Consider the following 922,746-nt stretch of genomic DNA (forward strand, 5'->3'; position numbering starts at 1 on the left):
AACCGATTATTCCCAGTGGTTGACAGAATTTTGAACGACGTTGCTCCTTCCCCATCAGCCTTACGAGAAAGGACATCCGATAACTCATCAAGCGTATAGGCATTGCTGGCTGAGACTACACCAATCTTTTGTTTCCCATCTGCATGATTAATTTCCTGAGCAACAGAGGCGGTATTCACTGAAAAAAATCCCATGACCAAAGTAGTAATAAGTAGTGTTTTCATATCTAGCACCTCATTTAACAATATGTTTGAAACTGGGTTTTATCAGAAGTAACTTCATCCGTCTGTATATTCAAATATACAGTTCTAAGCTGTCATGAGGCTGACCGCTATATGACAAAATTGTCAGGGTTGTAGATTGGTTAATTTTTTTGAATACAGGTTCAGCTCGTTAATAATGCAGTCAGGTTCTTCAAGTAGAGGCATATTGTCTATGTCTAGAACTCCATCATTTTTTTGTGGATTATCAGTCTGCAGGTCTGCAAACAGTGGGGTAAGATCCTGCTGTGCTTCTCCTGGTATAGCCACCAGCTCGAACGTTTTATTTTTTGCCTCGTCGTTGGTCAGGGCACTGACCAGAACCTGGGCTATTTGCTCCCGGGATATCACACCATCTTCCGGTGTTCCTGCATGGCGACGATCTCCCTGAAGCATAACGATTCTGTGTTCATCATCATTGTTGTAATCAAACCAGCCGGGCCTGACGATGGTATAGGGATGACCACTTGCCCTGACCAGACGTTCGGCACGTCTTTTCCAGTCATGAACTTCAGTACGCTGGTTCCAGGTGCTGAGCCGTTCAGTCACGCCAATCGTGGTCATTAAGCCGATGCGAACAGGCGTATCCTTGAATATCCTTAAAATATTACGCACTCCGCCGTAATCTATCGCCCTGGCACCAATACGCCCCTGGCCATCGGAACCGAGAGTGAAGATGATGGCATCAATATTTTTCGGCAAATCGGTGAGTGTTTCAGGCATTGAAACATCGCCGTAAAAAACATCCGTTCCACGAGGAAGTAATTTTACTTTGCGCTTATTTCTGACCAGCGCCACGGGTTGATGACCCATTTCGATAACGGTATTCACGACGTGAACACCAATACTTCCTGTCGCCCCTGCAACGAGTATTTTCATGATAAACCTTCTGATAATTCAGACTTATTTTCGATACAGTCAGAATATCAATTATCATTATTGTCAGTAATGGGGCTAAAATGATTGTGTCTATGAACACCCTTCATGAGTGCGCGTTGAAGGGAATGTCTCCACAAGGAAATTGACGATGCTCAAAGAAAACTTCAACGAACTGCAAATCTTTCTTGTGGTAGCAAGGGAGCGAAGTTTTACCAAAGCAGCGGGTAAACTGGGCGTTTCTCAGTCTGCACTCAGTCACGCAATGAAGGCACTGGAGGAAAGGCTGAATATCCGCCTTCTGACCCGTACGACCCGAAGCGTAGCCCCTACAGAGGCCGGTGAGAGAATTATTGCCTGCCTTGAACCTCGTATTGCCGATCTTGAGCAGGAGCTAGAATCGCTTGTTCAACTGAACGGCAGTGCCTCCGGCAATATCCGTTTATCTGCTGGGGAGCATTCCGCGCGAAGTCTGGTATGGCCGAAGTTAAAATCCTTCCTCAGGGAATATCCGGAAATCAATCTCGAACTGGTGGTTGATAACGGTTTTGTCGATATTGTTGAGGGGCGTTTTGATGCGGGGATCCGCCTTGGCGAAAGCGTAGATAAGGATATGATCGCGGTGAGGATTGGACCGGAAATGCGTATGGCAGTGGTGGGAGCACCGTCCTATTTTGCCGCTAGCCGCGTACCCGAAACACCGCACGAGCTACAAAACCATCGGTGTATCAATATGCGCCTGCCGACTGCCGGTGGACTTTACCATTGGGAGTTTGAGAAGGATGGGAAACCGTTACGCGTCAGAGTGGAAGGGCAGGTAACGTTTAATCTGCAGGCGGAAAGAATTGATGCGGCTTTATCCGGTTTTGGCATCGCCTGTATACCTGAAGACAGGGTGCAGGATTATATAAAGTCAGGAGAGCTGATTCAGGTTCTGCAGGACTGGTGTCCGTCTTTCCCCGGATATTATCTTTACTACCCGAGCCGTAAGCAGCATCCGCCAGCTTTTGCGCTGATGATCGATGCACTTCGCTATCAGGAATAAAGGGTCCGCCAATCTCAGCGGACCCGTCCGGATATTAACGGCCTACGCGGGCCTGGTGCTCAGGAGAGTAACGTTCGCCGACGATTTTAAACGTTTCAAGCGCCTGGGTTATCTGACGTGAGTCATCCTGGGAAAGCATGATGTCGGCAGCCCCCAGGTTTTCCTCAAGCCGGTGCAGTTTGGTGGTGCCAGGAATAGGAGCAATCCAAGGCTTTTGTGCCAGCAGCCACGCCAGCGCGATTTGCGCAGACGTCACGCCTTTCTCTGCCGCCAGTTCACCCAGCAATGAGACCAGCTTTTCATTGGCTTCAATCGCCTGCTCGGCGAAACGCGGCACTTGGCTTCTGTAATCATCCTTGCCAAACGTCGCTCCTGGTTTAATCGAACCCGTCAGGAAGCCCTTGCCTAATGGGCTGAAAGGCACAAAACCAATACCCAGTTCCTCCAGTAAAGGCAGGATCTCCCGCTCAGGCTCGCGCCACCACATTGAGTATTCGCTTTGCAAGGCAGTGACAGGTTGTACGGCATGGGCACGACGAATGGTCTGCGCACCCGCTTCGGACAGACCGAAATGTTTGACTTTGCCTTCCGCGATCAGGTCTTTCACTGTACCCGCAACATCTTCAATGGGGACAGCCGGGTCGACACGATGTTGATACAGCAGATCAATGACATCAGTCTTTAGACGGCGTAATGTGCCTTCAACGGCTTCACGGATATGCTCCGGACGGCTGTTTAAAATCTGCTGCTTGTTGTCGTCGCCAAAAGTAAAACCAAACTTGGTGGCGATGACCACGCGGTCACGAAACGGTTTTAAGGCTTCGCCGACAACCTCTTCATTAAGGAAGGGGCCATATACTTCGGCGGTATCGAAGAAGGTGACGCCACGTTCAACCGCAGCGCGAATGAGCTCGATAGCCTGACGGGTATCGGTCGCCGGGCCGTAGCCGTGGCTTAAGCCCATGCAGCCGAGTCCAAGCGCTGAGACTTCGAGCCCGGATTGACCCAGATAACGTTTTTGCATTGAATAAATACCTCTTTTATCGCGTCTTAAACATCAAGTTTTCGGCCAGTCAGCCATTCCACCATCGCCGGGTCGCGGTGAGAGAAGAAGGCACTGGTTGCGGTGTCGAGGGAGGCAATTTGCAGCATATCTTCAGAGCTGAGTTCAAAATCGAGGATGTTAATATTCTCTTCCATTCGTTCTTTTCGCACCGATTTGGCCAGTGAAACGATGCCTCGCTGGAAGATCCAACGCAGTACAACCTGGCCCACGCTTTTGCCGTACTTCTGACCAATTGCCGTTAACACGGGATGCTGGAACAGGCCATTTTTACCCTCAGCAAACGGTGCCCAGGCTTCCGGCTGAATGCCACGGCTTTGATTCCATGGAACAGCATGCAGCTGCTGGTTGAAGGGGTTAACTTCAATCTGGTTTACCGCAGGGGCAACTTTGTTGAAGGCGATAAGGTCGGCCAGTCTGTCAGGATGGAAATTGCTGACACCAATGGCGCGAATTTTGCCTGCCTGCTGCAGTTCTTCCATAGCACGCCATGCCCCATGGACATCGCCATAAGGCTGGTGAATCAGATACAGGTCGACGTAATCAAGTTGCAGCCGATTCAGGGAGCGTTCGAACTGTGCTTTAGCGCCTTCGTAATTGGTATCCTGTAGCCAAAGTTTGGTCGTTACAAAGAGTTCGTTACGGGCAATACTGGTCTGTTTCAGTGCGTTCCCGACCTGGGTTTCATTCTGGTAAGACGCAGCGGTATCGATCAGGCGGTATCCTGTATCTATGGCATCAATAACGGCTCTTTCGCATTCTCCGGCATCCGTCATCTGGAAGACACCAAAGCCCAGCAGGGGCATTTCAATACCGTTGTTCAGTTTTACAGTTTGCATGACGTTATCCTTCAGCTGTTGTGTAGGAAAAGCATAACGCAAACTGATTTATTCGATTAGATGGGGTAATTAGCTAGGGTTTATTAGATTTGTTCATTAATTTAGAGGGGCTGAAGGTCGGCTTAGTGCCAGGAGCGGACATTAGTGCGGATACAACCACATTAATGCTGGCTTGTAGAAACTCCCTTAATTACGCAAACGTCAATAATTAATTGTGCATACTGAAATTCTCCCAACTCATCATAATCGCCCGCCCCAGCCACAGAGTTCTGGGAAAAACTTTACTTTCTGAGTATCTACAGCTGCTAAGGGGAAGTTACCGGGCTTCAAAAATGTTTCACTACCTTTCAGATGCATCAGCGTCATTCCCCCGTAAATTTGTCCTGCTTATGTCTGATGCAGGAGCCACCCGGTCAGAATATACAGGCTCGTCCATAGACCATTCATCACCAATAGTGAATTATCAAATTACTTTATCGTTATTTCAGTAAATATTATTTTAACGGAAGATAGCGTAAATACTAATTTTCATCGCCAATTCAGGCTGCCCGGGGAAACATGGGACATCTTAAATACCACCTGTTACTGATAGCCAGCACCATTATTATCGCGGGTTCGTTTATTTCAGCACAGGCTCTTTCTGCAGAAATCACCCCTGCTTCGCTTGCGCTGATGCGCTTCTGTCTGGCCGCACTGATTTTGGCACCCTTTATCATCTTCAATCCGGAACGGCGCCGGACCTTTATCCGGATCCTGCCAAAAGGGTTAATTATCAGTTTTTTCTATGCCACCTTTTTCCTGCTTATGTTTAAAGCGTTGAAAACAACCACCACGCTGAATACCGGCACGCTTTATACCCTGGTACCTTTTCTGACTGCGGTGGCCAGTATTTTCCTGTTCAGGGATAAAATTCGTCCCGGGACACTCCTGGTTTACATCATCAGCACCATCGGTACAGTTTGGGTGATCAGCCGGGGGGATGTGGGCATACTCCTGCACCTGAAGTTGAACCATGGAGATGCTCTGTTCCTGGTGGGATGTCTTTCTATGGTGGGATTCTCGGTGTCGATGAAACTGCTGTACAAAGGCGAAGAGATGTTGGTTTTTGTGTTCACGACTCTTGTCGCAGGCGCGGCATGGATGGCCGGTGCGCTGATACTCTCCGGGGAGATCCCTGATTATTCCGGAATGGATCCTGAGAAATTTCTGCATATGCTTTACCTTGCCGTCTTCGCTACGCTGCTGACATCCTGGATCATGCAGATTGCGACTGTGAAGCTAAGTCCTCGTCAAGTTTCAGCTTATATCTACCTGAACCCGGTTTTTGTGGCGTTCATTAGCATGCTGAGCAGTGGGCAGCCTCTGCCAGTTAGCGTTTATCCAGGTATCGCATTGTCAGTCCTTGCTACTGTTCTGCTTCAGGTACAGGCCGTTAAGGAGCGGCGACCTGTCACGGCGTGAAGTTGAACCGACCAAAGATTTATCCCTTATCGATCTCCCGGAAAGCTGCCATCACGAAATCAATGAACAGGCGGACCTTTTGCGATTGTTCCTTATGATAAGGGTAAACTGCATACAGCGAATGGGTGTCAGGCACCCATTCCGGCATGACCTCAACCAGTTCTCCTGACTCTAGTTCCGGACGGACAAACTCTTCCGGAATAAGAATAATACCCAGCCCCTTTATTGCTGCCTGCTTCAGGGCAATGCCGTTGTTTACCGAATAATTGGCTGGCATCAGATCTACAGAAGTGCTCTCGTTTCCTCGGGTAAAAATCCATTTTCTTGGTGAAGAAGAAAGGCTGTAGACAAGGCAGTCGTGTTCTTTCAGATTGTCCGGATGAGTCGCAGGTGCGGCCTGACTGAGGTAGTCAGGGGATGCACAAAGCACCCGGCGAACCTTACAGATCAGTCGAGAGCGCATGGAAGAATCATTCAGCACCCCTCCACCTCGGATAGCAACATCAACACCTTTGTCTATCAGATCAACATAGGTGTCACTCAGGATGACCTCAGTACTGATATAAGGATACTGGTGTCTGAAGTCGCAGATGAGCGGATTAATTTTAATTAATCCGTACGACATCGGGGCGCTGACCCTCAGACTGCCTTTCGGGGAAAATGAGGAGGCCATGACGGACTGGTCAGCTGACTCCAGCGCATCCAGTACGCTGCAAATCTGACGGTAATAGACCAGCCCGGACTCCGTTACGTTCATCCTGCGCGTGGTACGATTAATTAACGCGGTACCCAGATGATCCTCAAGCTCATTAATATTTTTACTGACAGCTGCTTGCGACAAATGCAGATCTTCTGCCGCTGCCTTAAAGGTACCCAGCTCCACTACCCGGCGAAAAATATTCAATGCCGTTATTCTGTTCATATTTACTCTTAATTTACTATCAGTGAATTATATTATCACTACAACGATCTTTATACACTTTCAGGAAATCAGTATCGTAACGGCACTATTAACTGATGGCAATTATCATGAATAAAATCCTCATCCTGAATGGCAGTAACAGTGTGCCGGAAGAATCCATTAACGGGCTATTGGCCTCCGAGGTTGCCACTAAATTCTCCCGACATGAAGTGTGCCAGGTGAGCCTTCACGACCTTCCATTACCTATGTACCAACTAGGCCATGAGAATGATGTGTTGCCAGATACCGTTAGCCAATTAGGCCAAATTGTCAGGGATTGCACTGCGCTTGTTATCGTGTCACCTGAACATAACGGATTGATGCCGGCCTGTCTCAAAAATGCTATTGACTGGTTGTCCCGCATACGTGAACAGGGCGAGTCGTTCTTTGGTATCCATGGGAAAAAAGTTCTGCTGTTAAGCACGTCGCCGGGTCAAAACGGTGGGGCAACTAACCTCAAGTATATGGGCGAGCTGATGCCATGGTGGGGCTGTGAGGTGGCAGGCACCTACAGTGTGGGGGACTTTTATAAAAAATATCAGAACGGCAGCTTCGATACAGAAACCGACACGGCGCTACAGGTTCTGGTTTCTCAGTTCGAATCACAGCTCTGATATTTCTTCTTCATCATTATCCCTTCATCAAGGGAGTTTGCTTCTGTTGGCTGCGATTGCAGCCTTTTTTGCTATTTCTTTGTAACTTTCTGACATGACCAATCACGCCAGACCATACTGATCTGACAACATTTAATTACTAATTCTCTGACTATAACTATATGGAGGTCAAAATGGCTGTTCTGGAAAATGGTAGCTGGTATCCGAATATGTCCGCAGATACGCTAACGCTTGAGGATACCTTTTCGGGTAAAGTCCTGCCGCAAGCCGGGCGTTATCATCTATACGTCTCTGCCGCTTGCCCCTTTGCTCACCGGCCATGGCTGGTTATTCAGACGTTGGGACTTGATGAGGTGATCTCTGTTTCATCAGTGGCCGCCATCCGGGATGACAACGGATGGGCCTTCAGTAAGGAAAATCCCGATCCAGTAAACCAGGAAGCCTACCTGCGTTCACTGTATGTGCATTCCAAATCAGATTTTACCGGCCGGGTTTCGGTGCCTGCTCTTTGGGACAAGCAGAACAGGGAAATCGTTTGTAGCGATTCTGCCGCGCTTGCTGAGACGCTCGCCACCGACTGGAAGACTCTTGCACGTAATAGCATCGATTTGTTTCCGGCATCGCTTGCCAGTGAGGTAGAAGAATTGAATGCCTGGCTTCATAGCAACATAAACCGCCGTGTTTATCAGGTAGGTTTTGCGACTAGTCAGGAGGATTATGAACGTGAAGTTGCCGTTCTTTTTGAGGCATTGGGAATACTGGACGACAGGCTGGCCACTACGCTGTACCTATTCGGTAATGAATTGACCTTATCCGACCTTTTCCTGTTCCCGTCACTGGTAAGATTTGAAACCATATATGCCGTTCATTTCAAGGCAAATAGCAGACCACTTGAGACGTTTTCAGCCCTGTACCGATACATGCTGAATTTACTCACCCGGGAGTCGTTCCGCCAGACCGTACATATGCACCACATTCATCAACACTATTATTTGTCTCATCGCCATATCAATCCTACAGGTATTATCCCTGCAGGACCTCGTCCTGAGTGGTTGAAGCAATTTGGTTTGATGGATTAACCATTGAGGGTCGATAAAACTTTCGTTTATAAGTAAGAGGCCCTTTTTAAATACTCAGTATTTGATTATTCTGAATTAAGCGGTTAAAACCTTTTTCTGGCTATTAGCGATGCTAATGCGGAAGAGGTAATAAACATTCCTTTAAATTAGTACTTATAAATTCGAACTTGTCGGCTTGTAGAAGACAAACATTCCAACTCCGTCATTACCCAGGTCCTCGACGCTGATTATCGAAAATCCGCATTTGTTCACGTAAAAACCAACGTTATTGATAAGACTGGTTGGTGTTCTCAACTTCCATCCTTCTTTACATGGTTGCATCTTTTCAATCTCTAACCATGCACGGTGGCCATAACCGTTTCCTTGTTCTTCAGGCAAAATAAATAGCTTTTCCAGGAGGTTTGCTTCATGAACTGCTCTCGAAATGACAGCCCCGCCTATCAGATGGTTAGCCACCCAAAACCCCAGGACACATTTCCCCGGCATGCTTATTTCGGATTCACATGAAAATTCATCTTCTGCATCACCTTCATCATCCTCCATATCAGCAGGGAAATAAGATGCATTCGATTCAAAAGACAAAGTATAAATTCGTTCAAGTTCGTTGGCATCAGCAATTATGGCTGCTTTAATGAGCATGAATTTCCTTGTAATAAATTAGCAAAAAACGGCCCGAGAAGCAGGATGTGGTTTCCTGATGCCTCTCTATGGCCGTCTGGCATTATTTCATCTGAAGCAATTAATACATACCCAGATATCGGTGATTACTTGGCTTTATCCAGTACGACCGGATAATTACCGCTAAAGTCGATCCATGGATTGGTTCCCAGCAGTTCCTGATGTGGTACGTCAGCTTTGTAACGCATTGTGAATTCTTTCGGCCCATGGCCGAAGGCAACAATTAGACCCTGTTTGGGATCCATTATACCGGCGTGCATGCCGAGACCGTGGTAGCTCACACGGACAGCCTTGTCGTTCAGACCGACTTTTTCAACCTGGAACCGCGCGATTGAACCATCTTTTAGCGTAAAGCCCCAGCGGAACGGACCACCGTTAACCACCGTCATTACTTCATCGACGTCGGTTCCGTCATCGGCGAAATTCACATGCATGCGGCCGTATTTTTCCAGCACCGCTTTATGGGTTTTTTCATCCATCGCTTTCATGTCATACACTTTCGGGTATGGGCCGAAGCCAGTTTCCTCAGTTAACACACCACCGCCTTTGACTGCGGGTGTTCGGCCCGACATGCGTACCTGCTCGAGCAACTGCTCCTGATTCAGGTGAAACTCTTTAATCAGCAAATCCTGCTCAGCACTGGTCAGAGCGCGAGTTTCAGAAACTTTGAGAACCGGATTTGCTGCTTCAGGAATATCAATAGTCGTCACGTTGATGCCAATGGGATTTAGTACGGCATTGACCGCTTCAACACCTTTTATATCCGCGCGACCATCGCTGAATTTCAGGGAAACAGCATCATTAGCAAAAGCATTAACGGAAGCTACTGATACCAGTGCCGCAGCCAGTAAAGCAATTTTAGTCAGTTTCATTCTGGACTCCTCATTTAGGTGTGAATCCAGTTTAAGCATCTGAATGATTTACTAAAATAGCATTACAATGAATACACAATTTACTTTTAGTTATGAATATTGAATACGAATTTTTCTATTTTATACCGATACCTGCCGCCAGAACGTGTTTACTCACTACCAGAATTCATAGAAATGGCCTCAAATCTGTCAATGCCAGGCTCGATATAAGAGATAGTTTATGTGCCACACATCAGATGCCAGCTTCAGAATGTTTAGTATGCGGAATCACATGACCAATTGGTGCTCAGAAATGTTTGTCAGACATCGAATCGAATTGACAGGCATCGTTTAGAGAAAATGTTGTTGGATAATTAAAAAAAGGCTCTGTTGCGCCCGTGATAAGCATTCATAGGAGGTAAATCATTTATGCTGAACGTCTGCTCCTCGCTCAAAGCAGACCGTCACGTTCCCATTTTTTTGAAAAAAATTGATGTTTGTATTGAGCCCTCAATAATGAAAGCTCAATACTATTTCGTCCTACTGCAGATTTTTCTCTTTCAAAAACTGACCTACTAAATCAGCAATCTGCACATTATTTAAATCAGAGAACGGGAAGTGAGTATTCCCTTTGATTCCCACTTCTGGCAGATGCGTTACCGTCACATCCCCGCCATGCTTGTTCACCACGTCGCGCCACTCACGAGCCATCGCCAGACGTACCCGCCAGCTGTCCTGCGCGGGCATGGCGACAGGTTTATCCGGTATGTTATCACCGTAAATAATCAGAATCGGGATTTTGGTCAGTGCCATAAATTGCGCCATTGGCACAGGCTCACCCTTCAGCGTGTCGAACGCGCTTGGCATAGGGGCAGGGAGTTCTTTTTCGGGGAAGACAAAGCTGCTGCCAGGCTCGAAGGCGACAATGGCTTTAACCTTGTCGTTTTTCATCGCCGTGTACCAGCCTGGTCCGCCACCCTGAGAGTGGGTGAAGAGGATAGCCGGGCCGGATTTATCCACGACGGCGGACATCGCATCAGAGATGACATTGATATCAAACGGCCCGGTATTCGGGGTCATCTGACGGAAATACTGATTCAGCGCTTCTTTGTCGTGAGAGAACTGAACGCCTTTAAAATACTCTGGCCATACGCCAACGCGGAACTGATTAAACCACATCTGCTCATCGGGTTTTGGCGAAACAGTACCTTCTACAGTCGTGCGCCCGGCGCTTCCTCGACGTGGCTGATCGACAAGATAGGTTGAGAAACCGCGACGCAGGAATATGTTCTGGAAACCTTCGCGACCATCCGGGGTGCTTTCCCAGGTACGGGAGAACTGACCTGCGCCGTGCAGCATGACGATAGGGTATTTATGCGGATTCTCCGGGATTTGGTAGAACACAGATGCATGATCGCCATGGTAGGTTTGGCCAGCTGAGTCCAGCGGCTTTTTCGCGTCAAATGTTCCTGGTGCGGTGATGATAGTGCCACCAGCAGAAAAGCTTCCCTGTTCCTGAATGACCAGCGGCTCGGCATATACCGACTGAGCCACCAGACCACCCGCCATCATGCAAATGGCCAGCGTTTTTAAGATCGTCTTCAAGATTACATCCTCTGTTATGTTTGCTGTTCAATCATATCTGAGTTGTCAGCGTTAATTATTTAGCACCCCTGATTGCCCTTATTTGGCAGACTCATGAATGCGGACGATTAACTGCGTATTGTTTCTAACCAACTGGTGACCGTTTCAGTTGTTCTTCGCTCCTGGTCGCATTCAAGTACCAGCGGTTTTTCCCGGTGCGCAGTTGGCGCGAGACTGGCAAGGATGTCGTCGCTGTCTCCTTTACCGTAGCCACCGTGAGTAATAAAGGGGATGAGTAATTTGCCCGCAAGGTTGTGGCTGCTGAGAAACGTTTGCACTACGGGCGGCACGCTGGTTCCCCAGATGGGAAAGCCTAAATACACGGTCTCATAATGTGAGATATCTGCGACGCTATTTTTTAATACTGGTTTTACTTCTTGCTCACACTCATTTTTCGCCTGTTCAACGGTCTGGAAATAGTCTTCCGGATAAGGCGTTGCCGGTTCGATTTCAAACAGATCGGTGTTCAGGCTACGGTGAATGACACCCGCAATCACCCGTGTATTTCCGCTGCGAGAAAAGTACGCTACCAGAATTCGACTTTTACCCTGCACGTTTGCATTTCCGGTGGCTGCTGAAGCCAGGGAGACGTTCGCCAGCGTGAGCCCGGCAAGCGCGGTTATCAACATTCTGCGGTTGGGATCATGCTCCATAACCAGCTCCTGTTAGTTTGCGAGGGCTTGTTGCAGCGCCTTTTCAGCCCGCGTTGCTGCATCATTTTCGCCATGTTCACGCAGAACCAGTACCAGCTGGCGCAGCTGTGCTGCCGTCAGGCCGACCCGCATGCTTGCTCGTGAATGCGATAACAGCTGGGCTTCAACGCCTGGAGTGGCCGCCAATGCGCCAACCGTTGCCAGCTCGCGGCTTTGCCAGTCAAGGTTATCGCGGGCGAAAATGTCGCCAAACAGATGCGTTTGCAGGAATCGGTTAATGACCGGGGCAAAATCAAATAGCGGTCCCTGTACGGGAGCGCCTGAGATTTTCGTCTGGTTTGCGGTACCGACACGGCGAAGCTCATCTCCGACAGGGATTGGGGCAACCGGTTCTTTACCCTCAACGTCTTTGATACCACGTTGTTTACGTGCTTCGACGACCTTCATCAGTTCGCTAAGTGCATTCAGGCTACGGGGAAAGCCTGTGTAGGCATAAAGCTGGACGAGAATCTCTTTGGTTTCGTTTATCGTGAGTCCTGCGTCAAGTCCCTGATTCAGGACGGCATTCAGCTTGTCCATCTGACTGCTGGCCATTGATGCCGCAATCAACGGGATGGCCTGTTGGCTGGCTGACAGGGTATCTGAAACCTTTTTTCGTGGTTCATTTCTGAGGCTCCTTTATTGACGGGCGCAGCATGTGCCGCGAGACCAAAACCAAAGGTCAGCAGTACCGCTGCCGCTAATGCTTTAATGGGCGTGGTATTGTTCATCTGTCACTTTCTCCATCCAGTTAACGCTTTTGCCATCCACAATCCCGGTTATCGCCAGATGCGTCATTGCGCTGCCGGGTGCCGCTCCGTGCCAGTGTTTGACGCCCGCCGGGCAAGAGACAACGTCACCGGCGCGGATAACCTGCACCGGCTGGCCTTCTTGTTGGGTGAGCCCCACACCCGAGGTCACAATCAGCCGCTGACCTGCCGGATGCGTATGCCAGGCGGAATGAGCACCAGGCTCAAAAGTGACATAAGCCCCGGAAACACTGATGTCGTTATCCGGTTTGAAGAGAGGATCAACCCGGACGCGACCGGTAAAGTTCTCGGCTGGCCCGAACACTGCATTCTGACTTCCTGCGGGGGCGATATGGACAGCGGGATTTTGCTCCGCTGCCCAGGATGAAAATGTGAAGAAGGGAAATAACAGCCCGAGGTAACGTAAATGTCCGATCATGCAAAGCGTCCTTATCAATGAAGAGGGAATTGCCTGCGATGATTTTATCGAGCGAGTAATGACGTCAGGCTGACGCCCTCCTGACAATTCTGTCAGTTAACCCTTGTCCCGACTCAGTGTCGGAGTGAGCATTGCCCTCAGCTTTATCCGCTTGCATCGCAAAGGTGAGACCAAATGTATTGATGCCACCTTCACTTCGCGCAAAGACATCTCCCCGGTGCATAATGGCGACGGCGCGTACAATCGACAGGCCCAGCCCATGATGGGTATCACTCCTGGCCCGGGAGGAGTCAACACGATAGAACCGCTCGAAAAGCCGGTGTAAGTGCTCTGGTGCTATCGGATCGCCCGGGTTTGAAACTTCAACACGGGCCTGATGACCGGTTTCGCTTAACCGCACCGTAACCGTGCTGTTGGAGGGCGAGTGTCTTGCGCTATTTTCCAGTAAATTAGCCAGTGAGCGGTGGAACAGTCGTCGGTCGATGTGCACGGTGACGTCGCCCTGAACATCCAGAGAGAGCTGTTTTTCAGCAAAAGAGGGTTCAACATACTCCGCTGTTTTCAGGGTTTCTTCTCTCAGGGACACCTGCGTAAGCTGGGAAGCATGTTCACCCGCGTGAGCATGCGACAGGAACAGCATGTCGTTAACTATAGATGTCATACGTTCAAGCTCTTCCAGATTGGAACCCAATAACTCTTCCAGTTCATCTTGCGAACGTCGGCGTGAGAGCCCCAGCTGCGTCTGGCCGATCAGATTAGTCAGCGGAGTCCGGAGTTCATGCGCAACATCGGCATTGAAGCTTTCGAGCTGCCTCCAGGCGACCTCTTGCCGTTCCAGCACGCCATTAAAAGATGATGCTAACTGCTGTAATTCGTCAGGTAATGCTTCGGTATTCAGGCGCTGACCATGGTCCCCGGGAGCGAGTTGCCGGGCCTGTTTACTGAGCGCCCTAACCGGACGAAGACCGATTCTTGATACGATGTATCCCAGTAAGGCGACAATCACGACGCCCAGTGCGGTAATGATCAGCAATGTACGCGTGAACGCATCAAGTGTTCCCATGTACGGCGTGGAGTCGATGGCAACCACATAGCGCAGCTCAGGCCTTTCACCGTTGGCGGGGATGGTTTTCACTAACAGAAACAGCGAGCATGCACCTTCTGATGTACCTGGCACTTTATTAAAGCCTTCCTGTAAAGAAGACCACTGAACACCCACTGGTGGTGTTCCCCCTATGCTAAAGCGTGGGTTATCGCTCACTATCCAGTAGCGAACGCGTTCACCTTCAGAATTGGTTAACACAGTGAATTTATTGGCCAGCGTAGACCAGCCGTCAGCCGAGGTTCGGGCGGTGATCCACGGACTCATTAATGATTCCCGGAACAGCAGTTCGTTGTGCATCTGCTTTTGCAAAGAGTCATGTAAGGAGCTTCTTAGCAGGATGCCGATAACGGATACAATCAGCAGCGCGGATAAGGCAAACATCAGCGCCAGATGAACGGAGATGGAACGCTTAGGCATGCTTATCCCCTTCATTTATTCGGACCGTACTTCGAGGACATAACCCATGCCACGAACGGTATGCAGTAGTTTGATATCGAACGGGGCATCCACTTTGGCTCGAAGTCGTTTAATGGCCACCTCAACCACGTTGGCATCGCTGTCAAAATTCATGTCCCATATCTGCTCAGCAATCATCATCTTTGACAGGATCTCTCCCTGATGCCGGGCCAGAAGGCTTAACAGGGAAAACTCTTTTGCGGTCAGTTCCAGTCTCGTTCCGGCGCGAAATACGCGGCGAGCCAGTAAGTCGAGATGCAGATCGTGAATTTGCAGTTGGGTGATGTCTGCGCCATCCGTAGCACGGCGGCGCACCAGTGCCTGAATACGCGCCACCAGTTCAATAAGCGAAAAGGGCTTGGGCAGATAATCATCCGCGCCAAGACGTAGCCCTTTAACACGCTCGTCGACCGAGCCGCGAGCCGAGAGCATCAGTACCGGCGTCTGTTTAGCTGCTCGCACACCCTCAAGTACCCGGTAGCCATCCATCCCCGGTAGCATTACATCCAGTATTATCGCGTCGTAGTCGAACTCCAGCGCGTAATGAAGACCTTCAGCACCATCTGCAGAGACATCTACCGTAAATCCGGACTCACTCAACGCACGGTTGAGATAAGTTGACGTTTTTTCTTCATCTTCGACTAACAACAGGCGCATAACGGGACTTCCTTTTAACTTTTCATCGGTGCTTCAACATCGGAATAAACCTGCACGGCATCCGGCAGACGTTGACCCTGGATAGTGATGGCATCCAGTGAGCGGGTGAGCTCGGTCATCTCAGCGGAAGTCAGCGATACGCCGGTAGCCGCTGTGTTTTGCAGCATATGGTCTTTATTGGTGGTGCCAGGGATGGGAACAATCCAGGGTTTACGCGCCAGGAGCCATGCCAGCGCAATCTGTCCCGGTGCGGCATTTTTTCTTATCGCCCAGGTTTTCAGCAGCTCAACGAGTTGTAAGTTGTGCGGGAGATTGTCGGGTGAAAATCGCGTTTCTATAGCACGTATATCACCGGCAGCGAACCGGGTATTCTCATCAATCCAGCCCGTTAAAAACTGTACGCCGAGTGGACTCCATGGCACAAAGCCAATGCCCAGCTCTTCACACACCGGAAGGACCTGCTTTTCAGGGCCGCGCCAGAGCATGGAATATTCACTTTGTACGGCGGTAACGGGTAAGGCCGCATGGGCGCGTCTCAACGTGTTGATGCCCATTTCAGACAGGCCCCAGTGCAGGACTTTCCCTTGATCCATTAAATCTTTCACCACACCGGCGACATCTTCGATCGGGATCTGCGGATCAACCCGGTGCTGATACAGTAAATCGATGCGATCGGTACGCAGACGTTTGAGCATGTTTTCGACGACCTGCCTGATATGCTCCGGTCTGCTGTTGAGACCCGGCAGTCGCTTACCCGTCTGCTGGTCAATGTTCCAGCCAAACTTAGTGGCGATAACGATTTTGTCCCTGAACGGGGCGACGCCTTCCCCGAGAATTTTTTCGACTTCAAACGGGCCGTAGGCTTCAGCAGCGTCGAAGAACGTTACCCCTTCATCAAAGGCCCGGTGGATAACATTGACCATCTCGGGACGCCAGGGAACAGACGTGTCGTATTTACGACTCATGTTCTGCACGCCCAGACCGATAGCTGAGACTTCCAGCTTCCCGAGTTTACGCTTGCCCGGAGCAGCAGGGCGCTGGCTGGTTTGTCTGGATGAATCGACCTGAGAGGATGGGCTCGCCGCCGAGACGTGGGGGATCAGCGAGGCGGCGGCAATACCCGCCCCGGCGACTAATAGCTTGCGTCGCGCTGGCATTGTTGGGTCATTCTGGCTTTTCATTGCTCGCTCCTTTTCTCAGAAAATTGAATATGAATCACATTAAATGAGACCATTCTGCCTCCTGATTGCCAACATAAAGCTGACAGTTACCTGACAGCGTTGTCAGAAACACTAACCATCCCAGTCCCTTTCCTGACAAAAATGTTATTTCCCTGTCACGATGCTGACAGCCCTCTCCGCCTAATCTGAGCCTGCAAATTTGATTCCGCGAGCCTTCATAAACAGGCTGGCACTCATCGGGAGAGATCATGAAATTCACGCTTATCAGTGCAATGCTACTCACGGCAATGGCTGGAGTGACCTCAGTCAATGCGGCTGATTACAAAAAAATCCATTCACACTGGCCTATGACGGTGCCATCACCGAGAACGTCATAGGCAAGGTCAACATTCACCCAGTGAAATACGATCTGCATGGCGTCCAGATTGCTGCGAATGTCTATACCCCTGCTAACTATGATCCCGCCAAAAAATACCCTGCCGTGGTGGTTGCACATCCTAATGGTGGCGTAAAAGAGCAGGTCGCCGGGTTGTATGCGCAGCGCCTTGCCGAGCATGGGTACATCACGATTACCGCCGATGCAGCTTATCAAGGCGCTAGCGGTGGTATGCCTCGCAACGTGGATAAACCGGCTAACCGTATAGAGGATGTCCACGGCATGGCGGACTACATCAGCCAGTATCCGGGGGTTGATACTTCCCGCCTCGGTCTGCTGGGCATTTGCGGTGGCGGCGGTTATTCACTCGTTGCGGCCGAAACTGACAAGCGGTTCAAATCGATAGCAACCATCAGCATGTTTAATTCAGGCCTTGTGCGCCGCAATGGTATGCAGGATTCACAGCTGGATACTATCCAGCAGCGTCTTCAGCAGGCTTCTGACGCACGTGCTCAGGAAGCCACCGGAGGAGAAGTGCTTTACTCCGGCGATGCCAACCTGACTGATGAACAGATTGCTAAATTACCTTTTGCCTTGTATCGACAGGGCTACGAGTACTACTGGAAAACCCACGCGCACCTGAACTCCACGTTCAAATACACCACCAGCAGTCTGCTGGATTTGATGAGCTTTGACGTAACGGACCATATCAATCTCATCAATAAACCGCTGCTGATGATTGCCGGTACAAAAGCGGATACGCTCTATATGACTGAAGATGCGTTCGCGAAAGCCACCGGTACGAAGGACAAAGAACTGTTTCTGATCGAGGGCGCTACCCATATCGAGACGTATTGGGTACCTAAATACGTAGACCAGGCAATGCAAAAGCTGGATGTCTTCTTCGATAAGAATATTTAATCCGCATCTGTCGATACCCCGGTGGGTATCGACTTATCCAGAATTTATCGTTCAGATTAACGGAGTCGGGATGAAAGATAATTACGCCTGGTTAATAGCCACTATGAATGAAATTCATAAAATCATTCGGGCAGGGGATAGTTGTTTGTTACCTGAGCAGTCAATGCCATCAAGGCGCTGGCTGCCGTAAACACCGCAATTATCCAGCCCATCGTCCATGGTGTGCCATCACTGAATAGGGCGAGAAGCAGTGAAGAGATGATGCCACTACCGTATTGTAACGCGCCCATTAGCGCCGACGCCGAGCCTGCAACATTAGGAACGGCGTCAAGTGCGCAAGCCGTGGATGTCGCAGCGATGATGCCATTCATAGAGAAGAACACGAACACAGCGCCGACAATCACGGTAATTCCACCGACACCCAGGCCGGTCGTGACCGCCAGCACTATTGCCGCAATAGTGGCGATGAATACAGCATTCCTGAGTAACGCTTCCAGTGGATAGCGGTGAACCAGGCGTCTGTTGACCATGCTCACTGCCATTAATCCCACAATGTTTACTGCAAACAGCCAACCGTAGTGCTGCGGATCTACGCCGAAGTACGTGATGTACACAAACGGAGAGCCCGTGATAAAGGCATAGGCTGCAACGTAATAGAACGTCAGGCATAGCGTAAAACGCATGTATTTGGCATTGGTTAGCAAAGCATAGTAGTTGTGAAAGGCTCTGGTCACGGAGGCTTGCGAGCGTTTTTCAGGAGGTAATGTCTCCGCTAACCAGAATAAAGACATCAGCATTAATGTTCCGATAATCGCCAGCAGCCAGAAAATGGCGTGCCACGAGGTGACTTTAATCATCTGCCCGCCGATCAGGGGCCCGGCAATCGGCGCGATGGCCATGATTATCATCAGTGTCGAAAGCATTTGTGCTGCACGAGTGCGGCTAAACAGGTCACGGATCATTGCTCGAGCCAACATCGGCCCGGTACAGGCACCTAACGCCTGAAAAACACGCCAGAAGATAATTTGCACGATATCTGTTGATAATGCGCAGCCCACCGAGCCGATGATGAACAGGCCTAAACCGATGAATAATGGAAGTCGACGCCCATAACGATCGCTAATCGGTCCCCAAATCAGTTGTGCAATGCAAAAGCCGATAAGGAATCCTGTGATTGTCAGCTCTGCATCACCCTTTAAATCTTTCGCCATGACCGGCATAGCAGGAAGATAGATGTCGGTTGATAAAGAGGTAACAGCCATCAGGGCGCTGAGAATGAGTAGAAACGAGAGACCCGTTTTGTTAGCTGTAGCCGACTGTGTACGTGCCTGTTGATTAAGCATGGTGACCCGTATCTTTGGCTGGATGGACCGCTTCTGTGAAGACTACAGCTGCGGTATCTGGCAGTTTTACACCCTCAGTAACGGTGGCGCTTTTATGGCACCCGAAGCTGATAGTGATGAAAAATGGATGCTGTTCAACAACATGAATGGCAACAGTACGGAAATGAGCGCTGAGGCGGCAGGCATTGCGGTGTGTCTGATTGAATACAGCCACCATGCCTGTCGCACGGAGTGCGATGCCATGACAGAGCATTACTACCGACTGAGGGATTACGCCCTTAGCCATCCCGAATCCCACGCCATTCTCGCCATCATCGATTAAGGAGTTTTGCTATGGAGAAACAACTGACTTTGTTTACGCCGGAACTACCTTTACCGGCACAGCGCAGCATTAAACGTGCCCTGAATCTGCTAGACCATCACCTGCGCGAACCAGGCGTTGCATTCACCTCCACACAGGCCGCTCGCGACTGGCTCAGGCTGAAGATGGGAACCCTTGAGCGCGAGGAATTTATCGTGCTGTACCTTAATAACCAGAACCAGTTGCTTGCCCACGAAACGCTCTTCACCGGCACCCTCAGTCACACTGAAGTCCATCCCCGTGAGGTGGTAAAACGCGCCCTGTACTTTAACGCGGCGGCAGTGATATTCGCCCATAACCACCCATCCGGGGAGGTGAATCCAAGTCAGGCAGACAAGGCCATTACCCAACGACTGGTACAGGCGCTGATGCTGGTGGAAATCCGGGTACCTGACCACCTGATTGTCGGTTGCAGGCAGATATTCTCCTTTGCGGAACATGGTCTTCTTTAACAGGAATAAAATTATGAACAACGACTCAACGCAAACTTGGGGTCTTAGACGAGATATCACTCCGTGTTTCGGAGCCCGACTGGTGCAGGAAGGTCATCGCCTGCATTTTCTGGCTGACCGGGCAGGATTCACGGGCTCATTCAGTGAGGTGCAGACCCTACAGCTGGATGAAGCCTTCCCGCATTTTGTCGCAGATCTGGAGTTGATGCTGCTCTCTGACGAGCTGAATCCCCGGTACGCGCACTGCGTCACGCTCTACCGTAACGGGTTGACCTGTGAAGCCGATACGCTGGGCAGTTATGGGTATGTGTATATAGCAATTTATCCCACAAATCAGGTTAAAGACTGATCCTCAGCATCATCTCAGCTTTGTAAGCCATCAAATCTTCCGTTCCTATATTTAAGAGACTCAACATATGCAAATATCAACTGTACCGGCCACGGTGCCGGTTTCGTCACCCCTGTCGCCCGTCTAGGTGTGGCAACAACTGTTAACGTATCTGCTGGAGCAGCATTACGGCCTGACACTTAACGACACGCCATTCCATGAGGACGCGGTCATTCAGGAACATATCGAGGCGGGAACAACATTGGCTGACTCGGTGAATTTCCTGGTGAAACGCTATAAACTGATACGTTCAGATCGTAAGGGTTTTACGTGGCAGGAACAAACACCATACCTTACAACTATCGGTATCATGAGAGCCAGGCGCGCGCTCGGTATACTTAATCGTAACTAGTCAGGTGCAACGGCATCGCTACTTTTGCGTATGCATTTTATTATCATCTTGCTATCTGCTGATTTATCAATATTAGAAATTGGTCGAATTTAAAGCATCCATGCTTTGGGGGTATGGTTGGGGGTATAAAACAACTTATAAATTAGAAATACTTTTATTTTCATATTGTTGTGTTAGTCGTTCTATTCCCGCTGACGCTCCAAACAAATCTTCTTATTCAACCAATTTGGTGGGATAAAAACACCCCCTCTTTAATCATATTCAGGCGTCGCTATCCAGAAGAGAAGTGCCGTAAGAATTATCAATGGTGCATAGCCAGCGCCCGTCGGGTTCCTGGCGAAAAACGTAGGTTGCACGTCGCGTTGTTTCAACACTGTCGCCTTGCTCATCAAGGAAATGAAGCAACGTTTCCATAATAACCAGAGCATTTCCCGCACCTTCAATAACCTGCATTTCTCCCTGTTCAACCACCAGTTCGCCCTGGAAATAATCAGCTATAGCGATAAACGCTTTACGGATGTTGTTTTTGCCTTTAACAACCATACCTGGCTTTACCACAAGGGCTGCATCTTCCGCATAATGTTGCATAAGAGAATCGAAGTCTTTTGCGGAAATTGCGCTATCGCATGACTCAATGACCTGCCGGATGGGATGTGGACACATATATTATTCTCCATCATGGTGATAATGATAAAAGGCATAATTAACCCTGAAAAACACATGCATTAATAACTACTTGTCGAGGTTTTTGTTAGCATAAAGCCCAGGAGTATTTATGAACAGTTCAACTTTCCCGGTGGGTATAAATGTTAAAAGTGATTGCCGAAGATTTTATAAAACCAGAGGCTATAGAAATAGTGCTGCCACTTTATCTCGCGCTAGTTGAAGCCACAAAAAAGGAGCCGCTCTGTATTGCCTATGACTTATATATTGATGAGAAAGATCCTGGGCATTTTATCTTTATAGAGGAGTGGCCTGACCGTTCGGCTCTGGATGCACACTGCGCCAGCGAACATTTCAAACGTCTTGTGCCCCAGATTAATCAATACACTCGAAAAGAAGCGACTTTTATCCTGATGAACTCGGTTGGTTTCCTCAACTGAAAGCCAGCAGGCTTTCAGTTCGCCGCCCGATAACTGTGCGTTATTTACTCATGGGCGTGCTAGGATGAACCCCCTTCATTGAAAGGCAAATCGCATTATAGCTCCAGGCTTACTCGCAATGCTTTTCACAGGCATATGAAAACTCACGCAAGAAAAACGAACAAAATTTAACCTATACTTTATAGAAGACTCTTGCAGCTGTTAAATCCCTGATGCCTGACACCCCATCCTGAGAGAACGTTTCTGATCTGATTGAACAACTGCTCCTGTGCGTTCACATCGCCTGATGAGCAAATTCATGAAATTAAACCTTAAACAGTGGTTTACCGCGAGTAAGTCACTGGAATTGCATCCAAAAACCCCTGATTGGTTGGGCACTGAGCCTGCGAATGAAAGTCCTATCAAAGCTGAGCTATTTTCTGCGGCCCAAATGGAACGGTATGGCCAGAAGTTGGCGCGTTCCCATAAATTATCGACCACCAAGTTGCCTTACTACTTACTCAAGCGCCTGGAAGATAATGAAGCCATCATTACCCGTAACTGTTACCTGCTCAATGCGGGAGAAAAGTCAGGGATTACGCCCGCTGGCGAATGGCTGCTGGATAATTACTATCTTATCGAAGAACAAATTCGTGTGGTTCGCCATCACTTACCCAAGAATTTTGGCAAGGGTTTGCCGCCGTTAGCCGCACCACATAATTGCCCGCGTATTTATGACATTGCCTCCGAAGCCATTGCCCACGCCGATGGCCGTTGGGATGCCGCCAGTCTGACAAGCTACATTGCAGCATACCAACAGGTCACGCCGCTAACACTCGGAGAGCTTTGGGCACTGCCGGGAATGTTGCGCCTGGCGCTTATCGAGAATTTACGCCGGGTCAGTATCGAAGTCGCTGACGCGCAAGAAGAACGAAACCTGGCCGATGTCTGGGTTACGCGTATTTTTGAATGTGCCGAGAACACGCCAGCAGATTTGATTATGGTGATTGCGGATATGGCTCGTTCGCGCCCGCCATTGAGCAGTGCCTTTGTGGCTGAGCTAGTTCGCCGCTTGCAGGGGCGGGGGAATATGCTCTCTTTGCCGCTGACCTGGGTTGAACAGCGCCTTGCTGAAACAGGCGTCACCACCGATTACCTGATTCACCGCTTCAACCAGCAACTTGCTGCCAGCCAGCTATCGGTTAGTAACAGCATTGCCGGTTTGCGTCTGCTAAGCGAAACCAACTGGGCAGACTTTGCCGAAGCCATGAGCCTGGTCGAACAGACATTGCGCCAGGATCCCGGTGGTATTTACCCGGCTATGCATTTTGATACTCGCGACCACTATCGGCACATTATTGAGATCTTAGCCCGGCACAGCCACCACAGTGAACCAGAAGTCGCGCGTCACATTCTGGAGATGGCACAGTCAGATGGTAACCATGTTGGTTATTATCTTATTGGGGAAGGGCGCTCGAAACTGGAGCATCATCTTGGGGCCAATACGTCTTGGGTCGTTCGACTGCGCCACAGCTTTAATCAAATTCCGCTGCTTTCATGGCTCGGTAGCCTGGCCCTGTTGACCACCGCACTTACCGCCGACGTTTTATCTCATACACACGAACAAGGTATGAACTGGCCGTTGGCGCTTCTTGCGCTGCCGTTGGTAGTGCTGGTTAGTCAGTTAGCGATCAATTTACTCAGTGAGGCGACGACTCGCTTTCGTTCGCCGCTCCCGCTGCCACGTATGGATTTCTCGACTGGTATTCCGGCCGAGTTTTGCACCATGGTTGTTATCCCTTGTTTGCTTACCAGCCGCACGGGGATAGACAAGCTGCTTAATAGTCTGGAAGTGTGTTACCTCGGTAACAATACGGCTAATCTGTACTTTGCTTTGCTGACGGATTTTGCAGATTCCCCAGATGAAAACTCGCCGGAAAACGCCGAGCTTCTGCACTGGGCTGAAGCGCAAATGCAGAATCTGAACCGCCGCTATGCTTCCGTTTCCCAGCCGCTTTTCTTCCTGCTTCACCGCACGGCGCAGTGGAATGAACAGCAAAACGTGTGGATGGGTTATGAGCGTAAACGCGGCAAATTGTCGATGCTCAATAGTTGGTTACGTAAACCTGCAGAACAGTTTTCCGAAGTCCACAGCAATGTAATTAGCCCGCCTGCGGGGGTGAAATATGTCATCACTCTGGATAGCGATACAGTCCTGCCGCGCGATACTGCCCATAAGCTGGTCGCAACTATGGCGCACCCGCTTAATCATCCGGTCTACGATCCGGTAAAACAGCGCGTCGTCAAAGGGTACGGTATTTTGCAGCCTGGGCTTGCTGAAGAGATCCCGCGTAACGGGCAGGGGCGCTATGCGGCTATGTGCAGTAACGTGCCGGGTAACGATCCATATTCGATGATGTCATCGGATATTTATCAGGACCTGTTTGGTGAAGGCTCGTTCGTCGGCAAAGGTATTTACGATATAGATACTTTTACGCAAGCCACGCGCAATACCTGCCCGGAAAACCTGGTGCTGAGTCATGATTTACTGGAAGGGTGCTATGCCCGTTCGGGTTTGCTCAGTGAAGTGCTGCTTTATGAACAGTACCCCAATAATTACCTTACCGATGTGGCAAGGCGTACCCGTTGGATACGCGGCGACTGGCAACTGCTGAACTGGCTTAAACTCAACCCCAGAAAAGCGGATGGTACGCGTGGCAAAAACCCGCTAACTACGCTTTCTCGCTGGAAACTGCTGGATAACTTGCGTCGTAGCCTGGTCGCGCCGTCATTTCTGGTGCTGGTGTTTTGTACCCTTTTACTGGTTCCGAACCCATTTTACTGGATATGCGTATTGGCCGCGGTATTGCTACTTCCTACGGTGCTGGTTATCGCCCAGGATATTCTCAATAAGCCCGCTCGGCGGCCATTCTTGCAGCATCTGATTCTGGTGTCATCGGGCGGCCTTAAACGCCTGATGCGCATTGGCCTCGGGTTTATCACATTGCCTCATGAGGCCGGTTATTCGCTGCATTCCATTGCGGTGACGATATGGCGCCTCGGTATCAGCCATCACAATCTCAACCAGTGGGCCAGCTTCGACCAGAGCACTGAGAGCGCAAAAGCGTCGCCAATGCGTTTTTATCGCGCAATGTGGCTCAATGTTGTTGCCGGTTTGGTACTGATTGCGCTCGCGGCATTCCTGGCCCCGATGATGCTTTTTGTTGCGCTACCAGTCGGCGTGCTGTGGTGTCTCGCTCCATTATTATTAAGCTGGCTGAGCCGTGAACCTGCCCGGGCGTCCATCACGTTTAATGCTGAACACAAAAGCCTGCTGCGCCAAAGTAGTCGCGAGATTTGGGCCTTTTTTGAAACGTTCGCTACGGAGAAAGAAAACTGGCTCCCGCCGGATAATTACCAGGAAATTCCCCAGCCGGTGATTGCACATCGCACATCGCCAACAAATATTGGCTTGTCGCTGATGGCTAACCTGACGGCGTGGGACTTTGGTTATATTCCGCAGGGTGAAATGCTGCAACGCATCACGTTGACGCTCGACACGCTGGATAAAATGGAGCATTACCGCGGCCATTTATACAACTGGTACGACACGCGCACCCTGGTACCGCTGAATCCGCGCTATATCTCAAGTGTCGACAGCGGCAATATGGCCGGACATTTACTCACCCTCTGCGCTGGGCTAACAGGGCTGCGTAACCGGCCAATCCTGAATACTAAGCAATTGCTGACGGGCCTCGATGACACATTACAAATCCTCGAGAAAGCCTGGGGGCAGCATGCCCCAACATCACTGCGCCAGCTTCGCAATCACTGCAAAACCGCCGCAACACTCCATCCGGCGTTACTATTTCCTGAATTGAAAAACATGCGTGCGCAAAGCAATCGCCTTCACGCACTTTGCAATCATGAAGAGGGGCGCATCCGCCGTTGGGTGGATCATCTCCAGCGTCAGTTAGTACTTATCTGCCATGAATGGACGCATTTTCTCAGTTGGCTTCCTGCCAACTGGCAGGGTGAAACGCTACCAACGCTTTCCTGGCTGGCGCAGGCCAAACATACCGGCGAAGGCAGCCCTTCAGAATCGGTGATCCGCCAGGCACGTACACGTCTGGATATTATTACCGAGCTGGAACAGCGCCTGACTGAGCACGCGCGCATGGACTTTGTCTTTCTGTATAACGAGGTCACCAGCCTGCTCAGCGTGGGTTATAACTGCGACAATAATAAGCTCGATAACAGCCATTACGATTTGTTGCCTTCGGAAATTCGTCTTACCAGTTTCCTGGCGATTGCCACTAACCAGTTGCCGCTGAAAAGCTGGTTTGCGTTAGGGCGGCTGTTTACCACCATTGATAACGAAACGGCGCTAATGTCGTGGAGTGGATCAATGTTCGAGTATTTAATGCCGAACCTGGTGATGCCGACTTATCCGGGAAGTTTGCTGGAAGAGATGAGCCAGTCGGCGGTCAAACGCCAGATTGACTGGGGTAAGGAGCGGGGCGTGCCGTGGGGGATTTCAGAGTCGGGTTATTATTCCTTTGACGCGCTGCAAAATTACCAGTACCACGCTTTCGGTGTGCCGGGCCTTGGTTTGCGACGGGGACTTGCAGATGACATGGTCATCGCCCCGTATGCCACCATGATGGCACTGACGGTTTCGCCGCATAAAGCCTGCGAGAACCTGCTGAAGCTCGAGAAAAATGGTGCTCGTGGGGAGTATGGTTTCTATGAAGCGCTGGACTACACGCCTTCGCGCCTCGCCAGTGGCCAGATGTATGCCGTGGTTCGTTCATGGATGGCTCACCACCAGGGCATGGCGTTCCAGGCACTTTCCCACGTGTTGTTGGGTGCACCCATGGTCGACCGATTTATGACCAGCCCGTCATTCCAGTCGGCTCGTTTGTTACTACAAGAACGGGTTCCTGATGCGGTTGAGTTGTACAGCCCGCGTCGCCATTTCGAATCTCACGAAGGGGTTCTGCAACCGGTTCAGTATGAAACGCGTGAGTTTACTGACGTAGACAGCCTGATCCCTGAAGTTCAATTGCTGTCGAATGCTGATTATCACCTAATGGTCAGCCAGTCTGGTGGCGGATACAGTCGCTGGAAAGATCTGGCGTTAACCCGCTGGCGCAGCGATGCAACCTGCGATAACTGGGGTGCGTTTTGCTATATCAGTGACCCTGTCACCAATGAAGTGTGGAGCAATACCTGGCAGCCACTTGGTGAGCCGGTCAGCCAGTACGATGTGATATTTACCGACGCGGGAGCCGAGTATAAATTGCTGGCGGGAACGGTCAGTGTTAAAACGCAGATTGTTGTCTCACCTGAAGACGATATTGAGCTGCGACGTGTCACGCTACTGCATCGAGGGCGGCAAGCGCGCACCATTGAGTTGACGACTTACGCAGAAGTCGTGTTGGCGCCGAATGAGAGCGATGTGGCCCATCCGGCATTCAGCAATTTGTTTATTCAGACCGAGCTGTTACCCGATCAGCACGCCATTCTCTGCCACCGCAGGCCTCGCGCTCCTGATGAGGTTTGCCCGTGGATGTTTCATACCATGGTGGTACATGGTCAGGCCCCTGGCGACACCTCATTTGAAACCGACCGTGCAAAATTCCTCGGCCGGGGAAGAACCCCGTCCAATGCGGTTGCAACGATACAAAACGGCGCGCTCAGTAACAGCGTCGGGCCAGTGCTCGACCCGATTCTTGCCATTCGTCAGTCTGTCGTTTTACAACCCGGATTGCCCGTTACCGTCGATATTATTTACGGCGTGACGGGAAGCCGCCAGCACAGCCAGGCGCTGATTGAGAAATATCACGACCACCCGATCGCCGATCGCGTATTTGAGCTGGCGTGGTCACATAGCCAGATAGTATTGCGCCAGATTAATGCCAACGAAGATGACGCAACGCTCTTTAACCGCCTCGCCAGCGCGGTGCTTTTCCCAGGCCCCGAACTGCGAGCGGATGCCAAAACGCTTTGTCGTAACCGTCGCGGGCAGTCAGGCCTGTGGGGGTGGTCTATTTCAGGCGACCTGCCGATTGTGATTCTTAACATCACCAGTGATGAAAGTATTTTGCTCATCACCACGATGATTCAGGCGCACCATTACTGGCGTTTGAAAGGGCTGGCCGTGGACCTGGTTATCCTTAACGATAACCCTGGCGGCTATCAGCAAGAGCTACAAAATCAGATAATAGAGTTGATTATGGCCGGATCTGAAGCCAGCCAGATAGATAAATCCGGCGGCATTTTTGTGCGCAACGGCGAACATATGTCGGCGGAAGACCGACTTTTACTACTGAGCGTGGCGCAAATTGTGCTCGATGACCGGGCAGGCGGCCTGAAAGAACAGCTTAACCAGCGCCTCCAGGCAACAATTCCTGCACAACCGGCCTTTACGCCACGCCTCGCGATCCCCGCCAATCAACACGATCCGTGGCAGCCAGATACCCGTGCGCTGGTGTTTTTCAACGGACGCGGCGGCTTTTCGGAAGATGGCCGCGAATACCAGATTACGCTGGGTGAAAACGACCAGACACCTGCACCATGGGCCAACGTGCTGGCGAACGCCAGTTTTGGCACCGTCATTTCAGAAGCGGGCCAGGCGTATTCCTGGTATGAAAATGCACACGAATATCGGCTCACACCATGGGAAAACGACCCCATTAGCGATCGTTCTGGTGAAGCGTACTATTTGCGTGACGAAGAAAGCGGTGCGGTTTGGTCACCAACCACCTTGCCGGTACGCGGCAACGGACACTATCTTTCCCGCCACGGCTTTGGCTACAGCGTTTTTGCACACCGTGAAACCGGCATCGATACGGAGTTGACGATACTGGTGGCAGAACATGCCCCGGTAAAAATCGCCATTCTGACGCTCAGCAATACTTCAGGGCGCACCCGCAAAATCTCCGTGACCGGTTATGTGGAGTGGACTCTGGGTGAATCTCGCAGTAAATCGGGTATGCATGTTGTGACTCGAACGTCGACAACCGGACGCGGCTGCGGCGTGTTGGCAAATAACTTCTACAACAGCAATGGGTCGGAGAGAACGGCATTCTTCGCGGTGACGGGGGTGCATTGCTCAGTCACGGGCGACCGTCGGGAATTTCTTGGACGCAATGGTTCACAGCGCGACCCTGCAGCCATGAAGCTGCGCACCTTGTCTGATAAAACGGGCGCGGGGCTCGACCCATGCGGCGCGGTTCAGTCTGCTACAACGATGATTGATGGGGACCAACGGACATTTATTTTTGTGTTGGGTATCGGGCAGAGTCCGCATGACGCGGAATCAATGATTAACCAGTATCTGAGTGAAGACGCCGCGCGCGGTGAGCTGGCGAATGTTCACAGCCACTGGCATCGCATGCTCGACAAAATCGTCGTTTCTACCCCGGACCCTGCGGTTAACTTACTGGCTAATGGCTGGCTGCTTTACCAGACCATCGCTTGTCGCCTGATGGCTCGCAGCGGTTACTACCAGTCTGGTGGCGCTTTTGGTTTCCGCGATCAGTTGCAAGACACATTGGCTCTGAGCCATGCCGCGCCGGAACGGCTGCGCGAGCAAATTTTGCTGTGTGCATCACGTCAGTTTGTTGAAGGAGATGTTCAACACTGGTGGCATCCACCATTAGGGAATGGAGTTCGCACCCGTTGTTCTGATGATTATCTTTGGTTGCCGCTGTCTATTTGCCACTACGTTAAAACCACCGGCGACATCGGTTTGCTCGACCATCGTCTGGCGTACCTTGAAGGTCGTGAATTACAGCCAGGAGAAGAGTCGGCCTATGAACAACCGGTTATCAGCGCGCTTGAAGAGACGCTCTGGCAACACGGCGTAAAAGCCATTCGTCACGGATTGCGATTTGGTCAACATGGTTTGCCGTTGATGGGTGCGGGCGACTGGAACGACGGCATGAACCTCGTCGGGCTGGAAGGCAAGGGCGAGAGCGTCTGGCTTGGGTTCTTCCTCTATGATGTTTTGCAGCAATTTGCGCAGCTAGCCGAACAAATCCACGACGACGAAATTGGCGCAATGTGCCGTAAAGAAGCCACAAAACTGCAAATCAATCTTGAAGCTGCGGCTTGGGATGGCGCGTGGTATCGCCGGGGCTATTTTGATAGTGGAGAAGCTTTGGGTTCGCAAAGCGCAAAAGAGTGCCAGATAGATGCTATCGCCCAAAGTTGGGCGGTGTTATCCGGTGCGGGAAGTGCGCAGCGGTGTGCGCAAGCGATGCAGGCGCTGGACTCACGCCTGGTGGATAACGAGGCTGGGCTGATAAAACTGCTTACCCCGCCATTTAACGGAAACGGGCCTAACCCCGGCTACATTCAGGGTTACCTGCCTGGCGTGCGTGAAAACGGTGGGCAATATACTCACGGAGCAATATGGGCGGTGATGGCATTTGCCCGTAGCGGGAATATCGAGCGGGCCTGGCAGCTATGGTCGCTGATTAACCCGATCAATCACGGACTCAATGCGGATGCCATTGAACGTTATAAAGTCGAACCGTATGTAATGACGGCAGATATTTATAGCGTTGCGCCGCACACCGGGCGCGGTGGCTGGAGCTGGTATACCGGTTCGGCCGGTTGGGCGTATCGGTTAATCATTGAAACATTGCTGGGTATTCAACGCCATGGTGACTCAATCACCATTCACCCATTACTGCCACGCGACTGGCCGTATGTAAGCATGGTTTATCGACATGGCTCGAGTGATTATCAGATAAATGCGCAGCGCGGTGAGGGCGAATATCAGGTCATGCTGGATGGGGTATCGCAGCCAGGAAATATTATCCCGCTGATGGATGATGGGCAGCGGCACGTTGTAGAGATTAATTTAGGGACAGAAATCTAATATTTTCTAACACAGAAGAAAGCTGCTAGCGGCTTGTCGCTTAAGTTACAGATGAGCCACAAACAGAACCATACTTTTACGGCAGTTCAAAAGGATACTACTCATTTCAGTAGTATCCGCTGAAATGTTTACCGAAAAAATGGCGCAGGCAAACCAACGGTTTTCCGCTATTCACCATATAGCTGAATACTGAGTACGTTTGTAATGGCGCTTCCATTCCAGTGATACTCTAAATGTTGCGCCTGATGAACATGAGTAATCAGGCAAGGTCGATAGAGTACATAGCAAAAATGCTCTGTATGGCGAACGGAGCGATAATGGATACCGTCCACGTTTTGGGACTTCTGAGTCTGAGCAAAGGCTTTTGCCTGGCTGTAATCCGTGGCGTGATAGATAGGTGAGGAGAGGAACGGTTCGCTTGTAATATCAGACAAGGTTGCGTCAAATGTAGTTAACAGAACGCGCATCTGCACTTTCTGTGCAGGCTCGCAGGTATAACCTAATACACGCTCCTGGTGGTACACCGTTTCTTTGATAGCGGTATCTAACTTAGGAGCACAATAGTAGCCGCCAAAATCATCAGTGGTAAATCGTGCTCCCTCCGGATTTAAATGGGTGAATGCCGCCATTACATAACTGCTTCCATGAATACCCACCAACCAATCGTGTTTTGGTACCAATGATAACTCTCCGGCCTCTTCTTTTAACCGGTCATTGGTCATTGCTTCTATAGCCCAAACAGCCTCAAGTTCGTCGGTGCTAGCCACGTCCTCATACAAATCAATTGTTGGATAGCGACTTGGGATTATCCGATAGGCTTTCTCCCCTTCTAACTTGGTTAGTGGCGGCTCTTGCATTAAGCCATTCCCCCACGCCATGCATGCAGCCGTTTGGCAACCTCATACAGGTCGGCCACTCGGCCACTTTTCATCACATCCATTGCTGTACGTCCAGCAAAGAAAGGATGGCTATTAGGTTTGCGCACCCAGCCATAAATACTGTCGTCAGCTGTAAACAGCAATCGCAGACACTTATGAATATTGAGGATGTAGCTCATTCGTTCCTGCATGTCCAAGGTTAGACGAATTCCCCCGCCAGACTCTTTGTATTTGTTCAATGTTGAACGCGATGAAATACCCAGTAATTTCAGCTGTTCATCAGAATTGCAGTGCCATTTATCCAGAATGCGAAACACCACAGGTAGCGCTTTGCTGGGGTCAATGGCGCCATTTAGATGGTCTTTCTGTACTGTGTTAGCCATATGTCCTCCTCTATAATCTGTGCCAGCTAAAAACTGAGACATGAGTTAACTTAATTACAAGCATAGAGGAATTGTTCATATATGTACAATTAAGACGTAGCTAACCGCATGTGGAAGCAATACCTGGCATAGACATTATCTGCCTTCAGAGTCGCAAGCTAAATTTGGTAGCCATTCCATAGGTGATTCCCGTTCGGTATTTTTCCAGTGAGAGGCATGGCTCGCAGCTTTTAGCATGTCCTACTGTTCGAATCTTGTATGGAATGACGGCCTATACACGGGCAGGTATTGATGCCAGGAATTATGGCGATGAGAGATAATTGCCAAATAAACAGAAAGGCTTAAATATTTTATGGATATACTTTTAGGGGAAAAACTAATTACTTACGAGTTTTATACTGCTGAGTACAACATGTTATTAACAATAAATTAAAATATAGATACCGCAAACTAGTATCAAAATCAATATTCACGCACAGTTATAATTGGCGTGATTGAATACGATTTAATACAAATATAAAAAACCATTTCAAAATGTGTAATCAATAAGCGGATTCCTATATACTTCGAGCCCTCTAATTTAAAATAGCTCTGGGATCATGAAAAAAACACATCTTATTTCTTTAGTCGCAACTCCACTTGCATTAGTGCTTTGCGGGGTTTATTGGCTCAACTGTGCTCCATCCTATGTAAAAGATGCAGAGGAGCGGGTGGGTTCTTATCTCAGCTATTCCTACGGGCCGACGACATGTATGAGTGATGAGAAAGAGGTGAATGCATGGGCTATGAAATGCCAGATAGCATCAGGTAAGAAGGATTTAAATTACACCGTTTATCCTGCTGAGAAAGCACCAGAAGGTTCATCCAGAACATTTTATATTGTTGCCGAAGACGCAGCCGCTAAACAGAGCGCAAAAGCTGAGTTAATGGTCTATCTCAATATCAACACGCACACTAGTTAATATATTGATATTTTAGAGAATTTTTGTGAAATGGCAATGTGTCAGTGGTGGGGTTTTAGAATCAGTACAATATTATAAATTGAGGTGATTTAACTTAGGTCACCTCAAGTAAGTCCCTTCAATTTGATCGATCAAATAATGAAAGTGTGCATATTTATCAAATGTATTGATAATTAGCATCAACCAAACTAGCACGACAACAACAAGAATTGCTGTTGCTATTTTAAATCCCCATGTCATTGAAAATTATCTTCTTATTTATTTTTATACTATTGCCTGATGGTATCATTTCGGCATGTTATTATTTTGTATTAACCATATCAACAATGTTTAATATCGGTGCATATACCCAAAATAATTCAAGATGCAGGACAAAAGGCTTCAGCCTTTTGAACAGCGCTTGCGCTGGCCCCTTTGGGGCGCTGTAAACAGCGTTCAAATCTGCTCCAGGCAGATTTGTCAGGTGAGTAAACGTAGCCAACGCACATGCAACTTGAAGTACGACGGGTATAACACCGGCAAGGGTATTTATTTAGAGCAATATACGCGAGCATCACGAGGGGTATAAATCCCCAGAGTGATAAAGCCTAGGAAACCGTCAGCAAATGTCTGCTGCACTTCAGTGCGAACAACTTTATCAGCGCCACCACATACAGCTGCAGCATCAACAGTTTTTGTTTGACCAATTCCGCTAACAAAGAAATGGTGTGTAGTGGTTTGCTGTGGTTTCTCAGCAATATCCTTGTTAATCGTAAATGTTTGCTGAGCACAGCCAGATAAAACCATAGAAGCAACAACCGCTATCATTAACTTTTTCATAAATACCTTATTTTAATTATGGTTACCATAAACAGCTTCGCATTGTATATGTGGTTATTAAATCCGACTAGCAATGCTTAAGAATTATCTCGGGTATCGTTTGATTTCCGTTTATGTTCCAAACAAACAGTGGGGCCGACGCTTATCCAGGGTCGCTTTATGATTGAAAACTCCAGCGCTATTTTGCCTGAAACTGCCGCGTTGCCACCTCAAATCTGCTAAGATGCGCGCCAGACGCTGTCTGACAGCCCATTAATTGAGAGTATAACTGTGACATCTTTTTCTACCCTAAACGTTCTGCCAGCAGAACAACTCGCCAATCTCACCGAACTTGGTTACCACACCATGACGCCTGTTCAGGCGGCTGCATTACCCGCGATACTGGCTGGGAAAGATGTCCGTGCTCAGGCGAAAACCGGCAGTGGTAAAACTGCGGCCTTTGGCCTTGGTTTGTTGCAACATATTGATGCGAGCCAGTTTATCACTCAGTCGCTAGTGCTATGCCCAACGCGTGAACTGGCCGATCAGGTGGCCAAAGAATTACGTCGCCTTGCGCGTTATATGCCAAATATCAAGGTGCTGACGTTATGTGGTGGCCAGCCATTTGGTGCCCAGCGTGATTCATTGCAACATGCGCCGCATGTTATTGTCGCAACACCAGGCCGTTTACTGGACCACTTGAAAAAAGAGACCGTTAAGTTAAACGCTTTGCAAACGCTGGTGCTGGACGAAGCCGACCGTATGCTGGATATGGGCTTTGCAGATGCAATTGATGAAGTTATCAGCCATGCACCACAGGATCGCCAGACGTTATTGTTCTCTGCGACCTGGCCTACCGCGATTGCCGCAATCAGTTCCCGTGTTCAGCGTTCCCCGGAAACTATCGAAATTGATTCAGTAGACGAACTGCCGTCTGTTGAACAGCAGTTCTACGAAATCTCACGTAGCGGCAAAATCAGCCTGCTGCAAAAACTGCTTAGCAAGCATGAGCCCGCGTCTTGCGTAGTGTTCTGTAATACCAAAAAAGATTGTCAGGCCGTTTGTGATGCACTGAGCGAAAGCAATCAAAGCGTGCTGGCGCTGCACGGCGACATGGAACAGCGTGACCGCGATCAAACGCTGGTGCGTTTCGCCAACGGTAGCAGCCGGGTGTTAGTGGCAACCGATGTTGCGGCTCGTGGCCTGGATATCAAAGCGCTGGAAATGGTCATCAACTACGAACTATCCTGGGACCCGGAAGTTCACGTTCACCGCATCGGCCGTACTGCGCGTGCGGGGGAAAGTGGTTTAGCTATCAGTCTTTGCGCGCCAGAAGAAGCACAACGCGCCAGCGTGTTGGCTGAAATGCTGAACTTGTCCCTGAGCTGGCAGCCTGCACCAACCGGTGGCAGCATCAAACCACTTGAAGCGACAATGGTGACGTTGTGTATTGATGGTGGCAAGAAAGCGAAAATGCGCCCGGGCGATATTCTTGGTGCGTTGACTGGTGACATGGGGCTGGATGGGGCGGATATCGGTAAAATCGATGTGCACCCAATGCACGTTTATGTTGCGGTTCGTGAGTCTGTTGCACGCCATGCGTGGAAACAGTTGCAACAGGGCAAGATCAAAGGCAAATCAGTTAAAGTGCGTTTGCTGAAATAAGTCTTTAAAACCTCTCCCTGCGAATCGGGCAGGGAGAGGGATCTGTTATTCCTTCGCTACCGCATCCAATACACGTACCAACTGCGTGACAAAACCGTATTCGTTATCGTACCAGGCCACGGTTTTAACCAATTGCAAATCGCCAACTTCGGTAACTTCTGTCTGTGTTGCATCAAACACCGAACCAAAATTCGTGCCGACTATATCGGACGACACAATCTCCTCATCGGTATAGCCAAACGATTCATTGCCCTCAGTTGCTTTTTTCAGCGCTGCGTTAATTTCCTCTACCGTCACCTTTTTCTCAAGAATAGACACCAGTTCTGTTACTGAACCAGTAAGTGTCGGTACACGTTGCGCGTGCCCTTTGAGTTTGCCTTGCAGTTCAGGGATCACCAGACCAATAGCCTTTGCAGCACCTGTGGTATGCGGAATAATATTTTGTGCCGCAGCACGAGAGGCTCGTAGATCATTACCTCGCGGGCCATCCACCAGTGATTGTGTACCGGTATATGCATGGATAGTGGTCATGGTGCCAACTTTAATACCAAAGTTGTCGTGCAGCGCTTTCGCCATTGGCGCCAGGCAGTTAGTGGTGCAGGAGGCGACAGAGAGGATTTTATCTTCTGGCGTAATAGTGTTGCAGTTAACGTTAAAGACGATGGTTTTCATATCGCCAGCGGGAGCGGAAATCAGCACTTTCTTCGCACCTGCGTCCAGATGTGCGCTGGCTTTCTCTTCCGAAGTATAGAAACCAGTGCACTCGATAACGATCTCAGCACCCAATTTCCCCCACGGGATATTTTTCGCCTCTTTTTCGGCATACACCGCAATGTTTTTACCGTTGACGATTAACGCATCGTCAGTGTAATCCACTGTTCCGTCAAAGTTATGATAGCTGGAGTCATGCTTAAGCAAGTAGGCCAGCACTTTTGGCGAGGTAAGATCGTTGATAGCGACAATTTCAACTTCGCTTTTAGTTTCAAGAACACGGCGTAATACCAGACGACCAATGCGACCAAAGCCATTGATACCGATTTTTTTCATGATATGAACCCCACTTTTAATCATCAGGAATTGCTCAATCCTTAATCAACTCTAGTGATAGTTCATAAACCGAGGTGCCGCAAACAGGTTTTGTTAGGGGGGATGTTAGATAATTTCACCAGATGTTAATGATTTTCTAAGAATTAGCCGCTATCCTGGAAAAATCATTGTGACTAAGCAGGACACCCTAATGCGCAGCAAATACACCTCGTTACAGATAACACTTCATTGGCTGGTTTTTTTATTGATAGTGGGGGCATATTGCGCGATGGAACTGAAAGGTTTTGCACCGCGATCGTATCGTCCTGTCTTCAACGCAACTCATGTGACTTGTGGGATCAGCGTGTTCTTTTTGATGATTGCCCGCTTGCTGATACGCATTAAATATCGCGCACCAGCAATTACTCCAAAACCGCATCCTGCTATTACGGGAATGTCCCATTTGGTGCACACGATTATCTATCTGATGTTTATTGTGTTACCGATTCTCGGCTTTACAACAGTGTACTTTAAAGGCAGTGACTGGTCGGTGTTTGGCATTCCTATGCCGCATGCGATTGAACCTGATGAGGATATGGAATTTACCATTAAGAGCTACCACGAGCTTATCGCTAACATCGGTTACTTTGTGATTGGCATTCATGCATTTGCCGCACTGTTCCACCATTATGTGTGGAGAGACAATACATTGCTGCGCATGATGCCAGGTAAAAAGGGCTAAATTCAACCGAGTTGGCCCTGGAAATCCAGAATGGTTGGAAGGGCCAACTCGCATAGACTAAATTATTTTTTTCTTATTCTTACGATAGTATTTAGATAAACAGGAAGAATGAGTATTTGAATTTTACGAGAGAGCTTGAATTCGCTTATAAAAGACATTAATGCCTTTCGCAATGCTCTTTGTTCTGACAGCGGAAAATTTGCCTGTTTATTTTTAACCAGAGTGTATTTAATAAAATTAAACACCCTCTGCATGGTAGGGAAAATAATTTCTTTTGCTTCAGGGTTCTCTTTTGAAAGAGATGATAGTTTGGTTGCAACATAAACCAAATCAGAAATGTCTTTTTGCCTGAAAGTTTGGGTGATGCTTTTTTTGTGAAAACGGTACCAGATAAGTGATTTGTTAACTCCAAAAATGCATTTACATTTTAAATACAAAGCGGGGACAGTGCTCATGTCCTCGTATAGCCTTCCATATGGGAATTCAATATTGTTGTCCAGAAATAACGATTTTTTGTAAACCCTGGCCCATGGATACCACTTGGAACGCTGAAATGCAGGCTTCAATTGTTCGATTGAAGAGATATGCTTTTTTCCAGAAAAAACTGCACAATCAATATGTTCGACTATGTTCGATAGTTCATTCTCAAACTGTTCAGCATTAAACTCGATGATATCAATCGATGAATCGTTAAGAAGAGGAGGAACTTCACACCAAAATTGTCGATCATAAATATCATCAGAATCCAGGAGTGAAATATATTCTCCGGAAGCTATGCTTAACCCTTTATTTCTGGCCGCAGATAAACCAGCGTTGTCTTGATTAATAATGATCAAGTTTTTATCAGGATAACGGTGCCCGACGTTTTTTATAACGTCACTGCTATTGTCAGTCGAACCATCATTGACAACGATGACCTCCATATCACTTTGGATATTAGGGAGGACGGATTCAAGACAATCTTCAATAAATTCGGCAGAGTTGTAGCATGGGATGATAATACTTAGTTTCATCAATGTGTCGAAGCTCGCTTTTTGTTCTTCTTTAAAATATTGCCACATTTTAACACTTCTTGGTTTACGCCGCATCCTAACCATTAGTTATTGGTTGCGTTAAGGAATAGATCTTCATTTTCCAAGATTTCACGAAAGAATCGATCCTTTATTCCGATAAACGAAGTGATAGAACTTCGCCAGTTAGCCGCCATACTGCATGGAGGGATGAGAGCGGCTATGACGTTAGCGTTGCACGCACGCAAAAAGATGTGGTGCCGACAGATGGCTCAAACAAAGTAGGGTGAAAGCAGATGAACCTTGCAGTTAGCTATCCCAGTATTACTTCATATTTTGCTGGAATTGATCAACTAAAATGCAAATATGTGAGCAGTTGGATGCGAATCCGCAGGCAGGTATGTACGCAATTAATACCGGTCTGTATGTTGTTTAATCACATATTCCTCAATGTGGAGCACCAAATGCCGGATTATTGTTTTTTTCAACAAGGTAAACAAACCGTTGTATTAGAAAGGTCTGACTCGGACGAAACCGCTCGGTTGACTGAACAGGGTTACGAAAAACAATTCGAAGAGGTCAGTGCCATTGATGAAAAACACGCGCTTGCCCGCTTTGCTGATATCCGCAGGGAAAAGCGAATAGACCAGCATAATTTTTTAGCGGGCGCTATAGCCATGCCCCTGATAGGGATTCTGACGGCAGTTGCTATTAATCTCTTTCGCAAAAAGTAGCAGATCATAAATCCCGTTGGTGTTATGACACCGGAACAGCCACAACACCAACGGCTACTTTTTCTCACCTTCTTTCTTCCACTCGTACCATTCCTCAGTGAAACAATCGCTCTGCTATGATTCCATCGTGGTTTAAACATTCGACTTGTTGACGTATTTGCAGACAGACATTTATCAGCGCTGATTCACCTGTGTGTTTATTCTTGAACTTAATTCTTTGTTATTTAACAAAAATAGAAATTCATCAATATTTCTGAAAATAGTGTACCATACCCCCCTATAGTATCAGGAGGTCAAAATGCCACATTCACCTGAAGACAAAAAACGCATTCTGACTCGCGTGCGACGCATACGTGGCCAGACTGAAGCAATAGAGCGCGCCCTGGAAAATGGCGATCCTTGCATCGCCATCTTGCAACAAATCGCCGCGGTTCGCGGAGCGGCGAACGGCCTGATGGGCGAAATGATGGAGATCCATCTAAAAGACGAGCTGGTCGCGGGGGAAACCTCTGAGGATCAGCGTGCTGTACGTATGGCAGAAGTCGGTAATTTAATTCGCTCTTATCTAAAATAAAATCACTCCCACCTGACGACGGAAGAAGAACATGAAATCACGTGCAGCTGTTGCATTTGGCCCAGGCAAACCGCTTGAAATCGTAGAAATTGATGTAGCACCGCCACAAAAAGGCGAAGTGCTGGTAAAGATTACCCATACTGGCGTTTGCCATACCGACGCTTTCACCTTATCTGGTGATGATCCTGAAGGCGTGTTCCCGGCAGTGCTGGGCCATGAAGGTGGCGGTATCGTTATGGAAGTGGGCGAGGGTGTTACTAGCCTGAAACCAGGCGATCATGTCATTCCTTTGTACACCGCAGAATGCCGCGAGTGTAAGTTCTGTAAATCAGGCAAAACTAACCTGTGCCAGGCCGTTCGTGCCACTCAGGGTAAAGGTTTGATGCCGGATGGCACCACGCGTTTTTCTTATAATGGCGAACCGATTTACCACTACATGGGCACCAGTACTTTCAGTGAGTACACTGTGGTTGCGGAAATTTCTCTGGCAAAAGTTAACCCGGAAGCACCACTGGATAAAGTGTGCTTGTTAGGTTGTGGCGTCACTACCGGTATCGGCGCGGTGCACAACACGGCGAAAGTAAAAGAGGGCGATACTGTTGCAGTATTTGGCCTGGGCGGTATTGGTCTGGCAGTGATTCAGGGTGCGGTACAGGCGAAAGCCGGGCGTATTCTGGCCATTGACACCAATCCAGAGAAATTCAAACTGGCGACCGAAATGGGTGCGACCGATTGCATCAACCCGAAAGACCACGAAAAGCCGATTCAGGACGTGATTGTCGAACTGACCGACGGCGGCGTGGATTTCAGCTTTGAATGTATCGGCAACGTCAATGTAATGCGTTCCGCGCTGGAATGCTGCCATAAAGGCTGGGGCGAAAGCGTTATCATTGGTGTAGCGGGCGCAGGTCAAGAGATCAAAACTCGTCCGTTCCAGTTAGTAACCGGCCGCGTATGGCGTGGTTCTGCATTTGGTGGAGTGAAAGGGCGTACACAGTTGCCAGGTATGGTGGAAGACGCGATGGTTGGCAAAATCAACCTGGACCCGTTCATCACCCACCGTATGCCGCTTGAACAAATCAATGAAGCCTTCGATTTAATGCATGAAGGTAAATCGATTCGTACCGTTATCCATTTCGGCGATAAGTAACCGTTAAAAACCCTCACTGATTCTATTTAATAGCGTATCAGTGAGGGGGCTACTCTCTCAACTTCTCACTATTTTCCCGCATCCAGTCTGCTAATGAATCAAGCGTAGGGCGTAGCGACTTTCCTAATTCCGTTATCTGATACTCCACTCTCGGTGGCACTTCTGCGAAGACTTGCCGGGTCACCAATCCTCTGGATTCAAATTGGCGTAGCTGGCGCGTCAACTCTTTTTGAGTAATGGGATGAACCGCACGCTGTAGATCGCTAAAGCGCACCGGCTCACCAATGATTATCAAGCGGTAAAGAATCGGGATTGCCCATTTCCCAGAAATCAGATTCACAAAACTGACCATCGGGCAGCTTTCACCTGCTATTGGCAAGGCCGAAAAATTATTTATCATGTTTGCTCCTGTGAATTGTCAATCCATCCCATCAAGTGCCTTAGTATCCAAACGGTGCCTACTATCCAAAAGATACTATAGCGTAAATAATGCCCTGACTAGCCAATCGCGGGGTAACGGTAATGGGCAGACTTCAAGGTAAATACGCATTAATCACCGGTGGCACTAGCGGTATTGGGTTTGAGACGGCGCGGCAGTTTCTTGCGGAAGGGGCGACGGTTACTATCACCGGACGTAGCGAATCAGGATTATTGGCCGCGAAAGAGCAACTGGGAAATGTACATATCATTCGCAGCGATGCGGGAGATATCGATCAACAACGTGATTTGGCTGAACAGATTGCACAATGGTGCCCGCGTCTCGACGTGTTGTATGTAAATGCCGGTGACGTAACGCATCATCCGTTACAGGAATGGGACGAAAGCAGTTATGACCGATTGATGAATACCAATCTTAAAGGGCCGTTCTTCATGATTCAGGCGCTATTGCCACTTCTGGCTAACCCATCGTCGATAATTGTCTGTGGTTCCGTGAGTGCACATATTGGTTTGCCACAAAGCAATGCTTATGCGGCCAGCAAAGCCGCAATCCTTTCTCTCGCGCGAACCCTTTCTGGCGAGCTGCACTCGCGAGGAGTTCGGGTGAATGGATTAAGCCCTGGCCCAACTGAAACCCCGGCTTTGGGTAAGCTTGGCAATGGTGCATCGGAGGAAGTACTCCGCGAAGAGATTCGTGCGCTCGTGCCAATAGGTCGTTTGGGTACGGCTCTCGAATTGGCAAAAGCTGCCGTCTTTCTCGCATCCGATGAGTCTGCCTTTATGGTCGGCAGCGAATTATTAATAGATGGTGGGGTGGGCAATTTGTAAGAGCGATTGAAGAGCTCAGTTCGATTTACCACAGTAGATATTCGTTTAAATCGAACTGAGTTATATCGTCTTAAAGTGGATAAGTCCCCGCGCGGCGCTCCTTCACGTGAAAATGCTGCTCACGAAAATCGGCGGCGGAGTCTTCGGCAGCCTGACGGATTTCGTCACTATCAGCCTGATGGCGTAGCAACATGTCAGCACTTTTGACGACCAAATAAAAATGACCATGTGTTTGCGCTGTAGTCTGGCCGGAGAACAACGCCGTGCCTATCAGCAACAAAATCATCCCTAATTTTGACCTCAATTGTTTAACCATTACCATCAACCTCATTAACGTGACGGGCACACTGTATAGATAATTCCGTCTAGTTACTATTCAACTTTTAGAAATAAAGCAAGAGAATTGTCAGCAGTGTAAAAGGTTCAATAGTTAAGATTTGGTTTACGAATGGTTAATAATTGATATGCCATGCTGGCAAGCTTTCGTGTTGGAAAAGCCCGCAAACATGGCTATAAAAAGAGGGATTAATGCGCAACCGACTTTGAAAACAAGTTAATGACCAACACGCCAATAATGATCAATGCCATACCCGCAATCGCCGGCCAATCGAGTTTCTGCCCCAAAAAAATCCAGCCCACCGCACCGATTAACACAATTCCAGCACCTGACCAAATCGCATAAATAATCCCGGTAGGGATGGTGCGCATGGTTACCGATAGGCAATAAAACGCCACGCCGTAGAACACAATTGTGACCACGCTTGGCCATAAACGGCTAAAGCCTTCGGAGAGTTTCAGTGAAGTGGTCGCAATCACTTCTGCAATAATTGCCACAATCAGCCAGATATAAGTCATGTTCGTTTCTCCCTCACTATTCAGGCCGTCAATGTAAAGATCAAAGCCATTTCTGGCAAGAAATGCCCCTCACTGTCATAGAAAATTCTCATTTTGTTTCCTCGCTGTATATTCTGTAACAGTTGTAAATGTCAGCTGAAAACACTGGTTTTATCGTTGATGGTACAATTTCATGGATTGTAAAAAACGTTAATTCTAGATTTATATCCTTCCTGGATTTATCTTATTACACTATGATACCGGTAACATTTGAGTCCTTGCTGTAGATGCATCTGACCTCTTGTGGATGGCTGCACCAGGCTTTACGTGACCTTTGGGGTAAAAAATGGACTGGTTTGTTGATTACTTTTCAACGTATCTCTACGGTTTGAAAGTTGTCGCTATTACGCTGGCGATATTGATGTTAATTAGCGGAATTGATGATTTATTTATCGATATTGTTTACTGGGTTCGCCGGGTATGGCGCTCGGTTACGGTATACCGCAAAAATGATTATCTGGACTATAAAGCCCTATATGAGCCGCAAGAAAAAGCGTTGGCTATTATGGTCCCTGCATGGAATGAAACTGGGGTTATCGGCAATATGGCGCGTCTTGCCGCCAGTTCACTGGACTACGAAAACTACCATATTTTTGTAGGGACTTACCCTAATGACCCGGATACGCAACGTGATGTAGATGAAGTCTGCGCACGTTTTCCAAATGTTCATAAAGTGGTATGCGCACGGCCTGGTCCCACCAGCAAAGCGGACTGCCTGAACAACATTCTGGATGCTATTTTACAGTTTGAAAACAGCGCGCGTTTTAATTTCTCCGGTTTTATTCTTCATGACGCAGAAGATGTTATTTCTCCACTCGAATTGCGTCTTTTTAATTATCTGGTTGATAGAAAAGACTTAATTCAGATCCCAGTTTATCCGTTTGAACGCAAATGGACACACTTCACAAGCTTGAGTTATCTGGATGAATTTTCAGAGCTGCATGGTAAAGATGTACCGGTACGTGAGGCCTTAGCGGGGCAGGTACCCAGCGCAGGGGTGGGTACATGTTTTAGCCGCCGTGCGGTTTTGGCGCTATTAGCCGATGGTGACGGCATTGCGTTTGATGTGCAGAGCCTGACGGAAGATTACGATATTGGTTTCCGTCTGCGTCAAAAAGGGATGGAAGAGATTTTCTGTCGCTTCCCGGTTGTTGACGCAAATGACAAATCTGCCAAACCCTTTGGTCAACGTGCCCGAACTGCCAATGTTATCTGCGTGCGCGAATATTTCCCTGACACCTTTGCCACAGCTGTGCGCCAAAAGTCTCGCTGGATAATCGGCATCGTGTTCCAGGGTTTTAAAACTCACCGCTGGAGTTCGAGCCCGGTTCTCAACTATTTCCTTTGGCGCGACCGCAAAGGGGCGATTGCAAACTTTCTCAGTTTCGCGGCAATGCTAGTAATGCTGCAACTGGTTGCCATCATCATTTATCAGCGCATGGTCGATGGGGCATGGCAATTCTTATCAATATTTGTCGGTGGTACATGGCTGACGATGTTGCTGTGGATTAACTTACTGCTGATGTCTAACCGCATCATTCAACGCATGATATTCGTGACAGGTTATTACGGACTGGGGCAAGGCTTATTGGTATTGCCGCGCTTGTTCTGGGGCAACTTGATTAACTTTGTGGCGAACTGGCGGGCGATTAAGCAGGTTATCCAACATGGCGATCCACGTCGCGTGGCATGGGATAAAACTACTCACGATTTCCCGACCGTAAGCGATCAACGCTCTGCTCAACCTCTGGGTTATATCCTGGTAGATTCTGGTGTGATTACCCGGGCTGAACTTGAAGAAGCGCTGCAAAAGCGCATTCCAGGCCTAAAACTGGGCGGAAGTCTGGTGCAACTGGGCTATATCACTGCATATCAGCTTGCTGTTGCGCTGGCAAAACAAGCTGAAGTGCCGATGGAGTCAATCGATCCTCTTGCACTTGATGAATCATTGATTAAGAGCGTTCCTGCAAAAGTGGTGCAGCACCATGCGGTTCTGCCATTGCGCATGGAAGGCGACACCCTTGTTCTGGCTTGTGAAAACTCGATCGATCCGGTTTCGCTGTCGGCGCTGGGCCGCAAACTCGGGCGGAATGTGAGCTACGTTATTGTGCCGCGAGGCCAGGTAGTTATTGGCCTGCGTCATTGGTACGGCGATGAACAATTGACGAAGGAAAAGCAATTGCTCGACTGTGCCGTCAAAGAAAACCTTCTCACGAAAGCGCAGGCTGATGAGATTTGGGACAAATATGTCTCCGGGCAACTTCTGTTTGCTGAAGTGTTGAGTAATGAGTCTCACCTCAATGAAGCTGTTCTGCGAGCTGTTCTATTACGTTATGAACGCAGCGATTTGATGTTCGGCGAGTTTCTGGTGCAAGAAGGGGTAGTGAGTCAACACGTTGTTGATCACGCGCTGGCACAGCAAAAGAGATTGCAACCCTCGTTCAAAGGCCTACTGCAAAAAGCAGGTATCAGCGGATTGCAACAGGCTCGACTATACGGGGAGGCAGGATGAAGATACGTCTAACCCCGCTGGCAGCTCTGGTTTGCGGTGTTTTACTTGCCGTACCAGCTTTGGCTGCTAAGGAAGGAACTAAACAAGATCTGGGACTCAATGATTACCTTTACTTCAAGGTTTATCCGCATATTGAGCGGGCACATGAAGCCTTGAAAGCAAATGATGAAACTCGTGCATTGCGTAGTTTTGAACATGCCCATGCAATGGCCCCCGAGAGTGTGCGCTTGTCGTTATGGCTTGCTGAGGCTTATCGGCACTTCGGCCACGATAAGAAAGCTCGGGAATTGCTGGAAACTGAGCTCGCGAAAAGGCCACAAAACGCTGACTTACAGCGCGCACTGGTGGCGATTCCTGTGCCTGCTCCAGAAGTCAAAACCTACGAGCAATTGCTGGCATTCCAGAAAAACTGCGATGCCTCACCGGGCGTTCAGTGTCGCAGTGAAGTAGGCAACTATGCTCTCAAACTCAATCAGTTAGATATTGCCCGAGCGCAGTTGTCTGACACGAAATTCCGTCACTCAAAAGAGGGGCAGCAACTGACGGACAACTACACGCAGCGGGCAATTTTTTTGCAACAGTGGAGTGCAGCAGACCAGGGTTTTGCCCTGTTGGACAGTGAGGCGACACTGACTGACGCACAGTATCAACAATGGTTTGCCATTCTGTTACATATGCAGCGTGACCAACGAATCCTGGATTTGCAAAGCCAGGGAGTGATGAACAGTGCCGGAATGCAACTGGCTTACGCGCAGTCATTGGCTGAGCGTAATGCTCTGACTCAGTTGCGCCGTTATCTCGCAAACCGTAAACCGGTATTTGATTCAGCCATAGAAGAACGTAATTGGATGCGGTTATTGGCAACCTATAGCCAGCAACCAGGGCGCACAGTTGCGGGATGGAGCGTTAAACATCCAGAAAACAAACAGTATGTTTTATCGACTTTAGTACCCATCCGCATCCTAAAAGGTGACTGGAAAGGGGCGAACGAACTGCTCAATACCTTCCCGGAAATGCAGGCGCTCGATCAGCGTTTAGCATTAAGTCTGGCGCAGAAAGACACGCAGTCCAGCATGCAGCTCATTAGTAAAATCACGCAAACTCGCGGTTTATCAGCGCAAGAACTGGAAACTGCCAGCTTTCAGCTGGTTTCTATGGGGCAGGGGAAAGTGGCTAGCGAATTGCTATTGCGTTACTGGCCATTTACTCATGTCGGTAAGTTACAGCATTCACTGAGTACACGTTTGTATAGCCAGCTTGCAGCACATCCGGATTGGTTGACCGCCGAAAATAAAGCTCGCCTTGCCAGACCTTTGCCGACCGCCACGCAGCGTATGGCACAGGCACGACTGTTCCAGGGGCAGGAAAACTGCACGCAGGTGCGAAACATATTAGGTGATTTATCTGCGCAGTATGACGCTGAAAGCTGGTCGCATCTTGCGCAATGCTATCCGGGGCAGCCAGGCCTTGCGCTTTACGCTGCCGAACAAGCGGTTGCGCGTGACCCTTCGCCATTTTACCAACGTCAGGTGGCTTATCTGGCTTACGCTACAGAAGATTACGCACTTGCCAAAGCGAGTTGGGCACAGGTTCCTGCCACAGAAATGGTGGATAACGATGTGCAGGCTGCGGCTCGCAGCGCAAAACTTGCCGGAGACGAGAAGGCCTATGGCCATTGGCAGAATGTTGCCTCACAGCGTGGAATGTCGGATCTGAAACTGGAATCGGCTCCCGTAATGGATGATGCCGCACGTGGTTTTGCACTATTAGCGCAAGGTAAGCATCACGAAGCCCGCGATGCACTGGAAAAAGCCCGTGAAACCCACACGGACTCGCCAGAGATCTTACGCCAGTTGGTGTATCTCAATGAACGACTGGACGATAAGCCGAAAACTAAGCAGTACAGCGAGCAAGTTGTGGATGACATTGATAACAGCATCACGCCACAACAACAGCTGAGCGACAAACAACAAGAAGACCGTTTTGCGTTCCGCCGAACTCACGAAGATAGCCAACGTCGCTGGACTTTCACCTACGATGGTTCATTCGGTTTAACGCCAGATTCACTTAATAGTGGAGGCAGCAATAACGGGGTTCAGCAGGGGAAAAGTTACCGTAGCTATCAACAATTTGAGGCTGAGTACCGTATCGGTAAAAACCAACTCATCGACGGCGATCAGCTTTCCGTTTACAGCCGTGTGTTTGCAGGTAGCGACAGCAATGGCCAGCAGAACTTTCTGCCGGTATATGAGCCAATGTTGGGTGTTGGTGTGCGCTGGAAACCGCTTCGTGACCAGGTTATTTATCTGGCGGCTGAACAACAGATCCCGTTGGATCATCATCACGGCCAGGCTGACGTTATGCTGCGTGCCAGTGCCTCATTCTTTAACGGCGGTAAATATAGTGATGATTGGCATCCGACAGGAAATGGCTGGATGGCTCAAAATCTCTATCTGGATGCGGCTCATTTTGTTAAAGCGGATTATCAAGTTTATACCGCCGATTACCGCATGAGCTGGCATCAAAAAATCAACGGCAAACAAACTATTGAGCCTTACTGGCATGCCCAGTACAACGCCAGTACTGACACTCCGTATCGCGACAACACCCTTGGTGGTGTCGGTGTGAGACTGAATACCTGGTTTGGGGAGACGCACTACAGCGCCTTCCCACACAAAGTCAGTGTTGGGCTTGAGTATCAGCGTGCGTTCTCCGGGCATAACCGCGATACAGACTCCAAAAATAATCTTTTCCTGACTCTGGGAGCCCGCTGGTAATGAAGATCCTATTAACCGCGTTACTGCTGGTTACCCCTTTTGCCAATGCCATGAATGCGGTGATGTATCAGCCGCAATTGCGTGATACCACAGTGACTGATGCCCAGTGGCAGAGCGTGTTGAACAAACTCAAAGGGCAGGGAATTGATACCCTGGTATTGCAGTGGAGCCGCTACGATAATGCGTTTCGCGATGGTGAATCTCGCGCCTGGCTTGAACATAAAGCGCAACTAACCACTACCAACGGTATGAAGCTCGTTATCGGCCTTGCTGCAGACGGTCAATTTTTCGAACGGCAAAAACAGCCGCTCCCGGCGCTAGAAAATTATCTCAATCGCTTACGTGCTGATGATGTTGCGGTAGCAAAACGTTGGGTAGACGTACTGGGTGAAAAGTCGATTGCGGGTTGGTATATCAGTAGTGAACTCGATGACCTGCGCTGGCGTGACCCGCAAATGCAGCAAGCAGCGCTTAGCTGGCTGAGTAAAACCCGTCTGTCATTGGCGGCAGTTGCTGATAAACCCGTTGCTGTGAGTAGCTTCTTTGCCGGAAATATGACACCTGACTCTTACCGTAAATGGGTAACAACCCTTAGTCATAGTGGCGTAAAAGTGTGGGTGCAGGATGGAGCGGGAACGCAAATGCTGACTGCTGCTGAACGGGCGCTGTACCTGAAAGCACCGTCTGCGGGGAAAGTTATCGAACTGTTCCGTCAGGATAAGCAGGCCAAAACTTTTAAAGCGACCCCTGCACCAGCGGAGTATCAGCAAAAATGGCTTGCGACACCTGTCCCGCCGGGGCAGGACAGAGTCTACTTCTCATTGCGTTATATGAGTGTGGCAAGCGGTGTGTTAGCCAGGTAAAAATCAATGTCGGATATGCGTAAACGTTATCCGACATTTTTATCTCAGGACTTAAACCCGGCGGCTGTCATCAACAGCCGGAATCCCATCCCCACAGCGGTCAAAGCCAAAACACTCGCGCCCCATAACGCCACCATCCATAACAAACGGATCCCGGTCTGTTTCATCAGTGATACCCCTCGCCATGTTGTACTTTTCCGCGAAAAACGTAGTAGCTCCAGAAGGTGTAAACCAAAATGATCGGGATAATAAACAGCGCGCCGACCAGCATAAACCCCTGGCTTTGCGGTGGCGCTGCGGCCTGCCAAAGCGTAATTGACGGCGGAATGAGATAGGGCCAGATACTGATTCCCAGTCCGCTAAAGCCTAAGAAAATCAGCCCCAGCGTCAGCAAAAACGGTGTGCTATGCCAGCTTTCCTCAGAACCGACTGCTTTCCATAACCAGATGCTGCACAACACCACCAGGAGGGGGACCGGCAACAGGAAGTACAGATTCGGCAGGCTAAACCAGCGGGCAGCGATTTGCGGATGAGCAAGTGGCGTCCAGATACTGATAATTGCGATAATAGCCAACATCATCACCAGCAGTGGCTTTACGACTTTACGCATGGTTTTAAGCAATGGATCTTCGCTTTTCATGACCAGCCAACTCGCCCCCAGTAGCGCATACGCCACCACCAGACCAACTCCACAGAACAGATTAAACGGTGTAATCCAGTCCAGTTGCGAGCCACCAAAGGTGCGCCCGATGACCGGGAAGCCGGAAATTACCGCCCCAACCACAATGCCCTGGCAAAACGTCGCCACTATTGAGCCACCAATAAATGCTTTATCCCAGAAAGGCCGATGCGCAGGCGTTGCTTTAAAGCGGAACTCGAATGCCACACCACGAAAAATCAGGCCGATGAGCATTAACGTTAACGGAATGGTGAGTGCATCAATAATAACGGCGTACGCGAGAGGAAACGCCCCAAATAATGCAGCTCCCCCGAGAACCAGCCAGGTTTCGTTGCCGTCCCAAACGGGAGCCACGCTGTTCACCATCACATCGCGGTCATCTGCATCACGAACAAACGGAAACAGAATGCCGATACCGAGATCAAAACCATCCATCACAATGTACATAAGCGTTGCGAAGACAATAATGACAAACCAGATAACTGACAGATCGACGCCCATTAACGTAACTCCTCTAATGATTGAGTTGCCGCAGAGAGCGGACGAGAAGGTGTGCCGTGCGAAGGAGGTGTATCGTCATTAAACGGTTGTGGCCCTTTCTTAATTTGGCGGATCATATAGCTATACCCCACGCCAAATACCGACATATAGACCACAAAGAAGGTCAGAAGGCTGATGCTCATCTGCAAGTTGCCGTGTGCTGAAACAGCATCTTTAGTGCGCAGTAGACCATATACAACCCAAGGCTGGCGTCCCACTTCTGTCGTGACCCAACCGGCCAGAATAGCAATGAGCCCGGATGGCCCCATCCACAACATAAAGCGCAGGAAGGTGCGGTTCTCGTATAAACGATGGCGATAGCGCAGCCACAAACTCATCACGCCCGCCAGAATCATCAACATGCCCAAGCCCGCCATAATACGGAACGACCAGAACACTATCGTTGAGTTTGGGCGGTCTTCTTTTGGGAACTCTTTTAGCGCAGGAACTTGCTTATCCAGGCTATGGGTAAGGATCAGGCTGCCAAGTGCCGGGATCTCAAGACCAAAGCGCGTGCGCTCTTGCTCCATATCTGGCCAGCCAAATAGCAGTAGCGGGGTTGGCTCCCCGGGTACATTCTCCCAATGGCCTTCAATAGCGGCAATTTTGGCAGGCTGGTGTTTCAGGGTATTAAGTCCGTGCATATCGCCAATCATGGCTTGCAGAGGCGCAACAATTAACGCCATCCAAAGCGCCATTGAAAACATGGTTTTAATGGCTGGGCTTTTGTTGCCACGCAGCAAATGCCAGGCTGCCGATGCACCAACAAAAAAGGCACTACTGAGGAATGCGGCTACCGACATATGCAACAGGCGGTAAGGGAAGGAGGGGTTAAATACCACCGCGAACCAGTCCACCGGCACCACCTGGCCGTTGTGAATTTCAAACCCTTGCGGCGTTTGCATCCAGCTATTAGAGGCCAGAATCCAGAAGGTCGAGATAAGTGTGCCCAGTGCCACCATACAGGTGGCAAAGAAATGAAGCCCAGGCCCGACACGTTTCCAGCCAAATAACATCACGCCCAGGAACCCGGCTTCCAGGAAAAATGCCGTCAGCACTTCATAGGTCAAAAGCGGCCCGGTGATGCTGCCCGCAAATTGAGAAAAACCACTCCAGTTAGTGCCGAACTGATAGGCCATTACCAGCCCGGACACCACGCCCATGCCGAAGTTAACAGCGAAGATCTTTGACCAGAAATCGTATAGCGAACGATAAGTCGGATTTTTAGATTTCAGCCATAACCCTTCTAGCACTGCCAGATAGCTGGCAAGCCCGATAGTAATGGCAGGGAAAATAATGTGGAAGGAGACAGTAAATGCAAACTGAATTCTTGCCAGATGAAAAGCGTCTAAACCGAACATGCAGTACTCCGCATAAAAATTGATTCGATTCGATTGTAAGGCGCGTCACATTTTGGTTGTAGAAACAGACTTTCAGCATAAAACTATAACAGTTTTCCTTCTTAGGCCTTTTCAGCAGAATTCCTTCCAAACTGTATACCAATCACACCGTAATAAATGCCCATCCTTCATCGTGCGGTCTAAAAGGTTAACGATAAAAAAAACCCGGCCATGCGACTCCGCAATTGCCGGGATGAATTCAAACACAGCAATGTATACCCGTCATACTTCAAGTTGCATGTGCGTTGGCTACGTTTACTCACCCGAATCACTTACCTGAGTAAGCTCATCGGGACTCGTTCTCTTGCCGCCTTCCTGCATCTTGAATTATTTTGGGTATATATCTTTTTTATGTACACACCATTTATGTGTAATTCAGAAACTGAAAATCCACAATTGAATACACCTTAATTGTTAAGTTTATTTAATATTTATGCGCGCAGTAACACTGTTCAATTGGCTTGTAAATAACAAGGGTATTGGTGAGAGGTTAATCATGCAAGGTCACTGCTAATGGCCCATAAGAATATGATTTGAAATTGAAATATTAGCCACAAACAAATTGTAGCGGCTAATGGTTTCTATTTCTTTTATGCGACTTTTGAGACAGACACTGAAACTTCATACCCTATTAGATATAAGGCCTGTTCCAGAGTTTCTACTTTCGATGCGTGGCTGACATCCAAAAGTCTGTCAATCTGCGGGCCTTTCTGATTAAGTTTTCTTGCAAGGTCAGCCTTTCTTGTACCGGTATTAATCATCGCGTTGTGAAGAGTTGCCTTCAGGCATGTAAGCACAGGAAGGTGAATGACTAATTCGCCTTCCATCGTTGCGGATGGCGTTGGCACCGGTATGCGTGAATCAATTAACTCGCCAATCATCATGGTGATAGCATCTCTGGCCTCCAGCTCAATATCATCCTCACTAAAAGCGACTGAGTGCAAACTATCAAAGTCACGAGAACGTATTTCGTACTCATCAGTATCTTCATTTAAAGCTGCTGTTACCGAAAATTTAAACATTTACCTGGCCTTGTTTCTGGTGATGCATGCACAGTAACATATAAGATTTTAAACATAACAAAAATGTTGTCTTTTATTTTTTCAAAACAACGATAATCCAGAACGACCTCTTTATGTATCGATGTTTTTTGTCATCACTCGAAGATTTTCGTTACCAATAATACTTGAATTGATCCTATATAGCTCGGAGCTATATATGGTTGATTGTTTTGTTGAATAAACCACTGCATCACAGTAAAAATGAATAACTGACCTTATATAACAATATGGTAACGCAATGACCGACGGAGCTTTGAACGACTCTTTCCATGTGCCATTTCACGGTAAAACAATAATCGCTGAGACGACACCAGGTTGTAACGGGCATATTTTAATGCTTCATGGAGGAGGTAAAGATCGTAAGGTCTTCTCTAAATATCGCCTTCTTTTACAAGAGTTAGGCTATGGAACGACTGTTTTTGACTTCATCGGTCACGGAGAGACTGGAGGGGATTTATATGAATCTTCTCTTTTCAGTCGTACCAGACAAGCAGAAGCTGTCATTGCCCATCTGAATCATCCTTTGTCAGGATGTATGGGTGTAAGCATGGGGGCCTATAATGCACTGCATTTGAGCATTGTTGTTCAACTGCGATCCTTGATTCTCATGGTTCCAGGTGTTTACGCAAAGTCCGCTTACAAGGTCAAATTTGGTCCTGATTTTTCACAAATCATTCGCAAACATCGAAGCTGGGAAGCCACAGATGCATGGGATATTGCAGCTAGATTCACGGGTAACTTGCTTGTTGTTGCGGCACAGAATGACGCGATCATTCCTTCTGAAATACCCCAAAAGCTGGCGGATTCTGCATCGAATGCTGCCAAAAAAGATCTTCTGATTATTCCGGGGGCAGGTCATAACAGCATATGGGACAGCTTAATGCTTTCACCTGATTTATATGAAAAAACCCGTTCTGCTTTTGAAACCTGTTTATCTAAATAAATATAAAAAGCTGCCAGTCAAAAAATGACAATGCGTTGCTCATGAACCGTTGCAGATGAAAAGCTTTATTTGACTATAACAGTTGTTTAAATTGGCGTATTTTTAGTTAACTGATATAGAAACGGTACTGCCAAAAAATGAAAAAATACCAGCAACTTGCGCAGCAGATTATCGATCAAATTGCTCTTGGTGCATGGTTACCAGGGGATAAGTTGCCGTCGCTGCGCGAGCAAGTCGCACTAAGCGGCATGAGTTTTATGACAGTTAGCCATGCCTATCAGACGCTTGAAAGTCAGGGGGTAATTGTCGCTCGGCCGCAATCTGGCTATTACGTGGCCTCTCGCCCGGCAACACGGAGTGCGATAGCTCCTGTAAAAGTGACGCGTGATGAAGCGGTAGATATTAATACCTACATTTTTGATGTGTTGCAGGCCAGTGGCGACTCAACCATAGTGCCATTCGGATCCGCGTTCCCCGACCCACGTTTATTCCCGCTGCAACAACTTAACCGCTCGCTTGCTACCGTCAGTAAAACGGCAACAGCGATGAGCGTTATTGAAAATCTGCCGCCGGGTAACGAAGCGCTGCGCCACGCAATTGCGCGACGTTATGCCCAACAGGGAATGCAGGTTTCGCCGGATGAAATTGTCATCACCGCTGGCGCGCTAGAAGCGCTAAATCTCAGCCTGCAAGCGGTGACCGAACCGGGCGATTGGGTGATTGTGGAAAACCCCTGTTTTTACGGTGCGCTACAGGCGCTGGAACGCTTGCGTTTAAAGGCACTGTCTGTGGCGACCGATCCGCAAAACGGTATCGATCTAGTGGCACTGAAACAGGCGCTCAACGATTATCCAGTAAAAGCCTGTTGGTTAATGACCAACGCCCAGAACCCACTTGGCGTGACGTTGTCACCAAAAAAGAAGCAGCAACTAATTGAATTGTTGCAACAACACAATGTGACGCTCATCGAAGATGACGTATATAGCGAGCTCTATTACGGACGCGAACGTCCATTACCGGCACGTGCATACGATGCGCAGGGTATTACGCTGCATTGTTCGTCATTTTCAAAATGCCTGGTGGCGGGGTTTCGTATTGGTTGGGTGGCGGCAGGAAAACATGCGCGTCGTATTCAGCAACTTCAGTTAATGAGCACACTTTCTACAAGCTCGCCGATGCAGTTGGCTCTGGTCGATTATCTGGCGACCAAGCGTTACGACACGCACTTACGAAAGCTGCGGCGCGTTCTGGCTGAGCGTAAACAGCAAACCTTGCAGGCGCTACATCAGCTTTTCCCGGCGGAAATAAAAATCCATCACACTGAAAGTGGCTATTTCGTCTGGGTTGAGCTGCCGGAATACATGGATGCCAGCGTGCTCAGTGAGCAGGCAATTGCCCATAAAATCAGTATCGCACCGGGCAAAATGTTTACCACCGGGGGCGCGTGGCATAACTATTTTCGCCTGAATGCTTCATGGGCTTTAGGTGAGCGCGAACAACACGCAGTGCAGACATTAGCGAATCTCATCAAAAATCAAATTAAGGAGTAGCCATGGAATACCACACCGAACGCCTGATTCTACGGCAATGGAAACAGAGCGACCGCGAGCCGTTTGCCGCGTTAAACGCTAATCCTGAAGTGATGCGCCACTTTCCGAAGACGCTTACGCGTGAAGAAAGTGACAATATGGCCAAGACTATCGAACAACGAATGGCGGAGAACGTCTGGGGTTTTTGGGCTGTAGAGGAGAAAAGTAGCGGGGTATTTATAGGTTTTGTGGGGCTAAATGTTCCCGGCTATGAGCTGCCTTTTTCACCGGTTATTGAAATTGGCTGGCGGCTTGATAACGCGTTCTGGGGCAAGGGATATGCACCAGAAGCGGCGCGTAAAGCATTGGAAATCGGCTTTGAGCAGTATGGGATGAAAGAAATTGTGGCATTTACCGCGCTGGATAATATCCCTTCGCAGCGCGTGATGGAAAAGATCGGTATGCAGCGCGGTGAGGAGTTTGATCATCCTCTTCTGGATGAAGGACATCCCTTACGGCGACATGTTGTTTACCGGATTGCCAACCTAAAGTGACATCGATAACTCTGCTGCAGCACGACGTAACGGCGGCAATATTTGCGCACGAAGATCGGCCACTGTAAGTTCTGCAGCAGGAACACCTACATTCATCGCCGCCACGACTTTCCCACCGCGTGCCAGCATGGGCACCGCCACAGACCGCAGGCCAATTTCAAGTTGTTGGTCGTTAATGGCGTACCCCTGGCGGCGCACTAACGCAATTTCTTCGCGTAATTGTGCAATTGTCGTAATCGAGTATTGGGTATAGCGGATAAGCTTTGCCCGTCCCAGCCATGCTTCAAGTTCAGCCTCCGGCAATGCGCTTAACAGTACGCGGCCCATTGATGTGGCCCAGGCCGGCAGGCGACTTCCTCGGCCAATATCGATGCTAACCAGGTTATTGACTGCCGTGCGTGCGATATACAGCACGTCATCCCCATCAAGTGTGGCGACCGAGCAAGATTGGCTCAGACTTTTACTCAGATTATCCAGCGATATTTGCGCAGCTTTTGCCAGCGGCGTACCCGCCAGATAAGCATGCCCAACGGTCAGTACTCGCGGCAGTAATTCATAGCTGCGCCCATCAGGGCTATGCACCATACCCAGTGTCGCAAGGGTATACAGGCAACGGCGTACAGCAGCGCGTGAAATATGGGTTTTCTGACTCAGTTGCGAAATAGTCAAACGCTGGCGCTGGGGGGTAAAAGCGTTAAGCACTTCCAGGCCACGAGCCAGAGAGAGCATAAAATTAGGGTCGCGTTTTGCAACAGATTGAATTTCTTCATTTTCGCTCGCCATAACTTCAATGTTATCAGGATTGCTGCCTGCCATTTAAATGTCCCACGGTCGCGTCAGAATGTTCTTCAGAATGCGCTAACTGCTGCTTAGCGACAATCGTGAATCAATCAATATGAAGAATATTCCACTGGGATCACAAATTAACGGTGAATAACCGAAACGCGTCGATAATCGCACATAAATTCGATTACCGCCGTTGACGCCAGGTCGAGTGAACTCCTATTGTCAGAAAACACCGTTAAGTTTGCAGGGGCTATTCAACCGCAACCGATGGGTGATAACTATCTGATTAAAAGTGCCCAAGGGAAGAGATATGAGCGCCACTATCGAACAACTCGACACCGTGATTGTTGACCTGCCGACCATCCGGCCACACAAACTCTCCATGACCACCATGGGATGCCAGACTTTGGTTATCCTTCGTCTGACTCGCTCAGACGGTATTGTCGGTATTGGCGAAGCGACAACCATTGGCGGCCTGAGTTACGGCGTAGAAAGCCCGGAAGCTATTAAATCGGCAATTGATACCTACCTTGCGCCACTGATCATCGGGCAGGCAGCAGATAATGTGAATGCACTTGTGGCGCTGATGAACAAGTGCGTACGTGGCAATACCTTCGCTAAATCAGCTATTGAAACCGCACTGCTCGATGCGCAGGGAAAAGCACTTGGTCTACCGGTAAGTTCGCTGTTGGGTGGCGCACTCACCACGAAACTTCCGGTGCTATGGACGCTGGCCAGTGGCGACACCAGCAAAGACATTGCCGAAGGTGAAAAGCTGCTGGAAGAAGGGCGCCATAATGCCTTCAAACTTAAAATTGGTGCGCGAGATTTTCGCACCGATATGCAACACACCCGCGCCATTGTGGTCGCACTTGGCGATCGTGCCAGCATTCGTGTTGATGTGAACCAGGCGTGGGATACCAGCACCGCCGTGCGCGGTTGCGCTGAGCTTGATGCAATGGGTATTGATCTGATTGAACAGCCGGTGGCTGCACAAAACCGTGAAGCACTGGTGCATCTTAGCCAGCATTGCCGGGCTGCTATCCTTGCCGACGAAGCGGTTGCCAGCCGCGAGGACGGTTTTGATATTGCTCGCCGTGGTTTTATTGGCGCATACGCGTTGAAAATTGCTAAATCAGGTGGCCAGGCAAGTGTTTTGCAACTGGCCCATGTGGCTCAGGCTGCGGGAATCGGTTTGTACGGCGGGACGATGCTGGAAGGTACTATCGGAACAGTTGCCTCCTTACATGCCTGGTCAACGCTGCCATTGCAGTGGGGGACTGAAATGTTCGGCCCCTTATTACTGAAAGATGACATCGTTGAGAACCCGCTGCATTTTGCCAATAGTTCCGTCGAATTGCCTCAGACTCCAGGGCTTGGCGTGACAATTGATGAAGATAAGCTCAACTATTATCGCCGCAAGGATTGAGGAGAATGACATGTTATTTAAAGTTGAAATGACGGTAAATATTCCGCTAGGTATGCCGGTAGCAACAGCTACAGAAATTAAAGCTAAAGAAAAGGCCTATTCACAAGCTTTACAGCAAGAAGGTAAGTGGCGACATATTTGGCGCGTTGCCGGGCTGTATTCAAATGTCAGTATTTTTGATGTCAAAGATGTTGATGAACTGCATGAAATATTAATGGGGTTACCGCTATACCCTTACATGGATATTCAAGTAGACGCTTTGTGTCGCCATCCATCATCAATTCGTAACGACGATAAGTAAAAACAATAATAATCTATCTTAGCCATGCTCTTTTTCAGGGTATGGCCCCCTACAAATAAGCAATGAGACAATTATTATGACAAAGAACTTCATTAACCAACCAGAAGTACAAGCATTATTAAGAGAGAGCGCTGGTTTAAATAGTACGGAGGGCGATGAGCGTTTTAAGAATATTATTCATCGCATGTTAGAAAATATTTGTGCATTGATTGATGATTTTAATGTCACCGAAGAGGAGTTCTGGCACGCAGTTAATTACCTGCACGAACTGGGTGGCAGCAAAGAGGCGGCATTATTAGCCGCAGGCCTTGGCATTGAGCACTACCTGGATTTACGCCAGGATGCTCTGGATGCAGCAGCCGAGATTGAAACCGGCACACCACGTACTATCGAAGGCCCGCTGTATGTTGCTAATGCGCCACTTTCTCAGGGCCATGATCGCATGGATGACGGGAAGGACGATGGTAAAACCATGTGGCTTTTCGGAACTGTGCGAGACACGAAAGGCAACCCGGTGGCAAATGCCGTTGTTGATATCTGGCACGCCAATACGCTGGGTAACTACTCCTTCTTCGACTCAAGTCAGAGCGAATACAACCTGCGCCGCCGCATTAAAACCGATAGTGATGGGCGTTACAGCGTGCAAAGTATTGTGCCGTCAGGCTACGGTTGCCCACCGAACGGCCCGACACAACATCTATTGAATGGGTTAGGTCGTCACGGAAATCGCCCAGCGCATATTCATTTCTTTGTTTCCGCGCCAGGCCATAAACATCTCACCAGTCAGATTAATCTCAGTGGTGATAAATATCTGTGGGACGATTTTGCCTTTGCAACCCGTGACGGATTAATTGCCGATCCGGTAGAAGTGACCGATGCGCAGACCATTAAAACGCGTGGCTTAAATGGCCCGCATACCGAAGTGAATTTTGATTTCACACTTTGCGTTTCTCATTCACCGGAAGAAGAGTCCCGTATCGCTCGCCTGCGCGCCAAAGAATAATAAGAGTGCCAGCGCAAGCTGGCACCGCTTTCACCTCAGGCCATACATTACATCGCGAAATAAAAGATCCCCAACGGGAGATTAAGCTATGCAAAATAAACTGAATTTATTAAAGAAAAAGATCGCTAACGCGCTAATTGTTGATCGTGAAAATGACATTTATCGCTACAACAGAAATATCTTTATTGACGAGCAGCTATTTGAACTCGAAATGAAGCATATATTTGAAGGGAGTTGGGTCTATCTGGCACACGAAAGCCAAATTCCTGAGCCAGGCGATTATTTCACGTTAACCCTTGGTAGACAGCCAATAATTATTACACGTGATAAAAAGAATGAATTGCACGGTTTAATTAATAGCTGTGCTCATCGTGGTGCCATGTTATGCCGCCGTAAAGCGGGTAATAAAAGCTCGTTCACCTGCCCATTCCACGGCTGGACGTTTAGCAATAACGGTAAATTACTAAAAGCTAAAGACGAAAGTGTGGGCGGCTACCCAGAAAACTTTAAGCAACACGGCTCCCACGATCTTAAAAAGTTACCGCGCTTTGAGTCATATCGCGGCTTCCTGTTTGGCAGCCTTTCAGACGATGTGATGCCGCTTAATGATTATCTCGGTGAAACTCTAAAAATCATCGATCTGATAGTGGATCAAGCACCTGATGGCCTCGAAGTTCTACAAGGTGCATCGAGTTACATTTACGAGGGTAATTGGAAACTGGGTGCTGAGAATGGGGCCGATGGCTATCACGTCAGTGTCGTCCACTGGAATTACGCCTCGACGATGTCGCGCCGTAATTATGAAGAAGAGGGGACTCAGGCGGTGGACGCCAATGGCTGGTCGAAAAGCATTGGTGGTGGCTATGGTTTTGAACATGGGCACATGCTGCTCTGGACGCGCGCACTTAACCCGCAGGTACGCCCGGTATTTGCCGAGCGTGAACGTTTGACTGCCCAGTTCGGTGAGTTGCGAGCCGATCAAATGGTGAATGAAACGCGCAATCTATGCCTGTACCCGAATGTTTATCTGATGGATCAGTTCTCCACTCAAATCCGTGTAATCCGCCCTCTGGCGGTGGATAAAACCGAAGTCACAATCTATTGCTTCGCACCTAAAGGCGAAGCCCCTGAAACACGAGCCACACGCATTCGCCAGTACGAAGATTTCTTCAATGTCAGCGGTATGGGCACGCCGGATGATTTGGAAGAGTTCCGTGCCTGCCAGAATGGATATTTGGGGCAAAATCTTGAATGGAGCGACCTGAGCCGTGGAGCACAGCATTGGGTTTATGGGCCAGATGAACATGCCCAAAAAGCAGGGTTTGTACCGCAAATGAGTGGCGTACGTTCCGAAGACGAAGCGTTGTACATCGCGCACCACCATCACTGGCAGCAAACCATGCTGGCGGCGATTGAAAAAGAGCAGCGCAGTTACGATGCCTCCATTACCCAACGTGTGGAGGTGACGCCATGAGTCTGGATATCAACGCTATCAGCCAGTTTCTCTATTATGAAGCGAGTCTGTTAGACGATCGTCAATGGGATGAATGGATCAGTTGCTACAGCCCGAAAGTGGTGTACTGGATGCCAGCCTGGGGTGATGACGATCAACTCACCACCGATCCCTATAGCCAAATTTCACTGATTTTTTACCCAAACCGCCAGGGTCTGGAAGACCGCGTATATCGCATTAAAACGGAGCGTTCCGGTGCCAGTACACCCGAGCCACGGACGACGCATATGCTGTCAAATATCGCTGTTGTCGGCCAAAGCGGTAACAGCGTTGATGTGCGCTACAACTGGGTGACCCATAGCCACCGCTATCAGCAGAGTGGTTATTTCTTTGGCACCACATATTGCACCCTGGATTTGAGCGAAAGTCGCCCGCAAATCACCCGCAAAACTATTCATCTGAATAACGATTACATCCGTCAAGTGATCGACATCTATCACGTCTGAGAAGAGGTAATGCCATGAGCTTTAACATCGCCCTCAACTTTGAAGATGGGGTCACACGTTTTATTTCCTGCAATGTGGGTGAAAAGGTGCTGGATGCGGCCTATCGCCAGAAAGTGAATTTACCGATGGATTGCTCTGATGGCGTATGCGGCACCTGTAAGTGCCACTGTGCGAGCGGAGAGTACAACCTCGGTGAAGATTTTCTTGAGGACGCGCTCAGTGAAGATGAAGCACAACAACGCCTGGTACTAACTTGCCAGATGGTGCCCGACTCTGATTGTGTGATTGATGTGCCTGTCCCCGCGGCGGCCTGCAAAACAGGCATCGGCAGTTTCGAAGGCACGGTAATGCGCAGTGAAGCACTGACGCCCAGCGCTATAGAATTGGTCATTGCCCTGGACAAGGGAGTCGACTTCCTGCCTGGGCAGTACGTCAATATCCAGATCCCTGGTGGGACGCAGGTACGCGCCTATTCGTTTAGTTCGCTACCTGGTGATACGCAGGCAAGCTTTCTGATTCGCAATGTTCCCGGCGGCATGATGAGCACCTGGCTTGGGCAGCATGCGAAAGCAGGGGATGTATTAACGCTAACGGGCCCTATGGGTAGTTTTTATCTGCGCCCGGTGTTACGTCCGATTTTGATGTTGGCCGGTGGTACGGGGCTAGCACCGTTTCTCGCAATGCTCAGACAGTTGGCGAAAACTCCCGCCGAACAGCCGATTACGCTGCTTTATGGTGTGACGAAAGATACCGATCTGGTGATGGTCGAGGTACTTAACGAACTGGCGGCTCGCTTGCCAAATTTGACCTGGCTGCCGGTAGTCACAGATGAGGCATCCGCCTGCCCACAAAAAGGCTATGTCACCGATCACTTCAGTGAAGAGTTGCTTAACCAGGGTGAGGTGGATGTGTATCTGTGCGGGCCACCACCGATGGTTGATGCGGTTTTACGCAGTTTCCGCGAGCGCCAAATAACCCCGGCGAATTTTCATTACGAAAAATTCACTCCCAGCCAGAATGCAACGGACAGCGCGGCTGCCTAAGGAGCCATAATGCGATTTCATAACAAAGTAATGGTGATTACCGGGGCGGCCCAGGGCATTGGTCGCCAGGTTGCTGAACAAGCCGCTAAAGAGGGCGCGCGACTGGTTTTGATTGACCGTGCTCGCTACGTTCACGAACTTGCGCAAAACTTGCGTCAACAAGGTCGCGAAGTGCTGGCCATTGAGGCTGACCTTGAACAATGGCAGAGCACTGAAAAGGCGATGAGTGAAGCGCATCTGCACTTCGGCGTAATTGACGTGCTGGTTAATAACGTTGGCGGGACTATTTGGGCTCGCCCTTTTGCTGAGTATCAGGCTGAGCAAATTGAAGCTGAAATCCGACGCTCGTTATTTCCTACGCTGTGGGGATGTCGCGCCGTCTTACCTTTTATGCTCACCCAACAACGCGGTGCGATTGTGAATGTTTCTTCTGTGGCAACCCGTGGAGTTAACCGCGTGCCATATTCCGCCGCCAAAGGTGGGGTCAATGCGTTAACGCAATCGTTGGCGATGGAATATTCCGGAAGCGGCATCCGTATTAATGCCACGGCACCAGGTGGTACAGATGCGCCCGCGCGCCTGACTCCACGTAACCAGGAGCAGCCAAGTCCACAGGAGCAAGAATGGTATCAGCAGGTAGTAGACCAAACCAAAGAGAGCAGCCTTATGCATCGTTATGGTTCGCTTGCTGAGCAGGCCAATGCAATTTTATTTCTGGCAAGTGACGAGGCAAGCTACATCACGGGAACTATCTTGCCAGTCGGCGGTGGTGATTTAGGTTAGCGTTTAAAAGAAAAGAGGCCGGTTAGCCGGCCCTGGTTTTATTTCTTCACGGCCAATAGCACGGAAGAGGCTTTGATCAGCGCAATTAAACGGCTGCCATTTTTCAGCGCCATTTCATCTGCGGCTTCGTTGGTTACCACCGCTGTTAACTCTGTACCACCATCGGTTGCAATATTTACCGTGGTATTTACTGCGCCACGCAGCAGGGAAAGTACAGAACCTGGGAACTGATTACGCGCAGAAAACTGGAAACCGCAGTCTTCTGTAGCCAACATCACCCATGGTGCTTTGATCAGTGCTACGGCCTCTTTACCTGGATTTAATCCTAATGCTTCCCGGCTGGAGCGAGTCACAACTGCCACCAGCTTGCCACCGCTATTTAGCGTAAGTTCTACTTCGTCATTAATCGCGCCATCCGCGATATGGCTAACCGTGCCAGCGAGTTGGTTACGTGCGGAAATAGTCATTTTCTCTCCTTTTAATGATTAACAGTTATTCTAAGCGTAGAGCATTAGGAAGTTATCTCAATCAGCTGGATATTCAGGGTTGCAATTACAGTCTTGTAAATCCGTCACCAGCCCATCGAGCGTCGTGAACCTGAGCAACCTGCATTTCTCTTCACCATCCATATGAAATTTCAATAAATGCGAAAATTGATAGCGCAGATTAGCAGCCTCGCTTACACCTTATCTACACTTTAAAAATCATCCAGTTATCTTACCGCAGGAAAAATTTCAGGTACGCGCTTTACTGCGCTGTCTATCACATCCTGGTGAAATTTCCTTGCAGCCCTGTGCTTGCCATATTTACGCAGACTATTGTTTTTGTACGGGGATTTTTTTGGACTTCGGCACTGATTGTTTGAGCGTGCCGCCTTTATCTTTCAGACAGGAGTAGCAGCAATGCGAACAAAACAGGCTATATGGTCTCTTTCCGCCCTCTGTTTGACCGTGCTTTCTGCACAGGCGGCGGGGCTTCCAGACAAAATAGGTGCCGGTGAAGGGCAGCTCGATATTATCGCCTGGCCGGGTTATATCGAACGCGGTGATACCGACAAAGCGTACAACTGGGTTACTGATTTTGAAAAAGAGACCGGTTGTAAGGTGAATGTGAAAACCGCCGCGACCTCTGACGAAATGGTCAGTTTAATGGCGAAAGGTGGTTATGACCTCGTCACCGCTTCGGGCGATGCATCCTTGCGCCTGATTATGGGCAAGCGCGTGCAGCCAATTAACACTGCGCTGATCCCAAACTGGAAAAACGTCGATCCACGGCTGGTGAAAGGCTCCTGGTTTAACGTGGGCGATAAAGTTTACGGCACGCCGTATCAGTGGGGGCCGAACCTGCTGATGTACAACACTAAAACTTTCCCAACACCGCCTGACAGCTGGAGCGTGGTGTTCGTCAAACAAGATTTGCCGGATGGTAAAACTAACCAGGGCCGTGTGCAGGCCTACGATGGGCCAATTTACATCGCCGATGCCGCGTTATTTGTGAAAGCCACACAGCCACAACTGGGCATTACCGACCCGTACCAGCTTACCGAAGAACAATATGCCGCAGTGCTAAAAGTGCTGCGTGACCAACACGGTCTGATTCACCGTTACTGGCATGACACAACCGTTCAGATGAGCGATTTCAAAAACGAAGGCGTGGTCGCTTCCAGCGCCTGGCCATATCAGGCGAATGCCCTAAAAGGCGAAGGCCAGCCGATTGCCACCGTATTCCCGAAAGAGGGCGTCACCGGTTGGGCAGATACCACCATGCTGCATGCTGATGCGAAACATATGAACTGCGCCTACAAATGGATGGACCACTCGCTAAAAGCGAAAGTCCAGGGGGACGTGGCGGCGTGGTTCGGTTCACTGCCAGCGGTAGCGGAAGGCTGTAAAGCCAGTACGCTTTTGGGTGACAAAGGCTGTGAAACCAACGGCTACAACTACTTCGATAAAATTGTGTTCTGGAAAACTCCGGTCGCCGAAGGCGGTAAATTCGTGCCGTACAGTCGCTGGACCCAGGATTATATCGCCATTATGGGTGGCCGCTAAGCCTGGAGGAGTTATGTCGTACGCTGTGCAGTTCAGAAACGTCTCGCGCCTTTATGGTGATGTTCGCGCCGTAGATAACGTTTCAATTGATATTGATGACGGGGAGTTTTTCTCCATGCTCGGGCCTTCTGGCTCGGGCAAAACCACCTGTTTAAGGCTGATTGCCGGTTTTGAACAGGTGACTTCCGGCGAGATAGCTATTTTTGGCAAACCGGCACAAGACGTGCCGCCTTATCAACGCGATGTGAATACCGTCTTCCAGGATTACGCCTTATTCCCCCATATGACCGTGCTGGAAAACGTCGCATATGGCTTGATGGTAAAGGGGATTGATAAAAAAACACGCCTTGCCAAAGCGCAGGAAGCGCTCGAGCGAGTCGCCCTGGGTTTTGTTCACGCCCGTAAACCTTCGCAACTTTCCGGCGGCCAGCGCCAGCGTGTGGCACTGGCTCGCGCGCTGGTGAATCGCCCACGTGTGTTGTTACTGGATGAGCCGCTGGGGGCACTGGATCTTAAACTGCGCGAGCAGATGCAGGGCGAGCTGAAAAAACTCCAGCGCGAGCTGGGCATCACCTTTATTTTCGTCACCCACGACCAAAGTGAGGCGCTGTCGATGTCTGACCGCGTTGCGGTGTTCAATAACGGGCGTATCGAGCAAGTGGATACGCCGCGCCAGTTATATATGCAGCCACGTACCGCATTTGTGGCCAGTTTTGTCGGTACTTCAAACGTGTTACAACCGGCTCTTGCCGGGAAAGTGTGCGGTGAGGAGGGGCTATTTTCTCTACGCCCTGAGCATATTGTTCTCAACGATCATTCTGGCCAAAGCGGCGGAATCAGTGTTAGCGGCATGATTCAGGAGATCCATTATCAAGGGGCGGCGACACGACTTGAACTGCGCCTTGCCGACGGCGAAAAACTACTGGTCAGTGAAGCGAACCCGCAGCGGATTATCAGCGAAGAGCGCTATCAAATTGGCCAGCAGGTCACCGCAGTCTGGCCTCGCGCGGCGATGGTTCCGCTGTTGGGGGAAGGATGAAATGGATATGAGCCTCCCCACATCGCATCCTGACAACCGCCTGATGCGGCGCATTGCCACATTTTTGTGGCAGCGCCCTGGATTCTGGTTGGCCTTATTGCTCCTGCCACCGCTGTTATGGTTCGGTGTTGTCTATCTTGGTTCGTTACTCACGCTACTGTGGCAGGGGTTTTACACCTTCGATGATTTCACCATGTCGGTCACGCCTGACCTGACATTTGCCAATATTGCGGCCCTGTTTAACCCGGCTAACTACGACATTATTCTGCGCACCCTGACGATGGCAATTGCGGTGACGCTCGGCAGCGCAGTGCTGGCGTTTCCGATGGCGTACTTTATGGCGCGCTACACCACCGGCAAGTTGAAGGCGTTTTTCTATATCGCTGTGATGCTGCCAATGTGGGCCAGTTACATCGTTAAGGCTTACGCCTGGACGCTGTTACTTTCCCGTGATGGCGTAGCGCAATGGTTTCTTAACCATATGGGGCTGGAACCGCTATTAAACCTGATGCTCACCATTCCAGCGGTGGGGGGCAATACGCTCTCCACATCCGGTTTTGGGCGCTTCCTGGTGTTTCTCTACATCTGGCTGCCGTTCATGATTTTGCCGATTCAGGCGGCACTTGAGCGCCTGCCTCCGTCGTTGTTACAGGCCTCCGCCGATTTGGGCGCGCGCCCATCGCAAACTTTCCGCCATGTGATTTTGCCTCTGGCCATTCCTGGTGTAGCGGCGGGATCGGTGTTCACGTTTTCGCTTACGCTGGGTGATTTTATTGTGCCGCAGTTGGTGGGGCCGCCGGGGTATTTCATCGGCAATATGGTCTATTCCCAGCAAGGCGCGATAGGCAATATGCCGATGGCGGCGGCGTTTACCCTGGTGCCGATTGTATTGATCGCCATTTATCTTTCACTGGTGAAACGACTGGGGGCCTTCGATGCACTCTGAACGCGCACCATTACTGCTAAAAATTGCCGCTTGGGGTGGGGTCATCTTCCTGCATTTCCCGCTGCTGATAATCGCTCTTTACGCGTTTAACACTGAAGAGGCGGCATTTAGTTTCCCACCAAAAGGGCTGACGCTGCACTGGTTCAGCGTGGCGGCATCGCGCAGTGACATTTTAGATGCTGTGACGTTGTCACTTAAAATTGCTGCGCTGGCAACTATACTTGCTTTGATCCTTGGCACACTGGCGGCTGCGGCACTGTGGCGGAGGGAATTCTTCGGCAAAAATGCCATTTCACTATTGCTGCTGTTACCGATTGCTTTGCCGGGCATTATCACGGGCCTTGCGCTGTTAACCGCCTTCAAAATGATGAATTTTGAACCGGGCTTTTTCACCATTGTGGTGGGGCACGCAACGTTTTGCGTCGTTATTGTGTTTAACAACGTCATCGCTCGTTTTCGTCGCACCTCTTACAGCTTGATTGAGGCGTCGATGGATCTTGGCGCCGACGGCTGGCAGACCTTCCGCTATGTGATTTTGCCTAATTTGGGGTCTGCATTACTCGCCGGAGGCATGTTGGCGTTTGCGCTGTCGTTTGATGAAATTATCGTCACAACTTTTACCGCCGGACATGAACGCACATTGCCGCTGTGGCTGCTCAACCAATTAGGGCGTCCGCGCGAAGTTCCGGTCACGAATGTGGTGGCACTAATGGTGATGTTGATGACAACCATTCCGATTTTAGGGGCGTACTGGCTGAGCCGTGGTGGAGATGAAGTCGCGGGCAGCGGTAAATAATGTTGAAAAGGGTATCACTATGCAAAGCCAGCTATTAATAAACGGCCAGTTAGTGCAAGGCCTTGGGGAAAAGTTGCCGGTGTATAACCCGGCAACCGGTGAGGTTCTGCTGGAGGTTGCGGAAGCCAGTGCGGATCAGGTAAACGATGCAGTCCTGGCTGCAGATATTGCTTTTGCTACCTGGGGGCAAACCACGCCAAAAGAGCGCGCGGAACATCTGTTAAAACTGGCAGATGTTATCGAGCAAAATGGCGAAGTGTTTGCCCGTCTGGAGTCGCAAAACTGCGGCAAACCTTATCACTGTGTGTTGAATGATGAGATCCCGGCGGTGGTGGATGTGTTCCGCTTCTTTGCCGGTGCAAGCCGCTGTTTGAATGGTTTGGCGGCGGGGGAATATCTCAGCGGCCATACATCGATGATTCGCCGTGACCCTGTGGGCGTGGTGGCATCTATCGCACCGTGGAATTACCCGTTAATGATGGCGGCCTGGAAACTCGGCCCGGCACTCGCCGCGGGTAACTGCGTGGTGATCAAACCATCCGAAATCACACCGCTTACCGCTTTTAAACTCGCTGAATTGGCAAAAGATATTTTCCCGGCTGGCGTATTGAATGTGCTGTTCGGACGCGGGCAAACGGTGGGTGATGTGCTGACCGGTCACCCGAAAGTACGCATGGTTTCCTTAACCGGCTCAATTGCCACTGGCGAACACATCATCAGCCACACCGCACCTTCAATTAAGCGCACCCATATGGAACTGGGCGGCAAAGCGCCGGTAATTGTCTTTGATGATGCGGATTTAGACGCTGTGGTTGAAGGTGTGCGTACCTTCGGCTATTACAACGCCGGGCAAGACTGTACGGCCGCGTGCCGTATTTACGCCCAGAAGGGTATTTACGACAAACTGGTGGAAAAACTGGGGGAAGCGGTCAGCAGCCTGAAATATGGTGCGCCAGACGATGAATCCACCGAGCTTGGGCCGCTAAGTTCTGCCGCTCATCTCGAGCGCGTAAGCCTTGCGGTGAATGCCGCCAAAGCGCTGGCACACGTAAAAGTGGTGACGGGCGGGGCGAAAGTAGAAGGGCCGGGATATTACTTCCAGCCAACGCTACTTGCTGGTGCGAAGCAGGAAGATGACATCGTGCAAAAAGAGGTGTTCGGCCCGGTGGTCAGCATCACGAGCTTTGATGATGAGGAGCAGGTGCTTGGCTGGGCGAACGATTCGAGCTACGGGCTGGCGTCTTCAGTCTGGACAAAAGATGTCGGTCGCGCACATCGCCTGAGTGCTCGTCTGCAATACGGCTGTACCTGGGTGAACACTCATTTCATGCTGGTTAGCGAAATGCCACACGGTGGGCAAAAACTTTCGGGTTACGGCAAGGATATGTCGTTATTCGGGCTTGAGGATTACACCGTTATTCGGCATGTAATGATTAAGCACTAGCGTTATCTCACCACCTCAGGGAGAGGTGGTGATTATTTTGCAACTTAATGATCCAGATACAAATAGTGCATCCAACTGGTCATACGCAGCAAAACCTTACGCATAACAGACACATGGGTAAAGTGGTCGGAATAGACGGCAACTTGTGCAAAAATACCGTCGGGTAAGGCATCCACTTGTGCATCAGGCGCGAGCTCAATCACCGCCAGTACGCCATCACTCCCTGGGGTTAACGTCAGAGACTGCAAAGTCCCCTGAGCCTGATAAGAACCCCCGGAACCACGGGCAAAACCGTTGTCAGCTTACCCTGGAAAACCTGCCCCGGTAGCGCATTGAACACCACTTCGGCTTGATCACCCGCCTCCAGACGTAACAGAGAGTTCTGCCTGAACTGGGCAATAATCTGGCGTTTTTGTTGCGGGATAAACACCATCACCGGACGTAACGGCAGGGCGGCTGCATAGGTTCCCGGACGTATCAGAACTTGCGTGACATAACCATCGCTGGGGGCACGAATAACGGTTTGGTTGAGGTTATATTTGGCTTCGGCAAGTTGGGCGCGCAGGCTGACAATTTGTGATTGTTCGCCATTCACCATGCTGTCTAACTGGCTTCTGATTTGTGACTGTTCAGCAACTGAGCCTTTTACCAGCGCATCTTGTGCGAGGTAGTTTTGCCGTGCGTTATCAATATCGCTTTCAGAGAAGGGATTCACACGGGCTTTACTGCCCTGAAGATAACGTTGGTAGTCCTTATATAGTCTGTCGCGTTCGGCGGTGACACGGGTCGTGTTGGCCACGGCGGCGTCAAGTTGTGATTTGAGTGACTGAGTACTGTGAATTGCCGTCATTAAATCAGCTTGCAACCTGTCGACTCGAGCTTGATAGCGCGTAGGTTCTATTTTAAATAGCACTTCACCTTTTTTAATCATCATGTTTTGTTTATCGGTCACTTCACTGACAATTCCCGTTACTTGTGGAGTAAGTGGAATAGAAATAACCGCTTTTTGCGCTAAGTAAGTATATGGATGGTTGTAGTTCATTAATAAAATAAGTGCGCCAATTAAAAACACCCCACCTAAGGCAGCGGTTGGCACGGTCCATTTATTTACCGGTATTTTAAAAATCTTAAATACGGCCCACGCAAATGCCACATACGTCAGGATAATGAGCAGATCCATGATATTACTCCGATGGAGTTATTTTGTTGTTATCCAGTTTCTGTTCCAGTTCGCTTACGCGTTGCTGTAACGAAGCCAGTGTTGCGTCGGCATCTTGTTGCATGCCCCAGCCCCGTTCAGGGCGGTAGAGCGTTGCCCAAATCCATAAGAATGGCCATATAACATGAAGGGTAAATAAACTGACCCACCCGGCGACGTGAATCGCATCGGCGTGAGGGTGGTTACGGGCTTTGGCTATCAGGTAAGGAATGTCGTGAAGAATAATAATCCCATAAAAAATAATGAGAAAGACAACGATCAAAACACCCAGCGCGAAATAGTTGAGGAACATAGTGACCTCGTTTGAGAAACGGCCGTTTTTACTAAAGATAGTCGTTATCTAACTCAGGGTTTATGAATCAATAAAAATTTACCCGGAATAATTAATTACCACCCAAATGAGCAGGATAACGCCGGTATTTTCTTTCCTGAAAAAGTCGTAATAATGAAAGCTGGCGTCATCCTTTTTTCTTTTGTTAATTACTCAGTTTCGTCGCGTATATCCGTCGATGAGGCATTTTTTTGAACGGATTCAATCCCTTTATGGGCCGCCGCTTTTGATGAGTACATTTCGCTTTGTGCAATAACTTGCCCGTTTGACGCTTTTAGCACGAAATAAAATGGCTCAGCTGTCGCTTTCGTTGATTTCTTTAAAACATAGTGTCCCATAGAAGATCTCCGCAGATACCCAAGGCCCAATGCCTGTGGGATAACTTAAATATAGTGCAATCAACAAGCGAGACGGTCATGGGAGTTTGATGGGGGCAAAAACTTGATCTGAGTCATAAAAAAGAGCATATTTTGCGGGAAATTTTTCAAACTACCCATTATAAAAATGACTTTTTATCAATATATGCTGGTTTTTTACGCTGCGATGTCGTTAATCGCTGCTTTTGTCACCTGGTTTTTGGCTCGCGATACCAAACGAATTAAACTATTAAGCTCTGTGTTGGTGGGAGCAACCTGGCCGATGAGCTTTCCGGTGGCTTTGATGTTTTCTTTGTTCTAAAACCCGTCATAATTCAAACCGAATCACTACAACTCGAATGATGTTGGGTTTAGCCAAATAGGTATTCCATGAATGACATAACTTTTTTCCAGCGTTTCGAGAACGATATCGTCGCCGGGCGCAAAACAATCACATTGCGTGATGCATCTGAATCGCACTTCACCGCAGGCCAACAACTGCGAGTCGGGCGTTATGAAGATGATGTTTATTTTTGCACTATTGAAGTGGTCAGTGTGACGCCAGTGGCTCTTGACCAACTGACCGATGAGCATGCAAGGCAGGAAAATATGACGCTGCCTGAGCTCAAGGAAGTGATTGCTGAAATTTATCCGGGCCTGAATGAGCTTTACGCGATTGTATTTACGCGTGTCACCAAAGCCTAGTGCACAAAAACAGGAAGGGGATCGCCCCTTCCTGACAACGAACCTAATGACTGGCTTTCTTCAACATCTGATACAACTCATCTTTTAGCCGCAGCTTCTCTTTTTTCATCTGCACGACCTTTTCGTTGTATCCCGTCCCTTTTGGTCCCCCCTGGCGTAAAATCTCATCGTCGAGTTGATTGTGCTTGTCAAACAAGCTGAGGAAACGTGGGTTAGCGGATTTTAGTTCGTTGATCAATTCACGGTACTCAGGAAACATTGCGAACCTCCTGGACTGTTCTACCCGTCATGCTTCAATTGCGAATTATTTGGGTAGAGGGTGGGTGAATGGAATTTGCTGGCAGTCACTGCCAACCCCAGTGTATGCACCACTTAAAGCAAATTGAAAGCGCCGCTTGGTAAGGGTTTGTCAATTTGCGACCCGTGAGACGAGTCAGTTAAATTGATTAAACTTTCAGCGGAATGCGGCTTGTATAATCGCAAAAATTGATAACGACAATCTCATGTTCATGTGCTAAAACATATCTATGATATATCTTACACAATGAATAATGAGAAACCGATGACCATACAAACCAAACCTAAACTTCCTAAGCGCGTAAAAAACGAGCTTAAATTCCGTGAATTAACCGTTAAAAGCAAACAAACGGTCGCTGGCTGCTTCCACCGTATTGTTTTTACCAGCCCCGACCTGGTTGGCTTTTCTTCACAGGGGTTTGATGACCATGTAAAAGTCTTCTTCCCGCCTGAAAACGGCGACTTTGCGCGCCCATCAGTTACCGACGATGGTATTGTTTGGGGCGAAGGGCTGCGACCAATTTCACGCGATTACACGCCTTTGTCCTTTGATGCCGCACGTAACGAATTGACGTTGGATTTCTATATTCACGACGGCGGTGTGGCAAGTTCGTGGGCTGATAACGCCGCTGTGGGCGATACATTGCTTATCGGCGGGCCAAGAGGGTCGCTCGTGATCCCAACTGATTACGCATTCCAACTCTATATTTGCGATGAAAGTGGTTTACCCGCAGTCCGTCGCCGCTTGCTCTCCTTACCCGAACACATTTCACCTGTCGTGCTGGTCAATAGTCACCATGCACAAACTCACGAATATCTCAGCGAGTTTGAACATGCGCGCATTGAGTGGCTTGATACCGCATCCATCGCAAGCAACCTCCGTACCCTTGAATTCCCGGAGACTGACTATTTCGTCTGGATTACCGGCGAAGGGCACGATGTGAAACAACTGAGCGATGAGCTTCTGGAAAGCCGTGGACTGGATGCCGATTACGTCCGCGCTGTCGCTTACTGGCATAACAAATAAGGAAACGAACATGAGAATCCAACATATTCATCATCGTTTTTGCGCCAAACATGAACGCCATGAACAGCATGGTTTACACGGTGGCCATCATGGTCATCACGAACACGGGGGAATGGAAGGTAAAGCGCGGATGCGCCGTGAACGCTTGTTTGATGCCAACGACATTCGTCTGCTGATCCTGCACTTCCTCTCAGCCAACACAGCCCATGGTTATGAGCTGATTAAATCCATCGAAGCCACGGCAAAAGGTGAATATGTGCCAAGCCCTGGCATTATTTACCCGAACCTCTCATTGCTTGAGGAGATGGGGTTTATCAGTGCAGTGCAGAGCGAAAGTAACAAAAAAGCGTGGATGCTAACCGAAGAAGGACATGCCGAACTTGCTCAGCAACATGAGCACCTCGGTCATATTATCTCGAGGCTTGAATCGTTAGGAGTATTAGGCGATAACCGCCGGCTTCCTGAAATACAGCGTGCCATCCATAACTTCAAAATGGCGCTCAATACCAAACTTGGCCAGAGCGATTTGCCGAAAGAGACGCTGTATAAAATCATCGATACCCTTGATCAGGCCGCGAAGGATATCGAACGCAGTTAATTTCGCCAGTTCTCGACAATGAAGCATAAAGATTCGCCCAAATCTGCCGAAACTATATGCTTCTGTTGCCATGAGAACAAATTAGCATGTTAAATCGCATAAAAGTTGTAACCAGCCTTCTGTTTGTGCTGGGTTTATTCGGCATTTTACAAATGACGTCTGGCGGGTTGTTCTTCAACGCGCTGAAAAACGACAAAGAAAACTTCACCGTACTGCAAACTATTCGCCAGCAGCAGTCCACACTCAACGGCAGCTGGGTTGCGTTATTGCAGACTCGTAACACGCTAAACCGTGCCGGTATCCGCCATATGATGGATACCAACAATATCGGTAGCGGTGCGACGGTAAATGAGCTGATGCTGATTGCCAGCCAGTCGTTAAAGCAGGCCGAAAAAGAGTGGGCGGCATATGAATCCTTGCCACGCGACGCGCGTCAGAGCGAAGAGTCAATCAACGAAATCAAACGCAACTATGTGATTTACCACGGTGCGTTGGCCGAGCTCATTCAACTGCTTGGCGCAGGTAAAATTAATGAGTTCTTCGACCAGCCAACCCAGAAATACCAGGATGGCTTTGAGCAGCAGTACGTCACCTACCTGCAACAAAATGACCGCCTGTATCAACAAGCAGTAGACGACAATAACCAGTCTTACTCGCAGGCCATCTGGATCCTGGTTGTAATTCTGGCGCTGGTTGTTGCGGCGATTATTACCGTTTGGCTGGGTATCAAGAAAACCCTTATCGAACCTTTGCATCGCTTGATTGATAACATCCGCCATATTGCGGACGGTGACCTGATGCATTCTATTGATGTGCAAGGGACCAATGAAATGGGCCAACTGGCAGCAAGCCTGCGTCATATGCAGTCCGAGCTGGTGAGCACAGTGAACGAAGTTCGTAACGGCGCACATGCGATTTATAGCGGTGCCAGCGAAATTTCTATCGGTAATAACGACCTTTCTTCCCGTACTGAACAACAAGCCGCTTCGCTTGAAGAGACTGCTGCCAGCATGGAACAGTTAACCGCGACCGTGAAACAGAATGCGGAAAACGCCCGTCAGGCAAGCCAGCTGGCCTTAAGCGCATCAGAAACCGCGCAGAGGGGCGGTAAAGTGGTGGATAACGTGGTGCGCACCATGAATGACATCGCCGGTAGCTCGAAGAAAATTGCTGACATCACCAGCGTGATTGACGGTATCGCTTTCCAGACCAATATTCTGGCGCTGAACGCCGCCGTTGAAGCTGCGCGTGCCGGTGAGCAAGGACGTGGTTTTGCGGTTGTTGCCGGTGAAGTGCGTAACCTGGCGCAGCGTAGTGCACAGGCGGCGAAAGAGATTAAAGGGCTGATTGAAGATTCCGTCAATAAAGTGGATACCGGTTCAACGCTGGTTGAAAGTGCGGGTGAAACCATGGGCGAAATCGTCAATGCGGTCACGCGTGTGACGGATATTATGGGTGAGATTGCCTCTGCGTCTGATGAGCAAAGCCGTGGTATCGACCAGGTCGGGCTGGCGGTTTCTGAAATGGACCGTGTAACGCAGCAAAACGCCGCTTTGGTTGAGGAATCTGCCGCTGCTGCATCAGCGCTTGAAGACCAGGCAAGCCGTCTGACTCAGGCGGTTGCCGTGTTCCGTATTGGCCAGGAAACCAAAAATGAACCCCGCACTGCTGAGCCGAAACTGGCCAGTAGCCCGGTGATGAAGCGCAAAGCACCGGTAAACGATTCAAACGAGAACTGGGAAACCTTCTGATTTTTGTGATGTGAAGGAGGGGATGACGCTGCGTTTATCCCCCTCGAAATTGAAAAACCAGGTCGGATTAGCGCAAGCGATATCCGACTTTCCTCTCTTATCCGCATAATCAGTACAGCCAGTTGTACTACCGCAGAATAAATCTGCGTGTTTTCTCACATATTTGTACGCAAAAATCTTAATTCCCTGCCACCAGACAGAAAAGTTTGAGCTTATTCACATAAGCCCATCGTCTGCGCCGCCACACTTGATTCCATCAGAACAGACTGGAGTCCAGCCTAATGGAATTGAAGCCAATTGAATCAAGCAAAGTCCCCGCACTGACGCGATCTATCGAAATTATTAATTTCATCGCGCAGCATGGGCCATCAAGCGCCTCAACCCTGATGAATGAACTGGGTATCCCCAAAAGCACGCTTTATCTGTTGCTGGCGGAATTAAAAAAACACCGGTTTTTAACCCTTGTCGAAGACAACTACTGCCTGTGGACAAAACTTGTTGAACTCGCCGAACACGCGCTCAGTAAAATCGACCTGCGAGATATTGCCCGTAAACGGCTGACTCAGTTGATGGAGCAAACAGGTCTGCTTTGCCATCTGGGGATTATTGATGGCGGCAATGCCTATTACATTCTCAAAATTGAATCTTCCTCCACCATCAGTGTGCGTTCGCATGAAGGAAAAAGTCTTTCTCTGAGCCGTTCGGGGATTGGCAAATGCCTTCTTGCCTGGCAGCCATCGCCGCTGCGTGAAAATATCGTGGCCGGGCTTAATTTCAGCTCACGCACGCCGACCTCAATTACCACCCCAGAGCGGATGCTCCAGGAAATAGAAAAAATCCGCTATCAAGGATGGAGCTATGACCGGGGCGAAGATTATGTCGACGTCCGCTGCGTCGCCGCTCCGGTGTTTAACGGGCACAACAATCTTACTGCCGCTATCTCAGTGGTAGGAACCCGACTCCAGATAAACGATGACAATCGCGACCTGATAGCCAGCCAGACTATTGCCTGCGCCAAAGACATTTCCCGTTTACTCGGTTGGCGCAGTCCATTTGACCTGAAAGCCTCTTAACGTATTTCATAAGGAGATAAACAATGAAGTTACCTAAAATCAAACATGTTCGAGCCTGGTACCTGGGTGGTGCGACTGCTGAAAAAGGCAGCGGCGGGGCGGATTACCACGATCAGGGTAATCAGCACTGGATTGATGACCATATCGCCACACCGATGAGCAAATATGCGCAATATGAGCAGTCACGCCAGTCGTTTGGGATCAACGTACTTGGCACCTTAGTGGTGGAAGTGGAAGCAGATAATGGCCAGACCGGTTTTGCTGTTTCCACTGCAGGTGAAATGGGCTGCTTTATCGTTGAAAAACACCTCAACCGTTTCATTGAAGGGAAATGTGTCAGTGACATCAAACTGATCCATGACCAAATGCTCGCTGCCACCATGTATTACTCCGGCTCTGGTGGCCTGGTGATGAACACCATCTCTTGTGTCGATCTTGCGTTGTGGGATCTGTTCGCCAAAGTGCTGGAAGTGCCGGTGTATAAGCTCCTTGGCGGTGCCGTGCGCGACGAAATTCAGTTTTATGCCACGGGTGCACGCCCGGACCTGGCGAAAGAGATGGGCTTTATCGGCGGGAAGATGCCAACCCATTGGGGGCCGCACGATGGTGACGCAGGAATCCGTAAAGACGCCGCCATGGTAGCGGAATATCGCGAAAAATGCGGGCCAGACTTCTGGCTAATGCTTGACTGCTGGATGAGCCAGGATGTGAATTACGCAACCAAACTGGCTCATGCCTGTGCACCTTACAATCTGAAATGGATTGAAGAGTGCCTGCCGCCTCAACAATACGAAGGATATCGCGAGCTCAAACGCAATGCTCCGGCGGGCATGATGGTCACCAGTGGTGAACACCATGGCACGCTGCAATCCTTCCGCACGCTGGCGGAAACGGGCATCGATATTATGCAACCTGATGTGGGCTGGTGCGGCGGGTTGACGACGCTGGTAGAAATTGCCGCCATCGCTAAATCCCGAGGTCAACTGGTGGTACCGCATGGTTCCTCGGTGTATTCCCATCACGCGGTGATTACCTTCACCAATACACCATTTAGTGAATTCCTGATGACCAGCTCGGACTGCTCAACTCTGCGTCCGCAATTTGACCCAATCTTGCTTAATGAACCGGTGCCAGTGAACGGGCGTATGCACAAGTCGGTGCTGGATAAACCAGGCTTTGGCGTTGAGCTGAACCGGGATTTAAAACTCAAACGTCCTTATAGCCATTAATCATTCAGTGTCACGTTTAACAGGGTATTCATATTCTTTAATCGTGACACTGTAACTTTTATTTGCCTCATTCAGAGGGAAACTATGATGGATTCTGCTATGAATTCCGTATTGAACAGCGCAGTTAAAAAGAACCGTGCACGTCTGATTCCCTTCATGCTCGCGCTCTATATTCTGGCATTTCTTGATCGCTCCAATATCGGGTTTGCGAAAGAGACTTATCAGATAGACACCGGGTTAAGTAACGAAGTGTATGCATTGGGGGCGGGGATCTTCTTTGTGGTGTATGCCTTCCTTGGCGTACCCGCCAATTTGCTATTGCGTAAATGGGGCGCCCGGCGCTGGATTGGCGGCACAACCTTGTTATGGGGAGCGCTGTCGGCGGCGATGGGTTACGCCGATACCGAAGCGAAGTTTCTGATTGTTCGTACGTTACTGGGTGCGGCTGAAGCCGGCTTCTTTCCAGGCATGATTTATCTCACCTCCCAGTGGTTCCCGCAGCAAAATCGCGCCGCCATTATGGGGCTGTTTTATATGGGGGCGCCGCTGGCGTTAACGCTCGGTTCGCCGCTTTCCGGTGCGTTACTGGAAATGCATGGGTTTATGGGCAGCCCAGGTTGGTTCTGGATGTTCGTAATTGAGGGGTTGCTGGCCGTGGGCGCGGGTGTCTTCACCTTTTACTATCTCGACGATACCCCACAGAAAGCCCGTTTTCTGTCGGAAGAAGAGAAGCGGGTATTGCTGGCGCAACTGGCCCTTGAAGACGAGAAAAAAACAACATCTTGTTTTGTCGATGCCATCAGCAATAGCCGTGTCTGGCAGCTCGCCATCATCTACATGACTATCCAGATTGCGGTATACGGACTGATCTTCTTCTTGCCAACGCAAGTGGCGCAATTGATGGGCACCAAAGTGGGTTTTACCGCTTCCCTGGTCACGGCCATTCCCTGGATAGCCGCGCTGTTTGGAACCTGGTATATCCCGCGTTATTCCGACAGAACCGGCGACCGCAAAAATGTGGCGGCGCTGACGCTGCTCGCGGCGGGAATAGGAATTGGGGTTTCCGGTTTAGTCAGTCCTGTCTTCGCTATTGTCGCGTTATGCGTCGCAGCCATTGGTTTTATTGCCGTACAGCCGGTTTTCTGGACGATGCCGACACAACTTCTTTCAGGAACAGCGCTGGCCGCAGGGATTGGTTTTGTGAATCTGTTTGGTGCGGTTGGCGGATTCCTCGCTCCGCTGATTCGCGTCAAAGCTGAAACTTTTTTTGCCAGCAATGCCGCTGGACTATTAGCGCTGGCGGGCATCGCCATTATTGGCTCATTGATTATCTTCACGCTGCGCGTGGCAAAACAGGCACCCCTTGCCACAATTAACGAAAAGGAATCGATATGAATTCAATTTTAACTAACCCTTTCAAGCAGGGCATCCTCAATAACGAGCTGCAGATTGGGCTGTGGCTGAGCAGTACTTCCTCATATTTAGCTGAAATTGCGGCGACTTCCGGTTATGACTGGCTGCTTATTGATGGTGAGCATGCACCGAATACCGTGCAGGATCTTTATCATCAGTTGCAGGCGATTGCCGCTTACCGCAGCCAACCAGTTATCAGGCCGGTTGAAGGGCAAAGAAGCATCATCAAGCAAATGCTGGATATTGGTGCGCGCACGCTGCTTATTCCGATGGTGGATACCCCGGAACAAGCCAGGGAAATTGTCAGCTCGACACGTTATCCGCCGCTCGGCACTCGAGGCGTTGGCGCAAGCGTTGCACGTGCGGCACGCTGGGGGCGGGTCGATAATTATATGGCGCAGGCGAATGATGAACTGTGCGTGTTAATTCAGGCTGAAAGCAAAACCGCGCTGGATAACCTTGACGCTTTACTGGATGTCGAAGGTATCGACGGTATTTTTATCGGCCCGGCAGATTTGTCTGCCTCACTGGGCTATCCAGACAACGCCAACCATCCGGAAGTGCAACGCATCATTGAGCAGAGCATTCGGCGTATTCGTCAGGCGGGTAAGGCCGCCGGATTCCTGGCCGTTAACCCGGAAATGGCATTCAAGTGCATTGAGTGGGGAGCGAATTTTGTCGCGGTCGGCGTTGATACCATGCTGTACACCCAGGCGCTCGATTCACGCCTGGCGTTGTTCCGCAATACCCCCGTGAAAACCAGCAATAAAAACAGTTATTAATATTCCTTAATTGTAGGCCGGATGGCGCTGAGCTTATCCGACCTACAACTCTGCTTCATCTAATCGCATCATACGATCCAGGCGCTGGTGGTAACATTGCAACGTCGCTTCCACATCTTCTGCGGGCATAAATGAATCACGATATACGGACTCAACAACCCGGCTCTCTTTTTGCAAATCGTTAAGCAGTTTCACAATCAGCTTCTCGGTTAAGCCCATGCCTAACCCAAGCTCCCGGAAATCCATTCCCAGATATTCTCCATATGCCGTTTTAAAACCTGGGGCCAACTCTCGGTCGCCTTCTTCACAGATAAGCAGGGGCAGCGCCATAAATCCGGAACTAAAAATAGCCGGATAGGGTGCAACAGAGACAAAGTCATAAACTGGGGATAGCGTGGGTACGCCGACCCTCGGGTGCATCAACCCGAAATTGCGCAGATGCATATCGTTATTACCCAGCAAATACGCATAGGCGATACGGCGGAACAAGTCGATTTTAAAGGCGAGGTTGCTGTTTACATGCTGGGTCAGGAACGCAGCCAGTTGCTGATAACTAACATATTGTTTTCCGTCACTGCCGATTTTGCCGTACTTTTCACCGACATTCATCGCCGCATCAAGTTGTTCCTGGTGAATAGCCACCCCGGTTATCATATCCCGGTCAAAGCGGCGGATAACAAAGGCCAACTCACGCTCGGTATCATTTCCTTCGGGCGCAAAACTCACTAATCCATGCGGCGGTACGTCAAACCCCAGTCGCGCCATGAGTGTCATTGTGGCGTGTTCGTTTTCCGCCAGATGAGGGAATTCGGCTGGAGAGGGTTTGAGTATGTATTCACCCTGATGTTCTACCACTGCAAACTCGCCATCGCGAACCACCATTTGCAGTTTCGGCTGATATCCGGAAATACTCATTCCGCGCTGGGCTTTTGGCAATTCGTGAATAAATTCACTGCGCGTAAAACTCAGCTGCGGGTTGACCTTACCGGAGCTGGTCAGATGCTTGAGGCCTTTGTTCGAATAACCTGACTCGCGCTCTTTGGTCTGCACCAGCGGAGTCAAAAGAATGTGGCAGCGCATTGTTAATCCTCCTGGATATTGACCAGCTGTACTGCGCCAATCAGGTTTTTGCCGTTATCAATCAGCATACCGAGTAGATCCTGCTCATCGCGTTGTTGTAGTTGGCTGTAACGCATTTTCAACCAACCTTCAGGTGCTAATGATGCGAAAAAGGGCGGTAGTGTTCGGCTGTGAAAATGGCCGACACGCACCGGTAAACTTAAGGAGAGCGGCGGCCCGATATAGTCGGCATGGTAGCTAAACGCAAAACCGTCATCGTCCTGGCGCAATTCACCCACGGGCTCACCGTATAACCACACTTCTACACGGCGGCGCACAGTTTTACTCCTAATGCGTCAGCAACTCGCAATACGGTACCAAATTTGACCTGATCGGGATCTTTAAACAGGCGTTTCAACGTTGATGCCGACACACCCGTTTGCAGTTCAAGGGTTGCCAAATCTATCTCTAATTCTTTGCGCCGTTGGTTGAGTTGTTGCCCCAACTGCTCAGACTCAGTAATGATCTGCTCGGTTAGCGCCAGGTCCGACTCTTGTGCTTGCAACGCCACCGCTTTTTTAACGTCACTCAATAATTCGCTCATGGTATGCAGTTTGGCTTCGAGCGTTGCATTGTCATAGTTCATATATGACCCTTAGATTGATATTTTTACAATAAATAGGTTTTTTATGAGCCATTTTTCATCAAAAGTGTCATAAATGGTCTTTTTACTAAATCAATTATAAAAATGGGTCATTTATGGACTAATGTCAATCAGAGGTGTCATAAAAGGTCTTTTTATGATTAAAAATACAGGCAGAGACCAAATATGAGCTATTCAAATGCAGAGAAGGGGCTTATCCAGTTTTTGGCTAACTAAATGTAAATTAATTGTTTCACTCGTGTTGGTGAAAACCTTATTAATTAAGGCATGTTAAACAATACGAGTTTGTCGCATGTCTTATCGAATCAGCCTGCTGGATAAAAGTCCGGTCGCAAAGGATGGCACTCCTGGCGACGCTCTGAAGCACACATTACATCTGGCTCAACAAGCCGAAGACTGGGGTTATCACCGTTTCTGGATTGCCGAGCACCACAACACTTCCCGTCTGGCAAGTCCGTCTCCTGAGTTGCTTATTGCCTGGATTGTTGGGCAAACCAGCCGCATTCGTGTTGGCTCCGGCGGGGTGATGTTGCAACATTACAGCCCTTATAAAGTGGCGGAAAACTTCAATTTATTAGCAAGCCTTGCTCCGGGCCGTGTGGATCTCGGCGTGGGTAAAGCGCCGGGTGGGCTGCCGCTTTCCACACAAGCATTGCAACGTGCCGGGCAAGATAAAGAGTCGTTCGCGGAAAAACTCACTCAGCTTGATAACTGGCTCTCACTACCAGCAGCGCAGGATGACGAGGACACCTTACGCGCAACACCGGTTCCTGCACAAAGCGCTGAGCGCTTCTTGCTGGGTGCAAGCCTTGAGAGCGCAGAGCTTGCCGCAAATCTTAACTGGAATTTCGTCTACGCCGCCCATCTGAATGGCGATAAAACCCTAATGCGCGATGTTCTTAACGCCTGGCGCAGCAAAAGCCAGCGCGACACGCAAGTGGCGGTGCAGGTGATTGTGGCCGCTGATGCGGATACCGCCGATGAACTGGCAAGCCTGGTTGAAATCTGGAGCGTTGAGCTTGAAAACAACCAACGTGTTAGTGTCGCCAGTGAAGCGCAGGCTCACGCATTTGCTCGCCAGGCAGGCAGCGCCATCAAAAAAATCGAACGCCGAGAACCTTCGCTGCTTAAAGGCACCGCCGAGGTCGTTCAAGCCGGGCTTGCGGCATTAAGCCAGCAGTTTGGCATCGACGAATTTATTATTGATACCCCAATTGCCGACCCGGTTGCACGTTTGCAGTCGCTGCGTTTGTTGGCAGGTAAAACGACCGAGAAACCCGAGTCTGATTTTGCCACCTCCTTTACTGCACAGCATGAAGCCTGGTAAGGGGATGACAATGACATTCGCCCCACAGACATTCGAACAACAGCTTATCGACTGGCGACGTGAGCTCCACCAGAACCCTGAACTGTCCGGTCAGGAAGTGGCGACTACCGCTCGCATACGTCACTGGCTGGAGTCTGCAGGGCTGCGTCTGTTGCCGTACACACTGGCCACTGGTGTGGTGGCTGAAGTAGGGCACGGCGATAAGGTGATTGCGCTGCGTGCTGATATTGATGCACTGCCTATTCATGAAACCAGCGGTGTCTCTTTTAGCTCACAACACGACGGCGTGATGCATGCCTGCGGGCATGATGTTCACAGCAGCGTGATCCTCGGCGCAGCTTTGTTACTTAAGGAGCGTGAAGACCATTTGGCGGGTCGCGTGCGCTTGCTGTTTCAACCGGCGGAAGAAAATTTTACCGGCGCAAAGGCACTGATTAAGGCAGGGGCTCTGGAAAATGTCTCAGCTATTTTTGGGATGCATAACGAACCCGGTTTACCGGTTGGCACCTTTGCCACCAGAGGCGGCGCATTTTATGCCAATGTTGATCGTTTTGTTTTGCGGGTGAAAGGGAAAGGCGCGCATGCCGCTCGCCCACATGAAGGCCGCGACCCAATTGTGTTGGCAAGTCAGCTGGTTATCGCGCTGCAAACTATCGCCAGCCGCGATATCGATACGCTGGATTCAGTGGTGGTGAGTGTGACACGCATACAAGGGGGGAATACCTGGAATGTGCTGCCTGAAAACGTTGAGCTTGAAGGAACGGTGCGCACTCATCGTGGCGATATTCAAAAACAGGTCGAGAAACGTATCCGCGAAATTGCTTCCGGCTTAGCCAGTGCATTTGGCGCACAAATTGAAGTGGAATGGTTTAACGGGCCGGTGACGTTAATCAACGATGAGAAATGGGCTGCGTTTTCTATGCAGGTCGCGGAAAATGTGGGTTACAAGACACAAACCTCCGAACTGCATATGGGGGGCGAAGACTTTGCTGTTTATCTGCAAACCATTCCCGGTGCGTTTGTCAGTATTGGGAGCGCCAGCCCTTATGGTTTACATCATTCGGCGTTTAATCCGGATGAGGCATTAATTGAGAATGCGGCGCGATATTTCGCGACACTTGCCGAACAGGCATTACTAAAAAATTAACTATTGCTCATTTGCAGGGGTATCACTCCCCGGGATGCGTGCGGCCAAAATAAAGGGGTACATATGTCAAATAATCGACAACTGCGTCTTGGAACAATCTTACATGGCGCATCAGGAAATATGTCGGCATGGCGTCACCCGGCAGCTATTGCTGATGCCAGCATTAGTTTTGAATTTGTGAAAGAGACGGCGTTAAAAGCAGAAGCGGGCAAGCTGGATTTTTTATTTGTCGCAGACGGTTTATATATTAACGAAAAATCGATCCCTCACTTCCTGAATAGATTTGAGCCATTAACGGTGCTGTCAGCATTAGCCAGCGTCACTAAGAATCTAGGATTGGTTGGCACACTTTCTACCTCCTATAGCGAACCCTTTACCGTCGCTCGCCAGTTTGCAAGCCTTGACCATTTGAGTAAAGGACGTGCGGGCTGGAACGTGGTGACATCGCCACTGGAAGGCTCGGCGAAGAACTTCTCCCGGGAAAAACATCCGGAACATGCGCTGCGTTACCGCATTGCTGATGAATATCTGGATGTGGTGAAAGGGCTGTGGGACTCCTGGGAAGAAGATGCATTTATCCGTGATAAAGCCAGTGGGCAATTCTTTGACCCCAATAAATTACATACGCTGGATCATCGCGGAGATTTCTTCCAGGTAGCAGGGCCATTAAATATTTCCCGCACACCGCAAGGGCGTCCGATTGTATTCCAGGCTGGCGCATCGGACGACGGCAAGAAATTAGCTGCCCGCCATGCAGATGCTATTTTCACCCATCATGAATTCCTTGAAGAAGCGCAACATTTCTATCGGGATGTTAAACAACAGCTGGAAACTCATGGCCGCCGTCATGAAGACCTGCACATATTCCAGGGTGTGAGCGTGATTGTTGGCAAAGATGCTGACGATGTGGAGAACCAATATCAAACTACCGCCGCACTGGTCTCAATTAACGATGCTCTGAATTACCTCGGCCGCTACTTTGAGCACCACGATTTTAGCCAGTATCCACTTGATGAACCGTTCCCTGATATCGGTGACCTGGGGCAGAACAGCTTCCGCAGCACTACAGATGAAATCAAACGTAATGCTCACGCTCGCAATCTGACGCTGCGCCAGGTGGCGCTTGAAGCCGCATCACCGCGCCCGCGCTTTTACGGAACGGCACAGCAAGTGGCAGATGGGTTGCAGCAATGGTTTGAAGGCTATGCTGCTGACGGTTTCATTATTCAGGGCGGTACACCAGATACCTTCCCACGCTTTGTCGATGAAGTGGTCCCGGTACTACAATCCCGTGGTTTGTTCCGCAAGGAGTATCCCGGTACTACGCTGCGCGAAAGTTTGGGCCTGGCAGAACCCGTAAATCAGTTTTCGTAACATCACAATAAAAAAGAGAACCTGCTATGCAAAAAATATCGCTAATCCTTGCTATCGCTCTGGCACTTTCTTCGGCACAAACTTTGGCGCAAGAGGTCACCATTAATGGCACTGGCGTCAGCCTCGAAGCCAATAAAACGCCGATTAACACGGCCGTGAATCCATCGGCTGTGGCACAGCTGCCAAAAGATCATCATTTTGCGGTTCCCGGTAAATTCACCGTGGCAGTTGCAGCGCTTAACTCACCACCACTGACAGTGTTTGCTGAAGACAACAAAACGTTGCTCGGCAGCGAAGTCGATATTGCACGTCTGGTGGCTGACAGCTTAGGACTTGAGCTCAACGTCGTACCCACTTCCTGGGAGGACTGGCCATTGGGTGTGGCATCAGGGAAATACGATGCGGCAATCAGCAATATTACCGTGACCAAAGAGCGCAAACAGAAATTCGACTTCGCCACCTACCGTAAAGACTCGCTCGGGTTCTACGTGAAAGCCAACAGCCCAATCAAGAAGATTGAGAAAGCAGAGGATATTGCCGGGCTTCGCATTATCGTCGGCTCGGGAACCAACCAGGAATCTATCTTGCTGGCGTGGAATGAAGAGAACCTGAAGAAAGGGCTTAAACCTTTCACCCCGGTTTATACCAAAGACGATGCGGCACAAACGCTGGCATTGCAGTCCGGTCGCGCCGATGCGTTCTTTGGCCCCAATGTAACGGGAGCCTGGAAAGCCGCACTCACGCAGAAAACCCAATTAGTTGGTGTGGTTGATGGCGGCTGGCCGAAAGCTGCACATATCGCCGTAACGTTGAAGAAAGGCAGTGGACTCGTGGAACCGGTACAAACCGCGCTTAATGGCGTCATCAAAAATGGTGATTATCACAAAGTACTGAACCGCTGGGGAGAAGGTGTAGAGCAAATCCCTTCATCTGAAGTTAACCCCGCCGGTCTTGGCGATTAAGGAGCAAAATATGCGTGAACAATTTCGTGATGTTTCACCCGAGGCGCCAGAACTGCAGCCGATTATTGCTGGGCTATTTGGCGAATATGAAGCGCGCTATGGGGACTATTTTTCCCGTGATGCGGAAGTCGAACTGACCGAATGGTATCTGGCGCCTCAGGGGTTATTCATTGTTCTGGAGCGTGACGGCGAGATTATTGCCACCGGCGCGTATAAGCCTTTCGACGAACAGACAGCCGAAGTTAAACGTATCTGGACGCATCCTGCACTACGCCAACAAGGGCTTGCTCAACGAGTGATGCGTGAACTGGAAAGTCGGGCGCAGGTTGCCGGTTATCGCCATATCTATCTGACTACCGGTTTTCGCCAGCCAGAAGCGGTGAAGCTTTATCTGAGTCTTGGCTACCAACCGCAGTTTGATATTCACCGTAACCGGGAAGAATACAGTGTGGCTCCGTTCGACGGCCGCTTACGTTTTACCAAAGAGTTGGCTCGTCTGAGCAAAACGGCCTGAGGAATACTTATGCATACCCCATCAACGATTAAAGTGGTTCCTGCGCGCTATCCACTCAGAACACTCGGTGCAATTATCGCTCTGTTTGTGCTGGCTGTGGTTATTCAGTCGGTTGCATTTAACCCCCGCTGGGAGTGGAGCGTATTTGCCCGCTGGTTCTTCGACCCGGTAATTCTTGAAGGACTGGCGCAAACTTTACTGCTGACGCTAATAGGGACTGTGCTGAGTGTAGTGATTGGCGGAATGTTGGCGCTGGCACGGCTTTCATCTTCGTGGCTGCTAAATAGTCTTGCGTGGAGTTATATCTGGCTGTTTCGTTCACTGCCACTGATCGTGGTGCTGATTATTCTCTATAACTTCTCTTATCTGTACGACACGCTCTCGATTGGTATTCCGTTTACCCAAATTCAGTGGGGAAGTTACCAAACGATAAACGTGCTAGGGCAGTTTTCTACCGCCGTGGTTGGGCTGACGTTAGTGCAAAGTGCCTATACAGCCGAGATTATTCGCGGTGGTTTCCTTGGCGTGGATCACGGCCAATATGAAGCGGCAGCGGCATTAGGGTTACCCGCATGGCGACGTACGCTGCGTATTATTCTACCGCAGGCGCTGCGCACCATCTTGCCTTCAGGTTTTAATGAAATTATCAGTCTCGCTAAAGGCACGGCGATGGTTTACGTGCTGGCGATGCCTGAGCTGTTCTACACCATTCAGATGATCTACAACCGCACCCAGGAGGTGATCCCACTGCTAATGGTGGGGGCGGTCTGGTATCTGGTTATCACCAGCGTACTGTCGCTGATTCAACATCTGGTCGAACGTTGGCTGGCACGTAGTGAGCGCCGCTCGGCGATTAATCAACAAACTCCCGCTCGTAATCCGTCACATCAACCGGTGCTGCAGACTCAGGAGACCGCCCATGTACCAATCCCATAACCAGACTGGCCAAATTTCGATTACCGGTGTGAGTAAATATTTTGGCCGCCATAAAGCGCTGGATAACGTCTCACTGGAACTGGAGCCTGGTTCAGTCACGGTGATACTTGGACCGTCAGGTTCCGGTAAATCTACCTTGTTGCGTGCGATTAACCATCTTGAACGTGTAGATGAGGGTTTCATCCAGATAGATGGTGATTACATTGGCTATCGTCAGGCCGGCGACAAGCTGTATGAACTGAAAGAAAAAGAGATCCTGCGTCAGCGCATTAACGTCGGCTATGTGTTTCAAAACTTCAATTTGTTCCCGCATCTCACGGTGCTGGAAAACCTGATTGAAGCGCCGATTGCCCATAAACAGCTGAGCCGAAAAGCGGCGATTGAACAGGCCTATCAACTGCTCGATGTGGTGGGGCTGAGTAATAAAGCGGATGCCTGGTCGCGCCATCTTTCCGGTGGGCAGCAACAACGTATCGCCATTGCCCGTGCGCTGGCACTGCGTCCACGCGTGATGCTGTTTGATGAACCTACGTCCGCACTCGATCCGGAGCTGGTGGGAGAAGTGCTGGATGTGATTAAAAAACTGGCCCGCTCTGGCACAACGCTTGTGGTCGTCACCCATGAGATAGGATTTGCCCGTGAAGTGGCGGATAACGTGGTGTTTATGGTCGACGGAAAAATTGTTGAGCAAGGCAGCAGCGACGAAGTACTTAACCATCCACAACATTCGCGAACGCGTCAGTTTTTATCAAAAGTTCTCTAAGGAGCAGTTATGAAATTTGTCCCACTGGCGCTGTTGATAGTGAGTTCGGCGAGCTTTGCACAGGGAAGTCTCGATCTTAAAGCTAATGAAGTACCGATACATACGGCTAAAGACCCGGTGGCTATCAGTAAAATTCCTCAGGGCTATAAATTTGTTGAGCCGGGTACGCTTACAGTCGCCATTTCAGCACTAAACTCGCCACCGCTTGCCATGCTTGCGAGTGATAACCGCACAAGGATCGGCAGTGATCCTGATATTGCACGTTTGCTGGCCGATAGCTTAGGACTGAAGCTCAAACTGGTGCCAACCGCCTGGGAAGACTGGCCGCTTGGCATTACATCCGGTCGCTACGATGTGGCTCTGGTCAATATAGCGGTAACCGAGCAGCGTAAGACTAAGTTTGATTTTGCGACCTATCGCATAGATTCGCTGGCATTCTCGGTGAAATCAGATAGCCCGATTCAAAAAATTGAAGGGCCTGCAGATGTTAGCGGGTTACGGATTATTTTAGGTTCCGGTACTAATCAGGAAAAAATCCTGTTGGGCTGGAATGAGCAAAATGAACAAGAAGGGCGCAAACCGGCTCAACCGATTTATTTAACGGATGATGCTTCCGGTAACCTTTATATTCAGGCCGGACGTGCTGATGCGACCTTCGGCCCGCAGAGTGTGGCGGCCTATAAAGCCGCGTTAACCGGGAAAACGCGTGTTGTTGGGCTTGGGCCTAAAAAAGCCTATGTTGCTACCACTACCAAAAAAGGGAACGAGCTGGTTTATGCATTACAGGCAGCCCTCGACGGTGCAGCGAAACGTGGTGAATACCAGCAAGTTCTCGACAGATGGGGAGAAAAGGGCGAAGAAGTTGCTTCGTCTGAAGTGAATCCTCCAGGGATCACTTACCCATAATTAAAATCTGGCTGATAAAAGCCTGGATATCGTCTAAGGCCTGATCGCGGGCAAGTGGCGCGCTGTCGATAATCAGTTGATCCGAATACCCGTTAAGCAATGCACCAAGCTGACGGGTTACTCGCAAGACATCGGTCTGACGGAAAACGCCGCTTTCAATACCCGCCTCAATAATACTCGCCAACAAAGCATCCCATTTTTCGGTCAACGTTAATGCCAGATCCGCATAAACCTTGTTATGCACCGCGAGGCGCCATAACGATCCGTACAACTCCCACACGGCATCAGCGCGGTCGGGTAAATAATCTTCCACAAAAATATTCAAACCCTGTTCGGGCGGCAAGGCGCGCGTTTTTTGGCTAAAAGCTGCCAACTCGGCGTACATAAAGCGCGAAAACGCTTCAATGCATAACGTCTGCCAGTCTGGGAAGTAGTGGTAAATGTGGCTACGGGCTATCCCAACCTGTTCTGTTAGTTCGCGAGTGGTGACCTTTTCCACTCCTTTTTCAGTAAACAGGGCGATCGCTGCATCAAGAATATTCTCTTTCAGAACAGACGCTTTCTCTTTCATCACGGCACCTTCGTTGACTTTGAGCAAGTGCTCAAATAGACTTCCTTCACTCTTGAGCAACCGCTCAAGAATAACAATTTAAGAATATAAAGTCATGCATACGACCCAAACCGCGGAGCTTAAACCATCACGCGGCGCAATGAATACATTAAAAAAACTCGCAAAACTCCATAGTAAAAAATTAGTGATTACGCTGATGCTGGTGGTCGCTGAAAACATCATCTATTTGCTCTATCCATTAATGGCCGGATTTGCCATCAACGCCATCATTAAAGGGCAACCGCTACATGCATTGCTGTATGCGCTGGTGGTCTTTGTGATGTGGGCGATAGGCGCTGCACGCCGCAGCATGGATACCCGGACATTTGCCAGAATCTATGCCGGTCTTGCCGTGCCGGTGATCCTTGCGCAGCGTGAGGACGACCATAGTCATTCGACCATTGCCGCCCGCGTGACGTTGTCACGTGAATTTGTCAATTTCTTCGAAACACACCTGCCGCTACTGATTACCTCTGTCGCTTCGATTATCGGCGCAGTGATTATGTTGCTGACTATTGAGTTCTGGGCGGGTGTCGCTTGTTTTGGCGTGTTGATTTTCTTCGCCATGTTCCTGCCGAGCTATACGCGTAAAAACGAAATGTTGTATGAGAAGCTCAACGACAGGCTGGAAAAAGAGGTGGGTTTTGTCGGCACAGCCAGTGAAAACACACTGAATAAGCATTACAACTTTTTGGCGCGTGTGCGTATTCGTTTGTCCGACCGGGAGGCATACGGCTATTTATCTATTGGTATTGCCGCAGCGTTCCTGTTCGCGATGACCATTTGGCTTATGACCGTGAAAGGTGTCGGGAACGCCGGGCATATTTACTCTGTCATGACCTACATGTGGATGTTTGCCATGAGCCTTGATGACGGCCCATCTCTGCTTGAGAAGTACTCGCAGCTTAAAGAGATAGGCAAACGCGTCAACACAGGTCTTGTCTAATTAACCCACTTCCGGCAACGCGCCGGACGCAATCATCGCCTGAATCACAATCACGGCGATACCGCAGGCAAACACCAGAATCAACAGCGGTTTGCCGCCAGCAACACGGTAGCCAGGCTCTTTTTGGGTCTGGCGACTTTTCCAGACCAAAAGTGACGGGATGATTAGCGCCAGTATTGCCAGCGCAACACCGGCATAACCCAGCGCCATCACAAACCCTTGTGGGTAAAACAGGGCGAAAACCAACGGCGGTACAAACGTCATCAACCCTGTTTGCGCACGGCCCGATGCATTACGTTTACGGTTGAACAGGTCGCTCAGGTAATCAAACAACCCTAACGACACTCCCAGGAATGAAGTTGCCAGCGCCAGATCCGCAAACAGATGCACCGCCAATTCGACGTGCGGCGAGGCCACCACTTCACGAACCGCCTGCAACAAACCATTCAGACCCGAATTATTGGCTAACAGCCCGCTAAACACACCCGAATCAATCGCACCCAGCGTAGCAACTTGCCAGAAGATATAAGCCACTAACGGGATTGCGCTGCCGATGATAAACACCCAACGCAGTTTGCGCAGGTTGCCATCAAGGTAACTGACAATACTCGGCACGCTGCCGTGGAAGCCAAACGAAGTGAAGATCACCGGAATGGCTGAAAGCGCGATGCCTTTCTCCAGCGGCAACGTCAGTAAATTAGTGTGATGGATGTGCGGCATCATCAGCCCCAGCATCACCACCAACATAATCACCTTGGCGCTAAACAGCACGCGGTTGAACATATCCACCATATGGGTACCGATGCAAACAATGCCACCGGCAACAATCGTGAACAGCAAAACCCCACTTGTAACGGAGATGGAGGACGCAAACCATTGGTTCAAACTTGCGGCCAGCAGTTCACCGGCACCACTGATGTACGCCGCCGTCAGCGCATACATCAGGAACAACATGCTAAAACCGGTAAGCCATTGCCCTGGTTTTCCAAGATAACGGCGGGCAAGGGTGCCAAGCCCGGTGTCGGCGGAAACGTGTTGATAAACTTCGACCAGAAGCAGTGCGGTGTAACACATCAACCCCCACAGGCCGATGAGCAACAGGAAAGTCACCCCAAATCCAACACCTGCTGAAGCCAGCGGCATTGCCAACATTCCTGCGCCAATAGTGGTACCGGCGACGATAAAGATACTGCCAAGAGTGCGATTCTTCACGCTTCCCTCTGAATTTACGCTTGTAATAACGAGATTATGCCGCGCAGGGTAAGGGATTGTTATGACTCCGTCAAATGAGGGTTACATGAGGTGTAATTTTATGTTTACGTTTTTCATGGAAAATTTCATAGCCAGTATTGAGTGCGATCTTATTAATTTTTTAAGCACAAGCCAATTAATGCATTTCTATGATTAATCAGTATCTACACAGTGTATTTGTAATGTATGGCGGGACATGAACCGACAATTTAATCACTACACAGCTGGGAATAATCAAAGCGATTTTTCAGGATCGTAAATTTAGTTTAAGTTCTGTTTTTTGTTGTTCTATCTATCATTTATAGCACTCATGTTATTGATTGCTTGATCTTTTATTTAACTTTGGCGACATTATCCGACTTGGACTTGCATCGAAATCATGGTTAACACAAGCATCAATGAAGTTAAGTTTAAAACCATAATTCCCAACAGATTACATTTCACATGATGCAGTTAAAATCGATAACCTCAGCTGGAGATATGGAAATGCCTAAAGTAATTGCTACCTCGATCATTGCACTGTCATGCTTATTCATCACCGCATGTGATGAACATAAATCTATAGATCAATCAAATATTTGCATTTATAAAACGGATGATGATGCTCAAAAAAATTGCAAGGAAGGTGAACTGTCATATTTCCAGCCAGATGTTTGGGGGAATGCGCAACTACCACTAAATGCAGCATCAGCATATTGTGACTTCAATTACCCACTAATACATACTGAAGCAGGTGTGGTATGCGTCTTCACGAAGAAACGAATAGCGAAACTGCTCGGTAAATCTTGATTAAACAATCATAAATTAAGTGTGCCAATCTGATAATGGAACAGTCAAGAATGAGTTCATATTCAAAAAAAGTTGATGATGCAATCACCTCAGCGACTACACTAAATAACTCCTCTTCAGAACTTAGTCAGCTTTCAAAATTACTTTCTGATAAGGTTTTAAATGAAATATTGCATCAAAATATCATTCATAGAAATAATTCACGTAATGTAGGTCGATCTGAAATAAGTGTTACGTGGATAGATAAAATTCCGTTAGCTAAAATGACGGAAAATACCAGAGATCATTTTAATCAAATCATTAGTGCGAAAGTAGAACTCGCAGATGCTTTATTTGTAGATATAAATAACTCATCAACAACATCATCATGTTCTGCTTTTTTATTTCAGGCCAAGAGGGCAAAGACACTTGAATTACCTGTTGTCCCGGTTTATATGGGGAGAACTATTAATAACAGTAGCTTGAAAGAACTTACTCTATTAAGTCAATGGCCTAGATTTGATCTATTTCCTACATCACGATCGCATCATGCCAGCTTGCATGACATCACTTTGCCGAAAATTTCTACTCCACCTCCATACGGTTGGTTTGGTGTATGCCCACCATCATTAACTAATCACAACTGGAAAGCTCATTGGATGTGCTCGCAGGCAGTATATGGATCTGAATTTCAATTTACCATGGGGGAATTATTGGAATTCTTTTATCTAAAAAATAGCATACAGGTCGGAGAGCATGTTGATCTAATATTAAAGGCCGACGCTTGGAGTCAGCTAATATCTAAGATATTAGCAATTGCTAAGACTTATAGCACACCCACGTCGTATATTAGTGCTCATGGAGAAGAACGAACTAAAATATCGAGATTTATCAATAGAAATAGTTACGTTATGATGGAGAATATAGATCCAAAATTAAAGCACTTTGGCAATCTTTCTGCAGGCAAAAGCAATTCATTAAACCTAGCTGAAAACAATAAAGGTAAATTTCCAGTTATTAAATACGAAAGCTGGTCTTCAAATGACATTGAAGAGCACGATATGATTCAGAGGAGGCCTTAGGCATGGAAATGTTTGACGAATAATAACTCTACGTATATTCGGCTAGATAATTGCGATAGAATCTGTAGTCACTCCTATCGCAATTATCTTTTCTCGCCACTAAAAAAGTTCACGCCTGGCGTCTTTCTTGATGATGTCTCCATGCCGATTAAGCCACTACCTACAATTGTTAAATGGATTTAAGTAAGTGGCGTTCGACAAACGCAGTTACCCGATATCACCTTTGGTTTTATGCTGCGAAAAGACCAGGTACTGACTCCGGCTTACGAATATTTTATCGACTGCATGGGTCAGGAGCTAAAACCTTCTGCTTTGTAGCCATCGAGCAAAGTGCAATTCCCAGCGTGATAAGCAGTGCGCTGACGAGATGAAAACCGTGTAACGGTACATTGAGGAACAGCACGCTAAACACGCCACCGCTAAGCGGAATAAGGTGCGAATAAACTTCACCGCGTGTAGCACCAATCGCCTGAATACCTTTATTCCACAGCAAATATGACAGCCATGACGGGAAGATAACCAGGTAACCCAGCCCTAATAAGAAGCCTGAATTAAAGTAGACTTTCATCTCAGATGCATAGTGGGCCGCCGAATAGAGTGATAACACCGGCAGCAGCACTATTGCTCCAATTGCGGCACTTACCGCAACAAATGCATTCCCACCAACCTGTTTTGGTTTGAGGCGCAAGAACGCGCAGTACAACGCCCAACTGACAGCCGAACCCATGGTCCACACATCACCCCGGTTTAGGTTTTTAAGCGTATCCATATGTAGAAGGTCGCCTTGCATCACCAGATAGATCACGCCCAAAGAGCTAAGCACCACACCATAAATATTGCGCCGTGAAATAGCCTCTTTGAAAATAAACTTATTAATCAGCAACACTAATGCGGGCGTGGTGGATAAATATATCGCCGCATTTAATGATGAGGTGTATTGCAGGCCGATATATAGCGTCACCGGGAATAACACTTGCCCGCATAAAGCGAGGAAAAACACCGTGTATTTTGCCTCGACCATCGCCTGCCATTGCGCCTTTATCTGCCGGAAATAGAGGCTGATGAGCAACAGGGCGGTGAGCATCCAGCGGGCCTCGGACAGCACAATAGGGTCAACCTGCGCGACCAGTTCGTGGCCCACAACGTAGTTTCCACCCCAGAAGCAGGCGGCAAGGCTTAACAGTAAATACGGCATAATTTGAGTTCCAGAAAACGGTTTAATACACTCAGGTATAGATTCAATGCATATAAGCAATTTCATGCAGCTGATAAAGACTGCGTGGATCTAGCGGTGGACACCAGCGAGTTATTGAATCATCGGTTCACTGAGGACTATGGTAGGGTTGCGAGGCAGCCAAATCTAATTCATCTTTTTCATGGAGAGGTATAGTTTAAAACTATGAGGTTTACACTGCGGCAGCTGGAGTTTTTCATCGCGCTTGCGCAAACACAGCAGATTTCCAAAGCGGCATCGCGCTGTAATATCTCGCAGTCGTCTATGACGGTCGCCATGCGCAACCTTGAATCCTCGTTAAACAACCAGCTGTTTTTGCGCCAGCCAAAAGGTATTGAACTCACCGCCGCAGGAGAGCGCTTCCTGCATTACGCTCGTAAGATTATTAATGACAGCCAGCTTGCCATCGACGATTTGCTACACCAACCGCAACTGGAACAAGGCACAGTGAATATTGGCATCGCCAAAACGCTTTCCGCCTATTTGCTTCCGGCGATTATTCTTGAAGTTGAACAGCACTTCCCATTAATGACGATTAATTTCATTGAGGAGAATCCACAGGAATTAACCGAATCATTAAAACGTAAGAATATTGATTTCTCGCTGCTATTAACCTCAAATATTGCTCACGACAACACTCTGGAAACAGAAATCTTTATTCGCTCACCGCGCCGACTTTGGGCCGCACAAGGCCACCCGCTATTGAACCAGTCCGTTATTCATCTGGCAGATATCGAAAACCAGCCATTCTTGCTGCTGGATACTGACGAATATCCTGACGTGATTAAAGAGCACTGGCGCACACGTGGTGGCAGCCCAAATATCTTTTTCACCACCACATCGTTCGAAACGGTGCGCAGTCTGGTCGCAAAAGGAAAGGGCGTGACGATATTGTCGGATCTGGTTTACCGCCCTTGGTCGCTCGAAGGGTTACGCGTGATGCGCCGCAGCATTGCTGACAGCACCACCTACATGGATGTTGGCGCGGTAACGCTTGCTGAATCCTCGTTGAGCGAAACGGCAACGGCAGTGCTGACTTATTTGCGCAGGGTGATAACGCGGTTGGGTGAGGAGGCGTGATAGTGACCAGAAACCAATGCGGATTATTCGAACCAAGAGGATATAAAGCAACATGAAAAATAGGGTGAAATATAATAACAATAAATATGTGGATATATATATCGCATGACAGTTTATTGATCTGCCATTATCAGCGTGGCATCATATTGGCACAAAAGATATATAGGGCTTACGATGAAAGACGTTATTGACGGTTTTTTGAGGTTTCAGAAAGAAGCATTTCCGCAACGTTCCAAACTCTTCAAAAAACTTGCATCAAATCAAAATCCTAAAACACTTTTTATTTCCTGTTCTGACAGCCGACTCGTTCCTGAATTAGTGACACAGCGTGAACCGGGTGAACTGTTTGTCATTCGAAACGCAGGTAATATTGTGCCACCGTTCGGGCCTGAGCCTGGTGGTGTTTCAGCTTCGGTAGAATATGCGGTGATGGCGCTTGGCGTTCGTGACATCGTGGTTTGCGGGCACTCGGACTGTGGGGCAATGACAGCTGTCGCCAACTGCCAGTGTCTTGACCATATGCCAGCCGTTGCCCACTGGTTACGTTATGCAGATGCCGCAAAAGCCATTAACGAAGCTGAAGAGCATAGCTCAACCCAATCCCGCGTGGACGGCATGGTGCATCAAAATGTTATCGCTCAACTGGGGAATTTACGTACTCACCCTTGTGTTGCGTTAGCGCTTGCGAAGGGCAATATCACGCTTCACGGCTGGGTTTATGATATTGAATCGGGATGTATTGAAGCTTTTGATAGCAAATGCGGGAAATTCATCTCGTTATCAGACAATCCTGGTGTAACGGCGTCTTAATCAGCCATTTATGAAAACTTCCGCCACGGACAATAATCGGGCAGAAGTTTTCAGTTGGTCCGTTAAACCCTTCGCGCAACCAGTGTCAGAATGGAATAGAGCGCCACGGACTGTTTATCCTGGTTCAGCACTTCAACTGCCCACTCCACCACGCCAACCGGTTTGTCTTCCGTGCTCTTTTGCGGTTTGGCAGTTTTGCGCTTGCACGTCAGGCGCACTTGCAGAGTGTCGCCAATTTTCACCGGTTCGATAAAGCGCAGGTTTTCCATGCCATAGTTGGCGATAACAGGCCCAACCCCCGGATCAACAAACAATCCCGCTGCAGCTGATACCACAAAGTAGCCGTGAGCTACGCGCTCGCCAAAGAACGATTCGGCCGCACCAATTTTATCGACGTGAGCGTAGAAGTGGTCGCCACTCAGATTGGCGAAGTTGACGATATCGGCTTCGGTGATGGTCCGGCGTGCTGTAAGTAAACTCTCGCCAATTTCCAGTTCGTCAAAATGCTTACGGAAAGGGTGAACCGGGCTTTCCTGCACCGCCGCGCCGTAGCACCACTGTTTGCTTACCGCCGCCAGCATTGATGGACTGCCCTGAATCGCCGTGCGCTGCATGTAATGTTTCACTGCTCGCAGGCCACCAAGCTCTTCGCCACCACCGGCGCGTCCTGGGCCGCCATGAACCAGCATCGGCAGCGGCGAGCCGTGGCCTGTGGACTCGACAGATGACTCCTGGTTTAGCACCTGAATGCGCCCGTGAGCACGGGCGGCACCCAGAACAAACTGGCGTGCAATATCGCCACTCGCAGTGACCAGCGTTCCCGCAAGGCTACCCTGGCCTGCACGTGCCAGCGCCATCGCGTGTTCTGAATCGCGATAAGGCATTACGGTAGCAACTGGGCCGAACGCTTCCAGCTCATGTACCGCAGGTGTTTCATCTGGCTGCTGGCACAGCAATAACGTTGGCGGGAAGAAGGCACCGGGATGAGAGCCATCCGCTTTGCCACCTATCACAATCTGGCAGCCAACGGCAACCAACTGATTCACTTTGCTTTGCACATCGTCACGCTGCTCAAGACTAACCAGTGCACCCATTTTCACGCCTTCCTGAGCAGGGTCACCGGGTTGGATCTTCTCAAGTTTGGCTTTCAGCGCCTGAATCACATTTTCCAACTGATCCTGCGGGACGATGACACGGCGGATTGCGGTACATTTTTGCCCAGCTTTGGCGGTCATCTCACGCACCACCTCACGAATAAACAACGTAAATTCAGGCTGTTCCGCTGCCACATCTTCACCCAGCACGCAGCAGTTAAGGGAGTCAGCTTCCATTGTGAATGGGACTGAACGGGCAACAATATTTGAGTGACAACGTAACTTCTGCCCGGTACTGGCTGAGCCGGTAAAGGTCACCACATCTTGTTCATCCAGCAGATCAAACAGGTTACCTACGCCACCGCAGATAAGGCTGATTGCGCCCTCTGGCACCAGCCCGGAATCGACGATGGATTTCACCATCACTTGTGTGAGCTGCGCGCTGGCGGTGCCGGGTTTTATAATGGCTGGCATTCCAGCAAGCCAGGTCGGGGCCAGTTTTTCTAACATTCCCCAACAAGGGAAGTTAAATGCATTGATGTGCAGCGCCACGCCAGATTTTGACGTCAGCACATGGCGGGCGGCGAACCCGCCTTGTTTAGAAAGCGGGATCATTTCATCTTCTGGCCACAGTACATCGTCAGGCAGTTCACGGTTTCCCATACCGGCATAGGCGAAAAGGGTGCCGATACCACCTTCGATATCAACCCAGCTGTCTGCGCGGGTCGCACCGGTCTGTGCGGAAATTTCATAAAACGTTTCTTTGTTTGCCAATAGGTGTTTTGCCACCGCTTTCAACATGGCTGCACGTTGCACGAAGGTCAGAGCGCGTAATGCCGCACCACCTGATTCAATAGCAAAATGACGTGCCTGCGCCATATCCAGCCCTTCGCTGGTAACCTGATACAGCGCCTCACCGCTAATTGCATGATTTATAGTGCGTTCTTTGCCACGTCCCATCACCCATTGGCCTGCCAGATAACTAGTTAACTGCTGCATCAAACACCTCGCTAAGAATTACATTTAATGACACTAATGTTTAATTTGTGAATCATAAAAAGCAAGATGTAATTTAATAATTTATTAACAACGTGATTGCATGCCTTTTTGGGTTATTTCGTAACTTAATGAATAGTTTCGTTTATTTAAAATTTATCGTGATAATGCTCACAAACCATACGTGTTAATTTTGCCGTTTTAGTTAACTTATCTGTAACTTTAAATCATTAAGTGATTCACAATGTCGCATTTAGTGAATCTAAACCGAATCATAAAGGTGATGCCGTGACCGAATTACACCGTTTTGATGAGCGAATTGCGCAGGAAATTGCGATTGAACCGCAGGACTGGATGCCGGATGAATACCGTAAGACATTGATTCGCCAGATAGGGCAGCACGCCCATTCTGAAATTGTTGGCATGTTACCGGAAGGCAACTGGCTGACTCGCGCACCGAGCCTGAAACGCAAAGCGATTTTGCTGGCGAAAGTACAGGACGAAGCTGGACATGGGCTTTATCTCTACAGCGCGGCGGAAACCCTGGGCTGTGCGCGAGAAGACATCTACCAGAAGATGCTCGACGGCAAGATGAAATACTCCTCGATCTTTAACTATCCGACGCTGAACTGGGCCGATATCGGCGTGATCGGCTGGTTGGTTGATGGCGCGGCGATTGTGAACCAGGTGGCGCTGTGCCGCACTTCCTACGGCCCATATGCCCGGGCGATGGTGAAGATCTGCAAAGAAGAGAGCTTCCATCAACGCCAGGGTTTTGAAGCCTGCATGGTGCTGGCGCAGGGCAGTAAAGAACAACGCCAGATGTTGCAGGACGCGATCAACCGTTTCTGGTGGCCTGCGTTGATGATGTTTGGCCCAAACGACGACAACTCCCCAAATAGCGCCCAAAGCCTTACATGGAAAATCAAACGTTTTGGTAACGACGAACTGCGCCAACGTTTTGTCGACAACACCGTACCGCAGGTGGAAATGCTCGGCATGACGGTGCCGGATAGCGATCTCACTTTTAACGAAGCAACAGGGCATTACGAATTCGGCGAAATTGACTGGCATGAATTTAACGAAGTGATTGCCGGGCGCGGGTTATGTAACGAAGAGCGTTTGAGCGCCAAACGTAAAGCGTGGGAAGAGGGTGCATGGGTGCGTGAAGCGGCGCTGGCGTACGCAGAAAAACAGAATTTGTAGGGTGGATAAGCGCAGCCGTCATCCACCATTTACATCGGATATGAAGGATTGATTTATGAGCAATGTTCACTGGCCGTTATACGAAGTGTTTATTCGCAGCAAACAAGGGTTATCGCACCGCCACGTTGGCAGCCTGCACGCTGCAGACCAACAAATGGCGCTGGAAAACGCCCGCGATGCTTACACCCGCCGCAGTGAAGGCTGCTCAATCTGGGTGGTAAAGGCGAGCGAAATTATCGCTTCCCAGCCTGAAGAACGCGGTGCCTTCTTTGACCCGGCGGAAACAAAGATTTATCGCCACCCAACGTTCTACACCATCCCTGATGGCATCGAGCACATGTGAGGCGTGAAATGACTTATTCCCCGTTAACTACTTACACCCTGCGCCTTGGCGACACCAGCCTGGTACTGGCCCAGCGCCTGAGTGCCTGGTGTGGGCATGCACCAGAACTAGAGATCGATCTCGCGCTGGCGAACATCGGCCTGGACTTACTCGGCCAGGCCCGAAATTTCCTGACCTACGCCGCAGAACTTCAGGGTGACCAGCTTGATGAAGACAAACTGGCGTATGGGCGCGACGAACGTGAGTTCCACAATTTACTACTGGCAGAACAGCCGAACGGTGATTTTGCCGACACCCTCATGCGCCAGTATCTGCTGGATGCCTGGCATGTTGAACTGTTTAGCCAGTTGGCGCAAAGCCGCGACCGCCAACTGGCGGCAATTGCCGCAAAAGCCATCAAAGAGGTGCGTTACCACCTGCGCTTTAGCCGTGGTTGGTTAGTGCGTCTGGGCAACGGCACTGAGGTTTCTCAGCAAAAAATGCAGCAGGCGCTCAATAAACTGTGGCGCTTTAGCGGCGAGATGTTCCATGCAGATGAACTGGAAATCAGCCTTGCTGAGCAAGGGATTGGCGTTGACCCGCGCGCCTTGCGTGCCGCCTGGGAAAAAGAGACGTTTAACGGCCTGATTGAGGCGTCACTGGTTAAACCACAAGAAGCGCAATACCGCACGGGCGGCAAGCAAGGGCTACATACCGAACATCTCGGCCCGCTGCTGGCAGAAATGCAGTATCTGCAACGCGCTTACCCCAATCAGCAATGGTAGTGAGGTAAAAATGCAAATTTTCGATGTGGTGGAACCGGCTAGAGTCCGCGATGTATGGCGCATTCTCGGGCAGATCAGCGACCCGGAAATCCCGGTACTGACTATCACCGATCTGGGCATGGTGCGCAGCGTTCACCACCGTGAAGACGGTTGGCATATCGGTTTCACGCCAACGTATTCCGGCTGCCCAGCGACCGACTTTTTGCTGACAGCAATTCGTGACGCGATGGAAGACGCGCACTTGAGCCCGGTCCACATCGAACAAATGCTGCACCCTGCGTGGACAACCGACTGGATGACGCCCGCGGCCAAAACGCGGCTGCGTGAATACGGCATCAGCCCACCGCAAGGCCACGCTTGCCACGCCATATCAGCCAGCGGCGATGTGGAATGCCCACGCTGCGGCAGTTTGCATACCTCGCTTATCAGCGAATTCGGTTCCACGGCCTGTAAAGCGTTATACCGCTGCGACAGTTGCCGCGAACCCTTTGATTACTTTAAATGTATTTGAGGTAGCCATGACGACGTTTCATTCGCTAAAGGTGGCGCGCATTGAGCAGGAAACTCCTGACGCGGTTGCCATCACTTTTGAAGTGCCAGGAGAATTACAGACGCATTTTGCTTTCAAACCTGGCCAGCATTTGACTCTAAAAACTCGCCTCGGTGGTGAGGAGTTACGCCGCTGTTACTCCATTTGTCGCGGCGAACAACCCGGCGAAATCTGTGTGGCGGTAAAAGCCATCGACGGTGGGCGCTTTTCGCAATATGCGGTGAGCGATTTGGTGGCGGGTATGGCGATGGACGTAATGATCCCGCAGGGAACATTCGGCTACCAACCGCAGCCTGAAACTGAGGGCAATTATTTGGCGCTGGCAGTCGGCTCCGGCATTACGCCAATGTTGGCGATTGTTGCAGCAACGCTTGCCACCGAATCCAATAGCCGAGTAACGCTGGTTTATGGCAACCGCAGCAGCCGCAGCATGATGTTCCGCCAGGCGCTGGCCGACTTAAAAGATCGCTACCCACAACGCCTACAACTTATCTATCTGTTCAGCCAGGAAGTGCAGGAAAGCGAATTGCTGAGCGGAAGACTCGACGGCGCGAAACTCAAAGCGCTGGGCGATAACTTGCTCGATGTAAAAGGCTTTAACCGCACGTTCATCTGCGGCCCACAGAACATGATGCATGAAACCGAAGCCGCACTGCTGGAAATGGGCGTGGCGGCTGAAAACATTTTTATCGAACACTTCAACACGCCCGGCACTGCACCGAGCTTGCGCCGCCGCGAACAGGCGGCAGGCAAAACGGTAACGATTCGCCAGGACGGGCGCGACCGCAAAATTACCCTCGATTCGCATGACGAAAGCATTCTCGATGCGGCGTTGCGCCAGGGTGCGGATTTACCTTACGCATGCAAAGGCGGGGTGTGCGCCACCTGCCGCTGCAAAGTGGTGAGCGGTGAAGTGGGGATGGGCGTCAATTACAGCCTCGAGCCAGACCAACTGGCGGCGGGTTACATCCTCAGTTGCCAGGCACTGCCGAAAGGTGACGACGTAGTGCTCGACTTTGATGCGCAGGGGCTGTGATGAGCGAATTATTGGTTAGCCAAAACGGGCGCGTACTGACCCTGACTTTAAACCGACCCGAAGCGCGAAACGCTTTAAATAACGCGCTGCTTGATCAGATCGCCTTAGCGCTGGAAGCCGCGCAGCAAAACGAAAGCACAGGGGCAGTCGTTATTACGGGCAACGATCGATTTTTCGCCGCTGGGGCTGATCTTAAAGAGATGGCGAGCCTTGATATGCCCGCCACGCTTAACGATCCACGCCCACAGCTTTGGGCTCGTATCGAACGTTTTAACAAACCGCTGCTGGCTGCAGTAAACGGTTATGCGTTGGGTGCCGGGTGCGAACTGGCGATGCTATGCGACATCGTAATGGCGGGTGACAACGCACGCTTTGGCCTGCCTGAAATAACTCTCGGCATTATGCCCGGCGCGGGTGGTACACAACGTTTGATTCGCAGTGTTGGCAAAGCGCTGGCATACAAAATGGTGTTGACGGGCGAGGCGATAACCGCACAACAGGCGCAGCAGGCAGGCCTGGTTGCAGAGATGTGCCCTGCGGCGTTAACGCTGGAATACAGCGAAAAGCTGGCGGCGCGCATCGCGCAACATGCGCCGCTGGCATTGCAGGCTGCGAAAACCGCACTGCGCCAGGCACATGAACTGTCTCTCAGTCAGGGCTTAGCCCACGAACGGCAGCTTTTCACGCTGCTTGCCGCCACCGAAGACCGGCAGGAAGGCATTGCCGCATTTCTCGAAAAACGACCCGCTGCGTTTAAAGGACGATAGCCATGACATTCATTCTTAGTGATGTGCAAAACGGCGTGATGACGCTGACGTTAAATCGCCCGGAGCGCCTGAATAGTTTTAATGACGAAATGCATCGCCAGCTTGCTGATGTGCTGACGCAAGTCGAACGTGACGACACCATTCGCTGCCTACTGATAACTGGCGCGGGCCGTGCGTTTTGTGCCGGACAAGATCTCAATGACCGCAATGTTGACCCAAGTGGAGCTGCTCCAGACTTAGGCGCCTCGGTTGAGAACTTCTATAACCCGCTGATTAAGCGCCTGGCCGCATTGCCAAAACCAGTTATTGCGGCGGTTAACGGTGTCGCCGCCGGTGCCGGGGCAACGCTTGCCCTGGGCTGCGATATGGTGATTGCGGCGCGTTCAGCAAACTTCATTATGTCTTTTAGCAAATTAGGCCTCGTTCCTGATTGCGGCGGTACCTGGTATTTGCCGCGCCTTGCCGGGCGTGCTCGTGCGATGGGGCTGGCGTTGCTGGGCGATAAACTGAGTGCGGAGCAAGCCCATCAGTGGGGCATGATCTGGCAAGTGGTGGATGATGAAGCACTCAACGATACCGCTCGCCAGCTCGCCGTGCATTTTGCCAGCCAGCCAACCTTTGGCCTGGGACTGGTGAAGAAGGCACTGAACGCTTCCGAAATAAACACCCTTGAAGAACAGCTCGATCTTGAGCGCGATTACCAGCGCATGGCCGGGCGTAGCGAAGATTACCGCGAAGGGGTGTCGGCATTTCTGGCTAAACGCACACCGGTGTTTAAGGGGAAATGATGATGCTGACACCACAATCAATTATTGCCGTGATTGGCGGCGGCACCATGGGGGCTGGCATTGCGCAGGTTGCCGCACAAGCCGGGCACCGGGTCAGAATTTACGATATCCATCCCGGTGCTGCGGCGCGTGCCATTGATGCAATTGCCACAGCGCTGAGTGCCCGCGTGGCAAAGGGTAAAATGACGGCGTCCGAAAAGCATGACGTTGAAAGCCGTTTAAACACTGCACAGAGCATCAGCGAACTGGCGGATGCGGCACTGGTCATTGAGGCCGCAGCCGAACAAATCGACATCAAGCAGGCCATCTTCCGTGAACTGGCAGCGGTCTGTTCCGCGGAGGCGATTTTCGCCAGCAATACATCGTCGATTTCCATTACCGCGATTGCCAGCGGCGTTGAACAACCACAGCGTGTGGCAGGGCTGCATTTCTTTAACCCAGCACCGGTGATGAAACTGGTGGAAGTGGTGAGCGGGCTGGAAACTTCACCTGCGGTTCTCGAAAGCCTGACCGGCTTGGCGATGCGTTGGGGCAAACAACCGGTGCATTGCCACTCGACACCGGGCTTTATCGTTAACCGCGTGGCGCGCCCATTTTATGCTGAAGCCTGGCGCGCGCTCGAAGAGCAAGTAGCACCAGCGGGCGTGATTGATGCGGCATTGCGCGACTGCGGTGGGTTCCCGATGGGGCCGCTTGCGTTGACCGACCTTATCGGCCAGGACGTGAACTTTGCCGTGACCTGTTCCGTATTCAATGGTTTCTGGCAGGAACGCCGCTTTCTGCCTTCGCTTATCCAGCAGGAACTGGTGTTTGGTAAACGCCTTGGCAAAAAAACCGGGCAGGGCGTATACCGCTGGCCACTCAATGAATCATTGCCTTATCTGCCCGCCGAGCCTGGCGAATCAGATGCGCAAGAAATTCAGCACCATGGTTTTGCCGCATGGCTGAATAATCACGATTCAGGTGACAGTGTCACGTATTCGTATCTTGAACTGGACGATGTTCTGGTGCAGATGACGCAAGGCGAAACAGCGACTCAACTGGCTAAAAGTCTGCAACGCCCGGTCGTGCTGCTTGATCTGGTCAACGACTGGCAAAGCTCACCGTTGGTAGTGCTAGCGGCTGCAGCAAGTAACACAGTTGTGCAGACTGCCAAAGCGATTCGTTTCTTCCAGCAGCAGGGTAAACAGGTGCTGATGATCAGCGACTACCCTGGAATGCTGGTCTGGCGCACGGTCGCTATGCTCGCGAACGAAGCGACCGATGCGGCGCAAAAAGGTGTCGCCAGTGAAGAGGATATCGACACCGCGATGCGCCTTGGCGTGAATTACCCTCATGGCCCGCTGGCGTGGGGCGCGGAACTCGGCTGGCAACAGGTACTGCGCCTGCTGGAAAACCTGCAAAAACATTACGGCGAAGAACGCTACCGCCCAACTTCACTGCTGCGCCAACGCACGCTTCTGGAGACACAACATGAGCATTAATGCATGGGCGAATGCCCGGGAAATGTACGCTCGCGACAACTGTGCGCAGCAGATGGGCATCGAGATTCAGGACATGGGGGATGGATTTGCACGCCTGACCATGACCATCACCGACGTCATGCTCAACGGCCATCAAACCTGCCACGGCGGGCAACTGTTTACGCTGGCTGACACCGCATTTGCCTACGCCTGCAACAGCCAGGGGCTGGCGGCAGTGGCTTCCGGTTGCAGTATCGATTTCGTCCGACCTGGAAAAGCCGGTGATGTGCTGACAGCCATTGCTCAGGTACGCACTCAAGGCCGGCAGACCGGGGTATATGACATTGAAATCATTAACCAGGATGAGAAAACAGTCGCTCTGTTTCGTGGGCGATCGCACCGTATTGGAACCACAGTTTCAGGAGCCAGACTATGAACGACGCATTTATCTGTGACGGTGTCCGCACGCCTATTGGCCGCTACGGTGGGGCACTCTCGTCAGTTCGTGCCGATGATCTTGCCGCGATCCCGCTAAAAGAGCTGATGGCTCGCTACCCGAACCTTGACTGGAACGCAGTAGACGATGTGATTCTCGGCTGTGCCAACCAGGCAGGGGAAGATAACCGTAACGTGGCGCGTATGGCGACGTTACTTGCCGGGTTACCGCAGACAATTTCTGGCACCACAATTAACCGGTTATGCGGTTCCGGCCTTGATGCGTTAGGTATGGCCGCGCGGGCAATTAAAGCCGGTGATGCCGAACTGATGATTGCCGGAGGCGTAGAGTCGATGTCCCGCGCACCCTTTGTCATGGGCAAAGCCAGCACGCCTTTTCAGCGCCAGGCGGAGATGTTTGATACCACGATCGGCTGGCGTTTTGTGAACCCGCTCATGGCTGAACAATTTGGTACTGACAGCATGCCAGAAACGGCAGAGAATGTAGCGGAGTTGTTAAATATCAGCCGTGCCGATCAAGATGCCTTTGCCTGGCGCAGCCAGCAACGTGCGCAGCTGGCACGTGAGAATGGCGTTCTGGCCGAGGAAATTGTGCCGGTGCAGTTGAAAGGAAAAAAAGGCGCGGTGACTGAGATTCGCGAAGACGAACATCCGCGACCGGAAACCACTTTGCAGCAGCTCAACGGACTAAAAGCACCGTTTCGTACCAACGGTGTGATTACTGCCGGAAATGCATCAGGTGTGAGCGACGGTGCGGCGGCGCTCATCATCGCCAGCGCGTCGGCAGCTCAGCGCCACGGTTTAACGCCAACAACGCGCATTGTCGCGATGGCAACTGCCGGTGTTGAACCGCGCCTGATGGGGCTTGGGCCAGTGCCTGCCACCCGTAAGGTGCTGGAGCTGGCAGGGCTTTCCATCAACGACATGGATGTTATCGAACTGAACGAAGCCTTTGCCGCGCAAGCGCTGGGGGTTTTACGACAGTTGGGGCTGCCTGACGACGCCCCACATGTTAACCCCAACGGCGGTGCGATTGCTTTAGGCCATCCGTTAGGGATGAGTGGAGCCCGACTGGCGCTTGCCGCCAGCCACGAACTTCATCGCCGCAACGGGCGTTATGCCCTGTGTACGATGTGTATCGGTGTTGGCCAGGGCATTGCCCTGATCCTTGAGCGTGTGAGCTAATCAACCCTGCGAGTACCCTATAATGATAACCTCTACTACAAAGCTGGAACCGATTGAAACCGCATCAGTTGATGAGCTGCAGGCACTCCAAACGCAGCGTATGAAATGGACGCTGAATCACGCTTATAACAACGTGCCGATGTACAAACGCAAGTTTGATGCGGTGGGCGTGCACCCTGATGATTTTAAAGAGCTGAAGGACATTCGGCTTTTCCCCTGCACCACTAAACAAGATTTGCGCGACAACTATCCGTTCGACACTTTTGCGGTGCCGATGGAACAGGTTGTGCGTATTCATGCCTCATCTGGCACAACGGGCAAACCTACGGTAGTCGGCTACACGCAAAAAGATATTGATACCTGGGCTGATATTGTCGCCCGTTCGCTTCGTGCCGCAGGCGGTACGCCAAAAGATAAAATTCACGTCGCTTATGGTTACGGGCTGTTTACAGGCGGACTGGGTGCGCATTATGGCGCTGAGCGCCTCGGGGCGACCGTTATTCCGATGTCCGGTGGGCAAACTGAGAAGCAGGCGCAACTGATCCGCGATTTCCGCCCGGACATGATTATGGTTACTCCGTCCTGGTGCCTGAACTTGATTGAAGAACTGGAACGTCAGATGGGTGGCGATGCGCGAGATTGTTCGCTGCGTGTCGGAGTATTTGGTGCTGAGCCCTGGACTCATGCGATGCGCCGTGAAATTGAACGCCGCCTCGGCATTACCGCTCTGGATATTTACGGCCTGTCAGAAGTGATGGGACCGGGCGTGGCGATGGAGTGCCTGGAAACCACAGACGGGCCAACTATCTGGGAAGATCATTTTTACCCGGAAATTGTTAACCCGATAAGCGGTGCCGCGCTGGATGATGGCGAGCAGGGTGAGTTGCTGTTCACGACGCTGACCAAAGAAGCGCTGCCGGTGATTCGTTACCGTACCCGCGACCTGACGCGCTTACTGCCAGGCACCGCCCGTACTATGCGCCGTATGGACCGCATCACCGGGCGCTCAGACGACATGCTTATCATCCGTGGTGTGAATGTGTTCCCATCGCAACTGGAAGAAGAGATCGTAAAATTTGAACACCTGGCACCGCATTATCAGCTGGAAGTACATCGCGATGGCCATCTCGACACGCTGGCGGTGAAAGTTGAGCTCAAAGAGAGCAGTCTGCATTTGAGCCATGAACAGCGTTGTTCCGTTTGCCACCAGTTGCGTCACCAGATTAAGTCAATGGTGGGGATTTCAACCGATATCAGCATTGTTAACTGCGGCAGTTTGCCTCGTTCGGAAGGGAAAGCGATTCGCGTTTGTGATTTGCGCCAGGCCGCGAATCAGTAATCACAACCACTATTGGGTCGGTTATATCAGACGCTGCAGCGTTTATCCGACCCGGAAAATCTGTATTTCTAGAAATTGTGAATCGCATTGTTAATGACCTGATTTTTATTGTCTTTGTTGTGCTATGTTTTGGCTAATGTGCGTTAAAAACGGAATTTCTGGCAGATGATGAACAGCAAACTGGAACAGTTTATTGAGCAGGCGGTCAGCGCCGTTCCCATTAGCGGAACGTCGCTGATTGTTTCTTTATATGGAGATGCACTGGCGCATCGCGGCGGTGAAATTTGGCTCGGTAGCCTTGCGACCATGCTGGAGTCACTGGGCTTTGGTGAGCGTTTTGTTCGCACTTCACTGTTCAGGCTTAATAAAGAGGGCTGGCTTGATGTGGAGCGCGTCGGGCGACGGAGTTTTTATCGCCTGACAGAAATGGGCCAGCGCATGACGCGCCGGGCAGAAGCGAAAATCTACCGTGCCGGGCAGCCTGAATGGGACGGCAAGTGGTTGCTTTTGCTCTCCGAAGGGCTTGAAAAAAGCACACTTCAACAAGTGAAAAATCAGCTTATCTGGCAAGGGTTTGGCACACTTGCCCCCAGCCTGATGGCGTCGCCATCGCAAAATCTCGCCGATGTACAAAACCTGCTACATGAAGCTGGTGTGGCGGATAACGTGATCTGTTTTGAAGCCAGTTCACCGCTTCAGACATCAAAAACCGCACTCAAAGCCCGCGTCGAAGAGTGCTGGCTACTCACTGATAAAAATGAGCGCTACGGTGAGTTTATCAACTCGTTTCGACCGTTGTTGCCGCTGTTGCGTGAGGCAGATGCCAGCGAACTGACGCCGTTGCGTTGTTTCCAGATTCAACTTTTGCTCATACATTTCTACCGCCGCGTAGTGCTGAAAGATCCGCTGCTTCCTGATGAATTACTGCCGCCACACTGGCAAGGGCAAAGCGCCCGCCAGCTGTGTATCAACATCTATCAGCGTGTCGCACCGGGCGCACTGGCTTTTGTCAGCGAACATGGTGAAACCTCAGTGGGTGACTTGCCACAACCGGGAAGCGGCTACTATCAGCGCTTTGGTGGGATCAATACCAAGCCGTAAGGAGTTATTATGCCCGTATATCAAATTGATGGACTCACACCCGTAGTGCCGGAAGACAGCTATGTGCATCCCACGGCCGTGCTGATTGGCGATGTGATTCTTGGCCACCGTGTGTATATCGGGCCGAATGCCAGCTTACGCGGTGACTTTGGGCGCATCATCGTCAAAGATGGCGCTAACGTGCAGGATAACTGTGTGATGCATGGTTTCCCGGAGCAGGACACAGTTGTTGAAGAAGACGGGCATATTGGCCACGGTGCGATTCTGCATGGCTGCTTAATTGGTAAAAATGCACTGATCGGTATGAATGCGGTGATCCTTGACGGAGCACAGATTGGCGAAAACAGTATTGTTGGCGCAACGGCGTTTGTTAAAGCCCGTGCGGAATTTGGACCCAACCAGATGATCCTGGGCAGCCCAGCGAAAGTGGTGCGCGAGTTACGCCCGGATGAACTTGCGTGGAAAAAGCAGGGGACACGCGAATACCAGGATTTGGTGATCCGCTGTCAGCAAACGATGCACCAGGTTGAACCACTGCGCGAAGTGGAGCCTAATCGTCACGAAAAAGCTGTGGGTGCCGGTTACAATGTGAAACCCCAGTAATAAAGAGTACCAGGGAAGTTTGGTCACTTCCCTGATGGACAAATAAATAGCCTCTGATTATTCCGGGGTTTATTTTTAATTAGCGATAATGGTGATGATGCCAGCCGTGGTGATGGCCACCATCCCTGTAAATACAGCCAGACAGGCTCATGATAATTACTATGCTACTGATAATTAGTACAAATTTCTTCATGGTTGATACCGTTTCTCACTATTAACATTACCAGTGATTATCGGTGGATATAAAACTGGAACAACCAGATAAAACTCAATTTCATTCCCTTCACATTATCCTCAATATTGCTCAATTAATACTCACCCCATAATTCAATATAAAAAATAATTAATGTGGCGGAATTGATATGCCAATCGCTGAACAAAATCAGACTATTTCGATTGGTTTTTTTGAACCATAGCGAGGATACAAAAAGAGATGGGCAACGCTGTTTCATGTTAGGAATAAATGATGCCTAATTTTTAGATGCATTTACGTGAATTCTGCTGCACCGATGTACTGCCAAAACAGCAAAATTCACGTAGCGACGTCATTTTAAAACAAATTCATTACATTCAATAGGTTATGTTGTAGGTGTTAACTACCCCAGCGGTTTTTAAGGTAGCTAACGGCTTCTCTGGTCTGTGGCTGGTTGAGATTGTTCTCTCTGAACAAAATGGTGCCGCTGATTTGTGGCAAAGATTCGTTCAGATCGAGCTGTTTTTTCAACTCGGGTACACCACCGTTTACAGTCCAGTCTGGCTCTTTCCTGGACGGTTCACCGACTTTGTAGAGCGCAACGCCAATATAGAGCCGCGTATTTGTGGGTTTCACCACATCAGCCCACCATTTTGCGAGCACATCATAACGGGCGGCATCTCGCGCGAAAGGCCAGTACAACTGCGGGGCGATGTAATCCAATAGGCCCTGTTGCACCCACTTTCGTGTATCAGCAAAAGATTCATCGTATGCCGCAGCACCTCTGGTATCGGAGCCTGCCGGATCAAATGAACGGTTACGCCATACGCCAGCAGGGCTCACACCAAATTCGACACCTGGCTTTAACTGTTTGATAGTTCGAGAAACTTGTTCAATTAATTGCTGCGTATTGTGCCGACGCCAGTCCGCTTTTGAATCAAATCCCTGGCCATATTTTTGGAATGTCGGGTTGTCGTTGATGAAGGAACCAGGGGACTCTGTATAGAAGTAGTCATCAAACTGCACGCCATCAACGTCATAACGCGATACCACTTCAGCAACGACACTGGTAATCCAGTCACGAACTTCTGGAATGCCGGGATCTAATACATAACGATCGCCTGATGTACGAATCCAGTCGCGATGCAGCACAAACACGCTCGGTGGTTGGTCCGACAAAGTGTTGTTGAGTTCTGCAACGGTCGACGGTTTAGTATTTGTGGAAACACGGTAAGGGTTAAGCCAGGCGTGAACTTTTATGCCGCGCTTGTGTGCTTCATCGAGCATAAATTGCAGCGGATCGTAACCTGGGTCTTCGCCAATTTTGCCCGTCAGTACATCTGACCATGGCAAAATTTTTGATTGCCAAAGCGCTGTGGCATCGGGTTTGATCTGGAAAAATACGGTATTAATTCCAAGACTTTTCAGGTTATCTAATTTGTTTTTTAGCGCCTGCTGTTGCTGGCTAACGCGAGTGGAAGCGTTATTGGGATTCACTGATGCAACAGGGGGCCAATCAAGACGAGACACCGTCGCGAGCCATACGCCTCGTACTGGTTCTTGATTTTGCGAACGCGATGCTGGATGCGTCTGTTTAGTCACCGGGGTCACGAGTGAGACCGGTGGTTTTGAAGAGCAGCTGGCAAGTAACATAGCGGCGATAACAAAGGCGCCTGACGTTTTCACTTTTCTTGTCATAAGCGGAAAGTTACGAGAGCGGCTGATGGTAGACTCCAATTTTGCGGCACATAGTCAGGAACGAATATTCTCTTCTGATTCGCATTTAAGTCAATGATGTAGATTATGTTAATGGGCATCGGGAAGACTAAATAGAAGAAAAATAGTAGCGAGTGGCACTATGGCCACTCGCCTTAAATAGGATGGCATCAGTACTCCTTAAACGCCAGTTCCAGACGCGCGATTAATGGCTTGAACAAATAGCTCAAGAATGTGCGCTCTCCGGTTTTAATCGTCACACTTGCCGGCATGCCCGCTTTAATTTTGTAGTCGCCCAGCAAACGCACGCCTTCTGTAGAGACCTGAACTTCTGCCAGATAATAGGGCTGCTGCGTGGCTTCATCGATTAAGCGGTCAGCAGAAATAGTTAACACACGCGCAGGAACTGATGGCAATAAGGCATGGTTAAGGGCAGGGAACAGCACATCAACCATCAACCCGGGAACCAGTTTATCAATGGCATGTACCGGTATTTTTGCATCTATTTGCAGAGGTTGCCCGGCAGCAACAATATCCATTAAATGTTCTCCTGGCTGAATAATACCGCCCACAGTACTGACTTTTACATCCAGAACTATGCCATCAATAGGTGAACGAATTTCCGTATTATCCAGTTCATGCCGAGTCGAAACTAACTCATCTTCAAGCACAGAGACTTCTTTTTGTTTTTCCGTAAGTTCGGATTCCACTTCTCGCAAATATTGGTGACGCACTTGATACGCTTTGATCTTCAGTTCATTTTGCTGTGATTTTAGCTTAGCGATATTCAGAATATCCTCTGATACGCTGCCGGATATTTCAGCAGCTTCGCGTTCAAGCACCAGTAATTGTGCTTTAGGGTAATAGTTTTTTTCGCTCAGCGCTCTTATCGCACCCAACTCACGATTGATTAGGTTAGACTGATGATCCCGAAAACTTTTTATTTTATTTAAATTATCGGTTTGTTCTACAAGGCCATCGAGCGTCTCCTGAATCATTGATAATTCATCCTGGATATTTTTTCTGCGTGTTTCGAATAACTTTTCTTGAAGATTCCTGACCTCAATCAGCCGTTTATTCTCAGCAAATTGTTGTGTCAATGTATTATCAAAAGCAATGGTTTCCAGGCCGCCTCGTTCTGCCAGCAAACGGTCTTCAATACTTTTTGCTGACATATATTGTGCATTTAACGTGCTGTAACGCATGCCAAGCTGCATTTTATCCAGCCGCACTAACACCTGATTTCTTTTAACTAAATCGCCTTCTTTAATAAAAATATCGGTGACTCGCCCACCACTTAAATGCTGAATAGTTTTACGGTGGCTTGAAACCGTCACCGTCCCGTCAGCTACCACACCGGCATCTAAAGGAGCTTGCACAGCCCATAATAAAAAACCGCCAACGCCAAGCGTTATAACGATGATCCCACGTAGTATTGGAGGCCAGATATTGGTATCAACGCTGCCAGAACCGGGGGTTTGCGCGTCTTTATTATTCTTTTTCATCATCAGGCCTCTCGTTGCTGTTCAGTACTCGATGAAGAGGAGGTCGCTACCGGTTTTAATATATTGGCCTGCCTTAGATTGGCAAAAACTTGGTCGCGGGTGCCGAACTCTTGCATGGCTCCGTCATTAAGTAATAAGACTTTATTGACTACACCGAGCAGCGTCGGGCGGTGCGAGATAATGACGGTGGTTTGGCCTTGGGTGCGCAGCGTATTAATCGCTTTAACGAGGGCAAACTCCCCTGCATCATCCAGGTTGGCATTTGGCTCATCCAGCACGATGAATGCAGGATTGTTATACACCGCGCGTGCCAGCCCAACACGTTGCCTTTGCCCTCCGGACAATTGGTGTCCGCCTGCACCCAGAGGCGTGTCGTAGCCTTGGGGGAGACGTAAGATCATGTCGTGCACGCCAGCCAAAGTTGCGGCAGCAACGATAAGTTCGCTGTCGTTTTCGGCAAAGCGGGCGATATTTTGCGCGATGCTGCCGTCAAATAATTCAACATCTTGCGGGAGATAACCGATAGATGGGCCAAGCAACTCTTTATCCCACTGGCAAATATCTGCACCATCAAGGCGAACCTTACCGGATAGAGGTTTCCAGACGCCAACCAGCAACTTCGCAAGTGAGGTTTTCCCTGATGCCGAAGGGCCAATAATACCCAGCACTTCACCTTTCTCGAGTTGAAATGAGATATTACGTAGCAGTGGAGCATGTTGGCCTGGTGCTGCGGCAAAAATACTTTCAACACTGATATTTCCTTTCGGACGAGGCAGGGTCAGAACCTCTTTTGGTGCCGGGTACTCCTTCAGCAGTGTTGATATCTGATGCCATGCACTACGAAATTGCACAAACTGCTTCCAGCTTCCGATGATTTGTTCTACCGGATTAAGCACGCGCCCAAGAATGATAGAAGCGGCAATCATCAGCCCTGGGGTAATTTGGCCTCCGATCACCAGTAAGGCCCCGGCACCCAGCGCAATAGATTGCAGCAGCACACGTACAAAGCGGCTTAAACTGTTTAATCCGGCCGTTTTATCGGCAATCTGAGTTTGTAATACCAGCACTTTGTCATGCTGTTCCCCCCAGTGGAGTTTTAGGGTGGAAAGCATTCCCATCGCTTCTATTGTGTCGGAGTTTTGTAATTGCTTATTGAGTTTGCTGGCGTTATTGATGGTTAACACATGTGCTTGCTGAATAGGGCGTTTGGTCGAAAATTCAGAAACCAGGGTCAGGATAAATAATATTGTTATTCCTCCCAAAGAGAGGTACCCCAACAGCGGGTGGACAAGAAAGGCAATGAATAAATATATCGGTGTCCAGGGGATATCCAGCAGCGCAAATAAACTACTGCCGGAAAGAAACTGCCGAATTTGATCCAGTTCGGCTAACGCTTGAGCAGGGTTACTATCGCCTGTAGCAACTTTTCGTTTAAATGCAGCATTAAAGACTAACTTATTCATTTTGACATCGAGCCGGTTGCCAAGCCTAATCATGACGCTTGAACGGGCCGATTCAATCATCGCAATAACGATGTATATGCCGACAATAAGTAACGTCAACATCAATAAGGTCGTCGTATTTTTACTGACCAAAACACGGTCATAGACCTGTAGCATATATATTGCCGGCGCCAGCATAAGCATGTTAATTACACAACTAAAAAACAACAGCATTATAAAGGTCGGTTTAGTACCCTTTAATGCACTCTTCAGTTCTGTTGGTGTATGCTGGCGCGACATAGTCTTCTCCTTACGCAATCAGTGAGTTATTGCCATTATTAGCGGCAAAGGTTGATGGTAATTCGAGAATGAAATCACCAATATTAACGGTGGTTGAGTTCACGCCGACTAAAGTAATGACATCAGCACCAACAGTAACGACGGTATTACCGTTGTTTCCCGTAATTGCGACATTGCTGTTAAAACTACCCGAAGTAATACCTAACAAACTTAAATCGAGGTAGTCCTGCCCGCCAACGGCGTTACTATCAAAACCAGTGATGCGGTCTTGCCCAAAGCTTGCGCTGAAAGCGAAGATGTCATTACCGGTGCCGCCGTCCATTGCATCATTACCCGTTTGTCCGTTGAGGATATCGTTGCCTATGCTGCCAGAAAGAACATCAGCACCTGCTCCACCAATCATCACGTCGTTGCCAATCCCACCCTGGAGGTTATCGGCACCATCGCCACCATCAAGGAAGTCATTCCCCAGCCCACCGGTTAATTGGTCATTGCCTCCCATTCCAAACAAAAAGTCATTCCCGTTGCCGCCAGTAATGTTGTTGGCAATAGCATTCCCGGTACCGATGAAGCTGCCCTGGCCGGTAAACACCAGTTCTTCGATGTTATCGGTCAAGTCGTAGCTTGCGAGGCTGGTTCGGACAATATCTGTCCCGGCATTGAGACCTTCGATAACGATGTCGCCAGCGTTATCAACGATATAGGTATCATTTCCGGCACCGCCGGCCATGCTATCTGCTCCCAGACCACCATCGAGATCATCGTTGCCAGCATCCCCTTGCAAGATATCTTGTCCCGCTTCACCTAACAGGCTGTCATTGCCTGCACCACCAACCAACAAATCGTCACCCGCACGTCCAAGCAGGGTATCATTGCCGCCTTCACCACGAAGGATGTCACTCCATGCGGTGCCGATGAGAGTGTTACCAGCGTTAGATCCAATAATAAGATCGCCAACAGGCTGGGTAGTGGCAGATGTGAGGACAACAGGGGCGTTTCCTTCATCATCTGTGACTGTCACCACCACTTGTAGAGTCCTGCCAACCATCGCCTGAGCCGGAGTGAAGGTGGCCGCTGTGGCACCAACAATATTCACAAACCCGGTCGCAGTGCTCATTCTCCATTGATAATTAAAGTTACCGCCGGTCAACCCGTCCGCATCAGCAATACCCGAGACAACAGCAGTAAGTGTCACGCTTTCGGTCGGTGTCAGGTCATTAATCACCGGGGCACCCGTAGTCGGCTGGTCGCGTACCATAACGGCCTGGGTTTGAGCTGAAACCAGGGTTTCAGCATCTCCCATACGGTCATTGAAACTGGCAACCACACGCAGTGGAGCACCCAAAATAGCGCCAGGTACTCTGAACTCCTCACCGACGGTCTGATCACGCCATTGACCATTGGTAAATGCCTGCCATGTCAGCGTGATAGCTGCGTTAGCCGCAATACCGTTGCCATCCTGCAGATTCGCCAGGTTGACTCGCAGGAGGTCGCCAACTTCGGGTGTTGGGTTATCAATGGTGAGATTTCCTGTAGCCTGTTGTGCCGTTACCCACAACTGTTCACCGTTACCAAACTCCACTTTTTCGATGTTCAGCAGGCGGTCAACACCATCATCAAAATTCAATGCGGCGTCGGGGGTAGCATGGTCAACCCGGAGGCTGCCATCTGGCATACGGGTGAAGGCATAGTTGCTACTGACATCGCGGTAAACCGCAACGTCGGTTTCAGAGCCATTACCCTCACGCAAGATCTCACGCACTATCGAGAGTTGATGCGGTTTTAAGGTGCCTGCCAGCATGTAAGATTTCAGTTCGTTCATGCTGTCTGCACTGGTGATGCCCGGCATTCCGCTGACCGCAATTCGCACGTTCAGCCACGAGTCACCATCAATAATGTCGTTGCCCGTTTTACCGGTTATGCGGTCGCTGCCACCGCCACCGAGTAAAATATCGCTGCCATCATCGGGGTTAACCAACACTGCATTAGGATCCGCAGAGTGTTCAACACCGAGAATGGCCTGCAGACCGCTAATCCTGTCAGCACCTTCCTGGGTAAGATTGTTGGAGAGCGGGGTGCCCAGTACCGGCGCGGTCCCAAGCGGTTGTTCGGTGCCCACTAATATGTCGTTGTGTTTCCAGCCCGATAGCCCCTCAACCAGATCGAAGCGATCCCGCAGGATAAACTCTTGCTGGTTAACGAAAATCGGAATGCCGAGGTCAGAGTTAGCACCATGCGGGTCGCCCTTATGGATTGCCCAGTCGAAACCGGCCATGCCATTGTTGCGCTGAATCCCCGGGCCCTGAACCATGATGTCGTCGCCAGCTTCGCCATCGTAGTCCGTGTCGTTACCCTGGCCGTTAAGCACATCGTGGCCAACTATCGTACTGTTGAAGAACAGCTCGGAGTTTTCACCTGTCAGTGAGTCAAACCCGTCACCGCCTTCTAGCCAATCATCGCCTTCGTTACCAAGCAGAGCATCAGCGCCGGAGCCACCCAGAACAAAGTCATTGTCCCGCCCAGCAAACACTTCCTGGGCATCTTCGCCAACAACTACAAAATCACTGCCGCTGCCACCGAATACCAGATCGTTACCGTTGCCGGAGAAGATGACATCATGACCTGCGTCGCCGTGCAGGAAGTCAGCATCGCCAACTGGCGTGCCGGTGTCGGTAATAATGTCATTACCATCACCACCGTGAACCACATCCGCCTCGTCACCACCATCAAGGCGGTCATCGCCACCATCGCCCCATAGACTGTCGATACCTTTACCGCCGATTAACGTATCGTTACCAGCAGAACCACCGAGTACCACATGCCCATCGCCGGTGTATTTAAGGTAAGCGCCGTCAGCCGCACCATCGCCGTTTACATCCTGAGTGGCAGCGCGCCGTGTCAGCAAAGGCGTTAACAGATCTTTAAGCGGGTTACCCCATTTCGGGTCTATTTCCGTTTGCAGCGCCCGGTTCACTTCGAAAATATGGTCTGGAGTCTGGAACAGGTTAGCGGGCAGGTGAGATGAGCCATTTTCCCCGAGGTCGCTGTTACGCATAACCAGCGCGGAGAATGAGTTGGCTTCCAGCTCATTGAGCATGTTTAGCCCCTGAACTCGACTCAGATAGTAGAAACGGTCGCCGTCTTGTAGCATTTCCATTTGCGTTTCAAAGACAAAGTTGAAGGTAGAACCCAGCATCCCTCCAAACTCGTTCTTACGCTCGGCAAGCCCGCCAATCCAGAAGTCGACCATATTCAGGCCGGACTCTTTAGTGGCCCATGCACCGGTACTGTTGAAGAAATCCATTGCATCGACAGGCGGTTGGGAAGTGCCATCGCCAAACAGCAAGAAGTTCACTGCATCGCGTTTGCCTTCAATGGTGGTTGCGCCAAGAATCAACTCATGTTGGCCATAGGCAGCCATAAAGTTGATGATGGAAGCCGGGTTTTTCAGGTAAGTCGTGAAGTCAGCCCAACTGGTATAAGGGCGCAACTCACTGTTGCCGCTGAGTTCAAAGAACTGCTCACGGGCCTGGTTTAGTGTTGGCATTGCCGTATCACGGCCACGAGCAATGTTAAGAGCGCCTAAATCAAGCGGTAACCCGATAAGGTTGTTGCGCAGCGCATCGGTAATAAATTCATCAATTTCGTTACCGACTTGCCTTGTCATACCGCGAACAATTGCGCCAATTGCTTGTTCATCGGAAACCGTGCCACCGTTAATTTCATTAAAGGCGACCGGGTTCAGGAACGCTTCAATCAAGCCAATGTCACCGTTTTGCATATCAATATCGGTACGCGCTACGGTTTCTGTCAGCATCGAGTGGCCAAACCGGTAAACCACGTGTGCGAACTCAGCAAAGATCAGCGGGTTAATATCTGCCGTGTTGGAGAAGACAAACGGGTCGACAGCAGGCTGTACGGTGCGGGCGAACTCTTCGAAGACCAGGTGCTGATACTGCATCTCTGTGGTGAAACGGCCTGCCTGGAATAAATACTCACCGTTCCAGACCAGGGTGCTGGTATCAGCTGGTAGCTCAGTTATTTGGTGTGCTGGCAACAGCCATTGGTTGATAAGATCGATATCACCAGTTGCCAGCAAGGTAGTTTTATACTCTTCCACCAGACGGTTATGCTCGCTGTGGAAGACGGCATGCACCGCGGTTAAACCGATGTTTTCGTTGCCGCGCCCATCACCGGTGATGAAGTGGCGGTCGAGAAGCTCGTCATCATAGGTTCCGGCTGCCTGAACACCACCAATCACATCATCATCATCGGCCAACAGCCCGGCTTTTGGCGCAGCGGTGTGGGCAATGTCGTCCAGGAAAGAATGCCCGGTGCGCAGCGTTCCTGGGGGCAGGAAATCACCATTCGCTTCAACCAGCCCGGAAGTGGTAACAATCTGCACTTTGCCGTTTTCACTTAAGATCAAGTTGCCGTAACGGTCAGTGGCCAGCAGCGGAACATTAAACACGTCCTGATCGGTGAGTTTAATTCCGAGCATGGTTTCAGCCTGGTTTTTGACATCAGCCCAGGTTGCCAGCCCGCCGTTCGCGCCACCTAATAAATTGCCGGTAGGTTCGGGCTTGCCATCAATCATGACGTATTCGCGGATGAATATCTGATGTGAAGGGTGGGAGGTATAGGTTTGGTTTTGATCGATGAAGGGGGTGGTGAGGTTGACAGTTTCATGGTTAGCATCAACCTTTGCCCTGGTTAATACCATGAAGTTAGTGGGCGACCCTTCTACATATAAGGGGTCATCAGGTTGCAGCGGAATAAATACAATGCCGTTTCCCTCCTTTGGAATTAGATCCAGGCCGTGGTCAAAGAACTGCCCGAATAGTGTCATCCAGCCATTGAAAGCAGGGGACAAACCCACATCCGGAGACAGGTTAGGAATCGACAAACTACCATTTTCCGATGTGGTTCCTCCTCCTGGGGAATCTTGTAAGCCATTATGCGCTTCGACTGCTGCCGGGTTTGACGCGGTTTGGTCCGATATCAAGTTACTGATAATACGCGGGTCTGCATCAATGACCGTCCCACCGAGTTGGGTATAACTGGTCATGGCATCCGCATCTTGCCAATTCAACTCGGTTAGTCTTGGCATATTTTGATCGGCTGAACCGTATAGTTCCTGACCCGGAAGAAGGTTATTCCATGAGCCATCTACGGTACGGATACCGTAGGGTAACAACGGGCTGGAAACTAAATCTCGAAGTGCATCGCCGTTAACACTTCCGTCTGGGTTTGTCGCTGCTTCAGATATCTTTATCTGCTTGAGAATAAAAGCAAGATCGTGCAGCGTGACAGTAAAGTCATATTGTGAGGCCATAAATAATTACCCCTATCTTTACCTTGAACTAGCTATCATCACTCGTACCTGTCGTTTTCAAAAAAGGCAGGAGAATGTACCGTGTGTGTTGAAATGAGTTATCGGGTTGCAATGACGCAACCAAGGTCCATTTTTATATAATTTAAAGTATTGGATACCTTATAAGAGTTATTCTCCCTGCGAAAATAGTTAGCTGAATAAGTTTATTTCCTCGTTCGTAAAAATAAATTTAAGTAAGTTACAGGCAGCCTCGGCCGTTTGAATTTGCAGGTGCATTCAAGGCGAAGGGTTTTAAATATTGATGAATCGTGTATATGGCTGAGGTTTTTACCCTATATGACACTTTTGTTATATTCATAACTATGGTTTTTTCTTTGTGTTACTTCTCTCATACTTTTTAATGAGAAAAATAAAATTTGAAACAATTCTGTCGGGCAGTAATCACAATACGTGACTTTCTTAATGAGAGAGTGGTGGTTATCAAGCTTTTTCCTGCTGAGCTAGGTACGAAATACCAACTTACTAAATTGATAAATATCATTATTAAATTACACGCCCATGCTTTAGACGTTTAGCATTTCTCCCAGAATAACCAAATGATAAAAAATCGCATCATTTATCATGGTAGGAGATATTTTCATTTCTTTACGTTCTGGTTTTATGTCGACAAGGTATTTATGCTGTCATTTTCATAAATCAACAACGCTATTAAAATAGCGTGCTAATTAAATATATTATTTATTCGAATCAAAACCAACAACACCCATAGCATTAACGTTGTGTCGGAAAAATAACAGTAGCAAGAGGGCTGATACCAACCTATCACACATTTCTGGTGATTCATCAAATTGACTTTATTACGTATTGATTAAAAGAGGGGGTTAATTTTAGAGTCAGCGGTGTGTTAACACTGTGGTGTTGACTGGAGATTCTGCAGTAAATCGATTCCCCGAGCGGAAAATCTTATCCGAATACCGCAAGATTTGCTGTCATCCCGGAGCAGGGATGACAGCGTACTTCTCTATTTTCTGAAGCCGACCATTCAAGAGATGTAAAATTGATACTATGGCTTCACGATTAAATATCATCAAAAGTATGGTCAACGACAATCTCAAGGGTTTTACGCATGATGTCGATGGTGACGACATCATCAGTGGATTCGATAGCCTCAATCAAACGTTGAATTATGGCTTTATTAGTTAAATGTCCATCAGTAGCAAGAATGCTGCGTATTACCGCTCCGAGTAATACGGCCTCATCAGCCAGCATGTCGCCAGCGTTACGAAAATATGCGGTCAAAGCTGTGTTTGGCAGGGTGGCATAAATTTCTGATTTATGAAGCGTCATCTGGGTCATTTACTTTCACCATGAGTAAGTTGAGTGTGTAGGGCAGTCAGTGTTTTTTACTGCTGCCAGGATCAGGGCTATCGTCGAATAACGGATATGCCTTGTTTTTTTGTTTTATCGGGCTCTCCATGTCCCACTGCTGTTGACTCGGAAGCGAATTACGTCGCGAAATGCCCAGGCGTTGGTGACTGATATCGGTAATCACATCCGCTATCAGATTTCGCCTCTGTGCATCTCTTTCTGACGCTTCCATTGTTTGCAGTCTCTCAATCAGCGACCGGGTACTGATTGGCCCGTTATCGTAAAGGATTGATAAAACTGCTTCTCCAATCAGTTGATCGATCAGTTGCTCTCTTTTACTTCTGCTCATAACTGCGTCTCTTCTTGCCACCTTGTTTCGTTACCGAAATGTGGCTTGAAATCAGCCCTCACTCAGGAGGTCAGCTGAAGGTTGCCAAGCTTTCTATATTGCCCGAAATAATGCTCCCGCAAGTGTTAATCTAAAAAGCCAGTAATTTGCGCTATAAGGCCGTTTGAACTTAACGGTCAAAAAGCAGGCCAATCAAAGTGTGGTAGTGACTCTCTTCTTCAGGACCTGATGCTTCTTCAACCCGACGTAACAATTTTGTACAGATTGCTTTGCGGTTCAAACTGCGTCCGTCGCTCAGGATCTCCACGACGATTTGTCCCAGAGTTTCCTGCTGGGAAGGCAGGGCTGCTTTGGAGAAATATCGGGTGATAGCGTTAGCTGTATCGGGTACGTAGTTGTTCTGTTGCATCAGTCACTCCTGTAAACATGCAGTATCAAATAAATGTACAAATAAAGTTATACAATGATTAAAAACTTGTACATAAAAAAGTGTAAGGATTTTTCTTAAAAGCTTAAGCATTAAATGCTATACATTTAATTTCAACTAGTTAGCGTGATAAGTAGTTTGAGTCTGCAACGTTTGATGTATAGGTTCAGAATTTCATGGCCTCAGGCATGGCCAAAAACCTGCGAATTCAGGCGTACACATGTTCAATTATTGTTAATAAGTTATTAATTTTAATGTATTTTAAATGGGTGGTTTGGCAGGTCATCTGCTACTGTAAATGCCTAAACAGTTTTCTATTGGACACAGCATGCTTACTACCATCATTTACCGCAGCCATATCTGTAAAAACGTACCGTTTCACTCGGTTACGGATATGGTTGCTGCTGCAAATGTTAAAAATGACCAGGCCGACGTGACTGGCATACTGCTGTTCAACGGCACGCATTTCTTTCAGATGATTGAAGGCCCGGAAGAGACCGTTTTAAGCATTTACCAACATATTTGCCAGGATAAGCGCCACTACAACATTGTTGAGTTGCTTTGTGATTACGCTCCCGCGCGACGATTTGGAAAGACGGGAATGGAACTCTTTGATTTAAGAGAGTACGACAGGGATGAAGTGCTACAAGCTGTGCTGGATAAAGGGACCTCGAAGTACCAGCTATTTTACAACGACCGTGCGCTTAAGTTTTTGCGGACATTTGTTGAAGCCACTGAAAAAGAAAACTATTTTGAAATTCCACCTGCGGATTCCTGGGTGTTTATACCTGATAAAAAAGGGGTTCATATCGAAGCAGTTATCGCTGATAACACAGCAGATTGTAGTTTCGCTTTCCAGCCTATGGTTGACCCGTTTGCTCAGAAAATCTTGTCCACTGAAGCTTTGCTGCGCACTCCTGGCGGGGATTCAACCGCCACCTATTTTGCTGGCTTAAGCGGTAAGGCACTCTACGAAACGGACCTGAATAGCAAGAAAGTCGCCTTTGCGATGGCGAGTTCACTCAAACTTGGCGAGCAGTCTATTTCCGTTAATTTGTTACCCATGACGCTTGTGATGATTCCTGATGCGGTTGAATTCTTGTTAAGAGAGATTCAGACAAATGGACTTGTTCCAGAGCAGGTAACCGTAGAGTTTACTGAAAGCGAGGTGATATCGCGCATCGATGAGTTCACCGATGGAATCAGGCAACTGAAAGCGGCAGGGATAAGTGTTGCGATAGACCACTTTGGCGCCGGATTTGGTGGGCTTCTGTTGCTGTCACAGTTTCAGCCAGACAGAATTAAAATTAACCGAGCGCTGATTAAGGATGTTCATAAAAGTGGCCCACGGCAGGCAATTATCCAGGCCATTATCAAATGCTGCGCATCGCTTGAGATATCCATTTCGGCGGTTGGAGTGGAGAAGGCAGAGGAGTGGATGTGGCTGGAGTCAGCCGGAATCTCGCATTTCCAGGGCAACTTGTTTGCCCGTGCCCAACTAAGTGGCATATCAGCCGTAGCCTGGCCTGAAAGGAAAGCAGATCTCTAATTCAGGTTGTACAATGTAAAAAAGGTTGTACAACCAGCACGGAGTCGTTAGTTTCGACATGGACGTTTTAAGCTCACAACGAGGGATTAATGACCTTATACAGTATCGGTGAAGTTGCCGAACGATGCGCAATCAACCCTGTCACGCTGCGTGCGTGGCAACGCCGTTATGGATTATTCAAGCCGCAACGCAGTGAAGGCGGGCATCGGCAGTTTGATGACGAAGATATCCTGCGCATTGAAGAGATTAAACGCCTGATAAAAAGTGGTGTGTCCGTAGGGAAGGTGAAAGCATTGCTGGAAGCGAGTCAGACGACGACTCATGACCATGAAGCATGGCGGTCACAGCAGGAAGAAGTGATGACTGTACTACGCCTTGTACAACCCGCAAAACTCCGCACAAAAATTGCAGATTTAGGTCAAGTATTTGCTGTTGATACCCTCATAGACCATGTTTTTATCCCGGTACGTCAGTGTCTTGGCCTTGATAAAAATACCGCAAGGGCAATGATTAGCCTTCTTGATGGGTTGCTGATTGAGTATGTAATCCAGCGCCTCGCTGACTCTCGAAACAAAGAAGGTAAAGACACATTACTGGTAGGCTGGGAAAGCGAGGATAGAATCCGTCTTTGGCTCGAGGCCTGGCGTCTTTCACAACATGGCTGGCGTCCTGATGTGCTGGCTGATCCTCTTGAGTCACCTCGACCGGAGTTATTTCCAGGCCAGCATATTTTTGTCTGGACAGGGAAGGTACTAACTTTGCGTCAACAGGAACAACTGGAACACTGGCAGAAACAAGGGTTTGCCATTAAGTTTCATTCAGGTCAGTAACCAGAGCCTGAGTTGATGGCAACAAACAACAACATCGCAATGATTTGCCCATGGGCAGTATGCCCATGATGTTGTTTTGAGTCGCAATGACCCTGGCCTTATGTTGAATAAGATCCGAGCTCAAAACTCTGATGGTAATTAACTCATATTTATATTGATTGTTTTTAACCCAAAATAGTTAACTCATCCTAATCCGCATCATGAACTAAAAACACGTGTGTTTCTAAATCCTCATATATTTACTCAAGCTTCTTCAGCTGAAAGAATATTCCTACAAATAAATCGAATTGACCGACAGTCAGAACATTGATTTTCAATTAAGCTTACTGAAAATACCTACATCTATTTTAAATCAAGCGGCAAGTAGCAATTTATTGCAGCAATTGATTGATTTGAGGCTTTGAAATTGAATATTTACATACTGACAAATAATAATTACCTCTGCCTTGGCTTAAGCGCCTTGATTCATGAAAGATGTAAATGCAAATGCGTCACGTTGAATGAAAATGAATCGAATCTGTTTTTTTTACAATACGAACCCAATGCAGAAGATGTGTTCGTCATGCCGATGGATATGTTTTCCCATAGTTTTAATCATCTTCTAAATATCAGAGATTTGGGAATCCCTATTATTATAGTTAATGAGTCAAGAAACTCACCGCTAGTCTCTGTTTTGGGTGTTTACTCTCTTCCCTATCATTTTAACGTTGAAGAACTACTCAGTTGCATTAATAAACACAATCCTTTTAATGCACTACAGCAAAATAAAATACCAAAACTAACTGATCGTGAACGTTTTGTGCTTTTTAATATTACAAAAGGGGTAGGTATTCGCTCCCTTAGTGACTCTATGGGGATATCAGAAAAAACTGTTTACGCACATTTAGCAATTGTAACACGTAAAATAGGCTTAAAAAAACGGGCCAACATTGGTCTGTTACCGTCTGTTTATATCAACTATTTATGTGTAGGTAATCAATCGCGCGTCGTGTATTAGATCGCAGCCTTCATTCCCATACAAAATCCAGCAACGTAAATGCAGGAATTTTCCTACAGCAAAGGTATCTCTGCTTACATATTTATTTTACTCAACACGCCATAGTAAGACATCCTTCAACGACCCTTTTAAACAGGGGTAAAATGAAGGTTATAAGGTTTATTTAATCGATGATGTGTTTATGGATGATGTGAATATGAAAAAATTAAATATTGCGTTTGCTGTAGTTGTAATGGCTATAGCGTTTGGTCAGCAAGCAATGGCATCGGACGGTACTATTACCTTTAATGGTGAGGTTACTGATGTAACTTGTACTGTTTCTGCTGGCGGGACTGGTGGTGATGCTACTGTGATTCTGCCTACTGTTGGTGTGAACGCATTCGGTGCTGCCCCAGATAAAACTGCTGGTGCAAAACCCTTCTCTATTTCACTAAGTGACTGTAGTAGTGATTCTGGTGAACTTGCTACTGCTAAGAATGTGGCAGTTTACTTTGAACAAGGTGCAAACGTTAACGCTAACGGCCGTTTGAAAAATACTGCGGTTAGCGGTGCACAAAACGTGGATATCGCTATTTATCGTGCTTCTGACGAAACAACGCCGCTGATGCTGGGCAAGGTTCCAGCTGCAGGTACAGGTTATTCAACTATTTCGGCTGCAACTCCAACAACGACTATGGATTTCCTGGCGAAATATTACTCCACAACTGCCGCTGTAACTGCAGGCTTGGTCACTTCAAGCGTAACTTACTCCATCGTATATCCATAATCGAACATAGCTACACGGTGAATCATGTAAATGGTTCACCGTTTTTAAATAAGTACCATGTAGTAACAGAGGTAAAAGAAACATGACTATTCTACGGCACGGTAAAGGTATGCTACACACCTTACTACTTTCCAGTATCTTATTAGTTCCTTTTACAACACAGGCATCTGTTGTTGTGACAGGAACCCGTGTTATTTACCCGGCAGATGCCCGTGAAGTGACCGTGAAGCTGAATAACGATGGCAATTCACCATCATTAATTCAATCCTGGATTGATAATGGCGACCCTAAAGCAACGCCAGATGTTGCCAGTTCTCCATTTATTCTTACACCGCCTATTGCTCGTATTGACAGTCAAAAAGGGCAAACATTACGCATTCGCTTTGCCGGTGATAAAATACTGCCACAGGATAAAGAGTCTATATTCTGGCTTAATATTCTTGAACTACCCCCAACAGTAGATGATGGTAAAAATAAATTAAAAATAGCCTTTCGCACGCGATTAAAAATCTTCTACCGCCCGGTAGGTTTGAACGATGATGTAGATAAAATGGCTGGCCAATTGGAATGGCGTATGGTGCGTAATGGTAATCAGATGGATCTGGATTGTTATAACCCAGGGAGCTATTTCGTTTCTTTAAATAGCGTGCAGATAGAAAATAAAAGTATTTCCTTAAATATTAATAATGGGTTGATTGCACCTAAGCAACATCAGCATTTTAAAATCAATACCAGCGCCTCACCAGGGGTCAAAATTAAGTATGCAACAATTAATGATTATGGCGCAGTCACAGCCTGGGAATCACCATTGAAAAACTAATAATAATATTTTTCTCAATGGACTCTGGGAAAATTTTCGCCTTGATGTGTAATGAGCAAGAGTTATCTATGAACAAGTCTATCAGTATGTCGAAAAGATATTGTCGTATTTGCCCTGACCTTCAGCTCAGTCCTTTAAAGATTGCAGTGACGATGGCAGCGAGTCTCTGCCATATATTCTCTCCAGTTTTTGCGGACTCCGGGGATGAGTTGCTCATTGCTAATTTCGATAAATCTATGCTGTGGGGGCATGGTGCTCGTGCAATTGACTTAACACGTTATGCGGCAGGCAACCCAATTGAGGCAGGTGTACAAACACTGGATGTGACTGTTAATACACTTTCATTCGGTCAGTTCGATATTAAATTTAATGAGGCTGACCGCCCGGGTCGGGCAACTCCATGTTTCAGCGCAGCATTACTTGATAGTTTTGGCGTGAATACCGACAAACTCCCGGCTGCTGTAGGCGTTAGCGACGGTGGCGTGTGCGTGGACTTTTCCAAAATCCCTAACGCTAGCTATGAAGTGAATACCGGCGATCAAAGTTTGATGCTGAGTATTCCACAAATTTATATGCGCAATAACCCGCGTGGATATGTCGGGCCTGAACGTTGGAATAATGGCGTCACGGCAGGGTTTATCGACTATACGGTAAACGGTTATCAAAACAGCCGTAATGGCCAATCGAGCCAAAATATATATGCCGGTGTTAATATGGGGCTCAATCTTGGTGCCTGGCGCTTACGTCAACGCTCAACCGTTAACTGGGATGATGAAAACGGTAGTCAGGTTGAAGCTATCAGCACTTATGTTCAACGAGACATCGACGCATTACGTGCCCAGTTAACGCTGGGAGATACGTTTAGTGATGGCGATCTCTTTGATTCTGTTTCCATACGCGGTGGTCGTATTGCCTCAGATAATCGTATGTTACCGGATTCACTGGCGAACTATGCTCCGGTCGTTCGTGGAATAGCGACCACCAACGCCCGTGTTACCGTGCGCCAGCGCGGCTACGTCATTTATGAAACAACAGTATCACCCGGTAATTTTGAAATTTCCGATCTTAACCCAGGAACTAACAACGGCGACCTGGATGTGACGGTTACCGAGGCTAATGGTGAAGAAAAGCACTTTGTGGTGCCGTTTTCATCGGTAGCGCGTTCTTTGCGCCCCGGTGTTTCTCGTTTTACCGCCAGTGCAGGTTTGGTACGTAATCTTCAATACAATAGCGATCCTCATCTTGTACAAGCGACCTGGCAGCGCGGGTTAACCAACATCATGACTGTTTATGGTGGGGTAACCGGCTTTGAAGATTATAAAGCTGCGCTTATAGGGGTGGTTCTGGGGACGCGTTGGGGAGCTGTTGGCCTGGATGTGACGCAGGCAAGTACTGATTTAGGGAAAGAGAAATTCTCAGGCCAATCTGTACGTATTAGTTACAACAAGATCCTGACAGATGTTGGAACTGACGTGACACTTGGCGCTTATCGATACTCTACTGATGGCTATTTTGGCCTGAGTGATGCGTTGTCTGCGACAGACCAGGTGAAAGCGCAGGGTGACGAGACGGCAAATAACATTCGCCGTTTGCGTACTCGCAGCGAAGTCATCATTAACCAGCGCCTGACCGACAGCGATTATGTGTATATCAGTGGTTCGCGTCAGGATTACTGGAATGACAGTGGTTACGACACTCAGTTACAGGCCGGCTATACGCGTAGCTGGAGTTGGGGAAATACCAATATCAGTGTGGCTCGTACCCAGGATCCGTACGGAAAAGACGACAACCGCGTGATGGTCAGCTTCTCGTTGCCTTTTGGAACCCGTAGTTATCTGACGACAAGCGCCAGCCAGGGTAGTGATGGCAATAGTAATCTGCAAACCTCCTTTAACTCCACGGTTGGTGAAGATCAACGTCTGAGTTACGGGATTAGCGCTTCGTACGATCGCGGCGATGCACAAAGCAGCAGTAAATCGCTTAGCAGCAATGCGCAGTACCGGACGTCATTCGGCACGCTTAATGGTTCACTGAGTAAAAGTGCTGATTATCACCAAATATCTGCGGGGATTAGTGGTTCAGTGGTGGCCCATCCTGAAGGTGTCACTTTTGGTCAAAGCCTCGGCGATACCATCGGAATTATCAGCGCGCCTGGTGCCAAAGGCGCGCAGGTACTAAATGCCCAAAACGTTGAGCTAGATGGCAGCGGCCAGGCCGTGGTGCCTTATCTAACTGCCTATCGCCGTAATGAAGTTTCACTTGACCCAATTGGCCTGTCAGACGATGTGGAACTTAAAAATACCAGCCAGGAAGTGATACCGAGAAGCGGGGCTGTGATGCTGGTGAAATTCGACACGGTCAGTGGACATGCCGTGCTGATTAAGAGCCACCGCCAGGATGGCAGTCCATTGCCTTTCGGTGCCAGCGTATTCGATGCATCTGGTCAGGAAGTGGGTGCTGTTGGTCAAGGGGGACGTATTTTTGCCCGCGTAAGCGAAGAGAGCGGAAAGTTATTTATTAGTCTCGGAAATAAGAGCAATAGCATATGCGCTATTGAATATCATTTATCAGCGCAGGATATACAAAGCAAAGGGATGGCTAACTTCGAGGCAGTGTGCCGTTAATGAATTTTCCAAATGGTATCAACTTTCGCCGGAAAGAAATTAGAGAGATTGTTATGCAAATAATTAAATTAGTACGGAAATTATCTTTCATACTATTAACGTGCTCTGCATTAATGCATTCATTACCGGTATTTGCCGGGTTGACGTGCACTTCTAACCCAGTAACACCTTCACTCACTGTAAGTCTGACACCAGGTTCAATTACTACTGTGGGTAGTCCGGGCAATCGATATTTGACAGACTGGATATATGGTCCTGCGACATATACATTAATTTATACTGGCTGTACTTACGCTACGTTCACAATGCAAGGCAGAATATTACTTCCCACAACAGGCAACACGATTGATGGTTATCAGATATATAAAACCAACGTTCCTGGTGTGGGTATCATTTTTGTAGGTCGCGACCAGGACAGACCAGGTACAGCACTAAGATCAGATTGGACAGACATTGTCACAGGAAGTACCAGCTTTTGGAACAGCAGTTTTGGTGCCAGACTGGTTTCCACAACTGAAACTATCCAGACTGGAACCCTTTCAAGTCTGGGTAAGGTAGGAGAGATTAGGATAGTTGATAAAAACGATATTCCAGGAAGCAGTAGCATAATTCCAGTCAATCTTATGGTTAACGGAAGCGTTGGTTTCACTTCAAAAACCTGTTCGGTCAGCACTAACTCAAAGAATATTTCGGTGTCTTTAGGTACAGTGAATAGTAATGCAATTTCAACCACGGGTAGTTCATTGGTTAATTCTGCATTCACTATAAATCTGGACTCTTGTTCATCGGGCTTGAAGGTCAATATGACTTTCACCGACAACAATAATCCCGCGAATACCAGCAACGCTCTTTCGCTAACCAACGACGGGCAGCAGGCAAGGAGGGTCGGTATCCGCATAATTAACCAGACAACAATGCAACCGGTGAGTTTCGGCCCGGACAGCGCTGTTGCTGGTAATCCGAATCAGTTCATGGTGGTCACTACCACTGGAGCAAACGTAGCGATTCCATTTTCAGCTACCTACGTAAGAATTGGATCTGGATCTGTTCCCATTGTGGGTGGAACAGCAAATGGGGTGGCAACCTTTACGATGAGCTATCAGTAATCATGAGTGTGCGTCTGGTTTGGATGTTGTGGCTATTTATGTGGTTGCCCCTCAACGCATTTGCTGAGTCTACGATTCCTTCTTCCACCCAACCAGCTTCTCAACTCAAACTTCTTGGTCGTTCAACCGCATCCGGGCTGAACTTCCAGCTCTCTGCTGAGCAGTGGCAATGGCTGCGTACTAAGAAGGTTATTCGCTTCGGTACGGCGGTGCCGGATTACCCGCCCGTTGATATCACCGCCAGCCAAAAAGAGTATGAAGGGATAACAGCTGATTATTTGTGGATCTTGCGCAATGCGTTGAAAACAGAAGTGCAGGTATTTGTCTATCCCTCACGTGAGCAAGCTATCACGGCTTTAAAACGCGGGGATATTGATGTGATGGGGCGCTGGAGTGGCCGCGAATCTGCTGTTCCGGAGTTACTGAGCACGCATCCCTATCTCAAAAACCAACCGGTTCTGGTCACCCGCCTGGATGACCAGCGAAGCGTCAGCACGGAAATGCAACAACGCCGCCTGGCATTGACAGAGGACTATGTCGCGACTGCTGAACTGAATGAACATTACCCCCATGCCATCGTTAGTACTTTTGCGTCTGTCAGGCGTGCGCTGGAGTCCGTTGCGTTCGAACAATCTGATGTGTTCCTCGGCGATGCGTTCACGACCAATTATCTGATCAATCAGGGAAGTCTTTCGCGTTTGCGGGTGAGCAATTTCCCCAAATTTGATGGGCAAGGTTTTAGCTTTGTACTCCACCCACGCAATGCGCCACTCAGGCAAATTTTCGATAGCGTTCTGTCGGCTATTCCGTCAGGCGAAACAGCGAATATCCTTCACCGCTGGAGTGGCGGCGCCCCCATCTCATTGGATGACCAACATCTGGTGCTCACTGTGCAAGAAAGCAAGTGGATGAAAATGCATCCTCACCCACGCTTACTGGTTGATACCTCGTTTGCGCCGTTTAGCTATTTTGACGGTGAGCAGCTCAAAGGAATGTTGCCTGACTTACTTCTGCTGATACAAAAACGCACCGGTTTGACGTTTGATATCGTCAAATCGCCTTCCATGAGCCAATCGGCCAGGTATCTGGATCAGAATAAAGGCGATGCTGCAGCTTCACTGGTGAACAGCATGGATCCCGGCAATAGCATTGCCCTCACGCGCCCTTATCTTAGTAGCTCTTTTGTAGTGGTCGCGGGCAGCGATAACCTAAAAATACATGAAGTTGCCGATTTAAAAGGGCAGCGTTTGGCGGTTTCAAAAGAGCTGCCGTTCATTGATTTATTGCGTTCGCGCTATCCGGATATTCAGATAGTGGAAGAGGATAGCCCTGAACAAAGGATGAAGCTGGTTGCCACAGGTAAGGTTGCAGCGAGCGTGAATACGCTTATCTCTGCCAATTATTTAATTTCTCACCGTTACCCGCGAGAGTTACGTATTGTCACGTCGCTTGGTCGCGACCCCGGTCGATTTGCCTTCGGTGTGCGGGCAGACCAGCCTGAGCTACTCAGTATTCTGGATAAGAGCTTATTGGGTATTTCCCCGGACGAAATTTCTGCTATTGCCAACCGATGGTATCTATCAGAAGAAGCCGAAAGCACGCTGTGGGAAACACATCGGACGCATATCATATGGATGATTGCAGCCAGTATCATATTGATTTTAATCACACTTCTTTGGAACTGGAATCTACGCATCAAAATTGCGGGCCGGCAGGCAGCGGAACGGGCATTGAATGACCGACTGGCATTTAAACGCGCCCTGTTGGATGGCATCCCGCTGCCGGTTTATGTGCGTGATTGCGAAGGGAAGATGATCAGCTGTAACCGTAGTTTGTGTGATGTTTTGGGTATTTCCCGTGAGGATATTTACGGTAAGTACATTACTGAAGGGGATTGGTTATCTGCTGAAAATGCAAAAATTTATCAGCGCCAATACCTGAATGCCGTGGCGAATGCCCGCCCGACACTTTCCGACCAACAGCTGGTAATACGAGGCAAAACCCTGGATGTCTATAAATGGCTTGTGCCATACCATGATTCTCAGGGAAAGATGATTGGCATGATTGGGGGATGGGTCGACATGAGTGAACGTAATCGTCTATTGCTGGAACTGCGCACAGCTAAAGAACAGGCCGACCGCGCGAACCAGGCTAAAAGTATTTTTCTTGCCACAATGAGCCATGAAATTCGCACACCAATTAGTGCGGTTATCGGCATGCTCGAGCTGGCACTACGGCGGGGAGAGGAAGGGGAGTGGGAAAGGGAACCTATTGCGGTCGCTTACGAGTCAGCCAAATCCTTACTTGAACTGCTGGGCGATATTTTAGATATCGCTAAAGTTGAATCCGGGCGCTTTGAACTTGGTCCTGAACCCGCAAACCCCGCGATGATTGCCAGGAGCGTTGTCAGAGTGTTTGACGGTCTGGCGAAAGATAAGGGACTAGATCTTGTTCTTACGATAAGCCCTGAAACGGATACTGAGGTGATGGTGGACCCTCTGCGCTTAAAGCAAATTTTGAGTAATTTAGTCAGTAACGCGATTAAGTTTACTGACCACGGTAGTGTCCATGTCCAGTTAGACTGCGAAAGCAGCCGTGCCGGCGAGCTAGCCTTAATAGTGCGAGTTGTTGACAGCGGCATTGGTATTTCCCAGGAAGCGCAACGCCGTCTGTTTCAGTCATTCTCGCAGGCACATGATGCAGGCCAGTCTTCTCGTGGTGGTACCGGTTTAGGTTTAGCCATTAGCCTGAAGCTTGCGCAGATGATGTCCGGTGATATCTCGCTGTTGAGCGCGCCTGGCAAAGGAACTACCGTGGTCGCTAAGTTGCTGTTACCACGGCTGGCTACCAACCCGCAGCCTGTCCAGTCGGCCAAAAAAGTACTTTCCGCCAGGAAGTCATTAGTGGCATTAAAGGTGCTTATTGTTGATGATCACCAAACCAACAGGCTGTTACTTAGTCAGCAATTGAGCTATCTCGGCCATCACGTTGATATCGCCTGTGATGGCGTAGAAGCCTATGAATTATGGTGTAAAAACTACTACGACTTGTTGATTACCGACTGTAATATGCCGCGCATGAACGGTTATGAACTGGTGAAACGTATCCGTCAGGATGAAAATCGAAAAGGGAAAGTACATTGCAAAATCTTTGGTTATACGGCCAACACGCAAACAGAAGAAATCGAACGTTGCAAACAAGCCGGCATGGATGATTGCCTCTTCAAACCTATTGGCCTTGAAGAACTAGACGCACGCCTGGAAGCACGAGTAAGCACTACTGCTGTATTTCATCCGCATCAAAACGTTTTTGACCCAGGTGTAATCCAACAATTTACTGCCGGGGACCATGCTAATACCCAGCGTTTTCTTGAAAGCTACATCCATGAAAATCGACAGGATCTGGAAGCTTTATGCGCGCAATATCCAATGGCTGACACATCACAACTTTGTCAGCACATTCATAAAATGAAAGGGGCTGCACGCATTATAGGCGCGCAGCAAGTGGCAACATTATGCCAACAGTTGGAGACTTTGGTCAGAGATGAAGATGATGAGAGAATTATAAATAATTCAGTTGAAGAACTCGTTAGGGCAACTGAAAAACTTGAGTTGGAAATTACCTGCTATCTAAATTCATTAATTCAAATGGCGTAATCATGAAAAGTCAAAAGTTACGCGCAACAAACTCAGACAGCTCGATAATATTTTTGGCATTCAATTTTTGCATCAAGCGCATTTTATAAGTACTGACCGTCTTGCTACTAATAAGTAAATCGCGAGCAATTTCTTTATTCGTTACACCGCGAGCAAGATAACGCAAAACCGTAACCTCTCTGTTTGAGAGTAATTCAATTAACTCATGGTCATTAACCGGAGTAGCATAATTCATCATGCTTGCAGATTCGGTTGTAGGGAAACAGCTAAAGCCCATTTGAACAGCTTTAATCGCACCCACTAAATTAGTTAAGTTATTATCCTTACTGACAAAACCTGCTACACCAGCGCGGATGCAACGCCCAACATAAATCTCTGCACTCAATCCAGTAAGAACAATAATTTTTGCTTTGTTGTCGGATAACTGCAGGCGTTCAATGACTTCAAAGCCATCAAGGCCGGGTAAACCAATATCGAGAACAATAATATCGGGCTTTAACTTACGCGCCAAATCGATAGCAGTAACACCATTACTGGCTTCCCCGACGATTTCATACTTCTCTTTTTCCAGCAGCATATGCATAGCGAGCCGGATAATGGGGTGGTCATCTACAATTAGAATGTTACACATCACAGTTCCTCAATCTGGAAGCCTTCCTGAAAGCAGGTTGGACTACAGAAATAATCCACACTATGAGTAGTGTTTCGCAGAGTATGACAGCGTAGTCATTGTCAATATGTCAGTCTTGTCTCGTTAGATGTAGGATTATTCTGATGCTTTAGACGTGATGAGAAACCTTGTTGACAACGATGCGTTAGGTCCAAGTTCATGTCTATAATTATAAAAGATTATCAATGCGCGCTGGACTTAGAGAGGTGTAAGAGTGAGTAATGTGTTGATAGTTGATGATCATCCGATGATACGCTTCGCTGCAAAATTACTGCTTGAACGACAGGGGATGACAGTGGTTGCAGAAACTGACAATGGCATTGATGCCCTGAGTTTAGCGCGATCAAGCTATCCTGATATTGTGGTTCTGGATATTGGCATACCTAAACTTAACGGGTTGGAAGTTATTGAGCGTTTACGAAACCAGGATAGCAAGATAAAGATAGTTGTTCTTACTTCCCTGAATCCTGCCGTCTATGCCAACCGCTGTATGTTAGCCGGTGCTGCTGGATTTGTTTGTAAAAGTAATAATTTAGACGAGTTGGTCAGCGCCATTCGCGCGGTACTTTCTGGGTTCAGATATTTCCCTGATTTAACCACAGTATCCATGCGCAAAGACGATGGGGCATTAGATGAGTTGCCATTGGTGCAGTCGCTTTCAGACCGAGAGTTGAGTGTCTTGAAATATCTTGCTGATGGATTAAGCAATATCGATATTGCCGAGATGATGTTGATCAGTAATAAAACGGTTAGCACCTATAAAACCAGACTGATGATTAAATTAAATGCACGATCGTTAGTTGATCTTATCGAATTTGCCCGCAGAAATGCTGCGAATCTTTAGCTCAATGCCATGGATAGTGTAATGAATAACACACAGAAGGCATATTTTGTTTTATTAGTCGGTGTAATCCCCATCAATGCCAATGCCTCTTTATCTGAGCGAAGTGTTCTTTTGAGTATTGCAGATTGGCCATGGGAATATTGGGTATGGTTATCTGCAGTACTTCTACTTTGTGTCATTTTGTGGAATGCCTTTCTCTGGCGACAAATATATCGCCGTAAATTGGCAGAACGAACTCTGCAGCAACAAGTTAATTTTCAACAGACGTTTTTCGACAATATTCCTCATCCCATTTACATTCGTGATCGGGAAGGTCGGTTAGTAACTGCAAATCGCAGTTTTTGTCTGAAGACGGATACTGATCTTAAAGCGTTGGTTGGCAAAAAAATAACCGAACTGGGCTGGTTTTCATCAGAGGAGGGTGAGGCTTTCCAGGCAAGGTATATTGATGCTTTAGACAGCGAACAAACGCTGTTCGGCGACTTACAACTAAAAATGAAAGACCAAACCATGGAGGCCGAAGTTTGGCTCATTCCCTATCGGGATGGTCAAGGCAACATTGCCGGTATGATTGGAGGATGGACTGACGTTACTGAGCGCTCACGTTTGTTGCTCGAAGTGAGGCAGGCTAAATTAATCGCAGAGCAAGCACGTGAACATGCTGATGGAGCAAGTAAGGCAAAAAGTACTTTCCTGGCTACGATGAGCCACGAGATACGTACGCCAATAAGTGCCGTCATCGGTATGTTAGAGCTGGCTTTACATCAAAGTGAAAAGGGGATTTGGGATCGTGAATCGATCGTAGTCGCCCATAATTCTGCAACGTCATTACTTGCTCTGTTAGGCGATGTGCTGGACCTTGCTAAGATTGAGTCTGGCCAACTAACTTTGACTCCACAGCGTTGTAATCCTCAGAAACTTACTGAGGGAGTTATTCATGTTTTCAATGGCCTGGCGCGTGAAAAAGAAATCACGCTTGAACTTGAGGCCGATAATCACGTTAATGACGATGTTTTCATGGACCCATTTCGTTTTCGCCAAATTCTCAATAACTTAATCAGCAATGCGGTGAAATTTACCGATACCGGCGGTATTAAAGTCAACTTGTCGACACGCCTTGCGGACAACGAACAGGTGCTGATTAATGTTCGCGTCAAAGATACAGGTATCGGGATTGCGAATGATGAACAGCATAGATTATTCAAGTCATTCAGCCAGTTATCTGAAGGCAGCGGTGTGACCCGTGGCGGTTCTGGGCTAGGGTTAGCTATCTGCAAAGATATTGTCCAAATGATGAGGGGAGAGATAACGCTCAAAAGTCAGCCGGGAATGGGAACTCAGGTTGAGGTTAATCTTTGTGTACCAGTGGTTACTGTGCAAGCACCTGAACCCGCAGCATCAGAGAACCCATCATCCTTTTTATATACTAACTCTCTCAAGGTGCTCGTCGTCGATGACCATCCAGCAAACCGCATGTTACTTGATAAGCAACTGGCATATCTCGGGCATCAAGTTTGGCTGGCAGAAGATGGGGAAAAGGGATTAATACTATGGCAGCAACGTGATTACGACCTCGTACTTACCGACTGTAATATGCCCGTGATGAATGGCTACGAACTTACGCAGCAGATTCGTAAAAACGAACAGGGTACTAAAAGATGCTTGATCTTCGGTATTACGGCCAACGCTCAACATGAGGAAATTGTACGGTGTAAAGAGGCGGGTATGGATGATTGCTTGTTCAAGCCCGTAACACTTGAGCATTTACGCAGACGCTTGAACAATTGGGACACGTTATTATCAAATCCGATGTTTGATGATATCTCTGGCATTGAAACTATTACCGGTGGTGATCCCATGATGGCGATGCAATTAAGCAGAGGCATAATAAAAGAAAATCGAGAAGATCTAGATAAGATCAAGAAAGCGCTACAAAAGGGCCATATCGCAGAAATATCACAAATAGCCCACCGAATTAAAGGGGTAGGGAAGATGCTTAATGCACATGTCCTAACTAATAGCTGTGAGCAATTGGAGATAGCCTGCCATTCTCAAAAAAACATCGACGCAGCTATTGAAAAATTGCAGGAGGCAATCAATATTCTCGAAACGGCACTAAAGGTATATGACGTCTAGGCTATTAGCAGCATGGCTGCTGCATATAAATTAGGGTGACGCATTGATCCTTAACTAACCAAATCGTGAGCTATGACCCTGTATAAAAACGCGGAACGTGGTTAATAGATAGCTTCGCCCGAGTTTAGGCTTAGCTAACAGGATGCAATATGGAAAATTACGCGAACAAAAGCGGTGATTCACAAGTTGTCAGTTTCCAGATTGATACCAACTCGATCAAAGTCCGTTTTAAAAATAATCACGTCTATCTCTACGATCTTCGCCATCCAGGACCTGAACATTTGGAAAAGATGAAAGAGTTGGCTCGAGCTGGATGGGGCCTGAATACTTATATAGAAAGCGAAGTAAAATCCGATTACTCATCAAAAGTGTTTTAGCACGCAATACGGAACTGTGGACGGCTGCAAGTCAGCTACTTCAGTTCCGTTTTTTTGCAGGCTGTCCACCATGGGTCTTGGCATGCGAATCTGGTAAAAGGTGAGGTGAGTTAGTCTGATGAGTTCTGAGATGGTATCGAGTTTGTATCCTGACATTCAATTTAACATAATATACATTATGCGCACCAAGGTCATCTAAGACAGAATCTAGTGATTAATCAACCTGATTGCCCTGGTTGCTGATAGCCTCTGAAAGTTCTTTCTCCAGCGCTGATACAATTACTCTGGCCATCTCATCGTTCGACTGACCACCACGATTTGTTTCAGTATTTGAAGGTGCTCAGATTTTTTCCTGGTTAACCCTAGTGGACAACTCCTGATGGCTTTCTTTCCTTTCGCTATAGCGGTCGGCCAGATACGCAGTATGTCCTTTCAGGATTAACGTTATTTTGAATAGTTCTTCTGCGACATCCACAATCCGGTCATACCAGGCTGAGGGTTTCATACGTCCTTCATCATCAAATTCTTGCCACGCCTTCGGTACCGATGACTGATTTGGAATGGTGAACATTCGCATCCAACGGCCAAGTATTCGCATCTGATTTACCGTATTGAATGACTGCGAACCGCCGCTAACCTGCATTACGGCCAGCGTTTTCCCTTGTGACGGACGAACAGCGCCTTCGCTCAATGGTATCCAGTCAATCTGGGCCTTCATCACTGAACTCATAGCTCCGTGTCTTTCCGGAGAACTCCACACCATTCCATCACACCACCTGACCAGTTCCCGTAATTCGAGCACTTTCGGATGGGTTTCCGGTGCATCATCAGGTAAAGGCAGGCCGGAAGGATTAAAGATTTTCACCTCGGCCCCCATTTCGCTAAGTAAACGCCCTGCTTCTTCGGCTGCAAACCGGCTGTACGACCGCTGCCGAACTGAGCCGTAGAGGATCAGAATACGCGGCATCGTTTGGGTGTCGTCTTGCAGTTTGCTGGCAATTTCATCATCAAAACATTCCCGTTCGATTGCTGATAAACGCATCATGAAATTTCTCCATCTTAAAAATTAAGCTTCAAAAGCCAACATATATGATTTAACATATGTATCATAAATTCATAGCGAGGTTCAACATGCTACAGCCTGTTCAGCTTTTTAAACTGCTTGCCGATGAAACCCGTTCGACCATTGTGATGCTACTCCGGGAGTCCGGTGAGCTGTGTGTCTGTGATATCTGCGCAGTAACAGCAGAATCCCAACCCAAAATATCCCGCCACATGGCGCTTTTACGCGAAGCGGAGCTGGTCGCCGATCGCCGTGAAGGAAAATGGGTGCATTATCGCCTGTCACCACACATGCCAGCCTGGGCTGCGACTATTATTGAATCGGCATGGAATAGTGAGCGAGATAACATCCAGAAAAAACTCAGTGCGGCTTCATTATCCTCATGTTGATAACGAAGAAACACATTCACTTAATCAAATATGAATGGAGTCTGAAATGTTAGTGGCGAGTGCGATTTTTTTGCTCACTCTTGTTTTGGTCATCTGGCAACCCAAAGGTCTTGGGATTGGCTGGAGCGCCATGCTGGGCGCTGGTCTGGCATTACTAACAGGCGTCGTTCACCTTGGGGATATCCCGATAGTGTGGCAAATAGTCTGGAATGCGACTGCCACCTTTATCGCGGTGATAATCATCAGCCTACTGCTGGATGAGTCTGGTTTCTTTGAATGGGCCGCATTGCATGTTGCACGCTGGGGCAATGGCCGGGGCCGACTGCTTTTTACCTGGATTGTTTTGCTGGGTGCCATGGTAGCTGCACTGTTTGCCAATGATGGTGCCGCACTTATCCTGACTCCGATTGTTATTGCGATGCTGCTGGCGCTGGGTTTCAGCCGGGGGGCTACGTTAGCCTTTGTCATGGCTGCAGGGTTTATCGCTGATACGGCCAGTCTGCCGCTGATTGTCTCGAACCTGGTGAATATCGTTTCGGCGGATTTCTTTAACCTTGGATTCACGCAATACGCAGCCGTAATGGTGCCGGTTAACCTTGTCGCCATTGCAACAACACTGATTATGTTGCACCTGTTTTTCCGTAAGGACATCCCCGCCGTTTACGATGTATCCCTGTTAAAAGAGCCGAAAGAGGCAATCCGGGATGCCAGTACTTTTAAAGCCGGTTGGTTGGTCCTTCTCTTGCTACTAGTTGGGTTCTTTGGCCTGGAACCACTCGGTGTACCAGTCAGTCTGGTCGCCGCCGTTGGTGCACTGATTCTGCTTGGTGTGGCAAAGATTGGTCATACCATTAATACCGGCAAAGTACTGCGTGGTGCGCCCTGGCAAATTGTGATTTTCTCACTGGGAATGTACCTGGTGGTCTACGGTTTGCGCAATGCGGGACTGACTCACTACCTTTCCGCCCTACTCAATCAACTTGCAGAGCAAGGATTGTGGGTGTCGACATTAGGAACAGGGTTCCTGGCAGCCTTCCTGTCATCAGTTATGAACAATATGCCAACTGTTCTGATTGGGGCCCTGTCAATTGATGGCAGCGTAGCCTCGGGTGTTATCAAAGAAGCGATGATTTATGCCAATGTTATAGGTAGTGATCTGGGGCCGAAAATCACCCCTATTGGCAGTCTGGCGACATTGTTATGGCTGCATGTTTTGTCGCAGAAAAATATAACGATTACCTGGGGATATTACTTCCGAGTAGGCATTGTCATGACTATTCCGGTGTTGTTCGTCACGCTTGCGGCATTAGCCCTGCGGTTGTCAGTAGCACAATAACTGTTGTTTAAAGTACGGCCCTGGAAGAAATATTTTATGGGCCTCAACGAGAGATCATCATGATGAGCAATGTAACTATTTATCATAATCCCGCGTGTGGAACGTCCCGCAACACATTGGAATTAATTCGCAATAGTGGTACTGAACCCACAGTTATTCTTTATCTGGAAACGCCGCCAGCCCGTGATGAACTGAGAAAGTTAATCACCGATATGGGGATCTCTGTCCGTGCTTTATTACGTAAGAATGTCGAACCTTACGAACATTTAGGTTTGGCAAACAACACATTCAGTGACGACCAGTTGATTGCTTTCATGTTGCAGCACCCAATCCTGATTAACCGGCCAATTGTTGTCACACCATTGGGTACCCGGCTATGTCGGCCTTCAGAGATAGTTCTGGATATCTTGGCTGATGGGCAACGTGGCGCATTCAGCAAAGAGGATGGTGAGCAGGTTGTTGATGAGCAAGGTAAGAAGATCGATAAATAGAGAACAATAAATGAACTATTAGCCGCTGCAGGGTTTAAATCTTGCAGCGGCTATCTGCTGCGTTTGTGCGGCAATAGAATTCCAAGGTTCACCATGCTTCCGGTTCGCGAAGCATATGTACAATATTGCAGGGACTCATGACCCATCCTCCTTTAAACCCCTCGGGCAAAGGCTCGACAGCATCACATCTGACAACTCCACGCTTCTCCATATGTGTTTCAGCTGACTTAAAATCGGGTGTGAACATTTCAAGCCAGACCTCAGCCTGGCTCAAACCTGGTGCTTCATCAATCCACAAACGGTTCGGGCCAAATTCAAATCCGGTAGCAGGTGATTTATCCGTGATTTCCTTAAGTCCGATGGCATTACGATAAAAATCAAGCGTCTGCTGGTATTGGTGTGACGGCACTTTAATCGCGATATCAATACCACCCTTAATTTCTGCATTCATAAAACTTTCTCCTGACTAAACATTGCAAAAAGCAGAACAGTTCAAGACCGATTTTGAGGAAAAGACGAGCCATTACGCTCATCAGTCAGGATAGTCGAGAGGGAGAAAATTGATTGGGCTACAGCTCAATGGACATGTCCATACAGCGCAGGTTTGCCTGAGCAAGAACAGAAGAATAGAGGTTTTCTCGTAATAGAATAAAGCCATGTTTTTCATAGAAAGATTGCGCGTTAGGCGTCGAGGACAATGTTAATTGTTTAAAGCCACGTTTACGCCCTTCTTCTTTAATCACTTCCAGAATAATTCCGGCAAACCCTTTGCCGATATAATCGGGCGAGGTAAAAATAGCCTCAACACTCCCCTCGGAAAGATCGAGATAACCTGTTGCAACGGGTCGATTGTCTTGCCCGTCAACGACGAAAAATGGATTGGTCTCGATAACCACTCTGTAATTTTCAGGCATATCTTCAGGTGTCCATGCTGCAATTACTGCAGCGCTGTAGCTATTCTGGCATCCATGGCGTATAGCTTGATTTCTGATGTTCCAGCACTCTTCTGCCTCTGCAGGCGTTGCCAATCTAACTTTCATCGCTTCCCTCCCCATTTGCGCGAATTTACTTAAATCACGTTCTTCACCTGAACCTTTACTTTTTTCATACCCTATTTAAAATGTCCATATTCATTTCTTCTTTAGAGGTATTCGTCCAATGCGCCATTGATGCTGCCGTCTGTCTGACGGCCGATTTACTTGTCCCGGCTTATCGGGCCAGTTTGTGGCATCTATGGAGTAGTTACATGACGAATTCATTCATTACGCTTGAAAGCGTATCTTTTGTATTACCTGACGGCACTCCGCTGTTCTCACAACTCAATGAATCTTTCGACTCACGCCATACAGGGCTTGTTGGGCGAAACGGTGTGGGTAAAAGCGTTCTCACCCAAATTCTGGCAGGGATAATCCCTCCTTCATCGGGCAGATGTAACTGTTCCGGCGTTGCGTATTATCTGGCTCAGCAAACCCACTATCAGGCAGAAATGACCGTTGCAGAACTCGCAGGAGTTCACTCCATTATTGGCGCACTTGAGCGCATCGAAATGGGTAGTGTCTCAATGGCAGATTTTGAATTGGTCGGCCAGCAGTGGGATATACGCCAGCGTTTGGACATTGAGTTAGAGCGGTGCGAACTGGGGCATGTTGCGCCATCAACACCTGTCAGCCAGTTAAGTGGCGGCGAAGCCATGCGCGTATCACTCATAGGGGCCTTGCTTTCACAGGCCGATTTTTTGATTCTCGATGAGCCCAGCAACCACCTTGATAGAGCAAACCGTCTTGCATTGATTGCTCAGCTACAACGCTGGCCCGCCGGGCTACTGGTGGTAAGCCATGATCGAGAGTTGCTGGAATCGATGCAGCGGATTGTTGAGCTGTCATCCATCGGTTTGAACAATTATGGCGGCAATTATTCGTTTTACGCTCAGCAAAAAGCGCAAGAAACACAAAGCGCACTTCAGTTGCTGGAACAGCGAAAACGTGAACGTCAGCGCGAACAAAAGAACCTTCAGGATCAGAAGGAACGCTTTGAGAAGCGGCAATCACGTGGTCATCGCCAGGGGCGAGAAGCCAATCAGGCCAAAATTTTGCTGGGCGGGCAAAAGCAGCGTAGTGAAACATCGGCCGGGAAATTAAATCAGCTCCATCTCGCCGCTCAGGAATTACTTGATCAACGCGTGCATGAAGCGGCAACACGCGTTGAAGATAATGCTGAAATTGTTGTGCATTCGCTTGCTGTTAACCCTCCTTCGCGTCGGCTGGTTGTTGAACTCAATCAGATACAACTGCCCTTCGTGCCAGCCTTTTCTTCATCATTGAACCTGTCGATATACGCCCAGCAACGCATCGGTATCGTTGGGCGTAACGGCTGCGGAAAATCGACACTATTAAACGTGCTATCAGGCAAACTTCAGCCATCGAGCGGTGCTTTCCGTATCCCACATGGTCATACCCTACTTAATCAACATCTCGACAATCTTGATCCGCAACGTTCAGTTCTGGACCAGATACGTGAAGCCAACCGCAATGCCAGTGAGGCTGATTTGCGCATGCGGCTTGCGCAGTTGGGCCTGGATGCTCACAAAATTCAGATTCCCAACGGATGCCTGAGTGGTGGTGAACGACTGAAAGCAGCGCTGGCGTGCGTGTTGTACGCTGACCCCGTGCCACAACTATTGCTGCTCGATGAACCCAGCAACCATCTGGATTTGCCTTCTATTCAGGCACTGGAGACAATGCTGCGGTCTTATCAAGGGGCATTGGTGGTTGTTTCGCACGATGAGACGTTCCTGAAGAACCTGAACTTAACGGAACGCTTATCTATCACCGACGGTAGCTGGCAACTTGAGGCGTGTTAACGTTTTAAGGGTAGTAAACGGTTATCAGCATGAAATCTAGCGTGTGACGCTTGATTCGATCATCATGTTTTTAATAGGCTCTTTGTCGTTACCACAATGACTATCGCGCAATTTTGCAAAGCAGAAGGTGAATGATCGTTGAATATGAATAAATATGGTCAGCCTGTGGGTTTCCCGCTTCCCGACTGGCAACCTGCACCCTTTCCAGCCCGAGCTCAGCTCAGTGGCCATCACTGTAATCTTTTAACTCTTGAAACCTGGCATTGCGGTGATCTTCTCGAAGCCTTCTCACAGGCGCCTGATGATAGAGACTGGACCTGGCTTGGCGCTGAGCAGCCTACCTGCTTACAGCAAATGCAGCTTTGGGTTGAGAATAAAATTAACGATCCCGGGCTGGTTGCATGGGCCGTGGTGGACATAAACAGTGGTCTTCCGGTTGGTGTCGTCTGCTTTAGCAATATTGATGTTGTTAACGGTGCGATAGAAATAGGACATGTCACTTGGTCACCCAAGATGCAACGAACCGCCATGGGCACAGAAGCCATATTTTTGTTGCTGAAAAATGCATTTTCTCTGGGCTATCGCCGCGTGGCATGGCGTTGTGACTCGCTTAATCTGGCTTCCAGAAATGCTGCAGACAGAGTGGGTTTCAAGTTTGAAGGACGCTTCCGTCAGGCCATGACACGCAAACAACGCAACCGTGACACGGACTGGTTATCCATTATCGATATTGAATGGCCAACAGTGGAAAGCTCACTTTCAGGCTGGCTTTCGCCGGGCAATTTCACAGCCAGCGGAGAGCAAAAGCGCAAACTTGCAAGTTTCCGAAGTCACTCATAACGTTTTCAATACTGATGCAATATGGTCGCTGGTGCGGCCATATTTGCTCCATCGTATTACGCTATTGCCCGCTATCAGTGATTTCAGCCCTAAGCCATTGCTCGAAAGCCTGTAGTGCAGCGTCATTTATTCCAGTCTCTACTGGTTTCACCAGGCAAAAGCTTTTACTCAGCACTACAGATTTGGGCCAGGGCGCTGCAAGTGCCCCGCTGCTGAGATCTTTTTCAACATACATCCACGGTACTAATGCCACGCCATCCCCTGCCAGCGCCGCTGCGATTGCCATTTCGTGAAGGTCATATCTGACCCCTTGAGCCGGGTTATCGAGGACAATTCCACTTTCACAAGCGTAGCTATACCAGGCCTCTGGATTTTGTCTGCGATGAATTCGCGGTAATTCGTTCAACTGGCTGGAAAGATCTGTATTTGTCAGCAGCTCTGGATGACATACCGGAACCAGATTCTCCTTAAACAGAAAATCCATGCGCATACCCGCCCACGCGGGGTGATCAAAATGCACTGCCGCATCAAAGCCACTACCGGTAAGAATAAATGGATCGATTCTGGCCGCTATATTCAGTGTGATGTCTGGATGCTGTTTTCTGAAACCGCTTAAGCGAGGAATGAGCCAGCGGCTGGCAAAGGTCGGCAGCGCAGCTAACTCCAGACTTCTGTTTCCTTCCGGCATTCCGGTTATGTATTGAGTATCTCGGTCCAGGCGCTCAAGCGTTTCACCCACGTGACGCGCATAGCGCGCCCCGACAGGATTGAGCTTCACGCGACTTCCCGTTCGGTCAAATAGCTTACATTTCAGTAGCGATTCGAGGCGTGCAATTTGACGGCTGATGGCACCTTCCGTCAGCGAGAGTTCTTCTGCCGCACGGGCAAAATTACCGTGTCTTGCTGCGGCTTCAAAAGCCAGCAACGAAGCGCTACTGGGGATGTTTCGACGCATAACCGCTGCCTTTTTAAGTGAGGGTGGGTTTTATCCTCAGTGACAAAATGTCACTGAATGATGAAATAATATCGATTCAGAAGCGATAATACAGCGTGTAGCATGACGAAATGTCAGTTGAAGGATTTTTCCTTCTGCACAATTTGTCTTGCTCTCAAGAGGAACTGTTCATGAGCTATCCGTCCTTTGCATCTCATCAAATCGGTGATTACCGGGTTACCGTCCTGAGCGACGGAAATATGTCTGCAAGCCTTGAATTATTGTGCGGTATTGATATTGCTGAGGCTGGTGAAATACAGCGTAATGCCGGGATTACTGAACCAGGCAATATTCACATCAACTGTTATCTTATCCGTGGCGCTGGGCGAACCATTTTGGTTGATGCTGGTACAGGTGGTCTGAATAATGCTGGAGGGAAGCTCAAGGAAAACCTTTATGCGGCCGGCAGTAGCCCAGAAGAAATCGATACCCTTCTTTTAACTCACGGTCATCCTGATCACATAGGCGGCCTGCTCGATATTGAGGGGCGCCCGGTTTTTAAGAATGCGACACTCCATCTTAATGCTCTGGAAGCAAAATACTGGCGTAATGATACCTGGCAAAAACAAGCAAGTGAGCGTGGTCAACGCAATTTTGCACTGGTGCGCCGAACGCTGGATGCCTATGAAAAGAGTGTCAGATTTTTGGATGGGAATGAGATTACTAAGGGTATTCACCCGGTCTGGCTGCCGGGGCACACGCCAGGTCACACCGGGTTTCGCATTGAGTCGGATAATAAAAGCCTGGTGATATGGGGAGATATTGTCCATTTCCCACATATTCAATCTGCACAACCGGCTGTTTCTATTGCGTTTGACTGCGACCCTGTTCAAGCCGAAGTGACCAGGAAAAAAATTCTGGAACAAGCAGCCCGAGAAAAATGGCTCATTGCAGGAATGCACTTTGCCAGACCGGGATTTGCTCACGTTATTCCTGAAAATAATGGGTATCGTATCGCATACGTTGAAGCTTAACAGGCTGCTGTAGAGCAAAGGATTGCTCGGAATCAATGCTTTAAAATTTCGTTTTATTCAATTCACAGTGAGCTGGAATAACCGTAAAAAAGCGACTTTGCCCTTTTCTGTAATTACCACTTCTCTGTAACCAGTGATTTTAGTTATCCACCCCTTTTGTTCAAAGAACAGCATCAGTGCAGCACCGGCACCGCCTCCAAGGTGAAATCTTCTCTCGCTCCAGTCAAGGCAAGCACAGGAGCTTTTGCGCCTGCTATTTGGATCGATGAGCACGCCCATATTATGAAACTGAAGCGTTCCCGTCGGCGAAAGCAGATTACCATCAGGAGAAAACCAGCCTTCTTTGAACATGAAGTTATAGATTCCAACAGCAACTTCTCCGGCCATATGGTCGTAGCATGTCCGGGCAACACGTAAATGTGACGGTGTTTTGGTCTCAAGCGTCTTTCCACTGTGCACTGATACCACCATCAAAGTTTCAAGAAGAGCTGCAATATCGCTTCCAGCCAGGCGGTAATAACGATGCCGCCCTTGAGACAGGCATGTAACTAAGCGACTATTAAGCAGTTTTGCGAGATGCGCGCTTGTTGTTGATGCGGCGATATTAGCAACCGTACTTAATTCTGTTGCCGTCCATGCCCGACCATCCATTAGCGCACAAAGAATACTGACCCGCGATGGGTCAGCAATGGCTGATGCAACAACTGACATGGATGTTTCGAGATAGTCAGTTTCATCAACAGCAGTTTTTGTAACTTTAAAATTCATTCCGCAGGCACTTCCCATTGTTTGGTTACTTTAGCGGCAAGGTCGTTATTGTCGGTCAGAAGAATCAAACGATTATTATGATCGCTATATTGTACATTGATATTAACTCCATTCAGAGCAATGACCTTGGCAATTTCACCGAGCTCTCCAGGCTTTTCTTGTTTTAATTTTCTGATTAATGGCAATGTGATATTTTTAACATTCAGACCAGCCTCGCTAAGCACTTGTGTCGCAAGCTCACCATCTTCAACCAGAAAATGAGCATGGCTTTCATCACCGATGGTAAAAACACCTCCGCCTTCAAGTCCTATCCCACTTTGGCCGAGTAAAGATCCCAGCGATGACAGTGCACCCGGAGTATTGGTAAGAATAACGTGAATATCATACATGGCCAGAATCTCTATTTTCAGATGAATAATCGCGCAGGACATGTGCAACTCTGATTCTGTAAAAAGAAAATATAGATTCCCGCCCTTCAAATTGAGCAGCCTGGTGTTTTAGGTTTTGTTTCCACGCTACGACAGATTCTTCACTTTCCCACCATGACAGCGACAGGATTTTTCCTACGGTATTCAGACTTTGAAAACGCTCAATTGAAATAAAGCCTGCAATTTGCTCCAACTCTGGCTTTAATTCTGCAGCCAGTTGTAGATACCGCTCTTGTTGTGTAGGTATGGCATTCGCTTCAAAAAGTACCGCAATCATAATACTGCTCCTGAATGTACGCTTGTGAAGCCTACTATAGGGATTCAATAAGATGATGCTTCGTTGGTAAGCGAAGTATGAATGTTCAGGAGAAGTTACAGCGGTTTTCATCGCCATTACATGCGCTGATTTGTAAGCTCAGCGCAGGTTCTTTGGCGCAATTCGCCAGAGAGAATCTTCATAAAAGATGAGGATTGCTGGCGTTAGCCGCTACGATCTGTGGGCAACAGTATTAGCGAGGTACAACAAACAGTGATTTGCATTTTGGGCAGAGCAATGTTTGCCCCTGGCGAATTTTGTTGGCGGGAAAAGAGGCTTTATTTCCACAGATTGGACATGTCACAGTGCCATTTGTGGCGTTACTAAAGCGCTTCATTGCATAATCGAATATAGACATGAGGATTAGCCTTTCAATGAATGAGGTTCATCGTATCACGCCCTGATCAAATAGCGCACAAATTATCCAGTAGACAATTGAATCTTAAATTAATAAAAATATCTGCAGCCATATAATTAAAAATTTACCATTAAAAACTGCACCTTAATGCGTTGAATATTCAACAGTTGGGGTGCAGTCCAGGTCGTTAAATTATGATAATTTAAAATGTCTGCCAGTGACCTTCTGATGCATGTTTTCCCTGCTTCGTTGGGACTAAGAGCGCAGCCACAGGCATCGTGTTTTTATCTTCACCATTCAAGCGTAAATTATTGGTTCTTTTTTGAAGTTCTACCACCTGGTTTTTTAGAACATCTGAGGATTCTGCGAGTTCCACAACGACTGCAGCATTACTCAGAGTGACTTTTTCCAGCTCGGACAAAGCAATGGTTATTTGTTGAATACCTTTTTCCTGCTCATTCGTCGATATGAAAATATGTTCCATCAGCATGTTAAGATCATCTGAGCCTGAAACGATGTCGTGCATGTTTTTTTCTGCTTCAGATACAAGTTTTGCACCCTGCATTACATTGGTATTTGTTTTTTCAATCAGCGCTTTTATGTTTTTGGCAGACTCAGAGCTTTTTTGAGCTAACACCCGGACTTCACCCGCCACCACTGCAAATCCTTTGCCGTGCTCACCCGCTCGCGCGGCTTCAACCGCTGCATTAAGCGCCAGGATATTCGTCTGAAACGCTATCCCATCGATAATGCTAATAATTTCGGTCATTTTCTTCGAACAATCAGTAATGGATACCATATTCTCAGTGAGTTTATGCATCAACTCACTCCCATGACCTGCAGATTTATGGGCTTCATTGGTTATATCGTTTAACTGGCGGGTGTTTTCTGCATTGCTCTTTGTCCCCGCTGAAATCTCTTCCATGCTTGATGCTGTTTGCATCAGCATGGCCGATTGCTGTTCAGTTTTGACTGAGAGTTCGGCACTTTGGTTAGCCAGCGTGCCGGATAAAATGCTGGCCGAATTGGATGATTTTCTTATATCCATGACCAGACTGGATATTTCTTTTGCGAGGCTATTTATCCCTGGAATTAATTTCCCCGCACAATTATTGCCAAACTCGCGGATAGAAATTGATAAATTCCCTGAGTTGATTTCATCAATATTTCTTTTAACCTCGTTAATCGGCCTCACAAGATATTTAGTCATGTAAAGCCATAAGGTTGAGATCAATACAACGCCGACGATGTTCAACATGAGGATGACACTCACATTTGCTACCAGAAGGAAGGCCATAAGATCAATAAAGACAAAAGAGGCAGATATAAAAACAAGGATAACGGTTCTTACGCTGTAGTTGTTAAGCATACCTAACCCTATAACATGTTTTGCTGGTTCTTTATTTATTGTCGGTATTGATGAAAAAGCCAGTGCATAATTGAAATTGAAGCTATGTACTGCCATAAGCAAATGAAATAGTTTTTTACACTTCTTTACCCTTCTGCTTTTGAAGCTGAAAAATTACCCTATAAAAAAACGGCACCATCGTGCCGTTAGCTTCTCTAGATTATTTACTGTTCAGAGCGTCATCTGGCCAGTATTTGTAACCATTAACCATGGCTTGTGCGGCAAGGCCTTTTTCAGTGAGCTCATACACACCCACTGGTTTAGGCACTGCTACATTGTCCGGAGCAACGGCACTTGCCGAAGCCCCCAACGCAGGCAACCCTTTATCGTCATATTTGGCCGCGGCATTTGCATCAGCGCCAACAATATAGCCATTCTTAATAAAATCGCTCAGCGCTTTGCTGTCCTTGAACACCAGAACGGTTCGCTGTTGCTTCACGCCCATCCCCAATCCTGCCCCGGCCTGTGCCATTTTCATATAGGTGTCTTTCCCTGACCGGAGGTCTTTCACAACACCATATCCACTGCCAAACCCAAATAACAAAATCTTGCTACTGTTATTGGAGAACACCGCATACCCTTTTGACTTCAGGATCTCACTGCGGGCTTCAGGGTGGACCTTATACAGTTTCATCAGCGTATCAATTCGCATCTGCTGAATGGCACTTCGTTGCTGGCTAGCCGTATCGCCCTTTGCGCTACAACCTGCAATGACCAAAGCGGCAATTAGAATGAGCTTTTTGTACTTCATGTATATCCTGATTCAAAAAATAGGCGGCAAAACGAACAAATTCTGTTGCCAAATACCAAAAATAAGAATGCGGATTTTATGTTTCAGCAGTGTTGCATGTTATTTAATTTGTGCTGATTTTTATTTTCTTTGTTTATTTTTATACAAGATTTAACTGGAAATGATTTTGATATTGAAGGTCAGTGCGGTGTGCGCAAAAATCAGCCAATCAGCTAATTAAGTGGATATTACGATGAATGTTATATAAGGTTATTTTTCACTTGATTATTGACGGAGTCTTTACTCATGAAACGTAAAAGTAAAAATATAGCTGAAGCATATTTCTTTTCGTTCTTAAGCTACCTGGTGACAAAGTGGATTTTTTCTGATCTTTACTATTACATGCCAAAATATCTATATCCCAGGCTATCTATAGTGTCGATTTTCTTCACACTAAGTTTTGGTTTTCTAACCTACAAGTTATATAAACTTATCATTTGGGCATTTACAGATTAACCCCCCAGCGTACTGCCTGAATAATAACGCAGTGCGATTTTGCAATTAACAAAAACCATTAGTAAAAGTTAAGTATGATGGTATATATCTGCTGAACCAAACATTTAGTGAGAGAACTCAAAATAATGACGTGCGCTTTACCTTTGCTTGCCGCCGGCAGTTTACGACTGGCTTTAACCCCGCTGCTTAACCATTTTACCCAACTCACAGGGATTGAGGTTGCAGCACAATTTGGCCCGGCAGGGTTGTTGAGAGAGCGCATTGAAGTTGGAGAGCCCTGCGCCCTTTTCGCTTCTGCCAATCGGGAGCATCCCCAACACTTACTTGCGACAGGTAAAGCGACCAAAACCCAGACCTTCACCTGGAATCAACTGGTATTAACTACGCAAAAAAGTGGCGACTGGCTAGATTTGCTCACTGACCCAGCACTACGGATTGGTACTTCCACGCCTGGGTGTGACCCGTCTGGTGATTACACATGGGCACTGTTTGATAAACTCGAACAGCTTCAGCCAGGTCTTGGGCAGCAACTGCGCCTGCGGGCAATTCCGCTGGTTGGTGGCCGTGATACGCTCAGCGTCCCGCCAGGTGAACTGGCTAGCGCCTGGATTTTACGCCACGGCTTCGCCGATGTGTTTATTGGCTATGCGCATTATGGCAAAGCGTTGAGCGGGCAGCTGGATATCCGTTGCGTACCAATTGCGCCAGAACACAATATTCGCTGCGAATATCAGTTGGCTGTGCTCGATAATTCCGCAGAGGTAATGGCACTGGTTGAATTTATTCTTAGCCATGAAGGACAAGCGTTTCTGACTAGCGCTGGTTTTTTACCACTCACTTCTCAATCGTAAAGAGTGGCGCAACAAACGGGGTGGCATAGTTGCCCATCCTGATTTTCCGCAACGTTAAACCATAAGCTTGAGACAGATTCTCTTCAGAAGCGATGGTATCGGTCGCGCCGGCCAACCATTTCCCTCCAGGCAAAAGCAGCAGCGTATGGGTTGCAACCTGCAATGCATGAACTGGATCATGGGTGGTAAAAATGATGCCGCGATGCTGGCGGTGAGCCAGATCGCTAATCAGTTGTAACACCACCTGTTGGTTGGCTAAATCCAACGCTGAACAAGGTTCATCCAACAATAAGATTTGGCTGGCAGTCACAAGCGCGCGGGCAATCATCACTAATTGCTGCTGCCCGCCAGAGAGAGAAGTAAAAGGTGTTGAAACCAACTGTGCAATATTTAACTGCTCCAGCGCCTCGATAACTTTCTGCTTATCCGCACTGCCCGGTTGTGAAAATAGCTTCACATGCTGCGCCCTTCCCATCAGCACCACATCGCTTACCGAGTACGGAAAGGGCAAGTGCGAATGTTGCGCAACAATACCAATGCCACCCTCATTTTCTATATTCCCAGCGAGGGGTTTTAATGTACCTGTCAGCGTGTCAAGCAAAGTGCTTTTCCCCAAACCGTTGCGTCCGAGAACTGCCCAAACCTCCCCTTGCTGGCAGTGAAAGCTGAGCGGTTCAAACAACGGCACTTTGTGTCCGTATAACAGTTGCCGAACACGTAATTCACCCGTTTTCATCGACGGCCTCTACGGCTTGAGTGTATTAGCAAAAAGGTAAACAGCGGTGCACCCAATAAAGCGGTGATGATTCCCAATGGAATTTCGGATTGCATTAACGTGCGGGCAATATCATCAACGGCAATCATAAAGCCGCCCCCCATCCAGAATGCTGTCGGGAGTAAACGGCGATGGTCAACCCCCACCAGAAGACGCGCCAGATGAGGAATGACTAATCCCACCCATGCGATACTGCCACTGACAGCGACCTGTGCTGCGACCAAAAATGCACAGCAAACCAATACGCTGCGTCGAAGTGGTACCACGGAAATACCCAACGCCTGCGCGTCTTTATCGTTAAGTGACAATAGGTTAATGCGCCAACGTAACTGGAACAAAATCGCGGTAGAAATCATGACCGGAACAGTCAGCATCAAAACTTTATGCCAGTTGGCGGTTGCGAAACTCCCCAACAACCAAAAAACGATGTTAGGTAAAACTTCTTCTGTATCGGCCTGATATTGAATAAGGCTTACCAGGGCTGCAAAAAAACCACTCAGAATGATACCGGAGAGAATCAGCACCAATGCGTTTTCTCGCCCCTGCAAGGCGGCGATCGCATAGACCAGAATCAATGCGCTCAGTCCGAAGAAAAATGTCGACCCCATCATCATTAATGGTTCAAGACCAAGCAGAATCGCCAGCGTGCCACCAAAAGCTGCGCCTGACGTCACGCCGATGATATGTGGATCAACCAGCGGGTTATGGAAAACCCCTTGCAGTGTTGCTCCACATAATCCCAGCGCGCCACCGGCAAGCAAAGCCATCAGAATACGCGGTAGTCTTACCGTCCAGATGACCTGGTTGGCAATGTTTTGCGTATCGGAGAAATGAGTTAGCTGATGGAGAACTTCACTTAGCGTAAGTGAATATTGACCTAAGCAAAGTGAAGCAACTCCCAGCAACAGCACTGAGATAATCAGTACCAGTTGCTGGGGAATAAATGACTCACTACTTAGCATCGGGCTGCCAGTTCACACGATAAAAGTTCTGGTAGTAATCTTGCGCCTGGGCATCGACATCGACGTTTTTATAGGCATCCGGATAGAGTTTTTTCGCCATCCACAACTCGCCAATCGCCAGGGCTTCCGGCATTGGGTAACCCCAGGCTTTCGCATATTCCGGCATTAACCAGACACGATGGTTTTTCACGGCATCAATACCCTGCCAGTTCGGGTCATTCAGAATTTCAGTCACCACCTGCGGATAGCGATCCTGCACGAAGATAACTTGTGGATTCCACTGTAATACCTGTTCCAGAGAAACCTGGCGCGCGCCTTTTACGCTGGCTGCGGCGACGTTCAACGCACCTGCATGCTTCATCATAAGCCCAGTGTATTTACCTGAGCCATAAGTCATCAAATCAGGGTTCGCCATGTAGACACGCACTTTCTGCGTATCAGGGATATTTGCAACCGGAGCGTTAAATTTCTCACGCGCCGTAAAGGTATACTTGATGAGTGCTTCACCCTCAGGTTTGCGCCCCACCACATCTGCAATGAGACGGATACCTTGTTTTAGCCCTTCGTTGTAGGCCAGCTCTTCATCCGCCATCGTCGGATTCATTTTATCCTGTTGCCCGTCAGCATCCTTTCTCAAAGAGACTGCCACGACAGGGATTCCAGCACTCTGAATCTGCTGAATCATCTCAGGGGGTGCATAGTTGGCGACGAATACCACTTGCGGGTGAATGGCCAACAAGCTTTCGATATTTACCGAGGTGAGATCACCCGGAGTCGGCAGCGAGGTAATCTTAGGCATAAAGCGTGAAAACTCAGGGCCAAGCTGTTTTTTCCAGCTGGTCATCACACCTGCTATTTCATTTTGTGCATTAAGCTGAACCAATAGATTCAAGGTCTGATGCTGTAACACCACCACTTTTTCAACATGATCAGGAATAGTGACCTGGCGACCAAGTTGGTCAGTGATGATTCTGTCTGCCTGAGCGTTCAATGCGAAAAACATACTGGCAAGAACCAGTACGATATTACGAAGGATTAACATAGTTGCCATCTGGGAAAGGAGTAAATTCGATATATATTAAATTATATAGCGATGGCATTAGCAACTGATTATCGATCCTTACTGCTTGCCTGGCAAAACATGGCTGCTATCCTAAGCGCCATTTTCAGCTAATGATATTGCCAATGAACGCGCCTGAAAGCCTACTATCTGTTCGTGACCTAACCCACTGCTTTGCCGGTAAAACACCACAGGTGAATGCGGTGTCATTTGATATTTATCCCGGTGAATTTGTTTCAATAATAGGGCCAAATGGTAGCGGGAAATCGACTGTGTTACGGCTTATCATCAGCGAGCTGCTACCCGCTCACGGCGAGATTGTGATTCAGGGTAAAGCGTTAAGCACCATGAAACCCATTGAACGCGCGCGCTCTGTCGCTCTACTGACCCAGCATGACAATGCAGATTTACGTCTAACAGTGCGTGAATATGTGGCATTGGGGCGCATTCCCTGGCAGGCCGAATATCCAAATGTTGAACATGAAAACGCCATTACCGAGGCGATTAACGATGTTGGCATCACGCATCTACAACAGGTTTCGTTGGGGAAATTATCCGGTGGTGAGCGTCAGCGAGCAGGTTTAGCCCGTGTTCTGGCCCAACAACCCGCTTTGCTGTTGTTGGATGAACCGACCAATCATCTCGATCCACTCGCCCGTCATCAGTTGCTTAGCCTCGTCAGACACAAAAACATCACCACCATTGCGGTGTTGCATGATCTTGAATTGATTCAACCTTTTTCAGACCAGGTTCTGATGATGAACCATGGGCAACTGATTTGCCGAGGTACGCCGGCGCAGGTTCTGGACTCAACCTGGCTTGCAAAAATATTCGGTATGCAGAGCCTGCATGTTACACATCCCAACAGTGGCAAAACACTACGCATCTTCGAAGCCCTGCCATCACAATTTGATTGAAATACAAATAACTAAGCATTGTTTGATCTGACCAGACCTATTCACCCCATCAATTCCTGTATGGTGCGGCGGTTTATCAGGAAGCGAGAGTTTCGCTTTCGGTTCTGCCGTTTTAGCGCACGTCGCTATCCGGGATAGTGTGCTCAGGTGAGGTTCCATTCTGGACACCCTGTCCCCGCTATTCATGTCCGCAAGGTCAATCATTTGCGGCAATAGTGAATCAGGAGTATGTGTGAAAAAATCAATTCTGGCGGCGTTACTGACCGTGATTTCTGGCGGCGCGGTTGCCTCTGGCTTCCCGGTCACCGTCGATAACTGTGGTAAACCAATGACGTTTACCGAGGCGCCTAAGCGCATGGTCGTTCATGACATCAATATGTCTGAAATGGCCTTCGCTCTACATCTGCAACCTAAAATCGTAGGCGTCAGTGGCATTTCTGGCTGGTATAAAAATATCCCGGCATTTACTCGTTTGCAGGGTTCTATCCCGGAAATTGCGCCGAAATACCCGTCGATGGAAACGTTACTGGCGGCAAAGCCCGACCTGTTCTTCGCCGGCTGGAACTACGGTTTACGTGGCGATGTCACGCCTCAGGCGCTGGCAAAATTTAACATCAAGACGCTGATCCTGAGTGAAAGTTGTATTCACGTTAATAGCCATCGCCCACGCGCCAGTATGGATCTGCTGTATGGCGACATGCTGCGCCTGGGGAAAGTCTTTGGCAAAGAAGAAGATGCCGTGAAGTTGGTCGATAGCTGGAAAAGGCAGGTTGCGAACTTAACCAAAAAGACTGCTGCGCATAAACCAGTGCGTGTTTTCCTCTACGATTCTGGCGAAGATAAGCCGTTCACCAGCGGTGCCTATGCCATGCCAACGGCAATTATCGAAGCTGCTGGCGGTAAAAACGTCATGGATACGATGGATAAAAGCTGGGCCGCTACCAACTGGGAAAGTGTTGCTGCCGCGGAGCCTGAGTTTATTATTCTGATGGACTATCAGTCTGACTATAACGGTGGCGCTGATGGATTACGGCGTTTCCTGGAACAGCATCCGTTGATGAAGAATACGCCAGCGGTGCTTCATCATCGCTATCTGAAACTGAAGTATCAGGAACTGACACCTGGCCCTGCCAATATCACCGCGATTACTAAACTTGCCCGCGCATTTTATCCGGCAGCATTTAACTAATGTTCGCTAACAAGCGGTTTTTGCTGGTGTGGCTAGTCGCCCCGCTGTTGCTTGCTGGGCTCGCTCTGGCAAGTGTTGCGAATGGCAGCGTAGCACTCTCTTTTTCACAAGTGTTGACCTCCCTCGGCCTGGTGCATGGTGAGGTTGCCCCGATGATAAAAAGCATCGTGCTCGAATTACGGTTGCCGCGCACGATACTGGGCATAATTGCCGGTGCCGGGTTGGCCCTGGTCGGTTCCTTGCTGCAAACCACCACGCGCAACGATTTAGCCGACCCCTTTTTATTCGGCCTATCTTCGGGTGCTTCTGCAGGCGTGGTGCTGGTGATAACCCGTCTTGGCGATAGTCTGGGTTCGTGGACATTGCCCATAGCCGCATTTGTCGGTGGGATGCTGTCTGCCGCTGCCGTGATGATTATCTTTATGTCTCAATCACATAAAGGAACTGAAAAGCTGATTATATGCGGGCTGGCGGTGTCATTTTTATTTGGGGCGTTGACCAACTTCCTGATTTTTTCCGGCGATCAGCGGGCCGCCAGCAATGCACTTTTTTGGGCGCTTGGCGGTTTAGGTTTTGCACGCTGGGAAAATCTCGGATTTGCCGCGACCGCACTGATCATTCTCATTGTGCTTATATCCCGACGCTGGCGAGCCCTCGATGCCCTGTTGGCAGGCGAGCAAACCGCCTGGTCACTGGGTATTAACGTCAATCGCTTACGAACCGAGGTTTTCCTCTGCTGTTCTATGGCCACCGCAATCCTGGTTTCACTAACCGGGGTGATTGGTTTTGTTGGGTTGATGGTGCCCCATCTGGCGCGACCATTTGCTGGTGTGCGTCACCGGAAATTATTGCCACTAGTGGGAATAATGGGGGCAATACTTCTCTCTGCGGGCGACATTCTTAGTAGAACACTCACCGCCCCTCAGGAGCTGCCAATTGGGATTATCACAGCCGGTGTGGGCGGCGTGTTTGTTCTGGTGATACTGCTACGCCGCGTCAGCTAAATACTAAGCGTCGCTACGGCGACGGCCTATCCACTCTTCAATTTGGATAGGCAGCGCTTCCGGCGCTTTTCTAAACATTCTGCGCGCCAAATCCAGCACGGTGTGCTGAGCAAGAGCTTCTTCCATACGTTGCTGCGCAACCTGCATCACATGGCGCACACCACACACGCCTTCACATGCCCATGCGGGAGCTGGCTCATCAAAGATAGCCATGCGCTGGCGAATTTCTTTACAGTCAAAAATCGATTTTTCACCATCGATAGCCGCGACTATATCCAGCACTGTTATCTGATCGGCAGGTTTCGCCAGGCGAAATCCCCCACCTTTTCCTTCGGTACTTTCAACCAACTGAGCTTTGGAGAGCTTGGTAAAAATCTTCGCCAGATAGTCGTACGGAACGTTTTGTAGCTCAGCAATTTCCCGCACGCTCATCTCGCGGCCATCACCTTTGCTATCAACCAGACACATCAGGCTATGGATACCGTACTCCACGCCAGAACTGTAAAATGCCATAAATGCTCCGCTCCGTTTATTCTGAGTTAAATAATAAATCCTTCCTTGTTTTGAAGCAATTCCTGTCAGTTACCATTATTAATTTGTTTTTAAATATCAATTAATTTCAAATGATTAAGGCGTAAATCATTTCTGACCACCCTAAAGCCCTTGAAAATCTTAACTACGACAAATATGATCGTAGTTAAGATTTTCAATGACCGCAGAAAAACCAGGGATAAATTATGAAACAACAAATTCTTATTTTAGGCGCAGGGTTTGCCGGAATGTGGGCAGCGTTGAGCGCTGCACGTTTAACCGATCTTCACGATCGCAACGATATTGAGATAACAGTCCTCGCACCGCAACCAGAGCTCCGTATTCGCCCACGCTTTTATGAGGCGGGAGTTGAAAATTTTGCAGCGCCTCTATTACCGCTGTTTGCTGCTACAGGAGTGAAGTTTATTGCCGGGTCCGCCAGTGAGATTGACGTCGCGAGCAAACAAGTGTGGTATCACACCGCGCAAGACCAGTTGGCGGCGCTTCACTATGACCGCCTGGTATTAGCCACCGGCAGTCAAATCAACCCAATTTTCCCTGGCGCAAATGAGCATGCTTTTGATGTCGATAAACTTGAAAGCGCGGCTCATCTTGAAAAACACCTTCACCAGTTAGCGGAGCAACCCGATAGCCATGCGCGTAATACCGTAGTGGTTTGTGGCGGCGGTTTCACAGGTATTGAACTGGCAACCGAACTCCCTGCTCGTTTACGTGCGATTTTGGGAAATGAAACTCAGGTGCGAGTGATTGTTGCAGACCGAAGCCCGGTAATTGGCGGCCGTTACAGCGAAGAGTTGTGTCAGGTTATCAAACAAGCAAGCGACGAACTTGGTGTTGAATGGCAGCTTGAAGCAGAAATTGCTGCTATCAATGAACATGGCGTTAAGTTTAAGAACGGCGATTTTATTGCTTCCAACACGGTGATTATGACCATGGGCGTACAGGCCAGCCCACTTACCGCGCAAATTCCAGCCACGCGCGATGCACAAGGTCGCCTGCATGTTGATCAAAACCTGAAAGTCGTTGGTCATGAAGACATTTATGCGACCGGTGATGTGGCTTATGCCCGTACCGATGATAAAGGCAACACCGCCCTGATGACCTGCCAGCACGCGATCATGCTCGGACGTTTCGTGGGTAACAACGTTGCAGCAGACATCATCGGCGTGGCTCCCCATCCTTATAGCCAGGTCAACTACGTCACCTGCCTGGATTTAGGTGCATGGGGTGCGGTTTACACCGAGGGATGGGATCAGGTGGTGAAATCTACCCGCGCGGATGGCAAGAAAATTAAAATCGCTATCACTAGCGAACTGATTTATCCGCCTAAACCGGAGAAAGAAATCGCCTTTGCGGCAGCCGACCCGTTAGCGCCGTTTGTTTAACCTAAGAATTGCCGTAGCTGAGTTAGCCATGTTGGCAAATGGCTGCGATACCAATCGATATATTTGCTGAGATCGGCCTTATGGTTGCGAGAAAGAATATCGAGGACTTCGGTGACTATCCATAATTTGCAGATAGCAATCTCCTGAGCCAGCGCAGCGGCATCAGTGGATGGTGAAACTTCCTGATATCGTTTTGCGATATGAATGTAATCAGAGATGTTTCCCATTCCTTTAATTAAGGGGGCGAGGTCAATTGCCGGGCTGCCGGTACTGAATCGCTCCCAGTCATATAACACCACTTCTCCCTGTTCTCTTATTCCCCAATTACCTGCATTGGTATCACCAGAGATAAGCGTTTGCGGGCTAAACAGGCATGAGCCATATTTTTCAATATCGAGAACAATCGCAACAGACTTACTCGGTAACTTCAGCAGATCAAGCGCGTTTGTAGTTTTGTTATGCATCCAATGGTGGTTTTTAAAAGCCCATTGCTTATCGACGGGATATTGATGAATACGAGTAATTGTCGTCAACACGTCGCGGCGCTCCGCTAACTCATGTTGACTCATAGCGTGGGGAATATATTCCAGCGTTAATGTCTGGGTTTCGGCATCACACGCTAACAACTCGGGGATAGCGATACCAGCGGTGCGAAATGCCGGAGCAACATATTGATAGAATTGAAACTCGACTATACTGCTCGGGCTTTTTTCAATGCATTCGATACCATGGAATGATGTTCGACGAACACGGGCAGCCCCCATTTTTGCCAGACAATCACTCATCACTTCACCCCGCTATTGGTTACTACTCCTGGTCTTTCTTGCTCTGCCAGTTGGCCCACGGGCTATCAGCTGGAAGGTCTTGTGACGCCTCGTTTGTGGTCTCTACCATATCGATATACAGATCTTCGACTTCTTTACGCGCCCATGGCGTGCGGCGCAAAAATTTGAGGCTGGACTTCACGCTTGGGTCGCTTTTGAAACAATTGATATTGATAAGTTTTGCTAGTTTTTCCCAGCCGAAATGTGCAACTAACGCATTCACAATAGTTTCAAGCGTCACGCCGTGCAGAGGGTCTTTTGATGAGTGGGTCATAATGCATCCAGTAGATCTAAATAATTGCGCATAAGATAACAAAATAACGCGGCCTCATCTTTCTAAACGAGAACTTTCCTTACAAGCGTACGACATGTAGCCTACCCGGGCATACATTCATCAAGAGAATGATAAGGAATACGTAATGAAACATGCAGTATGGACCCTGTCGCTTGCCCTGCTAACCAGCACTTCCGCGCTGGCAACTGAGGCTAAACTCCCTGCCCCAATTACCGCCTTACAGCAGCAAGGATTTGAACTCAAAGGTGAATTTAAAGGCCCCGGCGACCTACCAGGCTACGTGATGCAATTCCAGGGGCAAGGCACAACAGTGTTCCTGACCCCGGATAAACAGCATGCAATTATGGGTAATCTGGTTGATGCCACCGGGAAAAACCTCAGCGATGCGCAAGTCGAGAAATGGGTTTATGCGCCCATGGCCAAAGAGATGTGGCAGAAACTTGAGAAAAATCACTGGATAGCAGCAGGAAAAGCAGATGCCCCGCAAATTGTCTACGCGTTTGCCGACCCATACTGCCCGTACTGCACTCAATTTTGGCAGAATGCGCAACCTTGGCTGAATTCAGGAAAGGTACAGCTACGCGTCTTAATGGTTGGGATGTTACGCCCGGACAGTGGGCAAAAAGCCGCAGCAATCATGATGGCTGACGATCCGGCTAAAACATTGGCTGAATATGAGAGTAGCAAAGGGAAATTGGCATTAAAAATCCCGGCAACCATCAAACCAGAAATCACGAAAGCGCTGGAAGATAACCTGGCGTTAATGGATGAACTGGGCGGGACGGCCACTCCTTCTATTTATTACCTCAATAAAGATGGGCGTCTGCAACAACATCAGGGCCTGCCAGATGAAGAGACCATGAAAACGATCATGGGTGGCGATAAGTAACTATTCATGGGTGACGTTGTCACGTAACATCGCCAAAACTGGCTTACAACGTCGCCCTGAAACAGCAAATGCCCGTAGTGCATCGCGCCACTTCGCCAATGCAAATAGCTTAACGTCGGGTAACTGGCTGTTCGCAAGTAGCGGCCAAAGCTCGACGAACCACTGCTGCCATTCTCTTGAGTCAGTCACTGCCAGGGTATCACGCAGATGAAATCTCTGAGGCCATGTTGCATAATTTTTGGCTTGATAGGGTTCACCACTCAGTAGGCCGTAGGAAACAAAATCTGCATCGGCCTGAAGATGAGATAGCAGCAAAGTCGCAAGGCTCCCGCCCACTGCATCAAACACTACATCGGCATACTGCGCGGTAATCCGCAGCGCTTCATGGTCATCCATGGTAAGCGGCCTAATGCCGTTCTGAAGCAACATCGCTTTTTGATCTTCATTACGGCATACCCCAACGACTTCAGTCGCCCCCTGAATAGTGGCCCACTGAGCAAGCAATGCCGCACATGAGGAGTTTGCCGCGGTGAGTAACACACGCTTCCCCTGCACCGGCCATTGTTTTAGCATCACGAATGCCGCAAGCGGGTTGATGTATCCTCGGGCAGCTAAAAGATCGGGAGTGTTATCAGGGACAGGTACAGCCCATTGCTGGGGGCAATCAACCCATTGCTGCCAGGTGCCGTCACCGCGTAACGGCAAAATGCGTTTACCAATCCACTCGGGGTTATCCGCATCGATAACTACACCAACTCCTTCGTAGCCCACTATTCGCGGTGGTATCACTCGATGACGATAAGCGCCTGTTATCGGGATAAGGTCGGAAGGATTGACGGGGGCATAACGCATTTGTACGCGCAGCATTGCGCAAGGGCGCGGAGTAAGTTCTGCCTGTTCAAGAGTAATAACGTGTTCTGGTTGGCCAAACTGGCGGAACCAGAGTGCAGAATTGTGCATAAAAAAAGTGCCTCTAAGCTAAGCCTGGAGGCACTATATCAAGGTTTTCTACCGGTTTGGTGGCACTTAGCAGTAACGAGCTACTGCGGCACGCATACCCTGAGTCAGAATAACCTGCAAATCTTCGCTAACTTTAGCAACCAGACCTGGAACCTGAGTCAAATCCTGGCCCCAATGGTCGCTATCGCACAGTACCGCTTCAACCAACTGCTGCTCGGTGATCTGTTTGTCGCCAAGTGAAGTCCACAGTTGCTGATAACGTACCAACCAATGCTCGTCATCCTGTAACGGATAGCTTTCGTTGTTACGCTCGCCTTTGTAGAAGGCAATCAGTGCTGCCAGTGCGAAAGTCAGACGCGCAGGTAAAGTACCGTTAGCCTGCTGGCCTGCCAGCAATTGCGGCAAAATACGGGTACGGAACTTGGTCATGCCGTTCAACGCGATAGACAGCAGTTGGTGCTGAATATACGGGTTCTGGAAACGGCTGGTTACCGCTTGTGCGAATGACTGTAATTCGTCACGTGGCAGATCCAGTACTGGGATGATTTCTTCAGCGATGGTCTTTTCTACGAAGCCACAAACTTCGGCATCGTTCATAGACTCACCAACGGTGTTCAAACCAGCCAGATAAGCAACCGGAACTAACGCAGTGTGAGCACCGTTCAGGATCGCAACCTTACGTTCTTTATAAGGTTTGATGTCATCAACGATCAGCACGTTCAGCGGATATTTATCCAGACGCAGCTCTTGTGCCAGTGACGCAGGCCCCTGAATAACAAACAGGTAGAAGTGCTCAGCAGCGGCCAGGAAGCTATCTTTGTAGCCCAAAGATTTTTCAATGTCGGCAGCTTCGTCACGCGGATAACCAGTAACGATACGGTCCACCAGCGTAGAACAGAAGGTGTTCGCGTCGTTCAGCCATTGGGTAAATGCTGCAGGCAGTTCCCACTCTTGTGCATAACGCAGAACCAATTCTTGCAGTGCGTCACCGTTGTAGTCGATCAATTCGCAAGGAATGATAACCCAACCTTTATCCGCAGCACCGTTGAAGTGGTTGAAGCGTTCGAACAGCAAACGAGTCAGTTTAGCCGGGTAGCTTACCGCTGGCGCATCTTCAAACTTATCGCCTGCGTGGTAGCTAATGCCCGCTTCGGTGGTATTAGAGAACACGAAACGCATGTCTGGGTTATGTGCCAGTTTCAGGTACGTTTCATATTCTTGATAGACGTTGATTTCACGGGTAACGGAGCGAATCAGACGCGAGTCACTTACTGCTTCGCCCTGCTCGTTCAGACCACGGATAACCGTGGTATATAGCCCATCCTGGGTAGATAACGACGGCGGGAATGCGCTGTCGATAGGACGTACGATAACAACGCCCGCGTCTAAGTCCGTGTGTTCATTAAGAAGATCGACTTGCCAGTCGATGAAAGCACGCAGGAAGTTGCCTTCACCAAACTGGATAATACGTTCTGGGTATTGGGCGCCAGGGAAGTCTTGACGATTAAGTGTTTTCACTATGTTGTTCCTTGGTGTGTACAGGATGAGCGACCATAAAAATCCTGTCCAAATTACCAGAACTCAACGAAGTGAAACCCCGTTTTGATCAAGTTAGAGTTGTTATACCAATTATTTTTACACCCATTTTTGGTAGAACAACTCTCTATCTGTGACTAACTATTGATAGCCAGTTCTTTAAAGGTGGCGGTGCTTATTTGATTGCGGCCATTGCGCTTGGATAAATAGAGGTATTTATCTGCCTCCGCCAACAACGAGTTAAACACATCAAGCAGCGGCTCATTTTGAGGTGTTGCAGCAGCAAGGCCAATACTGACAGTAATAAACAGCGTTTGTTGCTGATAACGAAACGCTGTGAGTTCTATACTCTGGCGAATCTTCTCCGCAATCTTATACCCTTCATCTTCGGAATTGGTGCTACACGCCACCACAAACTCCTCACCGCCCAGACGAGCCACCAGCCCCTCTTCACCCACCGCCTTTCTTAATTGCCCGGCAAAAGCGCTTAACACGACATCTCCACATTCATGACCATAGTTGTCATTAATACGTTTGAAATAATCGATATCCAGCAGCATCACAGACAATTTTTGACCGGGTTTATGCATTAACGGCGCGGTGATTTTCAGCGCTTCATAAAGACCTGAACGAGAATGCACACCGGTAAGATAATCATAATCGGCACGCAGCGAGGTCTGTTTAATCAGGCGGTTAATGGCATCTACGCTCACCGACACAATCAGCGGGCAAATCGCCATAGTGGCAATACCCAGACGTGCAGAGAACATCTCATTCACCACCAGCGGCTGGCTATGGTGAAAGACCACTATTGAGTTGGCGACCAGAACAATCTCCATACCGCCCGTTAAAAACGTAACCAACGCAGTAATCGGCAATGGGTAGCGGATCGCACACCAGATAAGGGCTGGCAGCGGGTACGCAAGACTCCCTGCACCGCCAATCACTACTGAGGCAATCACCGAAATGATAACGCCCAGCAGCGGGTAGAGTTTCGAAAAATGAAAAGCGGGCATCTTCCCCCACTGCGGCCATTTAGCCATAAGCAAAAATGGCATCATCAGAACCCCGGTAGAGAATTGCTCACTAAACCAATCGCCAAACAATGGAAGAAACTGGCGATAGTCTGATGAAGGGCCAAGGGAGCCCAAAGATCCTAATAAAGAACTGAGCAGCGAACCAATAAGACAAAAATAGAAAAGTTTAAAGGCATTAATGGCCCAATTATTTTCATCTTCATCTCGGGAATAACGGAGTAATAGCAGGGCTACAATGATAATAAACACCATATTGGAGAGATTTATTATCGCTGATTGCCAACCCCAATGCGTGGTAAAAGCGTCGTAAACCACCATCGCGCTATAACAGAGGAAATAATATACAGGGCGATTCAGGAACGGGTTGCGCACAAACACGGCAGCCAGCACGGCATTCAGCGGCCAGAACAAAGACAGCTCATCAATCAGGCGAAGTGAAGCCCCAAAGAAGTAAAACAATGTAGTAATAACAAATATACTGATGGCGTTAGCCAGCCATTTTTCAGGCGAAAAGATCTTAAATTTATTTTGATTAGACATGCTATTTTAACTCATATTTATGCATGCACTGCTTAATAAAATAATACAACGAGATGAGTGCAAAAAATGAATTTTAGCTTAGCATATTTTATCTGGTACAACCTGTTGTCAACGAGATAAAGCTTATAAGCCTGATCCCTCAGGCTCTAATATGCATAGCTTACGAAAATGTTAGAAGATTGAACGGCCAATTCGCTGCGCCAGAATTTCAAGTGCTGCCGTTCCCGCAAGTGAGTTCCCCGAAGCATCTAATTCCGGGCACCAGACAGCAATCGACATCTCATGCGGCACAACGGCAATGATTCCCCCGCCGACACCCGACTTACCCGGCATCCCGACACGATAGGCAAACTCACCGGCACCATCATACATTCCGCTGGTGACCATCAATGCATTAATCTGCCGGGCTTGTTGAGCCGTGATAACGGGATCAGCAAGATGCAATGCGCGCCCCTGGTTTGCCAAAAACAGGAAGGTTTTTGCCAATTCAGTACAGCTCATTTTCAACGCGCAGTAGTGGAAGTAATTTTGCAGGACGGTTATGACGTCATTGTCGAAATTGCCGAATGATTTCATAAGCCAGGCAATCGCCGCATTACGGGCCGAATGTTCAAACTCAGATTTCGCTACGCGTGAGTCATAAGCCAGGTCAGGTTGCTCCGCAAGCAAACGCACCACTTCCAGCATACGTTGCTTCGGCGCACTCAAGCGAGTCTGCAACATATCGCATACCACTAACGCGCCGGCATTAATAAACGGATTACGGGGTTTACCTTGTTCAAGCTCCAACTGGAGTAAGGAATTGAACGGTTGCCCTGATGGCTCTTTACCCACGCGTTGCCAGATTTCGTGCTCGTCATAGCGCGCCATTGCCAATGCCAGACTCAATACTTTAGAGATCGACTGAATGGAGAAGCGCTCAGTCGCATCACCTGCGCTAAATACCTCACCTTCTACGGTGCAAACTGCAATCCCGAGCTTATCTCCTGGAATTTCCGCTAGTGCAGGAATGTAATCTGCCACTTTACCGCGACCAATCAATGGCCGAACCTGCGTGAGAATATCTTCCAGCAATTGATTATCTAACAGACCTGGCACTGCAAACTCCTGATTGGCGGGTATTTTACGCCCGCCATTATATCAGACCACCGCTACGTCAGGCAGATGAAAACGCGCAACAGCGCTTTCCAGCCGATGCGATTCAAGTGAAAACAACTCAGCTGCGCAGTAATACTTTCCCAATCAAATAAGTTGCTGCTTTACCCGCTATAAGCACTCTGTCGCCAACGAGTTGACATCGCAAATCACCACCACGTTGGGATACCTGGCGAGCGAGCATCTGCGTTTTACCTAAGCGGTCCGCCCAATATGGAATGAGCATGCTATGTGTTGACCCTGTAACCGGATCTTCCGGTACCGATTCACCTGGGCAGAAGAAGCGGCTGACAAAATCATATTCGCCATCACCCGGGGCAGTAATACAGACCATTTTTTCGAGCGGTATCATCGCATTGATATTTGGACAAACAGCCTCTACCTGTTGCTGATTCTCCAGCACAACCATGTAGTCCCGTGCGACACGCACTTCCTGGCATTGCGTAATACCTAACGTTTCCAGTAGCAACGGAAGCGGCATAACGGGTTCAGATTCCCAGGCCGGGAAATCAAGCGTCAACCAATCCCCGTTACGTGTCACCGACAACGGGCCAACAAAGCGTGTATCGAAGTGAATCGTGGTTTCCGGGTGATTGAGATATTCAAAAATCACATGTGCCGCTGCAAGGGTTGCATGGCCACACAGATTAATTTCCCCTTGGGTGGTGAACCAACGTAACTCGTAGCCACTATCGGTGGTAATAAAAAAGGCCGTTTCGGATTGATTATGCTGGCGAGACATTGCCAGCAGAGTTTCATCAGGCAGCCATTCAGTAAGCGGGCATACTGCTGCCGCATTGCCGCCAAAAGTGGTATCGCTAAACGCATCTACCATATAAAAATCAATTTGTTGCATAGCCTCTCCTCCCGGATAACTCAATAATGCGCGTTAAATCATAACGTTGGCTGGCTGCGCAGTAATACTTTGCCGACCAGATAAGTCACCGCCTTGCCCGACATCAACACCCTATCACCGACCAGTTGGCAGCGAATATCGCCTCCACGACTGGAAACCTGACGAGCCAGCATCTGTGTTTTGCCTAACCGTTGCGCCCAGTAAGGAATCAACATGGTGTGAGTTGACCCGGTAACCGGATCTTCGGTAATTGCCGCAGCAGGTGAGAAGAAACGGCTGACAAAATCGTAACCTTCAATTTCGGCAGGTGCCGTAATACAGACCTTTTGGTTGAGCTTGAGCATCAATTGAATATCTGGATTTATCGCTTCAACCTGCCGTTGATTCTTGAGCAGAACGGTATATGTGCGCCCAAGCCTGACTTCCTGGTAATCACTAATCCCCAGGCAATCGAGCAGTAATTGTGGCGGCTCAACAGGCTCGCTGCTGGTTGCCGGGAAATCCAGCGTTAACCAGTCACCATTGCGGGTAACCGTAAGTGGGCCAACGAAACGGGTAGTAAAGTGGATTGTGGCCTCAGGGTAATTGAGAGACTCAAAAATCACATGCGCCGTTGCAAGCGTTGCGTGGCCACAGAGATTAATTTCCCCCTGAGTGGTGAACCAGCGCAATTCAAAGCCATCATCTGTAGTAATAAAAAAAGCTGTTTCTGACTGGTTATGCTGGCGAGCCATTGCCAGCAGGGCTTCATCAGGTAACCACTCAGTAAGCGGACACACCGCCGCTGCGTTGCCACCAAAAGTGGTATCGGTAAAGGCATCTACCATATAAAAATCAATTTGCTGCATCGCTTTCACTCCACCACATATCCCAATTACATACCATGCCATGAGAGTCAGGATTAACAGCACAATTAAATGAGACTTAAATCACAAAATGGGTTGTATGGCTGGATCGATGGTTTTATGATCACCGCCTCTCCTAACAGTTCATTTATCAGCGCGAAACCAATCTATGACAATAAGTAATGTCTCACGCAAAACGGCATGGTTACGCGTCGTAACACTCGCGGTTGCGGCTTTCATTTTTAACACCACCGAATTTGTACCCGTCGGTTTGCTTTCCGATATCGCCAGTAGTTTTGGTATGCAAACTGCAGAAGTCGGGATCATGCTGACTATCTACGCATGGGTCGTTGCTCTGATGTCTCTGCCATTTATGTTATTGACCAGCCAAGTTGAGCGTAAACGGCTACTGATTGGCATCTTTACCTTGTTTATCGCAAGCCATGTGCTGTCTTTCGTGGCCTGGAACTTCACCGTGCTGGTAATAAGCCGCATTGGTATCGCGTTTGCTCACGCTATTTTCTGGTCGATAACCGCATCTCTGGCGATACGTATGGCACCTGCGGGTAAAAAGGCCCAGGCACTGAGTTTGATTGCGACAGGTACTGCGCTGGCGATGGTTCTAGGTTTGCCGCTTGGGCGCGTAGTCGGCCAGTATTTCGGCTGGCGCACCACCTTCTTCGCCATTGGCGTGATAGCCGCCCTGACACTATTTTGCGTTATCAAGTTGCTGCCTAAATTACCAAGCGAACATTCTGGCTCACTGAAAAGTTTGCCACTGCTGTTCAAACGCCCGGCGTTAATGAGTCTGTATGTGCTGGTAGCCGTAGTCGTAACCGCGCATTACACCGCCTACAGCTACATTGAGCCGTTTGTACAAACCGTGGCAGGCCTTAGCGCCAATGTAGCCACCTTCTTGTTGCTGGTTCTTGGTGGTGCCGGGATTATTGGTAGTGTGATGTTTGGCAAGTTGGGCAACCGCCATTCATCTATGCTGGTTAGCGGCTCAATCGGCTTGTTAGTTCTTTGCCTTGCATTGCTCTTGCCCGCAGCACAAAGCACAGTAAACCTGACGATATTAAGCTTGTTCTGGGGCATCGCAATTATGATTATTACGCTGGGTGTGCAGGTGAAAGTACTGGCGCTGGCCCCGGATGCAACAGACGTCTCGATGGCGCTATTCTCAGGGATTTTTAATCTTGGGATTGGTGCGGGCGCGTTGGTTGGAAACCAGGTCAGCCTGCATTTTGATATGTCGAGTATCGGGTTGGTCGGTGCGGTTCCAGCCCTGGCAGCACTTATCTGGTCGGTGTTGATATTCCGTCGCTGGCCCGTGTCGCTGGAAGAACAGCAAAGCCACTAAGTGAGTTAAGGGCTACGGTCTGATACCGCGGCCCTTATTAAACTTACTGCGCCGGGAAGTGGGTAATAATTTCCAGCACGCCGTTAATAATAAATTGCACACCCATACAAACCAGCAAGAAGCCCATCAGACGGGAAATTGCCTCAATACCGCTTTTGCCGACCAGACGCATAATCGCGCCAGAACTGCGCAAACTTCCCCATAAGATCACGCCCACCAGTGCAAAAATTATCGGTGGCGCCACCAACACAACCCAATTAGAGAAATTGACGCCGTGTTCAATCGTTGACGATGAACTGATAATCATCGCAATGGTACCAGGACCTGCGGTGCTTGGCATCGCAAGCGGCACAAACGCGATATTGGTATCCGGCTCTTGTTCCAGTTCCTCAGCTTTCGAGTGTGCTTCGGGGGACTCATGTGCCTTTTGTTGCGGAAATAGCATCCTGAAGCCAATAAACGCAACAATCAAACCACCCGCAATACGCAGACCGGGTATCGAAATACCGAACGTATTCATCACAACTTGCCCAGCGTAATACGCAACCATCATGATGATGAAGACGTTGACTGACGCCATCAACGCGGTTTTATCACGCGCTTTTTTGTTCATATCTCCGGCAAGGCCGAGGAACAATGCCACAGTGGTCAATGGGTTAGCCAGCGGCAGTAGCACCACTAATCCAAACCCTATGGCCTTAACCAATTCCATCATCTTTTACCCTTTCATTCGGTTGCTTTATGCGCTGCTGAGTATAGCAGCCAACCTTCTGCGTTTACGTTATCGGATTTGTATCAATGTTAAAAACTGAACCGTTTTAGCTATTCGTGTCATCGCAGAACCATCACGTTGACTTATGGTTGCCTGAGCAATAATATCTGCCGTGATTAAATATACTTGCCTGGGCAATCATAGTGAAAAGCACCAACGATCTGTTTAACGAAGTCATTCCTTTGGGGCGCCTTATCCATATGGTTAACCAGCATAAGGATCGCCTGCTAAACGATCACCTTTCCCCTCTCGATATCACCGCTACGCAATTTAAGGTGCTTTGCAGCATTTATTGCGAAGGGTGTTTGCAACCGGTGGAATTGAAGAAAGCGTTGTCGGTAGACCTCGGTGCGCTCACGCGCATGTTAGATCGCCTACTGTCCAAAGGATGGATCGAACGCTTGCCCAACCCAAACGACAAACGCGGTGTGCTGGTACGACTGACTCCAGAAGGGAAAACGTTGTGCGAAAAATGCCACCAGCTTGTGGGGCAAAACCTGCATCAAGAGCTAACTAAAAACCTGACAGATGACGAAGTGAACACACTTTATCAACTGCTGACAAAAGTATTACCGTAAAACCTGAAAAGAGGTGAAACGATGTCCAGACGGAACAATGATGCCATAACAATTCAAAGCATTTTGGACTGGATAGAAGAGAATCTGGAAAACCCTCTGTCACTTGAGAAGGTTTCACAGCGTTCTGGCTACTCGAAGTGGCACCTGCAAAGGATGTTTAAAAAAGAGACTGGTCATTCATTAGGCCAATACATCCGCAATCGCAAATTGACCGAGATCGCCCTCATGCTTAAAGAAAGCAACGAGCCGATTCTCTATTTAGCAGAGCGTTATGGGTTTGAGTCACAACAGACACTCACCCGCACGTTCAAGAATTACTTCTCTGTGCCACCTCACAGATACCGCGTTGCGTGTTCAGGTGGCGAAGGAAAGTTTATTCACCCGCTAAATCATTAAAAAATTAACAAACGCTATGCAACCGTCTGGTTAAAACAGACACCGAGGATTTATGAAACGTTTTATCGGCGCTGTAAGCCTGGTACTGATTCTGGCTTCCGCTAACGCTCTGGCGGAGCAGCCCGGCAGTTTTAACGCCACCCAAAGCAATCACGGCGGGATGATTCTCCCTCCTTCTGACAGCCATACCAATTGCAGTTCCCACGAAACGATTGGTGATAAATCAGAGTTATTGGGTACGCCTTACTACCACGAAAGCACGCGCTAATTTCCGCATCTGGCGGGCGCACTTACGCTAGCCCGCCAGATGAAATTAACTCACTATCGCTCGTCTAATCCGCAATCCAAAGACGTTAATATACAAGCCGCCCATAATCAGTAACGCCCCTGCCAACTGCGTGAACGACAGTGTTTCATCCAGTAACCACGCGGCACTCGCCATCCCCACAACGGGCACCAGCAATGACAATGGCGCAACTCGCCAGGTTTCATAGCGCCCCAATAAACTTCCCCAAATGCCATAACCGACTATCGTCGCCACAAAGGCCAGATATACCAGCGACAAAATCGTCGTCATATCAATGGCAATCAGGCTTTGCCACATCACGTTTGGGCCATCAAGCAAGTAACTGGCGGCAAAGAACGGCAGTACTGGTATTAATGCGCTCCACACCACCAAAGACATAATGGGTGGACGAGGTTCAAGCTGCATGATTTTCTTATTGAAGATATTCCCACATGCCCAGCTAAGTGCCGCCGCTAACGTCAACATAAAACCGAGCAAAGCAACATGCTGCCCACCGAGACTGCCCTCAATCAACACCAGCACCCCGATCACCGCGAGCGTTATTCCCGCCAACTGTTTACCTTGCAGGCGCTCCTGAAACACAAACGCACCAAGGATAATGGTGAAAAATGCCTGCGCCTGAAGCACCAGTGAAGCAAGTCCAGCGGGCATACCAAACTTGATAGCGCTAAACAGGAACGCAAACTGCCCAAAACTGATAGTCAGCCCGTAAGCGGCAAGCAGGCGAAAGGGAATTTTAGGACGCGCGACAAACAGCAACGCGGGAAAGGCAACCAGCAGAAAGCGCAAACCAGCCAGTAACAGCGGCGGCATATTGTGTAATCCCATCTTAATGACTACAAAATTAAGCCCCCACACGACAACCACCAGCATCGCCAGTAGCCCATCTTTACGCGTCATACCCTGCCCTCGTTTTATTGCAATTTTGTTAAAATTTAAGGCTATATCCAATCTGAAAACAGATACAGATCGCACTTTTAAGCATAAGCACAGAAAGCATTCCATGATAAACGCCATCTATACTTTGCCGATTCTTCATGCTAAATCTGAAACACATCTTCGTGAACATACTAAAAACACACAACAAAATGGTTTCTTTAGCGGCGCGTTTTTCTGGTAAGCAACTCTCCATCAGCGTTTTACTGCTCTCTTCGCTACTACTCACCGTAGGGCGCGGTCTGACACTGCCATTTATGACCATTTATCTTTCGCGGCAGTACGGTATGCCGTTAAGCGAAATTGGTATGGCGCTGACTATCGCGCTAACGGCGGGTGTGGTATTTAGCCTGTGGTTTGGCATTCTCGCGGATAAATTCGACAAGAAAATATACATGCTGTTGTCGATAGTGATTTTCCTCGGCGGCTTTATCGCTATTCCGTTGGTAAATAGTGCCGTTCTGGTGGTGGTGTTCTATTCGCTCATAAACTGCGCGTATTCGGTATTTGCCACGGTGCTGAAAGGGTATTTTTCTGACACGTTAGAAATTCATCAAAAGCCGAAAATATTCTCGCTTAATTACACCTTCGCCAATATCGGCTGGACGGTCGGCCCACCAATCGGCACGCTGGCGGTGCTCTACAGCACCAACCTGCCATTTTGGCTTTCAGCCCTAACTGCAATAATCCCGTTTATCGTGATTAGCCGCTATGTGCACAGTGTACCGGTTGCTCCTTCACGTTCTACCGATGGGGTAGTACTTTCCCCGCGTCAGATGCTTAAAGACAAGGCATTGATGTATTTCACCTTGTCCGCATTTCTTGGTTCGCTGGTGTTTGGCTCTTTTGCTGCCTGTTTATCGCAATACGCGATTGCGATCTCTGATTCAGATTTGGCGCAAAAAGTGGTGGGAGTGGTACTGCCGGTGAATGCTTTTGTGGTGGTAGTTTTCCAGTATATGGTCGGCAAACGCATTCGCCCGGACAACATCAAAAAACTGATGGGCTACGGTACGCTGTTTTTTATAGTGGGTCTGGCAGGTTTTATGATTTCAGGCGATAACCTGCTGTTATGGGGAGTCTCTGCGGCAGTGTTTACACTCGGTGAGCTAATCTTTGCGCCAGGTGAATATATGCTGGTTGATAACATTGCACCTGAAGGGCTTAAAGCGAGCTACTTTTCGGCGCAGCAGTTGGGTTGGTTAGGCGGTGCATGTACCCCGCTGTTCACCGGCTTGATGCTGACCTGGTTCCCGCCATCAATGTTATTCGTAGCGCTGATGGTGGCAATTGCACTGGCCTATCTGATGATTGTGAAAGGAATGGCGGTGAAACCGCAGTTGGCACTCAATTAAATGGTGGATGTCGCTTCGCTAATCCACCCGAAATAACTGGCTATAAATTTTTGCGATACTGAATAAACCCAGGCTTATCCGCCAACTTGTCGTATAACGCCTGGCCTGCCGCATTGGTTTCATGGGTATGCCAATACACTCGCCCGCAACCTTTCGATTGCGCATGCTGATAAACACCTTCAATCAGTGCCCGGCCAACCCCTTTGCCACGCGAATCAGGCGCGGTAAACAGATCTTCAAGATAGCAATGATCCTCAGCCGACCAGGTGCCACGGTGATAAACCATATGCACAATACCCACCATTTTACCCTGCTCATCGAACGCGCCCAGCGCATACATAGGCTCGGCGGCATCAAGCATTCGCTGCCATGTTAATTTCGTGACAACGTCACTGATTTGCGAGTTGTAAAACGTCAGATACCCCTGCCATAACGCGGCCCACTGTGTGTAATCGCTTTGCACCAGAGCGCGCACCTGCACCGCATGCGTGGCATGGATTGGGCGATTGCTCATCAGATTTGCACGAATCCTTGCCAGCCCCTGCTTCTGCACACCGCCAGCCATATTTTCAACACTTAGCCACACTTCAAACGCCTGCTGAATTTGCGGCCATTCGCTATCGAGAATTGAAAACCACGCAGTATCTCGAGTGCGCTGTTTATACACTACGGCCTGGCGGAATAGACCTTCATAACGGAAGCCCAGGCGAATAGCCGCATGGCGCGATGGGCCATTCAGGCTGTCACACTTCCACTCATAACGACGGTAACCCAGCTCAAAGGCGTACTTCATTAACAGGTAATGAGCTTCGGTTGCCTGAACGGTGCGCTGTAATAATGGAGAATACATAACGAAACCGACTTCTATCACACCATTTGCCGGGTCGATGCGCATTAGAGACACAGTGCCCAACGCGTCGCCGCTTTGGGTATCAACTACTGCGTAATGCATGGGATCGTGGCTTTGCGCCGCAGTCGCTATGAAATCGGCAAATTGCTGAAGGCCCGCAAAGGGGCCAACACTCAAATACGTCCAGCCGCTGTTGTCTTTTGCCGTATTCCACGCCGCCCAAAGTGAAGTGGTATGAGAAGGTGCCAGCGGTTCAAGGCGGCAATAACCCCCTTCCAGCACTACACGCTGTGGGCGCGGGCAAGGCTGCCAATCCGGAAGTGCATGGCCAACCGGTTGTTGATGTTCATTTATAGTCAATTCAGGCCTCCACGGGCGCAATAACGATAAGTTACCTGAATATAAACAAGTGATGGCATAACAAACAGAGCCATAATTTTTGTGATAAACCAGACCATAATGTCTAAATCGCCACCAGCCCCCGGACCCCATCGGTTTCCATATCGGTACCCTTACCACGCTGGATAATCGAGCCACGCGACATAACCAAATAGTTATCGGCAAGCTGCGCGGCAAAATCATAAAACTGTTCCACCAGCAAAATAGCCATATCACCTTTGGCGGCAAGGCTACCAATAACCTGACCGATCTCCTTAATTACCGATGGCTGAATCCCCTCTGTTGGTTCGTCCAGAATCAATAACTGTGGTTTACATGCCAGCGCACGACCTATTGCCAACTGCTGCTGTTGGCCACCAGAGAGATCGCCACCGCGCCGTTGTTTCATCTCTTTAAGCACAGGGAAAAGCTGGTAAATTTCTTCCGGTACCTGCTTTGCATCTCGCCCTGCAAAGCGTGAAAGCCCCATCAGCAGGTTTTCCTCCACCGTCAGACGCGGAAATATTTCGCGCCCTTGCGGCACATAGGCAATTCCCGCCTGCACACGCTGGTGCGGTTTACGGCTGGTGATGTTGTTCTGCTGCCAGTTCACGCTGCCGGATTTTGCCGGGATCAGCCCCATCAGGCATTTCAACAGCGTACTTTTCCCCACCCCATTGCGCCCCAGCAGGCAGGTGACTTCACCAATTTTTGCTTCAAACGAGACGCCGCGCAAAATATGACTGCCACCGTAGTATTGGTTTAGATCGTTGACCTGTAACATTTCATCTCCCCAGATACACTTCAATCACTTGCTCGTTGGCCTGCACTTCACGAAGCGATCCTTCTGCCAGCACCTGGCCCTGATGCAGTACCGTAACGTGATCGGCAATGGTTTCCACAAAGCCCATATCATGTTCCACCACCATCAGCGAATGCTTACCTGCCAGCCCGCGAAAAAGCTCGGCGGTATACTCGGTTTCGGCATCCGTCATGCCTGCTGCGGGTTCATCAAGCAGCAGCAAATGCGGCTCCTGCACGAGTAGCATGCCGATTTCGAGAAACTGTTTTTGCCCGTGGGAAAGCAGCCCGGCTTTACGATGGCGTTCCGCGCCAAGTCGCAGCGTCACCAGCATTTCGTCAATGCGATCCCGTTGTTCAGAGTTGAGTTTCGCCCGCAGGCTCGCCCACACCGATTTATCTGTTTTCTGCGCAATCTCCAGGTTTTCAAACACCGTCAGGGCCTCGAAAACCGTCGGCTTCTGGAATTTACGTCCGATACCACGTTGCGCGATATCCGCCGGTTCTAAACGCAGTAAATCGGTCGATTGATCGTAAAAAGCTCGCCCGCTTTGCGGTTTGGTTTTCCCGGTAATCACATCCATCAATGTCGTTTTACCGGCACCATTAGGGCCAATCACGCAGCGCAATTCGCCAACGCCAATATTGAGTGAAAGATCGGTCAGTGCCTTAAAACCGTCAAAACTGACATTAATGTTTTCCAGCATCAGCACCGGATCGGTTTGATCGCGGAATCGGTCTGCCTCGTACTGCCGAGTAAATAGCGGTTCACCTGGTAGCATTATTTTTCTCCCTTACGCAGCAAGCCGATCACGCCACGCGGTAAAAACAGGGTTACGACGATAAAAATCAGCCCCAGGAACAGCTGCCAGTATTCCGGCACCGCCATGGTGAAATAGCTTTTCGCACCGTTAACCAACCCTGCGCCAAGGATTGGGCCTATCAAGGTGCCGCGTCCACCCAACGCCACCCAGATAGCCGCTTCGATAGAGTTAGTTGGTGACATTTCACCGGGGTTGATGATACCCACCTGTGGCACATACAACGCCCCCGCCAGCCCGCAAAGCACAGCAGATAATGTCCACACCAGCAATTTGAAACCTTTCGGGTCGTAACCGCAGAACACCAGGCGGTTTTCCGCATCGCGCACCGCCGTCAATACCCGCCCAAACTTGCTGCGCGCGAGTGCAAAACCTATCCCAAGGCTTGCGAGCAGCAACAACACCGTGGCGATAAACAACCCGATGCGCGTGCTCGTGGCGGTAATCTGCATGCCTAAAATAGTGGTGAAACCGGTGAAACCGTTATTACCGCCAAAGCCAGTTTCATTACGAAAGAACAGCAGCATTCCGGCGTAGGTCAGCGCCTGGGTCATTATCGAGAAATAGACGCCTTTGATTTTTGAGCGAAAGGCAAAGAAGCCAAACACCAGCGCCAATAGACCTGGTACCAATACAATCAGGGCCAGCGCCCAGGCAAAATGCTGGGTTCCCCACCAGAACCACGGCAGTTGATCCCAGGAAAGGAACGACATAAACGCGGGCAGCCCGTCGCCTGCGGCCTGGCGCATCAGATACATTCCCATCGCGTAGCCGCCAAGGGCAAAGAAAATGCCGTGTCCAAGAGACAACAGTCCGGCGTAGCCCCACACCAAATCCAGCGCAACGGCTACCGTGGCATAACAGAGGATTTTACCAACCAGCGTCAGCGTGTAAGTCGAAAGGCTCAGTGGATGGCTGGCTGGCAACAGCGTCAGAAACGGCAATGTCAGCATCAGCACCACAATCAGTGAACCCAGTACCAGAGAAATGCGCGGCGCTTTGCGGGTGAGTGTTAACGTTAGCGGCTGGCTCATTAGTCAATAACCCTCCCTTTCAGGGCGAACAGACCTTGCGGGCGTTTTTGGATAAACAGAATAATCAGCACCAGGATGAGGATTTTACCCAGTACCGCGCCAATTTGCGGCTCCAGTATCTTGTTGAAGATACCCAGACCGAATGCCGCAGCCACGGTTCCCGCCAGTTGGCCAACACCGCCGAGCACCACCACAAGGAAGGAGTCGATAATGTAGCCTTGTCCCAGCTCGGGGCCGACATTGCCAAGCTGCGAGAGCGCTACGCCGCCAAGACCTGCAATGCCTGAACCCAGCCCAAACGCCAGCATATCCACACGTCCGGTTGGCACGCCGCAGCAGGCAGCCATGGCACGGTTTTGCGTCACGGCTCGCACATTCATGCCAAGACGAGTTTTGTTCAGCAGCAGCCAGGTAAACAGCAATACCAGCATCACAAAGCCAATCACAACGAGGCGGTTCCACGGCAAAATCAGGTTCGGCAGCACTTGTACGCCACCAGACAACCACGAAGGGTTAGCGACCTCCATGTTTTGCGCACCAAACACCATGCGCACAATCTGAATCAGCATCAGGCTAATACCCCATGTCGCCAACAATGTTTCCAGCGGGCGACCGTACAAATGGCGAATCACCGTGCGCTCCAGCGCCATACCGATTCCAGCGGTGATAGCAAAGGCGACGGGCAAGGCGACAATCGGGTAAAACGTCAGCAATGATGGCGCGTAATGCTGAAATACGCTTTGCACCAGCCATGCGGAGTAAGCTCCCAGCATTAGCATTTCGCCATGTGCCATATTAATCACGCCCAGCAAACCGTAGGTGATTGCAAGCCCCAGGGCGGCTAACAGCAAAATAGAACCTAACGAAATCCCCATGAACGCCTGGCCGAGAATGTCGCCCAGCATTAAACGGTGCTGAATTTTTTGCAGTCCTTCATTGGCGGCTTTGCGCACCTGCGCATCGGGTTCGGTCTGCGCATCACTCAGCGGTTTGAGCAATGCTTGTGTATCGGGGTCAGCAGAATGGCTAAGTAACTCCACCGCGTTCAGGCGCACTTTTGCGTCGCTGCTGGTGAGTTGTAGTTGTGCCACAACACCCTCAAGCTCGCTGCGAACATCTTCGTTTGTTTCGGCTTTAAGTCTTTGTTGTAACAGTGGCAGCAGATCAGGCTGCACATCGCGTTGCAGGGTCTTTGCCGCTTGCATACGTTCAGTGACGTTGTCACTTATTAGTCGATGACTGGCGAGCGCACTGCCCGCAAGAATGCGTAAACGATTAGTCAGCCGGACTTTTTTAACCTCACCCGTTGGCGCTTTTGCATCACCCAGCGGTGTGAGTGTGGAACTGTTTTGCACAAAAGCATGATGTTGTTCGTCAACCACCAGACTTTCAGCCCCGAGGGCACTTAATAGCGGTAAACGTTTTGCATCCGGTGCCGCCGCCCAGGTTTGCAGCAGTTTCGCCTGTTGCGTGCGGTTCGCCGCGGCAAAATCTTCGGCATCTCCGGCGCGGGCGAAGCACGGCAGCAGCCAGGCCATGATTAACAGCCAGCGTACATATTTCATGGGCGTCTCCTGGAATTTTTGGTCGATGACGCTGCGCTTATCCCCCCAACAAAATCCAAACCGTAGGTCGGATAAGCGCTAGCGTCATCCGACGCAGGTTTTACTTTAGTTACTCGCCATTTTCACAGGCTCTTCAGACTTCTTGTCGTTGCCTGCAATGAACGGGCTCCACGGCTGAGCGCGTACTGGTGCATCGGTCTGCCACACCACGTTGAACTGGCCGTTGCCTTCAATTTCACCAATCATCACCGGCTTATGCAGATGGTGGTTGGTGGCGTCCATGGTGAGCGTAAAACCAGATGGCGCTTTGTAGGTTTGCCCCGCCATCGCCGCGCGTACTTTGTCGACATCCGTAGTTCCGGCTTTTTCCACCGCCTGTGCCCACATATGGATGCCAACGTAGGTTGCTTCCATCGGGTCGTTGGTGACAACGGTGTCAGCATTCGGCAGCTTGTGAGCTTTGGCGTACGCTTTCCATTCGGCGACAAACGCTTTGTTGGTTGGGTTATCAACCGATTCAAAGTAGTTCCACGCCGCCAGGTTGCCGACCAGTGGTTTAGTGTCAATCCCGCGCAACTCTTCTTCACCGACCGAGAACGCCACCACCGGCACATCGGTTGCTTTCAGGCCTTGGTTGGCGAGTTCTTTGTAGAACGGCACGTTGGAGTCACCATTAATGGTGGAGATAACCGCGGTTTTGCCGCCTGCGGAGAATTTCTTGATGTTGGAAACAATGGTCTGGTAATCGCTATAGCCAAACGGGGTATAAACTTCTTCGATGTCTTTATCCTGCACGCCTTTGGAATGCAGGAAAGCGCGCAGAATCTTGTTGGTGGTGCGCGGATAAACGTAATCCGTGCCTAACAGGAAGTAGCGTTTCGCCGCTCCGCCATCTTCGCTCATCAGGTATTCCACTGCCGGAATTGCCTGCTGATTAGGTGCAGCCCCCGTGTAGAATACGTTTGGCGACATCTCTTCACCTTCATACTGCACCGGGTAGAACAGCAGCCCGTTCAGCTCTTCAAATACCGGCAACACAGATTTGCGCGATACCGATGTCCAACAACCAAACACCACCGCCGCTTTATCCTGGCTTAACAGTTGGCGCGCTTTTTCAGCGAACAACGGCCAGTTGGAGGCCGGATCAACCACCACCGGTTCGAGCTGTTTACCCAGTACGCCGCCTTTGGCGTTAATGTCAGCGATGGTCATCAGCGCCACATCTTTGAGCGGCGTTTCAGAGATAGCCATAGTGCCGGACAGCGAGTGCATGATGCCCACTTTGATGGTGTCGGCAGCTTGTGCGCTGAAGGCTAGCCCCATGCTGACTACCGACGCGGAGAGCGCGAAAGCTTTAATGAAGGTGCGACGTTGCATAGTGTGTATACCCCAGATTTAACCCGAATTAGCGAATAACCCCATGCTTCGCCTGATGAAGCATATGGAGAGTAATTTGACGGACCTCTTTCTGACTTGCGGCTATATGGTCGTGTAAGCGGGTCTGCGCCTCCTGAAGTTGACGGTTCAAAATGGCGAGCAAAATCTGTCCATGCTCGAGATATGTGGCACTTACGCGCGGACGTTTGGTGAAATCCAGCCGCCGCACAATATGAATTTTTTCGGTGATTTCGCGATGGACCCGCGCCATTTCCGGGTTTCCTGTGGCCTCAACCAGCGTCATATGGAACACCTCGTCGTGGCTGGCAACTTCAGCACCATCGGCCAGTTGTGGCGCATCAATCCAGAACTGTTTCAGCGCCTGAAGCGGCAGCGGACGCACCTCTGTGGGCAACATACACAGACGTTTTACGGCTTCGAGCTCCAGTACAATGCGCAGATCGTAGAGCGACTCCAGATGATCGAAATCCACCGCTTTTATCTGCCAACCGCTGCGTGGCTGTACCTCGACATACCCTTCTTGCTCAAGGGCATACAATGCCTGGCGCACCGGAGTTCGGCTGGCGGCCATGCGCACTGCGATGTCGTTTTCGCTAAATCTGTCACCCGGCAGAAGCTGGAAATCAAAGATTTCCTGCTTCAACAAGCGGTGGATACGCTCGGCGATACCTTCGGGTTTCTTATTCACACCGCATCCAGCCACAGCAATGCATCACCGGGCCCTACCTGGCGACCCTGCTGGCAACTGATACGAATAACGGTGCCATCGCAAGGTGCGCTCACCATCAGCTCCATTTTCATAGCTTCCACCACGATCAACGGCTCGCCCTGCTTCACAGCCTGTCCTGGCTCCACAAGGATCTTCCAGATATTGCCGTTGAGATCCGCGCTCACCAGCTGACCTGGCTGATCTTCAACCAACTCTTCTTGCGCAAGCATCGCGCTCTCGACCGCAGCACTTTCCTGCTCCTTCCAGTGCGCCACTTCACTGACAAACGCACGCTGTTGGCGCGAGCGGAAATCAGCAATGTCGTCGGCGTTGTCGGCAAGAAAGGTGGTGTAAGCGGCAAAATCAAACTCAACCTGTTCAACACGCACCTCGGCACGTCCTTCGCGGAAGGCGCTACGGAATTCGGTCAGCTCGTCTTCGCTGACCGGATAGAAACGCACCTGGTCGAAGAACTTCAGCAGCCATGGCTCATCACCAAACTGTTCGTTCTTAAGGAATTTGTTCCAGATAGGCAACGTACGCCCAACCAACTGGTAGCCACCCGGCGAATCCATGCCGTAGATGCACATATACATACCGCCAATACCGACGGTGCCTTCGGCAGTCCAGGTGCGGGCCGGGTTATATTTCGAACTCAACAAGCGGTGACGCGGGTCAAGTGGCACCGCGCAAGGGGCGCCGAGATATACATCCCCCAATCCCAGAATCAAATAACTGGCGTTAAAGATGATGTCCCGCACTTCGTCACGGTGCGCCAGGCCATTGGTGCGCTGAATGAAATCGACGTTATTGGGCAGCCATGGTGCATCAGCCCGCACGGTTTCTTTGTAACGTTCAACCGCCGCAAGCGTGGCGCTGTCTTCAAAGGCCATCGGCAGATGCACAATACGCGACGGAATTTTGAGTTTCGTGACATCGCCCAGCTGTTTTTCCAGACCCAGCAGTAAAGTGAGTAATTGCGACTGGGAAATATGCTGGCTGTCATAACGCACTTGCAGCGAACGCACACCCGGCGAAAGCTCTTCAATACCGGAAACTCCGGCCTGTTTGATGGCTTTCATCAGCAGATAAATACGCAGGCGCAGCGCCAAATCCAGCACGTTGTCGCCGTATTCGATCAGCACATAGTTGTCGCCCGCCTGGCGGTAAACAACGGCAGGTAAATCACTCTGAGCATCCAGTTCTGCGAGAATTGCCGCACTTGAGGTAGTGGTCGGTTTAATCGACGGGTGCAAATCCGGCAGGTTTAACACATGCAGCAAATTGGTAACTGCCACATCTTGTGCAATTTCCAGCGACTGCGCATGTTCAAAGGTGATCGAGTGGAAACGAATACGGTCGCCCGGCTTCACCTGCCCGACTTTCCACAGTTCCGCTTTCGCGATGGTAACCGGGCAAACAAACCCGCCCAGACTTGGGCCGTCACGCGTCAGGATCACCGGGAAGTCACCGGTAAAGTTCACCGCGCCAATCGCGTATTCACAATCATGAACGTTGGAAGGATGAAGCCCCGCTTCGCCGCCGTCAGCCCGCGTCCATTCAGGTTTAGGGCCGACTAAACGCACGCCGAGGCGGTTCGAGTTGTAGTGAACCTGCCACTCGGCTTCAAAGAACGTCTGCATGGATTCAGGGGTGAAGAAATCAGGTGCACCATGCGGCCCGTACAACACGCCAATTTCCCACACATCGCTGTATTGCGGGATAACTGCCGGTTCCGGCGTTTGCGGCAGTGAAATCGGCGCAGGCGTGGTGCACGCCGGTAAGCACGGTTGGGAAATCGCCAGCACATCTGCCACGCGCAAAGTGCGCCCGGCATGACCGCCGAACTGCCCGAGGGCAAATGTAGAACGGCTGCCGAGATAAACCGGCACGTCGAAACCATTGCGTACCGCCAGATAAGTGCGACAACCCGAGGTCGCACGCCCCAGTTTTAACGTCTGCCCCGCCTTGACGATCACCGGCTGCCAATATGGGACTTCTTCGTCATCAAGCGTTGCCGGGCAATCTGCACCGGTTAACGCGATAGTTGCGGCGCTATGGAAACGCAGCGTCGGCCCCTGCAAGGTAAATTCAAGACCTGCGGCAGACGGATGGTTGCCAACAATGCGGTTGGCAAGACGGAACGCAAAATCATCCATTGGGCCGGACGGCGGCACGCCAATATCCCAGTAACCCAGGCGGCCAGGGCTGTCCTGCACGCTGCTCCAGGTGCCGGGTTCCAGCACTTCAATGGCATGAGCCTGGTAAACCACGTCATCCAGCAGGCGGGTCCACATCACTCCAGCTTTAAATTCCGCCAGTTGCACAATTTGACGCAGGTAATCGAGATTGGTCGCAATACCGTGTAAACGCGTGGCGGCAAGTGCCGTGTTCAGTTTACTTAACGCCTGCTGACGATCGCCACCGTAAACGATCACTTTGGCGATCATCGGATCGTAAAACGCACTGACCTCACTGCCGGTACTAACCCAACCATCGACCCGCACATCCTGCGGGAAGTAAACGTCAGTCAACACGCCAGGACTTGGCTGGAAGTTTTTCAGCGCATCTTCGGCGTAAATACGCACTTCGATGGCGGCCCCTTTTGGCGGATGCGCTAAACGCTGCCAGTCAAGCGTGACGCCTGCGGCGACGTTAATCATGCATTCGATAAGATCCAGCCCGGTGACCATTTCGGTGACCGGATGCTCGACCTGCAAACGGGTGTTCACTTCGAGGAAATAGAACGCATCACGGGCGGCGTCGTAGATAAATTCCACGGTGCCGGCGCTGCGGTAATTAACTGATTCACCGAGTGCCACGGCTGCGGCATGAATCGCTTCACGCGTGGCTTGCGGCAAGTTGGGTGCCGGGGTTTCTTCCACCACTTTCTGGTTGCGACGTTGCAACGAACAATCACGTTCGCCCAGCGCGACCACCTTGCCTTTGCCATCGCCAAAAATCTGCACTTCAAGATGGCGCGCACGGTCGACAAAGCGCTCGATAAACACGCCATCATCGCTGAAAAACTGCTGGCCCATACGTTTTACGCTCGACCAGGCATCAATCAGGCTCGCTTCATCTTCGCAGCGCGTTAGGCCAATTCCCCCGCCACCTGCGGTGGTTTTCAACATCACCGGGTAGCCAATTTCAGCCGCCGCCAGCTGCGCTTCTTTCAGGGTCAGCAACAAGCCCGTTCCCGGTGTCATCGGCACATCAGCTTTAAAAGCCAGTTCACGAGCGCGGTGTTTCAGGCCGAAATCCCGAATTTGTTCGGCGGTTGGGCCGATGAACACCAGCCCGTTATCAGCACAGGCCTGGGCAAACTCCGCGCGTTCCGATAAAAAACCGTAGCCCGGGAATATCGCCTGCGCACCGCTCGCTTTAGCAGCGGCAACGATCTTCTCAATATCGAGGTAACTGTCCGCTGCTTTTTCGCCACCGAGCGCAATCGCCACATCGGCATCAATCACATGCTGCGCGTTAGCATCAGGGTCGGAGTAAACAGCAACACTGCCGATACCCATTTTTTTGAGCGTTTTAATTGCCCGAACGGCAATTTCACCGCGGTTAGCTATCAATACAGAGCTAAACATTGTCGTCTCCTTAAGCGCTATGGTGGCGGGCAAGCCAGGCTTTCCAGCCGCCCCACGCGGTGATATCCGTGGCATTTGAGAGTGCTGCGGGTTCGCAAATAAACCCTTTCACGTTGCGGCCATCTTCAAGCGTTAATGTGCCAATCCCCAGCGGGGCCGGGATTTCCGCCACAAACTCACCAAAGCGCGCCAGCGGGATGTCCCACAGCTCAACTGCAATCGGTTGCCCTTCGGAACTGCGTGCAAGGCCCGGTTTCGGCGGCTGAGTATTAGCCAGCGCGTAAAGGCGATAATTGGCGGCAGTAAAGGACTCCTCGATAAACACCGCATTACGTGTGGTGAGCTGGTGGTTGAGCGGCATTCCGCGCAGATGTGCGCCCACGACAGCAACGCGAACGTGATTGACTGATGGTTTTGCGGCATTACTCGCAGGCAGCGTTTTACCGGTGGCGCCTAATGGCAAATTCAATGCCTGCTGCCAGCTGTTCCCGAAGTGGCTCAGCGCCTGGTCATGCCATGCGGGTGCGATAAGCGTTATCCCGGCAGGGATTCCATCGGCGCGGAAATCACCCGGCAGTGCTAAAGCACAAAGGTCAGCCAGGTTCGTAAAGTTGGTGTAAGTGCCAAATTGCGAGTTGTAGCGCACCGGTTCTTGCGCCATTTCAGCAAGGGTATGAATGGTCGGTGACGTTGGCACCACCAGCGCGTCAAACTCGCTGAGCTGTGCGTTAATTTTTTGCGCCAGCTCAGCACGGGTGTATTCCGCCTGCCAGGCATCGCAAGCCGTGTAATTCAGACCGTTTGCCACAATACCGCGCACGGTGGGGTCCATCGCTTCAGGCTTGTTTTTAAAAATCTCGCCAACCGCCACGGTGCGCTCTGCCACCCACGCGCCGTAATAAAGCTGCTCGGCCAACTGGTTAAAGGCCGTGAAATCAATCGGCACCAGTTCCGCGCCCTGCTGCTGCAAACGCAGCAAGGTTTTGGCGAATGCGTTTTCGCTTAAGGTGTCACCGAAAAATTCAAGACGGTCGGGAATGGCAAAACGGAGTTTTTCACTAAAGCGTGCCGGTGCAGTTTGCGGGTTTGAACGGGAGTACGGATCTTGTGGATCGTAACCACCAGCAACGGCGGCTACGGTTTGTGCATCTTCAACGGTTAGCGCGAACACCGAAACACAGTCATTCAGGCGACATGCAGGGACGACGCCTGTGGTAGAAATCCAGCCTTTGGTGGGTTTCAGGCCAACAATATTGTTAAACCCGGCTGGGACGCGCCCGGAGCCTGCGGTATCGGTTCCCAGCGAGAAGCACACCAGTCCACGCGCCACCACCGATGCGGAGCCAGAGCTTGAGCCACCGCTGACATATTCCGGGTTAAAGGTATTTTTCACCGCACCAAATGGTGAGCGTGTGCCAACTAACCCGGTCGCGAACTGGTCGAGGTTAGTTTTACCTACCACAATTGCACCCGCCGCTTTCAGACGAGCGATTACCGTTGCATCTTTTTCTGGTGTATAGGTAAAAGCAGGACATGCGGCGCTGGTGGGCATTCCGGCGACATCAATATTATCTTTCGCCGCAAAAGGAACGCCTAATAAAGGCAAGTCGGTCGCTTGTTTTTCACCAGAATTAATCGCCTGAAAAATTGTGGTTAATTGCGCATAGATTTCGTCATGCGTCGCAATATATATCCAGGCGTTATCATCACGGGATAAATCTGCATCTAATTGCTGATATGCCACCACAAGTTGTTGCGGATGCTGGCGGTAACTGGCTACCCATTCAGACAAAGTCGCTACTGACATAAACTGGAATCCCATCTGGTATACAAGATGAGATGAATAAAGCATTTAGCGTGCCAGGTATTTACGGCGCTGATAATCAAGAGATTTAAATATACCTAAGAACGCATCATTCATTTTTCGCACTCTTATAGAGCGAAGGATTCAGTTATTTATCCAGAAAGGTGCAAATAAACAATGTCATAATATTTTCTTATGCTTATTAATAAATCGGTCGTTTTGTAGAGTAGATAACCGCGGCAAACATAAAAAATGTCATGCTCATGATTTGATAGTGTGATCAACCACCAGGAAAGCAAATTAACCATACAATACCCTAAGTATCGGCTTAGATATGGCATTAACACCGCATGCGAATGCGCAGAATAGAATACGATTCCATCACAGATCGAACTTAGGTATAGCGCCAATAGCTGCTTATACTTCCTTAAAATGTCTAAAGGCAAACGAAAATGAATAAGCCCGCCCCTACCGGTTTATTGCAGCAACCTAAACCGTTTTTTATGATTTTTTTGTTGAGTTATGGGAGCGTTTTGGATACTACGGCGTGCAAGGTATTCTGGCCGTTTTCTTCGTTAAAGAGCTCGGTTTTTCACAGGAACAGGCCTTTGTTACCTTTGGTGCCTTTGCCGCTCTGGTTTACGGGCTGATCTCAATCGGTGGTTACGTTGGCGATCATTTATTAGGAACAAAACGCACGATGGTTCTTGGTGCCGTGGTACTGGCTCTGGGCTACTTTATGACCGGTTTGTCGCTGCATAATCCTGATATGATCTTTATTGCCCTGGGCACCATTGCGGTGGGCAACGGGCTATTTAAAGCCAACCCGGCCAGTCTGCTTTCGAAATGTTATCCGCCAAAAGATCCCCGTCTGGACGGCGCATTCACCCTCTTTTACATGTCTATCAACATCGGTTCTTTGTTGTCTTTGTCTCTTGCTCCTGTCATTGCCAACAAATATGGCTACGCCGTTACCTACAACCTGTGCGGCATTGGCTTAGTCTTCGCATTGCTGGTTTATTTCTGCTGCCGTGGCATGGTGCGCGACATTGGCTCGGAACCCGATAGCAAGCCGATGAGCTACAAAAACTTACTGCTGGTTTTAGCGGGAACTGTGCTGATGATTTACGTTTGTGCCTGGCTGATGCATAACGTAAAAGTGGCCAATATTGTGTTAATTGTGCTGTCCATCATCGTGATTTTCCTCTTCTTCCGTGAGGCCGCGAAGCAAAACAAAAGCGATCGCAACCGCATGTACGTCGCTTTTGTGCTGATGATTGAAGCGGTACTGTTTTACATTCTGTATGCCCAGATGCCGACGTCGCTGAACTTCTTTGCTATCAATAACGTGCGCCATGAAATTCTCGGTTTTACTATCAACCCCGTCAGTTTTCAGGCTCTGAACCCATTCTGGGTGGTGGTCGCCAGCCCTATTCTGGCTTCGCTGTATACCCGTTTTGGTGCCAAAGGCAAAGATCTGACGATGCCTGCCAAATTCACTCTCGGCATGTTCCTGTGTTCGTTAGGCTTTTTAACTGCCGCTGCCGCTGGCATGTGGTTTGCTGACGCGCAAGGGCTGACTTCACCGTGGTTTATCGTGCTGGTGTATTTGTTCCAGAGCCTGGGTGAACTGATGATAAGCGCCTTAGGTTTGGCGATGGTTGCAGCACTGGTGCCGCAATATATGATGGGCTTTATTCTCGGAATGTGGTTCCTGACACAGGCCGCAGCCTTCCTGCTCGGCGGCTACGTTGCCACCTTCACGGCAGTGCCGGAATCCCTTAACGACCCGCTGCAAACGCTGCCGATTTATACCGGCGTATTCAGCAAAATTGGCATCACGACCTTTGTTATCGCGCTGATTATGGCCGCAATGGTGCCGTGGCTAAACCGTATGATGAATATGCAACCGGAAGTGAAAACCGCTTAACTTCTTCGTCTTTGTTTCTTATCACGCCGCCTTCAACGAAGGCGGTTTGTGATAACACTTTCTGAAACTTAAATAATGGTGCCGCCTTTAGTTAAATCATCACGGCGCTGTTCCACTTCCGCTTTGTGATGATGGCCCTTCTGCGCAATGGCGTTACGTAAACGCTGCTGCTGTGCGTAACGGTCTTCGCGGGTTAATTCAGCATCGTCGCTCAGTTCAATCAGCAACTCATTCATATGCTCAATCACATTTTCAGTTACCGCTGCGTCTACGCGGGCAATTACGTCTTCAAGGTGCGCCATAACAATCTCCTTAATTTTTGTACCGACACCCTAACCTTTTCAGGTGAGGAATCAATAAATTTATCTCTATCGCTATGACTCGGCAGCAATTTTTCAAGCATAAGTATCACCGTCCTGCCCATTCACTCATGCATTTTGCAGAATGCATCCAGAGCATCGGACAACGCAGACGGATTTTCCCACGACATTGAATGCCCGCAGTCTGGTAATACTGTAGTCGTGATTTTCAGGGTTTGAACTTTAGTGAAATCGCTATCGGGCAAGTCCAGCCAGCGAACGCGGCAGTTTGCGATAGAGGAGAAAAACGATTCCATACCATTAATCTTCAGAAGCAGGATGGGAAGAAACACCCAATATTTTGTTCATATTGATACCGGTGACAGCAAAACCGTTAGTTTCATAGACCTGTCTGGCTCTGCGGTTATCAGCAGCCACCCGAAGTTTGATCTGGTTATAGCCTTGTTGAATTAGCCGCTCTTCCAGACTTTTCATCGCCTCACTACCCAGCCCCAGGCCACGAAAGTGAGGAAAGAGATAAAAGTCGTTGATATAAACAGATTTTAGCTCTGAGTCCGGCTTATACCATAGATAGCCAATATGCTGTTCTTCACCCAAATGGGTTTGTGTAATGCATAACACGACCTGCCCGGCACTCTTTTCACCGTCCGGGAAACTTGCCTCTGTCTCACGTCGCGCCTGTAACAAAGCATCCGCTTCGGATAGTCGATAACTACTGGCTATCTCACTTGCATAATCCACAACGAAGTAATCAACAAAGGCCAGAAAATCATGGTTTAACATAGGTTTGAACGTAACCATTTTTCATCCTTGTTTGTGTATTTACCGAGTCCAAAATATGACGCTTCCCAAATCAGGAAGCGTCCGTCGAGATTAATTCAATTTCGCTTTCGAGAAATCACTGCCATTCAGGCTAACGCTATAACCCGTCACATTACTGCGTGTTGCGTAGAAAGTTTTACCGTTTGCCAGTGGGATCCACGGCGCTTGTTGATAGAACACTTCTTGCGCCTGCTCATAGAGTTTAGCGCGCGCAGCCGGGTCGCTGATCAGTTTCGCTTTTTGCGTTAACGCATCGTAATCTTTGTCGCACCAGCGTGCGGCGTTAGAACCACTCTTGATGCTGCCACAACCAAGCAGAGTATCTGCGAAGTTATCCGGGTCGCCGTTATCACTCATCCAGCCAAACAGTGCGGAGGAGTGCTCACCCTTACGCATGCCTGAAAGGTATTCGCCCCACTCAAAGGTGACGATTTTCGCGTTCACACCCACTTTTGCCCAGTCATGCTGAATCATCTCGGCGATACGACGGGAGTTCGGGTTATATGGACGCTGCACCGGCATTGACCACAAATCCGTATCGAAGCCCTTCTCAAGTCCTGCTTGTTTTAACAGTGCTTTGGCCTTTTCAGGATTATAGGTGCGATCGTTGAGATCTTTATTGAAACCCAACATTGTTGGCGGGATTGGAGATTTAGCAATCGTACCCGACCCCATAAACACTGCATTGATAATAGCTTGTTTATCTACGGCGTAATTCAACGCCTGGCGTACCAACACGTTATCAAATGGCTTTTTGGTGGTGTTAAACGCCAGATAACCGACGTTCAGGCCATCTACCGTGTGTAAAGTTAGATCTTTGTCGGCTTTAATGGCGTCAAATTGCACCGGAGCCGGGGCTGGAATAATCTGGCATTCGTTCTTCTGCAATTTCGCCATACGCGTCTGGACGTTTGGTGTAATGGAGAAGATCAGATGTTTGGTTGGCACTTCACCATTCCAGTAGTTCGGGTTCGCCACATAGCGAATCAACGAATCTACTTTATATTCCTGCAACGCAAACGGCCCTGTGCCGATTGGCGCAGTATCCACTTTTTCAGGTGTGCCCGCTTTTAGCATCGCATCAGCATATTCTGCGGAAAGAATTGAAGCGAAATCCATACCCCAGTCTGCAAGGAATGCCGCGTTAGGTTCGCTCAGGGTGAACTGAACGTGGTTATCATCAAGTTTTTTAACTTCGGTTATCAGCTTATCGAGCCCGACATCATTGAAGTATTCGTAAGTCGCCTGCGACACGTTGTGGTACGGGTTTTTCGGGTCCTTCTGGCGCATGACTGAGAAAACGACATCGTCAGCATTGAAATCGCGGGTCGGCTTAAACTCTTTATTGCTATTGAACTTCACGCCTTTACGCAGGGTAAAAGTATACGTTTTACCATCCGGGCTGATTTTCCATTCGGTAGCCAATGACGGTACCGGTAAGTTATCGCTTGGGCGAAATTCAACCAGGCGGTTATAGAGCGTCTGCGAACTGGCAACAAACGTAGGGCCGGAGCTGGCAATTTGTGGGTTGAAGGATTCTGGTGAGGCCTCTGAACAATAAACTAGCGTGTTATTCGCTGCAGCCAATGCAGCCGTTGCGGGTAAGAAACTGCTGAGCAACAGTGTGAGAAGTGTTTTCCCTGTCGACATAGTTGTGCCTTTTGTATGCTTGCCAAATGAAAAGTGAACTTATAATTTTGAGCGTCAATAACACCATAGCTCTTATATTCTGACAAATAACAAAAGGCTCTCAGGTTATTCATTAATAGTGATATTCGTGCGTTTTTACGCCACCGGCAGCACAATACACCACCACACTCATTTACAATGACGCAACAAACCGCTGTAAGATCGCTCGCGAAAAAGGCGTATCGCTCACTGCGGCTAATAAGGCATCACGGTCCTTGCCTTTCATCGCCACTCTTTCACTACGGCTGGTAATGATTTTATTCATCACTGGCGCACTAAATTCTGGGTGGAATTGCACCGAAAGTGCAGTCGATGAATAGCGGATAATTTGGTGCGGATCGTGACTGGATGCTGCAAGTACCACGGCACATGACGGTAACGTGAGCACGCTTTGCTCGTGGCTTAAAAACGTATCAAAAGATGTTGGCAAACCTTCAAGTAACGGGTCATGACGTGCTGCATCATTCAAGCTGACGGCAATTTGCCCCACTTCGCTGCCTTGCGGATGGTAATCCACTTTTCCACCCAGCGCGTAAGCCATTAACTGGTGCCCGTAACAGACACCTAATACCGGAACTCCCGCGCCGATAATCTCCCGCAACCAGTTGGCCGTGCGCTCACTCCACTCTTCATGGTCGGTGACCATCGCCCATGAACCCGAAATCACCGCACCGCTAAACGTACCCGCCGCTGGCAGTCGTTCACCTTCGAAGGGGCAAACAACTTTAATTGGGCCAACATCACCTAACGCGGCTTTAAACCAGTCAGGCTGTTCGCCAACAGCCGTGCGAATATCAGTGGGAGGATGGCCCATTTGAACTAGCAATAACGGTAGTGTTTCTGACATTGATTAATCGCTCCGGCGATGTAGAGAAGAATAATCAGTAGCACAAAACTTCCCACAGACTCAATGACTTTATTAATAAATTCTGCCATAGAAAAAGGCGCCCCCAGGACACCTTTATTTATAAAATCAGTTAACCTCAAGCTAATTAGATTAACACGCACTACATAAATAATTTAAATAGTTACTGGGTAATTTAATAATATCCAGGCTCTTTCTGATGCCTATTTTTCTAAATGCACTGCGTTGATGAGAGTACGCTGTTTTTGTAGCAATATTAAGCCTGGAGCTAATAAAATTAATCGTCATACCGTTCATAACCAACTTTAATACCGCCCTCTCAGTTTTTGTAATCTTAGGGAGCTTAATCTCTTTATTGTTAATCGCCTGTACTAAGTACATATTTTGCAGTAGGTCGCTTAAATAGAATTTACGAGCAATGGTTGCGAACCTAAAAATACTGCTTATTTTCCAGTCAACATGGTTTGCCGCAATGATTACGGATGCATTTGTTTCATTTAACTCCATTAACATCGTGAAGTCGATATTTGAATTTTCTTGAGCAACTAACACTATGTCGCCTGGTTTGGTAAGGTGAAAAATTTCACTATTACTTTTGCTATTAGGGTTTAATTGAACACAGCGGCAATCCATTCTTTGCTTAAGGGAATTTGCAACACCCAAAAACAAATAGCTATTCTCTGTCAATACATAAATATTCATAACATCCCTCTACAAACATTGACTCTTCCGCAGTCAGCCTCTTCCCTTTTAACAAAGAAGTTCCAGAGGCATGATTAGCTGTCCTTAAGATAGTGTTTTATTAATTTGATTTATTTTTCTTCAGTTCTTTTACGCCGGAATTCACCACCGGTAACTCAGCTTGCGGCTTGTCTTTTTTTACAGGAATAACATTCAACGTTGAGAAATATTCCTTTCCTAAAATTTTCCCATTGCCTATCCATGTCACGCCATTTTTTTTGAGCACAACACCAGCAGATGTTATTTGCAACTCTTTGCCTAGAGTATCCTCGACATAGAGCGAGTTTTTGCTAACCGTAACCGGGTTGTATTCTGCAACTTCCGATTTATAGGCCTCTTTCACTAAATTGAGATATTCCGGAGCATAATTGTATACCGTGCTTACCACACTTTTCAGGTAATCCTCTCTTGAGGAGTTTGAGTCCGTTGGTAGGTTACTGGCTATCACGGCATATAATTGTGCCGTCGCTTGCGTCAGCGACATTTTCATGCGCATTTCCGAGGCAAACTTCTCTGCATTAAGAACGGTTGTAGCCTTACCTTTTTTATCCTTTTTCTCTTCCAAAAAGGTAGTGTTATCTACTGGTTGCGATAGCATCGACGCAAGATACGTGGCACATACGTAAGCCTGCACAGGCTGATTCCCATTGACCAACAGCGCTGATAAAGTCCCTTTAGCAGGGAGTTCATTGGCTTTAATACTGTTTTTTGCCAGAAAGCTGTTTACATCATCTTGTGTAGAATCTCCGCGCGCCAAATCGCATATTTGTTTCATGATAAAGTCATTCTGCTTTCCATTGACGGCATTCATATTATTCAATGCGTCACTGATTAGATTATATGCAGGCACATTAATGTATTTAACATTAAGGCTATCAGCCGCACAGAACCCATTAAAACTTAGCAGGAATAAAAGACCGCCAAAGGCGGTCTTAGTTAGATTTTTCATAGATTACTTACCTGAATGTGAGTCTACAACATCAACAGTCATGCGGCGATTAGGTTCCAGACATTTAATAACAGCAGTGGATTGTTTACCCGGGCAACTTATCCGTGGATTGGAATCACCTAAGCCGCGAGTTTCAATTAATGAGGCCGCAAGACCATTTTCAACCAACAACCCTTTAACCGATTCTGCACGAGCAAGTGAAAGTTGCATATTGCTTGCTGCACTTCCGATACGATCGGTGTATGCAGTGATGACCAGTCGTTTATTTTTTAAATTGTTTACTTTCAGATTGGCAGCAAGCGCATTAACTTGTTGCTTACCGTCAACGCTAAGCTTTGCACTCGCGAATGCAAATAAACTTTCAGCACTTAACTCTTTGTGAGCAACAGTGTTGACCACAGGCTGTTTTAATTTAGACAGGCAGTCATCAGGGGCGAAGAAGAAGCTTTGCGCTTTCATGTGTTCATCAAACAAGACTTTATATTGACAAGTCAGTACAGAATTATCAGCTTTATTAAAATGGAAAATATAGTCCCATTCTTTTACACGGAATACACCTTCATTAAAGTGTGGTGTGCCAATAAGTTCATAAACTTCTGCTTTTGTCAGTCCTGAACGCATTTGTTTTAGATTATCAAGATTAACAAAACTACCTTCGCCCCTTACCGCTTTAGATGCAACAGGGAATATTGGGTTATCAGTTTTACCTTGAGAATCAACATCGCTTACAGAGCGTGTGCAAGCTGAAAGCAATACTGCCGCGCTGAAAATAATAGCCAGTCTTGTATAGTTAGCGTATTTCATTTTATATCTCATCCTAATTTGCTAATAATCCCCCAACTCTCCTGCCGGGGGATAAATATTAATTAAACAGACTTACCACTGATAACCCACACCGACCGAGGCACCCATATCACCTTGGCTGTTGGTCATGCCGGATAATTTAGTCACCCATTTGCCGTTGTCAGAAATCGTGGAGACACCTAAGGCAACCGAAGACTGGTCTTGGTAAGTACCACCGCCCATGCTCACCATGCTGGCACCTGGTGAATACGGCTGCGGCAAGCTGGCCATCGCCATTGCGCCCGCAATACCGGCACTGAGTTTATCTTTGTTGTCATCAACCAGATTTTTCAATGAATTGAATTTGTTGTCGGTGTATTGATTAGACTGCGCAATACCCGAGTTCAACTGGTTAAGGTTCACCGCATCGGTACCGTGAGTGCCTGGCGCCACGTTGGTTATCTGGCGTTCAGCACCGACTGAACCGACGGAAACTGAGTTAGCACGGTCTGCAACTGAATTTACCCCTAATGCCACAGAGTTTGAGGCCGTAGCAATCGCGTTCGAACCCAATGCCACGCTGTTATCGCCTGAAGCTTTAGCACCTGCACCACCCGCAGTCGCATCTTTACCGGTCACCACAGGCTTGGAACGATTACTGGTATTATTCACCTGGAACATACCATCAGTGCCGTTAGAGATGTTTTTCACCTCATTTGAGACGGCATTGAGCTGGGAGTAATTCACCGCATCGCCATCCTGTGTGCCGGCAGCGAGATTGGTGATGACAGTTGAGTCACCCAGTGTGATTTTGGTGTAGTTAGTGGTTCCGTCATTAAAGGCGTCGTACTTAACTGCACGATTATCCAGGTTAATAATGCCGCCGGTGATGTTATTCACCGCATCAGTTACCGCATACAGTTGGGAACCGTTAACCGCATCAGTGCTGGTAGCACTAATCTGGCCCGCTGCCACGTTGGTAATCGTACGCTCTTCACCTTTATCGCCGACGCTAACTGTACCCACCGGGGTTGTCCCCGCGAAGGTGTAGTCATTGCCACGAATGGTAATACCTGCGGTGCCAACCGCTTCCTGCGTTTTAGCGCCATCGCCCAACGCAACACTATGTGCAGTGCTGGCGTCAGCTCCGTTACCAATAGCAATGGAGTTCAGTGCGCTGGCAGTAGAACTCTGACCAATCGCCACTGCATCTGCACCCGTTGCAGACGAATCTGTCCCAGTAGAATTGGCGTGGAAATATTTGGTGCCATTATTACTGATGTTGATGATGCTGCTGGCGATATTATCCACCGCAGTATTCGTGGCATTCAGTTGCGAGCCGTTAATCGCATCAGTACTGTCTGCGTTGATGCGGCCTGCCGCAACGTTGGTAATGGTACGTTCCTGACCTTTATCGCCAACGCTAACTGTGCCGACAGGGGTGGTACCCGCAAAGGCATAGTCATTGCCGAGAATAGTGGTTCCTGTTGTCGCAACCGCTTCCTGCGTTTTAGCGCCATCGCCCAACGCAACACTATGTGCAGTGCTGGCGTCAGCTCCGTTACCAATAGCAATGGAGTTCAGTGCGCTGGCAGTAGAACTCTGACCAATCGCCACTGCATCTGCACCCGTAGCGGATGAATCTGCACCGGTTGAGTTGGCATGGAAGTATTTGCTGCTAATGCCACCATTATTGATGTTGTTGATGATGCTGTTGATGTTATCAACCGCTGAGTTCGTGGCATACAGTTGCGAGCCGTTAATGGCATCGGTGCTGTCTGCGTTGATACGGCCAGCGGCAACGTTAGTAATGGTGCGCTCATCACCCACGGCACCCACGCTGACGGTACTGGTCGGGGCGATACCGGCGAACAGGTAATCTGTGCCAGCAATGGTGGCACCCGTTGTCGCCACGGTGGTGTCCGTCGTCGAATATGTACCGAGCGCAACATCACCATCGTTTACTGCTGTGGAGTTTGCACCCAATGCGGTAGATTTCGAGGTAGACACTGCATTGTAACCGAGTGATGTAGCTGATCCCCCCATGCCTTGTGCTTTATAACCGATAACAGTGGCATATTCAGCTTCTGCAAAGCTAGAAGCGCCTACGCTTACACTCCCGACTTTGCCTGAAGAAGCGCCGCTACCGATACTCACTGTTGCATCCTCTAATGCACTCGCCCCATTACCGATTGCTACTCCAACACTAGTAGCAAACGAGTTCGTACCCAATGCGATGCTTGATGTACCCTGGGCAACGGCATTACGACCCAATGCCATCGAATCTTCAGCCGTACTTTGTGCACCCAGGCCCATCGCAATCGATTGATCTCCCCATGCAATGGAACTCTGACCAATGGCAATAGCATCTGCACCCGTCGCGGATGAATCTGCACCGGTTGAGTTGGCGTGGAAGTATTTGGTGCCGTTTGCATAAATATTATTGATGTCAGTCACGCTGGAACTGGCAAGTTCCTGAACAGCTTTAAGCTGAGACACGTTAACGGCATCATCATCAGCCGTCCCTGCGGATACACTGGTGATCTGTCGCAGACCAACGTCAACAGCACCCTGTTGAGATACCGTGGCTTCAATTGCGACTTTGGCTGCATCTGAAATACCTTCAGGTAGGTAGCCCAGTACACCGGCTTTTCGACGTGAGACTGACTCGGCACCAAGCCCGACGCCTCCCTCAACAAAAGCTCCCGCCCCATAACCTAATGCAACTCCGAAATCAGCATAGGCCGTGGTGTCCGAACCAATGGCTACGCTGTAATTCGATGAAACTCTAAAATTTGATAAATGCCCAATACTTATATTTTGTTCGCCTGTCACTCCCCGGCCTGCGTAGTGTCCAGCTGCAAAGTTATTGTCACCATTGGTTTCCATCCCTGCACCGAAACCTACCCCGATGTTACTTGTACCAATGGAATCCTGACCAGCCATCATCCCTATATCAACATTTGCACTGCCTTCAATGTTTCGACCGCTATTCTCACCAACGGCAACGTTTCCATCACCTGTAAGGTCGGTACCCGCTAAGTAACCTAAAGCAAGGTTGGACATACCGGTGACATTTGAGCCAGTCTCCGTACCAAAAGCTATGTTGCGTACACCTGAGACGTTATTTCCCGCATTGGTTCCAAAGGCAGTATTATTTTCGCCCGCTACGTAACTCCCCGCATTTTTCCCAAACGCCATGTTTTGAATACCGCCAGAAACATACTGCCCAGCTTGATCACCTAACGCGATATTGAACCCGTCCCCACCAATGTCACCACCCAGCCCGGCTGCACGCCCTATCGAAATATCGCTATCTCTTGACGCCACGCTCTCCACACCAATCGCAATAGCATCTTCACCAATAGCAGATGAATCTGCACCGGTTGAGTTGGCGTGGAAGTATTTGATGCCGTTTGCATAAATATTATTGATGTCAGTCACGCTGGAACTGGCAAGTTCCTGAACAGCTTTAAGCTGAGACACGTTAACGGCATCATCATCAGCCGTCCCTGCGGATACACTGGTGATCTGTCGCAGACCAACGTCAACAGCACCCTGTTGAGATACCGTGGCTTCAATTGCGACTTTGGCTGCATCTGAAATACCTTCAGGTAGGTAGCCCAGTACACCTGCCTCACGAGCTGCACCGGAAAAAGCACCGAGTGCAACTCCGCCTTCAACTGACGCTATTGCACCAGTACCAAAGGCCATGGCATGGTCTGCTGTAGCTTTAGAACTTTGCCCCAAAGCAACTGTGAATGAGGCTGAAATGCTATGGCCTGCTAAGTAACCTATTGCAACGTTGGAGTCACCCGTAACATCGTGCCCAGCATAGGCTCCCATTGCTTGGTTTTCTGAGCCTGAGGAGTGCATTCCGGCACCGAAACCGATAGAATTATTGCTTGATCCCGAAATATTCTGACCAGCCATGTCGCCAACGCTAACATTCAAATTCCCTTTAATGGACTCCCCACTAGCATTACCGAAAGCAAGGTTCGAATTTCCCTGAACATTGCTACCCGCATTGTCTCCGAATGCAAAATTGCTATCACCGGTGATATCTGATCCCGCTTCAGCTCCGAAAGCATAGTTGCCCGAACCTAATACGTTATTACCCGCATTGGTTCCAAAGGCAGTATTATTTCCGCCCGATACGTAACTCCCCGCATTTTTCCCAAACGCCATGTTTTGAGTGCCGTCAGAAACATACTGCCCAGCTTGATCACCTAACGCGATATTGAACCCGCCCGCACCAATGTCACCACCCAGCCCGGCTGCACGCCCTATCGAAATATCGCTATCTCTTGATGCCACGCTCTCCACACCAATGGCAATAGCATCAGCACCCGTAGCGGATGAATCTGTACCGGTTGAGTTGGCGTGGAAATATTTGATGCCATAATTGTTTAAATCAGTGATGGCTAAATTCGTGGCATTCAGTTGTGAGCCGTTAATGGCATCGGTGCTGTCTGCGTTGATGCGGCCAGCGCCAACGTTAGTGATGGTGCGCGTAAAACTCGGGCCATTGGCTGTAGCTGCCGTGGAGCCAACGCTGACGGTGGCGGCCGGATCGCTACCGGCAAACAGGTAATCTGTTCCGTTAATAGTGGCGCCCGTTGTCGCCACGGTGGTATCCGTTACCGAGAGTGCACCGAGAGCCACATCGCCATCGTATGTTGCGATGGATTTATAGCTTAGTGCCGTTCCGTAGTTGCCAAGTACTTCACTTTCCAAACCTGCTCCCGTCCCGGTCCTGGTTGGATAAGGACTATTGGGATCAGTGTAATCAATGACCCAGGCTTGTGCAGGAGTAGAAAGTACTGCCGCAGCAAAAAGCCCCACAGCCGTTCCACTACGGCGAGTAATAGCAGACACAGTCTTGCCTTTTCCCTTAGCTGACCCAAGCTCCCCAGCAACAACCCATACACGTTGTGCTGAATTCCATACCAGACGATAAATTTTGTTCATATGTGTTCCTTCCCGGCTCCATGCCAGAATAAAAGTTAGTGTTGCGCGGCCTGCAGGGTTGCTGCGGCTTTGTTAATCAGGGGACGTTCCAGAGAGGTACTGTTCAACTGGTTCTGCTCGCGTTCATAAAGTTCAAGCGCGGCTTTGTTATCGCGTGCGACGTATTGCTGATAACCGCCAATAAAGAAGGTGGCTTCAGTTAACGCATCGCGACGCTGGAGTTCGTCGGTACCGGGCATAGCGGCAATTGCGGCATATACCGCATCTGTGCTGCCTTTTCCTTCGTACAGGCGGACAAGTGCCTGCTGGCCCGCAGAACTGACGTTCATACCGGAAGCCAGGATGGCGAGTTCTTTTTTGAGGGCTGTGGGTTTCCCCACATAAGTACGGGCGGTGAGCCATAGCTGCCAAAGATGGGCATAATCACGCTCACGGGCATTATCGCTGGTGGCTATGACGCCAAAGGCTTCATCCGCAGCGTCAAACTGGCCGAGTGCGACGAGGTTAATTGCCAATGGAACCGCAATCTGGGTCGCCATCTCTGTACCTGCCAGCGTGTCGTAAACTTTGCGAGCCGAAGCATTACGCCCCGCGAGATCGTCGTTAATCGCCTGCTGAAATAACGCAACATGTTCCGCGTTTCTCTTCTGCACTTTCGCCTGTGGAGAATTTGCCGTCACCTGAGTGTTTTTATTGGCGAAAGCTGGGTGAAAGACCGAGTGTACCGCCATAATAAAAACCGAGCCCATAATGACTGAACGGAATATTTTTGAACGTGGTGCTAATAAAACTGACGGACGTAACACGTCAAGTGAAAAAATAGAATGTTTCATATTAGATATACTCTTGAAAAAATAACGCCGAAAAGGCCGTGATTTCGGGGCAATAGCTCCCCCAGCCAGGATTTTATTTCCTTGCTATGACTCTGAAGTGAATATTATTCGCCTGCATTACAATAAATATACTAAAAACATTGCCGACGTAATTAAGTCATCATTTACATTCAATGCACACCAAGCGTATTGGATAAAATTCAGCTAAACTCTTGGGCGTGCAACCTAAAATTATATTGATATTCACTAGCCCGGTAATACAGAGGCATAATTTCATCATAGGTAATTATGTAACCTCTACCCTTGGCATTTTTTATAAAATCCTCTGGCAACCCAAGTAAATCCAGCTTTAATTTCAATCCATTTAATACTTGCCATAATCGTTGGGTGGATGATGTCAGGTTGTTTTCTTCCCAGATTTTTTTCAACAACTCTTCTTTAGTGACCATTTTTGCACGAGCGTTCGCCAGCAAATAAAGAAACAGCTTCATCATTGTTTCGTTAATGTTGGTAGCGCAAAAGGCAATGTTTTTTTCGTTCCCTGACATGGAAACACGGTACAACCTCTTATTGTCGATATCAAAATGAATATCTTTACCAATCAGGTAACCATAAAGCTTCAGTCCCATATTTCCTCTGACTGCTTAAAAAAGGCGTAATGCTCCGCGAGAACTTTCCATATATTTAATTAACCCTACATTTAATGTGAAGCGATTATATGATGCCCCCGTTTACTTTCAATACAACACGAGTCCTTTCAATTCGTCTCGCCCAACCGAGAGCAATCGACTTTAGTACTGCAATACGTGCTTACATGTAGGTATAAAATTCGGTTTATATATAATTACTGGTTTTTAATCCTGTAAAATTTAACAAAACCACTTCAGCAGTTTTAAATATCGAACTTACGCAATCACATGACATTTTTATCTATCAACCAGGATAACAACCTGTTTTTACTGACCAAAACTCCCACTTTCAGGTGAAAGTCTTAATATTCACAGGCAATCGGTTTCGTTTGCCTGATAAGTGATGAGAATTCATTTTTGTGCTCTGTATCATTCCTTTCCCCCTGGTGCCGGTCTGGCGCAGCTTTGTGGATGGATGTGATTTCCTTCTCCCCCTCATTTCCTTGTTGAAAAGATTACGCCTGCCCGTTGGAAAAGTGACCTTTAGTAATCTTTACTTTCCTTATCCAGAAAAAATATTCTTATTTATCATAATGTTGATTAGATAAGCTTTTTGCAATGTATTGAAAAAAATATGGTTTTATCAACTTACTGATAAATATATAAAAAATATCTCAATTAAGATTTTTACCCGAGTTTTGTGGATTGCTATGAGGAGTTAAACCGCCGGATAGGCAATACTGAAGATGCATAATTCGATAAGCACAGGCGATAAAATGAAGAGAGTTTTTGTGATTAACCACAGCGTTCGGTTCGATCCTTTGTCCCGAATGTTGGTTGTTCTGGATAGACCGGAGGTTATGGTGCAACTCCACACCCCTGCCAGTGAATGCTTGCGCTTATTAGTGAGTCATAATGGTGAAACCTTGACTCATCAATTTCTATCTGAGGAAGTGTGGGAGAAGAAAGGCAGTTATGTCACGGCTAATTCGTTATACCAGAACATCGCGGCCATAAGACGAGGTTTAAAAGCAGTTGGTTTAGACGAAACGATGTTGAAAACGATCCCTAAAACCGGGTTCCAGATTTATGCGTCAATAGAAGAAGAGGATTTGCCCCCTGTCATAAAGGAATCATCCGCTCCCCTTTCGGCACCGGAGAATAAAGCAGAACCGCTGACGCCTCGCAGAGTTATACAACCCATGTTGTCACATTCAAAAATGCCGATCAAGATTCTCTACTTAGCCATATTTGTCATTTTTATCTCAGGCAGTTTTCTCCTTTACCAACAAATAACACTAAACAGATACCATTTTGACTCGTATACCCACATAGGGTTAATCAACAAATGTGATGTCTATTCCTATTATTCTGGCAAGGAGAAAAGCACAGATATTTTTAATGCATTAATAAAAAGCAGTTCGTTGACATGCCCAATGGGTGGAAAGGCCTGGTTAACCTTCAATGCCAACTATCGGATGTCATCTATTGTTATGTGTGATCAGAATATTGATAAAGACGGTGTAAACTGTAAGTCTTATATCTACTCTGGAGATGTAAATGAAAAATTATAAAAAGATTGCCGGGAGGGTTTTAATCGGTTTACTGGCCTGCATTCCGTTGGTGATGAGTATGTACGTAAAGACTAATAATAACAATTTTTCGTGCGATGGTGAGATAACTATCCAAAATTTAGATGAGACTTACAATGTCGTTATGCACTACCGTTTTAACAATGGGATCGGGAATTATATTGCAACTGGAGTGATACAAAACGCAGACAATTCGACTCGCCCCATAAGTAAAAGCTTTACCTTCCACTACACTCAGGAAGGCGATAATTTAACTTTATTGTCCAATGAAGATATTAACAGCTCGGTGGATACGAACACCCCTGACGTCCTGGTGCCTGATTTCTTTCGCACCAGCGGGCGGGGGCTAAGTATTCGCCTTAAACGTGAGAACCCAACGGGTGCTTTAATCATTCTGGGTAATACCCCTGTCTTTTATTGCAAACGCTCACAGGCATGAAGATGTGCCGCTCACTCAATCGCCCGATAATTAGAAAAAAGTGCCATCTCTTCCGCCGTTTGCCTGTGCCAGGAATCCGTAAAATGGAAAGTGTGAAAATGGCTCAAGCGGAGCTGAAAACAGCAGGATTGATGACGTGGCAAAAACATTATTGCGCAGCGGATGCTTAGATGACTTCCTTTCGCTTGGCGAAAACGGGCAAACGGTTTTCGACTCAGCACTACAAATTCGCGAAACATTACGCTTACGCAAACAGCAAGCAGTGGTCGATAGCCTGGCGATCCCTCAGCCAAACGATGAAGGCGATCGTGTTGACTGGTACGCCCCCTTTGAAGGTAGCGTTGTCAGTTGGGCTGCCGCCAGTGATGAGCAACGCAAAAAAGCCCTGCGCTATCTCGATAACTGCCAGGCCAACATCGCCTCGCTGATTCAGCGTTGCCAACAGGCGGAAAAAACGTCCATCCAACTTTTTGGCTCGTTGCTCGCCAATACATTGCAGTTTCCGGGTAGCCAGCATGTTTATCTGGTAGACGGGAAGCCAGTCATCACTTTTTGGGGCTTTGTGACGCTAAATAGTAGTGCCCGCCCTGATCCACTGGATTGCTTACGCATTGCTGAAGAACACGAGCCGGTTATTGAATTCCTGCCAGAACCGGCGCCTGCTGCGCCACCTGTCGTGGTGTTAAGCGAACCCGATGAGCCACTCTATTCCGTGGCGGCACTCACTCCTGTGGCACCCCAAAATGATGAGCCATTGGTATCAGCGCCAGAGCCTGAAGTCGTGCGTGAAACACCCGTCACGAAAAAGCCGAAGCGTTGGTTGCTACCTGTTGCAGCCGCCATCATCGCCTGTATCGCCGCCCCGCTCTCTTATTATCTGGTATCGGCACCACATGCCGAACCTTTAGCCCAGAAACAAGCGGAAGTTAAACCTCAAACCATCGCTCCAGCAGCCATTCAGGCAGCACCTGTGGCCCATGTTTCAACGTTGCCTGTCGCTCAGGCTGCAGTCGTTGAACCACCGGCAGCGGAACCAGAACCTGCTGTAGTTGCAACAACCACACCGGCAGCTGAGATACCTAAAGGCACGCTGGTTTTACCGGCTGATTCGCTAAAAATTGGCTCGACTAAATTCCTCAACGGTAACTGGCGTGTGGCCATCAACGTTAAAGATTCCATCACCGGCAAACCGCCTACGCTGCGTTATCAAATTGCCAACAACAAAGGCAATGTTCGGCTGGTGCATGGCGACAATATTGTCTGCAAAGCAGAAGTATTCTCAGGGCTGATGCAGTCCGGTACGTTGATGATTAAAACCCGTGGCAATGCGCGTTGTAGCGATGGCTCACGCTATCCGCTGCCGGAAATATCCTGCAAACCTGGCGAGAATGATGTCGCCGAGTGCAGTGGGCGCTACGAGGAGGACACCGTGGTTCCTGTGACATTTAAAAAAGTGGGTGATTAATCAATGTTTGCCACTCTGTATCCCTATAAGTCGAGCGTGACGCTCATTAAAGACAGCGGCATTCAGTTTCTGGATTTCGGCCTTGCTCCTCAGCCTAATGCTCCGCATACCGGGCGCTTTGTGCGTAAAACGGCGAACGGCCCGCTTTTGCGCCTTGATTACGATGTGATACCGGGCAAATTTACTCTGCCAGGCACGCAGGGTTCTGCTCCAGAGGTAGTGAAACCGGAAAGCACCATCACCCTTGGCCATTCTCTGAAACTGCTGGATAAAACCTGGCTGCCGCTGCCATTCCTGCGTTTTAACCCGCCACGAACTTTTGTGGGCGGCCCGGATAACTGGGCTCGAGTGCAGATTCGTTGCCTTGAAACACCTGATTCGGCTGGAAACACGGTACGCATTACCATCGCACTGGATACAAAAATCCTGGCTGATGATAACCCTGCGGCCCATTTGGCCCCCACGCAAAATGATGTCCGTAACGGAGCCCGTTTTGCCCTTGCGTGGCACAACGAAGAGATTAACGACTTTATCGATCAAACCTGGGTTGATGGCTGGCTGCGTGAAGTGTTCACGCAATTCACCACCCGCCACGAATCCAGAACAGAGCGTGAGATCAGCAACGCGCTGAAAACCTTCGAGTACCAGGCGCACTATCTCAATATTATCGAGATGCTCGGCGCACAGCTTTCGGTGCCAGAAGTGAAAATTGTCACCGCAACGCTGCAAGCCCCGGCGATCCCTGTCGATCTGGTGCTGGATGTCGGCAATACCCACACCTGCGGCGTATTAATTGAAGACCACGGCGAAGCCAATGACGGCCTGCGCCAGACTGCCGAACTACAAATTCGCTCGCTCAGTGAACCGCAAACCATCAACGAAGCGATGTTTACCAGCCGCCTCGAATTCTCAGAAGCCAAATTCGGCAAACAGCATTTCTCGGTGGAAAGTGGCCGTGACGATGCGTTTGTCTGGCCGTCGATTGCCCGCGTTGGCGATGAAGCTCGCAGCATGGCTTCTGCCCGTTTGGGGACCGATGGCGCAAGTGGCATCTCCAGCCCACGCCGTTATCTATGGGATGAAACTCCGGCCAACCAGGATTGGCGTTTTAGCCAGATGGGTGTGAAAACTCAGCGCGAACCGCTGGCAACCGCATATCCCCTGATGAACCTGATGAATGACGACGGGCAACCGCTCTATTCATTACCGCTGGAAGACCGGCTGCCGGTGTTTTCGCCACAGTACAGCCGCAGTTCGTTAATGACGCTGATGCTGTGTGAATTGTTGGCGCAGGCGCTGATGCAGATTAACAGTGTCGGCTCACGCCAGAGCATGGGGCACCTTAATGCGCCACGTCAGCTACGCCATCTGATCCTGACACTGCCTTCGGCGATGCCAAAACAGGAGCGTGAGATCTTCCGCCAGCGGATGCAGGAAGCGGTAGGTCTGGTGTGGAAAGCAATGGAATGGCACCCGACAGACGATGGTTTCACCAGCGAGCGTGATTTCCAGAAAAGTGTCGTCCCGGTCCCAGATGTGCAGATGGAATGGGACGAAGCCACCTGCGGGCAACTGGTTTGGCTGTATAACGAAGCTCTGGTCAACTATGCCGGGCAAACGGGCAACTTCTTTAAAAGCCTCGCTCGCCCTGACCGCGAGTTAACCGCTGATGAACTACCGGGTAAAACGCTGCGCGTCGCATCCATTGATATCGGTGGTGGCACAACCGATATGGCTATCACCCAGTATCATCTTGATGATGGTGTCGGTAGCAATGTGAAAATTGCTCCGCGTCTACTGTTCCGCGAAGGCTTTAAAGTCGCGGGTGATGACATTTTGCTGGATGTTATCCAGCGCTGTGTGCTCCCAGCATTACAGGCTCAAATTCATCAGGCAGGTGTGGTTGATACCACCGGCCTGATGACCACGTTGTTTGGTGAGTCCGGGCGCATGGACACGCGAGGTACGCTGCGCCAGCAAACCGCGCTGCAACTGTTTATCCCTCTTGGGCATGCAGTGCTGTCTTACTGGGAAAATAGCGATCCCGATGATCACCACGCAACACTCGAAGCGACATTTGGCGAACTGTTGGCCCAACGCCCAACAGATAACGTGATTAATTATGTTCAACAGGCTGTGCAGCACGCACTGCCTGCTGATGCACCGGCGTTTGATCTGTTCAGCGTGCCATTACAGGTTGAACTGGCATCGCTACAAGAGGCGTTACTTGCAGGGCAGTTCACTCTGAGCGCCCCGCTTCAGGCGCTGTGTGAAGTGATAAGCCACTATTGCTGCGATGTGCTGTTGGTGACCGGACGCCCGGCCTGCTTACCAGGCGTGCAGGCATTATTGCGCTACCAACAACCGGTACCAGTGAACCGCATCGTCTGGTTGGATAATTATCAGACTCATGAATGGTATCCATTTAGCCAGCAAGGCCGTATTGGCAACCCGAAATCTACCGCCGCTGTTGGTGCCATGCTGTGCAGCCTGGCGATGGACTTGCGCCTGCCGGGCTTTAACTTCAAAGCCTCTGACATTCAGGCTTACTCCACTGTGCGCTATCTGGGCATGCTCGATGGCAACAACACATTAGTTGAGAAAAACGTCTGGTATCGCGATATCGATCTCGACGATCCGAAATCAACGCTTGATACCCGTCTGCATTTCCCACTGCGCGGCAATGCTTGTCTCGGTTTCCGCCAGCTTGATGATGCCCGCTGGCCTGCCACACCACTTTATACACTGGCGATTAACTCACCCCAGTTGGCAAAAGAGATAGCCGGTGAAGGTGTGCTAAATGTGCGCCTGCAACAGACTCGCGAAGCCGATGCTTTTGTGCTGGCGGAAGCCTGGTTGCAGGATGGCAGCAAAGTTCCACTTAACCAGCTCAGTTTTAAATTGAATACCCTGGCAGGAAGCTACAGCGGAGCCAGCCATTACTGGATTGACAGCGGGAGCGTGTATCAAAAATGAATCAAATAACCTCAACGCTGCACCCTTTAGTGGACTGGGTACAACAGACTCGCCAGACTGTTCCCCTGGTGGAAAATGAAGCCAATGGCCTGCTGCATAAACTGGCCACACTCCAGCAGCGTCAGCATCAGCTTGACTTACAGGCGGAGCAACCGCTAACAATTGGCTTATATGGCCACTCTGTCGCGGGCAAGCATCACCTACTGACCACGCTACTGGGCGATAATCATGAACGTATCGAGATTATGCTCGGCGGAAAAGTGCTGGATTATCTGACGCACATTAACCCGGGGCATGCGCCCGGTATTGCCGTGCGTTTTACTCGCCGCGAACTGCCGGTTGCGGAACATTACCCGTTGCTCATCACGCTGTGCAGTACAAGTACGCTTGCTCAGCGTATGATTCGCCAGTATCACGCCAATAGTGCTACCCGTTTTACGCAGCCTGAGGTGATCGCATTAAAGCTCAAAGAGTTACAGTCTCGCCGCCAGGCACAACCGATGCCTGGGCTGACACCGCTGCAATTCTCTGATATTGCACAAACTTACCAGCAAGTGGTTCGCCGCCAACATCATCTGGATAATACGTTGTGGCAGCAAATGGCCGATCTTCTGCCGTGGCTAAGCTGCGCCGATCAAGCCACATTGCTGGCACCACTCTGGGGAGATAACGCCACTATTACCGCTCAATGGCAGCATCTTGCGCAGACGTTGAATCATTTAGGTTACGCCCATCAGGTTTTAGCTCCCGCCAGTCTGTTGGTGGATACCTTCCTGATTCCGGTAGAAGGCTTTTTGATCCCCACCACGCCTGACGAACCAGAAATGAACGCGGATGTTCTGGTTTGCCCTCTGGTCAATCAACAAGCCGGGACACATACCAGCCTGGCTCAGCATGATTTACAGCAGTTGAGCGCTGAAATTACGCTTTCGCTTAACTACCAGCCACGACTGGCGCAGGTTGAAGTGGTCGATATTCCCCTCGCGCAGCTTGATGATTACGCACAATATCTACAGCCCGATAAATTAGTGGTATGCAATGCGGCAGCCGAGCGTCGGGGAGTAAATGCAGCAGGTAAAATGCTGGCGCGTTGGGTCGATAAAACCCAGGCCAGTAATGCCACAACACCAGGTCTGATTTGGGCGATTACTCCGCGCGATGCCCGTTTTAGCGGCGCTAACCTTGATGAAGGCGTGCAACGTGTTATAGGTCTGCCAGGTAAACGTTGGGGGACTTTGCAAGCACTGGATAGCCGTAATATGCACCGTTTGCTGGAGTGGCTTGCCGATGCGCTGGTTCCGGCACAGCGGACACTGCGTATTGAGATGTTGCAGGCCGCGCTGAATGCGGAAGTCAGCGCCCTATTCACCCATATGATTGAAGACGAAAACCTTACACCGGAACACGCACGTTCTCAGGCTGAAGGTCTGGTGCGCGCGCTGCAATCCCACGCGGCCCTTCATGGTGAACTGCTGGCAAGCCTGCTGCCGGAGCGCCATGTCTTACAGCAACGTTGGGTAAGTCATCAGCAATTACGTAGCCACCAGCCGGCGGGTTTCCATCTGGATATCGATCTGTTTGCAGAAGTGGACAGCAGTGAAACGCAAACGCGCAGCCCCAACAGTTTTGCCAACGTAGTACATCTGTTGTGGATTAATCATTTGCGTCAGTTGGCAACTCACCGCGAGGTTGCTCATCTTTCCGGGCTGGATAACACCCAACGCCAGGCACTTTGCCAGTTGTTGATTGTCGCCAGTTATCGCCTGAAATTACCTGAACAGCTAGAGTCGGCATTGCGCCACGGTGATGGCAGCATGGCGCAGGAAATCACCTGTGTGACAGCTGTATTAGGTGATTTTGTTAGCTGGTTGGGTTATGCCCATGTTGACCCAGCTTTGCGCCCGGCAAGTCGGGTGAATAAAGGCTCACCTGTGTTTGCACCACAAAAACAGGCGACAGCCAGCAACCGCCTGGTGCGCTTGGGCGAGCAACCCGCGCGCGGCAACACGCTTTATGTCTATGACTGGTTGGTGGCGCTATATACCCGCGCGGTGGAAAACATCGGCTATCGCCATCCGCTGGATGTGAGCGATGCTCAGAAAGCGAAACTGAAAGCGTTGTTGAATTTGTAACCCTGCAACGGGTGGATAATTTTTGCGCTTATCCACCCGACAGAACCATCATAGCGGGCAATACATCTGACCGTTGCTAAAACTCCAGTCATCAGTCTGATTAAATTGAATAACTACCATCACATCATCAGGATGGATAGCTAATTCCTGATGCAAACGCTCGCTAAGTTGGTGGTAAAAGCTCTGCTTTTGTTCGCTAGTACGTGCTTTCCCGGCAGTTATCTGGAACAAAATAAAGTTATCACTGCGTTTACCGCTCAGATATTCACGGTCAAATACGCGCTGGCTGATGGGCAATCGCTCGAAAACCTGAAATTTATCTTTTAGCGGTACCGCAAATTGCCCAGTCAGGCTCTGATGCAAAATCTCAGAAATATTTGCCAGCTGTTCATCATCATAATGTTCACCAAGGGTGATTCGGGTAAAAGGCATTAGAGAGTCTCCTCATCCATACAACTTAGCGCGGAGACCGCAGCAGGCCAACCTGCGTAAAATGCCAGATGGGTGAAAACTTCCGTCAGTTCCTCATTGCTCAAACCATTTTGCCGGGCAAAGTTCAGATGCCATGGCAATTGTTGCATGCGCCCAAGAGCGACCAGAGTTGCCACCGTGATTAAGCTGCGATCGCGTGGCGACAGTTGTTCGCGCGTCCATATATCATCAAAAAGCACGTTATTGCTCAGCTCAGCAAGCTTCGGGGAGAGGCGGGAAAGCGTATTTTTATCGAGTGTTTTGCTCATGTAGTTCGCTCCTGATTGACAGTGAACTCATCATGGCGCAATAGTTACGTCCACAAAATCGCATAATTCAAAACTAACCATCCTGATTTTAAGGACAATAATGAACAAACTGGCCCCGACTCTCGATCTGGATGCACTACGAAGTTTTGTTACCGGCATTGAGTCCGGCAGTTTTGCTCAGGCGGCGACTCGCTTGTCCCGTTCAACTTCGGCAGTTAGCGCGCAATTGAAAAAACTGGAACGACAGTGTGATGCCGCTCTGGTGGTAAAAAAAGGACGGCACCTTGAACTCACCCGTCATGGCGAAATGTTGATGGGCTACGCGCGGCGAATTCTGGAGCTTAACGATGAAACTCTGCGCGCCCTGAAAGATGAATTGCTGAAGGGTGAAATTCGCATTGGGATGCAGGAAGATTTTGGTGAATCACTGATGCCAGGAATACTTGGCCAGTTCAAACGCCATCATCCCGGTGTCAGGATTGTGGCAAAAGTCGACCGCAACCAAGCCCTACAGACTGCACTTGATAACAGCCAACTCGATATGGCGCTGATGTGGCAGCCTGCAACAGCATCCAGCCAGGGCAAGCTTCTTGGGCAGTGCAAACTGGAATGGATCCATCATCCGGACTTAGACATTTCCGCACTGCTGGCAAGTGGTGAACCCTTGCCGCTAGTGATGTTTGAAAACCCATGTCTGATGCGTTCAAGAGCAACCGAATGTCTTGACCTGGCGGGTATTGCCTGGCGGGTTATATTTGTCAGCCATAGCCTCAGTGGTATTTGGGCGGCAGTTCAGGCCGGACTTGGGTTGACGGTACGGACCCACATTGGTATGCCCAGCAATCTACATAAGACATCTCATCTTCTGCCTTCACCAGGATCGCTGGGTATCACGCTTAAACAGCTGAAAATATCAGGCGTCGATAACAGTGTACAAACTCGCCTCGCACAGTTAATGGAAGAGGCGTTATCTACGCTCAGCTATTGAAAGAGCACCCATCACCCTGCCAGCCGGTAGTTTTTAGGAATTGCTCCCACGTCAACGCGTGTGGGTTAGTCTGCCTGCTCCACAAGAGATCGCGGTCCGGGCGGTAATAACCCTGTTCAACGGCGTATTCTGCCATTCCAATAACCTCTTCTACCAACCCGCCCATTTGTGCAAATGCCGGGAAATGGTTTAGCAGTTCCTCACGCGTCACAGCCGAGCTATACACCGCCTTTTTTCCCGTGACACGGATAAAGGTTTCGACCATCTCAGCAGGCGTGAGCATTTCACCAATCACCGGCAAAGTACGGCCTGCGTATTTGTCATGATTATCAAAAATCTCCAGTACCGCCGGGCCTGTTGCAGTCAGTGGATCGACAAAAGGCGCACGAAAATCTTCCGGTAAATAGATGGGGAAAATTAACGTATCGTCGGCCTTACGCGGCTGGTAATACTCAAGCAGATTGGTATAGAAAAACGCCATCATAATAAATGAGCTGGAAATAGGCAGCGTACGGATGTACTCCTCAACTTGGCCTTTATCGGTAAAGTGCGGCACCCATTTTTTACCCTCAGTAATTTTCCCGACGTTTTCCAGACTGCTGAAAACCAAGTGCTGTACACCTGCTTCAATTGCCGCATCAGCGATTTCTTTGCCTAATGCGGTTTCATGCGTCTGCGCGTTAATTGCTTCCGGGGTGATGCCGGGCGTCAGCATAAACACCCCATGTGCGCCTTTAAAAGACTGAATAAACTCGTCTTTGTGCCCCAAATCCAGCGGCACATTAATGAGCTCAGCCCCTAAATGCGCGAGCTCCTGTGCTTGCGGTGAATCTACCCGCCGGGTTAATGCACGCACCTGATAGCGCTTGCTTTCCAGCAACGTGCGCACAACGCTGCACCCTTGTTTGCTCAACGCGCCTACCACGGTGATTAATGGTTTGTTCTTTACTGACATGGCCCTTCTCCTGATCATTCTTACGTGTCTGGCTTGAATTATCAGGACATCTGAGGGATAAGAGAAATCGAATGATTTATATTAAGGAATCCACCCGATGGATACCACACGCATAGATTTGAACTTACTGCTCACACTTGAAGCGCTACTTGCCGAACAGAATGTGACCAAAGCGGCTGTACGACTGCATCTCAGCCAGCCTGCGGTTAGCGCGCAACTTAACCGCCTGCGCGATCTGTTTGATGACCCGCTGCTGATTCCTGCCAGGCGAGGAATGACACCGACGGCCAAGGCGCTTGAGTTGATTATCCCTGTGCGCGAGTCCCTCGAACAATTGCGGCACACGCTGCAATCGCACAAAGATTTTCACCCTGAACGCGCGAACCTGACCGTCACGATTAGCTGCACCGATTACACCCAGGCCGCAATTGTGATGCCGCTGGTACTGGCTCTGCGGCAACAGGCTCCAGGTGTGCGTATTGCCGTGCGTGCCTATAATCCTGCGCAATTTGAACAACAGTTGGCGAGCGGTGAAGTTGATATCGCCATTGCGTCACAGGATGATTCGAAACCGCACCTGCGTTCGTACCATTTGTTTGATGAAATTTACGTGTTGATTGGGCGGCGCGACCATCCGGCACTGAAAGAAAACCTCACCATCGAGGAGTTTGTCGAGCTGGAACATGTGGTTGTGTCACCCACCGGAGGCAGTTTTACGACTCCTGTTGATGACGCGCTAGCAACCTTCGGGCACAAAAGAAATGTGGTTATGTCGGCGGCAACCTTTATGTTCGTACCGCAAATCGTCTCGGTGAGTGACTTGGTGGCTTTGGTTCCGCGCCGCTTATTACTAACGCAGCCGCAAGAATTGAGGGTCACTGAATTACCATGGCTTGCAGAGCAGTTTGACGTGAGTCTGGTCTGGCACGAACGCAATCACGGGCACGCTGGTCATCGCTGGGTTAGAGAGTTGATTGCACAGATCATATCGCCCACGTAACCACGTTAAATTGCTGGGAAATGCATTTAATCCTCACTACACTCGATGACACCTTAACATTTAAATAACAAAAGAGGTGTCATATGCCACGAACATCCCCTGTCTCTATTTCGATGCTGATCAATGGACTGTCCGTTGATGCACAAAACCAGGCAACTTTTGAACGCCGCAATCCGCTAGATGAACACGTCGCGACTATCGCGCCTGCTGCCACCTTCAATGACGCTCGCGCAGCAGTCGAAGCCGCAAGCCTGGCATTTGTCGCCTGGTCACAAACTCCGCCAAACCAGCGCCGGGCTTTGCTTTTCAAAGCCGCTGATGCGCTGGAAGCCAAACAAGCTGCATTTGTCGCCGCGATGGCGGCCGAGACAGGTGCTACCGCTCAGTGGGCTGAATTTAATGTGCATTTAGGCGCCGGGATTCTGCGTGAAGCCGCAGCTCTCACCACGCAAATTAATGGTGAAGTTATCCCATCAGATGTGCCAGGAAATCTGGCAATGGCAATCCGCCAACCTGCGGGTGTCGTGCTGGGAATGGCACCGTGGAATGCGCCCGTGATCCTTGGCGTTCGTGCCATCGCCACCCCGCTTGCCTGCGGCAACTGCGTGGTGCTGAAAGGTTCTGAAATCTCCCCCGCAACACATGGTTTGATTATTGATGCACTCAATGAAGCCGGATTCCCGGCGGGTGTAGTCAATTTTGTCACCAATGCGCCACAAGATGCGGGAACCGTAGTGGAGACGATGATTGCTCATCCCGCAGTGCGCCGAGTGAACTTCACCGGTTCAACGCACGTCGGGAGGATTATCGCGCAAACTTGTGCTCGTTATCTCAAACCTGTGGTTTTAGAGCTGGGTGGCAAAGCACCTTTGCTGGTTCTGCATGATGCTGACGTTGATTTGGCGGTGAACTGCGCGGCGTTCGGAGCCTTCGCGAACTCTGGGCAAATCTGCATGTCAACCGAGCGCATTATCGTTGACGAACGGATAGCCGATGAATTTGTAGCAAAATTTGCAGCTAAAGCGACGAGTTTGCCGTGCAGCGACCCACGCCTTGGCCCAACCGTGTTGGGTTCAGTTGTCGATGTACAGACGGTTTCGCGTTGCAATGATTTGATTGATGACGCATTGGCAAAAGGTGCAAAACTGGTTGCCGGTGACAAAGCGGATTCCACCCTCATGCCCGCTACAGTGCTGGATTTTGTCACTAATGAAATGCGCATTTACCACGAAGAATCCTTCGGGCCGGTAAAAGGGATTATTCGTGCAAAAGGTGATGAAGAAGCGCTGGCTATCGCCAATGACAACGATCTTGGCTTGTCTGCTGCGGTATTCAGTCGCGATACCGCTCGCGCATGGAATATTGCCAGCCGCATTCAAAGCGGAATCTGCCACATCAATAGCCCAACGGTGCACGACGAAGCGCAGATGCCATTCGGCGGTGTGAAAGACTCAGGTTACGGACGTTTTGGTGGGCAGGCAGGGGTACGAGAGTTTACCGAACTGCGCTGGATCACCATGCAAACCCAGCCACGACCGTTACCATTCTGATGCGGTAAGAAACGTACGTTAACCTATTCTAGCGTACGTTTTTCGGCAAACAGCCGTAATGCTGCTGAAATCGGGCTGTAAATCGTGAACTTGAAAGATACCCGCTGCGTGAGGCAATTTCGCCAATCGGCAGCGCGGTGGTTTGCAACTGAGACAGCGCATACGACATGCGCACCTCTTTGTGCCCTTATGATTTCATTTTGTGCCAAACGCTCAGTGATTATTAAATTCCCACAAGCGGTTGAAATTTACATCATTCAAATTTCTGTCGGCGGCATTATTGCCGTTAAATGGCCGTGCGGTCGTGGCAGCACTTCCCCACGGCGACAGAGAATCATAACCGCTATCAATCGTTGAGTTCATCACCACCACCTGACTGTTCGAGGTTTTACCCGGCAAATATCCGGTCGTTTTTGCCCCTTGATCCCAGGCCCGTCCAAGTTTTGCGAAGTAGCCGTTTTTGAAACCGCCATCGCTGGTAAAGCGGCTGTTTTTCACCAGGAACCCGTAAGGGTTATCCGGCAACGTGTTAGGTGCCAACACAAAGGCTTCCTGCGACTGTCGCGATGAGACAGTATGGAAATGCACGTTATCAAACACTGCATTCGCACGACCAAACACGTAATCCACATCGCCTTCAATGTAGCTGTCTTTGATGAATACGCGGCTGACTCTGTCTGTTACGTAGCGGTTTTTCTCATCGCTGGTATTAACAAAAAAAGTATCCTGGCGGCCAATCAAACGTACATTTTCAATCTGCACTTTGTCGCCATCGGTTCGCAGGGCCACGCCCTGGTGCGCGTTACCATCCACGGTGTCGAGTATGGAATTAACCACCGTCAGATTGGCCAACTGGAAACCATGATTTTGCGACCAGAGAACGGCTGCGCACGTGGTGGCGACCACCGGCGTGGTTTTGTTAGCACAGGATTGGTACATCTCCCAGGCCGGATCACCCGGTTGATATTGCCCGCTCGGGTTGACGGTTTTGCGCCAGACTTCCGGTGAAATCATTGAGTCGAGCGCCAGTTGAATCGTTACATGCTGCGGGTTTTCACCTGCGCCAAACAGCGTGACTGGCGGTGCATTCATCGGAATGTAAACCGTGCCTTCATAGACGCCTGGCAGGATTTTTATCACAACGCGCTGGTTCGATTTCGTAGCCTTTAATGCGGCATTCACCGCCTGCTGCACTGTGTGGTACGGCGCATCTTTGCCGACAACCCATGGCGTATCAATATCTTTTAAATTCAACGCCTCCGGTTGCCACGGCTCATTTTTCGCCATCGCAATTATTCCGCCACGGGCGAAGACGTTTTGCTCCGTAAAATGAGCCGCCTCGCTCTGGCTAAGAACCGGGCGAGTGCTGCTCCCTGGTGCCTTGTGAGAGGTGAGGTTTGGTGAACTGCATCCTTGCAGTACCAGAGGGATACAAAGCACAGCTAAAGCAGAGTAGCGAGGTAATGACATACGTTAAGCCCCTGTCTTTTATTAATGTTTTATTTGAAAAACCAAAGGCCAATTTAAATAAAACATCATTTTAAAAACATGAGGAGCGCGGCATTTTCGCAATTGCTCCCTGGGAAATATCGGTAGCTGGTATTTATTTCTGTTTTCTGCCAGGATTTGTTTATTCATCAACCAACTGAATATATAAGGAGGAACCCATGCTGCTGTTTCGTGAAATTTTGTTTATTTCACATACCTTTGGTGATCGTCATAGCTCAAGCGTTATCGATATCGCACTGCGATAATCCGGCTTGAGCGAAGCAACCAACTGCAATCCCTTCCCTCGGGCTTACCGGGTTATCGTCAGCCATATTTGACGAGGCGTTTTCGCGCCTGTAACTCTTGAGTAAGCAACAATGAGCACATTATTAACCGCACAATCCCTTAGCCTTGATACCGCTTTCGGCCCTCTGCTGGCTGACATCACTTTTACGCTTAAAAAAGGCGATCGCCTGGGCTTAATCGGCCACAACGGCTGTGGTAAAAGCACCGTTCTTAAATTGCTTGATGGCACAATCGAACCCAATAGTGGCAGCGTGACGCGCGCGCATCACTGCTTATTGGCGCGTGTCGAACAGCATTTACCTGAAGATTTACATTCACTCACCTTACTTGAAGCCGTGATAGCGAGACTGAGTGAAGCACAACAACATACCGATGGCTGGCGAGCACAGGCGCTCTTAGCCAGCATGGGTTTTGATGAAAGTGCATGGCAACTCACCGCCGGAACGTTAAGCGGCGGGCAACACACACGTTTATTATTGGCGCGCGCGTTGATCACCGAGCCGGACCTCTTGTTGCTTGATGAACCAAGCAACCACCTCGATTTACCCACGCTACTGTGGCTGGAGCAGTTCTTACGTAACTGGAACGGCAGCTTTGTGCTGGTTTCTCACGATCAACATCTGTTGGATAACGTCACCAACGGAACATGGATCCTGCGTGACCACGGACTCAGTTTCTTCCAGCTACCCTGCTCTGCAGCCCGCGCAGCTCTTGAAGAGCGTGACCGTACCGATGCACACAGCCATCAGGCCGAGCAAAAGGAAATTGACCGCATAGCGGCCAGTGCGAAACGTCTGGCAATTTGGGGCAAAGTCTACGACAACGAAGACCTTGCCCGTAAAGCTAAGCAAATGGAAAAACGCATCGACAAACTTAAGGACAGCCAAACCGAGTTAAGTGCTGCAAACCTGTGGCAACTGATACTCAAAGGCGAGGCATTACCCGCTAATCGCCTGTTGGAAATGGAAAACCTGTCGGTGAGTCCGGCACCAGATTGTCCTCCACTGTTTAACCTGGCTATGCAGCGCCTGAAAAGTGGTGATCGGGTGGCAATAATCGGCAAGAACGGCTGCGGAAAATCATCTTTATTACGCCTGCTGTGGCAGCATTATCAGCAGTCGCAAGATGAGTCCTCAATCCGCCTGCATCCACGCGTAGAGATGGGTTATTACGACCAGACACTTCATCAGTTACGTGACGGTGACACCTTGCTCGAAGCACTCGAACCTTTTGCGCCGTTATCCGAGCGTGAACGCAAAATGGCGTTAATCAGCGCCGGATTTGCCTGGTTACGCCATGGGCAAACGGTGAGCACTTTGAGCGGAGGCGAACGATCACGATTGCTGTTTGTTGGGCTGACTCTTGCGCGTTATTCGCTGCTACTGCTTGATGAGCCAACCAACCACCTGGATATGGAAGGCAAAGAGGCGCTGGCGGAAACACTGCAAAGTTTCGAGGGTGGCGTGTTGCTGGTTACACACGACCGGACATTAATCGCTAAAAGCTGTAACCGCTTCTGGTTGATTGATAATGGCGAACTCAGCGAGTGGCACTCACTTGAGGGGCTGTATGCGCAGCTGACGAATGACAATGCCGACATTGTGACAACGTCACAGAATGACGAGTCATCAACGGCGGTTCAGGTTCATTCGGAAACTGAAAGCTGGTTGGAACGCCTGGTTGAGCTGGAGGAGAAGCTTGCGCAGGATTTAGCGCGCAAGCAAAGTCATCAGAAACCAGCGCTTCAGCAGCAATGGCGGATGGAGATTGCCGCGCTTAATCTGCGGCTGGAAATGGAGTAAGGGTTGGGGCCGGACAGCGTTGGGCTAATCCGGCCTATTGAGGTCTGTGCAATCGTTGTGTCGGATGTCGCTGCGCTAATTCGACCTACGAACGGCCTTTTTTGAGGGTTTGTAGGGTGGATTAGCGCAAGCGACATCCACCGATTCACATCATCTAAAATGTTGCCCAGTTATCGTCTTCGTCTATAACCGTTTTAGCCGCCTTAGCGGTAGATTTTGGCTTTTCAGGCTGAGTTTTTACAACGTTGGGCTGACGGCTTAAACGAAATGTTCCTACAGCGGTAGTCAGGCGTGCCGCCTGCTCCTCGAGGGAATTCGCCGCAGCGGTTGCTTCTTCAACCAGTGCAGCATTTTGCTGCGTCACATTATCCATCTCGTTTATCGCGATTCCGACCTGCTCAATACCACGGCTTTGCTCATCCGATGCCGCCGCAATTTCTTGCATGATATCGGTGACACGTCGCACCGCGCCGACAATATCCGTCATAGTTTCGCCTGCATGAGCGACCTGGCTTGAGCCACTATCAATGAGCGATACCGATTCGCTAATAAGCCCCTCAATTTCTTTGGCAGCTTGTGCACTGCGCTGTGCCAGGGTGCGTACTTCAGTTGCTACCACAGCAAACCCGCGCCCTTGTTCACCGGCTCGAGCCGCTTCAACCGCTGCATTGAGCGCCAGGATATTGGTCTGGAAAGCAATGCTGTTGATGACCGCAGTTATCTCGGAAATTTTCTTCGAACTGGTAGAGATATTGGTCATGGTTTTCACAACACTTGAGACAATGCGCCCACCGTCACCGGCTTTGTGGGAGGCTTCTTCGGCAAGCCTGGTCGCGTGATGGGCGTTATCTGCATTCTGTTTCACCGTGGCCGTTAACTGCTCCATACTGGCCGCCGTTTCTTCAAGTGCCGCTACTTGTTGTTCAGTACGCGCCGACAAATCGGTATTACCGGCAGAGATCTCGCTGGTGCCCTGATAAATCGCCTCGGCCCCCATACGCACTTCGCCAACCGTATTCACCAATGAAACCTGCATATCCTGCAAGTTCTGATTCAGTTTGCCGATTTCACTCTTGCCGAAAGATTGCAATGGCTGGGTTAAATCACCTTTGGAGATATGTTCGATGCGCGTTGCTGCCTGTTGCAGAGGTTGAATAACCACGCGGCGTAACACGACAAAGGTAAATATCGTCAGAAGCAGCGCGATTGCAAATGCGCATGCCATAACCATCACACTTAAATGTGAGCGGGCCTGGGCTTGCTCATGAAGTGCAACTGCACGCTCGGTACGAATCTTCGCCGCTTGCTCTAACACCTTGTTGTAGTCGGCATCCAGCTTGCGGGCTTCTTCATTTTCATGATTGATGATGGCCTCAAACATGCCGTTTTTGGCATATTTCATCATCGGCGCCATACCTTTATTCAGGTAGTCATCAAAGCGTGCGCGCAACTGACTATCCAGTGCTTCACCCGCCTCCACTTTGTCGGCACGATCCATATAAATATCGAAACTGGCCTGTGCTTGTTTAATCAGCTTTTCTGCCTCAGCGATATTAAATTTCATATCATCCATGTCGGCCACACGCCCAGCGGCCCCTGCATGAATGATATTCAGTCGCGCGCTACGCAAATTGGTAGAGCTTTCCGAAAGCCCAATCCGCACCTGGATTTCGTTGGTCACGTCCTGTAGCGCTTTGTCGCTCTGGATCAAAAAATAGCTCGCAAGCCCTACGCATAAAGCGAACAGCACTAAAATTCCAACCAGAATAGAGGTAAACAGCGGCACTAATCGGATGTTGTGCCAGAAACGAACAGCCCCTTGTGGGGAGATTTTTGTAGTTGCCATGTCCTTGGTTTCTCTTTTTGTAAAAAGGTGTTTCTGTAAAAGAGTCATCGGCCATGAAATACAAAAGATTGAACAAAAAGTTGTCGTTTTGTGGAGGGGTTAACAAATCATCGATGAATAGTTATACAGATCACAGTTTAGCCCTGAAATTAGTAAGGCTTACATTCAGGTTAAACCGGAGTAAACTGACTGTAACAGTAAATGGCGTAACCGCGTGCGGTCGCTCAAAGGACAACAATTAAGCGTTATGAAATTTAAATCTGCAATCAAACCCTATCGCGCTGCAGCCGGTGGCTGGGGCTCTCTTGAAGCAACTACCCGCTTTGTTATCGACAGCAAACATGCCATAAAAAACCTGCGCAACCTGATGCGCATGAACAAAGCCAAAGGGTTTGACTGCCCAGGCTGTGCATGGGGCGATGACAATAAAAGTACTTTTAGCTTCTGCGAAAATGGTGCGAAAGCAGTGACATGGGAAGCAACTCGCCGTTTTATCGATAACGAGTTTTTTGCTAAACACAGTGTCAGCAATCTGTATCAGCAGAGCGATTATTTCCTTGAGTATCAAGGACGATTGACTGAGCCGTTGCGTTACAACCCGCAGACTGACCATTACGAAGCAATTAGCTGGGATGACGCACTGGCGCTTATCGGTCGGCATATTAAAGCACTGGATAATCCCGACCAGATGGAACTGTACACCTCAGGACGCGCCAGTAACGAAGCGTCTTATCTGTACCAGCTATTCGGTCGCATGATGGGAACCAATAATTTCCCAGACTGCTCGAACATGTGCCATGAAGCCAGCGGCAGCGGGCTTAAACGCAGCATTGGCGTCGGCAAAGGCACCATTCATTTAGATGATTTTGATAAGGCCAACGCCATTTTTGTGTTTGGCCAAAACCCCGGTACTAACCACCCACGTATGTTGCATAGCTTGCGTCACGCTGCTGAAAATGGCGCACAAATTGTGACCTTCAATACCCTGCGTGAACGCGGTCTTGAACGTTTTGCCGATCCGCAAAAGCCGTTAGAAGTAGTGACACCACTGGCCGGTAAAATCAGTAGCTACTATTACCAGCCGAATCTGGGCGGTGATATGGCAGCGATTCGCGGTATGGCAAAAGCGCTGCTGGAAACCCATCGTCAGAAACTTGAGAACGGTGGCACGGGTATTTTCGATGAAACCTTTATTGCTGAACACACTCATGGCGTGGACGCATGGTTTGCTGAAATCGACAACACATCCTGGGAGCATATTACCCATCAATCTGGATTGAGCGAACAGCAACTACGTGATGCCGCGACTATCTGGCAGCAGGCCGAACGTGTAATTTGCACCTGGGCAATGGGCATTACCCAGCACAAACACTCCCTGAACACCGTACGTGAAATCGTTAATCTGCAACTTCTGGGTGGCCATCTCGGAAAACCTGGTGCGGGCCTGTGCCCAGTGCGCGGTCACAGTAATGTGCAGGGCAACCGCACGATGGGCATTGATGAAAAACCATCGGCTGCATTACTTGATAGTCTTGCCGCACATTTCGGTTTTGAACCTCCGCGCGCGCAAGGCCATAACACCGTTGAAGCTATTGCGGCAATGCTACGTGATGAAGTCAAAGTCTTGATTACACTTGGTGGCAATCTTGCAGCAGCCGCACCAGATAGCCCTCGCACCGAGGAAGCTCTGCAACGTTGCGGCCTGACGGTACATATCAGCACCAAACTTAACCGCAGCCATGTCGTACCCGGCAAAGAGTCACTAATTTTGCCAACGCTTGGGCGTACTGAAGAAGATATGCAGGCCAGTGGGCGGCAGTTCATCACCGTTGAAGACTCATTCAGCATGGTGCACGCATCTGAAGGTATCGGGAAACCGATTGCTGCAACACAGCGTTCAGAAACCGCCATTGTTTGCGGGATTGCTAACACGGTTCTGGGGCAAGAAAAGCTCGACTGGCTGGCATTATCAGCGGATTACAATCTGATTCGCGACCATATTGCGGCCACCCTTCCAGGCTTTAAAGATTTTAACCAACAATGTGAAAAACCAGGTGGTTTCTACCTTGGTAACGCAGCGGCGGAATTACGTTTTAATACCCCAACGGGGAGAGCAGAATTCAGCGCGGCCCCTCTTCCAGAATCATTATTTGGTGATTTAAAAGCCCCGTTTGCGCTGCAAACTTTACGTTCGCACGATCAATATAACACCACAATTTATGGGTTGGACGACCGTTATCGCGGTGTTTACGGCCAGCGTGAAGTCCTGTTTATTAACCCGGAAGATCTTGCGGCACTTGAGTTGCACGAGGGTGACCTGGTAGATATCGAAACGATATGGAACGATGGCATCTCGCGCAAAGTCAGCGGTTTTAAAATCGTGCCTTACAACATCCCACGCGGCAATCTGGCAGCCTATTACCCTGAAACGAACCCATTGGTTCCTCTGAGCAGCGTCGGCGACGGCACCGGGACACCAACGTCGAAATCAGTACCGGTAAAAATTTGCCGTACTGCTCCTGTTGAAAGCCTGCGTATAGCTTAAACCTCCAGTTCCTGTGCATTTGTCGGGTAGCCCACGCCACCCGACCTCTCAACCCAATACGCTACCAACTCGCAATAAATGCGAGATTTTCCATTAACAACTTTGCAATACCATAACGGAAGATTATGATACCCCAGCATTAACCATTTGGTTCATTGTGCATAGATTGCTTTCGAGTTAACGCTAAGCACAGTCACCATATGCGTTTTTGTTTATACCAAAAGGTACAAATCAGACGATCTCCTGCAACAAGGAGACGTTGTTGCATATGAAGCTGAAGGAACACGCTTCAACAGGAGAATGTTATGGCAAATCTTACTCCCCGCGCGGCCTGGCTCTTGGGCTGCTGTGGGTTCTTGGCGGGTTAATGGCACTTATTGGCCTCGCGATCGGTATTGGCGGGGCTTATTTAGTTGCCCTTGGCGGCAGCTGGTATTTCTTGCTGATGGGCATTGTGATGCTCGTTTCCGCCATTTTGATTATCAAGAAGAAAATCACCGGGCTGGTGCTCTATAGCCTGGCATTCGTCTGCTCAATATTTTGGGCGATTAGCGATGCCGGCTGGGACTTCTGGCCGCTGTTCTCGCGCCTGTTTACCTTTGCGGTGCTCGCCTTCCTGGCTGCCATTGCGTGGCCCATTTTACGCACAGCCAAAAGCACGGTTCCGGTAAAAAAAGGGCCGGCCTATGGCATTGCCGCTTTGCTCGCGGTTTGTATGTTGGTAAGCGCAGGCTGGATGTTTGTGCCGCAGGTGCAGGTTGCCGCCAATGAAGACGTCCCGGTAAAACCCGTCGCACCTGATGAAGTACAAAAAGACTGGAAGCATTGGGGTAACACAACCCATGGCGATCGTTTTGCCGCTCTTGATCAAATCAACAAGGGTAATGTCTCGGAGTTGCAAGTAGCCTGGACTGCGCACACGGGTGATATACCCCAAAGTAACGGCTCAGGCGCTGAAGACCAGAACACACCGTTACAGGTTGGCGACACACTTTTTGTCTGCACACCGTACAGCAAGGTTCTGGCGCTGGATGTCGACTCAGGTAAAGAAAAATGGCGCTATGACAGCAAAGCCACTGCACCAAACTGGCAGCGCTGCCGTGGTTTAGGCTATTTCGAAGAAACGACTCAACAAGCTGCCGCTACTCTTGCCGAACCAGCGCAGCCCGCAGCTTGCCCTCGCCGTCTGTTCCTGCCTACTACCGATGCGCGCTTAATTGCGATCAACGCTGACAACGGCAAGCTGTGCGAAGACTTTGGCGACCACGGTACGGTCGACCTGAAAGCTGGCATGGGTGAAGTTAAACCGGGCTATTACCAGCAAACCTCTACACCTCTTGTTGCAGGTAACGTGGTGGTAGTTGGTGGCCGTGTGGCAGATAACTTCTCCACCGGTGAGCCTCCGGGTGTGGTACGCGCTTATGACGTTCACACCGGTAAACTGGCGTGGGCATGGGATCCGGGTAACCCGGCAATTACCGGTTTACCGCCAGAAGGACAGACCTACACACGTGGCACGCCAAACGTATGGTCAGCCATGTCTTATGACGCAAAACTGGGGCTGATTTATCTGCCAACCGGTAACGCCACGCCTGACTTCTTTGGCGGTACGCGTACTGCACAGGACGATAAATACAGCTCATCTATTGTTGCAGTTGAAGCAACAACGGGCAAAGTGCGCTGGCATTTCCAGACTACCCACCACGATTTGTGGGACTTCGATTTACCCTCACAGCCACTGCTTTATGATTTACCAGACGGTAAAGGCAGCACTACGCCAGTGATTGTTCAGACCTCCAAACAGGGCATGATTTTCATGCTCAACCGCGAAACCGGTGATCCGGTTGCGAAAGTCGAAGAACGTCCGGTTCCGCAGGGCAATATTGAAGGCGAACGCTATTCAAAAACCCAGCCGTATTCAGTCGGGATGCCAATGATTGGCAACGAAACCCTGACAGAATCGGATATGTGGGGTGCGACACCAATCGATCTGCTGATTTGTCGTATCGAGTTTAAAGGGATGCGCCACGAAGGGGTTTACACGCCACCGGGCCTTGACCGCTCCTTGCAATATCCAGGTTCGCTGGGTGGGATGAACTGGGGCAGCGTTTCTGTTGACCCAAATAACAGCCTGATGTTCGTCAACGATATGCGTCTGGGGCTGGCGAACTATATGGTTCCACGCGCCAACGTGGCGAAAAACGCCAGCGGTATCGAGATGGGTATCGTTCCAATGGACGGCACACCGTTCGGCGCAATGCGTGAGCGTTTCCTCTCTCCACTGGGTATTCCATGCCAGAAACCACCGTTTGGCACCATGTCGGCAGTTGATCTGAAATCCGGGAAAGTCGTCTGGCAGGTTCCGGTGGGTACGGTACAAGACACCGGGCCACTCGGGATTCGTATGCATTTACCGATTCCAATCGGGATGCCGACGCTGGGTGCATCGCTGTCGACTCAGTCGGGCCTGTTGTTCTTCGCAGGTACGCAGGATTTCTATCTGCGTGCGTTTGATACTGCAAACGGCAAGGAAATTTGGAAATCCCGTCTGCCTGTTGGTAGCCAATCAGGGCCGATGACCTATGTGTCACCAAAAACCGGTAAACAATATATTGTGATTAACGCAGGCGGTGCACGTCAGTCTCCTGACCGTGGTGATTACATCATTGCTTACGCGTTGCCAGACGCGAAATAAACCATAAAACAACGGGTGCTTATCGCACCCGTTTTCAGTTACTTCACATCCACCTGATAGAAAATGTGCTTACCAAATGGGTCGACTTCATAGCCGGTCACTTCTTTGCGCACCGGTTCGAAAATCGTCGAGTGCGCAATCATCACCGCAGGCATTTGATCATGCATCATCTGCTGTGCTTCTTTATAAAGTGCGACGCGTTTTTCGTGATCGCTTGAAGTACGGGCTTCAAGAATCAACTTATCAAACGGCTTATAACACCATTTTGCCGAGTTGGAACCGCCATCCGCTGAACGACAAGTAAACAGTGGGCCGAAGAAATTGTCCGGATCCCCTGTGGCCGTGGTCCACCCCATCAGCGCCGCCTGGTGCTCGCCACTTTTCACACGTTTTAAATACTCGCCCCACTCAAAGGTGACAACTTTTGCCGTGACGCCAATTTTCGCCCAGTCAGCCTGAATCATCTCCGCCATACGTTTAGCGTTAGGGTTATACGGGCGCTGTACCGGCATTGCCCACAGATCGATGGTCAGGCCATTAGCAAAGCCCGCCTCTGTGAGTAACGCTTTGGCTTTTTCCGGGTCGTATTCGTAATCTTTGAGCGAATCATCAGAACTCCACACACCTGGTGGCAGCAGATTTTTTGCAGCCGTTCCGGTGCCACGGAATACCGCGTCAATAATCGCCGGCTTGTTAATAGCCATTGCCAGCGCCTGGCGCACTTTCACATTATCCGTTGGTGCTTTTTGGGTATTGAATGCGAGGAAACCAGTATTCAACCCCGCTTTTTGCATCAGGTTGATGTCAGCATTTTCCTTCATGCGCGGCAAATCGGCTGGATTTGGGAATGGCATCACCTGGCACTCATTTTTCTCAAGCTTTGCTAGACGCACTGAGGCGTCCGGGGTAATGGAAAATACCAGCTTGTCTATTTTTGCCTTTCCCTGCCAGTATTCAGGGAATGCGGTGAACAGAATACGTGAGTCTTTTTGGTACTGCGCCAGGCGGAAAGGCCCGGTGCCGATAGGGTCCATATCCACACGCTCTGGAGTACCTGCTTTTAGCATCGAATCAGCGTACTCGGCGGAAAGTATCGAGGCGAAATACCAGCCAAGGTCAGCAATAAATGGTGCTTCTGGGTGAGTCAGCGTGAAGCGAACGGTATTATCGTCAACTTTATCAATCGAGGTAATTAATTTGCCAAATTCGAGACTTTCAAAATTGGAATAGTTTCCGTTAGAAACGTTGTGATAAGGATGTTTTGGATCTTTCTGGCGCATAAACGAAAAAATGACATCGTCAGCGTTAAAATCACGGCTTGGTTTAAAGTATTTATTGCTCTGGAATTTCACCCCTTTGCGCAGATGGAAGGTATAAACTTTGCCATCTTCGCTAACATCCCAGCTTTCTGCGAGGCTTGGCTGTAACTCGGTAGTGCCTACTTTAAAATCCACTAAGCGGTTATAAACCGGTACGGCGCTCGCATCAACACTGGTTCCCGATGTATATAACTGCGGGTTAAAGTTTTCCGGTGAGCCTTCGGAGCAATAAACTAGTGTTTTAGCTGCAACAGTAGAACTGACTGTCAGCGCGGCTATTATCAATGCAAGTTTTGTGGTTGTTGTTGTGATGGAAGTTTTCATGCCTGCCCTATTATTTATAATTTTCACCCTGAATAGTGCTTGTACAAAGCGACTTAATAAATAACATTAAAAGTCGATTTCAAACAAATGAATATATCCAGTAAAGAGGAAGTCATGGCATCACAACTCTCAGAACAATTAACGCAACGTTTCTTCCGTTATCTGGCGATCACCAGCCAAAGCCAGGCTGGTGCCAACACCCTACCAAGCACTCCAGGTCAACATGAAATGGCACAATTGCTGGCAAGTGAACTCCGCGAACTCGGTCTTGACGATGTGGTTATCGACGAACATGCCACTGTTACTGCGGTCAAAAAAGGCACGATTGACGGCGCGCCACGCGTTGGGTTTATCACACACATCGACACCGTCGATGTCGGGCTGTCGCCGGATATTCACCCGCAAGTGCTGCGCTTTAACGGCGAGGATCTTTGCCTTAACCCACAACAAGATATCTGGTTGCGCACCGCTGAACACCCGGAAATTTTGGCCTATCCAAACGAAGAGATCATTTTTAGCGATGGCACCAGTGTGCTCGGCGCAGATAATAAATCTGCCGTAACCGTGGTGATGACGCTACTGGAAAACCTGACGCCTGAGATGAAGCACGGTGATATTGTCGTCGCCTTTGTACCTGATGAAGAAATTGGTCTGTGTGGCGCAAAAGCCTTAGATCTGGCCCGTTTTGACGTTGATTTTGCCTGGACTATCGACTGTTGCGAATTAGGTGAAGTGGTATATGAAAACTTTAATGCCGCGCATGCTGAAATTCGTTTTACAGGTGTGACCGCGCATCCGATGTCTGCAAAAGGCGTCCTGGTGAACCCGCTATTAATGGCGCATGATTTCATCAGCCATTTTGACCGCCAACAAACGCCGGAAAATACCGAAGGCCGCGAAGGATATATTTGGTTTAACGGCATGAACACCACGCAAAATGACGCCATACTGAAAGCCAATATTCGTGATTTTGATACTCAGAATTTTGAAGCGCGTAAACAGCAATTACGCGATGTAGCCGAAAAAATTGCCGCGCAACATCCAACCGCAAAAGTAGATGTATCAATCAGCGATACCTACAGCAATATCAGTAATGCCATCAAAGACGACCGTCGGGCAATTGATTTAATTTTTGACGCCATGGAAGAGTTGAATATCGAACCTAAGATCATTCCAATGCGTGGCGGCACCGACGGCGCTGCCCTTTCTGCAAAAGGATTATTAACGCCAAACTTCTTTACCGGCGCGCATAATTTCCATTCTAAATTCGAGTTTTTACCACTACGCGCATTTGAAGCTTCTTATAACGTGGCGCTGAAGTTGTGTTTGTTAGCGGCTAAATAAGTCTGATCTTTGGCAACACGGTGGATGAATCCGCATTCATCCACCTTACGAAAAGAATAATGGCTATACGCCGTTAATCGATGCCCCTCCGTCCACTAAGGACGCGGTGCCCGTCACAAACGAAGATTCATCAGACGCGAGCCATAATACCGCTCGCGCTATTTCTTCTGGTTTCCCTACCCGTTTGAGCGCGTGCAACCCGGTAATGAATGCCTGCGATTCCGCCGTATCATTCATATCGCGATACATATCGGTATCCACCGCGCCCGGTAAAACTGAATTAACGCGAATATTTTGCGGGCCATATTCTGAAGCTAATGCCTGAGTCAGGCCAATTAATCCGGCTTTGCTGGCAGCATAAGAGGCCACTTGTGGGAATGCGAAGGAGTAGCCGACGAACGTAGACGTAAAGATCACTGAGCCACCGCCGTGTTTGAGCATTTCGGCAATTTGATGTTTAGCTCCGAGGAAAGATCCGGTCAGATTGATGGCAACCGCATTGGCAAACCCTTCCGCTGAGACTTCAGTGCTCGGGCCATTTTCACCTAACGTCCCCGCATTGTTGAAGGCAATATCGAGTCGCCCCCACGTTTCCACCGCTTTCGCTACCAATGCTTTGGCGTACGCTTCTTCGCGCACATCACCGCTAACTGCAACGGCGTCACCACCGGCAGCCTTGATTTCATCAACCAGCTGAGCCAGTTCGGCTTCACGTCTGGCACCGACGACCACTTTTGCACCTTCAGCGGCGAACAGTTTGGCGGTGACATATCCGATGCCAGAACTGGCTCCGGTAACAATGGCAACTTTATCGGCTAATCGTTTCATGAGAGGACCCCAGTGGAGCGGTCAGAATTTGACCGCTCATGGAGTATAGAAGCGGAGTTGGGCTTACGCCGTAATCTGATCCATCGCCTGCAAAATTCGCTTATCAGAAATCGGATAAGGCGTACCCAGCTGTTGAGCAAAGAAGCTGACGCGCAACTCCTCAATCATCCAGCGGATCTCCTGCACGTCTTCGTCAACCCGGCGTGCTGGCGGCAATTTATTCAGCCACTGCTGCCAGGTTTGCTGCACATGCTCAACTTTCAACATTTGCACACGGTCGCGGTGTGGATCGACGGCCATTTTCTCGAGGCGCTTCTCAATAGCATTCAGATAACGCAGCGTATCACCAAGGCGTTTGTAGCCGTTTCCGGTAACAAAACCGCGATAAACCAGGCCGCTCATCTGCGCTTTCACATCCGACAGACCCAGCGCCATGGTCATATCCACGCGCCCTTTCAGCCGCTTGTTGATATTGAAAACAGCCGTCAGGATCTTTTCGACCTGTTTGGCAATTTCCACCACGGTTTCGTTGAGTTCTGCACGCACTTGCTCATGCAAAGCCGCAAAGCCCTCTTCGCTCCAGACCGGGCCGCCTGCTTTCGCAATCAGCTTGTCCACACCACAAGAAATGCAGTCATCGATCAAATCCATGACTTTGCCGTACGGGTTGAAGTACAGGCCGAGTTTGGCTTTGTTCGGCAGTTTTTCATGCAGATATTTGATCGGCGAGGGAATGTTCAGCAGCAGTAAGCGGCGCAAACCACGCCACATCGCCTGCTGCTGTTCAAGCGGGTTATCAAACAACTTGATTGCTACGCTCTCTTTTTCATCCACCAGCGCCGGGAATGCCTTCATGCGGTAATTGCCGCGTTTCTGCTCGTAGCTTTCCGGAAGCTTACCAAAGCTCCAGATATGCAGGCCGCTTTGTTCAATACCGTCATCGGCAACCGCCGAGAGCGTTTGCTGGACTTTATCTTTCAGGCCGCCTTTTAACTCGGTGAGGTCTTTACCCTCTTTGAGCTTTTTATTGTGCTCATCGACGATGCGGAACGTCATTTTCAGGTGATCGGGCACCTGATCCCAATGCCAGTCTTCGCGGTCGATAGTAATGCCCGACATGCGGCGGAATTCACGCTCTAAACTTTCCAGCAGCGGCAATTCCAGCGGTGTGGCGCGGCCTAAAAAGGCTTCGGCGTAGTTCGGCGCCGGCACAAAATTGCGGCGTATCGGTTTTGGCAGCGATTTAATCAGCGCAATCACCAGTTCACGGCGCACACCTGGAATTTGCCACTCAAAACCGGCCTCTTCGACCTGGTTTAACAACGGCAGCGGGATATGCACCGTCACACCATCGGCGTCAGCACCTGGTTCAAACTGGTATGTCAGGCGTAGTTTGAGATTGCCCTGATGCCAGAAGTTCGGATAGTCGAGCTTGCTGACTTGCTCTGCACCCTCTTTGATCAACATGCTCTTTTCGAAATTGAGCAGATCCGGCGTTTCTTTGCTGGCCTGTTTCCACCAGTTATCGAAATGACGTGCAGAAATGACGTCATGCGAAATGCGTTGATCGTAAAACTCAAACATCGTGTCGTCGTCGACCAGAATGTCGCGGCGACGGGATTTATGCTCAAGCTCTTCAATTTCATTGCGCAGCTTAAGATTGTCGCGGAAGAACGCGTGGCGCGTCTGCCAGTCACCTTCCACCAGCGCATGGCGAATAAACAGCTCGCGACACAGTGCCGGGTCAATCTGGCTGTAATTGACGCTGCGCGCCGCAACAATTGGCAAACCGTAGAGTGTGACTTTTTCGGTTGCCATCACCGCGCCCTGCGATTTCTCCCAGTGCGGTTCGCTGTATGAACGTTTTAATAAATGTTGCGCCAGCGGCTCTACCCATTCCGGGTCGATGCGGGCGGCGATGCGCCCCCATAGGCGGCTGGTTTCTACTAGTTCGGCGACCATTGTCCATTTTGGCGGTTTCTTGAATAAACCGGAGCCAGGGAAGATAGAGAAACGGGCGTTACGCGCCCCGGTGTATTCCTGTTTATCGGCATCTTTCTGGCCGATATGGGAAAGCAAACCGGTCAGCAAGGCACAGTGAACGGAACGGAAATCCGCAGGTTCGCTGTTAATCGGCAAGCCCAGCTCTTTCACCACCTGGCGCAATTGGGTGTAAATATCCTGCCATTCACGCACACGCAGGTAGTTCAGATAATCGAGTTTGCACTGGCGACGGAACTGGTTCGACGACAGCTCTTTTTGCTGCTCGCCAAGATAATTCCACAGGTTCACAAAGCTAAGGAAATCAGACTCTTTGTCCTGGAAGCGGCGGTGTTTTTCATCCGACGCCTGCTGTTTGTCCATCGGGCGTTCACGCGGGTCCTGAATCGACAGGCCAGCGGTGATGATCATCACTTCACGCACACAGCCAAATTTCTGCGCTTCCAGCACCATACGCGCAAGACGCGGGTCGACGGGCAGTTGTGCAAGCTGACGGCCAGAAGGCGTCAACTTGTAGACGCTGAGATCGGCTTCGCTGGTAATCGCGCCAAGTTCTTCAAGCAGGCGCACGCCGTCCTGAATATTGCGTTTGTCCGGCGCTTCGACGAACGGGAATGCGGCGATGTCACCCAGCCCAAGCGATGTCATCTGCAAGATAACGGACGCCAGGTTAGTACGCAGAATTTCCGGGTCGGTAAATTCCGGGCGCGACAGGAAATCATCTTCCGAATACAGACGAATACAGATCCCGTCAGAAACACGTCCACAGCGGCCTTTACGCTGGTTGGCCGAAGCTTGCGAAACCGGCTCAATTGGCAAGCGCTGCACTTTGGTACGGTAGCTGTAACGACTGATACGCGCGGTACCCGGGTCGATAACGTATTTAATGCCAGGCACCGTCAGCGAGGTTTCCGCAACGTTGGTCGCCAGCACAATACGCCGCCCGACGTGCGACTGGAACACGCGGTTTTGCTCACTGTTCGACAAACGTGCATACAACGGCAGCACTTCGGTGTGCGGCAAATTCAGCTTGTTTAATGCATCAGCGGTGTCACGAATTTCGCGCTCGCCGCTCATGAAAATCAGAATATCTCCGGCACTTTCGTGGCCGAGTTCATCAACCGCGTCGAAAATAGCCTGCAACTGGTCGCGATCGGTATCGTCAGCATCTTCAACTATCGGGCGATAACGCACTTCCACCGGATAAGTACGGCCAGACACTTCGATGATTGGCGCGTTATTGAAATGGCGCGAGAAGCGCTGCGGGTCGATGGTCGCAGACGTAATAATGATTTTCAGATCCGGGCGACGCGGTAATAACTCACGCAAATAACCCAGCAGGAAATCGATGTTCAGACTACGTTCGTGCGCTTCATCGATGATGATGGTGTCGTACTGCATCAGCAGGCGATCTTGCTGAATTTCCGCCAGGAGAATGCCGTCGGTCATCAGTTTGACCATGGTGTTTTCACTGACGTGGTCAGTAAAACGCACCTTATAACCAACACAGCCGCCCGGCTCTGTTTGCAACTCTTCGGCAATACGGTTGGCAACAGTTCGCGCTGCAAGGCGGCGAGGCTGCGTATGGCCGATCAGCCCTTTAACGCCACGCCCCAGTTCCATGCAGATTTTTGGCAGCTGCGTAGTTTTACCCGAACCGGTTTCACCCGCCACGATAACAACCTGGTGGTCACGGATAGCGTCGAAAATGTCCTGTTTTTTCTGGCTTACAGGCAGGTTTTCTGGGTAGGTGATTTTTGGGCGCGAAGCTTCACGCAGCAGAACCTTACCGGCGGCGGAGTCAATCTCTTGCGCCAGTGAATCAAGCACAGCTTGCTGCGATTCAGGATTTTTCACCTTCTTCGCACCATGTAAACGGCGCGAGAAGCGTTGTCTGTCGCGTAGCATTAAGCCATCGAGGCGAGAGAATAATGAGGACAGTGAGGGTTTTATGTTTTCCATTGCGTAGTCGTCATGGCAGCGCTCTGCCAGATAATCCAGATATTTATGTATACCCTAAATAGTTCGAGTTGCATCGCGGCGGCAAAAGAACGAGTCCCGATGAGCTTACATAAGTAAGTGATTCGGGTGAGCGAGTGCAGCCAACAAAGAGACAACTTGAAATATGATGGGTATATCGTCAATTGGCGCTAGATTAGCACATCACACCTTTCAACGCCTTGTTCAATAAAATCGAACATTGAGTTCGATATATTGCGCTATCACTGCAATCGGATTGTGAATAAAGTACTTCACAGCGAACGGGCAATCAGTCCCGAATGAACACAACAAAGGAATCACCCATGAGCAAAGTATTAGTCCTGAAGTCCAGCATCCTGGCAGGTTACTCACAGTCAAATCAGCTGTCTGACTATTTTGTAGAGCAATGGCGTGAAGAGCATAGCGCAGATGAGATTACCGTGCGTGATCTGGCTGCTAACCCAATTCCAGTACTGGATGGCGAGTTGGTCGGTGCGTTGCGCCCAAGTGATGCGCCACTGTCACCACGTCAGCAAGAAGCTCTGGCGCTGTCTGACGAACTGATCGCTGAGCTTAAAGCTCACGACGTGATTGTTATCAATGCACCAATGTACAACTTCAACATTCCAACACAGTTGAAGAACTATTTCGACCTGGTAGCCCGTGCTGGCGTGACTTTCCGTTACACCGAAAAAGGCCCAGAAGGTTTGGTAACCGGCAAACGTGCTGTGGTTCTGACCAGCCGTGGCGGTATTCACAAAGATACCCCAACCGATCTGTTGGTTCCGTATCTGAACCTGTTCCTGGGCTTCATCGGTATTACTGATGTGAACTACGTGTTCGCTGAAGGTATCGCATACGGTCCTGAAGTAGCGACTAAAGCGCAAACTGACGCGAAAGCGGCAATTGACAGCATCGTTACTGCGTAATTTCTAGATGTTAATTTTTGAAAACGGCAAACATCATGCATGTTTGCCGTTTTTTATTGTATTTATTCGCAAGGATTCACAGCACCAATCACGTCCGCAGCGGCTTCAAACACTATGCAAATTTGCGTGAGCCCACTACGCAAGCAATGACTCCAAGTGTGACGATTAGCATCAACACACTGACCGTTTCATGAAGCAGTGTTGCCGAAAGTGCAAGACCAAAGAAAGGTTGCAGTAGTTGTAATTGGCCTACGGCTGCAATGCCCCCCACCGCGAGCCCTTTGTACCAGAATATGAAACCGATAAGCATGCTAAAAAATGAGACATAACCAAGCGCAAGCCATGCTTGAGTGCTGATGCTGGAAAATGTTGCTGGCATCGTCGCCCCTGAGGCTATCAGCATAAAGGGAAGTGAGATAAGCAGTGCCCAACTGATAACCTGCCACCCTCCCAGCTCTCTTGAGAGTTTCGCCCCCTCGGCATAACCTAGGCCACACACCGCAATAGATGCCAGCATCAGTAAATCACCCGTTTGCGAAATCGAAACGTTCTGGGAAAGAGCAAAACCCACCACCAATAAACTACCAATAATTGAAAACACCCAAAAGGCCTGGTGAGGACGTTCACCACCACGAATAACGCCAAAGATGGCGGTAGATAACGGTAATAGTCCAAGAAAAACAATCGAATGGGCTGAGGTGACATATTGTAAGGCCATCGCTGTCAATAATGGGAAACCAATAACCACGCCCAATGCGACAATCACCAATGAACCAATTTGAGACGTCTTCGGACGTTGCTCCCTGAAACTCAGTACCAATATCAGCGCTAACACACCCGCAATAGATGCGCGGATAAACGTAAGGAATAAAGGATCGATTTCGTGTACTGCCAAACGTGTTGCCGGGAGCGAACCACTAAAAATAACCACGCCAATCAATCCGTTTAGCCATCCTGATAATGAACCTGCACTCTTTTTATAAACCACATTCACCTCAATCTCAGCAGTACGTGAAGGGTGCTCCACGGCATCTCCTATATAGACAGGTTGCATGATAGGCGGCACAATCCATGACAATCAAAATATTGTCATGGATACATTCAGTGAAAGCGCGATATAAAGCGATTGTTGATGACTATGCTGCTGCCATCCGTTTAGGCCAACTGGCAGCAGGAACCCAGTTACCTACTCACCGGGCATTATCTGCTGAAAAGCATATTTCGCTCGCTACGGCGACTCGCGTATACGCTGAGCTTGAATTTATGGGATTGGTGAGCGGGGAAACCGGACGCGGCACTTTTGTCAGAGAAATATCTCTTCCCGCCGGATTGGGGATCGATCAGCAAATTGTGGCGACCGAAGTACTGGATTTGAACTTTAACTACCCCGCACTTCCTGAGCAAACTGAACTGTTGCGAGATGCTTTACGACAACTCACCACCACCGGTGACCTGGAAGCACTGTTGCGTTATCAGCCTCATGCTGGCCGTTGCAGCGAACGTGAAACCATAGCATCCCATCTGGTCCTCGCAGGGATAAACGCTTGCGCGGACGATATTCTTATTGTTAGCGGTGCCCAGCATGGCCTGGCCATTACCGTTTTAGGGCTTTTTAAACCTGGAGATGTGATAGCTGTCGACGCGCTGACCTATTCAGGCTTTAAGACGCTGGCGGTAGCATCTAACCTCGAACTGGTAGCAATTCCTGTATCTTCCACAGGCCCGGACCTGAATGCTTTGCGCAAAATATGCCAGCACAGGCGAGTACGCGCCGTCTACACTATGCCCACTCTACATAATCCACTGGGGTGGGTACTCAGTTCCGATCAGCGTAAAGAAATCGCAGCTATCTCCAGAGAACATGATCTGCTGGTGATTGAGGATGCGGCGTATGCTTTTCTGGTCAGTGACCCGCCCCCGCCTTTGGCTACTTTTGCTCCAGAGCGGACTATTTATGTCACTGGTTTTTCAAAGAATATTGCAACCGGTTTGCGCGTCGGGGCTGTTGTCTGCCCTGCTCCATACCGAGCGGCGCTGGAACGAGTGATTAGGGCAACCACCTGGAATACGCCTGCCCTTATGACATCAATAGTATGTGGCTGGATACGTGATGGAACGGTCAACAGACTTGAATCACTCAAGCGAGAAGATGCTCAAAAACGTCAAAACATTGCCCGCGAAGTATTTGGGTCGCTGCCTTATATCAGTCATCCAGTATCTTATTTTTTATGGCTGCCGCTGGCTGAAGAAGTGCGCGCAGAAAGTGTGGTACGCAGCTTGCTGGAGAAACATATTTCAATCTCAACTGCAGAGCCTTTCAGTACTTCGCAAAATGTTCCCCACGCCATTCGTATAGCACTCGGGTCCGTCAGTGAAGATCTTCTTTATCAGGCGCTGATCACGGTGCGTGAAACAATTGAATATGAACAATATCGTTAATAGTAAAAAGAAGTGGGAGACAGGAAAAAAATGTTTTGCGAGGGAAATATAAATGGGCGGTATTTACCGCCCATTTACTTTATTTAGCCAACCAGCAACGGTTGTGCTGTTTTCTCAACCAACGCCAGCAGGACTTTAATATCCTCAAGCGTAACGGTCGGATTCAGCAGAGTCAGCTTCAGGCAAGTCACGCCGTTATGCTCAGTCACACCTACGTTTGCGCGGCCAGAGTCCAGCAATGCATCACCAATTTTCTGGTTCAGCAGTGCAATTTCTGCGTCGCTAGTAGAAGCCATTTGCTCAGGACGGAAACGGAACAGAACGCTCGCCAGTTGTGGTTTCATCACCAGTTCCAGAGACGGTTCTTCAGTAACGTACTGCGCAACTTCTTGTGCAAGTGTCACACCATGATCGATGATCGCGGCATATTGCTTCTGACCTAATGCTTCCAGACCCATCCACAGTTTCAATGCGTCGAAACGGCGAGTGGTCTGCAAAGATTTAGACACCAGGTTTGGCACGCCAGCTGCTTCATCGAACTCAGAGTTCAGATAAGCCGCCTGATAGCGCATCAACTCGTAGTGGCGTGCTTCTTTGAGCAAGAAAGCACCACAGCTGATGGTCTGGAAGTACTGTTTATGGAAGTCCAGGGTGATGGAGTCCACTAACTCAATACCGTCCAGATAGTCGCGATATTTCTCGGACATTAACAACGCACCGCCCCACGCTGCATCAACATGCACCCAAATCTGGTGCTCTGCTGCCAGGGTGGCGATTTCACGCAGCGGATCAATTGCGCCAGCATCGGTAGTACCCGCTGTTGCAACAATCGCCAGGATCTGTTCGTCGTTAGCCTGAGCCTGCGCCAGTTTCTCACGCAGGTCGTTAATATCCATACGCGCGAATTCGTCAGTTTTCACCAACGTCACTGACTGGTAACCGAGGCCCATTAAAGCCATGTTCTTCTGCACTGAGAAGTGCGCGTTTTCAGAACACAGGACTTTAATCTTTTTCAGGTTGCCGACCAGGCCATCTTGCTGGATGGAGTGGCCCTGGCGCGCAAAGAACGCGTCACGAGCCAGCATCAGGCCCATCAGGTTGCTCTGGGTGCCACCACTGGTGAACACGCCAGCATCGCCTGCCTGATAACCCACTTGAGCACGCAGCCATTCAATCAGCTTCATCTCAATGATGGTCGCAGACGGGCTTTGGTCCCATGAGTCCATGCTCTGGTTAGTGGCGTTGATCAACACTTCTGCTGCCTGGCTGATAACCAGACTCGGGCAATGCAAATGCGCGACACACTGCGGGTGATGCACCGACAGGCTGTCTTTTAAGAAGTATTCGATCGCACGTTCAATAGCGACCTGGTTGCCCAGGCCCTGAGGATTAAAATCCAGTTGAATGCGTTCACGCAATTCAGCAACAGATTTACCCTGATACATCTCAGGTTGCTGCAACCACTGCACAACAGCCGCGCTGGTCTGTGCAATGGCCTGCTGGTAGGCTTCAGTGCTTTGCGCTGAGCCTGCCAGGATAGGATTTAATTCAGACATCGAGGTCATTAACTCCACTCAAACAGGCTTGATGCCAGCCGCTAACAGCGCCTGCTCAAACTTATCGAGGAAAATAGCCAGCTCATCATTAGTGATAAGCAAAGATGGTAGCAGACGCAGCACGACGCCATTACGGCCACCACGCTCCAGAATCAATCCTGCTTTGAAGCAGTTTTTCTGCAGCAATGCGGATAACTCAGCATCAGCTGGGTAGCAACCCATATGATCTTTGGCTTCGTTTGGTTTAACGATCTCAATACCGATCATCAAGCCCAGACCACGAACCTGGCCAATGACCGGGTAACGTTTTTGCAGCTCAGCCAGTTGGCCTTTCAGCCACTCGCCCTGTGCTGCAACTTTGTCAGCAATCTTGTTTTCGGTCAGATGCTTCAGAGTTGTCAGACCGGTTGCCATCGCCAGTTGGTTACCACGGAAAGTACCGGTGTGGTGGCCAGGTGACCATGCATCAAACTCTTTCTTAATACCCAGAACAGCCAGTGGTAAACCACCACCAACCGCTTTAGACATAACAATGATGTCCGGCTCGATACCAGCATGTTCGAAGGCGAACAATTTACCAGTACGGCAGAAGCCAGCCTGAACTTCATCGATGATCAGCAGAATGCCGTGTTCTTTGGTGACTTTGCGAATGCGCTGCAGCCACTCAACAGGCGCCGGATTCACGCCGCCTTCACCCTGAACCGCTTCCAGAATGACTGCTGCAGGTTTGCGCACGCCACTCTCAACGTCGTTGATCAGGTTTTCGAAGTAGTAAGTTAATGCTTTCACGCCAGCTTCACCGCCAATACCCAGCGGGCAGCGGTACAGGTGCGGATAAGGCATAAACTGAACTTCAGGCATCATGCCATCAACCGCTTCTTTCGGTGACAGGTTACCTGTTACGGAAAGTGCGCCATGAGTCATGCCGTGATAGCCGCCGGAGAAGCTGATGATGCCTGAACGACCGGTAACTTTCTTAGCCAGTTTCAGTGCCGCTTCAACTGCATCCGCACCGGATGGACCGGTGAATTGCAGGCAATATTCTTTACCCTGACCAGGCAATAAAGAGAGAAGATATTCAGAAAACTGATCTTTCAACGGAGTTGTAAGATCCAGTGTATGTAACGGCAAGCCGCTGGTAATGACATTTTGGATGCTTTGCAGCACGTCAGGATGGTTATGCCCAAGAGCAAGCGTACCCGCACCGGCCAAGCAATCAAGATATTGATTATTCTCAACATCAGTGATCCAAACACCGTTGGCCTGCGCAATTGCTAAAGGCAATTTACGTGGATAACTTCTGACATTCGATTCAAATTCAGCTTGACGCGCCAAATAGGTTTCATTGTTACCATTGAATGAATTTGCACCTAAACTATCAATACGGACTTTATCCGTCATCATATCTCTCCCACAGCTGCCGGTTCGTTAATTTGGCAGTTGAATTAATGAATGTAGAAAAACTGAGCACCATGTAAAAAACGCCGTCAATATAGGTTCTTTTTACTCTCTACTCAATATTTTATTTTGTGAATGTCTGTATGTTGCCCTAATGTTTTTATCTTGTACTTATTTTATGAAAATCAGTGTGTTATCTACACTCCAGCCACTTGTGCTGTATATTTGCTTTTGAGTGGTCATTAACTTCGCATATTTACATTTTTACAGCCAAATGATTCAATGCGCGCACTTTCAGTATGAGATGCAAACAGGTACTGTCACGTAAATCCTACTTAACGGATATGACACTTTATGAGGGCCTTTTTTCTTAATTGAAAATGTACTTAAAAAATATAGGGTGAATATTTTAAATAGAATAAAAACCAATCACTGGTTTTAAATTAACCTGCTGAGAAAATAAGCTTTTTATTTCAGATGCTATATAAATATACGTTAATAGCGTCTAAACGAGACCTGCATTCAAAAGTATGACGGTTACAACCTTACGTTAATATCCAGCATTCATCCTTTCTCGTAAGACACTGGTTGGTAACCGTTTGATGCTCTACAACAGCTGATCCACTTTTTCCTTAATGACGGATTGAACCAGGTTGCCTGAGGTTGCCCGTGTGCCCAAAAGCCGGCATTGGCGAGGATGAAGATGTAGGGTTGATAGTTTGCGAATCGCTCCCACTAAGACCAGCCACGGTATCGCTAGTCCCAAGGCCGGCAACCGTATCACTGCCGAGCAAGTCGACGGTGCCTGTTTGCTGGCTACTGCTCGATGAACTGCCTGAACTCGTATTACTTGCACCAGAATTCATCGTTAATTGCGCGAACGCCGCTGTGGTAACCAGAGATAGCACTACGGTCAAAATAATCTTTTTCATCAGTTGTTCCTCATCCAGTACCCATAGTTGTATCCATAGTACGGAATAAAAGAGTGACTTTTTGTCCCTATACTATTTCACGCATACAGGTAAATGAGCGGATTTCAGAACAACGGGATAGCTAATACATGCGTGTACAATCCATGTCATCAAAGCAACTTCAGTGTAGCCCAGCGCCTTGTGTCACGGGTTATTTTTTCATCCATTGACCGTTAATGCCGCGCACGTACTCACCCGGTTGTGCTCTTGCCACCAGCTTCTGCCCGGCCAATTCTGCGACCTGGTTTGCTGAGATATTGTTGCTGTCTGCCAGTTTCTGATAATTTTCCGCCCGCGCTTCATTAATGCTTTTCACCAACGCCAGCGTCTCTTTATCTTGTTTGATTGGCGCAACATAACCGCTTAATGTCTCTCCCACTCGCCCTTGCTGGCGTGCTTCCGACAGGGTTAATGCCAATGTCTGTTGGCTAAATAAGATGCTTGCCAGTAAAACACTCTTAACGATTTTGCTCATGAGCTTCACTCCTGGCCAAACAAATCGCTGCGGTTTTTAAGCAACGTTTCAACGTCTTTATCTACTTTAATATGAATCTCATGCTCGATTTTCACGTTCATATTAATGGTGATAGGTTCTTTTGGCGCCGCGACTTCAATACGCGGCGTGCATCCCGTTAACCCAGCAATCCCTGGCACCAGGAGCATAGCGATGACGATTTTCATTGTGTTTCCTCACAAGCTTTATCGCGAGTCTGGCAGCGCACATCCGGCAGTTCGGTATGTTGCTCAAGCCAGGTTTGCAAATTGTCCCCAAAACGCAGGCTGCGCCAAAGCGTAAAGAGGTTTTCCTGATGGCTGTAGTTCAGCCGCACTTCATTCCTTTTCCCTTCAACCTGGCTTGTGCCCCGCACATTCGCCCGCAAAGTTAGCACGCCAAGATTATCTAAATTGATATCTGTCCAGGAATGAGAAATCTCCATATAACGCAGCCAGTTAACTGCAACACCTGCAGCAATATTGTTCTCAACAATGGCATCAGCCATATCTTTATCCAGCCGCAATGTCAGTGGCCCCGGGTTTGTCAGCCAGCCATCTTTAATGATCCATTGTGGATGGTTAAGCCACAGCGGCAAGGCACCATTCACACGCCCGGACATAGTGAACTGCTTGGGATTGACCGCAGTAATCAATTCGCTCGACGAGATATTTTCTAAGCGTAGCAAGGCTGCATCGCGTTGCGGCAGGCGTAATTGTTGCACACGCATTTTGCCGCCCAGAATATCGACATTCACGTTACTGAGCGTCAACGGCTGCGTGTCACTCCACGGATACCAGCCTTCGAGGTCAGCAGTGATATTCGACGAGGTCACCTGGTTTTTAACTTCCGCGATACGCAAGGTCACCGGGCCGTCTGTTCCCAGTTGCCATGTGCTGTTGCCAAAGCGGAATGGCAGCACAAAGTCGACACCGTTAATTTGGTTATCCGGCATCCAGACGCTGCCACTTTTCACCACGCCATGGCCACCGGCTTCAAACCCTTGCCCTGCGGCTGCGGAAAAGGCCACCTGTGAATAGAGCGAGCCATCTTTTAAAGTCATTTTCCAGTCAGCGGGGATAAGCGGCTGGAATACTGTCAGTCCTTGCTGTGGCCACCACGCATTACCGCGCAGGCGCACACCATCCCAGCGACCACTCACACGTACCGGGCCAATACTCCCTGCGTGCAGGTCACCTTTATACTGGAATGAAGAAGGATCTTTGCCCGTGACGCTAAAGGTTAATGTTGACGGCGGTAACGTACTGCCACCGCTGAAAGTCGTTTCTCCCGCATTGAGGATAAACGCGCCGTCAAAAGTAGGAGCTGTTTGCGCACGCTGCCAGTGTAAAGGCCTCTCCAGTTTCAAACGTGGTTCAGTGACCAGCATTGAGCCATACTCAAGCTTATCAAAGCCGGTAGAAAGCGAGCTAAGTTCAATCACGCTGTCGCGCCACTCTCCTTGCCCACGCACATCCCACTTTGCCTGCATCGGGGTAAACTCACCCTTGCCCCAATACTTCCACCGCCATAACCCAGCATCTGGCAAAAAGTCATCCGCTTTGCCATCCAGATGCAACACGAAATTACCCCTTTGGTTTTCGTGTGCGCGAACTATCGCCTGCAACCGCCCATCAACACCGCGTTGCGTGACACTGACTCCCGCCAGTGGCCAACGAATTTCGTCAACATCGATAGAGTCGATGACACGCCCACGCGAACGCAGTAGAGCGCCTGGACGGAACAATAATTTAGGATCGGCAATCGCACCGCTAATTTCACCCGGCAGCACTGCGTAAAACACCATGCCATCTTGTTTTGCTTCACCGGTTAATTGCATCGGCAAGGAGCTGTTGATCAAGCTGAGCTTACCGGGACCAATATTTAGCACCGCGTTAGCTTTCCCGGCGCTACCTTGCGTGACGACGTTCATACGCCCGCTGATTAAGGCCTTTTCCAGCCCTTGCTTCCAGTCATCAATCCGTAAAGCAATGCCACCACGCAGCGGGAACCCAGCATAGGGCCAGAACCACTGCCCACCATTGACTTCAAAAATGTTCTCACTGATGGTCCATGGCAGCGTCATTAATGCCTCAGGTGCAGCTGGGTTCTTCAGTGAGAATGTACCCTGATCATCGTTCCAGTTCAGAATGACATCGACTAATTCTGGCTCTTGTGGAATGCGTAATTTAGTCGCGAGATGGCCCTGTTCAGGCAGTTCATCGGTAAGTGGAGGTAAGGTAATGGTGCCGACAAGTTCCAGCGGGTCCATACCCGCAAACGCCTGAATTTTTAACTTTTGCAGATCGAGCATTTGACCGTTTAGCTGAGCATCAACGCTGAGCGATGGGCCTTGGTAATGAACCGTTTGCTGCTGCGGCGTTAACGTTAAACGTACCCCCCGAGAACTGTTGAAAGGGCGTTACATTGACCCTATCTATAGTAAGCAGGCTTTCAGGCAGCAGTGATTGCCACTCGGCCAAAGTGCGCGGTGCGGCTGGGCCAGATTCGTCGAGAGGAATTTTACTCAGGCAATCAACGTTAAGATTGAGCGTATCAAGGTGAATGCGCCAGCGTTTGGGGTGGCTAAGAGTGGCATCTTTTATCGTCGCCAGTTCGCAATCCCCGGCAAGATAACGCAAATCAGGAACGATTATCGCACCACGCGTAAATCGTGGGCTGGCTTCCATAGCAATGCGTGTCCCTTGCGGCAGCCAGATACCGGCAAGCGTTGGCAGCCAATGGGCTATAGTCATCAGAAGCGTTAACGGCAGCAGAATGAGTATTAGTACCAACGCAATAATGGCTTTGTATTTACCCTTCATGGGTGGTTAATATCCTGATTCTGCGACAATTATGTGCCCATTTAAACAACATATGCGATCATTCTTGCATTATTTGGACCGGGCGTGAAGGTCGTGCCTGGTATAAGCGTAGCCAACCTTGAGTTAGCAGTAGAATTTCATGCTTGAAAATAAATTTTAATATTTGTAAGAATATTTTAAGCGTGATAATTTTACATCAATATCATTCTGGAGATAAGTCTCATGAAACTGGCAGTGTATAGCACAAAACAGTACGACAAAAAGTATCTGGAGCAGGTTAACAATGAATACGGCTTTGATCTTGAATTTTTCGACTTCCTGCTAACCGAAAAAACAGCCAAAACTGCGCATGGTTGCGATGGTGTTTGTATCTTCGTGAATGACGATGGTAGCCGCCCTGTTCTCGAAGAGCTCAAAAGGCACGGTGTGAAATTTATCGCATTGCGCTGCGCGGGCTTTAACAACGTCGATCTCGACGCTGCAAAAGAGTTAGGCCTGCCGGTGGTGCGCGTTCCCGCTTATTCACCAGAAGCCGTAGCTGAACATGCACTCGGCATGATGATGTGCCTGAACCGTCGTATTCACCGCGCTTACCAGCGTACCCGTGATGCGAACTTCTCTCTTGAAGGGCTGACTGGTTTCACCATGTACGGCAAAACCGCCGGTGTGATTGGCACGGGTAAGATTGGTATTGCCGCGCTGAGAATTTTAAAAGGCTTCGGCATGCGCTTGCTGGCGTTCGATCCGTACCCAAGTGCTGCAGCACTTGAACTGGGTGTGGAATATGTCGATTTGCCAACGCTGTTTGCGCAGTCCGATGTTATTTCACTGCACTGTCCTCTGACGCCTGAGAACTATCATTTACTTGACCAGGCTGCATTTGCACAGATGAAAGATGGCGTGATGATTATCAACACCAGCCGTGGCGCTTTGATTGATTCACAAGCCGCTATTGATGCACTGAAAAATCAAAAAATCGGTGCGTTAGGTATGGATGTGTATGAAAACGAACGTGATCTGTTCTTTGAAGATAAATCTAACGATGTCATTCAGGATGATGTATTCCGTCGCCTGTCTGCCTGCCATAACGTGCTGTTTACTGGCCACCAGGCATTCCTGACCGCGGAAGCATTAACCAGCATTTCCGAGACGACGCTAGAAAACTTACGCCAGTTAGAGAATGGCGAGCCTTGTGTTAATCAGGTGAGTTAATCAATGGCGGATGGCGCAACGTCATCCGCCATTTTTAAGATTATACCCAGTGGATGAATCCATAAATTTGCTACAATCCCCAGCAACTCATTGATGACATGAATAACTTAAGGACAAGAGATGAAAAAATTAGCTGCAGTAGCGCTGGCTGCAATGGTACTGGCCGGCTGCGCACAATCAGGCGATAAATCGGCAGTTACCGCACAAGACCTGCAACACCACCGCTATGTTCTGCAAAGTGTTGACGGCAAGCCATTAAGCGGCATTGATCGCACTCCAGAACTGAGTTTCGGTGAGAACATGCACATTGCAGGCAGCATGTGTAACCGCTTTATGGGCCAGGCGACGCTTGAAGGCGATACGCTGAAAGCGAAAGGTCTGGGAATGACCATGATGATGTGTGCAGAACCGCAGCTTAATGGGCTGGATCACATGATTAACGACATGCTGACTACGGGCGCAAAAGTTGACTTAGCTCCGCAACAACTAACGCTCAAAACCAGCCAGCATACTTTAGTTTATAAACTGGCCGATCTGGTCAACTGATTAGGCTAGTACGCCCCACAAGTTCCGGCGGCAAGCGCATTTTCACTACAGCGTTTGCCGTTCGGCATCGCGCACATACCGATTGCCGAACCATCAAGTTGACGAGCGACACTCAACGTCCCACCAATCATTGCACAACTCGCCTGCCCTTGATTTGACATTGCTGCACGCATACCAGGCGGTACGTGAGCTGCAGTGGCTTGTTGAGGTGGTTCACTACTACATGCCGACAATAACAGTGCGGCAAATCCCGCTAAAAACGCAGCTCGCATTACTCTTCTCCCCCTGAACGTTGCAAAACCTAAGAATCATAAGCGCAGGCGTTGCGTTACGTCGAGGCCGTAACGCCATAAAATGTGTGTGATTTTGCAATAGGGATCACTTTATTGCACAAAACATAACCACCCGCCCCTTTTGACGACTTCAATCAAGGTTCAACACAGGACACAAAAGCGAAAATCACCTTCTGTGGGCTTTGCTAGAATTAAAAGATTATTCTTCGATTCGCGTAGGTATGCGGGTCTATTCGTTTTCATTTATACCTGAGCTACTTGAAGGGTGACAGGTATATTGCGCAATGTAAGGGTGTCTCCATGATCACAATCGACGGCAACGGTGCAGTCGCGTCAGTGGCGTTTCGCGCCAGTGAAGTCATTGCCATCTACCCGATTACTCCCAGCTCAACCATGGCAGAACTTGCTGATGCATGGTCAGGGGACGGTCGCAAAAACGTGTGGGGCGATACGCCACGCGTTGTAGAAATGCAGTCTGAAGCTGGCGCAATCGCCGCCGTTCATGGCGCGCTGCAAACCGGCGCACTTTCCACATCATTTACGTCATCGCAGGGTTTACTGCTGATGATCCCGACACTCTACAAACTGGCCGGGCAACTCACGCCGTTTGTATTGCATGTGGCTGCGCGTACTGTCGCCACTCACGCGCTCTCGATTTTTGGTGACCATTCAGATGTGATGGCGATTCGCCAGACCGGTTGTGCAATGCTGTGCGCCAGCAGCGTTCAGGAAGCACAAGACTTCGCGCTGATTTCGCATATCGCCACCCTGAAGAGTCGCGTGCCATTTATTCATTTCTTCGATGGTTTCCGCACCTCACATGAAATCAATAAAATTGTCCCGATGGCTGACAGCACCATTCTGGAATTGCTGCCGCAAAAAGAGATTGATGAACACCGCGCTCGGGCATTGAACCCAGAGCATCCGGTGATTCGTGGTACCTCCGCTAATCCGGATACTTATTTCCAGTCCCGCGAAGCCAGTAACCTGTGGTACGACGCGGTGTATGAACACGTTGAGCAGGCAATGAACAGCTTTGCGGCAACAACGGGTCGCCAGTATCGCCCGTTTGAATATTACGGGCACCCGCAAGCCGAACGCGTGATTATCCTGATGGGTTCTGCCATCGGCACCTGTGAAGAAGTGGTCGACGAATTACTGACGCGCGGCGAAAAAGTCGGCGTGCTGAAAGTTCGCCTGTTCCGCCCTTTCTCTGCCGACCATTTATTAGAAGTGTTGCCAGAAAGCGCACGCCAGATTGCCGTGCTCGACCGCACCAAAGAACCCGGTGCGCTGGCAGAACCGCTGTATCTCGACGTGATGACCTCTCTTGCCGAAGCCTTCAACCGTGGCGAGCGCGAAACGCTGCCGCGCGTGATTGGCGGGCGCTATGGTTTGTCATCGAAAGAATTTGGCCCGGATTGTGTGCTGGCAGTATTTAACGAGCTAAAAGAAGCCAAACCGCGCCCACGCTTTACGGTCGGTATTTACGACGACGTCACCAATTTGTCTCTGCCATTGCCAGAAAATACTCTGCCAAACCGCGCCAAACTCGAAGCGCTATTCTACGGTCTTGGCAGCGACGGCAGCGTGTCTGCCACCAAAAACAACATCAAAATCATCGGTAACTCGACGCCGTTCTTCACCCAGGGTTATTTCGTCTATGACTCTAAAAAAGCAGGCGGCCTGACGGTTTCCCACCTTCGCGTCAGCGAGCAGCCGATTAACTCGACCTACCTGATTGATAAAGCCGACTTTGTGGGCTGCCACCAGTTGCAGTTTATCGACAAATATCAGATGACCGAACGCCTGAAACCGGGCGGTATTTTCTTGCTCAACACGCCTTATGGCGCGGATGAAGTGTGGCACCGCCTGCCGCAAGAAGTTCAGGCGGTACTGAACCAGCGAAAAGCCCGTTTCTTCGTGGTCAACGCGGCGAAAATCGCCCGTGAATGCCAACTTGGCGCGCGTATCAACACCGTTATGCAGATGGCGTTCTTCCACCTCACCCACATTCTGCCGGGCGACAGCGCCCTGGCAGAACTGCAAGGTGCGATTGCTAAAAGTTACAGCAGCAAAGGTCAGGAACTGGTCGAGCGCAACTGGCAGGCTTTAGCCTTAGCCCGTGAGTCGCTTGCCGAAGTGACCTTGCAGGAAGTGAACGAAAGCAGCCCGATGCGCCCGCCGGTGGTTTCCGATGCGGCACCGGATTTCGTCAAAACCGTGACCGCCGCGATGCTCGCAGGCCTTGGCGACGCGCTGCCGGTTTCCGCACTGCCGCCAGACGGCACCTGGCCGATGGGCACCACGCAGTGGGAAAAACGCAATATTGCCGAAGAAATCCCTATCTGGAAGCCGGACATTTGTACCCAGTGTAACCATTGCGTTGCCGCCTGCCCGCACTCGGCGATTCGCGCCAAAGTCGTGCAGCCAGAAGCGATGGAAAACGCCCCTTCTGCCTTGCAGTCTCTGGATGTGAAATCCCGTGATATGCGTGGGCAGAAATACGTGCTGCAAGTGGCACCGGAAGATTGCACTGGCTGTAATTTGTGTGTGGAAGTTTGCCCGGCCAAAGACCGCCAGAACCCGGAAATCAAGGCCATCAATATGATGTCGCGCCTTGAGCACGTCGAAGAAGAAAAAGAGAATTACGATTTCTTCCTCAAACTACCGGAAATGGACCGCACCAGCCTCGAGCGTATCGACATTCGGACTTCCCAGTTGCTGACGCCGCTGTTCGAATACTCCGGCGCCTGTTCTGGTTGTGGCGAAACCCCGTATATCAAACTGCTGACCCAGCTTTATGGTGACCGCATGTTGATTGCTAACGCCACCGGTTGTTCATCAATTTATGGCGGTAACTTGCCTTCAACACCGTACACCACCGATGCCAACGGTCGCGGTCCGGCCTGGGCGAACTCGCTGTTTGAAGACAACGCCGAATTTGGCTTAGGTTTCCGTCTGACAGTCGATCAGCACCGCGCCCGCGTGATGCGCTTGGTTGGTAAGTTTGCTGACAAACTGCCTGCTGAACTGAACGAACAGCTTCATGCTGAGGCCACACCAGAAGTGCGCCGCGAACAGGTTATCGAACTGCGCAAACATCTGGCGGATATCGACGACCCGGACGCGCGCCAGCTCATCACCGATGCCGATGCAATGGTTGATAAATCTATCTGGCTGATTGGCGGTGACGGCTGGGCGTATGACATCGGCTTTGGCGGCTTAGATCACGTGCTTAGCCTGACCGAAAACGTCAATATTCTGGTGCTTGATACGCAGTGTTATTCCAACACGGGCGGCCAGGCATCCAAAGCCACGCCGTTAGGCGCGGTGACGAAATTTGGCGAACACGGCAAGCGTAAAGCACGTAAAGATCTCGGCGTCAGCATGATGATGTACGGGCATGTTTATGTGGCGCAGATTTCACTCGGCGCGCAGCTTAACCAGACGGTGAAAGCCATTCAGGAAGCAGAAGCCTATCCCGGCCCGTCACTGATTATCGCCTACAGCCCATGTGAGGAACATGGTTATGATTTGGCACTCAGTCACGATCAGATGCGCCAGTTGACCGCGACCGGCTTCTGGCCACTTTATCGCTTCGACCCACGTCGTGCCGATGAAGGTAAATTGCCGCTGGCACTCGACTCTCGCCCACCGTCTGATGCATTGGCTGATACGTTAATGAAAGAGCAACGTTTCCGTCGCCTGAATGCGCAACAACCGGAAGTCGCCGAGCAGTTGTGGAAAGATGCTGCCGTGGATTTGCAAAAACGCTACGACTTCCTGGCGCAGATGGCAGGTAAAGCGGAAAAGGCTGATAGCGAGTAACCGCTCTGTTTCGCGCTTATCTTCCACTCAATAATAGAGTGAAGGTAAGCGCGAAAAATCATTTCAAAACGATATTTCAATTTAATCAGTATCTTGATTCATAAATGAGCGCCACCTCGCCTTTTTCATATTAACGGTATGTTATATCTCAGTTAATCATTCGAAAAAGGAAAGGTTATGTTAGGTCGCTCTCTGCTTGCTAGTTCGATATTACTGTCCATGTGTGGTGCCGCGCATGCACTACCTGAATTTGCCGTCTGGCCCCAGGGTGAAGCACCGGGTGCAAAAAACAGTCCGGTTAAACAAGAAACGGTCGACAGACGCAAGGATGGCGGGCTGGCTGACCGCGCGGTAACAGGTATTCGTTCCCCAACCATCACCGCTTATTTGCCTAAAAAACCCAATGGTGTGGCGTTATTAGTCACGCCTGGCGGTTCCTACCAACGCGTGGTTCTGGACAAAGAAGGTAGTGATCTGGCCCCCATTTTCAATGCCCAGGGCTACACCCTGTTTGTGATGACTTACCGTATGCCGGCTGATGGACATGCGGAAGGCTCAGATTCGCCGCTGGTCGATGCTCAGCGGGCCATTCGCACCCTGCGTGCCGATGCTGAAAAGTGGAAAATCGATCCTCACCGCATTGGCGTGCTGGGGTTTTCGGCAGGCGGGCATGTCGCCGCAAGCTTGGGGACGCGCTACAACGAGTCCGTTTACCCGGCAACGGATGAAACAGACAAACTCAGTGCGCGCCCTGACTTTATGGCGCTGATGTATCCGGTGATCACCATGCAGGAAAGCATCGCTCATCCGGGATCGCGCAAAGCCCTGATTGGTGAGAAACCCACGCCTGAGCAGATAAAGAAATATTCACCGGAGCAAAATGTGACGGCCCAGACGCCACCAACGTTTATCGTTCATGCGGTGGATGACCCTTCCGTGCCGGTTGATAACAGCCTGGTAATGTTCTCGGCCTTACGCGCCCAGCACGTTCCGGTGGAAATGCATCTTTTCCAGGAAGGTAAACATGGGTTTGGGATCCGCGGTACGGTCGGTTTACCTGCTGCCAGCTGGCCGGAATTATTGATGAACTGGATTAAGGCGTTGCCCGCTTCTGAATAATTCGAGTTGCAGCCAGGCTACAAGGGAACATAGCCAACACGGCTGCAACTCGAGGTAAGACGGGAATTACTTGAAGCTTATACGCACGATATCATCCGGGCTGGTCGGCTCTTTTTCGCGACTGCCCGGTTGTTTCACGCTGACAAACAGCTGCTGCCCATCAGTAGACAACGCAAGGCTATTTGGCAATGCAGGTGTGTCGATAGTCTCCAGCACTTTGTAGCTCTTCGCATCAATCACGCTGACTTTACCGGCTTTACGATGCGTCACGTAGACTTCGTTGCGCGTCGGGTTAAACAACACGTCCAGACCCAGCGGCACATCCACTTTGTTCAGCACTTTGCTGGTTTTGGTATCCACAACCAGTAGCTGCGGTGTCTTGGAATCGCTGACAAACGCGCGGTTATTAGCGGTATCCAGCGCAATATTCAGATAGAAATGCTCGCCTTCGGTGTCCAGTCTGGTGCGCGAGATAACCTTATTGGTTTTGCTGTCGATAACGATAAATTCGTTGTCGGCGTTAGTCATGTAAATGCGTGATGCTTGCGCATCAATCGCCAGCCCCGTCGCCATTTTGCCGAGATCTTTAATGGTATCGCGCAATTCAAGCGTTGCTCCATCAATCACCCACAGCACGCTGGACTCACCCAACCCGCCCATATACAGCGTGTTGGTGGCCTCGTTAACCACTAACTGGCGCGGCATCAGCGGGCGCACGGTTTCGGTACGTTTGGTTTCATCCACCACAAGCGTTTTAATCACATCACCAGTTTTGCTGTTAATCGCTGTCACCGCACTGCTGGTGGTGTTGCCAAGGAACAATGTACCGGTGGTTTTGTTGAACGCCACACCGAACGGTTTCAGGTTGTTATGAATAGCCTGAGTCACTTCGAGCGTTGCCGGGTCAAGGCGATAAACCACCCCGCCTTTATCCAGTTTGCGGCTTTGGGAAGTGGCAACGTACAGCGCGGATTGGTCTGCGCTATAGGCCATTTCATACGCACCTTTGCCAACGGGTTTTCTTTCAACCGTGAATGAAGTATCGGCAAACAGTGAACTGGAAAACAGCAGGCTGGAGAGCATTAAAGCAGGCAATGCACGCAGGCGGGTTTGTGGTAAAGCAGACATAAATATCCTTATCAATAGCACGGACAAACCCTTTGCTAACAGGACGTTAGCAAAGGGTGAAAAATACCATTGATAATTATTATCATTTATAAATGAGAAAGTAAATCATTACACCTGCAAATAGACCACCTGGGTTTGCAGATATTCATTCAAACCGTGACGGCCATCGGCACCACCGATTCCGGACTTGCGCCAGCCCGCATGGAAGCCCTGCATCGCTTCAAAGTTTTCACGGTTAATGTAGGTTTCACCGAATTTCAGCCCTTTAATTGCCTTCATTGCGACATTTAAATCACGCGTATAAACCGAAGATGTCAGGCCATAATCGCTGTCATTTGCCATTTCAAGCGCCTGCTCCAGCGTTTCAAAGGTGGTGACGGGCAGCACCGGGCCGAAAGTTTCGTCATGCATGATGGCCATATCCTGGCGCACATCCACCAGCAGCGTTGGCGGGTAGAAATACCCTTTCCCTTCTGGCGCTTTACCACCCAGCACTACGCGTGCGCCTTCGCTAACAGCTCGCGCCACTTTTTGCTCAACACGCTCAAGTGCGGCGGCGTTAATCAACGGCCCCATCGACACATCGTCACGCTCGCCGGTATCACCAAAACTCACCTGTTTGAATGCTTCGCTCAGGCGGGTAATAAATTCGTCGTAAATACCTTTTTGCACATACACGCGTTCCGCACAGTTGCACACCTGGCCGGTGTTGATCATGCGTGAATCGACAATCGCTTTCACGGCGATATCAAGGTCAGCATCGTCCATCACAATGGCAGGCGCTTTGCCGCCAAGCTCAAGGCACACTTTGGTGATGTTTTTAGACGCCGCCGCCATGATTTTTTCACCCGCGCCAACGCTCCCGGTCATGCTAACCATCGCGACTTTCGGGTTACCCGCCAGTTCTTGCCCTACCGTTTCACCGCGCCCCAGCACCAGGTTAAACACCCCTTTTGGCAGCCCGATATCATGGACAATCTCGGCAAAAGCGATGGCGTTATTTGGCGTAAATTCGCTGGGTTTGATAACAATAGTGTTGCCGGTAATCAGCGCTGGCGCGAGTTTGCGGGCAATCAGGAAGAACGGGAAGTTCCACGGCAAAATCCCGGTAGTCACGCCAAGCGCACGTTTGAACACCAGAATGTTTTCACCCGGGCGGTCACTTTGCAGAATTTCACCTTCGTAACGACGCGCCCACTCAGACATATAATCGAGATAATCTGCGGTGAAGGCCACTTCCACTTCAGCCAACTGTTGGGTTTTTCCGCCTTCCGCAACAATCAGTGCGCTGATGGTTTTTGTACGCTCACGAATACCGGCAGAGATCTTACGCAACCACCCTGCGCGCTCAATGGCGGGTAGCGCTTCCCAACCGGCCTGTGCTTTATGCGCCGCATCAATGGCATCACGAGCGTGTTTCGCGTCTGCGTCAGGAATGCGAGAAATAAGTTCTTCTGTTGCAGGGTTAATCACATCAATCCACTGCTCGCCCTGCCACTGAACAAATTGACCATCAATATACATCGGGTGTTGTACAGGTGCTGTCATGACCGGCTCCTTTGTGTTCACTGTTTTATTGTTTCAAATATGTAAAATACATGTGAACACTTTAGGTTTATAAAACAGCTAACCGGGCAATATGGTGATGAACTGTGATGGTTCTCAATAAAAATGGCTGAAAAGAACGTTTTTTGGGAATGGCTGAAAACTGAAAATGACCGTTTTCAGCATGCGGGTACGAAAACGGTCATCAAAGGGGAATTACAGCAGCTCGCGAGCAGTCGGATAGTCGGTGATCAGCACGTCGATATAACCGCCGTGTAGCGCACCACGAATGGCATTGGCTTTGTCATTCCCGCCTGCAAGTGCTACCACATGCGGGCAGTCGCGCACCTGGCTCAGTTCCATACCGATAACCGGATCTTCTTCTTTGCTCAAAACTGGCTCGCCCTGCGCATTGAAATAATGCAGGCAGATATCCCCCACCGCACCGCGTTCGGCCAGCGTTTTCAGCATCGCTTCACCATAATAGTTGCCCGAATTTTTCAGCAACTGGGACGGCTCAAGCTCACCGATACCGAGAATAGCCACGTCCACTTCGGCGAATTTATTCACCACTTCGGCGACATCGTCGCTGGCGACCAGTTTTGCTCGCTCTTCAACGGAATGCTCAATACTTTGCGATGGCAGCAGCCAGGCCGGGCAATCCAGTTGCGCCGCCAGGTTTTGCGTCAGAATGGTTGCTTGCACGTTACCGTTCGGCCCCACGCCACCGAGCAGTTGAATCACGCCGCGCGCTTTAATGCTCTGCGGGTGTAGCTCGTCGACCATTGCTCGAATGGTGGAACTCCAGGAGGAAATCCCCACCAGATCGTTTGGCCGTAAACGCGTTTCCACATAATGCGCCGCCGCGCTGCCTATCGCATGTTTGATTTGCGAGGCGGGCGCTGACTCATCGACATCCACCACAATCGCCTGGCGAATACCGTATTTTTTCTCCAGCGCCTGTTCGAGCGAGAGAAAAATATTGGCGGGCTGGATAACACTGATTTTTACCACACCTTCTTTTTGGCAACGTGTGATAGCGCGTGAGACAAATGACTGCGACAGGTGCAATAGCCCGGCAATCTCCGACTGCTTCATCCCTTCTACAAAGTAGAGCGTCGCGATCTTGACCAACAAACGTTGTTCGTCCTGCTTTGACATAAGCGCCTCCTGATTCTCTACCTGATATTTTTATTCAAGCCTGCATAAATAACAAGACAGCATTCCTTTTGCCGTTAATTCGTACAATTTGTGATCACATTCGCCTTTTTATCATTTTGCTCAATTCCGCATGGACAGAACCATAATCGCGGCATATCGTTACACTGAATAATAAATCATGTTTGAATATATATTCAATGTGGAGATAAAAATGAAATTTACCCTACTGAAGACCTCGCTCGTTGCCGCTCTATTTGCTTCATCTGCCAGCCTGTATGCCGCTGATAACGGGCTGATTGCCATTATTACCCCATCGCACGACAACCCATTCTTTAAAGCTGAAGCCGATGGCGCGATGGCGAAGGCAAAAGAGCTGGGCTACACCACGCTGGTTGCCTCTCATGACGATGATGTAAACAAACAAAACCAGCTGATTGAAACCGCTATCGCCCGTAAAGCGAAAGCCATCATTCTGGATAACGCGGGAGCGGATGCCACCGTCGGCCCATTAGAAAAAGCCAAAGCCGCTGGAGTCCCTACTTTCCTTATCGATCGTGAAATCAACAAAACTGGCGTCGCCGTGGCGCAGATTGTTTCCAATAACTACCAGGGCGCGCAGTTGGGTGCCGAGAAGTTTGCCAAATTGCTCAACGGCAAAGGCAAATACGTTGAATTGCTGGGCCGCCAGTCAGACACCAATGCCCACGTGCGTTCGCAGGGCTATCACGACATTCTCGACGACTACCCGGATATGAAAATGGTGGCGCAGCAAACCGCAAACTGGAGTCAGACCGAAGCCTTCACCCGCATGGAGTCTATTTTGCAGACTCAGCCCGACATCGTTGGCGTGATTTCCGGTAACGACACCATGGCGCTTGGCGCAGAAGCCGCCTTAAAAGCCGCCGGGAAAACTAATGTCATCGTGGTGGGTTTTGACGGTAGCGACTATGTACGCGACTCGATTATCGCCAAGAGCAATATCAAAGCCACCGTGCTGCAACCCGGTTGGGAACAAGCACAAATGGCCGTGGTGCAAGCCGATTTCTACCTGAAAAACGGTAAACCGCAATTGCAGGAAAAACAGCTGATGGACTGCGTGTTAATTGACGACAGCAATGCCAATCAGCTGAAAACCTTCAAGCTGGCTAAGTAATCCGGGAGGCTGTATGTCGCTCAAACAATGGGGTATTGGCCTGTTATGTTGCAGTGCCCTGTTGCTCACTGCCTGCCGGGTGGTGGATCTGGATGAAAACGGGCAACCGATTATTCCTCCCGATCCGAATGCGAAAGCGAGTTTCGCAAACCAGACACCCACGCAGATAGCGCAACAAACCTGGAACAGCAAAGTGATGACGCCCGCGCAGAGCCATGCGCTGGATAGCAGCACGCTGAAAACCCGTGCCGCCAGCGCCAATAACGAAAGCGTATTCGTGAAAGTTCAGGGCAAAGTCGACAGCGTTTCTCTGGATAACGAACGTGAACGCACATTGACCGTCACCGTTAATGATCAGTCACTGCAAGTGCAGGTCGGGCCGATGATTCGTGGTAACGCAATCCGTGATGCGACTGGCTACAAATTCGAAGATTTCACCAACCAGGTGCAGTTCGCGCAGCTTTCAAAAGCCTATAACCGTGAAGCCGCAAAACACCTGCCAAAAGTTGATGAAAGCTGGCAGCAACAGCCCGTCACCGTGGTGATGGCCGTCACCCTGCGCAACGGCACACTGAGTGACGCAGCAGCTATTTCACTGGAACGGGGGCAACCATAATGTCGCAAGATCCTGTCATTCTGCGCACCCGTGGTATTTCGATGCTGTTCCCAGGCACCGTGGCGCTGGACAACATCGATTACAACGTCTGGCGCGGCAAAGTGAATGTCATCATCGGCGAAAACGGTGCGGGCAAATCGACGCTAATGAAGATTCTGGCGGGCGTTCAGCAACCAAGTCTGGGTGAGATTCGCCTGAACGGTGAAGTGGTGCAATTTAATAGCACCCGCCAGGCCGCCGCGCATGGCATCGGCATGGTTCACCAGGAGCTGAACCTGTTCGAAAACCTGACCGTTGCCGAAAACATTTTCCTCGGGCGCGAACTGCAACACGGTTTGTCGCCGATTGATGAGGCGACGCAACAGGCACGCAGCGCGGAATTGCTCAAACGCCTGGATCAGCCTATTTCCCCGAAAGAGATTGTGGCAAACCTGAAAGTTGGCCAACAGCAGCTGGTGGAAATCGCCAAAGCGCTGGCAGAAGACGCCGACATTTTAATTCTTGATGAACCGACTTCGGCATTAAGTAAAACCGAAGTGGAAATTCTGTTCCGGGTGATTCGCGAACTCACCCGCCAGGGCGTCACCATTATTTATATCTCCCACCGTCTGGAAGAGTTAATGGCGATTGGCGATGTGATTACCATTCTGCGCGATGGCAAATTCCAGGCCGAAGCGCAGGTCAGTGATATCGACGTGCCGTGGATTGTGCGCGAAATGTTGGGCAGCGAGCCGGTGTCCAGCTTCCTGAAACCCGGGCGTGATTTTGGCGCGGCTATTCTGGAAGCGGAACACATCACCTGCGTCAATTCCGCAGGAAACACGGTGGTGAACGACGTCAGTTTTCAGGTACGCGCAGGCGAAATCGTCGGTATTTATGGGCTGATGGGGGCCGGTCGCACCGAATTGTTTGAGTGCTTACTGGGCACACAACGCAATTATCTGGGCAAATTATGGCTCGACAGCAAACCCGTGCCGCCGCGCCTTGCCACCGCCGAGCGCATTCGCATGGGCATGAGCCTGGTGCCGGAAGACCGTAAACGTACCGGGATTTTCCCGATATCCTCGGTCTCCAGCAACCTGACGATTGCCAGTTTATGGCGGCGTTTGCAGCGTGGTTTTGCGATTTCGCAGGCCGATGAAACAGCGGTGGTGGCCAGCACTATTGGCAACCTCTCCATCAAGGTTTCATCGCCGGATGTGGAAATTCAGGCGCTTAGCGGCGGGAACCAGCAAAAAGTGGTGATTGGCCGTTCACTGCTGACCAACCCGAAACTGCTGCTGCTCGATGAACCGACGCGGGGAATAGACGTGGGTGCGAAAGCCGACGTGTTCCGCATGATGGTTCAGCTTTCCGAACAAGGGATTGCGGTGGTGTTTTCCACCTCCGATCTCAAAGAGATTATGGCGGTTTCCGACCGCATTCTGGTGATGTCAGGTGGGAAAATTACCGCTGATATTCCCCGCGAACACGCCGAAGAATCGGCATTGGTTTCCGCTAGTGCACAAGGGTTCTGATATGAAAACGAATGATACTGTCGCGCTCAACGCCAGACCAGGCTCGCCGTTCAGCTCGCGGGAAAATCTGCTGCTGTTACTGCTCAAACTCCGCACCTTTATTGCGCTGTTTTTGATTGTCGGCTTCTTCGCCATCATGGTGCCTGATTTCCTCGCCATGGGCAGCCTGGTGATCATGATTAAACACATTGCCATCAACGCCTTTCTGGCACTCGGCATCACCTTTGTCATCATCACGGCGGGCATTGATTTGTCGATTGGCGCAACGCTCGGGCTGTGCGGCATGATTGCCGGTTGGCTGATAACCAAAGGTATTGTGCTGCCGATGTTCGGTATCGCTATCTTCCCAAGTGTGTGGGTGATTGTGCCACTAGTGCTGCTGGTTGGCGGGCTGATTGGCGCGGGTAATGGCTGGATTATCACCCGCTACAACGTCGCGCCGTTTATCTGCACCCTCGGCACCATGTACATCTTGCGCGGGGCCGCCATGTTGACCTCGGGCGGTGAAACCTTCCCCGGACTTTCCGGAAACCCACAACTCGGCAATACCGGTTTTGACCTGATTGGCTCCGGCACGCTGTTCGGTATTCCGTGGGCTATCTGGATGATGATTGTGCTGGCCGTCGCCATTGCCTATGTCGCCCGCCGCCTGCCGTTTGGCCGCCATGTTTACGCCATTGGCGATAACGAACGCGCCGCTGAACTTTCAGGAGTCAAAGTCCGCCAGGTGAAGATTTGGGTCTATACGCTGTCCGGTTTTTGCGCCGCCATTGCCGGGATCGTGGTTTCCGCTCAACTGGTTGCCAGCCACCCGGCAAACGGCACAGCGTTTGAAATGAACGCCATCGCCGCTGTGGTGCTCGGCGGAACATCGCTGGCAGGCGGGCGCGGCACCATTCTTGGCACCCTCGTCGGCGCATTCGTGATTGGCTTCCTGGCTGACGGTCTGGTGATGATGGGCGTAAGTGAATTCTGGCAAATGGTCATCAAAGGCATCGTGATTATTGTGGCGGTCATCATCGACCAGATGCAAAACCGCATGCAGCAAAAAGCGGCGGTCGTGGCCCAAAAAGCGATTATGGAAAGCAGCGGGAAAGTGTAGCGCATCACAAATCCTGAACGGCGGGTATTTTTTTACCCACCCAGAATAATTATTCATCTATGATTTTTAATGCAAGGGGTAACACTATGAATCCGTTCGCACTGTCTGTTACGGATCTGGAAAAGAGAGCGCGCGCCGTCCGTCGCCGCATCGTCCTGCTCAATGCCAACAGCCCGGCTGGCGGCCATACCGGGGCGGATTTATCGCAGGTAGAAATCTTAACCGCCCTGTACTTCCGGATACTGAATTGTTCGCCGCAGCTGATTAACAGCGACGAACGTGACATCTACATTCAGTCCAAAGGCCATGCGGTTGGTGGTTATTACTGCGTGTTGGCTGAAGCCGGGTTTATTCCCGTGGAGTGGTTGCCGACTTATCAGCATGCCGACTCTCACCTGCCCGGCCACCCGGTGAAACACAAAACGCCAGGTGTGGAACTTAACACCGGCGCGCTCGGCCACGGTCTGCCGGTCGCCGTTGGCATTGCACTGGCCGCCAAACGCGACAACAGCAAACGTCGCGTCTTTGTGGTGACCGGCGATGGCGAGCTGGCAGAAGGCAGCAACTGGGAAGCGGCGTTAGTCGCGGCGCATTACCAGCTCGATAACCTGATCATTATTAACGACAAAAACAATCTGCAACTCGCAGGCTCGACCAAAGAGATCCTCAATACCGACCCGCTCGATGAGAAATGGCGCGCATTCGGCATGGAAGTCACCGAGTGCCGTGGCAACGATATGGCTGATGTGGTCACAACACTTGAAGGATTACAACCGCACGGCAAACCGCACGTCGTGATTGCCAACACCACCAAAGGCGCGGGCATCTCCTTTATTCAGGGACGCGCGGAATGGCACCACCGGATACCGAAAGGTGACGAAATCGAACTGGCGCTGGAGGAACTGAAAGATGAGTAATAGCGAACACCTGGCAACCGTAATGGTGAATGCCTTTATTGACGCCGTCGAACGTGGCGTAGACCTGGTGCCGGTCGTGGCCGACTCAACTTCTACGGCAAAAATATCCCCATTTATGAAGCAGTTTCCCGACCGGCTGGTGAACGTCGGGATTGCCGAACAGACGCTGGTAGGCACGGCGGTGGGCTTGTCGATGGGCGGGAAAATAGCCGTCACCTGCAATGCGGCTCCGTTTTTAATCTCACGCGCCAATGAGCAGATCAAAGTCGACGTTTGCTACAACAACAGCAACGTCAAACTTTTTGGCCTCAATGCCGGAGCCAGTTATGGCCCGCTCGCCAGCACCCACCACAGCATTGACGACATCGCCGTGCTGCGCGGTTTTGGCAACATTGAAATCTACGCACCTTCTTGCCCGATTGAATGCCGCCAGATTATTGACTACGCACTGGAACACATTGGCCCGGTCTACATTCGTCTTGACGGCAAAGCATTGCCGGAACTGCACGACGCAGATTATCAGTTCAAACCAGGTGCCATTAATCAGCTGCGCGAAGGCGACGATGTGGCCTTAGTGGCAATGGGTTCAACGGTGCATGAAGCTGTCACGGCGGCGGCACAACTCGCAGATTTGGGTATTAATGCGGCTGTGATCAACGTTCCGTCTATCCGCCCTTGCGATACCGCGCAACTTCTCACCATGCTTAAAAATTCACGCCATGTGATAACCGTTGAAGAGCACAACGTGAATGGCGGTGTTGGCAGCCTGGTCGCTGAAGTGTTAGCGGAAGCCGGGTGTGGCATCCCTCTGTTGCGGCTCGGTATTGCAGACGGTAGCTATGCTATTGCGGCGGATCGCAAGGAGATGCGTGCCCATCATGGAATTGATGCCGCAGGGGTAACACGTTCCGCCACGGCGCTTTGCAAAGGAGCATAGCCATGTCCAGCCCGATAATTCTGGCTATTGATGAGGGCACCACCAACGCCAAAGTGGTGGCGGTGGATAGCAACGGGCAAATCTGCGCCCGTTGCAGTGTCGGCGTGGCAATGACGCACCCGGCTCCAGGGCTTGCAGAACAAGACCCAATTGCATTGTGGCAAGCCGTTTGCGAAGCACTGAGCGGCTGCCTGCAACAACTTGGCTCCGTCACCATCGCAGGCATTGCGATAAGCAACCAGCGTGAATCCGTGTTGGTGTGGCAGCGCCATGATGGCAAAGCGCTCACGCCCGTCGTGAGCTGGCAGGACCGCCGCTCAGAACAGATATGTGAGCAACTTTTAGCGCAGGGCCACGGTGAACTGATCACCCGCCTGACGGGGCTGCCCGTTGATCCTCTGTTCCCGGCGGCAAAAATCCGCGCCCTGCTCGATGCTATTCCCGACGGCATGAAGCGTGCCGCAGCGGGTGAGCTGTGTATCGGGACCATCGATTCCTGGTTGAACTGGCAACTGACTGCCGGACACTCGTTTACCACCGACTACTCGAATGCCGCCCGCACGCAGCTGTTCAATATTTATCAGGGGGAATGGGACGACGAATTACTCAAATTATTCGGCATTCCGCGTGCGGCACTTGCTGAAGTGCGCGCATCTTCCGGTCATCATGGCGAAGTGCAAATCAACACCATTCCCGGTTTGCCGATTGGCACGCCGGTGCTGGCATTGATCGGTGATTCACATGCGGCACTGTACGCCCAACGCAGTGTTTGCGGGCAGGTGGTTAAAGCCACTTATGGTACCGGCTCGTCATTGATGCTTTCGCTTCCCGAACCGGCAACCCGCAGCAATCGCCTGAGCACCACGCTTGCCTGGCACGACGGCGAGCTGAATTACGCGCTGGAAGGCAACATCACCCACACCGGATCAGGTGCCGCATGGCTGGGGAAAATGCTTGGCATCAGCGACCCGGCAGAACTGACCCGGCTTGCACAATACGTAGAAAGTAACCAGGGCGTCTATTACGTGCCTGCGCTTTCCGGGCTGGGTGCACCGTGGTGGGATCTCCATGCACGCGGCATGATTTGTGGCCTGACGGACGCCGCTACCCCTGCGGTGCTGGCGCGAGCCGCACTGGAATCACTGGTTTATCAAATTGCCGATGTCTTTTTCGCGATGGAACAGGCAACTGGCCAGCACCTCGAATCGCTGTGCGTTGATGGCACCGCCACCCAGAACCGCTGGTTGATGCAGTTGCAAACTGATGTGCTACAACGCCCGTTAATCATTCAACCCGCGGCTGAAATATCCGCACTCGGCGCGACGCTGTTAGCAGGTAAAACTCTCGGCTGGTGGCAAGACGGCACACCGCTTGCGGCACTGGCCAACTGTGGCGAGCGTTTGCTGCCACAGGCAGAACAACAAAAAACAATGCAACAAAACTATAAACAATGGCTTGAAGCAGTAGCGCGCTGCCGCTTTATGCCGAATTAAATCTATTTTGAGCGGAGTGAAGCTATGTCCAGAATCCCTAAACAACTGACCTTCGGTGTGATCATCGGAAACCGCGGGTTCTTCCCAAGCTATTTAGTGGCGCAGGCGCATGAACAGGCTGAAGCCCTGTTTGGCAAACTGGGTATCAAAACCGTGATGTTAAAAGATGGTCAAACGCATCTCGGCGGTGTGGAAACCCGACAAGATGCCAAAGTCTGCGCCGAACTGTTCCGCCAGCATCGTGACGACATTCACGGTGTGGTGGTGTTATTGCCAAACTTTGGCGATGAAAAAGCAGTGGCAGAAGCGATTCGTCTTTCCGGCCTCAAAGTGCCGGTGCTGATTCAGGCAGAAGAAGACAACCTCGACAAAATGGGCCTGGCGACACGCCGCGATAGCTTCTGCGGGAAAATTTCCCTGTGCAACAACCTGCGTCAGTACAACATCCCCTTCACGCTCACCACGCAGCATGTGTGTGCGTTAAGCGGTGAAGTATTCGAACAAGATTTACAGCGTTTTGCGCAAATCTGCCGGGTGGTGAAATCAATGCAGGGCGTGCGTATCGGGGCGATTGGGGCGCGTCCGGCCAGTTTTAACACCGTGCGCTACAGCGAAAAACTGCTCGAAAAAATGGGCGTGGCGGTTGAAACCCTCGACCTGTCGGAAATCTTCACCCGCATCAAACACATCAGCGATGACGATCTGCGCGTGCATGAGAAGCGCGGCATCTTAATTGAAAACGCCGATGCCAGCGGCATTCCCGCCGATAAGTTAACCCAAATGGCAAAACTGTTTGTGGTGATCAGCGAATGGGTAGTGGCAAACGACATCGACACCACCGCGATCCAGTGCTGGACCTCGCTTCAGGAAAACCTCGGCATTAACGTTTGCTCGATTATGAGCGTGATGTCCGGGCAGTTAATGCCAAGCGCCTGCGAAGTGGATGTGATGGGCGCACTGTCGATGTATGCCCTTGCCAGCGCGTCGCTTAATCCTGCCTCAATTGCCGACTGGAACAATAACTTCGGCGACGATCGCAACAAATGCGTGCTGTTCCACTGCGGGAACTTTGCCAGCAGCAGCCTGGAATCTCCGTCGATGGGTACCGCCGATATTATCGGCACCACCGTCGGCAAAGAGAACACCTGTGGCGCGGTGCATGGCCGCCTGAAAAGTGGCCCGCTCACCTATTTCCGCCTCTCTTCCGATGATTTTACCGGGGAAGTGAAAGCGTATGTCGGTGAAGGGCAATCCGTTGACGATGCGTTAGATACCGTTGGCTGCCGCGCGGTGATTGAAGTGCCACATCTGGAGAATTTACTGGCGTGGATTTGTAATAACGGCTTTGAACACCACGTCGCCATGAACCACTCGGCGACGGGTGTAGTATTGCAGGAGGCGTTCAGCAAGTATTTAGGGGTGAAATGTTACCTGCATCGTTAATGACTTATAAGCCGCGCTCGTGCATTAATTGCGCCAGCGCGGCGTCATTGGCGAGAATTTCCCAGGCATTCATTACCGCAGTCGGAATATCAACATGGCTAATAAAGTCACGCCCATTCGGCCCGTAGCCCTGCGCATCATCTCTGATACGCGGGATCTCCCCCAGTGCCAGCGAAATATACCGCTCAACCGGCCATAAGCCCTTTTCATGCAGGCTAAAAGCGGTATGAGTTTCGTCACTGACTAAGTGCGGAACAAAACCCGGCCAGCTACGCCATTGCGGTTTATGCAAGTCGCTTTGCCAGACGCGTTCAAACGTCGCGACGGTACGGCGCTGCATGGTCGGATCCTGAATGATAATCGCGCGAGCGGGCGTTATTTCCAGTGTTTGCAGCAACTCATAAGTGAAACGCGCATTCTCGCCACAGTTGGTGGACTTCTCTTCCGTCAGCACTTTTTCTGCCGGGACTTTCCAGAATTCGGTGGCAATATCTTTGATGATGGCGGCTTCCGCGCGACCAGTGGTGGGAATCGTGTTGTAGCGCGGGTGCTTAGCAATCGCCGCGTATAAAAAAGTCGTTGAATGGCCTATTCCGCCGGTAATCAGCAACGGCAATTCACTATTGGCGGCAAGCTCACAGGCTGCGTCAATGGTAGGGATAACGGCATTACCCGCGAGGATAATCAATTGACCATCGCAAACCGCAGGTGGCGCGGCAAACTCATTGTGAGAAAGCCATTCGCCAAGCGTATTAATGGCATTGATGGTTGTCGGCTGCAAAGCTGGAAATGTTGTCGTCAACATAACCCCTCCTTGTTAAAAACCAGCGCACATCATACCGCAGGCAATGCCGTTACTACATCAGGTTGCTCTGAGACTTTCATCGTTTGTGCAGCAGAGACATCCGGCTGGACCGGAGTCAACGGTGGATGGCGCTATTCGCTAATCCACCCTACAAAACAAAGCCATCTGATATCGCGTAGGTCGGATTAGCGTAGCGACATCCGACAAAATTGTTTACGCGAGCTTATAAACCCGCGCCTCCCACGGGTGCAGCCGATAGAGCTCATCCACCTGCGGGTAATTCCCCAGCACACACTCGGCCCATTCGAGCGGTAATTCTTCCGCCGTCCAGCGTGCCGATTTCGCAGACATATTGCACAGCACCACCATCTCTGTGTTATCGAGCACACGTCGGTAGGCGTAAATTTGCGGGTTGTCTTCCAGTTCCAGCTCATAACGACCGTAAACCAGCGTGCGCTCTTGTTTACGTAACTGAATTAACGCGCGATAGAAATTCAGCACTGAATCCGGGTCTTGCTGCTGGCTGGCAACGTTGATCATTTCAAAGTTGGCATTCACCTTAAACCACGGCTCACCATCGCTGAATCCGGCGTTCGGCCAGGCATTCCATTGCATTGGCGTGCGGGAATTGTCGCGCCCGGTATTGGTGAGAAACGCGATAATCTCTTCTTCGCTTTTGCCCTGCGCTTCCATTTCACGCCACATATTTTTTGCTGACACGTCATCAAAATCGTCGTGGCTGTTAAATCGGGTATTGGTCATGCCGATTTCCTGCCCCTGGTAGATAAACGGCGTGCCCTGCATCAGAAAATAGAGCGCGGCAATGCAGGTCGCGCTTTCTCGCCAGTGGTGTTCGGTGTCACCCCAGCGTGACGTAATGCGCGTCAGATCGTGGTTTTCTACATACAGCGCATTCCAGCCTTTGCCCTCCAGCGCTTCCTGCCATGCGGTGAAGATTTTCTTTAACACCGCCGGTTCCGGGCGCAAACCGGCTTCCGGCTCCCACAACCGCACATGTTCGAACTGAAATACCATATTCAGCCGCTCGCGGTGTTCGCCCACCCACTCTTCGGCGTGTTCTGCGAACAGGCCATTCATTTCACCCACGGTGACAATATCGTAGTGCTTAAGCACGTTCTGGCTCATATCGTCGACGTAATCGAGCAGCCCGTCATAGTTCAGATGGCTTTTCATTGATGGCGCGTAACGCAGTTTGTCAGGATTCGGTACATCAGCCAGCAGCGGCTCTTTTTTCAGGTGCGCGATGGCGTCGATGCGGAACCCGTCGATGCCTTTATCCAGCCACCAGCGCATCATGTCGTACACGGCGCGGCGCACATCGTGGTTTTCCCAGTTCAGATCCGGCTGGCGGCGGGTAAACAGATGCAGATAATATTGTTCGGTTAGCGGGTCAAACTCCCAGGTCGAGCCTTTAAAAATCCCTTCCCAGTTGTTGGGTTCCGCGCCATTTTTCCCGTCGCGCCAGGTGTACCAGTCGCGTTTGGGATTATCGCGTGAGGAGCGGGATTCAAGGAACCACGGGTGTTCATCGGACGTGTGGTTGACCACTAAGTCGATAATCAGTCGCATTCCACGGGCGTGAACTTCACTCAGCAGGCGGTCAAAATCAGCCATTGTGCCAAATTCCGCCATGATCTCCTGATAATCGCTGATGTCGTAGCCGTTATCATCATTCGGCGATTTGTACATCGGGCAGATCCAAATCAGATCGATGCCGAGGTCTTTCAGATAATCGAGTTTTTCGGTGATGCCGTTCAGGTCACCAATGCCGTCGCCGTTACTGTCCTTAAAACTGCGCGGATAAATCTGGTAGGCCACCGCCTCTTTCCACCAGCTCGCCATCGTTTACCTCCCGATTAATAAAGCAAAAGATTCATAAGGTTGTAGCTCGAGACTCACCGCAAGCTGGTCGCGCGGTGCATAGTTGCTGATTAAACACTCGCCATGCCAGTTCTGCATTTCAGGCGGAATGTCGAGCGTCAGGTACTCAGCGGTAAAGTTGTTCACCACCAGTAACCGCTCATCACCAAGCGTTCTCAACCACGCAAAAACCTGCGGGTGTTCGCGCAAAACAGGCTGGAAATCGCCGTAGACCAGAACCGGGTACTGTTTACGCAGCGCTACCATTTTCTGGTAATGCCACAATATTGAATCTGGTTCGGCCAGCGCTGCGGCCACGTTGATCTCGTGGTAATTAGGGTTCACCGCAATCCACGGACTGCCTGTGGTAAAACCTGCGTTTGGGCTGTCGTCCCACTGCATCGGCGTACGGGCGTTATCGCGCCCGTTAGCATGAATGCCGAGCATCATCTCTTCATGGCTGACGCCTTGCGCCAGCCGCTCGTGATAAAGATTCAGGCTTTCAATGTCACGGTATTCGTCGATGTTCCCGAACCGCACGTTGGTCATTCCGATCTCTTCACCCTGATAGATATATGGCGTGCCCTTCAGGCAGTGCAGTGCGGTGGCGAGCATTTTGGCTGACGGCTCACGAAACTCTCCTTCATCGCCAAATTTAGACACCGCACGCGGTAAATCGTGGTTGCTCCAGAACAAGGAATTCCAGCCCTGGTGCGACAGTGCGGTTTGCCACTTCTCAATCACCGCTTTGAAACTTGCCAGTTCAAACGGCTTGCTACGCCATTTCCCAGCGTGCTCATCCCAGAACTGTTTGATGTGGTCGAACTGGAAAACCATGGAGAGTTCTTCGCGCTCGGCCCCGCTATAGAGCAGCGCGTCTTCAGGCGTGGCGCTCCAGGCTTCACCGACCGTCACGTAATCCCCTTTACCAAAGGTGGCGCGGTTCATCTGGCGGATCAACATGTGCAGATTTTTGCCGTTCGCCATAATCTGCTCGTCCACTTCTTTACCAATCAGGTCGATAACGTCCATGCGGAAACCGCCGATGCCTTTAGCAAGCCAGCGGTTCATCATGGCGTGGACTTCATCGTGAACGCGCGGGTTGTCCCAGTTCAGATCGGGCTGGCGTTTTGAAAACTGGTGCAAGTAATATTCGCCGCTGGCCTCGTCTAGCGCCCAACCGCTGCCGCCAAAGTACGAGCGGAAATCGTTCGGCGGGCCGCCATCTGCCGCAGGTTTGCGCCAGATATAAAAGTCACGATACGGGTTATCTTTCGATTTCAGTGCTTCGATAAACCAGGGGTGTTCGTCGGAGGTATGGTTGACGACTAAATCCATCAGGATGTGTATATTGCGCTGTTTCGCCTGGGCAATAAGGGTTTCCATCTCCGCCATGGAGCCAAATTCGGCGGCTATATCCTCGTAGTCGGAAATGTCGTAGCCGTTGTCATCCATCGGCGAGCGATAAACGGGTGAGAGCCAAATCAGGTTGATGCCGAGCTGTTGCAGGTAGTCGAGTTTACTGATGATGCCGTTAATGTCACCGATACCATCGCCATTGCTGTCCATAAAACTACGCGGATAGATTTGGTACACCACCGCATTGTGCCACCATTTTTTTTCCACTGATTTCTCCTTGTTTTGTCGATCCATTCACCTTAAATTCGCACAAACGCCCGCCCGTCGCTGTTAAACAAGTAGCAATTCTCAGGCGGCAGCCGCAGACCAATGCGTCGGTCAGCTTTTATCTCAAGCCTGAAAGTATGGCGCATCACCAGCGGTTCGCTACCGTAACCGCTATTTACGTAGAGCAAAGTCTCGTTACCCATCTGCTCAACAAATAAAATTTCCCCTTCGATATCCGCTTGTGCCAGTTCGGTTAGCTGGATATGTTCCGGGCGAATCCCAAGCTGTACCGGCTGGCCTTCAGGCACACCAGCGCCGTTAACCGGCAGCGAAATAAGCTGGCGGTTTTCCAGCATTACATCGGTGCGCTGGGCGTTGCCAGAAACCAAAACGCCGGGGATCAGGTTCATTTTTGGCGAACCAATAAACTGCGCGACAAACACGTTTGCCGGGCGGTCATACAATTCCAGCGGTGTTCCCACCTGCTCAATTTGCCCCTGATTAAGCACTACGATGCGATCGGCAAGCGTCATCGCTTCGACCTGGTCGTGGGTGACGTACAAAATGGTGGCATTAATCCGTTTATGCAGCGCCGCGATTTCCATACGCATCTGCACGCGCAGCGAAGCATCAAGGTTTGAAAGCGGTTCATCGAACAAAAACAGGCTCGGCTCACGCACGATTGCCCGCCCGATAGCGACACGCTGGCGCTGGCCGCCGGAGAGATCTTTTGGCCGACGGTCAAGCAGATGCTCGAGTTGCAAGATACGCGCACTCTCGCGCACTTTTTCGTCGATGGTTTTGAGCGGCAATTTTGCCATTTCCAGCGCAAATGCCATATTCTGGTACACCGTCATATGCGGGTAGAGCGCGTAGGACTGGAACACCATGCCGATGCCGCGCTCTGACGGAGAATCGTCATTGACGCAAACCCCGTCAATGCGCATCTCGCCGCCGCTGATTTCCTCAAGGCCTGCGACCATACGCAGCAGCGTTGATTTCCCGCAACCAGACGGCCCAACCACCACCACAAATTCCCCGCTGTTCACTTCCAGATCGAGCGGTTTAATCACCTCAGATGCCGTGCCGTAACGTTTTTGAATTTTATCGAGTACGAGTTGCGCCATGGTTATCCCTTAATCGCTCCGCTGGTCAGCCCGCTGACAATGCGTTTCTGGAAGATAAGTACCAACACGATAATCGGCAGCGTCACCACCACTGACGCCGCCATAATGCTGCCCCACGGCAGCTCAAATGTAGACGCGCCGCTGAACATACTGATAGCGACCGGCACCGTGCGTTTGTCGCCGGAAATAATAAATGTCAGCGCGAACATGAACTCATTCCAGGCACCGATAAACGCCAGCAGCCCAGTGGTCACCAGCGCGGGGGCAAGAATCGGCGCAAACACGCGGCGGATGATGGTCCAGGTTTTGGCGCCATCAACAATCGCCGCCTCTTCCAGCTCAATGGGAATAGACTTCATAAAGGTGGTGAGCACCCAGACGGTAAACGGCAGCGAAAACGTGGTGTACGACAGCACCAGCGCACCGAGCGAATCATAAAGCCCGAGAAAACGGACCAGCTCAAACATGCCCGTCAGCACCGCGACCTGCGGGAACATCGAGACACACAGAATGGTGAACAGCAGGAATTTACGCCCACGGAACGGCACCCGTGCCAGTGCAAAAGAGGCGGTAATCGACACCAGCAGGCAGATGCCGACGGTTATCGTCGCCACCAGTACCGAGTTCAGCAGGCTGCGGGCGATGCCGTTATCCATCAGCGCGGTGACGTAGTTTTGCCAGTGCCAGCCGCTGGGTAAATAGGCAGGAAGGAACAGCTCCTGCCCGGTGCGAAGTGAGGTGATAATCGCGTAGTAAAACGGGAACACGCAAAACAGCACCGCAAAAGTCGCCCCGGCGTAAATCACCAGTTTGTGAGCGAAATTGCGCTGCCGACGAGTGGTTTTCATCACCGCTTCTCCTTCTCATTTAAGCGCGAGACGCGGATGAAACAGGCGGCAATGCCTGCCACCATCATAAACACCAGCACGGACGCCGCCGAACCCATCCCCATATCCTGATAAGAGATAATCTGCTCGCGGGCGTAACCAGAGACGGACATCGTCGCTTCGCTGTTAGAGGTCAGCACGAAGATCAAATCGAAGATGCGCATTGCGTCCATCACACGGAAAATCAGCGCCACAATCATCGCCGGCATAATCAACGGCAATGTGATGCGCTTGAACCTTTGCCACGGGCTGGCACCGTCTACGCGAGCGGCCTCGTAGAGATCGGTAGGGATCAGTTGCAGTGCCGCCAGTAACATCAGCGCCATAAACGGCGTGGTTTTCCAGACATCGGCAATCACCACCGCCCACATCGACAGCGAAGGTTCGGCAATCCACGCAAGATGCGCCTGATAGCCAAATATTTTCGCCAGTAAATCGTTCACTACGCCGTACTGGTCGTGGAACATCCAGCCCCACATTTTGGCGCTCACAATGGTCGGAATCGCCCACGGCACCAGAATCGCGGTGCGCACTAAGCCCTGGCCGCGAAATTTCTGGTTCATTAGCAGCGCGAGCAACATCCCGAGAAATAGCTCGATGCCAACAGATACCACGGTAAACCACAAAGTGTTGCCGACAGCCTGCCACCACAACGAGTCTACCAACACGCCGCTGGTGTCGCCGTCATGTGTCGCGTAATAGTTTGCCAGCCCCACCATCTGGTACTCCGATGGGTTGTCGAGCATCGCGTTGGTGAAGCTGAAAAAGAAGGTACGCACCAGCGGCCATCCCGCCGCCAGTGCCAGAAGTAACAGCGCTGGCGCCACCAGTATCCACGCGATACGGCGACGCCGTTGTTGATAGCCTGTATGCGCCAATTAATGCCAGTCCTTACCTTTGACGCGCTCCAGACGTTTTTGCAGATCGGCGACCGCTGTTTTGCCATCGCTGCTACCGTTGAGCACTTTGAAGGTCACGTTAAAGATGGCGTTAGAAACGCGCGGATACTGGCTTTTGGTTGCCGTTGCCGGGCGAGGTACAGCGTTGGCAAAGATATCTTTAAACATCGTCAGATGCGGTGCGGCTTCCAGCACGGCTTTGTCTTCATACAGGGCCGATCGCGTCGGTGCAAAGCCGAGATATTTCAGCTGCATTTTCTGCGAATCTGCATCGGTGAGGATTTTTAGCAGCGCAATGGCCGCATCTTTGTTTTTGGTATTGGCGTTAACCGACCATTGCCAGCCGCCCAGAGCGTTGGCAGACTTCCCGTCCGGCCCGGCAGGAAGCGGAGCCACGCCCACTTTGCCTTTCAGCGGGCTATCCGCGCCCTGTGAGAGCAGATATGCATATGGCCAGTTGCGCATAAACAGCGCATCGCCGTTCTGGAATACCGCTCGCGACTCTTCCTCTTTGTAGCCTAACGCCCCTTTCGGCGTGATTTTGCCAATCCAGCCTGCGACCATATCCAGTGCTGCCGCCGCTTTCGGATTATTAACGGTCACGTTCCCTTTTTCGTCGATAAAGGTGCCGCCGCCGTAAGAGTCAATCCACTCCAACGCGTTACAAGTCAGCCCTTCATACGACTTGCCCTGGAAGATCATCCCCCAGAAGTTTTTGTGCCCCGCTTTGCGCTCTTCGTCCTGAATTTTGGTCGCGATGCGCGTCAGGTCTTCCCAGGTTTTTGGTGGCTGTTCATTGTATTTTTCCAGCAGGTCTTTGCGGTAATACAACACGCCAGTATCGAGGTACGCAGGCACCGCTTTCACTTTGCCGTTCACCGTGTCATTCGCCCACGGGCCGGGGAAGAAATCACCTTTCATATCGCTGACTGCATCGGTTAAATCGAGCGTTTGCTTATCGAGCAGCCCCACCCAAATGGTGTCTGACTGGAACAAGTCCACGGCTTTCTCATCTTTGGCGGCAAACAGTTGTTGTAGCAGAGCCAGCTTTTCGTCAGAAGCTGCCGGGAACTCGATAAACTCCAGCTTGTTGCTGGTCTGCTTTTCAAAACGGTCTTTGACGTATTTGCAGTATTCCTTACCGCCAGGAGAGATTGGGCATTCCATGCGTAGGGTATCGGCAAACGCAGCGTTAGAAACGCCCGCAAGCGCTAAGGTAATAAGACTTAACGTCAGCTTTTTCATTATTTCCTCTTTTGTTCAGACCAAACCTGAGGGAGTGCGTTTTAAACGCACCAATAAAAAAGCTAGTTAACAATCGAACCAGACGGCAACTTAGCTGGCTAACCTTTGCGCGATTTCTCGACGCGGTGCACGTAATGTTATTTTTTATTTCACTTTTGCGCAGGACGCGCTATGCGGGTAGATAAATGGGTTTTGAAGGGTGGATAAGCGTGAGCGCCATCCACCCCAGTGTCATCACCACGGCAGCCATTCACCCCCGAGCTTGCTGCTCTCACGCACCGTTTCGATGAACTTCATCCCCGCAATCCCTTCGGCAATACCCGGCAACCACGGGGCATCGCCGCCACGAATTTTCACCGCCGCTTCGCGGTAGATTTGCGCGAAACCTTCCAGATACCCTTCCGGGTGTCCGGCGGGGGTGCGGCACTGATGGCGCACGGAGTCGTGGTTATTTACACCATTTCGCGTGACAGTGTAACTATTGCCATGATGCGGATGAATTTCCAGAATTTCAGGTTGTTGCTGGCGGAAACTGATAGTCGCCCTGCTGCCAACGATACGCAGGCGCAGATCGTTTTCAAAACCGGGTGCGACCTGGCTTGCCCACAAACGCCCGCGCGCACCGTTGGCGTAGCGCATTTCAGCGTACACTTCGTCGTCCATCACTCGTCCCGGAATGCGCGTCAAAAGCTCACCGCGCACGGTATCGGGTTCCATGCCGCTAACAAATGCCGCGAGTTGCCAGGCGTGGGTACCGATATCACCAATCGCTCCGGCTCCCGCCATGGCCGGATTTGCGCGCCAGCTCGCCTGTTTGTTGTCGGTCAATTCCAGTCGGTCGTTCAGCCAGTCCTGCAAATACTCTACTTCGATGGCGCGAATATCGCCGATTTCGCTGTTAGCGATTCGTGCACGGGCCTCGCGCACCATCGGAAGTGCGCTGTAGTTATGGGTCAGAATAAATTGCAGGCCGGTTGCATGGATAATCTGCGCAAGCTCCTGCGCCTCGGCAAGCGTAACCCCGAGCGGTTTGTCGCAGATAACGTGAATACCGTGTTCCAGAAACACTTTTGCCACCGGAACGTGCAAATGGTTAGGGGTGACTATCGAAACCGCTTCAATACCGTCCGGGTGTGCTGCCTCGCTTTGCGCCATCTCCTGCCAGCTGGCATAACAGCGGTCGGCTGCGATAAACAGCGCTTCACCGCTGCGCTTTGCCACTTCCGGTGAGGACGAAAACGCCCCCGCCGCCAGTTCGAACTGGTCATCAAGACGAGCTGCAATACGGTGCACGCCACCAATAAACGAGCCTTCACCGCCACCGACCATGCCTAACCGAATACGTTTCATGTTTACTCCTCCAGCCCGAGCATGCGACGCACCGCGGATCTCTCGCTGTCATGATGCGCAAAGTCGTCAAAGGCATATTCGGCAACCGGAATGATATGCTCAGCGATAAAATTGGCCCCTTCGCGCGCGCCCGCATCGCCTGCTTTCAGGCAACACTCCCATTCAAGCGTAGCCCATCCGCTGTAGTCGTATTGCGCCAGTTTGCTGAAGATCCCGTTGAAATTAACCTGCCCGTCGCCGAGGGAACGAAAACGCCCCGGGCGTTCAATCCACGGCTGGTAACCCGCGTAAACACCACTTTTTGCCGACGGTAAAAACTCAGCATCTTTGACGTGAAAGGCTTTGATTCGTGCATGGTAATGGTCGATAAAACCGAGGTAATCCATGTGTTGCAGCAGCATATGGCTTGGATCGTAGAGAATATTGCAGCGCGGGTGGTTATCAACCAGCGCCAGAAAACGCTCGAATGTGACGCCATCATGCAGATCTTCGCCAGGATGCAGCTCGAAACAGACATCAACGCCTGCTTCGTCAAAACAGTCCAGAATCGGCTTCCAGCGCGAAGCGAGTTCATGAAACGCTTCATCCAACAGTTGCTCATTGCGTGGCGGCCAGGGGTAAAAATAAGGCCAGGCCAGTGCGCCAGAAAACGTGGCGTGTGCCTTTAGCCCGAGATTTTGCGAGGCACGAGCTGCTTGCTTCAGACTATCAACCGCCCACTGCTGACGCGCAACGGCATTGTGCGCCAGTTCCGGCGGCGCAAACCCGGCGAATGCGGCGTCATATGCCGGGTGCACCGCTACCAGTTGCCCCTGCAAATGCGTTGAAAGCTCGCTGATTTCCAGCCCAACATTTGCCAGCAGATTGCGAATTTCAGCGCAGTATTCCAGGCTTTCAGCGGCTCTGGCGAGGTCAAAAATATGCGGCAAGTGCGTGGGGATTTGCACCGCTTTATAGCCCAGACCCGCAGCCCATGCGGCTATTGTTTCGAGCGAATTAAACGGTGGCTGGTCGGAAATAAACTGTGAGAGAAATATGGACGGCCCTTTCAGGGTTTTCATTACAACATCTCCTTAATTAAAACCGTGCGCTGCTCGCGAACGGCCCGGTCTGCCGCCAGCACCACAGCCAGGCTTTCGACCGCCTGCTGCAAATGCTGTGACAAATCACTTTCCTCAAGAATGGCACGTGCAAAAAACTGCTGTTCGCGTTGGCACAAAGCAAAATGATCCGGCTCATCGCTTGCTGTCAGCCATTCATCCTGGTGGACAAACTCGCCCAGGGCGTTTAATTCGCCATGATGGATACGCAGTGATTCGGTGCGCGTGTGCGCTTCAACATTGGCGGATTGCCCTTCACCAGCGGCTTCGCGGGCGACAATAGAAACAGAACCTTGCGGGCCAATCACATCTTTAATAAAGAATGCCGTCTGGCTCATCATCGGCCCCCATCCCGCTTCGTACCAGCCGACGGAGCCGTCTTCAAAACGTACCTGAAGCTGGCCGTAGTTAAACTGCTCGGACGGGATTTCATCGCTTAAGCGTACGCCAATAGCGCTCACCGACTGCGGGGTGGATTGCGTCATCTGGCACATCACGTCCAGATAATGCACACCGCAATCGACAATCGGCGAAAGCGACTGCATCAGCATTTTGTGAGTGTGCCAGGCACTGCCGCTACTTTGCTGGTTGAGGTTCATGCGCATCACCAGCGGCTTGCCCAGCCCGTGCGATAACGCAATAAACTGCCGCCAAACCGGGTGGTGGCGCAAAATGTACCCGACCACCAGTTTTTTACCCGCCAGATGCGCCGTGGCAACCACCCGTTTCGCCCCGCTCACCGTTGTGGCGAGCGGTTTTTCGAGAAACACATGGCAGCCTGCGGCGAGTGCGGTCAGTGCCAGCGCTTCGTGCGAATCAGGCCAGGTGGAGATGCACACCGCATCGGCGTGCGTTTCGCTAATCGCCCGTTTGAGATCGTCGAACAGTGGAATATCTGCCGCGAGTTGTGCTTTGAGGCGGGTTTTTGAATCCCCACGGGCCACCAGCCCGCAAAGGGTAAACTCGTCAAGTTGCTGATACGCAAGGCTGTGGGCAGCCCCCATATTCCCGCAGCCCACAACCAGTACGCGCAGCGGCTTATTTGCCATGCTGCTCGCCCTCTTTATAGTTGAAACTAAAGAAGAAGATGGCGGCAATCACCACCGCCGCAATCGCCGGCATCCACCAGAATTGCTGCCATTGCAGTAAGCCTTCAGCACCTTGAGCGGTAACCGAACGGTTAAACACCGCACCGCTGATTTGCGAACCAATCAGCATGCCAAGCCCGTAGGTAAACAGCACCAGCAGACTTTGCGCCTGCCCCTTCACTTTGTTGCCTGCAACTTTGTCGGTATAGATAAAGCCGATAACAAAGAAGAAGTCGTAACACACCCCATGCAGAATGATGCCGATGTAAATCATCCAGCGGGTTTCTTCGGTGATGCCCAGGGCAAACATCGCGTAACGTGCAAACCATGCCAGCATACCAATCAGCAGCATCATTTTGATGCCCAGACGGCGGAAGAAGAACGGAATCAAGAGCATAAACAGCAGTTCAGACATCTGCCCTAATGCCATCACGCCGCTGACGTTCTCGAACCCAACCGCGGAAATAAACGGTGCGGCGTAAGCGTAGTAAGCCGCCAGCGGAATGGAGATAAGCGTGGCGCAGATGATAAACACCATGAAATGGCGCTGTTTAAGCAATGCAAACGCGTCGGCACAAACCAGGTCACGCATCGAAAGCGGCTTACCGCGATCCGGCGCTGGCGTATTGGGCAGCGTAAAGCTGTAAATCCCCAATACCACGGAAGCGACTGCCGCCAGTGTGAAGATGCCGGTGCTGTCTGAAAGGCCGCTGGTGCCGACAATCAGTCCCGCCACGATCCAGCCGATGGTGCCGAACGCTCGGACTATAGGGAACCCTTTTTCGCTGTTTGCCAGACTGTGGAACGCTACGTTGTTGCTCAACGCAATGGTTGGCATGTAGCAGAGCATGTAGCCGAAGATTATCCACAACAGGCTGCTTTGCCCGCTTTCAAACGCGCCCGGCAACCACCACAGCAATGCCGCGCCAATCAGGTGCAGCACGCCGAGCACTTTCTGCGAGGCAAAGAAACGGTCCACCAGCATGCCGAGAACAAATGGCGACAAAATAGAGGCAATCGGCCCGGTGGAATACGCATCACCAATCAACGCGCTCAGGCCGTATTTACCCATTACCACGCCGAGGGTGACATACCAGGCCCCCCAGACGAAAAACTCAAGAAACATCATTAACGACAGGCGTGGGATCACCCATTTATGGGTAACCACTTGTGCCCCAACGGCCGAGTGAGAAGACATAAATCCTCCAGTGCAGGGTATTGTTTTAAGGGTAAGAGGTTATTTTTGTAATCGATTACATTCGCATATCACTAAAAATGTAATCGATTTCATGGAGGTTTCCATCATGCGTGTGAATTATTTGATACTATTGATTCAAATCTGGAATGTGGTTCACAAATCAACCGATCGTGCAAAGGATCAACATGTCGATAGATAAAGTGGCGCGAATAGCTGGTGTTTCTACCGCGACCGTTTCCCGGGTATTAAACAGCAACCCGGCCGTTAAACCGGACACCCGCGACAAAGTGCTGGCGGCGATCGAAGCATGTGAATATCAACCTAACCTGCTGGCCCGCCAGTTGCGCACATCGCGTAGCCGAATGCTGCTAGTGCTGGTGTCGAACATCACCAACCCCTTCTGCGCCCGCGTGGTGCGCGGCATTGAAGAGGAAGCGGAAAAGCATGGCTACCACATTCTGCTATGCAATTCAGAATCGCGCCTGACGCGTGAATCGGCCTACTTGCGCCTGCTAAGCGGTAAAGTGGTCGACGGCGTGATCACTATGGATGCCATCAGTTGTTTACCGGGTTTGACCACGCTAATTGGTGATTCACCGTGGGTGCAATGCGGCGAAGGCGATCCGGGTTATAACGCATCATCAGTGACCATTGATAACTTCAAAGCGGCTTCCGCCGCGGTTGATCACCTGATGACATCGGGCTATAAGCGAATTGCGCTGATTAACGGCGATTTGCGTTATCTCTACTCGCAACAGCGTGAAGCCGGTTATCGCGCGGCCTGCGGCAAAAACTGGCAGGCGGTGGTATATGCCGACAGCCTTGAATACCAGGCTGGCATACAAGCGATGGCCGAACTGTTTACCCTACCGGAACCGCCAGATGCGGTATTCGCCATTTCTGACGCACTGGCTGGCGGCGCGCTACATTACGCCCACGAACAAGGGCTGCGCGTACCTGAAGATGTCGCAATTATGGGTTTTGATGGCGTGCCGTTTGGCTCCGTCACCTTTCCGCCGCTCACCACTATCGAACAACCCATGCATCAGCTCGGCGTGCGCAGCGTACAGTTGCTGCTCGAGCGCATTGATAACCCGGAAGCGGAAACCGTGAATGAAATTCTCGACTGGAAGTTATTGGTACGGGGATCGGTGTAGAGCAGTAATAAGTGATAACGGGTATTTAGAGTAATCCCCTGCGGCATAGCTGCCACAGGGGATTTGTTTATGGTGTAACGATATTGAACCAGAACTCGAACTTGTCCATATAGCCCAGCATCTCATCAAGCTTTGCACCATTACCGGTGACCTTAACTTCGCCTTTGTCTTCAGCCTGTTTCAGGGTCTCTTCCTTCAGGATGATTTTATTGAGCGTGTCACGGTTAAGTGCAATCGTAGCATCCGCGTCTTTCGCTTCTGCATTAGGCGTGTGGTTCAGCACACCGTTTTCCAGCTCCAGCTTGTACTTGCCGCCATCGCTGCCCAGGTCGATGTTAAATACCGCTTTGGCATTACCCGCTTTTTCACCGTTGATATGTACCGCCAGGAAATCGAAGAACATTTCAGGCGTCATCGCACGAACGGTATCCGGGCTTGCGGTATTCGGCGTCGGGCCTTTAACCACACCATTGCGCAGCTCCTGAGCACCGGTCAGGTAGAAGTTACGCCATGGGCCAGATTCAGCCTGGTAACCCAGTTGTTCCAGTGCATCCGCTTCCAGGTTACGCGCATTCTGGTTATTGGGATCGGCGAACACCACTTTACTCACCACCTGAGCAACCCAACGGTAGTTACCCTGGTCAAAGTCGGTTTTCGCTTTCTGAAGAATCGCATCGGCACCGCCCATGTACTCAACAAATTTCTTCGCTGCTTCTTCCGGTGGTAATTCATCAAGTGTTGCCGGGTTGCCATCGTACCAGCCGAGATACAGCACATAGGTCGCTTTCACGTCATGGCTGATGGAGCCGTAATAGCCGCGGTTAGCCCAGGTCTTCGCCAGGTTGTCTGGCAGTTTGAAGTTGGCAGCAATTTCATCGCGTGTCAGGCCTTCGTTGGCCATACGCAGCGTCTGGTCGTTGATATAACGATACAGGTCACGCTGGCTTTTCAGCAGGCCAACCACGTTTTCGTTGCCCCATGTCGGCCAGTGGTGCTGAGCCATAATGATTTCGGCTTTGTCACCCCAACGCACAATGGCTTCGTTGATGTATTTCGACCAGGGTAGCGGTTCACGAATTTTCGCACCGCGCAGGGAATAAGTATTGTGCAGAGTGTGAGTCACATCCTCTGCGGCTTCGATGAGTTTCTTCTCTTCGATATACCACAGCATTTCCGACGGGGCTTCTGAACCCGGAGCCAGCATGAAGTCATAAGTCAGACCATCAATGACTTCCTTCTGGCCATCTTTTTCGATGATGTTCGTTGGGGCAATCAGCGTCACGGTACCCGCTGATGTGGTGGTGCCCAGACCCGCGCCGACCTGGCCGGTGGCATCAGGTTTCAGGAGGTTGCCATACATATAGCTGGCACGGCGGCTCATGACATTGCCTGCCATAATATTCTCGGCGACAGCAGCTTCCATAAAGCCTGCTGGCGCATAAACTTTTACCTTCCCGGATTTCACATCCGCTTCATCTACCACACCACGTACACCGCCGTAGTGGTCAACATGGCTGTGAGTGTAAATGATGGCAACAACAGGTTTATTGCCGCGATTTTTGAAGTACAAATCCATGCCGACTTTTGCTGTTTCCGCTGAAACCAGCGGGTCAACGACGGTAATCCCCTCTTTACCCTCAATGATGGTCATGTTGGATAAATCGAGGTTTCGGATCTGGTAAACGCCCTCAGTCACTTCAAACAGACCGCTGATATTGATCAACTGAGACTGTCGCCAAAGGCTAGGGTTTACAGTGTCAGGGGATTTTTCCCCTTCTTTGATAAATGCATACTGCTGTGGGTTCCAGATAACATTTCCCTGCTCGCCTTTAATCACGTCCTGCGGTAAAGCGGCGATAAAGCCTTTGTGAGCATTCGTGAAATCGGTGTTATCGGAGAAAGGAAGCTGGTTATAAAGTGCATCGTTAGCCTGCTTTGTTGACGCGGTGGCACCTTTTGGTGCTTCCTGCGCGAACAAAGGTGTCAGAGCAGTGGAGGAAAGTAACCCTGCCAGTGCCAGACTTTTGACGATCAACGTAAGTCTCATCTGTAACCCTCATATGAAAATGCCTAACCACTCAGCTACTTCGAGTAGTTACCTCGAGAAATTATTCATTAACTTAAATAATAAAAGTTGCTGCTGAACATTTGCGTTTTTTAAATATAACCAAGGAGTTACATTTCGCCACTTATGGATACAAATAATTTATGGATGGTTGTGAGTTATATGTTTGGCAGTAACAGCTTAGGATTAGAAAGGGATTTTTGATCTCAGAAATGAAAAGAGTGGATGTCGCTCGCGCTAGTCCACCCAACAAAGAGCCAATAATTATTTCAACGCTTCCGGCAGCTTAATAACCCAAAGCTCATTTTGGGATTCCGGTTTTTCCAGTGGTTTCAAAGCGATTTTGGTAGCAACTTCTTTACCATCACGCGTCAAATGCCCTTTTCCATCCACTTCATAGTCATCTGCTTTCTTAGCGTCAGCGTCCAGGTTTTCCAGCACCGCTTGCAGGCCAAAATCGTTGTCGTTAATCACCGCAATGGTTTGATTATCAATTAACGTCATCCCTTCGGCTTTTTCCTGCTGCCAGCCGAGTTTACGCAGATCGACAATTTCTTTTTTCTCCGCCAGCTTAATACCACGCGCTTTCAGTTGCGCCGCATCGTCAAACTCGGGTGCTTTTTCTTTATCAAACGAACTCAGATCGCTGGCCTGGCTGAGATCAACCACATACACCAGGTTGCGCATGACTTTGTTTTTGTCGCCGCCCTGCTCAATCAGCAGCAGGCGGTTGTTATCCAGTGCAACGATGTCACCAATTTTAGCGTCTTTGGCTTTCTTATAGACATCTACGTCAATCGGGTAGCCGTACATTTCCGTTTTGCCGGTTTCCGGGTTAAAGCTCACCAGACGGGTAAACTGCGCGCTGTTTTTGCTTTTCCCGTCGATATCCAACGTACTTTGCACGGCGGCGATAATGCGCCCGTCCGGCATGCGTGTAATCCCTTCAAAACCACGGTTGGCCTGACGCCATTTAATAATATTTGGCAAGCCACCCGCCACCCCCTGCTCGCCTTGTTCTGCTTGCGGGCCATATTTTTTGAGGATTTTGCCATTAGCGTCGATATTGATGATGAACGGGCCATATTCGTCACACAACCAGTAACCGCCCTTGCCGTCCGGGGTGATCCCCTCGGTATCCAGACCACGTTTATCACTCGATAACTGCTGCAAGGTATCACTCAAAGCGATCTCATTGGTTGCACCAATCAAGCCTTCCGGCAGCGGTAAACCGCTGATAGGGCCATTCTCATCATGTAACGCGTGTGCATCGGTAGCCTGGGCTTTGCCATCAGCAACGCGGATGGTCATCAGTAATGGGGTAAATTTCGGGTTGGCAAAAATCTTCGAGTCTTTTTTACCGGCTTTCGGGGAATCGGCATTCGGACCGCGATCCGTCACCGTAGCAAACACCAGCGCATCACCATCTTTACGAATAAATTGCAGCCCCGAACCCACGCCAACCGGTAAACCACCCGGGAAGTTGCTGGCGTAAGCCCCTTTATATTCAACATGGTCACCTTGCGGGAATGTGACAACGTAACGATCAACCTGCGGCTCTGCTGCCTGACTTGCCAGAGGAAATAAAGAGGTTAATAACAGCGCAAAAGGTTTTAATTTCATGATGTTCGCATCCTTGGGTTTGGTCACCTGTTTTGTTCAACAATGTATAAAGCAGCTATATGACACAAATATGACTTTACGCAGATGCTCTAAATTTCTGCCTTGTCGTGCCGATAACCCACAAGCACTGGCTGAAACGAGTCAGGTCTATTTCTAACGATAAGGGTATTTCATGTCCGTAAGGCGTTTTTCTATTTTAGTTTTCAGCACATTGCTGCTTATTTTCTTAGCCAGCACAGCCTCCAACATCTGGTCACTCACCCGTAGCAACCACTCTCTGGATAATGTAAATCGCGAAATCCGTGTGGTGTTATCGGTAATCGACCCGATCAACCACAGCCGCACCATGCGCGTTCGTGCAATGGAAGCGTTAGAAGAGCGTGAGCAAGGGTTAAACGATCAGGGGCAACAGGCACTCAACGGCGCACAATCGGTACTTGAGAAGGCAAACGCCGCATTTCAAGCTTATCTTGAGGAACCCAAGCAACCTGGTGAAAAGGTGTTGACTGATTCTTATCAAAGCGCGTTTGTGAATTATCGTGAGCAAGGCTTACAGCCCCTGCTGGATGCTGTCCGCGCCAACGACATTCCGCGTGCTCGTGCGCTGGTGACATCTACCCTGCCACAGCTGGATAAGCAATTTGAAGTAGCACTGGATAAATTACTGGCATTCCGCCAACAGTATGCGCAGCAGCTCAACAAAGATGCTCAATCTGGTTTCAAACAGAGTCTGGTGAGTATCGCGATTTTTGCACTCATCTTCGCCGTTATCCTGGGTGCCGTGTTCTGGCTGCTGAAAAAACGGGTACTCAACGAACTGGATAAAGCCAAAGAGCATTGCACTGAAATCGCCAGCGGTATGTTGCATACGCCGATTGTGGCCAGTGCCAATGACGAGATTGGTGCAATGATGCGCGAGCTTGAGCAAATGCGTGTGTCACTGGCAAGCATTATTGGCCAGGTGCGTGAGTCCAGCCAAACCGTGGCATACGCCTCCGAAGAAATTGCCGCCGGTAACACCGATCTTTCTGCACGTACCGAAGAGCAAGCGTCATCGCTGGGTGAAACAGCGGCCAGCATGGAACAGTTAACCGTGACGGTGAAATCTACTTCCGACAATTCTCACCAGGCAAATAAGCTGGCAAATGGCATGTTGATAGCCGCCAATGACGGCAATGAGATTGTTAGCGAGGTGATTGATTCAATGCGTAATATTGAATCCAGTTCCAGCAAGATCGACAACATTATCAGTATTATCGAAGACATAGCTTTCCAGACCAATATTCTGGCGCTGAACGCCGCGGTTGAAGCCGCACGCGCAGGCGAGCAAGGCCGTGGGTTTGCAGTTGTAGCAACAGAGGTACGTAACCTGGCGCAGCGTTCATCGGTGGCAGCAAAAGAGATCAAAGAGCTTATTGAGCTTTCTGGCGAGCAGGTCAATATCGGTAGCAATCTGGTGAACCGTGCGGGCGAAAGCATGCAGCGCATTTCCAACGCAATTAAAGAAGTGACCGGGCTGATGGAGGAGATTGCTGTATCTACAGGCGAGCAAAGCCGTGGTATCGAGCAGATTAACCAGGCTGTGGTGCAAATGGATGTGGTGACGCAGCAGAATGCCGCGTTGGTAGAACAGGCTTCAGCGGCGGCAATGTCGCTTAAAGAGCAGTCGCAAGCGTTAAATGAAACGGTAGCGGTATTTAAGCTCGCGTGATGTGTATTAGCTCTGACCTTACCTGACATTGTCATACCATCGAGCTTAACCTTATGTGACAGTCCGCTCTGTGCCTGGAGCGGACGTTATCTACTGTCAAAGCATCACTTCTGAGGCTGACCATAACCGCATTCAGCTACACTTGTTCATATTTTTCGCCCAGAACAACTACATCAGTCAGGTATGTTTGGTCTGAAAGATTTTAAATCAACAAGATGCATGGCCCTCTAACGATGAAAGTGATATTTGTTCGACACGCGGAAACAGAGTGGAATGTGAGAGGAATTATTCAGGGGCAGAGTGATAGCAAGTTAACCCATCGGGGGTTGCATCAAACCTCAGCCCTACTGGCAGCATTTGGTGCAAGTGATTACCGGGTCGAATGTGTTTACGCTTCTCCGCTTGAGCGTGCCAGGCAAATGGGACAGAGCCTGGCTGAATGCTTTCGTTGCCCATTGATGGCTGAACCGGCCCTTAAAGAACAGGCATTTGGTCAGTTTGAAGGAATGTCATCAGCACAGTTCCTTCAATACCATCCGAACGATGCAAATGCGCTATTCAATCTTGATGCAGAGTATTGTCCACCAGGTGGTGAATCTCTCTCACACGCTTCTCAGCGAATTATGCGTTTTTTATACAATCTGGAAGAAACACGACTTCATCAAACAATATGTATCGTGTCTCACGGACACGTCAGTCAGGGTGTTCTTGCGATTCTAAAAGGAGGAGTTGTCGATGATTTCCCCTGGTATGCACAACCCAATGCGAGTTACTCCGTTTTCGAACTGATTAATGGAAGATGTGTCGCACTCAAATGGGGGATTGCTACACACTTACGTCACCTGAAATAGTCGTTACCTTTAATCCTTCAAGGCCCATCCGACCTGAGCTATCCTGATTCAAACACAACGTCTGCTCCTCGCTCAGAGCTGCCTGAGTTCTAACCTCTAGGCGGCTTCGTGCAAGGAGCGGACGTTGAGAGTATGATTGATGTCCTCATCACTGAAGCAACAGATCCACTCTGAGAAATCCTGAGACGTATCGAATACTCACTGAGAACTGTCACCATGAATAAACTGGCCTTTTTACTGCTCATTATTGCTGGGACAGCTTCTGCTGCTCCTTCAATTGAAGTGGGTTTTTCTCCGGAGGGCAGTGCACAAAAGCTGGTTCTGGATACCATCAATGCAGCACATTCTTCTATCCAGATGGTTGCATATGCATTCCAGGCTAAAGATATTGTTGCTGCACTGGATGCGGCTCACAAGCGAGGCGTTCGAGTAGAAGTAGTTATTGATAAACGTCGAAACAAAGGTAGTACATCACTGGCTGCAATGCGCGATATTACTCGGCATGGAGCAGAGCTGCGAATTGATGGGCATTATCATATTCAGCACGACAAGATGATGATTGTTGATGGTTCAACTGTAGAGACAGGCTCATTTAATTACGCCAAATCAGCAGAGTACAACAATAGTGAGAATGTCATCGTTATTAAAAACATGCCACACATCGTTTCTCAGTATCAGGAACATTTTGCTTCCCGATGGGCGATATCTGAACCCTTCGAACATAAAAATCAGGGTTAGCCACTCTTCACGCTAACGACCTTTGAGGTCCGTTCCTCGCTCAGAGTGGAAGTTCAGACCCCACAATATAACGGTGGTTTGACGCCGAATTATTCAGAACGTTTATTCTGGAAATACTCTTAAACTGTGGCCAGTTTTTGTTGACCATATATGGACGACCCGGGTGATTGATGCAAGTACTGGTTTGATGCGGTTTGCGACCAAATATCCGGCGTCATTATTGGGTTCATAACCCGCACCATGATGTCATCTGAGCCATGTTTCCTTATCACTACACCGGTATATGATTACCCTGGTCAATTTCAGGCTGTTACAGGGGCGGTAGCCGTTTTCTCATCAGTGCCTGCAAACTCAGTAAAGCGTGTTTCTTCAATTTAAGCTTTGGGTTAATTCATTGCAAAAGCCTTATTCGTATTGAAATCGACTGGAACCCAGCGGTAAAGCATGGTGTGGTCGACTCTGACACCGCGGTCGGTCAGTATTTCCTGCAAAGCAGGATAACTGATACCGTATTTACAGTACCAGCGTACCGCCCGCATAATAATGTCACGACTGAAGTGCCGATCCTTGAATACGTTCATGATTTGCGTCACGGGTGAAAAAGACAGCAAGTTTTATCAGAGTTACGAGCTTTGCAATAGTACCTGTTATTCTTGCCGAGCATGGCAAGGGAAAATTGAGAAATGCCCTCATGAGGGGACAGGCTGTATTTTAAAAGGGAGTTCGGACATTCGAACTCCACTTTGTTAAGTACAAGGAATTTTATTTCGCTATATTCAGTTACTATCTTACGCAGAGTAATTCTTTATCGAGGAATATCCAGCCCACTAATTATTCCTCTGGAGAACACAATCTGCCATAACTGAGTTTGTCTGGCTCGAAATGCCCCAGCGCAAGCTGTCAGATAGTAATTAAACATGCGCTGAAAATTGGGTGTATAGGAGCCTTCAATATCCTCCCATTGGTCATTAAATTTCTTATGCCATGCCATCAACGTTTTATCATAGTCAGCACCAAAGTTGTGCCAGTCCTCAACAATAAAATGACGCTCACTTGCTTCTGCAATCTGTTTTATGGATGGCAGGCAACCATTCGGGAAAATATATTTATCAATCCATGGGTCAACATTATGCCCACTCTTATTACTGCCAATAGTGTGAAGTAACACTAAACCATCAGGCTTCAGACAGTGACCGACCACATTGAACCAGGTTGCATAGTTTTTTGGTCCAACATGCTCAAACATCCCGACTGAGACTACCCTGTCGTACTTATCTGTTCCGTCAAGATCACGATAGTCCGAGAGAATAATATTCACGTCCAGATCGGTACATCGTGCTATTGCTGCAGACTGTTGTTCAACTGATATAGTGATTCCATCCACTTTAACTCCGTAATGCGTTGAAGCATATTCTGCCAGACCTCCCCAGCCGCAACCAATATCCAGCAGGTGCATGCCCGGCTCTAGGTGGAGTTTCTCGCAAATAAGTCGTAACTTATCCTGCTGTGCCTCCTCCAGTGTTTTGGCTCGCTTCCAGTAACCGCAGGAATATTGCATCCACGAATCCAGCATAATGGCATAAAGATCATTACCCAAATCATAATGGTGCTCTCCAACAATCCATGCTCGTCTACGGGACTGCATATTCCGCAAACGTGAAATGCAGATATGGAACATTTCTCTAAAGTTGAACGGCATCATCTCTGACACGCCTGCGCGTAAAATCTTGGTGAAAAAGATATCTAGCGCAGGGCAATCCCAAAGACCTTCTACATAGGTTTCCCCAAGACCTATCGACCCTTCGTTGATAACCCGGGTATAAAACTGCTCGTCATGCACTGAGAGATCCCACGGTTTATCACCATTAATGCGGATCCCTGCTGGTGACAGCAATTTCTCCACAACCTGACGGGCTCGCGAGACACGTAAATTAGGTCTTTCGATAGCAACATTTGACATCTTTATCTCCTCATTTTGAGAAACCAAACAGGTAGTTCATCCATGGCAATTCAATCACCAGGTACAGGACGAAATAAGTCGCGCCTAACAATGTCCGCAGGCGCTAATAGCTTTTTGCAGATAAATAACCACTCCTGTAATAGATAGGTGCCTGACCATTTGCATAAGGGGTAATAATGCCCATGTTCCACAGCGTGCTACACAGGATGATGGCTAACGGGTATACGTTCAGTCATTCATTTCCACCACAACGGCTATCATGACGGGAACGGGATGACACAAAATGACGAGCCTCTGGAAATCAGTAAATGAGTAAATGAGTAAATGAGTAAATGAGTAAATGAGTAAGGATAGTTCGCCACATTTTGTCCATTTATTATTCTGTTATGTTAGTGATGTATTCGAAGATTTATAATTATTATAAAAGCGACATTAATGATGCCAAACTTAAATGTGATTCGCTTACTTTACATAACCTTTCTTCCCCAGACAATTAATAGAATTCCTTACTAAAAATTTAATTTACCTAGATTGTTAGTTAGTGGTGTTACTGATATTGAATAGGAGTCTTTCAAATTCCTTGAGACATTTAACAAATTTTATATTTAAAGGGGTGATTTTTGGAATTAAGGCATATACGTTATTTTCTGGCCGTAGCCGATGCAAAAAGTTTTACGTATGCCGCTGATGCTCTGGGTATTAGTCAACCACCACTGAGCATGCAAATACGGGATCTTGAAAAAGAAGTCGGGGCAGTCCTTTTTCATCGCCTACCCCGAGGGGTGGAACTCAATGCTGCGGGGGAAGAGTTTTATAAAAATATACATGAGATACCTCATCTGATTGAACGAGCCACGCTCTCGTCGCGAATGGCTTCGCGCGGGGAACTGGGACGACTAAAAGTAGGATTTACCTCTTCATCCACCTTCAATCCGATTGTGACAATGGGTATTAAAAATTTTAAAGATCAATATAAAAATGCCATTCTAAAAATAGATGAGGCACATACTGATAGTTTAATTCAACGCGTCAACAACGGTAGTATCGATATTGCATTTGTCAGGGCAGAAAAATCAGTCATTGAAGAGACATTCGATACTCTTGATATTAATCTGACTATTCAGGAAAAGCTATCATTAGTGACTTCAGTTAATACCGTATTTCCACCTCAAGAAGAATTATGTGTGAAGCAATTGTCAGATCGAGAATTAATATTATGCCCACGTGAATACAGTGTACATATGTACGAGACAATTATGAATATATTTGATAAGGCCGGGTGCTCCCCACTTATGAAACAAACCACCCCACAAATATCCTCAATCATCAATCTTGTTTCAACGGGTCTGGGTTATTCCATTGTGCCTGATTCAATGAGAAGTATTTTCAGTCATATGAAAGGCATTCAATTTTATACTATCAAAGATGATGAGGCTTATGTGCCACTGTCCCTGGTGAGCCGCCGATATGAACGTTCGGTAATGGTAAAGAATTTCATTGAGAGTATAGTGAATATGCACAAAGAAACGTAAGGTATAGAGATAAATAATCTGGCCCGCTTTTATAATTTATTGAGCGGGCTAGAAGTTATGTTGAAAATATTCACGACGCAAACGTTAGTTGTGAATATGTTTTATTTCAAGCTGGTTATGACCTGTAAAACTATTTATTTTGTAAAACCAAATAAATAACCAATCCATGGAATTTCAATAACCAGATATAGCAAGAAATAAATCACACCGAAAATTGTTCCCATTCGCCAGTAATCCTTTGCTGGTAGGTAGCCGCTTCCATAATAAATGGGGGCGGGACCATTTGCATAGGGCGTTATAATCCCCATAATTCCTTGCGTACCACACAGAAGGATGGCGAATGCATAAACGTTCATACCGTGCATACCGGCTACAATGGCAATCATAACCGGCACCAGTGCTGTGGCATGTGCCGTTCCGCTGGCAAAGAAGTAATGCAGAACAAAAAAGGCAATTAACAGAACGGTTATAGTCGCAAGCAAGGAAAAGCCTACCAGATCGCTTGAAATTCTCACACCCAGCCAGTGAACAAACCCGACACTGGAAAGCCCGGATGCTAAGGCTACAAGCGTAGCGAACCAAAAAAAGTATTCCAGGCGGCCTTATTGCTGGTGACATCTGCCCAGCTAATCACCCCGGTAATTAACATCAGAGCTATCACAATGAGTGCAGAAATTGCTGGTTCGATAACGCTCCCGAAACCTATCCATAGTATCAACGCCAGCATCACAAAAATGATTAGTAGTTTTTCGTGAAGTGAAAGGGAGCCTTGTTTTTGCAATTCTCCTGCAGCCCACACGGGGACTTGGTTATTACTCTTAATCTCAGGAGGATATAAATAATATGCCATTACCGGCGTAAGAAGCCATAACACAATCCCTACGGGGAGCATAGCAATAAACCAGTCCATCCAACTGATGGTAAGTCCGGTCAGTTCAGTGACCAGCGCACTGGCCAGAAGGTTGGGAGCCAAGGCGGTCAGGAACAGAGTGCTGCTCACACAGGTAGCCGATATAGAGACCCACATCAGATAAGAACCTATCCGCCTGGAACTTTCATCATGCGGTTTTGAATCATAAAGGGGCGGAAGATTACGAATGACCGGATAAATGGTTCCTCCACTTCTTGCTGTGTTCGAAGGGGTAAAGGGCGCGAGGATCAGGTCTGCAAGGGCAATCGCATACCCAAGAGTTAGTGTTCGTTTACCTAGTTTTTTTACCAGCATCAGCGAGATACGACGTCCAAGCCCAGTTTTTTCATATCCCAGCGCGAACATAAATGCGCTGAATATCAGCCAGACAGTACTATTGGAAAAGCCTGAAACCGCCCAGTTAAAGGCCTCATTGGTTGCATTAAACTTCGGACTAGCAAGTTGATGTGCAGAAAACAAAAGCCACGGACTGAATGTACTGATCACCAGTACCGCTATAAGCCCGATTACCGCGCCTGGTAAGGGCTCAAGTATGAGACCGACGATTGATCCTACGAAAATGGCAAAAAAATACCAGGTATAAGACTCCATGCCTGCCGGAGCGGGAATAAGGGCAATGATCAGTGCCACTATTACCGGCAGGAGTAACATGATTTTATTTTTCATGACATACGCTCCTGAACACCCGCATATCTGATGATATGCGGGTCATAACGACGAGAGGCTTAAATCGAAGTTCGTTTATAAATTGGGTATCGTGGCTCCCAGAAGACTTTTTCGAGGTTGTTAATGAGCTCAATATCGTTAATATTTGGCGCAACGTTATCTCTCATCGCCGCGTGTGCAACGGCTAGTGCGATTCGTTTTGACAGTAATGAAATATCATTTAATGCAGGCAGTAATCCCTGATCGCGTCCCGTCTGCATTGGCGAACTTTCAGCAAGGGTTTCACTGGCGACAAGGAACATATTTTCAGTTACACGGGTTGCATTGCTGATGAGAACACCGAGCCCAATTCCAGGGAAGATATAAGAATTATTGCACTGTGCAATAGGTATCCGTTTCCCGTTGTACTGAACTGGATCAAACGGGCTTCCACTGGCAACAATGGCATTCCCCTCTGTCCAGTCGATAATGTCCTGTGGGATAGCTTCGACACACCCAGTAGGATTTGAAAGCGGGAAAACAATCGGTCGTTTACAGTTCGCATACATATTGCGAATAACTTTCTCCGTGAAAATACCACGGCAGCCTGAAACACCAATAAGAGCTGTTGGGCGTATTTGTGTCACCAGTTCATCCAGCGACATGTTCTTCGGCTCAAATTTAAGTAAAGTGCGGTGTTTTGCCAGCTTGAGTTGGAAATCTGTCAGACCTTCGTGCTCGTCAGTAAGCAAACCATCTTTGTCTACCATGAAAATTTTACTTCTGGCTTCTTTTTCGGTAATACCTTCCTGCATCATTTTCGCGACAATAAGTTCTGCAATACCGCATCCGGCAGTTCCCGCCCCGACAAACATAAATCGCTGGTCGCTGAGTGTCATTTCTCCCGCCTTACTGGCAGCGAGAAGGCTACCTAACGTGACAGCAGCGGTACCCTGAATATCGTCATTAAAACAACACAAGCGGTTACGGTATTTCTCAAGTAAAGGTGTGGCATGACGGAGGGCAAAATCTTCAAATTGAAGCAGAACATTAGGCCAGCGATTCAGTACAGCGGTTATAAATTTATCAATAAAGGCATAGTAATCTTCATCAGAAATACGTGCATGATGAGAACCCATATAAAGAGGATCGCTTAAAAGCTCCGGATTATTAGTACCGACATCAAGGGTTATTGGTAAGGTTTGCTGTGGAGAAATACCCCCACAAGCGGTATATAGCGACAATTTACCAATAGGGATCCCCATCCCGCCAATGCCCTGATCGCCAAGGCCAAGTATGCGTTCACCATCAGTTACCACAATAACTTTTACATCATCATTACTGACATTCTGTAAAAGGGTATCTATATTTTCATGCTCAGACCAGGAAATAAACAGGCCGCGGGCACGACGATAGATTTCAGAGAAATGCTGACAGGCATAGCCTACTGTGGGGGTATAGATCAGAGGAAGTGAATCCTTAATGTGCGTTGTAATATACTTATAAAAAAGAACTTCATTTGTATCCTGTAAATTTCGCAAAAACACATGTTTGGCTTCATTTGAGATGAAGCGATTAAGTTGCATATGAACACGCTTCACCTGGTCGTCTAATGTTTCAATTTTTGGTGGAATCAGTCCGCTAAGATTAAAAGCATCTCGCTCTTCAGATGTAAATGCGCTCCCTTTATTTAATAATGAATTTTTTATTAGAGAATCACCGGAATGATAAGTGTAAACGTTTTTCATAATAGCCACCATGTATTTACTAAGATATGTGGGTTTATATCAGTTAAGACATAATATATTGAAGCTTAGGATTAAAATCCTACCGCTGGAATGATATTGTCAGAGTTGAGACATAGCATTGCTATTACTCTCTATAATCCAAATATAATCATTATTAATTCTGAGTTCTTGAAATGAGATTAAAAGTTTTAAGGTGAACAAACAATTCTTATTTATGACGATATGTATATGCAAAACCTATAGGTTACAGCCCCCATCACGGGGTCCGCTTGGGAAACGGAAAACATCCTACGCCACGCCTATTTTTTGTACAGATTACTATTCACTGAGCTTAATGTGCGGTATTTACCCTGTCCCAGTTTGAGGTTTGTTCTCCAGACGTAATCCCCGCTCAGGTTCATATGTTCCCATCCCAGCGGTGATAGATGGGTAATCAGTTGCTCATTCAGCACGTAAAATTCGTAATATTTCGGTCAATGCCGGTATCCGCTAGTACATGTAGTGGATGACGAGGCACGTGAACTTGCACGCCAGATTAACTCGACCGGGTAATGGGAATGGAGAACGAGCTCCCCCTGAACAATGGTAACCATAGCCCGAAGACTTCCTCCTTGAATATGAATTTCAGGGAGATGAAGAACTGGACTGTTTCCAACTGGACTTTCTGGATCGCCTTTAAACTCTTAGTTAGTCGTAATAAGAATCGAGGCGGGATTTATTAATAAAGGAATAAATATGGCTAACTAGTTTATTGCGACTGAAGGTGTAAAGGTGGTGAAGGACAGCGCCAGTCTGTGGCCGCAGATTCTTACTGCTGGCGCTGCATGGATGTTATGGTCAATGTCTATTAAATGCATGCCTGTCAGGCTCAGGCATGCATTTAAATTTGGCTACTCATTAAATACTTTTTTTGGATATGATGTTTTTCTACTTACTCCAAACCAACAATGCAATTCTTACCTGAACTTTTAGCTTGATAAAGTCGAATGTCTGCTTTTTTCAATATCTCATCAGGAGATGAACCTTCATTAGATGATGAAACACCACAGCTAAAGGTTACATTCAAACCCTCTTCACGCCATTGTTTTTGTTCTACTCTTTTTCTCCATAGATCCAGTAATGTATAGAAATCATCATAATTACCTCCTCTATAAATTACGACGAGTTCCTCGCCTCCGAATCTATATATATTCGTCAGGAACTCGCTGCCTGCTTTACTAATGTACGTTAGTACAATATCCCCTGTGTGATGCCCAAATGTATCATTTACCTTCTTAAAATTGTCAACGTCAATTATAGCGAAGTAGAACGCTCTTTCAGAGTGGAAAAGATGGTGGAAATCACAGTCAAATTTCTTTCTTGTATGTAAATTGGTAAGGCCATCCGTTTCAGCATCATGTATAGCGGCCTCAAGTTTTTTGCTATTGTCTTTTAAAGACTCGGAAACTTTCTTAATGCTATCGCCTTCATTGTCAATGGATATACCGTTAATGTTTAAGTAGAGTGCGGTGATGGCCTGTTTAAAATATAATTTAATTATAAATAATACGATTAAATAAGATATTAAACATGCCAGTGACACTAACAAAAATAAATTCTTTTCAGAATTACTGTGTGCTTCAAAATCAGCCTCGCTGACTACACTGAACGCAATCCATGCGGGGTTGTCATAAACGCGATAAAAAACATACTTGTTTCGTTTTTCATCAAAAAAATAACCTTCTGACTCTGTTGCCATGTCTATCCAGGCCTGAGGTATTGCTCTTTTAAATAATTCTTTAGTATTGGAATACATGATTAAGTGGCCATCATATGAAACAACTTTGAATCGAGCGTTGTAAGGGGCTTGGTTGTATTTTATCAATTCACTCAAGCTATGGAGGTCTAGATCGAAAGCAATATTACCTACGAATTCTGAATGGTCATTAAAAATATTCATACTGGTAGTGACGGCCATTCCGTTATTATACTTCGGTGTTTTGGTTACGGATTTATATGGTGCAGAGAATCGCACCTCATCTTTCCTTGCTGAGAAGGGATACCAGGGTCTTTCATTTACCTTAAAATTTGCCCCTAGGTTCTCTGGGTAAATTTTGTAGTTACCTTCTTTATCTGACAAAATAACTGTTTCGAAAAAAGTTGTTGAGTTTACGATAGATGGAATTATCGAATTCAGTTCTGTATGTGTAGGTGATATATAACCTTCAATGTCTTTTGACGTCAGTTGACCTAAAAGCGAGTGAAGTAATAACTCCATTTCCTGGACGGGTCTTTCTATAGCATTTCTGGCACTATTTTCATTAAATCGAGACATGGTCTCGATAAACTCCCCTTTATTTCTTACATCCATGGATAAAAATGAATATAGAAACATTATAACAAATGGAATAAAGGTGCTGGTCGTTAAAATGTAAATGCTTTTATGTGATATAGTGTTCTTCACGTGACTACAATGCTCCATGCAAGTTGTAAAATAGCTTTTATAAAAATAAGTATTCTAATTTAATTTTTTTATGGTAACTGTCGCATTAAATAAACGACTGGAAGTGGGGGAACTTAAATGTCCCATGGAAAATATGTGGGCATCATGAAATTGTAAAAGGATTTTAATTTAATTGTGAATGAATTTAACAAACAGCAAGCCATTGATACGTTAATAGAAAAAGCAGCGATATATCCCTGCCATAGGTGTGGGAATGTAAAATTTGCTTTACTAGATGGAGTATCCTTACTTCCATTAATAGAGTGTATAGATAGTCATACCATTGTTGATAGAATGAACACTCCGATTTTCCATGTGCTATGTGAAAATTGTGGCGCTCTTACTGCCCACTCCCTGGGTATGCTCGATTTAATGTCGAATAAATAAAATGCAGGGTATGACCTTCTCGACCTCCTTCCTTGTTAGTGTTATAGCGCAAGTCACATTGGTGAGGCAGAGGAGGATTTCGTTACCGGTTGCGTGACTATCGTTAGGTTCGATGGTGGGAATATGTGTGAACAACCGAAAGGATCTTCCCGGGATCCTTTCGGTTGCGTCGTAATCTCTTGCTCAGTAAAGGGGTTTGAAGTCCAGAGCGGTAAATTGCTCTTACCCAACAATAGTGGACACGCTGCCAGGTGAGTAAACTTTCAACCAGAGGTAGCTCACATGACAAAATCAGCATCAACCATCAAAAAGATCCCCAAAACAGCACTCGCCTGAATTCCGTCATGAAGCCCTTAACCTGGCTGAACGCATTGGTGTTGCCGTGATCTTACCTCGCGGCCTGGACTTTCAGGCTAGTGGTACGACGGTTAAACAGCACAAACGCAATGCCGGCCACAGGGATCAGTATTGCCACCCACGGAATACCTGCCGCGCCGAGGGCACTGTCTACGGTCATACCACCGATAATCCCGCCCAGTGCATTCGCCAGGTTGAAGGCTGAGATATTAGCGGTACCCGCCAGTTCCGGTGCAGTACTGCCATGTTTCAGTACGTTCATCTGTAATGGCGGGACATTACCGAATGAGGCAATGCCGAACAGGAACGTCGCCACCATAAACAACCAGTAATGGCTGCTGACCAGGCCAACAACAATCAGTGATACGACCATCAGGACCGGCCATAAAAGCTGCGCCTGGCGCAGGTTGCGGTCAGCCGTCATACCCCCGATATGGTTACCCACCACGAGGCCCAGTCCGACCACAAACAGCAGTACGGTTAACGCCTGTACGCTGTAACCTGCCACCTGCTCTGCCAGTGGTGCAATGTAACCATACAGCGTCATAAAGCCCGTCCAGCACAGAACGGTGATCGCAAGGCTTGCCAATAACGGGCCATGACGGAATACCGCCAGCTGCTGACGGACACTTTTACCCGGCTCAGGAGGCTGGCGCTGAATGGTCAGCATAATAGCAACCAGCGCCACCGCACCCAGGGCGGAGACAACATAAAACGTCACGTTCCAGCCGAAGATATTGCCAATCCAGGCCCCGAACGGCACACCCAACACGTTGGCCAGCGTCAGCCCGGCAAACATTTGCCCTACTGCGCGACCCGCAAGATTCTCTGCCACCAGTCGCGTTGCGACCACCGCACCGATACCGTAAAACGGCCCCTGTACCAGGCCCGCCAGCACCCTGCTGACCAGCAGCACCGAATAACTGGTGGATAAGGCGCTGACGAGGTTGGCGGCAATAAACATCACCATCAATCCGGCCAGGACATTACGTTTTTCAAAACGGGCGAGCCACAGCGTCAGCACCGGCCCACCGATAACAATTGCCATCGCGTAAGCGGTGATAACGTTTCCCGCCTGACCGTCGGTGATATTAAGGGAGTGCGCCATGGTGGTGAGTAACCCGGCGACAACAAACTCGGCGGTGCCGATAGCAAAAGCGGATAAGGTCAGTATCCAGACCTCTAAAGGGATACGTTGCGGTTTCATAAGTGACTCTGACAGATGAATGATGAGAGTCATTCTGGGCTAAAGAATCACTTTTGATAATGGCAGTAATATGGAATGGATTATTTTGTTTTTATGAATAAACCTGTTACCGGATCATTCATTATCCAGCCAGTTGATGAAAAACTCGCTGAAAGCCGTCACTTGCAAAGGCTGAAAACGGCGTTGCGGGTAGACAAACTGGAGGCCAACCTGTTTTTTGTCATGGCGACTGAAACCGATAAAGGTGTCGGCAAATAAGACGATGAGCCGCCCCTGTTCGACATCGCGCTTCACATCCCACCATGATTTGCTGGCGATACCCGCACCGGCCAGCACCCACTGGCGTAGCAGGGCACCATCATCACACACCATGGCCGGCGTGACCCGCACCATGGAGGGCACATCATGCTCTTCAAAACGCCACTCGTTCATCGGCGTGCCGCGCTGCTCCATCACCAGGCAACGATGCCCGTGCAGGTCATCCGGATGCACAGGTGCCCCATGTGTTTCAAGGTAGCTTTTTGACGCAACCAGTACACGGCGATTGGGGCGGATAAATTTCGTCACCAGATTGCTGTCCGGGAGGTTGCCGAAGCGCACGCTCATGTCCAGACGGTTGGCAATCAAATCCACCACACTTTCACTCAGATAGACAAAGCTTCTGACTTCAGGATGCAGACGGGAAAAATCGAGCAGTGCGGCCGAAAGATACTGCCGGCCAAAATCTGATGGCGCTGAAATACGCAGGCTGCCGCTGAGCATCCCGTCCTTCTGTGTCAGTTTCGACTCGGCCTGCGCCATTTCCTCCATCACGCGAAGTGCGGCGTGGTAAAAATCCTCACCGGCACGTGTCAGTGCAATTGCCCGGGTGGAACGATTAAACAGCCGGGTCTGATAGCGTTCCTCCAGTGCCTTTAACCGGGCCGTCATGGTGGCAGGAGAAAGATTCATCCGCCGTCCGGCTGCGGCCAGTCCACCCGCCTCCACGACTTCCACCAGTAACGTCATATCTTCAAACTTGCCCATTATTCCGTTTTCCTGAAAATAGAATCAGTTATTCCCGCCATTATCAAAGCGACGCGCAGGACGTAAAGTCAAGCCATAACTGACCGCCCTGGAGAACAGAACATGCAACAACAACCGCTTTTTGAAACCACACAGATTGGCCATCTTGAGCTAAAAAACCGTATTGTGATGGCGCCGATGACCCGTGCACGTACCGCGCAGCCGGGCAATATCCCCACTGCACTGATGGCGGAGTATTACCAGCAACGCGCCAGTGCAGGTCTCATCATCACCGAAGCGACGCAGATTTCTCCGCAGGGTCAGGGTTACTCCTGGACGCCGGGTATTCATTCCGCTGAACAAATCGCAGGCTGGCGTCTGGTGACCGATGCGGTTCATAAAGTGAACGGCAAAATCTTCTCTCAGTTGTGGCATGTGGGGCGTATGTCTCATGAAAGTTTTCACCCGGATGGCAAGCCTGTTGCTCCTTCAGCGTTGTCGCCGGAGGCACAGGTGTGGGTAGTCAACAGCGAGGGTGTGGGTGAAATGGTTGACTGCCCGGTCCCGCGTGAGCTGACCCATGGCGATATTCAGCAGGTGATTGCGGATTACCGCCAGGCGGCCATCAATGCTATGGAAGCCGGATTTGACGGTGTGGAAGTCCACGGTGGCAACGGGTACCTGATTGACCAGTTCCTGCGTCGCTCCTCGAATAAACGGACCGATGAATATGGCGGCAGCCTGGCAAACCGCGTGCGTTTCGCTCAGGAAGTGCTGGAAGCCATCAGCGATGCCATTGGTGCAGAGCGCACCGGTATTCGCCTGGCGCCCTTTATCACCCAGCGTGGCATGGACGACCCACAGGCCATTGAAGCGATTCTGGCGCTGGCGGCCTGGTGTGAAACAAAGGGTATCGCCTTTATTCATCTGGCTGAAGCTGACTGGGATGATGCACCGCAGGTGCCTTATGAGTTCCGTGAAACCCTGCGGGCAACCTTCAGCGGCGCCATTATTGTGGCGGGGAATTACACCCGTGAAAAAGCCGACAAACTGCTGGCGGCAGGTGTGGTGGACCTGGTGGCCTTCGGTCGCCCGTTTATCGCCAACCCCGACTTCCCGCGCCGTCTGAAACAAAACCTGCCGCTGGCAGAGATGGGCAATCCGGCAACGCTGTTTGGCGGTACTGAAGTCGGTTATACCGATTATCCGTTCCTGACGACGGAGGTCTGAATCATGACACAACGCACACTCATTATTGGTGGCGCTACGGGGATTGGTTTCGCCGTGGCACAGCTTCTGGCAACCCGTGGAGAGCATATTATTCTTGCCGGTCGTCATCACGATAAACTTCAACATGCCTGTCAGCAACTTCAGGCAACCGGTGCGACAGCGGAAAGCCTGGTACTGGATATCGCCGATGAAGCGCAACTTGAGCGCCTGGCCCGGACGCTTGAACCGGTGGACAACATTGTGGTGACGGCGGGCTCCCAGGCGCCGGGTGGCGCATTCACCCCCTGGATTTGAAGGCCGCAAAACAGGCGTTTGATACCAAATTCTGGGGCAGTCTGGCGGTTGCCCGTCATCTGAGCGGGAAAATTAAACCCGGTGGAACACTGACCCTGACCAGTGGTTTTCTTGCCCGCCGTACCGTTCCTGGTACCCTGGTGAAAACCATGATGAATGCGGCTCTGGAAGCTGCAGTGAAAATGCTGGCAAAAGAGTTATCTCCCCTGCGCGTTAACGCCATCAGTCCGGGGCTGACAGATACTGAAGCCTACGCAGGCATGGCACCGGAAGCACGTGAACAGATGCTGGCGCGGGCGGCAGAAAATCTACCGGCCAGAAGGTATGGTCGTGCAGAAGACCTGGCAAAAGGGTATCTGTTTGTCATGGATAACCCCTTTGTCACCGGCTCGGTAGTGGATATTGAGGGTGGGGCCCTGATTAATTAACCCGGAGGAATGAAGATGACTCACCTGGATGTGGTTAAAGCTTATTTTAAATATTGTGTCGACGGAAAAGATGTCGAACGCGTGAATGAATTTTTTGATGAAAACGTGGTGATTCACCGTCCTGACTGCCCCGGGCCATTAGTCGGTCTTGAAGTTTTTAAAAAAGGGCTGCGCGAGAATGTGACCGACCGCTATGAAGCCATTGTGACGACATTTCAAAAAGAGGTTGTTGCTGACGACCAGGTTGTTGTCGCCCTGACTCATGTTGCGACAGGCTCTAATACTTGGAACGGTTTTGACGTCAGAGGCAGGGATGTCACCTGGACCAGCCTGACCTATTTCAGGTTCAATACGTCCGGCAAAATTGTTGAGGAAATAGTGGAGCGTAATGAATTAAATATGGCGCGTCAGTTAGAACTCGTTGATTTTTAATCAGTAAGCTATAAGAGAAATACAGGGCTGTTTTATGTGAAATGGTAAAGCAGCTCTTTTTTTGCTACTGCAGATATGTACATTTTTCTTATTGAATACACAGATGCACAAGCATCCGTCCTGAATAACACAACGATTAATCTGGCCCAAGTGCTGCAGGACCTGTGATCTGCTCCCATAACTCAAGATCCCTCGATATAAGGATGCATTCCGCACTTCCGGTTTTCGCTCATAGCTGACTATAAGATGTGATTGTGTCGAATCTCGCGTCAGTGACATCCGACACAATCACCCTTTTACCAAACCTTATCGGCAAGTTCCGTCACCAGGCGGACTTTGTCCCACTGCTGTTCTGGCGTCAGGCTGTTACCCTCTTCTGTTGAGGCAAAGCCGCACTGTGGGCTGAGGCAGATTTGGCTGATATCGACATATTGCGCCGCTTCGTTAATACGCTGTTGAATCAACTCCGGGTTTTCCAGCTCGCCATTCTTCGTGGTGATTAACCCCAGAACGACCTGTTGATGACCCGGACGCACAAAGCGCAGCGGTGCAAAATCACCGGAACGGTCGTTATCGTATTCAAGGAAGAAAGCATCCACATTGACGCTGCCGAATAACACTTGGGCAACTGGCTCGTAGCCACCCTCTGAAATCCACGTGGAACGGAAGTTACCGCGACAAACATGCAGGCCGATAACCAAATCATCCGGCTTTCCTTCCAGCGCTTTATTCAGTACCTGAGCATAGATTTGCGCCAGTTGGTCTGGGTCATCTCCACGCTCGCGGATCTCTTTACGTTGTGCATCGGAACACAGATAAGCCCAAACGGTGTCATCAAGTTGCAGATAGCGGCAACCTGCAGCGTAAAATGCCTGAATCGCATCGCGCCATGTAGTCGCCAGGGCGTCAAAATACTCTTTTAAATCAGGGTAAACACTACTGTCGATAGCATTGCGGCCACCACGGAAATGCAACACGCTTGGGCTTGGAATGGTCATTTTTGGCACCGCGTTGCCGCTGATGCTTTTCAGATAGCGGAAATCTTCCAGCATTGGGTGCGAACCAAATCCGAGCTTGCCCACCACACGCACGCTATGCGCCTTGGTCTGTACCCCATTAAACTGAATGCCCTGATCAGATTCATAACGTTCCACACCTTGCAGGCCGTCGAAGAAATCAAAATGCCACCACGCCCGACGGAACTCGCCATCAGTCACCACATGCAGACCGCATGCACACTGCTGCTCGACCGAAGCACGAATCGCATCATCTTCAACTTTTCGCAATTGATTGGCATCGATTTCACCTGCAGCAAATGCAAGGCGAGCATTTTTGATAGTGGCTGGACGTAAGAAACTACCGACGATGTCGGCACGGAATGGAGCGCGATATTGTGTTGACTGTGGCATGTGTTTTCTCCGCTAACCCGGCTAATTAATTTAGTCAGGTGATAATTCATTATTTGAATATTTAGCCGTCTGGACGGCTGTTTGTGTGATTGAGAATGGCAGATGCTGAACATGAGGACAAACGAAGATCTTTCATGGTTATTGAAAATAATTCATGTTGTTAAGGCAATGTGAATTGCAAGTTGATCTACATCACAGTTTGCCGTTAAATATGACGTCCTGTTTTTGAGCCTCCCAATTATGATTGTTCGCCCGCAGCAACACTGGTTTATCCGCTTATTCGTCTGGCACGGTTCGGTTCTACAAAAAATCTACTCCCGCCTGTTATTGAATGTTGCGCTCTCGATAAGCGTTATCTTCTTCCTGCCATGGTATGAGACGCTTGGTTTAAAACTCACCATCGCACCCTTTAGTATTCTTGGTGTGGCGATAGCGATTTTTCTCGGGTTCAGAAACAGCGTCTGTTACGCACGCTTTAACGAGGCTCGCACGCTGTGGGGGCAACTGGCGATTACTCAGCGTTCGTTTTTGCGCGAGACTAAAAGTCTGCTGGGGGAAAACCAGAGTCAGAATACGTCGTTTGTGAATTTGCAGATTGCCTTTTGCCACGCGCTCAGGCTCACATTGCGTAAGCGCCCGGTAGAGGAGACGCTGAAAAAATTCTTAACTGCCGATGAATTACAGTGGGTGATGAAAAGCCACGCGCCCTGTAACCGCATACTATTGCTGATGGGTGACTGGCTCGCCGATAAGCGCAAACAGGGCCTGATTTCCGATGTAGTGTGGAGCAGCCTGAACCATCATCTGAACGATCTTTCAGCGGTTGCCGGAGGTTGCGAGCGTATTGCCAGCACTCCGTTGCCGTTCGCTTATACGTTGATTTTGCATCGCACGGTCTATCTGTTTTGCATCATGCTGCCGTTCGCTTTGGTCACCGACCTACACTATATGACACCGTTCTTGTCGGTATTTGTTTCATATACCTTTATTTCGCTTGATACGCTGGCTGAAGAGCTGGAAGAGCCGTTTGGCACAGAAGACAACGACCTGCCGCTGGATGCAATTTGCAACACTATTGAGCGGGATTTACAGGATATGGATGAGAGTGAGGAACTGCCTGAGAAGTTGCGCCCGAATCGCTATTATCGGTTGAGCTAGGCGCACTATTTATTCTTGTATACTCTAAATAATTCGAGTTACGGAAAGGCGACCAGGCCGTAAGTCCCCAGGAACATAGATAACTATGTGACTGGGGCGCACGGGTACAGTCAACGCATCAGTAGCTCGAAGTATGACGAGTATTAGAAGATTGGGCCGACAAAATCACGCTTGCCTAACGCCACCCCTGCCTGACGCAAGATGTCGTAAGCGGTAGTGAAGTGGAAATAGAAGTTCGGCGTAGCGAATTTGTACACGTAGTTGCGAGCGGTGAAACGCAATTCGTGTTCACGGGCCATCACGACAATTGGGCGCTCGTCGTCACCAGCAAGTTGCTCATCGCTAATACCTTTCATGAACTCAACCGTTGCTTTGATACGGGTCTGAAGCTGTTCAATAGTGGTTTCGTTATCTTCCATTACCGGAGCATCAACACCCGCCAGGCGAGCAACGGCACGTTTAGCCATATCGGTGGTAATTTGCACCTGGCGCACCAACGGATACATATCTTCCGCCAGTGATGCAGTCAGCAGGCTCTCTTCCGTTTTGCCGTTCTCTTTCGCCCAGTTAGCCGCTTTCTCAAGGATTGCAGACAGGTTGCTTAAACCCAGGATGAACTGTGCATTGGTTTCACTGTAAATCGACATTGTGACTTCCTTTAGATATGACAAATTTGAGGCAAAGATTACACCCACTTAACGCCCTGCGGATAGCAAATTCACGACTCACGCAAAGCTAAATCCTTCATCAGCCCAACCGGTGATTCCACCAATCATAATTTTCACCGGGCGGCCCAGACGCGCCAGTTTTAAAGCTGCGCGATCAGCACCGTTGCAATGCGGGCCGGCGCAATAAACCACGAATAAGGTATCTGCAGGCCATTCGGCCATGCGTTCAGCCGACATATCGCGATGGCGCAAATGCAAAGCACCAGGAATATGGCGACGGGCGAATGCTTCCGGTGAGCCGACAACATGCAGCAGAACAAAATCCATATCTTCGTCTTTCATTGCGCTATGCACATCATCGCAGTCTGTTTCGAGACACAAACGCTGGAGAAAATGAGCAGCGGCGATTTCTGGGGCGGCGGCTGGATAATCAGTAACGTAACTCATAAATACTCCTCATGATGGTGAGATCTCACTATAGAGCGCAGCGTGTGGCTTGACGTATGGCAGAAATGACAGATAACGTGAAGATCATGACAATCGTTCGGGATATCCCTTTGCAAAACCCTCTAGTTGTTGCGCTGGCATATGACGGCCTGTGTACCTTTGAATTTGGTGTCGTTGTTGAAGTGTTTGGCCTGCCGCGTCCGGAAATGGGCGATAACTGGTATCAGTTTGCGGTCGCAGGAATCGAACCAGGCGAGCTTAGAGCGACTGGAGGTATCCGGCTGGCGGTCGATGGTGGTCTTTCTTTGTTGGAAGATGCCGGAACGATTATTGTGCCCGGATGGCGAGGTGCCGATGAGCCGGTTCCACCACAGTTGTGCGAAGCGTTACGCACGGCACATTCACGCGGTGCGCGGATTATGTCGATATGCTCCGGCGTATTCGTGCTGGCAGCCAGCGGCCTGCTCGATGGGTTACAAGCCTCAACCCACTGGCGTTATACCGAAAAACTTCAGCAGTGCTACCCTGCCATTCAGGTGATGCCAGATGTGTTGTATATCGATAACGGATCGGTACTGACCTCTGCCGGAAGTGCCGCTGGTATCGATTTGAGTTTGCATCTGGTGCGGCGGGATTACGGCCAGGCTGCCGCAAACAGCGTGGCGCGCCGACTGGTCGTCCCCCCTCATCGCGTTGGCGGGCAGGCTCAGTTTATCGAACAACCTATTCCGGTTGCCTATGAGAGCAAGCGTCTAAGCCCGCTGTTCGATTATTTGCAAATTCATCTGGCGGATGAACACTCGGTAGAGTCGCTGGCGGTGTTTACCGGCATGAGCCCGAGAACATTTTTACGCCGTTTTTCCGCAACAACCGGCACCACGCCCACACGCTGGCTGCTGAATATGCGCCTGGCGCGCTGTCGGGATTTACTGGAGAGCAGCACTCTCTCCATTGATGAAATAGCCGAGCGTGTCGGGTTTGGCAGTGCGGCGACTCTGCGCCACCATTTCCGCGCTAAGTTCGCCACCACACCCGCCGCCTACCGCAAGTCATTTACTTCAAGTAACGAAAAATTGATTATCACTCGTGAAACAACGTGATAGAGATAACGGCATTATTTGAAAGTTAGCAGATGAATGTATCTGGAGAAGATATGCGTAAATTGAATGTGTTTGTTTTTTCTGTGGCCCTGATGGCCGGATCTCTACCATTGGCGATGACGGCTCAAGCAGCTGATGCGCCTGCTGTCGCACCGGCGCCAGCCGCTCCGCAGCCAGCTTCCTCGTTTGAAATTCAAGAATTTCATGCCGATTACAAGCCATTTAAAATTGGCGACATCGTGCCTGATTTATACCGCACGAAGCCTTACCAGATTGATGCCTGGCAAATCAGGCACCTCCCAGCACCAGAAGCGGGCAGCCACTGGACATACATGGGCGGGAATTATGTGTTAATTACCGACGCGGAAGGGAAGATTTTACGCGCCATGAAAGGCGAGATTTTTTACGGTCATTAATAGCACAAACCCCGGTCATCGCACCGGGGTTTGGTTTTCAAACAGGCGTTAATTAAGCGCGCAGCATGGCTTTAATCTTCGAGTAAGCGTGCTCAAAAATCATATCCGTCGTACACATAAAGACAATCACATCGCCTGACTCGCACTCGTCGAGTGCTTCGTTTAATTCCGCATCGAAATCTTTAGATAACTGCGGCATCAACATCTGCATATCGCCCGGGTAATCCTCATCTTCATCGGGTGGCATATCGTCAATTTTCGAGCCACGCACCACGTAAATCAGCAGATTTTTATCGTTGGACGTAATTGGGGCGCGCAAATATTTACCCGTTGGATGCTTAGCCATATCGTTACCTTTTGTTGATAGCTGTAAATTCCGCGCTATCCTCGCAAAAGATGAGACGAAAAGACAGCCTGAGCGTAATGACAAGCCTCAGTTAACCACTAAACTCAGGAGAATTAAAAATCTGGACTGAGGTGGCTATGCAACAAAAAGTTTCTGCTCAATGTCATTGTGGTGCTGTCGCTTTTACCGTCGAACTTAGCGATGGTTTTAACACTATCCGCCGCTGTAACTGTTCATTTTGCCGAATGCGCGGCGCAGTTGCTGTCTCTGCTCCGTTGTCGGGGATTAAGATTACTAAAGGGCAGGATAAACTCACCGAATATCGTTTTAACACCGGAGCAGCGGTGCATTTCTTCTGTTCCGTGTGCGGGATTTATACTTTCCACCAGCGCCGCTCAAACCCTGAGCAATATGGCGTGAATGTCGCCTGCATTGAAGGCGTTTCTCCTTTCGACTTCCCGAAAGTCACGGTAATGGAGGGCGCCCATCACCCGAAAGATGGTGGCGGTGGCGTGGCCGGGTATCTGACTTTTACCCCTGAATGATTTTTGCTATTCGCGGGCGGGTAATGTTGTGCTTACCCGCCCGGCGACTGTCACTTCTCCCCTAGCCGCCAAATCTTCTCGGCATAGCGCCCGACAAGGGCCAGCGAGATGGCGAGCAGTAAGAAGAAAATCACTTTATTGGTGTCGTCCCAGAACATTTCGAAATAGCGGGTGTAGAGGTTAATACCGAGGAACGTTAGGCCAAATCCGCGCAGCATTCCATCGTCAGTTTTCAGGCTAATCCAGATACATGCGCCTGCCGCCAGGGCGAACAGCAATGACCAGTGCAGCAGTTCAATCTGGCGCACACTTTGCCAGATATCAAAATCGTAATTGCCAAAGATCGACAAAATCCACAAAGCGATAAACAGATACAGCAGCCCCATCGCTTTGCTGACTGCAAACACGTTACGTTGCAGCAAAGGTTTTTTAAGCAGGTAACATGCCGCGAGTAATACCCCGCCGAATAATACAAAGCGAATTGGGTAGTTCATACCGAGCCAATAAGCGCCCCAGCCGGAAGAATAGCCTGTCGATGTCCCGAAATAGCTGCCTAATGTCAGCAGGAAAAATAGCCAGATAAGACCCGAACGGCTCAGGTAGCCAATGACGCCGTAAATCGCGCAGCCGAGCAAAAATAGCGGTGCTACATTTCCGCTGCCGTTATCAAACGCCATGCCGAGCTGCCATAAAAATAGTGCGGTGAATAATACGCCCAGGAACAGAATGGCCTCATTGCTGTAGCGTTTATCCGGCGTCTTTCTCTGGCGGTAGAATCCCCAGCAATAAAAAGGCAATGGCGATAAGCAGCAAAATGACCGCGCGCGTGAGGTAACCAAAATTAAACAGCAACGCCATCAAATATTCATCAGCAACCAGGCTGCCCATCGCGATAATAAAGCAGGCCAGCGCTATCCAGAATGCATAGCGGCTCATTCGTTGCCAGTCAAAAAGCTGAACCGAGAGGTTTTGTTGCAAACGCTGCTGTTCTGAGGCATCAATCACCCCTTCCTGACGCCAGCCCTCTAGTGTGCGCTTGACGATCTTTTCCTGTTTGCGTGTCACTTTCATAGCGGTTTTCCTTACCTGAGTTTAGTCACTACGTTACAGTAATTAATCAGATTCTAAACCATGCACAATTTCTTAATTCATCACTACGCTTAATGCAATTAAGTCACAGGAGAAAGCTATGCAGGACTGGAACCCCGCGCTTTACTTGCAGTTTGCAGCTGAACGTACGCGCCCGGCAGCAGAACTCGCCGCGCGCATTCAACAACCCGAAGCAAAACATATTGCCGATTTAGGCTGCGGCCCAGGCAACAGTACCGCTTTATTGCACCAGGCCTTCCCGGATGCAACTGTGACAGGCATCGATAGCTCTCCGGCGATGTTGGAAAAAGCTCGCGCCGCCCTGCCCAACTGCCAGTTTGAACAGGCTGATGTGACATCCTGGACGCCGGCGGTAAAGCAAGATGTTATCTATGCTAATGCGTCATTGCAGTGGGTAATCAACCATCCAGAACTGTTTCCCCACCTGGCGACACAGCTTGCCGAAAATGGAGTGTTAGCGGTGCAAATGCCGGATAATTGGCAGGAGCCAACGCATACATTAATGCGCCAGGTCGCTGCTGAACTGGGGAACCCTGACTCCGGGCGAGAAGCGTTGCTACCTGCACAACAGTATTACGATTTGCTGGCGCAATCGGGCTGTGCGGTGGATATCTGGCGTACAACCTATTTCCACGTCATGCCGTCAGCACAGGCGATTATTGAATGGCTGAGCTCTACCGGTTTACGGCCTTATCTCGCAAACCTAGACAGCATTCAGCAACAGGCATTTCTGGAGCGTTACCACACGCTTTTGCAGCAGGCGTATCCGCCGCGACACGATGGCAACGTGTTGATGCTGTTCCCACGCCTGTTTATTGTGGCAAGAAAAACTATAGCGTAACGCCCATCTGGCGTAGCGTTTCGACATCCTGCAAAGGTGCTGCGCCAAACGATCGACGATATTCACGGTTAAATTGCGATGGCGATTCATAGCCTACTTGCCAGGCGACATTTGCCACATCCTGGCCGCCACTGAGTAATAATCGCCTGGCTTCGAGCAGACGGATCTGCTTTTGATATTGCAACGGGCTCATCACGGTCAGGGCTTTAAAGCGGTGATGCAGGCTTGAAGTACTCATGCCGACACGCTTTGCCAGTTCATCAATTTTTAGCGGTTCAGCAAAATGGCGCTTAATCCATGCCAGAGCTTCCCCCACGCCTTTGCCCTGATTCCAGGAGAGCGTCTGTTTCCAGAACGTCGCACCTGATGGCGATGTCACCAGGCGATAAAGAATTTCCTGCTTAATCAGTTTGGACATCACCGGTAAATCATCAGGGGTATCCAGCACTTTCACCAGACGTAAAAAGGCATCCTGCAAGGCTTCATCAGCACTGGATATCCAGGCCCCAGGATTGACACTCTCACCTTGTTTTTCAGGCAGCGTAATTTGCAATGAGACGATTAAATCGGCAATTTCTCGACTATTGAGGTCAATGCGCACGCCATAATAAGGCTCGGACACAGTGGCCTGAGTCACCTGACCGGAGACCGGCATGTCTACCGCCGCCATTGAGTAGTTCCCCGGGCCATACTCCGTGACATTGTCACCTATGAGCATTTTTTTACGCCCTTGAAGCAGCATGCACATCGACGGTTCCAGCATGCCTCGGTTAAACAGCGTTGGTTCAGATACGCGGATAAATCGAAGCCAGGGCACTGCGGTTTGCAGTTCCATCTCAGACGTTTCCGCACATTGGTAATGCCGCGCCACGCTTTTACAAAGCTCAGCTAAAATGCGGCCCTCAGGCCGCAGAATGTTTTCTCGTTCCGGCATATCACTGCCCCATTATGGCTTTTGGCTCAAGATACCCTTCCAACCCGAAAGTACCAAATTCACGTCCAATCCCTGACTGTTTAAAACCGCCAAATGGCACTTGTGGCTCATTATAAACACCGTTAACAAATACTCGTCCGGCGATAAGTTGGCTTGCAACCGTCTGTGTACGTTGCGCATCTTTGCCACTTACATATGCCTGTAATCCGTAAACGGTATCGTTGGCAATTGCGATAGCTTCTGCGTCATCTTTATAGGTAATCACCGACAGCACCGGGCCAAAAATTTCTTGTTGGGCGATAGTCATATCGTTACGAACATTCACAAAAACAGTTGGCTTCACAAAGTAACCGCGTTCAAAACCTGCCGGACGGCCTTCACCCCCGCAGAGTAATTCAGCACCTTCTTCAACCCCTTTGCGGATGTATGCCTGCACGCGTTCATATTGCTGTGCCGTCACCGCGGTACCAACGTTCTTACCAGGTTCCAACTGAGATATGTCCTGGCGTAACTGTGCCTTAACTTCCTCGAGGCGGTTTTCATGGACTAACAAACGTGTACCGGCAATACATGCCTGGCCGCTGTTCCAGGACATCACCTGCAACGCCAGTGGAATGGCTTGTTGAAGATCGACATCATCAAGCAGTACATTGGCAGACTTCCCGCCCAGTTCGAGCGTCACGCGCTTAAGCGTATCCACCGCACCACGGGCAATGGTTTTTCCCACGGCGGTAGAACCCGTAAATGAGATTTTTGCGATATCAGGATGACGTGTAATTTCAGCACCGACCACGTCACCACGACCAGTGACAATATTTATCACCCCGTTCGGCAGGCCTGCGGCATGTAGACACTCAGTAATTAATGCCGTCTGGCGGGCACTCAGTTCGCTAGGTTTAATCACCGCCGTTGAGCCAGAAGCAATTACCGTCGCAAGCTTAGAGGCAATAAAACCATAGTTACCATTCCACGGTGTAATCAGCCCCACCACCCCCAAAGGCTCCATGATCACACGAGCGTTGCCAACACGGGTTTCAAAGGGGAATTTTGCCAGCACATCGCGCATTTGCATAAAGCTGTCGATGGCATGATTCACAGTACCCTGAGCAAACGCAGGCATACAGCCGTATTCTTCCACCATGGTATCAATCAGTTCAACTTCGCGGGATTTTACGGCGTCATGCAGTTGTTGCAGCCAGGCCATACGCTGTTCGCGGGAAGCACTGCGCATTATTGGGAACGCCGCTTTTGCAGCAGCAATTGCCTGCCGAGTGTCTTCAACATCTGCCAGTTGCACTTGCGCGACGGTTTCTTCGGTAGTTGGGTTAACAAGCTCGAACAGCTCATTGCCATGTGGGGTAACAAACTGGCCATTGATATAGATGTGATTAATAGTTTTCATGATGCGCTCCAGGTATGTTTGACCGGTTCAGTGTCGCCTGAGACGGTGCATTTCCAGTAGCGCAATGCTGTTAGATGATTGAACAATCCTGCAAACATCCCCTTTATCGTTAGAGCCGTAGTGGCGGCAACTGGTCAAACACCGAGTGCAGGCAACTCCCCCACATATTGCGGATTTCGCTGAAGTATTCATGCTGTGCGGTAATGGCGTACTGCTGTGAGTCGTCAAAGCAATCGCCGTGATAAATCATCACATCCAGCGGCAAGCCCACGGATAAATTCGAGTTCAACGTGGAGTCCATCGAAATCAACGCACACTGCACCGCCTGCTCAAGCCCGGTGTCGTAACTGACGATACGATCGATGATCGGTTTGCCATATTTGCTTTCGCCAATCTGGAAATACGGCGTGTCGCTGGTGGCTTCGATGAAATTCCCTTCGGCGTAAATATGAAACAGGCGCATACCTTCACCGCGAATCTGCCCACCTAGAATAAACGTGGCGGTGAAATCTGCTCCATCACGCGCAATCACCTCTTTTAAGGTTTGCCCCACCAGCACGGCCGCATCATATAGCGAACTGACGGTATAGAGATTTTGCGTGGTGGCGTCTTGTGCACGATGCTGCAATAAATTGATGACGCTTTGGGTGGTCGCCAGGTTTCCTGCACTTTGCATGATTAACGTTCGGTCATCGCCACGCTGGAAGACATGCAGTTTTTTAAACGTGGAGATATGGTCAACACCCGCATTAGTGCGCGAATCACTGACAAAAATCATGCCGCTGGATAAGCGCATGGCGACGCAGTAGGTCATAGAGAACTCTCGATTTTGTTGAGTCTGTTTAATGCCCTCATTTTGGTCCTCAGGAAGAGGATGAGGATGAAGACGAACATTTTAAAATCACTGTGCACTTTGCATACGCTGCACCGCCGCCACCGTTTCCATCCCTTCGTCGCCACCGCCAAGACGCACACCACGCACCGGGCAGGCATCCAGATAATCAAAACCGACAGCCAGCTTCAAATGGTGGCAGGTATTGCGCGTATTGTTGGTGATATCAAAACTGTGCCAGCGCCCTTCGATGAGCGTTTCAACCCATGCGTGGGTCGCAACATGAGCGCTGTCTGGGGTATAGAGATAGCCGCTAACATAACGCGCCGGAAGTCCGAGGCTACGACAGCAGGCCACAAATACATGTGCGTGATCCTGACAAACGCCAACCCCTGCGTCGAAGACTTGGGCTGCGGTATCTTTCACATTCGTGCCGCCCGGCGTGTACGGCATCCGCTCCAGCACTTCCCCCATCATTACCGTCAGGCTATCGAGTGGCGAACCGTCCTGCCAGTAACCCCTGGCAAATGCCAGAATGGCACTATCTGGTTGCGTTAATGGCGTATGACGCAGCCATACCAGTGGTGAAAGAGCCTCGCGCGTTCCATCATCCATCACTTCATCTTCTGCAATTTCCACAACACCAGTGGCTTTAATGCTGATTGACTGATGCGGGCGGTCAAGCGTGAGTACATGAAGAATATTGCCGAAGGCATCTGTGGTTTGCACTGCTTCTTCCGGCAGCGCCAATTGCCATGAAATGATGCGCTGATGTTCAGACTCCTGCGGCGTGAGGCGCAAATATTGAGTACTGTGCTTCACTTGCTGCTCGTAGCTGTAGAGTGTGCTGTGCTCAATCGTCAGTCTCATTGTGCCTCCAGATAGGTATATTGGATACTTTCGGAAATCGCATTCACCTGGCTTAAAAAACCTGTCAGCCAGTGTTGCAGCCCCGTGTCGAAAACATCCTCCAGCGTGCTAAAACGCAGTTCAGCATGCAGAACATGCGCCAGGCGACGTGGAGCATTAGCGCTATGCCCGCCAATCAGTTCCAGTTGATTCACCACTTCCTCAATGCAGGAACGTAATGAACGCGGGCTTTCACTACGCAAAATCAGCAGGTCAGCCACCATTTCGCGCACCAGTTGCTGCTTATAGATACTGTGGTATGCCTCTCGTGCACTCACGGCACGCAGCAGGGTGTCCATGCGGTAGTGTTCGCGCACCGCGTCAGGGTCGTTATCCAACAATTGATTTTTGACGCCGAGCAAACGTGCAGTACTGTCAGCCCGCTCCAGCAAAGTACCCAGACGAATAAATGACATCGCATCATTGCGCAGCAACGTGCCAAACATCGCGCCGCGAAACAGATGCGAACGTTCTTTCACCCAGTCGAAAAAGTCATCGGCATTACTGCTGTTGACTCCTTCTTTACGCAGCCGCTTCATTTCTATCCATGCGGTATTGATGCTTTCCCACACCTCAGAAGAGAGGCTGCCACGCACCGCATGAGCGTTTTCCCAGGCCGATTGCAGGCAACTATAGATGCTGCTCGGGTTACGGGTATCAAGTGCAAAGTAGTCGAAAATACCGGGCATGGTGAGTTGCTGGTAATACTCCCAGTAAGCCGCCCCGCTGCCGGTTAAATTCAGCGGCACCTGCAAATCCTGATGCCCGGTTTCACGAAATGGCATCATCGACAGGCGGTTAGTCACGTCTAATACCCGTGCGATATTCTCAGCGCGTTCCAGATAACGCGCCATCCAATAGAGTTCGCTGGCTGTGCGGCTTAACATGATGTGTCATCCTCCAGAACCCAAGTGTCTTTGGTGCCACCGCCTTGTGATGAGTTAACTACCAGCGAGCCTTTTTTCAGCGCTACACGTGTTAGCCCACCAGCGATAAGGCGCGTTTCTGCGCCGTAGAGAGCAAAAGGTCGTAAGTCGATATGCCGTGGTGCCAGACCCTCGTCAACAAACGTCGGGCAGGTTGAAAGCGCCAGGGTGTCCTGAGCGATGTAGTTTTGCGGGCGCGCTTTTAATACCGAGCGGAAGGCTTCAATTTCAGCTTTGCTGGCCGCTGGGCCAATCAACATGCCATAGCCGCCTGCGCCATGGACCTCTTTAACCACCATTTGATCAAGGCGTGAAAGCACATAGCCCAGTTGGTCAGGATGGCGGCATTGCCATGTTGGCACATTATTGAGAATAGGCTCTTCGGAGAGATAGAAGCGAATCATCGCGGGCACGTAGGGATAAATGGATTTGTCATCAGCAACGCCGGTTCCGATGGCGTTCGCCAGCACCACACCACCTGTGCGGTACACCGAGAGCAGGCCGGGTACGCCGAGCATAGAGTCCGGGCGGAAGGCCAATGGATCGAGGAAGGCGTCATCTACACGACGATAAATCACATCGACTTTGCATGGCCCAAGCGTGGTGCGCATAAACACCGCGCCTTCTTTGACGAATAAATCAGCGCTTTCAACCAGTTCAACGCCCATCTGCTGCGCAAGGAAGCTGTGTTCAAAATAGGCGCTGTTAAAGCGGCCTGGCGTAAGAACCACTACCGTTGGGTCGTTAACTGGCGAGCTTTCACGCAGAGTTTGCAGCAAATGTGAGGGGTAGCGCTCGACCGGACGAATGCGCTGCTGGGCAAATAATTCCGGATATAACCGCATCATCATTTTGCGGTTTTCCAGCATGTACGAGACACCCGACGGGGTGCGTAAGTTGTCTTCGAGCACGTAATATTGCCCATCGCCACCGCGTACCATATCCACGCCAATGATGTGCGCGTAGATATCGCGGTGCAGATTTATTCCCTGCATACAGGGCTGGTATTGGTCATTCGCCAACACTTGCTCCGCCGGGATTACACCTGCTTTGAGGATATTTTGATCGTGATAGATGTCGTGCAAAAAGAGATTTAGCGCCTGCACGCGTTGGCGGATACCGGTATCGAGCATCGCCCATTCCGTGGCGGGAATGATGCGCGGCACGCTATCAAAAGGAATTAAACGCTCGGCACCATCTTCATCGCCATAGACATTAAAAGTAATCCCCACACGGTGAAAAAGTAACGCGGCTTCTTGTTTCTTGCGCATCACCGCTGAGCTGTCTGCCTGCTGCAACCAATTCCAGTAATTCCCATAATGGCCACGATGATGGCCATCGAGAGCAAACATTTCATCAAAAAATGACGCAACACCGGGGTCCATATTGATCATAATTCCTCACTTCATGTCGTGTGGAGATAACATGTTTAAGCAGGAAATATGCCAGGCCATTTTTGGTGCATTTCAGGGGGGATTTGTCTGTTTTTGAGGCAAAAACAGTCGCTCAGAAAAAGAACGCACCATGGCGGTGCGTTCTGTGGTTTATCGTTACGCCTGGCACTGTGTCCAGCGAGCACGCAGAGTGTCGTACACCCAGTTATAAATTACGGTATACGGCAGGAAGAACAGGAAGAAACCGATCTCGACCATAAACGCCTGCAGTAGAGAAATATCCAGCATCCAGGCCGCCAGCGGCAGGCCAATCAGGATAAAGCCCCCTTCAAAGCCCAGCGCGTGAGCGACGCGCAGTGGCAAGCGGCGTTTTTGCCCCATCGGGAAGATTTTATCGAACCCGGCGTTATATATGATGTTCCACACCATGGCGACGGTCGAAAGCATTACTGCCAGCGCACCCATCTGAAACAGTGGCTTATCCATAATCCACGCGGCCAATGGCGCACAAATCGCAATCGCGATGACTTCAAAACCCACCGCATGCAGGATGCGTTCGGCAAATGTTCTCTTTTGAGACTGCATAACTAACTCCAGACGAAATAAAAGCAATATGGCTCTGCGTATTATTATCGCTATTACTGATAGAATTAAGTTAGTAGCCATCGAGAAAAGCGATACATAATGAATTACTCCCCTGAATCCCTCGAAGCGTTTTTACATGCGGTTGAAACGGGGTCGTTTTCTGCGGCGGCGCGTAAGCTAAAGAAAAGCCAGTCGACGATAAGCAGTGCGATTGCAAATCTCGAGGCCGACCTGGGCGTGACCTTATTTGATCGTCAGAGCCGTCAACCCGTATTGACTGACCAGGGAAAACACGTTTTGCCCTATATCCAGTCAATACTTGCGGCAAGCGAAAGGCTCAATGAAGTCTCGGTACGCCTTGCAGGCAACGTTGAGCCGCGTCTGAGTTTTGTGCTCTCTGATGTCTGGCAAACTTCACACCACGAATCGATTCTCCAGCGTTTTTCACAGCGCTTTCCCGATATCGAATTCGAGTGTCTGATTGCTGAGGATGAAGATGTCATCGACCTGATACAAATTGGCCGTGCGCATGTGGGTGTGTTGCGGGTACAGCCACGTTACCCGGTGGATGTAACGGTCGCTCGTTTACAGGTCGGTGCGGAGATGGCGATTTTTATTCACCGCCAGCATGAGTTGGCCCGTCTGCCTGCAGTTGAAATGGACATGCTACAGACTGAACGCCAGCTCTGTTTGAGCACCTTTACCGATCCGACTCGCAATAAAAGCGGTGGCCCAATGTGGTCATCACCATCGTTATTGATGCTATTGGAAATGGCAGAACAAGGGTTTGGCTGGGGAATTTTGCCGCGCTGGCTGGTAGAGCAATTTGGTCATGGGATCTTGCAGGAATTACCCATTGCTGGGTGGCCCCAGCGCATTGACGTGGATGTTTTGTGGTCAAATAAAACGCCGCCAGGCACTGCGGGAAGATGGATGATTGATCAGTTGCGGGCACAGAATTAAAAGAGAGGGCATTGGATGCCCTCTCTCTATGGCTTACTTATTGCGCTTCGGCATTGTCTTCAACAACTCATCCGGGCTGATGGACGCCACAACATCGCTGCCTGGTAATGGCATCTTGAGGATGTGATTCTTCATCTTACCGATAACGTGCATCTCACACGGTCTACAGTCAAATTTCAGCGTCAGCACTTCATCCTGATGCACCAACTGCATTGGCGTGGCTTTCCAGCTTTTTACTGAACCTTTCGCCTGTTTCGGGCATAAGTTAAACGCAAAACGCAGACAGTGTTTAGTGATCATTACCGGCACTTCACCCTTTTCTTCGTGGGCTTCATAAGCGGCATCAATCAGTTTCACGCCATAACGCTGATAAAACTCACGCGCTTTATGGTTGTAAACATTGGCGAGAAACGTCAGATGCTCATCTGGATAGACCGGTGGCGGAACGCTAACAGGTTTACGGGTGCCGCGCTGATACTGTTGCAGGCGCGCATCGGTCAGCTCGTCGATAGCTTCACGGCGCAGTTGATTCAACTGGCTGTTTGGAACGAACAATGGAGCGGGAAGATTCAACTCTACTTTTCGCGCCTGGTACATGGTTTGACCCAGTTTTGTCAGGCCATCGCGCAGGTTCGAGTACGCTTTTTCCGGGTTGTTCGCCACTTCGAACTGCCCTTCCAGCGTTTTAGTTACACTGACTCCATCTTCACTGGTGAGGGTTAAAATCAGCTGTTCTTCCCAACCACCTAGCACCAAATCCACCGCAATACGGCGTTCGCTGGAGGTCTTCGTCAACGCCTGCTGCCAGTTATGGTCAAGGTTACGGTTGAGTGGATGGTTCGGGCGGACATTTTTCAGTGTTTCCGGCATCTCATTTGGCCAGACGCGATACTGATTTTTACCGGTTTTCTCCACCGTATTAGCGCGGAAGCCAACGATATCGCGCTTGATCAACACGTTCAGACCATCACCATTGGTCAGTGTGTCGGTCACGCTAACATCCAGGAAGTCTTTACCCACCTTCAGGACCTCACCTACCGGTAAGCCGATATATTTTGGTGAATCAAAAGCACCGATATCGATTTTGCGCTCATTGACGAAGTAGTCTGTGCTGCCGCGGTGGAAGGTTTTATCCGGTGACGGAATAAAGAAATGCGAAGTCTTGCCGGCGGAGGCACGAACCAAATCGGTGCGCTGCTCCATTAATTCATCCAGCAACTGGCGATAATAAGCGGTGATGTTTTTCACATAGCTCATATCTTTGTAGCGCCCTTCAATTTTGAAGGAACGCACGCCAGCGTCTACCAATGCAGCAAGGTTGGCGCTTTGATCGTTATCTTTCATCGACAACAGATGTTTTTCATAGGCCACTACGCGGCCCTGATCGTCTTTCAGGGTGTACGGCAAACGGCAAGCCTGGGAGCAATCACCACGGTTTGCGCTGCGCCCGGTCTGAGCGTGGGAGATATTACATTGCCCTGAATAGGCCACACATAGCGCACCGTGAATAAAGAACTCAATCGTGGCATCAACATTTTCATGAATTGCACGAATTTGATTGAGGTTCAACTCACGGGCCAGAACGATTTGCGAGAATCCCGCATCAGACAGGAATTTTGCTTTTTCTACGCTGCGAATATCGCACTGGGTACTGGCGTGGATTTCAATCGGGGGCAGATCCATTTCCAGCACGCCCATGTCTTGCACAATCAGCGCATCAACACCCACCTGATAAAGGTCGTGGATCATACGACGTGCAGGTTCCAGTTCGTTGTCATGCAGGATGGTGTTGAGCGTAACAAAAATCTTCGCCCCATAACGGTGAGCAAACGGCACCAGTTCAGCAAGATCTTGCAGGCTGTTCCCGGCATTATGGCGAGCGCCAAAGCCAGGCCCGCCGATGTAGACCGCATCCGCGCCATGCAAAATGGCTTCGCGGGCGATGGATGTGTCACGGGCAGGGCTGAGTAATTCAAGATGATTGGCGTGCAGGCGCATAGTGGGTCTGTTTCTATGTTATGGGCGAAAGGCGGGTATTGTAGTCAGATTGGCCGCGTAAGCATATACCCGTCATACTTCAAGTCGTATGAAACGGCGCGACAACATAGGCTGGTAATAATGCTGGCGGCTGCTAAAGACGGTGTATTACAAAATGTTTTAACTTATACTTCCAGAAGGAATAATTACAAAGAGTGATCATATTAGACCTATTAAAGTGGGCGCTAGTTAAATGACTCAATTAAGATGATTAGAAATGACCATAAACACAGAACATTCAAGGCTTTATAAGTCAGAAGGCGTTAAGTTGTTATACAACAACTCATTACCAGGCATTCTGATTACTTTTATTGCGTCTACCACTCTTGCCTTCACTTTTATCGACAATAATAATTTCCACGCCAAAATCACCTGGTGGCTGATCATGGCCCTGGTGCTGGCTATTCGCGTCATTGATACCCATATGTGGATAAAAAGTGACGCCGAATGTAAAGGCCGGAAGGACTGGGTGGTGCGCTTTTCAATAGGCTGCTTAATAACAGCTATGTTGTGGAGCGCCTATGCGGTCACTTTCTACCCGCAATTTACCATTGAAGAACTTAGCTCTACGAATGTGATACTTGCCGCGATGGCTGGGGGAGCCACAAGTATCCTCTCAGCAAGCTTTCTGCTATCCGCGCTCTATAACATTATTATTTTAATGCCGATGTCCATATTGCTGCTGCTGCAGCCAGAACAATATAAAATTAACCTCGGCGGGCTGGGCGTATGTTTTACTTTAATCATGATTATCGCTTCTGCACGTTCAGCCAATTATATTAAAGAAGCTATCTTGTTGCGTTACCGAAACAAAAAACTTGTTTCCAGCATGGAAGAGACCATCCGAGAAAGAACGCAGGAAGTGTATGTTATATCCAATATAGACTCCCTCACGGGTCTGTATAACCGCACTGCATTTTTGTCGGCGGTAGAAGGCATTGAGCGCGAATTTGAGCAGAACCATATTGCGGGCTTCTCCATTTTCTTTATCGATCTCGATGGTTTTAAAAATATTAATGACACGCTAGGCCACAATGTCGGCGACAAAGTACTCATTGCATTAAGTACCCGACTTAAAAGCTTTATCGGTGATGGTAACTTTATGTGCCGTTGGGGCGGTGATGAATTTATTCTGTTGGTTAAGGAAAGTTCTCATGACATTACCAGTGAGCTTGCTGAGAATATCATCGCCAGCCTCTCCCTACCGATCCGTCTTGATGACCAAACTATTGCCCTGAATGCAACAATCGGTATTTCAGTTTGTCCTGAGCATGACTCTTCCATCACGCGACTGATTCAGCTTGCGGATATCGCCATGTATTCGCAAAAAGGCAAATATCCTGAACGTTTTGCTTTCTATAATCTCGAACTAGAACACAACCTGCGCCGCAAGATGACTCTCAACGAAGCACTAAAAGGTGCACTTGAGCGTGATGAGTTCCGTCTCGTGTATCAACCGATTGTTGACGCAACCGGCCAAATAGTGAGTTTTGAAGCCTTAATGCGCTGGCGTTATCAGGAGCAGGAAATCTCGCCAGTTGAATTTATCCCATTAATGGAACAAAGCGGCCGCATTGTTCAGGTGGGAAGTTGGGTACTGGAAGAGGCCTGTAAAACACTGGCGCAAATGCATAAAACAAATGCTCAAATCTGCATGTGCGTGAATATCTCACTGATTCAGTTTTACGACAAAGGTTTCGTCAATAACGTCAACCGGGTTATTGAACGCTATGCAATACCAGGGCATTTACTGCATCTGGAAGTCACTGAATCGCTCTTCCAGTCTGAACAGATGATGATTAATGAGAAGGTCTGTCAGTTACAACAATGTGGCGTGAAATTCTCAGTAGATGATTTTGGGACGGGCTATTCAAGTTTGTCCGTCATCCAGAATATGAATATTGATTACATTAAAATTGACCGCTCGTTTATTCAGCATATTGAACACAAAGGCCTATCTATTGTTCAGGCGATGATGAATATGTCCAGAAGCCTCAACTTCAGTGTTATCGCCGAAGGCGTGGAGACGGAAAAACAGCGCCAGTTACTTGAGCAATGTGGCATCCCTTATATGCAAGGTTACTATTTCTCACGACCACTGGAACGCCCAAATGCGTTGGCTTATATCAACGTGGCCGTAGAACAAGAATCCTCAATCGAATACGCGTAAGAGTTTTAATTGCTCTCCCCCCGGAGAGCAATCCCCCTATTTTTGCCCTTGCTAAACATTTCACATAACAATGAACTTGCAGAGTTTTCAACATCATCACGCCTGTTGTTAATGATTTGTGATGTTATAGTTCGACAACGCTAAAAACTATGAAGGAAAAAAATGCGCACAATATCCATCCCATTGCCCACGATCCTGGCAGGGTTTGTTGCTGTTTTAGTTGGCTACGCCAGCTCGGCGGCAATTATCTGGCAGGCGGCGGAAGCTGCTGGTGCTAACACGCTGCAAATCGCGGGTTGGCTGACGATGCTTGGGATTGGCATGGGGGTGAGTACTCTCGTGCTAACGATTTGGTACCGCACGCCCATTCTCACCGCCTGGTCCACTCCGGGTGCAGCTCTGCTCGCGACCAGTTTACCAGGCCATTCGCTCAATGAAGCTATCGGCGTGTTTATTTTCGCCTCATTTTTAATTCTGCTGTGCGGTGTGACCGGCCTCTTCGCCCGTTTGATGCGTCTTATTCCCTCAACACTTTCCGCAGCGATGTTGGCAGGCATTCTGCTGCGCTTTGGCCTCGATGCATTTACTTCTTTGCAGGGGAATTTCTTACTCAGTGCCAGTATGTTGCTCGGCTGGCTACTGGCAAAAACCTGGGCTCCACGTTATGCCGTTGTGGTGGCAATGGTAGTTGGCCTGCTGGTTTGCATCATCAGCGGAAGCCTGCAAAGCGGTAGCGTGCCGGTCGCAATGGTTATGCCAGAATTTACCACACCACATTTTTCACTATCGAGCCTGTTGGGCATCGGTATCCCTTTCTTCCTGGTGACCATGGCGTCACAAAACGCACCAGGCGTTGCCACACTCAAAGCCTCTGGCTATGAGATTCCGGTATCGCCACTGATTGTGGTCACCGCAGCGATTGCTCTGATACTGGCACCTTTTGGCGTGTTTTCTATTTGTATTGCTGCGATCACTGCCGCAATTTGCCAGGGTTCTGAAGCGCATCCCGATCCGTCAAAACGCTGGCTTGCCGCCGCTGCGGCTGGCGTGTTTTATTTGCTTGCCGGTATTTTTGGCGGCTCCATCACCACGTTACTCACCGCACTGCCTGTCGCCTATATTCATACGCTGGCAGGCCTGGCGTTGTTGAGTACCATTGCAGGAAGCTTGTATCAGGCGTTAAACCACGATCGTGAGCGCGATGCGGCAATCGTCACGTTTCTGGTCACTGCATCTGGCGTCAGTTTGCTGGGGATTGGTTCTGCTTTTTGGGGGCTGGTGGCTGGCGGGATATGTTACGCGTTGTTCTCATTTACCCGCCGCGCGTAGCTGCGACGGTGTCACGCCTATCGTCGCTTTAAAACGATTACTGAAATGGCTTGCCGAGCTAAACCCGCAGGCCATCGCTATATCTGTGAGCGATAACGGGCTGTTTTTCACTAATGCTTCGGCGCGTAACATGCGTCTTTGCATGACAAATTGATGTGGTGCGAGCTGGGTTGATTGCTTAAACATGCGCGCAAAGTGAAACTCGCTGAGCCCTGCTTCTTGAGCCAGTTCAGTCAGCGTTAATGGTTCACTAAGGTGCTGTTCAATATATGCCTGGATATTTCGCAGCACCGCAGGTGCCAGGCCTCCACGCACATTAGGCAAACGCCACTGCACGTTGCTGTACGTCTGAACCAGGTGGGTCAACAGCAGTGTTGATGCCGTACTCAACATCAAATGGTTCGCCTGCTGTTGCCAATCGCTGCTGAGTAGAAAGTGGCGATACAACTGTGTAATACGCGGGTCCTCGCTGAAGATTTTCTCATCGAGTTGAAGAGCTGCCGGGCTGCGATCCCAGATTTGCTCCGCAATATGACGCAGATGTTCATCCGTACAATACAGATGCACAAATGAAAAATGGTTGCGAATATCCCAGGTAGTTTCCCCGTCTTTTGGCATTAGACAGAACCGGTCTGGCCCGCCGCCATTTTTCCAACCTGAATTGGTTTTTTGGTAGGTTTCATAACCTTCATTCACATACATGCTTAACGTATGGTGATCGCTGCATTGCGTCACACGGTCGAGACTGTTTGACCAGGCCGACAGTTGAATCCCGGAACCCAGCTGCACGTTATCTTCCAGCACGGCGTTGTGCTGGCGAAGATTTTCAAATGCGTGATACGGCTGGGTCATAACTTATTACCATCAAGGTTCGGGACTGACAGTGTATGTAGTGCCAGCACTCGTTACCAGCCATTAACAATCCACCTTGCAAAAAAACCGCAAGAATATGCAAGCCACGCAAGCCGGTGAAAGCAACGAGCGGTATATTTCCGGATACTCCCCTTAACCGTTTGGGGAGATAACAAAATGAATGCATTGCTTTATATTTCGGTGGTGGTGATTTGGGGTACAACCTGGCTTGCAATTTACATGCAGCAAGGTGTGGTGTCGGTACCCGTTTCTATTTTCTGGCGTTTTGCCGTAGCGGCCGTCGTGATGCTGGTGGTATTACTGGCGCTTGGACGCTTGCGCCGTATCAGCTTACGTGACCATCTGTTCTGCATGCTGCAAGGTGGCTGTGTTTTTGGTTTTAACTTCTTCTGTTTTTATCATGCTGCGGCATATATCAGCTCGGGACTGGAGTCAGTAATATTCTCCATGGCCGTGTTGTTTAATGCGGTTAACAGCATGATTTTCTTCCGTCAGCGTCCACACAAAAATTTGCTACCCGCCGCAGTTCTCGGCATTGCCGGGGTTGTTGCACTGTTCTGGCATGATTTGGTGGCGACACAACTTGCCCCTTCTCTACTGTTGGGAATCGGTTTGAGTGCACTGGGCACTTACGGGTTTTCACTCGGCAATATGATTAGCACTCGCCACCAGCGTCGTGGGCTGGAGACGCTCTCCACCAATACTTATGCCATGTTTTACGGCACCGTCATTATGGGAGTGCTGGCACTGGTGCGCGGTGATTCGTTTATGCCGGAATTTACGCTGCGCTATCTGGGCTCGCTGTTCTATCTGGCAATTTTCGGTTCGGTTATCGCCTTTGGTGCCTATTTCACGCTGGTTGGGCGTATCGGTGCAAGCCAGGCCGCTTATAGCACGCTGTTATTCCCTCTGGTGGCATTGAGTCTGTCTACGGTTTATGAAGGGTATGTCTGGCATAGCAACGCCATTATCGGGCTTATCATGATCTTGCTGGGCAATCTGGTGATGTTTTCAAAACCGGGGATGTTTAGTGCACTGCCATGGCGCAAGCGGGCAGCATAAGAGGTAAAAAAGGGAGCTTAGCTCCCTTTTCCCGTGTGATAGCGCGTTATTTAACTTCAAACATGGACGCATCTGTCGCCATGCCATCAATCACTGATTTCAGCGAGTCTACGGTAATAGGTGCACTTTCATTGCTTACCGTTTTACCTTCGCCTTTACGTACTACTTTCATTACGACTTTGTTGGTTGAGGAGTCAATTAGCTCCCCTTCAAAATAGAGGTTTGTTTCCATCGTACGGTGGCCTGTTGCTGCTTCAGTACCCGCAACAATCATTGCCACTGGAATCACTTCATAGAACTGCAAACCTTGTTTGCTGCTGTCTACGCCCGTAATTGCACCATGGAAAATCAAAGTACGCGGACCCGGCTTGCTGACCAGTTGGATGCGCTTCTCGGCACTCGCTTTCAACTGTTGATTGGAGTACGCCAGAATTTTATCCAGTGTCTGGGCACCCAGTTGGGTGGTTGGTTTCGGCACTGGGTAATAAGTCAACGGATTGAAGATAAGTTTGTCGTAGTTGCTGCTTTTAAAGCTTGGATCAACCCAACGTAAAATGGTTTTTCCAGATGGAGATGTTGTTTCCTGAAGACTGGAATAATCTTTTAAAAAACCAGAATACTTCTCAGGAGCGGTAACAGACGAGGAACAGCCGGCCAAGGCTAGCAGGCCTGTGAGGCAGGCGGCTTTAACACAAAAAGAAGTGCGCATATTTTATCCCTGTAAATTGCATGTAAGCCTTTCAGTTATAGCAAAAAATTGGGATTGCGCATGAAGTTATAAATGCTATTCCCCCAAACTCAGATAACAATCGCGAAATTTCTTTTTAACATGCTCATTATTTAGCTCGAATTACACATTTTTTCGTATATAAGATAGCCTTACATACAATAAACAAATATGGAGTAGCCATGATTCCACATCTGCGTATTGCTCGTCCGGTGACCGATCTTGCTCAAAGTAAAGAGATGTACTGTCTGGGATTGGGTTTGCAAGAACTCGGGAATTTTAGCGAACACGACGGTTTTAGCGGCGTGATGCTGGGTCGTGATGATTTAAGCTGGCATCTTGAATTTACTGTTTGCCACCGCCATCCGGTGGAACCCGCCGCAACGGTTGATGACCTCTTAGTACTGTACTATCCGGATAACGCTCAATGGCAAAAAACCTGCCAGCAAATGCTGAATGCAGGTTTTGTCACCATTAACAGTTTTAATCCGTACTGGGATATCGCCGGGCGCACGTTTGTTGATAACGATGGTTATCGCATTGTGTTGCAAAACCTCGCCTGGCCTGCGGCTTAGACTTTGCGTGCCAGCATAGTGGCGAATCGCAGTTTAATGCGGTTACCTTCCGCGTCAGTTTTATGTAATTCACCGACATCTTCGTTGTATTTCAGCAATTCCCAACCCGCGTAATAATGACTCAACTCAGCTTCAGTAAACGCAAATGGGAAGCCGACGGTGCAAGGGAAATCTTCGGTGTCCATCGCAGCAACAATCAGGTTGTAACCACCAACTTTGGTGCAACGCTGCATGTTGGCGATAAGCCCTGGAATGGTGTTACGCTCCAGGAACATCATTACTACGGTTGAAAGAATGAAGTCGTACTCGCCGTCGAAATGTAATGTGTTGAGATCAACCACGTCTGCAGTGATGTTTTTCAGCCCTTCCGCTTCAATAATTTTATTCAGGTTGCTGATGCTCATCGGGTTTTTATCCCACGCTGTTACATCAAACCCTTTTTGATTCAGATACAGACTGTTACGACCGCTACCGCAACCGAGATCTAATGTTTTCCCAGGCGGGACAACCGTTACCGCATTCACCACGTCAGAATGGGTGCGAGTTAAGCCATATTTCTCGGTGTAATAATTTTCAGAAACCATGTTAATTCGTCCTTTTTGCAGGCCGTTCGACACGCAGCAGCAATTTACCCTGATAAAGCAGGATAACCGTGCGCACCAGCAGCAGGCCAATAATGAAATTAGTGAAGATAAATAGCGGCACCGCGAGTGCGGTAAAAAGCCCGTCGTTACTCCCCATGCCCAGATGAAGGGCCGTGGCAGCAAGTGCTGATATACCGAACGAGAAGCTCCAGAACGAGGCATTAAATGGCTGCATCAAATACCACGGCATCAGGCGCAACATAAACAGTAATTGCAGCAACCCGTAGCCAAACAGCATTTTGGCAAAGAAGTCAGGTTGCCCACCGTTAACACTCAAATAAGCGTTGCAAGCAACCTGCGCAGGTGCGAGTTGAATGCCAAGTGAAGTTCGCGTCGGTTCCGGGAGTTCACCAGCGCTGCGTAAACGATGCAAAATCGCCGGTTCCAGGCTTAACCAGGAAAATACGCCCGCACCAAAAAACAAAATACCGAGGTCATGGAAACCAAGCGCACCGCAAGCCATCGCGCTGATAAAATTATTGGCAACTGTTGGCAAATAGAGTCCCGGCGTAGTGTCGGTATGCGGGTGGCTGCCACGCCATAACCCGGCACTTTGCCATGCGGCATATACCAATTGCACTATTGCCCCAAAAGCAAACATGTCCACGGCTAACGGGCGAAGATAAGGCGCGATGGCAATCGAAACTAACATGGTTGTCGCCGGAAACAGGCTGACAAAACTGCCCTTCAACGGGTGGCGGACCTCATCTAAAACGGTTTGCGGATATTTCACCAGGCGCATGATAAAAGCCAGCGCCAGAGCGAGCCAGATAGCAATCGCCAGGCTCTCAAACGCCTCACCAATTACCGATGATACTGGCCAAATCGTGGCAGCGTAACGCCAGGCAAAACCCATTCCGATGGTCCCAAGAACCATACCAAAATACCCAGCCGGGAGATTAAGCATGGTTCGCGTTACTGATTTATTCATTTCGTTTAAAACTTAAAATGTATTTTAGATGCATTTTATGTGATTGCACCGAAGAACGCCATCTGAGGATTTACCTGCTAAGTTTTAAACAGAAAGAAAACTAAGGCGAAGATGATGAACAAGTATCAGTTAACGGGCGACTCGCAACTACATGATTATCTGGTCGATGGCAAAAAACAGCAGGTCAAACTCTGGCAAGTTGTGGCCCTGTGCGATTTCAGCGACATCAAAGCCGGGCAACTGGGTGGCTGGATTGAAAACGAAGATAACCTTAGCCAGCTCGGGAATTGCTGGATTTATGGTGACGAGTGCATGGTATACGGCGGCTCAAGTGTTAACGATGATGCGCAAGTTCATGGCAGTTCCACCCTTTGCCACCGGGCCCATATCAGCGGGAAAAGCATCGTTAAAGAATCATTGATTAGCGGTGAATGCCGTATTTACGATGCCGCGCGCATTGTTAACGGCAGCAAGGTGATTGCGGTTCGTGGACTGACCGCCGACAACGATAAAGTGCTGCAAATTTATGGCAACGCTACGGTAAACGCATCGCGCGTGGTTCATCAGGCACAGATCTTTGGTAACGCGGTGGTGAACAACGCTTTTATTGAACACCGCGCTGAAGTGTTCGGGCAGGCAATTCTCGAAGGCAATGACGAGAACAATATCTGGATCTGCGACTGCGCCCGTGTGTTCGACAACGCGCGTATTATCGCAGGGCGTGGTGATGACCAGATCCCAACCATTCGCTATTCCTCGCAGGTCTACGGCAATGCGCTTATTGAGGGCGACTGCGTGCTAAAACACCAGGTGCATATCTTCGATGATGCAACACTCATTGGCGGCCCTATCCAATTAGATAACCAGGTGCAGATTTACGGCCAGGCGCGAATCACCGGCAATGTTCTGATAGAGAACAATGTGCAAATTTACGATAAAGCAGCGGTTGATGGCCTGGACGGTGAGCTCATTCATATACGAGGCATTAAGGATATTAACGGTGAGCAGCGAGTTACTCGCTCACCGTTTTATGGCGTGTTTTAAGAACCGTCGCGTTAACCAATAATCCGCGCGTAGATGTTCTGGTCATGGAACTCGCCATTTAAAAACTCAGCTTGTTTCAGGCGCCCTTCAAGCAGGAAGCCATTACGCAACGCCACCTTATTACTGGCGACATTACTGACAATGCATTTGATCACAAAACGGCGGGCCAGGCCTTCACGGGCGTACTTGTGAATGACCGCGTCTAAAGCTCGCGAAATAATCCCCGCCCCCAGGACATCTTTATCCAGCCAATAACCGATATAGGCGGTTTTATTGGTCGGCTCTATCTGGTTAAACGAGAACACCCCTACCATTTTTTCATCCTGGAAAATCAGGAACATTTTCGCGTAGCCACGATGATGCAGGATATAGTTGCCCTGCGCCATTTTGCGCGAGTCTTCAACCGACAACACGAACCTCGGCCAGTCCATCGCTGTTTGTAGCCAGGCTTTGTTCTTTTGTACCAAAGCAAAAATCTCATCCACATACCGCTCATTGATTGAATGAAGTGTTATGTGGTCATCAATATTAATCACGTCGTCTTGCCAATTCTCAGAATCGCGCACGCACCCTCTCCTTCTTTTTATCTGTGGAAAATAATGGTGCAGAAAAATAGATTGCACCACAGACGATCCCCACCAATGCACAAATCAGTTTAACGCACGTCTCGCGCCGCTGCTGGGCTGCTTCTCATGCTGGTATAGATATTGCTTAACATCTTTGTAACCCAAAGGAGACTTAGATGAAAGCGATCATAATTGGCGGCGGCATTGGTGGACTCTCGGCGGCAATTGCCCTGAAAAGATGTGGCATTACAACGGAAGTCTATGAAGCGGTCAAAGAAATCAAACCGGTTGGTGCGGCAATTTCGATTTGGCCAAATGGCGTGAAGTGCCTCAACTGGCTCGGCATGAAAGAGCAGCTCCAGCAATTGGGTGGGTCGATGGAATATATGGCCTACAAAGAATTTGTCCACGGCCAAACCCTGACACGTTTTAGTCTTGATCCTTTAATTCAAAGTGTTGGCGAGCGCGCCTATCCGGTGGCTCGCGCGGAACTGCAAGACATGCTGATTGATAATTACGGGCGTGCGGATATTCAGTTTGGCAAGCGCGTAGCGCGTATCGAAGAGTTTGACGGTGGCGTGCGGGCATATTTTGAAGATGGTCATGTTGCAGTAGGTGATGTGTTAATCGCCGCCGATGGCACCCATTCGGTGATCCGCCCCTATGTGCTCGGCCACCAGACAGAGCGCCGTTATGCCGGTTACGTTAACTGGAATGGTCTGGTCGATATTGATGAATCTATTGCACCTGCCAACCAGTGGACGACATTTGTCGGCGAAGGTAAGCGTGTGTCGCTGATGCCAGTTGCGGGCAATCGTTTTTACTTCTTCTTTGATGTGCCATTAGAAAAAGGACTGCCGGAAGATCGCAGCACGGTAAAAGCCGATTTAACCCGTTATTTTTCTGGTTGGGCAGACCCGGTGCAAAAGTTGATTTCCACAATTAACCCCGACACCACTAATCGCATAGAAATTCATGATATTGAGCCATTTATGCAATTGGTTCGCGGGCGAGTTGCGCTGCTTGGTGACTCAGGCCACAGCACCACGCCAGACATCGGCCAGGGCGGATGCGCTGCCATGGAAGACGCCGTTGTACTGGCCGTCGCGCTGCAAACCAACTCTCTCGGTGTAGAAGATGCATTGCTACGCTATCAGGAGAAGCGCGCGTATCGCGTAAAAGACCTGGTGCTCAAGGCGCGCAAACGCTGCGATGTGACCCACGGTAAAGATATGAACATCACCCATAGCTGGTATGAAGAACTAAAAAGCGAAACCGGTGAGCGCGTATTGTCGGGCATGCGCGAAACGATTCTCGGTGGGCCGCTGGAGTAGCGTTGCACAATCTTTCATTCAAATCCTGAAGGATGTTCCAGAAATGACGTCAGAAATTGACGTCATTTTTTTATATGCCAGCATGACTTCATAAATTGACTTCACGGAAGGGTTCATGGGCTATGGCAAGTATTGGAGTAACACCATGACGGATTCACATTCAATTCCAAATACAATGGTGATTTGCGGCCAACCGGCGTTAATCACTTGGGTTCCTGAAATTAGCCTGTTTCGCGGCAAATTTCTCGGGCTTTCAGGCTACTGCGATTTTGTGGCAGATAGCGCTATGGGCTTGATGCAGGAAGGTGAGATTTCGCTGAAAGCGTATCTAGCGGATTGCAAAGAAAATGGCATTGAGCCGTATGAGCGCGAAGAGAAGATCAAAACCTTTACTCTGCGCTACCCCGAGTCATTTGGCGAACGCCTGGCGATTGCCGCCGCCGAACAGCGCATGTCGGTAAATAGCTATATTGTTGAAATGCTCAGCAAGCAGATGAAACTAAAGTGAATCTGTCGGATGACTCTGCACTTATCCGACCTACAAAAGATAAAGCCCCGTATTTATAACGGGGCTTAAGCTATTACTTCATCACGCGGTCATCAACGTATTTGCGTTTATCCGGTGCTGGTGGGAAGTAATGATACAGCCAGGTTTCACTGATGGCATCACCCTGGCAGCGCAAGAACATTCGCATATCTACCGGGTCGGTAGAGTCATCTGTTGGATACCAGTCAAACAGAATACGATAGCCGTCGAATGGCTCGACATACAAAATCTCAATCTGTCTGGCTTCGCCGTTAGACAGCGTGATAACCGGCTCGATACCTTTCGGTGCCGCAGCTTTCAAATCACCACCGATAAAATCAATGGCGAAACGGCGTGACCATTTTTCAGGGAAATGCTCGCCAGGTGCCCAACCTTCCGGGAAACTGCCCATACCGGTGCGGGTCGCGTAAACTCGCGCCAGCGGCGACTGAATCGGCGGCAAACCGCTCCAGTACAGACGGTATTTGAATTCCAGCTCATCACCGGCTTTCACCGGTTTCTCCGGCTGCCAGAAGCAGACGATGTTATCAAGCGTTTCCCCCGTAGTCGGGATCTCCATCAGCCCAATCGCGCCTTTACCCCACTTATTCAGCGGCTCAACCCACAGACTTGGGCGCTTGTTATACCAGCCCATGATGTCCTGGTAATTTGCAAACTCGTGGTCAAGTTGCAGCAAACCGAAGCCTTTCGGGTTGTTATCGAGATAAGCGTTGAACTGCAACTTCTGTGGGTTATTGAGCGGACGCGTTACCCATTCGCCGTTTCCACGCCACATTGCCAGGCGATCGGAGTCATGAATTTGCGGGTGAATGGTGTCGCACATACGGCGTTCGTTAGTGCCGCAGGCAAACATACTGGTCATCGGCGCGATGCCCAATTGCTTAATATCTTCACGAGCATACAGGTGATTATCGACATCCATCACCACGCGCTCAGCTTCACAACTGATTGTAAATTTGTACGCCCCGGTGACACTTGCGCTATCTAACAATGCGTAGACCACAAACTTCGTGTCACCCGCTTTCGCGGTTTCAAACCAGAAAGAGGTAAAGTCCGGGAACTCTTCCAGCTGATCGGTGTAGGTGTTTACCGCAAGGCCACGCGCTGAAAGCCCATATTGGTATGTATTATCGACCGCACGGAAATAGCTCGCACCGAGGAAAGAAACCACGTCACGGCGCGCCAGTTCTGGCGCTTTAAATGCTTTAAAACCGGCAAAGCCAAGATCAATCTGGCCTTCGAGTTGTTTGGTATCAACACCTGCGTCGTTGTAGTTAAACAGCTCAGGACGGAAGTGAATTTCACGTGCCTGATGGCTGGATGCATCTACGGAGAACATGCGTACACGGCGGCGAAAGCCCATACCAACGTGGAAGAACTGCACGTCAAGTTGGCGGTTTTCGATGTTGTTCCACAGCGAGTGTTCAGCATCATACTGAATCGCGTTGTAAGCCTGCGGAGTTAAGTTTGCCAGTGTGTCCGGCAACGGACGCGGTTTGCCAACCCACGGTTTCTTCGACAAATCATGGGCCATTGACTGGAGCACAGAAAAATCGAATGCGGTGGTGCGACCATCGGCAATTTCAGACTCTGCCGCGTAAGCTGCACGCGAGAAGAGCGTGGCAATTGAAGTTGTGCCGCTGACAGCGGCGAGAGCCATTGAGGCTTTGATAAAACGTCTGCGGTTCATGCCTGAAAAATTGTCCTTCATTGTCGATGTGTTTCGCCCCCACAAGAGGCAGAACAACGGCAAAATCTAGACCGCACACTCTAGACAAAAATCACTGAAAAACCAATCGGAGACACAGACCTTTACGCAAAATTTGCGGGGTGGGGTTTGTAGGGTGGATAAGCGAATGCGCCATCCACCATTTACACAGGCAGTGTCGGATGTCGCTACGCTAATCCGACCTGGAGAACACTTATTTGACGGCTACATCGATACCTGGGAAATACTTCTTGGCAAGTGCGGTAATCGTGCCATCAGCACGTACTTTATCGATAGCGGCATCAAGCTGTTTTTTGGTCGCTTCATCGCCTTTACGCAACCCGTAACCGATACCGCTACCCAGAATCGTATCGTCGCTTACCGGCTTGCCGATAAAGCCAAAACCTTTGCCCTGCGGCTTGCTTAAGAAGCCTGCCTGACCTGCTGCTGACATAACCAAAGACGCATCAATACGGCCATTGAGCAAATCGCCCCACGCCATATTTTGGTCTTTATAAGAAACCACTGTTACGCCTTCTTTTTCCCAGTGTTCTTTCGCATAAGTTTCCTGAATGGATCCTTGCAGAACGCCGATAGTTTTACCTTTCAGTCCAGCAGGCGTTGCTTCCATACCGCTGTCGGCTTTGCCCACCAACTGTGATGGAATTCGGTAAATTGGCTGGGTAAAGTCGATACTTTTACGGCGCTGCTCGGTGATATTCATTGCGGAGTTAATTGCATCGAATTTCTTCGCCATCAGCCCTGGAATCAGCGCATCAAAAGACGTTTCAACCCATGAACATTTCAGGCTCGCCGCTTTACAAATCGCGTTGCCTAAGTCGATATCAAACCCTTCCAGCTCGCCCGCCGAGTTACGGCTTTCAAACGGTGGATACTCCGCTTCCACGCCGTAGCGCAGTTCGGTTGCTGCGAATGCCGAGAATGACGCACACATCCCAACCAACAAACTTAACGCATAAACTTTTTTCATTATGACCTCGTATCAGCGTGGCTTAACCTGGCAAAGTGCTTGAGCACCCGCACGTAACGTAGCTTCATCTTTTGCAAATGACAAACGAATCAACTTGTTGTCTGTTCCGTCGGTATAAAACGCGGAGAGCGGAATGGTCGCGACGCCATATTGAGTAATTAAACGTTTTACTAATTCGCTGTCTGATTCATCAGTGAAATGATCGAATTTCGCCAGCAGGAAGAAAGACCCGGCGCTCGGCAGCAATTTAAACGGAGACTCAGCCAGCAGTGTCTGCATTAAATCGCGTTTGCGTTGGTAGAACGCCGCCAGCGACAGGTAGGTATCTGGGTTCGCCATATATTCAGCAAAGGCATATTGCATAGGAGTATCGGCAGAGAACATCAAAAACTGATGCACTTTGCAGATTTCAGTCATTAATTCTGCCGGAGCCAGGCAATAGCCCACACGCCAACCGGTCACGTGGAAGGTTTTGCCGAATGACGAAACGATAACGCTGCGTTCAGCCAGTGCCGGATGTGTTGCCATGCCGTGATGGCGCTCACCGTCAAAGACGATGTGTTCGTAGACTTCATCGGACAAAATAATGATGTCGGTATTACGCGTCAGCTCCACCAGCATTTCCAGATCATGTGCGCTAAACACCTGCCCGCTTGGGTTGTGTGGTGTATTTACGATGATCATACGGGTACGAGGCGTAATAGCCGCGCGTACTTCATCCCAGTTGACGGTGAAATCGGGCAACACCAGTTTCAGCGCTACGGGTGTTGCACCTTGTAGGCGAACAATGGGCGCGTAGCTATCAAAAGAAGGTTCGAAGTAAATGACTTCATCACCAGGATGCACTAACCCGCTGATGGCGGAATAAAGCCCTTCGCTGGCGCTGGCAGTCACTAAGATTTCATCGTCGACGTCATACGTTGAACCGTAAATCGTAGCGACCTTTTCTGCGATCAGGGTTTTTAACGGCCTGAAACCAGTCATGGATGCGTATTGGTTATGGTTATCCTGCATCGCTTTGGTAACACCGGCTATCAGCTTTGGGTCAGGCGAAAAGTTTGGAGCACCCTGAGAAAGATTAATGGCGTTGTGTTGCGCCGAGAGTTGGCCAATAACAGTAAAAATGGTGGTTCCAACATCCGGTAATTTTGAACGAAATTGCACCGGGGTTTGCATAGTCATGGCCTCTCCTGTTAAAACGCGATTTGCATAACTATTCAATATGCAACAGGTTGCTACCACAACCGAATTGTTGTCATAATAGCCATGCAAAAAACTCATAGCTCAGCGGAGAGCAATCGAATGCGGCGCAATTTCCCCCTGAATACTGTTGATGCTTTCCTGGTGACAGCCAAACATCTGAATCTGACTCGCGCGGCAAAAGAACTCTGTCTGACACAAGGTGCCGTCAGCCGCAAAATCTCCACGCTTGAGGAATGGCTCGGCTATGCGCTCTTCGAGCGTCATGCCCGCGGGCTGCATCTCACACCGCAAGGCTCTGCGCTGTTGCCGGAATTGCAGCAATCTTTTGAGCACTTGCTCAATGTCGCCAGTAATGCCTGCCATAAATCCAGTGTGATCCGCCTGAAAGCCCCGACCTGCGCTATGCGCTGGCTGGTGCCAAAACTTGTCCAACTGGAAATTGCATCGCCAGAGATTCAGGTTGCGTTAACCACCACCGTTGAACACGGCGTGAATTTCAAAAACGAACCTTTTGATGCAGCGATTATTTTTGGCAAGCCTTCCACAACGGGTGCATTGCTGTTTGAGGAGCGGCTTACGCCCGTGATCAGCCAGCATTTATTGCCTGAAAACGCTTTAACACCTGAAGATTTGAGTCGTTATACATTTCTTCATCCGACGCGCGATCGCACCGACTGGTCGTTGTGGTTTGGGCAAAACGTCCCTAACCCGCCTGCTATGAATAAAAATCAACACTTCGATACTATGGACCTGGCTATCAGCGCCGCGATTCAGGGGTTTGGCATTGCGATAGCCGATGCCACACTGGTGGCAGAGGATTTGCATCGTGGAAGGCTGGTGCAGCCGTTTGCGGGGAGCGTGAAGACCGGAGCGTGTTATTGTCTGGCGCTGCGGCCAGGGGAGGAAAGCCATGCGGGGATTGAGGCGTTTAAGCGGGGGTTGCTGGCAGTAAGTGAGTAGGGATTTCTATGCGAGTTAGCGGACTATTCCGTTCACTAAACGTTTATTGATCCCTGTATTTACCGAAACGGTGAACTTTCAGGTGAACGGAAAATCTCGATCCACCATAAGCCATAAGCCTACGCCTTCCCCCTTTTCTGTTACCCCTGTAACATAAACCCAACATCCCCATTGCGCAGAATCCATTCGCCCTCATGATGTCGCCAGACTCCCTTCTGATGAGCAGAACGATGATTGCCGTTGCTTTAGTTGATGACCATGTTGTGGTGCGCTCCGGTTTTGCGCAGTTACTTAGCCTTGAGAGCGATATTGAGATTGTCGGGCAGTACAGCTCTGCCGCCGAAGCCTGGCCTGCGCTGGTAAAAAATCAGCCCGATGTAGCCGTGCTCGACGTGGCAATGCCGGACGAAAACGGCCTAAGCCTACTCAAACGCCTGCGCCAACAACGCCCCGGTTTCCGCGCCATCATTCTGAGCATTTATGACACCACAGCATTTGTGCAAAGTGCGCTGGATGCCGGTGCCAGCGGTTATCTCACCAAACGCTGCGGCCCGGAGGAATTAGTACAGGCGGTTCGTTCCGTTGGTATGGGCGGCCATTATTTATGTGCGGATGCATTACGAGCGTTACGGCACGCAGGGCAACCAGCCAAAGTTCTGGAAGTTCTCACTCCACGCGAGCATGAAGTTTTCGATTTGCTGATCAAAGGCGAAAGCGTGAAACACATTGCCGAACAGCTCAACCTTAGCCACAAAACAGTCCATGTCCATCGCGCCAACATCCTCGGCAAACTGCAATGTGAAAGCACCATCGAACTGGTGCATTTTGCCCTTGAACACCAATTGTTAACCGGGCACTAAATGTCTCGCGCGTGGCGTCATCTGCTGTTATCGCTGTTTATCGTCTTTGCCTGGGGGCTGACCTGGCTTGCCCTGTGGACGATCAGTTTTTATCTCACCGATAACGGCCAGCAGGCTACCTTACTGTTGCCGCAGGGCGTTCATCTCGCATTGTTGATTTTGCTACATCGTCGCTATTGGCCAGCCCTATTTATTCCGGTGATCGGGCTACTTATTTGGCTTTGGCTGCAACAATTAATGACAGAACCCGTCATGTTGCTTTCCCCGCTGCTTAGCGCTATTCCTGCGCTATTAGTTCAGCATTACTGGCACCGTTTTACGCTGTACTGGCAGCGGCTTTCGCTGCTGATGGCGGCCATTACTGGCGATGCGCTGTTACACACCCTGGTGCTGACGCCATTTCTGTCGAGTTCCGCTTCACAAACACTGCTGGCAGCGTTTACTGGTGGTGTAGTGCTGACGCCGTTCGTCTATTTGATTTATGAATATCTGCGCCAACAGCATCTGGAAAGTCTGCTGGCACAAGAAACCCCTAATCCCCCGCTACGCACTTCGTTGCTTATCTGGTGCAGCCTGTTTTTCATCATCGGTGTTGGCGCACAAATGGTGGTGTCGCCGGAAATCGAGCGTTTGTTGCTGATTGTGGTTTTCCTGCCAAACGTAGTCATGGCCTACAAATTTGGCTGGCAAGGCGGTGTACTGGCAGCGCTCCTTGGCAGCATGATGATTACCATCGCCCGGCAAATTGGCAGCGGCTTTAACGGCTTGATGGAGATGGAACTTTTTCTCTCAACCCAGGCGCTGTTGGGCATTGGTCTTGGGATTGCCATCAGTCGCCAGCAGCATCTGGCAAATAATCTTCATCGTTACCGCCAACGGCTGGAAGTTGAGTTACAGGCGCGCCGCGAGTTGATGGAACAACTGGTGCACACCGAAGAGGACACGCGCAAAGATCTGGCGCGAGAACTGCACGATGAAATTGGTCAGAATATTACTGCGATTCAAATCCAGTCGATGCTGGTTAAGCGCACTGCCAGCGGTGATGCGACGGTACTCGCCGCCGAGCAAATCAACCAGCTTGCCCAACGTATTCACCACTCGACCCGCCACTTATTGCGCCAGCTTCGCCCACCGGTGCTGGACGAAATTTCCCTCGATAAAGCGCTGCACCATCTGATTCAGGAGTTCGCCTTTGATGAACGCGGTATCACCTGCCGTTTCCATTACGATTTACCCGGCCAGCCCGCCAGCGACCCGGTGGTGTTTACGCTCTATCGTCTGGTGCAGGAGTTGCTCAATAACATTTGCAAACACGCTGATGCCCACAAGGTTGAGATCGCGTTAACTCAGCAACCCCACGGCGTGCGCCTTGAAGTCAAAGACGATGGTATCGGCTTTAGCGGCAGCACCCACACCGGCCACGGATTACAAGGGATTGCCGAACGAATCCGCGCTTTAGGCGGAGATTTGCAACTCGAAAGCCAGTCCGGCACGCGCGTAATTGTTAACCTGCCCACATTTTTTGAACAAAAACAGGGATAACCAGGAATAATTCCTGGTTGGCTAAAACCTTGTCTCATCCCCTTTCTGTCAGCGTTTTCTATAGTCATTTCAACCGGGAGGAATCAGATGATTTCCGAGCAAACAATCGGCCGTGATTATCGTTACTGGCGCCCACGTTTGCTGCTGTCGATGGTCGTGGGATACGCCGCATTTTACCTGACACGCAAAAGCGTCAGTTTTGTCCTTCCGGCGATGCAGCTCGATCTGGATTTAAGCAAAAGTGATATCGGCCTGCTGGGCACGCTGTTTTATCTCTCCTATGGCCTGTCGAAATTTGCCGCAGGATTGTGGCACGACCGCCGGGGCGCTCGCTGGTTTATGGGCGCAGGATTACTGGCAACCGGGGTACTGAATATTCTTTTTGCCTTCGGCACTAACCTGCCGATGTTGCTGATTATCTGGACGTTAAACGGCTTCTTCCAGGGATGGGGATGGCCGCCGTGCGCAAGGTTGCTAACGCACTGGTATTCGCGCAACGAGCGCGGTTTTTGGTGGGGGTGCTGGAACACGTCCATCAACCTGGGCGGTGCGGCGGTGCCGCTGATTTCCGCGCTGATGGCGCTTTGGTACGGCTGGCAGGCATCGTTATTTGTTTCGGGTGCCATCGGCATTGTCATTGGGATTTGGCTGTGCCGCAGCCTAAGCGGCACACCGCAAGAGATGGGGTTACCGTCTGTTGGCTTATGGCGACATGACCCGTTGGAAATGCGCCAGGAACAGCTCAGTCCGCCAATGCCGCAGTGGCAAATGTTTCGCAGCACGGTGCTGCAAAACCCGATGGTCTGGCTTCTCGGTGTGAGTTATGTGCTGGTGTATCTGATTCGTATCGCACTCAACGACTGGGGCAACATCTGGATTTATGAAAGCCACGGCGTGAATTTACTCAGCGCCAACGCCACGGTGATGTTGTTCGAAATGGGCGGATTACTGGGCGCACTGTTTGCCGGATGGGGTTCAGATTTGCTGTTTCGAGGCCAGCGTGGGCCGATGATTTTGCTCTTTGCGTTGGGGCTGTTTGTTTCGGTCGCCGCACTTTGGTTATCGCCAGTGCACCACTACGCATTATTGGCAGTCTGCTTTTTTGCCATCGGCTTTTTTGTTTTTGGCCCGCAGATGTTGATTGGTCTCGCCGCCGTGGAGTGCAGCCATAAACAGGCGGCAGGCAGCGTTACCGGGTTTCTGGGTTTGTTCGCCTACTTAGGTGCGGCTCTGGCGGGATGGCCGTTGTCGCAGGTGATTGAGCGCTATGGCTGGTCCGGGATGTTCGCACTACTCACCGTTGCCGCCGCATTAATTGGATTTTTGCTGATGCCCCTGTTAATGGCGGGCATCAGCGCGCAGGACAGGAGTGTTGGCGCCATGGACCCGGCAGTTACCTTACCTCAGGACACTTAGGATAATAATATGAAACTGACCGTGCTCTCTTCTCTGGTTGCTGCGGGTGTTGCGTTGGCTACCCTGTCAGGTGCCGCGCAAGCCAAAGGCCGTCTGGTGGTGTATTGCAGCGCTACCAACGAAATGTGTGAAACCGAAACCAAAGCGTTCGGTGAAAAATACGATGTGAAAATCTCGTTTATCCGCAACGGCTCGGGCAGCACGCTTGCGAAAGTTGATGCCGAGAAGAAAAACCCGCAGGCTGATGTCTGGTATGGCGGTACGCTAGATCCGCAATCCCAGGCGGGGGAAATGAATCTTCTTGAGCCGTACAAATCAGCAAATCTCGCGCAAATCATGCCAAAATTCCAGGACCCGGCTAAACGCAAAGGCAACTACTCCTCAGCGGTTTATATCGGCATTCTCGGTTTTGGTGTTAACACCCAGCGCCTGAAAGAGAAGAACCTGCCGGTGCCGAAATGCTGGAAAGATCTGACCAACCCAATTTATAAAGGTGAAATCCAGGTTGCTGACCCACAAAGCTCGGGCACCGCTTATACCGCTCTGGCAACGTTCGCCCAACTGTGGGGTGAAGATCAGGCATTTGATTACCTGAAAAAACTCAACGGCAATATCTCTCAGTACACCAAATCTGGTATTGCTCCGGCGCGTAACGCCGCGCGTGGTGAAACCGCCATCGGCATTGGTTTCCTGCACGATTACTCCCTGGAAAAAGAGAACGGTGCTCCGCTGGAATTGATTTCCCCATGTGAAGGCACCGGTTATGAGATTGGTGGTGTCAGCATCCTGAAAGGTGCACGCAATATGGACAACGCCAAACTGTTTGTTGATTGGGTGCTGTCAAAAGAAGCGCAGGAACTCTCCTGGAAAAAAGGCAAGTCTTATCAAATTCTGACCAACACCACCGCCGAAAGCTCACCGTTGTCGCTCAAGCTTGATGACCTGAAACTCATCAACTACGACATGGACAAATACGGTGCGACTGACATGCGCAAAGCATTGATCAACAAATGGGTTAGCGAAGTAAAAATGGGTAACTAACCCGTTAGCAGGTGACAGCGTCACGTCACCTGCTCCCCCTCCTTTTCTTTAGGCCGATGAGGCACTTATGTCTGAAACTTTACTTTTGCGACCTACGCGAAAGCGGGACGTTATTATCTGGTGGGTGGCGCTGTGCTGGCTGGCTTTTGCCCTGCTGCCAAGCTGGAGCCTTGATTACGGGTTATTTGAATCGACAAGTGATGAGCTAATCAATGCTTACAGCTGGTCTGGACTCAACATCAGTCTGCTGTGGTACCTACTCCCTTCGCTGCTGTTGTTGCGCCCGTTTAATGAACTGGGGCCAGAAAAGCGTCAGCGTCACTATTTCGACGCAGGCTGGGCACTCTTTTGCATGGCCTTTGTGGTAGTCAGTGCAACCCTTACCGAGCGTGGAATGGGTTACGCCACTATTGTGCTGTTTATCGCCCTTGGCATGGTTATCACCCTCGCCCTGACTCGCCTTGAATGGCTCGGTGGCGACAGCTTTGTGATTGGTTCGCTGGTGACAATTATCGCGCTGATTGGTGTGTTTATTGTTTGGCCGAGCATCGCGATTTTCATTCCGATGTTTACCAATGATGCCGGGGAGTTTGCGCCGCTAGCGTTTATGGCGGTACTCAGCCAGGCGCATATCATCCAGGTAATTATCAACTCCATCGCGCTGTCGATTGCGGTGGGAATTGGCTGCACCTTCTTCGGCCTGGTTTTGGCGATTTACACCACCCGCATCGCCAAACGTAGCGCTATTATTGGCCGTATTTTCTCGATTCTGCCTATCGTGACCCCGCCGTTTGTCGTCGGCCTTGGCGTCACGTTGATGATGGGCCGTTCGGGGTATATCACCGAGTTGATGGTCGACTGGTTCGGATTGACCAACACCAACTGGCTGTACGGTTTTACCGGAATCTGGCTGGCGCAAGTTTTAGCATTTACGCCGATGGCCTTTATGATCCTCGATGGTGCGATTAAAACCATTCACCCGTCGCTGGAAGAAGCCTCTTATACCCTACGTGCTACGCGTTGGAAGACCTTTAAAGGGGTGTTTTTACCGCTGCTGAAACCGGCACTGGCTAACGCCTTTTTGATTGTGATTGTGCAATCGCTGGCGGACTTCAGTAACCCGCTGGTACTTGGCGGTAACTTCGACGTACTCGCCACACAAATCTATTTCTACATCACTGGCTCGCAACTTGATTACCAGGCCGCCAGCACACTAGGCGCATTCTTGCTGGTCTTCTCACTACTGGTGTTCTGCATTCAGTACATGTGGATTGGAAAACGCTCCTACGTCACCGTTTCCGGTAAATCGAACCGAGGCGACGTTCAGCCGCTGCCAGTGACACTGGTGTGGGCGGTCATTGCGTTATTAGCGGTGTGGATTGCCTTTAACGCCCTACTTTACGGCAGCATTTTCTATGGCAGTTTCACGGTTAACTGGGGCGTGGATTATACGCTGACGTTCGATAACTTCATCAAGCTCTTCGGCCAGGGCATGAGTGATGGCGCGTGGCCTTCACTGCTCGACACGCTGCTGTACGCCGGGATTGCCGCACCGATCACCGCCTTTTTCGGCTTGCTGATTGCCTGGATTGTGGTGCGCCAGCAGTTCCGTGGCAAAAAGACCATCGAGTTCACCACTATGCTGTGCTTTGCAGTACCGGGCACCGTGGCGGGCGTGTCATACATCCTGGCCTTTAACAGCGCGCCGGTTTACCTGACGGGTACCGCCGCGATTGTGATTATGTCGATGGTGATGCGTAACGTGCCGGTGGGGATTCGTGCCGGAATTGCCGGGCTTGGGCAAATTGACAAATCTCTCGATGAAGCGTCTTTAAGCCTACGTGCCGGTTCAATGCGCACCATTATCAACATCCTGCTGCCATTGCTGCGCCCGGCGATTTTATCCGCGCTGATCTACAGTTTTGTGCGCGCCATTACGACTGTTAGTGCCATCGTCTTCCTCGTCACGCCGGATACTCGTGTGGCAACCGCCTACATTCTTAACCGCGTGGAAGATGGTGAATACGGGGTGGCGATAGCCTACGGCTCGATTCTTATCGTCGTAATGTTGACCATTATTTTCATTTTTGACTGGCTGATTGGTGAAGCGCGTATTTCACGTTCAAAAGCCAAAACCAACGCGTGATTACGGAGTAACACATGACACAACCTCATTTTGTAGAACTGCGCAATGTCACGAAACGGTTTGGCAATAACACCGTTATTGAAGGCATTAATCTGGCGATCCCAAAGGGTGAAATGGTGACGTTACTCGGCCCTTCCGGCTGCGGAAAAACCACCGTTTTACGCCTGGTTGCCGGGCTTGAAAAACCCACTGAAGGGCAGATTTTTATTGATGGCGAAGATGTGACGCACCGTTCCATTCAACAGCGTGACATTTGCATGGTGTTCCAGTCCTACGCCCTGTTCCCGCATATGTCGCTGGGCGATAACGTCGGTTACGGACTGAAAATGCTCGGCACCTCGCGTGGGGAAATTAAAACACGCGTGAAAGAAGCGCTGGCAATGGTCGATTTAGAGGGTTTCGAAGACCGGTTTGTTGACCAGATCTCCGGCGGCCAGCAGCAACGTGTGGCACTGGCGCGCGCACTGATCCTGAAACCGAAAGTGCTGCTGTTTGATGAGCCGCTCAGTAACCTTGATGCCAACCTGCGCCGTAGCATGCGTGACAAAATCCGCGAGCTACAAAAGCAGTTCAACATCACGTCGCTGTACGTTACTCACGATCAGAGTGAAGCGTTTGCCGTGTCGGATACGGTACTGGTGATGAACAAAGGTGAAATCATGCAGATTGGCAGCCCGCAAACGCTGTATCGCCAGCCCGCCTCACGCTTTATGGCGAGCTTTATGGGTGATGCAAACGTCTTTCCGGCGCGTTTTGGCAGCGATTTTGTCGAGATCCATGGCTACCGTTTACCGCGCCCGCCGCAGTTGACCGTAACTCAAACAGAAGGCACGGTTGGCGTGCGCCCGGAGGCGATTACTCTCAGCGAACATGGCGACGAAAGCCAGCGCTGCGTGGTACGCCATGTGGCATATATGGGGCCGCAATATGAAGTGACTGTGGAGTGGCATGGCCAGGCGCTGTTATTGCAGGTGAACGCAACTCGCTTACAGCCTGACGTAGGTGACAATTATTATTTGGAAATCCATCCGTACGGCATGTTTATGCTGGCTGATGCGGCGTAAAAACAAGGGCCGCAGCAATGCGGCCCTACGAGTGATGACAAGCTGTTCTGAAATGACCACCGTGACGGGAGGCCATTTTCGATATCAACCGATCAACGCTTTTGCTTTCGCCCGGATATCAGCCAGTTCTGTGGCGTTAACTTTGCTTTTCTTCTCGACTTTTCGCGCTCGCCAGTCCAAGCAGGTGACTTGATCGGATAATGCGACGCCTTCACGGCTCTGTGTTATTTCAACCTCAAAAGGATATCCCTTTGCTTTTGTAGTGCAAGGCACACACAACAACAGCCCCGTTTTGTTGTTATAAGCAAACGGGCTAAGTACAACCGCCGGGCGATGCCCCCCTTGTTCATGCCCTTCAACAGGGTCAAAATTAATCCAGATTAAATCGCCTGCATCTGGTACATAGCGAGAAACCATCAGAGCATTTCCTTGCCAACCGGTGCGCCAAACTCCGCTTTCTCATGCTGATTTTCCGGGGTAATTCCGGCTAGCAACGCATCAAGCGAATAGGCTTTCGCTCTCACAGGAACAATAATGATACGACCATCTTCTACGGCAATATCCACCGTATCATCAACATTCAAACTAGCGGCTTGCATGATAGCGGCGGGAATGCGAACTGAAGGGCTATTACCCCATTTTTTGACGACAGATTGTGCCATGCGAGAACTCCTTTGTTGATACGTTTGTAGCAACAGTAATTCAGCCAATCTAATGTGTCAACAATGTATCTACACTGTAGTGTCGGCAGGCTAAACGGAAGATCTCTGACTGAGTGGTCGGCATTGCGCACAATACCGACTTTTCTCTAAAGTTTTGACGTCGCTACAGCAATCCGCAGCGTTTTTTACTGCGATCCGACGCCTGCTGGTACAGCTCAAACTCATCGGCAACCGGTGCACCGAGCGCTTGTTCAAACTCCTGGCGGCTGGAGTGACCATGGCTGCGCGCCCCGCCTTCACTCCCCAGATTCGACTGGAAAATTCCCGCAGCACTGACCGGGAGGAAATCTTCATAAATAATCGGCTGCGCCACCAACCAACCCCGTTCAATCAGCGACTGTGGATCATCACCTGGTTTAATCGCCCGGCGGTGCATTTCGCCCACAGGGGTTAAACGGTAGCGGAAATAAGCCAGATCCTGGCAGCGCATTAGCGTTTCACTATCGGGCAAGCGGCTGAATACTTCCTGCAAATGTTGCTGATGGCTGAAATTATCCTGCCCATTACCGGCTTCGTTTAGCAACTCATCGTATAACGCACGCCCTTTTGGCGTTAACGCTACACCACGTTGCTCAATTTCGCCGAAACGGGCGGTATGTGTGCCGTGATGTACACCGGCAAAAATAATCGGTTCTTCCAGCGCTTTAAAGCTGGTCTGGCGCAGCAAGATTGGGAATGTGCGGCGTGGAGGGCCTTCGATAATCGCTTTTGGCGCAATGCCATATTCCGGCATCAATGCCTGAACGCGGTCGATATCTAACGTGCGCGGAGTCAGGTGATTAATGTGGCAGCCGCGGAAACAGACGACGTCGGCAATCAGGCGATGCTGCTGGTGGAATGCCTGGTAAGTTTGTGCATCTACCGTGGCATGACTGTGCCAACGGAAGGTTTCCAGCGCCTGACTCACGAACTCGTCTGCCTGCTCTTCGCTAAATACGCCCTGCTGGTCGTAAATATCCAGTAATGCCCGGCAACGAGGGGTGAAAATGTCACGTTCTGCGAGAATAGCTGCAGCAGTTTTACGCAGTTCAGCATCGTCAATCAGCTCAAGGCGTAGCAACGAGGTGAAAATACGGAACGGATTTCGCGCCAGAGCCGCGTCATCAATTGGACGAAACGCAGTGGAATGCACCGGTACACCCGCCTGCGAAAGGTCGTAATAGCCGACTGGATACATCCCCATTACCGCAAAAATACGCCGTAAGGTTGCCAGTTCTTCCGTTTTACCCACCCGTATTGCGCCGTGGCGCTCCACATTCAGGCGCGCCAGTTCATCGGCATTTTCTAATTGCTGTTGCAGATCGGGGTTATTTTCCAACACCGCCAGATTTACGTCAGCGACTAACTCTAACAAGGTTCCGTATTGAGGTACTTCTTGCTGGTACATCGCCGACATTGCGTGCGAAAATTTTTCCCGAATATCATCAGCCGTGATGTTGTTCGCCATAATGTCGTACTCCTGTGAATATTGCTCAAAGAGTAGAATGTCGCGCGGAGGTTTTGGGCTAAGAATTTTCGTTTTGTGATCGACTATACAGCCATAGATTATAAGTAATATTTATTGGGATTTTCATAGCTACAGGTTATGTAAATCAGCCTTTAAATTCACTTTAATTTAACAAGCCATTAACTGAGACTGTCGGTGGCGATATTTAAAATTAGAATGCATCGCCTCCTGTATCCCACAACTGGAGCTGGCTATGTCACAGATTTGGCAACCTCGTGAGCTTGTACATCGCGACTACGATTCCCACCCTCCGGCTTTCGCGCCGGGGTATAAAACCAGCGTATTACGCTCACCGCGCAATGCGCTGATCTCTTTGCAGAACTCGCTGTCTGAAATTACCGGCCCAATATTTGGCTCCAAAGATCTCGACCCGCTTGATAACGACCTGATCATGAATTATGCCAAAGACGGCCTGCCGATTGGCGAACGCATTATTGTGCATGGCTACGTTCGCGATGGATTCGGCCGCCCGATGAAAAATACCCTGGTAGAAGTGTGGCAGGCCAACGCTGGCGGGCGTTATCGCCACAAGAAAGATAAGTATCTCGCCCCAATTGACCCAAACTTTGGCGGCTGTGGACGTGTGTTGACCGATGAAAACGGCTATTACTTCTTCCGCACCATCAAGCCAGGCCCGTATCCGTGGCGTAACCAGGCAAGTGACTGGCGCCCTTCTCACATTCACTTTTCACTCTCTGGTGACTCTTTTGCCCAACGTCTCATCACCCAGATGTATTTTGAGGGCGACCCGCTGATTAAACAGTGTCCGATTGTGAAAACCATTAATAACGATGACGCCATTCGCACATTGATTGCCGAACTGGACACCCATGCGGCGGTGCCGCTTGATTGCCTGGCGTATCGCTTTGATTTAGTACTGCGTGGCCAGCGAGCCACACTGTTTGAAAACCGTACTCAGGGGGCCGCGTGATGAAAGATTATTTAGCAGAAACCGCATCGCAAACTGCCGGCCCATACGTCCACATTGGTCTGGCTCCGCAAGCCGCTGGTTTTAACATTTTCGAGAAAAACTTTAGCCACGTGCTAACCAATTCTCACACTCAGGGCGAGCGGATTATTGTTGAAGGACGGGTGTTTGACGGCTCAGGAACGCCAGTGCGCGATGTGTTGCTGGAAGTGTGGCAAGCCAATGCGGCCGGACGTTACAACCACCCTGCAGACAAGCAAACAGATAAAGAACTGGATGAAGATTTCCGCGGCTGGGGACGAACCTGTTCAGATTTCGACAGTGGTATCTGGCGTTTTGACACCATTAAACCGGGTGCTGTAACCGGGCGCGACGGCCGAATGATGGCCCCGCATTTGAACCTGTGGATTGTGGCGCGTGGCATTAATATTGGCCTGAATACGCGGATGTATTTTTCCGATGAGCAAGCAGCGAATGAGACCGACCCGGTGCTTAATCTCATCGAGTGGGAAGTGCGACGTAATACGCTGATTGGGAAGCGTGAGAAGCGCGGTAATGAGGTGGTGTATACGTTTGATGTGTTTCTTCAGGGGGAGAAGGAGACGGTGTTTTTTGATGTATAGGTGGATTGCCATTCACTTGTTGGGTTGTGTCCTTTGTTAGAGTAGCGATTGTTCCGTTCACTAAACGTTCAGTGTTCCCTGTACTTACCGAAACGGTGAACGTATCAAGGGTGCTACCGCAGCACCCTTGATAATCCCGGCTCCCGGCGATTAAATCGCTGCTTCGCAGTAAACCTCCATTTTTCCTTTCAGTCCCAGGGTCGGTTGTGACTCGCTCCCGGCGATCACAACCTCTCGCCGTTCCCGACGGCTCGACCCGGCCTTACAGTCAAAACGGAGGCGATTTATGCCGGACCAAAGGTCAACGGCAAAACCTAGGGTCAAAAACCAAACCGGTTTTGACCTTATTCCCGGTATAAATTGCCCCAGTGTTCCCCATAAGTCAGGGTTGAGCTGCCGGGAGCAGCGAAAGAGAGCGATCGCCGGGAGCGAGTCGCGAACGACCCTGAACGTTGGGGAAAAGCTGGGGTTTACCGCGCAGCGGCAATTTAAAACCGGGCGGCGGGGTTGTCAGGGGGATGCCGTAATCCCCCTGACACGTTCACCGTTAACAAGTGTATCCGGGAACGCAGAATTAACGGGTGAACGGAATACCTCCGATCACTATATATTTATTGGAACCCCACCCATTTCCAATAAACCCCTCCTGACTCGAATCATTAATTTAAATTAACCTTCCCTCACCTATTGTTATAAATTACCGAGTGATGTTAATGAAATTTTGCTAGCAAGTTATCAAAATCAAACAACTTATCTTGTCAGCGCTACGGGTCTGTTTTTAACATCAGGTTATGGAAAAAAACGGTTTGTTTAGTCAGCGCATTCGCTTGCGCCATCTTCATACTTTCGTGGCTGTCGCTCAACAGGGAACTCTGGGGCGCGCGGCTGAAACACTTAATCTTAGCCAGCCTGCATTATCGAAAACACTTAATGAATTAGAGCAGCTAACCGGCACGCGTTTATTTGAGCGTGGGCGGCTTGGCGCACAAATGACGTTGATGGGTGAGCAGTTTCTGACGCACGCGGTAAAGGTGCTCGATGCGCTCAATCACGCCGGGCAATCGTTTAATCAAAAAGATGGGCAAAACACTACGGTTATCCGTGTTGGTGCCTTGCCAACTGCAGCACTGGGCATATTACCAAAAGTTATTGGCCAGTTTCACAAGCAGCAAAGTGACGTTACGCTGCAAGTCGCCACCATGAATAACACCATGCTGCTGTCGGGTTTAAAATCGGGTGAGCTGGATTTAGGTATTGGCCGAATGTCCGATCCTGAATTGATGACCGGGCTGAACTATGAACTGTTATTTCTTGAATCGTTAAAACTGGTGGTTCGTCCTGGGCACCCACTTCTGCATGAAAACATCACCCTTAGCCGCGTGATGGAGTGGCCGGTGGTGGTGTCGCCAAAAGGAACAATTCCACGCCAGAATGCCGAATCGCTGCTTTCAAGCCAGGGTTGTAAAATGCCTGCAGGCTGCGTCGAAACGCTTTCCGCCTCTCTCTCTCGCCAGTTGACTGTGGATTATAACTACGTGTGGTTTGTGCCATCTGGCGCGGTGAAAGAAGATTTACGCCAGGGAACATTGACCTCGTTGCCGGTGGCAACGCAAGGTGCTGGTGAGCCAATTGGTATTTTGACTCGCGTGGATACACCGCTTTCAGCGGGCGCGCAAATTCTGCTGTCTTCGATTCGGAAATCTATTCCGGGTTAAGTAACAAGGGTGGATGACGCTAATCCACCCTACAACACCGTTTTCGTAGGTCGGATAAGCGTTAGCGCCATCCGACATTAATTAACCAGCGGCATCCATCTCATCAAACACCTGTTGTGCAAGATGCATAGTGGCGTTGGCTGCGGGTAAACCGCAGTACAGTGCTGAATGCATAATCAGTTCTTTGAGCTCATCACGCGTCACGCCGTTGTTAAAAGCCGCTCGCAGATGCATTTTCAACTCGGCCTCACGGTTAAGCGCAATTAACATCGCGATGGTTATCATGCTGCGTGTGTGGCGCTCAAGTCCCGGACGTGTCCAGATATCGCCCCAGGCATAACGCGTAATGAAGTCCTGAAACTCCTCATTCAGCGGCGTAAGCTGCGACAATGTACGATCGACGTGGCTTTCACCCAGCACCGCGCGGCGAACTTCCATGCCTCGTTGATAATGTTCTTCATCCTTCATCTCAGTCGCCCTGTTGAATAAAGTTAAGCAATGCGATGTTGAAACCGTGCGCGTCTTCAATGCTGGAGAGGTGTGAAGCTTTGAGAGTGACAAGGTGCGAACCATGCACCTGCTGATGCATAAACTCACTGTCAGCCACGGTGCAAACCGGGTCGTTGACTCCGGCGATAAACTGCATCGGTATTGTGATATTGCCAATTTCTGCTCGCAAATCCGCTGCTGCCAGTGCTTCACAACAGGCGGCATAACCTTCTGGATTGGTCTGCGCCAGGGTTGCGCATAACGCATCGACTTGCGCATGATGGTGCTGAACAAAATCATCAGTAAACCAGCGTGCCGGCGCACTTTTGGCAATCGCCGACATCCCATCGTGGCGAACAGTTCGAGCGCGTTCCAGCCAGCCACTTTGCTCACCGATTTTCGCGGCACTGTTGGCGACAGTTACCGAAAGAAACCGCTCCGGCGCAAAACGCGCCAGCCACAGGCCAGTCAAACCACCCATTGAAATTCCGCAGAAATGCGCCTGCTTAACGCTCACATCATCCATCACACTGATAACATCTTCCGCCAGTTGTGGCAGTGTAGTTTTCTCGTTTTTGGTAGTACGTCCGTGGCCATGCGTGTCGTAACGCAGCACGCGGAAGTTCTCAAGCAACGCCGCCATTTGCGGCTGCCACATCTCAAAGGTGGTACCCAGAGAATTAGATAGTACCAGCACTGGCGCACCAGCAGGCCCTTCCAGTTGATAATAAAGACTCATTTTCCCCTCCTGGTTTGTTGTGCCGCCCGCGCCAGAACCTGGCTGATGAAATGATCATTACTGCCAATGGCGTGCTGCGGGTCGAGCAAATGTTCGATTTGTATCGTAGAAAGATGGGCGCTGACATCAGGGTGTTGTGCGAGCAATGTTGCAAGGGGCTGATTTTCGTCCAACGCGCGATGACAAAGTTGTTCCACCAGATGGTGTGCGGCCTGTTTTCCGATTGATTTCGCCAGCGCCAGAGTCACAGATTCCGCCATAATCAGGCCGTGAGTGATATCCAAATTGGCGCGCATTTTCGCGGTGTTAACCTGCATTCCCTGCATCAAATCCAGCGAGGTTTGCATCACACCCCCAGTCAGCATAATAAGCTGTGGGAGCGTTTCCCATTCGGCTTGCCAGCCACCTAGTGCCCTTTCATGTTGCTGATTCTGGCTGGCGTACAGCGTTGCCATCATTCCTGGAATGCGCATGGTGGCAGTCAGTATAGCGGCACAGCTCACCGGATTACGTTTATGGGGCATGGTGGATGAACCACCGCGCCCTTCGGCAATCGGCTCGCCTACTTCTGCGACTTCGGTTTGCATCAGTAACGAAAAATCATTGGCGAATTTGCCGAGTGTGCTGCTGACACCTGCGAACCAGGTGGAGGCTTCCAGCAATCTGTCGCGCTGGCTATGCCACGGTGTGTCGGACGGTTTAAGCGCCAGGACGCTTGCTAACGCTTGCGCCACAGGCATGCCCTGATCTTTAAGCGATGCCAGCGTGCCCGCAGCACCGCCGAATTGCAGAACCAAAACACGCGGTTTTATTTCAGACAAACGCTGCTGCCAGCGCAAAAGTGCATCTAGCGTTCCTGCCAGTTTAAGGCCAAAAGTAATCGGCAATGCGTGCTGCATCCAGGTGCGGCCAGGCATCACGCTATGCTGGTGTTGTTGGACTTGTACGGCTAAAACATCGATCAACTGCCCGATAAGTACCTCAGAAGCATCGAATGCAGCGCGCAGTTGCAGCACCAGACCGGTATCAATCACATCCTGGCTGGTTGCGCCCCAGTGAACGTAACGTGCGGCCTGTTCATCGTGCTGTTTTACGTTGGCAGTGAGCTGTTTCACCAGCGGGATCGCAAGGTTTCCAGCACCTGCCGCCGCTTGCGCTAAGGCTTCACTATTGAGTTTTGTGGCCTGACACTGCCCAGAAATGACATTAACCGCCGACTCAGGGATCACGCCACATTGCGCACAGGCCTGCGCCAGTGCCGCTTCAAAATCCAGCATCCCTTGTAACGTCTTCTCATCGCTGAAGATTTCAGTTAGCGATGATGCACGCAACATTGGGGTAAACAGTGTCATGCCTGCTCCTTAAACGCGTTCAATAATCAGTGCAATCCCCTGACCGACACCAATACACATGGTACAAAGCGCGTAACGTCCGCCGCTACGCTTGAGTTGATACGCGGCGGTCATCGCCAGACGACCACCAGATGCGCCAAGCGGATGCCCAAGCGCAATGGCCCCGCCATTCGGGTTTACATGGTCGGCATCATCAGGCAGACCCAGGTCGCGCATCACCGCCAGTGCCTGGGCGGCAAAGGCTTCATTTAATTCAATCACGTCCATTTGTGCCAACGTTAACCCGGTTTGGGCCAGCACTTTGCGCACTGCCGGAGCCGGGCCAAAACCCATAATCCGTGGTGCGACACCTGCAGTCGCCACACCCACGACACGCGCCAGCGGCTGCAAACCATGAGTGTTAAGCGCCTGTTCGCTTGCGAGCAGCAAAGCACAAGCCCCGTCATTAACTCCTGATGCGTTTCCTGCGGTGACGGTGCCGTCGGCTCGTACCACACCTTTGAGTTTTGCCAGTGCCTCAATCGAGGTGGAGCGAGGATGTTCATCCTGATTAAACAGCAACGCTTCACCTTTACGTTGTGCAATAGAAACAGGAATTAACTCATCATCAAAAATACCCATTTCCTGGGCGCGAGCGGTGCGTAACTGGCTGCGCAAGGCAAAGGCGTCCTGATCCTCACGGTTAATATTAAAATCAGTTGCGACGTTTTCTGCCGTTTCGGGCATCGCATCAACACCATACTGCGCTTTCATTAGCGGGTTGATAAAACGCCAGCCGATGGTGGTGTCTTCCATTTTCATATTGCGACTAAAGGCACTTTCCGCTTTGCCCATTACAAACGGTGCGCGCGACATACTTTCCACGCCACCGGCAATCATCAGCTGCGTTTCACCGCTTTTGATAGCCCTTGCCGCAACACCCAACGCATCAAGACTTGATCCACATAAACGGTTGATGGTACTCCCCGGTACCGACTCTGGTAGCCCCGCCAGCAACAAAGCCATACGCGCCACGTTGCGGTTATCTTCCCCCGCCTGGTTTGCACAGCCGTAAATCACATCATCAACCGCCGACCAGTCGAGATTTGGATGGCGCACGATCAAGGCTTTCAGCGGTAATGCAGCTAAATCATCACTACGAACACTGGACAGTGTGCCACCAAAACGACCGAACGGAGTACGCACCCCATCACAGATAAATGCTTGATTCATCATAGTTCCTTACGCGCTTTCTGCCAGTTGTTCGAAGCCCAGGGTGACCGGAGTAATACGTTGTAATTCTTCAAAAGAGAGGCCATTGAAGATTTCGCGCACCACGGGGCCTTTTTCAGTGATATCAATCACTGCGAGGTCGGTATAAATACGGCTGACACAGCCGATTCCGGTTAGTGGATAAGAGCAGCTATCCACCAGCTTGCATTCGCCATCACGGGTCAGGTGATCCATCATCACAAAGACCTGGCGTGCGCCAATGGCTAAGTCCATCGCTCCACCTACTGCCGGGATAGAGTCCGGCGCACCGGTGCTCCAGTTTGCAAGGTCGCCTGTGGCTGAAACCTGATACGCGCCTAGCACGCAGATATCGAGGTGGCCGCCGCGCATCATGGCAAAAGAGTCGCCATGGTGGAAAAAACAGCCGCCGGTCAACAAAGTGACAAACTCTTTTCCGGCATTGATAAGCTCAGGGTCTTCTTCGCCCTCGGCCGGTTTTGGCCCCATGCCTAGCAAGCCGTTCTCACTGTGCAAGAAGATCTCTTTATCCGCCGGAAGGTAGTTGGCAATGCGTGTTGGCAAGCCAATGCCGAGGTTGACATAAGCGCCTTCGGGAATATCACGTGCGACACGTTGTGCCATTTCATCACGGGTTAGTTTTTTCACCTGCAGGCTCCTTATGCGCTTTGTGCCAGTGATTTTTCGGTGGCGACCAGACGTTGTACGAAAATGCCAGGCGTCACGATATTTTCAGGGTCAAGGTCACCTAGCTGCACCAGGCGGCTGACTTCAGCAATAGTCACGGTGGCGGCAGTGGCCATAATTGGCCCAAAGTTACGCGCCGCTTTGCGGTACACCAGGTTTCCCCAGCGGTCACCTTCATACGCTTTGATTAATGCAAAATCGGCTTTTAGCGGGTATTCCAGCACATATTGGCGGCCATCGATTTCACGCGTCTCTTTACCATCGGCAAGCGGTGTGCCAAAACCAGTTGGCGTAAATACCGCCCCAAGCCCTGCTCCCGCCGCCTGGATGCGTGCCGCCAGATTGCCTTGTGGCACCAGTTCCAGTTCAACTTTGCCGCGTCGATACAGGTCATCAAAAATTTGTGAATCCACCTGACGTGGGAATGAGCAGATCATTTTGCGCACTCGTCCTGCCTTCAAAAGTGCCGCCAACCCCACTTCCCCGTTCCCTGCGTTGTTATTGATTATGGTCAGGTCACAAGCGCCCTGATCAATCAAGGCATCAATAAGATAGGTGGGTTGTCCTGCGGTCCCGAAGCCACCAATCATGATGGTGGCTCCGTCGAAAATTCCGGCAACCGCTTCTTCAAGCGAAGCCACACTTTTGTTGATCATCACTCTGCTCCTTGGTGTGCGTCATTCGCACAAGTTTGCTTTGTTCGAACAAAATGTGACCCCGTTAACGAAGCTGGTCAAGGGCGATAATCGAAATATGGTGCGATTATCGAACATCATGTATCTTTGTTTTCAGAGTGTGATGAATGGCGAAATTTGAGGAGAACGGAATGGAAATTCAACGTGATGAAGCGGTAGCAGGTGAAGTCGATCCCTTTAAAGGCGACCCGAATTTTATGGCATCACTGGCTCGTGGGCTGGAGGTGATTCAGGCATTCACTCCACAGCGGCGACAAATGTCTATTTCACAAATTAGCCAGAAGACCGGGATCCCCGCGCTGCGGTGCGACGCTGTTTGTACACTCTGGGCAAGCTTGGCTTTGTCTACGCCGAAGACGGTAAATACTACCAATTGCGCCCACGAATTTTATCGCTGGGCCATGCCTATCTGGCCTCGACACCACTGGCGAAATCCACGCAACCGGTGCTCAAACATCTGAGTGAAATGCTCAACGAGTCCTGTTCAATCGCCACGTTGGATGGCGACGATATTTTGTATATCGCCCGCGCTTCCAGCTCACGCATCATGACCATTGATTTGGATATCGGCAGCCGCCTGCCAGCGTGGTCAACATCCATGGGCCGCGTATTGCTGAGTTATCTGCCGGAAGAACAGCTCAACGATTTCCTGGGTCGCATAACTATGATCCGTTACACGCCGCAGACGGTGGATTCGGTGAGCAAACTGCGCGAAGAGTTAAAACGCGTGCGTCAGCAAGGGTACGCGCTTAACGACCAGGAACTGGAGATGGGGTTGCGCTCGATTGCCGTTCCACTGGTAAATCCTGAAGGAGCGGTGGTTGCAGCACTCAACGTTGGCGTTCATGCCGGACAGGTTTCCGCCCAGGAATTGCTGAACCGTGTGCTGCCTAAGTTGCAGGAAGCGGCAGAGGAGTTGTCATTGTTGTTAAAGGCAGATTAGCGGCTGTGTTTTGCGTGGCGTTCCCAGTTCTCGACTTTCGCCTGCTCGGATTTTTTGAGCGCCACGTAACACGCCCCACTGCCGCCGTGATGCGGCATGGCGCTGCAAAACGCCTGCACTTCGTCAAATTCCGCCAGCCAACGAGCGAGATAACTGCGCACGATATTGGCATGTGATTTATCTTCGCGCCCTTTGCCATGAACGATCAGTAAATTGCGCAGGCCATCTTTTTTGGCTTCCTGCATGTAGGCGTAAAGCATCTGGCGGCATTGTTCGACGGGTTGGCGGATGAGGTTAAGACTTGCTTCCTGCTTGTATTTTCCTAGTCGCAACTTATCCAATACACCGGTTTGCAACCCTTCACGCTTAAATTCAAGCAATGTGTTGAGCGGAATAATTTCCAGAAAATCGGTGGTCAGAAAGTTATCCAACTGAACAGTATCGAGCTTTTGCACCACCTTCTCCTTCACCGGTTTCAACCACTGGCTGCTGTTACAGTTTTTCAGCGGTTTGACGTCATCCATGGCGTCAAGAAAAAGCGATTTTTCATCAAGGTTCATGTGCAAATCCTCCAGTCTTAATTCTGAAGTCACTATAGCCGCCGATGAACCGAGGCTCAATGCCCTATTAACGGCATTCGCGACGAAATTGGTTGATAAGCGCAGTAGTGAGTGGAGCCTGGGTCACATCTCGCCGTTGAATCAGGTAGTAAGTAGCATTGGGCAGCGTTTCGGTGATGTTAATTTGCTTCAACCTATGGGCTAACATCGGGTCGTGCCCTAATTCAGCGGGTAAAATACTCAGAAAATCACTCTGTGCCACCAGGCTAATACAGGCTGAAAAGGTTTCACAGAACACACTGATATTGGGAATTTCTGAACGCTTTTGGAATAACTCTTCCAGTTGTTTGTAATAGCTGCCGCGTGGCGTTGGCAACGTCCAGTTATAGTGCAGTAACTCTTTTAACGTTGTGGCATTGGTTGCCGGGTGGCCCTCTCGGGCAAATACTGCAAACGGCTTTTCAAACAGCCGTTCAAACGTAAATTCCTGGTCGTAAGGCCCCTGATAGTAAGTATTGATGGTGAAATCCAGCTCTCCCTGACGCAGCGAGTTAATCATCGAAACCAGCTGCCCTTCCATAATACGGACTTTAACTTGCGGATGTTTTTGATGAAACGCGGTGATAACCGGCGGCATTAAGGTGCGGGAAACACTGGCTCCAAGACCAATATTAATTTGCCCCGCCAGTTGCCCCTGGCGCTGCAAGATATCTTCCTGGGCAGCCCTCAGTTCTTCCAGAATCAAACGCGCATGCTGGTAAAAACTTTCACCACACTCCGTTAAAGCAACGCCCTGGCTACGCCGGATAAACAAGCGTGCCGACATTCCCTCTTCTAACTCTTTAATCGATTTTGTGAGCGCGGGCTGCGAAAGATTTAACGCCCGACTGGCTCCGCGAATACTGCCATTCTGCGTCACAGCCACAAATGCACGGATCTGATGGAGCTTAACCTGGAAGGTCACATGGCCTCCTGATAACCAATAGCTATCAGCTGAAAGATTTTGTCATCTACTGTAATTCAATCTCTTATGCCAGGGTAATCCAGGTACGGCGAAAACTTCCAAAAATCGCTGGGTGATAAGTAAAAACTATCACAGCGTGAACTTGATCACAGAAGATGCTTATTACGGGATGGGATATGAAGCAACTAGAACTGGCAGTACATGAACTGGCTCCACGCATGCAGCACTGGCGGCGCGATTTTCACCATTTTGCCGAGTCTGGCTGGCTGGAATTTCGTACTGCCACTCACGTTGCCGAAGTACTTCATCAATTAGGTTATCAGCTGGCTTTAGGCCGTGATGTGGTAGATGACGCGGCACGGATGGGGCTGCCATCGGCTGAAGTACTGGCACGTGAAGAACAACGAGCGCAAGCGCAAGGTGCATTGCCGCAGTGGCTAGGGCATTTTTCTGGCGGTTTCACCGGGATTGTTGCCACGCTGGACACAGGCCGTCCCGGTCCAACTATCGCTTTCCGCGTTGATATGGACGCTCTGGACCTGGGCGAGATGCAACAGCCGTCACATCGCCCATTTGCGGAAGATTTTGCATCCTGTAATGACGGAATGATGCATGCCTGCGGCCACGATGGGCATACGGCAATTGGACTTGGCCTCGCCACTGTTCTGCAACAGTTTTCCCACCAGCTTAATGGCACCATCAAACTCATTTTCCAGCCTGCAGAAGAAGGCACACGCGGTGCGCGCGCCATGGTTGCCGCAGGTGCACTGGATAATATCGATTACTTTACTGCGATTCATATCGGCACCGGTATCCCAGGCGGCACGGTGGTGTGTGGAAGCGATAACTTTATGGCGACCACTAAGTTTGATGTGCAATTCACTGGCGTTGCTGCGCATGCAGGCGGCAAGCCGGAAGAAGGCCGCAACGCCCTGCTCGCTGCGGCTCAAACGGCGTTGGCTCTGCACAGTATCGCACCGCATAGTGCCGGGGCTTCGCGCGTTAACGTTGGCGTTTTACAGGCGGGAAGTGGCCGTAACGTGGTGCCCGCGAACGCGCTGCTGAAAGTGGAAACGCGTGGTGAAAGTAACGTTATCAACGACTACGTGTTTGAACGTGCGCAAGAGATCATTCGTGGTGTCGCGACGATGTACGGCATCGAAGCCGAAGTCCGTTTGATGGGGGCGGCAACCAACAGCGTGCCGTCACCAGAATGGGTGGCATTTATCCACCAGCAGGCGCTCGACGTGAATGGTGTAACGCAAGTTGTCGATACTGTGAAAGGCGCTGCTGGTTCCGAAGATGCCACTCTCATGATGGCGCGTGTTCAGGAGCAAGGCGGTAAAGCGTCGTACATGGTTTTCGGCACTGAATTAAGCGCCGGGCACCATAACGAAAAGTTTGATTTTGATGAGAAGGTGATGGAAGTTGCCGTTTGTACGATGGCTCGCCTCGCCCTTAATTTCCCGTGGCAGCGAGGTGTGTAATGGATCCTATTTATCAGTTTGTTGATGACGTCATTGAAGCAAAACGAGGTACGTTTACTGATATTGCCGATGATATCTGGGATCACCCTGAAACCCGTTTTGAAGAACACTGGTCTGCGGAACGTTTGGCCTGCGCGTTAGAAGCGGAAGGTTTTAGCGTTGAGCGCAATGCCGGGAATATCAAAACAGCGTTTGTAGCGAGTTTCGGCTCAGGTCTACCGGTCATCGCCCTGCTGGGGGAATACGACGCGCTGGCCGGTTTAAGCCAATGCTCCGGTGAAGATTCGCCTAATCCCCTGGTTGAAGATGCAAACGGTCACGGCTGCGGCCACAATTTGCTTGGCACGGCTGCTTTTGCCGGTGCCGTGGCGGTGAAGAACTGGCTTGAGCAATCTGGCGCTAAAGGAACCGTGCGTTTTTATGGCTGCCCTGGCGAAGAAGGTGGCTCCGGTAAAACATTTATGGTGCGCGAAGGGCTTTTTGATGATGTCGATGCCGCCGTTACCTGGCACCCGGAAGCTTACGCCGGAATGTTTAGCACCAGTTCGCTGGCCAATATTCAGGTTGCTTATCGCTTCAATGGCATCGCAGCGCACGCGGCAAATTCACCGCATTTGGGGCGTAGCGCACTGGATGCCGTCACACTGATGACGACCGGCACTAACTTCCTCAACGAGCACATTATTGAAAAAGCGCGTGTGCATTACGCGATAACCAATGCCGGTGGCATTTCGCCAAACGTGGTGCAGGCGCAAGCGGAAGTGCTGTATTTGATTCGCGCACCGGAAATGGCGCAGGCACAGCATATTTATGAGCGCATCAATAAAGTTGCCGAAGGGGCTGCGCTGATGACTGAAACCACTGTGAATGTGCGTTTTGATAAAGCCTGTTCTAACTACCTGCCAAACCGCGAGCTTGAAGGCGTGATGTATCAGGCTTTACAGGCGCTTGGCTTGCCTGAATGGAATGACGAAGAGCTGGCATTTGCGAAAAAAATTCGTGCGACGCTTACCGAAAACGACCTGCAAAATAGCTTAAATAACATCGCAAATACCTCAAATGAAGAAGGTAAAGCATTTGCTCGTCGCCATCGCGAAACGTTGCTGATAGATGAAATTGCGCCTTATGCTGCAAACGACAAGATCCTGCCGGGTTCCACCGATGTTGGCGATGTCAGCTGGAAAGTCCCGGTGGCACAATGCTTTAGCCCATGCTTTACGGTTGGGACTCCACTCCATACCTGGCAACTGGTGAGCCAGGGTCGCACGTCTATCGCGCATAAAGGAATGCTACATGCGGGCAAAGTGATGGCGGCGACGGCACTGCAACTGTTTACACAACCTCAGACACTGGAAGCCTGCCAAAGCGAGTTGCACGCACAACTTGCTGAACGCCCATACCAGTGTCCGATCCCGAAAAACGTTACACCGTCACCTTTAAAATAATTAATAACCATACATTAATGGTTTTTGTAAGGCGGATTGGCGCTGCGTACTCCGCCTTACTACACAACATAACATCGCAATTGATAGAGGCCCGTCTATGAGTCTTTCTTCATTACCCACTCCTTCCGGCTCTGGCAAGTTGTACGGCCTTGTCGAAAAAATTGGCAATAAAGTGCCCCATCCTTTTTTGCTGTTCGTCTATTTGATTGTCATTTTATCAGTGAGTACTGCGGTACTTTCTGCGTTGAATGTCAGCGTTCGTAACCCGGCGGATGGGAGCCTGGTGCAGGTTAATAACCTGCTGAGCGCCGAAGGCGTACATTGGTTTTTGCCTAATGTGATTAAAAACTTCAGCGGCTTTGCGCCGTTAGGGGCAATTCTGGCACTGGTGCTGGGCGCGGGTCTTGCCGAGCGCGTCGGCCTGTTGCCAAGTTTGATGGTAAAGATGGCGTCACACGTGAGCGCGCGTTATGCCAGTTATATGGTGTTATTTATCGCCTTCTTTAGCCATATTTCGTCCGATGCGGCGTTGGTTATTATGCCACCGATGGGGGCGCTGATCTTTCTTGCCGTGGGTCGCCACCCAATCGCTGGTTTGCTGGCGGCCATCGCCGGTGTCGGTTGTGGGTTTACGGCTAATTTATTAATTGTGACCACCGATGTGCTGCTTTCAGGGATCAGCACCGAAGCCGCCCACACTATCGATCCGCTGATGCACGTTAGCGTGATTGATAACTGGTACTTTATGGCAACGTCCGTGTTCGTGCTGTCGATTGTCGGTGGGCTGATTACCGATAAAATCGTCGAGCCGCGCCTGGGAACCTGGAAAGGAGAGAATAAAGAGAAACTTCAGCAGCTCGATGATGAACAGCGCTTTGGCTTGCGCGTAACGGGTATTGTGGCGCTGTTGTTTATCGCCGTGGTTGCCGTGCTGCTGGTGCCAGAAAATGGCCTGCTGCGCGACCCGGTTAAACACACCATTATTCCTTCACCGTTTATCAGTGGGATCGTGCCGCTGATCATCATGTTCTTCTTTGTTGTTTCGCTGGCCTACGGCATTGCGACGAAAAAGATTCGCCGCCAGGCTGATTTACCGCAGCTAATGATTGAGCCAATGAAGGAGATGGCCGGTTTTATCGTGATGGTGTTCCCGTTGGCGCAGTTTGTGGCGATGTTCAACTGGAGCAACATGGGCAAATTCATGGCAGTCGGCCTGACCGATATGCTGGAAGGATCAGGGCTGAATGGGATCCCGGCGTTCCTCGGCCTTGCTCTGCTGTCTTCGTTCCTGTGCATGTTTATCGCCAGCGGCTCGGCCATCTGGTCGATTCTGGCGCCGATATTTGTACCGATGTTTATGATGCTGGGTTTCCACCCTGCTTTCGCACAAATTCTGTTCCGCGTGGCGGATTCATCGGTCATTCCACTGGCCCCCGTTTCACCGTTTATCCCGCTATTCCTCGGATTTTTACAGCGCTATAAACCGGATGCCAAATTAGGCACCTATTACTCTTTGATATTGCCTTACCCGCTGATCTTTTTGGTAGTCTGGTTGCTGTTACTGGTTGCGTGGTATCTTGTCGGCTTGCCTATTGGACCGGGAATTTACCCGCATCTCAATTAACTGGAGCGCATCATGCTGACACTGTTAGAAGACAAAATCGTTACGCCTCTTGGGCCATTATGGATAATTTGCGACGAGCTTTATCACTTACGCGCGGTTGAGTGGGAAGAACATAGCAATAGAATGGTGCAACTGCTCGGTCTTCATTATGGTGTCAGCGGCTATCAGCGCGTGGCGTGCAAAAATCCAAATGGACTGAGCGATAAACTGCGCGACTATTTCGACGGCGATTTGGCAGTAATAGAAACGCTGCCAACCGCAACTGCGGGAACCGAATTTCAGCGTGAAGTCTGGCAAACATTACGCACCATTCCTTGCGGGCAAATCATGCATTACGGGCAGTTAGCAGACCAACTTGGCAGACCGGGAGCGGCGCGCGCAGTGGGGGCTGCAAATGGTTCAAACCCGGTAAGCGTGGTGGTGCCATGCCATCGCGTGATTGGCCGTAATGGCACGATGACGGGCTATGCGGGAGGCGTCAGTAGGAAAGAGTGGTTGCTGCGGCATGAAGGATATTTGTTGTTGTAGCACCCTAAGTGCGGAAGAATGTTCTTTATTCACACAATAATAATGTGGATTAATATACAGTTCTATTAATTTCAATAGGATAGCTCTATAACCACAAGGTTATTAGCTGATATATTCTGAATGCGCTTTCATCATACTTACGTGCTCAAGAAAAAGATGTTAAAATTGACCAATATCAATAACGGCCCGAGCATATCTATGATCCCTGAAAAGCGAATTATTCGACGCATTCAGTCTGGCGGTTGTGCTATCCATTGCCAGGATTGCAGCATCAGCCAATTATGCATCCCCTTCACGCTCAATGAACATGAGCTTGATCAGCTTGATAATATCATCGAGCGTAAGAAGCCTATTCAGAAGGGACAGACCCTGTTTAAGGCTGGTGATGAGCTGAAGTCGCTGTACGCAATTCGTTCAGGGACCATCAAGAGCTACACCATTACTGAACAAGGTGATGAGCAAATTACCGGCTTCCATTTAGCAGGCGATCTTGTGGGCTTTGACGCTATTGGCACGGGTATGCACCCAAGCTTTGCGCAAGCACTTGAAACCTCAATGGTTTGCGAAATCCCATTCGAAACCCTTGATGATTTGTCGGGTAAAATGCCAAATCTGCGCCAGCAGATGATGCGTTTGATGAGCGGCGAAATTAAGGGCGACCAGGATATGATCCTGTTGCTTTCCAAAAAGAATGCAGAAGAGCGTCTGGCCGCATTTATCTACAATCTTTCACGTCGCTTTGCCCAGCGCGGCTTCTCCCCTCGGGAATTCCGTCTGACCATGACTCGTGGTGACATCGGTAACTATCTTGGGCTGACGGTGGAAACCATTAGTCGCCTGTTAGGCCGTTTCCAGAAAAGTGGCATGCTGGCCGTGAAAGGAAAGTACATTACTATCGAAAATATCGATCTTCTTGCACAACTCGCTGGTCAATCGCGTAACGTCGCCTAGTATCTGCTTTCCTATGTGGGATCATTAAATTTTCCTGATTTATTGATCCCACAGAGACTTATCACCTGTTTCATTCATCACATATGGGTTAATCTTAATTTACAGACTGTGGTTAAGCAGTTGTAAGGAGACCTGTATGGCAAAGTATCAAAACATGCTAGTCGCTATAGATCCTAATCAGGACGATCAACCCGCCCTGCGGCGTGCTGTTTATTTGCATCAACGGATTGGTGGCAGGATCAAAGCATTTCTGCCTATCTATGATTTTTCCTACGAAATGACCACCCTTCTGTCACCAGATGAACGCACAGCTATGCGCAAAGGCGTTATTAGCCAACGTGCAGCCTGGATAAAAGAACAAGCCCAGTACTACATCGATTCGGGTATACCGATTGAGATTAAAGTGGTTTGGCATAATCGTCCCTTCGAGGCAATTATTCAGGAAGTGATCAGCGGTGGTCATGACCTGGTGCTCAAAATGACGCATCAGCACGATAAACTGGAAGCGGTAATTTTCACACCAACCGACTGGCATCTGCTGCGTAAGTGCCCAAGCCCGGTATGGATGGTTAATGAAAAACAGTGGCCTGAAGGCGGCCGAGCGGTCGTTGCGGTCAACCTTGCAAGTGAAGAGCAATACCACAACGCGCTCAATGAAAAGCTGGTTAAAGAGACCATTCGCTTAGCCGAGGATGTTAACCACACTGAAGTTCACCTCGTAGGTGCCTACCCAATTACTCCAATTAACATTGCCATTGAACTCCCTGATTTTGATCCAAGCGTTTATAACGATGCTATTCGCGGCCAGCATTTAGTTGCGATGAAAGCGTTACGCCAAAAATTTGGAATCGATGAGAAAATGACTCACGTCGAGAAAGGATTACCTGAAGAGGTTATTCCTGATCTCGCGGAACATTTGCAAGCGGGTATCGTGGTGCTCGGCACTGTAGGTCGCACCGGCCTTTCTGCTGCATTCCTTGGCAATACTGCCGAACAAGTTATCGACCATTTGCGTTGCGATTTGCTGGTCATCAAACCTGATGATTACCAAACACCGGTAGAAATGGATGACGAAGAAGACGATTAGTACGTCGTTTGAATAATAAAAAATCCGTCCATTGCGACGGATTTTTTATTGGTGCTATTTCGGAAAAAAATTTCGGAAAAGAAAAACCGCCCCGAAAGGCGGTTTTTGCAAACTACCGATAAAACTAGAGCGCTTTAAGAATCGCTTCAACGCTGGCTTTGGCATCGCCAAACAGCATTTGAGTGTTCTCTTTAAAGAACAGCGGGTTCTGCACACCTGCGTAACCTGTGTTCATCGAACGCTTGAACACGATTACGTTTTGCGCCTTCCACACTTCCAGCACTGGCATACCAGCGATTGGGCTGCGCGGATCTTCAAGTGCTGCCGGGTTAACGGTGTCATTCGCGCCGATAACCAGGACTGTGTCGGTATCGGTGAAATCATCGTTGATTTCATCCATTTCCAGAACCACATCGTACGGAACACGCGCTTCCGCCAACAGAACGTTCATGTGGCCTGGCAAACGCCCGGCAACCGGGTGAATACCAAAGCGAACTTTGATGCCACGTGCGCGCAGCTTCTCAGTAATCTCTGCCACCGGATATTGCGCCTGCGCAACAGCCATGCCGTACCCTGGAGTGATGATCACAGACGTTGAGTTTTTCAGCATGTCCGCTGTGTCTTCAGCTGTGATTTCACGATGCTCACCGACTTCGTCATCTTCACCAGTAGAAGAACCGTCAGTACCAAAACCACCGGCAATTACGCTGATGAAGGAACGGTTCATTGCCTTACACATGATGTAAGACAGAATCGCACCGGACGAACCAACCAATGCACCGGTAACAATCAGCAAGTCATTGCTGAGCATAAAGCCCGCGGCCGCTGCTGCCCAACCGGAATAGGAGTTCAGCATTGAGACGACAACTGGCATATCTGCGCCACCAATTGACGCAACCAGGTGCCAGCCAACAATCAGTGCGATGATAGTCATCACCAGCAACGCTAATACTTGCAAGCCAACGCTTTCAGTACGCACGAAGATGATTAGCATAGCGAAGGAAACAACCAGCGCCGCGAGGTTCAGTTTATGACGATGTGGCAACATTAACGGTTTAGAGGAAATCTTGCCGCGCAGTTTACCAAACGCCACGATGGAACCCGTGAAGGTCACCGCACCAATAAAGATACCGAGGAAGACTTCCGTTAGGTGGATGTTTTCCATAATCGGCTCAAGGCCAGGAGCATGGTCCAGATAGCTGTTAAAGCCAACCAGAACCGCAGCAAGACCTACGAAGCTGTGCAAAATTGCAACCAACTCCGGCATCTCGGTCATTTCGACTTTCTTAGCAAGATGGATACCGATGGCACCACCAATCACCATGGCAACGATAATCCAGACCACATTGCCAGTCTCTGGCCCGAAGATGGTCGCAACCAATGCGATACCCATACCGGCCATTCCGAACAAGTTGCCTTGCTTAGATGTTTCGTGTTTTGACAGCCCCGCCAGGCTGAAAATAAACAGAATAGCGGCAACAATGTATGCTGCTGTAACTAATCCACCAGACATGTGTTACCCCTTAGTTCTTCCGGAACATTTTCAGCATGCGCTGAGTGACGGTGAAACCACCAAAAATATTGATACTGGCAATCAGTACGGCAACAAAGCTCAGGAAGCTAACCCAACCGCCATGACCAATTTGCAGCAATGCACCCACCACGATAATCCCTGAAATGGCGTTAGTGACCGACATCAGCGGGGTATGAAGTGCATGAGAAACATTCCAGACGACGTAGTAACCGACGACACACGACAGCGCAAACACTGTGAAGTGGCCGAGGAACTCTTTAGGCGCAACGTCTGCAAGCCAGCCAAACAGAATGATCGCCAACGCCATAAACGCATATTTGCGCCATGGTGAAGCCGGTTTTTTATCTTCGACAGGAACAGCTGCTTTCTTCGCCGCAGCTTGAGGCTGCGCAGAAACCTGAATTGGCGGTGCCGGCCAGGTGACTTCACCATCACGAATAACCGTCACACCACGAATAACAACATCTTCAAAATCAATCACGGTATTGCCATCTTTCTCTTTGCAGAGCAGTTTCAGCAAATTAACCAGGTTGGTACCGTAAAGTTGGGAGGATTGCGTTGGTAGGCGTCCTGGCAAATCGGTGTAACCAATAACTTTCACGCCGTTTGGCGTTACAGTCACCTGATCTGCAACCGTATATTCACAGTTACCGCCGTTCTGCGCTGCAAGATCGACAATCACGCTGCCTGCTTGCATGGAATCAACCATTTCACGGGTGATAAGTTTTGGAGCTGGTTTGCCTGGGATCAACGCCGTAGTAACAATGATATCGACTTCTTTGGCCTGGGCTGCAAACAACTCCATTTCCGCTTTAATGAAGGCCTCAGACATCACTTTGGCATAGCCATCGCCACTGCCTGCTTCTTCTTTAAAGTCCAGTTCAAGGAACTCAGCGCCCATACTTTGCACTTGTTCTTTCACTTCTGGACGGGTGTCAAAGGCGCGCACAATAGCGCCCAGGCTGTTGGCTGCACCAATCGCCGCAAGGCCCGCAACACCAGCACCGATGACCATCACTTTAGCCGGTGGCACTTTGCCCGCAGCGGTAATCTGCCCGGTAAAGAAGCGGCCAAATTCATGAGCGGCTTCAACAATTGCGCGATAACCCGCAATGTTAGCCATTGAACTTAGGGCATCGAGCGACTGCGCACGTGAAATACGTGGCACGGAGTCCATCGCCATTACGGTGACATTTTTAGCGGCAAGCTTTTCAAGCAACTCAGGATTCTGAGCAGGCCAGATGAAGCTCACCAGCGTGGAGCCTTCACGCAATAGCTCAATTTCGCTATCTTGCGGTGCATTCACTTTCAGAACGATGTCAGATTGCCAGACGTCAGCGGTATCTGAAATGGTCGCGCCAACTTGTACAAATGCTTCGTCATCAAAGCTCGCCAGTTTACCCGCTCCGCTTTCGACAGTGACGGTGAAGCCCAGTTTCAGCAATTGCTCCACTGTTTTTGGCGTGGCTGCCACGCGGGATTCGCCCGCCCACCGCTCTTTTGGTACCCCAATACGCATAGTATTCCCTTCCATCTGATTTTTTGTTGATGGTTTGTCAGACATTGCCTTGGCAATCGTCAGTTCCGTTACCAGTTCAATTAAAAATGCATCTGTAACAAACTATTTATAACCTACTGAAAATAACGCCTGTGATCTAGATCAGGATCTCAGTATTTGTATCATTATCGTAAAAATTTAGCTCCAGGGCCTTAAGACAGCTCTTTTCGACTAATTTTCATCTACAACACCTGATAATACGCTTCATCAGTGCGGCAATTCACGATTCTGCGCCGCTGCAAATTGCACATTTAACATTACATTAACCAATTAAGTTGTAAGCTTTACCACTTTTACTGGTCAAAGCACTCTTTTATGAAGCTATAAATTTTCGTTATGAAAAATAGCTGGAATCAATAACTGCAGAGTGCAAAATGCCGCAGGTAGTTAGAGGTTGCAACCTTCAACCTTAAGCCTGCCAACTTACACAATTTTTTCCACTTTTCATGCCCCATTCGTCATAGAACACCGAATTCTAAGACCTTTTTCTGAAGCCCTGGTACGTGATAAAAACCATGAAACACACATTCTGCGAGCAATTAACACACACCATAAAGTTGCATGGATGACGAGAGAACATTACGATGAACTGATTAAAACACGCGCAATCTACAGACGTCTCAAACAGCCGCCTTTGAGCAAATCCACTTTCAAATAAATTAGCCAATAAAAGCATGACCCTACAGTATCAATATCCAGAGCATCTCCGTCATACACTTAAAACTCTTCCATCAAGTCCTGGTGTATATATTTTCTACGGTTCGGATCAAAGCTTTCCTCTCTACATCGGGAAAAGCATCAACATTCGTAGTCGTGTTCAGTCGCATTTCAGAACGCAATCTGAAGCGAAATTACTGCACATGACCACTCGTATTGAATTTCACCAAACCATTGGTGAAATTGGCGCCCTGTTACTTGAGTCCCAGCTCATAAAGAATCACAGCCCACTCTTCAACAAAAGGTTACGGGTGACGAGAAAGCTTTGTTCTCTTCGTATTACTGATCAAACAACACAATTTGTATTCAGCAGCGAAACCGACTTCACAAATGTTAAGGGCTTATTTGGGCTGTTTAAAACCAGGCATGCAGCTATAGACCAGTTAAGAGAGTTGGCAGACAAGGAACAACTTTGTTGTGGGGTATTAGGCCTTGAAAAGTTGACTGCTGGCAGGCCGTGCTTCCGTTTCTCGTTGAACAAATGTGCGGGTGCGTGTTGCGGGAAAGAGACTATTGAGCGTCACCAGGAACGGCTTAGAAGTTCTCTTGAATCGATAAGAGTCCGGAGTTGGCCATACCCTGGACGCATTGCGTTAAAAGAGAAATCAGGAGATCAAACTGAGTACCATATATTGAATAACTGGTTGTATTTGGGAACGGTAAACTCTCTGGAGTCAGGTAAAGCAATGATTACTCCTCCCTCACATTTTGACCGGGACAGTTACAAGATTCTTTGTCGATATGTTTTCCAGAGCGACGCCGTAAAAATCGTTGAGCTAGACTAACTCGCAAATTCTTCTGCTCTTTGCTTCACGTCTTTCTTGAGATAACCACCGTACTAACCAAACGCGTCATAAACACCCTTACAGGGCGCTTTCAGCTGGTGCAAATCCTGCTTTTATTGCCTGACAGTTGGGACATGAGAATGCGCAAATGGTATATACGGTCTACTCTGCATGAATTTCCGGATTGGACTCGGATCAAGTCAGCCTTTTGAACCGAAAAACAGCTAAAGTACATGACAGTTATTACACTATTAATATTCATTAATATCAATTAGTTAACCTGTCATCACAAGCTAAATCGATCAGTTGTAGATTAGCCACTATTTCAATGCAATAATCTGCGGCTAACAGGTAACCCTCAGAGAATGCGGTATTTGTATTCATTTTGCGCAAGGCGAAGGACTATTTTTATGAAGCTCAAGAACACCCTTCTGGCATCAGCACTGATTTCCTTAACGGCGCTGTCTGCTCAGGCAGCAACAGAACTGACACCGGATCAAGCTGCGGCTCTTAAACCATTTGATCGCATTACTATCACCGGTCGTTTTAATGCGATTAGTGACGCTGTCGATGCTGTTTCCCGTCGTGCAGATAAGATCGGCGCTGCATCTTTCTATGTTCAGAGCACTAACGATGCCAGCAACAGCGGTAACTGGCGCGTAGTCGCTGATGTGTATCATGCTGATGCCCCTAAAGCCGAAAATACGTCCAATCGCGTTATTAATGGTGTGACGGAGTTACCGAAAGACCAGGCATATGCGCTTGAGCCATTCGATACTGTGACAGTCCAGGGCTTCTACCGCAGCCAACCAGAAGTTAACGATGTGATTACCCGTGCAGCTAAAGAAAAAGGTGCGGACTCCTTCTTTATCGTGCGCCAGGTTGATGCAAACTCAGGTGGTAACCAGCGTATTACAGCTTTCATCTATAAAAAAGATGCGAAAAAACGTGTTCTGCAAAGCGCTGACGCGATTCCTGCTGATTCAGAAGCAGGTAAAGCAGCGCTGGCAGCCGGTGGCGCCGCAGCCGCCAAAGTTGAGATTCCAGGTGTAGCAAGCTCCAGCATGCCAAGCTCTGATGTTGGCCGCTTCTTTGAAACACAAACAAGCAAAGGTGGTCGTTACACTGTAACGCTGCCAGACGGCACTAAAATTCAGGAATTGAATAAAGTGACTGCCGCTCAAATGGTTCCATTTGATAGCGTGAAATTCACTGGCCACTATGGCAGCGGTACTGAAATTTCTTACCAGGTTGCAAAACGTGCGGCCAAGAAAGGTGCGAAGTTCTACCACATCACTCGTCAATGGGATGAACGTGGCGGTAACATGACAATTAGCGCTGATTTGTATAAATAAGCGCAGCTTTTGTAGCAAAAAGGGTGGCTATGCCGCCCTTTTTTTATTTCCCTGGCATTTTATGGCTCATGTCATTGCAAGCAGCGTCTACACTCCGTAAAATTCCGCGCCTTAGTGTTACCCACCATTTTTATGCATAAAAACATGATAATTATTCTGGGTCTTATTTGAATATCACGGGACTGCTATGGAAAAGAAACTTGGCCTCGCCGCATTAACTGCATTGGTATTGAGTTCGATGCTCGGTGCTGGTGTATTTAGCCTGCCGCAAAACATGGCGAGTGTGGCCAGTCCCTCAGCATTACTGATTGGCTGGGCCATTACGGGTGCAGGTATTTTGTTGCTGGCGCTGGCAATGTTGGTGCTAACCCGCCTGCGGCCAGATCTGGACGGCGGAATTTTTACTTATGCACGCGAAGGTTTTGGCGAACTGATCGGATTCTTCTCCGCGTGGGGCTACTGGCTTTGTGCAGTGATCGCCAATGTCTCCTACCTGGTTATTGTTTTCTCCGCACTGAGTTTCTTCACCGATACGCCGGAACTACGCCTGTTTGGTGATGGGAATACCTGGCAGTCGATTATTGGGGCATCGGTGCTACTGTGGATGGTTCACTTCCTGGTACTTCGCGGCGTGCAAACTGCGGCCAGTATCAATCTGGTTGCCACACTTGCGAAGTTATTGCCTTTAGGTCTGTTTATCGTTCTCGCCGCTTTGGCCTTTAAACTTCGTACCTTCACCCTTGATTTTAGCGGGATTGCGCTGGGTGTTCCCGTTTGGGAACAGGTCAAGAACACCATGTTGATTACCCTTTGGGTATTTATTGGTGTTGAGGGGGCGGTGGTTGTTTCTGCTCGTGCGCGTAATAAAAATGATGTCGGGCGAGCAACACTTCTTGCTGTGACTGCGGCATTAGGCGTGTATCTGCTCGTCACATTGCTTTCGTTGGGGGTCATTGCCCGTCCGGAACTCGCCGGAATGCGCAATCCTTCGATGGCCGGATTAATGGTCGAAATGATGGGCCCTTGGGGTGAAGTCATTATCGCTGCTGGACTCATTGTTTCAGTATGTGGTGCCTATCTGAGCTGGACTATCATGGCCGCAGAAGTGCCATATCTTGCAGCCACACATAAGGCCTTCCCGAAAATTTTTGCTCGTCAGAACAAGAATAATGCACCGTCTGCTTCGCTGTGGCTTACCAATATTAGTGTCCAGATTTGCCTGGTTTTGATTTGGTTGACGGGCTCAGATTACAATACGCTGCTGACAATCGCTTCAGAGATGATTCTGGTTCCCTACTTCCTGGTCGGTGCCTTTTTGCTAAAAGTGTCGACACGCCCTCTGCATAAAGCAATTGGCTTTGGGGCATGCATTTATGGCTTATGGCTGTTGTATGCATCAGGCCCCATGCATTTACTGCTTTCGGTGGTATTGTATGCGCCGGGATTATTAGTCTTTATGTATACGCGCAGCACGCATACGCATGACATCAAACTTAACTTCAAGGAAAGATCTGTCATTTTCCTGATGCTGGTGGCTGCGTTTCCTGCAACATGGGTACTGGTGAAGTAAATCACCAGATAACAACAGTAAGGAGTCGTCGATGGAGATAACATCATCCGCCAGCCCTATTTTGATTACTGGTGCCGGTAAACGAATTGGCCTGGCACTGGCGCGACACTTCCTGGCTCAAAAGCAACCCGTCATTATCAGCTACCGTACGCGTTATCCGGCGGTAGATGAGCTAGAACAGGCAGGGGCAACTTGCCTGTTCGCAGATTTCTCAACTAATCAGGGTATTGAGCAATTTGCCCTGAACGTCACACAGCGTTGCGACGGCCTGCGAGCCATTCTGCACAATGCCAGTGCCTGGCTTCCAGAGTCCTCTCACTCGTCACACGCGCAGACGCTGGCTGAAATGCTACAAATTCACGTTAACACCCCCTATCTTCTCAATCATCTTCTTGAGCCACTATTGCGTGGAGGTGGGCATTCCAGTGCCGATATCATTCATTTCACAGATTACGTTGTAGAACGTGGAAGCGATAAGCACATTGCCTATGCCGCCAGTAAAGCTGCGCTTGATAATATGACTCGCTCATTTGCCCGCAAACTGGCACCTGAAGTCAAAGTGAATGCCATTGCGCCTGCAATGATCATGTTCAATGAGCATGACGATATCGAGTACCGAAAAGCTGCATTGAATAAATCTTTGATGAAAATAGCGCCTGGTGAACAAGAAATAGTTGGATTAGTAAATTATCTGTTGAACAGCAGTTACGTCACAGGCCGCACCCACTGTGTTGATGGCGGCCGCCCGCTTCGATAATTTTGTTTACCCTCGATTTATGGCATTAAAACCTTTTGCAGTGTATGTTTTCTTTTTGATCCAATGTATCGGGCTATGAACAAAATCGTATACGTAGAAGACGATCCTGAAGTAGGAGCGTTAATTGCCGCTTATCTCGGCAAACATGACATTGACGTTATTGTTGAAAGCCGCGGTGATTGCGCTGAGGCAACAATCCAGCAGCAGCGCCCTGACCTTGTGTTGCTGGATGTCATGCTCCCCGGCAAAGATGGTATGACATTGTGCCGTGACCTGCGTCCTCAATGGGATGGCCCGATTGTGTTACTGACTTCTCTGGACAGCGATATGAACCACATATTGTCGCTGGAGATGGGCGCTAACGACTATATCCTCAAAACCACGCCTCCAGCCGTTCTTCTTGCACGCTTACGCTTGCACCTACGCCAACGTGTTTCTGCACAACATACCGTTGAAAGTAGCCCTACAGCGCTTAAACCACACAAAGCTATGCGCTTTGGCGCATTGTGTATTGACCCGGTCAATCGTCAAGTTACGCTTGGTTCAGAGAACATCACGCTTTCTACTGCTGATTTCGATCTGCTTTGGGAACTGGCGACTCACGCAGGGCAAATTATGGATCGCGATGCGTTGCTTAAAAACTTGCGTGGGGTGACTTACGACGGTCTGGATCGTAGCGTTGATGTCGCTATTTCACGCCTTAGAAAAAAACTCTACGACAGTGCTACTGAACCGTTTCGTATCAAAACAGTGCGTAATAAAGGTTATTTATTCGCCCCCCACGCCTGGGAGAGTGAAGTTTAGGTGTTCTGTATTTTACTTGTTTAACGCTAGAAATAACCGTTCATTTAATGAGCGGTTATTTTGATTCAACGACTTCCTTTCGAAATCCTTCCTCATATATTTCACTACCCACCAGACTAGTTTTAATTCTGTAAACTTATGTATAGAAATACACCTAACTTATATGATAGATTTCTGTCTGTGATTTGCTTCAAAAAAAATCAGATGAATATTTCACAAAAAAACTATTTTCATTATTACTTTGTGTTCTTTTTGTTACTTATCTGAATTAACAAAAATAAGATTTAAACTTTATTCGCGGGAAAGCAACCGTGAATAATGTAGAAAAATAGCTAATTTCACCTTTCTGTTAACACCAGATAACTCGCTTTGACAACACAGTTATCTGTTTAAAAAACCATTACAAGCGTAATTGCTTCAGGTAATTTTGTGATAAAAGTGTGGCTACAAAACAATCTTTTACACCGTTTAAATAACAGCCAAATCAAGTTATTAAACAATCGCTATGCCCATGCCATTATTGCCAGCACAATGGCTATCGTTCCCTTATCGATTGTCCGTGGTTTAGTCATCACCGCATCGGTACTCTGTGAAACAGCAGGTTTTGACCAGGCAGCTCAGTGGTTTATACAGTTGCAAATTGGTTTTTTAGCGCTCGCTCCGCTGGTTATGAATATCTATGTGGCTGTTCATTGGGCCGTCAGAAACCGCCTGTCACAAATATACTGCATTGCGTTAAGTATCAGCACATTGATGATCTTCCGGCGAATACTGGATGATAATGCACAATTTTACCTGGATATCAGTATTCCTATGGCTTTGGCTTCCGGAATAATTGGTAATGTATTACAAGAAATAGTCAGTAAAAATCTGTTAAAACTTCGCCAGTGGCGTGATAACAATAACGTTACGATTGTTTCATTTTTTGTTACATTGATGATGGTTGCTCTATTCAGCAGCATTATAAAATTTGCTGCTGAAACTGGCTTGCATCATGCAATGAGTTTTTTCAGCCAACTGTCACTTTATTTTTACCCTACTAACTTTCTAAATGGCATTTTATACGTCCTATTGCGCAGTGTTCCATGGTTCTTTGGTCTACACGGCTATTATCTATTTATGGACATTGATGTTGCCTTTACTGCTGCTGCAAAATTAAATATTAATGATTGGTATTCAGGACGTGGTGCACTCAACATTCTCAGCCCAGTCTTCTACGACATGTGGTGTAATTCCGGTGGTACAGGAAATACGCTGAGTTTAGTGATCTGTATTTTAATGCAGAAAAACAGCCCACACCGCCGTCTGTTGACCATCGCTGGGCCGATGTCATTGTTTAACATCAACGAACCACTCATTTTTGGTTTTCCGATTGTTCTCAATCCGGTAATGATTATTCCGTTCGTCCTGACCCCGTTAGTCTCTTACATCGTGGCGTATGGCGCGACTTACTATAGTTTCATTCCAAGAATTACCGCTATCGTGAGCTGGTCAACTCCAGGGCCTATCAAGGTGTGGTTAGCCAGCGGAGAATCAAGTGCCGCCGTACTGCTATATATTGCTCTTGTCGTCCTGGGTGTGGCTATTTATTACCCATTTGTCAAAAGTACATTAAAACAAAAAAGCGCTGTAAATAATGACATGGACTTACTGACCGGTGAGATGAAAGTCATTCAGCCAACTGATTTTGAGATGGTGCCAAATTATAGTCATATTGTTGAAGAAAACAGCTACATTGAAGCTCAGCGACAAATTGAAAAGCTACAATCCAGTGGTCAGTTCATTCTCTATTTCCAACCCCAAGTACGCTTATCTGATAACAAGGTTGTCGCCCTTGAAGTGCTGATCCGCCATCAGTGCGACAGTGGCAAGATTACTCCCCCTATCTTCCTGAAATATTATGAGCGTGCAGGTCTGATGCCAGAGATAGACTTCTGGGTGATGGAAAACGCACTGGATTACCTACGCGAAAATATGTCTGAGACAGAGAGCATGACTCTGTCAGTCAATATTTCGCCACAAACCTTGGTCGACTATCGACTTCTGCATATTGTGAACAAAGTGCTGGCCAAACCACTACCTGCTGGCTGGAGTCTGGAGTTTGAGATAACGGAGTCACAGAAGATTCAAGAGCCTGTACGTCTGGCAGAGGTGATGGAAAAGTTGCGCAGTCTAGGTATCAAAATCGCACTCGATGATTTTGGTTCAGGGTACTCGACTCTGCACTATTTGACCCGCTACCCACTAGACAAGATAAAGCTCGATAGATCGATGGTTCTCGGTCTGGCCAAGCCGGATGGCTTTAGCTTCCTGCAGCAGGTAGTTAAATTATGTATGGTGGTTCAGTGCGAAATACTTATCGAAGGTGTTGAAACTGAGCAAGAATTAGAGCTAGTAAAAATGGCCGGCATTGAGTTGTGCCAGGGATTCTTGTTCCACCGCCCTTTACCGGGAAAAATCGTGTGTCAACTTCTGGCGGAACAACACAAGATGGAAATGCAGCCGGGCCATTCTCTACCTGAGGTTGAAGCAATCGCTTAAGCCACCATTCTCATTAAACACCACACTAACACACACCAGATATTGTCAGCAGGGGCAAACCCTGCTTTCATAGCCTCCCAGATGGGGTATGAAAATTCTAGAATGACATCGCTCATATCCCCATAGCGCTCCTGTAAAGCAGGGGCCAGTCTTCAGATACGCAATAACCCGGTGATTTTCATTGAAAAAGTTATTTATACAATTCTATCTTTTACTGTTTGTCTGCTTTTTGGTGATGACCATGCTGGTTGGCCTGGTATACAAATTCACCGCCGAACGTGCAGGTCGCCAGTCGCTAGATGATTTGATGAAAAGCTCACTGTATTTAATGCGTAGCGAGTTGCGAGAAATTCCTCCTCGCGACTGGAACCGCACCATTAAAGATCTCGACCTTAATTTATCCTTTAAGCTGCACATTGAGCCAATGGATAAATTCAAGCTTGATGAGATGACCATGCATCACCTGCGCGCAGGCGAAATTGTCGCTCTCGACGATGAATATACATTTATCCAGCGCATCCCTCGCAGCCACTATGTACTGGCCGTAGGGCCAATACCGTATCTCTTTTTCTTACACCAAATGCGCTTACTGGACGTCGCACTGATGGCATTTATTGCCATCTCCCTCGCCTTCCCCGTATTTATCTGGATGCGACCGCACTGGAAGGACATGCTCAAACTAGAAACGGCGGCGCAAAGATTGGGGCAAGGACATCTGGATGAGCGAATTCATTTCGACAGTGCTTCAAGTTTTGAGCGCCTGGGCGTCGCATTTAACCACATGGCCGATAGCATTAATGCGCAAATTGCCAGTAAGAAGCTCCTGATTGACGGAATTGCTCATGAACTGCGTACACCATTAGTCCGTTTACGTTATCGCCTCGAGATGAGTGATAATCTTACCGAAGCAGAGTCACTGGCGCTAAACCGCGACATTGGACAATTGGAAGCGTTAATTGAAGAATTGCTAACCTACGCACGTCTGGATCGCCCGCAAACGGAGTTACAACTGGCAAGTGTCAACGTTCCTCGCTGGCTTGATGAGCACATTGCGGACGTCAGAATTATTCATCCGCATCTCGATATCTTGTTGGATACCCCACCCAGCGGCAATTTTGGCCTGATTGACCTGCGTCTGATGGAACGAGTGACAGATAACCTGGTCAACAACGCACTGCGTTACAGTAACGAGAAATTACGCATTAGCCTGTGGCTTGATGGACAAACCGCGATTTTGCAGGTGGAAGACGATGGCCCAGGTATACCCGCAGAAGAACGCGAAAGAGTATTTGAACCGTTTGTTCGTCTCGACCCAAGCCGCGACCGTGCTACCGGTGGATGTGGCCTTGGGCTGGCAATTGTGCATTCTGTCGCAACCGCTATGGAAGGCTCTGTAGTAGTTGATAGCGGTGCCTTGGGCGGTGCGCGTTTTCGCTTTAGCTGGCCAATTAAAACTGAATCCGCAATGACACTGGCATCCATCAAGCCAAGCCGCTAAAAATCACATTATCTCCTGCCTGACTATTGCAACACAGATGGTCAGGCTCATCTCCTTGTGTTATAAACAAACATCAGTATGTTGTAACTAATTTGGTGGCGAAATGACAAAATATGATTTGATTGAACGCCTTAACAGTACATTTCGCGAGCTCGAGCGAGATCTACGTCAGTTCAGTGAACAACTCGACAGCTACAGGTTGTTAGTTGGCCGTGTCTTTCAACTGCCTACGGTTGATAAAGGGAATGAACACGATGCGGTAAGCAAAATCGAGGTGACACAACGACTAGGTAGAGAAGCACATCAGGCCACCCTCGCCCATTTCACTCATTTGTTTATCCAGCAGCAGTCCGAGAAAACCAGCAGTAAAGCCGCTGTGCGCCTGCCTGGTGCGGTTTGCTATCAGGTTGACGACACATCCCGCCTTCAGACTCAAACCCTGGTTCTTCGCATTAATCAGCGTAAACAGGAGCTTGAAAACATTATCAGCGTGGAGTCGGGACTGCCCAGCGTGCAGCGGTTTGAGTGGGTTCACCGCCAGCTTCCTGGGCTTATAACCCTTAATGCTTACCGCTCTATTACACTGTTGGAAAACCCTACTACGTTGAATTTTGGTTGGGCAAATAAACAAATCATCAAGAATTACTCACGCAGGGAAGTTATTGAAATACTGGAAAAGAGCCTCAAAGCGAATCGCGCTGTACCGCCCTATACCCGTGAGCAATGGGCGGAGCAAATTACCCGCGAGCTGAACTCCATTACCAGCCTTTCAGATAACGTACGCCTGAAGATTAAACGCCCGGTAAAAGTACAGCCCGTTGCCCGCGCCTGGTACCAGGCGCGTAAAAAACAGGTACAACATGCCTGCCCGTCACCTTTGGTGGTGCTGTGTAATCGTGATAATGGCGAAATACCACCGGATATGGGGGAGTTACTGAATTATGATGCGGAGAATATTCGTCATCGCTATAAGCCGGATGCGCAACCGCTACGGTTGGTAATCCCGCGCCTGCATTTGTACTGCGAGGAGTAAATGCAGGCGCGTGGGGCTTACTGTTTCATGCTGCCAACCATCTCTTCTGGCCGCACCCAGGCATCAAACTCGTCTTCACTCAGATAGCCAAGTTTCAGCGCTGAAGCTTTCAAAGTTAGCCCTTCTTTATGGGCTTTCTTGGCAATCTCTGCTGCTTTGTCATATCCAATATGTGGATTGAGTGCCGTCACCAACATCAGTGATTCGTTCAGTAATTGCGTAATGCGATCACGATTCGGCTCAATACCCACCGCGCAATGTTGATTAAAACTCTCCATGCCATCAGCCAGTAAACGCACCGATTGCAAGAAATTATGAATCACCATCGGGCGATAAACATTGAGCTCAAAGTTGCCTGACGCCCCACCCATATTCACCGCCACATCATTGCCCATCACCTGGCAGCAGAGCATCGTCACCGCTTCACACTGGGTAGGATTCACCTTACCGGGCATGATTGAGCTGCCCGGTTCGTTCTCAGGAATAGCGATTTCACCAATGCCGCAGCGTGGGCCTGAAGATAGCCAGCGCACATCGTTGGCAATTTTCATAAGTGATGCCGCCAGCCCTTTTAGCGCACCATGCGAATGAACCAGCGCATCACAGGTCGCCAGTGCTTCGAATTTGTTCGGCGCGGTGATAAACGGTTGCCCGGTAATTTCTGCCAGTTCTTTGGCGACACGTACTGCGTATTCCGGGTGGGTATTAAGCCCTGTCCCCACCGCCGTGCCGCCTAATGCGAGTTCGGCAACGTGCGGCAGACTGTTTTCAACATGCCTGAGATTATGCTCAAGCATCGCTACCCAACCGGAAATTTCCTGGCCCAGGGTAAGCGGGGTTGCATCTTGTAAATGAGTACGGCCAATTTTAACGATGTCACGGAAAGCTTCCGCTTTACCCTGCAACGTCTCTCTTAATACGTTTAGCTGCGGGATAAGTTGTTCGCGCACCGCAATGACAGCGGCAACATGCATCGCCGTTGGGAAAACGTCATTCGAACTTTGGCTCTTGTTCACATCGTCGTTAGGGTGAACTTTTCGCTCCATGCCGCGCACGCCGCCGAGAATTTCGCTCGCCCGGTTTGCCAACACTTCGTTCATATTCATATTGCTCTGTGTACCCGAGCCCGTTTGCCAGATAGCCAGTGGGAATTCATCCGGGTGTTTTCCCGCCAGAACTTCGTCGGCCGCCTTAATAATGGCGTTACCCTGATCCTCCACCAGCAATCCGAGATCCATATTTACCTTCGCGGCAGCTCGCTTGGTTAATGCCAATGCGTGGATCAGCGCCGTGGGCATTTTTTCGGTGGAAATACGGAAGTGCTCAAGTGAGCGCTGAGTTTGCGCGCCCCACAGTTTATCTGCCGGGACGTCAATTGGGCCCATTGAGTCTTTTTCACTGCGACTGGCTACCATTTCATTCTCCTTAGACTGTTCGCATCCCCCAAAATAATTCGAGGTGCGTCAAGGCGGCAAAGGAGCTTATCCCGATGAGCTTACATAAGTAAGTGATTCGGGTAAGCGAGAGCAGCCAACACAGACGTAACTCGAAGAATGAAGGGGGATAAAAAAACCGCCCTTGTGGGCGGCTTGAGTTATCTATTTCACACATCGCGTACATTGCGAGGCGTGTATTTTCTGGAAGAAGTCATTGCCCTTATCATCCACCAGAATAAAGGCCGGGAAGTCTTCAACTTCAATCTTCCAGATGGCTTCCATACCCAATTCCGCATATTCGACGCAATCAAGGCTCTTGATGCTCTGCTGCGCCAGAACTGCCGCCGGGCCGCCGATACTACCAAGATAGAAACCACCATGTTTATGGCAGGCATCCGTCACTTGCTGGCTACGGTTGCCTTTTGCCAACATCACCATACTGCCGCCGTTGGCTTGCAATAAGTCGACATAGGAATCCATACGCCCGGCTGTTGTTGGCCCAAGTGAACCTGATGCATAACCGTCTGGCGTTTTAGCTGGCCCCGCGTAATACACCGGGTGATCCTTGATGTATTGCGGCAAACCTTCGCCGTTGTCGATACGTTCTTTGAGTTTAGCGTGGGCGATGTCACGCGCCACAATTATCGTGCCGCTTAAAGAAAGGCGAGTTGAAACAGGATACTGCGCCAGTTGTTTTAGGATCTCACTCATCGGGCGGTTCAGATCGACTTTTACTGCCTCCCCTTCACCCGCCTGACGGAGTTCCTGCGGGATAAACTTACCTGGGTTGTGTTCGAGTTTTTCGATCCAAATACCATCGCGGTTGATCTTTGCTTTGATGTTGCGATCGGCTGAACAAGAAACACCCATGCCAATCGGGCATGACGCACCGTGGCGCGGCAAGCGCACAACACGGATATCGTGGGCAAAATACTTACCACCAAACTGCGCGCCAAGGCCAAGGTTCTGAGCTTCTTTTAATAACTCGTCTTCAAGTGCTACGTCGCGGAATGCCTGGCCATGTTCGTTACCTTCGGTTGGCAGACCATCATAGTATTTGGTTGAGGCGAGTTTTACGGTTTTAAGCGTCGCTTCAGCCGATGTACCGCCGATTACAAACGCCACATGATATGGAGGACACGCGGCAGTCCCGAGGCTACGCATTTTATCGACGAGGTAATCTTTAAGGCGGCCAGGACTCAGCAACGCCTTCGTTTCCTGATAGAGATAGGTTTTGTTTGCTGAACCGCCGCCTTTGGCGATACAGAGGAATTTGTATTCAGCGCCATCAACACTGTAAAGGTCGATTTGCGCAGGCAGGTTTGTGCCGGTATTCACCTCTTTGTACATATCCAGCGCCGCGTTTTGCGAGTAGCGCAGGTTATCTTCAATAAAGGTGTTATAGACGCCACGGGACAGCGCTTCTTCATCGCCACCGCCGGTCCAGACGCGTTGGCCTTTTTTACCCATGATAATTGCCGTACCGGTATCCTGGCAGGTTGGCAAAATACCTTTTGCAGCGATTTCGGAGTTACGCAGGAATTGCAGCGCGACATACTTATCATTTTCGCTGGCTTCAGGGTCATTGAGGATATCGGCTACTTGTTGCTGGTGGGCCGGGCGTAACATAAACGAGGCATCGTGGAAGGCGTGTTTGGCGAGCAACGTGAGGGCTTTAGGATCAACTTTCAGGACTTCCTGCCCTTTGAACTCTGACACGGAAACATAATCGCTGCTGAGCAGGTAGTATTCTGTTTCGTCTTTTTTTAACGGGAACGGCTCTTGATAATGAAAGGCTTTGTTAGGCATTGTTCTCTCACTTACAACATCAAATACCCTTCATACTTCAAGCTGCAGGCGCGTTGGCTGCACTCAGTCGCCCGAATCACTTACTTCAGTAAGCTCATCGGGACTCCGTCAATTGCCGCCTTCCTGCACCTCGAATTATTTTGGGTATACGTTAGTTTTTATCTTTTCTGCGCAAAATGACACGCTGCGTTAGTAACACAAGTCAAAATATCCTACACAAATTTTTAACAAAAACTGAGACTAGTACGACTTTTTACTCGCCTGGTTACTTCATCTCAGATAATTGGTTTAATAGTCGGAACTTTATATACCTTACAACAGGGCTTGATAATGCAAAAACTCATTAACTCAGTGCAAAACTATGCCTGGGGAAGTAAAACTGCGTTAACGGAACTTTACGGCGTGGAAAACCCAGCAAACCTGCCTATGGCAGAATTATGGATGGGGGCTCACCCGAAAAGCAGCTCAAAAATTCTTGATAACGGCAAAGCTCGTTCACTGCGTGACGTGGTTGATGCCGACAAATCCGCACTGTTAGGCAAGGCCGTTGCAGAGCGTTTTGGTGAGTTACCGTTCCTCTTCAAAGTGCTGTGCGCCGATCAACCTCTTTCTATTCAGGTCCATCCTAATAAAAAAGCGTCTGAACTGGGTTTTGCCAAAGAGAACGCAGCAGGCATTCCATTAGATGCCGCCGAGCGTAACTACAAAGATCCTAACCACAAACCAGAACTGGTGTTCGCATTAACGCCGTTCCTGGCAATGAACGCTTTCCGTGAGTTTAGCGATATCGTCTCTTTGCTCCAGCCGGTTTCCGGGGCTCACCCGGCGATTGCTCATTTCTTACAAGAGCCAAATGCGGAACGTTTGTCACAACTTTTCGCAAGCCTGCTGAATATGAAAGGCGATGAGAAATCCCTGGCACTCGGCGTGTTGAAGGCAGCCTTGAATAATCAGCAAGGCGAGCCGTGGGAAACCATTCGCGTAATTTCTGAGTTTTACCCGGACGACAGTGGCTTATTCTCACCACTGCTGTTGAACGTGGTGAAATTACAGCCGGGCGAAGCGATGTTCCTGTTTGCAGAAACCCCACACGCTTACCTGAAAGGTGTGGCTCTTGAGGTGATGGCAAACTCGGATAACGTCCTACGCGCAGGGCTCACGCCAAAATACATCGACATTCCTGAGCTGGTCGCAAACGTTAAGTTTGAGCCAAAACCTGCCGCTGAATTACTGACTCAGCCAGAGAAAAATGGCAGCGAACTGGACTTCCCTATTCCAGTTGATGACTTCGCCTTCTCATTGCACGATCTCGGCTCTCAGCAAGTGCAGCTTGCCCAACCAAGTGCGGCCATTGTGTTCTGCACTGAAGGTGAAGCAATTTTAAGCAAAGACCAGCAGCAATTGACGCTCAAACCTGGTGAGTCTGCGTTTATTTCTGCGCAAGAATCACCGGTATCTCTCAGCGGTGTAGGTCGTGTGGCTCGTGTATTCTCTAAAATCTGAGTTTAAAGCAACTTACTGATCTTTTTGGGTAGGATTGCTAAGCTGTGTAGAATCAGTTTCTTCAATGCCCGCGGGCATTTCAATCATCTGCCGGAGGACTACCGGCAGATGCACTTAATATGGACTACGACAGAATGAAAAAATCACTGGTTGCAGTAGGTGTTATTGTTGCTTTGGGTGTGGTGTGGACTGGCACAGCCTGGTACACCGGTAAACAGCTCGAAGGCCGTATGGCGGAGATGATCAGCAACGCTAATACCGCATTGAACAAAGCCTCGCCCGAAGCTGGCTTGACGCTGGGCTACCAGGATTATCATCGTGGTCTGTTCAGCAGCACCATGCAGTTAGTCATCAAGCCAACCGCAGGAATGACAAGCGCGCTCCTCAAGCCTGACCAAACTATCGTATTTAACGAAACCATAGATCATGGCCCGTTCCCGTTCGCGCAACTGAAAAAATTCAATCTGTTGCCTTCCATGGCGTCAGTTCATACCACATTGATGAACAACCCAACCACCAAACCATTGTTTGATATTGCTAAAGGCCAGTCCTTTATTGATGCCCAAACGCGTATTGGCTATAGCGGTGACACCTCTTCTGATATCAACTTGCTGCCACTGAATTATGAAAATGGCGAACAAAAAGTTGCCTTTAGCGGTGGTGAGTTCAAGGCTGATGTGGATGCCCAGGGTGATAAAATTGCCGTGAGTGGTGAAGCACAAAGCGGCCTGGTCAATACCGTCAACGAATACGGCCAGCACGTACAGATGACCTTTAACGGTATCAAAACCGAAGGCAATAGTGCGCGTAGCGAATTTCTCGAGCGAATTGGTAGCCAGAAAGCCTCGATCGATAAGTTATCCATTTCCATCGAAGGCAAAGAAATGGCCGTTGTGGAAGGTTTTAACATCAACGCCAAATCTGAGCTTCAGGAAGATAAAAAGCATCTTACCGGCCAAATCGATTACGCGATTAATTCTTTGAAGATACAGAACAAAGATATTGGTAGCGGTAAGCTAACGCTCAAAATAGGCAATCTTGACGGAGCTGCGGTGCGCGAATTTAGCCAGAAATATAACGCTGAGTCGCAAAAATTACTGGCAGATCCTGCTTTCGCGCAGAATCCTGAAGCTTATCAGCAGCAAATTGTTGAGCTGTTTGCCGCCAACCTGCCGCTATTGTTGAAAGGTGATCCGGTGATTACCGTTGCGCCATTAAGCTGGAAAAATGCTAAAGGCGAAAGCAGCTTCAATCTCTCTTTGTTCCTGAAAGACCCGGCGCAATCAAAGGCTGAACCAACAACTCCGGAAGAACAACTGAACCGTGTGGTTAAATCTCTCGACAGTAAACTGGTTATTCCAGTCGATATGGCGACTGAGTTGATGACGCAAGTTGCACAGTTTGAAGGCTACCAGCCTGCCGAAGCAGCTAAACTTGCCGAGCAGCAAATCAAAGGTCTGGCCGCAATGGGCCAAATGTTCCGCGTGACCACTATGGAAGGCAACAATGTGGTTTCCAGCCTGCAGTACTCTAACGGTCAGGTGACACTGAACGGCCAGAAAATGGCACTGGGCGATCTGTTAGGAATGTTTGGCATGCCGACTATGAGTGAACCAGAAGCTGCCCCAGCACCAGAACTTGCAGCACCTGCCGCACCAGAAGCGCCAGCTGTTCCTCAGCAATAATTGTGAGCAATGCCTGGCTAAAGCCTCCCTTTAGGGAGGCTTTTTTAATTTTTTCTCACCACCAATCGTGCTGGCATAATCTGACTGAGCGCACTGGTATCGCCTTTCTGTGTACGTTGCAGGATACGCTGCCCAGCCATACGGCCTATCTCACGAGCAGGTGTAGAAACCCAGGTTAATGGCAAGTCATCCAGTTCATCGTCCATCACTTCAGCGAAAGCTGCCAATGCCACATGGCGGTCATAGTAACTATCGATACTTCCCTCGCCACTTTGTCTTCCAGCGCGCAGTAAACCAAACCATGCCCCCATCGCTACAGTGCTGTTGTGGCAGAGCACAGCAGTAATTGTCGGGTTGTGCTGAAGAAGTGTGGTGATCGCGTCCGCCGCTTTTTTCTGACTCGGTTCGCATTCGATTATCCACTCACTGTGGAATGGCAAGCCGTATTGCAGAAGCGTGGAACAATAACCACCCACGCGTTCGGCGCGAGTCAAAGAGGCACCATCACCACCGAGCCAGGCAATCCGTTGATGCCCACGCTTGATCAAGTGTTCGGTGACAAGCTGAGCGGCCTGCATATTGTCAGGCCTGATAATATCGGCTTCATCGAGGTAGCTGGCGCGAGAGGCAAATACCAGGGGTAAATTTTTCTGTTGCGCAATGGTACGCATATCCGCCCCCTGTCCCGCTGCTCCGGCGACAATAATGCCATCCACTCCTTGTGCAATTAACATGTCAAAGCAACGCTGCATATGCTGTCCCTGCGCGCCACTTTGGGTCAGGAAGAGTAGCTTGCCCTGCTTTTCTAGTTCATCCGTTAAACCTGCGGTGAGCTCGGCATAAAAAGGATTGCATAGATCACGCACGATCAACCCAATAACCCCACTTTGGCCACCACGTAATGAAACAGCCTGGCGATTACGCACGAATCCTAATTTTTCTATGGCTTCATTCACGCGCAATCCGGTCGCTGGTGAAATGCGCCCTTTGCCACTGAGAACCAGAGAAACTGTCGTAACAGAAACTCCAGCGGCTTCAGCGACTTCGTTAATTGTTATTTTCTTTTCCTGAGTCGTCATTAGGCCGACGGACCCTCCATAAAACAAAATTTAGTGATAAAACGTTTAACCTAACATGAGGTATTAAGCACTCTAGTGAGCTTTAGATCTGTGAACTATAGCGCAATAAAGGTTGGTAAAACGTTTTATCATCCGCTTCGTTCTTTACCACCACCCATCTATCAACCAGGGTTTAAGGAGTCGTTATGGCGGCTAATACACCACAAAAAATTACGCTTTGGGAGTTTTTTCAAAACCTTGGCAAAACCTTTATGTTACCCGTGGCACTTTTGTCGTTCTGCGGCATTATGCTCGGTATCGGGAGTTCACTCAGTAGCCACGATGTAGTGACTCTGCTTCCAGCATTAGGTAATCCTGTTTTACAGCTAATTTTCACCTGGATGGGGAAAGTCGGCTCGTTTGCGTTTAGCTTCCTACCAATTATGTTCTGTATCGCAATCCCGCTTGGGCTTGCGCGTGAAAACAAAGGTGTAGCGGCGTTTTCTGGTTTTGTCGGTTACGCGGTAATGAACCTTGCAGTGAACTTCTGGCTGACGGCTAAAGGTATTTTGCCGACAACAGATGCCGCCATCCTGAAAGCAAACAACATCCAAAATATTCTAGGTATTCAATCTATTGATACCGGCATTTTGGGTGCGGTTATTGTCGGTGTGATTGTATTCCTGCTGCATGAGCGTTTCCACAACGTGCGCTTGCCTGATGCGCTGGCCTTCTTTGGTGGTACCCGCTTTGTGCCAATCATCACCACCGTAGTGATGGGTCTGGTTGGTCTGGTTATCCCGTTAATCTGGCCGGTTTTTGCCGCTGGGATCAATGCACTGGGTAACATGATCAACAGCGCTGGCATGTTTGGGCCGATGATCTTCGGTACCGGTGAGCGCTTATTGCTGCCGTTCGGTTTGCACCACATCCTTGTTGCGCTGATTCGCTTTACTGATGCAGGCGGAACGATGGATGTTTGTGGCCATAGTGTCAGCGGCGCACTGACTATCTTCCAGGCGCAATTGAGCTGCCCAACGGTTCATGGTTTCTCTGAAAGTGCGACCCGCTTCCTGTCACAGGGTAAAATGCCTGCCTTCCTTGGCGGTTTACCGGGTGCAGCCCTGGCGATGTATCACTGTGCTCGCCCTGAAAACCGTCACAAAATTAAAGGCCTGCTGATTTCTGGCGTGATTGCCTGCGTGGTTGGCGGAACGACTGAACCGCTGGAATTCCTGTTCCTTTTTGTCGCTCCTGTGTTGTATGTCATCCACGCTTTGTTGACTGGCCTTGGCTTTACCATGATGGCGGTATTGGGTGTGACTATCGGTAATACCGATGGCAACATCATCGACTTCGTCGTGTTCGGGATCCTGCACGGCCTGGCGACAAAATGGTATATGGTGCCTGTGGTTGCAGCTATCTGGTTTGCGGCATACTACGCAATTTTCCGCTTTGCGATTACCCGCTTCAACATCAAAACGCCGGGTCGTGATATCGATAACACCACCAGCGCTGAAAAAGCGATTGCCGGCCAGGTGGGTAAATCGGGTTACAATGTTCCAGCCATGCTCGCAGCTCTGGGCGGTGCCGAGAATATTGTTTCTCTCGATAACTGCATCACTCGCCTGCGTATGTCAGTGAAAGATATGACTTTGGTCGACAGTGCAGCACTGAAAAACCTCCGTGCCATCGGTGTGGTGCAACTCAACCAGCACAATCTGCAAGTGGTGATTGGTCCGCAGGTCCAGTCGGTGAAAGATGAAATGGCGCATCTGATGCAAACTGCTCAGGCGTAAACCATAACGGGCGCTACGGCGCCCGTTTGTTGCGAGGTAATATGTTCGATTTTTCCACAGTCGTTGACCGCCACGGAACCTGGTGTACTCAGTGGGATTATGTCGCTGACCGTTTCGGTGCCGCCGACCTCCTGCCCTTTACCATCTCCGATATGGATTTCCCTACCGCTCCAGTCATACTTGAAGCTCTGCAACAACGCTTATCTCACGGTGTATTAGGTTATAGCCGCTGGAAGAATGACGAGTTTCTTGGTGCGATCGTGCATTGGTATCACACGCGTTTTAACAGTGTGATTAATAAAGAGTCGGTAGTGTACGGCCCGTCGGTTATCTACATGGTGTCGCAACTCATTCGCCAGTGGTCTGAACCTGGCGATGCAGTGCTTATCCATACCCCTGCGTATGACGCATTTTATAAAGCCATTGAGGGCAACCAACGCCAGGTATTTAGCGCTCCGTTGCATAAAACCGAAAGCAGTTGGATGTGCGATATGGTTGCTCTTGAAGCGCAACTGGCGAAACCTGAATGCAAGATCATGCTGCTTTGCAGCCCGCAAAATCCTACCGGCAAAGTCTGGACACGTACTGAACTTGAAACCATGGCAATGCTTTGCGAACGTCATGGCGTCAGAGTTATCAGTGATGAAATCCATATGGATATGGTATGGGAAGGCCACCAGCACACGCCGTGGAATGAAGTAGGCAAAGGCCAATGGGCGCTGTTCACGTCGGGTTCCAAAAGCTTCAACATTCCTGCATTAACAGGTGCTTATGGCTTGATTAATGATAGTGATGAGTGCCAGAAATACTTAAATGTGCTCAAAGGTCAGGATGGATTATCATCCCCCGCCATTCTTGCCGTTGTTGCCCATATCGCGGCCTATCAAGAAGGTTCCGCCTGGCTTGATGAGCTCCGAATATACCTGCAAAGTAATCTCCGCTTTGTCGCCGATGCCCTGAACGAAGAGTTTGCGCAACTAAACTGGCAACCGCCAGAATCCACTTATCTTGCATGGATAGATTTACGCCCATTGGGTATTGATGACAATGCGCTGCAAAAAGTGCTTATCGAGCAGCAAAAAGTCGCCATCATGCCGGGATATACCTACGGCGAGGAAGGAAAAGGATTTGTGCGACTGAACGCCGGCTGCCCACGAGTTAAGCTTGAAGAAGGTGTGAAGCGCCTGATTGCGGCGATTAAATCTCTCCAGTGAAGTTAAGGGGAGAAAACTCCCCTTTTTGTTTGCGCAACGTAGCTATTTAGGTGCGTTTGTTCTTATACTGTTGCGCACTTAAATCAAAAAAAGAGTGCGACCATGATTGATACCACCCTGCCGTTAACCGATTTGCACCGCCACCTTGATGGCAATATTCGTGCTCAAACTATTCTCGATCTGGGCCGTCAGTTTAATTTTCCGCTCCCGGCTGACTCCCTTGAAGCACTTCGTCCTCATGTACAAGTTGTGGAAACAGCACCTGACCTGGTGAGCTTCCTGCAAAAACTGGACTGGGGCGTTAAAGTCCTCGCGGATCTCGATGCCTGCCGCCGCGTAGCATGGGAAAACATTGAAGATGCAGCCCTGAATGGCCTGCATTATGTCGAATTACGTTTCTCCCCAGGCTATATGGCCATGACCCATAATCTGCCGGTTGCGGGTGTGGTGGAAGCGGTGATTGAAGGCGTTCGCCAGGGTTGCCGTGATTTCGGTGTTGAAGCCCGTTTAATTGGCATTATGAGCCGTACTTTCGGCGAAGCTGCATGTCTGGCTGAGCTGGAGGCCCTGCTGGCACATCGCGATAGCATTACTGCCCTTGACCTTGCCGGTGATGAACTCGGTTTCCCGGGTAGTCTGTTCCTGAGTCACTTTAACCGTGCACGTGATGCGGGTTGGCATATCACCGTTCATGCCGGTGAGGCCGCTGGCCCGGAAAGTATCTGGCAGGCAATTCGTGAGCTGGGCGCCGAGCGTATCGGACATGGTGTTAAGGCAATCGAAGATCCGGCGCTAATGGATTTCCTTGCGGAACATGGAATTGGCATCGAGTCCTGCCTGACGTCCAATATCCAAACCAGCACGATAGCCTCAATGGATAAGCACCCATTGATTACCTTCCTGGATAAAGGCGTGCTGGCAACAATCAATACTGATGACCCAGCCGTCCAGGGTATCGATATTATTCACGAATATAATGTGGCTGCACCGCAGGCAGGTTTGAGTGCGGCACATATCCGTACCGCACAAGAGAACGGTTTAAGAATTGCCTTCTTATCTGATGCAGAAAAACAGGCGCTGATTGCTAAGGTTCGCGCCGCGTAGCTCGAACAAGAGCTTGAGTCAGGAAGCTGACTCAAGCTTTCTTTTGCTGTTTCGCGCGTAAATCCAATGCCATTAACACGAGGTTTTACCCTAAGTATCAATAATAATTGATGCTATTTTTAATCGTAAAACTTTCAACCTTCGGCGGTTTGACACTTTCATCGGTTATATTCAGCACACATTCCAGTGGGTTGAAATACCCGTCGTAATCACAAGTTTGTTTGACCAAAGCGATAGACTTGCCGTTGAGGGTGCTTTCAGAGGTGTAATCGAGTTTTTTCTTATTGTCGCTACCGGATTTCGCCTTGATAGCCAGGGTGTCATTTTTTGCTTTAGTTACCTTACCTAACGGATATCCATCAGCGTCATAGTTATAAACAATGGATGTCGCTTCACTGTGCGCTGCCACCACAAAACCTTTATCGTCCGTCTCATAGGTAATAGCGCCACTCGGCAATTCTGCCAACTGGCATTTCCCCTGAAGCTTTACCCGTTTTTCACGGGTGATGGCGTCAAGATAGTAATTAGCATCCAACACCAGGGTTGCACCGGTATTGTTTTCCAGATCGTGAAATTCGAGCTCGTTGAAACACCCTTCTTCCGATATCAGGCCAACAATGCGTTTAACGACTTCGCCTTTTTCATTGATTAATGTCTGGCTGAAGTCTTTTACCGGCCCACGCAACGGGTCAAAATCAAATTCATTCGAGAAACTCGCCATTTCTGGCGTGTAAGAAAGCGTATTGTTCTGATTGTCACACCCGGCAACAGACGCTGCCAGCGCACAGAGGATAATGATTTTCTTCACGTAATTCCTGTCCCCGACTTGAAATGTAACAACAATGATGTACCCAAAATAATTCGAGTTGCAAGAAGGCGGCAAGAGAGCGAGTCCCGATGAGCTTACTCTGGTAAGTGATGCGGGTGAGTAAACGTAGCCAACGCACATGCAACTTGAAGTATGAAGGGTATAAGCAAATACAACAATTTACACTGCAGATACTATCCTTACTACAGCCCCTCAACAGAAGGAAGATACGATGAAACGTTCAATTTGGCTTGGTGTATGCCTGTTGGTTGCAGCAACTCCCGTACTGGCCGCACAGACTTCTTGCGATACGGTCAAGGCTGACATTCAGCAAAAAATAATCAATAACGGTGTCCCTGAATCAGGCTTTAGTTTAACAATTGTTCCTAACGATCAAGCTGATAAGCCTGATGCCCAAGTTGTTGGCCATTGTGGTAATGATACGCAAAAAATCCTTTATACGCGTACCAGCAGCGGAAACTATCCGGTAAGCGGTGGTAGTACGCAGGATGGGTCACAAAGTGAGCCACAATAGCTATTAAAACGGATGTAGATGTCTAATGCATAGCAATTGCCCGGTAATCCGTAGAGAATGCGCGGCATAACTCGCGCAACAAGGAAGAGAATGATGTCTGAAACAACGCAACGACTGGCGACTATCGCCCTGACAGGAAGAGTGCTCGGTGCGCTTTTTTATCAAGAACCTAAAAGCCGGGATGTCGCATCACTGTATGCCTCACTTCAGGATCCATCCTGGACTGAGCAATGGCCAGTACAACATGAAGAACTGGCGAGTATCGCGCAGCGTATGGCGGAAGGTTTTAACTATGAGCCTGAGTCTTTGAGTGAAGCCTGGCAGCGCCTGTTCATCGGCCCGGATGCTTTACCTGCCTCGCCTTGGGGTTCGGTCTATCTCGATAAAGAACAAGTGCTTTTTGGTGATTCGATGCTTGAATTACGCCGCTGGATGCGTAAAAACGACATCTCCAACGAGCAAGATAACAACGAACCCGAAGATCACTTCGGTTTGCTACTGATGCTGGCCGCCTGGCTTGCTGAAGAAAGATTGCAGCCGAAAGTTGACGAACTTCTTGCCTGGCACATCCTGCCGTGGAGCGGGCGTTTCCTGGAGTTGTTTATCGCTAATGCTGAACATCCGTTCTATCAAGCGTTAGGCGAATTAACTCACCTGACACTTGCTCAGTGGAGTCAAGGTTTACAGATTCCTGTCGCACAAAAAGAGCTCTACTCCTAAGAATCTGAGTAACGGTGGAAGGCGTTCGCGCTTATCCACCGACTACTTTTCTCTTATCGATCCCGCGTATTAACCCCACATTATCCTACAGTTACTCTCCGTCACTTCCTCTGCAAAAGTTACAACGTAACTTCACTCAGCTAATTTTAAGACAATTCTTTACAACCACGCTTTAAGCGAGGCGGCACAAGGCTAACTCGTTAATTTACACACTAATCATTCACCAGGTAATTTCCCCATTTACTGGAATCATTCCCGCTGCGTTGCTATAGGTCAAAACACCCTGCCGACACAAGGCATAACAACAAGCGACCTCAAGGTTGCTATAACGTGCACCCAGGGAGACACACTGCAATGCATAATACTTCCATCGTAAAACGCACTTTTTTTGGTGCACTGGCAATAATCGTCGTCCTCGGATTATTGATTTGGGGAATTGGCCCCGAAACCATAGTCGCTCGTAAAGTGGATTTGCTTTATCTCGGGCAACAACACTTAATTTTGGTGTTTAGTTCGATGGCACTGGCTCTGCTAGTAGGGATACCAAGCGGAATTTTGCTCAGTCGCCCTGCTGCTCGCCGTTTCGCTGAATATGCGATGCAAATCTTTAACGTCGGAAATACCTTGCCACCGCTGGCCGTCTTAGCGTTGGCGATGGTGTTTATCGGGATTGGCGACAAACCTGCAATAATCGCGCTGTTCCTCGCCTCGCTGCTGCCAATTGTCCGTAATACCTACTCGGGTTTATCCGGTGTCCCTTCTTCGCTTATCGAAGCTGCCAACGGCATTGGCATGACTAAATGGCAACGCTTGCGCCAGGTTGAGTTACCTAACGCATGGCCAGTCATGCTTTCGGGCATCCGTATTGCAACCGCAATTAACGTGGGTACTGCGCCGCTGGCGTTTTTGATAGGTGCCAGCAGTTATGGTGAGCTTATTTTCCCGGGCATCTACCTCAATGATTTCCCGACACTGATTTTGGGTGCAGCTGCCACAGCGCTGTTTGCCCTGATCCTTGATGTTGCACTCGCGGGCTTAGGTCGCGTGTTAAGTCCCCACACAGTGAAATAAAAACAATAAAAAGGAACCCGTCATGAAACCGTTTAAACCGTTACTTGCCGCACTCACCATAACGCTGCTATTCGCAGGTGCTGCAAAAGCTGAACCTATCGTGCTGGCAACAAAAAGCTTTACCGAACAACATATTTTGTCTGCCATGACCACACAGTACCTGCGTAAGAAAGGCTTCCAGGTGACGCCGCAGACCAACATTGCCACCGTGATTTCCCGTAATGCGATGATCAACAAACAGGTGGATATGACATGGGAATATACCGGTACGTCATTGATTATTTTTAATCACATCAACAAACGTATGACCCCACAAGAGTCCTACGACACCGTTAAGAAACTCGATGCCAAACTCGGGTTGGTGTGGTTGAAACCTGCCGATATGAACAACACCTACGCCTTCGCGATGCAGCGCAAACGCGCTGAAGAAGAGAACATCAATACCATGTCGCAACTGGTGGCGAAAATTGAACAAATTCGCAAAACAGACCCGGATAAAAATTGGATGCTAGGACTGGATCTGGAGTTTGCCGGGCGTAGCGATGGCATGAAGCCTTTGCAGCAAGCCTACAACATGCCGCTCGACCGCCCGCAGATTCGCCAGATGGACCCGGGTCTGGTCTATAACGCGGTGCGCGATGGGTTTGTGGATGCTGGGTTGATTTACACCACTGACGGGCGCGTAAAAGGCTTTGATCTTAAGGTGCTGGAAGACGATAAGGGCTTCTTCCCAAGTTATGCCGTGACACCTGTTGTGCGTAAAGAGACGTTAGCGGCGAACCCTGGGCTTGAGGAGGCTCTCGACACCCTCTCCGCATCACTCAATAACGACGTGATATCCACCTTGAATGCCAAAGTGGATATCGACCATGAAACCCCACAAAAAGTTGCGCAAGAATTCCTGCAGCACAAAGGCTTGCTCTAAGGAGGCATCATGGAAACGTTGCATTATATGATTGATAACGCAGGTTATCTTGGCAGCCTGACACTACAGCACTTGTGGTTAGTTTTATTAGCCGTGGGGCTGGCGATAATTATTGGCGTGCCGTTGGGGATTTTAATTGTGCGCCATAAATGGCTCGCCACACCGGTACTGGGTATCGCCACCATCGTGCTGACCATTCCTTCTATCGCACTGTTTGGTCTGATGATTCCGCTGTTTTCGCTGGTTGGACAAGGGATTGGCGTATTCCCCGCCATTACCGCCGTCTTCCTCTATTCGCTCTTGCCGATTGTGCGCAACACGCACACCGCACTCGACAGTTTGCCTCCGGGTTTGCGTGAAGCCGGGCGTGGTATCGGCATGACCTTCTGGCAACGCCTGCGTTGGGTTGAAATCCCGATGGCCCTGCCGGTCATTTTTGGCGGCATTCGTACCGCAGTGGTCATGAATATTGGCGTAATGGCAATTGCTGCGGTGATCGGTGCTGGCGGCTTAGGTTTGTTATTGCTTAACGGTATCGGCAGCAGCGACATCCGTATGTTGATTGCCGGTGCGGTGATGATTTGTGTTTTGGCTATTGTGCTTGATTGGTTACTGCATCGCTTACAAGTGGTGCTGACTCCTAAGGGGATTCGATAATGATTAAACTGGAAAATCTCACCAAACAGTTCGTTCAGAAGAACGGCCAAACATTTAACGCGGTTGATAACGTCAGCCTGAATGTGCCTGAAGGCGAAATGTGCGTGCTGCTTGGCCCTTCTGGCTGTGGCAAAACCACCACACTGAAGATGATTAACCGCCTGATTGCCCCAACCGGCGGCAATATTCTGATTAACGGTAAAAACACTAACGAGCTGGATACCGTCACGCTGCGCCGCAATATTGGCTACGTGATTCAACAAATCGGTCTGTTCCCGAACATGACGATTGAAGAAAACATTACTGTCGTCCCGCGGATGCTGGGTTGGGATAAAGCGCGCTGTAAAGAACGCGCCAGCGAATTAATGAGTATGGTGGCGCTCGACCCTAACCGTTTCCTGAACCGTTACCCGCGTGAGATGTCAGGCGGGCAGCAACAACGTATTGGCGTGATTCGGGCACTGGCGGCGGATCCTCCGGTACTGCTGATGGACGAGCCGTTTGGTGCGGTCGATCCTATCAACCGTGAAGCTATACAGAATGAATTTCTGGAAATGCAACGTCAGCTGAAGAAAACCGTCATGCTGGTGAGCCATGATATTGATGAAGCTCTGAAATTGGGTGACCGTATCGCCGTGTTCCGTCAGGGGAAAATTGTGCAATGCGCCAGTCCCGATGAACTCTTAGCTAAGCCTGCCAATGAATTTGTGGGGTCGTTTGTTGGCCAGGATCGCACCCTGAAACGTCTGCTGTTGGTTCAGGCTGGTGATGTCACCGACCAACAACCGACAATTACCGCGCGTGAGTCCACACCGTTACCGGAAGCATTCTCTACCATGGATGATAACGACATGCGCTCGATAACCGTGGTGGATGGTGAAGGTAAGCCATTAGGTTTTGTGAAGCGCCGGGAAGCACGTGGTGCTATCGGCCCATGCTCTGAGTTACTGCACCCGTTCCGCGTGACCGGACGTGCGGAAGATAATCTGCGAATCGTGCTATCTAAGCTCTACGAGCACAACATGGTGTGGATGCCGATTACTGACGAAGATGGCCGCTACAGCGGTGAAATTTCGCAAGATTATATCGCCGATTACCTCAGTTCAGGCCGTACCCGCCGAGCGCTGAATATTTCGTAGTTTCAACGCCAATATTACTCATCTCCAGGTCGGATTAGCGCCAGCGACATCCGACAAAACAGCAACAAACGGTGGATGACGCTCACGCTTATCCACCTTACAATGCTTTGATGCGCCATCTAAACCACTTCCCCGATATGAAAGGCATGCTTCGACGGCTAATTTTCGCCGTCTGGATTGGCGTTGCCTCTGCATTGGTCGTCTGGCTGTTTCGCCAGTCAATGTATTTCCTTGAAGGCCTTTTCCTTGGCGATCATAGCGGAAGCCTGGTTGCCGCCGCTGCTGCACTATCGCCGTGGCGCAGATTACTCACTCCGGCTATTGGTGGTTTACTTGCAGGCACCTTACTTTGGGGCTGGCAACGCGCCACACGCCAGCGCCCTTCTGCTCCCACTGACTATATGGAAGCCATAGAAACCGGCGACGGGCGTCTTGATGTATCCGCAAGTCTGGTCAAATCGGCCGCGTCACTGATTGTGGTAGCAAGCGGTAGTGCCATTGGTCGCGAAGGCGCGATGGTATTATTGGCCACCGTTTTTGCTTCGGTATTTGCCCAGCGTTTCTCAAATAAAGATGAATGGAAATTGTGGGTCGCCTGCGGTGCCGCAGCCGGGATGGCAAGCGCCTACCACGCACCACTGGCTGGCAGTTTGTTTATCGCAGAGATTCTGTTTGGCACGCTGATGCTCGCCTCACTTGGCCCAGTAGTAATTGCTGCCGTCAGCGCCTTGTTGATGACTCATTTACTCAATGACGAACAAGCGTTGCTGTATACCGTGCGAGCGTTAAGCGCTCCGCAACCTATACAATACTTGCTGATGGCAGCATTCGGCCTTCTTGCAGGTCTTGCCGGGCCACTGTTTCTTTGGCTGATGTCACATAGCAGCAAGCTATTCCAGCGTTTGCATTTAATGCCCCCGCTACAGCTTGCGTTAGGGGGATTGCTAGTTGGGCTGCTTTCGCTGATTACGCCATTGGTTTGGGGAAATGGTTATAGCGTAGTGCAATCGTTCCTCTCACAGCCCCCGGCACTGCTGTTTGTCGCCGGTATTTTGGTTTACAAACTGGCGGCGGTGCTGGCAAGTAGCGGTTCTGGTGCGCCAGGTGGTGTCTTTACGCCAACGCTATTTGTCGGGGCGGCACTGGGAATGGTGGTCGGTCAAGGGTTTGGAGTCTGGGCGTGGAGTGGCGATAGCATCGCTATTTTGCTGGCATTAACCGGAATGGCAACGCTTTTAGCGGCGACCACGCATGCACCGATTATGTCCACATTGATGGTTTGTGAAATGACCGGGGAATTTACTTTGCTCCCCGGTTTACTGCTGGCGTGCGTAATTGCTTCTGCGCTTTCGCGCTGGTTACGCCCGCAAACGGTCTACAGTCAGAACGCTGCTAAGACGGGATAAATCGATGTAATTTGCCAGTTCACGCTGCTCTGCTCGAGGCAAATAAGGCAATTCGCCCACCAGCGGTGCAGGCAATTTCTTGCTTAATACATCGATAATTTCTGCGTAGTGTGCAAGCCCTGGATTGATACGGTTTGCCACCCAACCAATCAGTGGCAAGCCATCATTGGCAATCGCCTGCGCTGTCAGCAAGGCATGATTGATGCACCCTTCCTGAATCCCAACCACCATCAACACAGGTAACTGTTCCTGAACCACCCACTCCGACAATGGACGTAAGTCGTTCATCAGGCTGCGCCAGCCGCCAGTGCCTTCGACAACAACATGATCCACCTGCCCGGCCAAACGCTGTAGCCCATCGGACAGCAGCGAATAGTTAATCTGGCAGTTATGGCTCACGCTGCTTTCTTCTTCGCTAAGAGCGATAGGATTGATGGCTTCATAAGGTAAATTGACAGTGGAAACGCTTTGTAGAACTAACGCATCTTTGTTGCGTAGGCCCTCTGGCGTCTCTTTACTGCCTTTGGCTACCGGCTTATAGCCGACGACACTTTTGCCACTGGCTGCAAGAGCCTGCAACAAGGCGCGAGAAACCACAGTCTTCCCGACTGCAGTATCGGTACCCGTTATAAAGAAACGCGTAAGCATGACTAACTCCCAAGGTAATGCTTTAAGTACCCATCTAACTTCAAGTCGCAGGGACGGATATAGCCCGCCTGCAACTCAAATTATTTAGGGTATGAGTGATTAAAAATTGAATAATTCAGGAGTGAAAGTCTAAAAGAATAGTCATTCGACCAGATTGAGATAGCGCAATTTTTAGTGGATCAGGCAATGACATTACCCTTGCAGCAAGCGAATCAATAATGAACCGTTATACATTGCATCTTTTACCAGCGCCGCTCCCGCCATTGTTCCGCGATGATTGTACTGGGTACATTCAACAACCATATGCTCGCTATAAGCAGGGAGTGCTTGTTGGCGAATACAACTGGTGATTGCCGGATGCAGAATCTCTGCGGCTCGGTTAAACGGGGAACCAATCAGGATTTTTTGCGGATGGAACAGATTCACCATTATCGCAAGAATACGGCCGACGTTAGTACCAATACCGAGAATGATATCTTTCGCTAATAGATCGCCACTTAACGCAGCGTCACAGAGAAATTCGACCGTCAGAGGTTGTTCATGCAGCATGGAACCCATCGACTGACTCATGCGAAGCTGTGCTAATTCAAGCACGCTGTCGATACTGGCAATCGTTTCCAGGCAACCGTGGTTACCGCAATAACAAAGCTTGCCGTAAGGATCAACTTGCGTATGGCCAATCTCAACCAGGCTGCTACTGCCCGCATGGAGCAGGCGTCCATCGGTAATCACACCGGCACCGACGTTATTATCAATAACCACCTGAATCACATCACGAGCGCCCTTTGAGGCGCCAAATAGCCCTTCCGCCATCGTCCAGGCGCTGATGTCATGCTGAATATAGACCGGCACACCGGTGTAGTTTTCCAGAATCTCACCGAGCGGCATATCGCAGACTTCATAAAACGGCATCCGATGCACGATGCCGCGCTTGGTGTCGATAATACCCGGCATAGTGATAGCTATCGCCGTCAGGCGCTCAAGCTTTTGCTGATGGCGGATAAAGAACTGGTCAATCTGCGCAATGATGCGTTCAATAAGCGGTTGTGAGTCGCTAATAGCAAGATCAACCGTATCTTCAACAATCAGCTTACTGCTTAAATCATGCAGGCCAAGGGAGATTTCCCCACGGCTAATACGCACGGACAAATAGTGCCATGCTTCAGTTTCCAGCATCAAGCCCACAGCTGGACGGCCCCGGCTACCAGGGTCTTGAATTTCCGTTTCCTGCACCAGATGAGCTTCAATCATTTCACGAACAATTTTCGTGATGCTGGCAGGCGCAAGTTGCGCCAGGCGAGAAAGATCGATGCGCGACACCGGCCCATTGGTATCAATCAAGCGATAAACTACGCCCGCATTGGTTTGCTTGATCTGATCGATATGGCCCGGTTGACTATCAGCAACCACTTGCGACTCCCTTTATTTTCGCGCTTCGAAATAAACTTTGGGCTATGGTGAAACACTTCAAGCGAAGGAGTCAAATATTTAGGTAGGGTTGTGATTTACCGCACATAATCTGCTGTATTAACCACCTTTTAACGTCGTTATTGACTCAGTGAGCAGCGCAGAGATGCGAAGTGCCGCCGCAGAAAGTTCACGATGCTTTGGCCAAACGAGCCACATTTCAGATTGCGCTTCCGGCTCATCAATGGGTAGCCACACCACTTCCGATAGACGGACACGTTTAAATGACGCCGGAAGTATCGATACCCCTAACCCGGCGGACACCAGTCCAATGATGGTCATGGCCTCGCCCACTTCCTGGGTGATGTAGGGTGAAATCCCGTGGCGTTGCAGCAAGCCGAGAATATCTTCATACAGCCCCGTCCCAACGAGCGGATCAAAGAAGACAAAAGGTTCATTTGCGAGCTGTTGCAGAGAAACTTTTGAGCATTGGGCCAACGGATGGTCACGGTGCACCATTGCCAGTAGTGGCTCACGCAGAACCAGACTCCAGTCGAGCGTATCCGGGAGCCGCGTGTTGCGCATTAAACCGAGTTCGAGTTCGCCGTCGTTTAACGGTGCAATTTGCTTGCGGGTGTTGATTTCCCGCATCTGGAGATGTACGTCCGGGTAGCTGCGGCGAAATGTCGAAAGGCTATCGGATACCGTTTTAATAAAGGGCGCGGATGAGGTGAAACCAATACGCAACTCGCCGGTCTCCCCTTGATGAAGCCGGGCTGCGCGCCCTGCCGCTGCATCAACCTGGCTTAAAATCTGCCGGGCATCTTGCAAAAACTGGCTGCCTGCGGCGGTCAGATTCACGCTGCGATTAGTTCTCGCCAGTAGACGCGCACCAATTTGCTGTTCAAGGATTTGGATTTGCTGGCTAAGAGGTGGCTGAGAGATACGTAAACGCGCGGCAGCCCGCCCAAAATGCAGCTCTTCAGCAACGGCAATAAAGTAACGCAGGTGCCGCAATTCAATATTCATACTTTTAAAATATCAATTGAGATTATTAATATATTAGACAGAACAATTACAATTTTCTACTCTGAAAAGAAGACTTCATTTGTGTATTTTTAAGGACCGATTTTGAGCCGTACAACCCTCGTCAACACCGCCCCGGCAGCAGATATTGACGAAAGACGATCTCCCCAGCCGGTCACTTACATCAAGCGTGGTTCACCTCAATTTATGCGCGTTACACTTGCGCTCTTTTCCGCAGGACTTGCCACCTTCGCGCTCCTTTATTGTGTACAACCGATACTGCCGGTTCTTTCTCATGAATTTGGTGTCTCACCGGCCAGTAGCAGTATTTCGCTATCTGTTTCAACTGCTATGCTGGCGATTGGGCTGCTCTTTACTGGCCCGCTGTCTGATGCCATCGGTCGTAAACCCGTAATGGTTACGGCGCTATTACTCGCCTCATGCTGCACGCTACTTTCAACCATGATGACAAGTTGGCATGGCATATTGGTGATGCGTGCCCTGATTGGGCTGTCTCTTAGCGGTGTTGCTGCGGTTGGCATGACTTACCTGAGTGAAGAAATCCACCCAAGCGTGGTGGCATTTTCGATGGGGCTGTATATCAGTGGGAACTCAATTGGTGGCATGAGTGGCCGCCTGTTAAGCGGCGTGTTGACCGACTTCTTTAACTGGCGGATTGCGGTTGCGGCTATTGGCTGTTTCGCTCTGGCATCAGCGTTAATGTTCTGGAAAATCCTGCCCGCCTCAAAACATTTCCGCCCCTCTTCGCTGCGGCCAAAAACGCTGTTTATCAACTTCCGGCTGCACTGGCGCGATCAGGGGCTACCTCTGTTATTTGTGCAGGGCTTTTTGCTGATGGGGGCGTTTGTCACCCTGTTTAACTACATTGGTTATCGCCTGATGCAGGGGCCATGGTATTTAAGCCAGGCGGTGGTCGGGCTTCTGTCTGTAGCGTATTTAACCGGAACATGGAGTTCGCCAAAAGCCGGGGCCATGACCGCAAAATTTGGCCGTGGCCCGGTGATGGTCTTTTCCACCGCGGTGATGCTGGCAGGCGTGGTGTTAACTGTCTTTTCACCGTTGCCGATTATCTTCATCGGCATGCTGCTCTTTTCAGCTGGATTCTTCGCCGCACACTCTGTTGCCAGCGGCTGGATTGGCCCGCGAGCTAAACGCGCTAAAGGGCAAGCCTCGTCACTTTATTTATTCAGCTATTACCTCGGTTCAAGTCTTGCCGGAACGCTCGGCGGAGTGTTCTGGCACCAGTTTGGCTGGCCGGGAGTCGCCAGTTTTATTGGCTCACTTTTGGTCATATCCTTACTGGTGGGGACGCGTTTGCATCATCGCGCACAATAACCCCGTTACGGCCTCGTTTTCGGGATGGCTTTTTGCTATTTTCGCAGCGTAAACCATCTCTTTATGAGGCCCTATGGAAAAGCAAAACTATAATCATCTCACCCGCACCTTCCAGCGTCTTTCACGTTTTGGACATCTCTCGGCCATCGCTGGCTGGGATATGTTCACCAATATGCCACCAAACGGCAGCACAGCACGCGGCGAAGCCCTGGCCGAACTGAGTGTTTTGCAGCACCAAATCCTGACCGATAAAAAAATCGCTACGCTATTGCAGGCCGCGGTTCAGGAAAATTTGAATGATGTTGAACGTGCAAACCTGCGTGAAATGACACGCCAGTACCAGGAAGCCATATTATTACCCGCATCACTGGTAGAAGAAAAATCGCTGGTTGGGACGCGCTGTGAACATGGCTGGCGCACGCAACGCCCAGCCAACGACTGGCAGGGTTTTTCCACCAATTTAAAAGAAGTGGTTCGTGTTAGCCGTGAAGAGGCGAAACTGCGCGCAGAAGCAAAAGGCAAATCCCCCTACGACGCGCTGTTAGACATTTATGAACCCGGCATGTCCAGCGCCAAACTCGACGTGCTATTCGGCGACTTGCGCACCTGGCTGCCTGAGTTGCTGCAAAAAGTTGTCGATAAACAAGCAAAAGAGTCCGTCATTTCTCCGGTAGGCCCATTCGCCACGCACGATCAGCGCGAGCTTGGTCTGGAAACCATGAAGCTGCTGGGCTTTGATTTTAACGGCGGCCGACTGGATGTCAGTGCGCATCCGTTCTGCGGCGGCGTGCCGGAAGATGTACGCATTACCACGCGTTACGATGAAACAGATCTGGTAAGCGCACTGTTTGGCGTTATCCACGAAACGGGCCATGCGCGTTACGAGCAGAACCTGCCACGTGAATGGCTCGGCCAGCCTGTTGCTCTGGCGCGTTCCACGGCGATTCATGAGTCACAAAGTCTCTTCTTTGAGATGCAATTAGGGCGTAGCAAAGAGTTTCTTAAACTGCTGCTACCGATGGTCACTGAGCGTTTTGGCAAACAACCCGCATTTGAAACAGCAAACTTTATTGCTGTTAACCAGCGTGTTGAGCGTGGTTTTATTCGCGTTGATGCAGATGAAGTCAGCTATCCGGCCCACGTAGTTTTACGTTACGAAATCGAACGTGCGCTGATTGATGGTGAAATTGAAGTGGAAGACATCCCGGCACTGTGGGATGAAAAAATGCAGCAATGGTTGGGGCTTTCCACCAAAGATAACTTCCTTAATGGTTGTATGCAGGATATTCATTGGACGGACGGTGCTTTCGGTTACTTCCCTTCGTACACGCTGGGCGCAATGTATGCCGCTCAACTGTTCAATGCGGCAAAACTCGCACTGCCACAGCTCGAAAGCGATATTGCGGAAGGAAACTTCAGCGCATTGTTCGATTGGCTACGTCAGAATATCTGGCAACACGGCAGCCGCTTCACCACTTCAGAGTTGATTACCAACGCTACCGGTGAAGACCTTAACCCGTTGTATTTCCGCAAACATTTAGAAGCGCGTTACCTTTAATCTTCCTCACCTGTCCGCGCCCTAAATAATTCGGGTTTTATAGGGGGGATTAGCGTTAGCGACATCCACCATTGACGCAGGTTATGTCGGATGTCGCTGCGCTAATCCGACCTACCACGAAATTTCTTCATCAATTCCCCGGCGTGTACAAACCGTTACACGCCGAAACCAATCACTCACTGAACGTATTGATCCACAAGTCTATAGTTCATCTCAACGGCCCCGCAGGGCTTCAAACAAACATGAATTCAAACATGAATTGAGGATGTCGAGATGAATAAAGTATTAGCTCTGGTTGTTGCCGCTGCAATGGGTCTGTCTTCTGCTGCTTTCGCTGCTGAAACTACTGCGACTCCAGCTCCTGCTACCACTTCTGCTGCAGCTAAAGCTCCTGCTGCAAAAACTACTCATCATAAAAAACACAAAAAAGCAGCTACCGAGCAGAAAGCACAAGCCGCTAAAAAACACAAAAAAGAAGTGAAGAAAACTGAAGCAGCAAAACCTGCACAGACCGAGCAGAAAGCTCAGGCTGCCAAAAAACACAAAAAAGCAGTAACCAAAACTGAAGCAGCAAAACCAGCTGCACAGAAAGCCCAGGCTGCTAAAAAGCACCACAAAAAACCTACCGCTAAAACTGAAGCAGCAAAACCTGCAACTCAGCCAGCTGCATAAGGTTATCGGGGTTATCCCGAAAGCATAGCCACACTACTAACCTGCATAATTTGAGTTGTCGGCAGGTGGCAAGCAAGTGAGTCCCCAGAAGCGTAGATAACTATGTGACTGGGATGAACGACCGACGCCAACACACCGATAACGTGAAGTATGACGGTTAAAAACACCCGGTTCGCCGGGTGTTTACTTCCGGAGTCTGGATGATGTTGCGACGCTACAGCTTTGAAATCATCCTCACGCTGCTTATTCTTTGCGGCATTATTACGCTAAGCTTCTGGCTGTAATGACTTTTTACTCCCACTTTTTGTGCGACCCGTCTATAGTTAGTCCATTCGCTGGGTTTATATAACAATCAAAATTAATCGCCCCACAGAGAGTGATATGCGCAAAAAAGTTGTGATGTTGTTAGGTGTACTGTGTTTGTTGCCTGCCCTTTCTCATGCTGATGACGAAAGTGCTGCGAATGTCAAAACGCTGTTTTTTGGCAAGGATGACCGCACAAGAGTGAATGATCCCGCAACACCGCCGTGGGATGCTATCGGTCAACTTGAGACGGCGAGCGGCAATCTTTGCACCGCGACCTTAATTTCCCCTCACCTGGCACTTACCGCCGGGCACTGTTTGCTGCAACCACCCCATGGGAAACCCGATAAAGCCATCGCTTTGCGCTTTGTGTCTAATAAAGGCAAATGGCGTTATGAAATTCATGATATTGAAGGTCGGGTTGAATCAACGCTGGGTCGTCGCCTTAAACCCGATGGCGACGGTTGGATTGTCCCTGCCAGTGCAGCACCTCATGATTTTGGTCTGATTATTTTGCACAACCCGCCTTCAGGTATCACGCCGTTGCCATTGTTTGAGGGTGATCGTGACGCACTAACCGAAGCGCTTAAAAATCAGAATCGTAAAGTCACGCAGTCGGGTTATCCCGAGGATCATCTGGACGATCTCTATACGCATAATGATTGCCTGATTACCGGCTGGGCACAGAAAACTGTTCTCTCGCATCAGTGCGATACATTGCCTGGTGATAGTGGCTCACCCTTGATGCTGAAAACGGAAAATGGTTGGCAGCTGATTGCGGTGCAGAGCTCAGCGCCTGCGGCGAAAGATCGTTATCGTGCAGATAATCGGGCGATTTCTGTGACAGGGTTTCGTGACCAGCTACAGAGTTTAGCCAGCCAATAATTTTACCGCCGGGTATCACGCCCGGCGGTTTGCTTTTATGCAAGTTTGATAAGCACCATGCCCGCTAGTAATAAAACCAGCCCCACCCAGCCTTTACGGTTAAGACGCTGGCCGAATAAAATCCAGCCAGCCGCCACGGTAGCGATAATGCCGAAGCCACCCCATAGTGCATAAGCGACCGACAGTTCAATTCCTTTTACTGCCTGCGCCAGCGCGCTGAAAGCTGCCAGAACTGCACACAGCGACAATATGCCGTAGCCAAAACGGCGAAAACCATCAGAGTGTTTCAAGAAAATATTAGCGGCAATTTCTAACACGATTGCCAGGAACAGCCATAGCGCGTGAACCCATTCAAATGATTGCATGTTCGCTCTCCTTTGCTGGTTTTACCGTTCGCGTTTTTTTAGCGCTGGTTCCCGATTTAATCAAAGCAATCCCCACCACTAACGTGGTCAGACCGATGATTTTCAGTAGTGAGATCGATTCGTCGAACAACAAAACACTGAAAAGGGTAATAAATAAAATACCAATTCCTTCCCACATGGCATACGCGACACCAAGGGCGATTTTTTTAACCGAAAATGATAATAAAATATAAGACAAGGTGATCATCAACAGCATAAAAATATAGCCGAGATTATCATCACTGACGCTGGACCATTTCATGGATAACGTGCCGGTAATTTCGGCAATAATAGCCAATGCTAATAATATCCAATAGATCATGATTCCTCTCCTGATAGAGAAAATAGCCGTACTAATGCTTGTAAGGTGCTAAATAAAGCGCACAAGCTGAATAAAAAATAAGCTTATTTACCCGGAATAATTCGTGTACCAGTAAGGCGACAAGACCGTAAGCAAGCCGGTGCAGTCAACGCAACTGGGCGCGAAGTATCAAGGGAAAAACAGGAGAGTGAATCTACAGCGCGTTACGCCAGTGTTGTTCACCGGAAAGCGAGAAAGCAGAAGAGAAAGATGGGGCTTGATGGGTTAATAACGTTTTGAACAGCTTGTTCGTAAGCATAATGTCCATAGTTTTCACAACGTATCCGCGGTGTTGCTTCTCATCAGTTGCGGATAGTAAATTGTCCTCAGTAGTCAAACACGCTGAATTTGTACCATATTTCGCAAGATGCCTGACTTCCATTTTCAATTCTTTACGCTTGTGTGGCAGAAAATAAGTGTATACCCCTCCTTTCCCCACCCGTACTATATAGCCAATTAAGGAACGGATTATTCTGATGGAGACCGTCAATAATGGCAAAACCCATTATTACGTTAAGTGGATTAAAAGTAGTCATTATGTTGGGGATGTTAGTCATCATCCTTGTGGGGATAAAAGTGGCTGCTGAGATAATCGTGCCATTTATTCTGGCACTGTTTATTGCCATTATCCTCAACCCAATGATTCGTCGTCTGGAGCGCATACGTGTCCCGCGAGTGCTGGCGATCACCTTCGTCATTTCAGTAATTATTTTCTTCATGGCTGTACTGCTCGCCTACCTGGGAACCACGCTTAATGAGCTGACGCGTACGCTGCCGCAATACCGTTCCTTGTTAATCTCCCCTCTGCAAACACTTGATCCGTGGCTACAACGGGTCGGGATTTCTGTGTCGGTGGATGAACTGGTTAAGTATATCGACCCGAACGCGGCAATGACGTTAGTCACAAGTCTTATCACTCAGCTTTCCAATGCGATGACCTCAATCTTTTTACTGCTTCTGACCGTAGTATTTATGTTGATTGAAGTACCGCAATTGCCGGTAAAACTTCAACAATTGATGTCCCGACCGGCAGAAGGTATGGGTGCTATCCAGCGAGCTTTGGACAGCGTCAGCCATTATCTAGTGCTAAAAACCGCTATCAGTTTGGTGACGGGGTTGGTGGTCTGGATAATGTTAGCCATGCTGGATGTGCGTTTTGCCTTTGTCTGGGGGCTGCTCGCCTTCTCACTCAACTATATTCCCAATATTGGATCCGTTCTCGCCGCAATCCCACCGGTTGCGCAGGTGCTGGTATTTAGTGGACTGTATGATGCACTGCTTGTCGTTGCCGGTTATCTGGCCATCAACCTGGTGTTTGGCAATATCATCGAACCACGCATGATGGGGCGAGGATTAGGTTTATCTACTCTGGTGGTTTTCTTGTCGTTGATTTTTTGGGGCTGGCTGCTGGGCCCGGTGGGAATGCTACTGTCGGTTCCATTGACTATCGCGGTGAAAATAGCACTTGAACAAAACGAGGGTGGCAAGAGTATTGCCGTGCTGTTGAGTGATGTGACCAATAACTAAAGAGCCATAGCCGCTCCGGATAACAGAGCGGCTATGTAGTGACACTACATACTGTAACCCGGTTTTTTGGCCAAAGTATCCAGTGCCGGAGCTATCTCTTTATCGTAGACATCCTCTTTCCAGCGATCTTTCTGGATAGGGGTTAGCGCAACAGAGAGCGACTCGTCAGATGAATCAAAGTGCTTCTTCAGCACGGCACAAATATCAGCGGCAAGCGCTTCTTTTTGTTCTTCAGTCAACTCACGCGGAAAGTGCTTTACGGTAATATGCGGCACAACAAATCTCCTTTGAACGGCGAACTCTATTCTTACGTTAAAATATCAAGTTATAGCAATAGAAAATCATTTGGGGCAGATGGAGGCAAACTCATCAAAGCTGATGCCGTACTGCTCGTGGTCCAACCGCAAGCCAAACTTTTCTTGCAGTAGTTGATACACCGCCCTCTCATCAGCCATATCCTCGCGTTGCTCGCCGCTAAACTGCCGGTTACTCAGCGTTAACGTCGTGCCATCGGGTTTATGCAAACACAACATTAAATGATGACGGAAATGCGATTCAGGCCAGGTCGAAACATAGTGATTTGCGACCTGAAAATCACTGAAATATTGGGGTTGCAGATCAAACCGATACAGAGGCATCCAGCCATCTTGTTGTTTGATGCTCAGCAAGTAATCGCCGTCCAGATGCGTTAAGCGATAGACACCATGCGCCGTAGGCTGCTCAACATCAGTTTCCAGCCGCAAAGGGGAAGTCAGTGTTTTCCCACCAAATCCTACATCTGCCAGATAACGCTGTTTATTTATCGTCACCAGCAATAGTCGGTGCGTTCTTGCTGGCATTTCAGGCGGTTGCGTTATCAACACTCTCGCCGCCAGGTCTTCCACTCCAAAACCAATGTCTTCAAGCGCTGCGCGCAGCAAGGCATTTTGCTCATAGCAATAGCCTCCTCGCCCAGCGACAACAAGCTTTTCAAAAACATTATCGAGCTCAAGCCTGATGGTTCGACCAAGAAGCGCATCCAGGTTTTCGAAAGGAATGGAACAAGTATGCAGCAGATGAATATGTTGCAAGGTTTCTAAGGTGGGTACGGCTTCACCATGAAAACCGATACGCGCAAAATAGGTTTGTCGATCGAAAGTCATCATCTCAATCTCTTAAAATCCGATGTCTTTACTATAAAGCGTTTTTTTCATGGCAAATGATCGATAATGCTCTGGCTACAACAGGCCTGTAGACTATTCCCCGGAAATTAAGTGCCAGAAGGATGTGCCATGAAACCCAAGTCGATGACTCTCTATGATGTGGCAAAACATGCCAATGTTTCCTATCAGACCGTTTCGCGGGTTATCAATCAGGCAGAGCACGTTTCTGATAAAACGCGCCGTAAAGTCGAAGCAGCGATGCTGGCACTTAACTACGTTCCTAACCGGGTGGCGCAGCAACTAGCCGGAAAACTGAGCCATACGATTGGGCTTGTGACCAGCAATTTGTCCCTCCACGCCCCGTCGCAAATCGCCGCAGCCATTAAGTCTCAGGCCAGCAAACTCCACTTTAACGTGGTGATATCGATGATTGAGCAGCCTGATTTGAGTGCCTGCAAAGGTGCAGTGAATAGCCTGCTTTCCCAGCGGGTTGATGGGCTGATTGTGAATATTCCTCTGGAAGATGACCAGGTTCGAGCCATCACTGACATGTGCGGCAATGTGCCGGTATTGTTCCTCGATGTATCCCCGACTCTCAATATCCACAGCATCACATTTGATGCCACCACCGGCACGCAGTTGGCAGTAACTCATCTCGTCCAACAAGGCCACCAGCATATTGCTTTACTGAGCGGGCCGTTGACCTCAGTTTCAGCCCGCCTGCGCCTGGAAGGTTGGCAACTGGCTCTGGCAAAGCATCATCTGATGGCTGTCGCACAATTGCAGGGCGACTGGAGTTCAATCTCCGGTTATCTCCAGACACTGGCGCTCATTAGTACGGGATCGAAGTTCACCGCCCTGCTGGTCGCTAACGATCAAATGGCGTTAGGTGCATTACGTGCACTCAATGAATCAGGGTTATCCGTTCCTGGGCAAGTCTCAGTGGTGGGTTATGACGATACCGAAGACAGCGCCTGTTTTATCCCGCCGCTCACTACCATCAAGCAAGACTTTAAAGCACTGGGGAATACCAGCGTTGACCAACTGATTGCCCAAATCCACACGCCCGCTTTACCGGGCCATGCCACCGTCCTTCCCGTCACGCTTATTGAGCGTAAAACGACGGCGGCACCAGATTCTGAAGCTGTGTCACCACAAACCCTGGCCGACGCGCTTGCGGTGCTTGCCCGTCAGGTCGCGCGTCTAAAGTAATTTTTGTGAATCGCCTCACCTGAAGTTATTTTACTGCTTTACATCTGCGCAGGTAAAAAACATATTAATTAATAATTGTGAGCGCTTCGCAAAATGTAAAGGAACATCAAGTATGACCATCAGATCGGGTTCTGTTGCGGCCACTTTGGCCGCGATCCTTGGGCGACGCGACTGGGAGAACCCAGCAGTGACGCAATTAAATCGCTTGCCTGCTCACCCGCCATTTTCCAGTTGGCGTGATGCGCTCGCCGCGCGTGACGACTCATCATCTGAAAGTCTGCGCAGTCTTAATGGTGAGTGGCAGTTTAGCTACTTCTCTCAGCCCGAATGTGTTCCCGAAAGCTGGCTTGAGGTTGATTTAGCCGATGGTCAAATCTTACCAGTCCCATCAAACTGGCAAATGCATGGCTTTGATGCCCCGATTTATACCAATGTCACTTATCCCATCCCGGTTACACCGCCATTTGTGCCACAAGACAACCCGACTGGATGTTACTCGCTCACATTTAATGTCGAACAATGCTGGCTTGATCATGGTCAGACGCGGATTATTTTCGATGGTGTGAATTCGGCATTCCATCTTTGGTGTAACGGCCACTGGATTGGCTACGGTCAGGATAGTCGCCTGCCCTCTGAATTTGACCTCAGTGAAGTCCTGCACGCGGGGCAAAACCGCATTGCGGTGATGGTGCTACGTTGGTGCGATGGAAGTTATCTGGAAGATCAGGATATGTGGCGTATGAGCGGTATTTTCCGCGATGTGACACTACTGCATAAACCTTCCACCCAGTTGAGCGATGTGCATATTGCCTCCTATTTAAACGAAGATTTCAGCCATGCGATACTGGAAACAGCTGTTGCGGTGAAAGGCGAAACCGATGGCGCGTTACAGGTAAAAGTGCAGCTGTGGCGCGGCGAAGAATTCGTGAGTGAGCGGCAACAAACGCTGGTCAGCGAGATTATTGATGAACGTGGAGCCTATAACGACCGCACCACTATCCGAATGCCTGTCGCAAACCCTTTGTTGTGGAGTGCGGAAATCCCCGACCTCTATCGTGCTGTCATTATTTTGCTGGATAGCGCAGGCGTGACAATAGAGGCAGAAGCCTATGACGTGGGCTTTCGTAAAGTCGAAATCCATCAAGGGCTGTTAAAACTCAACGGCAAACCTTTGCTCATTCGCGGTACCAACCGCCATGAACATCACCAGGAATTTGGCCAGGTGATGGATGTCGAAACCATGCGCCGCGACATTATGTTGATGAAGCAGCACAACTTTAATGCGGTGCGCTGCTCGCATTATCCGAACCATCCGTTGTGGTATCGCTTGTGCGACCGTTACGGTCTGTACGTGGTGGATGAGGCAAACATTGAAACCCACGGCATGGTGCCGATGAATCGCCTGAGTGACGATCCTGGCTGGCTGCCCGCGATGACGGAACGTGTCACTCGTATGGTGAAACGCGATATTAATCATCCATCAATTATTATCTGGTCGCTTGGTAACGAGTCCGGTCACGGTGCCAATCATGATGCACTTTATCGCTGGATAAAATCTGTCGACCCCACCCGCCCGGTGCAGTACGAAGGTGGTGGTGCCAACAGCGCAGCAACCGATATTATTTGCCCTATGTATGCGCGTGTTGACCAGGACCAACCCTTCCCGGCAGTGCCTAAATGGTCAATTAAAAAGTGGATTGGCATGCCCGATGAAACCCGTCCGTTGATCCTTTGCGAATATGCCCACGCCATGGGCAACAGTTTTGGTGGTTTCCATAAATACTGGCAGGCATTCCGCCAGCACCCGCGTCTGCAAGGTGGTTTTGTCTGGGACTGGGTCGATCAGTCGCTGATTAAACACGATGAAAATGGCGAGCCCTTCGCAGCCTACGGCGGGGATTTTGGCGACAAACCTAACGATCGTCAGTTCTGCATGAACGGCCTTGTCTTTGCCGACCGCACAGCGCATCCGGCATTGTATGAAGCACAACAAGCACAACAGTTTTTCCAGTTTGAACTTCATCGTGAAACCCCGTTACGCCTCGAAATAACCAGCGAGTACCTGTTCCGCTACAGCAACAACGAACGCCTGGTTTGGCAGATTTCGCAAGTAGGTGAATCCCTCGCAGAAGGTGAAATGCTGCTCGATATTGCGCCAGAAGGTAAGCAGACGATGACGTTCGATTCCCTCCCTGCAATCAGCGGTAGCGGTGATGTGTGGCTGACGGTAAAAGTACTGCAAACCAACGCCACAGACTGGTCTGATGCCGGGCATATTTGTGCATGGGATCAGTGGCAACTGCCGAGTATTCTCAGCGCAACCCCACTGCCTTTTAATGGTAAAGCGCCTGAACTGGTAACCAGTAACTGCCATTTCGATATTCACCTCGGCCTGCATCACTGGCAGTTCAACCGCGAAACTGGTTTGTTAAACCAGTGGTGGAAGGCACAGCAGCCTGCACTATTAAAGCCGCTACAAGATCAGTTCACCCGCGCACCGCTTGATAACGATATTGGTGTCAGCGAAGTGACGCGCATTGACCCGAACGCGTGGGTCGAGCGTTGGAAGGCAGCAGGAATGTATGAGCTTGAGCCACGTGTGGAGAGCTGCGAAGCGGAGGCTTTGGACAATGAAGTGCAGCTGCGCACCGTTCATAGCTGGCAGCACAACGGCAAAACGCTGTTTATCAGCCGTAAGCTCTGGCGAATTGATTGCCAGGGCGAACTCCACGTCAATGTTGATGTTGAAATTGCTTATGGCACACCTCCACCTGCGCGCATCGGTCTGACCTGCCAACTGGCGGAAGTCTATCCTGAAGTGAACTGGCTTGGTCTGGGTCCACATGAAAACTACCCCGATCGCAAGCAATCTGCACTCTTCGATAGTTGGCAGCTTCCACTTGACGAACTGTACACACCGTATGTTTTCCCAACGGATAATGGCTTGCGCTGCGATACCCAAATACTGGAATACGGCGACAACCAGTGGCGCGGGAATTTCCACTTCAATATCAGCCGCTTTAGCCAACAACAATTGCGCGAAACCTCGCATCGCCATTTGCTTGTTGCAGAAACAGGCACCTGCTTAAACCTGGATGGTTTCCATATGGGTGTTGGTGGCGATGACTCCTGGAGCCCAAGCGTTTCACCGGAATACTTGCTTGATAAGCAGCATTATCACTACCAGTTAAGTTGGCAGCGCCGCTAACATCCCTTCTTCAACAATGGCCTGTGTAGTCGCAGGCCATCTTCGAATAATCGCTACAATCTCTACTCTTTGAAAAAAGGCATTAGCGTCCTTAACCATTTATGGATAGGATCTGTCGCCCGATTTTGTCATGGCGTGGAAGTTATAAAAACGTCAGGCATTACGTAGGGGTCTTTTTAACAAAGGAACAGGGTCTACATGAACACAACACACAAAACGGAAGCGGAAAAGCACGCAGCTAAACGCCGTTGGCTAAATTCGCATGATTCCGGGTATCACAAAGCAATGGGTAACCGCCAGGTACAGATGATTGCCATCGGTGGCGCAATTGGCACAGGGCTTTTCCTGGGCGCTGGCGCACGTCTACAAATGGCTGGCCCGGCTCTGGCACTCGTCTATCTGGTCTGCGGCATCTTCTCTTTCTTTATTTTACGCGCGTTAGGCGAACTGGTGCTCCATCGCCCTTCGAGCGGTAGTTTCGTTTCTTATGCCCGTGAGTTTCTCGGTGAGAAAGCCTCCTACGTGGCAGGCTGGATGTACTTCGTGAACTGGGCAATGACGGGCATTGTCGATATCACCGCAGTGGCACTTTATATGCACTATTGGGGCGCTTTTGGCGATGTGCCACAGTGGGTATTTGCTCTCGGTGCGCTTGGTATTGTCGGTGCCATGAATATGATCGGTGTGAAATGGTTCGCAGAAATGGAGTTCTGGTTTGCGCTGATAAAAGTCCTCGCAATCGTCGCCTTCCTGGTAGTGGGGACGGTGTTCCTTGGCAGCGGGAAAATGCTTGATGGCAACACGACAGGTTTCCATTTAATTACTGATAACGGTGGTTTCTTCCCACATGGGTTACTGCCTGCATTAGTGCTTATTCAGGGCGTGGTGTTTGCTTTTGCTTCAATCGAACTGGTGGGTACCGCGGCGGGTGAATGCAAAGATCCAAAGACAATGGTGCCAAAAGCGATTAACAGCGTTATCTGGCGTATTGGTCTTTTTTACGTAGGCTCCGTGACATTGCTGGTTTTATTGCTGCCATGGAACGCCTATCAGGCGGGACAAAGCCCGTTTGTGACATTTTTCTCTAAACTCGGTGTGCCATACATTGGCGACATCATGAATATGGTGGTTCTGACTGCTGCGCTTTCCAGCCTAAACTCTGGCCTCTATTCCACCGGGCGTATTTTGCGTTCAATGTCGATGGGTGGTTCAGCACCTCAGTTCATGTCGAAAATGAGCAAGCAGCACGTACCCTATGCCGGGATATTGGTTACGCTTGGGATATATGTGATTGGTGTGGTACTGAATTATCTAGTGCCATCACAAGTGTTCGAGATAGTCCTCAACGTTGCCTCGCTGGGGATTATCTCTTCCTGGGCATTTATCATGGTTTGCCAGATGCGCTTGCGTAAAGCGATTAAAGAGGGGAAAGCTGAAGACGTTAGTTTTAAATTACCTGGCGCACCGTTCACCTCATGGTTAACCCTGCTCTTCCTGTTTAGCGTATTGGTATTGATGGGGTTCGATTACCCGAACGGAACTTATACCATTGCATCTATTCCGCTGATTTCTTTGTTGCTGGTGATTGGCTGGTTTGGCGCACGTAAGCGTGTTCAAGAACTTGCCCACAATCCCGACGATCACCCTGAGGAAGCGCCGCACAAGGTCAAGTAAACCCATACTGAGCCAATGTTTCGTAGCGAAAAAGGGCAGAATATTTTCTGCCCTTTTTGCTGCTATTTACAATGTCCCGCTAAATATCACTGGCCCGGTCGGTTGTCCCGTTGGAGAGCCGCCTTGCGGTTCGAGGCTGATTGCAATCGTCGTGCCTGGCGATAAAGCCACATTGGTTGCAGTAAGTTGTGTCGGCTCGCTGGCATTCACTAAGCCAAGTGAAATCGGTTTTGCACCCGAAGGTATCGCCCATAACTGCAAGCTGTTATTGGCCGCAATGGTGCGAGGCTGAACCGAAACCAACTGCAGCGTTTTACGTTCACTGTCAGCACTGACAACCCATTGACCTTTGGTTGCATCGCTACTGTTTAACACCACCAGCGGTGTGAGATCGGGTGATCGGCTGGTGAAATACGGCACCAGAATAACCGCGGCAAGTCCAGCCGCCAGCGCCCATCCCAGGTAATTCCAGTTCCACAATGACGTAGGTCTTTGCGGCGGTAAGCTGAGCTGTATTTTTTTCCATACTCGTTCTGGCGGAATCTGTTGCTGTGTATTGTTTTCAAATGGTGCCAGCAAGGTTTGCCAACGACCAAGTTGCTGTGCCAACTCTTGTTCCTGCGCAAGGCGTTTTTCGAAACGCAGACGCGCATTACCACGCAGGGTGCCCAGGGCATACTGCGCGCTCAATGCGCTGTCGATATCGTGTCTGCTTTTCATAATCCTACGCAGTCCTTAAGGTGGTCCAGAGCCCGGCGCACCCAACTTTTTACTGTACCAAGCGGTTGATGCAACCAGGTCGCAATTTCGCTGTGAGACATCCCCTGATAGTAGGCCAGCACCACGCTTTGCCGTTGTTCTGGCGGCAGATGAGCAAGGCAATGTGTGAGTTTGTCGACCTGCTTATCATCGTGCTGGCTATCTTCATTTTGATAACTCGTTACTGGAGTATATTCAGTCAGTTCATCTTCCAGTTCACTACTACGAGCGGTGCCACTTCTTAGCCAATCGATACAACGATTGCGCACAATATGCGTAAGCCAGGTCATCGGGGAGCTGGAGGCAGGATCATAAGTTGCAGCGCGATTCCAGACGGCAAGAAAACTGTCATGCAGAACTTCTTCGGCCCATGATGAGCGGCGCAACATACGTAACGCTACCGGGAAAAGCATCGGTGACGTCTGGCGATAAAGTTGTTCAAAGGCGCGGCGGTCACCATCGGCAACCGCCCGCACAAGCGCTACCTGTTGTTGCACTTGCTGATTATCCATATCTTTCCTGATTGGGTGTGAGTCAGTCACTCACACCGAGTATAGACAGGATTTATTTAGGCATCAGAACAGTATCAATAACGTCAATTACACCGTTTTTCTGATTTACGTCATAAGTACTGATATTCGCGATATTTCCCTGGGCATCTTTCAACTGGATGTTATGCGGGCCGTTACTCATTACCCATAAAGGTTGCCCGTTCACGGTTTTCAGTTCCGCATGGCCACCACCCTCTTTAATTTTTTTCTCAAGCTGCTTCATGTCGTATTTTCCAGCCACGACGTGATAAGTCAGAATGTTGGTCAGTACCGCTTTGTTTTCCGGTTTCACCAGATTCTCAACGGTCCCTGCGGGCAGTTTTGCAAACGCTGCATTAGTTGGCGCAAACACCGTAAACGGCCCTGTTCCCTGAAGGGTATCGACCAAACCCGCGGCTTTTACCGCTGCAACCAGGGTTGTGTGGTCTTTAGAGTTGAGCGCATTTTCAACGATGTTTTTTGAAGGATACATCGCAGCGCCGCCCACCATCACGGAGTCTGACATCATGGCAGCCATGCTGGCGGCACTAAACAGTAACGAGGTAGAGATAGCAGCAGTAAGGATTCTGTTCATGGTTATTTCCTCATTGAGTCAGGAGCACGTTGTTGGCTCACACTCTGATATACGTACGAGGAAATGAACTGGATGCAGGAATATGAAAATATTTTTTCACTCCGGAAAAATCACTCCAATCGCCGCGGAAATCCTCACAAAACACTTTCGCTCATAAAAACTTGCATTAACGTTATGTGCCATTAACACTTTTCAAACATTCATCACAAGTATTAACATACCCTCTTGAATGTTCCAGATGGTTCGTCCGGAACGTAAAATGCTCCCACCTGTGAAAATGTCTGATGAAAATTGTGCACCATGGAAAGATCTCCCTGCCACTGATATTAGTCCCGGCCCTTTCGTCTTTTGCCCTTCCGGCACTTGCCGCCGAAGAGACGATGGTCGTTACCGCAACACAAGGCACGATTTCCGAGCTGGATACACCAGCGGCGGTGAGTGTCGTCAATGGCGACGATATGCGCCAGGCGGCGCCACGCGTTAATCTTTCAGAAAGTCTTAGCAGCGTACCGGGCCTGCAAGTTCAGAATCGCCAGAACTATGCGCAAGATTTACAGCTTTCGGTGCGCGGATTTGGTTCTCGCTCCACCTATGGTGTGCGCGGCATAAGAATGTATGTCGATGGTATTCCCGCGACCATGCCTGATGGCCAAGGGCAAACCTCAAATATCGATATAAACAGCGTTGAAAGTATCGAAGTGCTACGTGGCCCCTTCTCGGCACTTTATGGCAACGCATCGGGTGGCGTGATTAATGTCAGCACAACAACGGGTACACAACCGCCAACTTTTGAAGCCAGCAGCTATTACGGCAGCTTTGGAAGCTGGCGTAACAGTATTAAAGCAACCGGAGCCACGGGTGATGGTACGCAGGCAGGTGATGTCGATTACGCCGTATCAGCTTCACGCTTTACGACTCATGGTTATCGCGACCACAGCAGTGCACAAAAAAATCTCGGCAATGCCAAACTGGGTGTGCGTCTCAATGAAGCAAGCAAATTAACCCTGCTGCTCAACAGCGTAGATATTGATGCCAATGATCCTGGCGGTTTAACCGAGCAGGAATGGCGCAATGACCCGACTCAGGCACCTCGCGCCGAACAGTACAATACCCGCAAGACCACCAAACAGACTCAGGCTGGTCTGCGCTATGACAGACAGCTAAGCGCCAATGATGATTTAAGTGTCATGACCTATGCAGGGGTGCGCGAAACTACGCAATATCAGTCCATTCCCGTTGCCCCTCAGCTAAACCCAACGCATCCAGGTGGTGTGATTGAACTTTCGCGCCATTACCAAGGGATAGATTCTCGCTGGACACATCGAGGCAATCTTCTGTCTGTGCCGGTGACGTTTACCACCGGGCTTGATTACGAAACCATGTCGGAAAAGCGCAAAGGGTATGAAAACTTTGTGGTAGAAAACGGCACCACAGTTTTAGGCGAGAAAGGCGACCTTCGGCGTGACGAACGTAATCTAATGTGGAACGTTGACCCGTATCTGCAAACGGCCTGGCAACTCACCGATAAACTCAGTCTTGATGCAGGCGTGCGTTTCAGTTCGGTCTGGTTCGACTCGAACGATCAGTACATTACCGCTAAAAACGGTGATGACAGCGGCGATGCGAGCTACCACAAGTGGCTACCTGCCGCCGCGTTGAAATACGCCGTGACCGATGCCTGGAATATTTACACCTCGGCAGGCCGTGGTTTTGAAACGCCGACCATCAACGAACTCTCGTATCGTGATAATGGCCAGTCAGGTTTGAATTTTGGATTAAAACCATCCACCAGCGATACCGTGGAAATCGGCACTAAAACGCGCGTCGGCAATAGTTTGTTTGCTGCGGCACTCTTCCAGACAGATACCGACGATGAGATTGTTGCAGACCAAAGCAGCGGTGGGCGCACAACCTATAAAAATGCCGGTGAAACCCGCCGCCGTGGGGTGGAACTCTCTGCTGATAGCCAACTTGGCTACGACTGGCGTGTAAAAATGGCGTGGACTTATCTCGATGCTACCTATCGCAGTAATGCGTGTGGCGCTGATAATTGCGAAGGCAATCGCATTCCGGGAATCGCGCGCAACATGGGCTACGCTTCACTTGAATATGCGCCGCCAGAGGGTTTCTATGCAGGAGCCGACGTGCGTTATATGAGTGATATTCAGGCCAATGACGAGAATACTGCGAAAGCACCTGCTTACACGGTCGCCTCACTCAACAGTGGTTATAAACTGCGGATTCAGGAAAGCTGGTTATTGGATATTTGGGGACGCGTCGATAACCTGTTCGATCGCGAGTATGTCGGTTCCGTTATTGTTAACGAAAGTAATGGTCGCTACTACGAACCCGCGCCGGGGCGCAATTATGGTGTGGGGGTGAACCTGAGTTACACATTCTTATAAGCATAAAAAACGGAACCCCATCAGGTTCCGTTTTATTTGGTGCCGGAGATGGATTACTCCATCGTCGCACCGCTGTTAAGCTTGAACACCACGTTGACAATCATTCCTTGCCCTGGCTTGCCGCTTTCGTAGCGCCATTTTTTCATCGCCAGTTTCACCTCGCGTTCGAACATATTGGCAGGTGTCGCGGAAAGAATCGTCACATTACTCACGCTACCATCTGCAGCAACATCAAACTTCACACGCACTTTGCCTTCTATGCGCAGCGCATGCGCGCGGGCAGGATACTGTGGCGAATTACGGCTAAGCGCACGCGGCCCAGTTGCAACAGGTGCTGATGAGGCAACAGGTGCAGTGTTTGCAACCGGTGCGGGACGCGCTGGTGCGGTGTTAGTTACCGGTGCGCTCGGACGCGGTTCAACCGGCCTGACTTCGCGCTTCGGCTCTTCAACCTTTTTCACCGGCTTCGGTTTTGGCTTAGGTTTTGGTTTCGGTTCTGGCTTATGAATGACAACTGGCGCCTCTTTCGGCGGCTCAGGGATCGGTTCAGGCTCAGGTTCGGCTACCGGCTCTGGCGGTGGCTGAACAACTTCAGGTTGTGGTGGTTCAAGCTCAGCCGGAGTCACCATAGTGATACTGATAGGCTGTGCAGGTGCTGGCAACTCAACAACCTGATGATGTACCGAGGTATAGAGAGCCGCCGCGACAATAGCACCATGAAGTACAACAGAAAGTGCGGTCGGCCACGGAAAGCGGCGGCGAGGTAAATCAAGGGTCATTGACGTCATAATGGCTTAGGTGTCTTAAACAGGCGTTAATTTTAAATGCAAATAGCAATCATATTCAACAACGCATCGTATAAAGTCGTTTTTTTTCCTGCCAGACGCTGGATTTTCCCTCATTCACCTCACCGATTTAACATCTTGTTTATCTTTCAATTGCAGTCTTAACGTCATTCACTTACCGTACTTTACAACCCCCATATTATTAAGGAGTGCTGCACGTGCTGTATGTCATTTATGCGGAAGATAATGCCGACTCTCTCGAAAAGCGTACGGCAGTGCGCCCTGCCCACCTCGCGCGTCTACAATTGTTACGCGATGAAGGCCTCCTGCTGACGGCTGGTCCAATGCCTGCGGTCGACAGTAACGATCCTGGTGCTGCGGGTTTTACCGGTTCAACCGTGATTGCTGAGTTTGCATCACTTGAAGATGCGCAAGCCTGGGCCGAAGCTGACCCTTATATTGCTGCGGGTGTTTATAAGCAGGTGGCTATCAAGCCATATAAAAAGGTATTCTGATTCAACTATTCGTACGGTGAATGAAGTTATCAGGAAATTCTTATGGATTTGTTTGATGAGTCTTATGAGCGCCACAAGCAATCTGTGGGTAATCAGGAAGCACGCTGGAACGCCTGGCTTGCCAAACATCCTTTGGTGATTGTCGCGGCGGCATCGGTCACTGTGCTGATTATTTTACTGGCAATGCATTTCTCGTAAGACCGAAGATTTTGAAGATACTGGGCACCGCAAGCGGTGCCCTTTTCTTTACGACGCCCATTGATCGTGAATGGCAAACAGCAAGGAGTTACGCTGGCGGTTTGTCTGGCACTTTCTGATGGCGTGAATGCGCATGTTACGGCGTGACTGACCTTCCAGCCAACGCGATCTGCGCCGTTGTGTCTGACGCAGCATCCGCCACCGTCCGACCTCAGTTCTACTACGCCTCATTTTTACGACTCGGGTTGCATTTAAGACGCGCCATTATAGAGCGTTCTTCACGCCAGACCAGTCGTTTTACGATTATACCCGTCATACTTAAGTTGTCGGTTCGCAGTCTTACTACAACTCAAATTATTTTGGGTATAGTTTTAGTGTCAACCTCTAGCGGTTGTGCGTAAACTCAAAAGCATACGGTTTCTAAAGGATTTTTGAACTATGACAACCTTCTATACAGTTGTTAGTTGGCTGATCATTTTAGGTTATTGGCTTCTAATAGCCGGCGTAACGCTGCGAATTTTAATGAAGCGCCGCGCAGTTCCTTCGGCCATGGCATGGCTGCTGATTATTTATATTCTTCCTCTGGTAGGGATAATCGCCTACCTCTCGTTTGGTGAGTTGCATCTGGGCAAACGTCGTGCCGAACGTGCGCGTGCTATGTGGCCATCAACGGCAAAATGGCTTAACGACCTTAAAAGCTGCAAACATATTTTTGCCGAAGAAAACAGCGAAGTCGCGACATCGTTATTCCAATTGTGTGAACGTCGCCAGGGGATTGGTGGCGTTAAGGGCAACCAGCTACAACTGCTCACCACCTCTGATGAAACGATGCATGCGTTGATTCGTGATATCCAGTTGGCTCGTCATAACATCGAGATGGTGTTTTATATCTGGCAGCCAGGAGGGTTAGCAGACCAGGTGGCAGAATCGCTGATGGCTGCGGCTCGCCGTGGCATTCACTGCCGCTTAATGCTCGACTCAGCTGGCAGCGTCGCCTTCTTCCGCAGCCCTTGGGCCAACATGATGCGTAACGCCGGCGTGGAAGTCGTTGAAGCACTCAAAGTTAATTTGATGCGTGTGTTCTTGCGCCGCATGGATTTACGTCAGCACCGTAAGATGGTGATGATCGATAACTATATCGCCTACACAGGCAGTATGAATCTCGTCGACCCACGCTTCTTTAAACAAGATGCAGGTGTTGGGCAATGGGTTGATTTAATGGCACGTATGGAAGGCCCTGTTGCCACAGCAATGGGAATTGTCTATTCCTGTGACTGGGAAATCGAAACCGGTAAGCGCATTTTACCTCCCGCGCCAGATGCCAATATCATGCCGTTTGAAGAAGCGACCGGGCATACTATTCACACGATTGCTTCAGGCCCAGGCTTCCCGGAAGATTTGATTCATCAGGCACTGCTGACGTCAGTTTATGCGGCACGTGAATACCTGATTATGACGACCCCCTATTTTGTGCCGAGCGACGATTTGCTTCACGCGATTTGTACTGCGGCACAACGTGGCGTCGACGTCAGTATTATTGTGCCACGCAAGAACGACTCATTACTGGTGGGTTGGGCAAGCCGGGCATTCTTTACCGAATTGCTGGAAGCTGGCGTTAAGATTTACCAGTTCGAAGGCGGCCTGCTGCATACTAAGAGCGTACTGGTCGATGGGCAACTCAGTCTGGTGGGTACGGTTAATCTGGATATGCGTAGTCTTTGGCTCAATTTCGAGATAACCCTGGTTATCGATGACTCCGGTTTTGCCAGCGACCTTGCCGCCGTACAGGACGATTATATCTCCCGCTCACGGCTGGTTGATCTACGCTTGTGGTTGAAACGCCCAATGTGGCAACGTGTGGTAGAGCGACTGTTTTACTTCTTTAGCCCGTTGCTGTAAAACGTGGCGCATCAGTACTTAATAAGTGGAACCAGACATGGAAATGGATCTGAACAACCGCCTGACAGAAGATGAAACTCTCGAGCAGGCTTACGATATTTTTCTCGAACTGGCGGTTGATAACCTCGACCCGGCAGATGTGATTTTATTTAACCTGCAATTTGAAGAGCGTGGCGGTGCCGAGCTTTTTGACCCCGCTGAAGACTGGCAGGAGCATGTAGATTTCGACCTGAACCCTGACTTTTTTGCCGAAGTAGTGATTGGCCTTGCCGACACAGACGGTGGCGAAATCAACGATATCTTTGCTCGTGTGCTGCTGTGCCGCGAAAAAGATCACAAGCTCTGCCATATTCTCTGGCGCGAGTGATGCTTTTTAGCGCGGCACTGCTGCCGCGCTACTCTTCTTTCCCTATTAGCGGTAATCGCCCACCACACGACTTACAATATTGAGCGTTAGTCTCATGATCTTGCTGGTGACATAACGGGCATTTTCGCTCCAGCCTTTTGCGTTGTAATTCCGTCGCCATTTGCGCGGTCAAAATCCCCGTTGGGATAGCAATCACCGAGTAACCAATCAAGATAAGTAATGACGCCACGAACCTTCCTAACGGAGTATGAGGCGTAATATCGCCGTAACCTACTGTCGCAACCGTCACCACAGCCCAATAAACCGAAACGCCAAGACTCGTAAAGCCGTTAACAGCCCCTTCAATTCCATACATTAATGCGCCAGCGGTGACTAATACGATGGCGATAAATGAATAGAATAGAATGAGTTGATGCCGGGAATTGACCACCGCACGCCATAAGCTATTTAACGCAGGCATTAAGCGCAGTAATTTCAGGATACGTAGTACGCGAATTGCCCGCATGGCACGCCATGCAAAGAAATAGTGTATCGCCAGCTCCGGCCACAACCATAAAACATAAAGCGGCAGAATTGTCGCAAGATCGATAAACCCCCAGAAACTGAATACATAGCGCACTGGCTCAGGCCAGACAAGCACGCGCAATACGTATTCAAGGGTAAAGACCAGGGTAAAACCGATTTCGATGGCGATAAACATCCGCCACTGTTCAGGTGTGAAAGTGACTTGATTGCCGATGCTGGATTCAATAAAAACAGTGATGACACTAAGCAGCGCCAGCAAACCCCATAATACTTCGGAGCGGCGCCCTGAGCGGGTTCGTTGGTCAAATAAAACGTGGTAACAACGTTGTCTTAAAGAACTCTTATTCCCTGTCACGAAAACCTCGCCTGTAAAAAAAGGGCTGGCGTAATGCCAGCCCTGCGAGATTATAACGGGTCAACCTTCAGACAGGAAACGGCATGCTTGAAACTGCCTTCCAGAACTGGGCGAGTTTTCGCACATTCTGGCCCTGCAATCGGGCAGCGCGTACGGAACACGCAGCCTGACGGCGGGTTGATTGGCGAGGGCAACTCCCCTTCGAGAAGTTGTATCGTTTTATTTCTTTCCAGATCCGGGTCAGGAATTGGTACCGCAGACATCAACGCTTTGGTGTAAGGGTGCAGCGGGTTGTGATACACCTCATCATAGGTGCCCAGCTCAACGGCATGGCCCAGATACATCACCAGAACGCGGTCAGAGATGTGTTTTACCACTGCTAAATCGTGCGCGATGAAGATCAGGGAAAGCCCCATTTCACGTTGCAGTTTTTGCAGCAGGTTCACAACCTGAGCCTGGATTGATACGTCGAGCGCAGAAACCGGTTCGTCACAGATAATCAGTTTTGGCTCAAGGATCAAAGCACGGGCGATCCCGATACGCTGGCACTGGCCACCTGAAAACTCGTGCGGGTAACGGTTGATGAGGTTTGGCAGCAAGCCCACTTTCATCATCATCGCTTTTACGCGGTCACGAACTTCCTGGCGCGGCATTTTCGGGTGATAGGTGCGCAGCGGCTCAGCGATAATATCGCCGATATTCATACGCGGGTTGAGCGACGCGAGCGGGTCCTGGAAAATCATCTGGATGTCGCTACGCACATCGCGCCACTCGTCCTGATTCATGCCCAGCAAATCTTTACCCAGCCATGCAACGCGGCCTTCCGTCGCTTTCACCAGGCCGATAATCGCACGGGCAAATGTCGATTTTCCGCAGCCCGATTCCCCTACCACGCCCAGCGTTTCGCCTTCGTATAAACGCAGCGTCACGCCATCAACCGCTTTCAGGGTTTTAGAGGGTTGCCAGAACCACTGCCTGCCGTCTTTGATATCAAAGTGAACTTTAAGGTCAGCGATTTCTAAGAGGACTTTTTTCTCTTGCGTCACGGCGTTCATACTAACTCCTCCACTGGCTTAAAGCAGGCGCGTAAGCGGCCCTCACCAAATTGTTCCAGCGGCGGTGCTGTGTTACAGATTTCCATCGCATGTGGGCAACGAGGCTGGAACGGGCACCCCTTCGGCAAACGCAACAGGTTTGGCGGGTTGCCAGGAATAGTCAGCAGTGATTCACCTTCAGCATCCAGACGCGGTACCGCATTTAGCAGACCGATAGAATACGGGTGAACCGGGTTGTAAAACACATCCCGCGCCTGACCATACTCCATAGTACGGCCAGCATACATCACCAGTACTTTGTCGCAGATCCCGGCAACAACACCTAGATCGTGGGTGATCATGATAATCGCGGTGTTGAACTCACGTTTAAGCTCGTTCAGCAGCGTCATGATTTGTGCCTGAACGGTCACATCCAATGCTGTCGTTGGCTCATCTGCAATCAGCAGTTTTGGACGGCACAGTAACGCCATGGCAATCATTACGCGCTGGCGCATACCGCCGGAAAACTCATGCGGGAACATACGCATGCGTTTCCGTGCTTCAGGCATTTTAACCGCATCGAGCATACGAACAGATTCTTCAAACGCTTCCGCTTTGCCCAATTTTTTGTGCAACATCAGCACTTCCATTAACTGCTCGCCTACACGCATGTAAGGATTCAGTGAGGTCATTGGGTCCTGGAAGATCATCGAAATCTGTTCTGCACGCAGGCGGTTAAGCTGGCTTTCGGGCAGGTTCAGAATCTCTTTGCCATTAAACTTCGCTGAGCCACCAATACGGCCGTTCGCCGCCAGCAAACCCATCAAAGCAAAAGCCGTTTGCGATTTACCGGAACCGGATTCGCCCACAATACCCAGTGTTTCACCGGCACGCAGGCTGAAATTCAGATCGTTTACCGCAGTAACATCACCGTCTGGCGTACTGAAGGTGACGCGCAGATCTTTTACGTCTAACAACGTAGAAGCCTGGCTCAGTGGAGTAACCACCGCAGGATTTTCAATTGTGCTCATCGCGGCACTCCTTAACGATCTTTCGGGTCGAGGGCATCACGCAGACCATCGCCGATAAAGTTGAAACAGAACAGAGTGATAACCAGGAAGCCTGCCGGGAACATCAGCAACCATGGGGAAACTTCCATGGAGTTGGCACCATCGCTCAGCAATGCACCCCAGCTACTTAGTGGCTCTTGTGTACCCAGCCCCAGGAAGCTCAGGAAAGATTCGAACAGGATCATGCTTGGCACCAGCAGCGAGGCATAAACCACCACTACGCCGAGTACGTTTGGCACAATGTGACGAACAACAATGTTAACGGTAGAAACACCGCCAACCTGGGCTGCTTCAATGAACTCTTTACGTTTCAGGCTCAGCGTTTGGCCACGCACGATACGCGCCATATCCAGCCAGGAAACCATGCCGATTGCGACAAAAATCAGCAGGATGTTTTGCCCGAAGAATGTCACCAGCAAAATAACGAAGAACATGAATGGGAAGGAGTTGAGGATCTCGAGCAGACGCATCATCACAGAGTCGGTTTTGCCACCCAGATAACCTGCAAGCGAGCCATACAATGTGCCAACGACTACCGCGACCAGTGCCGCCGCAACACCCACCATCAATGAGATACGGCCACCGATTGCGACACGAACCAGCAGGTCACGACCTGAAGAGTCCGTACCGAAATAGTGACCAGAGGTCATGTCCGGTGCGGCCGACATCATTCCCCAATCGGTATCAAAATAGCTAAACTGCGACAGCATTGGCGCGAAGGTCACGAACAGCGCGATAAGTGCCAGGACAATCAGACTCGCTACCGCTGCACGGTTATGCATAAAGCGGCGACGGGCGTCTTGCCAAAGGCTACGGCCTTCTACTTCTAGTTTTTCACTGAAGTTTTCCAGCGCCTCGCTGTTTTTATTACTCAACATCATGGCGTACTCCAGCGTCAGTAACGGATTTTCGGATCGATAACGGCATACAGCACATCAACAATCGCGTTAAAGAGAATAGTTAGCGCGCCAACCAGAATGGTCAGGCTCAGAACCAATGAATAGTCACGGTTCAACGCTCCGTTTACGAACAACTGGCCGATACCCGGTAATCCGTAAATGGTTTCAATAACCATCGAGCCTGTGATGATACCGACAAATGCCGGGCCCAAATATGACAGAACGGGTAGCAGTGCAGGTTTCAACGCGTGGCGCAAAATAATGCGGCGCATCGGCAAACCTTTCGCACGGGCGGTACGGATAAAGTTGGAGTGCAGAACTTCAATCATTGAGCCACGAGTGATACGCGCGATACTGGCAATATAAGCCAAAGACAACGCGACCATCGGCAGGATCATGTATTGAATAGCCCCTCCGTTCCACCCGCCTCCGGGCAACCACTTGAGGGTTATCGCAAAAATCAAAACCAGTAATGGCGCAACCACGAAGCTCGGGATAACTACCCCGGTCATGGCTATCCCCATTACGGCGTAATCCCATTTAGTATTTTGATTCAGTGCGGCAATAACCCCAGCGAAAACCCCTAAAACAACGGCAAAGATAAATGCAGCAGCACCCAATTTTGCCGAGACTGGGAAGCTTGAAGCCACCAGGTCGTTCACTGAATAATCTTTATATTTAAATGACGGGCCAAAATCACCGTGCGCCAGTTGTTTCAGATAGCTGAAATACTGGGTCGAGATCGGATCGTTTAAATGGTATTTGGCTTCAATGTTCGCCATAACTTCCGGCGGCAGTGCGCGTTCGCTGGTAAAAGGGCTACCTGGCGCAAGGCGCATCATGAAGAATGAAATTGTTATAAGAATAAATAGTGTCGGAATTGCTTCCAGACAACGACGCAGAATAAATTTCAACATTGCCCGTACCTTCTGGCTGTGCCTTTAGAGTGCGATAAAATAAGACACGATGGGGCAAGCTCTACCCTTTTATCTTAAATAATTCACGTTGCAGGAAGGCGACAAGCTCATGAATCCCCAGGAACATAAACAAACTATGTGACTGGGGTGAATGAGTGCAGTTAACGCACCTGCAGCGTGAAGTATGAGGGATAAAACTTGCCCCACGAATTGCCATTAATGTTTGATGATATACATATCTTTAGTATAGATATTATCCATCGGGTCTTTACCGGTATAACCGCCAACCCATGGTTTCACCAGACGGGCATTCACATAGTAATAAACCGGAACGATTGCAGAATCTTTGCCCAATTGCTGTTCCGCTTTATCGTATGCGGCAGAGCGTTGCGCATCATCAGTCGCTTTCAGCGATTCCGCCATAATGGCGTCAAAGGCTGGGCTCTTATAATGCGCGGTGTTCATTGAGCTTGTAGACAGCATCGTATTCAGGAAGGAAGTCGGTTCGTTGTAATCCGCACACCAGCCAGCACGCGCAACGTTATAGTTGCCCTGATGACGCGTATCGAGGAAGGTTTTCCACTCCTGGTTTACCAGCTTAACGTTCACACCGAGGTTTTTCTGCCAGATAGAAGCAGCTGCAATAGCCAGTTTCTTGTGCAGATCGGAGGTGTTGTACAACAGGTCGAAGGTTAGCGGTTTATCTTTGGTGTAACCCGCTTCAGCCAGCAACTTCTTAGCTTCTTCGTTACGTTTTTCCTGAGTCCATGAGAACCACTCAGGTTTAGTCAGTTTTGCACCGTCAGTATAAGGAGGGGTATAGCCATATGCTGGCAGATCGCCCTGCGCCTTCACTTTATTAACGATAATGTCACGATCCAGACCCAGTTTCAGAGCGGTACGGACACGCGCATCGTTAAATGGAGCTTTCTGGTTGTTAATTTCGTAGTAGTAAGTACACAGATACGGGTCAACGTGTACTTCAGCTGGAATTTCTTTTTTCAGCTTCTGGAACAGCTCGATTGGCAGGTTGTTATACGTCATGTCAATCTCACCGCTGCGGTAGCGGTTAACATCCGTGACTTCGGAAGAGATTGGCAGATAGGTAATTTGCGAAATAACGGTTTTCGCGTTATCCCAATAATTGGTATTACGTTCCATGACGATGCGTTCGTTAACAACCCAGTCTTTCAGTTTATAAGCACCGTTACTCACGATGTTTGCAGGCTGGGTCCACTTCTCACCAAACTTCTCAATGGCGGTTTTATTCACCGGGGACATCGCCGGGTTAACCAGAAGTTTATAGAAGTAAGGAACAGGCTCGCTCAAAGTGACTTCCAGAGTGTGGTCGTCAATGGCTTTTACGCCCAGTTCACTTGGTTTCATTTTTCCGTCGATGATAGCATCAACGTTTACGATATGGCCGTATTGCGGGTAGCTTGCGTATGGGGAAGCAGTATTTGGATCAACCAGACGCTGCCAGCTATAAACGAAATCTTGTGCTGTGACTGGCTCGCCGTTAGACCATTTCGCATCTTTACGCAGATGGAAGGTCCAGACTTTGAAATCTTTATTATCCCAGGACTCTGCTACGCCCGGAATTGGGTGACCGTCTTTTGGAGAAGTAATCAATAAACCTTCAAACAGGTCACGACTCACGTTTGACTCAGGAACACCTTCAATCTTATTTGGGTCCAGAGACTGTGGCTCAGCACCGTTATTTCGGATCAACGTTTGCTTTTCTGACAGTTGAACACCTGCAGGAACTTCGGCCGCCATGGCCACATTGCCTACGATTAGCGCGGATAAAATACTTGCTGCTACCAGACTTTTTTTTGTGATGATGGACATTGTGTTGATACTCCACTCATTATAATTACCGACCCGAAAGCCAGCCTCTTCCCCTTAGGGTTCCTTAACAGCGCAAGAGCGTTATGCGACTGTCCGGATTAACTTCTTGTCTTACTTGCTATCACCGACTTTATTTTTGGGGACGCTCTTATTGGCACCCTGCTCCGTCGATTCTTAATCAACCTACCCTGTACTCAGGTTGATTTTTATGAGTCATCTGTAAATGAAACATTTCTCAGATAATTGTGTTGCCCGGAAAGTATCAAAAGCCTCTGACGCTCGCCAATACAATTTGCAAATTTGTTAACCATTTCTCTTTTATCTATTCGGAGACTGGTTCGTAACGATGCTTTTTCCGTGTAAAACACTCGGTTAACTCTTTAAAAATAAAAGGTATACCGGTGATCAAAAAGATGAGTTTCGCGCAGACTGACGGCACCCACCCCTAATTCACGAAAAATTAACAATTGGTTATTTTTTAGCACATTCATCTGCTGGATAGCATGATTAACTAATATCATCTCAATAAAGCGGCAGCAAGCATCATTGTGTAGTGTGAGTTAAATAACGAACTGATTGTCAGTTTTATGTACAGCGGGGAAAAGTGAAGGTAGTTAATACGCGGTTTCCAAAGCATTTTCTTATGGATAATTTTCTTATGAAAACTGAAAAAATGCTTATGCTTTATTGGTATTGGTGTGAAATTAACAAAAAAAGCAGAATAATTATTCTGCTTTTTCATACGAACCTTTCAGCAGAACTAACTTAACAGTCCCGGGAAGATCGTTTTCAGGCCAGTCACAATAAACTCTATACCCAGAGCCATCAGTAACAGACCCATTATACGGGTAATGACGTTGATGCCGGTTTGACCCAGCAGGCGTACTAGCCATGGCGCAAGGCGGAACACCAACCAACAACAAAATGCAAAGAGCGCAATAGCGATTGTAAAACCGACCAGATAATTCCAGCTATGGTAACGCGTGCCCCATACGATGGTCGAACTTATTGCACCAGGACCGGCCATTAAAGGCAATGCTAATGGCACAACACCCACACTTTCACGAATGGCGCTTTCTGATTTTTCTTGTTTGTTCTGTTTATCTTCCCCAAGCTTACCGCTGATCATCGACATCGCAATGGTGACCACCAGAATACCGCCGGCAATGCGGAAAGAATCAATTGATATACCAAATAATTGCAGAATACCGTCACCGAGGAACAACGATGTCCATAAAATAATCGCTACCGACAGGTTGGCGGTAAGGTTTGTTTTATTCCTGGCCAACGCCGTTTGGTAGCTGGTCATACTAATGAATACAGGAATGATCCCCACTGGGTTTACCAGCGCGAACAAGCCAATAAAGAACTTAAAATAGGTAGGCAAATCGAACAAGGGTTGGGCCACTCAAAACTCCGCGAATGAACGTAGCAAAGGCCGGCGTAATGTAATGGAAAACAGGTGCTGGCGCCACGCACTTTCGCAGCATAGATAACTACTTTTATTAGCAAATGCGATATTAAACGATAATGTTACCCACTTGTTGAAAATATGGTAATTTGTTTTATCTTTGCTGTGACTAAAATTTTAAAGACTTATCAGTTACCTGAATCCTCCCTGCTGAATGGAGTCAGCCTTAAAATATTGTGATTTACATCACAAAAAACCTACTCAGAAGTGAGTACTCTTGATGCATCTGAAGAGCAAATGATTCAGAGGATGAATAGGTTTTTTTAGGTAGGCTCTTTTAGTAAGTCAGCAAGATGTTTTGGGAAGTTTTTGGATAGTCGTGGCTCGTCTTTTACGCAAGCTGTTGCCCGCTGACTATACTTTCGTCTCGAGCAGCTCATTTACTAAAAGAGTTTAAACATTATCAGGAGAGCATTATGGCTGTAACTAATGTCGCTGAACTTAACGCACTTGTAGAGCGCGTCAAGAAAGCCCAGCGTGAATATGCCAACTTTACTCAAGAGCAAGTTGATAAAATCTTCCGCGCCGCCGCTCTGGCTGCCGCAGATGCTCGAATCCCTCTCGCGAAACTGGCTGTTGCCGAATCTGGCATGGGTATCGTTGAAGATAAAGTGATCAAAAACCACTTTGCTTCAGAGTATATCTACAACGCCTATAAAGATGAAAAGACCTGCGGTGTTCTGTCTGAAGACCAGACCTTCGGTACTATCACTATCGCTGAGCCGATCGGTATCATTTGCGGTATCGTACCAACGACTAACCCGACTTCAACGGCTATCTTTAAGTCTCTGATCAGCCTGAAGACGCGTAACGCGATTATCTTCTCTCCACACCCACGTGCAAAAGACGCGACCAACAAAGCCGCAGACATCGTTCTGCAAGCTGCGATCGCTGCGGGTGCGCCAAAAGATCTGATCGGTTGGATTGACCAGCCATCTGTCGAACTGTCTAACGCTCTGATGCACCACCCAGATATCAACATGATTCTGGCAACCGGTGGTCCAGGCATGGTTAAAGCAGCATACAGCTCCGGTAAACCCGCAATCGGCGTAGGCGCAGGTAACACCCCAGTTGTTGTTGACGAAACTGCCGACATCAAACGTGTTGTTGCTTCTATCCTGATGTCTAAAACCTTCGATAACGGCGTAATCTGTGCTTCCGAGCAGTCAGTTATCGTTGTTGATTCTGCATATGATGCAGTGCGCGAGCGTTTTGCATCCCACGGCGGCTACATGCTGCAGGGTCAAGAGCTGAAAGCGGTTCAGGACATCATCCTGAAAAATGGTGCACTGAACGCAGCTATCGTTGGTCAGCCAGCAACTAAAATTGCTGAACTTGCAGGCTTCACAGTACCGGCTGACACCAAGATCCTGATTGGTGAAGTTAGCGTTGTTGACGAGTCAGAGCCATTTGCTCACGAAAAACTGTCTCCAACCCTGGCTATGTACCGTGCTAAGAGCTTCGAAGACGCTGTTGTTAAAGCTGAGAAACTGGTTGAGATGGGCGGTATCGGTCATACCTCTTGCCTGTACACAGACCAGGACAACCAGCCAGAGCGCGTTAAGCACTTCGGCGACAAAATGAAAACTGCACGTATCCTGATCAACACCCCTGCTTCTCAGGGTGGTATCGGTGACCTGTACAACTTCAAACTCGCGCCTTCCCTGACTCTGGGTTGTGGCTCATGGGGTGGTAACTCCATCTCTGAGAACGTGGGTCCTAAGCACCTGATCAACAAGAAAACCGTTGCTAAGCGAGCTGAGAACATGTTGTGGCATAAACTTCCGAAATCTATCTACTTCCGCCGTGGCTCTCTGCCAATCGCGCTGGACGAAGTGATTACTGATGGTCACAAACGTGCGATGATCGTTACCGACCGTTTCCTGTTCAACAACGGCTATGCAGACCAGATCACTTCTGTTCTGAAAGCAGCTGGCGTTGAAACTGAAGTATTCTTCGAAGTAGAAGCTGATCCGACTCTGTCCGTAGTACGTAAAGGTGCAGAACTGGCGAACTCCTTCAAACCAGACGTGATTATCGCGCTGGGTGGTGGTTCACCGATGGATGCTGCGAAAATCATGTGGGTCATGTACGAGCACCCAGAAACTCACTTCGAAGAACTGGCTCTGCGCTTCATGGACATCCGTAAGCGTATCTACAAGTTCCCGAAAATGGGCGTAAAAGCGAAAATGATCGCGGTTACCACCACTTCCGGCACTGGTTCAGAAGTGACCCCGTTTGCAGTTGTAACTGATGATGCAACTGGCCAGAAATACCCACTGGCTGACTACGCTCTGACTCCAGATATGGCGATTGTTGATGCCAACCTGGTCATGGACATGCCTAAGTCCCTGTGTGCATTCGGTGGTCTTGATGCCGTAACTCACGCACTGGAAGCTTATGTTTCTGTTCTGGCGAGCGAGTTCTCTGACGGTCAGGCTCTGCAAGCACTGAAACTGCTGAAAGAAAACCTGCCGGCATCTTACAACGAAGGCTCTAAAAACCCAGTTGCTCGTGAGCGTGTACACAACGCCGCGACCATCGCGGGTATCGCGTTTGCGAATGCCTTCTTGGGTGTGTGTCACTCAATGGCTCACAAACTGGGTTCTCAGTTCCACATTCCTCACGGTCTGGCGAACGCCCTGTTGATCTCTAACGTTATCCGTTATAACGCGAACGACAACCCAACTAAGCAGACTGCATTCAGCCAGTATGACCGCCCACAAGCGCGTCGTCGTTATGCTGAAATCGCTGACCATCTGGGTCTGAGCGCACCGGGCGACCGTACTGCTGCTAAGATTGAGAAACTGCTGGCATGGCTTGACAGCATCAAGGCTGAACTGGGTATTCCTAAGTCCATCCGCGAAGCTGGCGTTCAGGAAGCTGACTTCCTGGCTCACGTTGATAAACTGTCTGAAGATGCGTTCGATGACCAGTGTACCGGTGCTAACCCACGTTACCCGCTGATCTCTGAACTGAAACAAATTCTGATGGATACCTTCTACGGTCGTGAATTCTCCGAAGAAGGCAACGAAGCACCATCTGCTAAAGCAACTGCAGCTCCAGCCGTTAAAGCTGACAAGAAAGCGAAGAAAACCGCTTAATTGTAAAGCCTAATAAAAAACCCGCTTCGGCGGGTTTTTTTGTTTCTGTTTTCTAAAAACGTCGCACAAAGCCTCTCACGACGATGATTGAGAAAGGCAACCCCTTGCCTTCCCGTTTAATTTTATTCGCTCTGAATGCCTTCCAGAGAGCCTGTCTGCAGTGCTTCTTTATAGTGTTTACGGCAAACAGATACATAGCGCTCGTTCCCACCAATCACAACCTGCTCTCCCTGGTTATACGGGCGACCTTCCTGGTCGAGGCGCAAAACCATGCTGGCTTTACGTCCACAAAAACAGATAGTTTTTAATTCCACCAGTTTGTCTGACCACGCTAATAAATATTGGCTTCCGCCAAATAACTCGCCCTGAAAATCAGTGCGTAGGCCATAACATAATACGGGAATATCTAATTCATCTACGACGTCTGATAACGCCAAAACTTGATCGCGTGTGAGGAATTGGCATTCATCTACCAGAACGCAATGCACAGCGTCCCGCTGATGCTCTTCACGTATTTCATTGAATAATTGGGTTGAGCCATTGTAGAGCTTTGCAGGAGACGATAATCCAATACGCGAACTCACCTTTCCAGAACCAAACCGATTGTCAATTTCTGCGGTATACACCAATGTGCGCATTCCGCGCTCTTGATAGTTGTATGACGATTGCAGTAATGCCGTAGATTTACCCGCGTTCATTGCGGAATAGTAAAAGTAGAGTTGTGCCATTGGTCAGCTAGCCTGAGTTAAAATGTAAATATTATTAACACAGGATTATATCATAAGCCGTTAGGGAGTTGCTTTTACCTTATGACTCCTGGAAGAATTCATAGAGTGTTCGAGAGATATATAAACCATAGCGTGGAATGCCTGAAATCGGCAGAGGGTTGATGTTCATCACGTTGCGCTTAACTTACGGAGTTTTCAGTGTTTTTGCTGCAATTCCAAGAAACCTATTGAATCGCTAATAATAATTATCTATTAAAAATATCCACCATTACAGGCAATAATACCAAAGGTTGATATTTCACCATTAATGCGTTTATGTCTCAATTTACTCCTTCGGCAACCCTGAAACTATCAGGGTTGTTGTAGAAAAAGTGAGTTCCCCACGTTTTGTTTACCTTAGATGCAAGCCAAAATTTAAGTTAATACCCTTTTATAAATCGACAAAATATTATGGAATTTTGAATTCCTTACATTACTTCCTATTGCAGAACTTAATTTAAGCCTCTATTATTAGCCCAACAAGCCAACCATCAATATAAGTTTGAGATTACTAAAATGAGCGAAGCACTTAAAATTCTGAACAACATCCGTACTCTTCGTGCACAAGCCAGAGAATGTACCCTGGAAACGCTGGAAGAAATGCTGGAAAAATTAGAAGTTGTTGTTAACGAACGCCGTGAAGAAGATAACGCTGCTGCTGCAGAAATTGAAGAGCGTACTCGTAAACTGCAACAATACCGTGAAATGCTAATTGCTGACGGCATTGATCCTAATGAATTACTGAATAGCATGGCTGCTGTTAAAACTGCAGGCAAAGCAAAACGCGCTGCACGTCCAGCTAAATATCAGTACATCGACGAAAACGGCGAAAGCAAAACCTGGACTGGCCAGGGCCGTACTCCAGCTGTAATCAAAAAAGCAATGGAAGAGCAAGGCAAGAAACTGGAAGACTTCCTGATCGCCTAATTTTCGCTTTTAGTGCTGCTTATTAAATCCCGCTTCGGCGGGATTTTTATTTTGGGTACATCATTAGCAAAATCTTTGTTGCTACAAATAGCGCTCATAAAAAAAGGAAGCCAGGCTTCCTTTTTCTTTTAACTTCTCAGCAATCTCAGCATCAGCTGACTTTATAGAATGCCTTATACCAGTCTACAAAGCGCTGTACGCCATCCTGAACCGATGTCTGTGGTTTAAAGCCAATGACATCATACAACGCCTTCGTGTCCGCACTGGTCTCCAGAACGTCTCCTGGCTGCATAGGCATCATATTCTTCTGGGCAACCTTACCTAACGAGGTTTCAAGCGCAGTAATATAATCCATCAACGTAACTGGATTACTGTTCCCAATATTATAAACTCGATAAGGCGCTGAGCTTGTCGCCGGAGTTCCTTCCTCTACTGTCCACATGGCATCGGCTTGTGGAATGACATCCTGCAAACGAACAATCGCCTCTGCAATATCATCAATATAAGTGAAGTCACGACGCATTTGCCCATGATTATAAACGTCGATACTCTTTCCTTCGACAATCGCACGGGTAAATTTAAATAACGCCATATCCGGGCGGCCCCATGGACCATAAACGGTGAAAAAACGCAAGCCGGTCGTCGGTAACCCATATAAGTGCGAGTACGTATGCGACATCAACTCGTTAGCTTTTTTGGTTGCCGCATATAATGATATTGGATGATCAACAGTGTCATCAGTTGAGAACGGAAGTTTGCGATTTAGCCCATATACTGAACTTGACGAAGCATATAACAGATGCCCCACTTTATTATGGCGACAACCTTCAAGAACATTTAAATGCCCAACAAGGTTTGAATCGGCATAGGCGTGAGGGTTATCGATGGAATAACGTACACCTGCTTGTGCAGCAAGATGAATCACACGATCAAATTTCTCTTTGGCAAATAATTCTGCCATGGCATTACGATCGGCAAGGTCAATTTTATCGAAACGGAATGAAGAGTGTGGTGCGAGAAGATCAAGGCGAGCTTGCTTAAGATTGACATCGTAATAGTCATTCAGGTTATCGATACCGATAACCTGGTGACCGGCTGCCAGCAGACGTTCACTGACATGAAATCCAATAAAGCCTGCACTGCCGGTAACCAAAAATTTCATATAATCCTCATTTATACCCGTCATACTTCAAACTGCATCTTTGTTGGTTTTGTGAACTTACCCGAATCACTTACTGATGTAAGTTCATCGGGATGTGTTCACTTGCCGCCACGATGCAGCTTGAATTATTTAGGATATATTACGCAATATTGATGGACGCTCCGCGGCCGATTGCATAATAAACAAAGCCGCGTTTGTTAAGTCTCTCAGGATCATACAGGTTACGACCGTCAAAGATAACTGGTTGCTTTAGGGATTTCTTGATTGCATCAAAATCAGGTGCACGGAAACTTTGCCACTCAGTACAAATAACCAGAGCATCTGCATCTTGTAATGCAGCTTCTTTAGTTCCCATCAATTTCAGATCTGGGCGATGTCCGTAAATGCGCTGAGCTTCGTCCATTGCTTCCGGGTCATACGCCTGCACCTGAGCACCGCGTTCCCACAGCGCTTCCATCAGGACGCGGCTAGAGGCTTCACGCATATCGTCGGTATTCGGTTTGAAGGAAAGTCCCCACAGCGCGAAGGTTTTACCTTTCAGATCTTCACCGAAATGACGAGTAATAAACTCAGGGAGTTTTAACTTCTGGTCGTGGTTAACCTCTTCTACCGCTTGCAGAATACGTGGCGTGTAGCCAATCTGCTGAGCGGTACGAATCAGAGCCTGCACATCTTTAGGGAAGCAGGAGCCACCATAACCACAGCCAGGGTAAATAAAGCTGTAGCCGATACGAGAGTCTGAACCAATACCCATACGCACTTTTTCGATATCTGCGCCCAGGCGTTCTGCCAGGTTAGAGATTTCGTTCATAAAGCTAATTTTAGTCGCCAGCATGCAGTTAGCGGCGTACTTGGTCAGCTCGGCACTACGGATATCCATCAGGATCATGCGATCGTGGTTACGGTTGAACGGTTCGTACAGTTCACGCAGCAAATCCACCACATCATCGTTATCAGTACCAATAACGATACGCTCAGGGCGCATACAGTCAGAAACTGCCGCACCTTCTTTCAGGAATTCCGGGTTAGAAACCACATCAAATGGAATGTCTACGCCACGGGCTTTCAGCGTCTCTTCCATTACGTTGCGCACTTTGTCTGCGGTTCCGACAGGAACGGTAGATTTATCGAGCACAACTTTGTGGGATGTCATGTGCTGCGCGATAGTACGCGCCACAGCGGTGACATATTTCAGGTCAGCAGAACCGTCTTCATCCGGTGGCGTACCAACGGCAATAAATTGCATTTCACCATGATGGACGCCCAATTCAGCATCGGTGCTGAACTGTAAACGGCCTTCTTCATAGTTTTTCTTCACCAGCGGCGTTAAGCCGGGTTCAAAAATTGGGATCACGCCGTTTTTCAGATTTTCGACTTTCTTCGCATCGACATCTATGCACATTACATCGTGACCAACTTCCGCAAGCACTGCTGCCTGAACAAGTCCAACATAGCCGATACCAAATACAGTAACTTTCATCTTTCTATCCTGCGTTGAAATGAATTACTTTTTCGCGCCAACTGTCTCTTCTAGCCAGGCTTTGAAATCTGCGCCCAAAGTGCTGTGACGGATACCGTACTCCACAAACGCCTGCATATAACCGAGTTTGTTACCACAGTCATGGCTCACGCCTCTCATGTGATAAGCTTCAACAGTCTGTTTTTCCATCAACATAGCAATGGAGTCAGTCAGCTGAATTTCATCACCTGCACCTGGAGGTGTTTTGGACAGCAGCGGCCAAATATCAGCAGTCAGCACATAACGGCCTACAACTGCAAGATTAGACGGTGCAACGTTGGCTTTAGGTTTCTCAACGATACCGACCATTGGCACGCTATCGCCTTCGTTTAACTCAACGCCTTTGCAGTCAACAACACCGTAAGCGGTAACATCTTCTACCGGCTCAACCATGATTTGGCTGTTGCCCGTAGCGTCAAAACGTTTGATCATTTCTGCCAGGTTATCCTGGGAAAGATCGGATTCGAACTCATCAAGAATTACATCTGGCAGAATAACGGCTACTGGCTCATCACCCACCACCGGGTGCGCGCACAAAACAGCGTGACCCAAACCTTTCGCCAGGCCCTGACGAACCTGCATAATAGTGACATGCGGAGGGCAAATAGCCTGGACTTCATCCAGCAACTGGCGCTTAACACGTTTTTCCAGCATGGCTTCAAGTTCAAAGCTGGTATCGAAGTGGTTTTCGATGGAGTTTTTCGAAGAGTGCGTCACCAACACAATTTCAGTGATGCCTGCAGCGATACATTCATTTACCACATACTGAATTAATGGTTTATCAACCAGAGGCAACATCTCTTTTGGAATTGCTTTGGTCGCCGGTAACATACGCGTACCTAATCCCGCGACAGGGATTACTGCTTTTCTTACTTTAGAATTAATGGCAGCCATTGAAAAATCTCCTGGACTGTTCAAGTTTTCACTTGCAAGTCAATTAAAAAAACGTCTCGAGTATATCAGCTTAAAAGTGAGATCTACGGCTGTTTACCCGTTGCGTTGGCAATTTAAGATAAATACGAATGAGTTGAATACGATATTACCACCAGCAATGATAGGGGAGAAAACCTAAATGATTTCAACCATTCAAATGCTCACTCCGCAGACAACATCAGGCGTAATCTCCCGCCCGTCCCCCATACCTGACACTGCCAGGACTCACAACGCTGGCTGATTTGGTTGAGATAAGTATTGCCCAGCGTCCCTAATGGCACACCATTGCTGACCTGAATTTGATGCTCACCGGTATTTAAGGTGGCATTTAGCCCCGCAGATACCAGAATCAGGTTTTTTAACTCACTATGATAATAGCCGACCATCAGGGGAAACTGCCCCGTGAGATTGGCCTGGCGTAATAATTGATTCACTTGTTTGAGTAAATTACCGAGCTCAGGTAAACGTTGGTTTTGTTTAGAAAGTTGTTCCTGCAATAGCCCGTTAAATAGTGCTCGTAATAACAGTGCCGCCAGCACCCCATTATCCCCTGCTCTTGTCACATCAAGGCAATAAAAAGCCAGGTCGTTCTCTGACAACGCAGCAATATCCAGAACAAGTCCTGGTTGATTATGAGTAATTAACTGGCGGTAATTCACCCGGCAATGCGAAATCACCTGTTGTACAGGAGGTTGAAGTTCTTGCAGTAGCGTTGATGCAGCCTGCGGGTCGCTGACTAACGCATCCCAGTCCTGAAATAGCCTTTCTTCTTCCTCAACACGCGAATTAAACATGTTGGGATAGAGGCAGGCGAAAACGGTTTCACGCAGACGATTGAGGTCTTTAATTGGCTTGAGTAGGACATCCTGTACCCCAAAGCGCAACGCTTTAGCGATATCAGACATGTTTTCGGTGGCGGAGATCACCAGTATTGGGGTCTGCACGCCTTCATTGCGCAAGTGCTCTACCAGCTTCAACCCATTCATGCGCGGCATAGCCAGATCGCAAATCAGCAGATCGGGCGCAAAACTGGTCATCTTTTCCAGAGCATCTATACCGTCAACGGCAACAACAATGACCGCACCTAAGGAAGAGAGATAATTTTCCAGTAAAGAGCGGAAAACGGGCTCATCCTCAACAATCAGAATCAGTTTTCCAACGAGTGGCTGTGTCATTTTCGCTCCCCTGACTGGCGATAGATCAATAGTGGCATGGTATGACAATCACCGCCTGTCAGAATTGCCTGAAGATGCGAGTTTTCACCATACTCAATCATGGGTACGAACCAATGGCAGCAGCTCATCCATCTTTTTCTCGACGGCAAGACTGCCCGCGCTTATCGCTTCCGCGGCACGGTGGAAATCAAGCGTTGAAATCTGGGGGCAAAAAGGTTGCAGCAAAATATCCGGTGGGTCACCTGCCATACGGTTACGCTTTAAGCGGTTTTCCAGCACCTGAATTGACGTGGTCATGATTTCCATGGCCGTTGGCGTGGTATTGGCACGACGGGTAGTGATTTTGCCGAGTTGTTCGCGCAAACGACCACGCCATGAATCAGGCTGCACCTGATTTTCAGCCAGAGGAGTCGTCATATTGACGGAGAGTAAATCTTGCTGCATCAAATGCGCATCATGTTGCAGGTCGACGGCAATCACGATATCGGCACCCAACGCACGCGTTAGCGAAACAGGCACCGGGTTAACCACTGCGCCATCCACTAGCCAGTAGCCGTTATACCCGACCGGCGACAATAGCCCCGGCATACTGCAAGAGGCTCGAACAGCCTGGTGCAAATCACCATCCGTGAACCACAATTCACGTCCAGTACTTAAATTGGTGGCAACAGAGCCAAAACGCAGCGCGCAATCTTCAATTTTCTCTTCGGTAATGATTTTGCGGACGTTGTTGAACACTCTTTCGCCACGCAACAAACCGCCACGACGCCAGGAAAGATCCATTAGTCGCAGTACATCCCAATAGCCGAACGAGCGCACCCATCGTTCCATCATAGGTAAGCGATTACTTGCATACGCGGCACCGACCAGTGCCCCAACCGAGCAGCCTGCAACGATATCAACCTGAATGCCAGCCCGCTTTAACGCATTAATGACACCAATATGCGCCCATCCTTTTGCTGCTCCCGACCCTAATGCAAGGCCGATCTTTACCTGTCTCATTTCGCCTCGGTCTTTCTTCCCCGGTTTATACCCATCATTTTTCAAGCTGCGGGGGTGTTGATTGCAACTCAAATGCCAATGGATATATCACCTCGTGGCGAACTCGCCACAGCTCAGTTAACATAACTACTCCGCGTATTTACGCCGACTATTTTTGTAACCAAGGAGATGCTGTGTCGCAACTTTGCCCTTGTGGTAGCGGTCAGGAGTATAGCTTATGTTGCCAGCCTTACCTACGCGCGGACCAGCTTGCGCCAACCCCATCGCAACTCATGCGTTCACGTTATAGCGCTTATGTGATGCAGGATGCAGACTATCTTGTTGCCACCTGGTACCCGCAAACACGCAGTCCTGCTCTGACAACAGATCTTTTGGGAAGTTTTGGGAGTACTCACTGGTTGGGCCTGACAGTTTATGAAGCCGCCGCAGGTGAGAATGAAAACGAAGGTTACGTTAGTTTTGTCGCGCGCTTTGAAGAACAAGGCAAAGAAAGTGCGATTATCGAGCGTTCTCGTTTCTTAAAGGAAAACGGCCGGTGGTACTATGTTGATGGAACCCGCCCGCAGTTTGGTCGAAATGACCCCTGCCCTTGCGGTTCTGGAAAAAAATATAAAAAGTGTTGTGGGTAATGACTCGTCATGGCACAAATCAATTAGCAAACACACGTACAACAGGACTTAGCCTGCAATGCAAGCATTACAACGAAAAGTACTACGCACCATCTGCCCTGACGCAAAGGGCCTGATCGCCAAGATCACCAATATTTGTTACAAGCACGAACTGAACATTGTTCAGAACAATGAGTTTGTCGACCATCGCACCGGACGCTTCTTTATGCGTACCGAACTCGAAGGTATTTTTAACGACAACACTCTGCTGGCCGATTTAGATAGCGCACTGCCTGAAGGTTCGTTGCGCGAACTGATTCCTGCGGGCCGTCGCCGCGTGGTGATTCTGGTCACCAAAGAAGCGCACTGCTTGGGCGATCTATTAATGAAAGCTAACTACGGCGGCCTGGATGTCGAAATCGCTGCGGTAATTGGTAACCACGAGACTTTGCGTACCCTGGTCGAACGTTTTGATATTCCGTTCGAACTGGTGAGCCATGAAGGGCTGACGCGTGAAGATCACGATAAACAGATGGCTGACGCTATTGAAGCGCACAAACCTGATTATGTGGTACTGGCTAAATACATGCGCGTGTTAACTCCTGAATTTGTTTCACGCTTCCCGAACCAGATTATCAATATCCACCACTCATTCCTGCCTGCTTTTATTGGTGCTCGTCCTTATCACCAGGCCTATGAACGCGGAGTGAAGATCATCGGTGCCACTGCGCACTATGTGAATGACAATCTGGATGAAGGCCCAATCATCATGCAAGATGTTATTCACGTCGATCACACCTACACTGCAGAAGATATGATGCGTGCCGGGCGTGATGTTGAGAAAAATGTTCTCAGCCGCGCACTGTATCAAGTGCTGGCCCAGCGTGTGTTTGTATACGGTAATCGCACGATTATTCTGTAGATCAATCATGTAATTGCTTAGGTTTGCGACGTTACGTGTAAAAAAACGGCAAACGATTCATTTTCTTACAGTGAATGCTTTACAGCGGCGCTTCATTTGATATGATGCGCCCCGCTTCCAGACGAAGGAGGCGAGTAAGAAAGCCAACAAAATGTTATACCCCTGGCGGGGTTCCCGAGCGGCCAAAGGGAGCAGACTGTAAATCTGCCGTCATCGACTTCGAAGGTTCGAATCCTTCCCCCGCCACCATTCTTAACCACTGGCTGTGGTTAAGACGATAAGCTCTCATCAACATGAGCACTTATCAAAATTCAGTAGTACCTATACCCCTGGCGGGGTTCCCGAGCGGCCAAAGGGAGCAGACTGTAAATCTGCCGTCATCGACTTCGAAGGTTCGAATCCTTCCCCCGCCACCATCTCTTTAGTACCTTCCCAAATTATCCAAATCGCATAAACTTTCATATTCCCGTTGGGGAAGGATGAGAAGCTTCGACTAAGGTTCGATTCGAGCAAAGCGAGAAAGCGTTGCCGCAGGCAACGACCCGAAGGGCGAGACGCAAAGCGTCGAGTCATCCTTCCCCCGCCACCATCTTCTAGTAATACCTCCAAACAAATCCAAATCGCACAATCTTTCATATTCCCGTTGGGGAAGGATGAGAAGCTTCGACTAAGGTTCGATTCGAGCAAAGCGAGAAAGCGTTGCCGCAGGCAACGACCCGAAGGGCGAGATGCAAAGCATCGAGTAATCCTTCCCCCGCCACCATCTCTTTAGTACCTTCCCAAATTATCCAAATCGCATAAACTTTCATATTCCCGTTGGGGAAGGATGAGAAGCTTCGACTAAGGTTCGATTCGAGCAAAGCGAGAAAGCGTTGCCGCAGGCAACGACCCGAAGGGCGAGATGCAAAGCATCGAGTAATCCTTCCCCCGCCACCATCTCTTTAGTACCTTCCCAAATTATCCAAATCGCACCCTATTCAACACTTTTTGTTGGATGACGCTGCGCTTATCCAACCTACAAATTCAAAACCAAAACTCAAAATCGATCCGTAGGTCGGATAAGCGCAGCGTCATCCGACACACCCACGCCAACCGCCCACCAGCGTCTTTACATCGCAGGCAATCGCCGCGTAACTGGCGAACTTTTCACAATCGCCGTATTAGACTGAGCCTGTTCGGCAAGCCCATCGAGCAGCGTGTCCAACTGCGCAATATCTTTTACTACCAGTCTCACCACAAAACAGTCTTCTCCAGTCACTTTGTCACACTCAATGCATTGCGGCATGGCTTGCAGATATTTTTCCACCTTCTGCAGCATTCCTGGCAGCGGTTTCACTCTGACCAGAGCCTGCAATGTATACCCCAGCGCCGCCAGATTCACTCGTGCGCTATAGCCCTGAATAATCCCCCGCTCTTCTAAACGCTTCAGTCGCTCTGCCGTACTCGGCGAGGTTAGCCCCACTCGCGCACTCAGTACTTTAAGCGGCAACCTGGCATCCTGCGCCAGGCAGGTCACAATCGCCCGGTCGATATCATCAATAAGGAATTCCATCTAATTTACCTTCATAAAAAAAGAAATTATCTCTTTTTACCTTACAACAACTCTGTAAAGCACACGTCGATTTTTTCACAATAGAGACATCTGATTCGGGAGGTTTCTATGAGTGAATTTAAAACGGGTATCTGGCAAATGTGCCTGGCAATGCTTATTTCAGGCTCCATTGGCGCATTTGTATTGTTGTCAGGTTTACCCGTTATTGACGTCGTATTCTGGCGTTGTGCGATCGGCGCTGCAGCGCTTGGATTTTTTATCCTGGTGAGCAAACAGCCTTTCAGCCACTTTACACGTCGCACGTTATTGCTGTCCGTAATCGGCGGGGTGGTTTTGGTCATCAACTGGTTACTGCTGTTCGCCGCCTACGACCAGATTTCCATCGGCATGTCGACCGTGGTCTACAATACCCAGCCGTTCATGCTGGTTCTGATAAGCATTTTAATGGGTGAGCGGGTGACACTGATAAAGTGGGGTTGGCTGCTGCTGGCGTTTATCGGCGTGGCGATTCTACTTTCTAGTGAGCTTATTAAGGCGCATAACGCTAACTTGATAACAGGTATTGCCATGGCGCTTGGTGCCGCTTTCTTCTACGCGTTGACGGCAATCATCACCCGCAAATTACGCCCTCTTCCACCGCAACATATTGCCTTTATCCAGGTGCTGGTTGGTGTGGTTATATTGTTGCCGCAGGCCCATTTCGTCACTCTCTCGGATAATTTCCCATGGGGAATTTTACTGACGCTCGGAATCGTTCACACCGGAGTGATGTACCAGTTGCTTTATAGCGCGATTCAGAAACTACCAACGCCGATCATCGGCTCACTCTCTTTTATTTATCCTTTGGTGGCGGTCACAGTAGATAGCCTGATGTTTGGTCATACGTTGAGCGTGGTGCAATTTATCGGGGGTGCGCTGATTTTGCTGGCTGCGGCAGGAAATAATCTCGGCTGGGGCACAAAAGAAAAGGCCCTGCTCTCGCAGGGCCTGGAACAAAAAACGCGATAATTAGCGGCGTGCGCGAACAACCTGATACTTACGCGTCAAATACTCAACCGGTGCACTCCACACGTGCACCAGACGGGTGAACGGGAACAATAAGAACAACGTCATCCCCAACACCAAATGCACACGGAAGATAAACGCCACGCCATCCAGGTGCTCAGATGCACCACCGTGGAATGTCACCACCGCCTGCGCCCAGCCCACTAATTTCATCATTTCGCTGCCATCCATATGCTGCGCTGAGAATGGAATGCTCAACAGACCGAGCAGGCACTGAATGACCAACAGGCTAAGAATCAGAATATCCGCCACGCTCGATGTCGCACGGATACGTGGATTAAACAGACGGCGCTTGAGCAACAAGAAGCCACCCACCAGCGTCATCACACCGCTCGCGCCACCGGCAAACATCGCCATTTTCTGCTTCACATCGATTGGCAGGAATGACTCATACATCCAGTGCGGCGTCAGCATGCCAAGGAAGTGCCCGGCGAAAATCCCCAAAATCCCAATATGGAACAGGTTTGAAGCCAGTGTCATGCCTTTGCGATCCAACATCTGGCTGGAACCTGCTTTCCAGGTGTACTGGCCGTAGTCATAACGCAACCAACTGCCCAGCAGGAATACCGTGCCGCACAGATACGGATAAATGTCGTAGAAGAACACATTGAGAAAATGCATGGTTACTGTCCTCCGATATTCAAATACTGCGGAGCGACAGCCCCGGCAAAACGACGCTGATGGCTGCTGATTTCAGACTCACCACACCCTGCGTCCGCCACAAATTTCACCTGCTCTTCTTCCCATACTGCATCCAGCGCCTGCGGCGTATCATCACGCGCTTCGTTCGCGATTTGCAGGCTCACGCTTTCCACCGCCACATCGCTTTGCGATAGGCCAAGCAGCACATCAAACAACACCGCATAAACGCTTTCGCGCTGCTTAAGGCGTGCCGCCAGCAGAGCCAGAATCGGTGCCACATCCTGCAAACCGCCTCGCGCTTCACTTTCTTCACGCTGGGACAGATATTCCAGATACAGCGGCAAATGGTCCGGCAGCTCACGGCTATCGATTTCCATTCCAGCCTGCTGATACTGGTTCATCAAGTTGACCATCGCCTGGCCACGGTCACGGGATTCCCCGTGGACATGTTCAAACAACAACATAGAAGTGGCACGACCACGATCGAACAGCTCGCTGTAGTTTGCCTGCGCATCTAATAAATCACCGCCACACAGCGTCGAAATAAAATTATTAAGCTGTGCGGCCTGTTGCAAATTAAGCGCCCCACCCTCGGCTAACGCATCGCGCAATTCCTGTTGGTGCTGCCACAAGGCAGTATCCGGGTACTCGAGCAGACGGGAAATCACCAGAAGTTCAATCATGGTTTTGGCTCCGTTTTGCTGGACACATCAATCGCGTCGATACGTTTGCTATTGAACAGGTTGAATTTGCTGTCAGAACCGTGGCAACCGTCACCAAAGCTGAAACCACAACCTTTGCTTTCCGGGAAGGCATCTGCCGCCAGTTCGCGATGGCTTGATGGCACCACGAAACGATCTTCGTAGTTGGCTATCGCCAGGTAGCGATACATTTCCTGTGCCTGCGCTTCCGTCAGCCCAACTTCTTCCAGCGCACGCGTATCAACAACCCCTTCGACTGTTTCAGCGCGCTTGTAATGGCGCATTGCCATCATGCGTTTGAGCGCACGCAGCACCGGAGCGGTGTCGCCCGCCGTCAGCAAGTTCGCCAGGTATTCCACCGGAATACGCAGGCTTTCTACGTCTGGCAGGATCCCGGTATGCGGCAATTCACCCGCGTCAGCCGCAGACTGAATTGGCGATAACGGCGGTACATACCAGACCATCGGCAACGTGCGGTATTCCGGGTGCAGCGGCAGAGCGAGCTTCCAGTCCATCGCCATTTTATAAACTGGCGACTGTTGTGCGGCGTCAATAACACTGCGCGGCACGCCATCTTTCAGTGCCTGCTCGATAACCGCTGGGTCATTCGGATTAAGGAAAATACCCAACTGGCGCTCGTAGAGATCTTTCTCGTTCTCGGTACTCGCCGCCTGTTCAATGGCATCAGCGTCATACAACAACACACCGAGGTAACGAATACGGCCCACACAGGTTTCAGAACACACCGTTGGCTGGCCCGCTTCGATTCGCGGATAACAGAAGATGCACTTCTCAGATTTACCGCTCTTCCAGTTGAAGTAGATTTTTTTGTACGGGCAACCGGTAATGCACATGCGCCAGCCGCGGCACTTGTCCTGGTCAATCAGCACAATGCCATCTTCTTCACGCTTGTAAATGGCACCGCTCGGGCACGTCGCCGCACACGCCGGGTTCAGGCAGTGTTCGCACAGGCGTGGCAGGTACGCCATAAAGGTGTTTTCGAACTGGCCGTACATCGCCTTTTGCATGTTCTGGAAGTTCTGGTCTTTGGAGAGCTTTTCAAACTCGCCACCCAGATCGTCTTCCCAGTTCGGGCCAGCTTCGATTTTGTTCATCCGTTGGCCGGTAATCAGCGAGCGTGGGCGCGCAATCGGCTGATGTTTGCCTGCTGGCGCGTTATGCAAATGCTGATAGTCAAAATCGAATGGCTCGTAGTAATCGTCGATACCCGGCAGGTGCGGGTTAGCGAAGATTTTACCCAGCAACATCGCGCGGTTACCCATGCGCGGTTGCAGTTTGCCGTTGATTTTACGGATCCAGCCGCCCTTCCATTTTTCCTGGTTTTCCCAGTCAGTTGGGTAGCCGGTTCCTGGTTTGGTTTCTACGTTGTTGAACCACGCGTACTCCATCCCTTCGCGGCTGGTCCAGACGTTTTTACAAGTCACAGAACAGGTGTGACAGCCGATGCATTTATCAAGATTCAGCACCATGCCGACTTGTGAACGAATTTTCATTTTACGCTCTCCTGTTTCTGGTCACGCCCTTCACCGTCTAACCAGTTAATGTCTTTCATCTTACGCACCACCACGAACTCATCACGGTTTGAACCGACTGTGCCGTAGTAGTTAAAGCCGTACGCCAGTTGCGCGTAACCGCCAATCATATGCGTCGGTTTCGGGCTAATACGGGTGACCGAGTTATGGATACCACCACGCTGACCGGTAATTTCAGAACCCGGCAGATTCACGATACGTTCCTGCGCGTGGTACATCATGGTCATGCCTTCCGGCACACGCTGGCTCACCACCGCACGCGCGGTCAAAGCACCGTTATTGTTGAACACTTCAATCCAGTCGTTATCGACGATACCCAACGCTTTGGCGTCGATTTCACTCATCCAGACAATCGGCCCGCCGCGCGACAGCGTCAGCATCAGCAAGTTGTCGCTGTAGGTTGAGTGAATGCCCCATTTCTGGTGCGGCGTCAGGAAATTCAACGCCTTCTCCGGATTACCGTTGGATTTTTTACCCATCACACCTTTGACGGAGCGGGTATCAATCGGCGGACGGTACACCAGCAGGCTTTCGCCAAAATCACGCATCCACTGGTGATCCTGGTAAAGCTGCTGGCGGCCTGACAGCGTGCGCCACGGGATCAGTTCGTGAACGTTGGTATAACCGGCGCTGTAGGAAACGTGTTCATCTTCCAGACCCGACCAGGTTGGGCTGGAGATGATTTTGCGTGGCTGCGCCTGGATATCGCGGAAGCGAATCTTTTCATCTTCTTTATTAAGCGCCAGGTGCGTGTGGTCACGACCGGTAAATTCGCTCAGCGCCGCCCAGGCTTTAACGGCAACCTGGCCGTTAGTTTCAGGTGCCAGGGTGAGGATCATTTCTGCGGCGTCGATAGCCGTGTTAATCATCGGCTGGCCTTTTGCCGGGCCTTCGGTTTTGGTGTAATTGAGCTTACGCAGCAGATCCATTTCAGACTGCGTGTTCCACGCGATACCTTTCCCGCCGTTACCGATGGTTTCCATCAACGGACCAACCGAGGTGAAACGCTCGTAGGTCGCCGGGTAATCGCGCTCAACCGTCACCAGATGCGGGGCAGTTTTGCCTGGAATCAGATCACATTCGCCTTTTTTCCAGTCCATCACGCCAAACGGCTGCGCCAGTTCTGCGGCGGAATCGTGCTGAATTGGCAGCGTCACCACATCGGTTTCTTTGCCTAAATGCCCCACGCACACTTCGGAGAATTTCTTCGCGATGGCTTTATAGATTTCCCAGTCGCTTTTTGAATCCCAGGCTGGGTCAACGGCTGCAGAAAGCGGATGAATAAACGGATGCATATCCGACGTATTCATATCGTCTTTCTCATACCAGGTGGCCGTTGGCAGCACGATATCGGAGTACAGACAGGTGCTCGACAGGCGGAAGTCCAGTGTCACCACCAGATCCAGTTTGCCGTCCAGCCCGTTATCTACCCACTCGACTTCTTCCGGCATCACGCCGCCTTCTTTGCCCAGATCTTTACCCTGAATACCGTTCTCTGTACCGAGCAAATATTTGAGCATGTACTCGTGGCCCTTACCGGAAGAACCCAGCAGGTTTGAACGCCAGACGAACAAGTTGCGCGGATGGTTATTGCCCGCATCCGGCTGTTCTGCGGCGAAGCGAATATCGCCACTTTTCAGTTGCTGTGCGGTGAAATCAGCCGGGCTCATGCCCGCCGCTTTCGCCTGCTTCGCGATGGTCAGCGGGTTGGTATTGAGCTGTGGTGCAGATGGCAGCCAACCCATGCGTTCAGCACGCACGTTAAAGTCAATCAGGTGGCCGCTATAGCGGGATTTATCCGCCAGCGGGGAAAGCAATTCCTCCGCGGTCAACGACTCATAGCGCCACTGACTTGAGTGGTTATAGAAGAACGAAGTGCTGTTCATCTGGCGCGGCGGGCGCTGCCAGTCGAGTGCGAACGCCAGTGGTGTCCAGCCGGTTTGTGGGCGCAGTTTTTCCTGGCCGACATAGTGTGCCCAGCCGCCGCCGCTTTGGCCGACGCAACCGCAGAAGATCAGCATATTGATCAGACCGCGGTAGTTCATGTCCATGTGGAACCAGTGGTTCATCCCGGCACCGACGATAATCATCGAGCGGCCATGGGTTTTATCAGCGTTATCGGCAAATTCACGCGCAATACGGATGATGTTCTGGCGAGAAACACCAGTGATTTGCTCAGCCCACGCAGGGGTATACGCTTTTACATCGTCATAACTGGTCGCGCAGTTTTCATCATTCAGGCCGCGATCAAGACCGTAGTTCGCCAGCGTCAGGTCATAAACGGTGGTCACCAGTGCGGTGGAACCGTCAGTCAGTTGAATGCGTTTCACCGGCAGTTTGTGCATCAGCACGTTATCAAGTTTAACGTTGCTGAAGTGTTCAGTGCTTTCGCCACCAAAATATGGGAAGCCAACATCTGCCACTTCGTCGTGGCTGCCCAGCAGGCTCAGGCGCAATTCGGCTTCTTCACCGCTGGTGCCATCACGCTGTTCGAGGTTCCACTTGCCCTTCTCGCCCCAGCGGTAACCGATGGAACCGTTTGGTGCCAGCAGTTCGCCATTCTGGCTATCCATCGCCACCGTTTTCCACTGCGGGTTGTTTTCCTGGCCAAGACCATCCACCAGGTCAGAGGCACGTAACATACGGCCTGCGGCGTAGAACCCTTCACGCTCCTCTAACATCACCAGCATTGGCATGTCGGTGTAGCGGCGTACATAATCGGTGAAGTATTGGCTTGGGTTATCGAGGTGGAATTCACGCAGCATCACGTGGCCCATCGCCAGTGCCATCGCGGCATCGGTACCCTGTTTTGGTGCCAGCCACTGATCGCATAATTTAGCGATTTCAGCGTAATCCGGCGTCACCGCTACGGTTTTGGTGCCTTTGTAGCGCACTTCGGTAAAGAAATGGGCATCTGGTGTACGGGTCTGCGGAACGTTAGAGCCCCAGGCGATGATGTAGCTGGAGTTATACCAGTCGGCAGATTCCGGCACGTCCGTCTGCTCGCCCCAGGTCATTGGTGACGCTGGCGGCAAATCGCAATACCAGTCGTAGAAGCTCAGGCAAGTCCCGCCAATCAAGGAAAGGTAACGTGCACCTGACGCGTAAGAAACCATCGACATCGCCGGGATCGGCGAGAAGCCCGCGATACGGTCCGGGCCGAAGGTTTTTGCGGTAAACACGTTTGCTGCGGCAATCAGTTCGTTTACTTCAACCCAGCTTGAACGGACAAAACCACCGCGACCACGGGCTTGTTTATAGCTTTTGGCTTTTTCCGCGTCGTTGATGATGGAAGCCCAGGCATCGACCGGGTCTTCATGCAGGGTTTTCGCTTCACGCCAAAGTTGGATCAGGCGCTTGCGCATCAATGGATATTTCAGGCGGTTGGCGCTGTAGAGATACCAGGAGTAGCTTGCGCCGCGTGGGCAGCCGCGTGGCTCATGGTTTGGCATATCCGGGCGGGTACGCGGGTAGTCGGTTTGCTGCGTTTCCCAGGTCACCAGGCCGCTTTTAACATAGATTTTCCAGCTACAGGAGCCCGTGCAGTTTACACCGTGAGTGGAACGAACCACTTTATCGTGCTGCCAACGCTGGCGATAACCTTCTTCCCAATCACGATTGGTATCGAGCAGTTGGCCATGTCCATCGGCAAAAGTTTCGCCCTTCTGTTTGAAGTAACGAAACCGGTCAAGAAATTTGCTCATCGGGGTTCTCCTGATGTGGAGCCTGGAGGCTCTATCTTATGAAAACGACATTACTAACGATGGCGGCACGGTAACTCGCGCATATGAAGGGAGAATTGATAACGATCAACTGGGGCGGAGGAAGATTTGCACGCGAAAAGCCGGTATACCACCAAAGTGGCAATCGAGAATTGATAGTTAATTAACTGATATATAAATAAAATATCTGTTCTCTACATTCGGTAAGGAGTAGAAATCAGGGCGACTGGGTATTAAGGGGTAACTCTGCCAAGATGGAGGGCGTGAAACCAAAAATGGGGCATCCCCTTTCAGAGAAGCCCCATGTTGAATGGTGTCACAATCAGACAGAGGTTAGCGGTTCAGTTTTGCGCTGCGCACGAATGTTTTTGATAAGCAGGCCCGAAATCACAATCCCGGCGCAGGCGAAAACAGCCATCAAACCAAACACGATTTTATAGCCCAATAACCCTGGGTTGGTATCTAAGATGTAGCCATACAAGCTGTAGCAGAACATCGCTGGGGCATAACCGATAAAACTTCCCAACGCCATTGCCGCACCGGTGTTTTTCTCACTGATTCCCGCCTCACCGATAGGGGCGAAGAATACCGCTCGCTGAGTAAAAATGACCGCGCCAAACATCAGGGTACAGGCCATGCCTAAATAAACAGGCATTTGTTCATGCGGCAATAATATCAAGGCAACCAACGCCAGAGCGCTAATAATAAAGGTATAGAACAAATACTGGCTGGGAGACTTTAAAACCTTGTCAGCAATTAAACCACCAATAGGGCCGCCTACCATTTTCAAACAATATTGATTTATAATCCCATATGCCCCTACCAATGCAATCGGTAGAGCATAAACATTTCTTAAAAATGGAATAAAGAATGTCAGTCCACAATACACCGCATAAACACAGAACACGCTAAATGCGATTAACCAGACGGTTTTGTTTTTTAATACATTACCCAGACCTGGATTAGCTTCTTTTTTCTCTGCTTTCTCTTGTTTAGCCACTTGTTCTTCCGGGCTTTCTTTTAATACAAAGAAAATAACCACTCCGACCAGAATTGCGATGAAAGAGTAAAACAATATTGCGGCTTTAAACCCGAAATAGTCGCTGCCAAACCAGGTGAACACCGCCAGGGCGCTAAAAGCGATAACGGTATCGACAATCCCTCGCCCGGTTTCAAAGAAGCCAAACAAGCGCCCCTGTTGAGTGTTGTTGCCTAGCAAACTCACCGACTTTAGCAAAACCGGCCAGTTGAGCATGTCGCAGGTCACGCCGAACAACGCCCAGACAAAAAGTATCCCCCAGTAGCCCGGCATGGTAGAAAGGTAGATCCCCAGCAGGCCCGTCGCAATCAGTGAAAGCGACATGGTAAAGCGGCGCGGTAATTTGTCAGAAAAGTAAATTGATAAGAAGAAACCAATGGTCGTGACAATGGAGTTAACCGACATCGCATTACCAATCTCACCGTTGGTCAGGTGAAAATACTCCTGCATAGGAACATAAAATGCGTCTTTCAATGACGGTAATTTATATATTGTGCCACCGCACAGAACCAACAAGCTAAATATAGTCCATCTTTTTTTGGATAGCATAAGACACCCCACCCCTGAATTAGCGGAATTAATTATTATATTGAGAGCACAGTGACCTCACGAAAGGTGAGACAGCTGAATTTAAATGTTTTGGATTAATTATTATCTTAAAATAGCTACAGCATCTTTATGAAGATCGCCAAGAATATTACGCACATGCATTATTTGATTCATAGCGTCGTCAATTTCTTTATTTAATCTTTCTTCCAGTCCGGAGGTTGGCAACGGGGTTTCACTCATCTGGCGCAATGGAATCCACGGGTTTTTATCTTCGTTGGTAAAACGAAATGCCGGAGCGTAATAATCCACTTCTTCTTCCAGACCGAATGCGGTGACTTGCGGTTTATCTTCGCCCAGACAAATTAATTGCAGTAATAACTCTTTAAACGGTAATTCACCTTCCCCAGAAATACAGGCTGTATGCCCGCGCCCTTCACCTTCGTGATTGATTAACGCATCTTTGATATGCACCTGAGTGACTTCTTTTCCCATCACCGCCAGCGCGTCAAGCGGCTCTTCGTTGGCATTAATCATGTTGGCAAAGTCAAACAGCAGGGAAAGCTGTGGAAAGTCAGCCTGTTGAACCAGCTTCACCAGTTCGTGGCTTTGCAAATCTTCGTGTTGCTCAAGCGTAAATGTCAGCCCGCTATGCTGGTATTTCGCTTTAATGTATTGAATATCCTGGGCAATGATTTCCATTACCTCAGAAAGTGTCCCTTCATAGCGCGGATAAAACCGCACCGAAGTCGCACCCGATTTCAGCGCAATTCTCACGGCCTCATCAATGGTTCGGGCATCTGAGGCGCTGGTTTCGATGTGAACATCCAACCCCAACTGGCGCGATTTATCTGCAAAATTCGCAAGCCGCTCATCACTGGCATGCCTTAAAGACTGGCTTTCTCCATCCACAACATGAATTTTCACCCCTTTCAGTTGCTGTTGGCTGGCAATATCCAGCAAGTCTTCCGGCAGAATCTTCTCCATACGCATGTTTAAATGAAACGCATAGGCATGCAGATACAGCGGCAAATTTGCAGCGCGATCGACAATTTTTGTAGCCTGGATGTTGTTCATGGAAACTCCTATAAATCGATATAAAACTCTACTGATTCAAAACGCCAATATTCGATATCAACCTGAATAACTTGCCCGGCTTCGTCGGCGCGGTATTTTTCAACCCGGATAGACGGAGTCCCCGCCGTGCCGCCCATCCCCTTGCAAGCGCCTGCCGAAAGTCGTGTCGGTTTAAACGCTAAATGCTGCGTGTGCGAGCTTTTGCCGAAGGCTTCTTGCCACACATCAACAAAAGAACGATCGCCTAATTTGTCGATAAAACCGGGAGCGGACTGCGCGTTGATAAAGGTTTCGTGATAGAAAACTTTATGGTTATCAAGCGCTCCCCAACCGCAGATTTTGTAGATTTCATCACCGTCTTTTACATTCAGCTGCGACAAAATTTCGGGTTCTGCGGTGTAAACCCGTTCTTTTTCCAGAAAGCCCCAGGACGGCAAACGCCCCTGCTCCAGAGCTGCTTGCTTAAAACTGGTCGAAGTGTTCGGGGTGTATTTGAAACACGGCAAGGCCACAAACCAGCCGCGACGATCTTTACGAAAGATCTTTTCTTCCCCTTCAAGAAACAGCAACGCCTGTCGCAGTGTCATGCGCTTGATGCCCAGTAATTCTTCCAGCTCACGTTCGGAAGGTAATTTACCGCCCGGCTGGACGACCCCTTTGCTCAGCCAGTCATTGAGCATCTCTTTTGCTGTCTCTACAGTGGAGTGGCTTTTCATGTTTTAATCCATTTGGTTTAAACCAGATTTGTCGTCACGGTACTCTTAGCCAACGAATGTGACAATGGTGTCTGGTGGGGTAGTTATTCTAAATGTGAGGTTTCTCTCAGAATAAAGGTGGTTCGAGGGGGAATTAGAGACAAAAAAAAGCGCAACCGAAGTCGCGCAAGGGATAACCAAAATGGTCAAAACTTATTTCGATGACTTCCGGCCATAAACAGCCCAGGTAATCACTACGCAAACAATGTAAAACACGAGGAACACTTTCATTGCGCCCGCAGGCGAACCGGTTAGCGCGAGGGATGTACCAAATGCTTTCGGAATAAAGAACCCGCCAATTGCGCCTATTGCCGAGATAAAGCCCAGTGCTGCGGCGGTATCGGTTGCCGCTTCACGCAATGCACGCTCTTCTGTGCCGCCCTGCGCTTTCACGCGGTCCATGGTCAGCTTGCGGAAGATAACGGAGATCATCTGGAAGGTAGAACCACTCCCCAAACCGGCCGTCAGGAACAGCATCAGGAATACGCCGAAGAAGGCAATAAAGTTACCGCCCACGCCATTGTGTGGCAGCGTGGTAAACAGCAGCGCACTGAAAATCGCCATAAAGATGAAGTTCAGCAGGGAAACACGTGTCCCACCAAAGCGGTCGGAAATGGCCCCACCCGCCGAACGCGCCAGCGCGCCAAACAGCGGGCCGAAGAAGGCGAAGTGCAGAATATTGATATCCGGGAACTGGGTTTTCGTCAGCATCGCGAAACCGGCAGAAAAACCGATAAATGAACCGAAGGTCGCCAGATACAGCACACCCATAATCCACAAATGCGCACGTTTAAGAACCGGCAACTGCTCTTTTAAAGAAGCTTTGGACGTTGCCAGGTCGTTCATTCCAAACCAGGCTGCAACGGTAAAGATTGCCAACAGTGGTACCCATACCCACGCCGCATTTTCCAGGAACAGCATAGTGCCGTCGGCCTGCTCAACACCTATGCCACCGAACACAGCAAACATGGAAAGTGAAATCACCAGTGGTGCAACCAACTGCATAACACTCACACCGAGATTACCCAGGCCGCCGTTGATACCCAGCGCTCCACCCTGCTTCGCCTTCGGGAAGAAGAAGCTGATGTTCGCCATACTGGAAGCAAAGTTTGCGCCCGCAAAACCACACAGCAATGCAATGATGATAAACACGCTAAATGATGTTGATGGGTCTTGCACCGCAAAACCCAACCACACACAAGGGATAATCAGAATCCCGGTGCTGAATGCCGTCCAGCGGCGGCCGCCAAATACCGGCACCATAAAGGAGTAAGGCACACGCAACAATGCGCCGGAAACAGACGGCAGCGCGGTTAACATAAAGAGTTGGTCAGTGGTGAAGCTAAACCCCACTTTATTGAGGTTTACCGCAACCGCACTGAAGAGCATCCATACGCAGAATGCCAGCAGCAAACAAGGAACGGAAATCCATAAATTGCGGCTGGCAATACCATGGCCTTTGCTTTGCCAGAATGCAGGTTCTTCCGGTCGCCATTCGGTAATGAGCGATCCCGTTTTTGAGCGACTATCGGGTGACTGTGACATAAACACCTCAAAAAAGTATGAGTAATTGCCGCCACAGTAGGGGGTAATCAATAATAAAAATTGATGTGAATCAAGGGATAAACCATCTGAATAACGGTTAAAAAATCACCGTCATTCTTTGGGGGTAAGGCGAAAATATGAAAATAGTGTGGTTTTTCACACGGCTGACTACAGGTGTTAGCCACCTTACTCCGCAATATGCCACTTCTGGCAATTAGTGGGTAATCCTTAAGGGGTATGGGTATACTCCAGGGGATGTCTGAGAATACCCGCTACATGCTTTTCCACACTCCGGAGCTCACCTGTCGATGCTAAAACGCCTGCTCTCTCCCCTCACTTTGTTCAACCAGCTGGCATTAATTGTGCTGTTGCTGGCGCTGCTGGGTGTCGCGGGTATGAGTCTTGCGGGTTGGCTGGCACAAGGTATTCAGGGAAACGCGCACGCTATCAATAAAGCCGGTTCGATGCGCATGCAAAGCTATCGCCTGCTGGCCGCCATCCCGCTTAACGAAAAAGATAACGTCCTGCTTGATGAGATGGAGCAAACCACCTGGAGTGCGGATTTAAAAGAAGCAGCCGAACAGGACGGTCAGCAAGAGAAGTTAGCCGCGCTACAACATTACTGGCGCGAAGAGTTAGAGCCTGCGCTGCGACGGGCGAAAAACACCGACCAGGTGAAACCACACGTGGCGGGTTTTGTCGAACGCATCGACCAACTGGTGACCACCTTTGATCACACCACCGAACTGCGCCTGCATCGAATTATCCAGCTGCAACTTGGCATGGCGGTGTTGATGGGGTTACTGATTATTTTCACCGTCATCTGGTTACGCAAACGGCTTTTACGCCCTTGGCAGCAGTTATTGGCAATGGCGCAGGCCATCGGTCAACGGGATTTCACCCATCGCGTGAATGTACGTGGTCGTAATGAAATGGCAACGCTCGGCATTGCCCTGAACAGCATGTCTGAGGAGCTGGCCGAAAGTTACGCCAGCCTTGAGCAGCGCGTGCGTGAGAAAACCGCCGGGCTGGAGCAAAAAAACCAGATCCTCTCTTTTTTGTATCAGGCTAACCGCCGTTTGCATTCGCAGGCCCCCCTGTGCCAGCGGCTCTCTCCGGTGCTGAGTGAATTACAACATTTGACACCGTTGCGTAACATTGAGCTGCGGGTCTATGAGTATGAAGACGAAGAGAATTACGAAGAGTATACCTACCAACCTGACAGCAGTTGCGAAGCCAGCGGGTGTAACCTCTGCCCGCGTGGACCCGCTTTGCAGGCGGGTGAAACCACCGCGCAAAAATGGCGTTTAACCGACAACCATATCCAATATGGCCTGGTGCTCGCCCAGTTGCCGCTCGGCCGTAGCCTGACGCACGATCAACAGCAACTGATCTTAACGCTGATGGAACAGCTCACCGCCACGCTGGCGCTTGAGCGGCAGTACGAACGCCAGCAGCAACTGGTGGTGATGGAAGAGCGTTCAGCCATTGCCCGCGAATTACACGACTCCATCGCACAGTCCCTTTCCTGCCTGAAAATGCAGGTCAGCTGTATGCAAATGCAGGGCGAGACACTGCCTGCCCAAACGCAGACGTTACTCGGCCAGATGCGCAGCGAACTCAACACCTCATGGCGGCAATTACGCGAATTACTGACCACCTTCCGCCTGCAATTAACCGAGCCTGGGCTGCGCCCCGCGCTTGAAGCAAGCTGCCGTGAATTTAGTGAAAAGCTCGGCTTCCCGGTGAACCTCAATTACCAGGTTCCACCGCGCCTTGTCCCGTCGCATCAGGCTATTCATCTGGTGCAAATCACTCGCGAAGCACTGAACAATAGCCTGAAACACGCAAGCGCAACCGCATGTGGGGCCAGCGTGATTTACCATGAAAACCAAATTACCTTAACCATATGGGATAACGGTCGGGGTATTCCCGACAACGGTGACCGCCGTAACCATTACGGATTAATTATTATGCGTGACCGCGCGCAAAGCCTGAAAGGCGATTGCCAGGTGCGAACACGTTCCGGCGGCGGCACCGAAGTCATCGTCAGCTTTATCCCCGAAATAACCACTGGAGCCAATCATGAGTAACCCGGAAGCCTCGACCATTTTGTTGATCGACGATCATCCCATGCTGCGCACTGGCGTTAAGCAGCTCATCAGTATGGCGCCGGAACTGGCGGTTGTCGGCGAAGCGGGCAACGGAGAGCAAGGCGTACTGCTTGCCGAGGAACTCGACCCGGATTTAATCCTGCTGGATTTGAATATGCCGGGGATGAACGGTCTGGAAACGCTCGATTGCCTGCGTGAGAAACCGCTGTCAGGCCGTATTGTGGTGTTCAGCGTATCGAACCACGAAGAAGATGTGGTCACGGCGCTGAAACGCGGTGCGGATGGTTATCTGCTCAAGGATATGGAACCAGAAGATTTGCTCAAAGCGCTGCAACAAGCAGCTGCCGGAGAGATGGTACTGAGCGAGGCGTTAACGCCCGTGCTGGCGGCAAGTTTGCGCGCCAACCGTGCCACTTCCGATCGTGACGTGAACCTGTTGACACCACGCGAACGCGATATTCTCAAACTTATCGCCCAGGGTTTGCCGAACAAAATGATTGCTCGTCGCCTTGATATCACCGAAAGCACGGTGAAAGTACACGTTAAGCATTTGCTCAAGAAGATGAAGCTTAAGTCCCGCGTAGAAGCGGCAGTCTGGGTGCATCAGGATCGGATTTTCTGATGATCAATAGGGTCGGATTAGCGTAAGCGACATCCGACACTATCTGCTATTCAGGCAACAACTCATAACGCGGATCGTCCACAGGGCTGACCACCAGCGGCTCCGCCAGTTTCAGCGTAATCCAGTTCGACGTCACCTTCTGGCCTTTATCATCCTCAATCACCACCGAAAGACGATATTCATTCGGGCCGTTTTCGTTCCACATCGGCATGATCATGCTCCAACCGCTGGTGTCGCGGTTATCCGCAGGCGGCGTCAGGCTTAACGCCTGGGTATCGCCCTGCCAGGTAATATTGCGAATCTTGTGGCTGGCACGGATTTGCAGCTTAAGCGCCACGGTTTCGCCCGCGTGCAGTTCCCAAGGCGGCGTCGCCAGAAACACCGATAAAGTTTTGCGCTGGCGATACTCCATCACCGGCAGAGAATCACGTTCCACGTTGTCATAACGGCTGCCGCGTAATGAACTGGTGGTCGCCACTTCGGCGGCAGAAAGCTGTTTTGCCACCGGGACGCCAAAACGGTAATTCAGCTTCAGACCAAGATTATCCTGCGAAACGCCGCTTTCCCCCTGTTTATGCTGCGCGGTAAGCGTCAGCAGCGGGATCGGCGTGTAGCTGAGTCCCATAGTTACCGCCACCGGGTTGCGATAACCGGTACCGCTATCAAACAAATCCACACTGTTACCGTAGTATTTCTCAAAACTGAGGCTGGTATTGATATGTCGATAAAACGGCAGCCACGCCTGCGCGGTAATGTCATAGCCCCGCGCCAGGCGCTGCTCGAGCGTTTCACTGTTTCCTGACTGCCAGCCAGAGAGCGGTTGGTAATAGTTTGCCGACAGGCGCAAATATTCGCCCCAGGCTTCGGTCCCGAACCCTGCACGTTGTAAATTGCTGGAGAGTTGATTGTCATAAAAGGCGTTGTAACCAAGCAGCCAGTTGCCCGCCACCCAGCGTTGCCCGGCGCCCAGGTTACCAATTGCACTGTCGTCGCGCTGCGTAAATCCCACCTGGCTCCAGGTCAGATAACGGTTGTTATCTTCCCACGGTGTAAACAGCGAGGCGCTGCTACCGTCCCAGTTACCGTGCTCATCCACCAGCAAATTGATACTGGCTTTCCCCCACGGCGACAGCAGTGACTCGGCTTCGCTGGTCACTTTATCAGCCAGCACATCACGCAAACGCGCGAAGGCAAACATCCGCGCTTGTTCGCCAGTATCCAGCCCGTTATCGACCATACTGTCTTCACCGAATTTCTTCGCCATAGCGGCGATTTCACGCGCCGCAGCGTCGGATTCCGGCGCAAGACCCAAATCGGGCAGTTGTTCAGTTCTCTGGTCGAAAGGGTTTTCGGCTTTCTCGATAAAAGTCTGCCGGGTACTGGCAGCCCCTCCTGCGCTGAGGAGTACATAAGACAGGGTAAAAAATGGAACGGCTTTTCTAAACATCTGGAAATTATAACATCACGCCACAGCAAATCATTCCCAAACTGGCAAACACAGATTTGTCCGGTGAATATTAAGCCGTTATTTGGCCGCTTTAGCGATTAATGCCCTGAGTTCAGGAATGCATGAACCACAGTTGGTGCCACAACGTAATTTTTCACCCAGCAGCCCGACTGACTGGCAACCCGTTGCGATTGCCGAAAGAATCGTTTTCTCCCCTACGCCAAAACAACTGCACACGGTTGCACCTGCATCTCTTTGCACACCTGCCGATTTCCCGGCTAATAGCAGGTGACGGCTGGCGGCGGTTGTCGGCGCACTTTCAAAGGCGGAAACCACCGCACTGGTGTTGATATCAGGCCACCCTTTTGCTGCATAAAATGCCAGCTGTAGCTCACCATTGTGCCAGGCAAGCAGGTGGTAAAAATCGCCGTCACCGCGAGCATACTGCAATTGCCAGCCCCGGCCTGCGGTTAAGGTTTCAGCCCATGCTGCTGGCAGGTTTTCGGCGGCACAAACAAAGTGCTGCACGCCATGTGAAGTCTGCCGCCACCACTGAATTTCATCGGTAAATTCAATCTTTTCACGAGCGAAGATCTCCCCACGCCACGCAGGCTGCCAGCGCTGAATGCGCACCGCCGTTTGTTTACTTTCTGGCTGCCCGGAATGCGGGTCGCAAACCCCTGCCACCAGTCCATTGACCAGGCCTCGTCGCGAGAATTGCTGGTTCCAGTGCATCGGAGCAAACACATTTCCCGGCAACTGGCTGTCGCTCACTTGTACACGCGCCACCATCCCGCCCTGGCGCGAGGCGATTCGTACCAGATCGCCTTCAGTGACACCGTAACGTTTTGCATCGTGTGGGTGAATGTCGATAAGCGGCATATTGATGTGCTGCATTAGCCGTGGCACACCGCCAGTGCGCGTCATCGTGTGCCACTGGTCGCGGATGCGCCCGGTATTCAGTATCAATGGATAACGATGGTCGGCGGTGGCCTCAGGCAACTCCGGTTCGACGGGGACAAGTTGAAACTTACCGTTGGCGCGCCAGCTTTTGAATGCCGGGGCACTGGCTGTGGTTACAGGCCAGCGCACCGGTTCTAACGCGTCATATTGTTCGAGGTTCAGGTGTGCCAGGCCACTGATGTCAAAGGCACGGGTGCCATTATTCTCATATCCGGAGAGCGCGGCATGTTCACAGAAAATTTCATGAGCGTGCTGCCAGCTAAAGGCTTCTGCGTATCCCAGGCGACGGGCGATTTGCGAAATCATCCACCACTCGGCACGGGCTTCGCCTGGCGAGAGTAAAAACCCACGCTGGCGTGAAATACGGCGCTCCGAGTTAGTTACCGTACCGTTTTTCTCCCCCCAGGCCTGCGCCGGGAACCTGACTGTGGCAAAGCGCGAGGTGTCCGTATTGCGCACGACATCGGAGATGATCACCAGCGGGCAACTCGCCAGTGCCTGCGCCACGCGGGAACTATCCGGTAGCGACACCGCCGGGTTGGTGCCCATAATCCACACCGCTTTCACGTCGCCACGCGCTATCGCCTCGAACAGTTCAACCGCCATCAATCCTGGCGTTTGCGCAATGCGTTCGCTGCCCCAAAAGCGCCCCAGACGGGCAATATCCGCAGACTCGAAATTCATATGGCAGGCCAGTTGATTTGCCAGTCCGCCCACTTCACGCCCGCCCATCGCATTTGGCTGCCCGGTCAGCGAAAAAGGACCGCAGCCTGGCCGCCCAATTTTGTCACTCGCCAGATGCACGTTAATGATGGCGTTGCATTTGTCGCTGCCGCTTGATGACTGGTTGATGCCCATGGTGTAGAGCGTCATGGCACGGTCAGTGCTGGCAAACCATTGCCAGAATGTCTGCACCGCAGCGCTTTCGAGCTGGCAAAAATCGGCACATTTCGCCAGACTCCAGCCTGCGGCCAGGGTTGTTGCATCGCTTTGCCCGTCGAAGCGGTTAGTCATTAACGGCTGTTGTTGCAGCAAATAATTCAGTAACCCGACAAATAGCCCTGCATCGCTTCCGGGGCGCAACGCCAGGTGCAAATCGGCAATTTCACAGGTGGCGGTACGGCGTGGGTCGATAACCACCACTTTCATCTGCGGGCGCAGTTTTTTTGCCTGCACCAGGCGTTGATACAGCACCGGATGCGCCCATGCAGCATTCGATCCCACCAGCACAACCAGGTCGGTTTGCTCCAGGTCCTCATAGCTACAAGGCACAAAGTCCGCACCCAATGCCCGCTTGTAACCCACCACCGCCGACGACATACACAACCGTGAATTAGTGTCGATATTGGCCGCCCCGATAAACCCCTTCATCAGTTTATTGGCCGCGTAGTAGTCCTCGGTCAGCAACTGGCCGGACGCATAAAACGCCACCGCTTTTGGGCCGAACTCATCAATAATGGCCTGCAGGCGGCTGGCCGTTTCATCGAGCGCAGCGTTCCAGGTCATGCGCTCTCCGTCCACTTCGGGATAAAGCAAACGCCCTTCCAGACCGAGTGTTTCCCCCAGCGCTGCTCCCTTGACGCACAGCCGCCCAAAATTTGCCGGGTGCTGTTTATCACCGGTAATCTCGTGGCCGCCGTTGACTGCTGGCCGGGCTTCAACCCCGCACCCGACACCACAGTAAGGGCAAGTAGAGCGCACCACCGTATTCATGATGCCTCCGCACGCAAGATAAGCGCCTGACTCCCCACCCACACGGTGCCTTGTTCTACTTTCACCGGCCAGGCGCGAACAGCCTGCTCCCCGTCCTGCGTGCGCCCGTCACGCAGGCGAATACGGTGTTTGTAGAGCGGGGAAATCACAATCGGCTCGCCCGCAGCGTCACCCACTATTCCTCGGGAAAGTACGTTGGCATCGCTGCCCGGTTCAAGATTATCAAGCGCATAAATCGTATCACCAAAGCGGAACAGTGCGATTTGCAGCTCGCCTAAACGCGCGCCAATGCCTGCCTGCAAAGGAATGGCGCTGATATCACACACCGCGTGCCAGGGTTTAACGGGGACGACCGTCTGGTGTTGCACCACTTCATTTACCGGCTGCAACTGCCCGCGCAGCGTCTGGCGTTGGACCGCCTCATCCGGCTGTTCGCTGTTGACGTAAGAACGAAATAGCGCAAGGCGATCGGGGCTGTTAAGCGTGGTCTGCCATTCGCACTGGTAAGTGTCCACTACGGCCACCATCTCTTTTTCCAGTTCATCGGCAAGGCCCAGGCTATCGTTGAGAACCACGTCACGCAGATATTCAATGCCCCCTTCGAGGTTATCCATCCAGGTACTGGTGCGCTGCAAACGGTCGGCGGTGCGGATGTAAAACATCAGCAAGCAGTCGATTGTGCGGATAAGCGTTTCACGGTCGAGATCGCTGGCAAACAGATCGGCGTGGCGTGGTTTCATGCCGCCGTTACCGCAAACATAGAGGTTCCAGCCTTTGTCAGTGGCAATCACACCGATGTCTTTGCTCTGTGCTTCGGCGCATTCTCTGGTGCAACCGGAGACTGCCATTTTGATTTTGTGCGGGGCACGCAAACCTTTGTAGCGGTTCTCAAGCTCAATCGCCAGGCCGGTAGAATCCTGCACGCCGTAGCGACACCAGGTTGACCCCACGCAAGACTTCACGGTACGCAACGATTTGCCGTAGGCGTGCCCGGTTTCAAAGCCTGCCGCGACCAGTTCCTCCCAAATGGCGGGCAGTTCTTCGAGGCGTGCGCCAAACAGGTCGATGCGCTGGCCGCCGGTAATTTTGCTGTACAGCTGGTAGCGTTTTGCCACCTGCCCGATGGCAATCAACCCGTCCGGCGTGATTTCCCCGGCAGGTACACGTGGCACAATGGAGTAAGTCCCGTCTTTCTGGATATTCGCGAAATAGCGGTCATTGGTGTCCTGAAGCGGGAGATGTGCCGGTTTGAGCAGGTACTCGTTCCAGCACGAAGCCAGCACCGAGGCTGCCAGTGGCTTGCAAATCTCACAGCCGTGACCATGACCGTAACGGCTTATCAGCTGTTCAAAACTGTGGATATGGTTAACGCGCACCAGGTGGTAGATTTCCTGACGCGAGAACGGGAAGTGTTCGCAGATGTCTTTTTTCACCTCCACACCCTGCTCTTGCAACTGGTATTCCATCACCTGTTTCACCAGCACCGAACAGCCGCCACAGCCCGTTGCTGCTTTGGTACAGGTTTTAATGGCGCCCATGTCGCCCGCACCGTTGCTCACGGCAGAGCAAATATCCGCTTTGCTGACGTTATGGCATGAACAAATCTGCGCGCTATCGGGGAGTGCTGCCACGCCCAGCCCCTTCGGCGCACCACCAGCCGACGCAGGCAGGATCAGGCTTTCTGGTTGCGCGGGCAACGCCATGCCGTTGAGCATCATTTGCAGCAGCGTGGCATATTCCTGACTATCGCCCACCAGTACGCCGCCAAGGAGTGTTTTATTATCGGCAGACACCACGATTTTTTTGTAGACCTGTTGTGGCCCGTTAGTCCACTGATAGCTCTGGCTGCCGGGTGTGCGCCCGTGAGCGTCGCCAAATGACGCCACATCAATGCCGAGCAATTTGAGTTTGGTGCTCATATCCGCACCACGAAAAGCCGTTTCTTGCCCGGCAAGCGTTGCCGCCGTAACACGCGCCATCTGGTAGCCCGGTGCGACCAGACCAAAGATTTTCCCTTCCCACAGAGCACATTCACCGATGGCATAAATTGCGCTATCGCTGGTCTGGCACTGGTCGTTAATCACCACGCCACCACGTTCGCCAAGCGCCAGGCCGCACGTTTTCGCCAGCGCATCTTGCGGGCGGATACCGGCTGAAAAGACGATTAAATCGGTGCTGAGCGTTTCTCCATCGGCGAAATTGAGTTGCAAACCGTCAGCATCGGTAATCGCTGTTGTCGCTTTACTGGTATGCACCTGAACGCCGATATCGCTGATTTTCTCGCGCAGCATCGCGGCCCCGGAATTATCGAGTTGCACTGCCATCAGGTTGGGCGCGAACTCCACCACATGGGTTTCCAGCCCCAGCTGTTTAAGGGCATTGGCGGCTTCCAGCCCCAATAACCCACCGCCAATCACCACCCCGCGCGTGGCATTGCGGGCACATTGCGCGATGGCATCGAGGTCGTCGAGCGTGCGGTAAACAAAACAGCCAGCAAGATCGTTCCCCGGCACAGGGGGCACAAACGGAAATGAGCCTGTCGCCAGCACTAATTTGTCCCAGTAAGTCTCGCGCCCGTCATTGTCACGCACCAGGCGTTGCTGGCGATCAACCGCCACGATTTTGCTGTTACAACGAAGTTCAATGCCGTGTTCGTTAAAGAAATCTCCTTGCACCATCGAGAGTGAGTCAGCACTGCGCCCGGCAAAATATTCCGACAGATGGACGCGGTCATAGGCCGGATAACGCTCTTCACCAAACACCACAATGTGGTAGCGCTTATGCAGTTGCAGTGCCACGCACTGCTCCAGAAAATGGTGCCCGACCATGCCGTGACCAATTACTACCAGCGTTTCTTTTGTCATGTCGTCATTTCCGGCAGCCGGCGGCTGCTCATCAGAGTGATATTCATCAAACAGCACGCCAGGCGTAACGGGTGCCGCGTTGAGTAAAATGTCGGTCAGCGCGTTGGCGGGTGTGATATCCCCAAGTAGTAACGCGCCAAGCAACCTGTCACCGCGCAGATACAGGCAGCGATAATGTTTTGTCAGGGGATCAAAAGCGGTAAGAACACGCGTATCTGGCTGCTCGCGGATGTCGCCTGCGGAAAATAGCGGGATGCCGCTCACTTTCAGGCGTGTGCCACGATCTAGGTAGTGGAAGTCATTACTGATTTCTCCGCACAGGCGAGCGGCTAATACATCGGCTTGTTGCAGGCATGGCGCCACCAGGCCCCATGTCTGCCCATCAATTTCACAACATTCACCCAATGCGCTGACGTGCAGTGTTGCACTGCGCAGTTGCGCATCGACGGTAATTCCACGCTGACAGGCAATTCCAGACTCTTGTGCCAAAGTAATATTCGGCTTCACACCCGTGGCGATAATCACCCGCCCGGCAGGTAGTACCTCGCCGTTGCTTAACGTCACACTGGCATCAGAAATGCGTTGAATGCCGCAATTTAACTGGCATGAAATCCCCCTTTGCGCGAGATGTTCCTCAAGCAGCACGCCCGCCTGTTGATTAAGCTGAATATCCATCAGCCACGGCTGGCGGTGCACCAGAGTGACGGGAATACCCCGGGCGCACAATGCAGCAGCAGCTTCCACACCCAGCAAACCACCGCCAAGTACTACGGCATCGCCTTCGCCACCAAGAATGGCGTCAACATCAGCCAGCGTGCGAAAGCCGTGAACGTGGGGCAATGTGTGGCCGTCTATTGGCGGAATAAACGGGCGTGAGCCGGTGGCGAAAACCAGTTCGTCGTACTCAAGCGCACGCTTTGCCGAGCGCACAATCTGGCGCTTTGTATCAACGTCCAACACCGCTTCAGCGGTTAACAGCTCGATATCATGGGCACGATACCAGGCCGCAGTGTGTAATTGCGTTGCACTGGCAGTTTTTTCCCCGGCAAGTACCGGCGAGAGCAAAATGCGGTTGTAGCTCAGGGCGGGCTCTTCACCAAAAAGGGTGATAGAAAATCGCCCCGCTGCGCGCGCCACAATTTGCTCCACCAGGCGGATTGCCGCCATGCCGTTGCCGATAACAATCAGACGTTGCTTCATGAGCCGTTCCTCAGGCAGCCTTCGGCTGCTTTTCGTACAGGAAACGCAGCACCTGCTGGCGCAAATGGTGGTAACGGCTGTCTTCTGCCAGTTCGACGCGGTTGCGCGGGCGCGGCAAATCGACATGCAGCGTTTCACCTACCGTGGCCGCCGGGCCGTTGGTCATCATCAGCACGCGATCGGAGAGCAAAACGGCTTCATCAACGTCATGAGTGATCAGCACGATGGTGGTGTGCAGCTCTTGCTGAATGTGCATTACCGCATCCTGCAAATGGGCGCGCGTCAAAGCATCCAGCGCCCCGAACGGCTCGTCCATCAGCAGCACTTTCGGTTTCATCGCCAACGCGCGGGCAATGCCGACACGCTGTTTCATGCCACCGGAGATTTCACCGGGTCGTTTGTTTATCGCGTGGCCCATTTGCACGCGTTCGAGGTTGTGAACTATCCATTCACGGCGCTCGGCGCGGTTCATGGTGCGGCGAAAAACCTGGTCCACCGCCAGGGCCACGTTTTCAAAGCAGGTCATCCATGGCAGCAGTGAATGGTTCTGGAACACTACGGCGCGCTCCGGCCCCGGCCCGGCGATTTCGCGGTTGTCGCAAAGCAGTCCGCCTTCAGAGGGCAAGGTGATCCCGGCAATCAGGTTAAGCAGTGTTGATTTCCCGCACCCCGAGTGCCCTATCAGGCTGATGGTTTCCCCTTCAGCGATATCAAAACTGACGTTACTGAGTGCTAAAAATTCGCCACTGGCAGTGGAAAAACGTTGGCTGACATTCTGAACCTGGATGATCTTCTTCATTGGTTTCCCCTTATTTTTCCCAGCTGAAGCGACGCGCCAGCAGCATTAAACCCTGTTCGAGCAGCAGCCCGACCACGCCGATAATCACAATCGCGATGAGGATGTTTTCGACGTTGAGGTTGTTCCACTCGTTCCAGATCCAAAAGCCAATGCCCAGGCCGCCGGTCAGCATTTCGGCGGCGACAATCACCAGCCACGCAATGCCGATAGATAACCGCACACCGGTTAATACCGCGGGCAAAACCGCCGGGAACAAAATTTTCCGCATCACCGTCCATTCGGAAAGTTTCAGTACCCGGGCCACGTTGAGGTAGTCGTCCGGAATGCGTTTTACCCCTTCGGCGGTGTTAATCACCATCGGCCAGATTGAGCAGATGAAAATGGTCCAGCTCGAGGCAGGCTCCGCTTTTTGAAACAGCAGCAGACCAATCGGCAGCCAGGCCAGCGGGCTGACCGGGCGCAAGAGCGAGATAATCGGGTTAAACATGCGGGCTAAGAAGGTAAAGCGACCAATCAGGAAGCCTGCCGGTATACCGACAATGGCGGCGAGGCCGAACCCAACGGCGACACGCTGGAGCGAGGCAAGAATGTTCCAGCCAATCCCCTGGTCGTTTGGCCCGGCGTTATAGAACGGGTCGGAAAACAGCGTAATGGCTGATTCCAGTGTGCGTAGCGGCGTCGGGAAACCTTTGCTGTTCAGCGCCGCGATTTGCCATGCCACCACCAGTAACCCCATACCAAGAACCGCGGGGATCAGGCGCTCAAAAAGGCCAAGGCTAAACTGGCGCCATTGTGGTTTACGGCGGCGAACGGTGACGGGCGGTAGTGTTATCACTTCCCCAACCGGGGCGCTAAGCGCCGTGGTGGGCGGTTTGTGTGCAGAATTGTTCATCTCATTCCCCTTAGCGTTTAATGGCAAAACTTGCGGCGTAAGCGGCAGGGTCGCTGCCGTTCCAGGTACTGCCATCCATCAAGGTGCTGGTGCGCATCTGGCTTGTGGGAACAGAAATGTTGCCCACGGCGCTAGCAGCCTGTTGATAGATGTCGATACGGTTGATGCGGCGAGCGACAGCAAGATAGTCAGGGTCGTGGTCCAGCAAACCCCAGCGGCGGTGTTGGGTCAGGAACCACATGCCGTCAGAAAGCCACGGGAAGGTCACTTCGCCGTCGCGGAAAAAGTGCATGGCGTGGTCGTCCTGCCATTTCTTGCCGATGCCATTGTCGTATTGCCCGAGCATGCGCCCAGTCAGGAAATCGGCTTTGGTGTTGAGGTACGCCCGCCCGGCGAGCACATTAGCGGTTTCGCGGCGGTTGTCGTCGCTGGCATCAATCCAGCGCGATGCCTCAAGAATGGCGGCGACTAACGCTCGTGCGGTATTGGGGTTTTGTTCCACCCAGGCGCTGCGGGTACCGAGGATTTTTTCCGGATGATCCGCCCAGATGGATTGCGAGGTTGCAGCGGTGAAGCCGATGCCGTCGCTGATTGCCCGTTGGTTCCAGGGTTCACCGACGCAAAATCCGTGCATATTGCCGATGCGCATGTTCATGACCATTTGCGGTGGCGGCACCACCACGGTGCGCACATCGGTAAACGGGTTAATTCCCGCCTGTGCCAGCCAGTAATAGAGCCACATCGCGTGGGTACCCGTCGGGAAGGTATGCGCAAAGGTGAAACTTCCCGGCTCTTTGCTGGCAACGAGTTTTTTCAGGCTTTGCGCATCCGTCACGCCCTGCTTTGCAAGATCCATCGAAAGGGAGATGGCCTGCCCGTTGTTGTTAAGCGTCATCAGGTTCGCCATCGACTGTTGTTTACCGGCGATACCCATCTCCAGACCATAAACCAGGCCGTACAGAACATGGGCAGCATCAAGTTCACCGGAAACCATTTTGTCGCGCACCGCCGCCCAGCTTGCTTCTTTGCTCGGTACAATCGAGATGCCATATTTTTTGTCGAAGCCTTTTACCGAGGCCATCACCACTGATGCACAGTCAGTGAGTGGGATAAAACCGACCTTTACCGTGCTTTGTTCCGGTTTATCGCTGCCCGCAGCCCACACGGAATTGATCATGCCCGGCAGTAAATACGCCCCGCCTAATACAGCACCCGCCTGTAGAAATCGACGGCGCGACAAAGTTATGGTTTTTTTGCTCATCGGCTTCATCCTGATAAAAGGTAAAAAAAGCGCCCATCAATGTGGGTCAGCACATTGAGGGACGCCTTTGTCCAACCTGAAGCACACCGCCATTGGCGCAATTCAGGTAAAAGTTAGATTCAATAGGTTATTGCAACTCGCGTGCCAGTTTGGGAAGCCTGTGAATCCGTGCTTTTGCGAGAAAACACGTGGCCATTCGCACCACCAAAACGCACTAAATGCCCACCCTTTGTGCAACTACTCCTTAGTAGGTAGCTGCCAGATGTCTGCTACGGAAACCATCGCGCTCGCGACTTCTGTCATGCGTTTATTCTGGTTCATCGCCATTTTGCGCAGCGTTTGCCAGGCCTGTTCTTCAGTGTATCCCTGATGGCAAATCAGCAACGCTTTTGCCTGGTCTATCACTTTTCTCTCATCCACCGTGGTCTGAAGCGACGCCAGTTGCTGTGCCATGGTTTCGAGTTGTTGGGCCTGCTGGCGTACCAGCGGCAGAAGATGGCGGTCAAGATAGTGCTCGCTGTGGTTGCCGTCTCGCCCCGCAACCCAGTGAGCAAATTCGTTATCGTTAAGGGGTGTTTGCTGTAAAACCTGGCCAAGCGCCTGCTGCACCTGCGCCATCACCGCGTCGATAAGTTTATCCTCCACTTCTTTTAAGGCATCAATTCTGCTGGTTAACAGCGTAAACCAGCGTAATGCCAGCAGCGCCTTATCACCATCAGCCGGGAGGCGAGTACAAGCCATGCGCCTGAGCTGCTCGGTTTCCCGGCACGGTTCGCCACAGGCCTGGTATTGCAGGCGCTGCGGTTCATCGGCCATGGTGCAAAACACATCAAAACAGCGTTGCTGGCTATCAATACGATCCACCAATTGCTGGCGCAGCGTGTCGCTAAATTCCCCTTGCGTAAAACCGAGTGCACCAATCGCCCGCTCCTGCCCCGCAAACTCTTTGCCCTGCATAAAACTGAACAATGCCGCAAGCGTACGAGCAACGCCTGCATCGTCCACCACGTTGCTGGTTTCGGGGACAATACTAAGCAAGTGCCGCAGCGTGATATTGAATTGCTCCATCGCCTTTAGCGGCGTGATTTGGTGCTCTGCAATATTTGTTCGCAGCACCGGTAAATGCTCAAGGTAATGCAGGGCGCAGGCCAGACTGACCAACAGCGCACTGCCGGGTAGGTAATCTGGTTGCTCAATCGCCTGTTTGAAAAGACCCAGTTCGTGGTCAACTTCCTGCATACAACGCTGCCGTTCGGCACCAAACAAGTGGCCCGATGAACACAGCCAGATGTTGGAAGCCCCGCGCTCACGTTGTAGCATGTGTGCAAGCTTGGCTATCCGTCCGGTAAGCTGCCCGATTTGCAGAATGTCCTGCAACTGCTCGCGCCCTCGGGTTCGCGCCACCATTAAAAAGTCACGGGCGGTTGAATTCATAAACGCTCCTGAACGGCGAGTGATGATTTGAGTCATTCAGATAAGCAAGAAATGTGCCTTGAGGGGCAAAGGAGAAGCAATGCAAAAAATTGTGATTATCGCCAACGGGGCTGCTTACGGCAGTGAGTCTTTGTTTAACAGCCTGCGCCTGGCGATTGCATTATGCGACCAGCAGCCACAACCGCAGGTGAAACTGTTTTTGATGTCTGATGCGGTGACTGCCGGATTACGCGGTCAGAAACCGGCTGAAGGTTATAACATCCAGCAAATGCTGGAGATTTTAACCGCGCAAAATGTGCCGGTGAAATTGTGTAAGACCTGCACCGACGGGCGTGGCATCACGTCATTACCGCTGGCTGATGGTGTGGAAATTGGCACGTTGGTGGAATTAGCTCAGTGGACATTGAGTGCGGATAAGGTTTTAACGTTCTAATAAACGAGCTTATAGCTCTGGCCTGAAACCAAATTTAATGATGACCTGACGCTAATTATCCGTATAAAAAACCATCAGCTGAATGGTTTCAGGTACATCTGCATTTTTGTTTAATCCTTATGGCATTTTTTGATCAAAGTCAGCATTTGTGAGGCTGGGGTCTGGTGTTATGCATGAAGTGTAATTTGTGAGCAGCATCACTGATTGCAAGGATAACCCGGCGCATGGATGTCTAACTTTGATGTGATAGCGGAGTATAAAAATGCCAGTAGTGAAAGCCAGTTTGCATCTTTTTGGCGGTGACACCGTGGTGGTTCACTGTTCAAATAAAAGCCATATTCATTTGATGAGCGACACCAGTTCTGCGGGTAAACCACAGGCGGATATTCTTAGCGTTGAAGATAAGCAGTCTGCTTATTTGACAGTGCCGTACAGCGGGACGTGGAAAGTGTTGATTGATAGCCACAGTAAATCGCTTGAGCACTCAATCAGTTATGTAGCAGCATAAAAACCTCATCCCGGCCCTCTTTTGAGGGCTACTTTTTTGCAGGATGAGGCTCAGAAATGGTCAGGCAAAGCCGGGCTGCAACTCCCCATCCTCACCTTTCGGTTGCAACCAGTCTCTGACTTTATTCACCAGTTCATCAAGACAATCATCGTGCATGCCCCGCTTTATCAGTTCTTGTTCAAGTGAGAACAGATACTGTGCGTTGGTACCCAATGGACCACTGGCGGCGGCAATCAACGGCGCGATAATGTCAGCACGCGTGTCAGCTTCATAGAGTGGATGACGCGGGTCCATAATAAACACCAGCGCATTCACCACGCGACTATCATCCAGCTCGAGTTTGCACCACGTCGGCAAATAACAGCCGGTGATCATTTCACGCTTCCACACCAGCGTCAGTTCGTCTTCAAGAATGGCCTCTGGCAAACGGTAAGCAAGCCCTGTAGTGCGCCCACCTTCTTTCAGGGCGAGCATGCGACCAGGCTGGCATGCTGTTCCGCGCCCTGCCGTCAAACGCAGACAAAAGGCCCGATGCCAGCCAACAAGTGTACCTGCCGCTGACTCTTCATATTCAAATGCAGGGTTCCACATCAGGGAACCATAGCCAAAAATCCACACAGGACTGCTATCGGGACGGCAAGCGAGCGTCGCGGCGAGTGATGCCGATCGCTGCTCAGGGGTCCACAACAGCGATTCCTCAATGGAGCCAAAAGCTGTCTTACAATCTGCTTTAATTAAGAAATCACGCGTTAACACCATACACCTCCGCCACTGCATACTTCCGTGTGACTACGTCAGATGCGCCTTCCGGGCTTTTTAGTTACTGCTTACTATTAGAGCAGCATATCAGTGAACATAAGCAATTAGCGACACGCTGGCAAGTTTGATGACGATCACAAAACAATAAAAATGTCATATTAACTTGCCATACTGGAGTGTGAGGGGAAGATTGAAGATGAATATCAATACATTGTGCAAGGTTTAAGTTTTCTTATGCCATTTATCATCATCACCCTTTTGGTAACTGTGTTTCACGGCAGCCCACGCAACTTTATGGGCGGTTTCTTCACGGGTGGCATCATCCCGCCGGTCTTCTTTATCTTTGTACTCATCCCACGCGCTGTTAAACGCCTCTTTGTAGATATCCTGGGCATGAGCGGGAAGGACATTTTGTACGCTTTCCGGGAGGTCATTTCGGCTTTTATAAGGCATCACGTTATCCTGAATCAGTTAAACCTAAAGTTTGAAACACGAGGTCCGATCCTGCCAGCTAAAATCAATAATTGTGTTTATGGAAAATACATCCTTATGTTTTGTATTGATTAATATCAGAAAACATCTATTTTCATTCATCAGAAATACTATTGCTGTCAAAGCGGTAAAACTGAGTAAATTTTCTCAGAAAACGCCCGTTCTTTGCTATTTTAACGGGGACATAATGTCCGACTATAATCAATAAATAGCTTAATGCCTGCACAGATGGAGATGTATTTTGACCAAAACACAACATGAGGCGGTGAAAACCCGTCATAAGGAGAGTTCGCTCATTTTCCCGGTATTAGCGCTGGTCGTACTGGTGATGTGGGGAGGAAGCCAGTCTTTTCCAGCGGTTATTGGGATCAATATTCTGGCCCTGGTGGGCATTTTAAGTAGCGCATTTAGCGTAGTTCGTCACGCAGACGTACTCGCCCACCGTTTGGGTGAACCTTACGGTTCTCTAATTCTTAGTCTGTCCGTTGTTATTCTTGAAGTCAGCTTAATTTCCGCATTAATGGCGACAGGCGACGCCGCGCCAACACTGATGCGTGACACGTTGTACTCGATCATTATGATTGTGACGGGGGGCTGGTCGGTTTCTCTCTTCTGCTGGGTGGAAACAAATTCGCGACGCAATATATGAATCTGTTTGGCATCAAACAGTACTTAATTGCTTTGTTCCCACTAGCAGTCATCGTGCTGGTGCTTCCAACTGCATTGCCAGAAGGTAACTTCAGTACCGGGCAGGCATTAATGGCTGCGGCCATTTCCGCTGCAATGTATGGCGTGTTCTTACTGATTCAGACTAAAACACACCAAAGCCTGTTTGTTTACGAGCATGAAGACGAGGCTGACGATGACGACCCGCATCACGGTAAACCATCGGCACACAGCAGCACCTGGCATGCCATTTGGCTGATCGTGCATCTGATTGCCGTAATTGCCGTCACCAAGATGAACGCAGTGCCACTAGAGTCATTGCTCTCGACGCTCAATGCGCCAGCGCAATTTACCGGCTTCCTGATAGCGTTGTTAATTCTCTCCCCTGAAGGTTTAGGGGCGCTTAAAGCAGTGCTAAATAATCAGGTTCAGCGCGCAATGAACCTGTTCTTCGGCTCTGTACTGGCAACTATCTCGCTGACAGTTCCGACTGTGACGATAATTGCTATGCTGACGGGCAACGATCTGACCTTTGGTTTAGGAATGCCGGAGTTGGTTGTGATGTTGACTTCGCTTGTGTTGTGCCAGATTTCATTCTCGACAGGGCGCACAAATGTCCTCAACGGCACCGCGCACCTTGCGCTGTTTGCCGCTTATCTGATGACGATATTTGCCTGACGGGTCAGCATCATAAAAAAAGCCCTTATCGTGAGATAAGGGCTTTTTGTTTTGGTGGCTAACCGCAACGCCAACCGCGATTCATTCATTCTTACTTGCTGGTATCCAGCGGCTCGAAGTTCTTCACCAGGTCATCAATAGCTTTGATTTGCTGGAGGAACGGCTCAAGTTTCGCCAGTGGCAGTGCTGATGGGCCATCGCAACGCGCTTTATCTGGATCCGGGTGTGCTTCGATAAACAGACCAGCAAGGCCAGTCGCCATACCCGCACGTGCCAATTCAGCAACCTGCGCACGACGGCCGCCAGATGCTGCGCCAAACGGGTCACGGCATTGCAGTGCGTGAGTCACGTCGAAGATAACCGGTGAGCCATTAGAAACTTGTTTCATCACGCTAAAGCCCAACATGTCGACAACCAGGTTGTCATAACCGAAGTTCGCACCACGGTCACACAGGATGATCTGGTCGTTGCCACCTTCGTGGAATTTATCAACGATGTTACCCATTTGGCCAGGGCTTACGAACTGAGGTTTTTTGACGTTGATAACCGCGCCAGTTTTCGCCATCGCTTCAACCAGGTCAGTCTGGCGAGCAAGGAAAGCAGGCAACTGAATCACATCAACCACATCCGCAACAGGTTGTGCCTGGCTTGCTTCATGAACGTCGGTGATTATTTTCACGCCGAAAGTTTGCTTCAGCTCCTGGAAAATCTTCATCCCTTCTTCCAGGCCGGGACCACGGTAAGAGTTGATGGATGAACGGTTGGCTTTATCGAAAGACGCTTTAAATACGTAAGGGATGCCCAGTTTCTGGGTCACAGTGACATAGTGCTCACAAATACGCATCGCCAGGTCACGTGATTCCAGCACGTTCATGCCGCCAAACAGTACAAATGGCAGGTCGTTTGCGACGTTAATATCGCCAATGCTTACGACTTTCTGTTTCATCTTAATCTCGCCTTGTTGGGAAACATTTAAAAATTTGGCATCAGTGCAGAATGATCTGTTTTTGCGAAATAGAGTTAATTTGCGCTTTGATCATCTCGCTTATCGGGTCTTCCGGGCATTGTTCAACAAAGTAGCTGAGGTCGTTGAGTGCCACATGTTCGCAATCGAGCTGAGCATAGATCAAGCCACGGTCACGAATTTCATAAGGATCTTCCGGGTTAAACTGGAGCAAGGCCTCGCTTGTGCGCAGCGCCAACTCCATCTGACGCTCTTCCATCAGCGCGGACTTCATGGTGTCGAGCAATTTACGCACCACTTCCGCGTTGTCTGCTTCATCTAAATCTTCATCAAACAGCTCGGCTGTCGGCCCGACATTACCTTTCAACCACACTTCCAGCGTGTGTTCGTTAAGCGTGTCACCGTTGAATGGGTTGATGAGCCACATTTCACCGTCCATCCAGTCGCCGCGTAAAATCAGCTGAGTGGGGAAAATTACCGGATTCAACGGGATATCAAGACGGTCGGCTATCCACAATAGAATAGCACCCAGAGACACTGCACTGCCCTGACGCTTGGTCAGTACGTTATCGAGCCACAGTGCATCGGATAAACGGTAAACGCCGCTGGAGTCTTTAAAACCCCAGGTGCCATAAAACAGTTCGACTAATTTTTCGAGCTGCACATCCTGGTGGAGACCTTCGCAGATCTCTTCACGCGCAAGGCGGGCCAGGCTTTCCAGTTGTGCTCGCACTTCTTCTGCCGGGAAATCATCACGGATCAGCTGCGAGACTAAAATCATGCCCTCGCATAACGGCGCCTGATTGAATTCGAAATCGGCTAACGACCTCATGACTTACCCCAGTAATGGTATTTTTGTGGTGGCGAGTTTAATGATGATGTAAAGCACCACCAGGGCCAACAGAAAGGCAAACCACCGTATCTGTTGGCTGCGTGGGCGTTTGCCCAACACGATAAACCCTAAAACGATATAGATAATAACGCCAAATAGCTTCTCAGTCAGCCATGCACCTTGTGGCGTGAAGGGATAGAAATGCGTAATCATCACAAGAGCGATGCCGCTGACCAGCAATACGGTGTCATTCACATGCGGCACAATGCGCACCCAGCGCTTGTTTGACATGGTTGATTCACGGTATTGCCACCAGTAGCGCAAAACGAACAGACTCACGGAAATGAAGACCGTCAGAATATGCAAATGCTTGAGCGCGAAGTAAGTAGCCATTTTGCTCAGTTCCTTATTTAGAAATAGCGTCCTACTGTCAGTCGGTCATTACCACCGTAATCCTGACAGCTTTGTATCTCGGTATATCCTGCTTGTGTAAACAATTCGCGGACTTGCGCAGCCTGAAGCCAGCCGTGTTCGAGTAATAACCAACCACCAGACTCAAGGAAATTGCGAGCTGATTCGACAAGAATGCGCAGATCAGCCAAACCGTGATTATCTGCCACCAGAGCGCTACGCGGTTCAAAACGAACATCACCCAGTGAAAGATGCGGGTCTTCCTCGTCGATGTAAGGCGGGTTGCTGACTATCACGGAGAAACGTTGGGTATTGAGAGCACTAAACCAATTGCTTTGCAAGACCTTAACATTGGTTATTCCGAGGCGGCTCGCATTATCACCCGCAAGTTCTACCGCCTCAGGAACCAGATCAAGTGCTGTCACATGACAATCCGGGCGCTCACTGGCAATCGCCAGAGCAATTGCGCCTGTACCCGTGCCTAAATCCAGCACGGAACATGCAGCTGCAGGCATTCTGGCGAGGGCTTGTTCGACAAGGCATTCCGTATCCGGGCGCGGGATAAGCGTCACGGGAGAGACACGCAGCGGCAGCGACCAAAACTCACGCTCGCCCACCAGATGCGCGATGGGCTCCCCTTTCACACGGCGCGCCAGCAAAACATCCAGCTGTTGCTGTTGTTGCACGGTCAATTCGGTCTCACCGAATGCCAGAATGAAGGTTCGCGCTTTCCCGCAGACAAAACCCAGCAGGATTTCCGCGTCACGACGCGGGCTTTCACTATCCTCAAGCTGGGCAATTGCCTGTTTTAACCAGTGTTGAAAATCCATTAGTCCTGCTCAGACAGCGCCGCTAGTTGGTCTGCCTGGAACTCCTGTACGATTGGCTCAATAAGTCCGTCGAGCTTGCCTTCCATCACTTCATCCAGACGATATAACGTCACGTTGATGCGGTGGTCTGTTACGCGGCCCTGCGGGAAGTTATAAGTGCGGTTACGGTCTGAACGATCGCCACTGCCAAGCAGGTTACGGCGCGTTGACGCTTCTTCCTGTTGACGTTTAGCCATTTCGGCAGCACGAATACGTGAGCCCAATACAGACAACGCTTTGGCTTTGTTTTTATGCTGTGAACGTTCGTCCTGACATTCGACCACGATGCCAGTTGGCAAGTGTGTGATACGGATTGCAGAGTCGGTGGTGTTAACGTGCTGGCCGCCCGCCCCCGAAGAGCGGAAGGTGTCGATACGTAAATCACCAGGATTGATATCTGGTAATTCCGCTTCAGGAATCTCTGGCATTACCGCAACGGTACACGCTGAAGTATGAATACGCCCTTGGGATTCAGTCGCAGGAACACGTTGCACGCGATGGCCACCGGACTCAAATTTCAAACGACCATACACACCATCACCGCTGATTTTGGCGATCACTTCTTTGAAGCCGCCGTGCTCACCTTCGTTGGCACTAAGAATTTCGACTTTCCAGCGACGCGACTCCGCGTAACGGCTGTACATACGGAACAAGTCACCAGCAAAAATTGCCGCTTCATCACCACCAGTACCTGCGCGAACTTCAACAAACGCGTTACGCTCGTCATCCGGGTCTTTTGGCAGCAACAACACTTGCAGTTGTTGTTCTAATTCTTCGCTGTCGCTTTTGGCCTGGTTTAACTCTTCTTGCGCCATTTCGCGCATTTCTGGGTCGTCGAGCATGCTTTGTGCGGTTTCAATATCTTCCTGCACCTGGCGCCATTGCAGGAAGCAACGGGAAACGTCGCTTAACTGGGCGTATTCGCGGGACAATGCGCGAAAACGGTCCTGGTCGGCAATGGTGGATGCATCTCCAAGAAGCGCCTGAACTTCTTCATGGCGCTCTTGCAGGGCTTCTAGTTTGGCAACGATAGAAGACTTCATGGGCGGTGTTTCACCTTGTAATAAGAGTTTATTTGCTAATCCAGCCCGAGGCTGTTGCGCAGAATCTGCAGGCGTTCTTCATCCCCGTCACGGGCAGCCTGCGTGAGCGATTTAGTTGGTGCATGGATCAGGCGATTGGTTAACTTCCACGCCAGATCCTGGAGAACGGTTTCGGCATCGGCACCCTGTTGAAGAGCGGCGATAGCCCTGGCAGCCAGGTCATCACGAACCTGTTCAGCCTGACTGCGATATTCGCGGATGGTCTCTGTGGCGCTTTGAGCGCGCAGCCAGGCCATAAATTCACTGCATTCCTGCTCAACGATAGTTTCGGCTTCAACTGCAGCAGCTTTGCGCTGCGCAAGATTGCTTTGAATAATCGCTTGCAGGTCATCAACGCTGTAGAGATAGGCATTCGGCAGTTTGCCGACTTCGGGTTCTACATCGCGAGGAACGGCAATATCCACTAACAAAAGCGGCTGGTTGCGGCGAGCTTTCAGGGCGCGTTCTACCATACCTTTGCCAATAATAGGCAACGGGCTGGCGGTGGAACTGATAATAATATCGGCTTCCTGTAACCGTGAATCGATGTCACTCAGGCTAATAACCTCTGCACCAACTTCATCTGCCAGTACTTGAGCACGTTCGCGCGTGCGGTTGGCGATGATCATTTTCTGGACATTGTGTTCGCGCAAGTGGCGCGCCGCCAGTTCGATAGTTTCACCGGCACCGACCAGCAGCACCGTCACAGTCGATAAGGATTCAAAGATTTGACGTGCCAGGGTACAGGCCGCGAAGGCTACGGATACAGCACTCGCGCCGATCTCTGTTTCGGTTCGTACGCGCTTGGCAACCGAGAAGGATTTCTGGAACATGCGCTCCAGTTCGTTGGAAAGCGAATGTCCTTTTTGGGAGTCGGCAAAGGCTTTTTTGACCTGCCCTAAGATTTGTGGCTCGCCGAGCACCAGGGAGTCAAGACCGCTGGCAACGCGCATTAAATGCGTTACCGCTTCATTATCGTGATGCCAGTAAAGGCTTTTACGCACTTCCTCTTCTTCAAGGTTGTGGTAGTTACAAAGCCAACGCACCAGTTGTTCGTGGAGGTTTTCCTGTTCTTCAACACTTAGATATAGCTCGGTACGGTTACACGTCGACAGCACCACCCCACCCTGTACCATCGGTTGTTCGAGTAGGCTGTTCAATGCCTGGTCGAGCGTGTCCGGCGAAAACGTAACACGTTCTCGCAACGATACTGGAGCTGTTTTGTGGTTGATACCAAGAGCTAAAAGGGTCATTGAGCGACTGTGAGTAACACCGACGTTGATAAGGATTAACTCGGCGCATCATACAGGATGCGCGCAGTCAATAAAAGGGAGCCACCCCATGGGGAGTATCGTAGCAATTCATGATTTAAGACAACTTGAACGTAGACGACCTCGCTATGCGCCGCTAGCATAAACAGTTAACAACTAAAATTAATGAGAAGGATCCGCTGCCACTATGTTTATGACGAAAGCCCGTCTGCTGCGCCTTGCGCCACTGGCAAGCCTTGTTTTGGCTGCTTGTTCTATTCATCAACCAAGCGGTCCGGCAAAAAGTCCTGACTCTCCGCAATGGTTACAACACCAGCAACAAGTACAAAAAATCACCCAATACCAGACGCGTGGTGCTTTTGCTTATCTTTCCGATAGCCAAAAAGTATATGCACGTTTCAACTGGCAACAGACTACGCCAGAACGCTATCGCTTGCTGCTGACTAACCCATTAGGCAGCACTGAGCTTGAACTGAATGCGCAACCGGGCGTTGTACAACTAACCGATCGCAATGGTAAAAAATACGTTGCTGATAACGCCGAAGAGATGATTGGCAAATTGACCGGGATGCCAATTCCGCTCAACAGCCTGCGCCAATGGATTCTCGGCCTGCCAGGCGAGGCGACCGACTATAAAATCGACTCGCAATATCGCCTGAGTGAAATCAACTACACCCAAGACGGTAAAACCTGGAAAGTGGTTTACAGTGATTATGACGACAAGGTGCAACCTGCCCTGCCATCTAATATGGAACTGCGCGAAGGGGATCAACGCATCAAACTCAAAATGGACAGCTGGACGGTTAAATAATGAGAAAGCGTTGGCCATCACCAGCAAAACTGAATCTTTTTTTGTATATCACGGGTCGTCGTGAGGACGGCTATCATAATTTACAAACTTTATTTCAGTTCCTCGATTATGGCGACACAATCATCATTGAGCCGAGAAACGATGGTCAAATTCGTCTTGCGACACCGATTGAAGGCGTGCCAGATGAAGAAAATTTGATTGTCCGCGCCGCCCGATTATTGCAAGACACAGCATTGCTAATGGGCACATTACCGCAAGGTGCTGGAGCCGATATCAACGTTGAAAAACAGCTGCCAATGGGTGGTGGATTGGGTGGCGGTTCGTCAAACGCAGCAACAGTTCTGGTGGCGCTTAACCATATCTGGAACACCGGCCTGACTGAAGATCAGCTTGCTGCACTGGGAGTGACTCTCGGTGCTGATGTGCCGGTATTTGTCCGTGGGTTTGCCGCTTTCGCAGAAGGTGTTGGTGAGAAGCTCACGCCGGTTTCACCAGCGGAAAAATGGTACCTTGTTGCACATCCTGGAGTCAGTATTCCCACTCCGGTCATTTTTAAAGATCCAGAGCTACCACGAAACACCCCGATCAGATCAATTGACACGTTATTAAACTGTGAATTTGGTAATGATTGTGAGGTTATCGCAAGAAAACGTTTTCGTAAGGTTGATGAGCTGCTTTCCTGGCTGTTAGAATACGCGCCGTCGCGCCTGACCGGCACCGGCGCTTGTGTGTTTTCTGAATTTGACACCGAGGACGCTGCCCGCCAGGTGCTTAAGCAAGCCCCGGAATGGCTGCATGGGTTTGTTGCGCGAGGCGTTAATGTCTCCCCGCTGCATCAGGCCATATCCGGGAAAGCTGAGTATTGGTGACAACGTCACCTTGTTTCAGACGTTGCATCAAGCTCTTTATACACCGCCTGGATGGCGCTACCCCGCCCGCATAAGCTGCGGTAGTACCATCCGCCACTGGACGCATGCCTGAGGTTTTTCTCGTGCCTGATATGAAGCTTTTTGCTGGTAACGCCACCCCGGAACTAGCACAACGTATTGCCAACCGCCTGTACACCTCCCTTGGTGACGCCGCCGTCGGTCGTTTTAGCGACGGAGAAGTAAGCGTACAAATCAACGAAAATGTACGCGGTGGTGATATTTTCATCATCCAGTCCACCTGTGCACCAACGAATGACAACCTGATGGAATTGGTTGTTATGGTAGACGCCCTGCGCCGTGCTTCTGCAGGTCGTATCACCGCTGTTATCCCTTACTTTGGTTATGCTCGTCAGGATCGCCGTGTGCGTTCTGCCCGTGTGCCGATCACCGCGAAAGTGGTTGCTGACTTCCTCTCAAGTGTTGGGGTTGACCGTGTTCTTACCGTGGACTTGCACGCAGAACAGATTCAGGGATTCTTCGATGTACCTGTAGATAACGTCTTCGGTAGCCCAATCCTGCTAGAAGATATGCTGCAAATCGGCCTGGAAAACCCAATTGTGGTTTCTCCAGATATCGGTGGCGTTGTGCGTGCTCGTGCTATCGCAAAACTGCTCAACGATACCGACATGGCTATCATCGACAAACGTCGTCCTCGCGCTAACGTTTCTCAGGTTATGCATATCATCGGTGATGTATCTGGCCGTGATTGCGTACTGGTAGACGATATGATCGATACCGGCGGCACTCTGTGCAAAGCAGCTGAAGCTCTGAAAGAACGTGGTGCTAAACGTGTATTTGCTTACGCAACTCACCCGATTTTCTCTGGCAATGCGGTTCACAACCTGCGTAACTCCGTTATCGACGAAGTTATCGTATGTGACACCATCCCACTGTCTGAAGAAATCAAAGCACTGCCAAACGTCCGCACCCTGACTCTGTCCGGTATGCTGGCTGAAGCAATTCGCCGTATCAGCAATGAAGAATCAATCTCTGCGATGTTCGAGCACTAATAGAACTCGCATAAAAAAACCCGCTGCGGCGGGTTTTTTCTTTTTATAGCATGTAAAGCCACAAGGTAACTGGAGCTGTAGCAAGGTCGCTACGGCGCTAAGTAGTATGTAATTAAGTTTAGCCTCCTTCACCTGCCTTAATGACAGATGATGCGCTCACGGATGGAATCAAAGTGAAAAACGTATCTTCTTCTGTATTACCTTTCCGCGCTCTGGTAGACGCTTGTTGGCGCGAGAAATACACAGTTTCCCGTTTTAGTCGCGATATTATTGCCGGTATTACCGTTGGGATTATTGCCATCCCGCTCGCGATGGCTCTGGCTATCGGCAGCGGTGTCGCCCCACAGTATGGTCTATATACCTCGGCTATCGCCGGGATTGTTATCGCATTAAGCGGCGGCTCACGCTTTAGCGTCTCCGGGCCGACCGCTGCGTTCGTCGTGATCCTCTACCCGGTTGCTCAACAGTTTGGCCTTGCCGGTTTGCTGATTGCGACACTGATGTCTGGCGTATTTCTAATCTTATTTGGTCTGGCGCGATTTGGCCGTCTGATTGAATACATCCCACTTTCTGTGACACTCGGTTTTACCTCCGGGATTGGGATTACCATCGCCACCATGCAGGTAAAAGATTTCTTTGGTCTGACGCTGGAACACGTGCCGGAACACTACCTGAATAAAGTGGCTGCTCTGGCGATGGCGATGCCAACGATTAATCTTGGTGATGCCGCAATTGGTGTGGTAACGCTCGCCGTGCTGATTCTATGGCCACGCCTGGGTATCCGTTTGCCGGGTCATTTACCAGCGCTTTTGGCTGGCTGTGCGGTAATGGCGATTGTCCATGCTGCAGGTTTCGATGTAGCAACTATCGGCTCTCGTTTTCACTATGTGCTGGCAGATGGCACACAAGGTAACGGTATTCCGCAATTACTGCCGCAATTGATGCTGCCATGGAACATTCCTGACTCGAACTTTACCCTGAGCTGGGATTCACTTAGTGCCCTGCTGCCTGCGGCATTTTCTATGGCGATGCTCGGCGCGATTGAATCGCTGTTGTGTGCCGTGGTGTTAGACGGCATGACCGGCACCAAACACAACGCCAACAGTGAACTAATTGGCCAGGGGCTGGGTAATATCATTGCGCCATTTTTCGGTGGAATTACGGCTACTGCGGCCATTGCGCGCTCGGCGGCAAACGTGCGTGCTGGTGCAACATCACCTGTTGCCGCAATTATTCATGCGCTGCTGGTAATTATGGCGTTGTTGGTGCTAGCCCCATTACTTTCATGGCTACCACTTTCCGCCATGGCGGCTCTGCTGCTGATGGTTGCGTGGAATATGAGTGAAGCGCACAAGGTACTGAGCCTTCTTAGGAGGGCACCAAAAGATGACATCGTGGTAATGCTTATCTGTATGTCGTTGACGGTGCTGTTCGATATGGTCATTGCTATCAGTGTTGGGATTGTACTGGCATCGTTGCTGTTCATGCGCCGTGTCGCGCGTATGACGCGGCTCGCCCCTGTCAATGTCCATACACCGGAAGGCGTGTTGGCGCTGCGTATAACAGGCCCGCTGTTTTTTGCCGCAGCCGAGGGATTATTCAATGACCTCGCCCAGCGTGTTGAGCAAAATCAGCTGATCATTTTGCAATGGGATGCCGTGCCGGTGCTTGATGCAGGCGGCCTTGATGCGTTTCAACGCTTTGTAGAAAAATTGCCGGATGGCTGCGAATTGCGGGTGACGAATCTGGAGTTCCAACCTCTAAAAACGCTGGCACGTGCTGGTGTTCAGCCGATTCCAGGTCGTCTTGCTTTCTTCCCGGATATCCATGCAGCTCTGGCTGAATAAGATTTTTGCCAAAAAAAACGGTTCATGACCAGAACCGTTTTCACTTCCAGACTTTTTTAGCTGTGGCGATGATTATCGTCGCGGCGGCAACGTTTATCAAAGTGGCGAACCCACCAATAACGGTCACCAACTTGTTCATGCCCACCTACACGAGCACCTGCCAGCCAAAGAACCGCACCAACAAATATGCTTAAAACAGCACCGTGGGCGAAATATTGCGGGAAGTTGAATTGAGGGAGTTGGTTTAAAATGGAATAACCTACGCCACCCACCATAACGACAAGCCCCAACCCCATGAAAATGTTGCCGAGTAATGAAGCGTTTTTGCGTTTCATATGTCACCTCCGGGTGTTCTTGGGTCGGTGGGGAAAATCCCCATTCCTTGTGTGTAAAGTATAGACAACACCGCTTCGGATGATGTGCGTCAGCGATCACAATAACGAATGAAAAAGCTACAAAAGTTTACAAATAACTCGCTGAATAGCATCAAATTCTAATGGTTCATTCAATGAACTATTCAAGAATTCAATAGATGATACATTGGCTCTTTGTCAACGCGTCTTGAGCACAGTAAACTACGCGGCTCTGGTCTGTTTTCAGGAAATTAAACGTGAGTATTAAATTAATAGTTGGCCTGGCAAACCCAGGTGCGGAATATGCGGCTACCCGCCATAACGCTGGAGCCTGGTATGTGGATTTGCTGGCTCAGCGCCATAACCAGTCGCTTAAAGAAGAAAGTAAATTCTTCGGCTACACGGCGCGCATAAACCTTGCCGGAGAAGATGTTCGCCTGTTAGTGCCAACCACGTTTATGAACCTTAGCGGTAAAGCGGTCGGCGCGATGGCGACCTTTTTCCGCATTGCCCCCGATGAAATTCTGGTCGCACATGACGAGCTGGATCTCCCTCCAGGCGTTGCGAAATTTAAGCTCGGTGGTGGTCACGGCGGACACAATGGTCTGAAAGACATCATTAACAAATTGGGTAATAACCCAAACTTTCACCGCTTACGTATCGGAATTGGCCATCCGGGTGATAAAAACAAAGTTGTCGGATTTGTATTAGGCAAACCGCCACTCAGCGAACAGAAGCTGATTGATGATGCGGTAGACGAAGCGGCACGTTGTACTGAAGTTTGGCTAAAGGAAGGGTTAACTAAAGCCACTAACCGTCTGCATACCTTTAAGGCGCAACCCTAGCCTGAACAACGGCCAACGAGGATTTCTGCGCCCGTTATATGCTGTTTGCGTGTATAATGTGGAAAGTTATGATCATTTTATCAATGAGACACCATCAACTCATTGAATATCAAGTAATTAAGGTAAATTAAACCATGGGATTCAAATGCGGTATCGTCGGCTTGCCGAACGTTGGTAAATCAACCCTGTTCAACGCGCTCACCAAAGCGGGAATCGAAGCAGCAAACTTCCCGTTCTGTACTATTGAGCCGAACACTGGTGTGGTACCAATGCCGGACCCACGTCTGGATAAACTGGCCGAAATTGTTAAACCACAGCGCATCCTGCCTACTACCATGGAATTCGTCGATATCGCCGGTCTGGTAAAAGGCGCTTCCAAAGGTGAAGGCCTGGGCAACCAGTTCCTGACCAACATTCGTGAAACCGAAGCTATCGGCCACGTGGTGCGTTGTTTTGAAAACGACAACATCATTCATGTAAATAACAAAGTCGACCCGGCTGACGATATCGAAGTTATCAATACCGAACTCGCCCTGTCTGACCTCGATACCTGCGAACGCGCGATCCATCGCGTGCAGAAGAAAGCTAAAGGCGGCGATAAAGACGCAAAAGCTGAATTGGCTGCGCTGGAAAAATGTCTGCCACAGCTTGAGAACGCCGGTATGTTGCGTGCGCTTCCTCTGACTGAAGAAGACAAAGCAGCTATCAAATACCTGAGCTTCCTGACGCTGAAACCAACTATGTACATCGCAAACGTCAACGAAGACGGTTACGAGAACAACCCTTACCTCGACAAAGTGCGTGAAATTGCCGCCGCCGAAGGTTCTGTGGTTGTTGCAGTGTGTGCCGCTGTTGAGTCTGACATTGCTGAACTCGACGATGCTGACCGTGATGAATTCATGGCAGAAATGGGCCTGGAAGAACCAGGTCTGAACCGCGTAATCCGCGCGGGTTACGAGCTGCTGAACCTGCAAACTTACTTCACCGCTGGCGTGAAAGAAGTACGTGCATGGACTATCCCTGTTGGCGCAACCGCTCCACAAGCCGCAGGTAAAATCCACACTGACTTCGAAAAAGGCTTCATCCGTGCTCAGACCATCGCCTACGAAGACTTCATCACCTACAAAGGTGAACAAGGCGCGAAAGAAGCAGGCAAAATGCGGGCAGAAGGCAAAGACTACATCGTGAAAGATGGCGACGTAATGAACTTCCTGTTCAACGTCTAAAGTTTTGTTACCTCATGAGATTTCATTGAATCTCATGAGGACTGACAAGCACCATAAAATCCACGCAATTGCGTGGATTTTTGTTTTCACAACATCTCAAATCAATTCATGCAAGCGCAGTCAAAAATGAGTGGCTCTATGATTACACCCTTCTTCTATCTTGATTTTAATTGACTATGTTGTAGCAAAGTAAATTTGCCACGAGTAATCGGTGGGGGGACGGTCATCACAATTTGAAGCGACGAGATAAAGCTCAATCGTGGCCCCCTCTGCACCGCGGGAACCACAAGCCTATTCAACTACCTGATAAAATTAACCATCCAACTGATTAAATCCGTTAGCGGATATTGCCCGAAGAGCGAGCCATCTTGCGGCACCCAGATAGGGAAAAACAACAACAGGGAAAGGCTGAAAAGGCTTGTCATAAAAAAACTCACCAACCAGCCACTACGCAAAATATTTTGTTCAACCGCCCATGCCGCTAGATGCTGATTGACCCGCCAATAAACCCATCCCCTGCGCCATAGGTAGCCCAGCAAGGGCACAAGAAAGGCCACGATTCCAATAAACAGACCGCAATAGCGAACCAATACCTCTAAAGAGGACAATAAATTCTGCTGATTATCCCAGCGAGTGAATGGGGTGAGGTATACCCGTTCCGTCGCGTTATGGCTCGTCCAGATATTTCCAAAGGCCGTATAGAGCGGCATAAGCAAGTAGATAATAATAGTGCTGAAGATGGCCCATTTCACGACAGACCAATTTTGGATAGCTTTCATCACCGACTTCAGGCTGGTCAACGCCTCATCAAGGTAGGTTGTCGTCACCCCACGGTTAAGTGCTTCGCGGAGTGACTCACCGCTCTTACCTTTCCGGTTGGCATCCAACATCTCTTGGTGGGCTTCTGATTCCATAAACGTAGATACCGTTTTACGGCTAAACGCAGCAACCAGAGGGTTCAATAATTTCCCGCCGGAGGCCTGGTAGACAAGATTGTTCAGATCGCTTTTTAACATCAACTCAATAACATGGCCTGCATCCAGTATTTGCGGCTTAATGCCGTAAACAATCCAGAGAATGTTCCGATCGTCAGTTTGCGTCTGCGGTAATTGGCTATTAAATCTGGCAAATGGTATCTGCGCGTTAAATCGGAAATCAACGCTGCGAGAAACATCATCAATCTCTGAATTTGCCAACTCAACCGAGCCTAATTTCCCAAGCTCGGTAATACCCGCTTTGTAGAGACCATCCTTGATGAACGTTTGCACATCTTCACGGAAATAAATCAATTGATAGTTCGGCGTGGCAACACTATAAAGGCGCGTAATTCGGGTTGTTTCCCCCGTCCCCTCACAGGGTGAACACTGCTGATTGCCCGAACCACTACAATAGTGACAACGGACACTGCCACCACCACCACAGTTATGACAACTGTGGTAATAACTTTCGACACGGTTCTGCTTAGCGTAGTGATCGTAATAACTACGTTGACCTAATACTTGCCCACTGCCTCCGCAGCCTGTACAGGTCCCTCGACCTGAACCATAGCACCGGGTGCAATTGACCTTCCCACGGCCATTACAGGTATTGCAGTTTTCTGTTAAACACAGGCGCTCCGGGTGAGAATAAATCACCGCCTCTTTTTTTACCGCACCATAAGGTTGCATAAGTACCCATTCACGGGCCTCTCGAAGCGTTTCTTTACGAGATAGAACAGCGCTAGTTTCAGCTTGTAGGGCACTTTTATACTGAAAGGCTTGGTAAAAAACATGAATGCCGTTTCCAGCGGGGACGCGACCCGCCTGATATTGGTCTTCTTGCTTCAGCCTGAAATATAGACTTAAGTTAATCTGGCAGTCGAAATCAATTTTCTCGACTAATGTTAAATCAAGTTTATTCGGTTGTAGTCTGGTAGAACGCTCAACAAACTCCTGTATTGTCTCAGAGCAACAACTTACCCACGCCTCTTTCATTTTCACTCCCTAAATGCAACAGCATTTAGTAACATCCGTTTTAAAGCGACGACAATGGCAGGAGTTATCCTGCCATTGTCCACTCAGTCCTTTTGAATAATCAGGCTTGAATAGGTTGTTGATTTGGTCGGATCTGTTGGAGAAAGAGTTCCCATTTGATCGGTTACTTGCACAATCTTCCATCCCTGTTTTGCCAGTTCTGGAATTGTCCCTTTTACGCCGCCACCACAGGTGAAAATAGTATTGTCATCGAGGGTCTTTTGATTGTTTGATAAGGCTTTAACCTCTGGGGAACCACAAACATGCGCGTCTCCGGCATAAACCGATGCGCTCATTCCTAGCAAAGCAATAACTAATAATGTCTTATTCATTTCAACCTCTTCTTTTTAGCAATTTATTCCCGGTCGGGAAGTGAGTTTTCGTGGGTGGCATATCCAAAATCAAAGCCTCTCAGGAGGGTTTCTCGCAGGTATTGATTCATCGGATAACTGTAGCTTTGCCCTATGCTTACCGCGTGAACAACTTGTAATAGAGCCCCACCTCGCAAAAATAAAGGCTCGTCTGTAATCGTGATTTCAGCTCCACGCAACGCGTTTTTTAAATCCTGATAAGCCGGTGAAACGGTGATGCTGTTATTCATGTAGTTAAACATCACCAGCAGCGCTGAAATTAGCGCTACCGGGAAAACTAAAGGATGGCGATTTAGCAACTGTACTGCATGCCAGGATCTCTTGGTTAAAATAGTGGCCGTCAGTGGAACGAGTAATAAATAGAGCAGTTTTGCCAGATGAGTGAGTGCCCCCATCAGAGAAAAAATCAACGCAATAGGTGGCACAATCGCGGCACGTGCAGCATCTTCTCCCTGTTTTTCATTTTCTCCACCAACGCTATAACTTGATAATGAAGCCTGCAGCCTGGGTAATTGTTCTTTCACAGCCTCATCAAGATGGGGAGTATGCAGCTCAAGGGAAAAAAGCTTTAACCCGTCATTTTTTGGGTATTGCGCACGTACGAGCGTGCCAGCCGGGAGCAATAACTTCTCGCGCAATGATTTTTGCACGACGTTCTGGCGGAAAAAATCGTCCCAGTCGAGACGCTTGGGAATGGTGACCCCGTTAAATACAACAGTTCGCTTGGCGAGATATTGCTGTCGGACGGTTTTCACCACCGCATCGTTGAAGCCGGAACGATCTGACGGCGACCAGCCATTGGTGACAGGCACCCCCTGGCTACGGACATGGTTACGAACACTGGCGTAATAGCGTCTTGGGACATTCCAGGTTTTAAGCCCTTTGGCGCTCAGTGAACGTTCATATCGTTGCCAGGCTTTATTCTGTTCACGAAGGATCGGCCCACTGATATCCATATCATCGTTGTAATAGGCAACATATTGTTTATGGACGGCTTCACGAGCCTGTAGCCATGCTTTGTAATAGCCCAGAACACCACCCTCTCTGGCGCTGATACTGTCGCGCAAATTCTGTTCCGCACTTCCTTTGAGTAACGCATGATAGCGATCAACAGAACTGAGCAGGATCGGCAGCATCGCCAGAAATGCTTTTCCTGACGGGCTGCTCCATGTTTGCACCTGACCACCGCTGCTATCAAGTGGAATGCCTTCCAGCGTCTGATGCCCATCAATCAAAGATTGCTGATAAAGTTGCGCCAGAAGCGACATCTGACGAAACTCACTCGTGCTCTTCGATACCTGACGTTCAATTACCCATTCCACGGCATGCCACGTTAATGCGCCCGTTGTCAGGCACAGCAAAAGCACCGCGCTTACGCTTGTTTTTGCCGACAGATAGATGTTTTTCTTCTTCAACCTGGCATTGCCCATTAGGGCAAACTGTAATACGAGCAGCGCTGCCGCGATTGCAGTTAATGACCGCCCATAACGTTCCATGTTGTGGACCTCTTCTGCGGTTGAAATACTGCCGACAAGGTCCAACAAACGAGAATTGAATGCCAATTCACAAATCAGATACGTCAGGGTAATACACGTCACAAGCCAGTTTTGCCAGGGAGGGAGAATCGAGCGTTTGATCCCATCTCGCCGCCCTTTTTCTTCCTGAGTCAGCACTGTCACGGCCTTACCTCCAGACTCGTTTGACGCGTTTTTGTCGGGCTATAAATTTCCGTAGGCAATGAATTGTCCAGCTCAGGCTGCGCGACCTTTGGTGGCAACGGGTCTACAGCTTTTGCTGGCGAGCGCTTGACCTGTTTTGTCGATTTTTCTGGTGACTGGGACTTGGGCTTACGGGTTGATTTGACCTTTTCGTTCAGGGCAGTTTTTTGCTTCTGAATAGGTAGCCGACTATGGTAAACCTCACCATGCTGCCAGTTGAACTGTTCAATACGATTGCCAGATGTGAAATTCAGTTGGAGCTTGTCCGCACTGGCCGTAATTTCCGGCCCGACATCGCATATTCCTGTAAATGCCCACTCCTGAGAACTCGTATTCTGCAGGTCTATCAGACGATATTGTGCCGGACAAGAGGGTATTGCCACTTTCAACAACAGCAGAGTATGCCCTTCGATATGATATTGATTAATGATCCTGGCCCAGCTCACACCTTCTAGCGGGCGCTCAATCATCAGATTGCTCCATTTCAGGCTATAACGGCCATTCAGCTCCCTTAATGCGCCTTTGGAACCATCAGCCAGCACAAACTGGCCAACCTCATTTCCCAAAACACTCGCCAGATCGGTTTTAAAAAGAACCTTGCCGTTTTTATCGTAACGGACAGAGCAGCCGTTTAACCCAAGAACTATCGTCAAAACCAATAAACTGCGAAGGGTTAAATTGCGAAGTGACACGCTCATCTTTATTCCCGTCTGTGATCATTTTTATGAATGCGAAGAAGCTACCAATGGCGACATTGATAACTTTTGATAGTGGTACTCAAGTTCACTTTATTGTGTTTAGTAATTTATCTTCGCTCAGGCAGGCCTTCCCTTTAATAATTTTGATTAAGGACAGATAAACCAAACAAGCCGACAACCATACAGATAAGGAGTAACTATGTTGCGAAGTTAACGATAATCAAAACAAAGCTAATCCAGAACAGCTCGATGATATAGATAATTGAGATAAAATTACCATTTCTACTTCTATACCCAAAACAATTCGACCTGCATCGAGGCGGCAAGGGAACGAACCCACCCGATGAGCCTACATAAGAAACTAATTCGGGTGAATGAGCGCAGCCAACAAAAATGCAGCCTGGAGTATGACAGATATATAGTCAATATCCAATTTCGGTAGTTATATATTGGGGGCAAACATTACAACTGATATCGATCTATTTTAGGCTAATTCTTTCCACGATTGTATTATCGATAAAGGCAACTACCAAATTTGGTGGTTTAAACAACCTTAATAATCGGCTGGAAACTTTTGAAATATATGCTTCACCATTCATTATGCAAAACTCAAAATAGTGTCTGACAATTTCATTTCATATCAAAGTCACTCGAACGCCCCTGGATATATATTGCATCCAGTTCGAGTGTGGTTGAGGTAGGCAAGCACGGCGGCACTGGGTTCGTCTTTACGACTAACCATCATCAAATTAGCCGCCAGCTCCTTCGAATCAAGAACCCTATACACCACCCCGGGAATCGCCACCTGTGCTAATGGTGCTGGGACCAGGGCGATACCCAACCCGGCTCCGGCCATGGCGAGCACACTCAGTGAACTGGATATCCGATAAGCAATATGCAAAGAGTCGCCAAGCAGTTTACCGAGTTGCGTATCCAGTTGTGAATCCATGTCATTGATTGCGTAAATAATCAAAGGTTCATGGGCCAGCATATCTACCGTCAGACTCTCTTTACCGGCGAATCTGTGCTCGCTGGACATCACCACAACCCGCCCCCATTCGCCCACAGACTCGTAGACAAGAGTTGATTCATGATCCGGGTAGTAATCAGGCATATAGCCCACATCCAGCGTCCCGTTCTGAATGGCTTCCTTTTGAAGCTGTGGCGCAAGCTCCTGGCAGATTATTTCAGCGTCCGGGTATGCCTGATGAAAAGATCGCACATCCTGCATCAGCCTTCCGCTGAAGACAGCATTACCGGCGAACCCTATCCGCACCCGGCCTGTTTCACCGCGAATAGAACGCTCCACGGCAAGCCGGGTATTTTCCACTTGCTCCAACGTGCGCGTGGCTTCTGCCTGCAAGAGCTTGCCGGCTTCGGTCAGTTCGACACGACGGCTGGTACGAATTAACAGTGGGCCACCCAGCTCCGCTTCAAGAGCTTTAATCTGCATGCTCAACGCGGGTTGAACTATGTTGAGCCGTTCTGCCGCCCGGCCAAAGTGCCGTTCTTCTGCGACGGCCAAAAAATACTTCAGGTGGCGTAAATCCATCAATGCTCCATTAATCATTAAAAATGATTAATAAGTAAAATCTATATATTTGAGGTTATCTTACTTTGCCTCCAAACTGAATCCAGTCAACTAAACAGGAACTAAAAATATGCAAAACCAACTTCAAGACCGCCAACAACTTAACGACCTTATGAATGGCTGGATGCACCGTGATTTAGGCGAATGGGATCAGTTACGCGACTTGTTCCACCCTGACGGCACGATTGAAATCACCTGGTTTGAAGGCTTGGGAAGCGATTTTGTTGATGGTTCAATGCGTATGGGTGCTTCCGACTTGCGTACCAAGCATCTCATTGCTTCACCTGCTATTACCTTTAATGAAGCCGGAGATAAAGCAATTCTGGAAACCAATGCCATCATCCTCGCTGAGAACGTAAAACTGAACATTGGTTGTGAGTGTCATAACCGTTTTTACGACCTGGCAGAAAAACGAGATGGAGTGTGGAAGTTGTTCCACCGTCAGAGTGTTTACGATATCGGCACCTTCACCTTCCCTTTAGGTCCTGTGGAAATTGACCAGGCGGTTGTGACGAAGTATCCGCGTGAATATGCAGCACTGGCCTATTTACTAGAGCAGAGCGGTTTCCCACTTAGCCGCGTATTTGCCACCCGCGGCAGCGAACTGGAAGCAAAAATGAAAGTTGAAGGTAAGCGCTGGTTGGCTGCCTGATCCAGACTCAAGAAGAGGTGAGCATATCACCTCTATCCAAGTGCCTAAATTCAGTGTATCACTCCACTTCAATGACCTAATATTTACCGAAGTTATTTGTTTAAGAGTTCTCTACGTACAATTTCCGCGCCTGCACTTAATGCACTTAACTTGCCTCTTGCGACCTGGCGAGATAACGGGGTCATGCCGCAGTTAGTGCTTGGATAAAGCTTGTCTGCATCTACAAATTGCAGTGCTTTTCGTAGCGTGTTAGCGACTTCCTCTGGTGTCTCAATGATATTGGTTGCCACATCAATGGCCCCGACCATGACTTTTTTGCCCCGGATGAGTTCAATGAGATCCATTGGAACACGAGAGTTTTGACATTCAAGCGAAATGATATCGATATTAGAGGCCTGCAGCTTCGGGAAAAACTCTTCATATTGCCGCCATTCCGAGCCCAATGTCTTTTTCCAGTCTGTATTGGCTTTAATGCCATAGCCGTAGCAAATATGTACGGCAGTTTCACATTTAAGCCCTTCAATTGCTCTTTCTAAAGCGGCAATCCCCCAGTCATTCACCTCGTCAAAAAACACATTAAATGCCGGTTCATCAAACTGGATAATATCGACCCCAGCAGCCTCTAATTCTCTGGCTTCTTGATTAAGAATTGTGGCAAATTCCCAGGCCAGCTTTTCACGACTTTTATAATGGCTATCATAAAGCGTATCGATCATGGTCATCGGACCTGGCAGCGCCCATTTAATAGGTTGGCTGGTTTGCTGGCGTAAGAATTTGGCATCTTCAACAAACACAGGCTTCTGGCGGGATACAGGGCCAACAACCGTAGGAACGCTGGCATCATAGCGATTGCGAATTCTAACTGTTTCACGTTTTTCAAAATCAACGCCACTGAGGTGCTCAATAAACGTAGTGACAAAATGTTGGCGCGTTTGCTCGCCATCACTGACGATATCAATACCGGCCTGTAGCTGATCTTGCAGGCACAAACGCAGAGCATCTTGCTTGCCGTCAATTAATTCATTGCCCTGCAATTTCCACGGTGACCAAAGTGTCTCAGGTTGTGCAAGCCAGGAAGGTTTCGGTAAACTACCCGCAGTCGACGTCGGTAATAATATTTTCATAATAGATGACCTTATATTTTTAGTTAATCAAAGAACGTAGTTAGCGGACCATTGCTCAAGGAGAGTTCGGTATGGTTTGATGAAGTTCTCTTCTGTAAACCTGCCCTGTTCAATCGCTAAATGGCTGCGTTCTTCTCGATCATAAACAATTTGAGTTAATGAATAATCCTGTTGATTCAAGCTAGGTTGATACTCTTTTCCTGCTACAGAATTAGCATTATAAATTTCAGGACGATAAATCTTTTGAAAGGTTTCCATCGTACTAATGGTACCCGTCAGTTCAAGATCCGTGTAATCGCCAGTTAAATCACCTACAAAATAGAAAGCCAGCGGCGCAACACTATTTGGCGGCATAAAATAGCGAGCCTGTAAGCCCATTTTATTGAAATAGTGGTCGGTCATAGAGAGTTCATTTTGTTGGTACTCGACACCCAATACAGGATGCTGATTTTCAGTGCGGTGGTAAGTGTTTTTACTGGACACGCTTAAACATATAACCGGTGGTTTCTTAAAGCGCTCTGTGTAAGCACTTGAGTTAATGAAGCATTTGAATATGTTGCCATGCAAATCACCAAAATTATCTGGCGTGCTAAAACCGGCCTTATTCTTGTTATGGTCTAACAGCAATACGCTAAAATCGTAATCTCGTACATAAGAGGAAAAGTTATTCCCCACAATGCCTTCAATACGCGCGTTAGTTTTTTGATCGACAATATTTGTTTTCAATATTTCAATCACCGGGAAGGTATCGCCCTTTCCTTCAACATCCATCCCAACGGAAATGATTTCAAGTTCGATGCAATACCGGTCCCCTGCAGGGTTATCGGAAGGCGCAAGAGAATTGAAACGATCATCAATCATCTTTAAGGTATTGCGCAAATTCTGCTGGCGCTGACTTCCTCTGGCTAAATTAGCGAAGTTAGTCGTAATGCGTGTATTTTCAGATGGATTGTAATTCTCATCGAAAGAAAGGCTTTTAATAGTAAAGGTAAATTCTTTATTCATCGCGATGGTTTCCTGATTTCTGATAAAACCTGAATTTATTTTTGCTTTTTCAGCATTACCAAATTTCTTTTCAGGTTATTTATTCAGTAGTTTTCATATTGTCTGTAGCGAATTGCAGTAGGTAATTTATGCCAGAGTCATTGATTGAGGAAAAGTGATTAAATTTCAGCGAACATGAATTATCTTCATGTTGAGGTGAATGGTTATAGTCGATATCAGGAAAGTAGCCCCCTTCTCATAGGATTCATCGCTGGAATCCAGCGGCCTGGAGCGGTTAACTGGGTAGACCTGGACAAAGTTAAAAGAAATGAAATTTATTCTGCTTTAATTTTATCAAGAGCAGGAAAAATGAAAAACGGCAGCTATAGCCCAACCTTAAACCTCTGGAGACCCGATTTTGGTCTTGAGGATGTCCCTGATGTGAGGGCATACTGCGCAGCCCTTCGGCCTGGTAACGCAAAACTACTGCTCCGGTATCAGGTACAACAACTCAACACCAATGAATATGCTCTGTGCACAGAGACATTCATATACTGCCCTGATCGAGCGACACAGCTAAAAATGGCCGGATACTGGCTGGCAATCAGACTTGGAAGCGGCTTGATCAGGCAAAGGACACTGACGGCGGTAAAGCATGAGCTCGAAAAAGTGAGCTAACAGCTACTATTTCAAATGCAAATGAACCTTAGCCTCGCTCAAATTATAGAATTTCAATCAACTTAAACTCTTCTGCAACAAGTTCCATATCATCAGAATAATAGCCTTCCCGGGTGAAAAACGCTTTATGCTCTTTCCTCCAATATTCAAGGCTCATATCCCCCTCACCTTCTTTTCTGGCAAATTCTTCAGTTATGTCAGAAAAACACATCAGGCTCATCGAAATTATTCTGATAACACATACCGGGGCACCTTCTCCATTGAGAACAATATTATAACTGCCTATTTTTGGGGAAGGTTCTTCCGACAGAAAAGAGGAAAGAGAACCACATGACGCAGTTTTAATTCCTTTCAAGACTAAGTCGGCAAGCTCGTTTGCCATATCAGGATTGTCACCAAAGGACCACGCCGGTGCTCCCGGATATTTCGTCTTCAATCTTTCAATCACACTCATTATAAGGTCCCTTACCAGATTCAGTTAATTCAGGTTTCCATAACCCGGTTATTGTTCGTGTCTTTATTCACCTAAGGGAACTATATCCCAACTTTTGTCGCAAAATCTCAGTCGAACTGCCAGTAAAGCGGCGTGCCATAAACCTCTACGAAATAATCAATGACTGCCCGAACATTAAGCGGGGGATGGCGCGCGTTGGGATAGATAGCTGCGATATGCTGTGGCTCGGTATTGATCGCGGCCTCAAATCCCTCCATCAATCTGACAAGGTCACCTTTTTTAAGACTGTCACCAATAAGCCAGTCGGGAAATAACACCATTCCCATGCCGCTAAGTGCGCTGGTAAGAAGAGATTCAGCATTGTTGGAGGTCAGTAACGCAGTAATGGGATAGTGAGTCCAGGAGCCAGCAGGTTCCCTGAACAACCATCGGTTAGGACCCGATGACCCTCTGTAAACCAGGCATTTATGGTCATTCAGTTGGGCTGGGAATTCCAGTTTTCCAAATTTTTTTATATAGCCGGGAGAAGCGACCAGATGATAGCGCTGAGTTCCAAATACGCGTGCGTGGAAAGAAGAATCCGTCAGCGTGCCGATTCTGAAAATTACATCTGAGGCATCCCTGAGAGGATCGATGTAATCATCAGTCTGCGTCAGTTCAATCAGCAATCGGGGATAGCGAGCTGAAAGTTCGCTAAGCCAGGGGGCAATATGACGCTGGCCAAAAAATACAGGCGCATTAATCCTTATCAGCCCTGCAGGTTCAAGGGCTCTATCCTGCATCTCTTTTCGGGCTTCGCTCAGTTGCTCAGTCATGGTACGGGCATAGCTAATAAATAACCGCCCAGCTTCAGTGGGAATAACTGCTCGGGTATTTCGATAAAAAAGCTGCTGACCGAGCGCGTCCTCCAGTTGAAGGATGACACGTGAAATCATTGATACTGAAACCCCTTCACGCCGTGCTACGACTGAAAAGCTTTGGGTATCAAAGACACCGATAAAAAATAACAGTGTGCGAAAATTTATGGCGCTTGGGTCGTACATTATCCCGCCTTCTGCAAAGGTGTTTCCTGGATTATACCGTTTTTCATTACACTTCACTGCTATAGGATTCTCCACCTCAACCATTGGAGACTGTTTTAATGCAGCTTTTATTTATATTACTCGTCGTTGCAGGCGGGATGGGGCTATCCGTAGAAGCCGGATTGTTAGGACCACTGGGCAGCGAAGTCGGAGACTTATGGGCAACCTTCAGTATTTTCGGAGTCGGAGCTGCGCTGACATTCTTGTTAATGCTGTTCTTTAGTCCACGAAACAGCCCTTCCTTCTTTACCCAACCATCATGGACTCTGCTGGGCGGCATACTGGGCCCTGTGTATGTCGTGATCCTCACCATTGCCGTTCCCACTATTGGTATTGCGATGACCATGATTGGTATTTTGGCAGGGCAGGTCTCCAAAAGTCTGGTCATTGACCATTACGGGCTGTTTGGTTCTTCTCATCGAAAAATTGACAGTAAGCGTATTATCGCGCTGATTTTTATTATTGCCGCCCTATTCCTCATGGCAAAGGGCTGAGGTGAACTCGTGAATATATTAATGATCATTTTAGCTGTCGTTGGCGGTGCGTTTCTTAGTATGCAGGCTGCAATTAATGGCAAGTTGGGTAGCAATGTTGGAGTATTTCGCAGCGCATTTCTGACTTTTTCAGTTGGCGCACTGGTGACTGCCCTGCTCATTTTCTTCTTCGAACCAAAGCATGCTGTGACCTTGCTGGATGTGCCGAAATGGCAATTGCTTGGCGCTCTTTGTGGTGTTCCTTACATTGTCATTATGGTTCTGGCTGTTCAGCGAATTGGAGCGGCTGTTGCTACTGTTGCGGTTATCTTTGGCCAACTGGCAATGAGCATGCTCATTGATAATTTTGGCTGGTTAGGAAATGAAGCGATTCACTTTTCTGGGACGCGCCTTGGTGCAGTAGTCTGCCTGGGAATAGCGCTTTTCTTTATTTACTCCAGTAATAAAGCCAATGCAATGCCCGTGAAAAACATCGCCAACTGAATGGTAGCTATCGGCAGATCCATTACATTGAAATAACAGGATTTAACATTTAGACGGTCACCACAAAATCATAACCGGATTGTGGTGACCGCAGATTAACACTGCATCAGGTTATTAACTGCTCCGCACGGCTGGCTTCTGCCCACGGGTATGTCGCCTTGCCAGAAGTGGGAAAATGAACCCCAGCCCAACCAGCACTACTGGTGTGGCAATGTTAAGCGACAACTGGAAAATCCACTCAGGCGTAAATGCATCCAGCTTTTTCGGGAAAATCCCCGTCAGGCAGGCAAAAGCCGTAAAAGCAAAACACCAGATACCAACGGTGAGTGCCAGCTTGCGATTTCGGATAAAAACATACTCTGGTGAGTATTTCTCCGCGAGGCGTAGTACCGCAATAAAGGCCACAAAGACCCATAGATAACGCAATGGCATAACCACGGAGTTAAGGTTCAGTAGCCATTTATACAGGTCGTTCATATCCCCGATACCCAGCGTTGGCAGCATTATCAAAATAGCAACCAGTACCAGTGTCATCAGATAGCCATTCACAGGCGTACCCGCATCATTTGTCCGGCATAGTTTCTGAGGAATATAGCGGGAGTCAGCGTCGCCCAGTAATACTTTCAGCGGCGCATCAATGGAGAATACCAGGGCGGCAATTTGACCAAGCGTGTTAGCCACCGCGTAGATAACCATTAACCAATTCCCCAGATGATAATATTCGCCCAGTTTCTGGAAGGCGTAGTATTGGCCATTCGTCATCAGGTCATCGGGAATATTATTCGAATCGAACATCATCCCCATCGCCAAAGAGCCAAGGATCGCGCAGACGGCCACCATCACGGCTAGTATTAGCATTCCACGGGGAAACTCACGGCCCGGGTTGCGGGTACTGTTGACATAAGGAGAGATTTTTTCCGCTCCACCGACAGCAAATACCAGCATCGAAATGGTCGTGATATAGGTGAAATCAATATGAGGGATGAATGTCTCCCATGTGATATTGGTCGTGGCAATATGCACCTCTGTGATGGCGGGTGCGGTTACTGCCATCACAACATACAGTAGTGACATGACAAACATGGCGATACCAGCAACCGATCCCACTATCTTCAGTGATTTCATTCCTCGGGAGGCCACCCACATAAACAGGACAAATAGCGCAAGCGTAATCCCCTGCAAGGCAACCACACTGTATTCTTTGATAAGCGAACCATCGCCATTAATGGCCCACCCCAGGGCTATCAAAATTGCCTGCGGTTTTTGCGCAAGATATGGAACATGCACCACCCAGTAAGTCCATGCAGCCAGATAAGCCAGACCAGGACCCATGGTATGTTTGATCCAGGTACTGACGCCCCCTTTACCATCTTTAAATGTTGCCCCCAGTTGCCCAACAATCAGCGCGTAGGGAATAAAGTAAAGTGCAAAAATAAACACCCAAGAGAAAATAACGACCAGCCCTTGGTTGGCATAGTTATTGACAACATTGCCAAACCCCCAGACGGTAATAAACGACATCAGCGCGATGTTGTACCATCGCAACTGTTTTTGCTCTGACTGCGCCATAAACGACATCCCTTAACTGTATATTTATTATTACTTGCAGTAATTTATTGACCGGGGGAATTATGCACATTAGTAGTGGGGATAATATAACTATATCGTGTGAAAGTTCGGCTCTCCGCACAATATATTTCAGTATCAAGGTTAGAAACAGCCCAACAGAGTAGAGGGACTGCCACTATGCCCAGCCTTTGTGGTTTTCTGTTAATCTTGATGCAGTGGATTGTGGCATAGCCAGACGCTCCAATTTTTTAACATATCTGTAAAAAACATAAAACATCAGGTGAATTTACTTCAAGTCATGATCAAAATTTAAATATAGGAATCTATCAAGAGCGTTGTTACCAAAGCCACCCATAAATAAATCATCCTGAATAAATGTGTATTTTTGGATAAGAAACACATCAGGTCGGATGACTGTTCAAACAATATAACGAATAATCAATAACCGCCTTGCTTAATTGGCACCAGTAATAAAATTCTATATCACCACCTGGCATATGGTGATATAGTAACTTTTGACACTGTAACAACAATAACAAATCAACCCACAATTAAGTAACGAATGAATTACACTATAACTAAAAGAAACGCGATTAGCATATTTCACCAAATAAAATTAAATTTCATTAACAATCGTATTTCACAAGCAGTCCTCAGTTGCACTATGGCAATTATGCCATTTTCTGTGTTACGAGGATTGGTTATTGTTGCAAGCACGTTATGTCTGAATTTTCATTGGGTTAAAACTTCAGCTTGGTTAGAAAACCTGCAACAAAGCATGTTGGTATTCCTTCCTATACTTTTAAATATCATTTTTTCTCTACAATGGGCTGTCAGATATCGTTTATCTATAATGCTCAGCATTTCTCTTAGCCTGACTGTATTACTTGGTATTACCGGTCTTGAGCATAACAATAATGAAGCTAACTTTTTTATTGGTGTAAGCCTGCCAGTCGCTCTATTGGCTGCGATCTTTACCAACTTAATTTTAGAAAAAAACATCAAGCTATTCCGTACCAATAGAATAAAATTTAACTGGATTTCAATAAAGACATTATTAACATTCATCAGTAAACTGCTTGCTCTGGTACTGGTTGGTCATCTCATTTTACATGCTAGTGATTGGCTGACTCAGGATATTTCCAAAGTAATATACCCTGATAACTTTACCCATGGACTTCTTTATGAGTTAGTGCGTGAAGGCACCTGGTTCTTTGGTGTGCATGGTATTTATATCTTCCAGGATATCGGTTTGAGATTATCGAATGAAACGATATCTAATATAGCTGCATGGAAAGCTGGCAAAGAATCATTAAATATATTAAGTGTTCCTTTTTATGAGACGTGGTGCGCATCTGGTGGCAGCGGAGGCACGCTTAGCCTCTTAATTTGTTTACTCATTAGCCGCAATCCTTCGAATCGACATTTAATCAACGTCTCCTTGCCTCTGGCCATCTTCAATATCAATGAGCCCCTCATCTTTGGTGTACCGGTAGTATTGAATCCGGTGATGTTTATCCCCTTCGTAATGACTCCTGCAGTGGATTACATCATTGCCTACTACGCTACCCTTTGGCACATTGTACCACCTCTTCAACAAATGGTAGGTTGGGCGACGCCTGCCATCATTAACGCCTGGTTGGGCACAAATGGCGCAATAAGTGCCGTGTTGTTCCAGATTTTTTTAATTTGTACCGGAATTGGGATTTACTGGCCTTTCCTGCGCTATATGGAAAAACGTGATTATAAAGAGATCACTCTGCCCTCTGGCAATACAAGCTTTGTTCCATTGAAAGGAAATCAGTTTCAATTACCTGTGCCTGGCTATCGTGAAGCTGAATCACCACATCATTATCTTTCCGAAGTAAATGAGTATATAGATGCAAGGCGTAATATTAATGACCTGCAGAACAGTGGTAATTTTGTATTATGGTATCAACCACAGATAACTGTTGATAGTCAGAAAATTGTAGCCATGGAAGTGTTACTTCGTCATCAAAGTGATGATGGGAAAATAACACCGCCCTACTTTTTAAAATATTATGAACGAATTGGTATGATGCCGGAGGTGGATTTTTGGGTACTTGAGAATGCTGTTGAAGCCATTCATCATGAACTATCTCGTTTTCCAGGCATGACACTTTCGGTGAATATTTCGCCACAAACATTACTTGATCCTAGTTTCCTAAGTCTGGTGAGTAAGTTATTGCGCAATCCGTTGCCATCAGGGTGGAAGTTAGAAATGGAGATTACTGAATCACAAAGAGTTAAAGAACCCGAGCAAATTATTGAGGTTCTCGCTGAACTACGGCGATTGGGTATTAAAATTGCTCTTGATGATTTTGGTTCAGGCTATTCCACATTGTCTTATTTAACACAATATCAGCTGGATAAAATCAAACTAGACCGTACGCTTGTGCTCGGATTAGCACGTGAAGGCGGTGAAGCATTTCTCCACCATGTTGTGCAACTTTGCAAAAGCTCAGGCAGTCAGGTATTGATTGAGGGTGTAGAAACAGATGAAGAACATCAAATAGTTAAGAACTGTGGTATCCATTTAGCACAAGGCTTCCTGTTTCATCGACCACAGCCCATTAACAAATTATGTAACCTTTTAGTAGTTAATGCTTAACTCTGTTCATCGTGAATAATGGATATTCTCATTTTCAAAAAATCTATTTTTTGGATATTTCGTTTGTTATGAGAAATTTAAAATATATGTGCAGAGTCATGGATATGTTAATGTTTATCGTTGACGCATTAATTAGCCAACTCTATACTCCGTGTTTTATAATAAACCTACGACCTGGCCGTACTAGCATGTCTTCTAAAAAGCATGACTCACTGGCAAGTTCACAATGCGCTAACATTGAAAAAATAACGCATTAACAAATATCGTCATATAAACCACAATTAAAATAATAGTTTATATAATTAAATATCCCTCTTGAGCCTTCTTTAGTCGCTTAAAAAAGAGTACGAATAGAAAAATGGTAGATAAAGAGCTCATTCAACATGAGGTTGTTCCTCCCTGTAAAAAGGATTCTAGCTTACGTGGGGAATATCACTGGTATCATTCGATTACTGGAAAAGTTGCTATCTACCTTATGTTGGGGATTCTAATTGCCTATGGAGTTGGCTCTGGGGCGGGCCTTTTCGAGGTTAACCGAATATCTCATGAACAATGGTTTAAACAGGCATCAACTAATTCGCAAATTACCAGTTATATCATCCGCAATATCTACACCTCAGTAACGGTAAAATCCAACCACGAAGGGCAGGTCATTTCCATCGAATCCGAACGCCCGCTCTGCGATGACGAGACCGTAATCCAGACAGGCTTTGATCCAGCCGATATGCTGACTCTGGTTTCAACACAAACCCATAATCCGACGTGGCTATTGCTGTACGACAAAAACAAGGGTTTTACCGACACTCAAACAGTGCAAAAAATTACCGCCGTTGACGACACCGCAAATGGTGCTGCACTAGAAAAGTATTACCAAGGCTTTGTCTCTATTGGTGGGAAAGAGTACTTCGTAGGCTCAATTCCCATCGTTAATCTTTCAGGCGAGTTGATCGGTGCAGTTGTCAGTAGCATTGGTGAGCGCAATGCCCTATTTGCTACTCATAATCAGTTGTTGAAAAATACCTTGTTGATGCTGATTTTAATCTTGGGTATTACGGTTGTTGTCGTTAATTGGTTAGTGCGTAATCTTTTCCGCCCGGTACCTCGCCTTGTGCAAGCAGTGACGTTGATAGCTGATGAGCAAACTGATCAGGTCACCCCGTTCCAGAATCAAGAAGATGAGATAGGTGAACTGGCAAAAGCGATTGAAAAACTACGCGTGGCAATGGTTGACCGCGGTTATCTACAACGCATGCAAGAGATGGCGCAAAAGATGGAGTACATGGCGCACCATGACTCTCTGACATTGCTGCCAAATAGAGTGGCTTACCGCAACTCCATCGACGATAGGCTAATAAGATTAAGAACTGAAGGCTGTATCTTCAATCTGCTATTGATAGACCTGGACAATTTCAAACCCGTCAATGACACCTATGGTCATGTCGTAGGTGATGAACTGCTGGTCGAATCTGCGACACGTCTAACGGACTTACTTAATGATGGGGATATGGCAATCCGTCTCGGTGGAGATGAATTTGCGATTCTTCAGCGGATTAACAAAGACTCGATTTCTGAAGCTGAAACATTGGCTAGAAGAGTTTTAGAGGCGCTCAACCAACCTTTCACCTGCAGCGGGCATACTTTCTCTATCAGTTGTAGCATTGGCATTTCCTGCGCACCTCGGCATGGTAATACCCGAGAAGATTTGTTCACTCACGCAGACCTTGCGCTCTATACATCCAAAAGTTTCGGGCGAAATTGCTTCCATTTCTATTCCCACGGAATGACGATGAATCCATCAAATAACCTGCTCTTTAGTCAGGAAATTGAAGATGGCATCAGAAATAATGAGTTCTTCCTTCATTATCAAAAAATTACCAGCCTCGGAAATTACGCCATCGACGGTTATGAAGCTCTGGTTCGCTGGCAACATCCGACTAGAGGCCTGCTACAACCACACCACTTTATTTCCGTCTCTGAAGATATTGGACTTATTACCAGGTTAGGTGAATGGCTGATCCGCAGCGCCTGTATGGACGCCGCTAACTGGCCAACGGCTAAAACAGTGGCGGTGAATGTCTCTCCACACCAACTGCGTAGTCCAAGAATACTGGACATCATTCGCAACGCATTACAAGAAAGTGGTTTAGATCCCGCGCGGCTGGAAATTGAAATTACTGGCTCTGAGCAACTCGATCGCGAAATTATCCTGCCGGCCCTGAATGCAATTCAGGCATTAGGCGTTGGCATTGTACTGGACGAATTTGGAACAGGTTTCGCCACACTGGACTACCTGATTATTTTCCCATTCAGCCACATTAAAATTGCTCGCTCTCTTATTGATGTACTCGACAAGTGCGAAGACAGCCAGGTGTTAGTAGGTATGCTGGTTCGTTACGCATTACAGCGCGGGTTGAAAGTCACCGCCAAAGGCGTTGAAACACAACAACAGTATGAGTTTTTAGCCTCCCTTGGTGGAGAAGAAATAACCGTTCAGGGATATTATTTTAGCCGGGCGGTAGAGAATGCCAGTGTCGTGGCAGAGCTGGAGCTGGAGCTGGAGAAAATGGAGAGCACATGCAATTTATAACCACTCATTTATATCGGACGCTATGTTCTCTGGCAGTAACCATGTTAATCAGTGTTGGCCTGCTGACACCTTCCGATAGCCGCGCCGATGACCTTTTATCACGTATCGTACAAACCAGGACTATCACGCTTAGTTACCAGACTGATGTATTTCCATTTTCATATGTTGAAGGTCATAAACCGCAAGGCTTCTCCATTGAAATATGCAATCGACTGGTCGATATGCTTAAGCAGGAGCTACAAATCCCGGCGTTGAAAATTCATTGGGTCCCTGTCACCACAGCAACTCAATTTTTAACCATTGAGAACAAAACTATCGATATGGGGTGCATTCCCACGATCTACACAGCGGAACGCCAAAAAATAGTGACGTTCTCGGAACCCTATTTTTTCTCCGCAACCCGTTATGTATCACGCAAAGAAGATCGGATTTCGGCTATCAGCGAGCTCAATGGCCATACCGTGTTGGTAAAAAGCGGCACCGTGTTTGTCAGACACATCCAGCAAGCTAATTCTGAGCATCAACTCTCACTGAATATTGATCTTGGAACCGACAATATTAAAGCTTTCTCCGCGCTTGAAAGCGGGCAAACACCCGCGATAGTCTCAAGCGATGTTCTGTTACTTGGGCAAATAGCACTTTCTGGACACCCCCAGGCTTTTGCTATATCGGCTGATACCCTTAGCCCACAACTGCCCATTGGTATGCCGATGCAAAAAGATAATGACCATTTTGCCGATCTGATTAACCACTCCATGAAGCGGCTGATGTTGAGCAAAGAGTTCATCAGCATTTATAATAAATGGTTTTTTGAGCCCATCATGCCTCAAGGGATTACTCTCAACTGGCCAATGCCACCTGAACTAAAACAGTCACTTTCCTCGACGGAACTTTATTCTTATTAGCTATTATTCGCTTGTACTCCACCGAGAAGATAGCGATCAACCATAAAAAAGATAAATGAAAAAGAAACACTTTCTTAACTACGTACTGAGCTTATTATTGTTTTGCTACGCCGTCCTTTTGAAGGCAGAGACGAACACGTCCACGCTGGAAAGAATATCTAGCCATAAAGTTGTTAATATTGGTTATCGTGATGCACCGCCCTACTCTTATAAAACTAGTGAGGGGCATGTGGTGGGTTATGTCATTGATTTATGCAAAGATGTAACTGAATCTATGAAAAAAGATCTGCATATTAAAGATTTGGTTGTTAATTTCATTCCAACACCAGTAACTATGCGTACCACCATGCTAAATCATAATATTATTGATATGGATTGCTCCGTTAATACGGATACAGTGAGTCGGGAAAACGTCGTTCTGTTTTCCCGTCATTACCTGTCCGTTTATACGCGATTTGGTTCATTTAAAGGAAATATTAGTTCCTATTCAGATTTAGCAGGCAGAACGATCAGCGTAGCAAAAGGTACAACTGATTTAATTAATATGAATAGCCTTAACCGTTTGCAGAAGCTTAACATTATGGTCTTTACTCAACCCACGATGAAAGGCGCATTTGCTGCGATGAGTAGCCATAAAAGCTACGCCACTGCGATGAATGAAGTTTCTCTAAGACAACTCATTGAAACTAGTGAAGATATGAAAGAATATCAGATATCTACACTGACATTAGGGACGCCGCAAGACTTAGGTATAATGCTGCGTCATAATGATATTGAACTAAAAAACCTTGTTGATAAGAATCTTGCTGCACGCTTCAATCGTAGCGATTTTAAGCAATTTTATGAGCAATGGTTTAACAGTAAGTTACCTGGGAAAAATATTAATCTACATCTCCCTCTTTCCACGGAAATGTATCACTACATTACTCGAAAGTCTTAACCCTATTCCGTAACTTCCCCGTAATAAAAAAGGGAGAAAGGTAACTTTCTCCCATAATACATCGATGCTAATTACATCAATTGTAGAAGCATGCAGAATGACATTCCGCACAATACACCATATAACAAATTATTCTGGGCCGTTTTACGTACGCGTTTTTGAGAATGGATGGTGACATCTTCCAGTCTTTTACGCACGTTACGAGATGCCTGAACATGGTGCGTTATTACATCTTTTGAACAGTGCCGGAACCTTGCGATATCATCCCGAATAAATTCATCAACAACGCCTTTATTAGCTTTGAGTTCGCGGACAATCCCTTCAAGCATTTTTTCCATGCCTTTTACCCGCAGGACAACATCTTCTTCCATTTCCAGTGACAGCATAATCCAAATCCATGATTAATATTAACACTTGGGGGTAATTCATTTACCGCCCTTCCCTTACAAGATAATAATGTAGTTAAGAAATAACCTTATCAAGCTAATAAACATTAATAAAACTTAAGTTGAAAATATTTCAGGTGAATTGGCGTTATATTGTTCACCTGGAAATAATCTTTAATCATGCTCCCCGTTGGTTATGGCATCAATGCTATCGGGTAACAAACGAATTTCTGCCGCACGGCGATGAGCCTGCATCCCTTCAGTACGACTTTGACGCACGGCGGGTTGCGCTACAGCCGCAATGCCGTGGTCGTCAATCCACTGATGAGTGCAAATCTTCACATACGCGCCCACCCACAATCCGCCGGTATAACGAGCGGCTGCCATAGTCGGCAAAGTATGATTGGTACCGCAGCATTTGTCGGAGAACACCACGCTGGCGTTTTGCCCGATAAACAACGAGCCGTAGTTGCGGATTTTGCTCGCCGTTGCGTGGGGGTCGCGGGTATGCACCTGCAAATGCTCTGTTGCCATATGGTCTGCCCACGCAATCAGTTGCTCTTCATCGCGGCAGATAACAATTTCGCCCTGCCGTTTCCAGGCTTCACCGGCGGTTGCCGCCGTTGGTAGATTCATTAACTGGCGTTCAATATCAGCAAGCGTGGCGCGGGCGATTTGCGGGCTGGTTGTCGCCATACCGACACGGGTATGTACATCATGCTCGGCCTGAGCCAGCAGGTCGGCGGCCAAAATACGCGGATCGGCGCTGTCATCTGCAATCACATAAATCTCGCTTGGCCCCGCCAACGCATCAATACCGACTTTGCCAAACACCTGGCGTTTAGCTTCATTAACAAACGCGTTGCCCGGCCCGACAACTTTGTCCACCACCGGGATAGATTCCGTTCCCCAAGCCATGGCAGCAATGGCCTGCGCGCCGCCCACTTTAAAGATGCGATGCGCGCCCGCAAGGTGACAAATGGCGATCATCGCCGGATGCGCACCCGGTGGCAGGCAGGCAATAATCTCATCGCAGCCTGCGACCACCGCCGGAACAATGGACATCACCGGCGCGGATAAAATCGGGTAGCGCCCGCCAGGCACATAACAGCCCACAGTTTGAATCGGGATAATACGGTGCCCCAAATGCACGCCCGGCAGCGTTTCAATCTCCAGCGGCTGCATGGTTGCCAACTGCGCCTGCGCAAAACGCTTGACCTGGGCAATGGCAAACTCACTGTCCTTGCGAGTTTGCGGATCTAGCCCCGCCAGCGCGCTGACGATTTCATGCTCTGAAACTTCAAATTTGTCCGGTGTCGTTTTATCAAATTTGGCCGAATAATCGCGCAGCGCGGCATCGCCACGCTCGCGCACCTGGTCAATAATATTTTGTACCGTCTCGGTTAGCGTGCGGTCGGCCTGAACATCCTGCCCCTGAGGGCGTTTGATAAACTCAACATCAGCTTCAGAAATCGTACCCATCTCTTATTCCCCCATTTGTCCCAGTTTGATTTGCGCCAACAGTGCCAGATGATCGTAAACCACCCATTCGTCGATGATTTTGCCATTGACGATGTGATAGTGAGACATGCCCATCACGAACAGGCGTTCACCGGTTGGTTTGCCTAATTCGCCATAGCCGAGGTGATGGCCTTCCATAATCCAGCGCACCGCCACTTTGGTGCCGCCTTCGTCGCAAGGGTTAGAACAGATGTGCTGCGGCATCCACGCACCGTCCGGGATCATGCCAATCAGCGCCAGCGTCTGGTGGATAACCGCCGCCTGGCCGTAAAGCTCTTTCATTAATGGACCGTGCCACTGCACGTTCGGCGCATAGACATCTTTAATTTTGCCGAGCATGCGGCGGTTATAAATTTCGTGCAGCCAGCGCAGGCACTGTTCTTCGGTATCGGTGTGGGCGATTGAAACGTCGCATTCCATTTCCGGCGGATATTGCCCGACCATGCGGCGGTTTTCGCCAATATCGGTGACGCGGAAGCCCTTATCGAACTGCTCTTTTGCCATGCCGTGCGCTATCACATCGGTATCAAGCCCCAACTGGCGCATCATCGCCATGTTGTCACTGACCACCCACTCACGGTAAATCTTGTTTTCGTGGATCATGCAGTCCGCCACGGTGCGGGTAACAAAAGTGCGGTTGGTCGGCTTACCGAGATGGCTGTATTGCGTGTGGCGGCCCGTGCCGGTCACCAGGTGGGAGGTGTAAAAACCTTCAACGTCGTTACCATTCCAGATAACTTGAGTCGCCATGCCGCGGCGTTCCGGGAAGGCAATTAAACGCTGTAGGGTATCCTGCACTACCTGTTCGCGGTTATACATGGTGCCAAGCGCGTTATATAAAACGCAGTTGTGAGTGTAATGGGAATAAATTAAACCAACATCGCGTTCGTCCCATATTTTATGGGTGCAGCGCACGATGTAATCGACAATATCGGTATAACAATCGTCAAAGCCGCGTAATGATTGCACGCGCGGGCGTTTCTCCGGAACTAAATCAACAAAGTCGCGGCGTTCGACTTGTAATACAGGTTCATCGCGAGTGGGTTTGGTATTACTTTTCTCTGAAGCTACTGGCGTTTTATTGGTTGTTTCAGTTGAAGACATATGACCTCCTGCGTTATTTGAATGCACTGAGGTTATTACAGTGCATATTGTTTGGGGATGAAGATGCCCCTCACCTGCAATGGCGATAATCATTAATTAAATATTCAGGCGATAGAAACACCTGACAAATTAATTGTCATTATCAAGTGTTTTATTTATTTGGGGATGGCCTCCCCACAACTAATTTTAATTCAGAATCTGAGACCAGATAGCTAATTCATCTACACCCAGATATTCACGGATAATTAAACCATCACGTAATTCCAGCTGGCTTATACCGGTAATAGAAACCGGGCGACGCGTCGGCGTACCGAATTTCCCGTATCCGTCGTGCCAGGTTAACAGCGACCAGCGCAACGATAGACGCACCGGTTCATTGGCGTCGCGGCGCACAACCAAATGATGGAGATGCGTTTCGCTGTCGGCAAACGACGCGCGGTATCCCGACAGGAAACCGCCGATATCCTGCTCGCCGGTGCATAAAGCATGGCCTGGCCCATGCAGCGTTGCGGCTGGGTGGTACAGCCCCGGCACCACGCCGCTGTTGCCGCCCGCCCACATAGACAAATAGCGTTCGACCAGTCCCGCCAGCGGGCCATCGATGTCATCGCCTTCCGGGCCGCCCGCCCAGCGCGCGTCCATCTCTTCGGCGCTGATATTTTCCAGCCCGGCTTCACGGCGCGAATCTGCGAGTTGTCTCGCAAAATCACGCACTTCTATTCCGGTTTGCAAAATGATGGCGGCACGATCCTGTAGCAACCATTCCTGGCGCACCGCGCCATCTGCACACACTCGATCGGCCCAGGTACGCACCCAAATAGATTTGCCACTCGGCTTACCAAAGAACCCTTCGCCCTGGTGCTGAATACAGGCCACGGTGCGCTGGGCGGCGTAATGTTCTGAATGCGGTGATTGGGAGCAGAGAATATCTTCGGTCAGCACCGTGCGCTGTGGAAAGCTGTGCATCGCTTCAAGCGTCAGGCGCATAAACTGCGACAGGTCGTTGAGCTGTTTTTCAGGAGTATTAAACACCACCGGATTGGCGTAAAAATCCGCCAGTTGGCCGATGTCTTTTTGCTCCCACACCACATGGGTCAGCGTCAAAATAAACTGCTGGATAGAGTCAAACTGAGGGCTAAAGCCCGGCAACCTGGTCATTCAACCTCCTGCGGCTGGAATAAAAACAGCCCATCTTTTTCGATAACGCCAGAGCGTGGACGCCTTGCGGAGTGTCGCACCACCAGCACGCCGGGAACCACAACCTGTTCCGGCTCAATGTTTTCACTTTCAATTTGTTTCATCAGCAGTGCTAACGTGGCACTGACCATGGCATCCACCGGCTGCGAAGCCGATGTCAACGCATAAGACGGCCAGCCGGACGGGCCGGTGTCGTCATAGCCAATCACCGAGAGATCTTCAGGAATGCGCAGGCCAAACTCAAAGCGGGCGACATCCATAACGGTGAGCGCCATATGATCGTTGGCGGCAAAAATGGCATCTGGCGGATTGGGAGATGAAAACAGCTCCCACGCCGCTTTTGCCGTTGTTTTGGCATCGTAATCGCCCTGCACCACGCGTACGTCCTGGATTCCATTGCGTTCTAACGTGCTGATAAACCCGTTCTGGCGCGCCACGTTAACCGAAGAATCGGAAAGCCCGGCGACATAAGCAAAGCGCTGGTGCTCCCCCGCCAGTAAAAATTCGGCAATCTGCCGCGCGGCGGCTTCGTTATCGGTATTCACGCTCGAGGCCGTGGCATTTTCTTCACTGCGGTTAAACAGCACCACCGGGATCCCGGCTGCGACACACTCTTCTGAAAGCTCAACGGAAAGCGAAACCGAAGCCAGCACGATACCGTCAACCCGGTATTGCATGATCTGGTCGAAAATCCGGTCGACATTACCATCGCGGTCGCCCACAAACAGCAGCAGGTGGTAGTTCAGCTCATCGAGCTTTTGCGCCAGCGCTTCCAGCACCTGCGGGTAAAACTGGTTATCAAAATAGGACATCACCACGCCGACGATGCGCGAACGAGCCGTGTTCAGCGAACGGGCGATGGCATTTGGCCGATAGCCCAGTTCACGCGCCGCCTTTAGAACCTTTTCACGGGTGGCTGGCGAAATGCTCGCCCCCGGAGTGAAAGTTCGCGATACCGCCGATTGTGATACTCCCGCCACTTGCGCCACCTGCTGCGAAGTCACGGGGCCAAAAGTCTTACGTTTCATGATTTGGTAGTCCTTATCCACATCCCTCTGGAATGCCTGTTTTTTATACTTACACCATCTTTGCATGCGTATGCAACAGACAAAATTATTTTTTTCACATTTACATTATCAACCTTTACAAATCTGAAACCTTTTCGTAACTTCAACTTTTGAATACGTATGCAGAAAACAAAAAATACGCCGTCAGTTTTACCGGTGACGCAAATGAGCGACAAAGGACTGCACCGGTTAATGCCGTACTTGATTGGTTATAACCCATTAATATTTAAGAGGTTCACCACATGTTTCGTGCACTCTTTAGTCGTTCCGAAGTCAGACTTTTTTTTACCATTAGCGTGTTGTTCTTCATTTGCATCCACAGTATTGATGCCTTCCTCGCCCCGATGTTAATCAGCGAAGGAATGCAGCCAGAAGTGGTGGGAATGATTATGGGCGCCAGTGGGTTAGCCACGTTGTTTATCCGTTTCCCGATTGGCATTTTGTCGGATGTGGTAAAGAGCCGAAAAATATTTATCCAGTTCAGCCTGCTGCTACCGATGGTGACCTGGCCGATAGCCTACCTGGAACCCACCGCCATGACGTTATACCTGGCGAAAGCCGCCGATGGATTCACTGCGGCGACATGGGTTTTATATAACATCCTGTTTATTCGCTATTTTGATAAAAAAGATGCGCCTGCCGCTGTGGCATTACTGGCACTTGCCGGGCCATTAGGGGTATTCCTCGGCAACTGTATTGGTGGCGCGTTAATCCACTTTTTTGACAAGAACATCGGTTATTTTGTCTCAAGCGTCTCGGCGCTACTGGCATTGATTCTGACGTTTCGCATTAAAGAATTTCACGATGCTGCCCGCGCACCCACACTTAAAGCCTGTATCAATAGTGCGAAGCGCCAGCTCGCGGACTCTTCCGTATGGTTTATTGGCCTGCTGGCCACCATTGTCATCCTGGTGCCTTTCGCCACACGCGACACGCTAACGCCAATTTACGCACAGCAGCTCGGCGCAAAAGCAGGTATTTTGACCTTGCTCAGCAATATTCATCTGATTTTCTACGCGCTGGCGATAGCGATGTGTAGTTCGGTGTTTTATAAACGCCTCGGGCTGGTGAAAACCGCCGTTATCGGCATTATCCTGCAAGTGATTTCCAGTATCGGCATTCCTTTCACCAGCAATATGTACCTGATCTATTTCTTACAGGCGATGGCGGGCTTCTCGTTTGGTATGGCGTTCGCCGTGTTTATGTCTTTAAGCGTGGTGAATACGGTTGAGGATGAACAATCAACGCGCATGGGCTTATTCCAGACCATTTATTCTGTCGGCATGTTTGTCGGCCCGGTCGCAATGGGTTTGATGTTGCAACACATTAACTTGTCTTCCGGGTATCTGATGATTGGCGCGCTGTGCGTGATTGCAGCTTTCCTCACACCGATGGCGGCACGCAGTGTGGAGCAGCGCCAGATTAAAGCGGCGCAAAAGAGTCTACCGAAAGTTTCATCGGCACAGGAATATGCCAATAAAAACCAGCCAGTAAATTTAACCCGTAGTCATTTATTTAATCCGATTCACCCCATTCACCCGCGATGCCGGGCGGGATAAACACGCATTAAAAATCAAAGGAGAGCGTCATGGCGCAATATTTAAAAACCAGTAAGTCTTTATCTGAACGTCAGCAGGCCAATAAACAAATCAGTATTGTGGTTGAAAATACGCTGGCCGATATTGAGCAACGCGGTAACGAAGCAATTCGTGAGCTATCCATTAAGTTCGATAATTACGACCGCCAGGATTACCGTTTATCGCAAAGTGAAATTAATGCCTGCATTAAACAATTAAGCCGTCAGGATATTAAAGATATTGAATTTGCCCAGCAGCAAGTTTTCAATTTCGCCACGGCGCAAAAAGGTTGCCTGACCGATCTTGAAATTGAAACGCGCCCCGGCGTTATTCTTGGCCACAAAAACATTCCGATTAATGCGGTCGGCTGTTATGTACCTGGTGGTAAATATCCGCTATTAGCCTCCGCGCATATGTCGATTATTACCGCCAATGTCGCCGGTTGTTCACGCATTATTAGCTGCGCGCCGCCGTTTAATGGTCGCCCTGCCCCGGCGATTGTTGCCGCACAGGCGATGGCAGGCGCAACCGAGATCTACGCACTCGGCGGGATTCAGGCGATTGGCGCGATGGCCCTCGGCACCGACACTATTGCGCCTGTTGATATGCTGGTTGGCCCGGGTAACGCTTTTGTAGCAGAAGCCAAACGCCAGCTGTTTGGTCGCGTGGGAATCGACTTGTTCGCCGGGCCAACGGAAACGCTGGTGATTGCCGACGAAACGGTAGATGCCGAAATGTGCGCCACCGACCTGCTCGGCCAGGCCGAACACGGTGTAACCACGCCTGCGATTTTGCTCACCAACTCGCTAAAACTGGCGCAGGAAACGATGCGTGAAGTCGAACGACTGCTGACTCAACTGCCAACCGCAGAAATTGCCCGCCAGGCGTGGCGCGACTACGGCGAAGTGATTGTCTGCGACAGCTACGAAGAGATGTTGCAGGAAGCCGACCGCATCGCCTCCGAACATGTGCAGGTGATGACTAACCGCGATGACTGGTTCCTCGCCAATATGACCAACTTTGGCGCTCTGTTCCTGGGGCCGCGCACCAACGTCGCTTACGGCGATAAAGTTATCGGCACCAACCACACTTTGCCAACGCAAAAAGCCGCGCGTTATACCGGCGGACTGTGGGTCGGCAAATTCATGAAAACCTGCACCTGGCAGAAAGTGCTCAGTGATGAAGCTTCCACGGAAATTGGCAGCTACTGCTCGCGCCTGTGCCAGTTGGAAGGTTTTTCCGGCCATGCGGAACAAGCCAATATTCGCGTACGTCGCTATGGCAACCAGGATGTGCCATACGCTGGTAGCGTTCCGGCAGTGGATATCGAGAAGGCGTCGTAATGATGGCGCTTCCTCACACACCGGAATTTCGACTCGATAATCACCGGGCTTTAGTGACTGGCGGTTCCCGTGGTATCGGTTTTGCGGCGGCCATAGCTCTTGCGCGAGCTGGGGCGCAGGTGTGGATTATCGCCCGCCAGCCCGAACAGCTTGACGAGGCGGTCAAAAGCGCCGCCGCAGAAGGCCTGCAATTAAACAGCGTGGCGCTGGATATTACCGATACCACGCAGGTTGGCAAAACGCTGATGGAGTTGCCGGGCTTCGACATTCTGGTGAACAGCGCCGGGCTTGCGCGCCATCAACCCTTCCTTGAAGTGAGTGAAGAAAATTTTGATGCGGTGATGGCGCTGAATTTGCGGGCCACTTTCTTTGTGAGTCAGCAAGTTGCCCGCAGTATGAAGCTGCGCCAGGTAGCCGGTTCCATCATTCATATTTCTTCGCAGATGGGCCATGTCGGCGGGCCACAGCGCAGCGTGTATTGTGCCTCTAAGTTTGCCCTTGAGGGTTTGACTAAAACGATGGCACTGGAGTTGGGCGAATCAGGGATTAGGGTGAATACCTTGTGCCCGACGCTTATCGAAACCGAGCTGTCGCGCGAGAATCTCGCGGACCCGGCGTTCAGTCGCTATGTGCTGGATAACATCAAGCTGAAACGGCTGGGAACGCTGGAAGATGTGATGGGGCCGGTGGTGTTTCTCGCCTCGCCTGCTTCCGCCCTAATTACCGGCACGGCATTAATGGTCGATGGCGGGTGGACAGCAACATGAATACTTCTCCTTTGCTGGAAAATCATGACGCGCCACTGATTCTGCTAGGCGGAACGCTGTGCAACGGGCGGCTATGGCAGCCGCTCATCGAGCAGCTAAATGTCGCGCATTATAGCTGCGTCACGCTGAACGACGGCAATTCCACTCACGCGCTGGCTCAGCGATTACTTGACGTGCTACCACCGCGTTTTTGCCTGGCGGGATTTTCCCTTGGCGCGATGGTCGCGCTGGAAATGGTGGCGCTGGCACCGCAGCGAATTGCCGGGCTGGCATTGTTGTCTGTCAATCCGCTGCGGGATTTGCCGGAAAATGCGGCCACGCGCCGGGCAGCAATAAAGGAAGCCGCAAGCCTTGGGATCACATCGTGGCTCACTAAAAATTTGTGGGCGAAGTATGTTGCGCCGCATCGTCTGGATGATGCGGCACTTCACCAAACGATAGTTCAGATGGCGGAAGAATGCGGTATCGACGTTTTTGCAAGACAAACAGAAGTGGCGATTTCCCGCGATGATCGTCGTGCAGCGTTGGCAGCTTTTAACTCGCCGATTCTGATTATCAACGGCGCTTATGACGCTATTTGTACCCCACAACATCATCAAGCGGTTGTTGCCACCGCTCCGCAATCCCGCTGGTTAACGCTACCGGAAAGCGGCCATTTCCTCCCCCTTGAGTCGCCGCAATTAGTGGCAATCGCCATGCGCAACTGGATACAGGAGTCAGCATCATGAGAAAAAATCCGCTCAAAGCGGCCTTTCGTCAGCAGCAACCGATTATTAACGGCTGGCTGGCGATCCCTTCAGGCTATAGCGCCGAGATAATCGGCCATCAGGGCTATGATTCGGTCACCGTCGATATGCAGCATGGCATGATTGATTTCGCCAGCGCGTTGTCGATGCTTCAGGCGATTTCCGCGACGCCTGCCACTCCGCTGGCGCGTGTGAACACTAACGAACCGGCACAAATTATGCGCCTGCTTGATGCTGGTGCCTGGGGAATTATCTGCCCGATGATTTCGACGGCAGAACAAGCGCAGCAGTTTGTCTCAGCCTGCCGCTACCCACCGCTCGGTAACCGCTCTTTTGGCCCGGCGCGCGCCCTTTTATACGGCGGTAAAGATTACCCGCAGTATGCCAATGAAGAGATCCTGACGCTGGCAATGATTGAAACCCGCGATGGCCTGCAAAACCTCGATGCGATTCTGGATATCGACGGGCTGGACGGCGTGTTTATCGGGCCGAACGACCTTTCTTTAACACTCACGGGCAGCGCGAGTGCTGAGTCGCAGCACCCGGAAATGCTGGCGGCTATTGAGTTAGTGCTTGGTCGCTGTCGCGCCCACAACAAGCTCGCCGGAATTTTTTGCACTTCCGGGGAGGCAGCCGCGAATCGAATTGCGCAAGGCTTTAACTTTGTCACCCCGGCAAATGACGTCATGCAACTCGGCAGTGCTTCGCGCATTGCCATCGCCGCCGCACGAGGTGAAACCCCGCCAGCTAGTGGCGCATCTGGATATTAATGGAGAACATTATGCAAACCATCACTCTGACCCAGGAAGAAGCCCAACGCCGCCTGGTACGCCCTGAAGATCGCGTTTCCTGTAGCGTGGCATTTATCGACTGCAAGCTGCCGGGTTCGCACCTCAAGCAAAACTATTCATTTATTGGCCCAGGCGTGACGCAGTCGGCTTCACAGGTGGTGAATATTCCCGAGCCGCACGGCTTTAATATCGGTGCGGCGGCGATGCCAAAAGGCGTGACCAACAATCTGCATCTGCATTTCACCGCCGAAGTGTTTTTGATTCATGAAGGAAGCTGGCGTTTCCGCTGGGGCGCTAACGGTGAACATCAGGCAGAATTTAGCGCTCCTGCTATTTTGTCGATACCAACGTGGATTTTCCGTGGCTTTACCAACGTCAGCCCAACGGATACCTGCGGTATGGTGTTCACCGTGTTGGGCGGCAATAACACTGGCGGGATTATCTGGCATCCGTCGATTCTCGACGCGGCTCGCGAATACGGCCTGTATCTGAGCCGCGACAATATGCTGATTGATGTCGAGACGGGGGGTAAAACCCCTGATGAAGCTGACTTGTTAAAGCCGCTGGGCGAGGAGCATATCGCCGCGTTGCGCGATTATTCAATAGAGGAAATGAGCCAGCGTGCTGTGACTGGCGAGCAGCGGACATGGTCGGCAAATGCACTGCTGGATTCCGTTCTGCCGGGCCACGGTGGCGAAATCGCACCGGTGATTGGCTACGGAATTTCGCAGGACTTACATAACACGCCGCCGATTATTAACCCACATGGTTTCTCTGTTGAGTGGTTGCGCATTCAGGACCAACATCGTGTTGGGCTGCATTCCTGCCCGGATGTTCAGGTGCTAATGGTGTTTAAAGGGACGCTGGAAATCACGTGGAATCGACCAGGTGAAGAAGTGACGATTGTGGCGGAAGAAGGCTCGGTGATCTCAGTGCCTGCGGGGAGCTGGCGGAAATACCGCGCGGTTGACGGCGTAATGGAAGCGACGCTGACTACTCAGGGCGATCAGCGTAAGAAAATTTACTGGGATGCCGAAATTATTGACCAGGCGCTGGAGCGGGATCGCTGTCTCGATCCCGATGGCTATGTGGCTACGGCAAGTATTTTGCCTGCAACCGCACGTCGGGCGGGTGAGAACATCGCTCGTATGCCGTAAGCGATATTTTCACAAATTCGCCAAGGATGCATGGAGGCTGTAAGAAACCCGCGTGCCGGCTTACTTCTGAGCGGTAACGCGGCTTGCAAGTGTTGATAGGTCGTTATCGGGGAATGGGCTTTCCATGGAAAAATCCCATTCTTGCGCAGCACAAACGCCGTCACTGTTGCCGTGGTTCTCACATTGCGCAATCCGTTTCGCCGGGGCATTCCCACAAGCAACAAAAAAAGCAACTGCGATGACAGCAGGAACCATAAACTTAATCATTAATTGTTTTCTTCATTTAATAAAAACAGTGAATGAGGAGGGCTGTTTGGGTGCTGATTAACTCATTCAAAAAAATATTATATTATACAAATATATTTTAAGTAAGTTTTCTTATAAGAAAAAAACCGCTTCCTACGTTTTTGCCTACCAATTTAATTCATGTTTTTGCAACCCACCGATAACACCTCGCTGTATTTATGCGCATTCTGAATTTGAAACAGCGTTTTCAATTCCTTTCGGTGCAAGTTACCTCTATAATGTGCGCGTCTTGACTTGAATGGTTTCAGCGCATTGAACTGTCCTAATACAATAGAAAGCAATCAATATCCCCGGCAGGCTGAACCGCAAGCACACTTTCCTCTGCACGCTTTATTTCTGTCACCTATCCTTACCGGGTGGCACATGAACAATACCAGCTTTAGTTTGCGCTCCGGCGCCCGTATCGACCGGAACCGAATTTTCACAATCCTTCTCAACTTACAGATAAGACTGTCATGAAAAAGACTAAAATTGTTTGCACCATCGGTCCAAAAACCGAATCCGAAGAAATGCTGAGCAAAATGCTTGATGCTGGCATGAACGTTATGCGTCTGAACTTCTCCCACGGTGACTACGAAGAACACGGTCAGCGTATCAAGAACCTGCGCAACGTGATGGAAAAGTCTGGTAAGAAAGCAGCTATCCTGCTGGACACCAAAGGCCCTGAAATCCGCACAATCAAACTGGAAGGCGGCAACGACGTTTCCCTGAAAGCGGGCCAGACCTTTACTTTCACCACTGACAAAACTGTTGTGGGTAACAGCGATATCGTTGCTGTAACTTACGAAGGTTTCACCAGCGACCTGAGCGTGGGCAACACCGTACTGGTAGACGATGGTCTGATCGGTATGGAAGTGACTGCAATTGAAGGCAAAAACGTTGTTTGTAAAGTACTGAACAACGGCGACCTGGGCGAAAATAAAGGCGTTAACCTGCCAGGTGTTTCTATCGCTCTGCCAGCACTGGCTGAAAAAGACAAGCAAGACCTGGTCTTCGGTTGCGAGCAAGGCGTTGACTTCGTTGCTGCGTCCTTTATCCGTAAACGTTCTGACGTTGTTGAAATCCGTGAGCACTTAAAAGCTCATGGCGGCGAAAACATCCAGATCATCTCCAAAATCGAAAACCAGGAAGGCCTGAACAACTTCGACGAAATCCTCGAAGCTTCTGACGGCATCATGGTTGCTCGTGGTGACCTGGGCGTTGAAATCCCAGTTGAAGAAGTTATCTTCGCTCAGAAGATGATGATCGAGAAATGTGTTCGCGCTCGTAAAGTTGTAATCACTGCAACTCAGATGCTCGACTCCATGATCAAAAACCCACGCCCTACCCGTGCAGAAGCTGGTGACGTTGCTAACGCCATCATCGACGGCACCGACGCAGTAATGCTGTCTGGTGAGTCTGCTAAAGGTAAATACCCACTGGAAGCTGTGACCATCATGGCTACCATCTGTGAGCGTACTGACCGCGTGATGACCAGCCGTCTGGATAACAATCAAGACAGCCGTAAACTGCGTATTACTGAAGCAGTTTGCCGTGGTGCAGTAGAAACTGCAGAAAAACTGGATGCTCCAGTTGTTGTTGTTGCGACTCAAGGCGGTAAATCTGCTAAAGCTGTGCGCAAATACTTCCCTAACGCAACCATCCTGGCTCTGACCACCAACGAAGTGACTGCTCGTCAGTTAGTTCTGAGCAAAGGCGTTATTCCTCAGCTGGTTAAAGAAATCGCATCTACTGATGATTTCTACCGTCTGGGTAAAGAAGTTGCACTGGAAAGCGGCCTGGCTCGTAAAGGCGACATCGTAGTGATGGTTTCTGGTGCTCTGGTACCAAGTGGCACCACCAATACTGCGTCTGTTCACGTACTGTAAATTTCCTGTGAACGAATAATTTGCTTAAAAAGCGCCTTCGGGCGCTTTTTTTATTCGGTTAAATAGACAATTTGCACTAAAAAGCAAATCGGCTTGCTCTATTTAAGTCGCAATTTAGTAAGATGAATCCGATTAAAATCCTCTGTTTTTTCTATTTTTTTTAGTTTTTAGCCCCGGTTCGGTGTTTCTTTGAGCGAACGATCAAATTTAAGTGCATTCCCATCAAAAATTTATTCTCAAGATAAAAAACTTTGTGTAATACTTGTAACGCTACATGGAGATTAACTCAATCTAGAGGGTATTAATAATGAATCGTACTAAACTGGTACTGGGCGCGGTAATCCTGGCTTCTACTATGCTGGCAGGTTGTTCTTCTAACGCTAAAATTGATCAACTGTCTTCTGACGTTCAGACTCTGAACGCTAAAGTTGATCAGCTGAGCAACGACGTGAACGCAATGCGTTCTGACGTTCAAGCTGCTAAAGACGACGCAGCACGCGCTAACCAGCGTCTGGACAACCAAGCTCACTCTTACCGTAAGTAAGAGTACTTGTATTAAAATGGCGCACATTGTGCGCCATTTTTTTGCCTGAAATTCCTGCAACTCGAAATACCCCTCTAATTCATCACCACGCTGCTTTGGCCACTTATCACACTTGCACCACTACTTGTTACTGGCGCACTGCCTGTCGTCGTCCTGACGCTCTGTATCGGCGTGATATTGACCGGTTGCGACGGCACACCCTGCGGCGCGTTCACCAGCACCGGATAACCCGACCTTCTCGAGATAGCACTATCGACCTGCGCCTTGTCACTCATGGGGCTGTCGATAAACGACCCAAACGAAGCTGAAATCGCAATCGGGACGGTTTGTGGGTTTTCCCAGTCGTTACGCGACAGCGGTTGATGCACTTCCACATAGCGCCTGCCATCAGGCTCAGTGCTGAATTTCACCGGTTCGTTGATAATTTGCACTCTCGTACCCCAGGCCACCTGGCTAAACAGTGCCTTAATATCGGGTGCTCGCATGCGCATACAACCCGAACTCACCCGCAAACCGATGCTATTACGCGCATTAGTGCCATGAATCAGGTATTCACCACCGCCCTGCTCAAGACGTAAAGCATAGCGACCCAACGGGTTATTTGGCCCCGCAGGCACGACAGCAGGCAGCGTAATACCCTGCGCTGCGGAACGCGCACGAATGTTAGCAGTTGGTGTCCAGGTTGGATTTGGGATCTTTTGGCTGATACGGGTCACCATCACGGGGGTTTCACGCCCCAGTTGACCAATACCCAATGGATAAACCTCAACACGATTCTGTCCTGGCGGGTAGTAATAGAGCCGTAACTCAGCAAGGTTAATAACAATCCCCTCTCGCGGCGTATCTGGCAGGATCATTTGCGATGGAATCGTTATCTCACTGCCCGCTTTTGGCAGGAAGGGATCGACCGTATTGTTTGCCTCAAGCAGTAATAACACGCCGGTATTATATTTCGCGGCAACCGCTTCAAGGTTTTTACCATCATCAGGCACGATATAAGTCTGGTTTTCGCCGATTATCCGGCTACCCGGCGGCGGGAGTAAATAATCGACAGCCCACGCCGACTGGCTTGCCGCCAGGGCGCTAATCAAAAGTAATGTTATTTGAGAGAACGCGCGTTTCATACTGAATTCCTGTATTCACCGGCTGAATGCCGGAATGCTGAAAGCCATGCGAGGTAATAGAATTACCTCGCGTTAACAGGATGAAAGCTGTTCTTTGAGTTTAGCTAAGATTGGCGGATTTGGTGCGAATAGCACGGATCATTGCTTCAAGCCCTTGAGAGCGAGACGGCGTAAGATGTTGAGCCAGTTCAAGTTTCTCAAACCACGGGCGAACATCAAACGCGACAATATCCTGCGAAGTCATCTGTTGGTAGAGAATAAACACGATAGCAATCAGGCCTTTGACGATAGCAGCGTCGCTGTCACCCTCAAGGGTAATCACGCCATCGGGTTGCTGATGCATCACAATCCATACCTGACTCTGGCAGCCCTGAATGATATTTTCTGGCTTGTGTTCAGCTTGCGCTAATTCAGGAAGGCGCGCACCCAGCTCAATAATATAGAGATATTTCTCTTCCCAGTTGCTACAGCGGCTGAAGTTTTTCAGCAATTTATCTTTATCTGGCAACGTAGCCATGGCTTTCTCCCTGTTAGCCCAGAAGGCGATGAATGCGCTGTAAACCTGCCACCAGGCGGTCGACTTCTTCTTCGGTGTTGTACATAGCAAATGAAGCGCGGCACATTGCTGGCACTTTGTAGAACGCCATCAGCGGCATCGCACAATGGTGGCCGGTGCGCACTGCAATGCCGTAGTTATCAAGGAAGCTGCCCACGTCATAAGCATGATGCTTACCAAGATTAAAGGCGATAACCCCAAGACGATGTTCAGGGCCATAGATGGTCAAATCAGGAACCGCCTGTAGTGCCTGCTGAGCGTAGCGCATTAGCGAGTACTCATACTCACTGACCTCGGCAAGATTCAGGCTCTCCACGTAGCGTAGAGCCGCTCCCAGCCCGATAATCCCGGCAGTATTAGGTGTGCCAGCCTCGAAACGCCACGGCGCTGCGGCATACGTGGTGCCTTCTGTCAGACTAACGCTTGCGATCATCGACCCGCCCCCTTCCCACGGTGGCATGTTTTGTAGGATCTCCTCGCGCGCATACAGCACACCAATCCCGGTCGGCCCATAAATTTTGTGGCCGGAGAAAAGATAGAAATCGCAATCCATCGCCTGCACGTCAATGGCGTGGTGCATAATCGCCTGGGCGCCATCCACCAGCACTTTCACGCCTGCCTGATGCGCGGTAGCAATCATTTCACGTACCGGGTTTTCGGTGCCGAGCACATTGGAAACCTGGGTAATCGCTAACAGTTTTGTGCGCTCATCAATCAACGTCGGGAACACATCAAGCTGCAAGGTGCCATCTTGATTGAGCGGAATAACGCGCAGCGTAGCGCCCGTCTGCTCGCAGAGCATTTGCCATGGCACGATATTGGCGTGATGCTCCATCGCGGAAATAATGATGTTATCCCCGGACTGGATATTGGCGCGCCCCCAGCTATTAGCAACCAGATTAATCCCTTCGGTTGTCCCGCGAACAAAGACAATTTCTTCCGGGGTTCGTGCATTAATGAAGCCTGCAACCTGATTACGCACGTTCTCCATCAGCTGGGTGGCTTCTGCACTCAGCGTGTGGATACCGCGATGCACCGCCGCGTAACCATGGCTGTAAAAATCCAGTTCGGCATTAATCACCGCCTGTGGTTTTTGCGCACTGGCAGCACTGTCTAAATAGACCAGCGGCTGCCCATTCACTTCCCGGCTCAGAATCGGGAAATCATCACGCACCCGTTCGATGGAAAAACTCATGCAACGCCTCCTGCAAAGCGCTGGCCGATACGCTCCAGCACCTGCTGTTTTAATGCCCCGTCACTGATGCTTTCCGTAAGCTGCGCGGCAAAGGCAAAAATAATCATCTGAAGTGCGGCTTGTTCTTTGATCCCACGTGAGCGCAGATAGAACATCTGTTCGTCGTCAATACGGCCAATCGTGGCACCGTGGCTGCATTTCACATCATCGGCGTAGATTTCCAGTTGCGGCTTGGTGTCCACTTCCGCAAGTCGCCCCAGCAGCAGGTTATTGTTGGTCATCTGCCCGTCGGTTTTAATCGCGTGCTGCGCCACTTTGATCATACCGTTAAATACCGCACGACCTTTGTCACGCACGATAGTTTTATGTAACTGGCGGCTATTACAGTAGCCCTTGTTATGTTCAAGCCAGGTGCGGGTGTCGCACACTTCGTTGTTGATTGGCAACGCCAGGCTGTTCATATGCAGTTGTGTGTTCTCGCCGTTTAATTGCGAACTGGTGTTGTGGCGTAATACCGCAGCCCCCAGCAAGAAGCTGTTGCTTTCAACTGTCGCATCCTGACCAACGATTAAATCATTATGGGCAAAGTGGTAGCTTTGAGCATTTTCAAAAGCCATTTTGTCGTGATGCAACTGGCTGTTTGCACCAACTTCAGCCGTAAAACGCGCCCCGGTAAAATGGGCGTGCTCATCGAGGCTGACGTAATGCTCAATCACCGTTGCCTTAGCACCTTCGCCAAGCGACAAGTGGTGGCGATAATGAGCGGTATTCATCTCGCCCTGCTCACTGCCCCGGCTAATGTGCATCAGCAACAGTGGTTTCGTCGGGCTGTGATTACGCGCCACGCGAATGTGGGTCACCGTTTCAGCCAGGCTTTCAGTCAAATGCAAGAACACTTCGCCCTGCACTGCCGCCGGTAGCGAGTCGCGCGCTTCGTCAACCGTCACCTCAAAACCACTTTGGGTTAAGTCGTCACTCAATTGCGCACTGTAGCGCCCGTCGACAAACACCAGCCGCCACGCATCCACTGACAACGCCAGCGCATCGCGTTGAATCTCAGTTAATGCCTCTGGTGCAGGCAAGACAAACTGGTTATTGAGCAGCCCATCAAGCGGGGTGTATTTCCAGTTCTCATGTTTACGAGTCGGCAGACCCAGGCGCAGCATTTGCTGCATATGTTCCTGAGCTTCTTTGCTGCGTTTCTCGCCCTGCGTTTCAAACAGGTGGTGCCACTGTTGCAGGGCGTTGCCGTTACTGCTGTTCGGTAAGCCAGCCATAACCCTGCTCCTCCAGTTGTTTCACCAGACTGAAATCACCCGATTTCACAATTTTCCCCTGATACAACACATGAACAAAATCAGGCTTGATGTAATCAAGAATACGCTGGTAGTGAGTAACGATAATGAACGAACGGTTGCCATCACGCAGGGAGTTAACCCCTTCCGCCACGATTTTTAAGGCGTCAATGTCCAGCCCGGAGTCGGTCTCATCAAGAATGCAAAGTTCAGGTTCAAGAACCGCCATCTGCAAAATATCGTTGCGTTTTTTCTCACCGCCAGAGAAACCCACGTTCACCGAACGAGTCAGCAAATCTTCCGGCATTTTCAGCAGTTTGATCTTCTCTTCCATCAAATCCTGAAAATCAAAACGGTCGAGTTCTTCAAGGCCTCGATACTCTCGCACCGCATTCAGCGCGGTTTGCAAGAAGAACTGGTTGCTAACGCCGGGAATTTCCACCGGGTATTGAAACGCCATAAAGATGCCTTCGCCTGCGCGATCTTCAGGTGATAATTCCAGCAGGTCTTTGCCTTTAAAATGAACCTCACCCCCGGTGACTTCATAGTCATCACGCCCGGCAAGCGTTGCGGAAAGCGTACTTTTCCCTGAGCCATTCGGCCCCATAATGGCGTGCACTTCGCCGGGTTTCACTTCAAGGCTCAAACCGCGCAGGATCTCTTTGTCCTCAACGCTTACCTGTAAATCTTTAATGCTCAGCATAATTTTCCCTTAATCCTTAACCAACACTGTGCTCAAGGCTAATCGCTAATAGTTTTTGTGCTTCCACCGCGAATTCGAGCGGCAACTCTGAGAACACGTCTTTACAGAACCCGTTGACGATCATTGAAATGGCATCGTCCTGGGCTATCCCACGTTGCAGGCAATAGAACAGCTGGTCTTCACCAATGCGCGATGTAGTTGCTTCGTGCTCAAGCTGGGCGGTGTTGTTGCGGCATTCAACATACGGGAAAGTATGCGCGCCGCTGTCCGGCCCAATAAGCATGGAATCGCACTGGGTGAAGTTACGGGCATTTGTCGCCGTTGGCATAATTTTCACCAGGCCGCGATAGCTGTTCTGGCTGTGCCCGGCGGAGATCCCTTTCGAGATAATGGTCGAGCGGGTGTTTTTACCAATATGAATCATCTTGGTGCCGGTATCGGCCTGTTGATTCCCTGCCGTCAGTGCCACCGAGAAGAACTCACCAATCGAGTTATCGCCGCGCAGAATCACACTTGGGTATTTCCAGGTGATCGCCGAGCCGGTTTCAGACTGCGTCCAGGACATTTTGCTGTTCGCCCCTTCGCACAAGGCGCGTTTGGTCACGAAGTTCAGAATGCCGCCAGTGTTGCCGTCGCCCGGGAACCAGTTTTGCACCGTGGAATATTTCACTTCAGCATCTTTATGGATGATGACTTCCACCACTGCGGCGTGAAGCTGGTAGCTGTCGCGCACCGGTGCCGAGCACCCTTCGATATAGCTGACGTAACTGCCTTCGTCGGCCACTAAAATGGTACGTTCGAACTGGCCTGTTTTCTCAGCGTTGATACGGAAATAGGTGGACAGTTCCATCGGGCAACGCACACCTTTCGGCACATAAATAAACGTCCCGTCGGATGCCACTGCTGCGTTGAGGGCCGCAAAAAAGTTATCGTTACTCGGCACGACGGTGCCAAGATATTTCTGCACCAGCTCCGGAAATTCATGAATGGCCTCGCCAAAAGAGCAGAAAATAATGCCCTGTTCAGAGAGTTTTTCACGGTACGTGGTCGCCACAGAAACAGAGTCAAAAATCGCATCCATGGCGATATTCGAGCCTTCACGCACCGGAACACCGAGCTGTTTAAATGCCTCTTCCACTTCACCGGTCAGATAAGCGTTGCTACCAGGCTTCTGGACCGCGCCGGGTTGCGATTCACAATTATCATCGCAACTGCCGCACGACGGTGCCGAGTAGTAGCTGTAATCCTGATAGTTCAGCTTATCGTAATGGGCCTTCAGCCAGTGCGGCTCTTCCATCTCAACCCAGGCGCGATATGCACTCAGACGAAACTCAAGCATCCACTCAGGCTCATTACGCCGCGCAGAGATTGCCCGCACCACATCCTCATTGATGCCGTGAGCCATTTCGTCGGTTTTCAACTGGGTGAAAAAGCCTTCTTTATAAGAGTGGCCACCCGCCCAGGTTTGCACTTCTTCAGACGTTTCAGTATTACGTGACATAATCCCGCCTACACCCCAAAGCTTTCACCACAGCCGCATTCGTGCTGTGCTTTCGGGTTGTTGAATTTGAATATTTCGTTTAATCCTTCGCGCACATAATCGACTTCCGTTCCGTCGATGAACGGCATTGCTGAAAGTGGCACCCACAGCTTTGCACCGTCCGTTTCAAATAGGAGGTCGTCAGATTTAGGCTCTTTGACGGTATCCAGCACATAGCCGAAACCCGCGCACCCGGTCTGTTTAATGCCCAAACGTACACCGAGGAAATCCGGCTGCTGGCTGGCCAGTTTGCGAATATGAGCCACAGCATCAGGGGTTAACGTCAGTCCCTTCCAGGCAAACTCACTGGGATCGAAGCTACCGGTTTGCACATCCATAGTTCACCTCTTTATGTTTTGCCGCCCAAAGGCCAATACCCTATGTTAATGATAACTATTATCAATACAACATCCTGATAACAGGGGTATTCACGAAATGCGCTATTTTTAGGCGTCTTAACTAAGGATAGACCCTGCTGAAAGTCTTGCAGGCGGTGAAATGAGCTATTTAACCCAATGAAATTAAGAGAATTTAACTGGAATAAGAAAGCTTAGGTGATAGAAAGTAAAAGATGTATAGAGAATACCGATTTATGCGATTGGTAGCTCCAGTGAGCACGATGATGTTCATCGCCAATGCATACATGCGCATTCTAATAAACGTCAGGCACATGATGTTCACCCGGCGGAGTGGTGCACAGTCACAACTTAGGCTATTTTCATTTTCATCAAATAAATCTCACCCTTATTTTGTTTAGGGGTTATCTGGCTAGAAATGGGGCTTTAATGAAAAACTTGATACTGGGTGTGATAGCAAAAATTTCTAAAATGGATGCCGAAGCCAAGCAACTGGCGGCAAAAGTCGAAGCTCAATCTTTGCTTATAGGAGCATTGTTACTGACCATTGGTAAAAATGGCGGTATGAATGAAATGCTTGAGAACGTCAGAAAAGCAATCAATGCAGCTTTAGATGCGGCTGATACTCCCCTGAAGACTGACGCTGAGATACTTTTAAATGAATTCAATAACCTTCTTTTGTTAACGCAACTGCTGGAAACAAACGATGCTGAGATTGATCTTGAAGCTTTGAAAAGTATGCCTGGTGAAACGGCTGCTGAATGAGTTTACCCCCAGGCTAGAAGTCATGCTTTTAGCCCTTTACTCAGAACGTCGAGGCTGGGTAATGAAAGCGAGATGGGATTACTTTTTAGACTAGAAAGCCCTGTTTTTTTGGATAAAAACGTAAAAGATAAATTAATGACAATCATTGAAACGGAAAGATTAATTTTACGTCCTCAAACCATTGCAGATTTTGATGTGTGGTTGCCCATGTATGCGGACCCTGAAATTTTCCATGTGACCAATTCTCCAGGGTTTACACCGGAAGAAGGATGGAATCGTATTTTGAGAAACATCGGGCACTGGTCAACATTTGGATTCGGGATCTTCTCCATCTTCCAAAAATCTGATGGTGTTTTTTTAGGGGAAACGGGGCTGGCTAATTTTCATCGCAACGTTGATGAAGCGTTTGATAAGTGCGCTGAAGCTTCATGGGTCATTACGCGCGCGGCCCAGGGCTGCGGGATTGCAAAAGAGGCTGCCGATGCCGCACACCATTGGTATGTCGATTCGTTTTCGCCATCCAAAACCGTGTGCCTTATTGTGAAGCATCACCCGGCTTCAATTCGCGTTGCTCAACATATCGGTTACCGTATTTATGATGAGTGCTTATATAAAGGAGCGCAGTGCTTCAAGCTCGAACGCTTATATGAAAAATAATCAGCTTTTCAGACGCAATTAACTTCATCAATATTCCTCTTCTTACCCAACACGTTCAGAAGAGGAATGACTTAATCCACTTTTATAGTTTGTTTAAATCTTATGGTTTGAAATCTAATGGCGCATTTTTGAAAACTTCATATATAGCCTTATTTGGTGGTGCTGGTATATGAGCCTGACTGGCTGCCTTTAGGGCGGCCTGGCACAAAGAAGCGTCACCACGCTCTGCTCTGATTACCATGAGTAAGCCATCAGGTGCCAGATTAACTCGGACATAGCAGGTCATTCCATTAAATGAAACGTGATCATAAAACTTGCTCTCTATTGCCGTTTTAATCTCGCCAGCGTAACTCCCAACCTCACTATTTAATTTGTTATGATCTTCGCTCGATGAAAGATCACCTAATAAATCATCCACTTCTTTAGGTGATGGGTATTCAATTGAAGCACCGCCTTGCAGTTTAAATGTCACCGTTCTCCAGACTTGTGCTGCCGTTCCTTCAGGAAACTTGCACCGTTTAAGTGCGTTTACAGTCTCACGGAAAAATAACTCATCACCTGATGTGTCCACTGAAGTAACTTTCCCGCCAGAATCGACATGCATTACGGCATGAACAATACCTTCTTGTTTCGTTGCATGTGCCCTGGCTGGATATTGAACCTGTGGGCAGGCACGCCATTCTAGAGGCTGCAACAAAGGGGTGCTTGGTTGACGTTTAACACATCCAGATAATATTACGGTACAGGCAATCACGATTAATACCAGGCCAGACCCGCTGAATCTGAAATTAAAATTCTTCACTTTCCCTTCCATAAAAAAAGCCACAAAGAGGGATTGTCAGCGAAATGAAATACTCACGAGTAGATTGAAATCAACTTTTGTATCCAATTGAAATAATTTCACTTTTATAAAACTGTCACTCTCGAGCAGAACCGCATAAGGCGGGTTCGTGCTTATCACGTATTGCCAGTGCATAGCCCCATGAGCTCCATTCGAAGCATTGAAGATGAACTCTCAACTTTCAAAGGCGCTTGATAGCGCCTTTTCCCATTTTATAGTGGACTATTTTCAGTCACTTCTTTAATCGTCCAAACTTTTTCTTGTTCTGACAATATCTGATATGTCCTTAAAGATGCATATGTACCGGAGAGTGGGAAAGAAGATAAAGTTATAAATGAATACATCTTCCCGGCACTATCTTCGAAAGCCCGACGATTCCAAACCATGTAGCCGCTATCCGTTTTTGTAGAAATCATGCGCCCACCGTCGGATTTTAAATCTGGCGCAGTATCAATAATTGTCTTGCCGATAAAGTTCTTTTTCAGTTTTGCAACTTCTTCATCACTTATCGCCAGGGCAGCTTGAGCTGGAAAATGTTCAACAACGTTTGCTACAGATAAAGTCGTCAATGAAGGCGTAACTTCCTTTAAACCATTGTCATTGGCATATGCATCCAGATAACAATTTTTCAGTGCATCCTGCGCCTCCCTGAAATCCGGGTCAGAAAGACCTGGGTAATCGTTGACCGTCCCGCCCTCCTTTCTCAACGCAACGTATTCAGCACAGTTTGAGATACTTGCCGTACCTTTGTTGCTTAAATTAACTGATATGGGCTGACCATTAGACATTAGTGTCTCACTATAGGCATTACCCACAGCAGCCATCAAAAACAGGCCTGTGACTAGTTTGAGCTTCATGATTCCTCGCGCATAAAATGTTATTAACACAATGATAGTTATGAGATTATTCGTATGCTTTAATTTTAGACATCGTATAATACGAAGACTACCAGCACTTGTCATTACAAAAAACATGGATATAACCTAAGCCAGGCAACGTTTGTCTTATCGCTCTCGTCTTCTCTTTTTGCGATAATGTTGTAGTCAGTCAATTGTTGCTCAGAGATATGAGAAATACGTTTCCCATATGAGCAAAATATATGAGCAGATGAATTTAAACGGCAATAATTGCCCGGTTTAATTACATTACTTTAGTGGTAGATTTCATCTACGGAAGGATATTTAATGCGCTATATACTTTTTATAATTGTGCCTTTATTAAGCGCCTGTAGTTTTAGCTTTATGAAGTTTGATAATGAACCTGTGGTGCAAGCAACATACGCAAATAGCGCGACAAAAAGTACGGTTATTGCTGCAGGAGGGGAACCAGATAGTGAGATGAATGTTCCAGAAATCAACGGAACTTGCATTAACTACAGACTAAAAAAAGATACAGAGACAATGCCTTTCTATGTCGCTTTCGATAAGAATGGAAACCGAAAGCATTATGGCTATATCTCGTGCCAGGAGGCGAGAGCTAAGGGAGTATTTAGTCAGTAAAAGATCATTCCTCTTCTTACTCAATACGTTCAGAAGAGGAATGACTTAATCCACTTTTACAGTTTGTTTAAATCTTAATAACCCGCAGCTTTGTTAGCCGCTTTTATGCGCTTATTTCTTGAATCTTTTTCACTTTTATCAGTAGCCTGCATTATTCCACCAGCAGCATCGACCCAATCGCTCGCGGTGCATCCGGATAATGTCAGACTCAACATAAGCGCGAATATATACTTCATTTTAACTCCCTTACTTCTCATCAATGTATAAAAAACGTCCGTGTAATACGCAAAGTATTTGACGCTGAATACATTATTTTGACAAATAATCTCAACAGGGGCAAAGAAGAATATGTTGCACAAGTGGATTTACGCATGACGTTGCACGCCACAATACGCCTACAACGTCATGAAACTCGATATCAGGATGCGTTGAGGGCTGCTTTATTTGCCTCTAGCGCATCAACGGCACATTGCTGATGCAAATGGCCGCCTGGTGCACCGCCAATACCAATGGCACAGATGGTTTGGTTATCAACTTTCACCGGTATTCCGCCGCCCAATAATAAGAAGCCCGGGATAAATCAATTAACAAAGAACCTTGTGGTGAATTTCTTCTGCACTAAGGCCGGGTCGCTACTGTTTGAAAGCAAGGCGAGAATGACATCGTTTTGCGCAAGTTTGACCGTGATATCGCGATACAAAATACGGAACTCAGCGCTTTGTTCCTCATACTGCTGATGCAGAGCATAGACCACCACGCCCCGACACAAAGCGCAGTGAGAATCAGCCAGATGAGGACTTTACGCATCGGGTTCCTTAATTTCGGAGCTGTACAATAGAGATCAAAGCCAGCCTTTTTTGCTGAAGGTCGCTCGTGTCGCTTCATTCAAATCATAGTTGCCCAGTTCTGAATGTTTAACCCAGGCGATCTCCTGAAATTCTTCGTTAAACGTGACATGGCGATTGGCGCTCACGCAGTCAAACAACAGATAAATCATGTAGATTTCTTCTTTGCTGCCATCAGCATAGGTCTTTACTCGCACGTCGCCGGCAAAGGTCCAGGGCTTAATGGTGATTATCTGGAGTTCAACGCCCAACTCTTCACGAATTTCTCGTAGCAACGCCTCTTCCATTTGTTCACCCGGCTCCATCCCGCCGCCGGATAACGCCCATTGCCCGGGAAACACTCCGCGATCGTCTGCCATCTTACACAGCAGTACTTCACCGTTATTTTCAATAATTGGACAAACGATAACTCTCTGGCGCATACGACCTCCTGATGTCTTTAGTTTTTCTGACGTTAGCAGAAATGCGCTCGTGAGTCTCAGCGAGAATAATGGCTCTGACGATGATAATTAGATATTTGCGAGGAGAAAGGTAATTAGAATTTATCGAAATGTTCAGAAATTTTGGCATTCTAAGCATACGCCAGAATGCCCAATTTAATTATTACGCTAGTTATTTTTAATTACGTCGACAGTATTAGAGACATTATGACCCACGCTTTGAACGTTCGATTTTGTCTGCTTCACATCAGAAACACCATTTTTCACCGCATCAGGTGTCTGGTCTTTTACGGTTTCTTTTGCATCACAACGGCCGCCTACGCCGACAGTCGCTTTCATCGCGGTGCTTTTTGCCGCTTTAGATACGGTGCAGTCTGGGTTGATTACACCGGCATAGGAAAATTGAGTGGCAGTAATTAAAAGCGTGGCGATGAGCAATGAACGGTGGTGCATAAGAGATTCCTTCATAAGTCTATTTTTTGAACAACAATCGTCGATAATCTCATAGCAACTTTAAGATTGCAGGCCAGTTTATATGGCAAAATGTGATATTTATCACATTTTAAAACGTATTGGGTTGCTGTAACTCTTTATGATCTAATGATTTTACTGATCTTCATATTTCACGAATCATTTATGCTATTTATTGTTCGAAATATTTTATTCGTCCGAATACGCTAATTTTTACACAATGAAAATTGGATATCGCTTGCGCTAATCCACCTTGTATCTGGAAACGGTTTCGGGTTAGCGCAGCGTCATCCAAGATTAATTCCTTCTATCACTGCCATTCACGACCACGCAAATGCAATGTCTCAGAAGGCTTTTCCAGGAACAAGCGTTGATAGTCAGTGGCGAACTGTCCGAGGTGCCAAAAGCCCCAATGCATCGCCGCGTCCTTCACCGTATTCCAGTTAGACCACGGGCTTATCAATTCCCGGCGAACTGCATTTAAACGGAGTGTTTTAAGCCATGCGTTCGGCCCGATACCCAGCACTGCATGGAAACCATTTTGCAAAGTACGGCGGCTAACGTGTAACTCATTGCACAGCTCTAGTACCGTTAACGGTTCCGATGTGCGACTTAACACACAGTCACGTGCCTGTGATACCAGGCGTTGGTAGCTGATTTTACGGGACATCAGTTCTGATGCTACCGGCTGGGCACTTTCCAGTAGTTCACTCATCCCCGAGAGCAAATTATGTGTCAGTACTCTGCGCACGTTTTCGTTGCGCATACATTCAGGGTCATGACTGCCATGCGCCAGCGCTTCATTGATAAAACGCCAGATTGTCTCTTTTTTCTGCTGGCACACATCCAGCGCAGAGTTATTTTGCAAAAGCTCAAACAAAACATCGGGTTGCTGAAACAATCCGGCATTACGAAATAGCACATCGTTGGCAATTACCACGCCAAGAATAGTGTATTCATCTGGCGTGCTAAGCTCAAACTCCGTCCCTCCGGGGCGGGCCGCGATCTCTTCTTTTCCCAACAGTTGAGTACCGATAAACCCTTTTTCGCCATGCGTGGCCGGAATGCCAAACCAGAAGGCATTCGGCCACACCATGCAAGACTGGCGAAGGGCAAGGCTGGTGTATTCACGGAACATTTGGATGTCATCAAATAGCATCTCAGTCAGTTCACCCTGAAAATGCCCAGGCTGGAGCTGATCGTAAAGTTGCTGCCACGCAGTGATGGTGCAGGCATGTTCATAGACATCTTTTGTCACACGCTGTTGAATGACATCATCTTCAATCAGAGGTGTCACCTTTTCGTCCCGCGCATACTCCGTTTTACGCAGATGATGTAAGTCAGTATTAATTTTCTTACTCATACGCGACTCCTTGCGATACTACTCAGACTTCAGACGATAACGGCTGCTACGCTTACGCAATTTTCCGTCATGGAATAAAGCCTCAAGTTGCGTTCTGGCTTCTTCGAGCGGCCAGTTAAAGTGTGCCGCGACTTCACCCGCCGTCATGCCGTGCTCCTGGGTTTGCAGCGCATCGAGTAACGCTTGTGTTTCCATGGGTTTGACTGCCACCCGTTTGGCTGCGGGCTTACGGCCAAAACTACAAACCAACCGCTCAATGTCTTCATCAGGGCGGCCCAGTTCCTTGCGGCTTACTACTCGTCCGGTGCGGCTGGCAGCAGCAGAACCTGCATCCAGCGCTGCACGACAAGCCGCGAGATCCCCTTCAACAACCAACGTCACCATTCCAGGATTGAGTACTTCGTGGTTCAATAAGCGCACGTTTGCTGCCTTTAGCATTGCATCCGCAGCATCAATCCCCGCGACCAGGCCGTACACTTCGAGCAAACCGAGTGAGTTCATCGTTTACCCCCTATGCACGCTGAATTGGATTACGCGCTATCTCAAGCACAGCTTCACTAAAGGCGTTACAGGCGGCTTTACAAGCGGCCTGACTGCCCGTCATAAACGCTGCCGAGTAGTTGGTTTCCGACGGTGGCGGCACGTAAGTGACAATGCGCACATCAGCAGATTTCAACGCAGCATCAATGCCAAACGTGGCTTCCAGCGGCGGTGCAACCAGGTAAGCCATAGGGTCTCCCAGCAAGATCCCTGCCGTTGTTGAAAGATAAGAGCCTGTACGGGAGATTAGATGAGCAAGAAATGCGGTATCTTCCGCATCGTTAGCCCACTGAAAAGCAGGCCCCTGTTCAATAGTGGCAAACATCGAATCCAGCCCGGCACGCACTTCCGCGGGGTTTGGCCCACCCAGCATAATCAGAACTTCCCCGGCTGTAGGTGACGGGCCGTGTGCGGCGCCAGCATACAACGAACGCCCAAACACCACTTCAACCTGTGCCTGTTTAGTCGCTTCGTCGGCGGCAATATAGGTTACATCATCAGAATCAGCAGTAATCAAACCCAGGCTACGAATATGGGCAGGCAGTTTCAGCTCACGGGCAAACCCTTCATTGACGTTGGCGATAACCCGCATCGCTTTCACATTCGGTTTAATCAAATCTAAAGCTGGCATGGTAATGCTCCCTTTAACGAGTCAGGTTGATGCCCGACGCTTTCTGCGCCAGCATACGTTTAGCAAGTTCGACAATGACGGCAGCCGCTTCTACTGGCGGTGTACCACCCCGGTGAATGTTAGAGATACAGGTGCGGTCGGCCTCCACCGTGGTGGCAGTTTTTGGTGAGTAAACGGCGTAGCAAGACAAACTTTCCGATTGCCCAAGCCCTGGGCGTTCGCCCACCAGCAAAATCACCACTTTCGCCCCCAGTAGCTCGCCGATTTGATCTTCAATCTTCACGCGCCCATAGCGTACAAAGAACGGTGTACCGACATGCAGCCCGGATTGTTCCAGCCCTTGCAGCAGCGGCGGCAAAATTTCGCCGTAATTGGCGGTGATAGCATCTGTTGAAAGGCCGTCGGAAATGACTACCTGAACATCCGGGTTCTGTTTGCAACTGGTGCGCAGCATTTCGATGGCATTAGCGCTAAGGCGGCGCCCCAAATCCGGGCGTGTAAGGTAGAGGTTTTTGTCGCTGATTTCTGATTGCAACTCCAGCAACCCTTGCTGCTGCACCCATTCGGCGGGCACTTCTTTAAGAACGGTATCTTTCGAGCGTGAATGGTCAGCTAAGAAGCGCAACAAAGCCTGAGTGCGGGGCGCGGCCCGGCACGGCCGGTGCATACACGCGCAACCGTGCTGTGGCGCAACTCTTCAAGCACATCAGCGCGATGCGGGTTCTGCACGCCAATCCACATTTTGGCCTCGTTAGAACCTAAATCGACGCTACAGCTCTCTTCTGTGGTTTGCGCTACGGCTGGCGTAGTTGGGGAAGCAACAACCGCAGGCTGCACGGCATTGGCTGGGGTTTCCATTTTCTCCAGCACGCTGCGTACAATTTCTTCAATCTGTTTTTGGTCCATGATGATTTCCCTAATGATTTCAGAAGAACAGCGACGGATCGCCAGCCCGGGTCGTTAAACGGCCATTAGCCATCAATCCCATTGTTTCCAGCCACGCTTCAAACTCCGGCGAAGGGCGCAGGTTTAGAAGCTGGCGCACAGTAGCGGTATCGTGGAATGCCGTGGTCTGGTAATTGAGCATGATGTCGTCACCCAGCGGCATCCCCATGATGTAATTACATCCGGCGGTTGCCAGCAGGATCATCAGATTCTCGTTGAGATTCTGGTCCGCATCGGCGTGGTTGGTGTAACAGCAGTCACAACCCATAGAGATGCCACTTAACTTGCCCATGAAGTGGTCTTCAAGCCCGGCACGGATAATCTGCCGGTCGTTATAGAGGTATTCCGGCCCGATAAACCCGACGACGGTGTTGACAATGAAAGGATCGTAATGGCGTGCCAGGCCGTAATTTCTGGCTTCCATTGTCACCTGATCGGCACCAAAGTTTGCCCCGGCGGAAAGTGCCGAACCTTGCCCGGTTTCGAAGTACAGGCAGTTTTCCCCGGCGATGCGGTTAAACTCCGCCCCTACCGCACGAGCCTCATCCAGCATGGCTAGCTCAACGCCGAACTCTTTTAGCCCCTTCTCGCTGCCACAAATACTCTGGAAGATAAGCCCTCCGGGTGCGCCGCGCTTGATAGCCTCAATTTGCGTGGTGACGTGCGCCAGTACGCAGCCTTGCGTCGGAATCGAATACTTGTCGATAACGCTGTAAATGGTGTCGAGTACGCGGGTTAAGTTGCCTACATCATCTGTTACCGGGTTGACGCCAATCACCGCATCGCCCACACCAAAACACAGCCCTTCGTAAATTTGAGCTTCGATACTGCGCACATCATCACGCGTATCGTTCGGTTGCAGGCGTGCACTAAAGGTGCCCGGCAAGCCAATTGTGGTATTCGCTTTTTTGATGACAGGCATTTTTTTGCCGCCATAGATCAAGTCCGCGTTCGAGCAGATTTTAGCCACTGCTGCCACCACTTCGGAGCTGATGCCTTTACGTAAAAAGGCAATATCATCAACGCTGGTCTCATCGCTGAGGATGTACTCGCGCAGCTCGCTGATGCTCCAGTTTTTAATCCGCGCATAGGACGTTTCGTTGATGTCGTCCTGGATAATGCGCGTCACGCAGTCATCTTCATAAGCGATAACCGGGTTCATACGGATATCCGCAACCGTCATCTCAGACAACACCTGTTTTGCCGCCACACGTTCCTGTGAACTGTGTGCAGACACGCCCGCCAGCACATCGCCGGAACGTAATTCGTTGGCTTTCGCCAGCACTTCTTTAACATCCTTGAACTGATAAACTTGCCCAAACAGCGTGGTTTTTAGTTTCATTGTGTCGATCCCTCAGGAAGGAAAGGCGAGTGATTTAATGGTTACCGGGACGACTGCTCCGCCAAACAACGGCAAACCAATGTCGATATAATCGCCAGTGCGGGTGACCACTTCGTCAATCACCGCAAGCTTGCGCTGCTCCATTTGTGGATAGAGCAGCATCCCCAGCGCCTTGCCCAGATCCTGTTCCGCGACAACAATAAGCGGCTGCAGACTTGGGTTGCGTTGGGAAAAAATATTCACTGCATTGATGACCAACTGCACGGTGGCGTAGCTGGTAGAAAGCTCTGGTGGAATGGCAAGCGCGTAGCTGTCTTGCGTGGCATTGAGGTCCATTAGCGCCAGCCCCTGTTGCCAGTTCTCAGCTAGCCCGTCGTGCCCGACAGGATGAACAACCGGAATATTGCGCAGCGGTAATGTCAGCTCATCAAGCCAGATGGTGCTACCCGAAAGCGAGAGTGTATGTGCGCCAGCGCCAATTACGGTGGCACGAACGGTTTGATCGGGAACTTGTACCGGCAGCGAAGCAAATCCAGCATGGCGATGAATCGCCTGCGCCAGAAGCGGGCCAATATCACCAAAGATAAATGGTGTTTCTGGTGGCTGGCGGTAGCATTCCCCCACTCCACCAGACAGCGTGACCACATCAGCTGGCTTTCCGGCGGGCAGTGCATCCGTCATTAGCAGACGTTGCGCCAGTGGTGAAATCTCGCCTGCGATAACTTCATAAAGCAGTTGTGCCATGCGGTCTGCAACGACTTCAAGCTGTGCAGGGGTTAATGTTTTTTTACCTTCCCCGAACAGCTCATCGGCAATCCACTGCCCAGGGCGATGGATAAACGTGACGTTGCCCTGAGTGTCGGTCTCAAACAAGCGCCCACCCACATTCAGGCAAGCCGAGGCGACAACTTTACCGCCTTCGAACAGCACGTAGTTTGCCGTGCCGCCACCGATATCAATATTCATCACCCGGTTTAACTGACGCTGCGATAACGCCTGCGCCCCGGAGCCGTAACCAGCAATGACCGACTCAAGATGCGGCCCTGCGGTGGCGACAACAAAATCGCCCAGCCGCTGGGCTAGCGCCATCACGGCTGGCCGCGCGTTGCGGGTTTTAGCTGTTTCACCAGTAATAATGATTGCGCCAGAATCGATTGTTTCAGGTGCAATGCCCGCAGCCTGATACTGCGCGAGGATAAGGTTTAATAGCTCGTCCTCACGCAGATGGCCGTCAACATCAACAGGGGTAAAGAACACCGGGCTTTGCCAGGTAATTTCACGTTTCACGAACTCATAGCGCGGCACCTGCGAAATTGCAGCCCGGTTTACCAGCGCAAGACAGGAGAAAATCACCTGTGTTGTCGTGGTACCGACATCAATACCCACGCTAATCAGTTCGCGGATTTTCACGATTGCGCCTCCACAGACGTAGCCACAACCTGAGCACTTTCTTCCTTAGGCACCAGCATCATTGCGACACCAATCGCGGTCACGCCACCCACCAGCTTGCCGACAATCATCGGGAAGATCATCGGTGACATATTGGCCGCAGCAAAGCCCAGATGGTCGCCCAGTGCAAAAGCCGCCGAGACTGCAAACGCACAGTTGATGACTTTTCCCCGCGCATCCATATTCTTCATCATGCCGTACATCGGGATATTATTAGCAAGTGTCGCCACCATGCCACCCGCTGAAATATTGTTAATTTTCAGCAAATTACCAACGCGCATTAGCGGTTTGTCAAACCAGCGAGTCAACAGCAGCACCATTGGGTAAGCGCCCAGTAACACGCAAGAAATCGAACCAATCACTTCGATAGCACGCATCACTTCGCCGGGTTTATCACCCTCACTCATAAAGATAGGATCAAGGCCTGGTATCAGTGTCCAGCCTACGAGGAACTTCACCACTGCAGCCGCAAGGCCAACAGTAATAATCGCGACGAGAATTTTGGCGAAAATCTGGAAGCCGTTAATCATTTTTTCGGGGATAAACTTCAGACCCAATGCCACCAGAACTGCCACGATCAGTACCGGGATCATATTGAGAAGAATCAGGCTCATAGTGAATTCAATCGGCTGCCCGTTCACTTCTACGCCGGAATACATCGCCACCAGACCACCGGCAATACAACCAATTGGGATCGTCACAATCCCCGCCAGCACGCCCAGCGCCAGATAACGCCGGTCGGAAGGTTCAATAATGCCCAGTGCTACAGGGATCGAGAACACGATGGTTGGCCCCATCATTGAACCGAGGATAAGCCCAGAGTATAGCCAGGCTGCTACATCGCCACCGGCCAGTTCTTTGGCGAGGAAGAAACCGCCCATATCACAAGCCAGCAGTGTTCCGGCGAACATCGAAGGGTTCGCGCCGAGCATTTCATAGACTGGGATAATCACCGGGCCAAGCAGGTAAGCCAGAACCGGGGCCAGCGCAGTCATCCCGACCATCGCTAATCCCAGCGCGCCCATTGCCATGAAGCCCTCTTCAAACTGGCTGCCAGAACCGGAAATGCTTTTGCCGAGTTTGCCAAGCCCGATGAAACCGAGGATTTTTTCTGACCCGCCAAACTGAGTAAACACCCGGTCAACAGCGGCAATCAGCATAAAAATCATCATGATGTACATGATAATGTCGTTAATACCCATATCCCTTCTCCTTCGTCGCCTGCGGGCAGGCGGGTGTAATGTCCGTTCAGGCGTCCTGATACAGCGTGATAATCTGGGCTTCCGTCACAGTGCGTGGATTGGTGGTAATGCAAATGTCGCTCATGGCTGCGTGGGCAAAACCGGCAAAATCGGCATCATGCCCACCAGCGGCGCGTAAGCCGCTGCCAAGTTCAAGTTCATCAATCAGGTGTTCTACAAAAGCGATACTCTCGCTTGCCGCACACGATTTTCCCGTCAACGCGTGGCCAATTTCGCTATACGCTGTTTTGCAAACTAACTGATTAAACTTCATGACTGCGGGCAACATGATGGCGTTTGCCTTGCCATGTGGAATGCCGTATGCCGCGCCAATCTGGTGAGCCGTCGCGTGGCATAACCCTAGTCCCGCGTTAGAAAACGCCATTCCCGCCATGTAAGACGCAAGCATCATCGCTTCACGCGCCACCAAATCATGCCCTTGCCCAACAGCTTGCGGTAACGCCTGACAGATGCTGTTAATCGCGCGATACGCAAGCCCACGAGTCAGCGGTGTACCATTACTTGCTACGTAGGCTTCAATAGCGTGGGTTAAGGCGTCGATTCCTGTTGCGGCGGTAATATGTGGCGGGACACCAAGCGTCAGACAAGCATCAATAATCGCTAAATCTGGGATCAACATGGCGTGAACCAGCACCTGTTTACGGTGAGTTTGTGCCGCAATAATCACCGCGACATTGGTGGCCTCCGAGCCTGTTCCCGATGTAGTTGGAATAGCGATAAACGGCAGACGGCGATTGAGGCGTGTTCCGGCGACAAGACTTTCAAGGGGGAGCTCAGGATTAGTAGCAATAACGGCGACCACTTTTGCAGCATCCAGAACGGAACCACCACCTAGTGCGACAATACCATCACACTGGCAACGGCTGATTTGTTCAACCGCCGCACCTATATCACTGTCGATAGGCTCACCCGGCGGGCAAGACCAGATTTCATATGCGATGCCGCTATGTTTCAGATTACGTTCCAGAACATCAGTCATTCCAGCACAGTGCAACATGCCATCGACCATCACCAAAGGGCGATTAATACCGCGCTCGCGCAGCGCTTCACCACAACGCGCCACCGCCCCCGGACCCATAAACGTGGCGGGCGGAACAGCAAACTCACGCACGTTGCGAGCATTCATCATGTCCAGCGCCTGATATAGCGCGGATTGCATTTCTTCACTGTGCATGAGCACCCTCCACTTGTGCCATGCCGCATACCGCGATGGCTAATGGCGTCATGAAAATGGAATGAGGGGGAAGCTGAACGGTGATACCTGGAAAACGTTGGCGGAATAACCCTGCAACACCCGGTTGCATACAAGAACCACCCGCCAGCCAGAGTTGTTCAACGTCGTAACCTTCAATGTGGTGAGCAACAATGTCTGCCATTTTTTCGTAAACCGGACGAACCACCGGCCAGAGGCTGGCGTCGCTACTGCGCTTCATTTGTTCGGCGTCTTCCAGTGCAATGTGTTGATTACCTGCGAGCGTGAGGGAAATATGGTGCCCACCAGTCGCTTCATCCCCTGAGTAAATCACTTTCCCTTGTGACACCACTGCAATGCCGGTTGTACCACCGCCAATATCCACCACGGCCGCTTTGTCGAGCTGCAACATATCCGCAACGGCTGTCGGTTCATCCAGCACACGACTCACTTCAAGCCCCGCGGACTCCAGCACGTTGACCGAAATTCGCGGGTCTGTTCCCGGTGGGAATGAGGTCGCGGCATGGCTAAACCGAAAGCCCAGTTGCTGCTCCAGCGTGTCGAGGTGGCGGCGCACAATCTGCACCGCACCAAAGAAATCCCACACCACGCCGTCACGAACCACATCGGCCCAGTCCAGGCAAACGGCAACGGGCTGGCAGTCGTTATCGACAACGAGCGACACCACATCGCAAGTGCCAAGATCGATACCGAGCCACAGCGGTTGCTGTACCGTTTTCGGTTGCCCGTTACACAGCAAAGACGCGTTGCTTAAACGGTCGTTGAGCCAGGTTTGCTCCGTGCGTGCCATTACTGCCTCCTTAAACGATGCGGAATCCATCTACCAGTACGCAACGACGCAGGCGCACAAAGGTTCTGGCTGATGTCACACCCTCACCGGTTGGCGTGGTGATGGTCATGGAAGTCCAGCCCTCGCCACCCAATCCCAGTCCGGCAATACAAGGGCCGTTCTTGACGAAAATACTGGTGTCTATGGCGTTCGCCATGGCATTCATATTGTCGATATTGCGTGAGTGCATGGCGGCGGTGTGATGGCAGCCACCTTCCAGTTTCACCGCAAGCGCAATGGCTTCGCTGACATTTGCCACGCGAATCATCGGCAGCACTGGCATCATCATTTCAGTTACAGCAAACGGATGGCGCGCAGTGGTTTGTACCAGCAGCAAACGTGTTTCAGGGGCAACGTTGAGGTCGATAGCTGCGGCAATTTTGGTAGCATCACGCCCGACCCAGTCACGGCAGACTTGCCCTTTACCTTGTTCATCAACATTTTTCAGTAGCACTGGCAGCAGTTTTTCGGCCTGTGCATCACTGAGTAAAACTGCGTGATTGCGCTGCATTTCTAAAAGCAGCGCGTCGGCCACGCTTTCCACCACAATCAGCACTTTCTCGTCAGCGCAGATGATGTTGTTATCGAATGAAGCGCCCTGCACGATGGATTTTGCGGCGCGAGGAATGTCGGCAGTTTCATCCACTACGACCGGTGGATTACCCGCCCCCGCTGCAATTAAACGTTTGTTGGTGTGCTTACGTGCGGCTTCTACCACCGCTTCACCCCCTGTCACCACCAATAAACCAATGCCGGGATATTTGAATAATCGCTGCGCGGTTTCGATATCAGGATTAAGCACCGTCACAAGTAAATTCGCTGGGCCACCTGCCGCAACGATGGCATCGTTAAGCCAGGTGATAGTTTGCTGCGAGACTTTTTTTGCCGCCGGATGTGGAGCAAATACCACGCTATTTCCGGCTGAAATCATACTGATGGCGTTGTTGATGACGGTCGCCGCAGGATTTGTAGAAGGTGTAACCGAGGCCACCACGCCCCACGGTGCATTCTCGATGAGTGTCAGGCCGTTATCACCCGTTAACACTTGAGGGGTCAGGCACTCAACGCCCGGAGTACCACGAGCCTGAGCAATATTCTTGGCGCATTTATCTGCAACACGGCCCATTCCGGTTTCCGCGACAGCCATTTCGGCAAGCTGTTGCGCATGTTGTTCGCCCGCCAGGCGAATTGCCGCAACGGCTTTCTGGCGCATCGCCACGCTGGTTAAGGCTTTTTGTGCGACACTGGCTGCCCGAACGGCGTCATCCAGTGAGGCAAAAACGCCTGCACCGCAAGGTGGGGTAACAGGTTCTGGCGCTGAGTTAGCGGCCATTCCTGCCAGCACGGCTTTCACCACCTGCTCAATTTGTTGCCTGTCCATGTCGTTCAATCCTCACTATTTATGGAAGATGATTTCTCTGTCCATGACCACTTCATCGACAATGCCTATCACGCACATGTCGACCGGAGAGGCTTCACTATGGTGCGCACGGCGAGCGGAACTTCCGCCCACCAGCAACACCCATTCGCCGTTTCCGGCACCAATGCTGTCGGTGGCTATTGCGCACTCGCCGCTCGGCTCACCCTGACGGTTAATCATCTCCACCATCAGCAACTTGTCGTGTTCAAGTCCGCTATGGCGGACTGTGCAAACGATTTGACCAATGACCATTGCCAGCTTCATGCTCGCCTCCGGACAAAATTCAGGTACAGCTATCCCGTGCCGCCCTGAGGCTGCCAGATGACTGAATTAAAGAAAGGTGACGTCCGGGGGTGACGTCACCGGCTATCAATCGATAGTCTTGTCGCTACCCAGGCCAATCGGGAACACTTCTTCCAAATCGCCATGTGGACGTGGGATGACGTGAACGGAAACCAATTCACCAATGCGTTGGGCTGCGGCAGCTCCGGCATCGGTTGCCGCTTTACAGGCCGCCACATCACCACGAACCATTGCTGTTACCAGCCCACCGCCGATTTGCTTTACTCCAACCAGTTTGACGCGAGCCGCTTTGACCATCGCATCCGATGCTTCAATCACTGCTACCAAACCTCTGGTTTCGATCAGTCCTAATGCTTCCATGATTTATTTCCTCTCACTCGGTTAAAAATCTAGTTTTATCCAGCTTCACTGTTTGCCCTCTCCCTGAGGGAGATGGTTGGGGTGAGGGTGGTTTGTGCCACCAGCACCAACTCAATAATTTCACGGGTACTGCATCCACGGGAAAGATCGTGCAAGGGAGCGCTTAACCCCTGAATCAACGGGCCGAGAGCGCGAAACCCTCCCAACCGTTGTGCAATCTTGTAGCCGATATTGCCTGCCTCAAGTGACGGGAATACCAACACATTCGCCTGCCCTGCCAGCACACTTTCAGGCGCTTTTTGCGCAGCAACCTGGGGAACGAAGGCCGCATCGAATTGCAATTCACCATCCACACACAGTTCAGGTGCTCGTTCACGCACGATGTCTGTTGCCTGTTGAACGGTGGCGACACAAGGGTGCCTGGCACTGCCGTTGGTAGAAAATGACAACATGGCGACGCGAGCGGGTTGCCCGGTAATGGCCTGCCAGCTTTGTGCACTACTGATAGCAATATCAGCAAGCTGCACCGCGGTTGGTTGTGGCACTACGCTGCAGTCAGCAAATCCAAGAATCCGCTCCCCTTCTGGTGGCAGCATCAGAAACAGTGAGGAAAGCGTTTTAACGCCCGGTTGTAGTCCAATGACTTTTAAGCCAGCACGCAATACAGCTGCAGTTGATGAAATATTCCCCGCAATACACACATCGGCTTTCCCGGCTTTAACCATTGCGGCGGCAAACCAGAGAGGGTCACGCAAGCGTTCTGTTGCGTCATCCGGGGTTTTGTCACCCAGGCGCTGAGAAAGCTGCTGATGAAATTGCACCAGCCAGTCATGTGATGTTGCCGGATCAATAATATGTAGCCCATCGAGCGGCAGCCCCGCCGCCAGAGCAAAATGGCGTAAGGCAAATGGATTGGCCAGGATGATAGGTTGTGCCAGGCCATGATGTTGCAGGTAATGCGCCGCGTCTATTACGCGAGCATCCTTCGCATCCGGGAAAACAACCCGGCGTGGCTGGTTTTGGGCCTGACGGCGACAGCGATCAAGCAGCATGTTGGCCTCCTGCCAGGCTCCGTTGTAGCGCAGATGCATCCGGCCACTCTTTTTTCAGGCACAAGATCATCAGTACATAAACCGCACTCGAGAGGCGATTTAGCGCCTGCAACAAATCCGCTTTTTGTACGTGATAATCCACACCGATAAACACTGTTGCGGCACAAATTTCGGTTTCACGGATCTTGGTACGTAGAAGATTGAGCAATGCCACATCACGCCCGTGAGCCGCATCTGGCACCAGATGATCATGCCCCAGATATTTCAGCGGTTGATGAGATAACCGATGTAAATCGTCAGCCGATAACCCAACGATTTGCTGTTCTGGTAGCGCCTGATCCAGAGCATCAGCACGCATGATATTCCCAAGCAAAGATCGGATATCTGCAAGCCAAAGTGCCGCGGTTTTATCAAACTCAGTTTGTAGCCACACCGCAGTAGCAATGGCGCTATCAAGGCTTGCGCGAAACGCCAGGCGAGGATCGTTTTTCGCCACAAATACCTGCGCATTGAGATGAGTTAGCGTGTCTGGTTTTTCCTTCACTTGCTGCTGGCACAGTTCACAATGGGCTACCTGCGCGACTGCCTCACTCGTCAAGCCATGAACTGGCTGTAACTGCTCCTGCGCTTCAACAAACAGCCGACCGTCGTCATCCTGGAATTTCACCAGTAAATGGCGAGCGTCAATCAACTCACGGGCAGATGGCGTCATACGGCTGTCAGCAGGTAGACGAATTTCGCTCCCTTCGCTGAGGGTATGGTTTGCCCGCAGCCAGTCTTCGGTGATGAAGGTGCTCATACGCGCCTCGCCTTAGCATTCCTGCCAGTTGGCAGGCCAGGCAACATAAAGAAAACGAACGTGCCCTGGGGTGCCAAATTCAATACTGGAGCCTTTCGGGATAAACATCACATCCCCGGCTTTGCCGATAAGCGTTTCGCCTTCGTGGCGAATATGTAATTCCCCTTCCAGTACCATATCGATTTCGTCGTAATTCAGTGTCCAGGGGAAAAAGCCGTTTTCCCACTGCATAAAACCCGCGGCCATGCTGCTGCCATCTGCGCCTGTCACCAGATCAGTTAGCCCAACGCACGGCTCTTGCGCACCATCGAAACGACCAAACTTTACCGAGCTGCCATCAATGACTTTAATTCCGCCCTTACCTGTGACAGCGTTGAAGCTGGGCTGCATTCCGGTGCTCGAACGGGTTTTCTGTTTCTGTTCTTGCTCAACTTTATCGATGAGTTGTGCCATCAGGCTTTCCGTGAACTTGCCTTCAGGTAACTGAGAGATGATTTCTTCACGAATACGCTGGCGTTCAGAACGAGGCGGCGTATTGTCTGCTGCCACCGGGCTCGCCCCCTCTTCGACTAAGGTTATCTCGAGTTGGTCGGCAACCACGCGGGCTTCGGGCGTGACAATCGACTCTTTTAGCACGAAAGCGATAGTTTTAAGGCCACGAGTCTGGGCTTCACGAACATCGTTTGCAGTAATCAGCTTTTTCATTGAACAGGTTCCTTCAGGCCTGCGACTTCGGCCAGATAATCCTCAAGTTGCCTGACGCTCTCAGCATCCAGGCTGTTCAGTGCAAATATTGGCGACGTAAATCCTGAGTCAATTAACATCGCCTGCGTTTGGGCAATATTTGCATCGGGCAAATCAATTTTGCTTATTACCGCAACCTGTTGCAGGTGCGGGTAAATATCCAGTAAACCGGCGGGAATACGGCACTGCGAATCATTGGCAGCATGGACATATATCAATAAATCCGCATCAATCAGGGTATTTATTAATGCACAATATAAACGTGGGTGACTGATAAATTCCCCCGGCGTATCAATATTCCCTGCATCGCTAAATTCAACCGCCTGAGTTTTTCGCGCCAGTGAATAATTTCCCTGTAATGCGTTAAACAGCGTTGTTTTTCCCGCGCCCACGGTGCCGACAAAAACGATGCGTTTCATCAGGCCTAGCTCCGCGTCATGGTACAGACGGTATAGCTAAGAATGCTGCTCAGGCCGGTAATCGTTTGTTGTAATGCTTCTTCTACCGATCCGACCGAACCGTAAACCACCAGTGCGCCGCTAAATCTGTCCAGAAAACCTATTTGTACGCTGGCGGCTTTTGTGGCGAGATCACCTGCTATCATTGCCGTTTCACCGGGAGTCAGCGTCATAATGCCAATGGCTTCAGCACCGGGCACACCTATTTTCTTTGCCAGTTCTTCGCCTGGGTGGGCAATTAAATGCGCCAGTGTTACCTGTTTTCCAGGAACAAATTCCTGAATAATGCGTTCCTTTTCCATTGCGCCTCCTGAAGAATTACCGCCATGCTGACAATAAACCGCAAAAGGGAATAACAAATTTCGGCAACTAATTGGGAAAGGTGAAGTGGATCACTCAATAAATACAGAAAAGCACGGTTATTCATTTCAGGATGTAAATAAAAAGCGGCGGGATAATACCCCACCGCCATTATTATTTATTTTTGAATAATTCCAGGCTCAGGCTATTTATCACACCACCGCGGTTGTTAAGCGCGATGTGCAACAAAGCCGCCCTTGCTCATCGCTGATTTCGATTTGCCAGACCTGGTGCCTGCGCCCAACATGCACTGCAGTACAAACACCGCGCACGATACCTTCACGCGCGGAACGCAGGTGGTTGGCATTAACCTCAAGCCCGACAATTTTCTGCTCACCATCGGTACACAAGTACCCGGCCACAGAACCGAGTGTTTCAGCTAACACCACCGACGCACCGCCGTGCAACAGGCCAAATGGCTGGCGAGTGCGGTTATCAACCGGCATAGTGGCTTCCAGCTCGGTTTCTGTGATGCGGGTAAATACGATACCCACATGCTCCACCATATTGTCGGCGCCCATTTTATTAAGCGCATCCAGGTTTACTTCACGTCGCCAGATCATCCCATAATCTCCAGTAGTGCCTGTAGCGGATGGCGAACACCGTTGCCTTCCACACGTTTGACCTGGCTGCGGCAGGAATAGCCGGTTGCCAGGCAGCGTTGGCGCGGCAGGCGCTGCATTGCCTGGTGCCACGAAAGCTCGTAAATCCCCAGTGAGTTAGCATGGTTTTTAACTTCATGCCCGTATGTTCCCGCCATGCCGCAACAGCCGACGCTGACATTTTCAAGTTTTGCGCCCAGGCGTGCAAATATCGCCGCCCACTGGTTTGGCGCAGTGGGTAGCGCGGTGACTTCGGTACAGTGACCAAACAGATACCAAGACTCACCACCAACGCTTGTCATTTCACGGTTTTCCAACACAGCAGGCAACCATTCATGCACCAGTTGAACGTGGAAATCACCGCGTTCTTCACCGAGCGTCTGCTTATATTCGTCGCGATAGCAGAGCACCAGAGCCGGGTCGACCCCTACCATTGGCATTCCCAATTTCGCAATGCGGTTGAGGAATTCAGAGGTTTTACGGGCGGTGCGAGCGAATTTTTGCAGGAAGCCTTTGATGTGTTGCGCTTTGCCGTTGGGTGAAAACGGCAGCACCACCGGCTCGTATCCCAGCTTTGTCACCAGACGCACAAAATCTGCCACCACTTGCGCATCGTAGTAACTGGTGAACGGGTCCTGAACCACCAGCACCGTTTTAGCTTTCTGCTCAGCGCTGTAGCTCTCAAGCTGTTCAAGTGTGGTATTTGCTGAAGTGTGCCCTACTAACTGCTGCTGCAACGATGGCGTCGAGAGCATTGGGAGATCGATCATGCCGATATGTTTCGCAGATAGATTGCGTACCCACGGCTGACTCATAAAGAAGTTGAAGGTCTTTGGCGCACGCGCCATTAACGGTGCGTAGCTTTCGACGGTTGCCACCAAATGATCACGCATTGGGCGCAGATAACGGGTGTGATAGAGCTGCAAGAAGCGAGAGCGGAATTCCGGCACGTCGATTTTAATTGGGCATTGCGTTGAACACGCTTTACACGCCAGGCAACCGGACATCGCCTCTTTCACTTCGTGAGAGAAATCATATTCGCCTTTGCGTGCATGCCAGGAGTTGCGTGTGCGTTCGATGAGCGTGCGTAAACTGGCACGTTTTTCCGGCATCTGTTTTTCGAGTGCATCCGGGTCAACGCCACGATCGGCAAGCAAACGCAGCCATTCACGCGTTAACGCCGCCCGCCCTTTTGGTGAGTGAATACGGTTGCTGGTGATTTTCATCGACGGACACATCGGGCTTTTCACATCGAAGTTAAAGCACAGACCATTGCCGTTACACTCCATTGCACCGCGCCATGAGGTGCGCACCGCAATCGGGATTTGCCTGTCGAAAGTACCGCGCTTCACCGCATCGACCTGCATCATTGGGTCATCTACACCTAACGGCGGGCAGATTTTCCCAGGGTTCAGGCGGTTGTCGGGGTCGAATACCGCTTTGATACGACGCAGTTCTTCGTATAACGTTTCGCCAAAGAATGCCGGGCTGTATTCAGCACGGAAACCTTTACCGTGTTCGCCCCACAACAAACCGCCATATTTCGCGGTGAGCGCAACCACATCGTCAGAAATACGCTTCATCAGCACTTCCTGATGAGGATCGGTCATATCCAGCGCCGGACGCACGTGTAAAACGCCTGCATCGACGTGGCCGAACATGCCGTAACTCAGGTTATGGCTATCAAGCAATGCGCGGAACTCAGTGATGTAATCGGCCAGATGTTGCGGCGGTACACAGGTATCTTCCGCAAACGGAATGGGTTTCGCCTGCCCTTTCGCGTTACCCAGCAGGCCAACCGCTTTTTTGCGCATGTTATAAATGCGCTCGATGCCTGCCAGTTCGGTACAAACCTGCCAGCCGATAACGCCACCTTCGCCTTGTGAAATCAGCGAATCGAGACGCTCACATAGTGAAGCAACCTGGCCTTCGATGAGCTCGAGGTCATCACCGGCAAACTCCACGATATTCAGACCCAGCATCTCTTTGCCAGGAACGTCGGTGATTAATTCACTGACCGAATGCCAGACGATATCCTCACGAGCCAGGTTGAGGACTTTTGAATCGACGGTTTCGACGGAGAGCGCACGGGCTTCTACCATAAACGGCGCGTTGCGTAGCGCGGAGTCGAAGGAGTCGTACTTGATATTCACCAGGCGACGCACTTTTGGCAGACGCGTGATATCCAGTTTCGCCTCGGTAATAAACGCCAGTGTGCCTTCTGAGCCGCAAAGAATACGTGTCAGGTCGAACTGCGAAAGATCGTCGTTGAAGACGTGGCGCAGATCGTAGCCGGTCAGGAAGCGGTTAAGTTTCGGGAATTTATCGATAATCAACTGGCGATGTTCGCGGCAACGCCCAAGCACCGTGCTATAAATCCTGCCGGTTGGGCTTTCATCGCGCCCCATTTCTTCAGCAAGCATTGTCGCCATCGGGTGTGTGTCGAGAATATCGCCCCCCAATAACACAGCACGAACGCCCATAACATGGTCAGACGTTTTACCGTAAACCAATGAACCTTGCCCCGAAGCATCGGTATTAATCATCCCGCCGAGCGTGGCCCGGTTACTGGTGGAAAGTTCCGGTGCAAAAAAATAACCGTACAGCTTTAGGTATTGGTTAAGCTGATCTTTAATGACGCCCGCTTCGACCCGCACCCAACCCTGCTCGGGGTTAATTTCAATGATGCGATTCATATAGCGCGACATATCGACAACGATGCCTTTGTTCAAAGACTGACCGTTAGTGCCGGTGCCGCCACCGCGTGGTGTGAAGACCAGAGTTTTGAAGCGTTCTTCAGAGGCCAGTCTGGCAAGTAATGCCACGTCTGCTGTAGAACGAGGGAATAACACCGCATCTGGCAACAGCTGATAAATACTGTTGTCAGTGGCCATAGTAAGCCTGTCAGCGTAGCTGGTGGCGGTATCGCCGGTAAAACCTTGTTGTTCCAGTGCCTGCAAAAAATTGAGCACCAATTGAACAAGACCTGGTGCCTGAGAAATTTGTGGGATCATTGACTTTCCGACCCTGCCTGACGTTGTAAGAGTTGTGAGTTATCGTTTGCGTTTATTAATTCTAATACCCTAAATAATTCGAGTTGCGGGAAGGCGACAAGGCCGTAAGTCCCCAGGAGCATAGATTGCTATGTGACTGGGGCACTCGGGTGCAGTCAACACACCTGCGGCTCGAATTATGACGGGTATTCGTTTTTAACACATTTTATTCAGACATTCCCGTCTGTTTTGTACCTGTCCAAAATCGAGGAAATACATCATCATTAACACATCCGCTTCGCGGTTTTAACGTGGCGTTTTGCCCGTTATCAGTAATTAAGGGATTTTATCTATGGTTAAAGTGAGTCAGCCAAAGGATCTGCTACAAATCCTGCTGTCGGTGTTGTTTATCTCGGTGATGATCATCGCCTGTTTGTGGATAGTCCGCCCATTTGTTCTTGGTTTTGCCTGGGCAGGTACAATTGTGCTCGCCACCTGGCCACTGATGCTCAAAGTTCAGAAATTATTGTGGGGAAAACGCTCGCTCGCCGTTCTGGTGATGACGCTATTGCTGTTGATGTTGTTTGTTATTCCGGTGGCGTTGCTGGTGAACAGCCTGGTGGATAACAGCGGCCCGGTTATTGATTGGGCCACCAAAGGCAATATGGAGTTACCGAAGTTTGAGTGGCTTAATACCATTCCGCTTATTGGCGACAAACTCTACGCAGGCTGGAATACACTGGTCGAGAGTGGTGGTAGTGCGATTATGGCGAAAGTGCGTCCATATATCGGCACCACAACAACCTGGTTCCTGGGCCAGGCGATACACGTAGGCAGTTTCCTGATGCATTGTGGTCTGATGCTGCTGTTTAGTGTGCTGCTGTATGCGAAAGGTGAAACGCTAGGTAATGGGATTCGCCACTTTGCATTCCGCCTCGCGGGAACGCGTGGTGATGCCGCTGTATTACTAGCTGGACAAGCGATTCGCGCTGTAGCACTTGGTGTAGTTGTCACCGCACTGGTTCAGTCGGTTTTAGGTGGCGTGGGGCTTGCCATCTCCGGTATCCCAAATGCGACACTGCTAACCGTAGTGATGATGTTATGTTGCCTGGTGCAAATCGGCCCATTGCTGGTGCTGGTGCCCTCAATCGCCTGGTTGTACTGGACTGGTGATAACACCTGGGGCACGGTGCTGCTGGTATGGAGTTGCGTAGTCGGCACGATGGATAACTTTATCCGTCCGGTACTGATTCGTATGGGTGCGGACTTGCCGATGATCCTGATTCTTTCCGGCGTTATCGGTGGGTTGATTGCCTTTGGCATGATTGGCTTGTTTATCGGGCCAGTTCTACTTGCAGTCTCTTACCGTTTGATTTCGGTATGGATGCATGAGGCACCAGCGCCGCAGGATGACCCGAATGAAGTCGTGGAAGTCCTTGAAGAGCACGAATAAGTACACCACCTAAAACGAATGTTGCTCCTACAGTTGTAGGAGCAACATAACCAAACTGATTAACACTACTTATCAATTTCAGGCTTGAATCCCTCCCCAGAACTCCTTGATGCATCAAACATCCCGTAATGTGACCCCAACCGTTTACTTTCTATTAACTATTGAGACGAATCCGAGTGACGCTCCAGGATGAGATGCCTACTATTACTTCACGGCTATGAATCAACACATTGATTTATAAGCATGGAAATCCCCTGAGTGAAACAACGAATTGCTGTGTGTAGTCTTTGCCCATCTTCGATGGGCTTTTTTTTGCGTGCCGTTTTGCCCGTCATACTTTGCGCTACAGCGGCGTTGGCTACACTCGCTCACCCCAGTCACTTACTTAAGTAAGCTCCTGGGGATTCGTTCACTTGCCGCCTTCCTGTAACGCAAATTATTTAGGGCATCTTTTGTAGATTCTCTACTTCGCAATGACTTACCATGCGCCACTTTCCGCTGATAACCCGCGTATCACCAGTGACCCGCACGATTCCCGAGCTTTTAATATCCGTACTCGACGCGCCAACGCGAATGTCAAACTCGCCGGCTTCAACGATACGCTCGCCTTTGCGGCTGGTGAAATTCAGCATATCCGTGGGAATGTGAAAGGTGAGTTTTGCCCTGCCGCCAGGTTCGAGGTGAACGCGCTGGAAGGCTTTTAGCTCTTGCACCGGGCGCACCATGGAAGCCACTTTATCGTGAACATAAACCTGCACCACTTCGCTACCGGCAGCGGTTCCGCTGTTGCGAACGATGACACCAACAGTCACCACGCCGTTTTCGTTGGGAACGTTTTCGCTTTCGATATGTAGCGGGCTGTAGTCGAACTCAGCCCAGGTTTTTCCGTAGCCAAACGGGTAACGCGTGCCAAAATGGAAGGCAAACGGCGTACCACCACTCTTCAGTTTATGGTTGTAGTAATACGGCATTGCCCCGGCGCTTTTAGGAATGGACACCACCAGGCGGCCGCCAGGTTCTGCACGCCCGGTAATAATATCGGCAATTGCATGGCCGCTCTCTTGCCCTGGAGCCCAGGCCATCAATAGCGCAGCAACGTTATCTTCCTGGCCGCCTAAGTTGTACGGGCGCCCTCCAGTCATCACCACGATCACCGGTTTGCCGGTAGCAACCAATGCATCGAGTAGTTGTTGCTGCACGCCCGGTAGTTCCAGGCTGTCAGTATCCGAACCTTCGCCGACTGTTCCGCTCTGGAATAAGCCGGATAAATCTCCCACGCACAGCACCACAACATCGCTTTGATCAGCGGTTTTCACGGCGTCCGGAATCAGTGAGGTATCGTGTGAAACCGGAGAGGCTTGCATCGGTTTTCCACCGCTGTCACCGGGGAAAACTGGCGCGCCAGCCATGCGTTTTTCGATGATGTGGCAGCCTTTGGCATAACGCACGTTATCGCGACCAAGTTGCCGTTGAAGGGCGTCTAATGGCGTGGTGACTTGCGATGTTTGTTCAAGCATATCGCTGATAATCAGATGCACCGGGAAGCTATAGCCGCTCAGCAGCGCGAGCGGGTCATCAGCCGTCGGGCCAATCACCGCCACGCGCGGGTGCCCTTTCAACGGTAATATGCCGTCGTTTTCAAGCATCGTGATTGAACGTGTCGCCACCTCACGCGCAATCTGTACGGTAGATTCACTTTGCAGCACGACACCGTTTTCATCGCGATAAGGGTGCTCAAATAAGCCCAGCCGGAACTTCTCTTTTAGTACGCGAGCCACAATCTCATCGATTTTTTGCATCGTGATGAGGCCGCGTTCTACCGCTTCAGAGAGATGGCGCGCGCAATCATCTTTTGGTAATTCCACATCCAGACCGGCATTAAACGCCAGCGCCGCAGATTCCGCTGCATCATGTGAAATACCATGATGTTGATGCAACAGACTCACACCGCCGTAATCCGCCACAATCAGGCCGTCAAAGCCCCATTGCTCGCGCAAAATTGTGGTCATTAAGAATTCGTCAGAATGCCCTGGCTGATTATCAATATCGTGATAAGCCGGCATGACCGAACCGGCATTTGCGAGCTTCACCGCCATCTCAAATGGCAGCAGGAAAGTATCGTTTAACTCGCAAAAACCCAGATGAACCGGTGCATGATTGCGAGCGCCTTCGCTAAACGAGTGGCCGACATAGTGTTTCAGCGTTGCCAGCAGGTCGCGGTTTTTGCCCTGCAAACCTTTGACGTAATGTGTCGCCATCATGCCCACAAGCCACGGGTCTTCACCGAATGTCTCTTCCGTGCGCCCCCAACGTACATCGCGCGAAACATCCAGCACCGGAGCCAACCCCTGATGGCAGCCAGTTGAACGCGCTTCTTCGCCAATCGCAGCAGCCGCGCGCTCAATCAGATCCAAATCCCACGTCGAGCCATAGTTAAGTGATGACGGAAATAAGGTGGCATCTTTGCACAACAGGCCCACCAGACACTCTTCATGAAACAGCGCCGGAATGCCCAGCCGCGTTTCTTCTACCAGTGTTTTCTGTAAGCGGTTAGCGGCACGCACGCCCTCTTTAGCATCAACAATGTGGGTTCCCAGTGGCCGGGTAATTTGCCCCACACCCAGTTTGAGCCGTTCGGCAAGTGCAGATTGTTCTGTCACCCCTGAAAATTCATCGCTTAAATCTGTGCGCTCCCGGTGGTTACCATCGCTCGATAAAATCAGCCAGTACGCATGCATTTGGGCAAATTTTTCTTCCGGCGTCATGCGTAACATCAGGTCAGCGACACGTTCATCTACCGGGCGGCGAGCATCCTGATAAATTGCAGGCATAATATTCCCCTTTCGAGTTCAGCCATCCGCGAAACTGTTCGCGGAGATGATTTTTAATCATCAATATGGGTGATGAGTGCGGGTGCAAACAATTGCCAGAATAACCTGCAAGATTACGTTTTTTGGTTTTAAGTGATAAATGTGATGGGTTTCAAAAATATCCATGAAATAAAACCTATTCACGACGAGGAGAATCAAATAAGAGATAACTCCGTCACAGTTGGTAAGAAACATAAAACACAAATAAAAAATTACAATACTCATCTTAAGTTTCACCACATATAACTAAGGACATATTCCGGCTCTTAATAAAGGTGAATGTATGTCGGTGTTAACTGAAAAAATTACCATCAAAGAAAAACTGGGTTTTGGGCTGGGCGATGCGGCAAGTCACATTGTCTTTGACTCTTCCGTTGCTATTCTCGCTTATTTTTATACCAATATTTATGGTTTACCTCCTGCGGTCATGGGGACTCTATTTTTACTCGTCAGAGTACTGGACGCGATTACTGACCCTATTATGGGTGCGATTGCCGACCAGACAAAAAGCCGCTGGGGGCGCTTCCGCCCATGGTTATTGATTATCTGTATCCCGTTTGCAGTCAGCTGTGTGCTGGTTTATTCAACGCCTGATTTTGAACAAACCGGTAAAATTGTCTACGCCGTATTTGCGTATATATTCATGACGCTAATGTACACCGCGATCAATATCCCTTATTGCTCATTAGGTGCTGCGATTACTTCTGACCCTCAGGAAAATCTTTCCCTGCAATCATGGCGTTTTGCCATTGCGCCAATCGGCGGTGCGATGGGTACGGCGCTGATTCTGCCACTGGCTGATTTCATCTCCCCAACTGACAGAGCTACGGGTATGCAGTGGGCAATGGGCATCTTCGGTGTAATCGGCTGTATCATGTTCCTGGTCTGTTTTTTCACTACTCGCGAACGAATTACGCCAGTGAAAGAAGAAAACCTGAATATTATGCGCGACGTAAAAGTTTTATTAAAAAACGATCAGTGGCGTATTTTGTCTGTTTATAACCTTGCGATGTTGTGCGGTGTCGTCGTTCGCGGGAGTTTACTGGTCTATTTCGTACAATATATCCTTAATCAGGGCAGTGGCATTATTTCGATGTTCATGCTTGCCACGACTATCGCTGCCGTATTCGGCAGTTTATTTGCAAAGCATCTCGGTAGCTGGATGTGTAAAATTCGCGCCTCCATTTGGGTGAACGTGTTAAGCGCATTAATCGGTTTATTGTTCCTCGTACTGCCGACAAACTACTGGGTGCCCGCATTCATCGTGCATATTGCCCTTAATATATTGCAGGGTATAAATGCCCCTCTGCAATGGTCAATGATTACCGATGCTAATAACTACGGTGAATGGAAAACTCAGCGTCGAATTACCGGAATGAACGTCGCGGCGAATATATTCATTATTAAATTAGGTGTGGCGATTGGTGGTGCATTAACCGGATGGGGTCTGGCCTGGTTTGGTTATCAGGCAGGTGTAGAGCAACAATCAGCTGAAGCCGTCCGTGGTGTATTGATTCTGTTTACCGTACTACCGGCAATTTTCTACATCATTACGGCTATTTCGATTCACTATTACAAACTTACCGAAGAGAGAATGAACAGTATTGTGGGTGATTTGCGAATGGGTAAATTCCAGAGCGAAAGCGGAGTTACCGGAGTAATGACACCGAAAGCATTATGATAAAAAAGGCTCCTCAGCAATGAGGAGCCTTACTATGATGAATATTAATTATTTTTGAGATTCCGCCAGACTTAACCAGGTTTGCACCACCGTATCCGGGTTCAGGGAAAGACTATCGATCCCCTCTTCCATCAACCAGGCAGCAAAATCTTCATGGTCAGATGGGCCCTGGCCACAAATACCCACATATTTACCCTGCTTCTTCGCTGCTTTAATCGCCATCGACAGCAGTGCTTTCACCGCGTCGTTGCGCTCATCAAACAGTTCAGAAACCACACCAGAGTCGCGGTCCAGCCCCAGCGCCAGCTGAGTCATGTCGTTTGAACCAATGGAGAAACCATCAAAATATTGCAGGAACTCATCTGCCAGCAAGGCGTTAGATGGGATCTCACACATCATGATAATTTTCAGTCCGTTCTCACCGCGTTTCAGCCCCTGGCGTTCCAGTTCTTCAACCACCGCTTTGGCCTGCGCCACAGTTCGCACAAACGGCACCATTACTTCGACGTTAGTCAGGCCCATGTCGTTACGTACCCGTTTCATTGCAGCACATTCCAGCGCGAAACAGTCGCGGAAGCTGTCAGCCACGTAACGGCCTGCGCCACGGAAACCAAGCATCGGGTTTTCTTCATGCGGCTCGTAACGCTCGCCGCCCACCAGGTTGGCGTATTCGTTAGATTTAAAATCAGAAAGACGCACGATAACGCGCTTCGGCCAGAATGCCGCGCCGAGTGTCGCAATCCCTTCCGTCAGGCGACCGACGTAAAATTCAACCGGGTCGTCATAACCTTTCATCATTTCGCTAATTTCTTTTTGCAACGCAGGCTCTTGCTGGTCAAATTCCAGCAGCGCACGCGGGTGCACGCCAATCATGCGGTTGATGATAAATTCCAGACGCGCCAGCCCCACGCCTTCGTTCGGCAGGCAGGCAAAATCAAATGCGCGATCCGGGTTACCGACGTTCATCATGATTTTCAGCGGCAAATCCGGCATGGTATCGACCGTAGAACTTTTGATGCTGAAATCCAGCAGTTCCTGGTAGACATAACCGGTATCCCCTTCGGCGCAGGAAACCGTCACGTTCTGGTCTTCGCTCAGGCGTTCTGTCGCGTCACCGCAACCCACTACCGCTGGAATACCCAATTCACGGGCGATAATCGCCGCGTGACAGGTGCGCCCACCGCGGTTGGTGACAATTGCCGCCGCCTTTTTCATGATTGGTTCCCAGTCCGGGTCAGTCATGTCGGTGACTAAAACATCACCTGGCTGAATGCGGTTCATCTCACTGATGTCATGAATGACTTTGACCGGACCGGCACCGATGCGATGGCCGATGGCACGTCCTTCAGCAATGATTTTTCCCTGGGAATGCAGCTGGTAACGCTCCATCACCTGACCCTGAGAACGCACGGTTTCCGGGCGAGCCTGGACGATAAACAGCTTGCCGGTGTGCCCATCTTTGGCCCATTCGATATCCATCGGGCGGCCGTAGTGTTTCTCAATTTGCACCGCCTGCTTCGCCAGTTCCTGCACCTCTTCAGGCGTGATAGAGAACTGGTCGCGGTCGGCTTGCGGTACATCTTCAATACGCACCTGCTTGCCATGCTCCTGGCTTGGAGCATAAACCATGCGGATTTTCTTCGAGCCCATATTGCGGCGCACAATCGACGGTTTGCCGGCAGCAAGCGTAGGCTTATGAACGTAGAATTCGTCAGGGTTAACAGCACCCTGCACCACCATTTCACCCAGGCCATAAGCGGAGGTGATAAACACCACCTGGTCAAAACCGGATTCAGTGTCGATGGAGAACAGCACACCGGATGATGCGAGATCTGAACGCACCATGCGCTGCACGCCAGCCGAGAGCGCAACGCCACGGTGGTCGTAACCCTGATGAACGCGATACGAAATAGCGCGGTCGTTAAACAGGGAAGCAAAGACGTGTTTCACGGCAACCAGCACCGCGTCATAACCTTGTACGTTGAGGAAAGTTTCTTGTTGTCCGGCAAACGACGCATCGGGCATATCTTCGGCGGTTGCAGAAGAACGCACGGCAAAAGAGGCATCTGCATCGTCTGAAGAAAGCTGTTCGTAGGCATCATGGATGGCTTTTTCAAACTCAGGCTGGAATGGCGTATCAATTATCCACTGGCGGATTTGGGCACCGGCTTTGGCAAGCTCAGTCACATCATCAATATCCGTTTTATCCAGTAATTCATAGATACGCTGGTTCACGCCACTTTGGTCAAGAAACAAGTTAAATGCTTCGGCCGTGGTGGCAAAACCATTCGGCACGGAAACACCCATACCTGAAAGGTTAGTAATCATTTCACCCAGAGAGGCATTTTTGCCCCCGACCCTGTCTACATCATTCATGCCGAGTTGGTTGTACCAAAGCACCAGCGGTGACGAGTTGGACATCGAAACAATCCTTTTGTGATATATGAATGAGAAATACATTACCTCCCTTTTAGATTGGCATAATTAGATGAGGGAATAAAACAGGTGAATCGTTCAAGCAAAATAAAAATTTGAATTTTTCAGATATATTTACATATTGCCTAACTTGTTGATTCTTAATTTAATCCCTATATTAATAAAGGTTTATTGAGATAAGTAAAAATGAACCGGGCATTTCATTAAAAATAAAAACTACGTTTCAGTTTTAAAAATGAAATGAGATTGATCCAGAATGGAAGGTTTTAATTTATGCTTCAGCCTATGTGAAATATTTCAGGAAAAAAATGGATAACTCAGCAGACAGGCAAGTTTTTTATATCTCCGATGGCACCGCAATTACCGCCGAAGTCCTTGGACACGCGGTTATGTCACAGTTTCCTGTTGCCATTAACAGCATCACGCTGCCGTTTGTTGAAAACGAAAGCCGGGCCAATGCAGTGAAAGAGCAAATCAATGCGATTTACCAGCAGTCTGGCGTACGCCCGCTGGTCTTCTATTCCATCGTATTACCGATCATTCGCGACATTATTTTGCAAAGTGAAGGTTTTTGTCAGGATATTGTGCAAGCGCTGGTTGCCCCTTTGCAGCAAGAATTAAAACTTGAACCCACGCCGATTGCCCACCGAACGCATGGTCTGAACCCGGGTAATTTAATCAAATATGATGCGCGTATCGCCGCCATTGATTACACACTCGCTCATGATGACGGCATTTCAATGCGCAACCTCGATCAGGCACAGGTGATTTTACTGGGTGTTTCGCGCTGCGGAAAAACACCCACCAGCTTGTACCTCGCTATGCAGTTTGGTATTCGCGCCGCAAACTACCCGTTTATTGCCGACGATATGGATAACATTCAGCTGCCAGCGGTACTTAAGCCTTTGCAACATAAGCTCTTTGGTTTGACGATCAACCCGGAGCGCCTTGCGGCAATCCGTGAAGAACGCCGGGAAAACAGCCGTTATGCCTCGATGCGCCAGTGCCGTCTGGAAGTGGCGGAAGTCGAAGCACTGTTTCGCAAGAACCAGATTCGCTACCTGAACAGCACTAATTATTCGGTTGAGGAAATGGCGACCAAGATTCTGGACATCATGGGACTGAATCGTCGTATGTACTAACAAACTAGTTCACAAGTTCAATTTTGTATGTCAGGCTGTACGCAATCTGGTGGTAACGATTCAGTTTTACGGTTGAATTCAACATAGATTGGTTTATCGTGACAGCCATCACTTCCCGGTACTCCTGCCGAGCTGAAGACAAAATTTTTGAGACACCCAATGAATAAAACAGATGAATTGCGCACCGCGCGCATCGATAGTCTGGTCACACCTGCGGAGCTGGCACAGCGTCTGGCTGTTTCCCAGGAAGTTGCGCAAAACGTAACAGCCTCACGCCGTCGTATCGAAAAAATCCTTAATGGTGAAGATAATCGCCTGCTGGTGATTGTTGGTCCTTGCTCCATTCATGATCTGGATGCGGCAATGGATTACGCCCGTCGATTGCAGACTGCGCGTGAGAAACACCAGCATCGTCTTGAAATCGTGATGCGTACCTATTTCGAAAAGCCGCGCACCGTAGTGGGCTGGAAGGGACTGATTTCCGATCCAGATTTAAACGGCAGCTACCGCGTCAACCACGGCATCGAACAGGCACGCCGCCTGTTGTTGCAGGTCAATGAACTGGGTGTTCCGACCGCAACAGAATTCCTCGATATGGTGATCGGCCAGTATATTGCCGATTTGATTAGCTGGGGTGCCATTGGCGCACGCACTACCGAAAGCCAGATCCACCGTGAAATGGCCTCCGCCCTTTCATGCCCGGTCGGCTTCAAAAATGGCACCGATGGAAACACGCGTATTGCGGTAGACGCGATTCGTGCCGCCCGCGCCAGCCATATGTTCCTTTCGCCGGACAAACACGGCCAGATGACCATTTACCAAACCAGCGGCAACCCGTACGGCCATATCATCATGCGCGGCGGCAAACAGCCGAACTATCACGCAGCCGACATCGCCGCTGCCTGCGACAGCCTGCATGAGTTTGATTTGCCAGAACAACTAGTGATCGATTTCAGTCATGGCAACTGCCAGAAGCAGCACCGTCGCCAGCTCGAAGTTTGTGAAGATGTCTGTAACCAGATTCGTAATGGTTCGCGGGCCATTGCGGGTGTGATGGCTGAAAGTTTCATTCGTGAAGGCACACAGAAAATTGTTGCCGGACAGCCACTGGTGTACGGCCAATCAATTACCGACCCTTGCCTGAACTGGGAAGACACCGAAACGCTGCTCGATATGCTGGCAGACGCAACGGATAGCCGTTTCTAAATTTTCGGTGGATGACAATCATCTGCCCGATAACCGCATTTCCGAGGTCGGATTAGCGTAAGCGACATCCGACCTTTTCCCCTCTTCCGCTCAAAATTGATCCATTCACAAATTTCTTACAAATAACACTTGATGATGAAACATAGTTTATTGATAATGATTATCATTGTTACATTGATTGTCATTTGTAAACAGAGTGAAACATGGATAAAGCATTCACCCCTACGAATCCGCAATCTGCGGCTGGCCCACGTCAGATAGACAGCAAACTTTTGCTCGGCCCTGACGGACGCGTGGTTATTGTCCACGAAGGCCAGCAGTATCATTTACGACAAACTCAGGCCGGGAAGCTAATCCTGACCAAGTAAATCCCTTTCATACTTCAAGTTGTTGATGCGTTGGCGACTCGCCTTCCTACAACTCGAATTATTTAGGGGGAACAGAACCGAAATACAACCCAAATTATTTCTCCGAAATAGTTCGAGTTGCATCGCGGCGGCAAGGGAACGAATCCCGATGAGCTTACATAAGTAAGTGATTCGGGTGAGTGACGCAGCCAACAAAGATGCGGCTTGAAATATGAAGGAGAAACGCAAGCCACCCAGGTTTTTCCCAGGCAGCCAGCGCTTTTAAATTTTCTTATGGAGATTTGCGCATGCCTGCTTTACACACAGTCGGCTTCCGTCTGTCATTACTGACTGTTGCGGTTTTTTCTGCCCTGCCCGCTTTCGCGAAAGACGATCAAATGACCGTGGTGGCCACCGGCAACCAACGCAGCACATTTGAAGCGCCAATGATGGTCACCGTCATTGACGCCACTACCCCTGAAAGCCAAACCTCATCATCTGCCGCTGATATGTTACGCCGGGTGCCTGGGATCACCCTTTCCGGCACTGGCCGCACCAATGGTCAGGACGTCAGCATGCGCGGTTACGATCGCCGTGGCGTGTTGATGCTGGTTGATGGCGTACGCCAGGGCACGGACACCGGGCATCTAAACAGCACGTTTCTTGACCCGGCATTAATCAAGCGTATCGAAGTGGTGCGCGGCCCGGCAGCTCTGCTGTACGGCAGCGGTGCACTCGGCGGCGTGATTTCTTATGAAACAGCCGATGCCAGCGATTTGCTGTATGAAGGCCAGAACAGTGGTTTCCGCGTGTTTGGTAGCGGTGCGACGGGCGATCACAGTGTCGGAATGGGTGCCAGCGCCTTTGGTCGCACGGATGACCTTGATGGACTGGTTGCGTGGTCGAGTCGCGACCGTGGCGACATTCGTCAGAGCGACGGCGAAACTGCGCCAAACGACGAAAACATCGGTAACTTCCTGACTAAAGGCACCTGGTATATCGACCCGGCGCAGTCACTTGCAGGCTCTTTGCGTTACTACAATAACGCCGCGCAGGAGCCTAAAAACCCGCAAACCACGAATGCAGACCCGAGTAACCCGATGGTTGACCGCTCGACCATTCAGCGCGACGCACAGCTGAAATACCACATTGGGCCGGACCAAAGCGATTGGCTAAATGCCGATGCTACCGCCTACTGGTCTGAAGCGCGCATCAACGCGCAGGGCCAAACTGATGGTGCTGAGTTCCGCAAGCAAACCACCACTGGTGGAAAAGTCGAAAACCGCAGCCGTGCATTTACCGACAGTTTCGCAGCCCACCTGCTGACTTACGGCGGTGAGTATTATCGTCAGGATCAAAAACCTGGCGGCAACACCACGGGCTTCCCACAGGCCAACATCGACTTCGGCTCAGGCTGGTTGCAAGATGAAATCACCCTGCGCGATCTGCCTGTTTCCCTGTTAGCCGGTACGCGTTATGACAATTACAGCGGCAGCAGCGAGGGCTATGACGATGTGAACGCCGATAAATGGTCATCTCGTGGCGCACTGTCCATTACGCCAACCGACTGGTTGATGCTGTTTGGTTCTTATGCCCAGGCATTCCGCGCCCCGACCATGGGCGAAATGTATAACGACGCGAAACACTTCTCTATCGGCACGCGTTACACCAACTATTGGGTTCCGAACCCGAATCTGCGCCCGGAAACCAACGAAACGCTGGAAGGCGGTTTTGGCCTGCGCTTCGACGATTTGATGCTGGCGGATGATGGCCTCGAATTTAAAGCCAGCTACTTCGATACCAAAGCAAAAGACTACATTTCTACCACCGTCGATTTCGCCAAAGCGACCACCATGTCCTATAACGTTCCTGATGCCAAAATCTGGGGTTGGGATATGACGGCGAAGTACACCAGCGCGTGGTTCAGCCTTGATCTGGCTTATAACCGCACCCGTGGTAAAGACACCGGCACCGGCGACTGGATTTCAAGCCTGAACCCGGACACTGTCACCAGCATCCTCGATGTTCCGGTGGCACAAAGTGGCTTCTCCGTAGGCTGGGTTGGCACTTTTGCTGAACGCTCAACGCATATCAGCAGCAGCTACAGCGCGCAGCCGGGTTACGGCGTGAACGATTTCTATGTCAGCTATACAGGCCAGCAGCAGTTGCGCGGGCTAACTACTTCCCTGGTACTGGGTAACGCCTTTGATAAGGAATACTGGTCGCCACAGGGGCTCCCACAAGATGGCCGTAACGGCAAAATCTTCGTTAGTTATCAATGGTAAGGAAGCAATATGACTCAGCGTTATGAAAACTGGTTGCAGCTCAAACAACAGCACCCTAAAAAATATGCTCGCGACATCGCAAAACTGATGAACATTAGCGAGGCCGAACTGACTCATGCCCGCGTTGGGCATGACGCCTGGCGCTTAAAGGGGAAGTTCGTGACATTCTTGCAAGCCTTGAAAGCGTGGGCGAAATTAAGTCCATCTGCCGTAATGAGTATGCGGTGCATGAACAAGTTGGACGTTTTGAGAACCAACAACTTCACGGCCATGCCGGGCTGGTTCTTAACCCCCGCGCGCTGGATTTGCGTCTATTTCTGAACCAATGGGCTTTCGCATTCCATATTCGTGAGGAAACTGCTCGCGGTGAACGCCAGAGCATTCAGTTTTTTGACCATCAGGGTGATGCGCTGTTGAAGGTGTACACCACCGACAACACCGATTTCGCTGCCTGGGGCGATATGCTGGCGAAGTTTATTTATGCCGATAATCCGGAGCTTGAGCTGCAAGCCGCAGAACAAACCGTGATGACGCCTGCGGCTGATGGAAGCCTGGTTGAAGCCGAGTGGCGCAGCCTGCGTGACGTGCATCAGTTCTTTGGTCTGCTCAAACGCCACCAGCTAACACGCCAGCAAGCATTTCGCCTTGTCGCTGAAGACCTGGCCTGCCAGGTTGATAACAGCGCACTGGCGCAGCTGTTAGCTCAGGCGAAACAAGATCAAAATGAAATTATGATCTTCGTCGGCAACCAGGGCACCGTGCAGATTTTCACCGGTAAGGTGGAAAAAGTTGTGCCAATGGATAACTGGATCAATATCTTCAACCCTCAGTTCACCCTGCACTTGATGGGTGACACCATTGCTGAAAGCTGGGTGACGCGTAAACCAAGCGGCGATGGCTTCGTGACAAGCCTGGAACTGTTTGCGGCTGACGGCACGCAAATCGCGCAGCTTTACGGTCAACGTACAGAAGGCGAACCTGAGCAGCAGCAGTGGCGCTCACAGCTGGAAGTATTGGTAAGCAAAGGGCTGGCCGCATGAAACGCTGGTTAATTGCCCTGCTTGCAATGCCAGTGATTGCGAGCGCCAATGAACGAGTAGTGGCAATTGGCGGCGACGTAACGGAAATTGCCTACGCATTAGGTTCGGGCGACCAACTGGTCGCCCGGGACAGCACCAGTCTGCATCCGCAGGCTGCAACAAAGCTGCCTGATGTCGGATATATGCGCCAGCTTAATGCCGAAGGGATTCTGGCTATGCGCCCGACGCTGGTACTCGCGAGTGCACAGGCCAAACCTTCGCTCGCACTTGAGCAAGTCGCCAGCAGCCACGTCAAAGTGGTCACTATTCCGGCGAGTAATTCGCTGGATGCTATCGATGAGAAGATTGACGCAGTCGCGCAAGCGATGGGGAAAACGGCTCAGGGCGATGCTTTGCGCAAGCAAGTGCATAGCAAACTGGCGTTGATTCCGGAAAAACCATTGCCGGTGAAAGTGCTGTTTATCATGAGTCACGGTGGCATGACTGCCATGGCTGCCGGGCAAGAAACGGCGGCAGATGCCGCCATTCACGCCGCAGGTTTGCAAAATGCGATGCAAGGTTTCAAACGTTATCAGCCAATGTCGCAGGAAGGCGTTATTGCTAGCCAGCCGCAATTGATACTGGTGACAGCAGACGGTGTGAAAACGTTGGGAGGTGAAGATAACGTCTGGAAACTGCCGGGGCTTGTGCAAACTCCCGCAGGGAAAAGCCGTCAGCTGTTAGTCGTGGACGATATGGCGTTGCTTGGTTTCGGCCTGCAAACACCCGATGCGATCCTTGCATTACGTAAAAAAGCGGAGCAATTGCCTTGATACGCCGTCCCCTGCCCCAACGCGCTCTGCTCGCCATGATTCTGGCGTTACTGGCGCTGTCTTTGGTTGCTGCCAATTTAGGCGCTATGCGCCTTTCTATCGCCGTGTTGTGGCAAGCCCAGGATGAAGCGTTGCGCCATATCTGGCTCAATATTCGCTTGCCGCGCGTGCTGCTGGCGACGCTGGTTGGCGGTGCACTGGCGCTTTCAGGCTGCGTGATGCAGGGGCTGTTTCGCAACCCGCTTGCTGACCCAGGTTTACTTGGGATCAGCAGCGGTGCGGCACTGGCAGTCGGGTTTTCAGTAGTCCTACCAATCGCACTACCGGCAGTCCTGGCATTATATGTCCCAATGCTTGCGGCATTTGTTGGCAGTCTCGCGGTCACGCTGGTGATCTTCTTCTTAAGCCGCCAGGGTAACAACAGTCTTTCTCGTCTGTTGCTGGTGGGGATCGCCATAAATGCATTATGTGGTGCGGCGGTCGGCGTACTTTCCTGGATCAGTAACGATGCCCAATTGCGCCAGTTATCGCTTTGGGGCATGGGCAGTCTTGGGCAAGCCCAGTGGTCAACCTTACTTGCTACCGCTTCGTTTATTCTCCCGGCTTCGCTGGCTATCACGTTTCTGTCCAGACGCCTTAACCTGTTACAGCTTGGAGATGAAGAAGCCCATTATCTTGGCGTAGATGTCAAAAAAACCCAACGGCACCTGCTGATTTTAAGCGCGTTGTTAGTCGCAGCAGCCGTCGCCGTAAGCGGTGTGATTGGCTTTGTTGGTTTAGTCGTTCCGCACTTAGTACGGATGTGGCTAGGTGCCGATCATCGCTGGCTTATTCCCGGATCAGTGCTGGCTGGCGCAATGCTCCTGTTGGTTGCCGATACCCTCGCCCGCACGCTGGTTGCACCCGCTGAAATGCCCGTTGGACTGCTTACCAGCCTGCTTGGCGGCCCATGGTTTTTAGCAATGATTTTCCGCCCAGGGAGGGAAACTGATGGCTGATTTACTGCAGGCGAAAAACGTTACGTTTCGCCCAGGCGAGCGAAAATTACTCGATGACATTAATTTGACGCTGGCTGCCGGTGAAGTCGTGGCACTAATCGGCCCTAACGGTGCCGGAAAATCTACGCTGCTGAGGGTACTGACTGGTTTCCAGCCACCAGACGGTGGCGAAATTACCCTTGCTGGGCGTCCACTAACGGCATGGTCTGGAGATGCTCTGTCGCGTAAACGTGCAGTCATGCGCCAGCGCAGCGGTATGGCGTTCAGTTGGGCTGTTGAAGATGTGATTGCTATGGGGCGTGCGCCGTGGCCGGAGAAAGAGACTAAATCTGTCGTCAAGGAAGTGATGGCGCTAACGGGGTGCGATACGCTTGCCGGGCGCGATTTCTGCCAGCTTTCTGGCGGTGAACAACAGCGCGTGCAACTGGCTCGTGCACTGGCGCAACTATGGCTGGATGGGCAACCCCACGGCTGGCTGTTTTTAGATGAGCCGACCTCCGCGCTCGATCTTTATCATCAGCAACATATCTTGCGTTTACTGCGCCGTTTATCGCTGATGGGAACATTGTCGGTTTGCGTGGTGCTGCATGATTTGAACTTGGCCGCACTGTGGGCTGACCGGATTATATTGCTACATGAAGGGAAGCTGGTGGCAAATGGTACGCCGCAACAGGTGCTGGAAGAGTCCACGCTACAGCGTTGGTATAAGGCGGATTTACGGGTATTCAATCATCCAGAATACCCGGTGCCTCAGGTTTGGTTACAGCAGTGACATCCACCATTTTTAGCTTGAGCAGCTCACTTCTAACCGTTTGCCCCAGTCCGGCGGACGTTGTGTCAAATCGTCCGAATGTTCAGCAAATGGCTGGCGCAGTGCTTCATGTAGTTCAGCCAGAACACTTACATCACCTTTATCGGCGGCATCGATAGCACGCTGAGCCAACCAGTTACGTAGAACAATTGAAGGATTGGCAGCTTTCATTGCCAGCTGCCGCTGCTCGTCACTGATTTGCTCGATTTGGAGACGAGTACGATAGCGGGTAAACCAGCTATCAAAAGCGGCTCTGTCGATAAATTCATCCCGTAGCGGTGAGCTTGCTGAATTTTGCTCAGTCAGGCTTAGCATTCTGAAAGTGCGCGTGTAATCGCTACCCTCTTTTGCCATCAGGCCAAACAGTTCCGTGAGAATTTCATTGTCTGCCGTTTGTTCGGTTAACAGGCCCAGTTTGCCGCGCATTAATTCCCCGAATGCTTTCATCAGTGCGAACTGATAGTGGTCGAGCAATTCGTTGAGCCATTCCACCGAGATGAACGGTGACAGCGTCTGCGCCAGGCGTTGTAGGTTCCACAGACCTACTGCAGGTTGATTATCAAAAGCATAACGCCCCTGATGATCGGAATGGTTGCAGATAAAATCAGGCTGATAGTCATCAAGGAAACCGTACGGGCCGTAATCCATCGTCAGCCCGAGAATCGACATATTGTCAGTATTCATCACGCCATGGGCGAAACCGACAGTTTGCCAGCTAGCAATCATCTGCGCGGTACGCTCGACAACATCGCGGAACCAAAGCTGATATTTATCTTTTTCATCAACCAGATGCGGCCAGTGATGGGCAATCACATAATCTGCCAATTGTTGTACCTTTTCGGGTTCACGGCGATAGTAGAAATGCTCGAAGTGACCAAACCGGGCATGGCTTTGCGCCACACGAATCAGCATAGCACCTTGCTCAGTGCTTTCGCGGCGTACTGGGGTGTCGCTGGTGACGATACTGAGCGCACGCGTGGTTGGGATCCCTAACCCATGCATCGCTTCACTGGCGAGAAATTCACGTACCGTTGAGCGCAACACGGCGCGGCCATCGCCCATACGCGAATAAGGCGTTAAGCCTGCACCTTTCAAGTGCCAGTCAAATTTTCGACCATCATCCAACTGTTGTTCACCGAGCAAAATACCGCGCCCGTCGCCAAGTTGCCCCGCCCAGACACCAAACTGATGCCCGCTATAAACCTGAGCTAAAGGCTGCATACCCGGAAGCAGCATTTCGCCACTCCAGATACCCGCATGAGATTCGTCAAACAATGAGGCATCAAGCCCGAGGTCATCAGCCAATGGACGGTTATAATAAAAAAGCCGGGAATGATGTAGCGGCGTTGGCTTCAGAGCCGTATAAAAGCCGGGCAACTCATCGTGCCAGCTATTGTTAAATACAGGTTTATTGGTCATGTTACCTCCTGCCGATAGTGTAGTGCTTGTACGAGGTTTTAAACACAGCACGTTGGCAGGGGTATTTACTCGAGCGGGTTAATTAGAATGAAACCAGTCGGTTAATGCCTTAGGTGCAATGGCCGGCCAGCAATTACCCTGCATGGCGAGGGTAGTTAATGAGAGGACTTTCTTGCGCGCTGCATCGTCATCAACTCCCGTTATAACTAATGTCTGGCAAAAAGGAGTCAGTTGGGCAAGCATTGCTAGCATAAAGGGTTCAAAAGAACGTTGTTTAATTTGTTTATGAATAAATAATTTATCCATAAATACACGTTTAAATAGCCCATCAAAAATCGGTTTAGTCGTCGCTACTCCCGCACCAAAATTAGCTAACACTAATGAATAATGCTTACACATTGTTACCAAACGCGTATTTTCATTGCCACGATTTAAATCGGGGAAGCTTTCATTGATAGAAAACTCAATGAACGGAAGCCGCGCCAGGCGGGAAGCCAGCGCGGGATTGGCTAAAACCTCATCAACAATTACCGCACTTATATTTACCCAGACAACCATGCTCTGAGCCTTAAAGAATTCTTGATAGTTTTCGAGTAATTCTATTTGCTCATGAAATAATATTAATTGCTGTTCTGGTTTAATAACTGGCGTAACTAATTCTGTTGGAATACGCACCGGCGCATCGACCCCAACAAAATTAACCAATAATTCAACACCTAAAACTTCGCCCTTCGGCAAGTAAACAGGCTGGAAATAAAAATCCGAACGATATTGTGCATCGAGTGAGAGGATCATGTTGCCAGCCGTGTTTCAAATGAGGTGGATGGCATCGTGACACGATGAACATCCAGCGTTAACTGGATTGATTTGATTGTATTTAGACGCAAGGTCATCCTTGATATGTGTATCAGATTCTTTTCGAATATAATTATATTATCCTGGTTATCCTCCTATCGCCAGTTTTAGCGAATATGACGGACAGAATCACGGTGGATTATCGCGGGAGAAAAAGATTCATTCTCATAATCATTTTCCAATAATTTACGGATCGCAAAACGCGCCATTTCACTTATCGGAAAATGAACACTGGTAATTGCAGGTCGAACAAACGCGGCTCTTTCTCCACTGTCGTAGCAAACCAGTGAGATATCCTGGGGAATTCGCAGCCCACGCTCAGTGATTGCCAGCATCGCACCTACTGCCAATTCCTCATTACAACAATAAATAGCCGTCGGTTGGGCACTTTCAAGTAACTGAGATGCAAGCTGATAGCCACCCGGCATGTCGTACTCCCCACCCAGCACCGCAATGGGCACAAGCTGCGCCTGATTCATGGCATCAATAAAGCCCTGAAGACGCAATAAGCTTGAAGATCGCCCACTCGGCCCATGCAAACAAGCAATTGCAGTATGGCCGGCATCAATAAGAACCTCAGTGGCAAGAGCACTCGCCGCACGATGGTCAAACACCACACAGCGTGGTTCAAGCCCTGGTACATCTCGGTCCAGAATAATGAATTTACGGTCTTGTTCAGCCAAATGCACAAGAGTGGCATCGGTGATAGCGCGGACATGTAATATCAGACCGTCGCAACGTAAATTAAACAGTCGCTGAATAGCATTGAGTTCTTTCTCAGCAGTATCCCGCCCTTGAGTCACTAATAGCTGTTTGCCCTGTAATTCAGTTTCACTCTGAATGGTATCCATTAGTGCCCCGAAGAAACCGCCACGATAAGAGGTCGTGACAAGCCCTAAGGTATTGCTTTGACTGGACGCTAAAGCTCGGGCCGCAGGATTCGGCGTGTAGCCTAATTCAGTGATCGCCGCTTCAACTTTGATTCGTGTCTGCGCATTAACTTTACTATCGCCATTCACCACGCGCGAGACGGTCGCCCGGGATACACCTGCGCTGGCGGCAACATCTTCGAGAGTAACCATGAACTATCCTTTAGTGGGAGCGAAATGCTGCCAGATATTACCTGATATTGTGAAACGCACCTGGGTTAGCCACGGAATTGCTGAAGGGAGTCACGTTTAGGGCCAATAGCCCGGCCCTGCCCGAGAAAAAACTGTGCTAGATACGGCGGGCCTGCCAGAATTTCTTGCTCCAGTAGACATTATCGAGCGACGAACGCATCACGCCGCGGCTGGTCGAGGCATGAATGAATTGGTTGTCCGTATCGTAAATACCAACATGCAGGCCACTTTCACCGGACCCCGTCTTAAAGAACACCAGATCGCCCGGGAGTAAATCATCTTTATCAATTTCAGTGCCAATTTTGGCCTGCTGGCGCGTTTCGCGTGGCAGTTGAAGATCAAACCGGTCGCGGAAAGTAATTGACACAAAACCGGAGCAATCGACGCCACGACGACTCATGCCACCATAACGATACGGAGTGCCATGCCAGCCACTGAGTTGATCATTAAGCCTGGCAATTACCGTTATCGAGTCTGAGAGACGAGAATTTGGAGGTGGCGCATGATGACTACACCCAGCGAGCACCAGACATGCCACTACAAGAATCCATACACGCATTTTCAGGCTAATCCTCACCCGTTTATAATTTCCAGTAATTTAGCGCTTACCTATGATTTGGTGCAAGTTTTTACCAGCAACTAAAGTGTGGCTATCAGCATGCTATGCCCTTCAACCTGCATTCTGCGAAAGTGCATGTTATAGGCTATCGCTAAATGTTGCACAGACAGCACATCATCCCGCTTACCTTGAGCAATCATTTTACCCGCACGCAATAACCAAACAGTATGTGCATGACGTAAACTGTGGTTCAAATCATGGCTGCTCATCACTACCGCAATGCCCGCTTCGCATAATGCCATCAGAATTCTGTCCAGCGCAGTTTGCTGAGCAATATCCAGACTGTTCATTGGCTCATCCAACAGCAGCAAGCGCCCATGCTGGTTAATTTCAGGGTGAATTTGCAACACGACTGCTGCAAGACGAACACGCTGCCATTCGCCACCAGAAAGCTGGTTAACACTGCGCGTGAGTTTATCTGTCAGACCCAGACTACTAACGAGCTTGAGCATCACGCTATCGTCAGGACTGACTTGCTGATGCATTTGCAGGTAGTGCCAGACAGGCATGGAAAATGGTGGCATTTGTTGCTGAGAGAGATAAGCACGATGGCGAGCCAATTGCGTGGGTTGCCATTCATTCAGGTTACTGCCGGCGAAGGTTATTTCGCCGCCCCCAAACTCAACCCCGCAGCTCTCATTAACAGAGTGCTTTTCCCCGCACCATTTGGCCCGACGAGATGCACCAGTTCGCCCGTGTGTACAGTGGCGGAAATCGGCCCAAGCCGCTCCGCCACAACCACATCGTTAAGCTGTAACAACGACATTATCTCGCTAGCGCCGACTTAATAGCATCAATAATCGCTGGATCATCAGGCGTCATATCAGGTGAAAAACGTTGAATAACCTGGCCATCGCGCCCGATAAGGAATTTTTCGAAATTCCACAGAATATCGCCAACATGAGCGGGCGCACGACCTTTGCTGCTCATGCGTTCAAAAAAACCACTCCCATCAGGCGCAACCGCAGTTGGCGCAGCAGCCACTAATTTTTGGTACAACGGGTGGCGATTCTCTCCGTTGACATCCACTTTGCTAAACATCGGGAACGTTACACCATAAGTGGTGCTGCAAAAGGTTTTGATCTCTTCTTCGCTACCCGGCTCTTGACCCAGGAACTGATTGCATGGGAAACCGAGAACCGAGAAACCTTCGTGCTGCAGCTCTTTTTGCAGATTCTCTAACTGTTCGTATTGCACCGTCAGACCGCATTTAGAGGCTACATTTACCACCAGCAGTACTTTACCTTTCCAGTTTTCAAGCGTTGTCGCTTCACCGTCAATGGTGGTGACTTCAGTATTCAGAATGTCTTGCATTGTGTTCCCTTAAATTGAAATCAAACGATGGATTATTTCCCAGCTTTTAATAGTAGCCATATAAATAGCGGAGCGCCCAGCGTTGCTGTCACAACACCTATCGGCAATTCGGCTGAAACCAACGCCAGACGTGCAATGACATCAGCGCCGAGCAACACTGTTGCACCTGCCAGCGCACTGGCAGGCAATAAAATACGATGATCCGTTAACCCCTTCAGACGCAGCATATGCGGGATGACCAGGCCGATAAAACCAATAGCGCCGGCAAGTGCCACGCTCACACCTACCAACCAGCCTGTTGCAATAACCATAATATTGCGCCACAACCAGACAGGCAGACCTAGCTGACGAGCTGACATTTCACCCAATGCCATTAAGTTTAATGGTGCATAGTTCCGACATAACCACAGCATCACCGGAAGCAGAGTTATCATCAGCCACCATTGCCGCCAGTCTACACCTCCAAAACCACCCATCATCCAATACATTAACTGGCGTAAGTCGAGGCTTGAACTGAAATAGATAGCCCAGGTCATCAGCGCGCTACAGATAATCCCCAGGGCCACACCTGCAAGCAGCAATCGGCTATTAGAAAGATGGCGCCGCGAGAAACGCAGCAGGATAAAAGTGATAATCAGTGCACCGGCGATCGCGCAAATACCCAGAATCCAATCTGGCAACATCCCTTGTCCAAGTAATACCGCTGCTACCAGCGCAACACCTGCACCATTGGAGACACCAAGCAGGCCAGGTTCGGCCAGTGGGTTTTCGAAAAGGGCCTGCATAATGGTGCCAGAAATCGCCAATGCCGCGCCAACCAAGAGCACTGCTAAGGTACGGGGCATACGGATCTGCCAGATGAACAACTGTGCATCCTCACGCATCCAGTGTTGAGGAGCAAACCACTGGTCCCCGGCGCTTAAACTCAGCACCACCATCCCCAACATTGTGGCAAACAATGCAAGTAGCCAACGGCGTTCGTGGCGGCGTTGTTGAGCGACAAAAGTGAGCATCTGCTTGGAAAGATCCGATGAGAGAGAATTCATGCAACTGATTTTACGGGGAGTTTCCTACATCCGACAAGCGCTAAAGGAAGCGCGCGGGTCTGCGCGTGAGATTTCTTCTATTCTACGCTCGCAATAATATATGAAAGGTAAATAGACAATAATTTATGGAGGAAATAGCACGGATGGCTTCACTACCATATATAACCAACCACAGTGATCATAAAACCCCACCGCGTCATAATTAGCTTTGTAATTATTTAATAAATAACCATTGTTTATCATAGGCATTAAGAATATTAAATCGAGAATAAACGAAGTGTGATTATAAGGAGGCAAGGCGTGATCATTGCAGACTGCAGGGATTAAAATAAATAAAAATTCAAGGAAAGGTAATTACCGTGTCTGACAACACTCTGCAAAATACATATCTGCGAACTCCCGACAGAAACCTTATTTCTGATCTCATTACAGGAAAACTGCGCCCGGGTGCAATATGGCATAAGCGTAATTATCGACTTAAATTTATGATGCGCACAGCCCTCTTCTACTCACCCACTCGCCGGATGCTCGAGAGTCTTGCACTGCGACCTGATTTTGAGCAGATGTTAAAGGCGCAAATAACGTTACCAAGTAAACCACATCGTCAATATTTAGTTCGGGGATTAAACGCCAGCCAACGTGCTGATGCGGTGATCGGGCATTATCAGTTCGTGGACTCATTATCATCGAAGCAGTTGGCCGGCGCATTAATTGCGGGACAAGAAAAAAACTGGTGACCCTTACAGGAAAAGATGACAGTCAGTTTTCGCTCTCGTCTTCTTGTGCAGGAAGTGCTGAACGTGAAGGGGAAAGTACACTGTGGCTTCGGGACGGCAACCAACACGTGCTCGCCAGCCTCACTTTTAGCGTTTTACGCGCCAAAGACCAATGGCAGCTTGTGATTGGTGGCCTACAGGGGCCAAGACGGGAAGTACCTCATGAGGTAATAAAGCAGGCAACAAGAGCCTGCTATGGTCTGTTCCCTAAACGTCTGCTGATGGAGTTTATCTGGCAATTTGCAGCCCGGAGCGGAATTTCCAGCTTATATGGCGTCAGCGATAATGGTCATGTCTTCCGGGCGTTGCGTTACCGGTTAAGTAAAGGCCGCCATTTCCACGCAAGTTATGATGATTTCTGGCAATCCATTGAAGGTGTAAAAGACCACGCATGCCGTTGGCAGCTTCCTTTGCAGTTGGAACGAAAAACTCTTGAGAGCATCGCCAGTAAGAAACGGGCGGAATATCGTCGCCGCTTCCAGTTACTGGATGATATGGCGACGCAAATTGCGAATCTGGCATAGAGATAGTTCTTGCTGCAGCATTAAAATGAGATGAATTGCTGGATTTTAAGTGACCCGTCCTAGCATAGGTTGACACTTTTATGCTTCTAAAACGCCTGATGCACTTCATCAGGCGTTTTGTATTTTAACGACAGATGCGGGCGTTGATGGTTATAGATCTTCACCGACTCATCCACCATCCTTCTCGCCTGTTCCAGATCTGCCGGCCGACTCAACAAATACTCATTTTTCAGTATCCCGTTTATCCTTTCTGCCAGCGCATTCTGGTAACAGTCGTATCCGTCCGTCATTGAGCACAGTAGTCCATGCTTTTCATGCACTGACTGATACATTCCCGAGCAGTACTGAAATCCTCGGTCTGAATGATGGATCAACGGCGTCATTGTTCGTCGTGTCTTCAACGCGTTCGTGAGCGCTTTCACGACATGCTCCGTATGCAGGCTTTCATGAACATGATGGCCCACGATCTTCCGTGAAAATGCATCCGTTACCAGACTGATATACACCGTATTCGTCTGCGTCGGGAGGTAAGTGATATCCGCGACCCATACCTGTTCAGGCTTCGATATCACGACCTTTCCAGGCCCCTCTTTCAGCAGGTTTGGATGTCTATGGAAACGGTGATGACTATTTGTTGTTTTATGGTAGGCCCTCCTGGGGCGGACCAGAAGATGAGCCAGTCTCAGGATAGTGAACAGCCTGTCTCGTCCGATATGCAGCATCGGTTCGGGGGTATTTTGCAGGATATAATGGAGTTTGCGTGTCCCCAGCCGCGGCTGCTTGAGCCTGAGTGTGGTGACCTCTCGGGTAATGCGTTGCACGCGCTCTGCTCTGCGTTTTTCACGCTCACATCCCTGATACCACGCCTGGCGGCTTATTTTCATAAATCGGCAGATTTTAACAACCGTCAGTCCGGGTGTTTGTGTTTGCGCGATAAGGCAGCTAACTGCTTTTTTGTCAGGGCGGCTCCAAATTCAGTATTCATGATTTTGGCGACGGCTTCAAAAAACTGCGCTTTGCCTTCAGCTTCAGCCAGTTGCTGCTCAAGTTCTTTAATGCGTTGCTCAGGAGTGAGGGGAAGAGACGGGACCATATTATCTCCTGTCACATAGCTTCTGATGGAAGATTGCCAGTCGAGGTGACCATATTGACGTAACCATTTCAGAACGGTAGAGGCACCCTGGATACCATAGCGTCTCTGGGCCTGGCGATAGGTCATTTCACCTTTTTCGACCTGTTCAATAACTGATAATTTAAAGGATAGCGGGTAATCGCGTTGCGTGCGTTTAACGTATTGTTTCATCACATCCTCCTTAAAGCCTCTGGAAAATGTGTCAACGTTATTCAGGACGGGTCAAAGCAAAGAAAAAGGCCGCTAAAGCGGCCTTTTTGGTTAATTCAGGTTACTCGTCTTTCGGCGACGCGTTTTCAACCCTACTCTTCAACTTCTGACCAGGTCGGAAGGTCACTACACGGCGTGCCGTGATAGGAATATCTTCACCAGTCTTCGGGTTACGCCCGGGACGTTGGTTTTTATCGCGTAAGTCAAAATTACCAAAGCCTGATAGTTTAACCTGCTCGCCGTTTTCCAAAGCGCGACGGATCTCTTCGAAAAACAGTTCTACCAACTCTTTAGCATCACGTTTGCTAAGCCCTAGCTTATCAAACAGATATTCTGACATTTCAGCTTTTGTAAGCGCCATACGTTCAATCCCTCAATGATGCCTGGAATCGCTCTTTTAATGCCTCTACACATTTTGCAACGGTAGCGGCCATCTCCTCTTCTTCGAGTGTACGGCCCGTATCCTGCAGGATAAGGCTTATGGCAAGGCTCTTATAACCTTCGGCTACACCTTTACCACGGTACACATCAAACAAGTTTACGCCAACTACCTGATTTGCGCCAACTTTCTTACACTCTGCCAAAATATCTGCTGCGGGAACGTTTTCTGCAACCACAACTGCAATGTCACGACGGTTCGCAGGGAAACGAGAAATCTCTTTAGACTCAGGCACAGCGCGGTCTGCAAGCTTGTTCCACAGTACTTCGAACACCAGTGTACGACCATTGAGTGAAAGCTTACGTTCAAGTTCCGGGTGCACAACACCAATGAAACCAACGTATTCCCCACCTAAATAAATGGCAGCACTTTGGCCAGGATGCAAGGCTGGGTTGCTTGCTGCTTTAAATTCGATGTCTGAAAGTTTACCAGTCAGATCCAGAACTGCTTCCAGATCGCCCTTCAAATCATAGAAGTCGACGGTGTTACGCGCCAGATCCCAATGCTCTTCGTAGCGGTTACCACAGATCGCACCAGCCAGCATAAGATCCTGACGAATACCCAGGTCTGCCTGCGTATCAGGAACAAAGCGTAAACCTGACTCAAAGATGCGCACACGCGCCTGCTGGCGGTTTTGGTTATAAACCACTGTATTGAGCAGACCGGTCAGCAGGGACAAACGCATTGCTGACATTTCGCTGGAAATTGGGCTTGGCAAAATCAGATTTTCTTCACCCGGGTGCAACAGTTGTTGAACTTTAGGATCAACAAAGCTGTAGGTGATCACTTCCTGGTAGCCTTTATCGACCAGCATTGTTTTCACACGCTTGAGCGAAAGGTCAGCTTCACGGTGAGTACCCATGATCAGACCCGCTTGAACAGGCTCGTTAGGAATGCTGTTGTAACCATAAACGCGCGCCACTTCTTCAACCAGATCTTCTTCAATCTGCATATCAAAGCGCCAGCTTGGAGCCACTGCCGTCCACTGGTTATCACCTTCAGTCACTTCGCAGCCCAGACGACGCAGAATGTCGCCAACCTGTACATCTGCAATATGATGGCCAATCAGACGGTCCAGCTTGCTGCGACGCAGAGTAATTGTGGCAGCTTTTGGCAGATGTGCTTCATTAGTCACATCAATTACCGGGCCTGCTTCACCGCCACAGATATCGATCAACAGACGAGTAGCACGTTCCATTGCTTTGTACTGCAACGCTGAATCCACACCACGCTCATAACGATGAGAAGCATCGGTATGCAAGCCATGGCGGCGCGCGCGGCCGGTAATAGACAGTGGGCTGAAGAATGCGCACTCAAGCAGTACGTTCTGGGTTTCATCATTCACACCAGAATGTTCACCACCAAAGATGCCGCCCATTGCCAGCGCTTTGTTGTGGTCAGCAATGACCAGAGTATCGGCATTCAACTTCGCTTCGTTACCATCAAGCAGTGTCAGGGTTTCGCCCTCTTCTGCCATACGTACAACGATGCCACCTTCAATGCGGTCTTTATCGAACGCATGCATCGGTTGGCCGAGTTCCAGCAGCACGTAGTTAGTTACGTCAACTACCGCATCGATAGAACGAATACCGCAACGACGCAGTTTTTCTTTCATCCACAGCGGCGTAGGCGCTTTGACGTTGATACCTTTAACCACACGACCCAGGTAACGTGGACATGCTTCAGGCGCATCGACACGAATTGGCAGCGTGTCGGTAATAGACGCCGCGACAGTAACTATTTCTGGCACGTTTAATGGCAGTTGGTTCACAACCGCAACATCACGGGCAACACCGATGATACCGAGGCAATCGGCACGGTTTGGCGTTACGCTGATTTCGATAGTGTTGTCGTCAAGCTTCAGGTATTCGCGGATGTCAGTACCAATCGGCGCATCCAGCGGCAGCTCAATAATACCGTTATGGTCATCGGAAATACCCAGCTCGGAGAATGAGCAGAGCATGCCTTCTGATGGCTCGCCACGCAGTTTTGCAGCTTTAATTTTGAAATCGCCTGGCAACACAGCACCAACGGTTGCCACAGCAACCTTCAGGCCCTGACGGCAATTTGGTGCACCACAAACGATGTCTAACAGACGGTCGCCACCGACATTAACTTTTGTTACACGCAATTTGTCAGCGTTTGGATGTTGGCCGCACTCAACCACTTCACCCACAACCACACCGTTGAATTCGCCCGCAACGGCATCAACACCATCAACTTCAAGACCAGCCATAGTAATTTGACCGGAAAGCTCTTCACTACTGTTGGCTGGGTTTACCCATTCGCGTAACCAGAGTTCACTGAATTTCATTGGATATCCCGCCCTTATTTAAACTGTTTGAGGAAACGTAAATCATTTTCGAAAAATGCACGCAAATCGGTTACGCCGTAGCGCAGCATGGTTAAACGTTCCATGCCCATACCGAAAGCAAAGCCTGAATAAACTTCTGGGTCGATACCAACGTTACGCAGAACGTTCGGATGCACCATGCCGCAGCCTAATACTTCCAGCCATTTACCATTTTTACCCATTACATCAACTTCTGCGGATGGTTCGGTGAACGGGAAGTAGGACGGGCGGAAACGAATCTGCAAATCAGCTTCGAAGAAGTTGTTCAGGAAATCGTGAATCGTGCCTTTCAGGTTGGCGAAGTTGATATTGGTATCAACAATCAAGCCTTCCATCTGATGGAACATTGGCGTGTGTGTCTGATCGTAGTCGTTACGATACACGCGGCCCGGCGCGATAATACGAATCGGCGGCTGCTTGTCTTTCATCGTGCGAATCTGAACGCCAGAAGTCTGGGTGCGCAGTAAACGAGTTGCATCGAACCAGAATGTATCGTGGTCAGCACGAGCTGGGTGATGGCCTGGGATATTCAGTGCATCAAAGTTGTGGTAGTCATCTTCGATTTCCGGGCCAGTAGCTACGGTGAAGCCTAACTCACCAAAGAAGCTTTCAATACGGTCGATCGTGCGAGTAACTGGATGCAAACCACCATTTTCAACACGGCGGCCAGGCAGTGAGATATCGATAGTTTCTTCGGCCAGGCGAGCATTCAGTGCAGCACTTTCAAGTGCATTTTTGCGAGAATTCAATGCTTCCTGCACTTTCTCTTTGGCTTCGTTAATTACTGCACCCGCAGCTGGGCGCTCTTCTGCTGGCAATTCACGCAGGGTGGTCATCTGGAGGGTCAGATGACCTTTTTTCCCTAAATACTCGACGCGTACGTTGTCTAACGCGGCAACATCCTGGGCCTCGTTTATGGCGGCCGTTGCGTTGGCAACCAGCTCTGCGAGATGTGGCATGGTATTCCTCTTATGCCGGCATAATTACCGGGGTAGTTGATCCGTATACAAAGATAAAAAAGGATGCAAAAAAAGCCTCCTAATGGAGGCTTTCGGCGCTATTTTTCGTTTCTTTTCTTACGCGCAAAGCCCCCTAGTTCAGGTGCTAAAGTAAAAAAAGAAACGGAAAATAGCAGCATTCATGCTTGCAGTTACCTTATTGAGCAGTGTTAAACATTACCGTTAGAAATTAAAAGAGGGAGCAAGCTCCCTCTAATAACTGGCTTACGCCAGAGCTGCTTTCGCTTTTTCAACTAGTGCAGTAAATGCCACTTTGTCGAATACGGCGATGTCAGCCAGGATCTTACGGTCGATTTCAACAGAAGCTTTTTTCAAGCCATTGATGAATTTGCTGTAAGAGATCCCGTTCTGACGAGCTGCAGCATTGATACGTGCAATCCACAGCTGACGGAATTGACGTTTACGTTGACGACGGTCACGGTAAGCGTATTGGCCAGCTTTGATAACAGCCTGGAAAGCAACGCGGTATACGCGTGAACGCGCACCGTAGTAGCCTTTGGCTTGTTTAAGGATTTTTTTGTGACGAGCACGTGCGATAACACCACGTTTTACGCGAGCCATATTAGCTCTCCTGTTCTATATTCTGAATTAATTAAAAAGTGCTACTTATGCGTACGGCAGGCAAGCGATGACCAGGCCCAGATCCCCTTTGGAGACCATACCTTTCGGACGCAGGTGACGTTTACGCTTAGTAGACTTTTTAGTCAGAATATGACGCAGGTTAGCGTGCTTACGCTTAAAACCACCACCGGCGGTCTTTTTGAAGCGCTTAGCGGCGCCGCGTACAGTTTTAATCTTTGGCATTTAATAACTTTCCACTTCGCATTGTTAATAAAACGAACCAGAAGGCGAACAAAACTCACGAGGCCGAAACCTCGCGAGAACTGTTACTTGATGGCCTTACTGTTTCTTCTTCGGAGCGAGCACCATGATCATCTGGCGGCCTTCGATCTTCGATGGGAAGGATTCGACGACTGCCAGTTCACTCAGATCGTCACGGACGCGGTTAAGCACTTCCATACCAATCTGTTGGTGAGCCATTTCACGACCGCGGAAACGCAGTGTGATTTTAGCTTTATCACCCTCTTCCAGAAAGCGAACCAGGCTGCGGAGTTTTACCTGATAGTCGCCATCATCGGTACCAGGTCGGAATTTGATTTCCTTGACCTGAATAACTTTTTGCTTTTTCTTCTGTTCCTTAGAAGATTTGCTTTTTTCGTAGAGGAATTTGCCGTAATCCATAATGCGACAAACAGGCGGTTCAGCATTAGGACTGATTTCAACTAAATCAACCCCAGCCTCCTCGGCTTTTTCTAAAGCTTCATTCAGACTGACAATACCAATAGGTTCGCCGTCTAAGCCTGTCAGACGAACTTCTGTGGCACGAATTTCTCTGTTTATGCGATTAGGACGCGCCGGTTGAACTCTTTTTCCGCCTTTAATAACTCTATTCCTCTAGTTGATTAAGATTGCGACTGCGAATTTCATTCTGCAGTTTTTCAATCAATTCGTTTACGTCCATGCTCCCCAAATCTTTGCCACGACGGGTACGAACGGCAACTTTGCCTGCTTCGACCTCTTTATCGCCACAAACTAACATGTAAGGGACACGACGCAACGTGTGTTCACGGATTTTAAAGCCAATCTTCTCATTTCTCAAGTCTGCTTTTACACGAATGCCTGCATTTTGCAGTTTACGGGTCAATTCTTCGACGTAATCAGACTGTCCATCAGTGATATTCATGACCACTGCTTGTACCGGCGCAAGCCAGGTTGGGAAGAAGCCCGCAAATTCTTCGGTAAGGATACCAATGAAACGTTCCATTGACCCGAGAATTGCACGGTGAATCATTACCGGAACCAGACGTTCGTTACTTTCGCCGATATAAGACGCGTTCAGGCGTGATGGTAAAGAGAAGTCCAGCTGTACAGTGCCGCACTGCCATGCACGATCCAGGCAGTCATACAGGGTAAATTCAATTTTAGGGCCATAGAATGCACCCTCACCCGGTTGATAATCAAACGGTATATTATTTTCTTGCAGCGCTACGGCCAAATCCGCCTCTGCACGATCCCACATTTCGTCGGTACCGATGCGTTTTTCCGGGCGGGTAGACAGCTTCACAACGATTTTTTCAAAACCGAAGGTGCTGTACATGTCATAGACCATGCGGATACAGCTGTTCACTTCATCGCGAACCTGCTCTTCGGTACAGAATACGTGAGCATCGTCCTGAGTAAAACCACGAACGCGCATCAGGCCATGCAACGCGCCTGACGGCTCGTTACGGTGACAGCTACCAAACTCAGCCATACGTAATGGCAGGTCGCGGTAAGACTTCAGACCCTGGTTAAAGATCTGCACGTGACCTGGGCAGTTCATTGGCTTGATGCAGTATTCACGGTTCTCGGAAGAAGTAGTAAACATCGCATCTTTATAGTTGTCCCAGTGGCCGGTTTTTTCCCACAGCACACGGTCCATCATGAACGGGCCTTTCACTTCCTGATACTGATACTCTTTGAGTTTGGAGCGTACAAACACCTCCAACTCACGGAAGATAGTCCAGCCGTCATTATGCCAGAACACCATACCTGGCGCCTCTTCCTGCATATGATACAGGTCGAGTTGCTTACCAATTTTACGGTGGTCACGTTTAGAGGCTTCTTCCAGGCGTTGCAGATATGCATTCAGTTGCTTTTTATCTGCCCACGCGGTGCCATAAATACGTTGCAGCATTTTGTTGCTGCTGTCGCCACGCCAGTATGCACCAGATGTTTTCTGCAGTTTGAAATGATGGCAGAAACGCATATTCGGTACGTGCGGACCACGGCACATATCAACGTATTCTTCATGATGATACAGACCTGGCTTATCATCATGGCTGATGTTTTCATCAAGAATCGCAACCTTGTAGCTTTCGCCACGGTTGACGAAAGTTTCGCGGGCTTCGTGCCAGCTCACTTTCTTCTTGATGACATCGTAATCTTTCTCAGCCAGCTCGTGCATACGCTTCTCGAGCAGCTCAAGATCTTCCTGCGTCAGCGTGTGGTCAATGTCAACGTCGTAGTAAAAACCGTTATCAATAACCGGGCCAATCGCCATTTTGGTGTGCGGCCACAGTTGTTTGATGGCATGACCCAGTAAGTGGGCGCATGAGTGGCGGAGAATCTCCAGGCCAGCTTCATCTTTAACGGTGATAATCGCGAGTTTAGCATCGTGCTCAATAACATCAGATGCATCAACCAGTTCGCCATCAACACGGCCAGCGATACACGCTTTGGCAAGGCCAGGACCGATGTCCAGGGCTACATCCAGCGGGCTAACAGCATGGTCGTAATGGCGTTGGCTGCCATCAGGAAGAGTAATAACAGGCATTATAAGTCCTTATTCGCAGTGGTGACCCATACGCAAGATCACATGCAACATGTATTTTACTTTGGTTTCAACCGGTTGTGTCGTCATCTCGCCCACAATTGCAAGGCCGACTCCACAATTTATGCGTGAGTGCGAAGTTCACAGCTTCACGACGGTTGAGAATACTATCACTTTAAGGAGGGTATGTCGCGTTTTGCAGTCCAGAATCATCTTGACACCGGTAATAATAACTGACTGTTTTATCCCCATTTTTTCACGCAACTATCAGTGAAAATACGTTTGTATTCTCGAAAAAGATACAAATGAAACTAATAAGATTTTCTAAACATTGCGCTGACCAATAATTACATTATCGGTTTATAAGATTAGGAAAATAAAAAACCGGGCATCTTGCTCCGGTTTTTTATTTCATACGAATTTGAAAAAAGAGCGATCAATTAGCAAGTTCGTATAAATGAATACTAAACATCACTGGTTAGTTATTAATACCACTCGCCAGCAACCAAGGTATGGACATCAAAAGCATCATCCATTGAACGGCCAGTTGACTGAGCGCCCGGCTGGATATTTGAACCAGCTTCAATATCAGTGGCATGCCATGTATTAGATGGTGCTGTCTGCGTGGTGGCTGTAGTGCTTGTTAAAGTGGTGGTAGTTGCAGGTTGAGCTGCAAATGCGCCAAATGAAATCACAGAAAGTACGACTGCTGCAGCGGTATATTTAATTGTTTTCATATTCATTATTCTCTTATTTAGTGGACCAGCAGGCATATTGCCTTACACCAAATAAGAGTAGATCCAGATCACACTTTTTCCCAGTCAATTTATTTGTCAAAGAGTTTCAAAGATACTGAATATATGTCGAAGTGATAGATTGTGGAGAGATTATGAAGGAAAAGTAGGCATATTTGATTTTATTTAAAACAAAACCATGGACCAAAATAATATTAGCACATAGTGATAAAATAAAACATTAAAGCCGGGTATTACCCGGCTTTGCCAATTACATCTTATAACCAAGAGTAACTGCGGTACGTCTATCTGTATGCTCTGGAGCTGAATCAGGTGGATTTGAGTTCCAGGTAACGTTGTAGCCAACCCGCAAACCAAAGTGCTCATTGATTGCAACTTCAAGAGCAGTTTCAGAGTTTACCGTCGCATCCTGACTACCCAGCACAGAAACACCCTGGATAAATTTGGCGTTATCGGTCAGTTGCCAGTTATAGATACCTGACGCATAACCCAGCGGTTGGGTCTTATGCCCACCATCTGTGTACTCGTCATAACGCACGCCAGGACCAAATTCCACACGCAGACTGTGTACCGGGCCACTGAGGAACTGACGACCATAACCTGCGGTCAGCACATCACGCGACTGATATCCGTTGTAGCGGTCTGTTAACCAGCTTGCCTGACCAAATAGATAATCGCTATCAGTCATGTTGTAACGGCTACGACCACCAGCAGCATAAGTCTCAGAAGAGCGCTCATCGTTAGAAGACGTGTTGTTTGCATTACCCCAAAGTGACCACGCGGTAGAGGTGTCGTACCAGGTCATGTTGGTGTCCGCAGTCAACGAAGAGCTTGTGGTGTTACCTGATTGCGCAAGATAACCCGCATTCAGGTTACCTTCGAACGGTTTCTTAGCGGTAGATGGGTCATCCATGACAGTGAAAACCGAATTATCTGCAATTGCAAAGTGACTCAATAGCGCACTTCCGGTCAGCAAAATTGCAGCCGGTACTGTCTTAACTAAATTCATTTAATCGTCCGTACAACATAAAAAGAAACCATCAAGGTTCCGGAATCTCTTCTGTGGATCAAATAATTATGAGCCAAGAAAGGTTACAAATTATAAAAAAGCCCGAATAACATAGCAATGAATTCTTCTTTCATTTTTTGAATAAGAGAGCTCTTAAAACATCTTTATTTTCATAAACATAGTGTTCTATTGCTTTTTACAAATCATTTGATAAATCATTGTGTTAATTGACATTCTTTGGGCTAAAACAGTGCTACGCTTTATCCCAACGCTAAATTAAGGAGGATATATGGCTCGGATTTATACATTGACACTTGCTCCCTCACTCGATAGTGCAACATTAACCGCACAAATTTACCCGGAGGGAAAACTCCGTTGCACCGCTCCAGTGTTTGAACCTGGCGGTGGCGGCATTAACGTTGCACGTGCGATTGTGCATTTGGGAGGCCAGGCAACAGCCATATTTCCTTCCGGTGGCGCGACCGGGGAACACCTTTGCGCCCTCCTGCTTGATGAACATGTCGCTATTGATACTGTTAATGCATGCGACTGGACTCGACAAAACTTACATGTTCATGCGGAATCAACTGGCGAACAGTATCGTTTTGTGATGCCAGGAGCCGCACTCACCGATGATGAATTCCGTTTGCTCGAAGAAAAAATATTGTCCATTGAACCCGAAGCCATTCTGGTTATTAGTGGCAGTCTCCCACCAGGTATTAACGTTTCTAAACTTTGCGCATTAGTAAAAGCAGCTCAAAAAGCAGGAATCCGCTGCATCGTGGATAGCTCTGGCGAAGCCTTAAAAGCAACCCTTGAAATCGGCAATATTGAGTTGGTTAAACCAAACCAAAAAGAACTCAGTGCATTAGTAAACCGTGATCTCACTCAGCCTGACGATGTGCGCCAAGCTGCACAAGAGATTGTCGACAGTGGCAAAGCGAAACGCGTGGTGGTTTCTCTTGGTCCACAAGGTGCTCTTGGTGTTGATGCCAGCGGTTGTGTGCAAGTTGTTCCACCGCCAGTCAAAAGCCAAAGTACGGTTGGCGCAGGCGATAGCATGGTCGGAGCAATGACATTGAAACTGGCGGAAGGCGCACCTTTATTAGATATGGTTCGTTTCGGTGTCGCCGCGGGTAGTGCTGCCACCCTAAATCATGGCACTCGTTTGTGCTCACGGGAAAATACGCAAAAAATCTACAATTACTTGCGTAGTTAGCGACTAACTCCTGAATGGTGGCTTGTCGTTTCGCCAAAAGTCGCCATTTCATATAGATCAACTATGCTAAAACCTTCGGGATAACAATGAGGTGAATAATGAGTAGCGGAGACATCGTGCGCTATGTTGTCACATTTAAGTTCCAGGAAAATAATCTCACGGATCTTAACGAGCTCAATAACCAACTGACACGCGGCGGTTTTTTGCTCACTATGTCAGATGACGAAGGGAAAATTCACGAGTTAGGTATCAATACTTTTGGGTTAATAAGCACATCAAGCCAGACAGAAGTTGAAGAGTTATCCCGTGGCCTTGGCCAGTTAGCACTGGGTATCGAACCCGAAGTGTCAGTAACAACATGGGAAAACTGGCTACAAGAAAGTAAATAACCTTGTTTTAAATATCATGACCGGGGATGTGCGTCAGTTCGAAGTTTGACCTGGTTAACAGCGGTAAGCTAATGATCTACCAGAAAACCTGGGGAGAAGCATCATGTGGCAAGCTATTAGTCGTCTGTTAAGTGAACAACTCGGCACTGCTGAAATTGAACAACGCACGGAATTACCCGGCGGAGAAATACATGCCGCATGGCGAATTCACTATGCCGGTCATGAGATCTTTGTCAAAAGCGATGCGCGTGAAATGTTACCCATCTTCACTGCTGAAGCCGACCAGCTTGAGTTACTTTCGCGCAGCAATACGGTACGCGTACCTAAAGTCTGGGCGGTTGGCAGCGATCGCGATTACAGCTTCCTGCTGCTCGAATACATGCCATCAAAACCGCTGGATGCGCATAACGCCTTTTTGCTGGGGCAACAGCTGGCACGGTTGCATCTATGGAGCGAGCAACCGCAATTTGGCCTCGATTTTGATAATGATCTTTCCACTACCCCTCAACCCAATGCCTGGCAACGACGCTGGTCAACATTTTTTGCGGAGCAACGCATTGGCTGGCAGTTAGAACTCGCAGCTGAAAAAGGGATCCAATTTGGTGATATCGATCTTATCGTCGATTTTGTACACCAAACACTTGCCTCCCACCAGCCGCAGCCATCATTGCTACATGGTGATTTGTGGTCAGGAAATTGCGCAATGGGGCCTGATGGTCCATTTATTTACGACCCGGCGTGTTACTGGGGAGATCGTGAATGCGACCTGGCAATGTTGCCATTGCATCCTGATCAACCACCGCAAATCTATGACGGTTACCAGTCGATATCCCCTCTTCCCACTGATTTCTTCCTACGCCAACCGGTCTATCAACTCTATACCCTATTTAACCGGGCGATTCTTTTTGGCGGCCAGCATTTAGTGGCCGCACAAAAAGCATTAGATAGAGTTCTGGCGGCGTAAATCCAATCCTCCAATGCGGGTAGACTCATCTCCCCGCATTGCCTGCTCTCCAAAACATTTCCCTATCAAAAAGCATTCTATTATTTGAATCAATAATTAACCGATATTTATAAAAATGAATCAATACATTAATTTAATCATGAATCGGACATAATGTCCGATTGTTCATTTTTTATGTGATTTCCTCCACAGTCAATCATTTAGATTTTTATATACTATGGATATACACCAAACAATAAAAAGCAGAGGATACCAATATAAACCAACCCGCCTGAATCAATAACTTTTTAATGTTATTAAAAACACGCCATTACGATCTCGCACGTATTTTATGCGGGGGTTATTCACCAGACACCAATAGCTATTGAGGTTCTTCATTATGTTCGGACCCTATAATCAACAGCGCCAGAAATATATCCTTTCAGAAATAAAGAAGAATCAATCCGTAAAAATTAAAGAGCTTGTAAAAATACTAAACGTTACAGAAAGGACAATACGCCGGGATATTAAGGAGCTGGAATTAACGGGAATGATTCGACCGCGTTATGGTGGTGCTGTTCTACTCAGCACTAAAGAATCCGCTCTTTATAAAAATAACCAACCTTATCTACATACAAATATGAAAATTAACTCATTTGATATGACTGTACTTTCCCCTGAAAATACGGGAAAAGTATTTGTTTTAGGTTCATTCAATACGGATCTGGTATACCGCTTGCAAAATTTTCCTTGCTCTGGTGAAACCACCCGAGCCCTGTATTCATGTTGCTTACCTGGGGGAAAGGAAGTAACCAGGCTATTGCAGCCTGTATGGCGGGCGCACGAACAGATTTTGTCGCAAAGGTAGGTAACGATGATTTTGCCGCTAAAGCACAACAATTCCTTAACAATTTAGGCTTCGAAGCATTAACTCTTTTTACCCAACCCGAGACTCCTACCGGAAGTGCTGTTGTCATGGTGTCCGAAGAGGCGGGTGATAACGCCATTATCATTAACCCTGGTGCAAATCAGACCTTTACCGCAGATGAAATCATCAGTTGCTACGGTGCTATCAAGAAATCCAATGTTTTCCTAACTCAAATGGAAAATAACCCAGATGCAACCGCACTAGCCCTAAAATTTGCCCACTCTTGTGGAATAACGACCATTTTTAACCCGGCCCCGTGGCGCGAGGAAGTGCGCGACATGCTGCCATGGGTAAGCATTGCAACACCTAATTTGACCGAAGCCGAATCCATCACAGCCACCTCTATTCGGACAAATGAAGAGATCCTCCGTGCTGCGGAAGCTATCCACCAAATGGGGCCGCAAATTGTCATTATCACGCTTGGGAGCAAAGGTTGCTGGTTCTACGATGGCAAACAACATCGTCAAGTTCCAGCCTACCCTGCAGTCAACATTGATACTGCTGGCGCAGGAGATGCCTTTAATGGCGCGCTAGCCGCTCAGCTTGCTTGTGGCCTTAGCCTTTCAACCGCACTCAACTACGCCACTGCATTTGCCTCTTTAGCCGTTGAACGAGAGGGTGCTGCGAATATGCCTGAGCATCACTTCGTCATTGAGAAAATAAAAAACTCAGTGAGCTAATTATTTTTAAGGGAATTAAAATGACACGGATCATAATTAGTTTGATTTTGTTAGCAACTTCATTTCTTGTACAGTCCGAACAAAAATATGGATGGGGGAATATCCATTTTGACTATCAATCCTGGGACTCAGGCGTTAAAGATCTTGAATATGAGCAGGCTTTAATTGGTATTGAAGGCGGTATGGGTTTCGATTGGGGAGAGATGTATGGTTTTTATGATTATGAAAACATCTTAGACAAAGAAGGTAATCAGGGGCAGACCGCCAATGGTGAAATCCATACTTATTTATGGAGCAGCGGCGTAAGTCTATTTGCTAAAGTGTATAATTCGCAAAGTCCCGACTTTAAAGAAACCAACCAATTTATTGGGTTAGGTTATACCGATATAAAAGGTGATGGCTGGTGGTTTAAACCATGGATAGCACGGCAATATATTACCGCCCATAATAATTTTGGCCCCGCGCATGATGTTAACGGTCTAAATGGCTTCAGTATCGGCTGGAATGCAGGTTATGCCTTCACTCTATTCAACCAGGATTTATTGCTTACCAACTGGAATGAAATAGAACTAGACCGCAACGATGATTACACAGCCAATAACTCTGGTCGTGAAGGTTTAAATGGCGGTTTAAATATCACATGGAAACTAACCAACCATATTTCAACAACATTTATGTATCGCTATTTTTATAACAAGTTGGGGGCGTATGGTTACGGAGATATTTTAATTTATCGTCTCGCTTATGACTTTTAACTTACGGAATCTATTCATATGAAAATCTCACTATGGCCGGAACTCACGCCGGTACAACGCGCAGCACTGATGTCCATTCCGTCCGACGGCGTGATTCCTGTCGTGATGGATAGCGATACTTATAATGAAATTGACGATCAGATAGCCATCGCCTGGGCTTACCTGCATCCGGAACGTATAGACCTTCAAGCCATTTATGCCGCCCCTTTTACCAACCATTTTTTTGGTGAGGGCAATTCTCACACCTATGTTGATAATCCTGCCGTAGGAATGGAATTGAGTTTTGACGAAATTCACCGGGTATTTGAAAAACTTCCACACCGGCAGCCACTCCCGGCAATATTTAAAGGTTCTACGCGGTACCTGACCAAGAGTGATGAAATAGAAATATCACCAGCCGTAGAAGATTTAATTACTCGCGCACGCACCGCGACACAGACGCTTCAGGTTCTCTGTATTGGTGCGCCAACTAATGTTGCCAATGCGCTACTTACTGCCCCTGATATTATCCATAAAATCCATGTTATTTGGCTTGGCGGCAACAGTTATGACTGGAAAAATAACCAAGAATTTAATCTGATGCAGGATGTTTTCGCCAGCCGCATTCTGTTTGATAGCGGTGCCGCACTTACGCAAATCCCCTGCTTTGGCGTAGCCAACTGTATGGCAACCTCAGTACCAGAATTACAATTTTATCTTTCGAATACCAGTCGTTTTGGCAACTACATCGCCGAGATAGCACCACGCTGTCCGTGGATTGGCTTCGCTTCTCGCAAAGTTATTTGGGATATCACCACCGTAGGCTATGTACTGAACCCTGAATGGTTTACCTGCCAGTATCTGGCTGCGCCACTGGTTAATGACAATCTGAACTGGAGTTTTGATAACCGTCGCCACCAGATTCGGGTGGTGAAATTTATCGAACGAGACGATCTGTTTAAAGATCTGTTTCGTAAAATTATTGATGCCGATAAGGAATAAACATGCGCATATTTATTCTTTGCCTATGTATTCTTGTTCTGCTGGCCATCGCACTGCTATTTTCGTCAAATCGCAGAGCAATTAAGTTACGCACAGTCATCGGTGCTTTTACTATTCAGGCATCCGTGGCGGCATTCATACTTTATGTTCCCGCTGGCGAGAGAATCTTACTTTCCATCTCTAACAGCCTTTCTGGAGTGCTAACTTATTCATCTGAGGGGATTAATTTTCTTTTTGGTGATTTAGGCCGCTTTAAAATGGGCTTCCTGTTCGCGTTTCACGTTTTGCCGATCATTATCTTTATGTCAGCACTCTTCTCCGTGCTCTATTACCTCGGCATTATGCAATGGGTGATCCGTATTATCGGTACCGCCATTCATAAGTTGTTAAAAACCAGTCCCGCAGAATCCATGGCGGCTACTGCTAATATTTTTGCCGGTAACACCGATGTATTCGTGCTAATGCGCCCCTACGCCCCAAAAATGACACGCTCAGAACTTTTTGCTTTGATGTGTGGCGGCGTTGCTTCCATCGCTGGGTCGGTTCTGGTCGGTTACGCCAGTATGGGGATTGAAATGCGTTATCTGGTTGCGGCCTCTTTCATGTCCGCACCCGGCGGGCTATTAATGGCAAAAATTCTCTACCCGGAAACCGAACCTGACAAGGTTGCCGATATTCACATTGAGGATAATGAAAACCATGAAGAAAGGCCGATTAACATCGTTGAAGCAGCAACTAACGGAGCTATATCTGGCCTGAAGTTAGCGGTGAATGTCGGTGCAATGCTACTGGCATTAATTGCATTGATTGCCATGGTCAATGGTCTGCTTGGCTGGGCATTCAATCTTTTTGGCGTCGCTAACATCACGCTACAACTCATATTTAGTTATCTCTTTGCTCCCATTGCATGGCTGTTGGGTGTACCTGGAGCCGAGATGCTGCAAGTTGGGAGTTTGCTGGGACAAAAGCTGGTGCTAAATGAGTTTGTTGCCTACACCAGTTTTATATCACTCAAGTCGGAACTCTCCGAGTACTCGCAAATCATCGTGATTATGGCACTGGCAGGATTCGCTAATCTGTCCGCACCCGCGGCACTGATTGGCGTACTGGGTGGTATTGTTCCCGCACAGAAAAGTTTTATCGCTCAAATGGGTGCAAAAGTCATTCTGGCAGGCACTCTATCCAATCTGATGAGTGCAGCTTTAACCGGGTTGTTTTACTTAATCGCCCACTGAAGCAAAACATTAACCGCTCTCCATCTCCAGGAGAGCGGTCTTATTAGATGAAACCCAGTAATGAAAAGAAGAAGTAGCCGATGACGATAATGATGATGGGTAAAACATAGAGCGGGAAAATTTGCAGGAAAATCGTGTGTCGTGGAACGACAATTTTTGCATCGATCTGCGCTTTCGTTAACCCTTCGGTGCCTTTTGCTTGTTCCAGAATCAACTGATCTTGCACACCTTCACGCAAAAACTTCGCCTGGCGGCTCATACGTGCCCCAGATGCCTGTAATGCGAGGCCAACAAATATCAGTGCGTAGATGACCCAGAACAGTATGTTTGCCTGCTGGTGGAACTCCGGTTGAGGCGAGTTGTACCAGAAGAAATTTAAAAATGGCGTATTGAAACGCATCATCTCAATCATGACATGAGCAAAATCCAGCATCACGGCATTAATGCCTGCCTGTTTTTCGCTGTGTGCATCCATAAACTTCAAAATCGAAATCAGTGTAGAAATTACCGCCGGGATAAAAATTACCCAGCCAGCCACACGTTTGAGTACGGCAATGCGTCCAGCTTGTTGATACGTCATTCGTTCCCCTTGGTTAAGACGCAACTTGTACGCACAAAGTCTACCTTGTCCGGTGTGATTTCGCCTGAGCTTTACGGGCGAATTTCACAAAGCAGTGGCATCCTCGGGTAATTCCAGCTATTGATTAGAGATCTTATCTTTAATACATAAATGACAGGAGTCGATAAATGGCTGTTACTCGCCAAATTGTAGCTGCAATTTTTGATATGGACGGTTTGTTGATTGATTCAGAACCGTTATGGGATGAAGCAGAGCTGGAGGTTATGGCAAGCATAGGCGTAGATATTTCCCGCCGTTGCGAACTACCCGATACGCTCGGCTTGCGTATCGATCTAGTCGTCGACCTGTGGTTCTCACACCAACCGTGGAATGGTCCAACGCGTGAAGAAGTGACCAACCGTGTCATTACCCGAGCCATCTCCTTAGTTGAAGAAAAACGCCCTCTCTTGCCAGGTGTGCGTAAAGCCGTTGCATTGTGCAAAGCACAGGGGCTGAAAGTAGGTTTAGCTTCTGCATCACCTCTGCATATGCTTGAACGCGTTCTGGAAATGTTTGATCTGCGTGACCAGTTTGATGCCATCGCCTCAGCTGAACACCTTTCTTACAGCAAACCGCACCCTCAGGTTTACCTGGATGCCGCAGCAAAATTAGGTGTCGATCCCCTTACCTGTGTGACACTTGAAGATTCCGTAAATGGAATGATTGCCACCAAAGCTGCACGGATGCGTTCAATCGTGGTTCCCGCCGAAGAAAACCATGATGATGTGCGCTGGTGTCTTGCCAACGTTAAACTCTCGTCACTGGTTGAATTACGCGCTGAACACCTGCTTGGCTAATCTTTTATAAGGTGCGGGACTCCCCGCATCTTTCTCGAAATCATACCTCCGTCAAAATTATTGAAACACTATTTCATATTAATTTGAATTTCCCCCATCCCGTATCTATTCTTGATTTACACGCGCATATGCGCTTTTCCGGATACCGGGGTAACTATGATTCTCGATGCTTTTAATCTGCAGGGTAAAGTCGCTATCGTCACAGGTTGTGACACTGGATTGGGTCAGGGAATGGCGATCGGCCTTGCTGAGGCTGGTTGTGACATCGTTAGTGTGAACCGCAAAATTCCGCACGAAACCGCGCAAAAAGTGGAAGCGCTGGGGCGACGTTTTCTCGCCATCCAGGCAGATTTAAGTCAGCACGAGGTCATTCCGGGCATCATCGAACAAGCTGTGGCGGGAATGGGAAAAATAGACATTCTGGTCAATAACGCGGGCACCATTCGCCGCGAAGACGCCCTTGAGTTTAGCGAGAAAAACTGGGACGACGTGATGAACCTGAATATTAAATCAGTGTTCTTTCTCTCTCAGGCGGTAGCAAAACAATTCATCAGGCAAGGTGGTGGCGGGAAAATTATTAATATCGCCTCAATGTTGTCATTCCAGGGCGGTATACGGGTTCCCTCTTATACGGCATCAAAAAGCGCGGTGCTCGGTGTCACGCGACTGCTGGCAAACGAATGGGCACAACACAATATTAATGTGAATGCCATTGCACCGGGATATATGGCTACTAACAATACTCAACAACTGCGTGAGGACGAAGTGCGCAGCCAGGAAATACTCGGCCGTATTCCAGCGGGCCGATGGGGTGTACCTGCGGATCTACAAGGCCCAATAGTTTTTCTCGCGTCAAGCGCGTCCGATTACGTCAACGGATATACCATTGCAGTCGACGGTGGCTGGCTAGCCCGGTAAATCCGCTATCGCCGGGTAACCGGCGGTAGCAAAATGTTACGCCGTCACCTCTTCCGTCTACTGTATAAAATCCCTATACTGTATGAATCGACAGTTTTCATCCAGGTAGTATCATGACGGCGGAAGGCCATCTTCTTTTTTCAATTGCCTGCGCAGTTTTCGCAAAAAACGCCGAACTCACGCCTGTGCTTGCTCAAGGAGACTGGTGGCATATTGTGCCGTCAGCCATTCTGACCTGCTTATTACCAGATATCGACCATCCAAAGTCGTTTCTGGGCCAGCGCCTGCCGTGGATTTCCAAACCTATCGCCCGTGCCTGCGGTCATAGGGGCTTTACACACAGTTTGTTTGCGGTGTTTGCAAGCCTTGCACTGTTCTATCTTAAAGTCCCTGAAACCTGGGTTATTCCCGCCGATGCGCTACAAGGCATGGTGTTGGGTTATTTGAGCCATATTCTGGCAGATATGCTTACGCCTGCTGGAGTTCCACTGCTGTGGCCATGCCGTCTGCGATTTCGCTTTCCGATTGTCAGACCGCAAAAAGGCAACCAACTTGAACGCGTTTTGTGTATGGCGCTGTTTGGTCTGGCTGTGTGGATGCCGCAAAGTTTGCCCGATAACAGTGCGGTACGTTGGTCATCACAGGTGATAATTTCAATGCAAATGACCTTCAACAGCCTTTTAAATCACCATTCAGCACAATAATTAGACGAAACTAATCAAAATGTAATAATCAATTCCTTTTGAATATAAGTGTCATTCTAAGCTTCTGGTACGATTTACAGAATAAAGATGGCAATCAGTCCATCTATTTAAAAAACACTCAGGAGATACGGGGATGAATTTTCCACTTATAGCGAACGTTATCGTGTTCGTTATTCTGCTGCTGTTGCTGGCGCAAACTCGCCACAAACAGTGGAGTCTGGCAAAGAAAGTACTACTTGGTTTAGCAATGGGCGTAGTGTTTGGCCTTGCGCTGCACACCATTTATGGCGAAGACAGCCCGGTACTTAAACAATCTATCCAGTGGTTTAACATCGTTGGTAACGGTTATGTACAACTGTTGCAAATGATCGTCATGCCATTAGTGTTCGCCTCAATTCTTAGTGCGGTAGCTCGTTTGCATAATGCCTCTTCACTGGGGAAAATCAGCTTCCTGACTATCGGAACCTTGCTGTTTACCACTTTGATCTCGGCACTTGTCGGCGTGTTGGTGACCAACCTGTTCGGTCTGACGGCTGAAGGTTTAGTACAAGGTACAGCTGAAACCGCTCGTCTAAGCACTATTGAAACCACCTACGTGGGCAAAGTGGCTGACCTGAACGTGCCGCAACTGATTCTGTCATTCGTGCCGAAAAACCCGTTTGCTGACCTGACTGGAGCGAATCCAACCTCAATCATTAGCGTAGTGATTTTCGCCGCATTCCTGGGTGTCGCCGCACTGAAATTACTCAAAGACGATGCGCCGAAAGGTGAACGTGTTCTGGTGGCTATCGACACGCTGCAAAGCTGGGTAATGAAGCTGGTGCGCCTGGTCATGCAATTGACGCCATATGGTGTACTTGCGCTGATGACCAAAGTTGTTGCCGGTTCAAACCTGCAAGACATCATCAAACTTGGTAGTTTCGTGGTTGCGTCTTATCTCGGTCTGGCAATTATGTTCGGCGTGCACGCAGTATTGCTGGCCGTAAACGGCGTGAGCCCGCTGAAATACTTCCGTAAGGTCTGGCCTGTACTGACTTTTGCCTTCACCAGTCGTTCAAGCGCCGCCAGCATTCCATTGAACGTTGAAGCGCAAACTCGCCGTCTGGGTGTTCCTGAGTCCATCGCAAGCTTTGCTGCGTCCTTTGGTGCCACCATTGGCCAGAACGGTTGTGCTGGTTTGTATCCTGCCATGCTGGCGGTGATGGTCGCTCCAACCGTCGGGATTAACCCGCTGGACCCTATTTGGATTGCAACTCTGGTTGGTATCGTAACCGTAAGCTCCGCAGGTGTTGCGGGCGTCGGTGGCGGTGCAACCTTCGCAGCCCTGATTGTTCTGCCAGCCATGGGCTTGCCGGTCACACTGGTAGCATTGCTGATTTCTGTTGAGCCACTTATTGATATGGGTCGTACTGCTCTGAACGTTAGCGGTTCAATGACTGCTGGTACTATCACCAGTCAGTTAATGAAGCAGACGGATAAAGAATTACTCAATAGCGATGAAGAAGCGGAATTGGCGCATCGCTAATCAGTAGCAAAACCACCTTATAATCTGCGACAATAAACGGTTCCTGTAACAGGGAACCGTTTTTTTTATTTATAACTTAGAGCCCCTCTCAGGGTGCCAAAATACTTTCGCCTTCTACGGACCTCTTCCCTCAATGAAACGACTCTGCATTCTACTTTTCTTCTTTGTCTCTGGCGCCTGGGCAGAAAATATCGATAGCCCTTACCTGAAACATGCGCAGGAAGGTGACAGCCGCGCACAATTCTATCTTGCCGATACCCTGGTTAGTGCCGGCGAATATCAGCAGGCAGAAAGCTGGGCTGCAAAATCAGCCGCTCAGGGTGATGCCGACGCCATGGCGTTATTGGCTCAACTCAAAATACTTGATCCTGCTACCGCTGATTACCCACAGGCTAAATCGTTAGCAGAGCAGGCCGTACAACGAGGCAGCCAGTCTGGAAAAGTGACTCTGGCACGCATTTTCGTTAATACCCAAGCGGGTAAACCCGATTACACCAGGGCCATTGAACTGCTTGAAAGCGCCTCGCTGGATATAGAAAGTGACTCAGCAGTCGATGCGCAAATGTTCCTGGGGTTAATCTACGCCAACGGTGTAGGGACAGCGCAAGATGACGAAAAAGCCACTTTCTGGTTTAAACGCAGCTCTACACTCTCCCGCACCGGATACGCCGAGTACTGGGCTGGAATGTTATTTTTAAACGGCGAAAAAGGTTTTATCGGCGTCAATAAACAGCGTGCATTGCAGTGGTTAAATTTGAGCTGCATGGAAGGCTTTGATACCGGTTGTGAAGAGTTTGAGCGGCTCAGTAACGGTGGGTAAGTCAATCAGAGTTCAGGGCCTGCACCCGGCAGGCCTTTAAACTCACGTATCTTAAAACAGCTCTGAGCTCGTTCTTCTCTCAGTAAATCTCATTTTCATGTCTGACCTGTATTGCCCAGCGTTGTGCCGATTCCGGTAAGGTAAAGGGCGGTGACTGGCGGAACGCATTTCCTACCAGCACAAAAGCCACGTAGCGATTGCTTAGCAGCCACACATCCTTAAACCCATCCACTCGAAAAGCATGAGAAGGTGGTGAGGGTTCAACACGCGGTTGGTACGTAAGAACGGGACGAGTATTCGGTTGGCGTAAAGGTTTCATAGGCAATGGAATCAAAACTAAATTGATGAACAACTTCGCTATGATAACGGAGAACTGTCCCATAAGTCTCGCGTCGAGATGACCTTGTCCTATAGTTAAAGCTGTTTTGGGCCATACGAAGCCCAATTAAAGCAGGACTAAAACAGGAGATGAGTTCAATGTCGACTAACGATAAGCACCCTCTGAATCACAGTGCGCCTATACATGACGCCAATGAATCGAAGCCTGGTATGGATTCGCTGGCACCCGAAGATGGCTCTCATCGCCCTTCAACTGAACCCAGCCCTCCGGGAGCGCAACCCACTGCGGCAGGGAGTTATAAAAGCCCGGACACCTCCAACGAAAAATTGAAATTGCTCGATAAGCATCGCAAAAACGGTGAAAACTTCCCTCTGACCACCAATCAGGGCGTGCGCATTGCCGATGACCAGAACTCGCTGCGTGCTGGTACGCGTGGGCCTACGCTTCTGGAAGATTTTATCCTGCGGGAAAAAATCACTCACTTTGACCATGAGCGGATTCCCGAGCGTATCGTTCATGCCCGCGGATCAGCGGCACACGGTTATTTCCAGCCCTACAAAAATATGGCGGAAGTGACCAAAGCAGATTTTCTTTCTGACCCCGACAAAATCACTCCGGTGTTTGTGCGCTTTTCAACGGTGCAAGGTGGCGCAGGATCGGCCGATACAGTGCGCGATATCCGCGGATTTGCCACTAAGTTCTACACTGAAGAAGGCATTTTCGATTTAGTCGGTAACAACACTCCTGTTTTTTTCATTCAGGATGCGCATAAATTCCCGGACTTTGTCCATGCAGTGAAACCTGAGCCACATTGGGCTATCCCGCAAGGTGGCAGCGCGCACGACACCTTCTGGGACTATGTCTCGCTGCAACCTGAAACGCTACACAACGTCATCTGGGCGATGTCTGACCGTGGCCTGCCGCGCAGCTACCGCACCATGGAAGGTTTCGGGATTCACACTTTCCGCATGATTAACGCAGAAGGTAAAGCTACTTTCGTGCGCTTCCACTGGAAACCGACCGCGGGTAAAGCTTCTCTGCTGTGGGATGAGTCGCAAAAACTGACCGGACGTGACCCTGATTTCCACCGTCGCGACCTTTGGGAATCGATTGAAGCGGGTGACTTCCCGGAATATGAACTGGGCTTGCAATTAATTCCGGAAGAAGATGAATTTAAATATGACTTTGACCTGCTCGACCCAACCAAACTGATCCCCGAAGAGCTGGTGCCGGTTCATCTGGTGGGCAAAATGACGCTCAACCGTAACCCGGATAATTTCTTTGCCGAAAATGAACAAGTGGCATTCCATCCGGGCCATATCGTTCCAGGATTAGATTTTAGTAACGACCCGCTGTTGCAAGGCCGTTTGTTCTCTTACACCGATACACAAATCAGCCGTCTCGGTGGGCCGAACTTCCATGAAATTCCGATAAACCGTCCGACCTGCCCTTATCACAACTTCCAGCGTGACGGCATGCATCGCATGGATATCGACAACAATCCAGCCAACTACGAACCCAACTCCATCAACGACAACTGGCCGCGTGAAACGCCTCCGGGGCCAAAACGTGGCGGTTTCGAAAGTTACCAGGAGCGTATTGAGGGCCATAAAGTCCGTGAGCGCAGCCCATCGTTTGGCGAATATTATTCACAACCGCGCCTATTCTGGCAAAGCCAGACTCCGGTGGAACAGCAGCACATCATCAGTGCCTTTAGTTTCGAATTATCTAAAGTCGCGAGGCCGTATATCCGCGAACGTGTACTGGATCATCTGACACATATTGATATTTCCCTTGCCCATCCGGTCGCAGAAAATCTCGGAGTTGAACTGTCTGATGAACAGATGCATGTTGCACCGCCAAAAGATGTGAACGGCCTTAAGAAAGATCCAAGCCTAAGTCTGTATGCCGTGCCAAGCGGTTCAGTGAAAGGCCGTGTGGTGGCTATTTTGCTGAGTGAAAAAGCCAATGCTGCGGATGTCCTGGTAGCGATGAAGGAGCTGAAAGCTCAGGGCGTGCACACTAAATTACTGTTTTCCCGCATGGGTGAAACAAGCGCTGATGACGGCTCCCTGCTCCCGGTGGCCGCTACGTTTACCGGTTCGCCATCGGTCACAGTGGATGCGGTAATTGTTCCGGGCGGCGATCTCACTTCAATTCTCAATAACGGTGACGCAGCTTATTATTTACTGGAAGCTTATAAACACTTAAAGGTCATTGGCCTTGCAGGTGATGCCCGCCAGTTCAAAACTCAGCTAGGAATCGATAATAACCAGGGTGAGGAAGGGGTGGTAGAAGGTGACACTGTCACTACTGCATTTACCGATGATTTCCTGAAACTCTTAGCTGCGCACCGCGTTTGGTCGCGCAGTAATAAAATTAGCCATATTCCTGCTTAACCCACAAAAAAGCCGTCACATCAGTGACGGCTTTCTATTCAAAATATTTCCCTAAATAATTCGCGTTGCAAAAAGGCTAATGGGTAAAGTCAACTCATCTGCAACTCGAAGTATGACGGGAAATTATTTTTTAACCTGCGGGTCAGTATCGTACTCAGCACAGGTCTGATAACCCGAATTCATCACATGCCCGGTTTCATCAAGCGCTACGAAATAAGTTTCTGTTTTACCATCACGCTGGCCAAGAATGTAAGTCTGGCAAGTACCACGTGCGTGAATCATGGTCACTTCTGAAGACGGTTTGCCTGCAACCTGTTGAACTTGCTCACGGCTCATGCCTTTTTTCACATCTTTTACAACCGGTGTTGCTACCTGATCTTTGGTACGATCGTAGGCCGTACAACCGGCAAGCATTGTCATAACCGCTGCTGCACTTAAAATTCCTGCAAAAGTCTTGTTCATATTTTATCCTCGTTTTTCAGGGTATTGCTCATGCGTGTTAGATAAGCCTGGAATATAAAAGCGCATTTTTCAACTAAGCAGACCAAATGAGTAAATTTTAGGATTATTAAACAAAACACCAGGTTAGCTCCAAAACGTACCAGATAGCTCTAAATCACACCAAACGGCACAACCTCTCTCCCATGAGTCTTGTCGTTTTAACCACAAACGGGTAGTTTTAACAAATCTGACTTTTGCTACCTGCATACGCAGGTAAATTGCACCGGAGGGTTAAATGGCTCTGCAACAAGAGATTATTCAGGCACTAGGAGTGAAACCACAGATCGACCCAGAACACGAAATTCGTGTCAGCGTTGATTTCCTAAAGTCGTATCTGAAAAGATATTCATTTATTAAGTCGCTGGTGCTGGGTATTAGCGGCGGCCAGGATTCAACCCTTACCGGTAAACTCTGTCAGCTCGCCATCAATGAACTGCGTGATGAAACCGGTGACGAAACTTACCAGTTTATCGCCGTACGCTTGCCGTTTGGCGTGCAGGCCGATGAACAAGACTGTCAGGATGCCATTACCTTTATTGAGCCAGACCGCGTGCTAACCGTGAATATCAAAGGTGCTGTACTGGCGAGCGAACAAGCGCTGCGTGAAGCAGGTATTGAGTTGAGCGATTTTATTCGTGGCAATGAAAAAGCCCGTGAGCGCATGAAAGCACAATACAGTATCGCTGGCATGACTAAAGGCGTTGTTGTGGGTACTGACCATGGTGCTGAAGCGGTGACTGGATTCTTCACCAAATACGGCGATGGCGGCACCGATATCAACCCAATCTTCCGTCTTAACAAGCGCCAGGGGAAAGCGCTGCTTAAAACACTCGGCTGCCCGGAACATTTATACCAGAAAGCGCCAACCGCTGATCTTGAAGATGACCGCCCTTCTCTGCCTGATGAAGCTGCCCTGGGCGTAACCTACGAGCAAATTGATGACTACCTGGAAGGCAAAACCCTGGACGATTCCACCAGCAAAATCATCGAAGGCTGGTATCTGAAAACCGAACACAAACGCCGTCCACCAATCACCGTATTTGATGATTTCTGGAAACAGTAGTTTCTGAAAATAATGTTGGATGGCCGCCGCGTCATCCAACATTACTCCGTTCTGGATACACATGGATAGCTCTGCAAAACGTGCCACGGCTTTTGGCCTGGTGGCCATTCTCCTCTGGAGCACCTCAGTTGGTTTATTGCGCAGTATCAGCGAACATTTTGGCCCCGTTGGCGGTGCCGCACTGATTTATACCGTCAGCGCAGTTTGCCTGTGCCTGGCGCGTGGTTTGCCGAAAGTTCGTGAAATCCCACCCCGCTACTTGTGGATTGGTGGCGTGCTATTTGTCACTTATGAAATCTTCCTCGCACTGGCTATCGGGCTTGCGCATAGCCGCAGCCAGTCATTAGAGCTGGGAATGATTAACTATTTATGGCCGAGCCTGACCATCTTGCTTGCCCTGTTTATCAACCAGCAACGCAGTAATTTATGGCTCTGGCCTGGTCTTGCGCTGTCACTGGCGGGCATCATTCAGGTGATGAAAGGCGATGGTGACTGGTCACCGATTCAGATGTGGCACAACATTCTGGATAACCCGCTGGCATACGGCCTGGCTTTTGCCGCTGCGTTAATCTGGGCGCTGTATTGCAATATTACGCGCCGCTGGAGTGGTGGGAAAAATGGCGTATCTCTTTTCTTTTGTGCCACTGCGGTAGTGTTGTGGGTTAAATTTGCTTTCGTTAGCGAAGCACCAATTCACTTTACGCTGCCTTCGACAATACAACTCCTGTTCATGGGTGTTTCTACAGCTGTCGCCTACACGGCCTGGAATCACGGCATTCAGCGCGGGAACATGACGTTGCTGGCAACCGCATCGTACTTTACGCCAGTGCTATCGGCGTTAATCGCAAGCCTGTGGTTGGGTTTACATCCGGGTTGGGTGTTCTGGCAGGGTGTGATGATGGTGGTAGGCGGGTCATTGTTATGTTGGTTAGCGACCCGCCGTTATAGCTAACGCTTCATACTTCGAGCCGCAGCGGTGTTGGCTGCACTCACAAACCCCAGTCACTTACTTATGTAAGCTCCTGAGGATTTGCTACCTTGCCACCTACCTGCAACTCGAATTATTTTGCGGTATGAGTTTTAGTCATCGGAAGTTTTAAATCATGGCGATGCGCGCACTCAATCGCACTCTCATAACCCGCATCGGCGTGGCGCATCACGCCGGTTGCTGGGTCATTCCACAGCACACGACCTAAGCGCACGGCTGCTTCTGGCGTACCATCGGCTACAATCACCACGCCAGCATGTTGCGAGAAGCCCATTCCTACGCCACCTCCATGGTGCAAACTCACCCAGGTCGCCCCGCCTGCGGTATTTAGCAGCGCGTTGAGCAATGGCCAGTCGGAAACCGCATCAGAGCCATCCTTCATGGATTCCGTTTCACGGTTTGGCGAAGCCACAGAACCACAATCCAGATGGTCACGACCAATTACGATTGGTGCTTTCAGCTCGCCGTTACGCACCATTTCGTTAAACGCCAGCCCAGCAAGATGACGCTCGCCAAGACCTAACCAGCAAATACGCGCCGGCAGCCCCTGGAAAGCAATACGCTCCTGCGCCATATCCAACCAGCGGTGCAGGTTCTGGTTATCCGGGAATAGCTCTTTGAGTTTCGCGTCAGTTTTCGCAATATCTTCAGGGTCACCTGAAAGCGCTACCCAGCGAAACGGCCCTTTGCCTTCGCAGAACAACGGGCGAATATAGGCCGGAACAAAGCCCGGGAAATCGAAGGCATTTTCCACGCCTTCATCAAACGCCACCTGGCGGATGTTATTACCATAATCCACCGTCGGGACACCCATTTCCCAGAAATCGAGCATCGCCTGAACGTGCACCGCCATAGAGGATCGCGCGGCTTTTTCCACGGCTTTCGGTTGTGAGGCACGCTCACTCTGCCAACGCTCCAGCGTCCAGCCCAACGGCAAATAACCGTTTATCGGATCATGGGCCGAAGTCTGATCCGTCACAATATCAGGCTTAATGCCCCCCGCTTTCGCGCGTCTAACCAATTCTGGTAGCAGATCGGCGGCGTTGCCTAACAGACCGACGGAGATCGCTTTTTTCTCCGCGTTCGCTTTTTCGATCATTGCCAGCGCTTCATCAAGAGTTGTCGCTTTATAGTCGAGATAACGAGTACGCAGACGGAAATCAATGCGCGACTCCTGGCACTCGATGGCTAACACCGAAGCGCCTGCCAGCACGCCCGCCAGCGGCTGTGCGCCACCCATACCGCCCAGCCCAGCAGTCAGGATCCATTTGCCACGCAAATCCCCACCGTAATGCTGACGACCAGCCTCGGCGAAGGTTTCAAAGGTGCCCTGCACGATGCCTTGCGCGCCGATGTAAATCCACGAACCCGCGGTCATCTGGCCGTACATCATCAATCCAGCTTTATCGAGCTCATGGAAATGATCCCAGTTTGCCCAATGCGGTACGAGGTTAGAGTTGGCAATCAGCACGCGCGGAGCATCGGCGTGAGTGCGGAAAATACCGACTGGCTTGCCCGATTGCACCAGCAACGTTTCATCGGCCTTGAGTGTACGCAGCGAGGAAAGGATCTGTTCAAAGCAATCCCAGTTGCGAGCGGCTTTACCGATCCCGCCATACACCACCAGATCTTCCGGGCGCTCGGCGACATCAGGATCGAGGTTGTTTTGGATCATGCGGTAAGCCGCTTCAATCAGCCAGTTTTCGCAGTGCAATGTCGTACCATGCGGTGCGCGTACCGTGCGGGCTACCGCCTGTTTCACAGATTCAGTCATTATAGTGGCTCCCGGCATCAGGCCGACGTAGAAGGGAAAAGTTGTGTAATAACAGCAGGTAATTCACCACTACAGCCCCACTGGCGCATGCTTTCGATATCCGGAGCCAGTAAGCGGTCTTTATCAAGGAAGGCAACACGTTCTCGCACGCCATTAAAGACCTGCTCCATGATTGGCGAACTGCTTAATGGGCGGGAAAACTCGATCCCCTGGGCTGCAGCCATCGCTTCAATACCCACTACGGCGGCGGTGTTGAAACACATCTCGCCAAGGCGGCGCGCGGCATAAGTTGCCATTGAAACGTGGTCTTCCTGGTTTGCTGAAGTAGGCAGGCTGTCCACACTTCCCGGATGAGCCAATGACTTGTTTTCAGATGCCAGCGCTGCGGCTGTCACCTGCGCAATCATAAAGCCTGAGTTAATTCCGCCCTCTTTCACCAGGAATGGCGGTAAGCCAGAAAGACCGGTATCCAGCAGTAATGCCAGGCGACGTTCAGAAATTGCGCCAATTTCAGCAACTGCCAGCGCAATAATATCGGCGGCGAATGCCACAGGTTCAGCATGGAAATTCCCACCGGAAATCACCTCTCCGGTTTCGCTAAATACCAGTGGGTTGTCAGATGCGGCGTTAGCTTCAATTTGCAATACGCGTGCTGCATGGCGCAGGTTATCGAGGCATGCTCCCATGACTTGCGGTACGCAACGGATGGAATACGGATCTTGCACACGCCCGCAATGCTGATGAGAGTCAACAATTTCACTGTCGGCAAGCAATGCTCTGACGGCCGCCGCTACGTCGATTTGCCCGGTCTGCCCACGCGCTTCATGAATTCGTGCATCGAAAGGTTTCACTGAGCCTTTAATTGCTTCCAGTGATAACGCCCCGGCGACAAGGCCTGCACCAAACACTTTTTCGCCTTCAAACAGGCCACGCAACGCCAGTGCGGTAGAAACTTGCGTGCCGTTAAGTAACGCCAGCCCCTCTTTTGGACCAAGCACCAGCGGTTCGACCCCGGCAATTTTCAACCCGGCGATTGCTGGAAGCTCCTCGCCATTGATACGCACATTACCTTCACCCAACAACATCAGCGAAAGGTGCGCCAGCGGTGCCAAATCTCCCGATGCACCAACCGAGCCTTTTTCCGGGATAACCGGCATCACACCCGCGTTAAACAGGCGCAATAAACTATCGATAACATCCATACGCACGCCAGAGTGGCCACGCGCAAGGCTAATAATTTTGCTGGCCATCACCAGACGTACCACATCATCTGGCAAGGGTTGCCCAAGACCCACGCTATGCGAAAGCACCAGATTGCGTTGCAATTCAGCCAGATGCTCTTTGGCAATGGTGGTTTGCGCCAGCTTGCCAAATCCCGTATTAATGCCGTAAACCACATCGCCATGATTGACGATAGCCTCAACGGTTTGCTGGGACTTAATGACCGCATCAATGGCCCCAGAATCAAGGCTCAAAGTCACGACTCCATGGTAGATTTCACGCAGTGTGGCGAGCGTTACGTGCCCCGGTGTAAGACAGCAAATCTTTTTTTGCAGCGACATAGCGACATCCTGATGGCATCAATTCATGTGAACGTATAGAGTTGTATAGACAACCTAACTAATAAACCCAAATGACCGCCAGCGGGTCATAGGTAATTTTTATTGAACAGTGAGCGAGATCGCGCTTTCGCCGCAAAATGCAATTTTTAAGGAACCGTTGATGTCTGAAATCCAACCTCTGGATCAATTGCGTGCCGCCATCAGTGATTTACCTGCGCCCATTTACCTGCGGGTAAAACAAGGAATCATCAGCCAGATCCGCAGTGGTAACTGGCTTGCTCATCAGAGAGTGCCTTCGGAAACGGAACTGGTTAATGCGCTGAATGTCAGCCGAATGACTATCAACCGGGCGTTGCGAGAACTCACAGGCGAAGGCTGGCTGGTACGAATGCAAGGTGTGGGAACCTTTGTGGCTGAGCAAAAAGGCCATACTGCAATGCTTGAAGTGGGTAGCATTGCCGAAGAGATTACCGCGAGAGGTCATCACTACCGCAATCAGGTGGTAGCGCTTGAACAAGTTAAGGCAGATGAAAAACTGGCACATGCCTTTTCAGTCAACGTTGGCGAGCCGCTGTTTTATTCGCAACTGATTCACTACGACAACGATATGGCAGTACAGCTGGAAACTCGCTATGTGAACCCGGCGCTTGCCCCAGACTATCTACAACAAGATTTCCGTCTGGAAACGCCACACCATTATCTGAGCAAAGTCGCACCGCTAACTTCGGGTGAACATATTGTGGAAGCGGTGTTGGCAGATGAAACGCAGCAAGGATTGCTTGAAGTGACGGCTAACCAGCCTTGTTTATTGATTCAACGCCGCACCTGGCACCATTCGCAGGTGGTGACGGTAGCCCGACTGCTGTATCCGGGCTCGCGTTATCAATTGGTCGGCAGTTTTACCGGGCAGTGATCAGAGATAAGTAATTTCGCTAAACAGCAGTTTTCCTTCCGACTTCAGTAAGCGCAAGGTATGGCGGCCATCTTGCCACCACGCACCTTGCTCTGGCGTCAGTAGTTTGTCGCCCAGTTGCCACTCACCGCTGAGCACATAAACAATGCCGCCACGCGGAGCGAAGGTCGTAAACGTGCGGTCAGCAACACGCACTTTGGCACGGCAACGGTCACGATGCGTCATGATATTGAAATCCATCGACATACCCTGCTTTAGCTCGGCTTTAACCGTGTAATCACCGGCAAAAGCAAAAGGCTGAAAGTGCTTTAGGGTATGACGAAACGCCTTTCCGGCATCCAGAACCACCTCCCCTCCTTCAAGCAAGGTGATGACACGGTCTACCTGAGGGAAAGCTGAAAACTCGCCGCTGCTGGCGATTGACGCGATACTGGCGCGCCAGTTGAAATCGCGCGTAGCGGGCGGAAAACAGCAAATTTCGCGGGTTTCTCCGGCCCCGTTACGCCACAAGCTGACGGGCACTTTCCGTATATCAAAGAATTCCATCACCACTCCTGAAGAGTGCGCATCACCTGCGCAAACTGTGCATTACTTTGTTCATCGAGTGGGTGCTGCCTGTCGGTTATCACCTGTTTTCCAGCAACCCACACGTCTCGTATTTGTTCGCAGCGTCCACCAAACAACCAGCGGTTAAGAATCGCGTAATCTTCAACATGCGCAAGCCATGAGTCACGCTCGAGTACCAGCCAGTCCGCACGCTGCCCCGGAGCAATCATCCCCATCGTCACACCGCAGGCTTGTGCGCCGCCAACTGCAGCCTGCCGCCACAAAACTTCGCCAACCTGAGGCAATTCTGGCAACACAATGCGGTTGCGCCTTTTATCACGCAGGCGCTGTGCGTACTCAAGCCAGCGTAATTCTTCCAGTGCACTAACCGACACATGGCTGTCAGAACCCACGCCCCAATGGCCGCCCTGGGCGATGAAATTGGTCGCAGGGAAAATGCCATCGCCGAGATTTGCTTCGGTTGTTGGGCATAAACCTGCCACTGTGCGGCTTTCAACAATTTGGGTTAACTCTTCAGGCGATAAGTGCGTGGCATGAACCAGGCACCAGCGGTCATCCACCGCAAAGCGGTTATAGAGCCATTCCACCGGGCGCTCATTGCTCCAGGCAAGGCAGTCGTCGACTTCTTTTTCCTGCTCAGCAATATGGATATGAACCGGCAAGCGGTAATCACTCGCTTCCAGAACATCCTCCATTTGCTCCTGTGTTACCGCTCGTAATGAGTGAAAACACAAACCGTGATTAATCAAAGGATAACGGCGTAATACATTGCCCAACGCTTGTTGTTGGCGCAGATAACGATCGACATCCTGGATAAATCTTTTTTGCCCCGCGGCTGGTGGTTGTGCGCCAAAACCTGCATGGCTGTACAACACTGGCAACAGCGTTTGCCCTATCCCACTGTTATCGGCAGCAAGCAGCAGTTGCTGTAGCATCAAATCACCTGACGCATACGGTTTTCCGTTAACGTCATGATGTAAATAGTGAAATTCAGCAACCTGAGTGTAACCACCCTTGAGCATATCAATGTACAAATGAGTGGCAATGGCACCGACTTGTTCAGGGGATAGTTTCTGCACCATGCGATACATCATGTCGCGCCACGTCCAGAAACTGTCCTGCGGATTGCCCGCCACTTCCGTCAACCCTGCCATCACCCGCTGAAACGCATGAGAGTGCAAATTCGAGATAGAAGGAATCACAACGCCCGGTAGCAGTGTGGCATTTTCTCCTGAAGCACCAACTTCGACGTGAGTAATCGTTCCTTGTTCGTTGACGCTAATACGCACATTGTGCCCCCAACCTTGTGGGAGCATCACAACTGGAGCAAAAAATGCAGGCATGGATTTGATTCCTTCTTTTGCGATGCCAATGATTTAGCGATTAAATCAGACTAACGCAAACCAAATTTTAAACTTGTTTAACCCCGTCATAATTCGCATGACTGAAGTTGCCGAAAAGTACATGCTGCGCTAGCTTGTAGTCAATTGTCTATACAACCTGATGTGGAGAATGTCATGACTTACCCTCGTAGCATCGACAGCCTGTGGAGCGGTGCAACGCTTGTCACAATGGCGAATGGGCAATACCAGTTGATTGAAGATGGTGTTATCGCAGTGCATCAGGGGAAAATCGTTTGGCTGGGCGCTCGTGCTGAGCTGCCCGACATTACAGCGCAGGCACATCACCACTTTGATGGCGGGATAATCACTCCGGGCTTTATTGATTGCCACACTCATTTGGTATTTGGTGGCGACCGCAGCGCAGAATTTGAAATGCGCCTGAATGGAGTGAGTTACGCAGAAATTGCCGCACGTGGTGGCGGCATTATTTCCACCGTCCGCAGTACGCGCGAAGCCGATGAAGATGATTTGCTGCATTCTGCCCGCCAGCGTCTGCAACATTTGCTGCAAGAAGGCGTGACGACTGTCGAAATTAAGTCGGGATACGGGCTGGATATCGAAAATGAAATCAAAATGCTGCGCGTTATCCGTCGACTAGGCGAAATCCTCCCGGTTGAAGTGTACGCCACCTGCCTTGCGGCTCACGCCGTTCCTCCTGAATTTAGCGGTGATAGCGACAGATGGGTTGAAGTGGTTTGCGAACAATTACTCCCGCGTGTAGCACAGGAAAAACTGGCTGATGCCGTAGATGCATTCTGTGAGCATCTGGCTTTTAGCCCGGCCCAAACCGAGAAGGTTTTTAGTGCCGCCCGCACTCTGGGAATGCCTGTAAAACTCCACGCTGAACAACTTTCAGCACTGGCCGGCAGCACTCTTGCCGCTCGTTTTCAGGCGTTATCTGCCGACCACCTTGAATACGCAACTGATGCTGACGCGCAAGCAATGGCTGAAGCCAATACGGTTGCCGTATTGCTACCTGGCGCGTTTTATCTGTTACGTGAAAAGCAACAGCCGCCGGTTGCTGCGTTCCGCAAACATGGTGTGCCGATGGCGGTCGCAAGTGATGCCAACCCTGGCACCTCGCCTGCATTATCATTGCGTTTAATGCTCAATATGGCCTGTACTCTGTTTGGTTTAACCCCTGAAGAAGCGCTGGCGGGTGTCACTCTGCATGCCGCGCAGGCATTGGGTATCCGTGAAAGCCACGGCAGCCTTGAGTGCGGAAAAGTTGCTAACTTTGTGCACTGGCCCGTGGCACGTCCCGCAGAACTGGTCTATTGGTTAGGGGGGCAATTGCCCTGCACCGTTATTTATCAGGGAGAGAAACGTGACAGCACCTTTTGATTTCAGTCGTGGGAAATTGCCAATCCTTATCAGCATTCCACACGCAGGCACCGCACTAACGCCAGACGTTGAATCGGCCCTAAGCGATGCAGCAAAACCATTGCCTGACACCGACTGGCATATCCCGAAGCTTTATGATTTTGTTCACGCATTGGGCGCAAGCGTGATTACCGGCAATTATTCGCGCATGGTTATCGACCTCAACCGCCCGGCGGACGATAAACCGCTCTATACCACCGCCACCACCGGTCTGTATCCTGAAACGCTATTTGATGGCACCCCGGTGTTTATTCCAGGAAAAGAGCCGAGTCCGGAACAACGCAAAGCGGCACTGGTCAATATCTGGCAGCCTTACCATCAGCAGTTGCAAAGTGAGCTGGAGAGAATGAAAGCGGAGCACGGCTATGCGCTACTGTTTGATGCCCATTCCATCGCCAGCCATATTCCGCGTTTGTTTGAAGGTAAGCTTCCGGATCTTAATTTCGGTACTAACGGCGGTAAAAGCTGTGATGAGTTGATAGAAGAGCATCTGGTGGCTTGTGCGGCATCACAAAAGCAATTTAGCTGGGTGGCGAACGGGCGCTTTAAAGGCGGTTATATCACCCGCGCCTATGGTCAACCAGCGCAAGGGGTTCATGCGGTGCAGTTGGAACTTGCGCAGTGCAATTATATGGATGAGCAGGCGCCGTTTGCCTGGCGCTCCGATCGTGCCGAGCAATTGCAACCGTTACTTGAGCAACTTATCCGCTCGATGTTGAGTAGCGCGCAGCAGATTGCCTGATATTCAAAATGGTGGATGTCGCCTGCGGCTAATCCCCCCTACAAACCATTTTCCGTAGGTCGGATTAGCGCAGCGACATCCGACAAAAACAAGAAAACCGCCGGTCCTGTCCACTGCGATATCGCTATTGTGGACAAGACCGGCGGTCTTAAGTCAGTCGATCAGTTATTCCTGATCAGCAGGCATTTTACCTTCATGATGAGGACGTTCTGTCAGACGCTTCTCAAAATTGGCATTAAATTGTTTTTTCTGTTCCGGCGTCAAAATGTTGTAGATCTTATTCTGCGTTTCCATATGAGCCATCATGCGAGCTTTGTTCTGCTCAGCCATTTTATCTACCTGAGCCTGCGCTTTAGCCTTATCGAAGCTGTCGCTGGCAATAATGTTGTGCGCCGCACGGCGCTCTTCTACTGAAGGGCGCTCCATTTTACCGCGCTGTTCTTTCATGATGTCGCGCACTTGTTGTTTCTGCGCGTCAGTCAGGTTTAAATCCTTAAACATCATATCGTGGTGACCACTACGCATACCTTTATGGTGCGTCATGGTTGCATCAGTTTTTGCAGCGGTAGTGGTATCAGCCGCGTGAGCCAGGTTCGCCGCGCCGAGAGCCAGAGTTGAAGCAACAAAGAGAGCTGTTAATTTACGCATATTGTTTATTCCTATTCTGATTTCTATTACGACAAGGTTTGCCGCGTTGACGAAATTAAGTTTACGGGGTTGTGCGTCAAGTAATAGTCCCCATAGGTAAAGCATTGAAAGGGAGAAAAACAAAATTGCAGCAATTATGAAGAGAATAAGGATAAACAAAGGGGAATTGAAACAGTATATAACAAAGCAATGATTTTAAAGAAATTATGAAGAGATTGTATAGCAATATGCAGAATGGATAAAGCCACCAACTAAGATTTATCTGTATATTGTTGTTTGCCCGGTGATTATTTATTGGCCCCACTGCTGAGGCCAATACATATTAAATTTCGCGCAGCATCAATCCCGCACGTAATCCCGTTGCAACATTAGGATTAGGGAATAAAACAAACTCGACATCTTCTTTCACCACATATTGCGTGTTGCCATCTTCGGCCAGCAATGTACCTTTCGGGAATGCGGTGAAGTTCTGTGTTTGCGCTGACATATGCAACACAAAGGCATCACTGTGGCGCGTAATCTGCTGCGCCACTTTATAGCGTAACGGTTTACCGTCAATGGGCTCTGACGCCTCGCCGCTTAGCAATGCCTGCAATGCCTGCTTTGTCACCTCAAACTGGCTGAGATCGTTTTCGCCAAAAGGCTGTGCTTTGCCCAACTCAAGTGTGCAACTGAGCGCATTGAAATGTTCGCTGCTGAAATGGGTAAAAGTGCCACCAGGTTCCTGATGAAACACCAGCGCCTGCAATCCCGCACAGCCCAGCCAGGAGAGAAATTCCTCATCATATGGCAATGGACGCGAAGGCAAGACTCCAAAACGCGGGTGATAAGAGCTGCGAATTGCGGTATGCATATCCAGATGCCAGCAGATGGTCTCTTCACATTCCGCCAAAAACAGATCCAACGCATGCTCAAGTCGGCAGGCACGTTGTGTTTCAATGCTTTCAGGGAATTGCTGCCAACCGCCGCTAAACATACGATTCATATCGCTGTGCTGGTAGCGCTGATTGCTGCGCAGTGCCGCAGGATTGCCCAGAATAACCAGCAACCGCCACTGCAACGCTATTTCACCGGCAACCAGTCTGTCCACCAGCTGCGCAAGAATTTCTACCGGCGCAGTCTCGTTTCCGTGAACTCCTGCCGACAACACCAGTGTCTTTTGCGTCGCCTGATGTGGGGCCAGTGTCAAAATACCTTCATCCCACCACTGCCAATGCAGATGGGCATTTTCTCCGGCGCTCGGAGTTGGCACTTTACCCGCCAGGGTTTGCGCCAAAAAATCCAACATTGTGCCTCCTGTTAGAGCCTGCCAGGCAGGCTCTTAATGTTGAAATGGATAAACAGAACCTAAGTCTAGTATACGGGTTAGTTCATCGAGTGCTTCGCGCCCTTCTCGCAACAACTGTGGGTCAGCTAAATCAGCCTGAGTCAGTTGGTCACGATACCAACGGTCCACCCAGTTATTGAGCGTGACAAACAACGTTTCGTTCATCATCACCGCTGGGTTTAACGCTTTTTGTTCCGCTTTGTTCAGTACAACTCGCAGACGTAAACATGCCGGGCCGCCGCCATTTGCCATGCTTTCGCGCAGGTCAAACACTTTGAGTTCGCTGATTGGGTTATCGGCTGCCAGCACTTCGTTGAGATAATTCCAGACCCCTACATGCTGGCGGGACTCTTCTGGCAAAATCAGCGTCATGCTGCCATCGTCACGGCTTAATAACTGGCTGTTAAACAGATAAGTTGCGACCGCATCGGCCACTGAAACTTTATTTGCGGGAACTTCAATAGGCGTGAATCCGGGCACTTTAACACGCAACTGCTCGTATAACGCATGTTGATGAAGAAATGCCTGCTCATGGCAGAACAATACCTGGCGGTTCGAAACCGCAATTACGTCGTTATGAAACACGCCCTGATCGATAACCATAGGGTTTTGTTGTGCGTAAACCACTAAGTCCGGGTTCACCTGGTTAAGCCTGACGACAGCCTGACTTGCTTCGAGCGTCTGGCGAGCCGGGTAACGAGCAGGTACCAGCCCTGCTTTTGCCTCTTCGCGGCCATAGACAAAAAGCTGTGTCGATGGCTCGCCATGCGCGCCACCGAGGCGGTTATGGTTTGCCGCCCCTTCGTCACCAAACATCGCCACCTGTGGAAGTGCGCCGTGAACAGAAAAATACTGTTCATTACGGAAGATGGCCCGTAACACCTTTTCTGTGGTCGGTGCTTCACTTGCACGGTGGAACTTGTTGTTCAGGTTCGCCACGGTGAAGTGGACTTTGCCATCGAGGGTATCTGCTGATGGGCTGACCGTCGCGGCATTTGCTACCCACATTGAGGAAGCTGAACTCACCGCCGACAGCAGTTGTGGCGCTTGTTTTGCTACGCGTTCAACAATCTGTTCATCGCTGCCGCTAAAACCCAACTGGCGCAGCAGCGGAATATTGGGCCGCTCTTGCGGTGGAATGACACCTTGTGCAAACCCCGCATCCGCCAGCGCTTTCATCTTCAGCAAACCTTGTTTCGCAGCAAGCTTTGGGTTGGAAACACGGAACTGGTGTTTGGTTGATGCTTCATTACCGAAAGAAAGCCCGGCGTAATGGTGGGTCAAGCCCACCAGTCCATCAAAATTAACTTCACGCGCTTTCATGATTATTCCTTACCGCTAAAATCAAGTCCCGGGCTCAGGGTGGCGGGCAGCGGGAATGACGGGCTTTCCAGTGTCGCCATCGGCCATGCGCAGTAATCAGCCGCGTACCAGGCGCTGGCGCGGTGGTTACCAGATGCGCCCACGCCGCCGAACGGTGCCGCACTCGACGCGCCCGTTAATGGTTTATTCCAGTTAACAATCCCGGCGCGAGCTTCGAGTAACAACTGGTCAAACTGCTCGCGATGCGGAGAAATCAGGCCGCTTGCCAGCCCATAACGTGTGTCATTCGCCATCGCGATAGCATCATTGAAATCGGCATAACGATAAACGGTCAGTAACGGCCCAAACACTTCTTCATCGGGCACATTTGCGACACCAGTTAACTCGACAATTCCCGGCGTCAGAAGCGATGTGCCCGCTTTCACCAGTTTTGGCTCCAGCAGCGCTTTGCCGCCACGCGCGATATGTTCCTGCCAGCCAGTTAGCACGCGCTCTGCCGCCTGAACGGAGATAAGCCCGCCGATAAATGGCTGCGGTGTGGCATCCCACGCGTCGGGGCGAATACGCGCCGCCACTTCTACCAGGCGTTTTAAGAATGCATCACCCTGCGCACCCTGTTTTACCAGCAAGCGACGCGCACAAGTACAGCGTTGCCCGGCTGTGACAAATGCCGACTGAATCACCAGATGAACGGCACCGTCGATATCTTGTGGATCTTCAACGATCAGCGGGTTGTTGCCACCCATTTCGAGGGCGAGAATTTTTTCCGGCTGCCCGGCAAACTGGCGATGAAGTTGGTAGCCGGTATTGGCGCTGCCGGTAAATAACAGGCCATCCAGCGTCGATTGCTGCGCCAGTGCCTGGCCGGTTTCTCGCCCGCCCTGCACCAGATTGAGTACGCCATCCGGCACACCCGCCTGCTGCCACAGCTTCATCACTTGCTCGCCAATCAGCGGCGTCAGTTCGCTAGGTTTAAATACGATGGTATTGCCAGCCAGCAGGCCCGGCACAATGTGCCCGTTCGGCAAATGGCCAGGGAAGTTGTACGGACCAAAGACTGCCAGAACACCGTGTGGGCGGTGGCGCAATGTTGCTGCACCATCTGGCATCGGGGTGTGCGTTTCGCCGGTACGCGTGTGGTAAGCCTTAATCGAGATGGAGATTTTGTTCACCATCGCGGTAATTTCAGTCGCCGCTTCCCAGCGCGGCTTGCCAGTTTCCTGGGAAATGGTCACGGTCAGGGCTTCTTTATTCGCGTCAAGCAGCGCCGCGAACTTTTCGACAATCGCCTGGCGCTCGGCAAACGGGCGTTTTGCCCACGCCGGGAATGCGGCGCGCGCAGCGCTACACGCCTGCTCTACCTGAATTGTATTAGCTGCAACCCCTTCCCACAGCAAATCACCGTTTACTGGGTTATGTTTTTGTAATGATTCGCCTTGCCCGGAAAGCCACTGTCCATTAATCCACTGAGTCATACTTTTTTCTCCTCGGGGCACAAACGCACCAGCCGTATTTTATCGCCAGCGCTGCATTTCAGGGCATCAGCGGTTTTGGCATCCATAACCAGCCGGTCACCTTTTGGATTTGCCTTAATCAGCATGGCGCGGAAATCATTATATTTTTCATTGGCTACCAGGCACATTGGCAGATCTTCAGTCGCCGGTTGCCCGATGGCTACTTCAACCAGGCGGCTTTTGCGAATCGCTCTTACGCGGTCGATATCGCACTCAAGTGTTGGGCCACCGTCAAAAATATCCACGTAATTGCGATAACGGAAACCTTCGGCTTCCAGCACCGCCCGTGCAGGCGCAGTTTGCGGGTGGACTTTGCCAATCACTTCCCGCGCTTCAGGTGAGAGGAAATCGGTGTAAATCGGGTGCTTTGGCATTAATTCGGCGATAAACGCTTTTTGCCCGGTGCCACACAAGTAATCGGCACGGCTAAATTCCATAGAGAAGAAACGGTTACCGAGGCTTTCCCAAAACGGTGAATGACCATGCTCGTCAATCACACCACGCATCTCGGCCACCACTTTTTCGTTAAAACGGTCACGGAAGGCTGCCATAAACAGAAAACGTGATTTGGAAAGCAGGTAACCGTTGCCCTCTTTGCGCCAGTCAGCGTCGAGGAATAGCGTGCAAAGCTCGCTGCTGCCGGTGTGATCGTGGCTGAGAAACAACGTCGGCAACGCGTTGTAAATATTCAGTTCTTTAGAGGCATGAACATGGGTTCCCACGTGGTAGTTGTACCAGGGGTCGTTTAGCCCAACCGCCACTTCGATGGCACAAATCCCCACCACACGTTCGATTACAGTATCTTCCAGCACGAAAACATAGCCCTGGTCGCCTTCTGGCAGGCCACCCTGCCAGGTATTAATTGAGCGTTCGATACGTTCAGACAGCGTTTTTTCATCCGCAGGCAGTGAAGTCAAGCCGCCGCCTGTTTTACCCGCCATCTCCAGCAGCCCGGATAAATCACCGCGCTCAACCGGACGGATAATCATCATGATTGCTCTCCCGCAATAAAGCGTTCACAGGCGCGCTCAAAACGATCCAGCCCTTTTTGCACTTCAGCTTCGCTGACAATCAACGCTGGAGCAAAACGTATGACATTCGCCCCGGCGATTAGCATCATCAAGCCTTCCTGTGCCGCGGCCTGTAAGATAAGTTTAGCTTTTCCGCTGTATTCCGGTTGCAGAACGCAGCCAATTAACAGCCCCAGGCCACGTACTTCACTAAACAGCTGATGTTTCTGGTTTATCTTGTTTAAACGCTCAACAAACCAGGCGTGGCGCTGTTTAACACCGTTAAGCACTTCAGGCGTATTGATGATTTCCATCACCCGGCCTGCAACAGCACCTGCCAACGGGTTACCGCCATAAGTTGTGCCGTGAGTGCCTACTACCATCACTTTAGAGAATTTATCGGTGGTCAGCATCGCGCCAATCGGGAAACCGCCGCCCAAAGCTTTAGCGGTAGAAAGTACGTCCGGCGTGATGCCGTAATGCATATAGGCGTACAACTCACCGGTGCGGCCAACACCGGTTTGCACTTCATCAAAAATCAGCACTGCGTTGTGGCGGTCACACAGTTCACGCAAACCTTGCAGGAACGTTGGATCAGCAGGCACCACTCCGCCTTCGCCCTGCATTGGCTCCACAATCACTGCGCAAGTATTTTCATTAATCAATTCGCTGGCAGATTGCAGATCGTTATAAATGGCGTGGCTGATTTGCGGCGGTAATGGCGCAAAATCTTGTGAGTAAGCAGGTTGTCCACCCGCCGAAACCGTAAACAGCGTGCGGCCGTGGAAAGCATTTTTGAAAGCAACGATGCCGCTTTTCTGCGGGCCAAAATTATCGTGCGCATATTTACGTGCCAGTTTTAACGCCGCTTCGTTGGCTTCCGCCCCTGAGTTGCAGAAGAAGACTTTATCGGCAAACGTGGCATCAATCAGCTGTTTTGCCAGGCGCAGAATCGGCTCGTTGGTGTAGCCATTGCCGGTATGCCAGAATTTTGCCGCTTGTTCTTCCAGCGCTTTGCGCAGTTCCGGGTTGGCGTGACCCAGGGCGTTAACCGCAATTCCACCCGCAAAGTCGATATAATCTTTGCCTTGCTGATCCCACAATGTCGAGCCTTCACCTCGTACCGGAATAAAAGAGGCGGGAGCATAAACGGGCATCATCCATTCGTCGAAATTCTGGCGGGTAATTGACTGCGACATAGCGACCTCTTCCGGTAAATAAAAAGTTATTTAGATGTTAAATAATTGAGTGTTTGCGCTGTAAATGTAGATTGCACGCTTCGTGCCAGCCAGCGATATAAATGAATAACAGAGAGGTTGGATTGTTAAATCAATAGCTTACGCACCACCACTATTCACATAAAGTGAATATATAGTGCATAGTTTTACGGTGCCGCTTGGATCGCCAGATAAAAACAAGAAAGATTATGCAGTGGTAAAATATAATACTGGATTTGTGATCGATGATGGGGTTTGCACGTTGTTTACGCCCCAAAACGGGGCGACATGGCGTATTTTGGTGCAGATTTTGCTCAGTTCGAATTCGCCCCCATGAAATAATTTGCCATCAGTCTCGCTTCCCCGCTTTTTCTGCTACCATCCTGCAACATTGTTAAGCAACCACGGCAGCGACTTATGAAATTCGTCTCTTTTAATATCAACGGCCTGCGCGCCCGCCCACATCAACTTCAAGCCATTGTCGAACAACATCAGCCTGATGTTATCGGTTTGCAGGAAACAAAAGTCCACGACGATATGTTCCCGCTCGAAGATGTCGCTAAGCTGGGCTACAACGTCTTTTATCATGGTCAGAAAGGCCATTACGGTGTGGCGTTATTAACTAAAGAGACGCCGATTTCGGTTCGCCGTGGCTTCCCGGGTGATGATGAAGAGGCACAACGCCGTATCATTATGGCGGAGCTTCCAACGCCTTTAGGCAACCTGACGGTGATTAACGGTTACTTCCCACAGGGCGAAAGCCGCGACCACCCTACCAAATTCCCGGCCAAAGCGAAGTTCTACCAAGACCTGCAAAACTTCCTCGATAGCGAACTGAATAAAGACAACCCGGTGCTGATTATGGGCGATGTGAATATCAGCCCGACGGACCTGGATATCGGTATTGGTGAAGACAGCCGCAAACGTTGGTTGCGTACAGGTAAATGCTCCTTCCTGCCAGAAGAACGTGAATGGATGGATCGTCTGAAAAGCTGGGGCCTGGTTGATACGTTCCGCCACGCTAACCCGGAAACCAACGACAAGTTTTCATGGTTTGATTACCGCTCAAAAGGCTTTGATGACAACCGCGGTCTGCGTATTGACCTGCTTCTGGCAAGCCAACCACTGGCTGAGCGCTGCATCGCAACCGGCATTGATTACGATATTCGTAGCATGGAAAAACCTTCTGACCATGCACCAGTGTGGGCTGAATTTAAACTGTAAGGACGTTGTATGAACATCACCTGGCGCTACGGTTTCTTGCCCGATGCGTAAGTTACTTTTTGCCGCTCTGGTGGTTGTTTTTATCCTGCTAATTATCTTCCTGCCGCCGGGAAGCCTGGCGGCACTGCAACAATACCAGGCACAATTCTCTACCTGGCATCAGCTGCATCCGCTGCAAACGGCACTGGCATTTTTTGTGATTTATGTTGTGGTCACCACCCTTTCGATTCCCGGTGCCACACTCTTAACGCTGCTGGCAGGTTCGCAATTTGGTTTGATTCAGGGAACCGTGCTGGTGGCGCTGGCTGCAACCTGTGGTGCAACACTCGCGATGCTCATCAGCCGCTATTTGTTACGTGACTGGGTACAGCTTCGTTTTGCCGCGCCGATGTCGTCGATTAACCGCGGCATGGAGCGCGAAGGGTTGTACTATCTTTTTGCGCTGCGACTAACACCGGTTTTCCCGTTCTTTCTGATAAATTTGTTGATGGGCCTGACGCCAATCAAAACGCTGCGCTATTTTGCCGTTAGCCTTGTCGGGATGCTGCCGGCGATCGTCGTTTATCTCAACGCAGGGCGCCAACTGAGCCAGTTGCGTACCCTTAGCGATATTCTTTCACCCGGCATGATCGTGATGTTTATTTTGTTGGGTTTGCTGCCGCTGGCGTCACGCCGGTTAGTCCGCATGCTCCGAAAATCATAAGGACCCCACTTTGCGCCTTTTAACGCTTTTGCTGTCGCTTGTTGCGTTCAGCTTCACAGCCTTTGCACAACCCACCAACTGGGACGCTCTGCGCCAGCAGGCGAACGGCCAGACCGTTTACTTCAACGCCTGGGGTGGCGACCCAGCGGTAAACAGTTATCTCGACTGGGTAGCAAGTGAAATGAAGCAGCAGTACGGCGTGACGGTGAAAGTAGTGCGCCTGGCTGATGCCGCTGATGCGGTAAAACGCATTCAGAGTGAAGCCGCCGCTGGACGCAAAGAAAATGGTTCGGTTGATTTACTGTGGGTCAACGGTGAAAACTTCCGCACATTGAAACAAGCTGGATTGTTGAAAGAAGGCTGGGCATGGGAATTACCCAACTGGCGCTATGTTGACCAGAAAAAACCGGTACGCGAAGATTTCTCCCAGCCGACGGAGGGGGCCGAAGCGCCGTGGGGTAGCGCACAGTTGATGTTGATTGGCAACAAGCAAGCGGATATGAAATTCCCACGCAGCGCGGCTGAATTACTGGCATTCGCCAAAGCACACCCTGGCAAACTGAGTTATCCTCGCCCACCTGATTTCACCGGTACGGCGTTTATCGAGCAGTTACTGATTGTGTTGACCCACGACTCACAGGCGCTACGCCTGCCGCCGGATCCCACAACCTTTAAGCAAGTCACTGCTCCACTGTGGGAGTACCTGGATAAACTGCATCCTCTACTGTGGCGCGAAGGTAAAGCTTTCCCACCAACACCCGCGCGCATGGACCGTATGCTGGCAGACGGTGAGTTACTGTTCTCTATGACGTTCAATCCCGCACACGTCGATAACCTTATCGACCGCAAGCAACTGCCAAAAACAGCACAGGCCTTTGGCTTTGCACAGGGCATGTTGGGCAATGTCCATTTTGTGACTATCCCAGCCAATGCCCGCGCCCGGGCTGGAGCTCAGGTGCTGGCAAATTTCCTGATGTCGCCACAAGCGCAAATTCGTAAGGCCACTCCGTCAATCTGGGGTGATGCCACCATTCTGGATAACGCAACGCTACCTGCGCCATTAAATGAACAGCTCGATGCGCAAAAACCAACCCATCAGCAAGCGGTGCCATATCTGGCTGAACCTCATGCTGCCTGGGTTGATGCGCTAGAAAAAGAGTGGTTACAGCGCTACGGAGCGAAGTGAGTAACCGCGGGCTGCAACGCGCCTTAGCCTTGCTTGCCGTGGGGTGCGTTTTTGCTCCGCTGCTACCAGGCTTGGTGATGATGGCAAAACCGATGTTGGTGCCCGATATCTGGCATCAGCTTTGGGCCGACAACCAGTGGCCCGGTGCACTGCAAGCAACACTATATTCGACCATGATTAGTGTTGTCGGCTCGTTGACTCTCTGCCTTATCCTGCTTTGCGGCTTATGGCCTGGCGCGCACTGGCAACGTTTGACCTCGCGACTGCCATTACTTTTAGCGCTACCGCACGTCGCTTTTGCCAGCGGTTTTTTATTCCTGCTTTCCGATAACGGCTGGCTGGCGCGTCTTTGCAGCGTGTCGTTTCATCTTGATGAAAATGGTGTTGGGCTAGGTATCTTGCTGGCGCTGAAAGAGTGCTGGTTCCTGCTATGGATTGCCAGCACGCAGCTCAACCAGCAATCCCTTTCCCAACAGCTTACCGTGGCACAAAGCCTGGGTTATGGCCCATTGCAAAGCCGTATGCGGGTGCTGGTCGCACAGTTATTGCCGCGCCTGAAATGGGCGTTGTTGGCGGTAGTGGCCTACAGCCTGTCTGTCGTGGATGTGGCAATCATTCTGGGTCCATCCAATCCACCAACACTCGCCGTTCTGGCCTGGCAGTGGCTTAACGATACCGATCCACAACGTGTGGCAATGGGCATGTTAACGTCAATGCTGCTGGTGGTGATGCTGGTAATTTTTAGCACCATTGGCTACGCCATATGGGGATTGAGCCGCCGCTGCTTGGGACAATTTTCCGGGAAGCGCCATCAACTCAGCATTCAGCCTCTGGCATTAGGCTCAGGTTTTATCATGACCCTCACAGGCGTTGCAGCGATAGCAATGCTGGTGCTGTGGTCATTTGCAGACGGCTGGTTTTACCCGGCACTCTTGCCCGATGCATTCGCCCTTTCCGGCTGGCAAGCAGCTGAACTGTCACCTTTAATCACCACGTTAGTGCTGGCGCTGGCAAGTAGCCTGACAGGTTTACTGGTGGTTGTTCTGTGCCTGGAAGGGGGAAGTTCACGCTTTGATCTCTGCCTTGCGCTACCGCTTTTCTTACCCGCTCTACCGTTGGTTGCTGGGCAATATCAGATATTGCTGGTTATGGAGCAGGACGGTAGTTGGCTCGGTGTTATCTGGAGCCATTTGCTGTGGGTTGTCCCCTACATGCTTCTGGTCGCACGCCCCGCATGGCAACAGTTTGATTCGCGCCTGACGATTACCGCGCAAACATTTGGCTGGTCACCGTGGAAGATTTTATGCTGGGTCAAGCTGCCATTGCTTATCCGCCCGCTACTGGCAGCACTGGCTGTCGGGTTTTCGGTGAGCGTGGCGCAATATTTACCGACGCTATACGCAGGTGCCGGGCGCTTTACCTCTGTCACAACAGAAACTGTGGCACTCAGTAGCGGCGGCGACCCGCAACAGCAGGCCATTCAGGCGTTGCTACAAATGCTACTTCCGGCAATCATGTTTATTGCCATGCGACAGCTCAGCAGTCTGTTCACCCATTATCGACAAGGATTACGCTAATGCTGCGTGTTCAGGATTGTTCTATTTCTAATGCCACCCGCTCGTTGATTCAGAATATGAGCTTCACCGTCTCCCCCGGTGAGGTGTTGACGCTGATGGGCCCCTCTGGGGCAGGAAAATCGACATTTCTAAGTTGGATGATTGGCGCGCTGCCAGCGGAATTTAGCGTTAAAGGGGAGCTGTGGCTTAACCAGCAACGCCGCGATACGCTCCCAACCGCGCGGCGAAATATTGGCATTCTGTTTCAGGATGCGCTGTTGTTTGCGCATTTGAATGTTGGACAAAACCTGGCGATGGCCCTTCCCGCGACAATTAAAGGGCGCGAACAGCGGCGGTTTTATGTCGAACAAGCGCTGGCAAATGCGCAGCTAACCCATTTTTCTCGTCGCGACCCTGCAACACTTTCCGGCGGTGAGCGCGCGCGCGTTAGCGTGTTGCGGGCTTTACTGGCGAAACCCGAAGCGTTATTGCTCGATGAGCCATTTTCACGATTGGATCAAACCTTACGTGAGCAGTTCCGTCAGTTCGTCTGGCAGCAGGTTGAGCAACAAGCCATTCCGGTGGTACTGGTAACACACGATCCGCAAGATATACCCACAGGCGGGCATATTGTTACGGTCAATGGTTCCGACTATTAATTTGTCATACATAATTATGCGTTATCGCAAAGAATAGCCGCCGTTATTCGGCAAGAATAGCGGCTCTTTTTTCTCTTCTTTTCAGGTTATAAGATGAAACGTGTTTCTCAACTAACCGCCGCCTTGATGTTATCCGGGTTGGCGCACATGGCTTTCGCCGCAGGTCAGCCTTCTCAGATGACTTTCTCCAATATTCAGGCGCAAAAAGGCGTGGTTATTGATACACGTCCAAGTGCTTTTTATAACGGCTGGCCACAAACCGTTCACGGTGTGGGTGGGCATGAACCTGCTGCACTGAATTTATCTGCCAGCTGGTTGGGCATGATGAATGATGAGCAGCTGCAAGAGTGGGCAAAACAGCACGCTATTGCACCAGACAGCCTGATTGCGCTGTATGGTCAAGGCGCTGAAACAAAAGCAGTTAAAGAGCGCCTGACTAATCTGGGCTACACACATATCGCCCTGCTCTCCGATGCTTTGCAGCAGCCTGCGCGCTTGCAGAAAATGGCTCACTTCGAGCAGCTTGTTTACCCGCAGTGGTTACATAACCTGATGCAGAATAAGCCTGTTGCGGCACAGCCTGCAGGCGAAGTGAAAATTATCGAAGCCGCCTGGGGGGCGCCTAAGCAGTATTTGCTGAGCCATATTCCAGGTGCTGATTACATCGATACCAACGATATCGAAAGTGAGCCGTTGTGGAATAAAGTATCCGACGACAAGCTCAAGGCGTTGTTAGCCAAACACGGAATTCGCCATGACACCACCGTGGTGATGTACGGGCGTGATGTCTACGCTGCGGCACGCGTCGCACAAATTCTGCTGTATGCAGGTGTTAAAGATGTACGTTTGCTTGATGGCGGCTGGCAGAGCTGGTCCGATGCCAAATTGCCTGTGGAACGCGGTTTACCGGGTAATGTTAAACCTGCGGCAGACTTTGGTGCGCCATTCCCAGGCCAGCCACAGCTGATGCTTGATACAGAGCAGGCTCGTGGGCTGTTGGGCCGTAAAGATGCGTCACTGGTCAGTATTCGTTCATGGCCTGAGTTTATCGGCGCCACCAGCGGCTATAGCTACATTAAGCCAAAAGGTGAGATTGCAGGCGCTCGTTGGGGTCATGCCGGTTCTGACTCCACGCATATGGAAGATTTCCACAATCCTGATGGCACAATGCGTTCTGCTGACGACATCGCGGCGATGTGGAAAAGCTGGAATATTACGCCGGATCAGCATGTCGCGTTTTATTGTGGCACCGGCTGGCGTGCGTCTGAAACCTTCATGTATGCCCGTGCGATGGGTTGGCAGAATGTGGGTGTGTACGACGGCGGCTGGTATGAGTGGAGTAGTAATCCGAAGAACCCGGTTGTGAGTGGGGAGCGGAAGCCGCTGTAATATATAGCGGGAACAAGGTCAAAACCGGTTCGGATTTTGACCTTAGCTTTTGACGTTGACCTTTGAGTCCGGCATAAATCGCCTCCGTTTTGACTGTAAGGCCGGGTCGAGCCGTCGGGAACGGCGAGAGGTTGTGATCGCCGGGAGCGAGTCACAACCGACCCTGGGACTGAAAGGAAAAACGGAGGTTTACTGCGAAGCAGCGATTTAATCGCCGGGAGCCGGGATTATCAAGGGTGCTGCGGTAGCACCCTTGATACGTTCACTGTTTCGGTAAGCACAGGGGACACTGAACGTTTAGTGAACGGAATCTTCTCCGGATCGGCAGGAAACTTTCCTCAACGTTGTGTATAAGAGACGACTCTTGGGGTCCATCACCCATGAATACGCCTCAACGTCTCATACCCACTCCACACCCGCGTGAACGTCGCCATCCAGCACAGCGCCCCAAACACCCATGCGAACCAGACAAACCACTGTGGAAACAGGCAACTCAACACAAATAACGCAATTGTCTCAGTGCCCTCGGTCAATCCACCGAGATAGTAAAACGATTTGTGCGCATAGCCTGGGTTATCAAGCTGATGCTTTTGCGCCACCGCCGCAAAAGCCAGGAAACTACTGCCGGTGCCGATAAACGCAAACAACAACCATCCGCCCGCCAGCGCGTTTTGCATGGGGTCGGCAAGGATAAAACCAAACGGCACCAGCGCGTAAAACAGAAAATCCAGCGAGATATCGAGAAAACCACCCGCGTCTGTCAGCCCGCGCCGCCGTGCCAGTGCACCATCTAAACCATCAAACAGGCGGTTCAGGACAATAGCCACCAGCGCTGCGCCATACCATTGCAATGCCAGAAACGGTAACGCAAGCACGCCCACAGCGAAACCCACCAGGGTGATTCCGTCAGGCGAAATGGAGGGTTTATCCAGTGCGACAGCCGCTCGCTCAAGGAGCGGTTTTATGCGCGGGTGAAGGTAGCTATCAAACATTCGGTTTTTTCCCCGGTTCGCTCACACATAACCCTTGTGCCGGAATGTCCAGCGCGGCGTTAAAGCGTGCGGAAAGGTTCTGAAAGGCAATCAGCGCGGTCAATTCGGTTATCGCTTTGTCGTCAAAATGGGTTTTCAGCTCATCTTTCAGCGCATCACTGATTTGCGGTGGCGTCGCCGTCATCGCCTCCGCATAAGCCAGGGCCGCTTGTTCTTTAGCTGAGAACAGTGTCTCTTCACGCCAGTTCGCCACCGCCAGCACTTTATCCATCGAACCGCTGCGTTCAGCAAGTCGCAGACTATTGGCGTCGATACAAAAATCGCAGCAACATTGTTGGGAAACACGCGTCATCACCAGCGAGCGCACCACCGGGTCAATTTTCGCACGTCGCCTTTCAAGGAAACCCACGAACAACGCCACCAGCCAGAACAGATATGGCAACCGCCCCCACCAACGCGTGGGGTTAAGCACCGCGCCAAAGTGTTTTTCTTGCATGGAAGTAATGGGCCGTAAACTTGCGGGAAGTGACGTTAACGGCGCAATCCAGGGCGAACTCTTTTTTGTCATCATTCTGGAAGATCTTTAGATAAGCGTGGGTGGCGCGTATTATGCCACGCCCACGCATAAAGAATGGATTGGTATGATGAAAACCATTGATGTTGTTGCCGCTATTATCGAGCAGAACGGCAAAATTTTGCTCGCGCGTCGCCCGGAAAGTGGCGATCAGGCAGGTTTATGGGAGTTTCCTGGTGGCAAAGTCGATGGGACAGAATCGCAGCCGGAAGCACTGGTGAGGGAGCTGGCTGAAGAGTTAGCGATTTATGCAACAGTAGGCGATTACGTGGCGAGCCATCAGCGTGAAGTGTCGGGCCGCATTATTCATCTTCATGCCTGGCATGTGGCGCAATTTCACGGTGAAATGAAAGCGCTTTGCCACAGTGAACTGGCGTGGTGTTTACCTGCCGAGGCGTTTGATTACGACCTTGCCCCGGCAGATATTCCATTACTTGAGGCGTTTATGTCTTTACGCGACGCCACACTAAAGGGTTCGTGCTAAGCGTTTTTTCATCGCGTTGGCATTGCAGCAAAACGCCACCATCCGCTTTCACCACCGCCCCTTCAGAATAGTTTTGATCCTGGTAGATACAGCATTGGTTACAGGGTGCTGCGCGTTGCCCTTGGGAGTTGAACACTTCCGGTGGCACTGAAATATCTACCTGCGGATCAAGACGCTGCGCCATCCCCGGTAGGCTCACCATCAGCACCGCGGCGGCGGCGAGCAGGCTTTTTAGTCGCATCATTACTTCCCTCTTTTTTTGCCCATTGCTTGCGCGGTTTTTTCTGCTCGTCAGGCGCTTTAACGCCTTTGAAAGCATGATGTACAGGTTTGGCGCGTGCCTGGTGAATCAACTCATAAAGCGTTTGCACCAACGGCTGCATAAAGTCCTGGTAACGGCACTGCTTTTCACTGATTTGCGTCAGCGTCGATTCCCATTGCGCCGTCATATCCGGCCTTGCGGCCAGTTCCGGGAGCGAGTGAATTAACGCACGTCCGGCATCCGATGAATGTATATAGCGCCCTTTCTTCACCAGGAAGGTTCGCTTAAACAAAAGCTCGATGATCCCGGCGCGGGTCGCTTCAGTGCCCAGCCCGTCTGTGGCGCGAAGGATCTTTTTCAGATCTTTATCCTGCACAAAACGCGCAATCCCGGTCATCGCTGACAGCAGTGTCGCATCAGTGAAGTGGCGCGGTGGTTGGGTCTGGCGTTCATTCACCTCGCCTTTTTCACACAGCAACTCATCACCTTTTGCGACCACCGGCAATGGCGTACCGTCGTTCTCTTCATCACGCTCTTTGCTGCCAAGCAATGTGCGCCAGCCGGCTTCAGCCAGGAAGCGGGCTTTGGCGTTAAACTTGCCGCCAGCAATGTCGAGATCGATGGTGCATTTGCGGAACACCGCATCGGCACAGAACTGCATTAAGTATTGTCGGGCGACCAGGTTGTAAACTTTAGCTTCATTTTCAGAAAGCGAAATTTTGGAGCTGCGCGCCGTCGGGATAATCGCGTGGTGGGCATCAACTTTTTTATCGTCCCAACAGCGGTTACGCAGATCGGTATTCAGCGCAGGCTGCGGGAATAGATCGGGCTGATGCACACTAATCGCATTCAGTACTGCGTGACGCCCGGCAAAATGTTCATCCGGTAAGTAGCGGCTATCCGAGCGCGGGTAGGTAATCAGTTTGTGCGTTTCGTAGAGTTTCTGGCAGATATCCAGCACGTTCTGCGCACTTAGCCCAAAACGCTTTGCTGCCTCGATTTGTAGACTCGAGAGCGAAAATGGCAACGGGGCGACGTCTGATTCCCGTTTATCATTATACGCAGTGACGATGGCGGGTTGCCCGCCGATACGGTTGACCACGTGTTCAGCCAGCGGGCGGTGCAGCAAACGCCCTTCTTCATCTTGATACGGTTCGCAAGACTCGCTGGGGATCCATGTTGCGACAAAACGTTCATCTTTTGGCGTGACGATATGTGCTTTTACTTCAAAGAAATCTTTCGCAATGAAATTCTCAATTTCTTCATCGCGACGCACCACCAGCCCAAGCACTGGCGTTTGCACACGGCCGACCGAAAGCACGCCCTGATAACCGGCATTACGGCCAAGAATGGTGTAAGCACGAGTCATGTTGATGCCGTAAAGCCAGTCGGCACGTGCACGGGCAAGCGCGGAAACACACAAAGGTATAAATTCGCTGTTCGCTCGTAGGCGGCTAATGGCTCGCTCAACGGCTTGCGGGTTGAGATCGTTAATCAGGCAGCGTTGAACCTGCTGACGCTTTTCTGGTGCCAGTTCGAGGTAGTCGAGAACTTCATCCACCAGCAACTGCCCTTCGCGATCGGGGTCACCTGCATGAACCACTTCGTCAGCCTGGACGAGTAATTTTTTGATGGCGTTAAGCTGTTTGGTGACTGAAGGACGCGGCTGCAGTTGCCATTTTTCAGGCACAATAGGCAAATCAGCAAGGTTCCAGCGGGCGTAACGCGCATCGTATGCATCTGGCTGAGCCTGTTCCAGCAAGTGACCGATACACCAGGTCACGACCTGCCCGTTTCCACACTCAATGAACCCGTCACCCCGGCGATGGGGTTTAGGAAGCACATCAGCAATAGCACGAGCAAGGCTGGGTTTTTCGGCAATGAACAGACGCATCCGATTAACGAATCTCAATCATCGGGCGACCTGCACGAGCTTCTTTTAGCTCACCAATAGCCGTCAGTTTAATGCCATTTCTTTCGGCAACGGTGGCAACCGCCGCTTCAGCATCTGCCTCAACAGCTAACAGCAAGCCGCCGGAAGTTTGCGGGTCGCACAATAAATCACGCTGTGCCTGGGTCATCTCGCCCATCAGAGAGCCGTAGCTTGCGAAGTTGCGCGAAGTACCACCAGGCACACAGCCCTGCGCGATGTAATCTTCGACATCCGGCAGTTTAGGGACTTTATCGAACCACACTTCGGCCTGAACGCCCGCACCCTGGCACATTTCGCTGAGGTGACCCAGCAGGCCAAAGCCGGTGACATCGGTCATGGCGGTAACACCTTCGATGTCGGCAAATTCGGCACCCGGCTTATTCAGCTGGCACATCACTTCTGCGGCGAGGCCATAATGCTCAGGTTTTAGCAGGGATTTTTTCTCAGCAGTGGTCAACACGCCAATGCCGAGTGGCTTGGTGAGGAACAGTTTGCAGCCTGCGGTGGCTGAGCTGTTTTTCTTCACGCGGTCAGTTGGTACGATGCCGGTAACAGCAAGGCCAAAGATAGGCTCTGGCGCATCAATAGAGTGGCCGCCAGCCAAGGAAATACCCGCCTGTTGGCAAACAAAACGCCCGCCTTCAATCACTTTGCGGGCAATTTCTGGTGCGAGGGTGTTGATCGGCCAGCCGAGAATAGCGATAGCCATAATCGGTTTGCCGCCCATCGCGTAAATGTCGCTAATCGCGTTGGTGGCGGCAATGCGCCCAAAGTCGAACGGATCGTCGACAATCGGCATAAAGAAGTCGGTGGTGCTGATGACACAAGTGCCGTTGCCCAGATCGTAAACCGCAGCGTCATCACTGGTTTCGTTGCCAACCAGCAAGTTAGGGTCGACAAATTTAGCCTGCTCGGAATGCAGAATAGTTTGCAGGACTTTCGGAGAAATTTTGCAGCCGCAACCAGCTCCGTGGCTGTACTGCGTCAAACGAACGGTTGGCTCACTCATGGACGACTCCTGGTCACTACCCGTCATACTTCAAGCTGCTGGTGCGTTGACTACAGCCGCGCGCAACTCGAATTATTTAGGGTATAAACAAAAATTGAGTGTACATGGTAGCGCTCAAATCGTTCAGTAGTAAGACTGCATGTCTGAATTGCGCCATTCCTGGTCACAATCCAGACAGCTTTTGTTTGTTTGCTTAGAATTTGCTCACAAACGCAGTGATATCCGGCACGCTAACGGTAGTAGAGGCTTTGAGTTGTGGCGTTCCCAGATACAGGAACCCGACCACTTCATCTTGCTCACGGCAGTTTAGTGCGTCGCGCACGGCTTCGCTTTCAGTCCAAATGCCAGTACGCCAGATCCCATTGAAACCCTGCGCTAGAGCAGCCATTTGCATTGCCATTACCGCACAACCCGCAGAGACAACCTGTTCCCAGACCGGAACTTTGTGGTTGTCATCACAATGTGCGACAACTGCGATAATCATCGGAGCACGGAACGGCGCGGTGCGTGCTTTCTCGATGCCCTTCTCGTCTTGCCCTTCATCAACAGCAGCCTGTTCCATCACTTTACTAAAGCGTTCACGACCTTCGCCTTCAATGACGATAAAGCGCCATGGTTGTAATGTGCCATGGTCAGGTGCGCGCATACCTGCACGAATGATATTTTCCAGAACATCACCGGCCGGTGCTGGCTCTGCCAGACGGGAGGCGCTGCGGCGGTTAAGAAGCAGTTCAAGTGCATCCATTTGATAACTCCTGCAATGATTTTAATGTTGCTTTACCCATAAGTTGACATAGGCATGTGTCAATAATCAATTAATTACCGTGGTATATATACCAATAAATTGACATAAAAATTACCCATAAGCTGACATAAAGTGACAGGCTCAAATGCAGGTCGGATTATTCTGTAGGAAAATTACTACATCGACGTGCACCACCATTTACTTACTCAGGACAGACCCTGTAGATGTAGTCAACGCTGACGGCGTAACGGTCAAATCATGTATATACGAATAACCCCACTGAGTCATACAAACCTGCGGACAAGTTCCTTTTAAAACATCATGTGAAGTGGCCGACAAAATTTGGCCACGACATGAGAGCATTTCTAGAACCACGGAACGTCCCCTCCTGGCACGCAGCGGACAGGGTGGGTGGTCATCAGGTCTGCTATGAGCGAGGTATAGTCATTCGGTCCCTGAGAGTTACACTTTGAAGTGATTCAGGGTATGCGTTTACTGGTTACGAATATTGAGCAAGGATCACGTGATGATCGCCGCTTTTCTTTCGAGCCAGTAGGTGCTCCACGTTCGCTAACGAATACTCAGGGCATGCAGATAAACTGCGGGCTATATTTCTTTCGAAGAACGTGGAATGCATACCAATCCCCGATGAAAGGAGTTGGTGATGACTGTGACTAATCAGTTTACTGCGCACGTTGGTCTGGACTGGGCTGATAAAAAACACGATGTCTGTGTTCAGTTTAAAAACGGCGAACGCGTATTCGATGTGATTGAACATACGGCAGAAGCGCTTGATGTCTGGATTACCGAGTTACACCAGAAGGTAAAAGCTATTGAACCCGACAATGCGGATATTCGCTTACTTCAGCAACTGGTTGAGCAACGTCGTCAGTTGGTTGAAGATAAACGACGCTTTGTGAACCGGATAATCAACACGCTTAAACAGTATTATCCTCAGCCACTGGAGTGGTTCTCACATAGGGGTAGCGGCATGTAATCGGCCCCCGGTTATCTCATTGATCTTTATTGGCAGAAGCTCAGTACTCCAGCGTGAACGCTGATAGCCAAAATCAGCAGGAGAGCGCTTTTTCAGTTCACGTAACAATGTGCATATATGCTCAAATGGCCAGCGACGGGCGCACCCGGCGGGTAAGGATTTCAGACCCTCGACACCCGACAGCGTAAATCAGTTAATCCAGCGACCGATGGATGAACGGGCACAGCAGAGTGTTCTGGCGACATCGCTGACTCTGTCTCCCCTGTGTAACTTCAGCATGGCGGTCAGTCTGCGGGCATGGTTCTTGTCACGCATTTTATGGATAGTTTTCTGCTCAGGCGTCGTTCGAAACGGGATATGGGTACTATGATCGGCATCGTTCAGTCCGGTTGGTGAGGTGGGATATTTGGCGATTGATCAGATCGCACAATCCGGGCTGAGTTCCCTTTAAGTGATCTACTATTCCGCGCAGCTATTTAGGCAGTGCTCTTTTTGTCCGCACTCCAAACGGAGTGATACTGACCGAAACTGGAAAAGAAGTTTTTATTTCACGATGAGGTGCTACCTGTACCTAGCCCGGAGCTGATTGCGCGTTATCAGGGGCGGAAACTGTTAAGCAAGGCGCCACTGATTCATCTCGACTGGGGGAATGAGGGGCGTTTTCTACCCAACTGGCGTGACTGGTTTCAGGCTAAAGAGATGGAAGAACCGGAACCCTCCTTTATCTTCAATCTCACTTTACTGGCACTGGATGCCGCTGTTGCAGGTGCGGGGGTGATACTTGGCCAGCGTAATTTGATTGCCAATGAACTCGCATCCGGGATGCTTGTCATCGTGGATGAGCTCAGTCTTCCGCTCAGTAAGCCCAATTTTCTTGCATGGCCTCACCGAACCCTGAGCCAACCTGGAAGTCGTCAGCTAATTGCCTGGCCAGGAGAGCTTGCCGGAACGGATAGTTAATCAACAAAGCCCTTTCGCCTGGAGTGTCACTGTCTCTGAGCGAAAAACTACCCGTTTGTTATTGCACGCGCTAAGGTATATCGCTTCAAATAATGCTGGGGATAATTTAAAGAGAAGAGTTAAAGCATACCGAGGCTTTATGGTCATTCAGATAATATAAGAGTGTTGCAGACAAGAACCCGCTTCAAGAATACTGCACATTTAATCAGAGGAGTTAACAGGTAATGCTTACGGCAGCCCGTTCAGGCTGCCGCAGAGAAGATTACCACTTATAGCGATTATCATCTTCCCAGGTTTTAAGCTCTTTCTCGGCCTGGTCTTTATTATAACCATAGCGTTCCTGAATACGGCCAGCCAGTTGTTCACGCTTGCCCTCAACCACATCCAGATCATCGTCGGTCAACTGCCCCCACTTTTCTTTCACTTTGCCCTTAAATTGCTTCCAGTTTCCACTGATACGATCTTCGTTCATGAAGTGACTCCTTATTACCACCGTAGCGGCATGAATGGTATTGGGTGATACTCTTTAATTTTAGACATGAATCGAGAAATTGCTGTATGAAGCCTGAAATATAGATTATTCCTGGACGATAATATCAGTTGCAGCGCTGTGGTTATATTCTGTATGAACTGTAACATCCTGCTGAGAAGGCACATAATCCTTACTGATTACGTACTCTAACGCCTGAGCATATATTTCACGCAGGATGCTGTGTTCATTTTTTTCCATCCATGACAGTAATTCGAATACCACATCCTGTTCTGCAATGTAACCATGCTGATCTAATAAACCAGCCTCAATGACCTTGACTATATCCCGAGTCCCTGAAGGCAGATGATGTAAATTATCTGATAATGTCTGAATCATAATGGACTCCGGTTGAAATTAAAATTTTGTTTATCGTCAAAATGCTGTGCCGACTGGCATCTGTTATACAGACGTTTTTATATTAGGCCGCGTAAACAACTTATAATCAGATATCGATTTCCCAGGGCCAAGCTAGTTACATTTTTTGCGTCATGCCAGAATCTATTTCCCTTCCTCTCAGACAATGCATAAAAATTCAGATGTCATCATTTGAGTATTTGATTCGTTATTAATCCATTAGCGAACAAAAAGATAACCAACCAGAGTCTGATAGATAGCTTGTTCTTTTTTACACGAAGCCCGGTCTAGTTGACTTAACAGCCTGGTGCACAGTGTTCTCCGGCTCAACCGCTGGCCATCATTAAGAAGATCCCTGACCACCTTACCCATCACCTCCTGCTCGGATGGCTCACTCACTGCAGACATAAAGTCTGCCACGGATGAATTGATGGAAGGATTGTAAGCGCCCTGTTGCATATAAGCTTCTCTTGTGCTGCAAGTAGTTAAGTTTTGGTTAAAGTTAAATGCACATGCTCATTTTGTACAGAAAAAGTTGTACAATTTTTTAAAATCAATATCACACAAAAAACAATTAAATTAAATATCAACTAGTTATGTTGATTGTGAATTTTTAAAAACTGTACACCATTACGTTGTGAGCTTAACTTCCTCCTGCCGCTACTGAATTCCCAATACTTGATTTCATTGGCCTGGTACTGGTCCTGGCGGAGCACTTTCTCCGACTACGGGAAACTCAAAAAACCCCTATACCATTGAAAATATGAGGAATGAACATGATACCACTGTGGTAGCAAAGCACTCTCAAAGATTGATGTTCTTCTTCCTCACCCCATCTGGTTTTTTGTACATATAGGAATAAGATTAAATTAATGTTGTACAGTCTCGACTAAGTTGTACAATGTTTTTGGAAATATTTAACAAGGACTGCATCAGTTTAAGGGGGACTTATGGCTTCTTACAGTATCGGTGATGTGGCAGATAAGTGCGGAATTAACCCAGTGACTTTGCGCGCCTGGCAACGCAGATATGGATTGCTAAAACCCCTGCGCAGTGAAGGCGGGCACCGTCAGTTTGATGAAGCAGATATTCAGCGTATTGAAGAAATTCAACGCTGGATAAAATCAGGGATATCGGTAAGTAAGGTAAAGGCCATTCTTGATACAAATCAGGGTGCTGTAGATAAAGGCTGGATAACACAACAGGAAGAGTTGATCACTATTTTAAGGTGTGTGCGCCCGGATGATCTACGTTTCAAAATTGTGGAATACAGCCAGCAATTTAATGCTGCAACTCTGATTGATCACGTCTACACCCCCGTTCGTCAACGGCTTGGCTTCGAACAAAATACGGTGCGAAACATTTGTGGACTGCTCGATGGAGCATTGATTGAATATGTTGCAAACCAGCTGATTTTATCCCGTAAACGAAAGGGAAAACCTGCCCTTCTGATAAGTTGGGATGATCCCGACCGTACACGTTTGTGGCTTGAAGCATGGCGCCTTTCCACTCAGGGGTGGCATATAGATTTACTCGCTGAACCCGTGGAATTACCTCGCCCCGAATTCTTCCCTGGTCACCATATATTTGTATGGGCCGGTAAACTGATTACCTCTCGTCAGAAAGAACAGTTGGAATACTGGCATGAACAGGGTTACTCAATTTTCCATCACAACCCAGACTTAACCAGTTGACCACCGTGCGTGAAATATTTCACGCACGTTGGCAGCACTTTACGTCAGGTTTGATGTAACAGGGGAATAGTTTACCAGGTAATTTGGTAGGCTCAGAATAGCCTTGCGCACGTGATAACATAAATCAATGAGAAATAAATTCTTAATGAAATAAGATTTACGCTACCTCGGAGGAAAAGTTAAATAAATTTTCAGCTGTAATAGCCAATTATTTGCTTGTAGAGATCAGCAAGAATAACATTAGGCTCACGCTTCATTTTATTTACGAGCGCCATTTTAAGACTGTCGCGGGTTACCACTTGGTTTTTGATCAACAATTCCTGTTTAACAGAAATCAGCAGCACTGAATTAGCTAGAAATCGCTCTGGAATACAGTGAACCACGTGATCATGCATCATATCGGCCATCTGGAACATCAACTCTCTTTTGTTAAGTGAGTAATAAATGTAGTTGCCATAGTGCAAATTGTACAACAGCTAAAAATAAAATATTTTTTCCTGTCTCATTCTGCAGAATAATAAAATTAAACAGATAACCAGGAATAATCTTATTCAATAATATTCTGGTTGGCACCTCCTCTCAATTCAACATAATTACAGACCATCTGAAATCACTGCTCAAAAACGTCAGGAATTATTTTAAACAGACAAGAATGAACAGATATGTAGAAACGTAACAATTGAAATACATCACATTCATTAATCTATCAACGTGAGTTTTCGTCAAAATGTTCAGTGGAAATTGTCGGGTAAGAAAAGTACGCTTGAAAAATAAATAAAGTTAACAACTTGTAAATTACTTGTTTTTAAACTACCTTGAAATGGCTGCATCGAAACAATTCAGATATTTATTACTGCAACACTATTTTAGAGAAATGAATGATATTACCCCAGACAGACTTTAAGCCCGCTTCTCCTCAGTTAGAAATACCCGCTCCATATGAAAATGAATATATCGCGTTGAGAACCATTACTCAACAGCTCATGTCATCCAAAGCCCTGGTAACCAATAAAGACATTATAATTAAACTCATTGAACTTCTGGAAACAGAAAAATGTGATGTGCAAAAAGACATTTTTAGAAATGTTCTGGAAAGCTTGCTACGCAGAACCCCGGATGATCTTTAATAATCTTACTCAGGCAGTAAGCTCCCATTAGCATATTTTATATGATTTTTGAGTAATTAAACCTGAAAGAAAAATCAAAAAATAGACCAGCAACGTTATAGCTGGTCTGACATTGATTCAGCCATCAATCAAAAATCTCACCACTCCACCAAGAAAATAATTTTGGTTACTCTTTCCTGGCATCAATAATATGGCAACCCGCGTGTTAACTTTAACAAAATGACTTTCCTTTAACTGCCACAAACCAGTTAAATGGCACTTTCAGACTATTCTTTTTTACTGAATAAAAGTTTCATTTTTTTACTTTAATTTTAATATCAATAAAATTCAATTACTTACATTGAAGTCAATATTTACCAAAAAGTAGAAAGAATTTCTCGCCGGACGCTAACAGACTTTAGCTAATTCACCACCCGCAAAGTTGTGCCAGGCTTAAACACCGCAAAGGCAAGATGAATCACATTTTTCAATCTTTATAGGGAAACATGCCAGAGATAAACAAAAGTTCATTTGATTATTTATTTATTCATGAGCTATCTGATATTTACTGCGCAGATAAGGAAATTATTGACGCCATTGCAGCCGACATAACGATGACGCGTGAAGTGGCACATCAGATGTCTTTTGAAAAAGCGCTGTACGCTATTAGCAACAATTTCCCACCAGGAAAACTCCCTCCAGTGGAGAAATACGCGACGGTTTATTACAACATGTCCGAAGGAAACGATGTCCGCGGCAGCTGGAATTCAGACGAGAACTTCACCTATGTAGCGCAGCCTGAACCGGCTGTTGATGGCGGAGATGGCACGGCTAGTGTCACGTTATCCGCAACCCAGAACGCGAATCTGGAAAAACTGGCAAATCGTACGGCCTCTGACCCTGGGGTAAATCCGGTTACCGGGACTGACCTTGGCAAGGTACCTCCTGTTGAAATTGAATCACCCGCGCAGAAGAAATCCGGCAAAGCCAAATCAGCTAAAAAATAATATCGGGCGGCCCTATGGCCGCCATCCCTTAGATCTGCACAGACCAAACTTTCTCCTCCACTCATCAAAACATAAATGCCGTGAAAGGGTTTGTATCCTGGCCTGGAAACTGGCTCAGTCTATTTTCTCAGGATGCTGCTCCATTGCCAGCGCACTCGCACTGGCCGGATCAAACAGTGAAAGACTCTCAATTTGACTCAGCATAATCACCCTTCTGAATTCCATTGCACTCCTGGGCTCTGAATCAAGAGTAATGTCATGTTCGGCATACCACTTACTGTAATTATGCTCGATACATAAATTCATTTTCTCACCATCTCGATAGCCGCTCAGCATCGGGATAAGCACGATATTTGCCGTCTTTTCATACTCCAGAGTCGCCGTATGTATCATACCGATATAGATCCGCCTCGACTTAAGGGTCACCAGCGCCAGCTCACCTTCTTCCATACACTGATACAGAAGTTGTTCGATACCGCTCGACTGCGCCAGGCGCTTATACAGCTTTTTCCTGCCGTCACCATCCAGTCTGGCGCTCCCAGCCCAGTTAGAACGATAGAGACAAAATAGTATGGCAAATGCCAGCATAATGACGACCGGAGCCTGAATGCCGAGAAAGCTCCAGTTCATAAACTCAATTTGCCAGTTGGCATAGTGCTGAGGTGCAAGGTGGAAGGTATTAACGCCCACTGACAAGCCTAGCAATAGCAACCAGATTAGACCGGTTGCGAGTACGCCCTGCAGGACGAAAATACAGCCATACAGCGCGACAAGAAAATAGACATCCCAGCCGAAGGAGCGCTTGATTTTAAAGCGAGTAGACAGGTCGCGACTGGTGTACCAGTAACCGCAAACCATTAGCACCATGAATATTGCCGTTCCCATATTATGCCCTCTTCAGGGCGTTAACATGACGCAGGAAATCTTGTCGTACCTCTTTGCTTTTGAAATTAACCGAGGCGTAACCATCCTGGTCAATAATAATCCGGTCACCATCTTCCAGAGCTTCAATAATTTCCTGATGACTGATGACCTGTAATAACGACTCCGGGCTTGAGAAAATCGACATGAAAAAATGGTGCATAACGAGACGTCCTTATTAAGATAAAGGATAAGTCTGGTTTATTAATGATGGTGTTGCCTTAAGGTAATACTGAAAATCCTCAACTTTCATTCACGCGGCTGCCATGTGGCAGCGACCAGACAGCTGGCTGATCAGTTGGAGGTGTAGTGAAGCGCAACAAAGAAGAGATAGCCGTTCGTTTACGTTAACAAAACACCCGTCCAAATGACGGGGGCATGCTTTCAATAGATGGCGGGTCCGGGTGTTTTTGGTCCGGTAAAAGATGAAGCCCGCGCCATTCAGGTATTGCGTGATGCCGTGGCGAGCGGTGTGAATCATATTGATGCCAGCGATTTCTACGGTCCGCATGAAACCAATAAGCTGATCAAAAAAGCCCTGCATCCTTACGCTGACAATCTGTGCATCGTCACCAAAGTCGGTGCTCGTCGTGATGAAAAAGGTGGCTGGTTAACGGCATTCACGCCGCAGGAACTGGTCAGCGCGGTGGAAGACAACCTGTGCAATCTGGGGCTTGAGGCGATGGAAGTGGTGAATCTGCGCAGTATGCTGGATATTCATCAGCCGAAAGAAGGATCACTAGAACTGCAGCTGGAGGCGCTGGCCTGGTTGCTCAGACGTTCACCGAATATTTTGCTGATCCCCGGCACGTCATCGCCGGAACATTTGCAGGAGAATCTGGCCAGCGCACGGCTGAATTTTTCTGATGAAGTGATCGAAAAGCTGAACGAAATGAACTAAGGATCTTGTGAACTGAGTCCTTGGCATCGAGGACTCAGAATTTAAAATATCAGCGTTATGGTGACTGCCTGCGCTTCCACTCATCAGCCACATCGCCCAGAGTTTTAGGCACCTCATTACGTACCCAGGCCATAAAATTACTTTCGAACCGAAAGTCTACCCGCACTGCTCAGTCAGGAAACTCCGGACATTTTTTTGTTCCTGTAACGCTTATCCACAAGCGTAATACGTGTCAAATAAATGGTATGCGTAGGGAAAAGACGATGCCTATGGGCATCCGGGCACTTTGTAGATCTCAGAAATTACCTGCATCGTTGCGTCTTCGATCGTTCCTTCATTACGGCATAAAATCCATTCATGATTGGCTATTTCTCGCTCGAACGCGGTGGTACAAGCGACATGCTCTTCCAGCTTAGAAATCACCGTACTACCCAGCCCACGCGAACGGGACGCGGCCCTCGCCCATGAAATGTCAGGTGCAGTCACCACCCCGACATGCAGGTCTGGCGTTCGCACGTTTCGTTCAATGTTAAGCTGTAAAATCTCTGCAAAAGGAATCATCCGGCGAAACGCGGCATCCGACGGATACCAGCGATCCATCAGGATAATGCAGTCCACTGGCTGTTTAGTCAGCACATGCTTGGAAATCCAGGCACGGCTATCTGCAAGGCGCACACAAACCTCCCGTTCCAAATCCAGAGTGGGATTTCTGGCGAGCTTGTTAACCAGGGCCATTGTTTCGCCCCTGTAAGGATCGCTTTTTTCTCGCAAAGCCGGATGACCTTCTTGTTGTCTGCCCTGAGTACTTTCGTAATGGCCTCCAGCAATGTGGTTTTACCGGCCCCCTTGGGCCCATCCAGAGAAACAAAAAATTGACGACTCATTCTTCAAATGACGATTGATATACGGTTTTTGTAAAGCTTGCATCTGGCAAAAACATCTCATTTCCTTCGTATGAACCGCTGACTAACCCTTCGTTTTAATGTGATAGGTTCGAATGACTGGAACACTTAGACTTCAAGTGCAGCAAGAATGACGGTTTCCATTTTCTCCGGAGTGGTAGTTGGAAAACGTCCGCTCTGAGCGAGGAGCGGAGGTACAGTGGCAAATATCTAAACAATAGTAATTATCAAAAGCGACTGTTTTTTTATATCTGGATATCTACATTCGGATTACCCCTGCACTTCAGGTAGTACAAAAAAATGCCCTGACATTTTCTACCTTTCGGTAAACTAGGGCATTTTCTATAACGCATTGATAATGCAGAATTGTCACCAGTTCTGTAGGGTAGGAGAAATAATCAGATCGTTTACTGTGACGTTATCCGGCTGGTTCAGCGCATAAATAACAGCATTGGCATCATCTTCAGAACTGATAGCAAACTTGTTCAGTTCCTGATCGGCCTTACGACCTTCAGGATCACTGACTTTATCAGCCCAGCCCGTATTGATAACGCCCGGAATCACAGTAAGAGAACAGCAAAAGAACGGCATTTATTGCTCTGTGGATCAAATATCCGGCGACTGCCAGTTCGCGTCATCTTTTACCGGAGGCAGGTAAGAAAGACGCTGCATATTCTGGTTCCATAGATTATCCGGAATGCGGTAACGGTCTTCCTTATGCGGATCGATAGCCGTCACAATACGGTCTTCCTGACCTGACGTGATCAGGCTGATAAGGTCTGGGTTCATCATTACGGTTTTACCTAGCGCAATAAATTCTGCCCACCCCGTCAGGTTGGCTTCGAGGATCTGGTCTGCAGTAAAGAGGTTACCGACACCAATCAGTGGCAGTTTGCCGTTAATACGTTCGTGCAATAGCTGCATACGGGTCAGCGAGGTATCTGCACCGCGACGAGCATTCTTGTAGAAGTCCCACAGTGAAACGTGCAGATACTGCAGTGGTTTCTGTACCAGTGCATCAATCAGGGCAAAGGTGTCTTTCATCGTCAGACCCTGCGTACCCGGTTCTTCCGGAGAGAAGCGGTAACCGACGATAAATTTTTCGCTGGCATACTTTTTCTTCACGTCCATAACGGCATCAACAATGGCTAGCGGGAAACGCAGACGCTGCTCAATTGTACCGCCCCATTCATCGGTACGGCGGTTGCTTTCTCCTGATACAAACTGCTGGATCAGATAGTTATTGGCTCCGTGTATCTCAACGCCATCAAACCCTGCCTGAATGGCCAGATGCACCGCATTGGCAAAGGCTGTAATCAGATCGCGAATTTCCTTGTGGGTCAGAGCCACTGGCTCCCGATTTCTCATCTGCTGAAGGAGCCACCATATCCCGGCCGTTTAGCAATTCAGGGATGCTCAGATGACCACCGTGGTGGATCTGAAGAATAACTGTGGCGCCCTGATTTTTAGCAATTCGGACGACTTCACGCAGGCTGGGTAAATCTTTCTCACCAATAGCTTCTGGCTGGCCGACAAACGCTTTTCCTTCCGGGGACACCAGAGTTGCTGCAGCGATAAAAAGGCCAAAGCCGTCAAAGCGATTGGTCAGAAAGTTACGCTCTTCATCACTCATGCTGCCGTCTTCATGCGAGGCAAAATGTGTCATTGGCGCAACGGTAAAACGGTTTTTAATGATGACGCCATTATTAAGGGCATAGGGTTCAAATAAAGGTGCAAATTTCGGGTTCATTCTGTTTCCTGTGTCATTTTTCTCGACGTAATGTTTATGTCTTAAATGCTAAAACGTACGCTGCGACAAAAAGTGTCTTACGCCATATTTATGTAACGACCACTAAATATTATTATATTTATAGCGATCACTACATAAAAAGGCAAGCATATTTTTCTCTCTCTGAACATTTTTGCTGTTTTTTGTAATTGGTGTTTTAGCTATCGCTTTTTATCAGCGGGTTACCTGCGAGCGGATGAGGAAACATTAATAGCCGCGAGGGCGCCCTTTTGACGGGATCCCGTCGGTGGATAACATCTGATGCATCATGGTTTAACTCAGTGACAAAATCCCATATTTTGTGTAGCACTTACTACGTAATGACACTATTATGTAGTGATCGATACAATTCAACAGTCATCACTATGTACTGAGACGGGCTAAAGTTGAAAATGAGGCGCTGCTGCGTCAAATGATCCTGACCGGTTATAACAGGCTGCGCGCCTTCACCTCGCTGAATGAGGGGGACTGAATGGGCGGGGTAACCACGGCCTACCGACGACACATGACCTCAAAATCTTGTATAGTGAGCCATCAGTTTTACTTTATTCATCAGGCAGGAATATGACAGATTCGACGCAAAGTCCCCCCTCACGAAGAGGACGCCCCCGTAATTTTGACCGGGACAAGGCCCTGGTTCGCGCATTGGGTGTTTTCTGGCGATGCGGATATGAACCAGCTTCTGTCGGCGAACTTTGCCGAGTGATGGATATTAATCCGCCCAGCTTGTACGCGGCCTTTGGCAGTAAGGCGCAGCTGTTTATGGAGGCGGTGAATTATTACGAAAGAACGTTCTGGGATGAGCCATGGGAAAGAATGCGTCAGGAAGAAAACGTATATGACGCTATCCATAACTTTTTTGAAGAAGCCGCCGTTATTCTCACGAGTCAGGAGGCGCCCTGTGGCTGCCTGGTTGTTCTGGCGGCCATCAACGTTTCACCGGATTCGAAAGATGTCTACGATGCGGTTAAGGCATTGAGAGAGGAAGGCAGGATTTACTTCAGGGAACGCCTGGAGGCTGGTAAGCAAGCTGGTCATTTGCCGTCTGATACGGATGTGGATGGTCTTGCCCTGACGTTGAATACACTGCTGGAAGGCATGTCCATACCCGCTCAGGATGGTATCTCGCAGGCTGAACTAAAGCGCATCTCAGCCCAAGCCGTTCGGCTCCTGCCGCGATTTTAAGACATCCGGCACTTTGATCCCGCCCCGCATAGGCGGGTTAATCATGGCATTTCCTGACCACCAATAGTCATACCCTCACCGGTGGCATAAAACTGTCCACCTGCAATGTAGTGCAGGCTTCGCCATGCTGGATCAGCGGAATCAAACTTCCAGTGGCCGTTGCTGAAGATTCGCGAATCCGCCCAGGCTCCCGTGATTTCTCCGATAAACAGATCATAAGTGCTTTGATTATGCGGCTCCTGGATAACCTTGCAGGCAAGCCATCCAGCACAGCCTTCAATAAAAGGCATATCCGTACCGGGCATTTCAAACACCCGAATGCCATGATGAGCCATTTTTTCCGGATCGGTGTGGAGGCTATGGGTTCCTGCATGGTGTGTCAGCGCTATCTGTGCAACAGTCGGAACCTGAATAACAAATTGTCCGCTTTTTTCAATAAGCTCGCGCGTACGAGCCATCTTGTCCAGCACCACGGTCAGCTTTGGCGGGGCATAATCCAGGGCGCAAACCCATGATGCCGCCATCACATTATCCACACCGTCATATCGGGCCGATACCAGCGTCGTCGGTCCGTGGTTTATCAGGCGAAATGCCTTTGATAATTCAACTGGGGTAATAGTTACCGTTGCCATAGTTCATTCCTTTTTCAAAATTAACATCAGCCAGAGACCTCAGAGCATCTGCTCCGACTGCACCACGTTCTTACCCGGAACAGGATCCAGCGTGGCATCCGCTTTCCAGAAGTCCCCACAATCAGGTAAGTACCTGAAGTCGATAACAGGTGCTGACAGCCTGGGATGGGACACCCAGCACAATCAGTTTCATCACAACTCTTCCTGTATCAGGGCTTTTCCATGTGCATAACAGCTGTGCTGATAGCTTCATTACCCGCGGTCAGCTCAATGATGACCCGGCTGATGGCCGGACGGTTGATGATTTCAGCCAGTGTCCAGGCCACGTCATCACGTGAAACATCACCGTAGGGAATCGCAAGACCGGCACGAACTTTACCCTGACCCGGTTCATCAAGCAGTGTGCCAGGACGGAGGATCACCCAGTCAAGATCGGTTTCTGCCAGATACACATCAGCAAGTTTCTTGACGGACATGTAATTCTCAAATGATTCCGGCATACCTTTCGCGCGGAAGGATTCAGGGAACGCCGACACCAGGATGAATCTTTTGATCCCAGCTAGTTTTGCAGCCTCAACGGCCAGCTCCAGACCGTGACCGTCGATAGCTCGGGTCATGTCCTGGCCACCTTTACCGCCAGCACCAGCCGTAAAGACCACGATATCGCTACCGCTAAACAGGGCAGCGAGTCCCTGAGCATCAAGTTCAAGCAGGCTTCCCATGACGGGAATGGCACCGAGCGCGCGCAGCGGCTCTTCCTGTTCCGGATGGCGATAGAGTGAACGGGGTTGATTTCCCTGCTCAGACAGCTTCTGTGCCAGCCGGCGCCCTACTTTTCCGGCACCACCGATGATAAATACCTTTTTCATATTCGTACCTGTAATGAAGGATAATTGTTCGTCTCAGGCCACAGTTCTTCGCAGGATGGCTGACGACGGAACAATAAAAGCGATGCCTGTCATTTCTGGGTCGAGGCTATAGGACAAGGCATCAGGGGTGCATACCCCAACGTTCAGTTAATCAGGGGGCAACATGAGTGTGATAGATTTTGCTGAACACGATCCATTTGCCATCGACCTTGAGCAGATTGAAAAAGTCGGTAAAGCAGAAACCAGAGATATCGTTAGTATCAATACGCGCACTGGCAGCGGTACCCACAATATCGATGTTTACGATAACTCCCTGTGCTTCAGGCGATGGGAGGAAGGCTGAGTCAATGACGTCAAACAATCCCTGGATAGGCCCACCGGTCAGTTTGCCGTCACCGTCAACGCCGTAAATGGTTGCTTCGTTGCTGAAAGCCGGTTTCATGATACTGCTGTCAGCCTGTTTGCCACCTTCATTATACTGGTTCAGTACCTTAACGATCGCGTTGTATTCCTGTACATATATTGGTTTGGTCATGCTTAAATCCTCGCATCTGAATGATGCTTAACGGGTTGCTTTTTGATTAAGGACCCTGCGCGCACGACGGGCAATCATTGTCAGTGAAATAATGACCACAATTCCTCCTGCAATGGTCAGAGCCTAAGTAATGTGAGAGACAGTTTCCCCGCTCTCTGAGAGTTGACTCACCCCTGAAACCAGTGAGCCAATAAATACGTATAAAACAGTGCCCGGCAACAGACCGGCCCATGTAGCCAGAAGGTACTGGGGGTACTGATACGGCTCATTCCCAGTAGATAACTGAGAGGGACGAAGGGCAGAATCGATACCAGACGGAGCAGGAACACCTCCCGAAATCCGTCATCAGAGATGACTGTATTGATGGCCTGCATCCTGGGTAGTGCATTGACCGTGCTTTAATGCGTGCTCCTGCCAGATAACGGCTAATCAGAAAAGCCAGCACCGCCGAAATCAGTCCGGCAATGGAAGTTGCCAACAAACCGCTCAGCGGACCGTACAAATATCCTGCCAACATCGCCAGCGGTGAAGCGGGAAACAACAACAACGTGGCAAGAATAAAAACACCAGCAAACAAAGCCGCCCGAGTGACCCCATCGCTTGTAGCCTGGCGATCAGTTCCTCTGTAATTGTTGGATCCATTCAGTTCCTGCCCAGGCGTTATTCATTTATCACTGCCCTATCAGCCATCAGCAGTCAGGATAAATATGTAGTGATCACTATGTAATTTGTAATTTATAGTGATCACTAAGGAATAAGTCAACATGAAATTGAATACGTTTGGAAGCGGCTGTCTGCTGGGAGACAGATCAGCAGCGTGTTATGGGGAGGTTTTAAAAGGTGGGATATTGAGGGATCAACCTTGCGGTTGTTTCCATCCACCTGTGAATGCGCTGACAATTTCATCCACAAAAACGAACGTTTTCGCTGGAAGAAGTGGGCTGAAGGCATTACCGCATAAATTTCCCCCTCCTCTAACCCACGTCAGCCGGGAAGCATAGCGATCCCTGTGGCATGAATGGCCGCAAGCTGCATTGTTTCGGATTTATAAGTTGTCAAAGGGCTTCAGGGGTGCTGAATTTCGATCTGCTTTCATTTTTTTGAGCGTCCAGTCTGACGACGCTGAGGGGCTGACAAAAGCCAGACACTAATGTGCGGTGAGCGCGTGGGGAAAAGACGTAGCTGGCGGTTCGCCACCCCGGAAGGGACATTTGTGTATGAAGGACCAGGGCGACTGAACCTCGACAGTTCTGAAGCCATGCGTGCATCGGCTATTTCTGGGTTCGGAATAGTCCACTTACCCACCTATTTGCTAGGCGAGGATTTGCGTAGTGGAAGATTGATGCCTGTTCTTGAGGAATATCCTTTTCCTCCGGAACCTATTCGAGTGATTTATCCCAGTAAACGACACTTATCACCACGAATCCGCTCTTTTATTGACCTGCTTATTGAAAGATGGGAGCAAGGATCACCTTGGGAATAAGGAATTTCCATCCATACATATCCCAAACGCTACTGTTCAAGATATTTCTTAAGGCCTAACGTCTGCTCATCGCTCATAGCTGACCTCCCGCTCAGTTAGCTATTCCGCTTAGTGCCAGAAGCGGACGTTGCTGAACTGTATGGCGTTAAGGAATCGTGTGAAAACCTATTAGGCTAGTGAATTCGTGTCTACGCATTCCGTTATATCTTAGCGCTTAGATGAAGATACCAATCGTTGTCACTAATAGGAGTAATTTCTTGCGGATTCATGTATGGTATATATAATTAAAAACTTTGAATTACCATTCATATTGAAATTTTGAGATATGGAACCACAAGAAATCATCAATAAAACAAAACCGCCACCATCCAAAAGTCAAAAAATTTAATTAAGAATGTTTTCGTAAAAATTAACTACATTGAGTTGAATGGTCAACTAATAAAAATTAAGGTGTAAACATGGCTTTTTCATCTGTAGCTTTAGTTGCTGGTGTTGCAGCATTGACATCCTCACTTTTTAAAAATAAAGAGCTAAGGGTAAATGATGTTTTTGAGTTGTCAAAGCTAAATAAAGAATGTTTTGAGAGTCATCCTCAATTAAAAATTGTGAAAAATGATATTAATACTCATATCACAGGCATAAAAGATCCAGTTTATCATGAGGTGTTAATTGAAATCATGGCTAAGCATAACAAACCCGTTGGTTACTTTAGTAAGCTTGAGGGAAGACTCCATTATTCTTCCCCTTATCAAATTTCAATAATTAAGCATAAACCCTTGGCCCGTTTAAAAAAACAATTAACAAATACAAACTCTATTTTTGCTAGCTTAGCATATATTTCAGTTTTGCTAGCTATATTTCAATCAGCAATTGAAATGGATTCCTCATCCGTAACCTGGATGCAAGCTGCAGCGATTATACTCGCTGGCTTAGGCGGTGTAGTATTTAGCCATCTCCTCACCAGTTTATCAGTTCAATGGAGTGAAAATTTTCATCGAGTAAAAGATTATGAATATCAAAATGTCTTTGACGAATATACAAATAATAAAATGAACGAGTTAGGGTTATCAGAAAATAATATTATAACTGATGAATAATCATCCATTAAGCCGTTTGATTGACCTGCTCTTTGTCTTTTAATATACATAGATATGAGTAATGTCAGCTTCACGCCCTGAGACATTCGACAAGCTTTTTATGGCTTCAGTAAGGGCGAGTGTCGCGCTTCGAGAGCCAGCAAATATTTCGCTTCGTCGTAGCGGGTTCTGGTCTTCCAGCAGCGGTAAATGATCCTTATCCATTTAAACGCCAGAGCTCGGATTGCAGATTGGTGAGATTTTCCTTTTTCTCGCAGTCCCTGATAATAAAGTCTGGCCCAGTATGATGAGTTAACCGTCTTGGCAGCCCATTCAACAAAGGTCTGCCTGACGAACTTGGCACACTGCCATCTCCACTGAACCCAGGATTTTTGGCCACTTCTTTCTGTCACCGGGGCAATACCTGCATAGTTTTGAATTTCTTCAGCGCTGTTAAACCGGTCACGGTTATCACCAAGTGCAGCAAGCATCCGTGGGCCCATACACGGCCCCATGCCCGGAAGGGATTTGAACAGTCCCGCATCTGGTAATGTGTCAAACAGCGTTTCAATTCGTTCGTCATAGGTTTTGATGATTTCACTCACGACTTTAATTTGTGTCGCCAGTGCTGTTGCCATCAAAGCATTAGCCTCTATAACACTCGGGTCTGTAGTCAATGGGATCGCGTTATCAATACTCGCAACACGTTGCTCGGTAAGGGCCATTGCGCGGCCACCTTTGGCATTGAGAAAGTTGCGGATCGTGTCGCGCCTGGCTCGTTTCAGTTGTTGCAGACTGGGCCACCGGATAATCAGCTCACACAACAGTAAGCTACCCCGATGTGAGAACCACTCCAGTGGCTGAGGATAATACTGTTTAAGCGTGTTGATTATCCGGTTCACAAAGCGTCGTTTATCTTCAACCAACTAGCGACGTTGCTCAACCAGTTGCTGAAGAAAGCGAATATCCGCATTGTCGGGTTCAATAGCTTTTATCTTCTGGGGGTAACGCAGCATTAACTCTAATGCCAGCTCGGCATCCTGCGGATCATCTTTAGCGCCGCTGGGCGAGAAGGCTTGTCGGTAACGAGCCAGGGACAAAGCGTGGACGGGGAAAACGGTGATAAAGGGATATTTTTGAAGAGCATATACCACGGGGCCCTTCTTCAGTTCGAGAGCAATTGCGATTCTACCTTTTACTTTCTGGTGTAACTCAGTAAGCCAGGCATCAAGCGCTTCTGCTGTATGTTCAATCACATCGAATACGCGTTCACCATTTTTAAACTGAACACAGACATCGTGTTTTTTATCCGCCCAGTCCAGACCAACGTGCGCAGCAAATTGATTAGTCACAGTCATCACCAACTCCTTTTTATAGGGGATTGGTATGCATTCCACGCTCTTCGAAAGAAATATAGCCAGCAGTTTATCTGCATGCCCTGAGTATTCGTTAGCGAACGTGGAGCACCTACTGGTTCGAAAGAAAAGCGGCGATCATCGCATGATTCTCGCTCAATATTCGTAACCAGCAAGCGCATACCCTGAATCACTTAATAGTGTAATTCTCAGGGTGCGAATGACTATACTTCGCTCAGAGCGGACCTTCAATTCAGTTAGCTCGTCCGCTCTGTGCTTGGAGCGGACATTTTTTATCGTTAAGATATAACTATCTCTATCTAATTTTTTTATTTTCCCAAGAAAGTCGCCAAAACAGCATTATATATTATTAAAACATAGTGCAAATTATACAACCCTATTAATCAGAAGTTGAAATAATCTGTGGAATTTAATGAATCCCTTCGATTATTTAACTTGTCAACAGCATTGTTAAACTTATTTCTAGTGAGCACATCAATGCCTAACTTTAATGCTTCTGAAGCAATTGTATCAGGCAGGTTTTTAAATTTAAGAATTTTTCTAATGCTTAACACACCAACCATTATCTAATGCATTCTCATTCTGTCTAATGATAATCATTAACTCCTTGTCAGATAACTCTATTTTTATAAAGTCAATAGAGAACGTAAATATGCTTGAGAATAGGCTGGGATATGAATCTGACTTATCGAAGGTCAAGTTTGTTTTCTCTATTTCATAGCTTTCTTTATTGCCAACTTTAAAGAAAGTGAATTTTGCGCGAAGATTGATTTCATCCAAAAAAACATCCTTAACAGCGGTTGGTATTGCATAGCTATCAATTTTCATAGTCTTGGAAGATAAACAAAGGAAGTTGGTTATTGCAGGGATAAACCCATACTCATGGTAGTTATAATAGTCTAATTCCTCTAGAAAAAACAAGCTATTATGAAAGGTGGTGTAAAAAGAATAGTCATTAAAGCATTTTTTATAAAATGAGGTTTTTTTATCATGCTGCAATGACATAATAAAGGATGCAGCAAAAAACTCTTGAATTGACTTATGTACGAACCGATATTCATTAAAGCCATCTTCAATAATTAAATTTGTAATGGAAGATAACTCTTTCACAGCCTTTTCAGCTATGGAATGCTCTTCATTTATATGCTTGAGTGAGATTGATACGAAATTTACTAGTTTTTCATGGCTAAATCCATTCAGACCATCGCTTAGGGAAATAAAACACAAGCAATCAAAAAGCTCTCTATAAACACGTCTATTATCATTCCAGTGACGCTCTCTGTATACTTTTCCCTTTATATTGTCATGGCGATGAAAAACAGTATCAAAAATATTTGAATAAAATTGTGATAATGTATTTGGTATATCTTCACCTAAATTGTAACTGATGCAGAATAAAACAACTAAAATAGGTGATTTAAGGATGGAGTCTTTTTTTGTATGCAAGGACTTCGTTTAAGAGCGCCACATAGTTCATCGCACTTTTCATGATCAGATGCTGTTTTTTTGATAATTCCAAAAATTTGTTCTTCAGTTAACTCACACACAGAGAATGTTCTAAATTCTGATAAGGAATCAATTTCAGTGCTAGGTCTGCTTGTACAGACTACATGGCATTTAAACGAATTGATAAAACGCTTTATTTCATCAATTAGTTCAATCCTAAACTCAGGCTTAACCTCATCAAATGCGTCAAGGTATATTTTAACATTACTGTCTGAAAGTAATTTCTTCAGCGCGTACTCTGATATTTGAACTCCAAAATGGCTTAATGATTTTGATATGGCAAGCTCTAAGGTACCACCATTATAATTTTTAAGCTCATAGAAAACTGGAAGCCGGCTGAACCTTTTCGCATTATTAGATAATAATTTTCGAAGCAATGTTGACTTCCCTTGCCCGGCCAGCCCTTTTATTAATATGGCCCTATCATTATCTAAAGCTGTGAAATTATTTATCTCCAATCTGCTTTGGGTACCAGATTGCATTATATCGATTGGGATGTAAATATCATCAACATGAAAGGATTTATCTTGAGAGACCAGCGTTTTTATTTCTAGAGTTTTTTCACAATACTCTAGATAGTGCTCCTTGAATCTTGGTATATCTAAAAGTTCGTATTTTTTAACTAAGAAATCAAAGACTGGCCCTATTGTTTTTTTTACGACCTCATTAGCCGTTGAGGTTAACACCGCTCCAGTAACTGCTCCCATAGATACACTAGACCTCATCGTAGTGAATTGTAATTTCCATTATATCAATAAAGATTAGGCTGTGTATCTATTGGATTATCTACATTTACTACTATTTTCAATGCCTATACCGTCCGCACCTCGCTCAAAGCTGTTGGAGATGCTCCGAGCGCCTACTGAGTGCTAGGAGTGGGCATTGACAACTTTTCTTTGCACTAAGAAACATGTAAACTCAAAATAATTCGAGTCACTTAAAGGTGTCAAACTCGAGAATCCCCAAGAGCTTACTCAAGTAAGTGACTGGAGTGAACAAGTGTGGCCAGCGCATAAGCCGCTTGAAGTATGACGGATATAAATAGGATAGAGTCTGATGAGTATCATTTTTCTGATTTATGCATTGACTCATCAAAATTGCAAGAAGCTCGTTTGATATCGAATGTTTTCATAAATTCACCATATGCTTCTGGCCATTCCCCCATAGAGGATGACAGCATCTTATAAGCTTCACCTGATGCACCATAATTCATATCAGCAATTGCAAGTGTTTTTATAGATGTCGCAATGTTTATCGCAAGCACTGAAAGACGTTCTGAAGTATATGTACTGATGGACATTGCCTGCGTAATAGCTGATTTGGCTGGTTGATAAAGTTGATTATGATTAGGTTGAAATAAGAGAGATTTATCCGCATCAAACGCAGCTACGGCAGTCAATAAGCTAGATGCTCTTTCGCGAAATTTTTGCTCATCTTCATTAACCGCGTTGATACAAATTGTTCTGGCATTTATCAATGCTGGCACACTCGTACTTTCTACTAGCTTTGAACCAGTGAAGTATGAACCAATTATTCCGCCAATGGCTGCGATTATCGCGACTAAGAGCGTGCTTCCAGCGCTTAAAGATGCTTTGACGACTTCTGTTCTATCGTTGTTACCGTTTTGACCACCAGACATTTTTAGCTACCAGTTACATAAAAACCCAGTGTATCAATTGATTGCCTATCAATACTATTCGGACAAGCAAAAAATTGCCTTTTTCTCAAAAAATACAAGTAATCGAAATTGCACTACTGATAGTTGTGACCAATTTCCCCTCCATTGTATACGCCAGAATGCCAACTTCAGCTTCTCGCTCATAGCTGCCCTGATACGTTGTGGGCAGCTGTGTGTCAGAAGTGGACGTTGCTAACAACAGTCTGAGTTGATCAACGGGGAGCAGGTCAGACGCGTTATTTATTAAACAGCGTTCATGTGAAAGTGCTTCACCTTTGGTGGCAAATTGTATGCGAATTCGTTTGCCGTTTGCCCCAAATAGATAACACCCGCTAAGCCACTTCTGATGGGTGCTTACGAACGGTCATTCTATTTAGTCTTCATGAGTAAATCCCGAATTTTCGCAAGGTGTGAATTTTCGGGGACTGAATCCATGTAAGGATCGCGCTCAAACACTAATTGCTCAGACTCAACGAAAGCCTGCCACTCTACGGGGTCTAGCTCAAATTCCATCGCAGACATATCACTTTCATCTTCCCCCTCGATCCAGCGGACTAAATAAAACAATTCATCATCAGGAGAGTCATCATCGTCATCAACAATATCAACGTCGGTTACAGTGATGCGAAGGGTGGGATCGATTTTTGAGACATAAATCCCTAACTGCGGCATAGATGGGGTATTGTTCATGAAAATTCCTTTTATTGGTGTTTGCTATTTGAATAAAAATACGCCAAACAGAGTGCTTACTGTGAATACGGCAAGAATCGTTGTAATTATCCCGCTTAGACGCCCCATTCTCTTTTAGAGATCCTCTTGCATATGGATTATGTTACCCGAAAACGAACTTCCGTTCCTCGCTCTTAGCCGACTATCAATCAGAGTATTAATAACAAGATTCACAAATTTATCGAAGGTAGAAAAAACCGTTATTTCTTATCTAACCGTTCCTGTGGCGTTTTCCATTTCAGTAATCGCTCAACCGCCGTATCCCCAGATAAGAACTGGCGGGCCAGTTGCAGGCGTTCCATTACCTGAACCTTCTGCTGCTCATCCAGACGCGCCGCATCCTGCTCTGCTTCACGGAAAAATTGTTCCAGCCGTTTGTCTTCTGCCAATTGCGCCATAATAGATTTTAGTCGGCACGGCTGGCGTTATAGGCTTCTTCCTCCCGACGTATCCGCTCCTTTTCAAGATAGATATCGTGTTCGCGCTCATACTGAATACGCCACTCTTCGGCTTTGATTCTGGCCTCTTCTAACTGCCTGGTAATTAGCGGAACAGCGTCCTGCATCGCCAAAATCATCTTGGGGATCTGGCTTATTAACCCACACTGTTTGGTCTGCCGGAACTGAACCAACCATTTTGCAGATGAATAAGGCGAGTAAAGCTGCAACAGAAACCGCCCGGTAGGCAGCGTATGCTTTGAAACATGAAGAAAAGGCGCACTGTTTTTTCCACGGATCCACCGCGACATCTGTTCGTCGTGAACATAGCGATTTTTAACTTTCTTCGCCGGGACATACTCCGTCATTTCGGCAAGATTGAACGCAAAGTGCATATCCCCGACGCAAATAATACTTGGTGTATACGGTCGCCATAAATTATCCCAGCGATACCCTTCTCCCTTTGGATCTTCCTTGATATCAATATCTGCCCGATGGAGCCTTTCTCCCGGCACATCCAGCGTTACCCGATAGCTCTGTTTCCCTAAGGCATCAAAAAACCGGCTCAGGAAATCTATTGCGCTATCAAACCCCGTATCCGAAACATTGAGATCCAGGAGCTTCTTTTTCGCAGGCTTGTAGTAACCATCTTCAGTCGCATTGGCCTTAGGGAGATACGTTTTAAGATCATTGATTAACGCGTAGCCATTGCCTGTGATCGCGGCTTGCTTTCGCGTCGCTGGAGGTAATGGCTTTGGTAAAGTTACGGTAGATGATGGTGCTATTACGCCAGCCTTCTTCGGGATCTTTGCCATTTTGCCTTTTTTCAAGGCTGGCAGAGCTGGCACCGCAGGTGCAGCTCCTTTCGCCAGTGCTTTCCAGTAACCGGCAAGTGGCCTGGGTATCTGTAATTCAGCACATCGCCTGGCTAGCCCTTCGATGCTGATGTTGTGAAGAGAAGCAATACGTTCCGCTGGTTCGCGCCAGACCAGGTGGTATAGCGCTTCCCTGTCTTCGGGTAAGGTTTGGGTGATACTGGATCGCAGACTCTCTGACATGGCATTCTCCCTTTGCAGAAAACATTATCAGAGATTTTTGTTGGCAGGTGATTGAATCAAATCACCTTTTAATAACTCAAAATTGTAAGGGATTTTGATACCGTGGAACAGGATGATTCCTTAACCCACTAAACGATGTTTGACATAATCCAGTAGTACCTCACGTTGCCTGCTTGATAATGACAAAAATATCAGCATTAGCTCAGCCAAATCATCATCTTCGGCGTAAAAATAAGCTAGCGGAACACATAAAACTTCGGCCAATTTCCTCACAATCTCGATTGCAGGCTCATGTACCCCTTTTTCATACCGATTGATACGCGTGCTGGCGACAAATTCATCTATACCTGCCGCGACACCCAGACGTTTTTGTGAAAGCCCACTTGCTAGCCGAGCCTGTTTCAGGCGTCGGCAAAATATGTCGTTGTAATGACTAGTCGTTTTCATAACTACGAGAATCGTAGTTTTTGCTTGCTGCCGATACTACGATTAACGTAGTATTACAGTGGCAGGTTAAAAGAGGCCGTACCTTAAGCGCCATCTTTAGGGGAGATGTTCATCATCTGTCGGGAGGTTTCTAGCAACTGAAGCTGTAAATCAGGTGAAAGGGCTGCGAAATTGAGTATCAGTTCAGCAAGATTCTCATCCGAAGCGAATAGCCATGGTAATGGGACATTCAGCACATCAGCTATACGTGCAGCGGTTTCCATATCAGGCTCATGAATACCTTTCTCGTAGCGATTGAACCGGGTACTTGCAACGGAAGGATCAACAGCCGCAGCAATCCCCACAGCAGCCTGAGAAATATCTAAGTGCTGTCGGGCTTCTTTTAATCGACGGATGAAAACATCCCGTTGTCTGAGTCGTTTTTGCATAACTACGAGATTCGTAGTTTTTTAATGACTTAGATACTACGAAAAACGTAGTATCAGGATTGGAGAGGTAACCAGAATGACTAAACAAGACTGGCACCCAGCCGACATCATCGCCGCCCTGCACAAACGTGGCACCAGCCTGGCGGCGCTCTCGCGTGGAGCGGGGCTGGCGTCTTCCACGCTGGCAAATACGCTTAGCCGTCCATGGCCCAAAGGCGAATGGTTAATCGCAACTGCCCTGAAAGTTCATCCGGCCACTATCTGGCCCACCCGTTACAGCGGCCAGGAGGAGTACCGCCTGCCAAAACAGCCGTTGCCGGGCATGAAAGTCGTCGCACCAGGACCCTGTTTTCCGGTTCCGGAAAAACGTTAACGCCCTGTTCCCGGAATCGTTTTTTCGTCTTCAGGCAGGGCATTCTCATCGTGCTACCAAGAGGAGTTGTTTATGCGTACCAAAATCCAGGATGTATCACTGCAACCCGCTGTAATACGCTTTCAGACAGGAGGAGCCCATGTTCATTATCTCCCTTGCTGAAGGCTTTATTCATCTGTTCCAGGCCGCCGGTAAGATCTTTCTCGATATGATGAGCGGCATTATCCCTATGCTCATCACCCTGCTGCTGGCAATTAACTTTCTGATGAAACTCACCGGTGAAGCCCGCATGCAGCGCGTGGCGGCACTGTTTGGCCGCTCACGCATCCTTACGTATGGCGTCCTTCCGGTGCTCGGCTGGTTCTTTATGAGCAGCCCCGGGGCACTCACGCTTGGCAAGCTGCTGCCGGAAAAGAGCAAGCCCGGTTATGAGGATGCCCTCGGTACGACCGCCCATCCACTAACCAGTTTGTTTCCCCACGTGGTGCCGTCAGAGCTGTTTGTCTGGCTCGGGGTGGCTGCAGGGTTAAAAGCCCTTCATCTTCCGGTCACCGAACTGGCGTTGCGCTATATCGCTGCCGCCATCGTTATCGGCCTGATCCGGGGCATCATCACTGAGTATCTGTTTCTGCGTCTTAGCCGCAAAGATACCAGCGGGAGGGCAACGCCATGATTATCTACAATGCGCGTATCGTGCGAACAGGCCCATGCGTGGCGGACGGGCTGGCAGATAATATGCTGATTACCTTTGATGCCGCAGGGCCTGCAGACTGCCTCGACTATGCCCTGGTGTTATCCCCCGTGTTTAAGCATCCCACTGTGCAGATACTTCCCGGCGATCGGCTACAGGTGGCCGGGGAGGAATATCTGATAACTGCGACTGGCCGTGAGGCACAGCACAATCTGTATGAACTCGGTCATCTGACCCTGTTGTTTGATGCCAGTCTTTTCGCCCGCCATGCCGGTTGCCTGCATCTCTGCGGCACCTGCCCGCCCCTGTCTGACTTAAAAGATAATCTGATTATTGTGGAGGCCGTATCATGAATAATCTTCATATTCCTCCCGGCCCTGGCGGCTACGGTAACGGCCTGCTGCTGCCCGTCGGCAGTGGCAAAAAGGTGCTGTCGCTCACCGGGCGGGAACCCCATCCGCTCGCCATCGAAATCGGCGCGCTCACCCAGTCTGAAGTGGTGAACGGTTTCTCCTGCGTGCCGTCAGATGAAGAACTGCTCTGTGTGGTGATTAACTGCGGCGGTTCCCTGCGCTGCGGGCTGTATCCAAAGAAAGGCATCCCCACCATCAATGTGCTACCCACCGGCAAGGCTGGTCCGCTGGCGGAGTTTATCACGGAGGATAACTACGTTTCAGGCGTTACGCTGGCGCAGCTGCAGCAGCCTGAAATGCAACAGAACGATGACCGTTATGGCTCGCCGTCAGTCGGGGTGACTGCGGCAGAGCGAGGGAGCACCGCAACAGGGTCTGAACATCAGCCGCCGGAACAGGGTATGGCTCGACTGGTGCATCTGGTGGAGAAAACCGGTACTGCGACGGGCCAGGTCGTTGCCCTGCTGTTTGCCGCCAGCCGCGAGGCGGTGGATGTCTCTCTGCGCAACGTCATTCCATTTATGGCCTTTGTCTCGGTGCTGATTGCGGTGGTACAGGAAACTGCCCTGGGCAGCCTTATTGCGCACGCCCTGACGCCGCTCGCCAGTTCGCTGTGGGGACTGGTGCTGCTGTCTTTTATCTGCGGCATTCCGTTTCTGTCGCCGATACTCGGCCCGGGGGCCGCTATCTCACAGGTTATCGGCGTGATGATAGGCACCCAGATTGGCGCAGGCAATATTTCCCCGGCCTTCGCGCTGCCCGCCCTGTTCGCCATCAACGTCCAGGTGGGCTGTGATTTCGTGCCGGTAGGGCTGTCGATGCAGGAGGCGAAACCGGAGACTATCGCCAAAGGCGTTCCTGCGTTCCTGCTGTCCCGCCAGCTAACCGGGCCGCTGGCGGTCATTATCGGCTGGGCATTTTCCCTCGGACTTTTTTAAAGGTGACCATCATGAAAAAAATCAAAACCGCCGTGGTGGGCGTTGGCATCTACGGCAGACACCACATTAATGCTTACTTAAATAACCCCGAAGTCGAACTGATTGCCGTCTGCGATTCAGATCCAGAACGCTGCGATAGTGTGGCAAATGAACTGGATTTGCCGGGTTACGCCAGCCTCCGGGCGCTGCTGGATAAGGAGGATGTAGACGTTATTTCTATCGCCACCTCCGATCCATACCACAAAGAACCCGCTTTACAGGCTATCGCGAAGGGTAAGCATGTGCTGATTGAGAAGCCGCTGGCGACCTCGGTTGCTGACTGCCGCGATATTATTGATGCTGCCGAACGGCACGGTGTGACCATTGGCGTTGATTTTCACAAACGCTGGGATCCGGCAACGATCCGCGTACGCATGGCTACACAGGAAGCCAGCGCCGGGAATATTATCCGGGGCTATATCAGCATGGATGATGTGATTGCCGTTCCCACCACATGGCTTGGCTGGTCGGCACAGAGTTCGCCGGTGTGGTTTCTTGGCTCTCACTGCTTCGATCTGGTGCGCTATATCAGCGGACAGGAGGTGAAATCGGTCTACGCCGTCGGGCAGAAGCGCCTGCTGGCCGAGCGGGGCATTGATACCTGGGACAGTGTGCAGAGCACCCTGCTGATGGAAGATGGCAGCTCATGGGTGGTGGAAAACGGCTGAGTACTGCCGGACGGCTTCCCGAAAGATAACGACGGGCGCATCGCGATAGTCTGCGACAACGCTTATATACGGTCCAACTCGCAGGATCGCGGGCTGGAGATCGTCACCCCGGAACGGACGAAAACGCCGAACAGCTATTTTATTACCTATCGGGATAACGTCGCCAGCGGCTTTGGTATTGACCCGATTAACGACTTTATCAAAGCAGTAAAAAACGGAACGCCTTATACGGCAACAGCAAACGACGGATTACAGGCCAGTCGGATTTGCGAGGCGGTGCACAAGAGCCTGGAGAGCGGCAAGCCCGTCGCGTTGTGCTGATATTCGGGCTATTACCCGTGGGCCGTTTATCCTTACGGCTCGCGTCGCCAGTACAACGTTTAAGCTGGCCAAGGGTGAGATAACGGTCTGAAATTATTCACAGCCAGTATTCAATTTCATAAGGCCTGAGCGGTAAAAAAACCTTACACCTGCGGTATTACCCGTTACCGCAGGTGCTTATGTTTATCCCTCTTCAACGGCTTTTAATTGTGCTGGCGCTGAGCTCGCTGCCGACTCGGGCCATTACCACACCTGAAATCGCCGCCTCGGCCCTGTCACCTGCATGCGTGAAATATCAGGTTGTCGGCGTCTGCTACTGGTTGTACTGCACGCCGTTGTGTAAGTATCCCTGTAATCCGTGCCATTACTTTCGCGATAAACTTCACGCACAAGGCTCAGTAGAGGTTGAGCGAATTCATCCTCAATTCAAAAGTCTGGACCAGTGGGGAGAATTCAAGATGAAAACAGGTATCAAACTCCGGCGATGATTCGACTGTGAAAACAGTGTTCATCTTTATACTGGCAAATTTGAAGAGGTTTTTGACCCGTGAGTGCTTCAAGTGCCGACGGTACATAGTACCCCCAACATGTTGTTGCTTTACTACAAATTTAGATTATAGCGACCTAACTTTCCATTTTATGTCAGGTTATGGGTACCTTATGTCAGCTTATGGGTAAAACGACATTTAAGCGGCAAAACTAACACAGCAGTAAATTTTGTTACAGCGCAGTAAAGATTTCCTGCTGACTTTTGCCCTGGGGGTATTTAGGATAGCAATCACTTTAGCTATACCTCAGCTAAAACTGAGTAATTCGGAGAGTACATGCGCACCATTGGGCGATTTATTGCCGGTTTTTTTAAGTGGACCTGGCGTCTACTTAACTTTATTCGAGAATTTATTCTCAACCTATTTTTAGTGTTGCTGGTGCTGGTTGGCGTAGGGATCTGGATGCAGATTAACAGCGCGCCAGCAGAACCTGCACGCGGTGCGTTATTGCTTGATATCACCGGCGTGGTGGTCGATAAGCCTTCAGTCAGCAATAAACTGGGCGTGATTGGCCGCCAGTTGCTTGGCGCAAGCTCAGATCGTCTGCAGGAAAACTCGTTGTTTGATGTGGTCGATACTATTCGACAGGCAAAAGATGACCGCAATATCACCGGCATTGTGCTGGATTTAAAAGAGTTTGCCGGTGGCGACCAGCCATCTATGCAATATATCGGTAAAGCACTGCGTGAATTCCGCGACAGTGGTAAACCGGTTTATGCCGTGGGCGACAGCTACAACCAGGGGCAATATTACCTGGCAAGTTTTGCCAATAAAATTTGGCTCTCACCGCAGGGCGTGGTGGATCTTCACGGCTTTGCCACTAACTCGCTCTATTACAAAACGCTGCTCGATAAACTGAAAGTCTCCACGCATATCTTCCGCGTCGGGACTTATAAATCCGCCGTTGAGCCGTTTATTCGGGATGATATGTCACCTGCTGCGCGTGAAGCAGATAGCCGCTGGATTGGCGAGCTGTGGCAAAACTACCTCACCACTATTGCAGCTAACCGCCAGATTACAGCACAGCAAGTGTTCCCGGGTGCACAGGGTCTGCTTGATAACCTGCAAAAACTGGGGGGCGATACCGCGAAATATGCCCTGGATAACAAACTGGTTGATGAACTTGCCAGCAGCGCCGCGGTTGATAAAGCCATGGTGAAACAATTTGGCTGGAACAAAGAAAACAAAGATTTCAGCTACACCAGCATGTATGACTACGTGGTAAAAAAACCGTCTGATAAAGGTGATGCTATCGCAGTGATTATCGCCAATGGCGCGATCATGGATGGAGAGGAAACGCCAGGCCAGGTTGGTGGTGACACCACAGCAATGCAAATTCGCGAGGCGCGCCTTGACCCGAAAGTGAAATCGATTGTTCTGCGCGTAAATAGCCCTGGCGGCAGCGTCTCCGCATCAGAAGTGATTCGTGATGAGCTGGAAGCGGCACGCGCGGCGGGTAAGCCAATTGTGGTTTCAATGGGCGGTATGGCGGCTTCCGGCGGTTACTGGATTTCAACTCCAGCCAATTACATTGTGGCAAGCCCGAATACATTAACCGGATCAATTGGTATCTTTGGCGTCATCAATACCGTTGAAAACAGCCTCGATTCGATTGGCGTTCATACTGATGGAGTGGCGACTTCACCATTAGCCGATGTTGCAGTGACCAAATCTCTGCCACCGGAAGTTCAACAGATGATGCAGTTGACCATCGAGAACGGTTATAAGCGCTTTGTGAACCTGGTTGCAGACTCCCGCAAGAAAACACCGGAGCAAATCGATGCCATCGCTCAGGGACATGTCTGGACCGGTCAGGATGCAAAAGCAAACGGCCTGGTAGACAGCCTGGGTGATTTCGATGATGCCGTAGCGAAAGCCGCTGAGCTTGCGAAACTTAAAAGCTGGCACCTGGTTTTCTGGCAGGATGAGCCAAGCGTGCTTGATATGGTCTTCAACAGCGTGAGCGGCTCGGTACGCGCCATGTTGCCACAAGCGTTGCAGGCATATTTACCAGCACCGTTAGCGGATGCGGCCTTGGCGGTAAAAGCGCAAAACGATAAGTTTGGCACGATGAATGATCCGCAAAACCGATACGCCTTCTGCTTGACCTGCGGTGATGTGCGATAATCTTTAATCCAGCCCGGTATTTACCGGGCTGTTTTTTTTGACCCACCGCCTTATACTGCGCCCCATAACGTAAAAGCCAGCCCTGAGCTCACTCATGCAAAAAAAATCAATCTACGTTGCCTATACCGGCGGTACTATCGGTATGCAGCGTTCAGAGCACGGTTACATTCCTGTTTCCGGCCACTTACAACGCCAGTTGGCTTTGATGCCAGAATTCCATCGCCAGGAAATGCCTGATTTCACGATTCACGAATATCAGCCGCTGATGGACTCCTCTGATATGACGCCTGAGGACTGGCAGCATATTGCTGATGACATTAAAGCCAATTACGACAAATACGACGGCTTTGTGATTCTGCATGGCACCGACACCATGGCGTTTACCGCCTCGGCGCTCTCTTTCATGCTGGAAAACCTCAGCAAGCCGGTGATTGTTACTGGTTCGCAGATTCCCCTGGCTGAGCTTCGTTCTGATGGGCAGATTAACCTGCTTAACTCTTTGTACATCGCGGCCAATTTCCCAATTAACGAAGTCACGCTGTTCTTCAATAACCGTCTGTATCGTGGCAACCGCACCACCAAAGCCCATGCCGACGGTTTTGATGCCTTCGCCTCACCAAATCTTGCTCCGTTGCTTGAAGCGGGTATCCACATTCGCCGTCTGAATACACCCGCTGCGCCACACAGCGAAGGCGAGTTAATTGTTCACCCGATTACCCCGCAGCCGATTGGTGTGGTGACGATTTATCCAGGGATTTCAGCAGACGTTGTCGGCAACTTTTTACGCCAGCCGGTAAAAGCGTTGATCCTTCGTTCTTACGGTGTGGGTAATGCTCCGCAGCACGGCGCGTTCCTCAAAGAGTTACAAGAAGCCTGTTCACGCGGCATTATCGTTGTAAATTTGACGCAATGTATGTCCGGTAAAGTCAATATGGGTGGCTACGCAACGGGTAACGCACTGGCTCAGGCGGGTGTAGTTAGCGGCTATGATATGACTGTAGAAGCGACGTTGACTAAGCTTCATTATTTGCTCAGCCAGAATCTGGATGTGCAGGCCATTCGCGAGGCCATGACGCGCAACTTGCGTGGTGAACTCACCCCAGACGAGTAAGGAGACACCATGAAACGTGCTTTGTTGATGGTTGATATACAGAATGATTTTTGTGCCGGTGGTGCCCTTGCTGTCCCTGACGGCGATGGCATCGTTGATGTGGCGAATGCGCTGATTAGCTTTTGCAAAACGCGTGGAGATGCAGTTGTTGCCACACAAGACTGGCATCCAGCTAATCACGGAAGCTTTGCCAGCGTCCAAAAAACCGAGCCTTACACCCAGGGAAAACTTGACGGGTTGAGACAAACATGGTGGCCTGATCACTGCGTACAACACAGCGAAGGTGCGCAACTTCACCCTTTGCTGAACACTCAGGAGATCGATGCTATTTTTCGCAAAGGCGAAAATACTCAAATTGATAGCTACAGTGGCTTTTTCGATAATGGGCATCGCCAGAAAACGGAACTCGACAGCTGGCTATTTCGCAATGAGATCAAACAGCTCGTGGTGATGGGACTGGCAACCGATTATTGCGTGAAGTTCACAGTACTGGACGCCCTGACATTGGGCTATGACGTGATAGTGATTACAGATGGTTGCCGGGGCGTGAACCTTCATCCTCAGGACAGCCTGAAGGCATTCCAGACTATGTCTGCAGCAGGTGCCACTTTAATGACGTTTGCTGATTTTACTTACTAATTTCCTCCAGGGCGCTATCGCGCCCTTCCCCCTTTCTCGATTCCGCTCTCATTCTGAACTTTTATTACTCGCTCATTTTTGAGAGCGCTCTCATAATGAATTTGTTTATTAATGCAGCATGTTAGCTGTGTTTTTTACCTGTCGCCCCGCTGGGTTACGTCAGGCTTTTAATCGATATTGCTCGTCAAAGAGGAACTACCCTATGGTCTTCACGCGTAAACTGCTGCCCTTGCTGGCAGTAATACAAATCGCTTGTGCCGGTGCGGCTCAAGCAAGCTCTTACCTCTCCGTCGGTTATTTCAATGGTGGCGGTGATGTTACTGCCGGGCCTGGTGGCGATATCAATAAACTTGATGTGCGCCAGATAACCCACCTCAACTACTCATTTGGCCTGATTTACAACGATGAGAAAGACGAAACCAACGCGGCACTGAAAGACGCATCAAAACTGCATCAAATTTGGCTCTCGCCAAAAGTCATCTCAGACCTTGAAAAGATCCCTGCGCTGCGGAAACAAAATCCGCAGTTGAAGGTTTTACTGTCGGTTGGTGGCTGGGGAGCACGTGGTTTTTCAGGCGTTGCTGCAACACCTGAAAATCGTGCAGTGTTCATCCGTTCGGCACAAGACGTTATTGCCAAATACGGGCTGGATGGTATTGATTTAGACTGGGAATATCCGGTCAACGGTGCGTGGGGCCTGGTAGCCAGCATGCCGGAAGATCGCGCTAACTTCACATCGTTGCTCAATGAGTTACGTACTGCGCTGGGCAAACAAAAATTACTGACCATTGCAGTGGCTGCAAACGTGAAAGGCCCGACCGAATGGGTCGATATGAAAGCCATTGCGCCTGCGCTTGATTACATCAATCTGATGGCTTACGACATGGCGTACGGCACTCAGTATTTCAACTCGAATCTTTATGACTCGAAAGCCTGGCCAACAGTTGCGAAAGCGGATAAGTACAGCGCTGATTATGTGGTGAGTAACTACATTGCTGCGGGCATGAAACCGGCGCAGCTAAATCTGGGTATTGGTTTCTATGGCCGCGTACCTAAGCGCGCAGTAGAGCCAGGCATTGACTGGGATAAACCAGACGCAGCTAAAAACCCGGTCACCCAACCCTACTTTGGCGCACCGGAAAAAACCGTATTTACATCGTTTGGGTTAGATCTGTCGAAAGACACTTATCTGAAATACAACGATATTGTGAGCAAAATGCTCAACGATCCGCAAAAACGTTTTACCGAGCACTGGGATAACGACGCGCAGGTGCCTTATATGACAATGAAATCTGCTGAGGGCAAAGATCTGTTTGCTATCTCGTATGAGAACCCACGTTCAGTGGCTGCCAAAGCGGAGTACATCAAAGCTAAAGGATTAGGTGGCGCGATGTTCTGGGAGTATGGCGCAGATGACAATAATCAGTTGGCAAAAGAGTTAGCCAAAGATTTGGGTATTAAAACAGAGCATTAATTTTAAAAACCAGGGTGGGTGGCATTGCGCCATCCACCCTTTAAGCTCACCGTTACAATTTCACGGTCATAATCGGCGCAGGCTCAATGCCGAACTCAGCTTTAAGCTGCTGCTTACTCTTCATCACGATATTGCCATCAGTGCCGATAGTCATATGCTGCGGGTCAGTGTTATGGCGCGTCTGCCACATCATCACTAACTGCAAACTGTTCTCTTTTTGATCGGGCGTCAGTGCCACACCGTCTGGCCATTTTCCCAGCTCAACGGCGGTCACCAGACGTTGATAAACTTCCGGTGTCATTGCTTCTAACATCTCGTCCAGGTTCATCATGTGGCAAGTTCCTGTGGAATAATTTGCTGAATCGATTTTTCAACCTTCGATTTGCTCACCGTTTTGGTCGTCGGTGAAGTTTAATGAGGCTGAATTCACGCAGTAACGCTCACCTGTTGGCTGCGGACCATCCGGGAAAACATGGCCTAAGTGGGCTTCACAATTGCCGCAACGGATTTCAATCCGCTCCATACCGTGGGTGAAGTCCTTGATGTAATGAATAGCACTGTCGCTTACAGGTTCATAGAAGCTAGGCCAGCCGCAGCCTGAGTCATACTTAGACTCTGACATAAACAACGGTGCGTCGCAGACCAGGCAGTGATACACCCCTTCCCGTTTGTTATGCAGCAGACGCCCGGAAAACGGTGGCTCAGTGCCATGTTTCTGGGTGACATAAAACTGCATCTCAGAAAGGTTTTTTTTCGATAAATCAGGAGGTAATTGGTTAGCCATATGCGTGCATCTCGTGCAGTGGGAACTGTAACTGATAACAGCATGATTCTAACAAAAAATTAACAACGCCGTGCTGTTTTTTGTTCTAAACTTAGCCCTGAATTTCTGGCGCAGCGTCAATTGTGATCGCCGTCACATTTTTGTTGGAATGGTCCTTTAAAATTCCTCGCATCGTCCCCATTTGGATAAAGAGCCAAAAGGGAAGCGCGAGGCGGTTCAGTCGTTCAAATGATGTCCATAGGATTGATTTGTCGCAATGATTGACACGATTCCGCTTGACGCTGAGTAAGGTTTTTGTAATTTTACAGGCAACCTTTTATTCACTAACAAATAGCTGGTGGAATATATGACTATCAAAGTAGGTATCAACGGTTTTGGCCGTATCGGCCGTATTGTTTTCCGTGCTGCTCAGGAACGTTCTGACATCGAGATCGTTGCAATCAACGACCTGTTAGACGCTGAATACATGGCTTACATGCTGAAGTACGACTCAACTCACGGTCGTTTCAACGGCACTGTAGAAGTCAAAGACGGCCACCTGGTTGTTAACGGCAAAACTATCCGTGTTACCGCAGAACGTGATCCGGCTAACCTGAAGTGGAACGAAGTCAACGTAGACGTTGTTGCTGAAGCAACTGGTCTGTTCCTGACTGACGAAACTGCTCGTAAGCACATCACTGCTGGCGCTAAAAAGGTTGTTCTGACTGGTCCTTCTAAAGACAGCACTCCTATGTTCGTTAAAGGTGCTAACTTCGAGAAATATGCTGGCCAGGATATCGTTTCTAACGCATCTTGCACCACTAACTGCCTGGCTCCACTGGCTAAAGTTATCAACGACAACTTCGGTATCGTTGAAGGCCTGATGACCACAGTTCACGCAACTACCGCTACTCAGAAAACTGTTGATGGCCCGTCTCACAAAGACTGGCGCGGCGGCCGCGGCGCAGCTCAGAACATCATCCCTTCTTCTACCGGTGCTGCTAAAGCTGTAGGCGTTGTACTGCCAGAGCTGAACGGTAAAATCACTGGTATGGCGTTCCGCGTTCCAACTCCAAACGTGTCTGTAGTTGACCTGACCGTTCGTCTGGAAAAAGCTGCGTCTTACGAAGAAATCAAGAAAGCAATCAAAGCGGCTTCTGAAGGCCCAATGAAAGGCGTTCTGGGTTACACCGAAGACGACGTTGTATCTACTGATTTCAACGGCGAAATTTGTACTTCTGTGTTCGATGCTAAAGCTGGTATCGCACTGAACGACCACTTTGTGAAACTGGTTTCCTGGTACGACAACGAAACTGGCTACTCAAACAAAGTACTGGACCTGATCGCTCACATCTCCAAATAAGTTGAGATGAGCTATTAGTCCTGAAGGCGACCCATGCGGTCGCCTTTTTTTTGCCTTCGATTGATAGGTGAGTCAATGATTAACAAAATTTTTGCCCTTCCAGTAGTTGAACAAATCACTCCTTCTATTTCCCGCCGTCAGATTGATGAGCTGGAAGTTATCGTGGTTGAACATCCACAAGCTCGTGGTGCTGTGACTTTGCAAGGCGCACACCTGTTGTCATGGAAACCAGCTGGTGAAGAAGAAGTGCTTTGGCTCAGCGGCAACACACCGTTCAAGCACGGCACGGCTATTCGTGGCGGCGTGCCAATCTGCTGGCCATGGTTTGGCCCAGGTGCGCAAGCAGACCTGCCAGCACACGGTTTTGCTCGCAACCTGCCGTGGACACTGACTGCGCATAACGAAGATGAAAGTGGCGTTGCCCTGACCTTCGAATTGCAAAGCAGCGATGCGACTCGCAAGTACTGGCCACATGACTTTACCCTGTACGCACGTTACAAGCTGGGTAAAACATGTGAAATGGAACTGGAAGCACACGGCGAGTTCGAAGTTAACTCCGCTCTGCATACTTATTTCAACGTTGGCGATATTGCTGATGTGAAAGTGAGTGGGCTGGGTATCAAGTATATTGATAAAGTGCTTAACGCTTCTGAAGGCCAGTTGACCGACGGCGTGCAGACCTTCCCGGACCGCACAGACCGTGTTTATCTGGACCCAGAAGAGTGCAGCGTTATTCATGATGCAAGCCTGAACCGCACCATTGACGTTGTTCACCACCACCACATCAATGTGGTTGGCTGGAACCCAGGCCCGGCATTGTCTACTTCTATGGCTGATATGCCAGATGATGGTTACAAGACTTTCGTGTGTGTTGAAACCGCATGTGCAAGCGCAACACAGAAAGCGACGGCTGATAAACCAGCTCGTTTAGCGACAACTATCCGTGTAGCGAAAAAAGCTTAAACCATATCTAAAGGCGTTTTGCGGCCCGGTGCCGGGAACGCCTTTTCCATCAGTGCTATTTCTTCCTGACTCAAGACAACTTCACGTGCCGCCGCATTTTCTTTCACATGCGCCACACTCCCCGCTTTCGGAATGGCCATCACACCATCGTGATGAATAACCCATGCCAGTAATAGTTGCGCGACGCTCACACCTTTACGCTTAGCCAACTCATTGAGTGCCGGATGGTTCATCAACCCACTGCGCAAACGCCCTGCCTGGGCTAACGGGCAATAAGCCATAACAGGCATCTGCTGTTGCTGGCACCATGGCAGTAAATCATGTTCAATCCCACGAGATGCAAGGTGGTAAAGCACCTGGTTGGTAGCACAACCGCGCCCACCAGCCGTACTCCATAACTCCTGCATATCTGAATAGTCGAGATTCGAAACACCCCAACGGCGAATTTTGCCTTGCTCAATCAGTTGCTGCATAACACTGACCGTATCTTGCAGGGGAATATCACCACGCCAGTGCAGTAAATAAAGGTCAAGATAATCTGTTTTTAGCCTTTTCAGGCTCGCCTCGCATGCGGCAATTGCCTGCTGCCCTACGGCGTTCCACGGATACACCTTTGAAACGAGGAAAACCTCATTTCGCCTGCCGCTAATAGCTTCACCCACCACCTTTTCCGCGCCACCATCAGCATACATTTCAGCGGTATCGATAAGCGTTAAGCCGAGATCAAGGCCCGTTTGGAGCGCACGCACTTCATCCGCACGTTGCGAGGGTTTTTCACCCATATACCAGGTACCTTGCCCGATACCAGATAAAGGTTTTGATGCAGAGAAAGAAATTTGATTCGCCATGACAACTCTCCTTAAATGATTGCACCACCATAATGAAAACGGGGCGCAAGCGCCCCGTTTAAGTGCATGATTTGCACCATCAGAAACTGTAAGTCACGCCTGTCAGCAATACCCCAGTCCACTGCTTATCGATCATTGGGCTGTCAGTTACTTCGTCTGCCAGACGAACATAGCGACCCATACCGAATACATTCCAGCTGTCTGTCAGTTTGTAATTCACCGACAGCTCAACATACGGTGACCAACTGCTTTCAGCTTCGTAAGAACTCAGGCCACTGCGGCTGGACTCTTTCTTGCTGACACCATAGTAGTAATCGTTCTGGTTATCGCTGCTCCACTGCACACCGATTCCTGGCGTCAGAGTCAACCTATCGCTGTTGTAGCGATACAACCACGCGGTATCCCATGTGACGCCATTACTGTTGTCCAGGGTATCACCTGCAAGCACGGTACGCAGGAAACCATAATCGGTGTAATGCACATAGGAAAGCCCAGCCATCAGCGTCGCGTGGCGGTTGTCCAACTGACGCATACTTTTTGAATCACTGTCTTTCGCACGGAAAAATAGTGGTGAATAGTAAGCGGTGATGGAAAGTTTGTCGGTCTTGTCATTCCAGAGGTAGTAACCCGCGTTTAGACCACGCAGATAGAAACTGTCCCCTTCATAGCCGACCAGTGGAACCGGATAAACACGGTCCTGATCACCTTTATAAGGATTCGGGGTAACCAGTGCGGCAGCACCTAAAGACCATGGGCCGTCAGCGGCATGCACAGCAGAAAAAGATGAGGCAAGCAACGCCCCTAATGTCAGAATTTTGAATTTGCTCACAATCCATTAAGTCCTTTAATCAAATAATCAGCGGTAAGAGTGTAACCTCCCAAGCTCTTCACCCCAAATTTTTTACTCAAACTAAACCTAAAATCAACTTATCAACATCTCGCATACAGGTTTCACCTTCTTTTCACTTTTATGTACGACATATGAACGCCGTAGCTTCCCTTAACAACAAAAGGAGAAATAAATGGATGAGTTATTGATATGTCATTGAAATTGGCTTGTGGCCGTATGCAAGTTTTGCAAATGCCATCTACGCTTTATTTTAGGAAGATGAAATACGCTGAACGCAGCAATAAAACTGCCACTAATCAAGTTGGCATAAGGGTTGCTCAAGATTCAGGAGACGTCTTCCGGGAGCCCCCATTACTATTACCTTCGGCTCTCTAACCTGTGCTAAAAACGAAAGGACGGCATGCCATGAATATATTCGATCACTATCGCCAGCGTTATGAAGCTGCCAAGGACGAAGAGTTCACACTGCAGGAGTTTCTTGCTGTATGTAAGCAAGATCGCAGTGCCTATGCTAACGCGGCAGAAAGGCTATTGATGGCCATTGGTGAGCCAGTGATGGTGGATACTGCCACTGAGCCACGGCTATCCCGTCTCTTTTCGAACCGGGTGATCTCCCGTTATCCGGCGTTTGAAGAGTTCTATGGCATGGAAGAAGCCATCGAGCAGATTGTTGCCTATCTCAAACACGCAGCCCAGGGTCTGGAAGAGAAGAAACAGATCCTTTATTTGCTGGGGCCGGTCGGTGGCGGTAAATCCTCACTTGCTGAACGCCTGAAAGCATTGATGCAACGTGTGCCGATTTACACATTGAGTGCCAACGGTGAACGCAGTCCGGTAAATGACCACCCGCTGTGTCTGTTCAACCCACAAGAAGATGCCTCTATTCTGGAAAAAGAGTACGGCGTCCCTACCCGCTATCTCGGCACGATTATGTCACCGTGGGCGGCAAAACGTCTGCATGAGTTTGGTGGCGATATCACCAAATTCCGCGTGGTAAAAGTCTGGCCGTCGATTCTGGCGCAAATCGCGATTGCCAAAACTGAACCTGGTGATGAGAACAACCAGGATATCTCGGCGCTGGTCGGTAAAGTGGACATCCGTAAACTGGAAAACCACGCGCAGAACGATCCAGATGCTTATGGCTATTCCGGTGCTCTGTGCCGTGCAAACCAGGGCATCATGGAATTCGTTGAGATGTTCAAAGCCCCAATCAAAGTGCTCCACCCTTTGCTGACCGCAACCCAGGAGGGGAACTATAACGGGACCGAAGGCATTTCCGCCCTGCCGTTTAACGGCATTATTCTGGCTCACTCCAACGAATCTGAGTGGGTGACTTTCCGTAATAACAAAAACAATGAGGCGTTCCTTGACCGTGTTTACATTGTCAAAGTGCCTTATTGCCTGCGAATTTCTGAAGAGATCAAGATCTACGAAAAACTGTTGACCCACAGCGAGTTGCTGCACGCACCGTGCGCCCCTGGTACGCTGGAAACGCTGTCACGCTTTTCGATTCTGTCGCGATTGAAAGATCCGGAAAACTCCAGCATTTACTCCAAAATGCGGGTATATGACGGTGAAAGTCTGAAAGATACCGACCCGAAAGCGAAATCCTACCAGGAGTATCGTGATTACGCTGGCGTAGATGAGGGCATGAACGGGTTGTCGACACGTTTTGCGTTCAAAATCCTCTCCCGTGTGTTCAACTTTGACCACGTGGAAGTAGCTGCTAACCCGGTACACCTGTTCTACGTACTGGAGCAGCAAATAGAGCGCGAGCAGTTCCCGCAGGATATTGCAGAGAAATATCTTGAGCACTTGAAAGGCTATCTGATCCCTAAATACGCTGAATTTATCGGTAAAGAGATTCAGACGGCGTACCTCGAATCTTACTCAGAGTACGGGCAAAACATTTTCGACCGTTATGTAACCTACGCTGACTTCTGGATTCAGGATCAGGAGTACCGCGACCCGGATACCGGTCAGTTGTTTGACCGTGAATCCCTGAACGCGGAACTGGAAAAAATTGAAAAACCGGCTGGCATCAGCAACCCGAAAGATTTCCGTAATGAAATCGTTAATTTCGTCTTGCGTGCCCGTGCCAACAATAATGGTCGTAACCCTAACTGGACCAGCTACGAGAAGCTGCGCACGGTTATCGAGAAGAAAATGTTCTCGAATACCGAAGAGCTGCTACCCGTTATCTCGTTCAATGCCAAAACCTCGACCGACGAGCAGAAGAAACACGATGACTTTGTCGATCGTATGATGGAGAAAGGCTATACCCGCAAACAAGTCCGTCTGCTGTGCGAATGGTATCTGCGGGTGCGCAAATCTTCATAACGTCTAAGTCAAAATGGGTGCCACAACCGTGGCACCCCTGCGCAGTTGGCAAAGAAGTTTGGGGGAAATATGGCCTATTTTATTGACAGGCGACTGAACGGAAAAAATAAAAGCGCGGTAAATCGCCAGCGTTTTTTGCGCCGTTATAAAGCACAGATTAAACAGTCGATTTCCGAGGCCATCAACAAGCGTTCGGTAACCGACGTGGACAGCGGCGAATCCGTCTCTATCCCAAGTGAAGATATCAGCGAACCGATGTTTCATCAGGGGCGTGGTGGGCTGCGTCATCGTGTTCACCCGGGTAACGATCACTTTGTACAGAACGACCGTATCGAGCGCCCGCAAGGTGGTGGCGGTGGTTCAGGTGGTGGCCAGGGCCAGGCAAGTCAGGATGGTGAAGGCCAGGATGAGTTTGTCTTTCAAATCTCAAAAGATGAATATCTCGACTTATTGTTTGAAGACCTGGCATTGCCGAATCTGAAGAAGAATCAGCATCGCCAGATAACCGAGTTTAAATCACACCGTGCGGGTTACACCTCGAATGGTGTACCGGCGAATATCAGTGTTGTCCGCTCATTGCAAAACTCGCTGGCGCGACGCACTGCAATGACTGCCGGTAAACGCCGTCAGTTACACGAACTTGAAGACAGTCTTGAAACGGTAAGCAACAGCGAACCAGCCCAGTTGCTTGAAGAAGAACGCTTGCGCAAAGAGATTGCCGAACTGCGCGAGAAAATAGCCCGTGTACCGTTTATCGATACCTTCGATTTACGCTACAAAAACTACGAAAAGCGCCCTGAGCCTTCAAGCCAGGCGGTAATGTTCTGTTTGATGGACGTTTCTGGTTCGATGGATCAGGCCACCAAAGATATGGCAAAACGCTTTTATATTTTGCTCTATCTGTTCTTGAGCCGAACCTATAAAAACGTGGAAGTGGTCTATATCCGCCACCACACCCAGGCCAAAGAAGTCGATGAGCACGAGTTCTTTTACTCGCAGGAAACGGGCGGCACGATTGTCTCAAGCGCCCTGAAACTGATGGATGAAGTCATGAAGGAGCGCTACGATCCGGCGTTGTGGAACATCTACGCTGCACAAGCTTCTGATGGCGATAACTGGGCAGATGATTCGCCGTTGTGTCATGAATTACTAGCGAAGAAATTACTGCCAATGGTGCGTTATTACAGCTATATCGAAATTACGCGCCGCGCCCACCAAACCCTGTGGCGCGAATATGAGGATTTACAATCTACGTTTGATAACTTCGCGATGCAGCATATTCGCGACCAGGATGATATCTACCCTGTATTCCGTGAACTTTTCCAAAAGCAGGCGAGTAAAAGTTACAATTAGCCTATATAAAACAGCCAGTTAGCATCGTTTTTCTGGCTGTTTTTCTCTTAATTCATTCCTCAAAAGTTTCTTTAATTTACAGTGAGTTGCAATTAGTTTTGGGGAACAATTCCGGGAAACCCGGCAGCAAATGCCAATGTTTAACCGTGTATTCAACTCCCCCAGCTCCACCACTTAGGATAGGACAGTGCAAGGACAACACCTTGATAAACATGATGTTACGGCTCCAGACCGGACACTGTCGAGACACAAACGGGACTAAAAAGGATACGCAAAAGATACGCGGCTCCCGGTCCCAACAAAAACCCGCCTTGTGCGGGTTTTTTGTTTCCTGTTTTCACATCACCGGCACATCGTCAAATTCACCTGCCCGCGCATCGTTAAGTATCCACGTTACAACACCGAAAACACCATCGTCCTCGAAGTCATCCAGCAGATTGAACTTCCTCTCTGGCTCATCTATTTCCTCAAGGTGAGGCGTGGGAAACTTTCGGTACCGCAAAACTCTGAACTCAGCATGCACTGTTCCAACAACGATCGAGCCATCGCATGGTGTCTTACTGCTATCGACGACAAGATATGCGCCACACATGATGCCTGCTTTCCAGTGTGAGTCAGTTGAGCGAAGTACGTATGTGGCACTTGGCTCACTGATAAGCTTTTGATCAAGACTGATGCATTGCTCTGTGAAGTCGAGCGCTGGAGATGGAAAGCCCATAATCATAACCCTCCATTGGGGTTATAAAGCATATAGGTACGAGCCTCCCCTTCCTGAGTTGATATGTCCTTAAATGTCGTAACGTAGAATTCGATCCACTGATTGGCTTCTTTCTCGCTCCAGAACCAGTTCACTTTCTCAAGCTGGCTGACAAAATCGACCGTCGTGACTGTGCGACGGCCGCTTTGTTCAAACTTGATAGCATTACGGAATGCTATCGAAATGTCGTCGCGGCGTGGCATGCTCCCCTCCTTAAACATACTGTATATTTAAACAGTATAAATTTATTAAAGACGAGATCAAGCGAACCGGCAATATGGGCTGGCGATGTTATGAGCTAACGGGATTAAAGGGCTTTACTGATGAAGGGATTAAGCGTTGTGTAAATTTTCTAGATTTGAGTCAGCCCGTCCCTCTTGCTGTTCCGTCGCTGCGCGCTCAGCCTCTTCCATCGCCTTCTGAGCCGCTGCCTGTTTCTGGTTGAAAATGCTGCCTTGTGGCATTTCAACACGCACAGAAACGAACTGGTCCGATGGAATATCAATCGGGTCACCATCAGCAAAGCCATCAATCTTATTCCGGGCGAACACAGGTGCATCGTGATACGTCCGATGATAGGTTTTAACAAGGATTGAACCATCAGCATCGACTTCATAATCAAGCCAAATTCGTGGCTGTTTATTGCGGTCTAGTGGGATTTCAAAACCGCCATCAATCCCTCCCCAACCGGCATCACTGTTTAGCCCTACACAGCCTTGAATCAGATACTCACCACAGGACTGTCGGGTAACGATTACTCCTTCGGATTCACCATTCGTTTCATACGTGCCATCTGAAAAAACCTTCACGACTGGAGAGGACCGCTTTAAGAAGCCCGATGCATCTACTGTAGTATTCCCTGTACTCCAGAATTCAACGCCATTCGAAAACCCTGAGGGCAGCCAACTCCTCATCTGAATTCTTTCGCCTACGATTGGTAAGACAATCTGAGCCCCATAGATGCCAAGTGAAAATGAAATACCTGCACCATCGACGTTGCCGAAAGGAGAACCCTCTTGCGGGACGCGTATAAACTGCGTTTCATTTTGTGGTGAAGCCCATGACGGCAAGATGTTAACCTGTGCGCCCAACCCAAAGGCACCAACAGGCATGACATTACCGCTATTTGTTCCCGCGTCTTTTGTTGCAGATGAGCCCAGACTGGACTTATCTGCTTTTCCTGAAAGTGCCGACGCAATGCCATTCCATGATGGTCCGGTATAACTTGAACCATCCGGTAGTGTGACAGTGATATTCCCACTGACACTGTAGACCTGCTGCCAGTTCTGTTTGTCGTAATTCAGCCCACGTATGGCGCGCGCTGTATCTGCGGCAATCTGTGCAGTAATCCCGACCAGCGTGCCATTTGGTATCGGTGTCCAGGCAAGGCCGCCCGTTGTCGGGCCGCCGTAAGCAGTGGTCAGTGTCAGTGCTGTAGCCGATTCGACAGACTTCACGCCAAGCGTATAGGTTGTGCCGCCCACTATGGCGACAAGGAAATCATTAGCTTTGAGCTCAGTCGGGAACGCGGTACCGGTGCCGGTAACAGCGGTAGAATTATTGGTTAGGGTGATAGTGCCTGCTGGCATGGTTCTCTCCTGAATTCTGGCAATAAAAAACCCCGCCGTAGCAGGGTTGGTATTCGTTGTGCGTCGGGTGCTGCCCAATAACTTAAAACAATTAATTAATCATACGCCGCAGTATTTATTGCCGTTATTGCCATTCCTGTATTGGTACCATATACAGGACTTCCTTGCCCGATTCGGTTCCCTGCGGCATTAATACGTGTGTTTGTTCCATCAAATCTCGCCCCCGCATAAGCGGTGATATTTATGATTATTGGCTGACCTGCAGAGCTATTAGTGACCTGCCATGTTGACGAGCCTAATATACAAGGCGCTACAGCATATGACCCCTGCAGCGTCTGGTCGATATTAATCCCGCCATTATCTCCCGGCGTGCCGACGGTTTGTAGATCAGTTAACACACGTGACTCGTTCGTGAGCACGAGTTTCCCGGTCGCATCCCAGATTGCGAAACCCCATGGCGGCAACGTCTGCGGGAATACCGCAAAAACATATGCTGTCAGTGTGAATGACTGCCCATATGGATTATCACCTGCAATATAGATATTCCCCCCAATACGGTATGCAATCACAGGTGTCGGTTGTGCAGTATTCGTCGTTTTAACGAACACCATGACCGGGTAATTGGCGTCTATAGCAATATTCCGCTCTACGTGTTGAGCGGTGCCGTTTGCCACCGAATTAAACTCATATTTACCGTACAGGCAAAATGGCGTCGACTGAGGGGTGACAAACGGCTGACCGTTTTCCATAAGGAACATTGCGCCGAAATCATCCATCACGCCTTCTCCATGAAAACAATCAACTCACACTTTGATGCCGGGTAGTTCCCCACTCCGGTATTAGAGGCGGCAGTGATCGTTATCGTATTCCCCGAAGCAGCAATCCTGCGCCCGACAGTACTTCCACCCTCATCGAGCGATACGGCGAAGCCCACCTTCATCCCTGCTGGCACTGTATAAGACCAACTGCCGGTGTTCTGGCCCATCGCGAGCGGTATACTCCCCACCACAGAGACCGGCTTAACCCCGTAATTGTTCGGTTTGCCGTTCGCATCCCATGTCTGAAGGCCCCATGCCATTAGAATACCCCCGTCAGTTTTCCCCATTGGCAGCGCAACACGCCATTCGCATCCCTTACGCTGTCGGTAACATTTGTCGATTTTCTTGCCCCTGCACCATCACTGCCATAGTTCTCGAAAGTGCCCACTTTATCCAGCCGCCAGCCAGAGCTACCCGCAACATAGTCATTGGACTGAATGAAACTCCCAATCTTGGTATTATCAATACTGGCATCCCGAATAAATGCATCGCTGATAAACACCTGGCCGTTAACGATCGCAAACGGTGAATAAGCATTACCACCGCTGCCACTGGTGACAACAAACTGATTGGCATTAAAACCAATACGCGTGGTAACCGGCTGACCGGATGGCGCTAATACAGCGATAGTCATCCCGGCGTCATAGTAATTGCCATTCAGATTCACGCCTGCTTTCATGCTGTAAATTGCTGACCCGCCAGAGCTGCTAAACACGGATGTCATTTTCTGCTCGAGCGCAGCAGTATTCGTCACCAGTTGCTTACCAACAGCATCAAGTCCATTCATGTTAGATATCAACTGATTGCCAACTGTCTGGAACTGAGCCGATACCAGGGTGGTCTGCTCCGCGAACGCTTTATCGAGGTCGGCAACGGTGGTTTTCACCGTCAGAACATCCGCGCGAATCTCTCCCTGCATTTTGAACTGATGGTCAACCGAAGAGTTGTTGTTCAGTGCGTTCTGCAACAAGCCTTCAATGTTGGTATCAATCTGGCTGGAGAGCCGTTCGCCATCTTCGGCGGTGAGGAAGTCTTTAGCGATATCGCCCAGGTAATCATCAGCGTTAGCGTTCGACATTCCCCTTACCCATTCAGTCCAGTCGCTATTATTACCAATACGATCAACAAGACGCGCCCGGTACCAGAAGACTATGCCAGCCTTCAAGCCTGCTTGCTGGTAGATACGCTGCGGGTAAGGGACATCAGCGAGGAGCATTGCAGCCGAACCATCTGAGGCCGCGCTGTACTGTAGCTCCGTGTTTAGTGTATCCCCCGTATCTGCCGGGAATCCCCAGGAAATGTTGATGCCAAAGACCACATCATCGGTTGCTGATAAGCCCAACGGTTTAGGGGGTAAACCGACTTTCCCTTTCAGTTCTACTTCAGGACTTACCGTCCAGATAGAGCTGATATCGCTTGAGTTAATTGCACGTACGCGCGCAGTGTACCGCCCTGAATAGATGCCCGGGACTTCAAATCCCAGCGAACTGGTGCGCGGCGCATTTACCCAGTCGCCATTATCTTTTCGCCACTCGCATTCGTACGCAATGGCATTCGGTACCGCGTCCCAGTTCACACGCAGCGTTTCAACGCTGATGTTCTGTACCACCCGGCTGTAGCTGGTAATAGTGACCGCTGCCGGGGGTGCCTGAACGCCCGGAGGAATGGCAGATATTGGTCGCTCATCAAGGCGTGCGCCGGTATCGATGGCAGCATATTTATCAGGATTATGGTTTATGGCCGCGATGGTAAATGTGCCATCGTCATTATCAGTGACACCCGTCACCCGATACTGCTGGATAAACAGATCATCAGCATCCACAACCCACACCGACTGTACTTCCGGCGTTTCACTGTAAGCCGTGGTGACGGTGACCTGCTTATCAGTGACCGACTGAATCGTACGCGCCTGAGATTTACCGGAGGGTAAGTTGATTATCAGGCGGCTCCCCGATTTCGCATCAGCAACACGGTCTAGCGTAATAACCCGCCCATTTACTGCGCTGATACGTCCACCCATCACCTTGCCAGACAGGTTCTGATCAGCCACGCCGATAATATACCCAGGCAATGGGATCATCCCTTCCATCCCGGTGGAAAATGTCACAAGACGGTCTTTGGCGTTCGTCAGTAGTGTCCAGCGACCACGACGATTTGCCTCGGTCCTGCGGGTGCAGCCAATGGCGGTAATTTCAGTCTGACGCACTTTGTAACGACGAATCAGGTCCTGTTCAAACACGCCTTCCACTTCATCAGCATAATGATTGTCGGGGTTGGACCAGGACACCATTGCTGTCGAATAGCGGTTACGCTCGCTGCCACCGGCATAAACAAATTTCCCACCGATGACATTTGCCCGGGTGAAAACATAAGTCATGTCGCGTGGCTGGTCAGCCAGGGCAAAAAGCTGATTATTGGCCCAGTACGTCATACCGCGAAAGATACTCGCCAGGTCGCGTAGTACGTTGAACGCTTCGTTCTGGCTCTGAATGTACACGTCACAGAGGAAACGCGGTTCGGTACCACTCCCGCCAAGGCCATCGGGAACTAGCTGATCGCAATACTGCGCAATGCGGTAGAGCTCCCATTTGTCGACCTGAGTCGCATCAAGACGGTCACCCAGGCCAAAGCGAGGATTGAGGACCATGTCGTAAAACACCCACGCTGGGTTATTGGAATATGCCCATTTGAACGAGCCATCCCATGTACCACTATAGGTGCGTGAATCAGCATCATATGCTGTCGGCACGCGGATGAGCCGCCCCGGTGCTTTAACGCTGATTTGTGGAATATTGCTGAACTGCTTTGCATCAAATGTAACGAACAGCAGCTCAGTATTCGGGTAGCGAAGTTTTGCATCAATGACTTCAGCGTACGCTTCGATATTTGTCGCATCAGCAATTCGATTGGAAACGGAATCAGCAGTAATGCGGGTAACGCGAACCTGCCAGCCAGTGGTGGCTTTTGGCAGGTCAATGCGGTGTGAGCGCTCATAAAGCGAAGTCGTTTTGCCATCGAAGGCACCGTTCACGACAATCTGGTATGCACCACCATCGGTGGCCAGTTCAATTTTGTACTCAACCCGGGAGCCAACAACGTCACCGTTATCTTTCTGCTTTTGCAGCGCGGGAAGGCCAAGACGAATACGCAGCGCAGAAAGCTGCGTATTGCTGATGGCTCGGGTCCACGGCTGGGTTTGCTTTAGCGGCGTGTTGATCGAGATTTCATTTTCAACTGAGGGAATACCCTGGATATATTCCTGCGCCTGAGTGCCGGGGCGATACTCCCACGTCACACCGGGAAAATTCAGTGTCCCGTCCTGCGCCCGAACTGGCGTACCATCGAGATAGATATCTTTATCTGTGAGTCCGCCCGCACATTCCCCTTCGCCCAGTGCCAGTAGTATTTTGGCGGTAGCAACAGAATGCAGTGAATCTGGCGATTCTTTTGGGGATTGCGCATTACCGCCCCCGCCTTTGCGCCCCTGAATATTTACCATATTGCGCCCACAAAAAAGGGCCGCCTGAGCGACCCTGTAGTGAAAGGAAGTTATTACTGATAATCGTCGGTATAAATACCCGCAGAGATAATGGCCCCGCCACGCTCACGTAGACCGTAAGCCACACCAACCGGGTTACCCATGGCGACAGTATTTACCGGGCCTCCGAAAGCGTAGGACGGCATATTGTCCGGGTCCTGGCGGGAGGCGAGCCCTTTTGCCTGCGGTGAAAGCATCTGAGCGACACCGCCAATCATCATGGCCGCTCCAAACTTCGCCATTCCGTAACCAAATGCAGACATTGTGCCCGCGGAGAAATATCCAATAAGCACGCCGGCAACTACCAGTACCGCCCCAAGAACAGTTTGCAAAACTCCAGCCCGCTTGCTCCCGGCTATCACCGGTACAATGCGGATCACTTCATCGCCGCTGTTATGCTTCAGCTCTTCTTTAGTGATGTTGTGTCTGCCTTTGAAGACGGCAAAGCGAAGCCCTTTAAGATGAGCGTTTTGCATAAACGTTTCAAATCCGGGGATGGTGACAGACAGAGCGCGGCACGCTTCCGCTGGCGTATCGATAACCAGCCGGTGCGCACGACCAAACAGTGCCGCCAGGCTTCCACTCAGCAAAACAGTTTTATACTGATTCATGGTAAATCCTTGTGTCTGACAATGAGGGCGGTTCGTTCACGCCAGTAACCGCCATAGGGTGTTTTGCAGGAGAGTTGCCCGTAGAGGTGATGAAGCAGCTGATTATCTTCAAGGAGAATGCCCGCATGATTCACCACCGGTGCGGAAACCTGCATCAGAACCATATCTCCTGGGCGGGGATCATCAACTTCGCGAAAACCCTCCGCGTACCAGTTATCGAGATAAAGATTTTCCTCTCCGGACTCCCACCATGGGCGCTCCACGCTGTAGTTTTTAAGCTCAACGCCCTGTCGCCTGTGCCAGTCCATAATCAGTGACCAGCAGTCAGCATGGCCGAGCACAAAACCGCGACCAACCAGTTCACGTTCAACCCGAGGGTAAATGGTACGAATGTCGCCTTCCGGCCATGAAGCAATAATCCATGGCACACCATGCGCATCACACTGAAGCATATCCAGCTCACTCGGCTGTGTGGTCGCGCCATCACCTGGGTGACTGTGCACTATCGCAATTATGGTTCCACGATCTTCCGCTGCCGCGTAATCCTCAGGGCATAATTCAAATTGTTCCGTTGGCACCGGAGTAATGTTCTTGCAGGGAACATAGTGTTCCACCCGGCCCTTCTGGATAACCAGACCACAGCATTCGGCAGGATATGCGGCCGCAGCATGCGCCATAATGGTCTGCAGTGTTGTTTCACGCATAGCTATCTCCTCAGGAGGTTTGCGCCGGGGAAACCTCCAAAATCGAGCGGGTTGTCAGCGCCAAAGCGAGCTTTGCAATCCACCATCAGGCCAGAACATTTATCCTGTGACGGATCGGGAACAGCGTTCCCCTTCAGATCGAACATACGAGGACCGTTATAAGAGCAGCCATCACCAGAACGGTACTGATTGCGATTTGCCCAGCAGCAACTGGCCGTAATTTGCCGTGTCGGTATCAGCAGCCCCTGCAAATCCATAGGGCTGGATAGCTTAAACTCAACAACCTCATCGTCTTCATTTGTCTTGCTGTCGATATACCAAACCTGCTTTTTTACCTGCTGCGGATCTGCTGTTGGATTACCTTCGGGGAAGTTTTTGGCATCGAGATAGTGCGTAAAGGTATCGAGAACTGAGACTTTCGCCTGGGCCATATCATCGAACCGAAGGCACATCGCAGTCGCCACACCATCGATGTTTGCAACCTTTAGTGACGGCTCCGCAGTCTGACCGTCACTGGAGGTGTCCAGGCCCGTAATTTCAAACGGCCAGGCGCTGTATTCCAGACCACCGAACCAGACGGATTTCGCGGATAGCTTGTCTTCATCGCCACCAGCAGCATCAATTTCTTCAGGCGTATGAGGAATAGTATTAGCGTGAAAATAAAAATGGCCCGCACCAAAGGCTGAGCCATCTATTTCAACGAGCCGGATTGTATTACCTGGTTCAAGTTTCTGAACATCATTATTAATCATGGTGCGAATGCCTGTTCAAATGTTGCTGTAACAATTAACAGTGTCTTGCCTTTCACGGCTCGCTTCAGGGAATCAGCTGCAACCCGATAAAGCCCCTTCTCTCCGTATGGTGGCGTGAAAATAAAAGCCTTTGTTTTATGACGAGAAAGGAAGTTGTAGATTTCCATCGCTCGCGCTGCTTTCCCAGTAAAAGAATAAGGAAAGGAAAATTGCGAGGGGTTCAACCCATCGCCCGTTACTTGCTCATAGCCATCACCAAATTGAGCTTTGCGGATTCGGTCTTTTACATCGAGCGTAGGCTGTGTAGCAGTCTGAACAGGCCAGTTGAAAGTTTCTATTGCCATAAACCGCCCATAAAAAAACCACCCGAAGGTGGTTAGATAATTGTTTAATTGAGAGTTGTGGGTCGAATATCCATATCACCATCAGCACTGGTAAACACTCTGAGATATTTGTGCTCTTCGGGTCTTAAGCTAATGTAGCGTTCCTGTCGTTCTCCGCTGGCACCACAGAGTCCTCGCCCCTCAAGACCCGCACCAACTACACTTTCGCCAGTTTTAACATAGAAGGTTGCCTTCTCACCTGGATCAAGTTTCGCGGCTACCTCACCATCAATATAAACAGATGCGAAACAACCCGCCCCACCAAATCCGCGGTCACGAATGATTGTCAGGCTAGCCTTCTCTTTAGTGGGATCTTGAAATTTAAATAATCGTTCAGAAGGTGCTAATTTAGCTTGGCTGGGCGGAGTTACTGTAGAAGAACATCCAGCTAAACCAATCAAAGTAAGTGCCAGAATTAAAACTTTCATCGTTATCCCTTTGATTAATATGTTTTGCACATACTAACCAGGGGGTGAATGAAAGCAACTACCGCTTCTGTTGCGCACTCCATATTATCCCACCCGGGCGCAATGCCTTCCGAATTCCTTCCTGGATACTCGAATCAACGGTCTGCTGATATGCCCGCCCTAACGCATCATTATTGCTATTGGATTGAGTCTGACCATTTCCAGTTTGCACAGAAACAGGTGCATAAACTGATACACCAGCAACCAAAGATGACCTCGTCCCACCGCCGCCTCCAACGTAACCACCTGATGCATACCCGCGCATCATCTGATAAAGATTCCCAACGCCTATTCTGCTGGTTGCCTCTTTGGTGAAAACAAACTCCCCACGATGGACAACGCCGGCAGGGTCATATTTCCCACCAGAACCTGTGTAACCACCGTCAGCCCAACCCATAGCCGTGGTGGCAGAATCAACCATCCCGACCATAGCTTGTTTAACGAGGATCTGGCTCAACATACCCAGAATCGATTTTGTGAAGTCGCCAAAATTCGATTTCCCGGTCATCAACATGTCTGATAACCCTTTGCCCAAACCGTCAAATGTTGCCGAAGCGACCGACTTCATCTGACCGTAAGCATCTCCAGCAGAATCCGCATAATCCGCCCACGCGGTTTTGGCGCCAGCCTCCCAGTTGTTACGCAGCGTATCCTGTTCGCCATAATATTTTTTTAGTGCCGCAAGCTCATTCTGGTAACCCTGATCATTCTCGGAGCCGCCTGCATTTTTCCAACCCTGCAATAACTGAGCTTCCTCAAGACGACGCTGGGTGGCGCGGCTACTCTGCCCCGCGCTTTCAGTTAACGCTTTGGTCTTCTCCCCCATCTGCGTGACATATTTCTGCGAAGCATCCTGGAGGCGATTAAGCCTTTCCTGGATAACAATTTGATCACCAAGACCGGCGTTTATCTCAGCCTGCGCCAATACCTTATCTTTGTTGGCCAGCAAAGACTTTTCATCATCACTGAGCGTGCGGGTTCGGGATGCCTGCTCGAGGATGGTAAACTTTGCCTGCTGCTTCCATAACTCCTGGCGCTGCTGGCTGATTTTGTCGTTGATACCGGAATGCTTACCGAGAACCTCAAGCTGAGTCTGAAGCTCAAGTGTTTGCGCATTGGTGGTATCGGTCAGTTTAGTGCCGCCAGGTGTGCGGGTTTTCGCGGGTTTCTTTAACGAATCCTCGTACTCTTTTTTGGCGGCAGCCATGTTGACGTTGTAGTCAGCCTGAACGATTCGCCCTTCTTTAAGCGCTTTATTCAGTTCGTTCTGGCGTGCGGTGTACTTCTCAATCGCAGACTGTGATTTGGTGTAATTCGCCTGTGCCTGCTGAGCGTATTTCAGCTTATCGGCTTCTGCGTTCGCTTCACGCTTCGAATTTTCCAGGCCCAACTGGGAATTACGGGCTTGCTGTTGCGCCATATCGAGCGCCACGCGAGCCTGTTCTCTGTCTGTCCAGTAACTTGCGCGGGCATCATCTTTAACGAACGGATCGTTCTTACGCAGGCTCCAGATTTTGTCGGCTTTATCGAAAGCATCCTGCGCTTTCTTCAGCATCTGCTCGGAAGTATCCGGACGCCCGACATCCAGCGCCGCATCCCACATCGATTTAAACGCGTTGGACAGTGAATCAGCTGCTGATTCAATTGTTCCCATATTGTCGCGGATAGATTTGCTCTGCTCATTAAAACCAGCAGTAGCAACCTCATTTGCCGCCTGTAACGCCCCTGCGGCATCGCCAACACGCTGGAGCGCGGCAACATGAGCAACCTGTTCGGCAGTGACATTATGAAACTGTTGCGCCATGGCCAACAGGCCGGACGCGGGATCATTCGTTAACTTGCCAAAAGCTTCAGCCACCTTTTCAACCGGCAATCCGGAAGCGTCAGTAAATTTCGCGACGGAGACAGCAAGGTCTTCAAAGTTCGCTCCGGCACGCACACCCGAATTGACCAGTGCGGTCAGTGCCTCGCTGGTCTGATTGAAGGTTAAGCCAGACTTTTCACCCGCTTCGGCAATGCTCTGCATGCGCAGCGCTGTTAACCCGGCAGCATTGCCCGACAGGACCAGCGTTTTATTGAAATTAGAAAGGGTGGCGGAACCCTGATAGAACGAATAAGCCAACGTTCCGGTTGCCGCAGCAAGAGCACCAATTCCCAAAGCTGCAGGGGAAACGGTACTCAGTAACGCCGAAAACATCGGTCTGATACCGCCAAACATATCTTTGACCTGCCCACCCTGCTGGAGCAGGATCAGCCAGGGGCTTTGCCCCCAGCCAGCTGCGTGGCCACATCGGTAAACTGTGCAGGTAGCATGCGCATGGCGTTGCTGTACTGACCAACAGACAAGCCTGCTTTCTTCGCCGCAATTTCCTGCTTAGAGAATGATTGCTGCACCTGAAGAGCGGCATCATTCGCTGCCTTTCCCGTAACACCAAACGACTTTTTGACTCGCTCAACCTGTTCCTGAAATTTTGCAGCGTCCAGGTCAAGATCGACAATCAGATCACCCACTGCCTGGGCCATAGCGCATACCTCCTAAACTTTCAGCAACTGACATGATGGTGTCGTCATCCATCTCACCAGGTGCTGGTATTTCAACAGGCGGATTAAGAAGACTAAAATCACGAGGGGTGGCGTCGGTATCCTTGCAGAGCATTGACACGACAAGATGGCTCAAGCGGGAAAAGTGGGTATCGAGCTGATCAGTTTGAAAATACTGATAGCTGTAAAAACGACCCCACTCGGCAAACTCAGTAGATGACATGCCGGCGAGCATGTTGCGCCAGTCCGGACGGTTAAATTCCCTCGCCAGCTTCATGACAAAATTCAGCTCACCGGCGTAAGCTTTTCCGCTGTAATGTCTTCCTGCTCCGCCTGACTTTCACCCCCGGTCGACGCTTCTGGCACTGGCGGGATCATATCTGACAACTCTTTAACCTTGAGATCCGCAGCACCAACCATTTCAACCGGCCAGCCTGACATGACCTGCTGATACAGGGCTTCTACATCAGGCCCGGAAGTATCAGCCTGCCAGAGCGACATGGCGACCACACGGCCACCAAGGCGAATATTACGGGCAATTAAAAGACGATAGAGTTCATCACCGTCCAAACCTTCAGGGATTTTTTCTCCTCATCTGCAATGTGCTGCAGATGTTGAAGACGATGAAGCGCTGAGAGTTCGTAAAGCGTGACGGTATGACCGTTAAATTCAAACGGTTCTGATTTCAGAAACATGGGGGACTCCAGGAAACAGGGGCCGCAGCCCCTTCAATCAGGAAATGGTGACTTTATCGATGCCGACGAACAAACCATCATTGGTCATCACGATGATTTCAGCCGAGCCAGTCGCTTTACCGGTGATCGTTAACACATCACCATTGACTGCGACCGTCGCTTTGGTTGGGTCAGAACTGGAAACACGGAAGGTTTTATCCGTAGCGCCAACTGGATTGACCGTAACGTTAACGGTGTCAGTTGCGCCGACAGCAACAGTTGAGGTGGTTTTATCGAGCGTAACGCCGGTTACTGCCACAACAGGTGCGCGGGTTTCTTCAGCCAGCGATGGTTTACCGTTGTTACTGATTTTCACCGAACGAGTGATAACTTCTTTCGCCGGGATAGTTTTACCCAGGCTGCTCACCCAACCTTTGAACACATCAACGGTGCCGTTCGGGTACTTGATTTTGTAGGCGCGAACATCACCGGCGTAGAACCAGTCCACCAGACCTTGCTGCCCACTTTCACCAGGTTTCCATGCCAGAGTAAAACTGGCTTCGCCCGCTGATTTCTCACCCTGAGCCGTGTTTGCCCAGTCGGCATCCTCGTCATCAATGTAGGTGTCGTCGTACGATTCAGCCGTCAGCTCGCCAGGCGTAATATCTTTAATCTTTGCCGTTCGGGTCCAGTCGGTATCACTGGTCGGGTTGGCGTACGCATCGCCAGTACCGGTATAAATCCAGAGTGTGGTACCTGCACCCTTGACGGGTAAAAGAGGGTTAGGGGTTGGCATAAAAGCCTCACATTGTATAAGAGAGAGAATATTTCATGTCAGCTGAGCCCCAGGTCGCCATTTCATCATCGCGCTGGTAGTCGTAGCCCTGTGCTGCCATGGTTTCGATAAGAGTATTCAGGTCGGGAATATTGCTTAAGCTGGGATAAACGCGACTTTCCATCCACTCATCCAGAGCAGAGTCAGTTTCGGAAGCTTTCAGGAAAACCTCGATATGCAGGGTTGCGTTCCACATATCCTCATCGATGGAATCTTCCGATGATTGCGCATCGGTTAAGTAGACAGCCAGCGCGGGAAGGTCTTCGGGGTCGAGCACCGCAGGACGACCATCAAACCAGGTAACCGACTCTGTGATCCCTTTTTTGAGCGCAGTAAGGATCGCCGCGCGTATTTGCGGATGTTTCATTTAATCAGTACCAGTCTGAGTTGCTTACGGAGTGCTACAGCCATTTCTCTGGGCAGGTCAGTTTCGGTGAGCTTTGTACTCTGCGCTTTAAACGCAGTGGTTAAAGGCTCAGCCATCGGAATGCTGACGACCTTCAGGGGATAACGTGCCGCCGTTGTTCGTTGCAGAACATGCCAGCGACCGTTACTGAGCTGCTGGATGAATGCCCCCGGAAAACGGAATTTCCCCACGCGTAACTCACTACGCACACCATGCTTATCCCGCTTACGACGCGACAAACGGACACTTGCGGTACCTAACTTGATGGCGGGTAAATTACCGCGATTCACCCTGATGGTGGCTTGAGGTTTACGCACCGTGGCTTTCTTTAATCTGGCGCGTTGGTTTACCAGCTTGCGCTGGACCTTTGTTTCATTTGCTACTTCGCGGGTACTACGGCTGATTGCTCGAGTAGCGATACGGTTGATCGCCTGCGAGGATGCGCGGGGTACGGCGGTCTTGCTGATGCTGTCGAGGTTGGCAATGGCCTGCTCCAGTCCCTTGATCGACATAATGCCTCCTACTCGAGCCAGATTTGGGGTTTACCGTTAAAGGTTTTCTGGCGGGTCACCTTGTACGTTTTCTCCTGCCAGACAACTTCATCTCCTTTGCGGGGTTTCAGTGTGGTGGAGAACACCACCAGCGACAGCCCCTCACCTGCCAACGGCCCCATTTCGGCATCAAACTGGCTTTCAATAGCGCGGGTGGGCTCGCCATTAATCAGTACCGGCTCTCCCATAACGGTTACCGTGGCCGCATCCATGCGGGCGGTAAACTGGGCTAACGGACTAGCCATTCAGACGAACGGCAACCGTGGTCGTGTTCGCTGCCGCCGCCTCCCACGCTTTACCCGCAGGCGTGGCGCCAGTTCCATCAATCTGGACTTTTCCATCTTTGATGTTGAGTGCTTTGCCCTGAGGGATGTTGTCACTGGCAAGCTTAGGCAACTTGACGACGCCGCTGGTCACCCCTTCACCCGACTCACCCGCTGGAATATCTGCTATGGCTACTGCCAGCAAATCGCCCACAGGAACAGGCGTGCCACTAAGAATGGCGTCGGTCCCGGTGTTCTTAATCGTGATGGTGTGACCATCCTGAAGGTAATTTTTCATGAGATTTCTCCACGGCCCCGCTCAGGAGCCGTTTTTCAGATATAAAAAAAGCCCTTTCGGGGCACTGGAGGGGGTAATGATTACTTACCGGAGGATTTTACCAGGCCACGATAATCCAGTGGCGCCACACCTGCATCGATGCGCACTTTCGTGGCGATACCGTCAGTGGTGAAGCCTTCCAACTGGTCGATGTATGGCGTATCAACACCGTTCAGATACGCCACTTCGATGGTGTCCGAACCTTTTGCAGCAGCCAGGTACCATGCAGCCGAATCAACATCATCCAGACGCGCTTCGGAAATAACCTCGGCAAAGTTCTGGATTGGGTTATTAATACCGGAATTAACATCAGCGCCTTTCACGCTGGCAGACTTAATCGTCTGGTTAGCGAGGGTTTCCAGAGCAACCGGAACAAGCACATAAGCTGGACGAATGTTAAGTGCGCGAGTCCCTTCTTTCTGAGTGCGCATTAACTTGCGACCGCCATCCAGACTGGTTGTGCTGATCGCACCAGTAGCCATGTTTTTGTGATCTGCATGGAACAGGGTTTTACCATCGGAAAGTTTTTCATTGTCAATCAGAACCGCATAAACCAGATCGCCGATGGTTCCTTTAGCTGCGCGGCCCATCTTCATCGGCACATCGGTTAACTGGTTCAGGTCGTCGTTAATAATCGCCTGGCGGGTAACGGAGAAAATTTCACCGTAAGTCGCCAGCGCAATAGTTTCGCCTTTGTCGCCAGTAGTGACGTATTTGTACTCAGCCCCTTCGCGCACCTTACGCAAAGATGGGAAGCCGCCCAGGCCGACGCGGTGTGCCGTTTTAAAGTCAGACAACTGGCCTTTTTTAGTCCACAGCTCAAAGGATTCATCCGCTTCCTCCCAGCCCTGCAACAGGGATTTATTCGCCACATCAAGCAGGATATTGCCGAAATCGGAGGTGCTGTGCGTGAGTGAAAAACCGATCATCTGCATTGGGTTATAGGAAGCCACACCAAAACCGCGCTCTGTCAGTGACATACGCGCCATCTCACGCATAGTTGTGCCGTTGTAGACGTTATCACGCTGCATGTCTTCATAACCTGCACGCGCCATCAGTGCCTGACGAATACCATCGCCGACAAAATTACCGTTGCCAGCGTACACATGTGCCTGGGTTTGAGTCTGCGTCGACTTGTTGGAAGGCGTCGCGCTTTTACCCAGCTCTGCCAGCAGCTTATCTTTCGCCTGCTCAACCGAACATTCAACATCAGCCACACACTGAGCCTGAAGTTCCTGGTGTTTACCGCCGAACATAGCGAACAAATCCTGGATATTGTTTACGCGGGCCTTCTGCTCGGCAATCACCTGCTGGCGAATGTCAGTTGCGTTGGCGTTCTCCGGTGCGGTGGTCACCGGCTGGGTGATAGTTGGCTGCGGGTCACGCTGTGCTGTATTACGTGGTGGTGTGATCATGTTGCGGATTGTGCGTGGCATCTTCTCGAATTCCTCGATACGTTTTGACTGAATACAGGCCATGGCCTGAAGGGATGGAGTAACTTCGTCGGCAAAACCCAGCGCCAGACATTCAGCACCGGATAACCAGGTTTCGTCCTCCAGCATGGCGGCAATCTCTTCCTGAGACTTTCCGGTTTTTGCCATATAGGCAGGGATAAGGACGCCCTCGAGCTTATCCAGCAAGTCGGCGTAATCACGCATGTCGTTCGCGTCACCACCCGTGAAGCCCCACGGCTTGTGGATCATCATCATGGTGTTTTCCGGCATGATGACCGGATTGCCTACCATGGCGATGACCGACGCCATCGATGCGGCCAGACCGTCGATATAAGCGGTAATCGATGCGCCATGGTGTTTCAGGGCATTAAAAATGGCGATGCCATCAAAGACATCGCCACCAGGGGAGTTAATGTGAAGGTTGATATGAGTGATATCACCCAGTGCTTTGAGGTTGGCCACGAACTGTTTTGCCGTCACACCCCAGTAGCCGATTTCATCGTAGATATAGATGTCGGCGGAGTTACCTTCCTGCGCCTGCATCCGGAACCAGCTATTTTTTGCGCTGGCTTTCGGGCGGTTCATTACCCGGTTTTTCTTCCTGGCCACTGGTGGCTCCTTTGTCATTAGCCGGGTCGGTATCGAACACCAGCCCCTGTTTACGGTTTTCATCGATTTCCGCTTTACGGCGTCGTTTCACATCATCCGGGTTCGCCCCACGGGCACGAACCCATTCACTTTCTGTTGCAGCCCCACCGCGTAGCAGTATTTTCCAGGCATTAGCCTCTTTAACGGGGTCAATCCATGGCATTACCGGACCGGAGAATACCGCGCTGTAGAGCGATTCTTTATCCACACCAGCCGGGACGGTGATTTGCCCCGAAGCAATTGCCATACTCAGCCAGGCGCGGTACATCGGACGGGTCACAGCGGCAATGAAGGCATCCTGCAGAATGAAATACCCTTCCGTGGACTCCACCAGCTCCTGTCGCTGGGCGCTGTAGGTGCCATCATAATTACGGGCGATACTGGAAAAGCTGCCGCGAGAACCCGCAGCAACCGCACGCAATTGACCATTACGGAAGGTTTCAAGGTTAGGATTTGGCCGGTCTGATTTAATCATCCCGATATCTTCGCCGGGGCGAAGATCATCAAACAGCATGCCCGGCTCAATGTTCAGTTCACGTGAGCCGACTTCATCGTCCGGGTAGGACTGCCCATCCCCTTTTTTGATGAACATGCCCAGCGCAGCAGCAATGCGAGCAGCGGTTAATTCCGCATCCTCATATTCTTTGAGTGCGGAAAGGCGCATCAGCACACCAGCGAGCAATGAATTTCCACGGATTTGATGCAGACGGCGCATGAATTTAAGGTGCAACATTTTGTCAGCACCAATATCTTTGGTGTCGCCCTGCTTCATACCTTCGGCTGGCAGGTTTTTGTAGACCAGGTACCGGGTTGGTCTGCCCCAGTCATTGAGATAGACACCCTGGCATAATTTGTTAGCCGGTTCGCTACGCTCCATCGGCACAAAATCAGGCTCCAGCGCTTCCAGCCAGAATGGAATACCTGCAACCGGCTCCAGGCCATTTCCGGTGCCACTCACGAGCTGCGCAAAAACCTCCCCGTCACGTAACCAGGTTCGTGCCATCAGACGTTCGAGTACCGGACGTGTAAATTGCCCCGTTACCTCAGGTGAAACTGACCACTCAGCCCATTTGGCACGAATATCAGCAGCCAGCGCGTTGGCAAGCCCTCCGTTTTTCAGTAATGGCTGAGGTTCAACGATGATCCCCTTTGCTCCCACAATGCGCTCTTCGAGCTTGTCGAGCAGCCCTATAACCAAATCATGGTTACAGTCGAGCCAGCGGGCCTGCTCTCGCAGAGAGCGTCCGCCAAATTGAGTAAGCTGATTAGCCGAACGATTTTCCCGTTTTGCCCGGTGTGTACGAGTGGGTAATACCGCCTCGTAAGCCTGGATCATCATGCGGGACTTGAGCCTATCGGCCTTCCAGCCAGGAGAGAACAAACCGATCAGATTGTCGAGTGAACTCATCGCGAGAACCTCGCCAGTTTGAATCCACTTCGACCACTATTAGTCGCATTGGCCGTAGCTAATTTTCGCTCCCATTCCTGGCGACCTTTGCGGATCTCGCTCAGGTTTTCCATTGTCATCTGCTGACCGTTGAAAACGATGGACTTACCCTGAAGGATTGCCAGCTCTGCTTCGGTGTAGCGTTGGATCATGTCCTGAATACTTGTAGTGTTAAGCGTCACACCCACCCCCTGAATTAGATGGTGCCCATGCCGACTCGCGGGCAGGTTTCGTTGTCTTTGTTGCAGATACTGGCGGTAGCGGTTTCGCAACTGCCGCCACAACCGGCGCATCTGTTGTGGGTTCATCCACAAGATAGGTTTCACGACGCGCCCATTCCGGCGCATCAGGCCATTTAATCTTTTCGTAGCCGTGGAGAATGACCAGAGCATGTGCATACACCATGAGGTCAAACGCTTCGTTAGCGCCCTTACCGGGCTTCGTCCATTTGCCATCTACAGAACGCTCCTCATAAGTCAGTTCGTCGTAAAACCAGCTGCCCAGCCAGTCCGGGAAGTGGACATAGTTCGCCCCCGGCACATCACGCCACAACGCATTGTTGATCCGGTCTTTAAGAGCATTGGTTTGGAGAAGGTAAAGCGGGATATCGCCAGCCGCTTTTGCCCGGCGGGTTGAGCGACCAGTATTGTCCGGGAATGTGCGGGTGATCAGTTTGCTGCGTGTCTGGCTGTCACCTTTAAATAACCAGACTTTGCGTTGCATACCGTCACGGCGGCAGCGGCGCCAGAATTCATAGGCATTGTCGGTAACACCATCCTCACCACCGGAATCCACTGCCATTGCCAGCAGGCTCATCCGCTTTCCGGGTTCGCCATCGAGCGCCCAGGTTTTATCGAGGACATCAGTGCGCAATAAATCCCAGTCTTCTGGATAGCTACCAGGGTCAATGTGCAGGCTTTCGCCCTCAGCATTGCAGCGCATGGACTGAGTAATGTTGTAGCGATCGATAATCCAGCGCTCACCCTGGGCGCCATAGCCAATGACCTGAACAACGAAGCGGCGATTCTTACCGCCCTGAACATCGACGGTCGCCACCATAAATTGCACACCAGCCGGAACCCTGCGTTTCTCGACCAGCTCCGCACGCAGCTGAAGTTCGTCACCTTTGCGCTGCTCGAGGCTGGAGCGCGGCAGATAGGGCAATCCCCAGTCGGTATTGATGACCGTCTTGAGTGTTTCTTCGCTGCCGTTGACTTCATATTCCTGCTCGGCGGTCAGTAGTTTGTAAACCAGCTGCTGCCAGCTCTGGTATGCAGCTGCCGGACCTTCCATCCAGAATGAAGCGATACGAGAACGACGGGCATCACCCGTTACGTTGCCCCCTCGGTCAATTTTCTGACCTTCACGCAACCAGATGCCCTTCATATTCAGGCTGCGTTTCATATCCGCAGTAATTACCCCGGAACACGACGGGCACATAATATGAGCAGCTTCACTGGCTTTCACCGGGTCGCTGATTTCGCGATATCCGGCCATGGCCTTCATCTCAGGCTGGAAATGTTCACCGCAATGCGGGCAAGGCCAGTACCAGCGACGGCGATCGCCGCGGTTATAAAGAGATAAAATTCCGGTTGTAGGTGGCGCTTCATGCTCGGAGCTGCGACGCCATTTGGTATCGCGAATATCACGCCCCGGAGAGCTTTCCACCAGCGTCATACCGGAGGACATAAAGGTGGTCGTACGTTTTGATGCCAGTGAAAAGGCATCACCCTCCCCGTCAATATCTTCCGGGAAACGGTCATAATCAGTGAGCGCTACGCATTTGTAGTCTGATGAGGACATGATATTGACTGAGGGCCAGCCAATTTTGAGGTAATTACCTGCCCGGAATGTGCGGTCGTAAACGTTGTTATCGTTACGCCTTGGGCTGAGTCGCTTCGCGACCTGCGGACTACAGCGAAAAGTACGATCGAGACGCTTTTTAGAGTGCTCACGCGCTTTCTCTTCCGTCATCTGAATAATCAGCATGTCGGACGGGTCACAGACAACGTTGTAAACCACCCAGCCGTCAATCAAGCCAATCGTCTTACCGGTTCGCGCCGGGCCGACAAATACCACGGCGTCATACTCACGCGAGGCCAGACAGTTCATTGGCTCGATAACGTACGGGGCTAAATTCGGGTCCCATGGGACAGAGTTTCCAGCCCCCATCGGCACGCGCATATATTCACTGACCGCATCGGCCACCAGCATGCGGCTTGGGGCACGAAGTATTCCAGGCACATCCCTGCGGATGCCCCGGGCAGATGCCCGCTTCGCCATCAGTCCTCCTCTGGCTCTTCCTCCTCCGGTTCAGCGTCCAGAACGCGCTGGGCGATCTGGTCACGTAAATCATCAATAATGCTTTGCACCCGGCTCACCGCGACAGGCGTCAGCGCACAGTCACGCTCCAGGATATCCGGCAGTGTTTCGAGCACCTGCACAACGGCTTTTGCCATAACTGAAAATTCACGCGCAACCTCGTCAGCCGGGATCAGCTGGCCCGTATCCTGTTCAAACTTGAGACGTTCGTTTTCGGCTTTCCAGTGCGAGAGTCTGTCGGATGGCTGCATATCTTCAGTGGAAACTGAAACGCTCGGGATCATCAGCTCAGTTAACACATCGGTGATGAGGTAGAGCTTCAGTTTGCTGTTACTGCCGGGTGCCGGAGGGACGTTTTTAAGACGGGCGGCGACGGTCTGGCGATGAACGCCAGTAATTCCCGCTAGCTGATTGATGTTGAGTTTCTGGGTAGCTACTTCCTGGTCCATGATGGTGAACACTTTCTGAACGTTTCGACATCTTTGCAAATTGCCATTCTTAGAAAACAGCAACTTACGCACATGATGATGATGACCCTAAAACATGAAAACTAGTCGTTTTCCGCGTGCCCGCCGCCTCGTGGCAGGCCGGATCCCCGGGAGTACCTTTTCAAATGATAGTGATTATCATTTAATGTGATTTTGGTCGGTGCGGGTCAGAAGCCAAGACGAACGCGCCCTTCGGGGTCGTTCGGGTTAGTCGTGATCCACGCGGTGCCAGCGAATGCGTTAGCATCTGCACCGTCCTTCTCATCAGATGTCAGCTTGCCGTCTTTGGTCAGCCACAGTTGTACACCACGCTGCCACGTTCCTGCGGCAACCTTGGGCAAGACAAACACGCCGGTCATCATCAGCTCACCGTCTACATCAACTGGGATGTCGTGCTGGGCGATACCAATAAGATCACCAACAATTACCGGCTGACCTGATGCCACGTCTTTACCGGTACCGTTCTTCCAGTCCATGGTACTGCCGTCCTGATAGTAGTTCTTAGCCATTGGAATACCTGCCTGATTGAAGGGTTGATATGAACTAACGCTTTTGAATAGAGTTATGAATGAGGCCGCCTGGACGCAGGCTGGCCTGAATAGCTTTCGCGATAACGGCGCTTAACTCTTCATCATTGTGCTGGGTATTGATGTTCACAGTAATGACATTGCCGTTCTGTGGCTGTTTGAGCGCGTTGGCGCTGGCAAGGGCATTGCTTATAACAGCACCTGCAAACTTCACCTCACCACTGCTAACTGTGAAATGCTCAGCCTGAAACACGACCTCTTTTTGAGGTATTAGCTCAGCGAACAATCCGCTCTCACGCACTGCATCAATAACAGCATCGCGCATATCGTCAGATAGTCGGGTTTTCGTGGCGGCGTCACCTACACCGACAGCCATACCTGCAGCGTACTGCTTTCCGCCCTTATCAGTGCCCACTTCAATGGTGTAGCCGCTGCTTAGCTTGCTACTGGCTGGGTTTTCCCCGAGAAATGATGCATCAAAACCAACGGCATCAGACCCTGGCAAGTAGCCACCGACAAACTCAACCGGCAGGCTTTCCCATGACACCGGCTGGTTATTATCACCTATACGCAAAGCAATAATCTGGTAGCCATCTGGCACAATCACATCGCGAATGATGTTGTATTCACTTGAGCTACTACCCGAACCAACCGCACAACCAACCATGAAGCCATCAAATGTTCCGCGCTGTTCCCATCCTGGCTTGACGGCATACAGGTGAACCCGATACTTCTCGCCAAGCCTGATCGCATTGCCCTGGTCATCATGGGTGACTATACCCATCGGTGGTAATGCCACCTTCACGCGGCTTATCTGGTGAGTATTCTTCATATTCATTTCCTTTTAGATGTGAGCCTGTCGCACGACAATACTGCCCGAGAGGTAACGGTATTACCTAGGCTCACTGCTGAAAGACTCTCTTTGGTGCGCGTGCGATGCGCATAAAAAAGCCGCTCGGACAGAGCGGCATAAAGATTTACAAGTACGAAGTAACATTATCCGTTTTTAAGCTTAGTGAGCCTTAGACGTAATGCCACATCTCATCAGCGGGGATGAGCGCATCGTCTGTGCGACCCGATAATCTCATTGGTTTTTAATAGGATATTTTTACTTATTTCCATCCATTCGAAACATCAGGAGCACCTACCTTATCAATCGCCTTAATGTCTGTTTCATCAAACCATGAATTCACTGCACGCCCATCACCTGCTTTGTAATGCACATAGTAAGCATTGATATGATCGGAGTACTCCGTCCGACCTTTGATGTGGCCCGCTTCACCGCTTACAGCAATTTTTACCACTTGATTAAGTTCGAACTTAAACATGGATATTTCCTCTTAATGTAAAAAGCCCCGCTATTGCGAGGCTCGTGATTGCCCAATGGTGCGTATATCTGCTTTATCCCTATTGCACTGCCCCAGCGCCGACAGCAGGCTAACGTTCAAATCAAGACTTCCACCCCACGTCATATTGTCGGGAATATCTGGGTATGGTGTTTCAGCGGTCAGGCTTGCTGGCAACTGTACTGGCGGTACCGGCACGTAGACCGTCTTTGTATTGCTGCATCCGCTTAACTGCGCCAGTACGGATAACAACAGGAGCGCAATCATCACCCGTAACAGCAGCTTTGATGTCGCTCGCGGCTCTCTGTGACTCCAGTGCGATTTGCTGTTTAGCATGCTGGTTTGTCTCCAGGACAATGTTGGTGATAGCCACGGTTTTCAGGACGTTATCCATAATCGCGCGGTTACTGTTGTTCGCACCCTCTAGCGTGGTCAGGCTGGCATCAATGCGTGTGTTTTCATTCCAGAGCCACGCAATCACCACCAGCGCGGCAATAGTTAGCCACCAGCGCCAGTGTGTTTTAAGCGAAAGCAGGAAATATTCAATCATGCCTCGCTCTCCGAACGGCTCCCGTTCATCACCGGTAGTGGTCGAGTATCTTTCGCCTCGATCACTGGCCAGCGATAACTAGATACACGCGGACGCTGGAAAGCGCGGATATTAATGGCATCGGACTGATTACCGCCCAGCACCATCAAATCACCGTTTTCACGTTGCCCGACAACGAATCCAACATGGCCACCGCCGTCGCGACTGAATACAACAACACAACCGAAGGCTGGTTCGCGTAACTCTGCGCCCCAGTTGAGGTAGGACTTCGCAGATTCAAAGCGGGTTGATTTGATTCCGACTCGCTCGAGCATGGAACCGACAAAGGCTGCACACCATGGCGTTTCGTCATCTTTGATTCCACTGCGTTTGATGTCTTTCCAGAACTGAAGGATGAGAGGGTTATGACGTGGGCCTTTGATTTCTAACTGACCTAAATACTTTCGAGCTTCCACCAGCCAGCGTGGTTCTTCCATTTCTAACTCCTTTTTCCAGTAATGTTCCCCCGCGAGTTCAACATCACCAGCAGGAGTATGAAATTCACAATGACTTCGGAGCGGTCCACAATTGTGTAGTTACCTACCCATACGCGAATTGGTATTGAGATGAGGGCGACCATCGCCAGCCAGGCAATAATCGAGTAATGCAGCTTGTGACGAGAGTCAGTGCGCTGGTATGTCGCAATAATGATTGCCGTCGCCAGACTGATGACAGCATTTGCCTGAAGCCAGATGAAAGACGCATCAACTATCATTTTCCCTCCCCGGCGGTCGCTTGCTTCTCCAGCCGTGATTTGTACATGAGGACAAAAGTGATAATGACCGCAGCAGCTACCATCGCGCCGATGGACTCAGGAACAGGGATAACTTCGGTTCCTGGGGCAATCTTTCCCAGTGTGGTATTCAGTGTGGCGTTGAGTATGGCGGTCATGTACTTCGCGCCAATCAGACCTGCCAAGAATGAAGCCAAGCCATAAAGCAACTTTTCCCACCAGTGCAGGTTTCTGGAAGTCAGCACATAAAGCGTGGCGCCAGCGAAAGCACCAAGTATTACCCCGGCATCAGTGTTAGCCCACAAACCGGCAAACGTGACAGTAGTCACCACAGCATGAGCTGTAGCAGTGCCGGAGATAGGTTCTGCGGACATTGCAACCCCTTTTAATTTAGAGCCGCTCCAACAGCGGTAGAGAAAGAATGCATTACTATCGCCCTGTTTTAACGTAACATTTCCTCAATGCATGAAATCCATTTTATATAAGGAATGAATTTATGGACTCAACAACGATAACCGTAATTTGTACATTAATAGTTGCAATAATAACTGGGTTACTGACTTACACAGCATCGTTATCAACTAAAGAAAAGGAGGTTAAGTTAGCTGTATATGAAAAACTTGGGATAGATGCGCATGATATTATTGAAAGAGTTGAACACAATACAAGCTGGCTATCGTACACATTTCAACTAAATAAAGAATTAACCAGAGAAAATATAATCGACGCATACAACCGCGTAGATATAGATGTAAGAAAGATTCGAGAACTACGAGTTCGCATCATGTTTTTTGATAAAGAGATATTTGAACAATTTGAATTAATTACAAAAAAACATGGCGCCCTGACAACCGAGGTCTGCGGGCACTGGAGATACGACAACCCAAACCACACTACCCCAGATATAAAATACACATCTTACGAAATCAGAAAATATACCTTCAGATTAAATGAATTAAAAGATGAAATAAACAAATTAAAAAATAAATTACTTAATGAGACATCTGAGAAGTACAATAAAACATTATCAACTTCATCCGCGATGATAAAATATATAATTGGCCTAGCAGTGGTTTTTATTATTTGTGCATTAACACTTTCATATGTTCAAAAAACTGAGCGGGAAAAACCTACCCCAAAAGAAACTACCATAATTTGCCTATAAAAAACCCGCCAAAGCGGGTTTAGTAACGGTAGACATACAAAGCCCATCGTTAGAGAAATCCTAACCAGTTTTTTTGAACTTTGCAAGCAACGTGTCGGTATAATTCATAACTACGTTGCTATCTTGTGACATCACGCAATCGAGCCTCGGCAAATGCCTCTTCCTGCCAGCATTTGGTTACCAGGCGATTAATAATGTCTGCGTACCCGCTGTACCACTGGTAGTTCGACAGATCCGGAACGAGTTTTTCCACCACTACACGGGCCAGAGTTGTTGGCACGCGGCTATAGCGATTTCCGTTGCATCGTCCGCACACCTTCATGACCGGGACACCATGCAGCTTGGTACGTTTCTCATCAAGTACTGAACCCTTACCTTTACATCCACGGCATGCAGTGCTTACCTCACCTTTACCGCCGCAGTGGTGACACATCTCCTCGACTACTTCCGGTTTAACATGCGGACCCACTCCTTTCACGCCAGGGTGTTTAACCACATCCCGAATAGAACGATGCAGGCCAGCCCCAACACAATGTTCACATATGGCTTTGCTGGCCGCCGAACGCGAGTAATCCGCAAATGCGAATCTAGCCAGGCATGGCACTATTTCATTGCGGGCTTCATCACTAAGTCTCTTGAGTACGGGGTTATTAAGTGCCATGGCGTAATTTATCAGCCCTTCAATTGCTGGCTCTGGTGACTGAATCCCCATCTTCGCCAGGAACAAATTAAATCCTAGTGGTGCTTTGGACTGCACCATCCCCTGCGCTGCCATAACGTCTGTAATAGTCAGTGCATCACCGCCAGTAGCCGGTGCGACATCATTCAGCTTTGGTGACTTTGGCGAATAAAATTTTGGTAATGATTCAAGGTTCATACGGTCTCCATACACTTACGCTTTAACTATTACGCCAATTGCCATCACGCGATCCAGAAAACGAAACACCAGCTCAAGCTGGGTTCCATACTTCAGTTCGAATGCTGCTAAGTCGGCGTGCAATTCGTCGTGACACTCTCTGCACAGAGGGATCACGAAGAGGTCATGGGCTTTTGTGGCTGTACCACCCATACCATGCCCAATGATATGGTGAGGATCGTCAGCTGGTCGGCGGCAGCATTCGCAGGGTTGAGTTTTCACCCAGCGGGTATAAACCGGATTTATCCAGCGCCGCCGCTTCGGTCGCAGCATGAATGATTCAGGGCTTTCCGGATCAGCGATAAGTTTCAGGACGGGTTTAACCGGCTCTTCGAGCGTATCTGCGTGAGCTCTAACTACTGCACTGACCGCTTTCACTTTCTCTTTAACAATGCTGGTGGCCGGAAGTGAGGGCACAATGTCACTCTCTTTGTACACCGACAGAATCGGTTCTTCCGGCTTTCGCAATGCTTTACGAGCCATCCCTTCAGGAAGGCAATCAACCAGGTCATAACGTATCGCCCACCAGCAGAGTTCTGGCAGCGTAAGTTGATGAGTGCCATCAAAACCAAGGTTGCGCAGTGCTGAAGCAATGACGAATTCCACCACGTTCCGGTGCGCCAGATCCGCAAGTAGCTCTGTCGCCTGCTCTCGCAACTTGTTATCGCAATGCCAGCAAACGCGAATTGAACCCGGTGGATAAGACATGATGACCATTTCGGGGTGGTGGTAATCACCGTGCGGATACTGACAACCATTCTCCCTGAGGAGGGATGCGTTTAGGGTCGAAAGGCCACCAGCAACCTGAATCACTCGCGCATTGGTGAAAAAAGGTAGCAGCGCTTTATCACCAGATAGCGGTTGTAATGCTGCCGGTACAATACCGGACGGCAGATGCTTTAAATGCTCGGGAACACCTTCAATCAGCACGCGACCCTGATGGAATAGAGCCATCACATCTGAGCCTGGACGGAATAGCGCCAGGCCGAGACGCGGGGCAATTTCAGGGGTAAGAATCACCCTCATGCCACCTCCGGCTGCATACTTAAGATCAGGCCACCAGCAGACTCAATAATTTCGCCAGCATCCTTTCGCTCAAGCCACAGCTGATTTATGTGCGCTTTGACGATGTCATGTTGTGGGGCTGAAAGATTTTCAGTATCAACCAGTTGATTGAATATCAATCCTACTTCCAGTGGCCAGATGCGCGATTCATGTAACGGTTCTTTCTTTGGTTCGATTTTCTCGCGGAAGTGAGCCCGGATATTGCGGATATTTGACCATTTATCTTTTTCCAAACTTTCCATGATCGATATAAAGTCAGCATGAGACATCCCGTGCTCTCTCGATGATTCAAGAGCTACTGTGCGGATTCGCTCTGACATATCAGCACGGGTTTCTTCATCATTGAATGTCAAAGATTCCAGCCAGGCATTTACGCCATCGAGGATGTTTTCACAAATGAGCTGTTTCGCCCTGTCGATCGTTATTGGTGACACCCTCGCGAATTCAGGTGCATCGATTGAATCCGCAGCCCAGGTATGTGCAAATTTAGACTCACTGAAGGTATATTCTTCTTTATTGCCGAACGCAGCCACAATGCATGCCCATGTTTCGATACCACTGGTTTCAAGAATGCCCCGTTGGGTCAGGGGTAATTCCGTTTCTACCTGATCGATTACCTGAGCTGGTTCGGAAACAGGAAGAACAGTGGTTAGTGCATCTGGCTTACCTACAGCAAAATGAGCCAGTGCCATGAATGCCCGCCCCTTTGCCTCAAGTTCCGTACGTTGGATATAGCTGAAACGCTCACCGCGCCATGACTTGTCAAAGATGGCAATCACCGCACCAAAACCAGCAGATGATTCGGTTGGTTGCCCTACATCTGGTCGGTACCAATAAGGAAGGTCGAAGCTAATACGCCCGCGAATAAATGCCACATGGTCCGCATCTTCCGGCCACCATGCCTCGCCCGTAGCCGCTTTGATCAGGAACACATAACGCCCGCCCTTTTCTCTCATCGCCATGGCATGGTTGATGATGTGAGTCATTCCAGTAACGGCCTGTTTTTCGTGATACTGCGAGCGGCTATATGGCGGGTTTGCATATGCACCACCGCCAAGCTCGGCTAGGCGTTCGGCCCAGTCCTGCGTCAGGGCATTGTCTTCTGCTGTATACCAGGTGGGGCATTTCGCGTTGCTATCGTCTGCAAACAAATCCAGAACCAACGGGCCAAACATGGCATTGATACCCCAGAAAAGGTGATCTGGTGTACGCCACTGATCGCCCACTTCTTTAAGCTCATGAGCCGCCTTTGAACGAAGGGCCTCAAGGTTTTTGCAATAATTACTCGTCATATCAACCCCACTCCCACAAAGTGACCTGCCACAGTTGAGCTATCGCCAGAAGGTTTGCTTCCACAGCGGCTCCGGCAGCTAACAATTTTCTCGCGTAACGTTGTTTCCGATGTCACGTCGAGTAATTCCAGAAATGCCTGATTTGCGCGGCGCAATAATCCTTTGACCAGCAGCTCTTCTGCTTTGCTAAATCGGCGTTCCCACTCTTCAGGGCTGATGATTTGCTGTTTCGGTACCGCAGTTGGAACATGGACAGGTGCAGAGATGGCAACTACAGGAACAGGTTCACCTGCAGCGATGGTGTAGGAGAATCGGTTATTACTGCCCGTCCTGCGGTTTATTTTTCCCTGCATAGTCAGGCGGGTAAGCGCAGAAGACACCGAGGAACGATCAACGTCAGGCATGCTTTTAACAACCGCAGAGATCTGGGTGCCTGGGTTTTCACTGATGAAATTAAGGATCAGGTTTTGAATTTGCACTCTCATGCTGCTTCCCCCTGGTTTCCGCGCTGTGCCTGTTCTTTCCAGATAGCGTTCCAGCGGCTCATGGCGAACTCAGGGCGTTGATTGCGAAGATTCACCGCACCTGCAGCCTTGCAAACTCTCAAAGCGAGTTCACTTGGTTCGTTTGGCAGCAGTAATCCGCGCATATATCGCCCATATTCTTCATCACGTTCTCTGGTATCGCCAACCGGAGTTTCACCAGCTTTGACCCATTTCCCATTCACATTTTCAGGGCGCCCAGCGGCATGCCACTTGGTTGCAGACTGAAGGTAGCCAGGGAATTTGGAGATCTGGAACAGCGTTACAGGGCGCAAGTATTCAGCCATCTTGATATCGTGCCCCCACTTCGCCTGGCTGTAGTCGACAACCAGATTCAGGTCTTCGAGGGAAAATTCTTCCCCCAGTCGGGCACGGATATTTTCCATCGAGGATTTGCTGACCTGGTAACGGGAGCCTGTCACGAGATTCAGGTGAGAAAGAACTTGTTTAGCTTGATCAGTAATTTCTACTTCACGGTCGGTCTGCGCAGCAGGCTGACGAGAGTCTTTTACTTCTGATGGATCTTGTTTTGATTTTACTGACGGATCCCCGCCAGATTCTGCCGGGTCAAAACCACTTTCCTCGTTCAATTTTGACCCATCAAATTTTGATGCGACAGATTTTGACCCGTCAGTTTTTGATGTATCAGATTCTGACAGGTGAGCAAATGCCGCCGCTTGCAATTTCGCCACGTTAAGACGGTATACATTGGATGCATTGCGATTGCCCTTTCGACGAGCTGTGCGGGATAACCAGCCTTCAGCTTCAAGCTTTGCGACAGCAGTTCTTACTGTACTTGCACCGGCGCCAATCTGACGCGCAATGGTTTCAATGGAAGGCCAGCAAACACCCTCATCGTTACTGAAATCAGCCAGGCGAGCCATAATTGCTACGCTGGATAACTTCATGCCAGACGACGCACAACCATCCCAGACATAGGAAGATAATTTAACACTCACTATCAACCCCCCATCAGTTCAGAGGCGTAGCGTTCTGCTATCCACTGAACCCCTTTTGGCGTAACTCGAGTCTGCGTGAATGCGTGACCAAAATCGGAAGTACCAGTTTTCACCGTAAACAGACCATCGCGTTGACGCAGGGCATGGGGTAGCAGGTTGCCAGACTGACGGAACAGCACTTTGTCACGGACCAGAGTGTCAATCATCGCCTTCTCTGGCATGTTTAGGATTTTCGCTGTTTCACGCAGGCTTTTGTTGCCACCGGCTTCGACGTATTGGTTTACGAACGCGACCTTTGGGGCATCCTGCTGAACCTTGTTAGCCAGTTGGGCATTCTGTTCAGCCATATCGGCAGCCAGGCGAAGTGCTTCAGGTAATGATTGCGGGACTGCTGTTTTGTTTTCTAACTCCTGCCATCTATCCACAAGACGAGCGGTAAATTGTGGAGATAATTGTGCAACGACTACGTAGCTGTCGCGTTTGCCAATCAGATACTCTTTGTAGGTTCGCCCGTTCTGAAGGTGGGTATACGGCGTTGGCGTATACCCCTGAATGGCCCCAGCTGCCGCTAATCTCTCAATGGTTCGGCAAACATCAGCATGACGCGATTCAACCAGGTCGGAGATTTCTCGACTGCTCATAGTTACCAGGCCGGAAGAAAATACAGACACCGCTGTAGACGCCGCAGCGTTACTCATTTGCTGAACCATTGCGCAGCCCTCCGGTTGAATACCCCCACAATCATGTAAGCGCTACTGTGGTTACATGAAACCCACTGGCCACGTACCATGCATACATACCGAAACGACGGAGCGCCCGGTACCGGATGCATCCTTAGTTGCGGTAAATGACAATTTTCGGTTAAATTGCTCATGCGGATTATTTCTCCATACACAACGTAGAGTTTTTCGCCAAGGCGCCCGGAGCTGCATACTCGCGGGCGTCACTCTTTTCTGAGGTGCAAAACACTCGATAAACTAGCGTTGAATGCTCCTGAAGCTTCGCAATCGCTAGATAAAGTTCGTCGTTTATCGCTACTCTTTCCCTCTGATCGATAACTCCATCTTCAATTGCCTCTCTCACCTCCTGTGAATAACGAGAAATTTGTTCAATGGCCTCCAGCAATCTCTGATTGATATCCCCGTTTTCAACTTCTTCTGTATCAGGGAGGGAGACAAAAACACCATTAGCGTCACGAGCAAGTGCATTGGAAATATGATGAGTACCACCAGCACGCTGTAAAACCATCGCCCAACCAAGCGGAAATATCTGATCGCTATCAGTGCGTAAACGGTTATGCAGCGCATCTACAGATGGGGTTACATCGTCTGACTTATAGATCCCCAGAATTTCAGCTGCCTCTTCGTAGCCGCCAGGGAGATCAGCAATAGTTCTCCTGATTGCAGCCACCAGCCAAAGCGGCTGTTTCTCAAATTTCCATTTAGGTTCATTACCCACTGTTCACTCCTTATTTCTGTGGTTACGGTCAAGCAGCTGATTCGTTAGTCTTCAGGTAAAGAGAAGCGTCGTACTTCAACTTTCCTTTGGTAATCCGTTCAATAACGAAGGCTTGCTTTTCTGGTATCACCTCACCCCATCGACAGACTGCAGGGTGGGAAATATTCAAAGCATTCGCGGTCTTGGAAATACCACCGAAGTGCTTTACAACGACTTTCTTTAGCATTTGATTCTCCTTAGTTCGACCTCCCAAAGGTAACAAAAGGTACATTAAATAGCAAACAACAGTTACACCAAAAGGATGTAACATTAGTTACATGAAAACAGAAATGAAAGACCGAATTAGATCCCGGCGCGTCCAGCTGGAAATAACTCAACTAGCACTGGCAAAGAAGCTAGGTGTTAGCCGTGTTTCTGTGACTAAGTGGGAAGCAGGAACAACCAAACCAGACGGTGAGAATCTCCATCAACTAGCCATAGCGTTATCCACTACGCCAGAGTGGCTCCTCTATGGAGAGGGAGATCAGGGACAAGATGACATTCGAGTCACACCCTATTTCAAAGCACCTGTTTCTGTTCCTATTATTTCTGCTGTCCAGGCGGGCCACTGGACAGAAAGCTATGCTTGCTCAAGGTTAACTGATGTGATTTCGTGGACTCAAACGACGGCTGATGTAAGTGATGAGGTATTTGGGCTGGTTGTTCGTGGAGAGTCGATGACGAATCCCAATGGCTTACCGTCCATACCAGAAGGTTCAATAGTTATTGTTGAACCAAACTATGGGCAGCTAGATAATTTATACGGAAAGATAGTGGTTGCAGTACTAGATGGCTCATCAGAAGCAACTGTGAAAAAATTAGTATGGGATGGCCCTTATTCTTATTTAATGCCCCTAAACCCTGCCTTCAAGCCAATTCCAATTGATGGCAACTGCCGGATAATAGGGAAAGTTGTTCAAATAACACAAAATATCTAACCCCCTGTAACTCCTAGCCAAAAGAAAGCCAGCAAACAATTGTTGGCTTTTTTTATGCCCATTAAGGTAACAATAGGTACACTTCACCCTTGACCACCAAGGTAACTAAAGGTACATTCATCTCAACGGCAGTGAACAGGCAGGACGCCCACTAAGTAGCCGCCTCTGGCGTATGAAGATGGGGATGATTCGCAATAGTTAGCTGTGAGGTTGAGATGGAACGATTCGAACTGGAGCCGGGATTTAATTACGTGCGGGTTGAAACTAAATGCCCGCACTGTGGAATGCCAGTTTCACAGGATCTTAATGCCTCGGTAAATCAGGTACGCACCGATGAAATAAAGGGCAACTCCGGGAAAGCTGAAACTCCGCTTGAATCCCGTACCGTGCCAAACCTTTCCATAGGCTGGTACCAGATGATTAAAGCGCGTGTGACTTTTCCATTCACCGCAAAAGAAAAAGACTCCACCGAGCGAAATAAGCAAAGTCGCATTCGTTGGAAGTTTTGGTAATAAACCTGCTGCTGTAGAAAGAAAAACAATGGTGCAAATTACGATAGCCACTTTGTACCACACGTCCAGTTTTAGGCTGGATAAAGGGTTATTCATCAGAGTAGTTCCATCACTCGCTGTTGGGGTGACAAAAGATTAACCGAATCCTTGTTGTTGGGGAATAACCAGGATGCACCGAGCCTGATGTGGATAAAAGACAGGCACATAACATGCAAGAGCGTTGGCGCTACCTGCCTCGACGGAGAACGGTAGATAAACGAGACGATAAGCTGGCTGCCAGCGCTCTTGCAGTTGTGGTGAATGCGGCTCAGCGCTCGCGATGAAAGGCAAAACATCAAGTCATTATCGGTATAGGTCATCGCTGGATGGTTTGCCGCCAGACAGCACCGGGAGGCACCCGGCACCACAACTTAATCGTGTGTATGGGGATTTCTAACTGGCAGTTGCAGCTGCCATTACGAGGGTAAAACGATGAGCAATGACCGCATGACTGTAGTGCCCGACTTCCTGGGCGAACTGGATGCAGGCGTATTCATGAATAAGATCGCCGCCTCACTCAATACCACTGCACTCGGCACGCTGAATAACGGCGGAAAAGGCAGAGTGGTTCTGACTTTTGATATTGAACGCATGGGTAATTCTGTCGAAGAGAAGCGCGTCAAGATCAAGCACAAATTGCAGTACACCACCCCTACTCCACGCGGCAAGGCGACGGAAGAAGACACCACCGAAACCCCTATGTGGGTTAACCGTGGCGGCAAGCTCACCATCTTGCAGGAAGACCAGGGGCAACTCTTCGGGATCAACGGCGCTACTGACGGAAAGCTTAAAGCGGCTCAGTGAACCGCGACTGACTAATTCACTGCAATTACTTTTACCAATTTATTTATAAGGAATTTTGTATGTCTCAATTAGACGGCAGCGCCATCCAGCAAGTTAAAGACCTGGTCCTTTCTGGTTATCATCTTAATGATATTCAGGATGCTGCATGCCCAACAGCCATTCTTCCTGAAGGTACAAAGATTCAAAGTCTGGAGCATTTACGCCTGGAGCGTTTCCGCTTCCGTGGCGCCATGGATACGACCAGCATCGATGACTTTGTTCGTTACTCTGTTGGTTATGCCAGTGATGAAGAACCGGCACGCTGCTTTATTGATGCGGAAAACATGAGCGCCCGCTCTGTCTTCAATATCGGCACTCTCGATAATCCTGGTCACGCCGATAACGTTTCAACCATCAAGCTGAAAAAAACAGCCCCATTCCGCGCACTACTGACTATCGATGGCGACCGCCTGAGCCAGAAGCAAATCGCTGAGTGGCTGGAAGACTGGAGTGACTACCTGACTGCGTTCGATGCTGACGGTAAGACAATGTCGATCGCCCAGGCCGCGCAAGCTGTTCGCCGCATTACTATCCAGCAGGCAACTCAGGCTGACCATGAAGACGGTGATTTCAGCGGTAAAAAATCCCTGATGCAAAGCATCGAAGCCAGCAGCAAAGACGTTATGCCAGTGGCCTTTGAGTTCAAATGTGTTCCGTACGAAGGCCTGGGTGAACGTGCCTTCAGCATGCGTAACAGCCTCCTGAAAAGCAGCGAGCCATGTTTCGTGCTGCGTATCGTCCAACTGGAAGCCCAGGAAGAAGCTATCGCTAACGAATTCCGTGACCTGCTGATTGGCAAGTTCAACGAGAAACCAGTCGATACATTTATCGGTAACTTCAAAGCGTAATTGCTCTGCCTTAATTGCCCTGCACCATGGGGCAATTAGTGAAGCGTAATTCCTTTTTTAATCGCCACCCGGCGAGGGATTCGTGCAACCAAAATCAACCGCAGATGCAGCTGCGAATATATGGAGAAATATACCGATGAGTTTTATACAGACGTTATCCGGCAAGCATTTTCATTATACCAATGCCACAGTTGACGATATCGAGATTGAAGATATCGCCACCGCGTTATCGCATATTTGCCGCTTCACTGGCCATTTACCTGAGTTCTATTCCGTGGCTCAACACTCCGTATTGTGCAGCCAGTTGGTACCGCCTGAATTCGCATTTGAAGCGTTGATGCATGATGCGGCTGAGGCATATTGCCAGGACATTCCCGCACCACTTAAAGCCCTGCTGCCAGACTACCAACGGATCGAAACTTTCGTAGGCGGCCTTATTCGCTTTAAGTACGAATTGCCGCTAATGCAATCTGCTGTTGTGAAATATGCCGACCTGACAATGCTGGCTACCGAACGCCGGGATCTGGACATTGATGACGGTACCGAATGGCCTGTACTTGAGGGTATCCCTACCAGCGACATGATCCAGATTGTGCCGCTGCGTCCTGGACAGGCTTTTGGGTTGTTCATGACCCGCTTCAACGAACTGATGGAGCTTCGCACATGCACCAGCATCTGAAAGTAAAAGACCTGGTCGCCGCCGCTTATGCTGCGGTACCAATTCTGCCACCAGCAGAAGCCAAGTTAATGCGCGAAGTCGCCACTAGGCTAAGTGTGACTTTTACTGCCCTAACTGAATCTTTAGAACTGCGTAAAGCTCTCACGAAAGAGCGCGATGCGTTGAACCTGCAGGTAGTTAACCTTGCTGTTGATAATGCGGCATTTAAAAGCGAAGCAAGGGAAGCCGGTAATGGGCAATAACATCGAAGCGCTGGAGCAGCCAATCAAGCACCCAGCTATCCGCTACCACGGCGGTAAATTTCGCCTGGCGCCGTGGATTATTGAACGCATGCCTGGACATGTTTGTTATGTAGAGCCCTTTGGTGGTGCGGCTGGCGTACTGCTGCAAAAGCCGCGTAGCTACGCAGAGGTTTACAACGATCTGGACGGCGAAGTAGTTAACTTGTTCCGTGTGCTACGCGATCCGGAAATGAACCAACGCCTACAGGATGTCTGTGCGCTCACGCCATATTCCCGCGATGAGTTTTGCTCTGCCCTGGTGCCAACAGATGATCCGATAGAACGGGCTAGACGTATGGTGGTTCGAGCCAGTATGGGGTTCGGTTCTGCGGCAGGTATTGGCGGTAACTCCGGATTTCGTAGCGACAGTAAACGCAAGTACGCAACTGCCGCCCATCTCTGGGAGCGTTATCCGTCAAATCTGGCAGCAGTATGCCAGCGATTGCAGGGCGTGATTATCGAGAATAAAGACGCCCTGGACATAATGCGTTCTCACGATGCTGAAACCACTTTGCATTACATCGATCCGCCTTATGTGCCGGAAACCCGTGTGCATGGCAACCGATACTACAACCACGAAATGACCATTGAAGGGCATGAGCAACTGCTAGCTGTCTCCGGAGTGTTTGAGGGAATGGTGATGATTAGTGGGTACGAAAGTGAACTGTATAACGACATATTGAGCGGATGGAAGAAAGAAACGAAGGGTTCACGTATTAGTGCTGGCAGAGGTACGAAAGTCCGTACTGAATGCCTATGGATTAATCATGCCGCTCTGGAGGCCAGCAATGGATAAGGGAATGGACATCGAAAAAGCAAAAGCTCAACTGCAAGCGGCAATATCTGCACCAGGTGGTAAATATTGGTCTTATACCCCTGCGGTTTCATCTTTGATTGCAGCGCTGGAGCAGGCGCAGCAGGAGTATAAGGCCATCGAGCAAAAGCTCATTAATGCTGCAGTGTATATCGAGACACTCGAATCAGAACCCCGCAAAACAAATCTGAAGCAGCTCAATGAAATCGCGGGGCTTAAGCGGAAGTGTGTTGAGCTGCCTGATGAATTTGCTCGCATTGGTGAAAACTTGCGTTCCCAGGACAACCGCGTCACTTCCGATCCGATGTTCTGCGTATTCCAGAAACGCGAAATCGTTACTGACGAAGATTACGACCATGATCGCATTGTATGGATTGATGAAGATGGTAACGAAGCCACCGCACATCAGAGAAAGCGCCTTGAACTGCTCCACGAAAATAGCCGTGAAGCACCAGAGAAATGGCGGCGTATAGCTGTGAAGGAAATCACCGATTTCGTTACCTGCTGCTTCACTGAGCAAGGCTGCAAAGACTACCTGGCATGTAACGGCCACAACCTGCGATTGCCGTTTATTTATGTGAAATCGGGCTTCAGGAACGCTGAATACCAAACTATGCGTAATTGGTTGATGAAGGTCGGCACTGTTGAAGGGGGTGAGTGAGATGGGTGAAATTATTAAAAGCCAGTGCTCTTGCGGCGAGCCAATCAGCATTGAAATCGGCGCAGACCCTAAAGCCTTTAGAAAAGATGGAAAAAGACCTTTCTATCCCGATGAGACAAATGCTGAACAGTTGGCTGGTACCGGGGTGAATATAGATGATTACCCAGATCATCTGGTGACTTCATTTAGCTGTAGAAAATGCGGCGGCTGGCTTGCGGATACAGTGCCTGGCGCACAATTTGAGGAAGCACCATGACTACCAATCGCATGGGAATAGAGCAGAGCGCACTGAGTGATGAGCGGCTTGAGTTGTTCATCAGCCAGCCGCTTGATAATGGGCTTACTCGCGGCGAGCAGATGGAGTTAGCGCGTGAGGCATTGGCGCGCCGGAACGCGAGCAAGGAGCTGGCGGCACCATTCGGTTACGTTCACCAATGTGACCACTTCTTCACTAATGACCACGGTAACATCTACAAAACACCGGGCGGTAATTTTACGCGACCACTTTACGCGTCCCCACAACTCCAGACGGTGACAGTGCCGGATGAGCCAACAGACGATGAGCGGCTAATGGAGATAGAGGGTGTCTCTGTAGTTAAATTGCCTACTGAATTCCACAGCGAGCATGGAGTTGTTGTGCAACTTGAGAAGGTCATGGCGGCATTGGCGGTGCACGGAATCAAGTATGAGCGTCGGCATCAAAAGGTAGTTGGGTTGCGCGCTGGAATTGACGCTGTTCGCGCGGAAGGCATTGATATTGATGCCGAGAAAATCAACGCCGAAAAGTGTCACAAATGAACCATAACCACCAGATTACACGCAAATAAGCTCACATGTGAGCCATTACACCTGTAACGGTTTATACATGAGCCATTTAGAATAAATTTCATCATTAAAGACCATATATGACCTATAAATAAGGAAATATATTAATTAACAGTAATTTATAAATTTTACAGTAATGCCCGGGTGCAGCCGGGCTTTATGGAGAAATAGCATGGGCCAATTAGTTTCTTTATCAGACTGGGCATCAGGGCCAAATGGTTTTAAAGAGCCGCCAGGCATGGCTGCGCTTCATCGTATTGCGAAAACCAAGCAGACCTATCCACCAGCAGTAAAACAGGGCCGTCGGTGGGTGGTCGATGAAGAAGCAAAGTTTATCGGCATGGTGGGTCGAGTAGAAATATCAAACCATTTACCCCCTAGCGCCCGCTCACTAGTGGAGAAAGCACTCAATGGCTGCAAGACCCCGTAAACATAATATTTCCACCCCTAACCTTTATTGCAAGTTAGATAAACGAAATAGCAAAACATACTGGCAATATCGCCACCCTTTAACAGGGGTATTTGTTGGATTCGGTACTGATGAAGATGCTGCAAAGTCAGCCGCTCAAGAGATGAACCGAATTATTTCAGAACAAGAGAGTACGCAATCTTATCTCTTGGTTGATATGGCAATAAAAGCTCAGGCGAAACGTGAGCCTGGAATTAGAGTTAAGGATTGGGTTGATCGCTATATACTCATACAGCAAGAGAGAATGGATATTGGTGAAATAAAAAAACCTACTTTTAAAAGTCGACAAAATTGCTCTATTACCCTCGTTAAAAGAATGCCAAATATTCGGCTGCAGGATGTCGATACAAAAATGCTGGCGACTATTATTGATGAATATAAAGCGGCAGGGAAAGTTAGAATGGGACAGCTTTTGCGTGCCGTCTGGATTGATGTGTTTAAAGAAGCCCAACATGCTGGCGAGGTTCCTGCGGGATATAACCCAGCACTTGCGGTGCGCAACCCTAAAGCTAAGGTAGCTAGATCAAGGCTTACATTTGAACAATGGCAGCAAATTTATGACCACGCATCAGAACTAGCACCATTCGCTCAAAATTCAATGCTCCTGGCTTTGGTTACAGGGCAGCGGCGCGGGGATCTTGTTGAAATGAAATTCAGTGACGTTTGGGATGGCTATCTACACATTATTCAGTCAAAGACAGGGGTTCGTCTTGCCCTTCCGTTAACACTACGATGCGAAGCTATAAATTTAACTCTTGGTGAGATTATTTCACGATGCCGGGATCGAGTAGTAAGCAAATACATGATACACAGCCAACGAAATCATGCTGCTAACAAGGCTGGAGAAAAAGTTGATGTGAATAGCCTCAGCCGCGTATTCATGGAAGCAAGAATCAAATCCGGCTTAAAGTTTCCTAAAGGGAGTACTCCTCCTTCATTTCACGAGCAGCGCTCATTATCCTCACGTCTCTATGAAGCCCAAGGGGTAAATGTAAAAACGCTACTGGGACATAAAACGGATGCTATGAGTGAGCAATACAAGGATGAGCGTGGTCTAGGCTGGATTACGCTTGCTGTTTAGCTGCGTAAATTCTGAGGGTGACAGGACCCGCCAACTCAAAAGAATTTAAAATTCGTTTTGGGGAAGAATTTTGGAGTGATTTTGGGGAGGGTTTTATGAATTGTAAAATCAATAGGTTACGCGTTGGTTATCTGCTCCAAAAGCAGGCGAGTAAAAGTTACAACTAACCCCAAAATCAGCCAGTCTTATACTGGCTGATTTTCTTTATATCCCTCAAATAAAGTCATTTGATTTTTATATTCCTCAGTAAAGACATAACCTGCGAAAAATCTGCAATATCAATAAACATCATGCATTTGCACAAAAAAACGGGGAATAACTTAAAAAGGCTGACGCCATAACCCTATTGCACGTAAAGTGGTTAATAACAATAAAAATAGTTTTCTCTTATTATATTTCGCAAGGAACAAAGATGATTTTCGACTCCACGCTATTAATCCTTCTGGCTCTCGCTGGGCTTGGGTTTGTCAGCCATAACACCACCGTTGCCGTATCAATTTTGGTACTGATTATTGTCCGCGTCACACCTTTAAGTCATTTCTTCCCGTGGATTGAAAAACAGGGTCTGACTGTGGGGATAATTATTCTGACTATCGGTGTAATGGCCCCGATTGCCAGCGGCACTCTGCCCGCCAGTACTCTTCTGCACTCTTTCACCAACTGGAAATCGCTGGTTGCTATCGCTGTGGGGGTATTTGTTTCATGGCTTGGCGGACGTGGCGTTACGCTCATGAGTAGCCAGCCGAGTTTAGTGGCGGGCCTTTTAGTAGGCACTGTTCTTGGCGTGGCTCTATTCCGCGGTGTACCTGTAGGGCCGCTTATCGCTGCCGGACTGGTTTCATTGGTCATCGGGAAACAGTAACAGCACTACTGTGGTTCCAGGGATGCAAGATAACGCCCTGGCGTGTTGCCAAGGGCTTTCTTAAACATGGTGATAAAGGCGTTGGTTGAGTCATATCCGAGTTCGCTCGCCACCTGTTGAACAGACGAACCACTAATTAATAACCTCAGCGCGATGATTAATTGCAGCTGTTGCCGCCAGCGCCGAAAACTAAGCCCTGTCTCTTTTACCACCAGGCGGGCCAGATTGCGTTCACTCATCGCCAATTGTGAAGCCCACTGTTGCAGAGTCTGTCGTTGCTGCGGATGCTGCACCAGTTGGTCAGCGATAAAGCGAATCTTCGGATGCCCAGACATCGGTAAATGCAGCGGCTCTACCGCCTGGCGCGGCAACTCATCAAACAGAACCTGCACCAGTCTTTGAGTTGTGGGCTGCGATAAATCACCTTCATGTTGTTCAGTCAGATGCAGGATAAGCTCGCGGACCAACGGTGAAATTCTCAGGGTGCAGCACTGAGCGGGCATCTCTACCGCCCCCGGTTCAATAAACAAAAAACACAAACGTGCATTAGCCGTGGCCCGGTTACTGTGAGGCATTTCCCCGGGGATCCAGACCGCATGCTGAGTTGGCACCATCCACAGCGCCTGCTCAACTTCACAAGTAATCCCACCGTGCAAAGCCAGAATTAGCTGCCCTTTTCTATGCTGATGGAAGGCAATTTCGTTCTCACTTTCTGATACCAGGATGCGAAATGCCTGCGCAGGTTGGCAATTGCTATCAGGGTCGAATCCTTCGAGGGCTAAACCGCGCTCCATAACCTTGTCCGAATTTAGGGATAAACTGGCATTTTACGTTGATTTCATCCATTCCTAAAGCGTGTATCTTGAGCGCTTCGTATTAAGGGATATTTCTATGACGTCAATTTCTTCCACAAGCGTGAAAAAACACGGCTTGTTGCTGCTCGGCATTTTAATGATTGCCACAACACTTCGCGTTACGTTTACCGGCGCTGCACCGTTGCTGGATATGATTCGCGATACTTTTGGGCTGACTACGGCGCAAACGGGCATCCTCACCACGCTGCCGTTGCTGGCATTTGCCATCGTTTCTCCGCTTGCTGCGGGTATCGCTCGCCGCTTTGGTATCGAACGCAGCCTGTTTGCTGCCATGCTGATTATCTGTGCAGGTATCGCACTGCGTTCTGCGGGAAATACCGCATTATTGTATGTCGGCACAGCTATTATCGGTTGCGGTATTGCCATGGGGAATGTGCTATTACCCGGCCTGATTAAACGTGATTTTCCAGGCCAGGTCGCACGCCTCACCGGAGCGTATTCGCTGACCATGGGCGTTGCGGCGGCGATAGGCTCAATGATGGTGGTCCCGATCGCACAACAAGGTTACGGCTGGCCCGGTGCACTAATGGCGCTGATGATTTTCCCAATAGTCGCTTTGTTTATCTGGCTACCGCAGCTATCGAACCACACTAAAGCTGCGTTGAGTTCAAGTAACGCTCTCCATAGCCGTGGGATATGGACATCCGCACTGGCATGGCAGGTCACGCTCTTCTTAGGTATTAACTCGCTAATTTATTATGTCGTGATTGGCTGGTTGCCTTCGATACTTATCAGCTACGGTTATAGCGAAGCGCAGGCCGGTTCACTCCATGGGCTGATGCAACTGGCGACCGCTGCACCTGGTCTGCTGATTGGTTTGATGCTAAGCCGCCTGAAAGATCAACGAGGGATCGCGATCCTAATGGCTTTGCTGTGTGCAGCCAGCGCCATCGGGCTACTGTTTATGCCAGCTCTTGCCAGCCTCTGGGTGGTGTTATTTGGATTTGGCACAGGTGCGACGATGATCCTCGGCCTGACGTTTATCGGCCTGCGAGCTAATAGTGCACACCAGGCGGCGGCGCTGTCTGGCATGGCACAATGCGTAGGTTATTTATTGGCTGCATTCGGGCCGCCAGTCATGGGGAAAGTACACGACCTTTCTGGTCAGTGGAGTCTTCCTTTATTGGGATGCGCAGTCCTTGCATGCGTGATGGCGGTATTTGGTGGTTTCGCCGGGCGTGATGCGGAGATCAGCCCAGCGCGTTCTCATCACTCTTCCTGATTAACGCCGCGCCGCAATGAGCAACGCTTCAACCAGCGGCGCAGGTTTATCCTTCAGGGCGTTACGCTCATGCTGGAAAAGCGTTGCGACGAAGAAGGGATGGCCGCTTAACTCAACGACACGAATATCACCTTGTCCATCCCACCCGGTGGCGTGTAGTTGAGACTGGATCAGCTGTTCGGCAAAATTTTCGGCTATCCCATAATTACAATGGTAGCCTTCCTCAATTCTCCCCCTGCCATACGCTTTAGCAATTATTGAGTTGGCTTCGAGTTCTATAACGTCGGATTTCTCCACCAGCGCGCAGATGAGTGGCGCAATAACCAGTCGGCCCTGGCTTTCAGTTTCCGCATGACCAGCATCTTCCCAGCCCATTACGTTCCGTGCGTACTCGATAATTGCGTGCTGAAACCCACCGCAGGTTCCCAGGAATGGAACCTGGTGCTCTCGGGCAAAACGAATTGCCAAAAAAGCCCCCTCTTCATTCTGATAAGGACTGGCCGGAACACACCAGATGGCGTCATACCCCACCAGATCTTCCGGACTTGTGACTTCTGGTGTCGGCAGCCAATCATAGTCAACAGTTACGCCAACATATTCAGCAGCATTATCTAAAGCAAGAGGAATAGCCTGATGTGCAATGACCGACGGGTTATAATCACCCACCAGCGCAACGCGAAGGGTTTGTTTCAAAGGCAATGGAGGCATTTAATTGATTATCCTTATGTTTAGTAATTCCTGCTGCATAAGGAATGATAGAGTATGCCATTACCTTTTGCCCTGCAACGCCCAAAATTAGCAGGGTGGCGTAAATACAACATACTGTAGTAACGTGCTTTGTCTCTCACTTCTGCGTGATGTAATGAAAACAAAAATACTGGTCAGTGCCTGCCTGATGGGCTTTAAAATTCGCTATAACGGTCAAGATAAACCGCTGATTGCAGAGGTGTTAGCACGCTGGCAGCAAGAGCAGCGTCTGGTCGTTCATTGCCCGGAATTAGCCGCAGGTCTTGCAACGCCACGACTCCCGGCAGAGTTGGTCGGCGGTGGCGGTCAGGAAGCACTAAAAGGCATGGCAACCATTCTGGAAAGTGATGGATCGGACGTCAGTCAGCACTATTTATTAGCCGCATGGCTAGCCTTAAAAACCGCACAAGATTCCGGGTGCCAGCTAGCTTTAATGACGGATGGCAGCCCTACCTGTGGCAGTCAGAAAATTTATGACGGCTCTTTTCAAGGGGTAACGCAGCCAGGGATGGGCGTTGCAGCCGCATTGTTGCGACAGCACGGTATCGAAGTTTATGCGGAAACTGAACTCGTCGAACTGATTGCCAGAGTCGACGAGCTAGATAAGGCTAATAGCTGATAGTCGTGAATAAAGGCAAGGGTTGCGAATAGCTCACCTGCTCTGCCCTCATACTCTTTAATAAACCACCTGCGCTTCATCAACCTCAGGCAATAATGTCTTATCCAGTGGCATAAGATACTCGCCGCGAACAAAGGTATAACCTTCGCGGCCATCAAATGCCACGACATTGCCAGTGACCAGCCACAGTGGATAATTCGCATCATGTGGGAGTTGTGTCACCACACCGGTTACCGGGTTAACAAAGCTTTCACCCGGCTCACACAGCCCAAAAAGCTCGACTGATTTACCCACATTGACACGCCCGGCGGCAGTACGGGAACCGATGATTATTGCCAGCATTCCCGGTTTTAACTGAAACATAAAGTGACTCTGTAGCTCATTAAATAATTGGCTATATCAGAACATTCTTAGGTGAAAATGTAAACAGGGGGGTGATGAGCAGTAATACGAGGAACGCGGCAAAAGGTGTTGCCGCTCGCACGTTACGCAACTTTATAGCTTGCGTAACGCACGTAAAAACTTGCCTGCGTGTTTTATTTTATTTATCGCGACTTTGCACCCAGAAGGCATGAATCAGGCCAGGGATATAACCCAGTAGCGTCAGTACAATATTCAAAAGAAATGCCCAACCGAACCCTTTACCCAGCAAGACACCAAGCGGTGGTAAAATAATCGTAAAAACAATACGCCAAAAGCCCATAAAAAAACTCCAGTTATTAATTCATGCGATGCTGAAATAAGTCTATTTCACTGGAAGCATAGTCTACCGGGTGTAAACCAACTGAGGGTACAGCGTTATTTAATGTAAATAATTGATTAGCCACAGAAGATGTATGGCATTGATAATAAGGATAAAAGGCGGGCTTCAGGAAATTCAGACAACAAAAAACCCGCACATGGCGGGTTTATTCACTTTGACTTAACGGCTCGGGTTATTCACCGTCTTCGCATGCGTCAGTCTTAGTATGCGTTAGCAGTCTTACAGAGCAACAACGTTAGTTGCTGAAGGACCTTTAGCGCCGTTCTCAACAGAGAACTCAACTTTCTGACCTTCGTCCAGAGTTTTGAAATCATTGCTCTGAATGGCAGAGAAGTGAACGAACACATCTTTGCTACCATTGTCAGGAGTGATGAAGCCGAAACCTTTTTCTGGGTTGAACCATTTTACTAAACCAGTCATTTTAGACATAGATACTTCCTCGATATTTTATAGCCATTTAATATGGCGAACGTGGTCTGTATTGCAGAACGTTTCTTATTTAGGCACTTAGGAGGAGACTCACGAAGAAGGGTATCTGATGACTTGATAGCGCTTGAACTGAGGACTGCTTTACTAAAACTGCTTTCATAAGGTCTGTCTTCCAAACCGATGACGCATTTACTCATAGACGCTCATTGGAAGCAAGAATTATTTTCAAATAATAATTTTCTCATCTGAACGGCTAGCCTTCTTTCCCTCTACTTTACTGCAACAATATAGCGCACAGTTTTTAACCAGAACGATTTAGCACCAGCTATAGTTAAACAGTACCCGGCTGGAATGAATAGATGGTGTAACAATGGCCCGCTTGTTGTTGGTACTACTCTTAGTACTTACGTTTATACCGATGACGCACGCAGCCACCGAAGCCTCCCCTTTGAAATTCGACACCAAAGTTAATACGGTTATGGGCGACTTTGATGTGATGCAAAAAGGCGCGTCGTGCGCGTTTTGATTCCTTACAGCAAAACTTTCTACTTTATTGATAACAGCGGGACACAACGCGGCATCATGGTTGAACTGATGCAAGAGTTTGATAAACAAATTAATAAGGGCTTAAAACCCTCTAAGAAAACACATCTTCTGTTTATCCCGACCGCTCGCGATCAACTTATCCCCCAACTTGTGGCCGGGCGTGGCGATATAATTGCGGCTAATTTGACGATTACCGAAGAGCGCGAAAAACTCGTCGACTTCAGCGCTCCATTGGCACAAAACGTCCGTGAAGTCGTTATTGCCAGTAGTAAAGCGCCTAAATTAAAGAATGTTGAATCCCTGTCAGGTAAATCTCTGTTTGTGAATCCTTCGACCAGCTACATCTCCAGTATTGATGCACTGAATAAAAGCTTAGCAGAGAAGAAACTTCCTTCGGCAGTCGTCACTAAAGCCCCTGGTAATTTTGAACCAGAAGATATTCTTGAGATGGTGAATGCTAACCTTGCGGATTACACCGTCGCCGATAGATACCTGGCATTGCTGTGGAAACAGATTTACCCCAATTTGGTGGTCTACGAAAACATTACCCTGCGTGATGATGGATCTATTGCCCTGGCAATGCGCAAGGATTCCCCGCTCCTGCGCGCGCAACTCGATAAATTTATGACCACGCATAAAATCGGTACCTCATTCGGCAACCAGCAGGTTTATAAGTACCTGCGCAATACGAAATGGGTGAAAGATGCGCGTTCCCAAGAAGAGCTGGATAAGTTTTATCAGGTGACAGAAATTTTCCGCAAATATGGTGAGCAATATAATGTCGACTGGCTTTTGATGGCAGCGCAAGGCTACCAGGAGTCCCGTCTTGACCAGAAGGTGCGAAGTAAAAGCGGTGCGATTGGCGTGATGCAAGTGCTCCCCACGACAGGGAAAGAGCTAAAAGTCGGTGATATACGGTTAATCGACCCAAACATCAATGCGGGTGTGAAATATATCCGCTTTATGTGCGACCGCTATTTTGCAGACCAGCCGATGACTGAAATGAACAAACTGCTGTTCACCTTTGCTTCCTATAATGCAGGGCCAGCTAAAATTGCCCGGCTACGTAAAGAAGCCGAGGCTAAAGGTCTTGATCCCAACATCTGGTTTGATAATGTCGAACGCATTGCCCAGCAACGAATTGGCAATGAAACCGTGCAATACGTGAGCAATATCTTCAAGTATTACATTGCTTACCAATTAATCATGGAACAGATGAAAGCACGTGAACATGAGACTCCGCTTACAGGCGTTAAAGCAGAATAACCCTCACCACTCCTCTGCATACACTGTGTTTTTCGGGAACAGGCTTGCCTTGGATACCGATATTTATTACTGTATATAAATACAGCTTTAGAAGGAGCATTTTATGTTCGTTGAATTGGTTTACGACAAACGAAATGTAGCGGGCCTTCCCGGTGCAAATGACAAAATTCTTAATGAACTGACTCGACGGGTCCAGGCCATTTTCCCCGATGCCGACGTCAGGGTAAAACCGATGCAGACCAATGCAGTTCACAGCGACTGCACCAAAAATGAAAAAGAAAAGATTAACCGTCTGGTTGAAGAGATGTTTGACGAAGCAGATTTTTGGCTGGTTTGCGAAGAGTAAAGCCTGGCGGTTCAGTAAAAACGTGAGGTTTTCCGTCTTCAACTCCTGATATCATCCTCGCCACTCATCGTCAGATGTTTTAAACGGGTTTCGCAGTTATGAGAAAAACAACAATAGTATTAATCGTGGTAGCCATTCTTGTGTGGCTGGCAAGCCAACAGGGTTGGATCTAATTGAGTACAAAAGGAAGCGCTACCAACAGCTAGCCTTCCTTTCTTTTCATTGGGTAAAATACAGACGAAAAAAAACCACCTGAAAGGTGGTTTTTTTAATGTATGGTGCCGACTACCGGAATCGAACTGGTGACCTACTGATTACAAGTCAGTTGCTCTACCTACTGAGCTAAGTCGGCGTGGAAAACATATTATACAAAGCCGAGCCGCTATGCAAACCCCTGCGAATCGTTCGCTTAAAAAACCAACTTATTGCTATTAAATCAACCAGTCATAAATAAAAAATAGCCATTTAGATTAAAATCCAACCAATAATTTACTGCGGTTAAATTATTTAGTGAGAGATGTTACCCTTCCATTCAAATTCATTACAAAATGAGCTAGTTTATGAAACTCATTCTCTTTATTAGCCTTCTGGGCCTCGTTCAATCCTCTGCTTTCGCCGCCACAGCCACCCAATTGTCGTGCTCAATGCGGGAAAATGTTGTCATATCACGGTTTAACCATGACCTTTCTACCATGAAGTGGGACGATCACTTTCTGGTTGCTTCAGGTGTGAAAAAATCCAAAACAAAAAATGATGTTCCCTTCCGCGTCACCAGCTTCCAAAACGGAGATGACCTGGTTTTCTTCCCTGAAAAACAACAGTACTTCATGTTTTATTCGGGAAACCCGAATCCAGATCGCTGCACAATCGAAAGCACGAAGACTTATCAGATAACCCAATTGCCTAGGTATGAAAAACCAGACACATAAGGTTCCCGGAAAAGCGGGAGAAAATGCTTCCCGCTTTGGCCCCGGCTAAATCACGAATAACACTTTAAAACTCCTGAATAACTTGCTTCTATACTGGGTTTATTAATAGAGGCTGTATTCACACGTTGTCAATATTGCCGTGTGGAAAACAATAATTATTTTATTTAATAAAAAACAAAGTAACTGAAACACCATTTCATTTATTTGATCAAGTTATCTATTTCCAAACTGAAAATTAATTAGCATCGTTACCAGTCCGATGACTGATTTTTAATTCACAACATGGAAAGATTAAATGAAGAGTCTCTTTAAACTTAGTGCCTGCGCAACACTATTGATCTCTGTTTCTTCAAACGCGGTTACACTTGATTATCGTCACGAATATAAACCTGAGAGCGGCACCAATGCAGACAGGATTAAAATTGGTCACACTACCCAGGATGGTTATTTTGCGAGCGTAGAAGGGAGAGTCTCTGAAAAGACTGAAACTGATAGTGAAGGCTTCAAAAATGGTATTGAAAAGTACAGTGGCAGTGGCAGCGAATTTGAATTTGGTAAAAACTTTACTATTAATGAACAACTTACGCTAGCACCTGCCATTAACCTAGATGTAGGCGACAGTTATATTGCTTACCGTGCTCAAATTAAAGCTAACTACCAAATAAATGATAACTGGCTGACAACACTGCGCTGGCGTCCGGGTATTGAAGTTAATGAGAACCAATCGGTTAAAAATAAAAACTACAACCAATTCAATTGGGAATTTGGTTACGCAAATGATCAATTCTCAATAATAGGCGATCTGGAATATCGTCTTACTAACTATGATGATTATGAAGGCGACCATAATTATTGGCTGTATAATGTTGTCGCCAGCTATAATATTGACAAGCACTGGAAGCCCTATACTGAAATTGGATATGTTCCTCGTTACAACGAAGACCATGAGAAAGACGAAATGGAAGTTCGTTATCGAATGGGTATCAAATACACCTTTTAATTCCAGATAATAAAAATCCCGCTAACGTGGCGGGATTTTTACTGCACGAACATGGAATGACTCTTACCCTTTGCTCTATCAGTGCTTGATATCACGCTTTTCCTGGCGGCAATCGGCATTACCGACCAGACCGTCACGGCACTCTTGCTTGGCTTGACGCCCATCCTGGCGTTCCTGCGCCTGCTCCGTTGCCAGAACGGGTAATGCAGTCATCAGGGTGGACGCAGCAAGCAGCATTAATACATATTTTTTCATTGTAAATTCCTTAACGTGTTAAATCCCTAAAGTGGGTTAGCACACCATCATGGCGGGCCCAAATAATACACTTCAGTTGCTTTGCTCGTCGTGCCAGAAGAAATACAATTTTAAATTTACGTACCCATCCCTATGATTAATATTTTATATCGCGGGCTTTATCACGCCCTTCCTGTTTGTTCTGGCGGTGATCCTGTCGACAGTCGGCATTGCCGACAACACCTTGACGGCACTCCTGCTTGACGTTACGCGATGCCTCCCGTGTGCCCTGCCTTACATCACGGGCACCCTGCCGTTGCCTGGACTGCTCAGTTGCTTGCGAAGGTATAGCGGTGATAAGCGTTGAAGCAGCCAGCAGTATCAATGCATATTTATTCATAAATAATTCCTTGAATAGGCGAGCCGCGCCAGTTTGGCGTATCTAAATTATAGACTTTATGGTTGCAGCTGCTTAAGCATGATCCAACTATCATGGGCGGTAATTATGCAAGCAGGCCAGACGCAACGGAAAAAGCAAATTCCCCGGCTTATAATCAGGTATACCAACTGGGACAAGACGCAAAAACTATGGGTTTGACGCCGATACAAGCACAAACTCTGGCTGATGAAATTTATAAAGTTAACGCTAATGTGACTAGCAGTACGGGAACGTTTATGAATTACAAAGAGCATAAAACGCAGATAACACGAGATGAGCTGGGGGCAAACACTGGATGGTTTTAAAGATGTTAAATAATCGAATGCAAAATGGAATTGTTTAATCTGTATTAATTTATAACCGTTTTGCAGAAGTATTTTGCCAGGTTTGACAGAAGAGTTTTAGAAGGATAGTGATACAAACTGTTTTCCAGTCCAGATTTTAGGACATGATTCAATCTGTCAGTCTGCTTTGAGCTGACTGTTAGATATGACTAAGCCTGAGAACAAAGTGTGCAGATTAAATATTAAAAAAACAGTTTAGGAATTTTTGGAAAGATTTTTGATTAAATATTGATAACCATTGAAATGCTAATAATAAAAAACGGGAGCACCAGGCTCCCGTTTCAGCATTAGCAAACTTCGCTAATTACATATGTTCGATCATTGCGTCGCCAAACTCTGAGCATTTCAGCAGCTTAGCTTCAGGCATCAGACGTTCGAAATCGTAAGTTACGGTTTTCGCGTTAATCGCGCCTTCCATACCTTTAACAATTAAGTCAGCCGCTTCGAACCATTCCATATGACGCAGCATCATCTCTGCGGACAGGATGATGGAACCTGGGTTCACTTTATCCTGGCCTGCATATTTTGGTGCTGTGCCGTGGGTGGCTTCGAACAGTGCGCATTCGTCACCGATGTTAGCGCCTGGTGCGATACCGATACCGCCAACCTGAGCTGCCAGGGCGTCGGAGATGTAGTCACCGTTCAGGTTCATACATGCAATTACGTCATACTCAGCAGGACGCAGCAGGATCTGTTGCAGGAATGCATCAGCAATCACGTCTTTAACGATAATCTCTTTGCCGGTGTTAGGGTTTTTCAGTTTCACCCATGGACCGCCATCGATCAGCTCGCCGCCGAATTCTTCACGCGCCAGTTGGTAGCCCCAGTCTTTGAAAGCACCTTCGGTGAATTTCATGATGTTGCCTTTGTGAACCAGGGTCACGGAATCACGGTCGTTGGTGATTGCGTATTCGATGGCTGCACGAACCAGGCGTTTGGTGCCTTCTTCTGAGCAAGGCTTGATGCCGATACCGCAATGTTCTGGGAAACGAATTTTCGTTACGCCCATTTCATCACGCAGGAATTTGATGACTTTTTCAGCTTCTGCGCTGTCAGCCTTCCACTCGATGCCCGCATAAATATCTTCTGAGTTCTCACGGAAGATAACCATGTTGGTCAGCTCTGGGTGTTTAACCGGGCTTGGCGTGCCCTGGTAGTAACGCACCGGACGCAGGCATACGTACAGGTCGAGTTGCTGGCGCAGAGCAACGTTCAGAGAACGAATGCCGCCGCCAACTGGCGTGGTCAGTGGCCCTTTAATCGCCACGCGGTAATCACGAATCAGGTCCAGAGTTTCTTCTGGCAGCCAGACATCCTGGCCATAAAGTTGGGTAGATTTTTCGCCGGTATAGATTTCCATCCAGGAAATTTTCCGCTCGCCTTTGTAGGCCTTCTGCACGGCGGCATCAACCACTTTAATCATAGCTGGCGTCACGTCCACACCGATACCATCACCTTCAATGAAAGGAATAATTGGGTTGTGAGGAACATTCAGTTTGCCATCTTGCAGGGTGATCTTTTTACCTTCCGCCGGAACAACTACTTTGCTTTCCATTAACCTTCTCCTTCGAGCGCTTCTTTTTGTTAATGATTTGTAATGTGCGTGTCAATACTACTTGAATATCAGGCCCGCGCCAATCACTGGTGATTTCCGTTATAATGCGTTAATACCTAACATCTGAAAACACTATGAATAAAACTTCTTTTAGAAACCAGCAAGTTAAACGATTCAGCACACAACGACCTGCCAAAAAACCACAGCATAGCGGACCGAAGCGGCTGGTTATCTTCAATAAACCCTATGATGTGCTACCGCAATTTACCGACGAATCCGGGCGCAGCACGCTGAAAGATTACATACCGTTACAAGGAATTTACGCGGCGGGACGTCTGGACAGAGATAGCGAAGGTTTGCTGGTGTTAACCAATGACGGCGCATTGCAGGCAAAACTGACGGAGCCTGGTAAACGCACCGGTAAAATTTATTTCGTGCAGGTTGAAGGTGTGCCGACGGAAGAAGCGCTGGAATCGTTGCGAAATGGCGTGACGCTCAACGACGGCCCTACCCTGCCAGCAGGCGCGGAGTTAGTTGATGAGCCAACATGGATATGGGCGCGTAACCCTCCAATTCGTGAGCGTAAGGCCATTCCAACCAGTTGGTTGAAGATCACTTTATATGAAGGCCGTAATCGCCAGGTTCGGCGGATGACGGCGCATGTCGGTTACCCGACGCTGCGCCTGGTGCGTTATGCAATGGGTACGCTGGAACTGGCAGATTTAGTGCCAGGTGAATGGCGCGAAATCCCAATGGACACGCTATAAAAGGTGCTGGGTATTCACGCCGTGTTGAGTGACATGCGAAACACGGCTACTGAGGAAAGCATCGCTATCAGGTACGGTGATTTCCAGCGCCTGCTCAAAGAGCGATGAATGAATCAAGAAATTGGCGCTACATGCGTTGCTGGCAATCGGGATATTCCAAGCCGTCGCCAGCCGCATCAAAGCTTTGACATCAGAATGATGTGGCACTGCGCTGAGCGGGTCCCAGAAGAAAATCAGCACATCTATCTGGCCTGATGCAATCAGATATCCTAGCTGTTGGTCGCCCCCTATCGAACCACTCATCAACGCCAGAACGGATAACCGAGTGTGTGCCTGCAATAGGTTTCCAGTGGTGCCTGTTGCGTAAATGATATGTTGGCTAAGAGCCGTCTGGTTATCAACCGCCCAGTTCAGCAAGTCGGGTTTACAAGGATCGTGAGCTACTAAAGCGATACGTTTCTGTTGCGGCATAATACGCGTGGTAAGCTGCATGATGGTGCCCTCGTGGGATTTTTGAAATCCAACAGAGTATAGGTCACAGTAAAAATATGTGATCCAGATCACTTTATAATGATCGTACTAACGAATTTGAGACAGGAAAAATAACGATGTTTAAACCGCACGTTACCGTAGCCTGCGTCGTTCAGGCACAAGAGAAATTTTTGGTTGTTGAAGAAACAATCAATGGCAAAGCCACGTGGAATCAGCCTGCCGGGCACCTGGAAGCTGACGAAACGTTAATAGAAGCGGCTACGCGCGAATTATATGAAGAAACCGGTATTTGTGCGCAACCGCAAACCTTTATCCGCATGCACCAATGGATAGCCCCGGATAAAACCCCTTTCCTGCGATTCCTGTTTTCCATCGATCTCGACGAGCAACTCCCGACAACGCCCCACGATAGCGACATCGATCGTTGTTTATGGCTCGATGCGCAACAAATTGTTAACGCTGATAATTTGCGCTCACCGCTGGTTGCCGAAAGTATTCGCTGCTACCAACGTGCGGAACGTTATCCACTCAGCATTCTGGGCGCATTTAACTGGCCGTTTAGTTAGGGGTGATAGCTTTGGGGATGCGTGATAGAATACGCCGCCTTATAAGTTCAATGTCGTGAGTTACTCCAATGTCTGAAAGCCCAAAAAAAGTGATTGTCGGGATGTCCGGCGGTGTCGATTCCTCCGTTTCCGCTTACCTGTTGCAGCAACAAGGTTACAAGGTGGAAGGCCTGTTCATGAAGAACTGGGAAGAGGATGATGGCGAGGAGTACTGCACCGCAGCTGCTGATTTAGCTGACGCGCAAGCCGTTTGCGACAAGCTCGGCATTGAACTGCATACCGTAAACTTTGCCGCAGAATACTGGGATAACGTATTTGAACACTTCCTGGAAGAGTACAAAGCCGGGCGCACACCTAACCCGGATATTCTGTGCAACAAAGAGATCAAATTTAAAGCCTTCCTCGAATTTGCCGCCGAAGATTTAGGTGCCGATTACATCGCTACCGGTCACTACGTGCGTCGCGAAGATGTGGACGGTAAAAGTCGCCTGTTGCGCGGCTTAGACAGCAACAAAGATCAAAGCTACTTCCTTTATACGCTGGGGCACGAGCAAATCGCACAAAGCCTGTTCCCGGTCGGTGAACTGGAAAAGCCCGAAGTGCGCCGCATTGCTGAAGAGTTAGATTTGATCACCGCGAAGAAAAAAGACTCCACCGGTATCTGCTTTATCGGCGAGCGCAAATTCCGCGAATTCCTTGGCCGATACCTGCCTGCACAACCGGGTAAAATTGTCACCGTTGATGGTGAAACCATTGGTCAGCACCAGGGTTTGATGTACCACACTCTGGGCCAGCGTAAAGGCCTGGGCATCGGTGGCACCAAAGACGGTAGCGAAGAGCCGTGGTACACCGTCGATAAAGACGTTGAGAACAATATCCTGGTTGTGGCTCAGGGTAGTGAGCATCCACGTCTGATGTCCGTTGGCTTAATTGCACAGCAACTTCATTGGGTTGACCGTGAAACGTTGACCGAACCACTGAAGTGTACGGTCAAAACCCGCTATCGCCAGACTGACCTTCCATGCGTGATTACACCGCTGGATGCAGACCGTATTGAAGTGCGTTTTGATGTACCTGTTGCTGCCGTCACACCAGGCCAGTCTGCCGTGTTCTATCTCGGTGAAGTATGCCTCGGTGGTGGTGTTATTGAGCAGCGTCTGCCGCTCACTGTTTAAAAATTGTCAGCAAGGAAGAAGCTCCGTGGCCAAGAATTACTATGACATCACCATCGCACTGGCAGGGATCTGCCAGTCTGCCCGTCTGGTTCAGCAATTGGCACACCAGGGGCATTGCGATAACGATGCGCTGCATGTCTCGTTGAACAGCGTTATCGATCAAAACCCGGGCTCCACGCTGGATGTTTTTGGTGGCAACGAAGCCAATCTTAAACTCGGTCTGGAAACCTTGCTCGGCGTGTTGAACGCCAGTAATCGCCAGGGTCTGAACGCTGAACTGACGCGCTACACATTAAGCCTGATGGTGCTAGAACGTAAACTTCACGGCAGCAAAGGCGCAATGGATAAACTTGGCTCAAGCATTGCCGGGTTGCAGCGCCAGCTTGATCATTTTGATCTTGAGTCCGACACACTGCTTAGCGCCATGGCCGGGATTTATGTGGATGTGATTAGTCCATTAGGCCCACGTATTCAGGTCACCGGCTCCCCTGCTGTGCTGCAAAGCCCGCAGGTGCAGAGCAAAGTCCGCGCCTCATTATTGGCCGGTATTCGTGCCGCCGTATTGTGGCATCAAGTTGGCGGCGGCCGCTTGCAGTTAATGTTTTCTCGTAGTCGCCTGTGTGCTCAGGCCAAACAAATTCTTGCTCAATGTTAACCTCTCTGGAGTTGTAACTTATGGAATTATCCTCACTGACCGCCGTTTCCCCCGTTGATGGACGTTACGGCGACAAAGTCAGCGCTCTGCGCGCTATTTTCAGCGAATTTGGTTTGCTGAAATTCCGCGTACAAGTCGAAGTACGTTGGCTGCAAAAACTGGCCACGCACGCAGCGATCAAGGAAGTTCCTGCTTTTGACGCAGACGCAATCGGTTACCTTGATAAAATTGTTGCTGAGTTTAGTGAAGAAGATGCCGCGCGCATCAAAACCATTGAACGCACCACCAATCACGACGTAAAAGCGGTTGAGTATTTCCTGAAAGAAAAAGTAGAGGCCGTCCCTGCCCTGCATGCGGTATCTGAATTTATTCACTTCGCCTGTACTTCTGAAGATATCAACAACCTGTCCCACGCGTTGATGCTGCAAACTGCACGCCAGGACGTGGTGCTGCCGTACTGGCGCAAAGTGATCGACGCGGTGAAAGACCTGTCGGTTCAGTATCGTGATATTCCTCTGCTTTCCCGTACTCACGGCCAGCCTGCCACCCCATCAACAATGGGTAAAGAAATGGCAAACGTGGCGTACCGCATGGAGCGCCAGTTCCGTCAGTTAGAGAAAGTGGACATTCTGGGCAAAATCAACGGCGCGGTGGGTAACTATAACGCCCATATGGTTGCTTACCCGGAAGTTGACTGGCACCAGTTCAGCGAAGAGTTCGTGACTTCACTGGGCATTCAGTGGAACCCGTACACCACGCAAATCGAGCCGCACGATTACATCGCTGAGCTGTTTGATTGCATGGCACGCTTTAACACCATTCTTATCGACTTCGATCGTGACGTCTGGGGTTACATCGCGCTGAACCACTTCAAGCAGAAAACGATTGCCGGCGAAATTGGCTCTTCCACTATGCCGCACAAAGTTAACCCAATTGACTTCGAAAACTCCGAAGGCAACCTGGGTCTGTCTAACGCAATGCTGCAACACCTGGCGAGCAAACTGCCTGTTTCACGCTGGCAGCGCGACCTAACTGACTCCACCGTGCTGCGTAACCTTGGCGTGGGTATTGGCTATGCGCTGATTGCATACCAGTCAACCCTGAAAGGTGTGAGTAAGCTGGAAGTGAACCGTGACCGCCTGCTGGCAGAACTGGATCTCAACTGGGAAGTGTTGGCTGAGCCAATTCAGACCGTGATGCGCCGTTACGGCATTGAGAAGCCATACGAGAAGCTCAAAGAGCTGACTCGCGGTAAGCGTGTTGATGCGGAAGGCATGAAGCAGTTTATCGACAGCCTTGAGCTGCCAGAAGAGGAAAAAACTCGCCTGAAAGCGATGACCCCGGCTAACTATATTGGCCGCGCCATCACCATGGTTGACGAACTGAAATAACCTTCCAACGCCACCCTTCGCGGTGGCGTTTTTTTCATCCCCGCCTGTTTATACATGGTTTATGCCCCCTCGTTGATAATTAGCGTTAAACTATCAATGCCGTTTATATTCTGGGGGATAAAGAATGCGAGTTCTGGTTGTAGAAGATAATGCTCTGTTACGTCACCATCTCAAGGTTCAGCTACGTGAGTCCGGGCATCAGGTCGATGCTGCTGAAGATGCCAAAGAAGCTGACTATTTCCTGAATGAACATACCCCCGATATTGCCATAGTCGATTTAGGCCTGCCCGATGAAGATGGCCTGAGCCTGATTCGCCGCTGGCGCAGCCATGACGTGACGATTCCTATCTTGGTTCTGACCGCGCGTGAAGGCTGGCAAGACAAGGTCGAAGTGCTGGGTGCGGGTGCTGATGATTACGTGACCAAGCCGTTTCATCTCGAAGAAGTGGTCGCCCGCATGCAGGTGTTAATGCGCCGCAACAGCGGCCTGGCGTCTCAGGTTATTTCCCTGCCCCCTTTTCAGGTCGATTTGTCACGCCGCGAGCTGCTTATCAACGACAGCCTCATCAAGCTGACCGCCTTTGAATACACCATTATGGAAACGCTGATTCGTAACAATGGCAAAGTGGTTAGCAAAGATTCACTCATGCTTCAGCTTTACCCCGATGCCGAACTGCGTGAAAGCCACACCATTGATGTATTGATGGGACGTCTGCGCAAGAAGATCCTGGCTGAATATCCCCACGAAGCCATCACAACGGTGCGCGGTCAGGGTTACCGCTTCGATTTGCGTTAACCATGAAATTCATCCGCCATTTTTTACCGTTATCGTTACGAGTTCGCTTTTTACTCGCAACCGCCGCCGTAGTTTTGGTGCTGTCATTGGCCTACGGCGTTGTGGCACTGGTGGGTTATAACATCAGTTTTGATAAAACGACTTTCCGTCTGCTGCGCGGCGAGAGCAACCTGTTTTATACCCTTGCGACCTACGAGAACGGCAAGATAAATGTAGTGATTCCTGAAAACCTGAATCTGAAAACTCCGACTATGGCCCTTATCTACGATGCTAAAGGCAAGCTGATGTGGGCTCAGCGTGATTTGCCGCATGTCGCGCAGCAAATTAAAAAAGAGTGGCTCACCACCGATGGTTTTCACGACCTGGAAGCCAATTTTGATACCAGCCATGACTTGTTGGGCAACGACCAAAATCTCCAGAACCAGCTAAAAGATTTTTATGATGGCGACTATAGCGATGAAGTCAGCCACTCCGTTGCAGTCAACAAATACCCGGCAATGGGCAAAATGCCCGCCTTAACCATTGTGGTTGTCGACACCATTCCTATTGAGCTAAAACGCTCATATACGGTCTGGAGTTTGTTTACCTGTGTTTTCCTCGCCAACCTGCTGTTAGTCATACCGTTACTTTGGGTCGCCGCGCGGTGGAGCTTGCGCCCCATCGAAGAACTGGCAAAAGAAGTGCGAGAGCTGGAAAAACATGACCGCGACAGCCTGAACCCAGAAACAACACGCGAGCTGACCAGCCTGGTGCGCAACCTCAATCGCCTGCTGCGCACGGAACGCGATCGTTACGATAAATACCGCACCACACTTACCGACTTAACGCACAGTCTGAAAACACCCCTGGCGGTTTTACAGAGCACCTTGCGATCGATGCGCACGAAGAAGCTGAATATTGAAGAAGCAGAACCGTTGATGCTGGAACAAATCAGCCGTATCTCGCAGCAAATTGGCTATTACCTGCATCGCGCCAGCATGCGCGGCGACAGCGCACTTATCAGCCGCGAGCTTCATCCGGTCGCCCCGCTACTCGACAGTCTGTGTTCCGCACTCAACAAGGTTTACCAACGTAAAGGGGTGAATATCACACTCGATATTTCACCGGAAATCACCTTTGTGGGCGAGAAAAATGACTTTATGGAAGTGATGGGCAATGTTCTCGATAACGCCTGCAAATACTGCCTTGAATTTGTTGAGATCTCAGGCCGCCAGCTCGATGACGCGCTGCATTTAATCGTTGATGACGACGGACCGGGCATTCCTGAAAGCAAACGCAGCATGGTGTTTGACCGTGGGCAACGCGCCGACACCTTGCGACCCGGCCAGGGCGTGGGTTTATCCGTTGCACGTGAAATCGTCGAACAATACGACGGGGAGATTCTGGCCTCGAGCTGTGAACTCGGTGGCGCACGCATGGAAGTGATTTTTGCGCGCCAGCGTCCAGACCGGGAAGAAGATTGAAAATACTCCCGTAACGGCGGGCGCCATCCGTTATAATCCTCGGCAGGCTCCTTCACCTGCCGGATAATAATATGGACTATCAACTCGACCTAAATTGGCCCGATTTCATCGCGAACTACTGGCAAAAACGCCCGGTGGTTCTAAAACGTGGCTTCAAAAATTTCATCGACCCTATCTCCCCGGATGAACTCGCAGGCCTTGCCATGGAAAACGAGGTGGACAGCCGCCTGGTCAGCCATAACGACGGCAGATGGCAAGTCAGCCACGGCCCGTTCCAGAGCTACGATCATCTGGGCGAAAACAACTGGTCTTTACTGGTTCAGGCAGTTAACCATTGGCATGAACAAAGTGCCCGCCTGATGCGCCCCTTCCGCGCTCTGCCCGACTGGCGAATTGACGATCTGATGATCTCTTTCTCGGTTCCAGGCGGCGGCGTTGGCCCGCATTTCGACCAGTACGACGTGTTTATCATTCAGGGCGTTGGCCGCCGCCGCTGGCGTGTCGGGGAAAAAGTCGCCCTGAAACAACACTGCCCGCATCCTGATTTACTGCAAGTGGAGCCGTTCGACGCCATCATCGACGAAGAGTTAGAGCCGGGCGATATTATCTATATTCCGCCTGGTTTCCCGCACGAAGGTTACTCGCTGGAAAACTCGATGAACTACTCAGTCGGTTTCCGTGCGCCAAGCGGTCGCGAGTTAATCAGTGGTTTTGCCGATTACGTGCTGCAACGCGAACTGGGCAGCCAGCGTTATACCGACCCTGACGTGCCTGTACGCCAGCACCCTGCCGATGTGCTGCCGCAGGAAATGGACAAGTTACGCGAAATGATGCTGGAGCTCATCAACCAGCCGGAGCATTTTAAAACCTGGTTCGGTGAGTTTGTTTCCCAGTCACGCCACGAACTTGACGTCGCGCCACCAGAGCCGCCATATCAGCCTGACGAGATTTATGACGCCCTGAAGCAAGGTGATGCTATTACTCGCCTCGGTGGACTACGTGTGCTGCGTATCGCCGATGAGATTTACGTCAACGGCGAGAAAATTGACAGCCCGCATCGCCCGGCGCTTGAAGCACTGGCGAGCCATATCACACTGAAAGCAGAAATGTTTGGTGATGCGCTCGAAGACCCGTCGTTCCTTGCCATGCTGGCCGCGCTGGTTAACAGCGGATACTGGTATTTCGAGGATTAACGTCTATCCCGCCTTCTCAGCCGCTTATTGGCTGAGAAGGAGTTAACACAGTTTTAATGAATGGCTGGAATGACTTCTCCACCAATCATCGCCAACCCGCATGCCGTACGGATAAAGCGCGGCGCTTTCAAATCCTCAGCCAGCATGGTCAGTAATTCAAACAGCAATTCTTCTATATGCTCCTGCTGATCCTCAGTGACCTGTTGATTCAGTAATACCATGGTTAATGCGGAGCAATATTCGCAGGTAGTCTCTGAATCTGTGGAAAGTTGACTGCGATATTCATCGGCATTATTTTCATTCACCGTTAATTGCTCAATAAGATGCTTTGGCAACGGCGAGTTCAAAACCACTTTCAATACATTCAACCCCGCCAGTAAACGCCCACACAGCGCCATATATTCAGCGTGATTATCAACTTCGATTAATTCATCAGCATAACGTTGGCAAATATCCACAACCTGAAATAAATCATGCGTGGCACCCAACGGTAATTTTAATAAAGCTGCGATATCCCCTGCAATAATGGATTGAGTAGCAGTAATTTCAGCGCGAGCAAATGTGTTACTATTGGCAACAGCCATAGCGTGACTCCTGTGAAGTTAACGTTGTGGTTAGCCCTCGTTTGGTGTTGCTGCACCAGGCGGGGGCGTTTCATTTAATACCCTTCATACTTCGAGCTGCATTTTTGTTGGCTGCGCTCACTCACCCGCATCACTTACTTGAGTAAGCTCAGCGGGATTCATTCACTTGCCGCCTCAATGCAACTCGAATTATTTTGGGTATAGGATAATATTGTTTTCTATCCACCTACTCTCGGCTAAAAGCACTGTACAAGTCAACAGTGGAGCTGTGCTTAATTATTAGAAACCAAAAGTCTTCGGCACAGGTCACAATTAAAGGAAAACTAGCAGTGGAAATTTCAGAAGAATTAATGACTGCTTTAATCGTTTTTAATTTTATATAAATAATGAGTTACTGAGTTATATTTTTTATATTTCGTTATGGGGCAATTATTTTTGATGGTGGCTACTTAGAATGTACGTTTTAATTTGGTGCCAAAAAACATAGCTCTAGCCACTACCAAGACTTATTGCCAAAGGGAATACTATATGTCTGGAAGGCGCTTCAGTTGCCTGGAGTTCGCCTTGGCGAGACTAGATGAAAGCCATGAACGAACGTCAGCTATGAGCGAGAAGGGGAAATTGGCCTAACAGTGTATTGAGCCGTTGAAGTAACCACTTTACCGATAATCTATTCACAATTGGATGTATAGCGAGTGGTACACATCGCACCTCTGGCCAGGACTCACACCCAATGTCACCAATGGAGCGCGGACTCCGCTTAACTTACAGAGCTATCCAGATTAACGTTCCGTGTTTCCAGCTGAACACATTGAATCCCATTACGTTCTACATATGAATCCCCCCAATTTTTCATTGCATATAGAACGGGCTCAAGAGTTTTTCCGTATTGAGTCAAAGAATACTCTACCCGTGGTGGTACTTCGGCGAAGACCGCCCTGTTTATGATGCCATGCGATTCCAGTTCCCGAAGCTGTAGCGTCAGCGAACGCTGAGATACATTCCCTGCGAGCCGACGGAGTTCCCCGAACCGTTTAGTACCTGACATTAAATGGAAAATAATCAGAGGTTTCCATTTTCCTCCAGCCACGGCAATGGTCACTTCAACCGGGCAGTTAAACGGTTTTGATTTCATGCCAATCCCATTAGTGTAAAAAATACACCTATATATAAAAAATGTGCCTACTTGCGATTTTATACTCTTGGACTGATTATCACATAACCCTTTGGCGAAATATTTAATGGGATTTATGGAGATAATGGAATGAAAGCAGCATTTTATGAAAAGTGCGGTACAGCACATGATGTTTTGCTAATAAGCGAGTTACCCGATCCGATCCCTGGACCAGGTGAGGTGCGCGTCCGCATTGCCTTCTCCGGACTCAATCCGACTGACATCAAATCTCGTACTGGCTTTGCGGGATCAAAACAGAAATTTCCTCGAATTATTCCGCATCAGGATGGTTCCGGCGTGATTGATATGGTCGGATCTGGAGTTACGGCAGAGCGCATTGGACAGAAAGTGTGGGTTTATGAGGCACAATCAGGGCGTGCTTTTGGAACCGCTGCACAATATGTCGTTATTCCTTCACAAAATGCCGTTGTATTACCGGACAATATTTCTTTTGAAACAGGTGCATGCCTCGGTATTCCCGCGATGACAGCACACCGCTGTTTGTTTGCCGATGGAGATTTACGTGGAAAATGGGTACTTATTCAGGGCGGTGCAGGGGCTGTAGGAACAGCAGCCATTCTTCTGAGTAAATGGGCTGGGGCAAGAGTTATAACCACAGTGAGTCGTCCGGAGCAAGAAGATGTCGTTCGTAAACTTGGCGCCGATATTATTGTTAACCGGCATACCGAAGATGTGGCTGAGCGAGTCAAGCAAGCAACCGGTGGGTTCGGTGTTGATCGAATTGTCGATGTCGACTTAGTGAGTAACCTCAATATAGATGTGACTTGCCTGAAAAAATCTGGCGTCATTAGTGCCTACGCCACTGAAGAGCCATCGGCTCAGCTGCATATTCCTTTTTTGAAAACAATGTTTGAAGGTTTTGTCTTTCGTTTTGTATTTGTCTATACCATGCCGGAAGAAGCACGAAATGAAGCCATCCGTGATATCACAGCCTGTCTGAGAATGGAGGCATACACTCCTGAGATCGCGCTAACGCTTCCTCTTGTTGATATTGCCGTTGGTCATGAGGCTATGGAGCAGGGTAAGGCTATCGGCAAAATATTAATCAGCCTGGAATAGCGCTTCTTTAATCATTTTAATGTCCGCTCTCGCACAGGGCTGCTGTTGCAGCCCTGACAATCTTAGACTTCAATCGACTCAGATATCTCTAACGCATCATCTACTTCAATGCCCAGATAACGCACTGTGCTTTCTACTTTCTTATGACCCAACAGAAGTTGGATCACCCGGAGATTCTTGGTCTTCTTGTAAATTAGGAACGGTTTTGTTCTTCTCATGGAATGTGTGCTGTACAGTGAATCATCGAGACCAAGCTTTTCTACCCATCCATGAAAAATACGGTTGTATTGCCGGGTTGAAATGTGCTGGCAAGAACCGACCCGAGATTGGAACAAGTAGTCTTTACTGTGCAGATTGCCCCGCTTTATTAGCGCTGCAACTGCTTCTCTTGTCCCTTTGGTTATCTCAAATTGGACGGGGCTACCGGTTTTCTGTTGTAACACCGTTGCTCTGCTCGAAACAGAACTGCCATATGCAACATCTGATACTTTGAGTTTTACCAAATCACAGCCCCGAAGTTTACTGTCTAAAGCCATGTTGAACAGGGCTAGATCGCGCGTTTTGCCTTCCAGTTCAAGTCTGATTCGAATCCCCCAGATATGAGATATCTGAAGCGGTCTTTTTTGTCCGATGATACGATTTTTGTTCCACGGTGACGTGTTCATGCTCAAACCTCCTGCAATGTAGGAGATTTAAGTATGATTGTCCCTCATGAGCGTGAAGCAGACATTATCTGTAACCGCTGCCGTTTACTTGTGTAGATCCCTGAATAGATAAATAACCTGCACCACTTTCCACTTTCCACTTTCCACTTTCCACTTTCCACTTTCTTACCACATTTGACATTTAAGGTTTTGATTTAAAAATTAGTTTTTCATATCGTTAAATCGCTCTAGTCTGAGCATGAGAGATTTTACTTAATAAAGAAGGGCGACAAAATGAATCTTGAGGCATTTGCTTTTGGCACGACCAACTGGAGTGAAGTCGAAAGAACAGAGCACCCAGGGGAAACAGGTATGGCTTACTGGCGCACGCAACACTTTGGTCAGAAACCGAATCAAATCCGTGTGCGAATGGTTGAATATACCCCAGGCTATCTTGCAGACCATTGGTGCCAAAAAGGGCATGTTCTTTTCTGCATGGAGGGAGAACTAGAAACAATGCTCGAAGATGGTCGTAAATTCATTTTAACTGCGGGGATGAGCTATCAGGTTGGTGATAACGCGGAGCCACATCAGTCCAGAACTACGAAAGGCGCAAAACTCTTTATTGTGGACTGATTCGTATGTTGGAGCCATTGTGTCAGCCCGCTTCACGCAGCAGATTGAAGAGACAACAGGTCTGCATTGAGCGAAGCGGACATTGTGCCTGAAAATGCAGCGGACAACTGCGTTTGGATATACTTCATTCCCAAGGTAAACCTTGCTCCCAGCTTTCCACAAGCAGGTCAATAAAAGCCCGAATTCGCGGTGATAAATGTCGTTTACTGGGATAAATGAGCCTAATAGGTTCCGGAGGGAAAGGATACTCCTCAAGCACCGGTATTAACTTACCGCTACGTAAATCCTCCCCTAGCAAATAGGTTGGTAAGTGAACGATACCAAATCCAGAAATAGCCGATGCCCGCATGGCTTCCGAACTGTCGAGGTTAAGCCTGCCAGGCCCTTCATAAACAAAAGTGCCTTCCGGGGTCGCAAACCGCCAGCTGCGTCTCTTTTCTGCACTCAGAAGAAAGATAGTGTCATGCCCGGTTAAGTCTGCGGGTGTTTCTGGAACGCCCCGTGAGGATAAATACTCGGGTGATGCACAAGTGACAATGTGCTGCGAAGCAATTGTACGGGTAAGAATACGTGAGTCATCGCGAGGTTCACCAATGCGAATGGCAATATCAAAGCCTTCTTCAATAAGATCAACAAACCTGTCGCTAAAGGACACCTCCGCACGAAGTTCCGGCCACTTTTTCAGATAAACATCCAGAATGGGAAGGATATGGCGCTGCCCAAAAGAAAGCGGCGCACTCAGCCGGAGAGTCCCCGTTGGCTTACCCCTGCGCATGGCCATGGCGGCATCGACCTCTTCTAGGTCATCCAGTATCTGTCGGCAACGATCGAACATGACCCTCCCTTCATCGGTGAGACTCAGACTCCGGGTGGTACGGTTAAGGAGACGAACCCCCATACGCGTTTCGAGCCTGACAATACTCTTGCCAATGGCAGAACGTGTGAGCCCAAGAGAACCCGCGGCGTGGGTGTAACTCCCGGCTTTTACAGCCGCGACGAACGCGGCGATGTCACCAATGCTGTTGATCTCCATGCTTTATTTATCTCATCCAATACGGGCGATAAAGTACCCTAATATGGGAAGCACATTCCCCAAATGTTTATATATTATAGATTCCTGTTCACTTATAACGCAAATGCAAACAGGAATGACAATGCTGAATCAACAAACTAAGCAAGCCGTAAAAGAATGGTCTGAAAGTCTGGCCGGTCTGGGTCCAATCCTTACGGGTGAGGATACCGTAACGCCTATGAGTGAGGTGCGTGACGCCTACGCTCGGATGCTGGCTAAAAATCCCGCACCTGCCGGTGTCAGCTTTACTGAGGTTGATATGGGGGGCGTGCCGGGAACGCTGGTGACTCCTGACAACCTTGAAACAGATGCCATCGTGATGTACATCCACGGCGGGGCTTACATTGTCGGCGAATCGTCGGGCTATCACGGTATTGGTGGCAACTACGCCAGCATGCTGGGCGCACGGGTATACATGCCGGATTACCGTCTGGCGCCGGAGTATCCTTTCCCTACGCCCGTTACCGATACCGTTCGTGCGTATGAGTGGTTAATTGAACAGGGATTTGACGCCAGCAAAATCGTACTGGCAGGCGAGTCTGCGGGCGGAGCAATGGTGGTTACCGTTATGGTAGCTGCACGTAATAAAGGCCTGCCACTTCCAGCCGGCGGTGTTTCCATTTCCCCATGGGCCAACCTTGAGCACACGGGCGTCTCCATGACCAACCGGGAAGGTCTTGATCCTCTGAACACCAAGGCCGGTCTGGATTTCCTGGCACGTACCTTCCTGGGCGATGCGTTACCTAATCACCCAATGGCATCACCGGTGTTTGCCGATGTGACAGGTCTGCCGCCGGTGCTGGTTCAGATTGGAGAGAATGAACTGATGCTGAGCGACGCGATGCGGCTCGCAACTCATCTGGGTGATAACCGGGTTCGCGTAAATCTGGAAGTCTGGCCGGGTATGTTCCACGCCTGGCATTTCTTCTCCACGCTGCAGCCAGAAGCGGTGCAGGCTCTTGAGAGCTCCGTCGCCTTTATCAAGCAAGCTCTGCGGGATGCATCTAAGTAATTATCAATGATAATCGCTTAAAAAAGGGGCGCGTCTAATTGCGCCCATCAGAAGTAAAAATGACGGATTGATAGAAACAACTTTCTTTATATCCCGATCCTACCTAACGGCGTCTGCAACTATTTTTGTATTAGTTACACCTGCTTTTAATCAATTAAAACACCGTGGCGTTAGCAACGTCCGCTTCGGTACTTATCAGCCACAGGTTGATCTCTGTCAGCTATGAGCTGTGTGTTGCATCCATTAGTTGAACTCACAGCGAAGAGCGGACGTTTAGCCTGTGAAGTAAAAACTATATCCTGACCGGGACGCAGCATTTCGGCGCTTGACTTTATTGCCTTCGGGACGCACACCGCCATTACTGCATCACGTCCCTGAAAGCCTTAATATTGCATTCAGGGATGTGACTATTTCTCCAAGGAAGAAGCTTAGTAACTTTTATCCATATGTGTTTTTACAACACTGGAAACTATTTTATTTTTTTATTTATTCTGGCTGGTGCCGTCTCTGGCGTACGTAACGCGCACCAGGTAGAAAGCACGCCCAGAAGAGAGAATATAACTGCCGGCCCGATCCAGCCAACCATGCTATATACACCGGTAGAAATAAATGGAAGTAATCCTGCAACGACAGATGCCCCGTTATAACCCAGTGAAATACCTGACGAGCGTATATGGGCCGGAAACTGCTCGGCAAACCAGCTTGATTCCACCGCAAAAATTGGATCATGACTCAGCACCAGTGATAATGCGATCGCCGTAATCACCAGCACAACAGCACCGGTATTAATCAACATAAACATCGGGATACCAAATGCTATGGTGAACAGGGCGCCAATCAGAAATACCCGGCGGCGGCCTATTTTGTCACTTAATGCGCCGTAAAAGAGATGACTGCCCAGACCAAGCACAGAGCCGATGAGCGTTCCCCACAACACGTGACGAGTGTCCGTTATCTCTGCAAGAACAACATAGGAAAGCATAAAGCTTGTCGTAATATAGTAGCCGCCGGTTTCAGCCAGTCGTAACCCCACAATATTCAAAATCGTTCGCCAGTCACGACGGATGACTTCCAGAGCCGGTTGCTTAACAATACGCTTCTCCGCTTTTGCTTTTTCAAACTCTGGCGATTCCGCTACGCTCATGCGAATGAAGATGCCGATTGCCACCATGATGAATGAAATCAGGAACGGCACCCGCCATACCCAGTCACCTTCAAACAAGGCGCCAGAGAGAAGAAAAGCGCCGTTAGCCAGCAGCAGGCCAAGCGGAATACCGAGTTGCGGAACGGCACCATAAAAACCCCGTTTCCTCTCCGGGGCGTGTTCAAATGCCATCAGCACTGCACCGCCCCATTCAGCACCAAATCCGATACCCTGGATCATGCGCAGCAGAATCAGCAGAATGGGTGCCAAAATACCCACCTGCTCATAGGTCGGCAAAGCACCGATCAGGACCGTTGCAAGCCCCATTGCCAGCAGTGACCAGAACAGTACAGCTTTACGGCCATAGCGATCGCCAAAATGCCCGGCAAGATAACCGCCAACCGGCCGCATCAGAAAGCCTACGGCAAGGGTAGCAAAGGCCGCCATGATACCGACAATAGGTTCCTCGGTATGGAAGAAGATTTTTCCAAACCACGCAGCGGCTGCGGTACCGTAAATAAAGAAATCGTAGCTTTCAACCGCTGAGCCTATCATTGAGGCGATGGATACTTTTACCGGGTTGTTTTTATGATTATCAGGTACAGAGTTAGATTTCATTGTTGACCCCGTTTCGATAGTTTACCCGGAAGATCCCGGCAAACACTTATGGCCCCTACCAGGTTTCAATCACCCGGCTATCATCATGTTGCCCCAGGCCAGCTTTTGCTGCGGCCACATAGCGGGCATGTGCCACGTTTAAAAGTGGAACTTCTGCCTCGCATGCCGCTGCTGCGTCTGCTACCAGACCGCTGTCTTTAACAAAGATATTTACGGCACTGGAAACCTCCACATCTGTGCCCTGTAGCATGCGCGGGCCTCGGTCTGACAACATCCAGGAGCCTGCCGCGCCGCCCTCGACAAGCGGTAAAACCTGTGCTGGATCTAATCCAAGCGAATGAGCAAGGTTCAGCGCTTCGGCGGCGGCTACGATGTGGACGGCGCAAAGATGCTGGTTAATCACCTTAATTCCCTGTCCGTCGCCAGGCCGGTTTCCTACCGTTTTCATCCTGCCCATCGCTGTCAGAACCGGTGCGACATGGTTAAGCGAAACTTCCTCACCCGCCGCAAAAATCACCAGATCCCCGGTGCTGGCCCGCGCAGTGCCGCCGGTTACCGGCGCATCAACCACGCTGGCGCCTGCTTGCTGCAGCTGTGCGGCGGCGGCAATGATGGCTTCGGGGCCGACGGTCGACATAATCACCCAGTGCTGACCAGCCACATTCGGTAATGCCTCCTCCACAAGTGCCGCAAGCTGCTGAGGAGTGGCAACCATGACCACAACCACGTCAGCTTTTCCTGTCAGGGCATATCGCCCTACGGCTTCTATGCCCTGAGTACGCGCGCGCTGCCGGGACGTTTCAGCCACATCCACGCCCTGTACGTCATGTCCGGCTGCCTTTATTCTTAATGCCATAGGCATTCCAATAGCGCCCATGCCGACGAATACAACTTTCATGTCGTGCTCCTTATGCAAGCCAGCCTTTAACGGCGTTGATCAGGGATGAGGTAGAAATGCCATAGCGATCGTGCAGCGTCGGCAGCGCACCTGCGGCCAGGAATTCATCCGGCAGCCCGATATGACGGAACGCAGGCATGACCTGTGCACGCATTAATGTCGTCGCTACTGCTTCACCCAGTCCGCCAACTACACTGTGGTTCTCAATAACCACTACCAGACGTCCGCTGCGGCGGCACTGTTCAAGAATGGTGGCCGTATCGAGAGGCTTAATGGTCGGCACGTGCAGCACGGCGACATCCACCTTGTCCTGCACCAGCGCTTTTGCTGTTTCCAGCGCCCGCATGGTCATGATGCCGCTGGAGATAAGCAATACGTCACGCCCGTCCTGCAGGAGTTTGGCTTTCCCCAGTTCAAACTGATAATCGTACTCGTCCAGTACCAACGGCACCTTTCCACGCAACAGGCGCATGTACACAGGGCCGTTATGATCGGCCGCAGCGGCGACGGCCTGTTCGGTATCCAGAGCATCACAGGGATCAAGGATGGTCAGATTAGGAATTCCGCGCATTAATGCGATATCTTCGGTTGCCTGATGACTGGGGCCATAACCCGTGGTGAGACCCGGCAATGCCGCGCAGATTTTCACATTGAGGTTCTCTTCTGCTATCACCTGATGAATAAAGTCGTAAGCGCGACGAGTAGCGAAAACGGCATAAGTGGTGGCGAAAGGGATCATGCCCTCTTTGGCCATGCCGCCCGCCGCACCCATGAGCAGCTGTTCCGCCATCCCCATCTGGAAATGGCGTTCAGGAAAGGCCTGGGCGAAGATGTGCAGATCAGTATATTTAGAGAGATCGGCGGTAAGGCCAACGATATTAGGCCGGCCCTGTGCCGCTTTGACGAGTGCATGACCAAAGGGTGCCGACACGGTTTTCTGACCTTCTGCTGCGATGGAAGCAATCATGGCCGAGGTGGTTAAACGGGGTTTCTTCTCTGTGACGCTGCTCATGCGCGCTCCTCCTCTACTTTATCAAGAATGGCGATTGCTTTTTGCCACTCATCTGCATCAACGCGGATAAAATGGTTTTTTTCACGCGCTTCCAGAAAGGGAACGCCTTTACCCATTAGGGTATCCAGGAGAATGACGCGCGGTTTGGGCTCTTTCAGCTGACGCGCGCGGTCAAATGCCGCTTTGACTGCTGCAATATCATTACCATCAACGCGCTGTACATCCCAGCCAAACGCCAGCCACTTATCGGCCAGAGGTTCAAAACCCATTATTTTTTGTGAGGGACCGTCAGCCTGCTGCTGATTAATATCAACCAGGGCTATCAGGTTATCGAGCTGGTGATGCGCCGCTGACATGACGGCTTCCCATGTTGCACCTTCATCAAGTTCACCGTCCGACATGGAGTTGTATACAAAAGCTGAGTTGCCTTTATGACGTAGCGCCAACGCCATACCTGTGGCAATGGCAAGTCCCTGACCTAGCGAGCCACCGGACATTTCCATACCTGGCGTATAGGTTGCCATTCCTGACATCGGCAGCCGACTGTCATCCGAGCCGTAGGTTTCCAGCTCTTCTTCAGGGATGACACCAGCTTCAATCAGCGCTGCGTAAAGGGCGATGGCATAGTGGCCATGGGAGAGCAGAAAGCGGTCCCGTCCCTCCCATTCCGGATTTTCAGGATCAAAGCGCATGGCGTGGCACCAGGCCACAGCCAGCACGTCGGCAAGACCCAGCGCCTGACCAATGTATCCCTGACCCTGCACTTCCCCCATCCTCAGGGCAAAGCGGCGTATATGCCAGGCATGCCGGGCAAGTTTGTTAAGTGAATCAGCTGATGCGATGGCGGGATCTGCAATCATGCTCATTTGCTGCTCCTTATAAGGGTGATTACAAAACAGTCAGGGATCGCGGATAGGTGACGCCCATACAGTGTGCTAGCTTATTCACGTATGAAGTCATCTTTCATAAGCGGTTACGGCTCTGTTTTAAGAGGTAACGCATTATGAATCCCCGCCTGTTGCGGTATGTGATGAGGTTATGCTGTTCAGAGTAAGACTGACAAAAGCAATAAATGCAGCAACTGCTGAAAAGGATTCATGAATGACACTCTTAAGAAAAGCGCCTCTTAACCTTTTGCGGGCTTTTGAAGCGGCGGGACGTACAGGTGGTTTTGCGCTGGCAGCCACTGAGCTGGAACTGTCGCCCAGCGCAATTAGTCATGCCATTCGCAAACTCGAAAATTTGCTGCAGGTCCGGCTTTTTCATCGCAGCACGCGGGAAATCACGCTAACGAAAGAAGGGTCAATACTGCTTGAGCATATACAACGCGGGTTTAACGAATTGGAGCAGGGCCTTTCATTAGTCACGGCCAATGAATCCAGACCTCTGCGCCTTCATACAGCCCCAAGTTTTGCCCATCAGTGGCTGTTACCACGTCTCGGCAGTTTCATACGCGAGAATCCTCATATCGATCTGCGGCTTTCAGCCAGCACTGAATACGCGCGTTTTGAACAGGATGACTTTGACCTGGATATCGTCTACGGCGAGCCCCGTCCATCACCTTATGAGAAAATCCCTCTCGCGGTTGAAGAACTGACGCCACTATGTTCCCCACAGCTGGCTGAGCGCCTTCGGAAACCGGAAGATCTTTATGCGCTCACATTAATTCAGTGCGATGTGCAGTTGTATCAGTGGAAAGGATGGTTTCAGGCGAATGACATGAAGCCGCCCCGTCAATATGGGCTTCAGTTTGACCGCAGTTTTATGGCAATTGCCGCAGCAGTTGACGGATTAGGGGTGGTACTCGAATCAAAGCTGCTTGCAGAACGGGAAATAGCAAGCGGCAGGCTGGTTTGCCCGCTGGTTAGTAGCACCAGTGAAATTCATTACATTGGACACTATCTGGTTTTTCCGCAGCATCAGCACATGCATTTTGCGCTGGAGGTGTTCAAAACGTGGCTCCTCAGCGAACTTAATCTGGCTCAACTCAGATGATCATGCTCACGTTTTTCATTGATCTGATAACGGGGTATTACTCTTATAGGAAGCGATTTTTGTGAGAGCCCTCACTGCTTATGGCAGAGGTGCCACGCATGTTAAGTGTGGTTATAGATCGTTCGGTAGTGAAGGTATTCAAACTGCCGCTGCTCTCAAAGGCAGATAGAGAGAAAGTAGCGATAAGAACCTTATTCGGTTATCAACAATTAACACATATTCTTTGGTCCGCTTCTGGCACAAAGTTGACGGGCAGCTATGAGCGATCAGCAGACGTTTGCATTTTCGCTCATGCATCGATAAATGAAATATGGCTTACGGATTACATAAAAAGAGCCCGGTGTAATCGAACAATATAATCTGCAGTCGGATTGGATCGCTTATCGCCCATTCGCTCCTGAATAGCCTGAACAGCAATATCCCGACGCGCAGGCAGCCGTGTTTTTTCCGTTGCGGCGATAGCTGACTTCATTTCATCATATGTGAGGTCAGTACAGTAGCAAGGTGCACCCGGCTGTTGACGCCATGACTCCTCAACAGTACCTGCATCGAAGGCGTCGAACCCCGTATCACTGACAAGACGCATAACCATTTTCTTGTGCTCTTCGATATTCCCAGCCACCGGAATTGAGATTCGTCCTGCCGTGCCCTCTGCTGTACCTTTTGTAGCGAGAGAATCTGAACCTATTGCATTCCAGGCCTTCACCAGCGGACGGTTCAGGAGATCCGCCACCCACGCGCTTTCGACCTCCCCATCTGAGAACGCATCAATGTTGCCGTCGCGATGTGGATAATAGTTAGACGTATCAGCAACGATAACATGCTGGGGTAATTTCCGGATCAGAGGAGCGATATCCGCAAGCTTTGCCATAGGTATGGAAAGGATGACAACCTGTGCATCCTGCATGGCACTGACTGCATCAGCTGCTTCAGCGCCCGTTTCAACCACGTCGGGGGATATCGTTTCAGGTCCGCGTGAATTGGCGACCTTAACGGAGTAACCGGCAGATGCGAGACTGCGAGCAAGCGTTTTACCGATGTGGCCGGTTCCCAGAACAGCAATCCGGTACTTTTCATTACTAATCATAATTTTCCCTTTTTGGCTCAGGCCGTTACTGCACGGTTACGTTTGACGATAGCATCATGAGTGAGTTGTTCGCCTGCAGACATAAACTCCCTGATCAACGCATCCCTGTTCAGTGGAGCGCGAGTTTTATCCGCTGCCTTAAGGGCTGCTTCAAGCTCTCCGGTTTTTAGCTCAGTACAGTAGGCTGGCGTGCCGGGCTGTTGCCGCCATGATTCGCTAAGTGTACCGGCATCTACTGCATCGAAACCGGTCTGACTGACCAGTTCAAGCGCAACAGATTTTGCTACCGGACTGTCGCCGGCAACCGGGATAGCGATACGCGACGGTGAACCGGCAGCCAGCCCTTTCTCTTGAAGCGTCTGGGCCAGAACAGCGTTCCAGGCTTTGACAAGAGGGCGTTTGACTATTTCACTGGCGTACACGCTTTCAGGTTTGCCTTCACGGAGCTCTTCAATGTCCCCGTCGCGGAAGGGGTAGTAATTAGAGGTATCAATGACGACGACGCTTTCCGGAACATCACGCAAGAGTTCAGCCAATTCAGCATGCTTATCAAAGGGTATAGAGAAGATGATGACGTCCACATCTCGTACGGCCTCCTGGCGCTCAACCGCCAGCGCACCCACTCTTCGCGCCAACTCTACAATGGTTTCCGGTCCTCTTGAGTTCGCCAGTTTGACCTCATGGCCCTGCACAGAGAGCTTATGTGCCAGCGTCGCACCAATGTTTCCGGCGCCAATAATGCCTATTTTCATACCAGTACCTTTTATCTGAGTGGAGGATGATCAGTTATCAGCGGGATGGGCAAAGCTATTCAGGGTATCTCGTAACTCCTCGAGCTTTGTATCCGATAACTGACAGGCTGATTTGATTCTTTCGGTTACGCGCCACAGCTCGCTTTGCAACGCGAGCCCGTCATCGGTGAGGGTAATGAGAACCCGCCTTTCATCTGCGCGATCCCGCGTGCGGGTTATGCGTCCGGCAGCCTCAAGTCTTTTGAGAATGGGAGTAATGGTGCCGGTGTCCATGCCAAGCTTATTCCCAATATCACCCACGGTGCGTGGGGTTCCGTTAAACAACTCCAGCATGACCAGATACTGGGGAAAGGTAAGGCCCAGCGGATCCAGGAACGGCTTATGTAACCGGTTCATGCGGCTCGCCGCACCATAGAGCGCAAAAGAAAGTTGTGTCCCTATTTCCTGTCGTGACTGCATGTTCATATGCCAACCCATTATCTTGTTGATGATTATATAGTGCGCTAGATAAAAGCATATAGCAAACTTTTCGTCAGTTATAGAGTGATGAATAAGTAATTCGTGCGGTATGACAATGACAACAAATCAGGGTGAGAAGTCTCCAGACGGACGGGTACTATCGTTCTGGGCTATTCAAACAGGTCCGCTTCTGGCACTAAACAGACTGTCATATTACTCATAAGCTAATAATAAAGGGGCTTCCGCCCCTTTATTATCGACTGCCCCACCAGCAATTGGTTATATCAACCCTGCTTCGCCGTCAGCTCCGCAATTCTCACAATCACCGCCACCGCTTTTTCCATCCCTTCCAGCGTCACAAACTCGTGTTTGCCATGGTAGTTGTAGCCACCGGTGAACAAGTTCGGGCAAGGCAAACCTTTAAATGACAGTTGTGCGCCATCGGTGCCGCCGCGAATCGGTTTCATGATCGGTTCGATGTCGCAGTCACGCATTGCCTGCTGCGCCACTTCAATAATATAAGGATGCTCGGCGACTTTTTCGCGCATGTTGTAATAGCTGTCGTCGATCACCAGCTCGATATAGCAATCCGGGTGCAGACCTTTGCCGACTTTTTTGGCGATATCCATCATCTTGCGTTTACGTGCTTCAAATTGTTCACGGTCAAAATCGCGGATGATGTAGTGCATTTCCGCTTTATCGACCGAGCCTTTAATTCCGTGCAAATGATAGAAACCTTCGTAGCCTGCAGTACATTCCGGGCTTTCATCGGCAGGCACTTCAGCGTGAATGCGCGCGGCAATCGAAAGTGCGTTGACCATCACCCCTTTAGCAGAACCCGGGTGAACATTGTTGCCAACAATTTTGATAGTGACCGATGCGGCATTGAAGTTTTCACACTCCAACTCGCCAACACCACCGCCATCTACGGTATAGGCCCAGCGCGCATCAAATGCTTCAACGTCAAAGTGCTTTGCACCTTTGCCCACTTCTTCATCCGGCGTGAACGCCACACGAATGTCACCGTGCGGGATCTTCTTCTCTTGCAGAACAGCCAGAGCCGTCATGATTTCAGCAATACCGGCTTTATCATCCGCGCCGAGTAGCGTTTTGCCATCGGTGGTAATCAGCGTTTGCCCAAGTAACTGGTGTAGTACGGGGAACATCACTGGAGACAGCACTTCATCGCCAATTCCGAGTGCGATGTCACCACCACGATAATTTTCGACAATCTGCGGATTAACGTTCTTGCCCGAAAAATCAGGCGCGGTATCCACATGAGAAATAAAACCAATAGCCGGGACTTTTTTATCGACGGTAGACGGAAGTGTTCCCATGACTGTGCCATGCTCAGCAATAGTCACATTCACTAAACCCATATCTTCCATTTGTTCTTTTAGCAACCGCAACAACTTCCACTGGCCTTCAGTGCTGGGAACTTGTTTTACGCCGGATTTGGACTGCGTATCCAAAGAGACATAATGTAAGAAACGTTCAAGTAATTTATCCATGTCGCGCTACCCTCAATTTTTGTGACTTCATTATCAGTAAGCCACAGATGCAAATATTGCGTTAGGTCACTTTTAGCCTGGTAGTGTTGAAAATAGTCACGAATGTAATGCAATGCGAGAGGATTTGGTGTTTGCTGCTTTAAACATCTTCATAATCAATCGCCAGGAAAGCATCAAGGATTGGCGATTTCAATGCTTTGCCGTAGAATGCCTGCCCTTACTTAAACGTGCAGAAACCGCAAGGTGGTTAATCACAAACCCCGCATCAGCCCGCAATTTGATGCGTCTTATATGGGACAGCGTAAAAAATTGAATAAACAGCAATGTTCGCTCTCTCCGCTGGTAGAACTGGTGGGAGTAAGAAAGAGCTTTGATGGCAAAACCGTTATTTCTGATTTATCTCTCACCATTAATGATGGTGAATTCCTGACACTCCTTGGCCCTTCCGGCTGTGGCAAAACCACTGTGCTGCGCTTAATTGCCGGGCTGGAAAGCGTTGATTCCGGGACTATCTGTCTTGAGGACCTGGACATTACGCGGGTTCCGGCTGAGCATCGCCACGTCAACACCGTCTTCCAGAGCTACGCTCTCTTCCCTCATATGACCGTTTTTGAAAACGTGGCATTCGGCTTAAGAATGCAGAAAACACCTGCCGCCGAAATACCTCCGCGCGTGAATGACGCATTGAAAATGGTGCAGCTTGAGGAATTTGCGCAACGTTTACCGCATCAGCTTTCTGGCGGCCAGCAACAGCGCGTGGCGATTGCGCGTGCGGTAGTCAACAAACCCCGTTTGTTGCTGCTTGATGAGTCACTTTCCGCGCTCGATTACAAATTGCGCAAGCAGATGCAGAACGAATTAAAGGCGTTGCAGCGTAAACTCGGTATCACCTTTGTCTTCGTCACTCATGACCAGGAAGAAGCATTAACCATGTCCGACCGGATTGTGGTGATGCGCGATGGTCACATTGAGCAAGACGGCACGCCGCGTGAAATCTACGAAGAGCCGAAAAACCTGTTTGTGGCGAGTTTCATCGGTGAAATCAATATCTTCGATGCAATCGTCGTTGAGCGCGTAGATGAACAGCGCGTGTTGGCGAACGTCGAAGGCCGCGAATGCCATATTTACGTAACGATGCCCGTCACCGCAGGCCAACGATTAAAAGTGCTGCTGCGCCCGGAAGATCTGCGTGTTGAAGAGATCAACGATACCCACGTTGCCGATGGCTTGATTGGCTATGTGCGTGAACGAAACTATAAAGGCATGACGCTGGAATCTAACGTTGAGTTGGAAAACGGCAAAATGGTGATGGTCAGCGAATTCTTCAATGAAGACGACCCTGATTTTGACCATACACTTGATCAAAAGATGGCTGTGAATTGGGTTGAAAGCTGGGAGGTAGTGCTGGCAGATGAAGAGCTCACGTAAGTTCCAGAATCTGGTGATCGCCACCATCGTCGGTTGGCTGCTGCTGTTTGTATTCTTGCCCAATCTGATGATCATCGGGACAAGTTTCCTGACGCGTGATGATGCTAATTTCGTCAGCATGGTTTTCACGCTGGATAACTACACCCGGCTTGCCGACCCGCTGTATGCGCAAGTGCTGCTTCACTCGCTAAATATGGCGGTGATAGCCACCCTCGCTTGCCTGGTACTGGGCTATCCGTTTGCCTGGTTCCTTGCTCGCCTGCCAGAACGCGTGCGCCCGCTGCTGCTGTTTTTGCTGATTGTTCCCTTCTGGACTAACTCGCTGATTCGTATTTATGGGCTGAAGATTTTCCTCAGCACCAAAGGCTATATGAATGCGTTCCTGCTGTGGCTCGGCGTGATTGATACCCCGATTCGAATCATGTACACCGAAAGCGCGGTCATCCTCGGCCTGGTTTATATCCTGCTGCCGTTTATGGTGATGCCGCTCTACTCCAGCATCGAAAAGCTCGACAAACCGCTACTGGAAGCGGCGCGTGATTTGGGTGCCAGCAAACTACAGACCTTTATCCGGATTATTATTCCGCTCACGATGCCGGGAATTATTGCCGGTTGCCTGCTGGTCATGCTGCCTGCAATGGGGCTGTTTTACGTTTCAGACCTGATGGGTGGCGCGAAAAACCTGCTGATTGGCAACGTCATTAAGAGCCAATTCCTGAATATTCGTGACTGGCCGTTTGGCGCGGCCACCAGCATTACACTGACACTTGTGATGGGTCTGATGCTGCTGATTTACTGGCGTGCCGCCAGATTGCTGAATAAAAAGGTGGAATTAGAATGATGGGTCGCCTGCTCCGTGGCGGCTTTATGACCGCCATCTACGCGTATCTGTACATCCCGATTATCATTTTGATCGTAAACTCATTTAACAGTTCGCGTTTCGGTATCAACTGGCAAGGCTTTACCGGCAAGTGGTATAGCCTGCTGATGAACAACGATAGCCTGCTGCAAGCTGCTCAACACTCGCTGACTATGGCGGTGTTTTCTGCCACTGCGGCGACGTTAATTGGCTCGTTAACGGCGGTGGCGTTATACCGCTACCGTTTTCGCGGCAAGCCTTTCGTCAGCGGTATGCTGTTTGTAGTGATGATGTCGCCCGATATCGTGATGGCGATTTCACTGCTGGTGCTGTTTATGCTGCTGGGCGTTTCGCTCGGCTTCTGGTCGCTGTTGTTCTCGCACATCACCTTTTGCCTGCCGTTTGTGGTGGTGACCGTCTATTCCCGCCTCAAAGGGTTTGATGTACGCATGTTAGAAGCGGCGAAAGACTTAGGTGCCAGCGAGCTGACGATTCTGCGCAAGATCCTCTTGCCACTCGCGATGCCTGCCGTTGCCGCAGGCTGGTTACTCAGTTTTACGCTCTCGATGGACGATGTAGTGGTTTCGTCGTTCGTCACCGGGCCAAGTTATGAAATTTTACCGTTGAAGATTTACTCAATGGTGAAGGTCGGTGTTTCACCCGAGGTGAATGCACTTGCTACCATTCTGTTGGTACTCTCGCTGGTCCTGGTCGTTGCCAGTCAGCTTATTCTTCGTGATAAAACTCAGGGGACGTTAAAATGACTAAATGGCCACGCCACCTGCTCGCTGCGGGCGCTCTGGTACTGGGTATGGGCGCTGCACATGCCGACGATAGCAAGACGATCTACTTCTATAACTGGACCGAGTATGTGCCGCCAGGCCTGCTTGAGCAGTTCACTAAAGAAACCGGTATTAAGGTGATTTATTCGACTTACGAGTCGAATGAAACCATGTACGCCAAGCTGAAAACCTATAAAGAAGGTGCCTACGATTTAGTCGTGCCATCGACCTACTTTGTCGCGAAAATGCGCAATGAAGGCATGATCCAGAAGATCGACAAAAGCAAACTGAGCAACTTCAAGAATCTCGATCCGGAGATGCTCAACAAGCCGTTTGACCCGAATAACGACTACTCCATTCCTTATATCTGGGGTGCGACGGCTATTGGCGTAAATAGTGATGCCATTGACCCGAAAACCATCACTAGTTGGGCCGATTTATGGAAACCAGAATATAAGCAAAGCCTGTTGATGACTGATGATGCACGTGAAGTGTTCCAGGTGGCGCTGCGTAAACTGGGTTATTCCGGCAATACCACCAATCCAAAAGAGATTGAGGCGGCGTATCACGAGTTGCAAAAACTGATGCCAAACGTGGCGGCATTTAACTCAGATAACCCAGCCAATCCGTTTATGGAAGGCGAAGTTAATCTCGGTATGGTGTGGAACGGTTCTGCGTATGTCGCACGCCAGGCAGGTACGCCACTGGAAATTGTCTGGCCAAAAGAAGGCGGGATTTTCTGGATGGATAACCTATCTATTCCGGCAAATGCCAAAAACGTCGACGGTGCGCTGAAACTGATTAACTTCCTACTGCGCCCGGACGTGGCAAAACAGGTGGCTGAAACCATAGGCTACCCGACGCCAAATCTTGAAGCACGCAAACTGCTGCCGAAAGAAGTGTCCGGTGATAAGACGCTCTACCCGGATGAAGCGGTGCTGAAAAATGGTGAGTGGCAGAACGATGTCGGCGATGCCAGCACGATTTATGAGAATTACTATCAGAAGCTGAAGGCGGGACGTTAATTTTTATACCTGGTGGGGCAATCGTCCCGCCTTTTTAATTCATCCTTTCGCCTTATGGTATCTCTTCCCTCTCTTTCTACGCTTGAATGAGCGCCTGACCGTTGCCGTTATCTCACTACACCCGCTCGTTGCAGACTGAGTGAAAATCGTGATGAATACATTCTTTATACTGGCCCAACTGCTCAACCTTGGTATTTTCACCACATTTATTCTCGCGAGGAAAGAGAAGCCTGAGGCTAAACCACTGATTGATATCAGAGCGATACAACTCTTACGGCTGACTTATTTACTACCAATAATCGCCTTCGCCTGGAGCCTTTTCCTTGTGGAATACGTTACGCCACTGGACTGGGTTTGTTTGCTGATAGCAATTGCAGGAACCGTTCTGGTGGTGAAAGGAAAAATCGATTTAGGGGCACATCATACTTGGGCGGGATACTACCTCCCGCAAGCACCGCGTATACACAGCGGGATCTTTTCGTGGATAGCTCACCCGATGTACGCTGGAATCATTATGGTGATCCTCTCTTGCAGCGCAGTGTATGTCACCCGATTGTCGTGGTATATCAGTGCATTGGCATTGCTTTGCTGCGCGTATATTTCGCTATTTTTGATTGTCGTGGCTTTGCGGGAAGAGAAGTTATTTGTCGCGGCGAGAGTGTAATTTTTTGATATTAATAGGCGGGCAGCATCGACTACCCGCTTTTTGTTATAGCCCTTTCAGCAAGCGGTCGACATACTCCGGCACCACTTCACTGGCTAAGCCGTAGAATTTTTCCTCGAACTCACTGCCAACCTGGCTCGGTTCAAGGTTCAGCTCAACAGTATGCGCGCCTTGTAAACGGGCTTCGTGTACGAACCCGGCAGCTGGGTACACATGGCCCGAGGTGCCGATAGCAATAAAGTAATCAGCCGTAGCAATTGCCTGATAAATCTCATCCATACCCAGTGGCATTTCGCCAAACCACACCACATGTGGGCGCAGCGGTGCAGAAAGCTGACAGCAATGGCAGCGGTCTTCGCGGGTAATATCCCCTTTCCACTCCAGCACTTGCCCACTGCGCGCACAGCGAACTTTCAGCAGCTCACCATGCATATGGATGATGTTTTTATTGCCAGCTCGTTCATGGAGGTTATCAATATTCTGCGTCACCAACAGGAAGTGATCACCCAGTTCTTCTTCCAGACGAGCCAGTGCCAGATGGGCAGCATTCGGTTTAATTTCCGACTGCTGAAGTTGCTGGCGGCGAGCGTTATAAAACGCCTGTACCAATTCAGGATCGCGAGCGAAGCCTTCAGGCGTCGCAACATCTTCAACCCTATGCTCCTCCCACAAACCATCAGTGGCACGGAAAGTTCGAATGCCTGACTCAGCGGAAATGCCCGCGCCGGTCAGAACCACAACTCTGGGTTTTTCCATCGCTTCGGGTCCAGGTATATCTCTGAAAAAAGCACGCTGACGTAAACGCTGACGGAGCAGACGCTTAGTTTTGCGAAACCGGCTTAGCCGATGTTGACGACGCGATAGCATAATTTACTCCGTGAGATGCAGGAATGCCGCACCACGCATACCACCGGCATCACCATGTCGCGCAGGTTCAATACGCGGTACTTTTGCCACAGGCAGAAGATACTTAGGTAGACGCTCAGGCAGCTGCTGGTACATCTCAGTAAAGTTAGACAACCCACCGCCAATCACGACCAGATGCGCATCAATTGCCGTTAACAGGCTGCCAAGACAGCAGGCCAGCAGCTCAACGAAGCGATCGACATGGGCTACAGCCTTTTCATCACCTGCGCGATAGCGGGCAACAATTTCTTTAGAGTCCAGTGGTTCAGAGTAGAAGTGCTGATAAACCCACGCAAATCCACGGCCAGAAAGATAGTTTTCAATACAGCCATGTTGCCCGCAACCGCAGCGCGTGAGGGGAATATCACGGCCCAGCACATTCAGTGCATCAACTGGCAGGCGGGTATGACCAAACTCGCCGGTAATATAGTTGCGCCCGGTAATGGATTTACCGTTGACGATGATGCCACCACCAACACCCGTGCCGAGAATCAGGCCCATGACCACCGGGTAATCACGAAACTCATCGTCCCAGGCCTCAGAGAGCGCAAAACAGTTCGCATCGTTGTCCATGCGTACTTCACGCCCGAGCATCGCGCTCAGATCGGCCTGTACCGGTTTCCCGCTGGCTGCTGGGACATTCGCCGCGTATAACGTGCCATCATCTGTGACGGGCATTCCGGGGATACCAATACCCACCGAGCCTTGAATACCAAAACGGCTATCGGCTTCCTGTACCATGGAAGCGATAGCCGCTAAAAAGTTCTCATAACTGTCATGCGGGGTGGGAACACGTTTTTCCCATTGCAAACGACGCTCACTGTCGTAGACCCCAAGAGCCATCTTACTGCCACCAATGTCAAATCCGTAATACATCGTTTCTCCCTATATCCGTCATACTTCAAGCTCCAGGGGTGCAGCCTACCTGCAACTTGAAGTACTCAGGGTATATATTTTGGTGAAGAATTTATTGTCCGCTTAATACTCGCGCCGGATCGATATTACTGGCTCGGCGCGCCGGATACCAACTGGCAAGTAAACTCAGTAGCAATGCTGTGATCAGCACATAAAATACATCCAGCCAATGCAGTTCAGATGGCAAGAAATCAATGAAGTAGATATCGCCTGACAAGAACTGGTGACCGATTAATTTTTCAATCACGTGGATAATATTGGTCAATTGCCAGGAGGCCAGCACCCCAACAATCACACCACTTACACTACCCAGCAACCCCGCCAGCAGACCGTACCAGACGAAAATGGCGCGAATCAGACCATCTTTTGCCCCAAGGGTACGCAATACAGCAATGTCGCTGCTCTTGTCTTTAACCGCCATGACAAGCGTGGAAACGATGTTAAAACAGGCAACGCCGATAACCAGCACCATCGCCAGATACATGATGGCGCGAATCATTTGAATATCGCGATACATATAGCCGTAGGTGCCAATCCAGCTTTTGATATAGACGTAAGCGTTGGTAACTTCGCCGGCATCGCGCACAAGCTTATTGGCATTGAAGACGTCATTGACCTTGATAGCGATACCGGTAACGCTATCGCCCATATCCAGATAGCTCTGCGCATCAGCCATTGGCACCATTGCCAGGCTGTGGTCAAGCTGACCACTTAGAGCCAGGATTCCAGTGACATGCAGGCGAACACGTTTGGGTTGCAGAAGTTTAGTGCCACCATCACTGTTCGGAATCATGATGGAGACCCAGTCGCCCTGCTTCACCTTCAGCGCATCGGCAACACCTTTACCAATAATGATTTGCTGCTGACCCGCTTTAAAGTCCTTCCAGCCATTGTTCTGCACATATTCAGGCAACGCGCTCAGGTGAGTTTCCTGTTCTGGATCGACGCCTTTTACCACGATGGCGCGCAGGTTAGCACCGCTTTCCACCAGGCCAGTGAAGTTGATGTATGGTGCGGCAGCGACGATGCCTTTAACCTTCTCGACACGTTGCAACACACCTTTCCAGTCGTGGAATGGCTGATTAACCGGCTCGATTTCACCATGTGGCACAACCGCAAGCACGCGATTATTCAGCTCGCGCTCGAAACCGTTCATCGCACTCAAACCCACAATCAGGACCGCTACACCCAATGCGATACCTAACGTGGAAATAATTGAGATAAGAGACACCATGCCGCTGCGACGACGCCCGCGGCTAAAACGTAAACCAATCAGCAGTGACAGTGGCGAAGCCATTAATCGGCTCCCATCAAAGTCAGCTCATGAGTCAGCCGACCATCTTGCATTTCTAACTGGCGAGACATGCGTTTCGCCAGTTTGAGGTCGTGAGTCACCACCAAAAATGCGGTTCCCTGGCGCACATTCAGCTCGCCAAGCAGTTCGAAAATGCTATCTGCATTACGTGCATCGAGGTTCCCGGTCGGTTCATCGGCCAACACAAGGCGCGGGTTATTTACCAGCGCACGAGCTATCGCCACACGCTGGCGTTCGCCACCGGACAACTCTGACGGACGGTGATTACTGCGGTGATCAAGCCCTACCGCTTTTAGCATATCCAGCGCACGTTGCTTTGTTTCATCGGTATTCTTTTTGCCGATGAGCAGTGGCATGGCGACGTTTTCCATCGCGGTAAAATCAGGCAGCAAATGGTGGAACTGATAAATAAACCCCAGCTCCCGGTTGCGCAGCTCGGCTTTCGCAGAAGAGGACATTGAGCTCATTGCTTTGCCGTTAAAAATGACATCGCCTGACGTTGGCGTATCCAGGCCACCCAATAGGTGCAGCAAGGTACTTTTACCAGAACCGGAGCTGCCGACAATCGCCATTAACTCGCCGGTGTTGATGCTGAAGCTGACATCATGCAACACGTCCGTTTGCACTTTGCCTTCCTGATAGCGTTTGCACAGTTTGTCACACTGCAACAGGACAGAATTACTCATAACGTAAAGCCTCAGCGGGAAGTGTCGCGGCGGCACGCCACGATGGATAAAGCGTGGATAACAAAGCGACAGCCATAGCAATAATCGCAATCACAATAACTTGTACAGGGTCGATAGCGACCGGCAGCGCAGCACCATCGAGCAACGCGCCAATAATCGGCATCAAGTTGTTCAACTGGCTGGCAAGTAGCGCGCCTAACAGCGCACCGAGCAGCGCACCAATAACTCCCGCACTCGCCCCCTGCACCATAAACACTGCCATGATTTGGCGACACGTCAGCCCCTGAGTCTGGAGAATGGCAACTTCGCCTTGTTTCTCCATCACCAGCAAACCGAGCGAGGTAATGATGTTAAATGCAGCAACGGCCACAATCAGGCTCAGCAGCAGCCCCATCATATTTTTTTCCATGCGCACAGCCTGGAACAGCTCACCTTTACGCTCGCGCCAGTCTTTCCACTCGGTACCCGCAGGCAAGGTTTGTTGGCTCAGGACATCCACCTTGAGTGGTTCAGCCAGCCATAAGCGCCAGCCGGTAATATTACCTAACGGATAACGCATCAGGCGTGATGCATCTTGCTGGTTCACCAGCATTTGATAACCATCGACTTCGCTATTAGCCGCGAAGGTACCAATCACATTAAACAAACGCTGACTTGGCAAACGACCCATAGGCGTAAACTGACTGGCAGAAGGCACCATTACACGGATGCTATCGCCACGCTTAATGCCCAATTGCCCGGCAAGTTGTTCACCAAGAATAATGTTGTACTGCCCAGCGACCAGGTCTGTTTGCTTCACGTTGACCAGGAACGGCGAAAGCGGATCTTTTTCTTCCGGGTTAACCCCTAGCATGACACCCACTGCAACGCTGCGCGCACTCTGCAGTACTACGTCACCCGTAGTAATCGGTGCAATGCGCGTAACACCTTCGAGTTTTAGGTCTTTCGCAGGAAGTGTTTCGGGGTTAATAGAGCCGCTGGTTGAGGTGATTACAGCTTGTGGCATCAAGCCAAGAATGTTGTTTTGCAGCTCACGTTCAAAGCCGTTCATCACGGAAAGCACCGTGACCAGCGCCATTACGCCAAGCGTAATGCCAATAGTCGACAGCCAGGAGACGAAGCGACCGAAGCGGTCAGCTGCTCGCCCACGCATGTAGCGCAGGCCTATAAATAACGCGACAGGTTGATACATGTATTCCGTCTTGTGGCAGTTGCGGATGCAAAGTTGGCAAGAAGTATATAAGCGATACCGCATCAAGTAAATGAAACGTAACGTTTTTTTGATATTTCAGAACATGTGAAATACCAATTAAATCAAACTCATAACATCTTGTTTTCGCTGTAAAGCCACATCAATTCGTTTATTAATTAATCATGCGGAATTTCTGAAATGTGCCTGATTCTTACAAAAACAGACAAATCAGGTAAAAAATTGCCCGGCGATCTTCCACCCTGAAAGCAAATATCGGCCAACAGAAGATTAAGCCCGCGCATGAAAAATAAACAACTGTGGATCAACCATATCAAGGGGCTATGTATCTGCCTTGTCGTTATCTATCACTCGGTGATCACCTTTTACCCGCATTTGACGCAACTTGAAGCTGGTCTGCCTGAATACATTGCGAAAAGCTGGATCTACCTGAATCTCTATCTGGCACCTTTTCGTATGCCAGTGTTCTTCTTTATTTCTGGCTTTTTAATCACCCGCTATATCGAGTCGGTGAAATGGCGTGACTGCGTGGATAAGCGCATCTGGAATATTTTCTATGTCCTGGTGCTGTGGGGTGTTTTGCAATGGTTGGGAATTTCGCTTATCAATCAGTGGCTAGCCCCCGACCTGGTACGTAACCCCACGTCTAATGCCGCGTACTCGGAAACCCTGTTGCAATTTGCCACCAGCATGGCAAAAGCCAGCACCAGTCTTTGGTATCTCTATGCGCTAATAATCTATTTCGCGATATTCAAAAGTCTGCGTCGCTATAAAGTTCCGGTAATCATCATGCTGCTTGGAGTAAACGTGGCAATCAGCTTTATGCCGTTGCCGTGGTGGGGCATGAACAGCGTGGTGCGCAATATGTGTTATTACGGTTTGGGCGCATGGTTTGGCCCACAATTGATGACGTGGATGAAAACGACCCATTTCCGCCAACATCCGCTGCTTTGTACTGCAGGCGCTCTGCTCTCCGTAGCGCTGTATCTGGTGAATGTCCCAGTAGTGATTTCCGTGGTGTCGATTTTTGTCATCATGAAGCTGTTTTACATTCTGGATAGTTGGCGCGAGAGCCGTTCCGATGCATTTCTGAATATCGTTGGTTCTAACACCATTGCCATTTACACCACCCACCGCATCATCATCGAAGCGTTGAGTTTGTTTATGATCGGGCAAATTAATGCAGACAGAATCTCCGATAACCTGCTGATCGCCGTTTTACTGGTTTATCCGTTTGTCAGCCTGGCAACGTGCACTCTAATAGGTTTGGGATTCAGGAAATTATCGCGTGCGCTATTGGGCGATATGCTTTTTACCCCTCCCACCAAAATGGTGTTCGCGACTGACATCCGCTAAACGTTCTTTCTCAGGAGGCGTTGCGATTGGGTTGCTAATACAAAACGATCGCGGATAATAAACAACATTGTTTTCGAGTGCTTATCAATACCCTGCAGCTTGATAGATGAAGGGTAAACACGGCGCAACCTGAGAGATGCTGACGTCCACCATGTCTGAAAATTATCGCTATTCCTTACCTGTTAAAGCTGGCGATCAGCGCCAGCTTGGAGAACTCACCGGTTCAGCTTGTGCGACCGAAGTTGCCGAGATCGTCGAGCGCCATAGTGGGCCGGTGGTGCTGATTGCTCCTGATATGCAGAATGCTCTACGCCTGCATGACGAAATTAGCCAGTTTACGGAAAGCCTGGTGGTGAATCTTGCTGACTGGGAAACGCTGCCGTACGACAGTTTTTCACCGCATCAGGAAATCATCTCTTCGCGTTTATCCACGCTGTATCAATTGCCAACCATGCAGCGCGGCGTACTGATATTGCCAGTCAACACTTTGATGCAACGCGTCTGCCCGCATAGTTATTTGCATGGCCACGCGCTGGTGATGAAAAAAGGTCAACTTTTATCGCGTGATAACCTGCGTAGCCAATTAGAACAGGCAGGTTATCGCAGCGTTGATCAAGTTATGGAACACGGTGAATTTGCTACCCGTGGCGCATTACTAGATTTGTACCCGATGGGCAGTGAGCAGCCTTATCGCATCGACTTTTTTGATGATGAAATCGACAGCCTGCGTGTGTTTGATGTCGATACTCAGCGCACACTTCAGGAAGTTGATGCCATCAACTTACTCCCCGCTCACGAATTCCCGACCGATAAAACGGCTATTGAATTGTTCCGTAGCCAGTGGCGCGACAAGTTTGACGTGAAGCGCGAACCTGAACATATCTATCAGCAAGTCAGTAAAGGCATGCTGCCGGCCGGGATTGAATACTGGCAGCCGTTATTCTTTAGCGAACCATTACCGCCGCTGTTCAGCTATTTCCCAAAAAATACCTTGCTGATAAACACCGGCGATATTGAAACCAGCGCCGAGCGCTTCTGGCAGGATACGTTCGCCCGCTTCGAAAACCGTGGTGTTGATCCAATGCGCCCTCTGCTGCCACCAGAAAGTCTGTGGCTGCGCGTGGATGAACTCTTCAGTGAGCTAAAAGCCTGGCCGCGAATCCAGTTAAAAACCGAATCTCTGGCCGACAAAGCCGCGTTTACCAATCTGGGTTATCGCGTATTACCCGACCTTTCGGTTCAGGCGCAACAGAAAGCACCGCTCGATAATTTGCGTAAATTCCTTGAGTCTTTCGCCGGCCCGGTAGTGTTTTCCGTAGAAAGTGAAGGCCGCCGCGAAGCGTTGGGCGAGCTATTGTCACGCATTAAAGTGGCGCCAAAACGCATCTATCGTCTTGATGACGCGGTAGATAAAGGCCGATACCTGATGTTGGGTTCGAGCGAACACGGCTTTATCGACACCCTGCGTAACCGGGCATTAATTTGCGAAAGCGACTTGTTGGGCGAGCGCGTTAGTCGTCGACGTCAGGACAGCCGTCGCACCATTAACCCAGATACCCTGATTCGTAACCTCGCAGAGCTGCGTACCGGGCAACCGGTCGTGCATCTTGAACATGGCGTTGGGCGTTATGCCGGTTTAACCACCCTGGAAGCGGGCGGCATCACCGCTGAATATTTGATGCTGACCTATCATGGCGATGCAAAACTGTACGTGCCGGTTTCGTCTCTCCATTTGATTAGCCGCTATGCGGGCGGTGCCGAAGAAAACGCGCCACTGCATAAACTCGGCAGCGATGCGTGGTCCCGTGCACGCCAGAAAGCGGCAGAAAAAGTGCGAGATGTTGCTGCTGAATTGCTGGATATTTACGCGCAACGCGCAGCCAAAGAGGGCTTTGCCTTTAAGCATGACCGCGAGCAGTATCAGTTGTTCTGCGACGCCTTCCCATTTGAAACTACGCCGGATCAGGCACAAGCCATTAACGCGGTATTAAGCGATATGTGCCGGCCGCTGGCGATGGACCGGCTGGTATGTGGTGACGTGGGCTTTGGTAAAACCGAAGTTGCGATGCGCGCCGCATTCCTTGCGGTTGAAAACCACAAACAAGTTGCGGTGCTGGTGCCAACCACCCTGCTTGCGCAGCAGCACCTGGATAACTTCCGCGACCGTTTCGCCAACTGGCCAGTGCGCATCGAAATGCTGTCACGTTTCCGTACGGCTAAAGAGCAGGCGCAAATTCTCGAAGAAGCACGAGAAGGGAAAGTCGATATTCTGATCGGTACGCATAAGCTATTACAGAATGACGTGAAGATGAAAGATCTCGGCCTGCTGATTGTCGACGAAGAACACCGCTTCGGCGTGCGTCATAAAGAGCGCATTAAAGCCATGCGTGCCGATGTCGATATCCTGACGCTAACTGCCACACCAATTCCACGTACGCTGAATATGGCAATGAGCGGAATGCGCGATTTGTCGATTATCGCAACGCCTCCGGCACGCCGACTGGCAGTTAAAACATTCGTTCGCGAGTACGACAGCCTGGTGGTTCGCGAAGCAATCTTGCGTGAAGTGCTGCGTGGTGGCCAGGTCTACTATCTCTATAACGATGTAGAAAACATTCAGAAAGCAGCCGATCGCCTCGCCGAGCTTGTACCGGAAGCGCGTATTACTATCGGCCATGGCCAAATGCGTGAGCGTGAGCTGGAACGAGTGATGAACGACTTCCACCACCAGCGTTTTAACGTGCTGGTGTGTACCACGATCATCGAAACGGGTATCGATATTCCGACTGCCAATACCATTATTATTGAACGTGCAGACCATTTCGGCCTTGCACAGTTACACCAGTTGCGTGGCCGCGTGGGGCGTTCGCATCACCAGGCTTATGCATGGCTTCTGACGCCACATCCGAAAGCAATGACCACCGATGCGCAGAAACGCCTGGAAGCTATTGCGTCGTTAGAAGACCTGGGTGCGGGCTTTGCGCTGGCGACTCACGATCTTGAAATTCGCGGTGCGGGTGAATTACTTGGTGAAGGCCAGAGTGGTTCGATGGAAACTATCGGTTTCTCGCTGTACATGGAGATGCTGGAAAACGCCGTCGATGCGCTCAAAGAGGGCCGCGAGCCGTCGCTTGAAGATTTGACCAGTAGCCAAACCGAAGTTGAACTGCGTATGCCCGCGTTGTTACCAGATGATTTCATCCCGGACGTCAACACCCGCCTGTCGTTCTATAAACGCATTGCCAGTGCCAAAACGGCACATGAGCTTGATGAATTAAAAGTGGAATTGATTGACCGCTTTGGCCTGCTGCCGGATGCCGCTCGCAATCTGCTGGATATTGCGGCATTGCGTCAGCAGGCGCAAAAACTTGGCGTGCGTAAGATTGAAGGTCATGACAAAGGTGGTGTGATTGAGTTTGCTGAGAAAAACCACGTTAACCCAGTTTGGTTGATTGGTTTGCTGCAAAAACAGCCGCAACATTACCGTCTGGATGGGCCAACGCGACTCAAATTTATTGAAGACCTCGCAGATCGTAAAGCGCGTATGGAATGGGTACGTAACTTTATGCATCAGTTGGCGCAGAACGCTATAGCGTAGTTCTCATGGTGGCGGGTGGCGCATGCGCTTACCCGTCCTCCTCCATTTCATCGTAACATTTACACATCCTTTCAATCCGCCAGGATTTCCCGACATCTCCCCCTGCCATAATCATCGATTAACTTTTTTATAACATTAACCATAATACTTATAGGGTTTATCGTGATTACCTCTTTGAGCGTTTTATCATCTCGCAAGGCACGCGCTATGCGGTGGCTGGCGTCGATTATGCTGGTTAGCGCAGCACTCACCGCTTTTAACGCGAATGCCAACTCTTATCCTCTACCAGCAGAAGGCAGCCGTCTTATCGGTCAGAATTTTTTCCATGAGGTAAAAGATGACGGTGGTTCACTTGAGGCTATCGCCAAAAAATACAATGTGGGCTTCCTTGCTTTATTACAGGCCAACCCTGGCGTCGATCCCTATGTTCCCCGTGCGGGCAGTGTTTTGACCATTCCACGTCAGATGATACTGCCGGATGCGCCACGTGAAGGGCTGGTTCTCAATCTTGCCGAGCTACGCGTTTACTATTATCCCAAAGGAAAGAACAGCGTGACGGTTTATCCGATTGGTATCGGCCAGCTTGGCGGTGATACGGTAACGCCAACGATGGTGACCAGTGTTTCAGATAAACGGGCCAATCCAACCTGGACGCCAACTGCAAATATTCGCGCTCGTTACCTGGCAAATGGCATCAAGCTGCCAGCTGTTGTTCCTGCCGGGCCTGAGAACCCAATGGGCCATCATGCGATTCGTCTCGCAGCCTTTGGCGGAGTTTATCTACTGCACGGAACTAACGCAGATTTCGGCATTGGCATGCGTGTCAGCTCGGGCTGTATTCGTCTGCGTGATGGCGATATCAAAGCGCTGTACAAAGATATGCCTGTCGGAACGCCAGTTCGCATTATTAATACCGCGATTAAAACGTCCATCGAGCCAGATGGCAGACGTTTAGTTGAGGTGCATCAGCCACTGTCGAAAAATATTAATGATGATCCTCAAGTGCTGCCGATTACGCTGACTGAACAAATGAAACAGTTCCAGGCCGCCCCTGAAACTGACGCGACAGTTATGGAACAGGCGATGCTGCACCGCTCGGGCATGCCAATTGAAGTTAACGCGCATACTGTAGCGACCAACGAAATCTGATTATCACGCTAGTTCGGATAGAAAAAAGGCCCTGTTTTTCAACAGGGCCTTTTTTATTGAATGGGCGCGACCAACACCGCTGCAACTTGAAGTATGAAGGGTATGCTTATTTATAAATTACCGCAGTACCGTGCAAAGTGTTCGGGCCGGTAACTGAAGTAATACGGAATGAGCTGGCACCCATTTGTTCGGCTTTCTCAGCCAGTTGATCTTCCAGCGAACCCAGGTTTGTCCCAGCTGTTGCGGTGATTGTGCCGACTTTCTGTTGACCGGTTGGCGTTGCCTGCACTTCAACAGCGGCAAAGCTTGCGAAAGAGAGTGAACTAAGAACAGCAGCAGCGATAAGAGTTTTTACGTTTTTCATGTTATTTACCTTGAGCAGATTATTTAGTAGGCCGTTAAGTTCTTTACTTAACGATCGATAACTAAATCATAGATGTGATCTGCATCACACGTCAAACTATTTTTATAACGCTCGTTAATTATTTTATAAACCCACTATTTTTCATAAGCATAGGATTAAATTATTTTTAATAATCAACCTCTGGCTTACGCGTGTTATTATTTTTATAATGATCGTTCACTAAACAGACAAAGGTTAAACGGTTCCCATGTCCACTGACACGAGTTGCATTAAAAAAAGCCGTGGCCGACCGAAGGTGTTTGATAGGGAAGCTGCACTTGACAAGGCCATGGCTTTGTTCTGGAAACACGGCTACGAAGCCACTTCTATGGCACATTTAGTTGAAGCAACAGGTGCAAAAGCGCCAACGCTTTATGCAGAGTTCACCAACAAAGAAGGTATGTTCAAGGCAGTATTAGATCGCTATATCGCACGAGTAACGCAGCAGCGTGAGGCTTGCCTTTATTGCGAAGATCGTACTCTGGAACAGACCCTGGAAGATTATCTCTCTTTGCTGGCAGAGATGTTTACTGACAAAGAGACACCATCAGGCTGCTTTATGATATGTACCTCTGCGGTGCTGGCCGTCTCTTCGGAAGATATCTCCGCGATGATAAAAATGCGTCAGTCGATGCAGGAAGCGACTCTGGTTCACTTCCTGGAGCAGCGACAGCAAAAAGGTGAAATTCCGGCAACCACAAGCGTACGCAATCTGGCGAAATATCTCTGTTGTATCATTCAGGGGATGTCGATCAGCGCAATCGAAAATGCCAGCTATGAAGAGCTGATGCAGATCGTGAAAACCACACTACGATTGTTACCGGAACTAAAGAAAATCTAACCATGGGCGGCTTTACCGCCCTTTTTGTATTAACGCTCTCGCCCTTTGCTCCAGTAGGCCATAAAGTTGATGGCGTCATGGCTCACACCGCATTCTCCAATTAAGTAACGGCGCAGCATTTTCACAACCGATGATTCCGCCGCAACCCAGCCGTAAAAAGCGTTACTGGCCGTTGTGGCTTTATCCCACAACAGTTCACCTTCAGCCTCTTCATTAACTGTTTCTGTAATCCCCGCAGCTTTAGGGAGTTGGGAACATTCACTTACCGCCTTGAGTAAGCACTCCCCATGCCTTGCGTTGACAGCCTTTCGCGGCAACCAATGAATTTTCGCAAAACCAAATTCACTTAAATCCACGCAATCCCCCTGCTCCGGGACTTCAAAAAACGCCTGAATTTCTGGAGGATTTTGCAGTTTCGATAGCAGTTCAAGTATGCCTCGCGCCGCAGGCAATGCAGTTTCATCCGCAACAATTAATCCCTGGCGCAAATCCGCAGGTGGCGTCCATTCATAACCGCCGCTGTCTTCCGGGTAATCGGCATTCGGCGCGACAATTTGTATTTTGTCACCGGATTGCGAGCTAATCGCCCATGCGGAGGCAGGCCCTTCCGTGCCGTGACTGACGAATTCAACAGTCACTTGCTGACGCTCGCAGTCAACGTGCCGCAAGGTATAAGTGCGCACAATCGGCCGCTTTTCTTTGGGTAATTCTTGCAACAACGAATACCACTGCCCATGTTCTGGCAAGTTCGGAATTGAGCCATCTTCAGACGGGAACAACATTTTGATTCGCTGGTCGGGCGAATCACATTTCATGTTTGCCACATCCGGACCGCCAAATACCAGACTCAACAGCGAAGGTGAAACGTGTGATTTATGCATTAGCTGCACATTAAACAATCTGTAGCTTTGTACCTCTGCCATTTCAGCTCCTTTGCCTTGTCTTGCCATCGCCAAAAAAATTACCCACAGAAATCATATGATTATTCATAAGATTAATTTGAGAAATACTATCAATTGAGATTGATAATGAGAACCGTTATCGGCAGAATTCAGCTCGTTCTTATTTCAAAACATTTTCAAATGTTAATATTTTCCCATCCAAGGAATGATGATGATGCATAAAAACGCACGCTGGGTGCTTAACCCGTTGCTTCTGGCGATGATGGCTCCGGCTTTCGCGCAGCAAACTTCCGAAGAAAATATTCTGGTTTCTGCGAACCGTATGCATCGTACGGTGGCTGAAATGGCGCAGACCACTTGGGTTATTGAAGGCACCGAGCTTGAGCAACAGATTCAGGGAGGCAAGGAGCTGAAAGACGCACTTGCACAGTTAATTCCCGGTCTGGATGTCAGTAGCCAAAGCCGTACCAACTACGGCATGAACATGCGCGGCCGTTCTATCGTGGTTTTAGTGGATGGCGTTCGTCTGAACTCTTCCCGTACCGATAGCCGCCAGCTCGACTCTATTGACCCTTTCAACATCGAACACATCGAAGTTATCTCTGGTGCAACTTCGCTGTATGGCGGTGGTAGTACTGGCGGTCTGATTAATATCGTGACGAAAAAGGGCCAGCCTGACACTCAGGTCGAATTTGAAACCGGGATTAAGTCTGGTTTTAACAGCAGTAAAGATCATGATGAACGTGTCGCCAGCTCCATTTCTGGCGGTAACGATAATGCCTCTGGCCGTTTATCTGTGGCTTATCAGAAATTTGGTGGCTGGTTTGATGGCAATGGCGACCAGACTTTGCTCGATAACACGCAAACCGGTTTACAGTATTCCGACCGTCTGGATGTCATGGGTACCGGCACGATAAATATTGATGAAACCCAGCAACTGCAGGTGGTGACTCAATATTATAAGAGCCAGGGAGACGATGATTACGGGCTGAATCTGGGTGAAAATTTCTCCGCAGTGACCGGTAATGGCAAAGCGTTTGTCAGTGACAATCTTAATTCTGACCGCATTCCTGGTACCGAACGCCATCTGATTAGCCTGCAATACTCCAACAGCGACTTCCTCGGCCAGGAAGTGGTTGGGCAGATTTACTATCGTGATGAGTCTCTGACCTTCTATCCTTTCCCGACGCTCACGCGTGGAGCCGTAACCAGTTTCTCGGCCTCCCAGCAGGATACCGATCAGTACGGGGCGAAACTGGCTCTTACCAGCCAACCGCTGGATGGCTGGCAGATTACCTATGGCGTCGATGCCGATCACGAGAGCTTTACCTCGAACCAAATGTTCTTTTATCTGGCAAAAGCCAATGCTTCAGGTGGTCTGAATAACCAGAGCATTTACACCACTGGCCGCTATCCAGGTTACACCATCACTAACCTCGCTCCGTTCCTGCAAAGCAGTTATGACATCAACGAACTGTTTACCCTGAGCGGCGGCGTGCGCTATCAGTGGACCGAGAACAAAGTCGATGATTTTGTTGGCTTTACTCAGCAACAAGGTATTGCAAACGGTATCGCTCAGTCTGCGGACGCAATCCCTGGCGGCAGCACGGATTACGACAACGCGTTATTCAATGCCGGTCTGTTAATGCATATTACTGACCGCCAGCAAGCGTGGTTTAACTTCTCACAAGGTGTAGAGCTTCCTGATCCAGGCAAATACTACGGTAATGGCACTTACCGACTGGTGAATGGCCATTACCAACTGGTAAATAGCGTGAACGTCGGGCAGTCAAAACTACAGGGGATCAAAGTCGATTCTTATGAGTTGGGTTGGCGTTATACCGGTGATAGCCTGCGCAGCCAAATTGCGGCGTACTACTCGTTGTCTGACAAGTCGATCTCCATCAACCGCGCAGATATGACCATCAATGTGGAAGATGACAAGCGTCGTATTTACGGTGTTGAAGGTGCTGTGGATTACTTTATTCCAGACTCGAACTGGAGCACCGGCGTTAACTTTAACGTGCTTAAGTCCGAAACTAAAGTGGATGGCAAATGGCAGAAATGGGACGTGATTTACGCAAGCCCTTCAAAAGCCACCGCGTATGTTGGCTGGGCACCAGACCCGTGGAGCCTGCGAGTTCAAAGCCAGCAGACCTTTGATTTAACCGATGCCAGCGACAATAAGATCAATGGTTATAACACCGTCGACTTTATTGGAAGCTACGCTCTACCACTAGGCAAGCTGAGCTTCAGCATCGAAAACCTGCTTGATAAAGACTACACCACCGTGTGGGGCCAGCGCGCACCATTGCTTTACAGCCCAACGTACGGCAGCCCTTCGCTGTACGAATATAAAGGGCGTGGGCGCACTTACGGCGTGAATTACTCCCTGCAATTCTAAATTGACCACAGCAGGCTGGCTAAAAACCAGCCTGCTTTTTTACTCTCATACACAAAATCCTTCTCGACCAAAACCCAGTAGTCATTTAAAACATAGGGACTCTAATGATAGGTACGGCTTATATTTGGTAGGATTAGCTTATGTTGGCAGGTTTAATCGGTTTAGGTTCAGTCATCGAAACAGCATATCTCCCGGCGCTACGCCGCATCTCTACTCCCTTGCTCAAATGTTACGGTTATGACGCTGACCCGGCGCGTGAGATTGACGGCATTACCCGTTGTGATTCCCTGGATGCACTTTTAGCAATGCCGCTCGACGTGGTGCTTATCACGACATCGTCTCTTCATCACCTTCCCGTTCTTGAGCGAGTCTTGCAAAGTGATGTGCCTGCGATTGTGGTAGAAAAACCGGTTGCTGCCACACTTGCACAACTTGAGACACTTAAAACACTGCTCGCGCAACCACAAAATGCCGTGCGTGTTCTGGCTTTGGATCACTGGATGATTCGTACTCAAGCCTGTAATCACATTCACAACATCAATGAGATAAAGTGCATCGAAGGTTTTTTAATGGAGCCAAGTGGTTTTAATGCCGCAGGTGAGCCGATTGCCCTGAACTTTGCAACGGGTGAAGCGGACACCCGCCAGTTGCGTCATCCTGACGGTGTAATTGTCGATATCGGTACTCATACTCTCGCCATGATGCGTGAAACTGTCCATCAGTTAGGTGGCAATGACCAGCACAGCGTGGAACTCAGTTACGCACGCGACCGCCTGGGGAATGCAATTGCGGCGGGTGACTTCACTACCGCAGAAGGTGAAGCGCTGTTAACCGGAACGATGAGCGGCATTCCCTTTACGCTCCATCTCAATAAATATGCCGGGCCTGCTGGCGGCCAAAAAGGGATGCGAATTCATCTTCGTAACGGGCAAATTATCAATATCGATCGTCAAGGTTTGAATGAGGTAGTTGAACGGATTTCTGAACAGGGAACCGAGTGCTGCACCCTGGCGGGGCCGCTTTACGACCGTTGTTTACATGATGTCGTCTTTGGCGAGCAAAGGTTGTTCTTGCGCACACCTGAAGAAATACCAGCCTACACTCAGCGCCGGATAGCAGAAGTTACTGCCTTGCTGGAGTTGCAACAGCAGTTACGCGGCACACATTGATGGGATTTTCACGGCACAAAAGAACAACTTTATGGATTGCCAGAGAACGGCCATTTGTTTGTGGAAAATATTTGACTGATCGTTCCATAATCACTACTATGCCGCTTCAACTCATTTCGAGTCACCCTTCCCTATGAGTGTCGAAAAACCAACTTATCCTGGTCGTCCAAGAACGTTCGAAGACAAGGATGTCATTGATGCCGCTGTAGCTGTTTTTAGTATTCATGGTTACGCGGGCACCTCTGCGCAAGATTTATGCAATGGCACCGGATTAGGGCGGGGAAGCTTATATAACGCCTTTGGTAGCAAGCAGGCTCTGTATGAGCAAGCTTTGTTGCGTAGCCATGAGCAAACAATGTCGGCACAGCTAGCAATTCTTACACAATCTGGTCCGGTGAAAGAACGATTACATACCCTTCTGCTCTGGGGTATTACCGAAGATCTCTCGCAACCAGAACAACATGATGCAATGGTCCTTTTTTCTGCTCTGGAGCAAGGCAGTAAAGACGGAACAGTTGCCAACCTGAACAGAGAATATCGCCAACGTTTAGAACAAACTTTGGTATTGGTATTTTCCGAGGGTCAACAGAATGGTGAACTAAGCAATAAAGCTTCTGCTCTAGAAATGGCAAGAGGTTTTATGGCGGGTTATTATGGTTTACGTGTTCTAAGCAAAAATATTTCAGATAGAAAAACCCTCGAAGATGTCGTCGTTGGCCTGTTAATCAACTTGTAATTTCCATCTAAAAATCTCATCTATTTTTGCCTTTAATTTTGTAATGATCATTCCAATACATGGAGAAAATTAAAAATTATGCCGTTAGTTGTTTATATTTTAGGGTTGGCTATTTTTTCGCTTGGCACTGCTGAATTAATGGTAGCGGGTATGATGTCTACCCTATCAGACGCATTCGATATTACGGTGGGTGAAGTCGGGCATCTCATCTCTTATTATGCTTTTGGCGTGATGTTGGGCGGCCCAGTATTAACCTATGTTTTTCTAAAATTTAAAGCTCCCTATAGAACAACATTATTATGGCTATTAGGGCTGTATGTTATTGTTCAAGGATTTAGTGCGTTTGTCTCGGATTACAATGTTCTGGTCGCAATCCGAATTGTGACGGGTATTTTGTGCGCGGGTTGTTTGAGTCTGTCTTTAGCAACAAGCATGGCACTCGTGCCTGTGGAGAGTCGTCCACGCGCGGCTTCAATCGTCATCGCTGGCTTTATGGTATCTAACGTTTTTGGCGTCCCGCTTGCGACTATCATCGATCAGCAATGGGGCTGGCGAATGAGCTTTGGATTGGTCGCCATTCTTGTCTTCATATGCCTGTGCGCATTAGTGCGTCTATTACCGCCTATGGCTGGCGGTAGTACCATCAAAATGGCTGAAGAAATAAAAGCATTCAAAAACAAAGCTTACTGGAAAGCCTGTGCTACAAGCTGCTTAATTTTAGGTGCCAGTTTTGCTGCCTTTAGTTATTTCGTACCCGTATTGGTTGATGTAGCTGATTTTAATATGCAGACAGTCCCCTTTATTTTGATGCTCTATGGCCTGGCGAACATTGTGGGTAATATGATAACCGGAAGGCTGGCATATCGTCATAGCTTAGCCATTATGGTTGTCGGGTTAATTGTTCTAAGCATTTCATTATTAGGCATGGCCTTATTTGCACAATATCAATCGATCGCAATTCTGGCAGTCATATTTATCGGTTTATCTGGCGTTCCTATGAATCCAGCAATGATGGCACGTATTGTTAGTGTGGCTCATCCAGGTCCGATGGTAAATGCGGTTCATACTTCGGTAATTAATATTGGTTTGGGTGGCGGTTCTTATTTAGGTGGAATGGCTATTTCATCTGGGTATGGATTACGATCGGCCTTATGGATTGGTCTGATATTAGCTATTCTGGCTTTATTGTCTGTTTTACCTTATGCACGCCGTGGAAAACAGGGATGGAATTAATCTACTGAATCGTAACTAAAACGCCCGAGTCATCGATGATCCGGGCGTTTAGCGATCAATTTAAAACCGTTAGATTTTGTTTAAAACTAACTGGCCATTGTCATTGAGCGGAATCTGCGTGCCAGGGTCTTTATCCATACGGATTTTGCCCTGCTGATCGCCAATGCGATAAGTTACGTCATAACCGATCATTTTCTCTGATTTGTCATAGACGGTTTTGCATTTCTGCTGGCTAGTGGTGTAGGTGTCGCGGTCTTGCATTGCGCCCTGAGCCTGGTTACCTGCGTAACCACCACCTAATGCACCGGCAACCGTTGCAACATCTTTACCACGCCCACCACCAAACTGATGGCCAATAACACCACCTGCAACAGCTCCCAGCGCAGAACCAAGAATGCGGTTCTCATCCTGGACAGGACGGCGGTGAGTTACCGTTACGTTGCGGCACTCCTGGCGTGGCGTTTTTACTGTTTCCTTAATGGGTGTCGCTGACACTACCTGTGCGTACTGAGGGCCACGGTCAAAAACATTCATGCTGGCGACCGCTGCCAGACCCAGTGCTGCGGCCACACCGATACCTATACCCGCTAACATTGATTTATTCACAGGACATCCTCCTGATTGTGCAATTGCTTACAATTTTGCAGCCAAAGGAGGCTTTCCACAAATCAGACAACGGATGAAAAATGCGGATTCATAGGCTGGAACCATGTGTTTGAGAGAAATCCTAAGCATGAAATGTTCATTTATGGATTTTTATGCTGCCATGTATAAAAAACCCGGCTCAAGGCCGGGTTTGAATATCAATCTCAATCGCGATTAGTGCAGTTTCAGGCGCGGACGAATCACGCGGTTAATACTACCCACCAGCATCATCAAGCCAGTTTTGAAGTAGCCATGCAGTGCGACCTGGTGCATGCGGTAAAGAGAGATATAGACGAAACGTGCCATACGCCCTTCTACCATCATCGAACCGCGCATCAGGTTACCCATCAGGCTGCCAACAGTTGAAAACTTAGACAGCGACACCAGTGAACCGTGATCCTTATAAACATAGGACTTTAGCGGTTTATCTTTCATCTGCGCCAGAATATTGGTCAGAACCAATGAGGCCATCTGGTGTGCCGCTTGTGCACGTGGAGGCACAAAGCCGCCTTCAGGACGTGCACAGGATGCACAGTCACCAATCGCGAAAATATCAGGGTCGCGGGTGGTTTGCAGCGTAGGCTCAGTCACCAGTTGGTTGATACGGTTAGTCTCAAGACCACCGATATCTTTCATAAAGTCTGGTGCTTTGATACCTGCAGCCCAAACCATCAGATCTGCTGCGATATATTCGCCATCTTTGGTATTAAGTCCACCAGCATCCGCAGAAGTCACCATGGTTTGCGTCAGAACACGCACGCCAAGTTTGGTCAGCTCGCTGTGAGCCGCTGCTGAAATACGTGGTGGCAGCGCAGGCAGAATGCGTTCACCGGCTTCCACCAGCGTTACATTTAGCGCTTCGTTCGTCAGGCCTTTGTAGCCGTAGCTGTGCAGCTGTTTCACCGCATTGTGCAGTTCCGCAGACAGCTCAACACCGGTAGCCCCGCCACCAACGATAGCAATATTCACTTTGCCGCTGGCACCCAGATTTGCAGAATACTTGAGGAACAGATTCAGCATTTCGGAGTGGAAACGACGCGCCTGATGCGGGTTATCGAGGAAGATACAGTTATCTTTCACGCCCGGCGTGTTGAAGTCGTTGGAAGTACTACCCAGCGCCATCACCAGCGTGTCGTAAGGGATTTTGCGTTCAGGAACCAGCAGCTCTCCTTTATCGTCACGCAGTTCTGACAGCGTCAGCGTTTTGCTTTCGCGGTTGATATCAACCACTGAACCAAGCTGGAACTGGAAGTGATGGTTACGGGCATGAGCCAGGTAGCTCAGCGCATCCACACCTTCATCCAGTGAACCGGTTGCGACTTCATGCAACAGCGGTTTCCACAAATGACTATGGTTACGATCGATAAGCGTAACTTTCGCTTTTTTACCACGGCCTAGTTTTTTACCGAGCTGAGTGGCCAGTTCAAGTCCGCCAGCACCACCACCGACAATGACAATCTTTCTTAATGGCGTAGTCAAAGTGACCCCCTTAAAATATTAACCAATTGTTAATTAAAGGTTATGTAAATAGCATTTAATTAACAACAAGTTACCTAAACAAACTCACTAATGTGACCAAAGAATAACATGGATGGTGTATTGGTCATACCAAAATTGATGTGCGTCAAATTTTTATGCCGAAAAGATAAACAAAAAGGGCCAGCACATAGCTGACCCTTTCACTTTTACGTCTTTAAGCCCCGGCTAGCCGAGGGTTTTGAACGCTTTTATACGTTGCAAATGTGGTGAGATATTTTTGAATTTATGGGTCTGTTCCTGATCCCATACGATTTCATAGTAATGATGCAGCAATTCTGCAGCACGGGTGTTATCGAGCGCTTCATCATTACGCGACAAAATCGCCAGGCAACGATCGCGGTTTTTCTCGCGGAAGTTTTGCACGCACTTGGTCGAAATATCGCTGTACTCTTCAGGGCGATCGATTTTCCCTTCCATGTTCTCTTGCGGGAACAAATTCGGGTTAAAGATCACCTGACGAATATCGCACAAGAAACCGATACGTTCGGCCCAAAAGCCTCCAAGTCCAACGCCACAAATCAGTGGGCGTTCATCGTCACTGAGTTGCAGCATCTTGTCGACTTCTTTGAGCAGATGCTGCATGTCGTGTTTCGGATGCCGCGTGCTGTAACTGATAAGCCGCACGTCCGGGTCGATAAACTGGAGTTGCAGCACCTTTTCATGGTTACCAGGACTGTTAGAGTCGAAACCGTGTAAATAGATAATCATTGCATCCTCACCACACGAATTCAGGCCTTCTGGCCTGAGGAGTTAAAGACCCGCCTTGTGGGCTTGCCACTGCTCATGCAGCGCCTCAAGTTGCTGGCTTGCTGCCTTCCAGCGCGCTGATGACCTCAGCTCCTGACGGGTAAATGAACCTTTATGATACAAACCTGTAACACGTTCTGCTTTGACCGGAGACAGGTTATCTAACACGCTCACCGCACCATTACGATTATTGCAGACCAGGATCATATCGCAACCTGCATTCAGTGACGCCTGGCCACGTTCCGCATAGCTGCCCATAATCGCCGCCCCTTCCATCGACAAGTCGTCAGAGAAGATAACGCCGTTAAAACCAAGCTCACCACGTAACACGGTTTTCAGCCAGTGCGGGGAACCACTCGCCGGAAGTGGGTCAACGTCAGTGTAGATAACGTGCGCAGGCATAATGGCATCAAGTTTGTTATCGGTGATAAGCGTACGGAAAATCTGCATATCGTGCTCACGGATAAGCGCTTCATCGCGCGGGTCACGCGGCGTTTCTTTATGAGAGTCGGCAGTAACCGCACCATGCCCCGGGAAGTGTTTGCCGGTAGTTTTCATGCCTGCAGCATGCATACCGTCGATAAAGGACGTCGCCATGGCCAGCGCTTTATGTGGGTCTTCATGATATGAACGCTCACCAATTGCCGCGCTGATATGGCCGATATCCAGCACTGGTGCGAAGCTGATGTCAATATCCATGGCAATCATTTCGCTCGCCATCAACCAGCCCGCTTCCTGAGCCAGTTTGCCGCCCTGCTCAAGCCCATGTAACGCAGCAAAAGATTGGGCCGCCGGTAGAAGGGTAAAACCTTCACGGAACCGCTGAACACGTCCGCCTTCCTGATCAACGGCAACCACCAGACGATTGCGGGAAGCCTCGCGGATTTGACGCACCAATTCACGCAGTTGCTCGGGATCGTGATAGTTGCGGGTAAACAGAATCAGCCCACCGACCAGTGGATGTTTTAGAATTTCACGCTCTTCGGCATCCAGCTCAAAGCCTGCCACATCTAACATTACCGGACCCACATCAACCTCTCTTTATCAATTCTTATCCCGCAACTGGCTCCAGGCCTCGTCTGCAAGAGTTATAAATGTTCTATCCTGCGTTTGCGACCAACGGCATTCATACCAGGATGCCATCAGCATAATGACCCAAGGTTGCCAACGTGCGACCTGTCGGGCTAACGCTTTTGGCGGAATATGGCTTAACTGCGCGTAAGTATGAACCAACCGCTCACTATCAACGTTACTATCCAGCGTGATTGCGGCCAACTCCAGTGCCACATCCCCATCACCGGCATATTCCCAGTCTATAAGCTTGATACCGTCTGGCTGATTTAGCAGGTTTCCGGCATGAACATCCATATGCAGTGGTGCCAGACGCAGTGGCTTCGGTTCACCCTGCCGCTTCATTTGTTTCATCAACCGCAGCCAGAGCAAACTTCTTCGTTGTGATGCGGCGTTTTGCCAATAATGCTCAAGCAATGGCAACAGACTGATTCGCCAGCCAAAACAGTGTTGACGATGCAAATCATACAGCAACGAAGTGAGCGTTTGCAGTGAGGGGAGTTCCGATTTCACCTCCCCATTGAGCCATTCAACGATAAGCCAGCCTTCTGCCAGACAAACGGGCCGAGGCCCTATTCCCGTAGGAAGGTGTCTCAGTGCCCGATATTGTCTACTGAGAGAAACCCCAGGCATTGGGGCTGCAAGCTGATGTCGGGCAACATACTCTTGCCCTCCAAGGTTGAAATGCAGGCTGCCGCCGCTTAATCCCTGAAGATGAGAAAAGCAACCGGCGGCCTGAGCCGCCGGAAGGTATTTCTCAATCACACGTTGAAGTGTCGAATTATTGAGTTTGTTGTACAGCACCGCTTCCTGACCAGATAATTTCGCCAGTTTGTACCAACATCAACTGCATTTTCAGCGTCGGTGCATTCACATTACCGCTGGCGTTGCTGTAGAGCACATATTGCGCGCCAACATTACGGGCAATGCCAATCGCTTTACTGCGCGATCCAAGACTGTCTTGCGGTGATAACCCTAATTGCTGTTTCGCCAGCGAAAGCTGCTGTGCTGAAACAAGGGTAAATTTGGCATTGTTCTCCAGCGCACCACGTAGTGCTTCTGTCGCTTTGCTGGTTTGCAGTGAACCATTAGTGTGGTTATTTACGCTGTCCACCAGCAATACGCCACCGGCTGTTACACCTTCGGCCTGAAGCATTTTGCCAACCATTGGCTGCATGGTGCTACCCCAATCGTAACTGCGCACTTTTGGTGTCGCAGGAATGGTTGGTTGTGGCTGTTCAATCGGGCCTGGCTGAGTGGGTACAGTTGGCACTGTTGGAACAGTTGGTTGCGGCTCTACTGGTTGCTGCGGAACAGGTTTTACTTCTTCCACAGGTGCAGGCGCTTCACCACGGTTAATACACCCGGATAAAATCATCGCCGCAGCGAGAATAACCAGATAACGATAGATTCCCTTAATCAAAATTCACCCCTTACAAAGAGAGAGAAAGACGTACTTTACGTGCGTCTGGATAACTGGCTATGGATGACACCGAAACGCTTGATTTCGCTGGTAACGTAATCGCGCGTTGCTGCTCGAGAGGATGAATCTCAAGACCCTTTTCGTCATACCAATAGAAACGATAGTTGATGATGACTGGGTTAGACTGTTCATTATATAGCTGGCTGCGAGAAACAGTGGCGCCCTTGTCAGTTGAAATTTCAGGCTTTTCAGCACTGACTCCCGCCGCCAACACAGATGCCTCCATGACCAGCGTTTGCCCATCATTAACAGGGATAGCAGGTTTGGAGCTACACCCTGCCATGACAATGACGGCCAATAGCATTAACAGCGGGTTATTTTTCATCAACTTATCCTTTATGCGTCAGCATCGGACCCAGCACGCGACCGCCCAACAGATGCATGTGGATATGATAGACTTCCTGCCCGCCATGACGATTGCAATTCATGATCAGACGATAGCCATCCTCAGCAATCCCTTCTTGCTCAGCAATTTTTGCAGCAACGGTCAACATGCGCCCCAACGCCAGTTCATGCTCAGCGGTGACATCGTTAACTGTTGGGATCAGGATATTAGGGATAATAAGGATGTGGGTAGGTGCCTGCGGCGATATGTCACGGAATGCAGTAACTAACTCATCTTGATAAACGATATCTGCCGGAATTTCGCGGCGAATAATTTTACTGAAAATAGTTTCTTCGGCCATGACGTTACCTTTATTCATTAATTGCTGGCTATTTGCTCGTTTAAGTCGCTGCGCGCACAGGCTTAAAGGCATAACGTAAGAGTATGAGCGAGTTACTCGTGCTCTTTCAACCTTAACCCATTATTTCTTTATCACTCTTTGGGCAACCTGCTTCTCAGATCTTTCGTAAACCCTGCACTTCTCGTGATTAAAACCATATTTCACTTGAGCTGTAACATATGTTTACAGCTTATCAATGAATGAGTATATTTCTCATTTGCATTTTCATTCGTGTGTCACAAATAAAATCGCAAACAATCAATGTACTCTGTGACCGGACTCCTTTGGCACTCAGACACAACCTCCAATAATTCATAAGGGTTTAAGATGTCTTTAACCATTTCTACCAGGGATGGGCAACGCGCACCTGCCAGCGCTATTTCTATGCTGGCATCCTGTATTGCTTTCGCACTCGTTCCTTCAACCGCTTTCTCCGCCACTCAAAATGCAGAAGAAACGCTGGTTGTCGAAAACTCGGTATCTAATACATCCGATGCAGAAGAGAGCGATTACAGTGTTAAAACCACCACCAGCGGTACGAAAATGTTGCTGGTGCCGCGTGATATTCCGCAATCCGTTAGCATCATCAGCGAGCAGCGCATGCAGGACCAGAATCTTGAGTCACTGGGCGATGTCCTGAAAAACACCACGGGTATATCTGAAAGTGTTGCCGACTCCGACCGCAGCAACTTCTACTCGCGTGGTTTTTTAATAGACAACTATATGGTCGATGGCATCCCAACGCTGTTTGAATCGCGCTGGAACCTGGGCGATGCCTTGACCGATACTGCGATGTATCAGCAGATTGAAGTTGTCCGTGGTGCTAATGGCCTGATGACTGGTTCCGGTAACCCTTCAGCCGCCGTCAATATGGTGCGCAAACATGCCGATAGCCGTGAATTCCAGACCAACGTTTCGGCAGAGTATGGGAGCTGGAATAAACAACGCTATGTTGCTGATATGTCTACGCCACTGACCGACAATGGTAATGTTCGCGGCCGCATGGTTGCAGGTTATCAGGATAACGACAGCTGGCTTGACCGCTACAACCAGAAGAAAAAATTCTTCTATGGTGTGCTCGATGCGGATTTGACCGAGGCCACCAGTTTCTCAGTCGGTTATGACTATCAGGAAACCAACGTGAATAGCCCGACCTGGGGCGGTATTCCACGTTGGTACACCGATGGCAGCAAAACTGACCCGGACCGCAGCTACAGCACGGCCCCTGACTGGGCTTACAACGACAAAGAATCGCAGCGTACTTTCCTCACTCTGAAGCAAAAACTGGGCAATGACTGGCAGCTCACGGTTAACGGCACGCACACGGAAATGGACCTCGAGAGTAAGCAACTTTACCTGGATGGACTGGTAGATAAAAACAGCGGCATGATGGTTAGCCCATATGGCGCATCCTACCCATATGTAGGTGGCACGGGTTATAACACCGGTAAGCGCAAAGTGGATGCTCTCGATACCTTTGCCAATGGCTCTTATGAACTCTTCGGCCAGCAGCATGAACTCATGGTTGGAACCAGCTACACCAAACAGAACAATACTTATTACAGCTCGTGGGAAAACATCAGCGATACCCAGTTAGGCAATTACAATGACTATGACGGCAACTTCCCGGAAACCAACTGGACGCCATTGAGTCTCGCTCAGGAAGATACGGTTCGCCAGAAGTCTGCTTATATGGCGACTCGTATTACTCTAGCCGACCCTTTGCACGTCATCGTGGGTGCGCGTTACACCAAATACAATCTGCATACGCTAACCCAGGAGCTTGAGAAAAATAACACGTCGCCTTATGCCGGCGTGGTGTTTGATATCAATGATGACTGGTCAACATATGCAAGTTATACCTCCGTCTTTAAGCCGCAAACCGAGCGTGACGAGCAAGGGAATTACCTTACCCCAATCACAGGTAACAACTATGAAGCAGGCGTGAAATCAGACTGGATGAATAGCCGTCTGACCACGTCTCTTGCCATCTTCCGTATTGAGCAAGATAACCTCGCGCAATCGACCGGCATGGTAATTCCAGACAGCAACGGTGAAACGGCCTACCGTGAAGCTGATGGTACCGTGAGTAAGGGTGTGGAGTTTGAGATTAACGGCGCGTTGACTGATGACTGGCAGATGACATTTGGTGCAACACGTTATATTGCAGAAGACAGCGACGGTAAAGCTGTTAACCCTAATCTGCCTCGCACTTCAGTTAAATTGTTCACCAGTTACCGCATCCCAACACTGCGCGAGCTAACTGTGGGTGGCGGTGTTAACTGGCAAGATCATGTGTGGGCAGATGTTCCAGTACCGGGTGGTACTTTCCGTGCGGAACAAGGCAGTTATGCGTTGGTTGATTTGTTTGCCCGTTATCAGGTTACGAAAGCGTTCTCGGTACAGGCGAACATCGATAACTTGTTCGACAAAACTTACGACAGCAACATCGACAGCCGTTCCATCGTCTACGGCGCACCGCGCAACTACTCTGTAAGCGCTAATTACGCGTTCTAGTCTCAATGGCGGATGGCGCAAGATTATTCACCATGCAAAATTGGTTTCAAATCATAGCCTAAATAGTTCAAGTTGCAGGTAGGCGGCAAATGAGCGAATCCCCAGGAGCTTACTAAAGTAAGTGACTGGGGTGAGCGAGTGCAGCCAACACCCCTGCAACTTGAAATATGACGGCTATGGGATGGCAATAAAAAAGGGAGGCCAATGGCCTCCCTCAGTTCTCCCCAACGACTTCTTAGCTGTTACGGATCCACTCATCCATTTCAGTTTTCAGGTTATCGGATTTAGTACCGAAGATTGCCTGAACACCTGAACCAGCTACTACTACACCTGCCGCACCCAATTTCTTCAGGCCAGCCTGGTCGACTTTAGAAATGTCGGCCACGCTAACACGCAGACGGGTAATACACGCATCCAGGTTAGTGATGTTTTCTTTACCGCCGAAGGCGCTAACCAGAGCCGGTGCCATTTCGCTTGTGGAAGTGGTACTGGTTTCGGTTGTTGCATCTTCACGACCTGGAGTTTTCAGGTCCAGCGCTTTAATCAGCACACGGAACACGGTGTAGTAAATCGCCGCATAGCACAGGCCAACAATTGGGAACAACCACAGTTTGCTGCTGTTTCCGCTCAGCACGATGAAGTCAATCAGACCGTGAGAGAAGGAAGTACCGTCACGCATACCCAGAAGGATACAGATTGGGAACGCCAGGCCTGCCAACACCGCGTGGATGATGTACAGGATTGGAGCAACGAACATGAAGGAGAACTCGATTGGCTCGGTAATACCGGTCAGGAACGAGGTCAGTGCAGCGGAGATCATGATACCGCCGACTTTTGCACGGTTCTCAGGTTTAGCTGAGTGCCAGATTGCGATAGCAGCAGCAGGCAGACCATACATTTTAAACAGGAAGCCACCAGACAGTTTGCCCGCAGTTGGGTCACCTGCCATGTAACGTGGGATATCGCCGTGGAATACCTGACCTGCAGCATTGGTGTATTCACCAATTTGCATCTGGAATGGAACGTTCCAGATGTGGTGCAGACCGAATGGTACCAGGCAGCGCTCTACGAAACCGTAGATACCGAATGCCACAACCGGGTTCTGGTAAGCAGCCCACTGAGAGAAGGTCTGGATAGCCGTACCGATTGGAGGCCAGATGAAGGACAGCACAACGCCCATGAAGATCGCAGCCAGACCAGAGATGATCGGTACGAAACGTTTACCGGCGAAGAAGCCCAGGTATTCTGGAAGCTTGATGCGGTAGAAACGGTTAAACATGTAGGCTGCGATTGCACCCGAGATAATACCGCCCAGAACACCGGTATCAGCCAGGTGCTTTGACGCGATCTCTTCTGCAGGGATATGCAGTACCAATGGCGCAACAACTGCCATGGTTTTAACCATGATGCCGTATGCAACCACAGAGGCTAATGCAGAAACGCCATCGTTATTTGTGAAGCCTAATGCCACACCGATAGCAAAAATCAGCGGCATGTTGGCGAATACTGAACCGCCCGCTTCCGCCATAACATGAGAAACCACTGCTGGCAGCCAACTGAAGTTTGCAGAACCGACGCCCAGCAGGATACCTGCGATAGGCAGTACGGATACTGGCAGCATCAGCGATTTACCCACCTTTTGCAGGTTAGCAAATGCATTCTTAAACATAATTGAGAGTGCTCCTGAGTATTTGTGCTTTTTTTACGCGTTATGCGCATCGGACTGGGGGGAGATCCGGTCCATAAACAGGCATCTAAGTGCCTTTTGATTTATTACGCAGAGTAAAATAAATCGAAGAAAGTTTGTTTGACGGCTATCACGTTTCTCAAACAGCCCAGTGAAAAACTTTCATAAGTTTACATTATGCGTATCTGAATGTTACAAAAACAGCCTTCACCGCCATTTTTATGGCGGTGAACTTTACTCGCTTAGATAATTAATTACGAGCTTTAAAATAAGTCAGATTTATCAGGCGGATTGCAAGCGGGAGTCAGGAATATGGAACAATGTAGCGAAGTTTTTTGTCGTCGCAACGGCCAATTCCTCAAGTGAAACACCTTTCAGTACCGCCATATATTCCGCCACATCGCGCGTCATTGCCGGTTGGTTTTCCTTACCACGATGCGGCACTGGCGCAAGGTACGGTGAATCAGTTTCCACCAGTATGCGATCCAGTGGCACATAACGCGCCGCATCCCTGAGTTGTTCAGCATTGCGGAAGGTCACAATGCCGGAGAAAGAGATATAAAAGCCCATGTCGAGCAATTTTCCAGCAGTTTCTCTGTCTTCCGTAAAACAGTGTAGTACCCCACCGCAGTCTGTCACTTTCTCTTCGTGCAGAATGGTCAGGGTATCGGCACGAGCATCACGGGTATGAACAATGACCGGTTTGTTGAGTTCGCGGCCAATCTGAATGTGATGACGGAATGATTCCTGCTGGCGTGGTTTGGTTTCTGGGGTATAGAAATAATCCAGACCCGTTTCACCCATTGCCACAACGCCTGGATCAGCAGCCAGACGGCGAAGTTCCTCGACATCATAAGCTTCGGCCTGGTTTAGCGGGTGCACACCACATGAATAAGCAACGTTCTGGCGTTCGCCTACCAACTGACGCATATCGCGATAACCTTCAAGCGTCGTCGCAACTGCAAGGCAAAACTTCACATCGCGCGCGGCAGCTTTTTCCAGAACATCATCAACACTTTTATGAAGAGATTGATAATCGAGGCCATCGAGATGGCAATGTGAGTCAACCAGGAACATACAAATACTCTTTAAAGATGGAAGGTAGGAAGGACTGCACCCGGTTGCATTAAACGCTCCCAAGTGAGCAATTGTTCAGTCAGCATTAATTCTCGGTTCACGCCCACAACACTTAACAGTGTTTCACGACATGAAAACCAACTATGCAGTATAGCTTGTAGCATCGCGGGAGTTGCGCTGGAGGCAAGGTTTGCTATCAATGTGTGTTGGTCATCATTGGTCAACCATGGTGTAGCCCCTTGTTGCCATTTTAGTGCATCAACCAAAAGAGAGCATAACCAGTGGACACGGACAGCTGCATCATCGCTATTCAACGCAGGCAATAACGCCAGCATATTTTTAGTCGCACAGGCTTCATTAAGTTTGTCGCATAGCAGCTGGCGGTGTTTCCACTGTTCTGGCTGCAAAAGAGCCAGAGCTCCTGCAGGTGCGCCTGAACTCAAACGCAATGCGGCACGCAGTTGTGCATTATCAAGGGTGATTTCCCGTGCCAGCCAGGCAAGGGCAAAATTCTCGTCAGGTGGAGTCAAATACCAGTACAGGCAGCGGCTTCTGAGCGTGGCGGGTAAACGAGCCGGTTCGCGGCTACCCAGGAAAAACCAGGTGTTCGCGGGCGGCTCTTCAAGCGTTTTTAACAGCGCATTGGCGGCCGCTTCAGTAAGCAGCCCGGCATCTTCAAGCCAGACGACTTTTGCCCCACCCTGCTGAGCATGGCTGTAGAGCTTCTCAGTAATTTCGCGGATGGCATCAATGCCAAGGCTTGATTTGCCCTTCTCAGGCGCAACGACATAGCTATCCGGATGTGTACCGGCCTGCATCAACTGGCAACTGCGACACTGGCCGCAGCTTTTACTCCCTTGCGGTTTCTGGCACATCAACCAGCGGGTGAGCGCGTAAATTAACGCATCGTCACCCATACCGGCTAATGAATGAAGCAGTAATGCATGGTGCCCACGCCCGGCCTGATACTGGCTGAGGATTTGCTCAAAAGGCGCGCGTAACCATGGATACCATTTCATTACGCCAGCCCCTTAGCCCACTCAAGTACGGCGTTACGCACGTCTTGCGACACATCATCCAACGATTGTGTTGCATCAATCGTATGAATACGGCTGTCGGCTGCGGCGAGCTCAAGGTAACGCGCACGGGTGCGGTTAAAGAAGTCGACAGACTCTTGTTCGATGCGGTCTAGCTCACCACGCGCACGCGCACGTGTCAGGCCCACTTCTGGCGTGACATCGAGATAAATGGTCAGGTCCGGGTAAAAATCACCAAGCACTGTATTACGCAGCGCCATGAGTAATTCCTGATCGATGCAGCGACCACCGCCTTGATAAGCCTGTGTAGAGAGATCATGCCGATCGCCTATCACCCATGCGCCACGTGATAGCGCCGGTTTGATAACTGTTTCAACTAACTGCACGCGTGCTGCGTAGAACATCAGCACTTCAGCTTTATCAGTAACGATTTCGTCACCGATACCTTTGTTGTTCAGCGTCAGCTCGCGCAATCTTTCCGCAAGAGGTGTGCCGCCGGGTTCACGCGTGAACACCAGATCGGTTACACCCAGCTCTTTTAAAGTCGCAACGACCACGTTATGCGCGTTAGTTTTCCCTGCTCCTTCGAGCCCTTCAATGACGATAAATTTACTGACCATTCTTATCCTTCAGCGCTTTGATATACACCTGCACAGCCTGGTTATGACCTGCAAGGTTGGTATTGAATGTGTGGCCGCCCTTTCCATCCGCGACAAAATAGAGATACGGTGTTTTCGCCGGGTGAGCCGCAGCCTGTAGCGAGGCATTGCCTGGGATCGCAATCGGTCCAGGCGGCATACCGCTAATCACGTAGGTATTATACGGCGTAGGCGTTTCGAGGTCTTTACGTGACAGTTTACCATTATAGCTTTGACCCATACCGTAAATTACCGTCGGGTCAGTTTGTAAACGCATGCCGATACGCAGACGGTTGATGAATACCGATGCGACCTGATCGCGCTCTGCTGCGACAGCCGTTTCTTTCTCAATGATCGAGGCCATCGTCACCAAATCATTTTGAGTTTTATACGGCAGCCCTTCTTTTTTGCCATCCCACGCAGCCTGAACCGCTTTGACCATCCGCTCATGAGCACGTTTTAGCAGTGCGATATCTGTCGTATTTGCGGTGTATAGCCAAGTGTCAGGGAAGAACCAGCCCTCGACCCATTCAGGGTGTTCAAATTTTAAGGCTTCGGCAACCGTGGCGTAGCTATCATCTTTAAGCGTGTGCTGAATGTATGGCGCTTCGCGCAATTGCTTCAGCCAGTCGCTCAGGCGAGTCCCTTCCACAAAGCGAATCGGGAATTGCGCTTCTTTGCCGCTCGCTAACAGTTTGAGCATCTCACGCACTGTCATTTGCGGCGTGAAGCGGTAGGTACCCGCTTTGAAATTAGCTAGATCGGGCTCAACTTTCAGCAGCCACTGGAATACGCGTGGGCGATTAAGCAATTTTTCGTCATACAATTGTTTACCCAAAGCCAGACGGCCGGTGCCAGGTTTAAGGGTGAAAATGGTTTCTTGCGCAATGGTCAGGTGACTGTTAGCGAGCTGGCGGACTTTGTATAAGCCAACGCCTGCCGCCACGCCAAATACAACCAACAGCAGCAGAAAGAAACGTAGCATCTTTTTCATCGTTAATCGGTTACTCACAAAGTGGTGCTAAAAATTGATAAAGCTCGCGAGATTCAAATCGCCATAATTCAGCCTGGTTCACAGGGACAACCGGCATCAATGCATTGCAAATGAGTAACTCGTCGGCTTGAGCCAGACTTTCAGGACGCTCCCGCACTTGCGTTACTTGCCAGGGTGAGTCTGCAAGACAAGCAATAATATGCTGGCGCATCGTGCCGTTTACACCAGATTTATCCATATAAGGGGTAAAGACCTGAGATCCTTTACGCCAGAATAAATTAGCGGCACAGCATTCCGTAAGCCACCCATCACTGTCAAGAACCAGTGCTTCCTGGGCTTGCGTCTGTTCAAGATGCGTACGAATCAGCACTTGCTCAAGTCGATTCAGGTGTTTAATTCCGGCAAGATGCGGGTTGATGCCCAATCGAATGGGGCTTAATGCCAGGGTAATCCCCTGCTCACGCCATTGTGGATAAAACGAAGGGTAAGCTGAAACGCTGAGTAGCCGTGTCGGATGTTGGCAATTTGCTGCACTGTAACCGCGCCCACCACTACCACGAGTGATCAACACTTTTAGTACGGCTTGTGATTGTGACAATGCAAGCTGCTGCATTTCACTTTCAAGCAGTGACCATTCGACAAACGGGATAAGGAGTTTTTCACAGGCTTGTTGTAAACGGTCAAGATGCTGCGCCAAAAAGCGCACACTGCCGTCTTTGACCCTTGCCGTTGTGAAACAGCCATCGCCGAACTGCACTGCGCGATCGTTTGCCGGAAGATTTGCCGTCAACTCACCATTGATTAAATACATCATCGTTCCTCAATGTTCCGTGAATTAAGAGTGCCAGTGAGAATGGTGCAGCAAAAGAGGGATATTTAAGATGTATAAAGGGCTCGCAAGCGAGCCCTTTATTATCAGCCAATCAGACCTTTTTAAAGATCAACGAGCCGTTTGTACCACCAAACCCGAAGGAGTTACACAGGGTGTACTCCATTCCTTTTACCTGGCGTGCAACATGAGGAACAAAGTCCAAATCGCAACCTTCGTCAGGATTATCGAGGTTAATGGTTGGTGGAACCACTTGATCACGCAGTGCAAGGATAGAGTAGATTGACTCTACAGCCCCTGCAGCACCTAATAAGTGACCGGTCATAGACTTGGTTGAGCTCACCAGAACACGGTAGGCATCTTCACCAAAAATAGTCTTAACCGCTTGTGTTTCGGCTTTGTCACCAGCTGGCGTTGAAGTGCCATGTGCATTGACATAGCCCACCATGCCTGGAGTAATACCTGCATCACGCAGAGCATTTTCCATAGCCAGTGCAGCACCTGCCCCTGTTTCTGGTGGAGAAGTCATGTGATAAGCATCGCTGCTCATACCAAAACCAACGACTTCTGCGTAGATCTTCGCGCCACGTTTCTTAGCATGTTCGTACTCTTCGAGTACCATCATGCCCGCACCATCACCCAACACAAAACCATCACGGTCTTTATCCCACGGGCGGCTTGCCGCTTGCGGATTGTCATTACGGGTAGAAAGTGCACGTGCGGCACCAAAGCCACCCACGCCCAACGGAGTACTGGCTTTTTCTGCACCACCTGCAAGCATTGCGTCTGCATCGCCATAAGCGATGATACGCGCTGCCTGACCGATGTTATGCACACCAGAAGTACATGCTGTAGCGATGGAAATGCTTGGACCACGTAGGCCAAACATAATGGTCAGGTGACCTGCCACCATATTCACAATAGTAGACGGTACAAAGAATGGGCTGATCTTACGCGGGCCACCCTTAACGAGCGCGGCGTGGTTCTCTTCAATAAGACCCAGACCACCAATACCAGAACCGATTGCGGCACCGATACGGATTGCATTCTCTTCCGTTACTTCCAGACCAGAATCCAGCATGGCCTGGTGGCCAGCAACAATTCCATATTGAATGAAGGCATCCATTTTGCGCTGTTCTTTACGCGAAATGATGTCGTCACAGTTAAAATCCTTTACTAAGCCAGCAAATTTCGTTGCATAGGCGGTAGTATCGAAATGGTCGATTAGGCTGATGCCACTCTGACCGGCAAGGAGAGCTTTCCAGGTAGACTCTACGGTATTGCCGACAGGAGACAACATGCCCAGTCCGGTCACAACTACACGACGCTTAGACACGTTTGTCCTCCAGGGAGGAAAAAATAATACTAGTGGGACACTTAGATAAAACTCAGGCGGTCGAATGACCGCCTGGAGATGTTCACTTACGCTTGGTGACCGTTGATGTAATCAATGGCAGCCTGAACGGTGGTGATTTTCTCAGCTTCTTCGTCCGGAATCTCAGTATCAAACTCTTCTTCCAGAGCCATTACCAGCTCAACGGTGTCAAGAGAATCAGCGCCCAGGTCCTCTACGAAGGAAGCGGAGTTGATAACTTCTTCCTGCTTAACGCCCAGTTGTTCGCCGATAATTTTCTTAACGCGTTCTTCGATAGTGCTCATACTCTTAAATTTCCTATCAAAACTCGCTTTCGCGATGGTTTTCGTAGTGTATAAAATGTTGAAAAAGATGCAACTAAATCCCGGCAGGTCATACCACGATTTTACGCTATTTTGCGGGCATTCGCCCAAATAACGCAAATAGTTTTATCTTGCGGTTAAACCATGTACATTCCGCCATTGACGTGCAGGGTCTCACCAGAGATGTAACCCGCCTCGTCAGAGGCTAAAAATGCAACAGCACTGGCGATTTCTTTTGCGTCGCCTAAACGACCCGCTGGAACTTCCGCCAGTATACCCGCACGCTGGTCTTCCGACAGCGCACGCGTCATGTCCGTTTCAATAAAGCCCGGAGCAACAACGTTTACAGTAATACCTCGTGACGCAACTTCACGTGCCAGAGATTTACTGAAACCGATCAGACCCGCTTTCGCCGCAGCGTAGTTAGCCTGACCAGCATTTCCCATGGTACCAACCACAGAACCAATAGTGATAATACGACCATGACGCTTTTTCATCATAGCGCGCATTACCGCTTTTGACAGACGGAAAACTGATGACAGATTGGTTTCGATGATATCGTTCCATTCGTCATCTTTCATGCGCATTAACAGGTTATCACGAGTGATACCGGCATTATTAACCAGAATGTCGACTTCGCCAAATTCTGCGCGAATATTTCCTAAAACTGCTTCGATAGAAGCTGGATCGGTGACATTAAGCATATAACCTTTGCCGTTATCGCCCAGATAATCACTGATCGCCTGCGCACCGCTTTCGCTGGTAGCAGTACCGATAACTTTCGCACCACGGGCCACTAAGGTTTCCGCGATTGCGCGGCCAATACCGCGGCTTGCGCCGGTTACCAGCGCAATTTTTCCTTCAAAACTCATGGTTTTCCTCGTCTTATTGCTCGAGCGCTGCTGACATCGCTACCGGCTCGTTAATGGCCGATGCAGTCAGTGTGTCAACAATACGTTTTGTTAGGCCAGTCAATACCTTACCTGGCCCTACTTCCAGCAACTGGGTTACACCCTGCGCTGCCATAAATTCTACTGATTTAGTCCACTGTACCGGGCTGTAGAGCTGGCGTACCAGAGCACTACGAATAGCTTCCGCAGAGGTTTCACATTTCACGTCGACGTTGTTCACAACAGGAACAACAGGCACATTGAAAGTGATATTTTCCAGCGCAATAGCAAGTTTATCAGCCGCGGGTTTCATCAATGCACAGTGAGATGGCACACTAACTGGCAGTGGCAGAGCGCGTTTTGCACCGGCGGCTTTACAAGCTGCACCAGCACGCTCTACGGCGTCTTTGTTACCCGCAATCACAACCTGGCCTGGTGAGTTAAAGTTCACCGGAGAAACCACTTCGCCTTGGGCTGCTTCTTCACAGGCTTTTGCAATAGACGCATCATCAAGTCCGATGATGGCATACATTGCGCCGGTTCCAGCAGGGACCGCTTCTTGCATCAATTTACCGCGTAACTCAACCAGACGCACTGCATCTGCGAAATCAATGACGCCAGCACAAACCAGAGCAGAGTACTCACCCAGGCTGTGCCCTGCCATCATTGCAGGGGTTTTGCCACCCTTCTGCTCCCAGACACGCCACAATGCGACAGAGGCTGCCAGCAGTGCTGGCTGAGTTTGCCAGGTCTTGTTTAGTTCTTCAGCTGGACCTTGTTGAGTCAGAGCCCACAAATCATAGCCCAGCACATCAGAAGCTTCACGGAAGGTTGCTTCAACAACAGGATTAGCTGCTGCGATTTCTGCCAGCATACCAACTGCTTGCGAACCTTGCCCTGGAAAAACAAAAGCAAATTGAGTCATGGTTAAATCCCTAATAATCAAAAACGAACCAGTGCTGAACCCCAGGTAAAGCCGCCGCCGAAGGCTTCGAGCAATACTAGTTGGCCACGTTTAATCCGCCCGTCGCGTACCGCTTCATCCAGCGCTGCCGGAACAGAAGCCGCTGAGGTATTACCGTGACGATCAAGAGTAACGACTACATTATCGAGTGACATGCCAAGTTTTTTCGCAGTCGCGCTGATAATGCGCAGGTTAGCCTGATGCGGGACCAACCAATCAAGATCGGAACGATCCAGATTATTAGCCTCAAGGGTTTCATCAACAATGTGTGCAAGCTCTGTAACTGCAACTTTAAAGACTTCATTACCGGCCATCGACAGGTGAATCGAATTTTCAGGATTCACGCGATCGACATTCGGTAGCGTCAGCAGTTCACCATAGCTACCATCAGCATGCAGGTGGGTTGAAATGATACCAGGCTCTTCAGAAGCACTCAGTACAACCGCCCCTGCACCATCACCAAAAATAATAATTGTGCCGCGATCGGTAGGATCGCAAGTACGTGCCAGCACGTCAGAACCAATAACCAACGCATGTTTTACTGCGCCGGACTTCACATATTGATCTGCCACGCTTAGTGCGTAGGTAAAACCTGCGCAAGCGGCTGCAACATCAAATGCAGGGCAGCCTTTAATCCCTAACATTGCCTGTACCTGGCAGGCAGCACTTGGGAAAGCGTGAGTTGAAGAAGTTGTGGCAACGATAATCAGCCCAATTTCAGACTTATCGATTTCTGCCATTTCAAGCGCACGCGTGGCCGCAGCAAAAGCCATTGTTGCGACGGTTTCATCTGGTCCAGCAATTCGACGTTCACGAATACCTGTGCGGGTGACAATCCACTCGTCAGAAGTATCCACCATTTTTTCCAGGTCGGCGTTGGTACGCACGTGTTCTGGCAGATAGCTACCAGTACCAATAATCTTCGTATACATGTACGTCAGTCACTCTTGGGTAATACAGATTCCAGGCGGGCAGCAATCCGTGTAGGGACTTGCCGCACCACCGCCTGCACTGCCTGTTCTATCGCGACAACAAACGCTCGCTGATTGGCCGCTCCGTGACTCTTAATCACTGTGCCGCGCAATCCTAACAGACAGGCGCCATTATACTGGTCGGGGTTGAGGTGACTGAATCGCCTTGTCAGGCTTTTTTGTAACCAATGCTTCAATATAATTAGCCACCACGACCTTTTTTTCCCTTCGCCCTGTGATTTCAAAAGCGAGAGGAACATCCTTGCAACCCCTTCCATCGTCTTGAGGGTGACGTTACCGACAAAACCATCGCAGACCAGCACGTCGGTTTTTCCCGTCAACAACTCGTTCGCTTCAAGATAACCAATATAGTTGATAGAAGGCATTGTTTTTAATAAAGCTGAAGCATCGCGAATGCTATCAAGACCTTTAGTCTCTTCTTCACCGATGTTCAGCAATGCGACACGCGGAGAGTTGATGCCGAGAAGTTCCTCAGCCATCACTGAACCCATTATCGCAAATTGCACCAGCATATTACTGTCACAATCCACATTCGCGCCAAGATCCAGCACGACGGTTTTACCTTTTTGCTGATGCGGCAATACTGTCATCAACGCCGGTCGCTCAATCCCTTCAATGGGTTTGAGTAATAATTTCGCAAGGCCCATCAGTGCACCAGTATTTCCTGCACTGACGCAAGCTTCTGCTCGCCCTTCTTTTACTAACTCAAGCGCCACTCGCATCGAGGATCCGCGACTATTTCGGATCGCATGCGAAGGTCTTGCATCACTGGCAATAACCGACTCCGCAGGAACTATCTGCGCACGTGAGCGTTTTTCAAAATCAGCTTTGGCAAGTAATGGCGTGATGGCGTCGGGGTCGCCGACTAATAGAAGGTTTAGCTGAGAGTTAGAGTCCAGTGCCTGCAATGCTGCAGGCACTGTCACGGAAGGACCGAAGTCCCCACCCATGGCATCTAACGCAAGGGTTAGACGTCTCAAGGTATCGCCAATTACTTAGCGATAACCTTGCGACCGCGGTAGAAACCGTCGGCGGTGATGTGGTGACGCAGATGAGTTTCGCCAGAAACTTTGTCCACGGACACTGCTGCTGTGGTCAGCGCGTCATGGGAACGACGCATGCCACGTTTAGAACGGGTTGGTTTATTCTGTTGTACGGCCATGGACCTTACTCCTTAATTACTTATGCTTTAAACTGGCTAATACGGCAAATGGGTTTGGTTTCTCCGCCTCGGAAGGAAGTTTGCCAAAAACCATGTCCGCCTCGGACACTTCACAGTGTTCAGAATCATGCACCGGAACAACTGGCAAGGAGAGGATAATTTCATCTTCAACCAACGCCAGAAGATCGATTTCACCAAATTCGTTGACCTGAACTGGTTCATATCCTTCCGGGAGTGCTTCAGCCTGCTCGTCTTTGACGATCGGGCTAAAACAATACTGTGTGTAAACCTGATGGGCAAATGGCTTTCCGCAACGCTGACACGCCAATGTTACCGAAACTTTCGCATCACCAGTAATAACTGCGAGGCGTTGGTTATCGATGGCAAATGACATATCGCATTCCACATCACTGTCTACACTGACTACAAACTCGGCGACACGCTCCACCTGAATAGGGGTGTAAACACCCGTGTAATCAAGGCGTTTTTGAGCCGTACGAACCGGATCGAGAGTCAGGGGTAATTTTACTTTTTGCATAGGGCGCGCATATTAACTTTGTAACGTCATAGAGTCAAAGAAAAAGCCTGTAAACAGTGCCTTTTCTACTTATTCGCACACATTGCGGTGGCATAGTTTAAAATGCCTTTTCTCGGATCGCTATCATTAATGAAAAAAATATGACGCAAATTGTTCTGGCCTCAACTTCGCCATACCGTCGAGAGCTGCTTGAAAAGCTCGGCATGCCCTTTATCACCGCGGCTCCACTGGTCGATGAAACGCCAATTCCCGGTGAGGATGCCCGCCAGCTCGTCATGCGACTGGCACAAGCCAAAGCACAGGCATTGAGCAAGGAATATCCAAATCATCTGATTATTGGCTCGGATCAGGTCTGCGTATTAGACGCAAAGATCGTCGGCAAGCCGCACACAGAAGAGAAAGCAGTCGAACAATTGCTGATTGCGAGCAACAGTATTGTTACTTTTTATACCGGCCTTGCACTTTATAATTCTTCCGTGGGCAATTTACAGGTGATTTGCGAACCCTTTGATGTGCATTTTCGTCATCTGAGTGAGCAAGAAATCCGCAATTACGTGCATAAAGAGCAACCTTTACAGTGCGCGGGAAGCTTTAAAAGTGAGGGTTTGGGGATAACATTATTCGAACGCTTGTCTGGAAAAGATCCGAATACGTTAGTAGGACTACCGCTGATTAGCTTGTGCGAAATGCTGCATAATGAAGGGTGTAGCCCATTACTGATGTGAAAAAAGGGTGGAAAAGCGACAGCTTGATCCACCCTTCTTTATTTCGTCAACCGCAATGCTTAGCCAGTAGACAACAAACTAGCGTGCGTTACGCAACACATTAAGGCAACGTTTTAGCTTCTCATCCAGCGGTGCTTCAACTCGCATAATTTCACCGGTGTTTGGATGGGTAAAGCGCAAGGCCGCAGCGTGTAAGAACAAGCGATTCAGCCCCGTTCCTGCGAGTTGCTTATCAAACTCACGATCGCCATAACGATCGTCAAACGCAATCGGGTGGCCTGCATGCAGCGTATGCACACGAATCTGGTGAGTACGCCCGGTAATCGGGCTACAACGCACAAGAGTGGCAAACTCGTAACGTTCTTCCACTTTAAAACGCGTCTCTGAAGGTTTCCCTTCGCTATTTACGCGCACAATGCGCTCACCGCTTTGCAAAATATTCTTAAGCAACGGAGCCTGCACTGCTTTCACATGCGATTGCCATTGGCCACGAACAAGCGCCAGGTAGTCCTTCTGCATTCCTTTTTCACGCAATTGCTCGTGTAACGAACGTAATGCAGAACGTTTCTTCGCAACCAGCAAAATCCCGGAAGTATCACGGTCCAAACGGTGAACCAGTTCAAGGAAACGCGCTTCAGGGCGTAACGCACGTAAACCTTCAATCACACCAAAGCTTAAACCGGAGCCGCCGTGAACGGCTGTACCCGATGGCTTATTTAGCACCAGAATGTGGTCGTCTTCATAGAGAATCGCATCAGTCAATGCCGCCACTTTTTGCAGATGCGGGGAAACCGCCTCTTCTTCACGTTCAGCAACGCGAACTGGTGGGATACGAATTTCGTCACCATCCTGAATTTTATATTCAGGCTTGATGCGTTTTTTATTCACGCGCACTTCGCCTTTACGCAAAATGCGATAAATCATACTTTTCGGTACGCCTTTTAAGCGCGCGAGCAAAAAGTTATCGATACGCTGCCCGGCTTCGTCGGACGAAATGGCAACGATTTGTACTGAAGGAGTCTGAGTTTTCATGGTCGGCGATTCTAAATAGCGTGCGCGCATAGCGCCACTCATTTTTATGTGCTTAACTGAGAAATTGCCTGGTTTTAAGTCGCCTGACTCTCCTTTTTCAAATTTCTGCGACGCACAGCGAAAAAGTGAGTTAAAAAACTGTAAGAAACGAGGCATCAAAGGCAAAAGTCATCTTGCTATAATAAGGTTAGCAATGGAATAATGTTGCGGTTTTCCGTGTTGATACTTGTTAGAACAAGGAATTTTGCGGAATTACCAGTTTTGCCTGAATGTTCATCCACGCAGCAATGGCGTAAGACGTATTGTACTTTCAGGCAGTTAGCGGGCTGCGGGTTGCAGCCTGACCGGTAAAATGGAATCAACTCTTAAGATATTTTCTAAGGTTATTCCCACGATAATTGCGCTGTATTTCCGTATGAAATACAGGCTACCGACACTTTGCGCCTCTCAGCAAGCGACAACCGTGAGGTTGGCGACTTAATGCGTTTAGTCACGAGGCCATCGGTTCACTCCCGGTCAGCGTCACCATGCCCGTAGCTCTGTCACCAATGTAAGAATAATGAGTAAGTTACGATGAAAAGAATGCTAATAAACGCGACTCAGCAAGAAGAGTTGCGTGTCGCCCTTGTAGATGGGCAGCGCCTGTACGATCTGGATATTGAAAGTCCTGGACACGAACAGAAAAAAGCCAACATCTATAAAGGCAAAATCACCCGTATTGAACCTAGTCTGGAAGCGGCATTTGTAGATTACGGCGCGGAACGGCATGGTTTCCTTCCCCTTAAAGAAATTGCCCGCGAATATTTCCCGTCGAATTATTCATCACATGGTCGTCCAAACATTAAAGATGTTTTGCGCGAAGGCCAGGAAGTGATTGTCCAGATTGATAAAGAAGAACGTGGTAATAAAGGCGCAGCCTTAACCACCTTTATTAGCCTGGCAGGTAGTTATTTGGTACTGATGCCTAACAACCCGCGCGCTGGTGGTATTTCACGCCGCATTGAAGGTGACGATCGTACCGAACTGAAAGAAGCACTGTCTTCTCTTGAACTGCCAGATGGCATGGGTCTGATTGTACGTACGGCTGGCGTGGGTAAATCCGCCGAAGCACTGCAGTGGGACTTAAGTTTCCGTCTGAAGCATTGGGAAGCCATTCAGAAAGCGGCAGAAAATCGCCCGGCTCCATTCCTTATCCATCAGGAAAGCAACGTTATCGTCCGTGCTTTCCGTGATTATCTGCGTCAGGATATCGGTGAAATTCTTATCGATAACCCGAAAGTGCTCGAACTGGCTCGCCAGCATATCGGTGCTTTGGGTCGTCCTGATTTCAGCAGCAAAATTAAGCTCTACACCGGTGAAATCCCGCTGTTTAGCCACTATCAAATTGAATCGCAGATTGAATCCGCTTTCCAGCGTGAAGTTCGCCTGCCTTCCGGCGGTTCGATTGTTATCGACTCCACCGAAGCATTAACCGCAATCGACATTAACTCCGCGCGCGCAACTCGTGGTGGTGATATCGAAGAAACGGCATTCAATACCAACCTTGAAGCAGCTGATGAAATCGCACGCCAACTGCGCTTGCGTGACCTCGGTGGCCTGATTGTTATCGACTTCATCGACATGACGCCTGTGCGCCACCAGCGTGCGGTAGAAAACCGTCTGCGCGAAGCGGTACGCCAGGACCGTGCTCGTATCCAGATTAGCCATATTTCACGCTTTGGCCTGCTGGAAATGTCCCGTCAGCGCCTCTCCCCTTCTCTGGGCGAGTCCAGCCACCACGTCTGCCCGCGTTGTAGTGGAACAGGTACGGTACGTGACAACGAATCCATGGCACTCTCCATTCTGCGTCTGATTGAAGAAGAAGCGCTGAAAGAGAATACCCAGGAAGTTCACGCGATTGTTCCTGTACCAATTGCCTCTTACTTGCTGAACGAAAAACGTGATGCGGTAAGCGCGATTGAAACCCGTCAGGGTGGTGTGAAAGCTATCATCGTTCCTAACGATCAGATGGAAACTCCACACTATTCCGTATTGCGCGTACGTAAAGGCGAAGAAAGCAAAACTCTGAGCTACATGCTGCCGAAGCGGTATGAAGAAGAGATGGCTGTGACGTCTGAAGAAGAGTACGCAGAGCGTAAACGCCCTGAGCAACCTGCACTGGCAACCTTCGTGATGCCTGACGAGCCGCCAGCTCCGCCTGAGTCAGCTCCTGCAGCAACCGCGGTGCAAACTCCAGTTACTAAACCAGTAGATGCGAAAGTAGCAACAACTGAGCAGCCTGGCTTGCTTAGCCGCTTCTTCGGTGCGTTGAAAAACCTGTTCGCAGGTGAACCTACGACTGAAAGCAAAGAAGTTCAGGAAGCAAAACCTGCTGAGAGTGAAGGCCAACGTCAAAATCAGGATCGCCGTAATAACCGTCGCCAGAATAACCGTCGTGACCGTAACGATCGTGGCGATCGCAATAACCGCGATCGTGATAATCGTGGTGAAGGGCGTGGCGAAAACCGCAGCGAAAATCGTGACAACCGTGAGCCGCGTGAAAACCGCGACCGCGACGATAACCGCCGTAACCGCCGTCAGGGTCAGCAGCAAAATACTGAAGTGCGTGAAAACCGCCCGAACGTTGTTGTTGAAGAAGCTGAGAAGCCTAAAGTACGTGACGAGCAGCAGCCACGTCGTGAGCGCAACCGTCGTCGTAGCGATGACAAGCGTCAGGCACAACAAGAAGTTAAAGTTCTGCAACGTGATGAAGTGGTTGAAGTTGAAGCTGAGACCGAGCAGGAAGAACGCGTCCAGGTTATGCCTCGTCGTAAACAGCGTCAGCTGAGCCAGAAAGTTCGCTTTGAATCAGCTCAAGATTCTGCTGTTGAAGTTGTGGCAACGCCTGAAATCGCTGAAACAGTTGCAGCACCAGCTACCCACACTGAACTGACAACTATTCCGTTACCAGCCGTTATCGAGAAGCCAGTTGTTGAGCAAGAAGACAACAACGATTCACGTAACGACTCTAATGGTATGCCGCGCCGTTCTCGCCGCTCTCCACGTCATTTACGTGTTAGTGGTCAGCGTCGTCGTCGCTATCGTGATGAGCGTTACCCTGCACAGTCGCCAATGCCGTTGACCGTAGCATGTGCATCTCCTGAACTGGCCTCTGGTAAAGCCTGGATTAGTTATCCGGTTGCCCGTTCGCAAGAAGAGTCGCAGTACGACCACGTTGAGCAAACTCCTGCGTTTGTTCCTCATGAGCAAGAGCCTGTAGCTGTGTATACCGAGCAACGTGTTGTTCAGGAAGTATTGGCAGCGCAACCAGTTGTTGAGACTGCACATGTTGAAACGACACACCCGGAAGTGATTGCTACGCCAGTCAGCGAGCAGCCACACCTGATTGCTTCTGAAGATGACGTTGTCGCTGAACAAGTGATTGACGAAGTTGCACCTGCACAAGATGAAGTAGTAAATGTAGAAACTCATCCGCAGCAGGTCGCTGAAGTTGCACAGGAAGCGCCGGTTGTTGTTGCAGAAACTGTGCCAATGGCTCCGGTTGAAGAAACAAAACCAGTCGAAGTGGTTGAAGTGCAAACTCCTGTTACTCAAGAAGCAGCTGTTCCAGAAACTGCCGCTGAAATTGTACCAGAAGTAAAAGCAGCGCCTGTACAAGTAGCCGTAGTCGCTCACGTCGTTAAGCATGCGACTGCACCGATGACTCGTGCTCCAGCACCGGAATATGCTCCAGAATCACCACGTCAAAGTGATTGGGTACGCCCAACTTATGACTTTAGTGGTCGCGGTTCTGCCGGTGGTAGCAGTGCAACTCACCAGGCAGCAGCACCAGCAACACGCCCGCAAAGCACTGACTAATCGCTAAGCGTTGCTAAAAAGCCGACCAGTTTCCTGGTCGGCTTTTTTATTTCTGCGTGTGCTGTCATGTGGCAACTCTAATCCTACCTACAAAAACAATTTGTCTATTCATAGGGAAATTGCCAGCGATAACATCCCCCTTACCCTCTATTTTCAGGCAAAAAAAAGCCCACTCTGGGGTGCAGAAGTGGGCATATAAAGCGTGCCCAGTTTCATGGCACGCCCAAAATGGTAAAACTTATTTGTTTAGCTGGAACAAGGACATCCCCTGCATATCGCTGAACGCTTTATATGAAGCCTGAAGGGCTGCCTGTTGCATCACATAGGAAGAGATTGCTGAGTTCCAGTCAACATCCACCAAATCACTCATTTGCTGAGCCTGACCCAACGCGCGATCGCTACCTAACTCATCAAGCTTATCCAACTCGTTCAGCTGCGTACCGAGTTCAGCACGCACAGTCAGCACGTTATTGAGGGAGTTTCTCAACCCACGGTTGGTTTTATCAATTGCACCCTTTTCTACATCCGTCAAATCTGCAGCTGGCGTTTTCAACGCGCTAATTGCACTATCAAGCATCTCAAAAAGATTAGTCTCTGATGGAGAACCATCAGGTTCAGGCACCGCATTACTGGTCAGTGACTCGAAAATCTGTGAGCCCAAATGCCCTACGGTCATGGTACGCGATGCGTCTACAGACTGAGTTACCGATGTACTACCACCGGTATAAGTGATGCTGTTGGCCCCACCGCTAAACGGTGCCGAATCCGTTTTGTAACCTGCAAAAATATAGCGCCCGTTGCCATCCGTACTGTTGGCAAGGTTCAATATCTGATTGCGAATACCTTCCAGATCGGTCGCCAGTGATGCACGGTCGTCATCGCTTAACGTACCGTTACCGGCGTTAACGATTCTTTCTTGTGCTGACTGGATGGCTGTTGTCACCTGCCCTAACACGTTTTCTTCCAGCGAAATCTTTTGAGTCGCAAAGGTACGCGCCAACGCATACTGGCTGTTTTGTGCCTGAGCCTGAGACAACACTACAGCCTGCGATGCAGCAATCGGATCGTCAGAAGGTTTAGTAACACGCTTACCGGTCGACATCTGCTCGCCATAACGCAACCACTCACTTTGCGAGTTGGTTATGCCGCGCATGTTCTGTTGGTACATCATTGCGGTACTGATACGCATACGCCAGATTCCTTAATTAACGAATGGACAGTAACGCATCAAACAGAGTTGATGCCGTCTGTAGTACCTGGGCATTAGCCAGGTAATATTGTTGGAAACGCTGCAAGTTACCGTACTCTTCGTCGAGATTGACGCCCGAGATAGACTGCTGTTGGTTACTCAACTGCGTAACCACGTTATTTTGCGTTGTGCTGGTGACTTTCAGGGTGCTGGTCTTGTTACCAACATCGCTCACAAGGCTTGCATATGCATCGTTAAACGATTTGTTGCCGTTAACGAGTTTGCCGCTTTGCAAGTCCAGCATTGCCTGGGCATTACGGTTGTCGCTTGCGCCACCGCTGGTATTGCCAGTGCCACCATTAGGGTCACCCGCCAGGGCCAGCTTACTTTCGTCGGTAATCAGCACGCCCATGTTCACAACAGCGTCAGAAACAGGTTTAACTATGAAGCTGTCATTTTTGCTCGGCGCCGTACCGCTAATATCAAGTTTCAGGCCATCGAAGCTCATGCTTTTGCCATCAGTGGAGAGCGTGGCTTTGAATTGCTTATTATCCGCCAGGCGTGTGACTTGCCAATCCTTACCGTCATAGGTCACTTTATAGTCGCTTGCCTGCACTTCCGAACTGTTCGTCATGCTTACTTTAAGCGAGGTATCTTTAGCGACATTGTTGGCGTTCCCCCAGGCTGTCGGCCCGCCGATTGAAAAGAAATCACCGCCAGCCTCCGGCGGGTCACCAGCATCAACCCCTTTGCCATGTTGCTGATTTATCGAATCGGCAAATGTCAGAGCCAACTGCCCCAAGCGGTTGCGAGCGCTATCCAGATCCTGAGAACGGAAGGTCAACATGCCGCCCAGCGTGCCGCTGCTCAGCTGGTTTTCCGGAATTTCCTTAGTGCCTGAAACAGGGTCAACATACGCAACAGTAGTGCGTGAAGGGTCAGCACTGGAAGGGACTGCCGCCAGTTTATTGGCTTTATCACCCTGTACCAGGGACAAACCATTCGCGATGGAGACGTTATATGTACCACCATCCTGAACACTGACTTCAACACCGACAATCTGGTTTAACTCGCTAACCAACTGGTCGCGTTGATCGAGCAGATCGTTCGGTGCTGCACCTGCCCCCACACCCGTCAGGCGCGAAATCTGGTTATTCAGATTGGCGATCTGGCTGGCGTAATTGTTGATTTGCTCCACGCTACTCTGGATTGCGGTATTCACCTGCTTATCCTGGTCGCGTAGATACTGATCGGTCACCTTAAACTGGTTAACCAAGCCGTTGGCATTTCCAAGCAATGCCTGGCGTGCCGCCGGATCTTCGGAGTTACTAACCAGAGTCTGCAAGCCGCTAAAGAAGCTCTGCATGGTTGTAGCGAGGGTATTTGTAGTGCCAGACAGAATATTGTCAATTTTAGACATCTGCTGGTACTGAGTATTCAGACCACTGCTTTGCGTTTGTGCCGCACGCAGTTGGTTAGTGATGAACGCATCATATTCACGTTGCACACCGCTGACCTGTACGCCATTACCAATCCAGCCACCTGCGCCAAACGTACTTTGCGACTGCGACAACACGGTAGTCTGGCGGGTATAGCCTGTGACGTTATAGTTAGAAATGTTGTTACTGACAGTATTCAGTGCCGCCTGGGCAGCACCCAGGCCACTCATGGCACTGTTAATCAGGCTACTGGACATGAAATTTCCTTAGCGCGTTAATCACGATTCCTGTTGGTAAGTATCGGCAGCGTCTGGCAACACTTGAGGTGTTAGCTCTAAATAATTCGAGTTGCAGGAAGGCGGCAAGGGAGCAACAAATTTGTCTGGAACAAATTTGAACGCTGCTTGCAGCGTCCCCAAAGGGGTAAGGCCCATGGATGGGCCGCATAATCCCCAGGAGCTTACATAAAGTAAGTGACTGGGGTTTGTGAGTGCAGCCAACGCACCTGCGGCTCGAAGTATGATGAGCTTCAGAATAAATTGGATAAGTCATTGCTATAAGCTTTTGCGACCTTCTCACCCATCGCCTTCATCTGCTGAATCATACCCGTCAGCTTGCGGGCATAGTTCGGATCGGTTGCGTAACCGGCATTTTGCAATGCCTGTGCACCCTGTTCTGCGGTATTGGCATTAGTGACTGCAGCGTATCGCGGGTTACGCGTCAGCAAGCCGACGTAATCAGAAAGTGCTTCGAGGTAAGAGCTATACACGCGGAACTTAGCTTTTACCTTTTTGGCTTCACCATTTTCATACTCCGTAGTGGTGATTTCCGTCGTCGGGCCTTTCCAACTTCCTGACGCCTTCACGCCAAACAAGTTAAAACTTGGTTCACCTTTTTCAGTGAGGATTTGCCGCTGGCCCCACCCTGACTCCAGCGCAGCTTGCGCCAGAATCAAGTGGTGAGGAATACCACTCTGTTCACTGGCAAGCCTTGCTGGTAACGAAAGCTGAGCCAGGAAGTCTTTGCTATCCCCGGTTAGCGGCTCTTCGTTAGAAGGCGCTTTCGGTATGGCCTGGCGCACCATTTGCGTTAACGCCTGGTTCTGGAAACTGGTCACAGTTTGCAGATCAAACTTCATCGGCACTTTGCCAGCATCTTCCGATGGGTCGGCATTGCCGCCCATTTGCTCCACCATCATATCGGCCAGACCAAGCCCTTTGGAGCTTAGCTGCTGCGCAATTTGCTGGTCATAGATGCTGGTGTACATGCGTGTCTGCTCGCTGCTAAACAAGCCATCTTTTGGCAGCGCCTCACGCATGCTTTTCAGCATCATTTGCACGAACATCCCTTCCACCTGGCGGGCAACCGATTTCATGTTGCCCTTTGGATCTTGCCCGGTTTTCGCTTTTAGCTCGTTAAGAGAGTTAGCATCCCATGCAGCATTCGCCAGTGACTGGGTATCGTTAAGCATCAGATGATTTCCACTTTGGCACGCAGACATCCGGCGGTTTGCATCGATTGTAGAATCGACATCAACTCCATTGGTGAAGCGCCCAGCGTATTCAGTGCACGAACCACATTATTCAGATTGGCACTGGCGTTAACCCGTTGCAGCGCGCCGCCGTTCTGACGCAAATCGATTTGGGTTTGCGGCGTCACCACTGTTTGACCACCACCAAATGGCGTATCCGGCTGGCTTACCTGCGCTGAGCGGTTAACCGTCACAGACAAGTTACCCTGCGCCACTGCACAAGTGTCCAGTGTCACTTCCTGGTTCATCACCACCGAGCCGGTACGTGAGTTGATAATCACTTTCGCGTCCTGCGCAGGCATATTGACTTCGAGGTTCTGAATATCAGCCAACAAACGCACTTGCGAACTGTTACCGCTTGGTACACGAATCTGAATAGTGCGCGCATCTAAAGCTGAAGCACTGCCAAAACCACGTGAGCGGTTGATAGTGTCAGTTATCTGCTGCGCAAGAGTGAAATCATCGTTGTTGAGCTGCAGGCTAATCATATTCCCGGTGCCAAAAGTGCCCGGTAACTCACGTTCGATAACCGCACCGTTAGTAATACGACCGCCGTTAAGCTGGTTAACCTGAACGCTGCTACCGCCCGCCGAAGCCCCGGCGCCGCCAACCAGAATGTTACCCTGCGCGAGCGCATAAACCTGGTTATCAACACCTTTCATCGGCGTCATCAGCAAGGTGCCGCCACGCAGGCTTTTAGCGTTACCCATGGATGAAACCACTACATCAATATTCTGCCCGGAGCGTGCAAATGCCGGGTATTTTGCCGTCACCATTACCGCAGCGACGTTTTTAAGCTGCATGTTGGTGCCCGCCGGAACGGTGATCCCCAACTGCGAAAGCATGTTGTTGAGTGTCTGGGTAGTGAACGGTGTTTGTGTGGTTTGGTCGCCTGTGCCATCGAGCCCGACCACCAGACCGTAACCAATCAGGGAGTTTTCACGCACGCCCTGAACCGTTGTCAGGTCGCGGATACGGTCAGCTTGCGCAAAGGTTGCCACCAGCATCAGTAATCCGAATAAATATTTGGTCATGAGTTTCCTCGCTTACATCGGCGATAAATTAAGGAAGAAGCGTTGTAACCAACCCATATTTTGCGCTTCGTTGATATAGCCATTACCGACATATTCGATGCGTGCATCCGCCACTTGCGTAGACGGCACGGTGTTGGAGCCGCTAATAGTGCGAGGATTCACCACGCCGGAGAAACGAATAAATTCGGTGCCCTGGTTAATGGCTATCTGTTTTTCACCCACGACGTGCAGGTTGCCGTTTGCCAGCACCTGATCCACCGTCACGGTTAAGGTTCCGCTAAAGGTATTACTGGCGTTTGCCCCACCCTTACCGTTGAAACTGTTGCCGCCAGAGGCATCCACTGACGCGCGGTCGTTGCCGAATAGCCCCTCGAGATAACGAGGCGTTACGTCAAAGCCAAAGTTTGTTTTGCCATCACGGCTGGCATTAGCCGACGAGCTTTTACTGGCACTGACATTTTCCTGGAGCTGAATAGTCAAGGTATCGCCGACATTCCTTGGACGGCGGTCTTCGAACAAAGGCTGATACCCATAGTTCACCGGTTGCGCCGTCTGGAAAATTGAACCATTGACGATAGGCGCAGGGCCTGGCACTGGCTGGGCCGTTGTCGCCCCTTCCACCAGCGGTTTAGTTGGTATCAGCGCGCAGCCCGTTGAGGCGAGCACCAGACACATCACGATAGGACGGAGAACTATTGGGTTTTGCATTGCTTTCATCTTCAGGTCATTCAGATAAAGACAGCCGGTGCGAAACTGCACACCGGCAAACGCCTTACAGTTGCGTCAGTTTTTGCAGCATCTGATCGGTGGTAGAAACGGCTTTACTGTTGATTTCATAAGCGCGCTGAACCTGGATCATATTCACCAGTTCTTCAGCCACGTTCACGTTAGAGGTCTCAACGTACCCCTGGTACAAAAGCCCCGCGCCGTTAAGCCCTGGGGTGCTTTCGTTTGGCGTACCGGAGGACTGGGTTTCGGCATACAAGTTCTCGCCCAGGCTTTCCAGACCCGTGTCATTCATAAAAGTGGTCAAGTTAAGCTGGCCTACCTGCACGGGTTGCGCCTGACCCTGCTGAGTCACACTCACGATGCCGTCACGTCCAACAGTAATCGTCAGGGCGTTAGCAGGAATGGTGATAGCAGGCTGAACCTGGAAACCACCCGCCGTCACCAATTGGCCGTTTTGATCAACCTGGAATGAACCATCGCGCGTGTAGGCACTGGTACCATCCGGCAGTTGCACCTGGAAGAAACCCTGACCTTTGATAGCCACATCTTTACTATTGTTAGTCTGAGAAAGGTTACCCTGGCTATGCAGACGCTCAGTGGCGACCGGACGCACACCCGTACCAATCTGCAAACCTGACGGCAACGTGGTTTGCTCAGAAGATTGCGCACCAGGCTGGCGAATAGTCTGGTAAAGAAGATCTTCAAACACAGCACGCTGACGCTTAAAACCGTTGGTGGAGACGTTTGCCAGGTTGTTGGCAATCACATCCATGTTGGTTTGCTGGGCATCAAGACCGGTTTTGGCGATCCATAAAGAACTGATCATTTTGAATTCCTGTTAGTTTCGCGGCTGATTATCAAGTCATCGACAGCAATTGGTTGGCCCGTTGCTCGTTTTCATCCACGCTCGAAATAATCTTCATCTGCATTTCAAAACGACGGGCGTTGGAAATCATGTCAGCCATGGCTTCTACGGGTTTCACGTTGCTGCCTTCCAGCACGCCTGGCATCAAAGAGATGCTGGCGTCAGCTTGCAAGGTCGCGCCACGCGTAGCCTGTGCGGCTGGGCTCAAACGGAAAAATCCATCGTCACCACGTACCACTTCCAGGCCTGTCGCTTTCACCAGTTTCAGGCGGCCAATCGGTGCCACGGTATTAGGCTGGTCGCCCGCGTTAAGTGCAGAAATGGTGCCATCAGCCGCGATAGTTAGCTGTGCGCCTTGAGGCACGGCAATCGGGCCACCCTCACCCATCACCGGTTGCCCGCCGATGGTCAGTTGCCCGGCAGGACTCACCTGCATATTGCCGTTACGGGTATAAGCTTCTGTACCATCAGCACTTTGTACCGCCAGCCAGCCATCTTGTTGCAGGGCAACATCCAGCGGGCGTTGGGTGTAATCAAGCTGACCTTGAGACATATCAGCGCCAGGCGTTGACGCGGTCACCAGCGTACGCGTTGGCAAAGAAAGCCCTTCCACCGGAACTGCGCGCAAAGCCGTTAGCTGTGCACGAAAGCCGGGAGTTGAAGCATTCGCCAGGTTGCTGGCCGTCACCGCTTGTTGATTCAGCGTCTGACTGGCCGCGCCCATGGCGGTATAAATTGCGTGATCCATTAAGCTTTCCCGTCAGTGCTTAGCGCAGGTTAACCAGGGTGTTAAGTATCTGGTCCTGGGTTTTGATGGTCTGCGCGTTAGACTGGTAGTTGCGCTGTGCAACAATCATATTGACCAGTTCTTTACTCAGATCGACGTTTGAGGCTTCCAGCGCACCGTTAGTCAGCGTACCGAAGTTACCTGAGCCTGCCGTACCCAACAGCGCAACACCAGAAGCATTGGTCGCCGCCCAGACGTTGTTACCCTCAGAGGACAGGCCTTCCGGGTTCGCAAAGTTGGACAACACAATCTGCCCGAGCAATTGGTTTTGTTCGTTGGAGTAGTTACCGACTACGGTGCCATCTTCATTGATCTGATAGCTCACCAAATCGCCAGGCTTATAGCCATCCTGATTCGCGGCAACGATATTGTTGGAGCCGGTGTTTTGCTGCATGGAGTTGAGGAAGCTGAGATTGAATGTCGCAGGCGTTGCACCATTAATAGCCTCAGTCTTAAAATCGCTAGCGGTACCTTTGGTTAAGACACCACTACTACTGAACTCCAGAGATGTCCCTTTTTGAATCGGGCTCCCCGCAACGCTGCTGTCCTGGGTATAAACATCCCAGGTATTTGCCGTAGAAGACTTCACAAAGAAGACGTTCATATCATGGGAGTTACCCTGGCTGTCATAGACAGTGATAGAGCCTTTTTTGTTGTAACTCTCTGAATCTGCTGGATCAAAAGTTGTTTTGGCAGGCACCTTATCGGTAGAGTTCAGGTTAATCTGCATTGAGGCCGTGGTAGTGATTTTCGCCGCCATCAAAGTATTAGGAATTGAAAGACCTACCGGGTTTGCCCCTTCCTGAATCGTTGGCGGTGTGCCGGTTGCCGGATAACCCGTCAGTTGCATACCCTGCATGTTCACCAGATTACGGTTTTGATCCAGTTTGAACTGACCGTTGCGGCTGTAATAGACCGAACCGTTAGTGTCCACCATACGGAAGAAACCATTCTGGCTAATCGCCACATCCAGGCCACGCCCGGTGTTGGTCGTAGTACCGTCGCCAAAGTCCTGCGTGATGCCTGCGACTTTAACGCCCAGACCCACTTTAGAACCTGCAAACATGTCAGCGAAAGATACGCTGCCGGACTTAAAGCCATAGGTGGCTGAGTTGGCAATGTTGTTACCAATCACGTCCAGGTTGGTGGCGGCGGCATTCAGGCCGCTGACCGCTTGAGAAAAGGCCATGTCTTACTCCTGCAAAGGGTTATAGGCTTAAATAATCTGCCTGATGTCGTCGAGAGTGGAGGTGCCGTAAGTACCGAGGTCGAGCAAGGTCTTGCCATTACTGAGTGTCACACCGTTGACCATCGCAAAATTGAGCGGCTGAGCAACCAGTTGTGTCCCACCATTTGTGGCATTGATAGCGACGTTATAAGCACCGTCTGGCGCCGTCGAACCGTCCGTCATCGTGCCATCCCAGGTAAAGGTATGAACGCCTGCGCTTAGGCCACCAATATCGAGCGTGCGTACCACTTTGCCGGTGTTATCCGTGATCGTAGCGGTAACTTTATCGGCGGCTTGTTGCAGCTCCACACCAAATGGCGTGGTCGCCTCTTTGCCTGCCAGAATTTTAGAACCAGGGATCATCACGCCATGACCAATCAGGGCACTTGCCTGAACTGACTGGTTATTGTTTAACTGGCCTGACACTGAACCGAGCGTGGTGTTGAGTTTTTCAATACCGCTCACGGTGCTGATTTGCGCAAGTTGCGTAGTCAGTTCGTTATTTTGCAGAGGGTTGGTAGGGTCCTGGTTTTTGAGCTGCGCAACCAGCAGCGTCAGGAAACTACTCTGAAGATCGGCAGCATTATTCCCGGTAATGCTGCTATTACCCGATAAAGTATTAACACCACTGGTCGTGGTGTCGTTCATATTAACGGCTATGCCCATCAGTCACTCCTTTACTGACCAAGAGTCAGGGTTTTCAACATCATGCTTTTCACAGTGTTGAGTACTTCCACATTTGCCTGGTAGCTACGGGAGGCAGACATGCTGTTGACCATCTCACCTACCACATCAACGTTTGGCATCCGCACGTAACCTTTAGCGTCAGCGAGCGGATTACCTGGCTGAAATACCAGCTTGTCTGGTGCCTGGCTCTCTTCAACGCCAGTCACTTTCACACCACCGGTTTCAGCACCAGGAGCTGCATCCACCTGGAAAATAACTTGCTTGGCACGGTACGGTTGACCATCGGGACCTGTGACGCTATCGGCGTTAGCCAGGTTACTCGCCGCCACGTTCATACGCTTGGACTGCGCGGCCATCGCTGAACCGGCAATATCAAAAATATTCAGTAAAGCCATCTATTAGCCACCCTGTTGCAGCACAGACATCATGCCCTTGATTTGGCCGCCGAGAACCGTCAGATCTGACTGGTATTTCAGGCTGTTATCGGCAAATTGTGTACGTTCGCGGTCCATGTCGACGGTGTTGCCATCCATTGATGGCTGGTCAGGAATGCGGTAGAGGAGATCAAGCTGTGGGACAGTTTGAGTTTGTGCCGGAATATGGCGCGAAGAGGTAAGAGCAAGCGATACGCCGCTACCTTCAACACGTCCTCTGTCCATCACTTTTTTCATTTCACTGGCAAAATCTATATCGCGAGCCTGATAACCTGGGGTATCGGCATTAGCGATATTCCCTGCCAGAATTTCCTGACGCTGGGCGCGCAAATTTATCGCTTCTTGCTGAAATCGCAGCGCGGCATCCAGTTTGTCTAGCATGTTCCCTCCGCATAATTAGGATTTGTCCGACAGCTTAAAGCCCCTTACGCGTGCGTTATCGTTGGAATAGACACAAAATGCGTCGCTATTTGTCGCCTTGATCAATTCCGTGTGCGGTTAAAATCACTGCAACCTGAACAAGGAGAGACGTTATGAACGGTCTGAAAACCTGGAGCACGATTGCGCTTTTACTGGCATGCCCACCGGCATTCGCCAGTATTCTGGATGCACCTTTGAACCAGTTTTTTCAGCAGCGTCTGGCGGGCATAAGCGATGAAGTATCGGTAAAAGTGAAAACACCCGATGCACAATTACCCTCCTGCCCGCTTCCCGATTTTTCAATGCCGGGTAATGGTCGCCTGTGGGGAACCGTGAGCGTGTTAGCTAGATGTGGTGATACCAAACGCTTTATTCAGGCAGAAGTGCAGGCTATTGGAAATTACGTCGTTGCAGCCCAGGCGCTACCACGTGGCAGTGTCATTAATGAAAGCCAGGTACAACTTAAACGCGGGAGATTGGATCAACTTCCTCCGCGTGCCATGTTGGATATTCGCCAGGCAAACGATGCTGTAACACTGCGCGACATCGCACCCAATCAGCCAATTATGCTGTCGATGGTGCGCCAGTCATGGCGAGTGAAAGCCGGGCAACGAGTCCAGGTTGTTGCTGCAGGTGAAGGTTTTAGTGTGAATAGCGAAGGCAAAGCACTCAACAATGCGGCTGTCGCGCAGAATGCGCGTGTACGAATGGATTCTGGTCAGATTGTAAGCGGGACAGTAGATGTTGATGGGAATATTCTGATTAACTTGTAATATTCAACTGGCGATTAAGAAGGGTATAAAGGTTCTGCGGCGACTGCCGATAGTGTGTTAACAGATGATAGATATTGGCAGGCTCAAATGCTGCGAGCCACCTCGATGAGGATAGAATAATGAGCATTGATCGCACGTCTCCTTTGAAACCGGTAAGTACCGTACAACCACGTGAAACATCAGAAGCTCCGATTCAAAAGAGCCGTCTGGAAAAAAGTACCACGCCAAACAGCACCAACGTGACACTCAGTGACGCGCAGGCTAAGTTAATACAGCCAGGCAGCGGTGATATTAATATGGAACGCGTTGAAGCACTCAAAACTGCGATCCGTAACGGCGAGCTTAAAATGGATACCGGCAAAATCGCCGATGCATTAATCCAGGAAGCTCTCAGCGATACCCAAAATAATTTAAGTGGCGGGAAGGCGACCAGGCCGTAAGTCCCCAGGAGCATAGATAACTATGTGACTGGAGCGCACGGGTGCAGTCAACGCACCAGCAGCTTGAAGTATGACGGGTATATATCCAGAGTAAATAATTGCATGAATCGTCTGTTAGAAGTAATGGATCAAATGACTGTGGTGCTCAACTCTCTGAAAGAGGTGATGGACGCCGAGCAGCAACAACTATCCGCAGGCCATGTGAATGGCAGTGCGTTGCAGCGCATTACCGAAGATAAAAGCTCGCTACTTGCGACGCTAGATTATCTCGAACAGCTTCGCCGTGACGCACAGAAAGCCGAAAATACCAGCAGCACGGATATTACCCAGCGTTGGCAGACGATTACGCAGAAAACGCAGCACTTACGTGATATCAACCAGCATAACGGTTGGCTATTAGAGGATCAGTTAGCGCGTAATGAACAAGCGCTGGCGGTACTCAAACCGCATCAGGAACCTAATCTTTATGGGGCTGATGGGCAGGCGACCACGGTCAGTCGTGGTGGGAAGAAAATAACGATTTAGTGCCAGAAAGAATAAGGGCGGTTTCAAAGCACCGCCCAAGTAATGCGTTAAAGACCCTTCAGAATCTTCATTGTCGCTTCTACATCAATCTCATCTTCCGAAAAGATTAACGTTGTGCCCTGGAAAGTGGTCACTGCCAGCTTTTTCAAGGTACGCATCTGCCCCTGTTTCGGGTCAACCTTCGGACGAATGCTATTCATCAATGCGCCCACAGACAGCACCGCATTCTCTTTATCAATCTTGGTTTCGGCAGGCACTTCTTCGCTGTAAACCAGGAAGGATTTAATCGAGGTGATTTTCATGCGCTCGCCTGCGATATAAATGTACTTGCTGTCTGGTTCAACCTTCACAGAAAATGCCGACAGGCCTTTGTTGTTCGTCGTAGGCTCGAAAGTGACTGAAGCATCTTTCTTAATCAGTTCAGGGTTGGCGACCTTAATCACATGAAAATAACGATTGTCACCGTTTTCATCTTTGATAAAACCGAAACCTTTATCTTCAAACCAGGTTGTGATTGTCCCGTGCATCGCTATTACCGCCTAATTAATCGTTCAATAAGTCAAATTTTGCAGCGCGCAGTTTAATGCAGAATGCGCGTGCCGACTATGCCTTTGGCACGTGTCGGCACGATAAATTGCCATCACGCTACATTGTGCGTCGGGCAAAATCCTTCACTCTGAATCCCAACACCGTAAGCGTTGCGAAATAAGCTGCGATACCGGCCACGACAACGGCCATTAAGCGCAGGATACGATACGGCATGGTGCCCAGATCCCAGGCCGGCATAATGTGCATCATGCCAACCAATACCGCTGACATCACAATGACACCAGCAAACAGGCGCCAGAGGAATGCGCTCCAGCCCGGCTGAGGTTGGAAAATATCCTGTTTACGCAGTTGCCAGTATAGCAGGCTGGCATTCAGACACGCCCCCAGACCAATCGACAGCGACAGCCCGGCGTGCTTGAGCGGGCCAATAAACGCAAGGTTCATTACCTGGGTCAAAATCAGCGTCACGATGGCGATTTTAACCGGGGTTTTGATGTCCTGGCGCGAATAAAAACCGGGTGCCAACACCTTCACTACGATCAGCCCCATCAAACCGACGGAATAAGCCACCAGCGCACGTTGCGTCATAGAGGCATCAAAAGCGGTGAACTTGCCGTACTGGAACAGTGAAACAGTGAGCGGCTTAGCCAGAATCCCCAATGCAACCGCACTTGGCAGCGCCAGCAAGAAACACAGACGTAAACCCCAGTCCATCAGGCGTGAATATTCATCGTGATTACCGCTGGCAAAACTCTTCGCCAGTGAAGGCAGCAAAATGGTACCCAGTGCCACACCCAGCACCCCAGATGGGAACTCCATCAGACGGTCGGCGTAGTACATCCAGGAAACTGAACCGGAAGCGAGGAATGAAGCAAAAATGGTGTTGATGATTAATGAGATCTGACTGACGGATACACCAAGAATCGCCGGCCCCATCTGTTTGATCACACGCATCGCGCCTGCATCTTTCAGGTTCACGCGCGGTAAAACCAGCATGCCAATCTTTTTCAGATGCGGTAATTGATATGCCAACTGCAACACGCCGCCAACGGTTACCGCCCAGGCCAACGCCAGAATCGGCGGGTTAAAGTGCGGTGCGGCAAAGAGTGCAAAGCCAATCATGCTGAGGTTTAAGAATGTCGGAGCAAACGCCGGAACAGAGAAGCGGTTCCAGGTATTCAGTATCGCCCCACACAGCGAGGCCAGAGAGATCAGGAAAATATACGGGAAAGTAATTCGTAGCAGGCTGGAGGTGAGCGCGAATTTATCGGCCGTATCCGCAAAGCCAGGTGCTGTGACCAGAATAACCCACGGTGCCGCAATCATCCCGATAACAGTAACAACCGCCAGTGCAAGCGTCAGCAGCCCGGAAACATACGAGACAAATACGCGAGTCGCATCTTCACCCTGCTTACTTTTGTATTCAGCAAGAATCGGGACAAACGCTTGCGAAAATGCACCTTCGGCGAAAATACGGCGCAAAAGGTTCGGTAATTTGAATGCCACAAAAAAGGCATCCGTCGCCATCCCTGCCCCAAAAACCCTTGCCACAATGGCATCACGTGCAAATCCGAGCACGCGAGAAAACATCGTCATCGAGCTGACGGCGGCCAGCGATTTTAATAGATTCATTTATTATATGGTTCCACAAACATCAACGCCTGCAAGGCAGGCGTTGTTAAGGGCATTTCGATCAGGCGCTTAGTCTACCGATACCCAGCCGAATTACTACTATCAGATGTTACCGCATTATTCGCTCATCGCATCGCGCCACAGTTTCTCTACTACCCGCTGGGCCATCAACGCCTGCTCACCGGAGGTTTCAGGAACTGTCTGATTTGCCACGCAATCAAGAAAATGACGCGCACAACCGACAAAACCACGCTGTTCGAGTGTAGTTTGCCAGCCCGGGACTGGACGGTTCACCACGCCATTGCCGCACTCTTCACGCCATTCGCGCATATCTGTAACGTCGTACAAACCACCCTCTGTGACCGCCTGAACCCACTCACGTTGGCTACCCGCCCGGCGATGCATACTGGTGGTGATTTGAAGGTTGCCTCGGGCAAAGTGATGCTCAGCAAAAAGCATTTGCCCCTGGTCGTTGGTCAACAGAGTCCCACTTTGCAATTGCGCTTCACCGCCAGACAGCCACAGTGCGGTATCAACCACATGCAGATAATCATCAAGCAACGTAAAACGCAGGTCATTTGGACCAACGCTGTCTGCTCGATGTTTATCCATCCGTACTGATAAACCATTCGCCAGTGTCGCTTTCAGACCCTGGTACAACGGTGAAAAACGGCGGTTAAAACCAACCATCAGCGTACGCTTTTGACGTTGCGCCATTTCCACTAAACGTTCAGCATCGGCAAGGTTTTCAGCCAGCGGCTTATCCACACAAACATGGACACCTGCCTGCAATAACTCGCTCACTACCGCGTAATGACTGCTGGTCGCACTGTGAACGAACACGGCGTCACACTGTGCCGCCAGTTCAGCAATAGAAGGAATATAGGGGATACGCCAGGTGTCGCAGACTTTCTGAGCTTTCGCCTGTGTTGGGGAAAATGCGCCCTGAAGCGTCCAGTCGCTGGAGGCTCCCAAAACGGGTAACCATGCTTTTTGGGCAATACCCCCTAAACCGACAACGCCTACGCGAAGTTTAGTCATTAATTAATCTCCGAGATGAGCGAGCAGTGAATCCAGGCGTTGCTTAAGGTCAGCAACTTCATTTTCGAGCTGTTCGACACGCGCTGTTAAATCGCCAGCAGGGGCAACGCTGCTTTCTGATGCTGATACTGCAACGTGCGACGCATCAACATCGCCGCTGAAAAGATGCATATAACGGCTTTCGCGTTTGCCAGGTTCACGCGGTAAGCGCACCACAAATGGGCCATCTTCGCGGTTGGCAAGATTTTCCAGCGTCGCTTCAACCTGCGCCATATCGCTGAACTCAAACATTCTTCCGGAGCGGGTACGCAATTCGCCTGGCGTTTGGGCGCCACGTAGCAGTAAGGCGGTGACCACCGCGACTTCTGCCGCAGAAAGTTTAAGGTCACCAAACTCAGAATTGCAGAAACGTTGTTCGTATTTAGTAACCCGATTACCAAAGCCGCTGACGGTACGCAAAAAGTGGCGCTTGACCAGCAAATCCAGCGTTTCCTGAACATCATGCTCTTTCAGATCCATCACCGGTTCGCGGTTGGTCTTCTGGTTACATGCCGTGACCACACCGTTGACCGACATCGGATACTGTTCGGGAGTGGTCACCTGCTTTTCCATCAGGCTACCCACAACTCGTGCTTCAACCGCAGTTAACTGATATTTCATTTATTGTCCTTAACGGCCAGGGGTCCATTCTTTGGTGGTCAGTGCGGTCAAAACATGATCCCGCCACACGCCATCAATCAGTAAATACTCTTTGGCATAGCCTTCTTTTTCAAAACCAAGGCGAGCGAGAAGGTCACCGCTGCGCTGGTTATGCGGCATGTAGTTCGCCATGATGCGATGGATATGCTGGCTACGCTGCATGTAGCGAATAGCCGTGGTCAGTGCTTCAAACATCATTCCCTGCCCCTGCCATTTCTCACCAAGTGAGTAGCCGAGATAGCAGGCATGAAATGAGCCCCGTACTACGTTTGAGAAGTTGGCAACGCCAAGGATCTCTTTCTCTTCCGGGTCGAGCAGCGCAAAGTAATAAGCACTACCGGTTTTATGCATTTCGCTAATCATGCCAAGCCGCGCCTGCCAGCCGGAAGGATAGCAATGGCTGTCATCACGAATGGGTTCCCAGGGTTTCAGGAACTGACGGTTTTCGGCGTAATAATCTGCCAGACGCCAGGCATCTCGCTCGTACACCAGACGCACCACCATGCGGTCCGTTGTTAAGCGTACTTTCGGCACGTTACTGCGGTAGCCAAACATGTTCACCCTACTCCTCACATCCCACGTATTTTTGAGCCAACGTAATTACTATACCTGCCCCTTGCGATGGAAGGAAAACAACAACATGCAGATTTCTCATTCGGCCATACTTTTTTCGATTAACGAGTTAAATCAAAGCGCCGGATTGATAAAAAAATATTGTCGCCGTACGCCCTGTCAAAAACCCTGAGAGCAGTGGAGAATAGAGGTTTGTCACACTTTTAAGTTCCCTGGAGGGGAGATGTCACGGGTCGCGCAGGCCAGGAGCCTGGGTAAATACTTCTTATTGCTCGATAATATGTTAGTTGTATTAGGCTTCTTCGTGGTTTTCCCTCTTATTTCCATTCGCTTTGTCGACCAAATGGGTTGGGCGGCATTAATGGTCGGCATTGCGCTGGGCCTGCGTCAGCTTACTCAGCAAGGGCTAGGTATTTTCGGTGGCGCCATCGCCGACCGGCTAGGTGCCAAACCGATGATTGTCACCGGAATGCTGTTGCGCGCCGTCGGTTTTGCGCTGATGGGCATCGCTCATGAACCCTGGGTTTTGTGGTTATCATGTTTTATTTCTGCTATCGGGGGCACACTATTCGACCCACCTCGCGCAGCCCTTGTCGTCAAACTGGTGCGTCCACATCAACGCGGCCGTTTCTTCTCGATATTAATGATGCAAGACAGCGCTGGTGCCGTCATTGGGGCGCTGCTCGGCAGTTGGTTGCTACAATACGATTTTCGTCTGGTGTGCGGTGCGGGCGCGGTGATGTTTGTGATTTGCGCCATCGTCAATGCCTGGCTGCTTCCTGCGTATAAACTCTCTACCATTCGCACCCCAATGCTCGAAGGCATGGGACGCGTGCTGCGCGACAAACGTTTCATCACTTATGTGTTAACGCTGGCCGGATATTACATGCTGGCGGTGCAGGTGATGTTAATGCTGCCGATTATGGTGAACGAAATTGCCGGTACGCCTGCCGCAGTAAAGTGGATGTATGCCATTGAAGCGGCACTATCCTTAACGCTGCTCTACCCTATTGCACGCTGGAGCGAAAAACGTTTCCGTCTCGAGCAGCGGCTGATGGCGGGTTTGTTCCTTATGTCCCTGGCCATGTTGCCGATTGGCCTTGCCAATAACCTTCAGCAACTGTTCACGCTAATTTGCGTGTTTTATATCGGTTCAATCATTGCCGAACCTGCCCGCGAAACGCTGGGGGCATCACTTGCTGATTCCCGTGCGCGTGGAAGTTATATGGGCTTTAGCCGACTGGGTCTGGCGATTGGCGGCGCATTTGGTTACGCCGGTGGCGGTTGGTTATTCGATGCTGGGAAAAGTATCAACCAACCGGAACTTCCATGGGTGATGTTAGGGATTATAGGCTTCATCACGCTCATCGCCTTGTGGTGGCAATTTAGCCCGAAACCGATAGACCCCTCTATGCTTGAACCCGGCAACTAGTTTGCAGCCCCTGGTATTCTCCTCCATACTCAAAAATTGACGGATTTTTCCTGACGATTGATATGGAGGAGTAACGTGAAGCTTTATATTTACGATCACTGCCCTTTCTGCCTTAAAGCACGAATGATTTTTGGCTTAAAGAATATCCCCGTTGAGCTGGTCGTCTTGCTAAACGACGATGAAGCAACCCCGACGAAAATGATTGGCAAGAAAATGGCGCCAATCCTGCAAAAAGATGACAGTCGCTACCTGCCTGAAAGCATGGATATCGTGCACTACGTCGACAAAATTGATGGTGAACCACTTTTGACCGGCGCTGCTAATTCAGCTATCAGCGACTGGTTACGCCACGTCAATAGCTATGTCCAACACCTGTTATTGCCGCGTATTGCGAAAGCGCCTTTTGATGAGTTTGCCACACCTGCAGCCCGGGCTTACTTCGCACAGAAGAAAGAGGCAATGATCGGTTCTTTTACTGACCATCTGACGCATTCACCGGGTCTGACCAAAAAAATCAGCGATGATTTACGTAAGCTCGATAAACTTATCGTGCAGCCCAATGCCGTCAACGGTGAGTTGTCTGATGACGATATCCACCTCTTCCCGCTGCTGCGTAACCTGACGCTGGTTGCCGGAATTGAGTGGCCGAGTCGTGTCGCGGCATACCGGGATAATATGGCCAAACAGACGCAAATTAACCTGCTGTCATCCCACGCCATTTAAAGATTGTTAATGGTTCTACGGCGGGTAAGTTAACCCGCCTTTATCTCATGATTCAAAAACTTATTCTGTCGAATAAAAAATTAAGCCTTTTCCTGTAGCACGCCCGGTACTAGTACATCATGATGCTTTATGTCAGGATCTGTGACCGATGCAGCATGTTAAGGATATCCATGAAAAAAATAGTATTAGCCGCAGCCTTGATGCTCAGCGGATTAGTGGTGGGTTGTAACCAGCTAACGCAATACACCGTCAGCGAACAGGAAATCAACCAGGCGCTGCACAAACGGAATAATTTCTCTAAAGATATTGGCCTGCCAGGCGTTGCCGATGCCCATATTGTCTTAACTAATTTAGCCAGTGCGATTGGCCGCGAAGAACCGAACAAAATCACCCTGACTGGCGATGCCAAACTGGATATGACATCTTTGTTCGGCAATCAAAAAGCTAATATCAAACTTAAACTCAAAGCCTTGCCGACCTTTAATAAAGAGCAAGGTGCTATCTATTTGCAAGAAATGGAAGTGGTAGATGCAACCGTCGAGCCTGAGAAAATGCAGACGATTGTCCAGACACTGATTCCATATCTCAATCAGTCGCTACGCAATTACTTCAACCAACAGCCCGCTTACGTGTTGAGTGAAGATAATAGTGCAGGCGAAAAACTGGCGAAGAAATATGCCAAAGGGATTGAGATCAAACCAGGCGAAATCATTATCCCGTTCACCGAGTAAGCTCTGAAACACTGGGGAGGCACATCCTCCCCAAGAAAATCTCAACGAAAATGGTGCAAAGCTAAACGTTTGCGCTTATCCTTTGTGCCCGGCATAAATCATCGTTATTTCCTTCCTACGCCGGAGCACTTTCATGACCGTATTACCTCAGGTATTAAAAATTCGCCGCCCAGATGACTGGCATGTTCACCTTCGTGATGGTGAGATGCTTAAAACGGTTGTGCCTTATACCAGCGAAATTTATGGTCGCGCGATTGTGATGCCAAACCTGGCGCCGCCAGTGACAACGGTTGAAGCTGCCATCGCTTATCGCCAGCGTATTCTCGACGCCGTACCGCAAGGGCATAGTTTTGAGCCTTTAATGACCTGCTACCTGACTGATTCTCTGGACCCGAACGAAGTTGAACGCGGGTTTAATGAAGGTGTGTTTACTGCGGCAAAACTCTACCCGGCAAATGCGACAACTAACTCAAGCCATGGCGTGACCAGCACCGCCGCAATCCTACCTGTGCTTGAGCGTATGCAAAAAATCGGCATGCCGCTGCTGATTCACGGTGAAGTAACTCACGCTGACATTGATATTTTTGACCGTGAAGCACGCTTTATCGAAACTGTCATGGAACCGCTGCGTAAGCAACTGCCGGAACTGAAAGTGGTGTTTGAACACATCACCACCAAAGATGCCGCACAGTATGTGAAGGAAGGCAATTCCCTGTTAGGTGCAACTATTACCCCGCAACACCTGATGTTTAACCGCAACCACATGCTGGTTGGCGGCGTGCGCCCTCACCTGTACTGCCTGCCTATTTTAAAACGCAGTGTGCATCAGGAAGCGTTACGCGAACTGGTTGCAAGCGGATGCGACCGTGTGTTCCTGGGGACTGACTCCGCACCACACGCACGCCATCGCAAAGAAGCAAGCTGTGGTTGTGCTGGCTGCTTTAACGCCCCTTCTGCTTTGGGTGCTTACGCGACGGTATTTGAAGAGATGAATGCAATGCAGCACTTCGAAGCGTTCACATCCCTCAATGGCCCGCGTTTCTACGGTTTACCTGTTAACCAAGAGACTATCGAACTGGTTCGCACTCCGGTTGAAATGCCAGAAACCATCGAAACATCCGATGACAGCATCGTGCCATTCCTGGCCGGTGAGAAAGTAGCCTGGTCAGTTAAAGCATAATTTTTACCGCCCCCTGTTGCATCACTGGCGATATGACTGTATAAATATCCAGTATATTATTAACCCTAAATAATTCCAGTTGCATCGCGGCGGCAAGAGAACAAATCCCGATGAGCTTACATAGGTAAGTGATTCAGGGGAGTGAACGCAGCCAACAAAGGGGCAACTTGAAGTATGACGGGTTCTACAGGGGGCTGTTATGCGTATTGAAGTCACTATTGCCAAAACTACATCTCTGCCACCAGGCGCTATTGATGCGCTTGCCAATGAACTTTCACGTCGTATTACTCAGCACTATCCTGAAAACGTTAACCACGTTCAGGTGCGTTATGCCGCTGCAAATAACCTGTCAGTTTTAGGGGCCACCAAAGAAGACCGCGATCGTATTAGCGAAATATTGCAAGAGACCTGGGAAAGCGCTGACGACTGGTTTGCTGCGGATTAAAAAACATAATGGGAATGAGCTGGCTTTAGATCATTTTGCCGCTCATTTCAGGTAAAAATTCCCTCGTTGTTATCTTTATACCGGGTGTCGCCATCCGGTTTTTTTAATTGTATGAAATTCGCTCATTTAAATAATTTCCCTTCTTGTACATTACCCAGAATCATCTGATTCAATAAAGAATATCATGGCGGTTTATTGTGCAATTAAGCGCTTTATTGTAAAAAAAGTGTTGCAGGGTATTTATTTCTCCGTCGAAATAGCTTAATCATTGATATACTTAACTGGCTTCACATTAAACAAGCATTAAACCTCACGAACCGTTGTCTCAAACACACGTATAAAAGGGGTTATGATGGAAAAAAATAGTGATGTTATCCAGACCCATCCCCTTATCGGATGGGACATCAGCACCGTTGATAGCTACGATGCGCTGATGCTTCGCCTGCACTACCTGACCTCGAATACGCAAAAGCACGACGAAACTGAAATCGGTCAAACTTTATGGCTGACCACGGATGTTGCCCGGCAATTTATTTCTATTTTAGAAGCCGGGATTGCTAAGATTGAATCTAGTGATTACCAGGTAAACGATTATCGTAAGCATTGATTGTCGATGCTGCTCAAATAACGCAAGGCACCTAAAGGTGCCTTTTTTATTATTCAGGTTTCGCTCAATTGCCAGTCGGCCGAGAATTAATTAACCTGCTATATACTTTTTGCCAGAGAGAAGAGAAAAGCATCATGCATTATGACCTTATCATCGTCGGTAGTGGTTCCGTTGGCGCAGCCGCCGGATGCTATGCCACTCACTCCGGCTTAAACGTGCTTATGATCGACAGCAACCACCCTCCCCACCAGCAAGGTAGCCATCATGGTGATACTCGCCTGATGCGCCATGCCTATGGCGAAGGGGAAAAATATGTCCCACTGGTGTTACGCGCCCAGATATTATGGGATGCGTTGCAGGAAATTAGTGGTGAGAAAGTCTTTCATCGCACAGGTGTGATTAACCTCGGCCCTGCGGATTCAGCATTTATCTCAACGGTGCAAAGCAGTGCGCAAAGCTGGTCACTACCGCTTGAAACACTGACGGCTGAACAAGTGATGACACGCTGGCCACAAATTACCGTTCCAGAAAACTATCTTGGCTTATTTGAGCCAGATTCTGGTGTGCTGCGCAGCGAGTTGGCGGTGGAAACTTATATCCGTCTGGCAAACCAGGGTGGGTGCGCGCAGTTATTTAATTGCCCGGTGACGGACATTCGCCATACCGCAGACGTTGTGGTAGTCGATACCCCAGAAGGCGAGTTTACCGCCGATAAACTTTTGGTGAGCGCAGGAACCTGGGTCACTAAATTATTACCCGAACTGCCGGTTACGCCTGTGCGCAAAATCTTTAGCTGGCATCAGGCTGACGGACGTTACAGCGAAAAGAACAATTTCCCTGCATTCACGGCCGAGTTACCCGATGGTACCCAGTACTATGGTTTCCCTGCCGGAGAAGATAACGAGCTGAAACTCGGGAAACATAATGGCGGACAAGTCATCAGTGAACCGCAGCATCGCAAACCATTTGGCGCGATCGCAACCGATGGCAGTGAAGTATTCAGTTTCTTACGCCAGATCATGCCGGGCGTGGGTGTCTGCATGCACGGCGCAGCCTGCACTTACGATATGTCGCCAGATGAAGATTTTATTATTGATACCCTACCAGGCCATGACAATACGCTGGTGATCACCGGGCTGAGTGGACATGGGTTTAAATTTGCATCGGTACTGGGGGAGATTGCCTGCAAGTTCGCTCTGGGCAAAGAACCTGGCTTCGACCTGACACCATTCTCGCTTTCGCGCTTTAAATAAAACCACGTAACGTCGGATATCGCTTATGCTAATCCGACCTACGAAGCGCTTTTTGCAGGTGGATTCACGTAAGCAACATCCACCAGAAAAGTTACTCGGGATCAGGGATCCCCAACGTGGTATTGAGCGCACCACGCGATTTATTGAAGATCTTATTACCGTTTTCACGACCAGCGCGGCGACGGCGCTGCTCTTCTGGTGACAGCGCTAGCTCCTCGCGGCAAATGTCGCTACAACAGCCTGCAAACTTCTCTGCACAGGATGGACACTGAATAAATAGCAGATGACAGCCATCATTTTTGCAGTTGGTGTGGCTATCACAGGAAACCCCACACTGATGGCAGTGGGCAATCACATCTTCGGAAATTCGCTCACCCATACGCTCGTCAAAAACAAAGTTCTTGCCAACAAAACGCACTGGAATCCCCTGCTCACGCGCACGTCGGGCATATTCAATAATCCCGCCTTCAATGTGATAGACGTTCTTAAAACCGTTGTGCAACATCCAGGCGCTGGCTTTCTCGCAGCGGATCCCGCCAGTGCAATACATGACAATTTTCTTTTCTTTGTCATCCTGCAACATATCTACCGCTTTCGGCAGCTGTTCACGGAACGTATCAGCCGGGATCTCTAAAGCATCCTGGAAATGGCCAACTTCATATTCGTAATGATTGCGCATGTCGATAAATACGGCTTCAGGGTCATCGAGCATGGCGTTGACATCTGCCGCTTTAAGGTAAGAGCCGACATTGCTGGCATCAAAAGACGGGTCATCAATCCCATCGGCAACAATACGGTCACGCACTTTCATGCGCAGCACCCAAAACGACTTGCCGTCATCTTCAAGTGCGATATTCAGACGCACGCCATTGAGCGCCGGATGGAAGGCATAAAGCGCTTCACGGAATGCCTCAACACGGCTTTGCGGTACGCTGATTTGCGCGTTAATCCCTTCATGAGCGAGATAGACACGGCCAAAAACATTTAGCGCGGTAAAAGCCTGATACAGAGCATCACGCGTGGTTTTAGGATCTTCGATATGGAAATATTTATAGAATGAGATTGTGGTGCGTGGCTCGGTTTCAGCCAACATACGCACGCGCAGTTCATCATTCGATATACGGTTGTGTAACACTGGCATGGTGTTCGCTCGGCTATCGTTGATAAGAAAAAAACTGGGCAGCATCATAAAGCAATTATCGTTAATTTACATCCACGCATTTTGCGCTACATTTTCTTCATCTAGCCGCACCGCAATCAACAATTGATGGATTATCAGTCACTCCGCACCCGTTAATTTTGGCTGACTCTCAAAAAGTGTCACAATAGTCTTACTCAAGAAGATCCGGCATTTGCCGTCACAATAGGTTTTACATGACGAACTTACCGCAATTCTCGCGCGCATTGCTTCATCCCCGATATTGGGGAATTTGGTTTGGGATTGGCTTACTCTACTTAATTACTCTCCTCCCTTACCCTGTGATTTATCGACTTGGCCGTGGCCTTGGCCAACTCGCCAGGCGCTTTATGAAACGTCGCGTCAGAATTACACGCCGCAATCTTGAGCTCGCCTTCCCGAACAAAACCGTCGAAGAGCGAGAACACTATCTGGAAAAAAACTTTGAGTCCGTAGGCCTTGGCTTGATGGAGACTGGTATCGCCTGGTTCTGGCCAACATGGCGTATCCAGCGCTGGTGCGACGTTAGCGGCGTCGACCAGATTCATGCGGTACAAGAAGCCAAGCGCGGCGTACTCCTGATTGGTATTCACTTCCTGACGCTTGAATTAGGCGCACGCATGTTCGGCATGAATACGCCGGGCATTGGCGTTTACCGCCCGAATGACAATCCCCTGCTGGACTGGCTGCAAACCTGGGGCCGCATGCGTTCAAACAAAAGTATGATCGACCGTAAAGATCTCAAAGGCATGATCCGGGCGCTAAAACAGGGCGAGATTATCTGGTACGCACCTGACCATGACTACGGCCCACGCGGCAGCGTTTTTGTACCATTCTTTGGCGTTGATCAAGCGGCTACCACCAGCGGTACCTATACGCTTGCTCGTATGTCGGGTGCGGCAATTGTCCCGATGGTGCCACGCCGCAAACCTGACGGAAAAGGCTACGAGCTGATTATTCTGCCTGCGGAGTTTTCACCACCGCTGGAAACCCCGGAAGGCACAGCGCTGTGGATGAACAAAATCATCGAAGAATGCATCATGATGGCGCCTGAGCAATATATGTGGCTACACCGCCGTTTTAAAACGCGCCCCGAAGGCGTTCCCTCACGCTACTAGCTATCCTTCATTAAAGTCATAAGGCGGCTTCTGGCCGCCTTTATTCGTTCTAAAATTGTGTTTTAGAAACATTGCCACTCCAACGCCAACAGGCGCATAATTAGCAAGGTAATAATTCCCCGCATATCTTTTCTGCCCAATTTGGAGCGTTATGACTCTCGCCGAGAGCACCACCATCAACTGGAAACGAAATCTCACTGTCGCCTGGCTTGGGTGTTTTCTGACTGGTGTTGCATTTAGTCTGGTAATGCCTTTCCTGCCCTTGTATGTCGAACACCTTGGCGTAACAGGCCACAGCGCATTAAACATGTGGTCCGGTATCGTTTTCAGCATCACCTTTTTGTTTTCAGCGATTGCATCACCTTTCTGGGGCGGGCTTGCCGACCGTAAAGGCCGCAAAATCATGCTGCTGCGTTCAGCGTTGGGTATGTCCATCGTGATGGTGCTGATGGGGTTTGCGAGCAATATCTGGCAGTTTCTGGCGCTTCGTGCACTGCTAGGCTTGTTGGGCGGTTTTGTGCCCAACGCCAATGCGCTGATTGCCACACAGGTCCCACGCCATAAAAGTGGCTGGGCTCTGGGCACATTATCAACGGGAGGCGTGAGTGGTGCGCTTCTCGGGCCGATGATCGGTGGTTTTCTGGCGGATACTTACGGCTTACGACCGGTATTTTTCATTACCGCAGCCGTGTTGTTTACCTGCTTTGTCTTTACGCTTTTCTGTATTCGCGAACAATTCACGCCCGTGAACAAAAAAGACATGCTGCACGCGCGCCAGGTATTCACTTCACTTAAAAACCCAAAACTGGTGCTGAGCCTGTTTGTCACCACCATGATTATTCAGGTCGCGACCGGTTCGATTGCCCCAATTCTGACGCTCTACGTGCGCGAACTGGCGGGTAATGTCAGCAACCTGGCGTTTATCAGCGGTATGATAGCATCTGTTCCTGGTGTGGCGGCGTTGATAAGTGCACCGCGCTTAGGGAAACTGGGGGATAGAATCGGGCCGGAGCGAATTTTAATCTGCGCACTGGTTATTTCAGTGCTGCTACTGATCCCGATGTCGATGGTACAAACGCCATGGCAATTGGGCGTGTTGCGTTTCCTGCTCGGTGCAGCCGACGGCGCGCTATTGCCTGCGGTACAAACTCTGCTTATCTATAACTCCAGCAACCAGATTGCCGGACGTATCTTTAGTTACAACCAATCTTTCCGTGATATTGGCAACGTTACCGGCCCGTTAGTTGGGGCGGCAGTCTCAGCCAGTTACGGCTTCCGCACGGTGTTTTTAGTCACCGCTGGTGTCGTACTCTTCAACGCGCTTTACTCATGGATTACCCTGCGCCGCCCAACCGCTCGCACCCGTATTTTGGAAGATTAACTCTCAAATCCTCTCATCCTCTAAGTAATTCGAGTTGTATCGCGGCGGCAAGTGAAAGAATCCCCAGGAGCTTACTAAAGTAAGTGACTGGGGTGAGTGAACGCTGCCAACAAAGAGACAACTCGAAGTACGACGAGGATTAAATCTCATACTTGCAACTTTGCGAAGAGCGTCAACAATTAACTTGAAATTGCGCTGTAGCGCGCTCCCTGACCTGTAACAAAAGGAGATGAGTATGAGTCTGTACGCTACGCTGGAAGAGGCCATTGATGCCGCACGCGAGCTTTTCCTTGTAGATAATCCGGAACTTGAAGAAGAGAGTGCCAGTGTTCAGCAATTGAACATCCAAAAGTACATTCTTCAGGATGGCGACATTATGTGGCAAGCTGAGTTCTTCGCAGATGACAGCGAAGATGGCGATTGTTTACCGATGCTCAGTGGTGAGGCAGCCCAAAGTGTGTTCGACGGTGACTACGATGAAATCGAGTTACGCCAGGAGTGGATTGAGGAAAACACGCTGCATGAGTGGGACGAAGGTGAATTTCAACTTGAGCCGCCGCTGGATACCGAGGAAGGGCAAACTGCGGCTGATGAATGGGATGAACGATAAAACGTTTATTCGTATGGCCCATGGCTGGCATCAATGGGCAACAACAGTGTGTCGAAGACCAGCGAAAATGGTAAGTCGAGCACTGTAATATAGCGCCATGCACTGTCACGCACGTCCCACTGCACTCCGGGGTAATACTGATTACCATGTCCCTGCCCCGGAACTGCACGGCTGATAATACTGCCACAACCACTCAGCAAACACGCCATCATTACGACCACAATCGCTCTAAACAAATCTTCTCTCCTGATTTTTCCGGCTGAGTATAACTGCCCATCGCTTGAGCGCAAAAAAATGCCGACCCGAAGGTCGGCATTGATAACGCGTATTACCCGTTATTTAGTCGGCAATGCCTCAGGATTCAGACTCACCGTTTTGTAGTTATCAACCCATGAGGAATAACGCTGCGGGTTAGACCACACACGGTAATGCAGACGAGACATTGTTACCGGGTCGCTTAACAGCACCAAGCGACGGTCGCGGTTAAGTTTCTCAGGCGTTTCGTTAAGAGCTTGCTCAACGTGACGATCACGGGCGATTTCCAGCACCTGGCTGGCACGGTGACGCGCCGTTGCCATTGCGGTTGCCAGGGCATTAAACGACGGGTTAAACACCGCGTGCATAAAGCCATCATCCAGCGTACGGCTGCGGTTCAGCTTCAGGTAGTTGTCGGTATCCACCAGCACCTGTGGAGGAGAATACTCTTCCGGGATCAGGAACAACTTCCAGCGTTTGGTACGCAAACCGATGGTCGCACGGCTCGAAATCACCGATACAAACGGCGATAGAATCAGTGAGAACACGATTGGCGCAAGCCAGAACAGGAAACGTAAATCCAGCCACGCCATGCCCACTGCCCACACCAGACCCAGCAGCAGCTGAGAACCGTGGCGCATAAACGCTTCGCCCCAAGGGGTTGAATCGTCATCACGCTGTGGAGAGTTCCATACCACTTCCCAACCGAGGAACGCGCTCACCACAAACACGGTGTGGAACAGCATACGCACCGGTGCCAGCAGCACGGAGAACAGCACTTCAAGCAACAGAGAAGCCGTAACGCGGAAGAAGCCACCGAACTCTTTCGAGCCTTTGCACCAAATCAAAATGATGCTCAGCAGCTTCGGCAGGAACAGCAACACCATGGTGGACGCGAACAACGCAATCGCAAGCTCAGGACGCCACTGCGGCCACACCGGGAACAACTGGCGCGGTTGCAGGAAGTATTGCGGTTCGGTCAGCGCGTGTACCACCTGCAAGGCAGTTGATAATGCGAGGAACATAAACCACAGCGGAGCAGACAGGTAAGACATAACGCCCGTCAGGAACACCGCACGGTGTACCGGGTGCATACCTTTTACCAGGAACAGACGGAAGTTCATCAAGTTACCGTGGCACCAACGGCGGTCACGCTTGAGTTCATCCAGTAAGTTCGGCGGCAGCTCTTCATAAGAACCCGGCAGATCATAGGCAATCCACACACCCCAACCCGCACGACGCATCAGCGCTGCTTCTACGAAGTCATGAGAAAGGATGGAACCGGCGAATGAACCTTCACCTGGCAGCGGTGCTAACGCACAGTGCTCAATGAATGGCTTAACGCGGATAATCGCATTGTGGCCCCAGTAGTGGGATTCACCCAATTGCCAGAAGTGCAGACCCGCTGTAAACAGCGGCCCGTATACACGTGTCGCAAACTGCTGGCAACGCGCATACAGAGTGTCCATGCCTGACGCTTTTGGTGAAGACTGAATGATGCCCGCATTCGGGTTAGCATTCATCAGACGCACAAGGTTAGTCAGACAGTCACCGCTCATTACTGAGTCGGCATCCAGAACCACCATGTAACTGTACTGATTACCCCAACGACGACAGAAGTCATCGATGTTGCCACTTTTACGCTTCACACGACGACGACGGCGACGGTAGAAAATCTGCCCTTCGCCCTGCACTTCGTTGATGAGTTCCATCCACGCTTTCTGCTCGGCAACACAGATATCCGGGTTGTAGCTGTCGCTTAAGATGTAAACGTCGAAGTGCTGCTGTTGGCCGGTTGCTTTTACCGATTCCCACGTCGCGCGCAGGCCCGCAAATACGCGGTCTACGTCTTCGTTACAGATTGGCATAATCAACGCGGTGCGATGCGCCGGGTCGATTGGTTCATCACCCACTGTTGAGGCAGAGATACTGTATTTATCTTTGCCCATCAGTAGCTGGAGGAAGCCCATCAGCGCAGTCCAGAAACCGGCTGAAACCCAACAGAACAGAATCGCAAAAAGGATCAAAATGCCGGTTTGCAGCACATACGGCAGAAGCTGCATAAAGGACACCCAAAGATCCTGGCCGATCATGTCGGATGGATTGATCAGTGCCCAGCCCTGGTAAGGCAGAATTGTCTTCATATACCAGGTTGCAACCACCGTCTGAGAAATGGTCAGCAGCAGCAGAATGTAACGGCGGATTGTTCCGACGGTACGCCATTTCTGCTCAGCTTCAGCCTCTTCTTTCGACATGTAGCGAGGATTTACTTCCCGCCCGCGTAAACGATCCCAGAAACGACCAATCGGGTTGGTGCGCCACGGATCGGGGAACATAGAAGAACGCGTAGCTTTAGGCATTGCCTGCAGCTGGGTGCGCCCCTCTTCGTCCTCAATCAGTTGATCACCGCCCAACGATCCAGGCCAGCTTGCTTCAAGCCGGGCCTTTACCGAGGCTAAAGGGGAATCATCGGCTCTGTCATAGTGGTGCCCTTGCGCATCAAGCGCTTCATGCACCGCTTGCAGATCTGATGCAGGAAGAGCCGCCTTCTGCTCAGCAGAAAGCGGGAGTGCATCAATATAATCAGACGCGGTATCAGTAAACTTATTCATTGGCAGGTAGCTGGTAGCTCCAGGTTTCACTCAACGTTTGATCACCATTGACCAGCGCTGCACGCATTTCAGTCGGTTTCTTCTCATCTTTGACTTTCACACGTACAGTCAAACGCCAGCCTTTAGTGACCGGGTTGTAACGTACCTGGCTGTCAACGATTTCACCGTTGTCACCAATGCTGGTTTGCGCGGTAACCGGCGTATCTTGCGGCAGTTTTTTCATGTCCGCGCCGACGTAATCCACGACAAACGCAATAGTGCCGTCTGGTTGGCGAATCAGATTTGACTGCTTCACATCACCGGTTGAACGGCGAGTCTGCGCAACGTATGCGTTATCAGGCGCATGCATTTTGTCTTCATCACGGCTGAAGGTAATAGTGTATTTGAAGTTCATCTCTTTGCCTGGTTCCGGGAGCTGATCCGGAGTCCAGTAAGCAACGATGTTGTCGTTAGTTTCGTCATTGGTTGGAATTTCAACCAGTTCAACGCGACCTTTACCCCAATCACCTTGCGGCGCAACCCATGCACTTGGTCGCTGATCGTAACGATCGTCAATATCTTCAAAACGAGAGAACTGACGGCCACGTTGCAGCAAACCAAAGCCAACTGGATTCTCGGTTGCAAACGAGCTCACCGCCAGATGTTTCGGGTTATTCAGCGGACGCCAAATCCATTCACCGTTACCGGCATGGATAGACAGACCGTTGGAGTCATGCAGTTCCGGACGGAAGTTGGTGCTTGGTGACGGCTGATTTGGCCCAAACAGGAACATACTGGTCAATGGTGCCACGCCCAGTTTGCCAACTTTATCGCGCAGATAAACTTTTGACTGTACGTTCACCACTGTGTCGCGCCCTGGGGTAATCACAAAGCGATACGCACCGGTTGCACGTGGGGAATCGAGCAACGCGTAGAGGGTCAGCGTTTTGTCGCCTGCTTTCGGGCGTTCAATCCAATACTCACGGAAACGTGGGAACTCTTCGCCAGATGGCAAAGCAGTGTCAATAGCCAAACCACGAGCAGACAGGCCATAAACCTGACCTGAGCCAATCACACGGAAGTAACTCGCCCCGAGCATGCTGACAATTTCGTCGTTCTTATCTTTGCTGTTGATCGGATAGAGCACTTTGAACCCGGCAAAGCCGAGATCTTTCACGGTGTCTTTATCGTGTTTCACATCACCGAAATTAAAGTAATCCGGGTTGTACTTGATCTTATGAACCGCAGTTGCCGTCACTTCATTGATAGCAACAGGGGTGTCGAAGTACATACCCTGATGATAAAACTCAAGCTTAAATGGGGTCTTTAACTTGCTCCAGTAGGCTTTGTCGTGATTGAACTGGATCTGCTGATAATCCGCATATTTCATGTCGCGGAAGAGCGAAGGCAGATTGCTTTTCGGTGCTTCGTAGCTTTTGCCCGCTAATGTTTTCGCTTGTTTTGCGACATCATCGATATTGAAGGCCCAAACTGAGGTGGTATAAAGTGACAGCATTACTGCAGCACCGAGCCCACACACTTTCATCATTTTTAGTTTATGTTTCATATTAACCAGCACATCCCCCTTTGTGTGCTTAAATCAATCCAATCCATTTTAATGGAAACTTCTGCTTTCCGACAACCAAATACCCGCATTGTTCAGCGCGCCGGCTCAGCCTTTAAGCAAAAAAAGACAACTGCTTACGCTTTCAGCATCCATCCTGGAGACAGGATGTCATGGTTAGTGTAGGGTTGCCACGGAATTGATACCGTTCGGGACTTTAAGCCTATTGGGATATGTTCTTAAGGATAAGGCGATTCGTCCGATAATGTTTGGAGTATTATGAGTAAAGCACCACAACAACGCGAGTTTTTCCTGGATTCTATCCGGGCCTGGTTAATGCTCTTAGGCATCCCGTTCCATATCTCGCTCATCTATTCAAGCCATCACTGGCACGTCAATAGCACCGAAGCATCGTGGGGTTTAACCCTGTTTAATGATTTTATTCACGCCTTTCGTATGCAGGTGTTTTTTGTCATTTCGGGATATTTCTCCTACATGCTTTTTTTGCGCTACCCGCTTAAACGCTGGTGGAAAGTGCGTGTAGAGCGGGTCGGCATCCCGATGCTCACCGCGATACCATTGCTCACACTGCCGCAATTTTTAATGCTGCAACACGTTAATGACAAAGCAAAAAATTGGCCCGGCCTGACGCCCTATGAAAAATACAACACCCTGGTTTGGGAGCTGGTTTCTCATTTGTGGTTCTTGTTAGTGATGGTGGTACTTACAACCGTATGTTTATTTTTGTTTCAACAAATGAAAGCACGCATTGCTGAAAAGTCAGAAAATATTCCATCTTCTATTACTTTAGGAAAGCTCTCAGTCGCCTTCCTGGGGTTCGGTATTCTATACGGCGTTATTCGCCGTACTATTTTTATTATTTACTCACCGATATTAAGTGATGGGTTATTTAACTTCGTAGTGATGCAAACGCTGTTTTATCTACCATTCTTCATGCTTGGAGCTCTGGTGTTTGTTCGTCCACAGTTAAAAGCGCTATTTACCACACCGTCGCCATGGTGTGCGGTAGGAGCGGCACTGGCATTTTGCGCCTATCTGCTTAACCAACGTTACGGTAGCGGTGACGCCTGGATGTATGAAACAGAGAGCGTGATTACCATGGTGCTGGGTTTGTGGATGGTCAACGTAGTGTTCTCCCTTGGCCATAAGCTGCTGAATTTCCATTCAAAGCGTGTCACCTATTTTGTGAATGCCTCACTGTTTATTTACCTGGTGCACCATCCGTTGACGCTGTTTTTCGGCGCTTACATCACACCGCATATTGCTTCAAATGCGCTGGGCTTTATCACCGGGTTAGTTTTCGTGATTGGTATTGCGGTGATTCTGTATGAAATCCACCTGCGCATTCCGTTGCTGCGCTTCCTGTTCTCCGGCAAGCCGCAGAATGTGGCGGTTAAGGTGACGAGTTAGCGCTGAGGGTTCACTTCAAAATGGTGGATGTCGCTACGCTAATCCACCCTACAAAACCGAAACTGTAGGTCGGATTAGCGTAGCGACATCCGACACTTCTCATAAAAGCCATTCAATCGGTAGTCGATAAACCAACCTCACCAACACCCGCTGCCAAAAGCGGGTGTGCGGTTCTTTCTTCCAGACAATCTCTTTGCCTTCACTGTGCTCCACCCAATTCACTCGCCCCCACTTATCCAGACGCAGCGCCCAGGCATTCTCTTTCTGACTTTGGGTGAAACGCTGGTGAATATCCTGTGCCAGCGCCTCACTTTCAATAACAAAACCCATCTCGGTATTGAGCATTGCGGAACGTGGGTCAAAATTAAAGGAGCCGATAAACACTTTTTGTTTATCCACACTAAACGTTTTGGCATGCAGGCTGGAACCTGAATTCCCTGTTAAGCCACGGTCATGTGGTCTGCGCAGGACATCTTGTTCGGGCTTTAACTCATAAAGCTCGACCCCGTGGCGCATCAGTTTTTTGCGCCAACGCGCATAACCAGCATGAACTACCGCCACATCATTGGCGGCCAGTGAGTTAGTCAGGATTGCTATTTTTACCCCTTTACGCACAAGCCCCAAGATTTGCGCAATGCCAGCGCGAGTGGGCACAAAATAGGCTGAAATAATGTCTATCTCACGCTCAGGCATACCAATCACATTCATCAGGCGTTGCGGCAGTAACGTGTGGTTGCGGGCTTTGCCCTGCCCCTTACGCGGGTCATCGCTGAGTAAGCGTGTTTTCGCCCAATACATATTCAGCGTGCGGGCGACCAGATTGGTCGCAAACTGGCTGGTAGTCAGTCGATCAAGATAGCGACGCGCCGTCGGGTCATCACGCCAGTCGTCAGGAAGTTGTACCCGCTGCTGTAAGGCATCGCTATCGACATCGAGCACCTTTTCCAATGTTGAGACGCACTGGCTGTTCCAGTAGCGCTCAAAATCCTGGCTGACATCCTCAACAACCGGGCCCACGGCCAGCACATCTAAGTCTGAAAACAGCGGTTGTTTACCCACACCAAAGTACGCATCCCCCACGTTTCGCCCGCCGATAATCGTGGTTTCACCGTCAACAGTGAATGATTTGTTGTGCATACGACGGTTAAGCCTGGCAAAGTCAGTCAAATAACCAATGGCGCGAAACAGGCGAAATGAAAAGGGATTAAAAAGACGAACTTCTATTTGAGGATGGGCGTTCAGAAGCGCTAACGTATCATCAAGGCCGTTGGTGTTGTTATCGTCAAGCAACAGTCTGACTTTCACTCCGCGATCTGCCGCCGCCAGTAGTGCACTAAACATCAGCCGCCCGGACATATCGTCCTGCCAGATGTAGTACTGCACATCGAGGGTTTTCTCCGCCATCCCACACAGCAGATAGCGCGCGGCAAACGCATCAAGGCTATCCGCAAGCGGATGAATCCCGCTAAGCCCAGGATGCCCAGCGGTAGCCGGGGCAATCGCTCGACCCAGACGTGTGGCATGAGGATTATTCACTTTAGAGTTGGGCAAGTAGTTGCTCATAAATATGGGTGTTTTCATCGTCAAAGCAGACAAAAACTACCTGTTCGGGTAACGGGCGCAGGCCGATATAACGGTAGACGGTATCAACGGCTATTTTCGCTGCCAGCTCTTTCGGATAACCATACGCACCGGTGCTAATCGCCGGGAACGCAATAGTGCGATAGCTATTAGCTGCCGCTAAGTCGAGGCTATTGCGGTAGGTCTGTTCAAGTAATTCAGCTTCATGTTTTTCACCGCCCTGCCATACCGGGCCAACTGCATGAATCACGGCCTTAACCGGAATGTTTCCCGCCTCGGTAATGACAGCATGTCCTGGCGCGCAGTCACCCTGCTGGCGACGAATAACTTCACAGGCTGCCAATAAAGCAGGCCCTGCAGCATGATGAATAGCCCCATCAACACCACCGCCTCCCATCAAGGATGGGTTTGCGGCATTTACTATCACGTCAACTTCAACGCGGGTGATATCACCTTGTATCACCGACATTCTTTCACTCATTGGGAATTCTCCAGTTAGTCTTTGATAGTAGTCTAAACTTACCGAACAGCAGACGTATATCACTTCCTGAGGATTTCACGACATCTCCTAACCTCTGATTTTTTCTCGTTATCTACAAAAAAGATCCGTTAGACCTGACACATTTTTTATCTGCAGCCGCATCTGTAGAAGGCGTTTTCGCTGCGAAAAATGGGATCTGAAATGTGCGTTTTATGCATTTCAGTGGTTACTTTCGTTTCAGGAGAGGTTCTATGGCTAGTGAAGCGCAAAAAGTCGGGTTGGTCCCGGTGATGTTAATGGTGGCAGGCAATATCATGGGTTCCGGGGTTTTCCTGCTTCCGGCAAACCTTGCAGCAACAGGCGGGATTGCCATTTTTGGCTGGATGGTGACAATTATCGGCGCACTGTCTTTGTCGATGGTGTACGCCAAAATGTCATCACTTGATGACAGCCCCGGTGGTTCTTACGCTTATGCCCGCCGCGCATTTGGCCCCTTCCTCGGTTATCAAACCAATCTGCTTTACTGGCTTGCTTGTTGGATAGGTAACGTCGCGATGGTGGTAATTGGCGTCGGTTATCTCAGCTATTTCTTCCCGATGCTCAACCAGCCCTGGCCGCTTACCGTGACCTGTATTGCAATTCTGTGGCTGTTTGTCGGGCTCAATATTGTTGGCCCGAAAATGATCACCCGCGTGCAGGCGGTCGCCACTATTCTGGCACTGATTCCGATAGTCGCCGTCGCCGTCTTAGGCTGGTTCTGGTTTAAAAGCGACACCTATATGGAAGCCTGGAACGTCAGCGGCAAAGGCACTTTTGGCGCAATTCAGAGTACTTTAAGCGTCACGCTGTGGTCATTTATCGGTGTTGAGAGCGCCTCAGTTGCCGCAGCGGTAGTGAAAAATCCCAAACGCAACGTACCCATCGCCACCATTGGCGGGGTATTGATTGCCGCTGTTTGTTACGTACTTTCCAGTACTGCCATTATGGGCATGATCCCTAACGCAGAGCTGAGACTTTCTGCGTCGCCATTTGGCGATGCCGCGCGCATGGCAATGGGGCCAACTGCTGGGGCTATTGTTTCATTCTGTGCCGCAGCCGGGTGTTTAGGAAGCCTTGGCGGCTGGACGCTACTCGCCGGGCAAACCGCCAAAGCCGCCGCCGATGATGGTCTGTTCCCACCTATTTTTGCCAAAGTGAATAAAGATCAGACTCCGGTCGCGGGTTTGCTGATTGTTGGCGTTCTGATGACCATCTTCCAGCTTGCCAGTATCTCGCCTGACGCTACCTCACAGTTCGCGGTGGTTTCATCTGTGTCGGTCATCTTTACGCTGGTGCCGTATATCTACACCTGCGCGGCTTTAATGCTGGTCGGTCAGGGGCATTTGGGCAACCAACGTTTGCCGTTCTTGTTCATCACACTGATTGCTTTCATTTACTGTATTTGGGCCGTCGTTGGCACTGGCGCGACCGAAGTGATGTGGTCGTTTGTCGCCATCATGGTGATTACTGCGATGTACACCGTTAACTACAACCGTCGTCATAAAAACCCCTACCCGCTGGATAAACCTGTGGTTAACGACTAACTGGAGAGCGCTATGCTTGATTTAGGCACGCATCAAAAACGTAAAATTCTGGTGGTCGATAGCAGTATTCAGGACGTTAACACCGCCAACGGGCGCGCAGTGGCAGAGCTAATTGAGGCCCTGGAAGAGAACAACTTTGCCGTGATTTCAGCGGCAACATTTGAAGATGGTATCGCAACGGTCACCTCCGATGCCTCACTGTGCTGCATCTTTGTTGACTGGACTTCGGGCGGCAATGACGACGAATCCCACAGCCAGGCTTTCTCGTTGTTGCAAACTATTCGCCGCCGCAATAAGAGTGTGCCAGTGCTGTTAATGGCCGAGCACTCTTGCGTCGATACATTAACGCTCGATTCCATGCGGCTGGTGAATGAGTTCGTCTGGATGCACGAAGATACTGCCGAATTTATTGCCGCCCGTGCACGTTCGTTGATCCAGCGTTATTACGAGCAACTGCTCCCACCTTTCACCCGCGCACTGTTTAATTACACATTGGAAAACCCGGAATACTCGTGGGCGGCGCCGGGGCATCAGGGTGGTGTGGCTTTTACTAAATCAGCGGTTGGTCGAGAGTTTCTCGATTTCTTCGGGGAGAACTTGTTCCGCACAGATACCGGTATTGAACGTGCAGCCATGGGTTCGCTGCTGGACCACAGCGGGCCAATTAAAGCCTCAGAAACTTACGCAGCCGAGGTGTTTGGTGCACATCAAAGCTATTCGGTGTTGAATGGCACCTCAGGTTCTAACCGCGCCATTATGCAGGCGGTAGTTGGCGAGCTGGAGATTGCGCTGTGCGATCGCAACTGCCATAAGTCCATCGAACAAGGGTTAGTGATGACGGGAGCGCTGCCGGTCTATTTCGTGCCGACGCGCAACCGTTTTGGCATTATCGGGCCGATTCCTAAGCGCCAGTTCACGCCAGAAAGCATTCGTGCAGCCATTGATGCCAACCCACTTAAGCATGAAGTAGTGAGCGATAAACCCGTCTACGCCGTGGTGACTAACTGTACTTATGACGGTATGTGTTATCACGCCGAAGCGGCGCAGGAGTTGCTGGCGCAAAGCGTTGACCAGATTCACTTCGACGAAGCATGGTATGCCTACGCCCGCTTCAATCCGATGTACAAAGGTCGCTTCGCCATGCGTGGCGATCCGAAAGACTTCGACCGCAATGGGCCAACAGTTTTTGCTACTCATTCAACACACAAACTATTGGCAGCACTGTCGCAAGCCTCATACATCCATATTCGCAACGGCAAAAAGCCCGTCGAGCATTCGCGGTTTAACGAGTCATATATGCTGCAAGCCACCACTTCGCCGCTGTATGCGATTATCGCCTCCAACGAAATTGGTGCTGCGATGATGGATGGCGGCCAGGGTGAAGCGTTGACCCAGGAAGTGATCGTTGAGGCGGTGGATTTCCGTCTTGCACTGGCGAAAGTGCATGCTGCGTTTGCTAAAAAAGGCGAGTGGTTCTTCACACCGTGGAATGCACCAACCATTACCGATGCATCCGGTGCTGAAGTGCCGTTTGTTCAAGCCTCACGTGAGCAACTCACCACCGATCCCGCCTGTTGGACACTGAAGCCTGGCGATAAATGGCACGGTTTTGAACAACTGGAAGATGAGTGGTGTTTACTTGATCCGATCAAAGCCGGGATCCTTGCTCCCGGGATGGGGGATGATGGCAACTTGCTTGAGTCAGGTATTCCCGCCGCGATGGTGACCGCCTACCTTGGCGAGCGTGGGATCGTCCCCTCGCGTACCACCGATTTTATGGTGCTATGCCTGTTCTCAATCGGCGTAACAAAAGGCAAATGGGGCACGCTGATTAACGTGTTGCTGGAGTTTAAAGATGACTACGACAACAACACGCAGCTCAAACGCTGCTTGCCCGATCTTATCAGTGCCGACGCCGCGCGCTATGCCGGTATGGGGCTAAAAGATCTGTGCGATGAGATGTTTAACTACATGAAAACCAGCCAGATGGACAAACTGCAGGCAGAGGCATTTGGCAATATTCCCGTTCCGGCAAAACGCCCGCGCATTGCCTTCCAACAACATATGGCAGGCAAAGCAGACCATTTACCTATCGACCAATTACCGAACCGTATTTCTGCCGTCGGGGTGATTCCCTACCCTCCGGGCATTCCGATTGTGATGCCTGGTGAAAGCTTTGGCGCAGCGGACGGCCCGTGGCTGAAATACATTCGCAGTATTGCCCAGTGGGGAGAGAAATTCCCAGGTTTTGAGAAAGAACTAGAGGGCGCCGAATTGATTGATGGGGTTTATCACATCTGGGCGCTTAAACAATAATCATCACGGGTGCAAAACTATCAGGAAACGGCTGCTCGCCGCAACACGCGATCAGCCGGTTTTCGACGCAAACATGATGAAGATATCGGTCTGGTGGGCAAAGTGACTCCAGCGGTAAATTGAGCTGATTCATTTGCCAGACCGTTCCTCCACGCTGCTTAAGCACCGCCTCGTGCGCCGTCCACAAACGCCAGAACGCCACCATTTTTTCATCTTCAGGCAACGATTCTAACCAATCACAAAGTGGCGCACCAAAACTATGCCGGGCAATCGCCATAAAACGCGCACGCGGGCGAATGAACTCAATATCGCAACCCACATCCCCTTCACCCACCAGCACCGCAACAGATGAACCCGTGTTACTGATATTAAAAGCAGGCAGTGCCGGATGAAACGGTTTGCCGTGAGCGCCCCGCTCTAATTTCGGTAACGGGCCGTCATTGAGCAGCATCGCCAGCAAAATTCTGGCAGCCAGCCATTCTGCGCGGCGTAACCCCACGGGTGACTCTTCCAGCAATTCAGGTGACAGCCAGCGTGTAGCGAGTACATCACCCGCTAAACACGCCGCATCGGCAAATGCCAGGTGATAGCCGTTGACTACCAACGGCGCATCACCAGTGAAGTGTTAATTCCACCAAAGGCGAAATTATTGCTCTGCACAAACTCAGTGTCGATTTTGCGCGCTCCACCCATGATGTAATCGAGCTCGCCGCACGCCTCATCAGGTTCAGTCAAGTTGAGTGTTTCGGCAAACCAACCTTCACGCATCATCTCGATACTCATCCACGCTTCCAGCGCACCACATGCACCGAGCGTATGGCCCAAATAACTTTTCAGTGAAGATATAGGCGTATTGGCACCAAAAATTGCCGCTGTAGCGTGACTTTCCGCAATGTCACCACGATCGGTTGCGGTGCCATGAGCGTTAATGTACCCAATGTCGCGAGCCTCAAGCCCAGCGGAAACCAGGCCGCGCTCGATACAGATTTGCATGGTTTCTTTCTGCGGCTGCGTGATATGTGCTGCATCACAATTGGTATGAAAACCGACAATTTCAGCATAGATTGTCGCACCACGTGCCAGGGCATGATCGAGATCTTCAAGGATCAATGTCCCCGCACCTTCACCAATTACTAGCCCATCTCGTTGTTTATCAAACGGCGACGGTGTGCTCTTTGGCCGATCGTTACGCTGGCTGGTGGCAAAAAGCGTATCAAATACCGCCGCTTCCGAAGGACATAACTCTTCTGCTCCCCCCGCAACCATCACTGTCTGGTAACCATGGCGAATCGCTTCCCAGGCATAACCAATCGCCTGACTACCTGACGTGCAAGCACTGGAGGTTGGGATCACCCGTCCACGCAAGCCAAAAAACAATCCGGTATTGACCGCCGCGGTATGTGGCATCATCTGCACATAAGTGGTGCCGGTAATATTACGGGTATGTTTTTCAGTGAGCATGGTAGCGAACTCGCTCACCGGCCCGGTGCTTCCGGTCGAAGAACCGTAGGCAATACCAGTTTCGCCACTGGTAAGAATAGGGTCGTCGAGCAAACCCGCCTGAATTAGCGCAAGTTCCGTGGCCCTGGTCGCCAGCAGCGAAACGCGCCCCATCGCCCGTATACGCTTTCGCGTGTAGTGCTCCGGTAAAGTAAAATTATCGACCGGCGCACCGAGCATGGTGTTCAGCCCATCGTAAACCTGCCACTCTGGCATATGACGGACCGCGTTTTTACCAGACTTCAAGCCCGCTGCTACATCCTGCCAGTTAGTGCCAAATGCCGTCACGCCACCCATTCCGGTCACTACCACACGGCGAATCACAACATACCTCCATTGATGGAGATAACCTGGCGCGTAACGTAGCCCGCAACAGGTGACATCAGGTAACGCGCAAGCCCCGCCACTTCTTCGGGTTGGCCCATACGTTGCAATGGAATCATACGCATTGCTTCAGTAAGCGCCGCCTCTTCCATCTCAATCATGCCGGTATCAATCAAACCCGGAGCAATACAGTTTACGGTGATTTTGCGCTTTGCCAGTTCTATCGCCAGCGCTTTCGTGGCACCAATAATGCCCGCTTTTGCCGCGCTGTAGTTCACTTGCCCGCGGTTACCCATCAGGCCAGAAACCGAAGAAAGTGTAATAATTCGCCCGCCTTTACGCAGGCCAATCATCGGCATGACGCACGGTTGTATCACATTGTAAAAGCTGTCGAGATTGGTACGAATCACACAGTCCCAGTCTTCATCGCTTAACGCCGGGAATGCGCCATCACGAGTCATACCCGCATTATTGACCACCCCCCAATATGCACCGTGGGTTTCGATATCAGCCTCAAGGACGCTGCGGCATTGGCTACGGTCTGAGCTATCAAACTGCATCACGCGCCCTTTTCCGCCCTGAGCCGTAATTTGCTCAAGCGTATGCTGGGCACCCGCTTCGTCACGATGGTAATGCACCACCACCGCAAATCCGTCGGCGGCAAGCCCCAGAGCAATCGCCTTGCCAATCCCCTTGCTGGCGCCGGTTACTAATACCGTCTGTGTCATCTTGCTATCCCATCAAAATAATTGTTTTAATTCATTATTATCAGGCTGATATGTATTAACTCGCCCGCTCGCCAGTACGTTGCCGTCCGCGAGAATTTGTCCTTCGAAACTACCAATCTTTTCATCACGCATCAGCAGCGTGACATGACATTCCAGTAACGCACCTTGTGGGAAAACGCCTGCCTGGCAGCGTATTCCACGCCCACCCAGCAGCATTCCAACCAGGCTTTCTTCCTCACCGTTTTTTTTCGCATGCCAGCCTGACCACACGCCGACCGTCTGGGCAATCAGTTCGATAGCAAACCAGCCCGGTAAATTGCCTTCGGCATCAAGAAAAGGTGCAAGTACACCAGGGTTGCTCACCGTGACCCGACAATGCGCACTTTCTTGTTCCACCGCCACTACCGATTCAAGCAAGCACATTGGTGCTTCGTGCGGCAAGTAGTGTTGTGGGGCAAGAAAATCAGTCATGAGAAACTCCAAAAATCAGGCAAGCATTATTGCCGCCAAAAGCAAATGAGTTCGATAGCATTATCGGTTTGAGGAATGGTTTTGGCGCGGTGAGTAGACCACAGGGCGCAAGGCTCATGTCTTGATGCGCGTCAGTGAAATCTTGTGCAGGCAGCAGTAAGTCGCGCTCTAACAGCAAATAACACAGCACGGCTTCACAAGCACCCGCAGCGCCTAGCGTATGCCCGGTAAGGTGCTTAGTGGAACTGGCTGGCACGCTTTCGCCAAAAAGTTGATTCACCACTTTCGCCTCGATTTCGTCATTCAGACGCGTGGCAGTGCCGTGCATATTAATATAGCCAATATCATGCGCCCCGATTCTGGCCTCACGCAGCGCCATTTCAATTGCGCGAATAGCCCCAAGACCTTCCGGATGTGGAGCCGACATATGCCAGGCATCAGACGATTCACCCACTCCCAGTAAACAGACTTTACCCGGCTCTTTGGTGAGTAAGATCAATGCACCGGCTTCACCAATGGTAATGCCGTTGCGCTCGGCGCTAAACGGCTTGCAGCGCACGTTACTTAGTGACTCCAGGCTATTGAAACCGTTGATAGGCATACGGCTGAGGGTATCTGCGCCACCCACAATCGCAGCATCCACCATTCCCGACTCAATCAGCCTTTTACCGGTGATCATTGCTCGCGCGCTGGAAGAACAGGCGGTTGAAATCGTCAACGCCGGACCAAACAGTTGCAAATAGTCGCTCAGAAAACGTGAGGGATCGCCAAGCTCTTGCTGGCCGTAATAATAAGAAGCGGGAGGAGAACCTTCGTGGCTGCCGCTGACCATACGGTCACCTTCATCAAGCCCTGAAGTGCTGGTCCCCAGCACGACTGCCACGCGCTCGTTTCCATATCGTGCAATGGCGTCATCCACCTGCGGGCGAATTTGCGCCAGAGCAGCCAATAACAGACGGTTATTTCGGCTGTTGTACTGCGCCATTTCTGGCGCTATTTCTGGTAATTCGCCACAAACACGCCCGACCCAACATTCGCCCTGCTGCAACCAGCCATCGGTATCTGGCCCCATACCTGGTGCCGTGTTGGCCTGCAAATTTGCTGCGATTTCGTCAAGGTTGTTACCCAACGCGTTGACCATTCCGGCAGCAGATAGAGTAATCATAATTAGCTGTCCAGATGCTGAATACTGATGACATAACCGAAACGATGGTGGTGCACGCTCACCGGCTGACGACTGCCGTTACGCATCAAATAATGGATTGTCTCAATCAACTCCCCCTGGTCATCTCGTAGTTCGCGGCGGGAATCGATATCTTTTAATGTCCAGCCTTTAGGTAACTGCGGCTGCCAGGCGCTTATCGGCCAGTAGCTCAACATAATATCGGCAAGAACCTGACTTGCTGGAGGCAATTCTGGCAACGTCATAGACTGCTCGGTTTTCACGCCCTGACTGTCATAGGTCAGGCGGAATAAACGAATCCCTAACGGCGACAAACCAGCCAGCATGATTTTCTGCTGGTCGGCATTGAGCAACACCATCAACGATTGGGTTTTGCCTTTTACTTGCGCAGTCAGCAATTGTTGTTGGGTAATTGACGGCGAAATCCCAGGCGGGGGCAACGTCACTAAAGTGCCGGCTTTTAACCAGGCCTGCGGCCTTGAGCTATCTGGTTTTGTTGTGCTGCACGCACTCAATAATAAGGAGCCAAGCAACAATGCCAGTGTAGGTAGTATTTTCATTATTCTCTCTTTCCCTGAGTAGGTAGGGCTAAGGGGGCTGTCAGGAATGCACAGAAGATGCCGCAACTGAGCACAATGCCAAAGCTTGCGATGGCTTGTGTCTGGCTAAAGACCAACATGCCTAATGTGAAGAGTGTGGTCAGCAATGCCACACTTATTGCCAGAAGCGACGTCAACGGGGTGCCGCGTGGGTTACTAAAGAACAGCGTGTAATTGATGCCAATCCCGAGGACTAATACCAGCGCCAATAGTGAGAACAGGTTTAATGTATGTCCACTGAAGGCGAGTGCTGCAAGCCCACAACCTAGCGATAACAGCGAAGGTACAACACTTAATAACCCGCGTTTTACACCGAGTCGCAGCACATAGCTGATGGCAATCGCCACGACTGCCGCAGCCAGTAAAATAGTTAACAAACTACGGAAGTGGCTGAATAATTCATTAAACATCACTTTTCTGTCGACCCAACTTACGCCAGGCAACTTTGCAGCAATGTTGGCAAGTAATTCACTATTGTGAACGCCATTTACCGGCACTAGCGCGCCGCTTTTACCGTCAGGCAGCGATAACCACAACAAGCGCCAGCCGCTACTAATCACGCTTTTTTGCCAAAGATCCGGAGTCACTGCCATCTGCTGTAAATTGGGTGCAGTCACCGGAATGCCGCTTTCGGCAAGACGTTTTTGCAATATAGGGGCGGCTTCGCGCAGCAGAAGCAAATCCGCCTGTTGCTGCTCAAGAGAGGCTAAAGGAATCAGGCGATAGCTCTCGATAGCTTTTTGCTTTTTAGCCTCTGCAAGTTCAGGAGCCAGTTTTTCCAGGCGTTGCAGCGTTTGCTCGGCGGTATCGCCATAAACCACGAACCATTTCTGGTCCATACCCTGCCCGGTTAAAGCGGTAATAGCCTGCTCTTCACTTACCAAATCCTGCGGCAATGCCTGGAAACTGGCGATATCGTCATTGATTTTTAAGGAGGCAATTCCTGTGAGGCTAACCACCAACAAGGCGAGCGGCACGCCAACGCGCACTGCTTTTTTGTTCTGCCATGCATCAAGCCAGGCAGTAAGTAACCGGCTACAAGGCACAGCCCTAACCGGCAAGCCGCGCACCGCAAACGGGTACCAGCACACGACCGTCAGGCAGGAGGCAATTAAACCACTGGCGGCAAAGACGGCGAGTTGGCGAATGCCGGGGAACGGCGCGAGGATCATAATCAGGTAAGCAATAGCGGTTGTCGCCAGCGCCAGCAGTAAAGCAGGAAGCACTTTGCGTAAACTCGTGATGGGCGAGTTTTCTCGGCCATGCACCATGCGTTCAGTGAGATAATAGAGCGTGTAATCGGCCGAAACACCAACGATGCTCATGCTCATAACAAGCGTCATCAGGTGCAGTTCACCAAAGCAAAGTAGTGTGATAGCGGTGCCTGCCAGTGCTCCGATAGCAACCGATGTGGCACACAACAGTATAGGCCGTACCGAGCGAAACACCGCAAGCACCAGTAGCAACACGCCAATCACCGTCGCCAGGCCAAGCGTTGAAACATCATGCTTTGCCTGCTGACTTGCGTAATCACTGTAGAAAAGTGTGCCACGCGACATCACTTCAGCCTGCGGGAAGTGCTGTTTCAGGTTTTGCTTCAAGGCTTGCAGTTGCTCAACCGCTTCGCGCCCCTGCTGCATATCAAACGATGAACCTTTTAGTTCACCGTGTAGCAAATACCAGTAACGTCCTTGTTTATCACGTGCCACCAGCCAGCCGTTCATCAATCGCATCTGACTGGCCGTTTGTTGCAGCGCCAGTTGTGACCCACGCACCAGCATCAGCGGATCGTTTGTCAGCTCTTTACCACTGACGCCAGAAAACGCCGAGTAAAGTTGCGACAACACCCACTGAGCCTGGGCTTCGCCACCATTTTGTAAACGACCGCGAGTTTGGTTATCAACCAGGCCGTTGCGATGCTCGAAGTAGAATTTCCCCCACTCCTGCTGGCCCTTTGCATCCATCGGCCCCTGCACACCCGCAAGGAATGGCTGCTGTTGCAGTTGCGTTTGCCACCATTGCGCGGCAGCTGGATCGGGTTGATTGCCGGGGCTGACCATCCACATCATTTGTCTATCGAGACGTTGCAAAAAACCGTTCTCGATTTGTGGCGGAACTTTACCGAGGCTGCTGGCAGGCAGCAGGGACAGCACACTGCTGTCGAGCCGTGCCTTTGGCAACAACGTTGCGAGCAACACCACCAGCACAGTGACTATCGCAAGCCAACCCCATGCCAGACGACGATGCATATTAGAAAGCGAAGCGCTGCTGCTCTTCATGAGTCAATTTTCGTGGATTTAGTCGGTGGTCGCTAAAGGTGATTTCCGTAAAATCGCCCTGCAAATCATTCAACGCAATGCGATTAAGGTACTTATCGCCTTCCAGGGTAATCGTACTAAACAGCTTATCGAGCGGGGTCGTAGTCGGCGTTAAGACCAGTTGCCATTTGCCATTGCCCTGGTCGGTAAAAGCGCTGGAGAAGTTTTCATCAAGCACTTTACGGTCGGCCTGGAATAGAGCGCGTAGCAAATGATTGAACTGGAACATTTGCGGGTTGCTGTCTGCGGTAATGATTTGCGGGGCCTGACTGCCCATTACCTGCACCATATGGCTATCATCAAGCACCAGCGTCATCGGGAATGGATGTTGTTGCTGCCACCACAAGCCTTTGCTTTTAGCGATCAACACTTCACCGCTGGAATGCAGCGGTTGCGCCATCCCACTAATTTGACGATCTTGCTGGAATTTAGCCCGCACCACCGGCTGCGATGCAAAGCTACGTTGCACGTCATCGAGGGTAATTGCGTTCGCCATAAAGCTGATACACAGCAAGGCCATTAAAATAATCTTATTCATGACTCAAGCCCATGCGTTCAAAAAGTATCTGAGGGGAGACGAAACAAAGTTCTCCGCTTGTTGCCTCAACGGCAACCTGGATGGTGTAACCCGAAGTAGCGCGTTTGCCCGTTTGGGCATCAACAATTTCATAGCCAATTTTTAGGCGGTTTTCATACTCGAGTACCGTTGCGCGCACCAGAATCTGTTGTTCAAATTTCACCGTATCACGGTATTTAACTCGAGTGTCGACAACCGGCCAGACAAAGCCAGACTCACTCATGGCACGATAGCCATAATCAAATTGGTTGAGCAATGCTTCGCGCGCCACCTCAAAGTAGCGGAAATAGTTGCCATGCCACACAACTCCCATCGCATCGACATCATGGAATGGGACTTTGATGCTGACCTCCACAGTAAAACGTGGGTCATTTAACATCCGGACTCCTTTTCTGGAGGTAATTGCCAGAAATCATAAAAATTAAACCAATCGAGCGGCGAACGCAGTGCATAACACTCCAGACGGCGCGCGTAATTATCAATATGTTCTTGTAGTGCTTGTTGCCGAGTTGCACGTGGCAACACCAAAGGATCGGCAAAGTTCTCAGCATGAATGCGCAGTTTGCCCTGTTCACGCAAAACCATCATCAAAATGACCGGGCATCGTAATGCGGCGGCAAGAATAAACGGCCCTTGCGGGAAAGGGGCCAGGTTGCCCATAAACTGGCTCCAGCATACGCGCCGTTCGCCGCCACGTTGCGTATTAACAGCAACCCGATCACCGACGATCGCCACCCACTCTCCGGCATCGAGTTTTTCTTGTAAAAGCATGGCAGTTTCCGGGCCAATATGGCTAACCGGCAGCAGATTCACACTGGCCTGTGGAGCAATTTCTTCAATAATCTGACGAAAGCGTTGAGCGTTATCGGTGAAGACGAGCGCATTAATCACAAGCCCGGCCTCAACCTGAGCCAGTGCGCGGCTGGCTTCGATATCACCCAGATGTGCGGCGAGGATTAACTTCCCCTCCCCGGCCTGCGGTTGTAAAACTTCACGGCTGCCGGGGGCAAATTCGATATCACGCCCCCAGAGAATGTCGCCGCGCCAGGCAGCAATTTTGTTTAGCATTGCATCGCCAAAGCGTAAGAAGTGGCGATAGCTGTTTAACCCGGCTGGCAGTGTAACGCCCAGGCATTGTGCCTGTTGACGAACCTGAGCTAGCCACTGCTGTGATGCCTTTCGCTGCGTGCCGCCGGTTAACCACATCCACGCCACCACCGGATAGAGCAATGCGTTAAATGCTCGCCGCCCCAGACGTTGGTAGATATTCAGCATTAAGCGCATTCCCGCCAGCCCCTTACGTTCTGGCACTTGCGCCCAATGAGCGCTCTTTCGACGACGCGAGAGTAATGCCGGAATGCGCGGTAACATGCCGAAGAAGAGTCGCGTATGCATCCACGAGATGCGCAGATTGTCGCGAAGTGCGTCAAAGTGCGACAGGCCATCTACTGGATAAATCACTCGCGTGCGCAAAAAATGGCTGTTGGTCCCAGCCCAATATAAACGCACCATAATTTCGGTATCGAAATCCATTCGTTTACCTGGGGAATGTTTCGCAATAACCGCAAGCGTTGCCGCCAACGGATAAACACGGAAACCACACATGCTGTCTTTTAAAGACAGTGACAGAGTTTCAATCCACACCCAAACGTGCGTGACATAGCGCCCGTAAAGACGCGATTTTGGAACAGAATCATCGTATTCCGGCATTCCAGAAATCAGGCAATCAGGATGCTTGCGCGCTTCATCTAAAAAACGAGGGACATCTTCAATGCAGTGCTGCCCGTCAGCATCAAGTTGAATAGCATGGCTAAACCCTGCCTGTGACGCCGCTTTAAGGCCGGTAATGACTGCCTCCCCTTTTCCCCGATTGGTTTCCAAATGGATAAGGGTGACGCCGGTTAACTGTGCCAGTTCCTGCTTTGTAGCAGCATCACTACCGTCATCAACAATAATCACCGGCAGTGCAAAAGGTTGCAGACGTTTCAGCACCACCGCCATTGTCGCGCCGTGGTTATAACATGGGATCACCACACAAGGGCGAAAAGCCGTGGCCGTTATGGACATAGCTTAATTTTCCCACTGCTGGCAGCAACACCGCCCTCTTCGTTTAAAAGGGTATAAGTGAAACTCAACACACAGCGCGTAGCATCCCATTGCAGATTCAGCTCAAGTTCGCTTCCCGGAACAATCGGGCGTTGGAATTTAACGCTATCAATCGAACAGAAGCGCATTCCCGGTGCAAGTGTAGCTCCATAAGCCATGACCCAATCGAGCTGCGCCACGCCAGGTAATAAAGGTTGAGTGGGAAAATGGCCAGAGAACCAGCCTACCGTTGCCGGAACAGCTAAACGTAGGCACAGTTTTCCTGCTTCGGGTTGCGAGAGCTGTAACTCAACGGGTTTCATCAAATAACTCCTGTAATTGCACCCACGCACGCTTGCCTTGGCTATTGTGTGGAATAAGCTCGACGACGCGCCAATAACGCGGAATGGCTATTGGCTCAAGCCAGGCGCGGAGTGCTTCACGCCAGAATTGTTTATTAGCCGTTTGTTCACAAGCAACCACCACCGCCCCCAGCGCAATTCGGTTACCGCGCACAATGGGAACGACAGCGGCATCCTCAATACCGGGGAGCGCCAGTAATCGGCGTTCAATTTCACTCAGTGAAATGCGCTTTTCTTCGATTTTTACAATGCGATCGCGGCGACCTAATAAGCGAAAACTTCCCTGCGGGCTAAATTCGAGAATATCGTCTAACTGCACGCATCGGTGATGAATCAATGCTGACTCAATCTGCCAGCCATCACCCTGCGGGGTAAAACGCACTTCCGGGAAGGGCTGCCATTCGGGCGAGATTTGCGAATGTTGCCGCCACGCCAGCACACCCGTTTCGGTGGTGCCATAAATTTCTGATACCGGTGTTTTAAGCCATGCTCGCGCATTTTGCGCGGTATCGTCATCGAGTTTCCCGGCGGCAGAAATCACGCTTTTAAAAGTCGGAGCCGGGAGGTTCGCATCAAGGCGTTTTAAAAATGCCGGACTGCTGATAAACAATAAAGGATGGGTCGAATGCGCCACCAGTTGCTCAGGGAAGTGAATCATTGCAGCATCACCGGCAAGACCAAGCGCCATTGGCAGCATCACACGGAAAGTAAAACCATAGAGATGCTGGTGTGACACCGAGCCCACCACGCGACAATCGCGGATCTGTTCGCCCCACAATGCCGCAAGCCAGGCGATCTCTTCATCCAACGCTTGTAGCGTTTTAAAAATCTGCGCAGGCTCACCAGTAGACCCCGAGGTAAATAGCACCACACCAGCATCGACAGGAACCGGTTCAAAGGGTTGGACTGCCGGATACGCCAGGGTTTGCGGGTTTATCACCGGACAGCTGAGGTTGAGTGGCACATCGCTAATGACGCCGCAAAAATGCATTTGCTGTTCGCGAAGCTGTGCTTCCCGGCAATGTCCAGGGATCACAGGTGTTTTACCCGCATGCAGTGTCGCCAAAAGCGCGGTAATAAAGGCGTAGCTGTTATCAAGGCAAAGCGCCCAGCGATCGCCAGGCTGCGTTTTTAGCCAGCCATAGATACGCTGAACATCATTGATTAAATCGGCCTGCGTCCGAAGCTGCGGCCCTTCAAACGCCACAATATGTTGCGGATGGCGACCGCTTAGCCACAGCTTCAGAGGTAAAGGATTATTCATAGCGACGTTTCACCCGCTGCCTCACCAACCATTCACCGGCAAATAACGCCCCCATCAGCAGGTAACTCGCCATTCCATTCCACAATGTCCACCAGTGAATGTTACCCGCAAGGCAGGTGAATAGTGCCATGCTGCCATTCAGGATAAAGAAAATGCACCACACTTGCGTCACGCGACGGGTATATCGCACACCTGCAGCCGGTAGATCCCCTTCACGCCAACGAGCCAGGCGTTCAATCAAAGGCTGGCTACTCCACAGTGAGGCACCAAATAGTGCCAGCATCACCACATTGACCACCACCGGATACCACAACAACAGCTGTGCTTCACGCATCCAAATACTGGCAATAGATAACACCGCCCCCGCAATGGCAAGCCCTTTGAACGCACGACTCAAAGCACCCGTTTTGCCACGCAATGCGCACAAGCGCAGTACAAAGCACAACGCCAGAATAGGCAGCAAAATATGTAATTTTGGATACGAAAGGGCTAACCAGACGGCAAAGGGCCAACCTATTACGGCTAGCCCTCCGACAATACTTAGCGCACGTTTTGCCAGCACGCTTTAAGACCCGCTATGCAGACGCTCAACTGCGTCTACGACATCCTGTACGGTACGAACCGTTTTGAAATCTTCCGCTTTGATTTTTTTACCGGTGCGTTTTTGCAGATGCACAACCATATCTACCGCATCGATACTATCGAGATCCAAATCTTCGTAAAGACGAGATTGCGGGGTAATTTGCTCAGGAGAGAGTTCAAATAACTTAACCAGTAACCCGGTGACTTCCTGATAAATATCTTCTTTATTCATAGCGTACTCGTGGTTTCAATCAGGCGCTGTGCGCAGGGTTTTGACTATTAATAAATGCGGCCAGATTCGCGACCGAGTAAAAATGTTCACGCATCGTTTCGTTTTCTGCGGATAACACCACACCATAACGTTTTTTAACCGCCAGACCCAATTCCAGAGCATCGATGGAATCAAGGCCAAGGCCGTCGTTACCAAATAACGCAGCCTCACTTTCAATCTCATCGACACTTATCTCTTCGAGATTCAGGGTGTCGATAATGAGTTGTTTAATATCGGTCTCTAGAGATTGCATATCACCATCCGAGTCTTAGAGTCTATCTGAGTAGACTTTTAAAAAGGGTCAGGAACCAATTCCTGACTTAAATATTGGCTAAGACGGCGCGCCGCAATCGTGGGGGCATCGTCTTGATTTGCCATAAAGCTTTGGCTGTCGATCCGCTGTTTGACACTCACAGTAATCATCGGCTTGCGCTGGGGTATTTGGTACCAGCGGCTGTGTTTGTCCAGATAACGCTGGTCACAGTGAATATGCACCAAACGCAATTCACATCTACAACGCACAGCAATATTCGCAGCACCTCGCTGGATAACCAGCGGTTCACCCGGACGGGTACGCGTCCCTTCCGGGAAAATCAGAATCGCCTCCCCTGCCGCTATGCGTTTCTGGCTTTCAGGAAGTAATGTTTCGCCCTGACTATTAACCAGATAGTCCGCGGCTTTAATCACGCCGCGAAAACAGGGATTGTTCACCAGGCTTGCTTTCACCAGGCAACCAATATGCGGTGCCTGAGAAGCAATAAACACGTAATCGAGCAGCGTCGGGTGGTTAGCGACTATCAAGCATCCATGGTCGTTTGCTAATTGCGCGCAATTTTCGAAGCGATAATCAAACACGCCCAGCCCGCGTCCGATGCGTAAAAATAGCCGGAAACTGGCGGAGATGCTACGGCGAGCAATCTGACGGCGTTTGCCATTATCGCGAACAAACAGTAACAACAAGTTAAACCATACCAGTGACAATACCAGGCCACCGCTACCAAATAGAATGAACAACCAACCGGTCATCAGCACGCGCCAGCACCACTCTATGCGCCCCCACATTAATGACGACTCCAACGCCAGCACAGCCGTTCACCAAGAAGAGTGAATGTCTGCTCGCCACTGAGCCAGCCGTGCAAAAATGCCAGCCCCTGCGGTAAACCTTGCGCACCAGGGGTTTGGCTCGGTGTTGTTTCACACTGGATCTGCGATCCAGCTTCCAGCAACAGTGCCACCGCAAATGGCATGCTGACCGTCTCACCTGGAAGATGAGAGTGATAAAAATCAGGAATCAGCCCATCGAAATCCACCAACATCACGCGTTGATACCCACAGTGATGCAGCGATGCCACTTCGATTAATGCCTGCGCAAAACTGTCAAAGCCTGCGGAAACAGAGGACGAAACCAGTGCTTGTTGGGTCGCAATCGTGGTATTCCCTACCGCTGAATTGTGTACTGACATCGCAAAATCAGTTGGTGAGAGACTTTCTTCGCACGCTAATGCAGTTAAAATCCGAAAATTTCGCTCCAGCTCACCATGGCGGCTGGAAAAGACCAGCGCATCAACATTTTGTCGGGACAAAATAGCAAGGGCACAGTCAACAGCAAGACGGCTACCTGATGCCAGACGGCGTGCGGTCATCATAGGTAGATGGCGACTTTTGGCAAGCGGGGATGAAACATCAATAATAGCTGCGGTTTTTCCCCATGCCTGCCAGGCATCATGTTCAGATAAACCTGGTGCACTGGCCTGCCAGTCGACAACGTTAAACGCTAACTTCATGCTCTGTACCATCAATCATCTGCGACGTCCCGTCAGATATATATCTTCGAATTTATGCCGACTATAAAATAAGTCTTAATTTTACGGGATTTTTCTTAAGCCGCTTATATTTTGCGCGCAATGAATTCATCAACGGCGGGGAATAGTATCAAAATGACTGGGAAATAAATATTCATACATCGATTCCAACGGCCTGCTAATCACAGGCCGCGGATTCTAACGGTATGTGACTTCCAGAACTGCCAGTTGATGTTGCGCGTCAATGTAGCGCATTTTGGTAGAAAACGGAGCATCGCCACCAGCCGTATAATTATGCAGCTTATTAAGTGCGATGGTCTGAACAACTGGCTCCCCGTTTTGGGTACAGGAAAATTTAACAGATTGTTCCTGATTCGATAAACGACAACCTTCTTCTACTATTGCCCCCTGAAAATGAATCACACCACCACTGGCATGAGCATTAAGTAAAGGGAAAGCAAGAACAAAAACAGGCAAAAGAAATGAACGTCTCAAGCTTACTGTTTTCACGCTACGGACTCCTCAACTGAAGTGGTATGAGGGTTATCGGCACAAAACGGTGAACGCTACAGTTAAAACCTGGTATATATAAGAAATAAAATCCACATAACCGCTACATTTATTAAACATTGCCCGGCGGAGCCCACTCTTTTTCCAGATGAATATCTTTTCCATCCGACACGGTCACCGTAATGGTCACATTATCTCCAGGAGAGATATTCATACTCATCCGTGTAAGCCGGGCAGGTTCATTCGCTTTTATAAAAATGTTCCCGCTTTGGCTGCTGTTGCTTTGCCCTCCTGAGCCGGAACGTAGCGCGGTAAATTTGTAGGAACACTGGCAGTCTTGAGTGAGCGTAGCGACAGGCACGATGGTGTACATATCTCCCTGCTGCTGAGTATCGAAAGCAAGCTGATTACTGAGCGCGACTAATAAAACTAATGTGTGCATGGTTTCCCCCAATAAAAAGAACAGGGCATAAAGGCCCTGTTCTTTTTTTGTCTGGTTTAGCAATTAGTGCTGATAGACATTGGCCTGATTACCCCAGCCAGACTGAGTTACAGCTGCCGAAGCGCCAGTTGTAGCTTGTGTCACATTGGCACCGTTAAAGTTGCCGTATTGTTTAACATCCAGGTCGGCACGAGTACTTGCCTGAACAAGATTAGCCTGGTTATTATTACCGCTTTGCAGTAAATCAAGGCTGCTTGATTTTGAACTTTGGTTAACGTTAGCGCCGTTAAAATTACCAAGTTGAGTCACAGTTAGACCTTGATTGGTATCGCCATAATTACCATGGCTACCACCACTACCATAGCCACCCTGATAGATTGAACCAGCCAGTGCACTTCCCGAAACCACCAATGCTGCTGCGATTGCTGCTACTTTAATAAAGTTCATGGTGAAACTCCCATCGGATTGATAATTTAAGCCCAAATAGCTAGTGTATTATCTTTGGACAACACGGACTGCCATTTGTGACCTTACTTGCACTACAACTGCGGTATAACCAGTACCCGTTTGGATAATATTTGCTTTATTACCAGAGCCTATCTGTTTAATTAAAGCAGTATTACCCGAAGTTGTTTGCTCAATATTCGCATCGTTGGCACTGCCAACTTGTGAGATATAAGCAAGATTATAACTCCCTGATTGTTCAACATTAGCTCTGTTAGAAGAACCTGTCTGAGAGACCAGTGCTAATTGCTTGCTTCCATGCTGGTCAACGTTGACATTATTGTAATTGCCAGCCTGACCAATAATTGCTGCCTGATTTAGCGATGTTCGACTTAATTCGTTCATCGCAAAGTTATATTCTGATCTGGCAAGATCGGGATTATTTGCAAGAACATAACCAGGCGCTCCCAACAATGCTAACATCACAAGTAACGATCTGTTCTTCATGTTGTCACCCTGGGTCTAAATACTTCTACTAATAAAACTCACTCATCACACTTGCCGTTAACGTTGAGAAGAAATGTTATCTCTGCGTTACGGAAATGAGTATGTCCGTCGAAACATTTAAAATATCTCACCCGCATGTTGTATTTTTATATTTCCACTCATTACAAAGTATTAGTGGAATAAAAAAACCCAAATACAACAAAGGGTTCAAAAACGATTATTTTAATTAGCGTATGTTTTTTTAAATTCATCACATTTATCAAGCATGGATTTGCCGTCTGGTTGGATTGAAAGACTGCTATTTGGCAATTTTTAGCGTGCCCATGTCACGGTGATGAGTTTTCTTAAGACTGCTAACAACTGCCAATGTAATGCCAACAATTTACATGTGTTAAGTTGAAAAACGCATAAAGAAAAAAATAAATAACCCATACAAATCAACGAAATAAAGTTATTTGTATGATTTTTAAAACTATGCAATTTATAATTTATGTACAACTTTAGTGCTAAAAATAAATAGAAAAAATCTCAAGCAGAAACATTTAAATATCTACAGTTACATTTTGTAACAGCTTTAACACTTGCTTTAAGATTAGTAACCGCTAGATTGAAATCAGCAGTAACATTTTGTTTAACACATTAAGTCAGATCGTAACTTAACGATATTTGACAGTGTTATATTAATTTCAAACACAGCACTGCAGCACCTATCAGTACCTCTGGTGAATTAACTTTCTGTTAATTCAGCTGATTGATGCGCAAACTCGGACGGAGTTTCATCATGTTTAATGAAGTCCATACAATAAATAGTCAGGCGTTAAGTGCTCAAAGTTTATTGTTGATCACAAAACCCTCGCTACAAGCTACTGCGTTATTACAGCATTTAAAATCCTCACTATCTATAAATGGGAAACTTCATAATATTCAACGCTCTCTTGAAGATGTCGCTGGAAATGTTGTGGTCCTTTTCGATATGGTAGAGGCTGATAAAAAGCTGATTAACTATTGGCAAGATAACTTAAGTCGTAAACATAACAGCATTAAGTTGTTGTTATTAAACACTCCTGAAGAGTATCAATTCCGAGACATAGAAAACTGGCCACATATTAATGGCGTATTTTATATGTCAGAGGAAGAACCGCGCGTGGTAGAAGGTATCCGTGGTGTAATGGATGGGGAATGCTACTTCTCGCAAAAGTTAGCCAGCTATCTTATTAATCACTCAGGGAATTATCGCTTCAATAATGTTGAGTCCTCCCTTCTGACTCACCGTGAAAAGGAAATACTTAATAAATTGCGTATTGGTGCCTCGAATATCGAAATCGCTCAGTCGCTATTTATAAGTGAAAATACGGTCAAAACACATCTCTATAACCTTTTCAAAAAGATATCCGTAAAAAATCGCACTCAGGCGGTTTCCTGGGCAAACGATAATCTCAGGCGATAAGGCGATGAAATTACAAGCTGCTTTACTGCTGGCGTCAGTATTAGTCTGCGCCTCCGGGGGCGCTCGCGCCGTAGAAGTGGAAGTTCCTGGATTGTTAACGGATCACACCGTTTCATCTGTAGGGCATGAGTTTTATCGTGCCTTTAGTGACAAGTGGGAAAGCAGTTTTACCGGAAACTTAACGATAAATGAGCGGCCCAGTGCCCGTTGGGGAAGCTGGATAACCATTACTGTTGATCAGGATGTCATCTACCAGGCTTTTTTATTCCCCTCAAAACGTGATTTTGACCGAAATGTCACTATTGCATTAATCCAGACTGATGAAGCAATTAAACGCCGGCAAATTGATAAAGCATTATTGAGTACCGGTGATTTAACCAGCGACGAATTTTAGGAGGCTGTCATGCGTATCACTCATGCAGTTTTATCTTTACTGCTGATATCCCCTTTGTCCTGGGGAGGAAATATGACTTTTCAGTTTATAAACCCTAATTTTGGTGGAAACCCCAATAATGGGTCCTTTTTACTTAATGAGGCACAGGCTCAGAATTCCTATAAAGACCCTAGCTCAAGCGATTTTGGTTATACCGCGCCTTCTGCACTGGATAGTTTTACTTCCGCTATTCAGTCGCAACTACTCGGTGGGCTATTGACCAATATAAATACCGGGAAACCGGGCAGGATGGTCACAAACGACTTTATCGTAGATATTGCTAACGTTGATGGGCAGTTACGACTTAACGTCACTGACCGTAAAACTGGTCAGGTTTCAACAATTGATGTTTCAGGATTACAAAACAACGCTACTAATTTTTAGTGGGCATTAAACGACAAAAAAGTATTTAAGGATAAACATTATGCAGCGCTTACTTCTCATCGTAGCAGTGTGTTTATTAAGTGGTTGTTTAACCGCACCACCTAAAGAAGCTGCGAAACCTACACTTTTGCCTCGGGCACAAAGTTACCGTGACTTAACCCACTTACCACCGACAAAAGGTAAGCTGTTTGTCTCGGTTTATAATATTCAGGATGAAACAGGGCAATTTAAACCCTATCCTGCAAGTAACTTCTCAACCGCGGTACCACAGAGCGCAACCTCTATGTTGGTTACTGCTTTAAAAGATTCACGCTGGTTTGTTCCATTGGAACGTCAGGGCCTGCAAAACCTGTTAAACGAACGCAAGATCATTCGTGCAGCACAGGAAAATGGCACCGTTGCAGAGAACAACCGTAGACCACTAGATTCTCTAATAGCGGCAAACGTGATGGTTGAAGGTTCAATTATCGGTTATGAAAGCAACGTGAAATCGGGCGGTGTTGGTGCACGCTACTTTGGTATCGGTGGCGAGACACAATATCAGCTTGATCAAATAGCAGTGAACTTACGAGTAGTAAATGTTAGTACCGGTGAAGTATTGTCATCGGTCAATACCAGCAAAACAATTTTGTCTTATGAAGTACAGGCCGGGGTATTCCGTTTCGTTGATTATCAACGATTACTGGAAGGTGAAATCGGCTACACCACCAATGAACCTGTAATGATGTGTCTGATGTCAGCAATAGAAACAGGGGTTATTTATCTGGTTAATGATGGTATTAATCGCGGCTTGTGGGATCTACAAAATCCGAAAGATATTAACAATCCGATACTGGCTAAATACAGAGAGATGTCCGTCCCTCCTGAATCTTGATAATCAAAAGACAATAAAAAACCAGCCTCGGCTGGTTTTTTTATTTATTCGGCTATCACTTGAGATTCAGACTTCGTTTTCCGTGCTGCAAGCCACAGTCCGCTATTTTTCATCGCAAAACCAAACACCAGACCGAGCAATAAAGAAGGCACGACAATCCGCCATTCACCCTGGTTTGCAAAGGTCGCGCAAGCACCAATAAATGTGCCCGGCACAAACGAGAGCAATATATGCCTGGCCTGAATACACATCAGGAATGCCACAACACCCGTAACCATGTAGCCCAAAATCTCCAGGTGAGGCGCTACCGCGCTACCGTGAATGATGACCTGAGCCCATAATACGCCGCTACATAATGTGCATGCAGAAATGAAAAGACCTTTGATACCGCCTTGCGGACACGCAAAATATGCGGTGCAACCAAGGAAGCCTGCCCAACTGATTAAACCAAGACTCACCGCAACCCAACCCCAGAGGCCAGAGAGAATACCGGTGGTCAATGCAAGAGAGATAAGTATGTTCATAGCGGCACATCATAGCAGAGCCTTATCGTTCGACCACGATCTGCCGCACATTTTTTGTAAACCAAAAATCCAAGTTGCACTTTATATGTGATTTAAATCACATTACTCATCGTCGGATTCTTCAAGTTCATCGCGCATTGCCTGAATGGCTTCACGGCTAATTAACGCCAGTGTGCGGTAAAACGGCGTTGTAGAATGCGCTTCGACTTTGCCAAGGAAAGTGCCAGCCCACGGCATCAGATAGTCATCAAACAAGCGAACTTGCGCTTCAAACTCATCTTCCTGTGACTGGTCTTCAAGCCAGGAGGCTGCCAGCAACAAAGTACCAAAATGATCGGCAGGTGTTTCGGCAAGCGGCATGCCGCGCTGTTTTAGAAACTCGCGCACATCACCCTCATTACTGCCAGCTTCCCATACTGAGCGATAAGGCGGCACACTACACTCTTCACCAACAAACAGCGCATTGTAATCAGCAGCCAGCTGTTGAGGATCGCAGCTCTGTTGCAGACGAGTCAGTAACTCATCTTGCTCCAGCGGCCAGTGCTCTGCTAGTTTGCCTTCGCGGATCATCGTCAACAACGGAACCAGAAGCGGATCCTGAGGCTGACGATAATAAAGTGATCCTAAAATGCGGCAAATAATTGAAAACTCATTCATGCTAACGATCCATTTAGTAGAGATTAAAAACAGAAATTAAAGTGTGGCGAACTCTTCGATTGGCGCCATACCGCGAGCTTCGAGGAAGCCAAGCATACGGGCGACTGAAACATTCAGAATACGATCTTCCGGGAACTCAACTTCGTCCAGAATTTTGCGACACTCATCAAAATCCCCAAGAGTAAAGGCAGTGTGGGAATCTGAACCCAACGATAACCAACCACCGGCATCACGCACTGCGGCAGCAATCGCACGGCAGTTCGGGCCGCTGCCCTTACGTGAATGAGTAAATGAGGAGTTATTGAGCTCCAGCGCGACATTATATTTTGCTGCCGCCTGCGCTATAGCAGGAATATCGACCGGGAATTTCGGGTTGCCTGGATGGCTAATGATGTGGACATTGCCACTCGCCATTGCAGCAATCATCGCTTCGGTGTGAGTAGCACTATCCTGAGGCGGGAAAACAGGCTCATGGAAACCAGCAATAATCAGATCCAGTGAGTCCAACATCGGCCCGGTGCAGTCAATTTCACCAGCGGTATTTTTTATATTAGATTCGATACCACGCAAAATACCGACACCATCGACCACTCGCGGCCAGATGCGCATATTCACAAAGTGCCAGTAGTGAGGCGCGTCAGCCATATCCGGGCCGTGATCGGTGATAGCAAACAACTTGATACCTTTGCTTTTAGCAATCGCAATGTAGTCATGAAGGGTGCTATAGGCGTGGGTGCTGGCGACGGTGTGCATATGCAGGTCAACGGGATACATGGCTCTCTCCTTATATGTCTTTCTCGCAAGGATAGCAGTTATCACCGTGGTTTTTTAGCCCGGCTCAAGCCGGGCTGTGCATTAATAACCGTGATGCAATGAAACCTGACCACTCGGCGACTCACCGTTTTCAATCTGGCGAATCGTTTTGGCAATATATTCCATTGCCTCCTGAGGACGGGTAACGGCTGCCAGATGAGGTGTTATGGCAATTCGCGGGTGTTTCCATAGCGGGCTTTCCGCAGGAAGTGGCTCTTTGGCGAAGACATCGAGCATGGCCCCTTTCACTTTTCCACTCTCAAGAGCGGCGAGCAGATCACTTTCAACCAGATGCACACCACGCGCAAGGTTCATAACGAAAGCCTCATCCGCTAGTTGATTGAGCAACTGGCTGTTGATAATGCCCACAGTTTGCGGAGTATTCGGCAGCAGGTTAATCAACACACGAGTGCCTTTAAGGAAGTCACCCAATTGTTCAGCGCCCGCAAAGCTGGTTACGCCCGGATACTCTTTTTGCTGCGGCTCCAGCAACGCACCGGGAACCCCCAGGCCGCCAGGCTTTCTGCTACTTTCCCACCCAGTACACCCGCACCAAGCAGGCCGATAGTGAAGTCTTCACGGCGATAATCATCCAGCGGCTGCCATTTTGACTGCAGCTTTAATGCCTGATAATCATCGAACCTACGGAACCAGTGCAATACCTGACTCACCGCGTATTCCTGCATCTGCAGCGCCATACCGGTATCTTCCAGACGAAATAGCGGAACACCTGCTGGCAGCATATCCGGATGAGCCTGAAGCTTACTCAGAATGGAGTCTACACCTGCTCCCAATGCAAATACCCCTTTCAGCGTCTCGCGCCCACTGAGCATTTCCACCGGGGGATGCCACACCAGGGCGTAATCCGCAGGCTGGTTATCACCAGGATGCCATTGGCGAACCGTGGCTCCAGGAAGTTGCTGCTGCATACCTTCCAGCCAAAGTTGCGTATTAAATGTTGGGTGATGAAAAATAATGTCCATGCTTTCTCCATTTATTCTTAGGCTTACGCGCAGCCCTAAACAATACATGAGATGAATGTAATAAAAAATCAGCGTGTAATGCTGTTTTAAGAAGCAAGTTGCTTGAAGTTTGGCTGAACGCACCAGATTTACTCAAAAGTGAATTGACGCAGGCCGTTCTTTTCCCTACATTAGCGCCCGTTCCAGATGTCAGGGAACAACAAAACGGTGAGGTGTCCGAGTGGCTGAAGGAGCACGCCTGGAAAGTGTGTATACGGCAACGTATCGAGGGTTCGAACCCCTCTCTCACCGCCATATTCCAAGAGAAAGTCTGAATTCACGTTCAGACTTTTTTTCGCCCGAAATTCATGGAGAGATGGGTGAGAACCCTCGACCCGAGGTTCGATAAATGCTTTAGCATTTGGACGTCAGGGACGCTTACGGCCATGACGCCCGTAGGGTGAGCGCAGCGAATCAGCCCCTCTCTCACCGCCATATTTAAAGAAGAGCTCGCATGCAAATGCGGGCTTTTTTTTCGCCCGTAATTCGGCACTGCTAATACCGCGAATGAATGACGCTAACTTAAAGTCCAGGTATCGTTCACGCCTTGACCAAACGGTATAGAAACAGAAGATTAAACTTGACCGAATGCGGTCTACTCCCTATAGTAGCGCCCCGTTGCCCCATGATATTGGCAACAGATTCAAAACGGTGAGGTGTCCGAGTGGCTGAAGGAGCACGCCTGGAAAGTGTGTATACGGCAACGTATCGAGGGTTCGAACCCCTCTCTCACCGCCATATTTAAAGAAGAGCTCGCATGCAAATGCGGGCTTTTTTTTCGCCCGAACCCCGTGGAAAGATGGGTGAGAACCCTCGACCCGAGGTTCGACAAATGCTTTAGCATTTGGACGTCAGGGACGCTTACGGCCATGACGCCCGTAGGGTGAGCGCAGCGCAGTCAGCCCCTCTCTCACCGCCATATTCCAAGAGAAAGTCTGAATTCACGTTCAGACTTTTTTTCGCCCGAAATTCATGGAGAGATGGGTGAGAACCCTCGACCCGAGGTTCGACAAATGCTTTAGCATTTGGACGTCAGGGACGCTTGCGGCCATGACGCCCGTAGGGCAAGCGCAGCGCAGTCAGCCCCTCTCTCACCGCCATATTTAAAGAGAAAGTCTGAATTCACGTTCAGACTTTTTTTCGTCCATAATTTGTCATCCGATACCGCTTTGTCCATAAAAAAACCCGAACCTAAGTTCGGGCTAAGATCAACTGTCTACATCTTTCGCTGTACGAGTAAGCGCAGCACGCCACCCGCCAGATTAAAGTGAACTCATGCGGATTATAAATCCGCAAACGAACCCAACCGATAACCACGTTCCGCAATCGCATATTTTAACGACGCAGAAGTCAAAACATCCAGTTCAGCAAGACGCGGATAGCAATATTTGCTGTTAAGAATGGTGTTATCAATAAAGGAAGGGTGACTCATTATTTCTAACGATTGCTCATCACGCGCCATGGAGCGGTCGAGTGTATCGAGGAATAACGTTTCCGATATCGCCTCACCATAAAAACCACTGTCAAAACCTTCCGCCGTTTTTACTCCCCGGCACTCAAGCCCGCCAGCTATGGCAGCATCGTAATCAAAACGGATTGCCACGCCCTGCTCTTTCGCAAAGGCTTCAACTATCGGATAGATCTGCGGGATCATATGTACATGGTGATGGCTGTCGATATGCGTAGGTTTGCGGCCAAATAATTCGATGAATCTCGCGAACTGGAACGCCAATTCTTGCTCAATTTCCGCAAGTGGCAGAGTGTCTTCTTCCGCTCGCTGCCAAATCCATTTACCCAATTCGCCCTTTTCATCAACCAGGCCTGGCATTGCAGATAATGGTCGACCCAACGTCAGTACAAAATGCATCCCAATAGCCAGACCTGCATGTTTTGCACTGAGTGCAACAGCATGTTCAATACCTGCGGCGTTAACCATCGCGGTGGTAGACGTCACTACACCGTTGGTGAATGCGTCGATAATTCCGTAGTTTTGCGCCTTACACAGCCCAAAATCATCCGCGTTAACAATTAATAACTTATCCATTGTCGCCTCGGTAAGCTGCCTTCCCTTTGCAGGGAAGGCCTCCAGTTATTTAAGTGCAGCGATAGCTTTTGCAAAGTTTGGCAGATTAGCTTCGTGAGCTAACAGCATATCGCGGGCAATTTTCTCGGCATCTTTATCAGAATGAATCAGCGGGCTTAGATTTAACGCCAGCAGAACATCATTAAAGTTTCCACTAAGCGCGGCTTCACTGGCTGCCACTTCGAACCCTTTGATGGTGTAAATCAGGCCCAGCACTTTTTCATCAAAATGAGTGATGCGCGAGCTTGGGGTAGCACCGTCACGGCCGATAGTACAGGTCATTTCAACCGCCCAGTCAGCAGGAATATTATCAACATGCCCGTGGTGTGGCACGTTAACGTAATGCTCGCTTTGCTTGTCGTTATAGATATCGCTGATAACTTCACAAGCCGCATCAGAGTAGTAAGCTCCGCCACGCAGTTCCAGTTCTTTAGGTTTCACATTCAGGGCCGGATCTTTATAAAGCTCGAACAGTTGCTTTTCGACTTTCTGAACAACCGTGGCACGTGCACCACCTTTGTAGAACTCGCCCATTTCGATGGCCAACATCTCTTTTTGCTTGAAGTAATAAAGCAAGTAAGAGCACGGCAGCAGTCGAAGTGAACGAATCAGACCTTCACTGAATGGCAGATCAAAGATGTTTTTCACCGAACCTGCGGTTAGCGTACCGGACGCCACGCCATCAAGCAGTTCATCAAAACGGGAAGTCCCGTTAACAATGACATCTTTGATGAAGACCATGTGGTTCAGGCCGAACAGGTCAATGTTCAGTTCGTCCGTTGGTGCGAGTTTCAACACATCCTTAATGAACATTTTCATGCCCACTGGAATGTTGCAAACACCAATGAATTTTTTAAAGTCAGTGTGGCGATAAACTGCTTCGGTGACCATGCCGGCCGGGTTAGTGAAATTGATAACCCATGCGTCTGGGCAGATCTCTTTCACATCATTAATGATGTCGAAAATCACCGGAATAGTACGCAGACCTTTAAACAAACCACCCGCACCGTTAGTTTCCTGGCCCAAATAGCCGTAGCTTAGCGGGATACGCTCATCAAGTTCACGGGCTTTAAGCTGCCCGACACGCAATTGCGTGGTAACAAAATCGGCATCTACCAGCGCTTCGCGGCGATCGAGGGTTTTATACAGTGCAATTGGCACTGCCGCTCGTTCAATCATACGCAAGCAGAGATCGAAGATAATATCTTGCTTCTCTTTTCCAGCTTCAACATCAACCAGCCATAATTCAGTTATCGGCAATTCTTCGTAACGTTTAATAAAACCTTCGAGTAATTCAGGGGTATAGCTGCTACCACCACCGATTGTGACGACTTTCAATTTTTTACTCATGAGGACTCCGGTACAAGTTTATTGCACTGTAAATTAAGACAGCGATATAGATGTATTATTGAAGGTTATATGCCGCAATAATAATATGGGGTATATTGACCAACCTTCACTAATACATTCACAATGGATATGAATAATGACTATTTAATACTGTATAACTGCTTCCGATAATGCTGCGGTGTAAATGACGTTAACTTCTTAAAGTTTTTAATAAACATACTGGCACTACTATAACCTGACTCGAAAGCAATATCAGTGACAGAATAGTTGGTAATTTCCAGTTGCTTCTTAGCAAAATCAATTCTTATCTCATTAATAATTTGCATCGGTGTTTTGCCATAGTGGCGCTGTGTAGCACGGGTTAAGTACTCCTGTGACTTACCGGACAACTCCACCATATTCACTAATGCTTTATCGCCAAACATCAACTTGCCATGCATCTGCTCAACAGCATTTTTCAGCCAGCCAGGAATATCACCGCCGGACTCAGATTCTTTATGATGGCGCAGACGGTTCACAATATAAAACGTCACCATTTCAAGAAACTCATTAAACTCACCCTGACGGAAGTTTAATGAAGCAGTCACAGATTCAATATAAGTCAAAAATTCATTCTTAATTTGATAAACCTGTGACGCAATAAAACATGCTGGGAATAACGGTAAATAATGTTGTTCAAAAAAAGCCTTGCTAATACCAACATTCAAAATTCGGGTCGCACCAAAATCATAAAAACTTTGATGATAAGAACCGAGTGGAATGAAAACAAAACTCCCTCTTTCCAGCAGCACACGTTTACCGTTGATTTCCTGATAATAACGCCCTGTCAGCACTACCGTAAATTCGTAATAATCATGCTGGTGCAGCCCGGAGACACTTTCGACTTTGTTGTGGATGAACATGTGGAAATGTTGACCATCAAAAAGCTGGCTCTCGCGTGCCGTGTTGATTTCCATACTGATTACCGGTGGCTGCATAGGGACTCCAACTTATTTTATTTTTTCGTGAAGCTCAATAAGTTCTGTAACCAACTCACGCGCCAGCATAGAAGTCATCAGGTGATCCTGTGCATGAACCAGCACCAGGCTAACTTTAGTTTTGCCTTCGCCCTGGTCACCTTCAATCAATTTGGTTTGCACCAGGTGCGCTGCATTCAGTGCTTCACGAGACTGCGCCATCAACTCCCTGGCTTTTTCGAAATCACCTGTTTTCGCGATTTTCAGTGCGCCGTATGCAAGGCTGCGAGCCTGACCTGAGTTAATGATTAAACCCATCACCACTTCTTCAAGATCGTCGGTATCCACTTCGTTATCGACTGCGCTATCCAAATCAAACATCTCAATCTCCCGGTATATTTAAAGTGGTTGGGGATAGGGGGCCATCCCCAACCAAAACTACTACCCTTCAGACTTCAAGCCGCATGTGCGTTGGCTTCCTGCTGCTCGAATTATTTTGGGTACAAAACTTAAGATTAGAATTTCAGTGCGTTAGCAATATCTTCTTCGCTTTCTTCTTCTTCGATTACAGCCTGTGCTTTGTTAGACAGGATAACGAACGGTATGTAGACACATGTCGCGACACCTAAGTTAAACAGCGCAACTAACAATGCTGCGATACTACCGTTACTGTTGAAGAAGGCGCCCAGACCGGTAGGCATCGTCCATGGAGCAAGGTTGGTAACCGGTGGAATAATTCCCAGAGAGTAAGCCGCAAGTGTGATAGCTGCCAGAATCGGCTGAACCAGCACAAACGGGATGAACATAACTGGGTTCATGATGATTGGCAGACCGAACAGGATTGGTTCATTAATCTGGAAGATGCCTGACGGCAGTGCCAGTTTCGCAACCTGACGGTGGTCGGCGCGACGTGAAACCATGAAGATTGCGATAATTAAGCCCAGTGTCGCACCAGAACCACCCAACAGGATGTAGGAGTCGAGCATTGGTTTCGCCCAGAAGTGGAACTGTTTACCTGCGTCAATCGCAGCCTGAACTGAACCATACTGGTTGTAGAGAGCGATGTTTTCCAGCGCCCATGGGGTCATGATGCCGTTGTCCAGCGCGGTAAGCGCCAGCGAACCATGCACACCGAAGAACCACAGCAGGGAGTTGAAGATAACATACGCCCAGCCCACTACCGCACCCATCGAAGCTAGCGGCGTAGAGATGGAATCCATAATGATCTGGTGGAAGTTGCTACCGTGATTCGCCAGCACCCAGGAAATAATCCCGAAAATAGACAGGATCAGGAAACCTGGAATTAACGCAGAGAATGAACGTGATACCGAAGTTGGCACACTATCTGGCAAAGTAATTACCCAGTTTCGGCGGATAACAAAAGTAAATAGCTCCGCGACAACCAGACCAATAACAATACCGGAAATAATATTCTGACCACCTAACCAGTTAGCGCCCACTGCATAAGCTTCACCTACGCTATAGGGTGTAACGGTCATAAATGCGGCAACGGATAATAAACCGGCCGCAAGAGGGTCAACTTTACGTTCCTCAGCAAGCGCCATACCAATGAAAAAAGGAGCCATTAGCGACATAATACCTAACGTACCGTTATATACGTTGCCGCCAATGGCTTTTAACCCATTAAGGGTTTCAATGGTTGAGGGATCTAAACGAATACCTAAAGAATAAAAAAATGAACCAGCGCCAAAACTCAGAAATACGTTATTGATTAATACAAACATGGCCCCGGCAAGGGTCAATGGCATTAATTTGATGAAACCATTTTTAATTGCGTTGACGTGCGGTTGCTTCCCAATTTTCACTGCGAAAGGAAGCAATATCTTTTCAAGTGAATCAATGACTTTACTCATTTGGAATTTCCTTTATTGCCGCAAGATTCTTGCGGCCAGGTTGTGTAAGGTCGTTCTTTGACGGAAAAATAAAACAAAATAAAAAATTAGTTGCTTGCTGCTTTCTTGATCGATGCGACTGCTGCTTTCAGCACGCCTAACCCATCAATTTTGCCGTACATTGCTGAATCAATAACTTCTACCGGTTTACCGGGTAATACTTTCTGAATTTCTGGCAGCATATAAGCGATTTGTGGTCCAAGTAATACCAGATCTGCATCCTTGCCTTTTTCAGCAGCCAGAGTTTCAGGCCAGGCTTCGATAATTACAGGCACTTCATACTTCTCTGCCTGCGCCTTCATTTTTGATACCAGCAATGAGGTGGACATCCCGGCAGAACAAAATAGGTAGATACGTCTTTTAGTCATAATAAATTCCTCACGTTGCAATAGCCTGCATGTCTGAAATCAGCACAACCCACGCCTGCAAAAGGGACTGATTGGAAAGTTCTGATTGTTTCTTGTTGAGAGAAGTATACGGCAACACGTCGGCGGGGAATAATATTGCGGAGCCCAAAATTGTCTCTCCTTGACTATCCGTTTTGATACCCTTCACATTTTGGGTAAATAATTCGCGCAAAGAAAAAAGCCCAAACAGAGTTTGGGCTTTACAATTCTTTCACACCGGAAATCAGTCGTAGGCATTCAATGCGCGCTGGCAAAGGGCCGAGCGCACACAATCTTGTTTGCCAAAGCGGACCACACCTACCATTTCATCTTCTTCAAAACGTTCCAGAGCATCACTCAGGCCGGACTTAACACCCCGTGGCAAATCGCATTGCGTGATATCGCCATTGACGATGACCGTCACGTTTTCCCCAAGGCGCGTTAAGAACATTTTCATTTGCGCTGCGGTGACATTCTGCGCCTCATCAAGAATAACCACCGCATTTTCGAAGGTACGTCCACGCATATAGGCGAACGGCGCAATCTCTACTTTGCCAATTTCGGGGCGCAGGCAGTACTGCATAAAAGACGACCCTAAACGTCGCACCAGGATGTCATACACCGGGCGGAAATAAGGAGCGAATTTTTCCGAAATATCCCCGGGTAAGAAACCGAGATCTTCATCAGCTTGCAGGACCGGGCGGGTGACAATTATCCTGTCGACATCCTTATGTATCAGGGCCTCAGCGGCTTTCGCCGCACTGATATACGTTTTGCCGCACCCGGCTTCACCGGTGGCGAATATCAGCTGCTTTTTCTCGATGGCGTTAAGATAGTGCTCTTGAGCCTCATTTCGCGCCGCTATCGGTGAGTTATCACGGCAATCTCTTGCCATACCGATAGATTCAACGCCGCTCATCTGCACAAGCGTTGTGACCGATTCCTCTTCGCGTTGTTTGTGGCTACGCGAATCCCGTCTCAGCACACGTTTTGCTTCGCGACGAGCTTTGATCACTGCTTTCTGTCTTCCCATGGATGGCACCTTACAGTTGGTTTCATTTCCCGCGCCACAACACAGTGCGCGATTATGTTCACTAACGGATGAGGTTTGGCTTCCTTTTAAGCCATGAACTGCCGGTTGAGAGGATGCACCAGTTAGACGAATTACTCCGCTTAGCGCATCGTTAATACATTGATTGGTTGTGGATTCAGGGTTTTTAGCGGTGAAGATAGCGAGGCCGGAGGAGATGCCTCCGCGCTGATTTGTGCGGGTAAGATGTTTGTTCAATCGGCCAGTACAGGACCCTACCATTCGCGATCTCCATTGTGATTAAGATTCACAGCCGGGAACTACCGCTCGTGCTTTAATTACATCAAAAATTATCTAAATTGCAACTTTTATTTTACTTTAAATCAACATTCGCGTTTCGTCATGCGCTTATCAAATTTATGACATAAAAATATTACACTTTTATATCAATGGGGTAGTCATATAGAAATTGAATGAATACCTGGCAGGCAAATAGTTAGCAAATGAAAAATTAGCAGGGGAAGAATTGTAGGAAAAAACGTGCTTCAAGTAAGCGTGCAACGCCCCACTTTCTCAGAGAGTCTGAAGAGAAAGTTAAGCATCTCCTTCTCATGTAGAAGAAGATGCTTAGGATGAAATGATTTCGAGATTACAGAATCGAGCTTCCAGAAGCCCTTGCCCTAAATAGTGCTGCTTATCCACAACACCCGGCAATACAAAGAAGTACCCACCGCCAATCGGCTTCACGTACTCTTCCAGCGCTTCGCCGTTAAGACGTTGCTGCACAGCCAAAAAGCCCTTCTCAAGGTCATGCTGGAAGCAGACAAATAACAATCCCATATCCAGTTGCCCAGACTTTGATACACCCAGTGAATAGCTGTAACCACGGCGCATCATCAGGTTGGACTGCGTCTCTTTAGTGCGTGGGTTCGCCAGACGAATATGAGCATCCAGCGCAATTACATTACCGTCAGGGTCGGCTGCATAATCGGGCTCGTCGTGCTCATTCTTCATGCCAAGCGGCGCACCACTGTGTTTATCGCGGCCAAAAATAGTCTGCTGCTCTTTTAGCGGCGTTCGATCCCAGGACTCAACATGGAACTGAATAATACGCACGGCCTTATAGCTGCCACCTACCGCCCATGCTGGTTCTTGCTGATCTGCCGTCACCCACACCACATCATTCATCAGCGGTTTATCTTCGCTGTTAGGGTTCGCCGTACCGTCTTTAAACCCTAACAAATTGATAGGCGTCTCTTTGCCGCGCGAACGCGCTGCATGGTTGGAGATAAACCCTTCGCGCTTCCAACGCACGCTTAGCAAATCCGGCGTGTGTTTGATGATATCTCGTAAGGCATGGATAACCGTATCCGCCGTATTCGCGCAAATCTGGAGAAGCAAATCACCATGACACAAGCTGGCATCCAACGAGTCATTAGCGAAGCGCTCCATCTTTAGCAGCTTTTTCGGCATCTGCCCTTTCAGCCCAAAGCGCTCATCAAACAACGATGTTCCCGCAGAGAGGGTGAAAGTCAGGTTATCCGGGTAAATCTGCGCACCAAGAATCCCTGAGTCCATCGGTGGCATCCGTGGATTTGGGGTATCTGGCGCAGGGCCACCTGTAGTGAGGAAATCGAAACGCGCAGACAGCAACTTGAATAAACGCTCAAGGTCAGCTTTATCACTGGCCAACACATCAAATGCAACCAACATCATGGCCGCTTGCTGTGGCGTCAGTACACCTGCCTGATGCTCACCGTAAAACGGCTGTTTTTCCATGCGCGCATCTGGCGGTAACGTGCCTGGAGAAGTCTCTTGTTTCGCCGCATGAGCCATGGGGCATCCGCCCGCAACAGCAAGGGCGCCACCGAGCGCGCCCAAACCTTTCAGTAAGCGGCGGCGAGCCGGAATATGCCCGCCGTTTTTATTTTTATCTTCCATAAAAACTAGTCCAGACCCAGTACGCCACGCAGTTGTGACAAGTCTTCTGCCAGCGCCGTTACCGGCCCTTTCAGCGCATTGCGGTCTGCATCGGTCAGTTTGTCGTAAGTCTCGAAGCCGTCTTTAGTTCGGTATTTAGCAAGAATGGTGTCCACTTTCTTGAAGTTGGCATCCACTTTTGCCAGCAATGGCGCATTGTCTTTAGTCAGCAACGGGCGCAGCAAGTTAACAATTTTCTGTGCGCCATCAACGTTTGCCTGGAAGTCCCACAGGTCAGTGTGGCTGTAGCGATCTTCTTCACCACTGATTTTACTGGCCGCGACTTCTTCAATCAGGCCCGCAGCACCGCCGACAACTTTGCTTGGCGGGAATGCCAGCTCAGAAATACGTGTTTGCAGATCCAGCACGTCGCTGTTGAGCTGATCGGCATATTTTTCCATGCCTTTAGTGGAGTTATCACCAAACAGCGCTTTTTCCAGACGGTGGAAACCAGTGAATTTTGGATCATTGGCTTTCTGCTCGTAATCATCTTCGCGGGCATCAATGCTGCCGTCGAGATCAGAGAACAGTTCAGCAATAGGTTCGATACGCTCGTAATGCTGGCGAGTTGGCGCATACAGAGATTTGGCTTTTTCGATATCGCCGGCTTTCACAGCATCAGTAAAGGCTTTTGTACCTTTAACCAACTCTGCAACTTCCGCAGTCACATAAGCTTTGTATTCGGTGATTGGTCCGGCCAATGCCATCAGGTCGTTTTTCGGTGCAGTCTGATCGCCCGCCGCTTTAACGATAAGCTTGCCCTTAGGGTTGCTTAGCAAGCCACAGGTCATGTCGTATTCACCCGCTTGCAGGTTAGCCGTCATTTTCTGAGAGAAACCAGGTGCAATGTTCTCACGCTCTTCAACTACCATCACCCCTTTCAGGATTTCCCACTCCAGCGCTTTCTGGCTGTTGTTTTGAATGATGAACTGGGTTTTACCGGCGTTAACCGTAATGTTCATCGGTTCGCACTGTTTATCAGTCACAGTAACTTTTACCTGAGGAACATCAGCCGCCTGAACGGCAAAGGCAGAAGAAGCAAACGCAAACAGCGCAGCATGCAAGGCTTTACGGCGAAAATGTGTAGTCATGACCAATCCCTATAAAACAAGAGTATGTTGTAACTAAGTGGCGATAATCTGCCGCAAGATATTTAACGAACGTTATTTGTCGCCTGAGCGCTCAAACGCGGTGGCATTAAGAACAGCACCAGCGCGGGGATCAGGTAAATAAAGTACATTCCTACTTCGCTTACGGTCGGTGTTTCCTGGTATCCAAAAATACCTTCGAGCAGCGTACCGGTAAGAGAATGAGTGGTAAGAACATTACTGAGGTCAAAAGCGATATCCTGGAAGTGATTCCAAAGTCCCGCTTCGTGGAAAGCACGTACTGCACCCGCTGCAAGCCCTGCGGCCACCAGCAGAATAAACAGGCTGGTCCATTTGAAGAACACGGCCAGGTTCAGGCGGATACCGCCCCAGTAAAGTAAGAAGCCGAGCACAATCGCGGTACCCAGGCCAAGCATCGCGCCGAGTGGCGGCATAATGCCCACATCCTGCTGGAATGCTGCCAACAGAAAGAATACTGACTCCAGACCTTCACGGGCGACCGCGAAGAACACCATTAAAATTAGCGCCCAACCATGGTTGCCTTTGCTGTGCAGCGCTTCGTCCACTTTCTGCTCGAGCTGCCCTTTCACATTGCGCGACACTTTGCGCATCCAGAACACCATCCACGTCAGGATGAAGACCGCGATGACTGCCACGATGCCTTCAAATAACTCCTGCTCTTTTTGCGGGAATTCACCGGTGGTTTCGTTGATGAAGATGCCCAGCGCCAGGCACAGCGCAGCTGCCGCCACAACACCAATCCACATGACGCCAATCCATTGGCCGCGTTGAGTACGCTTCAGATAGCTAGCAATCAGGCTAACAATCAGCGCGGCTTCCAGGCCTTCGCGTAACATAATGAGAAACGGGACAAACATTACTGACACCCCAACTGTGAACTCAGGTCAAATGGCGTAAAGAAAAGTAAACCAGAACGATTGTGATTATCATTACCGCAAAAATAAACACAAGCAGAGAATTTGGATATTTGTGTACAGCTGTAAAAAAGGCCGCGATAAGCGGCCTTCAGAGGATGTTGTGAATTACTCAGGTTGTAATTTGCTTGGTGGCGCGGAGTGGTAAATTTCGTCTGCTTGTTCGAAGCGTTTTTGCATAGTCGCACTTGGCGCTTTGCCAAGCAGGCTGACCGCGACAATACCGATGCTGCCGAAGATGAAACCTGGGATGATTTCATACAGCCCCAACCAACCGAACTGTTTCCAGACGATAACAGTCAGCGCCCCAATGATCATTCCTGCCAACGCACCATTACGCGTCATGCGTGACCACATTACCGAGAACAGCACAACCGGGCCAAACGCGGCACCGAAGCCTGCCCACGCGTAACTGACCAGGCCAAGCACACGGTTTTCAGGGTTAGCCGCCAGCGCGATGGCAATCAGAGCGACTAACAGCACCATAAAGCGCCCGACCCAAACCAGCTCTTTTTGCCCCGCATCTTTACGGAAGAATGCTTTGTACAAATCTTCGGTAATTGCGCTGGAGCACACCAGTAACTGGCAGCTTAACGTTGACATAACTGCCGCTAAAATTGCTGACAACAAGATGCCTGCAATCCATGGGTTAAACAGAAGTTGCGCCAGCTCGATAAATACGCGCTCGCCGTTTTGGTTTACCGCACCCGCAAGCGCCGGGTTGTTGTTGAAATACGCGATACCAAAGAAGCCTACAGCACACGCGCCCGCCAGGCACAAAATCATCCACGTCATACTAATGCGACGCGCTTTAACGATTGTGTGGTGTGAATCTGCCGCCATGAAGCGCGCAAGAATATGTGGCTGACCAAAGTAGCCCAGACCCCAGCCCATCAAAGAGATAATCGCGACGAAGTTCAGCCCTTTGAGCATATCGATATTTTCAATGCTCTTTTGCTTGATAACCGCCATCGAATCGTCAAAGCCACCAACCGCAATCACCACCATGATAGGCGTTAAGATCAGCGCGAAAATCATCAAACTCGCCTGAACGGTGTCCGTCCAACTTACTGCCAGGAACCCACCGACAAAGGTATAAATGATGGTTGCCGCAGCACCCGCCCAAAGTGCGGTTTCGTAGCTCATGCCAAAGGTGCTTTCGAACAGACGCGCACCGGCCACGATGCCAGATGCACAATAGATGGTGAAGAACAGCAGAATCACTAACGCGGAGATAATGCGCAGTACACGGCTTTTATCTTCAAAACGCCCGGTGAAATAATCTGGCAGCGTCAGCGCGTTGTTGTTCACTTCGGTGTGAACACGCAGGCGCCCAGCGACCAGTTTCCAGTTGATGTATGCGCCAACCGTCAGGCCGATGGCAATCCAGCTTTCCGAAATACCGGAAAGGAAGATGGCACCCGGCAACCCCATCAGTAACCAGCCGCTCATGTCGGATGCGCCCGCTGATAATGCAGTAACCACACTACCCAGGCTGCGACCGCCCAGAATGTAGTCATCAAAGTTTTTCGTTGAACGCCAGGCGATAAACCCTATCAATATCATGCCGAAGATATAGATAAAGAAGGTCACCAGCATTGGTGTGCTCATGGTGGTCATGCAAGTTCTCCAAATTTTTGTGCCATACCGGAACGCAGCATGGAGCTTTAATAGTTTCTTACCGCAAGCGTTTTAACACACTATTCACAATAAATTCACCGTACAATAAATAGCTTTTTTCACCAGGTTGCACTCGCTCACGCTTTTCACGGTTGCACCCTTAGAAAGTGTTAACTCTGTCAGTTAATTCACCCTGTCTGCGAATAATTAGCCCGCTTGTTTTCTAATTCCAAATTTAACAATTCAATCTATTTCCCAGCTTGCTATCTGGCTCACATTTAACAAGGTTGCACAAAGTTGCAACATGATAGATATTGCCCGATAACTTTTATCAACCCTTCAATATTTACCCGAGTGATAACGGGTATGGGAGTTACTGACATGGCCACCACCATGGGCGTAAAACTGGACGACGCTACCCGCGAGCGTATTAAAGACGCCGCTTCACGTATTGACCGCACACCACACTGGCTAATTAAACAGGCGATATTTAATTATCTCGAACGCCTGGAAAATAACGATGAACTGCCAGAACTTCCGGCCATGCTGGCTGGTGCCGCGAATGAAAGCGAAGAGGCTGCCCCGCACATTGAAGAAACACACCAGCCGTTCCTTGATTTTGCAGAACAAATTCTTCCTCAGTCCGTAACTCGCGCAGCTATTACCGCAGCCTGGCGCCGCCCGGAAACCGATGCGGTGCCGATGATTCTGGAACAGGCGCGTTTGCCTCTGAATATTGCGGAACAAACTCACAAACTGGCGTACCAACTCGCTGAAAAGCTTCGTAATCAGAAGAACGCATCAGGCCGGGCGGGCATGGTACAAGGTTTGCTGCAAGAATTCTCACTTTCATCGCAAGAAGGTGTGGCGTTGATGTGTCTGGCCGAAGCATTACTGCGCATCCCGGACAAAGCGACGCGCGATGCGTTAATCCGCGACAAAATCAGCAACGGCAACTGGCACTCGCATATTGGCCGTAGCCCATCACTGTTTGTGAACGCTGCCACCTGGGGTTTGCTGTTTACCGGCAAACTGGTGTCCACCCACAATGAAGCGAGTCTGTCGACATCCCTGAACCGCATCATCGGGAAAAGCGGTGAGCCGTTAATCCGCAAAGGTGTGGATATGGCGATGCGCCTGATGGGCGAGCAGTTTGTGACCGGCGAAACCATTTCCGAAGCATTAGCTAACGCCCGCAAACTCGAAGAGAAGGGTTTCCGCTACTCCTACGATATGTTGGGTGAAGCAGCACTTACTGAAGCCGATGCACAGGCTTATATGGTTTCTTATCAGCAAGCGATTCACGCGATTGGTAAAGCCTCTAACGGGCGTGGCATTTACGAAGGCCCTGGCATTTCCATCAAGCTTTCCGCACTGCACCCGCGCTACAGCCGTGCGCAGTACGATCGCGTCATGGAAGAGTTGTACCCGCGTTTGAAATTCCTGACGCTGCTGGCGCGCCAGTATGATGTCGGGATCAATATCGATGCCGAAGAAGCCGATCGCCTGGAGATCTCACTCGATCTGCTGGAAAAACTCTGCTTCGAGCCTGAGTTGGCCGGCTGGAACGGTATCGGTTTTGTGATTCAGGCGTACCAAAAACGCTGTCCGTTTGTGATTGATTACCTGGTGGATCTCGCGACACGCAGCCGTCGCCGTCTGATGATTCGCCTGGTGAAAGGCGCGTACTGGGACAGCGAAATCAAACGCGCTCAGATGGATGGGCTGGAAGGCTACCCGGTTTATACCCGCAAGGTTTACACTGATATCTCTTATCTCGCCTGCGCGAAAAAACTGCTGGCAGTACCAAACCTGATTTACCCGCAGTTTGCGACACACAACGCCCATACACTGGCAGCAATCTACAATCTGGCCGGGCAGAACTACTATCCGGGTCAGTATGAATTCCAGTGCCTGCACGGCATGGGTGAGCCGCTTTATGATCAAGTGGTGGGTAAAATTGCCGATGGCAAACTGAACCGCCCTTGCCGTATTTATGCACCTGTTGGTACCCACGAAACGCTACTGGCCTACCTGGTGCGTCGCCTGTTGGAAAATGGCGCGAACACCTCGTTTGTTAACCGTATTGCCGACAACACCTTGCCACTAGATGAATTGGTTGCCGACCCGGTTACCGCCATTGAAGCTATCGCGATTAAAGAAGGCCAACTCGGTCTGCCACATCCAAAAATCGCTGTACCGAAAGAGCTATACGGCGCGAAACGCACCAATTCCAGCGGCCTGGATCTGGCGAACGAGCATCGCCTCGCCTCACTCTCCTCTGCCCTGCTTAATAGTGCGGCGCAAAAATGGCAGGCGCTACCGATTCTGGAGAATGCCGTCGCGCCAGGCGATATGGTGGCAGTGAAAAACCCAGCGGAACCGACAGATGTGGTTGGTTATACGCGTGAAGCCACGCACGAAGAGGTTTCACAAGCACTCGTGAGTGCCGTTAACAATGCACCAATCTGGTTCGCCACCCCGCCACAAGAACGCGCCGCGATTCTTGAGCGAGCGGCCGTGATGATGGAAGGCCAGATGCAGAAGCTGATTGGCGTTCTGGTGCGTGAAGCCGGTAAAACCTTTAGCAATGCCATTGCCGAAGTGCGTGAAGCCGTAGACTTCCTGCACTACTACGCAGGCCAGGTACGCGATGATTTCGACAACGAAACACACCGTCCGCTTGGCCCGGTTGTTTGTATCAGCCCATGGAACTTCCCACTGGCTATCTTTACCGGGCAAATTGCTGCAGCCCTCGCAGCCGGTAACAGTGTCCTGGCAAAACCGGCTGAGCAAACCCCGCTGATTGCCGCCCTCGGTATCAATATTCTGCTGGAAGCCGGTGTGCCTGCGGGCGTGCTGCAACTTCTGCCAGGCCGTGGTGAAACCGTTGGCGCACAGTTAACAGGCGATGCCCGCGTACGTGGCGTGATGTTTACCGGCTCCACGGAAGTGGCGACGCTTCTACAACGCAATATTGCTGATCGCCTTGATCCGCAAGGTCGCCCAACACCGCTGATTGCAGAAACCGGTGGTCTGAACGCGATGATCGTCGATTCTTCAGCGCTTACCGAACAAGTGGTGGTTGATGTGCTGGCCTCGGCCTTTGATAGCGCTGGCCAACGTTGTTCCGCACTGCGCGTGTTGTGTATCCAGGAAGATGTCGCCGAGCACACGCTGCAAATGCTGCGCGGTGCCATGGCGGAATGCCGCATGGGCAACCCAGGCCGCTTAACCACGGATATCGGCCCGGTTATCGACGCCGAAGCCAAAGAGAATATCGAGAAGCATATTCAAACGCTGCGCAGCAAAGGCCGCAAAGTATTCCAGGCGGCTCGTGAAAACAGCGTGGATGCGAAAGAGTGGCAGAGCGGTACTTTCGTCGCGCCTACATTAATTGAGCTAGAAAGCTTCGATGAGATGCAAAAAGAGGTGTTTGGCCCGGTGCTGCATGTGGTGCGTTATAACCGCAACAACCTGGAAACACTGATTAACCAAATCAATGCGGCGGGATATGGCCTGACGCTTGGTGTACATACGCGTATAGACGAAACCATTGCCCAAGTTACGGGCTCTGCGCACGTGGGTAATATGTACGTTAACCGCAATATGGTCGGTGCGGTTGTCGGTGTGCAGCCATTTGGTGGCGAAGGTTTATCGGGCACCGGTCCGAAAGCCGGTGGCCCGTTGTATCTGTATCGTTTACTGGCAAACCGCCCGGACAACGCGCTGCAAACTACCTTTAACCGCCAGGATGCTGAGCTACCGGTGGATTCCACGCTTAAAGCCAGCCTTCAGGAAGCTCATCAAGCGTTTGCTCAATGGGCGGTAAAAAAAGGCGAATTGCCTGCTATCTGCGCACGCTTCGCGCAACTGGCGCAAAGCGGTACGTTACGCCAGTTACCGGGGCCAACGGGTGAACGTAACACTTACGCATTAATGCCGCGTGAACGCGTGCTGTGTATCGCAGATAATGAGCAGGATGTACTGGTGCAACTGGCAGCGGTCACAAGTGTGGGCAGCCGTGCGCTATGGGCTGATGACAAACTGCATCGCGAACTGGCGAAAGCGCTACCGGATTTGGTACAGAAGCATATCGACTTCGCGAAAGAAGATACGTTGCTGAACCAGCCGTTTGATGCGGTGATTTACCACGGTGATTCCGACCAGTTATGCGCATTGTGTGAAAAGGTAGCGGCGCGGGATGGGGCCATTGTTTCGGTGCAAGGCTTCGCACGCGGCGAAACTAACTTGTTGCTGGAGCGTTTATACGTTGAACGCTCACTGAGCGTGAATACTGCGGCAGCAGGTGGTAACGCCAGTTTGATGACAATCGGCTAAGTTTTCACTACGCTTTCGGGAACAATTTGCAAGGTCTTGTAGGGTGGATAAGCGAAAGCATCTTCCACCCTACCAAGGCCCTTTTCTTCGAGGATTGATGATGAAACGCTTTTGTTTACTGATGACTGGCCTGTTGCTAAGTGCAAACGTTCTGGCCGATAGTTGCGACTCGGCAACTTCACAAGCAGGGCTTAACGAGTGCGCCAGTAACGAATATAAAAAGCAGGATGATTTACTTAATCAGGCTTATAAAGAGGCGATGAAACTCGCCACAGATACCCAGAAAACACAGCTCAAAGCGGCACAAAATGCGTGGATTGCCTTTCGCGACGCCGACTGTGCATTCTTAACATCTGGTGCAGACGGCGCATCCGTCGCACCGATGGTTCACGCGCAATGTATGACGGATAAAACCCGCGAACGCACTGAACTGCTGAAAAGCACGCTCCAGTGCGAAGAAGGCGATGTGAGCTGTGTCTTCCATTCAAGCGCGAATTAACGCACTCGAATACCTTCAATAATCATCCGCTGCACGTTTTCTACCGTGCGGCGGAAAAATACTTCATCGTTTAAATTGCTACCTGCCACTGCTTCAACCTGGCTTGCGAAATCAGCATAGTGTTGTGTGGTGGCCCACAGCATAAAGATCAGATGATGCGGATCGACCGCCGCCAACTTCCCGTTCTCAACCCAACCGGCAATAATTGCCGATTTCTCATCAACCAGCGCTTTCAAATCGCCAGTCAATTCCTCTTTCAGCAATGGTGCACCTTGCAGCATCTCAAGGCAGAACAGACGCGAGGCTTGCGGGTAATCTCGAGAAACTTCCAGTTTTAACCGGATGTATTCGCCTATCGCCACCAGCGGCTGCAAATCCTCGCGAAACGCACGCAAAGGGGCAAGCCAGATATCAAGGATCTGCTTAAGCACTGCAATATAGAGCGCTTCTTTGGAAGGGTAATAATAGAGAAGGTTTGTTTTTGACACTTCCGCACGCTCAGCTACCTGTTCGATGCTGGTGCCGTGAATGCCAAATTGGGAAAAGAACTCCAGTCCTGCCGCCAGAATAGCCTGCTTTTTCGCCGCTACCGCTTTTGAACGCCGTCCGGTTTCTTTCGTTGCTGCCGCACCTTGTGCCATGCGCCCTCTCATCGTTCTGTTTTGCCCGACAGCATAGCAAAGACCACGCCAGAAGTGCGCGTTGTATGCACCCTGAACGCGCACGAACGCCTGTTTTTTGTGCACCAGTTTTGACCAAACAGTCTGGTTTTCACCACCTAAAAATAGCAACCAATAAATAACACAATGATAACAAATGACTTTCTTAACCTGGCATCAGGTTTGCAAAGACTGAAATGACAAATCTATACCCATTCGCATTCGAGTTGCAGCAAGGCGGCAAACGCCGCTGCGGCTTGAAGGATGATGGGTGTATCACCTGTGATGAGAGGTCTGCGATGAAAATTGGCGTATTCATTCCTATCGGTAACAACGGCTGGTTAATTTCTACCACCGCGCCGCAATACATGCCCACTTTTGAGCTCAATAAAGCGATTGTGCAAAAAGCGGAATACTACGATTTCGACTTTGCCCTTTCGATGATCAAACTGCGCGGCTTTGGCGGCAAAACGGAGTTCTGGGATCACAACCTCGAGTCGTTCAGCCTGATGGCAGGCCTTGCAGCGGTGACCTCCAAAATTCAAATCTACGCCACGGCCGCCACGCTAACCTTACCACCCGCCATTGTGGCGCGCATGGCATCAACCATTGACTCCATCGCCCCGGGCCGTTTTGGCGTCAATCTGGTCACCGGCTGGCAAAAACCTGAATACGAGCAAATGGGGATCTGGCCGGGGGACGAATACTTCGCACGCCGCTACGACTACCTCGCCGAATACGCCACCGTGCTGCGCGATTTGTGGGGAACCGGGCAAAGTGATTTAAAAGGTGAATTTTTCACCATGAACGACTGCCGTTTAAGCCCGCGCCCTGCTCAACCGGTAAAAATGATTTGCGCCGGGCAAAGCGACGCGGGGATGGCGTTCTCCGCCGAATACGCCGACTACAACTTCTGCTTTGGCAAAGGCGTTAACACGCCAACTGCTTTTGCCCCTACCGCCGCGCGCATGATGGAAGCGGCTGAGAAAACCGGACGCGATGTCGGCTCCTACATACTATTTATGATCATCGCCGATGAAACCGACGAAGCCGCTCGCGCGAAATGGGAGCACTACAAAGCGGGTGCCGACGAAGAAGCGCTGGCGTGGCTCACTGAACAGAGCCAGAAAGACACCCGTTCAGGCACTAATACTAACGTGCGGCAAATGGCTGACCCCACTTCAGCGGTGAATATCAATATGGGCACCCTGGTTGGCTCTTATGCCACGGTCGCCCGCCTGTTGGATGAAGTGGCGACCGTGCCGGGCGCTGAAGGGGTACTGCTAACCTTTGATGATTTCCTGAGTGGTATTGAAGCCTTTGGCGAAAAAATCCAGCCGCTGATGCAGTCGCGCGCCCATCTTTCCCCTTCCGCTCGCGAGGTGGCGTAATGAAAAACATCACCCTTGATGCACGCCCGGAAGCCATTACATTCGCACCTGAACAGACGGCACTGATTGTCGTGGATATGCAAAACGCTTATGCAAGCAAAGGTGGCTATCTCGATCTTGCCGGGTTCGATGTTTCGGCAACGAAACCGGTTATCGAAAACATCAAAACTGCTGTTGCCGCCGCTCGTGAAGCGGGGATGTTGATTGTCTGGTTCCAGAACGGTTGGGATAGCGATTACGTCGAAGCGGGTGGCCCAGGCTCGCCAAACTTCCATAAATCCAATGCATTGAAAACCATGCGCAAGCAGCCGGAATTACAGGGAACGCTGCTGGCAAAAGGCGGCTGGGACTACCAGCTGGTGGACGAACTGGTACCACAGGCAGGTGACATCGTTCTGCCCAAGCCTCGTTACAGCGGTTTCTTTAACACGCAGCTCGACAGCATCTTGCGTTCGCGCAGCATTCGCCACCTGGTATTCACCGGTATCGCCACAAACGTCTGCGTGGAGTCGACGCTACGCGACGGGTTTTTCCTTGAATATTTTGGAGTGGTTCTTGCCGATGCCACCCATCAGGCCGGGCCTACTTTTGTGCAGCAGGCCGCATTATTCAATATCGAAACCTTCTTTGGTTGGGTAAGCGACGTCGGTACATTTTGCCAGGCCTTGCAGCCACAATCCTTCGCCCGCATTGCCTGATAAGGAATAACCCATGCCGAAATCCGTAATCATTCCGCCAGGAACCACAACGCCTATCGCACCGTTTGTGCCAGGCACCCTCGCCGATGGCGTGGTGTATGTCTCCGGTACGCTGCCGTTCGATAAACAAAACAATGTGGTGTATGTCGGCGACGCTAAAGCCCAGACGCGCCATGTGCTGGAAACCATTAAGTCGGTGATTGAAACCGCAGGCGGCACCATGGACGACGTGACGTTTAACTCCATTTTTATTACCGACTGGACGAACTACGCCGCCATCAACGAAGTGTATGCCGAGTTTTTCCCAGGTGATAAGCCTGCACGGTTCTGCATTCAGTGTGGTCTGGTGAAACCGGATGCGTTGGTCGAAATCGCAAGCATCGCGCACATCGGGAAATAGCTTATGCAGATTGAGCTGACTCAAGCGCCCTTCCCCAACGCCCCGGTCTTGCTGCTAATAGCCGGGCTCGGTGGCATGGGCAGTTACTGGCTGCCACAACGTGCGGCACTGGCTGAACACTACCAACTGGTGGTTTATGACCAGCGCGGCACTGGTGTGAATAAAGAGCCGTTGCCCAATGATTATTGCCTCGCGGATATGGCACATGAAATCCACACCGCCATGCTGCAACAGGGCATCGTGCATTACAACGTGCTTGGACATGCGCTGGGTGGTCTGGTCGCGATGCAGCTGGCGCTGGATTACCCCGCAGCCATCGACAAGCTGGCGATAATCAACGGCTGGTTGCAGCTCAATGCCCATACCCGGCGCTGCTTTGCGGTTCGCGAAACGCTGCTGCACGATAGCGGACCAGGGGCTTATTTGCAGGCTCAACCGCTGTTTCTTTACCCGGCAGACTGGATGGCCGCCAACCAGCCACGGCTGGAAGCCGAAGAAGCGATGCATAACGCGCACTTTCAAGGGCAAGAAAATCTTACTCGCCGCCTGAATGCGCTGAAGGCCGCTGACTTTCATGCCACAGCGGCACATATCCACCAGCCGGTGCTGCTGATTTGTTCCCGTGACGATCTGCTGGTGCCGTGGAATTGTTCTGAAGAATTGCACCACGCGCTACCGGACAGCCTGCTGGAAATCATGCCGTGGGGTGGTCACGCCTGTAACGTCACCGTGGCCAGTGATTTTAACCAGCGACTACTGAGTTTGCTGGCAACCGAACCTGCTTATCACAAGGAAATTGTATGAGTCATGCTATTACGTCCGAGGCACTGGAAACCTTGTTCACTGGCGCACATACCCACAGCGCGTGGCTGGATACCCCTGTGAGTGATGAACAAATTGCTGAGATTTATAACCTGCTGCGCCTTGGCCCAACATCAGCCAACTGTTCGCCTGCCCGCTTTGTGTTTGTGCGCAGTACTGAAGCGAAAGCGCGCCTGAAGCCCACTCTTTCTGCGGGCAACATCGAAAAAACCATGACAGCCCCCGTCACTGCGATTGTGGCTTGGGACCCGGCATTCTTTGAGCAACTGCCGAAACTATTCCCTTACGCCGATGCCCGCGCGTGGTTTACCTCAAGCCCGGAACTGGCGCAGGAAACCGCGTTTCGCAATAGCTCGATGCAGGCGGCGTATCTGATTTCTGCCTGCCGGGCACTCGGTTTAGATACCGGGCCAATGTCTGGTTTTGACCGTGAAAAAGTGGATGCTGAGTTTTTTGCCACAAGCGGCTGGAAAAGCAATTTGCTGATTAATATTGGCTACGGTGACCCGGCGAAAACCCATTCACGCTTGCCACGTTTAGCGTTTGAAGAAGCATGTGTTCTCGCCTGAGGAGTTAAAGATGATCGAAAAACAAGCCTTTCGCGATGCGATGTCGTGCCTTGGCGCGGCGGTGAATATCGTCACCACCGATGGTCCTGCCGGACGCGCCGGGTTTACCGCCTCGGCGGTATGTAGCGTAACGGATGAGCCACCAACATTGCTGGTTTGCCTGAATCGTAGCGCTTCCGTGTGGCCGATTTTTAGCCGCAATCAGGCGCTGTGTGTGAACACGCTGGCGGCAGGGCATGAAGATCTTTCGAATTTATTTGGTGGAAAGACAGCGATGACCGAACGTTTTTCCGCTGCTCGCTGGCGGCACGGTGTAACCGGCTGCCCCCAACTGGAAGGCGCACTCGTGTCGTTCGACTGCCGCATTAGCCAGGTCGTCAGTGTTGGTACGCATGACATTTTATTTTGTGAATTAGTTGCCCTTGAACGTAACGACGATACCCATGGCCTGGTGTGGTTTGACCGTGGCTACCATCAACTGATGCGGCCTGCCTGTTAGCCGACACGATATCTGCTGGAGATAAATATGGCGAATACCTGGTTTCCACAATGGCATAAAAAAACTGCGGTAGAAGGTGGTGTGGTAGCTCCGGACGAAACACTCCCCCTCGGCCAGACGCTGGTGATGGGCGTGCAACATGCGGTAGCGATGTTTGGTGCCACGGTGCTAATGCCGCTACTGATGGGGCTTGACCCGAATCTGTCGATATTGATGTCGGGTATTGGGACATTGTTGTTCTTTGTGGTGACTGGCGGACGGGTGCCGAGTTATTTAGGCTCAAGTGCTGCGTTTGTTGGTGTAGTGATAGCCGTTACAGGTTTTAACGGGCAAGGGCTGAACCCACATTTGAGCGTTGCGCTCGGCGGTATTATCGCCTGCGGCCTGGTATATACGCTGATTGGTTTTGTGGTGATGAAGGCCGGAACAGCCTGGATTGAGCGCTTAATGCCACCGGTTGTTACCGGTGCGGTGGTGATGGCAATCGGCCTTAACCTCGCGCCAATCGCGGTGCGCGGCGTTTCAGCCAGCAGTTTTGATAGTTGGATGGCGGTCATGACGGTGTTGTGTATCGGGTTGGTCGCGGTGTTTACCCGCGGCATGATTCAACGCTTGCTGATTCTAATTGGCCTGATCCTCGCCTGCGCCATTTATGCGGTTCTGGCGAATGGGTTTGGTTTTGGCAAACCGGTCGATTTTGCCCTGTTAAGTTCGGCCGCCTGGTTTGGCATTCCGCAAATCACCTCCCCGACATTTAACGCACAGGCGATGATGTTGATTGCTCCCGTTGCAGTGATTCTGGTGGCCGAAAACCTTGGGCACCTGAAAGCCGTCGCCGGGATGACGGGAAAAAATATGGACCCGTATATCGGCAAAGCCTTTGTTGGCGATGGCCTTGCAACGATGCTTTCGGGTTCCGTTGGTGGCAGCGGTGTCACGACCTATGCCGAGAATATCGGCGTGATGGCGGTAACCAAAGTCTACTCAACACTGGTGTTTGTCGCCGCGTCCGGCATCGCGATGTTATTGGGCTTTTCACCAAAATTTGGCGCACTGATTCACACCATTCCAGGCCCGGTGATTGGCGGTGCGTCTATCGTGGTATTTGGTTTGATTGCCGTTGCAGGCGCACGCATTTGGGTGCAGCACAATGTTGATTTAAGCCAGAACGGCAACCTGATTATGGTGGCGGTAACACTGGTTTTGGGCGCCGGAGATTTCGCCTTAACACTGGGCGGCTTCACGCTTGGCGGGATTGGCACGGCCACGTTCGGCGCGATTATATTGAACGCTATTCTGAGCCGCCGCCCGGTAGTTATCGGCCAAAGTACAGTCATTCCGTAGGCCGGATAAGCGAAGCGTCATCCGACACAACTGCCGTAGTGGGTGGATGGCGCTACCCTACAAAACTGATAACGATGCCTCTTTCTTCTTACGTTTAAGCTTCAACTCACTCACCAGCACGCCCAACACAATCAATGCGCCGCCAAGCAGTGCCAGCACCGGTAATCGCTCTCCGGCAATGCGCCCGAAGATCCCCGCCCATACCGGTTCACCGGTGTAAATCACCGTCGCACGGGTGGGTGAAACGCTGCGTTGCGCCCAATTCATAGTCACCTGAATAATGGCACTGAAAATGCCTAGTCCTAATGCAATCACCAGCAAACCGGGGGTAAACGATGGCACGCTTTCCCCAGCGGGGATCATAGTGGCAAACGCCACAATCGAGGCAGTAGCGAGCTGGACAATGGTGACACGCTTAATATCCACTTTGCCCGCCCAGGCGCTGATGAGGATAATTTCTGCGGCAATCGCAAGAGCGCTTATCAGCGTGATAATTTCGCCCGCACCGAGCGTGAGTGAGGTATTTTCCGGCCCGGCCAGGAAGACCAAGCCAATAAATGCCAGCACCACACCCACCCAGGACATCACCCCAGGCATTTTGCCGAGACAAATCCATTGCAGCACAGGCACCAGCGGGACATACATCGCCGTGATAAACGCTGATTTACTGCTGGGAATAGTCTGCAAACCCCAGGTTTGCATGCTGTAACCAATGGCAATTGAAACCCCGATAAACACGCCTGCCTTCACTTCAAGCCAGGTCATGCCACGCATCGATTTTATTGACAGCAACCCAACAGCTAACGCGGCCGTCGCAAAACGTACACCAACAAAAAAGAATGGCCCGCTCATGGTCATTGCATATTGCACGGCGAGGAACGTTCCTCCCCAGAACATGGTGATGAGGATGAGAATCGCTTCTTGAGGTTTAACGGATAGTTGGTAACGACGAAGTAAGGCGGACATGACATGACCTGGACGAGATAAGCAAGCCGGATAGTGTGCGATGAGGTGCTGAGCCATGCAATGGGATAGTCAAAATAAAACCGCCGGTGAAAACCGGCGGTTGGGGTTAGCCTGGCGAGTGACTACTTACTGCTGCCTTTGCCGTGACTATTTTTGCCCCCTTTTTGGCCTGCTTCTGAGGCGCGTTGCGGGTCATTCTTGAAATTCCCGCCACTATGCTGGCCACCTTTACGACCTGCTTCTGATGCTCTTTCACGGTCTTCAGCGAAATTACCTGAACCACCACGATGGTTTGCCATTTCTAACCTCCGGATTGGTGAAATAGTTAAGTCATCATATTGCATTCAGTCAAAGAAGATTCTTTCACCGCGCAGCTTAAGTACCGCTACGTGGAACTAAGCTTAGTGCAGTCAGGGCAATTGACCAGTTAACCGTAATATTTTGCAACATGTAATCGCCAAAATGGGTGATTTTTTTGCCGCTTAATCCATAAGACTTTCTTATTTTTAATGAAATAGTCACCTAATGAAAATGTGACGTAATTTTACGGAAATAGGCCCCCCTCTTGTGCAGAATCAAGGAAACAGCTCTCTGAGTTGCACTCTGGGCCACAGCACATATCTTTAGAGGAGTGCAGCAAATCGCTGCGTCATAGGTAGGAGTGAAGCGAAATGGCTAAAGTTCTGGTGCTTTATTACTCAATGTACGGACACATCGAAACCATGGCACGTGCTGTGGCAGAGGGTGCACAGAAAGTAGATGGCGTGGAAGTGACGGTGAAGCGAGTCCCGGAAACCATGTCAGGTGAAGCTTTCTTAAAAGCCGGGGGTAAGACACAAAATACCCCGCAAGCCACACCGCAAGAGCTTGCCGATTATGACGCTATTATTTTTGGCACTCCCACTCGCTTTGGCAATATGGCCGGACAGATGCGCACATTCCTCGACCAAACTGGCGGCTTATGGGCATCGGGCGCTTTGCACGGCAAGCTTGCCAGCGTGTTTAGTTCGACAGGCACCGGCGGCGGACAGGAACACACTATCTCATCAACCTGGACAACTCTTGCTCACCACGGGATGGTCATTGTTCCCATCGGCTATGCTGCGCAAGAATTGTTTGATGTCTCTCAGGTTCGTGGCGGGACGCCGTATGGTGCAACAACCATTGCCGGGGCTGATGGTTCGCGTCAGCCAAGCCAGGAAGAGCTTTCCATTGCTCGCTATCAAGGTGAACACGTAGCGGGCCTTGCCGTTAAACTAAATGGTTAAATAATTCTGGAGGAGTACATGCAGAATCAACAATCAAAAGTTCATCACGTAGGTGAATGGGCGAGTTTACGTAACACCTCTCCTGAAATCGCTGAGGCTATTTTTGAAGTGGCTAAATACGACGAAAAAATGGCGGAGAAAATTTGGGAAGATGGCAATGACGAGGTACTGGCGTTGGCATTTGAAAAAACAGATAAAGATTCGCTATTTTGGGGCGAACAGACGATAGAACGCAGAAACGTTTAGTCTGCACCACCTCCCCCGCAGCACGCGGGGGAGACAATAACGTCCTTACTTCACGCTCTGAGCCAATACTTGCGTAAATTTATCCCACGGACAAAAACCATTCGCATCAGTTGGACAACCATTAAGCTGGAGCGTAACCCGCTGCGGAGGCTGCTGCAGACTTAGCACATCAGCTTTACGTAGTTGTTCCGCGCTTTGATACACATATTCGACTTTCATCAATTCACGATTGTTATTCGTATCATGCCAGCGCTGGAACATAATTTTCCCGCCAATTGGCGTGCGTTCATACTGTTCAGGCAACTGATAAGGTTTGAAATCCAATGCCGTCAAAAGCGATGCAATATTGGAGTCATGCCCCACCAGCAAAGTGATTTTTGGCCCTTTATTATTACTTCCCGCCAGCGCTTTCTGAATATATTTAATCAGCGGTGCCGCCACATTCTGAGCAACCTGCAGTGAGGTGAATAACGTGTCCTGATAGCTATTTTTCAACTGCGATAACACTTTCCACTGCTGATCCGTTTTGATTTGCCCCCAGGCAACCTGATCCAGTGGGAACCCTTCGTAATATTGCAATGTGAACGCATCTACCAGAGAGTTCCCCACCTTTAGTGGGCCACTGACTCCCGGCTCCTCTGTGGCATTAGCAGTGAATTTATCTTTTTCAGCCGTGAGATCGCACTGTTGTTTTTCTTTACAGCTCGGCGAGTCTTTAAAAGCAACTATTTGCTCAAGCAGCTGATAGCTGTCACCCAGTTTGTACTGCTCACGCTGGGTTTCCATCGCCTTTACAGCTGCTTGTTGAAACTCTGGTGAACCATTGGTGATGACCGGATTAAACGTTGGGTCCATCGTGCCCATTTTCTCCTGGTGATGGACAGGCACATCACAACCAGGGAACGCACCAGTGATAAAGAACTGTGCTGTGGCAACGGTGCGTTGCAAACTGTTCGCGTAGGCATAAATGCTTTGCGGCGTTGGGCATTCACCGCTGGTCACCAACCCCTGCTCCGCAAACCATTCACGCAAATAATGGCCCATATATACTTCCAACACGCCACCTTTGGTGGTGAGTTGGCCGCCTGGCACATCCCACTCGGGCCAGGATTGCGCAGTCGACTGTTCCAGTACGCTGCCATTATTGGCAAGCGGCGCACGCAGATTATGACGACTCATCAGTAAAATCTGTTGAAGCTGGTAACCCTGTGGTGCTGTTTCGGCTTGAGCCAACGCAGGAGCGAAGTAAGCCATTGCCAGTAATGCCGTAATCATTTTTTTATTCATCTCTTCATCCTCAAGATGCTATTGCACAAAAGTGCCGCATTCAGTTTGGCAGAAAAAACTGACACCGCCTTCGGGGCCGCTCGCAAAACAGTAAGTTGAAGGAAACCTACTCAATCCCGGCAGGAGGTTTTATAATAAAACTAATAAAGGCCCTAAGCCTGTGGAGGATTAATGAAACGCAAAAGTATGGAGGGTAGCGTCTGCCCGGTTGCCCGTTCACTGGATATCATCGGTGACTGGTGGTCATTGCTTATCGTGCGCGATGCTTTAAACGGCCTGACACGTTTTGGTGAGTTCCAGAAAAACCTCGGCATCGCCAAAAACATGCTGACTCAGCGACTCAAACAACTGGTAGAACAAGGTATTTTGACCGTGCGTCCTGCCACTGACGGCAGCGCCTGGAATGAGTATGTGTTGACCGAAAAAGGACGAGCATTGCAAACCGTGCTGGTTGCCCTCGCCCAATGGGGAGGTGATTACTTGTTTGATAGCCATGAAAAGTGCAGCGTACTTGTTGATGATGTACACCAACAGCCGTTGCGTAAACTCCAGCTACAAGCGCAGGATGGCCGCACGCTTACGCCTGATGAGGTGATAGCACAGCGCCCTGAGTTAGTTTAAGAACGAGGTTTCCTCGGCGACTAGTGCAACGGCATCCACTATTCGCCGATTCCCTTTTATTATTAATCCCATTATCCACCAGCAAGCGTTCATCTCAATGCAGAAATAAAAAAATGCACGCAATGTGGTTGCATTATAGAACCAATAAGCCTAACTTTAATTTAGTTTCATTATGAAACCAAAAATCAACTTTCACGACGAGGCTTTACCATGACCACTTCCCCTTCTGTTGCAGTCATCACGGGCGCATCTTCAGGTATTGGTGCGATATACGCAGAGCGGTTTGCCGCTCGCGGTTACAACCTGTTATTAGTCGCACGCCGTGAAGAACGTTTGCGCGAACTGGCGAGTAAGCTTGAAGCTCTGCATGGCATCACCGTCCAGATACTGCCAGCCGATCTGGCGGCAGAAAGCGGTATTCAGGTGGTTGAAAAAGCGCTGCGCAGTAACGAGCGAATCAGTGTGCTGGTCAATAATGCCGGAACCGCGCACCTTGCTCCTTTCACCGCAGGCAGCGCTGAATTACACCAGACAGACATAATGCTCAATATCACCGCACTCACTCGTCTAAGCCTCGCCGTCCTCGGCCGTTTCCAGGCACAAAATAGTGGCACCATTATCAACATCGCCTCAGTCGTCTCACTCCACGCCATCGCCGGTAGCGCCGTGTATAGCGGCACCAAAGGCTATGTGCTGAATTTCACGCGTGGTTTGCAGCAAGAGATTGCGGGCAGCAATGTGCGCATTCAGGCGGTATTGCCTGCGGTCACCGCAACGGAAATCTGGGAAGTCTCAGGTGTATCAATGGATCATTTGGCCCCAGATTCTATTATGACCGCTGAAAATATGGTTGATGCCGCACTGGCGGGATTGGATCAAGGCGAGGAGGTGACTGTGCCACCACTGCACGATCTGGCTTTATGGGAAGCCTACGAATCTGCACGACTGGCGATTTTCGCTGCTTCCCGGACAGGAATTCCTGCTCCGCGATATCAGAAACAATAAGTGTAAAGCGCGGGATTCGTCCCGCTTTTCTGCATAATTTTGTAAAAGATGAGTTGTTTAATTGAGGTTGTAGTCAGATTGCTATAATTAGTATCAGTAATCACTTATTACCAATAATGTAATGAAAATGTTCAATTATTCTGCGATGGGCGCACTCGCCCTGGTTATCCTGCTATGGCTTGCAATACTTTTTGATACGGGCAATATTCTCCATCATATTTCTGAAAGCCTGCATTTGATTGAAAAGATGGTTAAAACCGAAGTTGATTAATTTTTACGCGATTAAGATAAATCTTTTCTGTTTATATTTTCCTGCACTCTAAATACCCCCAATAATTACACGAAACCAGACCTCAGTAATCCCTCCTGATATTGGTAAAAGCACCATTCACCTGCTATAAATTGTAGTGTCCAAATAGAATTGGTTATAACAAATATTGTTCACAATACATACGATCCAGCAATGGCGCGGCATGTGAATGATTACAATAAAATACATCATCTTTGATGCTAGTTGATTAGTGTTGTTTATCAATTTGCAGGCTCGAAGTACTGGCGCTATTACACTCACCTGAGATCCTCGCGAGGAGTTATGTCCCCCTTATCTCTGGTTTACTAGTGTCAATTACCACTATCAGTTCTAAACTTTAAATCTGGGTCTGTTAGCAGGACTTTTATGTTTGCTTACTTCTGCCTGTCATGTCGTCAAGACCATCGGAGGCTACAAGTCACTTATGACTGTTCCGTTACCTGGCGCTCACATCCTGCTGGCGGCACTGCTGTTCAGCCCGGTTTGTTTTGCATTAGACGGCAATCGTCTTAAGCAGCGCGCAGATGCGGTTCTCACTCTAATGAGCTACACCGTTGTGCCCGACATCACCGCCAGCGATCTTAATATTGGCAGCGGTAACAACGAGAGCCATGAACTTTCCATCACCCAATTTGGGGGCGGAGCAACACTCAGTGAATCCTTTCCCCTTTATCTTGAAGGGGCGATGAGCTACAGCCGTTATGACCCGCAATTTATCCTGACCAACGGTGAAGAAAGCCGCAAGATCCCAACAAAATGGAACAGTGTTACCGCAAGTGGAGGTATTGGCTGGGATTTTCATCTTTATACCGATAAACGCGGGGGAAATCTGGTACTGCGCCCTATTGCCAATGTCATGCTGGGCACCATGGTGAGTGATTTACGGGTTGGCACTTACGTGCTTGAGCAGCGTAGAGATAATGATTTTGATTTTCTTGATGGTGGGCGACTCAATGCGTATGGTCTGGGAGGCTCTTTGATGCTCGACTACGAGCTATTTTCCAGGCCTCAGGACATCGATATTGAATTGCGCTATTCCGGAATGAGCCTGCAAACCTTCGGTAATACCTCAAGTGCCGTCAAAGGGCACGCCAGCACGGAAAATCTGGGGCTTTATCTGCGTCGTCGGGCACCTTTATTTGACTGGACGTTACTTCAAAGCCCGGTTCGCTATGTGCTCGAAGGGGCACATACTGAATATCTTGGCGATCAACGCGGCCAGCTCGGTTTTAATAGTCTTTCGTCTGTGGGGCTGGGCTTTGAACTTGATAGCAGTAAGTATGATGTTTTTATTACCCGAACTCGCGTGGTGGCTCGCTACATGTTCGGTAATAACACAACGGGTTATGGTATCGGCCTGGCTATGAGTTTCTGACTACCAGTAATTGTAAAATCCCCCGAATAGCCTCTCGCAATTAATATCGCAAACTAAGGTTTTAATAAGGTTAATCCTGTCTGATTAATAAAAATTAAAAGACGGGAGTTCATATGGCTATTAACCCTGATTTATATGTGAGAATTAATGATTGTTTCTCTGGTGACTTCACAACTCACCTCTTGCCAGAGTACAACAGTGTTTTTTGCATGATACGCTTCCCAAGTCTGTTTTCGTTATTTCCATTACGGCAGGTTATATGAAACGTAGACTACCTTTTCAGGTAAAACTCTTTTTATCTCTGGTGCTCTTTTCGTGCCTGCTATTAGCTTTGCTGGGCGTGATGTTGTTCCACTTTATGGACCGGCAAATACAACATGACCTGGGTCAACGCGCACGTGTTCAGGCCAGTGAAATCGCACTGATACCGGGGCTGGCGGAAATGGTAGCAACCCGTGACATGGCTGCAATTGCCCGTTTAATCCAGCCGTTACGTAAACAAAGTGACGCCAGTTACATTGTGATAGGCGATGCGCGCGAACAGCATCTTTACCACTCTGAATCCCCAGAACGCATTAACCTGCCAATGATTGGTGGAGATAACGCCGAAGTTTTGCAAGGCAAAACGATTATTTCTATGCGTAAAGGTGGCATCGGTGTTTCATTACGCAGCAAGGCGCCAATCTTTAATGCTAAAAACCAAGTGATTGGTATTGTCTCTGTTGGTTATCTCACTTCATATATCGCCAATATTAATGCCAACCGGCTCTGGCAAGCGGGTTTATATGGTCTGCTGCTATTGATTCTGCTGTTTATTTTTTCATGGATATTCACCCGCAATGTCAAAAAACAAATGTTCTGGCTGGAGCCAAAGGATATTGCTCTGCTAGTGCTCCAACAAAAAGCGTTGCTCGAAGCGATGTATGAAGGTGTATTTGCCGTTAACGCGCAGAGGCAGCTGATATTAATTAACCGTGCCGCGCGCGAGTTGCTGGATATTCACCAGCCTGAAAATGAACTACTCGGCAAACCACTGGAAGAGATATTACAAACGCCACCGACATTTTTTAATCAACATGGCGTGACAGAAAATAACAGCCATCACGATCAAATAACCGTGCTGAATCAACGGCAGGTGATTGTTAACCGTGTACCGATTGAACTCGAACCAGGGGCTGAAAGCGGCTGGGTTTTTAGCTTCCGCGACAAAAACGATATGAACACTCTCAGCAGCCAATTAAGCCAGGTGAAGCGCTACGCAGACAACCTGCGCATCATGCGCCATGAACAGTTGAACTGGACTGCAACACTCGCCGGTTTGTTGCAGATGCAGCGCTATGACGATGCGATGCGCTATATCCAGGCGCAATCCGAGGGTGCACAGAATGTGCTGGATTTTGTCTCATCGCATTTCACCTCCCCTGCCCTTTGTGGCCTGTTATTAGGGAAATACGTCAGCGCACGCGAAAAAGGTATTGAGCTTAAATTTGACCCGGCCTGCCAGTTAACCCGGATTCCCGCGACAATGGGTGAAACTGAACTCATGTCGGTGATCGGCAATTTACTCGATAACGCCGTGGACGCCACTCTGAAAGCCCCAACACATTCAGCGCCTGTGGAGCTCTATATTTCAGACAGGAATCAGGAACTGGTGATTGAAGTAGCCGACCAGGGCTGCGGTGTGAATGACGAACTAAAACCCCACCTTTTTGAGCAAGGCGTCACCACTAAACCGTCAAGCATTCATGAGATGGCAGGCTCAGAACATGGCATCGGTCTATATCTGGTTGCCAGTTACGTCCATCAAGCTCACGGCAGTATCGAAATCACAGACAATACGCCGCAAGGTACAATATTTTCTGTTTTTATCCCCTTTCCGGTAAATGTTTGAGCAGGGTAAAACCATGAATAACAGCAACTCATTTGATGTCGTCATTGTGGAAGATGAACCCCACCTTGCTGGTTTGCATCGCGATTTCATTGAGCAAAATTTTCACCTGCGCGTCGTGGGAATTGCCGCGACACTTGAGCAGGCGCGATCCCTGCTTGAGTTACATCAGCCACGACTGATATTGCTCGACAACTTTTTGCCGGATGGCCAGGGGGTAAATTTGATAGACAGCCCGCTGCTTAAGAGCTTCGACTGTTCGGTGATTTTCATTACTGCTGCCAGCGATATGCAAACTTGCAGCCAGGCGATGCGATGCGGCGCGTTTGACTACATCATTAAGCCCGTCTCATTTCACCGCCTGCGCAGTTCGCTGGAGCGCTTTATGCAACTGGTCAAAACGTTGCGTCATGTGAAGACGGTTGATCAGAATGCGCTGGACCGATTGTATAACCTATCCGCCATCAATGCGGCCTCAGCCCCTTCCACGAAGGGAATTGAGCCGAACACGCTGGAGAAAGTTCAGCGCATTTTTACGAGCAGACCTGATATCAGTTGGTCGGTAGAACAAGTGGTAGAAGAAGTAGGGATTAGTAAAACCACCGGGCGCCGTTATCTCGAGTATTGCGTGGAGATGGGTATTATCGGCGTCGAGATGCAATACGGAAATATCGGTCATCCGCGACGTCTGTACCGCAAAATTGGTGGATAACGCCTACGGCCTATCCCACCGCCAACGGTGGGTAAATGCATATTTTTGTAGCGTGAATCAGCGTAGCGTCATCCGATATAGCCGCACGCTTTCGCGGTTTTAATGGTGTTAATTGCCTAAAAAAAGCCCCGAATCACAATTCGGAAAGTTAAAAAACTCCCCCATTGTCTGTCAAACCCCATGCGCTATGTTGACTATTAGTTACCCAAACGAAGCTAAAGGTTAATAATAATGTTAAATAAAATACATCTCTCTGTAATCACTACCGCTGTACTGATGTCCTGCTCCGCAATGTCTGCACTTCCTCAAGGCTACCCGGCTGACTACCAAAAAGTCGTTGATGCGGCGACTAAAGAAGGCAAAGTGGTCATCTATTCAACCACCGATACCAAAGCCGCGGGCCCGCTGATTCAGGGGTTTGAGGCTACATACCCAGGTATTAAAGTTGAATATAACGATATGAACAGTACCGAACTGTATAACCGTTATATCAGCGAACAGGCAGCGGGCGGCACCAGCGGCGATGTGGTCTGGAGTTCTTCGATGGACACCGCGCTGAAACTGGCTGTCGACTATGCACAGGAATATAAATCCCCTGAGCAGGGTCAATTGCCGAAATGGGCTGTGTGGAAAGACAAAGCCTACGGAACAACTTACGAGCCGGTAGTGTTTATCTATAACAAACGTTTGATTCCGGCGAATGAAGTGCCAGATTCCCACACCGCTCTGGCAAAACTTATCGCCAGCCAGCCTGATAAATTCAGCAAAAAAGTCACCACTTACGACATTGAGAAATCCGGTCTCGGCTTCATGCTTTCTGTACAGGATTTCAGAGCCGACCCGAATTATTTCAAAACTCTGGCTGATATCGCTAAAGGCGGCCTGTCTGTGCAGTCGTCCACCGGCACCATGATGGAGAGGGTCTCATCAGGCGAAAACCTGATCGGCTTTAACATTCTGGGTTCCTACGCTGAAGCCCGCGCCAAAACCGACCCGTCTCTGGGAATTTCCTATCCGAAGGATTACACCCTGGTGCTGTCGCGCGTGTCGTTCATCAGTCAGCAAGCGCAAAACAGTAATGCCGCGAAACTGTGGCTGGACTACGTTCTGTCTGAAAAAGGGCAAAGCATCCTGGCCAATCAGGCAGACATCCCGTCCATCCGCAACGATATCGAAGGCAAAAATGATATCGACGGCATGACGAAAGTGTTAGGCAGTGCACTCAAACCAATCCCTGTGGATGAAACGCTGTTGGAATATCTGCAACAGAAAAAACGTCTGGATTACATCAAACAGTGGCGCACTGCCGCAGCTAAGTAAATTTCCCCTACGCATTTCACGCTACAGGTAAGTTGACTGCACTCGCTCACCTGAATCACTTACTCGAGTAAGTGATTCAGGATTTGCTCGATTGCCGCCTGCCTGTAGCGCGAATGACTGGGGTAAATCAGTCGTTGAAAAAAGGAAGTCGTATGAGTGCATTGCTAAGAAAGTGGCAGAGCCTGCCACGCGGCATTGTGGTGTTAATAACAGCGCTGGTTATCTACATACCGCTGTCGTTCATCGTGATACAAAGTTTCCTCTCTGCACCGTTCTTTTCGCCGTCAAAAGAGTGGAGCCTGGAATCTTTTGGCTTCATCTTTACCGATCCTGATTTCTACAGGGCACTGAAAAGCGGATTTATTCTGGCCATCGGCCTTGTGGTTATTGCCATCCCGTTGGGTGGAATTCTGGCGTTCTTGATGGTGCGCACCGATTTGCCAGGCAGACGTTTGATTGAACCGCTGATCCTGGTGCCTATTTTTGTCTCGCCGATGGTTCTGGGGTTTGGGTATGTGGTTGCCGCCGGGCCGGTAGGGTTCTTCTCGTTGTGGGCCCAATCCATTCTTGGTTTCGTGCCGTGGAATATCTACGACATGTCGAGCATCGTGGTAATCGCCGGGCTAACGCATGTCCCACACGCATATCTCTATATTTCCTCAGCACTGCGCAGCGTGGGGTCTGATGTCGAAGAAGCTGCTCGTATAGCCGGTGCTTCGCCGTTACAGGTAATGACCGCCGTGAGTCTGCCGATGGTGCGCCCTTCTATTTTGTACGCCACCGTGTTGCTGTTCTTCCTTGGGCTGGAAGTGTTCGGTCTGATGCTGGTGCTGGGCGACCCGGAAGGCAATATGGTTCTGGCCACTTACCTCTATCAGTTGACCAATAAACTCGGCACGCCTTCCTATCACCTGATGGCCGCGGTTGCCGTGGTGCTGATTTGTATCACCATTCCCTTGGTGATGTTGCAGCGTCGCCTGATGCGTACCGCTAACCGCTTCGTAACGGTTAAAGGCAAAGCATCACAGGCACGTGCATTGCCACTGGGGAAATGGCGCTGGGTAGCCGGTGCGGTAGTGGCATTCTGGCTAACAGTGACTATCGGTGTACCGTTAATTGGCGTAATGCTGCGCGCGTTTATTTCTAACTGGGGCGTAGGCGTATCCATCTGGGATGAACTGTCGCTTCAAACTTTCCGCACTATCTGGGAGCAGCCAAACCTGCTGCGCGCCATTGTTAACTCGATGGCGATTGGTGTTATTGGCGGCGCACTGGCTGTTGCCTGTTATCTGTTTATCGGCATCGCTATGCACCGCAAACCAGACAACATCACGCGTTTCCTCGACTACAGCGTGCTGGTGCCACGCGCGGTTCCAGGGCTATTGGCGGGTCTGGCATTCCTGTGGGTTTTCCTGTTTTTGCCGATGTGGCTCGACAATGCACTCAAATCCGGCTGGCTTTCCGGAATGCCGTGGTCGCAGTGGTTGCGCGATAACCTGGTGGTGTGGCTGCGTTCGTTGCGCAGTACCATTTTCAGCGTCTGGCTGGCTTATACCGTCGTATGGATGGCGTACGGTCTGCGGTTGATTTCCTCAACGTTGCTGCAAGTCGGGCCAGAACTGGAAGAAGCTGCGCGCAGCACCGGTGCGACACGCGGGCAAATCACTCGCCACGTCACTATTCCGTTATCGCGCTACGGCCTGATTGGATCCTGGTTGCTGATGTTCCTGATTTTTGAGCGCGAATATTCAACCGGCGTGTACCTACTTGCGCCAGGCACAGAAACCATCGGCTCAATGCTGGTTTCCCTGTGGGCCGCCGGAGCCATTGATATTGTTGCCGCTCTCTCGTTTATTAACATCCTGCTGGTGGTGGTAGGTCTGGGGATTGCCCTTCGTTTTGGAGTCAAATTGCATGATTGAATTAACGGTCGAGAACCTGCACTTAACCTACGGTGATAATCCGGTACTAAAGGGTGTTTCCATGAATCTGAAACGTGGCGAAGTGGTCTCTTTGCTCGGGCCATCAGGCAGCGGCAAAACCACATTATTACGCGCCGTTGCCGGGCTGGAAAAACCCACCCAGGGCACGATTACCATTGGGCAAAACAAAGTTTACGACGGCACACCGCGTAGCGAGATCCCTGCTGAAGAGCGCAACCTTGGGCTGGTATTTCAGTCTTACGCACTGTGGCCGCACAAAACCGTATTCGAAAACGTGGCCTATCCGCTGAAGCTGCGCAAAGTCGCTGCCGCTGAAATCACTCAACGCGTACAAGACGTGCTGAACCAACTTGGTCTTGGGCATCTGGGTAAACGCCATCCGCATCAACTCTCTGGTGGTCAGCAACAGCGCGTAGCGATTGGCCGAGCGCTGGTCTACAACCCGCCGGTGATTCTGCTTGATGAACCACTATCAAACCTTGATGCCAAATTGCGTGAAGAAGCTCGTGTATTCCTGCGCGAGTTGATTATCAAATTGGGCTTGTCAGCCCTCATGGTCACGCACGATCAGAATGAGGCGATGGCGATATCTGACCGAATTTTGTTGCTTAATAACGGCAAAATTGAACAGCAAGGTACTCCACAGGAAATGTACGGCTCACCAAAGACCCTCTTTACCGCAGAATTCATGGGCAGTAACAACCGTCTGCACGGCAAAGTCACCGAGGTGCGTGATGGAAAAGCGCGTATCGAAGGCAAAGGCTGGATGTTGTGGGGACAAGCTGGTGAAGGTGTGCTAAGTGGTCAGGAAGCGACGGCTGTTATCCGCGTGGAACGCGTAATACTGGTTGAAGGCCCTGGCGAAAACCAACTTGAACTCCCGTTGCTGACCAGCATGTATCTTGGCGATCGCTGGGAGTATTTGTTCCGTACTTCGGGCGATGATTTTGTCATTCGCGCCTATGGCACCAGCCTTCGCGATCCCCAGCACTGCCATCTGGCATTACCTGAGGAACATGTCTGGATTTTCCCTAAATCCTGATGCTTGCCGGGAGCAGTGATTAGCTGCTCCCGGCACTAATTAATTCTGTAGTCATAAGCTGCGCAATTTACTGCTGTATTAGAACGTCTCTATCAAGCTCATGTATCATCAGCAACTTACGCATTGCTTTTCATTTCGTTATTGGTTTAAATCACCGCGCAACAATCTAAAGCCGCGGCTAATATATATTTTCCATGATGAAAACAAAATATTTTGTCAAAAAAATGTGAACACGATTAACAATAAAATGCTTTAGATAAACACATCATTACTTAATGAAACTTGTCTTTATAAAATAAAACATCGTTAATGGCAGGATGTTTATTTTATATATCAACAAGTATTTCTTTTTGTGTGCAACAGGAATAAATGTGGAAATAAATCTCTTTCAGGTTTTATCAACGATCGCATTAGCGATTGAAACCAGTGCACCTGAATTGAACGGTCATCATAAACGGACGGCGTTCATCGCTAATGAACTGGCGGCTGAGCTCAAGCTAGTGCCTAAATACCGCGAAGATGTTTTTATTTCTGCATTGCTGCATGATATTGGTGGTCTGGTAAAGAAAGATTATTTAATCGCCATCGATGATCAAGAACCTTATAGCCACGCTCATGCAACCTATGGTGCTTCCATTTTTAAGATGGTTCCTTTATTGGCGGATAAAGCATCAATCATCCTCCATCACCATAGGAAATGGGGTTATGGGCAGGGTGAGTATCAGGATGATGAGCGCATTCCGTTCGCCAGCCATATCATTTACCTGGCTGACCGCATCGATATTCAATATCTTAAATTAAGAAATAGTGGGCATGAGTCGCCAGTTGAACGCTGCGTTGAATTGATAAAAGATGAAGTAGAAACACGTTTTCATCCGTTAGTCGTTGATGCATTTCTTCGCCTGGCAAATAAAACCTATTTTTGGCTGGCATTAACCAGACCATTGCCATTACATCTCTTGAGAATGTACTCACCGATAGCTGATAAAACAATCAGCCTCGATGAGCTAATGGATTTTGGCTTATTGCTGAATACCATTATTGATATGCATTGTAATTTCACTTGTCGCCACTCACTGCACGTGGGAATTGTTGCCAGATTTCTTGCTCAGAAATGCCATTATTCTGAAGTTGAGTGTAAGAAAATTGAATTGGCAGGCTATCTGCATGATATCGGGAAACTGGCCATTCCGATGAGTTTATTACACAAAGAAGGCAAACTTGATGATGCAGATATCGCGATATTAAAAAGCCACAGTTATCATACCTTTGAGCTGCTTTCATCCATCGACGCTATCACCGATATCGCGCGTTGGGCAGCACTACATCATGAGAAACCCAACGGTTATGGTTATCCATTTAGTCTGGCTGGTGATGAGATTGGGCAAGAGTGTCGGATAATTTCGGTAGCCGATGTGTTTGTGGCACTCACTGAAAACCGCCCATATCGCTCTGCAATGCCTGCGAAGAGAGTGAGCGAAATCCTTCATCAGGAAGCCGAAAATAATTCTCTTGATAGCGAACTGGTTAATATTTTACTAGAACACCGACAAGAGGTGATGACTCTTACTGATAATATGGATTTGGAACATTCGTATTGATAGAGTAAATAGCGCCTATACTGTTAACTGCCAGATATATCCAGCTAGCTTAAATATGGGCGCAAGCAATATTTCGTCTGCAATTACAGCCTGACTCTAAATGGCATATATATCTTATTGATTCAATATTTTTTGCTGAATTGGTTCGCCATGATACTTTTCGTATATAGCATTTAACTTTCCATTTTTAATATTGGTTTCAATCCACGCATTAAGTTTTTCTTTTAACTCAGGCTGGTTTTTTGCAGCCCAATCGCCAAATCAAAAACGGTCAGCGTCATCTTAGCGTTGACTCCTGCGCCATGCCGCGATGACTGAACGCAAACCAGCATACGCCTAGTGCAATCAATGACTTCTGCTCGCTATGGCGTGACTAAAAGCGTCGATGTAACAATATCCGCTTTACCCGTTTGTAGAGGATTTAAAAAGTGCTGGTTGCAGGACTGGTGGGTGGAGCGTTGATGATGAAAGGGTAAGTCTGGAGTGATAAGCGACAGAAATGAAAAAGCCCCAGCTTATTTCTAAGCTGGGGCTAAAATGTTGGTGGAAGCGTAGAGATTCGAACTCTAGAACCCTTTCGGATCGCCGGTTTTCAAGACCGGTGCCTTCAACCACTCGGCCACGCTTCCAACGAGGCGAACTATAAACATACCCAAACTGCATGTAAAGAGTGATTTTGTTCGTTCGCCTGAAAAATCATCAAATCTGGTTTATTTGTTTGAAACACCAACAAACAGAAACGAAAAAGCCCCAGCTTATTTCTAAGCTGGGGCTAAAATGTTGGTGGAAGCGTAGAGATTCGAACTCTAGAACCCTTTCGGATCGCCGGTTTTCAAGACCGGTGCCTTCAACCACTCGGCCACGCTTCCAACGAGGCGAACTATAAACATCCCCATACTTCATGTAAAGCACGATTTTGTTCGTTCGCCTGATTAATCACCAATTCGGTATTGTTTGGGCAAAACTCCAACAATTTGATTGGTTTAATAGCAGAAATCATTGTGGGTTTAGCCGCCCACAATGAAATGCGCCCTAGTGTTTTTTGATAAACATATCTTTGGTGTAGTAGAAACCAAGATTATTTGGCGCGTATCCACCAACATAAGGTTTCACTAACTGGACTAAAACATAGTGATAAACGGGAATCGCTGGCACATCTTCCGCCAATTTATCCTCGGCCTGTTGGTAGAACTTGCCGCGCTGGGCAACGTTGTCTGCCTTCGCTGCATTTTTCAGAGCGTCATCAAAAGCAGCATTGCTGTACTTCGAGGTGTTTTCACTATCGCCTGTACGGAAGTTATTCAGGAACGTCGCCGCATCGTCGTAATCAGCAATCCACGCATAGCGCACCACGTCAAAAGTCCCGTTGTGCATGGTATCAAGCATCGTTTTCCATTCCTGATTTTGCAACTTCGCTTCAACACCCAGATTTTTCTTCCACATTGAACTGGCCGCAATCGCAATGCGCTGATGTGATTCAGAGGTGTTGTACAACAGATTAAAACTCAATGGGTGAGACGCATTAAATCCAGCCTCTTCCAGTAGTCTTTTGGCTTCAGTTACACGCTTTTCATGGCTCCAGGACGCATAGTCAGGAGATTTTAGTTCGACACCACCGATGTTTTTCTGACTGATAACCCAGGCAGGGATCTGCCCCTGACCTAATACTTTCTCAGCGATAATGTCTTTATCCAACGCCATATTGAGCGCCCGGCGAACGCGCGGATCATTAAATGGAGCTTTGGTTGTATTGAACTGGTAGTAGTAGGTTGCAAGCTTCGGTGTCACATGGACCTGATCCGGAATAGATTTTTTTAATGAAGCAAACTGTGTCTGTGGGACGGTTAAAACAATATCTATTTCACCTGCTTTATAGCGATTGATATCGGCAGTTTCGGAAGCAATGGGTAAGTAAGTCACTTTATTAATAACGGTGTGGCTATCGTCCCAATAGTTTTTGTTACGCACCCCAATGACTTTTTCGTTTACCACCCAATCAGAAAGTGTGTATGGCCCACTACTCACAAAATTCGCGGGCTGTGTCCATTTGTCGCCGAACTTTTCTACGACTGCTTTATCAACAACCACCAGCGAGGTGTGTGCAAGCATCGCGAGGAATGCAGCGGTAGGTTGAGTTAGCGTCACTTGCAGAGTCGAATCATCTAACGCTTTAACGCCTAACGTATCAGGGGATTTTTTCCCTTCCGCAATATCTGCCGCATTTTCAACATGCATATTGCCGAGATAGCTCGCATAAGGTGATCCTATTTTGGGGTCAACCAGACGCTGCCAACTCCAGACTACATCTTCAGCGGTGATCGGCTCTCCATTGGACCATTTAATGTCAGGGCGAAGATGGAAAACCCAAACCGTACTGCTTTTCTGTTCCCATTTTTCAGCAAGCCTTGGTTCAATCGAACCATCGTTGCGTACTTCTACCAAACCTTCAAAAAAGTCACTGATAATACTCGACTCAACACTGCTTTCGACTTTATGAGGATCAAGCGAGGCGGGCTCACTGCCGTTGTTACGAACTAATTCCTGTTTTGCTGCCAACTCTGTTCCTGCTGGCACATTGGCAGCCCAGGCTCCAGAAATTGCACACGCTACGCCAATAGCGACAAACGATCTGATAATTGTGATGTGGTTATTTGCTTTCATTAAACACGCCTTATTTGAGTTATTAACGACGGTAGGGTTAACACTCTTAGCATTCGAAATGATTAAAGCAATAATTTTCAGCCACATATAAGTGAGTTTTATGACAGATATCGAATCTGTGAATTAAATCAGAGCAAGGTAAAGATGGGTAAAAGGGCTTCCTTGCAATAAAGGAGGCTATTATTCTCAGTCACCATATACACCTGTAATAAGAGAGAGTTTCTGAATGGATCGCATAATTACTTCCTCGCGTGACCGTTCGTCACTGCTAAGTACCCACAAGGTACTGCGTAATACCTATTTCTTGCTCAGCCTGACGCTGGCGTTCTCTGCGATTACCGCAACCGCAAGCACCGTGTTGATGCTGCCATCTCCAGGTCTGATTCTGACGCTGGTTGGTATGTATGGTCTGATGTTTTTAACTTACCGTCTGGCTGATAAACCGACGGGTATCCTTGCTGCCTTCGCGTTCACCGGGTTCCTGGGGTACATCCTCGGCCCAATGCTTAATTCCTACATCTCTGCCGGTATGGGCGATGTGATTGGGATGGCATTAGGCGGTACGGCGCTGGTGTTCTTTAGCTGCTCGGCTTATGTGCTGACCACCAAAAAAGACATGTCCTTCCTCGGCGGTATGCTGATGGCAGGCGTAGTCGTGGTGTTGGTGGGTATGGTTGCGAACATCTTCCTGCAACTGCCTGCTCTGCATCTGGCAATCAGCGCGGTATTTATTCTGATCTCTTCTGGCGCGATTTTGTTTGAAACCAGCAATATCATCCGTGGTGGTGAAACCAACTACATCCGCGCAACGGTGAGCTTGTATGTTTCCCTGTACAACATCTTTATCAGCCTGTTGAGCATCCTGGGCTTCGCAAGCCGCGACTAATCGTTGCTTGTTCCCTATCCAAAGCCTCGCTATCGCGGGGCTTTGTTTTTTCTGATACTCCAAAATTTGCTACACTGCCGCTAGTTTGTCTGGAGCAAAGAATAATTATGTTGATGTTTGAAGGCCGAGAAATAGAAACAGATGCCGATGGCTATCTGAAAAACAGCCAGGAGTGGAGTGAGCCGCTTGCCGAAGCAATCGCCGCCAATGAAGGTATTACCCTTGCAGTTGAACACTGGGAAGTAGTGAGATTCGTGCGCGAGTTTTACCTCGAATTTAATACCTCCCCGGCGATTCGTATGTTAGTCAAAGCGATGGCTAACAAATTTGGCGAAGAGAAAGGCAATAGCCGCTATCTGTACCGTTTGTTCCCAAAAGGGCCGGCTAAGCAGGCAACAAAAATTGCTGGCCTGCCAAAACCAGTGAAGTGCATTTAGTAGCGAATACTGAAATCGCTCCATTGGCAATCGGGTTGATGCGGCTCAGTCAGCACTTTATCGACCCGAGCGCTGCGTGGCCCTCCCGCTTTTAGCCACGCGATAAGTTTATCAACCTGCTGCGCTTCGCCGCAGGCTAATATCTCAACGCTACCATCATCCATGTTACGGGCATAACCGGTTAATCCCAGTTTTAACCCTTCACGCTGGGTGCTGTAGCGGAACCCAACCCCCTGAACCAGGCCGTGGACCCAGGCAAGTGTGCATACTGTGGCCATAACTTCCTCCGTTTCGGGTTCTTGCGTTGCATTTAGCCGGTCTAACCCGGAAAATGGCGCCAAATTCTTAGCAAGAAAGCATAGCAAATTATGAGTGTACGTTTAGTGTTAACCAAAGGGCGCGAAAAATCGTTATTGCGCCGTCATCCGTGGGTGTTTTCTGGTGCTGTTGCACGCATGGAAGGCAAAGCCAATCTCGGTGAAACAATTGATGTTGTCGACAGCAATGGCAAATGGCTGGCACGCGCCGCTTATTCACCATCTTCGCAAATTCGTGCACGCGTCTGGACTTTCGATGCTAATGAAAGCATCGACATTGATTTCTTCACTCGTCGTTTGCAGCAGGCACAGGTCTGGCGTGAATGGCTCGCGGCTCGTGACGGACTGGATAGTTATCGTCTGATTGCTGGCGAATCTGATGGTTTGCCAGGTGTGACGATTGACCGCTTCGGCAACTTCCTTGTGCTGCAATTACTTTCCGCTGGCGCGGAATATCAACGCCCTGCGCTGATTGCTGCTTTGCAAAATCTCTATCCAGAATGCGCTATTTACGACCGTTCCGATGTTGCGGTGCGTAAGAAAGAAGGAATGGAACTGACGCAAGGTCCAGTCAGCGGTGAACTCCCACCTGATTTGTTGCCAATCGAAGAGCACGGCATGAAGTTGCTGGTCGATATTAAAGGCGGCCATAAAACGGGTTACTACCTTGACCAGCGCGATAGCCGCTTTGCAACTCGCCAGTACGTGAAAGATAAGCGCGTGCTGAACTGCTTCTCTTACACCGGCGGTTTTGCGGTTTCCGCATTAATGGGTGGCTGCAGCCAGGTTGTCAGTGTTGATACATCTCAGGATGCATTAGATGTTGCGAAGCAAAACGTTGAGCTGAACAAACTCGACCTGAGCAAAGCTGAATTCGTGCGTGATGATGTATTCAAACTGCTGCGCAAATACCGCGATCAGGGTGAGAAGTTCGACGTTATCATTATGGATCCACCAAAATTCGTCGAGAATAAGAACCAGCTGATGGGTGCCTGCCGTGGCTACAAAGATATCAATATGCTGGCAATTCAGCTGTTGAATCCGGGTGGCATTCTGATGACGTTCTCATGTTCTGGTTTAATGACGACAGATTTATTCCAGAAAATCATCGCTGATGCCGCCGTAGATGCCGGGCGTGATGTACAATTTATAGAGCAGTTCCGTCAGGCCGCCGATCACCCAGTGATCGCCACCTACCCGGAAGGGCTGTATCTGAAAGGGTTTGCCTGTCGCATCATGTAACTTGAATTACAAAAACTTGCCCGCACATTAATGGCAGGTAATGTTTCTCAGGAGGTGACTATGATTGCCAGCAAATTCGGCATAGGCCAGCAAGTACGACACTCTTTGTTGGGTTATCTTGGGGTAGTGGTCGATATCGACCCGGAATATTCTCTGGATGAACCGGGAGAAGATGAACTGGCCGACAATGATGTCCTCCGTAGTGCCCCCTGGTATCATGTAGTGATGGAAGATGATGATGGCCAGGCCGTGCACACCTATCTTGCTGAAGCCCAGTTAAGTGGGGAGTCACAAGACGAGCATCCCGAACAACCGTCGATGGATGAATTGGCGGCTTCGATACGGCAACAGCTTCAGGCACCTCGCCTGCGTAATTAGCAAAAACCCCGCAATCGCGGGGTTTTTATTATTTAGCCAGACCTAGTCTCGGGATTTCAATCGCCGGGCATTTATCCATCACCACGTTTAAACCGGCATCTTGTGCAAGGACAGCAGCTTGCTCATTAATCACGCCTAACTGCATCCATAACGTTTTGGCGCCAATGGCTATCGCTTCGCGTGCCACTTCCCATGCTGCTTCCGAATTTCTGAACACGTCGACCATATCAACTTTCTTAGGGATTTCCGCAAGTGAGCCATAACCTTGCTGCCCTAGCAGGGTTTTACCCGCCACTTTTGGGGACACCGGGATCACTTCATATCCTTGATCGAGCAAATACGCCATCACCCGATAGCTTGGGCGATCTGGCTTATCACTGGCACCGACCAGCGCAATTGTTCGGGTATCTTTTAGAATAGTTTCGATATCAGCCTGTTTCATCACTCTCTCCGCTGGGACTCAGTAATCAAAAGTGTATGCCATCCGTTACTGTCTCACCATCTTTCCCATACGCAGGTAGTAGAGCAATTATTGGGAATATGTCTATATGTTAATGAGGCGCCCGTATGAAAAATTTTGAAACATTCAGTAAGGGATGGTCCTATTTACCCTCTGGCAGGAGAAATTGATGAGAACCGTGTTCTTAATCGCACTATGTTGGATCCTTCTTTTGCCTTGTGAATCGAGGGCGACAACCCTGCGCCTATCCACAGAGATCGACTTGCTGGTACTGGATGGGAAAAAAGTTTCCAGTTCTTTGCTAAGAGGTGCTGATAGCATTGAGTTGGACAATGGTCCGCATCAGTTAGTATTTCGTGTAGAAAAAAATATCAGAACCAATACGCGAGAACAGCGCCTTTATATTTCCCCACCTTTAGTGGTGAGTTTCGATACCAAAGAAGTCAGCCAGGTAAATTTCAATATTCCACGTATTGAAAATGATAAAGACAGCGATGAATTTGACCTGGCACCTCATCTTCAACTGCTCGATGGTGATGCTGGAGTCATCCCATCGAAAGTGGATATTTTGCTGGTTAAAAACGCATCACAGGGAATCGACTACGAGCGGGATACTCAGGTTTACAACAAATCGGGGAAAACGGCGGCGGTAAAAGGATTCGCCACGATGATGGCAGACGACAGCGAACTACTCTCGAAAACATCTGAACTCGACGCTCCGCCTCGTCAATCCGATACGTTAATCGAGCAGCGCCTCAGATATTGGTTTCTACAAGCAGATAAACCTACCCGCGACCGTTTCTTGCAATGGGCAAAAGATAATCCAACACAATAATTGGCTTCCAAACCCCGCATTTTTGACACCCTTCTCTTGCAGCATCAGTGGCTTCCAGTAAGCTGTAGCCAATATAAATCAATCAGGATTAACCAATGGAATTAACGACCCGCACCCTGGGGGAAAAAAACATATTGCGCTGGTTGCACATGACCACTGTAAAGACGCCTTATTGAAATGGGTGGAGCGCCATAAAGTTAATCTTTCACATCACGTGTTGTACGCGACCGGCACCACCGGAAATCTCATCCAGCGTGGCAGCGGTCTTGATGTCAACGCTATGCTTAGTGGCCCGATGGGCGGCGATCAGCAAGTCGGTGCGTTGATTTCCGAAGGGAAAATTGATGTGCTGATTTTCTTCTGGGACCCGCTTAATGCAGTTCCACACGATCCTGACGTTAAAGCATTACTACGTCTGGCAACTGTGTGGAACATACCTGTTGCAACTAACTTATCAACCGCCGATTTTATTATTCAGTCGCCGGGCTTTAATCAGGCAGTTGAAATTTTAATCCCCGATTACGCACGTTATCTGGCAGAACGACTGAAGTAATTACGGTCGGTTTGCTGCGGGCACGCCAAGATGTTTCAGGATATCGACAAAACTGGACGGCTCCTGTTTGTTGAATAAAAGCCAGACTCGATGACGGGCCCGCGTCATCGCCACATACAATAATCGCCTTTCTTCAGCATCTGGATAATCTTCCGGCTGCGGCAATAATGCTTTTTCCATTACCGATTCTCGAGCCAAAGCCGGGAAACCATCTTTACCCTGCTGTAAGCCTAACACCACAACGTAGTCAGCCTGCTGCCCTTTACTGGCATGAACAGTCATAAAATCAATGGCGAGTTTTGGCCAGCGTGTTGCTGCCTTTTCCAGAATCGCCGGGCGTAAATGATGGTAACGGGCCAGAACGAGAATGCGCTGCTGCGGATTCACATACCCGCTCATCTTATCCAGCAGCGCTTCGAGCTGGTCATCAGCCAATAATGTGACGGATTTTTTATCGCCTTTAGATAGACTATTTAATGGCTTAGCCAACTGATGCGGATTTTGCTGTACGAACAGATTCGCTATTTCACCTATACGATCGTTGAAGCGATAAGTGGTATCTAACGCACACTGGTCTGCATCGCCAAAATGGTGAGCAAAAGCGGTGGTCAGCGACATTTCTGCACCACTGAATCGATAAATTGCCTGCCAGTCATCACCCACCGCATATAGCGAAGTATGCGAGTTTTGTTTTCTGAGTGCCGCCAGCAGTGCTGCACGCTGCGGCGAGATATCCTGAAATTCATCCACTAAAATATGCTTCCACGGGCTAATAAACCGCCCCTTTTCCAGCACATTAATAGCCTGATGTATCAAGCCTGAAAAATCGACTGCTTCTTCAGCTTTCAGCGCAGTTTTCCAACTTTTCAGTAAAGGGGCCATCAGCTTGACGCGTTTGGCAAAGAGATCGCGGATCTCTTCAGGCGCCTCGGCAATCATTTCTGCCTGCGAACCACCATGCATACGCATTAATCCCAACCAGCGATCTAACCGGCTTGCCAGACGCTTTGCCAATCGTTCATCTTTCCAGTATTCCCCTTCCGGCACGTCCCATTGCAGCTCGTCTCGTAACCACTCACGCCAGCCTTTTGCCTGCGCTTTTTTCTCACGACACTGCTGTTGCCAGCTTTCAATTAGCAATTTGTGACGTGCCGAAGTATCGGATTCCAGTTCGCTAACCCGCGGTACTTTTTTACTACCTTGCTGAATGATATGCAGTGCAAGAGCATGAAACGTACGAGCGGAGATAGCATCGGTATTCAAGCGTTCGGCAATTCGCTGATCCATCTCCTGCGCAGCTTTGCGCCCAAATGCCAGCAACAGGATTTGCTCTTCACTGGCTTCGCCGCGTTGTAATAGCCAACCGGCACGTGCAACAAGAACGGAGGTTTTGCCACTCCCCGCCCCCGCGAGCACTAATAGCGAATCTTCGCCATTGACGACAGCACGAGCCTGAGAAGGATTCAGCGGAGAACTTTCGATGTGCTGGAAAAAATCAGCATACTTTTCCAGCATGTGATTGGTAAAAGCGGTATTGCGTTGATGGCGGCGCGTATCACCTTGTTCAAGCCAGGCTTTACAATGAAACCAAAGTTCGCGGCAATTTTCGAATTCATCAAGCCGTGCTAATGGCAGCGGTAGCGCTGAAAACGCAGCGCGAACATTTTGCTGTAACGCCTGCATATCACTGCGTTTAAACCATTTCTCTTGCTGAACCCTGCGTGTTATTTCGGCATATTGCTGTTGTAGCACCTGAGCTGCCACTTCGCTCATTTCAGTGCTCCAGTTCTGCCACAGTTCGCTCAGGTGATGATAGAAGCGTTGCGTTTCACTCCATTCCGTACCATGCAAACGCACGACTTTATCATCGGGCAAGACAAATTCCAGCTCGCCCCAAACCAGACCGCGCTTGCAATTAATTGCGATTAACTGATTGAATGGAATAAGGTATTCATGACGATCACCCTTTACCTCTACACCCGCAGTCAGTAATCTCACCCGATTGTAGGGATGTTGTGCTAAATGTTTGCCAAGGGAGGTCGCTTTCAATTCCATTACGCTTTGCCTGATCCAAAAAATGGTTGTGGTTAAGTTTACCCGCCGAAGGAATGACGCTCCAGAGTAAAAACGCGTTACAATTGCTGTGGTTATTCATTTATCAACATTCATACCAACAAAGAGTGATTATGCGTACAGTCCTTAATGTATTGAACTTTGTACTGGGTGGTTTTCTCACCACTCTCTCTTGGTTGCTGGCCACTCTCGTCAGTATCATTTTTATTTTCACTCTCCCGCTGACTCGTTCCTGCTGGGAGATAACTAAACTCTCGTTCGTTCCGTACGGCAACGAAGCTGTCCATGTTGATGATCTCAATCCGCAGGGTAAAAGCGCCATCCTGAACACCGGCGGTACGCTGCTAAACATTCTTTGGCTGGTGTTTTTCGGCTGGTGGCTCTGTGTGCTGCACATCTGTACCGGGATTGCACAGTGCATCACTATTATCGGCATTCCTGTAGGAATCGCTAACTTCAAGATAGCAGAGATTGCACTTTGGCCTGTGGGTCGCCGTGTCGTTTCTGTAGAAACTGCACAGGCTGCACGTGAAGCTAATGCACGACGTCGTTTCCAGTAAATTTGACAAGAATAGTGAGTATTAATGCTTAGCCCAATTTTGCGCCGCTATACCTGGAACAGCACCTGGCTCTATAACTTACGTATTTTCATTGCGCTTACAGGCACTGCTGCGTTCCCATGGTGGTTGGGCGAGGTCAAGCTCACTATTCCGTTAACGCTTGGCGTTGTTGCAGCAGCTCTTGCAGATTTAGATGACCGTCTCACCGGCCGTTTACGTAATCTTCTGATTACTTTGGTTAGTTTCTTCATCGCTTCCGCGTCGGTGGAGTTGTTATATCCATGGCCTGTGCTGTTTGGTATTGGGCTAATGGTTTCTACCAGCGGGTTCATTCTTCTGGGTGGGTTAGGTCAGCGGTACGCCACTATCGCATTTGGGGCGTTGCTTATCGCCATCTATACCATGCTCGGCATTTCTCTGTACGAGCACTGGTATCAACAACCCATTTTGCTGCTGGCAGGTGCAATCTGGTACAACTTACTGACGCTTGCCGGGCATCTTATATTCCCAATTCGACCGCTTCAGGATAACCTGGCTCGCTGTTATGAGAGCCTCGCGCGTTATCTCGAAGTCAAAGCAACCCTATTTGACCCGGATATCGAAGAAGAAAGCCAGGCACCAATGCTTGAGCTCGCGATGGCAAATAGCCAGCTTGTGACAGTGCTGAATCAAACCAAAGGTTCGTTGCTGACACGCTTACGCGGAGATCGTGGACAGAGAGGCACTCGGCGGACTCTGCACTACTATTTTGTCGCTCAGGATATTCACGAGCGCGCCAGCTCTTCCCACATCCAGTACCAGGCACTGCGCGATAAGTTTCGCTACAGCGACATTATGTTTCGCTTTCAACGCCTGTTAACTATGCAATCTCAGGCCTGCTTGCAGCTTTCACGCTCCGTTTTATTACGCGTGAAATATCAACATGACCCACGGTTCGAGCGCGCGTTTACCCATCTTGACGCCGCCATTGAGAGATTAAAAACGGATCAGTATCTGGCGAGTGAATTAAAAGCACTTGGCTTCCTGGTGAGTAATTTGCGCGCCATTGATGCTCAGTTAGCCACTATTGAATCTGAACAAGCCCTCGCCGCTCCGCACAGCGATATTGAAAACCGCCTGTTGGATGATCGCTTAACTGGCTTTGGAGATATCTGGCAGCGATTAAAACGCAATTTAACACCAGAATCAGCGTTATTCCGCCATGCGGTGCGCATGTCCGTTGTACTGTGCGTCGGCTATGCATTTATTCAATTCACCGGGTTAAAACATGGCTACTGGATACTTTTGACCAGTCTCTTCGTTTGCCAACCTAACTACAGCGCCACTCGCCGCCGCCTGGCTTTGCGTATTATTGGTACTTTGGTGGGTGTGGCCGTCGGGCTTCCGGTATTGTTCTTTGTGCCATCAATTGAAGGACAGCTTGTTTTAATTGTGATTACTGGCGTGCTCTTCTTTGCTTTTCGCAATGTGCAATATGCGCACGCCACCATGTTTATCACCTTGCTGGTGTTGCTCTGTTTCAACCTGTTGGGCGAAGGATTTGAAGTCGCAATGCCACGTATCTTCGATACCTTATTAGGATGTGCCATCGCCTGGGCCGCCGTAAGTTTCATTTGGCCTGACTGGCGTTTTCGCCGGTTGCCATTAGTGGTGGAGCGTGCATTTAACGCTAACTGCCGTTATCTGGATGCGATTCTTGAGCAATATCACCAGGGTCGTGACAATAGGCTTGAGTACCGTATTGCACGCCGGGACGCACATAATAAAGATGCTGAACTGGCTTCAGTTGTGTCGAATATGTCGTCTGAACCGCGTGTTTCAGCGGAGATGCGGGAAACAGCATTTCGCCTATTGTGTCTGAATCACACCTTCAACAGCTATATCTCAGCGTTGGGTGCACATCGTGAAAAACTGATAAACGAGGATATTTTGCTACTGCTTGATGATGCTGTGTGCTACGTCGACGATGCACTTCATCACCTGCCAGCAGATGAAGAGCGAGTACAAAAAGCACTTCAGGGACTATCTGAACGTATAACCACACTTGAACCGCAACCAGACTCCAAAGAGCCACTGGTGCTTCAGCAGATTGGTCTGCTGGTTGCGCTATTACCAGAAATATCGCGCCTTCAACAACTTGTGTCACAACAACACAATTAACGTCTTTGGCGTTTCTCGTAATGATGTCCCCACTCGACCAACTCCTGGCGTGTTGCCGCCGGGAGTGCGGCTTCATGAATTCCGCAAATAGCGCCAGCTAATGCCAGCAATACCTGTACGCCAAGCCCTTTCTTAACGCCTCTGAGCTTTATCCAAGAGCGCTTTGCGCCGAAGGCATGAAGGGTACGCACATCAGCAATACCGACTTCCCACAACATCATCTCCAGACTGTGCGTTAAATTGGGTAAATCTTTAAGCCTTTGCTGAGCACGCTGCCGGGATTTTTCGCGCCGGGCACTGAATAGAGCATCCATTGACAGTTGAACTAACTTTTCACGATCGCTCCACAACCCCTCATCAACGTGGTAATAATTGAGTTCGATAGTACGTCCACGTTTATTGTAAAGCAGAGGCTGCGAGGCTCGTTTAACAAAATAGACTTCCGTTTGTTCACATGCTCGCAGATAAAGTTCCCCTTCTGAAACCATGGCAAACACAACGTTTTCTACCATCAAGCTATACCCACCAAATAGTGACCGGCAGCCAATTTCTCCCAGTGGGGATAAGTATTCTTTAGATTGATGAATCCTCGCATAAGATCTTTTTTTCATGAATATATCCTTAAATATCATGCTGTAATTTATCGATACGGTTTATTAGCGCTCCCTGTAATACGAAAATAAGTAACCTAATCACTCACCGCAATCACATTCTCACTTTCCGTCGAATTACATGATGAAATTGCGAGACACTTTCCGAAATTTAGATTGATCTTTATCCAAACAGGCATTACTGTATATCCATACAGTAACCCATCAGGCGGGATTAACGATGCATTCACATAACGTTCGAACTCAGGTTGCCACTGTTACAAATGCTGTGCCTTCTACGGCCCAGTCATCTGCGGGTAACAACATTAAAGGGTTGATCAGTGAAGTGATCTACAGCGAAGATCAGCCATGGGTTACACAACTGGTTTTATTGCCACTGCTTCAACAACTGGGGCAACAGTCACGTTGGCAGCTGTGGCTAACACCACAGCAGAAATTAAGTCGTCAGTGGCTACAATCGGCAGGTCTTCCGCTGGCAAAAGTTATGCAAGTGAGCCAGTTAGATCCACTTTTCACCGTAGATGCTATGGTAAAAGCATTGCAGACAGGAAATTACAGCGTTGTTATCGGTTGGTTACCTGAAGAATTGACGGATGAAGAGCATTTGCAACTGTCATCTGCTGCCGAAATGGGGAATGCAATCGGCTTCATTATGCGACCAACCCGTATCTCGGAAACAGGATGTCGACCACGAAGTGAGCTAAAAATTCATTCTAGTTTGTATCATTAAGTAAATTTAAGAGAATTCTTGGAACTTTTTATGAACCCTTGACAATTCATTGTGAATTATCAAGAATCCGCGTCCCAAGCCGCTCCAGGCGGCCTTCCAGCAAATCTTTAGAGTGTGAATTACGCGCAAAAATGTTAGAAAATGTGTATACAAGTCGTTTTTTTTCATATGCCTGACGGACTT

854 protein-coding genes, 7 tRNA genes, 4 other RNA genes, 35 pseudogenes and 1 other annotated feature (1 of these 901 cut by a window edge) are annotated in these 922,746 nt (G+C 49.6%); of the genes and pseudogenes, 401 read left to right on the forward strand and 499 right to left on the reverse strand.

From position 1 onward, the window contains the following. A protein-coding gene (locus AC0IXI_RS11555) for a YdgH/BhsA/McbA family protein (protein WP_471682425.1) crosses the window boundary here: on the reverse strand, positions 1-224 show its 5' portion. It extends 28 nt beyond the left edge of the window; only the first 224 of its 252 coding nucleotides appear in the window; the start codon lies at positions 222-224; its stop codon lies off the left edge, out of view. A 123-nt stretch (positions 225-347) separates the two neighbouring features. After that, the gene (locus tag AC0IXI_RS11560) at positions 348-1,139 is read right to left on the reverse strand and encodes an SDR family oxidoreductase (protein WP_471682426.1); all 792 of its coding nucleotides are present in this window, start codon (positions 1,137-1,139) and stop codon (positions 348-350) included. Between the two features lie 148 nt (positions 1,140-1,287). On the opposite strand from AC0IXI_RS11560, the gene AC0IXI_RS11565 reads away from it, so the two are divergent. Then, positions 1,288-2,181: a LysR family transcriptional regulator gene (locus tag AC0IXI_RS11565; RefSeq protein WP_064558686.1), complete on the forward strand. Its 894-nt coding sequence runs from the start codon at positions 1,288-1,290 to the stop codon at positions 2,179-2,181. A gap of 34 nt (positions 2,182-2,215) precedes the next feature. On the opposite strand, the gene AC0IXI_RS11570 is transcribed toward AC0IXI_RS11565, so the two are convergent. Next, positions 2,216-3,205, reverse strand: coding sequence for an aldo/keto reductase (locus AC0IXI_RS11570; RefSeq protein ID WP_471682427.1), 990 nt, complete (start codon positions 3,203-3,205; stop codon positions 2,216-2,218). A gap of 26 nt (positions 3,206-3,231) precedes the next feature. After that, positions 3,232-4,083, reverse strand: a complete 852-nt coding sequence (locus AC0IXI_RS11575) for an aldo/keto reductase (RefSeq protein WP_471682428.1) — start codon at positions 4,081-4,083, stop codon at positions 3,232-3,234. 558 nt (positions 4,084-4,641) lie between these two features. Between AC0IXI_RS11575 and AC0IXI_RS11580 the strand changes: the two genes are divergently transcribed. Beyond that, positions 4,642-5,544, forward strand: a complete 903-nt coding sequence (locus AC0IXI_RS11580) for a DMT family transporter (protein WP_471682429.1) — start codon at positions 4,642-4,644, stop codon at positions 5,542-5,544. Positions 5,545-5,563: 19 nt separating this feature from the next. Here the strand turns inward: AC0IXI_RS11580 and AC0IXI_RS11585 are convergent, their stop codons facing one another. Then, positions 5,564-6,466, reverse strand: a complete 903-nt coding sequence (locus AC0IXI_RS11585) for a LysR family transcriptional regulator (RefSeq protein WP_471682430.1) — start codon at positions 6,464-6,466, stop codon at positions 5,564-5,566. A 107-nt stretch (positions 6,467-6,573) separates the two neighbouring features. Between AC0IXI_RS11585 and AC0IXI_RS11590 the strand changes: the two genes are divergently transcribed. Next, positions 6,574-7,119: an NADPH-dependent FMN reductase gene (locus tag AC0IXI_RS11590; protein WP_064519231.1), complete on the forward strand. Its 546-nt coding sequence runs from the start codon at positions 6,574-6,576 to the stop codon at positions 7,117-7,119. 173 nt (positions 7,120-7,292) lie between these two features. Then, positions 7,293-8,198, forward strand: coding sequence for a glutathione S-transferase C-terminal domain-containing protein (locus tag AC0IXI_RS11595; protein ID WP_471682431.1), 906 nt, complete (start codon positions 7,293-7,295; stop codon positions 8,196-8,198). Between the two features lie 153 nt (positions 8,199-8,351). On the opposite strand, the gene AC0IXI_RS11600 is transcribed toward AC0IXI_RS11595, so the two are convergent. The 9 genes and pseudogenes from AC0IXI_RS11600 to AC0IXI_RS11640 form a co-directional block, all read right to left on the reverse strand. Next, entirely contained in the window at positions 8,352-8,837 is a 486-nt protein-coding gene (locus AC0IXI_RS11600; protein WP_471682432.1) for a GNAT family N-acetyltransferase, read from the reverse strand. Between the two features lie 125 nt (positions 8,838-8,962). Then, positions 8,963-9,748, reverse strand: coding sequence for a hypothetical protein (locus AC0IXI_RS11605; protein WP_471682433.1), 786 nt, complete (start codon positions 9,746-9,748; stop codon positions 8,963-8,965). Between the two features lie 519 nt (positions 9,749-10,267). Beyond that, on the reverse strand, positions 10,268-11,332 hold the full coding sequence (locus tag AC0IXI_RS11610; RefSeq protein WP_134182455.1) for an alpha/beta hydrolase: 1,065 nt from the start codon (positions 11,330-11,332) through the stop codon (positions 10,268-10,270). 107 nt (positions 11,333-11,439) lie between these two features. Beyond that, positions 11,440-12,024, reverse strand: coding sequence for a flavodoxin (locus AC0IXI_RS11615; protein ID WP_064519188.1), 585 nt, complete (start codon positions 12,022-12,024; stop codon positions 11,440-11,442). A gap of 12 nt (positions 12,025-12,036) precedes the next feature. Further along, positions 12,037-12,794 (reverse strand): annotated as a pseudogene (locus AC0IXI_RS11620) (carboxymuconolactone decarboxylase family protein). Then, the gene (locus AC0IXI_RS11625; protein WP_471682434.1) at positions 12,772-13,251 is read right to left on the reverse strand and encodes a (R)-mandelonitrile lyase; all 480 of its coding nucleotides are present in this window, start codon (positions 13,249-13,251) and stop codon (positions 12,772-12,774) included. Before AC0IXI_RS11625 ends, AC0IXI_RS11620 begins: the two are co-directional and overlap by 23 nt. Positions 13,252-13,315: 64 nt before the next feature. Beyond that, positions 13,316-14,773: a heavy metal sensor histidine kinase gene (locus tag AC0IXI_RS11630; protein ID WP_471682435.1), complete on the reverse strand. Its 1,458-nt coding sequence runs from the start codon at positions 14,771-14,773 to the stop codon at positions 13,316-13,318. Positions 14,774-14,788: 15 nt separating this feature from the next. Next, entirely contained in the window at positions 14,789-15,469 is a 681-nt protein-coding gene (locus tag AC0IXI_RS11635) for a heavy metal response regulator transcription factor (protein WP_012606387.1), read from the reverse strand. A 14-nt stretch (positions 15,470-15,483) separates the two neighbouring features. After that, entirely contained in the window at positions 15,484-16,650 is a 1,167-nt protein-coding gene (locus AC0IXI_RS11640) for an aldo/keto reductase (RefSeq protein ID WP_175576688.1), read from the reverse strand. Between the two features lie 248 nt (positions 16,651-16,898). On the opposite strand from AC0IXI_RS11640, the pseudogene AC0IXI_RS11645 reads away from it, so the two are divergent. Further along, a pseudogene (locus tag AC0IXI_RS11645) lies at positions 16,899-17,947 on the forward strand (alpha/beta hydrolase). A gap of 122 nt (positions 17,948-18,069) precedes the next feature. On the opposite strand, the gene AC0IXI_RS11650 reads toward AC0IXI_RS11645, so the two are convergent. Continuing rightward, on the reverse strand, positions 18,070-19,290 hold the full coding sequence (locus AC0IXI_RS11650; protein ID WP_134182465.1) for a multidrug effflux MFS transporter: 1,221 nt from the start codon (positions 19,288-19,290) through the stop codon (positions 18,070-18,072). A gap of 4 nt (positions 19,291-19,294) precedes the next feature. On the opposite strand from AC0IXI_RS11650, the pseudogene AC0IXI_RS11655 reads away from it, so the two are divergent. From AC0IXI_RS11655 to AC0IXI_RS11670, 4 genes and pseudogenes are all read left to right on the forward strand, one after another. Further along, positions 19,295-19,612 (forward strand): annotated as a pseudogene (locus tag AC0IXI_RS11655) (antirestriction protein); the annotation flags it as partial. A gap of 11 nt (positions 19,613-19,623) precedes the next feature. Next, on the forward strand, positions 19,624-20,103 hold the full coding sequence (locus AC0IXI_RS11660) for a JAB domain-containing protein (RefSeq protein ID WP_154154627.1): 480 nt from the start codon (positions 19,624-19,626) through the stop codon (positions 20,101-20,103). A 13-nt stretch (positions 20,104-20,116) separates the two neighbouring features. Next, positions 20,117-20,452, forward strand: a complete 336-nt coding sequence (locus tag AC0IXI_RS11665; RefSeq protein WP_064519175.1) for a type IV toxin-antitoxin system YeeU family antitoxin — start codon at positions 20,117-20,119, stop codon at positions 20,450-20,452. A gap of 127 nt (positions 20,453-20,579) precedes the next feature. After that, positions 20,580-20,843: a TA system toxin CbtA family protein gene (locus AC0IXI_RS11670; protein WP_243839566.1), complete on the forward strand. Its 264-nt coding sequence runs from the start codon at positions 20,580-20,582 to the stop codon at positions 20,841-20,843. Positions 20,844-21,104: 261 nt separating this feature from the next. Here the strand turns inward: AC0IXI_RS11670 and AC0IXI_RS11675 are convergent, their stop codons facing one another. Continuing rightward, positions 21,105-21,506, reverse strand: coding sequence for a YybH family protein (locus AC0IXI_RS11675; protein ID WP_064519173.1), 402 nt, complete (start codon positions 21,504-21,506; stop codon positions 21,105-21,107). Between the two features lie 143 nt (positions 21,507-21,649). On the opposite strand from AC0IXI_RS11675, the gene AC0IXI_RS11680 reads away from it, so the two are divergent. Together AC0IXI_RS11680 and AC0IXI_RS11685 are read left to right on the forward strand one after the other, a co-directional pair. Beyond that, entirely contained in the window at positions 21,650-21,946 is a 297-nt protein-coding gene (locus AC0IXI_RS11680; protein WP_064519167.1) for a putative quinol monooxygenase, read from the forward strand. 298 nt (positions 21,947-22,244) lie between these two features. Continuing rightward, entirely contained in the window at positions 22,245-30,818 is an 8,574-nt protein-coding gene (locus AC0IXI_RS11685; protein WP_471682436.1) for a GH36-type glycosyl hydrolase domain-containing protein, read from the forward strand. A gap of 167 nt (positions 30,819-30,985) precedes the next feature. On the opposite strand, the gene AC0IXI_RS11690 is transcribed toward AC0IXI_RS11685, so the two are convergent. Together AC0IXI_RS11690 and AC0IXI_RS11695 are read right to left on the reverse strand one after the other, a co-directional pair. Continuing rightward, positions 30,986-31,675: an RES family NAD+ phosphorylase gene (locus tag AC0IXI_RS11690; RefSeq protein ID WP_471682437.1), complete on the reverse strand. Its 690-nt coding sequence runs from the start codon at positions 31,673-31,675 to the stop codon at positions 30,986-30,988. Continuing rightward, positions 31,675-32,079: an MbcA/ParS/Xre antitoxin family protein gene (locus AC0IXI_RS11695; RefSeq protein ID WP_134182474.1), complete on the reverse strand. Its 405-nt coding sequence runs from the start codon at positions 32,077-32,079 to the stop codon at positions 31,675-31,677. The genes AC0IXI_RS11690 and AC0IXI_RS11695 overlap by 1 nt, the downstream gene beginning before the upstream one ends. 599 nt (positions 32,080-32,678) lie before the next feature. On the opposite strand from AC0IXI_RS11695, the gene AC0IXI_RS11700 reads away from it, so the two are divergent. Beyond that, positions 32,679-33,041 carry a hypothetical protein gene (locus AC0IXI_RS11700; protein WP_064519159.1) on the forward strand — a complete coding sequence of 121 codons (363 nt, stop codon included), beginning with the start codon at positions 32,679-32,681 and terminating at the stop codon, positions 33,039-33,041. Between the two features lie 528 nt (positions 33,042-33,569). Here the strand turns inward: AC0IXI_RS11700 and AC0IXI_RS11705 are convergent. Continuing rightward, entirely contained in the window at positions 33,570-33,860 is a 291-nt protein-coding gene (locus tag AC0IXI_RS11705) for a Bor family protein (protein WP_064519157.1), read from the reverse strand. Between the two features lie 270 nt (positions 33,861-34,130). Between AC0IXI_RS11705 and dbpA the strand changes: the two genes are divergently transcribed. After that, positions 34,131-35,504 (forward strand): ATP-dependent RNA helicase DbpA, encoded by a 1,374-nt coding sequence (dbpA, locus tag AC0IXI_RS11710; protein ID WP_424221478.1) that lies wholly within the window; start codon positions 34,131-34,133, stop codon positions 35,502-35,504. A gap of 45 nt (positions 35,505-35,549) precedes the next feature. Here the strand turns inward: dbpA and gap are convergent, their stop codons facing one another. Continuing rightward, entirely contained in the window at positions 35,550-36,551 is a 1,002-nt protein-coding gene (gene gap, locus AC0IXI_RS11715; RefSeq protein ID WP_422568547.1) for a type I glyceraldehyde-3-phosphate dehydrogenase, read from the reverse strand. A gap of 190 nt (positions 36,552-36,741) precedes the next feature. Between gap and cybB the strand changes: the two genes are divergently transcribed. Beyond that, on the forward strand, positions 36,742-37,272 hold the full coding sequence (gene cybB, locus AC0IXI_RS11720; RefSeq protein WP_134182478.1) for a cytochrome b561: 531 nt from the start codon (positions 36,742-36,744) through the stop codon (positions 37,270-37,272). A 62-nt stretch (positions 37,273-37,334) separates the two neighbouring features. On the opposite strand, the gene AC0IXI_RS11725 is transcribed toward cybB, so the two are convergent. After that, positions 37,335-38,333, reverse strand: coding sequence for a glycosyltransferase family 2 protein (locus AC0IXI_RS11725; RefSeq protein WP_471682438.1), 999 nt, complete (start codon positions 38,331-38,333; stop codon positions 37,335-37,337). Positions 38,334-38,746: 413 nt separating this feature from the next. On the opposite strand from AC0IXI_RS11725, the gene AC0IXI_RS11730 reads away from it, so the two are divergent. The 3 genes from AC0IXI_RS11730 (at position 38,747) to AC0IXI_RS11740 (ending at position 40,740) form a co-directional block, all read left to right on the forward strand. After that, complete coding sequence (locus tag AC0IXI_RS11730) at positions 38,747-39,016, forward strand: hypothetical protein (RefSeq protein ID WP_424221489.1); 270 nt, start codon at positions 38,747-38,749, stop codon at positions 39,014-39,016. A 298-nt stretch (positions 39,017-39,314) separates the two neighbouring features. Beyond that, positions 39,315-39,590: a metal/formaldehyde-sensitive transcriptional repressor gene (locus AC0IXI_RS11735; protein WP_064519147.1), complete on the forward strand. Its 276-nt coding sequence runs from the start codon at positions 39,315-39,317 to the stop codon at positions 39,588-39,590. Between the two features lie 31 nt (positions 39,591-39,621). Beyond that, positions 39,622-40,740: an S-(hydroxymethyl)glutathione dehydrogenase/class III alcohol dehydrogenase gene (locus tag AC0IXI_RS11740; protein WP_064519145.1), complete on the forward strand. Its 1,119-nt coding sequence runs from the start codon at positions 39,622-39,624 to the stop codon at positions 40,738-40,740. Between the two features lie 49 nt (positions 40,741-40,789). On the opposite strand, the gene AC0IXI_RS11745 is transcribed toward AC0IXI_RS11740, so the two are convergent. Next, positions 40,790-41,140 (reverse strand): winged helix-turn-helix transcriptional regulator, encoded by a 351-nt coding sequence (locus AC0IXI_RS11745; protein ID WP_134182482.1) that lies wholly within the window; start codon positions 41,138-41,140, stop codon positions 40,790-40,792. A 122-nt stretch (positions 41,141-41,262) separates the two neighbouring features. On the opposite strand from AC0IXI_RS11745, the gene AC0IXI_RS11750 reads away from it, so the two are divergent. Next, positions 41,263-42,006, forward strand: coding sequence for an SDR family oxidoreductase (locus tag AC0IXI_RS11750; protein WP_134182484.1), 744 nt, complete (start codon positions 41,263-41,265; stop codon positions 42,004-42,006). 70 nt (positions 42,007-42,076) lie between these two features. Here AC0IXI_RS11750 and AC0IXI_RS11755 read toward each other — a convergent pair whose 3' ends face one another. Together AC0IXI_RS11755 and AC0IXI_RS11760 are read right to left on the reverse strand one after the other, a co-directional pair. Continuing rightward, on the reverse strand, positions 42,077-42,322 hold the full coding sequence (locus AC0IXI_RS11755; RefSeq protein ID WP_134182486.1) for a DUF2554 family protein: 246 nt from the start codon (positions 42,320-42,322) through the stop codon (positions 42,077-42,079). 209 nt (positions 42,323-42,531) lie between these two features. After that, a complete protein-coding gene (locus AC0IXI_RS11760; protein ID WP_034457061.1) occupies positions 42,532-42,861 on the reverse strand; it encodes an SMR family transporter in 330 nt (109 codons plus the stop codon). Positions 42,862-43,186: 325 nt separating this feature from the next. On the opposite strand from AC0IXI_RS11760, the gene nfrB reads away from it, so the two are divergent. Genes nfrB through AC0IXI_RS11775 form a run of 3 tightly spaced genes read left to right on the forward strand, consistent with a single transcriptional unit; the run spans position 43,187 to position 49,052 of the window. Next, the gene (nfrB, locus tag AC0IXI_RS11765) at positions 43,187-45,412 is read left to right on the forward strand and encodes a cyclic di-3',5'-guanylate-activated glycosyltransferase NfrB (protein WP_471682439.1); all 2,226 of its coding nucleotides are present in this window, start codon (positions 43,187-43,189) and stop codon (positions 45,410-45,412) included. Then, a complete protein-coding gene (locus AC0IXI_RS11770; RefSeq protein ID WP_471682440.1) occupies positions 45,409-48,189 on the forward strand; it encodes an NfrA family protein in 2,781 nt (926 codons plus the stop codon). The genes nfrB and AC0IXI_RS11770 overlap by 4 nt, the downstream gene beginning before the upstream one ends. Then, positions 48,189-49,052 (forward strand): DUF4434 domain-containing protein, encoded by an 864-nt coding sequence (locus AC0IXI_RS11775; RefSeq protein ID WP_134182494.1) that lies wholly within the window; start codon positions 48,189-48,191, stop codon positions 49,050-49,052. Before AC0IXI_RS11770 ends, AC0IXI_RS11775 begins: the two co-directional genes overlap by 1 nt. A gap of 44 nt (positions 49,053-49,096) precedes the next feature. Here the strand turns inward: AC0IXI_RS11775 and AC0IXI_RS11780 are convergent, their stop codons facing one another. The 4 genes from AC0IXI_RS11780 to AC0IXI_RS11795 all read right to left on the reverse strand — a co-directional run bounded on the left by AC0IXI_RS11780 (position 49,097) and on the right by AC0IXI_RS11795 (position 52,693). Beyond that, positions 49,097-49,219, reverse strand: coding sequence for a DUF2474 domain-containing protein (locus AC0IXI_RS11780; protein WP_064519133.1), 123 nt, complete (start codon positions 49,217-49,219; stop codon positions 49,097-49,099). After that, positions 49,219-50,232 carry a cytochrome d ubiquinol oxidase subunit II gene (gene cydB / locus AC0IXI_RS11785; protein WP_413498221.1) on the reverse strand — a complete coding sequence of 338 codons (1,014 nt, stop codon included), beginning with the start codon at positions 50,230-50,232 and terminating at the stop codon, positions 49,219-49,221. Before cydB ends, AC0IXI_RS11780 begins: the two co-directional genes overlap by 1 nt. After that, positions 50,232-51,632 (reverse strand): cytochrome ubiquinol oxidase subunit I, encoded by a 1,401-nt coding sequence (locus AC0IXI_RS11790; protein ID WP_471682441.1) that lies wholly within the window; start codon positions 51,630-51,632, stop codon positions 50,232-50,234. The genes cydB and AC0IXI_RS11790 overlap by 1 nt, the downstream gene beginning before the upstream one ends. A 629-nt stretch (positions 51,633-52,261) precedes the next feature. Next, on the reverse strand, positions 52,262-52,693 hold the full coding sequence (locus AC0IXI_RS11795; protein WP_064519037.1) for a type II toxin-antitoxin system HicB family antitoxin: 432 nt from the start codon (positions 52,691-52,693) through the stop codon (positions 52,262-52,264). Positions 52,694-52,970: 277 nt separating this feature from the next. Here AC0IXI_RS11795 and AC0IXI_RS11800 point away from each other — a divergent pair, with 277 nt between their 5' ends. The 3 genes from AC0IXI_RS11800 to AC0IXI_RS11810 all read left to right on the forward strand — a co-directional run bounded on the left by AC0IXI_RS11800 (position 52,971) and on the right by AC0IXI_RS11810 (position 55,758). Then, positions 52,971-53,675: an alpha/beta hydrolase gene (locus AC0IXI_RS11800; RefSeq protein WP_471682442.1), complete on the forward strand. Its 705-nt coding sequence runs from the start codon at positions 52,971-52,973 to the stop codon at positions 53,673-53,675. A gap of 137 nt (positions 53,676-53,812) precedes the next feature. Then, a complete protein-coding gene (locus tag AC0IXI_RS11805) occupies positions 53,813-55,225 on the forward strand; it encodes an aminotransferase-like domain-containing protein (RefSeq protein WP_064519033.1) in 1,413 nt (470 codons plus the stop codon). 2 nt (positions 55,226-55,227) lie between these two features. Then, positions 55,228-55,758, forward strand: coding sequence for a GNAT family N-acetyltransferase (locus AC0IXI_RS11810; RefSeq protein WP_064519031.1), 531 nt, complete (start codon positions 55,228-55,230; stop codon positions 55,756-55,758). Here AC0IXI_RS11810 and AC0IXI_RS11815 read toward each other — a convergent pair. Continuing rightward, positions 55,750-56,541, reverse strand: coding sequence for an IclR family transcriptional regulator domain-containing protein (locus AC0IXI_RS11815; protein ID WP_154154808.1), 792 nt, complete (start codon positions 56,539-56,541; stop codon positions 55,750-55,752). The two genes, AC0IXI_RS11810 and AC0IXI_RS11815, sit on opposite strands and share 9 nt — an antisense overlap. Positions 56,542-56,854: 313 nt before the next feature. On the opposite strand from AC0IXI_RS11815, the gene AC0IXI_RS11820 reads away from it, so the two are divergent. The 7 genes from AC0IXI_RS11820 to benD all read left to right on the forward strand — a co-directional run bounded on the left by AC0IXI_RS11820 (position 56,855) and on the right by benD (position 63,062). Next, a complete protein-coding gene (locus AC0IXI_RS11820; RefSeq protein WP_471682443.1) occupies positions 56,855-57,973 on the forward strand; it encodes a muconate cycloisomerase family protein in 1,119 nt (372 codons plus the stop codon). Positions 57,974-57,983: 10 nt separating this feature from the next. After that, positions 57,984-58,274, forward strand: a complete 291-nt coding sequence (catC, locus tag AC0IXI_RS11825) for a muconolactone Delta-isomerase (protein ID WP_471682444.1) — start codon at positions 57,984-57,986, stop codon at positions 58,272-58,274. 76 nt (positions 58,275-58,350) lie between these two features. Next, the gene (catA, locus tag AC0IXI_RS11830; protein ID WP_064519025.1) at positions 58,351-59,277 is read left to right on the forward strand and encodes a catechol 1,2-dioxygenase; all 927 of its coding nucleotides are present in this window, start codon (positions 58,351-58,353) and stop codon (positions 59,275-59,277) included. Between the two features lie 88 nt (positions 59,278-59,365). After that, positions 59,366-60,751: a Rieske 2Fe-2S domain-containing protein gene (locus tag AC0IXI_RS11835; RefSeq protein ID WP_471682445.1), complete on the forward strand. Its 1,386-nt coding sequence runs from the start codon at positions 59,366-59,368 to the stop codon at positions 60,749-60,751. Continuing rightward, positions 60,748-61,236 (forward strand): benzoate 1,2-dioxygenase small subunit, encoded by a 489-nt coding sequence (gene benB / locus AC0IXI_RS11840; RefSeq protein ID WP_064519021.1) that lies wholly within the window; start codon positions 60,748-60,750, stop codon positions 61,234-61,236. The genes AC0IXI_RS11835 and benB overlap by 4 nt, the downstream gene beginning before the upstream one ends. A gap of 14 nt (positions 61,237-61,250) precedes the next feature. Beyond that, positions 61,251-62,279 carry a benzoate 1,2-dioxygenase electron transfer component BenC gene (benC, locus tag AC0IXI_RS11845; RefSeq protein WP_134182506.1) on the forward strand — a complete coding sequence of 343 codons (1,029 nt, stop codon included), beginning with the start codon at positions 61,251-61,253 and terminating at the stop codon, positions 62,277-62,279. Positions 62,280-62,288: 9 nt separating this feature from the next. Continuing rightward, entirely contained in the window at positions 62,289-63,062 is a 774-nt protein-coding gene (gene benD, locus AC0IXI_RS11850) for a benzoate diol dehydrogenase BenD (RefSeq protein ID WP_134182508.1), read from the forward strand. A gap of 38 nt (positions 63,063-63,100) precedes the next feature. On the opposite strand, the gene AC0IXI_RS11855 is transcribed toward benD, so the two are convergent. Further along, positions 63,101-63,529 carry a TOBE domain-containing protein gene (locus AC0IXI_RS11855; RefSeq protein WP_471682446.1) on the reverse strand — a complete coding sequence of 143 codons (429 nt, stop codon included), beginning with the start codon at positions 63,527-63,529 and terminating at the stop codon, positions 63,101-63,103. Positions 63,530-63,964: 435 nt separating this feature from the next. On the opposite strand from AC0IXI_RS11855, the gene ydcS reads away from it, so the two are divergent. Genes ydcS through patD form a run of 5 tightly spaced genes read left to right on the forward strand, consistent with a single transcriptional unit; the run spans position 63,965 to position 69,335 of the window. Further along, positions 63,965-65,110, forward strand: a complete 1,146-nt coding sequence (gene ydcS / locus AC0IXI_RS11860; RefSeq protein WP_134182512.1) for a putative ABC transporter substrate-binding protein YdcS — start codon at positions 63,965-63,967, stop codon at positions 65,108-65,110. A 13-nt stretch (positions 65,111-65,123) separates the two neighbouring features. Next, entirely contained in the window at positions 65,124-66,149 is a 1,026-nt protein-coding gene (locus AC0IXI_RS11865) for an ABC transporter ATP-binding protein (protein WP_064519011.1), read from the forward strand. Positions 66,150-66,156: 7 nt separating this feature from the next. Beyond that, positions 66,157-67,095: an ABC transporter permease gene (locus AC0IXI_RS11870; RefSeq protein ID WP_422568534.1), complete on the forward strand. Its 939-nt coding sequence runs from the start codon at positions 66,157-66,159 to the stop codon at positions 67,093-67,095. Continuing rightward, positions 67,085-67,891, forward strand: a complete 807-nt coding sequence (locus AC0IXI_RS11875; protein ID WP_064554212.1) for an ABC transporter permease — start codon at positions 67,085-67,087, stop codon at positions 67,889-67,891. Before AC0IXI_RS11870 ends, AC0IXI_RS11875 begins: the two co-directional genes overlap by 11 nt. Positions 67,892-67,910: 19 nt before the next feature. Continuing rightward, entirely contained in the window at positions 67,911-69,335 is a 1,425-nt protein-coding gene (patD, locus tag AC0IXI_RS11880; protein WP_471682447.1) for an aminobutyraldehyde dehydrogenase, read from the forward strand. 44 nt (positions 69,336-69,379) lie between these two features. On the opposite strand, the pseudogene AC0IXI_RS11885 reads toward patD, so the two are convergent. The 3 genes and pseudogenes from AC0IXI_RS11885 to AC0IXI_RS11895 all read right to left on the reverse strand — a co-directional run bounded on the left by AC0IXI_RS11885 (position 69,380) and on the right by AC0IXI_RS11895 (position 71,223). Then, positions 69,380-70,515 (reverse strand): annotated as a pseudogene (locus AC0IXI_RS11885) (HlyD family secretion protein). A 4-nt stretch (positions 70,516-70,519) separates the two neighbouring features. After that, complete coding sequence (locus AC0IXI_RS11890; protein ID WP_064519002.1) at positions 70,520-70,846, reverse strand: DUF3302 domain-containing protein; 327 nt, start codon at positions 70,844-70,846, stop codon at positions 70,520-70,522. A gap of 188 nt (positions 70,847-71,034) precedes the next feature. Further along, a complete protein-coding gene (locus AC0IXI_RS11895) occupies positions 71,035-71,223 on the reverse strand; it encodes a YegP family protein (protein WP_064519000.1) in 189 nt (62 codons plus the stop codon). 166 nt (positions 71,224-71,389) lie between these two features. Here AC0IXI_RS11895 and AC0IXI_RS11900 point away from each other — a divergent pair, with 166 nt between their 5' ends. Both AC0IXI_RS11900 and yqfB read left to right on the forward strand, forming a co-directional pair. Beyond that, positions 71,390-71,563 (forward strand): GhoT/OrtT family toxin, encoded by a 174-nt coding sequence (locus AC0IXI_RS11900; protein ID WP_064518998.1) that lies wholly within the window; start codon positions 71,390-71,392, stop codon positions 71,561-71,563. Between the two features lie 68 nt (positions 71,564-71,631). Then, positions 71,632-71,946, forward strand: coding sequence for a N(4)-acetylcytidine aminohydrolase (gene yqfB / locus AC0IXI_RS11905; RefSeq protein WP_134182523.1), 315 nt, complete (start codon positions 71,632-71,634; stop codon positions 71,944-71,946). A 43-nt stretch (positions 71,947-71,989) separates the two neighbouring features. Here the strand turns inward: yqfB and AC0IXI_RS11910 are convergent, their stop codons facing one another. Further along, the gene (locus AC0IXI_RS11910) at positions 71,990-72,205 is read right to left on the reverse strand and encodes a YdcH family protein (protein WP_064518993.1); all 216 of its coding nucleotides are present in this window, start codon (positions 72,203-72,205) and stop codon (positions 71,990-71,992) included. 303 nt (positions 72,206-72,508) lie between these two features. On the opposite strand from AC0IXI_RS11910, the gene AC0IXI_RS11915 reads away from it, so the two are divergent. The 7 genes from AC0IXI_RS11915 (at position 72,509) to yfaU (ending at position 80,116) form a co-directional block, all read left to right on the forward strand. Continuing rightward, the gene (locus tag AC0IXI_RS11915; protein WP_208326117.1) at positions 72,509-73,270 is read left to right on the forward strand and encodes a siderophore-interacting protein; all 762 of its coding nucleotides are present in this window, start codon (positions 72,509-72,511) and stop codon (positions 73,268-73,270) included. A 10-nt stretch (positions 73,271-73,280) separates the two neighbouring features. Then, complete coding sequence (locus tag AC0IXI_RS11920) at positions 73,281-73,868, forward strand: PadR family transcriptional regulator (protein ID WP_083962993.1); 588 nt, start codon at positions 73,281-73,283, stop codon at positions 73,866-73,868. Between the two features lie 86 nt (positions 73,869-73,954). Further along, the gene (gene tsr, locus AC0IXI_RS11925; RefSeq protein ID WP_471682448.1) at positions 73,955-75,619 is read left to right on the forward strand and encodes a methyl-accepting chemotaxis protein; all 1,665 of its coding nucleotides are present in this window, start codon (positions 73,955-73,957) and stop codon (positions 75,617-75,619) included. Between the two features lie 281 nt (positions 75,620-75,900). Beyond that, positions 75,901-76,692: an IclR family transcriptional regulator gene (locus tag AC0IXI_RS11930; RefSeq protein ID WP_134182527.1), complete on the forward strand. Its 792-nt coding sequence runs from the start codon at positions 75,901-75,903 to the stop codon at positions 76,690-76,692. 23 nt (positions 76,693-76,715) lie between these two features. Next, on the forward strand, positions 76,716-77,921 hold the full coding sequence (gene rhmD, locus AC0IXI_RS11935) for an L-rhamnonate dehydratase (protein ID WP_422568529.1): 1,206 nt from the start codon (positions 76,716-76,718) through the stop codon (positions 77,919-77,921). Between the two features lie 99 nt (positions 77,922-78,020). Beyond that, complete coding sequence (locus tag AC0IXI_RS11940) at positions 78,021-79,316, forward strand: MFS transporter (protein ID WP_471682449.1); 1,296 nt, start codon at positions 78,021-78,023, stop codon at positions 79,314-79,316. After that, entirely contained in the window at positions 79,313-80,116 is an 804-nt protein-coding gene (gene yfaU / locus AC0IXI_RS11945) for a 2-keto-3-deoxy-L-rhamnonate aldolase (RefSeq protein ID WP_471682450.1), read from the forward strand. The genes AC0IXI_RS11940 and yfaU overlap by 4 nt, the downstream gene beginning before the upstream one ends. Before the next feature lie 42 nt (positions 80,117-80,158). Here the strand turns inward: yfaU and AC0IXI_RS11950 are convergent, their stop codons facing one another. The 3 genes from AC0IXI_RS11950 to AC0IXI_RS11960 are packed head-to-tail and all read right to left on the reverse strand — an operon-like array spanning position 80,159 to position 81,821. Next, positions 80,159-81,196, reverse strand: a complete 1,038-nt coding sequence (locus AC0IXI_RS11950; protein WP_134182535.1) for a type II toxin-antitoxin system HipA family toxin — start codon at positions 81,194-81,196, stop codon at positions 80,159-80,161. Between the two features lie 2 nt (positions 81,197-81,198). After that, entirely contained in the window at positions 81,199-81,513 is a 315-nt protein-coding gene (locus AC0IXI_RS11955; RefSeq protein ID WP_471682451.1) for a HipA N-terminal domain-containing protein, read from the reverse strand. Further along, positions 81,498-81,821, reverse strand: coding sequence for a helix-turn-helix domain-containing protein (locus AC0IXI_RS11960; RefSeq protein WP_471682452.1), 324 nt, complete (start codon positions 81,819-81,821; stop codon positions 81,498-81,500). The genes AC0IXI_RS11955 and AC0IXI_RS11960 overlap by 16 nt, the downstream gene beginning before the upstream one ends. Before the next feature lie 310 nt (positions 81,822-82,131). On the opposite strand from AC0IXI_RS11960, the gene AC0IXI_RS11965 reads away from it, so the two are divergent. From AC0IXI_RS11965 to AC0IXI_RS11995, 7 genes and pseudogenes are all read left to right on the forward strand, one after another. Continuing rightward, positions 82,132-83,166, forward strand: coding sequence for an LLM class flavin-dependent oxidoreductase (locus tag AC0IXI_RS11965; RefSeq protein WP_471682453.1), 1,035 nt, complete (start codon positions 82,132-82,134; stop codon positions 83,164-83,166). Between the two features lie 10 nt (positions 83,167-83,176). Next, positions 83,177-84,313, forward strand: coding sequence for an amidohydrolase (locus tag AC0IXI_RS11970; protein WP_471682454.1), 1,137 nt, complete (start codon positions 83,177-83,179; stop codon positions 84,311-84,313). Between the two features lie 63 nt (positions 84,314-84,376). Then, positions 84,377-86,649 (forward strand): annotated as a pseudogene (locus tag AC0IXI_RS11975) (NtaA/DmoA family FMN-dependent monooxygenase). Between the two features lie 10 nt (positions 86,650-86,659). Further along, the gene (locus tag AC0IXI_RS11980; protein ID WP_134182543.1) at positions 86,660-87,163 is read left to right on the forward strand and encodes a GNAT family N-acetyltransferase; all 504 of its coding nucleotides are present in this window, start codon (positions 86,660-86,662) and stop codon (positions 87,161-87,163) included. Between the two features lie 9 nt (positions 87,164-87,172). After that, a complete protein-coding gene (locus AC0IXI_RS11985; RefSeq protein ID WP_064518975.1) occupies positions 87,173-88,099 on the forward strand; it encodes an amino acid ABC transporter permease in 927 nt (308 codons plus the stop codon). Next, the gene (locus tag AC0IXI_RS11990; RefSeq protein WP_471682455.1) at positions 88,083-88,862 is read left to right on the forward strand and encodes an amino acid ABC transporter ATP-binding protein; all 780 of its coding nucleotides are present in this window, start codon (positions 88,083-88,085) and stop codon (positions 88,860-88,862) included. The genes AC0IXI_RS11985 and AC0IXI_RS11990 overlap by 17 nt, the downstream gene beginning before the upstream one ends. A 9-nt stretch (positions 88,863-88,871) precedes the next feature. Further along, entirely contained in the window at positions 88,872-89,768 is an 897-nt protein-coding gene (locus AC0IXI_RS11995) for a transporter substrate-binding domain-containing protein (RefSeq protein WP_471682456.1), read from the forward strand. Here AC0IXI_RS11995 and AC0IXI_RS12000 read toward each other — a convergent pair. After that, on the reverse strand, positions 89,755-90,339 hold the full coding sequence (locus AC0IXI_RS12000; protein ID WP_471682457.1) for a TetR/AcrR family transcriptional regulator: 585 nt from the start codon (positions 90,337-90,339) through the stop codon (positions 89,755-89,757). The genes AC0IXI_RS11995 and AC0IXI_RS12000 overlap by 14 nt on opposite strands. A gap of 94 nt (positions 90,340-90,433) precedes the next feature. On the opposite strand from AC0IXI_RS12000, the gene AC0IXI_RS12005 reads away from it, so the two are divergent. Beyond that, positions 90,434-91,324, forward strand: coding sequence for an ABC transporter six-transmembrane domain-containing protein (locus AC0IXI_RS12005; RefSeq protein WP_064518969.1), 891 nt, complete (start codon positions 90,434-90,436; stop codon positions 91,322-91,324). Here AC0IXI_RS12005 and tyrP read toward each other — a convergent pair whose 3' ends face one another. Next, a complete protein-coding gene (tyrP, locus tag AC0IXI_RS12010) occupies positions 91,325-92,536 on the reverse strand; it encodes a tyrosine transporter TyrP (RefSeq protein ID WP_471682458.1) in 1,212 nt (403 codons plus the stop codon). Between the two features lie 525 nt (positions 92,537-93,061). Here tyrP and AC0IXI_RS12015 point away from each other — a divergent pair. After that, a complete protein-coding gene (locus AC0IXI_RS12015; protein ID WP_424222869.1) occupies positions 93,062-93,364 on the forward strand; it encodes a hypothetical protein in 303 nt (100 codons plus the stop codon). A gap of 50 nt (positions 93,365-93,414) precedes the next feature. Continuing rightward, on the forward strand, positions 93,415-94,425 hold the full coding sequence (locus AC0IXI_RS12020; protein WP_471682459.1) for a hypothetical protein: 1,011 nt from the start codon (positions 93,415-93,417) through the stop codon (positions 94,423-94,425). A gap of 274 nt (positions 94,426-94,699) precedes the next feature. On the opposite strand, the gene AC0IXI_RS12025 is transcribed toward AC0IXI_RS12020, so the two are convergent. Continuing rightward, the gene (locus AC0IXI_RS12025; protein WP_064518963.1) at positions 94,700-95,620 is read right to left on the reverse strand and encodes a DMT family transporter; all 921 of its coding nucleotides are present in this window, start codon (positions 95,618-95,620) and stop codon (positions 94,700-94,702) included. A gap of 204 nt (positions 95,621-95,824) precedes the next feature. On the opposite strand from AC0IXI_RS12025, the gene AC0IXI_RS12030 reads away from it, so the two are divergent. Together AC0IXI_RS12030 and AC0IXI_RS12035 are read left to right on the forward strand one after the other, a co-directional pair. Further along, on the forward strand, positions 95,825-96,739 hold the full coding sequence (locus AC0IXI_RS12030) for a LysR substrate-binding domain-containing protein (protein WP_410370275.1): 915 nt from the start codon (positions 95,825-95,827) through the stop codon (positions 96,737-96,739). Positions 96,740-96,913: 174 nt separating this feature from the next. Then, positions 96,914-97,549, forward strand: a complete 636-nt coding sequence (locus AC0IXI_RS12035) for a carbonic anhydrase (RefSeq protein ID WP_064518959.1) — start codon at positions 96,914-96,916, stop codon at positions 97,547-97,549. Between the two features lie 62 nt (positions 97,550-97,611). On the opposite strand, the gene paaZ is transcribed toward AC0IXI_RS12035, so the two are convergent. Further along, positions 97,612-99,642, reverse strand: coding sequence for a phenylacetic acid degradation bifunctional protein PaaZ (paaZ, locus tag AC0IXI_RS12040; RefSeq protein ID WP_471682460.1), 2,031 nt, complete (start codon positions 99,640-99,642; stop codon positions 97,612-97,614). Between the two features lie 285 nt (positions 99,643-99,927). Between paaZ and paaA the strand changes: the two genes are divergently transcribed. The 13 genes from paaA to paaY all read left to right on the forward strand — a co-directional run bounded on the left by paaA (position 99,928) and on the right by paaY (position 111,240). Beyond that, positions 99,928-100,845: a 1,2-phenylacetyl-CoA epoxidase subunit PaaA gene (gene paaA, locus AC0IXI_RS12045; protein WP_471682461.1), complete on the forward strand. Its 918-nt coding sequence runs from the start codon at positions 99,928-99,930 to the stop codon at positions 100,843-100,845. A 55-nt stretch (positions 100,846-100,900) separates the two neighbouring features. After that, complete coding sequence (paaB, locus tag AC0IXI_RS12050) at positions 100,901-101,188, forward strand: 1,2-phenylacetyl-CoA epoxidase subunit PaaB (protein ID WP_064518953.1); 288 nt, start codon at positions 100,901-100,903, stop codon at positions 101,186-101,188. 8 nt (positions 101,189-101,196) lie between these two features. After that, positions 101,197-101,952, forward strand: coding sequence for a 1,2-phenylacetyl-CoA epoxidase subunit PaaC (gene paaC / locus AC0IXI_RS12055; protein WP_471682462.1), 756 nt, complete (start codon positions 101,197-101,199; stop codon positions 101,950-101,952). Between the two features lie 10 nt (positions 101,953-101,962). Then, positions 101,963-102,463: a 1,2-phenylacetyl-CoA epoxidase subunit PaaD gene (gene paaD / locus AC0IXI_RS12060; protein ID WP_471682463.1), complete on the forward strand. Its 501-nt coding sequence runs from the start codon at positions 101,963-101,965 to the stop codon at positions 102,461-102,463. A 7-nt stretch (positions 102,464-102,470) separates the two neighbouring features. Continuing rightward, on the forward strand, positions 102,471-103,538 hold the full coding sequence (paaE, locus tag AC0IXI_RS12065; protein WP_471682464.1) for a 1,2-phenylacetyl-CoA epoxidase subunit PaaE: 1,068 nt from the start codon (positions 102,471-102,473) through the stop codon (positions 103,536-103,538). After that, positions 103,538-104,305, forward strand: a complete 768-nt coding sequence (gene paaF, locus AC0IXI_RS12070) for a 2,3-dehydroadipyl-CoA hydratase PaaF (protein WP_471682465.1) — start codon at positions 103,538-103,540, stop codon at positions 104,303-104,305. Before paaE ends, paaF begins: the two co-directional genes overlap by 1 nt. A 2-nt stretch (positions 104,306-104,307) precedes the next feature. After that, positions 104,308-105,093, forward strand: coding sequence for a 2-(1,2-epoxy-1,2-dihydrophenyl)acetyl-CoA isomerase PaaG (gene paaG / locus AC0IXI_RS12075; protein ID WP_134182563.1), 786 nt, complete (start codon positions 104,308-104,310; stop codon positions 105,091-105,093). A gap of 2 nt (positions 105,094-105,095) precedes the next feature. Further along, positions 105,096-106,577 (forward strand): 3-hydroxyacyl-CoA dehydrogenase PaaH, encoded by a 1,482-nt coding sequence (gene paaH, locus AC0IXI_RS12080; RefSeq protein ID WP_471683227.1) that lies wholly within the window; start codon positions 105,096-105,098, stop codon positions 106,575-106,577. Then, positions 106,567-106,992: a hydroxyphenylacetyl-CoA thioesterase PaaI gene (paaI, locus tag AC0IXI_RS12085; protein WP_422568516.1), complete on the forward strand. Its 426-nt coding sequence runs from the start codon at positions 106,567-106,569 to the stop codon at positions 106,990-106,992. Before paaH ends, paaI begins: the two co-directional genes overlap by 11 nt. Then, positions 106,989-108,197 carry a 3-oxoadipyl-CoA thiolase gene (pcaF, locus tag AC0IXI_RS12090; RefSeq protein ID WP_471682466.1) on the forward strand — a complete coding sequence of 403 codons (1,209 nt, stop codon included), beginning with the start codon at positions 106,989-106,991 and terminating at the stop codon, positions 108,195-108,197. Before paaI ends, pcaF (AC0IXI_RS12090) begins: the two co-directional genes overlap by 4 nt. Positions 108,198-108,219: 22 nt before the next feature. Then, on the forward strand, positions 108,220-109,536 hold the full coding sequence (paaK, locus tag AC0IXI_RS12095; protein ID WP_134182567.1) for a phenylacetate--CoA ligase PaaK: 1,317 nt from the start codon (positions 108,220-108,222) through the stop codon (positions 109,534-109,536). 168 nt (positions 109,537-109,704) lie between these two features. Continuing rightward, on the forward strand, positions 109,705-110,637 hold the full coding sequence (gene paaX / locus AC0IXI_RS12100) for a phenylacetic acid degradation operon negative regulatory protein PaaX (RefSeq protein ID WP_064519042.1): 933 nt from the start codon (positions 109,705-109,707) through the stop codon (positions 110,635-110,637). A gap of 9 nt (positions 110,638-110,646) precedes the next feature. Further along, complete coding sequence (paaY, locus tag AC0IXI_RS12105) at positions 110,647-111,240, forward strand: phenylacetic acid degradation protein PaaY (RefSeq protein ID WP_471682467.1); 594 nt, start codon at positions 110,647-110,649, stop codon at positions 111,238-111,240. Between the two features lie 592 nt (positions 111,241-111,832). On the opposite strand, the gene AC0IXI_RS12110 is transcribed toward paaY, so the two are convergent. The 7 genes from AC0IXI_RS12110 to ycgZ form a co-directional block, all read right to left on the reverse strand. Further along, positions 111,833-113,131 (reverse strand): glycoside hydrolase family 10-like protein, encoded by a 1,299-nt coding sequence (locus AC0IXI_RS12110; protein ID WP_064518931.1) that lies wholly within the window; start codon positions 113,129-113,131, stop codon positions 111,833-111,835. A gap of 188 nt (positions 113,132-113,319) precedes the next feature. After that, entirely contained in the window at positions 113,320-114,657 is a 1,338-nt protein-coding gene (locus AC0IXI_RS12115) for an HlyD family type I secretion periplasmic adaptor subunit (RefSeq protein WP_471682468.1), read from the reverse strand. Beyond that, entirely contained in the window at positions 114,657-116,396 is a 1,740-nt protein-coding gene (locus tag AC0IXI_RS12120) for a type I secretion system permease/ATPase (RefSeq protein ID WP_471682469.1), read from the reverse strand. The genes AC0IXI_RS12115 and AC0IXI_RS12120 overlap by 1 nt, the downstream gene beginning before the upstream one ends. A 10-nt stretch (positions 116,397-116,406) precedes the next feature. Further along, positions 116,407-121,731, reverse strand: a complete 5,325-nt coding sequence (locus AC0IXI_RS12125; protein ID WP_471682470.1) for a peroxidase family protein — start codon at positions 121,729-121,731, stop codon at positions 116,407-116,409. A gap of 1,077 nt (positions 121,732-122,808) precedes the next feature. Continuing rightward, positions 122,809-123,087: a biofilm development regulator YmgB/AriR family protein gene (locus AC0IXI_RS12130; RefSeq protein WP_471682471.1), complete on the reverse strand. Its 279-nt coding sequence runs from the start codon at positions 123,085-123,087 to the stop codon at positions 122,809-122,811. Between the two features lie 37 nt (positions 123,088-123,124). Beyond that, on the reverse strand, positions 123,125-123,448 hold the full coding sequence (locus AC0IXI_RS12135; RefSeq protein WP_064518923.1) for a hypothetical protein: 324 nt from the start codon (positions 123,446-123,448) through the stop codon (positions 123,125-123,127). Between the two features lie 169 nt (positions 123,449-123,617). After that, positions 123,618-123,857: a regulatory protein YcgZ gene (gene ycgZ / locus AC0IXI_RS12140; protein WP_064518920.1), complete on the reverse strand. Its 240-nt coding sequence runs from the start codon at positions 123,855-123,857 to the stop codon at positions 123,618-123,620. 346 nt (positions 123,858-124,203) lie between these two features. On the opposite strand from ycgZ, the gene AC0IXI_RS12145 reads away from it, so the two are divergent. From AC0IXI_RS12145 to AC0IXI_RS12180, 8 genes are all read left to right on the forward strand, one after another. After that, positions 124,204-125,424: a diguanylate phosphodiesterase gene (locus tag AC0IXI_RS12145; RefSeq protein ID WP_471682472.1), complete on the forward strand. Its 1,221-nt coding sequence runs from the start codon at positions 124,204-124,206 to the stop codon at positions 125,422-125,424. 89 nt (positions 125,425-125,513) lie between these two features. Continuing rightward, positions 125,514-126,254 carry a MerR family transcriptional regulator gene (locus AC0IXI_RS12150; protein WP_471682473.1) on the forward strand — a complete coding sequence of 247 codons (741 nt, stop codon included), beginning with the start codon at positions 125,514-125,516 and terminating at the stop codon, positions 126,252-126,254. A 496-nt stretch (positions 126,255-126,750) separates the two neighbouring features. Next, positions 126,751-127,251, forward strand: coding sequence for a helix-turn-helix transcriptional regulator (locus AC0IXI_RS12155; RefSeq protein WP_471682474.1), 501 nt, complete (start codon positions 126,751-126,753; stop codon positions 127,249-127,251). A gap of 181 nt (positions 127,252-127,432) precedes the next feature. Further along, entirely contained in the window at positions 127,433-128,017 is a 585-nt protein-coding gene (locus AC0IXI_RS12160; protein ID WP_471682475.1) for a fimbrial protein, read from the forward strand. A gap of 82 nt (positions 128,018-128,099) precedes the next feature. Beyond that, a complete protein-coding gene (locus tag AC0IXI_RS12165; RefSeq protein WP_471682476.1) occupies positions 128,100-128,837 on the forward strand; it encodes a fimbrial biogenesis chaperone in 738 nt (245 codons plus the stop codon). 152 nt (positions 128,838-128,989) lie between these two features. After that, positions 128,990-131,461, forward strand: coding sequence for a fimbria/pilus outer membrane usher protein (locus tag AC0IXI_RS12170; protein WP_471682477.1), 2,472 nt, complete (start codon positions 128,990-128,992; stop codon positions 131,459-131,461). Further along, positions 131,461-132,567, forward strand: a complete 1,107-nt coding sequence (locus AC0IXI_RS12175; RefSeq protein WP_471682478.1) for a fimbrial protein — start codon at positions 131,461-131,463, stop codon at positions 132,565-132,567. The genes AC0IXI_RS12170 and AC0IXI_RS12175 overlap by 1 nt, the downstream gene beginning before the upstream one ends. A 2-nt stretch (positions 132,568-132,569) precedes the next feature. Further along, positions 132,570-136,223, forward strand: coding sequence for a response regulator (locus AC0IXI_RS12180; RefSeq protein WP_471682479.1), 3,654 nt, complete (start codon positions 132,570-132,572; stop codon positions 136,221-136,223). Positions 136,224-136,233: 10 nt separating this feature from the next. Here AC0IXI_RS12180 and AC0IXI_RS12185 read toward each other — a convergent pair whose 3' ends face one another. After that, positions 136,234-136,854 carry a response regulator gene (locus AC0IXI_RS12185; RefSeq protein ID WP_471682480.1) on the reverse strand — a complete coding sequence of 207 codons (621 nt, stop codon included), beginning with the start codon at positions 136,852-136,854 and terminating at the stop codon, positions 136,234-136,236. A 253-nt stretch (positions 136,855-137,107) separates the two neighbouring features. Here AC0IXI_RS12185 and AC0IXI_RS12190 point away from each other — a divergent pair, with 253 nt between their 5' ends. From AC0IXI_RS12190 to AC0IXI_RS12200, 3 genes are all read left to right on the forward strand, one after another. Next, the gene (locus AC0IXI_RS12190; RefSeq protein WP_471682481.1) at positions 137,108-137,737 is read left to right on the forward strand and encodes a response regulator; all 630 of its coding nucleotides are present in this window, start codon (positions 137,108-137,110) and stop codon (positions 137,735-137,737) included. A 21-nt stretch (positions 137,738-137,758) separates the two neighbouring features. After that, complete coding sequence (locus tag AC0IXI_RS12195) at positions 137,759-139,873, forward strand: response regulator (protein ID WP_424222060.1); 2,115 nt, start codon at positions 137,759-137,761, stop codon at positions 139,871-139,873. 149 nt (positions 139,874-140,022) lie between these two features. Further along, complete coding sequence (locus AC0IXI_RS12200) at positions 140,023-140,250, forward strand: hypothetical protein (protein ID WP_064518918.1); 228 nt, start codon at positions 140,023-140,025, stop codon at positions 140,248-140,250. Between the two features lie 340 nt (positions 140,251-140,590). On the opposite strand, the gene arsH is transcribed toward AC0IXI_RS12200, so the two are convergent. After that, the gene (arsH, locus tag AC0IXI_RS12205) at positions 140,591-141,295 is read right to left on the reverse strand and encodes an arsenical resistance protein ArsH (RefSeq protein WP_134182629.1); all 705 of its coding nucleotides are present in this window, start codon (positions 141,293-141,295) and stop codon (positions 140,591-140,593) included. Between the two features lie 86 nt (positions 141,296-141,381). On the opposite strand from arsH, the gene AC0IXI_RS12210 reads away from it, so the two are divergent. The 3 genes from AC0IXI_RS12210 to arsC all read left to right on the forward strand — a co-directional run bounded on the left by AC0IXI_RS12210 (position 141,382) and on the right by arsC (position 143,529). After that, complete coding sequence (locus AC0IXI_RS12210) at positions 141,382-141,702, forward strand: metalloregulator ArsR/SmtB family transcription factor (protein WP_134182631.1); 321 nt, start codon at positions 141,382-141,384, stop codon at positions 141,700-141,702. Positions 141,703-141,748: 46 nt separating this feature from the next. Then, entirely contained in the window at positions 141,749-143,038 is a 1,290-nt protein-coding gene (locus AC0IXI_RS12215; protein WP_471682482.1) for an arsenic transporter, read from the forward strand. A gap of 62 nt (positions 143,039-143,100) precedes the next feature. Beyond that, positions 143,101-143,529, forward strand: coding sequence for a glutaredoxin-dependent arsenate reductase (gene arsC, locus AC0IXI_RS12220; RefSeq protein ID WP_413498261.1), 429 nt, complete (start codon positions 143,101-143,103; stop codon positions 143,527-143,529). 88 nt (positions 143,530-143,617) lie between these two features. Here arsC and AC0IXI_RS12225 read toward each other — a convergent pair whose 3' ends face one another. Then, positions 143,618-143,980: a VOC family protein gene (locus AC0IXI_RS12225; protein ID WP_134182637.1), complete on the reverse strand. Its 363-nt coding sequence runs from the start codon at positions 143,978-143,980 to the stop codon at positions 143,618-143,620. A gap of 118 nt (positions 143,981-144,098) precedes the next feature. Then, positions 144,099-144,569: a GNAT family N-acetyltransferase gene (locus tag AC0IXI_RS12230; protein ID WP_471682483.1), complete on the reverse strand. Its 471-nt coding sequence runs from the start codon at positions 144,567-144,569 to the stop codon at positions 144,099-144,101. Positions 144,570-144,775: 206 nt separating this feature from the next. Here AC0IXI_RS12230 and AC0IXI_RS12235 point away from each other — a divergent pair, with 206 nt between their 5' ends. Next, positions 144,776-146,389 carry an ABC-F family ATP-binding cassette domain-containing protein gene (locus AC0IXI_RS12235; RefSeq protein WP_471682484.1) on the forward strand — a complete coding sequence of 538 codons (1,614 nt, stop codon included), beginning with the start codon at positions 144,776-144,778 and terminating at the stop codon, positions 146,387-146,389. A gap of 138 nt (positions 146,390-146,527) precedes the next feature. Beyond that, complete coding sequence (locus AC0IXI_RS12240; RefSeq protein WP_471682485.1) at positions 146,528-147,229, forward strand: GNAT family N-acetyltransferase; 702 nt, start codon at positions 146,528-146,530, stop codon at positions 147,227-147,229. 61 nt (positions 147,230-147,290) lie between these two features. Here AC0IXI_RS12240 and AC0IXI_RS12245 read toward each other — a convergent pair whose 3' ends face one another. Next, positions 147,291-148,184 carry a LysR substrate-binding domain-containing protein gene (locus AC0IXI_RS12245; protein ID WP_471682486.1) on the reverse strand — a complete coding sequence of 298 codons (894 nt, stop codon included), beginning with the start codon at positions 148,182-148,184 and terminating at the stop codon, positions 147,291-147,293. A 170-nt stretch (positions 148,185-148,354) separates the two neighbouring features. Between AC0IXI_RS12245 and AC0IXI_RS12250 the strand changes: the two genes are divergently transcribed. Then, positions 148,355-149,197, forward strand: coding sequence for an MBL fold metallo-hydrolase (locus AC0IXI_RS12250; protein ID WP_471683228.1), 843 nt, complete (start codon positions 148,355-148,357; stop codon positions 149,195-149,197). Positions 149,198-149,254: 57 nt separating this feature from the next. Here AC0IXI_RS12250 and AC0IXI_RS12255 read toward each other — a convergent pair whose 3' ends face one another. The 6 genes from AC0IXI_RS12255 to AC0IXI_RS12280 all read right to left on the reverse strand — a co-directional run bounded on the left by AC0IXI_RS12255 (position 149,255) and on the right by AC0IXI_RS12280 (position 153,226). Beyond that, positions 149,255-149,965, reverse strand: a complete 711-nt coding sequence (locus AC0IXI_RS12255) for an ArsR/SmtB family transcription factor (protein ID WP_471682487.1) — start codon at positions 149,963-149,965, stop codon at positions 149,255-149,257. Beyond that, positions 149,962-150,354 (reverse strand): amino acid-binding protein, encoded by a 393-nt coding sequence (locus AC0IXI_RS12260; protein ID WP_471682488.1) that lies wholly within the window; start codon positions 150,352-150,354, stop codon positions 149,962-149,964. Before AC0IXI_RS12260 ends, AC0IXI_RS12255 begins: the two co-directional genes overlap by 4 nt. Next, positions 150,347-150,670 (reverse strand): antibiotic biosynthesis monooxygenase family protein, encoded by a 324-nt coding sequence (locus AC0IXI_RS12265; protein ID WP_134182649.1) that lies wholly within the window; start codon positions 150,668-150,670, stop codon positions 150,347-150,349. The genes AC0IXI_RS12260 and AC0IXI_RS12265 overlap by 8 nt, the downstream gene beginning before the upstream one ends. A 232-nt stretch (positions 150,671-150,902) precedes the next feature. Continuing rightward, positions 150,903-151,067 carry a YnfU family zinc-binding protein gene (locus AC0IXI_RS12270; RefSeq protein WP_226812007.1) on the reverse strand — a complete coding sequence of 55 codons (165 nt, stop codon included), beginning with the start codon at positions 151,065-151,067 and terminating at the stop codon, positions 150,903-150,905. A gap of 202 nt (positions 151,068-151,269) precedes the next feature. Beyond that, positions 151,270-152,436 (reverse strand): methyl-accepting chemotaxis protein, encoded by a 1,167-nt coding sequence (locus AC0IXI_RS12275; protein WP_471682489.1) that lies wholly within the window; start codon positions 152,434-152,436, stop codon positions 151,270-151,272. Positions 152,437-152,635: 199 nt separating this feature from the next. Further along, complete coding sequence (locus AC0IXI_RS12280) at positions 152,636-153,226, reverse strand: lipid-binding SYLF domain-containing protein (RefSeq protein ID WP_471682490.1); 591 nt, start codon at positions 153,224-153,226, stop codon at positions 152,636-152,638. Positions 153,227-153,846: 620 nt separating this feature from the next. Between AC0IXI_RS12280 and AC0IXI_RS12285 the strand changes: the two genes are divergently transcribed. Further along, entirely contained in the window at positions 153,847-154,572 is a 726-nt protein-coding gene (locus AC0IXI_RS12285; RefSeq protein ID WP_471682491.1) for a substrate-binding domain-containing protein, read from the forward strand. On the opposite strand, the gene AC0IXI_RS12290 is transcribed toward AC0IXI_RS12285, so the two are convergent. From AC0IXI_RS12290 to AC0IXI_RS12300, 3 genes are read right to left on the reverse strand one after another with little or no spacing between them, the layout of a single operon-like run. Then, positions 154,556-155,308, reverse strand: a complete 753-nt coding sequence (locus tag AC0IXI_RS12290) for an ABC transporter ATP-binding protein (protein ID WP_422568491.1) — start codon at positions 155,306-155,308, stop codon at positions 154,556-154,558. The two genes, AC0IXI_RS12285 and AC0IXI_RS12290, sit on opposite strands and share 17 nt — an antisense overlap. Continuing rightward, entirely contained in the window at positions 155,305-156,309 is a 1,005-nt protein-coding gene (locus AC0IXI_RS12295; protein WP_471682492.1) for a FecCD family ABC transporter permease, read from the reverse strand. The genes AC0IXI_RS12290 and AC0IXI_RS12295 overlap by 4 nt, the downstream gene beginning before the upstream one ends. Beyond that, complete coding sequence (locus tag AC0IXI_RS12300; protein ID WP_422568489.1) at positions 156,299-157,351, reverse strand: ABC transporter substrate-binding protein; 1,053 nt, start codon at positions 157,349-157,351, stop codon at positions 156,299-156,301. The genes AC0IXI_RS12295 and AC0IXI_RS12300 overlap by 11 nt, the downstream gene beginning before the upstream one ends. A 143-nt stretch (positions 157,352-157,494) precedes the next feature. Between AC0IXI_RS12300 and AC0IXI_RS12305 the strand changes: the two genes are divergently transcribed. The 3 genes from AC0IXI_RS12305 to AC0IXI_RS12315 all read left to right on the forward strand — a co-directional run bounded on the left by AC0IXI_RS12305 (position 157,495) and on the right by AC0IXI_RS12315 (position 160,479). Further along, positions 157,495-158,286: an ABC transporter ATP-binding protein gene (locus AC0IXI_RS12305; protein WP_471682493.1), complete on the forward strand. Its 792-nt coding sequence runs from the start codon at positions 157,495-157,497 to the stop codon at positions 158,284-158,286. A 232-nt stretch (positions 158,287-158,518) separates the two neighbouring features. After that, positions 158,519-159,475: an ABC transporter substrate-binding protein gene (locus AC0IXI_RS12310; RefSeq protein ID WP_471682494.1), complete on the forward strand. Its 957-nt coding sequence runs from the start codon at positions 158,519-158,521 to the stop codon at positions 159,473-159,475. Then, entirely contained in the window at positions 159,475-160,479 is a 1,005-nt protein-coding gene (locus AC0IXI_RS12315; RefSeq protein ID WP_064518840.1) for a FecCD family ABC transporter permease, read from the forward strand. The genes AC0IXI_RS12310 and AC0IXI_RS12315 overlap by 1 nt, the downstream gene beginning before the upstream one ends. Positions 160,480-160,482: 3 nt before the next feature. On the opposite strand, the gene AC0IXI_RS12320 is transcribed toward AC0IXI_RS12315, so the two are convergent. Then, positions 160,483-160,992 carry an RrF2 family transcriptional regulator gene (locus AC0IXI_RS12320; RefSeq protein ID WP_034455602.1) on the reverse strand — a complete coding sequence of 170 codons (510 nt, stop codon included), beginning with the start codon at positions 160,990-160,992 and terminating at the stop codon, positions 160,483-160,485. A gap of 224 nt (positions 160,993-161,216) precedes the next feature. Between AC0IXI_RS12320 and AC0IXI_RS12325 the strand changes: the two genes are divergently transcribed. Continuing rightward, on the forward strand, positions 161,217-162,416 hold the full coding sequence (locus AC0IXI_RS12325; protein WP_471682495.1) for an NAD(P)/FAD-dependent oxidoreductase: 1,200 nt from the start codon (positions 161,217-161,219) through the stop codon (positions 162,414-162,416). Here the strand turns inward: AC0IXI_RS12325 and AC0IXI_RS12330 are convergent. After that, the gene (locus AC0IXI_RS12330) at positions 162,413-163,201 is read right to left on the reverse strand and encodes a phosphotransferase family protein (protein WP_471682496.1); all 789 of its coding nucleotides are present in this window, start codon (positions 163,199-163,201) and stop codon (positions 162,413-162,415) included. The two genes, AC0IXI_RS12325 and AC0IXI_RS12330, sit on opposite strands and share 4 nt — an antisense overlap. A gap of 22 nt (positions 163,202-163,223) precedes the next feature. Further along, positions 163,224-163,514: a VF530 family protein gene (locus tag AC0IXI_RS12335; protein ID WP_134182670.1), complete on the reverse strand. Its 291-nt coding sequence runs from the start codon at positions 163,512-163,514 to the stop codon at positions 163,224-163,226. Positions 163,515-163,659: 145 nt separating this feature from the next. Between AC0IXI_RS12335 and dsbG the strand changes: the two genes are divergently transcribed. Beyond that, positions 163,660-164,424, forward strand: coding sequence for a thiol:disulfide interchange protein DsbG (gene dsbG / locus AC0IXI_RS12340; RefSeq protein ID WP_134182672.1), 765 nt, complete (start codon positions 163,660-163,662; stop codon positions 164,422-164,424). Here the strand turns inward: dsbG and AC0IXI_RS12345 are convergent, their stop codons facing one another. The 6 genes from AC0IXI_RS12345 to AC0IXI_RS12370 all read right to left on the reverse strand — a co-directional run bounded on the left by AC0IXI_RS12345 (position 164,425) and on the right by AC0IXI_RS12370 (position 171,356). After that, a complete protein-coding gene (locus tag AC0IXI_RS12345) occupies positions 164,425-165,384 on the reverse strand; it encodes a zinc-dependent alcohol dehydrogenase family protein (protein ID WP_471682497.1) in 960 nt (319 codons plus the stop codon). A 66-nt stretch (positions 165,385-165,450) separates the two neighbouring features. After that, positions 165,451-166,902 (reverse strand): tagaturonate reductase, encoded by a 1,452-nt coding sequence (locus tag AC0IXI_RS12350; RefSeq protein WP_410370359.1) that lies wholly within the window; start codon positions 166,900-166,902, stop codon positions 165,451-165,453. A gap of 155 nt (positions 166,903-167,057) precedes the next feature. Beyond that, a complete protein-coding gene (locus AC0IXI_RS12355) occupies positions 167,058-168,497 on the reverse strand; it encodes a GGDEF domain-containing protein (RefSeq protein ID WP_471682498.1) in 1,440 nt (479 codons plus the stop codon). Between the two features lie 171 nt (positions 168,498-168,668). Then, positions 168,669-169,595: a glutaminase B gene (gene glsB, locus AC0IXI_RS12360; protein WP_471682499.1), complete on the reverse strand. Its 927-nt coding sequence runs from the start codon at positions 169,593-169,595 to the stop codon at positions 168,669-168,671. A gap of 118 nt (positions 169,596-169,713) precedes the next feature. Continuing rightward, positions 169,714-170,508, reverse strand: coding sequence for a PhzF family phenazine biosynthesis protein (locus tag AC0IXI_RS12365; RefSeq protein WP_471682500.1), 795 nt, complete (start codon positions 170,506-170,508; stop codon positions 169,714-169,716). 38 nt (positions 170,509-170,546) lie between these two features. Further along, on the reverse strand, positions 170,547-171,356 hold the full coding sequence (locus tag AC0IXI_RS12370) for a PhzF family phenazine biosynthesis protein (RefSeq protein ID WP_471682501.1): 810 nt from the start codon (positions 171,354-171,356) through the stop codon (positions 170,547-170,549). A gap of 166 nt (positions 171,357-171,522) precedes the next feature. Here AC0IXI_RS12370 and AC0IXI_RS12375 point away from each other — a divergent pair, with 166 nt between their 5' ends. Beyond that, complete coding sequence (locus AC0IXI_RS12375) at positions 171,523-172,716, forward strand: sugar transporter (protein WP_471682502.1); 1,194 nt, start codon at positions 171,523-171,525, stop codon at positions 172,714-172,716. A 43-nt stretch (positions 172,717-172,759) separates the two neighbouring features. Here AC0IXI_RS12375 and AC0IXI_RS12380 read toward each other — a convergent pair whose 3' ends face one another. Beyond that, entirely contained in the window at positions 172,760-173,431 is a 672-nt protein-coding gene (locus tag AC0IXI_RS12380) for a MarC family NAAT transporter (RefSeq protein ID WP_471682503.1), read from the reverse strand. 200 nt (positions 173,432-173,631) lie between these two features. Between AC0IXI_RS12380 and marR the strand changes: the two genes are divergently transcribed. Genes marR through marB form a run of 3 tightly spaced genes read left to right on the forward strand, consistent with a single transcriptional unit; the run spans position 173,632 to position 174,730 of the window. After that, positions 173,632-174,066, forward strand: a complete 435-nt coding sequence (gene marR, locus AC0IXI_RS12385; RefSeq protein WP_064518793.1) for a multiple antibiotic resistance transcriptional regulator MarR — start codon at positions 173,632-173,634, stop codon at positions 174,064-174,066. Positions 174,067-174,087: 21 nt separating this feature from the next. Then, entirely contained in the window at positions 174,088-174,462 is a 375-nt protein-coding gene (gene marA / locus AC0IXI_RS12390; RefSeq protein WP_064518792.1) for an MDR efflux pump AcrAB transcriptional activator MarA, read from the forward strand. A 52-nt stretch (positions 174,463-174,514) separates the two neighbouring features. Continuing rightward, on the forward strand, positions 174,515-174,730 hold the full coding sequence (gene marB / locus AC0IXI_RS12395; RefSeq protein WP_064518791.1) for a multiple antibiotic resistance regulatory protein MarB: 216 nt from the start codon (positions 174,515-174,517) through the stop codon (positions 174,728-174,730). A gap of 45 nt (positions 174,731-174,775) precedes the next feature. Here the strand turns inward: marB and eamA are convergent, their stop codons facing one another. Next, positions 174,776-175,669 carry an O-acetylserine/cysteine exporter gene (gene eamA / locus AC0IXI_RS12400; protein WP_064518790.1) on the reverse strand — a complete coding sequence of 298 codons (894 nt, stop codon included), beginning with the start codon at positions 175,667-175,669 and terminating at the stop codon, positions 174,776-174,778. A gap of 188 nt (positions 175,670-175,857) precedes the next feature. Between eamA and ydeE the strand changes: the two genes are divergently transcribed. Then, the gene (ydeE, locus tag AC0IXI_RS12405) at positions 175,858-177,060 is read left to right on the forward strand and encodes an efflux MFS transporter YdeE (protein ID WP_134183242.1); all 1,203 of its coding nucleotides are present in this window, start codon (positions 175,858-175,860) and stop codon (positions 177,058-177,060) included. A 40-nt stretch (positions 177,061-177,100) separates the two neighbouring features. On the opposite strand, the gene AC0IXI_RS12410 is transcribed toward ydeE, so the two are convergent. The 9 genes from AC0IXI_RS12410 to atzF all read right to left on the reverse strand — a co-directional run bounded on the left by AC0IXI_RS12410 (position 177,101) and on the right by atzF (position 190,019). Continuing rightward, positions 177,101-178,270 (reverse strand): GNAT family N-acetyltransferase, encoded by a 1,170-nt coding sequence (locus AC0IXI_RS12410; RefSeq protein WP_471682504.1) that lies wholly within the window; start codon positions 178,268-178,270, stop codon positions 177,101-177,103. Between the two features lie 103 nt (positions 178,271-178,373). Beyond that, positions 178,374-179,072, reverse strand: a complete 699-nt coding sequence (gene urtE, locus AC0IXI_RS12415; protein ID WP_064518788.1) for an urea ABC transporter ATP-binding subunit UrtE — start codon at positions 179,070-179,072, stop codon at positions 178,374-178,376. Position 179,073: 1 nt separating this feature from the next. Continuing rightward, positions 179,074-179,871 (reverse strand): urea ABC transporter ATP-binding protein UrtD, encoded by a 798-nt coding sequence (urtD, locus tag AC0IXI_RS12420; protein WP_064518787.1) that lies wholly within the window; start codon positions 179,869-179,871, stop codon positions 179,074-179,076. Beyond that, positions 179,871-180,944: an urea ABC transporter permease subunit UrtC gene (gene urtC, locus AC0IXI_RS12425; protein WP_064518786.1), complete on the reverse strand. Its 1,074-nt coding sequence runs from the start codon at positions 180,942-180,944 to the stop codon at positions 179,871-179,873. The genes urtD and urtC overlap by 1 nt, the downstream gene beginning before the upstream one ends. Next, entirely contained in the window at positions 180,944-182,509 is a 1,566-nt protein-coding gene (gene urtB / locus AC0IXI_RS12430) for an urea ABC transporter permease subunit UrtB (RefSeq protein ID WP_471682505.1), read from the reverse strand. Before urtB ends, urtC begins: the two co-directional genes overlap by 1 nt. A gap of 105 nt (positions 182,510-182,614) precedes the next feature. Continuing rightward, positions 182,615-183,886, reverse strand: coding sequence for an urea ABC transporter substrate-binding protein (gene urtA / locus AC0IXI_RS12435; RefSeq protein WP_064518784.1), 1,272 nt, complete (start codon positions 183,884-183,886; stop codon positions 182,615-182,617). Between the two features lie 28 nt (positions 183,887-183,914). Next, on the reverse strand, positions 183,915-184,595 hold the full coding sequence (locus tag AC0IXI_RS12440) for a GntR family transcriptional regulator (protein WP_471682506.1): 681 nt from the start codon (positions 184,593-184,595) through the stop codon (positions 183,915-183,917). After that, the gene (uca, locus tag AC0IXI_RS12445; RefSeq protein ID WP_471682507.1) at positions 184,592-188,212 is read right to left on the reverse strand and encodes an urea carboxylase; all 3,621 of its coding nucleotides are present in this window, start codon (positions 188,210-188,212) and stop codon (positions 184,592-184,594) included. Before uca ends, AC0IXI_RS12440 begins: the two co-directional genes overlap by 4 nt. A gap of 10 nt (positions 188,213-188,222) precedes the next feature. Continuing rightward, a complete protein-coding gene (gene atzF, locus AC0IXI_RS12450) occupies positions 188,223-190,019 on the reverse strand; it encodes an allophanate hydrolase (protein ID WP_471682508.1) in 1,797 nt (598 codons plus the stop codon). 449 nt (positions 190,020-190,468) lie between these two features. Here atzF and dtpB point away from each other — a divergent pair. Then, positions 190,469-191,946 (forward strand): annotated as a pseudogene (gene dtpB, locus AC0IXI_RS12455) (dipeptide/tripeptide permease DtpB). Between the two features lie 68 nt (positions 191,947-192,014). Here dtpB and AC0IXI_RS12460 read toward each other — a convergent pair. The 11 genes from AC0IXI_RS12460 to AC0IXI_RS12510 form a co-directional block, all read right to left on the reverse strand. Beyond that, the gene (locus AC0IXI_RS12460) at positions 192,015-192,248 is read right to left on the reverse strand and encodes a DUF2526 family protein (protein WP_064518779.1); all 234 of its coding nucleotides are present in this window, start codon (positions 192,246-192,248) and stop codon (positions 192,015-192,017) included. 122 nt (positions 192,249-192,370) lie between these two features. Continuing rightward, positions 192,371-192,562 carry a hypothetical protein gene (locus AC0IXI_RS12465; protein ID WP_064518778.1) on the reverse strand — a complete coding sequence of 64 codons (192 nt, stop codon included), beginning with the start codon at positions 192,560-192,562 and terminating at the stop codon, positions 192,371-192,373. Between the two features lie 4 nt (positions 192,563-192,566). Then, entirely contained in the window at positions 192,567-193,067 is a 501-nt protein-coding gene (locus tag AC0IXI_RS12470) for a GNAT family N-acetyltransferase (RefSeq protein WP_471682509.1), read from the reverse strand. Between the two features lie 72 nt (positions 193,068-193,139). Continuing rightward, on the reverse strand, positions 193,140-194,738 hold the full coding sequence (locus AC0IXI_RS12475; protein WP_424222612.1) for an ABC transporter substrate-binding protein: 1,599 nt from the start codon (positions 194,736-194,738) through the stop codon (positions 193,140-193,142). Between the two features lie 172 nt (positions 194,739-194,910). Further along, positions 194,911-195,624, reverse strand: coding sequence for a glutamine amidotransferase (locus AC0IXI_RS12480; RefSeq protein ID WP_471682510.1), 714 nt, complete (start codon positions 195,622-195,624; stop codon positions 194,911-194,913). A 150-nt stretch (positions 195,625-195,774) separates the two neighbouring features. Continuing rightward, on the reverse strand, positions 195,775-196,344 hold the full coding sequence (locus tag AC0IXI_RS12485) for a helix-turn-helix domain-containing protein (RefSeq protein WP_471682511.1): 570 nt from the start codon (positions 196,342-196,344) through the stop codon (positions 195,775-195,777). Positions 196,345-196,444: 100 nt separating this feature from the next. Beyond that, positions 196,445-197,332, reverse strand: a complete 888-nt coding sequence (locus tag AC0IXI_RS12490) for a hypothetical protein (protein ID WP_471682512.1) — start codon at positions 197,330-197,332, stop codon at positions 196,445-196,447. 3 nt (positions 197,333-197,335) lie between these two features. Further along, positions 197,336-198,136, reverse strand: a complete 801-nt coding sequence (locus AC0IXI_RS12495) for an OmpA family protein (RefSeq protein WP_471682513.1) — start codon at positions 198,134-198,136, stop codon at positions 197,336-197,338. A gap of 72 nt (positions 198,137-198,208) precedes the next feature. Then, positions 198,209-203,086 carry a YadA-like family protein gene (locus AC0IXI_RS12500; RefSeq protein ID WP_471682514.1) on the reverse strand — a complete coding sequence of 1,626 codons (4,878 nt, stop codon included), beginning with the start codon at positions 203,084-203,086 and terminating at the stop codon, positions 198,209-198,211. Positions 203,087-203,121: 35 nt separating this feature from the next. Then, on the reverse strand, positions 203,122-203,919 hold the full coding sequence (locus AC0IXI_RS12505; RefSeq protein WP_471682515.1) for a hypothetical protein: 798 nt from the start codon (positions 203,917-203,919) through the stop codon (positions 203,122-203,124). Positions 203,920-204,119: 200 nt separating this feature from the next. After that, positions 204,120-204,548, reverse strand: coding sequence for a winged helix-turn-helix domain-containing protein (locus AC0IXI_RS12510; RefSeq protein WP_471682516.1), 429 nt, complete (start codon positions 204,546-204,548; stop codon positions 204,120-204,122). Between the two features lie 776 nt (positions 204,549-205,324). Here AC0IXI_RS12510 and AC0IXI_RS12515 point away from each other — a divergent pair. The 5 genes from AC0IXI_RS12515 to AC0IXI_RS12535 all read left to right on the forward strand — a co-directional run bounded on the left by AC0IXI_RS12515 (position 205,325) and on the right by AC0IXI_RS12535 (position 213,152). Further along, the gene (locus AC0IXI_RS12515) at positions 205,325-206,122 is read left to right on the forward strand and encodes a winged helix-turn-helix domain-containing protein (RefSeq protein WP_471682517.1); all 798 of its coding nucleotides are present in this window, start codon (positions 205,325-205,327) and stop codon (positions 206,120-206,122) included. Continuing rightward, on the forward strand, positions 206,109-206,579 hold the full coding sequence (locus AC0IXI_RS12520) for a hypothetical protein (RefSeq protein ID WP_471682518.1): 471 nt from the start codon (positions 206,109-206,111) through the stop codon (positions 206,577-206,579). The genes AC0IXI_RS12515 and AC0IXI_RS12520 overlap by 14 nt, the downstream gene beginning before the upstream one ends. Before the next feature lie 136 nt (positions 206,580-206,715). Next, positions 206,716-208,044 (forward strand): SrfA family protein, encoded by a 1,329-nt coding sequence (locus tag AC0IXI_RS12525; RefSeq protein WP_471682519.1) that lies wholly within the window; start codon positions 206,716-206,718, stop codon positions 208,042-208,044. Positions 208,045-208,047: 3 nt separating this feature from the next. Next, a complete protein-coding gene (locus tag AC0IXI_RS12530) occupies positions 208,048-211,020 on the forward strand; it encodes a virulence factor SrfB (protein WP_134182709.1) in 2,973 nt (990 codons plus the stop codon). Continuing rightward, on the forward strand, positions 211,017-213,152 hold the full coding sequence (locus AC0IXI_RS12535) for a virulence factor SrfC family protein (RefSeq protein ID WP_471682520.1): 2,136 nt from the start codon (positions 211,017-211,019) through the stop codon (positions 213,150-213,152). The genes AC0IXI_RS12530 and AC0IXI_RS12535 overlap by 4 nt, the downstream gene beginning before the upstream one ends. 48 nt (positions 213,153-213,200) lie before the next feature. Here the strand turns inward: AC0IXI_RS12535 and AC0IXI_RS12540 are convergent, their stop codons facing one another. Together AC0IXI_RS12540 and AC0IXI_RS12545 are read right to left on the reverse strand one after the other, a co-directional pair. After that, positions 213,201-213,584 carry a tautomerase family protein gene (locus AC0IXI_RS12540; protein ID WP_064518771.1) on the reverse strand — a complete coding sequence of 128 codons (384 nt, stop codon included), beginning with the start codon at positions 213,582-213,584 and terminating at the stop codon, positions 213,201-213,203. Beyond that, the gene (locus tag AC0IXI_RS12545) at positions 213,584-213,892 is read right to left on the reverse strand and encodes a carboxymuconolactone decarboxylase family protein (protein WP_064518770.1); all 309 of its coding nucleotides are present in this window, start codon (positions 213,890-213,892) and stop codon (positions 213,584-213,586) included. The genes AC0IXI_RS12540 and AC0IXI_RS12545 overlap by 1 nt, the downstream gene beginning before the upstream one ends. Before the next feature lie 100 nt (positions 213,893-213,992). On the opposite strand from AC0IXI_RS12545, the gene AC0IXI_RS12550 reads away from it, so the two are divergent. Beyond that, a complete protein-coding gene (locus tag AC0IXI_RS12550; protein ID WP_413498295.1) occupies positions 213,993-214,880 on the forward strand; it encodes a LysR substrate-binding domain-containing protein in 888 nt (295 codons plus the stop codon). Here AC0IXI_RS12550 and AC0IXI_RS12555 read toward each other — a convergent pair. Next, entirely contained in the window at positions 214,870-215,835 is a 966-nt protein-coding gene (locus AC0IXI_RS12555) for an NmrA/HSCARG family protein (protein ID WP_471682521.1), read from the reverse strand. The two genes, AC0IXI_RS12550 and AC0IXI_RS12555, sit on opposite strands and share 11 nt — an antisense overlap. 97 nt (positions 215,836-215,932) lie before the next feature. On the opposite strand from AC0IXI_RS12555, the gene AC0IXI_RS12560 reads away from it, so the two are divergent. After that, a complete protein-coding gene (locus tag AC0IXI_RS12560; protein ID WP_064518767.1) occupies positions 215,933-216,835 on the forward strand; it encodes a LysR family transcriptional regulator in 903 nt (300 codons plus the stop codon). Positions 216,836-216,918: 83 nt separating this feature from the next. Then, the gene (locus AC0IXI_RS12565) at positions 216,919-218,385 is read left to right on the forward strand and encodes an aldehyde dehydrogenase (protein WP_471682522.1); all 1,467 of its coding nucleotides are present in this window, start codon (positions 216,919-216,921) and stop codon (positions 218,383-218,385) included. A 28-nt stretch (positions 218,386-218,413) separates the two neighbouring features. Here AC0IXI_RS12565 and AC0IXI_RS12570 read toward each other — a convergent pair. After that, positions 218,414-218,566, reverse strand: a pseudogene (locus tag AC0IXI_RS12570) (helix-turn-helix domain-containing protein); the annotation flags it as partial. Between the two features lie 32 nt (positions 218,567-218,598). Beyond that, complete coding sequence (locus tag AC0IXI_RS12575) at positions 218,599-219,855, reverse strand: putative acyl-CoA thioester hydrolase (RefSeq protein WP_471682523.1); 1,257 nt, start codon at positions 219,853-219,855, stop codon at positions 218,599-218,601. 395 nt (positions 219,856-220,250) lie between these two features. On the opposite strand from AC0IXI_RS12575, the gene AC0IXI_RS12580 reads away from it, so the two are divergent. Further along, entirely contained in the window at positions 220,251-221,981 is a 1,731-nt protein-coding gene (locus AC0IXI_RS12580) for an ABC-F family ATP-binding cassette domain-containing protein (RefSeq protein ID WP_471682524.1), read from the forward strand. 154 nt (positions 221,982-222,135) lie between these two features. Here AC0IXI_RS12580 and AC0IXI_RS12585 read toward each other — a convergent pair whose 3' ends face one another. After that, complete coding sequence (locus AC0IXI_RS12585) at positions 222,136-223,827, reverse strand: methyl-accepting chemotaxis protein (protein ID WP_471682525.1); 1,692 nt, start codon at positions 223,825-223,827, stop codon at positions 222,136-222,138. Between the two features lie 247 nt (positions 223,828-224,074). On the opposite strand from AC0IXI_RS12585, the gene AC0IXI_RS12590 reads away from it, so the two are divergent. Both AC0IXI_RS12590 and AC0IXI_RS12595 read left to right on the forward strand, forming a co-directional pair. Continuing rightward, a complete protein-coding gene (locus AC0IXI_RS12590) occupies positions 224,075-226,372 on the forward strand; it encodes an FdhF/YdeP family oxidoreductase (protein WP_134182729.1) in 2,298 nt (765 codons plus the stop codon). 268 nt (positions 226,373-226,640) lie between these two features. Continuing rightward, complete coding sequence (locus AC0IXI_RS12595) at positions 226,641-229,067, forward strand: glucose/quinate/shikimate family membrane-bound PQQ-dependent dehydrogenase (protein WP_471682526.1); 2,427 nt, start codon at positions 226,641-226,643, stop codon at positions 229,065-229,067. A 38-nt stretch (positions 229,068-229,105) separates the two neighbouring features. On the opposite strand, the gene AC0IXI_RS12600 is transcribed toward AC0IXI_RS12595, so the two are convergent. Next, positions 229,106-230,710 (reverse strand): ABC transporter substrate-binding protein, encoded by a 1,605-nt coding sequence (locus AC0IXI_RS12600; RefSeq protein ID WP_471682527.1) that lies wholly within the window; start codon positions 230,708-230,710, stop codon positions 229,106-229,108. Between the two features lie 114 nt (positions 230,711-230,824). Here AC0IXI_RS12600 and pepT (AC0IXI_RS12605) point away from each other — a divergent pair, with 114 nt between their 5' ends. Beyond that, entirely contained in the window at positions 230,825-232,054 is a 1,230-nt protein-coding gene (pepT, locus tag AC0IXI_RS12605) for a peptidase T (RefSeq protein WP_471682528.1), read from the forward strand. A 63-nt stretch (positions 232,055-232,117) separates the two neighbouring features. Here pepT (AC0IXI_RS12605) and AC0IXI_RS12610 read toward each other — a convergent pair whose 3' ends face one another. Next, on the reverse strand, positions 232,118-232,882 hold the full coding sequence (locus tag AC0IXI_RS12610) for an SDR family oxidoreductase (RefSeq protein WP_064518759.1): 765 nt from the start codon (positions 232,880-232,882) through the stop codon (positions 232,118-232,120). A gap of 63 nt (positions 232,883-232,945) precedes the next feature. Beyond that, positions 232,946-236,845, reverse strand: a complete 3,900-nt coding sequence (gene hrpA, locus AC0IXI_RS12615; protein ID WP_471682529.1) for an ATP-dependent RNA helicase HrpA — start codon at positions 236,843-236,845, stop codon at positions 232,946-232,948. A 341-nt stretch (positions 236,846-237,186) separates the two neighbouring features. On the opposite strand from hrpA, the gene azoR reads away from it, so the two are divergent. Next, entirely contained in the window at positions 237,187-237,792 is a 606-nt protein-coding gene (gene azoR / locus AC0IXI_RS12620) for an FMN-dependent NADH-azoreductase (protein WP_064518757.1), read from the forward strand. A 112-nt stretch (positions 237,793-237,904) separates the two neighbouring features. Here azoR and AC0IXI_RS12625 read toward each other — a convergent pair whose 3' ends face one another. After that, positions 237,905-238,846 (reverse strand): DMT family transporter, encoded by a 942-nt coding sequence (locus AC0IXI_RS12625; protein WP_134182741.1) that lies wholly within the window; start codon positions 238,844-238,846, stop codon positions 237,905-237,907. Positions 238,847-238,896: 50 nt separating this feature from the next. Between AC0IXI_RS12625 and AC0IXI_RS12630 the strand changes: the two genes are divergently transcribed. Continuing rightward, the gene (locus AC0IXI_RS12630) at positions 238,897-240,231 is read left to right on the forward strand and encodes an aminotransferase-like domain-containing protein (protein WP_134183244.1); all 1,335 of its coding nucleotides are present in this window, start codon (positions 238,897-238,899) and stop codon (positions 240,229-240,231) included. 83 nt (positions 240,232-240,314) lie between these two features. Here the strand turns inward: AC0IXI_RS12630 and AC0IXI_RS12635 are convergent, their stop codons facing one another. The 6 genes and pseudogenes from AC0IXI_RS12635 to AC0IXI_RS12660 form a co-directional block, all read right to left on the reverse strand. Continuing rightward, on the reverse strand, positions 240,315-241,787 hold the full coding sequence (locus tag AC0IXI_RS12635; RefSeq protein WP_134182743.1) for a pyridoxal phosphate-dependent decarboxylase family protein: 1,473 nt from the start codon (positions 241,785-241,787) through the stop codon (positions 240,315-240,317). 18 nt (positions 241,788-241,805) lie between these two features. Then, positions 241,806-243,191 carry a diaminobutyrate--2-oxoglutarate transaminase gene (locus tag AC0IXI_RS12640; RefSeq protein WP_064518752.1) on the reverse strand — a complete coding sequence of 462 codons (1,386 nt, stop codon included), beginning with the start codon at positions 243,189-243,191 and terminating at the stop codon, positions 241,806-241,808. Between the two features lie 626 nt (positions 243,192-243,817). Then, entirely contained in the window at positions 243,818-244,117 is a 300-nt protein-coding gene (locus tag AC0IXI_RS12645) for a hypothetical protein (RefSeq protein ID WP_064518751.1), read from the reverse strand. Positions 244,118-244,307: 190 nt separating this feature from the next. After that, positions 244,308-244,631, reverse strand: coding sequence for a YdbL family probable chaperone protein (locus AC0IXI_RS12650; protein WP_064518750.1), 324 nt, complete (start codon positions 244,629-244,631; stop codon positions 244,308-244,310). Between the two features lie 5 nt (positions 244,632-244,636). Next, positions 244,637-244,837: a YnbE family lipoprotein gene (locus AC0IXI_RS12655; RefSeq protein ID WP_064518749.1), complete on the reverse strand. Its 201-nt coding sequence runs from the start codon at positions 244,835-244,837 to the stop codon at positions 244,637-244,639. Next, positions 244,834-247,474: pseudogene (locus AC0IXI_RS12660) on the reverse strand (YdbH family protein). Before AC0IXI_RS12660 ends, AC0IXI_RS12655 begins: the two are co-directional and overlap by 4 nt. A 222-nt stretch (positions 247,475-247,696) precedes the next feature. Between AC0IXI_RS12660 and AC0IXI_RS12665 the strand changes: the two are divergent. Both AC0IXI_RS12665 and hslJ read left to right on the forward strand, forming a co-directional pair. Next, a complete protein-coding gene (locus AC0IXI_RS12665; protein ID WP_064518747.1) occupies positions 247,697-248,686 on the forward strand; it encodes a 2-hydroxyacid dehydrogenase in 990 nt (329 codons plus the stop codon). A gap of 120 nt (positions 248,687-248,806) precedes the next feature. Then, a complete protein-coding gene (gene hslJ / locus AC0IXI_RS12670; RefSeq protein ID WP_471682530.1) occupies positions 248,807-249,232 on the forward strand; it encodes a heat shock protein HslJ in 426 nt (141 codons plus the stop codon). A gap of 5 nt (positions 249,233-249,237) precedes the next feature. On the opposite strand, the gene AC0IXI_RS12675 is transcribed toward hslJ, so the two are convergent. Next, positions 249,238-249,504: a putative hemolysin gene (locus AC0IXI_RS12675; protein ID WP_034455667.1), complete on the reverse strand. Its 267-nt coding sequence runs from the start codon at positions 249,502-249,504 to the stop codon at positions 249,238-249,240. 321 nt (positions 249,505-249,825) lie between these two features. Between AC0IXI_RS12675 and nifJ the strand changes: the two genes are divergently transcribed. Further along, positions 249,826-253,356: a pyruvate:ferredoxin (flavodoxin) oxidoreductase gene (gene nifJ / locus AC0IXI_RS12680; protein ID WP_471682531.1), complete on the forward strand. Its 3,531-nt coding sequence runs from the start codon at positions 249,826-249,828 to the stop codon at positions 253,354-253,356. Positions 253,357-253,533: 177 nt separating this feature from the next. Continuing rightward, on the forward strand, positions 253,534-254,475 hold the full coding sequence (paeX, locus tag AC0IXI_RS12685) for a pectin acetylesterase PaeX (protein ID WP_471682532.1): 942 nt from the start codon (positions 253,534-253,536) through the stop codon (positions 254,473-254,475). Positions 254,476-254,541: 66 nt separating this feature from the next. On the opposite strand, the gene yncE is transcribed toward paeX, so the two are convergent. The 3 genes from yncE to AC0IXI_RS12700 form a co-directional block, all read right to left on the reverse strand. Continuing rightward, entirely contained in the window at positions 254,542-255,603 is a 1,062-nt protein-coding gene (yncE, locus tag AC0IXI_RS12690) for a 7-bladed beta-propeller protein YncE (RefSeq protein WP_471682533.1), read from the reverse strand. Between the two features lie 108 nt (positions 255,604-255,711). Next, positions 255,712-257,151: an aldehyde dehydrogenase gene (aldA, locus tag AC0IXI_RS12695; RefSeq protein WP_471682534.1), complete on the reverse strand. Its 1,440-nt coding sequence runs from the start codon at positions 257,149-257,151 to the stop codon at positions 255,712-255,714. Between the two features lie 213 nt (positions 257,152-257,364). Beyond that, the gene (locus AC0IXI_RS12700) at positions 257,365-258,309 is read right to left on the reverse strand and encodes a sugar-binding transcriptional regulator (protein ID WP_064518741.1); all 945 of its coding nucleotides are present in this window, start codon (positions 258,307-258,309) and stop codon (positions 257,365-257,367) included. A gap of 211 nt (positions 258,310-258,520) precedes the next feature. On the opposite strand from AC0IXI_RS12700, the gene AC0IXI_RS12705 reads away from it, so the two are divergent. The 8 genes from AC0IXI_RS12705 to AC0IXI_RS12740 all read left to right on the forward strand — a co-directional run bounded on the left by AC0IXI_RS12705 (position 258,521) and on the right by AC0IXI_RS12740 (position 267,487). Then, positions 258,521-259,462: a D-ribose ABC transporter substrate-binding protein gene (locus AC0IXI_RS12705; protein ID WP_064518740.1), complete on the forward strand. Its 942-nt coding sequence runs from the start codon at positions 258,521-258,523 to the stop codon at positions 259,460-259,462. A gap of 13 nt (positions 259,463-259,475) precedes the next feature. Next, complete coding sequence (locus AC0IXI_RS12710) at positions 259,476-260,078, forward strand: DUF2291 family protein (RefSeq protein WP_471682535.1); 603 nt, start codon at positions 259,476-259,478, stop codon at positions 260,076-260,078. Further along, positions 260,078-261,595 carry a sugar ABC transporter ATP-binding protein gene (locus tag AC0IXI_RS12715; protein WP_424221305.1) on the forward strand — a complete coding sequence of 506 codons (1,518 nt, stop codon included), beginning with the start codon at positions 260,078-260,080 and terminating at the stop codon, positions 261,593-261,595. The genes AC0IXI_RS12710 and AC0IXI_RS12715 overlap by 1 nt, the downstream gene beginning before the upstream one ends. A gap of 1 nt (position 261,596) precedes the next feature. Continuing rightward, a complete protein-coding gene (locus tag AC0IXI_RS12720) occupies positions 261,597-262,697 on the forward strand; it encodes an ABC transporter permease (protein WP_064518738.1) in 1,101 nt (366 codons plus the stop codon). Positions 262,698-262,783: 86 nt separating this feature from the next. Further along, positions 262,784-263,614, forward strand: a complete 831-nt coding sequence (locus AC0IXI_RS12725; protein WP_064518737.1) for a transketolase — start codon at positions 262,784-262,786, stop codon at positions 263,612-263,614. Next, positions 263,607-264,551 (forward strand): transketolase family protein, encoded by a 945-nt coding sequence (locus AC0IXI_RS12730; RefSeq protein ID WP_064518736.1) that lies wholly within the window; start codon positions 263,607-263,609, stop codon positions 264,549-264,551. Before AC0IXI_RS12725 ends, AC0IXI_RS12730 begins: the two co-directional genes overlap by 8 nt. A 2-nt stretch (positions 264,552-264,553) precedes the next feature. Next, a complete protein-coding gene (locus AC0IXI_RS12735) occupies positions 264,554-266,044 on the forward strand; it encodes an FGGY family carbohydrate kinase (protein WP_471682536.1) in 1,491 nt (496 codons plus the stop codon). A 24-nt stretch (positions 266,045-266,068) separates the two neighbouring features. Next, positions 266,069-267,487, forward strand: coding sequence for an L-fucose/L-arabinose isomerase family protein (locus tag AC0IXI_RS12740; RefSeq protein WP_471682537.1), 1,419 nt, complete (start codon positions 266,069-266,071; stop codon positions 267,485-267,487). A gap of 4 nt (positions 267,488-267,491) precedes the next feature. On the opposite strand, the gene AC0IXI_RS12745 is transcribed toward AC0IXI_RS12740, so the two are convergent. The 11 genes from AC0IXI_RS12745 to AC0IXI_RS12795 all read right to left on the reverse strand — a co-directional run bounded on the left by AC0IXI_RS12745 (position 267,492) and on the right by AC0IXI_RS12795 (position 280,693). Further along, positions 267,492-268,292, reverse strand: coding sequence for a YdcF family protein (locus AC0IXI_RS12745; RefSeq protein WP_471682538.1), 801 nt, complete (start codon positions 268,290-268,292; stop codon positions 267,492-267,494). A 213-nt stretch (positions 268,293-268,505) separates the two neighbouring features. Next, positions 268,506-270,155 carry a glycoside hydrolase family 13 protein gene (locus tag AC0IXI_RS12750; RefSeq protein WP_471682539.1) on the reverse strand — a complete coding sequence of 550 codons (1,650 nt, stop codon included), beginning with the start codon at positions 270,153-270,155 and terminating at the stop codon, positions 268,506-268,508. A gap of 3 nt (positions 270,156-270,158) precedes the next feature. Beyond that, complete coding sequence (locus tag AC0IXI_RS12755; protein ID WP_471682540.1) at positions 270,159-271,826, reverse strand: glycoside hydrolase family 13 protein; 1,668 nt, start codon at positions 271,824-271,826, stop codon at positions 270,159-270,161. Between the two features lie 5 nt (positions 271,827-271,831). Continuing rightward, entirely contained in the window at positions 271,832-272,926 is a 1,095-nt protein-coding gene (locus AC0IXI_RS12760; RefSeq protein ID WP_413498315.1) for an ABC transporter ATP-binding protein, read from the reverse strand. A 2-nt stretch (positions 272,927-272,928) separates the two neighbouring features. Next, positions 272,929-273,774, reverse strand: coding sequence for a carbohydrate ABC transporter permease (locus AC0IXI_RS12765; protein WP_064518729.1), 846 nt, complete (start codon positions 273,772-273,774; stop codon positions 272,929-272,931). After that, the gene (locus AC0IXI_RS12770) at positions 273,774-274,691 is read right to left on the reverse strand and encodes a carbohydrate ABC transporter permease (protein ID WP_064518728.1); all 918 of its coding nucleotides are present in this window, start codon (positions 274,689-274,691) and stop codon (positions 273,774-273,776) included. Before AC0IXI_RS12770 ends, AC0IXI_RS12765 begins: the two co-directional genes overlap by 1 nt. After that, positions 274,692-275,957 carry an ABC transporter substrate-binding protein gene (locus AC0IXI_RS12775; protein ID WP_064518727.1) on the reverse strand — a complete coding sequence of 422 codons (1,266 nt, stop codon included), beginning with the start codon at positions 275,955-275,957 and terminating at the stop codon, positions 274,692-274,694. 234 nt (positions 275,958-276,191) lie between these two features. Continuing rightward, positions 276,192-277,307 (reverse strand): Gfo/Idh/MocA family protein, encoded by a 1,116-nt coding sequence (locus AC0IXI_RS12780; protein WP_471682541.1) that lies wholly within the window; start codon positions 277,305-277,307, stop codon positions 276,192-276,194. A 2-nt stretch (positions 277,308-277,309) separates the two neighbouring features. After that, a complete protein-coding gene (locus tag AC0IXI_RS12785; protein ID WP_471682542.1) occupies positions 277,310-278,368 on the reverse strand; it encodes a sugar phosphate isomerase/epimerase family protein in 1,059 nt (352 codons plus the stop codon). Beyond that, positions 278,368-279,456 (reverse strand): Gfo/Idh/MocA family protein, encoded by a 1,089-nt coding sequence (locus AC0IXI_RS12790; protein WP_471682543.1) that lies wholly within the window; start codon positions 279,454-279,456, stop codon positions 278,368-278,370. The genes AC0IXI_RS12785 and AC0IXI_RS12790 overlap by 1 nt, the downstream gene beginning before the upstream one ends. Continuing rightward, positions 279,446-280,693, reverse strand: a complete 1,248-nt coding sequence (locus tag AC0IXI_RS12795) for an MFS transporter (protein ID WP_471682544.1) — start codon at positions 280,691-280,693, stop codon at positions 279,446-279,448. The genes AC0IXI_RS12790 and AC0IXI_RS12795 overlap by 11 nt, the downstream gene beginning before the upstream one ends. Before the next feature lie 185 nt (positions 280,694-280,878). On the opposite strand from AC0IXI_RS12795, the gene AC0IXI_RS12800 reads away from it, so the two are divergent. Further along, positions 280,879-281,850, forward strand: coding sequence for a LacI family DNA-binding transcriptional regulator (locus AC0IXI_RS12800; protein ID WP_471682545.1), 972 nt, complete (start codon positions 280,879-280,881; stop codon positions 281,848-281,850). 67 nt (positions 281,851-281,917) lie between these two features. On the opposite strand, the gene AC0IXI_RS12805 is transcribed toward AC0IXI_RS12800, so the two are convergent. Further along, positions 281,918-283,897, reverse strand: coding sequence for an alkyl/aryl-sulfatase (locus AC0IXI_RS12805; protein WP_064557112.1), 1,980 nt, complete (start codon positions 283,895-283,897; stop codon positions 281,918-281,920). Positions 283,898-284,179: 282 nt separating this feature from the next. Continuing rightward, a complete protein-coding gene (locus tag AC0IXI_RS12810; RefSeq protein WP_471682546.1) occupies positions 284,180-285,538 on the reverse strand; it encodes an esterase-like activity of phytase family protein in 1,359 nt (452 codons plus the stop codon). Between the two features lie 172 nt (positions 285,539-285,710). Here AC0IXI_RS12810 and AC0IXI_RS12815 point away from each other — a divergent pair, with 172 nt between their 5' ends. From AC0IXI_RS12815 to AC0IXI_RS12825, 3 genes are all read left to right on the forward strand, one after another. Continuing rightward, positions 285,711-287,249, forward strand: coding sequence for a methyl-accepting chemotaxis protein (locus AC0IXI_RS12815; protein WP_413498323.1), 1,539 nt, complete (start codon positions 285,711-285,713; stop codon positions 287,247-287,249). A 233-nt stretch (positions 287,250-287,482) separates the two neighbouring features. Further along, complete coding sequence (locus tag AC0IXI_RS12820) at positions 287,483-288,100, forward strand: histidine phosphatase family protein (RefSeq protein WP_471682547.1); 618 nt, start codon at positions 287,483-287,485, stop codon at positions 288,098-288,100. Between the two features lie 216 nt (positions 288,101-288,316). Next, positions 288,317-288,838, forward strand: a complete 522-nt coding sequence (locus AC0IXI_RS12825; RefSeq protein WP_413498339.1) for a phospholipase D family nuclease — start codon at positions 288,317-288,319, stop codon at positions 288,836-288,838. 428 nt (positions 288,839-289,266) lie between these two features. Here the strand turns inward: AC0IXI_RS12825 and AC0IXI_RS12830 are convergent. After that, a pseudogene (locus AC0IXI_RS12830) lies at positions 289,267-289,419 on the reverse strand (IS6 family transposase); the annotation flags it as partial. A 224-nt stretch (positions 289,420-289,643) separates the two neighbouring features. After that, on the reverse strand, positions 289,644-290,798 hold the full coding sequence (cfa, locus tag AC0IXI_RS12835; protein ID WP_471682548.1) for a cyclopropane fatty acyl phospholipid synthase: 1,155 nt from the start codon (positions 290,796-290,798) through the stop codon (positions 289,644-289,646). Positions 290,799-291,418: 620 nt separating this feature from the next. On the opposite strand from cfa, the gene AC0IXI_RS12840 reads away from it, so the two are divergent. Then, positions 291,419-292,330: a LysR family transcriptional regulator gene (locus AC0IXI_RS12840; protein ID WP_471682549.1), complete on the forward strand. Its 912-nt coding sequence runs from the start codon at positions 291,419-291,421 to the stop codon at positions 292,328-292,330. Between the two features lie 134 nt (positions 292,331-292,464). Here the strand turns inward: AC0IXI_RS12840 and AC0IXI_RS12845 are convergent. The 5 genes and pseudogenes from AC0IXI_RS12845 to AC0IXI_RS12865 all read right to left on the reverse strand — a co-directional run bounded on the left by AC0IXI_RS12845 (position 292,465) and on the right by AC0IXI_RS12865 (position 301,113). Further along, positions 292,465-293,927 (reverse strand): annotated as a pseudogene (locus AC0IXI_RS12845) (anion permease). 59 nt (positions 293,928-293,986) lie between these two features. Next, positions 293,987-295,654 carry an NAD-dependent malic enzyme gene (locus tag AC0IXI_RS12850; RefSeq protein ID WP_424221549.1) on the reverse strand — a complete coding sequence of 556 codons (1,668 nt, stop codon included), beginning with the start codon at positions 295,652-295,654 and terminating at the stop codon, positions 293,987-293,989. A gap of 931 nt (positions 295,655-296,585) precedes the next feature. Next, entirely contained in the window at positions 296,586-297,968 is a 1,383-nt protein-coding gene (locus AC0IXI_RS12855) for a sensor domain-containing diguanylate cyclase (RefSeq protein WP_471682550.1), read from the reverse strand. Positions 297,969-298,911: 943 nt separating this feature from the next. Then, positions 298,912-300,087: an MFS transporter gene (locus AC0IXI_RS12860; protein ID WP_424221551.1), complete on the reverse strand. Its 1,176-nt coding sequence runs from the start codon at positions 300,085-300,087 to the stop codon at positions 298,912-298,914. Positions 300,088-300,201: 114 nt separating this feature from the next. Beyond that, positions 300,202-301,113, reverse strand: coding sequence for a LysR family transcriptional regulator (locus AC0IXI_RS12865; RefSeq protein WP_424221552.1), 912 nt, complete (start codon positions 301,111-301,113; stop codon positions 300,202-300,204). Between the two features lie 102 nt (positions 301,114-301,215). On the opposite strand from AC0IXI_RS12865, the gene AC0IXI_RS12870 reads away from it, so the two are divergent. From AC0IXI_RS12870 to AC0IXI_RS12885, 4 genes are read left to right on the forward strand one after another with little or no spacing between them, the layout of a single operon-like run. Continuing rightward, positions 301,216-302,322 (forward strand): alkene reductase, encoded by a 1,107-nt coding sequence (locus AC0IXI_RS12870; RefSeq protein WP_471682551.1) that lies wholly within the window; start codon positions 301,216-301,218, stop codon positions 302,320-302,322. Between the two features lie 3 nt (positions 302,323-302,325). After that, complete coding sequence (locus AC0IXI_RS12875) at positions 302,326-302,616, forward strand: SDR family NAD(P)-dependent oxidoreductase (RefSeq protein WP_471682552.1); 291 nt, start codon at positions 302,326-302,328, stop codon at positions 302,614-302,616. Next, positions 302,613-303,044, forward strand: a complete 432-nt coding sequence (locus AC0IXI_RS12880) for an SDR family oxidoreductase (RefSeq protein ID WP_471682553.1) — start codon at positions 302,613-302,615, stop codon at positions 303,042-303,044. Before AC0IXI_RS12875 ends, AC0IXI_RS12880 begins: the two co-directional genes overlap by 4 nt. 15 nt (positions 303,045-303,059) lie before the next feature. Then, positions 303,060-303,476, forward strand: a complete 417-nt coding sequence (locus AC0IXI_RS12885; protein ID WP_208326120.1) for an ester cyclase — start codon at positions 303,060-303,062, stop codon at positions 303,474-303,476. A gap of 296 nt (positions 303,477-303,772) precedes the next feature. Here AC0IXI_RS12885 and AC0IXI_RS12890 read toward each other — a convergent pair whose 3' ends face one another. Next, complete coding sequence (locus AC0IXI_RS12890; RefSeq protein ID WP_471682554.1) at positions 303,773-304,885, reverse strand: cobalamin-independent methionine synthase II family protein; 1,113 nt, start codon at positions 304,883-304,885, stop codon at positions 303,773-303,775. A gap of 240 nt (positions 304,886-305,125) precedes the next feature. On the opposite strand from AC0IXI_RS12890, the gene AC0IXI_RS12895 reads away from it, so the two are divergent. After that, a complete protein-coding gene (locus tag AC0IXI_RS12895) occupies positions 305,126-306,043 on the forward strand; it encodes a bestrophin family protein (RefSeq protein ID WP_471683229.1) in 918 nt (305 codons plus the stop codon). A gap of 143 nt (positions 306,044-306,186) precedes the next feature. On the opposite strand, the gene AC0IXI_RS12900 is transcribed toward AC0IXI_RS12895, so the two are convergent. Together AC0IXI_RS12900 and AC0IXI_RS12905 are read right to left on the reverse strand one after the other, a co-directional pair. Further along, on the reverse strand, positions 306,187-306,690 hold the full coding sequence (locus AC0IXI_RS12900; RefSeq protein ID WP_064518697.1) for a DUF1993 domain-containing protein: 504 nt from the start codon (positions 306,688-306,690) through the stop codon (positions 306,187-306,189). A gap of 78 nt (positions 306,691-306,768) precedes the next feature. Continuing rightward, a complete protein-coding gene (locus AC0IXI_RS12905; RefSeq protein ID WP_034495169.1) occupies positions 306,769-307,158 on the reverse strand; it encodes a rhodanese-like domain-containing protein in 390 nt (129 codons plus the stop codon). Between the two features lie 65 nt (positions 307,159-307,223). Between AC0IXI_RS12905 and ftrA the strand changes: the two genes are divergently transcribed. Together ftrA and AC0IXI_RS12915 are read left to right on the forward strand one after the other, a co-directional pair. Next, positions 307,224-308,258: a transcriptional regulator FtrA gene (gene ftrA, locus AC0IXI_RS12910; RefSeq protein ID WP_208326122.1), complete on the forward strand. Its 1,035-nt coding sequence runs from the start codon at positions 307,224-307,226 to the stop codon at positions 308,256-308,258. A gap of 53 nt (positions 308,259-308,311) precedes the next feature. Then, positions 308,312-308,674 (forward strand): RcnB family protein, encoded by a 363-nt coding sequence (locus AC0IXI_RS12915; RefSeq protein ID WP_134182825.1) that lies wholly within the window; start codon positions 308,312-308,314, stop codon positions 308,672-308,674. Between the two features lie 52 nt (positions 308,675-308,726). Here AC0IXI_RS12915 and AC0IXI_RS12920 read toward each other — a convergent pair whose 3' ends face one another. Further along, positions 308,727-309,020, reverse strand: coding sequence for a hypothetical protein (locus tag AC0IXI_RS12920; RefSeq protein WP_064518695.1), 294 nt, complete (start codon positions 309,018-309,020; stop codon positions 308,727-308,729). Positions 309,021-309,157: 137 nt separating this feature from the next. Between AC0IXI_RS12920 and AC0IXI_RS12925 the strand changes: the two genes are divergently transcribed. Then, positions 309,158-309,565 (forward strand): GFA family protein, encoded by a 408-nt coding sequence (locus tag AC0IXI_RS12925; protein ID WP_064518694.1) that lies wholly within the window; start codon positions 309,158-309,160, stop codon positions 309,563-309,565. Positions 309,566-309,615: 50 nt separating this feature from the next. On the opposite strand, the pseudogene AC0IXI_RS12930 reads toward AC0IXI_RS12925, so the two are convergent. Beyond that, positions 309,616-310,636 (reverse strand): annotated as a pseudogene (locus tag AC0IXI_RS12930) (DUF2157 domain-containing protein). A gap of 118 nt (positions 310,637-310,754) precedes the next feature. Here AC0IXI_RS12930 and tam point away from each other — a divergent pair. After that, positions 310,755-311,516 (forward strand): trans-aconitate 2-methyltransferase, encoded by a 762-nt coding sequence (gene tam, locus AC0IXI_RS12935; RefSeq protein ID WP_134182828.1) that lies wholly within the window; start codon positions 310,755-310,757, stop codon positions 311,514-311,516. Here the strand turns inward: tam and AC0IXI_RS12940 are convergent. The 7 genes from AC0IXI_RS12940 to AC0IXI_RS12970 form a co-directional block, all read right to left on the reverse strand. Beyond that, complete coding sequence (locus tag AC0IXI_RS12940; RefSeq protein WP_471682555.1) at positions 311,506-312,450, reverse strand: AraC family transcriptional regulator; 945 nt, start codon at positions 312,448-312,450, stop codon at positions 311,506-311,508. The two genes, tam and AC0IXI_RS12940, sit on opposite strands and share 11 nt — an antisense overlap. A gap of 1 nt (position 312,451) precedes the next feature. Then, a complete protein-coding gene (locus tag AC0IXI_RS12945; protein WP_413498353.1) occupies positions 312,452-313,852 on the reverse strand; it encodes an aldehyde dehydrogenase family protein in 1,401 nt (466 codons plus the stop codon). 109 nt (positions 313,853-313,961) lie between these two features. Then, entirely contained in the window at positions 313,962-314,666 is a 705-nt protein-coding gene (locus AC0IXI_RS12950) for a proteasome-type protease (protein ID WP_471682556.1), read from the reverse strand. Positions 314,667-314,753: 87 nt separating this feature from the next. Next, positions 314,754-315,554, reverse strand: a complete 801-nt coding sequence (locus AC0IXI_RS12955; RefSeq protein ID WP_471682557.1) for a transglutaminase family protein — start codon at positions 315,552-315,554, stop codon at positions 314,754-314,756. Then, complete coding sequence (locus AC0IXI_RS12960) at positions 315,551-316,480, reverse strand: alpha-E domain-containing protein (RefSeq protein WP_064518687.1); 930 nt, start codon at positions 316,478-316,480, stop codon at positions 315,551-315,553. Before AC0IXI_RS12960 ends, AC0IXI_RS12955 begins: the two co-directional genes overlap by 4 nt. After that, a complete protein-coding gene (locus tag AC0IXI_RS12965; RefSeq protein WP_424221560.1) occupies positions 316,474-317,913 on the reverse strand; it encodes a circularly permuted type 2 ATP-grasp protein in 1,440 nt (479 codons plus the stop codon). The genes AC0IXI_RS12960 and AC0IXI_RS12965 overlap by 7 nt, the downstream gene beginning before the upstream one ends. A 156-nt stretch (positions 317,914-318,069) precedes the next feature. Continuing rightward, complete coding sequence (locus AC0IXI_RS12970; protein WP_064518685.1) at positions 318,070-318,498, reverse strand: multidrug/biocide efflux PACE transporter; 429 nt, start codon at positions 318,496-318,498, stop codon at positions 318,070-318,072. Positions 318,499-318,597: 99 nt separating this feature from the next. Between AC0IXI_RS12970 and AC0IXI_RS12975 the strand changes: the two genes are divergently transcribed. Then, positions 318,598-319,461, forward strand: a complete 864-nt coding sequence (locus tag AC0IXI_RS12975; RefSeq protein ID WP_471682558.1) for a LysR family transcriptional regulator — start codon at positions 318,598-318,600, stop codon at positions 319,459-319,461. 33 nt (positions 319,462-319,494) lie between these two features. Here AC0IXI_RS12975 and AC0IXI_RS12980 read toward each other — a convergent pair whose 3' ends face one another. Next, entirely contained in the window at positions 319,495-321,459 is a 1,965-nt protein-coding gene (locus AC0IXI_RS12980; protein WP_471682559.1) for a peptidase U32 family protein, read from the reverse strand. Between the two features lie 256 nt (positions 321,460-321,715). Between AC0IXI_RS12980 and AC0IXI_RS12985 the strand changes: the two genes are divergently transcribed. Further along, on the forward strand, positions 321,716-323,668 hold the full coding sequence (locus AC0IXI_RS12985) for a putative bifunctional diguanylate cyclase/phosphodiesterase (protein WP_424221563.1): 1,953 nt from the start codon (positions 321,716-321,718) through the stop codon (positions 323,666-323,668). 162 nt (positions 323,669-323,830) lie between these two features. Further along, a complete protein-coding gene (locus tag AC0IXI_RS12990; protein WP_471682560.1) occupies positions 323,831-324,997 on the forward strand; it encodes a benzoate/H(+) symporter BenE family transporter in 1,167 nt (388 codons plus the stop codon). On the opposite strand, the gene AC0IXI_RS12995 is transcribed toward AC0IXI_RS12990, so the two are convergent. Beyond that, entirely contained in the window at positions 324,977-325,849 is an 873-nt protein-coding gene (locus AC0IXI_RS12995; RefSeq protein ID WP_154150269.1) for an AraC family transcriptional regulator, read from the reverse strand. The two genes, AC0IXI_RS12990 and AC0IXI_RS12995, sit on opposite strands and share 21 nt — an antisense overlap. A 177-nt stretch (positions 325,850-326,026) precedes the next feature. Here AC0IXI_RS12995 and AC0IXI_RS13000 point away from each other — a divergent pair, with 177 nt between their 5' ends. Then, a complete protein-coding gene (locus AC0IXI_RS13000; RefSeq protein WP_134182849.1) occupies positions 326,027-326,932 on the forward strand; it encodes a DMT family transporter in 906 nt (301 codons plus the stop codon). A 46-nt stretch (positions 326,933-326,978) separates the two neighbouring features. Here AC0IXI_RS13000 and AC0IXI_RS13005 read toward each other — a convergent pair whose 3' ends face one another. Beyond that, on the reverse strand, positions 326,979-327,641 hold the full coding sequence (locus AC0IXI_RS13005) for a DUF3313 domain-containing protein (protein WP_413498363.1): 663 nt from the start codon (positions 327,639-327,641) through the stop codon (positions 326,979-326,981). 200 nt (positions 327,642-327,841) lie between these two features. Here AC0IXI_RS13005 and AC0IXI_RS13010 point away from each other — a divergent pair, with 200 nt between their 5' ends. Beyond that, a complete protein-coding gene (locus tag AC0IXI_RS13010) occupies positions 327,842-328,234 on the forward strand; it encodes a VOC family protein (protein ID WP_471682561.1) in 393 nt (130 codons plus the stop codon). Here the strand turns inward: AC0IXI_RS13010 and tehB are convergent. Together tehB and tehA are read right to left on the reverse strand one after the other, a co-directional pair. Next, positions 328,231-328,818 carry a tellurite resistance methyltransferase TehB gene (gene tehB, locus AC0IXI_RS13015; protein ID WP_413498365.1) on the reverse strand — a complete coding sequence of 196 codons (588 nt, stop codon included), beginning with the start codon at positions 328,816-328,818 and terminating at the stop codon, positions 328,231-328,233. The genes AC0IXI_RS13010 and tehB overlap by 4 nt on opposite strands. Position 328,819: 1 nt before the next feature. Further along, positions 328,820-329,809, reverse strand: coding sequence for a dicarboxylate transporter/tellurite-resistance protein TehA (gene tehA / locus AC0IXI_RS13020; protein ID WP_471682562.1), 990 nt, complete (start codon positions 329,807-329,809; stop codon positions 328,820-328,822). A 114-nt stretch (positions 329,810-329,923) separates the two neighbouring features. Between tehA and ydcK the strand changes: the two genes are divergently transcribed. Continuing rightward, positions 329,924-330,853: a YdcK family protein gene (ydcK, locus tag AC0IXI_RS13025; protein ID WP_471682563.1), complete on the forward strand. Its 930-nt coding sequence runs from the start codon at positions 329,924-329,926 to the stop codon at positions 330,851-330,853. A gap of 11 nt (positions 330,854-330,864) precedes the next feature. Here the strand turns inward: ydcK and rimL are convergent, their stop codons facing one another. After that, positions 330,865-331,419: a 50S ribosomal protein L7/L12-serine acetyltransferase gene (gene rimL, locus AC0IXI_RS13030; RefSeq protein ID WP_471682564.1), complete on the reverse strand. Its 555-nt coding sequence runs from the start codon at positions 331,417-331,419 to the stop codon at positions 330,865-330,867. Positions 331,420-331,595: 176 nt separating this feature from the next. Here rimL and hpxO point away from each other — a divergent pair, with 176 nt between their 5' ends. Continuing rightward, positions 331,596-332,753, forward strand: coding sequence for an FAD-dependent urate hydroxylase HpxO (hpxO, locus tag AC0IXI_RS13035; protein WP_134182859.1), 1,158 nt, complete (start codon positions 331,596-331,598; stop codon positions 332,751-332,753). Positions 332,754-332,898: 145 nt separating this feature from the next. Continuing rightward, positions 332,899-333,261 (forward strand): type II toxin-antitoxin system HicB family antitoxin, encoded by a 363-nt coding sequence (locus AC0IXI_RS13040; protein WP_471682565.1) that lies wholly within the window; start codon positions 332,899-332,901, stop codon positions 333,259-333,261. Between the two features lie 73 nt (positions 333,262-333,334). Here the strand turns inward: AC0IXI_RS13040 and AC0IXI_RS13045 are convergent, their stop codons facing one another. The 3 genes from AC0IXI_RS13045 to AC0IXI_RS13055 all read right to left on the reverse strand — a co-directional run bounded on the left by AC0IXI_RS13045 (position 333,335) and on the right by AC0IXI_RS13055 (position 337,181). After that, positions 333,335-334,990 carry a glucan biosynthesis protein D gene (locus AC0IXI_RS13045; RefSeq protein ID WP_064518671.1) on the reverse strand — a complete coding sequence of 552 codons (1,656 nt, stop codon included), beginning with the start codon at positions 334,988-334,990 and terminating at the stop codon, positions 333,335-333,337. A 232-nt stretch (positions 334,991-335,222) separates the two neighbouring features. After that, on the reverse strand, positions 335,223-335,999 hold the full coding sequence (locus AC0IXI_RS13050) for a transporter substrate-binding domain-containing protein (protein WP_064518670.1): 777 nt from the start codon (positions 335,997-335,999) through the stop codon (positions 335,223-335,225). 12 nt (positions 336,000-336,011) lie between these two features. Continuing rightward, on the reverse strand, positions 336,012-337,181 hold the full coding sequence (locus tag AC0IXI_RS13055; protein ID WP_064518669.1) for a pyridoxal phosphate-dependent aminotransferase: 1,170 nt from the start codon (positions 337,179-337,181) through the stop codon (positions 336,012-336,014). A gap of 120 nt (positions 337,182-337,301) precedes the next feature. Between AC0IXI_RS13055 and AC0IXI_RS13060 the strand changes: the two genes are divergently transcribed. From AC0IXI_RS13060 to fbpC, 7 genes are all read left to right on the forward strand, one after another. Next, the gene (locus tag AC0IXI_RS13060; protein WP_471682566.1) at positions 337,302-338,162 is read left to right on the forward strand and encodes a LysR substrate-binding domain-containing protein; all 861 of its coding nucleotides are present in this window, start codon (positions 337,302-337,304) and stop codon (positions 338,160-338,162) included. A gap of 230 nt (positions 338,163-338,392) precedes the next feature. Continuing rightward, on the forward strand, positions 338,393-339,022 hold the full coding sequence (locus AC0IXI_RS13065; RefSeq protein WP_134183254.1) for a response regulator transcription factor: 630 nt from the start codon (positions 338,393-338,395) through the stop codon (positions 339,020-339,022). Then, positions 339,023-340,564, forward strand: coding sequence for an MASE1 domain-containing sensor histidine kinase (locus tag AC0IXI_RS13070; protein ID WP_471682567.1), 1,542 nt, complete (start codon positions 339,023-339,025; stop codon positions 340,562-340,564). 87 nt (positions 340,565-340,651) lie between these two features. Next, positions 340,652-341,980: an MFS transporter family glucose-6-phosphate receptor UhpC gene (gene uhpC, locus AC0IXI_RS13075; RefSeq protein ID WP_471682568.1), complete on the forward strand. Its 1,329-nt coding sequence runs from the start codon at positions 340,652-340,654 to the stop codon at positions 341,978-341,980. Between the two features lie 9 nt (positions 341,981-341,989). Further along, complete coding sequence (locus AC0IXI_RS13080) at positions 341,990-343,021, forward strand: ABC transporter substrate-binding protein (RefSeq protein ID WP_471682569.1); 1,032 nt, start codon at positions 341,990-341,992, stop codon at positions 343,019-343,021. 67 nt (positions 343,022-343,088) lie between these two features. Next, positions 343,089-345,167 carry an ABC transporter permease gene (locus AC0IXI_RS13085; RefSeq protein ID WP_471682570.1) on the forward strand — a complete coding sequence of 693 codons (2,079 nt, stop codon included), beginning with the start codon at positions 343,089-343,091 and terminating at the stop codon, positions 345,165-345,167. Positions 345,168-345,181: 14 nt separating this feature from the next. After that, complete coding sequence (gene fbpC / locus AC0IXI_RS13090; RefSeq protein WP_134182874.1) at positions 345,182-346,231, forward strand: ferric ABC transporter ATP-binding protein; 1,050 nt, start codon at positions 345,182-345,184, stop codon at positions 346,229-346,231. An 84-nt stretch (positions 346,232-346,315) separates the two neighbouring features. On the opposite strand, the gene mazF is transcribed toward fbpC, so the two are convergent. From mazF to hglS, 3 genes are all read right to left on the reverse strand, one after another. Beyond that, positions 346,316-346,648: an endoribonuclease MazF gene (gene mazF / locus AC0IXI_RS13095; RefSeq protein WP_424221574.1), complete on the reverse strand. Its 333-nt coding sequence runs from the start codon at positions 346,646-346,648 to the stop codon at positions 346,316-346,318. Continuing rightward, the gene (locus tag AC0IXI_RS13100; protein ID WP_064518659.1) at positions 346,648-346,893 is read right to left on the reverse strand and encodes an AbrB/MazE/SpoVT family DNA-binding domain-containing protein; all 246 of its coding nucleotides are present in this window, start codon (positions 346,891-346,893) and stop codon (positions 346,648-346,650) included. Before AC0IXI_RS13100 ends, mazF begins: the two co-directional genes overlap by 1 nt. Positions 346,894-347,056: 163 nt before the next feature. Then, complete coding sequence (hglS, locus tag AC0IXI_RS13105; protein ID WP_471682571.1) at positions 347,057-348,400, reverse strand: 2-oxoadipate dioxygenase/decarboxylase HglS; 1,344 nt, start codon at positions 348,398-348,400, stop codon at positions 347,057-347,059. A 253-nt stretch (positions 348,401-348,653) separates the two neighbouring features. Between hglS and pcaH the strand changes: the two genes are divergently transcribed. From pcaH to pcaQ, 3 genes are all read left to right on the forward strand, one after another. After that, positions 348,654-349,391, forward strand: a complete 738-nt coding sequence (pcaH, locus tag AC0IXI_RS13110) for a protocatechuate 3,4-dioxygenase subunit beta (protein ID WP_424221576.1) — start codon at positions 348,654-348,656, stop codon at positions 349,389-349,391. After that, the gene (pcaG, locus tag AC0IXI_RS13115; RefSeq protein ID WP_422569478.1) at positions 349,391-350,011 is read left to right on the forward strand and encodes a protocatechuate 3,4-dioxygenase subunit alpha; all 621 of its coding nucleotides are present in this window, start codon (positions 349,391-349,393) and stop codon (positions 350,009-350,011) included. Before pcaH ends, pcaG begins: the two co-directional genes overlap by 1 nt. 791 nt (positions 350,012-350,802) lie before the next feature. Continuing rightward, complete coding sequence (pcaQ, locus tag AC0IXI_RS13120; protein ID WP_134182880.1) at positions 350,803-351,726, forward strand: pca operon transcription factor PcaQ; 924 nt, start codon at positions 350,803-350,805, stop codon at positions 351,724-351,726. 81 nt (positions 351,727-351,807) lie between these two features. Here pcaQ and pcaC read toward each other — a convergent pair whose 3' ends face one another. The 6 genes from pcaC to AC0IXI_RS13150 are packed head-to-tail and all read right to left on the reverse strand — an operon-like array spanning position 351,808 to position 356,879. Further along, the gene (pcaC, locus tag AC0IXI_RS13125; RefSeq protein ID WP_064518654.1) at positions 351,808-352,194 is read right to left on the reverse strand and encodes a 4-carboxymuconolactone decarboxylase; all 387 of its coding nucleotides are present in this window, start codon (positions 352,192-352,194) and stop codon (positions 351,808-351,810) included. A 1-nt stretch (position 352,195) separates the two neighbouring features. Continuing rightward, complete coding sequence (gene pcaD, locus AC0IXI_RS13130) at positions 352,196-352,954, reverse strand: 3-oxoadipate enol-lactonase (RefSeq protein WP_134182882.1); 759 nt, start codon at positions 352,952-352,954, stop codon at positions 352,196-352,198. Then, positions 352,951-354,306 (reverse strand): 3-carboxy-cis,cis-muconate cycloisomerase, encoded by a 1,356-nt coding sequence (locus tag AC0IXI_RS13135; protein WP_471682572.1) that lies wholly within the window; start codon positions 354,304-354,306, stop codon positions 352,951-352,953. Before AC0IXI_RS13135 ends, pcaD begins: the two co-directional genes overlap by 4 nt. A 9-nt stretch (positions 354,307-354,315) precedes the next feature. Beyond that, a complete protein-coding gene (gene pcaF / locus AC0IXI_RS13140; protein ID WP_471682573.1) occupies positions 354,316-355,518 on the reverse strand; it encodes a 3-oxoadipyl-CoA thiolase in 1,203 nt (400 codons plus the stop codon). Between the two features lie 9 nt (positions 355,519-355,527). Continuing rightward, the gene (locus tag AC0IXI_RS13145; protein ID WP_134182886.1) at positions 355,528-356,184 is read right to left on the reverse strand and encodes a 3-oxoacid CoA-transferase subunit B; all 657 of its coding nucleotides are present in this window, start codon (positions 356,182-356,184) and stop codon (positions 355,528-355,530) included. Between the two features lie 11 nt (positions 356,185-356,195). Then, positions 356,196-356,879, reverse strand: a complete 684-nt coding sequence (locus AC0IXI_RS13150) for a 3-oxoacid CoA-transferase subunit A (protein WP_134182888.1) — start codon at positions 356,877-356,879, stop codon at positions 356,196-356,198. 170 nt (positions 356,880-357,049) lie between these two features. Here AC0IXI_RS13150 and AC0IXI_RS13155 point away from each other — a divergent pair. Further along, positions 357,050-357,861: pseudogene (locus AC0IXI_RS13155) on the forward strand (IclR family transcriptional regulator domain-containing protein). Here the strand turns inward: AC0IXI_RS13155 and smrA are convergent. Continuing rightward, a complete protein-coding gene (smrA, locus tag AC0IXI_RS13160) occupies positions 357,858-358,421 on the reverse strand; it encodes a DNA endonuclease SmrA (protein WP_064518647.1) in 564 nt (187 codons plus the stop codon). The pseudogene AC0IXI_RS13155 and the gene smrA overlap by 4 nt on opposite strands. A 67-nt stretch (positions 358,422-358,488) precedes the next feature. Next, positions 358,489-359,385: a LysR family transcriptional regulator gene (locus AC0IXI_RS13165; RefSeq protein WP_134182894.1), complete on the reverse strand. Its 897-nt coding sequence runs from the start codon at positions 359,383-359,385 to the stop codon at positions 358,489-358,491. Positions 359,386-359,561: 176 nt separating this feature from the next. On the opposite strand from AC0IXI_RS13165, the gene AC0IXI_RS13170 reads away from it, so the two are divergent. From AC0IXI_RS13170 to uspE, 6 genes are all read left to right on the forward strand, one after another. Next, positions 359,562-360,872, forward strand: coding sequence for a M20 family metallo-hydrolase (locus AC0IXI_RS13170; protein ID WP_471682574.1), 1,311 nt, complete (start codon positions 359,562-359,564; stop codon positions 360,870-360,872). After that, complete coding sequence (locus AC0IXI_RS13175) at positions 360,872-362,317, forward strand: M20 family metallopeptidase (RefSeq protein WP_424222163.1); 1,446 nt, start codon at positions 360,872-360,874, stop codon at positions 362,315-362,317. Before AC0IXI_RS13170 ends, AC0IXI_RS13175 begins: the two co-directional genes overlap by 1 nt. Before the next feature lie 97 nt (positions 362,318-362,414). Continuing rightward, positions 362,415-363,941, forward strand: coding sequence for a p-aminobenzoyl-glutamate transporter (gene abgT / locus AC0IXI_RS13180; RefSeq protein WP_134182900.1), 1,527 nt, complete (start codon positions 362,415-362,417; stop codon positions 363,939-363,941). Between the two features lie 12 nt (positions 363,942-363,953). Continuing rightward, positions 363,954-364,469, forward strand: coding sequence for a methylated-DNA--[protein]-cysteine S-methyltransferase (ogt, locus tag AC0IXI_RS13185; RefSeq protein ID WP_471682575.1), 516 nt, complete (start codon positions 363,954-363,956; stop codon positions 364,467-364,469). A gap of 198 nt (positions 364,470-364,667) precedes the next feature. After that, positions 364,668-365,420, forward strand: a complete 753-nt coding sequence (gene fnr / locus AC0IXI_RS13190; protein WP_134183258.1) for a fumarate/nitrate reduction transcriptional regulator Fnr — start codon at positions 364,668-364,670, stop codon at positions 365,418-365,420. A 136-nt stretch (positions 365,421-365,556) separates the two neighbouring features. After that, complete coding sequence (gene uspE, locus AC0IXI_RS13195) at positions 365,557-366,507, forward strand: universal stress protein UspE (RefSeq protein ID WP_413498379.1); 951 nt, start codon at positions 365,557-365,559, stop codon at positions 366,505-366,507. Between the two features lie 124 nt (positions 366,508-366,631). Here uspE and pntB read toward each other — a convergent pair whose 3' ends face one another. Continuing rightward, positions 366,632-368,020, reverse strand: coding sequence for a Re/Si-specific NAD(P)(+) transhydrogenase subunit beta (pntB, locus tag AC0IXI_RS13200; protein ID WP_064518602.1), 1,389 nt, complete (start codon positions 368,018-368,020; stop codon positions 366,632-366,634). Positions 368,021-368,030: 10 nt separating this feature from the next. After that, positions 368,031-369,560: a Re/Si-specific NAD(P)(+) transhydrogenase subunit alpha gene (gene pntA / locus AC0IXI_RS13205; protein ID WP_064518601.1), complete on the reverse strand. Its 1,530-nt coding sequence runs from the start codon at positions 369,558-369,560 to the stop codon at positions 368,031-368,033. A gap of 713 nt (positions 369,561-370,273) precedes the next feature. Between pntA and cho the strand changes: the two genes are divergently transcribed. From cho to tus, 8 genes are all read left to right on the forward strand, one after another. After that, positions 370,274-371,101 (forward strand): excinuclease Cho, encoded by an 828-nt coding sequence (cho, locus tag AC0IXI_RS13210; protein WP_471682576.1) that lies wholly within the window; start codon positions 370,274-370,276, stop codon positions 371,099-371,101. A gap of 410 nt (positions 371,102-371,511) precedes the next feature. Then, the gene (gene ydgH / locus AC0IXI_RS13215) at positions 371,512-372,456 is read left to right on the forward strand and encodes a DUF1471 family protein YdgH (RefSeq protein WP_064518599.1); all 945 of its coding nucleotides are present in this window, start codon (positions 371,512-371,514) and stop codon (positions 372,454-372,456) included. Between the two features lie 187 nt (positions 372,457-372,643). Next, positions 372,644-374,026, forward strand: a complete 1,383-nt coding sequence (locus AC0IXI_RS13220) for an amino acid permease (RefSeq protein WP_064518598.1) — start codon at positions 372,644-372,646, stop codon at positions 374,024-374,026. 31 nt (positions 374,027-374,057) lie between these two features. Continuing rightward, positions 374,058-374,783, forward strand: a complete 726-nt coding sequence (gene folM / locus AC0IXI_RS13225; protein ID WP_064518597.1) for a dihydromonapterin reductase — start codon at positions 374,058-374,060, stop codon at positions 374,781-374,783. A 75-nt stretch (positions 374,784-374,858) separates the two neighbouring features. Continuing rightward, entirely contained in the window at positions 374,859-375,587 is a 729-nt protein-coding gene (gene rstA, locus AC0IXI_RS13230) for a two-component system response regulator RstA (RefSeq protein WP_064518596.1), read from the forward strand. Positions 375,588-376,016: 429 nt separating this feature from the next. After that, positions 376,017-378,128 (forward strand): EAL domain-containing protein, encoded by a 2,112-nt coding sequence (locus AC0IXI_RS13235; protein ID WP_134182907.1) that lies wholly within the window; start codon positions 376,017-376,019, stop codon positions 378,126-378,128. 181 nt (positions 378,129-378,309) lie between these two features. After that, complete coding sequence (rstB, locus tag AC0IXI_RS13240) at positions 378,310-379,626, forward strand: two-component system sensor histidine kinase RstB (RefSeq protein WP_064518594.1); 1,317 nt, start codon at positions 378,310-378,312, stop codon at positions 379,624-379,626. A 103-nt stretch (positions 379,627-379,729) separates the two neighbouring features. After that, positions 379,730-380,659 (forward strand): DNA replication terminus site-binding protein, encoded by a 930-nt coding sequence (gene tus / locus AC0IXI_RS13245; protein WP_471682577.1) that lies wholly within the window; start codon positions 379,730-379,732, stop codon positions 380,657-380,659. Between the two features lie 17 nt (positions 380,660-380,676). Here the strand turns inward: tus and fumC are convergent, their stop codons facing one another. Continuing rightward, a complete protein-coding gene (gene fumC, locus AC0IXI_RS13250; protein ID WP_471682578.1) occupies positions 380,677-382,074 on the reverse strand; it encodes a class II fumarate hydratase in 1,398 nt (465 codons plus the stop codon). Positions 382,075-382,257: 183 nt separating this feature from the next. Then, entirely contained in the window at positions 382,258-383,904 is a 1,647-nt protein-coding gene (gene fumA / locus AC0IXI_RS13255) for a class I fumarate hydratase FumA (protein WP_471682579.1), read from the reverse strand. Positions 383,905-384,234: 330 nt separating this feature from the next. Here fumA and manA point away from each other — a divergent pair, with 330 nt between their 5' ends. Further along, positions 384,235-385,407, forward strand: coding sequence for a mannose-6-phosphate isomerase (manA, locus tag AC0IXI_RS13260; protein ID WP_134182913.1), 1,173 nt, complete (start codon positions 384,235-384,237; stop codon positions 385,405-385,407). Between the two features lie 134 nt (positions 385,408-385,541). After that, positions 385,542-387,092, forward strand: a complete 1,551-nt coding sequence (locus tag AC0IXI_RS13265; protein WP_413498385.1) for a YdgA family protein — start codon at positions 385,542-385,544, stop codon at positions 387,090-387,092. A gap of 44 nt (positions 387,093-387,136) precedes the next feature. Here the strand turns inward: AC0IXI_RS13265 and AC0IXI_RS13270 are convergent, their stop codons facing one another. Further along, entirely contained in the window at positions 387,137-388,171 is a 1,035-nt protein-coding gene (locus AC0IXI_RS13270; protein ID WP_471682580.1) for a Mal regulon transcriptional regulator MalI, read from the reverse strand. 185 nt (positions 388,172-388,356) lie between these two features. Here AC0IXI_RS13270 and malX point away from each other — a divergent pair, with 185 nt between their 5' ends. The 3 genes from malX to add all read left to right on the forward strand — a co-directional run bounded on the left by malX (position 388,357) and on the right by add (position 392,267). Next, complete coding sequence (gene malX / locus AC0IXI_RS13275; protein WP_471682581.1) at positions 388,357-389,949, forward strand: maltose/glucose-specific PTS transporter subunit IIBC; 1,593 nt, start codon at positions 388,357-388,359, stop codon at positions 389,947-389,949. A 41-nt stretch (positions 389,950-389,990) separates the two neighbouring features. Beyond that, the gene (locus AC0IXI_RS13280; RefSeq protein WP_134182921.1) at positions 389,991-391,163 is read left to right on the forward strand and encodes a MalY/PatB family protein; all 1,173 of its coding nucleotides are present in this window, start codon (positions 389,991-389,993) and stop codon (positions 391,161-391,163) included. A 102-nt stretch (positions 391,164-391,265) separates the two neighbouring features. Beyond that, positions 391,266-392,267 carry an adenosine deaminase gene (gene add / locus AC0IXI_RS13285; RefSeq protein WP_471682582.1) on the forward strand — a complete coding sequence of 334 codons (1,002 nt, stop codon included), beginning with the start codon at positions 391,266-391,268 and terminating at the stop codon, positions 392,265-392,267. A gap of 97 nt (positions 392,268-392,364) precedes the next feature. Here add and AC0IXI_RS13290 read toward each other — a convergent pair whose 3' ends face one another. Continuing rightward, positions 392,365-393,075 (reverse strand): YnfC family lipoprotein, encoded by a 711-nt coding sequence (locus tag AC0IXI_RS13290; RefSeq protein ID WP_413498387.1) that lies wholly within the window; start codon positions 393,073-393,075, stop codon positions 392,365-392,367. A 232-nt stretch (positions 393,076-393,307) separates the two neighbouring features. Between AC0IXI_RS13290 and AC0IXI_RS13295 the strand changes: the two genes are divergently transcribed. From AC0IXI_RS13295 to clcB, 7 genes are all read left to right on the forward strand, one after another. Continuing rightward, positions 393,308-393,610 carry a DUF1161 domain-containing protein gene (locus AC0IXI_RS13295; protein ID WP_064518582.1) on the forward strand — a complete coding sequence of 101 codons (303 nt, stop codon included), beginning with the start codon at positions 393,308-393,310 and terminating at the stop codon, positions 393,608-393,610. Between the two features lie 90 nt (positions 393,611-393,700). Further along, positions 393,701-394,330: a Tat proofreading chaperone DmsD gene (dmsD, locus tag AC0IXI_RS13300; protein ID WP_471682583.1), complete on the forward strand. Its 630-nt coding sequence runs from the start codon at positions 393,701-393,703 to the stop codon at positions 394,328-394,330. A gap of 354 nt (positions 394,331-394,684) precedes the next feature. After that, a complete protein-coding gene (gene osmY, locus AC0IXI_RS13305; RefSeq protein ID WP_064518579.1) occupies positions 394,685-395,401 on the forward strand; it encodes an osmoprotectant ABC transporter permease OsmY in 717 nt (238 codons plus the stop codon). A 22-nt stretch (positions 395,402-395,423) separates the two neighbouring features. Then, positions 395,424-396,326: an osmoprotectant ABC transporter substrate-binding protein OsmX gene (gene osmX, locus AC0IXI_RS13310; protein WP_471682584.1), complete on the forward strand. Its 903-nt coding sequence runs from the start codon at positions 395,424-395,426 to the stop codon at positions 396,324-396,326. 9 nt (positions 396,327-396,335) lie between these two features. Then, positions 396,336-396,983: an osmoprotectant ABC transporter permease OsmW gene (gene osmW, locus AC0IXI_RS13315; RefSeq protein ID WP_064518575.1), complete on the forward strand. Its 648-nt coding sequence runs from the start codon at positions 396,336-396,338 to the stop codon at positions 396,981-396,983. Then, positions 396,983-398,122 carry an osmoprotectant ABC transporter ATP-binding protein OsmV gene (gene osmV / locus AC0IXI_RS13320; RefSeq protein WP_064518573.1) on the forward strand — a complete coding sequence of 380 codons (1,140 nt, stop codon included), beginning with the start codon at positions 396,983-396,985 and terminating at the stop codon, positions 398,120-398,122. Before osmW ends, osmV begins: the two co-directional genes overlap by 1 nt. A gap of 110 nt (positions 398,123-398,232) precedes the next feature. After that, entirely contained in the window at positions 398,233-399,528 is a 1,296-nt protein-coding gene (clcB, locus tag AC0IXI_RS13325; protein WP_471683230.1) for a voltage-gated ClC-type chloride channel ClcB, read from the forward strand. Here the strand turns inward: clcB and bioD are convergent. The 3 genes from bioD to AC0IXI_RS13340 form a co-directional block, all read right to left on the reverse strand. Next, on the reverse strand, positions 399,481-400,176 hold the full coding sequence (bioD, locus tag AC0IXI_RS13330) for a dethiobiotin synthase (protein ID WP_034455805.1): 696 nt from the start codon (positions 400,174-400,176) through the stop codon (positions 399,481-399,483). The genes clcB and bioD overlap by 48 nt on opposite strands. A 192-nt stretch (positions 400,177-400,368) precedes the next feature. Beyond that, a complete protein-coding gene (gene mlc, locus AC0IXI_RS13335) occupies positions 400,369-401,586 on the reverse strand; it encodes a sugar metabolism global transcriptional regulator Mlc (RefSeq protein ID WP_471682585.1) in 1,218 nt (405 codons plus the stop codon). A gap of 117 nt (positions 401,587-401,703) precedes the next feature. Further along, the gene (locus AC0IXI_RS13340; RefSeq protein WP_134182935.1) at positions 401,704-402,612 is read right to left on the reverse strand and encodes a LysR family transcriptional regulator; all 909 of its coding nucleotides are present in this window, start codon (positions 402,610-402,612) and stop codon (positions 401,704-401,706) included. Positions 402,613-402,714: 102 nt separating this feature from the next. Here AC0IXI_RS13340 and AC0IXI_RS13345 point away from each other — a divergent pair, with 102 nt between their 5' ends. The 5 genes from AC0IXI_RS13345 to AC0IXI_RS13365 all read left to right on the forward strand — a co-directional run bounded on the left by AC0IXI_RS13345 (position 402,715) and on the right by AC0IXI_RS13365 (position 407,383). Beyond that, on the forward strand, positions 402,715-403,965 hold the full coding sequence (locus AC0IXI_RS13345; protein WP_471682586.1) for an MFS transporter: 1,251 nt from the start codon (positions 402,715-402,717) through the stop codon (positions 403,963-403,965). Positions 403,966-404,038: 73 nt separating this feature from the next. Continuing rightward, a complete protein-coding gene (locus tag AC0IXI_RS13350) occupies positions 404,039-405,523 on the forward strand; it encodes a carboxypeptidase M32 (RefSeq protein ID WP_471682587.1) in 1,485 nt (494 codons plus the stop codon). 273 nt (positions 405,524-405,796) lie between these two features. Beyond that, complete coding sequence (gene asr, locus AC0IXI_RS13355; protein ID WP_154150155.1) at positions 405,797-406,195, forward strand: acid resistance repetitive basic protein Asr; 399 nt, start codon at positions 405,797-405,799, stop codon at positions 406,193-406,195. 179 nt (positions 406,196-406,374) lie between these two features. After that, complete coding sequence (ydgU, locus tag AC0IXI_RS13360; protein WP_456061802.1) at positions 406,375-406,479, forward strand: small membrane protein YdgU; 105 nt, start codon at positions 406,375-406,377, stop codon at positions 406,477-406,479. Positions 406,480-406,576: 97 nt separating this feature from the next. Further along, positions 406,577-407,383: a trypsin-like serine peptidase gene (locus AC0IXI_RS13365; RefSeq protein WP_064518558.1), complete on the forward strand. Its 807-nt coding sequence runs from the start codon at positions 406,577-406,579 to the stop codon at positions 407,381-407,383. A gap of 35 nt (positions 407,384-407,418) precedes the next feature. Here the strand turns inward: AC0IXI_RS13365 and mdtI are convergent, their stop codons facing one another. The 3 genes from mdtI to AC0IXI_RS13380 all read right to left on the reverse strand — a co-directional run bounded on the left by mdtI (position 407,419) and on the right by AC0IXI_RS13380 (position 408,416). After that, a complete protein-coding gene (gene mdtI / locus AC0IXI_RS13370; RefSeq protein ID WP_134182944.1) occupies positions 407,419-407,748 on the reverse strand; it encodes a multidrug/spermidine efflux SMR transporter subunit MdtI in 330 nt (109 codons plus the stop codon). After that, entirely contained in the window at positions 407,735-408,112 is a 378-nt protein-coding gene (mdtJ, locus tag AC0IXI_RS13375; RefSeq protein WP_232864516.1) for a multidrug/spermidine efflux SMR transporter subunit MdtJ, read from the reverse strand. The genes mdtI and mdtJ overlap by 14 nt, the downstream gene beginning before the upstream one ends. A gap of 190 nt (positions 408,113-408,302) precedes the next feature. Further along, positions 408,303-408,416 (reverse strand): protein YdgV, encoded by a 114-nt coding sequence (locus AC0IXI_RS13380; RefSeq protein ID WP_471683231.1) that lies wholly within the window; start codon positions 408,414-408,416, stop codon positions 408,303-408,305. Between the two features lie 224 nt (positions 408,417-408,640). Here AC0IXI_RS13380 and AC0IXI_RS13385 point away from each other — a divergent pair, with 224 nt between their 5' ends. Then, complete coding sequence (locus AC0IXI_RS13385; RefSeq protein WP_064518548.1) at positions 408,641-409,675, forward strand: AI-2E family transporter; 1,035 nt, start codon at positions 408,641-408,643, stop codon at positions 409,673-409,675. A gap of 44 nt (positions 409,676-409,719) precedes the next feature. Here AC0IXI_RS13385 and pptA read toward each other — a convergent pair whose 3' ends face one another. Continuing rightward, positions 409,720-409,950, reverse strand: a complete 231-nt coding sequence (gene pptA, locus AC0IXI_RS13390; protein ID WP_064518545.1) for a tautomerase PptA — start codon at positions 409,948-409,950, stop codon at positions 409,720-409,722. Positions 409,951-410,016: 66 nt separating this feature from the next. Beyond that, entirely contained in the window at positions 410,017-410,820 is an 804-nt protein-coding gene (locus tag AC0IXI_RS13395) for an arylamine N-acetyltransferase family protein (RefSeq protein WP_342446878.1), read from the reverse strand. 126 nt (positions 410,821-410,946) lie between these two features. Between AC0IXI_RS13395 and AC0IXI_RS13400 the strand changes: the two genes are divergently transcribed. The 3 genes from AC0IXI_RS13400 (at position 410,947) to ansP (ending at position 416,911) form a co-directional block, all read left to right on the forward strand. Continuing rightward, complete coding sequence (locus AC0IXI_RS13400) at positions 410,947-412,029, forward strand: LacI family DNA-binding transcriptional regulator (RefSeq protein ID WP_064518542.1); 1,083 nt, start codon at positions 410,947-410,949, stop codon at positions 412,027-412,029. A gap of 112 nt (positions 412,030-412,141) precedes the next feature. After that, positions 412,142-415,237, forward strand: a complete 3,096-nt coding sequence (locus AC0IXI_RS13405) for a beta-galactosidase (protein ID WP_471682588.1) — start codon at positions 412,142-412,144, stop codon at positions 415,235-415,237. 198 nt (positions 415,238-415,435) lie between these two features. Continuing rightward, positions 415,436-416,911, forward strand: coding sequence for an L-asparagine permease (gene ansP, locus AC0IXI_RS13410; RefSeq protein ID WP_471682589.1), 1,476 nt, complete (start codon positions 415,436-415,438; stop codon positions 416,909-416,911). Positions 416,912-416,977: 66 nt separating this feature from the next. Here the strand turns inward: ansP and AC0IXI_RS13415 are convergent, their stop codons facing one another. Genes AC0IXI_RS13415 through AC0IXI_RS13425 form a run of 3 tightly spaced genes read right to left on the reverse strand, consistent with a single transcriptional unit; the run spans position 416,978 to position 418,795 of the window. Next, positions 416,978-417,631 (reverse strand): anti-sigma factor, encoded by a 654-nt coding sequence (locus AC0IXI_RS13415; RefSeq protein ID WP_064518534.1) that lies wholly within the window; start codon positions 417,629-417,631, stop codon positions 416,978-416,980. Further along, positions 417,628-418,182 (reverse strand): RNA polymerase sigma factor, encoded by a 555-nt coding sequence (locus AC0IXI_RS13420; protein ID WP_064518530.1) that lies wholly within the window; start codon positions 418,180-418,182, stop codon positions 417,628-417,630. The genes AC0IXI_RS13415 and AC0IXI_RS13420 overlap by 4 nt, the downstream gene beginning before the upstream one ends. 52 nt (positions 418,183-418,234) lie before the next feature. Beyond that, positions 418,235-418,795: a fasciclin domain-containing protein gene (locus AC0IXI_RS13425; RefSeq protein WP_424221072.1), complete on the reverse strand. Its 561-nt coding sequence runs from the start codon at positions 418,793-418,795 to the stop codon at positions 418,235-418,237. 284 nt (positions 418,796-419,079) lie between these two features. Here AC0IXI_RS13425 and pqqU point away from each other — a divergent pair, with 284 nt between their 5' ends. Further along, complete coding sequence (gene pqqU, locus AC0IXI_RS13430; RefSeq protein ID WP_134182957.1) at positions 419,080-421,200, forward strand: TonB-dependent receptor PqqU; 2,121 nt, start codon at positions 419,080-419,082, stop codon at positions 421,198-421,200. Between the two features lie 53 nt (positions 421,201-421,253). Here the strand turns inward: pqqU and tonB are convergent, their stop codons facing one another. Continuing rightward, positions 421,254-421,979, reverse strand: coding sequence for a TonB system transport protein TonB (gene tonB / locus AC0IXI_RS13435; RefSeq protein WP_424221078.1), 726 nt, complete (start codon positions 421,977-421,979; stop codon positions 421,254-421,256). Positions 421,980-422,203: 224 nt separating this feature from the next. On the opposite strand from tonB, the gene AC0IXI_RS13440 reads away from it, so the two are divergent. Both AC0IXI_RS13440 and AC0IXI_RS13445 read left to right on the forward strand, forming a co-directional pair. Continuing rightward, positions 422,204-422,500: a YciI family protein gene (locus AC0IXI_RS13440; protein ID WP_471682590.1), complete on the forward strand. Its 297-nt coding sequence runs from the start codon at positions 422,204-422,206 to the stop codon at positions 422,498-422,500. 42 nt (positions 422,501-422,542) lie between these two features. Then, complete coding sequence (locus tag AC0IXI_RS13445) at positions 422,543-422,698, forward strand: hypothetical protein (RefSeq protein WP_154150139.1); 156 nt, start codon at positions 422,543-422,545, stop codon at positions 422,696-422,698. A gap of 48 nt (positions 422,699-422,746) precedes the next feature. On the opposite strand, the gene AC0IXI_RS13450 is transcribed toward AC0IXI_RS13445, so the two are convergent. Next, positions 422,747-422,929 (reverse strand): YciY family protein, encoded by a 183-nt coding sequence (locus tag AC0IXI_RS13450; RefSeq protein ID WP_072009405.1) that lies wholly within the window; start codon positions 422,927-422,929, stop codon positions 422,747-422,749. Between the two features lie 207 nt (positions 422,930-423,136). Between AC0IXI_RS13450 and cls the strand changes: the two genes are divergently transcribed. Then, on the forward strand, positions 423,137-424,597 hold the full coding sequence (gene cls, locus AC0IXI_RS13455; RefSeq protein ID WP_064518519.1) for a cardiolipin synthase: 1,461 nt from the start codon (positions 423,137-423,139) through the stop codon (positions 424,595-424,597). 37 nt (positions 424,598-424,634) lie between these two features. Beyond that, the gene (locus AC0IXI_RS13460; RefSeq protein WP_034455830.1) at positions 424,635-424,964 is read left to right on the forward strand and encodes an HI1450 family dsDNA-mimic protein; all 330 of its coding nucleotides are present in this window, start codon (positions 424,635-424,637) and stop codon (positions 424,962-424,964) included. Between the two features lie 28 nt (positions 424,965-424,992). On the opposite strand, the gene AC0IXI_RS13465 is transcribed toward AC0IXI_RS13460, so the two are convergent. The 7 genes from AC0IXI_RS13465 to AC0IXI_RS13495 form a co-directional block, all read right to left on the reverse strand. Beyond that, positions 424,993-425,844 (reverse strand): ion transporter, encoded by an 852-nt coding sequence (locus AC0IXI_RS13465; protein ID WP_471682591.1) that lies wholly within the window; start codon positions 425,842-425,844, stop codon positions 424,993-424,995. A 50-nt stretch (positions 425,845-425,894) separates the two neighbouring features. Further along, positions 425,895-426,899, reverse strand: coding sequence for a murein tripeptide/oligopeptide ABC transporter ATP binding protein OppF (gene oppF, locus AC0IXI_RS13470; protein ID WP_064518513.1), 1,005 nt, complete (start codon positions 426,897-426,899; stop codon positions 425,895-425,897). Then, positions 426,896-427,909, reverse strand: coding sequence for an ABC transporter ATP-binding protein (gene oppD, locus AC0IXI_RS13475; RefSeq protein ID WP_064518510.1), 1,014 nt, complete (start codon positions 427,907-427,909; stop codon positions 426,896-426,898). The genes oppF and oppD overlap by 4 nt, the downstream gene beginning before the upstream one ends. A gap of 11 nt (positions 427,910-427,920) precedes the next feature. Further along, on the reverse strand, positions 427,921-428,829 hold the full coding sequence (gene oppC / locus AC0IXI_RS13480) for an oligopeptide ABC transporter permease OppC (RefSeq protein WP_064518507.1): 909 nt from the start codon (positions 428,827-428,829) through the stop codon (positions 427,921-427,923). 14 nt (positions 428,830-428,843) lie between these two features. Next, positions 428,844-429,764, reverse strand: a complete 921-nt coding sequence (gene oppB / locus AC0IXI_RS13485; RefSeq protein ID WP_064518504.1) for an oligopeptide ABC transporter permease OppB — start codon at positions 429,762-429,764, stop codon at positions 428,844-428,846. Between the two features lie 216 nt (positions 429,765-429,980). Beyond that, positions 429,981-431,615 (reverse strand): oligopeptide ABC transporter substrate-binding protein OppA, encoded by a 1,635-nt coding sequence (gene oppA / locus AC0IXI_RS13490; RefSeq protein WP_134182959.1) that lies wholly within the window; start codon positions 431,613-431,615, stop codon positions 429,981-429,983. A 760-nt stretch (positions 431,616-432,375) separates the two neighbouring features. Further along, positions 432,376-433,023: a YchE family NAAT transporter gene (locus tag AC0IXI_RS13495; RefSeq protein ID WP_064518498.1), complete on the reverse strand. Its 648-nt coding sequence runs from the start codon at positions 433,021-433,023 to the stop codon at positions 432,376-432,378. A 479-nt stretch (positions 433,024-433,502) separates the two neighbouring features. On the opposite strand from AC0IXI_RS13495, the gene adhE reads away from it, so the two are divergent. Next, positions 433,503-436,190: a bifunctional acetaldehyde-CoA/alcohol dehydrogenase gene (adhE, locus tag AC0IXI_RS13500; RefSeq protein WP_471682592.1), complete on the forward strand. Its 2,688-nt coding sequence runs from the start codon at positions 433,503-433,505 to the stop codon at positions 436,188-436,190. 122 nt (positions 436,191-436,312) lie between these two features. Here the strand turns inward: adhE and tdk are convergent, their stop codons facing one another. Then, positions 436,313-436,918: a thymidine kinase gene (tdk, locus tag AC0IXI_RS13505; protein ID WP_034455842.1), complete on the reverse strand. Its 606-nt coding sequence runs from the start codon at positions 436,916-436,918 to the stop codon at positions 436,313-436,315. A gap of 555 nt (positions 436,919-437,473) precedes the next feature. Between tdk and hns the strand changes: the two genes are divergently transcribed. Continuing rightward, positions 437,474-437,884, forward strand: a complete 411-nt coding sequence (gene hns, locus AC0IXI_RS13510; protein WP_034455843.1) for a histone-like nucleoid-structuring protein H-NS — start codon at positions 437,474-437,476, stop codon at positions 437,882-437,884. Between the two features lie 151 nt (positions 437,885-438,035). Here hns and AC0IXI_RS13515 read toward each other — a convergent pair whose 3' ends face one another. From AC0IXI_RS13515 to rssA, 5 genes are all read right to left on the reverse strand, one after another. Then, positions 438,036-439,046, reverse strand: a complete 1,011-nt coding sequence (locus AC0IXI_RS13515) for an NAD-dependent epimerase (RefSeq protein ID WP_064518492.1) — start codon at positions 439,044-439,046, stop codon at positions 438,036-438,038. Between the two features lie 139 nt (positions 439,047-439,185). Then, the gene (locus tag AC0IXI_RS13520; protein ID WP_064518490.1) at positions 439,186-440,526 is read right to left on the reverse strand and encodes a UDP-glucose dehydrogenase family protein; all 1,341 of its coding nucleotides are present in this window, start codon (positions 440,524-440,526) and stop codon (positions 439,186-439,188) included. A gap of 24 nt (positions 440,527-440,550) precedes the next feature. Beyond that, on the reverse strand, positions 440,551-441,459 hold the full coding sequence (gene galU, locus AC0IXI_RS13525) for a UTP--glucose-1-phosphate uridylyltransferase GalU (protein WP_064518488.1): 909 nt from the start codon (positions 441,457-441,459) through the stop codon (positions 440,551-440,553). A 200-nt stretch (positions 441,460-441,659) separates the two neighbouring features. Further along, positions 441,660-442,673: a two-component system response regulator RssB gene (gene rssB / locus AC0IXI_RS13530; RefSeq protein ID WP_064518485.1), complete on the reverse strand. Its 1,014-nt coding sequence runs from the start codon at positions 442,671-442,673 to the stop codon at positions 441,660-441,662. A gap of 93 nt (positions 442,674-442,766) precedes the next feature. Continuing rightward, the gene (rssA, locus tag AC0IXI_RS13535; protein WP_034455850.1) at positions 442,767-443,675 is read right to left on the reverse strand and encodes a patatin-like phospholipase RssA; all 909 of its coding nucleotides are present in this window, start codon (positions 443,673-443,675) and stop codon (positions 442,767-442,769) included. Between the two features lie 173 nt (positions 443,676-443,848). On the opposite strand from rssA, the gene AC0IXI_RS13540 reads away from it, so the two are divergent. The 7 genes from AC0IXI_RS13540 to AC0IXI_RS13570 all read left to right on the forward strand — a co-directional run bounded on the left by AC0IXI_RS13540 (position 443,849) and on the right by AC0IXI_RS13570 (position 446,141). After that, the gene (locus AC0IXI_RS13540; protein ID WP_471682593.1) at positions 443,849-444,304 is read left to right on the forward strand and encodes a YchJ family protein; all 456 of its coding nucleotides are present in this window, start codon (positions 443,849-443,851) and stop codon (positions 444,302-444,304) included. Positions 444,305-444,362: 58 nt separating this feature from the next. Continuing rightward, positions 444,363-445,205 (forward strand): formyltetrahydrofolate deformylase, encoded by an 843-nt coding sequence (purU, locus tag AC0IXI_RS13545; RefSeq protein WP_134182965.1) that lies wholly within the window; start codon positions 444,363-444,365, stop codon positions 445,203-445,205. A gap of 164 nt (positions 445,206-445,369) precedes the next feature. Continuing rightward, positions 445,370-445,454: transfer RNA gene (locus tag AC0IXI_RS13550), tRNA-Tyr, on the forward strand. Positions 445,455-445,536: 82 nt separating this feature from the next. Then, a tRNA-Tyr gene (locus AC0IXI_RS13555) sits at positions 445,537-445,621 on the forward strand. Positions 445,622-445,663: 42 nt separating this feature from the next. Next, a non-coding RNA gene (locus AC0IXI_RS13560) (RtT sRNA) lies at positions 445,664-445,794 on the forward strand. Between the two features lie 43 nt (positions 445,795-445,837). After that, a non-coding RNA gene (locus tag AC0IXI_RS13565) (RtT sRNA) lies at positions 445,838-445,968 on the forward strand. 42 nt (positions 445,969-446,010) lie between these two features. Continuing rightward, positions 446,011-446,141: non-coding RNA, RtT sRNA (locus AC0IXI_RS13570), on the forward strand. Between the two features lie 172 nt (positions 446,142-446,313). Here the strand turns inward: AC0IXI_RS13570 and AC0IXI_RS13575 are convergent. Continuing rightward, the gene (locus AC0IXI_RS13575; protein WP_471682594.1) at positions 446,314-446,757 is read right to left on the reverse strand and encodes an Lrp/AsnC family transcriptional regulator; all 444 of its coding nucleotides are present in this window, start codon (positions 446,755-446,757) and stop codon (positions 446,314-446,316) included. Positions 446,758-446,865: 108 nt separating this feature from the next. Between AC0IXI_RS13575 and AC0IXI_RS13580 the strand changes: the two genes are divergently transcribed. Beyond that, entirely contained in the window at positions 446,866-447,765 is a 900-nt protein-coding gene (locus AC0IXI_RS13580) for a DMT family transporter (protein ID WP_471682595.1), read from the forward strand. Here AC0IXI_RS13580 and narI read toward each other — a convergent pair whose 3' ends face one another. The 8 genes from narI to AC0IXI_RS13620 form a co-directional block, all read right to left on the reverse strand. Further along, the gene (narI, locus tag AC0IXI_RS13585) at positions 447,766-448,443 is read right to left on the reverse strand and encodes a respiratory nitrate reductase subunit gamma (RefSeq protein WP_413498411.1); all 678 of its coding nucleotides are present in this window, start codon (positions 448,441-448,443) and stop codon (positions 447,766-447,768) included. Positions 448,444-448,445: 2 nt separating this feature from the next. Further along, positions 448,446-449,147, reverse strand: a complete 702-nt coding sequence (gene narJ / locus AC0IXI_RS13590; protein WP_471682596.1) for a nitrate reductase molybdenum cofactor assembly chaperone — start codon at positions 449,145-449,147, stop codon at positions 448,446-448,448. Further along, positions 449,144-450,679 carry a nitrate reductase subunit beta gene (gene narH / locus AC0IXI_RS13595; protein WP_134182971.1) on the reverse strand — a complete coding sequence of 512 codons (1,536 nt, stop codon included), beginning with the start codon at positions 450,677-450,679 and terminating at the stop codon, positions 449,144-449,146. The genes narJ and narH overlap by 4 nt, the downstream gene beginning before the upstream one ends. Continuing rightward, the gene (locus AC0IXI_RS13600; protein WP_471682597.1) at positions 450,676-454,422 is read right to left on the reverse strand and encodes a nitrate reductase subunit alpha; all 3,747 of its coding nucleotides are present in this window, start codon (positions 454,420-454,422) and stop codon (positions 450,676-450,678) included. The genes narH and AC0IXI_RS13600 overlap by 4 nt, the downstream gene beginning before the upstream one ends. Before the next feature lie 340 nt (positions 454,423-454,762). Beyond that, entirely contained in the window at positions 454,763-456,028 is a 1,266-nt protein-coding gene (locus tag AC0IXI_RS13605; protein WP_471682598.1) for an MFS transporter, read from the reverse strand. A gap of 102 nt (positions 456,029-456,130) precedes the next feature. Next, positions 456,131-457,102 carry a sugar phosphate isomerase/epimerase family protein gene (locus AC0IXI_RS13610; RefSeq protein WP_064518461.1) on the reverse strand — a complete coding sequence of 324 codons (972 nt, stop codon included), beginning with the start codon at positions 457,100-457,102 and terminating at the stop codon, positions 456,131-456,133. A gap of 8 nt (positions 457,103-457,110) precedes the next feature. Next, a complete protein-coding gene (locus tag AC0IXI_RS13615; protein WP_064557994.1) occupies positions 457,111-457,818 on the reverse strand; it encodes a GntR family transcriptional regulator in 708 nt (235 codons plus the stop codon). A 192-nt stretch (positions 457,819-458,010) separates the two neighbouring features. Further along, positions 458,011-459,402 (reverse strand): NarK family nitrate/nitrite MFS transporter, encoded by a 1,392-nt coding sequence (locus AC0IXI_RS13620; RefSeq protein WP_471682599.1) that lies wholly within the window; start codon positions 459,400-459,402, stop codon positions 458,011-458,013. 308 nt (positions 459,403-459,710) lie between these two features. Between AC0IXI_RS13620 and narX the strand changes: the two genes are divergently transcribed. Then, entirely contained in the window at positions 459,711-461,495 is a 1,785-nt protein-coding gene (gene narX, locus AC0IXI_RS13625; protein WP_471682600.1) for a nitrate/nitrite two-component system sensor histidine kinase NarX, read from the forward strand. Beyond that, a complete protein-coding gene (gene narL, locus AC0IXI_RS13630) occupies positions 461,488-462,138 on the forward strand; it encodes a two-component system response regulator NarL (RefSeq protein WP_064518454.1) in 651 nt (216 codons plus the stop codon). The genes narX and narL overlap by 8 nt, the downstream gene beginning before the upstream one ends. Positions 462,139-462,184: 46 nt before the next feature. Here the strand turns inward: narL and AC0IXI_RS13635 are convergent, their stop codons facing one another. The 7 genes from AC0IXI_RS13635 to AC0IXI_RS13665 form a co-directional block, all read right to left on the reverse strand. After that, positions 462,185-463,585 (reverse strand): YchO/YchP family invasin, encoded by a 1,401-nt coding sequence (locus AC0IXI_RS13635; protein ID WP_471682601.1) that lies wholly within the window; start codon positions 463,583-463,585, stop codon positions 462,185-462,187. Between the two features lie 78 nt (positions 463,586-463,663). Further along, on the reverse strand, positions 463,664-466,261 hold the full coding sequence (locus AC0IXI_RS13640; RefSeq protein WP_134182985.1) for a nitrate reductase: 2,598 nt from the start codon (positions 466,259-466,261) through the stop codon (positions 463,664-463,666). Beyond that, complete coding sequence (gene nirB, locus AC0IXI_RS13645; protein ID WP_471682602.1) at positions 466,258-470,325, reverse strand: nitrite reductase large subunit NirB; 4,068 nt, start codon at positions 470,323-470,325, stop codon at positions 466,258-466,260. Before nirB ends, AC0IXI_RS13640 begins: the two co-directional genes overlap by 4 nt. 10 nt (positions 470,326-470,335) lie before the next feature. Next, entirely contained in the window at positions 470,336-471,124 is a 789-nt protein-coding gene (locus AC0IXI_RS13650; RefSeq protein WP_134182989.1) for an ABC transporter ATP-binding protein, read from the reverse strand. A 10-nt stretch (positions 471,125-471,134) separates the two neighbouring features. Further along, a complete protein-coding gene (gene ntrB, locus AC0IXI_RS13655) occupies positions 471,135-472,016 on the reverse strand; it encodes a nitrate ABC transporter permease (RefSeq protein WP_134182991.1) in 882 nt (293 codons plus the stop codon). A gap of 10 nt (positions 472,017-472,026) precedes the next feature. Continuing rightward, positions 472,027-473,277, reverse strand: coding sequence for a CmpA/NrtA family ABC transporter substrate-binding protein (locus AC0IXI_RS13660; protein ID WP_471682603.1), 1,251 nt, complete (start codon positions 473,275-473,277; stop codon positions 472,027-472,029). Between the two features lie 237 nt (positions 473,278-473,514). Next, positions 473,515-474,711: a nitrate regulatory protein gene (locus AC0IXI_RS13665; RefSeq protein ID WP_134182995.1), complete on the reverse strand. Its 1,197-nt coding sequence runs from the start codon at positions 474,709-474,711 to the stop codon at positions 473,515-473,517. A gap of 79 nt (positions 474,712-474,790) precedes the next feature. Here AC0IXI_RS13665 and AC0IXI_RS13670 point away from each other — a divergent pair, with 79 nt between their 5' ends. After that, positions 474,791-475,144 carry a DsrE/DsrF/TusD sulfur relay family protein gene (locus AC0IXI_RS13670; protein WP_413498422.1) on the forward strand — a complete coding sequence of 118 codons (354 nt, stop codon included), beginning with the start codon at positions 474,791-474,793 and terminating at the stop codon, positions 475,142-475,144. A 262-nt stretch (positions 475,145-475,406) separates the two neighbouring features. Then, positions 475,407-475,652: a DUF1883 domain-containing protein gene (locus tag AC0IXI_RS13675; RefSeq protein ID WP_154150083.1), complete on the forward strand. Its 246-nt coding sequence runs from the start codon at positions 475,407-475,409 to the stop codon at positions 475,650-475,652. A 60-nt stretch (positions 475,653-475,712) separates the two neighbouring features. Here AC0IXI_RS13675 and AC0IXI_RS13680 read toward each other — a convergent pair whose 3' ends face one another. Next, the gene (locus tag AC0IXI_RS13680; RefSeq protein WP_064518615.1) at positions 475,713-476,408 is read right to left on the reverse strand and encodes a gamma-glutamylcyclotransferase; all 696 of its coding nucleotides are present in this window, start codon (positions 476,406-476,408) and stop codon (positions 475,713-475,715) included. A 225-nt stretch (positions 476,409-476,633) separates the two neighbouring features. Continuing rightward, positions 476,634-476,864 carry a putative cation transport regulator ChaB gene (chaB, locus tag AC0IXI_RS13685; protein WP_064518447.1) on the reverse strand — a complete coding sequence of 77 codons (231 nt, stop codon included), beginning with the start codon at positions 476,862-476,864 and terminating at the stop codon, positions 476,634-476,636. Positions 476,865-477,144: 280 nt separating this feature from the next. Between chaB and chaA the strand changes: the two are divergent. Further along, positions 477,145-478,247, forward strand: a pseudogene (gene chaA / locus AC0IXI_RS13690) (sodium-potassium/proton antiporter ChaA). Between the two features lie 91 nt (positions 478,248-478,338). On the opposite strand, the gene kdsA reads toward chaA, so the two are convergent. From kdsA to hemA, 6 genes are read right to left on the reverse strand one after another with little or no spacing between them, the layout of a single operon-like run. Continuing rightward, the gene (gene kdsA, locus AC0IXI_RS13695; RefSeq protein ID WP_064518442.1) at positions 478,339-479,193 is read right to left on the reverse strand and encodes a 3-deoxy-8-phosphooctulonate synthase; all 855 of its coding nucleotides are present in this window, start codon (positions 479,191-479,193) and stop codon (positions 478,339-478,341) included. A gap of 40 nt (positions 479,194-479,233) precedes the next feature. Then, on the reverse strand, positions 479,234-480,043 hold the full coding sequence (sirB1, locus tag AC0IXI_RS13700; RefSeq protein ID WP_064518440.1) for an invasion regulator SirB1: 810 nt from the start codon (positions 480,041-480,043) through the stop codon (positions 479,234-479,236). 3 nt (positions 480,044-480,046) lie between these two features. Continuing rightward, entirely contained in the window at positions 480,047-480,436 is a 390-nt protein-coding gene (gene sirB2, locus AC0IXI_RS13705) for an invasion regulator SirB2 (protein ID WP_064518438.1), read from the reverse strand. 17 nt (positions 480,437-480,453) lie between these two features. Continuing rightward, positions 480,454-481,284 carry a peptide chain release factor N(5)-glutamine methyltransferase gene (gene prmC, locus AC0IXI_RS13710; RefSeq protein ID WP_064518436.1) on the reverse strand — a complete coding sequence of 277 codons (831 nt, stop codon included), beginning with the start codon at positions 481,282-481,284 and terminating at the stop codon, positions 480,454-480,456. Further along, positions 481,284-482,366, reverse strand: coding sequence for a peptide chain release factor 1 (gene prfA, locus AC0IXI_RS13715; protein ID WP_064518434.1), 1,083 nt, complete (start codon positions 482,364-482,366; stop codon positions 481,284-481,286). Before prfA ends, prmC begins: the two co-directional genes overlap by 1 nt. 35 nt (positions 482,367-482,401) lie before the next feature. After that, positions 482,402-483,658, reverse strand: a complete 1,257-nt coding sequence (hemA, locus tag AC0IXI_RS13720; RefSeq protein WP_064518432.1) for a glutamyl-tRNA reductase — start codon at positions 483,656-483,658, stop codon at positions 482,402-482,404. 205 nt (positions 483,659-483,863) lie between these two features. On the opposite strand from hemA, the gene lolB reads away from it, so the two are divergent. The 4 genes from lolB to dauA all read left to right on the forward strand — a co-directional run bounded on the left by lolB (position 483,864) and on the right by dauA (position 488,273). Then, complete coding sequence (gene lolB / locus AC0IXI_RS13725) at positions 483,864-484,487, forward strand: lipoprotein insertase outer membrane protein LolB (protein ID WP_422568752.1); 624 nt, start codon at positions 483,864-483,866, stop codon at positions 484,485-484,487. Beyond that, positions 484,487-485,356, forward strand: coding sequence for a 4-(cytidine 5'-diphospho)-2-C-methyl-D-erythritol kinase (gene ispE / locus AC0IXI_RS13730; protein WP_471682604.1), 870 nt, complete (start codon positions 484,487-484,489; stop codon positions 485,354-485,356). The genes lolB and ispE overlap by 1 nt, the downstream gene beginning before the upstream one ends. A 122-nt stretch (positions 485,357-485,478) precedes the next feature. Beyond that, complete coding sequence (prs, locus tag AC0IXI_RS13735) at positions 485,479-486,426, forward strand: ribose-phosphate diphosphokinase (RefSeq protein ID WP_034494941.1); 948 nt, start codon at positions 485,479-485,481, stop codon at positions 486,424-486,426. Between the two features lie 173 nt (positions 486,427-486,599). Continuing rightward, positions 486,600-488,273: a C4-dicarboxylic acid transporter DauA gene (dauA, locus tag AC0IXI_RS13740; RefSeq protein ID WP_243839572.1), complete on the forward strand. Its 1,674-nt coding sequence runs from the start codon at positions 486,600-486,602 to the stop codon at positions 488,271-488,273. A gap of 56 nt (positions 488,274-488,329) precedes the next feature. Here the strand turns inward: dauA and ychH are convergent, their stop codons facing one another. Beyond that, a complete protein-coding gene (gene ychH, locus AC0IXI_RS13745) occupies positions 488,330-488,608 on the reverse strand; it encodes a stress-induced protein YchH (protein ID WP_034455878.1) in 279 nt (92 codons plus the stop codon). Between the two features lie 275 nt (positions 488,609-488,883). On the opposite strand from ychH, the gene pth reads away from it, so the two are divergent. Then, positions 488,884-489,471, forward strand: coding sequence for an aminoacyl-tRNA hydrolase (gene pth, locus AC0IXI_RS13750; protein WP_064518425.1), 588 nt, complete (start codon positions 488,884-488,886; stop codon positions 489,469-489,471). 134 nt (positions 489,472-489,605) lie between these two features. Continuing rightward, positions 489,606-490,697 (forward strand): redox-regulated ATPase YchF, encoded by a 1,092-nt coding sequence (ychF, locus tag AC0IXI_RS13755; protein ID WP_064518423.1) that lies wholly within the window; start codon positions 489,606-489,608, stop codon positions 490,695-490,697. A gap of 299 nt (positions 490,698-490,996) precedes the next feature. On the opposite strand, the gene AC0IXI_RS13760 is transcribed toward ychF, so the two are convergent. The 5 genes from AC0IXI_RS13760 to AC0IXI_RS13780 all read right to left on the reverse strand — a co-directional run bounded on the left by AC0IXI_RS13760 (position 490,997) and on the right by AC0IXI_RS13780 (position 497,048). Beyond that, positions 490,997-492,670 carry a DnaJ-like cysteine-rich domain-containing protein gene (locus AC0IXI_RS13760; RefSeq protein ID WP_471682605.1) on the reverse strand — a complete coding sequence of 558 codons (1,674 nt, stop codon included), beginning with the start codon at positions 492,668-492,670 and terminating at the stop codon, positions 490,997-490,999. A gap of 83 nt (positions 492,671-492,753) precedes the next feature. Continuing rightward, positions 492,754-493,041 carry a hypothetical protein gene (locus AC0IXI_RS13765; RefSeq protein WP_154150063.1) on the reverse strand — a complete coding sequence of 96 codons (288 nt, stop codon included), beginning with the start codon at positions 493,039-493,041 and terminating at the stop codon, positions 492,754-492,756. A gap of 23 nt (positions 493,042-493,064) precedes the next feature. Next, positions 493,065-494,759 carry a hypothetical protein gene (locus AC0IXI_RS13770; protein ID WP_471682606.1) on the reverse strand — a complete coding sequence of 565 codons (1,695 nt, stop codon included), beginning with the start codon at positions 494,757-494,759 and terminating at the stop codon, positions 493,065-493,067. Further along, positions 494,756-495,496: a hypothetical protein gene (locus AC0IXI_RS13775; RefSeq protein WP_471682607.1), complete on the reverse strand. Its 741-nt coding sequence runs from the start codon at positions 495,494-495,496 to the stop codon at positions 494,756-494,758. The genes AC0IXI_RS13770 and AC0IXI_RS13775 overlap by 4 nt, the downstream gene beginning before the upstream one ends. 646 nt (positions 495,497-496,142) lie before the next feature. Beyond that, positions 496,143-497,048 carry a LysR substrate-binding domain-containing protein gene (locus tag AC0IXI_RS13780; protein ID WP_471682608.1) on the reverse strand — a complete coding sequence of 302 codons (906 nt, stop codon included), beginning with the start codon at positions 497,046-497,048 and terminating at the stop codon, positions 496,143-496,145. Positions 497,049-497,157: 109 nt separating this feature from the next. Here AC0IXI_RS13780 and AC0IXI_RS13785 point away from each other — a divergent pair, with 109 nt between their 5' ends. Then, on the forward strand, positions 497,158-497,739 hold the full coding sequence (locus AC0IXI_RS13785; RefSeq protein ID WP_134183015.1) for a nuclear transport factor 2 family protein: 582 nt from the start codon (positions 497,158-497,160) through the stop codon (positions 497,737-497,739). 92 nt (positions 497,740-497,831) lie between these two features. Here AC0IXI_RS13785 and AC0IXI_RS13790 read toward each other — a convergent pair whose 3' ends face one another. Both AC0IXI_RS13790 and AC0IXI_RS13795 read right to left on the reverse strand, forming a co-directional pair. Beyond that, positions 497,832-498,863: a methionine synthase gene (locus AC0IXI_RS13790; RefSeq protein WP_134183017.1), complete on the reverse strand. Its 1,032-nt coding sequence runs from the start codon at positions 498,861-498,863 to the stop codon at positions 497,832-497,834. Between the two features lie 27 nt (positions 498,864-498,890). After that, the gene (locus AC0IXI_RS13795; RefSeq protein ID WP_422568758.1) at positions 498,891-499,868 is read right to left on the reverse strand and encodes a DUF1852 domain-containing protein; all 978 of its coding nucleotides are present in this window, start codon (positions 499,866-499,868) and stop codon (positions 498,891-498,893) included. 174 nt (positions 499,869-500,042) lie between these two features. Here AC0IXI_RS13795 and AC0IXI_RS13800 point away from each other — a divergent pair, with 174 nt between their 5' ends. Next, positions 500,043-500,525, forward strand: coding sequence for a hypothetical protein (locus AC0IXI_RS13800; protein ID WP_424222917.1), 483 nt, complete (start codon positions 500,043-500,045; stop codon positions 500,523-500,525). A 43-nt stretch (positions 500,526-500,568) separates the two neighbouring features. Here the strand turns inward: AC0IXI_RS13800 and AC0IXI_RS13805 are convergent, their stop codons facing one another. Next, positions 500,569-500,979, reverse strand: a complete 411-nt coding sequence (locus tag AC0IXI_RS13805) for an ASCH domain-containing protein (protein WP_064518404.1) — start codon at positions 500,977-500,979, stop codon at positions 500,569-500,571. A 107-nt stretch (positions 500,980-501,086) separates the two neighbouring features. Further along, positions 501,087-502,022 (reverse strand): LysR family transcriptional regulator, encoded by a 936-nt coding sequence (locus tag AC0IXI_RS13810; RefSeq protein WP_134183020.1) that lies wholly within the window; start codon positions 502,020-502,022, stop codon positions 501,087-501,089. A 98-nt stretch (positions 502,023-502,120) separates the two neighbouring features. Here AC0IXI_RS13810 and AC0IXI_RS13815 point away from each other — a divergent pair, with 98 nt between their 5' ends. Further along, complete coding sequence (locus AC0IXI_RS13815) at positions 502,121-502,555, forward strand: DMT family transporter (RefSeq protein ID WP_134183022.1); 435 nt, start codon at positions 502,121-502,123, stop codon at positions 502,553-502,555. Positions 502,556-502,564: 9 nt separating this feature from the next. After that, complete coding sequence (locus tag AC0IXI_RS13820) at positions 502,565-503,038, forward strand: DMT family transporter (RefSeq protein WP_134183024.1); 474 nt, start codon at positions 502,565-502,567, stop codon at positions 503,036-503,038. Positions 503,039-503,152: 114 nt separating this feature from the next. Here the strand turns inward: AC0IXI_RS13820 and AC0IXI_RS13825 are convergent, their stop codons facing one another. Continuing rightward, complete coding sequence (locus tag AC0IXI_RS13825) at positions 503,153-504,607, reverse strand: APC family permease (protein ID WP_134183026.1); 1,455 nt, start codon at positions 504,605-504,607, stop codon at positions 503,153-503,155. A 664-nt stretch (positions 504,608-505,271) separates the two neighbouring features. On the opposite strand from AC0IXI_RS13825, the gene AC0IXI_RS13830 reads away from it, so the two are divergent. The 4 genes from AC0IXI_RS13830 to AC0IXI_RS13845 all read left to right on the forward strand — a co-directional run bounded on the left by AC0IXI_RS13830 (position 505,272) and on the right by AC0IXI_RS13845 (position 511,671). After that, positions 505,272-507,239, forward strand: coding sequence for an EAL domain-containing protein (locus tag AC0IXI_RS13830; protein WP_471682609.1), 1,968 nt, complete (start codon positions 505,272-505,274; stop codon positions 507,237-507,239). A gap of 358 nt (positions 507,240-507,597) precedes the next feature. Next, positions 507,598-509,826, forward strand: a complete 2,229-nt coding sequence (locus tag AC0IXI_RS13835; protein ID WP_471682610.1) for an EAL domain-containing protein — start codon at positions 507,598-507,600, stop codon at positions 509,824-509,826. Further along, complete coding sequence (locus AC0IXI_RS13840; RefSeq protein WP_134183031.1) at positions 509,814-510,731, forward strand: amino acid ABC transporter substrate-binding protein; 918 nt, start codon at positions 509,814-509,816, stop codon at positions 510,729-510,731. The genes AC0IXI_RS13835 and AC0IXI_RS13840 overlap by 13 nt, the downstream gene beginning before the upstream one ends. 55 nt (positions 510,732-510,786) lie before the next feature. Then, positions 510,787-511,671, forward strand: a complete 885-nt coding sequence (locus tag AC0IXI_RS13845) for a transporter substrate-binding domain-containing protein (RefSeq protein WP_471682611.1) — start codon at positions 510,787-510,789, stop codon at positions 511,669-511,671. Between the two features lie 71 nt (positions 511,672-511,742). On the opposite strand, the gene AC0IXI_RS13850 is transcribed toward AC0IXI_RS13845, so the two are convergent. The 5 genes from AC0IXI_RS13850 to AC0IXI_RS13870 all read right to left on the reverse strand — a co-directional run bounded on the left by AC0IXI_RS13850 (position 511,743) and on the right by AC0IXI_RS13870 (position 516,907). Continuing rightward, complete coding sequence (locus AC0IXI_RS13850) at positions 511,743-512,057, reverse strand: hypothetical protein (protein WP_064518387.1); 315 nt, start codon at positions 512,055-512,057, stop codon at positions 511,743-511,745. 174 nt (positions 512,058-512,231) lie between these two features. After that, a complete protein-coding gene (gene hisD, locus AC0IXI_RS13855) occupies positions 512,232-513,539 on the reverse strand; it encodes a histidinol dehydrogenase (protein WP_471682612.1) in 1,308 nt (435 codons plus the stop codon). A gap of 3 nt (positions 513,540-513,542) precedes the next feature. Beyond that, on the reverse strand, positions 513,543-514,682 hold the full coding sequence (locus AC0IXI_RS13860; RefSeq protein ID WP_134183036.1) for a nuclear transport factor 2 family protein: 1,140 nt from the start codon (positions 514,680-514,682) through the stop codon (positions 513,543-513,545). 186 nt (positions 514,683-514,868) lie between these two features. Then, entirely contained in the window at positions 514,869-515,840 is a 972-nt protein-coding gene (locus AC0IXI_RS13865) for a nuclear transport factor 2 family protein (protein ID WP_471682613.1), read from the reverse strand. Next, on the reverse strand, positions 515,837-516,907 hold the full coding sequence (locus tag AC0IXI_RS13870) for a LacI family DNA-binding transcriptional regulator (RefSeq protein ID WP_134183038.1): 1,071 nt from the start codon (positions 516,905-516,907) through the stop codon (positions 515,837-515,839). Before AC0IXI_RS13870 ends, AC0IXI_RS13865 begins: the two co-directional genes overlap by 4 nt. 281 nt (positions 516,908-517,188) lie before the next feature. Here AC0IXI_RS13870 and AC0IXI_RS13875 point away from each other — a divergent pair, with 281 nt between their 5' ends. The 6 genes from AC0IXI_RS13875 to AC0IXI_RS13900 are packed head-to-tail and all read left to right on the forward strand — an operon-like array spanning position 517,189 to position 523,327. Next, complete coding sequence (locus AC0IXI_RS13875) at positions 517,189-518,505, forward strand: MFS transporter (RefSeq protein WP_471682614.1); 1,317 nt, start codon at positions 517,189-517,191, stop codon at positions 518,503-518,505. A gap of 29 nt (positions 518,506-518,534) precedes the next feature. After that, entirely contained in the window at positions 518,535-519,866 is a 1,332-nt protein-coding gene (gene hisD, locus AC0IXI_RS13880) for a histidinol dehydrogenase (protein WP_064518375.1), read from the forward strand. Next, on the forward strand, positions 519,866-520,633 hold the full coding sequence (locus AC0IXI_RS13885) for an SDR family NAD(P)-dependent oxidoreductase (protein WP_471682615.1): 768 nt from the start codon (positions 519,866-519,868) through the stop codon (positions 520,631-520,633). The genes hisD (AC0IXI_RS13880) and AC0IXI_RS13885 overlap by 1 nt, the downstream gene beginning before the upstream one ends. Continuing rightward, positions 520,630-521,361 (forward strand): alpha/beta fold hydrolase, encoded by a 732-nt coding sequence (locus AC0IXI_RS13890; RefSeq protein ID WP_422568766.1) that lies wholly within the window; start codon positions 520,630-520,632, stop codon positions 521,359-521,361. Before AC0IXI_RS13885 ends, AC0IXI_RS13890 begins: the two co-directional genes overlap by 4 nt. After that, a complete protein-coding gene (locus tag AC0IXI_RS13895; RefSeq protein ID WP_064518372.1) occupies positions 521,358-522,149 on the forward strand; it encodes an HpcH/HpaI aldolase family protein in 792 nt (263 codons plus the stop codon). Before AC0IXI_RS13890 ends, AC0IXI_RS13895 begins: the two co-directional genes overlap by 4 nt. An 11-nt stretch (positions 522,150-522,160) precedes the next feature. Continuing rightward, a complete protein-coding gene (locus tag AC0IXI_RS13900) occupies positions 522,161-523,327 on the forward strand; it encodes a cupin domain-containing protein (protein WP_471682616.1) in 1,167 nt (388 codons plus the stop codon). Positions 523,328-523,387: 60 nt separating this feature from the next. Here the strand turns inward: AC0IXI_RS13900 and AC0IXI_RS13905 are convergent, their stop codons facing one another. Next, complete coding sequence (locus AC0IXI_RS13905; RefSeq protein ID WP_064518370.1) at positions 523,388-523,594, reverse strand: hypothetical protein; 207 nt, start codon at positions 523,592-523,594, stop codon at positions 523,388-523,390. Positions 523,595-523,885: 291 nt separating this feature from the next. Between AC0IXI_RS13905 and ynhH the strand changes: the two genes are divergently transcribed. From ynhH to AC0IXI_RS13920, 3 genes are all read left to right on the forward strand, one after another. Then, positions 523,886-524,092, forward strand: a complete 207-nt coding sequence (gene ynhH, locus AC0IXI_RS13910; protein WP_422568769.1) for a protein YnhH — start codon at positions 523,886-523,888, stop codon at positions 524,090-524,092. Continuing rightward, positions 524,089-525,501: a pyruvate kinase PykF gene (pykF, locus tag AC0IXI_RS13915; RefSeq protein ID WP_064518368.1), complete on the forward strand. Its 1,413-nt coding sequence runs from the start codon at positions 524,089-524,091 to the stop codon at positions 525,499-525,501. Before ynhH ends, pykF begins: the two co-directional genes overlap by 4 nt. A gap of 307 nt (positions 525,502-525,808) precedes the next feature. Further along, complete coding sequence (locus tag AC0IXI_RS13920) at positions 525,809-526,045, forward strand: major outer membrane lipoprotein (protein ID WP_034455915.1); 237 nt, start codon at positions 525,809-525,811, stop codon at positions 526,043-526,045. 74 nt (positions 526,046-526,119) lie between these two features. Here the strand turns inward: AC0IXI_RS13920 and ldtE are convergent, their stop codons facing one another. The 7 genes from ldtE to sufA form a co-directional block, all read right to left on the reverse strand. Beyond that, complete coding sequence (gene ldtE / locus AC0IXI_RS13925) at positions 526,120-527,169, reverse strand: L,D-transpeptidase LdtE (protein ID WP_471682617.1); 1,050 nt, start codon at positions 527,167-527,169, stop codon at positions 526,120-526,122. A 100-nt stretch (positions 527,170-527,269) separates the two neighbouring features. Further along, positions 527,270-527,686, reverse strand: coding sequence for a cysteine desulfuration protein SufE (sufE, locus tag AC0IXI_RS13930; protein ID WP_064518364.1), 417 nt, complete (start codon positions 527,684-527,686; stop codon positions 527,270-527,272). Positions 527,687-527,699: 13 nt separating this feature from the next. Next, positions 527,700-528,920: a cysteine desulfurase SufS gene (sufS, locus tag AC0IXI_RS13935; RefSeq protein ID WP_471682618.1), complete on the reverse strand. Its 1,221-nt coding sequence runs from the start codon at positions 528,918-528,920 to the stop codon at positions 527,700-527,702. Next, positions 528,917-530,197, reverse strand: coding sequence for a Fe-S cluster assembly protein SufD (gene sufD, locus AC0IXI_RS13940; RefSeq protein ID WP_471682619.1), 1,281 nt, complete (start codon positions 530,195-530,197; stop codon positions 528,917-528,919). Before sufD ends, sufS begins: the two co-directional genes overlap by 4 nt. After that, complete coding sequence (sufC, locus tag AC0IXI_RS13945; protein ID WP_064518357.1) at positions 530,172-530,918, reverse strand: Fe-S cluster assembly ATPase SufC; 747 nt, start codon at positions 530,916-530,918, stop codon at positions 530,172-530,174. Before sufC ends, sufD begins: the two co-directional genes overlap by 26 nt. 16 nt (positions 530,919-530,934) lie before the next feature. After that, positions 530,935-532,419 (reverse strand): Fe-S cluster assembly protein SufB, encoded by a 1,485-nt coding sequence (sufB, locus tag AC0IXI_RS13950; RefSeq protein ID WP_064518354.1) that lies wholly within the window; start codon positions 532,417-532,419, stop codon positions 530,935-530,937. Positions 532,420-532,427: 8 nt separating this feature from the next. Continuing rightward, entirely contained in the window at positions 532,428-532,796 is a 369-nt protein-coding gene (sufA, locus tag AC0IXI_RS13955) for a Fe-S cluster assembly scaffold SufA (protein WP_064518352.1), read from the reverse strand. A gap of 447 nt (positions 532,797-533,243) precedes the next feature. Between sufA and iraP the strand changes: the two genes are divergently transcribed. Beyond that, positions 533,244-533,579: an anti-adapter protein IraP gene (gene iraP / locus AC0IXI_RS13960; RefSeq protein WP_064518350.1), complete on the forward strand. Its 336-nt coding sequence runs from the start codon at positions 533,244-533,246 to the stop codon at positions 533,577-533,579. 72 nt (positions 533,580-533,651) lie between these two features. Next, positions 533,652-534,236: a GNAT family N-acetyltransferase gene (locus AC0IXI_RS13965; RefSeq protein WP_083962966.1), complete on the forward strand. Its 585-nt coding sequence runs from the start codon at positions 533,652-533,654 to the stop codon at positions 534,234-534,236. Positions 534,237-534,336: 100 nt separating this feature from the next. Here the strand turns inward: AC0IXI_RS13965 and tolA are convergent. The 3 genes and pseudogenes from tolA to AC0IXI_RS13980 form a co-directional block, all read right to left on the reverse strand. Then, positions 534,337-534,654: pseudogene (gene tolA, locus AC0IXI_RS13970) on the reverse strand (cell envelope integrity protein TolA); the annotation flags it as partial. A gap of 57 nt (positions 534,655-534,711) precedes the next feature. After that, positions 534,712-535,050 (reverse strand): annotated as a pseudogene (locus AC0IXI_RS13975) (energy transducer TonB); the annotation flags it as partial. Positions 535,051-535,289: 239 nt separating this feature from the next. Then, positions 535,290-535,934 carry a hypothetical protein gene (locus tag AC0IXI_RS13980; protein ID WP_422568773.1) on the reverse strand — a complete coding sequence of 215 codons (645 nt, stop codon included), beginning with the start codon at positions 535,932-535,934 and terminating at the stop codon, positions 535,290-535,292. 327 nt (positions 535,935-536,261) lie between these two features. Here AC0IXI_RS13980 and AC0IXI_RS13985 point away from each other — a divergent pair, with 327 nt between their 5' ends. Further along, positions 536,262-536,576 carry a hypothetical protein gene (locus AC0IXI_RS13985; protein ID WP_064518344.1) on the forward strand — a complete coding sequence of 105 codons (315 nt, stop codon included), beginning with the start codon at positions 536,262-536,264 and terminating at the stop codon, positions 536,574-536,576. A gap of 74 nt (positions 536,577-536,650) precedes the next feature. Here the strand turns inward: AC0IXI_RS13985 and AC0IXI_RS13990 are convergent, their stop codons facing one another. From AC0IXI_RS13990 to ydiJ, 24 genes and pseudogenes are all read right to left on the reverse strand, one after another. Further along, on the reverse strand, positions 536,651-536,812 hold the full coding sequence (locus AC0IXI_RS13990; protein ID WP_167351106.1) for a hypothetical protein: 162 nt from the start codon (positions 536,810-536,812) through the stop codon (positions 536,651-536,653). A 182-nt stretch (positions 536,813-536,994) separates the two neighbouring features. Further along, positions 536,995-537,153 (reverse strand): annotated as a pseudogene (locus AC0IXI_RS13995) (heme-binding protein); the annotation flags it as partial. 3 nt (positions 537,154-537,156) lie between these two features. Then, the gene (locus AC0IXI_RS14000) at positions 537,157-537,330 is read right to left on the reverse strand and encodes a hypothetical protein (protein ID WP_157092093.1); all 174 of its coding nucleotides are present in this window, start codon (positions 537,328-537,330) and stop codon (positions 537,157-537,159) included. 87 nt (positions 537,331-537,417) lie between these two features. After that, positions 537,418-537,843, reverse strand: coding sequence for a nucleoside triphosphatase NudI (gene nudI, locus AC0IXI_RS14005; RefSeq protein WP_471682620.1), 426 nt, complete (start codon positions 537,841-537,843; stop codon positions 537,418-537,420). Positions 537,844-538,029: 186 nt separating this feature from the next. Next, the gene (locus AC0IXI_RS14010) at positions 538,030-538,314 is read right to left on the reverse strand and encodes a hypothetical protein (RefSeq protein ID WP_471682621.1); all 285 of its coding nucleotides are present in this window, start codon (positions 538,312-538,314) and stop codon (positions 538,030-538,032) included. A 328-nt stretch (positions 538,315-538,642) separates the two neighbouring features. Beyond that, positions 538,643-539,695, reverse strand: coding sequence for an HTH-type transcriptional regulator EutR (gene eutR, locus AC0IXI_RS14015; RefSeq protein ID WP_134183065.1), 1,053 nt, complete (start codon positions 539,693-539,695; stop codon positions 538,643-538,645). Between the two features lie 18 nt (positions 539,696-539,713). Further along, positions 539,714-540,196 (reverse strand): ethanolamine utilization microcompartment protein EutK, encoded by a 483-nt coding sequence (gene eutK, locus AC0IXI_RS14020; protein ID WP_471682622.1) that lies wholly within the window; start codon positions 540,194-540,196, stop codon positions 539,714-539,716. Between the two features lie 10 nt (positions 540,197-540,206). Further along, complete coding sequence (gene eutL, locus AC0IXI_RS14025) at positions 540,207-540,866, reverse strand: ethanolamine utilization microcompartment protein EutL (RefSeq protein WP_471682623.1); 660 nt, start codon at positions 540,864-540,866, stop codon at positions 540,207-540,209. Between the two features lie 13 nt (positions 540,867-540,879). After that, a pseudogene (gene eutC, locus AC0IXI_RS14030) lies at positions 540,880-541,772 on the reverse strand (ethanolamine ammonia-lyase subunit EutC). A gap of 19 nt (positions 541,773-541,791) precedes the next feature. Continuing rightward, positions 541,792-543,153 (reverse strand): ethanolamine ammonia-lyase subunit EutB, encoded by a 1,362-nt coding sequence (locus AC0IXI_RS14035; RefSeq protein ID WP_471682624.1) that lies wholly within the window; start codon positions 543,151-543,153, stop codon positions 541,792-541,794. Positions 543,154-543,165: 12 nt separating this feature from the next. Then, positions 543,166-544,563 carry an ethanolamine ammonia-lyase reactivating factor EutA gene (gene eutA / locus AC0IXI_RS14040; RefSeq protein ID WP_471682625.1) on the reverse strand — a complete coding sequence of 466 codons (1,398 nt, stop codon included), beginning with the start codon at positions 544,561-544,563 and terminating at the stop codon, positions 543,166-543,168. Further along, a complete protein-coding gene (gene eutH, locus AC0IXI_RS14045; RefSeq protein WP_471682626.1) occupies positions 544,560-545,804 on the reverse strand; it encodes an ethanolamine utilization protein EutH in 1,245 nt (414 codons plus the stop codon). Before eutH ends, eutA begins: the two co-directional genes overlap by 4 nt. Positions 545,805-545,850: 46 nt before the next feature. Continuing rightward, the gene (locus AC0IXI_RS14050) at positions 545,851-547,038 is read right to left on the reverse strand and encodes an iron-containing alcohol dehydrogenase (protein ID WP_413498450.1); all 1,188 of its coding nucleotides are present in this window, start codon (positions 547,036-547,038) and stop codon (positions 545,851-545,853) included. Beyond that, positions 547,028-547,867 (reverse strand): ethanolamine utilization protein EutJ, encoded by an 840-nt coding sequence (eutJ, locus tag AC0IXI_RS14055; protein ID WP_413498451.1) that lies wholly within the window; start codon positions 547,865-547,867, stop codon positions 547,028-547,030. Before eutJ ends, AC0IXI_RS14050 begins: the two co-directional genes overlap by 11 nt. A gap of 10 nt (positions 547,868-547,877) precedes the next feature. After that, positions 547,878-549,287, reverse strand: coding sequence for an aldehyde dehydrogenase family protein (locus tag AC0IXI_RS14060; RefSeq protein WP_471682627.1), 1,410 nt, complete (start codon positions 549,285-549,287; stop codon positions 547,878-547,880). A 15-nt stretch (positions 549,288-549,302) separates the two neighbouring features. Further along, positions 549,303-549,590 carry an ethanolamine utilization microcompartment protein EutN gene (gene eutN / locus AC0IXI_RS14065; protein WP_134183085.1) on the reverse strand — a complete coding sequence of 96 codons (288 nt, stop codon included), beginning with the start codon at positions 549,588-549,590 and terminating at the stop codon, positions 549,303-549,305. A gap of 105 nt (positions 549,591-549,695) precedes the next feature. Further along, on the reverse strand, positions 549,696-549,989 hold the full coding sequence (gene eutM, locus AC0IXI_RS14070) for an ethanolamine utilization microcompartment protein EutM (RefSeq protein WP_034455942.1): 294 nt from the start codon (positions 549,987-549,989) through the stop codon (positions 549,696-549,698). 35 nt (positions 549,990-550,024) lie between these two features. Next, positions 550,025-551,041 carry a phosphate acetyltransferase gene (pta, locus tag AC0IXI_RS14075; protein ID WP_471682628.1) on the reverse strand — a complete coding sequence of 339 codons (1,017 nt, stop codon included), beginning with the start codon at positions 551,039-551,041 and terminating at the stop codon, positions 550,025-550,027. Beyond that, positions 551,031-551,840: an ethanolamine utilization cob(I)yrinic acid a,c-diamide adenosyltransferase EutT gene (gene eutT / locus AC0IXI_RS14080; RefSeq protein ID WP_424222810.1), complete on the reverse strand. Its 810-nt coding sequence runs from the start codon at positions 551,838-551,840 to the stop codon at positions 551,031-551,033. The genes pta and eutT overlap by 11 nt, the downstream gene beginning before the upstream one ends. Positions 551,841-551,852: 12 nt before the next feature. Next, positions 551,853-552,545: an ethanolamine utilization acetate kinase EutQ gene (gene eutQ, locus AC0IXI_RS14085; protein WP_134183091.1), complete on the reverse strand. Its 693-nt coding sequence runs from the start codon at positions 552,543-552,545 to the stop codon at positions 551,853-551,855. Then, complete coding sequence (gene eutP / locus AC0IXI_RS14090) at positions 552,542-553,003, reverse strand: EutP/PduV family microcompartment system protein (RefSeq protein ID WP_232864313.1); 462 nt, start codon at positions 553,001-553,003, stop codon at positions 552,542-552,544. The genes eutQ and eutP overlap by 4 nt, the downstream gene beginning before the upstream one ends. A 5-nt stretch (positions 553,004-553,008) precedes the next feature. Further along, positions 553,009-553,344 (reverse strand): ethanolamine utilization microcompartment protein EutS, encoded by a 336-nt coding sequence (gene eutS, locus AC0IXI_RS14095; RefSeq protein WP_134183095.1) that lies wholly within the window; start codon positions 553,342-553,344, stop codon positions 553,009-553,011. A 210-nt stretch (positions 553,345-553,554) separates the two neighbouring features. Next, positions 553,555-553,965 (reverse strand): 1,4-dihydroxy-2-naphthoyl-CoA hydrolase, encoded by a 411-nt coding sequence (menI, locus tag AC0IXI_RS14100; protein WP_471682629.1) that lies wholly within the window; start codon positions 553,963-553,965, stop codon positions 553,555-553,557. Continuing rightward, a complete protein-coding gene (ydiJ, locus tag AC0IXI_RS14105; protein WP_471682630.1) occupies positions 553,962-557,018 on the reverse strand; it encodes a D-2-hydroxyglutarate dehydrogenase YdiJ in 3,057 nt (1,018 codons plus the stop codon). Before ydiJ ends, menI begins: the two co-directional genes overlap by 4 nt. A 331-nt stretch (positions 557,019-557,349) precedes the next feature. On the opposite strand from ydiJ, the gene ydiK reads away from it, so the two are divergent. Together ydiK and rprA are read left to right on the forward strand one after the other, a co-directional pair. Beyond that, the gene (gene ydiK / locus AC0IXI_RS14110) at positions 557,350-558,450 is read left to right on the forward strand and encodes an AI-2E family transporter YdiK (protein WP_064518327.1); all 1,101 of its coding nucleotides are present in this window, start codon (positions 557,350-557,352) and stop codon (positions 558,448-558,450) included. 211 nt (positions 558,451-558,661) lie between these two features. Next, positions 558,662-558,766, forward strand: an RNA gene (gene rprA / locus AC0IXI_RS14115) — antisense sRNA RprA. Positions 558,767-558,890: 124 nt separating this feature from the next. Here rprA and AC0IXI_RS14120 read toward each other — a convergent pair. Beyond that, a complete protein-coding gene (locus tag AC0IXI_RS14120) occupies positions 558,891-561,281 on the reverse strand; it encodes a glycoside hydrolase family 3 N-terminal domain-containing protein (protein ID WP_471682631.1) in 2,391 nt (796 codons plus the stop codon). A gap of 322 nt (positions 561,282-561,603) precedes the next feature. On the opposite strand from AC0IXI_RS14120, the gene AC0IXI_RS14125 reads away from it, so the two are divergent. Further along, positions 561,604-563,001: a glycoside-pentoside-hexuronide (GPH):cation symporter gene (locus AC0IXI_RS14125; protein WP_134183103.1), complete on the forward strand. Its 1,398-nt coding sequence runs from the start codon at positions 561,604-561,606 to the stop codon at positions 562,999-563,001. Positions 563,002-563,049: 48 nt separating this feature from the next. Here the strand turns inward: AC0IXI_RS14125 and ppsA are convergent, their stop codons facing one another. Next, a complete protein-coding gene (ppsA, locus tag AC0IXI_RS14130; RefSeq protein ID WP_413498458.1) occupies positions 563,050-565,461 on the reverse strand; it encodes a phosphoenolpyruvate synthase in 2,412 nt (803 codons plus the stop codon). A gap of 284 nt (positions 565,462-565,745) precedes the next feature. On the opposite strand from ppsA, the gene ppsR reads away from it, so the two are divergent. The 8 genes and pseudogenes from ppsR to AC0IXI_RS14170 all read left to right on the forward strand — a co-directional run bounded on the left by ppsR (position 565,746) and on the right by AC0IXI_RS14170 (position 574,039). Continuing rightward, on the forward strand, positions 565,746-566,579 hold the full coding sequence (gene ppsR / locus AC0IXI_RS14135) for a posphoenolpyruvate synthetase regulatory kinase/phosphorylase PpsR (protein WP_471682632.1): 834 nt from the start codon (positions 565,746-565,748) through the stop codon (positions 566,577-566,579). Between the two features lie 159 nt (positions 566,580-566,738). Beyond that, a complete protein-coding gene (gene aroH, locus AC0IXI_RS14140) occupies positions 566,739-567,785 on the forward strand; it encodes a 3-deoxy-7-phosphoheptulonate synthase AroH (RefSeq protein ID WP_134183107.1) in 1,047 nt (348 codons plus the stop codon). Positions 567,786-567,988: 203 nt separating this feature from the next. Further along, positions 567,989-568,153, forward strand: a complete 165-nt coding sequence (gene hemP / locus AC0IXI_RS14145) for a hemin uptake protein HemP (RefSeq protein WP_064518311.1) — start codon at positions 567,989-567,991, stop codon at positions 568,151-568,153. Between the two features lie 287 nt (positions 568,154-568,440). Then, entirely contained in the window at positions 568,441-570,417 is a 1,977-nt protein-coding gene (locus tag AC0IXI_RS14150) for a TonB-dependent hemoglobin/transferrin/lactoferrin family receptor (RefSeq protein ID WP_471682633.1), read from the forward strand. Positions 570,418-570,426: 9 nt separating this feature from the next. Then, positions 570,427-571,457: pseudogene (locus AC0IXI_RS14155) on the forward strand (hemin-degrading factor). Continuing rightward, positions 571,454-572,269 carry a heme/hemin ABC transporter substrate-binding protein gene (locus AC0IXI_RS14160; RefSeq protein WP_471682634.1) on the forward strand — a complete coding sequence of 272 codons (816 nt, stop codon included), beginning with the start codon at positions 571,454-571,456 and terminating at the stop codon, positions 572,267-572,269. Before AC0IXI_RS14155 ends, AC0IXI_RS14160 begins: the two are co-directional and overlap by 4 nt. An 11-nt stretch (positions 572,270-572,280) precedes the next feature. Then, positions 572,281-573,267 carry a FecCD family ABC transporter permease gene (locus tag AC0IXI_RS14165; RefSeq protein ID WP_280643834.1) on the forward strand — a complete coding sequence of 329 codons (987 nt, stop codon included), beginning with the start codon at positions 572,281-572,283 and terminating at the stop codon, positions 573,265-573,267. Further along, positions 573,260-574,039: a heme ABC transporter ATP-binding protein gene (locus AC0IXI_RS14170; RefSeq protein WP_471682635.1), complete on the forward strand. Its 780-nt coding sequence runs from the start codon at positions 573,260-573,262 to the stop codon at positions 574,037-574,039. The genes AC0IXI_RS14165 and AC0IXI_RS14170 overlap by 8 nt, the downstream gene beginning before the upstream one ends. Positions 574,040-574,051: 12 nt before the next feature. On the opposite strand, the gene selO is transcribed toward AC0IXI_RS14170, so the two are convergent. From selO to btuC, 7 genes and pseudogenes are all read right to left on the reverse strand, one after another. Further along, positions 574,052-575,497: a protein adenylyltransferase SelO gene (selO, locus tag AC0IXI_RS14175; RefSeq protein WP_471682636.1), complete on the reverse strand. Its 1,446-nt coding sequence runs from the start codon at positions 575,495-575,497 to the stop codon at positions 574,052-574,054. A gap of 78 nt (positions 575,498-575,575) precedes the next feature. After that, positions 575,576-576,292 carry an EAL domain-containing protein gene (locus AC0IXI_RS14180; RefSeq protein WP_471682637.1) on the reverse strand — a complete coding sequence of 239 codons (717 nt, stop codon included), beginning with the start codon at positions 576,290-576,292 and terminating at the stop codon, positions 575,576-575,578. 167 nt (positions 576,293-576,459) lie between these two features. Then, positions 576,460-577,434 (reverse strand): LacI family DNA-binding transcriptional regulator, encoded by a 975-nt coding sequence (locus AC0IXI_RS14185; RefSeq protein WP_134183119.1) that lies wholly within the window; start codon positions 577,432-577,434, stop codon positions 576,460-576,462. A gap of 136 nt (positions 577,435-577,570) precedes the next feature. Next, positions 577,571-578,032 (reverse strand): NlpC/P60 family protein, encoded by a 462-nt coding sequence (locus AC0IXI_RS14190; protein WP_034455965.1) that lies wholly within the window; start codon positions 578,030-578,032, stop codon positions 577,571-577,573. 80 nt (positions 578,033-578,112) lie between these two features. Next, positions 578,113-578,858: pseudogene (gene btuD / locus AC0IXI_RS14195) on the reverse strand (vitamin B12 ABC transporter ATP-binding protein BtuD). Next, the gene (locus AC0IXI_RS14200; protein ID WP_471682638.1) at positions 578,858-579,406 is read right to left on the reverse strand and encodes a glutathione peroxidase; all 549 of its coding nucleotides are present in this window, start codon (positions 579,404-579,406) and stop codon (positions 578,858-578,860) included. Before AC0IXI_RS14200 ends, btuD begins: the two are co-directional and overlap by 1 nt. A gap of 32 nt (positions 579,407-579,438) precedes the next feature. Further along, positions 579,439-580,419, reverse strand: a complete 981-nt coding sequence (btuC, locus tag AC0IXI_RS14205; RefSeq protein ID WP_064553914.1) for a vitamin B12 ABC transporter permease BtuC — start codon at positions 580,417-580,419, stop codon at positions 579,439-579,441. A gap of 392 nt (positions 580,420-580,811) precedes the next feature. On the opposite strand from btuC, the pseudogene AC0IXI_RS14210 reads away from it, so the two are divergent. Further along, positions 580,812-581,752, forward strand: a pseudogene (locus AC0IXI_RS14210) (VirK/YbjX family protein). Between the two features lie 86 nt (positions 581,753-581,838). Here AC0IXI_RS14210 and AC0IXI_RS14215 read toward each other — a convergent pair. From AC0IXI_RS14215 to AC0IXI_RS14265, 11 genes are all read right to left on the reverse strand, one after another. After that, positions 581,839-583,055 (reverse strand): IS3 family transposase gene (locus tag AC0IXI_RS14215; RefSeq protein WP_471682639.1). Its coding sequence is split into 2 segments (ribosomal slippage): positions 581,839-582,708 and positions 582,711-583,055, totalling 1,215 coding nucleotides; the frame shifts between segments, so codons are not numbered across the junction. A 100-nt stretch (positions 583,056-583,155) separates the two neighbouring features. Next, positions 583,156-583,455 carry an integration host factor subunit alpha gene (ihfA, locus tag AC0IXI_RS14220; RefSeq protein ID WP_001229265.1) on the reverse strand — a complete coding sequence of 100 codons (300 nt, stop codon included), beginning with the start codon at positions 583,453-583,455 and terminating at the stop codon, positions 583,156-583,158. A gap of 4 nt (positions 583,456-583,459) precedes the next feature. Then, positions 583,460-585,847, reverse strand: coding sequence for a phenylalanine--tRNA ligase subunit beta (gene pheT, locus AC0IXI_RS14225; RefSeq protein WP_134183127.1), 2,388 nt, complete (start codon positions 585,845-585,847; stop codon positions 583,460-583,462). Positions 585,848-585,861: 14 nt separating this feature from the next. Further along, a complete protein-coding gene (gene pheS, locus AC0IXI_RS14230; protein WP_134183129.1) occupies positions 585,862-586,845 on the reverse strand; it encodes a phenylalanine--tRNA ligase subunit alpha in 984 nt (327 codons plus the stop codon). A gap of 65 nt (positions 586,846-586,910) precedes the next feature. Further along, positions 586,911-587,033 (reverse strand) — a sequence feature (Phe leader region). Further along, a complete protein-coding gene (gene pheM, locus AC0IXI_RS14235; protein ID WP_001386830.1) occupies positions 586,984-587,028 on the reverse strand; it encodes a pheST operon leader peptide PheM in 45 nt (14 codons plus the stop codon). Its footprint overlaps the feature before it by 45 nt. Before the next feature lie 76 nt (positions 587,034-587,109). Next, positions 587,110-587,466: a 50S ribosomal protein L20 gene (gene rplT / locus AC0IXI_RS14240; protein WP_000124850.1), complete on the reverse strand. Its 357-nt coding sequence runs from the start codon at positions 587,464-587,466 to the stop codon at positions 587,110-587,112. Positions 587,467-587,511: 45 nt separating this feature from the next. Beyond that, positions 587,512-587,709 carry a 50S ribosomal protein L35 gene (gene rpmI / locus AC0IXI_RS14245; RefSeq protein ID WP_005968897.1) on the reverse strand — a complete coding sequence of 66 codons (198 nt, stop codon included), beginning with the start codon at positions 587,707-587,709 and terminating at the stop codon, positions 587,512-587,514. Positions 587,710-587,805: 96 nt separating this feature from the next. After that, the gene (infC, locus tag AC0IXI_RS14250; RefSeq protein ID WP_074392078.1) at positions 587,806-588,348 is read right to left on the reverse strand and encodes a translation initiation factor IF-3; all 543 of its coding nucleotides are present in this window, start codon (positions 588,346-588,348) and stop codon (positions 587,806-587,808) included. 4 nt (positions 588,349-588,352) lie between these two features. Next, on the reverse strand, positions 588,353-590,281 hold the full coding sequence (gene thrS / locus AC0IXI_RS14255; protein WP_064518256.1) for a threonine--tRNA ligase: 1,929 nt from the start codon (positions 590,279-590,281) through the stop codon (positions 588,353-588,355). A gap of 482 nt (positions 590,282-590,763) precedes the next feature. Next, the gene (locus AC0IXI_RS14260; protein ID WP_064518279.1) at positions 590,764-591,015 is read right to left on the reverse strand and encodes a YdgH/BhsA/McbA family protein; all 252 of its coding nucleotides are present in this window, start codon (positions 591,013-591,015) and stop codon (positions 590,764-590,766) included. Between the two features lie 268 nt (positions 591,016-591,283). Further along, positions 591,284-592,042: a DUF481 domain-containing protein gene (locus tag AC0IXI_RS14265; RefSeq protein WP_471682640.1), complete on the reverse strand. Its 759-nt coding sequence runs from the start codon at positions 592,040-592,042 to the stop codon at positions 591,284-591,286. 289 nt (positions 592,043-592,331) lie between these two features. On the opposite strand from AC0IXI_RS14265, the gene pfkB reads away from it, so the two are divergent. The 8 genes from pfkB to AC0IXI_RS14305 all read left to right on the forward strand — a co-directional run bounded on the left by pfkB (position 592,332) and on the right by AC0IXI_RS14305 (position 599,172). Continuing rightward, positions 592,332-593,261: a 6-phosphofructokinase II gene (pfkB, locus tag AC0IXI_RS14270; RefSeq protein ID WP_471682641.1), complete on the forward strand. Its 930-nt coding sequence runs from the start codon at positions 592,332-592,334 to the stop codon at positions 593,259-593,261. Positions 593,262-593,359: 98 nt separating this feature from the next. Further along, positions 593,360-593,650, forward strand: coding sequence for a type V toxin-antitoxin system endoribonuclease antitoxin GhoS (ghoS, locus tag AC0IXI_RS14275; protein ID WP_134183131.1), 291 nt, complete (start codon positions 593,360-593,362; stop codon positions 593,648-593,650). A 103-nt stretch (positions 593,651-593,753) separates the two neighbouring features. Further along, positions 593,754-594,614: a fructosamine kinase family protein gene (locus AC0IXI_RS14280; protein WP_471682642.1), complete on the forward strand. Its 861-nt coding sequence runs from the start codon at positions 593,754-593,756 to the stop codon at positions 594,612-594,614. Positions 594,615-594,993: 379 nt separating this feature from the next. Continuing rightward, positions 594,994-595,461 (forward strand): DeoR family transcriptional regulator, encoded by a 468-nt coding sequence (locus tag AC0IXI_RS14285; protein WP_471682643.1) that lies wholly within the window; start codon positions 594,994-594,996, stop codon positions 595,459-595,461. Continuing rightward, positions 595,377-596,201: a ribokinase gene (locus AC0IXI_RS14290; RefSeq protein ID WP_471682644.1), complete on the forward strand. Its 825-nt coding sequence runs from the start codon at positions 595,377-595,379 to the stop codon at positions 596,199-596,201. The genes AC0IXI_RS14285 and AC0IXI_RS14290 overlap by 85 nt, the downstream gene beginning before the upstream one ends. A 20-nt stretch (positions 596,202-596,221) precedes the next feature. Then, the gene (locus tag AC0IXI_RS14295) at positions 596,222-596,956 is read left to right on the forward strand and encodes an outer membrane protein OmpK (RefSeq protein WP_471682645.1); all 735 of its coding nucleotides are present in this window, start codon (positions 596,222-596,224) and stop codon (positions 596,954-596,956) included. A gap of 18 nt (positions 596,957-596,974) precedes the next feature. Beyond that, on the forward strand, positions 596,975-597,937 hold the full coding sequence (locus AC0IXI_RS14300) for a nucleoside hydrolase (RefSeq protein ID WP_471682646.1): 963 nt from the start codon (positions 596,975-596,977) through the stop codon (positions 597,935-597,937). Between the two features lie 2 nt (positions 597,938-597,939). Further along, positions 597,940-599,172: a NupC/NupG family nucleoside CNT transporter gene (locus AC0IXI_RS14305; protein WP_064518237.1), complete on the forward strand. Its 1,233-nt coding sequence runs from the start codon at positions 597,940-597,942 to the stop codon at positions 599,170-599,172. Positions 599,173-599,215: 43 nt separating this feature from the next. On the opposite strand, the gene AC0IXI_RS14310 is transcribed toward AC0IXI_RS14305, so the two are convergent. After that, positions 599,216-599,752, reverse strand: a complete 537-nt coding sequence (locus tag AC0IXI_RS14310) for a YniB family protein (protein ID WP_413498470.1) — start codon at positions 599,750-599,752, stop codon at positions 599,216-599,218. A gap of 167 nt (positions 599,753-599,919) precedes the next feature. Here AC0IXI_RS14310 and hxpB point away from each other — a divergent pair, with 167 nt between their 5' ends. The 5 genes from hxpB to AC0IXI_RS14335 all read left to right on the forward strand — a co-directional run bounded on the left by hxpB (position 599,920) and on the right by AC0IXI_RS14335 (position 604,555). After that, positions 599,920-600,588 carry a hexitol phosphatase HxpB gene (hxpB, locus tag AC0IXI_RS14315; protein ID WP_422568790.1) on the forward strand — a complete coding sequence of 223 codons (669 nt, stop codon included), beginning with the start codon at positions 599,920-599,922 and terminating at the stop codon, positions 600,586-600,588. A 156-nt stretch (positions 600,589-600,744) separates the two neighbouring features. Next, positions 600,745-601,506, forward strand: a complete 762-nt coding sequence (gene kduD, locus AC0IXI_RS14320; RefSeq protein WP_422568791.1) for a 2-dehydro-3-deoxy-D-gluconate 5-dehydrogenase KduD — start codon at positions 600,745-600,747, stop codon at positions 601,504-601,506. 113 nt (positions 601,507-601,619) lie between these two features. Further along, complete coding sequence (locus AC0IXI_RS14325; RefSeq protein ID WP_064518229.1) at positions 601,620-602,210, forward strand: metal-dependent hydrolase; 591 nt, start codon at positions 601,620-601,622, stop codon at positions 602,208-602,210. Positions 602,211-602,343: 133 nt separating this feature from the next. Continuing rightward, positions 602,344-603,735 carry an L-cystine transporter gene (locus tag AC0IXI_RS14330; RefSeq protein ID WP_134183139.1) on the forward strand — a complete coding sequence of 464 codons (1,392 nt, stop codon included), beginning with the start codon at positions 602,344-602,346 and terminating at the stop codon, positions 603,733-603,735. A 133-nt stretch (positions 603,736-603,868) separates the two neighbouring features. Next, the gene (locus AC0IXI_RS14335; RefSeq protein ID WP_471682647.1) at positions 603,869-604,555 is read left to right on the forward strand and encodes a tetratricopeptide repeat protein; all 687 of its coding nucleotides are present in this window, start codon (positions 603,869-603,871) and stop codon (positions 604,553-604,555) included. Between the two features lie 79 nt (positions 604,556-604,634). Here the strand turns inward: AC0IXI_RS14335 and cedA are convergent, their stop codons facing one another. Beyond that, on the reverse strand, positions 604,635-604,937 hold the full coding sequence (gene cedA, locus AC0IXI_RS14340) for a cell division activator CedA (RefSeq protein WP_422568792.1): 303 nt from the start codon (positions 604,935-604,937) through the stop codon (positions 604,635-604,637). A 95-nt stretch (positions 604,938-605,032) separates the two neighbouring features. Here cedA and katE point away from each other — a divergent pair, with 95 nt between their 5' ends. Then, positions 605,033-607,294, forward strand: coding sequence for a catalase HPII (gene katE, locus AC0IXI_RS14345; protein ID WP_471682648.1), 2,262 nt, complete (start codon positions 605,033-605,035; stop codon positions 607,292-607,294). A 123-nt stretch (positions 607,295-607,417) separates the two neighbouring features. On the opposite strand, the gene osmE is transcribed toward katE, so the two are convergent. Beyond that, complete coding sequence (gene osmE / locus AC0IXI_RS14350) at positions 607,418-607,756, reverse strand: osmotically-inducible lipoprotein OsmE (RefSeq protein WP_064518222.1); 339 nt, start codon at positions 607,754-607,756, stop codon at positions 607,418-607,420. A 274-nt stretch (positions 607,757-608,030) separates the two neighbouring features. Here osmE and nadE point away from each other — a divergent pair, with 274 nt between their 5' ends. Together nadE and yddG are read left to right on the forward strand one after the other, a co-directional pair. Then, a complete protein-coding gene (gene nadE, locus AC0IXI_RS14355) occupies positions 608,031-608,858 on the forward strand; it encodes an ammonia-dependent NAD(+) synthetase (protein WP_413498476.1) in 828 nt (275 codons plus the stop codon). 61 nt (positions 608,859-608,919) lie between these two features. Then, on the forward strand, positions 608,920-609,810 hold the full coding sequence (gene yddG, locus AC0IXI_RS14360; protein WP_471682649.1) for an aromatic amino acid DMT transporter YddG: 891 nt from the start codon (positions 608,920-608,922) through the stop codon (positions 609,808-609,810). Between the two features lie 109 nt (positions 609,811-609,919). Here the strand turns inward: yddG and hutU are convergent, their stop codons facing one another. Both hutU and hutH read right to left on the reverse strand, forming a co-directional pair. Beyond that, a complete protein-coding gene (gene hutU / locus AC0IXI_RS14365; protein WP_471682650.1) occupies positions 609,920-611,620 on the reverse strand; it encodes a urocanate hydratase in 1,701 nt (566 codons plus the stop codon). A 17-nt stretch (positions 611,621-611,637) separates the two neighbouring features. Further along, positions 611,638-613,182: a histidine ammonia-lyase gene (gene hutH, locus AC0IXI_RS14370; protein WP_422568797.1), complete on the reverse strand. Its 1,545-nt coding sequence runs from the start codon at positions 613,180-613,182 to the stop codon at positions 611,638-611,640. A gap of 160 nt (positions 613,183-613,342) precedes the next feature. Between hutH and hutC the strand changes: the two genes are divergently transcribed. Next, entirely contained in the window at positions 613,343-614,095 is a 753-nt protein-coding gene (gene hutC / locus AC0IXI_RS14375) for a histidine utilization repressor (protein WP_422568798.1), read from the forward strand. Here the strand turns inward: hutC and ves are convergent, their stop codons facing one another. After that, a complete protein-coding gene (ves, locus tag AC0IXI_RS14380) occupies positions 614,096-614,641 on the reverse strand; it encodes an environmental stress-induced protein Ves (RefSeq protein ID WP_034456033.1) in 546 nt (181 codons plus the stop codon). Next, on the reverse strand, positions 614,641-616,005 hold the full coding sequence (locus AC0IXI_RS14385) for a formimidoylglutamate deiminase (RefSeq protein WP_422568799.1): 1,365 nt from the start codon (positions 616,003-616,005) through the stop codon (positions 614,641-614,643). The genes ves and AC0IXI_RS14385 overlap by 1 nt, the downstream gene beginning before the upstream one ends. Before the next feature lie 174 nt (positions 616,006-616,179). Here AC0IXI_RS14385 and hutI point away from each other — a divergent pair, with 174 nt between their 5' ends. Both hutI and hutG read left to right on the forward strand, forming a co-directional pair. Then, positions 616,180-617,409, forward strand: coding sequence for an imidazolonepropionase (hutI, locus tag AC0IXI_RS14390; protein WP_413498482.1), 1,230 nt, complete (start codon positions 616,180-616,182; stop codon positions 617,407-617,409). Continuing rightward, positions 617,393-618,190: an N-formylglutamate deformylase gene (hutG, locus tag AC0IXI_RS14395; RefSeq protein ID WP_471682651.1), complete on the forward strand. Its 798-nt coding sequence runs from the start codon at positions 617,393-617,395 to the stop codon at positions 618,188-618,190. The genes hutI and hutG overlap by 17 nt, the downstream gene beginning before the upstream one ends. A 165-nt stretch (positions 618,191-618,355) precedes the next feature. On the opposite strand, the gene spy is transcribed toward hutG, so the two are convergent. The 6 genes from spy to astC all read right to left on the reverse strand — a co-directional run bounded on the left by spy (position 618,356) and on the right by astC (position 625,211). Then, on the reverse strand, positions 618,356-618,838 hold the full coding sequence (gene spy, locus AC0IXI_RS14400; RefSeq protein ID WP_413498484.1) for an ATP-independent periplasmic protein-refolding chaperone Spy: 483 nt from the start codon (positions 618,836-618,838) through the stop codon (positions 618,356-618,358). Positions 618,839-619,160: 322 nt separating this feature from the next. Further along, positions 619,161-620,126 carry a succinylglutamate desuccinylase gene (gene astE / locus AC0IXI_RS14405; protein ID WP_471682652.1) on the reverse strand — a complete coding sequence of 322 codons (966 nt, stop codon included), beginning with the start codon at positions 620,124-620,126 and terminating at the stop codon, positions 619,161-619,163. A 33-nt stretch (positions 620,127-620,159) separates the two neighbouring features. Then, positions 620,160-621,488, reverse strand: coding sequence for an N-succinylarginine dihydrolase (gene astB, locus AC0IXI_RS14410; RefSeq protein WP_471682653.1), 1,329 nt, complete (start codon positions 621,486-621,488; stop codon positions 620,160-620,162). Positions 621,489-621,490: 2 nt separating this feature from the next. Then, positions 621,491-622,963, reverse strand: a complete 1,473-nt coding sequence (astD, locus tag AC0IXI_RS14415) for a succinylglutamate-semialdehyde dehydrogenase (protein ID WP_471682654.1) — start codon at positions 622,961-622,963, stop codon at positions 621,491-621,493. Continuing rightward, positions 622,960-623,994 (reverse strand): arginine N-succinyltransferase, encoded by a 1,035-nt coding sequence (gene astA / locus AC0IXI_RS14420; protein ID WP_413498488.1) that lies wholly within the window; start codon positions 623,992-623,994, stop codon positions 622,960-622,962. Before astA ends, astD begins: the two co-directional genes overlap by 4 nt. After that, positions 623,991-625,211, reverse strand: coding sequence for a succinylornithine/acetylornithine transaminase (gene astC, locus AC0IXI_RS14425; protein WP_422568805.1), 1,221 nt, complete (start codon positions 625,209-625,211; stop codon positions 623,991-623,993). Before astC ends, astA begins: the two co-directional genes overlap by 4 nt. A 435-nt stretch (positions 625,212-625,646) precedes the next feature. Here astC and xthA point away from each other — a divergent pair, with 435 nt between their 5' ends. From xthA to AC0IXI_RS14455, 6 genes are all read left to right on the forward strand, one after another. Beyond that, entirely contained in the window at positions 625,647-626,453 is an 807-nt protein-coding gene (gene xthA, locus AC0IXI_RS14430; protein ID WP_064518189.1) for an exodeoxyribonuclease III, read from the forward strand. A 43-nt stretch (positions 626,454-626,496) separates the two neighbouring features. Continuing rightward, a complete protein-coding gene (locus AC0IXI_RS14435; protein WP_064518187.1) occupies positions 626,497-627,156 on the forward strand; it encodes a TVP38/TMEM64 family protein in 660 nt (219 codons plus the stop codon). Between the two features lie 10 nt (positions 627,157-627,166). Then, on the forward strand, positions 627,167-628,342 hold the full coding sequence (locus tag AC0IXI_RS14440; protein ID WP_471682655.1) for an ABC transporter substrate-binding protein: 1,176 nt from the start codon (positions 627,167-627,169) through the stop codon (positions 628,340-628,342). After that, complete coding sequence (locus tag AC0IXI_RS14445) at positions 628,339-629,919, forward strand: ABC transporter permease (RefSeq protein ID WP_471682656.1); 1,581 nt, start codon at positions 628,339-628,341, stop codon at positions 629,917-629,919. The genes AC0IXI_RS14440 and AC0IXI_RS14445 overlap by 4 nt, the downstream gene beginning before the upstream one ends. Next, the gene (locus tag AC0IXI_RS14450; protein ID WP_471682657.1) at positions 629,919-630,557 is read left to right on the forward strand and encodes an ATP-binding cassette domain-containing protein; all 639 of its coding nucleotides are present in this window, start codon (positions 629,919-629,921) and stop codon (positions 630,555-630,557) included. Before AC0IXI_RS14445 ends, AC0IXI_RS14450 begins: the two co-directional genes overlap by 1 nt. A gap of 93 nt (positions 630,558-630,650) precedes the next feature. Next, on the forward strand, positions 630,651-631,946 hold the full coding sequence (locus tag AC0IXI_RS14455; RefSeq protein WP_471682658.1) for a rhodanese-like domain-containing protein: 1,296 nt from the start codon (positions 630,651-630,653) through the stop codon (positions 631,944-631,946). Positions 631,947-632,320: 374 nt separating this feature from the next. Here the strand turns inward: AC0IXI_RS14455 and AC0IXI_RS14460 are convergent, their stop codons facing one another. Both AC0IXI_RS14460 and AC0IXI_RS14465 read right to left on the reverse strand, forming a co-directional pair. Further along, positions 632,321-632,938, reverse strand: coding sequence for a CDP-alcohol phosphatidyltransferase family protein (locus tag AC0IXI_RS14460; protein ID WP_471682659.1), 618 nt, complete (start codon positions 632,936-632,938; stop codon positions 632,321-632,323). Beyond that, positions 632,931-633,434: a carboxymuconolactone decarboxylase family protein gene (locus AC0IXI_RS14465; RefSeq protein WP_471682660.1), complete on the reverse strand. Its 504-nt coding sequence runs from the start codon at positions 633,432-633,434 to the stop codon at positions 632,931-632,933. The genes AC0IXI_RS14460 and AC0IXI_RS14465 overlap by 8 nt, the downstream gene beginning before the upstream one ends. Positions 633,435-633,579: 145 nt before the next feature. On the opposite strand from AC0IXI_RS14465, the gene AC0IXI_RS14470 reads away from it, so the two are divergent. Further along, on the forward strand, positions 633,580-633,996 hold the full coding sequence (locus AC0IXI_RS14470; protein ID WP_413498496.1) for a pyrimidine (deoxy)nucleoside triphosphate diphosphatase: 417 nt from the start codon (positions 633,580-633,582) through the stop codon (positions 633,994-633,996). Here the strand turns inward: AC0IXI_RS14470 and AC0IXI_RS14475 are convergent. The 4 genes from AC0IXI_RS14475 to AC0IXI_RS14490 all read right to left on the reverse strand — a co-directional run bounded on the left by AC0IXI_RS14475 (position 633,956) and on the right by AC0IXI_RS14490 (position 637,945). Next, the gene (locus AC0IXI_RS14475) at positions 633,956-634,198 is read right to left on the reverse strand and encodes a DUF1496 domain-containing protein (RefSeq protein WP_413498516.1); all 243 of its coding nucleotides are present in this window, start codon (positions 634,196-634,198) and stop codon (positions 633,956-633,958) included. The two genes, AC0IXI_RS14470 and AC0IXI_RS14475, sit on opposite strands and share 41 nt — an antisense overlap. Continuing rightward, a complete protein-coding gene (locus AC0IXI_RS14480) occupies positions 634,164-636,152 on the reverse strand; it encodes a DNA topoisomerase III (RefSeq protein WP_471682661.1) in 1,989 nt (662 codons plus the stop codon). The genes AC0IXI_RS14475 and AC0IXI_RS14480 overlap by 35 nt, the downstream gene beginning before the upstream one ends. 4 nt (positions 636,153-636,156) lie before the next feature. Then, positions 636,157-637,200 carry a selenide, water dikinase SelD gene (gene selD / locus AC0IXI_RS14485; protein ID WP_064518169.1) on the reverse strand — a complete coding sequence of 348 codons (1,044 nt, stop codon included), beginning with the start codon at positions 637,198-637,200 and terminating at the stop codon, positions 636,157-636,159. Positions 637,201-637,393: 193 nt separating this feature from the next. Beyond that, the gene (locus AC0IXI_RS14490; protein WP_471682662.1) at positions 637,394-637,945 is read right to left on the reverse strand and encodes an NAD(P)H nitroreductase; all 552 of its coding nucleotides are present in this window, start codon (positions 637,943-637,945) and stop codon (positions 637,394-637,396) included. 664 nt (positions 637,946-638,609) lie between these two features. Between AC0IXI_RS14490 and AC0IXI_RS14495 the strand changes: the two are divergent. Continuing rightward, positions 638,610-638,933 (forward strand): annotated as a pseudogene (locus AC0IXI_RS14495) (IS110 family transposase); the annotation flags it as partial. Here the strand turns inward: AC0IXI_RS14495 and AC0IXI_RS14500 are convergent. Continuing rightward, positions 638,928-639,319 (reverse strand): annotated as a pseudogene (locus tag AC0IXI_RS14500) (helix-turn-helix domain-containing protein); the annotation flags it as partial. The pseudogenes AC0IXI_RS14495 and AC0IXI_RS14500 overlap by 6 nt on opposite strands. Positions 639,320-639,464: 145 nt before the next feature. Between AC0IXI_RS14500 and AC0IXI_RS14505 the strand changes: the two are divergent. After that, positions 639,465-639,902, forward strand: a pseudogene (locus AC0IXI_RS14505) (LysR substrate-binding domain-containing protein); the annotation flags it as partial. 262 nt (positions 639,903-640,164) lie between these two features. On the opposite strand, the gene AC0IXI_RS14510 reads toward AC0IXI_RS14505, so the two are convergent. Both AC0IXI_RS14510 and AC0IXI_RS14515 read right to left on the reverse strand, forming a co-directional pair. Then, on the reverse strand, positions 640,165-640,374 hold the full coding sequence (locus AC0IXI_RS14510; protein WP_064518165.1) for a CsbD family protein: 210 nt from the start codon (positions 640,372-640,374) through the stop codon (positions 640,165-640,167). Positions 640,375-640,479: 105 nt separating this feature from the next. Next, entirely contained in the window at positions 640,480-640,770 is a 291-nt protein-coding gene (locus tag AC0IXI_RS14515; protein ID WP_064518163.1) for a hypothetical protein, read from the reverse strand. Positions 640,771-641,738: 968 nt separating this feature from the next. Between AC0IXI_RS14515 and AC0IXI_RS14520 the strand changes: the two genes are divergently transcribed. Then, positions 641,739-642,482: a MerR family transcriptional regulator gene (locus AC0IXI_RS14520; protein WP_471682663.1), complete on the forward strand. Its 744-nt coding sequence runs from the start codon at positions 641,739-641,741 to the stop codon at positions 642,480-642,482. A 191-nt stretch (positions 642,483-642,673) separates the two neighbouring features. Here AC0IXI_RS14520 and AC0IXI_RS14525 read toward each other — a convergent pair whose 3' ends face one another. Further along, positions 642,674-642,898: a hypothetical protein gene (locus AC0IXI_RS14525; RefSeq protein ID WP_064518156.1), complete on the reverse strand. Its 225-nt coding sequence runs from the start codon at positions 642,896-642,898 to the stop codon at positions 642,674-642,676. 462 nt (positions 642,899-643,360) lie between these two features. Here AC0IXI_RS14525 and AC0IXI_RS14530 point away from each other — a divergent pair, with 462 nt between their 5' ends. Continuing rightward, positions 643,361-643,609 (forward strand): biofilm development regulator YmgB/AriR family protein, encoded by a 249-nt coding sequence (locus tag AC0IXI_RS14530; RefSeq protein WP_471682664.1) that lies wholly within the window; start codon positions 643,361-643,363, stop codon positions 643,607-643,609. A gap of 485 nt (positions 643,610-644,094) precedes the next feature. Then, the gene (locus AC0IXI_RS14535) at positions 644,095-644,595 is read left to right on the forward strand and encodes a manganese catalase family protein (RefSeq protein ID WP_471682665.1); all 501 of its coding nucleotides are present in this window, start codon (positions 644,095-644,097) and stop codon (positions 644,593-644,595) included. A gap of 114 nt (positions 644,596-644,709) precedes the next feature. On the opposite strand, the gene AC0IXI_RS14540 is transcribed toward AC0IXI_RS14535, so the two are convergent. After that, positions 644,710-645,480, reverse strand: a complete 771-nt coding sequence (locus AC0IXI_RS14540; protein WP_471682666.1) for a hypothetical protein — start codon at positions 645,478-645,480, stop codon at positions 644,710-644,712. Position 645,481: 1 nt separating this feature from the next. Continuing rightward, positions 645,482-645,679: a hypothetical protein gene (locus AC0IXI_RS14545; RefSeq protein WP_134183182.1), complete on the reverse strand. Its 198-nt coding sequence runs from the start codon at positions 645,677-645,679 to the stop codon at positions 645,482-645,484. Between the two features lie 228 nt (positions 645,680-645,907). On the opposite strand from AC0IXI_RS14545, the gene AC0IXI_RS14550 reads away from it, so the two are divergent. Continuing rightward, positions 645,908-646,417, forward strand: coding sequence for an aldo/keto reductase (locus tag AC0IXI_RS14550; protein WP_471682667.1), 510 nt, complete (start codon positions 645,908-645,910; stop codon positions 646,415-646,417). Between the two features lie 55 nt (positions 646,418-646,472). On the opposite strand, the gene AC0IXI_RS14555 is transcribed toward AC0IXI_RS14550, so the two are convergent. The 4 genes and pseudogenes from AC0IXI_RS14555 to AC0IXI_RS14570 form a co-directional block, all read right to left on the reverse strand. Beyond that, positions 646,473-646,550, reverse strand: coding sequence for a DUF6434 domain-containing protein (locus AC0IXI_RS14555; RefSeq protein WP_243839581.1), 78 nt, complete (start codon positions 646,548-646,550; stop codon positions 646,473-646,475). 134 nt (positions 646,551-646,684) lie between these two features. Then, positions 646,685-647,301: pseudogene (locus AC0IXI_RS14560) on the reverse strand (dTMP kinase). 387 nt (positions 647,302-647,688) lie between these two features. Then, positions 647,689-647,910 carry a Rossmann-fold NAD(P)-binding domain-containing protein gene (locus AC0IXI_RS14565; RefSeq protein ID WP_064518143.1) on the reverse strand — a complete coding sequence of 74 codons (222 nt, stop codon included), beginning with the start codon at positions 647,908-647,910 and terminating at the stop codon, positions 647,689-647,691. 15 nt (positions 647,911-647,925) lie between these two features. Then, positions 647,926-649,069: pseudogene (locus AC0IXI_RS14570) on the reverse strand (NADH-dependent flavin oxidoreductase). A 603-nt stretch (positions 649,070-649,672) separates the two neighbouring features. Between AC0IXI_RS14570 and AC0IXI_RS14575 the strand changes: the two are divergent. Beyond that, entirely contained in the window at positions 649,673-650,293 is a 621-nt protein-coding gene (locus tag AC0IXI_RS14575) for a TetR/AcrR family transcriptional regulator (protein WP_064518139.1), read from the forward strand. A 41-nt stretch (positions 650,294-650,334) separates the two neighbouring features. Here AC0IXI_RS14575 and AC0IXI_RS14580 read toward each other — a convergent pair whose 3' ends face one another. From AC0IXI_RS14580 to AC0IXI_RS14590, 3 genes are all read right to left on the reverse strand, one after another. Continuing rightward, positions 650,335-650,925: a flavin reductase family protein gene (locus AC0IXI_RS14580; protein ID WP_064518137.1), complete on the reverse strand. Its 591-nt coding sequence runs from the start codon at positions 650,923-650,925 to the stop codon at positions 650,335-650,337. Positions 650,926-651,134: 209 nt separating this feature from the next. Further along, positions 651,135-651,794: an SDR family oxidoreductase gene (locus tag AC0IXI_RS14585; RefSeq protein WP_424222536.1), complete on the reverse strand. Its 660-nt coding sequence runs from the start codon at positions 651,792-651,794 to the stop codon at positions 651,135-651,137. 151 nt (positions 651,795-651,945) lie between these two features. Then, positions 651,946-652,329, reverse strand: a complete 384-nt coding sequence (locus tag AC0IXI_RS14590) for a nuclear transport factor 2 family protein (protein ID WP_064518133.1) — start codon at positions 652,327-652,329, stop codon at positions 651,946-651,948. Between the two features lie 1,171 nt (positions 652,330-653,500). On the opposite strand from AC0IXI_RS14590, the pseudogene AC0IXI_RS14595 reads away from it, so the two are divergent. Beyond that, a pseudogene (locus tag AC0IXI_RS14595) lies at positions 653,501-653,812 on the forward strand (LysR substrate-binding domain-containing protein); the annotation flags it as partial. A gap of 458 nt (positions 653,813-654,270) precedes the next feature. Next, positions 654,271-654,909, forward strand: a complete 639-nt coding sequence (locus AC0IXI_RS14600) for a hypothetical protein (protein ID WP_471682668.1) — start codon at positions 654,271-654,273, stop codon at positions 654,907-654,909. A 98-nt stretch (positions 654,910-655,007) separates the two neighbouring features. Here the strand turns inward: AC0IXI_RS14600 and AC0IXI_RS14605 are convergent. The 9 genes and pseudogenes from AC0IXI_RS14605 to AC0IXI_RS14645 form a co-directional block, all read right to left on the reverse strand. Further along, positions 655,008-656,246: pseudogene (locus AC0IXI_RS14605) on the reverse strand (IS110-like element ISEsa2 family transposase). Positions 656,247-656,804: 558 nt separating this feature from the next. After that, a complete protein-coding gene (locus AC0IXI_RS14610; RefSeq protein ID WP_471682669.1) occupies positions 656,805-657,710 on the reverse strand; it encodes an NACHT domain-containing protein in 906 nt (301 codons plus the stop codon). Further along, positions 657,668-658,477, reverse strand: a complete 810-nt coding sequence (locus AC0IXI_RS14615; protein WP_471682670.1) for an NACHT domain-containing protein — start codon at positions 658,475-658,477, stop codon at positions 657,668-657,670. The genes AC0IXI_RS14610 and AC0IXI_RS14615 overlap by 43 nt, the downstream gene beginning before the upstream one ends. Positions 658,478-658,833: 356 nt before the next feature. Beyond that, complete coding sequence (locus AC0IXI_RS14620; RefSeq protein ID WP_471682671.1) at positions 658,834-659,409, reverse strand: hypothetical protein; 576 nt, start codon at positions 659,407-659,409, stop codon at positions 658,834-658,836. 274 nt (positions 659,410-659,683) lie between these two features. Further along, positions 659,684-659,816 (reverse strand): annotated as a pseudogene (locus AC0IXI_RS14625) (site-specific integrase); the annotation flags it as partial. Between the two features lies 1 nt (position 659,817). Further along, complete coding sequence (locus AC0IXI_RS14630; RefSeq protein WP_332539477.1) at positions 659,818-660,138, reverse strand: DUF8087 domain-containing protein; 321 nt, start codon at positions 660,136-660,138, stop codon at positions 659,818-659,820. A gap of 239 nt (positions 660,139-660,377) precedes the next feature. Then, positions 660,378-661,672 (reverse strand): annotated as a pseudogene (locus AC0IXI_RS14635) (hypothetical protein). Positions 661,673-661,792: 120 nt separating this feature from the next. Then, entirely contained in the window at positions 661,793-662,119 is a 327-nt protein-coding gene (locus AC0IXI_RS14640; RefSeq protein ID WP_471682672.1) for a helix-turn-helix domain-containing protein, read from the reverse strand. 83 nt (positions 662,120-662,202) lie between these two features. Further along, complete coding sequence (locus AC0IXI_RS14645) at positions 662,203-662,547, reverse strand: helix-turn-helix domain-containing protein (RefSeq protein ID WP_471682673.1); 345 nt, start codon at positions 662,545-662,547, stop codon at positions 662,203-662,205. A 76-nt stretch (positions 662,548-662,623) separates the two neighbouring features. Between AC0IXI_RS14645 and AC0IXI_RS14650 the strand changes: the two genes are divergently transcribed. From AC0IXI_RS14650 to chiD, 10 genes and pseudogenes are all read left to right on the forward strand, one after another. After that, positions 662,624-662,920, forward strand: a complete 297-nt coding sequence (locus tag AC0IXI_RS14650) for a helix-turn-helix domain-containing protein (RefSeq protein ID WP_422569617.1) — start codon at positions 662,624-662,626, stop codon at positions 662,918-662,920. Positions 662,921-663,059: 139 nt separating this feature from the next. After that, complete coding sequence (srlA, locus tag AC0IXI_RS14655; RefSeq protein WP_413499946.1) at positions 663,060-663,593, forward strand: PTS glucitol/sorbitol transporter subunit IIC; 534 nt, start codon at positions 663,060-663,062, stop codon at positions 663,591-663,593. Continuing rightward, positions 663,590-663,964 (forward strand): PTS glucitol/sorbitol transporter subunit IIA, encoded by a 375-nt coding sequence (locus AC0IXI_RS14660; protein ID WP_471682674.1) that lies wholly within the window; start codon positions 663,590-663,592, stop codon positions 663,962-663,964. Before srlA ends, AC0IXI_RS14660 begins: the two co-directional genes overlap by 4 nt. Then, entirely contained in the window at positions 663,961-664,962 is a 1,002-nt protein-coding gene (gene srlE, locus AC0IXI_RS14665; RefSeq protein ID WP_422569615.1) for a PTS glucitol/sorbitol transporter subunit IIB, read from the forward strand. The genes AC0IXI_RS14660 and srlE overlap by 4 nt, the downstream gene beginning before the upstream one ends. A gap of 11 nt (positions 664,963-664,973) precedes the next feature. Continuing rightward, a pseudogene (locus AC0IXI_RS14670) lies at positions 664,974-665,990 on the forward strand (Gfo/Idh/MocA family protein). A 179-nt stretch (positions 665,991-666,169) separates the two neighbouring features. Further along, positions 666,170-666,325 (forward strand): annotated as a pseudogene (locus tag AC0IXI_RS14675) (TIGR03756 family integrating conjugative element protein); the annotation flags it as partial. A 489-nt stretch (positions 666,326-666,814) separates the two neighbouring features. After that, the gene (sppA, locus tag AC0IXI_RS14680) at positions 666,815-668,665 is read left to right on the forward strand and encodes a signal peptide peptidase SppA (RefSeq protein ID WP_064518128.1); all 1,851 of its coding nucleotides are present in this window, start codon (positions 666,815-666,817) and stop codon (positions 668,663-668,665) included. Between the two features lie 94 nt (positions 668,666-668,759). Beyond that, entirely contained in the window at positions 668,760-669,776 is a 1,017-nt protein-coding gene (gene ansA, locus AC0IXI_RS14685; protein ID WP_064518126.1) for an asparaginase, read from the forward strand. Positions 669,777-669,785: 9 nt separating this feature from the next. Beyond that, positions 669,786-670,415, forward strand: coding sequence for a bifunctional nicotinamidase/pyrazinamidase (pncA, locus tag AC0IXI_RS14690; protein WP_471682675.1), 630 nt, complete (start codon positions 669,786-669,788; stop codon positions 670,413-670,415). 202 nt (positions 670,416-670,617) lie between these two features. After that, positions 670,618-671,889 carry a chitinase ChiD gene (gene chiD, locus AC0IXI_RS14695; RefSeq protein ID WP_471682676.1) on the forward strand — a complete coding sequence of 424 codons (1,272 nt, stop codon included), beginning with the start codon at positions 670,618-670,620 and terminating at the stop codon, positions 671,887-671,889. 52 nt (positions 671,890-671,941) lie between these two features. On the opposite strand, the gene AC0IXI_RS14700 is transcribed toward chiD, so the two are convergent. After that, positions 671,942-672,217 (reverse strand): YeaC family protein, encoded by a 276-nt coding sequence (locus AC0IXI_RS14700; RefSeq protein ID WP_122974001.1) that lies wholly within the window; start codon positions 672,215-672,217, stop codon positions 671,942-671,944. A 42-nt stretch (positions 672,218-672,259) separates the two neighbouring features. Beyond that, entirely contained in the window at positions 672,260-672,673 is a 414-nt protein-coding gene (gene msrB / locus AC0IXI_RS14705; RefSeq protein ID WP_064518120.1) for a peptide-methionine (R)-S-oxide reductase MsrB, read from the reverse strand. 346 nt (positions 672,674-673,019) lie between these two features. On the opposite strand from msrB, the gene gapA reads away from it, so the two are divergent. Next, entirely contained in the window at positions 673,020-674,015 is a 996-nt protein-coding gene (gapA, locus tag AC0IXI_RS14710; RefSeq protein WP_064518118.1) for a glyceraldehyde-3-phosphate dehydrogenase, read from the forward strand. Positions 674,016-674,090: 75 nt separating this feature from the next. Beyond that, positions 674,091-674,978, forward strand: coding sequence for a D-hexose-6-phosphate mutarotase (locus AC0IXI_RS14715; RefSeq protein ID WP_064518117.1), 888 nt, complete (start codon positions 674,091-674,093; stop codon positions 674,976-674,978). On the opposite strand, the gene AC0IXI_RS14720 is transcribed toward AC0IXI_RS14715, so the two are convergent. After that, entirely contained in the window at positions 674,975-675,826 is an 852-nt protein-coding gene (locus tag AC0IXI_RS14720; protein WP_471682677.1) for an aldo/keto reductase, read from the reverse strand. The two genes, AC0IXI_RS14715 and AC0IXI_RS14720, sit on opposite strands and share 4 nt — an antisense overlap. Before the next feature lie 79 nt (positions 675,827-675,905). Next, complete coding sequence (locus AC0IXI_RS14725; RefSeq protein WP_064518112.1) at positions 675,906-676,655, reverse strand: MipA/OmpV family protein; 750 nt, start codon at positions 676,653-676,655, stop codon at positions 675,906-675,908. A 426-nt stretch (positions 676,656-677,081) separates the two neighbouring features. On the opposite strand from AC0IXI_RS14725, the gene yeaG reads away from it, so the two are divergent. Further along, on the forward strand, positions 677,082-679,016 hold the full coding sequence (gene yeaG, locus AC0IXI_RS14730; RefSeq protein WP_064518110.1) for a protein kinase YeaG: 1,935 nt from the start codon (positions 677,082-677,084) through the stop codon (positions 679,014-679,016). A 69-nt stretch (positions 679,017-679,085) separates the two neighbouring features. Beyond that, positions 679,086-680,369, forward strand: a complete 1,284-nt coding sequence (locus AC0IXI_RS14735) for a YeaH/YhbH family protein (RefSeq protein ID WP_064518108.1) — start codon at positions 679,086-679,088, stop codon at positions 680,367-680,369. Between the two features lie 337 nt (positions 680,370-680,706). Here AC0IXI_RS14735 and AC0IXI_RS14740 read toward each other — a convergent pair whose 3' ends face one another. The 33 genes and pseudogenes from AC0IXI_RS14740 to AC0IXI_RS14900 all read right to left on the reverse strand — a co-directional run bounded on the left by AC0IXI_RS14740 (position 680,707) and on the right by AC0IXI_RS14900 (position 705,523). Then, the gene (locus tag AC0IXI_RS14740; protein WP_471683232.1) at positions 680,707-681,087 is read right to left on the reverse strand and encodes a HumD family translesion DNA polymerase; all 381 of its coding nucleotides are present in this window, start codon (positions 681,085-681,087) and stop codon (positions 680,707-680,709) included. A gap of 2 nt (positions 681,088-681,089) precedes the next feature. Next, positions 681,090-681,329: a DNA polymerase V gene (locus AC0IXI_RS14745; RefSeq protein ID WP_471682678.1), complete on the reverse strand. Its 240-nt coding sequence runs from the start codon at positions 681,327-681,329 to the stop codon at positions 681,090-681,092. A gap of 129 nt (positions 681,330-681,458) precedes the next feature. Then, positions 681,459-682,715 (reverse strand): phage tail fiber protein, encoded by a 1,257-nt coding sequence (locus AC0IXI_RS14750; RefSeq protein ID WP_471682679.1) that lies wholly within the window; start codon positions 682,713-682,715, stop codon positions 681,459-681,461. A 95-nt stretch (positions 682,716-682,810) separates the two neighbouring features. Beyond that, positions 682,811-683,491, reverse strand: a complete 681-nt coding sequence (locus AC0IXI_RS14755; RefSeq protein WP_471682082.1) for a hypothetical protein — start codon at positions 683,489-683,491, stop codon at positions 682,811-682,813. Beyond that, complete coding sequence (locus AC0IXI_RS14760; RefSeq protein WP_471682081.1) at positions 683,491-683,793, reverse strand: hypothetical protein; 303 nt, start codon at positions 683,791-683,793, stop codon at positions 683,491-683,493. Before AC0IXI_RS14760 ends, AC0IXI_RS14755 begins: the two co-directional genes overlap by 1 nt. Next, the gene (locus AC0IXI_RS14765; protein WP_471682680.1) at positions 683,793-687,032 is read right to left on the reverse strand and encodes a TipJ family phage tail tip protein; all 3,240 of its coding nucleotides are present in this window, start codon (positions 687,030-687,032) and stop codon (positions 683,793-683,795) included. Before AC0IXI_RS14765 ends, AC0IXI_RS14760 begins: the two co-directional genes overlap by 1 nt. Before the next feature lie 53 nt (positions 687,033-687,085). Next, positions 687,086-687,682: a tail assembly protein gene (locus AC0IXI_RS14770; protein ID WP_471682681.1), complete on the reverse strand. Its 597-nt coding sequence runs from the start codon at positions 687,680-687,682 to the stop codon at positions 687,086-687,088. After that, the gene (locus AC0IXI_RS14775; RefSeq protein WP_471682682.1) at positions 687,679-688,386 is read right to left on the reverse strand and encodes a C40 family peptidase; all 708 of its coding nucleotides are present in this window, start codon (positions 688,384-688,386) and stop codon (positions 687,679-687,681) included. The genes AC0IXI_RS14770 and AC0IXI_RS14775 overlap by 4 nt, the downstream gene beginning before the upstream one ends. Before the next feature lie 2 nt (positions 688,387-688,388). Continuing rightward, positions 688,389-689,138, reverse strand: a complete 750-nt coding sequence (locus tag AC0IXI_RS14780) for a phage minor tail protein L (protein WP_471682683.1) — start codon at positions 689,136-689,138, stop codon at positions 688,389-688,391. Beyond that, complete coding sequence (locus tag AC0IXI_RS14785; RefSeq protein WP_134183291.1) at positions 689,135-689,482, reverse strand: phage tail protein; 348 nt, start codon at positions 689,480-689,482, stop codon at positions 689,135-689,137. Before AC0IXI_RS14785 ends, AC0IXI_RS14780 begins: the two co-directional genes overlap by 4 nt. Before the next feature lie 44 nt (positions 689,483-689,526). Then, a complete protein-coding gene (locus AC0IXI_RS14790; RefSeq protein ID WP_471682684.1) occupies positions 689,527-689,949 on the reverse strand; it encodes a hypothetical protein in 423 nt (140 codons plus the stop codon). Positions 689,950-690,007: 58 nt separating this feature from the next. Further along, positions 690,008-692,511, reverse strand: a pseudogene (locus AC0IXI_RS14795) (phage tail tape measure protein). Further along, complete coding sequence (locus AC0IXI_RS14800; RefSeq protein WP_471682685.1) at positions 692,492-692,806, reverse strand: phage tail assembly protein T; 315 nt, start codon at positions 692,804-692,806, stop codon at positions 692,492-692,494. Before AC0IXI_RS14800 ends, AC0IXI_RS14795 begins: the two are co-directional and overlap by 20 nt. An 8-nt stretch (positions 692,807-692,814) precedes the next feature. Further along, entirely contained in the window at positions 692,815-693,099 is a 285-nt protein-coding gene (locus AC0IXI_RS14805; RefSeq protein ID WP_471682686.1) for a phage minor tail protein domain-containing protein, read from the reverse strand. Continuing rightward, positions 693,069-693,224, reverse strand: a complete 156-nt coding sequence (locus AC0IXI_RS14810; protein ID WP_471682687.1) for a phage minor tail protein domain-containing protein — start codon at positions 693,222-693,224, stop codon at positions 693,069-693,071. Before AC0IXI_RS14810 ends, AC0IXI_RS14805 begins: the two co-directional genes overlap by 31 nt. 37 nt (positions 693,225-693,261) lie before the next feature. Continuing rightward, positions 693,262-693,999: a phage tail protein gene (locus AC0IXI_RS14815; protein ID WP_134183299.1), complete on the reverse strand. Its 738-nt coding sequence runs from the start codon at positions 693,997-693,999 to the stop codon at positions 693,262-693,264. A gap of 7 nt (positions 694,000-694,006) precedes the next feature. Further along, entirely contained in the window at positions 694,007-694,405 is a 399-nt protein-coding gene (gene gpU / locus AC0IXI_RS14820) for a phage tail terminator protein (RefSeq protein WP_471682688.1), read from the reverse strand. Then, the gene (locus tag AC0IXI_RS14825; RefSeq protein WP_471682689.1) at positions 694,402-694,956 is read right to left on the reverse strand and encodes a phage tail protein; all 555 of its coding nucleotides are present in this window, start codon (positions 694,954-694,956) and stop codon (positions 694,402-694,404) included. Before AC0IXI_RS14825 ends, gpU begins: the two co-directional genes overlap by 4 nt. Before the next feature lie 8 nt (positions 694,957-694,964). Further along, positions 694,965-695,240 carry an ATP-binding protein gene (locus AC0IXI_RS14830; RefSeq protein ID WP_471682690.1) on the reverse strand — a complete coding sequence of 92 codons (276 nt, stop codon included), beginning with the start codon at positions 695,238-695,240 and terminating at the stop codon, positions 694,965-694,967. Beyond that, entirely contained in the window at positions 695,233-695,556 is a 324-nt protein-coding gene (locus AC0IXI_RS14835; RefSeq protein ID WP_471682691.1) for a DUF2190 family protein, read from the reverse strand. Before AC0IXI_RS14835 ends, AC0IXI_RS14830 begins: the two co-directional genes overlap by 8 nt. An 80-nt stretch (positions 695,557-695,636) precedes the next feature. Continuing rightward, positions 695,637-697,634 carry a ClpP-like prohead protease/major capsid protein fusion protein gene (locus tag AC0IXI_RS14840; protein WP_471683233.1) on the reverse strand — a complete coding sequence of 666 codons (1,998 nt, stop codon included), beginning with the start codon at positions 697,632-697,634 and terminating at the stop codon, positions 695,637-695,639. Continuing rightward, positions 697,603-699,105 carry a phage portal protein gene (locus AC0IXI_RS14845; protein ID WP_471682692.1) on the reverse strand — a complete coding sequence of 501 codons (1,503 nt, stop codon included), beginning with the start codon at positions 699,103-699,105 and terminating at the stop codon, positions 697,603-697,605. Before AC0IXI_RS14845 ends, AC0IXI_RS14840 begins: the two co-directional genes overlap by 32 nt. Then, positions 699,102-699,296 (reverse strand): hypothetical protein, encoded by a 195-nt coding sequence (locus tag AC0IXI_RS14850; protein WP_471683234.1) that lies wholly within the window; start codon positions 699,294-699,296, stop codon positions 699,102-699,104. Before AC0IXI_RS14850 ends, AC0IXI_RS14845 begins: the two co-directional genes overlap by 4 nt. 19 nt (positions 699,297-699,315) lie before the next feature. Beyond that, positions 699,316-701,427 (reverse strand): phage terminase large subunit family protein, encoded by a 2,112-nt coding sequence (locus AC0IXI_RS14855; protein ID WP_471682693.1) that lies wholly within the window; start codon positions 701,425-701,427, stop codon positions 699,316-699,318. Beyond that, on the reverse strand, positions 701,427-701,915 hold the full coding sequence (locus AC0IXI_RS14860; RefSeq protein ID WP_471682694.1) for a DUF1441 family protein: 489 nt from the start codon (positions 701,913-701,915) through the stop codon (positions 701,427-701,429). The genes AC0IXI_RS14855 and AC0IXI_RS14860 overlap by 1 nt, the downstream gene beginning before the upstream one ends. Positions 701,916-702,121: 206 nt before the next feature. Beyond that, on the reverse strand, positions 702,122-702,463 hold the full coding sequence (locus AC0IXI_RS14865; RefSeq protein WP_471682695.1) for a DUF2190 family protein: 342 nt from the start codon (positions 702,461-702,463) through the stop codon (positions 702,122-702,124). 34 nt (positions 702,464-702,497) lie between these two features. After that, on the reverse strand, positions 702,498-703,313 hold the full coding sequence (locus tag AC0IXI_RS14870; RefSeq protein ID WP_471682696.1) for a phage tail tip fiber protein: 816 nt from the start codon (positions 703,311-703,313) through the stop codon (positions 702,498-702,500). A gap of 280 nt (positions 703,314-703,593) precedes the next feature. After that, a complete protein-coding gene (locus tag AC0IXI_RS14875) occupies positions 703,594-703,809 on the reverse strand; it encodes a hypothetical protein (RefSeq protein ID WP_471682697.1) in 216 nt (71 codons plus the stop codon). A gap of 30 nt (positions 703,810-703,839) precedes the next feature. Next, positions 703,840-704,094: an Rz1-like lysis system protein LysC gene (gene lysC / locus AC0IXI_RS14880; RefSeq protein ID WP_471683235.1), complete on the reverse strand. Its 255-nt coding sequence runs from the start codon at positions 704,092-704,094 to the stop codon at positions 703,840-703,842. Continuing rightward, complete coding sequence (locus AC0IXI_RS14885) at positions 703,982-704,377, reverse strand: DUF2570 domain-containing protein (protein WP_471682698.1); 396 nt, start codon at positions 704,375-704,377, stop codon at positions 703,982-703,984. Before AC0IXI_RS14885 ends, lysC begins: the two co-directional genes overlap by 113 nt. Then, entirely contained in the window at positions 704,374-704,853 is a 480-nt protein-coding gene (locus tag AC0IXI_RS14890; protein ID WP_471682699.1) for a TIGR02594 family protein, read from the reverse strand. The genes AC0IXI_RS14885 and AC0IXI_RS14890 overlap by 4 nt, the downstream gene beginning before the upstream one ends. Positions 704,854-704,855: 2 nt before the next feature. Continuing rightward, a complete protein-coding gene (locus AC0IXI_RS14895) occupies positions 704,856-705,131 on the reverse strand; it encodes a phage holin family protein (RefSeq protein ID WP_151994660.1) in 276 nt (91 codons plus the stop codon). Continuing rightward, complete coding sequence (locus AC0IXI_RS14900) at positions 705,128-705,523, reverse strand: putative holin (RefSeq protein ID WP_471682061.1); 396 nt, start codon at positions 705,521-705,523, stop codon at positions 705,128-705,130. The genes AC0IXI_RS14895 and AC0IXI_RS14900 overlap by 4 nt, the downstream gene beginning before the upstream one ends. 122 nt (positions 705,524-705,645) lie before the next feature. Between AC0IXI_RS14900 and AC0IXI_RS14905 the strand changes: the two genes are divergently transcribed. After that, positions 705,646-706,314 (forward strand): hypothetical protein, encoded by a 669-nt coding sequence (locus AC0IXI_RS14905; protein ID WP_471682700.1) that lies wholly within the window; start codon positions 705,646-705,648, stop codon positions 706,312-706,314. 118 nt (positions 706,315-706,432) lie between these two features. Here the strand turns inward: AC0IXI_RS14905 and AC0IXI_RS14910 are convergent, their stop codons facing one another. The 8 genes from AC0IXI_RS14910 to AC0IXI_RS14945 all read right to left on the reverse strand — a co-directional run bounded on the left by AC0IXI_RS14910 (position 706,433) and on the right by AC0IXI_RS14945 (position 712,772). Further along, a complete protein-coding gene (locus AC0IXI_RS14910; protein WP_471682701.1) occupies positions 706,433-707,191 on the reverse strand; it encodes an antitermination protein in 759 nt (252 codons plus the stop codon). Positions 707,192-707,206: 15 nt separating this feature from the next. Further along, positions 707,207-708,256: a DUF968 domain-containing protein gene (locus AC0IXI_RS14915; RefSeq protein ID WP_471682702.1), complete on the reverse strand. Its 1,050-nt coding sequence runs from the start codon at positions 708,254-708,256 to the stop codon at positions 707,207-707,209. Further along, a complete protein-coding gene (locus tag AC0IXI_RS14920) occupies positions 708,253-709,587 on the reverse strand; it encodes a phage N-6-adenine-methyltransferase (RefSeq protein ID WP_471682703.1) in 1,335 nt (444 codons plus the stop codon). The genes AC0IXI_RS14915 and AC0IXI_RS14920 overlap by 4 nt, the downstream gene beginning before the upstream one ends. Next, positions 709,584-710,072 carry a hypothetical protein gene (locus tag AC0IXI_RS14925; protein WP_471682704.1) on the reverse strand — a complete coding sequence of 163 codons (489 nt, stop codon included), beginning with the start codon at positions 710,070-710,072 and terminating at the stop codon, positions 709,584-709,586. The genes AC0IXI_RS14920 and AC0IXI_RS14925 overlap by 4 nt, the downstream gene beginning before the upstream one ends. Continuing rightward, entirely contained in the window at positions 710,069-711,088 is a 1,020-nt protein-coding gene (locus AC0IXI_RS14930) for a conserved phage C-terminal domain-containing protein (RefSeq protein ID WP_151994668.1), read from the reverse strand. Before AC0IXI_RS14930 ends, AC0IXI_RS14925 begins: the two co-directional genes overlap by 4 nt. Before the next feature lie 2 nt (positions 711,089-711,090). Further along, positions 711,091-711,786, reverse strand: coding sequence for a phage antirepressor KilAC domain-containing protein (locus tag AC0IXI_RS14935; RefSeq protein ID WP_471682705.1), 696 nt, complete (start codon positions 711,784-711,786; stop codon positions 711,091-711,093). Positions 711,787-711,967: 181 nt separating this feature from the next. Beyond that, the gene (locus AC0IXI_RS14940; protein ID WP_134183345.1) at positions 711,968-712,546 is read right to left on the reverse strand and encodes a YmfL family putative regulatory protein; all 579 of its coding nucleotides are present in this window, start codon (positions 712,544-712,546) and stop codon (positions 711,968-711,970) included. A 28-nt stretch (positions 712,547-712,574) separates the two neighbouring features. Then, a complete protein-coding gene (locus tag AC0IXI_RS14945; protein ID WP_064511907.1) occupies positions 712,575-712,772 on the reverse strand; it encodes a Cro/CI family transcriptional regulator in 198 nt (65 codons plus the stop codon). A gap of 91 nt (positions 712,773-712,863) precedes the next feature. Here AC0IXI_RS14945 and AC0IXI_RS14950 point away from each other — a divergent pair, with 91 nt between their 5' ends. The 13 genes and pseudogenes from AC0IXI_RS14950 to AC0IXI_RS15010 all read left to right on the forward strand — a co-directional run bounded on the left by AC0IXI_RS14950 (position 712,864) and on the right by AC0IXI_RS15010 (position 721,437). Further along, entirely contained in the window at positions 712,864-713,523 is a 660-nt protein-coding gene (locus AC0IXI_RS14950; protein WP_193216257.1) for a LexA family protein, read from the forward strand. Positions 713,524-713,738: 215 nt separating this feature from the next. Further along, positions 713,739-714,035: a hypothetical protein gene (locus AC0IXI_RS14955; RefSeq protein ID WP_471682706.1), complete on the forward strand. Its 297-nt coding sequence runs from the start codon at positions 713,739-713,741 to the stop codon at positions 714,033-714,035. A gap of 471 nt (positions 714,036-714,506) precedes the next feature. Then, entirely contained in the window at positions 714,507-714,878 is a 372-nt protein-coding gene (locus AC0IXI_RS14960) for a hypothetical protein (protein WP_471682707.1), read from the forward strand. A 59-nt stretch (positions 714,879-714,937) separates the two neighbouring features. Then, the gene (locus tag AC0IXI_RS14965; RefSeq protein WP_471682708.1) at positions 714,938-715,765 is read left to right on the forward strand and encodes a YfdQ family protein; all 828 of its coding nucleotides are present in this window, start codon (positions 714,938-714,940) and stop codon (positions 715,763-715,765) included. A 136-nt stretch (positions 715,766-715,901) separates the two neighbouring features. Then, a complete protein-coding gene (locus tag AC0IXI_RS14970) occupies positions 715,902-716,444 on the forward strand; it encodes an HD family hydrolase (RefSeq protein WP_471682709.1) in 543 nt (180 codons plus the stop codon). Continuing rightward, positions 716,429-716,686 (forward strand): hypothetical protein, encoded by a 258-nt coding sequence (locus tag AC0IXI_RS14975; RefSeq protein WP_471682710.1) that lies wholly within the window; start codon positions 716,429-716,431, stop codon positions 716,684-716,686. Before AC0IXI_RS14970 ends, AC0IXI_RS14975 begins: the two co-directional genes overlap by 16 nt. After that, positions 716,676-717,521 (forward strand): DNA adenine methylase, encoded by an 846-nt coding sequence (locus tag AC0IXI_RS14980; RefSeq protein WP_471682711.1) that lies wholly within the window; start codon positions 716,676-716,678, stop codon positions 717,519-717,521. The genes AC0IXI_RS14975 and AC0IXI_RS14980 overlap by 11 nt, the downstream gene beginning before the upstream one ends. 256 nt (positions 717,522-717,777) lie before the next feature. Beyond that, positions 717,778-718,200: pseudogene (locus AC0IXI_RS14985) on the forward strand (hypothetical protein); the annotation flags it as partial. 1 nt (position 718,201) lies between these two features. After that, complete coding sequence (locus tag AC0IXI_RS14990; protein WP_471682712.1) at positions 718,202-718,456, forward strand: hypothetical protein; 255 nt, start codon at positions 718,202-718,204, stop codon at positions 718,454-718,456. Next, complete coding sequence (locus tag AC0IXI_RS14995; RefSeq protein ID WP_471682713.1) at positions 718,453-718,998, forward strand: hypothetical protein; 546 nt, start codon at positions 718,453-718,455, stop codon at positions 718,996-718,998. The genes AC0IXI_RS14990 and AC0IXI_RS14995 overlap by 4 nt, the downstream gene beginning before the upstream one ends. A gap of 199 nt (positions 718,999-719,197) precedes the next feature. Then, positions 719,198-719,455 (forward strand): excisionase, encoded by a 258-nt coding sequence (locus AC0IXI_RS15000; RefSeq protein ID WP_471682714.1) that lies wholly within the window; start codon positions 719,198-719,200, stop codon positions 719,453-719,455. Beyond that, positions 719,436-720,575, forward strand: a complete 1,140-nt coding sequence (locus tag AC0IXI_RS15005) for a phage integrase Arm DNA-binding domain-containing protein (RefSeq protein ID WP_471682715.1) — start codon at positions 719,436-719,438, stop codon at positions 720,573-720,575. The genes AC0IXI_RS15000 and AC0IXI_RS15005 overlap by 20 nt, the downstream gene beginning before the upstream one ends. A gap of 415 nt (positions 720,576-720,990) precedes the next feature. After that, on the forward strand, positions 720,991-721,437 hold the full coding sequence (locus tag AC0IXI_RS15010) for a DUF441 domain-containing protein (protein ID WP_064518150.1): 447 nt from the start codon (positions 720,991-720,993) through the stop codon (positions 721,435-721,437). 5 nt (positions 721,438-721,442) lie between these two features. On the opposite strand, the gene AC0IXI_RS15015 is transcribed toward AC0IXI_RS15010, so the two are convergent. Further along, positions 721,443-722,231, reverse strand: coding sequence for an AraC family transcriptional regulator (locus tag AC0IXI_RS15015; RefSeq protein ID WP_134187835.1), 789 nt, complete (start codon positions 722,229-722,231; stop codon positions 721,443-721,445). Between the two features lie 97 nt (positions 722,232-722,328). On the opposite strand from AC0IXI_RS15015, the gene AC0IXI_RS15020 reads away from it, so the two are divergent. Next, the gene (locus tag AC0IXI_RS15020) at positions 722,329-723,534 is read left to right on the forward strand and encodes a CynX/NimT family MFS transporter (RefSeq protein WP_413497772.1); all 1,206 of its coding nucleotides are present in this window, start codon (positions 722,329-722,331) and stop codon (positions 723,532-723,534) included. Here the strand turns inward: AC0IXI_RS15020 and AC0IXI_RS15025 are convergent, their stop codons facing one another. Further along, positions 723,535-724,242 (reverse strand): CTP synthase C-terminal region-related (seleno)protein, encoded by a 708-nt coding sequence (locus tag AC0IXI_RS15025; protein ID WP_064518101.1) that lies wholly within the window; start codon positions 724,240-724,242, stop codon positions 723,535-723,537. 154 nt (positions 724,243-724,396) lie between these two features. Between AC0IXI_RS15025 and AC0IXI_RS15030 the strand changes: the two genes are divergently transcribed. Then, positions 724,397-724,900, forward strand: a complete 504-nt coding sequence (locus AC0IXI_RS15030) for a 2-thiouracil desulfurase family protein (RefSeq protein ID WP_064518099.1) — start codon at positions 724,397-724,399, stop codon at positions 724,898-724,900. A 57-nt stretch (positions 724,901-724,957) separates the two neighbouring features. Here AC0IXI_RS15030 and AC0IXI_RS15035 read toward each other — a convergent pair whose 3' ends face one another. From AC0IXI_RS15035 to cspE, 3 genes are all read right to left on the reverse strand, one after another. Beyond that, positions 724,958-725,263, reverse strand: a complete 306-nt coding sequence (locus tag AC0IXI_RS15035; RefSeq protein ID WP_064518096.1) for a hypothetical protein — start codon at positions 725,261-725,263, stop codon at positions 724,958-724,960. A gap of 178 nt (positions 725,264-725,441) precedes the next feature. Beyond that, on the reverse strand, positions 725,442-725,603 hold the full coding sequence (locus tag AC0IXI_RS15040; protein ID WP_064518094.1) for a YqaE/Pmp3 family membrane protein: 162 nt from the start codon (positions 725,601-725,603) through the stop codon (positions 725,442-725,444). Between the two features lie 279 nt (positions 725,604-725,882). Next, complete coding sequence (cspE, locus tag AC0IXI_RS15045) at positions 725,883-726,092, reverse strand: transcription antiterminator/RNA stability regulator CspE (RefSeq protein ID WP_034456078.1); 210 nt, start codon at positions 726,090-726,092, stop codon at positions 725,883-725,885. A gap of 513 nt (positions 726,093-726,605) precedes the next feature. Here cspE and AC0IXI_RS15050 point away from each other — a divergent pair. Both AC0IXI_RS15050 and AC0IXI_RS15055 read left to right on the forward strand, forming a co-directional pair. Further along, positions 726,606-727,904, forward strand: a complete 1,299-nt coding sequence (locus tag AC0IXI_RS15050; RefSeq protein ID WP_471682716.1) for an MltF family protein — start codon at positions 726,606-726,608, stop codon at positions 727,902-727,904. A gap of 103 nt (positions 727,905-728,007) precedes the next feature. After that, positions 728,008-728,250, forward strand: coding sequence for a DinI-like family protein (locus AC0IXI_RS15055; protein ID WP_064518090.1), 243 nt, complete (start codon positions 728,008-728,010; stop codon positions 728,248-728,250). A gap of 276 nt (positions 728,251-728,526) precedes the next feature. On the opposite strand, the gene AC0IXI_RS15060 is transcribed toward AC0IXI_RS15055, so the two are convergent. Continuing rightward, positions 728,527-728,602 (reverse strand) — tRNA-Thr (locus AC0IXI_RS15060). A gap of 208 nt (positions 728,603-728,810) precedes the next feature. Here AC0IXI_RS15060 and AC0IXI_RS15065 point away from each other — a divergent pair. Beyond that, a complete protein-coding gene (locus AC0IXI_RS15065; protein WP_064518089.1) occupies positions 728,811-729,179 on the forward strand; it encodes a hypothetical protein in 369 nt (122 codons plus the stop codon). Positions 729,180-729,474: 295 nt separating this feature from the next. Continuing rightward, on the forward strand, positions 729,475-730,179 hold the full coding sequence (locus AC0IXI_RS15070) for an oligogalacturonate-specific porin KdgM family protein (protein ID WP_422569605.1): 705 nt from the start codon (positions 729,475-729,477) through the stop codon (positions 730,177-730,179). A gap of 78 nt (positions 730,180-730,257) precedes the next feature. Here AC0IXI_RS15070 and AC0IXI_RS15075 read toward each other — a convergent pair whose 3' ends face one another. Both AC0IXI_RS15075 and AC0IXI_RS15080 read right to left on the reverse strand, forming a co-directional pair. Next, positions 730,258-730,434: a hypothetical protein gene (locus tag AC0IXI_RS15075; protein WP_166672021.1), complete on the reverse strand. Its 177-nt coding sequence runs from the start codon at positions 730,432-730,434 to the stop codon at positions 730,258-730,260. 136 nt (positions 730,435-730,570) lie between these two features. Further along, the gene (locus AC0IXI_RS15080) at positions 730,571-730,813 is read right to left on the reverse strand and encodes a hypothetical protein (RefSeq protein WP_064518086.1); all 243 of its coding nucleotides are present in this window, start codon (positions 730,811-730,813) and stop codon (positions 730,571-730,573) included. A gap of 92 nt (positions 730,814-730,905) precedes the next feature. Here AC0IXI_RS15080 and AC0IXI_RS15085 point away from each other — a divergent pair, with 92 nt between their 5' ends. Continuing rightward, positions 730,906-731,157, forward strand: coding sequence for a hypothetical protein (locus AC0IXI_RS15085; RefSeq protein WP_471682717.1), 252 nt, complete (start codon positions 730,906-730,908; stop codon positions 731,155-731,157). Between the two features lie 343 nt (positions 731,158-731,500). On the opposite strand, the gene icd is transcribed toward AC0IXI_RS15085, so the two are convergent. After that, the gene (gene icd, locus AC0IXI_RS15090; protein WP_064557802.1) at positions 731,501-732,751 is read right to left on the reverse strand and encodes an NADP-dependent isocitrate dehydrogenase; all 1,251 of its coding nucleotides are present in this window, start codon (positions 732,749-732,751) and stop codon (positions 731,501-731,503) included. A gap of 134 nt (positions 732,752-732,885) precedes the next feature. Between icd and rluE the strand changes: the two genes are divergently transcribed. Then, positions 732,886-733,518: a 23S rRNA pseudouridine(2457) synthase RluE gene (gene rluE / locus AC0IXI_RS15095; RefSeq protein ID WP_471682718.1), complete on the forward strand. Its 633-nt coding sequence runs from the start codon at positions 732,886-732,888 to the stop codon at positions 733,516-733,518. On the opposite strand, the gene AC0IXI_RS15100 is transcribed toward rluE, so the two are convergent. Next, the gene (locus tag AC0IXI_RS15100; protein ID WP_064518021.1) at positions 733,513-734,010 is read right to left on the reverse strand and encodes a methylglyoxal synthase; all 498 of its coding nucleotides are present in this window, start codon (positions 734,008-734,010) and stop codon (positions 733,513-733,515) included. The genes rluE and AC0IXI_RS15100 overlap by 6 nt on opposite strands. Positions 734,011-734,126: 116 nt before the next feature. Between AC0IXI_RS15100 and AC0IXI_RS15105 the strand changes: the two genes are divergently transcribed. The 7 genes from AC0IXI_RS15105 (at position 734,127) to AC0IXI_RS15135 (ending at position 741,249) form a co-directional block, all read left to right on the forward strand. Further along, a complete protein-coding gene (locus AC0IXI_RS15105; protein ID WP_471682719.1) occupies positions 734,127-734,576 on the forward strand; it encodes an NUDIX hydrolase in 450 nt (149 codons plus the stop codon). Between the two features lie 68 nt (positions 734,577-734,644). Beyond that, positions 734,645-735,751, forward strand: a complete 1,107-nt coding sequence (mnmA, locus tag AC0IXI_RS15110) for a tRNA 2-thiouridine(34) synthase MnmA (protein ID WP_064518017.1) — start codon at positions 734,645-734,647, stop codon at positions 735,749-735,751. Between the two features lie 25 nt (positions 735,752-735,776). Next, positions 735,777-736,406: a high frequency lysogenization protein HflD gene (hflD, locus tag AC0IXI_RS15115; protein ID WP_134183377.1), complete on the forward strand. Its 630-nt coding sequence runs from the start codon at positions 735,777-735,779 to the stop codon at positions 736,404-736,406. Between the two features lie 20 nt (positions 736,407-736,426). Further along, a complete protein-coding gene (purB, locus tag AC0IXI_RS15120; RefSeq protein WP_064518013.1) occupies positions 736,427-737,797 on the forward strand; it encodes an adenylosuccinate lyase in 1,371 nt (456 codons plus the stop codon). 124 nt (positions 737,798-737,921) lie between these two features. Next, entirely contained in the window at positions 737,922-738,593 is a 672-nt protein-coding gene (gene phoP / locus AC0IXI_RS15125; protein WP_064518010.1) for a two-component system response regulator PhoP, read from the forward strand. A 2-nt stretch (positions 738,594-738,595) separates the two neighbouring features. Continuing rightward, complete coding sequence (gene phoQ / locus AC0IXI_RS15130; RefSeq protein ID WP_064518008.1) at positions 738,596-740,056, forward strand: two-component system sensor histidine kinase PhoQ; 1,461 nt, start codon at positions 738,596-738,598, stop codon at positions 740,054-740,056. Between the two features lie 71 nt (positions 740,057-740,127). Beyond that, complete coding sequence (locus tag AC0IXI_RS15135; RefSeq protein WP_134183381.1) at positions 740,128-741,249, forward strand: ribosomal protein uL16 3-hydroxylase; 1,122 nt, start codon at positions 740,128-740,130, stop codon at positions 741,247-741,249. Between the two features lie 53 nt (positions 741,250-741,302). Here AC0IXI_RS15135 and AC0IXI_RS15140 read toward each other — a convergent pair whose 3' ends face one another. Beyond that, complete coding sequence (locus tag AC0IXI_RS15140) at positions 741,303-741,833, reverse strand: hypothetical protein (RefSeq protein WP_471682720.1); 531 nt, start codon at positions 741,831-741,833, stop codon at positions 741,303-741,305. A 760-nt stretch (positions 741,834-742,593) separates the two neighbouring features. Continuing rightward, on the reverse strand, positions 742,594-742,968 hold the full coding sequence (locus AC0IXI_RS15145; protein WP_413497784.1) for a winged helix-turn-helix transcriptional regulator: 375 nt from the start codon (positions 742,966-742,968) through the stop codon (positions 742,594-742,596). A gap of 129 nt (positions 742,969-743,097) precedes the next feature. On the opposite strand from AC0IXI_RS15145, the gene AC0IXI_RS15150 reads away from it, so the two are divergent. Continuing rightward, positions 743,098-744,087: an NADPH:quinone reductase gene (locus tag AC0IXI_RS15150; RefSeq protein WP_134182446.1), complete on the forward strand. Its 990-nt coding sequence runs from the start codon at positions 743,098-743,100 to the stop codon at positions 744,085-744,087. 62 nt (positions 744,088-744,149) lie between these two features. On the opposite strand, the gene AC0IXI_RS15155 is transcribed toward AC0IXI_RS15150, so the two are convergent. After that, positions 744,150-744,752: a site-specific integrase gene (locus AC0IXI_RS15155; protein ID WP_413497785.1), complete on the reverse strand. Its 603-nt coding sequence runs from the start codon at positions 744,750-744,752 to the stop codon at positions 744,150-744,152. Positions 744,753-745,025: 273 nt separating this feature from the next. Here AC0IXI_RS15155 and AC0IXI_RS15160 point away from each other — a divergent pair, with 273 nt between their 5' ends. Continuing rightward, the gene (locus AC0IXI_RS15160) at positions 745,026-745,367 is read left to right on the forward strand and encodes a DHCW motif cupin fold protein (RefSeq protein ID WP_133522843.1); all 342 of its coding nucleotides are present in this window, start codon (positions 745,026-745,028) and stop codon (positions 745,365-745,367) included. Between the two features lie 124 nt (positions 745,368-745,491). Here the strand turns inward: AC0IXI_RS15160 and AC0IXI_RS15165 are convergent, their stop codons facing one another. Beyond that, entirely contained in the window at positions 745,492-746,400 is a 909-nt protein-coding gene (locus tag AC0IXI_RS15165; protein WP_015697052.1) for a LysR family transcriptional regulator, read from the reverse strand. A 121-nt stretch (positions 746,401-746,521) separates the two neighbouring features. Here AC0IXI_RS15165 and AC0IXI_RS15170 point away from each other — a divergent pair, with 121 nt between their 5' ends. After that, on the forward strand, positions 746,522-747,451 hold the full coding sequence (locus tag AC0IXI_RS15170; RefSeq protein ID WP_064518707.1) for an alpha/beta hydrolase: 930 nt from the start codon (positions 746,522-746,524) through the stop codon (positions 747,449-747,451). Positions 747,452-747,920: 469 nt separating this feature from the next. Here AC0IXI_RS15170 and AC0IXI_RS15175 read toward each other — a convergent pair whose 3' ends face one another. From AC0IXI_RS15175 to AC0IXI_RS15190, 4 genes are read right to left on the reverse strand one after another with little or no spacing between them, the layout of a single operon-like run. Further along, complete coding sequence (locus AC0IXI_RS15175; protein ID WP_471682721.1) at positions 747,921-749,213, reverse strand: MFS transporter; 1,293 nt, start codon at positions 749,211-749,213, stop codon at positions 747,921-747,923. Between the two features lie 55 nt (positions 749,214-749,268). After that, positions 749,269-750,111 (reverse strand): NAD(P)-dependent oxidoreductase, encoded by an 843-nt coding sequence (locus tag AC0IXI_RS15180; RefSeq protein ID WP_413497786.1) that lies wholly within the window; start codon positions 750,109-750,111, stop codon positions 749,269-749,271. Between the two features lie 10 nt (positions 750,112-750,121). Further along, on the reverse strand, positions 750,122-751,123 hold the full coding sequence (locus tag AC0IXI_RS15185) for a transketolase family protein (protein ID WP_413497787.1): 1,002 nt from the start codon (positions 751,121-751,123) through the stop codon (positions 750,122-750,124). Continuing rightward, positions 751,120-751,983, reverse strand: a complete 864-nt coding sequence (locus tag AC0IXI_RS15190; RefSeq protein ID WP_133522876.1) for a transketolase — start codon at positions 751,981-751,983, stop codon at positions 751,120-751,122. Before AC0IXI_RS15190 ends, AC0IXI_RS15185 begins: the two co-directional genes overlap by 4 nt. Before the next feature lie 241 nt (positions 751,984-752,224). On the opposite strand from AC0IXI_RS15190, the gene AC0IXI_RS15195 reads away from it, so the two are divergent. Continuing rightward, a complete protein-coding gene (locus AC0IXI_RS15195) occupies positions 752,225-753,118 on the forward strand; it encodes a LysR substrate-binding domain-containing protein (protein ID WP_133522838.1) in 894 nt (297 codons plus the stop codon). 322 nt (positions 753,119-753,440) lie between these two features. Here AC0IXI_RS15195 and AC0IXI_RS15200 read toward each other — a convergent pair whose 3' ends face one another. From AC0IXI_RS15200 to pepT (AC0IXI_RS15215), 4 genes are all read right to left on the reverse strand, one after another. Then, complete coding sequence (locus tag AC0IXI_RS15200) at positions 753,441-754,205, reverse strand: NADPH-dependent F420 reductase (protein WP_413497788.1); 765 nt, start codon at positions 754,203-754,205, stop codon at positions 753,441-753,443. A 17-nt stretch (positions 754,206-754,222) separates the two neighbouring features. Further along, entirely contained in the window at positions 754,223-754,957 is a 735-nt protein-coding gene (locus AC0IXI_RS15205; RefSeq protein ID WP_413497789.1) for an NADPH-dependent F420 reductase, read from the reverse strand. Positions 754,958-754,987: 30 nt separating this feature from the next. Next, positions 754,988-755,422, reverse strand: a complete 435-nt coding sequence (locus tag AC0IXI_RS15210) for a MarR family winged helix-turn-helix transcriptional regulator (RefSeq protein ID WP_181540659.1) — start codon at positions 755,420-755,422, stop codon at positions 754,988-754,990. Between the two features lie 278 nt (positions 755,423-755,700). After that, a complete protein-coding gene (pepT, locus tag AC0IXI_RS15215; RefSeq protein WP_471682722.1) occupies positions 755,701-756,927 on the reverse strand; it encodes a peptidase T in 1,227 nt (408 codons plus the stop codon). Positions 756,928-757,218: 291 nt separating this feature from the next. Here pepT (AC0IXI_RS15215) and potA point away from each other — a divergent pair, with 291 nt between their 5' ends. The 5 genes from potA to AC0IXI_RS15240 all read left to right on the forward strand — a co-directional run bounded on the left by potA (position 757,219) and on the right by AC0IXI_RS15240 (position 761,685). Then, the gene (gene potA, locus AC0IXI_RS15220) at positions 757,219-758,355 is read left to right on the forward strand and encodes a spermidine/putrescine ABC transporter ATP-binding protein PotA (RefSeq protein WP_422567945.1); all 1,137 of its coding nucleotides are present in this window, start codon (positions 757,219-757,221) and stop codon (positions 758,353-758,355) included. Further along, entirely contained in the window at positions 758,339-759,196 is an 858-nt protein-coding gene (gene potB / locus AC0IXI_RS15225; RefSeq protein WP_064517974.1) for a spermidine/putrescine ABC transporter permease PotB, read from the forward strand. Before potA ends, potB begins: the two co-directional genes overlap by 17 nt. Beyond that, a complete protein-coding gene (gene potC, locus AC0IXI_RS15230) occupies positions 759,193-759,978 on the forward strand; it encodes a spermidine/putrescine ABC transporter permease PotC (protein WP_232865515.1) in 786 nt (261 codons plus the stop codon). Before potB ends, potC begins: the two co-directional genes overlap by 4 nt. After that, the gene (gene potD / locus AC0IXI_RS15235; protein WP_064517970.1) at positions 759,975-761,021 is read left to right on the forward strand and encodes a spermidine/putrescine ABC transporter substrate-binding protein PotD; all 1,047 of its coding nucleotides are present in this window, start codon (positions 759,975-759,977) and stop codon (positions 761,019-761,021) included. Before potC ends, potD begins: the two co-directional genes overlap by 4 nt. 151 nt (positions 761,022-761,172) lie before the next feature. Continuing rightward, a complete protein-coding gene (locus tag AC0IXI_RS15240) occupies positions 761,173-761,685 on the forward strand; it encodes a methyltransferase (protein ID WP_471682723.1) in 513 nt (170 codons plus the stop codon). Between the two features lie 45 nt (positions 761,686-761,730). Here AC0IXI_RS15240 and cobB read toward each other — a convergent pair whose 3' ends face one another. The 5 genes from cobB to lolC form a co-directional block, all read right to left on the reverse strand. Further along, a complete protein-coding gene (cobB, locus tag AC0IXI_RS15245) occupies positions 761,731-762,552 on the reverse strand; it encodes a Sir2 family NAD+-dependent deacetylase (RefSeq protein WP_064517967.1) in 822 nt (273 codons plus the stop codon). Positions 762,553-762,555: 3 nt separating this feature from the next. Beyond that, positions 762,556-763,467, reverse strand: a complete 912-nt coding sequence (gene nagK / locus AC0IXI_RS15250) for an N-acetylglucosamine kinase (RefSeq protein WP_064517965.1) — start codon at positions 763,465-763,467, stop codon at positions 762,556-762,558. Between the two features lie 91 nt (positions 763,468-763,558). Continuing rightward, positions 763,559-764,803: a lipoprotein-releasing ABC transporter permease subunit LolE gene (gene lolE / locus AC0IXI_RS15255; RefSeq protein ID WP_134183432.1), complete on the reverse strand. Its 1,245-nt coding sequence runs from the start codon at positions 764,801-764,803 to the stop codon at positions 763,559-763,561. After that, positions 764,803-765,507, reverse strand: coding sequence for a lipoprotein-releasing ABC transporter ATP-binding protein LolD (lolD, locus tag AC0IXI_RS15260; RefSeq protein ID WP_064517961.1), 705 nt, complete (start codon positions 765,505-765,507; stop codon positions 764,803-764,805). Before lolD ends, lolE begins: the two co-directional genes overlap by 1 nt. Continuing rightward, positions 765,500-766,699, reverse strand: coding sequence for a lipoprotein-releasing ABC transporter permease subunit LolC (gene lolC, locus AC0IXI_RS15265; protein ID WP_471682724.1), 1,200 nt, complete (start codon positions 766,697-766,699; stop codon positions 765,500-765,502). Before lolC ends, lolD begins: the two co-directional genes overlap by 8 nt. 300 nt (positions 766,700-766,999) lie before the next feature. Between lolC and AC0IXI_RS15270 the strand changes: the two genes are divergently transcribed. From AC0IXI_RS15270 to ldtC, 3 genes are all read left to right on the forward strand, one after another. Next, on the forward strand, positions 767,000-768,073 hold the full coding sequence (locus tag AC0IXI_RS15270; RefSeq protein WP_064517957.1) for an acyltransferase family protein: 1,074 nt from the start codon (positions 767,000-767,002) through the stop codon (positions 768,071-768,073). A gap of 151 nt (positions 768,074-768,224) precedes the next feature. Continuing rightward, positions 768,225-771,671 (forward strand): transcription-repair coupling factor, encoded by a 3,447-nt coding sequence (mfd, locus tag AC0IXI_RS15275; protein ID WP_471683236.1) that lies wholly within the window; start codon positions 768,225-768,227, stop codon positions 771,669-771,671. Between the two features lie 207 nt (positions 771,672-771,878). Continuing rightward, complete coding sequence (ldtC, locus tag AC0IXI_RS15280) at positions 771,879-772,820, forward strand: L,D-transpeptidase LdtC (RefSeq protein ID WP_064517955.1); 942 nt, start codon at positions 771,879-771,881, stop codon at positions 772,818-772,820. A gap of 106 nt (positions 772,821-772,926) precedes the next feature. Here ldtC and bhsA read toward each other — a convergent pair whose 3' ends face one another. Then, a complete protein-coding gene (gene bhsA / locus AC0IXI_RS15285) occupies positions 772,927-773,184 on the reverse strand; it encodes a multiple stress resistance protein BhsA (RefSeq protein WP_064517952.1) in 258 nt (85 codons plus the stop codon). A 247-nt stretch (positions 773,185-773,431) separates the two neighbouring features. On the opposite strand from bhsA, the gene AC0IXI_RS15290 reads away from it, so the two are divergent. Continuing rightward, positions 773,432-774,064, forward strand: a complete 633-nt coding sequence (locus AC0IXI_RS15290; protein ID WP_151995507.1) for a TetR/AcrR family transcriptional regulator — start codon at positions 773,432-773,434, stop codon at positions 774,062-774,064. 29 nt (positions 774,065-774,093) lie between these two features. On the opposite strand, the gene AC0IXI_RS15295 is transcribed toward AC0IXI_RS15290, so the two are convergent. Next, complete coding sequence (locus tag AC0IXI_RS15295; RefSeq protein WP_413497796.1) at positions 774,094-774,987, reverse strand: siderophore-interacting protein; 894 nt, start codon at positions 774,985-774,987, stop codon at positions 774,094-774,096. 193 nt (positions 774,988-775,180) lie between these two features. Between AC0IXI_RS15295 and AC0IXI_RS15300 the strand changes: the two genes are divergently transcribed. From AC0IXI_RS15300 to AC0IXI_RS15315, 4 genes are all read left to right on the forward strand, one after another. After that, the gene (locus AC0IXI_RS15300) at positions 775,181-777,370 is read left to right on the forward strand and encodes a TonB-dependent siderophore receptor (RefSeq protein WP_471683237.1); all 2,190 of its coding nucleotides are present in this window, start codon (positions 775,181-775,183) and stop codon (positions 777,368-777,370) included. Between the two features lie 140 nt (positions 777,371-777,510). Beyond that, the gene (locus AC0IXI_RS15305; protein WP_471682725.1) at positions 777,511-778,539 is read left to right on the forward strand and encodes a Gfo/Idh/MocA family oxidoreductase; all 1,029 of its coding nucleotides are present in this window, start codon (positions 777,511-777,513) and stop codon (positions 778,537-778,539) included. Positions 778,540-778,672: 133 nt separating this feature from the next. Further along, on the forward strand, positions 778,673-779,275 hold the full coding sequence (locus tag AC0IXI_RS15310; RefSeq protein ID WP_471682726.1) for a TetR/AcrR family transcriptional regulator: 603 nt from the start codon (positions 778,673-778,675) through the stop codon (positions 779,273-779,275). A 78-nt stretch (positions 779,276-779,353) separates the two neighbouring features. Beyond that, a complete protein-coding gene (locus tag AC0IXI_RS15315) occupies positions 779,354-780,508 on the forward strand; it encodes an MFS transporter (protein ID WP_413497798.1) in 1,155 nt (384 codons plus the stop codon). 69 nt (positions 780,509-780,577) lie between these two features. On the opposite strand, the gene AC0IXI_RS15320 is transcribed toward AC0IXI_RS15315, so the two are convergent. The 8 genes from AC0IXI_RS15320 to hinT form a co-directional block, all read right to left on the reverse strand. After that, positions 780,578-781,114: a glycine zipper 2TM domain-containing protein gene (locus AC0IXI_RS15320; protein WP_471682727.1), complete on the reverse strand. Its 537-nt coding sequence runs from the start codon at positions 781,112-781,114 to the stop codon at positions 780,578-780,580. A gap of 213 nt (positions 781,115-781,327) precedes the next feature. After that, positions 781,328-782,632 (reverse strand): NAD(P)/FAD-dependent oxidoreductase, encoded by a 1,305-nt coding sequence (locus tag AC0IXI_RS15325; RefSeq protein WP_034456136.1) that lies wholly within the window; start codon positions 782,630-782,632, stop codon positions 781,328-781,330. A 225-nt stretch (positions 782,633-782,857) separates the two neighbouring features. Continuing rightward, positions 782,858-783,400, reverse strand: a complete 543-nt coding sequence (gene ycfP, locus AC0IXI_RS15330; protein ID WP_064517936.1) for an alpha/beta hydrolase YcfP — start codon at positions 783,398-783,400, stop codon at positions 782,858-782,860. Positions 783,401-783,442: 42 nt separating this feature from the next. Beyond that, positions 783,443-784,468, reverse strand: coding sequence for a beta-N-acetylhexosaminidase (gene nagZ, locus AC0IXI_RS15335; protein WP_471682728.1), 1,026 nt, complete (start codon positions 784,466-784,468; stop codon positions 783,443-783,445). 15 nt (positions 784,469-784,483) lie between these two features. Next, positions 784,484-785,314 carry a thiamine kinase gene (gene thiK / locus AC0IXI_RS15340; protein ID WP_471682729.1) on the reverse strand — a complete coding sequence of 277 codons (831 nt, stop codon included), beginning with the start codon at positions 785,312-785,314 and terminating at the stop codon, positions 784,484-784,486. Continuing rightward, entirely contained in the window at positions 785,292-785,888 is a 597-nt protein-coding gene (lpoB, locus tag AC0IXI_RS15345; RefSeq protein ID WP_243839599.1) for a penicillin-binding protein activator LpoB, read from the reverse strand. The genes thiK and lpoB overlap by 23 nt, the downstream gene beginning before the upstream one ends. A gap of 55 nt (positions 785,889-785,943) precedes the next feature. After that, entirely contained in the window at positions 785,944-786,318 is a 375-nt protein-coding gene (locus AC0IXI_RS15350; RefSeq protein ID WP_471682730.1) for a YcfL family putative periplasmic lipoprotein, read from the reverse strand. Positions 786,319-786,322: 4 nt separating this feature from the next. After that, positions 786,323-786,679 (reverse strand): purine nucleoside phosphoramidase, encoded by a 357-nt coding sequence (gene hinT, locus AC0IXI_RS15355; protein ID WP_064517928.1) that lies wholly within the window; start codon positions 786,677-786,679, stop codon positions 786,323-786,325. A 366-nt stretch (positions 786,680-787,045) separates the two neighbouring features. On the opposite strand from hinT, the gene fhuE reads away from it, so the two are divergent. Continuing rightward, positions 787,046-789,235 (forward strand): ferric-rhodotorulic acid/ferric-coprogen receptor FhuE, encoded by a 2,190-nt coding sequence (fhuE, locus tag AC0IXI_RS15360; protein ID WP_471682731.1) that lies wholly within the window; start codon positions 787,046-787,048, stop codon positions 789,233-789,235. 235 nt (positions 789,236-789,470) lie between these two features. On the opposite strand, the gene ptsG is transcribed toward fhuE, so the two are convergent. From ptsG to yceD, 14 genes are all read right to left on the reverse strand, one after another. Continuing rightward, on the reverse strand, positions 789,471-790,904 hold the full coding sequence (gene ptsG / locus AC0IXI_RS15365; RefSeq protein WP_064517924.1) for a PTS glucose transporter subunit IIBC: 1,434 nt from the start codon (positions 790,902-790,904) through the stop codon (positions 789,471-789,473). A 300-nt stretch (positions 790,905-791,204) separates the two neighbouring features. Next, the gene (locus AC0IXI_RS15370; protein ID WP_064517922.1) at positions 791,205-791,999 is read right to left on the reverse strand and encodes a metal-dependent hydrolase; all 795 of its coding nucleotides are present in this window, start codon (positions 791,997-791,999) and stop codon (positions 791,205-791,207) included. A gap of 11 nt (positions 792,000-792,010) precedes the next feature. Further along, positions 792,011-793,018, reverse strand: coding sequence for a DNA polymerase III subunit delta' (gene holB, locus AC0IXI_RS15375; protein ID WP_413497802.1), 1,008 nt, complete (start codon positions 793,016-793,018; stop codon positions 792,011-792,013). Then, entirely contained in the window at positions 793,018-793,656 is a 639-nt protein-coding gene (tmk, locus tag AC0IXI_RS15380; protein WP_064517919.1) for a dTMP kinase, read from the reverse strand. The genes holB and tmk overlap by 1 nt, the downstream gene beginning before the upstream one ends. Then, the gene (gene yceG / locus AC0IXI_RS15385) at positions 793,646-794,668 is read right to left on the reverse strand and encodes a cell division protein YceG (RefSeq protein ID WP_424221879.1); all 1,023 of its coding nucleotides are present in this window, start codon (positions 794,666-794,668) and stop codon (positions 793,646-793,648) included. The genes tmk and yceG overlap by 11 nt, the downstream gene beginning before the upstream one ends. A 10-nt stretch (positions 794,669-794,678) precedes the next feature. Next, the gene (pabC, locus tag AC0IXI_RS15390) at positions 794,679-795,479 is read right to left on the reverse strand and encodes an aminodeoxychorismate lyase (RefSeq protein WP_471682732.1); all 801 of its coding nucleotides are present in this window, start codon (positions 795,477-795,479) and stop codon (positions 794,679-794,681) included. A gap of 112 nt (positions 795,480-795,591) precedes the next feature. Continuing rightward, on the reverse strand, positions 795,592-796,833 hold the full coding sequence (gene fabF, locus AC0IXI_RS15395) for a beta-ketoacyl-ACP synthase II (protein WP_064517913.1): 1,242 nt from the start codon (positions 796,831-796,833) through the stop codon (positions 795,592-795,594). 86 nt (positions 796,834-796,919) lie between these two features. Further along, a complete protein-coding gene (acpP, locus tag AC0IXI_RS15400; protein ID WP_034456161.1) occupies positions 796,920-797,156 on the reverse strand; it encodes an acyl carrier protein in 237 nt (78 codons plus the stop codon). 155 nt (positions 797,157-797,311) lie between these two features. Continuing rightward, entirely contained in the window at positions 797,312-798,046 is a 735-nt protein-coding gene (gene fabG / locus AC0IXI_RS15405; protein WP_064517911.1) for a 3-oxoacyl-ACP reductase FabG, read from the reverse strand. 13 nt (positions 798,047-798,059) lie between these two features. Beyond that, a complete protein-coding gene (fabD, locus tag AC0IXI_RS15410) occupies positions 798,060-798,989 on the reverse strand; it encodes an ACP S-malonyltransferase (protein ID WP_413497804.1) in 930 nt (309 codons plus the stop codon). Positions 798,990-799,006: 17 nt separating this feature from the next. Then, positions 799,007-799,960 (reverse strand): beta-ketoacyl-ACP synthase III, encoded by a 954-nt coding sequence (locus tag AC0IXI_RS15415; RefSeq protein ID WP_064517907.1) that lies wholly within the window; start codon positions 799,958-799,960, stop codon positions 799,007-799,009. Between the two features lie 5 nt (positions 799,961-799,965). After that, a complete protein-coding gene (gene plsX / locus AC0IXI_RS15420; protein WP_134183454.1) occupies positions 799,966-801,000 on the reverse strand; it encodes a phosphate acyltransferase PlsX in 1,035 nt (344 codons plus the stop codon). 11 nt (positions 801,001-801,011) lie between these two features. After that, complete coding sequence (gene rpmF, locus AC0IXI_RS15425; protein WP_034456167.1) at positions 801,012-801,182, reverse strand: 50S ribosomal protein L32; 171 nt, start codon at positions 801,180-801,182, stop codon at positions 801,012-801,014. A gap of 16 nt (positions 801,183-801,198) precedes the next feature. Further along, positions 801,199-801,720, reverse strand: coding sequence for a 23S rRNA accumulation protein YceD (gene yceD, locus AC0IXI_RS15430; RefSeq protein WP_064517903.1), 522 nt, complete (start codon positions 801,718-801,720; stop codon positions 801,199-801,201). 140 nt (positions 801,721-801,860) lie between these two features. Here yceD and AC0IXI_RS15435 point away from each other — a divergent pair, with 140 nt between their 5' ends. After that, positions 801,861-802,445, forward strand: a complete 585-nt coding sequence (locus AC0IXI_RS15435) for a Maf family protein (protein WP_424221880.1) — start codon at positions 801,861-801,863, stop codon at positions 802,443-802,445. Between the two features lie 78 nt (positions 802,446-802,523). Here the strand turns inward: AC0IXI_RS15435 and rluC are convergent, their stop codons facing one another. After that, entirely contained in the window at positions 802,524-803,477 is a 954-nt protein-coding gene (gene rluC, locus AC0IXI_RS15440; RefSeq protein ID WP_413497806.1) for a 23S rRNA pseudouridine(955/2504/2580) synthase RluC, read from the reverse strand. 573 nt (positions 803,478-804,050) lie between these two features. Between rluC and rne the strand changes: the two genes are divergently transcribed. Further along, a complete protein-coding gene (rne, locus tag AC0IXI_RS15445; protein ID WP_471682733.1) occupies positions 804,051-807,335 on the forward strand; it encodes a ribonuclease E in 3,285 nt (1,094 codons plus the stop codon). A 238-nt stretch (positions 807,336-807,573) separates the two neighbouring features. Here rne and flgL read toward each other — a convergent pair whose 3' ends face one another. The 11 genes from flgL to flgB all read right to left on the reverse strand — a co-directional run bounded on the left by flgL (position 807,574) and on the right by flgB (position 817,639). After that, the gene (gene flgL, locus AC0IXI_RS15450; protein WP_422567955.1) at positions 807,574-808,524 is read right to left on the reverse strand and encodes a flagellar hook-associated protein FlgL; all 951 of its coding nucleotides are present in this window, start codon (positions 808,522-808,524) and stop codon (positions 807,574-807,576) included. A gap of 16 nt (positions 808,525-808,540) precedes the next feature. Continuing rightward, positions 808,541-810,220, reverse strand: a complete 1,680-nt coding sequence (gene flgK / locus AC0IXI_RS15455; protein ID WP_424221883.1) for a flagellar hook-associated protein FlgK — start codon at positions 810,218-810,220, stop codon at positions 808,541-808,543. A gap of 272 nt (positions 810,221-810,492) precedes the next feature. Continuing rightward, a complete protein-coding gene (flgJ, locus tag AC0IXI_RS15460) occupies positions 810,493-811,434 on the reverse strand; it encodes a flagellar assembly peptidoglycan hydrolase FlgJ (RefSeq protein ID WP_064517893.1) in 942 nt (313 codons plus the stop codon). Further along, positions 811,434-812,528: a flagellar basal body P-ring protein FlgI gene (locus AC0IXI_RS15465; protein ID WP_064517891.1), complete on the reverse strand. Its 1,095-nt coding sequence runs from the start codon at positions 812,526-812,528 to the stop codon at positions 811,434-811,436. The genes flgJ and AC0IXI_RS15465 overlap by 1 nt, the downstream gene beginning before the upstream one ends. Before the next feature lie 12 nt (positions 812,529-812,540). Continuing rightward, positions 812,541-813,236 (reverse strand): flagellar basal body L-ring protein FlgH, encoded by a 696-nt coding sequence (gene flgH, locus AC0IXI_RS15470; protein WP_134184169.1) that lies wholly within the window; start codon positions 813,234-813,236, stop codon positions 812,541-812,543. A gap of 64 nt (positions 813,237-813,300) precedes the next feature. Then, positions 813,301-814,083, reverse strand: a complete 783-nt coding sequence (gene flgG, locus AC0IXI_RS15475; RefSeq protein ID WP_064517889.1) for a flagellar basal-body rod protein FlgG — start codon at positions 814,081-814,083, stop codon at positions 813,301-813,303. Positions 814,084-814,114: 31 nt separating this feature from the next. Next, positions 814,115-814,870, reverse strand: a complete 756-nt coding sequence (locus tag AC0IXI_RS15480) for a flagellar basal body rod protein FlgF (protein WP_064517887.1) — start codon at positions 814,868-814,870, stop codon at positions 814,115-814,117. Positions 814,871-814,889: 19 nt separating this feature from the next. Continuing rightward, positions 814,890-816,098, reverse strand: coding sequence for a flagellar hook protein FlgE (gene flgE, locus AC0IXI_RS15485; RefSeq protein ID WP_471682734.1), 1,209 nt, complete (start codon positions 816,096-816,098; stop codon positions 814,890-814,892). A 27-nt stretch (positions 816,099-816,125) separates the two neighbouring features. Next, on the reverse strand, positions 816,126-816,803 hold the full coding sequence (gene flgD, locus AC0IXI_RS15490) for a flagellar hook assembly protein FlgD (protein WP_064517883.1): 678 nt from the start codon (positions 816,801-816,803) through the stop codon (positions 816,126-816,128). An 11-nt stretch (positions 816,804-816,814) separates the two neighbouring features. Further along, on the reverse strand, positions 816,815-817,219 hold the full coding sequence (flgC, locus tag AC0IXI_RS15495; protein ID WP_034456187.1) for a flagellar basal body rod protein FlgC: 405 nt from the start codon (positions 817,217-817,219) through the stop codon (positions 816,815-816,817). 3 nt (positions 817,220-817,222) lie between these two features. Then, the gene (gene flgB, locus AC0IXI_RS15500; RefSeq protein WP_064517881.1) at positions 817,223-817,639 is read right to left on the reverse strand and encodes a flagellar basal body rod protein FlgB; all 417 of its coding nucleotides are present in this window, start codon (positions 817,637-817,639) and stop codon (positions 817,223-817,225) included. A 152-nt stretch (positions 817,640-817,791) separates the two neighbouring features. On the opposite strand from flgB, the gene flgA reads away from it, so the two are divergent. From flgA to flgN, 3 genes are all read left to right on the forward strand, one after another. Further along, complete coding sequence (gene flgA, locus AC0IXI_RS15505; protein ID WP_134183460.1) at positions 817,792-818,451, forward strand: flagellar basal body P-ring formation chaperone FlgA; 660 nt, start codon at positions 817,792-817,794, stop codon at positions 818,449-818,451. A 119-nt stretch (positions 818,452-818,570) separates the two neighbouring features. Further along, positions 818,571-818,891: a flagellar biosynthesis anti-sigma factor FlgM gene (flgM, locus tag AC0IXI_RS15510; protein WP_151992605.1), complete on the forward strand. Its 321-nt coding sequence runs from the start codon at positions 818,571-818,573 to the stop codon at positions 818,889-818,891. Positions 818,892-818,993: 102 nt separating this feature from the next. Next, a complete protein-coding gene (gene flgN, locus AC0IXI_RS15515) occupies positions 818,994-819,416 on the forward strand; it encodes a flagella biosynthesis chaperone FlgN (RefSeq protein WP_064517876.1) in 423 nt (140 codons plus the stop codon). 47 nt (positions 819,417-819,463) lie between these two features. Here flgN and AC0IXI_RS15520 read toward each other — a convergent pair whose 3' ends face one another. The 5 genes from AC0IXI_RS15520 to rimJ form a co-directional block, all read right to left on the reverse strand. Further along, positions 819,464-819,949, reverse strand: coding sequence for a cold shock domain-containing protein (locus AC0IXI_RS15520; protein ID WP_064517874.1), 486 nt, complete (start codon positions 819,947-819,949; stop codon positions 819,464-819,466). Positions 819,950-820,061: 112 nt separating this feature from the next. After that, positions 820,062-821,597, reverse strand: a complete 1,536-nt coding sequence (gene murJ, locus AC0IXI_RS15525) for a murein biosynthesis integral membrane protein MurJ (RefSeq protein ID WP_064517872.1) — start codon at positions 821,595-821,597, stop codon at positions 820,062-820,064. A 117-nt stretch (positions 821,598-821,714) separates the two neighbouring features. Continuing rightward, positions 821,715-822,638, reverse strand: a complete 924-nt coding sequence (locus AC0IXI_RS15530) for a Gfo/Idh/MocA family protein (protein ID WP_413497812.1) — start codon at positions 822,636-822,638, stop codon at positions 821,715-821,717. A 3-nt stretch (positions 822,639-822,641) separates the two neighbouring features. Next, the gene (locus AC0IXI_RS15535) at positions 822,642-823,298 is read right to left on the reverse strand and encodes a YceH family protein (RefSeq protein ID WP_422567958.1); all 657 of its coding nucleotides are present in this window, start codon (positions 823,296-823,298) and stop codon (positions 822,642-822,644) included. A 9-nt stretch (positions 823,299-823,307) separates the two neighbouring features. Then, positions 823,308-823,892 carry a ribosomal protein S5-alanine N-acetyltransferase gene (gene rimJ / locus AC0IXI_RS15540; protein ID WP_034456200.1) on the reverse strand — a complete coding sequence of 195 codons (585 nt, stop codon included), beginning with the start codon at positions 823,890-823,892 and terminating at the stop codon, positions 823,308-823,310. A 241-nt stretch (positions 823,893-824,133) separates the two neighbouring features. On the opposite strand from rimJ, the gene mdtH reads away from it, so the two are divergent. From mdtH to solA, 7 genes are all read left to right on the forward strand, one after another. Beyond that, complete coding sequence (gene mdtH / locus AC0IXI_RS15545; protein ID WP_134183466.1) at positions 824,134-825,342, forward strand: multidrug efflux MFS transporter MdtH; 1,209 nt, start codon at positions 824,134-824,136, stop codon at positions 825,340-825,342. A 75-nt stretch (positions 825,343-825,417) separates the two neighbouring features. Next, the gene (gene grxB / locus AC0IXI_RS15550) at positions 825,418-826,065 is read left to right on the forward strand and encodes a glutaredoxin 2 (RefSeq protein WP_413497813.1); all 648 of its coding nucleotides are present in this window, start codon (positions 825,418-825,420) and stop codon (positions 826,063-826,065) included. 170 nt (positions 826,066-826,235) lie between these two features. Continuing rightward, positions 826,236-826,796: a lipoprotein gene (locus tag AC0IXI_RS15555; protein ID WP_134183469.1), complete on the forward strand. Its 561-nt coding sequence runs from the start codon at positions 826,236-826,238 to the stop codon at positions 826,794-826,796. A 133-nt stretch (positions 826,797-826,929) separates the two neighbouring features. Next, positions 826,930-827,976, forward strand: coding sequence for a dihydroorotase (gene pyrC, locus AC0IXI_RS15560; RefSeq protein WP_064517860.1), 1,047 nt, complete (start codon positions 826,930-826,932; stop codon positions 827,974-827,976). Positions 827,977-828,175: 199 nt separating this feature from the next. Next, positions 828,176-828,421 (forward strand): DNA damage-inducible protein I, encoded by a 246-nt coding sequence (gene dinI / locus AC0IXI_RS15565; RefSeq protein ID WP_064517858.1) that lies wholly within the window; start codon positions 828,176-828,178, stop codon positions 828,419-828,421. 352 nt (positions 828,422-828,773) lie between these two features. Beyond that, on the forward strand, positions 828,774-829,028 hold the full coding sequence (bssS, locus tag AC0IXI_RS15570; RefSeq protein WP_034456211.1) for a biofilm formation regulator BssS: 255 nt from the start codon (positions 828,774-828,776) through the stop codon (positions 829,026-829,028). 134 nt (positions 829,029-829,162) lie between these two features. After that, on the forward strand, positions 829,163-830,281 hold the full coding sequence (gene solA / locus AC0IXI_RS15575; RefSeq protein WP_471682735.1) for an N-methyl-L-tryptophan oxidase: 1,119 nt from the start codon (positions 829,163-829,165) through the stop codon (positions 830,279-830,281). Between the two features lie 91 nt (positions 830,282-830,372). On the opposite strand, the gene trhO is transcribed toward solA, so the two are convergent. Then, positions 830,373-831,422, reverse strand: a complete 1,050-nt coding sequence (gene trhO / locus AC0IXI_RS15580; RefSeq protein WP_413497816.1) for an oxygen-dependent tRNA uridine(34) hydroxylase TrhO — start codon at positions 831,420-831,422, stop codon at positions 830,373-830,375. Positions 831,423-831,655: 233 nt separating this feature from the next. Here trhO and AC0IXI_RS15585 point away from each other — a divergent pair, with 233 nt between their 5' ends. The 3 genes from AC0IXI_RS15585 to AC0IXI_RS15595 all read left to right on the forward strand — a co-directional run bounded on the left by AC0IXI_RS15585 (position 831,656) and on the right by AC0IXI_RS15595 (position 834,567). Further along, positions 831,656-832,576: a Kdo(2)-lipid IV(A) acyltransferase gene (locus tag AC0IXI_RS15585; protein WP_471682736.1), complete on the forward strand. Its 921-nt coding sequence runs from the start codon at positions 831,656-831,658 to the stop codon at positions 832,574-832,576. Between the two features lie 151 nt (positions 832,577-832,727). Further along, positions 832,728-833,957 (forward strand): multidrug efflux MFS transporter MdtG, encoded by a 1,230-nt coding sequence (gene mdtG / locus AC0IXI_RS15590; RefSeq protein WP_422567962.1) that lies wholly within the window; start codon positions 832,728-832,730, stop codon positions 833,955-833,957. Between the two features lie 235 nt (positions 833,958-834,192). Further along, positions 834,193-834,567 (forward strand): MysB family protein, encoded by a 375-nt coding sequence (locus AC0IXI_RS15595; RefSeq protein WP_064517824.1) that lies wholly within the window; start codon positions 834,193-834,195, stop codon positions 834,565-834,567. Between the two features lie 5 nt (positions 834,568-834,572). Here AC0IXI_RS15595 and AC0IXI_RS15600 read toward each other — a convergent pair whose 3' ends face one another. From AC0IXI_RS15600 to mdoG, 3 genes are all read right to left on the reverse strand, one after another. Next, positions 834,573-834,791, reverse strand: coding sequence for a YceK/YidQ family lipoprotein (locus AC0IXI_RS15600; protein ID WP_279586333.1), 219 nt, complete (start codon positions 834,789-834,791; stop codon positions 834,573-834,575). Positions 834,792-834,902: 111 nt separating this feature from the next. Then, positions 834,903-837,434 carry a glucans biosynthesis glucosyltransferase MdoH gene (mdoH, locus tag AC0IXI_RS15605; RefSeq protein WP_064517822.1) on the reverse strand — a complete coding sequence of 844 codons (2,532 nt, stop codon included), beginning with the start codon at positions 837,432-837,434 and terminating at the stop codon, positions 834,903-834,905. Next, complete coding sequence (gene mdoG / locus AC0IXI_RS15610) at positions 837,427-838,962, reverse strand: glucans biosynthesis protein MdoG (protein ID WP_134184171.1); 1,536 nt, start codon at positions 838,960-838,962, stop codon at positions 837,427-837,429. The genes mdoH and mdoG overlap by 8 nt, the downstream gene beginning before the upstream one ends. A 294-nt stretch (positions 838,963-839,256) precedes the next feature. Here mdoG and mdoC point away from each other — a divergent pair, with 294 nt between their 5' ends. Beyond that, positions 839,257-840,408, forward strand: coding sequence for a glucans biosynthesis protein MdoC (gene mdoC, locus AC0IXI_RS15615; RefSeq protein WP_424221751.1), 1,152 nt, complete (start codon positions 839,257-839,259; stop codon positions 840,406-840,408). A gap of 99 nt (positions 840,409-840,507) precedes the next feature. Here the strand turns inward: mdoC and AC0IXI_RS15620 are convergent, their stop codons facing one another. Then, on the reverse strand, positions 840,508-841,995 hold the full coding sequence (locus AC0IXI_RS15620; RefSeq protein ID WP_424221762.1) for a phospholipase D family protein: 1,488 nt from the start codon (positions 841,993-841,995) through the stop codon (positions 840,508-840,510). Next, entirely contained in the window at positions 841,946-842,470 is a 525-nt protein-coding gene (gene ymdB, locus AC0IXI_RS15625) for an O-acetyl-ADP-ribose deacetylase (RefSeq protein WP_151992621.1), read from the reverse strand. The genes AC0IXI_RS15620 and ymdB overlap by 50 nt, the downstream gene beginning before the upstream one ends. A 251-nt stretch (positions 842,471-842,721) precedes the next feature. Here ymdB and adiC point away from each other — a divergent pair, with 251 nt between their 5' ends. Together adiC and AC0IXI_RS15635 are read left to right on the forward strand one after the other, a co-directional pair. Beyond that, entirely contained in the window at positions 842,722-844,053 is a 1,332-nt protein-coding gene (gene adiC / locus AC0IXI_RS15630) for an arginine/agmatine antiporter (protein WP_064517817.1), read from the forward strand. 12 nt (positions 844,054-844,065) lie between these two features. Continuing rightward, positions 844,066-846,369: an Orn/Lys/Arg family decarboxylase gene (locus tag AC0IXI_RS15635; RefSeq protein WP_410370713.1), complete on the forward strand. Its 2,304-nt coding sequence runs from the start codon at positions 844,066-844,068 to the stop codon at positions 846,367-846,369. Here AC0IXI_RS15635 and AC0IXI_RS15640 read toward each other — a convergent pair. From AC0IXI_RS15640 to csgB, 21 genes are all read right to left on the reverse strand, one after another. Beyond that, positions 846,359-846,973, reverse strand: coding sequence for a 4'-phosphopantetheinyl transferase superfamily protein (locus tag AC0IXI_RS15640; protein ID WP_471682737.1), 615 nt, complete (start codon positions 846,971-846,973; stop codon positions 846,359-846,361). The two genes, AC0IXI_RS15635 and AC0IXI_RS15640, sit on opposite strands and share 11 nt — an antisense overlap. Further along, entirely contained in the window at positions 846,967-848,193 is a 1,227-nt protein-coding gene (locus tag AC0IXI_RS15645) for a beta-ketoacyl-ACP synthase (protein WP_471682738.1), read from the reverse strand. Before AC0IXI_RS15645 ends, AC0IXI_RS15640 begins: the two co-directional genes overlap by 7 nt. Then, positions 848,190-848,921, reverse strand: a complete 732-nt coding sequence (locus AC0IXI_RS15650; protein ID WP_471682739.1) for a 3-ketoacyl-ACP reductase FabG2 — start codon at positions 848,919-848,921, stop codon at positions 848,190-848,192. Before AC0IXI_RS15650 ends, AC0IXI_RS15645 begins: the two co-directional genes overlap by 4 nt. 12 nt (positions 848,922-848,933) lie before the next feature. Beyond that, a complete protein-coding gene (locus tag AC0IXI_RS15655; RefSeq protein WP_154149389.1) occupies positions 848,934-849,392 on the reverse strand; it encodes a hotdog family protein in 459 nt (152 codons plus the stop codon). Continuing rightward, positions 849,385-850,557: a beta-ketoacyl-[acyl-carrier-protein] synthase family protein gene (locus AC0IXI_RS15660; protein ID WP_471682740.1), complete on the reverse strand. Its 1,173-nt coding sequence runs from the start codon at positions 850,555-850,557 to the stop codon at positions 849,385-849,387. Before AC0IXI_RS15660 ends, AC0IXI_RS15655 begins: the two co-directional genes overlap by 8 nt. Before the next feature lie 2 nt (positions 850,558-850,559). Further along, a complete protein-coding gene (locus AC0IXI_RS15665) occupies positions 850,560-851,135 on the reverse strand; it encodes a DUF3261 domain-containing protein (protein ID WP_314142667.1) in 576 nt (191 codons plus the stop codon). Then, on the reverse strand, positions 851,135-853,453 hold the full coding sequence (locus AC0IXI_RS15670; RefSeq protein WP_471682741.1) for an MMPL family transporter: 2,319 nt from the start codon (positions 853,451-853,453) through the stop codon (positions 851,135-851,137). The genes AC0IXI_RS15665 and AC0IXI_RS15670 overlap by 1 nt, the downstream gene beginning before the upstream one ends. Next, positions 853,425-854,030, reverse strand: a complete 606-nt coding sequence (locus AC0IXI_RS15675) for an outer membrane lipoprotein carrier protein LolA (protein ID WP_064517799.1) — start codon at positions 854,028-854,030, stop codon at positions 853,425-853,427. The genes AC0IXI_RS15670 and AC0IXI_RS15675 overlap by 29 nt, the downstream gene beginning before the upstream one ends. Continuing rightward, complete coding sequence (locus tag AC0IXI_RS15680; protein ID WP_064517797.1) at positions 854,023-854,448, reverse strand: acyl-CoA thioesterase; 426 nt, start codon at positions 854,446-854,448, stop codon at positions 854,023-854,025. The genes AC0IXI_RS15675 and AC0IXI_RS15680 overlap by 8 nt, the downstream gene beginning before the upstream one ends. Then, positions 854,442-856,136: a glycosyltransferase family 2 protein gene (locus AC0IXI_RS15685; protein WP_471682742.1), complete on the reverse strand. Its 1,695-nt coding sequence runs from the start codon at positions 856,134-856,136 to the stop codon at positions 854,442-854,444. The genes AC0IXI_RS15680 and AC0IXI_RS15685 overlap by 7 nt, the downstream gene beginning before the upstream one ends. Continuing rightward, positions 856,127-856,477: an ApeI family dehydratase gene (locus AC0IXI_RS15690; RefSeq protein WP_471682743.1), complete on the reverse strand. Its 351-nt coding sequence runs from the start codon at positions 856,475-856,477 to the stop codon at positions 856,127-856,129. Before AC0IXI_RS15690 ends, AC0IXI_RS15685 begins: the two co-directional genes overlap by 10 nt. Beyond that, entirely contained in the window at positions 856,464-857,780 is a 1,317-nt protein-coding gene (locus AC0IXI_RS15695; protein ID WP_471682744.1) for an AMP-binding protein, read from the reverse strand. Before AC0IXI_RS15695 ends, AC0IXI_RS15690 begins: the two co-directional genes overlap by 14 nt. Continuing rightward, positions 857,773-858,342 carry a COG4648 family protein gene (locus tag AC0IXI_RS15700; protein ID WP_471682745.1) on the reverse strand — a complete coding sequence of 190 codons (570 nt, stop codon included), beginning with the start codon at positions 858,340-858,342 and terminating at the stop codon, positions 857,773-857,775. The genes AC0IXI_RS15695 and AC0IXI_RS15700 overlap by 8 nt, the downstream gene beginning before the upstream one ends. Positions 858,343-858,345: 3 nt before the next feature. Next, positions 858,346-858,594, reverse strand: coding sequence for an acyl carrier protein (locus AC0IXI_RS15705; protein ID WP_424222818.1), 249 nt, complete (start codon positions 858,592-858,594; stop codon positions 858,346-858,348). A 19-nt stretch (positions 858,595-858,613) separates the two neighbouring features. Then, positions 858,614-858,886 (reverse strand): phosphopantetheine-binding protein, encoded by a 273-nt coding sequence (locus tag AC0IXI_RS15710; protein ID WP_064517787.1) that lies wholly within the window; start codon positions 858,884-858,886, stop codon positions 858,614-858,616. A gap of 38 nt (positions 858,887-858,924) precedes the next feature. Next, entirely contained in the window at positions 858,925-859,695 is a 771-nt protein-coding gene (locus tag AC0IXI_RS15715) for a lysophospholipid acyltransferase family protein (RefSeq protein WP_413497836.1), read from the reverse strand. Next, on the reverse strand, positions 859,695-860,417 hold the full coding sequence (locus tag AC0IXI_RS15720; RefSeq protein ID WP_471682746.1) for a beta-ketoacyl synthase chain length factor: 723 nt from the start codon (positions 860,415-860,417) through the stop codon (positions 859,695-859,697). The genes AC0IXI_RS15715 and AC0IXI_RS15720 overlap by 1 nt, the downstream gene beginning before the upstream one ends. Positions 860,418-860,633: 216 nt before the next feature. Further along, positions 860,634-860,945, reverse strand: coding sequence for a hypothetical protein (locus AC0IXI_RS15725; protein ID WP_413497838.1), 312 nt, complete (start codon positions 860,943-860,945; stop codon positions 860,634-860,636). A 112-nt stretch (positions 860,946-861,057) separates the two neighbouring features. Next, on the reverse strand, positions 861,058-861,387 hold the full coding sequence (gene csgC, locus AC0IXI_RS15730; protein ID WP_134183502.1) for a curli assembly chaperone CsgC: 330 nt from the start codon (positions 861,385-861,387) through the stop codon (positions 861,058-861,060). 63 nt (positions 861,388-861,450) lie between these two features. Then, the gene (locus AC0IXI_RS15735; protein ID WP_471682747.1) at positions 861,451-861,834 is read right to left on the reverse strand and encodes a curli major subunit CsgA; all 384 of its coding nucleotides are present in this window, start codon (positions 861,832-861,834) and stop codon (positions 861,451-861,453) included. Between the two features lie 48 nt (positions 861,835-861,882). Next, entirely contained in the window at positions 861,883-862,338 is a 456-nt protein-coding gene (csgB, locus tag AC0IXI_RS15740) for a curli minor subunit CsgB (protein ID WP_064517776.1), read from the reverse strand. 781 nt (positions 862,339-863,119) lie between these two features. On the opposite strand from csgB, the gene csgD reads away from it, so the two are divergent. Genes csgD through csgG form a run of 4 tightly spaced genes read left to right on the forward strand, consistent with a single transcriptional unit; the run spans position 863,120 to position 865,476 of the window. Beyond that, positions 863,120-863,785 (forward strand): biofilm master transcriptional regulator CsgD, encoded by a 666-nt coding sequence (gene csgD / locus AC0IXI_RS15745; protein WP_064517772.1) that lies wholly within the window; start codon positions 863,120-863,122, stop codon positions 863,783-863,785. 4 nt (positions 863,786-863,789) lie between these two features. Further along, on the forward strand, positions 863,790-864,179 hold the full coding sequence (gene csgE / locus AC0IXI_RS15750) for a curli production assembly/transport protein CsgE (protein ID WP_064517770.1): 390 nt from the start codon (positions 863,790-863,792) through the stop codon (positions 864,177-864,179). Positions 864,180-864,188: 9 nt separating this feature from the next. Continuing rightward, positions 864,189-864,602, forward strand: a complete 414-nt coding sequence (gene csgF, locus AC0IXI_RS15755) for a curli production assembly/transport protein CsgF (protein WP_064517768.1) — start codon at positions 864,189-864,191, stop codon at positions 864,600-864,602. Positions 864,603-864,642: 40 nt separating this feature from the next. After that, on the forward strand, positions 864,643-865,476 hold the full coding sequence (gene csgG, locus AC0IXI_RS15760) for a curli production assembly/transport protein CsgG (protein WP_154149421.1): 834 nt from the start codon (positions 864,643-864,645) through the stop codon (positions 865,474-865,476). Between the two features lie 44 nt (positions 865,477-865,520). On the opposite strand, the gene AC0IXI_RS15765 is transcribed toward csgG, so the two are convergent. The 4 genes and pseudogenes from AC0IXI_RS15765 to ghrA form a co-directional block, all read right to left on the reverse strand. Next, on the reverse strand, positions 865,521-866,000 hold the full coding sequence (locus AC0IXI_RS15765; RefSeq protein ID WP_064517764.1) for a DUF1097 domain-containing protein: 480 nt from the start codon (positions 865,998-866,000) through the stop codon (positions 865,521-865,523). A 102-nt stretch (positions 866,001-866,102) separates the two neighbouring features. After that, positions 866,103-866,657 (reverse strand): TorD/DmsD family molecular chaperone, encoded by a 555-nt coding sequence (locus AC0IXI_RS15770; RefSeq protein ID WP_064517763.1) that lies wholly within the window; start codon positions 866,655-866,657, stop codon positions 866,103-866,105. Between the two features lie 36 nt (positions 866,658-866,693). Beyond that, a complete protein-coding gene (locus AC0IXI_RS15775) occupies positions 866,694-867,431 on the reverse strand; it encodes a phosphatase (protein WP_064517761.1) in 738 nt (245 codons plus the stop codon). An 81-nt stretch (positions 867,432-867,512) separates the two neighbouring features. Further along, positions 867,513-868,453, reverse strand: a pseudogene (ghrA, locus tag AC0IXI_RS15780) (glyoxylate/hydroxypyruvate reductase GhrA). A gap of 206 nt (positions 868,454-868,659) precedes the next feature. Between ghrA and AC0IXI_RS15785 the strand changes: the two are divergent. Together AC0IXI_RS15785 and AC0IXI_RS15790 are read left to right on the forward strand one after the other, a co-directional pair. Beyond that, a tRNA-Ser gene (locus tag AC0IXI_RS15785) sits at positions 868,660-868,747 on the forward strand. Positions 868,748-869,142: 395 nt separating this feature from the next. After that, positions 869,143-869,230 (forward strand) — tRNA-Ser (locus tag AC0IXI_RS15790). A 544-nt stretch (positions 869,231-869,774) separates the two neighbouring features. On the opposite strand, the gene chbG is transcribed toward AC0IXI_RS15790, so the two are convergent. The 11 genes from chbG to putP form a co-directional block, all read right to left on the reverse strand. Continuing rightward, positions 869,775-870,536 carry a chitin disaccharide deacetylase gene (gene chbG, locus AC0IXI_RS15795; RefSeq protein ID WP_424222470.1) on the reverse strand — a complete coding sequence of 254 codons (762 nt, stop codon included), beginning with the start codon at positions 870,534-870,536 and terminating at the stop codon, positions 869,775-869,777. 45 nt (positions 870,537-870,581) lie between these two features. Then, a complete protein-coding gene (locus AC0IXI_RS15800; RefSeq protein WP_154149441.1) occupies positions 870,582-871,925 on the reverse strand; it encodes a 6-phospho-beta-glucosidase in 1,344 nt (447 codons plus the stop codon). Between the two features lie 140 nt (positions 871,926-872,065). After that, positions 872,066-872,902: a transcriptional regulator ChbR gene (chbR, locus tag AC0IXI_RS15805; protein ID WP_413497847.1), complete on the reverse strand. Its 837-nt coding sequence runs from the start codon at positions 872,900-872,902 to the stop codon at positions 872,066-872,068. 12 nt (positions 872,903-872,914) lie between these two features. Further along, positions 872,915-873,262: a PTS N,N'-diacetylchitobiose transporter subunit IIA gene (gene chbA, locus AC0IXI_RS15810; protein ID WP_064517752.1), complete on the reverse strand. Its 348-nt coding sequence runs from the start codon at positions 873,260-873,262 to the stop codon at positions 872,915-872,917. A gap of 134 nt (positions 873,263-873,396) precedes the next feature. Further along, positions 873,397-874,755 carry a PTS N,N'-diacetylchitobiose transporter subunit IIC gene (gene chbC / locus AC0IXI_RS15815; protein ID WP_064517750.1) on the reverse strand — a complete coding sequence of 453 codons (1,359 nt, stop codon included), beginning with the start codon at positions 874,753-874,755 and terminating at the stop codon, positions 873,397-873,399. Positions 874,756-874,841: 86 nt separating this feature from the next. Beyond that, complete coding sequence (locus AC0IXI_RS15820; protein WP_064517748.1) at positions 874,842-875,162, reverse strand: PTS sugar transporter subunit IIB; 321 nt, start codon at positions 875,160-875,162, stop codon at positions 874,842-874,844. A 262-nt stretch (positions 875,163-875,424) separates the two neighbouring features. After that, positions 875,425-876,213, reverse strand: a complete 789-nt coding sequence (gene phoH / locus AC0IXI_RS15825) for a phosphate starvation-inducible protein PhoH (protein WP_208326128.1) — start codon at positions 876,211-876,213, stop codon at positions 875,425-875,427. A 624-nt stretch (positions 876,214-876,837) separates the two neighbouring features. After that, positions 876,838-878,151, reverse strand: coding sequence for an iron uptake transporter deferrochelatase/peroxidase subunit (gene efeB, locus AC0IXI_RS15830; protein WP_471682748.1), 1,314 nt, complete (start codon positions 878,149-878,151; stop codon positions 876,838-876,840). Positions 878,152-878,156: 5 nt separating this feature from the next. After that, on the reverse strand, positions 878,157-879,281 hold the full coding sequence (gene efeO / locus AC0IXI_RS15835; RefSeq protein ID WP_064517741.1) for an iron uptake system protein EfeO: 1,125 nt from the start codon (positions 879,279-879,281) through the stop codon (positions 878,157-878,159). A 62-nt stretch (positions 879,282-879,343) separates the two neighbouring features. Next, entirely contained in the window at positions 879,344-880,177 is an 834-nt protein-coding gene (efeU, locus tag AC0IXI_RS15840) for an iron uptake transporter permease EfeU (protein WP_134183514.1), read from the reverse strand. 165 nt (positions 880,178-880,342) lie between these two features. Further along, the gene (putP, locus tag AC0IXI_RS15845) at positions 880,343-881,845 is read right to left on the reverse strand and encodes a sodium/proline symporter PutP (RefSeq protein WP_471683238.1); all 1,503 of its coding nucleotides are present in this window, start codon (positions 881,843-881,845) and stop codon (positions 880,343-880,345) included. 390 nt (positions 881,846-882,235) lie between these two features. Between putP and putA the strand changes: the two genes are divergently transcribed. Then, a complete protein-coding gene (putA, locus tag AC0IXI_RS15850) occupies positions 882,236-886,195 on the forward strand; it encodes a trifunctional transcriptional regulator/proline dehydrogenase/L-glutamate gamma-semialdehyde dehydrogenase (RefSeq protein ID WP_471682749.1) in 3,960 nt (1,319 codons plus the stop codon). A gap of 100 nt (positions 886,196-886,295) precedes the next feature. After that, positions 886,296-886,694, forward strand: a complete 399-nt coding sequence (locus AC0IXI_RS15855; protein WP_413497851.1) for a lysozyme inhibitor LprI family protein — start codon at positions 886,296-886,298, stop codon at positions 886,692-886,694. On the opposite strand, the gene rutR is transcribed toward AC0IXI_RS15855, so the two are convergent. Continuing rightward, entirely contained in the window at positions 886,691-887,335 is a 645-nt protein-coding gene (rutR, locus tag AC0IXI_RS15860) for an HTH-type transcriptional regulator RutR (protein ID WP_151992929.1), read from the reverse strand. The two genes, AC0IXI_RS15855 and rutR, sit on opposite strands and share 4 nt — an antisense overlap. Before the next feature lie 317 nt (positions 887,336-887,652). On the opposite strand from rutR, the gene rutA reads away from it, so the two are divergent. From rutA to rutG, 7 genes are read left to right on the forward strand one after another with little or no spacing between them, the layout of a single operon-like run. Next, positions 887,653-888,744 carry a pyrimidine utilization protein A gene (gene rutA / locus AC0IXI_RS15865; RefSeq protein ID WP_064517731.1) on the forward strand — a complete coding sequence of 364 codons (1,092 nt, stop codon included), beginning with the start codon at positions 887,653-887,655 and terminating at the stop codon, positions 888,742-888,744. After that, on the forward strand, positions 888,744-889,442 hold the full coding sequence (gene rutB, locus AC0IXI_RS15870) for a pyrimidine utilization protein B (protein WP_134183520.1): 699 nt from the start codon (positions 888,744-888,746) through the stop codon (positions 889,440-889,442). The genes rutA and rutB overlap by 1 nt, the downstream gene beginning before the upstream one ends. 13 nt (positions 889,443-889,455) lie before the next feature. Then, complete coding sequence (rutC, locus tag AC0IXI_RS15875; RefSeq protein WP_064517727.1) at positions 889,456-889,842, forward strand: pyrimidine utilization protein C; 387 nt, start codon at positions 889,456-889,458, stop codon at positions 889,840-889,842. A gap of 3 nt (positions 889,843-889,845) precedes the next feature. Continuing rightward, positions 889,846-890,646 (forward strand): pyrimidine utilization protein D, encoded by an 801-nt coding sequence (gene rutD, locus AC0IXI_RS15880; protein WP_471682750.1) that lies wholly within the window; start codon positions 889,846-889,848, stop codon positions 890,644-890,646. Continuing rightward, the gene (locus tag AC0IXI_RS15885) at positions 890,643-891,233 is read left to right on the forward strand and encodes a malonic semialdehyde reductase (protein WP_064517723.1); all 591 of its coding nucleotides are present in this window, start codon (positions 890,643-890,645) and stop codon (positions 891,231-891,233) included. Before rutD ends, AC0IXI_RS15885 begins: the two co-directional genes overlap by 4 nt. Positions 891,234-891,243: 10 nt before the next feature. Further along, positions 891,244-891,732: an NADH-dependent FMN reductase RutF gene (rutF, locus tag AC0IXI_RS15890; RefSeq protein WP_064517722.1), complete on the forward strand. Its 489-nt coding sequence runs from the start codon at positions 891,244-891,246 to the stop codon at positions 891,730-891,732. A 27-nt stretch (positions 891,733-891,759) separates the two neighbouring features. After that, positions 891,760-893,076, forward strand: coding sequence for a pyrimidine utilization transport protein G (gene rutG, locus AC0IXI_RS15895; RefSeq protein ID WP_134183524.1), 1,317 nt, complete (start codon positions 891,760-891,762; stop codon positions 893,074-893,076). A 57-nt stretch (positions 893,077-893,133) separates the two neighbouring features. Here the strand turns inward: rutG and AC0IXI_RS15900 are convergent, their stop codons facing one another. After that, the gene (locus tag AC0IXI_RS15900) at positions 893,134-894,042 is read right to left on the reverse strand and encodes a DMT family transporter (RefSeq protein ID WP_471682751.1); all 909 of its coding nucleotides are present in this window, start codon (positions 894,040-894,042) and stop codon (positions 893,134-893,136) included. Positions 894,043-894,164: 122 nt separating this feature from the next. Beyond that, positions 894,165-894,341, reverse strand: a complete 177-nt coding sequence (locus tag AC0IXI_RS15905) for a con-10 family general stress protein (protein WP_034456279.1) — start codon at positions 894,339-894,341, stop codon at positions 894,165-894,167. Positions 894,342-894,713: 372 nt separating this feature from the next. Here AC0IXI_RS15905 and wrbA point away from each other — a divergent pair, with 372 nt between their 5' ends. Next, positions 894,714-895,310 (forward strand): NAD(P)H:quinone oxidoreductase, encoded by a 597-nt coding sequence (wrbA, locus tag AC0IXI_RS15910; RefSeq protein ID WP_064517716.1) that lies wholly within the window; start codon positions 894,714-894,716, stop codon positions 895,308-895,310. A gap of 18 nt (positions 895,311-895,328) precedes the next feature. Then, positions 895,329-895,556: a YccJ family protein gene (locus AC0IXI_RS15915; protein WP_064517714.1), complete on the forward strand. Its 228-nt coding sequence runs from the start codon at positions 895,329-895,331 to the stop codon at positions 895,554-895,556. Positions 895,557-895,601: 45 nt separating this feature from the next. Here the strand turns inward: AC0IXI_RS15915 and agp are convergent, their stop codons facing one another. Further along, positions 895,602-896,843, reverse strand: a complete 1,242-nt coding sequence (gene agp / locus AC0IXI_RS15920; protein WP_471682752.1) for a bifunctional glucose-1-phosphatase/inositol phosphatase — start codon at positions 896,841-896,843, stop codon at positions 895,602-895,604. A 171-nt stretch (positions 896,844-897,014) separates the two neighbouring features. Here agp and AC0IXI_RS15925 point away from each other — a divergent pair, with 171 nt between their 5' ends. The 10 genes from AC0IXI_RS15925 to AC0IXI_RS15970 all read left to right on the forward strand — a co-directional run bounded on the left by AC0IXI_RS15925 (position 897,015) and on the right by AC0IXI_RS15970 (position 908,660). Continuing rightward, on the forward strand, positions 897,015-897,464 hold the full coding sequence (locus AC0IXI_RS15925) for a winged helix-turn-helix transcriptional regulator (RefSeq protein ID WP_424221380.1): 450 nt from the start codon (positions 897,015-897,017) through the stop codon (positions 897,462-897,464). A gap of 210 nt (positions 897,465-897,674) precedes the next feature. Next, entirely contained in the window at positions 897,675-898,469 is a 795-nt protein-coding gene (locus tag AC0IXI_RS15930; protein WP_471682753.1) for an SDR family NAD(P)-dependent oxidoreductase, read from the forward strand. Between the two features lie 127 nt (positions 898,470-898,596). Then, a complete protein-coding gene (locus AC0IXI_RS15935; RefSeq protein ID WP_157092089.1) occupies positions 898,597-898,740 on the forward strand; it encodes a hypothetical protein in 144 nt (47 codons plus the stop codon). 463 nt (positions 898,741-899,203) lie between these two features. Next, positions 899,204-900,154 carry a hypothetical protein gene (locus AC0IXI_RS15940; protein WP_471682754.1) on the forward strand — a complete coding sequence of 317 codons (951 nt, stop codon included), beginning with the start codon at positions 899,204-899,206 and terminating at the stop codon, positions 900,152-900,154. A gap of 259 nt (positions 900,155-900,413) precedes the next feature. Continuing rightward, positions 900,414-902,045 (forward strand): ATP-binding protein, encoded by a 1,632-nt coding sequence (locus tag AC0IXI_RS15945; protein WP_471682755.1) that lies wholly within the window; start codon positions 900,414-900,416, stop codon positions 902,043-902,045. A gap of 13 nt (positions 902,046-902,058) precedes the next feature. Next, on the forward strand, positions 902,059-902,754 hold the full coding sequence (locus AC0IXI_RS15950) for a response regulator (RefSeq protein ID WP_471682756.1): 696 nt from the start codon (positions 902,059-902,061) through the stop codon (positions 902,752-902,754). 231 nt (positions 902,755-902,985) lie between these two features. After that, positions 902,986-904,074 carry an ABC transporter substrate-binding protein gene (locus AC0IXI_RS15955; protein WP_471682757.1) on the forward strand — a complete coding sequence of 363 codons (1,089 nt, stop codon included), beginning with the start codon at positions 902,986-902,988 and terminating at the stop codon, positions 904,072-904,074. A 152-nt stretch (positions 904,075-904,226) separates the two neighbouring features. Further along, entirely contained in the window at positions 904,227-905,996 is a 1,770-nt protein-coding gene (locus AC0IXI_RS15960; protein ID WP_232903916.1) for an ABC transporter permease, read from the forward strand. Then, a complete protein-coding gene (locus AC0IXI_RS15965) occupies positions 905,989-907,059 on the forward strand; it encodes an ABC transporter ATP-binding protein (protein WP_413497862.1) in 1,071 nt (356 codons plus the stop codon). Before AC0IXI_RS15960 ends, AC0IXI_RS15965 begins: the two co-directional genes overlap by 8 nt. 371 nt (positions 907,060-907,430) lie before the next feature. Beyond that, positions 907,431-908,660, forward strand: a complete 1,230-nt coding sequence (locus AC0IXI_RS15970; protein ID WP_413497863.1) for an HD-GYP domain-containing protein — start codon at positions 907,431-907,433, stop codon at positions 908,658-908,660. Positions 908,661-909,201: 541 nt separating this feature from the next. Here the strand turns inward: AC0IXI_RS15970 and AC0IXI_RS15975 are convergent. From AC0IXI_RS15975 to AC0IXI_RS15985, 3 genes are all read right to left on the reverse strand, one after another. Beyond that, positions 909,202-909,289 (reverse strand) — tRNA-Ser (locus tag AC0IXI_RS15975). A 152-nt stretch (positions 909,290-909,441) separates the two neighbouring features. After that, positions 909,442-909,529, reverse strand: a tRNA-Ser gene (locus tag AC0IXI_RS15980). Positions 909,530-909,692: 163 nt separating this feature from the next. Further along, positions 909,693-911,321 (reverse strand): ABC transporter substrate-binding protein, encoded by a 1,629-nt coding sequence (locus tag AC0IXI_RS15985; protein WP_471682758.1) that lies wholly within the window; start codon positions 911,319-911,321, stop codon positions 909,693-909,695. Between the two features lie 226 nt (positions 911,322-911,547). On the opposite strand from AC0IXI_RS15985, the gene yccA reads away from it, so the two are divergent. After that, positions 911,548-912,207 carry an FtsH protease modulator YccA gene (gene yccA, locus AC0IXI_RS15990; RefSeq protein ID WP_034456301.1) on the forward strand — a complete coding sequence of 220 codons (660 nt, stop codon included), beginning with the start codon at positions 911,548-911,550 and terminating at the stop codon, positions 912,205-912,207. Between the two features lie 107 nt (positions 912,208-912,314). Then, positions 912,315-912,644: a sulfurtransferase TusE gene (gene tusE / locus AC0IXI_RS15995; protein WP_064517637.1), complete on the forward strand. Its 330-nt coding sequence runs from the start codon at positions 912,315-912,317 to the stop codon at positions 912,642-912,644. Here the strand turns inward: tusE and yccX are convergent. Next, the gene (gene yccX, locus AC0IXI_RS16000) at positions 912,641-912,922 is read right to left on the reverse strand and encodes an acylphosphatase (protein WP_064517635.1); all 282 of its coding nucleotides are present in this window, start codon (positions 912,920-912,922) and stop codon (positions 912,641-912,643) included. The two genes, tusE and yccX, sit on opposite strands and share 4 nt — an antisense overlap. A gap of 90 nt (positions 912,923-913,012) precedes the next feature. Here yccX and rlmI point away from each other — a divergent pair, with 90 nt between their 5' ends. After that, positions 913,013-914,203: a 23S rRNA (cytosine(1962)-C(5))-methyltransferase RlmI gene (gene rlmI / locus AC0IXI_RS16005; RefSeq protein WP_134183542.1), complete on the forward strand. Its 1,191-nt coding sequence runs from the start codon at positions 913,013-913,015 to the stop codon at positions 914,201-914,203. A 60-nt stretch (positions 914,204-914,263) separates the two neighbouring features. After that, positions 914,264-914,581 carry a heat shock protein HspQ gene (gene hspQ / locus AC0IXI_RS16010; protein WP_471682759.1) on the forward strand — a complete coding sequence of 106 codons (318 nt, stop codon included), beginning with the start codon at positions 914,264-914,266 and terminating at the stop codon, positions 914,579-914,581. Between the two features lie 28 nt (positions 914,582-914,609). Here hspQ and AC0IXI_RS16015 read toward each other — a convergent pair whose 3' ends face one another. Further along, a complete protein-coding gene (locus tag AC0IXI_RS16015) occupies positions 914,610-915,023 on the reverse strand; it encodes a CoA-binding protein (protein WP_064517615.1) in 414 nt (137 codons plus the stop codon). Positions 915,024-915,210: 187 nt separating this feature from the next. Between AC0IXI_RS16015 and csgI the strand changes: the two genes are divergently transcribed. Both csgI and mgsA read left to right on the forward strand, forming a co-directional pair. After that, positions 915,211-915,876: a curli synthesis inhibitor gene (gene csgI, locus AC0IXI_RS16020; protein ID WP_471682760.1), complete on the forward strand. Its 666-nt coding sequence runs from the start codon at positions 915,211-915,213 to the stop codon at positions 915,874-915,876. A gap of 95 nt (positions 915,877-915,971) precedes the next feature. Next, positions 915,972-916,429 (forward strand): annotated as a pseudogene (mgsA, locus tag AC0IXI_RS16025) (methylglyoxal synthase). Here the strand turns inward: mgsA and helD are convergent. Further along, entirely contained in the window at positions 916,430-918,484 is a 2,055-nt protein-coding gene (gene helD / locus AC0IXI_RS16030; protein ID WP_471682761.1) for a DNA helicase IV, read from the reverse strand. A 131-nt stretch (positions 918,485-918,615) separates the two neighbouring features. On the opposite strand from helD, the gene AC0IXI_RS16035 reads away from it, so the two are divergent. Both AC0IXI_RS16035 and yccS read left to right on the forward strand, forming a co-directional pair. Next, positions 918,616-919,062 (forward strand): YccF domain-containing protein, encoded by a 447-nt coding sequence (locus AC0IXI_RS16035; protein ID WP_471682762.1) that lies wholly within the window; start codon positions 918,616-918,618, stop codon positions 919,060-919,062. A gap of 24 nt (positions 919,063-919,086) precedes the next feature. After that, positions 919,087-921,222: a YccS family putative transporter gene (yccS, locus tag AC0IXI_RS16040; RefSeq protein ID WP_471682763.1), complete on the forward strand. Its 2,136-nt coding sequence runs from the start codon at positions 919,087-919,089 to the stop codon at positions 921,220-921,222. On the opposite strand, the gene AC0IXI_RS16045 is transcribed toward yccS, so the two are convergent. Then, positions 921,219-921,833 (reverse strand): TfoX/Sxy family DNA transformation protein, encoded by a 615-nt coding sequence (locus AC0IXI_RS16045; protein ID WP_413497871.1) that lies wholly within the window; start codon positions 921,831-921,833, stop codon positions 921,219-921,221. The genes yccS and AC0IXI_RS16045 overlap by 4 nt on opposite strands. Before the next feature lie 220 nt (positions 921,834-922,053). On the opposite strand from AC0IXI_RS16045, the gene sulA reads away from it, so the two are divergent. Continuing rightward, positions 922,054-922,563: an SOS-induced cell division inhibitor SulA gene (gene sulA, locus AC0IXI_RS16050; RefSeq protein WP_064517604.1), complete on the forward strand. Its 510-nt coding sequence runs from the start codon at positions 922,054-922,056 to the stop codon at positions 922,561-922,563. Positions 922,564-922,746: the final 183 nt, after the last annotated feature.

It is taken from the genome of Buttiauxella sp. AC038 (assembly GCF_979253565.1).

Bases quoted from the DNA above. Each gene is read 5' to 3' on its own strand.
- pykF (WP_064518368.1), top strand. From the start codon at position 524,089: ATGAAAAAGACTAAAATTGTTTGCACCATCGGTCCAAAAACCGAATCC.
- AC0IXI_RS11735 (WP_064519147.1), top strand. From the start codon at position 39,315: ATGCCACATTCACCTGAAGACAAAAAACGCATTCTGACTCGCGTGCGA.
- marA (WP_064518792.1), top strand. From the start codon at position 174,088: ATGTCCAGACGGAACAATGATGCCATAACAATTCAAAGCATTTTGGAC.
- AC0IXI_RS13520 (WP_064518490.1), bottom strand. From the start codon at position 440,526: ATGAAAGTTACTGTATTTGGTATCGGCTATGTTGGACTTGTTCAGGCA.
- bhsA (WP_064517952.1), bottom strand. From the start codon at position 773,184: ATGAAAAACGTAAAAACTCTTATCGCTGCTGCTGTTCTTAGTTCACTC.
- AC0IXI_RS15720 (WP_471682746.1), bottom strand. From the start codon at position 860,417: ATGAAGTTAGCGTTTAACGTTGTCGACTGGCAGGCCAGTGCACCAGGT.
- urtC (WP_064518786.1), bottom strand. From the start codon at position 180,944: ATGAGCCAGCCGCTAACGTTAACACTCACCCGCAAAGCGCCGCGCATT.
- AC0IXI_RS11855 (WP_471682446.1), bottom strand. From the start codon at position 63,529: ATGACTATTTCCGCACGTAACCAACTCGCTGGCACGGTTAGCCATATC.
- AC0IXI_RS14265 (WP_471682640.1), bottom strand. From the start codon at position 592,042: ATGAATTTAGTTAAGACAGTACCGGCTGCAATTTTGCTGACCGGAAGT.
- aroH (WP_134183107.1), top strand. From the start codon at position 566,739: ATGAATAAAACAGATGAATTGCGCACCGCGCGCATCGATAGTCTGGTC.
- AC0IXI_RS12305 (WP_471682493.1), top strand. From the start codon at position 157,495: ATGAACGCGCCTGAAAGCCTACTATCTGTTCGTGACCTAACCCACTGC.
- catA (WP_064519025.1), top strand. From the start codon at position 58,351: ATGACAAAGAACTTCATTAACCAACCAGAAGTACAAGCATTATTAAGA.
- AC0IXI_RS14760 (WP_471682081.1), bottom strand. From the start codon at position 683,793: ATGGCATGGGGCCTTCAGACATGGGATGCGAACGGCAAACCGAACAAT.
- ihfA (WP_001229265.1), bottom strand. From the start codon at position 583,455: ATGGCGCTTACAAAAGCTGAAATGTCAGAATATCTGTTTGATAAGCTA.
- AC0IXI_RS12270 (WP_226812007.1), bottom strand. From the start codon at position 151,067: ATGTCTATATTCGATTATGCAATGAAGCGCTTTAGTAACGCCACAAAT.
- AC0IXI_RS14305 (WP_064518237.1), top strand. From the start codon at position 597,940: ATGCGCATATTTATTCTTTGCCTATGTATTCTTGTTCTGCTGGCCATC.
- AC0IXI_RS15690 (WP_471682743.1), bottom strand. From the start codon at position 856,477: ATGAAACCCGTTGAGTTACAGCTCTCGCAACCCGAAGCAGGAAAACTG.
- AC0IXI_RS14950 (WP_193216257.1), top strand. From the start codon at position 712,864: ATGAAAACAGAAATGAAAGACCGAATTAGATCCCGGCGCGTCCAGCTG.
- AC0IXI_RS12865 (WP_424221552.1), bottom strand. From the start codon at position 301,113: ATGGGCAAGTTTGAAGATATGACGTTACTGGTGGAAGTCGTGGAGGCG.
- AC0IXI_RS12700 (WP_064518741.1), bottom strand. From the start codon at position 258,309: ATGTCAAAGCAGGACGAACAACGTTTGTTGGTCAAGATCGCGACGCTC.
- ppsR (WP_471682632.1), top strand. From the start codon at position 565,746: ATGGATAACTCAGCAGACAGGCAAGTTTTTTATATCTCCGATGGCACC.
- hspQ (WP_471682759.1), top strand. From the start codon at position 914,264: ATGATTGCCAGCAAATTCGGCATAGGCCAGCAAGTACGACACTCTTTG.
- AC0IXI_RS15315 (WP_413497798.1), top strand. From the start codon at position 779,354: ATGCCGTTAGTTGTTTATATTTTAGGGTTGGCTATTTTTTCGCTTGGC.
- AC0IXI_RS14660 (WP_471682674.1), top strand. From the start codon at position 663,590: ATGATTATCTACAATGCGCGTATCGTGCGAACAGGCCCATGCGTGGCG.
- AC0IXI_RS13445 (WP_154150139.1), top strand. From the start codon at position 422,543: ATGGATTTGTTTGATGAGTCTTATGAGCGCCACAAGCAATCTGTGGGT.
- hisD (WP_471682612.1), bottom strand. From the start codon at position 513,539: ATGGGTACGATTTCTGAAGCTGATGTTGAGTTTATCAAACGCCCTCAG.
- AC0IXI_RS12170 (WP_471682477.1), top strand. From the start codon at position 128,990: ATGGCAGCGAGTCTCTGCCATATATTCTCTCCAGTTTTTGCGGACTCC.
- AC0IXI_RS14180 (WP_471682637.1), bottom strand. From the start codon at position 576,292: ATGATCCTCTCACTCGATGCACAATATCGTTCGGATTTTTATTTCCAG.
- AC0IXI_RS14720 (WP_471682677.1), bottom strand. From the start codon at position 675,826: ATGGCGAATCAAATTTCTTTCTCTGCATCAAAACCTTTATCTGGTATC.
- AC0IXI_RS12175 (WP_471682478.1), top strand. From the start codon at position 131,461: ATGAATTTTCCAAATGGTATCAACTTTCGCCGGAAAGAAATTAGAGAG.
- putA (WP_471682749.1), top strand. From the start codon at position 882,236: ATGGCCACCACCATGGGCGTAAAACTGGACGACGCTACCCGCGAGCGT.
- rutR (WP_151992929.1), bottom strand. From the start codon at position 887,335: ATGGCACAAGGTGCGGCAGCAACGAAAGAAACCGGACGGCGTTCAAAA.
- paaY (WP_471682467.1), top strand. From the start codon at position 110,647: ATGCCCGTATATCAAATTGATGGACTCACACCCGTAGTGCCGGAAGAC.
- AC0IXI_RS11835 (WP_471682445.1), top strand. From the start codon at position 59,366: ATGCAAAATAAACTGAATTTATTAAAGAAAAAGATCGCTAACGCGCTA.
- AC0IXI_RS12215 (WP_471682482.1), top strand. From the start codon at position 141,749: ATGTTAGTGGCGAGTGCGATTTTTTTGCTCACTCTTGTTTTGGTCATC.
- AC0IXI_RS14535 (WP_471682665.1), top strand. From the start codon at position 644,095: ATGCCAGAGATAAACAAAAGTTCATTTGATTATTTATTTATTCATGAG.
- ychH (WP_034455878.1), bottom strand. From the start codon at position 488,608: ATGAAACGCAAAAACGCTTCATTACTCGGCAACATTTTCATGGGGTTG.
- AC0IXI_RS15160 (WP_133522843.1), top strand. From the start codon at position 745,026: ATGAATCTTGAGGCATTTGCTTTTGGCACGACCAACTGGAGTGAAGTC.
- iraP (WP_064518350.1), top strand. From the start codon at position 533,244: ATGAAAAACTTGATACTGGGTGTGATAGCAAAAATTTCTAAAATGGAT.
- AC0IXI_RS14190 (WP_034455965.1), bottom strand. From the start codon at position 578,032: ATGCGTGTATGGATTCTTGTAGTGGCATGTCTGGTGCTCGCTGGGTGT.
- AC0IXI_RS11625 (WP_471682434.1), bottom strand. From the start codon at position 13,251: ATGATCGGACATTTACGTTACCTCGGGCTGTTATTTCCCTTCTTCACA.
- AC0IXI_RS11675 (WP_064519173.1), bottom strand. From the start codon at position 21,506: ATGTGTCCACATCCCATCCGGCAGGTCATTGAGTCATGCGATAGCGCA.
- AC0IXI_RS12375 (WP_471682502.1), top strand. From the start codon at position 171,523: ATGACAATAAGTAATGTCTCACGCAAAACGGCATGGTTACGCGTCGTA.
- AC0IXI_RS12460 (WP_064518779.1), bottom strand. From the start codon at position 192,248: ATGGCGCACCTTGAAGACGTAATTGCCCGCGTAGACGCAGCGGTAACT.
- pheT (WP_134183127.1), bottom strand. From the start codon at position 585,847: ATGAAATTCAGTGAACTCTGGTTACGCGAATGGGTAAACCCAGCCAAC.
- acpP (WP_034456161.1), bottom strand. From the start codon at position 797,156: ATGAGCACTATCGAAGAACGCGTTAAGAAAATTATCGGCGAACAACTG.
- AC0IXI_RS13400 (WP_064518542.1), top strand. From the start codon at position 410,947: ATGAAACCCAAGTCGATGACTCTCTATGATGTGGCAAAACATGCCAAT.
- AC0IXI_RS12280 (WP_471682490.1), bottom strand. From the start codon at position 153,226: ATGAAGTACAAAAAGCTCATTCTAATTGCCGCTTTGGTCATTGCAGGT.
- rplT (WP_000124850.1), bottom strand. From the start codon at position 587,466: ATGGCTCGCGTAAAACGTGGTGTTATCGCACGTGCTCGTCACAAAAAA.
- AC0IXI_RS13835 (WP_471682610.1), top strand. From the start codon at position 507,598: ATGGTAGATAAAGAGCTCATTCAACATGAGGTTGTTCCTCCCTGTAAA.
- AC0IXI_RS11585 (WP_471682430.1), bottom strand. From the start codon at position 6,466: ATGAACAGAATAACGGCATTGAATATTTTTCGCCGGGTAGTGGAGCTG.
- yfaU (WP_471682450.1), top strand. From the start codon at position 79,313: ATGAATTCAATTTTAACTAACCCTTTCAAGCAGGGCATCCTCAATAAC.
- AC0IXI_RS12820 (WP_471682547.1), top strand. From the start codon at position 287,483: ATGAAAGTGATATTTGTTCGACACGCGGAAACAGAGTGGAATGTGAGA.
- AC0IXI_RS12915 (WP_134182825.1), top strand. From the start codon at position 308,312: ATGCGTAAATTGAATGTGTTTGTTTTTTCTGTGGCCCTGATGGCCGGA.
- rimJ (WP_034456200.1), bottom strand. From the start codon at position 823,892: ATGTTTGGCTACCGCAGTAACGTGCCGAAAGTACGCTTAACAACGGAC.
- rutD (WP_471682750.1), top strand. From the start codon at position 889,846: ATGCAGATTGAGCTGACTCAAGCGCCCTTCCCCAACGCCCCGGTCTTG.
- yccX (WP_064517635.1), bottom strand. From the start codon at position 912,922: ATGGCCACAGTATGCACACTTGCCTGGGTCCACGGCCTGGTTCAGGGG.
- AC0IXI_RS15075 (WP_166672021.1), bottom strand. From the start codon at position 730,434: ATGAAAAAATATGTATTAATGCTGCTTGCTGCGTCCACCCTGATGACT.
- AC0IXI_RS12810 (WP_471682546.1), bottom strand. From the start codon at position 285,538: ATGAAATTAAAACCTTTTGCGCTGTTATTAACCTCTTTATTTCCTCTG.
- cedA (WP_422568792.1), bottom strand. From the start codon at position 604,937: ATGGGACAGTTCTCCGTTATCATAGCGAAGTTGTTCATCAATTTAGTT.
- AC0IXI_RS12320 (WP_034455602.1), bottom strand. From the start codon at position 160,992: ATGGCATTTTACAGTTCTGGCGTGGAGTACGGTATCCATAGCCTGATG.
- AC0IXI_RS12265 (WP_134182649.1), bottom strand. From the start codon at position 150,670: ATGATTGCGGTACTTTTTGAAGCGAATGCCATACCTACACAACAAGAG.
- flgM (WP_151992605.1), top strand. From the start codon at position 818,571: ATGAGCATTGATCGCACGTCTCCTTTGAAACCGGTAAGTACCGTACAA.
- AC0IXI_RS13170 (WP_471682574.1), top strand. From the start codon at position 359,562: ATGAAGCAACTAGAACTGGCAGTACATGAACTGGCTCCACGCATGCAG.
- AC0IXI_RS14010 (WP_471682621.1), bottom strand. From the start codon at position 538,314: ATGCACCACCGTTCATTGCTCATCGCCACGCTTTTAATTACTGCCACT.
- flgK (WP_424221883.1), bottom strand. From the start codon at position 810,220: ATGTCCAGTAGCCTGATTAACAGTGCCATGAGTGGCCTGGGTGCTGCC.
- purB (WP_064518013.1), top strand. From the start codon at position 736,427: ATGGAATTATCCTCACTGACCGCCGTTTCCCCCGTTGATGGACGTTAC.
- AC0IXI_RS12855 (WP_471682550.1), bottom strand. From the start codon at position 297,968: ATGTCTCGATTTAATGAAAATAGTGCCAGAAATGCTATAGAAAGACCC.
- AC0IXI_RS13405 (WP_471682588.1), top strand. From the start codon at position 412,142: ATGACCATCAGATCGGGTTCTGTTGCGGCCACTTTGGCCGCGATCCTT.
- AC0IXI_RS14295 (WP_471682645.1), top strand. From the start codon at position 596,222: ATGACACGGATCATAATTAGTTTGATTTTGTTAGCAACTTCATTTCTT.
- mdtG (WP_422567962.1), top strand. From the start codon at position 832,728: ATGACTCTCGCCGAGAGCACCACCATCAACTGGAAACGAAATCTCACT.
- AC0IXI_RS13460 (WP_034455830.1), top strand. From the start codon at position 424,635: ATGGAAATGGATCTGAACAACCGCCTGACAGAAGATGAAACTCTCGAG.
- ydcS (WP_134182512.1), top strand. From the start codon at position 63,965: ATGCGAACAAAACAGGCTATATGGTCTCTTTCCGCCCTCTGTTTGACC.
- yceG (WP_424221879.1), bottom strand. From the start codon at position 794,668: ATGAAAAAGATGCTACGTTTCTTTCTGCTGCTGTTGGTTGTATTTGGC.
- cho (WP_471682576.1), top strand. From the start codon at position 370,274: ATGACCCTACAGTATCAATATCCAGAGCATCTCCGTCATACACTTAAA.
- AC0IXI_RS15765 (WP_064517764.1), bottom strand. From the start codon at position 866,000: ATGAACATACTTATCTCTCTTGCATTGACCACCGGTATTCTCTCTGGC.
- paaX (WP_064519042.1), top strand. From the start codon at position 109,705: ATGAACAGCAAACTGGAACAGTTTATTGAGCAGGCGGTCAGCGCCGTT.
- AC0IXI_RS15310 (WP_471682726.1), top strand. From the start codon at position 778,673: ATGAGTGTCGAAAAACCAACTTATCCTGGTCGTCCAAGAACGTTCGAA.
- narI (WP_413498411.1), bottom strand. From the start codon at position 448,443: ATGCATTTTCTCAATGTGTTCTTCTACGACATTTATCCGTATCTGTGC.
- ansA (WP_064518126.1), top strand. From the start codon at position 668,760: ATGCAAAAAAAATCAATCTACGTTGCCTATACCGGCGGTACTATCGGT.
- paaE (WP_471682464.1), top strand. From the start codon at position 102,471: ATGACGACGTTTCATTCGCTAAAGGTGGCGCGCATTGAGCAGGAAACT.
- aldA (WP_471682534.1), bottom strand. From the start codon at position 257,151: ATGACAGCACCTGTACAACACCCGATGTATATTGATGGTCAATTTGTT.
- AC0IXI_RS13270 (WP_471682580.1), bottom strand. From the start codon at position 388,171: ATGACGACTCAGGAAAAGAAAATAACAATTAACGAAGTCGCTGAAGCC.
- AC0IXI_RS12185 (WP_471682480.1), bottom strand. From the start codon at position 136,854: ATGTGTAACATTCTAATTGTAGATGACCACCCCATTATCCGGCTCGCT.
- AC0IXI_RS14565 (WP_064518143.1), bottom strand. From the start codon at position 647,910: ATGCCGTTCTTTTGCTGTTCTCTTACTGTGATTCCGGGCGTTATCAAT.
- AC0IXI_RS15595 (WP_064517824.1), top strand. From the start codon at position 834,193: ATGAGTCTGTACGCTACGCTGGAAGAGGCCATTGATGCCGCACGCGAG.
- mdtI (WP_134182944.1), bottom strand. From the start codon at position 407,748: ATGCAATCATTTGAATGGGTTCACGCGCTATGGCTGTTCCTGGCAATC.
- gpU (WP_471682688.1), bottom strand. From the start codon at position 694,405: ATGAAACATCCGCAAATACGCGCGGCGATCCTTACTGCGCTCAAAAAA.
- pcaQ (WP_134182880.1), top strand. From the start codon at position 350,803: ATGGAAAAAAACGGTTTGTTTAGTCAGCGCATTCGCTTGCGCCATCTT.
- hutI (WP_413498482.1), top strand. From the start codon at position 616,180: ATGACTTACCCTCGTAGCATCGACAGCCTGTGGAGCGGTGCAACGCTT.
- AC0IXI_RS11805 (WP_064519033.1), top strand. From the start codon at position 53,813: ATGAAAAAATACCAGCAACTTGCGCAGCAGATTATCGATCAAATTGCT.
- AC0IXI_RS15040 (WP_064518094.1), bottom strand. From the start codon at position 725,603: ATGGGCTTTTGGCGTATTGTTTTTACGATTATTTTACCACCGCTTGGT.
- AC0IXI_RS15105 (WP_471682719.1), top strand. From the start codon at position 734,127: ATGTTTAAACCGCACGTTACCGTAGCCTGCGTCGTTCAGGCACAAGAG.
- fabG (WP_064517911.1), bottom strand. From the start codon at position 798,046: ATGAGTTTTGAAGGAAAAATTGCGCTGGTAACCGGCGCAAGCCGCGGT.
- lolB (WP_422568752.1), top strand. From the start codon at position 483,864: ATGTTTATGACGAAAGCCCGTCTGCTGCGCCTTGCGCCACTGGCAAGC.
- AC0IXI_RS12315 (WP_064518840.1), top strand. From the start codon at position 159,475: ATGTTCGCTAACAAGCGGTTTTTGCTGGTGTGGCTAGTCGCCCCGCTG.
- fbpC (WP_134182874.1), top strand. From the start codon at position 345,182: ATGACACAACCTCATTTTGTAGAACTGCGCAATGTCACGAAACGGTTT.
- AC0IXI_RS13800 (WP_424222917.1), top strand. From the start codon at position 500,043: ATGAATTATCTTCATGTTGAGGTGAATGGTTATAGTCGATATCAGGAA.
- AC0IXI_RS13175 (WP_424222163.1), top strand. From the start codon at position 360,872: ATGGATCCTATTTATCAGTTTGTTGATGACGTCATTGAAGCAAAACGA.
- hglS (WP_471682571.1), bottom strand. From the start codon at position 348,400: ATGGCGAACAACATCACGGCTGATGATATTCGGGAAAAATTTTCGCAC.
- flgA (WP_134183460.1), top strand. From the start codon at position 817,792: ATGAACGGTCTGAAAACCTGGAGCACGATTGCGCTTTTACTGGCATGC.
- osmE (WP_064518222.1), bottom strand. From the start codon at position 607,756: ATGAACAAGACTTTTGCAGGAATTTTAAGTGCAGCAGCGGTTATGACA.
- AC0IXI_RS11780 (WP_064519133.1), bottom strand. From the start codon at position 49,219: ATGAAACAGACCGGGATCCGTTTGTTATGGATGGTGGCGTTATGGGGC.
- uca (WP_471682507.1), bottom strand. From the start codon at position 188,212: ATGTTTAGCTCTGTATTGATAGCTAACCGCGGTGAAATTGCCGTTCGG.
- chaB (WP_064518447.1), bottom strand. From the start codon at position 476,864: ATGCCTTATAAAAGCCGAAATGACCTCCCGGAAAGCGTACAAAATGTC.
- AC0IXI_RS14465 (WP_471682660.1), bottom strand. From the start codon at position 633,434: ATGCAAGAAAAACACTTTGGCGCGGTGCTTAACCCCACGCGTTGGTGG.
- AC0IXI_RS13650 (WP_134182989.1), bottom strand. From the start codon at position 471,124: ATGAAGAAGATCATCCAGGTTCAGAATGTCAGCCAACGTTTTTCCACT.
- AC0IXI_RS12285 (WP_471682491.1), top strand. From the start codon at position 153,847: ATGACGTGCGCTTTACCTTTGCTTGCCGCCGGCAGTTTACGACTGGCT.
- tus (WP_471682577.1), top strand. From the start codon at position 379,730: ATGACAAAATATGATTTGATTGAACGCCTTAACAGTACATTTCGCGAG.
- AC0IXI_RS13150 (WP_134182888.1), bottom strand. From the start codon at position 356,879: ATGATCAACAAAAGTGTGGCTTCGCTTGAAGAAGCGGTTGCCGGAATT.
- gapA (WP_064518118.1), top strand. From the start codon at position 673,020: ATGACTATCAAAGTAGGTATCAACGGTTTTGGCCGTATCGGCCGTATT.
- AC0IXI_RS13660 (WP_471682603.1), bottom strand. From the start codon at position 473,277: ATGAGCAAAAAAACCATAACTTTGTCGCGCCGTCGATTTCTACAGGCG.
- abgT (WP_134182900.1), top strand. From the start codon at position 362,415: ATGAGTCTTTCTTCATTACCCACTCCTTCCGGCTCTGGCAAGTTGTAC.
- ydgH (WP_064518599.1), top strand. From the start codon at position 371,512: ATGAAGCTCAAGAACACCCTTCTGGCATCAGCACTGATTTCCTTAACG.
- AC0IXI_RS11795 (WP_064519037.1), bottom strand. From the start codon at position 52,693: ATGTTTAAATTTTCGGTAACAGCAGCTTTAAATGAAGATACTGATGAG.
- ispE (WP_471682604.1), top strand. From the start codon at position 484,487: ATGAGAAAGCGTTGGCCATCACCAGCAAAACTGAATCTTTTTTTGTAT.
- AC0IXI_RS13865 (WP_471682613.1), bottom strand. From the start codon at position 515,840: ATGACCAGGTTGCCGGGCTTTAGCCCTCAGTTTGACTCTATCCAGCAG.
- AC0IXI_RS12735 (WP_471682536.1), top strand. From the start codon at position 264,554: ATGTCCAGCCCGATAATTCTGGCTATTGATGAGGGCACCACCAACGCC.
- marB (WP_064518791.1), top strand. From the start codon at position 174,515: ATGAAACGTTTTATCGGCGCTGTAAGCCTGGTACTGATTCTGGCTTCC.
- AC0IXI_RS15025 (WP_064518101.1), bottom strand. From the start codon at position 724,242: ATGCCTCCATTGCCTTTGAAACAAACCCTTCGCGTTGCGCTGGTGGGT.
- AC0IXI_RS15155 (WP_413497785.1), bottom strand. From the start codon at position 744,752: ATGAACACGTCACCGTGGAACAAAAATCGTATCATCGGACAAAAAAGA.
- AC0IXI_RS14645 (WP_471682673.1), bottom strand. From the start codon at position 662,547: ATGCAAAAACGACTCAGACAACGGGATGTTTTCATCCGTCGATTAAAA.
- AC0IXI_RS12965 (WP_424221560.1), bottom strand. From the start codon at position 317,913: ATGATCAATATGGACCCCGGTGTTGCGTCATTTTTTGATGAAATGTTT.
- mnmA (WP_064518017.1), top strand. From the start codon at position 734,645: ATGTCTGAAAGCCCAAAAAAAGTGATTGTCGGGATGTCCGGCGGTGTC.
- cydB (WP_413498221.1), bottom strand. From the start codon at position 50,232: ATGGGCGTCGATCTGTCAGTTATCTGGTTTGTCATTATTGTCTTCGCA.
- AC0IXI_RS11810 (WP_064519031.1), top strand. From the start codon at position 55,228: ATGGAATACCACACCGAACGCCTGATTCTACGGCAATGGAAACAGAGC.
- astC (WP_422568805.1), bottom strand. From the start codon at position 625,211: ATGTCGCAGTCAATTACCCGCCAGAATTTCGACGAATGGATGATGCCC.
- AC0IXI_RS12530 (WP_134182709.1), top strand. From the start codon at position 208,048: ATGTTTGCCACTCTGTATCCCTATAAGTCGAGCGTGACGCTCATTAAA.
- AC0IXI_RS12995 (WP_154150269.1), bottom strand. From the start codon at position 325,849: ATGACCCAGCCGTATCACGCATTTGAAAATCTTCGCCAGCACAACGCC.
- adhE (WP_471682592.1), top strand. From the start codon at position 433,503: ATGGCTGTAACTAATGTCGCTGAACTTAACGCACTTGTAGAGCGCGTC.
- mdoH (WP_064517822.1), bottom strand. From the start codon at position 837,434: ATGAATAAGTTTACTGATACCGCGTCTGATTATATTGATGCACTCCCG.
- AC0IXI_RS12580 (WP_471682524.1), top strand. From the start codon at position 220,251: ATGAGCACATTATTAACCGCACAATCCCTTAGCCTTGATACCGCTTTC.
- AC0IXI_RS15655 (WP_154149389.1), bottom strand. From the start codon at position 849,392: ATGACTGATTTTCTTGCCCCACAACACTACTTGCCGCACGAAGCACCA.
- AC0IXI_RS12600 (WP_471682527.1), bottom strand. From the start codon at position 230,710: ATGAAAACTTCCATCACAACAACAACCACAAAACTTGCATTGATAATA.
- AC0IXI_RS12520 (WP_471682518.1), top strand. From the start codon at position 206,109: ATGAAAAATTATAAAAAGATTGCCGGGAGGGTTTTAATCGGTTTACTG.
- trhO (WP_413497816.1), bottom strand. From the start codon at position 831,422: ATGCCAGTGTTACACAACCGTATATCGAATGATGAACTGCGCGTGCGT.
- pyrC (WP_064517860.1), top strand. From the start codon at position 826,930: ATGACCGTATTACCTCAGGTATTAAAAATTCGCCGCCCAGATGACTGG.
- AC0IXI_RS13385 (WP_064518548.1), top strand. From the start codon at position 408,641: ATGGCAAAACCCATTATTACGTTAAGTGGATTAAAAGTAGTCATTATG.
- asr (WP_154150155.1), top strand. From the start codon at position 405,797: ATGAATAAAGTATTAGCTCTGGTTGTTGCCGCTGCAATGGGTCTGTCT.
- AC0IXI_RS14325 (WP_064518229.1), top strand. From the start codon at position 601,620: ATGACGGCGGAAGGCCATCTTCTTTTTTCAATTGCCTGCGCAGTTTTC.
- AC0IXI_RS12925 (WP_064518694.1), top strand. From the start codon at position 309,158: ATGCAACAAAAAGTTTCTGCTCAATGTCATTGTGGTGCTGTCGCTTTT.
- AC0IXI_RS13965 (WP_083962966.1), top strand. From the start codon at position 533,652: ATGGGATTACTTTTTAGACTAGAAAGCCCTGTTTTTTTGGATAAAAAC.
- AC0IXI_RS11940 (WP_471682449.1), top strand. From the start codon at position 78,021: ATGAATTCCGTATTGAACAGCGCAGTTAAAAAGAACCGTGCACGTCTG.
- selD (WP_064518169.1), bottom strand. From the start codon at position 637,200: ATGAGTGAGCCAACCGTTCGTTTGACGCAGTACAGCCACGGAGCTGGT.
- AC0IXI_RS14865 (WP_471682695.1), bottom strand. From the start codon at position 702,463: ATGGCTAAGAACTACTATCAGGACGGCAGTACCATGGACTGGAAGAAC.
- rutC (WP_064517727.1), top strand. From the start codon at position 889,456: ATGCCGAAATCCGTAATCATTCCGCCAGGAACCACAACGCCTATCGCA.
- AC0IXI_RS13000 (WP_134182849.1), top strand. From the start codon at position 326,027: ATGAATGCATTGCTTTATATTTCGGTGGTGGTGATTTGGGGTACAACC.
- AC0IXI_RS14745 (WP_471682678.1), bottom strand. From the start codon at position 681,329: ATGCCACGCCGCGACGACATTTCGATAGCATTCCGTAATGCTATCAAG.
- ydeE (WP_134183242.1), top strand. From the start codon at position 175,858: ATGGTTTCTTTAGCGGCGCGTTTTTCTGGTAAGCAACTCTCCATCAGC.
- AC0IXI_RS13620 (WP_471682599.1), bottom strand. From the start codon at position 459,402: ATGTCACAGTCACCCGATAGTCGCTCAAAAACGGGATCGCTCATTACC.
- AC0IXI_RS11890 (WP_064519002.1), bottom strand. From the start codon at position 70,846: ATGTTCCTCAACTATTTCGCGCTGGGTGTTTTGATCGTTGTCTTTCTC.
- AC0IXI_RS12990 (WP_471682560.1), top strand. From the start codon at position 323,831: ATGCGCACAATATCCATCCCATTGCCCACGATCCTGGCAGGGTTTGTT.
- AC0IXI_RS12625 (WP_134182741.1), bottom strand. From the start codon at position 238,846: ATGCAACCTGTCTATATAGGAGATGCCGTGGAGCACCCTTCACGTACT.
- AC0IXI_RS14925 (WP_471682704.1), bottom strand. From the start codon at position 710,072: ATGAGAGTGCAAATTCAAAACCTGATCCTTAATTTCATCAGTGAAAAC.
- csgF (WP_064517768.1), top strand. From the start codon at position 864,189: ATGCGTATCACTCATGCAGTTTTATCTTTACTGCTGATATCCCCTTTG.
- AC0IXI_RS13840 (WP_134183031.1), top strand. From the start codon at position 509,814: ATGCAATTTATAACCACTCATTTATATCGGACGCTATGTTCTCTGGCA.
- AC0IXI_RS12135 (WP_064518923.1), bottom strand. From the start codon at position 123,448: ATGAGCAGAAGTAAAAGAGAGCAACTGATCGATCAACTGATTGGAGAA.
- AC0IXI_RS12815 (WP_413498323.1), top strand. From the start codon at position 285,711: ATGTCCGTAAGGCGTTTTTCTATTTTAGTTTTCAGCACATTGCTGCTT.
- xthA (WP_064518189.1), top strand. From the start codon at position 625,647: ATGAAATTCGTCTCTTTTAATATCAACGGCCTGCGCGCCCGCCCACAT.
- AC0IXI_RS12590 (WP_134182729.1), top strand. From the start codon at position 224,075: ATGAAATTTAAATCTGCAATCAAACCCTATCGCGCTGCAGCCGGTGGC.
- AC0IXI_RS11960 (WP_471682452.1), bottom strand. From the start codon at position 81,821: ATGAACTATGACAATGCAACGCTCGAAGCCAAACTGCATACCATGAGC.
- fnr (WP_134183258.1), top strand. From the start codon at position 364,668: ATGATCCCTGAAAAGCGAATTATTCGACGCATTCAGTCTGGCGGTTGT.
- chiD (WP_471682676.1), top strand. From the start codon at position 670,618: ATGGTCTTCACGCGTAAACTGCTGCCCTTGCTGGCAGTAATACAAATC.
- AC0IXI_RS14185 (WP_134183119.1), bottom strand. From the start codon at position 577,434: ATGGTTACTCTCGAAGATGTTGCCGCCAGCGCAGGTGTATCCCGGGCG.
- AC0IXI_RS14160 (WP_471682634.1), top strand. From the start codon at position 571,454: ATGAAACGCTGGTTAATTGCCCTGCTTGCAATGCCAGTGATTGCGAGC.
- AC0IXI_RS14770 (WP_471682681.1), bottom strand. From the start codon at position 687,682: ATGAATCAGTATAAAACTGTTTTGCTGAGTGGAAGCCTGGCGGCACTG.
- AC0IXI_RS12260 (WP_471682488.1), bottom strand. From the start codon at position 150,354: ATGTATGATATTCACGTTATTCTTACCAATACTCCGGGTGCACTGTCA.
- spy (WP_413498484.1), bottom strand. From the start codon at position 618,838: ATGCGTAAATTAACAGCTCTCTTTGTTGCTTCAACTCTGGCTCTCGGC.
- manA (WP_134182913.1), top strand. From the start codon at position 384,235: ATGCAAAAACTCATTAACTCAGTGCAAAACTATGCCTGGGGAAGTAAA.
- rluC (WP_413497806.1), bottom strand. From the start codon at position 803,477: ATGAAAACTCAGACTCCTTCAGTACAAATCGTTGCCATTTCGTCCGAC.
- AC0IXI_RS12230 (WP_471682483.1), bottom strand. From the start codon at position 144,569: ATGAAAGTTAGATTGGCAACGCCTGCAGAGGCAGAAGAGTGCTGGAAC.
- AC0IXI_RS12005 (WP_064518969.1), top strand. From the start codon at position 90,434: ATGCATACGACCCAAACCGCGGAGCTTAAACCATCACGCGGCGCAATG.
- AC0IXI_RS12225 (WP_134182637.1), bottom strand. From the start codon at position 143,980: ATGAATGCAGAAATTAAGGGTGGTATTGATATCGCGATTAAAGTGCCG.
- bssS (WP_034456211.1), top strand. From the start codon at position 828,774: ATGGAAAAAAATAGTGATGTTATCCAGACCCATCCCCTTATCGGATGG.
- ydiK (WP_064518327.1), top strand. From the start codon at position 557,350: ATGGTTAAAGTGAGTCAGCCAAAGGATCTGCTACAAATCCTGCTGTCG.
- eutH (WP_471682626.1), bottom strand. From the start codon at position 545,804: ATGGGTATTAACGACATTATCATGTACATCATGATGATTTTTATGCTG.
- pncA (WP_471682675.1), top strand. From the start codon at position 669,786: ATGAAACGTGCTTTGTTGATGGTTGATATACAGAATGATTTTTGTGCC.
- AC0IXI_RS14870 (WP_471682696.1), bottom strand. From the start codon at position 703,313: ATGAAGAATACTCACCAGATAAGCCGCGTGAAGGTGGCATTACCACCG.
- AC0IXI_RS12960 (WP_064518687.1), bottom strand. From the start codon at position 316,480: ATGTTAAGCCGCACAGCCAGCGAACTCTATTGGATGGCGCGTTATCTG.
- add (WP_471682582.1), top strand. From the start codon at position 391,266: ATGATTGATACCACCCTGCCGTTAACCGATTTGCACCGCCACCTTGAT.
- AC0IXI_RS14845 (WP_471682692.1), bottom strand. From the start codon at position 699,105: ATGAGTTCACTCGACAATCTGATCGGTTTGTTCTCTCCTGGCTGGAAG.
- AC0IXI_RS14990 (WP_471682712.1), top strand. From the start codon at position 718,202: ATGGGTGAAATTATTAAAAGCCAGTGCTCTTGCGGCGAGCCAATCAGC.
- AC0IXI_RS15190 (WP_133522876.1), bottom strand. From the start codon at position 751,983: ATGATTGCAGATCCCGCCATCGCATCAGCTGATTCACTTAACAAACTT.
- AC0IXI_RS15165 (WP_015697052.1), bottom strand. From the start codon at position 746,400: ATGGAGATCAACAGCATTGGTGACATCGCCGCGTTCGTCGCGGCTGTA.
- AC0IXI_RS11755 (WP_134182486.1), bottom strand. From the start codon at position 42,322: ATGGTTAAACAATTGAGGTCAAAATTAGGGATGATTTTGTTGCTGATA.
- phoP (WP_064518010.1), top strand. From the start codon at position 737,922: ATGCGAGTTCTGGTTGTAGAAGATAATGCTCTGTTACGTCACCATCTC.
- AC0IXI_RS12805 (WP_064557112.1), bottom strand. From the start codon at position 283,897: ATGAGACTTACGTTGATCGTCAAAAGTCTGGCACTGGCAGGGTTACTT.
- AC0IXI_RS14915 (WP_471682702.1), bottom strand. From the start codon at position 708,256: ATGAGGGTGATTCTTACCCCTGAAATTGCCCCGCGTCTCGGCCTGGCG.
- AC0IXI_RS14580 (WP_064518137.1), bottom strand. From the start codon at position 650,925: ATGGCAACGGTAACTATTACCCCAGTTGAATTATCAAAGGCATTTCGC.
- urtE (WP_064518788.1), bottom strand. From the start codon at position 179,072: ATGTTACAGGTCAACGATCTAAACCAATACTACGGTGGCAGTCATATT.
- ycgZ (WP_064518920.1), bottom strand. From the start codon at position 123,857: ATGCAACAGAACAACTACGTACCCGATACAGCTAACGCTATCACCCGA.
- yddG (WP_471682649.1), top strand. From the start codon at position 608,920: ATGGATAGCTCTGCAAAACGTGCCACGGCTTTTGGCCTGGTGGCCATT.
- AC0IXI_RS13810 (WP_134183020.1), bottom strand. From the start codon at position 502,022: ATGTACGACCCAAGCGCCATAAATTTTCGCACACTGTTATTTTTTATC.
- flgN (WP_064517876.1), top strand. From the start codon at position 818,994: ATGAATCGTCTGTTAGAAGTAATGGATCAAATGACTGTGGTGCTCAAC.
- AC0IXI_RS13670 (WP_413498422.1), top strand. From the start codon at position 474,791: ATGCAAAAAATTGTGATTATCGCCAACGGGGCTGCTTACGGCAGTGAG.
- narX (WP_471682600.1), top strand. From the start codon at position 459,711: ATGCTAAAACGCCTGCTCTCTCCCCTCACTTTGTTCAACCAGCTGGCA.
- paaD (WP_471682463.1), top strand. From the start codon at position 101,963: ATGCAAATTTTCGATGTGGTGGAACCGGCTAGAGTCCGCGATGTATGG.
- msrB (WP_064518120.1), bottom strand. From the start codon at position 672,673: ATGGCTAACCAATTACCTCCTGATTTATCGAAAAAAAACCTTTCTGAG.
- AC0IXI_RS14530 (WP_471682664.1), top strand. From the start codon at position 643,361: ATGATATTACCCCAGACAGACTTTAAGCCCGCTTCTCCTCAGTTAGAA.
- AC0IXI_RS15465 (WP_064517891.1), bottom strand. From the start codon at position 812,528: ATGACCAAATATTTATTCGGATTACTGATGCTGGTGGCAACCTTTGCG.
- hemP (WP_064518311.1), top strand. From the start codon at position 567,989: ATGGATAAAGCATTCACCCCTACGAATCCGCAATCTGCGGCTGGCCCA.
- sppA (WP_064518128.1), top strand. From the start codon at position 666,815: ATGCGCACCATTGGGCGATTTATTGCCGGTTTTTTTAAGTGGACCTGG.
- AC0IXI_RS12150 (WP_471682473.1), top strand. From the start codon at position 125,514: ATGACCTTATACAGTATCGGTGAAGTTGCCGAACGATGCGCAATCAAC.
- AC0IXI_RS15715 (WP_413497836.1), bottom strand. From the start codon at position 859,695: ATGTGGGGGCGCATAGAGTGGTGCTGGCGCGTGCTGATGACCGGTTGG.
- AC0IXI_RS13365 (WP_064518558.1), top strand. From the start codon at position 406,577: ATGCGCAAAAAAGTTGTGATGTTGTTAGGTGTACTGTGTTTGTTGCCT.
- cobB (WP_064517967.1), bottom strand. From the start codon at position 762,552: ATGCTATCGCGTCGTCAACATCGGCTAAGCCGGTTTCGCAAAACTAAG.
- AC0IXI_RS14050 (WP_413498450.1), bottom strand. From the start codon at position 547,038: ATGCACAGTGAAGAAATGCAATCCGCGCTATATCAGGCGCTGGACATG.
- AC0IXI_RS12245 (WP_471682486.1), bottom strand. From the start codon at position 148,184: ATGCGTCGAAACATCCCCAGTAGCGCTTCGTTGCTGGCTTTTGAAGCC.
- AC0IXI_RS14835 (WP_471682691.1), bottom strand. From the start codon at position 695,556: ATGAAAAATTACCTTCAGGATGGTCACACCATCACGATTAAGAACACC.
- AC0IXI_RS14740 (WP_471683232.1), bottom strand. From the start codon at position 681,087: ATGGGCTTTCCATCTCCAGCGCTCGACTTCACAGAGCAATGCATCAGT.
- AC0IXI_RS14780 (WP_471682683.1), bottom strand. From the start codon at position 689,138: ATGATTAATAATGATGTTCAGAAACTTGAACCAGGTAATACAATCCGG.
- AC0IXI_RS11635 (WP_012606387.1), bottom strand. From the start codon at position 15,469: ATGCGCCTGTTGTTAGTCGAAGATGAAGAAAAAACGTCAACTTATCTC.
- ghoS (WP_134183131.1), top strand. From the start codon at position 593,360: ATGAGTAGCGGAGACATCGTGCGCTATGTTGTCACATTTAAGTTCCAG.
- AC0IXI_RS12250 (WP_471683228.1), top strand. From the start codon at position 148,355: ATGAGCTATCCGTCCTTTGCATCTCATCAAATCGGTGATTACCGGGTT.
- AC0IXI_RS12550 (WP_413498295.1), top strand. From the start codon at position 213,993: ATGAACAAACTGGCCCCGACTCTCGATCTGGATGCACTACGAAGTTTT.
- AC0IXI_RS13765 (WP_154150063.1), bottom strand. From the start codon at position 493,041: ATGAATAAGACATTATTAGTTATTGCTTTGCTAGGAATGAGCGCATCG.
- rutB (WP_134183520.1), top strand. From the start codon at position 888,744: ATGAAAAACATCACCCTTGATGCACGCCCGGAAGCCATTACATTCGCA.
- astB (WP_471682653.1), bottom strand. From the start codon at position 621,488: ATGAAAGCGCGTGAAGTTAATTTTGATGGACTGGTGGGCTTGACCCAC.
- AC0IXI_RS15915 (WP_064517714.1), top strand. From the start codon at position 895,329: ATGCAGAATCAACAATCAAAAGTTCATCACGTAGGTGAATGGGCGAGT.
- AC0IXI_RS12545 (WP_064518770.1), bottom strand. From the start codon at position 213,892: ATGAGCAAAACACTCGATAAAAATACGCTTTCCCGCCTCTCCCCGAAG.
- AC0IXI_RS11565 (WP_064558686.1), top strand. From the start codon at position 1,288: ATGCTCAAAGAAAACTTCAACGAACTGCAAATCTTTCTTGTGGTAGCA.
- AC0IXI_RS15820 (WP_064517748.1), bottom strand. From the start codon at position 875,162: ATGACTAAAAGACGTATCTACCTATTTTGTTCTGCCGGGATGTCCACC.
- urtA (WP_064518784.1), bottom strand. From the start codon at position 183,886: ATGCAACGTCGCACCTTCATTAAAGCTTTCGCGCTCTCCGCGTCGGTA.
- AC0IXI_RS13990 (WP_167351106.1), bottom strand. From the start codon at position 536,812: ATGAAGTATATATTCGCGCTTATGTTGAGTCTGACATTATCCGGATGC.
- AC0IXI_RS11970 (WP_471682454.1), top strand. From the start codon at position 83,177: ATGACATTCGCCCCACAGACATTCGAACAACAGCTTATCGACTGGCGA.
- AC0IXI_RS14855 (WP_471682693.1), bottom strand. From the start codon at position 701,427: ATGGCGAAGCGGGCATCTGCCCGGGGCATCCGCAGGGATGTGCCTGGA.
- paaH (WP_471683227.1), top strand. From the start codon at position 105,096: ATGCTGACACCACAATCAATTATTGCCGTGATTGGCGGCGGCACCATG.
- AC0IXI_RS11615 (WP_064519188.1), bottom strand. From the start codon at position 12,024: ATGGAGCATGATCCCAACCGCAGAATGTTGATAACCGCGCTTGCCGGG.
- AC0IXI_RS13900 (WP_471682616.1), top strand. From the start codon at position 522,161: ATGCAAACCATCACTCTGACCCAGGAAGAAGCCCAACGCCGCCTGGTA.
- AC0IXI_RS15200 (WP_413497788.1), bottom strand. From the start codon at position 754,205: ATGATTAGTAATGAAAAGTACCGGATTGCTGTTCTGGGAACCGGCCAC.
- AC0IXI_RS15555 (WP_134183469.1), top strand. From the start codon at position 826,236: ATGAAAAAAATAGTATTAGCCGCAGCCTTGATGCTCAGCGGATTAGTG.
- AC0IXI_RS12560 (WP_064518767.1), top strand. From the start codon at position 215,933: ATGGATACCACACGCATAGATTTGAACTTACTGCTCACACTTGAAGCG.
- AC0IXI_RS13830 (WP_471682609.1), top strand. From the start codon at position 505,272: ATGGCAATTATGCCATTTTCTGTGTTACGAGGATTGGTTATTGTTGCA.
- fumA (WP_471682579.1), bottom strand. From the start codon at position 383,904: ATGCCTAACAAAGCCTTTCATTATCAAGAGCCGTTCCCGTTAAAAAAA.
- AC0IXI_RS14585 (WP_424222536.1), bottom strand. From the start codon at position 651,794: ATGAAAAAGGTATTTATCATCGGTGGTGCCGGAAAAGTAGGGCGCCGG.
- AC0IXI_RS14810 (WP_471682687.1), bottom strand. From the start codon at position 693,224: ATGTTTCTGAAATCAGAACCGTTTGAATTTAACGGTCATACCGTCACG.
- AC0IXI_RS11680 (WP_064519167.1), top strand. From the start codon at position 21,650: ATGTTAAAAGTGATTGCCGAAGATTTTATAAAACCAGAGGCTATAGAA.
- AC0IXI_RS13280 (WP_134182921.1), top strand. From the start codon at position 389,991: ATGTTCGATTTTTCCACAGTCGTTGACCGCCACGGAACCTGGTGTACT.
- tam (WP_134182828.1), top strand. From the start codon at position 310,755: ATGCAGGACTGGAACCCCGCGCTTTACTTGCAGTTTGCAGCTGAACGT.
- hinT (WP_064517928.1), bottom strand. From the start codon at position 786,679: ATGGCCGAAGAAACTATTTTCAGTAAAATTATTCGCCGCGAAATTCCG.
- AC0IXI_RS15660 (WP_471682740.1), bottom strand. From the start codon at position 850,557: ATGATTACTCTATCTGCTGCCGGAATGGTCAACGCGTTGGGTAACAAC.
- AC0IXI_RS11950 (WP_134182535.1), bottom strand. From the start codon at position 81,196: ATGCGCTGCCACATTCTTTTGACTCCGCTGGTGCAGACCAAAGAGCGC.
- AC0IXI_RS15100 (WP_064518021.1), bottom strand. From the start codon at position 734,010: ATGCAGCTTACCACGCGTATTATGCCGCAACAGAAACGTATCGCTTTA.
- AC0IXI_RS15135 (WP_134183381.1), top strand. From the start codon at position 740,128: ATGGACTATCAACTCGACCTAAATTGGCCCGATTTCATCGCGAACTAC.
- AC0IXI_RS11915 (WP_208326117.1), top strand. From the start codon at position 72,509: ATGACCATACAAACCAAACCTAAACTTCCTAAGCGCGTAAAAAACGAG.
- AC0IXI_RS14120 (WP_471682631.1), bottom strand. From the start codon at position 561,281: ATGCCTGCAATTTATCAGGATGCTCGCCGCCCGGTAGATGAACGTGTC.
- AC0IXI_RS11640 (WP_175576688.1), bottom strand. From the start codon at position 16,650: ATGAAAAGCCAGAATGACCCAACAATGCCAGCGCGACGCAAGCTATTA.
- AC0IXI_RS11920 (WP_083962993.1), top strand. From the start codon at position 73,281: ATGAGAATCCAACATATTCATCATCGTTTTTGCGCCAAACATGAACGC.
- AC0IXI_RS15775 (WP_064517761.1), bottom strand. From the start codon at position 867,431: ATGTATCCCGTTGACCTGCATATGCACACCGTCGCCAGCACCCACGCC.
- atzF (WP_471682508.1), bottom strand. From the start codon at position 190,019: ATGTCAGTAGCGACTTTGTCTGAATGGGTAGCCAGTTACCGCCAGCAT.
- AC0IXI_RS13055 (WP_064518669.1), bottom strand. From the start codon at position 337,181: ATGACTATGCAAACCCCGGTGCAATTTCGTTCAAAATTACCGGATGTT.
- AC0IXI_RS15210 (WP_181540659.1), bottom strand. From the start codon at position 755,422: ATGAACATGCAGTCACGACAGGAAATAGGGACACAACTTTCTTTTGCG.
- AC0IXI_RS14750 (WP_471682679.1), bottom strand. From the start codon at position 682,715: ATGCCAGCAGGCACTATCACCCTAACCAATAATTCTACCGCTGTTACC.
- AC0IXI_RS14640 (WP_471682672.1), bottom strand. From the start codon at position 662,119: ATGAAAACGACTAGTCATTACAACGACATATTTTGCCGACGCCTGAAA.
- AC0IXI_RS15435 (WP_424221880.1), top strand. From the start codon at position 801,861: ATGACGCAAATTGTTCTGGCCTCAACTTCGCCATACCGTCGAGAGCTG.
- potD (WP_064517970.1), top strand. From the start codon at position 759,975: ATGACTAAATGGCCACGCCACCTGCTCGCTGCGGGCGCTCTGGTACTG.
- chbG (WP_424222470.1), bottom strand. From the start codon at position 870,536: ATGGATAAGTTATTAATTGTTAACGCGGATGATTTTGGGCTGTGTAAG.
- AC0IXI_RS14520 (WP_471682663.1), top strand. From the start codon at position 641,739: ATGGCTTCTTACAGTATCGGTGATGTGGCAGATAAGTGCGGAATTAAC.
- AC0IXI_RS14335 (WP_471682647.1), top strand. From the start codon at position 603,869: ATGAAACGACTCTGCATTCTACTTTTCTTCTTTGTCTCTGGCGCCTGG.
- AC0IXI_RS14875 (WP_471682697.1), bottom strand. From the start codon at position 703,809: ATGTTTAAGTTCGAACTTAATCAAGTGGTAAAAATTGCTGTAAGCGGT.
- AC0IXI_RS12470 (WP_471682509.1), bottom strand. From the start codon at position 193,067: ATGGTTACGTTCAAACCTATGTTAAACCATGATTTTCTGGCCTTTGTT.
- tehB (WP_413498365.1), bottom strand. From the start codon at position 328,818: ATGGTTTCTGAAAATTATTACACCGAGAAATATGGCTTAACTCGCACC.
- nadE (WP_413498476.1), top strand. From the start codon at position 608,031: ATGGCTCTGCAACAAGAGATTATTCAGGCACTAGGAGTGAAACCACAG.
- AC0IXI_RS12000 (WP_471682457.1), bottom strand. From the start codon at position 90,339: ATGAAAGAGAAAGCGTCTGTTCTGAAAGAGAATATTCTTGATGCAGCG.
- efeO (WP_064517741.1), bottom strand. From the start codon at position 879,281: ATGACTACACATTTTCGCCGTAAAGCCTTGCATGCTGCGCTGTTTGCG.
- pcaF (WP_471682466.1), top strand. From the start codon at position 106,989: ATGAACGACGCATTTATCTGTGACGGTGTCCGCACGCCTATTGGCCGC.
- sufC (WP_064518357.1), bottom strand. From the start codon at position 530,918: ATGCTGAGCATTAAAGATTTACAGGTAAGCGTTGAGGACAAAGAGATC.
- pta (WP_471682628.1), bottom strand. From the start codon at position 551,041: ATGCTGCTTGATCGCTGTCGCCGTCAGGCCCAAAACCAGCCACGCCGG.
- hslJ (WP_471682530.1), top strand. From the start codon at position 248,807: ATGAAAAAATTAGCTGCAGTAGCGCTGGCTGCAATGGTACTGGCCGGC.
- AC0IXI_RS15665 (WP_314142667.1), bottom strand. From the start codon at position 851,135: ATGAAAATACTACCTACACTGGCATTGTTGCTTGGCTCCTTATTATTG.
- prmC (WP_064518436.1), bottom strand. From the start codon at position 481,284: ATGGATTTTCAACACTGGTTAAAACAGGCAATTGCCCAGCTTGAGGAT.
- AC0IXI_RS15000 (WP_471682714.1), top strand. From the start codon at position 719,198: ATGGGCCAATTAGTTTCTTTATCAGACTGGGCATCAGGGCCAAATGGT.
- AC0IXI_RS12165 (WP_471682476.1), top strand. From the start codon at position 128,100: ATGACTATTCTACGGCACGGTAAAGGTATGCTACACACCTTACTACTT.
- hutH (WP_422568797.1), bottom strand. From the start codon at position 613,182: ATGTCGCTGCAAAAAAAGATTTGCTGTCTTACACCGGGGCACGTAACG.
- hutU (WP_471682650.1), bottom strand. From the start codon at position 611,620: ATGACTGAATCTGTGAAACAGGCGGTAGCCCGCACGGTACGCGCACCG.
- kduD (WP_422568791.1), top strand. From the start codon at position 600,745: ATGATTCTCGATGCTTTTAATCTGCAGGGTAAAGTCGCTATCGTCACA.
- AC0IXI_RS12255 (WP_471682487.1), bottom strand. From the start codon at position 149,965: ATGAATTTTAAAGTTACAAAAACTGCTGTTGATGAAACTGACTATCTC.
- AC0IXI_RS14900 (WP_471682061.1), bottom strand. From the start codon at position 705,523: ATGTCCGCAGAACCTATCTCCGGCACTGCTACAGCTCATGCTGTGGTG.
- cybB (WP_134182478.1), top strand. From the start codon at position 36,742: ATGCGCAGCAAATACACCTCGTTACAGATAACACTTCATTGGCTGGTT.
- AC0IXI_RS12655 (WP_064518749.1), bottom strand. From the start codon at position 244,837: ATGAAAATCGTCATCGCTATGCTCCTGGTGCCAGGGATTGCTGGGTTA.
- AC0IXI_RS13010 (WP_471682561.1), top strand. From the start codon at position 327,842: ATGATTCCACATCTGCGTATTGCTCGTCCGGTGACCGATCTTGCTCAA.
- AC0IXI_RS15585 (WP_471682736.1), top strand. From the start codon at position 831,656: ATGACGAACTTACCGCAATTCTCGCGCGCATTGCTTCATCCCCGATAT.
- tdk (WP_034455842.1), bottom strand. From the start codon at position 436,918: ATGGCACAACTCTACTTTTACTATTCCGCAATGAACGCGGGTAAATCT.
- AC0IXI_RS13265 (WP_413498385.1), top strand. From the start codon at position 385,542: ATGAAAAAATCACTGGTTGCAGTAGGTGTTATTGTTGCTTTGGGTGTG.
- fabD (WP_413497804.1), bottom strand. From the start codon at position 798,989: ATGACTCAATTTGCTTTTGTTTTTCCAGGGCAAGGTTCGCAAGCAGTT.
- AC0IXI_RS11630 (WP_471682435.1), bottom strand. From the start codon at position 14,773: ATGCCTAAGCGTTCCATCTCCGTTCATCTGGCGCTGATGTTTGCCTTA.
- AC0IXI_RS11570 (WP_471682427.1), bottom strand. From the start codon at position 3,205: ATGCAAAAACGTTATCTGGGTCAATCCGGGCTCGAAGTCTCAGCGCTT.
- AC0IXI_RS15005 (WP_471682715.1), top strand. From the start codon at position 719,436: ATGGCTGCAAGACCCCGTAAACATAATATTTCCACCCCTAACCTTTAT.
- potC (WP_232865515.1), top strand. From the start codon at position 759,193: ATGATGGGTCGCCTGCTCCGTGGCGGCTTTATGACCGCCATCTACGCG.
- pcaD (WP_134182882.1), bottom strand. From the start codon at position 352,954: ATGAGTCTTTATTATCAACTGGAAGGGCCTGCTGGTGCGCCAGTGCTG.
- AC0IXI_RS14890 (WP_471682699.1), bottom strand. From the start codon at position 704,853: ATGGAAGAACCACGCTGGCTGGTGGAAGCTCGAAAGTATTTAGGTCAG.
- sufS (WP_471682618.1), bottom strand. From the start codon at position 528,920: ATGAGTTTTTCCATCGAACGGGTGCGTGATGATTTCCCGATTCTGAGC.
- AC0IXI_RS12780 (WP_471682541.1), bottom strand. From the start codon at position 277,307: ATGAAACGTATTCGGTTAGGCATGGTCGGTGGCGGTGAAGGCTCGTTT.
- sufA (WP_064518352.1), bottom strand. From the start codon at position 532,796: ATGGATGTGCAAACCGGTAGCTTCGATCCCAGTGAGTTTGCCTGGAAG.
- AC0IXI_RS14615 (WP_471682670.1), bottom strand. From the start codon at position 658,477: ATGGGAGCAGTTACTGGAGCGGTGTTAACCTCAACGGCTAATGAGGTC.
- chbC (WP_064517750.1), bottom strand. From the start codon at position 874,755: ATGAGTAAAGTCATTGATTCACTTGAAAAGATATTGCTTCCTTTCGCA.
- pepT (WP_471682528.1), top strand. From the start codon at position 230,825: ATGGCATCACAACTCTCAGAACAATTAACGCAACGTTTCTTCCGTTAT.
- ntrB (WP_134182991.1), bottom strand. From the start codon at position 472,016: ATGAACAATTCTGCACACAAACCGCCCACCACGGCGCTTAGCGCCCCG.
- urtD (WP_064518787.1), bottom strand. From the start codon at position 179,871: ATGCTACCAGGTGAACCGCTATTTACTCGGCAGTACGAGGCAGACCGA.
- oppD (WP_064518510.1), bottom strand. From the start codon at position 427,909: ATGAGCACAATTGAAAATCCTGCGGTGGTTACTCCACTGAGCCAGGCT.
- AC0IXI_RS14600 (WP_471682668.1), top strand. From the start codon at position 654,271: ATGGCTTTTTCATCTGTAGCTTTAGTTGCTGGTGTTGCAGCATTGACA.
- AC0IXI_RS14150 (WP_471682633.1), top strand. From the start codon at position 568,441: ATGCCTGCTTTACACACAGTCGGCTTCCGTCTGTCATTACTGACTGTT.
- flgB (WP_064517881.1), bottom strand. From the start codon at position 817,639: ATGCTAGACAAACTGGATGCCGCGCTGCGATTTCAGCAAGAAGCGATA.
- AC0IXI_RS16045 (WP_413497871.1), bottom strand. From the start codon at position 921,833: ATGAAAAAAAGATCTTATGCGAGGATTCATCAATCTAAAGAATACTTA.
- AC0IXI_RS14475 (WP_413498516.1), bottom strand. From the start codon at position 634,198: ATGGTGAGCCTACCGGGGATGGCGCAGCGTCTTGATCCGCAGGTAGAT.
- AC0IXI_RS14910 (WP_471682701.1), bottom strand. From the start codon at position 707,191: ATGAACCTTGAATCATTACCAAAATTTTATTCGCCAAAGTCACCAAAG.
- thrS (WP_064518256.1), bottom strand. From the start codon at position 590,281: ATGCCTGTTATTACTCTTCCTGATGGCAGCCAACGCCATTACGACCAT.
- tonB (WP_424221078.1), bottom strand. From the start codon at position 421,979: ATGACCCTTGATTTACCTCGCCGCCGCTTTCCGTGGCCGACCGCACTT.
- AC0IXI_RS11990 (WP_471682455.1), top strand. From the start codon at position 88,083: ATGTACCAATCCCATAACCAGACTGGCCAAATTTCGATTACCGGTGTG.
- cfa (WP_471682548.1), bottom strand. From the start codon at position 290,798: ATGTCAAATGTTGCTATCGAAAGACCTAATTTACGTGTCTCGCGAGCC.
- AC0IXI_RS14815 (WP_134183299.1), bottom strand. From the start codon at position 693,999: ATGCCAACCCCTAACCCTCTTTTACCCGTCAAGGGTGCAGGTACCACA.
- AC0IXI_RS12210 (WP_134182631.1), top strand. From the start codon at position 141,382: ATGCTACAGCCTGTTCAGCTTTTTAAACTGCTTGCCGATGAAACCCGT.
- AC0IXI_RS12130 (WP_471682471.1), bottom strand. From the start codon at position 123,087: ATGACCCAGATGACGCTTCATAAATCAGAAATTTATGCCACCCTGCCA.
- AC0IXI_RS12740 (WP_471682537.1), top strand. From the start codon at position 266,069: ATGTCCAGAATCCCTAAACAACTGACCTTCGGTGTGATCATCGGAAAC.
- flgJ (WP_064517893.1), bottom strand. From the start codon at position 811,434: ATGCTTAACGATACCCAGTCACTGGCGAATGCTGCATGGGATGCTAAC.
- AC0IXI_RS13575 (WP_471682594.1), bottom strand. From the start codon at position 446,757: ATGGAATTCCTTATTGATGATATCGACCGGGCGATTGTGACCTGCCTG.
- AC0IXI_RS12200 (WP_064518918.1), top strand. From the start codon at position 140,023: ATGGAAAATTACGCGAACAAAAGCGGTGATTCACAAGTTGTCAGTTTC.
- AC0IXI_RS13985 (WP_064518344.1), top strand. From the start codon at position 536,262: ATGCGCTATATACTTTTTATAATTGTGCCTTTATTAAGCGCCTGTAGT.
- helD (WP_471682761.1), bottom strand. From the start codon at position 918,484: ATGGAATTGAAAGCGACCTCCCTTGGCAAACATTTAGCACAACATCCC.
- AC0IXI_RS15295 (WP_413497796.1), bottom strand. From the start codon at position 774,987: ATGGCAGAGGTACAAAGCTACAGATTGTTTAATGTGCAGCTAATGCAT.
- AC0IXI_RS15650 (WP_471682739.1), bottom strand. From the start codon at position 848,921: ATGACACAGACGGTATTAGTAACCGGCGCCAGCAAGGGGATTGGCAAG.
- AC0IXI_RS15685 (WP_471682742.1), bottom strand. From the start codon at position 856,136: ATGTCCATAACGGCCACGGCTTTTCGCCCTTGTGTGGTGATCCCATGT.
- csgG (WP_154149421.1), top strand. From the start codon at position 864,643: ATGCAGCGCTTACTTCTCATCGTAGCAGTGTGTTTATTAAGTGGTTGT.
- clcB (WP_471683230.1), top strand. From the start codon at position 398,233: ATGCGCCATCTAAACCACTTCCCCGATATGAAAGGCATGCTTCGACGG.
- csgB (WP_064517776.1), bottom strand. From the start codon at position 862,338: ATGAAGAACAGATCGTTACTTGTGATGTTAGCATTGTTGGGAGCGCCT.
- AC0IXI_RS13295 (WP_064518582.1), top strand. From the start codon at position 393,308: ATGAAACGTTCAATTTGGCTTGGTGTATGCCTGTTGGTTGCAGCAACT.
- AC0IXI_RS12110 (WP_064518931.1), bottom strand. From the start codon at position 113,131: ATGACAAGAAAAGTGAAAACGTCAGGCGCCTTTGTTATCGCCGCTATG.
- AC0IXI_RS15855 (WP_413497851.1), top strand. From the start codon at position 886,296: ATGAAACGCTTTTGTTTACTGATGACTGGCCTGTTGCTAAGTGCAAAC.
- AC0IXI_RS13845 (WP_471682611.1), top strand. From the start codon at position 510,787: ATGAAAAAGAAACACTTTCTTAACTACGTACTGAGCTTATTATTGTTT.
- benC (WP_134182506.1), top strand. From the start codon at position 61,251: ATGAGCTTTAACATCGCCCTCAACTTTGAAGATGGGGTCACACGTTTT.
- prfA (WP_064518434.1), bottom strand. From the start codon at position 482,366: ATGAAGTCTTCTATCGTTGCCAAACTAGAAGCCCTGCAAGAGCGCCAT.
- AC0IXI_RS11900 (WP_064518998.1), top strand. From the start codon at position 71,390: ATGACTTTTTATCAATATATGCTGGTTTTTTACGCTGCGATGTCGTTA.
- nudI (WP_471682620.1), bottom strand. From the start codon at position 537,843: ATGCGCCAGAGAGTTATCGTTTGTCCAATTATTGAAAATAACGGTGAA.
- phoH (WP_208326128.1), bottom strand. From the start codon at position 876,213: ATGGGAAGACAGAAAGCAGTGATCAAAGCTCGTCGCGAAGCAAAACGT.
- AC0IXI_RS12120 (WP_471682469.1), bottom strand. From the start codon at position 116,396: ATGTCGCGCCAGCATACACCAACAGAACTGAAGAGTGCATTAAAGGGT.
- AC0IXI_RS12540 (WP_064518771.1), bottom strand. From the start codon at position 213,584: ATGCCTTTTACCCGAATCACCCTTGGTGAACATTATGATGATGAACAG.
- AC0IXI_RS12235 (WP_471682484.1), top strand. From the start codon at position 144,776: ATGACGAATTCATTCATTACGCTTGAAAGCGTATCTTTTGTATTACCT.
- AC0IXI_RS11870 (WP_422568534.1), top strand. From the start codon at position 66,157: ATGAGCCTCCCCACATCGCATCCTGACAACCGCCTGATGCGGCGCATT.
- rpmF (WP_034456167.1), bottom strand. From the start codon at position 801,182: ATGGCCGTACAACAGAATAAACCAACCCGTTCTAAACGTGGCATGCGT.
- AC0IXI_RS15480 (WP_064517887.1), bottom strand. From the start codon at position 814,870: ATGGATCACGCAATTTATACCGCCATGGGCGCGGCCAGTCAGACGCTG.
- flgE (WP_471682734.1), bottom strand. From the start codon at position 816,098: ATGGCCTTTTCTCAAGCGGTCAGCGGCCTGAATGCCGCCGCCACCAAC.
- pcaH (WP_424221576.1), top strand. From the start codon at position 348,654: ATGTCACAGATTTGGCAACCTCGTGAGCTTGTACATCGCGACTACGAT.
- chbR (WP_413497847.1), bottom strand. From the start codon at position 872,902: ATGCAGCCACCGGTAATCAGTATGGAAATCAACACGGCACGCGAGAGC.
- mfd (WP_471683236.1), top strand. From the start codon at position 768,225: ATGTCTGAAAATTATCGCTATTCCTTACCTGTTAAAGCTGGCGATCAG.
- ychF (WP_064518423.1), top strand. From the start codon at position 489,606: ATGGGATTCAAATGCGGTATCGTCGGCTTGCCGAACGTTGGTAAATCA.
- yccS (WP_471682763.1), top strand. From the start codon at position 919,087: ATGCTTAGCCCAATTTTGCGCCGCTATACCTGGAACAGCACCTGGCTC.
- AC0IXI_RS11745 (WP_134182482.1), bottom strand. From the start codon at position 41,140: ATGATAAATAATTTTTCGGCCTTGCCAATAGCAGGTGAAAGCTGCCCG.
- AC0IXI_RS12955 (WP_471682557.1), bottom strand. From the start codon at position 315,554: ATGAGACTGACGATTGAGCACAGCACACTCTACAGCTACGAGCAGCAA.
- pcaC (WP_064518654.1), bottom strand. From the start codon at position 352,194: ATGAAGGATGAAGAACATTATCAACGAGGCATGGAAGTTCGCCGCGCG.
- AC0IXI_RS15290 (WP_151995507.1), top strand. From the start codon at position 773,432: ATGTCCACTGACACGAGTTGCATTAAAAAAAGCCGTGGCCGACCGAAG.
- rlmI (WP_134183542.1), top strand. From the start codon at position 913,013: ATGAGTGTACGTTTAGTGTTAACCAAAGGGCGCGAAAAATCGTTATTG.
- AC0IXI_RS15635 (WP_410370713.1), top strand. From the start codon at position 844,066: ATGCTTGATTTAGGCACGCATCAAAAACGTAAAATTCTGGTGGTCGAT.
- AC0IXI_RS11980 (WP_134182543.1), top strand. From the start codon at position 86,660: ATGCGTGAACAATTTCGTGATGTTTCACCCGAGGCGCCAGAACTGCAG.
- AC0IXI_RS12985 (WP_424221563.1), top strand. From the start codon at position 321,716: ATGACCATAAACACAGAACATTCAAGGCTTTATAAGTCAGAAGGCGTT.
- AC0IXI_RS15800 (WP_154149441.1), bottom strand. From the start codon at position 871,925: ATGAGTAAAAAATTGAAAGTCGTCACAATCGGTGGTGGTAGCAGCTAT.
- AC0IXI_RS14280 (WP_471682642.1), top strand. From the start codon at position 593,754: ATGTGGCAAGCTATTAGTCGTCTGTTAAGTGAACAACTCGGCACTGCT.
- AC0IXI_RS11800 (WP_471682442.1), top strand. From the start codon at position 52,971: ATGACCGACGGAGCTTTGAACGACTCTTTCCATGTGCCATTTCACGGT.
- pntB (WP_064518602.1), bottom strand. From the start codon at position 368,020: ATGTCTGGTGGATTAGTTACAGCAGCATACATTGTTGCCGCTATTCTG.
- yqfB (WP_134182523.1), top strand. From the start codon at position 71,632: ATGAATGACATAACTTTTTTCCAGCGTTTCGAGAACGATATCGTCGCC.
- AC0IXI_RS13860 (WP_134183036.1), bottom strand. From the start codon at position 514,682: ATGTCTTCAACTGAAACAACCAATAAAACGCCAGTAGCTTCAGAGAAA.
- AC0IXI_RS15070 (WP_422569605.1), top strand. From the start codon at position 729,475: ATGAAGAGTCTCTTTAAACTTAGTGCCTGCGCAACACTATTGATCTCT.
- AC0IXI_RS12635 (WP_134182743.1), bottom strand. From the start codon at position 241,787: ATGTCTGAATTAAATCCTATCCTGGCAGGCTCAGCGCAAAGCACTGAA.
- rluE (WP_471682718.1), top strand. From the start codon at position 732,886: ATGAATAAAACTTCTTTTAGAAACCAGCAAGTTAAACGATTCAGCACA.
- yceD (WP_064517903.1), bottom strand. From the start codon at position 801,720: ATGCAAAAAGTAAAATTACCCCTGACTCTCGATCCGGTTCGTACGGCT.
- folM (WP_064518597.1), top strand. From the start codon at position 374,058: ATGGAGATAACATCATCCGCCAGCCCTATTTTGATTACTGGTGCCGGT.
- yncE (WP_471682533.1), bottom strand. From the start codon at position 255,603: ATGTCTGCTTTACCACAAACCCGCCTGCGTGCATTGCCTGCTTTAATG.
- AC0IXI_RS14470 (WP_413498496.1), top strand. From the start codon at position 633,580: ATGATGAAAACCATTGATGTTGTTGCCGCTATTATCGAGCAGAACGGC.
- paaZ (WP_471682460.1), bottom strand. From the start codon at position 99,642: ATGCAGCAGTTAACTAGTTATCTGGCAGGCCAATGGGTGATGGGACGT.
- AC0IXI_RS12675 (WP_034455667.1), bottom strand. From the start codon at position 249,504: ATGCGAGCTGCGTTTTTAGCGGGATTTGCCGCACTGTTATTGTCGGCA.
- srlA (WP_413499946.1), top strand. From the start codon at position 663,060: ATGTTCATTATCTCCCTTGCTGAAGGCTTTATTCATCTGTTCCAGGCC.
- AC0IXI_RS12325 (WP_471682495.1), top strand. From the start codon at position 161,217: ATGAAACAACAAATTCTTATTTTAGGCGCAGGGTTTGCCGGAATGTGG.
- AC0IXI_RS11875 (WP_064554212.1), top strand. From the start codon at position 67,085: ATGCACTCTGAACGCGCACCATTACTGCTAAAAATTGCCGCTTGGGGT.
- mdtH (WP_134183466.1), top strand. From the start codon at position 824,134: ATGTCACGGGTCGCGCAGGCCAGGAGCCTGGGTAAATACTTCTTATTG.
- AC0IXI_RS15195 (WP_133522838.1), top strand. From the start codon at position 752,225: ATGACACTCTTAAGAAAAGCGCCTCTTAACCTTTTGCGGGCTTTTGAA.
- AC0IXI_RS14525 (WP_064518156.1), bottom strand. From the start codon at position 642,898: ATGTTCCAGATGGCCGATATGATGCATGATCACGTGGTTCACTGTATT.
- AC0IXI_RS11985 (WP_064518975.1), top strand. From the start codon at position 87,173: ATGCATACCCCATCAACGATTAAAGTGGTTCCTGCGCGCTATCCACTC.
- AC0IXI_RS15145 (WP_413497784.1), bottom strand. From the start codon at position 742,968: ATGAAATCAAAACCGTTTAACTGCCCGGTTGAAGTGACCATTGCCGTG.
- AC0IXI_RS12480 (WP_471682510.1), bottom strand. From the start codon at position 195,624: ATGTCAGAAACACTACCGTTATTGCTAGTTCAAATGGGCCATCCTCCC.
- AC0IXI_RS13760 (WP_471682605.1), bottom strand. From the start codon at position 492,670: ATGAAAGAGGCGTGGGTAAGTTGTTGCTCTGAGACAATACAGGAGTTT.
- rssA (WP_034455850.1), bottom strand. From the start codon at position 443,675: ATGAGACAGGTAAAGATCGGCCTTGCATTAGGGTCGGGAGCAGCAAAA.
- AC0IXI_RS12145 (WP_471682472.1), top strand. From the start codon at position 124,204: ATGCTTACTACCATCATTTACCGCAGCCATATCTGTAAAAACGTACCG.
- AC0IXI_RS12015 (WP_424222869.1), top strand. From the start codon at position 93,062: ATGCCTAAAGTAATTGCTACCTCGATCATTGCACTGTCATGCTTATTC.
- AC0IXI_RS12330 (WP_471682496.1), bottom strand. From the start codon at position 163,201: ATGAGTGATTGTCTGGCAAAAATGGGGGCTGCCCGTGTTCGTCGAACA.
- eutK (WP_471682622.1), bottom strand. From the start codon at position 540,196: ATGAACTCACTCGGTTTGCTCGAAGTGTACGGCCTGGTCGCGGGGATT.
- uhpC (WP_471682568.1), top strand. From the start codon at position 340,652: ATGATTTCCGAGCAAACAATCGGCCGTGATTATCGTTACTGGCGCCCA.
- eamA (WP_064518790.1), bottom strand. From the start codon at position 175,669: ATGACGCGTAAAGATGGGCTACTGGCGATGCTGGTGGTTGTCGTGTGG.
- tehA (WP_471682562.1), bottom strand. From the start codon at position 329,809: ATGAATAAATCAGTAACGCGAACCATGCTTAATCTCCCGGCTGGGTAT.
- AC0IXI_RS12035 (WP_064518959.1), top strand. From the start codon at position 96,914: ATGAAAGACGTTATTGACGGTTTTTTGAGGTTTCAGAAAGAAGCATTT.
- yccA (WP_034456301.1), top strand. From the start codon at position 911,548: ATGGATCGCATAATTACTTCCTCGCGTGACCGTTCGTCACTGCTAAGT.
- AC0IXI_RS13795 (WP_422568758.1), bottom strand. From the start codon at position 499,868: ATGAATAAAGAATTTACCTTTACTATTAAAAGCCTTTCTTTCGATGAG.
- hemA (WP_064518432.1), bottom strand. From the start codon at position 483,658: ATGACCCTTTTAGCTCTTGGTATCAACCACAAAACAGCTCCAGTATCG.
- AC0IXI_RS12365 (WP_471682500.1), bottom strand. From the start codon at position 170,508: ATGCAACAAATTGATTTTTATATGGTAGATGCGTTTAGCGATACCACT.
- AC0IXI_RS13420 (WP_064518530.1), bottom strand. From the start codon at position 418,182: ATGGATAATCAGCAAGTGCAACAACAGGTAGCGCTTGTGCGGGCGGTT.
- AC0IXI_RS14785 (WP_134183291.1), bottom strand. From the start codon at position 689,482: ATGGCAATAGAAACTTTCAACTGGCCTGTTCAGACTGCTACACAGCCT.
- AC0IXI_RS12020 (WP_471682459.1), top strand. From the start codon at position 93,415: ATGAGTTCATATTCAAAAAAAGTTGATGATGCAATCACCTCAGCGACT.
- ptsG (WP_064517924.1), bottom strand. From the start codon at position 790,904: ATGTTTAAGAATGCATTTGCTAACCTGCAAAAGGTGGGTAAATCGCTG.
- sirB1 (WP_064518440.1), bottom strand. From the start codon at position 480,043: ATGAGGTCGTTAGCCGATTTCGAATTCAATCAGGCGCCGTTATGCGAG.
- sufB (WP_064518354.1), bottom strand. From the start codon at position 532,419: ATGTCACGTAATACTGAAACGTCTGAAGAAGTGCAAACCTGGGCGGGT.
- AC0IXI_RS12275 (WP_471682489.1), bottom strand. From the start codon at position 152,436: ATGCTTAACAACTACAGCGTAAGAACCGTTATCCTTGTTTTTATATCT.
- AC0IXI_RS12575 (WP_471682523.1), bottom strand. From the start codon at position 219,855: ATGTCATTACCTCGCTACTCTGCTTTAGCTGTGCTTTGTATCCCTCTG.
- AC0IXI_RS16035 (WP_471682762.1), top strand. From the start codon at position 918,616: ATGCGTACAGTCCTTAATGTATTGAACTTTGTACTGGGTGGTTTTCTC.
- paaI (WP_422568516.1), top strand. From the start codon at position 106,567: ATGAGCATTAATGCATGGGCGAATGCCCGGGAAATGTACGCTCGCGAC.
- AC0IXI_RS15185 (WP_413497787.1), bottom strand. From the start codon at position 751,123: ATGAGCAGCGTCACAGAGAAGAAACCCCGTTTAACCACCTCGGCCATG.
- AC0IXI_RS13050 (WP_064518670.1), bottom strand. From the start codon at position 335,999: ATGAAAAAAGTTTATGCGTTAAGTTTGTTGGTTGGGATGTGTGCGTCA.
- AC0IXI_RS15705 (WP_424222818.1), bottom strand. From the start codon at position 858,594: ATGAATAAAGAAGATATTTATCAGGAAGTCACCGGGTTACTGGTTAAG.
- AC0IXI_RS14895 (WP_151994660.1), bottom strand. From the start codon at position 705,131: ATGATAGTTGATGCGTCTTTCATCTGGCTTCAGGCAAATGCTGTCATC.
- AC0IXI_RS11820 (WP_471682443.1), top strand. From the start codon at position 56,855: ATGAGCGCCACTATCGAACAACTCGACACCGTGATTGTTGACCTGCCG.
- narH (WP_134182971.1), bottom strand. From the start codon at position 450,679: ATGAAAATTCGTTCACAAGTCGGCATGGTGCTGAATCTTGATAAATGC.
- hrpA (WP_471682529.1), bottom strand. From the start codon at position 236,845: ATGGAAAACATAAAACCCTCACTGTCCTCATTATTCTCTCGCCTCGAT.
- sulA (WP_064517604.1), top strand. From the start codon at position 922,054: ATGCATTCACATAACGTTCGAACTCAGGTTGCCACTGTTACAAATGCT.
- AC0IXI_RS13920 (WP_034455915.1), top strand. From the start codon at position 525,809: ATGAATCGTACTAAACTGGTACTGGGCGCGGTAATCCTGGCTTCTACT.
- AC0IXI_RS13870 (WP_134183038.1), bottom strand. From the start codon at position 516,907: ATGAAACGTAAGACTTTTGGCCCCGTGACTTCGCAGCAGGTGGCGCAA.
- AC0IXI_RS13825 (WP_134183026.1), bottom strand. From the start codon at position 504,607: ATGGCGCAGTCAGAGCAAAAACAGTTGCGATGGTACAACATCGCGCTG.
- AC0IXI_RS12710 (WP_471682535.1), top strand. From the start codon at position 259,476: ATGTCGCTCAAACAATGGGGTATTGGCCTGTTATGTTGCAGTGCCCTG.
- AC0IXI_RS13780 (WP_471682608.1), bottom strand. From the start codon at position 497,048: ATGGATTTACGCCACCTGAAGTATTTTTTGGCCGTCGCAGAAGAACGG.
- icd (WP_064557802.1), bottom strand. From the start codon at position 732,751: ATGGAAAGCAAAGTAGTTGTTCCGGCGGAAGGTAAAAAGATCACCCTG.
- AC0IXI_RS13615 (WP_064557994.1), bottom strand. From the start codon at position 457,818: ATGAAAAGCCACTCCACTGTAGAGACAGCAAAAGAGATGCTCAATGAC.
- AC0IXI_RS13890 (WP_422568766.1), top strand. From the start codon at position 520,630: ATGAATACTTCTCCTTTGCTGGAAAATCATGACGCGCCACTGATTCTG.
- cls (WP_064518519.1), top strand. From the start codon at position 423,137: ATGACAACCTTCTATACAGTTGTTAGTTGGCTGATCATTTTAGGTTAT.
- AC0IXI_RS14840 (WP_471683233.1), bottom strand. From the start codon at position 697,634: ATGAACCGCCCGAAAGCCAGCGCAAAAAATAGCTGGTTCCGGATGCAG.
- rutA (WP_064517731.1), top strand. From the start codon at position 887,653: ATGAAAATTGGCGTATTCATTCCTATCGGTAACAACGGCTGGTTAATT.
- astE (WP_471682652.1), bottom strand. From the start codon at position 620,126: ATGTTGGATTTTTTGGCGCAAACCCTGGCGGGTAAAGTGCCAACTCCG.
- hxpB (WP_422568790.1), top strand. From the start codon at position 599,920: ATGGCTGTTACTCGCCAAATTGTAGCTGCAATTTTTGATATGGACGGT.
- AC0IXI_RS13580 (WP_471682595.1), top strand. From the start codon at position 446,866: ATGAGTGAATTTAAAACGGGTATCTGGCAAATGTGCCTGGCAATGCTT.
- AC0IXI_RS12335 (WP_134182670.1), bottom strand. From the start codon at position 163,514: ATGACCCACTCATCAAAAGACCCTCTGCACGGCGTGACGCTTGAAACT.
- osmV (WP_064518573.1), top strand. From the start codon at position 396,983: ATGATTAAACTGGAAAATCTCACCAAACAGTTCGTTCAGAAGAACGGC.
- hutC (WP_422568798.1), top strand. From the start codon at position 613,343: ATGTCTGAAATCCAACCTCTGGATCAATTGCGTGCCGCCATCAGTGAT.
- ansP (WP_471682589.1), top strand. From the start codon at position 415,436: ATGAACACAACACACAAAACGGAAGCGGAAAAGCACGCAGCTAAACGC.
- eutM (WP_034455942.1), bottom strand. From the start codon at position 549,989: ATGGAAGCATTAGGACTGATCGAAACCAGAGGTTTGGTAGCAGTGATT.
- AC0IXI_RS15350 (WP_471682730.1), bottom strand. From the start codon at position 786,318: ATGAAAAATAACCCGCTGTTAATGCTATTGGCCGTCATTGTCATGGCA.
- AC0IXI_RS11700 (WP_064519159.1), top strand. From the start codon at position 32,679: ATGAAAAAAACACATCTTATTTCTTTAGTCGCAACTCCACTTGCATTA.
- AC0IXI_RS15955 (WP_471682757.1), top strand. From the start codon at position 902,986: ATGTTAAATAAAATACATCTCTCTGTAATCACTACCGCTGTACTGATG.
- arsH (WP_134182629.1), bottom strand. From the start codon at position 141,295: ATGATGCGTTTATCAGCAATCGAACGGGAATGTTTTGATGATGAAATT.
- AC0IXI_RS14800 (WP_471682685.1), bottom strand. From the start codon at position 692,806: ATGAAGCTGGCGAGGGAATTTAACCGTCCGGACTGGCGCAACATGCTC.
- pepT (WP_471682722.1), bottom strand. From the start codon at position 756,927: ATGGATAAATTACTTGAACGTTTCTTACATTATGTCTCTTTGGATACG.
- AC0IXI_RS11740 (WP_064519145.1), top strand. From the start codon at position 39,622: ATGAAATCACGTGCAGCTGTTGCATTTGGCCCAGGCAAACCGCTTGAA.
- AC0IXI_RS13135 (WP_471682572.1), bottom strand. From the start codon at position 354,306: ATGACACTGTTTACCCCAATGTTGCGTGCATCATCGCTAACTGAAATC.
- AC0IXI_RS15670 (WP_471682741.1), bottom strand. From the start codon at position 853,453: ATGAAGAGCAGCAGCGCTTCGCTTTCTAATATGCATCGTCGTCTGGCA.
- potB (WP_064517974.1), top strand. From the start codon at position 758,339: ATGAAGAGCTCACGTAAGTTCCAGAATCTGGTGATCGCCACCATCGTC.
- AC0IXI_RS14285 (WP_471682643.1), top strand. From the start codon at position 594,994: ATGTTCGGACCCTATAATCAACAGCGCCAGAAATATATCCTTTCAGAA.
- AC0IXI_RS12730 (WP_064518736.1), top strand. From the start codon at position 263,607: ATGAGTAATAGCGAACACCTGGCAACCGTAATGGTGAATGCCTTTATT.
- rutF (WP_064517722.1), top strand. From the start codon at position 891,244: ATGATCGAAAAACAAGCCTTTCGCGATGCGATGTCGTGCCTTGGCGCG.
- AC0IXI_RS12355 (WP_471682498.1), bottom strand. From the start codon at position 168,497: ATGTCTAATCAAAATAAATTTAAGATCTTTTCGCCTGAAAAATGGCTG.
- ves (WP_034456033.1), bottom strand. From the start codon at position 614,641: ATGGAATTCTTTGATATACGGAAAGTGCCCGTCAGCTTGTGGCGTAAC.
- narL (WP_064518454.1), top strand. From the start codon at position 461,488: ATGAGTAACCCGGAAGCCTCGACCATTTTGTTGATCGACGATCATCCC.
- AC0IXI_RS14555 (WP_243839581.1), bottom strand. From the start codon at position 646,550: ATGGCCTGGGTACGTAATGAGGTGCCTAAAACTCTGGGCGATGTGGCT.
- pfkB (WP_471682641.1), top strand. From the start codon at position 592,332: ATGGCTCGGATTTATACATTGACACTTGCTCCCTCACTCGATAGTGCA.
- AC0IXI_RS15240 (WP_471682723.1), top strand. From the start codon at position 761,173: ATGAATACATTCTTTATACTGGCCCAACTGCTCAACCTTGGTATTTTC.
- AC0IXI_RS12975 (WP_471682558.1), top strand. From the start codon at position 318,598: ATGAATTACTCCCCTGAATCCCTCGAAGCGTTTTTACATGCGGTTGAA.
- AC0IXI_RS11775 (WP_134182494.1), top strand. From the start codon at position 48,189: ATGAAGATCCTATTAACCGCGTTACTGCTGGTTACCCCTTTTGCCAAT.
- AC0IXI_RS14735 (WP_064518108.1), top strand. From the start codon at position 679,086: ATGGCCTATTTTATTGACAGGCGACTGAACGGAAAAAATAAAAGCGCG.
- holB (WP_413497802.1), bottom strand. From the start codon at position 793,018: ATGAAATGGTATCCATGGTTACGCGCGCCTTTTGAGCAAATCCTCAGC.
- AC0IXI_RS11685 (WP_471682436.1), top strand. From the start codon at position 22,245: ATGAAATTAAACCTTAAACAGTGGTTTACCGCGAGTAAGTCACTGGAA.
- pabC (WP_471682732.1), bottom strand. From the start codon at position 795,479: ATGTATTTAATCAATGGTGAGTTGACGGCAAATCTTCCGGCAAACGAT.
- selO (WP_471682636.1), bottom strand. From the start codon at position 575,497: ATGACCAATAAACCTGTATTTAACAATAGCTGGCACGATGAGTTGCCC.
- dmsD (WP_471682583.1), top strand. From the start codon at position 393,701: ATGATGTCTGAAACAACGCAACGACTGGCGACTATCGCCCTGACAGGA.
- AC0IXI_RS15885 (WP_064517723.1), top strand. From the start codon at position 890,643: ATGAGTCATGCTATTACGTCCGAGGCACTGGAAACCTTGTTCACTGGC.
- csgC (WP_134183502.1), bottom strand. From the start codon at position 861,387: ATGCACACATTAGTTTTATTAGTCGCGCTCAGTAATCAGCTTGCTTTC.
- agp (WP_471682752.1), bottom strand. From the start codon at position 896,843: ATGAATAAAAAAATGATTACGGCATTACTGGCAATGGCTTACTTCGCT.
- AC0IXI_RS11995 (WP_471682456.1), top strand. From the start codon at position 88,872: ATGAAATTTGTCCCACTGGCGCTGTTGATAGTGAGTTCGGCGAGCTTT.
- tsr (WP_471682448.1), top strand. From the start codon at position 73,955: ATGTTAAATCGCATAAAAGTTGTAACCAGCCTTCTGTTTGTGCTGGGT.
- ycfP (WP_064517936.1), bottom strand. From the start codon at position 783,400: ATGATTATCTATTTACACGGTTTCGACTCTAACAGTCCTGGTAACCAT.
- AC0IXI_RS12345 (WP_471682497.1), bottom strand. From the start codon at position 165,384: ATGCACAATTCTGCACTCTGGTTCCGCCAGTTTGGCCAACCAGAACAC.
- AC0IXI_RS13350 (WP_471682587.1), top strand. From the start codon at position 404,039: ATGGAAAAGCAAAACTATAATCATCTCACCCGCACCTTCCAGCGTCTT.
- AC0IXI_RS11590 (WP_064519231.1), top strand. From the start codon at position 6,574: ATGAATAAAATCCTCATCCTGAATGGCAGTAACAGTGTGCCGGAAGAA.
- AC0IXI_RS12895 (WP_471683229.1), top strand. From the start codon at position 305,126: ATGATTGTTCGCCCGCAGCAACACTGGTTTATCCGCTTATTCGTCTGG.
- AC0IXI_RS12500 (WP_471682514.1), bottom strand. From the start codon at position 203,086: ATGAACAAAATTTATCGTCTGGTATGGAATTCAGCACAACGTGTATGG.
- AC0IXI_RS13380 (WP_471683231.1), bottom strand. From the start codon at position 408,416: ATGGACATTATGCTTACGAACAAGCTGTTCAAAACGTTATTAACCCAT.
- astA (WP_413498488.1), bottom strand. From the start codon at position 623,994: ATGATGATTATCCGTCCGGTTGAGCGCGGTGATTTATCCGGGCTGCTG.
- AC0IXI_RS14755 (WP_471682082.1), bottom strand. From the start codon at position 683,491: ATGGATGATTTCGGCGCAATGTTCCTTATGGAAAACGGTCAGCCGTTT.
- rhmD (WP_422568529.1), top strand. From the start codon at position 76,716: ATGAAGTTACCTAAAATCAAACATGTTCGAGCCTGGTACCTGGGTGGT.
- AC0IXI_RS14460 (WP_471682659.1), bottom strand. From the start codon at position 632,938: ATGTTTGATAGCTACCTTCACCCGCGCATAAAACCGCTCCTTGAGCGA.
- arsC (WP_413498261.1), top strand. From the start codon at position 143,101: ATGAGCAATGTAACTATTTATCATAATCCCGCGTGTGGAACGTCCCGC.
- AC0IXI_RS13425 (WP_424221072.1), bottom strand. From the start codon at position 418,795: ATGAACAGAATCCTTACTGCTGCTATCTCTACCTCGTTACTGTTTAGT.
- eutP (WP_232864313.1), bottom strand. From the start codon at position 553,003: ATGAAACGCATCGTTTTTGTCGGCACCGTGGGCGCGGGAAAAACAACG.
- AC0IXI_RS12765 (WP_064518729.1), bottom strand. From the start codon at position 273,774: ATGAAAACCACTCGTCGGCAGCGCAATTTCGCTCACAAACTGGTGATT.
- AC0IXI_RS14200 (WP_471682638.1), bottom strand. From the start codon at position 579,406: ATGCAAGACATTCTGAATACTGAAGTCACCACCATTGACGGTGAAGCG.
- AC0IXI_RS15175 (WP_471682721.1), bottom strand. From the start codon at position 749,213: ATGAAATCTAACTCTGTACCTGATAATCATAAAAACAACCCGGTAAAA.
- AC0IXI_RS11575 (WP_471682428.1), bottom strand. From the start codon at position 4,083: ATGCAAACTGTAAAACTGAACAACGGTATTGAAATGCCCCTGCTGGGC.
- lolE (WP_134183432.1), bottom strand. From the start codon at position 764,803: ATGGCTTCGCCACTGTCACTGCTGATTGGTTTACGTTTTAGCCGCGGG.
- tmk (WP_064517919.1), bottom strand. From the start codon at position 793,656: ATGGTCAGTAAATTTATCGTCATTGAAGGGCTCGAAGGAGCAGGGAAA.
- ogt (WP_471682575.1), top strand. From the start codon at position 363,954: ATGCTGACACTGTTAGAAGACAAAATCGTTACGCCTCTTGGGCCATTA.
- ldtC (WP_064517955.1), top strand. From the start codon at position 771,879: ATGCGGTGGCTGGCGTCGATTATGCTGGTTAGCGCAGCACTCACCGCT.
- osmX (WP_471682584.1), top strand. From the start codon at position 395,424: ATGAAACCGTTTAAACCGTTACTTGCCGCACTCACCATAACGCTGCTA.
- ftrA (WP_208326122.1), top strand. From the start codon at position 307,224: ATGACAGATAACGTGAAGATCATGACAATCGTTCGGGATATCCCTTTG.
- hns (WP_034455843.1), top strand. From the start codon at position 437,474: ATGAGCGAAGCACTTAAAATTCTGAACAACATCCGTACTCTTCGTGCA.
- AC0IXI_RS15170 (WP_064518707.1), top strand. From the start codon at position 746,522: ATGCTGAATCAACAAACTAAGCAAGCCGTAAAAGAATGGTCTGAAAGT.
- flgG (WP_064517889.1), bottom strand. From the start codon at position 814,083: ATGATCAGTTCTTTATGGATCGCCAAAACCGGTCTTGATGCCCAGCAA.
- AC0IXI_RS12885 (WP_208326120.1), top strand. From the start codon at position 303,060: ATGACTCACCTGGATGTGGTTAAAGCTTATTTTAAATATTGTGTCGAC.
- AC0IXI_RS12940 (WP_471682555.1), bottom strand. From the start codon at position 312,450: ATGCCGGAACGAGAAAACATTCTGCGGCCTGAGGGCCGCATTTTAGCT.
- efeU (WP_134183514.1), bottom strand. From the start codon at position 880,177: ATGTTTGTCCCGTTTCTCATTATGTTACGCGAAGGCCTGGAAGCCGCG.
- AC0IXI_RS14490 (WP_471682662.1), bottom strand. From the start codon at position 637,945: ATGGATGCACTTGAACTGCTTCTTAACCGCCGCAGCGCCTCCCGTCTG.
- AC0IXI_RS14170 (WP_471682635.1), top strand. From the start codon at position 573,260: ATGGCTGATTTACTGCAGGCGAAAAACGTTACGTTTCGCCCAGGCGAG.
- AC0IXI_RS11695 (WP_134182474.1), bottom strand. From the start codon at position 32,079: ATGGCTAACACAGTACAGAAAGACCATCTAAATGGCGCCATTGACCCC.
- mazF (WP_424221574.1), bottom strand. From the start codon at position 346,648: ATGGTTTCTCGCTATGTACCAGATGCAGGCGATTTAATCTGGATTAAT.
- AC0IXI_RS12970 (WP_064518685.1), bottom strand. From the start codon at position 318,498: ATGCAGTCTCAAAAGAGAACATTTGCCGAACGCATCCTGCATGCGGTG.
- AC0IXI_RS13450 (WP_072009405.1), bottom strand. From the start codon at position 422,929: ATGAGGCGTAGTAGAACTGAGGTCGGACGGTGGCGGATGCTGCGTCAG.
- AC0IXI_RS14830 (WP_471682690.1), bottom strand. From the start codon at position 695,240: ATGGCTAGTCCGTTAGCCCAGTTTACCGCCCGCATGGATGCGGCCACG.
- AC0IXI_RS14650 (WP_422569617.1), top strand. From the start codon at position 662,624: ATGACTAAACAAGACTGGCACCCAGCCGACATCATCGCCGCCCTGCAC.
- chbA (WP_064517752.1), bottom strand. From the start codon at position 873,262: ATGTTTGATTTGGATAGCGCAGTCGATAACGAAGTGGATACCGACGAT.
- AC0IXI_RS12725 (WP_064518737.1), top strand. From the start codon at position 262,784: ATGAATCCGTTCGCACTGTCTGTTACGGATCTGGAAAAGAGAGCGCGC.
- lolC (WP_471682724.1), bottom strand. From the start codon at position 766,699: ATGTATCAACCTGTCGCGTTATTTATAGGCCTGCGCTACATGCGTGGG.
- sirB2 (WP_064518438.1), bottom strand. From the start codon at position 480,436: ATGGCTACTTACTTCGCGCTCAAGCATTTGCATATTCTGACGGTCTTC.
- AC0IXI_RS15925 (WP_424221380.1), top strand. From the start codon at position 897,015: ATGAAACGCAAAAGTATGGAGGGTAGCGTCTGCCCGGTTGCCCGTTCA.
- AC0IXI_RS14515 (WP_064518163.1), bottom strand. From the start codon at position 640,770: ATGATTCAGACATTATCAGATAATTTACATCATCTGCCTTCAGGGACT.
- AC0IXI_RS12505 (WP_471682515.1), bottom strand. From the start codon at position 203,919: ATGAAACATTCTATTTTTTCACTTGACGTGTTACGTCCGTCAGTTTTA.
- AC0IXI_RS11895 (WP_064519000.1), bottom strand. From the start codon at position 71,223: ATGGGACACTATGTTTTAAAGAAATCAACGAAAGCGACAGCTGAGCCA.
- AC0IXI_RS15035 (WP_064518096.1), bottom strand. From the start codon at position 725,263: ATGTTTCAGTTAAAACCGGGAATGCTGGCAATAATCATCGGTTCCCGT.
- AC0IXI_RS13005 (WP_413498363.1), bottom strand. From the start codon at position 327,641: ATGCGCACTTCTTTTTGTGTTAAAGCCGCCTGCCTCACAGGCCTGCTA.
- AC0IXI_RS13340 (WP_134182935.1), bottom strand. From the start codon at position 402,612: ATGAATATTGAATTGCGGCACCTGCGTTACTTTATTGCCGTTGCTGAA.
- AC0IXI_RS15300 (WP_471683237.1), top strand. From the start codon at position 775,181: ATGCATAAAAACGCACGCTGGGTGCTTAACCCGTTGCTTCTGGCGATG.
- rutG (WP_134183524.1), top strand. From the start codon at position 891,760: ATGGCGAATACCTGGTTTCCACAATGGCATAAAAAAACTGCGGTAGAA.
- AC0IXI_RS12825 (WP_413498339.1), top strand. From the start codon at position 288,317: ATGAATAAACTGGCCTTTTTACTGCTCATTATTGCTGGGACAGCTTCT.
- AC0IXI_RS12510 (WP_471682516.1), bottom strand. From the start codon at position 204,548: ATGGGACTGAAGCTTTATGGTTACCTGATTGGTAAAGATATTCATTTT.
- ymdB (WP_151992621.1), bottom strand. From the start codon at position 842,470: ATGAGTGAAAGAATGTCGGTGATACAAGGTGATATCACCCGCGTTGAA.
- AC0IXI_RS13885 (WP_471682615.1), top strand. From the start codon at position 519,866: ATGATGGCGCTTCCTCACACACCGGAATTTCGACTCGATAATCACCGG.
- AC0IXI_RS13600 (WP_471682597.1), bottom strand. From the start codon at position 454,422: ATGAGCAAATTTCTTGACCGGTTTCGTTACTTCAAACAGAAGGGCGAA.
- csgE (WP_064517770.1), top strand. From the start codon at position 863,790: ATGAAATTACAAGCTGCTTTACTGCTGGCGTCAGTATTAGTCTGCGCC.
- AC0IXI_RS14885 (WP_471682698.1), bottom strand. From the start codon at position 704,377: ATGATTGAATATTTCCTGCTTTCGCTTAAAACACACTGGCGCTGGTGG.
- AC0IXI_RS13775 (WP_471682607.1), bottom strand. From the start codon at position 495,496: ATGAGCGTGTCACTTCGCAATTTAACCCTTCGCAGTTTATTGGTTTTG.
- lolD (WP_064517961.1), bottom strand. From the start codon at position 765,507: ATGAGTAATTCTGTCCTGTTGCAGTGTGACAAACTGTGCAAACGCTAT.
- AC0IXI_RS12495 (WP_471682513.1), bottom strand. From the start codon at position 198,136: ATGAAATACGCTAACTATACAAGACTGGCTATTATTTTCAGCGCGGCA.
- AC0IXI_RS14850 (WP_471683234.1), bottom strand. From the start codon at position 699,296: ATGATCCAACGCTACACCGAAGCAGAGCTGGCAATCCTTCAGGGTAAG.
- yeaG (WP_064518110.1), top strand. From the start codon at position 677,082: ATGAATATATTCGATCACTATCGCCAGCGTTATGAAGCTGCCAAGGAC.
- AC0IXI_RS13905 (WP_064518370.1), bottom strand. From the start codon at position 523,594: ATGATTAAGTTTATGGTTCCTGCTGTCATCGCAGTTGCTTTTTTTGTT.
- AC0IXI_RS14790 (WP_471682684.1), bottom strand. From the start codon at position 689,949: ATGAAAGTTTTAATTCTGGCACTTACTTTGATTGGTTTAGCTGGATGT.
- AC0IXI_RS13895 (WP_064518372.1), top strand. From the start codon at position 521,358: ATGAGAAAAAATCCGCTCAAAGCGGCCTTTCGTCAGCAGCAACCGATT.
- AC0IXI_RS12490 (WP_471682512.1), bottom strand. From the start codon at position 197,332: ATGAAAAATCTAACTAAGACCGCCTTTGGCGGTCTTTTATTCCTGCTA.
- AC0IXI_RS15710 (WP_064517787.1), bottom strand. From the start codon at position 858,886: ATGCAATCTCTAGAGACCGATATTAAACAACTCATTATCGACACCCTG.
- AC0IXI_RS15950 (WP_471682756.1), top strand. From the start codon at position 902,059: ATGAATAACAGCAACTCATTTGATGTCGTCATTGTGGAAGATGAACCC.
- AC0IXI_RS14825 (WP_471682689.1), bottom strand. From the start codon at position 694,956: ATGTCGATCAAGGGACTGGAGCAGGCCATTGCCAACCTCGACAGCATC.
- AC0IXI_RS15735 (WP_471682747.1), bottom strand. From the start codon at position 861,834: ATGAACTTTATTAAAGTAGCAGCAATCGCAGCAGCATTGGTGGTTTCG.
- AC0IXI_RS12025 (WP_064518963.1), bottom strand. From the start codon at position 95,620: ATGCCGTATTTACTGTTAAGCCTTGCCGCCTGCTTCTGGGGTGGAAAC.
- putP (WP_471683238.1), bottom strand. From the start codon at position 881,845: ATGAGCACACCAATGCTGGTGACCTTCTTTATCTATATCTTCGGCATG.
- AC0IXI_RS15080 (WP_064518086.1), bottom strand. From the start codon at position 730,813: ATGAATAAATATGCATTGATACTGCTGGCTGCTTCAACGCTTATCACC.
- flgD (WP_064517883.1), bottom strand. From the start codon at position 816,803: ATGGGCATAGCCGTTAATATGAACGACACCACGACCAGTGGTGTTAAT.
- ldtE (WP_471682617.1), bottom strand. From the start codon at position 527,169: ATGAAACGCGCGTTCTCTCAAATAACATTACTTTTGATTAGCGCCCTG.
- AC0IXI_RS12920 (WP_064518695.1), bottom strand. From the start codon at position 309,020: ATGGCTAAGCATCCAACGGGTAAATATTTGCGCGCCCCAATTACGTCC.
- AC0IXI_RS11595 (WP_471682431.1), top strand. From the start codon at position 7,293: ATGGCTGTTCTGGAAAATGGTAGCTGGTATCCGAATATGTCCGCAGAT.
- bioD (WP_034455805.1), bottom strand. From the start codon at position 400,176: ATGCTTACGCGTTTCTTTATAACGGGTACCGATACTGCAGTCGGGAAG.
- AC0IXI_RS14905 (WP_471682700.1), top strand. From the start codon at position 705,646: ATGGACTCAACAACGATAACCGTAATTTGTACATTAATAGTTGCAATA.
- AC0IXI_RS12380 (WP_471682503.1), bottom strand. From the start codon at position 173,431: ATGATGGAATTGGTTAAGGCCATAGGGTTTGGATTAGTGGTGCTACTG.
- AC0IXI_RS12515 (WP_471682517.1), top strand. From the start codon at position 205,325: ATGAAGAGAGTTTTTGTGATTAACCACAGCGTTCGGTTCGATCCTTTG.
- urtB (WP_471682505.1), bottom strand. From the start codon at position 182,509: ATGAAATATGTACGCTGGCTGTTAATCATGGCCTGGCTGCTGCCGTGC.
- AC0IXI_RS15985 (WP_471682758.1), bottom strand. From the start codon at position 911,321: ATGAAAGCAAATAACCACATCACAATTATCAGATCGTTTGTCGCTATT.
- AC0IXI_RS15945 (WP_471682755.1), top strand. From the start codon at position 900,414: ATGAAACGTAGACTACCTTTTCAGGTAAAACTCTTTTTATCTCTGGTG.
- AC0IXI_RS14455 (WP_471682658.1), top strand. From the start codon at position 630,651: ATGAAACGTGTTTCTCAACTAACCGCCGCCTTGATGTTATCCGGGTTG.
- AC0IXI_RS12745 (WP_471682538.1), bottom strand. From the start codon at position 268,292: ATGTTGACGACAACATTTCCAGCTTTGCAGCCGACAACCATCAATGCC.
- AC0IXI_RS15930 (WP_471682753.1), top strand. From the start codon at position 897,675: ATGACCACTTCCCCTTCTGTTGCAGTCATCACGGGCGCATCTTCAGGT.
- AC0IXI_RS13045 (WP_064518671.1), bottom strand. From the start codon at position 334,990: ATGAACCGCAGACGTTTTATCAAAGCCTCAATGGCTCTCGCCGCTGTC.
- AC0IXI_RS15940 (WP_471682754.1), top strand. From the start codon at position 899,204: ATGACTGTTCCGTTACCTGGCGCTCACATCCTGCTGGCGGCACTGCTG.
- AC0IXI_RS11965 (WP_471682453.1), top strand. From the start codon at position 82,132: ATGTCTTATCGAATCAGCCTGCTGGATAAAAGTCCGGTCGCAAAGGAT.
- AC0IXI_RS11865 (WP_064519011.1), top strand. From the start codon at position 65,124: ATGTCGTACGCTGTGCAGTTCAGAAACGTCTCGCGCCTTTATGGTGAT.
- paeX (WP_471682532.1), top strand. From the start codon at position 253,534: ATGTTAGGTCGCTCTCTGCTTGCTAGTTCGATATTACTGTCCATGTGT.
- adiC (WP_064517817.1), top strand. From the start codon at position 842,722: ATGGCTAGTGAAGCGCAAAAAGTCGGGTTGGTCCCGGTGATGTTAATG.
- AC0IXI_RS14955 (WP_471682706.1), top strand. From the start codon at position 713,739: ATGGAACGATTCGAACTGGAGCCGGGATTTAATTACGTGCGGGTTGAA.
- AC0IXI_RS14965 (WP_471682708.1), top strand. From the start codon at position 714,938: ATGTCTCAATTAGACGGCAGCGCCATCCAGCAAGTTAAAGACCTGGTC.
- astD (WP_471682654.1), bottom strand. From the start codon at position 622,963: ATGACTCAGTGGATTAATGGACAGTGGCTTTCCGGGCAAGGCGAATCA.
- pcaG (WP_422569478.1), top strand. From the start codon at position 349,391: ATGAAAGATTATTTAGCAGAAACCGCATCGCAAACTGCCGGCCCATAC.
- flgC (WP_034456187.1), bottom strand. From the start codon at position 817,219: ATGGCTTTACTGAATATTTTTGATATTGCCGGTTCAGCGATGGCCGCG.
- AC0IXI_RS12645 (WP_064518751.1), bottom strand. From the start codon at position 244,117: ATGAAAAAGATTATTTTGACCGTAGTGCTATCTCTGGTTACCACAGCG.
- AC0IXI_RS14575 (WP_064518139.1), top strand. From the start codon at position 649,673: ATGACAGATTCGACGCAAAGTCCCCCCTCACGAAGAGGACGCCCCCGT.
- AC0IXI_RS15020 (WP_413497772.1), top strand. From the start codon at position 722,329: ATGACGTCAATTTCTTCCACAAGCGTGAAAAAACACGGCTTGTTGCTG.
- AC0IXI_RS11665 (WP_064519175.1), top strand. From the start codon at position 20,117: ATGAACAACGACTCAACGCAAACTTGGGGTCTTAGACGAGATATCACT.
- AC0IXI_RS11815 (WP_154154808.1), bottom strand. From the start codon at position 56,541: ATGGCGAGCGAAAATGAAGAAATTCAATCTGTTGCAAAACGCGACCCT.
- AC0IXI_RS15965 (WP_413497862.1), top strand. From the start codon at position 905,989: ATGATTGAATTAACGGTCGAGAACCTGCACTTAACCTACGGTGATAAT.
- pqqU (WP_134182957.1), top strand. From the start codon at position 419,080: ATGAAAATTGTGCACCATGGAAAGATCTCCCTGCCACTGATATTAGTC.
- AC0IXI_RS15675 (WP_064517799.1), bottom strand. From the start codon at position 854,030: ATGAATAAGATTATTTTAATGGCCTTGCTGTGTATCAGCTTTATGGCG.
- AC0IXI_RS12715 (WP_424221305.1), top strand. From the start codon at position 260,078: ATGTCGCAAGATCCTGTCATTCTGCGCACCCGTGGTATTTCGATGCTG.
- AC0IXI_RS11730 (WP_424221489.1), top strand. From the start codon at position 38,747: ATGCCGGATTATTGTTTTTTTCAACAAGGTAAACAAACCGTTGTATTA.
- AC0IXI_RS12705 (WP_064518740.1), top strand. From the start codon at position 258,521: ATGAAATTTACCCTACTGAAGACCTCGCTCGTTGCCGCTCTATTTGCT.
- lpoB (WP_243839599.1), bottom strand. From the start codon at position 785,888: ATGATTTTATCCGGGTGTATTAACCGTGGTGAAGCGCCTGCACCTGTG.
- nfrB (WP_471682439.1), top strand. From the start codon at position 43,187: ATGGACTGGTTTGTTGATTACTTTTCAACGTATCTCTACGGTTTGAAA.
- AC0IXI_RS12750 (WP_471682539.1), bottom strand. From the start codon at position 270,155: ATGGCGAGCTGGTGGAAAGAGGCGGTGGCCTACCAGATTTATCCGCGC.
- AC0IXI_RS14125 (WP_134183103.1), top strand. From the start codon at position 561,604: ATGTCGGTGTTAACTGAAAAAATTACCATCAAAGAAAAACTGGGTTTT.
- AC0IXI_RS15415 (WP_064517907.1), bottom strand. From the start codon at position 799,960: ATGTATACGAAGATTATTGGTACTGGTAGCTATCTGCCAGAACACGTG.
- flgL (WP_422567955.1), bottom strand. From the start codon at position 808,524: ATGCGTATCAGTACCGCAATGATGTACCAACAGAACATGCGCGGCATA.
- eutJ (WP_413498451.1), bottom strand. From the start codon at position 547,867: ATGGCACGCACGGAGCAAACCTGGCTCAACGACCGTTTAAGCAACGCG.
- malX (WP_471682581.1), top strand. From the start codon at position 388,357: ATGGCGGCTAATACACCACAAAAAATTACGCTTTGGGAGTTTTTTCAA.
- AC0IXI_RS13665 (WP_134182995.1), bottom strand. From the start codon at position 474,711: ATGAATTCAACCGCCCGTGACTTTTTAATGGTGGCGCGAACCCGAGGG.
- AC0IXI_RS15270 (WP_064517957.1), top strand. From the start codon at position 767,000: ATGAAAAATAAACAACTGTGGATCAACCATATCAAGGGGCTATGTATC.
- hisD (WP_064518375.1), top strand. From the start codon at position 518,535: ATGGCGCAATATTTAAAAACCAGTAAGTCTTTATCTGAACGTCAGCAG.
- AC0IXI_RS14435 (WP_064518187.1), top strand. From the start codon at position 626,497: ATGCGTAAGTTACTTTTTGCCGCTCTGGTGGTTGTTTTTATCCTGCTA.
- AC0IXI_RS11930 (WP_134182527.1), top strand. From the start codon at position 75,901: ATGGAATTGAAGCCAATTGAATCAAGCAAAGTCCCCGCACTGACGCGA.
- AC0IXI_RS11560 (WP_471682426.1), bottom strand. From the start codon at position 1,139: ATGAAAATACTCGTTGCAGGGGCGACAGGAAGTATTGGTGTTCACGTC.
- AC0IXI_RS15370 (WP_064517922.1), bottom strand. From the start codon at position 791,999: ATGTTCCTGGTTGACTCACATTGCCATCTCGATGGCCTCGATTATCAA.
- AC0IXI_RS15065 (WP_064518089.1), top strand. From the start codon at position 728,811: ATGAAACTCATTCTCTTTATTAGCCTTCTGGGCCTCGTTCAATCCTCT.
- eutR (WP_134183065.1), bottom strand. From the start codon at position 539,695: ATGAGTAAGAAAATTAATACTGACTTACATCATCTGCGTAAAACGGAG.
- AC0IXI_RS14290 (WP_471682644.1), top strand. From the start codon at position 595,377: ATGTTGCTTACCTGGGGGAAAGGAAGTAACCAGGCTATTGCAGCCTGT.
- ydcK (WP_471682563.1), top strand. From the start codon at position 329,924: ATGAACAAGTATCAGTTAACGGGCGACTCGCAACTACATGATTATCTG.
- AC0IXI_RS11790 (WP_471682441.1), bottom strand. From the start codon at position 51,632: ATGTTCGGTTTAGACGCTTTTCATCTGGCAAGAATTCAGTTTGCATTT.
- eutN (WP_134183085.1), bottom strand. From the start codon at position 549,590: ATGAAGCTGGCAATGGTCATTGGTCAAATCGTTTGCACAGTCCGCCAT.
- fhuE (WP_471682731.1), top strand. From the start codon at position 787,046: ATGTCTTTAACCATTTCTACCAGGGATGGGCAACGCGCACCTGCCAGC.
- AC0IXI_RS14300 (WP_471682646.1), top strand. From the start codon at position 596,975: ATGAAAATCTCACTATGGCCGGAACTCACGCCGGTACAACGCGCAGCA.
- lysC (WP_471683235.1), bottom strand. From the start codon at position 704,094: ATGATTGCGCTCCTGTTGTTATCCGTACTGGCGCAGTTAAGCGGATGC.
- rpmI (WP_005968897.1), bottom strand. From the start codon at position 587,709: ATGCCAAAGATTAAAACTGTACGCGGCGCCGCTAAGCGCTTCAAAAAG.
- AC0IXI_RS14980 (WP_471682711.1), top strand. From the start codon at position 716,676: ATGGGCAATAACATCGAAGCGCTGGAGCAGCCAATCAAGCACCCAGCT.
- catC (WP_471682444.1), top strand. From the start codon at position 57,984: ATGTTATTTAAAGTTGAAATGACGGTAAATATTCCGCTAGGTATGCCG.
- AC0IXI_RS14970 (WP_471682709.1), top strand. From the start codon at position 715,902: ATGAGTTTTATACAGACGTTATCCGGCAAGCATTTTCATTATACCAAT.
- phoQ (WP_064518008.1), top strand. From the start codon at position 738,596: ATGAAATTCATCCGCCATTTTTTACCGTTATCGTTACGAGTTCGCTTT.
- AC0IXI_RS15055 (WP_064518090.1), top strand. From the start codon at position 728,008: ATGTTCGTTGAATTGGTTTACGACAAACGAAATGTAGCGGGCCTTCCC.
- mdoC (WP_424221751.1), top strand. From the start codon at position 839,257: ATGAGTAAAGCACCACAACAACGCGAGTTTTTCCTGGATTCTATCCGG.
- AC0IXI_RS12535 (WP_471682520.1), top strand. From the start codon at position 211,017: ATGAATCAAATAACCTCAACGCTGCACCCTTTAGTGGACTGGGTACAA.
- AC0IXI_RS16015 (WP_064517615.1), bottom strand. From the start codon at position 915,023: ATGAAACAGGCTGATATCGAAACTATTCTAAAAGATACCCGAACAATT.
- paaB (WP_064518953.1), top strand. From the start codon at position 100,901: ATGAGCAATGTTCACTGGCCGTTATACGAAGTGTTTATTCGCAGCAAA.
- eutL (WP_471682623.1), bottom strand. From the start codon at position 540,866: ATGCCAGCTTTAGATTTGATTAAACCGAATGTGAAAGCGATGCGGGTT.
- AC0IXI_RS11690 (WP_471682437.1), bottom strand. From the start codon at position 31,675: ATGCAAGAGCCGCCACTAACCAAGTTAGAAGGGGAGAAAGCCTATCGG.
- kdsA (WP_064518442.1), bottom strand. From the start codon at position 479,193: ATGAAACAGAAAGTCGTAAGCATTGGCGATATTAACGTCGCAAACGAC.
- AC0IXI_RS13070 (WP_471682567.1), top strand. From the start codon at position 339,023: ATGTCTCGCGCGTGGCGTCATCTGCTGTTATCGCTGTTTATCGTCTTT.
- AC0IXI_RS12905 (WP_034495169.1), bottom strand. From the start codon at position 307,158: ATGAGTTACGTTACTGATTATCCAGCCGCCGCCCCAGAAATCGCCGCT.
- AC0IXI_RS14630 (WP_332539477.1), bottom strand. From the start codon at position 660,138: ATGAACAATACCCCATCTATGCCGCAGTTAGGGATTTATGTCTCAAAA.
- AC0IXI_RS12900 (WP_064518697.1), bottom strand. From the start codon at position 306,690: ATGTCGATTTACAGTGAAACCAATGCACAGTTCATCCTGGGTTTAAGC.
- AC0IXI_RS15530 (WP_413497812.1), bottom strand. From the start codon at position 822,638: ATGACTAAACTTCGCGTAGGCGTTGTCGGTTTAGGGGGTATTGCCCAA.
- AC0IXI_RS14860 (WP_471682694.1), bottom strand. From the start codon at position 701,915: ATGGACCAGGAAGTAGCTACCCAGAAACTCAACATCAATCAGCTAGCG.
- AC0IXI_RS14945 (WP_064511907.1), bottom strand. From the start codon at position 712,772: ATGCTAAAGAAAGTCGTTGTAAAGCACTTCGGTGGTATTTCCAAGACC.
- ppsA (WP_413498458.1), bottom strand. From the start codon at position 565,461: ATGTATTTCTCATTCATATATCACAAAAGGATTGTTTCGATGTCCAAC.
- AC0IXI_RS14035 (WP_471682624.1), bottom strand. From the start codon at position 543,153: ATGAAACTAAAAACCACGCTGTTTGGGCAAGTTTATCAGTTCAAGGAT.
- AC0IXI_RS12160 (WP_471682475.1), top strand. From the start codon at position 127,433: ATGGATGATGTGAATATGAAAAAATTAAATATTGCGTTTGCTGTAGTT.
- AC0IXI_RS12195 (WP_424222060.1), top strand. From the start codon at position 137,759: ATGAATAACACACAGAAGGCATATTTTGTTTTATTAGTCGGTGTAATC.
- AC0IXI_RS13100 (WP_064518659.1), bottom strand. From the start codon at position 346,893: ATGGCACAATCTGTCGTCAAAAAATGGGGTAATAGCCCTTCAGTTCGC.
- AC0IXI_RS11660 (WP_154154627.1), top strand. From the start codon at position 19,624: ATGGAGAAACAACTGACTTTGTTTACGCCGGAACTACCTTTACCGGCA.
- patD (WP_471682447.1), top strand. From the start codon at position 67,911: ATGCAAAGCCAGCTATTAATAAACGGCCAGTTAGTGCAAGGCCTTGGG.
- AC0IXI_RS15205 (WP_413497789.1), bottom strand. From the start codon at position 754,957: ATGAAAATAGGCATTATTGGCGCCGGAAACATTGGTGCGACGCTGGCA.
- AC0IXI_RS14775 (WP_471682682.1), bottom strand. From the start codon at position 688,386: ATGCGTGAAACAACACTGCAGACCATTATGGCGCATGCTGCGGCCGCA.
- AC0IXI_RS12795 (WP_471682544.1), bottom strand. From the start codon at position 280,693: ATGTCTTCTCACTCGGCCGTTGGGGCACAAGTGGTTACCCATAAATGG.
- AC0IXI_RS13785 (WP_134183015.1), top strand. From the start codon at position 497,158: ATGCAAAACCAACTTCAAGACCGCCAACAACTTAACGACCTTATGAAT.
- AC0IXI_RS12860 (WP_424221551.1), bottom strand. From the start codon at position 300,087: ATGAAACCGCAACGTATCCCTTTAGAGGTCTGGATACTGACCTTATCC.
- AC0IXI_RS12585 (WP_471682525.1), bottom strand. From the start codon at position 223,827: ATGGCAACTACAAAAATCTCCCCACAAGGGGCTGTTCGTTTCTGGCAC.
- AC0IXI_RS12180 (WP_471682479.1), top strand. From the start codon at position 132,570: ATGAGTGTGCGTCTGGTTTGGATGTTGTGGCTATTTATGTGGTTGCCC.
- AC0IXI_RS13850 (WP_064518387.1), bottom strand. From the start codon at position 512,057: ATGCTGTCACTGGAAATGGAAGAAGATGTTGTCCTGCGGGTAAAAGGC.
- tusE (WP_064517637.1), top strand. From the start codon at position 912,315: ATGTTGATGTTTGAAGGCCGAGAAATAGAAACAGATGCCGATGGCTAT.
- AC0IXI_RS12475 (WP_424222612.1), bottom strand. From the start codon at position 194,738: ATGTCGACAGGGAAAACACTTCTCACACTGTTGCTCAGCAGTTTCTTA.
- AC0IXI_RS12800 (WP_471682545.1), top strand. From the start codon at position 280,879: ATGTCGATAGATAAAGTGGCGCGAATAGCTGGTGTTTCTACCGCGACC.
- AC0IXI_RS15935 (WP_157092089.1), top strand. From the start codon at position 898,597: ATGTTCAATTATTCTGCGATGGGCGCACTCGCCCTGGTTATCCTGCTA.
- katE (WP_471682648.1), top strand. From the start codon at position 605,033: ATGTCGACTAACGATAAGCACCCTCTGAATCACAGTGCGCCTATACAT.
- AC0IXI_RS11650 (WP_134182465.1), bottom strand. From the start codon at position 19,290: ATGCTTAATCAACAGGCACGTACACAGTCGGCTACAGCTAACAAAACG.
- AC0IXI_RS14700 (WP_122974001.1), bottom strand. From the start codon at position 672,217: ATGAACCTGGACGAGATGTTAGAAGCAATGACACCGGAAGTTTATCAA.
- AC0IXI_RS14995 (WP_471682713.1), top strand. From the start codon at position 718,453: ATGACTACCAATCGCATGGGAATAGAGCAGAGCGCACTGAGTGATGAG.
- pheS (WP_134183129.1), bottom strand. From the start codon at position 586,845: ATGCCACATCTCGCAGAGCTGGTTGCCAACGCAACGGCCGCCATAAAC.
- rssB (WP_064518485.1), bottom strand. From the start codon at position 442,673: ATGACACAGCCACTCGTTGGAAAACTGATTCTGATTGTTGAGGATGAG.
- eutQ (WP_134183091.1), bottom strand. From the start codon at position 552,545: ATGAAAAAGCTGATTACTGCAAACGATGTTCGTGAAGCCCAGACTCGT.
- AC0IXI_RS14620 (WP_471682671.1), bottom strand. From the start codon at position 659,409: ATGTCTGGTGGTCAAAACGGTAACAACGATAGAACAGAAGTCGTCAAA.
- murJ (WP_064517872.1), bottom strand. From the start codon at position 821,597: ATGAATCTATTAAAATCGCTGGCCGCCGTCAGCTCGATGACGATGTTT.
- AC0IXI_RS15905 (WP_034456279.1), bottom strand. From the start codon at position 894,341: ATGGCAAACCATCGTGGTGGTTCAGGTAATTTCGCTGAAGACCGTGAA.
- AC0IXI_RS11750 (WP_134182484.1), top strand. From the start codon at position 41,263: ATGGGCAGACTTCAAGGTAAATACGCATTAATCACCGGTGGCACTAGC.
- AC0IXI_RS15305 (WP_471682725.1), top strand. From the start codon at position 777,511: ATGTTGGCAGGTTTAATCGGTTTAGGTTCAGTCATCGAAACAGCATAT.
- sufD (WP_471682619.1), bottom strand. From the start codon at position 530,197: ATGGCTGGCTTACCGAACAGCAGTAACGGCAACGCCCTGCAACAGTGG.
- hpxO (WP_134182859.1), top strand. From the start codon at position 331,596: ATGAAAGCGATCATAATTGGCGGCGGCATTGGTGGACTCTCGGCGGCA.
- AC0IXI_RS15140 (WP_471682720.1), bottom strand. From the start codon at position 741,833: ATGGCTGTTGCCAATAGTAACACATTTGCTCGCGCTGAAATTACTGCT.
- osmW (WP_064518575.1), top strand. From the start codon at position 396,336: ATGGAAACGTTGCATTATATGATTGATAACGCAGGTTATCTTGGCAGC.
- paaF (WP_471682465.1), top strand. From the start codon at position 103,538: ATGAGCGAATTATTGGTTAGCCAAAACGGGCGCGTACTGACCCTGACT.
- AC0IXI_RS15695 (WP_471682744.1), bottom strand. From the start codon at position 857,780: ATGAATAATCCTTTACCTCTGAAGCTGTGGCTAAGCGGTCGCCATCCG.
- AC0IXI_RS12650 (WP_064518750.1), bottom strand. From the start codon at position 244,631: ATGAGCAAAATCGTTAAGAGTGTTTTACTGGCAAGCATCTTATTTAGC.
- AC0IXI_RS13605 (WP_471682598.1), bottom strand. From the start codon at position 456,028: ATGCTATCCAAAAAAAGATGGACTATATTTAGCTTGTTGGTTCTGTGC.
- paaC (WP_471682462.1), top strand. From the start codon at position 101,197: ATGACTTATTCCCCGTTAACTACTTACACCCTGCGCCTTGGCGACACC.
- AC0IXI_RS15085 (WP_471682717.1), top strand. From the start codon at position 730,906: ATGGGCGGTAATTATGCAAGCAGGCCAGACGCAACGGAAAAAGCAAAT.
- uspE (WP_413498379.1), top strand. From the start codon at position 365,557: ATGGCAAAGTATCAAAACATGCTAGTCGCTATAGATCCTAATCAGGAC.
- smrA (WP_064518647.1), bottom strand. From the start codon at position 358,421: ATGAACCTTGATGAAAAATCGCTTTTTCTTGACGCCATGGATGACGTC.
- AC0IXI_RS13815 (WP_134183022.1), top strand. From the start codon at position 502,121: ATGCAGCTTTTATTTATATTACTCGTCGTTGCAGGCGGGATGGGGCTA.
- AC0IXI_RS13040 (WP_471682565.1), top strand. From the start codon at position 332,899: ATGACGGATTCACATTCAATTCCAAATACAATGGTGATTTGCGGCCAA.
- AC0IXI_RS14385 (WP_422568799.1), bottom strand. From the start codon at position 616,005: ATGCCTGCATTTTTTGCTCCAGTTGTGATGCTCCCACAAGGTTGGGGG.
- nagK (WP_064517965.1), bottom strand. From the start codon at position 763,467: ATGTATTACGGATTTGACATTGGTGGCAGTAAGATGGCTCTTGGGGTC.
- mdoG (WP_134184171.1), bottom strand. From the start codon at position 838,962: ATGATGAAAGTGTGTGGGCTCGGTGCTGCAGTAATGCTGTCACTTTAT.
- AC0IXI_RS13065 (WP_134183254.1), top strand. From the start codon at position 338,393: ATGATTGCCGTTGCTTTAGTTGATGACCATGTTGTGGTGCGCTCCGGT.
- menI (WP_471682629.1), bottom strand. From the start codon at position 553,965: ATGATCTGGCGACGTGAAGTAAACCTGGATGCGCTTAATAAAATGGGC.
- AC0IXI_RS15015 (WP_134187835.1), bottom strand. From the start codon at position 722,231: ATGGAGCGCGGTTTAGCCCTCGAAGGATTCGACCCTGATAGCAATTGC.
- AC0IXI_RS12595 (WP_471682526.1), top strand. From the start codon at position 226,641: ATGAAGCTGAAGGAACACGCTTCAACAGGAGAATGTTATGGCAAATCT.
- AC0IXI_RS14480 (WP_471682661.1), bottom strand. From the start codon at position 636,152: ATGCGTCTGTTCATTGCCGAAAAACCCAGCCTTGCTCGTGCTATTGCT.
- potA (WP_422567945.1), top strand. From the start codon at position 757,219: ATGGGACAGCGTAAAAAATTGAATAAACAGCAATGTTCGCTCTCTCCG.
- AC0IXI_RS13640 (WP_134182985.1), bottom strand. From the start codon at position 466,261: ATGAATACGGTGGTGCGCTCTACTTGCCCTTACTGTGGTGTCGGGTGC.
- AC0IXI_RS14550 (WP_471682667.1), top strand. From the start codon at position 645,908: ATGGCGGGTCCGGGTGTTTTTGGTCCGGTAAAAGATGAAGCCCGCGCC.
- AC0IXI_RS14545 (WP_134183182.1), bottom strand. From the start codon at position 645,679: ATGCACCATTTTTTCATGTCGATTTTCTCAAGCCCGGAGTCGTTATTA.
- AC0IXI_RS12875 (WP_471682552.1), top strand. From the start codon at position 302,326: ATGACACAACGCACACTCATTATTGGTGGCGCTACGGGGATTGGTTTC.
- AC0IXI_RS12290 (WP_422568491.1), bottom strand. From the start codon at position 155,308: ATGAAAACGGGTGAATTACGTGTTCGGCAACTGTTATACGGACACAAA.
- AC0IXI_RS15960 (WP_232903916.1), top strand. From the start codon at position 904,227: ATGAGTGCATTGCTAAGAAAGTGGCAGAGCCTGCCACGCGGCATTGTG.
- fumC (WP_471682578.1), bottom strand. From the start codon at position 382,074: ATGGTAGCCAGTCGCAGTGAAAAAGACTCAATGGGCCCAATTGACGTC.
- eutT (WP_424222810.1), bottom strand. From the start codon at position 551,840: ATGAGCACCTTCATCACCGAAGACTGGCTGCGGGCAAACCATACCCTC.
- rstA (WP_064518596.1), top strand. From the start codon at position 374,859: ATGAACAAAATCGTATACGTAGAAGACGATCCTGAAGTAGGAGCGTTA.
- AC0IXI_RS14960 (WP_471682707.1), top strand. From the start codon at position 714,507: ATGAGCAATGACCGCATGACTGTAGTGCCCGACTTCCTGGGCGAACTG.
- AC0IXI_RS12115 (WP_471682468.1), bottom strand. From the start codon at position 114,657: ATGATGAAAAAGAATAATAAAGACGCGCAAACCCCCGGTTCTGGCAGC.
- AC0IXI_RS13980 (WP_422568773.1), bottom strand. From the start codon at position 535,934: ATGAAGCTCAAACTAGTCACAGGCCTGTTTTTGATGGCTGCTGTGGGT.
- AC0IXI_RS11770 (WP_471682440.1), top strand. From the start codon at position 45,409: ATGAAGATACGTCTAACCCCGCTGGCAGCTCTGGTTTGCGGTGTTTTA.
- AC0IXI_RS12785 (WP_471682542.1), bottom strand. From the start codon at position 278,368: ATGAAAACCCTGAAAGGGCCGTCCATATTTCTCTCACAGTTTATTTCC.
- AC0IXI_RS13515 (WP_064518492.1), bottom strand. From the start codon at position 439,046: ATGAAATTTTTGGTTACCGGCAGTGCAGGCTTTATTGGATTTCATGTC.
- AC0IXI_RS12485 (WP_471682511.1), bottom strand. From the start codon at position 196,344: ATGAATATTTATGTATTGACAGAGAATAGCTATTTGTTTTTGGGTGTT.
- pcaF (WP_471682573.1), bottom strand. From the start codon at position 355,518: ATGAATCAAGCATTTATCTGTGATGGGGTGCGTACTCCGTTCGGTCGT.
- AC0IXI_RS12030 (WP_410370275.1), top strand. From the start codon at position 95,825: ATGAGGTTTACACTGCGGCAGCTGGAGTTTTTCATCGCGCTTGCGCAA.
- efeB (WP_471682748.1), bottom strand. From the start codon at position 878,151: ATGGAAGATAAAAATAAAAACGGCGGGCATATTCCGGCTCGCCGCCGC.
- AC0IXI_RS14310 (WP_413498470.1), bottom strand. From the start codon at position 599,752: ATGACGTATCAACAAGCTGGACGCATTGCCGTACTCAAACGTGTGGCT.
- AC0IXI_RS12760 (WP_413498315.1), bottom strand. From the start codon at position 272,926: ATGGCGCAACTCGTACTCGATAAAATTCAAAAACGTTACGGCACGGCA.
- AC0IXI_RS11605 (WP_471682433.1), bottom strand. From the start codon at position 9,748: ATGAAACTGACTAAAATTGCTTTACTGGCTGCGGCACTGGTATCAGTA.
- AC0IXI_RS12125 (WP_471682470.1), bottom strand. From the start codon at position 121,731: ATGGCCTCACAATATGACTTTACTGTCACGCTGCACGATCTTGCTTTT.
- AC0IXI_RS12980 (WP_471682559.1), bottom strand. From the start codon at position 321,459: ATGCGCCTGCACGCCAATCATCTTGAATTACTCAGCCCTGCCCGTGAC.
- AC0IXI_RS12945 (WP_413498353.1), bottom strand. From the start codon at position 313,852: ATGAAAACTATTAATCACATCTATATCAATGGCCAGTTTGTTACCCCA.
- AC0IXI_RS13635 (WP_471682601.1), bottom strand. From the start codon at position 463,585: ATGTTTAGAAAAGCCGTTCCATTTTTTACCCTGTCTTATGTACTCCTC.
- AC0IXI_RS13610 (WP_064518461.1), bottom strand. From the start codon at position 457,102: ATGAACAACATCCAGGCTACAAAAATTGTCGATCGCGCTGCAAATTTG.
- AC0IXI_RS13790 (WP_134183017.1), bottom strand. From the start codon at position 498,863: ATGAAAATATTATTACCGACGTCGACTGCGGGTAGTTTACCGAAACCT.
- AC0IXI_RS12565 (WP_471682522.1), top strand. From the start codon at position 216,919: ATGCCACGAACATCCCCTGTCTCTATTTCGATGCTGATCAATGGACTG.
- eutS (WP_134183095.1), bottom strand. From the start codon at position 553,344: ATGGAAAAGGAACGCATTATTCAGGAATTTGTTCCTGGAAAACAGGTA.
- oppA (WP_134182959.1), bottom strand. From the start codon at position 431,615: ATGTCCATCATCACAAAAAAAAGTCTGGTAGCAGCAAGTATTTTATCC.
- AC0IXI_RS11705 (WP_064519157.1), bottom strand. From the start codon at position 33,860: ATGAAAAAGTTAATGATAGCGGTTGTTGCTTCTATGGTTTTATCTGGC.
- AC0IXI_RS13085 (WP_471682570.1), top strand. From the start codon at position 343,089: ATGTCTGAAACTTTACTTTTGCGACCTACGCGAAAGCGGGACGTTATT.
- paaK (WP_134182567.1), top strand. From the start codon at position 108,220: ATGATAACCTCTACTACAAAGCTGGAACCGATTGAAACCGCATCAGTT.
- AC0IXI_RS12300 (WP_422568489.1), bottom strand. From the start codon at position 157,351: ATGTTAATCCTTCGTAATATCGTACTGGTTCTTGCCAGTATGTTTTTC.
- AC0IXI_RS15900 (WP_471682751.1), bottom strand. From the start codon at position 894,042: ATGTCCGCCTTACTTCGTCGTTACCAACTATCCGTTAAACCTCAAGAA.
- AC0IXI_RS14590 (WP_064518133.1), bottom strand. From the start codon at position 652,329: ATGACCAAACCAATATATGTACAGGAATACAACGCGATCGTTAAGGTA.
- AC0IXI_RS13220 (WP_064518598.1), top strand. From the start codon at position 372,644: ATGGAAAAGAAACTTGGCCTCGCCGCATTAACTGCATTGGTATTGAGT.
- AC0IXI_RS11725 (WP_471682438.1), bottom strand. From the start codon at position 38,333: ATGTGGCAATATTTTAAAGAAGAACAAAAAGCGAGCTTCGACACATTG.
- sufE (WP_064518364.1), bottom strand. From the start codon at position 527,686: ATGGCTACGTTGCCAGATAAAGATAAATTGCTGAAAAACTTCAGCCGC.
- nifJ (WP_471682531.1), top strand. From the start codon at position 249,826: ATGATCACAATCGACGGCAACGGTGCAGTCGCGTCAGTGGCGTTTCGC.
- paaG (WP_134182563.1), top strand. From the start codon at position 104,308: ATGACATTCATTCTTAGTGATGTGCAAAACGGCGTGATGACGCTGACG.
- AC0IXI_RS14510 (WP_064518165.1), bottom strand. From the start codon at position 640,374: ATGAACGAAGATCGTATCAGTGGAAACTGGAAGCAATTTAAGGGCAAA.
- AC0IXI_RS12720 (WP_064518738.1), top strand. From the start codon at position 261,597: ATGAAAACGAATGATACTGTCGCGCTCAACGCCAGACCAGGCTCGCCG.
- AC0IXI_RS12755 (WP_471682540.1), bottom strand. From the start codon at position 271,826: ATGGATCGACAAAACAAGGAGAAATCAGTGGAAAAAAAATGGTGGCAC.
- osmY (WP_064518579.1), top strand. From the start codon at position 394,685: ATGCATAATACTTCCATCGTAAAACGCACTTTTTTTGGTGCACTGGCA.
- benB (WP_064519021.1), top strand. From the start codon at position 60,748: ATGAGTCTGGATATCAACGCTATCAGCCAGTTTCTCTATTATGAAGCG.
- ydiJ (WP_471682630.1), bottom strand. From the start codon at position 557,018: ATGATCCCACAAATTTCTCAGGCACCAGGTCTTGTTCAATTGGTGCTC.
- AC0IXI_RS12555 (WP_471682521.1), bottom strand. From the start codon at position 215,835: ATGTCAGTAAAGAACAAACCATTAATCACCGTGGTAGGCGCGTTGAGC.
- dsbG (WP_134182672.1), top strand. From the start codon at position 163,660: ATGAAACATGCAGTATGGACCCTGTCGCTTGCCCTGCTAACCAGCACT.
- btuC (WP_064553914.1), bottom strand. From the start codon at position 580,419: ATGCTCACTTTTGTCGCTCAACAACGCCGCCACGAACGCCGTTGGCTA.
- AC0IXI_RS12640 (WP_064518752.1), bottom strand. From the start codon at position 243,191: ATGATGACGGATAAAGTCCGTATTGATAGTTTAGGTGCAAATTCATTC.
- oppC (WP_064518507.1), bottom strand. From the start codon at position 428,829: ATGATGTTGAGTAATAAAAACAGCGAGGCGCTGGAAAACTTCAGTGAA.
- oppB (WP_064518504.1), bottom strand. From the start codon at position 429,764: ATGTTGAAATTTATTCTGCGTCGTTGTCTGGAAGCAATTCCGACACTA.
- csgI (WP_471682760.1), top strand. From the start codon at position 915,211: ATGAGAACCGTGTTCTTAATCGCACTATGTTGGATCCTTCTTTTGCCT.
- AC0IXI_RS12950 (WP_471682556.1), bottom strand. From the start codon at position 314,666: ATGACCTACTGCGTCGCCATGCGCTTATCCAGCGGCATGATTTTTGTC.
- AC0IXI_RS13415 (WP_064518534.1), bottom strand. From the start codon at position 417,631: ATGAAAAGCAGACACGATATCGACAGCGCATTGAGCGCGCAGTATGCC.
- nirB (WP_471682602.1), bottom strand. From the start codon at position 470,325: ATGAAGCAACGTCTGATTGTTATCGGCAACGGCATGGCGGCAATCCGC.
- rne (WP_471682733.1), top strand. From the start codon at position 804,051: ATGAAAAGAATGCTAATAAACGCGACTCAGCAAGAAGAGTTGCGTGTC.
- AC0IXI_RS12665 (WP_064518747.1), top strand. From the start codon at position 247,697: ATGAAACTGGCAGTGTATAGCACAAAACAGTACGACAAAAAGTATCTG.
- AC0IXI_RS12295 (WP_471682492.1), bottom strand. From the start codon at position 156,309: ATGCTAAGTAGTGAGTCATTTATTCCCCAGCAACTGGTACTGATTATC.
- AC0IXI_RS14450 (WP_471682657.1), top strand. From the start codon at position 629,919: ATGCTGCGTGTTCAGGATTGTTCTATTTCTAATGCCACCCGCTCGTTG.
- AC0IXI_RS11600 (WP_471682432.1), bottom strand. From the start codon at position 8,837: ATGCTCATTAAAGCAGCCATAATTGCTGATGCCAACGAACTTGAACGA.
- cspE (WP_034456078.1), bottom strand. From the start codon at position 726,092: ATGTCTAAAATGACTGGTTTAGTAAAATGGTTCAACCCAGAAAAAGGT.
- AC0IXI_RS15535 (WP_422567958.1), bottom strand. From the start codon at position 823,298: ATGAAATATCAGTTAACTGCGGTTGAAGCACGAGTTGTGGGTAGCCTG.
- AC0IXI_RS13080 (WP_471682569.1), top strand. From the start codon at position 341,990: ATGAAACTGACCGTGCTCTCTTCTCTGGTTGCTGCGGGTGTTGCGTTG.
- narJ (WP_471682596.1), bottom strand. From the start codon at position 449,147: ATGATTGAACTTCTGGTGATTTCCCGTCTGCTCGAGTACCCGGATACT.
- AC0IXI_RS13875 (WP_471682614.1), top strand. From the start codon at position 517,189: ATGTTTCGTGCACTCTTTAGTCGTTCCGAAGTCAGACTTTTTTTTACC.
- AC0IXI_RS12370 (WP_471682501.1), bottom strand. From the start codon at position 171,356: ATGCAGCAAATTGATTTTTATATGGTAGATGCCTTTACCGATACCACT.
- AC0IXI_RS15770 (WP_064517763.1), bottom strand. From the start codon at position 866,657: ATGAATGAGTTTTCAATTATTTGCCGCATTTTAGGATCACTTTATTAT.
- AC0IXI_RS14330 (WP_134183139.1), top strand. From the start codon at position 602,344: ATGAATTTTCCACTTATAGCGAACGTTATCGTGTTCGTTATTCTGCTG.
- AC0IXI_RS12850 (WP_424221549.1), bottom strand. From the start codon at position 295,654: ATGAAAAACGTTTACACTTATCATTCCGGTGATTCTCTAATAAAAAAT.
- AC0IXI_RS15150 (WP_134182446.1), top strand. From the start codon at position 743,098: ATGAAAGCAGCATTTTATGAAAAGTGCGGTACAGCACATGATGTTTTG.
- AC0IXI_RS12610 (WP_064518759.1), bottom strand. From the start codon at position 232,882: ATGAAACGATTAGCCGATAAAGTTGCCATTGTTACCGGAGCCAGTTCT.
- AC0IXI_RS14260 (WP_064518279.1), bottom strand. From the start codon at position 591,015: ATGAAAACAATTAAATATACCGCTGCAGCAGTCGTACTTTCTGTGATT.
- gap (WP_422568547.1), bottom strand. From the start codon at position 36,551: ATGAAAAAAATCGGTATCAATGGCTTTGGTCGCATTGGTCGTCTGGTA.
- csgD (WP_064517772.1), top strand. From the start codon at position 863,120: ATGTTTAATGAAGTCCATACAATAAATAGTCAGGCGTTAAGTGCTCAA.
- srlE (WP_422569615.1), top strand. From the start codon at position 663,961: ATGAATAATCTTCATATTCCTCCCGGCCCTGGCGGCTACGGTAACGGC.
- AC0IXI_RS15180 (WP_413497786.1), bottom strand. From the start codon at position 750,111: ATGAAAGTTGTATTCGTCGGCATGGGCGCTATTGGAATGCCTATGGCA.
- azoR (WP_064518757.1), top strand. From the start codon at position 237,187: ATGAGCAAAGTATTAGTCCTGAAGTCCAGCATCCTGGCAGGTTACTCA.
- AC0IXI_RS14765 (WP_471682680.1), bottom strand. From the start codon at position 687,032: ATGGTAAATATTCAGGGGCGCAAAGGCGGGGGCGGTAATGCGCAATCC.
- AC0IXI_RS12870 (WP_471682551.1), top strand. From the start codon at position 301,216: ATGCAACAACAACCGCTTTTTGAAACCACACAGATTGGCCATCTTGAG.
- AC0IXI_RS13395 (WP_342446878.1), bottom strand. From the start codon at position 410,820: ATGATGACTTTCGATCGACAAACCTATTTTGCGCGTATCGGTTTTCAT.
- AC0IXI_RS12890 (WP_471682554.1), bottom strand. From the start codon at position 304,885: ATGCCACAGTCAACACAATATCGCGCTCCATTCCGTGCCGACATCGTC.
- wrbA (WP_064517716.1), top strand. From the start codon at position 894,714: ATGGCTAAAGTTCTGGTGCTTTATTACTCAATGTACGGACACATCGAA.
- purU (WP_134182965.1), top strand. From the start codon at position 444,363: ATGCAAGCATTACAACGAAAAGTACTACGCACCATCTGCCCTGACGCA.
- AC0IXI_RS15030 (WP_064518099.1), top strand. From the start codon at position 724,397: ATGAAAACAAAAATACTGGTCAGTGCCTGCCTGATGGGCTTTAAAATT.
- AC0IXI_RS12790 (WP_471682543.1), bottom strand. From the start codon at position 279,456: ATGGCAAATAAGCCGCTGCGCGTACTGGTTGTGGGCTGCGGGAATATG.
- AC0IXI_RS11910 (WP_064518993.1), bottom strand. From the start codon at position 72,205: ATGTTTCCTGAGTACCGTGAATTGATCAACGAACTAAAATCCGCTAAC.
- benD (WP_134182508.1), top strand. From the start codon at position 62,289: ATGCGATTTCATAACAAAGTAATGGTGATTACCGGGGCGGCCCAGGGC.
- AC0IXI_RS13060 (WP_471682566.1), top strand. From the start codon at position 337,302: ATGCGGCGCAATTTCCCCCTGAATACTGTTGATGCTTTCCTGGTGACA.
- AC0IXI_RS14975 (WP_471682710.1), top strand. From the start codon at position 716,429: ATGCACCAGCATCTGAAAGTAAAAGACCTGGTCGCCGCCGCTTATGCT.
- AC0IXI_RS14920 (WP_471682703.1), bottom strand. From the start codon at position 709,587: ATGACGAGTAATTATTGCAAAAACCTTGAGGCCCTTCGTTCAAAGGCG.
- AC0IXI_RS13805 (WP_064518404.1), bottom strand. From the start codon at position 500,979: ATGAGTGTGATTGAAAGATTGAAGACGAAATATCCGGGAGCACCGGCG.
- AC0IXI_RS14540 (WP_471682666.1), bottom strand. From the start codon at position 645,480: ATGGGAACGGCAATATTCATGGTGCTAATGGTTTGCGGTTACTGGTAC.
- AC0IXI_RS11580 (WP_471682429.1), top strand. From the start codon at position 4,642: ATGGGACATCTTAAATACCACCTGTTACTGATAGCCAGCACCATTATT.
- AC0IXI_RS11760 (WP_034457061.1), bottom strand. From the start codon at position 42,861: ATGACTTATATCTGGCTGATTGTGGCAATTATTGCAGAAGTGATTGCG.
- AC0IXI_RS15680 (WP_064517797.1), bottom strand. From the start codon at position 854,448: ATGTTAAATGACCCACGTTTTACTGTGGAGGTCAGCATCAAAGTCCCA.
- AC0IXI_RS14060 (WP_471682627.1), bottom strand. From the start codon at position 549,287: ATGGACAGGCAACAAATTGAGCAGGTGGTGAAAGCCGTGCTGGCAGGA.
- AC0IXI_RS14935 (WP_471682705.1), bottom strand. From the start codon at position 711,786: ATGAGTAACGCTGCGGCGTCTACAGCGGTGTCTGTATTTTCTTCCGGC.
- solA (WP_471682735.1), top strand. From the start codon at position 829,163: ATGCATTATGACCTTATCATCGTCGGTAGTGGTTCCGTTGGCGCAGCC.
- galU (WP_064518488.1), bottom strand. From the start codon at position 441,459: ATGGCTGCCATTAATTCTAAAGTAAGAAAAGCAGTAATCCCTGTCGCG.
- AC0IXI_RS14715 (WP_064518117.1), top strand. From the start codon at position 674,091: ATGATTAACAAAATTTTTGCCCTTCCAGTAGTTGAACAAATCACTCCT.
- dinI (WP_064517858.1), top strand. From the start codon at position 828,176: ATGCGTATTGAAGTCACTATTGCCAAAACTACATCTCTGCCACCAGGC.
- AC0IXI_RS13675 (WP_154150083.1), top strand. From the start codon at position 475,407: ATGCCAGTAGTGAAAGCCAGTTTGCATCTTTTTGGCGGTGACACCGTG.
- oppF (WP_064518513.1), bottom strand. From the start codon at position 426,899: ATGAACGCCGTGACGCAAGAGAAAAAAGTCCTCTTAGAAATCGCTGAC.
- AC0IXI_RS12465 (WP_064518778.1), bottom strand. From the start codon at position 192,562: ATGGAATCGTTTTTCTCCTCTATCGCAAACTGCCGCGTTCGCTGGCTG.
- AC0IXI_RS12775 (WP_064518727.1), bottom strand. From the start codon at position 275,957: ATGAAAAAGCTGACGTTAAGTCTTATTACCTTAGCGCTTGCGGGCGTT.
- flgH (WP_134184169.1), bottom strand. From the start codon at position 813,236: ATGCAAAACCCAATAGTTCTCCGTCCTATCGTGATGTGTCTGGTGCTC.
- pntA (WP_064518601.1), bottom strand. From the start codon at position 369,560: ATGCGTATTGGGGTACCAAAAGAGCGGTGGGCGGGCGAATCCCGCGTG.